Genomic DNA, 922,746 nt, shown 5'->3' on the forward strand with positions numbered 1-922,746 from the left:
AAAGGCAAGTATTGGCTTAACTGCTGCTAATCCTTTCAATCAGTATGTAAACCAAAAATCAACAACATTTGGTTCAAACTTCGATCAGACCAATATCAGGCAGCTGCCATTCCGTTCGTTTGGTATCAGCTTAAGCTATAAATTTGGCAAGCTTGAGTTTAAAAAAGATAAGGAACGCGATGATAACGGACAGGCACCAAGCGATAATAACGGCGGATAAATAAAATATATACCAATTATTAATTCACAATATTTATACAACCATATAAAACCTCAATTATGAAACTTTCATCAAAACCACTTTTTGCAGCTTTAGCAGGTATAGCTTTAGCCTTGCCTGTAAGTTTATCTGCACAAACAAAAACAGGCTTTAAAGTATTAACCACCTTCCCTATTAAAAGTAGTGGCGGCTGGGATTATATAACCGTTGATGGTGCAAGCAAACGCATCTACGCATCGCACGGTATGCAGGTTAATATATTGGATGTAGCAACCGGCGATTCGGTAGGCATTATCCCTGATACTAAAGGCGTACATGGTATTGCATTGGCACCGGGCCTTAATAAAGGCTATACCAGTAATGGCCGTGCAAATAATGTTACCGTGTTTGATTTAAAAACAAACCAGGTGATAAAACAGGTGGCTGCGGGTACAAACCCTGATGCTATTTTTTATGATGAGTTTTCGAAAAAAGTTTATGCCTTTAATGGCCGCAGTAAAGATGCTACCGTAATTGATGCCGTAACCGATCAAGTAGTTGCAAACATACCTTTGGGCGGCAAGCCCGAAACCGGCGTATCTGACGGTAAAGGAAAAGTATATGTTAATATTGAAGATACCAACGAAGAGGTTGAGATAGACGCCGCCACATTTAAAGTATTGAACAGGTGGAAGCTGGAAGGCGGCGAAGAACCTTCGGGCCTGGCAATTGATACTAAAACAAAGCGTTTATTTATTGGCTGCGGCGGTAATAAAACCATGATTGTTTTAAATGCAACCAATGGTAAAATAGTAGGCAAGTTCCCTATTGGTGATTGTGACGGTGTTGCTTTTGATCCTGAATTAAAACAGGCTTACAGCTCAAATAACGAAGGCACAATTTCGGTGATCCGTGAATTAAGTGCTGATAAATTTGAGTTTGTTGAGAATATTAAAAGTGAAAAAGGTGCCAGGACCATAGGTATTGATACCCTTACCCATAAACTTTATTTACCTACCGCACAATTAAAACCGGTTGAGCCAACTGCCGAAAATGCACACCCGCGCCCGCAACAAATTCCGGGTACTTTTCATGTAGTTGTGGTTGGGAAATAAGCAGCTTAAGATTTCCTATTCTACTCGTCCTTGCGAGCGATAGCGAAGCAATCCCCGACTAACAGAACCGCCAATCATGGTTGATCTGCACAGTAGGTGATTGCTTCTTCGTACCTCATCGCAATGACGTTCCGTAGTTCAAACGCGTCCTTGCGAGTTACGAAGCAATCCCAAACAATAAAAAAATAAAGCCGTCATTTCCCTTAAATAGGATAGCAGGCAATTATGCTTGTTTTCTGCATAAATTTCAATTAGAAATACTTTATTTTAAATTTTTGATAATTTATTGCCTTAATTAAATAATTTTAATAAATTGCCCCTCGTAGATGAGGAAAAATTTATCAACCCTAATTATCCTTTTGTGTTTGGCTGCGGTATCGTTTAGTGCGGTATGCGCCAAAAAAACTAACAGGAATTTTATAGCAAGACCAACAAACATGGTCTTAAGTGCTGATAGCGTATCTGCTGAAAGCATTCTGAATTTTGCTCAAAATTTAATAGGGATCCATTACCGCTCTGCCTGTTCTGATCCGCTTCGCGGTTTTGATTGTTCGGGCTTTGTGAGTTATGTTTTTAAAAGCTTTAATTTCGTTGTTCCCCGCTCATCATACGAATTTATTGGTATCGGCCAAAAAGTGAAATTTGAAGATGCTAAACCAGGTGATATTATATTATTTACCGGCACAAAAAAACATACCCGCAGAATTGGCCACGTTGGCATCGTATTCAGTAATGTTGGCGATGACTTTAAGTTTATCCACTCAACATCGGGCAAAGAGCATGGTGTTACCATAACCAATATGGATAAAACCTACCGCCGCCGTTTTGTACAAATTATACGCGTGCTTAAACAAAATGATAATTTGCTGGTAGTGCAGGCCAGTTTATAAGTTTCTTTTCAATTTTAGTTTAACTTGTATTTAGTCCCGCAAATATTGTGGACGAAACAGCCATCAACATAAAAACCCCCAGGCAGCTAAGAATAGGAACCGCCATATTCTATTTCGTGTCTGGCTTTGGTTTTGCAACCTGGGCCTCACGTATCCCTACCATTAAACACCAGCTCCATTTAAACGATGCCCAGTTAGGCACAGTTTTATTTGCCATCCCCATAGGGCTAATGTTTACCATGCCCATCACCAACAAATTGTTAAACCGTTATAGCAGCCGCAGTATTATATTGTTTGGCACCATGCTTTTATGTACCATACTGGTATTTATAGGGTTTTCAAACAGTATGTGGCAGTTAATGGGGGCTTTGTTCTTTTTCGGGTGCGCCCGTAATTTGCAAACGCTCTCCATAAATACGCAGGCGGTTGCGGTGCAGGGTTTGTACAGTAAATCAATAATGGCAACGTTTCACGGTATATGGAGCATGGCTGGCTTTGCAGGGGCAGCAGTGGGATTAGTAATGGTATACTTTAATGTTGCCACCGCCTGGCACTTTATTTTTGTAAGTATATCGTTAGCAGTATGTACGCTGTTTTTTATTAAAACCACGCTTTATATCAAACCGGTAAAGCAGGTGCGTAAACCTATGTTTTCGCTGCCTGATAAATCGCTTCTCAAATTTTCATTTATCTGCTTTGCCAGTATGGCCTGCGAAAATACCATGTACGACTGGAGTGCCCTCTACTTTCAAAAACAGGTATATGATAATAAAACCATCGCCACGGCAGCTTTTGTTATCTACCTGATAGCCATGACTACGGGACGTTTTTTTGGTGATAAAGTGGTAACCAAATTTGGTATAAATAAAGTACTAAAGGTTAGCGGGGTATTTATTTTGTGCGGCTTATTACTGGCTGTGGCTTTACCTTATCTGGTAACTGTAGGCTTAGGTTTTATATTAGTGGGCTTCGGCGTATCCTGCATTGTGCCAATGATATTTAGTTTGGCTGGCAAATCAAAAACCATGAGCAGTGCATCGGCTTTGGCATCTATTTCAACTGTGGGCTATCTTGGTTTTGTATTGGTGCCTCCCTTTGTAGGGTTTGTGGCGCAGGCAGCCAGTTTACGGTTGTCGTTTGCTATAATAGCCTTGTTGGGTGGCTTAATCGTTTACCTGGTATCAAATATTCAGGAGGAGCAGGATCAGCCGGAAGTAATGGTAATTACTGATATGGAATAATTAATTCACTTGCCCAACAAGTTATTTACAATAAATGCGTTATGTGAACTTATGCGCACCCTTAAACTTATCACAAGGTTTTACAGCGGATTTTTTATAGCCAACTTGCTCATCACCTTTTGTTGTGTAGCATTGCTGCGCTATTACAACTCACACGCTATGGAAATAATAGGTGTGTTGTTTTGGTTTAAAGTGATCACTATGGGAGTAATATGTTACTCATCCATCTATTCAAGAAAGAAGGAGTTGTATTATTACCAAAACCTCGGGGTTTCTAAAGTTTTACTGATCGTTTCCACATCAGTTTTTGATTTTTTGCTTTGGCTTATCTTAATTATAATAGCACATTAACTGCGCATGATACACACCCTTGAGGCAGATGGCATACAACTTGATTTTGGCCTGCGCAGCATATTATCAGATGTTTATATAAAATGCGAAACCGGGAAAATAACCGGGCTGCTGGGTCGTAACGGCCAGGGTAAAACCTGCTTAATGAATGTTATATTAGGTACTTTAAATTCATCAATTAATTCGGTAAGGTTTGATGGTAACATGGTGCGCAATGCCAGCAAGCGGCCCGATTTGCTGCTTTACCTGCCGCAGTTTAATTTTATCCCCAAAACGCTTACCGTAAAAAAGGTAATGGATGATTTTCAATTATCCCCTACTGAATTTGAACGGCGCTTTCCTGAATTTAATTCGCGGTACGATCTGAAAGTTAACCAGCTTTCGGGCGGCCAGTGGCGAACGCTGGAACTGTATATTATTGTTAAAACACCATCGCTGTTTGCCATGCTCGATGAGCCGTTTACCCATCTTAATCCCATTCAGATTGATAATATAAAAGAGTTTTTGGTAGAGGAAAAAGCAAATAAGGGCATGCTGATAACAGATCACATGTACAGCCATTTGTTAGACATCAGCGATAGCGTTTACCTGTTAAAGGATGGCAAAACACACCAGGCAAAAACACTGGATGATCTGGATAGGCTCGGTTATGTACGCTTAGATGCCGGCAGGTAATTAAATAGTTAATTAAACATTAACACATTTTTATTATGCCGATATAATTAACAAAAAAGTAATTTATAATTTACAATAGCTTAATGTAGCTTTGCGCCATGCGTAAAAGCAATTTGCCAACCTATGCTATTGTTGAATTACTGATCAGGTTAGAGCCCCTTGATCCTTCCATCGGTAATTACAAAGACCATAGTTTTAGTACTAACGAAGTAATGGTTAAAACCCAGCAGGGTACTATCCGTTTTTCAAATCCACTTGTTCAGCAGCAGTTTGAAGCCCCTGAGCTTATAAATAATGAGCAGCTTTTGTTGGCTGCTGCCTCTTTCAGGCCTTTCAGATAAGGTATCCTGTCCCCGTTAATATTATTCAAAAAATATATTTTTTCTTTTCTAAAAGATGGGTACATTTAAACAGCCAATTATAAACCATCAATAATATTTGTTTTAACGCCTTCTTTTATACCTGTTTAGCCGTAGATCTTATTAGGGCAAATTAAGTATTGACGTTTATAAGTATTGTATTTATTGAAAACTTAACCTGTTTCGCTATGAAAAAAATACTTTTTACTGTTGCATTGTTTGTTTCGTTCCAAACAATTGCTTTTTGCCAAACCGATAGCGCGGTATTAAAGAATGCTATATCAAAAGTAAGGAACCTGATCACTGATCACATTATCGAAAAAGCATACCTGCACTTTGACAGGCCTTATCCTTACTATGTGGCGGGCGATGCCGTGTATTTTAAAGCGTATGTTACCATGGGCGAACGCCATGAACCAACCAAGATCAGCGGTATTTTGCATGTTGACCTGATCGATAAAAATGATGTGCTGATGAAGTCATTAGCCATACAGTTGGTTGGCGGTACGGGCTGGGGTGATTTTAGTTTGCCCGATACCTTACGCAAAGGCAGCTACCGCATACGGGCCTACACCCAGTGGATGCGGAACGATACACACCCTTACTATTTTGACCAGTATATTTCTGTAAGTTCCATCAACAATGTGGATAGGGTTGCCGAAACGGCTAAACAATCCGCCCATCCTGATCTCCAATTCTTTCCGGAGGGAGGTAACCTTGTAGTTGATATTCATTCAAAAGTAGCCTTCAAAGCTTTGGGGACCGATGGTTTGGGCGTGAATGTTAAGGGTGTTGTGCTTGATAATGATAATAAAGAGGTAGCAAAAATTGCCGCTACACATTTGGGTATGGGCATGTTTGATTTTATCCCCGAAGAGGGCCGTACTTATAAAGCAAAAATCACTTATGGCGATGGTTCGCAAGCCACGGTTAACCTGCCTGCCGTTGAGGCAAAAGGAATTACACTGGCAGTAAACAGTGATAACCCCAATAAACTATCCATAGAAATAAAAGCTAACCGCGCTTATTATAAAGAGAACCTGAATAAGGACCTGAATATGCTGATCTATTGGGCGGGTGCGGTACGCACCGTTAAAACCAAGCTTGATAACGAGATATTGGGCCTTGATATACCAACCAGTAATTTCCGGACAGGTATTTTACAGGTAACCTTGTTTTCGCAAACGGGTGAGCCTTTGAATGAGCGTTTGGTGTTTATACAGAATCCTGATCTGCTTAAGCTCTCGCTTAATACTAATAAATCTGCTTTTGCCAAGCGCGAAAACGTGCAGTTAACCTTTAATGCTAAAAATAAGGATGGTAACCCGGTAAACGGCTCTTTCTCTGTTTCGGTAGTTGATGAAAGTAAAATATTGGTTGATGAAAATGCAGAAAATACCATATTGACCAACCTTTTATTAACCTCGGATTTAAAAGGGTATGTTGAAAAACCCAATTACTATTTCGCCAATATAAATAAAGATACCCGTGCCGATCTGGATGTGCTGATGCTTACCCAGGGCTATCGCAGGTTTGTTTGGAAACAGTTGCTGAATGATAACGCCAGCACTACGGCCGGAACCTATAAGCCAGAGCAATATATGGATATAGCAGGGACTGTAAAAACCAAAGCGGGCGTACCTTTAGCCAATACACAGGTTACACTGATACCCGATGCAGGCGCGGCACTAAGGGTTGAACAAACTGACGCGCAGGGAAAATTCAGGTTTGCCAATATGATATTTGAAACAGGCTCGCACTTTATCCTGAAAACAAAATCAGCCTCCGGTAAAAATGCAACGGTGGTTACTTTTGACCCTCCTATGGCCGGCCCGGAGATAAGCACAGCCAATGCAACAGAGGCTAAATATAATTCAAATGCCGACATCCTGGCATCGCTGCAAGGCAACCAAGCAAGTGGTGCTATGACTGCCAGCCGCGAATCAAATAAAGCGGCGCTTGGAGCCGATAAAAGTGCAGGCTCAAATAGAAAGGATAACTACAGGTCATCAAACTTAGGTGGCCCTGGCCATGCAGACCAGGTTATTTTGGGTGATGATATTAAAAATTCGCCTACTTTATCAACCGCACTAAATGGGATAGCCCGGGGGATTGATTTTCAGGGGGGAGTACCCTATTTAAAAACGTCGCTGGTAGTAAGCCTGAATGCTTCTTTAAGCGAGCCAATGGGTTTGGTTATTGATGGTGAATTAACTTCCGGTAGTGTTGATGTGGTAAACCCCAATGCTGTTGAAACGGTTGAAGTTTTGAAAGGCCCTAATGCATCTATTTATGGTGTAGCGGGTGGTGCGGGTATTTTGGTGATCACTACCCGGCAGGGATCTTCTTCCTCATCGGCAGTAAGTACAGAAATGTCGCCGGGGGTATTTTCTGTGTCGCCTAATGGTTTTTATAAAGCAAGGGAGTTTTATACCCCTCATTATAATGCCGGGCAGCAAAATAGCAAGCTGGCAGACCCGCGCACCACCATTTTCTGGAAACCGGATGTTACTACCGATGCTGATGGCAACGCCACCTTCAGTTTCTTTAATGCGGATGGTACAGGTACCTACAGGGTAGTAGTTGAAGGTTTTGACAGTAAGGGCAATTTAGGCAGGCAGGTTTATAAATATAAGGTTGAATAAAACGTAATTTACGGGGATGAATTTATGAGAAGGTCAGCTTTTATTTTTTCATTCTTTTTAAGTTTGTGCAGTTCAGTTGGCTTTGGGCAGGTCAGTAACCCTGTTGTAAGCGATATAATTGCAAAGCTGGAAGCCTTTACGACTGCACACGCTTTAGAAAAAAGCTACCTGCATTTTGATAAACCTTATTATGCAGCCGGCGATACCATTTACTTTAAAGCTTATGTTGTAATGGGCGAACGGCATGTGCCATCGTCAATAAGCCGGGTATTGCATGTGGACCTTATCAACACTAAAAGTAATACAGATCAGTCAATAAAACTCCAGCTAATTAATGGATTAGCCTCCGGTGATTTTGCCCTGCCCGATTCATTACCAAAAGGCACTTACCGCATCCGGGCGTATACCCAGTGGATGCTGAATGATAAGGATCAAGGCTATTTTGAACAAAGCATCCCGGTAGGGTCAATACTTAATAGTAAAATTTCAGAAAGTGGCACAAGGCAAATGCCTGTGGCTGATAAAAAGACCGATGTTCAGTTTTTTCCCGAAGGTGGTGGGCTGGTTGCAGGCATCCAATCAAAAATTGCTTTTAAAGCGATAGGAGCCAATGGATTGGGTACAGAGTTAAAGGGCATAGTTGTCGATAACGACGGCAAACAAATAGCTGAATTTGCATCGGCGCATTTGGGAATGGGCTTTTTTAATTTAACACCCGAATATGGGAAAACGTACCAGGCAAAAATAACCTGCCCAAACGGTAAACAGGATATTTTGGAGATGCCCAAAGCGGGGGATGAAGGGCTGGTGCTAAAGATAAGTAATGATAGCTTGGATAAAGCCCGTATAAGCATTGTAACTAACAAGGCTTACCTAACAAGGCATTATAACAAACCGCTGTATTTATTCATTTATTCGGGCGGTGTGGTTACAACGATTACCTGTAAGCTTGATACAGCCTTGATTGATCTGGCTTTGCTTAAACGGCATTTACATAAAGGCATCACAAAGGTTACCGTATTTTCAGAAACAGGGGAGCCACTTGCCGAGCGGCTTTTGTTTATACAAAATCCCGATCAGCTAAAACTGAGCCTTAACAGCGATAAACAAGTTTATGCCATACGCCAAAAGGTGCACATTAACCTTGGTGCAGTTACCCGCGATGACTCAGCCACTATGGGGAATTTTTCCGTTTCGGTGACTGATGAGAGCAAAGTTACCGTTGATGAAAATGCTGAACTAACCATTATCAATAACCTGCTGCTTACATCCGATCTGAAAGGATACATTGAGCAGCCCAATTATTACTTTACCAATATCAACGCTAAAAGTATAGCCGACCTTGACCTGGTAATGCTTACCCACGGATACCGCCGTTTTGAATGGACCAAAGTTTTAAATAATTCCTATTCGCCTGTAGCTTATCAGCCCGAAAAAGGTTTAGCAATTGAAGGGTTGGCAAAAGGGGCTTTCGGCGGCAAGTTAGTTAACGGAACGGTGTCATTAATATCAATGCATGGCGGGCCGTATGCAAGTACCGTTACCGATAGTAAAGGCAGTTTCAGGTTCAGTAATCTTGCGTTTGCTGATACGGGTAAGTTTATGCTGCAGGCGGTAAACGCAAGGGGAAAAAACAAAACCGAATTGGTTTATATCAAAGAAACTGAACCTGCTGTTACGCCTGCACAAAACAACGGTCAGGATGTTGACCAGTTGATGCAGGCCTATCTGGAAAATACCAAAAAGCAATTGAATGAGTATAGCAAATACGGTTCGCCAAAGGGCATAATGCTTAAAGAGGTTAAGGTAAAGGATATAAAACCTAAGGATAATTACCGCTCCTCAAGCTTAAATGGCCCCGGGCACGCCGACCAGGTTTTAACCAGTGCCGATATTGGTAACCAGGGGGGGATGTTAAGCGATATACTAACCGGAAGGCTACATGGAATACAGTTTGTTGGCCGGCACATTGGAAACAGTAAAATACCTGTATCAACTATATTTGGCCCGTTAATGGTATTTGTTGATGGGGTAAAAGGAGTAAAGATTGATGATGTTAACCCGAACGATGTTGAAACGGTTGAAGTTTTATTTGGCGCTAATGCCAGTATTTATGGTATGGATGGTGGTAACGGCGTTATTGTAATTACCACCAAGCAAGGTAAAGGCATGGATGCAAAAGACATTCCCTCAATTGGCGTTCTCCCGGTTATGGTAAGGGGATTTTACAAAGCGCGTGAGTTTTATTCGCCAAAGTACGGGCATCCTGAAGAACAAACAGTTAAAAAAGATTTGCGGACTACCGTTTATTGGAACCCAGGCCTGATAACTGATCAAAACGGCAATACCTCGTTCGAATATTTTAATACAGATAATGCCGGCACCTACCGCGTTGTGGTTGAGGGTATAGATAGCAAAGGCAATTTAGGGCGGCAGGTATACAGTTATAAAGTGGAGTAATATTGTTATTTACTGATCAGGTAAACATGATCAAGCACTTCGTTCCGGGTGGTTTTATCTATAAACTTTGGCAAAATGTTTTCCTGCGGATAGTTTATAAATGAGCGTATCACCCTAAAGTCTATATGGTTCTGCAATAAATAATCCAATGATTTTTGGCTGGCATAAAATACAGCCAATCCGTTTGGTTTAAACTTCCCGAAATCGGCTATCGGTACAAGGTCAACTGGCCTTTTGCAATAAAACTGGAAGATGTTGTTCTCGGCCTTTAAGCTGTACACGTGCACCTTGTTAAACGGCTTTTGGTTAATATAGGCAGCAGCTGTAATCTGCCCCCGGTAGGATACTATCTCCTTATAAAAAACGGTGTTCAAATAAAAGCCAACAAACAATGCCGAAGTGGAGCATATAAAGAAGGCCTTTTTATGGCCTTCCTTAATCTTTATTAAGATGAGCAAAATAAGCAGCGCGAAGCAAATACAGTCTGCAATAAAAAATACCTTATTTACAGGGGCTAATAAATTATTGATCATTATTACCGCAACAAACAAAAGTACAGCAAATATCCATAGCGCTATTACTCTGAATTTGCTACCAGCCCTGCTTAGCTGTTCCAGGCAAAAGGGCGCTGTAATAACCGCAAACAGTGGGAATACTGCATTGGTATAAAAAGGCAGCTGAAACCCCGAAAGTGAAAATAGCAGCAGTAAAAACAAGCCGCCGCTAAAAGCATAATATTCTTTTAATTTACTGCGGCGGATAAGGGCTTTAATGTTTTTAAAAATGGCATAATAAAATAGCAAACACCAGGGTGCAAAGGCCCATAATAAGGTATGCAAGTAAAAAAATATGCTGCCCGATGCCTGGCGGTTAATAGGCCCGCTGTTTACAAAACGGCCAAACTGGCTATCCCACAAAAACCATTTAATGCCCGAGACATGGTTAGTATCAAAAACTGTTTTTTCGGGGTGCAGGTCAAACTGAATGTACAATGCATAAAACTCCGGCAGGATGAATATAAAGGTAAGCCCGAATAGCACCATCCACTTTAGCTGGAAAATACTTTTAAACTTTTTTTGAAACAGCAGCTGCCCCAATAACGCACCGTATATGGCTGCAATAACAAATATTCCTTTGGTCATGATGGCAAAGGCGGTTAATAAGGCTGCCAGCAAAAGGTCGGTAAGTGAATAGCGTTCTTCAAGCCGGGCAATATGATAAATGCTACCCATTATAAAAGCCATCAGGTAAGGCTCGGCCCTCACATCAGTGTTTGACAGCAAAATGTTCAATGCCGTCATGGTAATTAATACAGCCGTGGCTGCAGTTTCCCAACCGTAATATCGGCGCGTAAAAAGCCAGGTATACAGCAGGCTGATAGCAAAACAGATTAACGCAGGCAAGCGATAGGCCCATACACTTATACCAAATAGCTTAAAGCTGAGCAAGGCTGCCCAAAATGGCAGGTGTGGTTTATCAAGCCAGTCGGTATTATAAGTAAAAAGGTTAAAAAGGTCTTTTTTATAAAGCAGGTTTTTGGCTATGGAAGCATAAAGCCCGGGGTCGTCGGTAAAAAACTTTACGTTTATCCCCGCAAAATTAACGGCGAGCGCCAATACAAAAAGTAAAAGGTATAATGTTTTATTCGTATCCTTCATTTAGTATAGGTGCGGCCGTTTGTCTTTATAAATATAAGAGCAAATATAACTTATGCTACTAAATATTGGCGGCTTTTAGGCAACAGCCTTACAGGTATAAATAAAAACCCCATGCCTTGTAGGGCATAGGGCCAAAAATCACAACAATTGTTTAACCTTTCGGTCTATTCCTAACTGCAATATGATTCTGATTATTAAAACGTTATAGTATTGCTTTTGTTTTATGAATTATACGTTCACTAACAAAATATTTTTGCGTGTGTATCCAAATTTCAGGTTACCTTTAAACCATAAATTATAACCAATAAATACATCATGAAAACATCATTTCAAATTAAATTATTATCGTTTTTTTTATGTGCTTTTTTAATCTCGTCAGTAGCGATGGCACAAAAGAAAGCAAGCGGCCCAATACCCAGCCCGCGCGATAGCGTTAGCGGTGTTATTAAAGGTGCCCATATTAAAATTTGGTATGGCAGCCCATCAGTAAAAGGCCGTAAAATATTCGGCGGACTTGAGCCTTATGGCAAGGTATACCGCGCCGGTGCAAACGAGGCTACTATTTTTACTACCGATAAAGATATTACTGTTGAAGGGCAACCTTTACCGGCAGGCAGCTATGCATTTTTTGTTATCCCGGTTGCAACCGGTAAATGGACCGTTATTTTTAACAAAACTGCCGTACAATGGGGTGCGTTTAAATATGACCAGGCACAAGATCAGTTACGCGTAATGGTTACGCCTAAAAAGGTGAAACTGACCGAAAGATTAGTTTACAAGATCACAAAAAGCGGCTTCAGCATGAACTGGGATAAAACAAGCGTTCCGGTTTTAGTTAAATAAACTGCAACATCACATAAATCAAAGCCTTCCGGGTAACCGGGAGGCTTTTTTTGTTTGGATACTTAATATCTTTAAAAATGTAGACTATCAGGCTATTATATAAGGATAGTTTTATGGCCAATGCATAAGTATTATATTTACATGGCCTATGTTAAATACACCACAAAAAAAGCAGTTAAAAGTAAAAGCAATTGTCATTGCAGCACTGGCAGTTGCCATTTTATTGCTGAGCATTATAGCAGGCTACCCGGCATTTGTTGAGCGCTATTACTCCGAAGGTTTGTACCCTGTTATATGCCATATACTGCACCCCGTTTTAAATATTTTTCCTTTTAGCGTTGGCGATATTTTGTACCTGTTTGTGATAGGCTGGCTGGTTTATTCATTTTTCAGGTTGATAAAACTTGCCTTCAAAAAGGAGTTTATCCGGGCAGGCATACTTTTAATGGGTATAGTTATTGGCGTGCAGGCAGGCATATTTATATTTTACTTTTTTTGGGGGATGAACTATTTCAGGCCATCAGCCGGAGCAAGGTTAAACCTGCGCGATACTACCTACAGCACTGCCGATCTTACTGCCGTAACCACTATGCTTATTGATAGCGCCAATGCCTGCCGCGCCCGTGTTACATCAGCTGATCTGGCGCAGGGTAACGGCGCTATATACCAAACAGCTGTTCAGGCTGTCACTAAATTATCTGCCGATTCGGTTAACTTCCGCACCTATAGCCCGGGTATTAAACCATCCCTATTAACACCGTTGCTTAATTATATCGGCACATCGGGTTATTATAACCCTTTTACCAGCGAGGCGCAGATCAATTACCAGATGCCGGTTTTTGATAGGCCGTTGGTGGCCTGCCACGAAATGTCGCACCAGATGGGCTACGGTGCCGAGGATGAGGCTAACTTTGCAGGTTTTTTAGCGGGGATAGGCTCACACGACAGGCTGCTGCGCTACTCTGCCTATCATTTAGCAGTTGATGAGTTTATGCATGCCATGCGCTACCGGGATAGCAGCGCCAATAAAGCGCTAAAGCCAAGGGTATCAAAAGCAGTGCACAATGATTTTGTTTTGGAGCGTGCTTACTGGCGTTTGTACCAAAGCAAAATTGATGTGATAACCGGTGTTTTTTATGATAAATTTTTGAAAGCCAATAACCAGCCCCAGGGCATTGAAACCTACAACAGAATGGTATTACTGGTTATGGCTCTTTACAAGCAAAAGCTGGCTGATGGTATGCCGCTTACTGGTCCGTAGGCTATAATCAATAGTTTATCAAAACAAAATCGGTGCTTCGATCTGCTATTGATTATGGTCTGCAGAAAATAAAATCCTATTAAAGCACTACACCTTCTGATGTAAATCTTAAGCCATCGTGCCCAACCATTGCCGATGTAGCATAGCCATTGTTATTAATAAACAGCTTCTCGTTTTCGGCTCTTATATGCAGGCCGTCAACTATAAATTCGCCGGTGATACGTATAACTACAACCGGCGATTGTACTTCCAGTTCGGCAGTTATATTATGCTCAAGGCTCATAGCCGAATCTTCATCTAACTGGTGCACATTAATAACGGTTGATCCGTCAATCCGCAATACTTTTATGCTGTCGCGTTCTTGTTTAATTGTATATGGAGCGCCGGTTACAGGCTTATTGGCCAGTATCACAATTGCTGTGCCATCGGTATCTTTTATGTCAAGATCTATTTCCAGATGCGAATTTTCAGATCCCGGAATATCATGGTAAATAGCATTTACTCTTAAAAAATGTTTTCCATTATCGCCGTAGTTTATTGAGTTGCGGGGAACAATAAAGGCGTTTGAGCCTATTACAAATGCATACTTCATAATTTTTTGGTTTTAGTATTAGGATAATACAATTTGTGGCAAAAATGTTTCTTTTATTTTTTTTTGGGAAGGATAGTGGCAGTAAGCTGACAAATAAAAAGGGGTCACAAAAAATAAGGACAAAAAAATGCGTTCCGTATCTCACCCCGGAACGCACACAACATCATTTCTCAAATAACGTTGATCAACTAAATCTCAGATAACATGTTTAATCATCATCCAAGCTCTTTATTTATTGCTGGTTTTCAGGCCAGTACGATAAAAATTCAATTGTAATGTCACCCTTAACAAAGGCTGTACCCCAATTATGCCATTCAACTATAACAGGGGGTAACGTATAGCGAACGGATAAAATTTATATATATTATTTAGAACTGTAAAATTAACACTAATTCTAAATATTGTATAATAAAGGCCCTTTCGGTTCTGAATATTTAGCAAAACTGCTATTATTATGACAAACAGATCGTTATTGGGCTTATAAAAAGTATATGTTATATCGGGAAATGAATTTTGTGCTGTTGTGGAAATTGATGCCCGAATTAAGGCATCGATAATTTAAAAATGGTGTTTATGGTTCAATCCGGCCTTAAATTAATACAAAGTTAAGCTGGCATGTATATTGAAGAATATATTATGGTTATTGTTGGCTGTAATAAATAATGATTTACATAGCCCAATACCTGTAAAACCGAAACTTGAATTAATATTTAAAAAAAGTATATTTGAAAGTTGCACAGCGATAATAAGTGCCATTAAAATATAGTTACCAAACCTGTACGCTGATGAATAAATACCTGCTCTTTTTGCCTTTGTTGCTTTTGTGCAGCTTAACCATGTACGGGCAAAGCGTAAAGTTTAATGATCTGGTTTATTTTACAAGCCTTAGCAACAGGGAGGTTTATGATAACCTTAAGCAAGGCAACATGTTCAGGCAGGATTATATGGAAACGGTTAACGGCCAGGAACTGGAATATTTTAAAAATATAGGCGCTAAACCCAACACCGAAAAAATTACTGTAGGTGCTTACACCAAACTTTATGATGGTACGGTATTGCGTACGGTTAATTATAATTCAACCGATGTGCAGAACATCATTAACATGATAAGCCAGGCAAAACGCTATGGTTTGGATCTTAAATTTCGCGGGGCAGACGATGCTAACAATATTTACCTGTTTGATAATAATTTTTACCACGTAAGCATTTACCTGCGCCGCGATCAAACTGCTGGCCTGGTTGAAATTAAACAAAAGGAATATTTAGGTTTAGAATAACAACCTACTAAACTTTACTTCTTTTTTTTAGATGCCTTAGCCTGCGGATTAAAATCCAGCGCTAACTTTATCCAGTTATCAAAGTCCCTTTTGTGTAAATAGGCTTCTTCGCCAACAAAAACATAATCTTTCATCACCCGGCCATTATTTATCATCTGGCGCACCCCATTTTGCTCAATTGCTGTTTCAACTGCTTCGGCGCCTATGCGGCCCAGTATTTCATCGCCGCTAACGCAAATACACATTTTCCCACCAACCATAAAACATACCCCTCTAAACATTTCTTTTTCTTCTACATCAGGCAGGTGTACTAATGCTTCTCTTATTTTGTCGGCAAGTTTGGTATTGTAGGCCATTGGCGTTCATGATTAATTAATTTAATATTAAATGGCGATACGGTAAATATAAAAAGTGTTTCAGTTTCCCGCTATGCCCCGGTTATCTTCGTCCGTAACTCCTTCCCAATCCCAATAAAACTACGGTGATTAAGCGGGAACTCCAATATTACATGTGCCAGGCTAAGTATAAACAGCCATTTAATGCCTAAGCGGTAATTAAAAAAGTATAAAGTTACTGATGCTATCCATATCAGGCCAATAACAGCAGCCCTGGTAACCGTAATACGGTGCCAGTTAATTACCCTTGTTTTAGTAAACCAGTTTATATAATGGTAGGTGTAGGCAAAGGCTATTAACCGGGTTAATATAACGCTGGCCTGGTTGGTATAAATATTTATGTTTTGATTGCGCAGCGTAGTGGTATTAAGGCTTGCAAAATGTTTGTAATTGCTAACGGCCCAGTCGCTGGGTTGGTTATGTAGATCAGTAAACAGCAGGCATAATAAAACAGGGCAAAGTAAAAAAATTGAAAAAGCCAGGTAGCCTGAAACATTACGGTCTTTTAACGCTCCAAACAATAAAAAGGCACCGGTAAAAATATAAACGTGGATAAGTGTAGGCACATAAAGGCCAAAAATTGTACGCAGCAGGTTATGTGTAAGCAAAAAGTAGCCGGCAGCAACCAAAACTATAAAAGCGAGCAGCCTGCCAACCGAACTTTTTATCGTTAATAATATAAACGACAGGCCAAAGGCATAAAAAATAACATTGGCATAAGGTAGTTTAAGTAGCAGTGATATAATTACCACGGCTAAAATAAGCAGCAGATCGTACTTTTTTAGGGTGAAGAACTGCTTGCCTTTAAGCCAGGAAATTTCGGTTAAATAATGGGCCGGGCCAAGTATAGCGTATGATAACAGCACCAGCTCAAAAGGAATAAACAAAGCCAGGCATGATGCCGCAAGCATAGCCAGTATGTTATAATAGTTAATCCGGTTTATGTTGGGTATCATTTATAAAAATAGTGCTGGTGCAATTTAAGCTAATCAACCTGATATGGATCAATAAATAAAAGAATGCTGGGCACAATTAGCCCAATACATTAAATAAGCAGCCATTTTAAGGCTGCTGATAAAAAAGTAAAAAAATTTAAAATGTATTCATTTCATAATCGTCTTTATATTTAAACAACTAATACATTGATAACAGCCATAATGCCCGAAGAAAAAAACAACACTATCATACAAGCCATTGGTGCGTATGGTAAAAATTTGTTGGGCTTTATCAGGCGCAGGGTAAATAATGATGCCGATGCCGAAGACATTCTGCAGGATGTATGGTACCAGTTTAGCTCCGTAATAAATTCAGAGCCTATTGAACAAACCGGTGCATGGCTTTATAAGGTGGCCCGTAATAAAATACTGGATAAACATAAAAAGCATACCGAAACCTTGCTGGATGATATGCTGCCGGATACGGATGACGATGAAGCGCCGGACTTTAAAGCCATCCTGATGACGGAGGCTAAAACCCCGGAAACGGAATATATCCGCAATCTTTTTTGGGAACAACTGTTTTTGGCGCTGGATGAACTGCCCGAAGTACAACGGCAGGTATTTATCTGGAACGAACTGGAAGATATTTCATTTGCTGAGATTGCCGATACTACCGGCGTAAAGGTACAAACCCTGGTATCGCGCAAGCGGTATGCCGTGCTGCACCTGCGCAAACGGCTTAAACAATTGTATGAGGAAATTACAGAATATTAAAAATTAAAGAAATGAGAAGAAGATTTTATAGAGGCAGATTCATATTAATTCCGCTGGCAGCGGTGGCCTTTATGGCCCTTACCGGTTTTGTGGTGATGAACTTGTGGAATGCATTATTGCCCGCCATAATACATGTTGGCGCTATAACCTTTTGGCAGGCCATTGGCATATTTGTTTTATGCAAAATATTGTTTGGCTTTGGTAAAGGCGGAGGCCATAGGATGGGTGGCGGTGCACCCTGGATGCGCCGCAAAATGGAAGAGCGCTTTAAACATATGAGCCCCGAAGAAAAAGAAATGTTTAAAGCCCGCATGAAAGATAACATGTGTAACCCACGCGGATGGGGCAGGCATGGGCGCGATAAGTTTGAAAGCTATTGGGATAATCCAAAACCCGAAGCTGAAAAAGCCGCCGAGTAATTTTAATTGGAAGTCAAACAGTACTGGATCAATCTGAATTTGATCCGGTACTTAGCCTAAAAAACACCTATTTAAGACTGGAAAAAAATGGATGTACTGATATTTACCACAAGTGTTGAAAAACCTGAACAGGTTACCGAAATACGCCCCCTGCTGGTTGCTGACCCGGCTATAACAGACTGGAATTTTGACCTGGAAGATTGCGATAATATTTTAAGGATAGAATCGGTCAATATCTCGCCACGGTATATCGAATCCCTGCTGCAAACAGCGGGATATGATTGTCGCGAATTAGAATATTAGGATCAATTCAGTAAATCCTCTTATTACACATATTGCTGTATGATCTGCTGTAGTTGTGCAGCCTGCAAAACACCACTTTGCCTCCATTTGGTTTCGCTGTTTTTAAATATCATCAGCGTGGGTACACTTTGTACATGGTAAGCACTGGCTGCCGATGGATTTTTATCAATATCTATCTTAATAATAGTCACCTTATCGCCAAAGACATCTTTTACCTGTTTCAATATGGGCGGCATCATTTTACATGGCCCGCACCACTCTGCCGAAAAATCAACCAGCACTGGTATCTCTGATGCTATTATATCTTTAAAATTTGCCATAACTATTTAGCTTTATAACAAGTTAACGCTTTTAAGACAAATATGGTTTACCAGTTATTTAAAATTACAAGCAGTACACAATGGGTGCAGGGTTTAATGCATTACTTTTGGCCTAACGCCGCTGATGGACTGCATTATGTTGTTATCCTCCAGCCAGTCGGCCAGGCGCTGCGGCCATGTATTTATAGATCTTAACTTTGATCGCTGGCCCATATTGAAGCCATGCGCACCCTGCGTAAATAAATGGGCCTCAACAGGCACCTTGGCATCGCGGTAACGTTGCAGCAGTTTCATTACCGAAATAGAACAGCAGGGATCATCATTAGCCGCCAGCAAAAATGCAGGTGGTGCATCGGCAGGTATAACATCAGGTATATACAGCGGCCCCGGATATATCTGGATCATAAAGTTAGGTTTGGCACTCAAACGGTCAATAGGGTCGGCAGCATCGGGCTGCTCATTATTGGGGCCAAAGGTTACCATATCAACCACCTCGCCACCTGCCGAAAATCCCATCAAACCTACCCGGTTAGGATCTATACCAAATTCGACGGCCCGACTGCGCACCAGGCGCATAGCGCGTAAACCATCCTCGCGGGCATGTACCTCAATTTTATAGGGCGATAAGGTATCGCGCCCCAAACGGTATTTCAATACAAATACAGTAATACCCAAACTATTTAAAAACTTAGCCGGATCAATCCCCTCGGCAGTATAAACCAATAAACGGTGCCCGCCACCAGGGCAAACTACTACAGCCGTACCATTCGCTTTATCTTTAGCGGGAAAAAAAACGGTAAGGGATGGGTTATGGATATTTTTCACCCAATACTCTTTAGCCTGTTCGGGTTCGTTGCGGCGGCTCTCAAACCCCGGCGCGCCTTTGGCCCATAATGGGATAACCGTTGACCCGGTTTGTGCCCATAAAGCCGCAGGCAGCAGCAAAAGGCCTATAAATGCTTTTAAGTATTTGTACATTATGGGTGAGGTTTATAACAATTTAAAGATAGGATAAATTTAAATCGTTATAAACCATTATATGTCCATCTATAATTTGTTTTTATGTAGTAAGTTCTTCATAAGCAGCGGTAATGCCGCGTTGTATGCCATCGCCCTGCCATTCGGTTATACCCGGTATGGAGGTTGCCTGTAGCAGCTCATCTTTGGTTTTACCTGCTTTTATGCCGCCGGCTACATAGTCTTCCAGTTTTTCCATGAAGTTTTGCATGGCAATCACATCATCCATAGTACCGGTAACCTTTTGCGGATCAAAAGCATGGCCGAAAACAAAAAGCGTATTTTTATCAAACTTTTTACGGGCCTGTTCCAGGGCTAATGGCCAGTGCTTAACGGATGCACCCGCGCTGTTATCAACAAAAGGGTAGCGGCGGTTAAAAACCAAATCGCCGGTGTGTACAATGTTGGCATTTTCAAAATGGATCATAGCATCGCCATTAGTATGGCCCCGGCCAAAGTAATGCGCGGTAATATGCTCGTCACCAACTTTTATTTTCCAGTTATCAGCAAAGGTAGTATCGGGGTAAAGCTGCTTATCTTCATTATTATTTTTTTGGGCAACTGTTTTTTGGTTGATGAGCGAATTTTGGTGCGCGGCCACATTTTTAACAATCCCTTTAAAGGAGATATTGCCGCTGGTATGGTCGCCATGGTGATGGGTATTGATCAGCCATTCAAAAGGCAGGTCTGATTGTTTTTTTAGCTCCGCGATCAAATGGGTTGCCGGGTCCGGAAATTCTGCATCAACTACCACAATGCCTTCCTTGTTTATCATCCAGGCAATGGTGCCGCCTTGTTCGGCAAACATGCCCACGTTGTTGCGCAAAGGTTTAAACTGATAAGCCGGATCGGTTAATAATGCAGCAAAGCTTTTATTTCCCAGCAGCGCAAGCGAGCCTGCCGTAAGCGCAGTGTTCCTTAAAAATTGACGACGTTCCATAGGTAGATTGTTTGATTGGTTTGTTAAATACTAAGTTATGAATTTGTTGGTAATCACGGTAATTGTAACATATAGGTTGCCTTTGTATTAAAATATCCTAATCTTCAATAAACCTTTAAATCCCAAAATGTGTTTACCTTTAGCACATCTACAATGAACAGGAAACAAACCGCTATACTCAACAAATGGCTTTACCTTTTTATAGGGATAGCTGTTTTAATAAACTTTAGCGCACTGTTTATCCCCATTACCGGCCCCGATGGCGCCTTGTATGCGCTGATTGCCAAAACAATGGTGCAGCGTAATGATTTTGTACAGCTGTTTTACCACGGTACCGATTGGCTGGATAAACCCCACTTTCCGTTTTGGATAACTGCAATCTCTTTTAGAATATTAGGCTTTACTACCTGGGCCTATAAGCTGCCCGGTATTTTATTTTTGATGATGGGGGCGGGGTACACTTACTTGTTTGCCAAAAGCCTTTACAATAAACAAATTGCCTTGTGGAGCGTGCTTATATTATTAACCGCGCAGCATATCGTCCTGTCAAATAACGATGTACGGGCCGAGCCTTATTTAACAGGGTTAATTATAGCGGCAGTTTATCATCTTTATAAAGCAAAAATAAATAACAGTAACTGGCAATTGCTATGGGGCTGCATTTTTACCGCCTGCGCTATCATGACTAAAGGGATGTTTGCCGTTGTACCCATCGGCGGGGCAATTGTTGGTCAGTTAGTCATTACCAGGCAGTGGAAACAGTTATTTAACATCCGCTGGTTAGCGGCTATTGTATTAATACTCATCTTTATACTACCCGAATTATGGTGCCTGTACCAGCAGTTTGATCTGCATCCCGAAAAGGTGATCTATGGGCAAACCAATGTATCGGGCATTAAATTCTTTTTTTGGGATAGCCAGTTTGGCCGTTTTTTTAATACGGGCCCTATTAAGGGCGGAGGCGATCCTTTCTTTTTTGTGCATACTGCTTTATGGGCATTTTTACCCTGGTCGCTCCTGATGTTTGCAGCTGTTTTTCAATTGATAAAAAAGGGAATAAAATATCCACAGGGCAAAGAGTGGTATTGCATTAGCGCGGCGTTGCTCACCTTCCTGCTATTTTCGGCATCAAAGTTTCAACTGCCGCATTATTTAAACATCGTATTCCCGTTTTTTGCAATTATAACAGCGCAGTACCTTTACTATATCACCACCGAAAAAACGATCCGGGGAATAGGTATCACCCAAACAGTAGTTATCGTTCTGTTACTGGTATTGATTAGTGCTTTACAATACTATTTCAGACCGGCGGTATTAAGCTTATACACCATAGTAACACTCATCCTCCTATTTTTATTGCTGATTGTTTTGCCGGGCGTAGCTGCTCAAAACGGGTTTCAAAAAATTGCTTTCCGCACGGCATTGGTATCTTTTATCGTTAATATTTATTTAAACCTGGCATTTTATCCATCGCTGATGCAATACCAGGCTACCAGCGAAGCCGCTGTTTGGATCAATACCCATAATCCAAAAAATCTGCCGGTAGCGGAACTTGGTGATGATAATACCGCGCCATTTGAGTTTTATATCAATAAGCCATTAACTACTGTAAGTTTGGGAGGTAAAGGCTCGTTACCTGCCAGGCCATTTTTAATGTATGCTGGGGCCGATGATTTAAAAAGTTTAGAATCTAAAGGCTGGCATACACAAACGCTTAAAACCTTTCAGCGCTATTGGGTAACAAGGCTAAGCCCGTCGTTCATCAATCAAAAAACGAGGGATCAGGAGTTGAGTACTGCGGTAGTTGTTGAGGTGCATTGATAGTGCTTTGATTTTGCTGATAGATACAGTAGTGGGTTTATTTTTCAATATTTTATGAACATGTGTATCGTTTTAATAAATGCCTGCGTAATGCTATTAACCAGGTGAAAATAAATTAGTTGATTGATCTCATGTTTATGGAAAAACACAAAACTCCGCTGTTGATTTTAAGTTTTTTGCTAACTGCCTTCGCTTCCTGCAATAAGAGCAGTGTAGTTCCGGATAAGGGTAAGAGCCTGGTACTTACTGCCGAAGAACAGCAAAAAGTAACAGCAGACAATGTGTTTTCCCTGAAACTTTTCAGAAAACTGGATAGCGCAAACACCGCCGGGGTAAATCTTTTTGCGTCGCCGCTAAGTGTAAGCTTTGCCATCGGCATGACCAGTAATGGCAGCAGCGGTGCCACGCTTGATGCCATCAGGAACGCGATGGATTTCACCGCCTTTACCCAGGCACAGGTAAACAGCTATTACAATAAAATTATTACCCAGCTTCCACAGCTCGATCCGGCAAATACAACTTTAAGCATAGCCAACTCCATTTGGTACAGGCAGGATTTTAGCGTGCTGCCCCAATTTTTACAAACCAACACCAGCTACTACAATGCAAAGGTACAGGCGCTTGATTTTAACAGCCCGGCATCAGTAAATACCATTAATAATTGGGTAAGCAGTGCTACCAAAGGTAAAATACCAACCATTGTTGATCAGCTTGTACCAAACGATATGATGTACCTAATTAACGCCATTTACTTTAAAAGTAGCTGGAACATGAAGTTCAACATAGCCAATACCCGCCTTGATAGTTTTTACCTGGGCGATAACAGTACCGTACAGGCCAGTTTTATGAATGGTACCGTTAACTTTAATTACAGTACCGATGGTACGGTAGCCGTGTTTGAACTGCCGTATGTTAATAGCAGGTTCAGCATGGTTATAGTGATGCCAATAAAAAGTACTACCTCATTAAATACGGTAATAAGTGGTTTAACCCCCGATAAGTGGGCTGCCTTGACGGCCAGCATGGAGCAGTTTAACGGCCAGTTTAAAATGCCGAAGTTTAAATTTGGCTATAGTATTTTGCTCAATAATGCACTGAGCGATTTGGGTATGGGCAATGCATTCTCTGACAATGCCGACTTTTCTTTAATTAATGCGACGGCGCACCTGCAAATAAGCAAGGTGCAGCATAAAGCTGTTGTTGAGGTTAATGAGGATGGCACAACAGCTGCGGCTGTAACCTCTGTATCAATAATTGCAACGGCAACTGCGCAACCTAATGCGGTAATTGATCATCCTTTTATATTTGCTATCCGCGAAAAAAGCAGCGGTCTTATCCTGTTTACTGGCCGGGTAAATAACCCTTTATTGGCAGGCGATTAATTAATTACTCACCATAATTTACTCTGTGATAGATAAATTTAAAAGGCTACTCTGTACGCAAACTCTTAACCGGTTTACTTAGTGCTGCTTTAATAGTTTGCAGCGCAATCAGCGAAATCGTTAACACTGTAAGCAGCAATACCGAGGCAATAAAAGGCAGCGAAGTAATACTGATGCGGTATGCATAGCCCTTAAGCCAGTTGTGCATAATAAGATAAGCCACCGGGCAGGCCACCAATCCGGCTATCCATACAACGCTCAAAAACTCTTTAACAAACAAGTTGATAATACCGGCTACTGATGCCCCTAACACCTTGCGGATCCCAATTTCGCGGGTGCGTTTTTGAACGCTCAGCGATATTAAACCCAATACACCCAGTAGCACAATAGTTATTGCCAATACTGTTGCCATGTACGATGCCTTTTTTAATTGCAGTTCTGTAGCGTAGAGTTTTGCTAAGGCATCATCAATAAAATGATATTCGAAAGGTACATCGGGGAAGGATAGGCTCCATTGTTTTTGCAGTGCTGCTAAGCTTGCTTGCATATTACCAGGTTTTAGCTTGATAGAAAAACTACGGTAATAATGCGTAAAGTTCACGTTGATAATACTAAGCGGGTTAATATTCCACTGCATAGAGCCCAAATGAAAATCGGCTACCACGCCACTAATGGTCATGGGCGAGGTTGAGCCCGGAACGTTTACCAACTGGCCAATTGCATCTTTAGGGTTGCGCCACCCAAGTGCTTTTGATGCCGCTTCATTGATCACAATTTTTGATGAATCGCCGGGTGTATACTGTGGGGTAAAAAACTCACCTGCTTTAAGCGGATGCTATAGGTTGCGGCATACTGGTTATCTGTAGCAATACCATCAGTTGTTATTGCTTTTTTAGGATCGGTGCCCTGCCTGTAAAGCGCCATTGAACCCCCGCTGCCGCCGTCGGGAATCTCCCATGATAAGGATACGCTGCTTACCTGTGGCAATTGCGCCAGCTGGTAACGGATATCTTCTGCCTTTTTCACGCCTTTCTCTGTCCAGTCGCGCGGTATTTCGGCATAAACAACATAATCCTTTTTAAAACCAAGGTCGCCATTAAAAAACAAGGCTACCTGCTGCGAAATAATGATGGCTACAATAAAAACCAATGCTGCCGTACCAAACTGAAAGCCAACTAATATTTTACGGAAAAGCACACTTTCTTTTACCGAACTTAACTTACCCTTTAGTGAGTCGACCGATTTTAGGGATGATAGCACCAAGGCCGGGTAAATGCCTGCCAGCAAGCCAACAAAAAGCGCAAATAATACCGGTACAAAATATAAATACCACGGAAAAGCGAACAGGCTCATGATATCCTTACCCAATACATCGCCAAAATACTGCCGCCCTAAAACATAAATTACCATGGCCAATATAGTTGCCAGCGTTACCAAAACGGTTGATTCTGTTAAAAACTGCCACATCAGCTGTTTCTTCATTCCACCTAAAACCTTGCGGATGCCCATCTCCTTCATACGGGATGATGACCTGCCGATACAGATATTTACAAAGTTAATGATCGCCATCAGCAGGATAAACAGGGAGATAAAAGAGAGTGTGTAAAGCATCTTTTTCACCAAGCCATCATTGGCATCTATATAGTATGTTTTTAGGGGTAGCAGTAGAGGGGTAAGATTATCGCTGACCTGCCGGGAGGCATTTTCTTTGATTAAATGCCGCATGGGCTGTTCCAGATCCTTCGGGGTAACCCCTTTTTTAAGTTCGATATAACCAACTAAGGTATTGTTATTCCATCCCTCTAACGACCGGCCTAAAAAAACAGCGGCTTTGGCAGTTAAAAAAATATCAGTTTTGTTATAATCGTTAATATGGGTTACCGAATTGCGCGTCATGTTTTTCAATACGCCCGATATAGTAAATGCATGCTTTAGACCCATAAAGCTTTCAACAGTAAGTGTTTGGCCAATAACATCGGTGCTGCCAAAATATTTATTGGCCAGCTTTTCAGTTATCACTGCCGAAAACGGATCAAGGAGCGCTTTTTCAGCATCGCCATGTAATAAGGCAAAGCCATACATGCTAAGCAGGGTAGTATCCCCAATCTGAATAGTTTCGCGAAAATGCTTATCACCCTTTGATACATTAGAGGTAACGCCATCCCAATGGTAATAATTGGCTACCAGATTTGGATATAGTTCCTTTAATGTTTTTGGCAGTTGTGCAATGGTAGTAAAAGCAGGCCCCATGTTTGGGTCTTTCCATTTACTTTGAATAATGTATTGGTTATCTGCATCTTTAAGATCGTGGTTTACCTGTAATTCGCCCCAGATATAAGCCCCGGTGAGCAGGGTAAAGGCAATGCCTGCCGAAAGGCCTAAAATATTGATGAGTGAAAATACTTTGTTTTTCCAAAGACTTCGCCAGGCTACAATAAAGTAATTTTTCAGCATAAAGGTTGTGTTAGAGGTTATATAATTTAAAATTAAGTATATAAAACAGTATGACAGACAGCCTTAACAGTTTTTAACGTAATTTAACAATGGACGATTAACTCGTACAATCATTCATTTATCCTTAAATTGCAGTCCCGATAAAAACCATAAAGTATGGAACAGCACTTGACCGAACTTTTTGAACGTGACCTTTTAAAACTAAAGGACGAAATAAGGAATTTTAAGGACGAAGAAAATATCTGGCATAAACCCGAAGGTGTAAGCAACAGCGCAGGTACTTTGGTGCTGCACCTGGTTGGCAGTATAAGCTATAATATTGGTACCCTGATAGGCAATACAGGCTACGTGCGCGACAGAGTGCAGGAGTTTGCATTAAGCGATGTACCGCGCGATAAGCTGATTGTTGCCATTGAAACGGTAATTGACATGCTTAAAACCGTTTTGCCAAAATTAGATGAGCAGCAGCTAAAAGCATTATACCCGCTTGAAATTATTGGGCAAAGAAGCATTGCCTTTTACCTTACCTATTTTTACGGGCATCTAAATTATCACCTGGGGCAGGTAAACTATTTAAGGCGGATTTTAGAATAGGGATTTTTTTGATAAACAGATTGTTATTGCTGGTGGGCAGCAATAACAATCTGTTGTTCTTTTTTATACCATGCCCATGTATGGGTCGCTGTAGCTTGGTCTGCCTGTTTCAACACGGCCTGCATAGCGTTTTTCAAAACTATTGGCACCGCTTACTTTTATGCTGAAATCGTACCAGCCGTGGCTATTGGCTAAGTTTAATGCCAGGTTTGATTTTACCGCTGGCTTAAGCGTTAGCTTATGGTTATTGGTTTTATAAGCATGATCGGTAATTTCAACTATATGCTGGCCGTTGCTCAGGTTATGCAGTTGCAGCTCAATGTTCCCGGTAAGTTTTTTGCTATCGGTTAAGCTATGCTGGTAATTACAGGCAACAGATAAAGCAGGATCGGCAGCATTACCCTTAAACTCGCGGAAAAACCCGTTAGGGCCATAAACACGCAGGTGGTAGTTATCATTCTCAAACTCATGTAAAGGCCATTCGTCTGCCAGGGTATCACCAGCTTTTGCTGTGTATGCCCAGGTACGCACATCCTCATTCAGGTATTTGCCCGGTGCATAAACATTAAACGGCGAGCCTGATGCCTTTTCCCCAAACACCTTATCGGCAGCCGTAAACCTAATGCCGAATGATCTTTTATCGGTACTCAATTCGCCATCAACAAATAGTTCATAAGGCAAGGCCGATGAAGGTTTAATGCCTTTTTCCTGCTTAGGCAGGTATGGCGATAAATGCGGCGTTTGGTTGGCCTGCGCTATTTCATCAGCAGTAAGCAGCTTATAAGCATCAGGCAGCTTTTTGAATTTTGCTTTGTGAATGCTTTCAACAAATTCTTTTTTCGGCACAAATTCAGGTTGTGGAATCTGTTCGCCATTATACGGGCGAAATACCGAAGTCAGATCACCACAAACGGTACGGCGCCAATCGCTGATGTTGGTTTCCTTTATGTTTTTACCTGTTTTTTTATTTAAAAAAGTTTCAAGGAATTGCAGGGTTGAGGTATGGTCAAATACTTCGGAGTTTACCCAGCCGCCCTTGCTCCACGGTGATGCAATTATAAGCGGAACGCGATAACCCAAACCAATGGCGCTTTCCTTATTATATCTTTCAGGAAAATCCTTGCGGGCAAGTTCCTGCTCTAAGGTTACAAACTCAACCCGGGTATCAATCCCATCAGATACCTTGCCGGTACCTGTTTTATGCGAGTGTGGCGCAGTAAATGGCGGTACGTGGTCAAAATAACCATCGTTTTCGTCGTAGGCTAAAATAAAAATGGTTTTTTTCCAAACCTCGGGGTTTTGGGTAAGTATATCCATCACTTCGGATACATACCAGGCGCCAAACCATGCAGCGGTAGGATGATCAGAAAAGTTTTCGGGAGCGGTAACCCACGATACTGTGGGCAGCTTACCATTCTTTACATCATCCCTAAACTGGTGCAGTACATCTCCCTTTGGTACTAAAAGTTCACGCTCGGTACCATCATCGTTATATTTCAAGCTTTCCAGCGTACGGAAATGCGGGTCGTTCCTGTTGGTGTCAAATGCTTTTTTATGCAGGCTTTTTTCTTTGTCTGATAGTTTATCAAACATGCCTGATGTATAGGTTTCACGTTCTTTGTTAACATCAGCAAGGTAACCTTGCATTTCTTTCAGTTGCTTTTTAAGGTGACTGTTGTGCGCATCATCAGCCGGTAAGGCAGCAATTTGTTTTTGCAGTTCATCAATCTTAGCCGGAAGCTCGGCAGACCGTTTTTCCATAGCGATGATATGCGGTTCGTGCAAATGGATATTGTACTGTGCAAAAAACTCTAATGGGTTATCCTGAAAGTTTGATAACCAGGGATCTTCTTCGCCTTCAAAACCAGTATCAATGGCAACCTCGTTCTGGTAACATTTCCAGCTGATGCCGTTATCTTCCAGGCGTTCAGGGAAAGTGGTCCATTTAAGGGTGCCATAATCCATATCCTCGTTCCAAACATGGGCCCGTGCATCTTCATTTTGCTCTTCGCGGATGGTGCCGCTCCAATAATATAAACGGTTAGGGTTGGTGCCGGTTAAAGCCGAGCAAAAGTTTTGATCGCAAATTGTAAATGAATCGGCAAGGGCATAATAAAAAGGAATATCCTCGCGGGTATGGTAGCCTAAGGTTAAAGGCATGCTGGCATACTCCTTAATGCTGTTGCGCTTGTTATCCAGCCATTTATCAAATCTGCCTTCGTTACGGGCGTTTACCTGGTTGCGCCACGAGTGTGGTAAGGAATGCATCCAGGTAGCTTTGGTATTTTTTATATCCAGTCGGAAAGGCGCGTAGGTTTCGCCCTTAGCATTTGATTGCAGCCAAACCTTATTTTTATTGGGCAGATCAATGGCCCGGGGATCATTATACCCCCTGACGCCTTTAAGCATTCCAAAACAATGGTCAAATGACCGGTTTTCCTGCATCAGGATCACCACATGCTCGGCATCCATAAAAGTACTTCCCGGCGCCGGGTTTATAGCCATTGCCTTTTGAATAGATGCAGGCAAAAAGTTGGCTACACCTGCTGCACCGGTTAATAAGGCTGCTTTTTTTATAAAATCTCTTCTGGTATCCATGTTTTATAAAGTTTTATTGCAGATTGTTATTCCTTTTTATAACTGCAATAGTTAATGCCCCAAAGCATTATAGTAAATATACGCTGATTTATTTTTTAGTTAAAAGGCCGGATATTATCCAACCCTTTTCCCTATATATTCTTCACATAAGCCAAATGATAAAGTCATCCCGTTACCGCCAACGCCGTTTATAACGGTTACACCGGGTGCAATATCAACTATAAGCTCGGTAGCGCCATTGGTCATTTTTGGGTATATACCATGCCATGACTGCAGCATTTTCCAATCCTTAAAGTTGGCAAATGTTTGTAAGTAAGAAGTTATCATATCATTAATAAACGACTTATCGAAAGGGTCATGCACCAACCCATATTCGTGCGAATCACCGATAGTTAATTCGCCGCTGCCGTTTTGCGATACCATAACATGGATGCCCCATTTCAGGTATTCGGCATATTGTTCCTCATAACGTTTGCGCAAGGCAGGTAACGAGGCTGCTGCCTGGAAACCCGGGTAATGGATCATAGATAAACCACCGCATAACGATGGGCCTATCCGCCATTCATCAGGCTGGCTCACCAGGCGCATCATTTGCAGTTTGCATTTGGTTATTTGTGTTTCTAAAAACAGGTCGGGGTACAGGGTTTCAAAATCAGCCCCGCTGCAAACAAAAATCTCATCGGCTTCCCAACTGCGGTTGCCTGCTGTTACTTTAGGGTAATTAATTTGACTGATTGCCGTGTTCCAGTAAAACTCAACACCATACTTTTCTGCCAGGTAGTTGGCCACCTGCCCAACCGCAACCCTCGATTCTACAATCATTTCTTCACCGCTCCACAACGCACCCTTTAACCCATCAGGATTAACAGCCGGCGATTTTTGTAAAGCCTGTTCAGGGCTCAGTAATCCACAATCGCGGTATTTCCGGTTAACCTCAACATATTCGTTGATTACCTGTAGCTCATCATCGTGATAAGCCAAATGCAGTGAGCCAACTTCGTTATGCCAGATGTTTGCCTCCAGGCAAATTTCTTTCCAGATGCTGCGTGATAGCATGGCCCTCTCAAAAAGCGGGCCTGTTGCCTGCCCAATGGGCCATATCATTCCAAAATTACGGATGGATGCGCCAACGGCACGTTCGTTACGTTCAAATATGGTTACTTTATAACCACGCAATGCCAGCGCCCTTGCTGTTGCAAGGCCAACTATACCGGCACCAATTATTATTGCACTCTTTTTTGCTGATGAAGATTTCATGCAGGTTGTATGTTTAATTGATTGCCGCTTTCGCTTTGCGGCTGTTCAGTTTCATCTTTTTTGCGGGCTTTTTGTAAAAAGTAAAAGAGCGATAATAGGGCACAAACACCGCCAATTATAGCTACAAAAACCACACCCTCTTTAAAAAATTGCCCCCAGCTTATATTAGGGCGGCCAAATTCTTTTACCATTAGTAAGCCTACGCTGCCTAAATAGCCTAATGAATCGGCCACGTAAATTAAAAAGCCAACATTACTTTTGTAATGGAAGGTAGCAATCATCCGCTCAAAAAATATGGCATTGTAAGGCACATACCCTAAATATAGGCCCAGGCCTGCCATTGTCATCCAGGTGGTTGGGTTAATCATTTTTAAACTGAACAGGATGGTTGATGCGCCTATTAATACACAGCCACCTATGATCATTATATGGATAATGCTAAAGGCCCTTAAATTTTTGCGTACCAATATCAGTAAGCTGATCACGATGAGTACAATTACCGATATTTTGGTATCGGTGCTGGTATAGATCATGCTGCTTTTTACCCCAAGGCTGGCCCATATCTCTACCTCAAAATTGTCACGTACATCCCGCATAACGGTAAGCAGCACATAAATAATAAGGGTTAAAATTATGCCGGGTAAAAAGCGCTGCAAAAATTGCTTGCGTTCGGTGGCATTCATGGTGGTACGTTTAGTACGCAGCTTTATGTCTTCGGCAGTTGGCGGGGGCACTAATTCTAAAAAGAAAACAAATAATACCAGTGGAATTACAAATACCGCCCCGGTTAAAAAAGGCATCTGGAAATCGCTAATAGGCAGTATGTGTAAAAGCGTCCGGCCTATGGTTTTTACAAATCCCGATGCAAATATTAAACTGATGGATAATACCGCTGCCATAAACTCAGTGGAGCGGCGGCCTTCAAGGTAGCTAAAAACCAATCCCCATATTAACCCTAAGGGGAAACCGTTAATAAATAAAAATATAATATTATATGGCGCAGGTACAACGGCAAAGCCTAAAAGGGCCAGCCATGCAATGCCTATCAGCATTAAAATAGTAATGCCGCGTTTGTTACCTTTTATTTCGGCAATAAAACGGATACCGTAAAATTTGCTTAGGGTATAACCAATTATTTGCGCTATAACCAGCCAAACCTTATAATCAACATGGAAATATTGCTGCCCGGTAAATGTCCCGGCGGCAAAAGCCTTACGGAAAGCATACATACAAGTATAGGCACCAAACGAAGCAACAGCCGCAGTTACCGACAGCAATGCATAAGGCCATCGGGCAACTTTAGCACGCAGGTTGTCCATTGCTTTCATGGCTACTTGTTTATAATATCAATTACCTGTGCTATATCGTCAATTATGTGTGTAGGGTTGTATGTTTCAAGTTCCTGGCGGGTAAATATACCTGTGGTAATACCAATAACATATTTACAACCTGCATTTTGCCCTTCGCGTACATCAACCTCGGTATCGCCAACTTTAGCTACTTCTCTTGGGCGTTCAATGTTACCATCCAGCATCATCTTCTGGATCATGAACGGGTGCGGGCGGCCCAGCTCAACCTCGTCAGATCCTACCAGGTGATTTATTAAGCCTTTTTCAAACCAGTGTAAACGCTTAACAATGGTATCGGCAATATCTTTTGAAAAGCCCGTGTTAATACCCACCTGTATGCCTTGCGTACGTAATGCGGCAAATGTTTCCTCAACATTTGGCAACGGCTCAATGCCGGGAGCAGTGGCATAATGGTTTATCATCTGCTCAACAAATTCGTGATGTATTTTGGTTACCAGTTCGGTAGTTATTTTGGCATCGTTATGCTCATGCAGGCGCAGTATCTGCCTAATGGCTAAATTTTTCTCATAACCCATTAAAGGGTTGATAAGTTCCAACGGAACCTCATAATTTGATTTTAATAATGCAGCCTGAAAAGCTTTGCTTACGTCATGATCGTCCTTAACCGTGGTGCCGGCTATATCGAATACTACTAATTTTATAGACATATTGTTAACTAATGAATGTTGAGCAATACTAAACTTTGTTTATTAATATCAAACTAAATTAATATTAATTTATGATTAAGTTGTTTGATCAAGGATCATTAAGTTGTCATAGCCATTAAGAGGATAAATAACCTAATAGCAAATGAATCAATGCCTAAGCTATTTTTTTTCTTCAAAAAAGTAGATCACCAGCATAATTGCGGTGGTAGTACTCAGGTTTTTTGGGGTGTGGGGGATGCGGCCATCAAATAACATGGAATCTCCCTGGCTTAGCCTGATCTTATCTTCGTTAAACTGGTACTCTACTTCGCCGGCTAATATGTATTTATATTCAAAGGCATCGGTTTCAACTAAGGGGCGGGAGGCATTGGGTTCTAACTCCAATATAACTATATCAATAGTGCTTGGGTTAACAGCCTGTGTAAATATACGCTGGTAGTGAAAACCAATGGCATGTTCTTTTTCAAAATGCTGGTATTCGCTTTTGCGTTTAACCAATATGGGCAGTTCGGCAGTTTTTGATCGGATGTCCTTAAAAAATTCGTTAAGGTCAATCTCAAGGGCTTTGATAATATCTATCAATACCATTAATGAGGGGATGGTGCGGCTGTTCTCAATCTGCGATATTAGGCCTTTGCTCACATTGGCCCTTACGGCAAGCTCCTGTACGGTAATGTTTTTTTCGCGGCGGCGTTCTTTAATTCTATTGCTGATCTGGATCAGGATATCCTCTTCCATTAAATGATAATTAATTTAGGGCGCAAAGTAAGTAATTAAGCAAATCGGGTGAAATAATATTTATGTTAATAAAAGTTAAATAAGGGTATGGTGCCTTACTGAAGTAAAACGCCGGCAAAATTGCTTAGCGATTTATCCTGATACCGGCTTACTTTTGTAATACCGAAATGCTGATTTAACCTTTGCCCGCGTTTTAACACATCCTTAATAATAACCTAATATGCTATATCTTTATTTGTGAGATATACTTTTCGCTAAAAATGAGACCATCAGCAAATAACAACCAGGCTATTGTGAACGAAGTTTTTTCGCTGTACGAAAAATACGGTGATGAAGATTATATAGGTGAACCAGTTTCGCAATTGGAGCACATGTCGCAGGCAGCTATGCTTGCCGAAGAGGAGGGGTATGATGATGAGGTTATATTAGCTGCATTTTTTCATGATATAGGCCACCTTTGTGCGGATGCCGGTGAAACCGAAAGTATGGATGGCATGGGCAATGTTGACCATGAAAAATTAGGTGCTGATTATTTGCTTGAGCGTGGGTTTTCTGAAAGGCTCGCCGGGCTGGTACAAGGCCACGTTATAGCCAAGCGATACCTTACTTATAAATACCCTGAATATTATAATAAGCTATCGGCAGCAAGTAAGGTAACACTTGATTTTCAGGGTGGGGTAATGAGCCCGGCAGAAGCTGCTGAATTTGAACTTAACCCCGATGCCGAATTAATTATCCGCCTGCGCTACTGGGATGATAAAGCCAAAGAAATGAATATACCTGTTAACAACATGGCCCATTTAAAGCAAATGGCCATAAAGCATTTGGGCGAAAGAAATTAAGCTCCAGCTTTGAAAATCTGAAATAGTTTTTATTGAATAGTATTTTAAGCACGTTATAAAATTAATGCGGGTTATTTAGGCGCTGCGGTATTATTCAGGCGATAGACAGCTCCAATATTAAATATTTGTAATTAATAAGTAACGCCTCTGTTACAGAAAACGGCATCCTTAACGTTTTCTATACCTATTGTTAAGTATAGCTTAATATTAAATTAGTTTACCAATAATAAACAAAGTTTAGTATTGCTGCATGAAAACTTCCACCCCTTCACTATTAAAAATTAACAGATGAAACAGATCTACATGCAATTAAAAACCGTGTTAACGGTATTGTTATTCTGTGTTTCTCCGGTATTATTATTCGGGCAAACAAAAATCGGCGGTACGGTAACCGATCAGAAAAAACAGCCTTTACCGGGCGTTAGTGTATCTATAAAAGGTACAACAAAAGGTACAGTTACTGATATTAACGGTAGCTTTTTATTTACGGTTGAAAAAGGCCAGGTGCTAACCATTAAATTTTTGGGTTTCGTATCCCAGGATATTACCATTGGCGACCAAACCAACTACAACATTGCCCTTGCCGAAGATACCCGTACCCTAAACGAGGTAGTGGTAACTGCTTTGGGTGTTAAGAAAGAAACCCGCCGTATAGGTTACTCTATACAAACCGTAAACGGCGATGCTTTAACCACCGCACGCGACCCAAACCCTATCAATGGTTTAATTGGTAAGGTGGCAGGTTTATCAGTTGGTGCAACATCCGAAATTTTGGGTGTACCTAACGTAACTATCCGTGGTAATACGGTATCACTTTATGTTGTTGATGGTTTACCAATCAACTCGGATACTTTTGATTTAAGCCCGGATGATATTGAAACCTACACTGTATTAAAAGGCCCTGCGGCTGCGGCACTTTACGGTAACCGCGCAGCAAACGGCGCTATTTTAATCACTACCAAAAAAGGTAGCGGTAACAAAAAAGGACTTACTGTTGATATAAACAGCAGTACAGTAATCAACAAAGGCTTTACAGCATTTCCGCGCGTGCAGCACTCATACGGACCAGGTGAAAATACCTTTTATGAGTTTGTTGATGGTAAAGGTGGTGCACCAGGTGGTGTAGATAGCGATTATGATGTTTGGGGCCCTTACTTTGCAGGCCAGTTGATACCACAATATGATAGCCCGGTAGTTAATGGTGTTCGCCAGGGTACGCCATGGGTTGCACGTGGTGCAAACAACTTAGCTAACTTTTTGGTAACTGGTTACCAAACCAATAACAATATTGCTTTAACAGCAAATGGCGATACTTATACCACAAGGTTATCAGTATCACAACAACATCAGTCGAGCTATATCCCTTCACAATACCTGGATATTGCCAATGTTAACTTTTATGCTTCATTTAACCCAACCCCGCGTTTAAAATTTGAAGCCAACGTTGATTTTAACAGACAGAGCACTGATGATTATCCGGATGTTCAATACGGGCCAAACAGTATCATCTATAACTTAGCTATCTGGACAGGTGCCGACTGGAGCGTGAACTCTCCGGATATCAAAGCTATCTGGCAGCCGGGTAAAGTAGGTGTACAATCAGAATTTGAGGAGTATACCCGTTACCACAACCCATATTTCCTGACCAAGATCTGGACCCGTGGTCATTACAAAAATGATACCTATGGTTATGTATCAGGTAACTACAAAATTGATAACCACTTAAACGTTGGTTTAAAATCACAGATTGATACCTACAACTTATTACACACCGAAGATCTTCCTTACTCGGCCCACCCCTATGGCCGCGAAGGTAACCAGGGTGATTACCGCGAAGACCGCCGTGATTTGTTTGAGAACAACACCGAAGTAAAATTAAACTTTGATTACACGGTTCATAAATTTTTAAACATTAACGGTTTAGTGGGTGGTAACTTACGCAGCTTTAAATATAACTCAAGCTGGGTATCAACAGATTACTTGAACGTACCGGGCGATTACTCATTCAGTAACTCAAAAAACCCGATACAGGCAACCAGCTTTGAATCGCAGTTAAGAACCCTAAGCGGTTACTACTCTGTGGATTTAACATTCGGTAAATACTTTACTTTGTCAAGCACAGGCCGTGTTGATAAATCATCAGCATTCCAAAACGTAACTACTTATTATTACCCAAGCTTATCAGGCGCTACAGTAATCTCTGATTATGTTAAATTGCCTGAGTTTATCTCATTCTTAAAAGCAAGAGCTTCGTACTCAAACGTACGTTCAGACGATACCAGCCCAACCATTGGCCCTGCACCGTTTAACTCTATATCAGCCTACGGCGGTTCAACAGTTAGCAACAGCCCGGGTAGCAATCCATTGTTTTTAAACCCGCTGGGTTACGGTGTAACTTATAATTCACCATATAACGGTCCGGCTTATTCACTTAACCCGTCGTATTCAATCAGCAAGCCATACAATAACCAGGCTGCAGCCTATGCATCAAACTACCTGTATCAAAATGGTATCAAAACATCAACCCGCGTTAACTACGAAGAAGGTTTTGATATTAAATTTTTACAGAACCGTTTAGGTTTAAGCGGTACAGCTTTCCAGTACATTGATGGTCCGCGTATCCTTGACAACGTAATATCAACCGCTACTGGTTATACCGATGAGTTTTTGAATGCTTTAAAAACCAAGAAAACTGGTTATGAAGTTTCAATACAAGGTACACCAATAAAAGATTTAGGTGGTTTTGGCTGGGACGTTTTAGTAAACTGGTCTACTTTTAAAGAAGTTTATGAAAAATTACCTCCGGGACAATCAGTTTACAATACCTTCTTTAAACAAGGCGACCGTACTGATAAATTCTACGGAACTGCATTTGTAAGAACTCCGCAGGGACAGATCATCAATGGTTCAAACGGTGAGCCTTTGGTAAACCCGGTGCCACAGTATTTAGGTCACCTTAATGCTGATTATTCATGGTCAATCAGCAATAATCTTCATTACAAAAGCTGGAATTTAGGTTTTCAGTTTGATGGATCAGTTGGTGGTGTAACTACCGATTATGTACACAACAAAACAGTACGTGGTGGTAGCAATGCTTTAACTGCCGAAGGTGCTTTGGGTGATGCCCGTTACCAGGATTGGTTAAACTTTGGTAAAGCCGGTTACACAGGCTCGTACGTTGGCCAGGGTGTAGTTATATCAAACAAAACAGCGCCTAACTACGATTCACAAACAGGTGCGGTATTAAACTACGGTAGCTTACAGTATGCACAAAATACTACCAAGGCCTTTGTACAGGAGTATGCAAGCGAGTACTACAACGTTAACGAAGCTAACTTAATGAGTAAAACTTATGCTAAACTGCGTGAGGTAACCATTGGTTATAATTTCCCTAAAAAATGGTTGCAAAAATCATTCATCTCAAAAGCTTCAGCATCAATTTACGGTCGCAACTTATTATACTTCTACAAAAATCCTGAGTTTAAAGATGTTGATCTTGATCAGTATAGCAACTCTGCTACTGCTGTTACAGGCTTGCAGTCGCCATCAGTTCGCAGCTATGGTCTTAACATAAAATTATCATTCTAATTAAAATCAGAAAAACGATCATGAAAAAGATATTTAGAATTTATTTACTGCCGGTACTTATGGTATTGACGGTAAGCAGTTGTAAAAAGAGTTTTGAAGACCTCACCAAAAACAATAACGTTCCAAACAGTGTACCTGCTTCGCTATTGTTTACCGGCGTGCTGAACAACATGGTAGATCTGCCCGACGGACAGAGCGAGATCTACGATCAGTACTATATCTACAACTACAACTACTACGGTAATAATACCTATGATTTTGGTAGCGGTACAGATTATTATACCACACTTAAAAACGTTGTAATAATGGAAAACCAGGCTGCTGCATCAGGCGGTGCCGCGGTTAACCCTTACGAGGCTTTGGGTAAATTTTTCAGGGCTTATTTTTTCAGTAAAATGAGTTTGGAAAGAGGTGATATACCAATGACACAGGCTTTACAGGGCTTAAGCAACCTGACACCAAAGTACGATACGCAAAAAGCGGTAATGACACAATCATTAGCTTGGCTTGAAAGTGCCAATGCCGATTTAACACAGCTAATTGCTAATCCAAGTACAGGTGGCAGTGGTTTAGGTGCAACATTAGGCGGCGATATATTTTATAACAACAGTCTTGTTGAGTGGCAAAAAGCTGTTAATGCTTTGCACATCAGGTTACTTTTGCAATTAAGCAAAAAAGCAACTTCTGATCCGGATATGAACATCCCGGCACAGTTTGCTGCAATGGTTGGCAACCCAACAAAATACCCAATGATGAGCAGTTCTGCCGATAACTTACAGTATGTATTTATTTCGCCAACAAACTACTATCCGCAAAATCCTGACAACTTTGGTCAGAACGGGTCAAGACAAAATTCATCACAAACTTATATCAGCCTGCTTACCAGCTTACAGGATCCGCGTGTTTATGTAACTGCCGAGCCTGCACGTTATAATGTTGATGTGCTGAAACAAAGTCCTACTGCCTTTTCATCATTTATAGGTGCTGATCCGGGATTAGATTTGGGTACTATGTACAATAATGCAGGTTTACAGAAATATTCGTTCATTAACCGTAAGCATTACTACTCAACCTATACAGGCGAGCCAAGCATCCAGATAGGTTACCCTGAGCTGATGTTTAACATAGCCGAAGGTATAAACCGCGGCTGGGCAACTGGTGTAAATGCCGAAACTTATTATGTTGCAGGTATACAGGCATCAATGGCTTATTACAATGTACCAACAACAGGCGTATTTACAGCTTATTTTTACCGTCCGGGATCAACAACTGGTGTTCAGGATAATTCAAATTATGATACCTACACTATTACCACCAACTGGACCAACTATTACAGCCAGGCTGGTGTTAAATATGTGGCAGGTGCAACCGGGTTAACTGAAATTTTACAGCAAAAATACCTTGCCTTGTTCCGTCACTCAGGTTTAGAATCGTATTTTACTTACCGCAGAACATTGGTGCCAAACTTTACAACCGGCCCGGGTACTGATAACGGTCAGCGTATAGCCATGCGTTTCCAATACCCATCAACCGAGCGTTCGGCAAATACAGCCAATTATTTAGCTGCATTAGCCAGCCAATACGGTGGTAATGACGATATTAATGCTATAATGTGGATACTTAAATAATAAATCAAAAAACAGAGAGCCATCCGCCATAACCGGGTGGCTTTTCTGTTTATAATCATTTTGCTTTATGAAAAAGATAATTTTATTACTACTTACAACAGCCATTGTGGCCCAGCTAAATGCACAAAGCACTAAAACCAAAAATGTAGTTATTGTTACGCTCGATGGTTTTCGCTGGCAGGAACTTTACCGTGGTGCTGATTCAACATTGGTACATTCAAAATTTACCGATGATTCTGCAGCGGCTATTAAAAAATTCTGGGCACCAACCGCGCAGGATCGCCGTAAACGCTTAATGCCATTTTTGTGGTCGGTAATGGTGCAAAAAGGGCAGCTTTATGGCGACAGGGATTTAGGGAACAAGGACGAAGTAGCCAATCAATACCATTTCTCTTATCCCGGGTACAATGAAATATTTACAGGCTTCCCTGATGTAAGGATGAATACCAACGATGGTATAACCAACCCTAACATGAATATGCTGGAGTTTTTAAATAAACAAAAAGGGTTTGAGAACCAGGTTGCTGTTTTTTCATCGTGGGAGCGTTTTCCGCAGATATTAAATGTAAAGCGTTCGGGCCTGCTGGTTAATTCAGGGTATATGGATTTTACAGATCCAAAGGCTAATGATCGCTTAAAATTCCTGAATAAGATTCAGCACGAGGCACCACATTATTTAGGCGACTCCACCCGTATTGATTTTTTAACTTACGAGTTTGGGAAAGAGTATTTAAAGCAATATAAGCCTAAAGTACTATACATTGCTTTTGATGAAACTGATGATATGGCACATGCCGGTAACTATAATTTTTATTTAGACAGGGCAAATCAAGAGGATGGTTTTATAAAAGAATTGTGGCAATACCTGCAAACAGATCCTCAGTACAAAGATAAAACTACCCTTATAATTACCTGCGACCACGGTCGTGGTGATGTGCCGCTTGAAAAATGGCGCGATCATGGGTCGGATATTAAGAACTCCGAACAAACATGGTTTGCTGTAATTGGTCCGGATACCCCGGCGTCGGGCATTATAAAAACCCAAACTACAACCTACCACAAGCAATTGGCGCAAACTATTGCCACTTTGTTAGGCTATGATTTTAAAGCCGCAGCAGGGCATGAGGTTGGCCAGGCAATAAGCACTGTAATGGGTAAATAACTGGTAAAAATTAAAACTGCGTACCATGAAATTTATATTCATTATTCCTTTTTTATACCTGCTTTTTCCGCAAGGCGATTATCAGCCTAACCCTGTTCCAAAGGCAAGGCATAAATTTATAGTGATTGCCCACCGTGGCGATCATACCATTTATCCGGAAAATACTTTAGAAGGGTATGCACAGGCCATTAAGAATGGTGCTGATTATATTGAGATAGACCTGCGCACCACCAGCGACGGTAAATTAGTAAGCATGCATGATGCCAGCGTGAACCGCATGACCAACGGTAAGGGACAAATTAAGGACCTGACCTTTGAACAAGTAGAAAACCTAAAGATCAGTAATAAACACAAAGCAGATTCATCGGCTACCTATCATGTACCGACATTTGAACAGATCTTAACGTTGTGTAAGGGAAAAATTTATATCTACATAGATTTTAAAGAGGCCGATGCAACAGCCACCTATACCATGCTTAAACAATACCACATGGAAAATGAGGTGCTGGTTTATATTAACAAAGCATCGCAAATTACCGATTGGCGCAAAACCTACCCAAAAATGCCGCTAATGCTGAGCTTGCCTGATAGTGTTAAAAGCGTTGAGACCATGCATGCTTTTATTAATACCTATCATCCCGATGTGCTTGATGGAGGCTATAAAGAATATGATAGCAAAATGGTTGCATTTGCGCATACCATTAATATGCCTGTATGGCCCGATGTACAGGGCCCGCAGGAAAGTCCGCAAGTGTGGGATACCGCAATTGCATTAGGGCTTAAAGGGATGCAAACCGATAACCCGCCTGTATTGGTAAAGTACCTGGCGCAAAAAGGGTTGCGGTAGCCCGAATCTTCCTTTTATAAGGCAAATGTTTACGCTGGTTAAAACTGCGTAAACATTTGCTTTTTTAACGATTTTTATATTTTGTTTTGCGGATACTTTTATTGTAACTTTATTGTTATAATACTAATAAAGGCTGGTTATCTCAAAGCCCCCCTTTATAACAAAACCAATAAATAAATCTAAAAAAGGAGGTTGTATGAACCTGGTTCACAAAATTGAAAATTGGGGAGATAGCCATCATCCCTGGTTCCTTGATATTGTCCGTATTTCCCTTGGTATATTTTTGCTTTTAAAGGGTATTAATTTTATGGATAATACCGCTTACCTGCGTGGTATGATTGAAGATCAGTCGGCAGTTCAAATTTCTTCGGGCATGTTAATGGTAATAGTCTACTATGTCACGTTTGCGCACATGGTTGGCGGTATATTAATAGCTTTAGGAACCTTAACCAGGCTTGCATCAATTATACAGATCCCTATTGTATTGGGTGCCGTATTTTTAACCGGTATTTTTCAGGATCCTATCAACTCAATGGTATGGCCATCAGTAACCGCATTGGTTTTGTTGGTTATATTTACCATAATTGGCTCAGGCCCATTATCGCTCGATAAATATTTTGCAGAAGAATAGTTTTTTTTATAAAAAGTGAGTAGTTAACAGCCTGCAGTTTTTGCTGCAGGCTGTTTTTATTATCAGGCTTATTAATATTCGGCCATTTCCTCATCCACATAGCACCATAACCAGCGTTCGCCGGGTTCGGCAGATATGGCTACCGGGTGCCCTTCAGCATGCGAGTGCTTGCTCATGTGCATATTTGGCGAGCTATCGCAACACAAAGTAGCGCCACAGGTTTGGCAGGTACGCAGGTGCATCCAGCTATCATGGGTTTTTATGCACTCTTCACAAATGTAATCTTTAGGATGCTTTATGCTTTTAATTGCGGCAAGGTGTTTGCAAACTTCGTCTTCCATAGTATTTTATGTTGTTTAATTTTAAAAGTACTATACCTCGGCAAGGTACTTGTGCACAAAACTAATAGCCATTGAACCCTCCCCAACGGCCGATGCTACCCGGTTCATGGCACCTGCACGTACATCGCCTGCGGCAAAAATACCGGTACAGCTGGTTTCTAACAAAAAGGGATCGCGTTTTTGCTTCCATATTTTGCTAAATTCAGCATATCTTCTTAATTCGCGGCCGGTTTCAATAAAGCCTTTTTCATCTTTCAAAATATCAAGCTTCAGCCAGTCGGTATAAGGTTTGGCACCAATAAAAATATAAAGGGCAGCCGCCGGTTTAACAACGGTTTCTTTTGTTTTTACGTTGATGAGCGTTAGTTTCTCCAGGCAATTGTTACCCTGAGCTTCCACAATTTCTGTATCTGCCAAAACATGAATATTGGGCAGGTTGGCAATTTGCTGTATCAGGTAGGCCGACATGGTATAACTCAGGCTATCCCTGCGGATAATGATATATACGTTGGCTGCAAATTTTGAAAGGTATACCGCTGCCTGCCCCGCCGAGTTTCCGCCGCCGATAACATATACCTCCTGGCCCTTGCAGGCAGTGGCTTCGGTAGTTGCAGCGCCGTAATAAATACCTGCGCCGGTATAATTTTCAACCCCTTTAACGTCAAGTTTGCGGTAATCAACACCTGTAGTAATTACTACGGTGCGGCTCACTATTTCGGGCCCGTCATCAAGTATAATGGTTTTATAACCGTCCTTTTGTTTGATATCATTTACGGCTTGCGGCGATAAAAATTCGGCACCTAAACGCATAGCCTGGCTAATGGCACGCCTTGTCAGGTCGGCACCGCTCAGGCCTGCCGGGAAACCCAGGTAATTCTCAATTCTTGAGCTGGTGCCTGCCTGCCCACCCGGAGCCTTGCGCTCAATCAACAGCGTTTTTAAACCTTCTGATGCGCCATAAACCGCTGCTGCCAATCCTGCCGGGCCGGCGCCAATTATCACCACATCATAAATATCATTCGTGATCTGCGGGTTGGTGCCTGTTTTTTCGGCTATAGCTTTAATAGTAGGTTTGGTTAACGTAGTACCATCGTTAAAAACCATAAAGGGCAATTGATCGCGGGTAACGTTATTGAGCTCCAAAACGCCTTTGGCATCCGGATTTTTTTCAATATCCAGCCACCAGTAAGGGATCAGGTTGCTGGCCAGGTAATCCTTAACGGTATGTGATTCGGGCGAGAATTGGTAGCCCACTACTTTTATGCCTTTAAAGTCGGGGATATAATCATTCTGCCAGTCATCTAACAGGTCATTTAATACCGGGTAAAGTTTTTCCTCGGGCGGATCCCAGGGTTTCATCAGGTAATAATCAAGCTGTACATCATTGATAGCTTTAATGGCAGCTTCGGTATCAGAATATGCAGTAAGTAAAACTCTTTTAGCTTTCGGAAATATCTTTATTGCTTTCTCTAAAAAGGCAACGCCTTCCATTTCGGGCATGCGCTGGTCGCAAACAAACATGGCAACCACGTCCGAACTATTTTTCAGATCGGTAAGGCCCTCCAGCGCTTCAATTGCTGATGTGGTATTGATGATCCTGTACTCCTTGCCATACATTGTTTTAAGGTCGCGGCTTATTGCACGCAACACTTGCGGATCATCATCAATTGTAAATATTATGGGTTTTTCCATGGTGTAGGTAGTATGGCTTAGTTAACAGTGTAAAAATAAAAAGGATTTAACCATTAATAAGGAAACAAACAATAAATTCTGTGTGTCCCGGCACAGATTTTACCTTTATTGAGCCCTTGTGCTGCTTAACAATTCGATGAACAACCTCAAGGCCCATCCCGGTTCCTTTTCCTATTTCCTTAGTTGTAAAAAACGGGTCAAAGATCCTCGAAATTATATCAGCAGCTATACCCGGCCCATCGTCCATAATGGTTACCTGTACAAATTCGCGGTCGCGCTCAGTTTTTATGGTAAGTGTCCCTTTTTTATTAGGCTCCATAGCATCAAGCGCGTTATCAATCAAATTGGTCCATACCTGGTTAAGTTCGCCAATAAGCGCTTTTACCGGTGGCAGTGTGCTGTCAAACTCTTCAACCAATGTAATATTGCCCTTTTTTAATTTATAGCCCAGCATAGTAATGGTATTACGTATGCCTATGTGGATATCGGCAAACTGCTTATCAGCTCCGCGGTCCATGTGGGTAAAGGTTTTAACAGATTTTACCAGATCGGCAATGCGGCGGGATGACTCCTGGATATCCTCTACCATTTTTTCGGTCACTAAAAGGCTGCTTACCCAATTTATAACCGGCGATAAATAAACTGCCGGGATATTTTTTTTAAAGGTTTCAAAATTTTCAATGCCAAAGTTAAAGTCAACAAAGGTTTCGGCTATGTCATAGCATCCTTCAACATTGTTTGCTTCCAGCCAGTCGGTAATTTCACTTTCAAACCTGGTTTTCTCTTTAAGTGTTAGGTGGGGCCTGTCCTTTGCCAGTAAAACCTTAAACAGCTCATCGTTTATCAGGTCAACCTGTGCTTCATCCATTTTTATGGCAATCACCTTTTTAAAGGTTTGCGGTTCCAGGCGTAAATGCTCACGCAAGGATACCGAGTCGCGTACAATGGCTGATGCCGGGTTGTTCAGCTCATGCGTAAGGCCTGCTGATAGTTTACCCAATGCCATCATCTTTTCGTTTTGCTGCTGCAAGGCGGTAAACTCACGCACCCTGTTGCTCATTACATGTACCAGGGCCTGGGTAAGTTCAAACTGGTCCCTTATCATTACCCTGATCTTTTCGGTTGGATAAGTTAAAATCTGCACATCACTCTTCGCCTTCATGTATACAGTAGCATATTTACCCCGCGAAAAAGGCAGATAGCCTGTTATTTCGCCGGTGCTGAATTCACCCAGCTCGCGTTTGCTGCCGTTCATTACAATATAGGCCATCAATAAACCATCAATAATAAAGTGCGGGCCCGACATTGGCAGCTCGGGCGAAACAAATAATGTTCCTTCGGCTATAACACGTTCTTCGCTATTGTCAATCAGCCATTGCAGCTGTTCGTCCGGAACATTTTTCAGCGCCTCAAAGGTTTTTAATATGGAAACGTTAACTGGTTGCATATATTTAAATGTAACTATTATTCTTTACTTTTAAGCAAGATTAAGGGGCCGCAGGTTATATTACTGCCATAAAACAGCTAATTCTCTATTGCTCAATGGTTCAATGAAATCAGTATAAAAATGCAAGTTAAAAATCAAAACGACGGTAAGAAGGGCGTCTTTTTTATGGAAGATGACAATAAAGAGATAGCATTGATGCATTATGTAATGGCAGGGCCCGCTAAAATGGTAATTGACCATACAGAGGTTAATGAGGCCTACGGCGGCAGGGGCTTAGGCAAGCAATTGGTTAAAACCGGGGTTGAATATGCCCGCGAGCACCAGCTAAAAATTTTACCGCTTTGCCCTTTTGCCAAAAAGATGTTTGATACCACCCCCGAATTTGCCGACGTGCTTTTTTAAACTAAAACATTATGGAATATTTATTACAGCAGCCTGTAAAGGCTTTTATTGGTACCGAAAAGTATAAATGTACTGTTGAGTGGCGCAATGGTAAATTTATTAGCGATGAACCCGAAGTTTTGGGTGGTAAAGACCTTGGTCCTGATCCTTACACCTTGTTCATCTCTTCGTTAGCGGCTTGTACACTGGCAACCCTGCGTATGTATATTGACCGCAAGGGCTGGGATATACCCAATATAGCAATAGCAGTTAACCTTTATTTTAAGTTAGAAGAGGATAAAAAGATAACCGTTATTGACCGCGACCTTAATTTTTTGTCGCCGGTAACAGATGAGCAGCGCGAGCGCCTGATCCAGATTGCCCAGGCCTGCCCCATATCAAAAATAATGGAGGGCGAAATACAGATCCGCACCTTTGCCTACAGTAATAGCGGCCAGGAGAATACGCATACTTATAAAAATAATGGTATTAGCGTGCTTTGGAAGCCGGAGCTTTGCCGGCATGCGGCACGTTGCGCCACGCAATTGCCAACGGTATTTAACCCAGCTGCAAAGCCATGGGTAAATATGGAGGGAGCAACAAGTAAAGAGATAACCGAACAGGTAGCCCGGTGCCCAACCGGCGCTTTAAGTATAGCTAAATAACAAAAAAAGGGAAGCCCAAAGCATCCCTTTTTTAATTTCCTAACTGTGTATATTACCGGTAATTAGATAGCTCTCTTTTTTGAAGGAACTAAAGGTAAAATAATAGCGGCTAATAATAATGCAAATTCTGCTACAACTAACATGTCTTTGTGATTTAAGTGATTGTTATTTAATATTTTTTGTGAGATTCACTATCCTAATTGCTTACTGACAGCACTCTTTCTCACAGGCTTATCGTCACAAAATATGCCAGTGTTGTAAAATACTTTTTAGCGCAAAAAGCTCAAAAAGATAAAATCATTAATTTTTTCAATTCACTTAAAAATTCGGTCTAAACTTAAAAAACAGGGTGTTTTTTAAGTTTGAAACCAAAAATTATATGCTTTTATTGAATTTTACCCCTTAATTTTTTTGGAAAACAGTTTAAGCCCTCAAAAAAGCATGACAAATTGCACTTTGATCGTTTGGGTTAAAAAAAAGTAAACCTGATTAATGGACATTATCTGTTGCCACAATTAATATACACCAATTTCCCTTTATATGTAAAAAATAAAGTTGTTTTTGGTTTTTGAAATTGAATTAGCCTTTAAATGTTTAAAATTGCCAATTTGGCACATAGTATGACAATCGGTTGTTTTGGCAGTAAAATCAATAGCGTAAAAGCTGACAATGTTTATAATATGGCGTAATCACAGGCACTTTAAATAATTAGTGCTAAAAAAACAGGTATGCCAAAATATTTAGTGGTCGTTATGAATATCCTGAAATCTTAATTAAAAATAAAGCTTCTTCAAACTTATTGATAAGTTCATCCTACGTTAATTATTTAACGTATATATAAGGTATTATTACTATATTTAAGAACTACGATAAATTATTATAAAATATTAACAGAGGAGAAATTACCAATCAATTTTTATAGTAAAACGGTGGGATAGGCAAACTTAAACTTTATACAGCATGGGTACAGATAAAGGAGCTAAAGAACTGCTGCTCGCAAATAAGCAGCTTGTTTTTCAAAATGAAGTTAAAGAGAAGCGGGCCGCCGAATTGCTTACAGTAAATAAAGAATTGATTTTTCAGAATAAGGAAAGGGCAGACCGCGCCGCCGAACTGATAGTAGCCAACTTAGAACTCGAATTTCAAAACAAAGAAAAGGAAAAGCGCGCTGCCGAACTGAAAGTTGCTAATGTTGAACTGGCTTATCAGAACAAAGAAAAAGAAAAAAGAGCATCTGAGTTAATTGTAGCCAATAAAGAGCTCATCTTTCAAAACGGGGAAAAGGAAAAACGCGCTGCCGAACTAATAGTTGCTAACGATGAACTTGCTTATCAAAACAAAGAAAAGGAAAAGCGTGCCGCTGAATTAGCAATAGCTAATGTTGAGCTTGCTTTTCAAAATAAAGAGAAAGAAAAACGTGCCGCTGAATTGGCAACAGCAAACGTTGAGCTTTTATTTCAAAATAAAGAGAAGGAAAAACGCGCCGCCGAATTAGCAACAGCAAACGTTGAGCTTGCTTATCAAAACGATGAAAAACAAAAGCATAAGGAAAAGTTAACCCAGGCTTATGATGAGCTGAAAAAAACCCAGACGTTTTTGAAGGAGCATATTAAGGAGTTGGAGGAGATGATGTTTATCACTTCGCATAAAGTAAGGCAGCCTGTAGCCAATATTCTGGGCCTTACCGGTATCCTTACAGATTTTATACACTCGCCGCTGCAACTTAAAAGATTAGTAGGCTACCTGAAAGTATCGGCTATTTCATTAGATGACTTTACCAAGGAGCTAACCACTTTTATCGGCAATCTTGAACAAAAAGCCAAAAACAAAATAATATCCGGTGATAAAGATCCCTCGCAGGGTTAATTAAATTGTTTTTACCGCTCCAACAGCCATTACCACGGCAATAAATATAATAAGTATTTGCAACCATGTTCTTTGAGTTGCAGGTTGTGCTATCCGCAGGCTAATAATCAGGGCTCCAACTATCGGGATACCGCCCCTAACAAATAAATGATGCGTTATAAAACCTAATCCCCCTAAAATAAAGCACAACATGAGCGCAATGCATACAATTTTATAAGCAATGTTGTTTAGCCTGTTTAAATCCATAGCGGGGTTAAGTTTAAATGCAGGCTAATATACGTTATTGCGGTTGTGCTTTCGTCCGTCAAAACCCTGCTTTTGTCTGTATATTCTCATTCCTTATCTATTATTGTTTTTAGTTATTATTTATATATTTACTTTTAATTGTGTCAAACAAACACAATGGTTTAATCACCATATTCTCTATAATAAACCTATAAACGGCTCTGTTCTGTTTAAAAAACTTACTGTACTTATAATTATGAAGAAAAACTTAAATGTTAACACTATCCTGTGTTTGTCAGGGGCATCGTTCCTTGTGGTAATGCTGGCATCCATGTCGGCAGGTACAGGAATCAAATCATCAAAACGTTGGGCTGCTGTAAGTGCCGATAGCACCGGCATCACGTTAGTAAAAAATACTAACGGGCCAACCCTTGGTTATTCGGCAAGCTCGGGCGTTAAAATATTAACGGTTGATGGTTTGGCATTTAAGGATCTGAATAAAAACGGTAAGCTGGATAAATACGAAGACTGGCGCCTGCCGGTTGATGAGCGTGCAAAAGACCTGGCATCAAAAATGTCGGTTGATCAGATTGCCGGCTTAATGCTGTACAGTATTCACCAGGCCATCCCGGGTTTAGCCGGGCCATTTGGCAAGGGAACTTATAACGGTAAGTTTTTTAAAGATGGCGGGATTGATCCATCATGGGTAACAGACCAGCAAAAGGATTTTTTAATTAAAGATAATTTACGGCACGTTTTAGTTACTACGGTTCAAAGCCCGGAGGTAGCTGCTAAGTGGAACAATAATGTACAGGCACTGGTTGAAGGTGCAGGTCTGGGTATCCCGGCTAACAATAGTTCTGATCCGCGCCACAGTGCATTTTCGGGCGTGGAATACACCGCAGGTGCAGGCGGTAAAATTTCGCAATGGCCAGATCAGTTGGGCCTTGCCGCTACGTTTGATCCTGATGTTATACAACAGTTTGGATCAATCGCGGCCATGGAATACCGGGCCCTGGGCATCACCACAGCCTTATCACCACAAATAGATTTAGGATCAGAACCACGCTGGGTACGTATAAACGGTACTTTTGGCGATGACCCGCAGTTAGATGCCGATATGGCCCGTGCCTACATTGATGGCTTTCAAACCTCAACAGGCAGCAGCGAAATTACAGAAGGCTGGGGTTATCACAGTGTTAACGCCATGATGAAACACTGGCCGGGCGGCGGCCCCGAAGAGGGTGGGCGCGATGCGCATTATGCCTACGGTAAATACGCCGTATACCCGGGCAATAACTTTGATGAGCATTTGGTATCGTTTGTTGATGGTGGCTTAAAACTATCGGGCAAAACAAAAATGGTATCGGCAGTAATGCCATATTATACCATATCATACGGCAGGGATGTAAAAAATAAAGAGAACGATGGCAACAGCTACAGCAAATATTTAATAACCGATTTGCTGCGTAAAAAATATGGTTTTGACGGTGTGGTTTGTACCGATTGGCTGGTAACTGCCGATGAAGCTAAAACACCCGATGTTTTTTTAGGTGGAAAATCATGGGGAATGGAGGATAAGACCATTGCCGAACGCCATTATAAAATACTGATGGCCGGGGTTGACCAGTTTGGGGGCAATAACGATGCCGCCCCGGTTATGGAAGCTTATAAAATGGGCATCAAAGAGCATGGCGAAGCATTTATGCGTGCCCGGTTTGAGCAATCGGCAGTGCGGTTGTTAAAAAATATTTTCAGGGTTGGTTTATTTGAGAATCCTTATTTAGATGTTGAAGTGTCTAAACAAACCGTGGGTAATCCCGGGTTTATGACAGCCGGTTACAATGCACAGCTAAAATCAATAGTGATGCTAAAAAACCAGGCTAATGTGCTGCCGCTGCAAAAAGGAAAAACAGTTTATGTGCCTAAAAAATATACCCCAGCCAGCAAAAGCATTTTTGGCGATGTATCGGCCGAGAAGTATGAGGATGCAGTTAACCCCGAACTGCTGAAAAAGTATTTTACGGTTACGGATGATCCATCAAAGGCTGATTATGCCATTGTATTTGTAAGCAGTCCTAACGGCGGCGCAGGTTTTGACCTTGACGAAACTAAAAAAGGCGGTAACGGTTATCAGCCAATAACCTTACAATATGATACCTACACGGCTACCGAGGCAAGGCCGCACAGTATTGCAGCGGGCGACCCAACCGAACCGGGCGTAACCAACCGTACCTATAAAGATAAAAGCATCAGGGCATCAAACTACCAGGATCTTAAAACCATCCGCGAAACCAAGGCGGCCATGAAGGGTAAGCCCGTTATTGTTGCCATGTCCCTTTCAAAGCCTGCTGTACCTGCCGAGTTTGAAAAGGATGCCAATGCCATTATAACCAGCTTTGGTGTGCAAAACCAGGCCATATTGGATATTTTAACCGGTGTGGCTGAGCCATCAGGTTTATTGCCATTCCAGATGCCTGCCAATATGCAAACGGTTGAACTGCAGGATGAGGATATTTCGCATGATATGCTTTGTTATACCGATGCTGCTGGGCATACCTATGATTTTGGTTTCGGCATGAACTGGAAAGGGGTGATACACGATACCCGTACCGAAAAATATGCAGACCGGATTGCAAAGCCTATCATCAGCATAAACGGGAATACGGCTACTATTACAAGCCCTACGGCAGGTACCAAAGTATACTACACAACAAATGGCGTAACACCTGCGTTTGTTGATGAAAATGAATATTCAAAGCCATTTACCATAAGCAAAGGCATAACTATAAAGGCCATTGCCAAAAAATATGGGGTTGATAACAGCAGTATTGTTTACTACGAGGTTAGGAAGTAAAGCCTCTGTTTATTAATCGAAACATAAAAGTATGATTAAAGCATTTGTAACGTGCCTGCTTTTAGCAGCAACAACCAACACCACTTTTGCCCAAAGTGATATAGGGCATTGGCAGCTTGTTAAAACAAAAAACAAAATAGGTGCCCGCAGCGAGTGCAGCCTGGTTGCTGTTGAAGGTAAGCTATACCTTATAGGTGGCGATGGCCCGGCAGAACCCGTAGACGTTTATGACCCCAAAACTTTAACCTGGACAAAAAAAGCGATGGCTCCTGTTGTTATGCACCATTTGCAAGCCGTTGGGCTTGACAATAAGGTTTATGTGCTTGATGCCTTTTTTGATGGAAACTTTCCATCGCAAACGCCTATGCCCAATGTTTACAGTTATGATACCAAACTGGATACATGGAATAAGTTAGCCGAAATACCTGCCGACCGCAGGCGGGCCGGGGCTGGCGAAGCGGTTTATAATGGCAAGTTGTATTTGGTTTGTGGTATTACGCATGGCCATAGCAGTGGTACCAACAGTATGTTTGATGAATATGACCCTGCAACCAATACCTGGACCTCGTTGCCTGATGCACCGCACATTCGTGATCATAGCATGGCGGTGGTGGTTGGAGATAAGCTTTACTCAGTTGGTGGTCGTAATACCAGTTACCGCGATCCAAACAACGTGATCCCGTTTTTCAGGCAGGTAATGCTCGATGTGGATTGCTATGATTTTAAAACCGGTAAATGGAGCACCCTTGCAGCCAAATTACCTATGGGTACCGGCGGCGGAACAGCTGTTAACTTAGATAACAAGATCTATTACATAGGTGGCGAAAGGGCTACCGATACTACACCCAACGGCCCGCAAAAAGATGTTTATTATTTAGACCCTGCTAAGGATAACGAATGGACCAAAGCTGCTGATTTAAATATCGCCCGTAATGGTGTTGGCGGTACGGTGCTTGATCATAAAATATATATTGCCGGGGGTGCTGGTGGTGGCCAGGGTGGTCCGCCGCCAAATGGTAAACCAGGTATGCAGGGCCCGCCTCCGGGTGGTAACCCGCCTAATGGAGGTGCTCTAAACGGTGGCACGCCAATGGGTCCTCCGCCAGGGCAAAGGCCGGGCGGCAACGGCGGCGGTGACATTTCGCTCGAAGTATTTATCTTAAAGTAACAGATTTATAGTTCAACAAAAAACCCGTCAGGATTTTCCGCCGGGTTTTTTGTTGAACTATAAATACCGCTTATTGCTGTATTGGTTTACCACCGTACGTGGCTGATTTTAATATCTTTTCGGCAATGGTAACTGCTGCAGGCGATAGCGGTGCATAGTTTAAGTCATTACAGAATTTCTGGCCTTGGTGAGTGTTCCACCAAAGCAGTTTAATTACTTTTTGAGCTCTGTCCAATGTTCTGCCATTGTAGTTTTGCTCTTTATAGATCAAAGCCCAGGTAAAGCCGCTGATAGGGTAACCGTCTTTAGCATCGGTATTACTTAATGATACCTTGGCATCATCAGGCATAGTGATATTTCCTGCTGCGCTTGTTGATGCAACCGAAGGTGTGATGTAATTACCGCTCTTGTTTTTCAGATCGGCAAAGGTCATTTTATTTTGAATAGCGTATGATAGCTCAATGTAGCCAATAGCGCCAGGCGTTTGTTTAATTAAACCAGCAACACCCTCGTTACCTTTGCCACCTAAACCAACCGGCCAGTTAACTGCCGAACCTTTACCCGGTTTGGTGTTCCAGTCGCTGCTAACCTTTGAAAGGTAGGTAGTAAAAATATTGGTTGTTCCGCTGCCGTCTGATCGGTGTGCTATAAAAATAGCAGTTTCAGGTAATTTAATACCTGCGTTTATTTTCGCGATCTGCGGATCGTTCCATTTAGTGATCTTACCTAAAAATATATTAGCCAATACTTCTGGGTCAAGCTTTAAAGTACCTTTTACTTCGGGCAGGTTATAGCTGATAACTACCGCACCTGAACACATTGGGATGTGCAATACATCGGCACCCATTTTTTTTGCCTGATCATCGTTCAATGGCGCATCCGAATCACCAAAATCAATGGTTTTATTCGTAAGCTGTAATATACCGCCACCTGAACCGATTGACTGGTAATTAACTTTAATACCTGTTTGAGTATTGTATGCTGCAAACAGTTTTGAAAAAAGCGGGTAAACAAAAGTACTGCCTGCACCTAATAGTGTATTGGCATCACCGCCGGTTGTTGTTGGGGTAGTTTTGCTGGTGCTATCGCCGGTTGATTTTGAACCGCTGCCACCACAGCTTACAAGAGCTGATGTTGCTATCATTATGGCTGTGATAGCTAAGTGATTGATATTTAAAAATTTAAATTTCATTGTTGATGTTTTAAAATTCAACAACAAATAGACTGTTTAGTGTTGTCTTTAATATTATTATATTGTTAATAAATTGTAAAGTGACGTTACAAATAATTAACATGCCCCATTTTTACGCAGAAAAATAGACACAAGGGCTTTAATTTTGTCCTTTTCAGTAAAATATTAAATAATAAAAATTTTATCAAACTGATAAATTGCTTATCAATATGATAGCAATAACTTATTATTAAAATAAATTTCACGATGGTAATAATGCTTTATTGATAATTTGTAAGTAATATTTTGCCAGTATGAAATATTTTGGCATTGATTTAGCTTTGTATACGCTTGTAGCAGTGCGCCTTAATGCAAAACCGGGTAATATGATTTACCGTAGTTACCCGGTGTAGGCTTTGTTATAAGTTTATTTAGTACAAAAGTTATGGTAATTGATCTATTAAAAATCAGCGCCCTGATGGGCACAATTGTATTGCCTTTGTTTTTTCCAATGGAGAAAAAAATTAAGGCTATTAAAATACCTAAAAATCACAACGATACTTCCGAAGCTCATTATGCAATAAATGCACACGGTTATCTTGAAGAGATCCAGCATGACAGGCTATCCAGCCATGCTAACTAACAGGTAAAAAATACAGCCCTCCGCCAAAACGGGGGGCTTTTTGATTTTAAAAAGTATAGTTTTTACATAGAGTATATAACTCCCGTTGGCTAAGTGTTAAGGTTGTGTTTATAATCCTTTATTTGCTATAGCAATGTAAAATAGCCTTTACCGGCAACAATTATAGCATAAGCGTGTTTAAATGTTATAGTAATTGCCGCTACTTTTATATAAAACATAAACCACTATGAAAAATAAGGAATTAAGAAAAACGGCCAAAGCCCTTATGGCTGGCGATAAAGGTTTACTGGCTATGGACGAAAGTACCGAAACCTGTAACAAACGTTTTATTGCTGCCGGTATACCTACTACTATTGAATACCGCCGTGCATACCGCGAACTGATAGTTACTACTCCCGATTTAGGTAAATGCCTTAGCGGCGCCATTTTGTTTGATGAAACCATTTACCAGGCAACCAAGGATGGTGTTTTGTTTATTGATATTTTAAAAGATGCCGGTATTATACCGGGTATAAAGGTTGATGAAGGCACGGTTGATCTGGCTAACTTTCCCGGCGAAAAGGTAACGCTTGGTTTGGATAACCTGCGCGCCCGTTTAACTAAATATTACGAATTAGGTGCCCGCTTTGCCAAGTGGAGAGCGGTTATTAAAATAGATAAAGGCATCCCTACCAGGGGCAGCATTGAAACCAACATGCAGGATCTGGCTCGTTACGCTGCCTTATGCCAGGAAGCGGGTATAGTACCAATTGTGGAGCCCGAAGTATTGATGGATGGCGATCACAGCATAAAAAAATGCTTTAAAGTAACCGAAAAGGTATTACACACACTTTTTAAACAACTGGCCCTGCAACGGGTTGACCTGCGCGGGCTGATATTAAAGCCAAACATGGTATTGCCCGGTAACGAAAGTGAAAAGCAAGTGAGCGTTGATAAAGTGGCTAAGGCTACCGTAACCTGCCTGCTTAAAACCGTACCGGCAACCGTACCCGGAATAGCGTTTTTATCAGGCGGCCAATCGCCGGAGCTGGCTACGGCGCATTTAAATGCCATGCATGTTAAGTACGATAAAAAAATGCCCTGGGCGCTTACTTTCTCTTTTTCAAGAGCGATACAGCAACCAGCACTCGACATTTGGAAAGGTAAGGATGAAAATGTAAAAGCAGCCCAGAAACTTCTTTTTGAAAGAGCCAGTCTGGATAATATTGCCCGCAGGGGTAAGTATACTACTGATATGGAGAAAGAAGTAACCGCTTCCTGAAGTTAAAAAGCCGAAAGCCTTGAGCCTTACGGGATAGCCTGCGCGCATCCTGTTAAGGCTTATGGCCGTTGGCTTAAATTCAATATAAACCTGCCAAATGGATAATACACAACTGTACCCCTTAAAGTTTGAACCTATTTATCAATACCGTATATGGGGCGGACGCAGGCTTAATAACCTTTTAGATAAACCGCTGCCTCCGCATGATCCGATTGGCGAAGCCTGGATTTTGAGCGATAGGGACGATCATCCCAGCAAAGTAACCAACGGTAAGCTTAAAGGAAAAACCATAACTGAACTTTTTGCGCTATCTCCCGAAAAAATGATGGGTAAACATTCCGCTAAGTTTAAGCGTTTTCCTTTACTGCTTAAGTTTTTGGATTGCCAGCAAGTATTATCTGTACAGGTGCATCCATCTGATGGGTTGAAGAAATACATCCCCAAAGGCGAAAATGGTAAAACCGAAGCCTGGGTTGTGCTGGAAACCGGCCGTGATGCAAAAATATATGCCGGGCTAAAACCAGGTACTACCAAACAAAGTTTAAAAGCGGCACTGGATAAAAATGAGGTGGCCGATGACCTGGCCAGTTTTAAACCTAAAGTTGGCGACAGCGTATTGATAGAAGCCGGAACGGTACATACATTGGGCGATGTAGTAGTTTTTGAGGTGCAGGAAAACAGCGATGTTACTTACCGCCTTTATGACTGGGACCGCATTGACGAAAAAACGGGCAAACCCCGCGATTTGCAGGTACCGGAAGCGCTGGCCTGTATTGATTTTGATAAGGTAGATATTGGCCCGGTTATTCCCGTGGTAAAAAGCAATGAGCCTGTACTGCGCGAGCTTGTTATTGAAAATGAACATTTTTGCTTGTGGCGCTTAACCGGCGAATATCCATTTATGGTGGGCAAAGACAAAACCCCAAGGGTGTTGGTTTGTATAGATGGCGAAGGAGAAGTTGAATACAACAGCGAATTATATCACCTGGCTAAAGGCGAGGTAATGCTGCTGCCTGCAACAACCGGTGCATGCCCTTTTGTGCCGATAGGGGAGGTTATACTATTAGAGCTTGCCCTGCCCGAAATGTAAAAATGTTATAGAGTATTGTGTCATTTTCAATTGAGAAAAGAACAATTTGTGGTTTGCGGCTGTATAGATAGGAGCATATCCTGATTAAGGGCATAACGCTGAAAACTTAAATTACGATTACCCCCATACCGTAAAATGAAAAAACTTATTGTATTTGATCTTGACGGTACCCTTGCCGAAAGTAAGGCTGCCATTGATAAAGATATGGCTACCCGTTTAGCTGCATTGCTAACGGTGGCAAAAGTGGCCATAATATCAGGCGGCGACTGGCCGCAGTTTCAAAAACAGGTGCTGGCAAATTTGCCAAAAGGAAAAAAGCTGCAAAACCTGTTTATCCTGCCCACTTGCGGTACTAAATTCTATCAGTATAAAACAGGCTGGAAACAGCTGTATGCCGAAAACTTTACCGATGCACAAAAAAAGAAGATCATTGCATCATTAAACGAAGCGGTTGATGCATCGGGCTATAAGGCAAAAAAAACCTGGGGCGAAACCATTGAGGACAGGGGCAGCCAGGTAACTTACTCGGCACTGGGCCAGCAGGCACCCTTGGATGAAAAGAAAAAGTACGACCCCGACTTTAAAAAACGGGATAAAATAAAAAAACACCTGGATAAGCTGATCCCTGAGTTTGCCGTGAACTTAGGCGGGGCAACCTCTGTTGATATTACCAAAAAAGGGATCGATAAAAAGTATGGCATCCATAAGCTGCGCGATATACTGGATATAAAGATCAGCGAGATGATATTTATTGGCGATGCGCTGTTTCCGGGTGGTAATGATTATCCAGCTAAACAGGCAGGTGCGTTCTCGGTCCGCGTAAGTGATCCAAACGAAACAAAAAGGGTAGTTGAAGGTATTATTGGCTGCCTTGACGAAAGCGGGCATTTTAAAAAAGGATTTTAATTGATCTGGCAAACAGAAAGTTGATAAAGTTATGGTTGATGTAAGAAAAGACGGCGTAATATTAAGAACGACAGCGCTTGAGTTTGAAAATGAAGGTGTTTTGAACCCTGCTGTTATTAAAGAAGGGAGTGCCATTCACTTATTTTACCGGGCGGTAAAAAAAGGTAATTTTTCGTCCATAGGTTACTGCAAGCTTGATGGCCCTCTGTCGGTTATTGAGCGCAATAAAAGCCCGCTGCTATCACCCGAGTTTGATTACGAAAAGCATGGGATGGAAGACCCACGTATTGTTAAAATAGATGATACCTATTACCTTACTTATATTGCCTTTGATGACGTGAATGCGCTTGGCGCGGTGGCCACATCTACAGATTTAGTCAACTTTAAAAAGCAGGGTATAATAGTGCCTAAAATTAGTTTTGAAGATTTTGACCGCCATACCAAAAATAATTCCGCTTTAAACGAAAAATACCTGCGTTATAACAGGGATGCTAATTTTTTAGCTGACAAGGATGTTGTTTTTTTTCCAAGACGAATTAATGGCAAGCTGACTTTTCTGCACAGGATTAAGCCAGATATACAGGTAGTTTCGGTTGATAGTCTTGACGATCTTACGGCTACATTTTGGGAAAATTATTTTTCGCACTTTGCCGATCATATTTTACTGACACCCAAATACCCGCACGAGGTAAGCTACGTTGGGGGCGGATGCCCACCCGTAGAAACAGAACATGGCTGGCTGATGATATACCACGGCGTAAAGGATATGGTAAAGGGGTATGAATATTCGTGCTGTGTTGCATTGCTTGATCTGGATGACCCCCGCAAAGAAATAGCACGCTTACCTTACCCCTTATTTAGCCCAGAGCTTGATTATGAACTTAAAGGCGATGTGGATGATGTATGTTTCCCAACCGGTACCGCATTGGTTGGCGATATTTTATACATCTATTACGGTGCCGCCGACGAACTGATAGCCTGTGCCTGTGTAAGCATTACCGCTTTAGTTAATGAACTGCTTACCATAGCCAAAGCCGGGCCGTTAGCAAGTATTGGTTAAACCAATACTGCCCCGCCATCTATAATAATATTTTGGCCCGTTCCGTACTGTTGTTTCATCAGGTACAAAAAGGTAAGGGCTATATCTTCGGCTTCGCCAACACGTTTTAAAAGCAGGGCTTCGGCTTGCGCCGCGTATAGGTTTTCGCGGTCAGCTTCAGCCATACTTCCCCATAAATTGGTTTTAATAACTCCCGGCACCACACTGTTTACACGGATGGGGGCAAGTTCAACAGCCATTGCCCGCACAAAGCCTTCCATTGCGCCGCAAATACTGGATGCTATTGACCAGCCCGCACCCGGCCTTGCACTGGCAGTGCCACTGGTTAATGATATGGAGCCACCTTTATTAATATGAGGTGCACCATATTTAACGGCAGCTAAGGCTCCCCAGTAACGCAGGTTGAAAAAACTACGGGCTCCATCAATTTCTGTTTCGCTGATGGTGTTGAGTTTAAGGTTTTCTCCGGCGGTGTAAACCAGGTGATCAAAGCTGCCAATGCTGTTGAAAAAAGCTTTGATGTTAGCCTCATGACTTAGGTCTAGAGCAAAACCTGTGTTGCCATCGGGCAATTCTTTTAACGCATTATCAATACGCTGTTGATTGCCAGATACGATAACCACGTTTGCACCTTCGGCTGCTGCCGCTTTAGCAGTTGCAAAGCCTAAGCCCGAGCTGCCACCTAATATAATTACCCTTTTACCTTTTAATACTGAACTGATTTTTATTTGAGCTTCCATTTGTCTTATTGTTTTTAATAACACAAAGGTCTGTTGTTTTAAATAGGTGGCACTTAACAAATGGTAAATTCGATAAGGGGGATAGCTCTTTTTATCAGCTTTAAAAGTTATTCGGGCCTAACCTGCTTAATCACAGCAATAATATCCTCATTACCCAGGGTAGCTTCAGCCTGCTGGTAGGTTTCAAAAGCGGCATCGCCAAGCGGGCTTGCCATACCAATATCTTTTGCCAGGCGCAAATCCTTTGCTATATGTTTAAGGGCAAAAACAGCCTTATAGTTATCATTAATTATAGCATCACCTTTTATTTTAATAAAGGGGCTGGCCAATGCACTGTTATTTACAAGGGTTAATAAGTCAGTAGCTTTAAGCCCGTTCTGTTGTGCAAAAACAATGGCCTCTGCCAATGCCTGCGCATGGATACTTAACAGGGTATTGATCACTAATTTTGCAGTGTTACCGGTACCGGTATCACCAATATGCATTACTAATTTACCCATTTTTTCTAAAACGGGCTTGGCTTGTTCAAAAGCTTTTTCGTTACCGCCGGCCATAATAACCAGCAGGCCATCCTCGGCTTGCTTCACACTGCCTGAAACGGGTGCATCTAAGTAAAAATTACCCTGCTGTTCACACAGTTGAGCCATTTTTTTGCTGATAGCCGGCGATACCGTACTCATATTAATAATGAGCTTGCCGTTGGTTTTGGCGCTTAGCAAACCATCATTACTGTTAAAAACAGCATCGATGGCGTCATCGTCCGATACCATGATGATCACTATATCTACCTGTTGTATCAGCATTGCGGGGCTTGCTGCTGTTGTTGCACCAGCCGATATTAATGGCGCTTCTTTTTCTTTATTGCGGTTATAAACGCTTAAGGTATATCCTGCCTTTATTAATTGCTGCGACATGGGGATTCCCATATTACCCAGCCCTATCCAGCCTATTTTTGTTGTGCTCATTATGTTATGTTCTATAATATTGAATTGCTAAGTTGAGCAATAATATTGCCGGGTTGTTTATCAAATGGTAAAATTGGTAATTTAATTATCACAGCTTGCGGTACATAATATAGGCATTGGTAAGCCCATACTGCTGGTGGTTAAAAGCATCCGGAATTTCGCCAATAATACGGAAGCCTAATTTTTCCCAAAGGCGTACGGCTCTATCATTGCTTTTAATAACAAAATTAAATTGCATGGCCGTGTAGCCAAGCCGTTTAGCTTCTTCCATAGAAAACTCGCACATGATTTTGCCTATACCCATACCCGTAGCATTGGGTGCGGTCATATAACCTGCATTGGCAATGTGGGCGCCCAGGTCGGGCTGGTTATCTTTTAAAACAAATGTGCCAACTATCCGGCCCGCAATGGTAGCCACATAGGTATGCTTTTCAGGGTCGCACCAGTAAGCAAGCATTTTTTCTTTGGGCGATGCAGGGTCAAAAACATAGGTATCGCCTTTGGCAATTACTACTTTAATAATATCCCATATCTGGTTTTCATCTTCGTGTGTTGCTTTCCTGATGGTTATCATAATCGTCGGCTATTAATTTTTTTTACGGATCCGGCTAAGGGATTGTGGAGTAATACCCAGGTAAGATGCAATATCTTTTAAGGGTACACGTGGTGCAATATCAGGGTTTTGCTTAATAAACAGCTTGTACTGGTTTTCTGCATCCTCCCCAAGGTAAGTATTCCTTACGTTTACTTTTTCAATCAGCCTTAAATTATTTTGCTCATAAATAATCTCTTTTATATAGGGAAGTTGCTCATATAGCTCCAGTAAGCGTTTTTTAGTTATTACCAATACTTCGGCGTTGCAGCAGGCCTGTATGGCCCCGGTTGATGGTACTTCGTCATTAAAGCTCTGCAGTATGGTGCAAAGCTGGTTCTCTTTATAAAAGTAGTGCGTTAGCTCAATCCCCTTTTCATTAACTGATACTATGCGCAATACCCCCTTGCAAACAAAGTATAACTCGCGGCATACCCGGCCTTCACCCTTAAAAAGATACTCACCTTCTTTAAATGCCTTTTTTTCAAAATATAAAGAAATGATTGCTTCATCTGCGGCAGGTATTTGCCTTAACAATTTCAGGTAAGCAATAAGTGGGTTAACCATACAGCAAATATTGAATTAATATGAGTAATTTGAAATATTAGCCGGATATTCAGCATAGATTTATAATCCTCTCCTTATGACCTCCCGGGTCGATGACCGGCAGAATAGTACATGGTTTTCGGGCCACCTGCGTATGCCCTTTTTGTGATTTTACGGTTTTTGGTAATAAAAAGCCCATTTGAAGCTAAAAACTGGCCTCCATGACTTTACATTAACAGTATTTTGACAATTAAATGAATACGCTTGGTAATTTATCGCTGTATATTTGCCTAACGGTGTTAAATTATTTAATGCCTAATTGAAATGGCAAGCAAAGACAGGATATTACGTTTGAAAGAAGAAACCAGGTGCAACATACTGGATGCTGCTCTTCAAATTGTTAAGGAAGAAGGATGGCAGGCTTTAAGCATGCGCAAAATTGCCGATGTTATTGAATACACAGCTCCTATTATATATGAGTACTTTTCGAATAAGGATGCCATTTTGATGGAGCTTACCCGCAAAGGCTATTTAATATTATCAAAAGAGCTGCAGGATGCAAAGGATAAACACCGTTTACCAGCCAAGCAATTAGAAGCCATGTGGCTTGCTTACTGGAACTTTGCCTTTGCAAATAAAGAACTTTACCAGGTTATGTTTGGCATACAGATGAACTGTTGCTGTGACCTTGTAAAAACATTACCCGAGGCACAGGCCCCGGCACTTTTATTTAGCACCGTAATAGGTGAACTAATGGGTGTTGATGATTTAGAAGCCGATACTATTTGCACAAAGTACTATACCTTTTGGTCAATAGTACATGGTTTAATATCTATCAATATAGTAAGCAGAGGCTCATCTGACGAGATTAACAGACAGGTTTTAAAAGATGCCATTGGCGGCCTGATCCACTCCATGAAAAAATAGTTTTTTGATTGGATATCTACACTGTTAAATATTAACAGCGCTAAAAAATAATAATAAACAGAACTATTAACAATTCAAATACATAAGCTATGGAAACATCAAAACTAAACCCGTCACAATTATTTAACACTGTTAAACAGTTTAACACCAATAGATCAGCTTCATTATGCTGTTTGAATTTTTAGATTAATTACCAAATAATAAAACAAATAACTCCATATATAATAAGCCAAAAGGCAACCCTAATGCAATCATTAATATTAAAAAATAACCCAACCATGAAAAGTATCTATTTAGCACTCATAGTGCTTACACTATACAGCTGCTCAAAACCACAAGCGCAATTAGCGCCGCCGCCACCCTCGTTACCAGTGGCAACTATAACAGCAGGTAATGACACTACTTACCAGGAATACCCGGCATCAATTGAAGGTGTGGTTAATGTTGAAGTGCGCCCGCAGGTAAGCGGCACGCTTGATAAAGTATTTGTTGACGAAGGTGCTTTTGTAAGTGCAGGCCAGCCAATATTTAAAATTAACGAGCAGCCTTACCGCGCATCATTAAACAATGCATTAGCAAGTTTACATGCTGCCGAAGCCGCACAGATCAACGCACAAATTGAGGTTGATAAATTAACTCCGCTGGTACAAAACAAAGTAGTTTCTGAATACCAGTTAAAAACCGCCAAAGCAGCTTATGATGTTGCCAAAGCAAACATTGAACAGGCTAAAGCAAATGTATCAACCGCGCAAATTAACATTGGTTATACTTTAATAAAAGCACCTGTAAGCGGTTACATTGGCCGTTTAGTTAAAAAACAAGGTAGCCTGGTTACCCCGGCTGATGTTGAGGCACTAACCCAATTATCAGACGTGCACGATGTACATGTTTATTTTGCCCTTGGCGAACAGGATTTCATCAACTTTAAAGAACAATACCCGGGCGCAACTTTAAAAGATAAATTAAAGCAACTGCCTTCAGTTTCATTATTGCTTGCTGACAATACACAATACGCCCGTTTAGGTAAAATTGACATGATTGATGGTCAGTTTGATAAAAATACAGGCGCTATTACAGTAAGGGCCAGCTTTGCTAATCCGCAGGGTTTATTACGCTCAGGTAATACCGGAAAGATCCGCTTAAGCCTGCAACACAGCAACTCTTTAATAGTACCGCAATCCGCCACTGTTGAAATGCAGGATAAGGTGTTTGTATTTACCGTTGGCGATAGCAGTAAAGTAAAAAAACAAGCAATTGATATTATTGGTAAAAGCGGTGCCAATTACCTGGTTAAAAGTGGTGTAAAAACCGGCGACCAGATAGTACTAAGCGGTATGGACCATTTGCAGGAAGGTACTGTGATACACCCTGAAAAAGCTACAGATAAGATAGCTAAAAACTAATATCACCCTTAAACTTTAAAATCATGTTTCAGAAATTTATAGAACGACCAGTACTTTCAACAGTTATCTCCATTTTATTGGTGATAGTGGGTGTACTTGGTTTAACCAAACTGCCCTTAGAGCGGTTCCCTAATATTGCCCCTCCGGCAGTATTGGTATCTGCTGTTTATCCGGGCGCAAATGCCGAGACTATTTTACGTTCCGTAACGCCTTCGTTAGAAGAAGCCATTAATGGTGTGGAAAATATGACTTATATGACCTCTACCGCCAGTAATGATGGTACTTTGGCTATCACTGTTTACTTTAAACAGGGTACAGATCCGGATCAGGCCGCGGTAAACGTTCAAAATCGTGTATCACAGGCAACCAGCCAGTTACCAGCCGAGGTTGTTCAATACGGTATAACTACTACTAAGCAACAGAACAGCTTCATTGGTGCAATGGCTATCTATTCGGATGATCCTAAAAAATATGATCAAACCTTTGTAGCCAACTACGCGCAGATTAACATTGTACCCGAAATGAAACGTATCCAGGGTGTAGGATCTGCCAGTATTTTTGGTGGTGTTAAGGATTATTCAATGCGTGTTTGGCTTAATCCAAGTCAAATGGCAACCTATAAAGTTACCCCTGCCGAAGTGATGGCCGCCATACAGGACAAAAACCTGGAAGCCGCACCTGGTAAATTTGGAGAGCGCAGTGATGAGGCTTTTGAATATGTAATTAAATACAAAGGTAAACTTACCAAACCCGAAGAATATCAAAACATTGCCATCCGTGCAAATGCTGATGGTTCTGTATTACATTTAAAGGATGTAGCCCGTGTTGAACTGGGTGCTTATTCTTATAATAGTGTAAGTAATCTGAACGGACACGATGGTATCATTATCGGTATTATCCAGCTATCGGGTTCAAATGCCAATGAAATCCAGATTAATATTGATAAGCTGATGGAAAAATTATCGAAAGATTTCCCGGCTGGTATCAAATACAATCAGTTCTACCGTACCAAAACCGACCTTGATGAGTCAATTACCCAGGTTGAGCATACCTTGGTGGAAGCCTTTGTACTGGTATTTATTGTAGTATTCTTATTCCTTCAGGATTTCAGGTCTACATTGATCCCGGCTATTGCGGTACCGGTGGCTATTATAGGTACCTTTTTCTTCATGAACCTGTTTGGCTTCTCGGTTAACCTTTTAACACTGTTTGCACTGGTACTTGCCATAGGTATTGTGGTGGATGATGCCATTGTGGTGGTGGAGGCGGTACATGCCAAAATGGAGCATGACCCTAGCCTTACCCCAAAAGAGGCAACTACTGAAGCGATGCATGAAATTACGGGTGCTATCATATCTATAACCCTGGTTATGGCAGCTGTATTTTTACCGGTTAGCTTTATGACAGGCTCAACAGGTATATTTTACCGCCAGTTTGCGTTAACCATGGCTATAGCCATTATTATATCGGCTGTAAACGCTTTAACTTTAAGTCCGGCATTGGCTGCTTTGTTCTTAAAGAACAAACATAGCGTAGATGGGCACAATGCACCTAAAAAGGGCTTTGTAGATAAGTTTTACGCCGGCTTTAATGGTAGTTTTAATTACATGACCAACAGGTATGTTGGCGGTTTAAAAATCCTGATCCGTAATAAATGGATTAGTATGATTGGCCTGGCTCTTATAGTTGCAGCAACGGTTTTTATGGTAAACAGAACCAAAACCGGCTTTATTCCTACCGAGGATCAGGGCTTCGTGGCTATCGCCGTTAATACGCCTTCAGGTACATCATTAAGCGGAACTAATAAAACGTTTAAACAGGCCGAAGATGCACTGAAAACTTTACCATCAGCAAGGTTTGTTACGGCCTTATCAGGTTTTAACTTCTTAACGCAATCAAGCAGTCCATCAGCTGGTGTAATCTTCCTGTTGTTAAAACCTAACGAAGAAAGGGGCGCTGTTAAAAATATCGACGATATTCAAAATATAGTAAGAGGAAAATTAGGCGCTATACCTGGTGGTACTTTCTTCGTGTTCAGCTTTCCCACTGTTCCGGGCTTTAGTAACGTAGAGGCTATGGATGTGGTATTGCAGGATAAAACAAACGGCAGGCTGGATAAATTTAGCGGAGTCGCCAATAACTTTATTGGCAAGCTAATGCAGAAACCTGCTATTGCCTTTGCCTTTACATCATATAAAGCAGATTATCCTCAATTGCAATTAGAAGTTGACGACGAAAAGGCCAATCAATTGGGTGTAAATGTTAAAGACATTTTATCAACTATGCAGGCTTACTTTGGTACTGCCCAGGCATCAGATTTTAACCGTTTTGGGAAATACTATCGCGTTATTGTTCAGGCCGACATTGCCGACAGAACAGATCCATCGGCAATTGACCGTGTGTTTGTTAAAAACAAAACAGGCGAAAATGTACCTATCAATACCCTGGTTAAATTAACCCGTGTTTATGGTTCAGAAACGGCCTCACGTTATAACCTGTTTAATTCTATCGAAGTAAATGCAATCCCTAAACCGGGTTACAGTTCAGGTGATGCGATAAAGGCTATCCAGGAAACGGCTAAAGAGCAATTACCGGCTGGTTTTGCTTATGAGTTCTCGGGCCAAACCCGCGAAGAAATTTCTTCAGGCGGGCAATCAGCAGTGATATTTATGCTTTGTTTGATATTTGTATATTTCTTATTATCAGCACAATATGAAAGCTATATATTGCCATTGGCTGTAATACTTTCAATACCTACAGGTTTATTTGGGGTGTTCGTTGTATTAGGTTTAACAGGTATCGAAAACAACATTTACGTACAGGTGGCCTTGATAATGCTCATCGGGCTGTTGGCTAAAAACGCCATTTTGATTGTGGAGTTTGCAGTACAACGCCGAAAGGCCGGGCATGGCCTGGTTCAGTCGGCAATTGAGGCGGCACAACTCAGGATTCGTCCAATTGTCATGACGTCACTGGCATTTGTATTCGGTTTATTCCCGATGAGTATTGCAACCGGTCCGTCGGCACAAGGTAACCACTCTATAAGTATTGGTGCCGCAGGCGGGATGGTTTCAGGCGTATTGTTAGGACTGTTTATTATACCTGTACTTTTTGTGATATTTCAGGGACTACAGGAAAGGCTAACCGGCATACCCGTAGCTTTATTAATGGATGGAAAAGATCCTGATGCAGTAAATGGTAAGCATGTTAAAAAGCTGCAAGGCGAATTACTATAATTTAAGAATCATTTCGATCATGAAAAAATATATAACCGGGTTTGCCTTAGTGCTGGTAATACTAAGCGCCTGTAAAGTTTCAAAAGATATTGAAACACCCAAGCCTGCGCTTCCTGCTACTTTCAGGAATGCCGCAGCAACTACAGCTGATACCAGCAGCATTGCAGATATACAATGGAAAAGCTTTTTTACCGAAGCTACGCTGCAAAAACTGATTGACAGCGCTATCATTAAAAATTATGATATGCAGATAGCTGTTAAAAACATTGAGGCTGCGCAGTTACAGTTTAAACAAGTGAAGTGGAACAATGTGCCGGAGATAGGTTTAAATGTAACTGCCAACTCTCAACGCCCGTCAGACAATAGCCTTACCGGTTTGAGCCTGAGTCAGTACAATATCGGTTCAAAACATATTGAGGACTACTCTGCCAATCTTGGCCTTTCATGGGAAGCCGATATTTGGGGAAAGATCCGTAGCCAGCAAAAAGCTGCATTAGCTACTTACCTGCAAACTAACGAGGCCCGGAAAGCTATCCAGACAAACATTGTAGCCAGTGTATCGCAAGGTTATTATAACCTGCTGATGCTGGATGCACAGTTAGATATTGCCCAAAAGAATGTGAGGCTTAATGACAGCACCCTGCGTATTGTTAAACTGCAGTATGATGCAGGGCAGGTAACCTCATTAGCCGTACAGCAAACTGAGGCGCAACGCTTAACAGCGGCCGAACTTGTACCGCAATTTGAGCAGAACATTGCCATACAGGAAAATGCCCTGCGTATTTTAACCGGCGAACTTCCGGATAAAATTGGCCGTACAGCCAGCCTTGACCAGCTGAGCATTCCTGATAACCTGGCAACCGGTGTGCCATCAAACATGGTTAGCCGCAGGCCCGATGTTAAAAGTGCCGAGTTAGCTTTAAATATTGCCAACGCAAACGTAGGTATTACCAAAGCACAGCTGTACCCATCATTAACTATTACAGCAAGTGGTGGCTTAAATTCATTTAAGGCAAGTAACTGGTTCAATATCCCGGCATCCTTATTTGGTATGGTAGCCGGTGGTATTGCGCAACCAATATTTCAGCATAAAGAATTAAGAACGCAATACGAAGTTGCCAAGGTTGACCGCGAAAAAACAGTTTTACAATTCCGCCAGTCTGTATTAAACGCCGTTGGCGAGGTATCTGATGCGCTGGTTAAAATTGAAAAACTTAAATCGCAGCAGGCCATTGCCACTACCAGGGTAAACACTTTGCAACAGGCTACCAGCAATGCAAACTTGCTGTTTAAAAACGGTATGGCAACTTATTTAGAGGTAATAACCGCCCAAAGTAATGTATTGCAAGGCGAGTTAGAGCTGGCATCCATAAAAAGAGATCAATTAAGTGCCGTATCTGAACTTTACCGTTCGTTAGGTGGCGGCTGGAAACAATAAAACCAGTAATTATGAAAGACTGTTTAAACCCTAAATGGAAAGTGATGTTTTACCTGTTGAGCGAATGGCGCGCAACACTAATAGTATGGCTTTCTATAGTACTTGTTGAAATACTGATGAACATGTAATTTCATCTGTGTAAGCACAAACAATCAGTTTTCAATTATAACAAAGGCCCCTTCATCATAAAAGGGGCCTTTGCCGTTAAAAACACATTGTGATGTATGTCAGTATAAAAAGTCATCAATAATATACCCTTTCGCAAATGTTTAACCATTCCGAAACAGTACTTATTTATAGAACTGATTAAAAGTATTCCTTAACAAGCTGATGGTCCATGACTACTCCCAAAAGGGTACCTGTTTACACGGCCATGCGAATGATCGCAAAATGTGTGGTCCCGGTGTAGTTTTTGAACGATGACCTGGCGGGTTAATAATTCGGGCTTGGTAGTTTCAGTCTTATCAGGCTGATTAACTGTAGTAGTTTTTTTCTTCATGATGACTTCTCCTTAAATTTATAATTGGTATACTAAAGTTAAATACTAAACAGCTCATTTCCAATAGATTTATAAAGAAAAATTTAAATAGGGCAAAGGTATTTATGCCGATAATATTTGTAAAAATATTTGAGTGATTTTGATGATAATAAGGTAAAAACATGCAAGTGATGATAAGGTATCAAATATTGGGTGCTTTGAAAATGTCAATAAAACATTTATATAGCTTGTTTAAATAATAGCAATGCCCTATACTTGTTTATCCATCAGTCCTTTTTATACAAAAGATGATGGCATAGCCAGATATAACCATCCTTTAATAGGGCCATTTACATTAATTATGTTTAAACCAACAGCCATAGCCGCATGTATAGCAGTTTTTGTATTGCCTGCCATCAGCAGCAAAACTATTGCACAGGTAATTACCATCCCGGTAGAAACACAGCACAATGCGCTGATACTGCAAACCGATGCTGAAAAAAACCTGAAAATGGTATACTTCGGCACAAAACTTAATAACACGGCCGAATACGAGCAGATCAAAAAAATGTATCGCCAGGATGATGATTCAGGAGTGCTTGATGATGCTTATACACCGTCGGGCTCAACCAACCTGGCCGAACCCGCCATCAGCGTTACCCATGTTGATGGTAATAAATCACTGAATCTTGTTTATGTAAGCCACGAGCTGCGTAAAATAGATGATGATGTTTCGTTGCTTACCGTTACGCTAAAAGATCCGGTTTATGCCTTTGAGGTAAAGCTGTTTTACAAAACCTATTTTAAAGAGGATGTTACCGAGCAGTGGTCTGTAATTAAACACCGGGAAAAAGGGATAGTAACGCTTAATAAGTTTGCGTCGGCTAACCTTAATTTAAAAGGAGCGGGCTTTTGGTTAAAGCAGTATCATGGCAACTGGGCTTTAGAAATGCAGCCCGAAGAAGCCAAACTTACACATGGTATCAAAACAATCGATACCAAATTAGGCACAAGGGCTAACTTGTATGAGCCATCAATGTTTATGGTATCAATTGATAAGCCGGCTACCGAAGATGAGGGAAAGGTTTTGTTTGGTGCAATGGAGTGGACCGGCAACTTTAAGGAAGACCTGGAGTTTGACCCTGCCAATAACCTGCGGATAATTGCCGGTATAAACAATTACGCATCCGATTATCATTTAAAACCAAACGAAGAATTTACCACACCGCCGTTTCTTTATACCTACAGCGATCATGGGAAAGGCGATGCCAGCCGCAAGCTGCAAAGCTGGGCCCGCAAGTATAAAATTGTAAATGGAGAAGGCTCAAGGCTAATCCTGCTCAATAATTGGGAATCAACCTATTTTGATTTTAACGAAACCAAGCTTGCGCAACTATTAAAGGATACTAAAAATTTAGGCGTTGATCTGTTTTTGCTGGATGATGGCTGGTTTGGCAATAAATACCCACGTAATAGTGATAATGCCGGTTTGGGCGACTGGCAGGAAAATAAACAAAAACTGCCCGATGGCATTAGCTCGCTGGTTAAAGGGGCTACAGACAATGGGGTTAAATTCGGTATCTGGATTGAGCCCGAGATGGTGAACCCGGCCAGCGAATTATATAGCAAGCACCCTGACTGGGTAATTAAACAACCCAACCGCCCTGAAAAGTATTTCAGGAATCAATTGGTTTTAGATCTGTCGAACCCCGAGGTGCAGAACTTTGTTTATGGCATTGTTGATAACCTGTTCACCAAAAACCCGGGTCTGGCCTATATTAAGTGGGATTGTAATGCGGTAATCTACAATGCTTACTCGGCCTATTTAAAAAAGGACCAGTCAAACTTGTATGTTGATTATGTGCAGGGCTTGTATAATGTATTGAAACGCATCCGTGCTAAATATCCCAACGTACCTTTAATGCTTTGTTCGGGCGGTGGTGGCCGGGTTGATTATGGCGCCCTGCAGTTTTTTACTGAGTACTGGCCAAGCGATGATACCGAACCGCTTGAAAGGGTATTTATACAGTGGGAATATTCTTATTTTTTCCCGGCACTGGCCAGCTCAAACCATGTTACTAACTGGGGTAAGGAACCTTTAAAATACAGGGTTGATGTTGCCATGATGGGTAAGCTTGGTTTTGATATTGTAGTAAGTAAATTAACAGCTGCCGAGCTTGATTTTTGCCACCAGGCATTAAAAAACTATGATAACCTTAAGGATGTAATTTGGCACGGCGACCAATACCGCCTGCAAAGCCCCTGGGATAATGATGCAGCAGCCTTAATGTCTGTTGATGCGGCACAAACAAAAGCAGTAGTTTTTAATTATTTAGTTAATAACAGGTATGGGTCAGGGACAAAAACCCCTATCCGTTTAAAGGGGCTTGATCCGGTAAAAAAATACAAGGTAAGCGAGATCAACCTTTATGGTGCAGCCAAATCAGCCATAGATAATAACCTGGTACTTACCGGCGATTTTTTGATGACCGTTGGTATAAACCCCAATGTAAACTCAAACCGCAGCAGTGTTGTTTTGCAGCTGGATGAAGTGAAATAGACGTAAACCATCGCCAATAAATAAAAGCGTTCCCGGATATTTCAGGAGCGCTTTTTTGTTTATGGTTAGCTGTAATATAATAAGTAGCTATTTTAAAAAAAATGGTTTATTATATAAGCGTTTAACCGGTTTTACAAAGCTTATATAAATTTGCTATACTACATTAATGTAGTACTTTTGCAACCGATATGGTAAAACAAATTATAATGTTTTACGTTTCTCGTTTGTTTCTACCTCCATTATGGCATATTTTAAACCTATACTTTTAATATTATTATTTTTAACATTAAGTGTGGTATGCATTTCTGTATCAGCACAAAGCACCCAAAATTTCTCAAGTGTTAATGTTAATGACCTTTCTGATGCTCAAATTCAGCAAATAATTCAACAGGCGCAGGCAAGTGGTTTAACTGATGCGCAGCTTTTGCAGCAGGCGCAAAACAGGGGCATGTCTGCCGATCAGGCACAACTGTTACAAAAACGAATTGCTACCTTAAGAGCAACCTCCGGGGCTGTATCAAGCGGAAGCGATACTGCGCAAAGCCAGTCGCGCGTATTGAATTATCAAACCGATAAAAATAATAATACCAGCAGAGCCGATACCGCTAAAGTAAAAATTTTTGGTGCCGACCTTTTCAGGAACAGCAACCTTACTTTTGAGCCTAATCTTAAATTGGCTACCCCGGTTAATTATATTCTTGGACCCGATGATCAGCTTAATGTAAGCGTTTACGGAAACTCGCTTGCTAACTGGAAACTAAATGTATCGCCCGATGGGAATATCAATATCCCGGGTGTTGGCTTATTAAATGTGGCGGGTAAAACAATTGAACAGGCAACAGCAGCCATAAAGGGTAAACTTTTAGCCAACAACTACGCCATAGGCCGCGGTACAAATCTGCAGGTTAATCTGGGTAATATCAGGAGTATTAAAGTTATCATAGCAGGCGAGGTTGTTAAGCCGGGCACTTATACGCTGCCGTCTTTGGCAACCGTATTTAATGCATTATATGCTGCAGGCGGGCCGGGCAATAACGGCTCTTTCAGGGAGATTGATGTAATAAGGAATAACCATATTATCCGCAAGCTGGATATTTATGATTTTTTGGTAAAAGGCGAGCAAAAGAATAACATCACCCTGCAGGATCAGGACGTTATACGCGTGCCAACTTACCGCATAAGAGTACAGTTAACCGGCGAAGTAAAAGTGCCAGCCCTTTTTGAAGTTTTGCCCGGTGAAACGCTTGCCGACCTGTTAACTTTTGCCGGTGGCTTTACCGATCAGGCTTATACCTCGCTTATCAAAGTATCGCAGGTGAGCGATCAGCAGCGCAGGCTTACCGATGTTGCAGAAGCCGATTACAAAAACTATATCCCGCTTCGCGGAGATACTTATACTGTTGACAAAATACTTAACAGGTATGAGAACAGGGTTAAAATAAATGGTGCCGTTTTCAGGCCGGGGGAGTACCAGCTTGATAAAGGTTTAACGTTATTGCAACTGATACAAAAAGCTGCGGGTTTAAAAGAAGATGCGTTTACAGGCTCAGCAAGTATTGTGCGCCTTAAGGCTGATAATACTACCGAGTTTATATCCTTTAACCTTAAAAATATTATTAATAAAACAGCACCTGATATAACATTACAGCGTGAGGATGTAGTGGATATTTCTTCGATATTTCAGCTGCGTAATAATTATACGGTTACCATAAAGGGTGATATCAGGCAGGGCGGGCAGTTTGCTTATGCCGATAGCATGAGTGTAGCCGATTTGATTATTAAAGCCGGAGGTTTCTCTGAGGGGGCAAGTGCAAAACGCATTGAAGTAGCAAGGCGTATTAATGATAGCGACCCTGCTTTAAAAAATAGCAAGGTAGCCAATGTATTTAGTGTTAATGTGGATGCGCTGTTAACCAACCAAAGTGCTGGTTTTAAATTGCAGCCTTATGATATTGTATCGGTGTACAGCTTGCCTGGTTACGAGGTGCAAAAAATAGTTAAAGTTGAAGGAGAGGTTTTATACCCGGGCTATTATACTATTGAAAAAAAGAACGAAAAAATATCCGACATTGTAGCACGTGCAGGTGGCCTTTCAGCTTCGGCAGATGCGGATGGGGGTACATTAAAGCGTAACAATATAGCCATACTTGGCGTTGATAAATCAGGTACCGATACCGCTGCCTTAGTTCAGGAACGGAGGGACCAGTTAAACCGTTTGAAACAATCCTACAAGGATTCGACCAGCGATGTAAACGCACAGCTCAGAAACAACTATGTGGGTATTGATTTAACCAGTATATTAAAAACTCCCGGTACCAGCATTGATCTTATTGTAGAGGATGGGGATGTTTTAAGGATCCCTAAACAACAGCAAATTGTGCGCGTAAACGGCAATGTACTATACCCAAGTGCAGTGGTGTATGATAAAAATAAAACCTTTAAGGGCTATGTATTAAATGCAGGTGGCTTTGCGCCTGATGCGCTTAAATCGGGAGCTTATATAGTGTATCCTAACGGTACAGTAAAGGGAACGCGTAAGTTTTTGTTTTTTAACAGCCACCCAAGTGTTAAGCCCGGAAGTGAAATATATGTACCCAAAAAACCCGTACGCAGAGGAGTATCGCCTGCCGAAATTATTGGTTTAACATCGGGCCTGGCATCTATCGCTGCGGTTATATTAGGAATAATAAGTTTGCATAAGTAATCCATAATTTTAAGCCTCGTTGTATACAGATATAACGATTATAAATTTTTCTCAGCACATGCCCAGCTCTACTACTAATAAGCAAAATAATTCTGACGCCATTTCGCTTGATCAGTTAATGCACCGCCTGCGGTTATCCCTGGGGTACATTAAATCAAAATTGCTTGTTATTTTTTTTATAGCCATTATTGGTGCCATAATTGGATTGTGTTACGTAAGCTTTAAAAAAAATACGTATTCGGCAGTTTGTTCATTTGTGCTTGATGCCGGTAATAAAGAAGGTGGTTTAGGGCAATACGCTGGTTTGGCCTCATTAGCCGGTGTTAGCTTGGATAATGGCGGCGGCTTGTTTGAAGGCGATAATATCCTTGAATTATATAAGTCGCGCACAATGATTGAAAAAACATTGTTGAGCACCGCTACCTTTAATGGTAAAAGTGAGCTTTTGATTGAGCGTTATATAACTGCCTATAATCTGCGCGAAAGGTGGCGGGATAAAGACGGGATCAAGGATATTAATTTCAATGGCGACCCCGGAAAATTTAACCGTACACAGGATAGTATCATTACTGATATTACTAAACAGGTTAACAAAAAGTACCTGAATGTTAGCAAGCCCGATAAAAAGCTGAGCATTATTTTGGTTGAGGTAAAATCAAACGATGAGCTTTTTGCCAAAGAATTTGCCAATAAGATAGTTGAAAATGTAAACACATTTTACGTACAAACCAAAACCAAAAAATCAACCCAGAACGTTCAGATCCTTACCCGCCAGGCCGATAGTGTGCGCAGGGTTTTAAATTCATCCATAAGTGGTGTAGCTGATGCGCTTGATGCGGCCCCTAATGCCAATCCTCAATTATTATCATTAAGGGTACCATCGCAAAAAAAACAGGTAGATGTACAGGCCAGCACTGCAGTATATAGCGAAATAGTCAAAAACCTGGAGATCTCAAAGATTTCACTAAGCAAAGAAACACCGCTGATACAGCTAATTGATACACCCGTATTACCCTTAGATAATAATAAGATCACTAAACTGGTTGGTGCAGCAGGCGGATTTATTTTATTTGCCTTTTTGGGACTGCTGTTGTTTTTTACCATGAGTTTTAGAAATAAAACCAGTTTAAAGTAACCATGAAAAGCCTTAGCAAATTACAGGAGTTAAAAACCGAAATTTTCAGGAAAAAGGATGCTAACGATTTGCATCTAATTGATGGTAAAAAACGGAATATCAGGCTTCTTTTACAACTCTTGTTATCTTTTGGTTATAAAGGCCTTTCAATGATATTGAGCTTTGCCATTGTGCCGCTTTCCATTAATCTTTTGGGTGCCAACGAGTACGGCTTATGGTTAACCATATTCTCATTTGTTAATTTTTTCCTGTTCTTTGATCTGGGACTTGGAAACGGCCTCAAAAATAAAATAACAATCTCCCTTGCCAATAATGATATTAAAAGTACAAGGGCATACATAAGTACGGGCTATTTTGTGTTTGCTGCCTTATCATTAGTGCTCATACTTTTGCTCATATCGGTAATCAGCGTTATTGACATGAACTCCTTTCTCAATACTTCGGGCATTAGCGGGCCTAAAGTAAAACAAGCCATGTTGATAGTAGGTATTACCATCATTACTTCGTTCACGCTTAATTTTGTTTATAATATATCTGCTGCGCAGCAAAAAATATCATTTGCAAACTTAGGCATGGTACTTAATAATGGTATTGCAGTTTTAGTGCTTATCTATCTTAATATTTCAAAAACGCCAATATCTATTACGGTAATGGCAATTATTACGGCCTCGGCACTTATATTGAGCATGCTGATCACTAATGTTGCCTTTTTTAGGCGTAATCCGGGCCTTATCCCATCGGTAAAGGATTTTAGGTCTGATCTGCTAAAAAGCACCCTTAAGCTCAGCACCGGTTTTTTTATAGTTCAGATACAGGTAATCATTATATCGTTTACTGATACCATTATTATTAATAAATACCTGGGTAATTACGAAGTTACCCGCTACAACCTGGTATATAAACTTTTTAACGCCGTTATTATTTTATTAAGCCTGGTATCAATGCCATTGTGGACTGTCTTTACCGAAGCCTTTGAAAAAAAGGACAACCTGTGGATTAAAAATGTATTTAAGCGTTTTAACTACACCATACTTATAGCAACGGTTGTGTTTATATTATTAGGTGTGTTTATTAACCCTGTATTATATATCTGGACGCATCATAACTACCAGATACCCGCACTGCTTATTACTGGAATGATCATTTACCATGTTGCTTACGCCTGGAATTATAATTACTCGGTTTTTTTAAACAGCATTTCGGCTATTAAAGTGCAGTTGCCCTATCTTATTATCACCAGTATTTTAAACATACCCTTGTGTATTTATTTTATACATTTAGGTTTAGGTTCGGCAGGGGTTGTAATAGCTTCTGCTATTTGTGTGCTTCCGTTTTCAATTTTTGGGCCTTATGTGGCTTATAAAAGGGTTAATGCAAATATTTAACAATGGGATTTTTCAGCTATTTATTCCAGGATTGGAAAGCCAATAAGCGCAATATAAAAGGGCAGTATATTTTATTGATGTATCGTTTTGCACAGCAGGTACGCAAAAACAAAATAATGCTGGTTTTCTTTTTCTGGTTTTTGATCATATACACTATTTGGATTGAGTGGATACTTTGCTGCGAGTTATCATGGCATACCAAAGCCGGCCAAAATTTACAGCTGCACCATGGGCATTCGCTGGTGATTAACAGGGGGGTTGTTATTGGCAACAATTGCGTTTTAAGGCAATGTACCACTATTGGTAATAAAGGCGATAAAGATGATCGGTCGCCTGTTATAGGTAATAACGTAAACATTGGGTCAAATACCTGTATAATAGGCAATATTACCATTGGCGATAATGTGATTATAGGAGCCGGCTCAGTAGTGGTAAAAAGTGTGGCGGCTAATTGTGTAGTAGCCGGTAACCCGGCAAAAGTTATCAGGCAGTTATAATATCCGGATATGTTGAATGTTTTGTATGTTTTTGGTGGCGAAAAGGCATCGGGCGCCGAAAAGGTGATCCAGCGCCTGGTAGTGCAAAATATAAACGGGGTAAATGCCCACCTTTTTATTTCGCCGGGCGGTTTTGCACAATCCCTGATCGATGATCCTGATACAGCATTTTCAAAAATTACTTTACTTAACCAGCTAAAAAAACTTAACAGGAGCAGTACCAGCAAACTCAGGTTTTACCTGTTGGGTTTAAGTAATTACTTTTCGGTATCATTTATAGTGCTGCGTTATATCAGCAAGCATAAAATAAATGTTGTGCATGCTAATACCATTGTACCCGCATCGTACTTGTTACCCGCTATATGGTTTTCAAAAATATGCTACCCAAAAGTAAAATGGGTGTGGAGCGATCACGACCTGAAATATTTTTCATCTCTTGATCATAAAATATCATCCCTTTGTGTAAAAGCGTACGATCTGACACTTGCGGTATCTAACGCAGTTAAAAAAAAGTATCAAACACAAAATACCAAGGTTGTAGTATTATATAATGGTTTAAACTTAAATGAGTTTAAAAAGGATGATATACTGCGCGAAAACTTCAGGAATAATTTAGCGGTTAGCGGACAAACCATAGTTATTGGCCTTGCAGGTACCATTGAACCGCGAAAGGGACAATTGGCACTGATAAAAGCTTTTGAAGCTATAAACAGAGAGTTTACTGATTGCAGGCTTTTACTGGCTGGTGTACCATCGGCAGATCATCCTGCTTACATGGATGAGGTTTTGAACTATGCCGGTAAAAATAAGCCAGTAACCTATATTGGTAAAATTAATGATATGCCTGCTTTTTATAATGCCTGCGATATTTTGATAAACAATAGCAACAGCGATGGTAGTGAGCCCCTGGGTACCACCATTTATGAGGCTATGGCCTGCGAAAAAATAGTAGCTGCATCAAACACAGGCGGTACAGCCGAAATTATTGATGATAAGGTAAACGGTTACCTTTTTGAGCCAGATAATGAAGCCAGTATTTATCAAACCTTAAAATATATCATAACACACATTAACGATCAGCAAAAGGTAACAACAAAGGCAAGAGAAAAAGTGGCGGGCAGGTTTAATATTGCAAGTATGGCGGCCAACTATAATTTATTTTTCACCTCAAATAAAAACTAACCGGTGGAACGCAAAGGGCTGGTATTTTATAAATCGGAATTATGGCTAATTGCCATCTGCACGTTTTGCCTGCAAATGCCCGATCTTAAAGTAAGCAGCATAAAAATCTCGGAGTTGTTAATGCTGATGTTGCTGCCCTTCTACATAAAAGAAACCTTTAAAAGCAAAACACTGATTTTATTTTTTGCCTTTTACGTGTTGTTCCTGTTTAAAACTTTTGCAACAAATACCATAGCCCAGTTTTTTATCAACGAGGATTTACCGCTGTTAAAACATCCTTACTTTATCAGCCTTTCGCGCTTTGTGGAGATGCTTGCCTGTATCATATTTTGCGTGTTTATTTTAAATGCCTTAAAGCTTGCCAGGGATCCGCTGCTGCTTATTAAAAAATTCCTCTTTGTTCAGATATTCTGTTTCGGGCTGCTATACATCTTCATTTTTGCTTTATACAAGGCGCATTTGTTACATACCAGTGCTTATGATAACCTTATTGTTTATGATACCAGCGAGGGCGATTTGCTTTACCGGCTTAGAGGTTTTTATGTAGAAGGTGGGCCATTTGGGTTATTCTATGCCTTTTTACTTAGCGTTTGTGTAGGTTTTTACAAAAAGCTTGCGTTAAATAAATGGTATATAATTATTTGTATAATACTTGTGTTAATGGCCAGCTCCAAAGCCGGCTACATGATGGTGGTCCTTACGTTTTTTGTTTTTTTTACCATTAAAATAAAGCACCTTTTTAAAAGTGCGGTTGCAAAAGTTAGCCTGTTTATTGTTGCAGGGGTAGCCACTGTTTATATAAGTACGTTGGTTTTTGACAATTATATTCAGAACCTGGCTGATGTGGAACAGCGTACGGCAAACTTTGCTCCAGGTGAGCTTGACCCCAATTTTATGCTTGGCCGTATTTCGGCGACTGTTATAGTACCCAATATGCTTAAAAATAAATGGGTAACAGGAATAGGCTGGGGGAATTATCCGCTGGTAAGGAACAACCCGCAATACCGTACCTTTATGCCCGAAGTACCAGTAAGTATGTGGGATGCAACAGGCTTCGGCGGTATGCTGGATTTGTTGCTGGAAGCCGGTGTGGTTTTGTTTTTGGTTTACCTGTTTTTGTATTTTAGGGTATCAAAACTTATAAGTAAACACTTTGATCAATCGCCTTACATTATATTATCATACATAGCACCTTTATTGTTAGGCGTTTCTATCTACTTTTTTTACACTTGGTTTTTGCTGGGTATTATACTTTTCTTTTCGCAAAAAACAAAAACTGATATAAACAGTATTGATAGTGAAAAAGGATTATTGACAGAATAGTTAGTTAAATATATATGCCACCCAAATATAGTTTATGTGTTGATGCGCGGATGTACAACCATTCGGGAATTGGAAAGTACCTGCAAATGCTGTTACCATACCTTTGTAAGGCTTATGATACCACGCTTTTAGGCGATGCAGAAACATTATCGTCCTTATCATCCATAGCGCAGGTAATCCCTTTTAATTCGCCTATATATTCAATTGATGAGCAGCGTAAATATAAAAAGGCTGCTAAACCTGCCGACTTATTTTGGTCGCCGCATTATAACGTGCCTTTAATGTGGGTAAAAAGCAAAAGGCGCATTGCTACCATACATGATGTTTATCATTTGGCCTTTTATAAGGAGCTATCTTTTAAACAAAAATTGTATGCCAAAGTGGTTATCAATGCGGCTGTTAAATTAAGCGATGAGGTTATAACTGTATCTGGTTTTTCAAAAGGTGAAATTATAAAGTATACCGGCTGCGCAACACAAAAAGTAAATGTTGTATATAATGGAGTTAGCCAGGCTGCAAGTTATAACAATACCCAAAACGTAAGGGACAAATATAGCCTGCCCGCAAATTATATACTGTTTGTTGGCAATGTAAAACCACACAAAAATTTAAAAACATTGTTAAAAGCATACTTGCTTTTGAGCAGTGAATTAAAGCAGCAGTACAAAGTGGTAATAGTGGGTAAAAGAGATGGATTTTTAACCGGGGATGAGGAACTTACCCATTGGATAAAAAGCCAGCCGGAGGTACAACAAGCTATACTGTTTACAGGGTATGTTGCTAACGAGGATATGGATACCATATACAAAAATGCATCATTATTTGTATTCCCTTCTGTTTATGAAGGGTTTGGTTTGCCTCCTTTAGAGGCCATGCTGAATAGTTGCCCGGTAATTGCAGCAGCAACCAGCAGCCTTCCTGAAGTTTGTGGCGATGCGGCTTTATATTTTAACCCCCGTAATGAAATAGAATTAACCAATAAAATGACCGAAGTACTAACGCAAAAAAGTGTGAGCGATGGCCTTTTAACAAATGGCCTGCAAAGGATAAAGCAATTTACCTGGGATGATTGCGCTGCTAAACATATTGAAATTTTTAACCGGGTAATTAAAAGCGTATGAAAGTTGCATTAATACAGGATTGGCTAACCGTTATTGGCGGCTCGGAATATGTGTTTAAGGAAATAGCTTCGTTGTATCCTGATGCTGATATATACACTTTAGTAGCACGCGACGAAACCATAAAAACTTTAGGCTTAAGCGGGCACAAGGTTACCACGTCATTTATCCAGAACCTGCCCTTCGCTAAAACAAAGTACAGGAATTACCTGCCTCTTTTCCCTTTGGCCATTGAGCAGTTTGATCTGTCATCGTACGATCTTATTATTTCTTCGTCGCATGCTGTTGCAAAGGGCGTGTTAACACATTCGGGGCAGGTGCATGTATGCTATTGCCATTCGCCAATGCGTTACGCCTGGGATCTTTATCACCAGTATATAAAAGAATCAGGACTTAATAAAGGCATCAAGGGTTTTATAGCAAAAGTGGTATTGCACTGTATCAGGCAATGGGATTTTATCAGCGCCAACCGTGTTGATCATTTTATCGCCAACTCCAACTATATTGGCAAGCGCATAAAAAAGGTGTATAACCGCGATAGTGTAACCATATACCCAAATGTTGCCGTACAGGATTTTGAGGTAAGCCATGAGCGCGAGGATTTTTACTTTACCTGTTCGCGCATGGTACCATACAAAAAAATGGATTTGATTGTTGAGGCTTTTAATAAAATGCCCGATAAAAAATTAATAGTTATAGGCGATGGCCCTGATTATAAAAAGATAAGTAAGCTTGCAGGCCCAAATATTGTTTTAATGGGTTACCAACCTTTTGATGTGCTTAAGCATTATTTATCAAAATGTAAGGCTTTTGTTTTTGCCGCAGAAGAAGATTTTGGTATGTTACCTGTAGAAGCGCAGGCCTGCGGTACTCCGGTTATAGCTTACGGTAAAGGCGGTGTATTGGAAACTGTACTGGAAAATATAACAGGTGTTTACTTTAATGAACAAAACACAGCTTCAATCATTGAAGCAGTGAAATTGTTTGAATCAAACAGCTCAAAATTTAATTTTACAGAAATAGCAAATCATGCTGCTATATTCTCCACTAATAACTTTCGGCAGTCTTTAAAATTGTATATAAATAAAGTTCTGCAAAAAAAATAATCTATCTACTTATAAATAGTTTGGTGCAAAATTTGAGTTATAACCCATAATAATAATTAATAAAATACTTAAAAAAAGAATTTTCTTAATTCCAAGTTAGTTAAGTTATATTTGCGGCACTAAATCTTATGTCAAAACGTTACTCAAAATATCTTCCTTTATCCATTTTTTTATCGGATCTGGCTGTACTGAATATTGCTTTCTATAGTGCACATTACCTGGTATTTAATACTGTTTATATGCAATTTCCATCAATTGCATTTTTACTATTAGTTAATATTACTTGGGTTATCATGTCACTGTTCACCAAGAACTTTGAGGTACATCGCCCTTTGGTTTTAACCAATAGTATTAATAAATTTCTGGTTACGCTTTCCTATCATCTTTTGTTTTTTTTCAGCATTGTATACTTTGCAAAAATAGCTGATATATCACGGGCGGAGGTGGTTTTTTGTTACGCAATCTATATTATATTAATGATCTTTCAGCGGTCATTGTTGTTCTTTTTACTTGATTACTTCCGCAAAAACGGTTACAATCATCGCGAGATTATGATTATTGGTGATGAAAAAATTGGTAAAAGGTTGATCAAGTCATTTTCAAAACATCCTGAATATGGTTATGACCTGCTGGAATTTATTACAGATGTGCAGGTTTCAAACCTGTCTGAAAAAGCATTGATCAATAAGATAACATCAAAAAGGCCAGATGAGATATTTCTTTGCTATAAGCATATAGAGGTAGAATTAATAGGATTGTTTATAGCAATAGGTGAGGAAAACCATATTAAGATAAAGGTAGTTTCAGATCTTATTCTTGAAAACAACCATGCTAAGTTATTGGATTATCACAACCTTCCTGTAATTCAATTAAGCTCAAACCCGGAATTAAGTTTAAAGATCAGGATTTTAAAAAGAAGCTTTGATCTGCTGTTTTCTTCAGCAGTAATGTCCGCTGGTTTGCCGGTATTTGCCATGTTATATGTAATAACTAAAGTAACCTCAAAAGGGCCTGCCTTTTATAAGCAGGAGCGGATTGGGAAAAATGGAAAACCATTTTATATATACAAATTTAGAAGTATGCATGTAAATGCAGAACAGGCCGGACCGCAGCTTTCAAAAGACAGGGACCCGCGTATTACCAAATGGGGCGTTATAATCAGAAAGACAAGGCTTGATGAGTTACCTCAGTTTTGGAACGTAATGAAGGGGGAGATGTCAGTTGTTGGTCCCCGTCCCGAAAGGCAATATTTTATTGAGCAAATTGTTGAAAGAACCCCGAATTATAAAAAGTTGCTGAGTTTAAAACCCGGTATCACTTCTATAGGTCAGGTACATTATGGCTATGCCGAAAACATAGATGAGATGTGTAACCGTACAAGGTATGATCTTTTATACCTGCAAAACATTAACCTGAATGCTGATGTGAGTATTATTTTAAAAACAGTTAAAGTTATGATTCAGCGTAAAGGAAAATAATAAAAATATAACCATAAAACAAAACAGGTTAACAGATCAATAAATCTGTTAGCCTGTTTTGTTTTAAGCCTTGTGCGTATCAACTAATAGTATTTTATAATTAGTAACTCTCTTTTAATTGGTAAAAACAGACCCTGTTAAGTACCGCATTAAAGGGCTGGACTTAACGCTCAGATTCCGGGTAATCCGCGTTAATTGTTTTCTCTTTCAGGGATTCAAAATTGGACTTTAAAATATCCAGTTTTTCTATTGCCAGGTTGTAAGCCATTTCGCCTAACAGCAAGCGCAATTGAGGGGTATCTGATTCTACTGCATCAATTATCGCCTGGCATCCGCGTACAGGGTCACCAGCTTGTTTGCCGCTGCCTTGCAGGCTAACATCCATACGTTTGCCAACGGTTTCCTTATAATCATCTAATTTTGTTTCTGTACGCGCGGTAGATCTGCCTGCCCAATCAGTACGGAAGGGCCCCGGTTCAACTAAAAGTACCTTTATACCCAACGGCGCTACCTCTTGCGATAGCGATTCTGACAGGCCCTCCACAGCAAATTTTGTTGCGTGGTAAAAGCCTGTGGCTGTAAAGGCCCTGATACCGCCAATGGACGAAAAGTTAATAATGTGTCCGCTTTTATTTTTACGCATACCGGGTAATACTGCCTGGGTCATGTTAACCAACCCGAAAAAATTGGTTTCAAACTGTGCTCTTATTTTATCTTCCTCGCCTTCCTCAATGCTGGTAAAATAGCCGTAACCGGCATTGTTCACCAATACATCTATTTTGCCAAACTTTGCTTCGGCTGCGGCTACTGCTTTGGCTATTTGATCTTTATCTGTAACATCAAGCGTTAAAAGTAACGAGGTGCTTTCATAACCTTTTACAAGGTATTCAACCTGTTCCGGCTTCCTGGCGGTAATTACGGCATTCCAGCCTTTTTCTAATATCATTTTTGCCAGTTCCCGGCCAAACCCTGTTGAGCAGCCGGTTATAAACCAAACTGGATTTTTTGTATTTCCCATAATTGTATAACAGCTTTTTTGCTGATTGTGTTTAGTGAAATTAGGGATTTTAAAAAGAGCGGGTGATTATTTAATTGTCATTTTATAGGTAAATGAAAATAAAACGAATAAATAATCTATTAAATCTACCTTTTTAGTAGTAATTAAAAATTATTTATATATTTGCGCCGTAGAATAAACGAATGAAAGCTTTTTTACAATTTAAAATCAACACACTAAAGTATTCATGTACTATCCCGGTACAGCGAATGTGTTGTGCCCATTGTTGTTGCTAAAGGCAATACTCCACCAAATTATAGAAAATGTATGATGCTTAGGAAGGGCTATGCCTGTTTCAAGTGCACCTGCATAAAATCACCACACAAACAACCCCGAACATGAACTGCTAACAATAACCCACATAAAAAACAAACCGGCAAGGAAGCCTTGCCGGTTAATTACATGATGGATCAGCCACGACTGCGAATCAACAACTGATCATCAAAGCTTTACGAATGAATTAAATCATTAACATAAAACATTTAAATATATGGAAATATATATCCATGCAAAATATCTGCCCTATAAGTTTCTCAGTGCCTTTTTATTTTTAATTATACCCTTCACTGCCCTTGCGCAGCAAAAAGATATACCTGTAATTAACTCCCATATTGAAGGTATAGTAGTTGATAGCTTAACCAAACAACCTATTGCCGGGGTTACCCTGCGTATTAAAAACGTAACCCACGAAGTAAACACAGGTGCTGATGGCCGCTTTGTTTTTATTACAGGACAAAAACTTCCGTATACCTTGGTAGTAAGCTATATTGGTTATAAAACTAAAGAGGTTGTTGCCACAGGTACGCCTGTTAACATCCAACTGGCCGAGAATATTACCCAGTTAAATGATGTGGTTATAGTTGGCTATGGCACACAAAAGAAAAGTGACCTGACAGGCTCAATTGCCTCAGTGCCTAAAAATTTATTAAACCAGCCCGCCGCATCATTTGATAATTTGCTGCAAGGCTCGGTTTCGGGCGTGGCGGTTACTCAAAACTCGGGGCAACCTGGTAGTACAGCTACCATAAGGGTGCGCGGTGGTAATTCCATATCGTTTGGTAACGCGCCATTATATGTAATAGATGGATTTATTATCTACAATGATAATGATTATACCAACGTAGGATCGAACGGTACAAGCGTTAATGCACTTTCAACCATTAACCCCAGTGATATTGAATCAATTGAAGTTTTGAAGGATGCTTCTGCTACTGCTATATATGGTTCGCATGGGGCCAATGGCGTGGTTATTATCACTACAAAAAAAGGGAAAAAGGGCACTAACAACGTTAATTTCAGTTCATATTATGGCACACAAACCATCGCGAAAAAGCTCAATCTGCTCAACGCGCAGCAATGGGGATCATTAGTTAATGATATTAATACAAGCGATGGCGTTGCGCAAACTTATACCGCCGCCCAGCTTGCCGCTTTAGGAACAGGATCAAACTGGGAAAATGCTGCCTTGAAAAATGCGCCGGAGTTCAATAGTGAATTGTCTGTTTCGGGTGGTGATGAGAAATCAAGATATCTTATTTCAGGTAACTACTTTAACCAGCAGGGTACTATTTTAAATACCGGGTTTAAAAGATATTCGGCACGTGTTAATTACGAGAAAAATGTAACCAGCAAGTTTAAGGTATCAACCAATATTACAGGCAGCCAGTCTATCGAAAATAAATTGGTGGGCAGTACTTATGGAAGCAACAACTTCAGTAATGCTTTCTCAAGTTTGTTGCTAACATCGCCTGTTCCGCCTATTTATAATGCTAATGGTAGTTATTATACCAACAGCCCGTATATAGCAACACCCACCAACCCACTGCAGGATATTACAGCAACAACCAATACCACTACTTTAACCAGGTTTTTAGGAAATGTGGCTGCTGAGTATAAGCTTTTACCTGACCTTACCTTAAAGGTTACTGCCGGTGCTGATATATTAAATACCCAGCAGGATTATTACGCACCATCAAATACATCCGGGGGGTATGCGGTAAGCGGTTTTGCCTCAATAGGTTCAGGAAATTCATTGAGCTGGTTAAATGAAAACACGCTTACGTACAAGCACGCTTTTAACGATAAACATTTTTTCGATGTGCTGGCAGGCTACACTACACAATATACCCGTTTCTCATCGGTAATAGCATCTGCTCAAAAGTTTCCAAACGATCTTACTACCTATAATAACCTTTCATACGCAGGGGTCGCCAATTTGCCGACTTCCACTTTTGCCAGCCAGGCTTTGGATTCGTACCTGGCAAGGATTAACTACTCCTTTGAGCATAAATACAATTTAACGGTTTCAGGCCGTGCCGATGGTTCATCAAAACTGGGCGCCAACAACAAATGGGGGTATTTCCCTTCTGCCGGGTTTTCATGGAATGCTGATAAGGAGGATTTTTTTAAACCGCTTGAGCAAACCATTAACAGCCTGAAGATAAGATTAAGCGCAGGGCAAACCGGTAACTCAGAAGTGCCACCTTACAGTTCATTAGCCTCGCTTGCGCCAACAAATTATTATTTCGGTAGCAAGCTGGTTACGGGTATAGCCCCTTTACAGATAGATAATCCAAACCTTAAATGGGAAACCACCACGCAATATGATGGCGGCTTTGATATAGGCCTTTTTAACAACCGCATTAACTTAACTTTTGATGCGTATTATAAAAAAACTTCAGATCTGCTGCTTAATGTGCCATTGCCATTATACTCAGGCTACGCAAGTGAACTGGAAAACGTGGGCAGCGTTGAAAACAAGGGTATTGAGTTAGGGATTAACACCGACAACATCAAAACGGATCGTTTTAGCTGGAAAACCAACATTGTATTTGCCGAAAACAGGAACAAGATATTGAGTTTGGGTCCGGGTGTAAGCAGCTACTTCCCCTTAGCGCCAACCGGGCAGGTTTCGCCGGTTATTGTTAAGGTAGGTTTGCCGGTGGGTACATTTTGGGGGTATTCTACCCAGGGTTTATTAACCGCGGCCGATATAGCCAAAGGGGTACCGCTATTAAATGGTGTACCACAAAAGGCAGGCGATACTAAATATGTTGATTACAACCATGATGGGGTAATAACTACCAATGATAAACATAGCCTGGGCAGTGCGCAGCCAAAGTTTACGGGTAGTATAACCAATACATTTACCTACGGGCAATTTGATCTGTCGGTGTTCTTTACCGGCTCGTATGGTAATAAAATATTCAACTTGTTAGAGCAGAGTTTGGAACGCCCCACGCTTACCCAAAATGCATCGGCAGCTTTGTTGAACAGGTGGAGCCCTTCAAACCCGGGCGGTACTGTAGCCAGGGCAACCAATTCGCCAGTGCCGCAGGTAACCGACAGGTTTATAGAGAATGGCTCATACCTTAAACTAAAAACTGCTTCCCTGGGCTATACCTTCACCAATAGCATCGCTTCAAAAATTGGTGCTAAACAGCTCAGGATATACGTATCAGGGCAAAACCTGTTAACTGTTACCAAGTATACGGGCCTTGATCCCGAAGTGAATTTTTATGATAACGACAATACCAAACAAGGAATTGATTATGGAACCTATCCTGCTGTCCGCACCTTTTTGGCAGGTATCAATGTCACATTTTAATCTGATAACAAATGAAAAATCTATCCACATATAAAATTATCTTATTAGCGGCAGGTCTGATAATCAGTATCACATCCTGCAATAAACTAAGCGAAAATCCAAAATCGGTCATTGAATCAGCTCAATTTTACAAAACCACCTCAGATGCTACAGCAGCTGTAAATGCAATTTACGGCACATTGAACAGCGACCCGGCGGGCGATTTTCCGCTATATGGCAGGCAACTGAACTTGTTGGTTGAAAATGCAAGCGATAACCAGCTGTACAGCCCCAGCAATACCAACCCCGATGTTAGGGCATTGGGTACCGAGAGTTATATAACATCAAACAGCCGGGTGCAAAAAGTATGGCAGCAGCTGTACTATGGTATAAACAGGGCCAACATTGCTATTGATAATATACCGGCTATATCAATGGATACCACGCTTCGTGCAAGGCTGATCAGGGAGTCTAAATTTATCAGGGCGCTGCTTTATTTTAACCTGGTTCGTTTATATGGTGATGTGCCGTTGGTATTACATAACCCCAACAGCACAAATATCGAAGACCTGTTTATTGCCCGTACACCTCAGGATGCTGTTTACACACAAATTATTGCTGACCTAAAGGATGCTACTAACCTGCCTAAAGGTTACAGCACTACCGATTTAGGAAGAGCTACCGGGGGCGCCGCACATGCATTATTGGCAAAAGTGTATTTAACCCGCCAGGATTGGAATAATTCTCTGGCGCAAATAAACTTGGTTGTAAACGGAGGCTATGGTTATGCACTTTTCCCCAACTATTATGATGCTTTTCAGAAAGCTACCAAAAATGGGCCGGAGCATATTTTCTCTGTACAATACGAAACCAATTTAGGTGAGGCAAATAGCATAAATGATCTTAGCCAAAGCTTTACCTCTTTCAATACAGGTACCTTCCCGATTGATATACCTGTTGACAATAGCTTATTCAAACTATTTAGCGCTAATGATACCAGGCGGGCCGTTACTTTTTATGATTCGGTTTATAATGCAGCAACGGGTAAGTATGTGGTATTTCATAATGCCTACACCCCTTATTTTAACAAGTTTGTTGATTACAGCCTTTCACCACTATCATCACAAACGCTTAGCGCTGTAAATTATCCTGTATTGCGCTACGCGGATGTATTATTGATGAAGGCCGAGGCTTTGAATGAAATAAGCGGCGGCCCCACAAGTGATGCTTATACAGCCATTAACCAGGTTAGAACAAGGGCACACATTGCTAATCTTACGCCGGGATTAGGCCAGGCTGATTTCAGAGATTCTGTTTTTCTGGAACGAAGAAAAGAGTTTATACAGGAAGGCCACCGCTGGTTTGATCTGGTGCGGCAGGGAGGTACTGTTTTGGTTGATGCCCTGCATAAAATACCTGCAAAATCTGCCGCGAGCTCTAAAAACACCTTGTTCCCTATACCGCTTATTGAAATACAGCAAAACCCCAAGCTAAAACAAAACCCGGGTTATAATTAAATCATAAACAATTAAATCAAACAGATATGACACTATCAGATGTATCCCTTATTGGTAAAAAGATATTGGTTGGCGTGGTTATCACCCTGATACCTTTTATCATTATTGCCGGGGGCCTTTGGGCTACCCAAAAGTTGCTGAGCGATAAACAGGTGGCAAAAGCACCAATTGTAAAACAGTTAAAATGACGTATCATGAAAATTGAAAAAGAAACCAAACAGCAAATAGTGCGCAATGCATTACTGAGCCTGTTTTTGTACATACTACCCATTGCGCTCATGTTTATCACGTTTGCCATAACCGGCGAGCGCCCTTGGGAAAAAAAGCCGGCAAAAAAAGAAATAACCAAATCAATTAACACCAAAAACACTTTGAATAATGGAAGCAACGATTAATTTCTTCAAACACCTGATAGATAACCTTAACGGTTTCGGGTTCCCTTTCCTGGTATTTTTCCTGGGCGTACTTGAATTTTCATTTGGCCTATACAAAAATAAGTGGCCTAAAAACGAAAGATGGGTGGATATTGCCTGCTTTACACTACCACGTTTGGTAGTACAGCCAGCCGTTGCTTATTACAGTTTGCATTTTTTACCCTATTTATTCCCCGAAGCAAAAAATGTATTTAGCTGGGTGCCATTTTTGTGGGGATTTGCAATCATTGCGGTAGCTGATGATCTAACCCAATACTGGTATCATCGCCTGCACCACCAAATACCGTGGTTATGGCGTTTTCACCGTACCCACCATTCGGCCTCTTACATGGGTATGGCAATGGCCAGCAGGCAAAATGTTATTTATACCATCTTTTTCTCTCAGATCTATTTAACTGCTGCGTTGGTTTACTTGGGTTTAGGTATCCCTGCTATTGCCGTAAGGATCGTTAAATCAACCATTACAACCCTTGCACATTCAAGTATTCCGTGGGATAAGCCTTTGTATAAATACAAAATTCTGCACCCTATAGCCTGGGTTTTGGAACGTTTAATTTCTACCCCGGCAACTCACCATGCGCACCATGCTGCCACTACCGATGATGGCGTAGGCTATTACAAAGGCAACTTTGGTAACATGTTCTTTTTGTGGGATATTATTTTTGGTACAGCCTTAATTTCACGCCAGTACCCTAAAGCGTATGGTATATCACATTATGAAGGCGATTCATGGTACTCGCAGTTAATGTGGCCAATTTTTAAATCAAATGTGGAAGGGAGTGAGCTTGCTGCCGATGGCCCAGTGGTTCGTACCGATGTTGATAAAGAACCCCATGTAACCGAAAAATCAAAACCCAAAGTGGCTGTTTTGCAAACTTCTTATTCTGGTAATTAAAATGAAATACTTTAAAATTAAGCATGTATTAACGGTTGCGGGTATACTGGTTATTAACCATGCAAGTGCACAAAGTTTTGAGCAGCAGCAACAGCCTTTTAAAGGGGTGATAGGTAAAACCATTGCCGACTCAAAAGAAGCATGGGTACCCAATACTAAAGCACCCAAAGGTGCTCCCAACGTAGTTTGGATATTATTGGATGATGTTGGCTACGGCGCATCATCAACCTTTGGGGGCGTAATAAAAACCCCCAATTTTGATACCCTTGCCAACCTGGGTTTGCGCTATACCAACTTCCATACGGCAGGTATCTGCGCGCCAACCCGCGCGGCATTATTAACCGGGCGTAATCATCATTATGTGCACATGGGTGGTTTTGCCCATACGGTAATGTCAGCCGGTTTTCCAGGTTATGACGGGCGCATCCCGGCAGACAAGGGTACCATCGCCGAGATCTTACGGGAGAATGGATATAATACTTTTGCCGTTGGTAAATACGGGCTAACTCCCGATGAGGATGCTACAGATGCCGGCCCTTTCGATCGCTGGCCGTTGGGAAAAGGGTTTGACCATTTCTTCGGATTTTTAGGCTCACAAACTGATCAGTACACCCCCGACCTGGTTGAGGATAACGCCCACGCCAAAACTGATGGCCGTAACCTGAATGAGCAAATTACCGACAAGGCCATTTTTTACCTGGGCAGGCAGCAAAAAGTAGCACCTGATAAGCCTTTCTTTTTATATTATGCACCCGCAGCTACCCATGCGCCTCACCAGGTAAGTCATGAATGGAGCGATCTATACAAAGGCCAATTCGATGGCGGCTGGGATGTATTCAGGGAAAAGGTATTTGAAAATCAGAAAAAACTGGGCATTATACCCGCTAACGCAATTTTACCTGCGCGCAACCCGAATATAAAAGCATGGAATACCTTATCGCCTGATGAAAAGAAACTGTATGCCCGATTTATGGAAGTTTATGCCGGTTATTTAACGTATGCCGATGCACAGGTAGGCCGCCTGATAACTTATCTTAAACAAAGTAAGCAATTAGATAATACGCTTGTTTTTGTAGTTATCGGCGATAACGGCGCGAGTAAGGAAGGTACACCAAACGGTGATATTGACCGCCAGATATTTTCAAAACCTGCAAATGAGCAGGAGAACATTCAGCACAATCTCGATAAAATTGGTGAGATTGGCACGCCCGAAGCTAAGCAAACTAATTACCCTTTAGGTTGGGCACAAGCTGCAAATACGCCGTTTAAATACTGGAAACAGGATGCAAATGCCGAAGGCGGTACCCGCAACCCGCTTATCATCTATTATCCAAAAGGTATAAAGGATGCAGGCACTATCCGCACACAATATGGGCATGTAATAGATCTGCTGCCCACCACTTTGGAATACCTTGGCATTAAGGCACCCGAGTCTATCCGTGGTATAAAACAGGATACTTTGCAGGGAACATCCCTAGTATATTCGTTCAATGATGCTAAAGTGCCGGCCAAACACCATATACAGCATTATTATATTTTTGGATCGAGGTCTATCTATAAAGATGGCTGGAAGGCTGAAGTATATCATCATCCTGATTTTACCGACTATGCCCGTATCTTGAACAACCCCAAGGCAGATACGGTTAATAATTTTGATAAGGATGTTTGGGAGCTATATGACCTGAATACTGATTTTAATGAGCGGATTGATCTTGCCGCTAAATACCCAAAAAAACTGAATGAGTTAAAAGCTTTGTTTGAGGAACAGGCTCAAAAGAACAATCTTTACCCTTTTATTGATTGGGAAGATGTACTTAAAGGCAGAATCCATCGCACCGCTCATAAGCCACTAAATCCGGGTAACTAATCATCTTTATAAATGACCAGGTATCTCCTATTATTCTTTTTGCTTGCAACTGTTTTTAATGGTTGCAAGCAAAATAACCATTCGGTTACTGCTAATTCAAAAGCGTCTGCACCTGTTGCGGGCAATACGAAAAAGTTACTATGCTGTGAGTCAAATATTCCAAAAAGATTCGCGGCTTTGGCAAGCAGCAGTGCGTTAATGCCTGATCTGAAAAGTAGCACCAATCACAAAGGTATGGTATGGATAAAGCCGGGCGCTTTTTTGATGGGCGGCGATAACAACCAGGCAGCAGCAGATGAATACCCTAAGCACAAAGTTATTGTTGACGGTTTTTGGATGGATACAACCGCGGTAACCAATAAGCAGTTTGCCGCTTTTGTAAAAGCAACAGGCTATATAACAACAGCCGAACGAAAGCCTGATTGGAATGAGTTAAAAAAGCAACTGCCACAGGGAACGCCAAAACCTGATGATAGCTTGCTTGTTGCGGCATCATTGGTCTTCGACCCGCCAAAACATGCTGTTGACCTCAACGATTACACACAATGGTGGGCGTGGAAAAAAGGAGCCAGCTGGAAACACCCGCACGGACCAGGCAGCAGCATTAAAGGAAAAGATAATTACCCGGTGGTTCATGTTTCATGGTACGATGCCGTTGCTTATTGTAAATGGGCCGGTAAAAGATTGCCAACCGAAGCTGAGTGGGAGTGGGCCGCCCGTGGTGGTTTACAAAACAAGGTATATCCCTGGGGTAATGAACCAGTGGATGCCGGCAAACCTAAGGCCAATACCTGGCAAGGGCACTTCCCTGATAATAATACCGTGAAAGATAAATTTTACGGACTTGCCCCGGTTTCCTCATTTGCACCCAATGGTTATGGATTATATGATATGGCCGGCAATGTTTGGGAATGGTGCGCTGATTATTATAATAATACCTATTATAAAACCGTAAGCAGGCCTGGTGGCGTTACAAATCCTAAAGGATCTTTAACCAGTTATGATCCTGATGAACCTTACACCAAAAAACGTGTGATACGCGGCGGCTCGTTTTTATGTAATGAAAGTTATTGTACCGGCTACAGGGTAGCACGCCGGATGAAAAGCAGCGAAGACAGCGGAATGGAACATTTAGGTTTCAGATGCGTGCAGAATTAGCGGCCCAACTCAGGCAATAAAGGTTGCCGATTTACTTACTTTTAATTGTTTGAATGTATTTCTATAAATAGTTTGCAAATACATTATTTCTAATTTAGGAATTCACACTTTTTATAAAACGTGAACACTTTAATTTTTTATTCTTTTAAAAGATAATCCTTCGTAATAAGGGTCTGTACCTCCAAATGAGAAAGAGGAGACTACATTTTTATAATCAATTTTAAATATCACTATAGCATAAGAATCAAGATCTGGATTTTGCCATCTAACATAGAAAGTGTTTTGTCCTAAAGGTTGTAAAGTACCTCGTAGCTGGGGTGACCGCTCAGAAGCAAACCACAAAGATTTTTTATGAAGACTGATTTTTATGTTACCAAACCATTTATCTTTATATGTTCCGATGTAGCTCTTTTTATTAGAAGGTGCGCTGATTGGATACTTGTTTAGTTGTGAGAGTATTTTAATCTTTTCCTGATATGCGGATTGCTCACCTGATCTTAATCTATTCAGTGAACTTTTAGATTCATCAACTCCTTTAATATCGAGGTAGCTATCTAATATTTGATAAGTAATAGCATCTATTGCATTGCTCTCATTATTGGTTAAGACAACTATCCCCAATTCCAATTCCGGTATCATTGCTACTTCTGATACCATACCAACATCCTCACCTGTATGCACGACCTGTTTATATCCTTTTACATCCAGAAGGAACCAGCCTAAACCATAAGCAGTGAAATGTGTGTGGTAAACTCCCCTATTACCAGTAGGTATTATTGTTTGCGGTGAAAAAAGTTCGTTTACTGTCTGTTCAGTAAGAAGCTGATGTTCTAAATTAAGACCATATTTTCCATGATCTAACAGCATCAGCATCCATTTGCTCATGTCTTCTACATTAGAATAAATACCGCCTGCGGCATCATCCTTTTCAGATGTATACCGGGTAACTACTTTAATTGAATCGTTTATTTTCTTATGTGCATCGATAATATTGAGGCTTTGTTTGCAATCATTATAAGATGCTGCGCTGTTAACCATACCTAATGGCTTCAAAATTTGCTGTTCGACAAAATCCTCCCAACGCATTTTTGAAACTCTTGCAATAACTTCTCCTGCTACAAGGTAAAGATTGTTATCATATGCAAATTTATTTCTGAATGAATATGAAGGTTTTATGTAACGCAAATTGTAAATAATATCTTTTACCGTAAAATTCGTAGAGTCCGGATCGTGCATCAGATCCCCGGCACCTGTTGCCAGCCCGCTTCGGTGACAAAGGAGGTCTCTTATAGTGATCTCCCTTGTTGCCAGATTATCGTAAAGACGAAATTCCGGAATATAATGAGTAACCTTATCATCCCAATGAATTTTGCCTTGGTCAACCAAAATACCAAGTGCAGCAGCGGTAAAAGCCTTAGTATTAGAGGCTATACCAAAAAGCGTTCTGGGATCTACCGTTTGACCAGAATTTAACGAACGCACGCCAAATCCTTTACTATAAATTAGTTTGCCGCCCTTGATTATTCCAATTTCGAGGCCAGGAACTTGAAACAGCTGTATAGTCCTTTTAGCTAAACTATCAATTTGTTTCTCATTCAAGCCCTGGGAGAGTGCCGGATTTGAATTTATAAAAATGAGGTTAATTATAATTACATTTAAAATAGTAATAAACCAACGTGCCCGCATGATAAACTTTTTATGCAATATAAAGAACTAATCATTTTAATTTAAAAAATGATTAGCTAAAAAGCGGCAATTACAAATGTTATTTTCTATCTACTCATATACCTTTAGTTTAATTATTGAAATTTTCTATATATGAATTAGCATAATTCTTATTGGGTCGCAACTTTATTTTGTGAAGAAATCAATTACCGTTAAAAAAACACTACCTCATACATTACGTGTGAAAAATCTATTTCTTCCTTTTCAATTTTGTCTGATTAAATATTGGTTATAAAAAAAGCTATTTCACATTTTTGAGAATATGGAAGGATATTCCTCGATCAACTGATTACAGTAGGCTACTTTTTATAATTTAAAGACCCGGGATAATGGATTTTTATTAATGCAAAAAAGCCTCGGATTTCTCTGAGGCTTTTTGTGATCCCGCTGGGATTATATTTTGAAAGCGTAATACCTCTGAATATTAATGAGTTACATCTATCTAAAAGTAATAGGTTACCTAAAAGGTTACCGATTTACTTTGTACTTACTTGTACTTGTTTGATGTAGTTTAAAGAACTAAATTAACTGTACAAATATAATGAAAACAAATGCACAATACAATGTTTTGAACTCCATTGCTCTTAAATCGAGTGAACGCTAATCTGCAAATTATGTATTTAAAAAACTTTAAATATATTCTATATGTCTTTACTTACAGGCTCCGGCTGTTTCGGTTTACCTGCGGTAATTTGAAGGTTCCAAACCAACTGTATTTTAAAGCGCATACCAGTTTATTACCCCATCATGTATAACATGATTTTAGTGGCAGGTAATCTATGACTTAAACTTTAAGATTCTCTGTATTCCTTTATCACAATCGTATTGACCATCCTACCATTTAATCCGTCAATTACCTCACTGCATTTCGTTAACCAATCAACCACCCCCTGGCCGAACCTTTATCATTAAAAAATGCCACCGCATCATAGGAGGTAGGCAAGCTTACATTGGCCGCGATACGGCTAAATGTACTGGGAGAGTAAACCCAGGCAAATTTTTGGAGGCCCGCTTTCGACATAGCAGGAAACCATACTTCGGCACCCCAATCAGATGCCTCCGACCAATTTCCTTTAACCTCCGTATTGTCATTGAGTACCTTGTTACAGTTATTTTTTTGAATCAGGTCGAGGATGATGCCACATCCTTTAACTACAGACTCATAATTCTGATACCCTGTCCAATTTACATCCAGGTAATTACCTTCGGCCAGGTAACGGATAGTGACAAAATTAGCTTCGTAAAAACTTTGACCGTCCCCGGCGATATCGCTGAATTCCTGTTTGCCGCTTAACGGAAGTAGGAAATAAAATGTCGAGCCGACGCCTGGCTCGCTTTAAATCCAAAAACTACCGCCGTGACGTTTAACTATCTCTGCTGATATAAACAAGCCCAAGCCCATTCCCTGGAAACGCGCAGATGAATTATCGACCCGGTAAAAACGGTCAAATAAGCCTTTAAGATGCTCTTCAGGGATACCGATGCCAAAATCGTGTACAGAAACAATTAGATTTTGCTGTACCAGTTCACAATTAATGATTACCTGTTTTGCGTCGGGGGAATACTTGATAGCGTTGCTCAGCAAGTTGGTGATTACCTGCTCTATCCGATGCCTGTCGCCATGGTATATAGTGCCGCAGTTTTCATTGATCTCAATTTGGTGACTAACGGAGGTTTGCTGTATACTCTCTACGGTATCTGCCAATAATTTCCCGAAATCAAAATCTTCCATATTGTAGGTCATCTTGCCGGCATTGATTTTGGATACGTCCAAAAGATCATCGATCAGGCGGCCAAGACGCGATAATTGCTTTTCCGCTTTGGTAACGAATTGACCCAGCAATTTTTCCTCGCCGGCTTCTCGCTTGGCGAGTTGAAAAAAAGCTTTAATAGTGGTGAGCGGAGTTTTTAGCTCGTGGCTGGCAATACTGATGAATTCGTCCTTTTTATACTCGTTTGTTTTTTGCTCGTGAATATTAGTATTCGTACCTAACCATAAGGTGGTTTTACCTTCTTCTATCAAGGGGACAGCGCGTGCCAGGTGCCAATAATATTTTCCGTCGGCAAATTTAAGGCGAAACTCCGTGAGGTACTCACGCCCGCTTTGCAGGGCACGGATCCATTTATCCAAAGCAGGCGGCAGATCTTCCGGATGAACGAATTCCTGCCAGCCATGCCCCACAACAGATTCGATAGTATGTCCAAAATCCACACTTACAACTTGGTTCACATAGTTTAGAGCACCATCTGCTGTAGCGGTCCATACTTGCTGCGGAATGGCGTTAAGTAAAAATTTGAAGCGCGCTTCGCTTTTTTCCATTTCTCGTTTGGCCGTCACCTGGCTTGTCACATCCTGGCAAAGTATCATCACTCCCGAAATACTGCCATTCGCTTCCCGATAGGGCTGGTAGATAAGGTTCAAAAAGCCTTCGATCGCTGCGCCATCCTTATAAACTAGATAAGGCTGATCATATAAATACAGCGGTTTACCGCTATCCCGTACGCGTTCAATCACGGGACGGAAAACAGCTTCCGCTTCCGGGATCACATCGAACAAGCGGCGGCTATCAAGTTCTGAAGCAGTTCGCCCGATAAGTGCTCCATAGACGTCGTTAACGATAGACACGTGCAGGTCAGTACCTGTCAGCAATACAATACCAACCGTAGCATCACGTACCAGGTTACGGAAACGCTGCTCACTTTCCGTAAGTCCATTTAATGTCAGTTGAAGCACTCGCTGTGTCTCGTTGAGTTCTTCGTTTGTCGCGGCCAATTCTTCGTTAGCAGCAGCCATTTCTTCGTTGGCAGCGCCGATCTCTTCATTCAATACCTGCTGTTCCTCAAACATTTCTTCGAGTTCGCGGGTCCTCTCAGTTATTTTCAATTCCAGATCTTTGTTCAAAACATTTAATTCATTCTGTGCTTGCACCAGTTGTTCGTTGCTCGCTATCAGTTCTTCGCTGGCAGAATGCAATTCTTCGTGAAGCGCCTGTAAATCTTCAAGAGCTTTGTTCAAATTTTCGTTAGCCACAACCAGGCCACGCGCGGTAATTTCCAAAGCTTTCCTTGCAGCTACATGGGTAGTGACCTCATACTTAAAGCTTAATATGGCATAAACGTCACCCGATTGATCAAATAATGGTTGATAAACGAGGTTAAAATAATGATCCTCCACTGCTTCATCCTTGTGTGGTGCCAACGGGATGAGCATTTCGTTTTGGATGTGTGGTTGACCCGTTGAGTATACGGTTTGCAAAACATCCCAGATCGGCTGGCCTTCGACCTCAGGCAACGCCGTTAACAGCGGCATTCCGAGTACTTCGCGGCCGGGAAAGAGTTCACGCTGATATTGCGGATTAATATAATCATACACTAGTTCAGGGCCACGCACAATAGCGATTTGAGCTGGGATATCATGGAAGAGACTTGCCATTTGTTCTGCCTGAAGCCGTGCTAATGCCTCGTCGTTTTGCGCAGTCTTTAGTTCCTCTTGTACCTGATCTTCTTTCACGATTCCAGCAGCAACTTCAAGAATTTGGTGAATGATATAACGCAATTGCCCATTATTTTTTACTGGCTTATGAACAATTTTCCAATAACGCTGCTGCATTCCAATGCCTTCTTCATTTGTATCAAAGCAGATTTCGGATAACTCGTCTTTAGTGCCATTTTGCTTAACTCTGTCCAATGATTCAGCAATGACAGCGTTTTGTTCAGATGACCAAAGATTAGCTTCAGCTAAGAAACTAAACAAGAAACCCCCATTTAAATTATCCCTGGTTTTATTTAATAGCTCTAGGTAGCTATCACTAGCCGCCAATATTTGAAAGTTCGGTGAAAGCAGGAGGAAATTTCCAGGTAAAGATTCAAAAATTTGTAGGTCTAAAGCTTCCGGCCCGTTCTGTTCAATAATTGACATGTGATCTCAAGGGTAATTACACAAATATACAACCAGTTGAGTTATTGACAAAGCATTTAAATAACCCAATATTGCGTTCATGCCCTTCTTCATATTATCTTATTTATTACCCCATAAATTAAATTCCGAGCATTACAAAAGTACATCAACCATTTCTTTTGTACTAGTATGAAAAGCCCATTTTAACTTGCCTGAAAAGCCCAATTTTATTTTTTAAGAAAATAAAAAAACACCTAAGTTAGGTACGAGTGGTGAAAAACTTAAAATCTTCCTTTTCAATTTTGTCGGATAAAATATTGATTATGGAAAAAGCTATTTCACATTTCGATAAACAGGGAAAGATGTTTCGCGACCAACTGATTACAGTTGGCGACCTTTTAGAATTTAAAGACCTTTTGCTATCCGATATTAAATCTATGCTTAAAGACCAGGTGAGCGGGAAAACCAAAAAATGGTTGAAAGCTATAGAGGTTCGCAAGATGCTCAACATATCGCATGGTAAGCTCCAGGCTTTGCGGGATAACGGCAAAATCCCTTTTACAAAATTGGGCAAGGTGACTTATTACGATGCTGACAAAATAGAGGGGCTGATGGAAACAGCAACTATTGTTAAGTTCTAATTTATGTTAAAGCGCAGGGCTAAACGGCGAGTTAATTATCAACAGGAATTGAATGCAGTTCTTGATGACATTTTGGCTGATTCTACAAATCAGGGAATGGGTCACCAAATGCCGCCACTTATCGGCCATGTGGCAATTTATTTCTATCAGCAAAGCATGGCTTTGCCGGATGCCCTAAACTTTTTTCAGCATTACGAAAAAATGGAATGGAAAACCGTAACCGGCAGGCCGCAAAAAAATTGGAAAGTTTTAGCAAAGGAATGGATTTACAATACTATTCAACAAACAAAATTATTGGAACGTCAGGAAGCAAAACGAATAGCCTTCCCTGATACATAATTATAGATTTCTGTATTTACAGTTATATGTAATTATAGAATCATGTAAGTATAGAAACCTGTAGTTGTTGAAATACAGGTTTACAGCAATATGTATTTGCAGACTTATGCAAATGAAGAAATATGTATTTAAAGATTTACAGCATTATGCAATTACAGCATTATGTATTTATAACAATTTAGAATTATATAAAATGGGAAAGATCATCACAGTAGCACACCAAAAAGGGGGCGTAGGAAAAAGCACACTCGCAATGAATTTAGCAGTGTGTTTTCAGGATCAGCTAAACGTTGCTTTGGTTGACACGGATTTGCAGGGCAGTCTCTTTCAAATCAAAGAGGAACTGCCTGGATTTGCAGTTGTAGGTAACGATCAGTTGCAGGAAATCAAAAAGTTGGATTACGACCTGATTATAGTTGATACCCCGCCTTATTTGTCTAATAAATTGCCGGAACTATTCAGCCTTTCAGATTTTATATTGATACCAACCAAAGCCGGTTTTTTTGATGTAATGGCTATTCGCTCAACCATCGCATTAGTAAAGGATGCCCAGGTGAAAAAGCCGGACATACAGGCCGGTATCGTAATGAATATGATCAAACCCCGCTCAGGTATAACAAAAGAAGTGATAGGCCTTTTAGAAAGTATGGAAACCCCTGTTTTGGCGACGATGATACATGACCGTGTAAGCATTGCAAGATCATCAATAACCGCAGGGGTTTTGCAAGGAAGCGATAACAAAGCGATAGATGAAATAACATCATTAGCCGAGGAGATTGTAAATCGCATCAGTGCATAATTACATAAATACAAATTTATGTAATTGTCAAATTCTCTTATGAAACGGGGTAATTAAATAAAGGTTTACAATGACAGATTATAAAGACAAGTTGGGCGGGTTAGCAGACAAACTTAAAAAGGATGTTCCCAAAACACCCATACAGGAAGTCCACCCAATCAGGCAAAGCGCCGCAGTGAAAGAGGACGAGGCGCAATTGAATGTGTGGATTCCAAAGGCACTTTTGAAGCGGGTGAAATCCTATGGAGTGGAATATGATGCTTCTTTAAAGGATATCAGTATCGATGCTTTAAAGTTCTTCTTAGATACCAAATTGAAGAAGTCAACATGATGAAGATCTTAATGGAATGCAGACAGGTTGAAGAAATCTTAAAGAAGGAGATTGCCTCTTTATAGCAATCAGCAAGATAAACGTTTGTCGGACAAACGGATCTTGCCCCTGCCTTCCAAAGTCAGTCGGGGGGATTGCTAAAATCCTCCGGGGTCGGATTTTTTAAAGATTACAGGAATGGAAAATGAAGAAGAAAACAGGGAACGCAAAGTAACCACAAGGTTTAAACCCAACGAATTTAAAGTGCTTGATACCCGTTTTAAGAAAACAAGGTTTTTAAAAATGAGTGAGTACATCAGGTGTGTTCTACTTGAAAAACCGATCACGGTAAATTACCGTGACAAGTCGATGGATGAAATGCTTGAAGAATTGGCACTACTCCGAAAAGAGCTGAATGCTATCGGCAATAATCTTAATCAGGCGGTTCGTCAAATTAACAGCGCACACGGAAATGCGGATAACCGGTTATGGTTAAATCTGCTTTCCATCATTGGAAGCAAAGTCGATCCGGCAATCGGGCAAATCAAGGAACGTATGCAAAGTTTTTCAGAATTATGGTCGCAAAAATTAAAACCGGGAGAAGTCTCAGCGGTGCAATAAATTACAATGAACATAAAGTAAAACTGGGTAGAGCGGAACTAATTTCAGCCCAAGGCTACCTGAAAGATCCGGTCAATTTGACGTTCACTGATAAGCTGCGAAGGTTAACTGATTTAACCAATCGGAATGAGCGAACGCTCGTAAATGCGTTGCACGTTTCGTTAAATTTTGCAGTCAGCGAAAACCTGAAGAAAGATATACTACAGCAAATTGCCGATGACTACATGGAGGGATTAGGTTTTGGTAAACAGCCTTATTTGGTTTACCAGCATCGTGATGCCGGACACCCCCACCTGCATATTGTAACCACTAATATTGAACCGGACGGTAAACGTATCAGCTTTCATTTACTCGCAAACAGGGCTTCTGAAAGTGCGAGAAAACAGGTCGAATTAACTTACAACTTGGTTAAGGCAGAAGATCAGGGTAAACAGCAAAACGTAATTAATAAGCCATTGGACCAGGTGGATTATGGCAAATCTGAAATTAAAAGATCAATCACGAATGTTGTGAATCAAGTAGTAAAAACATACAAGTTTACCAGTATTCCTGAACTGAATGCTGTACTAAATCAATACAATATCACCGCTGATCGTGGGTCTAAGAATTCAAGAATGTATGAAAAAAATGGGTTGGTTTATTGGGTACTTGATGCAAAAGGAAACAAACTTGGGGTGCCAATTAAGGCAAGCAGCATCTACGGAAAGCCAACTTTGAAGGCGCTCGAAGACCGGTTTCGGTTGAATGAGGTATTGCGTAAACCGCTGAAAGACCAGGTAAAATCGAAGGTTGACAAAGCGTTATTAACACCAATTTCAAAAACCGATTTTCAAAAAAAATTAAAAGCAGACGGAATTCAAGTCATTTTCAGGCAGAATGAAGAAGGCCGTTTATACGGTATTACTTTTATAGATCACGGGTCGAAAGCGGTGTTTAACGGTAGCGATTTAGGCAAGACTTACAGTGCGGCAGCATTGATAAATTGGTTTAAAAAAGACGGAATAAATCACAATCAACCAATATTCAAGAAAGAATATAGCGATACCAGCGCACCAAAATTCACTGACAATATTTCAGGCTCAAACGCGACCGGTAGCGACGGTGATTCATTGCTAAACATCTTATTCAAAGAAGAACAACAGGGTATGGCCGCTATCGGCAGGCTGCAGCAAAATAAACGTAAGAAGAAAAGAAAAGGCCACTCACTTTAAAATATACCATTATGCAAACAGGTGAAAACGAACAAGCCTTAAGAAAGATAATTGACTTTACCAGGCTTTTAAGTATTGCTATTTTGATAGTACATTTTTATCTAAGCTGTTATCCGGCTTTTCAAATTTTAGGCTTGACCAATCCTATTGTAAATCATATTTTATTGCCACTATCAAAGATGATAGTATTCGCCAAAGTGCTGTATGCGAAATTGGCGGCACTCATTCTTTTAATGATTTCACTCGTGGGAAGTAAAGGGAAAAAGGATGAATTCATAAAAGGAAGCAGGATTTTCGTTTATTGTTTTACAGGTTTATTATTGTACTTTATCAGTACCCTATAGATGTTCCGTCCTACCCGAAAACATCCGGTTCTACCGGGATGCACATTTATATTCCGCTCGAAGGCAAATACACTTATCAGCAAAGCCAGCTTTTCGCTAATATTATCGTCAAACTTGTTCATAAACAAATTCCAGATTATACAAGTTTAGAGCGTAGCATTGCTGCCCGTAAGGGTAAAATGTACCTCGACTTTTTACAAAACCGTCCGGGTGCTACTATTGCCGGGCCTTATTCTTTACGCCCAAAGCCCGGCGCAACGGTATCTACCCCGCTAAGCTGGGATGAGGTTAAGCCTGGTTTAACGATACAGCATTTTAATATTCATAATGCGCTGGACCGATTTAGAGAAACAGGTGATTTGTTTTAAGGTGTGTTAGGAGAAGGAATTGATTTGGCTGCGACCCTAAAAAAATCACAAAGTGTGTTTAAATAGTTAAAGGGCAAGAAGGCAAGGTCCTTTTTCATAGGTGTGAACAGGCGTTAGTGCAATAAAATAACCCACTGGTTATTGTCATTAAGCGCGTAGGTCAGCCCGTCGCTCATATCAAAAACTTCCCGCCCATGCTTTTCGCTATGATAGCTTTTTACCTCCCGTACCGGGCCGCCGTTTTCACGACGCAGGTAAAGTAACAAGGCACTTAAAGTGGGCGTGACATCCCGTAAGTGCTGGTATTCTCATTCCCTAACAAATGCTGAACTCATGTTATTTATTAAATCAATGGATAGTAAAAACCAATAGGGCCAAAAAATGTTATGTTTGGATAAATAAAAAATCAAAGATGGTCACCAGCAGAATAAAAATTGAAAGCAGTTTGGTAAACCAATTAACCCTTACCGCTGATGATGCCGCGAAATGATCTAACCAAAAATAAGGCTATCCAGTTCTTAAACGGTGGTGGGGAAATGGGTGAATTGACCCGGTACTTTGATTGGGCGGGTCATACTTTAGGACCTCCCGAAACCTGGCCACAGAGCCTGAAAACCACCCTTAGTATTATCTTGAATTCCCGGTTCCCGATGTTCCTGTTCTGGGGGCAGGATTCCATCTGTTTTTATAATGATGCTTACCGGCCAAGCTTGGGCAATAACGGTAAGCACCCGGCCATCGGGCAACCCGGCGCGGTGATCTGGCCGGAGATATGGACGACAATCAGCCCGCTGATCGAGCAGGTAATGAACGGCGGTGAAGCCAGTTGGAACGAAGACCTTTTGCTGCCGATATACCGCAATGGGAATGTAGAAGATGTTTATTGGACCTTTAGTTATAGCCCGGTTAAGGATGAAACGGGCCAGCCAGCAGGGGTGTTTGTGACTTGTACGGAAACTACGGAGAAGGTAAAGGTGATTGCGAAACTACGGCAGTCTGACCAGCGTTTTCAAAATCTGGTCAGAGAAGCCACCGTAGGAATTATTGTGCTGATCGGCCCCGAAATGAACGTCGGTATTGTGAACGAAGGTTATGCCCGGCTGATCGGTCGTCGTGTAGATGAGTTGATCGACCACCCCTTGTTTGAGATCATCCCGGAAACGGAGGCGGTGTTCCGGCCTATTATTGAACAAGTCAGGGTTAGCGGTGAGCCGTTGCATTTATACGCGCAGCCTTATTTTATAGCACATGCCGAAGGGGCGATTAACGGTTTTCTAAACCTTGTCTACCAGCCGTATAAGGAAGCGGATGGTGAGATCACTGGCGTGATGGTACTTTGCCAGGAGGTGACGGAACTGGTTAATGCTAAATTAAATACCGAGGAAGCAGAAGAAAGGGCGCGGTTGGCGGTGGAAGCAGCCGCTTTAGGGACTTTCGACCTGAACCTGCAAACGGATGCCCTGATCACTTCGCCACGGTTGGACGAAATTATGGGAATCGATCCTTCCTCGAACCATACTACTTATTTTTCCGCAATCCACCCGGATGATCTTATGATCCGGCACCGAGCGCTGGAGACTGCTTTTGAAACAGGGAAATTGCATTATATCGTTCGCATTATTAAAGAGGGAGATATCCGCTGGATTCAAACCGAAGGCAAGGTTTATTACGATAAGGAGGGTAAACCACTGCGCTTATTAGGCAGCATGTTGGACATTACTGATAAAAAGCTGGATGATTTGCGAAAAAATGACTTCATCGCAATGGTTAGCCATGAGTTAAAAACGCCACTTACTTCTTTACAGGCTTATATCCAGGTGTTAAACGGAAAGGCGCAAAAAAGCGAGGATAGCTTTGAGAAGAACCTGTTGGGGAAAGCGGATTTACAGGTCAGGAAAATGGGTAATATGATTAATGGGTTTCTAAACCTTTCCCGGTTGGAATCTGGTAAACTTCCGCTGGCCAAAACACAATTCGACCTTGACGAACTTTTGTCTCAAATCATTGATAATATTAATACCACTATAAACAGCCATGAGATCAGGTTTGAGCCCTGTCCTCCGGTTACAGTTTTTGCGGATCAGGAAAAAATAGGTTCGGTGCTGACCAACTTATTGCATAATGCCATTAAGTATTCCCCAAAAGGTAAATTGGTGGAAGTGAAGTGTGAATTGCTTGAAAATGGTGCCCAAGTGAGTGTGAAAGACGAAGGTATGGGCATTAAGCCGGCTGATCTTCCTTATCTATTTGACCGTTATTACCGGGTGGAAAGTAAACATACAGCGCATATTTCTGGCTTTGGGATAGGGCTTTACCTAAGCGCTGAGATTGTTAACCAGCATAATGGAAAAATATGGGCTGAAAGCGAAATTGGTATTGGATCTACTTTTTACTTTAGTTTGCCACTTTAATTGGTTAGCAAAATCGTATTTAATCTCATCGCTACCAGTTTTTTCTAGTAACCGATGTTAAGCGTATGTTCGATAATCGCCTGTAAATCTTCAAGATTAAAGGGTTTAGCAAGGTAGTTATCAGCGCCTGCCTGTTTAGACAACTGTTGTATATCGCTGTTTGCAGAAAAATAAATCACGGGAATTTTTTTCAGTGATTCGTTCTTTTTAAGTCGTTGCGTAGCTTTAATGCCTCCTTCATCAGGAATCCAATTATCCATCAATATTACGTCTGGAAGAATAGCCGCAACCTTTACTTCAATGTCAATGCAATCGATGAAACAGTGAACAATAAATCCCATTTCCTCCAAAATGTAAGAGCAAATAGATAAGATATCCGGGTCATCATCAAAAATGACTATTTGTTTTAAAATGGCATTCATTTGTCTAAGGTATAGCTGTTTATAATAAACGAAAGCTTTTGTAAATGTAATATTTTAGTATTTTATTCCAACTAAACAGTTGATATTTAAACAAAAAATATTTATTTTGCTTTACATAAATTCGGTTTCATAGTATTCTATCCCAACAGTATATAATCCAATGGCTTTAAACGACACTTTCAACTTTTTAGATGGCGGCGGTGAGATGGGAGAAATGATAAGATCAACAGATTGGTCTTTGACACCAATAGGTGATGTTAGCGGGTGGCCAATAAGTTTAAGGATATCGGTAGGTAATATGTTATCCACTCCTTTTCCTACATATATTGCCTGGGGAAAGGAATATATTCAATTGTACAATGATGGTTACAGGCCAATTTTAGGTTCATTGAAACACCCCGCGGCTGTTGGGATAAGTACACGTGAAACCTTTAGCGAGATATGGCATATTATAGGTCCCATGTTCGATGGCGTTATGAAAGGTAATGCTGTTGGCTTTCCTAATTTTATGTTGCCTTTAAATAGAAACGGATTTGTCGAGGAGTGCTTCTTCGATTTTTCATACAGTCCTATAAAAGACGAATCAGGCGTGATTGGCGGGGTTTTAGTAACCGTAATCGAGATCACTGAAAAAGTCAATGCCCTTAAGGATTTAAATGATTTAAAAAATAAATTAGAACAGTCGGCAGCCCAACTATCATTTGAGCGAAATATGTTAGATGATCTTTTTGAGCAGGTGCCTGCGGGGATATGTATTCTTGGAGGTCCCGATCTAGTTTATGAATTTATAAATCCCTTTTACCAGCAATTTTTCCCCGACCGGGAGCTATTAGGCAAACCTTTGTACGAGGCAATTCCGGAGATTAAAAATCAGCCGATATCAGATATCATAGAGGAAGTATATGCAACAGGGGAAACTTTTGAAGGACATGAATTACTGATCCCGTTAGCGAAAACCAGTCAATCGCCAATTGAAGATCGCTATTTTGATTTTATCTATAGAGCGCGAAAAAAATTGAACGGCGAGATTGACGGCATTTTTGTATTCGTGATAGAAGTAACTGAATCGGTTAAGGCCAAAGAAAGATCGAAAACCCGGGAAAAGCTATTGGAAGAGCTAATAATGAATGCAAAATATGGCCTACTTATCCTGAGGGGTGAGCAATGGATATGCGAAATTGCAAATCAGCCTATTGCAGAGATGTGGCGCAAGGACCTTACCCAGATTATTGGAAATCCTTTGCTTGAGGTGTTACCTGAAATAAAAGACCAGCCGTTTCCTGAATTATTAAGGCGGGTTTTTGAAACCGGACAACCTTACAGGGAGGAAGAAGAGGTTTTTTTACTCGATACTAATGAAGGACCCGTAAAAAAATATGTGAACTTTGCTTACGATCCGATTATCGATAATGTTGGTAAAGTATCGGCTATCATAGTCTCTGCGAACGATATTACTGACAAGGTAAAAGAAAGAGGAAAGCTGGAAGAAAGTTATACTAAAGAACTTAAACTTAACGAGCAATTATCAATTGCTAATGCAGATCTGGTCAATGCTAATATTAAACTTGCGGAAGCCCAGGAAAGCCTAAAACATCTGTTAAAAAACATCGCCGACAGCGAGTCTAAGTTCCGAAATATCATTAAGCAAGCACCCGTTGCAATTGGCATTTATACAGGTCTGGATTTGATCATCGATATTTATAATGATAAGATACTGGAGTTTTGGGGAAGAACTGCTAATCAGGTTAAAAACAAACCGCTTTTTGAGGCAATACCAGAAGCCAGGGGACAAGGGTATGAGCAATTGCTCTTGAATGTTTTTAAAACCGGGAAGCGATTTATTGCAAATGAATTGCCCGTAACATTAATGCGAAACGGAGTTTTGGAAGAGGTTTGGATTAATTTCATCTACGACCCAGTGAAGGATTTAAATGGATCAATAACGGGAGTGATTGCAGTTTCGAACGAAGTTACCGACCAGGTAAATTCCAGAAAAGAGCTGCAACGGGCATTGGAACAAATACGTCTTTCTAAAGAGGCTGCTCAGCTCGGTACCTTTGATATGGACATGGAGAAAGGAACGATGCATTGGGACGATAGATGTCGAACTCTTTTTGGTATAAGCCACAATGGCAAAGTCAGTTATGAACTTGATTTCATCAACGGATTGCATCCCGATGACCGTGATAGGGTTTTAAAAGTCATAGAAAATGTTTTTAAAAAGGAAGTAAGTGACGGTGATTACGATGTAGAATACAGAACTGTTGGATTCGAAGATCAGAAACTTAGGTGGGTGCGAGCTAAGGGTAAAGCTTATTTTAATTTACAAAACGAACCTGTTCGGTTTATAGGATCAGTCCTTGACATTACTGAGCAGAAACTTGACGAATTACGTAAGAATGATTTTATAGGCATGGTAAGCCACGAGTTAAAGACCCCATTAACTACGCTTACCGCAGTCGTACAGGTAACGAAAAGTAAATTAAAAAACGCTGACGACCCGTTTCTAAAAACCGCGATGCAAACGGCCGATTCTCAGGTTCGAAAAATGGGAAATTTGATTACCGGATTTTTGAACGTTTCGAAGCTGGATGCCGGAAAGATTTTGATAACTAAGCAGGATTTTCTAATTGATCGGCTAATTCAGGAAATTATCGAGGAAAGCAGGCTTACTTCTACAACTCATTCTATCCATATTTCTCCATGTGATCCGGTTAATGTTTACGCAGACCGTGATAAGATCGGTTCTGTAATATCAAACCTGATCAACAATGCCATTAAATACTCGCCAAAAGGAAACAATATCCATGTCAAATGTGAATTAATTGCTAATAACGTTCAGGTAAGTGTTGAGGATGAAGGGATGGGGATTAAACCGAAAGATATTAATCATTTATTTGATCGGTATTATCGGGTAGAAAGCAAGCATACCGCTCATATATCAGGATTCGGCATAGGGTTGTATTTGAGTTCTGAAATTATTAAGCAGCATCATGGTAAAATTTGGGTTGAAAGTGAAATTGGTATCGGATCAACATTTTACTTTACTATCCCAATTAATAAATAATAACACTTTTGCATAAAAAGTATTTTATTAAAAAAAGTCTACGATGGTGTCTTGTAATATGATCAATAATTAAAAAGGCCGCATAAAGCGGCCTTCCTGTTTAATCTATTTGACTATTCGTTTATTCAACTTCTGCCGCAGCAGCTTCGTTTACGTAATTTTCAGCTACTTGTGTTAATAAAGAATCGGCGTTCTTTTCTTCAGCTAAAGTCTCATCTAACAGTCCTTGTGCTTCACCGTAGCCCAGAGTGCCGGCTAAAGTACGCAAAGTGCCATAAGACGCGATCTCATAATGTTCTACTTTTTGAGCAGCTGAAATAATCGCCACATCGCGGACCTCTGTACCTTTTTCGGTATCTGATAACAATTCGGTAGCCTCTTTCAATAAGCCTTCCATTGCGAGACACTTTTTAGCGACGGCTTTTTCACCGATGGAAGCGAACACACTTTCCAAACGGGTAATTTGGTTTTTGGTTTCTTCCAGGTGGGTAGTAATCGTTTGTTTCAGATCTTCCGAAGTAGCGCCCTTGATCATTTTAGGCAAGGCTGCCGCTAAATGTTTTTCCGCCCAATAAATATCTTTGATCTCGTCAACAAATAATTCTTTTAAAGCGCTTTCTGCTTCTGGTGTACGGCTTGCAGCTGCTGCAACCGCCTTTTTAGTTGTTTTAGTAGCCATTTTTTTTTTATATTATTTATATACTGCATTAATTAATTCGTAAGATTAAATACAATTTCCATTCCAAAATTTGTGTCAATCAACGCGTTTTTCCTTCCATCGCTTAGTATTTGAACAACATATTTTCGGAAAAAAGTTTTCTTTTAATCTAATAATCAATTTTTTTCAAGTCGCGATAATTATCGGTCCAATTCGTTCCATAAAGCCGGGTTATCCCGTACATCACTCAAGTGCTCAATGAGTTCGGTCGCTTCGTCTGAGGTTAATTCCTGCTGGCCGTCAGCTGTGTAACTGAACATACTGCCAGGCCTCTCGAAGGTGATGAACCCGTAATAGCTGGGGTCTTCAATTTTTTCCAGGTGTAAAGTGCTCTCTTTGCTCCTGGCGATCAGTGGATTTCCCATTCCCGTATCCTCGAAAACACTGTAGGTATGGGTGATGATCGTGTGACCATCCAGGTGAGCCTCTGTGTCTGGTATAACCATGATCTTCAGGTGATTTGCTAATGTGAAATATAATGTCTTCATGACTTCCAGTTGAGTTTGATTTTTTGGCCGCCATTGACCGTGTATTCGATATGCCCATCCTTTCGGATTTTGCCGTGTAATTCGCCGGCTTCACCCTCTACGGTAATAGCAGTTAAGGCTTTTTTATCTTTTTTAATGACCAGCATCCGGCAGCTTAGGCGCTTATCTCCCTTGACTTTAAAGCTGAGTTTACCCTTGCGTTGTTGGTGGGCTGCGGTGGGATAATCGAGATAGATCATAAAGTCTTCGCCATGTAGTTTATAGAAGTGGCGCGGGATGATACCAAAAGCCACCCCGGCACCATAAACTTCCTGTCCGACTGTGCCGGATTGCTCCCAGCCGTCATGAATATCCTCGATAGCGATCCAAAGTTTATGATCGACCTGCCCGGTTTTAATTTCGTCGGAAAGCATTTCCTTTGGCAAGTTCGGCGGATAATAATACGGCGCCCGATGTAAAATATATTTCATGAACTCGGGTAGTAATAAATTAACCGATGGCAGAATTTCTTCATCTTCCGCGTACCGCAGGAAATTATGGAGGGCTGCAAAAACTTCCTGCTCTTCATAGGCAGCAGTATATGGCGCATCGTTCAATGGAAATAGGGCGAAGAACGTCGGATAATCCTTTGCATAACCGTAATTACAATCCCAAAGCTGAAAGTTCTTAAAAATGTTTGCCAGGCATAAATAAGCCAGATCCAAGTACACATTTTCCTTTGTTTCTTTGTATAACCATAGCATGGCATTGGCGCCGAAAGCTGTATTATTAGCCTGGTAAAAAAGTTCAAAGCCTTTACCTTGCAAAGTTTTAGCCGCTTTTTTGGCTTCCAAAAGGTATTTGCTTTCTTTGGTCAACTGCCAGGCATGAAGCATTACCAAAGCATACAAACCCGCCACGTCTTTTTCGCCACCTTTACCAGGCTGAGTTTCCGCTTTAACTACTTCAAGCGTTTCCATATTATACATGACCGGCCATTCATAATTAAAATGGCGGGCGACTTTAATTGTAAAATCCAGGGAATCTAAAAAGAGTTTTTTTCCTTGATTATCCCCGCGTATGGCCAACCTGCCCAGATTTAATAAAGGGTGGTGCAAGTACCAGGAGTCCATCACGTTGGGATGTAACTGCTCCTCATCACCGCTCAAATCTTTCGCCAGAGCGGGCAGGAAACGCATTACGGTTTTCAAATCTTTACTGTAGAATGCATCCAATCCGTTTTGAATCTTTTTAATTGCCGGCAGGTCGGTTTGACACCAATCATAATAGTCAGTTAATGGCATTAAAACGGCAAGTTGCACCATCAATTCCGGCGGCGTTTGGTAATCAGCTACATAAGCATTCAGGTAATCCTGCTCCGCCCCATGCGACCAGCAGCCGTGGCTAAATTCCATGTCATGCAGTCCTTTATCCACCATATCCGGCCAGTTGTAATACTCGGTAGTTGGCTTCGGCATCAACAAATAGATGTCTGCCAATAAATTAAGGAACTGTTTGGACAGATCCATTTCATTTTTTGGTTGGTCAGGACTGAACGCAATAAAGGCATCAGAAAGTACCAGTTCCTGTTGCGCGGGTATGGGTTTGTCTTTCAGCGTCGGCGGCAACGCAAAGCCTAGTTCCGGCCAGTTACCGCCAACAACATTTCCGAGTGATGTTTCGGTCGCCTGCGCGTAATCGTTCAAAGCGGTGAGGTTTTGAAAATATAGCAAAGTGCCTGATTTTGGCTGATCTAAACTGATATATTGTAATCCCGAACGTGTCCCGACCTGACTGACGTGAATCGTGCCTTTTGGCTTTATATTGCTTTCAGCCGGCCAGGTGATGACCAGGTCCCGCGGCCAGAAGGGCACTAGCAAGGGATCATTCGCTTTAAAAGTTGTCGTATACCGGATCAAGGGCTTGGACTTATCCGGAAATTGCAGCGTGACCCGGTAATCCCCGATGGTAGCCGAAAGATGAATTATGATACCGTCCTCCTGACGAGTTGTTTTCCCTAATTGTAACTGATCGTTAGGTGCGTAAGCCGGGCGCAGCACAACCTGCGTTCCTTTGGGACAGGTCACGGCAATCCAAAGCGAGTTGTTCAAAGTATGAACTTTAACCGTGTATCCTACTATCTCTTCCGTAAATAAGGCTGGCTGGTCATGCCCGCGAAATAAGCTCCTGACCGCTGCGGCCCAGGGTGATAATGCATCCATTGTAAAAAGATTATCGTCAAACAAAAATTCCCTACACCGGGAACCCATCGGATAGTGCCATTAAAAAAACGTAAGACATTAACTATGCTGATTATTAATTGTTTCAACTTTCTTAAAAAATTATTTATTTAATTCAAAGCATGGTTTTGGTCTAAAAATTGCATTGGCAAAAGTTCACCATTTAAAATTTACTACTATGTTTCACCATGTAAAAGACTTACAGTTCAATGCCAGGGTATCCCGCCCTGATCCGCGCTTTGCCAATTTGTTATTAGAGCAATTCGGCGGCGAAAACGGCGAATTGGCTGCTGCGATGCAGTATTTTACACAGGCTTTCGGGGCCAAGCAGCCACACCCGGACAAATACGATATGCTGATGGATATCGCTACCGAGGAATTCAGCCACCTGGAGATTGTTGGTGCTACTATTCAGATGCTGCTTAAAGGGGTGAATGGCGACCTCAAAGACGCAGCTGAACAAAGCGAGATCATGGTCGCCATGAACGGCAAAGCGGCGAAAGAAAACGTGATCCATGCGGCACTGTCCGCCAACCCTCAATTTCCCATAATTACAGGCGGTGGTCCGACACCGCGGAACAGCCAGGGCATTCCATGGTGCGCGTCCTATATAAACTCCAATGGTGACCTAACCGTTGACCTGCGTACTAACCTGGCTTCTGAGTCGCGGGCGAAACTGGTTTATGAGCACCTGATGAAATTTACAGATGATCCGTATATACACGAAACCTTATCGTTTTTGATGACCCGTGAGGTAACCCATTATAAGATGTTCGAGGCTGCATTGAACAGCATTCAACCAAATTTCCCTCCAGGAGTATTAGCTGCCGACCCTCGTTACCTGCAAAATGTTTATAACCTGTCAGACGGAACGGTTCGTGGCCCCTGGAATGAAGGCGAGATCAAAGGAATGGGCAAAGACTTTAATTATGTAGAAAGCCCTTTACAACAAGTAAAGGAAACAGAAGGCCAAACCAAGCTACCGGAAGATTTCAGCAAAGAGTTGAAAGCCACCGAGAAACTGGACAAAGATATGAGCGCGATTAAAAGCGAAGAAGTGAAACAAGCCGAGCCGAAAGGCGTGGCGCAATGGAGTACCTATTAAACAAATGAATTACGGACAACGCATCACTTCGCCAGAAGGATCAGGTGAGGTGTTAACCACTTTTGGCGATAAAGTAGTACTTAAACTGGATAATGGTGAAACGACAACTTTTCCCGCTGACCAGGTACAGATAGAATGCGTAACCGACCTGAGCAATGAATCGCCCATTTTAGCGGAAGCACGGGCCGAGCATGCAGCACAGATCGTCGACAAACTGAATCATTCAAACGAACCACAACAAAATCAAATACCTATGGAAATCTCTGAAAAAGCAATCGATGTGATCAACGATCTGATCAAGATCAACAATGACCGCGTAGCGGGATTCGAAAAAGCAGGCACTGACCTGGAAGGCGACGACAATGGATTGATCGCCGTATTTAATAAATTGGCCGGCGAAAGTCAGCAGTATGTAGTCGAACTAACCGATATCGCGCAGCAGTACGGCGGCGAGCCTGCCGATGGCACCAGCACTTCAGGTGACCTGCACCGTGCCTGGATCGATATCAAAGCGACGTTTACCGGCAGCGATCTTTTGGCCATATTAAACGAATGCGAACGCGGCGAGGATGCTGCGAAAGCTGCTTACCGTGATGCCCTTGACCCGGAGAATGAATTAAATCCGGAACTGGTACAGGTTTTACAAATCCAACAACAAGGTATTACCGAGGGCCATGATCTGATCAAGTCACTACGTGATCAGGCGAAAACCTCGGATGATAACTATGATAATGAAGAAAAGGTAGATTCAACCGAACCGGCTTACCAGGAACAACAAGAACAATTTACAGCGCAACCATCCTATGAGGGTGCGGCTGGTGAATTCGGATCACAAACTGCTTATGCGCCAGAACCTGAAAGTATTGAGCAGGAAGAAGAATGGCAAGAGGAACAAGCCGCATCAAACGGTAATTCTAAATTAATGGAATTTTTTGTGGACGAGCTAAAAGACTTGCTATGGGCTGAAAGAGAATTGGTGGATACTTTGCCCGATATGGCAGAAGCTGCTACTTCACCGGAACTGAAAACTGCTTTTACCGATCACCTGGCTCAAACGGAAACCCACGTGAGCAGATTGGAACAGATCTTTGGTATCCTGGGTTTAGAACCCGAAACTACTAAGTGCGATGCCATGTCGGGCATTGTTGACGAAGGCGATGAGATCATCAGTAATACTGAAGAAGGCACCGCCCAACGTGATGTTGGTTTGATATTCGCGGGGCAAAAAGCCGAGCACTACGAGATCGCTTCTTATGGTGGCATGATCAGCCTGGCCAAAACATTGGGCTATTACGAGATTGCCGAATTGTTGGTAATGACTATTGACGAAGAGAAAACCGCTGATGCATTACTGACCCAAATAGCGGAGAATCATGTGAATTATGAAGCCAGCACAGAACGCGCTGAGGATTAAAAAAGTTTGAGCAACCGTCGTTTCGATGCCGGTTGCTCAAACCAATATCTTGTTTTAATTGTTAAATAAAAAAATCAATTACAAATGAAAAAATTCAACGTACTTTTTGTTACGCTTGCAGCCGCGGGTCTGCTGCAAGCTTGTTCAGGGACCAAGAGTTCTTCCAGTTCTGATAGCACGGCTACCAAAACAGATAGCAGCACTGTGACTACCGTTAAAACCGATTCATCATCGATGGTGATGGCAGACACCACCTTTGCGGCTAAAGCCGCTGTTGGCGGTATGGCGGAAGTAGCCTTGGGTAAAATGGCAGCTTCCAAAGCCACTGACAGCCAGGTCAAAGATTTCGGCAACATGATGGTCATGGATCATGGTAAAGCTAATACGGAACTGATGAGCATTGCTAAAGCAAAGAACATCATGCTGCCGGCTGGTTTAGATGCCGAACACCAGGCAAAAAGCGACAGCCTGAGCAAATTAAGTGGTAAAGAGTTCGACAGAGGTTATGTAGCAGTAATGGTCGAAGGCCATAAAAAGACATTGGCGCTCATGCAATCAGAAGCATCAAACGGCAAAGACTCCGATCTGAAAGCTTTTGCCGCCAAAACTGCGCCGGTAGTCAAGCACCACTTAGACGAGATCTTGAAAATTCAAAGCAGCCTGAAATAATTTATTGTGATAGTTTTGATGAAAGCCGCTTTTTTTTAAGCGGCTTTCTTTTTGAATAACCAGCGTTTTTCGCTAACCGATGCGCTGCGAAAAGAAGCGCGGAATTCTGCCTCGTCTTTAAAGGCTAATTGTGGAATCAACCGGGTCTCAAAATAAAGCTCGAATTGATTTGTTTCAAATGGCCAGGGATCGATGGTTAACGTATCGGAGTCCGCTTGCATTAACCGATATTCTTTTTCGTCCGGGCCGTTGCTGATTTCGATGGCACGACCTTCGGGCTGGTTCTCATGCTGGCACAGTAACAGTGATAAAGCATCGCACCACTCCAGCAGCCGGTAGTCCCGCTGCGCTTCGGCAATCGTCAATTTTAATTCTTTTCTCCAGTGTTTTTGCAGCAACTTTTGTTCCCTCATGAATTGAGCGGCTTTTGGATTTTCTTCACATGCTGCGCCATAAACAAATTCGAGATGCATGGAACAAAGTAAAGCGACATAGCGGCTTTTGGACAAAGCGAAATCCATGGTTTGTGTGCAATGACGCTCTTCAAATACTTTCATTTTAAAATTGACAGGTCCGCCCTGGGGTGTCAGCAGATTATCCCGTTCCAATTCTATCTGCGCATCATCATGTTCGGCAATGGCCAGCAATGTTTCTATCCAGCGTTCAGTCCTAACCGAATGTTGCCATTGCATAGCGATCTGTGCCGCGAGTAACCCGTGTGCCCTTTGCGCAATGACTTCCCAGCCTTCTTCTGTATAGTTAACGATCATTTCATTTCAATTAAAGGGTAAGTAGTTCTGCAGTGACGTCGATAGTTTAAACTTGTTTCCATAGCTTATAATTTTTGCAAAGCGTTAAGTATTTCCCGGATGGAAAAATGCGCGCCGCACACAAACTCATCCGCCGCGCCATAGTAAATGGTCAGGGTGTCGCCATCTACCACATGCCCGTTTGTAAATACTACGTAACCGAAAAAACCGCTCAATTCATAAGCTTCAGTTGGTACCATGATCGGTTCTGTGGTGCGCGCTAAAACTTTAGATGGATCTTTGATATCCATTAAAAAAGCGCCCAGGCAATATTGGTGGTCATTGTTAGCTCCGTGATAGATTTCCAGCCAACCCTCTTCTGTGCGAATGGGTGCAGCGCCTGCGCCTACACGGGCATTGTCCCATAAACCTGGGCGGGTTTTGACCAGACATTGGTGATTACCCCATTGTTTACCGTCCGATGATTCAGCCAGCCAAATATAGTTGCCGCCAATCTCTTTACTGCTGGGTCGGTGCAGACAGTAATATTTACCGTTGATCTTTTCTTCGAAAATCGCGCAGTCTTTGTTATGTGGAGGAAGGATCATTCCACCGCTTTCAAAATACTGCCAGTCTTGGGTGGTTAGTAAACCCACGCCGACACCGCTGTCTGAAACAGCTGTATAGGTCAGATAATAGGTATCGCCGATTTGGCTTACCCTGCAATCTTCGATCCCGAACCTTTCTAAATATCCCTTTCCAAATAAAGACGAGTGGTTTGCGGGCTCTGTAAAGTGAATGCCATCATCGCTGGATAGTAAACGGAGGTGAGAGATCGTGGTCAGATAATCCAGTCCTTTATAATTAATTACGCGCGCATCAACAGCGATCAGGTCAGGGTCGTTCAGCGGCACTTCAATAATCTCTGTATTCCCGGTAGCATTCAATGCAGGAAAAAAGATAACCCCTTCTTTTTGCGAAACACCTTCGGCTACACGAACAAGAAGCCATGTTTTTTCCTCAAAACGGAATACACCTGGATTGAGCAAACTGATGATCTGCAAGCCATCACCGCTTGGATTTAAATCCTTCGGCAGTAATAGCGGATTTTCCGGGAAACGTCGCGCGAGATCTTTCATATTTATCTTTTATCAACATTAAAGCAGCGCCACGGTTTTAAAAATTGCTAAAACTATCGCTAAAGCTCATCGTTTATAGGTTATGGAGAAGACACCGAAAAAACAGGACAGACAGCCGGGGATAGAAGCCAAAATGGATCCCGCACCACAATATATAAAACCTGGTTATCAAGGTTACGGAAAACTGCTGAATAAAGTCGCTTTGATAACCGGCGGCGACAGCGGTATTGGCCGTGCGGTCAGTGTTCATTTCGCCCGGGAGGGTGCGGATATTGCTATTGTCTATCTTGACGAAGATATCGATGCGGAGGAAACGAAAAAGCTGGTTGAAGCCGAAGGGAAAAAATGTATTTTATTTAAAGGTGATGTCAAAAAAAGCACCTTCTGCAAAAAGGCCGTGCAGCAGACTGTTAAAAAGCTGGGTAAGCTAAATATACTCGTCAACAACGCCGGAATGCAGATGCCGCAGAAAGACCCAAAGGCCATTGATGAAAAACAATTGGACGATACATTTCGTACGAACATTTTCTCCTACTTTCACTTCGCTAATGAAGCCTTGGAATATATGAAAGCCGGGGATAGCATCATTAATACGACCTCGGTAACCGCCTACCGTTCCTCGCCGAACCTTGTTGATTACTCATTACCAAAGGCGCAATTACTTCGTTTACCCGATCACTGGCAACAAACATTGTAAAGAAAAAGATCAGGGTTAACGCCGTCGCCCCCGGACCAGTCTGGACGCCACTGATAGTCGCAACTTTTGATCAGGAAAAGATCAGTTCTTTTGGTTCTGAAACGGCCATGAAAAGAGCCGGTCAGCCCTCCGAACTTGGTCCTGCCTATGTTTTCCTTGCATCGGATGATGCGTCTTTCATCACCGGACAGGTAATTCATGTCAACGGAGGAGAAGTTGTTAACGGGTAATTACTTTTTTGAACTCTATTTTGACAATAAATGGCTAGGCCGATGAAGTCCTCCTGTGCCTGCTGTACACATTAACAGCGATAGATAGCGAAGCATCTACTTATTTTTTAACGATACGATATCCGATATGACAGAATTTTAGACACATCGACTATTTCCTTGAATGGACGTAAACAATATTCATACTACAATATGCTTATTCCTTTTGCTTATCGTTAAAATCAATTTTTGCAAGTGAAAAAGTGGCCGGGCCGGTCAACACCTGTCCATGGACATCATAGCGAGCGCCATGGCAAGGGCAGTCCCAACTTTTCTCCTCGCCGTTCCAGTTGACGATACAACCGGCATGGGTACAAACAGGGTTGAGCGCAAATATTTCCCCCTGATCATCACGGTAAGCCGCGATTTTTTTTCCATCTATCTCTAATAACTTTCCCGTGCCAGGCTGCATTCTTTTAAGGGAATCTGTTTCATGAATGCCGAACCTGTCCGCTACAAAATGATAGGCGACATCTGCATTCTCCTGAACAAAAGCTTTAAAACCTGCAGCAGGCTTTAACCTTGAAGGACTGAATACTTTTTCATATTTACTGGCTTCCCCTTGAACCAGATCAGATAATATTTTACCGGCGATACTACCCAGCATCATCCCATTGCCGTTATACCCTGTGGCGCAATAAATACCTTCTGAGGCTTCTGGCATTTCCCCGATATAAGGGAAACCGTCAACAGGTACATAATACTGGCTCGACCACTGATATTTAATGGATGAAACATTGTAGTTTTTACGAACGTATTTTTCCAGGTCTGCAAACGCTTTCTCCGGATCATCATGGCCGGTTTTGTGATCGTTTCCTCCGGCGATCAATAATTTTTCACCATCAATCTCGTGTGTCCGGAAATAATGATAAGGCTCCTGCATGTCGTAGATCAGCGCATCCGGGTAAGTATCTGTTCTCAGCTTAACACCCAGAACATAACTACGATAAGGCGCGCAGCGCAGGCTATAAGAATTAATACCGGGCGGAATATGCGTCGCGTAGATCACCTTTTTCGCTTTGATCTTTAAATCGCCGGATATGCCTACATGGTTCTCATCTTCCTTTTCTACGCGCTCTATATTAGTATGCTCTAATATAATACCACCGGCATCGGTAAAGGCTTTTGCCAAAGCAAGGGCATATTTAATCGGGTGAAATTGCGCCTGCCCCTCAAATTCCAGCGCGGCCTCGAAACTTAGCGGGGTTGGTACTTTGGTCGTGTAATTTACAGAAACACCGACTGCTTTAGCCCCGGAAAATATATCATCGAGTTGGTCGGCCTGTTTTTCATCTTCTGCATATAAAAAACCGGTTTTTGTCTCATAATCACATTCGATCCGGTAATTTTTAATATTAGACCTGATCAGTTCAAAACCTTCATTGATCGCATCTGCAAAAAGTTGTGCACCTTCTTTGCCAAAAGCGCTTTCCGCTTCCTTATAAGTGGTATCTGCGAAGGTATTAATATGCGCACTTGTTCCACCGGTAGTTCCGAATCCAATCGTGTGCGCCTCAGCCAGCAGGATATTACGCCCGGAAATCTGCAATAATATTGCAGCTGTCAGTCCGGTTATACCGCCACCTATAACGATAGCATCATAAACGGTCTTCTGCCCCATGGTCGCATTCGTATTTACAGTTGGTAAAACACTTTGCCAAGGGCTTTGCTGCGCTCCGTCGCGGGTGGTAATAGATTCTTTTTTCGTTGCCATATTTCTATTACAAAATCCTTAATAATCTGTTTGAGATTATTTTAAATATTCTTAAACAAATAAATTTCCTTCCAGTTAATAATAAACATCAAAAACCAAAATATTTATGAAAGCAGCAGTATTCCACAAACCCGGTGATATTCGTTATGATACCGTCGAGGATCCGCGTTTGGAACAGGACACGGATGTTATATTAAAAGTCACTTCAACCGCGATCTGTGGTTCCGACCTGCATATCCTTAGCGGCGGCGTGCCGCAACCCAAACCCATGGTGATGGGCCATGAATTCATGGGCATCGTCGAAGAAGTCGGCAAAGGAGTGAAGAATCTAAAAAAAGGCGACCGCGTGGTCGTACCCTTTCCAATCTCCTGCGGCCACTGCTTCTTTTGTCAACATGATGCCTCACCCGCTTGTGAAAATTCCAACTATAAGCATTACGGCCCTAACGGCGATATGGCCGACCAAAAGGGCGCAGCCCTATTTGGTTATACTGACCTATACGGGGGTTATTCCGGTGGCCAAGCGGAATATGTACGTGTGCCTTATGCCGATATCAGCCCGCGGGTAGTGCCCGACAATATGAGCGATGAGCAAGTGCTTTTCCTTACCGATATCTTCCCAACCGGCTGGTCGGCGATCGACTGGGCGCAGCTGAAAGGCGGAGAAGTCGTAGCCATTTTCGGTTCGGGTCCGGTAGGACTAATGGCGCAGAAGGCCGCCTGGATTAACGGCGCGAGCCGCGTGATAGCCATCGACCCCCTAAATTATCGTTTGGAAAAAGCCAGGGCGGTTAATAAAGTCGATACCCTAAACCCGCATGAAGTCGACGTGGTCGAAGCCATTCGTGAAATGACTGGCGGTCGTGGTGCCGACGTCTGCGTAGATGCCGTCGGCTTTGAACCCGAACGCGACCTGATGGATAAAGCCAAGGCCCTGTTTAATTTCGAGGTAGGTAGCATGAAAGTGCTGGATATGGCCTTTAAGGCCGTAAGAAGAATGGGCACCGTTTCCATTATGGGCGTGTATGGTTCCACCTATGATAACTTCCCGCTGCACCGCGTATTCGATAAAGGCATCACCCTTAAAATGGGCCAGGCACCCGTACTTAATTATATCGATCACCTGATCGAACTTGTAAAAACCGAGAAAGTGGTGCTGGACGATATCATTACCCACACCTTGCCTTTAAGCGAAGTTACCCACGGTTACGAGATCTTCGACAAGAAAGAAGAAGACTGCGTGAAGGTGGTATTGAAGCCCTGGGAGCATCGCAAGGAAACCGAGAACACCGAACCTGTTAAGATCGAAAACTAAATTTATGGAATTCGGTCTGCTAATGACGCTGCAATTGCGTGAAATAGTATTTTAATGATTGTAAACCTATCTGTTAAACCTTTGTAAAGAATTTAAAAAAGGAGGAACCATGCCATGGCATAACGGAGATTACCCGCCATCTTATAAGAATCAACCCAAAAAGATTCGCGAAAAGCGACTGAAATCGCCAATGAAGTACTAAAGACGACCGGTAATGAAGGCGAGGCTATCGCCACTGGTTTGAAACAGGCGCGTGTGCATTTTGCCAAAGAAAAGAAAGAGAAAAGCTAAGGCCTTAAGTAGGTCGTTTCGAGCTTACCCGAATGGGTTAGGTTATGATATGAGATATGGCCGGGCAGGCAAGCTAACTGAAACCGACGGAAATGGCGCTAATATATCCTCACCAACTACCGACCCGTTGAAAAGCAAAATGGTGAATTACCCTGCGGCAGTAGACAGATTAATTAGCCGCAGGGTTTCCCAATCTTTAATACTGTTGAAGTATTTTGTCAAAACTTGCGTAAATACAGGATCAGTGTCGGGTAAAGCCGCGAATAAGGTCATCGAAGATTTAAGCTTTAAATCATCCGGGCTTCCAAAAATGCGAGTTGCGTGGTTATCTTCGAGTTCTAACAAAGCTTTGGATATTTCAATAAGGCGGGTCCCGAGTATGGGATGGAGCAAATAAGCTTCGGCTTCCGCCTGGTCTTTGATGGCGTAAAATTTACTGGTGTCACTAAGACCGAGGCCCGCAATCTGCGGAAAAATATACCACATCCAATGACTGCGCTTACGGCCATTTTTGATTTCTGCCAACGCCGTTTCGTAATCCCTTTCCTGGGCTGTTAAAAATCTATTCAAGTCCATATTTCTAAACAACAATTTAAAGGATCGTTCTCGATATTTTGCTAAAATGGTTTTGATAGTCAAAATTTACGCTATAAACCTTGAAGCTATAAAAATTGTTTAAAATTCCGAAATTTCAATCCATACCGGCGCATGGTCGCTGGAATGTTCCCAGCCCCGCACTTTTTTATCTACCGAAGCCGATAACAGCCGTGAACGTAAAGCATCGTTCAGCAGGAAATGGTCCAGCCTTAAACCTGCGTCCCGTCCGTAAGCGTTGCGCAAGTAATCCCAAAAAGTGTAGAAGCGCATGTCAGGGTATAATTCCCGGATTGCATCCGTCCAACCGGCATTAACCAGTTCCCGCCAAAGCTTGCGCACTTCCGGCCTGAACAATGCATTGTCAACATACTTCTCTGGCTTATAAGTATCCTGTTCGGTAGGCATAATATTATAATCTCCGACCAGCGCGACCGGTAGGCCAAACGACAATAATTTGTGTGCATGTAACTGCAAACGGTTGATCCACCTCAACTTGTAATCAAACTTAGGCCCGGGGAACGGGTTGCCATTCGGCAAATACAAACAGCCAATCACTATTCCGTTAATAAAGGCTTCGATATAACGACTATGCGTATCTTCCGGCTCGCCGTCTAATCCTTTTCGTGTTTCCTTAATTTCGCCGTACCGGGAGAGAATTGCCACGCCATTCCAGCTTTTTTGTCCATGCCAGATGGCATGGTAGCCGATGCCGAGCAGCGCATGTTCTGGAAATTTATGGGTTTCACACTTGAGTTCCTGTAGACAAACGACATCAGGTTTTGTTTCGGCCAGCCAGCGCAGCAGGTTAGGTAATCTGCCATTGATGCCGTTGATGTTATAAGTTGCGATCTTCATCGTTATGCTGGGCGATTGCTTAGACAAAAAGTTCCTGGGCATCAGTATAATAGGTAGTTCGTCCGCCAATCTTTTCCGTTTTGATGATTTCGCCCTTTGCAGTGGTTTTTAATTGCGGACTATGAATATTCATAAAGTCTTTTAATTCCCCGGTGAGTTTGTCGCCATTGGCTTCGGCAATATCATGAATGGCTTTTTCCAATACGGTCCGGATACTGTTGTAAATTTTGGTGACCTGTTTTGAAGGAATTGCCTTGGCAATAGAAAATGGCGATACCCCGGCATCATAAAGGATCTCATCCGCATAGGAATTGCCGATACCTCTCAGGGCCTTTTGGTCCATTAACAAGGTTTTGATCACAGTTCGTTTTTTTGCGAGTAAGGCGGTGAAATAACTTTTGTCGAGATCAAGCGCGTCGGGCGCAGCCACTGGTTCCGGCTGAAGTGTTGGAGTTGCTTGTTTTTGCAGATCGATAACAGCGAAGCCTCCAGCATTTTTAAAATGAAAGGCCAGGATCTGGAACCTGGGCGTTTCATCATCATTCAGGTCAACCAGTTCCCCTCGCAACATGAGGTGAAGTCCCAGTATCTGATTATCCGAAAAGTGTAACTGCAGAGTCTTGCCTTCCCGTCTTACGCTACTCAGTTCATGTCCCTCTAAGGCAGATTTTAGATCACCAACAGTGCCATTCAGCTTTTTGGCAACAGTCACTTCAAGTTTATCCAACTCTTTCCCTTTAAATTTACGGGAGAGTATCTGCGCGAAAACGGTTAAGTCAGGTAGTTCAGCCATTTTATTGTTATTTGCTATCGAGATTTTCGTGTTCCAAAAGCCTGTAGGTTATCGTAGCTCCAACAGCAAATACGACGTGGGCCGGAATACGTTGCAAATAATAATGGTCGAAATTGATCCAGGGTGGTAAGGGATGTATCTTAAATGTTGCTTTCCATATCAAAAATCCCAGTACTCCACTGATCAATCCAAGAAGCAATCCATTTCTTAGATTATGTTTGATTTTTTTAGACTCCCACAATTCTACGTAAACGGAAGCGAAGACAAAACCCATGGCGAAATGCGCCCCCCAGCCGGCCAGTACTTTAGCCCTTTTGGACAAATGGGGTGCCAGACGTCCAATCAATACTTCCAGGTGTTCCGGCTCTCTGAAATTTTCATCTGCAAGCAGGGACATCAGGTAACTTGAAGCGGTCATGACCGTTGTTCCCCCAATCCCGGAAAGCGCAGCTTGCTCAATCTGATTCATCAGGCTCCTTTTTTAGCGGTTAAACTGCTCATCAATTGGTCGTAAAGGTCATCACCTTTTGCTTTAGCGGGTTTCAGCTTCTTGATCGTTGGGCGCTTGCCTTTAGCTTTTTGTTCGATAATTTTCAGTAGTTCATTATGGTATTCGTCCTTATATTTCGCCAGATCCATTGGTTCCGTATATTGATCAATTAGCGCCAGCCCCATTTTCAGTTCTTTATCGCTTACTTCCACCTTCTCATCCAGTTCCAGGTCTTCCTGTTCTCTGATCTGCTGGGCAAAACGAATACGCGTCACTACCAATGCGTTGTCGACCGGGTGTACAACGCACAAACTTTCCGTGCTGCGTAATACAAAACGCGCCAAACCTGCTTTCCCTGATTTTTTCAGCGCTGAAAGCAACAAGGCATAAGCTTTGTTTTTCTTTGTGGCCGGGGCTGTATAATAAGAAGTTTCGTAATACATCGGGTTGACCGCCGCGACATCGACGAAGTTCTCGATTTCGATGACCTTGGTTTTTTCCGGTGCTGCCGCCTCAAAATCTGCATCTTCAATAATTACATATTCATCATCGTATTTGTATCCCTTGACGATCTTATCGTAAGGCACTTCTTTTTTCGTGTCCTCATTAACGCGCTGGAACTTGATATGGGCGTGGTCACGGCTGTCAAGCATGTCCAGATCAAGCCTCGTTTCCTGAACCGCAGAATACAATTTAATGGGGATGCTTACTAGGCCAAAGCCGATTGATCCTGTCCAGATACTTCTCATAACTTTAATTTTCTAATGTTATCATTGATGTCCATCGGGTGGTGCGCCTCGATCTGGTCCGCCAGCAAATGCAGCAGTTCCTCATCTAAACCGCCCGGATTCTGACAGATATGCAAAAAGTCATGTTCATCCGGCGTGAAACTGGCTACGTACGCGCCGTTTTCAAATACTCGGTATTTGCATTTATCGTCGTCATGGTGCACATATTCACCAACCTCGAAGTGGTGCAACTCCTTATCTTGACTGATCGTGATCGGGTAATTTTCCATATGCTTGTTTAAACAAATTCAATACCAATTTTTAGCGGAGATATTCCGCTAACTTGCTCCACACAAGTCCCGGATAGCGTTCATTGTCTAATACCTCGTTATGCGCACTAAACATCGAGTGCATATACTGACTTTGCTGCCATTTAGCATACAGTTCGTTTTCGCCCTCGGGATGAGCCGCACGTTCGATTTTGTTATAAGCATCCAGGTCTGCTAGTGTGCCACGATCTTTTAATTCGTAACCGCTGGCCGCCGCCATTTCCTTCGCGCTGACCTGAAAACTGGCAATGCGTAAAAACCTTGGCGCATCGTCATCCAGCGCAGCCATCGCCGTAAAAGCGGCGGTGTCATTCATACTGGTAAAATCCACTCTCCAGTCCGATTTTTCCCAATAGGCAACCGTTTTGTTTTTATGATCGAGGAAAGGAATATTATAGTTTAGCAATTCAGAAAAAGCGCCATTAAATATAGAGGTCGCTTTGATGTCAGCCTCGTCTAACATGCGCATGAATTCCTTACGTAGGTCAAAATTGCGGTTCTCACCCTCCGGCAATTGCGTAAAATCGGTGGAATAATCAGAAGGGATAAAACGCGGGATACCTGCAGCTACCGCCGCATCCAATAGTAAACTCTGGGTATCTACGATCACTTCCCGCAATCCTGCCAGCGCGGAAACCAAACAGCTTGCCCCCGCACACGCAGCGACCAGCGCCTCTTTATCCTTCAGTTTTGCTTCCACGATTTTGGCACCCGATGACCGCAACAGCTCTACGACCACCGGGTCAGCACCGGGGCGGACCAATGCACGGACGCTGGCTCCGTTTTTCATTAATGCCTTGATGATCCGGCCGCCCAGATCACCGGTACCGCCCGCAACTAAGATTTCTTTTTCCATCATCACTTAACCATCAGCTCAGCATTTTGTTCGTGCTTTTCAGTGTCCGTTTTTTTAACCAGCAATCCAAGATTTTACTACAATAAAATCATTGAAAGGGCGCTGTCAAACAAACTGACACGCTGGTATAGCAATTGTAAGTAAAAGACATCTGCTTACATTTAAAACATCAAGACATGAGATCATTATTGTACATCATCGCTGTTATCCTAATCATTGGTTGGGCTATCGGAACATTTGCTTATGCCGCAAGCGGCTTGATCCATATTTTATTGGTGATCGCGGTTATTTCCCTAATCCTGGGTTTCCTGCGCAGGGATACCGTCGTTTGATCCAATAGGAATTAACAAAAGCCCGGCTAACATTCAGCCGGGCTTACTACCAATAACCATGCTGCATAACCCATTTTTTATCGAGGTCAGCCAGCCTACCGGCAGGTACCGAACTTTGGAATTGATTCCCGTTTACCGGGAAAACGCAGGTGAATTTGTGGCCACGCGCAACTACCGGATCTATGCTGGTTATATACCTGAACCCGGCGACGAAACCGACGGTGATTCGCTGCGGCAACAATATTTGGATAACCAGGAGATCATGGGAGATGATAACCCTTGTTATTTAGGTGAACTGCGGTTCGAAGGGTTCGCCTTTTTCGAATGGCGATACCTGGGTCAACAGCTCAACCCGAACGAGGTTTGGCAAATCGTCGACCTTTTGCAAAACTGCGTGAGAACCTATATTTAAAAGCCTGATGAAACCGGAAGAAGAATTGCATAGCTTTCCCTACAGCGAGACTGTAGATGGAGTAGAACACAACTACCGCATTACCCAAAATATGGACAGATATGGCGTAGAAAAGGACGGCGTGGTTATCGCGGAACTCAGCCATGACGATGGGTGGAAACAACTATCAGGTGAAAAGCTCAGCAAAGAACGCTTTGAAAGCATCTGTAACCATATTGAATCTCACTTCGATTAAACAGGTCAGAGCAATTCAAAACGATAACAAGAAGGTTGCAGGGATCTACTGTCTTCGGATTTGGCCGGATGGGTTTCTGATTAATCTTTCAAGTCTCCGGATTTGAGCGCGTAATTATCAGAGATAAGCATAAATAGTTTATCATTATCTATGGCTTCATCCATGTTTTCTGTTAATAAAATTTTGGCACTGTCATAATTCAATTTATTTGCTGAGATAACAAGCGTTCTATAGCCTGCAACTTCAATATGTTTGATAACATGCATATAAAATATTATAGCCAAATCACGTTCAAATGATTTTTTTTCAGTTTTCCCAATTGCCAAAAGCGTTTCTTCCATGATAGCTTTTACGCCTAAGCACGACTTTTCTGTTATGGTCATTTTAAAAGTTTCAGCTATTTTTTCAATACGAACCAGTTGCTTAAAAGTGTCTTCCTGCGTTTCTTCTAACGCGAACCTTAAATCCGAAAACGATGTCAATAATGATAAAGATTCAATGTTCGAAGATAAATGAGTTAACGCACAGTGCATCGTTCCTAACTGATCAAGAAAAATATTTTTAAACGCCGTTTCGTTTAAGAAATTTTTTGGAAATATTTTTAAACGTTTTGACATATAGGTATTTATGATAGGTTTAAAACAATATTGCAAGTTAAACTAATAACGTCGGTTCACCAAGCATTTTGGCAGTAAAGCTTCTCATACACATATGATTTTTGTTTTTATCAAACAATCGGAATTTGACGGTTTTTGCAGCATACAAATGTGTAAATTCTAATATAATTAAATGGGAAGTCATCATTGATCCAACATGATAACCATTGGTGTTATCCTTATATTCTCAAACTTGTTTAACGGCAATTAATTTTGGCTGCCCCTTCGGCCAGGCTTTATACTATATCTTTTCCATGAAAAGGATACCGCTTCAATCCTTGACAGTGTGATTGCTTTAATATCCATTGCGATAACATCCGCTACTGCATTTTCGTCTGCGCCTCAAAAGCATTCGCCTATTACCCTAATTGCTTCCAGTTCCTATTAAGAGCATCTTTCAGGACTTCACTCGTTTACCCGCGATGCCGGGAAAAGCTTCGCTTGCCTTCACTCTGCACTTAAGTTCCTGCTAAAATATCAGATGCTTTCAAGGTGCTATTTTCCAAAGAAAACGGACAAAAGAGGCGTCAAGATCGGTCAGCCCGGTCGTACGAACGCATAATGTCCTCCGCTGCGCTGCGGCCACCCTTCGGGACTTATAGTTCTCCCGCCCAGGCTTTTCGACCGCCTTTTTGACTTTCTTTTTTACCGTTTTTTCTTTTGAAAAATAGCTTTTTAGGAAAAGTCTTCGGGAAAAGAGGGAAACAAAAAAACAAATTTTTAACCCTTTTAAATCATTTAAAAAATGAAAACAGCAGAAAAAAATGCGAACGGTGTACAAGGTACAGCAGCAAAAAACAACCAAACCGCAAACAGAGTTGAAAACCGCCCAAGCTTAACAGGAAAGGAAGCCAAAGAAGATGAAATCGCTAAAGATCAAACACCTGCCCAAACTCCGCAAGTTGAGGCAACCAAAGCAGCCGAGGTTAAGACAAGTAGCCCCGCTACAGTGGATAACCAACCCGCTAACATTGCGCCTTACACCACAGGACAGGGATTAGACGAAGCACCGAAAGCCGAGCCGGCAAAAGGGGAAGAAGCTAAAGCAGAACCCGCCAAAGTGGAAGAAGTTAAAGCAGAGCCTAAAAAATTCGCTTTGAATTTAGAGCAAACTTTAAAATCGGTGGAGGGCTTACATCGCCTAAGCATTCAGCGCATTACCCTCTTATCCCGCATTAAATTACTGGAAGATTTTGAGGTGAAACTGATTGAAGAAAACGACGAACTGGAAAATAACCCTTATCAGGGTTGCAAGCTGATTATCAAAGATGATAAAGGACGGGAGTTTGTTACCAACACGCCGAACCTTATCCGCATGGTTTCCCAATTCATTTTCGATGCATGCCATGAAAAACTGGCCGAAATCGAAGCAAACATCATTTTCCCAAATGCTTAAACAAATTATGCTCCCGGCATATAGTCGGGGGCATTTTTTATGGTTTCACAAAAAACAGCAATTCCTATGTACGAGCAATTTATAGAACTGACCAACCAAATATTTTGGGAAGGTTACGCCGAAACTTTGGCGCAGGAAAACCCCGCACGGTTTCAGTTAGAGTTAAGCGATTTTTTGAACACCTACCAATCTTAAGCGAATGGAAGATAAAATCTTTTTACTGGTGAAAGTCACCATCAAAACCACGCATAGCAGCATAAACGATGCTATAACGGAACTGCAAACCGAAACGGTTTTACAGGTGAGCAGTACGCCGAATGTGGAAGTATTACAAACAAAAATTATTGAACTAAATACAAAAAATTAAAGTCATGGCACATCAAATAAATTTCAATCAGAAAACAGGCAAAAACAGCTTTATGAGCGTAAAGGAAAAGGCCTGGCACGGGTTAGGACAGATCATAGACCGCTATCCCACCAGTAGCGAAGCGATACAGCACGCAGGACTGGATTATATTGTAGAAAAACGCCCTTTATTTACTTATGATACCGCAAACCATTTAGGCGAGGGAAGCGACGATATTATGATTCCTGAAATTTCAGTCCCAAATTTCTTTGCAACCGTTCGGGCAGATACCGAGCAGGTTTTAGGGGTAGTCGGTAATGATTACGAAGTAGTGCAAAACCGTGATGCGTTTTCTTTCTTTGATGCCATCGTAGGCGGTGGTGATGGTATTTTATACGAAACGGCGGGGGCATTGGGTAACGGTGAGCGGGTTTTTATAACCGCTAAATTGCCGGATTATATTCGGGTAGGTGTTAAGGACTGGATAGAACAATACTTGTTTTTAACCACCACGCACGATGGTTTAGGAAGCATTACCGCAGCCTTCACGCCTATCAGGATTGTTTGCAATAACACACTTAACGCAGCTATGAATAATCATTCAGGTGCGATTAAAATCCGTCACACCGCATCTGCTACCGAGCGATTAAAACAGGCACATACGTTAATGGGTATCAGCAAAACTTTAGGTGGTGAATTTGAGGGCTTATTTAACCAGTGGGCAAAGGTGCGTATCACAGATGCGGAGGTTAAAAAGTTGATAAAAATTGCAATGGCACCAAATAAGGAAGTTTTGGAAAATTTAGCCGAGGGCAAATTAGACCTTTTATCTACACACTACACCAATATTGTAAATAACGTTTATGAGTATGCTTTAGGAAGTCAGACCCAGCAAATGGACACTACAGCCGGAACGGTATTTGGCGCATACAACAGCGTTACGGGCTATTTTCAAAATGTACGCAGTTTTAAAAGTGATGAAGCTAAGTTTAAATCTATTATGGACGGCACAGCCAAGCAAAGAGCGCAAACCGCTTTTAAACTTTGCCGTGATTTTGCCACGCAGGGAAGTGATGCGCTGATTTACAACTAATTGCATTTAAGGGGGAGCAATCCCCCTTATTTTTGAAATTCCCCGGCGGCGGGCTATCGCCCGCCCGAAGAACGCCCCCTGTTTTCATAGTGTTTAATGATTTTTGGTGAAAACAGGGGCCGGTTTAGTACTGGATATTTGTAAAACCCGTACTTAGATAATAGCAGACGCTACTTTTGATTATAGATTCAAACATAGATAATGTTCAGTTATCCTTTATTCGGCCTACTGCATAGCCATCGCTCAGCCCATTCGAGGATGTTTTTCCGTGAGGATATTTTTCTGCTTTTCAAGATTGACATATGTGTAGATTTGGGTGGTCATGATTAAACTATGGCCGAAACCTATAAAATTTATAAGTAGCCGAAGTTTTGTTAAAACAAGCGGCAAGTAAATTAACATAAATTTCTCTGTGGCCGGGCAGGTTCATCATGATGCTTATTATTTCAGGCCTTCCCTGATAGCCCGGACGATATTAGCGTCTAGGAAACGTTTGACAGATTTAGGGTTGCTTTTTGAGGCGGCCTGAGCTCGGCCTTCCCATGGCATATCCGGAAAATATTGCTGAATATGTAACCTGGACAAGAAGCCGGGAGGCAAATTCTTTATCAATCCATATTCTTTGATCAGATCGATGGCTGTATTAGGGCTGGCGTTTTCCCTGATGTAATTGCGCCAGCGCCGGCCGATAGAAAAACTATTCAGGAACAAGATGGCCATTTCATAGTTACTCAATTGCCCGCGCAGCCTTTTGACGTAAAAGCGCTTTTGTTCCTCGTTTAGTTCTTTTAAGTCATGAATGTAGGTGACCGTATGAAAAAAATGGCGGAAATAATTGCCAAGTTCGGACTGCATGCCGGCTTCTTTGATATCCAATAGTTTGCAAAGACGGATAACGAAAAGATAGAACCTGCGACGACCGTCGATCATAACTTCGTCAAAATGTTCGAGTGTTTCTTTTAAAATCTCTTCCGCCTCTGAACCTGATGTGCCATAAAACAATAAGGCATAAGTAACCTCGATTTTTTCCTCGACAGTCAATTTTCGGTTAAACTGGCCCTCGGTGTGAGCGACATCAAGATATTTGTCCAAATTATTAAAATTCGGGCGAAAGAGCTCAACTGCCTTGACGAATAATCCCTTACCCAATATTTTGGCGTCATAAGACATCCCGGCCACATTATCGCGGTGTATTTGCAGGAAAAGAAAAAAACGTTGTTCGATCACATCGCTTTTATTTTTTTCATCTGATTTGACCATTTGGGTCTTGAGCGTTGCTAGTTGTTCCTGTTGGTTGCGGAAGGTGACCACGATCAGGATGATCGTAATGACCGGGGCGATACTGTTGACAATATTATAGATTGAAATTAACCTTCCGGCTTCGGCTGGAGCGAACCGAAAGCAGATAACCATGAATGCGATAAAGATCAGGCATATCAATAAGATAATGATAACCTTAACTTGTTTGATTAAATTGATCATGATAATATAGGTCCCCTAAATTATCATTTATTATTTAATATACTTTATAATCGCTGGATATCAATTTAGATCAATAGTCTCATAATAAGTATCCGTCTCACGCTCTTTAGCATAAGTTGACGCTTTCTGGTTGACCTGCATTTTGTATACATAAGCCATCTTCATGCCCAAAGTCTTCAATACTTCATTCAGGTATTGCTTATTGATCGAAATATAGCTACCGGATGGAATTACATCACCCGTGTGCATTTCATCCCGGACGCCCATGGCGAAATCTAAGCGGCTGATCTTAACCTTGTCAGCTTCCTGATAGACGAGCCGGTCATCCTTGGCCTTGAAGTCCAGTGTTCCTTGTAATTGCGGGACAGGGAGCACGGGTTGATGGGCCATGCGGTAGTATTGCCAAAAATGGATAGTGTCTAAACTGATGCGCCCCAACAGGTTCATCAATTGAAGATCCTTCAACTGAACCGTGCGGTTTTGCCTTGCTCCTTCAAAAATGACCGGGTGGTTAAAGAACCCAAAATCATCAAATGATTTGGTTGCCGAATACCAAATCCCTAAGTTATCCTGAAGCGCATCATAGATCATTTTTGCTGAAGGAATAGCTTTCCCGGTGGTCTTATAGGCAAAAGGAACAACATGGATTTCACCTTGCCGGGTGCTCTGGTAATACCGTTCCCCATTGCTTATCGCACCGTGTAATTGCAATTCTTTTGAGATTCTGATGAACCAGACCACCTGATTCCGGGGCAAGATCCCAGGAGGAAAATAAATGAAAATCTTAGCTATCAGAATAAAAAACCTTGCTTCTTTGGAAGGGATCAGTGAAATAGATTTTACAGAAGACCCTTTATGTTCCGCCGGTATATTTGCGATAACCGGGCCAACGGGATCTGGTAAATCTACCATCCTGGATGCAATTTGCCTTGCTTTGTATGGTAAAACACCAAGGTATATTCAAGCCAAAGAAACAGGTATAGAGATTCAGGATACACCTGGCTCACGTATATCGCAAGGTGATGTTAAAGGAATTCTGAGAGATGGAACAGGCGAAGGATTTGCCGAAGTAGATTTTGTCGGGGTGGATGGCAATAAGTACAAAGCCAGTTGGCAGGTTAAAAGAGCTTATGGTAAAATAGAGGGAGCGCTCCAAGGTGAAGTGATTGTGCTGACTAACCTAAATACGAATGTCGTGGTGCCGGGAAAAAAAACCGAGACACTACAGCAGATCGAAAGACTGGTAGGTTTGAATTTTGAGCAGTTTACCCGCTCTGTGCTTTTAGCTCAGGGAGACTTCACCGCTTTTCTAAAGGCAAATAAAGACGAAAAGGCATCGTTACTGGAAAAACTTACCGGGAACTTTATCTATTCAGAAATATCAAAATTGATTTTCGAAAAGTGTAGAAAAGCAGAACAGGATTTACGCGAACTTAATTTACAAAAAGAGGGTATCGCAATATATGCCGATGAGGAAATTGTAATAATTGAGAATCATCAGGTGGAACTTGCAGGTCAAATTGAGCGTTTGAACAAAATTACTAAATCCGCTTCTGAAGCCAGATCTACGCTGGTACAACGGGTAAGTGAAGTTCAGTCCACAAGAACATTAGTGGACGCAAGATCTCAGGGATTGACCCAATATAAAGAAGTAACCGATGAACTTAGCGTTACAGATCATAATATTAAGGAGTTAACAAAATCACAAACCGGGTACAAAGATCAGCTACAGGTAGTTGAAAAAACTTTAGCTAATGCGAAAAGGTTAAAATCGGAGGCTTACCCTTTAATTGAAAACGCCAAAAAGCTTGATGTGGTGATCAATGAAAAGCGAGGTCAGGTTTCTGTCGCAGAAAAGGCTATTGACGATGTGAGCAAAGAAATGGAATTGCATAATTCCCAGGTACAAACAAAGCAAGAAGAGGCGGCTTCTTTAAAACAAAAAATAGATAATCTTGAATTGTGGAAAGCTGAAAACATTCACAGGCAGCCTATAGCAACAAACATCGTTTTAATTTCTTCCAAATTAACCGATGCCGCTAATATCCTGGCGTCCAAACTGAAGGCAAAGGGAGATTTAGAGCTTAATAATCAGAATGAACTTGTTTTTACTGACGAGTTGAAAATCCTTGAAAACAACGTTTTAGGAAAGAACTCGGAAATACAGCTAAAAATCGCGTCCGTCAAAACCGATCAAACAACCCTTGCCGGTATCGATATTGATAAAATCAAAAAGGACAAGCAGGCATGCGATGCAGAAATTGAGGATATTATTTTGGGGTCAGCTCAGTGGAATTTATACTACCAGGCTTTAACAGATCAGCGGTCAACGGTAAATAGTCTAAAGAACAATCAAACTGCCTTAATTGAAAAGAGAGCGTTGTTATTGTTGGCTCAAAATAAATTAACGGAGATCAAAACCATTAAAGATACCTCCGGGAAAATATTAAGTGATGCCCAATTAAGGATCGCAGAAAATGTAGAGCATTTACGTACAAACCTAATAGATGACGAACCATGCCCTGTATGTGGAAGTACAGAGCACCCCTACAAAGAGCATTCACCCGTTTTAAACCAAGTTATTTCCGGGCTTGAACACGAGCACCGCCAAAATGAAACAATTTACGAAGAATGTCTTGAAAAATATACTGGTTTAACACAAACTTGCGAGGGTTTGGAGCACCAGATAAAACTGGATAACGATCAACTTGAGAGTAGAAAAATAGCCGCTGGCCAGTTAGCGGAAAAATGGAAATCTTTTAAAATCCAAAAACAATGCGAGATTATAGATGAAGATAAAAAAGCTGTTTGGCTACGGGATAAAACAGCAGCATTAAAATCTGACCAAACTTTGTTGGATGGCAATATTATCAGCTATACTAATTTAAAACAGGCCGTAGAAAATATTCAGCTTGAAATTGAAAAAGTCAAATCGGAGTTAATTAAATTAACTGATGATGTTAAAGACAAAACCCATAAAAAACAATTATTGACCGAACTTTCCAAGGGCCTCACGCAACAGGAAGCGAAGTGCGAAACCGACCTTAAGATTTTGCATGATGAATTGTCGCCGTATTTCGAAAATAAAGATTGGTTTACCCACTGGCAAGACAATGCGCCGCAATTTATAAAGCGAATAAAGGATTTTGCTGATCTGTGGGGCCAAAAAATAGGAGACCTTGAAAACGATAAAAAAAGGGAAGGTATATGTCTTACTGAATTGCAGGGACTTGCCGGACGAACAAAAGATTTCGGATCATCTCTTAGTAAACAGAAGGAAATTCATTTAAACCGAAAAAGTGAATTGGAAGTGGTTGTCAAAGAAAGAAAGGAACTATTTAGTGGTGAAGACGTGATAACTGTTGAACAACGCTTCGAAAACAATATTGTAAATGCAGAACAAAATGTTAAAACGACAATCGGTGAACTGCAAAAAACTGAGGCACTTCTTATTACGGCGAATACCCAAAAATCACAGCTAACAAAAGATACAGAACGGCTGACAAAACTGATTAACAGTAATTCATCCAAAATAAGGGAATGGCTTGGTAATTATCAATTAAAGCATGATGTCGAATTGACGGAAGAAGAACTCGCTAGTCTGTTGCAATATACCCATGATTGGATTGAACAGGAACGAGAAGCATTGAAAGTCATTGATGATGCCGTCACTACTGGTTTATCAATACGCTTGGAGAGAAAGGGCCAATTGGAAGATCACATAAAAAAACAACTTTCAACAAGGACATCACAAGAAACAGAAGAGCTGTTAGTGGAAAATAAACTGAATCTTGACGCTTCCATACAGACAAGAAATGAGAATACATTTAAATTACAGCAGGACATTATTAACAAACAGAAATCAAGCGACCTATTGGGGAAAATCCGGGATAAAGAAGTAGTTGCCGAGAACTGGGGCAAATTAAATGAGATGATAGGGTCCGCTGATGGAAAAAAATTCCGCCAGATAGCGCAAGAGTTTACCCTCGATGTCCTGTTAGGGTATGCAAATATCCATATGCAAATGCTCAGTAGGAGATATTCTATCCAACGGATTAGTAATACATTGGGTTTACAGGTTGTTGACAAAGACATGGGAGACGAAGTGCGGACGATCTATTCGCTTTCCGGAGGTGAATCATTTCTCGTATCTCTTGCGTTGGCACTTGGCTTAGCGGAACTCTCATCAAGCAAAATGAATGTTGAGTCGTTATTCATAGATGAAGGGTTCGGCTCCTTAGACCCGGTAACATTAACTGTTGCTATGGGAGCTTTAGAAGGCCTTCATAATCAAGGCCGGAAAGTTGGTGTAATATCACACGTTCAGGAAATGACCGAAAGGATTCCAGCTCAAATCAGAGTAAGAAAGTGTGCCAGTGGTAAAAGTGAAATAACAATTGCCGTTTTATAATTAAGTTGTAATTATTAAATATCAATGATACAACCGCACATCTCGGTACACTAATTTAACTGCGAAATCGAGCGGATCTACAAAAACGAACTTTTCAAAGTCCTCGACAATGGCTCTGTATTCAGAGACCACCGTCTTAGCGGTCTGGAGGAAGATTCCATATCAATCCACTCTTTGACAGAGTCAGCTTTCTTTTATCGAATAGTTCGTTCATGATCATCCATACCTGGTCGGTTAGCGGGAAGGATCTTTTGGAACTTAAATCTTTTTTTTCATAGAATCCAGTGATTGATATTTTTTCGATAACAATTTCGTCGTTCTGTTGCTTCCAGAATAAAGTGCGGGTGAGCGGATAGGCTATGGTAATATTTTTCAATAGATCCCCGCGTCTTTGTACTTCTTCAGAAAATGCTTTCATAAATTCACTAAACGCTATGGCCCTGCCATCTACATCCTGCAATTTGACATACCACATGCCCATGATTTCGTCTTCACCGGCAATCGTTCGGCTGCCCAAATCGATGCTGGTTACTTTTCCACGGGAGCGGATTACCTTAAAGTTGAAATCAATGAGTCCAATCTCCACTATTTTTTGGAAATCTGCATCATTTTCCCCGGCTTCGCTCAGTTCGACCAATTTTATCCCTTTGTGCTGCGCATAGGTTAGCGTATCCTTGGTAAATCCACTCTTACAGACGATGATGCCGCTCGCGATATCCGCATCCAGCATGATCTCGGAAAGTTTCATTACGACCTCTTTGTCTACTTTTTTATTCCAGTACTTGCATTCGATCGCGGTGAGCAATTGCCGGTCATCTTCGAACTGTTCGGTCAGCACGTCTATCTGATGCTCAACTGTGGATTTTCCTTTGATCTTGCAATTAGGTCCATAACCCTTGACCTTGGCGCCATCTTGCGCACCTAGAGCCCCATAAATGTATTGTGTGATGGCTTCATATTCCTTCCAGTCAAGCTCGTTTTTATCGGACATAATTTTCAGGTTGATCTTTCAGATTATTGCCAGCCCAAAAGGTGAATATTCTACAAGGGCTTCTGCAATTTGATCCTATCATAAAGCTAAACATTTCAAAAATAATTTCGCAATCCATTAGGTTTCCGAAATGCCCATAATTCCTTTCCCATTATTACAATACCCCGGATTGGATCATTAATGGCAATGGTACTTTGGAGGCACCCTGTTTAGTCGACCGCAGCAAATCAGTTCGTTTTTCAACAATAGATAACTATTTATTATCAGTTATTCGTGGAGACAAAAAAACTCTCATCATTGATGAGAGTTTTAAATTATAAGGAAAATAAATAATAATGGTCGTTTAAGTCTTTAAAGAGGTTTGATCACAAATCATCTGATTTGAATCCAATCCTTTTTCGTGGCTTAGGATTATTTTTAACTTCAATAAGTTCATCAAGATAACGAAATACTATTTCCAAATTTTTATCCTGATTATCTAACTTACTTTTTATTTTTTCTATTTCTAACCGTAGTTCTGTATTATCAATAAACATTTGCCGTATTCTTATGAAAATCCTCATAATTTGAATGTTAACAGCTATCGCTCGGTCGCTATTTAAAATTCCTGAAAGCATTGCTACCCCTTGCTCAGTAAATGCATATGGCAAACTTCTGCGACCACCCCAACTTGAGGTCACAATTTGTGATTTCAAGTTTGACCATTCTTGATCAGTGAGCTGAAACATAAAGTCAGATGGAAACCGTTTAATATTTCTTTGTACGGCTTGATTTAGGACGCCAGTGGTGACTTGATATAGTTCGGCAAGTTCTTTATCCAACATTACCTTCTGATTTCTTACAAAGTAGATTTGATTCATTACAATCTCATCAGGTACTATAATCGCTTTTTCCATAATATTAAGTTTTATAATTTACAAATGACTTGATATCACAAATTGTGATATCAAGATGAATACTACGATATTTTTAATAACCCATGTTCGCTAAAAATTTTACCTTCCAATACTTTCATATTGTTGCTAATTTTACGTTTAGTGATCTTCGCATAAATTTGGGTTGATCGTAAATCTTTGTGGCCTAATAACTTTCCGACAGTTTCTATAGGAACATCATTTTCAAGAAGAACCGTGGTCGCAAAAGTGTGCCTTGCTGTATGAGTGGTGAGTTCTTTTTTAATTCCGCAAATAGTTGCGACTTCTTTGATATAGGCATTATATCTGACGTTGCTATTAACAGGTAGTAGCTTGTTTTCTTCAACACAGTAAGGATGATTTTTATACTTTTCAATTATTGCCAGGGCAATAGGCAATAACGGCACAGTTTCTTCAACACCAGTCTTCTGCCTGTCTTTAGTGATCCACAACTTGCCATCAAGTCCTTTGAAAATATTTGTCGGTTCAAGATTGTAAACAGTTTCGTAGGCATAGCCAGTAAAGCAGCAAAACACATATACATCTCGTACTTCAGCTAAACGTTCAACTGCAATTTCTTTTTCATACATTCCAACCAGCTCGTGCATTTCAAGCGTTTCTCTATCTGGATCAACATATGTGCATTTGAAGCCTGAGATAGTATTGTGCTTGATCCAACCTTCATCAATAGCCCGTTCAATGATCTGCTTTAGGGTCTTTACATATTTCATCGCGGTATTATCACCAATATTATCCATTGTTAGAAAATGAAAGAAATTAACTGCGAAAGCCATTTCAATATCTTCTAAGGCTATATCGCCCAGTTTTAATTTTTTTCTTAAATAGTTCTGTACTTTATCTTTCAGGCGCTCATAACGGACTAAAGTACCCTTGCTTCCTTTGTTTTTACTGACCCGCTCTGCAAACTCTTCGTTGTGAAGTTTAAATGCGTGCATCAGGGTTTTTTGTAAAACCTGTTTTGGCATGTAGGCATCTTTAACCATTGTCGCCGTTACTCTTTTGTTTACTGCTACAAGTTGATTGTAGTGCTTTTCTAATTCCACCCTTGTTTTCGCTACGTAGCTATTTATTAGTTTATAATCTGGGCAATTCATTCCTGCGATGGCCGCCTTTTCGTCCCAGGTGTCTGGATGGATTTTTTTACCTGACGAAAAGCCATCACGCTTTCCGTTAATGGTAATTCTTACCCAAATTGGCACTAAACCATCTTTGGAAGCTTTTTGACGGTTTAGCCAAAAAAGGATTGATAGATCTTCATTTACTTTCATGAGATTTTTGTTTAAAAATGAAACGATTTGTTTTTAAACTGAAAATCAAACTGATACAAGGCACCAGTATTAATTCGGTAACCTAATTTCGGAAGAATGTATAGGTTACCGAATAGGTTACCGATTACTTTGAATTAGATTGAACTAACCTGCATTAAAATTCTTGAGAAAAGTAGAGGGAGAGATTTCGAAAAAGTTGGTTTTTAAGCTAAAAACCGCGTTTAAACAAAAAAGAGCCTCTTTTTCAAGAGGCTCTTACTTCAAAAACCGAAACGGATGGGTTAACTACTGTGGTAGTTTGTGATCCCGCTGGGATTCGAACCCAGGACCCCAACATTAAAAGTGTTATGCTCTACCAGCTGAGCTACGGAATCGTACTTTAAACCGCTTCGTTTTAAAGTGGTGCAAATATAGGGCTATTTACCATTGCGTGCAAGCCTTATTGTAATTTATTTTAAAGTATTTTTAATGACTTCATTGCCAGTGTTCTACATTTTTAAAATTGCTATTTTACCTCCGTTGCCTGCAAGTAATACCATTTTTCCGTGTTTTGCTTTACGGCAAACATTAAAGCTGGTATCGTCTATTTTTGTCCATGTTTTGCCGCCATCTATAGTAATATTGGTACCGGGAGTGCCAGTTGCGAGGAATGTATCATCCTTTATAAATTCAACACACGACTGAAAACCAGCAGGTTCCTTTTCTGCAGCCTTAAAAGATGTGGGCTTTTGCAATGCATAATTTACCGCTACTGAGTCTGTTTTTTTATCGTTCTCGTAATCGCCGCCTACTAATATGCCTACATTTTTCCCAATTGCTAATGAAAACGAACCCTGGCTTGCTTTGCCATGCGTAATAGGTAAATTAACGTAATCCCAAACTTCTTTGTCTGCATGGTAAGTAATCAATCTGGCGTTTGTACCACCCGATGCTATGTATATTTTGCCATCAATGGTTCTTAAACAAGTGCCGCTTGCTGCAAAGGCAGCCTCACCCGGGATAGCATAAGGCTCATTTTTAAAAGGGTTCCAAGTTTCACCGCCGTCGTTGGTTTCAAGAAGCATAAATTTGTTATTTATAGGATCTCCTGATATAATACCTTGGTGTGGATTGTCAAAGTCCATCGCATCTAAAAAATAAGTAGTATCGGTGTTTTTATATTTTACCTGCCAGTTAGCACCACCATCTATAGTTTTTAAAACCAAAGCAGGTGTACCAGAGCTCATGATAACTGCTTCGCTGGCCGAGAACGCTTCAATATCTCTGAACTCTGCTTTTTCAAAACCTTTAACCTGTTGCCATGCCCAGTTTTTACCGCCATCGGTTGTAATGGCGATATAGCCTTTGCTGCCGCTTATCCAGGCAATATTATCATCTACAACCGATAAGCCACGAATGCTGGTGGGCTTGCCCTGTTGTAGGTGAATAATACTTTGTGCTTTTAAAAAGGAACTAAAAAGTAAAAAGATTAAAAGCAGGTTTATTGACTTGATATAGGTGGTTTTCATTTTTTGCATTGTTAAAAATTACAGATAGTTCACCACTAAATTAATTTTTACCGCATGATGTTGCAACCTATTATCAATTTTTATATTTATTAAGCGGCTTTTTATACTAAACGATTATATTTGCAGCCTTGTTATAAGTTTTTGTTTGTTAATTGACCGGCTTTTAACAGTACAATGCCCGGATGGCGAAATTGGTAAACGTTGCGGTCTCAGAAGCCGTTGAGAATTGTCTCTTGAGAGTTCGAGTCTCTCTTCGGGCACATCTATCTTAGAATCAAAGTCTTAGGTTTAAAGTACGCGGTTAGATTTAGGGCCTGAAACTGAAAACTTAAGACTTTGTACTATTAAAAAGCCCAGGTGGCGAAATTGGTAGACGCACCATCTTGAGGGGGTGGCATTCGTAAGGATGTGGCGGTTCGAATCCGCTCCTGGGCACAATCTCTTTATATCTCCCTTTTATCGGTATTTCCTGATAAGCCTTAGCAATGGTTTTTCGATAACCAGATGGCATCCTATCGAGGCAATGATCAGTACTATCAACGATAAATAAAATAGCGGTGTATTCCCCCAATTAAATTTTCGATTTAAAATAATCAAAAGTGAAAAAACAGGGTACTGCAAAATATAGATGTCATAGCTGATATTCCCAAAAAACACAAGTGGTTTTGCCGCTAAAAGTTTAGTGAGCTTATTCTTGGATAACGAGAGCCATAAAATAAAGGGGCCAAAAAATAGTACAAATAAGCCGTTATGAAAATTAACCTCAAGAGATTGCCTGAGGTTAGGATATAAAACCAGCAGAGAGATAACTGTGCACATCAGTATCAAAGCAATATTTTTTACCCTATTTATTGAGCTAAAGCCATTCTTTTTTATTAAACAGATAAACAATAAACCTAAAGCATTACCTGCCAAAAACTCATTTAAGTGAAACAATGGAAAATAGTGAATGAAATTGCTTTCGAGATTAACTGGGAAAGGAAAATCAAAAAGTGTATTGCTTATTAAATAAATACATACCTGCGATATAAGGAAAAACGCCAGGATAGCAAGTATGATGTTATTAAACCTGAACTTATTATACACATAATTATAGAGCAGCGGGAATAATAAATAAAAAAATGCTTCTACTGATAGAGACCATCCCGGGTAATTATAAACCATCGTGTATCTGGGTACCCAAGATTGTAAAAGAAGCACATGCAGCGAAGTGCCGGTAAGATCAAAACGCCAGCCGTTGTTAATTACAATAGTTAATACCAGCGCAATAAAATATACTGGATAGATCCGTGAAAACCTGTTTATATAATATTCTTTTAAATTTAGTTTTTTTAGGTGATGATATGCCACTACCATTATAAAGCCTGATAGAACAAAAAAGAAACTTACACAAACATTAGCATTGCTAAACACATTTGATAAAATGCTTTTATTAAACGGGGTGGCAAGTTTTCCGTAATGAAAAACAACAATAAACAAAGCGGCTAAAAAACGGGTAAAGGTTAGCTGGTTAATTTTTATTACATCATTTACCATATTGCACCAGCTAATATATGGCTATTGGATTTATAATGAGTCCAATAATTTATTAGTTGGTTGCTTTATACTGATGTTGATAGTACCACTCCAGTATTAAAACCCCATCGCTCCATGATAACTTACCATCGGCAGCTACCTGGGCCACAAAAATTGAAAGGCTATGCAAAAATGCATTTTTAACATCGCCATCTAAACCCTGTAAAACTTTTACTGCACATTTGGTTATTTCTTGTGGGTCTGTTAGTTCTTTGCAGCTATCAGCCAGTTTTAATTCAGTTAAAATGGAAGGTAATTTAGCTCGCAACCATGTTTTAATCTCATCATCAATATCGCCAGGAATAATGGCAGTTAATATATCTGCCATGGGCGAATCGACAAAAGTTTTAACGTTTTCGGTTAGTACAACACCAATGTGGATTGCATTTTTTAATTCGGCAGGTATACCATCAAACAAGGCTTTAATATCGCCCCATACTTTATTCAGAAAGGTTTTTAAACTCATTTTTTAATTATAAATAGTTATTTATCTTTTTTAACAGCACTCAATAAAACCTGAGAATTTATCTTAGGCGCTATTTGCCTTTGAAGGTCAGGCGTTTCTGTTTGCGTGAATTTAATTTCATTTACTTCTTTTTGTAGTAGCACAACTTCATCTTCAAGCACTTTTATGCGGATATTATTTATCCGCGTTTCAGTTTCTTGTGTAGTTTTGATGCTGTTTATATCGCTTTTTAACCCGAAATAGGTGGTCATTACTGATGCTACTATACTTGGCAGTGCCTCCGTTACCATTAGCTTTTTTATTTCGGTACAAAATTCATCGGCCTCATATTCATTATACAGCTTGCCTGTTACCCTGCAAAAAAAATAATGGGCCAGTACCTGGCAACATGCTTTTAATGATGGATTAAAGTTTTGCTGCCAGTTTTGCTCGCCATATTGTTTAATGTGGGCGTTTATTTCATCGGCAATAATATCTCGCGCAGCCATAAATGCCCCGGCAGGCTCAACAGATAAATTTTTAATTACACTTACCGTTTTAACCTCATCGTTTAAATAAAAAGTTATTTTCTGCGGAATGTTGTTGTTATCATAAAGCAAGCTGATTTGCTGCGATAGGTCAATTACGTGCAGGGTAAATACCTCAAAATCCTGCATGTTTATCACATTTTGCAAATCGTTAACGGCAATGCCTGATAATATGCTGATGGCTTCCAGGTCATTAAGATCAGGCTTTTCCTGCATAGCCATTAATTGCCCTAAGGTGACCTCTTTTAGCTGGGTAGGGATGCTTACCCGCAACCAGCCTTGCGTTGTTTTTAGTGTTTTTTCTATCATGGATTATTAAAAAATTTAATGGTTAGCCAAGGGCGATTTAATGCCACTTATGGTCATGAATTGCTTTTTGTATAATTTTATCATGGACTATTACGGCAGCTGAATAGTACTACTTCAATAAATTAGCTGCTGCAAAATCAATGTCATTAGACTCTGCTTGTGGTAAATAGCTTTTTGTCCTTTTTGATCTTTCGGCTGCTTTTAATTTGTTCAATGCTACATAGCGCAGTGGATCAATGAGGTGATTAAATGAATCAACAGGCTCATTTAGCGTTTTGCCAAGCCGGTCGGTTTTCCATTTGTAGCGAGCCAGCTCATTGCGCAGGTTAACGCTTCGGCGGGTTATATTTATAGTATACCGCTTTAAAATATCAATACTATGGTTAACACTATCGGCCCCTTTTTTGGCACCGGTAATGCGCCATCCCAGGCGGCGTAATTCTTCAATTGATTTTGGTTCGGCACTATCAGCCACTATAGGGGTGCTTTTGCTGATGCCTGCCGTAATCATTCTGGCCGATATATCGGTATTGGTAAGGCCTGTTTCGTACAGTACCTCATCAACCCAAAGCTCGCCGTTTTGCTTGTACACCAGTACAAGTCCGGTTTCATCATTGGTAAAGCCAAAATCGAGCCCGGCAGCTATGGGTTTTGCATGTTGGGGTATAGCATCGCACAGTTGCCAGTTGCTGAAAATGATGCCAGTGATTTTTCCGGTTAGTCCACGTGCATAAACACGCCATAGCTGCAGGTCTTCGGTTTTCAGGCTTTCAATTTTATTTTTGGTTTGTGTCGATAAAAAAGGGTTGTGCCTGTGATCAGAAATAATTACCTGTACACCGGGCCTGCCCATGAGGTTATCGTGTACCCAAAAAGCGCTGTTGGGGTTATAATCAATAAATATTTTTTGTTTGGTACGCAGGGCCAACTCCGTATATACATCCCACGCAATGCCATTGGCTTCATTAATGAAAAGATAATCGCGCTTGCCCGACTTTGCATCCTGCGCATCATTATAACTTTTAAACTCTATTAATGTGCCATTGTAAAACTCAAAGATCCTGTCGGTTTTATTATAACTTTTTATCATGGCCTTTAGCATTGGTAATGATTGGTAGATATTGCCGGCATCGCGCAGGGCACCTGCTTTAAGGTTTGGTATATCCTGCCCAACAACCGTTATAACCAAATTTTCAGTAGCGCAGGCCAGGCAAAAAAGTACCTGTATAATGGCAAACGTTTTGCCCGAGCTTGTGCCGCCCTGGTTAATAACCACATGGCTATCAGTATGATAATTGAGTCCGAATAATACTGAAGCCTTTTGCGCATTCATGTTTCTTATTTAAAATTAATTTATATTTGTTTTGATAAACCACGCTACAACCAAGCCATGCGTAATCTTTACTATTTGTTTACTGCTGTAATTATGTGCTGCTTGTATGCCTGCGCAAAAGATAACAGCGCAAAAACCCAGCAAGCTATGCTGATAGGTAAATGGACGCTACAGCATGAAAACTATCAGCTAACTATCAGCGGGGTACAAAAAATCGATACCATTATAACAGCATCTGCCAATAACTATAGCAGTGTACAGTTTAATAAAGCAGGTACTTTTGCAGGTGCAAGTTTTGCACTTACAGGTAATACTGGTAGTTTATCGGGTGGTTTGCAGGCACAAAGTGATAGCCTAAGCGGTACCTATAGTTTTACGGGTACCCTATTTAATGCATCTAATACAATAACCGGCTTTATAATAAACACACCAGTGTTTTTTACAAGTGGCGGCTTAAATTTAGCCTTAACAAATACGCAGGCATCTCAGTCGGTGCAAATAAACCAGTTAAAAACTACTGCTTTAACATTGCATACCCAAATTACTTATAAAGTTATTGCAGATACTTTTAAAATTGATCAGTACCTGTATTATACTCGGTAGCTGGTCATTAACTCTATTGATATGAAAAGATATGTGCTGTTAGTGATTCCTGTTATATTATTCTGTTTTAGCGCTTGTAAAAAAGATGCCGCACAACCGCAAGCTACGGTTACCCTTGTTGGTAAATGGTATTTAACACAGCACAATCTTACGCTAATCAGTAACGGGGTGCAGGTAGGTTCATCATCAAAAACCAGCTATACAACTAACGATTATGCACAGTATTTTAATGATGGCACGGGCATATTATCGGCCAACAGCTCATCATCGGCACCAAGCCTAAGTACATTTAGGTATACGCTTAATGGCACTACCATAATACAAACCAGCAGTAACCAGGTAAATGTAACCGAAACTATTACCAAATTAACGGCAACTGCGCTTTCCATTCATTATGAAACACTAATAGGCGATCCGGTTAATTCCAGCCAGATTGATACCGAAATTGATGATTATGATTTTAAACGCTAAGGAGTTATAAAACTACTTCCTTTTCGGTTGCTGCAGGGGCAGGGCCCGTTTCAATAATTTCAATCTGTATGGTTTTGGGCAATAGCTCAGCAGTTGATATAGTATCTGTCCTTTCGTTCCAGCCCATGCTTTTAAGGGCAAATATGGCTCCAGTCGATGATTGATTATGCAACTTTCGCTCGTACGATGCCTCAATGCGCAGTTTTGCACGTTTAAGCAGGTGGGCATAAGCGCCGTTTTGTTCATAATCATCAAATTCCTGCCTGCTGTTAAAGCCTAAATACAAAGTTAAACCTGCAAATGTTGCGGGTTCGGGCTCGCGGTCCCACACTTTGATTGTCACTGATGCATCTGCCTTGCCTTCTTTGCCCGGTTTGTTTTCCAAGTGATACTCGCCTTCAATATAATTGAAATAAGCATCAATGTGTTTAGCAGTAGCTGCAGCAGTAGTAAAACCAGGTGGGCGCATTATAATAACGGTGGAATTTTAAAGGATTCAGATATTATGTTAAATATGCTGTTTGGCATATAGCATATGTAAAGGTAGAACAATTAAAATAAAAATGCAAATATTTTTAGCAAAACACTACAGATTAACTACAGAAAGTTTGGTGATACTTGAATCAATTATCTGCCATATATGCAGCCAGGCAATTATTATAATAACATATTTGTTTGCCCTGTAGTGTTTTAGAATATTACTTTTACAGCTCAATATTTTATATGAACCGGTTTTTGATCCTAAGCCTTTTATTCGTCTTCGGTTTGTATTTACCTGGTTTAGTATATGCGCAGGAACAAAAATTCATTCCGCTTAGTAAGCATCCAAAAAACGATACCATAACTGTAATAACGCCCGATACCGTTAAGCAGCTTGATATGTATGATGTTATTGCCAAATTGTTCCATAAAAAAAATGAACAGGGTGGCGATTCAGTAGGAGTAAAGCCGGTATTTTCAATAGTGCCAGCCTTGGGTTATACGCTGCAATCAAAACTGGCATTAACGCTGGCTGGTAATGTAGCTTTCAGGCTTACGCCGGGGTCAAAAATATCAACCATCACCATAAATACGGCTTATACCCAAACCAAGCAGATAATTATCCCCATACAATCAAGCATCTGGACAAACGATAACGAGTACAATTTTGTAGGCGATATACGTTACTACCGTTATCCGCAAAGCAGCTATGGCCTGGGTAGCAATTCAAACATTGCCAATGAGCAGCCTATGCGCTATTCATTTTTCCGCTTTAACGAAACTGTTTTAAAAAGGTTGCTGCCAAATTTATATGCCGGGGCAGGATATATTTTAGATGATCATTGGCACATAACCCACAAAAAGGTAATAGACGGTGCCCCGTCAGATTATGAAGCGTATGGGGCCACCCGCAGCTCGCGTTCATCGGGCATTACCCTCAATATGCTGTTTGATAGTCGCGATAACTCCATCAACGCAGAAAAAGGCTTTTATGGAGCAGTGCAATACAGGGATAACGAAAAGGTATTGGGCAGCAACGGCAGGTGGCAATCATTAGTGATTGACGTGCGTAAATATATCCGTTTCCCCGAAGGTACTGATAACGTGCTGGCACTATGGTCATACAATTGGCTGGTACTTGGCGGCAGGCCACCATACCTTGATCTGCCCGCCAATACCTGGGATCCGTACAGCGGTACGGGGCGTGGGTATATACAAGGACGGTTTAGGGGTGCGCAAATGGTTTATGCCGAAAGTGAGTACCGATTTAATATAACGCGCAACAGGCTATTAGGAGGCGTTGTATTTGTAAACGCCGAATCATTTTCGGCAGCGCCGGGTACGGCATTGCAAAGTGTACAGCCCGCTTTTGGCCCAGGTTTAAGGCTTAAACTTAACAAAGTTTCAAAAACCAGCATAGCCGTTGATTATGGCATAGGCAGGCAAGGATCTCGAGGGGTGTTTATAAATGTTGGCGAGATATTTTAAAGATATTTGATCGGCTTTTATTATTCGATTATGTTCCTGTAGCAAAGCATTTACAGTATCCCAACGCGTATTATGATTATGCCATTTTGATGGGGTAGAATAAATATCTACCTTTAGCAAACCTTTTATACAACCAATACGTTTATTAGTTAAAATATGTTAAATATTTAATTTGAATTAATATTTGAGGCAACTTTAGGTGTTTTATAATCGTTAATTGTTTTGTAGATTGGGGTACAATAAACATGCGTAACATTTACCTGCTTTTTTCTGTATTCATAGCACTTTTGGTGACAATCTCGTCGTGCCAGAAGGATAGCGGTGACGTTAAGGAAAACACAGCCGCACAAAGTAACCTGATCACTGATAGCGCAACGGTATCATCTCCCGCAAATATCCTTGCTACTACCGGTACACTTACTGTAAAAATCAAAGATTCAACCTACACTTTTGATGCTTCAAAAGATTCAATTGCTTTTATTAATGTACATAACGACGATGATAACACCCGTTACTTCGGTATAACTGCCATTAATAAAGAACATACCATGAGTTTTGGTGTAAGTTCATCGGGCTATGTACATAGCGCTAAAAGCAGCGGGATAGCTGGCAGCCAGTTTTTAATTAATCCTGCAAGTTTAAGCGGAAACCTTCAGTATTCATTGAGCCGTTATAACGGTCAAAAAGATTTCGGTAATATCAATATTGAAAAGTATAATCAGGACAGTGTACTTGCCAAAGGCACGTTCCATACTTTTTTAGCTAAAGATGATAAAGCAAACTCGGCCGTTTATAAGGTTGAAGGTACTTTTAATTTAAAGCTGAAGTAAATAAAGCGTTTCTATAAACTCTTAGCAACGCACAATCCATTTGATTAGCAATATTCAGTTAAAAACGGGGTGGTCATCTTGCGGTAGGCAATTGATTAGCGCAGAAGCCTTTGCCTACATGGTTAGAGTGCCTCACTATAGCAATTACTGTTAAACGGTGAGGCTGTCATCCTAAATGTCTTTTTGCTTTTTAATTAACTATCAACTTCATCCACAAACAAAAGCAGATCCTGGTGAAAGGTATCGCGCTTAAAGCCATCGCCTGCAAAAAACACCACGTTTACATATTCGTCGCTTTCGGTAAGCTCTCCGGGTTTGTCCTCATTAATCAGGTAGCCTTCAACTGCCATTTTTGGGCCATCTGCAATCATTACAACTACATCGCCTAATATAAATTTCTTATCCATGCTCTTAATTATTATCGTTCTATTTTAACAAGTTCTTCAGCCTGTTTAACCAGTTCTTCAACTGCACTTTCTTCTTCGGCAACGGCAGTGTTATATTGCAGCTTGCGGAAACGCCATTGCGCAAAAGCAGGCTCCTGGAAACGGTTGATAAGTTTAAAAAATTTAGGAAAATTATGTACCTCATCAAGCAGTAAACCAGTAACAATGCCGTTGTTATCCAATATATCGCGAATGGTATATTCCTTATCGCGGGTTATCCAGATCTCAAAATCGCGCCTTATCTCTTCACTTTTGTCGGCGTCAATCTTATCGTTGATACAAATTACTTTATCTCCGGGTTTCATACTGCAAATTTAAGGAGTTAAACGCTAAATTGTTTGAGCGGGAGGTCATTTTTATAGTGATTAGCTGGCTAGCGCCAAAAATTAAAAACATAAATTATCAGTCAAAATCACAAAGCCAACCCGCTACACTATTTTTAACTGGTATTTACTTAATAGCCCATGTATGCCGGTAGCCGAAAAACTTGCCTTTTTAATGAGATTTATTTCGGGGTCAATATCATAGTTGTAGGCAGTAATAAAGTTAGCGCCTGTAAGATCGGTGCGGTTAAAAACAGCGGCATTAAGATCGGTATCGTCAAATACCGAACCTGCAAGGTTTACATTGCTAAAATTCACCTCTTTTAATGATGATTTGATAAACCTGGTTTTAAGCATCTTTTTGCCCATAAATGACGCATAATCAAGCACACAGTTATCAAAGCCAACATCAAATAAAAAATCCTGGCATTCGTGAAAATTTACGCCGAGAATCTTACAGTTTTTAAACCTTACATCGTTCATGGTTGATGTGCTGAATTTTGCAAGCGAAAGGTTGCAGCTATCAAAAACGCATTCAATAAACTTATTTTGGGCAAAGGTGCCGCCACTTAAATCGCAGCGTTTAAAGGTGCAGTTATTAAACTCCCGGCCCCGCACTATCTGTTCGGCATAAGTTACCCCATCAAAGGTTTTATCATCATGCAATAATGCATCCATATTTAATTTTTTGTTTTTGGGTTATAGGGCAAAGATAAAATAAATGAATAAGCCAGGTAGTAATTGTTTAAAATGGCTGAAGGTTTAAACATAAATTTAGGATCGGAATAAATACTTCCTTCAGTCAAAAATGCATAATCCTTGTGGCAGCAGCTATAAGCTTAGGGCCATTATCGGCTGATGAACGAGTTTAGCATGGGCTTACTTAAATAACGCCAGCTTTATATAAACATAAATATTTATAAAAATATTTTTAGCTGTAAGCCTTTTAGTTTTAGCTGTGTTAAAAGTAATCGTAGCGTAATAAAACCTTTTGCACTTAACCATTAGTACCCTTACATCCAAAAAATCCTTATATTTTGCGTACCTTTGTTTAAATTTTAAAACATTGATGAAAGTATTTATTGCCGGCCTGCCATTAGAAGTGGACGAGGCTGAATTGAGTGCTGTTTTTGGTGACTTTGGGCCTGTAAGATCGCTCAGGATAATCAAAGACCGCGAAACAAAAGAGAGTAAGGGTTTTGGTTTTGTTGAAATGGTAAATGAAGACGAGGCTAAGGAAGCAATCAGGTGTATGAATGGCGCAAGCTATTACGGACGCCGTATCACTGTTAACGTTGCCGAGGACAAAGGTCCGGGTTTTAACGCAGGTGGTGCTGGTGGTGCCAACAAAGGCGGTTTTAGACGTAACTAAACATATTATTCTTTTTTATTGGAAAAAGCTCCCCGGTGGTCCGGCGAGCTTTTTTTTGTTTTAAGCAGTTACTGGATAATCTAATCAAGTAAGTGGGCGCAAACAGTATTTGCAAGCTTTTTGCATGTATAATTCAGCAATAATTTAAATCTATTGCAATTTAATAATTATGTATAGTATGCTATTTGGCATATTATAAAACCTGTTAAACCATATCGCTTGCCCTGGTTTCGGTTTCTACCAATTGGGTAAGCAGATACTTAAGGGTGGCGTCGCGCACCCATTGCTGCTCTGTAAGTGTAGCATCGTGTTGGTACCAGGCCAATGGTTCATTGATCTGGATTCGGGTTTTGTATACATAGTTTTTTGTAGGATGTATTTTTGAACCCTCATAGCTGTTAAAGTTTTCGGCTTTGATCAATTTGATAAATTGTTTGGCAGGGATGTCAACCTGTAAGCATTCATCCAGCGTGTTCTTAAAATCGTGCTTGTCTTCCAGCCAAAGGGTAAGGGTATCGCCATTAAAATCATGGTCGGCAATGGTAATGCGGCTATAATCATAATCAACCGAGATCACGAGCCACCACAGTTTGTCTTTTAGTTTTTGGTTTATTTTTATCATTTCTTTTGGTATTTGTTATTGGGTAAATAGTTATTGGCTATTTGGAAGTAGGTATTTGGCAACTGCTTTAATACCCAATCTCCTATGATTTTACTTAAACTCCGGCATCCAGCCGGGCAGGTATTTTTGTATGGCAGCAATTTCGCGGCTGTATTTATTGCAGGTGGTTTGATAGGCCTGGTATCTCAATAAGCGTTCGTTATTTTTCTGCTGGACTTTGTTTGGCGACGGCTTATTAGTTGTGTTAAGAGCAGAGTAAGCGATATGCATAGTATGGTTTAGGTTGTTGTTTTGGTTTGCCTATAATCAATCAGGATATATAAAAGGCTTTTATATAGGAGTAGCCTTTAAGTAGTTTGCTGTATTATTACCCTTTTATGGTGCTCCAATAAAAATAAATAAAAATTCTTTATATTCTTTAGTAGTCATGTTTGTATTTAATAAAAAATGTATTACTTTAGCTGAATACCATGTTACAAATATAAAGAAATATCTTTATTTAATTCAAGAAAAAACTTTAAATAATTATCCACATTATGGAAGATGCAGCAAAGCCCGGTAAAATAAAACTGATAAGGCCCGAAACATTAGAATTTATTATCCTTTATAATCAACTTAGGGGTAAGGCATTTACCGGCAATGCGCAACTTGCCGAGGTGCTCGGGTTTAATAATGCAAGTTCAATTACAGAGATAATAAAGAGCAGGCAGAATATTGACCCAGAAAAATTAAAGATATTTAAGGATAAATACAGTGATTTTTTAAATGGCAAAAAAAATACAGTAATTTCTGAATCTCAACCTCCTGTTAAGGTATTTGAGGGTATCCCGATGTTTGAAATTACGGCAACAGCATCAGGTGTTGAGGTATATAGCGATATTAATGATAAGTATCCAGTTGGGCACATGAACTTTCCAGGAATTGAGGATTGTGATTTTGCTTTGCCGGTTTGGGGGCACTCCATGTACCCTTATCTTGAAAACGGTTGCTGGGTAGCGCTCAAGATCATCCACGATAAAAAAATACTGCCCGGCGAGGTTTACTATATTGAATGGGGCGACTACAGAATGTACAAACGCCTGCTTGTTGGTGATGCAGAAGACGAGGTAATTGCCCATAGTGACAACACCACCGAAATGGTTGGCAACCGCCTTAAATATGCCCCATTTGTGGTTAAAATAAGCGAAATTAAAAAGCTATGTTTGGTAAAGGATATTCACAAAAAGCACAATCATTAATAACGTAGCCTGGGATATTAAGTTTTTGCGCTGAAGTTCAATGTCTGTGTAAATCGGGCAGCTAGGCATGCTGTAAATGGTTCGGTACCATATCAGTTATTTAGTTTTCAGCGGAAACATTTGTGAACAAAAATCCTTCTATCCTATAAAACGACAAAACATGCCAACTCAGTACCCTTACAGTATCAAATACACTATTGCCACATTGGTGTTGTTATTGATTTTTATACTGATGTGCTTAAACAATGTGTTGCGGAGCAATGATACTTTTGGCTGGTTGGTTTTTGGTGTTTGTTTAGGCTTATTTGTATCGGTAGGAGGGTTATTGATTTTTACACGCCTGATACCTGCTTTAAAGGGCCGCATAGCGCTGGAGCTAACAGAAGATTGCCTTATTGATTACATCCGCAATATTACCATTGACTGGCAGGACATCGCCGAGATCAACCTGATCCGGGGCCGTAGTTCGGCAATTATACGGCTTGATTTAAAGTGGGAATCAGATTACGGCGAGCAGATAGCTATACCCCTGCGCTGGGTAAAAGGAAAGGATGCCGAAATTTATGATACGGTAATGGCTTATTTTGAGCAAGCTACCGAAATCAACAAACAGTAGGGGCCACCGATTGAAAATTAAAGAAACCCCTGCATTTGTTTCTACACCTTATCATTATGTTACCTGCTTTTGGGGTGTAAACTTTTCGGGTTTCATAAATAACAATTATTTTTTATCACTTTTGCCCTTATATCATGCAAAAAGATAAGCTGTTAATTATTGACGATGAAGAGCGCCTGCGTAATTTGCTGGCCCGCATCCTGCAACTGGAAGGTTATGATGTGTTGGTAGCATCAACAGGTAAAGAAGGTTTACGCAAACTGCAGCAGGAAGCTATTCCGGTTGTGATCAGTGATGTTAAACTGCCTGACGCTAACGGTATTGAGCTTACTGCCCAGATAAAGATCAACTGGCCCGCCACTGAAATTATTGTATTAACAGCCTTTGGTACTATAAACGATGGGGTAAAAGCCATCAAATCTGGCGCGTTTGATTATATCACCAAGGGTGATGATAATGAAAAGATAATACCGCTCGTAAGCAAAGCTATGGATAAGGCCCTGCTGCAACTGCGTGTGCAGGAGCTTGAACAAAAGCTGAACAGCAAATTTGGTTTTGAAAGGCTGATAGGTAAATCGGCAGCGGTAACTGATGTAATTAAACTGGCGCAAAAAGTAGCTTTAACTGATACAACCGTACTGCTTTTAGGCGAAACAGGTACAGGCAAAGAAATTTTTGCTGAGGCCATTCACCAGGCAAGTACGCGTAATGCGAAATCATTTGTGGCAGTAAACTGTAGCGCCTTTACAAAGGAACTTTTGGAAAGCGAGCTTTTTGGCCATAAATCAGGCGCATTTACCGGGGCCGTAAAAGATAAAAAAGGACTTTTTGAGGAAGCCAACGGCGGCACCATATTTTTGGATGAGATTGGCGAGCTTGACCATGATCTGCAGGCCAAGTTACTGCGGGTACTGGAGTCGCAATCGTTCATAAAAATTGGTGATACCAAACCTACCCAGGTAAACGTTCGCATTTTAGCGGCCACCAACCGTAACCTGCAAAACGAGGTTAATAAGGAAGGTTTCAGGTCTGATCTGTATTACCGCTTATCAGTTTTCACCATTACACTGCCTGCCCTGCGCGACAGAAAAAAAGATATACGCCTGCTGGCCGAATACTTTATGAACTACTTTGGCCTTAAGGTAAAAAAGCAGTTCAATGGCCTAACTGAAAAATTTATTGAAAAGTTAGAAGCCTACGCCTGGCCGGGTAACATCCGCGAGTTAAAAAATATTATAGAACGCGCGGTTATACTTGCCGATGATAATGTACTTGATGAAACCCTGCTGCCTTACGAAATGCAGGAACCACCGCCAGCCAAAGCAGGCAGCCCGCTTTCGGCATTTGACCTTTCATCAATTGAGAAACTGCACATACAGCGTGTACTAAACCATACCCACGGTAACCGTGCCGAAGCTGCGCGCCTGCTTAATATTGGCGTTGCAACGCTTTACCGCAAATTGAAGGATTACGGGATGGAATAAGCATCCCTAAATTATAATTCAAATACCTTCCTTTTATGTAGGAAACACAATGCTTTGTGTTTCCTGCTATGTAAAATAATCTCCTCCGGTTATTTATGAGGCACAATGTATTGTACCTCTACTGGTGATTAGAAATCTCCCTTCATTCCAATTCAAAATGCATTTCTTTTTTGTAGCACCACAATGATTTGTGTTCCCGCTATACAAAACAATTCCCTCTGTTTATTTAACAGGCACAAAGTATTGTGCCTTTACTGTTATTATATCCTTTCTCATAAAATGATAAAACCCTATCAAAATGATAGCTTATTGTCCTCCAAAATCAAACAAAATCATCGAAAATTAATTAACAATATGCTGATATACAGTTGATTGATACAATTCACTATCTTTTGGCACTTACTTGGTATAGCCCCTTGCAAATCACATTAAAATGGATGTTATACTCACTTTCGCTTACTTATTATGTTTCATAATAGTATTCTGGCTCTTGTTCAAATCAGTTAATTACTTCGAAAACATTTAACCCACTATGGTAGCATTATTCATTGTAGCCATCGCCGTATTTGTATATATGGTTTATGTGCTTCTAAAACCCGAAAAATTTTAATCACCAACAAAAAATTCAAACATCATGAACACAGAATACGCAGGTGTAATTTTCATGTACTTAGCAGTTATCGCCTTAGCTATTCCGCTGGGCAGGTATATTGCTAAAGTATTTAAGGGAGAAAAAACCTGGTTAAACTTTATTATGGCCCCGGTTGAGCGGCTTATCTACAAATTCAGTGGTATTGACCCTAACCGGGAAATGAACTGGAAACAACATCTTAAGGCTTTATTAACCATTAACTGCTTATGGTTATTTTACGCTTTCTTTTGTTTACTGAAACAATCACACCTGCCGCTTAATCCTGATGGCAACCCTGATCAAACTCCTGATTTGGCCTTTAATACAGCCATCAGCTTTATAACCAACACCAACCTGCAGGATTACTCGGGCGAATCAGGCGCTACCTATTATACACAGCTATTTGTGTTTACCTTTTTGCACTTTGTAAGTGCTGCAACCGGCTTAGCTGCTATGATGGTGGTATTTAAAGCCATGAAAGATAAGGTGACCGATAAGCTGGGTAACTTTTGGGATAACTTTGTAAAATCAATAACCCGTGTTTTATTACCTATAAGCTTTGTTGTTGCAGTTATATTAGCATTTAACGGCACCCCAACCGGCTTTAAAGGTAAAGATACCGTAATAGGATTACAAGGTGATACCATCCACGTATCGCGCGGACCAGCTGCCGGCATGATTGCCATTAAACAGGTGGGTACCAACGGCGGTGGCTGGTTTGGTGCAAACTCTGCACACCCGCTCGAAAATCCAAATTACCTTACCAATATTGTTGAAAACATCAGCATTATATTAATACCTATAGCATTAGTATTTGCGCTTGGTTTTTATTTGGATAAAAAGAAACTGGCCTGGGTAATATTCGGGGTAATGACAATAGGATTTCTGATTGTTGTTTTTCCATCAATCAGGGCCGAGGTTAATGGTAACCCAGCTATAGCGCACATGGGAATCACCCAGCCTGGCGGCTCAATGGAAGGTAAAGAAGTAAGGTTTGGCCCTGCTGCATCAGCCTTTTGGGGTATATGTACAACGGTAACATCAAATGGTTCGGTAAACGCCATGCACGATAGCATGATGCCGGTATCAGGCCTGGGCCAAATGTTTGATATGATGATCAACGCCTTTTACGGTGGTATTGGCGTAGGCTTTTTAAACTTTTACATATTTATTATTATAGCCGTATTTATATCTGGCTTAATGGTAGGCCGTACACCTGAGTTTATGGGCCGTAAAATTGAGGCCCGCGAAATGAAGATTGCCTCGCTTATAGCATTACTGCACCCTTTTATGATATTGGTGGGCACAGCTATATCAGCCTATGTGGTAGTTCATTTCCCTAACATTGGCTGGGCCGAAAAGCCGTCGGCATGGTTAAACAATCCGGGTTATCATGGTTTTTCTGAAATGTTGTACCAGTTTACCTCAAGCTCGGCCAACAATGGTTCAGGCTACGAAGGTTTGGGCGATAACAGCATATTCTGGAACGTAAGTGCAGGTATAGTAATGTTCATCGGCAGGTTTTTACCAATAATTGGCCCGCTGGCAATTGCAGGTATTTTGGCTAATAAAAAAGCCGTACCAGAATCGGCCGGAACGTTAAAAACTGATACCGCAACATTCGGCATCATGATATTTGCGGTGATATTTATTATTGCTGCCTTATCCTTTTTCCCTGCATTAAGCTTAGGCCCAATTGCAGAACACTTCTCTTTAAAATAATTCAGAAAAACAGATCATGAAAACCGACCAAAATACATTGTTCCAGGGTGATCAGATGAAAGAGGCTTTTAAGCAATCGTTCATTAAGTTAAACCCACGCATATTATTCCGTAACCCGGTAATGTTCACGGTAGAGATTGGCACCGTGGTAATGCTGGTAGTTACTATATTTTCGCTCACTAACCATGAGCAGGGCAGCTTCGGCTATAACTTTACCGTGTTTTTGGTACTGTTGCTAACCGTATTGTTTGCCAACTTTGCCGAGGCTATTGCCGAAGCACGCGGTAAGGCACAAGCCGAAAGCCTGCGCAAAACCCGCGAAGAAACACCGGCCCGCCTTTGGGTTGATGGCAAGGAAAGCACAGTAATGTCATCACAGTTAAAAAAAGGTGATGTATTTATTTGCGAAACCGGGGATAACATCCCAACCGATGGTGAAATTATTGAAGGTATTGCTACCATTGATGAATCGGCCATTACGGGCGAATCTGCACCGGTTATCCGGGAGTCTGGCGGTGATAAATCGTCAGTAACAGGTGGTACCAAAGTATTATCTGACAGGATAAAGGTAATGGTAACTACCCAGCCAGGCGAAAGCTTTTTGGATAAGATGATTGCCCTGGTTGAAGGTGCATCGCGCCAAAAAACCCCTAACGAGATTGCCTTAACTATTTTGTTAGCTGGTTTCACCTTAATATTTGTGATAGTTTGTGTTACCCTTAAACCCTTTGGCGATTATTCAAACACACCCATCACCATTGCAGCATTTATATCATTGTTTGTTTGTTTAATACCTACAACCATTGGTGGCCTGCTATCGGCAATTGGTATTGCCGGGATGGACAGGGCCTTACGTGCAAACGTTATCACTAAATCGGGTAAAGCTGTTGAAACAGCAGGAGATTTAGATGTGTTGCTGCTTGATAAAACAGGTACTATAACTATTGGTAACCGTAAAGCAACCAACTTTTACCCTACAGCAGGCGTTAACGAGCAGGATTTTGTAACAGCATGTGTACTAAGCTCATTAGCTGATGAAACTCCGGAAGGAAAATCAATTGTTGAACTGGCCTTACAGGGCTCAAACAAAATATCGGTAATAGCGCCTAAAGATTCAGTGTTCATTAAGTTCACTGCCGAAACCCGCTCAAGCGGTTTGGATACACCCGATGGTTTACGTATCCGTAAAGGTGCGTTTGATTCTATCCGCAATATAGCCCTTAAAGCCGGTAACCTTTTCCCTGCCGATGTGGAGGAGAATGTGAAAAAGATCTCATCAAACGGTGGTACGCCGCTGGTTGTATCACAAAATGAGAAGATTATGGGTGTTATTGAGCTGCAGGACATTATTAAACCCGGTATTGCCGAGCGCTTTGAGCGCCTGCGTAAAATGGGTGTAAAAACAGTAATGGTAACTGGCGATAACCCTTTAACTGCCAAGTTTATTGCTAACAAAGCAGGTGTTGATGATTTTATTGCCGAGGCTAAGCCCGAAGATAAAATGAACTACATTAAAAAGGAACAGCAAGGTGGTAAACTGGTAGCCATGATGGGTGACGGTACAAACGATGCGCCAGCCCTGGCCCAGGCCGATGTAGGTGTTGCCATGAACAGCGGTACACAAGCTGCCAAAGAAGCCGGTAACATGGTTGATTTGGATAACGACCCTACCAAACTGATTGAGATTGTGGAAATAGGCAAGCAATTACTAATGACCCGCGGTACCCTTACCACTTTTTCAATTGCTAATGATGTGGCTAAGTATTTTGCCATTGTGCCGGCCCTGTTTATGGTATCTATACCAGCCTTAAAGGCGCTTAACATCATGGATCTGCACAGCCCGCAATCGGCCATATTATCGGCAGTAATATTTAATGCCATTATTATACCAATGCTTATACCGTTGGCGCTTAGAGGGGTTGAATACAAGCCTATTGGTGCCAGTGCATTACTGCGCCGCAACCTGTTAATTTATGGCTTAGGCGGTGTTATTGTACCGTTTATAGGTATCAAATTAATTGACCTGGTGATAGCTACAATTCTTTAACCGAACATATTTTAAATCATAATAAAATGAAAATGTATTTAATGCCATCCGTAAAAATAACTATCATACTGATAATTATAGTATCTGGCTTATACCCGCTTGCAATTTCAGCCATCGGAAAATTAACCCCCGGCAATGGCGACGGTGAAACCGTTACCTACAAGGGCCGTGTGGTTGGCTATGCCAATGTGGGTCAAAAATTTACTAAAGACGAATACTTCTGGTCTCGCCCATCAGCTGTTGATTATAAGGCTGATGCATCGGCAGGCTCAAACAAGGGCCCTACAAATCCCGATTATTTAAAAGATGTATCAAAACGTATTGATGACTTTTTAAAGCACAACCCTGATGTAAAACGCTCAGAGATTCCTGCCGAAATGGTTACAGCATCGGGCAGTGGTTTGGATCCGGATATTTCACCGGCAGGTGCAGCTATACAAATACCACGTATTGCTAAAGTACGGGGCATATCGGCCGCACAGGTTGCACAGCTTATAAGCGCACATACGGAGCAGTCTTTATTAGGCGTGTTTGGCCCCGAAAAAATTAACGTATTAAAGCTAAATGTTGCTTTAGACGAATTAAAGAAATAACCAGCTAATTGTTATTGCGGACTATAGCGCGGCAGCTTCGCTTTAATCAGCAGCTTTACAGGTTGTACTATTAATCTGCTTTTTAGCCCGGGGGTTGCTTCGCTCCCCGCAATAACAATAATGGTTATGGGTTGGTGAACCCCTGAAACATCACCATGTAACCCCTTATTTAATAAGTATAAAAATGAAAAAACAATTACTAACAATTGCAGCCCTTGCAATTATTGTATTAAAAGTTGATGGTCAAACTACCAACAATTCGGTAAACGACATGTTCAAAGCCGACGCCGGTAAATTCAAAGCTGATTCAACCCGGAAGGCCGACTCTATTAAAACTGCTAACGCCAACTCGCAACCGTTTTCCTTTGCAGATTTTTCGTGGCTCAATGGAAATAACCGGCAAAGTTCAAAATTATTGGATAATGCTTATTTTACCGGAGACTTCACATTTGATTTGAATTACACCCGTTCAAATAATAACCCTATCGATAATACTGTTGCAGGTTCAACTGCTTTAGCTCGAAACAACGAAATTGATGTTAATTACATTGCTATTGGGGGTGACTTTCACTACGATCACATACGCGGTAGAATCATGACCCAATTTGGAACACGCGCAACTGAAGTGGCACGTAACGACTATAGTGCATACAAAGGGCAGTATGACTTACCCGATGCCTATCGTTACTTAAGTGAGGCATACGCTGGTTATCATTTTGATACCTGGCATGGAATAAATGTCGATATGGGTATTTTTCAGTCGTACATAGGTTTGCTATCATACAATAGCTTCGAAAACTGGAGTTATCAGCCTTCTTATTTATCAGATAATACCCCTTGGTTCTTTAATGGTATACGTATACAGATGTTTCCTTCAGTTAAGACTAAACTTGAGGTTTGGATAATTAACGGTTGGCAATCATACGCAAATTTCAACAAACTGCCTGGCTTAGGTTTTTCATATACTCACAGCCCTAACGGATCTGTTAAGATTGTATCAAATAACTATTTCGGTACTGATGTAGCTGGCGCGCCAGGAGTAAAAAGATATCATACAGACAACTCTGTCCAATATCTGTATTTTGATGCTTTAGATAAAAAAGGATCAGGAATTAAACGTGCAGCGTTTTCTTTAACGGGAGACTTTGGCTTTCAAAATGGTACCGCGCCGGGAGGTGTTGTTTATCAGCCTTTCGGAAAAAATGCATCTAATATGATTGGTTTGATGGCTTACAATAGACTTTGGTATGGAGAGGGTATGAAGTGGGGCACCACAATAGGTGGAGGTTTTATATCTAATCCAAGCAGGTATCTGGCATTGGTGCCGCCGGGATTAGCCACTGACTCGTTTTTGGCAGCTTCAACACCCGGTGCAAAAATGTCCGGATGGGATGCGTCAGCTACTGTGGACTACAGCCCTAATCAGTTCTTAACTCTTCGTATGGAATTTGTGCACCGTTTTATGAATATACCTTATTTTAACGGCCCGGGAGGCGTGAGCGGTCCTACTGGTTACACTGCTAATCCTGCGACATCTTTTAACCCTAACTCGTACATACCGAATCCAGTTAATATTACAAATGCCCAGGGACAGTCGGTGCCTAATCCAAATTTTGTTCCATTTGACTTAGTACATTCCGAAACACGGGTAATACTTGCTTTAATAGCCCGGTTTTAACAAAAAAAATAAAAGTGCCGATGGTATCACCCCGTACGATAACGGTACTAAAAAGACCAGAAATTGGCAGCTATGGATTTAATAATCCGTTTTAAAACGCTAAAAATATAAAGCGGCTGCCACGCGGGCAGCCGTGTTTATAACAACAATAAAAATTAATAAATAGAAAAATGAAAAAGTTAAAACTTCCCCTGACACTTCTTTTCATATTAGCAGCAGTATCAGTACAAAATTCATTTGCCCAAAAACAAACAACAGGTTTATACTTAACCTACAACGATTATCTGCACCATAAATTAAGTTACACATCTGATGAGCCGAAGGGCACTAAATTAGTTATCCACGAATTTATTGGTCAAAAAAACGTTACCATCATTAATAATGGTAAAAAAAAGCAACTGCCAAAAAGCGAGTTATTTGGTTACCACGATGCCAACAATAACGATTACCGCTTTTTTGATAACAAAGCCTACCAGATAGTTGATACTACCGGCTTTTATATTTACGGTTACGACAGGCTGGTACAAGAAGGCAAAGGACCAAAACCATTGCGTACCTATTATTTTAGCACAAAAAGCAACAGTAGCATAATGCCTTTAACACCTGAGAATATTGCGGTGGCTTTCCCCAAAAATCAAAAATTCAGGAATATGATTGAAGTTGAATCAAAAGCCGACATCAGGCTTGATGCTTACGACAATGTATCGGCAGAGTACAAGATAAAAGAAATATATGCCGAAAGCTTAAAATAATATACTGGCCCTTAAAAGCTATTTAAGAAAGTGCGCAGGCTATATTTATAGTTGATTAGTTTGGTTGATTATATTTAGTTTGATTGAAGTTTGCGTATAGAAGGGGGTGTTTGGTGCGCCCCCTTTGCTTGCTTAATTATATTTGCTTAAGCGGAATGAAATAAAAGAAAAAAAATGTCTGACGAAGAAGAAAAGAAGGAGCAGTCGGTTGAGCATTTCCTGGAACTGATCAAACGGTCACGACGGGGGAAGTTCAAGATCTACATAGGCATGAGCGCCGGTGTAGGTAAAACCTACCGCATGCTGCTCGAAACACAAACCCTGCTGCGCAATGGTATTGACGTTAAAATTGGTTATGTAGAAACGCATAAACGAAAAGAAACCGAAGCGCTGATGGATGGCCTGCCTGTTATACCACGCCGTAAACTATTTTACAAAGGCAAGGAGTTGGAGGAGATGGATTTGAAGGCCATTATTAGCCTGCGCCCCGAAGTGGTGGTGGTTGATGAACTGGCCCATACCAATATTGAAGGCAGCCAGAACGAAAAACGCTGGCAGGATGTTGTTGAGATTTTAAATGCAGGCATAAATGTAATAAGCGCCGTAAACATACAGCACATTGAAAGCCTTAATGCCGAAGCCGAAAGCATAACCGGCGTAGCAATTAATGAACGCATACCCGATAAGGTTTTGCAAATGGCCGATGAGGTAGTTAATATTGACCTTACTGCCGATGAGCTGATTGACCGCCTTAAAGAAGGTAAAATATATGATGAAAAGAAGATCCCGCTGGCGCTGAACAACTTTTTTCAGACAGAAAAGATACTGCAGCTTCGGGAGCTCGCCCTGCGAGAAGTAGCCCACCAGGTAAACCGCAAAATTGATGTGGAAGTACCCAAAACCATCAAACTGCGCCCCGAGTTATTTTTAGCCTGCATAAGCACCAACGAAGAATCGGCTAAAATAATAATCCGTAAAACGGCCAGGCTGGCCTCTTATTACCGCTCAAAATGGTATTTGCTTTACGTTCAAACATCAAACGAAAGCAGCGATAAAATAAACCTGGCATCGCAAAGGCACCTGATCAATAATTTAAAGCTGGCTACGCAGTTGGGAGGCAAAGTTTTAAAGATAAAAAGCGATAATATTGCAAAAACAATTTGGGAAACTGCCGAAAAGTACGACATAACAACCATTTGCCTTGGCAAGCCCCATTTTAAGTTTTACCAGCTGGTAATGAAAACAGCTGTATTTACCCAACTGCTTAACAAAATGTCACAAACACACATTGACCTTGTAATACTATCATAATGACAATTAAAAGTAAACTCCGTGCCGGCTTCAGTTTTTTGTTTTTGCTGGCACTATTATGCTGCGGCTTGTCTATCTATTTTCTTAACCGCCTTTCGGCTGATGCAAGGGCCATACTTAAAGACAACTACAAAAGCGTACAATATACCAAAAACATTGGCAGCGCTATTGATGGCAGCACCGGTGCTTTAAACGCAGAGCAAATAACCATAATTAATGATAACCTAGCCAAACAGCAGCATAACATTACAGAACGCGGCGAAGTACAGCTTACCGACTCATTAACCTCAAAATATCAGCAGCTTAAAGCCGCTACCGATGCCAACAGGCAAGCCCTGCTGCGCAGCGATATTAAGCAGCTTATTTACGGTATAATGCAATTGAATATGACGGCCATTGAACGTAAAGATGCCGTAGCATCGGCAACGGCCAGCAAGGCTACTATGCTGGTAGCTTTTGTAGGCTCGTTTTTGTTTTTAGTATCGTTTAGTTTTGTGGTAAACTTTCCGGGGTATATTGCCAACCCTATAAAGGAGCTTACCCACCGTATAAAAGAGGTATCCAAACGCAACTATCACCAGGAACTTAACTTTACATCAAACGATGAATTTGGCGAATTAGGCGAGGCGTTTAATAATATGACCCATAAGCTTGATGAGTACGAGAATAGTAACCTGGCCAGTATCCTTTTTGAAAAGAAACGGATAGAAACCATTATTAACTCCATGCACGATGCTATTTTAGGGCTCGACGAAAAATCATTCATCATTTTTGCCAACGAAGTTGCCTGTACGCTAATTGGCCTGCCAGAACAAAAGCTGACTGGCAAATATGCCCCTGATATTGCACTCGAAAATGACTTGCTGCGCAACCTGCTGGTAAACGAACAGCATAAAATGAAGATATATGCTGATAACCGCGAAAGTTATTACTCAAAAGATGTATTGGCTGTTACCAGTAAAGATAAAGTGATAGGCAGCGTGATCATCCTGAAAAACATAACTGAATTTCAGCAACTCGATGAGGCTAAAACTAATTTCATCGCCACCATATCGCACGAGTTAAAAACACCAATATCATCTATAAAAATGAGTTTAAAACTGTTGGAAGATAGTCGCATTGGGGCAGTTAACAGCGAACAGCGCCAGTTATTGGAGAATATTGATGAGGATGCCAAACGCCTGCTGCAAATAACCGGCGAACTGCTGGATATGGCACAGGTTGAAACGGGGAAGCTACAACTAAACTTTGGCAGTACACACCCAAAAAACATTGTTGACTATACCGTTAAAGCCCTGAAAACAACAGCCGAACAAAAACAGGTTACCATTAACGTTAAGTGCGATGAGAACCTGCCCGAAGTACATGCCGACCTTGATAAAACTACCTGGGTATTAATCAACCTGCTCTCGAATGCTATAAAATACAGTCACGAAAAATCAACGGTTGATCTGGTAGTTAAGAAACAGAAGCCCGATGAAATTGAGTTTTCGGTACAGGATCATGGCCGTGGTATTGATGAGCGTTATTTATCGCGCATATTTGAGCGCTACTTTAAAGTTCCGGGTGCTACGACTGAGCAAACCGGTACGGGCCTTGGCCTTGCCATAGCAAAAGATTTTATTGAAGCACAGGCCGGTAAAATTAGTGTTGAAAGCGAAATGGGCGAGGGCAGCAGGTTTTTCTTTACGCTGAAAAGGGTTTAATCCGGCTGTTTGCAGCTGTAGTATATTTGTTATCTTCTGCTTTAGTCGGGCATTGCTATTAAGGCATTGTTTGGCTAAAGCATTTATTTTTTAGCGGCAATTAGCTGGCCATTACAAATGCGCTGCTATTTTGATGTACCATATTAATAAGTTCATCAAGCTTTTGGTTATAAGCGTCAATTGATATTTGGCCGTTATTGTACTTTGCCGAAAGCAATTTTAATTCCTGCACCTTTGATAAACGCAGGGCTTCGTTCCCATTATTATAAATATCATTCATTGATGCAGAGTGGGCCATATTTTGTGGCACATCGTCAAAACGCATGGCAGCTTTAAGGGTTTGAATTTTTTGCTCTGTTAGTTTAAGCATAAACATTGGCGGCACGCTCCGGCTTTCCCTTAAAACGGTGTTAACCTTTACGGTTTGTTTTTTATCAAACTTTAAAATCAAAACTACTATGGTTACACCAGCCACCAAAAAGAAAAAAAATATGTCCATAACTTTGTGCGTATCAATAAATCAGACTATCCTTAATTACTGCTGTTTACGCTACTATGGTTTAAGGGGTTACGCTTATTTTTAAAAACTTTTAAACTTTAACCGCTTTATTAACAATTGGTTAAAATATCGGCTATAATTAAATAACAGTACAATTTTTTATCCCTTATTATATTACTTAGTGCATGGTCTTAAAACTGGGAGGCTTCAGCTTTATAAATGGCTTATATTTTTAGTTGCTTATATAATAATTATTATAAACTATATATATATTATCAAACAATAGTTAATACGCCAAAAGTTATAGTTAGCTTGCATAGCAATCACATTACATATCCTTTTAGTTTCTTTTCCCTAAAATCCTTACAATTTAATAACCAGCTATTTATAGCTGTAAAGTAATTACACAGCTAACAGCTGATCTGTGTGATTTTTGTATTCGTTGTTTTTAACATATATAACTATGTTTTAAAAACAGGGCTGGCTTTGCTATTAATAATATTTAATAAATATAGATTTTGGTTTGCAGTAAACATTGAATTTTAAAATACAGTACTTATAAAACCTAATATGAATAAAATATCAAAAATTGAATTTGCCATCTTAACGTTGATTATTATAATAATATTCATCTCCGAATATTATTACATCGTTTTAAAAGATCATGAACGGGCCATATTTATAGGGCTATGGCCACCTACTATGGTAGGTTTATTAATTTATTTCAACCTAAAAAAGCAAAACTAATATGGGAAACTTAGATTTAATCATCCTAACCGTTATTGTTACGGTATTATATGTTGGCTTTGCTATTACCTTATTTATGGCTCAAACAGGCCAGCAGCACAAAAAAAAGGCTTAATACCAATAACTTAAACCGGGTTGGATAGCTAAATCATTCAGCCCGGTATTATATACCATGTTTCCTAACATCTTATTAAAACCATAAAAAAATGATCTATATTTCAAATATTGCTCAATTAGTTATAGCACTGTCAATTGTGTATGTATGGGTGCTGCGTTATGATAATATTGTAATAGAATTTAAACAGTATGGTATTTCTGATCTGGTACGCAATATTGTTGGTGCCACAAAAATATCCTTATCAACCCTGTTAGTGGCAGGGATTTGGTACCCGCTACTGGTAATGATACCTGCTTTAATAATGGCTCTTTTAATGGTTTGTGCCCAAATGGCACATGTAAGAGTTAAAAATCCATTACCTAAATTTATACCATCCTTACTGCTTTTAATTTTGTCGCTTTTTGTAGCGGTAGTTCACTCCGGAATTATTAAACCATGACTTTATTAACCACACTCACTTTAATTTCAAGCGCGGCCTTTTTATACTATGGTATAGCTTTTTTAATTGATACATCAATGAAAGCGGAGTTTGAGCGCTTTGGATTAGGAAAATTTAAACCCATTGTAGGCTACCTGCAGCTTTTGGGTGCCGTAGGTTTATTGGTTGGTTTAAAGTATGTGCTTATATTAAGCGTATCGTCAGCCGGGCTATCTCTTTTAATGCTGCTGGGGTTTGGCGTAAGGTTAAAAATGAAAGATGGCTTGTTACAATCTGCCCCTTCTTTTATTTTTATGTTGCTCAACCTTTATATTTTTATTGCCTCATTAGGCGTAAAATTTTAACAGGCTAACAGTAACTATATCTCAATTGCTCCATGACTATTGGCTAATGATTTTTTCATAACAATAGAAACGCATGCCGGGCCTAAAGCCAAGGCCAATTTCGCCGGCAAATACATATCCAAGTTTTGGGAAAAGCTTTTGCGTTGCCTGGTTGCTGCTATTGGTATCAACGCGAAGTATAGCTATACCTTTTTCTATAGCAACTTCCTCGGCTTGTTGCAATAATGCAGCGGCTATGCCCAAACCACGGTACTGTGCACTTACGGCAAGGCGGTGAGTTACTATGGCTGTTTGGTTAATATCCCAGCCCGCTTGTGCATATTCGGGTTCCTGATCGGTAGTAATAGCTGTTACGCCTGCAATGTTTCCATCAACATCAGCTACCCAAAGTTGGTTAAGTTCAATATCGCGCTCAAAAACTTCGGCATTTGGATAAGTATTGTCCCACTGAAAGTTGCCTGACGCTATCATAATGGGCACAACCTCGGCAATCAGCTGCATTATTTGCGGAATATCTTTGAGTGTGGCAAGGCGGATAAGCATACGAAGGATTTTTTGCTAAAATAGGTTTATTTTAAGCAGATGGCAGGGTAAAAGTTGTGCGGCAATCTTTTTAATTTCAGCAGCAGTAACCAATTATGGCTTTCTTAAATAAACACAAAATTCAGATCCCTGGCCCGGTGTGCTTTTTACTTCCAGATGGCCATTATTGGCATCGGCAAACTGTTTAATAAGGGCTAATCCTATGCCTGCACCTGCTTCTTTATTGGTCCCATAGCCCGAAATTTCTCTGCCCGTCACTTTAAAAAGCTTATCCAGTTTTTCGGGTGCAATGCCCGTACCGTTATCTTTTACATGTATTACCTGCCAGCATTCGTCGTTGGTGTAAAATATTTTGATCTCGCCGCCATCTGGTGTGAATTTTATAGCATTACCTATTAAATTCTGCACAATTATTTTTACATGGTCGGCATCAGCATGTACTATTTTAGCGCCGGTATTAATATGCGTAAGGATTATGTTTTTGTTTTTGGCAAGATAGTTACAAACTGAAATAGTTTCGGCAACCAGTGCCGCCGCATCAATATCGGCCATCTCAGTTTTAATACCGGCTTGCTGGCTGCTTGCCCATATCAACAGGTTATTCACCATTATATTTACCAGGCTTACCTGCTGATAAAAGCTATCCAGCAGTATGTCTTGTTCTTCTTTTGATATATCCCCAGCCTTTATCCCATCAATAGCCTGCATAATAGTTGCAAATGGGCTGCGCAGATCATGGCTGATTACCGAGAATAACTGGTTTTTAGTATGGTTAAGTTGCCCCAATGTTTCTTTTTGGGTAAGTATCTCTTCTTTTTGTTCGGCTATATCATTGTTCTGCTTTAGCAATAGTCTGTTTAAAATTGTCTTTTTACGGTTGTTATAAATAATTACCAATACAAATATAATCACCACCCCGGCTATCAGATTCCTGAAAAATAATAGTCGTTTGCTAAAAGCAATACTGTCTTCCCGTTGTTTTAGTTCCTTTTTAAGACGGATATTATCAACCTGCTGATCTTTGAGTTGAAGGTAATTGATCTCTTTTTCTTTTTCATTGTTAAAAAGACTATCGCTTGCTTCTTTTAGCCGCACCTGGTAGTGATAGGCATTTTTATAATCCTTTAGGGATGCATGGCTTTCTGCAAGTATGGCAAGCGCTCTTACCACATCAGATTGAGAATTAACTTTTTTTGATAGCGCAAGACTCAAGCCCGCATTAATAATTGCCTGTTTATACTGCCCCAGCTTTTGATACGTTTGTGCCAGGCCCGAGTAAGCAAAGCCCTGTTCCCACTTATCGGTGAGTTTTGAGCTCAATACCTGCTGGTAAAATGATATGGCTTCCGGGTATTTTTTTAGGTGAAAATAGGTTTCGCCTTTACGGTTAAGGGCCATTGAAAGCAAATCATTATCGTTGGTTTGTTTAGCAAGTTGAAGAGCCTTATCAAGATACAGGAATGCTTTTTGAGGATGGCCGGTTTCATCATAGCTTAAAGCAATATCAAAATATACCTTGCCTGTTTTTGATTTATCGCCAATACTGATAAATATGGCAATGGCCTTATTAAAATTAGCTATAGCTATATCAGTTTTATTTTGGGCAAGGTAAATAAGGCCTATTACCTGGTAGGCCCAGCCAATACCAGGCTGATAGTTTATTTTGTGGCTTAAGGCCATTAGCCGGGTAGCAGCATCAAGCGATAGCATATAGTTACCCATTACATAATAGGTTTTGCTAATGCTGTTGAGCGCCTCCGCCTGTCCTACATTAAGTTTTTGATACTCGGCAAGTTTTAAGGCCTCTTGGGCAAAATATAAAGAACTATCAGCATCATTGTAAAGGTATTGTGTTGAAAGTTGGTTAAGTAACCGTATGTTAGTAGTATCAGAAATATATGTTTTTGCTGTTCGTGCTTGTTGCCATTTGCTTAATAAGCTACTATTTACAGTTTGCGCACAAACTATAAAGCAACAGCAGGTTAACAAAAAAAACAAAAATAGCTTAGGCAAAAATTTGTTCAAAAGCATCTATCAAATCGGTAGTAAAGCTTATAGAAATATATCGGTTGTGAAAATAGCAATTTATTAGGTAATTATCTCTAAATTAACCAAATTTAACTTCCGTAAGTTGCTTGTAGCCTGCCGGGTTTTATCGTTAGGTGGATAGTATTCAAACGCAGCCTGAAAATTGCTTATTTTTTGTTCTTAATTAAAAGTTTATTTATTAACAACCATATCATGAAAAACATTGCCTTAAAAGCTATATCTGTTGCCATTGGCTCATTTTTAAGCATTAGCGTTTATGCGCAGCAGGACATGCCTGATACTGCCGTATTTACACGTATAAAGCACGAAGAATTGAGTAACTCTCATATCCCCGAAATAGCGCATAATCTTACAGATGCGGCTGGCTCAAGGCTTACCAATTCGCCGGGTTTTAAAAGAGCTGGTGACTGGGCCATTACAACAATGAAAAAATGGGGACTTACCAACGCCGCTTTTGAGCCCTGGGGCGAGTTTGGCAAAGGCTGGGAATTGGAGGATTTTAGTATTGTAGTAAACAAACCCTTTACCAAAGTAGTAATAGCCTACCCCGAGCCCTGGACAGGTAATACCAATGGTCCGCAACAAGGCGAAGTAGTACTGGTTGACCAGGCTAATATGTTTAAAGCCAGTTACATTGATAAGCATGCTGCTGAATTTAAAGGCAAAATAATTTTAGTTACCGGCCCTGCTGTTGATTTTAATGTAAACTTTCAGCCTGCTGCAAAACGATATACAGCTGCAGAGCTTGATACCCTGCAGGATAGCTATATGATACCGGTTGCTATGATTGACAGGTATAAAGCCTATTTTAAAGTATTACAGGAAAGCAGTGCCGCGCTAAAAAAAACCGGCGTTTTAGCAGTTATCAGTACAGAGGGGGGCAATAATAATGGGGTTGTTTTTGTACAGGGATATATAGGTTATAAACTTAATGATGCTATTGGCGTACCTAAGGTTAGTATGGGCATAGAAGATGCTTTACAAATAAAACGCATGGTTGAGGGTGGCCAGCATGTTGAGCTCAGCATCAATATAAAAGGCCGGTTTACAACCGATGCACCTACAGCTTACAACGTGGTTGCCGAAATACCGGGAACAGACCCTAAATTAAAAAGCCAGTTAGTAATGCTTGGCGGCCATTTAGATGCCTGGGCATCATCAACAGGGGCAACTGATAATGGTGCCGGCTGCACCGTTATGATGGAGGCTGTAAGGTTAATTCAAACACTTAAACTGCACCCTAAACGCACCATCCGTATAGCTTTATGGAGCGGCGAGGAGCAGGGGGTATTAGGATCATACAATTATGTGAAAAACCATTTCAGGGCGGCTTACCCCGGGGATGCAAAACCCGAGCAGAAATATGTTTCGGCATATTTTAACCTCGACAATGGTACAGGGAAAATAAGAGGTATTTATGCGCAAGGTAATACGGCTGTTAAACCTATTTTTGAACAATGGCTTAAGCCTTTTTATGGCATGGGGGCGCAAACGGTTACCTTGAAAAATACAGGGTCAACAGATCATCTTCCGTTTGATTGGGCCGGTATCCCGGGATTTCAGTTTATCCAGGATCCTATTGATTACGAAACCCGCACACACCATAGCAATATGGATAATTATGATCATTTACAGATGGACGACCTGAAACAGGCGGCTATTATAGTAGCATCATTTGTTTACCAAACCAGCGTTAGGGCAGATATGTTACCACGTAAAGATATGCCTGCCGAAAAGTTTGTTTTTGACGGTTTTTAAAAATGGTTAGTTGTACTAAGTGGCTTTTAATAGCCCCTTCGGGTGGCACGCATTAACTGGCGGTGGCGTTTATCGTCGTAATACTTATTGGTAACCAGTATAGCATGGATAACGCCGGGGATCCAGAAAAATAAGGTCAGAAAAATGTTAAGTATAAAAGCCCCAATCTTTCCGGTAGTTAATATGGCTGCCGGCGGGAACAGAAAGCATAAAAAGTATCTCATGATCAATGGCTGTATTTAAATAGCTAACGTACTGCTTGTTTATAATATGACGAAGACGGGCATGATATGTTACAGCCCAATAATTGAATTTATTGCCCCCTGTTAACCATAAGCCACTTATCCCGTAAAAAGAAATATTAAATTTTAATAATATTTTGTATCATTAGGCTATGATAATTGTAATTCAATGTAAAGACCAGGTGGGGCTGGTTGCGGCTATATCGGCCATTTTGGCTAAGCACCATCTTAACATTGTAAACATGCGTGAGCATGTGGATAGTACTGAAGGACTTTTTTTTATGCGCTTGGATATTGAGGATGGCCACGACGAAGCAAAAATTGAAAAGCAATTCAGAAACCTGCTACCCGAAGGAGCATTGATCTCCATTAACCCAAATCCGGCTAAAAAGGTAATTGTAATGGTTACCAAAGAGTACCATTGCCTGTCTGATATATTGATTCGTAACTATTACAGTACGCTTGGCGCCACCGTGCAATGCGTTATAGGTAACCATACCATACTGCAGGATATTTGTAACCGGTTTGATATACCTTTCTATTTTATATCGCATCTTGAAAAAAGCAAGGATGAGTTTGAAGCGCAGGTAGCGGATGTTGTTGAGCAGTACGCGCCCGATTATATTGTACTTGCCAAATTTATGCGCATCCTGTCACCAATGTTAGTGGCAAAGTTTCCAATGCGAATAGTGAATATACACCACTCGTTTTTACCGGCATTTATAGGGGCCAATCCATACCGACAGGCATTTGAGCGTGGTGTTAAGCTGATAGGCGCCACTGCCCACTTTGTATCAAACGAGTTGGATGAAGGGCCTATTATCGCGCAGCAAATAATACCGGTAAACCATTCCTTTACGGCTGCAGATATGGTGCGGTCAGGTAAAGAGATTGAAACTTCAGTATTAGCCAAAGCACTTAAGCTGGTTTTTGAGGATAGGGTATTTGTTTATAAAAACAAGACCGTTATTTTTGAATAGCAACAAATTAACAGCTAAATGGCTGTTATATGCCGTTTAACAAGGTTTTTTAAAAGCGCTCTTTTTTTATTTTAAGCCGGTCTTTTTCTCTTTTATCTTATTTCTTGACTATTCCGCTACTTTGTTTATTATTGCGCCATAAATGTCTGACGAAGCAATAGTAAAACGGTTAAAGGTTATTGTAAAAGAACATGGCGGGCAGCTTGCCCTTGCCGGCGCAATAGGAGTTGACCAGGGTTTTATCAGTAAGGTAATCAACAAAAAACAGGACGTTAGTTACTACCTTATCCGCAAGCTGTGCTTCCAGCTAAAATACTCGCCCGAGTGGCTCATACTCGGTACCGGCGAAAAAAAGATCAACAAACCCGAATCAGCCAAGCTCATTACCGAGATACAAATGATGCGCACTGAAATGGACATCCTGCATGCCCGCATGCGCGCCTACGAAATGGAACTTAAAGAACTTAAGGAACAAGGATTAGGCGAAAAGAAAAAGGCTGGCTGATTATATAAGGTAAACAACTGTCATCGAGTAATGGCCTTTACCCGCCATGGTTCGAGTACCTCACCATGACACTTCAGTATGTTTTCAAAAGAGCCTGTCATGTCACTCGAAGCATGTGTGCGTAAAACTCAGCGTTTGTTTATTTGGTTATAAAACAGTTATATCTATTATATCCCCGCTACTTATTTATCAAAATAACCTCTACCGTATCGGCAGCGCTTTTGCATTTGTTAACAGTGGTTTCGAGCGAGTGCAGTATCTCCCGGTATTTTATCAGGTTAATAGCATCTTTATCATTCAGAAAAAGGTCGGCAACTGCATGGTAGTAGATCCGGTCGGCCTGGCGTTCAAATCCTTTAATGTCGCGGCATAATTCAAGTATCATACTTGTTTGCCGGTTTAAGCGCAGCAGGTTAACTGCCTTTTCCAAATCAAGAGCTGCATTTAATATAATAGCCGCTATTTGTTTTATGGCGGGTACAAAGTCAATAATATCGTACAGGTACATTTTTCCGCTCGCATCCTTTATATAATCGGCAACATCATCAATTGCTGCGGCAAGTGCGTGTATATCGTTACGGCTAATTGGCGGAAACATTATTTTATTAAGATACAGGTATATTTTGTGGGTCACGTCATCACCAAAGGCTTCCTTCTTATTAATGTGCTTAAATATTATTTCGCGTTCAGCTGCTGTATTTGTATTAACAGCGGTATCAAGCATTGTTGCCATTTCAACAACGTTTTTGGCAGCCTGATCAAAAAGATCGAAAAATATAGCCTTGTTCGATAAAAAATCCTGAAATAAAACCCTCATGCACTGATTATTAATGGGAAACCCAAAAATAACAGCTCAATGTTAACACCATATTAAACAAAAATTGATCAATGTTAAATCTATGTTATCAATTAAAAATTAATTAACCTTTAATTTAAAATACTTGTAATCAACAATTTAACTATTAAAAAGTGAGTAAATAACTGGTTTTTATTGATTTTTTGGCTCAATCTATATAAAGTTAACATTTAAATAATATCACCAAATATTAATCATTCCTTAACATTCACATAATGCTATGTCCGCACTTTTGAAGAAAAATTTATTTAATCCATAATTGATTATGAAAAAAATGTTTACCAGACTTTTTAGTACTGCACTCCTTACAGGTTTAATCCTTGCAGGTGTTACTGTAAAAGCACAAACAACCAGCTTAAATTCAGATGCAGCAACTACTACTACTGCTCCAGAATCTGTAACTGCTGAACAAAAAGCTGAGGCAAAAGCAGAGCAAAAAGCTAAAGCCGAAGACAAAGCCACTGTTAAAAAAGAGAATAAAGCTGCTGAAGATACTTCATGGAAACCTCAAAGAAGAATATGGGGTTACGCATTTGGTGATTTATACTATGATGCCCATGCTGATAAAGGTGGCCGTGGTGGCGAAAGTAACTATGCGGGTGTACCAACCGGCAGAAATGCTTTCCAGCTTCGTCGTGTTTATTTAGGTTATGATTACGAAATAAACAAAAGATTCAAAGCACAGTTATTATTATCAACTGAGCCAACTGCAAACACTTCACCTGCTACACTTACCAGCGTAAGCACTACTACTATTACTGGCGCAGCTGGTGTTACAGGTAAAACAACAACTACAACTACTACAACCATTCCTAACGGTGATAACCTTGCCGATAATAAAATGGCTTTCTTTATCAAAAACATTAACTTAAGATACAGAGACCTTTTTGAAGGAACGGATTTAGTTGTTGGTGAAATGAGCACCCCGGGTTTCGCGTTAAACGAGCCAGGTACAAACGCACCAACTACATTATCAGAAAACGTATGGAGCTACCGCTCAGTTGAAAGAACTATTACTGACTTTCACAAAAACAACTCATACGATTTAGGTGCTGCCTTACAAGGAACATTTGACGTTAAAACCAAAAACTTTGGTTACGTTGCAATGGTAGCAAACAACAGCACTTCAAGCTTATTATCAGCTGCAAATGCTAACACTGGTTTCTACAAAATATTTTACGGAGATCTTTGGGGTAAATTCCTTAACAAAAAATTAGTAGTTGACTTTTATGCAGATTATGCAAAAACAGGTGCTGCTACTTACGCCTTAGGCCCACAGGAGCACAATATGTTTAAAGCATTTGCTGCTTACACTACTCCAAAATTAACAGTAGGTGTTGAAGCTTACACGCAGAAAATTGCTAACGGCATCAGCGATGCAACTACTAAAATTGGCGAAAACGCTACAGTAAATGCATTATCAATTTTTGCAAGAGGCGCAATTGTTAAAGATAAGATCGGTTTCTTCGCTCGTTTTGATACTTACAATCCTGATAAAGATTATAACGGTTCAACCAGCTACACTGTTAACACTAACTACGGTTCATATACCCCGGTTGTTAAAGAGAAATTTTACACTGCTGGTTTAGATTTTACCCCTGCTAAAGGAGTTCACTTTATGCCAAACATCTGGTTAATTGATTTTAAAGATAACAGGGATGCTACAACAGCAGGTTATGTTACCGGCGATCATACCCTTGTTTACAGAGCTACTTTCTACTACGTATTTGGTAAATAATTTTAATACCCCTTTGTTATGCTGAGTGCAATAATGCAACTGCATAGCAAAGGTTTTTATATAAAAAGGATCAAACTAAAACTTACAACAAACAAAATCAAAATGAAAGTAATTAAAAGTTTAAAGTTAGCAGTTGTTGCAGCATTAGCTGCCAGCAGCGTAAGCTTATCGGCTTCAGCTCAGGACAATACTTTGTTAGGTGCGGGCAGTACATTTGTGTACCCGCTTTTTTCAAAAATATTTGCTGAGTATGGCGCTAAAACCAACGTAAAAGTTAACTACCAGTCTATCGGTTCAGGTGGTGGTATATTACAGTTAACCAACAAAACAGTTGACTTTGGTGGCTCTGATGCTCCTTTAAATGCTGAGCAAGCTAAAAAAATCGGTGTGCCGGTTTTACATATCCCAATGGCATCAGGTGCGGTTGTAATTACTTACAATGTACCGGGTGTAGCAACTTTAAAATTAACAGGAAAAGATTTAGCTGATATTTACTTAGGTAAAATAACTAAATGGAACAGTGCTGAAATTGCTGCTTCAAACAAAGGCGTTAAATTGCCTGATCTTCCTATCGTAGTTATCCACCGTTCAGACGGTAGCGGTACCTCTTTCATTTTTACTGATTACTTAACCAAAGTAAATCCTGAGTGGGCTTCAAAAATTGGTAAAGCATCAGCAGTTAACTGGCCAGCTGGTTTAGGTGGCAAAGGTAACGAAGGTGTTGCCGGTTTAGTTAAACAAACTCCCGGAGCTATTGGCTACAATGAGTTAGCTTATGCTATCCAAAACAAAATGGCTTATGCCGATGTACAAAACAAATCAGGTAAATTTATTACACCAACTTTGGCTACTACTACAGCATCAAGCAATGTTGAATTACCTGCAAATGCTGAGGTTTCATTAACCAATACTGATAACCCTAAAGGTTATCCTATTACCAGCTTTACCTGGGCTTTAATTTACAAAGAGCAAAAATACAGCGATCGTAGTGCTGGCAGAGCAAAAGAATTATTAAAACTATTATGGTTCAATATCCACGATGGTCAGAAAAATTGCGAGCCTTTAAATTATGCACCGCTTTCAAAATCTGCCTTAAAAGTTGCTGAAAAACTATTAAAATCAGCTACTTATGATGGTAAAGCGATATTGTAATTAATAACGCAAATAAATAAAAGTGCTAAGAGTCAGGATGCAAGGAAAAGGAGTTATATCTTTATTCTTGCATACTGGCTCTTAACTCTTGAATAAATAATACAAAACCCAAATTTTGTGAAGAATAAAAGATTAGACCTATCGTACACCCAAATGAAATGGGAAACCGTTTTCAGGCGTATACTGGTTATTATGAGTGCGCTGATGCTGCTTATTGTAACCGGCATTTTAATAACCTTAATTTGGCAATCCAGAGAATCCATCAAATCACTTGGTATTGGGTTTTTGTGGGGTAAAGTTTGGGATCCGGTACAAAATATTTATGGTGCTTATCCATTTTTAATAGGTACGTTGCTTACTTCGTTCATAGCACTTATTATTTCCATCCCTTTTTCGTATGCTATTTCAATATATCTTGGCGAGTATAATCCAAAAGGCTGGTTATCAAACCTGTTAAAAAACTCTATCGAACTTATTGCTGCTGTTCCCTCAATCATTTATGGTTTTTGGGGCTTATTTGTTTTAGTACCTATCATCCGCACATTTGAGGCTAAGATAGGTGTTGCCCCTTATGGTATCGGTGTTTTAACATCATCATTAGTGCTGGCTGTTATGATCATTCCTTACGCAGCATCGTTAGGTATCACGCTTATCCGAATGGTGCCATCGCCTTTAAAAGAGGGTGCTTACGCTTTGGGTGCTACCCGTTATGAGGTAATCCGCAGCGTAATTATGCCTTATACAAGCTCAGGTTTATTTGCAGGTGTGCTATTATCATTGGGCCGTGCCCTTGGCGAAACTATGGCTGTTACCATGCTTATTGGTAATACCAGCGCCGTGGCAGGTACGCTAAAGGATGCCATCTTTGGTCCGGGTAATACAATGGCCAGCGTTATAGCCAATGAGTTTACCGAGGCCGATCACAGCGTATATCTTTCGGCATTGATTGAGTTGGGTTTAGTACTGTTTTTTGTAACAGTGATCATTAACCTTATTGGTAAACGGATAATCACAAAATTCACTAATAACTAAGCCGATGGATGCACGTATAGGAATAAGAAATACCAAGAGTATGCTATTTAAAGGGTTTATTGTGTTTTTAGCATTTGTTATAACCCTGCCCCTGATAGTTGTACTGCTTTATATAATAAAACAAGGTGTATTCCAGGTAAACTGGCACTTTTTAACCAATGTACCTGCCCCGGTTGGCGAAACAGGCGGTGGTATAAGTAATGCCTTATTAGGTAGTTTCCTTATTGTGTTAATGTCATCAGTGGTGGCAATACCTGTAGGAATATTCTGCGGCATATACCTTAGCGAAAACCCTCATACTAAACTGGCTTATTACAGCGGTTTATGTGTTGATATTTTGCAGGGTGTACCTTCAATTGTTGTGGGTATAGTGGTATACTTCTGGATAGTGAAACCGCTGGGAACTTTCAGCGCAATATCTGGTAGTATAGCTTTAGCCATAATGATGCTGCCTATTGTAATACGCTCAACCGAGCAAACCCTGCGCTTATTGCCGCCATCACTTAAAGAGGCAGCCTTATCGTTAGGTGTGCCTTACCACAGGGTAATATTAAAAGTAATTGTACCATGTGGGTTTGCGGGTATCTTGTCAGGTATTATGCTTTCAATAGCCCGTATCATTGGCGAAACCGCACCGTTGCTGTTCACTGCTTTTGGTAACCCTTATTTATCAACCGCGGTAACCAAGCCAATGGAAACCCTGCCCCACTTAATTTATACTTATGCTACCAGTCCGTATGATGATTGGCATAACCTTGCCTGGGGAGCATCATTCATATTATTAATGTTTGTACTAATATTAAACATAACTACAAAGCTTATTACAAGAAAATGGAACATACAGTTGTAAGTGCCTCAAAATTTAATGCCTGGTTTGGCGATAACCACGTGGTAAAAGATGTATCCATAGGGATAGAAAAAAATCAGGTTATTGCGGTTATGGGCCCATCAGGCTGTGGTAAAACAACCTTTTTGCGTTGTATAAACCGCATGCACGAATTAATACCCGGTGCTACTGCTAAAGGATCGTTAAAGTTGTACGACGATGAGGTTTATAACATGAACCCTATATACGTAAGGTATAAGATAGGTATGGTTTTTCAAAGGCCAAACCCTTTCCCAAACCTTAGTATTTATGATAACGTTATTGCAGGTTACAAGCTTAACGGGATTAAGATACCCAAGGCTGATTTGGATGTTACAGTGGAAAAATCCCTGACATCAGCCGCTTTGTGGAATGAGGTTAAGGATTCATTACACAAAAAAGGAACCTTCCTGTCAGGCGGGCAGCAGCAGCGTTTGTGTATTGCACGTGCCATTGCCATGGAGCCGGAGGTTATTTTATTTGATGAGCCAACCTCGGCATTAGACCCAATATCAACCTCAAGTGTTGAACAGTTGTTTCACGAGCTTAAAGCTAACTATACCCTTATCATTGTAACACACAATATGCAGCAGGCTGCACGTGTTAGTGATAAAACGGCGTTCTTTTACATGGGCGAATTAGTTGAGTTTGATGATACCAAGCAAATGTTTACAGCACCGGCCGATACACGTACACAAAATTATATTACAGGCAGGTTTAGTTAATAGCCCGGGCCACCCAAAATGGCTTAACGGATAGTTTTAATAAATAATTAGTTAAAAACTTAAAAAAATTCTTCCTACGGGAAGACAGGGGGTAATATGACACCATTAGAAAACGAAATTAGCGCGCTGAAAAAAGAATTGGTTAGCATGTGGATATTGGTCCAGTCGCAACTGAACAAGGCTAAAGAAGCCATGATCCAGTATGATAAAGATCTTGCGCGCGAAGTATTGATAAAAGAAAAAAGAGTTAACTCTTTTGAATTAAAGATTGACAGGGATTGCGAAAACATCTTCGCACTTTATTGCCCTGTGGCTATCGACTTAAGATTTTTATTAGCCGCACTTAAAATAAATACCAATTTAGAGCGTATAGGTGATATAGCTGCCGGTATTGCTAAGTATGTGGTTGATTCGTCTGTAAACTTTGAAGTATCGGCATTAGAGAGTACCTCGTTATTGCGGATGTATGAAGAAGCTATCAATATATTGATAGATACCCGTACCGCTTTTGAAAAAGAAGATACCTCATTAGCCCGCAGCATATTTAAACGCGATGATGTATTAGATGCTATTAATGAAGGTGCACCGGCAACCGTTGCTGAACTTATTAAAGGCGATACGAACGGAATACCTGAGGCGCTGTACATTTTATCAATAATCCGTAAGTTGGAGCGTGTGGGTGATCAGGCAAAAAATATTGCCGAAGAGATCATTTTTTACGTAGAGGCCAAAATTTTAAAACACCTTGAGAGCGGTAACAGAAAGCTTGAAGGCGAAGAATAAGGTTAACAGTTATAAACTGCCATTGTAATTACAAATGGTAGATATAAAGATTTTTAAGAGAATCAAATTAGGTTTAATTGATTGATTAAATGAGGAACAAGGCGGATGTAATATCCGCCTTTGTTGTTTAAGCTTTAATCAACCTTATCAGAAATTTCTCTGATAACTCCGTCTAACTCTTTCGCGCTTGAGATCATCATCTCTATAACGTGCCTGTTATTGATTGTTAACTCCATTGATTCAAGCACATTTGTTAACCCCATAATATTAGCCAGCGGTTTGCGGATAACATGTGATTGTATAAAGCCGATTTCACTCAGCTGATCGTTTTTTACTGCTATTTCTGATTTTGCATTGTCCAAACGGCTACGCGTATCCACGTATTCGGTAATATTATATCCAATACAAAAAATACCTTCCGGTTGTCCTTCTGAATCGAAATAAGCTTTCATTTCCCATTGTGTAATTACAAATCCACCCTTTCCGTCGTGCTTACGCAGCGTAGCCGGCAAAAGTGTTCCTGGTTGCTCAAAACATTTCATACCTACTTCTGCACAAATAGCAATATCATCTGGATGCAGTGTTATTGAAAAATCTTTCCCTAATAAAGATCCGTTAGACTGGTCAAAGTTCTTATTATAATTATTGCTGACATAAGCATATTTACTATCCATACCAATAGCGATGGTATAAAAAAATGAAGAATTAACTAAAAAATCATTGATTTGCTGATGGCGATCCATAAAGCACTAATAGAATTAAATTATATAAACGTTACCCAAAAATTATGAAAATAAACTTTAAACCTGATATAAACGTGCTACAGCTAAAACTTAAAGATAATATTTCTTGATAATTCATTAAATTATTTATTAAAATTATTGCTTCGTTCTATATTAAGGTATATAATATAGGTTAAATTATAGAAATTAATTGGTGGAAATTAACCCGGATTTCGGTAAAATAATAGATAAGTTAATCTGATAATTAAATTATTTTAATGCACTGTAGCGAAAGCTTTTAGTAATGCGTAATGTTAGTATACCCAGCTTGTAAATCATGAAAACCACCATCAAATTACTATTTATTATCGGCCTTATGCTTGCCTTAAACGCGTGTAAAAAGGAGAACACCACTATTGCTGCTATTACCGGGAAATGGAACCTTGTAAGTGATTCAACATACGCAGGGGTAGGTTATAATAACCACCCGGTGAATTATATCGGACAGCCCGGCGATTACTTTAACTTTACTGCCGACGGGCTTGTTTACACTAAGGAGGGCAGCGTTTTGGATACGTTAACTTATAGTATTCAAGCAAATAATCAGCTAAACATAAGCGGCTTTGGCATCATATTAAACGGTGTGCCCGAATTAAGCCAGATCAGCAATTTTACTGCTCATACTTTAAAAATAACTGCGCCACGTGGCATTACTCCTGGTGGCCAGTTTGGCCGCGTGGTAAGTTTAACCCGGTAGGTTATTGATAAATGTTTCGGCGTAAATTTTAATCATATCACGTACATTTCTAAACGCATCAATAATTTGATCATCCGTACCGATGGCTTTTGCCGGGTCTGGAAAATTTTGATGCAAACGGTTAACATTTCCCGGAAAATACGGACAAGCTTCATTCGCATTATCGCAAACTGTAATTACATAATCAAAACTGATCGGGTCATAGTCACTTACTAAATTTGATGTATGCGCGCTAATATCAATACCATCTTCGGCCATTACCTGTACCGCTTTGGGGTTTAAGCCATGCGCCTGTATGCCCGCGCTGTATATAGTTGCTTTATCGCCTGCATAATGCCTTAAATAACCCTCGGCTATCTGGCTGCGGCAGCTGTTTCCGGTACAAAGTACAAGTATGTTCATTTATATAGTATTTGCTGTTGAATAATATTTATTACGGAGCCAAAAGGCCAGGTTAACTAATGCAATTAAAGCAGGTACCTCAATCAGCGGCCCCATAACCCCGGCAAAGGCTTCGCCGCTGTTAATACCAAAAACACCAATTGATACGGCTATAGCCAATTCAAAATTATTGCCTGTAGCGGTAAAAGCAATAGAAGCACTTCTTGAATAATCAGCCCCGAATGATTTACCGATAAAAAAGCTGAGTAAAAACATGATAATAAAGTAAATTACCAGCGGTATGGCGATGCGAACGGCATCCATAGGGATGCGCACAATAAGGCTTCCCTTTAAACTAAACATTACTACTATGGTAAAAAGTAATGCAATAAGCGTAACAGGCGAAATAAACGGAACATATTTATTTTGAAACCATTCTGCACCTTTAATTTTTATGAGTGCATAACGGCTGATTACACCGGCAGCAAACGGGATCCCCAAGTATATCCCTACGCTTTTTGCAATTGCGCTAATGGTGATATTTATTGCCAGGCCTTTTAAGCCAAATAAAGGGGGCAGCACTGTAATAAAAAGATAAGCATAAACGCTGTAAAGTAACACTTGGAAAATGCTGTTCAAGGCTATGAGGCCGGCGGCATATTCACGGTTACCTTCGGCCAGTTCGTTCCATACTACAACCATCGCTATGCAGCGGGCAAGGCCTATCAATATTAAACCAACCATATACGCCGGGTGATCGCGCAATAGCGTAATAGCTAAAACAAACATTAGTATGGGGCCAACTATCCAGTTAAGTATTAAGGATGCGCTTAATACTTTGGTATCTTTAAAAACTTCGCCCATGTTTTCGTACTTAACTTTGGTAAGCGGTGGGTACATCATTAAAATTAAGCCAATTGCCAACGGCGTGTTAGTTGTGCCGCTTGAATAGGAGTTAATAAATGCTGCAGACGATGGTATGAAATAACCAATACCTATCCCAATAGCCATAGCTATAAAGATCCAAAGGGTTAAATAACTATCTAAAAAGTTTAGTTTTTTTCTTTCGGCCGCGGGGGCGCAGTTGTTGGCACTCATTTATTTTATTTAAGAATATTTTTATACATAACAATAGCCGATTGCGGACATGCATAGCTAAACTCCGATGATTGTTGCAGCTCAATTGGTACATTATTTCTGCTTATGGTTTTAAATCCTTTTAAGCGAAAATAATTCTCTGCCGTTTCTGTAAATAGATATATAGTTTTAATGCATTTTTGATGTGCAATATTTTCAATTGCTGAAAGCAAGTGTGCAGCGGCACCATTACCACGAGATTTTTCATCAACCACCAATGATCGGAGCAAACCATATTGGTTATATATCTCAAGGCCGGCTGCGCCAATCAGTTTTTCAGCTTGTTTAATTATAATAAAGTGCTCGAGCCCGGCAGGTAGATCGGCAAAGGGCAACTTATTTTGCTTTAATAAATTAACAATGCTTTCTTTATGCTGATGCGCTTGCTCTGTTTTAAAAACTATCATCATTATTTTGTTATCGTAATATTACGATAGTTTAGTTTAAATTTTTTTAACAGCAATTAGGCTTCATATCGGCTTGGCTAAGAAACCCGTTCAGTTGTGATTTGAGTAAGGCCCATGCTTTAGGTTCAATGCAATAGCAAACGCTTGTTCCTTCAATGGAGCCCTGTATTAAACCAGCCGTCTTTAATTCTTTAAGGTGTTGCGAAATGGTGGCTTGCGCTAATCCAAGCTCATCAGAAAGATCACCGCAAATACAGGCATTAGCTGTCATTATTTGCTGTAAAATGGCAATACGTGCCGGGTGTGCCAGTGCTTTAAGCATATTAGCAAGCCTGTTTTGCTCGTCGGTAAATATTTCTGTTTTAGTTAAACCCATATCCATCGCAATATTACGATGGATAAGTGATATTGCAAAACAAAATCTTATAAAAAATAAAAATGTAGCTTATCCGCAGCAGGAATTACCCATTTGCATTGGAGGACATTTTACGTTACCATAACTACAAAATACACAGCAATGGCCGGCCAGGGGTTTTAAACAGGCGTTGCAGGCTTCACAAATATAAAAGTACAGGCAAGCATCTAACGGCATGGTTTCCTCTTTGCTATGGCTGCAAACAGGGCAGGTAAGGGTTGATTGTAATTGTATTGCTACAGCCATATCAATTTTCTTTTTTATTTTTCTGAAATAGTTGGGCTTTGTTTAATGTGCCAGTTATTTTTTAAGCTATCAATGATAAACTTAGCCACCATTTGCCGGCTAATAAATAAGCCCGGTTTGGGTATGTTATCAAAGCTTACCGTAACTTCTTTTTTGTTCTTTGAATTAGTGAGTATAGATGGTCGCACACAAGTCCAGTTCAATGCTGAGTTTTTTAATAATTGTTCCTGCTTTTCGTGTTCCTGATAACCGTACTTAATATTGCTGTGATCTATCATCCACTTAAACCAAAACGGAAGCTGCGCTTTAGTTTCGGCCACGCCCCAGGCTGATACGGTAATCAGGCGGTTAATATTTTGCTGGTTTGCTATCGCTATAATAACCTTTAAGCTTGCCGAAATGAAATTTTTTGAAGTCCGGAGTTTGGCCCAGGGAAAATCAGATGTACGGGAAATATTAAGAGCGCTTATTATAGCATCACAACCTTGCATGGCCACAGTAACATCACTAATATTAGTTGTTAAGCCTTCGTAAACAGTTACCTCAAGAGCATTGATATGGAAGTTGTTTTTATTGCGAACTAAAACATTTATTTGGTACCCCTGATTAATGGCTTCATTAACTACCAGTTTTCCGGTACGCCCGGTTGCGCCTAAAATAAGTATCCGCATATACTTTTAAGTAACAGTGTTTTAAGGTTATGATTAGCAGGGGAATGTTAAATATAAAACTTTCGTAGCGAATTAATGCCTTAACAGGATTTAAATATTATCCACTATAGTATTCTGATTTAAAGTAGTTTATGTTTTTTGTTTGCTTATGTATACCAATCAATTTGCTTAAATAGCGTTAAAATAAGTTGATTTGTTTGTTAAGATCATCTTATTGTGAAAAGCTAAAAGGTTCTGTATGTGATAAAAACGATATGAAAAAAAGCGGCCCTGTTTTAACAGGGCCGCTTTTTTTATAAGTATGTGTTTGTATTATTGTTGTTGTCTTTGCAAAACAGAACCAAACTTGCTTTCGTAATCTTTTAACTGGTCGCTAAGCTTTTTGCTTAGGGCCGTACGGTGACTTTCGTTAGTGATACTTAACATTCCGTTGATGAATGATACTCCATATTGGATGTCGCGGTAGCTTAACTCGCCCGATTTGCCTTGCAGTATGCTATAGTTATAATCAAGCTGATCAACAATATAATTATCTACACTTGATAATAGTTTATCGCCAAGGGTAGGGTCATTGAGGGTATAAGCGGTTTGTCCCATAAAAATTTTACGGTCGGCAACTTCAAGGCCCGGGTTAATATCAGGCATTACCTCATCATATTTATGCAATGCTTTTAAAGCCAGGTCAGGATGTCCATCTTTTATTAGCCCTTGTGTTAAATCAAGGAAGGTAGTTATCATAACCGGGTAAAACATAGTGGTTGATTCATGATCCAAATACTTGGCGGTTTTAAAGTTGCCGTATTTAAATTTATTCATCATGTTGTTATACATTACCAGGCTATTGGTTTTACCTAACTGATCGTGTGTGCTGGTATCCGGTTTAAACGGAATTAAATGATAAGCAAAACCTTCTTTATAAAGGTATGGCTGTAAACCTATCAGGTTTTCGTTACCTATGGTGGTGGTAAAGCAAATAGGCCTTTTCCAGTTATTGTGTGCCAATATATCCAGCATGGCAAGGTTCTCTTTGGTAATATAGTTCGATGTATATTTCCATTCCATAACCGTAGCCAGTTTATCTTTTTGTTCAGGCGTAATTACGTGGTTCTTTAAAACATCATCAGCGTTAATGGTGATCTTAAAGTTTTTGGTTGGCAGGTAGTTTCCTGATTCGCCGCTTTGGTATTGTACCTGTGTTGATTTATCGTCAGACGATATAAAATCAAAAACGTCTTTTACTTCAACAGATCCCGGAATCTTTTTGTCATCAAAATAAATAACATCACGTACACCTTCCTTGTATTTATCATAAGGCATGGTGATAGGTAGTGGCTCTGATGCATTCATCTTACCCTGCATCTGGCGTATGTACCAATCGCCAGTAAACAAGCTCAGGTTCACTATGCGTACATCAGGGCGGATGCCTTCAACTTCCTGGTCGTACCATAAAGAGTAGGTGTCATTATCACCATAAGTAAATAAGATAGCATTTGGCGGGCACGAAATCAGGTAATTATACGCCATATCATGCGGCGTCATTTTAGTTGAGCGGTCATGTGATTTCCATTCCTTACTCGCCATTAATACCGGTGCTAAAAACAGGCAGATAACAGTAGCCAAAATTCCGGCAGTTTTAGCGTTCAGCTTAAAGCGGATCAGTTCTGCAATGGCTATAACCCCTAAACCTATCCAAATAGCAAAGGCATAAAAGGAGCCTACATACGAGTAATCACGTTCGCGCGGCTGTATGCTTGGTTGGTTAACGTAAAATACGATGGCCAAACCTGTAAAAAAGAATAACAGTAAAACTACCAGCGCATCGCGTTTTTTACGCTGAAAATGGTAGATAGCACCCAACAAGCCGATAATAAATGGCAAGGCATAAAGCGGGGTATAAGCATAGCCTAATTGTAAGCCCTGGCCGGGTATTGGTGTACCACCGCCAACTACTGATTTTGGCAGATGTTTGCCACCATCAAGTATTCCGCTGGTCCAGTTACCGTCAAGCGCTGCAGTGCTCTGCTGCCCATCGGCATCGTTATAGCGGCCAACGTAGTTCCATAAAAAGTAACGCACGTACATCTGGTAAATCTGCCAGCTAAACATCCATTTCATATTGTCGGTAAAGGTTGGCGCCTGCCCATCCGGAATTTGAAGCCACTGATGGTAAAATTGAGGATCCTGCCCTTCGCTGCTATACATACGTGGCAAAAAGGTAGTATGGTCATACACGTAATTGGTTTTTTTACCTGCATTTTCATAGCTGGTTTTACCTTTACGGTATAGGGTGTTGCCTTCGGTTTGGTCAATAACCTTAGCATCAAAATACTGCCCGAACAACAGCGGGTTTTCGCCATACTGAATACGGTTTAAGTAACCGTACAGGGTAAAGGCATTATCAGGGTGTGAGTTATTTAAATCGGGGTTTGCAGTAGCCCTGATGGGGATATAAGCAAATGAGCTGTAACCAAAATAAACAAAGGCTATACATAACAGCGCAAGGTTTAACAAAGGTTTTTTGTATTTAATACTGTAATAAATACCGCCTACAATGGCTGCAACAATTAAAAAGAAAAATACAAATGCACCGCTCCAAAAGCCGGTACCTAATGAGTTTACAAAAAACAGATCAAAGTAAGCAGCTATTTGTATAGTGTAACCCCTTATACCATATTGTACTAAAACCAATATCAGCACACCAATAAAAAAGGTACCTACTGCACCCGTAACATTGATGTTTTTACTGCGGCGGAAATAGTAAACCATTGCAATTGCAGGTATAGTTAGCAAGTTTAGCAGGTGGATACCTATTGAAAGCCCTATGATATAGGCGATAAAAATTATCCATTTATCGGCACCGGCTTCATCAGCATGGGCATCCCATTTAAGTATGGCCCAAAATACAATAGCTGTACATAGTGATGATAGCGCAAACACAATAGTTTCAACAGCTGAAAACCAAAAGGTATCAGTAAAAGTAAATGCAAGCGCACCTACTAAACCTGCACCCATTATCAGTATGGTTTTTGAGTCGTCCTGTGCTTCGCCGGGTTTATTGGCAAGCATTTTTTTGGCGATGGCCGTAATGGTCCAAAACAAGAACATAATGGTTGCACCGCTGGCAATTGCCGACCCCATATTGGTGAAGTACGGAACCTTTGTATTATCACCTAACGATAATAACGAGAACATTTTACCCAGCATGGCAAACAGCGGATAGCCCGGCTGGTGTGCTACTTGTAAGCGGTAGGCACAGGAGATAAACTCGCCGCAATCCCAAAAGCTTACTGATGGCTCTAACGTTAAAATATAGGTAACAGATGCTATGGCAAAACAAAGCCAGCCTAAAAGATTATTTATTTTTTTGTATTGCATGGACTACAAATAATGGTTTATCGCAGGGTAAATATCAGTTTTTTTAACACTTATTTTAAAAAATCAGGTTGGGCTTAACAATTTTTAACATATAAATAAGCTACGCCACCTAAAAGGCTGCAAATATGTGAAAATATAGTGTAATATTTTGAATAAGGCGATACTAAAAGTGGCGCTCAATTTATTTGGCTAAATCATTAGTGCTTAACCTGCAGCACATATAGCTAAAGCGCTTAACCGTTTTGCGCAAATTCTAAATTTATCGGTACATAAGGCCTCTTCATCGGTACATGGCCATGCCTGCATAATTTCAAAATAATTGTGGCGTTGACAATTCAAATAAAGAATTAGCCCCGGTTCTTTTTTAACAATTACCACTTATGATTGTACAACTATGCGGCTTGTCAGGGGCCGGAAAATCAACCATTACCAGTGCAGTTAAAATCAAGCTGCAAAGTAACGGCTACCCAATTGAGGTAATTGACGGCGACGAATACCGGACCGCGCTTTGCCGCGATTTAGGGTTTTCAATGGCCGACAGGCACGAGAATATCCGCCGGCTGGCTTTTGTTGCAGGCAGGTTATCCGCTCATGGTATTATTGTACTCATCAGCGCCATCAATCCTTATCACGAAATAAGGCAGGAAGTAGCAAACACTTACCCCAATGTTAAAACCGTTTTTGTTGATTGCTGTACGGATGTTTTGATACAACGGGATACCAAAGGGCTTTATGCCCGGGCACTTTTACCCGATGGGCATCCCGAAAGGCTTAACAACTTAACCGGCATAAACGATTGTTTTGATGTGCCCCCAAGTCCTGATCTGTATATAAATACCTGTACCCATTCAACCAGGGAGTGCACCGATTCGCTTTATCATTTTGTAACCACCCATTGGGATTTAATAGCATCCAAGTATGATTGAGCAGCCATCAAAAATATTAATCATCGCGGGTATGCACCGGTCGGGCACTTCGGTAGTGAGCAACTGGCTGAATAAGTGTAACCTGAATATTGGCGATAACCTGTTGGGCCCTGATATTGGGAACGTGGAAGGCCATTATGAGGATATGGATTTTTACCGCTACCACGAGGATGTGCTGGAAGATAATCACCAGTCGCGCTTGGGGTACGTTAACAGGCCTATTCAAAACCTGTCTTACTACCAGGAAGAAAAGCTGAAAGCCATTACCGGTTATAAAAGTAAGATCCATGCCGAATGGGGGTGGAAGGAACCCCGCACCTGTTTGTTTTTATCGCATTACCGCAGGCTTATCCCCAATGCCTGTTATATGATTGTGCTGCGCGATTACCGGTCGACAGTAAACTCATTGATCACACGTGATTTTAAATATATAGAAGCCAAATACCTTGCCCGTAATGCTTTTTCAAGGCTGGTATGGAAAATGTTCAGAAGGGAGCGAAGAAGGAGAAAACTTTATAACAACTTGGTTTCCTATTACTTAAATGTTTGGATAGTTTATAACCGCGAGTTGTTAAATCATATGAATATTTTATCTGAGCGAAAGTTTATAGCTGTTGATTATAATTTATTAAACTGTAGCGATAGGGAAACCTTTTCCGTATTGGCTGATGATTGGGGCTTTTCGTTACAATACTTCGATTTTAAAAAAGTATTTAAAGAGACCCTGATTAGTACAGTGGTTGATATTGATGAATTTATTGCTGATAAAACATTACTAACAACCGCTAATGAATTAGAACATCGGCTTAATAAATATGTACAAACAAAAAATAAAAGCAAAGCAGGTTGTAATAGTGATCCCTGTTTATCAGGATCATTTGTCTGATTATGAAAAGATCTCCTTACAGCAATGCATCAATATACTGGGCAATTACAAAATAGTGGTTATAAAACCCCGCTCATTAACCTTAACTATTTTTAATGATTATCCTTTTATTGAATACCGGTCGTTCAATGATAATTGCTTTGTAAATGTTGATGCCTACAGTCGTTTGCTGATGTCGCGGCATTTTTACCGCGAATTCTTAGATTTTACCTACATGCTGATCTATCAGTTAGACGCCTTTGTTTTTAACGATGAACTTTTGGAGTGGTGCAACAAACGGTATGATTATGTAGGTGCGCCCTGGCTTAAGGATAATGAATACACCGATGTATTTCATTACTTAAAATCAAGGCTACGGGTGTTTTTAAACATCCGGTTAAACTTAAAAGAGCCGGGCACTAATACTCCATCAAGGCGGCAGTTTGAAAACCAGGTAGGCAACGGTGGCTTTTCATTGCGTAAAATTGATAGGTTTTATGAGCTTGCCCTTCAATATGCCGATCATTATGAACATAACCATTTAGGGATGGATAACTGGCTGCCCGAGGATGTTTTTTGGAGCATCAGCATCAACAGGTTAAAAACAAACCTTCACATACCCAAATATAGAGAGGCAGTCCGTTTTTCGTTTGAACACGCGCTCGACCGTGCTTTTTCTTTAACCGATAATGTGCTGCCCTTTGGCTGCCATGCCTGGCATCAGCATGTAGCTTTTTGGCGCGATATTTTTGAGCGGGAGGGTTACAGTATCTGAGCCGAAAAACAGTTCATCCATAGGTTACTAATCGCATTGGCCGCTATTATTACTAAATGAAATTTTTATTTCACCATAAATAATACTTATTTTGTTGCGATGCAAAACATTAGCAGCTAACCTATGAGAAAACTACTACTTTTATCTATAATTATATTGTTTTCTGCCAGTATAAGTAAAGCACAATCGGTTTACCTGCCTTACTCTTATCAGCTCGATCAAAAATTTAATTCAAGCATATACTCCATAAACAGTTCGGTACATACAGCGCTTAAACCTTATTTAATTGATAGTACATTAAGGCCAACTTATAATGCCATCATGAATCGCGGGATTGATACCACCCATAAAAAATGGATACTGCGCAAAATATTTAACGAGCATTTGTTTGATGTAAAAACAAAGGAGTATACTTTTTATGCCGATTATTTACCTGATTTGCAGGTAGGGCGCGATTTAACCGGCAAATTAACTACTAATTTAAACACCCGTGGTTTCCAGGTGGGTGGTACAGTAGGTTCTAAATTCTTCTTCTACAGCAGCGGGTATGAAAACTCGGCTAAGTTTCCACAATATCTTAATGATTATATAGGTAAGATAGGCTTTGTACCGGGCCAGGCTTATGACAGGAGTTATAACGGGATCACTGCTGGCACAAAAGATTGGTCGTACGTAACTGCAATATTATCATACACACCAATAAAACAGTTAAACATTACCCTGGGCGAGGATAAGACCTTTATTGGCGATGGTTACCGTTCGCTTTTATTATCAGATTTTGCTGCTAATTATCCATTATTGCGCTTAACAGCCAATGTTGGCAGGGTTCAATATATGTTGCAATGGGCATATATGGAAGATATAAATGCCCCCAAGTTTGATTCATTCGGCAGTAACCGCCGTAAATGGGGTGTTTTCCATTATTTAGACTGGAATGTTACCAATCGCCTGTCGTTAGGGTTCTTCAATGCTTTAATAGCACAGGAAGCCGATGCTAACGGAAAATTCCACGGGTTTGATGCAAACTATATTAATCCACTATTTTTGGCCAGCTCGCTTGGGCCGGGTGGCCAGCCTGATAATGTTATGTCAGGCTTTACAGGTAAGTACAAAATATTTGATAAAACCGCTATTTATGGCCAGTTGCTGTTGGATAGGTTTAAAGCAAGTGATTTCTTTTCAGGAAACAAGAGCGATAATACTAATGGCGTACAGTTAGGTATCCGTGGTGCCGATCTGTTTAAAGTGGGTGGCTTAAACTACTTGCTTGAATACAATACCGTTAAGCCATACACCTACGCAAGCAGCAACCAGCTAACCAGCTATACTGATTATAGCGAACCATTGGGCGACCCGCTTGGTGCAAACTTCAGGGAGTTTATAGGCATTATGAATTATACCTACCGCCGTTTTGATTTTATGGGGCAGATCAACTATGCCAAATATGGCCTTGACCCGGCTGGTTTAAACTATGGTAAAGATGTTAACCAAATATTTAACCCAACTACAAACACATCAGCAAGCGTAGGGCAGGGAATAGCCACAAAGCTGTACTATGCCGAAGGAACCGTATCATACCTTATAAATCCTAAATACAACCTGCGTTTTGAAGCCGGTGCTATGTTTAGGGATGAAAAGAATGATTTAGGAAGTAAAAAAACAACACTGCTTACTTTTGGTCTGCGCAGTACCTTCAGAAGCTTATACCACGATTTTTAGTCGACAGTAATTTTAATAGTATAAAAAAGGCTTAATACTGAAATTTATTTCAGCATTAAGCCTTTTGTTTTTTGTGGATTTTAAGCTTTAAAATTTTAACGATACCCCAGTTTCGAAGTAAAAAACCGAAGGTTTAGTTGATATCCGGGTTGATATGCCTTTAGGTAACTGGTTTTGAACTATGGCATAGGTTGGTGTAAACTGAAATATAAAGTGCCCGCTTTTGTACTCCACCGGGGCCGAAAACTCATAATCAAGCAGTTTGTACTGGCTCAGCATATTGGTGTATTTAGTTATCAGCGCATTTTGCGCAGCAGTACGCTTGGCATTTTTAAATGTTTTTTTGGTTAAATAGGCATCATAAAAATTCTCGGTACCGGTATTGGCAGTAGCCGTTGGCGAAATCAATAAAATATCGGCATCGCCAAAAACGCCGGCTACAATAAAATCATGTGTCAGGCTAAAATTCACAAAAATATCATTGTTTATGCCTTGCTTATTAATATTATAATCAGCACTTATTGATGGGCTTATAATATTACCTATATCATAATTTAAATTCGCGTTAAATGTACTGCTGATAGCTGATGCTATTTGCGTACTGGTTGAGTTATAAAACAGCTTTGAATAAGATGCCCCGCCCGATAGGTCGTCGGTAATATCAAAATCATAACCGGCGGTAAGATCGCCGCCGTCCAGCTTTTTCTTTTTGCGGTTGGGTATTATATCAATACTGCCAGAAAAATAGATGCCCGATTTAAGCGTATATTTTATTTGCGGGATAATAGTAGGGGTTCGTATGGTATCGGTGCGCCCCATAAAAACATTATTGCTGGAGTAATTAATGCCAAATTTGATAGAGGATGTGCCATCCGTGCTTTTATCATCATGTTTAACTTTACCATCAGACCCTGGCAGGTTGCCTGTTTGGCTAAAGGCACTGCCAGCAAAAAATAAAAACAGAATAGTTAAAAGCGAATTAAGTAGGGGTTTTATCATGTTATAAATAATTAGGGGTAAAATTTAATTTTATGATGCGAAAGATACCCAAAGGTTTAATATGTATAAATATTAAAAATATTATTTTTTTTATTAAACCCTTAAATATTATTAAGGTCAATAGCTCATACTTTAAAACAACATTAATAAAAAAGTTATGAAGAAATTAGGTTTAATGAGTGTTATCATGCTGGTTGCAGGTGTAACATTTGCCCAAACAACAACCCCTGCAGCAACACCAGCTGCTACAACCCCTGTTGAAAAAACACAGATGAAAGATCTGCGCAAGGATGTGCGTGCTTATGACAACAAAAAGGCCGAAGCCAAACAAGCTATCAACAAAGGCGAACTTGCTACTGCAAAAGCAGATCTGGCTGCCGCAAAAACTGACAAACAGGATATTAAAGCAGATGCAAAAGTGCTGAAAAGTGAAGGTGTTAATCACCCCGTTAAATTAGCCGAAAAACAAGTGAAAAAGATTGACGAAAAAGATGTTAAAGCTGATATTGCTAACGTAAAAACAGATAAGGTTGCCGAGCAAAAGGCCGTAAAAGCAGGTGATATAACCGCGGCACAGGCCGACCAGAAAGCTTTAAAAACTGATCGTAAAGATTTGAAAAAAGATATTCGCGAGGCCCGCAGAGATGGTGTTAAACATCCGGTTCATCGCGCTAAATAATATATTAGTTTAATAATTTAAAAGGGATGCCATAATTGGTATCCCTTTTTTTGATTTATTTATTTGGCTTTTTTACCTGCACTGGCAAAAGCTACACCTAATGCTAAGCCTATAGCAATCCCTATGGCTATACTTTTAAGGGCAATGCCAACAGCCACGCCTATGGCTATACCAACAGTTAAATATAAAAAGGGCTGTTTTTTCATGTTATGGTTATAGGTTAATAGTGATCAAAGTACCAAATAGATACGGCAATATAATTGTTTCAAATAAAATTAAACCAAAAGCGTTATAAAACCGTCCAATCCGCAAATACGTAACACTAATTACTATTGATATTACCCTTACACAACCCTAATTAATAATTTACTACTATGCTAAAGCGGATATTGGTGCTTGATGATAACCAGGATATACTGGATATTATAAAAGAGGCATTATCATACGAGAAGTTTGAGGTTAACATTACCCAGGATAGTGAAAACATTATGGAAACTATCCAAAGTTACAAGCCTGACTTAATAATGCTGGATTATAAGCTAAGCGGCCCTCACGGCGACGATATTTGCCGGCAGATAAAAGTAAACCCTCATTTTTTTAATACGCCGGTAATTATTTGCTCGGCCTATATCAATCAAAATGCAGGTTTGTCTGCTTGTGGCTGTGATGCCCTTATAGCCAAACCATTCGGGCTTGAGGAGCTGATGGATAAGGTAAATGGGTTGATTACTGCTTAGTGGCCATTGCTTTTCAATGTCACGCTTCATTCCCTCATTTTAGATTGAAGTTAATTTTAATCTCAAAAACATTTTTGTTTTAGGTTTTCCGTAGTTTCTCAACTTTCGGACTAAAAAACCTATTTTTGCGCAAATTTTTAGCGGGATGAGCAAAGTAAAAGTAGGCCTGGTACAAATGACCTGTACCGCCAACAAACAGGAAAATTTAGATAAGGCAATAGTTAAAGTAAGAGAAGCAGCCGAAAAAGGTGCGCAAATAGTTTGCTTACAGGAATTATTTACCTCACTTTATTTTTGTGATGAGGAAGATTACGACAATTTTAAATTGGCCGAAGCTATCCCTGGTCCATCAACCGATGCATTGTCGGCAGTGGCAAAAGAGCTTGGCGTGGTAATAATTGCCTCACTGTTTGAAAAACGTGCACAGGGACTTTACCACAATACCACTGCTGTTTTAGATGCCGATGGGGCTTACCTGGGCAAATACCGCAAAATGCACATCCCGGATGATCCAGGTTTTTACGAGAAATTTTACTTTACCCCCGGGGATCTGGGTTACAAGGTTTTCAAAACCAAATTTGCCACAATTGGAGTATTGATCTGCTGGGATCAATGGTATCCTGAAGCTGCCCGCATCACTGCATTAATGGGTGCTGAAATACTGTTTTATCCAACTGCTATTGGCTGGGCCACCACACAGGATGAGGATACCAATGTGGAGCAATACAATGCATGGCAAACCATACAACGCTCGCACGCGGTGGCCAATGGTGTACACGTAGTGAGTGTTAATCGTGTTGGCGAAGAGGCTGGTGTTAAGTTTTGGGGGGGATCATTCTTTGCCAATCCGTTTGGGACATTGATCCATCAAACATCTGCCGACCAGGAAGAAGTGGTTGTTGAGGAACTGGATCTTAATAAATCCGACTATTACCGCAGTCACTGGCCGTTTATGCGCGACAGGAGGATAGACTCCTATCAGCCCATAACAAAAAGGTACATTGACGAAGATTAAATACTAAAGCAATTTCCCCTGTTATGTTATTGCAGCCTTATTTGCCGCAATAACCTAATGTAAACCAATGAGCATGAGCCATAATACTACTCCTAAACAAAACGGATTTCATTTCCCTGCCGAATGGCATCGTCATACTGCTACATGGCTTAGCTGGCCACATAAGGAGGAATCATGGCCGGGTAAGATAGATCTGATCTATCCAAAATATTGTGAGTTCATTAAAATAATCAGTGAGGATGAGTTGGTGCGCATCAACGTAAAAGATGAGCAAATGGCTGCATTTGCCAAACAGTTGTTGAGCTTTGCAGGCGTCGATCTGAAAAAAATAGAGTTTTATAACTTCCCAACTAATGATGCCTGGTGTAGGGATCATGGCCCGGCATTTTTAATAAACGAGCATACCAAGCAAAAAGCAATTATTGATTGGGGCTATAATGCCTGGGGAGGCAAGTATCCACCTTTTGATCTGGACGATGTTATCCCAACAAAAATAGGCGACCATTTTGGCATGCCGGTTTATAACCCCGGTATTGTAATGGAAGGCGGTTCTGTTGATTTTAATGGCAAGGGCACATTGTTAACCACAACTGCCTGTTTACTGAACAAAAACCGTAACCCTCATTTAGACCAGGAACAAATAGAAGCGTACCTGCAAAACTATTACGGGGTTGAGCAAATTTTATGGCTTGGCGATGGTATTGTTGGTGATGATACCGACGGCCATATTGATGATATTACCCGCTTTACTGATGAAAATACGGTTGTTACCGTTGTTGAAGAAAACAAGAACGACGACAATTACCACTTACTGCAAGAGAACCTTGCCGCACTAAAAACCATGCGCCTGCTAAACGGCAAGCAACTGGATGTTGTTGAGCTGCCAATGCCCGATGCCGTAATTTACGATGGGCAGCGCTTACCGGCATCGTATGCCAATTTTTATATCGCTAATTCGGCGGTGGTAGTACCAACTTACCGCTGCGCTAATGATGACAGGGCCCTGGATATTTTGCAGGGCTGTTTTCCTGAGCATAGAGTAATAGGGATAGACTCGACTGATATTATATGGGGGCTGGGCAGTTTCCACTGTTTAAGCCAGCAGGAACCTGAGATATAGGGTTCTCCCTTTTTAATGGTGTGGTGGGCGGTGTTTTTGGCTCACCCACATTCACCGACATTTTATTAATCCTTACCGACTTCTGTAAATAGCTCGCCAATATTCCGTTGCTGATGCTTTAATACTGCCCTATTTTTGGGTAAGATTTAAAACATAAAACAATGGAAACTACTATAAGTAACCCCAGCAAATACAGCGGTAAAACAATGGCCGGCATTATACTTGTTTTTTTAGGCGGGTTGTTGCTTGTTAACCAGCTTAACCTTTTCTTTATCCCAAACTGGCTGTTTAGCTGGCCTATGTGGATAATTGCCTACGGCCTTTATATGGGTGGTAAATACAACTTCCGTAAGCCAATATGGATCTGGATGGTTGTTTTAGGCACCGCCTTTTTATTTACCGAAAACATTGGCAATGCCGATAGGGTAGTTTGGCCAATAGCAATCATAGGCGTTGGCGCCTGGATGATAACCAAACACAATAAGCCGCAGGAGCAAGCCGAAACTAAACAAAGCAGCTTTAAAGAGCTATAATATAAAGTGGTACAATTAATATAGTGATGGTTTGAAGCCGGGCAGGGAAACTTGCCCGGCTTTGTCTTTATAGAGGTATGCTTACCGCGTTAAGTAATATCGGAGGTGAAATTGCTGCATTTAGTTAAATTGTGATTTCATAAATAAGTGAAAATACATTAATTTACAGGTGTATTCTAACTTATAAACATGAAGAAAAATTTACTTGCTGCTACCTTCCTTATCGTACTGCTGTTATTGGTAAAGCTGTCATCGGCACAAAATAAAATAGTTGTTTTCCAGTCAGATTTTGGACTAAAGGATGGTGCCGTGTCAGCCATGAAAGGCGTTGCGATGGGCGTATCAACCGACTTAAAACTGTATGACCTGACGCACGAAATCCCGGCATACAATATATGGGAAGCATCGTATCGCCTGGAGCAAACCGTAAGATACTGGCCCGCAGGTACCGTATTTGTATCGGTAGTTGACCCGGGTGTGGGTACAGCGCGTAAATCTGTCGTGTTAAAAACAAAATCAGGCCATTACATAGTAACACCCAATAACGGAACGCTTACGCTGATAGCCGCCTCATTAGGAATTGACGAGATCCGTGAAATTGATGAAGCTGTTAACCGCCGTAAGGATTCGCAAAAGTCTTATACCTTTCACGGGCGTGATGTTTATGCCTTTACCGCTGCCCGTTTGGCAGCAGGCGTTATCAGCTTTGAGCAGGTAGGCCCGGTATTGCCAAAGCAGGTGGTGAGTATTCCGTTTCAGCAGGCAGTGTTAACCGGCAAAACTATAAAAGGTAATATCCCGGTGCTTGATGTGCAATACGGTAACGTATGGACAAATATTCCCGACACGTTATTTAAACAGCTTGATCCAAAGGTTGGCGACATGGTGAATGTGACTATATCTTACAAAAACAAACAGGTTTACACAGGCACAATGCCCTACTGTCAAACTTTTGGCGCAGTAGCAGAGGGTAAACCACTGGCTTATTTGAATAGCCTTTTACAAGTATCATTTGCTTTAAACATGGGCGATTTTGCTAAAACCAACAACGTTGCCAGTGGCGGCGACTGGAGCGTAGAAGTGCGTTTGAAATAAAGGGCCTCACCTAAATCCTCTCCAAAGGAGAGGGCTTGAAAAGCTTTGTTCAATAAAACCCAATCAAAAAGGGGGTAAAGGCCTGTCAGAAAAGCGGGCCTGGAGCATGGCTTGCAGCGGGGAAGCTTTTTTCTGACTTGATCTTTGGTTAATTCCATCTAAGGGAAAGTGAAAAGCCCCCGCGGCTATGAGCGGGACGATGATGTCATTTACAACAACGTACTTTTGCAAAGCATAGTAACCCCTACCTCCCCTTCCGCAGGGAAGGAATCGCACAGGGCCGACGCATTAAATTACTCTCAAAAAATACATAAAAATCCAACCCGAATTTTCCCGCAAACTTTTTCACCGACACTTTATAATACCTTACCGATTTGTTTAAATATACTGCCAGTTTTTGTTTGGCTGGCTTATAATGTTACCTTAGTTTTGGATAAGATTTAAAATGCACTAATTATAATGATAAACGATATAGGACAACCCAACAATCCACGCAATGGCAAAGCCCTGGCAGGGATAATTTTACTGGTCATAGGGGCCGTGCTGCTTATCCGGCAGTTTACATTCTTCTTTATCCCGCATTGGTTATTCAGCTGGCCAATGTGGCTTATATTCTGGGGGCTTTTTGTTGGTGCAAAAAGCAATTTTCAAAAACCATCGTCATTTGCCCTTATCTTAATTGGGGTGGTGTTTTTGTTAGATAATAATATCAGCGGTGCCAGTGCAGTGGTTTGGCCAATTGCCATTATTGCTTTTGGTTTATGGATGATATTACGCCGTAACCACCGTTTCGACAAAGGTTTCGTCGATAAAAAATACGGACAGCAGTGGGATTGGAAAAACACCGGCGATAAAGCACCTGCCGAACCTGTGGTTGATTATACAACCTCAAATATACCACCCAAAGATCCGTCACCATCATCTTCTTCTTCTTACTATCCGCCAACAGGCGATGAATACCTGGATACAGTTTCTGTTTTTGGGGGCGTTAAGAAAACCATTCTTTCAAAAGATTTCAGGGGTGGCGATGTGGTAAATATTTTTGGCGGGGCCGAACTTGATTTAACCCAGGCAGATATAAACGGCCGCATAGTAATTGATATCGTACAAATATTTGGCAGCACTAAAATAATTGTGCCCTCAAACTGGCATGTAGTTACTGATATAGCTGCAGTTTTTGCAGGTATTGATGATAAAAGAATGAAGAGCACTGCCGCAGTAGGAAGCGAAAAGATCCTGGTATTAAAAGGTGTTTCAATTTTTGCAGGGGTAGATATAAGGAGTTATTAATAAAACAGTTTAACGGGTTTTAAGCATGCTTAATGCATTGCCATACCCGGTCAGCAATAAAACAAACTTTCCGGCACATTAGGGCTGCTCCTAACTTCCGGACTTAAAGTATGGCACTATCATCATTATCATCTTCAAAACTATATGCGGGTTTTATAATCTGCGGGCTTATTTGGATGGCCCTGCAGGCTTATATCATCCATAGTTTTGGATTTATATGGTATATAGCCCTAACCGACGGGCTAATTTGTTCCATACTATTAGCCGCTGCCTGCTGGTTAATTAATAATAACCTGCGCTACTACCAGCCGGGCAAGGGTAATTACATCAATATATTAATATGGATTGCTGCCCTTGCAGGGATATGCACCTTTGGCAGCCGTTGGATATTGCCGCTTTTGGTTACCGGCGTGGCTTACACTAATTTTTTGATCCAATCATTAATTCTACGTTTTTTCATTGATTTTTTGGCGATAGGATGGATGGCTATGATCAGTATGATCTGGTATTCGCAAATTGACCAAAAGGAAAATGAAAAACGCAAGGCCGAAGCCGAACAACTGGCCCGCGATGCGGAGCTTTATAACCTGCGCCAGCAATTACAGCCGCACTTTTTATTCAATAGCTTAAATTCAATCAATGCTTTAATAGGCTTTAAACCTGATGAAGCCCGCCGGATGATTCACCAGCTTTCAGACTTTTTGCGCGGCACTTTAAAAAAGGACGATCAGCAGCAGGTATCATTAAATGATGAACTGCAGCACCTTAACCTTTACCTTGATATTGAAAAGGTGCGTTTTGGGCACAGGCTGCAAACCGAGGTTAGCTGCGACGAAAAATCGTGCGAGGCTATATTGCCATCAATGTTGCTGCAGCCGATTGTTGAGAATGCCATTAAGTTTGGTTTGTATGATACTACCGAGGATGTGGTAGTGAGCATCCGTGCCGAAATGGAAGGCTCCTATTTGATATTAATGGTACAAAACCCTTACGATCCGCAAACCTCAAGGCCTAAAAAAGGCACCGGTTTTGGCTTACGTGGGGTACAAAGACGTTTATATTTATTATTTGCGCGCAACGATTTGATGGAAACTCATGCAAATGATAATATATTTACAACTATTATTAAAGTACCGCAGCTATAAATATGAAACGCGCCTTAATTATTGACGACGAGCCTTTAGCCCGCATGGTGGTAAAGGAATATTTGCAAAGTTTTGATCAGATAGAAGTAATGCAGGAGTGCGGCGACGGCTTTGAGGGTTTAAAAGCCATTCAAACTCATCAGCCCGATCTGATATTTTTAGATGTGCAGATGCCTAAGATCAATGGCTTTGAAATGCTGGAGTTGGTTGATAATCCCCCCGCCGTAATATTTACTACTGCTTTTGATGAGTATGCGATAAAGGCATTTGAAGCGCACGCGGTTGATTACCTGTTAAAGCCCTTCAATAAAGATCGTTTTAATAAAGCAGTCGAAAAATACCTGGCCCAGGCACCTGTGGCTGCCGCACCTAAAAAAACAGAAGAAATTTTAGAAGCTGCCAACTCGCCGGCACAGCATGAGCGTATTGTGGTTAAAACCGGTACCAAGGTTAAGATCATCCCCGTGCATGATGTGGAGTACTTAGCTGCCGATGATGATTACGTAAGCGTTTTTACTGCCGAAGGCTCTTTCCTGAAAAACAAGACCATGAACTTTTTTGAACAGATGCTTGACCCTAAGTATTTTGTTCGGGTACATCGTTCATACATTATAGCCATACAGCAGATTACCCGTATCGACCCTTACGAAAAGGATGCCCACCTGGCCATCTTAAAATCGGGTGCTAAAATACCGGTGAGCAAAACAGGCTATGTTAAGTTGAAACAGGTTTTAGGTATATAGTTTTACCCGCATTCACTATCAATCTTTTAATTACCAATATTGTTTTCTCAAATAAAACAGCAAGTGTTTTTTGCGCCTGTTCTTTTTGATTTTGTCAGTAAGCTAATCAGTCTATCTGTGTGGTTAGCCATATTTGAAAAATTACTTTCAGGTAATAAAAACTAAATCGCCACTCTACATCTTTACATAAAAAAAGAAAAACTATGCCACATCTGTTTTCACCTATAAAAATAAAAAGTGTTGAGTTCAAAAACCGTTTGGTGGTTTCACCAATGTGCGAATACTCCAGCGAGGATGGTTTTGCCAATAACTGGCACCTGGTACACTTGGGTGCCCGCGCAGTTGGTGGTGCCGGATTAATTAACCGAAGCCAATGCCGTATCGCCTGAGGGCAGGATAAGCCCCGGTGATTTAGGTATCTATAAAGACGAGCATATTGTTAAGCTAAAAGAGATAACCGATTTTTTACACGGACAGGGTGCTGTTGCAGGTACGCAGCTTGCACACGCAGGCAGAAAAGCCAGCCATGCTTTACCCTGGGAAGGTGGTACGCAAATACCAGCCAATAAACCGGAAGGCTGGGAGAGCTTTGGTCCGAGTGCTTTAGCATTTACTCCAAATGAAGAGGCACCTGCCGAATTGGATAAAGCCGGGATTGAAAAAGTTAAAGCTGATTTTAAAGCCGCTGCCTCCCGCGCCCATAAAGCCGGGTTCAAGGTTATTGAGCTGCATGGCGCCCATGGTTACCTGATCCATGAGTTTTTATCGCCATTAAGTAACCAGCGTACTGATGAGTATGGTGGATCGTTCGACAACCGGATCCGTTTGCTTTTAGAAATTGTTGAAAGCGTAAAAGAAACCTGGCCTGCTGATTTGCCAATATTTGTACGCATCTCGGCAAGCGACTGGACCGAAGGCGGCTGGACAGCGGATGATTCTGTTGCCTTAGCAAAAGTATTGATCACTAAAGGCGTTGACCTGGTTGATTGCTCATCGGGTGGTAACGTTGCTACGGCAAAAATTCCTTTAAAGCCGGGTTACCAGGTTGAGTTTGCCGAAAAGGTTAAAAAAGAAAGTGGTGCACTAACAGGTGCTGTGGGTTTAATAACTGAAGCTAAACAGGCTGATGAAATTATCCAGACAGGGCAGGCCGATTTTGTATTTATAGCCCGCGAAATGCTGCGCGATCCGCACTTCCCGCTTAGGGCAGCGTTTGAATTAGGTGTTGAAGTTAAATGGCCTGTTCAATATGAACGTGCCAAATGGCATAAATAACAATAAAAATACCGAAATTTGAAATGTTTTTCGGTGGTGTAATACTGAGGTACTTAAAGTTGAACGCAAAAGCCTTGCAAGTATGCTTCAATTACTTCAGTATTGCGCCCAGTTTATAATTAAAAAATGAAAAAATACCTGTCGTTAGTTACCTTTTCGCATACCATTTTCGCAATGCCTTTTGCCTTTATCGGCTTCTTTTTGGCAGTTACCACCACCAGTCATCCTTTTGAATGGCTAAAATTGGTAATGATGGTGCTGTGTATGGTTTTTGCGCGTAACTCCGCAATGGCATTTAACCGCTACCTCGACAGGAACATCGATTCAAAAAATCCCCGTACCAAACAACGCGACATCCCATCGGGCCGGATAAGCCCCGCATCGGCATTAACATTCACCATTATTAACTGCCTGTTGTTCATAGCTACCACGTGGTTTATAAACAGTTTATGCTTTTATCTATCGCCGGTGGCCTTGTTAGTAGTTTTGGGTTATAGTGCCACCAAACGTTTTACAGCACTTTGCCATTTGGTTTTAGGTTTAGGCCTTTCATTAGCGCCAATTGGTGCTTATTTGGTAATAGCAGGTCAGTTTGCATGGCCCCCGCTATTTTTCTCGTTAGCGGTATTGTGCTGGGTTAGCGGTTTTGATATTATATATGCCTTACAGGATGAGGATTTTGACCGCAGCGAAAACCTGCATTCAATCCCTGCCTACTTAGGTAAGGTAAATGCTTTGCGCCTGTCAACCTTTTTGCATGTATTGTCGGCTGCATTTGTGGTAATGCCGGTGTTTTTTACGCCTGTTAGCTTGTTATATTATGCCGGTATAGTTTTCTTTTGCTGTATGCTTATCTATCAGCATTTGCTGGTAAAACCTAATGATTTGAGCCGGGTAAACTTTGCTTTTATGACTACTAATGGTATTGCCAGTGTGGTTTTCGCAGTTTTCTTTTTGTTAGACAGACTATGGATACACTAAATGCATTATCGGCCTACAGAGAACACATTGAAAAATATGTTGTTTTTAACGAAGCCGAATGGATAGTTTTTACCCAGCACCTAAGTTTCAAAAGCCTGAAAAAGAAACGGAATATTGTTGAGCCAGGGATTGTTTGTACCGATATTGGCTTTATTGTAAAAGGGGCTGTCCGTTATTTTTATATCAAGGATGGTGAAGAAATTACCGGGTATTTTAGTTTCGAGAATGAGTTTACAAGCTCTTACAAAAGCTATCTGACACAACAGGCAGCAGAAAACTATATTCAAACTCTTGAAAATACTGTACTGATCAACATCAGCCATAAAAATATGCAGCTCATGCTGGCAAACCCGCTGTTGGCTTATAAAATGGAACGCTTTGGCAGGTTGGTGGCCGAGCACTATTTGCTCTGCTATGAAGATCGTATGTCATCCTTTATCACCAAAACTCCCGAAGAACGCTATATTGACCTGCTAAACACCGGCCGGGAGGTATTACAACGTATGCCCCAGCATTATATAGCCCACTTTTTAGGTATCACCCCCGTTTCATTATCTCGCATCAGGCGGCGGATATTGGTTAATGTCTGAATTGATTTTTCTTATCTTTTGTTAACGTTTTGAAATTCAATGGCTCTCTATCTTTGAATCAATCAAAACAATAACATTATGCACACTATATTAGGAGCCGGCGGCGCAGTAGCAAATGCACTTACCCACGAATTATTGAACCATAACGAAACCATCCGTTTGGTAAGCCGTAAACCAATTGTAAACGCGGAAAAGAACATCACCTGGCAAAAAGCCGATCTGCTTAACTATTCAGAATTGTTAGATGCCTCGAAGGGATCAACCGTAATTTACCTTACCGCAGGATTGGTTTATGATAAAAATATATGGCAGCAGCAATGGCCCGTGATTATGGACAACTTTATCAGGCTGGGTAAAGAAACAAGCGCCCGCCTTATATTTTTTGATAACGTTTATATGTATGGACTGGTTAAAGGCCCCATGAAAGAGGATACCCCTTATAATCCGATCAGTGCTAAGGGTAAAATAAGGGCAGCCATAGTAACCAAGCTTATGGACGAGGTAAAGGCAGGTAGCATACGTGCCAGTGTTGCCCGCGGTGCTGATTTTTATGGTACCGACACCATGAACAGCTTTTTTGATATGATGGTGCTGAACAAATATGCCAAAAAAGAAAAAGCACAGTGGATAGGCAGCCCAAACAAACTGCATAATTTTAGCTATATACCTGATATGGGTAAAGCAATGTACCTGCTTGGCCAAACCCCCGGAAGTGATAACCAGATATGGCACATGCCTACAGCCGCCCCGTTAACAGGTAAGCAATTTATTGAAATAGCTGCCAGGGTTTATAATGTTGAGCCTAAATACTTTGCCATTAATAAAATGATGCTTTGGCTGGTTGGTCTGTTTCAAAAAGTAGTGATGGGTACTGTTGAAATGTATTACCAGTACAACCACGATTATGTTTTTGATTCCTCAAAATTTATAAAGGCTTTTAACTTTAAGCCAACAAGTTACGAGGATGGGATAAAGCTGATGAGCGAAACTTTATATGCAAAGTAGTTGATAGTTAAGGGGGCGGAGGTATTATAATCTTCTTGTTTCGTCATGGCATCTTAATATTATTTGGTAATTGCTTTGATTATCATCAGCACATCTGCACATTTGCATATCTGCAAATTAGATAACCATGATCCACAAAAAAACAAGAAAATATATACCTGCGGGCTTCGAAATTAATTGGGAAAGCCTGGAACCGCTTTATAAAGAATTATGCGACCGCCCCATAAGTTCGGTTAGCGATCTTGAAAAATGGCTGCACGACCGCAGCGAGGTAGAAGCCGCCCTGGAAGAAGATTTTGCCTGGCGCTATATCCGCATGACCTGCGATACCACCAGCGAAGAACTGCTGCAAAACTTTCAATATTTTGCTACCGAGATAGAACCCAAAATTGCCCCGTACAGTAATGACCTGAATAAAAAATTGGTTAACAGCGAATGGGTTGATCAGCTTGACGGGGAGAAATATTTCATCTACTTGCGTGGCGTTAAAAAATCGCTGGAGCTTTTTAGAGAAGAGAATATCCCTATCCAGACAGAGATACAGGTTGAGCAGCAAAAATACCAGTCAATAACCGGCTCTATGTCTGTCCACATTGGCGAAAAGGAATTTACACTGGAGCAGGCCTCCGTATTTTTAAAGGATACCGACCGCGCTAAAAGGCAAGAGGTTTGGGAAAAAATAACGGGCCGCCGCTTGCAGGACAAGGAGCAGCTTGACCAGTTATTTGACCACCTGCGTGTACTGAGGCATAAAGTGGCCCTTAATGCAGGGTTCGAAAACTTCAGAGATTACATGTTCCAGGCGTTGGGCCGTTTTGATTATACCCCGCAGGATTGTTATGCTTTTCATGAGGCTATTGAAAAGGAGATTGTTCCTATCCTGCGCGAGCAGGCAGATAAGCGCAAAGCAGCTTTAGCTTTAGATGCCCTTAAACCCTGGGATATGGATGTTGATATATCAGGCAAGCCTGCTTTAAAGCCATTTAACAGCGGCGCCGAGTTAATCGAAAAATCAATCCAGTGCTTTACAAATATCAATAGCTATTTGGGCGAGCGATTGGAGATCATGAAAGAAAATAACCTTTTTGACGTGGAAAGCCGCAAGGGTAAAGCCCCGGGTGGTTATAATTATCCGTTATCAGAAACCGGTGCGCCTTTCATTTTTATGAACTCGGCCAACACCTTCCGCGATCTTACTACCATGGTGCATGAGGGTGGCCACGCGGTACATACTTTTTTAACTGCCGATCTGGAGTTGAATGACTTTAAGCATTGCCCAAGCGAGGTGGCCGAACTGGCTTCCATGTCGATGGAGTTAATATCAATGGATAACTGGGATGTTTACTTTGATAATGCCGAGGATTTAAAACGTGCCAAACGCGATCAGCTTTTTGATGTGTTGAAAACCCTGCCCTGGGTAGCCGTGGTTGATCAGTTTCAGCACTGGGTCTACACTAACCCCGATCATACCGATGCTGAGCGTACAGAGGCCTGGATACAGATCTACGAGCCTTTTGGAGCGGGCTTTGTGGATTGGAGCGAGCATCAGGATGCCGAAAATAACCTTTGGCAAAAACAACTGCATATTTTTGAGGTTCCGTTTTACTATATTGAGTACGGTATGGCCCAGTTAGGTGCTATTGCAGTATGGAAAAACTATAAAGAAAACCCTGAGAAGGGTTTGCAACAATATATGGAGGCCTTAAAATTGGGCTATACAAAAACTATTAAAGAGATTTACGAAACAGCAGGCATCAAGTTTGATTTCAGTGCTGCTTACGTTAAAGAACTGGCCGAATTTGTAAAAGGCGAAATGGATAAATTGTAACAGCATAGTATAAATTGAATTATTTTAAAAGCGGATGACCGGAAGGTTGACCGCTTTTTGTTTTGATGAAAAACCAAAACATATATAATTTAACCTGTTGTATATATTGGTGTAAAATAATACGGTTATATTTATAAGAATACCATCTAAAAAAGCATGGAAAATATAAACAACACAGTTACAGCAATTGGAGCCAATGATGGCGATAGCTTATCAGTAGCCGGCGGCAACTACCGCATTTTGATCAGCGGAAAACAAACCGGCGGCGCATTTGCAGTAATTGATATGCTGATACCTCCGGGTAGTGGGCCCGGTCCGCATGCTCATGCAGCATTCCAGGAGTCATTTTTTGTAGTTGATGGCGAGGTTGAGGTTAAAAGCGAGGCCGGAACTTATGTAGCTAAAAAAGGAGCTTTTGTAAGTATCCCTTTAGGCGGAATGGTGCATTGTTTTAAAAATATTTCGGCACAGGCAGCTCATTTACTTTGTACCGTTGTACCATCGGGCCTGGAAGAAATGTTTGAGGAACTGGGAAAACCTGTTTCTCCCGGTGTTTTTTTACCCCCGCCGCCAATGGACGATGCCACCCTAAATAAAATGCGCGAAATAGCCGAAAAGTACGGCCAAAAGTTATATCCGCCCAATTATTTTGATAAATAAAGGTGGAAATATGCACATATTCTTTTATAATATTATTGTAAATTGTTAAAGCTGTAATGCTTACAAATCGCTTAAAATAAGCTATTTGTAATTGTAATATACCTTTAAATACTTCTTAAAGCTCTAATTATTAAAACTTATTGAAGTTTGGCGAGTTTAATTAAGTATGAAAAAGATATTATTAAGTTTAACCCTGGCTTTTTTTGCAATAGCAGGGTTTAGCCAGAAACTTACACCTGTAAAGGTTGACAGCCTGGTTACCGTATCGTTACCATCAACGTTTCAAAAGAAAGATACTTTAGGTCAGCATATTTACCAGGCTAATGGCTTGTATGGTTATATGACAGTTATAGTGGCACCCAATGAAAAAAACAATACGCCGCTAAAACATGAAAAAGACTTGAACAGCGTATTTAAAAATTACATCAAAAATATCCAGGGTCAATCGGGCGATGGTAGTGCACAAAATGTACGTGATACCACCATCGGTACTTTAAAAGCCAAGTTATTTACCTTAAAAAGTGATGATGCTGCTGAAAATGTACAGCTGATAAATTTTATACTGATCTACACACAGGATGCTACCTATACTTTTGAATACGTGTATCCTGAAAGCAGGAAAGAGTTTATAAAGGATGAGTATAAGGCCTATGCCTCATCTATCCATTTATCGCGTGATCTGCAGCGTAATGACCAGTACCTGTTAAGTTCAAATGGGATGTCATCAACCGTTAAGATAGCATTATTTGGTGGCGGCGCACTGGTAATTATCCTGGTGATAGTTGTTTTGGTACGCAGAAAAAAGAAACTGGCCTATTAATTTGGTCCTTGCTTATTAAAGCCATTAGTTATTGTTATTGAAATTTCAATAACAATAACTAATGGCTTTTTTTATAACCCCAATAAATAATGTCTATTTACTTTTCCTTATTAACCCATTACTCCATTGAGGCGAATTAAGGAACTTTTTTTGGCCGATATAGCTGAGCCAGAAAATGGCTATAAATACCCCCACTACTGATCCCGCCATTACGTCCTCAAAAAAGTGCTGGCTCAGATACATGCGCGAATAGCCAATCAGTACAGCCAATATTAACAGCGGCACACTCCAGTTTTTATTTTTTGTGATATAAAGGATAACTATAGCTGCCGAAAATGCAGATACGGTATGCCCCGAAGGAAAGCTGTTATATTTAAGCATATCCACACCGGGTACTAAGTGTATACGGCTAAGCTGGTCCTTAAATAAAAGGGTGGGTCTTGGCTTATCAAAAATAAACTTTAAAACTTGCGCAAATAATGATGTTACCGCATAAGCGGTGGCTAATAAAAACGCCGCCCGGTAATTAAACAGCAGTAATAAAGCGGATAATGCAATGGTGGTCCATCCGTTGCCAATATCGGTTATGTAGGGGGCAATCCAGTCTGCAAATTCACAATTTCTTTCGTTTACAGCAAAGTAAATTTGTTCTTTAGTGTACAGTATTTTGATGATAAAACAGGCGCATAAAAGCAGCAGGTAAAGGATAAAAAACGGCCGTATTCTTTGTAAAATATCTTTTATGCTTATATTCATCGTGCAAAATAAGCATATACTTATTGAATGCAAAAAAATGGTTATGTTTACAATGGTTGATCAAATATTCTGAACTAAATGTCAAAAAGCGTATTCCGTAAAAAAAATATTCATAAAATATTAGCAGATGTAGCAAGTGGTTTTAGCGATGCCGAACATCCCGGAACAGCCTCCTCGCAACTAAAAAAAGAACTTAACGTAAAGGACCTCACCCTGATGGGCATTGCAGCCGTAGTAGGGGCGGGGATATTTTCAACCATCGGTTTAGCCTCGTTTAACGGTGGGCCAGGTGTAACTATTTTGTTTGTAATAACCGCAGTAACCTGCGGTTTTTCGGCATTATGCTATGCCGAATTTGCATCGCGTATACCTGTTGCAGGCAGCGCTTATACTTATGCCTATGCTTCATTTGGAGAATTAATTGCCTGGATTATAGGATGGGATCTGTTAATGGAATATGCCATTGGTAATATTGCTGTTGCCATATCATGGAGCACCTATTTTGTTAACCTGCTGGAAGGCTTTGGTATTCACATACCTGAGTACCTTACTATGGACTATTTTACAGCGTTTAAGGCACATGAACAGGTGCAGCAGCTAACAGCCAGCCATAACCTTGCGGGTATAACAGACGCCTTTAAACAAGGCGCAGCAGCATGGAGCACGGCGCCTGGTATTGGTAATATTAAACTGATAGCCAATATGCCTGCACTACTTATCGTTGTAATAATAACCTACCTGGTTTATATAGGCATCCGCGAAACTAAAAAGGCTACCAACGCGATGGTTTTTTTAAAGATCGCTATTGTATTAGCAGTAATTTGTATCGGCTTTTTTTATGTTACACCGGCCAACTGGCACCCTTTTATGCCAAATGGCTTTCAGGGTGTAATGAAGGGTGTATCGGGCGTGTTTTTTGCATATATCGGGTTTGATGCCATATCAACTACGGCCGAGGAGTGCGAAAACCCGCAACGGGATCTGCCCCGAGGAATGATCTACTCGCTTATTATTTGTACGGTGCTTTATATTTTGATTGCCCTGGTACTTACCGGTATGGTTAGTTATAAAGACCTTGCCGTTGGCGATCCGCTGGCTTATGTGTTTACCAAAGTTGGTTTAACAAAAATAAGCGGTATTATATCGTTCAGTGCAGTTATTGCTACTGCCAGTGTGTTATTGATATTTCAGTTAGGGCAGCCACGTATCTGGATGAGCATGAGCCGCGATGGTTTGTTGCCTAAAGCATTTTCACGCATCCACCCTAAATATCATACACCATCGTTTGCAACCATTGTAACGGGTTTTGTGGTGGCAATTCCGGCTTTGTTCATGAACCTTACCGAGGTTACCGATCTTACCAGTATAGGTACCCTGTTTGCTTTTGTATTGGTTTGCGGCGGTGTACTTTTATTACCGCGCGAAGAAGCTAAAAAAGGCCGTTTCCACTTACCTTATATCAATTCTAAATACATTGTACCTGTAGTTTTTATAGTAGGAATGTATTTTTTCAGACACGATATTTTAACTCTTTTCTCTGGCGCCAATGCGCACGAAAACTTCCCTATCTTTTTATTCATCATCCTGTCGGCAGTGTTAACTGTTTTTGCCTTTGTTAAAAACCTGTCGCTGATACCTGTATTGGGCTTATTGAGTTGTTTTTACTTGATGACAGAGTTAGGTTATACCAACTGGCTGCGTTTTTTAATATGGCTGATAATAGGTTTGGTGATATACTTTACTTACAGCTATAAGCATAGCGTTTTGGGTAAGGACAGAAAACTGAACATTGAGGAATAGTTTTACAATTGCTTAACGCCGGTAAAAGCTTATAAACCAATAAGATTGCGTAAATTGGGGTCGAACAAAAACTACCCCTATATGAATACTGTTACCATTATTGGTTTATTGGCTGCCTTTGGCACCACGGTTTCCTTTTTGCCACAAGCTGTTAAAACTATACACACAAAAGATACTTCGGGGATTTCGTTGTCAATGTACGCGCTGTTTACTGCGGGTACGCTTTTGTGGCTCATCTACGGGCTGATGAGTGGCAGCCTGCCCGTTACTATAGCCAATGCCATTACCTTTGTATTTGCCAGTATTATACTGATCTACAAGATGATCTACAAGTAGAGATAACTGCTTGTAAAGATTAATAGTTACTTACAAATTCATGGCAAAAGATACACCCGGCGCACCATTTTGGTAAATTGGGAGTATCATAGTGCTGCGGCCCTTTTTATCAGTATGGGTAAGCGCATTGCGCAAATAAGGATATATTAAATAGGCTGTTTTGGTTGATAGGATACCCAAACCAGCCCCGGCAACCACATCGCTAAACCAGTGATCGCGGTTATACATCCTGAACACACCGGTTGCAACAGCAAACGAATAGCCCACTATGGTATAAACAGGAGATTTATCGGAGTATTCCTGCGCTAAATATTCGGCACCCATAAATGCGGCTGCTGTATGCCCCGAGGGGAACGATAAATAGTCTTTACCGTTTGGCCTTAGCCTGTGTGTGAGTTTTTTAGTAACCAGTCCGCTTAAACCAACTAAGCCGCCCGATAAGCCAAGCAATGCAGTACGGTCAATAAACCTGTTTTTACCTTCAACACCAATAAGGTTTAAACCATAAACCATTACAATTGGGGTAAACAGAAAATAGCTTTCGGCTCTGGTGTCAAAATTAGGGTCGGTTTTTTTGATTTCGCCGCTAATGTAGTAATCAACGCGGCGTAAAGGGTGAATGGCAAATGATAATGCGCCATAGCCAATTAATGCAGCTGGCGGCACTAAGGTCCATGCCTTGCTATGCAAATGTTTTACAGAATCGGGAGCGGTAAAAAGATCCTTTTTTATCGTATCTCCGAGGTTTTTCTTAGTAGTGGTATCAGTAACCTGGGCCTGAGCCCCTAATGATACGATACAAAACAGCGCAACTATTAACTTTTTCACCGGCAAGTGTTTGATGTTATACAATAGCGGCGTATTTAAAATGCCTAACAAAGTATTGTTACCTTATTATGGTTTTAAAAATACACACCAGCTAAAGTATTATAACAATCTGTATTAATTCTGAATTTACAATTAGTTAATGTAAAATTAAAGCACGCGATGGATTTCTACAGTTTCAGGTGCGGCCAGCATCAATGGTACTTTCTCAACGGTTACAAAGCTCAGATCAAGACCAAAGCCACGTTCTTCCGACAAGCTTATCTTTTTCAGATAAGTATAAAAAGCCATAATAAAGCTCTCGTACAATGAAAGATTATGGGAGCGCGAAAGTACCTTTTCAATCACTACAAACCTGAAGTCGCCTACAATTTTATGCCTGTTTAATGATTTGTAAGTGCTGGTAATATCAACCTCGCCTTTTTTAACCAAATCTTCAACTACGCGCCTAAATAGCAGGTTAATTTGTTGTTCAACCCTAAAGCCAAGCTTAAAATCAATACGGATCAGTTTATTAGGTACTAAAAAGTCAACCTCGTATTCCTTTTTGTAGGGTTCATCAACCACATCAACGTGTACCAGCCAATAAACATCGGCACGTTTAGGTTGTTTTTGCAGAATGGAATAAATAATTTTTGATTCAACCTCCGAATTAAAGTTAGCACTGGTTAAGTAAACTAACTGCGAGGCATATTTAGGTACGGTTTCATCATCGCTTAGTTCTTTTATAATGCTGAAATAATCCTCTATCTCAATAAACTTAACATATCGGTTCCTGATTTTACGGGCTGTATGCCAGGTCCACATAATGGTGAACAATACGAAACCCACTGATAATGTAAACCAGCCGCCGTGCACAAATTTAACCAGGTTACCGGCTAAAAACGTACCTTCAATAAGCAGGTAGGTTATTAAAAATACAATAACAATATAAGTAGGCAGCTTTTTACGTTTCAAAAAGTTGGCCACTAAAATAGTGGTCATTAACATGGCTACGGTAATGCTTAAGCCGTAGGCCGCCTCCATATGTGCCGATTCTTTAAACAATAATACTACGCCAACGCAACCGGCGCAAAGCAGCCAGTTAACACTTGGCACATACAACTGTCCTTTTTGCTCTGATGGATAATTGATGCGCACTTTAGGCCATAAGTTTAAACGTACAGCCTCTGCAATTAAGGTAAATGAACCTGATATAAGCGCCTGGCTGGCAATAATAGCCGCAACGGTTGCTATACCAATTCCGTAAAGCAGGAACCATCCCGGCATTATCTCAAAAAATGGATTGTGCAGATTAAGGTCCATTTTGGTGCCGTTATGCTGTAACAACCAAACGGCCTGGCCCAGGTAATTTACAATTAAACAGGTTTTAACATATATCCAGCTGATCTGTATGTTCTTCCGTCCGCAGTGACCCAGGTCGGAGTATAAAGCCTCTGCACCGGTGGTACATAAAAAAACAGCACCTATAATAACTAATCCGTGCGCGTTTGTTCTGAGCAACAGATAAGCATAGTAAGGGTTTAAAGCCTTAAAAATAGCCGGCGATTGTATTATATAGATAAATCCAAGTACACCCATCATGGTGAACCAGATAAACATCATTGGTCCAAAAGCCTTACCTACCAGGGATGTGCCAAATTGCTGTATAATAAACAACGCAATTATTATAGCTATAACAATGGGTACGGTATGTAACGATGGGTAAAATGTTTGCAAACCTTCAATGGCCGATGATATGGTAATTGGCGGGGTAATAATACCATCGGCTAATAAAGCACAACCGCCAATTACAGCGGGTACAATGAGCCATTTGGCGCGGCGCCTTACTAAGGAGAAAAGAGAAAATATACCACCCTCGCCTTTGTTATCGGCACGCAGTGTTATCACCACATATTTTAAGGTGGTTTGCAGCGTAAGCGTCCAGAATATGAGCGATACGCCGCCAAGAATTAATGTTTCAGAAATATGCTGACCGCCTACAATGGCTTTAAATACGTACAGAGGGGATGTACCTATATCACCGTAAATAATTCCCAAACTTATCAATAACCCCGATAGGGTTAATTTTTGCAGATCTTTATGGTTCGACACTTTAATACTTTCAAAAAGGCAAAAGTATTAAATTTTACAATTTAACTGTTGGTATAATAAATATTAACAAAAGAAAAACTAAATTTATAGCATTATGGGCCATCTTCTGTTAAATTTTGTTAAAAACCTTTTATAAAATGATAAGTATTTAAATTGATGACAGCTTTATTTATACTTTTGTAAACAATATTAAGGATGAGGCGAAAATTTACTTATAAATATTCATGGGGCATGATGCTTGCAATAGCAATAATCATGAGTTTTTCGTTTTCTGATGCGATGAGCTATCAAAAAACGGATACCACGTATCTTCACCTTTTAAAATCAAAAAATTCAAAATCGGGCTCAAAAAATAATTTGCACCTGGTGCTGCCCCCAATGCGCCCTGCGGTAATATCAACCACAAAAGTAATGGTGGCAAAGCCGGATGATAAGCTGCTTAACAATGTACAGGTATATCCAAACCCGGTTACCGATCAGATCAACCTGAAATATGATCTTTCGCGCTACTCAAATGTTAACATAAAAATTATGGATGTTTTGGGTAATGATATTATTACTCTTTTTTCGCAAAGGGTTGAACCGGGCGAAAAAACCTTTAGCTACCCGCTTAATAACAAACTTAACCGCGGCTTTTACTTTGTTAGGGTGGTTGCCGGTACCGAGTCTGTTATTAAAAGGATCTCTGTTTTTTGATTCCGATAGTTTCAGCGAAATCTTTTAACCAAAATAATCTCCTCTTCCCACAATTTCTTTAATTTCGACCCTATGAAGATAATTGCCATAGGCCGTAACTATGCGGAGCATGCTAAGGAGTTAAATAACCCGGTTCCGGGCGTTCCTGTTATATTTATGAAACCGGATACTGCGCTGTTAAAGGATAACAAACCTTTTTATCATCCTGATTTTTCGGAGGATATTCACCACGAGATTGAGATCGTTATCAAGATCAGCAAAGAGGGAAAGCACGTAAACGAAAAGTTTGCGCAGAATTATTTTGAAGAGATTGCCTTAGGGGTTGATTTTACCGCCCGCGACATTCAATCGCGCCACAAAGAAAAAGGCCTGCCCTGGGAACTTGCCAAAGCTTTTGATAATTCGGCTCCGGTAAGTGCTTTTGTGCCCAAAACACAATTTGCAGATCTGAAAAATATCAATTTCAAGCTCGATGTTAACGGCCAAAGCAGGCAGGCAGGCAATACCTCCAATATGCTTTTCTCGTTCGAGTACATCATAGCCTTTGTATCAAAATATATCACCCTTAAAAAAGGCGACCTGATTTACACCGGTACACCACAGGGTGTAGCCAAAGTAAACGTTGGCGATAAATTAGAAGGCTATCTTGAAGATGTTAAAATGCTTGATTTTTACATTAAGTAGTTTATCCCCTATACCGGGTTAAAGCATTAAATACTATTTATCTTAAACTATAATAAACGCTACAGCTAAATATGATTAAAAAAATCATAGGTACCCTTTTAATCATATTTTGTTCCTACATCAGTTTATGTGCACAGGGTATTATACAAACTTATCAGTACCCGCAAAACTTTTTTCGTTACCCGCTTGATCTGCCGCCATCAACAGCCGGTTCATTTGGCGAGCTGCGCGGGGGTCATTTCCACTCGGGGCTTGATTTTAAAACCAACCAGCAAACCGGCTACCCGGTGCATGCCGCTTATGATGGGTATGTATCGCGCCTGCGTATACAGTTTGGCGGTTTTGGCCATGCCATTTATATAACGCACCCAAATGGTTATACCACGGTTTACGGGCACATTAAATCGTTTACCCCGGCTATGGAAAAACTGATACATGATGAGCAGTACAAGCAGCAAAGTTTTGAGGTTGATTTTAAGCTCGACCCATTGCAGATGCTGGTATGCCAGGGCGATGTTATTGCCATATCAGGCAATGAAGGCGCATCAGCAGGGCCGCATTTACATTTCGAGATCAGGGATACCCAAACCGAAGAAACTATTAACCCGCAGTTGTTTGGTTTAACCATCCCCGATAAGGTACCGCCAACCATCAATTTAATAGGCATCTATCATTTGGATGGCAGCCCCTTCAGCGAAAAAACACCGCGGCAGTTTTTTGCAGTTAGCGGCACCAATGGCAACTACCACCTTACTAAACCCGGCGTAATTAATTTAAACGGCGATATTGGCTTTGGTATCACCACTACCGATATGAACAGTGTATCGCCAAACCATAACGGCATCTATTCTATCGAACTTAAGTTAGATGGTAAAACGGTTTACACTTTCGCCGTTGAACGTTTCGCGTTTGATCAAACTCATGCCATTAATGCTTATGTTGATTATCCCGAACTGTTAAAAACACACCGCTGGGTCCAAAAATGTTTTATACTGCCCGGCAGTAAAATATCGCTTTACCCGCAATCAATCAACAGGGGTATAATTAACTTTAATGATGATGCTATACACGATGTGGAATACGTGGTTAAGGATATTGCCGGCAATACATCAACCCTTACCCTCAAAGTAAAATCAAGCCATACGGCTGCTAACCTTACTGTTGTTAAACAGGCAGGTAACATATTCCATTATGATAAACGGAATGAGTTTAGCAATGATAAAATAAAAGTGGTAGTTGAGCCCGGTAATTTGTACGATGATATTGACTTTACCTATTCAACCCTGCCTAAAAAGCCCGGTGCTTTTTCTGAAGTGCACCGTATCCATAACCGTTTTACACCTGTGCACCTTAAGTTTGATCTGTGGATTAAACCGGATAGCAACCTGGGCAAATTTGCTGATAAAGCCGAAATTGTAAGTACCGATGGGGCATGCTACAGCGGCACCTACCAGGATGGTTATATAAAAGCACAGCCAACACTGTTTGGTGATTTTTATATCAGGATAGATACCGTACCACCGGTAGTTGCACCAATAAACATTACCAATAACGCTAATTTATCGGCGGCAAAAAAAATATCGTTCCGCATAGGGGATAATTTGTCGGGTATAAAAAGCTATGCGGGCAAAATTGATGGCAGGTGGATATTGATGGAGTGGGATTATAAAACTAAAATTTTGAGTTATACCTTTAATAACGATATTGCATTAGGGAAACATATATTTGAATTAACTGTTACCGATAATAAAAATAACAGTAAATACTTTACCGCAGCTTTTAATAAATAACATGGCAACACTAAACGAAGGCGACAAAGCACCTGCTTTTACCGCTACAGATCAAAACGGAAAAACCATATCACTGGCTGATTTTGCAGGAAAAAACGTGATCCTTTATTTTTATCCGAAGGATGATACCCCTGGTTGTACTGCCGAGGCCTGTAGCTTTAGGGATAACTATCAAAGCATGTTAGGTAAAGGTTTTGAGGTAATTGGCGTTAGTACCGATGATGAAAAAAGTCATAAAAAGTTTGAAACCAAGTACAGCCTGCCGTTTCCGCTTATTGCCGATACTGATAAAAGCATTAACGAAGCCTATGGTGTTTGGGTAGAGAAAAATATGTACGGCAAAAAATATATGGGTACCGCACGCAAAACATTTTTAATAGGTGCCGACGGAACTATTAATAAAATAATAGATAAGGTTGATACTAAAAACTCATCGCAACAGGTGCTTGATCTGCTGCAATAAGCGGCTTTTTTAGTAATATTAAAAAAATACTGAACTTTACGGAGTTAAAATATTATTATCATAAACAAAAAGCTGCTAATAAGAATTTAAGTTTAATTATTGTTACATGCCAAAAGAGGTTGAAGACGCAGAGATTTTAAGCAAGTTCCAGGACGAAAAGACCCGGAACGAGGCATTTAACATGCTGCTTAAAAAGTATCAGCAAAAAATATACTGGCACATACGCCGTATGGTTATTGACCATGATGACGCGGATGACCTGGTACAGGATGTGTTTGTAAAAGTTTGGAAAAACCTGGCAGGTTTTAGGAGTGATGCGCAGCTTTATACCTGGATGTACCGCATTGCAACCAACGAGTGCATCACCTTTCTGAATAAAAAGAAACAAAAAAATAACATCTCGTTAGATGATGTGGTTTATGAACTGGCCGATACTTTGGCCGATTCGACCTATTTTGATGGCGATAAGGCACAGCGTAAACTGCAGGAAGCGTTATTAACCCTGCCCGAAAAGCAAAAGCTGGTTTTTAACATGAAGTACTATGAGGATATGAAATACGAAGAAATTTCGGAAGTGCTGGGTACAAGCGTGGGTGCATTAAAGGCATCATTTCACTTAGCGGTAAAGAAAATCGAGGCTTATTTACTATCTAAAGATTAATTTAAATAAATTTTAAACCTTTTGACAATTGTTCCATCTATAACTAAGATATGAAGAGTGAAATGGAAAATAAAGATTGGCTTAATGAATATAAGTCACTTAAACAGATCAATCCTGCTGATCCGTTTATTGTGCCAGCCGGTTATTTTGATGACCTCGGAGATCGTATTGTAGCGTTCAGGAATTTTGATGAATTAAGAAGCAAAGGATCTTTTGGAGATTTTACAGTTCCGGAGAATTATTTTGAGGAACTTACCGGTAACATACAAAGCAGGATAGCGATTGAAACCGCTTTAGACAATAAGGGGCCAGGCTTTGCCGTGCCCGAAGGTTATTTTGATAACCTGCATGAACAAATAGAAAGCCGCATTTTTTTTGAGGAAGCGTTAGCTGAACCTGCTGCGGATTTTACCGTACCTGAAGGATATTTTGATAAGCTTAACACAGCTATTTTAAATAAAACGGTTAACCAGGAAGCTGCAAGAAACAGGGGAGTTGTTAGAAAATTATTTGCTACAACTGCCATGAAATATGCTACAGCTGCTTGTTTTGCTTTAGTTATAGGTGGTGGTGTATTGTTAAATGAACTTACCGACCCGGCACATGAGCATAACACCTCGTTTTTACATAAACAGCTGTCAAACGTTCCGGTTGATGATATAAAGGATTATTTGCAGTTAAACCTTGATCCTACCGATACACAGCAAACTGTAGTATCAGAAGGCACCACGGTTAACGATCAGAGTTTAAAAGATGCCTTGCAAAAGGATATTGATAGTGTTCAATAATATACTGAATGAGTAAATTGATTAAATACGTTTTTGGTATATTTTTTATACTTGCCCTTGCTTACACCAGCTTTGCACAGCAACGTGTGCGTGTAGTGCCTGTGCAGCGGTATACTATTGCGCCGCGCAATGCTGTAAGGCCTAATGGCAGTGTGCGTAAAGTGCAGCAGGTAAAAGAAGGCTTTATAAGTCAGCAGTTAAATCTTACACCCAAGGAGTCTAAACAATTTTGGCCGCTTTACCGCCAGTATGAAGAGCAACTTACTGCGGTAAGGATCCTTAAGCGTATAAATAATTCAAACTCAACTACTGATGGCACCGCCCAGATTGACAGGGATTTGGAATATGAAACCCAGCTCGTAGTGATCAAAAAGAAATATAAGGACGAGTTTTTAAAAGTATTGCCACCCGAAAAGGTTAGCGAACTTTATAAAAGCGAACGCCAGTTTAACGATGAAGTACTTAAGCAATTAAGTGAACGCAGCGTTAGGGCAGGTGACTAACCTGTATTCAAAATCTCTTATCCTGATTTTATCCCTCTAAGAATAAAGACATACTTTTGACGGAGAACTTAAGACGAAAGCCTTATTTTTGCAGTATGCCCACCCTGCGTCAACTTTTTTTGGCTAACAATGCCCAAACTACCGATTTCCCGCTGTTGCTTGAATTTGAGAGAGCCGAAGGTGTTTACATGTACGATAAAGAGGGAAAGCCTTTTATTGATCTTATATCGGGCATTGGCGTTAGTAATCTTGGGCATAGCAATCCTTATGTAATTAATGCCATTAAACAGCAGGTGGATAAATATATGCACCTGATGGTTTACGGTGAATATGTGCAAACCCCACAGGTTCGCTTCGCCGAAAAATTAACATCCATATTACCTTCAGGCTTACAATCAGTTTATTTTACAAATTCGGGTTCAGAGGCTGTTGAGGGCGCGTTAAAACTTGCTAAACGTTTTACGGGCAGGCAACAGGTTATTGCGTTTCATAACTCTTACCATGGCAGTACGCATGGCGCATTAAGCGTAATGGGGAACGAGGAGTTTAAACAAGCTTACCGCCCCCTGTTACCGGGTGTAAGTTTTATCAGTTTTAATAAAACAGCAGATCTTAGCTATATAACCAACCAAACAGCCTGTGTTATTGTTGAAACCCTGCAGGGCGAAGCAGGGATAAGGGTGCCGGATAGTGCTTACATGCAGGCTTTGCGTGCACGATGTATTGAAACCGGTACGTTGCTGATATTAGATGAGATCCAGGCTGCATTTGGCCGTACAGGCAAGCTGTTTGCTTTTGAGCATTTTGGCATAGAGCCTGATATTTTGCTGCTGGCAAAAGCATTGGGTGGCGGTATGCCCGTTGGTGCCTTTATCGCATCAAACCAAATTATGTCGGCATTAAAAGAAAATCCTATACTTGGGCACATCACTACCTTTGGTGGCCACCCGGTATGTTGTGCAGCAGGTTTAGCCGCCCTGGAGTTTTTGCTGAATGAAAACCTGATAAACCAGGTTGCTGAAAAGGAAGCCTTGTTTAAAAAACTGCTGGTGCACCCGGCTATAAAGCAGGTGCGCGGCAAAGGACTAATGCTGGCTATGGAGCTTGAAAGCTTTGATCTTAACAAAAAAATAATTGACCGCTGTATTGAAAATGGTGTAATTACCGACTGGTTTTTACATTGCAGCAATTCTATGCGGATAGCCCCGCCTTTAATTATTACCCCTGCCGAAATTGAAAAAGCCTGTAGTGTTATTTTAGAAGCTATTGCACACTACTGTTAATTAAGGTGTTTTGAATTTAGAACATTAGCCTCAATAGGTGCATCTGCACTAAAACCCGTTTTAATAGCGTATCTTGCAATTGATCCATTTAAAAGATGGGTTATCTTCTTCAATTCATTGTCACTGATAGCTGATTTTCAAGCAAATCAAATCTATCATCATTTGATCCGCGTAGAACAAAGTAATAATGTCCCATCATTATTACAATCCTCCAATTATAGTTTGAGTTAAAATGGTATAGTTTATGCCTACTATCAGTTGTGCCATTAAAATAGCCATCTAATGGTCACAAAGATGGTTTAACTGGTCAATACTGCATCCTTTTTGGGTCATGGTATTAAACAATTAATTAAAAAGGGCGTTAATAATAAACATCTTCTATAAACTTATGAAAATAGCATATATATCAACCTATCCTCCCCGTGAATGTGGAATAGCAACATTTAACCAGAATTTAATGCGCGCAATAAACGCAAACTTCCCTGAAAGGAAGAGTTTATTGGATGGCGGTTATGTTGTGGCCCTAAATGATTCAGAGAGCTTGCAGGAGTATGAGTATCCCGAAGAAGTGAAATATGTCATCAGGCAAAATCACCAAAAGGATTATATACGTGCGGCAAATTACATCAATACCAGTATTGCGGATGTTTGCATTATGGAACATGAGTTTGGCATATATGGCGGCGAAAGCGGTATTTATATATTGCCCTTGCTTAACCGTTTAGAAAAACCCTTAATATCAATACTACATACCATACTTAAAGACCCAAGCTATGTACAGCGCATAATTATCCGCGAGATTGCTGAGCAATCATCAAAAATAATTGTGATGAGCAAAAGGGCTGTTGAGTTTTTGATCAATATATATGATATTCCGGCTGAGAAGATCCAGATCATTGAGCATGGCGTACCAGATGTTGAGGCACCAGAAGTTAACCCCGTAAAAAGTTTAACACCGTTTAAAAACCACCGTGCATTATTAACCTTTGGGTTGATAAGCCGTAACAAAGGTTTGGAAACAGTGGTAAAAGCCCTGCCAAAAATAGTAAAGGATCATCCGGATGTGATGTACGTTATATTAGGCAACACCCACCCGGGCGTAATCAAAAACTCGGGCGAGGAGTACAGGGATCATTTAAAAACCCTGGCTGCACAGTTAGGTGTTTCAAAAAATCTCACGTTCATCAATAAGTTTGTATCAGAAGAAGAGCTGGTTAATTACCTTACAGCTGCCGAAGTTTATGTAACCCCTTATTTAAACGAAGCACAGATTACCAGCGGTACACTATCTTACGCAGTAGGTGCAGGCGCTGCCGTGGTATCAACACCATACTGGCACGCTACCGAACTATTGGCCAATAACCGCGGTCGTTTATTCGATTTTAAAAATGCTGATGCATTAGCCGATATTGTTATTGAACTGTTAGATCAGGATCGTGTATTAAAAGAATTAAAAGAGAACGCTTACGAATATGGCCTGCATTTACGCTGGCCGGTAACCGGTGCCGAATTTATTAAGGTAGCCCAGGAAGCCAGTGCCAACCATGATTTTAGCGATAAAATATTAAAGAATAGCATTGTTGATCCGGAGATAATGCCAAAATTCAGCCTTACGCATGTTTTGCGTCTAACTGATGATACCGGGATTGTTCAGCATGCCAAATATGGTATCCCTAATTTAAAAGAGGGTTATTGTTTGGATGATAATGCCCGTGCGTTGATTATGGCACTTATGGCTTATCAGCGCAGTAAAAGCAAAGAAGCCTTTGAGCTTTTGCCTATATACCTGAGCTATATTCACTACATGCAAACGGAAGATGGTAATTTCCGTAACTTTTTAAGCTTTAACCGCCAATACCTGGACGAGGTAGGGTCAGAAGATTCATTCGGCCGTACTATCTGGTCGTTAGGGTATTTGATAGGCTGCTCTGCAAGTAATTCATACCGCGAGTTTGCTACAGAGATCTTCCATAAATCATTCCCGCACTTTAAATCATTAACCCATTTAAGGGGTATGGCCAATACTATTATTGGTATAAGCCTTTACCTGAAAGTTTTCCCGGGTGATGATGGAATGATCAACCAGATGATTGCACTTACACAACCATTGGTTGATGCTTATGAGCGTAATCAATCGGAAGACTGGCAATGGTTTGAAGAAAAAATGACCTATGATAATGCCATATTACCGCTCGCACTGTTACACTCCTGCGAAATTACCGGGAACGAAGAGGTTAAGCAAGTTGCATTAAAAACCATGGCGTTTTTAGATAAGCTTACCCTATCAAACGGATATTTGAGCCCTGTTGGTAACGATGGCTGGTATTATAAAGGTGGTACCTTCCCAACATTTGATCAGCAGGCTATTGAAACAATGGCCATGGTGCTGATGCATTTTCAGGCTTATACCATTTTCCGCAAACCGCAGTATATCGAAAAAATGTTTTTAAGCTACAAGTGGTTCCTTGGCGAAAATACTTTACGGGCACCATTATATGATCACGAAACTAAGGGTTGCTGTGATGGCTTGCTGCCAACCGGTATAAACCGTAACCAGGGAGCTGAAAGTACGCTGGCCTACCTTATAGCGCACTTAACCGTGTTAAAAGCATTTGAGCTAGAGTACGAATATAATAAGATCAGCCAGTATGCAGTTTCGGTTTAAATGAAGGTAGCCATATTAGCACCCGTTGCCTGGCGCACACCGCCCAGGCATTACGGGCCTTGGGAACAAATAGCCTCAAACATTGCCGAAGGACTGATAAAACTTGGTATTGATGTATCCCTTTTTGCTACAGGCGATTCTACAACCGCTGGTAGATTATATTCTGTATGTGATGCAGGGTACGAGGAAGATCGGAGCCAGGATGCCAAAGTGCTGGAATGTTTACACATCAGTAACCTGATGGAAAAAGCCGGAGAGTTTGATATTATCCATAATAACTTCGATTTTTTGCCGCTCACCTATTCGGGCCTAATAGATACACCTGTTATTACTACTATACACGGGTTTTCGTCGCCTAAAATTGTGCCGGTTTATAAAAAGTATAATTCAAGGGGTTATTATGTTTCGATAAGTAATGCCGACCGGAGCTCTGAATTAGATTACCTGGCAACAGTTTATAATGGCTTAAACACCAAGCAATTTGATTTTAATGATGAGCCGGAAGATTACCTGCTTTACTTTGGCCGTATCCACCATGATAAAGGTACAGCCGAAGCTATTGAGATAGCAAAAAGAAGCAACCGAAAATTATTAATAGCCGGGCTTGTGCAGGATGCCAACTATTTTAAGGAGAAGATAGAGCCCCAGCTAAACGAACAAATTCAATACATAGGTAATGCCGAGCCAGCCAAACGTAATAAGCTTTTAGGTAATGCAGCTGCCTTGCTGCACCCCATAAACTTTGCCGAACCTTTTGGTATGAGTGTTGCTGAAGCCATGCTTTGCGGCACGCCAGTAATTGCTTTTAACAAAGGATCAATGCCTGAGCTTATTAAGCACGGCCAAACAGGTTTTTTGGTAAATACTATTGATGAAGCTGTTGAAGCCGTAGATCAGCTTAAAAGTATTAATAGGCGTGATTGTTTTGAATGGTCCACTTCTCAATTCTCCTGCGAGAAAATGGTGGAGGATTATTTAAATCTATATCAGCAGATATTAGGAAAGTGATTTAAGCATTTATGTTACACCAGGTGATTTGATCCTCAATAACAGTAAATCTGATCATGTGGTTTAATTTTGATGGTGTATTGGTATCTGGTTCAAGTACGTACCACCATTCTTTTCCATCCGGCTTTAATGTTATAGCCATTAAATAATACATCTCGCTTAGTTTTTCAATTGTTAATTCTTCTTTTTTGTATTCCTCTTTTAAATGGTTCAATAGAAAAAGTACAATAGCATCGTGCTTTTCAGGAATCGCTTTTATAGCGTTGATCTGTTGTTCACTGGGTTCACAACTGTCTATAGTTTCAATGCTTAGCTCAATAGAATAGCTTGAAGAGTAACATTTAAAATTGCAAAACCAAAATTTCGAGTTAGGCTGAGTCAAAAGGCTAAATTCCCCAATACCTGAAATATTAAATATCGCGGTAGGAGCTTTTTTAGTGATGCCATTAAACATTTAATCTAAGTTACTGTTTTTAGATCAATTAAATTATACCCGCGTAGTCGCTGGACACCAGCGAGAGGCGACTATTATCTCTGGCCGATTCTTCAAATTGTAGTATTAATAGCATTTGCCCAACTAAGTCAGGCAACCGCTATCAATAGAATTTATTTTTCTTCAGCCTTCGCTGATTCAATTGCATCTTCCTTTAGCTTGGCGATCAAATCATCCAAACCAACTTCGGCAAAGGCGGTTGATGAGTCTGATACGCCGTAAGGGATAATAAGCTTACCATTGTGTACAATAGCACCGCAGGAGTATAATACGTTAGGTACATAACCTTCGCGTTCATCACTGTTAGGTATCAATAAAGGCTCTTTTAAGCGGCCAATTTCAACCCCCGGATCATCCAGCTTCAATAAGCTGGCACCCAAAACATAGCGGCGCATAGGGCCTACACCGTGGGTTATCACTATCCAGCCATGTTCCGTTTCAATGGGCGAACCGCAATTACCTATCTGTATAAATTCCCAGCTGAATTTTGGTTTTTGAAACAATATCGGTTTTTCCCAGATATTGATCTTATCCGAATACATGATATAATTATTGCAGCCATCAATACGCGAGATCATTACAAACTTGCCATTAACCTTACGCGGAAACAGCGCCAGGTTTTTATTCTGCGCGCCTGCGCCGTATAAAGGCATTATTTTAAAGTTGATAAAATCATTGGTTTGCAACAGTTTGGGCATTATTAATGAGCCATCATAAGCCGTGTAGGTTGCATAATAAATTGACGATCCATCTTCATCCTTAAATTCAACAAAGCGGGCGTCTTCAATCCCCTTGCGTTCGTATTCAGAAATTGGGAATATTACCCGATCTGATATATCGGTATCCAATGAGAAAACTATCTCATAGTACGAGTCGGCCAGCCATAAGATCTTATCGTACTCCAATTTTTTCATATCGCTTTCCTGCAATTTTTGCGAATCAATGATGATGCGGCGCAGGTTGGCATATTCAAAATGATGGTCGAGCTTGTCTTCAAGCTCATTCAGCACGTCGATGTTTATTTGGGTGATAGCTGCTTTTTCAAAAAAGAGTTTTTTATTGTAAACCGCATTTCTCACAATTTCGGCTTCGTCAATATAACCGCCGGCTGGTAAAACGGTGATGTTATTGTTTTGATCTATCAAAGCACGCCTGAACGTGATGGATGAGATATGGCCTTCGCCAACAGCCCTGAAACTGATGATCACCCTTTTATTACCCTCCTGCAACTCGGTTTGATCCGGATCCTCAATTATCGACGGATTAAAAAATGCTGCCGATTCAATTGAATATTCATGCGTAAAATACGAACCTATAAGGAGTTTACGGTATACGGTAAGCGTATCGTAATCAATTTCAAGTTCGGCAAAAAGTGGTTTTAGTTTACTGCAATGGCGGTTTAGGGCGCGGGTAATATTACGGTGGCGTTTGGAGTACTCCTGTAATAATGGCGAAACTATGCCGAAGGCAACTTCTTCGCTGATACTCATTACACGCTCAATTACTTCTTTAGCTCTGTCGTTCCCATTAAAAAAGAATCTTGCAATTACACGCTTCGGGTCGGGGTTAATTCTTATTGGTTTACGCTCAATGGAAAGTCTCATATAAAAAATTGAATTTTATTCACTAACAGCTATAACGTTAAATTGATTGCTGCAATTTTACAAACCTTTTATTTAATTGAAGTAAGTTAAAAGTTATTTGTTTTAGCTGATAGATTAAAATTATTGATTGTGCCATAATTTAACATTTGAGTGATTAACCGGGCATCAATAAATTCCAGGCTTATCAACTTATACAAATAGCCAACCAATCATCCAAATTTGTAACTTGCCAGCGTATGAACGCACTTATAGTAGAAGACGAGAAAGGACTTGCCCTTGAAATTGATGAGTTTTTAAGTCATGAAGGTTTTACTATTGAACATGCACGCACCAAAAAATCGGCAGAGGAAAAGATCTTTGTAAATAATTACGATTTTATATTGCTTGACCTAAGCCTGCCCGATGGCGATGGTTTCGACCTGCTCAAAATGCTTAAAGGTATTAAGGACCGTGATGACGCCGTAATTATACTTACCGCCCGCGGTGCTGTTGATGACAGGGTTCACGGCCTTGAGCAGGGCGCTGATGATTACCTGGCAAAGCCATTCTCATTAAACGAACTGCTGGCACGTATCCATGCTATAACCAGGCGTAAGCATAAGTTAGAGAGCAACGATATTGCCATTAAGGAGTTTCGTATCAATATACAGAACCGTACGGTGCATTATAAAGTGGATAGGGTTAACCTTACCAAAAAGGAGTTTGAGATATTTAACTATTTAGTGCTGAACAAAAACCGGGTAATATCGCGCACTAATTTAACCGAACATGTTTGGGGAGATGTACTGGAAATAAATTCAGACTCAAACTTTGTGGATGTGCACGTTAAAAATCTGCGTAAAAAGTTATCGTACTTTGAACCTATAGATTGGTTTGAAACCGTTAGGAGCATAGGCTACAGGGTGAATATTTAAAAACTGAAATAATGAAACTGCAATTTAAGCTGGCTTTATACAATACCTTAACCAAGCTGGCTATTATTGTATTTACAGGTTTGTTGATTTTGTTTTCTTTAGAGAATATCACTTACAACCACATAGCCCTGCGGCTAAAAAGCAAAAAGAACGAATTTATCCGCAACCTTTCGGCAAAAGAGATAGGCAGTGTATTTAGCCAGCAGCAAAAGTTTATCAGCTATGATATTTTAAAGGATGAGTATATTTTTTTAAAAACTATACCCTACCAAGCAGGTATGCAGGAGGCTGAAACTTTTGGTACCGCACGCCGCACCATCGAAAAAAGTACAGATACTTACCTGGTGCTTACCTATAAATTTAATTTTGACGGACATAGTTACCTGCTGGAAATAGGGGATACCATGGATACCGTTATCCAGCTTAAGCAAACCATTAAAAAATTTACCTTGCTCATGCTGGTTGTGGCCCTGCTGCTTACCCTGATCATCGACCTTATTTTTACCAAATATTTGCTGGCCCCGTTTTACAAGATCATTGACCGTAAACTGATAAAGGTGAACGACCCCATGAATTTTGATTATGAAAAGGTTAAAACCAGCACACAGGATTTTGAACTGCTTGATGATAGCATAAGCACCCTGATGAAAAAGATCACCGATCTTTTTATACTCGAAAAACAGTTTATCGCCAATGTATCGCACGAGTTACTGACACCTATATCTATCATCAGCTCACGGTTGGAAAATATACTGTTGAATGAGGAATTAAAGGAAGACAGCGAGAACAAAATATTTGCATCGCTTAAAACATTAAACCGTTTAAAATCCATCATCAACAGTTTATTACTCATCTCGCGGGTTGAAAACCTGCAGTTTAATAAAAGTGATGAGGTAAATATTGGCGATACTGTAACCGAAGTTTATAAAGAATTAGAAGACAGGCTGGAGGATAAAGGAATTGCTTTTAGCAACTTAATACACCATGCTTATGTAGCACAAGCCAATCAGAGCCTTATACATACGCTTTTATTTAACCTTATAAACAATGCCATAAAATACAACGTTGCCGATGGCCGTATTATAATTAATGATGAGTTAACGCCCGAAATGTATTTACTTGAAATTACCGATACCGGCATAGGGATGGACGAACAACAGGTTGAACTGGCTTTTAACCGTTTTGAAAAGCTGGATAACGACGAAAAGGAAAGTTATGGTTTGGGGCTTGCCATAGTGAAAAGCATTACGGCCTTTCATGATATTAAAATTCAAATACTATCAGCCCGCGATAAAGGCACCACCATAAAGCTGATATTTAATAAAATGAATAAAAACTTCACTAAAACTTCATAATGGTTGTATTAATTTGAAGTGTAAAGTTTTAGTTCCTTTTTACCCCTTTTAAAGCTGTTTTTGTAAAAGAAAACAGCTTTTTCATTTTATACCATTCTGTTACGTTTAATCAGGTAGCTTTTTAATACCTGGTTATAGCCGTCTTCAATATAAGCATCAACCAAGTCTATATGGTACTGGGCGCATTTCAGTTCCAGCTCGTGGCGATAATTTTGCAGAGCTGATTGATAGGCTTCTCTTATTTTGTTGGGATGCACCCTTAACTGTTCGCCGCTTTCAATATCAATAAAATGATGCGGGCGGTTATCGTAGTTAAAATCAAGCTCTTTTTGTTTATCGCTTACATTAAATATAACAACCTCGTGCTTATTGTATTTTAAATGCTGTATGGCTGCAAATAATGATTGCAGTTTTTCAGGGTTCATACTGTTCTCTAACATATCACTAAAAATAATGATCATTGAGCGCTGGTGTATTTGCCCGGCAACCTGGTGCAATACCTGTGTAATATTGGTATTGGTGTTTATTTTAGGCTGATTATAGGCTTTTTCAAGTTCGGCATACAGGTAAAATAAGTGCGATGTGGTTGATTTTACCTGTGTCATCTGGTCAACCTTATCCGAAAAAAGACAAAGCCCGAAAGCATCACGCTGTTTTTTAAACAGGTACATGAGCGATGCTATGGCATAAATTGAAAATTGTAGTTTATTTAACCCTTTATCCGGAAAGTTCATGGACGATGAAGTATCCAGCAGCAGGTAACAGCGCAGATTGGTTTCTTCCTCAAATTGTTTAACAAACAGCTTGTCGGTACGGGCCAGCAGTTTCCAGTCAATATTTTTTACAGATTCGCCATTGTTATATAAGCGATGCTCCGCAAACTCCACCGAAAAGCCATGAAAGGGGCTTTGGTGCAGGCCCGTAATAAAACCTTCAACAACCTGGCGTGCCAGCAGCTCAAGGTTGGCCAATTGTCTTATATGCTGATCATCGTTTAACTGTGGCATACAATTTTTTGCATTAACCGGGTGGTATAAAACAAGTACACCGATACCACAAATTAGTTATTTATTTGCGATACCGGTGTACTTATAGTTTCTTTATATAACTAATTAAGCTAATTGCTTCATTAATTTTTCTGTTAAAACAGATTTTGGAACTGCGCCAATCTGTTTGTCAACGATCTCGCCGTTTTTGAAGAATAATAAAGCAGGTATGTTACGGATACCGAATTTTACCGATATACCCGGGTTGTTGTCAACGTTAACTTTTCCTACAACCGCTTTGCCTTCATACTCTTTTGCAATTTCTTCAACTACTGGTCCAACCATTCTACATGGTCCGCACCACTCAGCCCAAAAGTCAATTAATACTGGTTTGTCTGATTTTAGGACAAGTTCGTCAAAGTTTGCATCAGTTATTTCTAAAGCCATGATTTCTATTTTTTAAATTTTTCTATTACAAATATATACTATTCAAATAGCTTGCCGCAATTGCCGGCCTGCCAATATGACAATTAAGTTATCCCTAAGCGGAGTTATTGGATTGTTTGAATTTTGCATGACAAAAAAGGAATAGTTGCATTATCAAAATTCAAAATTTATGCACGCTCATTTATTACATATGGTATCTAAAACCTACATTTGAAGCATGAGCATTGTTGTTGAAGCATTAACAAAGGTTTACGGAACGCAAAAGGCAGTTAATGGCATTAGTTTTAGTGCAAAGCCGGGTGTATTGGGCTTTTTAGGGCCCAATGGGGCTGGCAAATCAACCACAATGAAAATACTTACCGGCTTTATTCCGCAAACGGCAGGTAAGGCATCCGTATGCGGTTTTGATGTTGAGCAAAATCCTATTGAGGTAAAACGCAATATTGGCTACCTGCCCGAGAGTAACCCGCTTTACCTGGATATGTATGTAAAAGAATCGCTGGCATTTATTGCAGGTATCCATCAAATAGCATCACCCCTAAAACGCATTGCCGAAGTGATAGAACTAACCGGCCTGGGCCCCGAGCAGCAGAAAAAAATTGGGCAGCTATCAAAGGGTTATCGCCAGCGTGTTGGCCTGGCGCAGGCTATTCTGCATGATCCTAAAGTGCTGATACTGGATGAGCCTACATCAGGGCTCGACCCAAACCAGCTGATCGGGATCCGTCAGCTGATACTTGATTTGGGTAAAACAAAAACGGTTGTGCTATCAACCCATATTATGCAGGAGGTTGAGGCCGTTTGCAACCACGTAATTATTATTAACAAAGGTATAATTGTTGCCGATAACAGCCTTGAAGGCTTAAGGAGCAATAACAAAGGCAAAACGCTGGAGCATATTTTTATTAATCTCACTAATAATTAACATTCAATTCATTAGCGTTCATTATTCATGTTTGTTGGTTACTGAGGTATTAAATATTGTCAGACTTATTGAAATATTTATATTTTTGGCATAATTAATAACTAAAACTTTATCCAACATGAAAAAATTTCTATTAGCATTAGCAGTGTTAGGGGCCACTGCTATCAGCAGTTTCGCACAAACAACATCAGGTACTGGAAAATTTAGCATTGGCGTTGATGCCGCGCTTCCGCTTGGTACAGCGAGCGATGTTTACAGTTCAGGTTTCGGTATTTCGCTTAAATACGAAGTTCCGATAGCCATCAACACTGATGTAACCTTCTCTGGCGGTTATGAGGCCTTTATAGTAAAAAGCGATGTAAAAAATGCGTTTGGTACTAAATCATCTTATGGCTTTGTGCCTATCAAGGCAGGGCTTAAATATTACTTTAACCAGGGCTTTTTTGGTGAAGCACAGTTAGGCGCAGCATTTTCTACCGAAAGTGGCGGCGGAACTGCGTTTGCCTATTCGCCTGGTATAGGTTATACCTTCACCAGCGGTTTTGAAGCCGGTGTACGTTACGAAGGTTGGTCAAAAGATGGAACATTTGACCAGGTAGCTTTACGCTTAGCCTACAGATTTTAACTTTACAGTAATAAAAAGGAAAGGGGCCGGGATTATATTCCGGCCCCTTTTTGGTTAGCCTGGTTTTAAACCATCAATATATTCAAACAAATTATTAAAGTTTTTTACCTTTGGGTTATATCTAAATCAGATCACAACATGAAGAAAATATTACTTGCCCTGTTTATCACTGCCGCTACTGTTTTTTATGCCGCTGCGCAATCTAAAGTTACCCCTCAGTTAAGTTTTGCCTTTGAGGCTGGTTTACCAACAGGGCAGGCCAGTAGTGTTTATAATGCCATTTTTGGTGGTTCGGTAAAAGCAGAGTTCCCTGTTAAAACATCGCAGTTTAGCATAACCGCTACTGCCGGTTACAGCAGTTTTTTAGTTAAAACCATATACAGCGGCTATATCACAAACGGAAACTATGTGCCAATTGAATTAGGAGGTAAATATTTTTTTAGTAAGATAGGTTATGTTGAAGGCGATGCAGGTACCTCAATAAATGTAAACGGTAACTATACAGGTACATCAACTGCATTTATTTATGCACCGTCAGTTGGTGTAGTGGCCCCAACAAAAAACCACAAGGCATCGGTCGATTTAAATATCAGGTACGAAGGCCGTGTTGAAACCGGCGGTACCGTTAGCCAGATAGCCTTACGTATAGCTTACAGGTTTGGCATATAAACTATTTAAACAGCATTAATGGGGCCTGCAATTTTTGCAGGCTCTTTTTGTTTCTGCGTAATTTGCTTTGGGTAACAATAAATGTGCACATAAGCGTTTTGCTTTATATATTATTGTTGTAATTTCGACGCTTAAGACTGAACATCCATCGTGCTTAGTATTCTCAAAAAGGAAATAATTTCTTACCTCAGTTCGCTGGTAGCGTATGTTACCATTGGCGTTTTTTTATTAGTATTAGGGCTGTTTTTATGGGTATTCCCCGAGTCGAGCATATTAGATTATGGCTACGCCGGTTTAGATAGCCTTTTTAGCACAGCGCCTTACCTGTTCATGTTCCTGATACCTGCCATCACCATGCGCTCACTGGCCGAGGAACGTAAAGAAGGTACTTTTGAGCTGCTGTTAACCCGCCCCTTAACCGATTTGCAAATTGTTTTAGGTAAATACCTGGCCAGCATTGTCCTCGTATTCTTTGCTTTGCTGCCAACCGTGGTTTACTATTACTCGGTATATACTTTAGGTACGCCGCGGGGCAATATTGATACAGGCGGGGTCATAGGCTCGTACATAGGTTTGTTTTTATTAGGATCGGGCTTTGCGGCTATAGGCTTATTTGCATCATCTATCAGTAAAAACCAAATCATAGCCTTTACCATTGCGGTATTTTTATGCTTCTTTTTTTATAGTGGTTTTGACTCATTGGGCCAGCTATTATCATTACAGGGGCTTGGGTTGCAGGATTTAGGTATTACCGAACATTACCAATCAGTTAGCCGCGGTGTTTTGGACACGCGCGACCTGGTTTATTTTATCATCCTCATCTGCCTGTTTATTTGCCTTACCTTATTTGTATTAACCAGGCAAAGGCAAAAATCAATTAAGGTAAGGGTGCTTATCACCTCCTTAATTGTATTAATGGTTTTAAGCTTTTTATCAAACCTGCTGTTTACCCGGTTTGATTTTACCAAAGAGAAACGCTTCACCCTATCACCCATCAGTACAAAAATAATGGATACCCTTAAATCTACCGTTAAGGTTACGGTTTATTTAAAGGGCGATAATTTTCCGGGCTGGATGAAAAAGCTGCAAAGGGCAACCCGCGATAAGCTTATCGATCTGCAAGCCTATAGCCATGGCCACCTGCAATTTGATTTTGTTGACCCTATGGCTGATATAAAAGGATTATCAGACGAGGAGCAGAAAAAGGCTTACGACTCCCTGGAAGCTAAAGGGATAGTGGGCGAAAACCATACTATAAAAACAGATAACGGAGTATCGCAAATGCTGATATTTCCTGCTGCATTGGTAACCTACCGGGGGAAAGAAATTGCAGTTAATATATTACAATCGCGCATAGGCTTATCTGATGATGAGGTGGCAAACAATTCAGTGCAAAACCTTGAGTATGCTTTTTCATCGGCCATAAAAAAAATAACAAGCGGGGGTAAACCCATTGTTGCCTTTACCGAAGGTAACCACGAGCTAAGCGACGTACAGCTTAATGATGCCATGAAATCATTATCAGATGGGTATAATGTTGGCCGTATTGATCTGAACACTATTCCGTTTAATATTTTGATGAAAGTAAGGCTGCTTATAATTGACAAGCCCGATACCAAATTTACCGAGGTTGAAAAGTTTAAGGCAGACCAATTTATTATGCGCGGCGGCAGGGTTTTATGGGCCATTGACCAGGTAAATGCCGAGCTGGATAGCTTGCGCGGGCATGGCGGCGAGCAAATGTCGTTCCCTAAACAACTGGATCTGGACGATCAGCTTTTTACTTATGGCGTCCGTATTAATTATGATCTGATTGCTGATATGAGCTGTTCACAAATCCCGGTTAGTACAGGTAGTTTGGGCGGGCAGGCACAAATACAAATGCTTCCCTGGTTATATTACCCGGTTTTTATTCCGGTCTCAAAAAATCCGGTAGTAAAAAACCTGGATGGTATCCGCAGTGAATTTGCGAGCACTATGGATACACTGGTCATCAAGAACGTTAAGAAAACTATCCTGCTAACCTCATCCATCTATAATAAAAAATTAACGGCGCCGCATATACTGTCGTTACAGGCATTGGAGCAGGAGCCCGATACCAAGGATTTTCAGAGCACACCAAAAACGGTGGCTGTTTTACTGGAGGGTAAGTTTACCTCTGATTTTATGAACAGGCCATTGCCCCAGGGCTTAAACGAGCAGGTGGCCATATTGCCGCAAAGCAAGCCAACCAAAATGATAGTGATAAGTGATGGCGATGTGTTTAAAAACCAGGTAGGCAGTGATGGATCGCCATATCCGTTGGGGTATGATCATTACACCCAGCAAACTTTTGGTAATAAAAACCTGCTGCTAAACATTGCCGATTATTTGACCGACGATAGCGGTCTTATTGCCCTGCGTACAAAAGAGATACAGATCAGGCTGCTTAACCGCGCCCGCATCCGCAGCGAAAAAATGTACTGGCAGTTATTAAATACGGTGGTTCCTTTGGGGTTGTTGTTAACATTTGCTATTTTTCAACATTATATCCGCAGGCGGAAGTATGCCCGGTAAATTTTTTACTTTTGATAGATTAATTCTAACCACATGAGATTTATTGTTTCTACTTCAACATTACTCAAGCAACTACAGGCTGTAAGCGGCGCTTTGAGCAATAGCACTGTATTGCCCATACTGGAAAACTTTTTGTTCGAGATAAAAGAAGGGAACTTAACCATTTCGGCTACTGACCTGCAAACCAGTATGACCACCTCTTTAACTGTTGAAGCTAAAGAAAACGGCCGTATTGCCATACCATCGCGTATTTTACTGGAAACCCTAAAATCACTGCCGGAGCAACCGGTAAGTTTTTCGGTTGATGATAAAACCTTTGCCATTGAAATTAATGCCGGCGACGGTAAATATAAGCTGAACGGCGAAAATGGAGAAGACTTCCCGAAGATCCCGGTTGTTGAAAATGCATCATCAGTAAACCTGCCGGCTTCTGTTTTAGCCGAGGCGATTAACAAAACCATATTTGCAGTAAGTAATGACGAACTGCGCCCCGCCATGACAGGGGTTTACTGCCAGCTATCATCACAGCATTTAACCTTTGTAGCTACTGATGCACATAAATTAGTACGTTACCGCCGCAAGGATGCTAAAGCTGCCAGCACAACATCATTTATATTGCCTAAAAAGGCTTTAACGCTTTTAAAATCGTCATTACCATCTGATGATGTGAATGTATCGGTTGAATATAATAACACCAGCGCATTTTTTAAATTTGGTAACATCAACCTTGTTTGCCGTTTGATTGATGAGCGCTACCCTGATTATGAAGCGGTTATTCCGTTAAATAATCCTAATAAACTAAGTATCGACCGTCAGTCGTTTTTAGGTTCATTGAGCCGTGTTGCTATTTACGCTAATAAAACCACGCACCAAGTAAGGTTAAAGATCAACGGCAGCGAGCTGAATATCTCATCAGAGGATATTGACTTTGCTAACGAGGCCCATGAGCGTTTAAGCTGCCAGTACGAAGGCGAGGATATGGAAATAGGTTTTAATGCCCGCTTCCTGATCGAGATGCTTAAAAACCTGAGCTGTGAAGAAGTATCGCTTGAAATGTCGACACCTAACCGTGCCGGCTTATTACTGCCACAAGGCGGTGATGAAAACGAGGATGTACTGATGCTGGTAATGCCGGTAATGCTTAACAGCTATGCATAATGCTGTAAGGCATTTTTAAATTGAATTTATCTTATTCGTGAATATTTTAAATTATAAATCCAAATTGAGGGTCCGGTGTTAAAAACCGGACTTTTTTATTCAGTACGATAACAAAATTTATTATAAGCAGTTATAATAGCATTTACTTTATGAATCTAAGGCTTTCAGTTATACTATTGGTTACCGTTGTAATTGGGTTTGCAGCCTGTAAAAACAATGATAACGTTTTTAAGCCGGTTATTCCATCCTACTTAAATGTTGTAAATGCAACTACCGATACACTCAATATTTTTGTGAATGGTACCCGTCAAAATAATACATCAAGCTTAAACCCGGGCGGCCAATCGTTTTATCTTAATGTTCCCTCTGGTACGCAGAACTACCAGTTTAAAAAAAATCTTAACCCGGTACCTTTATTTAGCCTGCCGCTTAACTTAAAGGATAGTACCAATTACTCCCTTTACGTTTATGGAGAATCGGCAAGCAGTACCTTCAATACCATCGATCTGCTTTACCCGGATACTACCGCTGCTACAAGTACTTCAAGGGCGCAAATTAGGTTTGTAAATGCTTCGCCTGATGCCACTGACGTTAATGTTACCTTTAACGATACGCTGCGTTATACCAGCATCCCCTTTAAGGCAACATCCGGTTTTTTGAAAATAACCAACGGAAAAAAAATTGTTAAAGTTTACCCATCTGGTGCTACAAGCCCTGCGGTAACTGATACACTTACCTTTTTACCGGGATATATTTATACCGTGTTTTCAAGGGGGCTTGTAAAGGGTACAGGCTCAAAGGCAATGAATTTGGGTGTAGTGATTAATTTAAATTAGTACCAGCATGACCTCCACTAATAAAAAAAATATAGCATTATTCATTGGCCTGTTTATAACAGGTGTCTGGGTAATGTCGTTTATCTCATCGTGCGGCAAAACAGCAGCAAGCTCCAGTGGATTAAACGTAAAATATCAGATCATCAACCTAAGCCCTGATCTTAACCCCATTGATCTTTATATTGATTTTAACCGCCAAAATCCAAGCACTAATCCATTTATCTACAGTGTTAGCCACGGGTACTTTTACGTTACATCGCTTGATACCCCTTACCAGATCAGGTCGCACCTGGTAACAGGTACCACCATATTAGCCAGGCATGATATTTTACGCTCAGGAGTTAATTATACCCTGATGATAACCGGCAATGTAAGTAACTCATCAGTAACCTCCATTTTTACGGCCGATACTGCCAGCTCTCCTGCTATTGGCAGGGGTAAAATAAGATTTGTTAATGCATCGCCAACAGGCACCACCGGGCTTGATGTTTATGCCAACGGTACACTTGCATTCAGTAACGTAGTTTACCCCAAAGTAAGCAGCTATATTGAGCTGCCAAACGGAAACTATAACTTTCAATTAAATACTACAGGCGCTTCCGGTATATTAAAAACGCTTACCAATGTTATTATACAGGATGGCCGTTTATATACCCTTTATGCCTATGGTTATACCAGCCGCGCCGATTCGGCTTCGTTTAACGCTGCTGTTATCACCAATAAATAATACAGGCTTGGCTACAGCGGATGCTTAATAAAGCACCCGCGTTTAATTTAATAGGCCAACAATCAAATTATTTAATATTTTTGCCCAAAATTTAAAGCATTGGAAGTAGTTAAAGGCCTGATAGATTTTATTTTACATATTGATAAGCACCTGGCCGATATAATAAGCCAGTACCATGCTTTAACTTACCTTATCCTGTTCGCTATAATTTTTGCCGAAACCGGGTTTGTAGTTACGCCATTTTTACCCGGCGACTCGCTGTTGTTTGCAGCCGGCGCATTAATTGCAGGCGGCGCAACCGGCTTAAATATTTTTATTTTAGGTATTATATTAATAGCAGCGGCATTTACTGGCAATACGGTTAACTATTTGTTGGGCAGTTATTTGGGTCCTAAAGTATTTAAGAATGATAACAAGATCCTAAAGCTTGATTACTACCTGCAAACCAAGGCGTTTTTTGATAAGCATGGTGGCAAGGCTGTAATATTTAGTCGTTTTATGCCCATTATACGCACCATTGCACCCTTTGTAGCAGGTGTGGGCCGTATGCCTTTTTTAAGATATAGCCTTTACAACATAATAGGAGGCTCGGCATGGATCATCCTTTTCCTTTTTGCAGGATACGAGTTAGGCACTGTTCCGTTCTTTAAGGCGCACTTTACACTGATTGGGGTGGCCATTATCCTGATCTCCATAGTTCCGCCAATTTATGCGGCTATAAAAAGCAGTTCGGCTAAAAAACAGGCTGGGCGCTAAGCTGAAGGGATTTTAATATGTCTGTGTGTTATCTTTTAATCAGTTAACACTTTCCCGGCTTTGTAAAAACTTTCTTCTTTTTGTAGTTTGTTTTTTTGATCGCTGTTAAGCGGTTTATCAATCAGTTTATTCAGATCAGGCTGCCCGGCATCAACCCATGCCGAATACCAGAAACTGCCAACGGATAAAATGGCCGACCGCATTCTTCGTTGAACCATTCCTTTAAGCATTTGGTGATAAGCAGCGGCATATTGAACCGAATAATCTTTTACCTGCTTTTTGCCATGTTGTATAAGCTCATATTTTTTGCCGGGATCAAAGGTGCGGTTAAGTATACGCTCGTAACGTAAAACGGTATCCACACTTTTAAACGATGAGTGGCATATTTTAAATGCTTCGGCAAGCGGGTTATCAATATACCGGGCCTTGCCCACGTAATAATTATATTGATTGCCAAATAACTCCGGCAGTCGGCTCTCCCAAAGGGCATGGATGCCGGTTTGTCCGCTAAGTTGCCCGTTATAGTTTTGGGTTAGGTGCAGCGGCACATGGGCATCGGCAATGTAATGGCCTAAGTTGGCCGATGTATTTAATATGGCCGTAGTATCATGTGCCTTAAACGCTTTTACCAGCTTGTAATAATTGTATTGGATGGTCCACGGTACGGTGCCATATTTGTCAAGCGTATCGGCCGAAAATTTAGCAGCGGCATCATACCAGTTCTGCGGAATTTTACCAAAAGGGTTTTTGCCGTAATGATCGGCGTTTAAATAATGCCTGCGCGCCTCTGTGCTATCCACGTAACGGCGTTTATCGGCGCTCACGGCGTGTTCTGTAATAAAATCAATATTACACCTGTAAAAATTGGCCATTGGCTTAGGTAGCGTAAAAACGGCAAGCCTGTTAATGCGGTAGTGTGCAAAAAATCCCCAGGAGCAGCAACCTAATACCAGCACCAGTGCGCATGCAAGCCTCAGAATTTTTTTCATGCGGGTAGTTAAGGTTTTAATACCCGATAAAATTACAATTCTAAGCTGTTTATGCAATATCTATGTTGTATAAGTTGGTTTAAAATTTTGTCTGGCATAATTGTAAAAAACAAAATGAAAAAAGGTATTTGATATTATAAATAATCATCCTATATTTGCAGTCCTTAAAATAAAAGAAAAAGAATAACAAAGCTATACAATGGCAAATCATAAATCATCATTAAAAAGGATCCGTTCAAACGCTGCGAAGCGCTTACGTAACAGGTATCAGGCAAAAACCACCAGGAACGCCATCAAAAAATTAAGAGGCACAACTACAAAAGCTGATGCAGCTGCTCTTTTAACAAAAGTAGTTTCAATGCTTGATCGTTTAGCCAAAAAGAATGTTATTCATAAAAACAAAGCTTCGAACAATAAATCAAAGCTTACAAAATTTGTAAATAACCTTAAATAAGGTATATTATATAACGTATTTAATAGGCCCGTTTCCTGCTAAGGAGATGGGCTTGTTTTTTTATTTAAAAATACTAAAACAAAACACTATACTTTTTTCGTACAAGTGGTTGTAGCACAGGGCGTGTTATCAAAACACTATGGTATTTTAAAAAGTATTGATGAGGATCTTAGTAACCATATCTTTTTTATTTGTTTCAAGTATTGGTTTTGCCTCCATAAACAAAGGGCGGGTTGATAGTTTAAAAACATTAATGGCATCTTCCTTAAAGAGCCAAACCGTTCCGGATACCTTATACATAAACAGGTTAAACAAGCTCGCCGCTAATTATTTCGAATCAAATCCTGATAGCACCCTTTACTATGGTAATAAAAGTGCCGAGCTTGCCCGTAAAATAAATTACAAGGCCGGCATTGGCGATGGTTTGGTACAGGCTGGCCATGCCAATTATTTTAAAGGCAGGTTTGCACTTGCAAAGCAAAATTTTGACGAAGCAATTTTAAATTACAAAAGCGTAAACAATATAAAAGGGCTTGGCTATTGCTACATGCATTATGGTAAAATGTACAATTTGCTGGCTAACTACAAGCTGGCTTTAAATTACCTGAATTTAGCCGTTGTGTATAATAAAAAACTGGACAATGAGTATGATCTGGCTGATTCGTACAAAAATATAGGTATTGTATATTTTAGCGAGGGTCAATTATCAAAAGCGCTTGATTATTATTATAAAGCACTTTACCTGGATATTAAGCTTAGTAATAAGCATGAAATTGCTGCCAATTATAATGATATAGGCGTTGTTTTGCAAAACATGCATGTTTACCCAAAGGCGCTTGAGTATTTTAAAATAGCGCTTAAAATATTCCAGGCCAATAAGGATATGCAGGCAGTTGGTACAGTAAATGAAAACATTGGTGAAATACTTTTGGCACAAAAAAATTACGATCGCGCCATTGTTTACTTAACAAAAGCTATAAAAATTGCTAAAAGGCAGGATGATAAGGATGGTATGATGTCTGTTTATACCGATCTGGGGCTTTGCTATGCCAATAAAAATCAATTTGGCCCAGCAGTAAAATACCTGGATACCGCGCTGGGCATAGCCGATAAATATAAAAACGTTTACAATAAAGCTTATACATTAATTGGTTTTGCAACGGTTTATAATCAGCAAAAAAATTATAAAAGAGCGTATAAATATGCCATTGAGGGGCAACAGCTGGCTGTAAAATTAGGTAACTTGTCTGTACGGTCAACCGCGGCATTGCAGCTAAATATTACCCTGGCAGGTTTAGGTAAATATAACGAGGCTTATGCAATGCTTAATCAATACATTGCTTTGCAGGATAGCCTTAATAATAACGAAAGCATAGAAAAATTAACCTCCAACAATCTTGCACTTGATTTTGGTACCAAGCAGCATCAGCTTGCCGAACAGCAAAAAGAAAAGGATTTGCTGTACCAGCAAAAAATTAAGCAGCAGCGTTTAATCAACGCCATATTTGGTGTCATTATTTTAGGGATGTTAGGCATTTTGATAGTTTACTACAGGCAAAAGCGCAAGCAGCAAAAAATAAATGCAATGCTTGAGGAGAAGAATTACGAGGTATTGCAGCAAAAAACAAATATTGATGATCAGGCTAAAAAACTGAATGATCTGAATGTTTTAAAGGATAGGCTGATCTCGGTACTTGCACATGATCTGCGAGCGCCGCTTAGTACCTTGCGTGGTTTGTTCAGCCTATTACAGGACGAAACTATTTCGCACCAGCAATTGCTTGATATGATACCTAATGTGCTAAAGAAGTTAGAATATACATCTGACTTTTTAGATACGCTACTATTCTGGATCAACAGCCAGATGGAGAATTTTGAAAACTCAACCAAAAGCTTTTATGTGAAGGATATTGTAGCTTACGAAACAGAAAACTACAATGAGCAGGCATCCTTAAAAGGAATTAACCTGATTGACAGTGTTCCGGGTAACATCGTAGCTTCTGCCGATCCTAATTCAATCCGGATAGTTATCCGTAACCTGATCACAAATGCTATAAAGTTTTCGAAAGAGAATGATACTATTGAGATTACGGCCAGCATGCAGGATGATAAAAACTATATTATCTCGGTTAAAGATACCGGTACCGGTATGACCGACGATCAGCTTAATAAACTTTTTAAAAGTAAAGTAAACAGTAAAACAGGTACTAACAATGAATCGGGTACGGGGATGGGGATGTTGTTTTGTAAAGACCTGGTTGAAAAATGCAGCGGTAAAATATGGGTTACCAGTAAACAGGGGCAGGGTACTAATTTTTCCTTCACTGTTCCGGCCGGTGTTTTAAACGAAACAAGCCTTGCAATAGCATAAAAAGAGGCCCGGTTTTGCCGGGCCTTTTTTATAAATAATTAGTTCAATAAACTAATTATGCGTATTGAATATTTAAAGTGATAGGTACGCTTAAAGCTTTTGATATAATACAATTAGCTTTTGCGCCTTCGGCAATCTCTTTAAACTTATCTTCACTTACGCCGTCAATAACAGTTCCTTTTAATTCAAGATGAATGCCTGTAATGCTAAGGGCCTGCATGTCAAGGTCTAAAATAGCATCAGTTGTTAAATCGCCGGGCGTAAAGCCTGCTTGTGTCAGCGCAGCGCCAACAGCCATTGTAAAACAGCCTGCATGTGCAGCAGCAATCAGTTCTTCAGGGTTGGTGCCAACACCTTCCTGAAAACGGGTTTTGAAAGAGTACTGGGTGTTGTTTAGTGTGGTACTTTGGGTAGTAATTTCTCCTTTTCCCTCGGTTAGTGTGCCATTCCAATGGGCATGTGCTGTACGTTTCATGGTTTTGTTTTTTGTTTAGTAATCTAATTCTGGTATAGTAAATTGTTTGTTTATTTCATCAATAAAGCCCAAAATTTCATCGTGCCCTGCATGCGTTTCGGCCGAGGTAATGAAATGTTTAGGAACCTCCTCAAAAGTTTCTAATAGTGCTTTGCGGAACCTGGCTATATTCTGATCTGTTTTTATGCTTGATTGTTTATCGGCCTTAGTAAATACCAACACAAACGACAGGCCTTTTTCGCCAAGCCAATTGCAAAACTCCACATCAATTTTTTGCGGCTCAAGGCGGCTGTCAATCAATACCAAAACGCATTGCAGGCTTTCGCGTTTATCTAAATAAGTATGTATAAATTTATCCCAGTCAGCTTTTTTGCTTTTTGATGCACGGGCATATCCATAGCCGGGTAAATCAACAATGTACCAGTGGTCATTTATCAAAAAATGATTTATCAACTGTGTTTTGCCCGGTGTTTGCGAAGTTTTGGCCAACCCTTTTTTTGCGGTAAGCATGTTTATCAGCGATGATTTACCCACGTTTGAGCGGCCAATAAAAGCATATTCGGCCTTTACTGGTGGGGGTAACTTTGAAATTTGAGTATTGCTGCAAATAAATTCAGCAGTTTTAATGATCATGCCGTAAAGGTAGGGTTTTACAAGTTAAATTTTAGTTAACCAATTTATGGCTTATTTTTAATTGCTTATTTTACAATCGTTAAACAGTGCAAAAGTTAAATTGTTCTTAAATTTGATGTTTAAACATATAATTAAATGGGCGACTATAAAATTCCCGCGCAAACGCGCATAGGCCATGTGCATTTAAAGGTAAGCGATCTGCAAAAGTCGCTTGATTTTTATAGCGGTTTATTGGGTTTCGAAAAAATGATGATGTATGGCGGGCAGGCGGCATTTATATCGGCTGGCGGATACCATCATCATATTGGTTTAAACACATGGCAAAGTAAAGGTGCGCCACCGGCACCTGAGTATGCTCCCGGCTTGTTTCATACCGTAATTTTATATCCTGAACGTAAAGACCTTGCCGCTATATTGCAGCGGTTAATTGATGCTAAATATCCTATTACCGGTGCATCAGATCATGGCGTATCAGAGGCTATTTATTTAGATGACCCTGACGGCAATGGTGTTGAGCTTTACTGGGACAGGCCCCGTGAGCTTTGGCCATTGGATAGCAATGGCGAATTAACCATGTATACCCAAAGGCTGGATATTGAAGGTTTACTGGCAGAACTGAATGGCCAATAAATTGCGTATGTATTGAACTGTGCAATTTATATTTAATCCGGATTACTGAAATCTGCCATCCGGATTTTAAAATCATCAGCATCAGCATAAAAATAAATTATCTTTGCCCCCGATGAGCAAAATCATAACTCCGTACCACGACCAGCAAGGCACCAAGAAAGAGCAGGTTGCCGATATGTTTAATAATATATCAAAAACCTACGACTTTCTGAACCATTTTATGTCATTAGGGATTGACATCATCTGGCGTAAAAAGGCTATTAACGAATTAAAAAAGGATCAGCCTAAATTAATTTTGGACGTAGCTACCGGAACCGGCGATTTTGCTTTTGAAGCGCTAACCATTTTAAAGCCCGAAAAAATTATCGGTGTTGATATTTCGAGAGGGATGCTTGACATTGCCGATCAGAAAATTTTGAAACGTGGTTTAGGCGATAAGTTTGCCGTTAAATTGGGCGATTCGGAAAAATTGCCTTTTGAGGCCGATGAGTTTGATGCCGTAACCGTTGCGTATGGCGTACGTAACTTTGAAAACCTTGAAAAGGGCCTTGCCGATATTTACCGGGTACTTAAACCGGGTGGCAAAACCGTAGTGCTGGAGTTTTCAAAACCTAAGGCATTCCCAATAAAACAACTGTATAACTTCTATTTTAACTATATTACCCCCGGAATTGGTAAATTATTTTCAAAAGATGCAAGGGCCTATACTTATTTGCCTGAGTCTGTAGCTGCGTTTCCTGATGGAAAAACATTTACAGCGCTTATGGATAAAGTGGGCTTTAAAAGTACCAAAAGCAGGCCTTTAGCGTTTGGTATTTGTTCAATTTATACGGGCGTTAAATGATAAAAAACAGGTACCTGGTAGTAATTTTATTGTGTTTATGCAGTAACTTTTTGCTGGCACAAAGCAAGGTACCATCATGGGGCGGCGGGGCCGATGAAAACGACATTAGCTTCGGTTTTAGCTTTGGCTATGTTAACAGCAACTTTAAAATTACTAAAAAACCAGGCTGGCGCAGCCCGTTTTTTGATCAGGGCACCAATAAATACATAACAGATTCATTAAACAGTATCAGCTCAAAAAGGTTACCCGGCTTTGCCATTGGTTTTATAACCCGCTACCGCATTACCGATCATTTAGAGGCCCGGGCAACACCATCCCTGGTATTTGCTGACCGTTCCCTTTATTATACCTATCCAAACTCATCGCAGGATGTTACTAAGCAGGTGCAATCAACAACACTTGATTTTCCATTGCTTTTAAAGCTAAAATCAGACAGGATTGGTGATTTCAGGGCCTATATGCTGGGCGGCCTTAAATATTCAATGGCCATCGGCTCAAAAAGTAATGATGCCAATACCGATCCGCTCGACAGGCTTGTGAGAAACACCAGCGGCTTTGCATCGTACGAGGCAGGCCTGGGATGCGATATTTACTTTGAATTTTTTAAGCTCTCGCCCGAGATCAAAATATCAAATTCATTAGGCAATGTGCTGGTGCCAGAAAATCAGCCTTTCTCAAGCCCTATCAGTAAATTATCATTACATACCATAATGTTCAGCCTGTATTTTGAATAATATTAGCTGTGCTTGCTTTCATTGCCAGTAAATGACAAGTTATTCAACATAAAAAACATAATTTCGCTGCAATAGTTACCTATGTATGTCTAAAATTGCATTAATAACAGGCGCTACTTCAGGAATTGGAGAGGCTTGTGCCCATTTATTCGCCCGCGAAAAATATAACCTGGTACTAACCGGCCGCAGGCTTGACCGCTTGGAGAAATTAGCAAAAAAGCTTAACGACAAGTATAATGTTGAAGTTGCCATATCGCAGTTTGATGTGAGCGATAGCGCCCAGGTAGTAGATAACCTGGAAGCCCTGCCTGCAAAATGGAAAAAGGTAAATGTATTGGTTAACAACGCCGGTTTAAGCCAGGGGCTTGATCCTATTCAAAACGGAAGTTTTAGCGATTGGGATACCATGATTGATACCAATGTGAAAGGCCTGCTGTATGTAAGCAAAGTAGTAGCCAACTGGATGATTACAAATAAATTTGGACATATAGTAAATATTGGCTCAATTGCAGGTAAGGAAGTTTATGCAAACGGGAATGTTTACTGCGCCACCAAACATGCGGTTGATGCTTTAAATAAAGGAATGCGGATTGATTTACTGCCACATGGTATAAAGGTTACTGCTATACATCCCGGCGCGGTTGAAACGGAGTTTTCTGAAGTGCGCTTTAAAGGCGATAAGGAAAGGGCCAAAAAAGTTTACGAAGGCTTTGAGCCTTTAGTGGCCGATGATATTGCCGAAACCATTTGGTTTGTAGTATCGCGCCCGGCACATGTTAACATAAACGATATGGTGGTTATGCCAACCGCACAGGCAACGGCTGGCAATATTTTCCGTAAATAACAGATATAGATAATCTCCCGGATTCCGGATTCAATATAAAAAAGATGTCATTAATTACCCAGATAGATCAGGATATTAAACAGGCCATGCTGGCTAAGCAGGCTGATAAGTTAAGAGGTTTGCGCGCCATAAAATCTGCCTTGCTGATGGCAAAGACAGAAAAAGGGGCAGCCGAAGAATTAACGCAGGAGGCAGAAACTAAGGTTTTACAAAAATTAGTAAAACAACGCAAGGAATCTGCCGAGATCTATAAAACTCAAAACCGCGAAGATCTGTACCAGATAGAAATTGATGAGATGCAGGTAATTGAGCCTTATTTGCCGCAGCAAATGTCGCGGTTTGAAATTGAAGGTTACCTGCAGGAACTGATAAGCCGCTTAGGTGCAACATCAGTAAGTGATATGGGCAGAGTGATGGGTATGGCCAATAAAGAATTAGCTGGCCAGGCCGACGGGCGCACAATATCAGAAGTGGTAAAGCAGCTACTGGGATAATAAATTGCTTTATTTGTTGTAACTAAATTGCAATAAGCTATTTTTATGGCGGGATTTGATAAAGCAATACAATAGCTGAAATTCCGTTTAACGGTTAAAATTTAAACTTTTACAAATTTATATGGATTTCGTGCTTAAAGAGGAACATGGTTTTAGTTACATCGATGAGGGCGAAGGTGAGGTTTTATTACTATTACACGGCTTAATGGGGGCATTGAGCAACTGGGGCGCGGTGGTAGAGGAGTTCAGATCGGAGTACAGGGTAATTATACCTATATTACCTATTTATGATTTGCCTTTGTTAACCACCGGTGTAAAAAGCCTGTCGAAGTTTGTTCATAAATTTATAAAATTTAAGGGGCTTACCAACGTTACACTATTAGGTAATTCGTTGGGTGGGCATGTTGGGTTAATATATGTATTGGCACACCCCGAATATGTAAAGGCAATGGTATTAACAGGTAGCTCAGGCTTGTATGAAAATGCTTTTGGCGGAACGTTCCCGAGGCGTGAAAATTACGAATTTGTGAAGGAAAAGGTTGAATATACATTTTACGACCCTAAAACCGCAACAAAAGAACTGGTTGATGACGTTTACAGAATTATAAACGACAGGCCAAGTGTGATCAGAATATTAGCGATGGCCAAATCAGCCATCAGGCATAATATGAAGAAAGATCTGCACAAAATACATGTCCCGGTATCACTTATATGGGGCCGTGATGACAAGATAACACCGCCTGAAGTGGCCATTGAGTTTAAAGCAGAACTGCCCAATGCAGATTTGCATTGGATTGATAAATGCGGCCACGCTGCCATGATGGAGCAGCCGCAGGAGTTTAATAAGTTACTAAGGCTGTTTTTAGATAAAATAAAAAAATGATATGCTTGCAGTTGAGTTGATATCTGATTCGATACCCCCGGTACATACCTCTGACCCGATACAGAGGGCCTATGACCGTATGGTGGAGTTCCGCATCAGGCATTTACCAATTGTAAACGAAGATCAGTTTTTGGGCCTGCTATCTGAAAATGATTTTATAGCCGAAAGCGATCTGCAAACGCCAATAGGTTCCTTAGCATTATCGCTGGTTAATCCTTATGTACTCGAAGACCAGCATATATATGATGTGATCCGTGTTTTTTATGAGCGCCAGTTAACGGTTGTACCGGTACTTGATGCCAATAAAAACTACAGCGGATTAATAACAATAAACTCCCTTAATGAGTATTTTGCCCGCTTAACTTCTGTTGAGCAACCGGGGGGCATCATTGTGCTGGAGATCAATAACAAGAACAACTCGCTGGCGCACATGGCGCAGATTGTTGAATCAGACAATGCGCAGATCCTGAGCTCTTATGTACGCACCTTTCCGGATTCGACACGTATGGAGGTTACCCTTAAGGTAAACAAGCAGGATATATCAAATATTATAGCCACCTTTTTGCGTTACGAGTATGATATAAAGGCTACCTTTAATCATACCGGCGATAATGATAATTCAAGGGACAGGTATAATTCATTAATGAACTATCTTAATTTGTAATTGGTTATTAGTTCATTTGTTCAGTAGTGTTTTTTATGTTTTATATAGATTATACTATCCGGGTGATTCAACTAATTAACTGATGAACAAGTGAAGCATCAACAAAACAAATGAAAATAGCAATTTACGGCAGGCAGTTTAATGATCCCGTTGTACTTCCATATATCCAGCAGGTATTTGATGTTCTTTCCCGGCATGGTGTAGAAATTTATGTTCATCAGCAGCTTTACGGTTACCTGCGCGAAAATATACATACCGTTAACTACACCGAACTTGAAAACACTGATAAAATAAAAGGCTTTATCGACTTGTTTTTAACTCTTGGCGGTGATGGTACACTGCTTGATATGGTTACCATGATCCGTGATTCGGGAATCCCCGTTATTGGTATAAACTTTGGCCGTTTAGGATTTTTAGCCAGTATCAATAAAAACGATATTGAAGCTGCTATAAATGCTGTTGTAAATAAAGAGTTTACTTTAGACAGCCGTGAACTGATCTCCATCACCTCTGATCTAGAGATATTTGGTGATGATAATTTTGCCCTTAATGATATAACCATCCATAAGCGGGATGATTCGGCAATGATCACCACCCATGTTTTTCTTAACGGCGAGTTCCTGAACTCCTATTGGGGTGATGGGATCATTATATCAACGTCAACGGGTTCAACCGCTTATTCATTAAGCTGTGGCGGCCCAATTATTTTACCCGAATCAAATACCATTGTTTTAACGCCAGTATCACCTCATAATTTAAACGTAAGGCCTATTGTACTGCCCGATACCAGTGTATTATCATTTGATGTGGAGTGCCGCTGTACCAACTACCTGGTATCGTGCGATTCGCGTACGGCGGTAATTGATAAAACCATGCGATTCCAGGTTAAAAAAACAGGGTTCAAACTAAATCTTATCCGTTTAAATAATGAAAGCTATTTATCAACGTTAAGAAATAAATTATTGTGGGGGCTTGATGTCCGCAATTACTAAATTTACCGGATGCCCAAATTTGTACTATTTATAGCTTTGGTTTGTATATCTGTTGGCTCAAGGGCACAAACCTGGGAACTGGGCGGCTCATTGGGCGGTGCTGGTTACATGGGCGATCTGAACCCCAATAACCCTGTAAAAATAAGCGGCCTTGCTATTGGTGGCTTTGTGAAACGTAACTTTAACGGGTATTTGTCTGCAAAGCTTAATCTTAATTTAGGCAAAATAAGTGGTGCCGATAGCACCTCTGGCGATGCGCAATTTCGCCAGCGTAACTTAAGTTTCAATACCTCGTTGCAGGAAGTAAGCCTTACCGGGGAGTTCAATTTTATGCATTATATTCCTGAGGCCGGTAAAAATAAATTTACACCGTACATTTTTTTTGGGGTGGCTGCTGCCAATTATTACCCTTATGTTAATTACAACGGGCATTCATACAGTTTACGTGGGGAAAGAACTGAAGGGCAAAAGAAAAATTATGCAACCACTGCTTTTTCTTTTCCTTACGGGGTGGGGGTTAAGTATAATATTTTAGGCAAGTTTACGCTTGGGGCCGATATTGGGTACAGGAATCCCAATACCGATTACCTGGATGATGTTAGCGGCCTTTACCCCAACAAAGCAGGCATGAGTGGCCTCGCTAAGGCATTGTCAGACCGTTCGGGCGACAAGACCGGGGTTTATATCGGCTCGGCTGGAACACAGCGTGGCGACCTTAACCCGCGCGATACTTACTTTTTTGCACAGTTTACCTTATCATACACCTTTGTTACCCAAAAATGTTATTTTCAATAACGTTTAAAAGCTAACCATTTATCGGGATTTTTAATTGCATCATTGTTGCAATAAGTAATTAATTGCTGCGTTTAGTATTAAAATGATAGTCCTTTATCATTTGGCAACCAATTTATTAACCTTAATCCTTAAAGTCATGGCTGAGTTAAATCAATCCTCCGGAAGATCAGGCAGTAAAAAAACGTTAAAAAAATTGCCTCCTAATGTTGACCTCACCGCAATGGTCGATCTTGCATTTTTACTGATCACATTTTTTATGCTTACCACCTCACTGGCCAAACCGCGCATAATGCCGGTGGTAATGCCAAGTAATGGCCCGTCGGGCGCGGTATCTGAAAAAACAACCATGACTATTTGCCTGGGTAAAAATAACCAGGTGTTGTGGTACCTGGGGATGGCCGGTAAGCCGTTGAACAACCCGCAGGTAACCAGTTATGGCAGTGGGGTACGCTCGGCTATCATCCAAACTAAAATACAGGTACTGGCATCAACAGGCAAGCCCCTTATGGTATTGGTAAAACCATCCGATCATTCAATATATGATAACCTGGTTAATACGCTTGATGAAATTAGCACTACCGAGGTGCCATCGTACGCAATAGCCAAAATAGAACCAAAGGATATTGAACTTTTAAAACAAAAAGGAATTTATTAATTAACAGCATCAGCAAATCAGTGGGTAATATTGTTTGTTAAGGTTTAAATACCGGGAGCTTACATTATTATCTGCTGATTTTTTTAATTAAGTGGCTGGCAAAAGCCATTAGCATTTGCGGGTTCCCTAACCCTTTAACTCAATTGCCAGCTATCCCTGTATAGGGATAAAATTTAGTAACATTTTCTTTTCCATTAGTATACTAAAAAAAATACAATTAAGTTTTACCTTTGTCCCCTGAAAAAATTAGCGAAAGTTGTTGAAAACCGGGCTAAAATATGATCAATTTTGATGATTGATTAGTCAGGGGTATGTATTATAGGGTATGTTTTAGCAATAAATTATACTTTACAAGCCAGATTACGGCTTTTAATAAACGTTATAATGGGATATAAGGATCAGATTGATTTGTTAAAATTGCCGCAGCACATAGCTATTATTATGGATGGTAATGGCAGGTGGGCAAAAGAAAAAGGCAAATTACGAGTATTTGGTCATCATAGTGGGGTGGTTTCTGTTAGGGATGTAGTTGAAGGCGCCACCATACTTAACTTAAAATATTTAACGTTATATACTTTTTCGTCCGAGAATTGGAACAGGCCAAAGCTTGAGGTTATGGCCATTATGGAGCTTATGGTAAGCACCATTCATAAAGAGATTAAAAACTTTATGGAAAAAAACGTGCGTCTGCAGGCCATAGGCGATCTGCAAATGCTGCCACCCAAGGCCCTCAGGGAGTTAAATAATGCCATTGAGCAAACATCAGCAAACACAGGGTTAGTGCTTACACTGGCCTTGAGCTACAGCTCGCGCCGCGAAATTGTAAAGGCTGCCAAAGATATTGCGGCTAAAGTGCAAAGCGGTGAAATGAATATTGAGGATATTAACGAAGAAACTTTTGAAAACAATTTATATACCAGTGGCATGCCAAATCCCGAATTGCTGATCAGAACAAGCGGCGAACACCGCATAAGTAACTATCTGCTTTGGCAAATTGCCTATGCCGAATTATACTTCACGTCAAAGTTATGGCCTGATTTCCGCAAGGAGGATTTATACGAAGCTATACTTGATTATCAGAAACGCGAACGCCGTTTTGGGATGACAAGTGAGCAGGTCAACTAAATTTTTACTTTTAACACTTTTTAACAACTGTATAAATTATTTTTAGCCCACTAAAATATTCGAATGAATAAATTTCTTTTTGCTATACTTTTCCTTGTAATGAGCTCCGCAGCTATGGCTCAGGTAACTGGTCAGCCGAGGTACTCATTATCAAAATCAGCACTTCCGGCCGATAGTTTGAGCTACCTTGATCCCAAAGATTACATTATTGGCGGTATTACAATTACCGGTACTACCTATTTGGATAAGGATGTATTACTTACCATTTCAAAGCTAAACAAGGGCGACCGTATTAATTTACCGGGCGAGGCTAATGCTAACGTAATTAAAAACATGTACGGGCAGGGTTTGTTTGATGATGTGCAATTAAACATCACCAAAATAAACCTGGATACCATTTATCTGGAAATTGCAGTTGTTGAGCGTCCGCGTTTATCACGCCTGCACTTAACCGGGCTTCGTAAGGGCGAGATTGAGGATGTACAGAAAAAGCTATCAGATAAAACGGGCAAAATTGTAAATGAGAACCTTATAAGCACTACTACTGCTATTATTAAAAAGCATTTTAATGAAAAAGGTTTCCTGAATACTACAGTAACCATCAAACAACGCAAGGATCCGGGAGATGCCAACAGCGTAATACTCGATGTTGCGATTGATAAAAAGGAAAAGGTAATGATAACTGAAGTTACCTTTGAGGGTAACAAGGCGTTTTCGAGCAAAAAATTAAGAAAGCTGCTTAAAAAGACACGTACCCGTAAGTTTTACAACATATTTGGATCGCGTAAGTTTAAACAGGATAAATACGACGAGGACAAACAGAACCTGATTGCAAAAGTGCAGGCCAAAGGTTACCGTGATGCCGAAATCCTCAGCGATACCGTATTTAAAACAGGAGCCAACACTGTTGGTATCAAGATAAAAGTATTTGAAGGGCATAAATATTACTTCGGTAACATCAAATGGTCTGGCAATGCAAAATACTCTGCTGATATATTGAACAAGATCTTCCACATTAAAAAAGGAGATGTATTTAGCGAAGAGGAACTGAACAAAAGGCTAACAGGCCCAACACCAAGTAATGATGACGTATCATCATTTTACCTGAATGATGGTTACCTTACCTACAATGCCGATCCGGTACAGGTTAGGATATACAATGATACCGTTGATATGGATATCAGGGTATATGAAGGCCCTCAGTATACTATTAACCGTGTTATACTTAAAGGTAACGATGTAACCAACGATAAGGTGGTTATGCGTGAAATAAGAACCAAACCCGGACAAAAATTTAATAAAGAACTATTAATACGCAGTACCCGTGAAATTGGCCAGTTAGGTAACTTTGATGAGCAAAAAACCGAGCCTAAGCCAACCAACATTAATCCGCAGGATGGTACGGTTGATATTGTTTATAACGTAGTTGAAAAGCCATCAGATCAGATTGAACTATCAGGCGGTTTTGGTGGTGGCCAGTTGGTGGGTACATTGGGTTTAACATTCAATAACTTCTCGCTGCGTAACATCTTCCACCTTAAGGCTTACAAACCGCTGCCAAAAGGCGATGGACAAAAGCTAAGCTTAAGAGGCCAGTCGAGCGGAAGAACCTATCAAAACTTCTCGTTCACGTTCTCTGAGCCTTGGTTAGGTGGTAAAAAACCTATTTACTTTGCAGTGTCGGCTTATACACAGTTAAGTTCAACAGGCCAGTATTATGCAACTACCGATTCGCGTTATAATAAATTAAGAATTAACGGTATTGGTGTTACTTTAGGTAAACGTTTAAACTGGCCGGATAACTACTTCCAGTTAAACTACTCACTTAACTTTGATCACTATAATTTGGATAACTATACCGGTTACCTGTTCCAGAACGGTACATCGTATAACATCAAATTAACGCAGGAGTTAAGCCGTAACTCGATAGATGTACCTATCTATCCAACATCAGGTTCAAACATTAAGCTTACTATACAGGGTACGCCGCCATATTCATTATTTAATAATGTTAACTACAAAATAGCCACGCCAGAGGAACGCTACCATTTTGTTGAGTATTATAAATTTAAGTATGATGCGCAGTGGTTCACCAAAATTACCGGTAAGCTGGTACTGATGTCGCAGGTTAGGTTTGGTTTCTTAGGCCAGTACAATACCGAAGTTGGGCAGTCGCCGTTTGAAAGGTTTAAATTAGGTGGTGATGGTATGCAGAGTTACCAGTTTTTACAGGGTAGTGATATAATTGGCTTAAGGGGTTATCAAAACTTCTCTATCATCCCGGCAGGAACAAATTATACAACTGATACCAACCCGGGTAGCTCAATCTACAATAAATATACCATGGAGCTTCGTCACCCGGTTATCCAGGGGCAGTCTGCAACCATATTTATGTTAGCATTTGCCGAAGGTGGAAATGTTTGGAATTCTTTTGATAAATTCGACCCATTCAACGTTAAACGCTCAGTAGGTATTGGAGCAAGAATATTTTTACCTATTTTTGGTCTGCTTGGATTAGATTATGGTTATGGATTTGATAAGATACCGGGTATACCGGATGCTAACAGAGGCCAGTTCCATTTTTCAATATCACAGAGCTTAAACGGCGGGTTTAATTAATTTGCAAAGCAATTTGATGAGGAAGGCAATTTTAGTAATAGTATTTACGTTTATATCGCTCACCGCTGCATTTGCACAGCGGTTTGCGTATGTAGATTCGGACTATATATTAAAACATATGCCCGAATATGCATCGGCACAAAAACAATTAGAGGCATTATCAGTACAGTGGCAAAAGGAGGTAGATCAGCGTTACCAGGAGATAGACAGGTTGTATAAAGCTTTACAGGCCGATCAGGTTTTGATGACACCTGATATGAAAAAGCGCCGTGAAGCAGAAATTGCCGATAAGGAGCAAACAGCTAAAGATTTTCAGCGTCAAAAATTTGGTCCGGATGGTGAACTTGCAAAACGCAGCACCTCGGCAATAAAACCGGTTCAGGATAAAATGGCCAAAGCCATACAAGCCGTTGCCGAAAGCGATAACCTGGATATGATATTTGACAAAAACAGTGAGGTAATGATGCTGTATGCAAACCCACGATATGATAAAAGTGCAGATGTACTAACACGCCTTGGCTTAAAACCAGGAGTATTTGCAAAATAAATTTTAAAAACTATAATAATCCCCATACTTTTAAACACAGAACAAACAAAAAATGAAAAAATTATTTAAAGTTGCTTTAGTTGCGGTAAGCATGTTATTTGTAAGTAACCTGGCCAGCGCGCAAAGTAAAATTGGCTATATCAATTTTGGTGAAGTTATTCGCGCCCTGCCTGAATTTAAAACCATGCAATCGCAGGTAGAGATCTATCAGAAACAATTTATTGATCAGCTAACTGCTATGAACACTGAATTCCAGACCAAAGGCCAGGATTTTCAAAAAACAAGTGCAACAATGACTGATGCAGTTCGTTCATCAAAACAAACTGAATTACAGGATTTCCAGAAACGCATTCAGGATTATCAAAATGATGCGCAACAAAAAGTTGATGCAAAAAGCAATGAGTTGTCAAAACCATTAATTGATAAAGCCCGTGCTGCTGTTACTGCTGTAGCTAAAGAAAAAGGTTACAATTACGTATTAGACTCAAGCCAGACTACATTTATCGTTTCGCCGGAAGGTGACGACCTGATGGCTTCTGTTAAAGCTAAATTAGGTTTAAAATAACCAGTAATTACTTAAGCATTATAAAGCGCCCTGCAATTGTGGGGCGCTTTTTTTATTTTTGTACAGATGTTAAACAATAAGTCAATAGGGATATTTGATTCGGGCTACGGAGGCCTCACTGTTTTCAGGTCGATTTTTGAACAACTGCCCGAGTATGATTATGTTTATTTAGGTGATACCGCAAGGGCACCCTACGGTAACCGATCGTTTCAAAGTATTCATCAATACACATGGGAGTGTGTGCAATGGCTTTTTGAGCAGGGATGCCAGTTGGTGATACTGGCCTGTAATACAGCATCGGCCAAAGCGCTGCGTAACATACAACAGATAGACCTTAAAAGCCAGGACCCTGCTAAAAGGGTATTGGGCGTTATCAGGCCAACAGCCGAGGTTATTGGTAACTATACCCAAACCAAACATATTGGCGTGTTAGGCACAAAGGGAACGGTACAATCGGGCTCGTATGTAATTGAGATCGGGAACTTTTTTCCGGATGTTAAAGTTTACCAGCAAGCCTGCCCATTATGGGTACCTTTAATTGAAAATGGTGAGTATGATAAACCGGGTGCAGACTATTTTGTAAAAAAATACCTGGATCAAATATTGGCGCAATCGCCGGATATTGATACGCTTTTACTGGCTTGTACACATTACCCGCTGATACAGGCAAAAATTAAAGAGTATCTATCGCCCGGTATAAAAGTGGTGTCGCAGGGTGATATTGTGGCCAAAAGCCTGGTTGATTACCTGCAGCGCCATCCTGAAATGGAAGCCAGTATCAGCAGGAATGCCACACAAAAGTTTTTTACCACAACTGATGACACTGCCGATTTTGATCACTATGCCGAGATCTTTTTTTCGGCAGCTGTAAAATCATCATTTGCCGATGTTAAGTGTTAGGTATAATAGTCTAATCAACTAAATCTACCAACTTACTCAAGTATTAAACCTAATCCAACTCAATCAAGCAAATTTTACTAAGTTTGCAGTTTAAGCAAAAGGGTTGAATTTTTACATCACATATTTTTTAGTAGCAATAGGACTGTTTGGCTTTTCGGCCCTGTTCGCGTTGTTTGGGGTATATGCTGAGCGTAAGGTATCTGCCTTTATACAAGACAGGCTTGGCCCTACCGAAACCGGAAAATACGGCAGCCTGCAAACCTTTGCAGATATTTTAAAAATGCTGCAAAAGGAATTAATAACCCCTGCCGCTGCCGATAAACTGCTGTTTATTTTAGCACCTGCCATTATTTTTATTGCCGTTTACATGGGCTTTGCCGCAATGCCCTGGGCACCGGGTTTGGTACCCTCAAAATTAAATATCGGCGTATACTATGTATTCGCTATTATCTCTATCGAAACTTTGGGCATATTAATGGCCGGTTGGGGATCAAACAATAAATATTCCATTTTGGGGGCTATGCGTTCTGCAGCGCAGATCATTTCCTACGAGATACCGGCGGGTTTTACCCTGGTATCTGTAGTGATGATTGCGCAGACCATGAACCTGCAGGATATTGCTATACAGCAGGGTATCTTATCGCCCGAAACAATAAAATTCTCGGGCTTTTGGGATGTAACCAATATTGGTGGTGTTTTTGCCTGGAACATTTTCAGGGCGCCGCACCTGATCATTGCCTTTGTAATTTACTTTATAGCTTCACTGGCCGAAAGCAACCGCGCGCCATTTGATATACCGGAGGCTGAGTCGGAACTGGTGGCAGGTTTCCATACCGAATATACCGGGTTGCGGTTTGCTATGGTTTTTTTAGCCGAATACTCCATGATGTTTTTGGTATCAATGATCGGGGTTATCTTATTTTTGGGTGCCTGGAACACGCCACTGCCTAACATAGGTTCGGTTCATTTAGCATCTTTGACAACTGGCACTTTGTGGGGGATACTTTGGATAATTATTAAAACGTTTACCCTTATCGGCGTGCAGATGTGGATCAGGTGGACGTTGCCACGTTTCAGGGTTGATCAGCTGATGGACCTGTGCTGGAAGGTATTAACACCACTCGCATTTTTATGTATGCTGATATCTGGCATCTGGCGGTTATTTTTGATGTAATTAGGCAATGATAAAAGGAATTATAAAAGGTTTTACAACTGCGTGGACGGGGGCAAAGATCACCCTGAAGCATCTTTTTGCATCGCATAAACAAAGGGAGCTGCTGCCTGCAAGTGATACTAATTACTTTAAGCAGCTTGAGGGTACAAATACCATTCAATACCCGCATCAAAAATTGGCCATTCCTGAGGTTGGGCGATACCAGCTTGATGTGGAAATGGACGATTGTATTGTTTGTGACCTTTGCGCAAAGGTTTGCCCGGTTAACTGCATTGATATTGAATCTATAAAAGCCACGGAGGCCATTGGCCAAACATCTGATGGTACAACCAAACGCCTTTATGCTGCCAAGTTTGATATTGACATGGCCAAGTGCATGTACTGCGGCTTGTGTACCATTGTTTGCCCTACCGAATGTATTGTAATGACCAACCAATACGATAAAAGTGTTTTTGAACTCAGCCAGCTCACCTACCAGTTTTCGGACATGTCGCCCGAGTTGGCGGCCGAAAAAAGGCAGGAGTTTGACCTGATGCAGGCAGAAAAGCAGGCCGCTAAATTAGCTGCCATGCAGAAAAAGGAGGGGGGTGCATGAATTTAGTACAGGTGCTTTTTTACGTAATGGGTTTTATTGCATTGGCCTCGGCCATATTTGTGGCGGCTACAACAAACCTGGTACGATCAATATTTATGTTTTTTGTTACGCTTTTAGCTTTGGCGGGCTTATACGTGCTTGCCCTGGCTGATTTTGTGGCCATGACACAGATAGTAATTTATGTAGGGGGTATTCTGGTGCTTATCCTGTTCGCATTTATGTTATCAGGTAAAGAGACATTGAATATTATGGCGCAGCAAAGGGGTAAGTTTATCAGCATTAAAAAATTACCGGCCTTATTATTGGCTGCATTTTTTTTGATCGTTATGCTAAACATGATATTTAAGGTAGATGCTGATAATTTAGACTGGGTAAAAAAATCAGTAAGTTATAAAAATGTGGTCTTGCCAACATCGCCAACTACCGAGAACATTGGGGTTAACCTGATGACTAAATATTTACTGCCGTTTGAAGCCATATCTATTTTATTAATGGTAGCCCTGGTAGGTGCAGCACATTTAGCACGAAAGGGGGCTCGGGAATGATCCCGCTAACTGATTTTTTGGTAGTAGGTGCCGTATTGTTTTGTATTGGCTTGTACATGATCGTATCTAAACACAATGCCATCCAGATATTGATAGGCATTGAGCTGATGCTTAATGCTGCCATACTAAACCTGGTAGCCTTTGGCAAATACGACCGCTTTAATAATGCCGGGCAGGTATTTGCTCTTTTTGCCATTGTGCTTGCTGCTGCAACAACAGCAGTAGCCCTTGCCATAATTTTAAACGTTTACAAGCAATATAAAACGATTGATCCGGATAAGATTGATAATTTGAAAGATTAAATAATGGTAAAGCTGATATTTTTAAGTTATTTATGTTTTTTAATTAATGTGGCATTAGCTCAGGATTCCACAAGTTATAAGCTCCTAATTAGAGATGATCTAACCATAAATGCAAGTCATCCCTTGTATGTAATAGATAATGCCATTTCATTAAAAACATTTCAAGATTTAAATCCTAATGATATTCTTAGCGTATCAGTTTTAAAAGATAAAGAAGCCGAAACAATTTACGGATCAAGAGCAACAAACGGAGCGTTGGTTATTACCACTAAAAAATATGCGATAGATAACTATCAAAAGAATTTCAGTAGTCATTCTGCAAAATATAAGAAATACCTTGATGCGCATCATGGTAAAGATAATGATTGCGGGTACGTATTAAACGGTACTTATATTACTGGGAAAGATAGTAGTGAGATTATAACAAAGCTTTATGAGATTTCTTCTGAAAAAATAAGAATGATAAATTTCATTGATAATGACTTTCGCAATGGAAACAAGATAAAGGAACTGGTTATCATAACAACGAAAAAATAACATTGGAGAACTTTTTACAATCCATAGATACCTTAACCGTCCGCTTTGCACTGGCAGCAGTGTTACTGCCTTTGCTTGCCTTTATAATTAATTGCAGCATTCCGGGTAAGCAAAATAAGGTATCAGGCTGGGTTTCGGCTGTGGCTATATTAATAAGCTGTGTTCTGTCGGTCTTTATATTTTCGCGGGTTTGGAACAGCCACCAGGTGCACCAGCAGCAATTGTGGTTTACCATTGGCGATACCAAGGTATACACAGGCATTTTATTGAATAACCTTTCGGTTTTAATGCTGCTGTTAGTAAACCTGATTGCCTTGCCTGTGCATATCTACTCCACCGCCTACATGAAGCACGACGAGCATTACAGCCGTTACTTTGCATACTTAAGTCTGTTTTGCTTTAGCATGCTGGCTTTGGTAGTGGTTGATAATTTAGTATTGTTTTATGCTTTTTGGGAATTAGTGGGCTTTTCATCCTACCTGCTTATCGGCTTTTGGTTTACAAAAGATAAGGCGGTGCAGGCCAATAAAAAAGCATTCATCATGAACCGCATTGGTGATATTGGTTTGCTAACGGCTATCATAATCCTTTTTGTACAGTTCCGCACCTTTGATATTGACCAGCTTTTTGGGGCATCAGGTTTGGTTAAGCAAGCTTTTATTGATGGCGGCTCATGGATTTCGACTGTAAAATCATACCAGCTTAATAGTTTGGGCGGCCTTGATGAGCATGTTGTTTTTTTACCCATAGCCTGGCAATATGTGGCCTTTACCGGAGTCTTTTTGGCGGTGGCGGCTAAGTCGGCACAGTTCCCGCTGCATACCTGGCTGCCTGATGCTATGGAAGGGCCAACATCGGTATCGGCGCTTATCCACGCGGCAACAATGGTTGCAGCAGGGGTGTTCTTGTTAGGCAGGGTTTATCCATTATTTAATGAGGTTGAGTTAAGCACACTTGCCATTGTGGGCTGCTTCACCGCTTTTATGGCAGCAACCATTGCCCTCACCCAAAACGATCTGAAACGCATATTGGCATATTCCACCATATCGCAATTAGGGTATATGGTTATGGCAATGGGCGTCGGCGCCTATACATCATCATTGTTCCATTTGGTTACACATGCCTTTTTCAAGTGCCTGTTATTTTTAGTAGCGGGTATTGTTATCCACCAGATGCAGCATATTAAGGAGGATAACGAGCTTAATATCGATCCTCAAAATATTCAATACATGGGTGGGCTGCGTAAAAAACTGCCTTTCACCTTTGTGGTAGCTGTAATAGCAGCGCTTGCATTAATAGGTTTGCCGTTTACCTCGGGTTATTTATCAAAGGATGGTATATTGATCAAAGCCTTTGAATGGTCGGATGGTAAAAGCATCGCATTTAAACTGATCCCTGTTTTAGCATTGTTCACTACCTGGCTTACGGCTTTTTACGTTATCAGGCTAATAGTAAAAGTATTTTTTGGCGATTTTAGGCTTCTGCAATTAAAACAGGATATTTCGCTCCACATTACAGATGGTGGCTGGACTTATAAACTTCCATTAGGTTTGTTGGCGGTTTGTTGTTTGTTCCCGCTGTTTTCGTTAAATCCATTGGTTTATGAGCATGCCTGGATCTTTGATGGATTACCAGCCGCAGCAACTACCGAAGCAGGAAGCCTGTATCATATTCTTATCCCGGTAGGGGTAAATGTAATAAGCATTTTGGTAATTAGCTGGGCTTATATGATCTACTCAAAACCGAAATCGCCTTTTTCGGAAAGCGGATTTTTATTTAACCTCTCTTTTAACCAATGGTATTTTGATGCCATTTACACCAAATTATTTGTAAAACCCATACTGAGTTTAGGTAATACCCTTTTCTGGTTCGATCGTACGGTTATTGATGGCTTTATCCATTTATTAGCTAAAACGGGTATCGCGTTGGCAAAACTTGCCGACTGGACAGACCGCTACATAATTGACGGTTTTTTAAACCTGATGGTGGCAATGGTACAGGCTATAGGTAATTTTGCACGCAGGTTTCAGGGCGGTAAGGTTCAATATTATTTATTTAGTATGCTGGTAATTATACTGGCTTTGTTTATTTTGAAAATTGTTTTTTAGATCATAATCCAGCAGATGCATATTTTAACCATACTCATATTTATCCCCATCCTGTTTGGTGTTATTATAGCGTTACTGCCATCTGAGTGGCGGGGCACTTTTAAGTATATTACCTTGCTGGCTACCCTGGTACAATTAGGGATGAGTATCTATATCTATTGCAACTTTAAAACCGGAACGGCCTTTACCGGTATAAACTACCAGGATCAGTTTCAGTTTATGCAAAAACTACCCTGGATAAATCTTGACCTGGGTACTATTGGTAAAATGCAGATTGATTATTTTGTTGGGATTGATGGGCTCTCTATCACCCTGCTGATAATGACATCCTTTGTGTTAGTTATTGCGGCGCTGGCATCATGGGAGATCAAAAGTAATTTAAAAGGATTTTTTGTGTTATTCCTGCTGCTGGATATGGCAGTGATGGGTGTATTCTGCTCGTTGGATTTCTTCCTGTTTTATGTGTTTTATGAATTGATGCTGTTACCGCTTTACTTTTTAATAGGTATGTGGGGCGGTGCAAGGCGCGAGTATGCGGCCATAAAGTTTTTCCTCTACACTTTATTCGGATCGGTATTTATGCTGCTGGTAATGATCGGGCTATACCTTTCAGTAAAAGATCCGGTTACGGGCAACCATACCTTTAACATGATACAGATGATGAACCCGGCCAATTATGATCAGGGTTCTGTATTTTCGGTATTGGGTCATCAAACCATATTTGGTATGTCGGCACGGTCTGTTGGCTTTGTGGTATTGTTTATTGCGTTTGCTATTAAAGTACCCGTTGTGCCCTTGCATACCTGGCTGCCCGATGCACACGTTGAGGCGCCAACCCCGGTATCTATCATATTAGCCGGTATCTTATTAAAAATAGGGGGTTACGGCATCATTCGGATCTGTGTGGGCATTTTCCCGGAAATTGCTTATGCCGATGCTTACTGGCTTGGGTTGTTAGGCGTAATCTCCATTTTATACGGTGCGCTTAATGCATTGGCCCAAAACGATCTTAAACGATTGATCGCCTATTCATCAATATCACACATGGGCTTTGTTTTGTTAGGTATTGCTTCGCAAACCAACGAGGGGTTGAGCGGTGCGGTAATGCAAATGGTTAGCCATGGGTTTTTATCAACCATGCTGTTCTTTTTGGCCGGGGTTATTTATAACCGCGTACATGACAGGGGCATTACCCATTTCAGGGGTTTGGCAACGCTGATGCCAAAGTATACCGTGTTTATAATGATCGCTTTTTTTGCCTCATTGGGTTTACCGGGCTTTTCAGCCTTTATAGGCGAGGCATTTTCGCTGATGGGCGCTTTCAGGTCGCCGCTTACTAACGGTCTTATACCTTACTGGATGGCCGCCTGCGGCTCATTGGGTATATTGTTAGGTGCCGTTTATTTTTTGTGGACCTTACAACGCATGTTTTTTGGCCCTGTTAACCTTAAAGGAGGCTCGGTTTGGAAAATTGCTTTAACCGATTTAAACATCCGCGAAAAAATAACCCTGGTGCCTTTGGCAGTTATGGTATTGGTTTTAGGCTTAATGCCATCATTAGTGTTTGATAAGATCAATGATTCAATACTGGGGCTAACGCAATTTGTACAGCTTATGTCTAAATCAATATTGCGGTAGCAGGCCTTTGGGCAGTTCATTTTTATCAGTTAAATAAATATTTGCATTTCGCTTATGGAAAAATGCAGATCACAGCATCTTGTAAATAACCGGCAGCTAAAGCAGCAGCCTGGCAACTAACAGGAAGCATTTATTTAACCTAAAAGATCATGTTTAAAAAAGTATTAATGGCTGTATCTCTATTTTTTATCGCGATAGCAGCAAAGGCCGGTGATGGGCAAAAAATTACGTCAGCAGTTCAAAAAGTAGTGGTGTTTTTAAATGGGGCACAGGTAACACGTACGGCAATGGTAAATGTAAGCGAGGGTACATCGGTATTGGTGTTTGGCGAAATATCGCCGGGCGTTGATGTGCAGAGCATCCAGGTACATGCCAACGGCGAGTTTACCATCCTGTCGGTAAAGCACGAAATGAACTTTTTAGGCGAAGAGGTAAAGCAAAAACAGGTAGATGAGTTACTGGCCCAGCAAAAAATAATTAAGGATAAAATAGACCTGCAAAATAATTTATTAGCAATTTATCAGCAGGAAGAAATAATGCTGGCTAAAAATCAGGTAGTAAAAGCCGATAATACCACGCTCGATATTGTCAAACTAAAACAGGCGCTTGATTTTCAAACCCAACGTTTGATTTTGTTAAAGCAAAAACAACAAGTTGTTAATAATCAAATTGCAGCATTAAATATTGAACTGCAAAAATACGACAAGCAAATAGCCGACATTAACCGCGGGCACAGTACCGCTACCAGTAATATATTGGTAACGGTATCATCAAAAAGAGCTTTACAATCAACTTTTACACTAAGCTATTTGGTGCACAATGCAAGCTGGTACCCCACTTATGATATACGGGCAAAAAATGTGAACAGCCCGGTTAGCATTTCCTATAAAGCTAACGTAACCCAGCGCAGCGGCGAGGATTGGAAAAATATAAAGCTTACCCTATCAACAGGTAACCCTGCAGTTAGCGGCAATAAACAAGAGCTAAACCCATATTACCTCAATTTCGGAATGTATTATGCTGATCCGAATAACAATGTTTCGAGAGTTAACGGCAGCGTGTTTGGCAGCGATGACAGACAGCCTTTGCCCGGTGCATCAATAATGGTAAAGGGTACAACCATAGGTACCGTAAGCGATGCGAATGGTAACTTTTCCTTACAGGTTCCACCGGGTTCGCAAGCTATAACCATAGGCTATATTGGGTATCAGCAAGTGGAAAGGCCGGTTGTCGGTAGCTTTATGACCATTGGCCTGCAACCATCAAAAGCAATGCTGAATGAGGTTGTAGTGATGGGATACAGTAATCAAAAAAATAAAGATGCCGACCCTGAAAGGGAATTATCGGATAAAGTGGCCGGCATTAATGTTGCTAATATTCCTGTTGCCGTAAATCAAACAGAAAATCAAACCAGTGTTGAGTTTAATATTGATAACCCTTACTCTATCCCGAGCGATGGCAAAGCGTATTTGGTTGAGATAAACCAGGTTGAAGTAAAGGCCAGCTACCAGTATTTTGTTGCACCAAAGGTAAATACCGACGTATTTTTAACCGCACAAATAACCGACTGGAATAAATATAACTTTTTATCGGGCGAGGCTAACCTTTATTTTGAGGGTACTTACATTGGTAAATCACTTATTGATACGCATAATGCTACCGATACGCTTAACCTTTCGTTAGGTACTGATAAAAATATTTTGGTAACCCGCACCCTGCAAAAAGACCTTACCGAAAAACAGGTTTTCGGTTCAAATAAAAAGGAAACACGCAATTGGCTTATCGCCGTAAAAAATCATAAAAATCAAAAAGTAAACCTGCTGGTTGAAGACCAGGTGCCAGTATCGCAAAACTCATCAATTGAGGTGGAGCTGCAGGATGCATCGGGTGCAAAACCTGATCCTTTAACAGGCAAGGTTTCATGGAATTTCCTGCTAAATTCGCAGGATGATAAAAAGGTACAATTAAAATACCTGGTTAAATATCCAAAAAGCCAGTCAGTAATAGTTCAATAACATTCAATGCACGATCTGATACCATTTTTACCGGGCTCTATATCCAAAGTTTTGGGCAGCATCCCTTATTTTATGCCCGAATTTTATTTGGCTGTTTTATTTATCCTGGTTTTGGTGACAGACCTGCTATTTGGCCGGAACTCCGAAAAACTATGCCGCATTGTTGCCTGTGCAGGAATTTTGCTGGTGATCCACCGTGATTACCAGCAAATTCAGCTGCTGCTCATCAGCGGGAATGTAAACGGGCATTTCCTGTTCGATGAGATGCTGCTGCTCAATCGTATTGCTATAAACTTTAAATTTATTATTGATACGCTGGCCTTTATCCTGTTGCTTTACTTTAAGTGGGACGACAGGCTGATGAGTCACAAAAAGGGGCTTTCTGATCTTTATACCATTGTTATTGGTTCTGTTTTTGGCCTGCATTTGATGATAATGGCTGTAAACCTGTTGTCTATTTACCTGGCTATTGAGATGGTTTCCATCGCATCATACCTGATGGTGGCTTACCAGTCAGACAATACATTGGGTACAGAAGCCGGTTTAAAATATGTGTTATTCGGCGCTGCATCATCAGCCATGATGCTGTACGGTATATCATTGCTTTACGCGTTTACAGGCTCTATCAATTTATTTACAGGTAATTTATTGCCGGGGCTAATGCAGGCAAACCCAATAGCTGTTTCGTTTGCGTTGATATTGTTGTTGGTAGGGGTAGGGTTTAAATTATCATTTGTGCCTGTCCATTTTTGGGTTCCCGATGTTTATGAAGGTGCGCCCACTCCGGTTACAGCCTGGTTATCAACCCTGCCTAAAATAGCAGCCTTTGCATTGCTGATAAATTTTTTAAGACCTTTTATCTATTTTGCCAAATGGACAGCTTTTGATTTTAAGGTTGCACTATCGGCAATAGGCATCCTGACCATGATAGCCGGGAACTTTGCAGCCGTAATGCAACGCAGCGTTAAAAGGATGCTGGCCTATTCAAGCATTGGGCACACAGGCTTTGCTTTAATGGCTATTGTTACGTTTAGTTCGGCAGGGCTATCGGCTATAACTTATTATCTGGCGGTATATGGCATAGCTAATATTGGCGCCCTGGTGTTAGCCACCCACTTTGCCAATGTTTTAGGGGCCGATGATATGGAAAGCTATAAAGGCATGGGCTATAAATATCCAACGGCTTCGGTTTGCTTTGTAATTGTGCTTATCTCCTTAACCGGCTTGCCGGTAACTGCTGGCTTTACGGGTAAGGTATTTGTGTTTTCGGCGGTGTACGGCATCTATCAGCAAAATAATGATGTATGGTTATTGGCCTTAATGATAACAGGAGCAGTAACCACTGTTGTATCTCTGTTTTACTATATTAAAATTCCGCTTAATTTATTCATTAAAAGGACTGAAACACCGGTAACCCAGGTTTCAAAATCGTATAATGTAATAGGCCTGGCAGTAGTTATTTGCCTGTTTATTGTTTTAGCTGGTGTTTTCCCAAACTTGCTGATGAGGATTTTTTAATAAAGATTAAACGAAATGAATATTACTTCAGCCCGCCGCACCTAACGGCGGGCTTTGTTTTTGTTTGGGAGGTTTAAAGCTTATTATTAAAGGCATGTGATCGCTGTAGGCACTCCAAACTGCATGTTTGCCTACCTGTACAGATTTTATGGCATCCATAATACTTTCAGATGCAAAACAATAATCTAAATGATAGGGCTTGTTTAAGTGTTTGTATAAATAAAAGGTAAAGCTGCGTTCCATGCCCTGTGCTTCTTTAAAATGATTATGGTAGGTGCTATGTATATTCTTTGCCTCGAGGTACTTTACAACGTTTGAATGATTGGCAGGCCGGTGCTTTTTATCCCAGATGGTATTGCTGTTAAAATCTCCGATCAGAATTGCATCCTGCGTTGATAGCAGCGCGTCATAGTAATTGATGGCTTTCCATACCTGCTCAATATATTGGCCGTCTGCATCGGCGGGGTTATGTGCCCAAATAGCAAAAAGATTAAAATGATAGCCCGCAGCCGAAACAGCAACGGGGATCACTAATTTAAAAGCTTCGTTATGATCAGGCAACACACTAATTTTCGTCTTGCCGAATGAAAATATGGCTATTCCTTTATGCGGATTTGTACCGAACCATAAAGCGTTGGTGGCCGGGGGGATTTCAATTTTGTATTTCAATTTCTCCAGCGATTCACACTCCTGTATAATCAATATATCCGGCTTTAGCGCCATAATTAAATGCGCCTTTTTTCTGAAAGCCATATTACAATTCCAGGTAATGATCTTCATAAATCAACTAAAGCCAGGTATGAATTTAGGCGTTTATTTTTGTATTAATTCAATAATCTACTGTTTTCCTAATCAGGATATTTGATAACCATTTTCCGTTTTAGTTCAAAAAGTAAGTTTAAATAGTTTAAAGTTACTTTTTAGCGTATCGGTTCAAAAACCGCTTAAATTATAGTTTTTGAGGGCTTTTTAGTAAATTTGAGAAAACCAATCTATATGTACAACCTGATTGTTTCTCCCGAAAATGTACAGGCTTCATTACAGAAGCATGTATTAGCCGATGGCTTCGACCTGACTTTTGACATGGAAAAAAGTAAGGGCGTTTATATTCACGATGCTAAATATAACCGCAGCCTGCTTGATTTTTTTACCTGCTTTGCATCCGTACCCTTAGGATATAATCACCCTAAAATGGTGAACGATGAAGTGTTTAAAAAAAACCTGATGCTGGCCGCTATGACCAATCCATCAAACTCAGATATTTATACAACGCAGTACGCGCAGTTTGTTGAAACCTTTGCAAGGGTTGGCATACCCGAATACCTGCCGCATGCTTTTTTTATTGCAGGGGGCTCATTAGCTATTGAAAATGCGCTTAAAGTTGCAATGGACTGGAAGGTGCAGAAAAACTTTGCAAAAGGATATACCAAGGAATTAGGTTTTAAGGTGATCCATTTTGAGCGTGCTTTTCATGGCCGTTCGGGTTATACGCTTAGTTTAACCAATACGCAGCCCGTTAAAACCAAATGGTTTGCCAAGTTTGATTGGCCAAGGGTATCAATACCGCAAATAAATTTCCCTTACAGCGATAGCAATCACGATGATTTGGTAAAGCGCGAGGAACTATCTATAGCGCAGATAAAAAAAGCGTTTGAAGAGAATAAGGACGATGTATGCGCCATAATAATTGAGCCCATACAATCAGAGGGTGGGGATAACCACGTGCGGCAGGAGTTTTTAGAGCAATTAAGAAAGCTTGCAGATGAGCATGAAGCCTTGCTGATATATGATGAGATACAAACAGGAGTAGGCCTTACCGGCAAGTTTTGGTGCTATGAACACTTTGGCGACAATGCCCGCCCTGATATTATTGCCTTTGGTAAAAAAATGCAGGTTTGCGGCATACTGGCCAGCCGCCGTGTTGATGAGGTGGAGAACAATGTGTTCAATGTTTCGTCGCGGATAAATTCAACCTGGGGAGGCAGCCTGGTTGATATGGTAAGAGCTGCAAAAATAATGGAGATTATTGAAGAAGATAACCTATGCGATAATGCAGCCAAAATGGGCGATTACCTGCAAAGTGAACTTGTGCGGATTGCAGAGAAATACCCAATCATCAGTAACATAAGGGGTAAGGGGCTGCTGGTTGCGTTTGATTTTCCTGATAAAGCTACCCGCGATAAATTTATTATCAGGGGTATGGAGCATAATGTTATGTTTTTAGGTTGTGGCGATAACAGTATCCGTTTCAGGCCGGCACTTATTATTGAGCAAAAACATATTGATGCTGGCCTCACAATACTTGAAAAAATATCGGCCACATTATAACGTAATTGTAAAACAATTGATACAAAATGCCTGTATAACAACTATACAGGCATTTTTTCGTTACCTTATTTAATTAATGTACAGTTATTACGCTAATTAATATTAGCGGGTAATATTTACTAACTTTTTACCAAAATCGGCAATGTTTTAAATTATTACGCTTGGTAAATTTGTAATAAGAGGATTAAATATAAAAGGGCTAAAAGTATCATGAGCAAATACATTGAAAAATTAAAAAAGCAGTTGGTTGAAATTTCTGAAGTTGTAAACTCTTTCCACTCAGAAGCTGTTCAGGTAAGGGTTGTTGACAGGTTGTTGGATGCCATGATAGAATCTGAAAAGGGCGATGTTGAAGGAGCCGAGATATTTAACAAAAAGGTTTATAAGCACAGAAACGGTAGCGAGCCACATTATGCGACTACTGCCAGAAGTGCCAAAAAACCCGGGGCAACTAAAGTGCTTAACCAGCTTTTATCAACTGAGTTTTTTAGCGTACCACATTCAATATCATCAATTGCCGATTACTGCAAGGATAATTTCGATTCGGAATTTAAAACATCCGAACTATCCGGAATCCTTTTAAAGCTTGCCAACGAAAACAAGCTGCGCCGCGAAAGAAGCAACGAAAATAACCGTTTTGAATACGTTAGGATTTAAATTAAGAAGCCTGAAGTCTTTAACCTAAGTTAATAATTAGTTAAAGACTCCAGACTAAATCTTTTATCGCAGATCGAACAAACTATCAACCCCTAATATTTTCTTAGACGTAAACCCCTCAGCATATTTAACCTGTATGCTTTTGCCAAACTCACGGGCACGGGCTTCTACTATTTGTATAAAATCAGGCGATGAGATATAGGTTTGCGGTTCATCGTTCCAATCAGGGTTAAAAAACTGCGAACCAAATGCGTGTATACTTTCTATCTTTTTGTCCCAGTAGTCAGTAACATCAACCAAAATATCTGGCTTTATATAATTGTCCTGTATAAAATGCAGCAGTTGTTTTGGGCGCCATTCTTTCTGTAGTTCACCATTATCAAAAGTTTCTATCTTTCGTAATCCTGATAAAAATGTAGCAGCCTCAACCAATTGATTAGCACGGCCATGATCAGGGTGCCTGTCGTGGTAAGCATTGGTTAAAATAATTTCGGGCTGATATTTACGGATAGCATCAATTATTTGCAGCTGATACTGTTTGGTGTTTTCAAAAAAGCCATCAGGTATCCCTAAATTTTCGCGGATGGATAAACCCAGTATGCGGGCTGATTCGGCAGCCTCTTTATCGCGGATCTCGGCAGATCCGCGGGTGCCTAACTCACCGCGGGTAAGGTCAACTATGCCTACTTTGTGGCCAAGTGCAATATGTTTTAAAACAGTACCGGCACAACCAAGCTCGGCATCGTCCGGGTGTACGGATAAAACTAAAATATCTAATTTAAGCATAAAACAGCGTTAAGTTTATTTACCTGCCGCTAATAACCGGGCTACCTGTTTCCTTATTTTTGAGGATGTGGGTTTGGTAAAAGGGTAAAAAAAGTCGGTAACTAAGCCAGACTTGTTGATCAAAAATTTATGGAAGTTCCATCTCGGTACGGAGCTTAGCTTACCATTTTCCTTTTTATCCGAAAAAAACTTATACAACGGATCGGCATAAGGCCCACGAACGCGGATCTTATCAAATACGGGGTAAGTTATTTTTTGAATTTCGCAAAATGATTCCAGTCCTTTGCCTTCCAAAGGCTCCTGGCCGCCAAAATCGTTTGACGGAAATGCCAGTATTTCAAAGCCTTGCCCTTCAAACTCAGCTTTAAGGGCATTTAACTCATTAATCTGTGGTGTGAAACCGCATTGAGAAGCGGTGTTAACTATTAAAAGAACTTTATCTTTATATGCAGATAAGTTTATCTCCTCACCGTTTAACTTTTGAACATTAAAGCGGTAAATACTATTGTCGGCCATTATTAATTGTTAGATGAACTATATCCTGCCTGCAGCAATATAGCTTCAATATCCTTTTGTTCATCAGGGTCATAAGTCTCTTTCAAGTCATGCCCAAATATGCGTGCAACTGATTGCAGTAAAAAAGCGTTGAACCCGCCTTTTAATTCTTTAACCATCGCAAAGCTTGTATTGCCTGTTTCGCGGTCAATCAGCTTAATCAAAACCTCACCCTGACTAATTGTCAGATCTTTAACCTCCTTGTTAAATAATCCTTTAATTTCGCTTTCGCAATCGGTTATTAATTGTTTTTGTTTGTGCCTGTCGCCGGTTAAAGCAAGGTCGCGTTGCAGTTTACGGTAACGCTGGCCTGCAAAACGTGCATAAGGCAATACTTTAAGTACGTTGTAACGTAAGCGTCTGTAATTATCAATATCTGCCTGGCTTTTAAAAATACGGGTGTCTGTAATCCTTATGTCAGCTAAAACTATCCAGGGTGTCAACTTTCCGCTATCCAGGGTCAAATAGGTTTTGATGGTATCATTTTTGCCCAGTAGTATGGGTGCAGGTTTGTTGGTTTGGGCATCTGCTGATCCCATTAAGCAACAAAACAACAAAAACAAACCAATTAATTTCATAATTTTACGTAATACAAAAATAATGCAATTTTTTTTGGTATTTGATAATAACCTGCAATTATAATTTTTTTTGCAAGTTTATGATAGTAAGAGTAATAGCGCATACGAATGAAAGACTTAGTGATTGATCTGGAAGCCGAGAAGAATGAGATATTAAAAAGGTATCGTGCTTTATTACGCGCATCAAAATCGACTTTGCAAAAGGGCGATAAAAGGATGATCCGCAAGGCATTTGAGATGGCGTTGGAGAGCCATAAGGATATGCGCCGAAAATCAGGCGAGCCTTATATTTACCATCCTATTGCCGTTGCTCAGATTGCTGCCGAAGAAATTGGATTGGGAACTACCTCCATAGTATGTGCCCTGCTGCATGATGTGGTTGAGGATACCAACATGACGCTTGAGGACATTGAGCGCGAATTTGGTAAAAAGGTAGCCATGATAATTGATGGTTTAACCAAAATATCAGGTGTTTTTGATACCAACAGCTCATTACAGGCCGAAAATTTCCGTAAAATGCTGCTTACCCTTGCTGATGATGTAAGGGTAATACTGATAAAACTTGCCGATAGGTTGCACAACATGCGTACGATGGAGTTTATGCCACGCGATAAGCAGCTTAAACTATCTTCAGAAACGGTTTATTTATACGCTCCTCTTGCTCATAGGCTTGGTTTATATGCTATAAAATCTGAACTGGAAGATCTTTCGATGAAATACATGGAAAGAGAAACCTACCAGTTTATCAAAAATAAACTTAATGAGAAAAAGGCCGAGCGTGAAAAGTTTATCAGGGATTTTATTGAGCCGGTAAAAAAAGTAATATCAGGGCAGGATCTGGAGTCTGACATATTTGGCAGGCCAAAATCAATCCACTCCATCTGGAATAAGATGAAGAAAAAATCTATCCCATTTGAAGAGGTATATGACCTTTTTGCCATCAGGATAATTTTAGATAGTACGCCCGAAAATGAAAAGGCTGATTGCTGGAAAGCATATTCTATAGTAACCGACCTTTACAGGCCGAATCCTGACAGGCTGCGCGACTGGATCTCCTCGCCCAAAGCTAATGGTTACGAATCGTTGCACACTACCGTAATGGGCCCCCGCGGGCAATGGGTTGAAGTGCAGATCCGTACCAAGCGGATGAATGAGATTGCCGAAAAGGGTTTTGCAGCGCACTGGAAATACAAGGAATCATCAACCGATAGCGGGCTCGACCAATGGGTGCAAAAGGTGAGGGATATGCTTAAAAATCCTGACTCAAACGCACTCGACTTTTTGGATGATTTTAAAATGAACCTGTTCTCTGACGAGATCTTCATTTTTACGCCCAAAGGTGCCCTTATCCAACTGCCGCTAAGCGCCACAGCGTTGGATTTTGCTTTCGAGATACATACCGACGTTGGTGCAAGCTGTATTGGTGCAAAGGTTAACCATAAACTGGTACCGCTAAACCACAAGCTGCAAAACGGAGATCAGGTGGAGATCATCACCTCGGGCAAGCAAACGCCTAAGGAGGATTGGCTGAACATTGTGGTAACGGCCAAGGCCAAAGCCAAAATAAAATCGGCCTTAAAAGAAGAAAAACGCAAAATAGCCGAAGACGGTAAAGAGATATTGGAGCGTAAGATGAAATCGTTAAAGATCACTTACAACTCCGAAAATATACACAAGCTGAGTTATTACTTTAAGCTGGGATCAACACAGGATCTTTTTTACAATGTTGCCAAAGGCATTATTGATATGAAGGACCTGAAAGAGTACCAGGTATCAGAAAAAGTAATTGAAAACAAACCGCAGGATAAAATAGAAACCGAGCAGCTGCAAAGTTTTATGCGCAGTGTTAAAGCCAAAGACAGCGATATGCTGCTGATTGGCGAAGACATGCAAAAGATTGACTATAAGCTGGCTAATTGCTGTAACCCCATCCCCGGCGATGATGTTTTTGGTTTTATTACCGTTAGCGATGGTATAAAAATCCATCGTACCAATTGCCCTAATGCAGCCAAGCTAATGGCTAATTATGGCTACCGTATTGTAAAGGCCCGTTGGACTAATCAGCAGGAACTGGCGTTTTTAACTGGCCTGCGCATAACCGGGATTGATGATGTTGGTTTGATCAATAAACTAACCACCGTAATATCAAATGATTTTAAGGTGAACATGCGCTCCATTACGGTTGATAGCGATAATGGGATTTTTGAAGGCTCAATTATGGTTTATGTAAACGATACCGACCATTTGGATAACCTGATTAAAAAATTAAAAACAGTTAAAGGCGTTACCGGCGTAAACCGGTTTGATTCTGTAATTGAAAAAGCATCCTGAAGTTTGGCTGATAAGGTGATTGGCTGATATTTACAGCTCAATAAACTTAACAAACTCCAAACTAAATTAATAACTTTGACGCGTTAATTTAACATCATGTCTCAACAGGAAACCATAGCGATGGTTAAAAAGATTTTCGAGGCCTATCTTGAAAATAAAAACCTCAGGAAAACCCCTGAGCGTTTTGCAATACTCGAAGAAATATATTCACGAAGCGACCATTTTGATGTGGAGTCATTATACATCCACATGAAAAATAAAAAATACCGTGTTAGCAGGGCCACCGTTTACAATACATTGGAGCTGCTGGTATCGTGCGACCTGGTAACCAAGCACCAGTTTGGTAAAAACATGGCCCAGTTCGAAAAATCATACGGCTATAAACAGCACGATCATATTATTTGTATTGATTGCGGTAAGGTAGTTGAGTTTTGCGATCCGCGTATTCAGCAAATTCAAAGCATGATGGGCGGCTTGTTGAAATTTGAGATAAAACACCACTCTTTAAACCTATATGGCAATTGTGAAAAATTGCGTGCAGGCTTTTGCGACAGGAAAGCACAGTAAGCACGAAAGTTTTTCATTTTTTTCAAAATAGATATATTTATGATGATACCTTTGCGCTAACCAAAGGTGTTATCTATTCCTCTGAGAATTTGACAATTATTATAATTAAGATATAAAGAATTAATGGCTGTTGACGTATTATTAGGCCTCCAGTGGGGCGATGAAGGTAAAGGAAAAATTGTTGACGTATTAAGCGCGGGCTATGACCTGATCGCTCGTTTTCAGGGTGGTCCAAATGCAGGCCACACACTTGAGTTTGATGGGAAAAAGTTTGTATTAAACACCATACCATCGGGCATATTTTTTGAAAACACCATGAACCTGATTGGTAATGGGGTAGTAATTGACCCTATCACCCTTAAAAAGGAAATTGATAAATTAAAAGATGCCGGGCACGATCTTTTAGCTAAGGGCAACCTTGTTATTGCTAAAAAGGCGCACCTGATATTGCCTACCCACCAGCTGCTTGATGCAGCATCTGAAAAGAAAATGGGCGAAGGTAAAATAGGATCAACCTTAAAAGGAATTGGCCCTACTTATATGGATAAAACAGGCCGTAATGGTTTACGCGTTGGCGATACCACCCTGCCTGATTTTAAAGAACGCTACCAGAAATTAGTTGATAAGCATGTTTCAATGCTTACCGCTTTATATGGCGAAGTTGCTGATTTTTCGGAACGCGAAAAAGCATTTTTTGAAGCAATTGAACTGATCAATCAATTCCCTTTGGTTGATTCGGAACATTACGTTAATGATTACCTGAAACAAGGAAAAAAGGTTTTGGCCGAAGGCGCACAGGGTACCATGCTTGATATTGATTTTGGCTCGTATCCATTTGTAACCTCATCAAATACCACTACTGCCGGTGCTTGTACCGGTTTAGGTATTGCCCCCAATAAAATTGGCGATGTAATAGGCATATTTAAGGCTTATTGCACCCGTGTTGGTGGTGGTCCGTTCCCAACTGAACTGGATAATGAAATTGGTGAAGAGTTACGCCGCATTGGGCATGAGTTTGGTGCAGTAAGCGGCAGGCCGCGCCGTACCGGTTGGATTGACCTTCCTGCTTTAAAATATGCCATTATGCTGAACGGTGTTACCCAATTGGTAATGACCAAGGCTGATGTTTTGAGTGGTTTTGATAAGATATATGCTTGTACCCACTATAATTATTTAGGCGAAACTATTGATTATATGCCTTATGATATTTGTTCAGTTGATGCTGAACCTGTATTAAAGGAAATTGATGGCTGGAACGAAGATTTGACAGGTATTACTGAAGTATCAGAAATTCCGGCAAGACTTAGTTCGTACATCGCATTTTTAGAAAAAGAATTAGGTGTGCCTGTAAAATACCTATCAGTAGGGCCAGATAGGGTACAAACGCTGGTATTAAATTAATAGATACCTACTATCCTTAATTATACAAAGGCTCCGTTTATCGGGGCCTTTTAATTTTGTATAACTATTTTTGCTTCGTGATCAAATCCATAACCGATCCTGATGATTTTATAGCCAGGGCCTTGCAATGGGCAGCAACATTTAATGTTTGCTGTTACCTTGATGCCAATGGTTTTGCCGATCCATATTCAAAGTTTGATGCATTAATAGCCATAGGAGCAAGTGAGGAGATCGCAGCAAATGCCGGTGATGCTTTTAATGAATTAGCACAGTTCCGTAAAAAAAATACAGGCTGGTTAACTGGTTTTTTTGGGTATGATCTTAAAAACGAGATTGAAAACGTATCATCAAGCCATGCTGATCAATTAGGTTTTCCTGATCTTTATTTTTTTGTGCCGCAGCATTTAATTGTGTTGAGGGGTAATGAAATTGAAATAATATCTGATGATCCGCAGTTTGTTTTGGATAGGATAGGGGAGCAAACAACGGAAGTTCAGACAGGAGTATCTGCAGTAAATATTCAATCCCGTTTTAATAAGGAGGCTTACATTGCCGTAGTTGAAAAGATCAAAGAGCATATCAACCGCGGGGATATTTATGTAACCAATTTTTGCCAGGAATTCTTTGCTGAAAATGCAGTGATTGATCCACTGGCCGTGTTTTTAAAGCTCAATGAAATATCGCCCAACCCGTTTGCTTCCTTCTTTAAGTGGAATGACAACTATATTCTTTGCGCCACCCCCGAACGCTTTTTAGCAAAAAGAGGCAATAAACTAATATCGCAACCGATAAAAGGGACTGCCAGGCGTGGTATAACACCAGCAGAAGATGAGCTGATCATTCAGCAACTAAGAAATCATACCAAAGAATTACAGGAAAATGTAATGGTGGTTGACATGGTGAGGAATGATCTGACCCGGTCTGCCAAACAAGGCAGCGTTAAAACCGAAGAGCTATTCGGCATCTACAGCTTCAGGCATGTACATCAAATGATCTCTACAGTGGTTTGTGAATTACAGGAAGATGTTAGCCCTGTACAGGCTATCAGGAACACGTTCCCTATGGGCAGCATGACAGGTGCACCCAAAATAAGTGCTATGCAGCTGATGGAGCAATATGAGCAAAGCAGGCGAGGGGTTTATTCGGGTGCTATCGGATATTTTAGCCCCGATGATGATTTTGATTTTAATGTAGTTATCCGCACCCTTTTGTATAATCAAGGCAAGGCGTATTTATCGTTCAGCGCTGGGAGTGCCATCACTTACCACGCCAATGCCGAACAGGAATATGAAGAATGCTTGCTTAAGGCCCGTGCTATTTTAGAAGTGCTGGGTCAACCACTATCATCTCCCCAACCCTGATATTAACGTCAGACCCGCTGGCAAAAAACGCCGAAAAAGGTTTGGTTTTTAAAAACGGTTCAAAAGCTTCGCCATACAATTCCTTTACATCAGCTTCAAAAACAGGATCGGTAACTTCGGCTATCTGCCACGAAACATGTTCAACCTGGTACTGCATGGTTTTAACCGCACTCCAGATGTTGTAGCCCCAGTAGTGCTCAAAAATAAATTCTTCGGCGCTTCCTTTTTCTATATTTTTTAAATGGTTACTTACGGTAGCACCTAACTTGTTCCATTTACCTTTCAGTTTCCACTCATATAAAAATTGAGTAGCATTATTTGGTGCCGGTGTTTTTGAATGGCGTGTTGGCAGTGCGCGGTAATGTTCTCTATACAGGTTATTGGCAACAAAGGCAATTATCCCCTTGGGTACAATCTCGCTAACAAATACGGCCCCGCGTTTCCATTCTTTTCCATCAAAATGCTTTACGTAAAAGCGCAGGTTAATTTCCTCAAAGTTTACATGGAAGGGCCATTTTATGCCCAATACTTTGGTATCTAAAAACATAAAGCCTACCATACTTACCAGGGCTTTACCCTGCCATAAATCAAGTATGGTGCCTGCGGGGATATAGGGTTTTAATACATCGGGATCAACCTCGTAATTAAGCATCAACAAATCTTTCCATTGCGCCTGCAAAAATTTTGGCTTACCCATATATACTTTATTGGTTTTGAATATAATTTTAACGAAAGATCAGGATTAATATCCGGATAAGCTATACAGGTTTGGAACCGGGAGTGCCCGGCAGGCTGTTTTTCTTTTTAAACAGGTTAACCCTTGATTCTTTTCCCTTAAGCAGGCGCTCAATGTTTTTTTGATGGGTAACTAATATCAATAAGCAGATACACATCCCAAAAATTACCACCAGGTTATTGGTGTACTTATTAAAAAAAAACGTAACGCCAATTAAATAGGCAAACCCGGCTGTAATTGAACTGAGCGATACATATTTGGTAAGTAAAAGCACAATGATAAATATGGTTACGCAAAACAGGGCAGCATGTAAATTAACTGCCAAAACCATTCCGAATAAGGTAGCTACCCCTTTACCGCCCCTGAAACCTGCAAACACCGGGAACAAATGCCCCATAACGGCAGCTATACCCAAAGCAAGCTGGTAGCTGATATAATTTGAATGCGGCCCACCGGTAGTGGATGCGCCGATAAAGAAAGCCAGGTTAGTAGCCGTCCACCCTTTTAAAATGTCTAAAAGCATTACGGGGATCCCGGCTTTTTTACCCAGCACCCTAAAGGTATTGGTTGCCCCGGCATTACCGCTGCCATACTCCCTTACATCAACACCATAAAAAGCTTGCCCTATCCAAACAGCAGTTGGGATAGATCCGCATAAATAGGCCAGAATAAGCGCTGAAATAGAATAGACAGTTATCATCTCACCGCAATATTAATAAATTGAAAGCTTAATAATACCTTTATCATTATTTAAATTAGAGATAAAAGTTAGTGCATGGCCATAGCTTTAAAAAAGATGCCAAGCCTTATTTTTACTAACTCTTAATGTAATTTTAAAAATTCATCAAATTTTTAACCCCTGCAAATAGCTGTAACTTAAACTGCTTTTAAGCTCAGATCTAAACTTTTAACAGAATGTGTTAATGCACCAACAGAGATATAATCAACCCCGCACTCGGCATACTGGCGAATGTTGTCAATCGTTATACCGCCCGATGCTTCTGTAATATATCTGCCGCCAATAATATTTACCGCTTCGCGCAGGTTATCGTAATTAAAGTTATCCAGCAATATACGATTTATACCGCCTGTTTGCAAAACCTGTTCCAGTTCATCAAGGTTTCTTACTTCAATCTCAATTGCCAGCTTTTTGTTTTGCTTAATGATATATTGTTGCGCTTTTTCTATTGCTTCCCTGATGCCGCCGCTATAATCAACATGATTATCCTTTATCAGTATCATATCATACAACCCAAAACGATGGTTTACACCACCGCCAATGCGTACGGCCCATTTCTCCAGGTAGCGCATGCCCGGTGTGGTTTTGCGGGTATCTAAAACCTGTGTGTTGGTGCCCTGTAAAAGGTCAACAATTTCTTTTGTTTTGGTGGCTATGCCGCTCATGCGCTGCATACAGTTAAGTACCAGGCGCTCGGCAGTTAAAATGCTTCGTGCATCGCCCTCAACCTCAAAGGCAATATCGCCCGGTTTTACTTTGGCACCGTCATTTATATATGTGCTTACCTTCAGGTTAGCATCAACTATACGGAAGATCTCCAGCGATAGTTCAACACCTGCCAAAATACCTGTATCCTTAACTAAAAGCTTTGCCTTGCCGGTAGTACCCGCAGTAATGGTTGCTAATGAGGTATGATCGCCATCGCCAACATCCTCTTTAAGGGAATTTATAATAAACTGATCAATGAGTTCTTTGTCCAAACCTTTGCTTTTTTATAAGCTCAAAAGTAATAACAATTTGGATATTGTTTATACGGGATGCTTAGTTAAGTCGGTCACACATCCGTTACCGGCAGGTAGCTTACTTAACTTTCTCGGTTTCTATCCGCAACTCTATCAATGTAAAGTTGCCGTCGGCTTGCTTTAAGGTATAGGAAATACGGAATGCGCCTTTATCAGTATTGAGTACCAGTACACCAAAAAGATAGTTTGGGTTTGAGTTTACCCGGTGCAGCATTTTAATAGATCGGGGCTTGTTCTGCAAAAAAAACTTGTCTAATATTTGCTCAGTTTGCGCTTTTGAATAAACATTCTCTTCATCCTGCATGGTAAAATCAACAGTTGCAGCAAATGTTTTTGAAAGCTCGCGGGTATTTCCCTGCCGTATTAATTCCGCAATTTTATCTATAGCATCTGCAACAGGGTTTGCAGGAACCATATAAAGTAAAATAAACAATGGCAGGTATAAAAGCTTCATCGTAATTATCAGACAGTAATAAGAAAGGATAGTTGCACTAATGTAGTAAAGTTTACCGGCTTGTATTAAAATTACCGGAATTAGAAGGTGAAACTATGCAGTGAAATGTTTACCAGCATTCGGCTGCTTACCTAATCAACTTAATCAACAATAAATTTATACATATTACAACGTTGCCTTTATATTTGCATTGTGGAAAAACAAAAAAAAGTTGCATTAATTATCCTTGACGGCTGGGGTTACGGCCGAAATGATGCGTCGAACGCTATTGTTGCGGCCCATACGCCGTTTTTTGATTCGTTAATAGCCAATTACCCCCACTCAAAGCTGGAAGCATCAGGCACTGCCGTTGGCTTGCCTGCCGGGCAAATGGGTAACTCCGAAGTTGGCCACATGAATTTAGGTGCAGGCCGTGTTGTTTACCAGGAATTGGGCCGCATTCACAAAGCGGTTGATGATAATGAACTACCCGGTAACCCTGTTTTAAAAGAGGCATTTGAATATGCTAAACAAAATAATAAAAAAGTACACTTGATAGGTTTAGTATCTGATGGTGGTGTACACTCACATATAAGGCACGTAAAAGGTTTATGCGATGCCGCCGCTGTTTATGATTTAGACAAAGTATTTATCCATGCTTTTTTAGATGGCCGTGATACCGACCCTAAATCGGGCTTTAATTTTATTACTGATCTGGAAGATCATATCAAGTATTCGCCTGTAAAAATAGCGTCGTTAATAGGCCGGTATTATGCGATGGACAGGGATAACCGTTGGGAACGTGTTAAGTTAGCTTATGACCTGATGGTTAATGGCGAAGGTACACCTACTCAAAATATAACACAGTCAATCAAAGAATCATATTTAAAAGATATTACCGACGAGTTTATACAGCCAATTGTAAATGTTGATGCGGCCGGTAAACCCTTAGCTGTTATTGAAAGCGGCGATGTGGTTATCTGCTTTAATTTCAGGACTGACCGTGGACGCGAGATCACCATCGCGTTAACTCAAAAGGCATTTCCTGAATATAATATGCACCCGCTCGATCTGAAATATATTACCATGACCCCTTATGATGAAACCTTTAAAAATGTAAAGGTGGTATTTGATAAGGACGATTTAACCCAAACCCTGGGCGAGATATTACAGGATGCAGGTAAGAACCAGATCCGCATTGCCGAAACAGAAAAATACCCGCATGTAACCTTCTTCTTTTCGGGCGGGCGCGAAAAAGAATTTATCAACGAGAAACGTTTATTGGTGCCATCGCCCAAAGTGGCAACCTATGATCTGCAGCCCGAAATGAGTGCCGAAGGTATCCGCGATGCGATCATCCCTGAGCTTCATAGCGGCTGGGCCGATTTTATTGTGCTCAACTTTGCCAATACCGATATGGTTGGCCATACAGGTGTGTTCAGTGCCGTTATAAAAGCTGCGGAAACTGCCGATAGCTGCACCAAAGCAGTAGTTGAAGCCGGTATAGCCAGTGGCTACTCGTTTATTATTATTGCCGACCATGGTAATGCTGATTATATGGTGAACGAAGACGGATCACCAAACACTGCACATACCACTAACTTAGTACCTTGTATTGTGATTGACAGCGATGTTAAAACCGTAAAAGATGGTAAGTTAGGTGATATAGCACCAACGGTATTAAGCATATTAGGCGTTCAGATTCCTGAAAAAATGAGCGGTAATGTATTGGTGTAAATCACATACGTTACCTGTAATAACTTTATTGGTTGGTATATTTTTACTGACCGGATTTTCATCCTGCAAACCGGACCTGAAAGAAACAGGTCCGGATGCAAAGTATTTTGACCTTAAAGGCTATTTTAAGGCTGATACGGCAAGGCTTAACAAGCTCAACCCGTTCGTACTTAAATCCATTGCCCATAATGGTGTTATCGAAAGCAAAAAGGTTAAAATTGCTGATTGGGGTAAAGAGCTTGATCTCTTTATCGGGTCGGACATAAATAAGCCAGCCTGGAAAAACAGTTACGATGTAACAGATAACGACGAGTTTTTGATCTATAAGAGAAAAGACCCCAGCCTTAAAATGTATAAAATGGTTATCCGCAGGGATAAGCAAAAGGTTAGGTGGATACTGATTGAGAATTATACTAAGAACAGCCTTTACGAAACCACCGAAAAACTAAGCTATTTCCCTGATTCGTTATACCTGATTGAAAAAACGCAGAAGGTAAGATTTTTGGGTATTAACAGGTACCGGATACAGGGAGCAATAGTTCATTAAGATTGATCAGGAAAAGGATATTATCCGGTTAGTGGTGACCTGTGGCCTCATCTAATTTTTGTCTGGATAGATCGATCAGTGAGGATATATCCATCCTGCCCGGGTTATCAGCCAAAACCCTTTCTAAATCGGCAATAGAAGCCTTGAGCGAATTTATGCCCCTAACCTTGTCATAAGCATGCCCGTTTGATTGCAGCTTAAAAACGCCGTATTCCCTGTAAGCAATGCCCCGGGTTTGCAGGTATTTGTTTTTCTTATCGTTAGGATCAATGGAGATGGCTTTGGTTAAATCAAATATGGCCCCGTAAAGGTATTTCTCCTTATCCGCAGCCGACATCTGGTTATCTTTACCCAAATAGCTTTTTGCCCTTGCCCTGTAATAATAGGCATTGGCATCAACCGGGTTTATGGCAATTTCCTTATTGTAAGCGGTTATTGATTTTTTGTAGTTTTCGCTATGATAGTAGGAGTAGCCCAGCAACCATAAGGCATTGGCGTTGGTTGAGTCAACAAGGCAGGCTTTTTCAAGCTGTGCTGCTGCAACTTTAAAATCACCGTCCATAAGTGCCTGCTGCCCCAGCTTCACGTATGCGTTTTGCGCAGAAGTGTTTTCAAGCGAAGAAATTATCAGGAAAGAAATTATTACCGAAATCTTCATCTGGGGGTTAAGGGTTCATCAAAACAAGTATACAATAAACTTATATTGTTAGAAATTATTATGCCAATCGTAATATTTTTGTTGAAATATATCAACCTTATCAAATCTGGAATGCGATGTTATGACTTTTTTTCATCTTTATCAATAATTTTTAATTATTTGACTTAATCAGGCATTGTATTGTAATGTGCATGTAGTCAGTGTGTTACAAGTTGCGAGGAATAGTTGGTGAATATTACCCTATATTGGCACATGTCTTGAAACATAGTATTAGCACGGGTATAAACACCATTTAAACTGTGTAAGCTATACCTGTATTTTTACAGGCTGACAATATGACGTTTTTTATTAAACATAAAAGGTAGTTGATGAGTTTTGATCCATTTGATTTTAAAAGTGCTTTACCCGTAATAAACGAAGATTCTGAATTTTTCCCGCTCATGTCATCTGAGGATGAGGAGGAAATGAATAACGAAGCTTTACCCGAGATACTGTCTATATTACCATTGCGTAATACAGTGCTGTTTCCGGGGGTTGTAATTCCTATAACTGTTGGCAGGGATAAATCTATAAAGCTGATCAGGGATGCCAATAAGGGCAACCGCATGATCGGGGTAGTTTCTCAACAGGATGTGGGGATTGAAGACCCATCATTTTCCCAGTTAAACAAAGTTGGCACTATTGCGCTCATCGTAAAGATGCTGCAAATGCCCGATGGTAATACCACGGTAATACTGCAAGGCAAAAAGCGCTTTATTTTAAACGAGGAAGTACAGAGTACGCCATACATAAAGGCTACCATAAGCCCGTTTAAAGAAATAAAACACAAAAACGATAAGGAATTTAAAGCCATGGTATCGTCCATTAAGGATATGGCCATGAGTATTATACAGTTATCGCCAAATATTCCGAGCGAAGCAGGTATCGCTATCCGTAACATTGAAAGCACTTCATTTCTGATCAATTTTATTTCATCAAACATGAATGCCGATATGCTGGCCAAACAGCGTTTGCTTGAAGAGGCCAACCTGCGCAACCGGGCTAACTTAGTGCTTGAGCACTTAACGTTAGATCTGCAGATGCTGGAGCTTAAAAATCAGATTCAAAGTAAAGTACGGGTAGATCTGGATAAGCAGCAGCGTGATTATTTTTTAAACCAGCAATTAAAAACAATCCAGGAAGAATTGGGTGGTAGCTCACCCGATTTAGAAATAGATAGCCTTAAACTGCGGGCTACCAAAAAGAAATGGGCAAAAGAAGTTAAGGATCATTTTAACAAGGAGCTTGAAAAACTGGCCCGTACCAACCCTGCCGCGGCAGACTATTCGGTACAGATCAATTACCTGGAGCTTTTGCTTGATTTGCCCTGGAATGAGTTCACTAAGGATAACTTCGATTTAAAACGTGCCCAAAAGGTTTTGGATAAAGACCATTTTGGCCTTGATAAAGTAAAACAACGCATAATTGAATACCTGGCTGTGCTTAAATTAAAGCACGATATGAAAGCCCCTATACTATGTTTAGTTGGCCCTCCGGGAGTTGGTAAAACATCATTAGGTAAATCAATAGCAAAGGCATTGGGCCGTAAATATGTACGGATGGCTTTGGGCGGTATCCGCGATGAGGCCGAGATAAGAGGACACCGTAAAACCTATATCGGTGCAATGCCGGGCCGTATCATCCAGTCGGTTAAAAAGGCTGGTGCAGCAAACCCGGTATTTATACTGGACGAGATTGATAAAGTAGGTAACGATTTCAGGGGCGACCCGTCTTCGGCGTTATTAGAGGTGCTTGACCCTGAACAGAACAGTACTTTTTATGATCATTATGTGGAGATGGATTTTGACCTGTCGAACGTGATGTTCATCGCGACAGCAAACTCATTGAGCAATATTCAGCCAGCCTTGCTTGACCGTATGGAAATTATAGAGGTTAACGGTTATACCATTGAAGAAAAGGTAGAGATAGCTAAACAGCATTTGGTTCCTAAGCAGCGTGAGGCCCATGGTTTAAAACCAAAGGATGTAGTTGTAAAACCCGAAATTATTGAAAAGGTAGTTGTTGATTATACGCGTGAGTCGGGCGTGCGTGCACTGGAGAAAAAAATAGGTTCACTGATACGTGGCGTGGCAAAAAATATAGCCATGGAAGAGCCTTATAATCCTACCGTTAACAAAGCCGACGTTGAAAAAATATTAGGCGCACCTATATATGATAAAGACTTGTATGAGGGTAATGAGGTTGCCGGTGTAGTTACTGGTTTAGCCTGGACATCAGTAGGCGGGGATATTTTGTTTATTGAGGCCAGTTTAAGCCCCGGTAAAGGACGATTGACCCTTACAGGCAGCCTGGGCGATGTGATGAAAGAATCTGTTACCATAGCCTTAGCTTACCTGCGTGCCCATGCATCATATTTTAATATTGACCCCAAGTTATTTGACCAATGGGATATACATGTACACGTACCGGCAGGCGCTACACCAAAAGATGGTCCTTCGGCAGGTGTTACCATGTTAACTGCGCTTACATCGGCATTTACTCAGCGTAAAATTAAACCGCATTTAGCAATGACCGGCGAGATTACCCTGCGTGGCCGTGTTTTACCGGTTGGCGGCATCAAAGAAAAAATACTGGCAGCCCGCCGGGCCAACATAAAAGAGATAATTTTATGTGCATCAAATAAAAAGGACATCCTTGAAATTAAGGAAGATTATATAAAGGACCTTAAATTTAATTATGTTACCACCATGCGCGAAGTAATTGACCTTGCGCTTTTAAATGAAACGGTTGCTGATGCACTTGATCTTACTGTTAAAGAGGATGTAAAGCATCCGGCAGCATAATATTTTATATCGGGTAATTAATTAGCACGGGCAATTTAAATGGGCAGTTTGCATATAAAGCAGGCTGCCCATTTTGCTTTACGTGCCATAATTAGCTTTAAGAATTAGCTTGGCTGAAACTTTTTAACACTTGTAAGCGTATTACGCACTATCATAATTATAAAATAATTATGGTATTACTTAACAAATCCAAAATCTCTAACAAGTGAAGAAAACTTTTACCTTAAAAGCTATTTTTTTATTAGTCCTTATTACATCGCACTTTTGTTCTAAAGCTCAAAACCTGGAAGAAAACCCAATTAAAAGGGATTCAACCATCACCGAGATTAAAAAACCACAGTCTGTATTTCTTGAAGTAGGCGGTGCGGGCCTTGCCCTTACCGTAAATTACGATACCCGTTTTAAAACCACCCGCGATAAATGGGGGTACAGGGCAGGTATAGGTTATTACAATACAGGTGCAAACTCTGTATTCTCTATCCCGCTACAAGTAAATTACTTGTATGGTATAGGAAAACCGGGAGGCAGCAGCTTTGCCGAATTTGGTGCAGGTACCACCTTTGTTTATTCAAAGGGCAGCACAAACGGTACGTATTTCCAGTTTGATAATATTACCGGGTTTATAGGTACCGCTACTATAGGCTACCGCTACCAGCAGGATAACGGTGGGATAAATTTCCGGATAGCTTTTGTGCCAGTAATATATGATGAGGGATTACTGTATGAAGGCGGTGTAAGCATTGGTTATACCTTTTAATCAATTTTACAGATAAAATATATTTAAAAGCCCCGTATTAGCGGGGCTTTTGTTATTTTCGACTTTTTCAAAACCTGATGAGAATTAAACTATTAACTTTCCTGGTCTGTATGCTTTGTGCTGCAGCTGCTTTTGCACAGTCGCACAGCAATGAAATTGGTATCCAAACAGATAACGACTCTTACCTGCTACAGGGATCGGACAGGTATTATACCGACGGCATCTTCTTTTATTTCCGCCATGCTTTAAAGGTTAAAAGTGGCGATAGCACCAAACTGGCCAATAAAGTATTAGGTTTTGAGCTGGGCCAAAAAATATACAATCCGCAAAGCGGCAGCGTACTTGTGGATGGAGCAGACCAGCCATCCTTGGTTGACAGGCCTTTTGCAGGTTACCTTTACGTGGGCTCAACATTAAACCTGTTATATAAAAACGAAAGCAACTTAAAGTTAAGTGCACAAATAGGTATAGTAGGCCCTGGTGCAAAAGGTATGCAGATACAGGATTTTGTGCACGATAATTTCGGTTTTTACCATCCAAGCGGCTGGGAATACCAGATCCATAACGAGGCGCAACTTAACCTGGCTGCCGAGTACAATAAGCTGCTGGCCCGCAATTCATGGATCGATGTATCTTTAGCCAGTTACGTTGATTTGGGTAATGGCTTTACCGGTGCTGGTGTTGGCCCTTTGGCTAGGCTGGGTTCATTTAACCAGTTATTTAACTCGGTAACTACACAAAGTACTGCCATTAAAAATCAAAGTGTGGCACCATTGCATGCGCACGAAATTTTCTTTTACTATAAACCCCTGTTTAATTATGTAGCCTATGATGCAACCATACAGGGTGGTTTATTTGATAAGCATACCAGCACCAACAGCCTTGAAATAACGCAGGATAAAGAACCTTTTATATTTAGCCAGCAATTTGGCTTAGCATTTACTACCAACCGCTTTGTATTTGATATAGCTGCTATTTTCCACACAAAGGATGATAAGGAGATGGTTCAATCGCACCAATGGGGATCAGTAACCGGCTTGTACAGGTTTAAATAGAAATCTGTTTAATCGTCAAAGTTCTTTTTCCGGCTATCTTTTTTAGCTGATGTTTGCCGCTTTTTTTCAAGGCGAGCCGCTTTAGCTGCTTTGCTTACTTTAGCGGCCTTGCGCACTTTGGGTACATGCAGGGCTTTGGTTAACAATACGCTTAACCTTTCAATGGCTTTCTCTTTGTTTAAGTACTGGCTGCGTTCTTCATCACAAATTACCTGTACCAGACCATCCTTATTAAAACGGTTTTGTAATTTATCGTTTAACAGTAGTTTTTCCTCATCAGTAAATAAAGCCGAATTATCTACCGAAAAAAGCAGTTCAACCTTGCTCGATACCTTGTTAACATTCTGGCCGCCCTTGCCACCGCTTCTGGATGCTTTGTAGGTTGTTTCTTTTTGCAGATCAGCCTTCGTAAAATTCATGGCCAAACATACTCATTTTGTTGCTGTGGTTAATATCGCTAACTGGGCAATTGATGATAAACAGATCAATAGCAGTAAATTACCCAATCCAAAATTGGGCTGATCAATAACCACAAATTTTAGTATTTTAGCTGTCCATGAGTAACCACATCATAGTTGCCATTGATGGCTATTCTTCGTGCGGTAAAAGCACATTAGCTAAGGCCTTAGCCAAAAAACTTCATTTTATATATGTTGATAGTGGTGCAATGTACCGTGCGGTTGCGCTTTATTTTTTGCGGAATAATATCGATCTGAAAGATCATGAGCAGATAATGGACGCGTTGAAGAACATCCACCTCAATTTTCATTCGCGCGATTATGAAACCCATATTACTTTAAACGATGAAGAGGTATCTGACGAGATAAGGCTGATGCCCGTATCAGAAACCGTTAGTGCGGTATCTGCGATACGCGAGGTACGCAAGGAGATGGTGAAGCAGCAACAGCGTATGGGCCGCTCAAAAAGTATTGTAATGGATGGCCGTGATATTGGTACAGCTGTTTTTCCGGATGCCCCGGTTAAAATATTTATGACTGCCGACCCTAAAATCCGGGCAGAGAGGCGTTACAAGGAGCTTTTACCTAAAAACCCGGATATAACCTTAGAAGAAGTTTTTGAGAACATAGCCCACCGTGATTTTCAGGACACCACCCGTACCGAAAGCCCCCTGGTAAGGGCCGAAGATGCTATTATATTAGATAATACCAACCTTACCCCCGAGCAGCAATTACAATTTGCTTTAAGCAAGGTTGAACCGCTGCTGTAAACTATACGCCATCAAACTTTACGGCGCTTACACCAAAGCGGTTTAAAAAATCAACACCTTCATCGCTCACCAGACCTTTGTAAGCAGCGTATGATTTATCGTAATAAACCTGCTTAACCCCCGCCGAAAATATAAGACGCGCGCAGGGCAGGCATGGCGACAGGGTTGTGTAAAGCGTAGCACCTTCTAAATTAGCCCCATTCTTCACGGCGTATAATATGGCATTCTCCTCGGCATGCAAGGCTAACGAGCAGCTTCCTTTTGAGTCGCGCGCGCAGCCGCTTGCCGGCCATTCCTCGTCGCAGTTATGCGTGCCTGCTGGCGGGCCGTTATAACCTATAGAGATAATACGTGTATCCTTAGCCAAAACAGCGCCTACCTGGGCTTTAACGCAGTGTGAGCGCTTAGCCAGATCGGTAGCCAGGTTCATAAAAATATGGTTGAAGCTTAATTTAGTCATTTATTTGGTCATTGGGCAATAGTAATTGATCAGTTGTCATTGTTACCTGTGTTTTTAATGACTGATATTAATCAATGCCTGTTACTTTAAAAAGTATAAAAATATTGTTTTTGAATGATAAAAAGCCCCTGAAGAAAAGCTTAATGCATTTGTGTAATGCTTTGTGCTTTTCTTCAGGGGCTTAGTTTATTTTAGGTAAGCCTTTAATCTATCAGGATTAATGGCCTCCGCTTTTTTCAACCTGTACGTGGTCAATATTGATGCCTTGTTTTATCAGTTCAGATCTTACCTTCCAGGCAAAGAAAACGATATATGCAAAACCGATAACTGGAACAATATAGGATTGGTGTATACCAATGGTATCAGCAAGTAAGCCTTGTACCGGTGGGATGATTGAACCACCTAAGATCATCATAATTAAAAATGCAGAACCTTGTCCGGTATATTTTCCTAACCCTGTAATAGCTAATGAGAAAATAGATGGCCACATAATAGAGCAGCATAAGCCGCCGCTAATAAATGAGAATACTGCTAACATTCCGGTTGAAAATAAACCAACCAGCATAAACAATACGCCAAGGACACCCAAAGTTACCAATGTGCGAACCGGCTTTTGCTGGCCGATAAAAAATGCACCTATCAATATTACTATGCTTACACCATAAATATATAGTGTGCTTACGTCCGCAACTGTTGAGCGGTTTACCATCAAAACAATTCCAAATGCTATAAAAGGAACTACAACTGTCAGTATATTTTTAACCATTTTTGAAAGGTTAAAAGCACCGATAGCTCCAGTAAATCTTCCGATCATTAAACTTCCCCAATAAAGTGATATGAATGGGGCTATTTCTGAGTCCTTGAAATTTCCAAACAATCGTAATTTAAGCAAAGCGCCCATGTTACTTTGTATAGTAACTTCAGTACCCACATAGCAGAAAATGGCAATCATTCCTAATATTAATTGCGGGTACTGCATTGCGCCCCAGCCGGCTTTGTTTTTTTGTGCAGCGAATAAAGAAGATATAAGCGTTAAAATAATAATAAGCAATGCTGAATACACCAAATAAGGTTTTGCTATTCCTGTTAACTTAACCAATGGGTCAATAGCAAGAATTATACAAAAGGCAACAAACATTACAATTAATGGGGTACCTGGTCTGCTTGTTGATTCTACTTTTTCATCACTGCTAACTATAGGTAATTTTGAAAGCCAGAAAAACAGTGCAACAGCAAGTAATAATCCGGCAAAAATGTAATAAAGGTTATCAATAGATGATATTTTAACATCAGCCGCAGCAACATGGCTGTTTGCCGATCCAAATAATAAAATGCTTATAACCGCAGGGCCTAATAAACCGCCAATGTTGTTGATACTACCTGCAAAGTTTAAGCGGTTTGAACCTGTTTCTGGCGGGCCTAATGCCACTACAAATGGGTTTGCTGCAGTTTGCTGTAATGAAAATCCTATAGTGATTACAAATATTGCAGCTAAAACCAAGCCGTATGATCCTGTACCAACTGCAGGGATCATTAGAAGCGCGCCTGCTGCTGATATCACCAATCCTATTATAATACCATTTTTATATCCCATTTTATTCAGGATATCAGTTTTGGTAAGTTGTGATGCAAAATAAAGTATCAGTGAACCAATGAAATAACCTCCGTAAAAAGTAAAGTCAATCAATTGTGATTCAAATTGTGTTAAATGGAAGTGTGTTTTGCAAAAAGGTATAAAAATACCATTTGAGGCTGCTAAAAAGCCCCAGAAAAAGAATACGGTAATGATAGTGTATAACGCGGTGCCATAACTTTTTGAATTTTTTTGTTCCATTGTTTAATTAGGTTTTATACCAAGGATGTAATTGAAGCACTAAACATAACTATTTTTTGCAATTTTGCGATAATTTTAAATTAATAAATCACAATTTTAAGTTTGGTTGTTTACCATATAAAATTGCATATTCGTCCTTCATTTCAGGATTTAGAAGGGAATTAAGCCTAAAATTAATGATAGAAGCTATTATTTCGGGTATTGGGTTTGGATTAGTGCTCACGTTTTTGACTGGCCCTGTATTTTTTGCTTTAATAAAAGTAAGTATTGAGAAGGGTTTTCAGGCCGGGGTAGCATTAGCTTTAGGTGTTGTTTGCAGTGATATGGTATTTGTTGGGGCTATTTTATTTGGCTCGCAATATTTTGATATTACCGCACACGATAAAACATTAGCAGGTATAGTAGGCAGTAGTATATTATTTACTATAGGCATTTATTATATTTTTAAAAAGGCTAAAACCACTTATAAAAGTACGGTGCCAGTGCCTACCAGGCTGCACAGGGCGGGCTATTTCTTAAAAGGTTTCCTGATGTGTATTTTTAATCCAACCATTTTATTCCACTGGACTATTGTAATTGGGGCGGCAAGTACAGTTTATCACCAGGGGGTGCATAACCGGTCGTTAAAAATCGGCATCATGTTCGCTACCATACTTATTGTTCAGTTCGGTTTGGATGCCACCAAGGCTTTTTACGCCGATAAACTCCGCGACAGGATCTCTGAAAAGTTTATTCACCGCCTTAACGAGGTTGCAGGTGTCGCACTGATCATTGCATCGCTTGTATTGCTTGATAAGTTGGTAACTAACTTTGTATTCTCCCAGCCGGGATCATAAAGCATTTTCGAACTTCAGTATTAAACCACTATTCTTATTCAACAAGAAAGAAAATATTCGTTTGCATTACAATGCAGGAGCAGGGCCTGTTGTTTTATGCCAATAAAAAGCCTTAAGCTTATCTATGTTATAAAACATAGGCAAACTTAAGGCTTTGTATTATTAAGGCGTAGGGCCTGTTAAATGTATCCTCTTTGGTTTTTACCTTCCATCCAGTTAGCAAAGGCGCGGTTAACCACTTTGTTACCACCCGGGGTAGGGTAGTTGCCCGAGAAATACCAGTCGCCCGTATGGTCAGGGCAAGCTTTATGTAAATTATCAAGCGTTTGATATATCACTTCAACCTTGCATTTTATACCTTTAGGGGTAATGATCTTAGCTATACGGTCAGATATTTCCTGATCGGTAAAAGGTTCGTATATAGCCTGTACATAGTTGGTTACTTCTTCCTTAGGTAATTTAGCACTGTCTTTACAAAGCTGGTAAACCTTCAGTATAACATCATCCATGTCCCTTTCTTTTAATAAACTGATAGCAGCTTCAAAAGCCACAAACTCACCCATGCGCGACATATCAATACCATAACAATCCGGGTAGCGGATCTGTGGGGCAGATGAAACAACCACTATTTTTTTAGGGCCCAGTCTGTCAAGTATTTTAAGGATACTCTGTTTAAGCGTTGTACCGCGAACGATAGAATCATCCAGCACAACTAAAGTATCGGCATCCTTATTTATAAGCCCGTAGGTGGTATCATAAACGTGTGCAACCATTTCATTACGGTCGGCATCCTGCGTAATAAATGTACGCAGCTTAACATCCTTAATAGCTATTTTTTCAACACGTGGCGCCATTGAAAGCACTTCGGTCAATTCTTCTTCGCTAATTTTATCGGCACGGTTCAATAACTTGTCGCGCTGATATTTTTTAATGTATTTGTGCACCCCTTCAACCATACCATAAAAGGCAACCTCGGCTGTATTGGGGATGTATGAGAATACGGTGTTTTTAACATCGTTATTAACAGCATCCAATATTTGCGGGCAAAGTAAACGGCCAAGCTGTTTACGCTCTTTATAAATAGATGCATCACTACCGCGCGAAAAATAGATGCGCTCAAATGAGCATGCCTTTTTTTCAAGCGGTTCGCTAAACATATTCTCGGTTATAGTGCCGTTCTTTTTAACAATAAGGGCATGACCAGGTTTTATTTCACGAATTTCTTCAATCGGGATATTAAAGGCAGTTTGTATAGCCGGGCGCTCTGATGCGGCAACAACTATCTCATCATTATAATAATAATAAGCAGGGCGTATACCAACAGGATCGCGCATTACAAAGGCATCACCGTGGCCTAATATGCCGGCAATGGTATAACCACCATCCCAGTTTTTGGCGGATTTGCGAAGGATTTTGGCAACGTCCATATCATTGGCAATCAGCTTGCTGATCTCAATGTTATCGTCCAGTCCTTCTCTTTTATACTGATCAAATAACCCTTGATTTTCGGTATCAATAAAGTGGCCTATTTTTTCAAGTACCGTAATGGTGTCGGCTTTTTCTTTAGGGTGCTGGCCAAGGTCGTAAAGCTGTTGTAACAGTTCATCAACATTAGTCATGTTAAAGTTACCTGCTATAACCAGGTTACGCGTCATCCAGTTGTTTTGCCTTAAAAAAGGGTGGCAGTTTTCGATGCTGTTTTTACCGTGTGTACCATAGCGCAGGTGCCCTAAAAGCACTTCGCCGGTAAAGCTCACATGTTCTTTCAGCCATTCGGCATCCGCCATTTTTTCGGGCATTTCCTTTTGTATATCGGCAAACTTCTTTTGGATATATTCAAATATATCTGCAACAGCGTTTGAGGCCATTGAACGGTGCCTGCTTATATAGCGTTTACCAGGTTCAATATCCAGTTTAATGGTAGCAACCCCTGCGCCATCCTGGCCCCGGTTATGCTGTTTTTCCATTAAAAGGTAAAGTTTATTTAGGCCGTAAAGAGCCGTACCGTATTTTTTCTGGTAAAAGGAAAGTGGCTTTAAAAGTCGGATAAAAGCCACACCGCACTCGTGTTTTATTGAATCACTCATGATTGGTATTGAGCGGGCAAAGGTATAATATTAATGTTAAAACTTTTAATTAACAATGTCATTAAATTGCATTAATATTTTAACATTAAAAGTTAATTGTTGATAGTTTTTAGGGACGAATATTAAGGCATCATTAATCAATCGGCACCTTAATCAAAAGATTTTTTTTGCAACAGGCAACGGGTTGATTTATATTTAAAACATTACCTTGAACAACCAATTTTAGGAAACCATGAAGAAATTACAAACAGGCCTTATTTTACTGTGTGCATTTTTAAGCAGCAACTGTTTTGCGCAGGTTCAGCCACTTTTTACGGGTGCCATTGGTATACAGTCATATACTTATCGCAATAGTTATCCTAATGGGGTGGCAGCAGTGCTGGATTCTGTAAAGGCTTTGGGTATAACAGAGATGGAAGGCCCTAACCCTAAAAGCAGCAACGCCGCAGAATTTAAAAAACTGCTGAATGAGCGCAATATCAGCATGCCATCAATAGGGGTTGACTATAATTTAATTATTAAAGATCCGGAAGCGGTGGTAAAGCAGGCCAGGTTTTTTGGAGCCACCTATGTAATGGTAGCCTGGATACCGCATGGTAAAACCTTTACGCTCGACGATGCCAACCGTGCAATTGATGATTTTAACCGCGTTGGGAAAGTGCTTTATGATAATGGGATAACCTTTTGTTACCATAACCACGGTTATGAGTTTGGGAGTTATGGCGATGGTACTTTGTTTGACCATATTGCCGAAAGAACCGACCCTAAATATGTATCGTTTGAGATGGATGTGCTTTGGGCTTTTCATGGCGGGGCCGATCCGGCCAAGTTATTGCATAAATATAAAGACCGCTGGAAACTGATGCATTTAAAGGATATAAGGAAGGGAGTAGCCAATGACCTTACAGGTGGCACTGATACTAAAAACGATGTTGCTTTGGGTACAGGGCAAATAAACCTGCCCGAAGTGTTAAAGGCAGCAAAGGCCGTAGGTATAAAGCATTATTTTATTGAAGATGAAAGCCCTGACCATGCCGCGCAAATCCCGGTAACTATTGCTTACTTAAAAAGCCTGAAAGACTAAATTCAAACAAACAGAAAAGGTCATGCTGATTGGTTTCAGCATGACCTTTTCTGTTTGAAGTAGTTTACTTGCTAAACCCAACCAGGTGGTGCAGCTTTACCGGGTCATAGATCCTGCCGGACTTAATCACTACTGATACTTTACGAATATCGCGGATATTGCTGAGCGGATCACCATCAATAATTACCAGGTCGGCATTTTTACCCATTTCTATTGATCCTGTTTCCTTATCCATTTTCATAACCTGAGCAGGGGTAATAGTAGCTGTTTTAATAGCCTGCATAGGTGTTAAGCCCGCCTGCACATATAGTTCCATTTCGCGGTCAATGCTATAGCCAGGAAACATCTGGTCTGTTCCGGCTACTATGGTAACGCCGTTATCATAAAGCACCTTTACTATTTTTACCATCGCATCGTATATCGGTTTTAACCGGGCAGCCGTGGCCGCATCTTCGCCTGTGTTTTTTAAGATGGATTGCAGGGGCAGCGGGAACGAGTAAAAATTCGGTTCAATAACGGTAATATCATCCTTAACCGGGCGAAAGCTCATTTCAAAAACGCCAAGTGTAGGGTCAATCACCACATTATGATCCTTAATAAACTTAATGGCTTTAATACTGGTGGTATCTTCAAAATTGATGGAACGGTCTTTATTCCGTTTCATAACGGTGTACACGTATTGCACATGGTTCACCATATTCATGCCGGAGTCGACACCCTGCATCAGGGTCATCCCGTTAGGTATGTGCCCTGTTACAGTAAGCCCCACCCGATGCGCTTCATCACAGATAGCTTTAACAATAGCAGGTTTTACGGAGCTGTAGATTTTTATCTGGATAAAACCATTCTCTTTATACCTGTCAACTGCTTTAATGGCTTCCTCTTTGGTATCAGCCTGAATAATTCCTAATGCATAAGGTCCTTTGCCATCAATAATACCAGCTTTCAGTATTTTTGGGCCAATGCCTTTACCATTGTCAATAGCCGATTGTATGGCATTGATGTAGCCAAACTCGTTGCCGCAATCGCGTACGGTAGTAACGCCAACAGCTAAGTAAGCAGGGCCCCATTCGGCCTGCTCAAAGTGGGCATGCATATCCCAAAGGCCGGGTAAAATAGTTTTTCCTTTGGCATCAATAATTTTAGCACCTGCCGGGATCTTTACTTCGCCAGCCTTGCCAACTTTTTTTATAAGCCCGTTTTCAATAACAACCACCGAATTAGGTACGGCAACTGAATTTACCACATCAATTACTGTTCCGCCGGTTATGGCTATTACATTATCGGCAGCAGTTGCTTTCGGGGTAGCTTTCGCAAATATTTGCATACCATAGGTAGCGGCCTTACTAATAAATTCAGGTAACAATGCCTCATATTGTTCGCGCATCATTTCAAGTTTATCGGCTTCGGCATCGTTGGTTATCAGGCATATTAAACGGCCTTCATGATCGGCCCATAATATTTCGTTTCCCCAAATTAATCCGCTGATGGTAAAACGATCAAGCAGTAAAGGTTTACCTTCAAAATTTAAAGCATCATCGCCATCCTTTTTAATTTGAACAGCGCCAAAAGGCAGCGTTGTTATTATGGCTGGCTGTTTATGGTTTTTCCAGTACTGTAACAATACTTGTTGTACGGTACCCGGTGAGTAACCTGCAACCGGGAAGGTAAGCGGTGTTATTTTTTTTGTGTAGACAGAATCGTTCACCCTTATATGCGCCTGGTTGCCCGTAATGCTAACAGAATCATCAATGGTTGATGAGCGGGATGTATTGCCCTTAATAACCAATGCCAATGGCTCAAGTGCAGGGGTTAATTTCAGTGTTGCTTTTAATGGCACCGGCGATCCACGGTCGACAAATTTAAAATCTACCTTATAAGTTATCTCTTTACCGGTTTTGCTGATGTGGTAGGTTTCCTTACCTATATGCTGTTCAAACTTATGAAGGAAGAATGTACCGCTATCGGCTTGTATGGTGTTTTGTTGTGCTTTAGCTGTAAGTGCTAATAATGGGAGGCACAAAAAAAGCAGCTGTTTTTTCATGAGGATAGGTTTAAAGTTTACTGATGCCCTAAGTTATCTATTTTAAGAATAACTAATTAGCAGGAGTTTACTTTAAAATTTATTTTTCATCCCTAATAAACCCCAGATGCCGCCGCTATGGATGGCAAGGATGCTGCTGCCCGGGCTGAAATGGTCTTTAGCTGCAAGATCATAAATGGCGTACAACATTTTTCCGGTGTAAACAGGCTCAATCAATATCCCGGTTTCGGCAACAAACTGTTTTATAAATGCAATCAGTGTTTCGTCGGCTTTGCCATATCCGCCAAAATGATAACCGGAGTGTAAAGCATAATCGGTAGGGGAGGTTAAAAATTGGTTGATCTCATCCCTGATGAAATCGCCATTCTTAAAAACAGGCACTGCGTTAAATTGGGTTTTAAGCTGATGTTGCCGAATACCGTTGATGATACCTGCCGCCGTGGTGCCTGTTCCGCAGGCACAAAATATATGGTCGTAAGTTTGGGTTAACTCATTAATCAATTCGCTGCAGCCTTTGGCGCCATCTATAGATGAACCGCCTTCGTCAATAAAAAATGCATCTGTGTCGTCAGCAAAATATTTTTGAAAGAGGGCTGGCTTATCCCGGTAGCTTTCCCTATCAATATATAATAGCTTCATGCCATGTAAACGGCAAAGAAACAGGGTGTCGTTTTCTACTTCTTCGCCCCGCACAATGCCGGTACACATAAATCCAAATTTTGCTGCCGCCGCAGCCGTTGCCAGCAGGTGGTTAGAATAGGCCCCGCCAAAAGTTACCAGGTGGTTCTTATTTTCGGTTTGTGCCCGCTTTAAAATATATTTGAGCTTGCGCCATTTATTGCCGGATATAATGGGATGTATCAGGTCATCACGTTTAATAAAAACCTTTAGCCCTTTTTCATCAAACAGCTTGTTTTTTATTTGATGGATAGGGCTAAAAATCTCAAGTTCAATACTCATCTGCACAATTAAATACCGAAACCAATACCGCCGTTAACCGACTTGTACTGCGCCTGGCTGTAAGAAGCATAAAAACGGAAGAATCCAAACTCAAGCTGGAAACCAATATCGGCACGTGCGCCGCTTATTACGTTTTCGCTTATGGTAACCGGGTTGGTAAAGGTAGTGTAGGTTGGCGTAATAAAAGTGCCGCCGCTTGTAACCGGGTAATTACCAACTGTTGTAACATTGGCATGGGTTGTATTATAGCCTACGGCTAAAAACGGGGTAAATGACAATAGTTTTTTAGAGATGATTACCTGCCCAATAAAGCTATTAAAATGGCCCGCAATATGCTGATTGCTAAAATCTGTACTTTGCTGGCTGTTTGCCGGTTGGGTGCCCGCATCAGGATTAACAGTTAATGGTTTGTTAAGATTAAGGTGGCTGTAACCAATGGCAACTGCCAAATCAAACGGGATCAGTTCGTCAGCAGTTTTGCCAACAATATCCTGCATAATATCATGCTTTATACCAAAACCAATCATTGAAACGCTGCCCACATTATTCCCCACATTAACAAACGGAATAGCGCGCAGGGTTATATCGGTATTATCAATTATACCTACCGTTGCCTGTATTTGCGGTGCCGGGATAAATGACAACACACCTGATGGGGTATTAAAGCTTCCCACTTTACGGTTGTTATCATCATAAATATCTAAAAGCGGGCCATTGCCATTTTTCTTGCCGGCAAATGTTGGGGCTATGGTTTGGCTGCTGTTATCGGGCCTTATATGGTTTGAAAGGCCAATTTTAGTTACATCAAAGCTTTTATCAGACGAGGAAACAAACGAACCCGATGCCGTAACCCGTACATCAAAGCGGAGCAGCTTTTTTGTTTTGGCTGTATTGTTCCATCCGCTGTTTTCTCCAACCCCTAAGCCTTTAAAAAGCGGCATGCCATAAGCGTTTAATAACTTGGTAGCATCGGCAGGGCTTGATTTGATCAGGCCTGAAAATGAATCCTGTGCATGAGCATCAATTACAGAAAACAGTAAGGAGCTGGCTATTAATGTGGCGTAAAATTTATTCATGGCTTTTTAATGGGGTATATAAAAGTATGTAAAATTAGCATTAATTAATCAAGTTAAAAACGAGTACTTTTGCGCCGATGACTGAAGAAAACGGTTTTATTGAGCAGGAAGAACAGGATCTTTATGAACACCTGCGCATCATTGTAGACAAGGGCCAGTCGTTGCTGCGGATTGATAAATTTTTAATGCACCGCGTTGAAAATGCCTCGCGCAATCGTATACAGAACGCTATTGAGCTTGGAAATGTTTTGGTTAATGACAAGCCAATAAAAGCAAGCTATAAAGTAAAGCCAATGGATGTGATTTCGGTAGTATTACCGCATCCGCCGCGCGATACCGAAGTATATCCGGAAAATATCCCCTTAAATATTATTTACGAGGATAATGATGTTTTGGTGGTAAATAAACCTGCAGGCCTTGTTGTACATCCCGGGTATAACAATTATACAGGTACATTGGTTAACGGTTTGGTTTATCATTTTCAGCAATTGCCAACCTTGCCGGGTAACGATGGCAGGCCTGGCCTGGTACACCGCATAGATAAGGATACCTCCGGATTATTACTCATCAGTAAAAACGAAAGAGCCATGACCTGGCTTGCACGCCAGTTTTTTGAGCATACTATTGCACGTAAATATGTAGCCCTGGTTTGGGGCGATTTGCCGGAGGACGGCACCGTGACCGGTTATATTGGCCGCAGTGTAAACGACAGGCGGGTAATGTCAATTTATGATGACCCTGAAAAAGGCAAATGGTCCGTAACGCATTACAAGGTTTTGGAGCGTATGGATTATGTTACCCTGATTGAGTGTAAGCTTGAAACCGGGCGCACGCACCAGATAAGGGCGCACATGCGGCATATTGGGCACCCTTTGTTTAGCGATGCTACTTATGGTGGCGATAAAATTTTAAAGGGTACTGTTTTTAGTAAATACAAACAATTTGTTGAAAATTGCTTTCAGTTAATGCCAAGGCAGGCATTGCATGCACAATCATTAGGATTTTTACACCCTACGCTTAAAAAGCATATTTACTTTGAAGCACCCATGCCTGATGATTTTGAATCGGTTTTGCAGAAATGGCGAAAGTACACTAAAACAGATGCAGGTACTGAAACGTAGTATTTGAAATTATACAAAGTTTAATTTCATTTTAACATTTCAATACTTGCGGGTTAACATCTAATTTAAATAATATGGTACCGGTTTTCATCAATTTTAACGGAGAGATACTTCCTGCTGATACCAAATTAGTAGCAATAAATAACAGGGCTTTTAAATATGGCGACGGCCTGTTTGAAAGCATGCGCCTGATGAAAGGGCAGGTTAAATTTCCTGAACTGCATGCCGATCGTTTGCAAAGGGGGATGAAGGCCCTTAAAATAGATGGCTATTCGCAGATGGACCCCTGGTTTTTGAAAGAAAAAACGGCTGATCTGGCCCGTCGTAATAAAATAAAGCATGGCCGTTTGCGCTTAACCGTTTACCGCGATGCCGAAGGTTTATATACCCCCACACAAAACAAGATGGGCTATTGCCTGGAGTTGCAATCGTTAGATGAACCCCGATATTTTTTAAACAGCAAAGGTTTGATAATGGATATTTTTACCGAGCTGCCCAAGCCAACCAATTACCTGTCTAACATTAAAACCTGTAATTCATTAACTTATGTAATGGCAGGCTTGTACAAAATGCAAAACAAGCTTGATGAGGTTTTTTTATTAAACCAAAATGGTTTTTTATGCGAAGCATCAAGCGCTAATGTGTTTGTTTACTACCAAAAGCATTTATACACCCCGGCCCTGAGCGAAGGTTGCGTTGAAGGGGTGATGCGCCAGGTGGTAATTGGGCTTGCCAAAAAGAACAATATCCCGGTTACAGAAGCACAGATAAACCCTGAAATTTTGTACGAAGCCGATGAAGTGTTTTTAACTAATGCCAGCAGGGGCATACAAAGTGTTATTGGCTTTGGCGTGCGACGGTATTTTAACGAATTAACTAAATTACTGGCCGAAGAACTTAATAATTTGTAAAAATCAAAACTACCCGGTTACGGATAGTTTTGATTGTATAATATGCGCACTGTCTGAACTGATCAGATCTACCAGGTCAATCTCTAAAATCTCAGCAATTTCAACCAAACGGTTTAAGGTAATGCTGCTGTAGCCCAATTCTATTTTACTATATGCATTTTGCGATATTTCAAGCTTTGCAGCTAAATAATCCTGCGTATAGTTCCTATACTCTCTTATTTTACGAATATTGGACACTACTGCCCTTGTCTTCGCATCACTTAATGATCTCATATGTAATATAATAATAACATACTAACGTAACTAAGTGGCACGCGGTTTTTTAGTGGAGGCAAAAAAGAGAATGGAAATAATTAATACAATTGTTTTGCTCTTTCAAGTTAGTTAATATTCCTGATGCTATTTTTTTGTTAATTTATAGTTAAATAATAGGTGTTGAATAAATGGATGCGGTTTTATTAAACTAAAGGGTATCCGGTTTGCTTTTTGGTTTAATTAAATAGGTTAGTTATCCGCTTTAATGCTCCGTTTTTCGCCCTCATAATTTTTTATTTTTTTTTGCTGAATTTTTCTAATGCGGATAAAACTATTGGGATACACCCATTTAGGTAAATTAATTTAGCTGCATGAAAGGGAATATTTTTTAGGCAATAAAAAAATAGATTTTTAAAATTGCTTTAAATGTTCATAAAAAAAATGCATTTTAGCCTCACAGTTTTTATTCCGAGTATAACTTTATTGTTAATTTAATATTATTTTAGTTCAAATCTGAATATGTTGGACAGTATTCATTTACTTGATGATAACGAGTTAACCTCCTTGCTAAGGGGTGGGGATGAAACAGCATATACAGAAATCTATAACCGGTACTGGGATAAATTATATTTTATTGCGCACAAGCTGCTCAAGGATACCGATGCTGCAGAAGAAATTGTACAGGAAGTGTTTTTAGTGTTATGGAAAAAGAAGGAAGCTTTAAATATCCGGTACTTACCGCAATACCTTGCATCCATAACCCGCTATTCGGTATACCGCTACCTGGCAAAAGAGAAACAATACAAAGCGCAGGAAAATACCTTGGGTATATTGAATGCAGCATCAAGCGTGGAGCTGAATATTGATGATAAAATTTTGCTGGAGTTTATAACCGATCTATCAAACAAACTGCCCGAAAAATGCCGCCTGGTGTTTCAATATAATAAGTTACAGGACCGCTCAATAATTGATATTGCCGAAACTTTAAACATATCGCAAAAAACCGCCGAAGGGCATTTAACCAAAGCTTTGCGCATTATTAGGGCCAACCTGGTTAATTCAATGAACAGTTTCCTGCTGTTTGTAGCGATATACCTGCTTTTTAAACGATAATACCCGCTTCCTCAATCTTTTTTTGTGTTATGTTTCCATAATATCTTCGGTTTTATGCTAAAGTGCTGCTTTTTGAAAAAAAAGTATAAAAATTAATATTCGGAGCAAGGGTAAAGGGGTTAAATTATACTCTATACTATAAAGAGGACTAAATTAAACCCAATGGACAAAACCGAATTGCGGATATTGGCTAAAAAATATTTAAATGGTACAGCCACATCCGAAGAAAAGGAACTGCTGAGCCAATGGTACAATACTATAAATAACGACGAGTTAACCGAACTGGTAACTGTTGATGAAGAAGAAACAGAAAGGGATATAAAAGAACGCATCTTCAGTAATATCCGTAACGTTATTGATCAGGAAAAAAAGGCTCAGATAAAAGTAACTAAAAAGCCTGCCGTGTTGAGGCAAATGATAGTGAGGATCTCGGCAGTAGCCGCTGCTGTTTTAATTTTAGTAACAGGTGTTTGGTATTTTAATACTACCAATAAACAGGCAGCAAAACTTGCGCCTGAATTTGTTAACATCACTGCAAAAAAAGTAACAAAGATCACCCTGCCCGATGGCTCGAGGGTGTGGCTTAATGCAAACAGCGTATTTAAATACCCAACAAATTTTACTGCCAAACTAAGGCAGGTTGAACTGGTAGAAGGCCGGGCATTTTTTGATGTAAAGCACCAGGTAAATCATCCCTTCATCGTAAAAACAAAAAGTTTAAATATTACCGTGTTAGGTACCTCATTTGATGTGCGCACTTACGCACGCGAAGGTACTACCAAGGTAAGCGTTATTACCGGCAAGGTGGGCATTACCCGCCCGGGCCATGTTAATGAGCCTGCTGTATTTTTGTTACCTAAGCAGCAGCTGGTTTTAAATAAGGTTACCAAACAGCTAATTACTGTACCAACGCCTGAGCCTGTGGTAAACCTATGGTGCAAAGCACCTTTGGTATTTGACCAGGAGAACCTTGATAACGTTTTCAAGGCCATTGAAAAGCAATACAACACCCATATAGAAGTTGATGATAAATCACTTTTAGACGAACGCATATCCATTACGCTAAGCAACCAGCGCCTGGATACTATAATGGAAATTTTAAGTTTTACCAAACACTTTAAGTATCAGATAGCCAATGACAATACGGTAATTATTAAGTAATACCCCCGACTTAGCAGCTAAGAAAGGAAAAAAGCCGGAAGCACGGCAAATGCTCCCGGCAATGAGATTCAGCCAGTGTATATATGCTTGAGACCCATATACAGCAGGCTATAGTTTAACTTGAATATTAAACCCATACAAATATGATAAATTTTTACGGCAAAGTATTGCCCATACTCCAAAAATGCATGCGCATTTCTACAATAATTATCGGCATACAAATAAGTTGCACTTCACTACTGATGGCTACCGGCTTACGGGCGCAGGAGATGAATTTAAACGTGGTTAAGGTTAGTGTAAAACAAGTCTTTAAGCGGATTGAGCGACAAGCAAATGTAACCTTCGTTTATGACGATAAGGTTATCAATAACCTGCCTGCTATTACCCTTCATATTAAGGATGCACCACTTGCAGAAGTGATACAGGAATTACAGGATAAAACACAATTACAGTACAAAATGGTAGGTAACTACATTGGTGTGGCTTCGCATTTAAATGAGATCCCCCAGTTAACTGCCGACCCGATAAAAAGCAATAATGCCATTAAAATTACCGGTACAGTAAGGGATGCCAGCGGGCAACTGCTTATTGGGGTAAGTGTTATGCTAAAAGGCAGCAACGGCGGTACACAAACCAATGTTAACGGCCAGTTTACTGTTGATGCCAATATTGGCGATGTACTTGTTTTTAGCTATATCGGGTATCTTAAAAAAGAAGTAACTATCACCTCGCCGCAAATCTCGGTATTACTTAATGAGGATTCAAAACAACTATCAGAAGTTGTGGTAACAGCCCTTGGTATTAAAAAGGAAAGAAAAGCCCTTGGTTACTCCGTATCTGAAATAAAAGGCGAATCACTGACCCAGGCAAGGGAGCCAAACGTAATGAACTCTTTAGAGGGTAAGGTTGCCGGCTTAAATGTTAACCCAACTGCGGGTGGCCCGGGTTCGTCATCAAACGTAATCATTCGTGGGGTTTCAAGTTTAACACAAACTAACCAGCCATTATATGTAATAAACGGTGTGCCAATGGAAAATACACCAAACTCAGCAGCGGGAAGTCAGTACGACAATCAGCCTGATCTTGGTGATGCTATCGGTAACATCAACCCTGATGATATTGAAACTGTTTCGGTATTAAAAGGTGCAGCTGCATCAGCTTTATACGGTTACCGTGGTAAAGCAGGTGTTATATTGATCACTACAAAAAGCGGTAAAGACAGCGGTATTGAGTTTAACTCCAACTACGTTGCCGAAACTGTTGTAAACCCAACCCATTGGCAGTATGTTTATGGCCAGGGTGCAAATAATATTAAACCTACTGATGCAAGTGCAGCTTTTCAATCAGGCCAGTCAAGCTGGGGTGGTAAAATTGATGGCGGCAGCGCAATTCAGTTTGATGGTGTTTTACGTCCGTACGTAGCGCAAAAAAACAACATCAGCGAATTTTACCGCACCGGCGGAACAGCCACAAACACCTTAGCCTTTAACAAAAGCTTTGAAGGTGGTTCCATCCGTTTTTCGGCAAGTGATTTGGCAAACCAGGCCATCACACCAAACTCCGGGTTAGACAGGCAGACTTTTAACCTTGCAGCCAATTACAACGTAACTAAAAACTTAACGCTTGATGTACGTAATAACTACATTTTAGAGCAGGCACACAACCGTCCGTTCTTAAATGATGGTCCGGGTAACTCAAACTTTAACGTTACCTTGTTACCTACTACCGTGGATGTAAGAACATTGAGCAAAGCAGTAAACGCTGATGGCAGCGAATACGGTTACTCGGCCAATGCTTATGCTACCAACCCATATTTTGCTGCTGAAAAATTCATTAACAATACCAGCAGGGAGCGTTTAATATCATCTGCAACGTTAAGGTATAACTTTAACAATGGTTATTTTATACAGGGCCGTGCCGGTCGTGATGCTTATAACGACCGTTATACCTCGGTTGTACCAACCGGAACTGCTTATAGGCCGCTTGGTTCAATATTGGAGTCAACCACTAACTTTTCTGATATAAATACAGATGTTTTAATGGGTAAAACCTTCAAGATCCATGATTTTTCAATCACTCCTAATATCGGCGGTAGCTACAGAAAAACTACTACAGAGTATTTTGGCTTAAATGGTTCAAACTTCATTGTTCCTTATGTATATAATATCTCAAACGTAAGTCAAAACTCAAACCCTATATTTAACCCGTCAGACCAGGTTGTAAAATCAGTTTACGGAACTTTAGAGGTTGATTACAAATCATACTTATATATAACCGGTTCGGTACGTAACGACTGGTATTCAACTTTAGCAACACCGGGTACTACTAACCCATTATACAAAACCTATCCATCAGTAAACGGCTCGTTTGTGTTCTCTGAACTTTGGCACCCTGAGTGGTTAAGCTTTGGTAAACTGCGTGCAGGTTTTGCACAGGTTGGCCAGGCAACTTCGCCATACCAAACCCAGCTTGCCTATAACTTTAACACAGCATCGCTTAATGGCAGCCCGCTTGGTTTAATTGCCAATCTTAATGTGCCAAATAGCAGCTTAATTGCCTCATTGGCATCAGAGTTTGAGATAGGTACCGAACTGCGTTTCTTTAAGGATCGTTTAAGCCTTGATGTAACCTGGTACAACAAAAACTCAAAAGATGAAATAGTAAGTGCCCCGGCATCAGTAACATCAGGATACGGCGGTGCCATATTAAACATTGGTAAACTGCAAAACCGTGGTATCGAAACCTTAATATCAGGTGCTATTTTCAAATCATCGGGTTTTAACTGGACAACTACCTTAAATGCAGCACTTAACAACAATAAAGTAGTAGCATTGGCAGCAGGCCAAACCTCATTGCCTGGCTCAACATCAAGAACCGGTAATGGCTTTACACAGGATATTGTAGGCTTACCTGCAAACCAGGTAATGGCATTTGATTACCAGCGCGATGCAAGCGGCAAAATTGTTTTGGATGCTAACGGTGTGCCTGCACAGGGTGCCCTTAAAGCATACGGATCGGCCTATGGTAAATGGAGCGCTGGTTTAACCAACGAATTCTCATACAAAAGATTCAACATGTCATTCCTGTTAGACGGAAAATTTGGCGGCAAAATATTCTCAGCAACAGACTACTATGGTTATGTATTGGGCTTGCACAAAGCAACCTTAGCTAACCGCGAAACATTAGGAAACACTGCATCAACTTATTACACAACGCTTGCTAATAACGTTTCGAGCCTGTTTGTTCAAAATTCAAGCTTCATCAAATTCCGCCAGGTTATGTTTGGCTATAGTTTCCCAGGTAAAATGTTTAACAATGTAATTAAAGGTGCTACACTTAGTGTAGTTGGCCGCAACTTGTTTTACGTAATGAAGAAAACTGACAATATAGATCCAGAATCTGATTACAGTTATAATGCTCAGGGCCTTGAGTTAGGCGGTGTGCCTCCAACCAGGACCTTCGGTTTAAATCTGAGTGTTAAATTATAGTTATTAACCATTAATCTTATTAAGATGAAAAAGATATTTATATATGTTACTATTCTGTCGGTGGGTTTGATCGTAGCATCGGGATGCAGAAAAGATTTTGAAAAGATCAATACCAACCCGGCTACCTATAACCAGTCGAACTTTGATCCAAATTATGTATTAACCAGTGCGCAGTTAGGCTATTCAGGCAGTTCTGATTTTAGTTACGATACCTGGCGCGCAAACTTAATTTACTGCTCAACAATGATGCAGGGCTTCTCGTCAGTTATTGGTTACTGGGCTGGCGATAAATATTTACTAAACTCAGGCTATACAGCAGCTTACTGGGGTTTTTCGGGCGGTACGGCAACAGGTGGCGATGGTGCCTACCCGGAGCAGGTAAGGCCAATAGTGGATGTGGTACAATCAACCGCAGGTAAACCACAATACAAAAACCTGCACCAGATTGCCCGTATCATGAAAGCGCTGATTTTTGAGCGCATCACTGATCTTTATGGCGATGTGCCATATTTTCAGGCAGGTTTAGGTTATTATGATAAAACCTATTTCCCGGCTTATGATAAGCAACAGGCTATTTATGCCGATCTGTTAAAAGAAGTAAGCGATGCCACCAGCCAGCTTGACCCTAATGGCGATAAACCAGCCGGCGATAGTTATTACAAAGGCGACATTGGCAAATGGAAACGTTTTGGTAATACCTTATTACTGCGCATAGCTATGCGTTTAAGCAAAGTTGACCCTGCAACTGCAAAAACTTACGTTGCAAAAGTAGTTGGCAATACCATGGCTGATAACAGCGATGATGCCTATCTTTTAGGTGATGCAAGCGGCGGCCGTACTACTATTAACAGGAACAGCCAGATTTTATTAGGCGATGGAGGCCAGGAAAACTATTACACCCGCTGGTCTAAAACATTTATTGACTTGCTGAAAAGTACTAACGATCCGCGTTTGGGCGTAGTTGCTGTAACCCAGTTATATCTTACTGATGGTACAAAAACTCAAAACCCTGCTGCAAATGCAAATCCATCGGTACAAAAAGGTATGCCAAACGGTAAAGATCTTAGCGGCATAGCCGGACAAACCATTGGTACTGATCCAAGCTTTACCACTTTCCCTGATTATTCATCACCGGCACCGGCACTGATAAAAAGAAATGGTCCTACGTTTGTTTTAACTTATGCCGAATCAGAATTATTATTGGCTGATGCTGCACAGCGTTTTGGTATAGGTGGCAGTGCTTCACAACACTATCACGATGGTGTAAAAGCAGCTATTACTTACCTAAGCCAGTATGATGCTGCCGCTACAGTAAGCGATGCAACCGCCGAAGCGTATGTAACTGCACACCCTTACAACGTAGCTGATGGTTTAAACCAGATCAATACCCAATACTGGGCGCTTACCAATACCATGCTTGATTTTTATGAGTCGTGGTCAAACTGGAGAAGAACTGGGTATCCTGCTTTAGTTCCGGTTGTGTACCCGGGTAATTCAACTAACGGCACTATACCGCGCCGTTTCCCTTATCCTATTATTGAGGCTGGTACAAACACTGCAAATTATAATGCGGCACACAATTCAGTGCCCGGTGGCGATTTGCTTACCTCGCGCGTTTGGTGGGATGCTAACTAAGCTGATGTAACCAATAAGTAAAAAATAAAAGGGCCGCCTTATAAGCAATTATAAGGCGGCCCTTTTTGTATTATGAAGCGGCCAGATCTTATTTAAAACAAGGATATTTTTAGATAAAATATGGGTGCCAATTATCCTATTAGTTAGGTAGTGTGATTTAATTGATACAAAACCCGGCATAATTGCATAAAGTATTTTTTTTGCTGTAAATTGTGTGTTTTAAGTATAAAGCATACTAAAGCCTTTTAAATAAGCAATGAATAAATTTTTACTTACAGCTACATCTTTTGTGTTTGCATTATCGGCAAGCGCACAGCAAGGCACAGCCCTAACTGCTAAAGATTACGAACATGCAGAGAGCATGATGAGTTACAATACCGAACCATTTATTGACCACGGCAGTTTGCGCCCCAACTGGTTAGCAGGCGATAGCTTTTGGTATCGTACGTTAACACCGCAGGGGAGCGAATTTATACTGGTCAATTCGGCTAAGGGAACAAAAGCGCCGGCGTTTGATCAGCAAAAATTAGCGGCCTCACTTTCGGCAGCAACCGGCGAAAAATATGAGGCATCAATGCTGCCCTTCCAGTTTTTTACTTATTCGGCTGATGGTAAGTCTATCATCTTTTCGGCGGCAGATAAACAATGGAAATGTGACCTGAGCAGTTACCAGGTTACAGCAGACAGCGGCGAAGCAGGCAGTAAAGAACCGGCTATGGGCCGCAGAAGAGGTGGCAGAGGGAACGAGATCATATCGCCCGATGGTAAACTTGCTGCTTTTATAAAAGATTATAACCTATGGGTGCGTGATGTTAAAAGCAATGCGCAAACCCAATTAACCACCGATGGTATTAAAGATTTTGGTTACGCAACAGACAACGCCGGATGGAAATCAGGCGATGGCCCGATAATGCTTTGGTCGCCTGATTCAAAAAAGATAGCCACTTTTAAACAGGATCAGCGTAATGTAAGCGATATGTACCTGGTAACTACAAACGTGGGTAAGCCAACATTAAAAGCCTGGAAATATCCATTGCCCGGCGATAAAGAGATTGCCACCATTCAGCGTGTAATTATTAATGTTGATGCGCCAAAGGTAATTGTGTTGCAAATTCCGGCTGATCCGCACCGCGCTACGTTGAGCGATGATATTGCCAGCAGCGGAACGTTTGATGATGTTGACTGGAACGAAGCAGGTACCAAACTGGCTTTTGTATCTACCTCAAGAGATCACAAACAGGAAAAAGTTCGTATTGCAGATGCTGCAACCGGGGCTGTTCAGGAAGTATTTGAAGAAACCGTACCTACGCAGTATGAATCTGGCTGGGGAAGCATCAACTGGAAATATCTTGCTAAAACCAACGAGATCATCTGGTTTTCTGAAAGGGATAACTGGGGGCACCTGTATTTATATGATGCTTCAACAGGCAAGCTGAAAAATCAGATCACCAAGGGCGATTGGGTAGTTACCCGTTTGCTTAAGGTTGATGAAAAGAAACGCGAGCTGTATTTTATAGCCGACGGCCGCCAGGCTGAAAATCCTTATTTCAGCCAGTTATGTAAAATCGGGTTTGATGGTAAACACTTTGCGGTGTTAACACCTGAGGCAGGCAACCATAACGTTACTTTATCGCCATCAAATACTTATTTTATTGACAGCTATTCAAAACCCGATGTTCCTCCGGTTACCGTATTACGTAATATGGATGGCAAATTGCTGTCGACCTTAGAAAAAACAGATGTTTCGCGTTTGGCAGCTACCGGCTGGAAACCAGTTACCACGTTTTCGGTTAAAGCCCACGATGGCAAAACCGATATATACGGACTGATGTTTACACCTACCAACCTTGACCCTAATAAAAAATACCCGGTAATTGATTATATATACCCGGGTCCGCAGGGCGGAAGCGTTGGCAGCTGGTCGTTTGCGGCTTCAAGAGGCGATAACCAGGCATTAGCAGAGTTAGGCTTTGTGGTGGTTGAAATTGAAGGAACCAGCAACCCGCTGCGCTCAAAAAGCTATCATGATATGAGCTACGGAAACATGGCTGAAAATACCCTGCCTGACCAGGTTACCGGCATCCAGCAACTGGCGCAAAAATATAGCTACATGGATATTAGCCGCGTGGGTATATGGGGCCACTCGGGTGGTGGTTTTGCTACTGCCTGTGCAATGTTCCGTTTCCCCGACTTTTTTAAGGTGGGCATCTCTGAATCAGGTAACCATGAGAACCGTAACTATGAGGATGATTGGGGCGAACGCTATAACGGCCTGGTAGCCAATTCAAACTATGATGCGCAGGCAAACCAAAACTATGCTAAAAACCTGAAAGGTAAACTGATGCTTGCCCACGGTATGCTTGATAATAACGTGCCGCCATACAATACCTTATTAGTGGTTGAGGCATTGGAAAAAGCTAATAAAGATTATGACCTTGTTATATTCCCTAACAGTGCACATGGTTACGGCGCATATTCGCCTTATATGATGCGCCGCCGCTGGGATTACTTTGTGAAAAACCTTTTAGGTATTGATGCGCCTAAAGAATATCAGCTTAAATCAAAACCTGATCCGCGCAACGGCCGATAAGGGTATTAGAATAATATTAAAGGGCTGTTTGGTAAAGCAAACGGCCCTTTAATGCTTAAAGTAATAGGTTACTATTTATAAAAAATAGGATAGTTAATCGATTTATTTTGGGGTAAATGGGTAAAATGGTATTATAGTAAGCCTTATTAAACTTATTATATTGCTTTATATTTGATGAATAAATACTGCCGGTGAAAAAGAAATTATCTATAGTTGATATTGCCAATAGTTTAAACGTATCCAAAACCACTATATCATTTATCCTTAACGGGAGAGCAAAGGAAAAAAGAATAAGCGCCGAACTGGTTGAGCGGGTGCTTAAATATGTAGATGAGGTTGGTTATAAACCAAACTCGTTAGCTAAAAGCCTGCGTACCGGTAAATCAAACATCATTGGTTTAATGGTTGAGGATATATCAAACCCGTTTTTTGCAAGCATAGCACGTTTGATAGAAGACAGGGCCTATAAAAATGGGTACAAAATTATTTATTGCAGCACAGATAACGATACCGAGAAAACGAAAGACCTGATCAGTATGTTTAGGGACAGGCATGTGGATGGTTATATTATTGCCCCGCCCGAAGGGATAGAGGATGACATTGCATCCCTGATAAAAGATGGCTTACCCGTTGTGTTGTTTGACCGTAATTTACCTAAGGTTGAAACTGATTTTGTGGTGGTTGATAACCTGTTTAGTACTTATAATGCAACGCGGCATTTAATTGAGCAGGGATATAAAAATATTGCCCTCATCACGTTTCATTCGCTGCAAACCCAGATGCAGGCACGTGTGGAAGGGTATGCGCAAGCATTAAATGAGCATGCGCTTACGCCCAATATACGGGAGATTGTTTTTAACCCGGATGAAAACATTACCATACAACACGTACAAACCTTTTTAAACGATAACAAGCATATTGATGCCGTTATATGCGGTAATAACCATGTTGGGATGTGCTTACTAAAGGCTATTAATCATTTAGGCTTACAGGTACCGCAAAACCTTGCCATTATTTGCTTTGATGATTATGATGTTTTTGAATTATATTCAACATCGGTAACAGCCATTGCACAGCCTATTGAGGCCATTGCCGATAATGTGATTACGGTTTTGCTTGATAAGCTAAATACAACCAATAACCATTCGGGTTACCAATCCATCACCCTGAAAACAGAACTCAAAATAAGGAACTCGTCTAAATCAAAAGGCTGATAAAAAAAGAAAAGGCCCGGCTATTGTAGCCGGGCCTCTTTCTTTTTGAGCTGTCTAATATCTTAAACGCCTAAATCCTGCATAATGGCAGTAACCTTTGCATCCAGTTGTTTATCAGTTTCGTGGTAGGCTTCCTTGCTTTCAAGCTTCCCGTTAACACTGCAGTAAAATTTGATCTTTGGTTCGGTACCTGATGGGCGGGCTGATATAATGCTGCCATCTGCAGTAATAAACTGCAATACATCAGATGTTGGCAGTTCAATTTGTTTGGCAGTGTTGGTAAGCAGATCAGTTTCTACACCTTTTTCATAATCCTTTAGGGTAGTAACCTTTGAGCCGCCTAACGTAACCGGAGGGTTGGTCCTGAATTTTTCCATCATTTCCTTAATCTCTTCGGCGCCGGTTTTACCTTTTTTGGTGATCGAGATCAGCTTTTCTTTATAAAAGCCATACTCAAGGTAAGTATCAATCAGGGCTTCAAACAGGCTGCTGCCTTTATCCTTGTAGTAAGCCGTCATCTCGGCAATAAACGCGCTTGATACCACTGCATCCTTATCTCTTACCAATTCGCCTACCAGGTAGCCATAGCTTTCTTCGCCACCGCCAATAAAGTACTGCTTGCCTTCGTATTTGGTCATCAGTTCGCCTATATACTTAAAGCCTGTTAAGGTATTGTAAAAGGTTACGTTTTTGGCCTTGGCTATCTGCTCAATAAGGTTGGTGGTAACAATGGTTTTAACAATATATTCTTTACCGGTAAGCTTACCTTTTTCTTCCCAGGCGGTTAGCAGGTAATTGATCAGCATGGCACCAGTTTGGTTACCATTCAGCAATATAAATTCGTTCTCGGTGTTTTTTACGGCTATACCAACACGGTCGGCATCAGGGTCGGTTGCCAAAACAAGGTCGGCATCGGTTTCCTGCGCTTTTTTCAATGCAAGCGTTAACGCTTCTTTTTCTTCGGGATTAGGGTAAACCACGGTTGGAAAATTACCATCGGGTGTGGTTTGTTCATCAACCAAAATCACGTTCTCAAACCCGAAACGTTTCAAAGCCTGTGGCACTAAAGTAATACCGGTACCGTGAATAGGCGAGTAAACAATTTTCAGATCTTTTTGGCGCTTAATCGCTTCCGGCGAAACTGAAAGCTCGGTAATCTTACTCAGGTAAAGCTCATCAATCTCTTCGCCTATCTCCTCAATATTGGCATCAACACGGTTAAATTTTATATCATCAACACTGCTTATTGCCGCTACTTCGTCCATCACCGCTTTATCTTCCGGCGAAACAAACTGACCGCCATCGGCTCCGTAAGCCTTGTAGCCATTATACTCTTTAGGGTTGTGCGATGCAGTAAGCATTACCCCGCTTTTGCAGCCTAAGGTACGTACGGCAAAAGAAAGCTCGGGCGTAGGGCGCAAAGCCTTAAAGAAGTAAACATAAATATCATTTGCCGAAAATACTTCGGCAGTAATGCGCGAAAACAGATCAGCATTGTTACGGCTATCGTGCGCTATGGCCACTTTTATCTTTTCGCCGGGATATGATTTTTTAAGGTGATTGGCCAAACCCTGTGTGGCTGCGCCTATGGTGTATTTATTGATACGATTAGAGCCAGGGCCCATTGTTCCGCGCAAACCGCCGGTACCAAATTCAAGGTCGCGGTAAAATGAATCTGTTAACTCAGTATATGCCTTTTGATCCAGCAAAGTTTGAATTTCCTGTTTAACATCAGCATCATAACTTCCCTGAAGCCATGCGTTTGCTTTTTTAAGAATGGTAGGGTCTAAATCCTGCATAAGTAGTGGTTTATATTCCGGTTTATCGGTAGTATGTTAAAGTTCAAATATGATAAAAAAATATATTTAAACGCTACACGATTTTATAATGACTAATAATAAAAATGGGGATTTTGTTTAATATATTTAAGACCTAAACTTATCTCGAGCCAATGAATTTTCTGGAAATTGTTAAAGATGTGCAATCAACTAAGAAAAGTATTAAACAACGCCTATAAAGGAAGTTGAATATCTTGGTGTTTCAAGAAGAGGATAGAAGCATCTAAAGTATAGGAAACAATCTTAATAATTAATTTAACCAAAATGGAAAGAGAAAATGAACAGCAAGTACATGAAGATTTAATAGGGTATTTAAATAATAAGTTTAAATATGCTGACAGCACTCCTATGTTTCATATAATTCCAGAAACATTAACTACAGACAGATTTACGCAAATAAATAAAAATGATATAAATCAATCTGTAAAAGTGTTAGTTAAGGTCTTGAATTTAAACGGGGGCTCCAATTCAGATGTAGATTTATATGAGTTATTGCAAGTTTATCTACGAAATCCTGTACAGAGACAGAAGATAAATAAGCTTGTTAAGGAGGTCGTTTACAAATAAACTTTATTGAGCGTATGACCAAACTTGATCTCATTTATAAAATACCTGATATTATCCATCATAAGACATGGGGTGATGCAGAATTAGAATTTATCAATTTTTCCAAAGAAATCAACAGAGTTGGGTTGCAATATCGCCATAAAGATAAAAGGGTGAGCTATGGAACTATCAAGCCAATTGGCAAGAAATATATGATGATTTATTTCCACTCTTACTAAAAGATGGGCATTTAGTTAAAGATTAATTATTATCCTATCGTAGGATTCTTGTAATATAAAACGCCAAATAATCGGCGTTTTTATACTATTAACCTTTAAACCATAAAAAAAGCCCCTTAGTAAAACTAAGAGGCTGGGGTTTTCTGTGGTATCAGCTGGGATCGAACCAGCGACACAAGGATTTTCAGTCTTTTTCTTATGCTGTCAGAACCGGCACAAAAACCGCGCTGATTGCTTTCAATTAGCGATTTTACGACTTTTTTTCTTAATACGCAAATGTTTTGTGCCCTTTTTGTGCCCTTTTAGTTGGTCAGGTCATTATCCAGCAAGGTAAAATCAAGATCTTCTGAGAAAGGATATTCCGGGAAATATACCTTTTTAAGCACAGTTCCGCCTTTAAAAACCAAAGTTTTGGAGAGGCGCTCGTGAAGGGCGATTCCATACAATATCCCGGTCAGGATATAATCCTTTTCTATTTGCGTGTCGCGAACACCGTATTTAAATGCTTTTTTATGAATCTCTGCGGGTTTTATCATGTCAGTATGGTCCCCTAATGGTCTCAGCGTCCAGGTTTTCCTTAATGCTCCAGGTGCCGGAGTATTTACCCTCGTTTGGAAGCTCCATATCTAAAGAAACCACTGAATTGGTTTTGATCCGTTGCAATTCTTCACGGATAGGATTTTGAATGCCGAGTAAGTCATGAATGTAACCCAGCCTTTTCAATACTGCCTGAGAATCGAATTGGACACAGTATTTGAGCAGCTTGTTATAATCCAGTTTGTTTTGAGCGGCATGTAGGGCCTTTGCGATCTCCACGATTTCACCGCTATATTCCGGCTTGAACAAGCAGTCTATAAATGTTTTTTCAAGATCTGAACAAAAAACTTTATGATAGGCATCCGACCAGGTTTTCTTTGCCCCGAAAATGTGTTTTTTGTTATGGTAAATAAACTGGAAATCGACATTTTTAACCTTGATGGATGATGGTCTTATCTGTTTGTTTACGACGATCATCTCATGCGGCGATGGCTGGGTAATCAACCCGTGTATTTGCAAGGCAGAATAATAGCCAATATAGTGTTCGGTATCACCGCTCAAGCATGAAGCCAATAAGTGCCAGTTAGGAATAAATTGATCTGCATCTTCTTCGTAAGAAACAATTTAATACACGCCTTTCTTGACGCGCATCAGTAATCCCCGCTTGGTCATATCGCTCAGCAGTTCTCTTACGGCGCTGGCTGAGCGATGGTGTAAAGCGGTCATTGCTTCCTCCAAAGTAAAGTATTGCTTATCCTTGTCGATAAACTTTCTAATCAATAACCCCGATCTGTAAGAGCTAATTTTCATCGTTTTGTATCAGTTACGTCAGGAATAACCTGAATCTGTATTATAAAACATCGAAATTCATTAAGAAGCCAATGTTTTTCCATTTACGCCCTATTACATGACTATTCGCTTCTTTTCAGGCAGGCAAATTAATTTCCAACTGAAAGGTAGCCGGCTTTATGCTACGCAGTGGCTTTTATTTCTTGGTAGGCTTTACGCAATCGTGTGCTATTATGCAGTAAAATAATATAAGATATTATATTATTTTATTTTTGAATAGAAAGACTAAATTAAAAACAGCATGGGATTTATTGTAGCAAAAGAAATAACTGTAGCAACGGCCGACGGTCCAGTGACTATCAAAACGGATGACATCATTCAAATCAAAAAAGAAAAAGACTTAGGCGCCCATGTGACATTTATGAAAGATGGCAAGGAAACACAATATTGACTGTCGAATCATTTTTAAGGGTAATTTGGTATTTTAGTGGTAAACTCTAAACCTTCCCACTCAACTTTATTAAACAGTCATCCTATCAAAACTGTTTTTAATATTGCAATTTCATTTTTGTGGGCCCCAAGCCTGAATTCCTATCAAAGAAACACATTGCCAAACAGGGACGACTATTCTGATGGTTAATAGGTTTTTCAAAATAAATTTGAAAGCGCATCAGAATAATTAGATATTTATGCGGATGAAAACCTATTCGGCCTTGTTACAAAAAAAAGTAAAAGCTTATACACTTACGGAAATACTGGTCGTGCTGATCATTATCGGTATCCTGATCCTGCTGGCCTTGCCGAGGCTGATGCCGCTGATCACACGCGCAAAGAGCATGGAGGCCAAAATGCAGCTGAACCATTTGCAGCTACTAGAGCAGAATTATTTTTTTGAGCATTCGAAATATTCAAAGGACCTGACCGAGATCGGTTTTCAGCAGGAAAAGCTGGTGACCGACGGCAGTGACGGCCGGGCCAATTATAAAATCGAAATCAGCAATGTATCCGGTACAGGATTCACGGCCAAAGCAACTGCGGTGGTGGACTTTAATGGTAACGGAACATTCAATATTTGGGAGATCGACCAGGACAAGAATTTAAGAGAAATAACCCCGGATTAAGTGGAGCTGCTTCTAAGATGCTTAATTGTCCTTGTTTTACTGCTGGTCTTTGTGCAGGATCAGCGGAGCCGTGCCGTGCACTGGTTGCTGTTTCCATTACTGGTGGTTTTGTTCTGGGCATTGAAGGGGTTTAGGTGGGACTGGCAGCCGGTTGCGATCAACCTGGCTTTATTAGCCTTACAGCTTGCCCTGCTTTCGCTTTATTTTTCATTAAGGCATGGCAGATTGGTGAACGTGACCGATGGCATGCTGGGCTGGGGGGATCTGCTTTTTTTAGCTGCTACCGCTTTTTACTTTTCGGTGCTGAACTTTTTGCTTTTTTATATCCTGAGCCTGGTCATTGTGCTTACAGTTTGGCTGCTTTGGAAACCGGCAAGCAAGGAAATTCCGCTGGCGGGGCACCAGGCCCTGCTGCTTGCGGTGCTTTTACTGACTACCTGGTCTATTTGGCGGGTGAATTTAACAGATGACGGCTGGTTGTTAAGCCTAAGCGGAAGATAATGGGAAACGAAGAAATAGTCTTGTTAACTGAAAATATCCATTGGCTCCCCAAGGGCCAGGCATGGCATTACCGTGTGCTGCCCAAGTCGCGTGAGGAAAATTCGGTATTAATCTATTGCGAAGACCTTGCCGATCAAAATGCATTGAAGGAAGAACTGGAGATTCTGTTTAATATCGAAGTGAAGCTGGAGGCAATTCCCGCGGAGCAGATCGCGAGGCTCCTGTCCAAATATTATATCCGGGACCAGGAAGTACGAGGCGCTACTAAACTATTGATAGACAGCCCGGATAATTTCCTCCCCAATTTGATCGGGGAGGCGCGCAACCTGAATAGTAGCGACATACACATCGAGAGTTATGAGCACAAATGCCGCGTGCGGATACGGGTAGACGGGATGATGGTCGAACGCAGGCTGCTAAAGCGCGAAGATTACCCGGCCCTGGTCAACAAGGTTAAGATACTGGCCAACCTGGATATTGCCGAGAAGCGCCTGCCGCAGGATGGCCGTATCAATTTCAAACAAGGCGACCTCCAGTTTGACATCCGTGTATCCGTGCTGCCGACACTTTTCGGGGAAAAGATCGTGCTGCGCCTGCTGAACAATGACGCGACGGACATTGATTTGAACACCCTGGGTTTTTCCAGGTTCGACCTGGAAAATTATCTACAAGGGGTTAAAAAGCCAAACGGGATCGTACTGATCAGCGGCCCTACAGGAAGCGGGAAAACGACCACCTTGTATGCTACCTTGAAATTACTCAACCAGGAAACCCGGAATGTATTGACGATAGAAGACCCGGTCGAGTATACACTGGAAGGTATCAACCAGGTGCAATTAAAGGAATCCATCGGGTTAAACTTTGCTGCAGCCTTAAGGACATTTTTGCGCCAGGATCCGGACGTGATCATGGTCGGCGAGATCAGGGACACCGATACGGCCAATATGGCGATCCGCGCAGCGCTGACCGGGCACCTGGTATTGTCTACGATTCATACCAATTCCGCCTGGGGTACCGTTTCCCGCCTCATAGATATGGGTATTCCGCCATTCCTGGTCGCCAGTACACTTAATACCACTGCAGCACAGCGCCTGGTCAGGCTGCTTTGTACGCATTGCAAGCAGCAGGCTGCATTCCAGGAAACCTTATATCCCCGGCAGTTCCGGCCTTTTACAAACATAGCGCAGCATTTCCTGCCAAAGGGCTGTGAGCATTGTCACTATACCGGGTATAAAGGGAGGAAAGCGGTTTACGAAGTGATCCCAATGGACCAGGAACTGGCCATAGAAATAAAGAACGGAAATATGTATATTCAGGACCTGTTAAAGGAGAGAGGCATCCGTACCTTGGCTGAGAATGCATTTGAATTGTTCAGCGCAGGGCTAACCGGTATCGATGAGATCTATCCTTTACTGCTCAATTACTAAACCTTATATGTATAAAAAATTTACGCTGTATTTGTTGCTTATATTTTTCTTCGGCTGTCCGCTTACACTGCTGGCGCAGCAGGACAGCCGTATCGGTCTGCTGCAGGAGAAACTGGAACGGCTTTCCGCGCAGGTGCCCGGACTGAACAATAAAGTACAGCTGGTCATTACCGGAGTACCTGTTACAGAATACCTTAGCGCACTGGCAAAAAGCAACGACCTGAACATCAGCATTGATCCAAAGATCAATTTTGTGATCAACGATACGTTCAATAACGCGACGGCAGCCAATATTCTTTTGCTCCTGGCCGGTAAGTACAGTCTTGATATCAGCGTGGTAGGTACTATACTCAATATCACCAGCTACCAGGATCCAGGCCAGTTTGCCATTCCCAAGGCCAAGGATATTAAGGCTAAGTATAACCAACTGGATAATACCCTTTCACTGGAACTGGACAACGACAGCCTAACGGCAGTTGCCCATAAGATCACCCTGCTATCCGGCAAGAACGTGGTGGTACCCAATGCGTTGCAAGGCAAAAAGGTGAGCGCTTTTATTGCACCTGCACCATTTGAAACCACGCTGGAAAAGCTGGCCTTTACCAATGAGCTGAAAATGGTCAGGACGAATGATGATTTTTACATGTTCCAGCCATTAGGCGATGGAGAGGAACTCTACGTGAACGGCGACAGGAAAACTTCCATTCGCAAGGCCTTCCGGCCCGTAAGCCAGGGTCCGGGTGGAGGGATGGAATTGTTCAGCCGCCAGGTAAACGGGCAAAAGCTGATCTCTGCAAACGCAGTGAATGTTCCGGTGCTCGACCTGGTGAAACAGGCATCGCAGGAGCTCAATATTGATTATTCAATTTACTCAGAGATCAAGGGGACGATCACCATTCATGTAAAGGACCGTTCCTACGAAAGTTTTCTAGGCCTGTTGTTCAAGGGAACGAATTATACCTTTCACAGTGATAATGGGGTTTACATGATCGGGGAGCGCACCATAGAGGGGCTTAGGACCTATGAAATGATTACCCTCCAGCACCGTTCCATTGATACCGTCATGTCACTGATCCCAACGGATTGGAAAAAGAATCTGGATATCAAAGAATTCCGCGAGCAAAATACGCTGATGGTATCGGGTTCGGCCTCGCAGATCGCCGAAGTAAAGACCTTCGTTAAGCAATTGGATGTATTGGTACCGGTCGTCATGATCGAAGTAACACTGATCGATGTACACAAGTCCCGGACCATTGCAACGGGCATATCTGCCGGTACAAAGGATAGTGTAAAATCCGGTGGGACGGTTCTTTCCGGGCTGAATTACACCTTTAATTCCAAATCCATTAATAGCTTCCTGAACAACATTGGCAAGGTGGTCAACCTCGGGCATGTCACGCCTAATTTTTATGTAACGCTGAGCGCGCTTGAATCCAATAGCAATGTCGATGCCCGGTCCGTTCCCCGGCTGACCGCGCTGAACGGTCATTCCGCAACATTAAGCATCGGAAATTCCGTTTATTATAAAAATTCCACGCAGAACTATATCCCGTCCGTTGCCAGCTCGCAGACGATTCTGACCAATACCTATATTGAAAGTGATGCTAATATGACGATCAGCATCAAGCCGATCGTATCCGGCGATGACCAGGTTACTTTAGGCATCAACGTGGATATTTCCGATTTTACGTCTATTCCGACTGACGGTTCACCGCCACCCAAATCTACCAGTAAATTCCAGAGTAGTATCCGGGTAAACAATGAAGATATGATCGTACTGGGTGGAATCGAAAGAACAGAGCGCGACGAAACGGCTTCAGGCATTCCTTTGCTGTCCAGGATCCCGGTATTAAAGTGGCTGTTCAGCAGCCGGAGCAAGACCAATTCCAAAGTAGTGACCCTCGTATTTATTAAACCGACCATTCTGCGCTGATATGCTGGGAAACTTATACACGATCAACGAGGGCGCGGGTATCAGTATTAACCTGGACAAACAGGGGAATGCAAGGATCATTGCCTGCAAGGTGCTGATCCAAAAGCAGCAGCTTACCTTTGAAAAAAAGATCATTGGCTTATCTTCTTTAGAGGAGTTAAAAGCACAGCTTCCGGCTAAAACGCTAATTGCCCTTAACCTTTCGGGAAAAGGCATCCTGCAAAAACAGGTAGCCAAATTGGAAACGATCGGGCCGCAGGAATTCAGCGAGCTCCTGCCGAATGCAACTCTGGAAGATTTTTATATACAGCACCTAGTATCCGGTAAAACGTCTTTCGTATCCATCATCCGAAGAACAGAAGCCGATAAATGGATCAGCCGTTTAAAGGAATTGGGTTTCGTTCCCCTGATGCTTAGCCTTGGCCCTTTTCCGGTTAACAATATACTGCCGCAGCTAAACCTTTATGGCAATGAATTGGTCTTTGACGGGCACCGGGTCAACAGGAATGAACAGCAGGAATGGACCAGCTATACCTATGAGGAAGAAGCGTCAGCACCTTTCCCCATAAAAGCGGGACTGGAAAGTTTAGACGAAAAATTGCTGACCGCTTATGCTGCAGTCTTTCAGCTTTTGCTTTGTACAAAACTGGATCCCGTTATCGCGGAAGCACCCAACCTGGCAAATGCGTTAAAGGCCACCCTCGAAGACAAAAAATTAAAAGTTCAGGGGTTGTTTATCCTTGGCGTTTTTTTCATTCTTTTACTCGTCAACTTCCTGGTATTTTCCGGACTGAATGCTGCCAATGCCAAACTGGACGAACAGTTGAGCCTGTCCGCCCGGAGCAGTAGCGATCTGCAGCAGGTACAAGTTAATGTGCAGAAAAAAGAAGCGCTAGTCAAGGCGCTCGGCTATGAAGAAGGAATCAACAAAAGTTCGCTGATTGACCAGGTAGCATCCCTGCTGCCGGAAGAGATCAGCTGGCAGCAAGCAGCGATCGATCCGCTTGATCTTAGCGGGAGCCGCAGCCAAAAAGTGCTGGTATTCGCTGAAAGGACCATCCGCATCAACGGGAGCTCGGATAAGATCATCCCAGTCAATGAATGGATCGCCAGGATCAAAACGAAATCCTGGGTGAAAAACGTTCAATTGGACAGTTATACCTTTAACAGCGAACTCAGCACAGGACAGTTTAGCTTAACCATTAATTACTGATATGCTGAAAAAGATTCCCATAAAAAAAGCTTATTTATTAGCAGCCGCAAGTATTTTGTTCCTTGTGGTTAGTTATGAACTGGCTTTCCGGCAAACCATAGCCGCATTCCAGCTACACCAGGAGCTAAAGGCCCAGCTTACGCAGGGCGCTGACCTGAGTATCCAGCCCGCATACCTGCTCCGAAAAGACCATAACCTTAATCAGCTACTTGCTCGATACCGGACCGATACAACTGCTTCCCGGAGCGGGAACCTCGGTACGATCTCCCAGCTAGCCGAAAAGGAGAATGTCAGGCTTAGCGAGGTCCCGCAACAAGACCCGCTTTATGGTACCGCGCAATATTCCCTGCAAAAACTTAGCTTTGAAGGCAGCTTTTTTGCACTCACAACCGTCCTTAGCAAACTACAAAATAGCACAGGTATCGGCATGATCCGCTCCGTCAATTACAAAATTACATTACTAAAGAATAGTTCAGCAACCGAAAAAAAATTAATCCTTGAGCTTTATTTGGAAAACACACAATAAAAAAATGATAGTATTTGTTTATGAGAAAACTTTTAATAAATTAGTAAACCAATTTATTAAAACACTAAACCTTAATTAAAACCACATGCCAAGTATTTTAATACCAAGCAGTTCTTAAATAAGAAGTCTTTATTTTTTTTAAAATATTTTTTTGTCCGCGCAATGGATACAGGAACTCTTATGCCTTGTTTTTACTATTCAATAACCTCTTAACCTTTACGATAATTCTTTTATGAAATTGAAAAGTCTTCTATCCCTGAGTTTTTTTCTATATTTCCTACTGTCATTTTTACATGCAAAAGCGCAGTCACAGAATTATATACCCACCATATTTTCCAAAACGCCTAACTCAGCCGCATTTGCAAAGTATGGGGATTATCCTGTCAATCTTTATAGTGGTCTGCCCGAAATATCCATTCCGCTCTATACAGTTGAAGCTGGCGGACTATCCTTGCCTATTAGTTTATCTTATCATGCTTCAGGGATAAAAGTAGATGAAGCTGCCGGCTGGGTGGGTGCCGGTTGGTCTTTAAACGCAGGGGGAAGTATCACCAGGAACGTGATGGGCGGCAGGCCGGATGATGTGACCGGCTATATCGGTAACTTCCGGGATGCCAGTACGCTTGCGCCAACTTATGTCGATGGAGATGTCGATTATTTATACCGGACCGCCGTTTTAAACGGGAACGATACTCGGCCGGATATATTTTCCTATAATTTGCCAGGCAACACCGGTAAGTTTTTCTTTAATGCAAAAAACGGCTATAAGATAACCATGGTGCCATTTTCACCAGTCTTGATTAAAAATGCAGGGGCGGCGGGAAGCGCCTTGCGGTTCAATTTAACAGATGTGCATGGAAACATCTTCCTCTTAGGAAATAGTGCTTTTGAAACTACTTCGACTTATAGTCAAAGTAGTACAACTTATATAGGTACAACCGCCTGGATGCTGGAAAAGATGATCTCTCAAAACAGGCGGGATACGATTTCTTTTGCTTATTCCCCGCAAAACATCGCAGCACCGGACCAGACCGGGCAGGCTGTGGTGGTCGAGGATCAACAATTTTATCCTGGCGGGCAGGTGTCCGGATGCCCCGTTCCCTATGTCAGCAGCCAGCCAACAACAATTACGACAAACACCAGCTCGTCTTTTTCGGAACAGGATATCCAGCAGATCAACTTTAAAAACGGAAAAGTCGTATTCAAGCGGTCTGCAACTTCCCGGCTTGATATGAATGCCTACCCGCTGGACAGTATGAAGGTTTACAATTATAACTATGGTTCAAAAGCCTTTGAATTGCAGAAAAGTATCGTTTTTTATAAAAGTTATTATACCGGGGTAAACACGGAACAGGGCAGGCTCCGTTTGGATTCGATTCAGATTCTTGACAAGGCGGGCAGCGTGACCCAGCGCTACCGGTTTGTTTATAATACCCAGCATGTACCCGGCTACCTTTCCTATTCTAAGGACTACTGGGGTTATTACAATGCTAAAATGGATAATCAATCCGGAACGGCAAGGACCCTGGTTCCGCACACCGGTATTTCTTTTGCACAAACGCAAAGCACTACTCCTTCCACAATCTATATCGGCAGCAGTGATTCAACCAGTCGCAACCCCGACTCCAACTATATGCAAGCAGGCGTGTTAAAGACTATTTATTTCCCAACCGGAGGACATACCACCTTTGCCTATCAGACTAACCGCTATTTAGACAGCTATAGCGTTATGCACCTGACTGGTGGCTTACGGGTGGATACGATCAGTAGTTATGATAATATCTCCTCAACACCTGTCGTGAAAACCTATCAATATAATACAGCGCGTGCAAATTTCATGACGGCAGGTTTCACAGGGCTGATTAACTACGGATTTTTTCTCCATACCCAGACAGCCCGCTATTTTATAGGAACGCCACAAAATGGCGCATGTGTGACAAAAAGAGTTCGCTCCTATAACTCCGAATCGGCAAGCAGCCTGACGCCTACAGAAGGTAACCCCGTGGCCTACGATGTAGTTACTGAATACACAGGAACGCCGACTGCTAATATTGGTAAATCCGTATACACTTTCAGGGACCAGGCAGACCAATGGTCGGGAAGCGCGGGATCGACCGGCGTTCCGGTTATTCTCGACTATTTTTATGCCCGCGGCCAGTTAGCTGATAAAACCGATTACCTCCGTAAAACAGACGGCACCTACCAGGTTGTAAAAGAGGTTAACAATACCTATACAGCCTTCCCTCAAAAATTGTATGCAGACGTGGGTATGGTTGTTGGGCAGGTGAAATCTACCGAAGGTAACTATACAGAAATTTACGCCAGTACAGGCCCTTCGGGTGATAATGATTCAAATGCCTATCCCTATAATGATTACAGTATTGTCGCAGATGATAACTATTTGACCGCCAGTACAACTACTACCTATGATATGAATGATCCCACCAAATTTGTCAATTCATCAGTTTCGTATGGTTATGGTGACACCATCCATCAGCAGGTAGAAGTTATCACCCATGCAGACAGTAAAGGCAATACCCGAACCACTAATACCAAATACACCTATAATTACCCGGCAGGCAATGTAATTATTGACAGTATGGTCAACCGTCATATGTATGCAGAAGTAATAGAAAAATCTGAATCCTATACTACCACTGCGGGTACCAATACGACTTCTGCATTACTTTACCAGTTCAAAAACGGGAGCATCGTCAATACGATCGTGCCGGATAGGATAAGTTTCTTAAACCTGCCTACACCGGTAAATGACTTTTCACCCTCTACGGTGGTATCCGGTAGTTTGACAAAAGATTCCCGCTACACGCAGATGATCAGTTTTGACAATTATGACACGCAAAACAATATCACCCAATATACACCGCGAAATGCTATACCCGTTTCCATCCTGTGGGATTATCAAAGTGAGCTGCCCGTTGCCCAGGTGAAAAATGCTGTATTAACGACTGTTGCCTATACCAGTTTCGAAACCGGGGGGAAGGGTAATTGGAATTTCAGTGGAGCGCCTGTGAATAATCCTACTGCCCCTACAGGGAACTATGTATACTCGCTGGGCTCCGGAGATGTAACCTCGGGAACCCTGGATAATACCAAAAGCTATATCGTATCCTATTGGAGCAATAATGGCGCAGCCACACTTTCTTACGCGGGGGGTAATGTTCCGGGAACTCCTTTGCGTTCTGCAAACGGCTGGACTTATTATGAACACGTGCTTCCGGCAGGCAGCTCAGGTACCATTGACCTCTACGGTAGCACCAGTATTGATGAGCTGCGTTTGTATCCTGCAAATGCACAAATGTCAACTTATACTTATGACCCTAACGGGATCACGAGAATGGCCGATACCAAGGGCTCTATTGGCAGCTTTGAATACGACTTTTTTCAGCGGCTAAAGAATGTCAAAGATTGGAACGGCAATATTGTTAAAAGTTACGGCTATCATACCTACGACCAGGTTGTCGCCAACGACGCGATAACGGCAACGGCCTTTACCCGGAATAACTGCCCTGCCGGTACATCGCCGCAGTCTACAACTTACGCCATACCGGCAGGTAAATACCTTTCTTTAACAAAAACAGCCGCCAATGCCGATGCCAATTATGACCTGAATACCAATGGTCAAATCAAAGCAAATACCGTTTGCGGCTGCCCGATAAAAACGATATCCTTTACCCTAAGCAATTCTACCGGCCGCAGTGGCTACCAGGCCACCTTCTCCGGCATATCAACGCCTTTTAATTTCCCTTCCAGCGGAAGTACGGTCGTCCAGGTTCCGGCTGGCACCTATTCAACCGTGAGCATTAACCCGGTTGGAACTTTTACGGCAACCTTCACTTTAGGCACGCGAACGCCGGTAAATGCGCACTATGCCAGTTTTAACTCGGTCGTCATTGCCACAGGAAGTTCTGATTCATCTTTATCTATCCAATAACCAGCAGCTATGAAAAAGATGATCAAACTAAACCTCCTGATGTCCATAGCCTCTTTAATACTGACGATTAACAGCGTGAAAGCCCAGACCAATACCAATAATTATGTGGTCACCAAAGTACCTCGTATCAGTGGTATCCTAACGGACAGTGCCTTAAATGCCAACATCACCGATAAAACAAAAGTACAGGTCAGCATCAACTATGTGGATGGTCTTGGCAGGTCCGTACAGACTATCCAGAAACAAGCCTCTCCATTGGGGTATGATGTGGTTCAGCCGCAGGTTTATGATCCCTACGGACGAGAAGCCACAAAATACTTGCCTTATGCGCCGCAAATAGGCACTTCCGGCAGCTATCGCCCTAATGCCATCAGTACAGACCAGGCTGCTTTCTACATATCGCCGCCATCAGGTTCGAATGTAAGCGCTATAACCGATGCCTATGCCCAGACCGCTTTTGACAATTCCGCGCTGAACAGGGCTGTTGAACAAGGTTCACCCGGAGTAGCCTGGCAGCTAACCGGCGTTAGCGGTGGCGGACATACCGTCAAAATGGTGTATACGGTCAACAATGCCATTGCCTGGGGAACCGATTCGGTAAACAGCAGGCAGCTGGCTTTGTATACCACTACCATTGCTTCGGACAATAGCCAGACCCTGAACAGGGTTACTAATTCGGCGATTTATGCTGCGGGAACGCTTACCGTTTCCATAGCTAAAAATGAGAATTGGGTTAGCGGCAGAGGCAGCACTATGGAAGAATATAAAGACATTGATGGTCATATCGTTCTGAAAAGGGTTTATATCTACACAGCCACAGGGTTGCAGCAGCTATCCACTTATTATGTTTATGATGACCTGGGACGCCTTGCCTTCGTGTTGCCACCAGGCGCAACACCCGACGCCACCACAGCCATTACGCAAGCCACACTGGATAACCAGTGTTACCAGTATCAATATGATGGACTTGGGCGCATGGTACAGAAAAAGCTGCCTGGCAAAGGTTGGGAATACCTGGTTTACAATAACTTAGACGAAGCTGTAGCCAGCCAGGATGCGTTGCAACGGGCCAATAACCAATGGCTGTTCACCAAATACGATGCGATGGGCCGTTCTGTTATGAGCGGGATCTGGACGAACGCTGGCGCTTCAATCAGCCGGGCCTCTTTGCAGGGCTTACTTACGGCAGCTACCGGGAACTATTTTGAAGCACAGGCATCTTCAGGGAACGGCTACACCAATGTAGCCTGGCCTATCAGTTCCACCACCGTGCTTAATATCAACTATTATGACAATTATAGCGCAATCTACCCCGCCCTTCCTACCAACTATAACCCACCAGCCGGCGCCGACCTGGGGACAAGGGGGCAATTAACGGCCACAAAAACAGCGGTATTGAATACCCCGGCCAATATGCTCTGGAAGGTAAGTTATTACGATTACCTCGGGCGGAGTTTGAAGGCCTATTCGCAGCATTATCTTGGCGCGACTTTAAATACTGGCAATTATGATGCGATCAGTGTAACTTACGATTTTACCAATAACCCTACTACCACGACGCGGCAGCATTGGAACACGGCCAGCACAACCGTCCCGCTGGTGACCATTGCCAACTCTTATCTCTATGACCAAGTGGGCCGGAAGCTAAAAAGCTGGGAACAAATCACGAATGGCAGCAGTTCGCCAACTACCAGGACACTTGTTTCTAAAACCGATTATAATGAAATAGGCCAAATTTATACCAAACACCTACACAGCACGGACAGTACCACTTTTCTACAAAATATCGCGTACAACTATAATGAAAAGGGCTGGCTGCTGCAAAGCAGCGCGGCTTTATTTCAGCTGCAGCTGCAGTATAATACAGGCAGCAATAAACAGTATAACGGCAATATAGCTTACCAGCTATGGGGCACGAGCGCTGCGCCGAATACGACAACGTATACTTACAGTTATGATCAGCTTAACAGGCTTACAAGCGGGGTATCAACAGATAATTATAAAGAAACAGGGATTGCTTACGATCCGATGGGTAACATTACGGCCCTAAACCGCTACCAGGCAGGCACCCTGATCGACAACCTGACCTATACCTACACTGCCGGGACCAACCAATTGGCAAATATTGCAGATGCGAGCAGCAATACAGGGCTGGTAAGTGGCACGACCACCTATGGCTTTGATGCCAACGGTAATTTGGGCAGCAACAGCAATACAGTAAATACCGGACAAAATAAAAGTTATACCTATAACCTGCTAAACCTGCCATTAGTGGCAACCACAACCGTTGGTAGTGCTACTTTTACTTATGATGCAGGCGGACGGAAACTTCGGAAAGTTGCGGTAGTAAACGGGAATACAACCACAACCGACTACATAGACGGGATCCAATATACCAATAACGCGCTCGACTTTATACAAACAGAAGAAGGCCGCGCTGCAGTGAATGGAACAGGTTATGATTATATTTATTATCTGGGCGATAACCTGGGCAATTCCCGGGTAACTTTTGGCACGAAAACGGGAACTGCTGTAAGTTATCAGAAAGACGATTATTATCCTTTCGGTTTAGAAATAAACAGGAGTGTGCTAACGCCGAAAAATGAATATCTTTACAATAAGAAAGAGCTACAGGAAGAGTTAGGCCAATACGATTACGGTGCGCGTTTCTATGATCCGGTGATCGCCAGATGGAACACGATTGATCCGCTGGCTGAAAAAAGCAGGAGATGGTCGCCTTATAATTATGTAGAAAATAGCCCCATCAGGATGATTGATCCAGATGGAATGAGAACTACGCTTGATAATTATAGCGCAACTATAAGTAAGCCCGAGTACCAGGAGAGCGAAGGGGAAGTTGAATATGATAAACAAAGAGCAGAAGCTGCTGCAAAATTAGGTTCAACACTTAGTGTTGGAACCGCAAGTGAATCTTCTGAAGCGAGTGGAAGTACCTCATCTGAAAGCAGCAGCCCGGACACTCAGGCTGCAGGAGCCGATGGTGGTAAGGTTGGTGGAATTGGTTTGCCTGATAATGGTGTGAGAAATGGCGATAACGCTAATCAAGGGGGTGAAGGGTCGGTACCCTCATTGGAGGATATGAAGAAATATCCTCCAAATGATCCAAGATTTTTGATCCCTAAAGATGGTCCACAATACGATGCTCCCAAGGGCGGTCCTCGAAAAGTGAATCATAATCGTGGAAAGGGATGGCTAGATGACAGGGGCCGTACTTGGATACCTGAGACTCACGATGGGAATGAAGCTCCGCATTGGGATGTACAACCAGAAAAAGGCCGAGGCTATAAAAGAGTATTCCCGAAGAATAATAATGACTTTGAGCCACTTCAAATATCCCCAGCATGGAATCCATCGCCCTTCTCAGTACCAGCAGGAAGACTAAGCCCACAAGCTAAAACTGTTGGAGGGGCAGGTACACTTATGATTATACTTATGATTGTCCTAATTCCTGTTGGGGCATAAATGAATAATTTAAGATAAGAAAATATATGATAAAATTTAACAAACATGTTAATAAAGTACTACCTTATGATAGACGGCAGTATAAAGAATACCTTCTTGGTGAGTTGGATCCGCCTACTAAATGGTATAGAGCGTCATTTCACTTGCTTATAGAAGAAAAGGAAATAAGTTTAATCCAATTTGTGGCTAATTATGAATGTTGGTTTAAAAATATAATATCGAGATTTGATAACAATTCATTTTGGATTGTAAATCATGACAAAACTGACGAAGGTTGGTTTCCTAATAACGAGGATAACTTGACCTGTTTAAGAGCTTTATTTAAACAAAATAATATTCCTAATGAATTTAAAGGCGCTTTAATTTTCTCGAAGGATGAGCTATTTAAATTGTCTAAAGATTTAATATCATACCCGTATGCGGTATTTAATGATGACCATAAATTTTATACAGATTTAGATATTTCACATGGTGAATTGCCATTTGTTATAAAAATACTTGATCATTTGAGTATTCACTTATTGAGTACTGATAAAGATCTTTTAAGAAGGGTTGTAAACGAAAGTTGCCAAGATATATTTATTATAAAACAAGGTAAGAATAAGTGGTAGGGCTACCGCAAGGGTGCCCCCGCATCCCACTTGTTGTAAGTATGCTTGGTACCGACTTATAGGACATGAAAGCCAGATATAAATGGAAAGGCTAGCTAGGTATCCAATGTGTTGCAAGTATCGGCGAAGGTGTGGAAGTACTTGTTCCCACCCCACACGGCGCGAGCATCCGGATAGGACATTAGGTGGGCTAGTCATGCCCCACATGCTAAGTAATGAAATACCCAAAAGAACCAAATATGATTACTGAAAACTATTGCTCATCTCAAACAAAGGAAGATACATCGCAATCAAAATCCCTCCGACAATAAAACCTAGGAAGAGCATAATGATGGGTGCCATCAGGCTGCTGAGTGTGGAAGTTTTGTATTCTACTTCTTCGATATAGTGTTCGGATATCTTTCCGAAAAACACATCGAGCTTATTGGTTTCCTCACCTATTTTGATTAACTGTATCATTTTAGAGGGAAAGACAGGGAATTGCTGGAGGCTTCCATGCAGGGATTTCCCGTTCATAATGTCAGTTTCTACTTTATGCAGGGAAGACTCTATAGGGTAATAACTGATCATCTGGCGGATCAGTGCGATAGCGCGCAGTAAAGGCAGTTTTGCATTGATCAGTAACCGCATAGAATTGCAAAAACGGGCCAAGTATACCTTTTGTACCAAGTTGCCGATCAGCGGGATTCGCAAAACTAAACCGGAAACAACCTGCCTGAATTTGTCAGTCTTCCGTGTAAACCAAACAAATATGCCAACGGTTAACAGGGATAAAATCCCTTGCCAGAAATGGTCGCCGAACGCATTGGATAAGCCCACGATCTTCATCGTGATCCAGGGCAGATGTCCGCCGAAGCGTTTAAAGACATCGGCAAACATCGGTACCACAAACCTGAGCATAAAGAATACCGCCCCCAAAGAAGTGCTTAATACAATGCAGGGGTAGGTAAGCGCAGATACCACCTGCCGGCGTTGTTTGATCTTGTGCTGGTAAAAGCTTGCCAGGTCCTGCAATACTTCTATCTGTTTACCTGTTTCTTCGCCGATCTGCAGGCTGTACACCTCGTAAAGGGAGAATTTGCCACTTTGCTGTAAGGCTTGTGAAAAAGAAGTGCCTGACAGGATAGCTGCCTGGATACCCTTGTAAAGTATTTTGTCTTTTTCCTTTTCCTGGTCAGCAGTGATAAGTTCAAAGCTGTTCTTCAGATCGATCCCGGCCTCAAGTAAAGAGCCGAGTTCCAGGTAGAGGTACTTTTTCTTCTTATCGGGAAGTTCCTTGCTGCCAAAACTAATTTCGCGGTTGAGCAGGTCAATCAGACTGCCTTTGTTTCTGGCTTCACCCTTTTCTTGGCCGCTCTTTTTCTTTTCGTATTGGGTCAGGTCAATTGCCGGCATTGATAGGTTGGTTGATCAGGTTTTCGGAACTATAGGTCTTCTCACAATGATAAGGAATTTCTTGCTTATCAAACAGCACGATAAAATCCAGCGCATCGATCCTAAATGAATGCTCCATATTTTGCGGTTCTTTTTCAAAACTTGTTATCACCTGCCGGGTTTGAACTTTAAATGTATCGTTTTTTAAGGACTTGCGGACGATGAAATCCGGACTAAAAACGTAAATGACATGGCTGCTGTCATGTTGCAGGCTAATTCCGCCGGTATCCGTCCGTAAAGAGTCGGCTTTTTCAAAGTCTCTTTTCAGCACATGATCCAAATCCGCAAGTAAGGCCAGTTCGCTGTTCTTTTTGTTAAATACCTGGTAATTACCAGAAATGAGAGTGAGTGCGGTATAGGTGATCGCAATGACGATTGCGGTTAGCAGCATCGTGATGGTCATTTCCAACAGCGTAAAAGCTTTGACTTTACTTTTCATTGCTCAGGATTTGATGGATTTCTGCTGTCTTTTGCCCGTTTGGGTCATAGGCAGTCATATATATATCTATTAAGGTCGGATCTCTTGGGTAGGGCTTAGTTTCCCGGGTAACCCGAAACTCCTCCATACTAAAAGTACTGTCTTCCGTATCGTCACCGGACTGGCGCAATGCTTTTTCCAGTAATGCGGCAGCTCTTAGTTTCTTGGCAGATAGGGACAGACGCATCACATTGGTGAAGATCGTCATTGCGATTCCAAAAACGACAAGAATGATCACCATAGCCACCAATACTTCCGGAAGGGTAGATGCCCTGAGCCTGTAATTCAGTTTGCTTCCAGCCATTGTAAAACTTTTTTCTTTTTATTGCTCGTAGGTAAAAGTTTGCTGCCCAGATAGTACCGAGAAAGGGCTTTCGAATCGATGGTCGTATTGATCAGGTAGTTTTCATACAGGGTAAAAGGAGTCCGGTACCAGAATCGGCTGGTAAAAACATTGCCATCTATCTCGCAGCCGTCATTGAGCTGCAAGACTCCCTGGGAATAGAGTTGTCCGCTTACCCTGCTGTTTTTGCCAAGAAAAATTAAAGGTTTTAAGGGATTGGCACTTTTTTCATAACTAAAGATGATCCCATTGATATGGCTTTTATCTCCAATTTGTATTTTTTCCTGAGATTTGATCAAATTATCACCTGTTCGGATAATCCCCAATACCGATGGGTAAGCGAATGAACAGTTTTTTCCGATACTGATGGAGTCCCTTGCAAAAAGCTGGCACCTGCCATGAAAGCCGCCCCGTACAACGATAGCTTTTGCAAATACGAGAATGTTATTGAGTGTGGACGTGCTGTCAATGATCAGCGTGGTATCTGATAAAAGGACCATGTTACCGGAAAGGAACTTCTGACTAAGTATGCTGGGATCTTTTTTGAAATTTATATATTGGGAAGGTTTTAAGAAAGAGTTCTTGAGTGAGTCCTTCAGGATAATTTGTGTTCCGCTAACTTGCTTGAAAAAAGCGTCCAGCCCGTTGATCCGGTTTTGGTTAAGGGGCGGCAGTTGTTTATCGCTGTTATGCTTGTTGCCTACGATCAATCTTCTATCCCCAGAATATGCGTGATTATCAATATAGGCCTGCTGTACACCTGCTTTGGGAATCCAGACATTACCCCGGATGCTGGTTTTACCGCTAAGGGAAAAGGGCCTGTCCTCATCGATCAGGTAAAGCGCCGCCCTTTTGTCTGAATCGATCTGATTAGCCAGAGAGAAAGCTTTGTAAAGCGTGTCTTTCTGAATAAAAGCTTTAGCTATCCCTACCTCGTAAAGGCCCCAGTCTGTTTTTTGCAGAGATACAGAATCAGCGTCCCCGCCAAAAAGACTAAACAGTTTTTCCCGTTGATAGGTACTGTCTGTATTGGCTGTTAAAATAACAATCCCGGATTGAAGGTTAGCTGCCAACTGGTCGTACCGGAACTTCTTTTGGTACTGCGCCCTGTAAAAGTAAGCGCTGCCAATCACTGCCGCGCAAAGCAAGCCGATGACGAGCGCGATAATGATCACGATATAAAGGGCAGACGCGCGAATCATTGGGCAGCAATAACAGGCTTGTTTTTTTTCTTTTTAAAGATATTGATCCTTTTCCAGAAGGATGCCGCGGTATCGGCCAGTAAAGTGCCGTTCTTCCAGTTCTTGACATTTATGATCGTACCGTCATCGTTCCAGTCTTTCCAGGGTCCGGTTTTCAATCCCTTGTCAAAGCGGCCTTGTTCTTTCAGGTTCTTATCGGAATAGTATTCCGTGTACAATCCATTGAGCAGCCTGCCGCTAAACCCGCCTTGCGTATAATGAATGGCGTTGGCGCTGTACCAGTAATAAAACAAACCGATCTTTGCAGTTGGTGCAGATCCCGCGGGCAGGGTTTCTGCCTGGATGATCTTGTCAGGCAGAACGATCCTGACCTTGTCGAATCCAAAACCGGGTACCTCTTGTGCAAATAGGTGCCCGGTGACCATTGTTAAAATTATGAGGAGTATTTTTTTCATAGGGGAGATGGCTTAAGCGTTATAAATTTGACTTTCCCGTTGAAGCTTACTTTTATGGAATCATGCAGGTTCCGGATCAGCCGGACCTGGTCCTTGGTTTCACCTTCAGCCAACATTTCGTCGCGGCCGTTGATACTAAGTAACGTGAGCGTTTTCTTGGAAACAGGGTTATGGATATAGCCCGAGTAGCGGATAAAGCTCCAGTTGATTCCTGATTTTACAGGTGCAATCGGATGCGCGAGATGTTTGACCGGAATAATTACCGTGGTGTCTTTGGCTTTGACCAATCCAAAGGGATCGCGATAATTGAGTAACAGTTTGGTCGTGTCCCGGGGGACCGCATAGTCATTGTAGGCCTCCTGCTTTACTGTAGGTGCTGTCATCGGTACGTCAACATTGCCCTTCATGCCCTGTAAAACTGAATAGATGATCAGTCCCCAAACGGCTGCCGTAACCAGCCCCAATATGTATATGGCATTTTTATGCTTTAACATCGCTTACTTCAAAATAAAACTTCTTAAAGAACTGGCTTGCCCTTCATTCCCGGCAGCGTCGATAGCTGTCACCTTCCAATAAACCTTGTCGGCCGAATTGCCAAGCGTGAAGCTGTACGAATTAGTGCTGGTATTAGTTGGGAAAGTACCGTTGTACAAGGAAACCGAATCGCTTTTAAAGACATAGACCTTGTAGCGTACAGCGGAACTAACCGGCATCCAGGACAAGCTAACCGGTAGCGCAACCGTTTGACCATCAAGCGGGCTGGTTAAACTTACCTGTGCAGGAGGCATATGGTCATAAGTGATGCTATTGATCATTGACCATTGCGACTGCGCTGTATCATTCTCTGCTCTCACACGCCACTGGTAGTTCTGGTCTTCAAGAAAGTTAAAGCTGAACTGCTGGCCGGGTACGACCACATTAGAAACCACTGCCGCTTCGTTGACAAAATTGTTGGTATCGAGTTCGAAGCGGTATTTAGTCGCGCCATACAAGTTGCCCCACTGAAAAACAGTGCTGCTTTGGTTGGTTATATCACCGCTGGCAGGCGCGGAAAGCCGTACAGATTGCTGCTTAATGGATGAGGCCAGTACGACGAAGTTTCTAGGGACGCTGTAAGCCGTTTGTGAACTGCCGTTGAGCGCCATTACCCGCCACTGGTAGGAACCTGGTGACAGGTTAATGCTGAATTTATTGCTGCTGATGACCGTATCGAGCACCAGGCTGCCAGGAGCCGTAAAGCTTTGAGAAACTACCTGTAAATGATAGGTCAAGGCATCTGCGACATCGTCCCACCAAAAATTAAGGGTATAACTGCTGCTCTGGTACTGATCAGCAGGCGCCTCCGGAAATACCTGGTATTTCTTAATAGAGGGTTCAATGAACTCCTTACAGGAGCCGAGCAGCAATAGTAAGCCAATAAACGTGATAAAAAGTTCAGGTAATGACCGGGTATTCATACCCAACTAAATTAGGAATTAGTTCCATTATTTTATTATTAGCCTGATAAAATATTAATAATCATAAAAAATCAATTAGAAACACTTCGACTTTTAACGCTGGAAATCTGTATTCTGAGCTACCAGGGAGAACCATTATGCATAGACTCGATAGACTTATCTAATAATCTCAAAATAATCAAATTAAATATTTGATTAATAATTTTAATATTTTATTATTGTTGAATAATAACCCAAACCTTAATACATCACAATTTTGAAACGCACTATCCAAACTATCTTTAAATACTACGCATTGCACCCATCCGTGCCATCGACTCAGTTTTTTCCATACTCCGCACAGGATAAGGAGATCTAATATTATTCTTCCAAAACTACTATATGAGAAAATTGTACCCCGTACGTATTTTGGCCCTGACGGCCTGTTTTTTCTTTTTTGGCAAAATCAACTTAATAGCCCAGATAAACCAGGCAGCAAGTTCCGGAGACATTTATTCCCCGCCGTCTCCGAACGCGTCGGCTCTGCTTAAATATGCCAATGTTCCGGTTGATGAACATGCAGGAATTGCTTCCGTCGTTTTGCCGATTGATAAATTATCCGGAAGGCAATTATCTGTACCTGTCACACTAAGTTATCATGGTTCTGGCAACAAAGTACAAGATTTAGCCAGTAATGTCGGTCTTGGATTTGTCCTGAATTCAGGCGGCGTAATTACACGCGTAATGCGGGGATTGCCGGATGAATCGGCGCATGGATACCAGTATTACGGTACGAAGGTTTCCTCAAATTCTATCGACTCAGCCTATCTGAACGCCACGATGAACAATAACATCGATGGGGAGCCGGATATGTTTTATTTTAATTTCCTCGGACATACCGGTAAAATGGTAATTGATACACTGGGTAATGCACAATACCTGCCAGACCAGGGGATTCGCGTTATCCGCCATCCTATACACAACAATCCTGATTCCACGAACAATAGCTGGGTATTAAAAGACCTATATGGTGTAACCTATGAGTTTGGGAGCGACACTTCCGCCCGTGAAACCACTGTCGTTAATTTAGCCGGAAAGCCATTAAATCAGGCGATTACTTATATATCAAGCTGGTATCTTAAAAAGATAACTACCGCTGATGGCGCTGAAACGATGAATTTTACTTATACATCGGGTCCGAATATGAATTATGAGCAATACAGGAAAGTGTTAACTTATAATATTCATTACTATTGCGTTGACAAGCGTAAAGGTTTATTTTCCAGTGCCATCTCGCATAAGGAAACACTTTCTGTCGTCAATGCAGACACGACGGACATTAGCACCGTCATCGAAGTATTAAGTCCTAAATATTTATCGGGCATCTATAATGATATGGGGTCAATTACTTTTTCTTATTCAGCCCGGCAGGATGTTTCGGGGGGGGAATCCCTCTACCAAATTAAAGTCTTTAATATTTACGACGCTGCTACACCCTTACGAACCTTTACATTCAATGAAAGTTATTTCTTTAGTCCTAACCCTAATAGCGCCACTGACCCTGATTCCCAGCGGCTTCGGCTCGACTGCGTGACCTTACAAGGACGAAGTTCTGAAATTAAGCAACTTTATTCATTTGCCTACAATCTACAAACATTGTTGCCGCCGCGTAATTCAAATGATTTTGATCATTGGGGGTACTACACTACGTTGGATAAACGCGGTGGGGCACCGTCGACGAACGTTACCCAGGATAAATACGGGAACTACGTGGAAGGGTTTGAAATGAGGGTTCCTGATTCCAGCCGGATGCAGGCCTGCATATTAACCAGGGTTAGGAATCTAAATGGCGGATATACTGCTTTTGCTTACGAAGCAAATACCTATAAATATGACGGCGTTTCGTATTTTGGTGGTGGAATTCGCATCAAAACAATCACTGAACTGGACAGCCTTGGCCAGGTTATACCTATCGTTACCAAGTATAGCTATCAGGCTGACAATGGCGAAACAAGTGGTATGATATTTAATCCTAAACCTTATTATATCCAAAACATTACCAACTACCAGGCGGGAACTGTAGTAAAGCCCATACCTAGTTTACTGTCTTACGAAATTAATAATTTAAAAAAACCGTTAACCATTATTTCGACCTCGGCAGAAGTGGCCATTGCGCTGGCGGCTCCCGAACTTGATGTCGCAGGGCTGGTCATCGATTTTGGAATAACCATATTGGCTCCGGCAGTTGCTGACGTATTTCAATTCCTGTTTCACCGTACGCACGTATATCATTATGATAGCCCGCCATTTTCCGTGTCATCAACGCCGTTAAATAACTTGTTTGACATTAATGGTGCAAGTGTCACATACAGTCAGGTTACCAAGACAAACGGGGATGGTGGTTATACAATGAATTACTATACCAGTCAACAGGAATACCCTGACAGTGCCAGTGCCGTGCAGTTAAATATACATGCGGAACAAATCAAAACCAAATTCGGAAATTCCGGATCTTATCCCCCAAATACCTCTTTTGACTTTGAACGCGGATTTCTTAAACAAAGCAAGCTGTTTGACAACAATAATAACCTGGTCAGTCAGGTCACCAACACTTATCAAAAAAGTAAACGGATAAGTGTAGTATCCGGTCAGCGCTCTTCAGTGAGCGGCTACGCGGCACTTGCAAACGGCAATTTCCAGGTTATTACTTATAACGTTGGTATCTACCGGGAAATAGCTGAAAATATTCAACTTGTTAGGAGCACTACACAAATATACGACCAGAATCTCAGTGGAGCGGCAATAACGGCGACTAATTCTTATACCTGGCAGCCCTCTTATCCAACCTTGGTGCATTCACAAAGCACCTTGCGCAGTGATGGGAAAATGCTGGTTGGTTACACATCCTACCCAACGGACTACGCCGCAGGTACGGCTTTTATCGACGATATGGTCAGACATAATATGAATGCCGTGCCGATTGAGTCCGTCCTTACCCTGCAGGATTCAACCGGAAATATTTCTGTTACCAATGCAATGATTCACCATTTTAAAGCCGGTGGCTTAGGCCTGCTGGATACGGTGTATAGCTGGACTACGAGCGTTCCAGTTCCTGTTTCAGGCTTTAAATTTTCTAACCATGCAGCTGGCTCCATAGCCGGCGCATCGACTGTCTTCGGAAAAGACAGTCGCTATATTGCAAAGTCTTTTTACCAGTCCTATGACAGCAAAAATAACCTGGTACAATCACAAAACCTTGGAGAGCCGTCTTCGAGCGTGATCTGGGGATATCATCAGGATCAGCCCATCGCGCAAATCAGTAATGCGATGATCAGCCAGGTTGCTTACACGGGTTTTGAAACAAACGACCAGCGTTTCTGGACATTTGCTGCCGCCGGCAGAGATTCATCAGGGCAGGCAAAAACAGGGAAGATTCGTTACCAACTCGGTAGCGGGCCGGTTAATACTACCGCGCAGCTTCCTGCGGGGACCTATATATTGTCACTTTGGACACAGGGAGCCAAGCCCGGCATTAGCGGAACAACTAACGACGTATCCATTGTCAACGGCGAGAGCGACAGTAATTCCTGGAACTTTTATATGGACAGGATCACCCTGTCGGCCAATGCTACAGTCACGCTTACTGGATCCGGCCTTATTGATGAGGTGCGATTGTATCCGCAGGGAGCGCATATGAGTACAATGGCAATGATCCCACAGGTTGGGGTGTTGACGACAACCTCCAAGGACGATAAAGTAAATAGTTATGAATATGATGCATTGAACAGGTTGGTAACCGAAAGAGATGACCAATACAATATTTTGAAACAGTATAGTTATTCAAATATACCACCTGCACCGTGTGCAACTTCCTCCGATTCCTGGATTGGCGTAAGCCCGGTATGTTTCACTGATCAAACAAATGTTAAACCCACAGTAAGTAATTATAGCTCAACTGCTACCAATAGTTACGGAACAATACTGACAGCATTTAGCAGAACAAAAGCAGAAACCGGCTACCAGGCGAAGATAAATTTCACGGTGAGTTTTTCCGATAATACAACATACAGCAGTTCGGCATCTATTATCAAAAATGGAACAAGTACGGTAATAGGCTTGCCGCTTACTGGCAAGTCTGCAGAATCTGTAACCAATATAGGCATAGATTCAATTATCAATTTAACAGACGATTACGGAGCTGCTTACCAGAAATTCCAAAATAGAGAACGTACTCGCGATAGTTATATTGAATCCAATACTATAACTGGAGGAATCGGTCCCTACATCGCGCCAATCCGTACCAATGGATGCCCAACCGCTTTTACTAACAGAGCCCAAACGGGTTTTGCCAGAAACAATTGCACAACTGGCGGCGGTTCAACGGTATCTTATGTGGTTCCGGCTGGAACCTATTCTGCCTCTACACAGGCGGCAGCTGATTCTCTTGCAATGGTGAACGGTCAGGCTTATGCGAACGCAAATGGAACATGCACGGCATCTGATACATCCTTTATGGGAACGAATGTAACGTGTATAACAGGATCAACAGATTCGGGCACACCAACGCTCAGCGCTTATGCTGTTTTATTTAATTATGTACCGGAAGTCGGTATTGCTGCAGCAACATTAACCAGAACATCAGCTGAGGCAGCCCACGATGCCATCATTACTTATCAAATATCTTTTGCTGACGGTACCTCCGCGACTTATACAGTACCCATGTATAAAAACCAGCTGTCCATTAATCTATCTTTGCCGTTAACAGGTTATGCTATTGCCAGTGTAAAAGGCGTTTCCGTTACCGGTGCAGTTTATAATGGACTGAAGAGACGCTTCTACACGACGCGGGTTCGTTATATAAATGGGGTTGCTGACGGCTACTCAGAACCGAATAGTACCGGTACTTATTATTTGGCAGCTTTAGAGGATCCGGGAGCTTGCAGTACCTGGTATTATAACGTTGCGCAAACAGGCTTCCTTCGCAATAATTGCACGGGCGGTAACCCTGGTTTACCGTTTTCCTACACTGTTGCCGCACACAGCGACAGTTCCATGGTTTCGCAAATGTATGCTGATGCGCTTTCCAGAGCCAGGGGCCAGGCCTATGTAAACGCCGCAGGCTCCTGCTACATCAACTCCGGAGGGTATGCAACAACCTTTGCCGGAAATGGTCAAAGCGGATATATAAACGGTGCACCACATTTTGCTGAATTCAGTCAGCCTCAATTTTGTGCCATAGATTTAAATCAAAATATATACGTGGTCGATGGAATTCATGCCAGTAAGATTAGGAAAGTTACGCCGGACGGGCATGTGTCGACCTTAGCCGGCAGTGATACGGTGGGGATGGTTGACGGCGTAGGTGCGGTAGCAAAGTTTGGTTCTATAAATGGTATGTGTACCGACAGTTACGGGAACATCTACGTTTGTGATACTTATGTGCATACCATCAGAAAAATAACATCCTCGGGGGTAGTGTCGACATTTGATAACAATAGCGGGAAAGGATATTTAAATGTCAACAATGTTAATATCAGCATAGGTTCGTCAAATTCCGGCAACATTTATATATGGGATGTCCACAACAATATTATCCGGCGGATATCTGCGTCCGGAGCAGGTGCAACATTCGCAGGGAACGGAACAAACGGTTACGTAGACGGACCGGTAAATAGTGCGGAATTTAGCAATATATCATCATTTGCTATTGATAATAACGGCACGGTATATATACTTGACAATAACCGCATCCGTAAAATCAGCAACGGCGTAGTATCCACCCTCGCGGGCGATGGGTCCCTTTGGGGCTTCAAGGATGGCCATGGGACGGCAGTGAAATTCGGTCAATTATCTTCAATAACAGTCGATCAATCCGGTTATCTGTATGCGGGAGATATCGGGGACAATTGTATCCGTAAAATTTCACCTTCAGGCGATGTGACGACCATTACCGCATATAATCTGACTTACCAAGGCAATAACCAACCGGTAGACGGGCCTGTATTTAACCCTTCGGTTATTTACCGGGCGTATAGCATAATTATCGATTCTTCCGGGAGCTTGTACTTCATTGATTTTCCTCATCCGGCTTTGCGGAAAATCACCTTTCCATCAAATTAATTAACAGGGCAATATAATCAGGGAACATAAAATAATAAATATGTCGCTTAAACCTTTACCGTCAATGTTTTTAAAAAGAATAAAAAAACAGGCTATTTATTTGGTGTGGCTGATTTCTATTTTTTGCTGTACAAAAAGTTTTGGGCAGACTCCAAATACCAATTACATCCGTATCCGGATGCCTCAAATAGCTGTAAAAGATACCGCAAAACTTGACACGGTACCCGTGCAGCGAATGGCGGTAATGGTTCAGTACCAGGATGCATTGGGACGCGCTTCACAAAAAATTCAGTTGCAGGCATCTCCCAACCAGATGGATGTGATTATACCCTATACCTACGATAATATGGGAAGGTCGGTTAAAGCTTATTTACCCTATGTTGATGAAAGTACAACGAGTACCAAGATCGGTACTTTACGTTCCAATGCTTTTACAAACGCTGTCAGTTTTTACAATCCTGCGGCCCCCGGCGCTCTAAAAATGGCAACCGATTCGGCACCTTATATTCAAACCGTATTTGAACGATCGCCATTAGGAAGGGTAAATGAGCAGGGTGCATTAGGAACCGTCTTTCAACCAGGTACCGGGCATACTGCGCGGACGAGTTATAATATAAATTTAAGTAACGATGGTATCGCGTATTATCCTGTTACAAATGGTACACTTTCAGTAGTCAGCTTATACAATCAAAGTGTCCTTACCAAAACCGTTCTTACTGACGGCAACGGACATCGGACTGCCATATGGAAAGACCTCCAGGGAAAGGAAATTTCGCGTTCGCAGCTCGACGCACCATCTCTCTATTATAGTACCGATTATATTTATAATGATTTAAACCAGTTAATCAATGTCATAACGCCAGCAGGAAAAAAACAATTATCTAATCCAGGTTCATCATTTCAAACTATCCTGGCACAACAATCCTATACGTTTCGTTATGATTCTATAGGCAGATTAGTTGAAAAAAAGATACCCGGTAAAGGCTGGGTATACGCCATTTATAACCATTCTGACCATCAGGTTTTAAGTCAAGATTCAAATATGCGGGCAAAAAATCAATGGTTGTTTACAAAATATGATGCGGAAGGGAGAATGGTGCAGATTGGGCTGTATATCAACACCACAGTGATCTCGCGAAAGAGCATGCAAGCTTTCTGTGATCATAATTTTACAACGTTATGGGAAACGTGGCAACCAGGTGTGGGTTATACAAATAGCGCCTTTCCGCAGCAGAGCGCAATCCCTGCATCAACGCCGTTAATTGTCTATTCCGAGAATTATTATGATGATTATTCATTTACCGCGGCTGATGGAAAGCCTTTCAAGGCCAATCTTTTTAACACTGTCGCTACCCAGCGCACTATGGGCATGCTCACTGGCAGCTCGGTATGCGTTTTAGGCACTTCAAACCAGCGAATGGTAACAGTTAATTATTATGATCAGCAGAACAGGTTGATCCAACAACAGGCGGATAACCATTTAGGTCAAGTGAACATCATCAACAGTCAATACGATTATTTGGGCCGGGTCAAAAGAAGCCAGCGTATTACCACAGCGATAGCAGGCAGCCCGATTACGGTTCGTGATTCTTTCGTTTATGACCACTTTAACCGTTTAACTGACACTTACGAGAGTTTCCAGGGAGGAGCAAAAATTGACATCTCACATAACGTTTATAACGAAATAGGGCAGAAAGTCAGCGAGGGCCTACATTCCACCAATTATACGGGCCCCGGGAGTACGGGATATACTTTTGCTCAAACACAAGAATTTCGTTATAACATAAGGACTGAATTGAGCAGTATAAATAACGGCACACTGACTTATGACAGCGGATTAACGCAAAGTGATCCGAATGCGCTATTTGGGGAGTCCATCAGTTATTCAGGTTCGTCACCCATAAATGCGACACCACAATACAATGGGAATATTTCCGGGGTGATGTGGCGCAATAAAATTGAACAAACTGGGCTGACGGGTTTAACTACCGGCGGGCAGGGCTATGCTTTTACTTATGACAATGTGAACAGGTTAACGCAAAGTAATTATTTTACGCAAGCAGGGTCTAATTCCTTCGCTCAAAGTACCACCGGTGCCTTTACCGAAAAGGTGAAGGCTTATGATGAGCTTGGTAATATAGACACATTGCAACGGAGAGATAAAAACGGCAATTTGCTCAATAATCTGGCCTATAACTATTCAAATGGCAATCAAATTTCTTCAATAAGTGACGTCGGTTCGCAAAACATAGGTGGTACATTTACTTACGATGGAAATGGCAATATGACCAGCGATTCAAGAAAGGGTATTATCTTAACATATAATTTATTCGATCTGGTTGATACGGTTAAACAAGGAAATAATAAACTGATTTTTACCTATGATGGTCATGGTCATAAATTATATAAACAACTTATTTCTTCATCAGGCGGGGTGATCAGCCAACGCCATTATATTGATAAAGTAGAAGTAACGGCATCGAGTTCTATTGCTTTTGACGGGAAAGTGGACAATATTAAAATGGATGAAGGGCGGATCATTAATAACGGCTCAAATAGTTTCCAATATGAGTACTATTTGCAAGACCACCTTTACAGCAACCGGGTCACATTCAGGCCTAATGCAGATGGAACTATAAATCTTGGTTCTGTACAAAATCTATACCCCTTGGGAGCGGATATGGGAGATGCTACCATGAACTATTCTGCGTCACCGCAAAACCTATATATATATGAAGGCAAAGAGGAAAATCCAGAATTGGGTCTGAATAATTATGATTTTGGTGCAAGGAATTATGACCCTATCTTAGGCCGGTGGAATAGTATAGATCCGCTTGCAGAAAATTTCGGTGATCTATCACCTTATAATTATGTTGAAAATAACCCTTTGAACTTGACCGATCCCGACGGTATGCAACCTCTTGGAACTATTCCACAGGTTGATCCCTACGTTTCCGGCGCACAAAAAAGCTCTGGTGTGGTATCCAAAAGCGGTTTTGGATTGAGCGGTTGGGCGGGAGTAGGTAGTTCTGCTGTTTTTCAATTTATTGCTGGTAACAATGCATTCAGTCCAAAAGTTTCTTTTACAGATTGGAACAGACTTTCTTCGGTGGAAAGAATCCGTATTAATGCCAATCAGGGGGGTGACGACCCTTATTTGAGAAGCGTAGCAGCACAAATGACCAGAGAGTGGTATTACGGTACAGGGCCAAGTAATCGTTTATTTTATAATGATGTAGTGGCAAAGGCATTACAATATTCACATGGAGCTAACGCTGCTAGGACATACTTTTATAATAAATATAAAAACACTAAAGACTTATCAAATGCTTCGGTTGTTAACTTTGATGCGAGTTTTGGTATCCACGGATTAGTTAGAGCCGGATTAAATCCCATCCAACAATTTGTCGGTTCTTTCAAAGTGAGCATTTATACGAGTGGAAACAATTTGATGTTTTCCGTATATAATGTTACTTCATGGGAATCTTTTACAGATGGTTTTGGATCAAATTGGGAAAGAACTGAAAACCCTAGGATGGGAAATACATATCAAAATTATATTTGGTTTGAACCAATTAAAGACCATAAATGAAGACAGTAATAAATATTAAGGCAACAATTCTCATACTCGTGATGGTATGCTCGCTTATTTCATGCAATAAATTTTATTCGAATCGAAAATTGATTGGACGTTATTATCTCCAACATAACAAATTTGGAAAATCAATATGTTATAGAGTTGACGATGATGGCAATTGTGTAGAATTGGTTAACGGTGCATTTGGTAAGATTGGTTTCGATGACAATTATATCATAGTTGAGCGTAGTAAAAATGAGTACTTAATTATCATTATATATAAGCAAATCAATTACTTTCCTGAAAAAGGTATATTAGGTCCATTTAATTTAAAAGACTTTAATAAACAAAAGACTACTTTAAACATAAAAGCTGATTTTAATATCGACACTAATTAAACGATCAACGATTAATGGTTAGATTATCACGCGACAATGGTTAAATGTAAGATTAAATTCGAATGATGGTTATGCTAATCAGGGGGGGATCCTCAATTTCCAAGAGGTGCAATGGGTGCAAAAAAAGTTCCATACTATGGTAATTTCTTAGGTCCAGGACCTGACGGTAATCCTTATAACTTAACAGGCTACAATGGAAAACGTTTAAAACCCATAGATATGTTGGATGCCGCAGCACAGCGACATGATTATGCTTATTATAGACATCATACGGGTGGTGTTAGCGGAGCATTATGAGATGATAGTGTTGGCGCTACTGACAGAGAACTTGCATATAATGCTTGGGTAGTTGTTGACATGTATGCAAAGGGACTGAACGATACCATAACTCATCAGCCTATAAGTAAAGCAGAATATGAGTGGGCATCGAGAGTTGAAGAGGCATTTTGTATCTTAGGAAGTTTGAAACTTATCGGAAATATGTTTGGAAGATAACTTCAAACTTTTAACATCAATAGCTTGACTCGTTGATATATAATGTTTTTATAGTCGTTTTTATAGACCTTAACTATTATTCATAAAATGAAGAAGATAATATTAATTACTGTTACATTAGTCTTTATTGGGCTTATTATTGTTTTTATAAGATTTGTAACGGGGGTAACCTCAATTTCTGAACCTATCAGACAATATAAATATTCTGGCAGTCTAAATCAATTAGTATCTTGTATAAAAAAATATACTCTCACCGATCAAAATGTGAGCTTTGAAATTACAGACACTACAGGTAATATTAAAAATGGTTATGCTGTATATATAACTATTTACCTTAAAGATGACCTGCATAATATTGAATATGGTTTGAAATGTAAAGAAAATAATTCTAATAGTGGCTCTATAAATACCATTATTAAACTTGTTAAAGCTTATGATAAATCCAATAACACAGGTGGATATTACATAGATGGCAAAGGAGTTAAACCGTTGGTAAATACCTTTGAGGTTAACTTTTTAGTGCCTTTGCGAAATACTCAAAAATTAAAATCGCGCCTTTATAATAGTTTGAAAGCATACAGCCCGGCCAAACCAGCCGGGCTTTTTTATGCATAATGGTTGCCAGTATAGCTGTTTATACCTCTATAGGTATATCTGTTAATGCGTTTGTTTTTAGGCCTACTACAAGTTGTGTTTTTATGGCACCCAAAAACCTATTCTACTTGGCTTTACCGCCGGTGGCGGTAAGGGGTTAGCAAACCTGCGCGACTTGGTTTGCCTCTTTAGCTACATATACAAGTAGTACTGCGGAAATAGCTATTGAATGATTGTTGGGTAATCTCTAAAATCGCAAGAAAAAAATACTTAATTGGAGATTATGATGAATGAGACCACACCATTTCGGCGCAAGCTGACCCCCTGTTTCAGGGCAAACTGACCCACCAAAACGCGTAGCAAATGCTGTAGAAGTAACCATCTTTTGAGGGCAAAAGACCTGTTCTAAGATGGCCAATTTGACAATCAGCGAGTAAGATTAGAAAGATTTTAAGCATGAACAGCCAGGGGCGCAGCACGCGATTTATAGCTGCCCAGATTGATTCATCCCGGAATACCGTAAGATAGTACATGGCCATCCTTAAGAATAGCGGCTTTACTTTTGAAGAAGTTAATAACCTGAATGATAAGGAACTGGAAGACCTTTTCGGCAAGACCAGGGAAAACAACCAGCCAAGCAGCCGTATGCAATCCATGCAGCGCTGCTTCCCCCACGTCGATAAAGAGCTTAAAAAGACTGGTATGAACCGGCAGATCTTGTGGGAAGCCTATATCAAAGAGTTCCCAGAGGGCTATAAGTATACCCAGTTTTGCACGTATTACAACCAGTGGAAGACCAAGGTCAATCCGACCATGCACATGGATCACAAGGCCGGGGACAAACTGTACGTCGATTTTGCGGGTAAAAAGGTGAGCTATACGGACAAAGAAACCGGTGAAGTCATTGAAGTATAAGTTTTGTGGCAATCTTGTTTATCCTGCCTGATAATGAACTGGATACCGAAAGTGTTAACTTTTTTCATGCCCTTTTTCTCCTTTATTTGATAAAATTAGTTTCAATTTGGTATTGAAACCTTCGATTTTCGGTATCAAAAAGGGGCAAAAAAGACCATAATTTATGGCGTTTTTAGATTTGTAATAACTGTATAACAGTTCGTTAAACCACTTTTCAATACCTCGAAGGTAAAAATTGAAAACAGATTACGGAATAGGTATAGTAAAGCTTGAGAAAGTTTGGTATTATTTGATATGACTAAAAACGTAAAAGTCTGTAAATCAATTAATTTACAGGCTTTTTAAAACTATTTAAGGTGAGTTTTGTGCACCCAACTGGGCAATTCTCGAACCATTTTATTGATGATTTAAAGAAGCTGGCTTCCTTAACATCTTGATGGATACCTTGGCAGGAACTTACTCTTTGGAAAAATTCAACGCTCCGGGTACGATCTAAATTTCAAATCAGATGTCTAACTACGCACTTAGGAATCTAACTTAATGGAAAAGTAGGCAATTAGTGTAAGGTTCTGCTGAAAACAAGGCCATGAACATACCCGTTTCGCGATGTCTTAGCCGGCTAATCATGAATATTTATTACTAAAAATCCGCCCTTCTCTCACCTGGTTCGATATGGCTGCTCAACCGATACTTAATCCAGTACCGCCAGGCTTTCTTTTCTCCGGCAGTGGTTAATTTTCTTCAGGGCAAGCTGATAATCAACTGAAAGAGACTGCCGGGCTTTGGCCATAATACCGAATACCTGGTCTGCCTCGATCTTCTTGATCTTATTTTGAGTCGCGCTGCTGGTAAAAAGGTCCAGCACAGTTGTCATGTAGCAAAGGTAGACATGGAATTCCTGGTTGTTCTTTATGGTTTTTTGCAGTAGATCCAGCGCTTCGGTATCACGGTCAGCCGGCACTGTCCCTAGCAATTGCGTGATCTTCGTCTGCCATGCGTTTCGCTGGGTCGAAAGATGCTGAATGGTTTGTTGGTACGAGGTGATCGTTTGTGCGTTTTCTTTCAGTTGGATCAGGTGGTTCAGTAATTCGTTGTTTTCAGGGGATTCGGGGATATGTTTGATGGTATGGATCATGGCCCTGATCTTCGCTGCAATATCGTCGGACACCATTTGGTCCGTGATCTGCTTGATGGTCTTTTTATGGGTAGAAATACGTACGATCTCCCGGAAATAACGGATGATATCCCGCGGTAACCCGCCGGCAAAACAATAGGCCAGACAGAAGAAGGTCATGGGATTGCCAATAACGCGTCTTTGCAACAAGGTCGTGGTATCTTTCAGAGTGAAATTGTCGACGAATACCACGCTGTCAAAAGAACTGTCGAAAACGTCGCGGAATGGCATACCGCGCCGTTCAAAATTGCTCATCGCGTTTTCAGATACGGAGATCAGAAAAAAACAGTTCGGTACACCGAATACGGATTTAATCTCGTTTAAAAACTCCTGGGCCACTTCGTCGGATTCCAATTTATCCAGTTCATCTATGCCGATGATAATTGGATAGGTCAGCTGCAGACCGGTCAGATAATCCCGGAAAGCTGCGATGATTTCAGGATAGGACATTTGACGTTCGGCAAAGGTCATTGCTTTATTCATTCCACCTTCCAAGGCGAAAGGCAGTTTGAGGGCTCCTGACCAACCAGTGGTAAAAGATTGCTGGAATTTGATCCTTTTCAGCCAGGTGATGGAAGCATTTAGGTTAGGCCTTTCTTCTAAGCGGCGTTTTAAAGCTTCCCGTTTCATCAACCCTTCCTGTTGTAACTTACGTGCCTGTTTTTCCCTACTGGTCAACAACGGGGTTATTAAAGAGGTTCGTTGATAAAACATCATAAAAAACATAATCACGAACAAGCCCGCTGCCCAGGCGAGTAATTTCGCGCCAGTGTCCGCTGACGGGATGATCGCATCCAAGATACGATTTTCCATGCCAGGACTGGAATCAACAATGGTATCTGTTTTTTCTACAGGGGTTATATTTAACGATTTGAGGCTGTCTGGCCTTGCTTTGTTTTTAACTGAAACTTCTTTGACACTATCAATATTTGATTGTTTCTCTGGCACAGGCACTGCAATAGCGTGGGCTTTTCTACCAGGATCAGAGCCCCAAAAAACGCCAACTACTCCCAGGTAGATCAATATCGCGCAGGCAAAAGGCAGCACGCGCCGGATGGTCCTGATCAGCGTGCGTTGATCGACCATGCTTTCGACTACGGCTTCTTCATAAGTCAGTTTTTCAAAGTCGACAAACTCGTTTCCCGCTTCTTCCCGCAACACACTGAAACAGGTGGTTTTGAAGAGATGGAGGATAAAATCCCGTGATTCATATTTAACGGGTGCCACGGCCATGACGGGGATGGCTGCCTTTTGTTTAATCTTGGTTTCGGTACGGTCCTGCCCGCAATAGGACTGTATCAGAGTACTTTTGCCGGCGCCGCGGGAACCGGCAATGCCGATAGCACCACCAGGCATACTGTTTAACAGAAAGTTAAGCTTTTCCTTCGCTTCTGTATTGATCGTGTTGCCAGCGCTCATGACTTCACCCAGCCCGGTCGCTGTAAAACCTTCAAAACGTATGGTATAATTTAGCTTAAGCTGCCCGTTGATCAGGCGGCGGATCAGTTCCTTGATGCCTTTATCCTGCAGGTTCTGGATGATCTGTTTATCCATATTAACCAGCCGTTCTTGCCCGGTTTCATAACTCTGAATGGCACTGGAATCGTGGCTGTTAAAAAAGCGGGTATAGTAACCGGTCAAATACCATTTCCGTATTTTGCCGGTTCCCCAGTATAAGAGAATGAATAATAAAATACTGGTCACAACTGCGACACCCAATTTATACCAGCTATTGCTGAGCATATCGTAGATTATTCCAATTGACCATTTGTGGCCTAAATTACTGATCAGTGGCGGAATCGTGAATGATAAGGCCGCCACAATCTCGCCGAAGGTTAGCCAGTTATTGTCCGGGAATTCGTTTTTACCGAGCAGGGCTGATATGCGGAACATAAGTGGATTGCCCTTTTTGATATCTTCGAGCGTCTTTTCAAGGGTATCATAATCACTGACCAGTGTTGAAACGGTTGAAAACAATTGCTGGCTTTCCGCCAGGATCAATTCCCGCAAGCGTTCTGCCGTGAGGCGGGCTCGCGTGAGATCTGCTGTAAACTCGCTGTCCTTGATGGCAGTTTCGATCTGGGCACTAAATACGCTGACAAAGGGATAAGGCATATAAAAAATTCTGAAAGGTTTGACCAAAGATAATAGTTTAACCATTCAATGAGATGATTTAAATACTTGTGGATCAGGCCGCCATCAATCATTTTTCGATAATTTGTTTCTGAAAATTAGATGCAATCGAAAAAGTATCCGAATAATTTGATTTGCTTAGATTGAGTTTGAAAGAACTTAGACAATTCTTAGATAAATATTGTCCAAACTTCCGTTGGATTCTTCAACTGTTCATCGTAACAAAATTATTATAAGTAAGCTGTTAACGGTAATAAATAGTTATCCTTAGTTGGATGGTAGTGAGATTGACCTAAAAGATTTGCTCCCATTGTTAATAGATTCCCGATATTGCGGTTTATTAAACCTGATTCATTATGCAGTTTTTTCTGGCCGACTATATACATCCGCAAAAGCTAATGGGATATACCACCGAGATTAGCAAGATAGCATCAAATCTCAGTTTGGTCAAACCATTGGCTGACAATGTCAAGGAAAAGGCGGCGACGGGACAACATACGCCGTTTACACAGATGACCGTTTCCGGACGCTGGATTGTCGTATATACGGCTAACGGCGTTAACGATGAGGATACGATGATGTATTTTACGGATTTCCGGGTCGAACTGGACGCCAGTGCCATTTCCCATATGGTTTCTGCAAATTCATTAGGTAACATGAAGGTGTTGCAATTCCGTTACGACGGCGTCTATAAGGATACCATGGATGTTTTTGACATAACCTACTGCAATACCGGGGAAAGGATATTAAAAAGCAATCTGGTGGTTTGCGACTCAGATCAGCAAGTGTTGGATGTGGCGAAGGCCTTAAATGTTTTGCCGATGATTACATCGGTCAAAGACTCGGACAAAATTAAGGTGGTGATGGCCGATGAAAAAATAGAGGATGGCGATATACTGACTGTGAACGCTTTCGCGCTTATTCGTTTTGCGAAAACAGCGACCGAACAAGCAGGTTTTGGCTATTTGAAGCTCTATGATCTGACCAATAACTATGCTCTGATCGATGATTTTGCCAAAGCATTAGAACAGTTGGGGGGCAAATTTGACCGCGCCGTCTTTGTGGAAAAATTCAATCCTGTCCGTTGGAATTAACGAGCAAAAAAATTAAGCGTTGAAGTCGACGGACATTTATAGGTATAGCCTAATAGGCAATGATACTTACATACTGATTGCGTGTAACTTATTTGGAGGTAATTAGTTCTTCTCTTAGCAAATAAGCCAGCGGCGACCCCCAACTAATCAACTTTTCAATTATTGACAAATAAGAAGCTTTTAACTGCTCGTCGGCTTTGATCACCTCCCCTTGGTCGAAAAAGGCTTTTTGAACAAACTTCTCACCGATTTTCAAATCGAGTACCTTATCTGAGAGAAGCATTTGAGCCACCCATTGGATCGATTCGGGCATAAACTGCCGGAAGCCGATACCTGCCAAGAATTTAACGGTCACGTTGATCCGGTTAAACCCGTAATTGAAAATAAATTCTTTATACATGGCCTTTTTGCCATCCAGTACCCACCAATTCTCGGAGTTTTCGGTCCAGTCCAGATCAAGGAACAACAGGTCAAAATATAGGAGGCTTTTGGTTCCTATAGTCCATACGCGCAAGCGATCCCAAAGTTTCCAGAAGCTTTCTATTGTTGTTCCGTCGATGGTTCGTATCATTTGTTTCAAGATGTCAAAAATGTAGCCATTGACCGAATCGCGTTCAAATTTTGCAGCCGTCAGATCAGACCTGCCTAATAATTCATTAAATAATATCAAGGCCCGGTCGGCCGGCTGGTTGAGCAAATACCCTGCATAAAATATCCGCATCGTGATTCTGTTCTGAAAAAACTCATCACGTTGATGATACGTTGGCTGAGCGGAAACAGCGAAATGCTGATCTAAAAGTTGCTTGACGAATTCTTGCTGTCCTGTATCGGCGGTATTTCTTGGGGTGATCTGCAAAGCATCTTTCAGCAGCCATTGTACACCATGGTCAAGTGTGGCGTCAATAAGCTCAGGTGCTTTAATCGTTCCGGCAACAACCTGTTCCAGTACTTCGTTTCTCCAGCTGTCTTGGTCGTCCGGTGGCTCCGGCTCATATATACCAAATTCAAATTCCTCCCGGGCCTGCGCTTCTTTTTGCAAGTCCGATCTTTTATGCCTGATATGTTCCAGGATGCCGTGCCAACAATTCAAAGTCAGGTCGGACCTGTATTCACTCAGGTGGAAGGCGACACCGACCTGCAAATACATTTCTGGTCTTTCTTCCAGGCTGGCGGTCAACATACGGAACAGTAAGGTTTTTGCCTTCAGTTCCATTTCAGGTTCCATTGCTGTTTTAAACAGGAATGAAAAGCCCTCCATTGGGTAATTCTGATCTAAAACATTGGTGCTAAAATCAAGCATATCACGTTTCTTCAGACTCTTTTCCGCGTGTGCGAGTAGCGTGTCCTGGCACCATTTGATTTCTTCCTCATTAAGTTCACTGAGCATGTCACGCAATCCGACCGCAGATAGGGTTCCGGGCGAGGTCATACTTAATATCTCATTACCGGCTGCTGCGAACCCTGACCTCACCTGCCGCCAGATCTCTACGGTTTTTACAACGCCTTCCTTATTCTCAAAAGCCTCTTTAGGCCAAAAGCTGTTTGACGCCGGAACTTCATCAGGGTTAACTTTCCGCATTTCCTGTACCTTCTCGTCATAACCCGGAACAAGTTGCCTGTAATTTTCATAGCCTGGCAAATCCACCGGTTCAAAATTATATTTACGCGCATCCATATCAAACAGGAACTTCTTCCACCAAACATCACGGGAATCTAATGCAGCCCAATACCCATCAAGTATTTCGAAAATCTCCTCATTAAGTTTACCGTAGTAGAAAATATAATGGGCGACGAACCCGATCAGCCCCAAACCATGACGAAGCCTGTGGGGCATTCTGTTGGCAAGTATCCGTTCTTCCTTGCTGACCGGATCGTCTTGATAGGTGTCCCCAGGCATATAGTCGGATGAATGCCGTGACATATCCCATTCCAACAATTTCGGTTCACTGATTAGTCTGACCGATATCTCATCCAACAGGTTCGGATAGGCTTGCAGCACACTGGCTACAACTGCTAATACGCTCACATTATTGGATTCTATAATAAGCCGGTCCAGCGTCTCCTGGCATTGCGCTTGCTTCCCAGATTTCGCCATTTCCAATAAGGCGCGTTCCAAACCCATTAAGATCGAGATAATCAAACGGTTTTGTACGTAGGCACCACGGAACACGCTCCAATAATTGTGCGTGCCATAATAGCTTTTAACCGTCCCCACAAATTGGATTTTGATATTCAAGAGATTCTCACTTTTATTCAGCACCAATTGACGCTGGTTATGAGCGAAGGCTGCATTAAGAAAAGGGAGCACGAAATCCAAGGCTTTTGCCGGGTGGTACCGAAGCATCCAATAAACAAATGTTTGATAGGCACTCGGGGATTCCAATTCGTCTTTCAGGTGATCGTCCAGGCCGAAATCATTCCCATCCGGTTCGTGAATAATCCGCGCGCTCAAGCTGCCAGGAGAATAGGTCTTCGGTTGTGCAGGCCAATCTTCATTGGCGATCTGAATCACGATATCTGGAAAGTATTTTGTCAGCTGATCTGCCGTCAGGCCCTGCGTGGCATAATCGCGAACTGATTCTAAAAGGTCCCTGGCTGTCCAGCGACCTTGATCTTCGTCGGGTTTAAGGGCTGCTTCCAATAGCCTCTGTACCAGCGGCTGTGCCGCTGCTGTCAACTTAAATAATATCCCGGCATATTTCTTCAATAAGGAATCATCGTTTTTTCCTCGTCTGTAAGTACCGAGCTTTTCCTGATAACGGTACAGGAATTCCTCCAGAAGCCAAGCTGCGTCGGCCGCAGCCGGTGGTAGAACGCTGGGATCAAACAGCGGCAGCTGGCTTATCCAGTCCTCTATCACGGCAAGATAACCGAACTCGAAGTTACCCAACGCCAATACTTGTGCGTGGTAGGCGCGAACAAATTGTATGATCTCGTCCCAACCTGAGCCAACCGGCGTAAAGCCGTGGAGATTCTTTTTTTTGAGGTCGAGGTTCTTGCAACTGGTTTTCAGCATTTGGAATACTTTCCGTAATAAAATGCCCTCGTCGGCCAACAGTCGATTATGAAGCGTTTCAATCAACGGTTTAGCATTTGGCGACCTAAGGCTCGCGATTATAACGTCATCCTGCCAATCGGAAGATATCTGGCTATCATCCAAAACCTCCCTGATGAAACCGGCATATTGTATAGGTTCCTGCCGGGCAAGTTCTTCTAACCATAACCTGAAGGCGCGTCTTACGGCAGGGCTTTGCTCCAGTTCCTTTAAAAATTCGCCGGGTGAGCCAGCCTCCTGTCGTTTGAGTTTGATATACCGGATGAGTGCCCAATCTTCTAAAATATCGTGTGTCGGAGCATAACTGTTGGCCAATTCGCCCCTCTCGACCTGAAGAATATGGTCACCGATCAGGCTTTGCAGTATAGGTCTCGTTGCTGTAGAATTGGTGTATAAGGAAAGCTCCTTGGCTCTTTTAAGCGCAAGGTCATAAAACGCCTTTCCTCTTTCTTCGTCGCCGGCTTCTACCACCTGCTCCCACATGATCCTTTTAAAACCTGCTTCATCCAGTTGGTCTACCTGAAGCAGGTGGGGCAATATACGGAGTGCCTTATCCAGGTAGTACGGTGTTCTCAGGAATTCCTGTATCGCGGGGTTCCGGAACAAAACCTCAATAGATGGTTCTTTTTCTCTGACCACCGCCAGTTCGTCATCGGAGAAAGTTTCCAGGCCATGAAACAGATCCCCTTGAGGCAGCTCGAAGTGAAAGTTGATTTTCAGTTTTTGTAATAGATAATCCCTTGTGGTCACAATTAGCGCCAGGCGAGGGTGCTTTTTCATGAGCTGGAGCAAATCATTAAATGCCGCCTTATGCGCCGATTCCAATAGCTTTTCAAAGCTTTCTATCCAAATCACAAGGCGCCCGCCAGTTAACGGGCTATGAAGTAACTGTTCAATAGTAGCCGTATAACCCGCACTGGTAAGTGCCGCGTTAAAGGTCTCCGTGAACAGGTTCTCCGGAGCCAGGGTCAATACCGAACCAAAGCCATCAATCTTCAGCCGGGCGACGAGCTCTTTTGCCATGGCGGATTTACCGACGCCTGGTTTGCCGTGGATCACCACCATGGCATTTTCGGCGAGAATACGGTAAGGAGCCTGAAGGTCACGTGAAATATGAATATCTCCGACGGTCTCGCGGGTCCGGCTGTTGACCTCCTCGCGCTTATTATCCATGGTGCCGAAAGCGCTCAAGATGTCATCATTCAGTTCCGGTCGTACCGGTAAGATGAGCGGAAAACGGTCTGCGGGTATGAGTCTGTTATAGGCCAGCACCTTCGTTGCATTGAAGATATTACCTTCTTCATAACCATGAATGATGCCAACCAGGTAAATATTTCCTTTGGCGTTCACCCATGCGCCGCTACCTGATAAGCCCTCAAGGTTGTCGAGAGCGGCTTGACGAAAGGTATCCAGTTGCTGATTTGAACGCAACAGGAAAAGTCCTTTATCATCTTTTTTATCCTCAATATATTGCAGGTCATATGGCCGGTCATCATTTTGGTCGTTAAAGTCAGCAAATCCCCTAGCGAAATAAGCTTTAAGCGCATCAGCTGTGTCTACAACCGGGCAAAAAAACTCCTTACCCACCAGATCAATGATTCGTTGCTTGGGTAAAACCAGTAAGGCAAGATCGTGTGTATCGTCAGAGACGATGGTAATGTCCGTTTCGGACAATTGGTATTCATGATAGGTTGAGTCATCCGTACGGAATAAACGGTCGATCTTAATATCTTCATTTTTGTAAGTGCCTTTAAGCTCTTTACCCATCAGGCAGTGTTTAGCCGTAAGGACGTATACAACGTCTGCGTTAGGATCCGGGAAGTAGAGTACGCCTGTGCCTACAGCCCCATTACATTCGATTCTTACGGTCGCTAATTGAGAGAACGTTTCATTCATCGGTTAAACTTTCAAAAGGTAAATAATCCAGACTAAGTGGTTCATTTGCGGATCGCGGAAACTCACATTTGAAATTGTATGTTTCCTCCGCATCATGATCGACATCGAACAGCTTAGTAAGCGGCTTGGTATGGTAAGGAAAAACAAAGCTGATCATTTCGTCGCTTGGGGATTCGTTGGTCAGCACCCGTGCCAGGGTTTCTTTATCAGGGTGCGCATTAGCCTCACCATTTCCGGTGACGACGTATTGCGATGTATTAATCAACTGAAGCAATTCCGGGCTTGTGTTAGCCTTACTTCCATGATGCGCTAACTGAACAAATTCAGCGGACAGGGGAAATTTTTCGCTATACCCCAAGTTGCGTAGAGCGGTCACGACATCACCTGGATGACTATCTGCCAATAAAAGAAAATTTAAATTATGATAGGTTACGAGGCAGCTAATGGAGCTACCATTAACGGCATCAGTGTCCTCTGAAAAAGATTTTAATTTTAAGGTTTCAATCGTTTGCTGATAATCGGATTGTGCTGAGGTGCGGCCAAGTTTTCCACCCTTTTCTTCAACTTGCCAAAGCTCCTCGGCGGCCCGGAGTTTGTTTTCGGTTGGCGTTAAAGCTTTGATCTTTAAACCGCTAAGATCGAGTATTCCGGCTTCACCCATGATAGGGGTTTCTGCCAGGAGTCCGTAGGGTTTGAGAAAATCCCTTAATAACACCCCCCGCCGGACTGCCAGTTTTCCATTACCCTCTTTAATAAGTAATGGGGAATGATTGTACCAGAATTTTCTGACTGCGGCAGGCTTATCGATGATCCTTTTGTCAGCGATAAAACCGGTGGTCGCACCGATGTGGTCATCATCAATATGGCTGATCAGCCACAAATCAATACATTCTCCTTCTTTTATAATACTTTTGATTAAAGGTCCGAACGCCATTTTATAGGCGTATCCATAACCTCCATCGATGAGAATATTATGCCACTGTTGATCATTTCCAAAAAAACGTACCCAAATAGCATCTCCTGTACCGACATCAAAGTATTTAAAACTGATCGCATGGTCATTGTTTTCCATAGGCTTGAACTTGGTTCAAATTATCACATCATCAATTGTGCCTATCCTCTGTAAGTGCCATACTGTCAGCGAAATAATGTAAAGCCGCCAACGACGATAGTAATTTCCCAGTCGAGAGGTGTAAAAGATTAGTTTCAATTGCTTTACTCTGGTTGCCAAAGAATGTTATGGCAATGGAGAAGCGCAACGATCAACAAGCCAGTATTTTATTAAAGCCGGTATTACGACGCAACAAGTGCCTTAAAGAAAGTCTGGCAGCCTCGGTTACCTGCCCCGTAAGATGCTTTTATTTATTTTTAGCGATGGAAATATTTCACGTACCCGGCCACATGTCCGCTAACATCTGGTCGATCTTGCCTAACTGTGGCACAATAGGTTTGCCGGGATCTAATGGGGGAAACCTATTTTGCGTGGGGCTAAAAGTAAAATCGGATGCATCGAAGTCCGGGCATTTACTATAGACAGCAAGTTTAACAGGGTCAGTTAATGCATTCAGCAATTTTAATTTTTCCAGTGCCGACCACTTATAAAGAATATCTTCATTTTCCAGCGTCATTATCTGAGGGATAGCGGGATCTGATACCTGAAATGCCCAAGCCACGTATTGGACAGCGTTGAAGATTTTCAAAAAATTAGAAAGGTTGTAATCGACCTGGGATTCGAAACCATGTACGAGTGCATGGCGGTTAAGGTCGTCACTGATTGAGCCCTTCGATGTGTCCATGTATAAATTGTGGCGTAAATAGTCTTCAATCATGCCATACCAGGTTTTTATATATTGGCGTTCGAGGTCAACGAGACGCAAATATTTGCTTTGATCGATATGGCCTGCGTCAAGTTGCGCCTTGAAATCTGGTTCTTTCGTCGCTATATAATCTGCTTCCAGTAGTCCGAAAACTTTGAGCTGATCGCTGGCACGCATGATTTCTCTGTCGGTTTTGCCCCTGATATCGATCATGTATTTCCGGAGGCTACCTTCGATAGCAGGTATCAACAAATGGATGGCGCCTGCGTAGTTATGGGTTACAGCAAGCATGACTGCTTGGTCAATATGAAGTGAAAAGGGTGCTATATAGGTGTTGGTTTTTAGAAGACCATCGATGAAGAACGAGGTTACCCGAAAGTCATAAAATAAATCAGCGAAGATTTGAGTAACGGCAGCTTGTTCGGCCGATGGGTTGTCTGCCAATTTTAACAATCTGTTTAGTTCCGTCATAAACAAATTGGGATGAATGAACATCCAATTGTGAGCCTTCAATTTATCATTGAGGGTTTTAAGTTCCGTGGCTGCGTTTACACGGCCTTGAATTTCGTCTCGTTTCTTTTCGAAATTGATGGGTATGATCATGGGCATATAATTGGATTGCAAATGTCGCGAACTTTTGATTCATTCTGGATCACACCCAATACAACGTTCAACATTATGTTCCTTTTCAGGTTTTGGCTTGCAAGTATTATCTTGTGCCTCAAACGACTAAACTTATCATGACAGGACGTATCGGTATTTTGGCATATGGATCATTGATCGTCGATCCAGGCAATGAAATTGGATCTTTGACGATCGGCAGACTGAACTGTGTTACACCCTTTGCTGTTGAATACGCGCGGCTGAGCAAAAAAAGGGATTACGCGCCAACACTAATACCTGTTGCAACCGGTGGTTGCCCTGTTAATGCAGTGATTTTATTGTTGAAGCCGGAAACTTCGCTTCAAGTTGCGAAAGATATTCTTTGGCGAAGGGAAACCCGTCAGGATGATTTATCCAGGCCTTATCCTGAGCACAAGCCACCAGGTGAAGATAGCGTCAGAGTTGAAGTTATACATAATCTTGCAGGGGTTGAAACTGTGATATACACTTCGATTTCGCGAAATATTTCCGTTGACACGCCAGCTTTCTCGCAGATCAGGCAATCCAATCAATACTTAAACCAGCCGGTGAAAAACAACTCGACGGTGTTCGGTATTTATTGAACGCTAAAAATAGCGGTATAGTAACACCTATGACCTTACCGTACGAGGCGGAAATTCTAAAACGCGCCGGTGCAAAGACGCTGGAGTCGGCGATTAAGATTCTGGAGACCCGGCGTCTTGCGAACCGGGAACTTTGATGTATGCACAAGAATACCTTTGTTTAAGCGAGCGGTCAATTTAATAATCATTAAAGAAGTAGAATTGCGTAATTTTCCGCTTTGCTAATCGAGATACGGTTAACACCATATTTATATTTTTTTCATAACCTAAAAATCTATCATGACTACTGCGGAACGGGTAAAAGCGATGACAGACAGTGCAAAATTTGAAACGCTCGCAGGAGCGGTCATTCGTCAATTATACCCCGAAATGAAACATATGATAATTGGGGGCATCAATGCCAGCGGTGAAACTGTAAAAGGACCGCTAGATGCATTCCTCAAGGTAGCTGACAATCGGTATGTCTTTATAGAATACACTATGGATGACACAGACCTGGAAGGCAAGTGGCTGTTTGATGATTCAGTGCCTACCCGTAAAGGTACGCCACCTAAAAAGCCTAAGGGAGACCTTTTGAAAGCAGTGGAAAATTTCAACACCATTAATAGTACCTACCCAGAGGCTGAGCTTACCGTATATTTAGTTACCAACCAGAGCGTAAGCGCCGCCCTTTGGACCAAAGTAGAATTGAAGGCCGCAGATCTTGATGTTGGTGTTAAACAAGTCGAACTTTCCGTTATCAGTAATTTTCTGGATGGAGAGCCTATCGGCCAGTATCTGCGGGAAGAATTTTTCGGAATAGAAGCCAGGATGATATCCTGGGAGATCATCCAAAAAATTGCGGTAAGCGACTTGAGCCGGTACAAAGCGGATAACTTTCTGGATGATGTACAGGTGAAACGGGAACAAGCCGAGGCGATCAGGGGCCAATTCTTCCTCAAACTGGTTGCCGTTGATTTTATTGTTGCGGAATCAGGAATGGGTAAAACCAGCTTGTGTTATGACCTGATGTCTACTGTTGGCGACGATCAATTGGCTTTTCACATTCAACCGCAATTTATCGAGTCAGCACCTGGAATTCTTGATGCATTGATGTCGCATTTATTACAATATAATTCGGTCATACATCAATCGGTTGATATGCTGTCAAAAGCGCTGGAAAATAAACAGGTATTGTTGATTGTCGACGATGTTAACAGATCCGCTAACGTTCCTCAATTGCTGAGCAGGTTACTAAGCTTTGTGAAGGAGGAAAGTCGTGCGACAAAAAAAGAGAAAGAAAAAGAAAAGTATCACATTCAAATCATATGTCCGCTTTGGACAAGACATTTTCAAAACTTACAGGGTAAAGGTCAAGACAAGGTTGTGTACGGTAAACATTTTATCGGTCATTTTTCAGACGCGGAAGCCCTGGATTATACGAGGATGAAAATGGTCGGGGTTGCATTGAGCTTATCAGATTTGGAGCAAAAAAACATCGCAGCAAATTTAAATAACGACCCTCTGCTCATGGCCTTGTTTTTCCAGGGGCCAACGAGGGACAAATACGCCATCGGTATTGGAATAAACCAGGCTATAGAGATATTTTTCAATGATCAATTAAGCACTCTCGAAAATAAAAAGGGGGTTCCGATCGCCATTCAGCAAAGAGCCATAACCAAGCTTGCATCAGCAATGCTTGTGGAGCGTCAGTTCAATCCCGATTTGCAGTTTATTGAAAAGCACCTTTCTTCAACCGAATTGGGAGATGCGCTCCAGATCGGTGCGGAGAAGCAGCTCTTTTCCTTTGATGAGAAAGGCTTTATTTATTTTCGTCATGACCGGGTTCGTGACTTCATTTTGAGCAATGCGTTGTCCGTCATCATAACTGAGTCAGACCCATCACACATAGAGATTTTATCTGATCCATATTATGCAGAGTTAATAGGGCAAGCTATTGCTTTACATGAGGCGGATGTGCCGAAGCTGGAGCACTTTATTAAAAAATTACCAGTTGCAGTTTACACAAGCCTTTTATTTTTAGATCAAGAGTCTGCCTATTATCAAAGAGTTTTTCAATTACTTAGAAATTGGAATACGAACGGGAATAGTGGATCAATAACTGAATTAGAGCGTTATGAAATCGCCAGAATATTATTAACCCATAGCCTGAAAGGGGCATCAGACCTATGTACTGTCGTCAAAGATCAGCAGGACTTTTCGTTGATAAAATTCAGGAGCGGTGATATTAATGGGGCGTTAGGTTACTTTAAAGTCATGTTCAGTATGGAACCGTACATCGGTTACGATGTTCGTAAACAGATATTTGATCACGTAAATCACCAGCACCGACAAAATATCGAGAATCAATTGGCGAACCTGTTGGGCTCAACGGCCTTAAATGAGTTGACCGTGATAAGCGGTTACCTGCTCGTTGGTTACTTTAAATTTGAAAATCTGCTGGTAAAGGCCTATCAAATTTGGGTAACCGTCCAGGCAAGGCAACTGGAATATTTTTCATTCATGTTTTGGGCAGCTTTGAATTCTTTTACCTTAAAAACCACTAATATTTTGACTGATTTGATTGGTAAGTGGGATGGCTTGCCGAAAGGTTTGGGTTTTAGCGGCTCAAATAAACCAGAGCGTGATGCCGTCTTAGCAAACGTCGGCAATCACAAATGGTCATTTTCAGAAGATCAATTAGATATCCTAATCAGTTTAACTACACCTGCTGAACAACAGATCGTCAACCAGTTATTGGGAGAGTACGATCATCCGAAGGCAATCGGTTATATTGTTGGCCGGCTCGCACATAAAAGGGATCTTGCTGGTAAACGAGGGGCTTTTCAAGATGACCGCTGGAAATTCAGCAAAGCAAAGAGAAGGCTGTCCTCTTCAAGCCAGCACTTTTTAGTTGACCGTTGGAGAAATAAGACACATTCCGATTCAGAACGGATCATTGCATTTAAGTACTGGAACGATAATAATCCAGGGGCTTCCAAACTTAACCTATTAAAGGCAATTGCCATTGACGACTTGCTCTATCCTCAGGCGATTTATGACAGAATGCACGCTGGTGATCAGTCTATATCTGCGGAGATTAGAACTTTAATTCTTAATAAGCCATTCCTGATATGGTATCTTGATCAGATATGGAACGAAGAAAATAAGAAGTTTTTGCTAGATTATTTGAATTCCGTAGATGTTGAGAGAATTGAAAAGGAAGAGATTGGCTACTTGCTACGGGAATTATTAGCTAATATCTCCGGAGAAGATGCCCGGGAACTCCTCAACGCAACCTGGAACAAGTTCATCAACCATCCCGTTATTTTTGAGACCGCTCTGTACATCGGAGATGAAGAGATGCTTAAAAAGGCAGATCAATACTTATTAACCGTCAGCAACAAGGAAGCTTTTTTTGAACACATTACGTCTGTTTTTAAGCTGCATGAAAAAACCGAAACAATTAGTTATAAAAGGTTTCAAGCCCTTGAGCCTTATTTAGCGTTCATGAAAGATAATACGCGTTGGTTTCTGGCGCAGGGCCTTCGCAGAAGTGGTATGGAAGATTTGGCTATTAAAGTGGTTTATCCCGTGCTTAGTGATGAAAAGAAGAAGGATTTTGCGCCAACCAATGACGATTTAGTAAGTGAGTTGCAGGACATTGCTAAAGATCACAATTGGCACATGACACTCGATCATAACTGGATTGACAAACTGCCGGAACGTGGGGTATCTGATGACCGATTGATAGAGGTTCTGATTGAATTTTGCGATGTGGAGCATTCGTTATTTGGGCTATTAGCGTTGGGAAGATGCCTCGAAAAGCGAGGCAAGCGTGCTGATGTACCCCTGCTAGACCTTTATGAAGTGAAACCAAGAACTATTTTAACAGAACCCGAAGATATAATCAATGAATACCGATACAGCATTAAGCGAACTACGTTGCTTTAATGGCGCGCAAGAAAGCAATAATTTTAATTGGAGCCCATCTGAGTAAGTTCGCCAGTGAGCCCATCGGCCGATTTACAAAACTAAATCCAAGTAATAGAAATGTGAAGTATGCGAACGAACTGGGGCTGTATTAGTTGGAAACATAACGAAAGCATACTTGGATTCACTACATTTACAATTGAACATTTCATGGTTTACCTGGCAATTGATACAGACGTATGGCTGCACCTGGCGGCGACGGGCTTTGATAAGGAACAAAACCTTTTCGATGAGCTTTGCTATTGGATCGAAGCGAGCGAAGTCAAGTGTATAGTGCCGGACCAAATCGTAAGGGAATGGCAACGTAACCAAGAAGATAAGATTAAAAGGATTCAAATGGCCATCAACGCTTCTGCGGGCGAACTGCAACAGGTTGTTAGAGATGATCACTTACTGAATAAACTTTTTAGCGCGAGAAACTTTGAGTCGGTGTGCCGTAGCCGGGTAGCACGAATAGAAAAATTGTTTAAAGACCACGTCTTGATCGCCCCGGTAACTGATGAGGTAATGATCGCTGCAGGTCAGCGTACGTTGGAACGGATCGCACCAAGCCACGGAAAAGACAGTTATAGCGATGCCGTAAATATTCTGGCAATCTCAGCATACATTCAGGCGCAGGGTCTTTCCCCGGCTTACTTTAATTCACATAATCACAGCGATTATTCTGCAGTTGGTGATAAGAAGGTTTTACACCCCGACTTGGAGCTACTATTCAGCGATGCCGGGTTGACTTATGTTACAGATGTCAATTATTTATTTTACCAGTTACTAAGGCCACAGTTATCCTCTTTTAGTGAACATTTGGCAGCTCAAAAAAATGCGATAATGGAGCAGCAGGAAATTGTTGCTGAAATGCGCCGGTCGGAATTGGCAAATGCTGATGAAGATTATATTGGCAATGTCGCCATGATGGAGCAGGTGTTGGCTTTGGCCAAACCTACCCAATTTCAGTTCCAGATGATCGGGCAGTTGATCGATAATGATGTCAATTGCCGGAAGTATTTTTTTGGACATGTAGACAAACCTGTATGGCTTCCATTCTTTGAGGAGCGCGGTTTACTAGATCCAGGTCGTCACCCCGTTCCGGGTTCGGATGGACGGATGGCTACTTGGGAGCCCCTGCCTTTTTTGGAGCGTCTATCACAGCAGGTAAAGAGCGGTACCGCGCCAGGAACTATACCCACCTTCTTACTGGCGCAAGTTCGTGCGGTTTCTGCTGCCAGAGTCGATAATGATTACACGTTCTCGGTGCTGATACGGGTGTTGGCAAATCTGCCAAACGATGTGTTGACGGATGAAGTTTTGGACCTCCTTCCGTCTTTGTTTAGTGAACATACTAATCGGATGTTTCCGTCGTCTGCAGTTGGGGAGCACCTGCTTCCTAAATTCATCCGGGAAGACGCGAACGAAGGTGATATTGCCAAAGGCGAACGCATACTGCATTTTTTGCTTGGTTTGAATTTGAAGGGTATGGAATTGGACAATACCGCGGAAAAATCAGAAACGAGTTTTTACGGCAATGCATATCCCTGGCAACTGACTGAAACGCTGATACGCAAGGAATTGATCAAGTTAGTAGCGAAACATTGTTCACCGGACCTATTCCTGTTCTTTGCGCGTAATATCAAGTTGCTGATTCTGGATTATCCTAAAGGGCTACAGATCCCCGTGCAGTTCAAAGGCGCAGAAACGAAAGTTAAGGTCACAGTTGTTTTGCCCTCAGCACATTTCCGGCTGATAGATCCGGTGACGGAGCAGGTTGTTGCTGAGGAAACCTTAATTAACATCGAAGGTTTGTCTCGCGAGGATTTACGTTTGTCAGTAATTGGCTTGCTTGAAAAGTTGGGTTTGACCATTGGTCTGAATGAGGAAGTGGAAAACCGGTTAGCAGGGCTCACATTTGCATTGACGGTGGACCGGCTTTCAACAGCGCACAGTGACGCGATCGCGGAAATGGATATTGATCACTACCACAGTAAACATTTCCGAGGTTTGTATGCAACAATTTTGGTCACTTACCTGGACGAGATTAGTCAGGTATTACCTAGACGCGCGGTGGAATTGAGCCAAAAGCTTTTTTACGATCCTGAATACCGATTACCATTTTTCCGGCGGATGGTCTTGCATAATCTAGGGGCGCATTTTAATACACAGCGTGAACTGCTGCCACTGATCTTTTCGCCGGATGACCCTGAGGGTTTATTCGGAGACCATATTTACCGTGCCGATGTTTTTGGGATGTTGCGAACGATCCAATTTCAGCTAAATGAGGCGGAACGGTCCTTATTGTCGGCGATCCTACAAGCCGGGCCGAAAAACGATGAAAACCGGACTTCAGAATCGGTAGCCTATTGGCAGTTTCGCTGGTATTCTGCATTGGAGCAAACGGATCCTTTTGCCGCGCGGTACAGGGAATTAAGCGAGGAAATGCAAATGGACAGTAGCCAAGTCGACCCAAACCGAGCCATCCGTTTCAGGAGCGGTTCACTGCCGCCCCTTAGTGTAGAAGAGCTACTTGGGATGGACGACCAGGGTATCGCAGATTATTTGTTTGCATTTGAGGTAAAGGACCGCTGGGAAGGGCCAAACATCGAAGGTCTGTCAGATATCTTTAAGCAGGCGGTTTTAGCACAGCCGTTGCGTTTTATCAATTCACTAGATAAATTTATAGTTATCCCTTATATCTATGTGTATCATTTGCTTTATGCACTGTTGGATGTAGGGCGGAAAGATAATGCTGGTTTTGACTGGTGTGTGGTTATTAGGTTTTGCTGGGCTTATGTCAGCCAGGCTGATTTTATGTCGGAATGCCGGAAGTTGCCCGGAGATGGCTGGAAAGCGGATCATTTTTGGGTCATGGGTGTAGTCGCTTATTTGTTGAGTGACTTTTCTAATTCGGATGCGATCGAAGGGAAAGCCGAACTGCTGCCAGTTGTGGAAGCTACGCTGGTCACCATGGACACCCATCATTCGCCATCGCATGGATCCGATATCCACGAGCGGGACTATATTTCTCACTTTTACAATTCAGATAACGGGAAATTCCTACGAGCCTGCATGGACTACTGCCTGTGCAAAAACCGCTTGCTTTCATTGGATGAGCCGGTCTTTGCAGACAGGTTCCGGACTATATTTGATAAATACCTGGACGCGGGCTCGATCGATGCTTTGGCCATCTTCGGGAATTACTGGCAGCAATTTAACTACCTTGACCATACTTGGTTCATGAAGCGGCTGGAGAACACCGAAAATCTTGCAGAGTCTGCCTGGGAGGCTTTTATGGGCGGCTTCTTGTTCGCCCGGGCGCCCAACACAGTAGACATTCTGCTGCTCGTCGCCCCGTCGTATAAACGGGCCATCGATCAGCAATTGTTACAGAAGGCCAGTGGGCACAATGGGTTGGCGGCGCAAATGGCGAGCCTTTACCTATGGGATGTCGTGACATTATCGGAAGAAAGTTTGATGACCCGGTATCTAAACAGGATGTCTGCGGACGGGATCCGGGATCTGCTACATGTGATCTATTTCAGTTCGTCCTACTATGAGGCCTTGAACGAAGATGAGTTTGTTTTTGCAGAGACTAAAGTGCTCGCACTGATCGAGAGGATACAGCAAAGCTATGAGAATGCGGAAGACCCGACATTCCTGGAAATTAGGCGATCTACGGTCAACCTGGTGATGATGGCGCGGAAACTGCATGCGTTGAACACAGCATTGATCGCCGCAGCTGTGCAGTTAGCCTCAAAACAATACCACCATGATGACTTGTTCGAGCCGCTGCGGAAACTGACAGCGCACGGTGAACCATTGGAAACTGCGGCTTATTTAGCGGAGTTACTGCAGCTGATGACTTTCCATAACGGGATATATCTCATTGACCGCGATAAAGAGAATTTAAAGGAAATGATTAAATTTCTTTATGCCAACGATCAAGGCGTTACGGCCAATAAATTGTGTAACCGCCTGATGATCGCTGGTTGCGAGTTTGTTAGGCCCCTGTTTGAAGATTATCATGGTAGGGAAATCGCGAGGTAATTCGGTTTTAGGAATGTTCAGTTAAACCCAAATAAACCTGAACCTGAGAAGAAAGGGAAGTTATTATTCATGTCATGTTTCGTTTACCAGCATGCTAGATGCGTCATTGTTGAGTAAAGAACACTTGCAAATATAGCTTACTGACAATAAAGATTTTAGAGCTTAGATTCTGAATCTTAGCTGTTTGGAACTCTACATTTCTGTTATCAATAAAGGATAACTGAACATTATAAATTGGCGAGTAATGAAAGCCATGTTTTGTCGTACAAAAACGAATTATCACATCGAGCCATCAATCCGTTTAAAGCTTCTTATAGACACTACCAACATATTTAAGTTGTCAAAGAGATAAACTAATCCCATTCATCTTTGCGCCATAAAAGTTTATACTATGGCATCACAAATTGTCCCGGAGAAAAATATTTCTAATCCTTCAACTCTAAAAATAGGAAAGGAAATCAAAGCAAGTGTTACTTCAGCATATTTTCCAAATACCACTTACTTCATAGTCATACCCCATTTGAAGAACTGGTGCGTTCAGCACCAGTTCTCAATGAATAAGTTCTCAATGAATAAGTTCTCAATGAATAAGTTCTCAATGAATAAGTTCTCAATGAATAAGTTCTCATTGAATAAGCGCTCACTGAATAAGTTCTCATTGAACAAGTTCTCACTAAATGAGTGCATAGGGAATAAGTTCACTCCGAATAGGTTCTCATCGAATGAGTTGACAGCGAATAAGTTCATAGCGAACTGGCTGTCGATTCAATAAATAAAAACACATACCCGCCAGCGAATTAGAGGCGAAAGCCAGTCGAAAAATCACCGGCTAAATGCAAAACGTTTATCAATCGCAGGAAGGAGCAAGTTTGTGTTTTTGCGAAGCAAAAACCTCCCCGGCCTGCGGCACGGGGCAAACTTGCCCTCCGGCTCCCGATGGTCACTGAGGGTAGATAAAAAGATGAAATAATGAAACACGCTACAGATAAAACAATAAAAAATAAAGGCGGCAGACCCGCCTTGAAGATAAAACGCAACACTTCCATCAACGTCAGGCTAACGAGCCTGGAAAGAATTTTGATAGAGGGAAAAGCGAAAAAGGCCAAACTTTCGGCGACAGATTGGTTTAGGAAAGCGGCAAAAAGTGCAAAAGTTCATCCACGCATTACGCCGGAAGACATGAACGTTTTGCACGTATTGGCCGGCATGGCCAATAACCTGAACCAGCTAACTAAACTATCTCACACCTATGGGCTGTTGCGCTTCCAAAAGGATTGCCAAGAATTGATCGCAAGAATTAATGTGGTATTTAACAAATTTAAGGGCGAATGATCGGAAAGGTAATGACCGGTAGAAGCTTTGGCGGAGTTGTTAGATATAACCTGCAAAAGGACGACGCACGTGTACTTTTTGTCCGGGGTACGCGGATGGATAGCATTCAAAGTATCATTGACGACTTTAACCTGCAACGAAAGTTAAATAAAGCTCTAGGTAAAGCCGTCGGTCATATCGCTATAAGTTGGAGCGCATATGACAGAAACAAGCTGACGCCGGAAATCATGGTCGAACGTGCACAGGAGTATATGAGGCTGATGGATATTAAAAATACCCAGTATATCATCGTTCAACATAATGACAAACCGCACCCACATTTACATATTGTATACAACAGAGTAAGTGATAGCGGCAAAACGATAAGCGATCAGTTTCAAAAGCAGCGTAACCACCGCGTAGCTAAAGAATTGACGATTAAGTATGGTTACTTTATAGCGGGCAACAAAAACGAAGTAAACAGGGAGCAACTGAAAGGCGCAGATAGCTTGAAGTATCAGCTGTATGACATGATAACCAACGAACTTAAAGATACCCGCAACTGGCAGCAACTGGAAGTAGCATTGAACGATAAGGGTATTTCCACCATCTATAAGTACAAAAGCGGTTCAACTGAAGTGCAAGGTGTGAGCTTTTCAAAGGATGAAATTCAATTTAAAGGTTCTCAGCTCGACCGTAGCTTAAGTTATGGGAACATCAATAAACACCTGGTAGCTAATAGTCAACAAGAGACATTAGCAGACGCATTACGTAGAAGTGTAGGCGAAAATAGATCACCTGGCACAAACGCCAGTGGTGCAACTGTGGCACAACCAGACACTGTATCATCAGTAAACTCAGGCCATTGGTTGATCGAAGAACTTGGAAATGGCTTTGTCGGTGGTGTCGACACCGATGATGATGTTTATAAAAGGAAAAAGCGGAATAATAATCAGAACGATAATCAAATGGGCAGGTAGTATTATCATTTTTGTATGAGGAAAAGACGTGGGCATTTCGCCATCCGGCGACCCGGCTTCCGCTGTATCTTCTGCCAAGGATGCCGCTGCAATCCGTAATGCTGAATTGGAAATGAATATATTTAATCGTAATTCACATTGGCCTTTTATAAAAACAACATCAGTCCAAAGGAGATATTGCCTATATCCATTTCCTCAGCTTGACGTACTTCTTACGAGTGCGAACATCTAATTTAAAAGGCTGAGTAGCGAATAAAATTATCTCACGATGAATTGAAACCAAAGGTTCATTGGCTTATGAGTATTCATGGTTATTCTGTAGTTATAAGCTTCATTTTCTTATATTTGAGATTCTATAGAACCTTAAACCATGTCTATTTTTACGCGCAAAAAAGCACTTACCGGAGTCTCTGAAGATAACTCGCAGCCATTTCATTCACTGTCGCCTATTGGTGACGCAGAAATTAAACAATATGAAGATGGCTTACTATGGGCGCTACGAAACCGCAAACAAGAGGACATCAAAAACGTAGCACTTACAGGTCCATATGGCTCCGGTAAAAGTAGTATCCTTAAAACTTTTCAAAATAGGTTTGAACCTGAGTTCAAATTTTTGAATTTGTCGCTGGCTACTTTCAAAGAGGAGTTAGAAGCCGGCGATCATGAGGAATCTTCGAAGCAAGGTGTCGGCACAGGAAAGACCGACGATGAAGGCCTCTCTGCTGCGAAGGACAAACCGGGTGATACAGAGGTCCTTCGGTTAATAGAACTTAGCATCCTTCAGCAAATCTTTTATCACGAAGAGGATAAAACGATCCCAGACTCACGTTTTAAAAAGATCCGGAATTTTAAACGGTCAAATTTAATGGCTGTAGCGGGGTGCATGCTTTTGCTGCTTTTATGCGGATTTAATTTATTTGCCCCGGAAAAGTTTAAACAGGAATTCCATCTAAAGCTATCCAGTGGCGTTGATCTCGCCTTTCACATGACCTGTCTCGTTCTCATGCTTACAGGTGCTTATTTTATATTGCTCCGTTCTGTACGTCTGCTTAACAGCATTAAGGTGAGCAAACTAAAAATCCATGACGCCGAAATTGAGGTTGATAAAGGCATAAGCAAATCAATACTTAATAGCCACCTGGACGAAATATTATATTTTTTTGAGGTTACACACTATACAGTTGTCATTATTGAGGATCTTGACCGTTTTCAACAAACTGAAATATTCACAAAACTACGTGAGCTTAATCTGCTAATAAACAACTCTAAAAAAATCAAACGAGATATTGTTTTCATCTATGCAGTCAGAGATGATATGTTTCGGGATAAGGATAGGACTAAGTTTTTCGATTTCATTGTTCCGGTAATACCCGTCATCAATTCTTCCAACTCAAACGATATGCTTCGCGAGGTGATTAAAGCGAACAAATATCCGATTTCAGAGGTGCTGGTGGACGACGTATCTTATTTCATCGATGACATGCGTTTACTTTACAACATTGTCAATGAGTATTATATTTATCATGAACGGCTTGACAAAAAATTACCGCAGGACAAGTTACTAGCTATGATTGTTTACAAGAATATTCATCCGAATGATTTTGTAAGGCTCAGCGAAGATAAAGGGGAACTGTACAAGGTGATCAAAAGCAAAATGACCTACATTAAAACTGTTCAGGAGCGAATTGATAAAGAGATCGCAATGATAAGGGAGCGCTTATTATTACTGGAAGCGAACAAGCTGAAAGAAGTTGCGGAATTGAGGAAAATTTATGTGATGCAATATTTAACAAAGCTGACGAACTTTATGTATTTCAATTCCAGCGCAGGAACTATTACGCTTGAAACTGCGATTAGTGAAGCGAACTTCGCGAAGTTTCAGACCGATGAAATGTTATACACATATCTTTATCACAACCACAGCAACTATTACAGCAGTCAGACTACCAACCTTCCACAGACATTTGTAGAAGTGCAAAAAGCGGTGGATCCCAATCAAACCTATGAAGAACGTCTGAACTTGGTTAGGGACTGGGGAAAAGCCAAATCCGATGCTTTGAAATTAAAGATAGCAACACTCGAATTGGAAAAATCAGCAGCTAGGCACCTTAAACTCACCGACCTAATCAATGCAGGCGATGTTAAACTTTTGCTCGGAGATGCCAAGCAGAACCTATTGATTAATATACTTCTGAGGAACGGATATATCGAAGAAGATTACTCAGAATTCACATCCATATTCTACGAGGGCAGTATCACGAAAGCAGACAGGCAATACCTGCTTAATGTAAAGAGCCAGATGCCATTGGATTTCGATTTTACCCTGAAAAACATCGATAAGCTCATTGAAAAAATTAATCCGGTAGATTTCGGCAAAGATTATATACTCAATTATCAACTGCTTGACTTCCTGCTCGCCTCAAATACATCGGCTTATCAACATCAGCGCACACAGCTTCTCCATTTGCTCGCACTTGAAACAGAGCGTTCGTTATCATTCATAGATGGGTACATCGATAATGGTAAACAAATCGAAAAGTTTATCAAGCTGCTTTATCAACAATGGTCTGGATTCTGGCCCTTTATTTGGGCTAAATCCAACTATATCGATGAGCGAAAGTCGATCTATTTTGAGTTGATTATTGCACATGCGGACAATAAAGACATTATCGCCTCTGCCACTAATAATGGCTTGCTCGCCTGTATCTCTGAATCTTCAAACTTTCTGTCTTTAGCAGTTGATGCGGAAAAACTGAAGAGTCTTATCGCGGGTCTGAAGATCAAATTTACGCAACTAGACTTGGTGCTGCCGCCGAAAGCGTTAGCTGACTACGTCATTGATGGTTACTACTATAAGCTTTCTGCGACTATGCTGTCCGCCGTACTGCGCTATCATGAGAAATATAATCAACCCGTTTTTGAACAGCAAAACTATGACTCCATTCAAGACAGCGGCCTGCCACAATTGATTGCTTATGTACAGGCAAATATGCAGGTTTATATGGATGAAGTCTTTCTTAAGCTTGCGCAGAATAACCTCAATAGTCAGGCCTCGGTTGTCAGCATACTAAACAACGATTCTGTTTCGTCGTCCAGCAAGGAAGCTGTGATCGAACGAATGGCTATACAATTGGATAGCTTACAGGCGGTTGATGCAGAATTCCATTTGCAATTATTGGAGGGTTTTAAGATCAAGCCAACCTGGGAAAACGTCATTTTTTGGTACCATGAAAATGATGATGAACTTTATGATACTGGAGTGAATTTTATAAGCAACGATAATAACATTTCCGCACTTGCTAAGGTAAGGGTCAATATAAAATTACCTGAGGATGAACTGGCTACTGTGAGAAAATTTATAAGGGCTCTACTTGCAGAAGACAGTTTCGAAATGCCAATTTATGAACAGGTTATAAGTAACCTCCCGTTTTCTTACGGCTCGCTGGAACTTGAAGGCGTCAGGCCTGCAAAAGTATCTTTACTGATCGTAAAAAACGTTCTAAACCTTACAGTGGGGAATTTTAATTACTTAAAAGCAAATTTTTCGCCTTTGCATATTGCACTGTTGACGAGAAAGCCCGCGGAGTTTGTCGGTCGCTTGTCGGAATTCGAACTAGATGATAATGATCAGTTGCTGCTATTACAATCTGACAACCTTCCCGCTGGCGATAAAAAGACCATTTACGACAGTATACAACCAGAACGTATTAACGCGCAGTCTCCTTTGGCTAAACCGATTGGCCAGCTGCTCATCCAAAACCCAAACTGGACGATTGGTAATTTACAGTTGATCAACATTCTGCGTTCAGCACTGTCATTAGCAGAAAGTATCAAATTATTTAATATGCGATTCGAAACTTTTGATAAAGACGAAGTTACCCAAATTCTGCAAAGTTGGCCGTCACCATACGCTGAAATTGCTATTAATGGTAAACGTCCATTGCTGGGCCATGGGCAGGAAAATAGCTTTTTTGCGAATAATCTTAAAACGTTAAAATATATATCAAAAGTTGACTCGGAGCGACGTGGAATAAGGATTTCAACATTTTTAAAAAAATAAGGCAACCTTCGTCAAAATATTTGCTTTTTATGAAATCCAATGAACCTATCATAATTGGTAAAGCTTAGCAATTCTCGGTAAGAAGATCTATAGACAATGGCCGAGCTTGAACGAGCAATCTGCGTATTATAGCCGACGATTGCCCAGTCGCTTAAGGCTAACATATTTAAGATAAATAACTACTGCCGCAATTTTACAAGCTACTTGTCGGCTACTTACTTTTGAGCAATTCGTTTTTTTCCTTTTCGGCTTGCAACAGGCGCTCAAGAAGCGCAACCTTTTCATCGTACAACTCAACGATCTTATCTATCGGGTTAAACGTGCAATGCAGGTTTGTTGACGAGAAGAATGCTCCTGCGCCACTGTTATCATTAAAGGTATTAAAGAAATTGACCACAGCCTCATCACTGTAGTTCTTAATCGCTTCTGTTGAAACACCAAGAACACCAGCAATCTTTTCCAATACATCATCTTCGATTGTTTCCGACTGCTCCATGCGCGAAACAGTTTGCTGACTAAGTCCTAATTCGTTCGCAAAGGCTTCTTGCTTGATACCACGCAATTCGCGGATCCTGCTAATTTTTCGTCCGATATGCTGGTTTAACGGCTTTGCTGATGTTTCCATAAATCAAATATAAATATTTGTTCGTTACAACCACAATTACTAAGAGGTATTGATAATTAGCCTGTGAGTAAAATACCCACGTTCATGGGTAATTTACTCATGCTTTGGGTTCGGTACGCATTAGGGCGAATTGAAATTTGTTTTTCGGTCAATTTCGACCGGTCAAATTTCAATGCCATGCGAACCTTAAATTATGCCCCCTGGGAACATTACCCTAAAAACTTACGGCAGCATGAGATAGCTGATCCAATGTCTGTCATCAATGACTTTTTCAACGCAAACACGGTGAAGGGGCATAGGAAAAGATTAAATGAATGGCGGTATTATGTGGTCAATGATGAGCATTTCAAGGATAAAAGGGACGGCCCCGGTACCTTGTTATTCATTTATGATTTGAACGTAAAGCTATTGGAGGCGTTATACTTAAAATTGTATGCGCATAAGGCCTGTTTGTACAAACGCCAATCAGTTGACGAAGCACAGTTAAAACTTGAAAAAGCTAACTGGGCGTATTATCCAAAGAACCTTTCCCGCAAGGAGCAGCTTGACCCCTACAAAGTAATCGGCAAGGCGTTTAAAAAAGTCAAGCCTCAACAGTACCGGGATCATTTGCAGGAATGGCTGGGTTTAGCATTATATACGATCTCCGATCAGGATGTTTTAGATGCGGAAGACATCATCACATTATACGAACAGCTTCTAAAACTATATTCTGCAGCATGGTTGATCTCCCAGCGGGAAGGCGAGCATACGGAATTCAGGTTAAGGAAAATTCAAAACATTCCGGCGGTTTCAAGTAACGATAAGGCATCGATATTCAGCATCAACCCTTATCCCACCGTATCTGAAAAGTTGTCATTGGTCGAATTAAAGAAAACGATACTAAAGCGCTGTCCGACCGTTCAGCTCATTAGTCACTTAGGTGTTCATCCCGAGCCTTTTACTTTTTACCTGCTTATCGTTGTTTCAGACGAGGAAAACAGGCCCGAACATGAGATCAGAAATAAGATAGAGGACAATTGCCGTTACCTTGCTCACGTCCACGCAATTGTTCATAAGATCAATAGCGCAAAGCAGGCACTCACTGCCGGCAACCAATTCTGGTCGAATGTGATGCAAAAGGGTTTTGTCGTTTTCCAGGAATCCCAATTAGGCTTACCTCAAAGTCAGGAAATGTCGAATGAATTGCTAACTGCTAATGCAAAGTCCATCTAGGCAAGGTGGGGAAAACAGGGAAGCGATTTTTTAAAGGGTGCAGAAGCTTACCGAACCAATGGAAACTTAAGGCTGGCAGTATTCCTTTTGCACCAATCGGTGGAAAGTACGTTTTTAGCCATTATTCGGGCGCTACAGGTTACGAGTTGAAGATGCACAATTTGTCAAGGTTATTAGAACTATCCAAGTTAGTTACGGACGGGCTTGCGATTGTCTTGATGAATGAAACCGCAGAGGACAAGCTATTATTCGCGTTGTTGCAGGATGCTTATGCCCAGTCGAGGTACAGCCTTGACTTTGACCCCGAAGAACAACAAGTAACCTTATTGTTCAGCAAGGTTGCCGAATTCAATCGCGTGGGCGAAAATATATATCGTCAGTATTTAGCGGAACTCGGATCAGCTTAGCCAACAATCCCGGCGTTCCGGCAGGCGGCTCATTACATCACGCGTTAGCACGCTATATTCATTCGCCGCCAGCCTCCGCGCCCCCGCAGCAAAACTGTTGCTACGCACAGATTTGCTCTTAGCCCACAAACGATAGGAATACAACCGTTTTACATTATAAGCTACTCGAATTTAATATGACACCAGATGAATTGCTTACCAAAAAAGACCTTGAACTGTTTAAGCAGGAACTTTTTGAATTACTAAAGCCGCTAAAAGATACACAGGCGCTCAATCAACAAAAATGGCTAAAGAGCCAGGACGTTCGCAAGCTGTTAAAGATCTCTTCCGGTACTTTACAGAACCTCCGTATCAATGGTACGCTATCCTACAATAAAGTAGGTAGTATTTTCTTTTACAAGACAGAGGACATTGAAAAAATGCTGGCAGGGGATACAAAAAAAAAGTCCGAAAAAGAAATAATAAGCCCGGCAAAGTCACATACGTTCTCGGTTACCTTCTTACTTAAACCATCTAAAAACAAGGCGCGTGATTTCTACATCATTTATATCAGGCTAACTATTGATTGAGAAAGAGAGGAATGGTCAACCGGCAGGCGTTGCCAAAAGAATGGGATAAGAAAAGCAGCCGTTTGAAAGGTACGCGGGAAATCGCGAGATCGGTGAATGTATGGCTGGACACGCTTTACGCAAGGGCGTACACAAGCAGGCAGGAGCTTTATTCTAACGGCAAGCCAATTACTGCTTTACATGTACGAAAGATGATGCAGGGCGAGGAACTTGAACCACCAAAAATGCTATCCGATGTCTGGACCTACCACACCGATCAAATTGCCGGACTGATCGGAAAGGATTATACTCCGGGCACCCTGGCTAAGTATAAAACGGCTTACAAGGCGCTTAAAAAATATCTCATTCTTAAAAGAAAGATCGACGACTTGGCGCTGAAAGAAATTGACTACCGTTTTGTACGGGATTTTGAATATTATTTAAAAACAGATTACGGCCTTAAAATAAACACCGCTGTTCAAATGGTTAAAAAGTTGCGGACGATCATCAAGATAGCGTATGAAATTGGCTGGATAAACCGTGATCCGTTTATTGCCTATCGTGCACGGCACGAGGAGGTGCATCGTGAATATCTGACCAGCGCGGAGCTTGACTTACTGGCCACAAGGCGCTTCAAAAGAAAGCGCCTGATCGTTGTCAGAGACCTGTTCCTTTTCAGCTGTTACACCGGTTTGTCGTATGCTGATACAGTTAAGCTTAAGCGTTCCGATATCCTAAAAGGTGATGATGGTGGACTATGGATCCAAACTTACAGAATGAAAAATAATAACCGCGTTCGCGTACCGCTCTTAAGTCCCGCACTACGTCTCATAGCACACTACAAAGATTATCCCCGTGTGCTGGACGAAGATTTTGTACTTCCGAAGATCAGCAACCAAAAGGCAAATGCCTATCTCAAGGATATTACCGCCCTGATGGGCTGGACAAAGCGGCTGACATTTCATTGCGCCAGGCACACCTTTGCGACAACAGTTACCTTGACCAACGGCGTACCAATTGAAACGGTCGGCCAAATGCTGGGGCATAAGAGCATTGGCACAACTCAGTTGTACGCAAGAATTACAGATACAAAAGTGAGCCGGGATATGCGGCCTTTAAAAAAAGAAATACAAAGGGCAGGAACTTTCTTTGGTTCCCAACCATTAACAAATAGATTAATCATTTTAATAAATTTACATCCTATGCGTTTGCAGTTTGCATCAGACCTTCATCTTGAATTCCACGAAAACAGGTATTATATCAACGACAATCCTTTGAAAGTCGCTGGCGATATTCTGTTACTCGGGGGAGATATTATTCCGTTAAGAACAATGAGTCGGTATCAGGATTTCTTCGATTTCCTCTCCGATAATTTTGCACACACCTACTGGGTTCCGGGTAACCATGAATACTACGATTTTGATATGGCTAACCATTCCGGCGCTTTTAAAGAATCGATCCGGTCAAACGTCACCTTGCTGAATAATCAAACCGTTCAGATTGACGAAACTCGTCTTCATTTTTCCACCTTATGGTCTCACATTTCGGAATACCGTGCAAGTGAGATCGAGCGAAGCCTCAATGATTACCGCCTGATTCGATATGAAGGCCAGCGTTTGTCGGTAAATAAGGCGAACGAAATGCACACTGATGCGGTAACTTTTTTAGAGAGCGCACTTAAGGATACAGAGCGAGACGGTAAAACTGATGTTGTCATCACACATCACGTGCCTACCTTCCAGCATTATCCGTCACAGTACAAAGACAGCCCGATCAATCAGGCGTTCGCCACAGACCTGGATAATTTGATCGTGGCTGGCAATGCAAAATTTTTGGATTTACGGACACCATCATGCGAATATTGATGACTTTGTACTCGGTAACACAACAATGGTGACAAACCAACTTGGTTACGTCCATGCGAATGAGAATAAAGCATTCAATGATGGACGGTTTATTCTCATTGATTAAAGCGGTTAGCCGAACGCCGTGGCTTTCCTGCCTCCTGATGTTTGAAAATCTCAATGCACCATTTGCAACAAAATTAGCGCCGCCCTGAATCAGTCAAGGCTTTACAAGCAGGCCGTTATTTTATTTTTTGGCAGGCCTGGCCTTGACAATTTAAGGGCTTGCTGCTGCCAGTTGTTTACATAGTACAATGAGGCAGACTGTGCCGTTAGCCTTTTTTATACCAACATTTCATACTTGGCAAATTCCTAATATGTCTTAAGCCAGTTTTGCGAATAAAACGCATAAAAATGGCACGGACTCCCCTGACTGAAAAAAGAAATATAACACCGGAAATGGCTGTTAAAATACTTCAGAAAAGTGGTGTGCATATAGATGAAAAAAAAGCGGCCGAAGTCTTGGATTTGTTATATATTTTAGCTAAATTGACTGTAAATCAGGTACTTAAAGAATACGACAACGAGAATAAACAATGAAAAAAGCTGATTTATACATAAGAGTAAGTACGGACGAGCAAGCAGACAAAGGATATTCACAACGTAATCAAGAAGAAATTTTATTAAGGTTCTGTGAGATCAACAAAATTGAAGTTCGAAAGGTTATTTATGAAGATCACTCCGCCAAAACATTCAACCGCCCCAGATGGCAGGAGCTATTATTTGAGGCTAAAAAAACTAAAGGCCGTCACATTGATTTGATCCTCTTTACAAAATGGGATAGGTTCAGCAGGAATGCTGGAGATGCCTATCAAATGATGAATACCTTGAACGGCCTGGGTATCGAACCGCAGGCAATTGAACAGCCACTTGATCTTAGCATTCCTGAAAACAAGATGATGCTGGCAATTTATTTGGCAGCACCGGAAGTCGAAAATGATCGAAGAGCACTTAATGTATTCCATGGCATGCGCAGAGCGCGAAAGGAAGGGCGCTGGATGGCATCCGCTCCGATAGGATATATTAACCGAACCACAGAGAATGGACGCAAATATATCGCCCCAAAAGAGCCGGAGTGCTCGATTTTGAAATGGAGTTTTGAGAAACTTGCATCTTCAGAATTCTCCTCCGAGCAGATATGGAAAGTGGCCCATCAGAAAGGCTTAAAATGCGCAAAGAATAATTTTCTGATTGCCATTCGTAATCCGGTTTATTATGGGAAGATTACAATACCCAAATACAAAAATGAAGACAGTTATCTAGTGCAGGGTCAACATGAACCTCTTATATCTGAGCGCCTATTTAACGACGTACAAGACGCCCTAGATGGCAGAAAGCGAAAGCCGGGTATAAAGATCATGTCCTTAGATGAATTGCCGCTACGTGGCTATTTATTATGCTCTCGATGTGCAAGGATACTCACAGGGAGCGCCTCAAAAGGTAGAAACCATTATTACTATTATTACCACTGTTCAAGCCAGTGTGGATGCCGCTACAAGGCGGAAGATGTTAATGAAGCACTTTTGACAGAATTAAAAAAATATTCTCTGGCATACGATTATAAAGAACTTTGCACGAAAATTTTAATCAACGTATATAACAATATAACGCATGGCGCAAAAGACGGCAGGAAGAGTGTATTAATGCAAATTGACGAGCAGAACGACAGGTTACGGAAAGCGAGAGAATTGATGCTTACTTCGAAGATCGAGCCTGAGGATTATTCAATAATCAAAAAAGAGACTGAAATTAACTTAAACAAGTTGGAAGCAAAACTGACAGACTTTGCACAGAATCCTATAAAGCTTGATGAACTTCTTGTCAGGGCAGTTGATATATTATGTGGAATCGCAATGTTGTATCAAAATGCTGATAATGAGGGCAAAAGAGCTATCATTGGTTCGATGTTCCCGGAAAAACTGCATTTTGACGGACAACAACACCGAACCACAAGAATCAACGAAGTAGCTCGTTGTATTCAATTGATTTCCAGCAGTTTACAAGGTAAAAAAAGAAGGGCAAGGACTGAAGAATCAGCCTTGCCCACTTGGGTGCGCCCACCTGGGCTCGAACCAGGGACCAAAAGATTATGAGTGGTCTATTTAGCGCGAATATCTTGAGCCAAAAACCGCGTTTTTGACTTGCTGAAGCTAATTTACGACTATATTTTTGTTTTTGCAAATATTTCAATGACGGAATAGTGACGGTTTTTCGTTTACTTCAGCAATTAATGATGCTATTTGAACATCTTTTTTAACGTGCTAAACTAAGTTTTCTCTTATCGTTTTAAAGTTTGACAATGCGCTTTCAATATCTTCGATTATATCATTAATAAGATCGTCAGACTCTGGTAAATTGTCGAAATCAATAAAATTGGTATCCTTTAACCAAGAGATATCTAAATTCGCTTTATCTCTTATTAAAATCTCATCAATAGTAAATTTGCGCCATCTGCTTTCAGGGTTATTTTCACTCCAATTTCTTGGATCTTTGACATTCCGGGAATGGTACAATTCTATAAAACTTTTTAAATTATCTGCATTTAGGGGATTTTTCTTAGGAGTATGGTGAACGTTAGTTCTATAATCATAAAACCAAACAGCTTTTGTAGTAGAATCCTTTACTTTTTTCTCTTTATTAAAAAAGAGCACATTAGCCTTCACACCTTGAGCATAAAATATTCCGGTTGGTAGTCTTAGAATTGTATGCAAGTTAGTTTCACTTAACAACTTGCGACGAATTACTTCTCCTGTCCCTCCTTCAAATAAAACATTATCAGGCAATACCACCGCCGCCCTACCGTCATTAGCTAACATAGAAACAATATGCTGCAAAAAGGCTAACTGCTTATTTCCCGTTGAAATCCAAAAATCTTCGCGTAGGAAGTAGCCATCTTTTTCCGCCAATTTGGGATCTGTCGTTGGTATATCGCTGCTGCTTTTTCCAAACGGGGGATTAGCCAGCACGATTTTCGCTTTCTCATTGGGAATTACCTTAAGACTATCGGTTACATGAATGTCTGGAGTCTTTTTTAGATCACCAATTCCATGTAGAAAAAGGTTCATCAAGCACAATCGGGCTGTCGCCTTTTCGATTTCCCATCCATGGAATGTATCAAATTTTAGAAATTTCGCCTCGCTTTCTGTTGTTTTTGGTTTTTTTTCTAAGTATTCCAATGCACCGAGGAAAAAGCCACCTGTCCCGCAAGATGGATCTGCGATTGTTTCGCCCAATTTAGGCTGAATACATTCTACCATTGCTTTAATGACGGATCGAGGAGTGAAATATTGACCTGCACCACTATTTTCAGCATTTTTTTGCAAAAGTGATTCATAAATTTCACCTTTAATATCGGTGCCAGTCGATGTCCAATTTTCCTCATCTATCAAGTTAATCAACCTTTTTAATTTTACTGAATCATTGATTTTATTTTGGGCAGAAGCAAATATTTTTTCGAGCATTCCACCTGCTTCGGCCAAAGTTTTTAAAATCCGCTCGTATTGATCCAATAAAACACCACCTTTAATCTCTAATAAACTTTGCCAGTCACAAATTTCAGGCAAGTTATATTTATTAGTGTTTTCATCGGACATCTTTAAAAACAGCAAATAAGTAAGCTGTTCTAAATAATCGTTGTAACCTAAGCCATCATCACGAAGAGTATCGCAGAAAGACCATATTTTTTGTACTAATGCATTTGTTGTCATGCTACTTGAATACTTATTTTATTGAATTTATCTTTTATTGAATTATAAAATATCTCATTATTGCAAGTTGATAAATAATCAAATAATGGGCCTTTTATGATATTTGAATGTAAATACCATTTTCTTTTGAAGTTATCCGACATTGATTTTAATTCTGTAGATATAGTATCTGCTATTGTTAAATCCTTCCCTTGTTCAATACAATCTTTAATGAAATCATCTATCCATTCCTCAAAACTTGGTTTCAAGTAATCATCTTTATAGCGGGTTTTTATTCCAAAGATTTCGTTCCAGTTACGTGTTGTTTCGTCATCCGGCAGAATGTTTACGACCCAGTTGCCTAACTGATTATTTATATCTGTTTGTGGTATTATTGTGCCTGTATAGTCAAATGTAATATTTACTTGTTCAGAATATGGATAAATCATTCTCTTGCGAGTCCCATTTGCATTGTTTAATACATCTTGTTCGCCTTTGTTTTTGCTATTACAAGTGTGGCACATAGGTGCCAGGTTCGCCGGATGCACTGCGGCTAAGGGGAAATGTCTTTTTGCCGCCAAATGGTCATAATCTTCACGATATGATTGATGCATAGTCTCCAAACCACAAAATGGACATATTTTATGTGACATCGCTGTATAAATTACTTTATAGTGGCCGTCTATATCAAATGCTTTTAATGTTGTTTTGAATAAATGAGCCATTAAATTTCTCAAAGTTTGGTCACCAAGTATTAGCTCCAACGGTTCTCTTTTAATATCAGAACAATCGAGGCTTGTATCTAAGAAGAACGCTCTAATATTTTGAGATTTTAGCACCAACTGGAAGAATGCTTCTTTTTGAGGGTTTTGAAGTTTTTTATAAGAGTCAAAAAAAGCCTTGAATTTATTATTTAGTTCTTCTGACCTGTTTAATACAATGACGAAATCTGCAGAAAAGTAGTTTTCGATAATGTAGGTCGCATTAGCTGGAACATTTCTAATGTTGGTAAAGAAATTCAATAGATGGGCATTCAGTTGTTCTAATTTATGCCCTTGTGGATAGTTGTAACTGTATAACATAAGCTATCCCTTTTTTAACATATCTAACCTTCTATACAATGTCAATAGTTGAGCTGACTCACCAATTACGTCAATACCATTTTCTATCTCTTGTATGTCATTACTTTTCAAAAGCTTTTCAATAAAGTTGCTACCTTCCTCAGAATTAATCTCATCCATACTGAACGCCATTTTAAGAATGTGGCTAAAAGACGCCCCAAAAGTTTCTTGTGAAGGATTTGTAACTTCCACTTTATCCTTGGAAACTCTATTAAAAATATAAACAGATTCGCGCTTACTATCAGAAACAATAAACGGAGAATGAGAGGTGATAAACAAATCCTGTTTGCGATGTTCCGTTAGGGATTTTAACTTGCTAATAAATAACCGTCTCCATTTTGGATTAAAATGGGTCTCGGGCTCATCCAATAAAAACAAGGAATTTGGCTGATTTACCATTATTATTGTCCCGAATATATTGAAAAACTGATGCTCACCGTCACTTAAATTAAGGTAATCAACCACCTGGTCATTCAATAATTCCAATTTTAATTCTGAATATCTCATTACCTTATCTTTGTCAGGGACTTCAGGCATCTTGCGGCTTAATTTTCTTTGCGTCCTTTGTTTTCGTATTCCTGCCCGTGTGGCTTTATCTATAATTAGATTATTTAGAATCTCGAATTTATATAGTGCGGTATATAACTTATAAGGTGTTTTAAAATAATGCTTTATTGCTTCTCTTGTTGAATCAATATTTAGAAAATCGAATATATATTTTTCGTCCTTTTCGATATAATCATAGCAAGTCGCACATTTTTTTAAGAAGTCTCGCCATTCCAGCAGCTCTTCTGTCAACGCCACGCCGGTTTCCCCTTTATAGGAAACTACGCCCGGTGCCGCTGGCTGCTTAGTCTGTAGGACGATCTGAAAACTTTTAATTTTCTTAATCTTTAATTCAGATGTAATCTCATTTAGTCCCTGAACATTATCAAAGATTAGATTGCTTATGGCTATCCCAAGATTGGTGTTATAATCCATGAAATAAAATCTCGGCTCGTAATCTTTTCCTTTAAGTCCATGTAATGCCTTGTTGGCTACATATCCGGCGTAATGATCGTAATAGGTATGAAAAGGATTGCTAATAGTTTCATTTTCACCTGATGTATATCCAATTACTTTTTGTGGCAAATAATTTTCGACATCGTCGTCAAGCACATCAACAAAATTGCCCTGATCATCGACCACAGTGACTTTTGGCGCTTTACCTTTTTTTATAGTTTGTGAGATTTCAACTTTAAATATTTTATTATTTATAGTTAATGAATAAGTAATTTCAAAAAGAATGGGGGCAATTGAAATTAAATTTCGATTGGTTTCACGATAAAAATTATCCACATAAAGAAAAATTTCAGCAATTGTTTCAAGTAATTGCGACTTTCCGGAGCCATTAATTCCTATAAAGCAATTAGCATTTATAAAATCTGCATTTTGTTCATCAAAATACAGATCCATGCCCTTCATTAAGGGCCGGTGCTCTATTTCATTGATCTTGATATGAAGTATCTTCATTTGATTAATTTTAATATTAACCTACCGGAGTTCTTATCGAAGGTAGAACTAAGTATTTTCTGTGTTTCTAATAGCTTGAAAAGTTGTGTTTTTATATCCTCGTAGGATAAGCCCACAGTTTCTTTCAAATCTTCATATGAAAACTCTTTTTCATTAAAAGTTTCCTGAAGTATTTCAATGAGAGTCTTTTTCATATATTTTTTTTGCGGTGTTTCAGCTTTAATTCTAATTACATTTTGAAGATAATCTTCTTTCTTATTTTTTAATGTTTCTAAAAATTGGGCTGCAGTTTCAACTGTCGAATCGGCTTTAATTAGCTCACCTTCAAAAGCTTTAGTCAATATTATTTGACGATATATTTGTACCTTTTTTAAGTTCTTTAAGATTGTTTCCTCTAAATTTTCAGCTGTCGTAATTCTGTATTCTATTTCTTGAACAATTTGCTTTTGTTCCAAGTCTGACATTACCGGTATGGGAAGATCAGCCAATTGATCGTGCGATACATTGGGGAATGTAGTTCCGGTACCCATATCAAAAATCTTTCGTGTAGAAAAATTGAAATAATGATTTAAAAAGCTTTGTTCCACAGATGTAGCCCTGATAGCTGCAACGCCCCTTCCTAAACAGGCAGTGAACCCGGCGATATTTAAACGGCCAGTTGTGGAACCTCTAACGCAAATCAACAAATCGCCTTTAGTACACATTTTATTAGGTTCCGTTGTCCACTTTTTTAACTGTGTATAAGAGAATGGCGTAGGACCAAATTCAACTGGGCCATTTATTAAAGGGGTTCCATGTCCTTTGTCATTATAGCTTGAACCTTTGGGGCTTTGGCCCATAATAATTAGAGCCACGTTCTTTACCTTTGACCATTGCCAACCGATAGGTAATTGCGATTCCTTCATGGAATTTGATCTTATTTCAGATTGATTAACAAATTGCTCCCGCCATCTATTCGTTAATTTACCGTTAAATGCATCGTTTAAACACTGGTGTTTATACCCTATTAGTCTATTCAGACTGTCATTAAAACTCTTTTCAGCATTTTGCAAATCAGTAAATAACTCTTCAATCTTATTAACTATAGAATTTTGCTGATTTAACGGTGGAATTGGTATACCTTGTTCTAAAATTACATTATTTGTAACAGCGGGATAACTGGTTCCCTTTGCAAATTTGTTAACTTCATCTATGAATTGTTGGCTGGTAACATAATAAAACAGATATTTAGGATTTATGATAAACGGTCTAATAACACAAAATCCGGTTGACGCAATTTGATTATTGTACAAAGCGGGTACCATGGCAATGTTTTTTAAATAAGGTCTAACATTTGCAAACAATATATCATTTGTGAGTACTTTCTGTTGCGCTCTGGAAGGTGCATCATTCCAGGAGTAGGTTTTAAGCTCCTTTATTTCAAACTTCTCATTGTCAATTGCTTCTATGTCGATGTATTTAAAATGTTCACTTGGATTTTCATTATTTTTGTTCGTTTTAGTTACAGGAACGGTTATTTGGCTCAAAGTCGTCCATTCCCATCCCTTTGGAATCTTTTTATTTAGTTTTGGAGTAATCATTATATATTTTCCAATATTTCCGTCTTTATCAATTCATAAGCCATTTCATTATCATATACTACTCCGGGACGCAGTATGACGTGAATATCATTCATAAATTCTTTGTCTTTCATCTTTTCATCCATATTGGCGATAAACATTTTTGCTGTTGGTGGCTGTCCGGCTGAAAGCTCCATGTAGGCTTTATAGCAATAAAGTAGTTTCTTTACATCAATATCATGATTAGTCAATGCCCAGTATAGATCAAATAAATCTCTTCCTTTTCTCCGCTGATAAAGTGCTCTTAATTTAGTGCCTAACAACTCCTCCAAATGATATGTAGTTAGTTTGCATTCCCCATTAAACCAGGAGTTTTCAACTTTAAAGGGAAATGCCTGCAAACCCAGTACGTTAAAATGTTCCCTGCAATTGATCTCAATTTTTAAAGCCATGTTGATGACCGGCGCTATTTCTGATTCAAACCGGTACACAATTGTATTATTATTTGCTTTTTGCTTTACTACTCTTTTAGTTCCTAAAAAATCCAGTCGTTCACGTATCCGTTTTAAGATGGGGTTAATAGGACCTTCTTTTATTTGAACCAGATCAATATCCTCTGAATATCTTACCTGGGGTTTTAAAAAAAGTTTATGAAAAGCGGTACCGCCTCTGAATGCGAGATTCTCACTAATCATTTCATCTGAAAACATTTCCACCAAAGCCCGCTCTATAACTAAATCCTGTTCAACCTGTGAATTGTCAGGCCAGGGAGCAAATTCTTTCCATTCTTCTATATAGCGCCGAGCAATCATAAATCCGATTCCAGTTCAATGTTTTTTATAACCTTCCACTGCTCATTCAATTCGCCATCACGTTGTTTACTTGTTGATAATGGAATCGGTAATACTTTTTTTTCATTAATATATTTTGTTAATGGAGCGGTAAGTTGTGTCAATTTCAACTCATTACATAGTAGGTACCCTAAACGTTGAACTGCTGTGACCTGCGGATATCGCCTGACTGTTTGGTTCAATATCGAAGGTTTCATTTGACTGACCAGCTCTTCCAAAATAGTTAAGGTCCGACTTAAGCCAATACTTTCCTGGTAATAAATTAAATCCAATGCAGTTAGTTCAGGTGTCGATACCCTGATGTCCCCCGCGTCTGTTTTAACTTTCCTGACATCTTCCTGGAACCACTCCTTTTTAACATAAAAATTTATTTTGACTTTTTTATTTCTGATGGGTCGTAAGGCAGGCTTTTCAGTAATAACAAAAAATTCCATAGGTTGCTGGTGTGCGGCGCCATATAATGCAGCGGCCGATAATAAACCAACATAATAGGATTTGCCCAAAGCTTGCATCATATCGTCAATAAATAAAGCGGGGGGAATCATACCTTGTCTTATATATTCCGGTGTAATGATTGCATATATCCCTTTCCTAATTTGAGCAATCCGCTTTTTTGTTTTTAGCCTGTACAATGCCTGATTGACGGCCTTATCGGAAAGATTGTATTTCGATTTAACTTCTTCAAGAGTAAGCACATATCTTCCTTTAGACCTTATCTCCGTGATATAGTCTTCCAAATAGTTATATGATGACCCTTGATTGTCAGATGTTTTTGTTTGCATTTTACTACGGATTGTGTAGTGTTATGCAAATATAGTGTTAACATTAGGATTTGCAATTGATATTTTATATTTGCGAAACACTACGAATTTCGTAGTTTTTCGCAAATAGGTTTATAGTTTAATTTGGGTTGTCCATAGCAAGTAGCCTATAGACTATCATGACAAGCGTTCGGTTTTAAAATCACTTATTTCCAGTATTTTTCATATATCTAATATACGCTATGGAATATATTAGAGAACCAACAAACGTTGGCCTGGTGATGGGGGATCGGTTTTTACTGAGGCTACCAGGCAAACTATTGCGCAATATTAAAAAACGAGTCAAAAAACTTGTTAGTGTAAATTGGCCACGCATATCGGTCATACAAAGACAGCAACCGTCCAGCCGGAACGGGTGTCAAGGAAAGGGATAAATTATAATTTCAGCCTTATAAAATAGCTTGCATAGCACCCTTCCAGGTTAAAATATTGCTTTTAAATTTTTTAGAGTGGAACATTACCGAAGTGGGCCTTAAATTTGTCCCAATTTATAATTGATGGTGATTCTCCAACATTTGTTTCAGGGTTAACATACATAATAAAAGGTTTATTTCCATCCTTATATGTATGAAACGGAAATTGAGAATTGGTTTGAATTTCTTTTTTCAACCCACCCAAAATTTCGGCAATTGTTTCAGCTGTTCTGTTAATCAACCACATGGAAAAGTGAGCTACGGTATAATCCAAATCCTTTTCTCCAAAGTTTTTAAAAGATTTTCTCAGTTTATCAGAGCAGGTAAAGCGCATTGTAAAATCGCCGGTTGATGCCTTAAGATCAAAGGAATATTCATTAGTGTCCCTTGTACGGTGTATAATTTCAGATCTGTAATCATAAAGTTTGATTACAAATTCACGATCAATCTCATCAATCTTAGCGGCGATGTCTTTTTTATTAAAGCTATTATTAATATCTCTGGCAGATTTACTAATAGTCGTCCATTTCGGAGTCTGTTGTTTTTCTTTCGTACATATAAAATTGATCAGAATACCTAAATAATCATAAATAGCAGACAAATGAAACACTACGCTATCAAAGATGGCGGAGATTTCCTTTTCCGCATATTCAAAATTAGGATTCTTCGGGTAAACCCAATTAAGTATCTTCCCAGGATCGTCTTTGTAAATATCCTTTAATCTTCTTTCAATAATTATATGTTGTTGAAGCAATAGCTGACAATGCAATAAGGAACTGAATAATCTGTAAATAACATTATCCCTTAACTCAATTATTCTATGATTACCGCCAAAGATATTCTCAATATGATAGCCGTAATCCAACGCTAAAGCATAAAAACCCTCCTTTAAAGAGTCAAGTCTATCATCTGTTTGTCTAAATGCTTGATTACGATCTCTTATATCGATAATGTCTTTTGCTTGATTTTCCGGCATGGTTAGTATTAGGTTAGAGTAACTAATTTAAACATATTTTATTCAATGGCAAGCCATAACGACTCACGCCATTTAACTACATAATCCATAATTTTAAACAGGTCATAATCTTTATTTAAGATGGTCAAACCCTGGAAAACAGCAGCTTCATCAAGATAAATAACGTCATATCTTAAATTAAAACTTTCAAGTATGGATAAGGTCCCAGAATGTGGTACACCCTCATCCTTGTGTTTGGTATAGTTTGCAAGTGCGGTAATCAATTCAATTGTTGTCCCAGTATAATCTTCGATTGGGTTGTCTTTTTTATAAAAAATGTTTTTATTTTTAGTTGTGCCATCAATATCGCTGATACTCCCATTAATATAGTTTTGCATAGCAATAAAAGCAAGACCATAGATTGTTTCAGTTTCCTCCATTAGCCAGTCACCATCATACCAATGAATATCAGCAACGTTCTTTTCAAGTTCTGAAATGGATTTACTTAGTCCGTCGATAATCATAAATAGACTTTTAAAGCGGTAATCGTGTCGACGCCAACTTGTCTTCTTTTCATTTTCCATACTTTTCTCAAACTTTCCCTAAAACCGACCAACTAAACATTATTTTTTTATTTTAAATAAACTTATTCAAATTAAAACCGCATTTGCGCAACCTATTTGCGCAGTTGAAGAAATCCAAGTAGAAATAGTTAATAGTTATTGGGAATCTGAGGAATAATTAAAATACTTCTCACGCAAATGCTCTGTATCAGCAAGTGTTGGACATTCCATTCTTAAATTATTTGCAACTATAGAATAATAATCAATTACAATGGGATGATTCCTGTGCATATTATGGTCTGCACTAAGGAGTGCCTGGTAAACGACAGGTAAGTTCGCCGAATCAAATCCAAAATTCACGCCAGGGAAATAAGTTTGCCGTTTCCTATACCCATTTATTTTGAACATAAGAAAACTTCCAATACTACTTATTTTTTTGTCCGTAAAATCAAATGACACAATTTCAAGTGTATTAATATCCCTAACTAACAAAAGCCCCCAATAAATCTTTTTTGTGTATGTATGGTTTATCTTGACCACTCCATTTTCATAAATTTCCAGCGGTATATCATATGCAATATCATAAATGCTCGGTTGTGATCTGCCACCTACGAATAATTTATATTTCCCTGAAAAATCTTTTGCCATTTCATTTGATGAACATAAGGATTTGAAATTATTGATTAAGTCAATAAATAAATCATCATTGTCTTCCTCAATATTCAGGATTCTACAAAGGGCATCTAAGGGCTTCTTTTGACAATTATGACCAGTTTTTCTTCCTGCATATATTTCAATTAACCATTTAGGTGTTACCAAGATTCCAGGGTTTTGCTTTTCAATATCATCTATCAAGAAAAAAAAGGTTTCCGGCTTTGCCATTTTAATTTTATTCTTATGTGCGGTGTTCGCCAGCATATAGATGTCGAGAGCTTTTTTAATTTTTTCATATAAGTCCTTGCTTAACTTTTGCGTTGTCGCATCATAATAGGTGGTTTTAGGCATAGTGAAATAGTTTAGATTTTGGATTATAGAAAAATATTCGGTGGATATAAATGCCTAAATATAAGCAATTTGCAATGTTTAAATAAAACAACTCCCAATACCTGGGTGCGATGTAGGTAAGTTATAGATAAAAATACTTTGCAAAATGGCAAGAGAAAAAACATTGGTAGAAGTTGCTGCTGAGGAAACCGGTAGCCTTTTAAAGACAGGCGTGGAAGAAGTTGCAGGTTTTGGTGTGGCTGTCCTTGAGGAAATAGGAGCATTTTTTTATTCTCCGTCAAACAAGGAAGAACCAGAACCAAACAATCACTGCGGTTGTAATCACAAAAAGTAGTTTTTATGCCCTATCAGGGACATCCAAATGCGGAGCCTCACTGATAGGGCTTTTATTTTTTAATATTTAACTCAATTTACAAGATTAAAATATATAATTATGGAAATAAAACTTGACCTCATCCAAAAGATCAATGACTTAGATCTTACTCAAATAGCAGCCCGCCTTGTTAGGAAAAACCGTTGGACTCAAAAAAGAGTTGAAGTAGCGATCATGGAATATAGAAAGTTTCTTTATATCGCAATATTAAGAGGTGCTGTTGAACCATCTAAAGACATAGACGAAGTTTGGCACAATCATATCTTATACACTGAAAAATATGCAAAGGACTGCGCGCATATAGCAGGCAGACTCATTCATCACACACCGTATGATTTAATTGCCGTTAACGGCGCTATCTGCTCAGAAGCATGCGATGCCTGTGCTTGTGAAGATAAACCAGGGTTAAAGGATACTATGCCTTTTCATATCCTACTTAATGAATATTTACCCACCGATAGCGTTAATGATTCATTTAAATCAAATTGACGAATCAAAAGAAAGGCCTGGACATTCCTACCGGGTCTTTGTATTCTCGGCAGCTTCATTGTAATGACTGCTATTTTTTAAGCAAAGCAAGGCACCCCGGCCTAACTAAAGACCGGGGTGTTGCTACTGTTAAAAGCAGTAGGTGGTAAATTAAAATAATAGTTGGCTGTAGTTTTGTGCCAAATGGAAAGGGTAATTTGCGACCAGCATTTCCGTCTTTAACTTTTTATTGCGGTTTTTGGCATTAACCGCAATCGGCTGAATAATGGCAAGTTCTACCCACCCATACTGTTTAACATACTTCGCCAAAATACTGGACGGGTAAGCAGACAGTAGAAATTTACCTTTTATTTTAGCCAGTAAAGAGAGCAGGTTCTCAAAATCCTGCTCGGAATAGCCATCATAATGCCCCATGTCGGAATTAAAATACGGCGGATCGCAGTAGAAAAAACTATTTTCATGATCACGACTTTTGATAATCTTTAAAGCATCCGTACTTTCCAACTGGCAATTTTTCAATCTTTTAACCAGCCTTTTGGTAAAGTTGTCGATCTTGGTTTGTAGCTTACCATTCATGGTATTACCTGTAATATCATACCCCCAGCCACCATCTATCATAGAGGCGAAACTTTGGCAGCATAAAACCCAGGTTGCCCAGGCGCGCTTAACCTCCGAAAACATATCGGTATTGTTATAGATTACCCAGGCGTGGCGGTGCAATTCCCGGCTGTGGAGTGTAGATTTAATTTCCTCATATAAGGCTTCATAATTTTGTTGTGTGACCCGGTAAAGGTTGATTAGTTCACCGTTGGTATCGTTTAACACTTCCACTTCGGAAGGATGTTTTGCAAAAAATATTGGGGCACCACCTGTAAATGGTTCGGCATAAAGCAAGTGCCTTGGGATCATGGTAACAATCTTTTCTGCCAGGTTTTGCTTGCCGCCATAATATGTAACAGGCGTTTTGATTTGGACGTTGCTCATGGAAAAGATTTATGGATTTACAGTACATCGGTTAAAGTGAGGTCGACCACTTTGTCATTGATCAGCACGGATACACGGCACTTCACGCCTGGTGTACCCATACTTTGTACTTTGAAGATTTTGCCATTATGGATGGCATGGGGCGAATCTTCTGGCACTTGAACCAAAGCGGTGCCGCTCGCCCTGATCCGGTCGACCTTAGCAAGAATGTGTTTCATGGTTTAAAAAATTGGTGGGTTGGAAGAAGCCAGGTCTAAGCCGCCCAGCCCGTTTGAGAAAACGGGGTTGGTGAAGGGCGGCTTTGTCCTGGCGCGGGTGCCTGAAGGTGTGCGGGTGTTCCCGTCGCAAGCGATCCCGGCAATAGCGGGTACGCATGCGCAAAGGGTTAGCCCGCATTCCTGCAAGGCATGGGAGAAAACGTTTAAGGAGTTTACTTAACGGCCTATCTTACGGCTATGGTCTTGATTATTTTGGATTTCATTTGCCCTAAACTCATTGTATTTTTTACCTGTGAGATAAGATAAAACCTCCAGTTCGTGCAGGTCTAAGCTTTGAGCAAGAATATGCCGTGTGAGATAGGTTTCCTTTTCGGCGAGTTGTTCCGGATTTTCGGCAGCATTTATAAATGCCCGAAGCAGGTCTGCCTGGGGTGACAAAGGCTGCTGCTGTAAACAAGTATAGGTATAGGTGCCACGATCCTCATAAGGTACACGAAAGTCTATCTTATAGCTGACATCGAATTGCTCGGCTATTTCGCTCAGGCTCCTGATCGGGGGTATCCAGCGTGAGTCAAAATGAAGCGCGTTGTCATAAACCATGATCGAAAGAAAAGGCGGTGTATGTTCCTCCATTTGGTTGAAATGATCTAAGATTGCTTGTTCGTTATCACCAGCAAACACAACCGTGTTCATACAATGGCCGGTAAGACTGCTCATCGTCCTCTTGTTGCGTTATTGGCCTCAGTTTCCGCCTGTTCAAAAGAATTGGAGATATCAGTTTCGGCAGCCTCCTGGCGTTTAATGGTTGTGGTTTTAGTTTGTTCCCCATTGTTGCGCGCTGCTGCTTTTTCCGGCCAAATATCCTCATCCCTGATCTCTTTCATATTTTTATCATAGATATCGACAGATTTCATAACCGGATTAGCTGCAACGATAACCGGAATACTTTTTTTGCCTATCGCCAGTTCTGTATGCCAATAGTTGCCATTTCGCATAGCCTGAAGTCCTTCGGATTTGGCTGTTTCATTATCCAGTCCTTTCAAGGGATACTTTGCGAGGCTATTTTCAAATTGATAACCATATTCCGGCCTTAATACTTTCAAAGGATGATTGCCATAAGCGTCTTTAACATCCATTTGCAACTTAAACCAGGCCTTGATCTTCTCTGATTTTTTCGCATCAGCCTCTGCGCCTTGTGGCCTTACGTAAATATCCTTTTCAAGTGATTGGCCGGATAATAACTTATAAGCCTGTAAAGCCGTAATGCGATGATCCCTTTCGATGTCGAAGGTTTGCTCACGCGGTACAGATTCACCGGTTTTGTGCAGCGTGACATCAATCGTATTTAAAAAATATGCATCGCCATCTTTTTGCTTATTAAAGTTCAGGCAATATTGAATGTAATCGCTTTTTGGAGCGTTTACATCCTTGCTTTCCAACGGCCTGAGAAGATTGCTGATGCCCAGGGTAAATTTGGGCAACTCGCGGCTGATCGCCGATTCCAATACTGCATTTAGCTTTTCGCCGAAACCAAGGCTGGTTTGCAGTTTTTGAAGGTATTCCAGGTTTTTTTCATTCTTTACCATAATAATTAAAATTTAGTGATTAAAAAAGTTTGTATTGATGACCGATGTCCGGAGGTTCATAGCCATTTTCCCTCGCGAAGTGTTCGCCGAATTCTGTAACCAGTTCCGCTATATCCCGATGGGCCGTATCCTCCAATACTTCAGTATGAAAGAAATGTGAACGATAGCCTGTTTCGCTGATAATTGGGCTTTCTGAGCGAAACTCCATGTGGCTGACCAATGGTTCATTTTCCGGATCGGGATGCTTATCCAGCCAATAATAGCGGTAAGCGACCTGTAAATCCTGCCCGTAAACTTTGATTTCCAGGTCGACGTTTTGTTTAAACTGTTCAGGTATCATAGTTGGCAAATTGTAATTCGATAAATGAAGACAGGCCGCGCAGCGGCTTATGCGTTCGCATGCCTGCCCGCAATCCGGTTAGCCGCTCAAATCGACTTAGTGAAAAAACTCCGCTGTCTGCCATAAAAGACTTGTCGCAGTAGGTAATCATTACCTGCTCGTTCATGATTTGGAAAGAAACAGAACGCCCCTTAAACCAGGCGGCTATTGCCGCATCTGCAATGCGGCCAACAAGGTTGGTATCAAAAATCAGGTGCCAGCGCGCCAAAGGAAAGGTAGATTTTAATGCCTCAACCTGCGCCGTAGATGGCAATAACCCTACTGCCGCAAAAGCAAGTTGTTCAGGAAATTTTAATAAAAATGCTCGTTGCGAAATAAAGCAAAGCAGTTCGGCTGCTGAATAACTGATATACAGGTCGCTAATCAGATTTGGATGGTCTGCATTTGCCAGCCAAAATTCCGAGGTGGACGGGACGCGATGCCATTCCGGTGCCCAACTTTCCACGACTTCGTTGCCATATGGAAATATCAACCGGCCGTCGGCATATTGAAAAAATGGAGTGAAAAGCTTTATCACCTCCGGCTTGAGGCCAAACATGGCTTATTAGCGTGCGCGGGTTTTGTTGTAACCTCTTGTTTCCTCAGTTTGCCGATCGGCAGACTTAAACTTCTTGGCAAAGTGTTTTTCCATTTCAGCATATGCCTTTTTGAAAGCTGGTGTTTGCTCGTCGGCTTGTTCCTTTTTATCGCTGTTTAATAGGTGCCTTAGTCCCCTGATCAACAAATAAGAAATTCCGCCGTCAAGCAATACGGATAATATCAAAGCTGCGCGGTCGGCGCGGATGCCTTTGGGGTCGGTTGCCCGGTGCTGCAACTCGGTTCCGTCCGGCAATCGCACATTAAAGCCTTTTTGAAAATCGTCCTTTTGCCAGTCTTTCAGTTTGTAGCCATTAATTTTGTCAGGGGCAACAACCAGGCTGGGATCAAAAGAGATAAATTCCCTCGTATCAGGGTCATATTCAAAAACAACTTCTTTTTTCCCTGGCCCAGGAATGATTTTGTCAATACTTAGGGTTTTGCCAGTAATCAATGCCTGTGCTTCATCTTCGTCCAGTAGTGGTGGAATTAGTGGCTGTTTATAAATAGGGTGCAATTTAAAACTTACCTGACCGTCCGGGTTCCTGTCCAGTGACAATTTAGCATCAAGCTGTTCGATCTGAACGCCGCTTGCATCAAGGTTTTTCAGGCTCATTAAATTCGTTCGCCGACCGGCAAGCAAAGCTTCAACATCATCCGGGCTTAGGATATAATTCCCGGTCTTATCTACCAGGCCGAGGTTTTCCATTTCCTGCTTGGGTAGTTCATTGACATAAAAAGGATTTTTCATAATTCTATTTTTAGCGTTTTAATTGATAATTATTATTGACCTCTATTTCTGAAATTTCGGAGTTGCTCATGTTTAGTGATTCAATGGTTAATACTTCAGGTTTTTGCCGTTTGGCTTCCAGCAGATTTTTGTACAGAAGATCCTCCCGGCTTAAAATAAATTGTTGCCCACTGCCGAGATCTTCCATTTTCAGGCGACCGTTTTTCAGGTTTTCATTTACCTTAAAAATCGTCCCGTTATAACTGATATGATCGTTTTCGTTTAGAAGGTGGTTGGACACCTTTTTATCGTCGGCAAAGGCGGATAACTCCATGTTTCGTTTTCTTTCCAGGTCAAGCAAGTAGGTATAAATCTTCTCCGCATCGGCTGCGGCGCTGTGGATTTCAAAAGGGTGATCTGTTAGAATACTGATCCAGCTATCCACATAAGCCGTGTGCTGGCTGGGGTCATGGCCAATTCGCAATTCATCGCCAATTAGTAGAGACGCAATTTCCGCCCGTAATTCTTCCCGTGCGTAATCTTTAGTGCCAAACTTGTTTAACAGGCTGCGGTCAAGGCGGCTTTCGTGACCAGTCCAATGGCCGAGTTCGTGAAGGGCGGTTGCATAATATTTGCCCGGCTCATCAAACTGCTGTTTAAGGGGTAAAGTGATATTATCCTTAAAGGGGCTGTAAAAAGCGCGATTTCCCGGAATATGCTGAATATCTGCACCAGAACTCTTGATGAGTTGTTCTGCTCTTTGCAGTGGTTCCCAGCCAAGGGAAGAAATATCGGGTATGACCAGTTCGGGGATGCCGTTGACCTGCTCAGCATTAAAAACAGCAAAACTGGTGATGATTGGCCTGTTTAACTTTACGGTAATTTTTACGGGATCACCTTTATCATCCTTAACCACCTTTCCGTTCTCATCCCTTTTCGTTCTTTGCTCGAACAATTTAATAAATTGGATAGCAGTTGATTTCGATCCTTTGTTTACCTGCCAGCCATTATCGTCGGCTTGTTTATAAGTCATCCACCGGGGATCGTTCCTTCCGCTCATGATGAGAGATAAAGTATTGATCCCCTGATAGCGGTTGCCGGTGACGGCGTTGTAAGGCAATTGAAATGCTGGCAGGCCCTTGCTGTTCCATGGCTTTTGCCAGGGTGCGGTACCGGCTTTTAAAGCTTCGATCAGTTTCTCGGCTACTTCCACATGAAGCGCCTTTTTTTCATCGGCCATCTTCAGCCTCCTTTCTTTCGTCGGAGTCATTGGGAAACTCATCAACGTAGTCAACGCCGTAGATCAACGCTTCTTCGGGTGTCAGTTCCAGTTCCTGGCCCTCCGCAATCAGTTGTAATTTTCTTTCCAGCGATCCGAGGTGCCGGTTATGATAATCATAGTTCATGGTGATTTATTTATGGGTTAAGGCGGCCTGGCTAACAAGCCGCATAAAAAAGCCAGCGGGGATAATTCCTGGCCATGATATTTAATGGAAAAATGCAGGTGTTCTCCAGTTACCCTGCCTGTCGCGCCGGTGATCCCTATAGCCTGACCTGCCACTATTTCTTCGTTCGGCAAAACGGAGATTACAGATAGATGCCCATAAATGCTCTCCACGTCGCCGCTATGTGTGATGATGATATAGTTTCCGATGTAGGCGTTGTAGCCAATAATCTCGACAATGCCATTGAGTATGCAGAAAACGGTATCGTGGCGGGCGGCAAGGTCAACGCCTTGGTGAAATTGAATTTTGCCGGTTATGGGATGTATCCGCCAGCCAAACCTGGAGGTCATGCGCAAGCTTTTTAGTGGGAAGCTAAAGTTCAATTGGTCACTATCCATTTGGGGCCGTGCTTTTGTTGCTGTTAAAAGCAATAGAAAAATCAGGCAGGTGTTTCTTTTTAAAACCATAGCCCTATAATTAGCGCCCCTGTCCGGGTTTATAGTCCGGATCAAGGTCGCGATGCACATCAATATAATCTTGTACACTGACCACGGTAGCAAACATCAAATTCGCCCTGCTCATAGCTAATTCCAAGGCTTCTTTTCGGTGGTTCAGTTCACCTGTTGCATCCAAAAGATATAATCCTAAAATATCAATCACATCCTGTCCATCAATTTCCTCGTGTAAATGGGCGCGCAATTTGTCAAGTATTTCTTGGCCAGGCACCAGCATTAGCAGGGCATCGGTACTATACAGGCCAATCATCTGATTTTTAAATTTGACCAGCACCTCGTCTTTTTCTACATCCAAATTGTATATGGTACCCATGTGGCCTTGCATGTGAACCGGGTCATGAGTGAGGGTTGGGTGAACCATGACCACTTTATCAAGTAGTTCATACATAATCTTAATTTATTGTTAAGTAATTAATGTTTGTGAGCAGGCCTCATGGTGCCTTTTGCTATACCCGCTGGTTGTTGTGGCGGTATTTTCCGGAAGGTCATGGTCAAGGCTTGCACTTCATTCGTGATCCTCAAGTAATTGCTCCGCAGTATTTCGTCCTTTTTTCCATTGAAGTCATAGAATAGCGGTAAGTCCTGGTAGGCTTTTTCCTCCGCTTTTATGGCATCCAGGTCGAGGTTAATGCGGCAATTGATAGCGGAAGTTTCGTATTTTCCGGTATATTTTTCTACCGCATCCGATGCTAAAAGCCCTACCATTTCTCCGGCTTTTAAGGAAGCTATTTTACCGGCTGGGATCAGCGGTTCGAGTTTCTCATTTAAGGATAGCGATGTTTTATTGCGGTCAATACTCAGGCTTTCGCCGGTTTGTTTAACCTTACCAAATAAGCGTTCCAGCCATTCCAGCGTATCCTTACTTCGCACTGATCCTGACAATACATTGCCCATGACCGAGGTAATGGTTTCCGCTGTTTCTTTACCATATTGCTGCCTCAGCATAGGCAACTCCTGCATTCCCAAAAGGACAGATACGCGATTACTACGTGCCTGGGAAACGCATACATCCACACGGTGGCAGTATAAACTTGGGCTTTCGTCGACCACAATCCCGACTGGGATATTACCTTTAGAATTGACTTCGCGCAGGATGCAGTTCATCACTACAGAATAGCAGGCGGAATTGATACTTTGGGTACTTGGGTCGTTGGCCAGCACCAAAATTCCGGGATGTTTAGGGTCGCTTATTTTTAGGTCAAAATCATCACCGGAGAATACCCAAAAAGTTTCTTTTGTCGCCATACGGCTAATAAAGATCTTCAAGGTGCCGACCTGTCCCTCCAACTGCTCAAAGGCTTTTGCCCGGTAAGCAGTTACGAATGGCGATAGTAATGAGGCCAGTTCCGGCTCTGAAAAGAGCGTGGTAAACACTTCCTCGTAGGGCAGGTTTAAAAAAGCCAGCACATGGGGTAAAGTGGAATATTTACCATCCTCATATTTACTAAAGAAGTAAATGCAGGCCGCTAAAAAATTGACAGCACTTTGGGTAAAAAATTGGTCGCTGCCGCCGCTCTTATCGCCTTTTTTCAATGCTTCTACAAGTGCTTCGGCATTTTCGGAAGCATCAGCAAGGGTTTTGAGATACTTCTTGTTAAAAGGGTTAACCCGCCTGCTTTTCTCCGGGTCATTCAGGTTCACCACATGAAAGGTGTAGCCTTTGCATTTCTCGTTTTGTTTAGCAAGCAGGTAATGGTAGTAAACTATCTTACCCAAATCCGGAAACTTAAGGTCGTAAACGCAAAGTGTGAACTCGTTGGCAATCATCTGCCGGATAACCGGCATTACAATCCCAAAACTTTTACCGCTTCCCGGAACTCCTAACAGCAAAATTCCTCTGTACAAATTCTCTAAAACGAGGTAACCTTTCCGGACTTTATTTTTGAAATAGAACAGGGTCGGAATGTTCACGGCATTTGTTGCCAGCAGTGGCTCAGTTCGCTGCATAAAAGATTCTTCCTCTACATTCCACCGGTCTTTGCCAATCCTGGCACTGATCATTTTGGAAACGTTATCCATTGAAGTGTGGATCAGAATAGTTCCGGCAAACGCGGAAACGATGTACGCAATCTCATACCAGTTTAAGCCATAAAAAACAGGCAAGCCGGGATGTCCGTAAAACCATAAGCCTCCGAAAAACAATAGTAAACCTGAACTCAGAGGATAAGCGACCGAATTTTTAGGATTAAAATCCTGTTGCTTTTTGCTGAGTGTGCCGACAGATACCAGGCAGATCAGGATCAGGGTAAAAAGCTTGCTGTATATCGGTTGCTGGTAAATCTTCAGGCGATGCAGCCGGTCAATAAAAAAAGCCAGGCCTTTGTAGGCATGGCCTTGTAATAATTGAGGGCCGTAGATAAAGCAAAATATTTCGAGTGCTACGGACAAATAAATGGCGGCCTGCAAAAACCTATGCTGGCTTTGCTGCTCCTTAGATTCTTCCATAAAAAAGAGGATAAATGGGATGTAATTAATATTTTTATAAATCGAACCTTAATCCGCTCTCCCATGAAAATGCAATCCGATAACAGCTATCTTACCGCCAATAGATTGGCCGATATTATTAGATTAATAATAGTTTTGGCCGTTGACAAAACTAATTTCCGCACTGAAAAAGGTTTACATGATGCTTTACAAGATGATCCTAAATCTTCCGATAGCTGGTTAGCATTAGCAAAAGAACACCCTGAATTCTTTAGGTTTAATAAAGAAGATACATCGGTAATTTTGCTTATGCGATTTATTATGAAAAGGGATGTGCAAGAAGTGGAATTAAGGCCGCCGTTAACCGTCGATCAGACCCAAAAGTTGATTGATCAGGCGATAGCCTTACATGATAAACAATTAGCAAGGTATCAACGGGATTCATCGAAAACAGCAATAACGGCTGCTTATGTTGCTGCTGGAGCGACAATTATCGCGGGGTTAATAAGTTATCTGATTGCAATTAGCACTAACAATGATATTAAGGCGGATTTAACCATAATAAAATATCAAATTGAACAACTTACGCCCCACAAAGACAACTCCACGATAAAAAAATAAACGTCATAAGTTATCGGCCTTTAAAAGATCTCCGTATTTGATTTGCAGCGTTAATGTTCTGCCGGAAACCTGCTTTTCGGATAGTTCCACATTTAGGATTTTATTATCCGGGAACGTGACCTTTTTGAATACATAAATATTATGGTACTCTTTTTTAAAGGAGGGCTGCTGGTAAAGCTGCCATTCCGGTTTTATTTCCAAAGATTGTACGTTAGTCGCCTTCGTGATTTTTTTATCCTCGATCTTAAACCGCAGTTCGTCAATGTCATAAGCAAGGTTGGTTTTGTTCTGAAATGACACATCTAAAAAAACGTGGTCGCCGACCGTATAAACATGATTGAGGATCGCAGTTAGCCCGTACGCATTAGCATTCCGGATGTTAGATTTTTTACCCCTACGTAAAATATCCATCGCATAGGATTTCATTTCGGGTGTAGTCAGCGTTATGCCAGGAAAATCGAGCGGTCGGCATTGTTCAGGCTGTATCGCAATAGCTGTGGGTAATCGTTGGCCGGTTGATGTGGTAAACACCAAATGATATTGCGCAATAAAGCTTTCGCCTACAATAGTGATCACGCCGAGGCTGGTGCAATCAGTTTGCAGGTGCCGTAAGGAATCCGGCACCAGTTTTATGCGTAGCAAGTTTTTAACGGGCATATCGCCGGTAATACTATGGCTGGAAATGTCTGCATACTGGATGGGTTCAGGCGATAAAAAATGAATGTCTGCCTGGCTGCTGATCTCAATTTGCGGCAGCGAATCAATATTAGTTCTACCAGGGCTTTGAGCAAAAAGAAAGTGTGCCGCGCCTAAAAGGGCGGTTAACAACAAGAATACTTTTTTCATAAATGTTATTTTTTATTGGTGGTTACGGAGGGTTTCGGGATCAATCAGGTAAACGAGCGTATTGTATTTCAATTTGGCTTTATTCTGGCGTATTAGCTTGCTTACGGCGGTGGTTGTCGATTCAAACATGCGCGAAACGACGCTCATCACCATCTGATTATTGTTATCAGCGGATTGCTGTAAGGTCAGGCCCTGGCTGGCATCGCTGCCGAGATCTTTTGTAAAATCCCGAAATGCGGATGCCGGAATATACAAGCCGGGCAAACCATCATTATCGTATATAGATAATTTGACAGGCAGCAACTGGTCGTCCTCCATAATGGATTTAATGGTTAATAATACCCTTTGCCCGGTAAAGCCGGATATTTCGGCATAGAGATAAGTACCCTGCTTAACCAGGAAATGTCCGGCCATCATATCTTCCAATAGCCGGATGCGCAAACGTGACCCTGCATAACCTGTAATATTCTGATCGACAATGGCGCGGATGAGCCCGTTATGCTGTTCCGGCATGATGGTATTAAAGGCAGCTGTTGAATTGCTGGCTTTAGTTACCGGCAGCGTTTTTTCCTGTGGTGTTGCCGCTGTCAGTTTTTCCGCTAAAGCTTTTTTCTGCTGCGCCTTATAGTCCGGGTCATGTGATTTGTCCATGCTATCTATGAGCGCCATTTGCTGGCGGAATAATTGCATAGGATCGGCATTCTGCGGGTTGCCGCTATTGGTGTTTTGCCTGGGCTGGCTGCGCATTCGGTTAAGCGCCTCCGCCAAGGCTTGATCTGATTGGTTGTGTTTTGCGGGCTTAGGTGGAACCGCCGATGCATCAGGAAAACCGGAATAATTAGGCGATAATGACCGCGATCTGTTGCCTTTATACTTGGCGGCAACTGCTTTTTTCAAGGAGTCAAGTTTCCTTTTCTCGGCATCGTTATAGAGATTTGGCGCTGCCGAGGCAGTCGTCGTATCATCCTGTAACTGGTTGATAGCGGTGTAGCCATCCGCTTTTTTGTACTGGTCGCGGTAAGCATCCAGTTTGTCGGATAAGGTGCTTTTCTTAACTTGGTCGGAAACATCGGCCACGTTATCCTGTAGGGTATCCTTTCCTTTGGCAACCGCTTTTGGCTTGCCGAAGCTGCTTTTATAAGTATAAAAAAGTAGCAGGAAGAAAGGCAGCAGGATAAGCGGCAGGACGTACCTGGGGCTTTTAAAATTTACTTTCATGGTTTAATGATTTGAGTTATTAATGGTTGGGCGGGACTTTTGAATTAGCGCCCGGAGGCTTTCCATTTGCGTTAGCGCATGGTTCAATGTCAGGCTGTCGGCATGGGTAAGCGTATCCTTTTTTAACAGCAGGTCGACCTGCTGCTGGGTAGCCCATAAAGCTTGCAGGGCATTGGCGGTTCCGATGATTTGCCCAAACCCGGAAGCTGTGCTTTGAGGCGCGTTCTTTACCTTTAAGATCGGCTTTTGCTGTTGGCGCATAACTGTAAAAGCCAGAACCCCGGAGAATAGCATGGCAATCACCATGAGCGCAAAAACCTGGCGGGGATATTTCTCTAACAGATGGCGGCTTTTCTTACCTCCACGTTCGAAATAAATACCAAATTCCCTTTTCAGTTCGCTCCCCAATGTTTTACCGGGGTCACGGTTGGAAGTTATTTTTCTGAACATTTTCGAGGTCTTTGTTTTCAAGGGTTTTCCATTGGGTGATCAGTACGGCATTGGGGTTATTATCCGAGCGCACGTCAAGGTCTTTGAGGTAACCCTCCGTGACCAGCGAACGTGTTAATGTGCTGCTGCGCCGGTCTATCTTTTGCTTGCCGTAATACCTGAAATACTTATGCGGCATATCCAGATAAACCGAGTCGGTGGTGATGGTCAGCACAGCGCTGGAGGATAAAATGGAATTAAAAAATCCTTTTTCTTTCAGGTTATTGTATTGCAAAGCACCACTTTCATCAACCAGGTACATGGCCTGTTTCATCTGGTATTCGATGTATTTGTCATCCGGGGTGAGGGTAAAAAACAACGTATGAAACCGGATAATATCGGAGCGGTACTCGGCTGCGCGGTTCATCTGTACATCTGTTTGCCTTGCCAGTACCGGGGTGCTGTTGGCATCTAAAACATACACGCTTTTCCGTGCAATAGCAACCTGTTTATAGGCAAAAAAGCTGACTACCCCCACCATTGCCAGGGCACATAAAAAGCTTCCTATGGATAAAAAAGTAGCCAGCCTGATCTTTGATTCAATGTTTTTTATAATCATAATGGGCTTGGAGATAAAAAAAGCCGCCTTGTTGGGGCAGCTTTTAATGGTTAATAAAGAGGTTATTAAATCTTAGCAATCATGCGTGTAACCGTTGCGCCGAGGCTGGAAGCACCGCGCCCCATTGTTGAAGCTGCCGAGGTGATGCCTGATGTCGACACAATCCAGGTGGATATGCTTGGTACTGTCAACATAGTTAAGCCGCCTATTAAAAAGGTAATAATGACCATTCCAAAGGATAAAATCCCGTTAGAGGCAAACCAGCTTAGCTTTTCCATCGTGTTACCCGAAGTATCCAGTAACTGCTGGAAACGGGTAATCTCGGCTTCCATTGCAAATTGCTGGAATTGTGTTGCAATATAGAGGACGAGATAGGCTATCCCGCTGTAAAGGTTAACGGATATAAACCGCGCCACCCAGGTGGTAAAGGAATCCCGGAAAGCTGGCAGGATACTGACGGCTACCGAAAACGGCCCCAATATGATAAGTATCGTGGAAAATATGATCTGCACAAAAAATATGATGTAGACACATATCCGTAATATCCAGATAGCAAGGGTTTCGAGCAGCGAAGTGGCGAGTAACTGCAAACCAACCTGCAGCCGGTTCCTGAGTTCAATTATCGGGTTCCAAATTTGTGCAAAACCATCCTTCACTGCGGAGGTGACTGACTCCCACGCCTTGCCGTACCATGTAGTGGCTTCGTTACTGGCAACTTCCGTTTGCGCCTGCATACTCATTAATGAGTCGGCGACCGTGACCATCAGTTGCGCCCTTTGTACCCGTAAGTCGTTTAACTGCGTTTCGCTGCCGTTAAAAAGGGCGTTGGTTTTGCTTTCAATGATGTCTGTCGGGAATGCAACGACTTTTGTAAACGTTCCCCACCAGAGGATGACCATCACTAATCCGAATGGCCTTAGCAGCGGCATGACCTCCAGTTGTTTATCACCCGACATCATTTCGTATGCTTTCAGGGAAAAAAAGATGATCATAAAAATAGCGGACAGCGCCTGTGCATCCGCAATGAAGGTGTCATACTGTCCCCAAATGCTGGCTTTCATGGCCTGGAGAAAGTGCATCATGCCATCCTCATAAACACCGTTCCCCTGTAAAAAATTAAAAGTGTCCTTAAACGAATCAGATACGCTGACCGGCTGGACTTGTAATAATATACCGAGCATAAATAAGCGTTTAAAGTTTGTAATTAGCTAATATTTCGTCCGCAATCTGCTGGTCTGATTTATAACCGGACGGGATGGTGACGGGTGTTGTGGCAGGTGATTTTAAACTATTAGCCTTTTCGCTTAACGCGAGGAAAGTGCCAGCCTGCTGTTTTTTAGTCGCCCAAGCGGCATTCAGTCGCCGGTATTCCGCCAGCAAACGGTAATAGGTTAATATCCGTGAACCCCGGTCGAGGGTTGTCGTTCGCGCCGTGTTGAGCCTTTCGGCAAGGATGTGCGATTGTTCGAGGTACCAGCTGTAAGTTCCGCTGCTGACGAGGTAACTTTGCACTTTGGCGGATACGCCGCCTAACAACTGGCTATCCTGCTGGTTGAGCAAATCCTTAAATTCCTTGCTGTAATATAAAATCCATAAGGGATCAGCCGACGAAATAAGGCCAGAGTAGTTGACCGCCTCGGAAACAGCAGTATTACGCAGTGTATCGGACTGTAATTTATAAGCATTGTCCGTGTTCTGCATGGCGGCAGCAAGCGCCAGCCGCTGGGTTTGCGGGCCTGATGGACCGAGCGGGCGCAGGTCGGTTTTATGGTAATTGGGAAACCAGGCCCAGGTCAACCAGTATAACGGATTGAGCCACAGGAAACCATGTGTCGGCGTAAAATCATTTTGGTTCCATTGTTTAAATACCATACGTTCCTGCTGGTATCTGACCGACTGATCGTTGACATACATTTGGGCAAAACTGTATTTGCCCAGGCATAGCAAGAGCGTTGCTATGATCGCAATTCTTTTAATCATAAGCTTATTGTTTTAATAGTTGATAACGAAGTAACAGCTGGTCAGCCAGGTGGGTGTCCTGATTGATAAAACTCTGGAATGGGTCAGCTGATTTGATTACGCCATTCAGTTTCGCGAAATACATGGTTTTGTAAATACTGTAAGAAAGCGCCCGCATGACCTGTAAATCAAGGATTACTTTGCGCAGTAAAAAATCCCGTTTTTCATAATCCATCAACACGTTATCGCCCTCTTTTAAAATGAAAGACGATACTTCGGATACGAGGTTGATACCCCGTGTTTTCATTTGCTCCGCATTCTGCTGGGCGAATAATAACAGTAAGGGATCGCCTTTGGCGAGGTCTGTGATCTGATTGCACTGGGAAGTAATATCGCTGATGATTTTGGCGACCTGCTTAACGGCCAGCCCGTCTTTCAACGTTCCATCAACGGTGACAAGAGCCTGGTGGATCATATCCTGTACCAGTACAACTGAACTGACGTTAAGATTAATATTGTCCAAATCCTGCTTGATTTTACTCAGCGAATTTTGGTGCGTATTTTCTGCGGCTTCTCTTGTCAGGCCATTCTCGTTGACAATTGTAAAATGTTGGGGATCAAAAATGATGGTTTGAGCGTAGATTTTCAGGCTGCCTGTAATAAACAGGGTTAAGCCCATCAATAAAAGTTTTTTCATGGGTTTTCATTTAAGGGCTTTAGCGTTCCGCATAATGTCATCAACCAGATTTTTATCCTGGTTGATAAAACTGCTGAACGGGTTGCCCGATTTGGAATGGAGTTGGTTGTTAAAATTGGTAATGGCAGTTAGTAATCCGCGTGAAGCACCGTCTATACGCCGTAATTCACTGACTACATAACTGAAAAGCATTTTGCGGTCACTGGCCTTCATTTGGTTTACGTCGCCAATACTTAAAATCAGCCCGGCGCAATATTCCGTTAAAAGGGTTGCCTGATCAGCAAGGTCAGTTTCAGAATTAACGGCCAGCAGGATCAAAATGGGATTGCCCTCGCATTGCGCTACAATCAGTTTTTGCTGACTGACAATTTCATTAACGAGCGGCATGGCTTCAAGCCCGATCTCACCCGCATCAATCACCAGGCCGAGCGTATGAAAGCGGCTTTGGATATTACGGTAGGTCGTTTTCAGGGTGGTCATTTGTGATTTGTTCACGTCCTCATTCGCTGTTACCGTTGCCTGGTTTGTTCGTGCGGTTGTTTGGCGGTCGTGTTCTGACTGGCTTTCGGTAACCAGCTGGTCAAGTAGTTCAACATTGGTTTGGGCGTAACCCATTTTTACCAGCAGCAACAGACCGAGGCTTAAATAAACCAGCTTTTTCATTGCTTCAGGGTTTTGGAGTTTTGAATAATGTTATCGCCAATCTGCCGGTCAATATTGATAAAGCCGGAGTATGGATTCAGCGATTTCAGGATACCGCGCATTTTGGCATAATACATTGTTCGGTACATGCCGTAGGCCACACCTCTTATAATAGATAATTCGCTGACAATGCGGTTCAGCAGCTTGGCCCTTTCACCGCTATCCATTAAATTGCTCTGTCCACCCTGTAATATGAAGGTGCTTACCTCAGCTGATAGCGCTGTAGCCCTGGTTTTAAATTCAGTTGCACCCTGCTGGGCAAACAGCAATAACACCGGATCACTTTGCGCAAGGGTAGCCGCTTTATTGACGTCGGTTACAATATCACTGCTGATCTCGGCAATATCTTTAATAGCCAAAAGGTTTGACATGATAGAGGATACCTGACTTAACCCTTTATAAATATCCTTTTGTAAGGAATTAACAGCGGTTAACTGGCCTGTAACGGCAAGCTGGCCGGTTTGGATTAGCGTTAGTTTGTTATTAGTAGTATTCAACTGCCCATTGATGATGCCCGAATGCACAGCCATTGCCGCTGCCGTGGTTGGGTCGACGTAGACTGCCTGGGCTGAAACTTTCGCGGCGCTAATTGCCGCAAGGATGATTACGAAAAATAAAGATTTCATAGTTTTGAGTTTAATGGTTAAGCCGCATTTTGAGATAGCGGCCCATGCTTATTCACTTGTTTCACAAAAGCTTCCAGCTTTAGACCTGATGTTTGCAGGTCATTTACAAAGGCGGTTAATGCTGCGGGATAATCATGGAAAAGAGCTACGTATTTTTCTACAGCACTTTTCTCCGGCTTTTCTGTTGTGTATGTCAGATACTGAAAGATGGATACCTCTACGCCATAAACCTCGCCTGTATTTCCCCTGCGGATATAAACCTCTTTGAATTTTCCCCGGCCATCCTTGTTATCCAGTTGGTTGATGGTGAAGATTTTCTTTTGCTCGGTTTCAGAAAGGGATAAAAGCTTGGCAATTTCCTGGTAGTTATCCTTGAACCGTGATTGGTCAAGCAACATGATGGTATCTGAATTACTTAAAATACTATCCTTTACGACCGCGTTCCCTAAAATGTCACCGAGTTCCTGGGTAACCACAATTGCTTCGCCCCAAAACTTGCGAACAGTCTTGTACAAGTACAATAAATAACCTGCCATTAAGGGTGATGCAATCGCTTTCCATGCTTCTTCCACGATCAGGCACTTGCGGTGATCAGAACGGTATCGCATTTTCTGGATGAACACATCCATAATAATGAGCGTGACAATAGGGAATAAAATGCGGTTTTCTTTAATCGAATCTATTTCGAACACTATGAACCGCTCGGTAAACAATGATTCGTCTGCTGCTTCATTCAGAATGCTTTGGAATTCGCCGCCGAGGAAAAACTTTTTTAATACATAACGAAATTCGTCCACATCAAAGGGTATACGTTCTTCCTGCTTGATCTGTGGTATTTTTTTAAGAGCGAATTCATAAAATGTGTTAAAGCAAAATGGGTAATCTTCTTCTTCAAAAGCATAATTATAGTAAGCACTGATCACGTTGGAGATTACATCCCTTTCCACTGCGGTGACAATACCTTCGGCTCCTTTCCAAAGCAAACTGACCAGTGTAACCAAAAAGTCCTTTTTCTCGATATTGTATTCCGCTTCCGTGATCTGGAAGGGATTCATTGTGATAGGCTTTTTGTCAGTATAAGTAATGTATTTGCCGTTGTAATAACTGCAAAGTCCGGAATAAGAATGTCCGGTGTCTACGATTACCACATCCATGTTATACAGGAGGTATTGCTCAGTCAGGGAATTGATGAAGTAAGATTTACCCGAGCCGCTGGGGCCTAAACAAAATCGGTTTCTTGCGCTGATCCTGTTTTGCCGCATTGGCAGATCTGAGGGGTCAATTGCTACCGGAATGCCCTGCCGGTCAGTGAACCTTATCAAAAAGTCGGACGGGTCATCGGTCAGCAGGGCTTCCTTGAAAAAAAAGCAAAGGGCTGCATCAGAGGTGGTCAGGAACCAGTCGTATTTCTGTAATTCGACCGCGTTGCCCGGTAATACAGAGCGGTAAAGTTCCATTTGGTTATAGGCGTTTTTGGAGGGGATAATTCCTTGCTGGAACAGGGCGGCCTCTATATAATTGGCTGCCCGGCTTATCCGGTCATCCTGGGCGCAGACCATAATATTAAAATGTGCATTGACCAGTAACTGGTTATCCCTGGCTACATCGGCCAATAACTGATCGATGTCTTCAACGCATAAATTATTCGCCGGATCGGGTACACCGGAATGACGTTTGCGTTTCAGTTCGAGTTTATTCAGCGTTACCCTTTGCTGCGGAATTTCCAGCACCTGGTTAAAGATGATGCAGTCATAACCAGGCACCGTATGCAGGAAACTAAAATTATCTACCGGCAGCGTACTTTTGGTTTGGCCTTCCTGCTTTTCGGTATAGGTAGCAACTTGCTCAGGCAAATCTATCAGGTCGGTATCGATCAGGCTGATGCTGCGGATCGTGCGGCCACCCATTTTGAGTTCCTGGTCAAGCGAAAGTAAGTTATCCAGGGTGATCAGGTCACTGGAAAACGACATACCCAATATCCGTTTGACATATTGCTGAATGTCTTTTTCTTCTAACAGGGTTGGCTGCAGGCCAGCGCCGGACAACAGGTCGTGTGTTTTAAGCACCGACTGTTTGAATTCATTAAGTGCTTTTAGATCGAAAACATAAAAAGCATTGCGTTTAATCTGCCGGGTAATGACGAGGTAAGTATAAATAGCTGTGTATTCCCTTCCCTCAAAGTGCTGGTGATATTTCTCCTGCAAAAATTCGGCAGCGGGTTTCCCTTTGTATTGTTTCCGGCAAAAAACATCCTGCTTTTGGATGATATGACCTTCGCCTAATATTTTAACGAGATTAAGCAGCAGGCTATGATAACTGTTGTAGCCGTCCGGGTCAGCAGCATATTGCAGTACCGGATTGTGAATTTTAAAAATAACCGAGTAATCGCCGCGCAAGCCGTATAACAAGCTTAACCCGTTATGTTGGTCTATACCCGCATACGGCAGTTCAAAGGAGTTTTTCTGATGGGATGCCATGGGATTGAAAATTGACGGGGTGAACAAAAACGCCCTTATGGCGTGACTTGGAGTGTAGGCCGCCTTTCTGTTTCTGGAAAGTGTAAAACAGTCCGCCAGTAATGGTGATGATGGTAACAGCACCGCCTAAATACATGCTTGTTAGTGCGCCGGTTATGCCTCCTGAAACCAGTCCGATAACCAGCGAACTGATTCCCCAGGCAATGAATTTGCCTTTAAAGCCTCGATAAATAAGGGGCTTTTGAAGCCCCTTATAAATTGCGTACTTGCGCATCATACCCCGAAAAAGGCCTTGATGACTACAGAAACCAAAACCAGGAAAAGGCAGGAACCTCCCCAGCCCATGATCTCCTTGTTGATGTCCTGATCCCCTGAGTTCCACTTGATGTAAACCCGGACGCCGCCGATAATACCGACCACGGCACCGATGGCAAGGCAAAGTGTCGAAACGGGGTCTACATAACTGGTAAGGGAGGAAGTGGCGGCATTAATGCCTGTTGTACCGCCTCCGGTTTGCGCGAATGCGCCTTGTGCCGCCAAAGTTACGGACGCAGCTACTGCTAACAGTTTCTTGTTTTTTACTGTCATAAAACTTAAAAAATAAAAGGGTGAATAAAAAAATGATGGATTGTTAAATCCCGTAAAGGGCTTTGATGAAGATGCCTGCGAGTATCAGGAACAGGCAGGAACCGAACCAGCCGATAACCTGGGCATCAATCGGGTGATGGTGCCGGTGGCCTCTAATCTGCCAGTTGGTGTAGACCCGCAAACCGCCGATGATACCAGTTAGCGCGCCGATAACCAGCACGAGATCGGACAGGCTGAAATACACGCTGTGCATTTGCTGTGTAGCCTGATTAAAATCATCTATGCCGGGCGGGTCCTGGGCGAAAGCCGGGAAATTAAAGGCAAAAAAAAAGACGGCGAGGGCCGTCTTTAAAATCAATGATTGGTGTTTCATCTCAATAGGGTATAGATTTGGTGTATTGCAGCAAGCCTGCCTGAGCAACCCGCATCAGCCCTTTTAAAGTGACCGCGCCGGTTGATTCCAATACCGGGGATGGATAAGCCTGTGCCGGTTCCTGTGCTGGAGAATCCTGCCCTGATGCGGGTGCTGCGTTTACCGCCTGTTCCGGCCCGTCATCGTAAATAATGATCTCCGGTTGTGCGTCTTCGGAAAAAAACAGGACTTCCTGATCCGATTCTTCGCCGGGCGGTTTCTTTTTCAGGTACAGGTCAGCTAAAATGTTTATGGCGTAGTAGCCCAGATAAATGCCGGTAAGCAATAGTATAAAATGATTCCAGTTCATAATTCAATGGTTTGCAGGGATGCTTTGATGTAATTAATTAATTCGGGCCGTTCTTTAAAAAAGGCTTCGATGCTGTAGGCGATCAGCTTGTTCATATCGATGCCTTTCATGACTTTAAGTTGCTTGAGCATAAATACAGTGCGGCTATCCAGCCGGATCAGCAGTTTCTCGTTTCCGGTCAGTTCATACGCAAGCAGGTCAGCCAATAAGGATTCCAGTTCAGGGGGTGGTTGTTCGGGGGGCGGTTTACCCGCCTTCTTTTTACTGGCTTTTTTACTGATGCTGTCATTCGCGGGAGCTGTGATTTCCGGTTCACCATTTTCAGTTTCGCTTGTCTGCTGACGCATTTTTTCCCTAAGCTCATCTGCCAGAGATCGTATCGCTGTCATTTGGCCTCCTATTTAAACAGGTATTGTTCATAAAGCAATTTGAGTGTAGGTAAGATGACCGGATAAAGGATAAGCGGGGTTTGAAACGTACTTACCCGCTGAAAGTCGATGCGGTCAGGAATGGCAGGAATGATGACACCGAATTCGCGGATCACCTTTTCAACTTCAGTCTGTGTTTCATATTTGACCGTTTGTTTGATACGGTTTGGAATGAAGATTAACGGTGCCCTGTTATTGATCTGCCGGACGACCATGGCAAATAAAAGCGTAGAATCCACGGTAAATTCATCATAGGCAAAAGGACAAAGGACAATATCAGCTGCCCCTAATGCCGGTATCAGGCCATCGTCATCCATTTTGCCCGGCATATCCAGAATGGCAATATCCTGCTTGTTGTTAAGGATAACATGGAGTAAATCGGGAAATTGGCTCAGGTCGACTGGTACTACTTCGTAAAGGGGTTCATTCTCGAGTATTTTAGCTTTTTCCGCTTTGGCCGCAATGGATTGCTGGTAATCCATATCAAGGATAGTCACTTTATGCTGATGTACCGTAGTGAGGTAATTCGCCAGCAGCAGGGTAAGCGTACTTTTTCCCGCTCCGCCCTTTTGGTTGCCGATAAGTATGATCATAATGAAGTTTAAATGATTTTTAAGGTGTTGTTAGTTTTGAAAAGCAATGGACAGATGGCCGCGTTTTTTTACCTGGTATTGGTTCTTGATTTGCGTTTTCTTCGCCGGTTGCGGCCATTGATCTGTTCGTCATCAATATCATCCGCAATGTCAATACGTAAGGGAGGCACATAAACGCCGGTAGGGTCATATCCGGTAAATCCGCTTTGGTAAGTTCCGGCATCGTCGAAAGCCACATATTCGTCAGGTGCATCCATCAAAATTTGCGTTGTGTCGAAATCCCCGGATTCCGGAAATAGAGGCATTGCAATTACATCCGGTACAGGTGACTTAGTGTTCTGTGTCTGCGACGGTTTGATAAATTCGGCCAAAGGCATCAGGTCGCTTCCCTTGTAAACTGTCTTTTTTGAATGGTCTATTACTGTATAGCCATAAGGCGGCTTAGTGCCTTTTGCATGAAAAAAGATTTGCAGGCCAAAGTCGTTTTGCAGCATATCCGTTAGTTTGGAATGATAGCCAGTTGTTTTCCCCTCAGCACCACCTGCCAGTTTACTTTTTTCAGGATAAAGATCAGGATCATATTCGGGGCGGTATTTTTCGACAATCGCCCGCAACTGCTGCAAGCGCTCTTTATTTTGCTGGTAACCTGCGATACGCCTGTCAACCTTTTCGACAGGCAAACTGTCCTGTATTTTGCCAAATTTGGAAATTTGAAATTGTCCGTCATTCAGCGTTAAAGTGTAACCCTTTACTTCGAGCAGCATCATTAATTGCGCCCTTGAACTGAAATGGTAACCTAACGCCTGGTTTATATCTTTTACTACCTGCGCTGATTCATTAAGTCCCATTACCCGGTTCAAAACCTGATAACCTTTGATATGCTCGTAACTATCTTTCACCTTTTTGCCGTCCTTTCCGACCCGGGTTGAAACGATATGTACGTGGTTGTTTTTGGTGTCCTTATGGAAAACTATTAAATAAGGATGGCTGCCATAACCCATTCCTGTCAACCATTTTTCGGCAATATCCGTAAGTTCCTGTTTGCTGTGATCCTGGCCTTTTGTAGATAGGGCGACGTGCAATTGCGGATAAACGATACGTTTGCTTTGCCGGGTAACGGCTTCGAGGTAATTGACATAATCTTCCGGTCGTGGGTTGGACAGGCCTTCCAGCGCATGGAAGTTACCGACCTTCATGAGTTCCCCTTTATCCAGAAGCATTTTAGCAAAGCTGTAGCCAACGCCCTTAAATGTCGTAGCTGGTCTTAAAAATTTGACGATCATTTCAGCCTTTGATTAAGCGGATAATTTGCCCCAGCGTTTTTTCAGTATCGCCTCTAATGCGGATATAATCCTGGAAGAGTTTATTAAATTCAATGACTACGCTTTCGGTTAACAGCCCGTGATTATGCAGGACATTGGCATGCCGGGCAAGCTGATTGATATTATTTCCGCTTCGGCCCATTTCACCACCGAGCTGGTCAAGCTGTTTTAACAAGGTGCTGCTGTTAACCAGAACCTTTTGAGATTGGTGCAAAACCCTTGTCCGGATGAGTTCCATGCGGTTAATCCCTAAAGTTTTTTCTATAATCAGCAACTGGTTAAATTCATCTTCAGTCAGTTTGGCTTTAATGATCTTCGTTCGTTTGCCGGTCAGCTTTTCCGGTCTTCCTGGTTTATTTGGGGATTTTGCCATTTGGTTAAATGAGCTTGCTGTTAAGAGGAAAACCAAGTTGCGCAGGTATTCCCATCCCATGCCGCCTTGCGGCAATGGGCAAGTAAGTTTTTGGGGTACCCAAAAACACAACTTGCCGATGGGAAAACAAACCGGCGGCGGTATATACAGCTAAGTGTATATGCAACTAAGTTTATGTTCAGGAAATAAAAAAGCCCTGTAAATAGGGCCGGGTTAACTCATAAAATTTGAGGCCGATTTAATCGCTTGAGTTGTATTTAGAATCCCGCTTTACCCGGCGAAAGAGGCAACAGAAAAAATCAAGCTTTAAAATAATTGCGAATTGGCTTAGGCTTGCAAAAAGAAAACAAAATCGGGAATCAATCCAGCTATTGGTCTTCCAATGACCTGAGCTTTGCATAGGTAACGCTGTACTTTTCCTTGACTTCAGCAATCTGCTTGCGATATTTTTCACATCTAATCTTGTATTTATGTGAACCATGAATGTAACCCATATTCCAGCCTTTTTCATAAGAGGATGTTTCATAAAACTCTGTAGGGTCAAAGGGGAATGGACATCCCGTATAATATTTCAGAAAACTAAAATATAAGTACCGGCCTGAAAAATAGCTAATGGTAAGGACAATGATCTTTGTCCATGTGATTGTAATTTCCATACGTTGAATAATTATATAAATAAATGGTTATTTAGAAAGCTGTATATGTACCTATACTCATATTTCACTATCTGATTAGTCAGATATACCTATAGTTAATTAGCTGCCTATGGGTATAGATGATTAGTTGATTAGCCAAATAGTTTTATGTTTAAATAAGCAGATAGCTGATTATTTGAATAAATACCTAAACAGTTATTCCTATAGCGGTATAAACGACTAAGCGTTTATGTAACTAATTGCCTATCCAAATAGATGAATAGCGGGATATTAGTATATATGGCTATACGGGAGTTACCGGCGAATACCAGCTTTAAAACGGTTGTCGTTGCTGGCGACCGGAAGACGGTACAGGTTGTCCAGTTCAGAAACCAGTCTTTGATTGTAATCCTTAAAACCGGTATAAGAAGATGCGCCGTTTTGTGTCAGCGGATAGGCTTTTTGAAAAGTTCTGCTTGCATCTTCCCCAGCTTCATCGTTATCAAAAAAGATAGTTCTATTATTGAAGTTGGCAGTCCGTTTGATGGCTGCCTCGATAAATGTTACTCCGTTCAATAATATCACTGTTTCGCCATCGTCTTGTTGTTCAAACTTCCAGCTGAGGTAATCTGTCATTCCCTCAAACAATGCGACACGATCCGAGTCACCTGAAATAATGGTTAATCCCTTGGGGCCGAGGCATCCTTTAAAATATGGATTGCTGACCTCCCAGCCACCATTTTCGTTTTTCCAGCCTGCGGAAAAAAAGTGCTTTCGGAGTTTTTTCTCATCCTCGATGTAGTAATAAACTTCCTTCAAATGCTGATGTGCAACCGGCCATATACCTCTGGTTTGCAAATATGTTGTAATTGCCGGGTTGTTTCCGAGTTCCTTGATCTCCAAAATCTTATAATTTGGAATTTTAGTTGCTTTTCGTGGCCTTATATGTTCCCGGCTGACTGTCTGCATTATGCCAGGCTCTATATTGCATACCTCGTTAATCTTCTCTAAAACATCCTTAAAGCCAAGTGGATACCAATAAGCCAAAGCAAGATCGATAACATTTCCTCCCTTGATCCCGGAGGAATTCGCGCCACCCCAGTCGTACCAAACGCCGAGTTTATCGTCCACACAAAAAGATGGTGTGCTTTCTTCCCGAAGCATGCTTAAGTAAAATAACTCTTTCCCGGATTTATAAGCCGGATAATAGCCCAGCCGCGATAAAAAATCAACAGGAGACACCTGTTCTTTAATTTCCTGGGCATTGTAGTTAATTAATGTATTCATCTGATTTTCAATTTTAATATTGCCTATACTTTACAGGAAGCGTAGGAGTTCAATGGAATTGACGATGGCTTCGACTTCCATTCGATCAATACGCCAGCCGGCAGAGTTGCCACCGTCTTTGCGGATCGTGATTAAACCTGTTAGCGCCCAATTTTCAATATTGGCGCGACCGTATTTGCGAAATGCTTCCGATTTCTTTAAATACGGTTTTAATTTTCCGGCTTTGGTTAAGGCCTGTATTGCGCCCATTTCAGCAGCTTTTTGGACGATTAGTTTAAGATGGTGAGGCGAAATTTGAATATCCATTTTGTTGTTTTGAATGAATTTTTGTTCCAATAAAAAAGGGGCTTACGCCCCTTTAAAAACCTTTAGTATATATATATACTTAGGTTTTTCTATTTTCGAGATTACTCACGTCATATCCTACGATACGGGCCGTCGCCTGCCCAGGCGTTTTCACTTTTGATACGATCTCCGCTTCGCCTGATTCCCTGTGTTTAACAGGGTAATGCTTCATCTCTATATGTCAAACAACGTCCAGTTGCCAATGCTTTTGGCAGTTGATCACCGCTCTGCCACAGGCAGATAAGTGCCCCGATTGCTGGTTGCTGCAATAGCTTCCAGTTTGTTTCGGTCGATACCTGAAGAGGAAATGAAGATTTGGCCTTTGAGAGGTTTGAATAACCCCTCGGCAATCCAGCGGTCAACCTGGCTACGGCCATATAGGCGATAGGCTTCAGATTTACTGACCCGCTCTTTTTGAATAGTTGAATCGGAAAGAACTTTGGCAGTTCCGTCGTTAACAGCTTCAAGTAAAATACGGGCCAGTCGTGCTGGTTCTGTTGTCATCCCATTGGTAATCATGGATGCAAATCAAACGGGATTTGGGAGGGTCAAAAAGTTCAACTTTTTCTTGTACCCGAATTGTACCCCTTGTACCCAATTGATAATCAGATAAATACAAAATTAAAAAAAATAAAGTTTTTCGCCAGGGGCAAAAAAAAAGCCCCTGGATCAGGGGCTTTTTTTCATAGATAGTTGGTTACCTATCAATAGTGTTTAATTTTATCAATCAATTTCTCCAAAATTGCAACTGCGATGTCTTTATCGCTTTGTTCAATTTGATAAGTACTTTTTCGCATGCTGTTCCAAGAGATTTTTGTTTTTTTCTCTGTTGCCAAAAATGGAACGATTCGCCGGAATATTATACTGATAGAACTTGCTATTATGAGTTTTGCATCGTCAGCTGCGCGAAATATGATTGCAAGTTGATCTACACTTAAACGGCAAATTAATTTAGGTGTATTTTCATTACCAGCATTTTCTAAAGGAGGGGTAATTTCGTCTTTTAAATAAATACCATACCTCAACTTAAATGCACTCTCAATATCTTGCAGATATTGCAGCAAATTTTCGCCGGTGTAGATTATAGGATGGTCAGATGGATAAGCTTCTAAATTGGCCAGCGCTTGCCGCTGAAGAAAACATAGCGCCTGATAATATTGAATTACTATTGCTTTTACCTTTTTTGAAGAAAAAACATAAAAAGTATTAGCTTTTAACATTTTTAAAACTTCCCCTAATTCGCTGTTAAATTTATTTTCAATAAACTTCAACTGTTGGGACTCGATGGCTGACAGATTTGTCTTACTCGGATTTAATGTTACTTCTATTATTTCATCCAGCCATGCATATGGATAACCTTTTGTTTCTATAGTACGCATATAAACATTACACAAATAATTACCAATCAGTTAATTAAAATAGTCTGCGTGAAAATATTGTCTAAATTGCCCTCACAAAAATCATTGAAACTAACGTAAGAGAGGCAGACTTTGATCGGAAAAGCGCGGGCAAGGACAGGTTTTGTAACTGAGGCACTGGTATACCCAAAAAGTCAGAACAAGCCAAGCCCGCGCTTTTACGGGCATCCACTTGCTTTTCGACTTTTTTAAAAATTACCAGTTTTCAGTTAGCGATGAGCGTCGTGTATGGGGAATTCGGTTAAATGTGTATGTTAACTATCGCAATTTCGTAAAGTATTAAGTTGCTGTAAAGTTAATATTTTACTCTCTACAGTTTTAAAAAACAGTTCATTGATCGTCGAATCGTTAGAATTTCCTGACATTGTAATTTGCTTTTTCATTTCTTTGACATTCATGTTTGTGTTAAAGATTAATTAATAAGCAAAAATCTAACGCCCGATTTTATTTAAAAATAGGGATTTTAACCTAAATTTTAAAATAGGGAATTATACCTATACATATAATTGCGTTTTCAATCAAATAATTTATGAATAAGTGCCATACGGCTATTTACTTCGGTTTTGTCGTAAATATTTTGGACGTGATTGCCTACCGTCTTTGATGATATAAATAGTTTAGCAGCTATTTCATTGTATGTTAATCCTTTTCGGAACAATATCGCTATCTCTATTTCCCGCTTTGTTAACTTGTAATGGGTGCTATTGATCTCAAAATTACCAGGTGTAAAACTTAGGTTTTTTGCCAAAAGCTCTAACTGTTCTATTCGTGCTTTCCTAATAGACTGAGCCAAGAAAATTATCGTAATAAATACTATTCCTGTATTAGTACATAGAACTTCAATTAGTTGACTTGCCTCAACAACACCAAAAAATGTAAGTGCCGCCCAGGGACTGACTGCAAGATACATAGCTACCTCTTCCAAATACTCTTTTTTATTTCTGTTAGCATGATACTTGGCCCTAATGCTTCGAAACATAACATAAAGTAAGACCACAGCATAGAGAAAAGGAACAATCATACCGTACTTTAAGTCGGCATCTAAATTTCCATTTATTGCATAAACGATGACAAAGAAAATAAAATAGGGCAATATCAAAAACAACGGCACGCCGTAGTACGCATGCCATCTAAGTTTTGGTAACTCCATTACTTTATAAAAAAATAATGGAAAAAATGATGCCATAAAAAAGCCGCTCCCGTAGGCAATCATCATCTGAATTGAAATTGATAATGACATTGTGCCGTCTGGGAAAAGCCCACCAGTAATGTTATAAAAAAGTAATAATACCAGTAATAGCAAGTAGTAGTTTCTATGTTTGTCTTGAGGTCGGTAACAAAATCTGGCCAATTGAAAAATTAGCATGCAAAACTCCAATACGACGAATACAAAAGTCACTATATGCATTTCTGTTCCAAAAACCAGCATAGTGATGTTCAGTCGCTCCTAACGACGTAAAAAATATAACGTATATGTTAAATCAAGTTTGTTATAAATCTGAAAGCCTAACTTTTCATACCAAGGTAGATTTTCCAAAGTAGAAGTTTCAAGATATATCGGCAGATTTTTCGCTTCAGATTGTTGAATAACCTCCTGCAATAATTTTGTACCTAAACCATGGTGTTGATTATCAGGATCTACACCGATAAACCATAAATAGGTCATGTCAATCTTAGGCTGTATTTTTTTTATTGCCGATTCCCGGCCCAAAGCTGTATTAATCCTGGACAATCCAATTGTAGAGATTACTAGCTTTATATCAAGCCATATAGCTCTAATATTAAACTTCTTTTTTTGCGGATATAATATAAGTGCGCATGCACCTTTATCGTTCGATAAATACACTTGGCCGAATAGAAGGCAGACATCAAATGAATATTCCATTAATGCCATTATCTCCTTTATATTATTTTCATGCTGCACAATGAAATTCACACTTTTATTGTTGACAAAAGCTTTTGTCAACAAATCAACTACTATGTTTCCATCCTCATTTGTTGCTATAACCATAATATTTATATTAATTATTAGACATAATTTAAAATTGTAGGGCTGTTCCCTTACTTTAATTATTAATTAATTAAAAAAAGTAAAAAATAGCCCATTTATAACCCTAAATGGATTATTTAAGAGTTTATTATTGCCTATAACGAAAATAAATGATATAGAATTACAGTAAGAGTTACTGATTTACTTTTCTATGACTGAAAAATAATAGATTTTATAAAGTATTTTTAGGGGAACGTTTCGGAGTCTCGACGTTTTCATCCTTGAGTTCGACGTATTGTTGAAAGTCTTCTATAAAACTCCTGGTAAATTTCGCAGCGTCTGAATTACCGGCTAATGGATCATCTTCACCTAAATCGGCGTTATTCCCGTATATAGCTTTTTTTAATTCCATTCTTTGAAGCTGATCGTTAAGTTTAGGCCGTACTTTTTCGATTAAGCTATAATCTGGAGTCCCATTATTTTGAAGATCAGAAAAATCTTTATACGGGTATAAATTGATATTACAGATTTTCATCATTACGCCTGCTAATTGCTCAGCTGATGCTGATGAAGCATCGTTTTCACGGCCCTTGGCTTCCATTTCTAACATCATCGCCAAAAACATTTCTGGTGAGCCATTCCAGGTTCTTTTGCGAGAGAATATCATCTTTAATATTTTAAAAAACATAATTTGTTAGTTAAAATAAACTTGTGAATACTTTTTTTTAAAAGGAAATTGAAATTCCGATTAGTTGTTTTTTTTAATGATGTCTTTTAAAAGTTCATTTTTGTCTTGTTCGCTCTTTAAAAGACGTTCATAAAGCTTTTTGTTTTCCTCAATAACTTCAACCCATTTTTCTATTGGATTAAAATTATATTGATAATTAGCACCCTTATTATGGGAATTTTCATAATTGTTCTGAATGTTAAAGATGGCTTTCTCCTCGTCAAAGTTTTTAATTGCTTCAACCGGTACTTTTAAAATCTCGGCTACTTGATTTAATATTTCGTCGTCGATAACTTCCTTTGATTCCATAAGAGATATCCTTTTTTGACTCCATTCCTCGCCAAGAGCTATGGCCAATGCCTCTTGTTTAAGTCCCAGCATTTCACGGAAACGTTTCACGTTGCTGCCCTGATGTATATTCTTTGGTTTATCGGTAGTGTTCATATGCAAGTATATAGGGTTAGGTCAAAATTAATAAAAATAATAACAAGCATGGTTCAATCCAATGTAGAAATAATATCCGGTAAATTATGATTGCTGTGGGTATTATTTAGACAGTTAATGAATAGTTTAGCATCGCTTTCTAGGCGATATTTGTGCCACCTGTAAATAATTACTGGTTTTTTTAGGATTAAATGAAAGTTTTAAAATCTTATTCATGAGAAAATCGGCCTAAGAACCTTGAAGATGGGGAAATACAGTATCCATTTACAGTACTGTGTAATTATTACGAAGAATGGTCGAATCAATATGAAGATGATTTAGAGTCATGGGAATACTCAGTAATAGCTTATGACTGTTTTAGAGAAGGTGCTTTGGGGTCAGGGGAAGATTTATTATATATGTACAATGCGGTTTTAAAACTGAGCGAGGCATTATTTGTGATAAACGACTTAATTGAGATCGGACATCTTTTTCCAAAAATCAGTGCTGAACATGTCGCTTTGGAAAAACGTAAATCTCGTTGGTTCCCAAAAAATCTTACCAAGAAAGAACGATTGAAGCCATATAATGCAATAAAAAAGGTCTTCCAAAACATCGAATTGCAAAGAATAAGGGATTACTTGTGGGAATTCTTACGATATGGCTTATCGCGGGGCTCTTGCGACGATATGTTCGATTTTGAACAGGTGAATATTGTTTTTAAGCAAATTGACAAATTGGTGTCTATAGCCTATTTGCTTGCTAATCGAGATTATTTGAATCTAACGGAAGATAAGGTTTAATTTCAATGTATTAATATCACTTTCAGGAAGCCAAGGAATTAAGGGCGGTGATTGTAGGCATTCATCCTGGTTCCAAATCCTACCTTACAACGGCCTGAAAAACTCTTATAACTCTACATAAATGATAACGACAAGTAGTATATGGATTGAAAGCCAGATAGGCCGTGGCGAAAGCCCGGCCTATTTTATTAGTGATGTTTTTCCTTTTATTTCGGAGATCCGCATTGTATGGTCGGTTAATTCAGTTAATAAAATATGGTGCTGCTGAGCATACGATAGAAAACCACAGAATAGTTTAGCATTTTTTTGTTCTCGAGATTTGTACTGTCGGCCAATGAAGACCGGCTTAAAGCAATTGACAATGTATTGCGGTAAATATGCTCCATGGGAACACTACCCTAAAAATCTTCGTTTTTCTGAGGTACAATATCCGTTAACGGTTGTAAGGCATTTTTTCGATCTCGATTGGCCCAAAGGACATTTTGAACAACTTAAAACATGGAGATATTACGTGGTTAATTATGAAAGTTTTAATCACGAAAGATTCGGACCGGGTAAAGTATTCGATACTTACGAAGCTACACTGAAACTGCTTGAAGCACTGCATTTATTATATCACGAAAAGCAGGATAATAACCGGGCGATTGTAACCAGCAAAAAACAAGTAAACGAAGAAAAACAGTTATGGTACTGGTTTCCCGAAAATCTGTCAGCAGAGGAGATAACGAATCCTTACTTAGCAATAAAGCGGGTTTTTAAAGAAATTAAGCCGCAGCAATTCAGAGATTATTTGAATGAATGGATACATTTTGCACTGTCCACTTATGCCGTTGATGAGAGTATGACTGCGAATGAACTACTGCTCGTTTACAAATCTGTCAAAAAACTTTATTCCGCCGCGTGGATTATCCGGCAACGCGAAAGCAACAAACCCACATTGAAGAAAGGGCCAGTTGAAGAAAGAAACATACGTGAGCGTGAGTTAATCGACATGACAGTATATAAAAAAAGTGACGAGGCAATTTCCAGAATAGAACAAACAACGGCGGAAAAGCTGGCCTTGAATGAGGTAGCTGATACAATAATTAAAGCAGATCCATCCGTTAAGGCTGTTATTCATATAAACAGCTTTAAGAACCCTGACACATTTATGCTTTACCTTTTGTTTGATGATTATGCAAACCCAATTAACGAAGAACTTAGTAAAGCGATAGAAAAAGTTGTTGAACCCCTAATTCGTATTCTCACTGTAATTGAAAGTGAAACAATTTTACAAGCAAAAAACGACGACAACAGAGCCTTTTTAAGATATGTATTGGCTAAAGGGATTATTGTTTATGAAGGTGAAGGTGTCAATTTGAAAGAACATTCATCTGTAAAGATTAAGCAAAATGATGAAGAAGGCACACCTTATCATGAACAAAAATTAGCAGAGTCAAAAATGGCTTATGATAAAATCGATAATGAAATCGAGGCGGAGAATTTATACGAGGCTGTCAGGTTAATAGTCCGTTCATTAACTGCAATACTTCAGGCGTTGTTATTCTACAAGACAGGATACAAAACGGGAAATCCAGATATTGATCGCTTATCCTGGTTAACCCAACTTTTTACAAATGAAATTGAAAGGCGCTTTGATCACCTGGCTAACGTCGAACCTGAACTGTATGAGCTGTTAATAAGTACCCAACCAGATTATACGGGAGCGCCACCTGATACGAATCTCGGGGAGGTTCTTAAGCTAAAAATTGAACTGGTCAACCAACGTATGATCGTTCGCAGCCTCATGGCGGCCGGTAATACAACAAACGAAAGATTGGAAAAAAGTAAATGATTGTGAAGATGAATTCCAGGCAAATCAAACTCACTGAGATACAGCATAAAGAATTGCAGGAGATAGCTAAAGCACTAACTCATCAATATAAAATTGAAAAGATCATTTGCTTTGCTGCCATAAACAGATTAAGCAACGAGAACACCGTTTTTGCTGCTACTAAAGTTGTTTCTACAAGTAACTACTACTTACTAATAATGACAACCGAAATTACCCGTATAGAGCACGCGATGCAGGATTATATTGGCAAGTTATTCCCAGGCACATTTGTGATTGCACATGGACTTGAGACAGTGATGAATCTGGTTCATAATTACGATACCTTCTTTTTGAATGCCTGGTTGAATGGGGCTCTGATCTATACAGCTGATGGCTTTGCAATGATACCTGAGTTTGAATTAGAAAAGTCAGAAAAGGCATTTTTAAAGGACAGAGAAGCATTTGACCGGATTTACAATCTTGCATCTGGCTTTTTAGAAAGTGCATTTATCTGCTACGAGAACGATTTTCATAACAATGTTACATTCCTGCTTCATCAATCCGTAGAACAGGCGTGCCGCGCTTTAATCAGGCTATTTACAGGCTATCGCTCGGACATTCACAACCTTGACCGCTTGCTCCAGTTCTGCAATTGCTTTTCGGAGGAGCCAGCTCGGCTATTCAGACGACATTTTAAAAATGAACAGCGGTTGTTCAGGATACTAACTTCAGCTTATTCAGAAGCAAGATATAAGGATAACTATCAAATAGTAGACATAGACGCTGACCAGCTATGTACACAGGTAAAAGCTTTCCTTGATCTGGTAGCAGAACTTGCTAAAAAAGAACCGCACAGGGGCACCGCTAGGAACACAGAGGAAGCACAAGCAGCGGCCGTGGATTATTCCCCGGCGCTGCCAGCCTCCCTGTGAGATTAGCAACCTATTAAATACTATAAATGACAGCCAGGGGCCGATAAAATTTTTCGGCTCCCTGTCAATCTACATAGCCTCATATTATAACAATTATCAAAACAGAATACGTATTGTGGCGAAACAGCACCATGGGAAAATCAACCTAAAAATTTAAGAATAAGCAAATTTCTTAATCCCTTACAGGTTGTAATAGAGTTTTTTAGTACAGGGTTGCCCAAAGAACAACTAAAAAAACTCGAAGAATGGCGGTCATTTGTGGTGGTGGAGGATTTTTATAACGAATTACAACTTGGACCTGGAAGGTTGTTATTGACTTATGACTTACAATTGTGGCTTATGGAAGCTTCGTATATTTTATTATTGAAGTATAAGGATAGTAACTCAGTGTCAAAACGAGTATCAACAGAACAGCTGAAAGCTGAAGTTATGAACTGGTTATATTTCACGGCAGATTTTCCGGACGACGAATTAGCGAACCCCTATATAGCACTTGACAGATGCTTTATTGAATATCCAACTCAAGCATATCGCGATAATTTACACGCCTGGTTACATGTTGCGCTTTCTAACCATACCGATTTCGAAACTTTGGTACCTGGCGAGATTATTAACTTTTGGGAAAATATGCGGCGCGTTTGTAACGCTGCTTGGTTGATAAGGCAACGGGAGGATATTCATCATGCCGATTGAGAACTACCCATAATCCTTTCTATAACGTTATGAATGGAGAAAACAAATGCAGCAAAATGGCAGACGGTTCGGGTTCTCAGGCCGTCTCGCCTTGCTGCAAAACATGATAGATTTTTGTCTTATCAATTTAATTAGCATCTTTGAGTTAAAACAGAGTCATCCTGACTCTATTGTGATAAGGTTTAGGTTTAAAGTCCCGGCGGCAAGCGCTTAGGGACTTTTATTTTAACCTATCTTTTTCCCATTTTTTTGACAAAATAAATAAGGAACAAAATCCAGACTCCAAAGCCTACTATAAATGATGGTAATTTATTTTGCGCTGATAGGGCAGACAAAAATGCTCCTGTTCCAACAATACAGGTAAGGCATAATAAAATGAATGTTCTCATAATCGCTAATATTATGCGCTTACAAGGCGCATGGTTTTACGGTGTTCTATCGGGTCACTTAATTCCTTATTTTTAGTTTTTTGAGGCTTGGATGGTTTCGGTTTATTCAATCCTCTGAAAAACTTCATTACAGCTGCCTGTACTTTATCAACGATACTCCAGTCTTTTTCGATATAAATGTCCGTGATTTTGTGATCACCGCCTACATGGTTTAAGGCTTCAGCAATACTATCTTTATCCATTTGGCATTTATTTCTTGCAATGGTTGCAAAGGTATGCCGCGCCCAATAAAAGGTAATATCTGGAACGCCGGTAATCGTACGCAATTGTTGCATTCCCTTGCTCAAAGTGGATATTCTGCGAGGCTTGACCAAGCGATTCCGTGCGCTTTGAAGCATCGAGTTGCGTAGGCGACCAGGAAAAGTCATAAGTGAAAATCAATAAATTAATATGGTCAAAGTGTTACGGAATCAACTGTTGGCTATTCCGTAACAGGGTTGTCAATGGCCACGGAATGTCCACTCAAATAGGCAATCGCTTTATTTATCCTACCTTAATTCAAGATAGCCCCGGACTGTCGGGGGCTATAATTTCATATTAATTACCACCGTTTATCAGGCGCAAAAAGCCTAAAATTTCAGCGCGGCCCTGCCGGGCATTAAGGTTCTAAAATCAATTATAGTACGCCAGGTTCCATTATTTATTGGCTTGTTAACTCTTAGTGTAACTAGAACACTAAATGACATGACATAAATGTGCTTCAGCCAATAAGTCAGTAAAAATATATAATAATACGAGTGGTATAAGTATTGTAAGTTGATTATCAAATATTTAACTTATGGGAACAAAGCTACTTAGATATAAAGTTATAAATTTCAGATCCATTGAAGAAAGTGATTGGATTAAAGCAGGGGATAATACTTGTTTGGTAGGCACTAATGAAGCTGGAAAAACAAATTTGCTTATTGCTTTATGGAAATTACGTCCTGCAAATAATGAACCTATAGTTCCTTTATCAGATTACCCTAGACATCTTTACAGTAATTTTAAAGCCGGAAATCACGAAAAAGACGTATTTATAGAGGCTGATTTCGAACTTGATGAAACTGTTAGTAGTAAAGTTGCCATTGATAGTGGTTGCGACATTGAGCAAGTCCGCACTGTGTTGGTAAAAAGGGCATTCGACGGCCTGTACTATATATCCTTACCCTATTCCAAAATACAATCTTACAACGAGTCCCGGGTTAAAACATTAATAGATGGTTTTAAAGTTAAACTTAGTAATTCTGAGGCCTTTACCAAAGAGCCAGAACTTTTACAAACTAAAATCACAGAAGCGCTAAATTTCTTATTGCCAAATAATGATTCAGGAATCTTGAATTTAATTGAGTTAACGGCAATAAAAGAGAAAATAAATGGCCTGGTTGGAGAATTTGGTAAAAAGCAAAATTTGCCTGAATTATTTAATACACATTTACTGAAGCCGATCTTGAAGATTATTAATTCATTTAATGGCCAGGCAATCGTTACTACTGAAGAAACACGGAAATATATATTAACAAAACTTCCAAAGTTTGTTTACTACTCAGATTACGGAAACCTTGATAGCGAAATTTATCTACCTCGTGTTATTGAGGATATGGAACGTACCGACCTTACCGAATCAGCTCGCGCAAAAGCCAGAACATTAGATGTATTATTTCAATATGTGAACCTTTCTGCTCAGGAGATTTATGATCTTGGAAACGACCGTAAAACTATCATTAAAAAACATGACGCCTACGACAGAGAGATAAGTTCAGTCGAGCAAAATTTGTCAGCTGAAGAAGTTACCGACTGGGCGGAAAAGAAAAAAGAACGTGGTGTCTTGTTAAGATCAGCCGCTGGCGAACTGACAAAAAGTTTTAAAAAATGGTGGCAGCAGGGTAACTATATTTTTTCTTTTGAAGCCGATGGTAGTCATTTTAGAATAAACGTGGCCGATGAGTTAAGGCCGGAACCGATAGAATTGGAAGGTAGAAGCCGAGGTCTGCAATGGTTTTTTAGTTTCTTTTTGGTGTTTCTTGTAGAAACTAAACAGGAACATACGAACGCAATTCTTTTATTAGATGAACCAGGGTTGTCACTTCATCCGTTAGCACAATATGATTTAGCAACGTTTTTTAAAAGACTTTCCGAGGATAATCAATTAATCTATACGTCACATTCACCATTTTTGGTTGACATGGATAACTTGGCGAATGTGATGGCTGTTTATGTTGATAAAAGTACGGGGCGTACAAAGGTATCTGCCAACTTACGTTACAACGAAAGTGATTCTGAAAAATCAATCTATCCAATTCACGCAGCATTAGGTTTGACAGTTTCCGATACTTTGCTGCTTGGTTGTCTTGCTGTACTTGTTGAAGGTCCGAGTGATCAGATTTATTTGAGTATGATAAAGAGGTACTTGGTGGGTAGAGGTAAGTTTTTAAATAGTAAGGAGGTCGTCTTTATTCCAACAGGTGGCGTCAAGGGGATGGCAGCAGTAACAAAACTAGTATCGTCTAGGGATAATGTGTTACCTTTTGTATTGCTGGATTCTGATAAAGTAGGTAAAGACTATGCAAAGCAATTAAAAACGTCAACATATAAGGATCAGCCAGATAAAATATTGGAGGTTGCCACATTTTTAGATGAAAAATCATTTGAAATTGAAGATTTAATGCCCGTTCAGCAACTCATTGATATCATTGACCGAAAATACCGTTCGGATAATTATTTTAATGATAGTTATGTAAAAGATGAGCCCATAGTTGATCAAATTGAACTTTGGGCTGGCAAGAATAATATTGAACTGGAAAAGGGCTGGAAAGTAGAATTAGCGAAAAGCGTAATTAAGCAATTCGATCGCGTTATGGGCGGGGTGTCGTAGGAATTAGAAGCAAAGTGGGTCGCCCTATATGAAACATTTTCAAAAAAATAAATTATCGAATAAATGAAAACTATAAATATCCGAACAGACGCGGCTTAACACTAAACATGAGTTTGTATCTAAAATAATATATTTGTTTTAAACGGGGTATATAATTTAATCTAATGAAACGAATTAATTGGCTACATCTTACTGATTTACATTACGGTCAGAAAAATCAAAATATATTACTACCCCGATTAAAAAAAGAACTATTTAAGGATATTGAACTTCTAAAGGATGATATCGGAAAAATTGATGTGGTTTTTTTTACCGGTGATCTGACGTTTTCTGGTAAAAAAGAAGAATTTGAAGCCCTTACTGTTTTTTTGAAAGAGTTATGGACTGTTTTTGACAAATTGGGCTGCCAACCATACTTAATTGCTATACCGGGAAATCATGATTTATTAAGGCCTGATTTAAGAGATCCGGTTGTTAAAGTCCTTCGACGTTATCATGAAGACAAAGATACAAGAGAAGAGTTCTGGAACGATTTTGTAACAACAGACTATTACAAGCTAATTCAAGGATGTTTCAATAATTTCAAGAATTGGTACAAAGAAATCGCTTTACCAAAGCCTACAATTATAGAAGGGCTGATTCCAGGTGACATTTCTAGTGTCTTTACCGTTGACGGAGCTGTCATGAAAGTAGTAGGGTTGAATACAGCTTTTTTAGAACTTTCCAGTGATGATTACTTAGGGAAATTAGCTATCCATCCCCTGCAATTGCAAGCCATTACGGACAAAGATCCGTTTAAGTGGATTGAAGATGCAGATATCTCACTATTGCTTACACATCATGATTCAAAGTGGTACGATTCCAATTCTTTAAATTATTATGATGCAGATATCAATCCTCCGTCAACCTTTTTCAATCATTTATGTGGTCATTTGCATGAACCATCTTTAGAAGAATATGGATTAATTGGATCGGCAAAGAGAAGATTGCAACTTGCTCCATCTTTATTTGGACTTGAAAAAATAAATGATGTCGAGTCAAGAATTCATGGATATATAGCAGGTTCGTACATCATTAAAGATTCTGAGATTATTGAAAATATCTATCCCAGAATAGCCATGAAACTTAGAGGAGGTGGAAATTATCAAATTGCTCCTGATTATACCTTTCCGTTGAATGGAAAAGCATATATCGAAGTTTCCCATGTGCCTGCCAACAGTAAAAATCCAACACAAGATGAAACTCCATCGACAGAAACTAAGAATATAGAGGAAACCACGTGGCCTTTAAATGATGAACAAACAAATATTCTCAGCCTTGACAAAAAGGATTACGAGAGCGATCTGGAACAGGTTCCAAGGGCGATTTATGTGCAGCTACCACAGCATTCTAGCATTCGCTTAGTTGAGCAAAAGGATTTTATCAAGCATATGACCAAAGGTCATTATTGCTGGTTAATCACAGACTGGAGTTTAAGCGAAGAGGAATTTATCGGTAGCGTTTCCGGAAGACTCAAAATTGACAATAAAAATAATTTTCTGATTAATTGTGAGGATTTGGCCAATGATGAAGACTTATTCGAGGCGTTTAAAGAACAGACCGGTATAGCTTTTCCTAATTTTTGCAATATGATGAATATCTTAGAGCCTCATTTCTTAGTGCTCAATCAGGTACATTCGCGTTTATATAGGAACCCAAATACTTACAGGAAATTTATGATGATAATCAAATCTATCATTGATTTCTGTCCAAATACTTTTATTATTCTGATTGCCAGGCAAATTCCAGACGAACGGCTCGACAATTCAATAGTAAAACTAAGTGCATTAGATGCAACGCAAATTAAGTCTTATATGGTTAGTCATCCTAACTCTGAAGATTATTTAACAAGCCCCGAAAACCTAGATAAAATTACAAACCGAACAGGTGGACTACCCAACCGGATTGATAAATTCATGAATAATCTGAAATATGCTTCATTTCAGGAACTTTTAGAATTGGACAGTTCGGGATCAAACGATTGGGTCGATATTGACACAATCCCAAAATCACTCCAGGAAACCCTAAGTTATTTTTCCGACACTACAAACAAAATAAAATTAAGGAGTTTCAAATTGCTGAAGATTTTGACCATTTTAAGTTATGGAGAAACTTACAACAATCTTAAGCGATTCATTAGCACTGAACCTATAAGTTTAGACCAAATTGTTGAATTGGAAAAGTCATCGTTAATTGAAGTTGTTACCAAAAATAGTGTTCTTTCTAATGTTGATGATCCGGATGACAGCCACCAAATAAAATTGTTCAGAGTGCCTAAACAAATTAGGGATTTTATTAGCACAATGATAACAGAAAATGAGAAGGATGAAATACTTAAAAACGGCTGTACATTGTATTTTGGTAATAAGTGGCGTGAAGGGAACATAAAAAATATCAAATCTACTTCTTTTAAAAGCTATTCGAAATTTTTAAACTTTGACAACTGTCAATTGATTGTAAAGAGCTTACTTTCTGAAGCTATTAACAATGAAATTGATTTTGAAATTGAGAGATCTGCGAGCTTAGCAGTTAATTATTGCGAACATATTTTTGAAATTAAAGACTATAAGAATGCTCAGACAACAGCCGAAGAAATTTATAATCTTTTAAAAAGCACCTCCTTGGTTCGGTATAAAGCATTGATTACAAAAATACTAGGGAAGTCATTAAGAATGAGTGGTATGAGAGAAAGAGCCATTCAAATACTTCAGGAAGCTATGGATATTGAAGGTCATGATTTTTCAAATGATGATAAAAACTCAATACTAATTGCCCAAGGGTACGCTTACCTACAAATGGATCAATATGATAAAGCTATTGCTTGTGGAAGACAGATTGAGAAAACAAGCACTCCGGCCAGCTCAAATGGAGTGACCGCAAAGTATATTATTGCCCAGGCTACTTTAAAAGGTGATGAACTACTTAGCAAATTACGAACTTTAGAACGCGCAGCTGTACGAGCAAAATCTAAGATTTTGGCTAACAATATATCAATTGACATTGCTAATAACTTTTCTGATCAACAGGATAGAGATAGAAGATTTTCGAAAGTCGTTGAGGATGGCGAGGATGAATATAATACTGTTAGAGCTGTTATAAATAAAGCGTTAGACACATTAGAAAATGGTAGTGGTGAAATAACACACGAAGATCTTCAGTTGCTTAATCTGTCATATTCTTATTTGTACGGGCAGCGTATGAGTTCTTTGTTTGATAATTGCCACAAAGCTCTATGGCTATTTTGTGTGAGAAATAGATTTTTCCCAGAGCTTTTAAATTTATTTCGGCATAGCTCCTTTTTCTGGAGAATTTCAGATCAGGAAAGTAAAGAAAAAATCTACTTTGATAAAATCATAGGTTTTGAGCATGAACTCACTGCCATAGGTACATCATATCAAAATCAATTAAGCATATCTTATTTAACTCGGAGAAAGTTGGAAATGGAAGGTCCAAAGCTTTTGAATTGATAAAACTCATTGCTTTTATTATTACATTTTCGGAAATAATCTGGATTTTGTAAAAACGGATATCAGTAGTAATGAAATCCAAACTTCATTACTACTGATATATTATTGCATGCTTTTATTGTATATCAAATCGTCCATTTTAGGCTTTTCCCATTTCATTATATTCTTTCAATCTTTCAGGAAAATCGGCCAACCACTTCAAATAAGCGATAAATCTCGAAGTAATTTGTACCGATAAGCACCCAAGTCGATCATGGGGCTCGAACCAGTAAAAAAAATTGAGCAGCAATCTTTTAAATGTATTTTGGATAAATTCTACACTCCCTACAATGGCTAAAGACCTATCAAAGTCAAAGCAAGCCATGTTTTCGCCCTGCGAAAACGAGCTTGCCAGGAAACCCGGACCCGGAAATGCTTCACTTTGTTCTGCATGTTCAATAACTACTTTGAATTTTAAAAGGTAATCTCTACCTTTATAACAACGAGTTAACCGCCATTGCTCTAACCATCACTTTCCATAAGAGCGCACAAACTGAGCTCGCTATTCATTCATTTTCTTGAAATCAATTAATTATGAAAAGAACTCATTTCGTTTATTTACTGCTGTCGTATGGTCCAGATTTTAACACTTCAAACGCTGACTGATGGCAAGACCGGCACTACCAAATTCGCAGCGGAGGGTGATCAACTTCACCATCCGGCTGACTATGGAGGAACTGGAAACCTTGAATTCCTGGGCTGAGCTGTGCGGCAAAACTGCCAGCGAGCTGGTTAGCGAAAAAATCTTTACCGGTCACTTTCCCCGGCCTAAAACGGCCAGGATCGAGGTGCAAACCTTTCTGGAACTAAAAAAGATAGGTGTCAACATCAACCAGCAGACCAGGCTGTTGAATTCTGGCAGGCTGCCTTAAGGACTGCTCAATGTCCTGAATGAACTTAAGCAAAATGAAGAAAGAATTATCAGGGAGTTAATGTATTATCGCTAGCCAGAAAATAGGTAGGAGCTTTATAGGAGCTTTAAACTACAATTTAAAGAAACTTTACCATCCCGACCCAGCTTTACGTGCAGAACTGCTGGATACCAACTTTACCTCGCTGGATATCCGGCAGATTAAAAAAGAAGTGGATTGGCTTCGCAGCCTAAAACCGAACCTGAACAAGTATGTGTACCACACGAGCCTAAACTTCCCAAAAGAAGATCAGTTTGATAACCATAAACTTATGGCTATTGCACATGATTACCTGAATGCAAGCGGGTACAGCAATAACCAATATTTCATCTTCCGGCACCACGATGCTGATCATCCGCATCTACACCTGTTAGTGAACCGGATAAGCTTTGTTGAGGCGTCGTGTCGGATAGCAACAATTATAAGAAAAGCGAGGCCTTGCTCAGAAAGCTAGAGTTGCAATATGGATTAACAGCTGTACAGCAAAGCAGCTATACAGCTACGCAGCGAAGTAGCTATACCGCTAATGAGCAGCATAGCAAAACAGCAAAACAACCCTACACCAAAACAGCTATAACATCAAGGAGCGGTATAACGGAACAGCTACATAGCCCGGCAGCTATACCGCTAGACAGCCAAATAACTATACAGCGCGGCAGTTATGTATCACAACGGCCACCAACGAAAGGCGAACTGGAAATGGTGCTTCGAAGGCATGCCGTCCCATAAAATGATCTTGCAGGAATTGATGAATGGCTTGTTAGCCGGAAAATTCCAGCAGTATACCAGAACTTATCAAACATGGTGAACAGTTAGGCATTAACTTTTTATTCAACCAGGCGACTACCGGGAGGGTTACCGGAATAACTTATTTCTATGATGGCTTTAAAATTAAAGGACAGGCCCTGGGCAACCGCTTCAAGTGGGCAGAGATCATTAAACTCATTAATTATGGACAAGACAGAGACCGCGAGACTATTAGCAAGGCAAACGGTAGAACAACAGCAAAGTACCCGAAAGGACCAGCCGCAGAACGGGCCAATCTCAAAGCAGCAACCGGACAAGGACGAAGCGAGCGAGCGAGAACTGCTCATACAGAACTTGTATCAGGCACAACTGAACAACAACGCAGCTTCGGAATTCATCCGCCGGACAGCGGAACAGCAGCAGCTTTTTTCACAACAAATGACAAAGATGGAAGCCATGATGGCCGGTCAGCAGAAAGATCAATGGAAGCAGAACAGGATGCTCATCTGGTGGATAGCGATGGTCGCGATCAGCGAGATCATTATATTGGTACTATTCGTATCGAGATAGCTGATGATGAAGACGATGCGCTGAAAGACGAAGAAAGAGAAGATAACGATAAAAAGCCGGGTTGCCCCGGCTTTTTTTAAGCCACCTGGTATAGCTTTCTTGCTACAGCCAGGTCAAAGTCAGTTTGTAACCCTATCCAAAACTCAGCACTCACACCCAGCACCTTTTCCAGTTTGACAGCTGTTAATGCGGTTATCGTGCGCTTACCTTTAAAAAGCTCGCTAAGATGTCCCGGTAACATTTGCAATTCTGCTGCTACTGCTGATTTCTTGAGTTCCCTGGCTTCAATCTCGTCTAACAAGACCTCGCCCGGATGGAGAAGGAAATCAGTTTTTATTTCTTCTCCGTTTTTGGAATAAACTTGATTTACCATGTTCTACCCATTGTAGAGTGTTCAGTAAATATAATTTTAAGAGTAATAAGTATCTATGAATAATGGTTACTCAGGTCTTCGATAAAGATGATCTCTACCCGCACATTATTCCCATCTGGCTCCATTCTAAAGATAATACGATATGCATTATTGATTCTCACGGAGTACTTGCCATTAAGATTTCCGGAAAGCTTTTCAAAATGTAACGACTTCAAATTTCTTAAGTCATTGCTATTTGAGGCATTTTTCATCAAGGCTACTTTTTTTCTAAATCCCCTGATGATGTCTTCGCCAAATTTAGGCTTTCCTTTCACCTCGACACCTGCATAAAGATCTTTCAGGTAGTCGCCCTCTATTATTACATTCATTAATCACGCATCATTAATTTCTTTTAGTTTTCATTCTTGTTAATTATTACCAAAAATAGGTAAAAGAAATCAAATTACCAAATTTTGGTAAAAGAATATGAAATATGATTAATGAATGAGGGTTAAGCCCCGCAAAACGTATATTTTGAACCAGATATTTCTACTATCCTCTGGTCGGGTGATCCTATAGTAAAAATTGTGTTAATTCCGATGGTTTATACTATGAAGAATTAATAGTAGACGTACAAATCAATGGCAGGCTAAATGAATTTAATAATAAAGGTTTACGTTTTCAAAGCAAACAGTGCATTTTGCCTTTACTATTCAAGCTTTCGTATTCGTCGACTATTATAGCATTTCGAGGGAGGATATCAAATTACTTAATAGCGAACAAAAGTTGATGCTTTTATTTCATAAAAATTACGAAAAAGAAATTGATCGGCTGGGTGTAAAAATGCTATTCGAAAATACGTATTGCGGAGATGAAGCTTTTACTTTTTTTACACGAATTTGGAAGTTAGTGGATACTTCCAACGCCACACAAGTTTCTGACTCAAGTCATGATTATTTTGATGAATTCGTTGAATGTCATAGAAACATTCTTTATAGTGTAGGGATGTCCAATGTATGGGGCCGATATACAACTGATTATACTGCTAACTCATATAACTTTCAGGGCACAAAAATATATCCCGTCAATCTAAATTACAGGGATAACAGGTTCATATTTTACCTTGAAAATGCAATTGAAGAAATTTATACCTTTTATGAAAGGATCGCTTACCTGCTTTATCTCTTTTTGCAACCCATCCAACTGACGACATCAGGATTATCCTTTAATAAGCTGTTTGAAAGGAAAGTTAAAGAGGAATTGAAAATGAAATTTCCGCAATTATCGAAAGACCTAAATTACCAATGGTTCGAAAAAAGATTTGGCAAGGAACATAAATTATTATCAGGATTTCGGCATCCTTTAATTCATTATCAAACTGCCAACAGTTTTATTAAGGGCGGGTACAATGCATCATTAAAAAGGATATGGTTAGCAAATGCAAGTGGTGGTGAACAAGAACTATTAAAGCTTTCGGATGATATTAAAAACATACATCGTTTTGTAAACGAAGAATTAGTAAAATGTAAGACTTCAATTGAAAGCAGTCTTGTTAATAGAAAATTTGAACATTTCACCTATTAATCCTTCGAATTAAGGCGGTCCTTAAACTTCTTACCCCTTATTTCCGTCTGATTTTGATGAATTGGTTTTATCGTCAGTTCCGGGTTTGGGTTTAAATTCGACGACAGGCCCTGAGCTTCCTGGTTGAGGAAATGCCCATACTTCGAATCCTTGATAAAATTTCATCATTAGTATCTGATCATGAATATCCTGAGAGTCATCCAAATTGAATGCGTATTGAAATATTTTAGGATTGCTACCTTTATATACAGGAGGGGGGTTCAATAATTTTTTCCCTTCCCGGATCAATTCACCCAACATATCAGGATGAAAATCATCATAGGTAAAATGTTCAGTTCCAATTTTCAATTCTCTATTCCATGGTATACCATATTCATGAAAAAAAAGACCATAACTAACCTTTCGCATAACTTCATCAATCCGGTCACGTTCTATCTTTATCTTAAGTGCCGGTTCAAGTTTGGCATCGGGCTTGCTTTCATCTTTGATATAAACATTTTTGACATTCCGCGCCAGGCGTATGGCCAAGCCCCGCTGTTTTTTTAGCCCGCGAAGGGGTTTGTCAGGGAAATACTTTTTTGCTTCATCGTTATTTACAACCAATGATACAATGACAGTACGAGCGTATTCATCCTCCATCGAAGTAGCCTCGTTATGTTCCTCACAGGATGGCACGGTAATCAGTTGGTTACGGAATTGAGTTGGGAAAAATCCTTTCCCTGGTGAATGTTCAACAGAGGTGGACTCTTTACCACAGATATAACATTTCATGTTTGTGCTTTTTCAAATGCAAAATTCGGTTCTTTCGGATGACTATTAATTTGTCAATTTGGTTAAATTAACTATGGTGCTGAAATATAGTGTTTATTTACCTTGTTGAAGGGCGGCGATTAAATAGCATAAACTTATCTCGTAAGGCCAGACGTAATTGAGTTTTCCTTTCTAATCTCCAAAATTTTGAAATACTGAGAATTTGTCTCATCGTTAACAAAATCGCATAAGCGATACAATACTTCCATTGTTTGGTCATTTGTCTCGCTTGAGCGATGAAAACCGATAATCCTTTTATTTTCCTCTGGACCGATAATAAAAGCGATTGCCTTTAAATCGCTAAATGCCTCCTCTTTTAATATGCCATTCATCATTAGTTTTTTATCAAGATTAGGCAGGCCGGAAAACTCGACCCAATTCCAGACAGGATCGCCTATTTCTCCAAATACGGCATTCCATAAAATACCGCTATTCAGCTCTTCGTAAACATAACCATGATGAACGGGTAGTCCAATTTCCAGAAAAGGGGGCAAAGAAAGGTTGACTGTATCAATCAAACAAATACCTTCGCTACCTTCATAATTGACCTGATCTAATTTTATGAGGCTACGTACCTTTTTGATAAGTTCCTGAATAATATATTGAACATTCCGATGCTCTCCATTGTTTCCTTTTTTAAATGGTGCAATAGTGATCGCATCACTGGTAATAAATGGACTATCACGTTTTTTGATGGCTTTGTCAAATTTGATTTTTGAACGGGCGCTTTGTTCCTGGATTTCGATATAATTCAGATTACCGTTCAAAAAGTGTATAGTTTTTAAATCCGAATAACAATGATATTCATCAAATGAAAGGCGATAATCAGGTGTTTTGATGTTTTTTACTTCAGCGATAAAAGTAGTTTCTAAGCGGCCTCTAAGCAGTTCATAAACTACCAATTCGTTGTAGGCATCAAACGCCCGGTTGTATTTTTCGTTATGTAGATAGTCCATGTCCCGAAGACATGCAGCTATATTTTTTAATTTCTTGTGATAATTACCGTCTGCCTTTGAAGTCTCTTCAAACGAAATGAGCTTTTGAATATCAATACCATCCAGCAAAGGGTTTGTTGTAATTTGACCTGTTTCGCGCTTCAGGCGAAGGACAAGCTCGGATATTTTTTCTGACAATGTTTAAGTTTTATTCTTTTAATATTTAACGATGCACAATATACAGCTTTGATAATATCAATAATTTTCCTTTTGCCGGCTATCTGCCATTTTCACTCAAATATAGCCCCTTAGTTTTATCTTTACCGATATAAAAAACCTACCTTAATTAATAATAATATGATTGAATCGAAAGTTGGGGGCGAAATCACTTATACCTTTGCAAATCACCTTAGTGACATCATTGATAATGACATTTTTGAAAAGTTACGATACCTCGAAGAACCTGACCGCTTTTATTATACCGTATTACATAAGTTAAGAAACATCCTTGATGGAGTCAGCTTTTTTGTCACGAACATGGATGAAAAGCCGCATTATTATGACTCTATTTTTCTTCTGCTCCGGACTTGTTTATTCGATAGTGTAAATTTATATTACGTAATGGATGCTGAAACCAACCAGGAGCTACAGAAGGAACGAATTGGAAGGTTCATGATTGACCACGTTGACTCTATTTGGAAGGCTGCTGTAGATGATGAGGAAGAAAGAAAGCTAGTGATACAAAAATTCCCGGATTATTTTGAAAATGGGATATTCGAAAAGGGCCATAAGAAAGTTAATATTATAACCATGTACAGGGATATAGAAATTAAAGGAATGAAGGATGAAGTGCTGAATGGGTTAAGGCTTTATAACTTGTTTTCAAAGGTTGAACACAACGGAATTTTATCATTTAACTTACTACACTCCCATTATGAGTCAAAAGGCGCAGAAAGTTCAAAATATAAGGTATACTTATCTCTAAAAAACATCATGATGGTAACAACCTTACTCATTAGGCATGCTTGGAATATATCAGATGATGATAAAAGATTTAAAGAAATGGTCCGGCTAAATAATTTGTTAGTGCTATAATATTTTTCAAAACCAAAAGGCTCTATAAAGTATCTACTGTTATATGTTATCATTTGATTAAAAATTCAAAATTTCGTATATTCGTATAATGTACGAAGATTCAGTTTATCACCTTAATTTAGTAATTGATGACCTCACTAACAGTATTCGCCAGGTAGATAGTGGAGAAAGTTTTGAAACAGAGGTATTACCTGTTACGGATGAAGATATTAAAATTGCAACTTAAAAAAACGGTGGCATTTTACATGGAAAACTGAGTATAATCAGGATGATCGATCTGTTTTCAAATTGATAAAGTCTGATGAACCCGATATTATTCAGGGACTATTAAGTTTGAGTGATTTGGAGGGATATGTTTATGTTCATTTGGCAGAGAGTGCACCGATAAACTTTGGTACGGATAAATTGCATGAGGGTGTTGGTGGTAATCTGTTTGCTTATGCATGCAAAAGATCCTGGGATGATGGCAATGAAGGGTTTGTTTCATTTCAGGCTAAGACTAAACTGATAACCCGTTATGAGAAAGTTCTGGGAGCAGTACACACTGGAGGTCACAATATGATTATTTATCCGCAAGAGGCATTATTTTTGATTAAACAATACTATAAAGTTTAGAAAATGGGATATATCAGAGAACCAAAAAATGTTGACTTGGTAATAGGCCCGTCAATTTTAACAGAGGATACAAAAAAACACATTGCTCATGCTATTGCCCAGTATCATAAAACTGGTCGAAAACCTGTCAGCGTTGAAATAATCACCCAAACGGCAGGAAGTGCCAGCCGGGCCAAATCAACCAAATCAAGGGCACAGCAGGCAATGCGGAGAAAAGCAAAAATATAAAAAGGTTGTGCTAAATTTTGCGCACAGCAAAGCACCCCGAACCGTATTGGTTCGGGGTTTCTTTTTACCGGAAAAAGGAATATCCGGTAAAAAATAAACTTTTAAAAACGTTTCCAGGACATTAACCATTGGGGCGATTACATCATTTGAAATCAACATAATGAATCATACTGAGTGTTTGTAAGCGCTTTAAGCTAATTCTGTCTATCTTTACTTGACCAGCCTAATACCCTACATGACTGAACCAAAAACTTTTTGTTATACCTCGCCCAGGAATTTTCGTTACCTGTTCTTAGTAGATGACCAAGTAACTAAAGAATTGGTTTGTAAAATCATCTTGACAAATTACCGTTATTGGGGTGGCAGATATAACCCGATTATCCCAACACAGCATAACGAGATCGACCCTGCATATATCAATTTGATACAGCACCAAGACCCGGATTATGTATTTTATGCACCCGGAATCGATCTTGCGGTAATAAAAGGCTATTGGTTTCTCAATCCGCGAAAGTATATCGAGATAAATGAACGCGTAGGAAACGATATGGAAGGTGTGGAAGCTAACCAATTACTCCAGGAGGATGTAATCAATAATTTTGGTACGAGCAGTAACCGGACATTAATATATATAAATGAAGGAGTATCGTTTCCAACAAAACAATTTTACCAGTTAAATTTTGGTGTTACGCCGTTTTACATGGGTGAAGACCGTTACACCAAAAATTTTGTAATTATTAAGATAACCCAGGAGAATTTCGGTGAGATCAATAAGTACCTGCATGAAGAAAAACCTTTCTTTAAGTCTCATTTATCTGAATTAAATGCCAATGCCACAACCGTCCGTGCAAAAAATGAATGGGCAACCAAACAGTTGGAATTCATTATTTATGATGATGAAAATTCTGTAAATGACTTGTTATATTTTTGGAACCGGCAATTATACCAGCAGCCGGATAACCGTATCAAACAATTGATTGCGAGCAGAAATGAATTTGAACAATTACTCCTTGATCGTTCATTCGAAGGTTTTTTATACGAGATGCTATATGGTGCTTCGGTTTATGTCGTTTCAAAAAGTATACCCGATGGTGAGTTGAATTTGCTAATCGGAAAAATTCAGGAACAATATAAGTTTGTGAATTTTTTACCAGTACAGGAGAAAACTTTTCCTTACCCATTTTTTCAAACGATCATGATCGGGGCTATCCATCCTATTAAGAATTTATTACTCGGTACACAGGATTATTTAAAACTACCAAAGCCTGTCATTGGTGATACAACTACAATTTCCGGCAATTATGTTTTCGATATTGAATTAGTGAAAGAAACCAACCGCAAAAGCAACAGGATCAAGTTTCCTAACTTTACGGAGTTTTTTCATATGGTTTGTCAGCAGGAAGGACGAATTAATCGAAACAACAATATTTGCTTATTTCTGGGCGACGCTTATATAGGCATCGATGCTAAGGTGCCATCCGCTTTGGAGATTATCCGAATGCGGCTAATGGTTCGGAATGAAGGTCAGGAAAGGGTACAACTTCCGATTACTTATCCTGTTTTGAGTAATGCAGGGCAGCGTCTTTCTGCCTTTATAAAACTATTTGAGAATAACTGGCAGTTGATCGACGATTTCACTGGTGATAAATTCTGGCTCGATCTTTTTATGGGTAATTCTGAATTTAAAGATGGAGTGATCGTAGCGGAAAAAGTATCAACCACATCAAATGAATCCGAATCAGTAGCGTTACCAGTTCCGGTCGATAAAAAAGAAGAAGTACTACCGATAAAAAATAGGCACGAGTTTGAGGCAAGCAAATATCCCGGAAATAAAGGAATATTCAGTTACAAGGACCTTTTGCATGAAAGAACGCTAATTTATTTTCATCATCGAGAAGATATCAAGAATCTCTTTAAGAGAGAATCTGCGGATTTTGAGGTCGATGAGGATTATCTGGACGATTTTATCCGTCGTAACATTACTGAAGATTTAAAAACGCACATCGACGGCGACCTTCAATACTTGGTTGAACGGGATGCCATGTTCATCGGTATGAAGGTTAAGTGCTTTCAGTGTGGCAGCAATAGCTGGTACTCACTGAATGAATTGCAAAACAAAATGAATTGTAAAGGTTGTTTAAATCAAGTTATTCCGAAGTTCAACAGTCACCTTTATTACAAATTAAACGATGTACTCATCAACAATTTGGTAGAAGCTTCATCAAACGCACGTCGTAAACCGTATCATGGCAATTACGTAGTTTTAAGAACGTTGGCATGGCTAAAAAACGATTCCAGGAATTGTCACGATAGTTTTTTATATGCACCATGCCTCGAATTTGAAGTTAGGGAAGCGAATGAAGAACCATGGACTACCGATATCGACATATTAGCTATCCAAGATGGTAAATTGATCATTGGTGAAGCCAAAAGCAATGCCAAGCAGTTTAACACTGAAGTGATGAAACAATTGGCTTGGTTTGGCAATAATATCCGTCCTGACATGCTGATCTTAGCTTATGATGGTGGAACGATTGATGCGGGAAAGCTGGATAAGCTGCGAAAGGCCGTGACTTATGAACACTGCAAAATAGTTACGCACCAAGTTGGTCAACCTTGGTATCGCTCCGGAAGGATATTTGGATTGCCACATAAAATGGAGGGTATGGAATGAGTTGTATATTTTGCGATAACCCTAAACCCGGTAAATCAATTGAACATATTGTTTCTGAATCATTTGGTAACAAACGCTACGTACTCGATAAGGGTGAAGTGTGTGACCCGTGTAACAACCGCTTTTCGGGATTTGAAGGAGTGTCCTTAAGCAATACTATTTTTGGCATGGAAAGGGCAATAGCTGCAACAGTTACCAAAAAAGGTAACGCGGTAAAAAGCAGGATCGGCGGTATGACCATCGAAGGCAGTAAGAATTTCACCAAAGGACTAATAACCTTAAAAAATTTAAATGAAGTTAATATAACCGACTTTGATGCTGCGTCAGGGACATTTAAACTGGTCGTTCCTGCTTTTGAGAAAACAGAGGTGCCCACTTCAAAGTTGTTGTTGAAAATGGGACTGGAATCATTGTTTAAGTCAAAGCCTGAAATTTACCACAAGTATGATTTTACAGACCTCCGGCAATACCTGACTGTAGTCACAAATACGGATTGGCCATTTGTGATGAGTAAATTTGAACATGATAAGTTTACCAGTATTCCTGCTTTTCTCGATAAATTTTTACTAAAAAAGGAACGGCTCGAACTGCTCTATTCCGAAGTTGATGCTCAAACGCTGTTGTTTAAGTTTAGGTTCAGGGCAATATCCATGATTGTCAACTTGGTCAACCGCAATCTGCATTGGGTCGCTTTTTACGAAAAAAACAGCGGGAATCGCTTTCTTTATCCAGAACATTTTAATAAAAAATATCAGCGCCTGATGATTAAAAAAGAAAATGATGAAAAATAAAACAGCTTATCCGCTTTCCTTATCAAAGGCCATCGCAGTGTTACGAGAGAAATTTCGTTCGCTGACCTTTCAAAATAATGACATCATCGCCGAAGTGGAAAATCCTAATGATGTGCTGAATTTGCGGTACCTGGAAGATGAGAACTTTTATTTCATGATAACAAACCCATCACTTACCGGAGATTTTCGCCCCTTTTTCAACTTTAAATATTTTCCTGAGAATGAAAACAATTCAACGAACACCGGCTATAACAATGAATTGCCGGTAATCTTGGAGCACTTTGAAAATTGGATCACACTCCTTCGTGCCTATCAGGATCTTACCTGGGATGAAGAAACCGCATTCACCAAAGCTTATGAAGAAGAGTTTTTTACTGACTTTGAAATACTGGATGACGATGCTGCTACTGCACCGTTTGACCATCAGCGACAAGTACTTATTTTTGAACTGTTAGATTATGTTATAAAGAAACTGAATGAAAATAAAATAGAGGATACGGATATCAGTGTAATTATAACTGATTCTTACGAGCTCCGTGACAACATACAAAATCTAAGCAAACAGAACGCCGTAAGGAAATTATCTTCAATTTTTGCCAAAATAAAAAAGAAAGGTCTCGCCTTGCTGCTGGAAATAATTAATGAAGCAAAAAAGGAAATGATTAAACGGGCACTGACAGGGGGTATTGACGATCTCATCAGCTTTGTTCACCGACTAAAATAGCTTTATTGCACTTTACCTCTATAATGTAATCAAGAGTAAACGAATAAAGGTCTAATGCAAAGGTATATGAAATTGATTTTGAAGAGGAAATTCAAATAAAAAAGCCCTAACAAATAGTGGCAGTTTGTTTGAGGAATTAGTGGCCGCAAGAAACGCACAGGTTCCAACTCTAGAAGTTAGACATAACAAAATGAACGTTCTCATAATTTTATAATGTTTATGTGCCGACAATACGCATCGTTTTACGTAATTCAATTGTGCTGGTAATTTTTTTTATTTTATGCTCATTAGGTTCGCTTAGTAACGCGATGACATTTGACTGTACTTCATCGACAATACTCCAATCTTTTTCGATATATATATCGGTGGTTTTGTTTCCCTGATCCATGTGATTAAGCGCTAACCCAACATCGTCTTTGCTCATACGGCACTTGTTGCGGCCGAGGTTGGCGAACGTGTGCCGCGCCCAATAAAAAGTTATCCCTGATAATTTTGCCTTTTCATTGACAGACTTCATTCCCTCATTGATAGCTCTATCCAAATTTTCAAAGCTATTATAACGGGTATGTAGTTTTTCAAGATACTTATTCAAAAGTGGTTTCGCCTCTTTTACCAATTTTATGCTTATAAATGCTTTATCCGATCTTCGGATAGTCTTGCTTCTGTTATAATCTACTCGGCCTTTCTTGATATTGCATGCCCTTAAATTGTATAAATCAACTGCGTTCATCCCACATAAGTAAAAAGATAACATAAAAAGGTCTTGCGCTAATTCGGCCCTGCTGTCATCTGGCACCTTGCAATCACGGATCGTTTTAAGTTGCTCAATAGTCAGATTTCGTTTCTTGGTCTCCGGCGCGTCAACTATTTTGTAATTATCAAATGGGCAATAGGGTATCTTGATTTCGCCAATTTGCGGTTTGTTATAGAATTTCATAGCGGCTTTAAACAATATCCGCAAGTCTCTAAAATGATTGTGAACCGCAGCATCGCACATTCCCTTTACTGTCCGGGTGATCAGTCTACCCTGATTTAAGCGTTCAAATTTTCTTTCAGCCCTTAAATATTTTTCATAAGCATTAAGCATCCATTCGTTGATTTCTAAAGGTGATATAGAATTACCTTTAAAATAATCTTGCAGACTAAGCAAAACAGTATTCAACGTCCCTGCCGATCCTTTTCGCCCTTGTTTTTTTAGACCTTCTATATGGTCATTACAGAACTTGAAAAAATCCATTGGCTCATTCTTGTCCCTTAAATGGTTTCTTAAATCTTCAGGATTAAAGAGTTCCAATTTCGGCCCTAGGTTACTGATCGTAACCCGGTAATCATCCAATGTCTTGTTGATGATCTGCTTTAAGATCGCATCCTTTAAGATAAATTTTGCGGTAAGCTGCTTGTCAACAACAAAGTGAGGAGTATCGATGTACTTTTTTTCTCCTTTGTGTGCTACCCTGATTTTTACGTTGTAAGTTCCGTCTGCTTTTTTGTGGTGTTTGTGAATTTTAATACCTACAGTTGCCATGACATAATTGTTAGGCATAAAAAGTCCAAATAGTTTTGTGCCCTATTTGTGCCCTTTTTACGATGGGTTAAACAAAAAATTATGTAAAAGCTATCGGAACGGATCGTTCCTGACAGATGGCGTATGCCTTAGAAAGTGCCCAAACATACGAAAAAAGGCCTTTTTCTGCTGAAAAAGACCTTTTTTAATTCTGTGGTATCAGCTGGGATCGAACCAGCGACACAAGGATTTTCAGTCCTTTGCTCTACCGACTGAGCTATGATACCGACCGTTTAAGGAATGCAAATGTAGCCTTTTTTTTGTGTTCTGGTAGTTTTTTTTGAAAAAAGTCACATCGTGCTGAATATGAGTGTATTTTATTTCCTCTGATTAATCAGTCACTAAATTATTGGCTTTAGCAGATAATTAAACGGGTTACTTTTTTTTCAATTTAGCTCGAAAACTAATTTTAAAAAAGCGTTTTATACGCATTGATCCTAAAAGATTCAATTCAAAAAGAATAAAAGCCTGTTTAGTGCTGGCGTAAAAATCTTAAAGTCCTTTTGTTTTAAAGTAATTAAAGGCCATGCGCAGGCTATCCAGGCGTTCAGGTTCCATGTTTCTTACCGGGATGTTTAATACAGTGGTCATGGAGTCAACATCTCCTTTGCGGTCGTTATAGGTTTGCACAATAATATCGTCGGCCATTGTTTTTAATTCAAGGGTGCCAACATTGGTGTTGCCTATATAATCCATATCATTAAAATTATGGAGGTTAAAGGAGAAGTATTCCTGTTTGCCTTTGGCATAAGTTTTACGCAGGCGGATAAAAGAATCGCCGGTGACCAAAAAATCCCACTTTTTAAGCTTGGTATCGGCCGATGGGTCGTAGGCTTGAGAGAGGCAATGGTTGGTCCATATCAGCCAGTCCTGGCTGTTCATGCTATATTTAAAACTGTAGTTAAGCGTTAGGGCAATCATTATCGCCACAGCAAACAACAGGTTTTTAATTCCGGGCACAACTGATCTAAACATGACAACAAAATTAAACCCGAAGTTAATAAAATGCATAGCTTTGTATATGCATTTTTCAGAAAATTCACGGGTTTGGGTATATCAGTCGGATAGAGAACTTACCGGAAGCGAAGTACAGCAGATCCAAAACCAGCTCGATAGCTTTACAACTGGCTGGACAGCCCATAATAACCAGCTAAAGGCTAAAGCCGAAGTGAGGTATAACCGTTTTTTGATACTGATAGTTGACGAGAATCAGGCAGGGGCAAGCGGCTGCTCAATTGATAAGTCGGTTAACTTTATGAAACAGATAGAGGCGCAGTATAATATCAACCTGCTCGATCGTTTTAACCTGGCCTACCGCGAAGGGGAGAAGGTGCTATCGGCTCCGCGCAGCGAGTTTGAAGCCTTGTTAAAGCAGGGCAGTATTAACACAAATACCATTGTGTTTAATAACATGGTACAAAACCTAACCGAACTGCAAAACAAGTGGGAAGTGCCTTTTAAGGATAGCTGGCATATCCAGCTGTTTGGTAATCTGGTTTCGTAAGCAGCATTATTATCGGCTCATTTTAAATTTGAAAAATTTATCTGATATTTAGGTAGGCATAGCGTGGCTTTGCCTGCCTGTGGTTAAACCAAATATCAAACAGATGGAACAATATGATAGCCGGGTAGATGCTTATATCGAGAAGTCTGCCGAATTTGCAAAGCCTGTGTTGCAATATATTAGGCAGGTGGTACATGAAGCTTCGCCTTTAATTTCAGAAACCATTAAATGGGGGTTTCCCTTTTTCGAATACAAGGGCACTATTTGCCAGATGGCCGCATTTAAGGAGCATTGTGCCTTTGGTTTCTGGAAGGCATCTTTATTGAACGATCCTGAAAAGGTTTTAAAAATTGGCGATCAAACCGCCGGAAGCTTTAGTAAAATCACCCGCATTGAAGACCTGCCTTCAAAAAACATCCTGACTGATTTTATATTGCAGGCTATTGCTATGAACAGCGAAAAGAGTGTAAAGGCCCCTGTAAAAAAAGTAAAGGAACCTTTAGAAAAGGCATCGCTGGCTATTCCTGATTATTTTATTGACTTTTTGGTTGATCATCCAAAAGCTATGGAGGTGTTTGAAAAATTCAGCTACTCCCATAAAAAAGAGTATGTAGTATGGATTACCGAAGCTAAGACCGACGCCACACGCTTAAAACGCATGGAAACCGCCGTAGAATGGATGACGGAGGGGAAGTCAAGACATTGGAAGTATCAAACAAAATAAAGCTGTAAAGTGCATTTATAAGTTAAAACTCCAAAGGCCCCAGCCTTCGCATATTTTTCATAATCAGGTATTGCCTGTGCTTTAAATAACGCGTAGGGTTGGTTGCCGACCATTTAAGCGGACTTGGGAATATCACCGCAATTGCAGCTGCTTCGTGATTGGTAAGCTCGGATGCAGGCTTATGGAAATAAGCTTGTGATGCTGCTTCGGCCCCGTAAATGCCGTCGCCCATTTCAATTACATTAAGGTAAACCTCCATAATGCGTTTTTTACTCCAAAAGATCTCCATCAGCATGGTAAAATAAGCTTCAAAGCCTTTGCGCACAAAGGAACGCCCTGGCCATAAAAAAACGTTTTTAGCTGTTTGTTGTGATATGGTACTGCCGCCAATTAGTTTTTTACTGTTGGCGTTTTTCTTTATCGCTTTTTCAATAGCCCTGAAATCAAACCCGTGGTTCTCTAAAAAACTCTGGTCTTCGGCCGCTACTGCTGCGCGTTTCATGGAGGGGGCAATCTCGTCAAAGCTTTTCCATTGCTTATCTATTTTCCAGGGTTTGCCATCTGCCTTTTGTTCAAAGCCGCGTTCAATCATCAGCAGGGTAAACGGCGGGTTAACAAAGCGGAATAATACGACTAAAAAGATGCTGGCTATAAAAAAAACAATAACTACTAACTTAATTACCCTTAAAATAAGCCGGATGAGGCCGCCTCTAAACATGCTTTTTGATTTGCCGGGAGTTGCTTTATTATTCCCGATTGTTTTTTTATTGCTGATGGTTTTCACTAATAATAAGGGCTTTGTGGTTGAAGGTTAACATCAACGCATAATAACGTAAAAAAGGTGTTCTGCAATTGCAAAACACCTTTAAATATAGTGCTAATTCTGAAAACCGGGACAACCGCTATCAGAAATTAATTACTCAGCTACAACTGAAAAAGGTACCTGAACTTTTACTTCTTTGTGCAGGTTTACATTTGCAATGTAATCGCCTACAAATTTAGGCTCCTGATCAAAAGTAATACGACGGCGATCTACTTCAAAGCCTTCTTTCTTCAATGCATCAGCAACCTGTATTGTGTTGATAGCACCAAATATTTTACCGCTTTCGCCAGCTTTAGCGCCGATAGTAAGTTTAACACCTTCTAAACGTGCTGCAATAGCATCAGCATCCTTGCGGATTTTTTCTTGTTTAAACTGAGCCTGTTTAAGGTTTTCAGCTAAAACTTTACGAGCAGATACGGTAGCCTGTATAGCATAACCCTTAGGGATAAGGAAGTTACGGCCATAACCAGGTTTTACTTTTACTACATCGTCTTTATCACCTAAGTGCTTAACGTCTTGTTTTAAAATAAGTTCCATTTCTTTTACCTCCTGATTATTTTAATGAGTCTGTAACATAAGGTAATAAACCGATGTGACGTGCACGCTTAACAGCCTGGGCCACTTTACGCTGAAACTTTAATGAAGTACCAGTTAAACGGCGGGGTAATACTTTACCCTGATCGTTAACAAACTTTAATAAAAAGTTAGCGTCTTTGTAATCGATATACTTAATTCCGTTCTTTTTGAAACGGCAGTATTTTTTACGTGTATCCTCCACCTTAGGAGCGGTAACGTATTTAATTTGTTCGTTAGCCATTAGTTTGCTGCCTCCTCTGCTTTAGCGGGTTTTTTGTTGAAAGCACCGCTGCGTTTTTTGTCATTGTAAGCTATGGCATGTTTGTCCAAAGCAATGGTTAGGAAACGTAAAACACGCTCATCACGCCTTAATTCAATTTCCAGTTTATTAATTAAATCACCCGGAGCCTTAAATTCGGTTAAGTGATAGTATCCTGTAGTTTTCTTTTGGATAGGATACGCTAATTTTCTCAAACCCCAATTATCCTCCTGGACAATTTCGGCTCCGTTATCAGTAAGAACTTTGCTGTATTTGGCAATAGCCTCTGCAGCAACTTCAACTGACAACAACGGGGTTAGAACGATCACAATTTCGTACTGTTGCATTGTTATACTTTGATTTTTAATAAATTACCCGCTATTACGGGGCTGCAAATGTAGTAAGAATTTTAGATTTATCAAATAGATAATATTGTATATTTAACGCCATTAATGCATTTATTACTAATCTTATAACACGCCTAAATGAAAATCACGGTTTTATCACTCTTTTGTTTCTTTTTAACACAGTTAGCATTTGCACAAACTACCACACCAGGCCCTGCCGAAATAAAAATTACAGATAGCATTTGCAATTGTATCAGCAGGGTTGATATGTCTAAGATCCAAAATAAAAAAGAGGCTTACGCCGTGTTTACCGATTGCTTTACACAGCATTCGGCCTTATTGATAGAGGTAGCCGAAGAACGAAAGATCTCCATTAGCGATGATGCGGAGATGAATAAATTAGGTACAGAGATTGGTACCAACCTGCTAAAGCAAAATTGTTCTGCAGCTTTAAAATTAGGGATGAAAATGTCAGACGATAAAAGTGGTGAAGCAACTGAAAGCAGTACCCAGGGTGTTGTTAAGCGTATTGATCTTAAAGGGTTTAATTATATTGTAATAACAGAAAACGGGGCCGAAAAATCATTTTTATGGTTAAGGCAGTTTACAGGCTCAGAAGAATGGATGAACGGTACTGCTAAACTCATCGGTAAAAAGGTGAAAATAACCTGGCAGGAAATTGAAGTTTATCTGCCGCAGGCAAAAGGTTATTATAAGGTAAAGGAAATAACCGCCATAACTATACTATAGCATACACTCAATAATGTTTATGGTAGCCCATGCCAAATACAAGCCCCATAGCCAGGTAACTGCGTTGCGATACGTTGCCTGCCAGCTTTAAGCCAATGCTGCCACCAAAAGCGGTTGGTTTGCCAACCGGTATAATATCATAAATTCGGATCCGTTGCCGCGTAGGTTTAAACAGCAGGAAGTTGGCTTCAAACGGGATACCTGCGTAGCGGCTTTCGGTGCTATGGCTTTGGTTATGATCATCTTTATAATTGATGATCCTGTTATTGGTGGAGATCCCTGCCGAAAAGCTAAAGGAGTGCCCACCGTTAATAAGCCTCAACCCATACATTAGTGCATATTCATCAAGGCTGCCATTGTTTCTGATCCCGGGCAAAAACACCACCGGTGCAAGTGGTAATACCGTAATGCTCAAATCCTGCAGCCTTATATAACGTAATGTAAACAAGCCTTTATTGAGCTGGTAATTTAACCCGAGCCCAAATTGAAACCCTTGTACACCAGCAAGGCCCGCTCCAATACTGGTTTCGGCATAAATAATAGGATTAGTAGTAATGGGTTTAGTTTTCTTTAACGTATCCTGGGCAAATGTATTTGCGAGGTAAAAAAACAAAAGTCCCGGCAAAAGGATCAAAAATTTCATGAAAAGGACTTAGATTTATTGGCTTGCTATAAAGATATAAATATTACTATCATTGCCTTCATAAATTAGCATGCTTTAAAGGCAATTTAATTCGAACATACTATGTTGCTATCAGATATTGAACTACCAAACACAAATGTTATCTATCCGGAAAAAACTGCAATTGTAGCGCTATCGCCCGATGGCGACGACGACGATGACGAACAGGATGATGACTGGACAGATATTGACGATGAGGATTTTGAGGATATGGCTGCCGATATGGACGATGTTCACGAAATGAAGATAGAGAACAACATCCTGGATGAGGACGATGACGACCACCTGCCCGATGATGATTTTTAGCCCTCGTTATAATTAAATAAAGCTATTTTAACTAAGCCATAATGTTATTACCTTAGTAGCTGTGGATAATTTTATTGTTTCGGCACGCAAATACCGCCCTGCTACTTTTGAAAGTGTTGTAGGTCAGCAGCATATAACTAATACGTTAAAAAACGCTATTAAGAATAATCAGCTGGCGCAGGCATTTTTATTCTGCGGGCCGCGTGGTGTGGGTAAAACTACCTGTGCGCGTATCCTTGCCAAAACCATTAATTGCGAAAATTTACAGCCTAATGGCGAAGCCTGTGGTGTTTGTAACTCCTGCCTGTCGTTCCAAAACGGAAACTCTTTTAACGTTCACGAACTTGATGCAGCCTCCAATAATTCGGTTGACGATATCCGCAGCCTTATTGAGCAGGTGCGCATACCGCCACAAGCCGTAAGGTATAAGATCTATATTATTGATGAGGTGCACATGCTATCGCAGGCGGCTTTTAACGCTTTCCTGAAAACGCTGGAAGAACCGCCTCATTATGCCATTTTTATATTAGCCACTACCGAAAAGCATAAGATACTGCCAACCATACTTTCCCGTTGCCAGATTTTTGATTTTAACCGAATCAGGGTTGATGATATGGCTGCGCACCTGGCCTCTATCGCACAAAAGGAAAACATCAGCTATGAAACCGATGGCTTGCACATTATTGCCCAAAAGGCTGATGGCGGCTTGCGCGATGCTTTATCGATGTTTGATCAGATTGTTAGCTTTTCGGGCAGTAATGTAACTTACCGTGCTGTAATTGATAACCTGAACATACTTGATTACGATTACTATTTTAATATTACCGACCGGCTGTTAAACGGCGACAATGCCAAAACCCTGCTGCTGTTTGATGAAATATTGAACCGTGGGTTTGATGGCGCGCATTTTATATCAGGCCTGTCTGAACATTTTCGTAACCTGCTGGTAGGTAAGGATCAGGCAACTTTAAAATTGCTCGAGGTTAGTGAGGGTATAAAAAGTAAATATTTGCAGCAATCGCAGGCGGCAACGGTTTCGTTCCTGTTGTCATCCATGAATATTGCTAATATTTGTGATCTTAATTACAAGCTGAGCAAAAATCAGCGCTTGCAGGTTGAGCTGGCTTTACTCAAAATGTGTAACCTGCTATCGGTCTTTAACCTGGCCGCTACGCCGCTTACCGCAATGCCATCAACAGATGAGCAATTAAAAAAAAAACCTGATTCCGCAGCAATAACGCCCCTAGCAGACAATAAACCGGCGCCCGAAGTATCAATTGTAAGTGAGAATCCTGTTAATTATCAGGTAAATAAGCCACAGCCTGTTGTACCGGCTCCGCCGCCTCCTGTACCCGCGGTAAAGCAGGAAGCACCCGCCGAAAGGCCGAAAATATCGATGCCTAATTTAAATGGGGCATCAGCATCTGTAAAAATCCCTTCATTAAAGGATATGGGCAAAACCCAGGAAGCCTTGCTGGAAGAGGAAGATCCTTACATAAAGGGAGATGCCCGCGATAGCTATACACCCGACCAGTTTTTTAAATGCTGGAGCGATTTTGCTGCCCGCATGAAAACCGAAGGCAAAAAGAATTTACTGACCATCTTTATATCTAATCCGCCTAAATTAGTGGGGCCCGATAGCTACGAGGTTATTGTGGAGAATAAGGTACAGGAAAATTTGTTCCGCGATGAAAGGCCCAATATGCTTAACTTTTTGCGTACTGCCTTACGCAACTTTAATATAGAAATAAGCGTACGTGTTGATGAAAAAGCCGTGGTGAAAAAGCCTTATACCGCATCAGAAAAATTTCAGCACATGGCCGCAAAAAACCCTGCCCTTGCCGAATTAAGAACCAAGTTTAACCTTGATTTTGATTAGGCGGCAAGCCATCAAATTAAACAAACTGGTTTAAAACCAGTACCCCTGCTAAGCCAATAACCGATACCAGCGATTCCATAACTGACCATGAACGGAAAGTATCCTTTATGGATAAATTAAAATACTCCTTAAACAGCCAGAAGCCGGAATCATTAACGTGCGAAAATGCAAGGCTGCCCGCACCTATTGAAAGTACCATTAAGTTAGGGTTAACATGCCCGCTCAATACCAGGGGCGCAACTATCCCCGCTGCGGTAAGCCCTGCCACAGTAGCCGAGCCAAGGCTAACCCTGATGATGGCAGCAATCAGCCAGCCTAATATCAGCGGTTGTAAGTTGAGGCTTTGCTGTAAAGCACTGGCAATTTGTCCGCTTACGCCACTAACGGTCAGTACCTCTTTAAATGCGCCAGAACCACCTATAATTAACAGGATCAAGGCAATGTCTTTAATCGCATCGCTATAGCTAACAGCTAATTTACCCAGGGTATTACCCTGTTTTATACCTAAAGCATAAGTGCCCCAAATAAGGGCTATCAGCATAACAATGGGTGGATCACCAATAAAGGCGGCAAGTTTTAATATGTGTGCATTGTGGATGTGCAGGTAAGGGAATGCTGCGGTTATCATCAACAGCAAAACAGGTAACAGCGCGGCAAAAAAACTGTTAAACGCCCCCGGAAGCTTATCCTGCGGAATTTCTTCGGCCCTGAAAGTCGCCAATGGCTCTGATGGTATCTTTTTCAGGGTAGATGCAAAAACCGGTCCGGCCAAAATAATGGCAGGTACGGCAATTATAAACCCATAAATAAAAGTGGTAGGCATACTTGCATGAAACATGGTGATCAGCGCAGTAGGTGATGGATGCGGCGGTAAAAAACCATGCGTTACCGATAAGGAGGCCAGCATAGGCAAACCAATATAAACCGCTGGTAGTTTATATTTATAAACTACCGAAAATATAAGCGGAACCATCAGCACAAAGCCAATGCCGTAAAACAAAGGGATGCCTATGATAAAGCCTGCTGCCACTAATGCCCATTGTATATATTTTTCGCCGAAGGCTTTTACCAGCATTTCGGCAATTTTTTGGGCCGCGCCGCTAACTGCAACCAATTTGCCTAACATGGCACCCAATACTATGATAATAACTAACTGCCCCAATATATCGCCTATGCCTTTTTGTACGGCTGCGGTTACCTTATTTATGGGGATACCTAAAAACAAACCTGCTGCAATAGATACGATAAGAAATGCAAGGAAAGGATTCACCTTAGCCCAGCTAACTAACAGCACGAGCAGGATAATGCAAAATAGGATGGTTAATAAGGCCATTATGAATTAATTGGTTTATGGTTAGCAAATAGGTGAATACAATTGCTAAAACCTGATTGACTAAAGTAACAACAATAATCGGTTTTGAAATTCAACGCGTAAAAAATCTTCTTATTTTTATCTTAAAAAACAGTTGTGAAACTTACCAATTAATTAAAATTTCAGGGTAACTGAGAGGAAGATCGGAATGTGTAAATAATATAACAAATAAGAAATATGGATAAACAGGGCAACTCCGTATGATTATGGTAAATTTGCCCACATCATTGATCCCGGAGGCAAGGGTATTGAACTTAGGATGAAATGATGATCACAATAAATAAGGTGTACATAACAAAGTATAATTGCCTGTTGCCATCCACAAAAAAATAATGACTAAACAACGATACTTTTTTCTTGTACTGATATTAGGGGGGCTTACCGCCTTAGGGCCATTTTCTATTGATATGTATTTGCCCGGTTTTCCGGCAATTGCAAAATCATTGCATACTACAACCGCGCAGGTATCCTTATCCCTATCCGGCTTTTTTATAGGCATTTCTGTAGGGCAACTTTTATATGGCCCGCTTTTAGATAGGTTTGGCCGTAAAAATCCCCTTTATGTGGGCCTGGTGCTTTATATTATGGCATCATTAGGTTGTTTTTTTGTTACCTCGATAGAGCAGCTGATCGTTTTGCGTTTTATCCAGGCGGTGGGCAGCTGTGCTGCGGCCGTGGCCTCAATGGCTATGGTACGTGACCTGTTCCCGGTTAAGGATAATGCCAAGGTTTTTGCCATGCTTATACTCATTTTGGGGGTATCACCAATGCTGGCTCCAACGGTTGGTGGGTACGTAACCGCTTTTATTGGCTGGCAGGCTATATTTGTTATACTGGCTACCATAGCTACAATTATACTGGTAGTAGTTATCTTCTTTTTACCCGAAAGCTATCAGCCCGATCCTACTTACTCCTTAAAACCTAAGCCTATACTTAACAGCTTTTGGTCGGTATTGAAGCATCCGCAGTTTTACACGTATGCCGTTTGCGGGGCCATAGGTTTTTCGGGCCTGTTTGCTTACCTGGCAGCATCGCCATTTGTTTTTATGGATGTATATGGGGTAAGCACTAAAGTTTATGGCTGGATTTTCGCTCTTTTATCAGTCGGCTTTATTGGCTCAAGCCAGCTTAACGGCTTGCTCAATAAAAAGTTTAAAAGCGAGCAGATAGTTAATGTATCCCTGCTCTGTATGGTAGTTGTTGCCATAATCTTTCTGGTAGGTTCTATAAACGGCTGGTTCGGCCTGGTTGGAACCATTGCCATGTTGTTTGCTTTTTTATGCTGTGTAGGTATTATTTATCCAAATACCTCGGCACTTTCATTAGCCCCGTTTGCCAAAAATGCTGGCACAGCTGCGGCATTGTTAGGCGCAATCCAAATGGCTGTAGGTACGTTTATATCTATCGAGGTGAGTTTGTTTAAAAGCCGCAGTGCCATACCTATGGCAGGTTTAATGGCAGCAACAGCTATAATTGCTTTAGTTATCCTGTTAATCGGTAAAAGAACAATAGTTACAGAAGTTGAAGTGCCTGCCGGCGATGATGCAAGTGTTTTAATGCATTAATTACCTATTGCTTTAGCGCGGTAACCTTTGATCCTTCTTCGCCTTTTGTTTCAAAAATAATCTCTGTGCCGGTTAATTCAGATACCCAAAATGGAAATGCCCTTGTAGTACCATCCGGCAGATCTTCTGTGATCTGAATGTTCATGCCATTTACAGCGAATTTTCCATGCGATAATACTTTACCACCCCAGTTTATTAAATATTGATTGCTTTTTAAAAACTCGATAGATGGTGTCTGGCTTTGCAGTTCTGCACTGCTTAAACTATCCGGCGGGTTAGCGCTGGGGTGCTCAACCTTTATATATTTCCATTTACCATACAGAACAGCTGTTTTAATGGCCGATTTACATGAGGCTAAAAGTAAAAGCAATACAGGTAACAGGGAGATGCAGGTTTTTTTCATGGGATTATAATTAAACAAAATTAGCTTATTAAGGATAATCATTTTAGGCGGTTCAATAAAAATGAACGATTTTTATTGGAATATGCTCCACTTTGAAAATTCTTTATAAATTTAACAATTGTTATTTTAACACTTATTAATTAAACATGATCTTCAAAAAACACATCAGCTTAATCCTTGTTTTTGCAGGATTAAATTTTGCAGCTTCTGCGCAAAATACGGCAAGCTTATCTGTCAGCAATGATTCAAAGCTTGTTATCAGTAAATACATTTATGGCCAGTTTGCCGAACATTTGGGGCATGGTGTATATGGTGGTTTTTGGGTTGATAAATCATTGCCTGTTGCAAAACAGGACAGGATAAGGTTAGATGTAGTAAATGCACTGAAAAAAATTAAGATTCCAAGTTTGCGCTGGCCGGGTGGCTGCTTTGCTGATGAATACCACTGGCGCGACGGGATTGGCCCGCGTGAGCAAAGACCTAAAATGGTAAATACCAATTGGGGTGGCACAACAGAGGATAATAGCTTTGGCACGCACGAGTTTTTAGAGCTTTGCAGCCTTTTGGGCTGTGAGCCTTATATGGCGGCCAATGTTGGCAGCGGCACTGTTGAAGAAATGTCAAAATGGATTGAATACGTAAACTCAAACAGTACAAGCACCGTTGCCGAAATGCGCAGAAAAAACGGGCATCCTGATCCCTACAAAGTTACTTTTTGGGGTATAGGTAATGAAAGCTGGGGCTGCGGTGGTAACATGACACCGGAGTACTATGCCGATATGTACAAAAGGTACGCATCCTTCGCTAAAAACTACCCTGGTGCGCCGCTTAAAAAAATTGCCAGCGGGCCTAATGTTGATGATTACAACTGGACAGAAGTGATCATGAAAAACATACCTGATTGGTTTATGTGGGGTATCTCGTTACATTACTATACCGTGCCAACCGGTAACTGGGGGCATAAAGGCTCGGCAACAGCTTTTAACGAAAGCGAGTACTTTGAAACAATGGTTAAATGCCTTAAAATGGAAGAACTGGTTACCAAGCATGCTGCCATTATGGATAAATACGATCCGGAAAAGCATGTGGCTTTGGTAGTTGATGAGTGGGGGATATGGACAGATGTTGAACCAGGTACCAACCCGGGCTTTTTATACCAGCAAAACAGCCTGCGCGATGCTTTGATAGCTGCAACCAACCTTAATATTTTCAATAACCATTGTGATAGGGTTAGGGGAGCTGCATTGGCACAAACTATCAACGTATTGCAATCGCTTATCCTTACCGATAAAGAAAAAATGCTGCTTACGCCAACCTACCATATATTTGATATGTACAAAGTGCACCAGGATGCTAAATTCCTGCCGCTACAATTGATCTCACCAGATTATGTGGTTGATGGTAAGAGGATAAAAGCAATAAATGCATCTGCTTCGCAGGATGCTGCGGGCAAGGTGCATATCTCATTGGTAAATCTTGATCTTCATAATGATATTACCATCAGCACAAGCCTGGGTGCTATTAAATGGAAAACAGTAAGCGGGCAGATCCTTACATCAGCAAACATCACTGATATAAATACTTTTCAGCAGCCAGACAAATTACGCCTTGCTGATTTTAAAGGTGCTAAAAAAGATGGTGATAACTTAGTGGTTGTGCTGCCAGCAAAATCGGCAGTAACATTAGAGTTAGAATAATATATAGATATAATAAAGTACAGGTAGCGGTGCAAGTAATTGTACCGCTATTTTTTTGCTTTTCTCATCTTCTCTTCCGCTTGTTTCACTTCGTCTTTCTCGCTTAGCGGTATATCTGTTTTAATTTCAGCCGGCTTATTTAAGTGTTCGCTTTTAGGTTTTGATGCGGCTGAGCCTTCTTTTACCTTTTTATCAGTCGTTAAGTTTTTCATGGCGATGAGGGGTTTATTATTAAGCTAACCTGTCTGCCTGAAAAAAAGTTTAAAATGTTTACTATTATTTATGCGTGCTTATTAAATACTGCCTATAAAGATTATATTTAGATACTAAATTTTATCATAATTTTTGTAACAACACCTAAGCCTTGTTATCTAATAATTACTATACAGCCAAGGTACTACGGATTAAAGCTGTAAGTTCTCGTAAAGGCCCGCACCTTCAGGGCTCCGGAATTAATTTTCTAAATTTTCAATCTAAAAAAAAAATGAATAACTTAATTATTTCACTATGGTGGGTATTGCCCGTTGTAGTTGTTTTGGTGATGTACAAATTTGTGCTGCGCGTTTTCTTTGGTATGGTTATCGTACCCGACGACCGTATTGGCCTTGTGGTGAAAAAGTATGCTCTTTCGGGAGCAAAAAGATTGCCCGACGGGCGCATCATAGCCATAAATGGCGAAGCTGGTATGCAGGCCAAAGCGCTTGCCCCGGGTTTATACTGGCGCATGTGGCCATGGCAATATACCATTGCCATGGAGGCTTTTACCATTATTGAACAAGGTAAACTTGGGCTGGTAAAAGCAAAAGATGGGTCGCCAATGGATACGGGCCGTGTGTTGGGTAAACCGGTTAACTGCGATAAGTTTCAGGATGCGATAGCATTTTTGGATAACAAGGGTCAAAAAGGCCCGCAGGCTGCATTTTTAACGCCGGGTAGTTACCGTATCAATACTTTCCTGTTCGAGATTGTGATGGTACCTATTACCCAGATTCATGAGAATAAAGTGGGGATTATTACCACCCTTGATGGTGAGCCGCTTGAAAAAGGCGAGATAGCAGGTGTATCAGTTGCCGGCCATAAAAACTACCAGGATCCAATGGCATTTATTAATGCCGGCGGTATGAAAGGTTTGCAGGAAGATGTGATACTTGCCGGTACCTATTACCTTAACCCCTGGTTTGTACTTGTTGAGCAGGTTGATATGGTTTATATCCCCATTGGTTATGTAGGTGTGGTAAACTCCTTTGTTGGGCCCGAAGGTAAGGATACCAGCGGCGATAGCTTTAAACATGGTAACATTGTAAAGCGCAACGAAAAAGGGGTATGGGATCAGCCGCTTGACCCAGGTAAGCACCCGGTAAATATTTATACCCATGCGGTTGAGGTTGTACCAACAACCAATATTGTACTAAACTGGGCCGATAGCCGTACCGAGGCGCATGAGCTGGATAAAAACCTGTGTACCATAACTGTACGTTCATCAGATGGTTTTACCTTTAACCTGGATGTGTCACAGATCATCCACATACCCAGAAACGAAGCACCAAAAGTGATTGCCCGTTTTGGTAATATGAAAAACCTGGTATCGCAGGTATTGGAGCCAACCATTGCCAACTACTTCCGTAACTCGGCACAAAAAAGTGATGTGATTGAGTTTTTGGCCAACCGTATCCAAAGGCAGGATGATGCAAAAATGCACATCAGCAAGGTACTGCACGATTATAATGTAGTTGGTGTGGATACACTTATAGGCGATATTGTGCCGCCTGCCGCACTGATGAAAACGCTGACAGACCGTAAAATAGCTGAGCAGGAAAAGATCACTTACGAGATACAGCGTAATGCGCAGGTTGAGCGTAAGGAGTTTGAAAGTGCTAAAGCCGGTGCCGATATGCAGCCCGAGGTGGTAAAATCAACCCGCCAGGTGGAGATCAATACCCAAATGGCAGCTTCAAAAGTAGCTGCATCAAGGGGTGAGGCCGAAGCCAAAACCATTAATGCCAAGGCTGATGCCGAGGTTAGGATAACCATTGCTAAAGCTGATGCCGAATCAAAAACGGTAAATGCCAAAGCCGATGCAAATGCCACCGAAGTAAATGGTAGTGCTGAAGCATCCAAGATAAAGGCCATAGGTTTAGCCGAAGCTGAGGTTACCAAACAAAAAACGGAAGCTATGGGTACCGAGCAATATGCTATTGTTCGTGTAGCCGAAGCACTGGCCAGCAATGGTATTAAATTAGTGCCCGAAATATTGGTAAACGGCAAAGATGGCGGTGGTAACGGAATGATAGATGCGCTTATTGGCACTGAGATGCTTAAAAAGCTGCAAAAAGCTAATGAGGAAGCAACCTCAAAGCCCGATACTGCCAATAAAACAGTACCTAACAAAGAATAAACCGGAACATTCATTTGTTTGAATGGCGTGCCACACTCGGTGCGCCATTTTTGTTTAACCCCTATTTACCGGGGCTAAATGTTAAAAAATGTTATTTCTGCAAACATTGAACGGGCTTAAATTATCTTTACTTATCCGGAACTTGTCATAAACGCTGTATCTTACAGATACAGGAGTGTAACTATACATTTTAACATATATTTATCAGTGCTTAAATACTTACTCTTAATATCCTGCTGCTTTTTTAGTGTTATTGCGGTACGCGGACAATCAGTTTTTAGTGGCCGTGTATTAGAAGATAAAACCCGGATCACGCTTCATGGCGTTCGGGTCGAAAACCTAAGCAATAAATTGGTTGCGCTAACGGATAAAGACGGGAGTTTTAGTATAGGCGCCAAAGCAGGCGATCTGATCGTTTTTAAATTCTTTTCTTACCAGCCTGATACCTTATTACTAACTGATCTGCATGATAAAGAGGTTTTCATGGTATCGCAGGCAACTATGCTGAAACAGGTAACCATTACCGATACCAGCGGCCGTGCCTTTGCCAACAAAAATGCCGTTCAAAAGTACGACCCGGAATTTCATAACCAAACCGTAGTTTATCAAAGAGACGAGAAGGGAAACTATAAAGGTGGAATAGCGCTACGGCTGCATTACTGGAAAAAGGATGAGCATAAAAAGCAAAAGCAGGCACAAACGGAAAAAGACCAGGCAATGAGCGAACATATCAGCACTGTTTTTACGGCAGAGGCTATTGCCCAGTATGTGCCTTTAAAAGGGAAGGATATGGATAACTTTATCCTGTTATACATTCCAGATGTTAAAACTTATACCAGTAAAAGCTTTAACCTTTTATCCTACCTTAATGCCTGTTATAAAGAATGGCTTACACTAACACCCGAGCAACAAAAAGCCGGGCATCTGTTTGAAAAGGAGTAGTTTATAACTATCTGCCTAAAAAACTATTTAGCCTTCTTTAAACTATCCGCCTTAGCCTTCTCTTTTTTCTTGAAGAAACCACGAAGCAAAAAGTTGTGCTGTGCAGCATCCAATGTTTCGTTTAGTTTAACCGAGCTCTGTTGCAGGTTATTTAAGGCAGATTGTACCTGTACGGCACCCTTCGGATCATTTAATAAAACACCTATTGCGTTATCGGTAGTATTTAACTTGTTGCTGGCTTTGTTCAAATTCTCAGTTAATACATTGGCATTGGCTGCTGCCTGCTGCAATTGTGTAGCCGATGCTTTGATGCGGTTAAAGGTTACCGTATCGGTTAGTATTTTATCAGCAAAACCACCTTTGGTGTTCATTTTGGTGCTGAAGGTATTTAATTGTACCGCTAAAAGGGCAGCGCTATTAGTTGCAGCCTGTAAATTACTCATTGATTTACGCAACTGTTCGCCCATTAAGCTGTCGGCTAATAAGGTGCCAACGGTTCCTTTGCCTTGCAGTATTTTATGGCTCAATAATTTAAAATCAGTAGTGATCGATAATAAGTTCTTGTTATTTTCCTGTAAGGTTTTCAGCATATCATCGGTTGATACTAATTTTTCGGCCTGTAAAATATCGCCGTCCTGAACCTCAGGCGCCTGTGGGCTGCCACCGTCAATTACAATGATCTTGTTACCTATCAACCCGTCCGAACTGATACGCACACCTGCATTGCGGTGTATGTATTGCTGGGTGGCCTGGTCAACCTTCATCCTAACATCAACCTGTGAGGTACCCACAAAGCGGATGCTCAGGATATTACCCACCTTAACGCCCGAAAACCAAACGTCGTTACCTTTCTTTAGCCCGGCAACATCATCAAAAACAGCGCTGATGTGTATGCTTTTGGCAAAGCTTTTTTGTTGCCCACCCAGGGTAAATACCCCAAGGATAAAAATAAGCAGTCCGAGTGCTAAAAATACACCAACTGTTATTGCTTTTTTATTTTCTGTAGTAGCCATAGTGCTATATGTTCTATTGTATAAAGTTGTAGTCAAAAAATGGTTTTACCCTTGCATCTGTTGTATCAAATACCTCGTCAAAAGTTCCAACGCGCTGAAATTGGCCGTCAAGCAGCATGGCTATACGGTCGCCGGTTTCTTTGGCGCAGGTTAAATCGTGCGTTATAATAATTGATGAGGTGTTATATTCTTGCTGAACCTGGTTAATCAGGTCGTTGATCTCAATACAGGTAATAGGGTCAAGGCCGGCTGTAGGCTCATCATACAGCATAATTTCAGGGTTTAAAATCAACGTGCGCGCTATGCCTATCCTTTTGCGCTGCCCACCCGAAAGCTCTGCCGGCATCTGGTTTATAGTTTGTGATAAACCCACAGAAGCCAATACAGATTCCACCGCCTTATCAATCTCTGCCCGGGTAATCCCTTTGCGGTTACGCACCAGCGGAAACTCAAGGTTTTTACGTACGGTCATACTATCGTACAGCGCACTGTTCTGGAAAGAAAACCCTATCCTGATACGTAGTTCCTGTAATTCTTTATCTGTAATGTTGGTTACTTCCTGCCCTAATACTTCAATAGTACCCGTATCCGGTTTTAACAAACCCGAGATCAGTTTGATCAATACCGATTTACCTGTACCTGAACGGCCCAGTACCACTAAGTTTTCGCCCTGGTAAAGGTCAAGGTCAATGCCGCGCAATACCGAATAATCTTCAAAAGCTTTGGCAACCCCCCTTATCTTGATAACCGGGTTATTATAATCTATATGTGCTTTTTCTTTTTCCATAATTGTTTTCCCTTACCGGAAATTGCTGGTTATCTGCACAATAATAATTTCTTCAATAAACACTAAAAACATGGCCGTTACCACTGCGCCGTTTGCCGCCTTGCCAACACCTTCGGTACCTTTGGTTGAGTTATAGCCCTGATAGCAACCCACAATACCAATGGTAAAGCCAAACACAATTGATTTGATCAGCGAAGCCACAAAATCAATATAAGTAAGCGGTTGAAAAACCTGCTGCATATAAGTGGTATAGCTGGTACCCTCGTTTTGTGCCACGTTCAAGTATCCGCCTAACAGGCCAATAAAACCAGTGTAGGTAGCTAAAATAGGAATGGTTAACGTAGTAGCAATTACACGTGTACAAACCAAAAATTTAAAGGGTTTGGTTCCCGATACTTCCATGGCATCAATTTGCTCGGTAACGCGCATAGAGCCAAGCTCGGCACCTATGCTTGAACCAACCTTGCCCGATGCGATAAGCGCGGTTACCAATGGTGCCAATGCCCGCATAATAGCAATAGAAACCAATGAAGGCAGCCACGAGGTTGCACCGAACTCTAAAAGTGAAGGGCGCGACTGCTTGGTGAATATTAGCCCTACTATAAAACCGGTAACGGTTATCAGGGTAAATGATCGTACACCTACCTCATAACATTGCTTAATTATCTCCTTAAATTCAAAAGGGGGCACAAAAGCTTCACGGAAAAATCTGAGTATAAAAAGGTGAATATTATATACGCTGGTAAAAAAGTCGGCCAGTTGCTGGCCAAATTTTGATCTGGATTTTTGTTTAGGCGGTGATGTACTGCTTACTGGGTCCATTAATAGTGATGAATATTAATATAAAACATAACGATGGTAACTACAAACAACTTAATCACTTGTTTGAAAATGCCCGTTATATTGTACTGAATTTTTTAAAAAAAATACTGCAAACTTTTTAAACTGTTTTATAACTATCAAAAAACACGTTGCAAAATGTAATAAAAGTATTATGCCGGTGAAATTTGTTTTGTTGAATTATATGTAATTTAGACAAGTTTGTGATAAACAAGGGTTAATTTTAAATTAAGAAATGTAAAAATAATATTATCTCTTACTTCTTAATTGCAGTTACTTTTGATGAACGATCAACTATAAACAAATAATTCATTAATAACACTTTAACAACAATAGCTATATAGCTCATTGCGTTATTTGCAAATGCCCCAGGTATTAAATTAACGCTTGCGGCTATATTAATGCTGTTAGTTAAATGCCGGTCAATAATTAATGCACCAAATATTTGCTGGTGCAAACGTAAGTTTATTGATCCAAATAAAATGATATGCGCCTGAAAATTACATCTATTAAATGTAAAATTTTGCTGTTGAGCCTGTTGCTGATACTATCGGGAGGGGTTTTACGTGCGCAAAACAATCAATTTCAATTCTCGCACCTTGATATTAATAACGGCTTATCACATAATGATGTAACCAGCATATTAAAAGATAACAAAGGATTTATGTGGTTTGGTACACTATCGGGCCTAAACAGGTACGATGGGTATAAATTTAAAGTGTTTAAACACTCCACCAGTGATAGCACCAGCCTTGATGACGATTATATAGTAAGTATCACCACCGGTCCCAATAATAAACTTTGGGTTGAAACGCGAAATGGCTTTAATATTTACGACCCGGCTACGGAGAAATTTACCCATGATATTAAAGGATACCTGCAATCCATCGCTATCCCCGATTTTCGTATCGTATCATTAAAGCAGGATGCCTCGGGTAATTTCTGGTTCCTGCATTTAACACAAGGTATTTATAAATATAATTCCCAAACAAAAATAACAACGCATATCATGCATTCGGCTACGGATGCATCGTCCATCAGTTCCGATTCGGTGTCTGACCTGGCACATGATTCAAAGGGGAATTTATGGCTGGTTTATCGAAGCGGTACGCTGGAAAGAATGGATGCCAAAACCAACCGTGTTACTTACCGCTCGCGGATGTTTAATAAAACGCCTGCGGGGTTAAATACATCGTACAAAATATATATTGATAAACAGGACGATATCTGGGCATTTGTGCCGACCTATTCGGCAGGTGTTTATTATGTAAATGTTGAAAAAGGAATTTTCAGGCATATTGATAAGGGGAACGATCAGTACCATTTAAATACCGACGTAGTATCGAGCGTGATACAGGATGATAAGGGCAGGATCTGGATTGCTACCGATCATGGCGGGGTGAATTTATTGAACAAGCAGGACCTTAAAATTCAATACCTGCTAAACCGCGAGGACGATAGCAAAACCATTGGCCAAAACAGCATTACGCTAATGTATAAGGACAATACCGGTATTATATGGATAGGTACCTATAAAAAGGGCGTTGGTTATTACCATGAGAGTATTATCAAGTTTCCGCTTTTTACCCATCATTTGTCTGATCCGCTTTCGAACCCTAAAAGTTTAAGCTTTAGTGATATTAACAGCTTTGCCGAAGATAAAACGGGCAATATTTGGATAGGCACTAACGGTGGCGGCCTTATTTATTATGACCGTAGCAAGGGTACATTTAAAAATTACCTGCACAATGCCGGCAATACAAACAGCCTTACCAATAATGTAATTGTGTGCATGTATATTGATCATGCACAAAAACTATGGATAGGCACTTATTTTGGTGGATTGGATTGTTTTGATGGTACCACCTTTAAACACTATAAGCACAATGAAGCCTTACCCGGAAGCATATCCGACGACCGCATCTGCGCCATTACCGAAAATAGCCGTCATCAGTTATTAGTAGGTACATTATCGGCCGGGTTTAATGTTTTTGATGATAAAACACAAACCTTTGCACATTACACCTATAACTCGCGCGAGAATGCCATACACTCCAGTTATATAAGTAAAATGCTCGAAGACAGGCATCAAAACCTATGGGTAGTAACCGCTTACGGGGTTGATGTTTTGATGAAAAAAACGGGGCAGTTTGTGCACTATGTGCATGATGAAAAGAATAAGAACAGTCTGATCAATAACAATACAAACAATATTTTAGAGGATAGCGAAGGCCTGATATGGATAAGCACCCGCGAGGGAATCAGTATTTTTGATGGTAAAACACAAAAATTCACCAATATAACCCGCTTGGATGGCCTGCCCGATAATACGGTTATTGACATGCAGCAGTACGACAAAAACAATATATGGGTAAGTACCACCAACGGCTTATCAAACATCATTGTTGACCGCTCATTAAATCAGCTTAAGTTTCATTTTGTGAACTATAACGAAACCGAGGGCTTACAGGGTCGGGAGTTTACGGAAAACTCATCATTTAAAACCAGGGAGGGTGAACTTTTATTTGGTGGCGGTAATGGCTTTAATATTTTTAAACCTTCAAATATTCTCATTAATAAAAATAGTCCGAACCTTGTATTTACTGATCTGCAGGTGTTTAACCAAAGCCTTAACGTTGGCGAAAAGGTGAACGGCAGGGTAATACTGTCCGAATCAATAACCGGGCTTAAAACACTGGATTTGAAATATAACGACAATGTGTTTGCCATTGAATTTGCTGCGCTTAATTACTTTAATCCTGATAAGGTGAAGTACCAGTACCGGATGGATGGTTTTGATAACGACTGGATAAACGCCGATAATAAAATAAGGAAGGCAACCTATACCAACTTAGATGCCGGTGATTATACTTTCAGGGTGCGGGCAACCAATAATGATAAATGGAACGATAAAGAACTAACCCTTAATATCAGGATACTACCACCCTTTTGGAAAACTACCTGGGCCTACATATTGTATGCTTTAGTATTTGCAGCCTCGCTGTTTTATTTACGCCGAAGGGGAATTGAAAAACTACGCTCACAATTCTCTATCGAAAAGGAGCGCGAAGAGGCACAGCGCATGCACGAGCTTGATTTAATGAAGATCAAGTTCTTTACCAATGTGAGCCACGAGTTCAGGACGCCTTTGTCGCTGATTATGGCTCCGGTTGATAAGATCCTTAAACAGATCAGCGAGCCCGAGATACAGCGCCAGCTTTTGCTGGTAAACAGGAATGCCAAGCGCTTGCTTAACCTGGTAAATCAACTGCTTGATTTCAGGAAGATGGAATACCAGGAATTAAAACTGCATGAGCGCAACGGGGATATTGTTGGTTTTATAAAAGATCTGTCGTACGCCTTTACTGATGTTGCCGATCAAAAGAACATTCAGTTTGTGTTTGATACGGAGATAGCGTCATTTTATACCAGCTTTGATCACGATAAAATAGAAAGGATTTTATTTAACCTGTTATCAAACGCCTATAAATTTACCCACGAGGGCGGGCAGGTAAGTGTTTTACTTAACCTGATAGATAAAAAAGAAAACAGCGGACAGCATTTAGAGATAAGAGTTATAGATACAGGCATAGGCATAGCCAATGATAAATTAGACCGGATCTTTGACCCGTTTTTTCAAAATGATATTCCGGGATCAATGCTTAATCAGGGCAGCGGGATAGGTTTATCAATAACTAAGGAGTTTGTTAAGCTGCATCATGGGGAAATTTTTGTTGAAAGCGAATTTAACCAAGGCAGCTGTTTTACCGTTTTACTGCCGGTTAGGGAGCTGGATAAAAATTTATTTACAGATACCCCAATGCTTTTAGAACATTCAGAAGCATTTTTACCGGAAGCGACTTCGCAAAAAAACGGGGTTCATAAAGATAACCGGGATGGGAAAAAGCCTACTGTTTTATTAGTTGAGGATAATGAGGACTTCAGGTTTTACATTAAAGACAATTTAAAGTCGGCATTTAATATTATTGAAGCCGAGAACGGTAAAAAGGGATGGCAAAAAACGCTGGCACAGCACCCTAACCTAATTGTGAGTGATATAAGCATGCCCGAAATGACCGGCATTGATCTTTGTATGAAAATAAGGAATGATAAGCGCACCTCGCATATCCCGGTTATATTGCTTACTGCTTTAATGGGTGAGGATCAGCAGCTTAAAGGGCTTGAAATAGGGGCCACTGATTACATGACCAAGCCGTTTAACTTTGAGATACTGCAATCAAAGATCAAGAATATATTGAGCCAGCAGGAGTATATGCGTAAAACCTACCAAAAGCAGGTTGATGTAAGCCCTACCGAAATGCAGGTAGATTCGCCCGATGAACTGTTTATAAAAAAGGTGCTTTTACTGATAGATAATAATATCTCAAATCCCAATTTTTCGGTAGAGGAACTAAGCAGCGATGTTTTTGTAAGCCGTTATACACTCTATAAAAAGATCCTGGCTATGACGGGTAAAACACCGAATGAGTTGGTGCGCTCCATGCGCCTTAAGCGTGCTGCGCAGTTGCTGGAAACAGGCCATCTAACCATTTCGCAGATATGCCACAAAGTAGGTTTCAAGAGCCAGAAATACTTTGTTAAAACCTTTAAATCCGAATACAATACCATCCCTTCAAAGTATTTGGAAAGCATGGGCGAGGAAATAGAAGAATAGCAAGCTATCCTGTTAACCGAAAATCAACCCATCGTAACATCCCCCTAAATATAATATTCCGTGACTATTAAATCAGAGGCAGGCCTGCACCATAGCATCTGTGTCTTATAACCGTATTTTCTTGTCAGGCTAATTAACTGCTCCAGTACTAACAGGAATATACCCTACATCTTGTATTAAGTAAATATTGCCACAAGCTACCCCGCATTTGTAGTACTATATTCGCACTTTAAAAAGTATTTATAAGGTTGATAGGGACTCATTTGTCAATATTTTGCTGTATTAAAGTGCTTTTTTTAATAATATTTTTATTTAATTATATGATAATCAGTATTTTAAATCAGGTTGACATTTGTGCCCCCATTTATCCACAACGAGGGATTAATTCCCATATAATTTTACCATCAGTATAATGAATATTCAGCAGCTGAACATATATCAGCGCGCTGAAAATTAAACCTAAGTAATTCGTTTACAAATTTTAGTGGAAGATGCCTGCAACATTTAAATGTTTGTTTGGCTAACTGTATAGGCTCAATTTGCCTGCTATAGTTTAATGCTGTGATTTGTTTTGCACTTGAAAAGGCCTTTATACCAATTAATAAGCACAACCAATATCTAAATAAACAACATCAATTAACAAATCATTATGGGAAAAATTCTACGAATAGCATTGCTGTTTTTATCCTTGTTAATGTGTGCCAGGGTTATGGCGCAAAACCAGGGGACAGTAATCAAAGGTACAGTAACTGACGACAAAGGTGTCACACTTCCGGGTGTTACAGTTACTGTTAAGGATACTAAATTAAATGCCATTACCGACTTAAACGGTATCTACAGCATTACGGTACCCGCAACCGGGAAAGCGCTTGTTTTTACATTCATCGGGATGGAAAGGCAGGAAGTTTTGATCGGCACTAAAACAACAATCAATGTTTCGCTTAAATTATCATCAACAGCATTGTCTGATGTGGTAGTAATCGGTTACGGTACGCAAAAACGTGGCGATGTTAACGGTGCAATATCTTCAGTAACATCAAAAGATCTGGCCAACATACCACAACCAAGTGTTGATCAGATGCTGCAGGGTAAAGCTTCGGGTGTAACCATTACGCAAAACTCAGGTGGGCCTGGTAGTGCAACTTCGGTACACATAAGGGGTATTACATCATTTACACAAAGCGAGCCCTTATATGTAATTGACGGTGTGCCTGTACAGGGCGATGCCGGAAATTCAGGTACAAGCGGCCAGTCGGTACAGTTAACGCGCACAGGTGGTGGTCAGGAAGAAACAGGCGTAAGTCCGCTTTCACTTATCAACCCTAATGATATTGAATCAATAGATGTGTTAAAGGATGCATCAGCCACTGCTATTTATGGTAGCCGTGGTGCCAATGGTGTTATTATCATTACTACTAAGAAGGGTAAAAACGGTAGTGCCAGGATCAATTACGATGCATTTTACGGTAACCAGCAACAAGGCAAACTAATTAAAATGATGGATTTGCAACAATATGCAAATCTTGAAAACGTATTGGCTGATGCTTTTGGAACAACCAGGAGAAGCGAATTTGCTGACCCAAGCTTATTAGGCCCGGGTACCAACTGGCAAAAAGCGATTTTCAGGAATGCGCCTGAGCAAAGCCACACCCTTTCTATCTCTGGTGGAAAAGAAGGCGTTGACTATTACGTATCCGGTGGTTACTTTAAACAGGATGGTACCATCATCGGCAGTAATTTTGACCGTTACTCATTCCGCTCAACTGTTAATGCGCAGGTTAAGGATTGGTTTAAATTAGGTGCTACCTTATCTGCCAGCCGTAGTAATCAAAATGTTGGCTTAGGCGAAAATGGCGGTATAGTTTATTACGCCTTGTTAAGTGCGCCTGATAGCCCGGTATATAATGCTGATGGTACCTTTGCAGGCCCGTCTGTTACACCCGGTGGTTTAGTACAGGGACAGGTTAACCCGGTTCAGCAGGCTTTAAGCCTTACCAATACATTGTTACGTAACAATGTGCAGGGTAGTGTTTATAACGACCTTAGATTTTTTAAGGATTTGAGCTTAAGATCAGAAGTGAACGGAAACTTTGACTGGACCAAAGCAAAAACTTTCCAGCCAACTTACGCTTATGGTTCTACAGGTTCGGGCACTGCATTTACCAATGCAACAGCACGTTTAAATGAGTACAATACTGATGATACTTATTACGACTGGAAAGAGTTTTTAAACTACACGCACACCTTTAATCACAAACATGATTTAACCGTATTGGCTGGTCATGAGGTTTGGGAATCAAACTACGATGGTATTTCGGCTGCAATATCTGGCTTTACTGCCGGTAACACCTTACAAACATTGGGTTTAGGTACGCAATCATCAGATTTGATTGGCGAAACCAAAGGCTCAACCGTAATGGAATCATGGATAGGCCGTGCTATTTATACCTATAACAATAAGTACAGCATGACGGCTTCTATCCGTAGCGATAGGTCTTCAAACTTTGCTCCCGGGCATCAAACAGGCTACTTTCCTGGGGTTGCTGTATCATGGAGATTATCTGACGAGCCATTTATGGCCGGTATAAAAAGCTTTGCCGATAACTTAAAGGTAAGGGTAGGATACGGTACAACAGGTAACTCAAACATACCGGGCTACCGTTATGGCTCTGCAATTACACCGGTAAGTACAGGTTTTGGAACAGGATTTATTGTTGGTAACATTGCCAACCCTAACCTTACCTGGGAAACCGCCATTCAAAAAAATGCGGGTATTGATTTCAGTATTATTAATAACCGCATTGATGGTTCATTTGATGTGTACGAAAAAACTTCAAAGAACTTCCTTTTCCAGCAGCCGTTACCTGCTTATTTGGTGGGTGGTACTGCTGAATACTCTGGTGCTGCGGTTTTACAGCCACCTTATAAAAATGCTGGCGAGATCCAGAACAAAGGTTTTGAGTTCACCATCAACAGCAGAAACATTCAATCAAAGGATTTTAAATGGAGTACCACTTTAATCTTCTCGCGTTATACCAATAAGGTATTGTCATTAAATGGTTATCCATCATTGATCGGCAGCGAAAACAGCAGCTATATCAGCCTGCCGGTTACCAATACAGTAGTTGGTGGTCCAATTGGTGAGTTTTATGGTTACAAAGTACAGGGTGTAATTAAAACCTCGGCACAGTTAGCCTACCTGTCAACCCATCCTCAAAATGTAACAGGCGGTACATCTCCGGCCGTTGTAACTAACGACCGTACGGTAGCAAACTCTATCTGGTTAGGCGATTTACAATACCAGGATACTAACCACGATGGTAAAGTTGATGCAAAGGATCAGGTAGCGTTGGGTAATCCAAATCCTGATTTTACTTACAGCATCACCAACAACTTCTCGTACAAGGATTTTGATCTTTCTATTTTCCTTAACGGATCGTACGGTGGTAAAATATTAAATGCTTTACGTTACGAAACCGAAGGTTTATCAAGTTTATACCAAAATCAAACTGCTGCTTCAGCAAATTTCTGGACACCGAGCAATCCAAATTCAAACATCCCGGCACCAAGGGCTGGTATTGCCAATAACAACCTGGTAATGTCTGATCGTTTTTTAGAAAGCGCATCATTCCTGCGTATTCAGAATGTAAGATTAGGCTATAATTTACCAACCCGCTGGGCACGTTATGCAAAGCTTAGCCATCTAAAAGTATACGTAAGCGGCCAAAACTTGTATGTATTTACTAAATACACAGGTTTAGACCCCGAAATAGGATCATTAAACCAGAGCCCTATATTACAGAATATAGATAATGGCCGTTACCCTATTCCACGTACTATCATATTTGGAGTTAACGCTGAGTTTTAACTTTTAAAAGGAAATTAACATGAAAAAACATATAAAATATATTATAAGTATGGCAGCGGTAGCAAGTGTAGTAGCTACTGGTTGTAAAAAAGATTTTTTTAACCGCCCGCCCGAAAGTCAGACTACCGTAGGTAGCTACTATCAAACAACGGCGCAGGTACAAGCGAGTACAAATGCATTGTATGCAGCACCCTGGTTTGGTTTTAATACAAAAGTTGGCTGGTCAATAAGTGAGCTGGCCAGCGGGAATGGCCGTACCGGATCATCAGATGTAATTGCTTTTGGAAACTTCTCTGTATCAAACGGAAACTTTGAAATAAGCGCCGCCTGGAACTCTTTATTTACAGTTGTTGCACAGGCAAACGCGCTGATAAATAATTTGCCGGCAAACGTACCTGCCTCGGTACCAGCTAATGTGGTAAACAATGCCTTAGGCGAAGCCAGGCTGATGCGCGGATTAGCTTACTTTTATTTAGTAAGGATATTTGGAAACGTACCATTGGTTGAAAATCCTTTAACCGAGGTAAGTAACTTTCAAAATGTGAATACCAACCCGGTAGCTGATGTTTATAAATTTATCATCAGGGATTTAAAATTTGCCGAAGCTAATTGTACACCTAATGTTGCAGGTACAGGCCACGTATCAAGTGGTTCGGCATCAGCTTTATTAGCTAAGGTATACCTTTATAGCCAGGATTATGCTAACGCACATTTAGAAGCCGAAAAAGTAATAAACAGTGGTGAGTTTGGTTTATTTGGAGTTGATATTGCAGGTAAAACCTTTGAGGATCTGTTTAAAATAGCAAACAATAACAACAAAGAATCAATCATTGCACTGCAGTGGCTGGCCAATGCCGGTTACGGTTTTGGTAACGGTGTACAGGCATCATTTGCCTACAGCAGTGCTATTACACAAACAGGTGATGGTTACGGTGTATTGGCACCAAGCTTTGATTTGATTGACGCTTATGCCGCTAATCCTGGAGATTTACGCAGAAAAGGTACCATTATGCTGCCTGGTGATTATTATTCATACCTTGACCAGGCCGAAGGTGGTTACACCTTACCTGCAAATGCAAGTTCACAGGGTACGCATGCACAGATCAAGAAATACGTTGTAGGATCTCCGGCTGATAATAACGGGGCCAGTGCGTTCCAGTCTACCGGGATGAATACCTACATCATGCGTTTATCTGATGTTTACCTGATTGATGCCGAAGCAATATTGGGCCAGTCGGCTAACCCGGGCGTAGGGCATGGGCTTGACACCGGCGCTACCACCACAGATGCAACTGCTTTAAAATACTTTAACCTGGTTAGACAAAGGGCCGGCGTACAGCAATTAACAAAAATCTCTTTCAGGGATATTATCAAGGAACGCCGTTTGGAGTTTGCCATTGAAGGCGATTACTGGTATGACCTTTGCCGCCTTGATGGTTTCAACTCAGCCGTTCACCCGGTAGCTATTTCAATCATCAGCAAGCAGGATAGGGGCGATTCAAGTACAGATAACCCGCCGGTGCGTTACCACGACGCTACTTATACCCCAACCGATCTGGACTTTTTGTTCCCGGTGCCGGCTACAGAAGTTGCAGCAGATCCTAACTTAACAAAAGCACCTGTTCCATACGTATTCAAATAATCATAGATATGAAAAAGGAAATTTTAAAATCAAAAAAACTTTACTGCGTACTATCGGCATTGATAGTATTCGGTTTCGCTGCCTGTAAAAAGGAGCACAGCAACCTTGTTGGCGGCACAGGCGCTCCTGTAATTACATCAGTAGCAACAGCAGGCAAATCAAAAACAGATACACTGGTAACCACCGTTACCACTTATGATGCTAATGGCGTTGCTACCACGGTAATTGACAGCAACAAAACGCACAATTCAGTTATCCCTTTTGATTCAACTACAACCGAGGGTAAAAAGCAAAACCAGTATGTAATTAAAGGTAAAAATTTAGGTAGTGTAACAGGGGTATCATTTAATGGTGTATCGGCTTATTTTAACCCGGCATTGGTTTCTGATAATACCATCATTGTCAGCATTCCTCAAAATATACCAACAGGTGCAAGCGTATCAAACAAATTGGTAGTAACTACCTTGCATGGTTCCGCATCATTTAATTTTACGGTGCTAACACCGCCGCCAACCATATCAAAGGTGTCTGACTATTCCTTTACTGCAGGTTCGCAAATCACCCTGTCGGGTGTAAGCTTTGCTACAGTAACTTCAGTTGGCTTAAAAGGCAGTACTGCAACCGCTACTATTGTAAGCCAGGTTGATACGCAGATGGTAATAAAAATGCCTACGGCTGCTATAAGCAGGGCAAACCTGGTATTTACTTATGCATCAGGTACAGCAACCTCAACACAGGAGTTTATTGACCTTGATAACAGCTACCAGATTTTTGTTAATAATAATTACGAAAATGGCTGGTTTGATAACTCATGGGCACACCCATCAGGTATTTCAACCACTACCTCGCATTCAGGTACTTCATCCATCGAGGCATTTTATCCTGCCGGAGGATGGCAGGTTGAAGGTATGGCCGATTGGAATACCCCGGGCAAGTTTGCCTACAATGCCGATTATAAATACTTTACTTTTTGGGTAAAGGGTGGTACCGTTAACCATACCCTTGTTTTAGTTGGCGACCAAATGGTTGGCGGCTATGGGCAGGTTCAAAATGCAAATGCCTATGCTGCGCAGTTAATATCTGTACCTGCAAAGGTTTGGACATTTTATAAAATCCCGTTGGGTGCACCATCATCAACAAATCCAAACCTGCTTAACTTTTGGGCCAATGGCACACCTGCACAGCAGTTAGGTTTCTTCCTGCAAGGCCAAAGCGGCGATGTGGACGAGGCCATCTATTTTGATGAAATGGCATTTGTAAAATAACAAGCATAATGCATTCACATAAATTATAATATGAGAGTTATAATAGTTGATTAATTTATAAGCCATCTGCAGTTACACACTTTGATAAACTGCAGGTGGCTTTTTTTAAATTCTGCTTAAAGCTTAAACAGTGAAAAGTTATATCCTGATAATATGTATAAGCATGTCTTTGCTGTTGAGCAATGCATCGGCACAAAAAAACCTGGTTACCAACGGCGGTTTTGAAGATGACTTATATGGATGGAACAACAATGGTGCAAGGCTAACACCCTGGGATTTAAAAAGCGGTAAAAACAGCTGCGCCATAGTAACGGCCAATACCGATAACTGGGTAGGGATAGATCAAACCATTCGAATACCTAAAAAGGCTCACGATATTGAATTTAGCGCCTGGTTAAAAGCTATAAATGTAGTTAAGGGCAAAAACGATTGGGATGGCGCCATATTTACCGTGGTTTTTTTAGATAGCCAGGAAAAAGAGTTAGGATCAGGTTTAAACATTGCCCGGATCACCGGCGACCAGGCATGGAAGCTGGAACAGGCAAAAATTAAAATGCCCGATAATGCCATGAGCTTTAAAATTTTAATTGCGATGGGCAATGCTGCAGGTACATTGATTATAGACGATGTTGCCGCAAAGGTTATTGATTAAGCAGGGCTGGTTATAGATGGGAGCAATAACCGTGTAAATCATGATGCTATGTTCAATAAATCAATAATTTATCAACTTTATTGTTAAATTCGTATTAGTATATTGAATTTTTTTGTACACTAAAATTATTTATGATGACAAGCAATGTAATGCGTGAAATTACCCCGCTGACACCAAGCGATTGCTTTACCATTTTTTCGAGGGTTAAAAAGAAATTTGACTTCCCGCTTCATTATCATGATGAGTATGAACTTAACCTGATATTGAACGCTAAGGGCGCAAAACGTGTGGTAGGCGGGCATATTGAAGTAATTGATGAACTGGAACTGGCGCTGGTAGGGCCAAACCTTTATCATGCCTGGTTTACAAACCAATGCCAAAGCGAGGCTATTACCGAGGTTACCATCCAGTTTCATAAGGATCTTTTTGATGAGCGTTTTTTGAAAAGAAACCAGCTGAGTTTTTTAAAAAGCATGCTGGAACGGTCACAACGCGGAATAACTTTTGCTCCAGAAACCATAGTGGCGTTGAAAGACAGGCTATTGGCGCTTGATAAAAAAAATGGTTTTGATTCGGTTTTGGAGTTACTGTCAATCCTGCATGATCTCTCTATATCCCGCAATATGAAGACGTTATCAGATCCGAGCTTTACCAACGAAAAATTTTATTACAACAGTCGCCGCATTGAGAAGGTGTTTGAACATATGAACACCAATTACAACAAGCAGGTAACCCTGGCCGAAGTATCGCGGATAGCAAACATGCCCGAAGCATCTTTTAGTCGCTTTATAAAAAAGCGTACCGGCAAAACCTTTATTGATAGCCTGAACGAAATAAGGCTTGGCCATGCCTCCAGGATGCTGATTGATTCGACCACTACCGTGGCCGAGATTGCTTACAAATGCGGGTTCAATAATATCTCCAATTTCAACCGCATCTTTAAGCGTAAAAAGCTTTGCATCCCTAAAGAGTTCAGGGAAACCTATACTGGTAACCGGGTCTTTATTTAATGATCAGATAGGCTTCGTTATGGTTAAAATAGTTAAACAGAATAACTAGAGGGAATTTAAGGTTAAAAAAGTATTATATTTTTGTTGTTAATAAATCTACTTTCGGCAATACCAATTATGAGGTAATTTGATCAGCAATTTTCAAATTAACAGGTGTTCAGATTTGCGTCCTTTGCAAGTTTTGAATCCCGGCAATTAACCAATTTAAACAAATGAAGCTTCACCTTATTGATATTGTCATTATTACGCTATACCTGTTAAGCACTGTACTTATAGGCTTATGGTATCGTAAAAAGGCTAAAGAAAATAAGGAGAGTTATATGCTGGGCGGCAGGTCGCTGCCCTGGTATAAGCTGGGTTTAAGTGATGCCTCTGATATGTTCGACATCAGCGGAACCATGTGGATGGTGAGCCTTTGTTTTGTTTACGGCATGAAAAGCATCTGGATCCCCTGGCTGTGGCCGGTATTTAACCAGGTGTTTTTAATGATGTACCTGTCGCGCTGGTTGCGCCGCTCCAATGCATCAACCGGTGCCGAATGGCTGGCAACCCGGTTTGGCAAAACAGGGCCGGGCGTTAATAATTCGCACAAAGTTGTTGTCGCCTTTGCACTGCTCAGCTGCTTTGGCTTTTTGGCCTACGGCTTTATAGGCCTGGGTAAGTTTATAGAGATCTTTGTACCCTGGGACCTGGTGAAAGCCTACGTTCCTTTTAATGTTGCCCCCCGGTACGTACCCGAGTTATACGGCTTTGTATTTACACTCTTCGCCATGTTTTATTCTATTATAGGCGGTATGCACAGTATTGTACTTGGCGATATGATCAAGTATGGTATTATGTCGGTAGCCTGTATCTGGATAGCGATCATAACAGCCATGAAGTTGCAGGGCAACCATATCAATGTGCCGGTAGGCTGGTATAGCCCATTTTTCGGTACGCATTTAAATATGAGCTGGTCGGGTATTATTAACGAGGTCAACCAAAAAATAAAGGACGACGGCTACTCACTGTTCGGTCTGTTTTTTATGATGATGACCTTCAAGGGGTTCTTCGCGGCCCTGGCCGGCCCGGCGCCGAATTACGATATGCAAAAGATCTTATCAACCCGCTCGCCCGAGGAGGCCAGTAAAATGAGTGGTTTTGTAAATATCATTTTGCTGCCTGTAAGGTACGCGCTTATCATCAGCCTAACCATATTGGGTTTGCTGTATTATCATCAAATGAATTTGAAGGATGCCAATGGCGTTGTTGATTTTGAAAGGATACTGCCTGCCGTTATCAATAACTTTTTACCTGTTGGCTTAGTAGGCTTATTGCTTGCCGGTTTGCTGGGCGCTTTCATGAGCACGTTTAGCGGTACGCTGAATGCAGCACAGGCTTATATAGTGAATGATATTTATGTAAAATATGTTGACCCTGAGGCATCTACCAAAAAAATCATCAACATGAATTATTTGGTGGGCATCATCGTGGTGGCTATAGGTGTGGTGTTGGGCTTTTTTGTGAAAAACATTAACGAGGTATTGCAGTTCATCGTATCCGCCTTGTATGGTGGTTATATAGCATCCAATGTATTGAAATGGCATTGGTGGCGCTTTAATGCCAATGGCTTTTTTTGGGGGATGTTAACAGGAATTATTACCGCTATGGTACTGGCCTGGAATGTGGATGCAGGGCATATCCTGTACTGGTTCCCGGTATTATTTTTTGTATCGATGGCGGGTTCAATTATTGGGTCTTATGCCTCGCCGCCGACAGACATTGCCGTTTTGCGCGCCTTTTATACAAATGTACGCCCCTGGGGTTTTTGGGAGCCCGTTAAAAAGCTGGTAATGGCCGATGATCCGGCTTTTGTACCCAATAAAAACTTTAAGTTAAATATGTTCAACGTGGTAATTGGCACCATAGCCCAGCTATGCCTAACTATTTTGCCCATGTATTTAATACTGATGCAAAAGCTGCCTTTACTGGTAACCATTGCCATACTAGCCGTAATTATTTTTATACTGAAAAAAACGTGGTGGAATAAATTAAAAGACTATTAATTATACAATGATACAGCAATTTAAAAAGCGTTTGAGCCAGTTAGAAACGGCCTTTAATGAATTAATAGCTAAACCAAATGAAATAGCGGGGATTGGTAACGGCATTTTTGACCGGTATACAAACCCGGTGCTTACCGCTGCACATGCACCGCTTAACTGGCGGTATGACCTTAACCCCGAAACCAACCCCTACCTGATGGAGCGTTTCGGTATTAATGCTGCCTTTAATGCCGGCGCTATAAAGTTTAACGGTAAATACTTAATGGTAGCCAGGGTAGAAGGGGCCGACCGCAAATCATTTTTTGCAGTTGCCGAAAGCCCTGACGGCATAAGCAATTTTACCTTTTGGGAATACCCCGTTGAACTGCCGCAAACTGCTGAGCCTGATACCAACGTGTATGATATGCGTTTAACAGCCCATGAAGACGGCTGGATCTATGGTTTGTTTTGTACCGAAAGACGTGACCCCGAAGCCCCGGCACATGATCAGTCGATGGCGGTTGCAGCTTGCGGTATTGCCCGCACTAAGGATCTGATTAAGTGGGAACGCCTGCCCGATTTGATAACCAATTCTCCGCAGCAGCGTAACGTTGTATTGCATCCTGAATTTGTTGAGGGTAAATACGCCCTGTACACACGCCCGCAGGATGGGTTTATCAGTGCAGGTAAAGGTGGCGGCATAGGTTTCGGCTTAACCGAAACAATGGAAAATGCCACTGTTGACCACGAAACCATTATCGACAATAAAAATTACCATACCGTTTATGAGGCCAAGAACGGACAAGGCCCGGCACCCATAAAAACAGATAAGGGCTGGCTGCACCTGGCACATGGCGTACGTAATACGGCTGCAGGTTTGCGTTATGTGTTATATATGTTTATGACAGATCTGCACGATCTGACTAAAGTAACACATAAACCGGCAGGCTATTTCTTAGCGCCCGAAGGTGAAGAAAGGGTAGGAGATGTATCAAACGTGGTGTTTTGCAATGGCTGGATAAAAGATGATAACGGTGATGTTTACATCTACTATGCATCCTCCGATACCCGGATGCATGTGGCTACCAGCACTGTAGATAAATTGGTTGATTATGTGATCAATACCCCGGCTGATGGCTTGCGTTCAGCTTTATCGGTCAATTCTATTTATCAAATAATTGACAGTAACAAAGCACTGTTAAAATCATAGCTTTTAGTTTGAGTTTTATGCTCCTTTTTAAATGGGCGTAGCGCACTAAACCTGAATGCTAAAACTGTTAAAATGACATTATAAAATCATAAAAAAGTATCATACCATAATGCTTACAGATACCAGCACCAAACTCGATATTTTAAAAACGGAACTGAGTGATGAACTAAACAACATCATGCGGTTTTGGGCCGATATTACGCCCGACGAGGTTAACAGTGGCTTTTATGGTAAAATAGATAATGATAACCAGGCTACTGCCAATGCGCCAAAAGGATCGGTGCTCAACGCTCGTATCCTGTGGAGTTTTGCGGCAGCTTATAATCATACGGGGGATGAAAATTATTTAAATGTGGCTACCAGGGCCTATGAATATATTAATGCGCATTTTATTGATGCTGAACAAGGCGGCGTTTACTGGTCTGTTGATTACAAGGGAAATGCTTTAGATACTAAGAAACAGGTTTATGCTATAGCCTTCACCATTTATGCTTTAAGTGAATTTTACAGCGCCTCGGGTATAATGGCGGCCAAGCAAAAGGCGGTTGATCTTTATCGCCTATTGGTTGAAAAATCCTACGACCATGTAAAGACGGGTTATTTTGAAGCCTTTACAAAAAACTGGCAGCCTATAGATGATTTGCGCCTGAGCGCAAAGGATGCCAACGAGAAAAAGACCATGAACACGCACCTGCATGTTTTAGAAGGTTATATCAACTTGTTCCGCATCTGGCCCGATCAAGGTTTAAAGCAGCAGATCGAAACCCTGCTCAATAACTTCTTTGATCATTTTATAGATCAGCAAACCAATCATCTCTCCTTATTTTTTGACGAGGACTGGAAAAGCAAATCAGATCTGATCTCCTACGGGCACGATATTGAAGCTACCTGGCTTTTGCTGGAAGCTGCCGAAGCAATAGGCGATGCCTATATGATTGAAAAGATAAAGCAAATAAGTATCCCCATAGCAAATGCTACCATAAAGGGTTTGGATACTGATGGCGGCTTATGGTACGAATATGAACCAGCCGAGGATCACCTGATAAAAGAAAAACACTGGTGGGTACAGGCCGAAGCGATGGTAGGTTTTTTTAATACCTGGCAAATAGCCGGCGATGAAAAATACCTGGATATTGCCATTAAAAACTGGGACTTTGTAAAACATAAAATATTGGATAAAACCAAAGGCGAATGGTTTTGGGGGATTGAAGGTGATGGCGGCTTAATGGAAAATCAGGATAAGGCTGGGCTATGGAAATGTCCGTACCACAATAGCCGGGCTTGTATGGAGATTATTAAACGAATAACCAAATTATGAAAAATATTAAAATAACAATCACTGCAATTATGCTTGCAGGCGCGGTATTGCAATCGTGCAAAAAAGATTCATCAACCAATACCCCGGGTGGTGCTGGCGGCACTACCGATAATGGAACCATAGTGGTTGGTACAGACCCGGCTGTTGCCAGTACGCAGGGCTTTTTTTTAGATAACTGGGCCGCTAAAACATTTACCGCACCCAGCACGCAGGATGCTACCAAGCCATCGGCAAGCGGCGGCGTTAATGTAAGTGTTGATCTGAGCCAGATAACTACCAAAGTATCAAAATACCTGTTTGGTAATAATACCAACCCGTACATGGGGCAGTTTGTAACCGAGCCCGCTCTAATGAGTAATTTAACCAGCCTTTCGCCCAATATACTGAGGGCGCCGGGTGGTAGCTTGTCTGATGTTTATTTCTGGAATGGTAATGGCACAATCGCCAGCCCACCAGCTGATGCCCCGGCTAATTTGCTCGATAATACCGGCGCTTCATCAGCCGCTTATTACTGGTATGGCAACAATGCTAAAAGCAATTCAATAACCTTAGATAATTATTACAGCGTATTGCAGCAAACCAGCAGCACCGGTTTAATAACTGTTAACTATGGCTATGCGCGCTACGGTACAAGTGCCCATCCTGATCAAACTGCAGCACATTTGGCTGCCAACTGGGTGCGTTATGATAAAGGTCGCACGCAGTTTTGGGAAGTTGGTAATGAATGTTACGGAAACTGGGAAGCCGGGTACAGAATTGATCCGGCTTTAAATAAGGATGGGCAGCCTGCAATATTAACAGGTACCGTATACGGTACACACTTTAAAGTTTTTGCCGATTCGATGCGCAAAGCAGCAGCCGAAGTTGGTAACACCAATATAAAAATAGGTGCTGTATTAACAGGTGATAATGATGTTAACAACAATGCAGGGGTGAAAAACTGGAACGCAACCGTTTTAGCAGCAGCCGGTAATAGCCCTGATTTTTTTGTGGTGCACAATTATTACACGCCATATGCCCAAAATTCAACTGCCGATGTGATCTTCTCTAATACGGCAACCGAAACCGCATCTATGATGAACTGGGTAAAAACTTCGGCCCAAACAGCAGGCGTTACCCAAAAACCTGTAGCGTTGGATGAGTGGAATATCCAGGCAATCGGTTCAAAACAAAATGTTTCAAATATTGCAGGCGTACATGCCGTGATGATATTAGGCGAGGTTTTAAAAAATCAGTTCAGTATGGCCAGCCGCTGGGATCTGGCAAACGGTTGGGGCAATGGTGATGACCAGGGCCTGTTTAATATTGGCGATGAGCCCGATGGTGTAGCCAAATGGAATGCAAGGCCCGCGTTTTACTACATGTACTTTTTCCAAAAATACTTTGGCGATCGTATGGTTAGCTCAACCGTTAGCGGCAGTAATGATATTGTGAGCTATGGCTCCTCATTTACATCGGGCCAGGCCGGGGTTGTTTTGGTAAACAAAAGCAATACCGATCATGTGGTTAACGTAAGCTTTAAAAACTTTGCGGCAGGCAGTAAATACTACTTTTATGTGCTTAATGGCGGAACGGACAACACCCCATTTTCGCGCAAGGTTTACATTAACGGGGTAGGCCCGGCAAACGGTGTTGCGGGTGGTCCGGATACTTATGCTACGCTTGTTGCCAATACCGCTGGTATATCTGGTGGTATTACACTTTCGGTGCCTAAATACGGGGTGGTTTTTTTAGTGGCCGATAAAAAGTAAATTAGTTTATAGTATGGTTAAATTTGATTTTGATCAGTTATGAAAACAACCTGTAAAACCGTCAAATTATTGCTGATGATACTAATAGTATCGTCAAAGTTGGCTTTAGCAATAAATACCCATAATCCGGGCAGCTATAATATAAAAGATTATGGCGCCATTGGTGATGGTGTTAATTTAGATAGCAAGGCCATCAATAAAGCCATTGATGCTGTAGCAATGGCGGGCGGAGGTACGGTTTATATTCCGGCAGGTAATTATTTATCAGGATCTATTCACCTGAAAAGTAATATTTCCCTGTTTATTGACCAGGGGGCTACCATTATTGCCGCCCCGGTAAGTGCCGCAAATGGGTACGACGAGGAGGAAATGAGCGTTAATACATCCTACCAGGACTCGGGCCATAGCCATTGGCACAACAGCCTGATATGGGGCGATAACCTGCATGATGTATCTATACTTGGCCAGGGAACCATTTGGGGCAAAGGATTATATAAAGATTATGTTAAAGGCAAACAAACCAGTAATAAAGCTATTGCGCTTTATTTATGCCGCAATGTAAATATCAGTGATGTATCTATACTGCATGGCGGCTGGTTCGCTATTTTAGCAACGGGGGTTGATAACTTGACTATTAATAATGTAAAGTTGGATACCAACCGCGATGGGATGGATATTGACTGCTGCCGCAACGTACACGTATCCAACTGCAGCGTAAACTCGCCTTATGACGATGGCATCTGCCTGAAAAGTACTTTTGGTTTGGGCTTTGCCCGCGCAACCGAAAATGTGACCATTACCAATTGTGAAGTGAGTGGTTTTGATGAAGGCTCTTTTTTAGACGGAACCTATAAACGTACTAAAAACAGCGAATACGGCACCAGCCCAACCGGGCGCATAAAATTAGGGACAGAATCAAACGGGGGCTTTAAGAACATCACCATATCAAACTGCGTATTTAATTATTGCCGCGGCCTTGCGCTCGAAACAGTGGATGGTGGTTTATTAGAGGATGTAACCATCAGCAATATAACCATGCGCGATATTGTAAATGCGCCTATCTTTTTACGACTGGCTTCCCGTATGCGCGGCCCGGCAGATGTGCCTGTTGGTGAATTGCGCAGGGTTATCATCAGCAATGTTGTTGCGTATAATGTAGAGCCGGGTCAGGGCGTTTTAATTAGCGGCATTCCCGGGCATCCTATAAAAGACATCGCCCTTAAAGACATTAAAATTTATTATAAAGGAACAGGCACCGCCGAGCAGGCCAGGCGTGAAGTACCGGAATTAGAAAAAGGCTATCCGGAACCGGGTAGCTTTGGCGTGCTGCCTGCATACGGCTTTTTTGCAAGACATGTGGAAGGACTGAGGATAGATAACGTAGCGCTGAATTTATTGAATGATGACCAGCGCTCTGCATTTATATTTGATGAGGTAAAAGCTGTTGAACTGCATTTTGTAAAAGCACAGGTATCAAATGGGGTAGCACCTGTCAGCTTGAAAGGAATGGCAGATGTTACCCTGTTCCAATCCTTGAACCTGCCCGATGGTAAGTTGAAAAATTAGAAGTATCAATAAAGTTAAGTAATGAATATAAGAACTATAAAAAAATTCCTGCTGGCATCGTTTATCGGGGCATTGGCAAGCACGGCGGCATCGGCTCAAAAGTTTGAAGAGCTAGCGCAAACACCGCCGATGGGCTGGAACAGCTGGAACACTTTTCAAACCAATATTGATGAGCCTTTATTAAAGGGGATGGTTGATACCTATGTATCGTCGGGTATGAAAGATGCAGGCTATAACTATTTTGTTTTGGATGATGGCTGGATGTCGATGGATAGGGACAAGGATGGTAACCTTGTTGCCGACCCCAAAAAGTTCCCTAACGGGATGAAGGCCTTTGCCGATTATGTACACTCTAAAGGGTTAAAGTTTGGTATTTACAATTGTGCAGGTACTAAAACCTGTGCAGGTTACCCGGGCACACGTGGTTATGAATACCAGGATGCCCGCTTATATGCATCGTGGGGTGTTGATTACCTGAAGTTTGACTGGTGTAATACGGATGGTATAAATGCTAAAGAAGCTTATACCACCATGAGCAATGCCATAAAAGCAGCGGGCAGGCCAATGATATTCAGCCTGTGCGAATGGGGGCAGCATCAGCCCTGGCTATGGGCCAAGGATGTAGGGCAGCTTTGGCGCAGCACCGGCGATATATGGGCCGGGTTCGATAAAAATTTGAGCAAAGGCAGCTGGACAGCTTTGAGCGTGCTTACCATTTTAGATAAGCAGGATAGCATAAGGCAATACGCCGGGCCGGGCCATTGGAACGATCCTGATATGCTGGAGGTTGGCAACGGGATGAAATATAACGAGGATAAAGCTCACTTTTCATTGTGGTGTATGTTAGCTGCGCCTTTAATGGCCGGTAACGATCTGCGTAAAATGAGCGATCAAACCAAAACCATATTAACCAATAAGGATGCCATAGCTATTGATCAGGATGCTTTGGGCATTGAAGGCTTTAAGTATTATGCCTTTGATGGCTTGGAGCTTTTTGTAAAACCATTGGCTAACAATGAGCTTGCGGTTTGTTTTTTAAACCGTTCATCGCGCCCGCAAAATGTGAGTTATGATTGGAAAGAGCATTTAATAAGTGACGCAATCTCAAAAACTAATGTCGATTTTAACAAAGCAAATTATAAGCTGCACGATGTTTGGTCCAAAAAAGATATTGGCACAACCGATAAAACTTTTAAACAAACCATAGGCGTAAACGATGTGGTACTTTTAAGGCTTACAAAACAATAATTCAATCACATCTAAACAGTACATTGGCGCTCCGCAATAAAGAGCCTTCAGATGTACCAGATCATAAAAATGAAAAGAACTTATATCTTATTATTTATCATATTATTAAGCTCTTGCGTGAGTGCCCAACTATATAACCCAAGCGATAAGCATGCCACTGCCGAAACCCGGGCACTTTACAGCAGTATGCAAAGGCTGATTGGTGCCGGAGTTATCTTCGGGCACCATGATGATACGGCTTATGGGGTTGAGTGGAAATTTGATAACGACAGCTCGGATGTTAAAAATGTAACCGGTACTTACCCTGCAATGTACGGCTGGGACCTGGCAAAAATTGAACACGACAGTACTAAGGATATTAACCGTATCCCGTTCGATCTGCAAAAGAAATTAGTTAAAGAGGCCTATCAGCGTGGCGGCATTAATACCTTTTGCTGGCACATGGATAACCCCACCAACGGTAAATCGGCATGGGATACCACAAGGCGTACCGTTGCCGATATTATCCCCGGCGGGGCATTTAATGGTGTTTACACTGATTACCTCGACCGTGCGGCAAAATACCTGGCAGAGTTAAAGGGTAAAGACGGCGAGCCTATTCCTATCCTGTTCAGGCCATTTCATGAGCTTACAGGCACCTGGTTCTGGTGGTGTAAAAACACAAGCTCGCCCGATGAATTTAAAGCCCTTTGGCAGTTTACTGTTGATTACCTGCGCAACAAAAAGAAATTGCATAATTTACTGATCGTTTATTCTGTTGCTGATTTTGATTCGGAAGCAGAGTTTTTGGAACGGTACCCGGGAGATAATTATGCCGACATTATTGGCTTTGACAACTACTGCCGCAACAGTATTCCTGATTTTACAAACAAGTTAGATAAGCGTTTAGCTTTGTTGGATGTGATTGCCGCCAGGCACCATAAACTGGCCTGCCTTGCAGAAACCGGTTATTTAAATATCCCGCAGGCAGATTGGTGGACGAAGGTTTTATTACCCGTATTATCAAAATATAAAACATCCTACGTACTGGCCTGGCGCAATGCAGATACACGGCAATATTTTGCCCCATACCCCGGCCAGGTGAGTGCTGATGATTTTAAAAAGTTTGCCCAAAGCGGCCAAACTATTTTTCAAAACAGGTTAACACCATTATCAGTTTACGGGAAGCCATTATAGAAAACTTAATGCCTGTGGTCCTGGCTTTAGCTGGCTTTGGCAGCTTAACTATAATTTATACTACTTTTATAACGTTTGTTATAACAAATAAACAGAGTGTATAATTTATGCTGAGAGAATCTAAAGGAAACAGATCGTTAAAAGAGAACCTGATGCTGGCATCATCAACCGCATTTGTATCAGGGATGATCAATGTGGCAGGGATGATAGCCTTTTTTGCTTTTACATCAAACATTACAGGGCATGTGGCCAACCTGGCCCGGCACATTGTTGATCAGAATTTTAGGGAGATCATCGTTTTTGCCATCTGGCTGCTGCTGTTTTTTGCAGGTGCATTTTTATCCAGCTTTATTGTACGCTCGTTAAGTCATACCAGCTATTACAGGGCGCATGCAGTACCTGTGGTTATTGAGATTATTATTTTACTGTTTGTAGCCGTATACGGGCAATCGTTTTACAACGAAACCAAGCTGGAGCGGGAAGTGGTGATAGGGGGGATTATATTTTCAATGGGGCTTCAAAACAGTTTAGTATCTACCATATCGGGCGGGTTGATCAAATCATCGCATTTAACCGGGTTGTTTACAGATTTAGGCGGCGACGTTGCCGAATGGTTGCATCCCCGCGAAGAAAAAACAAACGCAGTAAGGAACCGAATTTATATCAGGCTTACCATTCTTTGTTTTTATTTGATAGGGGCTGTAATTGGCGGCTATTTATTCAACATGTTTGACCTGGCCATATTTTACTTTATCCCCTTTATTTTGCTTACAATATTGTATTATGATTTGTCGCCATTGGCCTTGCATAAACTAACCCGTTTATTTTCACCAACGGTTAAAAATAATTAATGCCATTAACATCATTTTGTAAATACGGTGATGATCCATTATGATTTTTAGCTTTTATATTTATCTTGCCGATTAAATAATTAATTCCCTTGAATGTTATGAGCACCAAAATTGAAAAAGATACTCAGCACTCCACCGCCGAATTATACGCGAGCCTGCTTGATGGTAACAAGCAATTTGTAGCCAATACCTTAAAAATTGACCCTGAATACTTTATAAACCTGGCTAAGGGGCAATCACCGCCAGTATTATGGATTGGCTGTGCCGATAGCCGTGTTCCGGCCAACCAGATCACCAATACCGCACCGGGCGAAATATTTGTACACCGCAATATTGCCAACATGGTAGTGCATTCAGACATGAATATGCTATCGGTATTGGATTATGCCGTTAACGTATTAAAAGTAAAACACGTTATTGTTACCGGCCATTATGGTTGCGGGGGCGTATTAGCAGCTATGGGCAACCACGAGTTTGGCTTAATAGATAACTGGTTAAGGCACATAAAAGATGTTTACCGCCTGCATGCCACTGCGCTTGAACAAATTGAAGACCCCACTGAACGCTCCGATCGCTTTGTAGAGTTTAACGTAATTGAAAATGTGTACAACTTATGTAAAACATCCATTGTGCAAAATGCCTGGAAAAGCGGGCAGGAGTTAGGCGTACATGGCTGGGTTTATAGCCTTTCAACAGGTATAATTACCGATATGAAGGTTAGCGCCTACGATAACGCCAATATGGAAGATGTATTTAAGTTTAAATAAAACCTTCTCCAGCTAAAGGAGATCGTAAATTTATTATAAAAGCAGAAAGCCGGATAATTATCCGGCTTTCTGCTTTTATATATTATAGTCTTAAACTTCTTTAGTTAAAAACGGATACCTGTAATCCGTAGGCGGATCAAAGGTTTCCTTTATGGTACGCGGAGAAACCCAGCGCAGCAGGTTGATCATTGAACCTGCTTTATCATTAGTTCCTGAACCCCTGGCACCGCCAAATGGCTGCTGGCCAACAACTGCACCGGTTGGTTTATCATTAATATAAAAGTTACCGGCTGCATTACGTAAATGGTAAGTAGCCTTGGCAATGGCATAACGATCCTGTGAGATGATAGAGCCCGTTAGCGCGTAGATGGATGTTTTATCTACAATGTCCAGCACTTCGTCAAACTTATCGTCCTCGTACACATAAATGGTTAATACGGGGCCAAAAAGCTCTTCGCACATGGTAACATAAAAAGGATCCTCAACCTTTAAAACAGTTGGCGCAACAAACCAGCCTTTTGATTTATCATAGCTGCCACCTGCAACCAGCTCAACACTATCGTCGGCCTTAGCGGCATCAATGTATTTAGCCAATTTATCAAAGGATACTTCGGTAATAACGGCGTTAATGAAGTTTTCAAAATCTTCAACAGGGCCTATTTTAAACGAAGTTATATCGCGCTGTACGTTTTCCTTTACGGCAGGCCATAACGAAGCTGGGATGTAAGCACGTGAGGCCGCAGAACATTTTTGTCCCTGGTACTCAAATGCACCGCGAACAAGGGCTGTACTTACCACATCGGCATTAGCGCTTGGGTGTGCTAAAACAAAATCCTTACCGCCGGTTTCGCCAACTATGCGCGGGTATGTTTTGTATTTATGAATATTGGTACCTATAGTTTGCCAGATGTTTTGGAAAACCTTGGTCGATCCGGTAAAGTGGATACCCGCAAAATCAGGATGATTAAATATAACCTCGCCGGCAACCGGGCCATCAACGTAAATTAAGTTGATCACCCCATCAGGTACGCCTGCTTCTTTAAATACCTCCATTAATACATTTGCAGCAAAAATTTGAGGGTAAGCAGGTTTCCATACCACTACGTTTCCCATCATAGCTGCCGAAGCAGGCAGGTTACCCGCAATAGCTGTAAAGTTAAACGGCGTTAAAGCAAATATAAAACCTTCTAAAGGACGTTGTTCAACACGGTTCCAAACACCTTTACCCGATACCGGGGGTTGTTGTTTGTAAATCTCGGTCATATACTCTACATTAAAACGCAGAAAGTCAATCAGCTCACAGGCGGCATCAATTTCGGCCTGGTAAGCATTTTTTGACTGGCCAAGCATAGTTGCAGCATTAACCTTGTAGCGGTACGGGCCTGCAATCAGGTCGGCAGCTTTTAAAAATATGGCAGCGCGCTGTTCCCAGGGTAGTTCTTCCCAGTTGCTTTTTGCTGCTAAGGCTGCATCAATAGCCGCAGTAACATGGCTTGCATCACCTTCAGAAAAAGTGGCCAGTAAATGTTTGTGATCATGCGGCGGACGAAGTTCCAGCTTTTTGCCGGTGCGAACTTCTTTGCCGCCGATATACATCGGGATGTCAATTTGTTGTGAACGGGCTTCGTCCAAAGCAGCTTTAAGCGCTGCACGTTCCACACTTCGCGGACCGTAGTTTAACACCGGTTCGTTTTGCGGTGGGGGTACGTTAAAAAATCCTTTAAGCATTATATTATTTATTTAGCTACTAACACCACAAATATAGGAATTTGAGGGGGATGATTGAGCGGCAGATTGTCAAAATATAGATAGGTGTAAAAACAAAACACCCACCCATGTAAATGAGCGGGTGTTTAAATATTTAAGGATAACTATCTGTCGTTTTTTGGGTAACCCTCTTCATCCAGGTCGTCGCGGTCATCTTCGGGCGTGTGGCCAAGGGCTTTGTCTGTTGGGTCAAGCTCAACTATTTCGCCATCATCAATGTGCATGGCCAGTTTATCAACGTCGGTTTCTAATGATTCATTCGGAATATATTCGTCGCCTGCGTCGTAAGGATTGGCCTCATCATAAGTGGAGTTCATATCCTCGCCATTTTTTACCGAAGTATTGTATGGATCGGGATGTACATAATCAGGATCATCGCTTTTTACATCATATTCAAAGCTGTCATCCTCGGCGTTGTAACTAAGGTTTTCTTTATCAATTGTTTCGCCTAATTCGTCTTTTAAAGTTCTGTCCCTGTCGTCTTGTTCATTATCATCGGCAGGGTAAAATGTATCTTTACTCATAAGTTTATAATTAATTATTTACAGATAAAAATTCCGGCAATGGTTAAACTGCCAGCTATTAAAATTGATTAATCAACTATTTACTTAACCGTATTAATAAGTAATTTGTTTTCGGTAAGATATATCGCCCGATCCGAGTGCAAACTTAACGCCTAAGGCAAATTGTGTAAACACATCATTTTTAGCACCCGCGGTAAAACCATCAAGATTATCGCTTAGTACTAAATTGTAGCCGTAAGCCAGATCTATTTTTACACTGGGCTGCTGGTAGCGGTTAAATAATTTAAATTCATAACCTATGCGCAGGGGGATAAAAGGTTCTTTGCTGTTATTTATTCCCGGGGTATAATAGCCAGGATCGAGGATGGAATACCTGTTGATCTGCGTAATATGGTTTACTACAAAACCAATACCTGCCGATACATACAGGTTTTTAATTGCGTTGTTAAACTGGCTGTTTGAGTAATCTAATATTTCGCCCATTTGCAATTGCCCCCTGAAAATAAAGGCGCTGAAATCATTATTAAAATACCTGCCCGATTTTGTTTTTAACGAATCGCCGCCCCTTAGTTTACCTAACTGTGCTTCAAAAACAAAGTTTACATAAGGCGTTGCATTGTACGAAAAATTGAGGTGCACGGCCTGTGTAGTGGTTAATGTTTCGGCATCGCCGTAAACCTTATCCAGGCCGATACCGAAACCAATATCATATGGCGAATAGTTATAGCCCAATTGCGCTTTAGCAATAAACGTGGTGCAGCAAAGTATTAAAATAATAAGCGTTGTTTTGGATATTAGTTTCATCATAATTTATCGGCAGCGCTTTTTTGTTAACAAGTTTAACTAAAGTTTGATTGATATATTTTATAAAAGTAGCATCTAAGTTCATAAAAACAGCATCCATTGTAAATAATTGTTCAATAAAATGCTGAATTATAAGGCAGATAATAGCAAATTGCACAACCATTTTAATTCATACAAACACTACATCAATTTAATTAAAATGATAAACTCAATTTTATATATTTGAAGCCATTAAAAAAAATAGTATCAAAAGATGTCGAAAATTAAAGTAGAAAATCCGGTGGTAGAACTGGATGGCGATGAAATGACCCGTATTATCTGGAAATTTATCAAGGATAAACTGATATTCCCCTATCTGGATCTTGATATTAAATACTATGATCTGGGTATTGAGTATCGTGATGAAACCAATGACCAGGTTACCATTGACGCTGCAAACGCAATTAAACAATATGGAGTTGGTATTAAATGTGCCACTATAACACCTGATGAAGAGCGTGTAAAAGAATTTGGGTTGAAACAAATGTGGAAATCGCCAAATGGTACTATCCGTAATATTTTGGATGGAACTGTTTTCCGTGAGCCTATTGTTATGGCAAACGTACCGCGTTTGGTACCCAACTGGACTGCACCTATCTGCATTGGCCGTCATGCTTTTGGCGATCAGTACCGTGCTACCGACTTTTTAACCAAAGGAAAAGGTAAGCTTACTATAACTTTCACTCCCGAAGATGGTGGCGCCGAGCAATCATTTGAAGTATTTAACTTTAAGGGTGATGGCGTTGCTTTGGCTATGTACAATACCGACGAATCAATCAAAGGCTTTGCCCGTGCTTGTTTTAACCAGGCTTTATTAAAAAAATGGCCTTTATATCTGTCAACCAAAAATACCATCCTTAAAAAATACGATGGTCGTTTTAAAGATATTTTCCAGGAGATATACGAGCAGGAATTTAAAACTGAATTTGAAGCTAACCAGTTAACTTACGAGCACCGCTTAATTGATGACATGGTTGCATCTGCCTTAAAATGGCATGGTAACTTTGTTTGGGCTTGTAAAAACTATGATGGCGACGTGCAGTCTGACACGGTTGCGCAGGGTTTTGGTTCATTAGGTTTAATGACCTCAACTTTAGTTACACCTGATGGTACTGTGATGGAAGCTGAAGCTGCACACGGTACAGTGACCCGTCACTACCGCGAGCACCAGGCAGGCAAACCAACTTCAACCAACCCAATTGCATCAATTTTTGCGTGGACACGTGGTTTAGAGTTCCGTGGTTTGTTAGATAAAAACCAGGAGCTGATCAAATTCTGCAAAACTTTAGAAGAGGTTTGTATTGAAACTGTTGAAAGCGGTAAAATGACCAAGGATTTGGCTATCACCATTAAACCTAAGGTTGAACATGGTAAAGACTTTTTATATACCGAAGAGTTTTTAGCTGCTATTGACGAAAATTTAAAAGCTAAATTGGGTAAATAATATACCCCGTGAATTATACGAGCCCATTCTGTTTAGCAGGATGGGCTTTTTTGTTTAATTTGTTTACGTAAGGTTAAAACTTTTAAAAAATATTTTCATTTCTTTTTTAACTGATAACTTAGCGCATCAAAAAAAATCTACAACATGTCGGCATTATATCCATTAAAATTCAAAACCATTTATAAAGACAAGATCTGGGGCGGTCATAAAATAAATACCTATCTACATAAAGACTTTGGCGCATTACCAAACTGCGGCGAAACCTGGGAGATCTCGGGCGTAAAATCAGACGTGTCTGTCGTTGCCGACGGTGCGCTGGCAGGCGAATCATTAGCCGACCTGCTGGAGCAGTTTAAAGGCGAATTAGTTGGCGAAAAGGTATATGCCCACTTTGGCAACATATTCCCTTTGCTTATAAAGTTTATTGATGCCAACGAGGATCTTTCCATCCAGGTTCACCCGGATGATGAGCTGGCTAAAAAACGCCATAACTCATTCGGTAAAACCGAAATGTGGTATGTGATTGAAGCAGACCCGGGTTCAACCTTAATTGCGGGCTTTAACCAGGAGCTTACCGAGCAAACTTATTTAGATAAATTTAACAGCGGCCATTTAACCGATGTTTTAAACAAGGAAGATGTTAAAGCCGGTGATGTATTCTTTTTACCTGCGGGCAGGGTACACACCATAGGTAAAGGACTGCTGATTGCCGAAATACAGCAAACATCAGATATTACCTACAGGATTTATGATTTTGATCGCGTTGACGATAAAGGCAACAAACGTGAGCTGCATACCCAGGAAGCCCTTGCCGCTATTGATTACAAGCATTACCCGGAATATAAAACCAGGTATGAGCCAATTAAGGACGAAACTGTAAAATTGGTAAGCTGCCCATACTTTACCACCAATTTGTTAGATTTTACGCATGGTACGGCAAAGGATTACAGCAACCTCGATTCGTTTGTAATATACGTTTGTGTTGAGGGCGAATTTACCGTGAAGCATAATGAGGATGCATACATCGTAAAAATGGGCGATTGTATACTGTTGCCTAAAAGCATTAACAAGGTACAGTTGGAAACAACCAAAGGCTTTAAAGTATTAGAAAGCTATATTGAATAATGTGATTGGAATTTAGAGATTAGGTGTATTGGCATTAAAGACCCATTTCATCCTAATCTCTAATTCCGTATTGTCACCACTGAGATGGTGCCCTTCCTTATTAATAATTATCAAAAAAATCTTTCTTAAAATTCAGTGCAATGGTTTGTGCTAAACCAGCCTGATGGTAAACTTGGTACCAACATTTACGGTACTATCTACTTTGATTGAGCCGCCTAATGATTCAATCTGATTGCGGGTAATAAACAGGCCTATACCTTTAGCATCCGTATTTTGGTGGAAGGTTTTATACATACCAAATACCTTATCGCCATAGCGGTCCATATCAATACCTATTCCGTTATCTTCAAATAGCATATAAATATGGTTATGATCTTTCACTGTGCGGCAGGTAATTAACGGCTGTTTATCCATACTGCGGTATTTTAAGGAGTTGGTAAGCAGGTTTTGAAATATGCTCTCCATATATGCCGGAATATAGTTTATTACAGGGCACTTGGTAAAGTCGTATTCTATTTTGGCATCGTTTGATTCGATGTTGCTTTGCAGTGCCGACAGCACGTTTTTAAACACATCTTCAAACGCAATTACTTTTCTTTCTTTATCAATATCGGTATGGATCTTAACAATCTCGTTAAGATGCTCAATGGTCATACTTAGGCTGTTGCTTATTGATTTGATGTGCGAAAATACTTCGGCACGGTCATCGGCAGATTCACTTTCACCATGTAAATTAACCATAAACTGCAGATTGCCCGTGTGCGAGCGAAGGTTATGTGATACGATGTAGGCAAAATTTTGCAGGCGCTTGTTTTGATCGTTCAGTAAATTGATTGACGATTGCAGGGCAATGCCTTTCTTTTTAATGCTGTCAATATCTTGTAATATACCGCGTATGGTTATGCATTTGCCATAATCATCAATAATAGGTACGCCTTTTGCCCTTACCCATATTACATTGTTCTTAGCGGTTCTGAACAGCAGCTCCAGATCATAAGGCTTACAAAACCTGATAGATTTGTCTATAGCTTCGCTGATTAACGGGCGGTATTGTGGCTCAAAAAAGCTTACCGCTTCTTCAATACTTAGTTTTATCTGGTCGTTAAGCTCGTAAATATCAAAAGCTTCTTTTGAGAGCCACAGGCTCATGGTGGGTACATTAATTTCAAAGCCGCTCAGCTTGGCAATAGTACCTGTTTCATTAAACAGGAAATCGTTTTGTGCTGACCGTAAACTTAAAAGCTTGCTTTGATTGATGTTGATTAACGAGCCGGTAAATTTAGGTTCGCCGTTATCATCCCATTTTTGAGTGGTACTTTCAAACCACTGGTAGCCTGAATTTTTTGTTAGCAGCCTGATATGAACAACATTGGTAGTGCTTTGATCTGTACCGCGCGAGTTAATTGCTTTAAGAAAAACGTTTTTATCGTGATGGTAAAGCAGGTTTTCTAAAAAAAAGTTATAGGAACACTCTATCTCTTCGGGTTTATAACCTAAAATAGTATAAAACCCCAAAGACCATTTAACATCTTTTGTATTGATATTAAACTCCCAGATACCCGCATTTATGTGGTCAATTATTTGAGCAAGATGAGATGCGTCATCAGAATAAAAGTCGTTCCTATCCGCAATACTCATGTTAATATTTGATTCATAGTCAGTTTAATCAAAAGCTCCCACCATATATATAGAAAAATCTATGCCAAAAATTAAAGTTTGACAAGAGGTAAGCCAGCCTATTACGAAAACCATTTAAATTGGTTGGCAATTATATTGAAAATGTTGAATTATGGGAATTTTTGGTTAATAATATGACGCTTCTTAATTATTAGTTACCAACTGTTTGCCCTTTGGTTTAATTTGAGCATTAAGATTTTGCAATAGAGTTTTATGGAATTTGCAATGGCTCGTATAATTATTTTTACGGCACTAATTATGGATTTTTTACTGGACAATAGTTGCAACGGGTATTTATGCAATGGCTAAAACTCAGTGTGAATAAGTTTTTAGTTTTCAACAACACAAGTGCCTAAGCTGCGGTAGTTTTTAAGCTATCTGTGATCTTCCTCAATTCGGGGACGGGGATACCCAACACCTGTTCGTTTTTAATCCCTCGTGGGGGAGCCTGGCTGATTGCCCGCGATTGATCTTGAAAAATCAAAAGCCGGGAATTTACCCGGCTTTTGATTGTATTAAATAAAAGATCTTATAAAGTAGAAAGTTTGAAACGGTAACACTTTACATCAGTGTAAATTATAAGTTTCCTCTTAATTCCTGCTCGCGCTCAATAGCCTCAAAAAGCGCCTTGAAGTTACCGGCACCAAAAGATTTTGCACCCTTACGCTGAATGATCTCGAAAAACAAAGTAGGCCTGTCTTCAACAGGTTTGGTAAAGATCTGTAACAGGTAACCTTCATCGTCGCGGTCAACCAATATGCCCAGTTTTTTCAATGGCTCAAGGTCCTCGTCAATGTGGCCTACACGTTCAGTAAGTTCATCATAATAAGTTGTGGGTACGGTTAAAAACTCAATGCCACGGCTTTGCAGATCGGTAACTGTTTTTACAATATTATCAGTAGCTAAGGCTAAATGCTGTACACCTTCGCCTTCATAAAATTCAAGGTATTCTTCAATTTGCGATTTTCTTTTACCCTCGGCAGGCTCATTGATAGGGAATTTTACATAACCATTGCCATTGCTCATTACCTTACTCATCAAGGCAGAGTACTCGGTCGAGATCATTTTATCATCAAAGGTTAATATGTTTTTAAAGCCCATTATGTCTTCATAAAAATTAACCCATTCGTTCATTTTGTGCCAACCTACGTTGCCTACGCAGTGGTCAATATGTAACAAACCCGTTACCGGTGGCTGGTAGGTGCTTTCCATTTCGCGGTAACAAGGTAAAAACGCCCCGGTGTAGTTTTTACGTTCCACAAAAAGGTGAACCGTTTCCCCATACAATTTTATACCGCTTATGCGTACTTCGCCATGCTCATCGCTTATGGTTGTGGGCTCCTGGTAAGGGATAGCGCCACGGCTGGTAGTTTGCTCAAAAGCATCGTAAGCATCATCAACCGACAGGGCTAAAACCTTTACACCATCGCCATGCTTTTTAATATGCTCCGCTATCGGATCGTTTGATTTTAGGGGAGTAGTTAGCACTAAGCGAATTTTGCCCTGCTGTAAAACATAAGATACTTTGTCGCGCACGCCTGTTTCCGGCCCTGCATAAGCAAGGTCCTGAAAGCCGAAAGCGGTTTTGTAATAAAAGGCTGCCTGTTTGGCATTGCCTACATAAAATTCAACATGATCTGTACCATTAAGCGGTAAAAAATCAGTGGTTTTTGATGCTTTATTTATGGTTAATGTTTCCATTTTTTTTTGTTTTTAGATACCTTCCTTTTAGGGAGGGCTTTAATGGGTTACTTAGCTTATCCAGCTTTTATAATAATTTTCGTCTTCAATTTTAATGGCGTCCTCGGTTAGCATCAGCGGCTTAAATGGATCTATCATTACCGCTAATTCATCGGTGGCTTCCTTGCCTATTGATTTCTCAACTGACCCGGGGTGCGGCCCATGCGGGATACCACCGGGGTGCAGGGTTATTTGCCCTTTAACCACGCTTTTGCGGCTCATAAAATCACCATCAACATAATATAACAGCTCGTCGCTATCTACATTGCTGTGGTTATATGGTGCCGGTATTGACAGCGGGTGATAATCAAACTTGCGCGGTACAAATGAGCAGATCACAAAGTTATGCCCCTCAAATGTTTGATGCACCGGTGGTGGCTGGTGCAGGCGCCCGGTTATCGGTTCAAAATCATGGATAGAAAATGCCCAGGGATAATGAAAGCCGTCCCAGCCAATAAAATCAAAAGGATGCGTGCCGTATATATACGGATATATCAGACCCTGCTTTTTGATCAGGATCTTGAAATCGCCTTTTTCATCGTGCGTTTCAAGGTTGGTTGGCCGCTTTATATCCCTTTCGCAGTAAGGTGCTTGTTCGGTTAGCTGCCCGTAGGCATTGGTATAGCGTTTAGGTACCCTGATAGGGCTAAAACTTTCTACAATAAACAACCTGTTATCGGGCGTGTCAAACTCCATCTGGTAAATAGTTCCGCGCGGAATGATCAGATAGTCGCCATAAGCAAACTTAATGCTGCCATAGCCTGTTTTAAGCGTTCCTGTGCCCTCGTGGATAAACACAACCTCATCGGCCTGGCTATTTTTATAAAAATAGTCGGTCATTGATTTGCGTGGTGCTGCCAATGAGATATGCAGGTCGCTGTTTACCAATACCGGTTTACGGCTTTTCAGGTAATCATCCTCAGGTTCAATTTTAAAACCTATCAGGCTGGCATGCTTTAAATGCTTTTCGCGGGCTATTTTTGGTTCAACAGAATAAGGTTCGCCTAATTCCTTTACAAGGGTAGGGGGATAGGCATGATATACCAGCGAATACAAACTGCTGAAACCCTCGGTTGATACCAGCTCTTCGGCATATAAAGTACCATCGGGTTTACGGAATTGGGTATGCCGCTTAGGCGGGATAGCTCCTAATGTATGATAAACAGGCATGATTTATAATTTGGTTAAATCAGAAACGTTTAAAAAGATGTAATGGTTTGAAACAGATACTGGTTATTGCCAACGTTTGCAGTTAAAGGGGTAAGCCTATAACTGCAGCATTTTCAATAATTAAAACCGTATAGTAAAATTAGTATTGGGCCAGTACGCTTTTAGCGAGCACAGCATCCCTGAAAGAAGAAGCATCACTCATTGAAGTGAGGCCCAGGGAAAAAAGAAAATGCTTTTGTATGCTCATAATTAGTTATACGAAGTTAGGCTGAATAAATTTAATATGCAAGCATATTAAATTGGGGCACTGGCTTAGTTTGAAATTTATTTTAAGAGTTTTTAGCTTAAACTGAAAGGGAAGAATACTTTAATTTTCAATAATACATATTAAATAACCTTGTGCCATAGCAAAGCAATTGACATAAATATTAATGCCGGTAAAAAGATATATAGGATAGCAATCCATTTTTCTTTTGTTCTATGATTACCATCTTCAACTTTATATTTCTCATAGATTTTTTCATATTTCTTATCCTTTATAAATCCAAAATAGTGAGTATAAAATAGAAAAACACATGTTATAGGTACCTCAACGATTGAAGCAGTGGGTGTGTTTCGATTTAGTATGTAAAAATAAAATACCTCACTAATGATTGATAACCAAAGAAAGCTTCCACCCATCATCATTCCTAAAGCATCGAACCATGGGGTTTTATTTACTTTATTTTTCCCATCTAAATATTGTGTATTATAAATACAGTAAAATATATATCTCATTAATACTTTTAAATATAAGCCCCAAATAAGTTTAAAATAAAAAGGGCACTTTTAATTGGCTTAAATATATGATTAAGTTGGCTTTTTAATATTATAGCTTTACAATATCCTAAACGCTTGTAGCGTCTTTCATTAGCTTCGATTCCAGTGCATTGGTTACTCTTAAATTTTATTAGTAAATACATTTTGATTTGATGGTGACGATGTAAAATGTTTAAGTTTGATTACCAATCCAATATAAACCTATGAAATTAGTATCCTACAAAACAGAAGATAACGAGCATCTGGGCATTTTTATAAACGGACATATTTATAACCTGCACTCCTGCGATAAGCTGATCCCCAATAATATGAACGAGTTTTTATGGGGTGGCGATGAGCTGATGGAGCGTGCGCAGCGCATTAATGCAGCCATTATTTCAGGGAAGCTGGAGGCTAAAGAGGAGTTGTTTTTTGAGATGATGGCACCGGTTCCGCACCCAACATCGTGCAGGGACGCGTATGCCTTCAGGCAGCATGTTGAAACGGCGCGCCGTAACCGCAACGTGCCCATGATACCGGAGTTTGATCAGTACCCTATATTTTATTTTACCAATCATAATGCCATACAGGGTTCAGGCGAAATTGCCTGTATGCCCGATCATTTTCAAAAGCTTGATTTTGAGCTGGAAGTTGCCGTTGTGCTGAACAAAAAGGCCCGCAACATTAAAGCTGCCGATGCCGACAGCCTGATTGCCGGCTTTATGATCATGAATGATATGAGCGCACGCACCCTGCAAATGGAGGAAATGCTGTTGAACCTTGGGCCTGCAAAAGGAAAGGATTTTTGTACCGTAATTGGCCCCTGGCTGGTTACGCCCGATGAATTTGAAGCTTATAAAACGGCACCTAAGGCTGGCCATACCGGGAATGCCTATAATTTAGAGATGAAATGCGTGGTGAATGGCAAACAGGTATCAAAGGGTAATATGGCCGATATGGAATGGACATTTGCCGAAATTATTGAGCGCTGTGCCTACGGCTGCGATGTATTGCCCGGCGATGTAATAGGCTCGGGCACGGTGGGCACCGGGTGCTTCCTGGAACTCAATGGTACAGGTTTATTGAATGATCCGGATTATAAAGCCCAGTGGCTGCAACCCGGTGACTTGGTTGAAATGGAAGTTACCGGGCTTGGCATGTTGGGCAACATTATTGAAAAAGCCGGCAGCGATTTTTCAATTTTGGCATTAAAGAAATAGATACAATTACACCGGAGTTTATAAAACGTTTAGCTCAATTAACTTTTCTCTCAATACATCGGCAGATGTAAAATGGATGGATTGGATGCCCAATTTTTCGGCTGCCAGTATATTGCGGTAATTATCATCGATAAATAAAGCTTCTTCGGGATTTATAACATGCCTGTCGAGCAGGATCTGGTAAAAGGCCGGTGCAGGTTTCCGCATTTTTTCGGCACCTGATACAACGATGCCATCAAACCAGTGCAGAAAATCAAAACGCTCCAAAGCAACCGGAAAGGTTTCTGCCGACCAGTTGGTGAGTGCATAAATTTTATACTTGCCGCTTTCTTTTAATTCTTTAAAAACCGCTACGGTATCTTCAAAAGCATCACCTAACATCTCTTCCCAGCGGGTATAAAATGCGCGGATATTGGCTTCATGTTCCGGGAATTGTTTAACTAATATTTCTGTGCCGTCCTGTAGTGAGCGACCTGCATCCTGTTCTTCGTTCCAGTCTGATGTGCAAACGGTGGCTAAAAAATTTTTCATTTCCTCTTCGTCCGTAAACAGGGTTTTGTACATGTAGTGCGGGTTCCAGTCAATCAAAACTGCGCCAAGGTCAAATATAATGGTGTTTATCATTTGGTTTTTAATGTTTGGTGGATAGCTGCAAGTTGCTGTTCAATCATTTTCGTTATAGATCCTGGTATAGTCAGCAAAGGCCGTGTCTTTCAAATCCTGTTCAATAATGTGTTTGGCAATATCAAAATCAACAACGAGGCAACAGACTTCCATCGTACCGCTGCCTATGCTGCCGCCATCGCAATGGCCAAGGCCTGTCCAGCCTAATGTTTGGTTCATCCTTATTTGCAGCTGTGTTCTTTTATCTAAAGCTTCGGGTGTATCAATGCCCTCTAATTTGTATTCTATCAATAAAGTGAAATGGTCGTCCACATCAACCTGCTGGTAGCCTTTGGATAGCTGTCTGTCAATTTCTTTTTGAACAATTTTTTTAAAGCTTGAAAATATGCCGGAGTACACTTCTCTCTGCGTGCCTTTTTCACCAACTATCCCCCAGTGAATAACACCGGTTTTTGCATCCTTTTCCCAGGTTTCCCAGTAATGGATCTCGTTATCAACCTGTTTATAAAGCTTTAACATTTGGAATTATAGATTAATTGTTCTCCAGCAAATATCTTTTAAAGCCATTAAAATCTTTACCTAAGGCAGTGGCATGTTTTTCTTTTTTCTCTAACTCTTCCACCTGCTCCGGTACATCAATTTTATCAGCAATGTTTTTCGGGAACACATCCGGAAACTTGCAGGGGTGCGCAGTTGATAAAAATACACCTGCCGTATCAGCCTGTAAATTATCCTGTTGCCAGTCCTTTAATGCCTGCCAGGCAATGGCTGTATGCGGGCAAGCCACATAGTTATAATCATCATTAATAAACTTAATGGCCTTTAGAGTTTCATCATCATCATAACGGTAACCGGTAACCAGGTTTTTCAGGTCGTCCATATCATTCTTAAACAAATCAGCTATGCGCACCCAGTTGCTTGGGTCGCCAACGTCCATTGCATTACTCAGGGTAGCTACAGATGGTTTTGGCTGATATATTCCCGATTTTAAATATTCGGGCACTGCATCGTTTGCATTGGTGGCCGCTATAAAATGCTCAACAGGCAAACCCATTTTCCAGGCTAATAAACCTGCCCCGATGTTGCCGAAATTACCGCTCGGAACCGAAAATATCACCTTGCTTATACCGCGCTTTAACAGCTGGGCATAAGCATTAAAATAGTAGAACGTTTGCGGAATAAGCCGCGCAATGTTGATGGAGTTTGCTGATGTAAGCCTGAATTTTGCTTTTAATTCATCATCGGTAAAGGCTTGTTTAACCAGGGCCTGGCAATCATCAAAAGTACCGTCAACCTCAACCGCCCGAATGTTTTGGCCGTTGGTGGTTAACTGTAGTTCCTGTATATCGCTTACTTTATTCTTCGGATATAAAATGGTTACGCGGGTATTGGGCACACCCAAAAAACCTAATGCAACGGCACCGCCTGTATCGCCTGATGTTGCTACCAAAACGTCAAGCTGTTTTTCGCCCTGCTCTAAAAAATAACTCATTACCCGGCTCATAAAGCGGGCGCCGAAATCCTTAAAAGCCAGCGAGGGGCCGTGCCATAGTTCCAGCACATACACATTGTCTTCCAGCTTAACAACGGGGGCCAAAAAGCTGATGGCATCGTTTATAATAGCTTTAAGGTCATTGTCGGGTATGTCATCACCTATCAGGTTCTTAGCTACATGGAAAGCTATTTCGGGCAGGGTGTATCCATCCAGGTTGTTTAAAAATTTATCATCCAAACGCGGAATATTCACCGGCATATATAAGCCTTTATCCTGCGGCATGCTGTTAAAAACCGCTTCTTTAAAAGATACGCGGGTGGATGTGTTTTTGGTACTGTATAGTTGCATTTTATATTTTTCTGTTGCCATTGCTGCTTGCGCGGTATGGACGTTGTCTTTTAATTATCCAAGTATGCTTGGTCCTTTATCATTAATGGTGGATACGTAGCCGTTTGATCCGATTTGGATGCCGGTTAAATGCTGCTGTAGCTTTTTAGTGATGCGTTTGGCTGTTTCTTCATCGCGTGTAAAGGCGAATACCGATGGGCCCGAACCCGAGATGCCAAAGCTTATTGCACCTAATTCCATAGCCATTTCGCGCATTTTGTAAAAATCGGGGATTAGCATGGAGCGTACAGGCTCAACCAAAATATCTTTCATGCTGCGGCCTATCAGGTCCATATCATTCATAAACAAACCGCTCACAAGCCCTGCTATGTTTCCCCATTGGGTAACAGCATCCTTCATTTGTATGTTTTTGCGGATAATCTGCCTGGCCTCGCGGGTGGGCACATCCACATCCGGGAATACAATGGCGCAATGCAAGCCGGCCGGGTGGGGCAGACGAACAACATCAAGCGGTTCATAACTGCGGATCAGTACAAAGCCGCCAAAAAGGGCAGGGGCAACGTTATCTGCATGGCCATGACCACACGCCATTTCTTCACCCTTCATGGCAAAAGGTAATATTTTAGCCGGATCTGCATCATCGCCCAAAAGGGTTTTTATGGCAAATAAACCAGCCACCGTGCTTGCAGAGCTTGAACCCAAACCGCTGCCTATTGGCATTTTTTTATGCAGCTCAATATCAAGCCCCAGATCATTGCGGCCCACACTGTTTAAATAATGCTGTACGCTTACACTCACCGTGTTTTTAGCCGGATCGAGCGGTAAGCGGCCATCATCGCCGGTAATTTTGCTTATGGTGATGCCGGGTTTATTGGTTATTCGCATTATCACCTCGTCGCCGGGTTCATTTACGGCAAAGCCCAGTACATCAAAGCCGCAAACAACATTTGCTACAGTAGCCGGCGCAAAAACATGAATGCTTTGGCTGCCTGCCGTGCTGTTTAGTGTAGCCGGAGCGTTTATTTCTTGTATGTTATTATCTTCCATATAATTATCAAACTATTCTTCACCTACAGGTAAAGACTTATGCACCTACGTTTATTAAATCGGCAAATACACCCGCCGCAGTTACCTCTGCACCTGCACCGGGGCCCTTTACTACCAATGGACGCTCTTTATACCTGTCGGTAGTAAAGGATATGATATTATCACTGCCCGACAGGGTAAAGAACGGGTGACTTTCATCAACCATTTGCAGGGTTATTTCGGCTTTGCCGTTTTCTAACTTACCTATATAACGCAATACTTTATTACCTGCTGCGGCTTCGGCCTTTAAGTTGCTGAAAAACGCATCCTCGGTTTTTAGTGCTGCGTAAAACTCCTCAACGGTTTGCGCTTCAAGGCAGGCTTTGGGTAAAACACTTTCAATCTGCACGTCAGCTTCTTCCATAGGGTAACCTGCATCGCGGGCAAGGATCAGCATCTTGCGCATAAAATCTTTACCGCTCAAATCATCACGCGGGTCAGGTTCTGTATAACCTTTTTCCTGTGCCTCTTTTACCACATCATGAAAATTGGCATCACCTTTAAAATTATTAAATATAAAAGATATAGTGCCCGATAGGATGGCTTCAATGCGCATAATCCTGTCGCCGCTGTTCATCAGGTCTTTTAAGGTGCGGATGATGGGTAAACCTGCCCCCACGTTGGTTTCGTAAAAGAAATCAACACCGTGGCGCAGCGCAGTATCATGAAAGGTTTTATACTGGCTGTAAGAAGCCGAATTACCGATCTTATTACACGTAATAACAGATATGTTTGATTTAAAAACCTGCTCATAAACCTCAATAGGTTTTGGGCTTGCCGTGTTATCAATAAACACGCAGTTGGGCAGGTTCATGCTTTTCATTTTGGCAACAAATTGTTGCAGGTCTGCCGGCTCGTCCGATGCCTCTAACTCCTGCTGCCAGTTATCTAAGGAGATCCCGTCGGTATTAAAGATCATTTTACGGGTATTACTGATACCTGCAATTTTAACCTGGATGCCATTGTGCTCCTGCAAATAAGCGGTATGCGCATTTAGTTGCTTAAACAACGTTTGGCCTATGTTGCCTGTGCCTAAACAAAAGGCATGCAGGGTTTTGGTAAGCTGTGTAAAAAAGCCATCGTGAACGGCGTTTAATGCTTTAGCTAAATCCCGTGAGGAGATGATCACCGAGATATTATACTCTGATGATCCCTGGGCAATAGCCCTCACATTTACCCCGTTACGGCCAAGCGCATGAAATAACTTGCCCGATACACCAGGTGTTTGTTTCATATTTTCGCCAACTATGGCAATAATGGCAAGGTTTTGCTCTATTACTAAATGCTCTAATTTTTTAGCAAGCAGTTCAAGCTCAAATTCCTGCTCAATCAGTTGTTTTGCTTTTTCGGTATCGTCAGGCTGTACTGCAAAGGTGATGCTATGTTCTGATGATGACTGGGTGATCAGGATCACATTGATCTGTTCGCGGGCCAGTAATGAAAACAGCCTGCCGCTAAAGCCCGATTTACCAACCATACCGCTGCCTTCTAAATTAAGGATGCTGATATTATTGATAGATGAGATTCCTTTTATAGGCAGGTTTGATGGTTTGCAATCATGGCGGATCACGGTGCCTTCAAACTCAGGCTCAAAAGTGTTTTTTATTACGATAGGGATCTTCTTTAAAAAGGCCGGGATCATGGTTGGCGGGTAGATCACCTTGGCACCAAAGTAAGAGAGTTCCATAGCTTCAGTATAAGTAAGCTCGGGTAACGAAAACGCCTTTTTAACCATCCTCGGGTCGGCAGTCATCATACCGTTAACATCAGTCCAGATCTGGATCTCTTTTGCATTTAATGCCGAACCAAATATAGCAGCAGTATAATCGCTGCCACCGCGGCCCAGTGTAGTAACCTGCCCGGCATCATTAGCGGCTATAAATCCGGTTACAAATAATACCTTATCGCTGTTTTCCTGCTGAAAGCTTTTGATCAATAATTCGGTTAGCTCAGTATTTACCTTTGCCTGCCCGAATGAACTGTCGGTTTTGATCAGCTCCGATGCATCAACACATATCGCTTCCGGAAAATGCTGTGCCGCTATCTTACAGATCATTAAGGTTGAGCAACGCTCGCCAAAGCTTAAAACCTGGTCGCGTGTTTTTGGGGTTAGTTCTCTTAAAGTTAATACGCCCTGTAAAAGGTCCTCTAACTGGTTAAAGTAAATTTTAAGGCGGGTAAAAGCAGGGTTTTGGTTTTGTACGGTTAACAGGCTTTTTACTACATCAAAATGGCGTTTTTCAAGTTCGGCCAGTTGCGCTGTAAATTCAATGCCATTAGCAGCGCCCTCGGCCATTGATACTAAAAGGTTGGTTACCCCGCTCATGGCCGAGAGTACTACAATAGGTTTTTCCTTATTATCAACTTCGTTTTTTACAATGTTTAATAAGGTTTGGATACTTTGAACTGATCCTACGGACGTGCCGCCAAATTTTAAGATTTTCATTACTGCGTTTAATATTAAACAAAAACGCCTTCCTCTTTTCGGAGGAAGGCGCTCATTTGGTTTTTATGTTTTTACACCATACGATTATCTTCCCCGTGTTTTAAGCCGGTGGTAATAATTGTTGTAATAATGGTGCTGTTGATTATCATATATATTATGTCCGTAAAGTAAGTAGATATTTTTTTAATAAACAATATTTATTTTTCTTTTTATAGGATAGTATACTGAACCTCAATATCGGCAGATAAAAACAGCTCATTAATCAGGTCACCTTTATTATTAAAGCACTATTGGTTTACCATGCATGGTTAAATAAAACAATCAAATTAATAAGCTATGTAATTTAATTACTTTTGACGCTTGTTAATATGCAGGGACTAATTACAAAATCAACCGGAAGCTGGTACCAGGTGCGACTACCTGACGGGAAACGAATAGATTGCCGTATAAAGGGAAAGTTTAGAACGAAGGGGATAACTACAACCAATCCGCTGGCTGTGGGCGATATTGTTGATTTTGATATGGAGCCCGAGCAGGAAACCGGGGTGATCACTACGCTGCAACAGCGTAAAAATTACATCATCCGTAAATCCATCAACCTTTCAAAACAAGGGCAGATCATCGCTGCCAACCTCGACCAGGCTTTGTTAGTGGTTACGCTGGCTTCTCCGCGAACCTCTTTGGGGTTTATTGATCGTTTTTTGGTAACTGCCGAAGCTTATAGTATCCCCGCAAAACTGATCTATAACAAAGTTGACCTGTTTAGCGAGGAAGGTCTGGAGATATTAGCTGAATATAAAGCCGTTTACGAAAAAATAGGTTACCCCTGTTATGAAGTATCTGCATTGGCCGGCACCAATATTGGCCAGGTACAGGCACTGTTAAAAGATAAGGTCACTTTATTTTCCGGCCACTCCGGTGTAGGAAAATCAAGCCTGATAAATGCATTACTGCCTGATCTTGATCTGCGTACGCACCAGGTATCTGACTGGAGCGATAAGGGTATGCACACCACCACCTTTGCCGAAATGTTTGAGCTGCCGCAGGGCGGTTTTATTATTGATACCCCCGGTATTCGCGAATTAGGGGTTATCGACATTGAGAAACAGGAACTGAGCCACTTTTTCCCAGAGATGCGCGAGCGGATGCATGATTGCCGTTTCCACAACTGCCGCCATATAAATGAGCCGGGTTGTGCCATACTGGAAGCTTTGGAAAATGGCGAGATTGAACTATCGCGCTATGAAAGCTACCTGAGTATTTACAATGGAAATGATACCAGGGGGTAGATAACTGCCTTCAACTAAATTTGAAGACAGATATCATAGCGCTTATTTTTATGCCAATGCTGTCTTGAAATCCTGCAGCAGGTCATCTAAATCTTCAATACCTATTGACAGCCTGATCATGGAATCAGAAATTCCCATTTCGGCACGTTTTTCGGCACCTAATTCATTAAATATGGTATGGGCAACCGGGATAGCCAGCGTTCGGGTATCACCCAGGTTGCTTGATTTTACAACTAATTTCAGCTTATTTAAAAAGGCGAAGCAATCAACGCTTTCATCAAGCTCAATGCTCATTAAGCCACCATATTTTAAAAACAAGCGGCTGGCCATTTCATGCTGCGGGTGCGATTCCAAACCTGGGTAATATACCTTTTTGATCATCGGGTGGCCTTCAAAAAATGTAGCCAGCGCAAACGCATTGGTACAGGCGCGCTCCATGCGCAGGGCCAGTGTTTCTGAACCTACTGAAAGAGAATGAGCAGCCTCCGGCGATAATGTTCCGCCTGCATCACGCAAGCCTTTCTTGCGGATCTGCGTCAGCCCTAAAACCTCGGGTTTAACCTGTTTTTTAAAGCCTTCAAAAATATTGGCATAATTGGTCCAGTTAAATAAACCGGTATCGGTAACACTGCCGCCCAATGCATTGCCATGGCCGCCAATATATTTGGTTAGGGAGTTAATAACCAGGCTGGCCTTTACATTTACAGGGTTAAACAGGTAGGGCGATGTCATGGTGTTATCAACCATATAAATAATACCTTTTTTCTGGCACAGGTCACCTATCTTTTCAAGGTCAGCAATCTGTGTGGCCGGGTTGGCAACGGTTTCCACAAAAACCATCTTGGTATTTTCTTTTATCTCGTTGCGTATATTATCAACAGCGGTGGCATCAACAAAAGTAATGTTTAGCCCCATATCCATATACGACTGGAATATGCTGCGGGTATTACCAAACAGGTAAGAGCTTGCTATAATATGATCACCATGTTTAATCAGTGCCAAAACAGATGCCGAAATTGCTGCCATGCCTGTTGAAAAAGCAATAGTTGCAAGCCCGTTCTCCATCTGTGTTACCTTACTTTCCAAGGCAGAAACAGTGGGGTTACCCTGACGCGAGTAGGCGTAGCCTTTTTTCTTGTTCTGAAAAATATCAACCAAATCCTGCACATCATCATAACCATAAGTTACCGAAGTATGAATAGGTTTGTGTAATGCACCATGTTCTGGTTTGCCTAAACGGTCTGAGTGTAATATGGTAGTGGTAAAGCCCCTTTTAGTAGTCATTGTATGTCAATTCAATATAAACGCAAAATAGTTTGCGAACTTAATTGTTTTTGCCCATAATCAGAAGCAAGAATTATAATGATGACAGCAAGATGCAGGAACAGCTTATAAATTCTTATTTCTGTTAATGGGTAGGTGCAGCTTCTTTAAATTTCTCTTTATCTTGCCTGCTAATTCTTAAATCTTTAATCAAACGGATGAGGGCTGTAATACAACGAGTTTCTGAGGCACACTGTAAAGTTAACGGGGCAATAACCGGGGCTATAAATAACGGTTTTTTGGTTTTATTAGGTATTGAAGATGCTGATACCGATGACGACCTGCAATGGCTGGCCCAAAAAATAACAGGCCTGCGTGTTTTTAGTGATGAAAACGGTTTGATGAACAAGGGCCTTGCTGATATTGATGGGGGCATTTTATTAATATCGCAGTTTACGCTGTTTGCTCAAACTAAAAAGGGAAATCGCCCGTCGTTTATAAGGGCGGCAAAGCCGGATAAGGCTATTCCGCTTTATGAGCAAATGATCAAAACATTGGCTTTACTCACCGGTAAAAAAATAGAAACAGGGATTTTTGGTGCAGATATGAAGATCAGCTTATTGAACGATGGCCCTGTAACCATTGTTATGGATACTAAGGATAAAGACAATCATTAACCTATTTGAATGTAATCTATGGAGATAAAAGAAGCGCAGCAGTTAGTTGATAAATGGATCAGTACCACGGGCATCAGGTACTTTAACGAATTAACCAACACCGCCATTTTAATGGAAGAAGTAGGTGAGGTGGCACGAATTATGGCCCGGCAATATGGCGAGCAATCGTTCAAAAAATCAGACCTTGAAGTTAACCTGGCCGACGAAATGGCCGATGTGTTGTTTGTTTTGATCTGCCTGGCAAATCAAACAGGGATTGACCTTACCGATGCTTTGGAAAAAAATATGGAAAAAAAGAGCATCAGAGATGCCGACAGGCACAAGAATAACGAGAAACTAAAATAAAACTGCTTATATCTGTAGCCCTTAAACCAGCTTAACTAATTTATCACCATCAAGTATAGGTATAGCGGTGGTAATATCAATTTGCAGGCAAAACTCAATATCCTTTTCAATGCCAAGCTTTTTAAGGCGTTCGCCGTGGGATGTTTTTTTAAGGTATTGGTTAATGTCGTTCTTCCCAGCCTGGTAAATATCATTGGCTGCAATGGCAGCATCATCAAGCTTAAGGCCCGTTGTTTTTAATTGTTCAACAACCGCTCCTGCAAAAAGAGTATCCTCAAGGTTAAAGTTGTTTTTCCAACCGGCGCAAACTAACAGGATATTTTCATCCTGGGTTTTTAACCAGTTACATAAGGCCGTAAGGTTTAAAAACGACCCGATGGCTATCTTTTTCGCTTTGCGTGATAAATGCAATGCCTGCGTGCCGTTGGTAGTGGTTAGCACCACTGTTTTGCCCGCTACCTTTTGTTTGGTGTATGAAAACGGCGAGTTGCCAAAATCAAACCCTGCTACAACCTCACCATTACGTTCGGCAGCTAATAAATAATCAAGGCCCTGTTCGCGATAAGCCTCGCACTCCTCAACTTCTGATACCGGGATTATGGCCTCGGCACCGTTCTCAATTCCATAACAGATGGAAGAAGTGGCCCTGAAAATATCAATGATCACCACAACGTGATCCTCAACATTATAAAGCGGGATAAGTACGGGGGTAAGGCAAACGTTTAGCTCTTTGGTCATTTGGTAGTAGTAGGGTCAGTCGTTATAAAAGGTGATGCTCAGTGTTTTAAGCTACATGTTCTTTGCGGTAAAATTAACCGCAAAGAACATGTAGCGGCACAAAGAAACACTAAGATTTCTTTCGCAAAATTACTTTTATACGGCCTTGTTATTTATTGAAAGGCGGTTTAACAATTTTTGCCTTTATTTTATTATCTCTGATGCTGATATAAATTTCGGTGCCTTCTTTAGCAAATTCAGTTTTTACATAACCCATTCCAATTGCTTTTTGTAACGATGGCGATTGCGTTCCGGAAGTTACTTTGCCAATCACATTGCCTTCGGCATCAACAATAGGGTAATCATGGCGCGGAATGCCACGGTCTATCATTTCAAAACCAACTAATTTGCGTTTTACACCCTCTGCTTTTTGCTGCTGCAATGCTGCTGAATTGGTAAACTCCTTGCTGAATTTGGTTACCCAGCCCAAGCCAGCCTCTAAAGGCGAAGTTGCATCATCAATATCATTACCGTAAAGGCAAAAGCCCATTTCTAAACGCAGGGTATCGCGCGCACCTAAACCAATTGGCTTAATGCCGAATGCTTTGCCTGCCTCAAAAATGGCTGTCCATATTTTTTCTGCATTCTCGTTATCAAAGTAAATTTCAAAACCACCGGCACCGGTATAACCCGTTGCCGATACCACTACATTATCAACACCGGCAAATACACCCTTTTTAAAGGTATAGTACTCCATTGATGCTAAGTCAATATCAGTCAGGCTTTGTAAAGCTTCTGCTGCCTTTGGCCCTTGAATGGCAAGCAGCGAGGTACGGTCAGAAATATTTTTCATATCCACACCAAAGGTGTTAAAGCCTGCAATCCAGTTCCAGTCTTTTTCAATGTTTGATGCATTAACCACTAACATATAAGTTTTATCGTCCATACGATAAACCAGCAGATCGTCAACTATACCGCCATCTTTGTTGGGTAAGCAGGAGTATTGCACTTTACCATCATAAAGCTTTGAAGCATCGTTACTGGTAACCTGCTGAATAAGGTCAAGCGCTTTATCACCTTTTAAAATAAATTCGCCCATGTGGCTTACGTCAAACACGCCAACGCCATTACGTACGGTTTCGTGTTCGGCATTAATGCCTGCATATTGTACAGGCATATTGTAACCTGCAAATGGAACCATTTTGGCGCCTTCTTTTATATGGATGTCGGTTAAAGCGGTATTCTTCATGTGTGATTAATAGGCCGCAAAAGTAGTAATTTTACATGAGTGCCAAAGGCGGAAAGCCCGGAAAATCTAAAAGATGTTATGGCTGCATCTTAAATACGGAAGGTGGGTGTGTTTTAAAAGAACATCAATGAGTGGCGACATTAAAGCCCCGCGGGATCAATGCTCAATTACCGATGTGTAGAAATCGATAAAGTTTTTGGTTACCTTGTTAATGTCGTGCTGGTCTTCCATTAGTTTGCGGGCATTGGCGCCTATCCGCATGCAGTATTCTTCATCGCCTATGCAATGCAATATGGCATCATAAAACTCATCATAATCATTAGCTATAATTATATTGGTGCCATTGGTATAGTTAATGCCCTCGGCCCCTAATGATGTGGAGATAATGCATTTCTGCATGGCCATGCCTTCAACAATTTTTACGCGCATCCCGCCACCCGATAACAGGGGAACTATCATTATTGCTTTACTGTTCACAAACTCAAGCGCATCATCAACCTCGCCCTGGATAAATATTTTACCCATCACATCGTAATCATCAAAGCGCTCTGGGATGTCATTACCGGCTACGTAAAAACGTACACGCAGCTCACCATCGGTTATTTCTTTATTAAAATTATCCAGGAACCATTCAATCCCCTCACGGTTAGGCAGCCAATCCAGCGAGCCTAAAAAAAACAAGCTCGGGAACTCTGTTTTACTTACGTCGGGTTTATAATGATCAAGATTTATGCCCACCGGTAATATCTCAATGGGTATTTTGGTGCCGTACTCCAGCATGGTGCTTTTATCCTGCTCGGTAAATACGGCTATGGCATCAAAGTTATTAAGCTGATCGAGCTCATAGTTTTTTATCCGCTTGGCGTGCATCTTGAGGTACGACTTTTTGAACGGATCACTTTTTTGTTCCGATAACCTTTGCCATATCTGGTTCTCGATATTATGCGCCCGGTAAATCAGTTTTGCCTTTGAGTTTTTGCGGACTGCCAATAGATAAAGCGATACCAGTAAACCTTCAAACTGGATAACATCATACGATGTGTTTCTTAACTCACGCACCAGCAGCCTTTCAAACTCAGCATCGTAATACTTATCAATATTAAATGATGTACTGCTGAAAAGATTAATAGCCACATCAATAACCGATACGTTTATGTTGATGTTATAAGCCCTGTAGTTTATTTTACTAAGCAGATCATTATCATCAGCACTGTTTTCGTGATGATTTAATTTAGCATTGAGCGATACCAGCGAAACCTCGTGCCCTAAATTAACCAACCCCCTGATGGTATTGCAAACCACAATGGGATAGCCCCCATTTTGCGGAAATGGTACACGGTGGGTTAAAATAAGGATCTTCAATTGGTTATTGGTTTTCAACAAAAATAATAATTTAACGTAACTGGCAAAATGCGCTGTAATTATTACTCCCCGGTTATTTAAAATATTACAATAAAACCATTTAAAGGTGATTCAATGCACCTGCGTTATGACAGGCCGTTAAAAGATCTCCAACTGCGGGTCGGTTACCCTGAATGTACGGCGGTGGTAAGGTGTAAAACCTATTTTTAAAACGGTTTCGCGGTGTTTTATGGTTGGGTAGCCCTTGTTTTTATGCCAATCGTACTCCGGGTGCTCGGCGGCTATTTGCAGCATGTGATCGTCGCGGTAGGTTTTTGCTAATATAGATGCCGCCGCTATGCTGAAATATTTAGAGTCACCTTTTACAATACATTTATGGGGCATGCTTTGGTATTTGTTAAAGCGGTTACCATCAATAATTAAAAACTGCGGGGTTAAATGCAGTTTGGCAATGGCCCTGTGCATAGCTAAAAACGAGGCATTTAAAATATTGATCTTATCAATCTCCAAATTATCAACGGAGGCTACCGCATAAGCAATGGCATGTTGTTCTATTTCAATGCGTAGCTGGTACCTTACCTCTTCGCTTAATTGTTTTGAATCATTAAGCAGTGAGTGTTCAAAATCATCGGGCAATATAACTGCTGCTGCAAAAACAGGCCCCGCCAAACAACCGCGCCCGGCTTCGTCGCATCCGGCTTCAATAAATTCGTGCTGATAACGGGAGAGTAACATGGCTGATTATTTGCAATAGGTAACGTAAAGTTGGTGATTTTTATTTTGAAGCAAAGTATGTTGTCAGAATGATCTCAAACTATAAGCAACGGGAAAGTTTAGTTTAAATGAGTTGTAGGACAACTTGCTGATTAAAAAATTCTTAAAGTTAGGAGGGTAACATCATCAATAGGTTTACCCTTTATTACCTGGTCAATATGATTCATCAGTAATTGGTTAAAGCTGTCTGGAATAAGTTCTCCGTTTTCTTTCACAAAATCAATCAGGTTATCTTCTTCCCAGTTTTTCTTGCTTTGATGCTCATGGTCCATTAAACCATCGGTATAGTTAACTATAAAGCTGCCCGGTTCAATGTCAACTTCGCCCTGGTTCAAAAAAGGGAGCTCATCAAAAACACCTATCATGGTGGTGCCAAGTTTAAGTGTTATAGCTTCGCCCTGCGAGTAAAGGATGGTGGCATTATGCCCGGCATTTATATAATTGAGCTTACGTGTATATTCGTTATACTTGGCAATAAACAAAGTAATAAATCTTTCGCCTTTGGTATTGGTGATCACTATTTTGTTTAGGCGGTCAACAATATTGGTCAGGTCGTCTTCCACTGCCGACCACGCACGCAAACTTGCCTGGAAATTTGCCATCAGCAAAGCAGCCGAAATTCCTTTGCCCGATACATCAGCAATGCACCATAAAAATTCATGGTCGTTAAGGCGGATAAAATCAAAGTAATCGCCGCCAATATTTTGATGGGGGATATAGCGTGCACTCACTTCAACCCGGTCGTCCTTATAAGCCTTTATCGGGATCAGCATGTTCTGCACCTCAACGGCTAACTCCATCTCGCGCTGAAAACGCTCAGATAATATCCGCTCGCGGAAAAGCTTTTTGTTTTCGAGCGCTACTACAATAACGTTTATTACTGTTTGAATAAAGTTAAGGTCGTTATTCAGTAATTCGCCCGATGTATTGAAATCGCCTATCAGGGCAAAAGCAAGGGCTTTCTTTTTATGATAGATGGGAATAAAATAATCGTACTTTTTAAGGAGGGGATCTTCATGGGTAGCCACCGGGGTAGGCCACTTTATTTTGTTTAATTTAAGGCAGGCTTTGTGTAAAACACCAACCGGTTCAATATCGCCGCCGTATTTGGAGAGCAGTATATAACTGCCTTCCTTTTCAATCAAAAACCTCAGCTTGCCAACCTGCAGGTAACTTTTTAAAATAACCTGCAGCATCTGGATCAAAACAGGGGTACTGGTATCCTTGTTAATAGCCTGGGTTACTTCAAGTAAGGCGTTTAATTCAGTCTGCCTTTTAAGCAACAATCGTATTAATTCGTCTTCGGCGGAGAATTCGTCAATATTCTGCATCAGTTATTTGGAAAGGCTGCCCAAAATAATTATATTTTTTTTAAAAACGGGTACTTTGTGATTTTATATCAAATGCATCTCTTAGCCCCACTGTAACCAGGTTAAAGGCATAAACCAACAGCATAATAGCCATTCCCGGTATCACTGCAAGATAAGCAGAATCCATCACAATATAGCCATAATGTTCTTTTATCATACTTCCCCAGGTTGGCATGGGCGGCTGGGCTCCAAAACCAAGAAAGCTTAAACCCGCCTCGAGCAGTATGGCTGAAGCAAAGTTTGACGATGCCAGCACCAAAATAGGCCCGATTATATTGGGTAAAATATGCCTGCTGATGATGCGCGTATTATTGAAACCTAAAGAACGCGCGGCCTCAATATATTCAACCTGTTTAAGGCTTAAAACCTGGCCGCGTACAAGGCGGGCAACCTCAACCCACATAGAAAGGCCAACGGCAATAAATATTTGCCAAAGCCCCTTGCCTAAAGCAAAGGATATGGCCAGTACCAATAATAAAGCAGGCAGCGCCCATAATATATTCATGAGCCAGCTTAGCGCAGCATCAATCCAGCCGCCAAAGTAACCGGCAACAGCGCCTATGCTAACACCCAGCAGCATGCTGATAATTACCGACATTAAGCCTACAGATAAAGATACCCTTGTACCCAATATTAACCTGCTCAGTAAATCGCGGCCATAAATATCGGTACCCAATAAATAAGTTTTATGGGCGATAATTGCCGATGAACCATTGTTTGGCGCGGGGATCTTGTACACTTTGGCTTCGGGTTTATCCTCGGCGCCAATGTATTCATTCACATAAATAGAATCCTTTGTAAAACGATAGGCCGTGATGGGTATATCCCTGTAAAATGATGGCTGGCCAAAAAGCATTTTTGAAAAAACATTAACCGTATCAACAGGCTCGGACTTGCGCAGGCGCAGCATCATAAATTCAGCCCCGGGCTTTTTGATGCTGAGCTGAATGGTCATGTTATTAGCCAGCGGGGTTGAATCGGGCATAATCAGGTAACCAAGTATGGCTACCAGTATGGTAAGGATAATAAATACCATGCCGCCAACAGCAATTTTATTGCGTTTAAATATTTTCCAGGTACGGTTGGATGGGCTGAGATCAGTCAATGGCTATTTTATTCCTTTTGGCTAAAGATAACAAGTTGCTGATTAAATTGACCGGGCAGGTAGTTAATAAAGCCGATAATGATTGAATTTGATAATCTGATGAATAATATCGGCTCAATTAAATCCGGATACTTTGAGTTACCTTACCTCGCGGCCTTTCCAAATGTATTTTCCTTTGTTGCCTATCATCCCGATATAAACAAAATAAATAATATATAGGGGGATTGAAATGATAAGAAGCTGCAATAATTTGGTGCGCTTAAAAAATGAGGTTACGGGATATAATAGCAGCAGCTCGAATAAAAATATCAATAAAAACTGAATGGCAAAAACCCCAAAAAAGTGCACACTAAAAAAGCCTGCCAAAACATTCAGCACCATTGATACATTGAAAAGCCAAAGCCCAACAACCAGGGCAACCACTTTTTTATCCTTATACTTTACTGATTTTGAAGCCCAGCGGCGCCTTTGCTGTAAAAACTCTTTAAGGTTTGGCTTGGCATGTGTAAATACCACGGCATCGTATAGTTTTAAGAAGCCGATTTTTTTAGGGAAACGTTCTGCTACTTTTTGCAGCAGTAATTCATCATCGCCCGATGCCAGGTCATCTATACCTTTAAAGCCGCCCACCTGGTAAAATACATCTTTACGGTAAGCCAAATTTGCGCCATTGCAGGTTGACGCATGCCCGTTACCTATAAATGCCCCACCTGTTGCAATAAGCGAATAAAACTCCAGGGTTTGCATCCGCTCAAACATTGATTTTTCCTCAAAATAACTTACCGGCGATGAGATCATTACCGGGTTATGCATTTCATAATAGCCAACCACGGTGGATAGCCAATGCGGGCCCATGCGGCAATCGGCATCAGTAGCTACCATTAAATCGCCGGTTGAAAGGCTGATAGCTTCGGCTATGGCTTTTTTCTTGTAGGAATTTAGCGGCTTGTCTTCATTCATTTGTAACAGCTTAACCCCACGGCCGGCATAGCTGCTGATGATCTGCGAGGTACGGTCGGTTGAGTGATCGTCAACAATAATAATTTCTGTAAGATGTTTGGGATAGTTCTGTGCTAATATATCTTCAATGGTAAGGTGGATCTTTTCTTCCTCATTGCGTGCCGCTATCAGTACCGTTACTTTGGTGTTAAAGCCCGATGTTTTAATTTGCGGGCGTTTTACGGCATGCCAGCCTTTGATAAGGAAGATACATACGCACAGGAACAGCCCTGTAAGCAAAAGCGAGATTATACTAAGCAGTGCGATCAAAGAATTTTAGTTTAAAAACGAATACCGAGCCTAAAATAGCCGGAATAATCAGGTTTATGATATATATAAGCGAAATAGATACCACAACGGCAATATGCTGATCGGTAACGTAGCTGAAAAGCTTATCGGCAGTGATGCTTCTTACACCGATGTCAAGCACATCCAACGATGGGATGGCCGATTGGATAAAGAAGAAAACAAACATCAGCAAGCTCATTTCAAGCAGCGGGATCTGCGGTATCAGTAAATGGATAATAAGGTAATATTGAAATGTAAATACAAAAAAGCGGGCCAGGCAAAACCACATAATGCTCAACAGTTCGGCGGTTTTATAATTGCCCATAATATCAAAAAAGCGGTGATATTTTTTAAGGAACTTGATACGGTTAAGCAAGGATACCATCCACTGGATGTTGAAGTAAAAGGTAAGCATTATAGCCATAAATACAGCCGCAACAACGGTGATGCCCAGCATCAGCCAATCATTAAGATGCATAAATGAAAATAAGAACCAAACCACTGCCGCAGCACCTAATACATTGGTTATAACATTTTGCCCAAACGAGCCTACTGCCATTGCAAACACGCCATGTATGCGTTTGCGGTTGGGTAAAAACATTACGCGGCCACCGTACTCGCCAATTCTGTTAGGGGTAAATACGGCCCAGGTTAAGCCGCAAAAAACAGATTCAATAGCCCGCCATACCGACATTGGCGCAAGCTGCCTGGTTAAATGCCACCATTTTAATGATTCAAGCACCCAGTTAATGATCATTAACAGCACCACGCAAACCATTGTAATAACCACTTTATTATAGGTGATATTGGCTACAAGTGTTTCAAACTTGTGCATGTTATCATTGTTCCGGAGTATGCGGTGGTAAATAAACCAGAACGCGAGAACAAGTATGCCGAGTTTTAGCAGGTAGGAGAATAGTTTTTTAGCGCGGGCGGTCAAAGGCAGAAATATTTGTGCAATGTTACAAAAAAGGACGATAGTTTATCGTCCTTTCCGATAGATCATACTAAGGCTATCTTGTTATTTCAACCTTGCTTTAAAAAAGGCAATGGTGTATTTATAGGCCTCGGCAGTGGCTTCGCTGTTATGGGCCGGGTTGCTGGGGTTAGCAAAACCGTGATCGGCATCGTATTGATGCAGGTAAAGTTTTTTGCCTGCTGTTTTCATATCAGCCTCAAATTTGGTAACTAATTTTACGTTTATCCACTGGTCTTTATTGGCAAAGTTGCCTAAGACATCAGCATGCAGTGTTTTTAAACGGTTAACATCCTGCTCGGGCATGCCATAATACATTACACAGCCAACCGCCTGTTTGCCTGCCAACAGGGTGGTTTGTAAACTCCAGCCACCGCCAAAACACCAGCCTATGGTTGCAATATGTGCTTTTGGCCCAACATAAGCTATGGCGCCGTTAATAATTGCTTTTGCACGGTCGTCATTTACACCTTGCATCAGTTTGCCGGCTTCTGCCGGGGTGGTGGCAACTTTACCATCGTAAAGGTCAAGATCAATGATGTTTACGTTACCCAGATCGTTATAAATATTTTCAGATTCCTTTTTAACAAAATCATTAAGGCCCCACCACTCATGTATTACTAAAATATAATTATTAGTTGGTGTTTTTGCTTTAAACTCGTAGGCAGCGGCCTCTTTACCATCGGTAGTTTTGTAGGTGATTGCTTTGCCAATGCTGCTTTGAAAATGATATTTTAAAGGTGTTTTGTGCGATAAAACAAATTTTTGGCTGGAAGCCAGCATAGCAAATTGCTGCGTTGCCGATGGCCTGGCGCAGCAAGCCATTTTGCTTTGGCTAAAAGCTGAAAAACTGCAAAAAACAAGGGTTGCTAAAAGTAAAATACGTTTCATAAGTATAATTTTGGTTTAAAGTTATAAGTATTTATGAAGTGTTTGAATAACCAACATTAATATAATTTGTTTGGGTTGATAATTAATAAAAATCCGGTGGGTTTTGCTAATTTGCAAGCATTGTTATAGCGCTAACCATATATGAAACCTGAATTTATCACCTACAAGAAATTTAACGATATAGCATTAGCAAATCAACTTTCAGAACTGCTTGAAAAGCATAACGTAGCATTTTTTGTTGAGGAGGAAGCGCTGTCGTTTGACCCAACTTTTGCCTATAATGATACCCGGCAATATGCTGTTAAAATTAGCAGTAATGATTTTGAAACAGTAAATGAACTTTTGTTGCATGAAGCAAATGAAGATATTACTGAAGCCGATAAAGATTATTACCTGTTTAGTTTTACTGATAGTGAGTTGTTGGATGTAATAACCAAAGCAGACGAATGGAATGCATACGATGTGCAGCTTGCCCGTAAATTGCTTGCAGCAAGAGGTAAAACTATTAGCGATGAAGAACTGAACGCAATAGAAGAAAAAAGAATTGAGGAATTAAAAGAGCCGGAAGCATCGCAATCAACGTGGATAATTATTGGATACATATTTGCTTTAGGCGGTGGTATTTTAGGTTGTTTTATAGGGTGGCATCTTTGGAGTTATAAAAAAACCTTACCCAATGGGGAAAGGCTTTTTAATTATTCTGAAAAAGATAGAAATCAAGGTAAAATTATTTTCTATTTATCTTTAGTATGCTTTGCCCTTTGGCTTGTGTATAAATTTACACCATTATTTACAGGTGATAATTAATTTTACCTGAATCATTAATCTATTTTTTTGATGATTGGTTAGTAACTGAAATGATGTTTTAGCTATCCGCCTAACCTAAAATCTCCTTAATATCATCTGCCGAAAGCGATTTGATAAAACTATCCTCGGTTGTAATTAATGCACGGGCAACGCTCAGCTTGCGTTGCTGCAGCGCCAGAATCTTTTCTTCGACAGAGTCCTTGGTGATAAATTTATAGATGAACACATTTTTGGTTTGACCTATGCGGTGTGTACGGTCAATGGCCTGTTGCTCAACAGCCGGGTTCCACCAGGGGTCGAGGATAAAAACATAATCGGCTTCGGTTAAGTTAAGGCCAACGCCGCCGGCTTTTATCGAGATCAGGAACACGCGTGTTTTTTCATCTTCCTGAAACTGCTTCACTACATCACCCCGGTTTTGGGTGCTGCCATCAAGGTACACATAAGGGATCTTTTCGGTATCAAAGTGAGTACGGTAAATGTTTAGCTGCTTTACAAATTGCGAAAATATCAAAACCTTGTGTCCGCCATCGAGCACATTGGCGAGCGTATGGATCACGTTTTCAAATTTGCCGGAGTCGCCTTCATAATCCTTATCAATCATGATAGGGTGGTTGGCAATCTGCCTTAATTTGATCAGCCCCTGTAATACCTGAATCTGCGTTTTGGCAAACGTGCCATCCTCCAGGCTCTTCAGCAACTCGTTGCGGTATTCTGATTTTACCTTTTCATAAACTGCCGATTGCTCCTCGCTCATCTGGCAGTAAAACAGGTTCTCGGTTTTTGGCGGCAGTTCGGTTGCTACCTGCTCTTTGGTGCGGCGCAAAACAAAAGGTTTTATTAAGGCCTGTAATTTGCGGGCTTTGTCCTCGTCCTTTTTCTTTTCTATGGGGGTAACAAATTCGTTCTGGAAAAACTGCTGGGCACCTAACAGGCCGGGGTTAATGAACGACATCTGCGTCCACAGGTCATTAACCGAGTTTTCTACAGGCGTACCGCTCAGTATCAGTTTAAAGCGCGATTTTAAAAGCTTTACCGATTGGAACGATTTTGACGATGGGTTTTTTATGTTCTGGCTTTCATCCAATATCACATAATCAAAAAAGTAAGCTTTAAGCAGGTCAATATCAATGCGGCTAATGCCATAGGTAGTAATTACCACATCGTAATTGGCAAACACCTCCGGCGATTTATAGCGGAACGTACCTGTATGCACCATCAGCCTTAATTGCGGTGTAAATTTCTTAGCCTCGTTAAGCCAGTTATAAATAAGCGATGTTGGCATAATCACCAGTGAGGTGCTTTTCCCGCCTGCTGCTTCGGTGTCTTCCTTGTGCTTTTGGAGCAGGGCAAGGGTTTGTATGGTTTTACCTAAACCCATATCATCGGCAAGGCAGCCACCAAAATGATAGCTTTTTAAAAAATGGAACCAGTTATAACCTGCTTTTTGGTAGTGGCGTAAGCTGCCTTCAAAATGCTGGGGCATGCAAATATCTTCTAACTCCTCAAAATCGAGCAGTTTTTGCAGCTTGCGGTTCATGGTAACGCTGGCCATTTCGCCTTCGGCCAGGTCGTTCACCAGGCCTAAATGGTGCCTGCGCAGTTTCAGCTCATTACCGCCCTCGGTAAAGTGCAGCAGGTTACCGTATTGCGAAAACCATTTTTCAGGAATAATGGCAATCTCGCCCGATGGCAGCAGGAACTCTTTTTTACGGTTGAGGATATGATTTTTAAGCTGAATAAAAGGGATGCGGTACGAGCCGAAATAAACAATGGCATAAATATCAAACCAATCGTTGTTTTCTTTTACTTCAAGGTCTATTTTGCTGCTGCCAAATACATAGCGTTTTTGCCCGCCCGAATCCGGTTGCTCTATTTCAAAACCCTGTGCTATCAGCTCATCATAATGCTGGTTGATCCATTCAAATACGGAGAACGAATGATCGGCTTCTTCATCTGTAATATCTACCTCTAAGTTTTTGAAAAGGGAAGAAGCCGCTTTAAGCCCTAAGGATATGAGATGGTCGAACTTGTTTTTTTCCCAGGTTACGGAGCGTTTAATGCGGTGAAAGGTGTAATCATCGCCATTAACTTCCATCCTTACAGAAATATGCCGCTCATCCCCGAAAGGAAAAATATAACCTGCATATTTAAAACTAAGCTGTAATTGCGAAGTGCCGCCCTCTACATATATCGGTTTGATAACCGGACGGGCATCGTATTTTTCAGTATTAATGGTAAAGCCTTCGGCATATACGTGGTGCTTTTCAATAAGCGGCGCCACAAATTTTTCAAAGTACGGTAGTTCGGAAGAGCGGGGTATGGCTATAAAACGTTTGTTAAGAAAAGGGAAAAGCTTTTTCCCTTCAATCTCCTTATCAAAATAATAAAGGGTATCATCCAGCAGCATCCAGGCCGGGTGGTTACAAATGATCTCGGCATTTTTAAACATAAACTCAATGCGCATTCCCTGGTATTTAATGGTAGGGAAATACCTGATCTCTTCCTCATTTCTGCGGAAATGGAACAGTACGGATGCAGGCTCATCGGCTATTTGCAGTTTACGTTCGGCAGGGTAGCCCTCTTTACTCATTTGGTAAAGAGGTTTATTTTTAAGCAGTATCAAAGCTTCGGCCATCCGCTTTTCCATTTTTGGGCGGATGGTATCAAAAAACTGTTCGTTAAATATCTTGGTAAAAAACTCAAACGGACGAATAGGCTTCTTGTAGAATTTTTTGATCAGGTTACCCTGCTCAATCTCTTCCAGTATCTTCACTAACTTAATATCGGTTTCATCAAGATAGTTGGTAAACTCTTTTGCTGTGTTTGAAAATAAACGCTGGTGTGTTAATGAAAATTCGCCGTTTGGATTTAACTGAACTATGTGTGGCTCAATCAGGTACGACAGGAATTCGTGCCGGGCAATGGCATAAATTATCTGGCAAGGTTTACTGCTGTCGACACGTAACATAGTTCTATAAATAAAAAATTTAAAGAAGTTACATCAACAAAAAATTCAAACGTAAACAGAATTTGCAGTAAGTAAAAATGTTTTGAATTAAATAATTGTTAACACTGCCATGTTAAGTACAACAATCGTATTGATTTATGGGCAACCCTGTTGACTAACAGGCTATAATCCACAGCACCAATAAAAAAAATAGCTACAATGTTATTTCGCCATCAAAAACCTTTACGGCGGGGCCCTCTAAAAAAATGCCGGTGTATTTATGGCCGTCATAATCAAAGCGGATGTTCATATTGCCACCTAAAACCTTTATAGGGGTGTTTATATGGCCGGTTTGCTGGTTGTGTTTAGCCATAGCAAGGGCAACGGCGGTTACGCCGGTTCCGCAGGCAAAGGTTTCGTCTTCAACACCGCGTTCATAGGTGCGTACAAAATAGCCATCGGCATCAGGCTCAACAAAGTTTATATTGATGCCTTTTTCTCTATAGGTATTATTATTGCGGATGGCATAACCATCGGTATAAACATCTTTATCCTTCAGGCCATCAACCAATTTAATGTAGTGCGGCGATCCTGTATCTAATACATACGCATCGTTATCGGTAGTTATGGTATCTACATCAATCATCTGCAGGCTCACCCAATCGCCCGATGCTGAAATTTTGGCATAATGCGGGCCGTCAACTGCCAAAAAGTTTGTTTCGGTATTTATTATACCCAAATATTTGGCAAAGGCAACTATGCACCTGCCGCCATTGCCGCACATGCTGCTTGGCTGGCCGTCGGCATTATAATAAACCATTTTAAAATCATAACCTGCCTCATTTTCAAGGCACATTAAGCCATCGCCACCAATGCCGAAACGACGGTTGCACAGCTGTGAAATTAATTGGGGATTATGGTGATTGATAACATTTTGGCGGTTATCTATCATCACAAAGTCATTACCGGCTCCCTGGTATTTATAAAAATGTATACTCACAATATCTTAAAATAATATTTAGCACCTTTAACATTAAATACAACAGGATGAAACGGTTGTAAAAATGCCGCGATGTTAATTTTAACAAATTTTAACAAAAATACGAATAACTTAATATTGATTATGCCGTCTATATGGTATTAAATTTGATTTAATAAAATTAAACGTAAAAGAAAAGTGAGAAATAATATGAAAAAGTTTGGTTTAACATTATTAACGGCCTTTGCAGGCGGTGCTATGGCGTTAGGTACTTACAAAATTATTGAGAGTAAGTATGCCGACAACATGAGCTTTGAGGATAAGCAAAAAGTATATTTCACAAGTAATCACCTAACGCCGCCGGTATCTAACTTATCATCGGCAGGGCAGGTTGATTTTACGGAGGCTGCTGCTGCGGTAACGCCGGCTGTTGTTTATATCCGTACCACTTATGCCGCACAGGCCGATAACGACCAGCAAAGCCAGATGCAGAAAATGTTTGGCGATATGTTTGGGCAGCGCATGCGCCCATCAGGCCCGCAGATGGCTTCTGGATCGGGAGTAATTATTTCTCCGGATGGTTACATTGTTACCAATAACCACGTGGTTGAAAAGGCAGATAAAATTGAGGTGGTACTAAACGACCACCGCCCATACAAGGCTAAGGTAATAGGTACCGACCCTAATACCGACCTGGCACTGATAAAAATTGACGGCAACAATTTACCAATTGTAAAATTAGGAAACTCTGATGCGGTAAAAGTAGGCGAGTGGGTATTGGCAGTAGGTAATCCGTTCAAGTTAACATCAACCGTTACTGCGGGTATTGTAAGTGCCAAGGGCCGTGGTTTAGGCTTAATAGGCAGCGAAGATAACCAGGATCAGGGTAACCCGTTTGAGCGTACACAGGCGCAGAGCCAACCGAAACTGAACAGGGCCATTGAATCGTTCATCCAAACAGATGCGGCCATTAACCCTGGTAACAGCGGTGGCGCGTTGGTTAATACCAATGGCGAACTGATCGGTATCAACTCGGCCATTGCATCGCATACAGGCTCGTACGAGGGTTATGGCTTTGCCATCCCTATTAACCTTGCCAAAAAGGTATTGGACGATATTCAAAAATACGGCGCGGTTAAGCGTGGTTTTGTAGGTGTAAGCTTCAGGGAGCTTAACCAGGATGTTGCTGATGAACTGCACGTTGATAAAACAGTTGGTTTATACGTTAACCAGGTAATACCGGGAAGCGGTGCTGCACAGGCAGGCATCCAAACCGGCGATATTATCAGCAAGGTTGAAGGTAATCCGGTTTATGAATCGTCAGACTTGCAGGAACGTGTAGGCCGCTTAGGCCCGGGCGATAAAATTCACCTGACTGTTTTACGTGGTAATGACGAAAAGAACTTTACCGTAACCCTTAAGGCAGATGCGCCATCAGTAGCAAAAGCAACGGTAAGTAAATCGGCAGAGGAACTGTTCAATAAAATAGGTGCCAGCTTTATGCCGGTAAATGCAGCGCAGAAGGCTAAATTCAATGTGGTACATGGCGTTGTGGTAACACAGGTTAGAGAAGGTGGTTTCTTTGATTATACCGAAGTTCCGGTTGGGTCAGTGATCACCGATATTAACAAACAGCCAATTGCCAACATTGCCGATATGGATAAAGCATTAGGCAACTTACGGAATGGTGTAATTGTAATAACAGGCTTTTATCCGGATGGATCTAAATTGAAGATCCCGATCCAGGTACAGTAATATTTAAAAAAGGAATAAACAAAAAACCCGGTATTAAGCCGGGTTTTTTGTTTTGAGAGGAGATAATATAGCATAAAAGGGTGTCTTTTTCTGCTGATTATAAGATAAAATGAAAAGTAAAATAATCATACTAATGTTAAGCTTAGCCTTTATGGGGGCTAAATGTATGGGGCAACAAACTCCTTTTATACAAGGAATAACTGCTACTATACCAGCCGATGCTGTTAAACTTAACAAGGAACAATTGCTTGCTTTTGCAAGTGAAAAGAAATACGATAAACCTTTTGCCTATTTCAACTTTAAAAATATATACAGATTGAACAACATGATTTTAGCTTTTTATGATTTGAAAGGCCATTTTCAAGGTTTGGACGAAGACAAGAGGGGACTTGAAAGTATGTATCGAAAAACAGCCCCCGGTTTGAATTTTCATGCAACCATGCAAAAAATAAATGGTATTCGGATATTAACAACCAGTTATGTAGATAAGGATGTTATTGTCTATTATTTTCATAGCTCAAATAATACCAATACATTAGGGTTAAATGGCAGTATTCAGTGTGGTACAGTTGATAAAGCGGAAGCCGAGGCCGTTTTAGATAAAATTATAAAAAGCATAAGGTTAGAGGAATAAACAAAAAAACCGGTATTAAGCCGGGTTTTTTGTTTTGAGAGGAGACTATATACGTGTTAGACCAAATGCGATAAAAAAATTACTTAACAGATATATATTTTGAAAATTCATGCCCGTTTGGGCATTTATAGTGAACCACTGAATTTTTACCATCCTTTTGTACTGGCGGCACGAAGTCAGCCATAGCCCCACATTTTGGGCATTCTTCAGGAACAAACTTATCTTGCTTAACGCTTGCTTTCATAATGCTATGAAAGATGTTTGATGCTTCTTTGTGGGTTTTCTTATCGTCTGCCATAGTGCTATTTGAAAATATTATTGTATAATTTGGTTATTTTCCTTCTTTGACTTTGTTCTAAATCTTTTGGAAAAACAATGTGTTTGAACGGCGTGAATGATATATCAATATCAACGTTTAGCATTTTTTTAATTGTTTCGACAAAATCTTGTTCCTTAGATTTCATTATCCTATGTGTTTTTCAAATATAACGATTTTATAATATACCCATTTTTTGTAACTTTACATAACAGGAAACCCCCGTAAATCACTTGCGCCTAATGAGAGACAACTCATGGGATGGCTGATTTACGAGGTTCTAAGCGGATACATCTTCACTTATATTTACCTGCGTCTGCACGACTATCTTTAGGGGCTTATTGCCCCTTTATTATTTCAAATCTAATCTCAACGTGTCGCCTTGTTTAGGGGGTTCTGGAAACTTTGGAAATGCCCTATCAACTAATTTTAAAAAAACAGTCCAATTATATCCCGATGCCCTACCCAAAGCTATTAGAGAGGCCAAATGCTCCTTTAGTTTGGGGTGTCCAAAATCAGTTGTTATAAATTGAGGATAATTGCCCTTTCTGTTGCCTTTTTCATTTTTAGGATTTCTAATTCTCAATTCAGATAGCACATTCGGGCCTATTCTCGAATAGACCAAATCATTAATGTAATGGCCAACAACGGATGGTCTTTTAACAGATGCTTCTTTCCACGTCCATCCCTTCATTTTAAAAATCATTTCAAAAAATTCATTGTCAAACGTTGGTATCCATTTTGACATTTCATTATTTAAAAAAGTGTCTAAAAACTTTTGAAGAGCATCTTTTTCTTTTTCTTTTTCATGCCCTGTAACCTCGTCTACCAATGCAATTATACCAACACGAGATAGTGATCTAATAAGTATTTCAGCGGCTAATACATTAGGCATTTGCTTAGAGGTTAATACTCCTCTTCCATCGGGTCTTTTATAATCTCTGGCATCTAAATAAACATCACAAATTAATGGCAAAACGGTAGCATCATGCCCTATCGAAATACGATCATTTTTATCGGTATAATTTATCGGTTTGATCACCGATATTAACTCACTGGAAATGAATTGTTTAAGGTTGTTCGCATCTATTAATCCGGGTAGTTTTGGGCTATCTTGATCACCCTTCGCTCGTGACCCCCTCGCTGGCCTACCAAATGCCTCAAAAAGAGCGTTTTGGGTGATTATTCGCCTACCATCGTTTAGTACAGCCACTGGTAACTCTTTACCATTTATTTTAAGAGTTCCTTCATGTGTTGCCTGTAATTCCCTTGCCATAACGTTATTTCATTAATTGTGAAATTTTATAAATTAGTTCGTTCTTGCCGATTTCACCAACAATCGTTTTAATCATTCTCCACGCGGTATCTTTTGTGACATTTATTTCGTCGGCAAGTCCCCTGTCGGTAATTTTCCTATCAGTATTTAATAGCTGATCAATAACATAAAACCATTTTTGCAGGTCGGCTCTTGTTTTGTGAAAAATAGTTCGAACTGTGACGCTAAAAGACACATTGCAAATATTACAATGGTATCTGTTTTCATTTTTAATTGGTGAGTATTTTTCGTAACCACAATGGGGGCAAGTCGGAGTGTTATTCCAAATTAGCTTCTCAAGCAGGTTTGTACAGTCGCTTTGTGTAGGGTACTTATTATAAACTTCTTGCAGTTTCATGTCATAGCTGATTGCAGAAACAAATATATGGAATTAAATTTGGTTTTATCAAATTAATAATCTACCTTTAACTATGACAAACAACTATAGCAAATGAAAACATTCAAAAATATATTCGACTTTCAGGCACACTTCAATACAGAAGAAATGTATAGATAACCAAAATCCGATAAATAATAAAAAGCATAAGGTTAGAGGAATAGCTTGTATGATTTGCCAGGTGATTTTATTGGTTTAATAAACACACTGTTACACACCATGCGGATTATGCTAAGACCGGTTTTGTTAAATGTAATAAATAGCTGGTTGGCATATTTGAAAGCTTTGCTACTTTTGCGTTGATGAATACGGGTACCGCTGTTGATTTTACGTTGTTGGGTCAGGATCTTTTATTATTGCCGCAAAAAGCCATTTACTGGAAACAGGAAAAAGCCTTGATTGCTGCCGACGTGCATTTAGGTAAGGTAGGGCATTTTCGCAAAGCGGGTATTGCCATTCCGCGGGATATGGAGCAGAATGACCTGGCCGTACTGTCCGACCTGATATACCAGCATCAGCCCGAAAAAATAATATTTCTTGGTGATTTTTTTCACAGCGATATGAATACCGATTGGGATTGGTTCATCTTGTGGCGAAGCCAGTTCCCCAAGCTCGAAATTATCCTGATCCGTGGTAACCATGATATTATTGCCGACAGGCATTACCTTAAATTAAACATCCAGCTGCATCACGAATTGCTGGTAGGCCCTTTCCTGATGCTGCACCACCCCCAAACAGATGCTGATCTGCAACAGGCCGCCGGCTACGTTTTCTGTGGCCATATCCACCCCGGTGTAAGGCTGGTGGGTAAGGGCAGGCAGCAAATAACATTGCCCTGCTTTGCTTTTGCTGCAAAGCAGGTTGTGCTGCCATCCTTTGGTAAGTTTACGGGCAAGGTGGCTATCCGTAGTAATAAAACCGACCGTATATTTGCCGTACTGCAGGATAAAGTATTAGCTATTGATTAGCGGTGCTTTTTAAGGTAATCGCTTATTTCAAGGCCAACGCTGGCTATCTCAATATTGGGCTGAATGATGGTCCAGTTATTATCCAACAAATAATAAGTGGGTATTTTGGTGATGCTCCAATTAACAGCATTTGGCGAATCATCACCCTTAAGGTCTGATACCTGTGTCCAGGATAAATGATCATCCTTAATGGCAGTGGTCCACCAATCAGGTTTTGAATCAAGCGAAACACTCACTATGGCTATCTTATCCTTGTTATCGCCCTCGGCTAAAAGCTGTATCAGCTGCTGGTGGTTCTGGCGGCTAAAATCATTGCCTGCTCGCCAAAAATCAATAACTATCAGTTTTTTATTGATCGTTTTTGGGTCAAATGGTTTACCATCGGGTGTTTTACCTTGTATGGCCGGTGCTTTAATCCCTGCTACCAGTTTAATTAAGTGGCTAAGTTTGTCGCCTATCTCTTTACCTTCGTCGGTGTTTTTTGCAGCGGGGGTAAGGGTTTGGTAAATGGCATAATAACTAACCGGATCATCCTCATAATTTAATTTCGACATTAAGTGCGTGCTGATTTCGCTTTGCGGGTATTGCTTTAAAAAAGCTTTAAATGCATTTACATTATTATCGTGCATTTTTTTCTCGGTTTCGCTAACCTTATAAAGCAGGTTGTTAAATGCCTCGGTTGATAGCCTTGCGCTTTGCGTTTTTATCTGCTTATGCAGTTCCATTGCTTCCTGCTCAGTAGCCAGGCTCATTTTATCAGATAGGGTATAAAATGCAGATAGCTGTTCCTGTATTTTTGATGGCGAGGTTATTTTAGGATATTGATACAGCTTACCAGCTTCGGTTTCAATGGTATATTTCCCGGGTTCAAGATAAACCTCAAACGGATCGTGTTTATCGGTGGTATCGCTGGTGCTCACATCAAGTTTATAATAACCGGGTTCGCTCAGCTGCTTAGGCTCAAGTGCAAATTTCTCATTTTTAATGTTTGCACCGTATATGGTACTATCTGTAAGTGTTTTAACGGTAAAAACACCTTCTTTAACGCCGGGTGTGCTGCCGGTAAATTCAATTTTCCCTTTTCGGTTGCAACTGCAAAACAATACGGCTATTAAGGCTATGTAAGTATATTTCATTTTGTAATAAGGTGTTTATTTGCCTCTAATATATAGGATATGCGCCGTTATCCGCAAAAAAATAAAACGCTTCGTTTTTAGATTGTTTCTAAATAACCAAATCATACTTATTAAGCCGACTCCATTTATATCTTTTGGTATTTAATAAATACTTTTGCCAAAATAAATCTAATATTATAATGAGTGAATTTAAACAAACCTTTAACTCATCGTTAGGCAAAAAGCTCATAATGGCTTTAACGGGCTTGTTTTTGTGTACGTTTTTAATAGTACACCTTGGCGGTAACCTGTTGCTTTTTAGTAATGATGATGGTTACGGATTTAACATGTATGCCAACTTCTTAACGCATTTTCCGCCGATTGAAGTTATTGCCTACCTGCTTTACATTTCTATTTTGGTGCATGCGGTGTATGCATTGGTATTAACTATTCAAAACCGCAAGGCTCGCCCGGTATCGTATGCAACTGTAAATAAGTCGCCTGCTTCCTGGTCGTCAAAAAATATGGGCCTGTTGGGTTCTATTTTATTGCTGTTTATAGTGATACACATGAGTGATTTTTGGTTTGCTTACAAGTACAGCCACAAAATACCTTATAAAGAATACCGTACTGATCTGTCAACAGATAAAACAACCTCGGTTGATTATGTGCCTGTAACCCCTGATTTTGAGAAATCAGTATCAGTAGTAAACAATGTAGAGATTGTAAGGGTAAAGGATATTCATGCACGTGTGTCATCAAGCTTCAGCAATTTGCTTTATGTGATATTTTATGTAATAGCCATGTTTGCCGTATCGTTTCACCTGCTGCATGGTTTTCAAAGTGCATTCCGTACGCTGGGATGGGTTCACCGTAAGTACACACCTGTGGTTTATGCCATTGGTACCTGGCTGTTCGCGGTAATTATCCCGATAGGTTTTGCGGCAATGCCGATAGTTTATTACATACAAAGTTTAAGTAAATAAGCATTTTACGCTTTAAATAAAATATATACAAATGAGTTTAGATGCTAAAATTCCGCAGGGCCCATTAGCCGAAAAATGGAGCAAGCATAAATTTAACTTAAAGCTGGTTAACCCGGCCAACAAGCGTAAGTACGATGTTATAGTTGTAGGTACAGGTTTGGCAGGTGCATCGGCTGCGGCATCACTGGCCGAGTTAGGTTATAATGTAAAGGCATTTTGTTTTCAGGATAGCCCGCGCCGTGCGCATTCAATTGCTGCACAGGGTGGTATAAATGCTGCAAAAAATTATCAGAACGATGGCGATAGCGTTTACCGCTTATTTTACGATACCATAAAAGGGGGTGATTACCGTGCCCGCGAAGGTAACGTATACCGCCTTGCCGAAGTATCGGTAAATATTATTGACCAATGCGTTGCACAGGGTGTTCCTTTTGCACGCGAGTATGGTGGCTTGCTTGATAACCGCTCGTTCGGTGGTTCGCAGGTATCACGTACATTTTATGCCAGGGGGCAGACAGGACAGCAGCTTTTATTAGGTGCTTATTCGGCCCTTAACCGCCAGATCCATTTAGGTAAGGTTAAAATGTACACCCGTACCGAAATGCTTGATGTGGTTACCATTGATGGCGAAGCTAAAGGTATTGTTACCCGTAACTTAATAAACGGAACAATTGAAACACATGCAGGCCATGCTGTATTACTTTGTACCGGTGGTTATGGTAACGTTTTTTACCTGTCAACCAATGCAATGGGTTCAAACGTAACCGCTGCCTGGAGAGCCCACAAACGTGGTGCTTTCTTTGCAAACCCATGTTATACACAAATACACCCAACCTGTATCCCGGTAACCGGCGATCATCAGTCAAAATTAACGCTGATGTCTGAGTCGTTACGTAACGACGGACGTGTTTGGGCACCAAAAACTAAAGAAATAGCGCAAAAGCTAAGGAAAAAGGAAATTACTGCCGACCAGGTAAAAGAGGACGACCGCGATTACTTTTTGGAACGTAAATATCCATCATTCGGTAACCTTGTTCCGCGCGATGTAGCCTCACGTAACGCCAAGGAAATGGCCGACGAAGGCCGCGGAGTTGGCGCATCGGGTTTTGCTGTATTCCTTGACTTTGCCGATGCTATCCACCGCTTAGGTAAGGATGCTGTGGCTGCCAAATACGGTAACTTGTTTGATATGTACTATCAGATAACAGACGAAGACCCGTACAAACAACCAATGCGTATTTACCCTGCCGTACACTATACAATGGGTGGCCTTTGGGTTGATTATAACCTGAGCACTAACGTACCCGGATTATATGCCTTAGGCGAATGTAATTTTAGCGATCACGGTGCAAACCGCTTAGGTGCTTCGGCATTAATGCAGGGGCTTGCCGATGGTTATTTTGTTATTCCTTATACATTAGGGGATTACCTGGCTACAATCGGTCCAAAACCTGTTGATATCAAACACCCTGCTTTTGAAAAAACAAAACAGGAAGTGATTGAAAAGATCAACAAACTGCTTTCATTAAAAGGTACTAAAACAGTTGATGATTATCACCGTCATTTAGGCCACATTATGTGGGAGTATTGCGGTATGGCACGTACTGAAGAAGGCCTGACCAAAGCAAAAGGATTGATCAGGGATTTAAAAGCTGATTTCTGGAAAAACGTTATTGTGGTAGGTGAAAACGAAGAAGTTAATTCGTCGCTCGAAAAGGCTGGCCGTGTGGCTGACTTTATTGAACTTGGCGAACTGATGGTTGATGATGCACTTGCACGCAGGGAGTCATGCGGTGGTCACTTCCGTTTGGAATCACAAACGCCGGAAGGTGAAGCCCTGCGCGATGATGAGAACTTTGCTTATGTTGCCGCATGGGAATACACAGGCGATAACCAGCCAGAAAAACTAAATAAAGAGGTTTTGGACTTTGAATTTGTTCATTTAACACAAAGATCTTATAAATAAGCCTTAAGTCTGACCCCTGGGTTTTTAAACTGCCCCGGATTTGGACTTTAGACTCAAGACTTAAAAACATGAGTAACGGAAATATGAACCTGACGCTGAAAGTATGGCGCCAAAAGAACGCAGAAACAAAGGGATCATTTGTAACTTATAAGGCCGAATCAATTTCGCCTGATATGTCATTCCTTGAAATGCTTGATGTGGTAAATGAAAGCCTGATCCTTAAAGGAGATGAGCCTATCAATTTTGATCATGACTGCCGCGAAGGTATTTGCGGTATGTGCTCGTTATATATCAATGGTCAGCCGCATGGCCCTAAAAATGCCATCACTACCTGCCAGCTGCACATGCGTACCTTTCACGATGGCGAGATCATTGTGATTGAACCATGGCGTGCAGCAGCATTCCCGGTGGTAAAGGATTTAGCGGTTGATCGTTCAGCCTTTGACAGGATCCAGCATGCAGGCGGGTTTGTTTCGGTTAATACCGGCGTAACCATTGATGCCAATGCCATTCCTATCCCAAAGGTAATTGCCGATGAGGCCTTTAATTCTGCTACCTGTATTGGTTGCGGTGCCTGTGTTGCCGCTTGCAAAAATGCATCGGCAATGTTGTTTGTATCAGCTAAAGTAACCCAGTTAGGTATGTTACCGCAGGGCCAGCCAGAGCGTTACAGCCGCGTACAGGCAATGGTTGCCCAAATGGACGAGGAAGGTTTTGGTAACTGTACCAATACCGGTGCCTGCGAGGCCGAATGCCCTAAAGAGATTAAAATGACTAATATTTCCCGCATGAATAATGACTACTTCAGTGCAAAATTATTCAGGGAAGAAGCCACGCACGAACACGCATCCGGCGAATAAAGAGAAAAATTGTTTAATCTGTAAAGGGCCTGGAAAGAAATTTTCAGGCCCTTTTTTTATTGCTGAAAACCAGGTTTGTTTATAAAGATTTTTATTAATTAAAAGTTAAAAATAGCTTTGCTTTAAATGAAACATAGTATTAATCGTCAGCGTATAAGATAATAATTGAAGCCTAAATTTTATCAGCCTTAAAAATCTAATAATTATGACTATGTGGGTTGTAATGAATAGATTTTTTTATTAATGTGGGGCGTTTGACTTGATGAAATAACCATAACAAAAATTATTCATAATAGTTAATTCTATTAAGTTGAAAAATAGACTAAATAATTTAATCACGAGGCTCGGATTATTAAAGAAACGGCGAGCGCTTGTTTTGCTATTAATAGTGGTATTTGCATCTGCCATTATCATAGTGATGAATTATTATACCATCAGGATACTGTCGGCAACACGATCCTACATCAATGGCGAATCACAATACTCGAAAGGCCAAAAGGATGCTTCCGCATACCTCATCAATTATATTTATTTAGAAAACGAAGCGGATTATATTGCTTTTAAACGGAGCATCAGCATACCCGAGGGTGATCATATTGCCAGGATAGCTTTGTCTGCAGGTTCGCTGCCCGATAATAAAAAAATAGCCGCCAGGGGATTTTTGCAGGGAAAAAATCATCCTGAAGATATTGATGACCTGATATGGCTTTTCAGCAGCTTTCAGCACTTGAGCATGCTCGAAAAAGTAATAGGGATCTGGAAATCGGGCGATGATGGTATCAATAACCTGCACCAGCTGGGCGTACTGGCCCGGCAAAAAATTACGGCGGGTAAGATCTCAGCCGATGAAAAGAAAGCTTTGATTTTAGCTATCAGTGATATTTCTGCCGATCTGACCATCAAAGAGCAGGCATTTTCGGATTCGCTGGGCGTTATTTGCCGGGAAATTAACCTGTACATTTTTATTGCCAACGTTTTAATAATTTTGGTGATTGTGGTCAGCTCATTAGCTTACGCGGTTATCATGATCACGAACCTGGCTAACTCCAAAAAGAAAATAGTTGAACAAAACGACAGCCTGCAAGCCATAAATGCCGGGCTCGATAAATTTGTATTTAACCTTACCCACGATCTCCGTTCGCCCTTGGTGTCGCTTGTTGGTTTGATTGATGTGATAGTGGAAGAAACCGATGTGGAACAGATTAAAACCTATACTTTATTAATGAAGGATAGCCTGGTAAAGCAAGACCTGTTTATTAACGAAATGATGGCATTTATAAAAAGCAAAGATCTGGGCTTTATTAAAAAGGAGTGCAGTCTGGCTGTTATTGTTGATAATGTGATAACACAAAATCATTACAGGAACGACGGGAAAAAAATTCAGTTTTATAAAGAGGTTGAACTAAATAATATTGATGGCGATGCACTTAAATTACAGGTGGTATTAAATAACCTGGTATCAAACTCCATAAAATACAGCGATGCTAAAAAGGAAAGCCAGTGGGTTAAAGTAAAAACCTACCAGCTTAAAAACGATGCCGTAATTGAGGTTGAAGATAATGGCTTAGGGATCCGCCAAAAAGATCAGGAACGTATTTTTGATAAGTTTTACCTGTCGGGTAATAATAAGCGCAGCTCCGGTATCGGCCTTTATCTGGTTAAGGATGCCGTAACACAGATGAGCGGGCGTATAGAGGTAAACTCCGAGTTAGGTTTGTACAGCAAATTTATCATAAGCATACCTATTTAATGGGCTTGCTTACAACTGTTAAACTATCCCATCAGCATCAATAAAAAACCCCGGCCCCAATAAAGGGAACCGGGGCCTACTTATGAAAACAACAGATTTTTAGTGAACAACAATTGCTTTAATAAAAGCTCCGGTAGCGCTAAATTCAATTACATATTTTGTGCTGTTTGCCGTAATTAATACTGCATAGCCCTGTACAGTACTGCTAAAGCTTAATGAATAAGCCTTATCAAACACATAAGCCGGGTAAGTAGCAGTTAAATAGGTTGATATAGCAGCTAACAGGTTAGCCTGTGTTACAGCAGTTACCGTTCCGCCATGCTGTTCTAACTGGTTGCGTTTAATTAATTTACCTTTAGCAGTAATAGCTGTGGCGTACAATACTTTGTTCTTGCTGATCAACACGTAGGTTGAGTCGGGCGTTATGGAAGCATGCAGCAAGGTGTCGGTAGGATAAGCGGTACTGAAAAATGTGGTAACAGCAGCTGGAAGCGCAGTTAGTGCAACGGTATCTTTATGCATACCACCACGGTCGTTAAAAGGGCCGCCCGGGTGCCAGCCTCTTCCGTCCAGATCAGCGCCAGCCCTTTGCTCTAATACACTTACAAATACACCGGCAGCTGTAAATTTGAGGCCAATGAAGTTGCTGTTGTATTTAATAATCACAATATAATTGGTAACTACATTAACACTATCGGTTATTTTTTAAGCTTTTGCAAAAGTATAGCCTGCATAGTTAGCAGTTAAATAAGTGCCGATAGCAGTAGGCAAAGCATTTGACGCAACCGTATCCTTTTTTGAATGCCTGGAAAAGCAGTTAACCATGTATAGGGTATCTTTGCTGCTGGTTGAGGTAGATGCAAGTGTGGTAATGGCAATGGTTCCTGTTGAGGCCAGGGTAGCTGTAGTGGTGGTTTTAGAACTTGTTGAGGCAGCATCCTTTTTACATGAGGTAAAGATGCTGATCAGCAGGAGTAAAGCCAGTGAGGGGTAAATAACTTTCATTTTCATTTTCTTTTAATTTAGTTGGTTACAGAACATTTTAGCATTATGCTATTATAAATGTAGCGCTGTATCCAATAAAGGAAAATGATGTATCGATGAATGGTGCTGATTTGCCGATTAACCTTTAACTTTTATTGCTGTTGAGCCATAAACTGCATGACATCATCAGCTGTGCCGCTAAAAGGACCCGGCGAAGCTGTTTTAAGGCCAGCCATAGCCGCCGCAAATTCGCCCGATCGCTGAATGTTCGCGCCTTTAATCCGCTGGTATAGATAGCCTGCCATATAAGTATCGCCGCAACCGGTTGCATCCACAATAACAGCAGGGCTGTAAGCCGGGATAGTGTAAAAAATATTGTCGCAGTAAATTAATGAGCCCTTACTGCCATTGGTTATCACCACTTCTTTCACACCCCAGCTTGTTAAAAGTTTGGCACCTTGTTTTATATCACTTAACCCGGTTAGGGCTTGCAGTTCGGCCTCATCAGCCTTTACAATATCAATATATTGCAGGGCTTCCTGTTTGGCTGGCCAGTCGGTTGGGTAAACCTTTTGATTTTCGAGCTTGCGTAAATAACCCTGTACATCTAAACTAATGCGCCCTTTTTTTGATAAGGATCTGATCAAGTCTTTCGAAATATCATCGGCTAACAGTGGCCCCAGGTGAAATATTTTTGCATCCACATCAAGCAATTGCTCCATAGTAAAAGCATCTGCCTTAGCCAAAACGTTCTGTGTGCGATGGTCCTGGTCCTCAGCATAAATATTCTCAAAGTAAACGGTATGGGCACTTGGCTGTACTTTTACGCTGATGCCTTTGTTTTGCAGGTCGGCCACATAATTCATCTCGGAGGCTGCAAGCGCAGTAACCAAAAGATAATCAACATCCAACCCGCTAACCGCGTACGAAAAATAATACGCCGTGCCACCCGCCATGTGCATAACCGCATGGGTAGTTACTACTTTATCAGATGTGATGTGACCTATGCAACAAATATCAACCATGTTTAATAATAAAAGCAGCAAGATAAGGATTTGGGGGTTATTGCTTGGTGGAAAAAAGTTTTTTAAGCGCTGGCCCAGTGCGATTTCTTTCCTCGGGAAGGTGAAGGTAGGGGTTCTATTTAATATACTTTGCAGTAACTGACATCATCGTTCCGCTCATAGCCGCGGGGGCTTAGTCACTTTTTCCTTAGATGAAAAAGTAACCAACGAAATCAAGTCAGAAAAAAGCCTCCCCGCTGCAAGCCATACTCCCAGGCCCGCTCTTTCTGACAGGCCTTTGCCCGCTTTTTATTTGTGATTAAGTTTGTTTTTAAAGTCCTCTCCTTTGGAGAGGATTTAGGTGAGGCCTTTCAAAAGCACGGCCTTGTGCGATTTCTTTCCTCGGGAAAGTGAAGGTAGGGGTTCTATTGAATATACGTTGCAGTAACTGACATCATCGTCCCGCTCATAGCCGCGGAGGCTTAGTTACTTTCCCTTAGATGGAAAGTAACCAAAGATCAAGTCAGAAAAAAGCTTCCCCGCTGCAGGCCGTACGCCCTGGCCCGCTTTTCTGACAGGCCTTTGCCCGCTTTTTATTTGATTGGTTTAATTAAGTTTTGTGCTTATTTTCAAAAGCATTGGGTTGGGGGTATCCAACATGGTTTTCAAGTCCTCTCCTTTGGAGAGGATTTAGGTGAGGCTTTTTCTTCAGCAGATCAGCTTCAGCCGAAATCAGGCAAAAAATGAAGGCCTTGAGGGGAGGCGGAGGCATATTAAATTCCGTTCATAATCTCGTAAACAATTAATCTCATGATTCGTCTCTTATTAGGCGTAATTCTTATAGTGGCTTTCTCGTTTACACAAAGTGACGAATTATTGATTAAAATCATAATATTGTATATTAGCTAAAAAGTAAAGTAGAAGAAATGCTGACAACAGTTTCTTCTTAAATTGTAACTTAATATTATAGCAGAACGAAAAGAACCCTAAAGAAGCATCAACCATCTTTCAAAGCATATGAAAGCCAGGGTTAGTAAAACAGTCACTGAGAAGGAAAAATAGAAAAAAAAGAAAGAAGCGAAACCAAAACCTAAAAAATGAAATTGGCCAACCACAAAACTATAATATATATGGTTTACGCTATATTAACCGTATTAATCTTAAACACAAAAAGCATGGCACAGGATAGTAAAGTTTACAGAATTGCCAAAATACAGGTTGATTCTATGCAATTAGATAAATACAAAACTGCATTAAACGAACAAATGAGCACGGCTATTGCGGTTGAACCGGGAGTGTTAAGCTATTATGCTGTGTCTGATAAAAAGGTACCATCACATATAACTATATTTGAGATTTATGCCAGTAACGCTGCGTATAATTATCATATACAAACCGCTCATTTTAAAAAGTATAAAGAAACCGTTAAAAACATGGTTAAATCATTACAACTCGAAGACGTTAACATAATACTATCTTCAAAAAAACCGGGTTTGTAATTACCCTTAATTGTCTACATTTATATAGTCTACTATCAAGACAAAAAGTGCCCCCTCCCCGCGGCACGTGAGCGGTACGATGCTCTTTATTTAGACTTCGCTACTTCACCCAAACAATGCTTAAATTTGTTAAAGCACTTTCAAATCGGAGTTTACTATTCATACTGATTTTTAAATTTCAACGGATTATTAATGGTTGTAATTATGATTTTTAACATTAACGTTACTTTGTATTAAAAAATCATCAAAATAATTGCACAATAATTCGCTTTTATATAAAAACACTTCATAAATTACGGTTTTTAAAAGTAACTGGTTATCATATTTTTATTTAGGGTTCAATATTATGCAGGAATCAGCTTATTTTGATAAATACAGCCCAATTAGCGGCGTTTGGGATGAAATGTATGGCCAAAATGCCGACGTTAGAGAGCATTATCGTAAAGTAATAGAATATATTTCGAGAGAATCGCCAGATGATCTCAATAAAAAAGAAGAATTGGCAAAGCGCCTTTTCATGAGCCAGGGTATCACCTTTACCGTATACAACAGCGGCGAGGGCATTGAAAAGATCTTCCCGTTTGATATTATTCCCCGTATTATTACTGCCGATGAATGGGCATTTGTGGAGAAAGGTATCAAGCAGCGGTTAACAGCACTAAACCTTTTTTTAAAGGATGTTTATCATAACCAGTTTATTATTAAGGATGGTATTGTACCGATAGATATTATCTATTCGTGCCCGCATTTTTTACGCGAGATGTACCAGTTACAGGTACCGTATGATATTTACGTACACATTTCGGGGATCGACCTGATCCGCGATTTTGATGGTACTTTTTATGTGCTGGAGGATAACCTGCGTACCCCATCGGGCGTAAGCTATATGCTCGAGAACCGCGAAATAACCAAACGCCTGTTTCCTGATCTGCTGCCGCAATGCGGAGTGCGTAGTGTTACAGAGTATCCTAATATTTTATATAAAAACTTACTGGCTATATCGCCAAGGCAAATCAATAACCCAACAATCGTACTGCTTAGTCCGGGTATATATAATTCGGCTTATTTTGAGCATACTACACTTGCCCGCCTTATGGGGGTTGAGCTTGTTGAGGGGCGCGACTTGGTGGTTAATAACCATAAGGTTTATATGAAAACCACTACAGGCTTGCAGCAGGTAGATGTGATCTATCGCCGGGTTGATGATGAGTACCTTGATCCGCTGGTTTTCAATCCATCGAGTATGTTAGGTGTGGCCGGTATAATGGGTGCTTACCGTAAAGGCAACGTAGCCATAGTAAATGCCATTGGTACAGGTGTTGCAGATGATAAGGCTGTTTATGTTTACGTGCCGGATATGATCCGCTATTATTTAAACGAGGAGCCGATACTTAAAAATGTACCTACCATGCAGTTGGGTAACCCTGATGAGCGTGCGCATGTTTTTGAGAACATTAATAAAATGGTGATCAAAAAAACCAATGGCAGCGGCGGCTACGGAATGCTGATGGGGCATGCTGCAACAGAAAAAGAAATTGAAGATTACAAGATTGAAATATTAAAAGATCCGCGTAATTTTATTGCACAACCCACCATAAGCCTTTCGGCTGCTCCGTGTTATATGCAGGGCGCCTTACAGCCCCGCCGTATTGATCTGCGGCCATACGCTTTGTATGGGCCAGGAGGGATAGAAATAGTTCCTGGCGGCTTAACACGGGTTGCACTTAAAGATGGTTCGCTGGTGGTTAACAGTTCGCAGGGTGGAGGTAGTAAAGATACCTGGGTACTGGCATAAGGGATATTAGAAATAAGAATCGGTAACTATGGACCCGGAGGTATTGTAAAATACATCCGTGGTCAGAAATCTAAAATCCTAAATAAAAAGGAAATATGTTAAGCAGGGTAGCAGCAAGTTTTTATTGGTTAAGCAGGTATATTGAGCGTAGCGATGGTATGCTGCGCATGCTGAAAATTAATTATGCCTCATCGCAGGATACGGTACAGGAGTTTACCTGGGAACCGGTAGTTAGGATCTTCGCCGGATCAGACGAGGAAGAAACCGAGAAGCTGGATAACGATAGCCGTGCTGTTTTAAAGCACATGGTTACCGGGAAAAACAATGCCAATTCTATTTTAAACATTATTACCCTTGCCCGAGAAAACGCAAGGGGCGTACAGGAGCATATCCCCAAAGATCTTTGGCAATGCCTTAATGAGTATTACCATACCGTAAAAGATCCACGCCTTGAAAAGGCCCTGCAGCGTGAAGACCCTATAAGCGTGCTTGATGTTTTAATAAAGCAGGTAATGCTTTACTACGGCACCAGCGAGATAACAATGGAGCGTGGCGAAGGGCGCAGCTTTATGAATATTGGTAAATACCTGGAAAGAGCTATCCAGTCGGTTGATATATTGGATACCAAGTTTGGTTCGGTTGATGATAACCCCGATCTGCTAACCGATACCAGCTATTGGAAACACCTGCTGCTATCGTTAGGCGGATATGAGCTTTATCTTAAAACTTACCGAGAGGGTTTTGAGGCCTCAAATATATTGGAGCAGGTGGTTTTAAACAATGATTTCCCGCGCTCGGTTATCTACTCGGTAAACAATATACAGCGGTATTTTGACAGGCTGAAAAGCAACAGCAACCTGGAAGATTTCAGGGAGCTCTCATTTCAGATTGGGCGTTTGCAAAGCCGCATTAAGTACAGTTCGGTTAAAAGTATTGAGCAGGATGGCCTGCATTTATACCTGACACAGATACGGAATGAGCTTTATGGCATAGCCAACGCACTAAATGAGCATTACTTTGCAAATTCATAATTGAGCCGGAATACCAAACAGAACGATTGAGGAAGCTGTTTATACCGGGGATTAATTTTACTTTAATACAATACAATGCCAGAATTTGAAATTCAACATATTACCAGGTACATTTATGAGGGCCCTGCCCGCGATAGTGCCAACCAGATAATTCTATTTCCTATAAAGGATCAGTATCAGGATGTGGTAAAGCAGGAGCTAACCATTACAGGCAATCCGCAGGTTGATATTCACGTTGATTATTATGGTAACGAGGTAGGTAGCTTTACTTACAGCGTTCCGCATACGGTATTAACCATTAACTCAAAACTATGGGTAACAACCAGGCACCGCCCGCTGCCGGTTAGTGATATATTTCCGGAGCAGCAATGGGAAGACCTCAAAAACCTTCAGTTTATAGTGCCTTATATCGACTTTTTAAAGCAGGAGTATTTTGAAGGTATTGATGAATTAAGGGCAGTTGTTCAACAAGAGCGTTTAAAAGACAATACCCCATACCATGTTGCCGTGCGCTTTTGCCAGTATGTATATGATAACTTTACCTACATAAAGGGTGTTACTACTGTTGAAACAAAACTGGATGAGATCTGGAAGCTAAAGGCTGGCGTTTGCCAGGATTTTGCCCATATCTTAATGGAAATGCTGCGCATGGTACAAATACCTGCCCGCTATGTGAGCGGTTACATTTGCACCAGCAAAAACGATATGCGTGGCGAGGGTGCCACCCATGCCTGGACAGAAGCATTTATTCCTGATTTTGGCTGGCTGGGAATTGATCCAACCAATAACTGTATAGCTAACGAAACCCACGTGCGTTTGGCTGTTGGGCGTAATTTTTCTGATTGCTCACCTGTTAAAGGCGTTTATAAAGGCTCATCAAACCACCGGTTAGAAGTTGCAGTATCTGTTGATGACGATAACGTTTTAAACAATAACGATACAACCATTAGCGACGCCCCTTTAGTAAACGTAATTACTGATTCCACTAAAAACAGTTATCAGCGTTATATGGCAATAGTTCAGCAACAACAACAGCAGCAACAATAGTCATTTCCTAATGCATAATCAGTTCCCCCGGGTTTCCAGCTCGTTGTAAACATCGCCCAAGCTTTCAGCTTAACTGAAATATCAGCATAAAAAAAAGACCCGCTAAATCAGCAGGTCTTTTTTCATTTATAGGTAGATGGTGTTTATTATCCTTTAGGTTTTGCACCTGGCTGCACGCCCGCGCCGCCCCCGGTTTGGCCGCCTTGCAAGCCGCCGCCATCATCAGGGCTGCCATTATCCTGATCCTGCTGGTCTTTATTCTTGCTCTTGGCCTTTTGTCCAAATCCGTTATTACCAAAACGGTATGATAGAGTAAGCAAAGCCGTACGTGTAGCAAACCGGCGTTGAGATACCTGGGTTGAGGTAAAGTAAGGTGTTGAGTAGCTAATGTCAGACTCATACTTGCGGGTATTAAAAATATCGCGTACGTTGCCGCTGATATTAAGCGTTTTGGTAATATCATATTTTACACCACCATCAACCCCGTACATGGCCTTCATTTTTCCCTGCGGAATTACCTGCGGACCTGAATAATCTCCTCTGATCTGGAAGCCTAATTTTTTGGCAGGTTTAATGTTTGCCGTTAGGTTACCATTCCAGGCATAGCCCGATGTGGTTGCCAGGTTAAAGGCAGCATCACCATCAATATGACGGTAGTAGATATTTACGTTTGCGGTAAAATCAACCATAGGGGTAGGGCTTACCTTGGCAATCAACTCGTAACCCGCGTTTGAAGCGCTCTTGATATTCTGAAACTGGGTTAAAGTAGTGTCCAGGTTGGTGGGTGTAAGCGGGGTGGTAATTTGCTGTATATTTTGATTGGTTAACCTGTAGTAAATTGATGAGGTTAAGGTAACCGTTTTCCAGTAATTAATATAGCTCAGCTCAAAAGAGTGGGTATCCTCAGGTTTCAGGTCCGGGTTACCTTGCGAGTAGTTAAGCTTGTTGCTTTCGTCAATAAAAGGTGATAGCTGCCTGTCTCGCGGGCGGGTTACCCTGCGGCTATAGCTCAATTGCAGGGTTTGATTCTCTGATAGTTTCTCGGTTAAAAAAACACTTGGGTAAACCCTGAAATAATCCTGTTTATGAGGGGTGGTAACACTATCAACCAAAGATGTACGTATGTGCGCATCTTCCAGCCTTAACCCAGCCTGTATACCAAATTTGCCAAACTGGTGCTGGTAATTGGTATATAACGCATTCACATTTTCTTTATAAATAAAACGGTTCGACAGGAAGGGATTAAAATCAAAATTACCATCGCCGCTATTAAGCGTATCAACTACGTAGTTGTTATCGCTGTTGTTAATGGTGCTTCTAAAACCCATTTCTAATTTGCCATCTTTTAAAGGTTTGGTATAATCAGCCTGAAAGTTCCAGTTATGGTTACGGCCCACGGTAGTATTGTTTTGTACCGAGTTTACATAAAGTGGCAGGCTGTAATAATAGTAGGCGTTATTTAAATCGTCAAAGTTATGGTTCTTGTCAATGCTGTAGCCTACGTTAGCAGTCAGCTCTTCGCCTTTGGTTTTAAATTTATGGTCGAAATCTAAATTAAAATCAAGGTTGGTACCGCTTCCGGTCGAAATGTTATTTTGATCAATCCGTTGTAGCAGGCTCCCATTTTGATTAATAAGGGTTGATCCGGTCTGGTCACGGTCGCGGTCGCGGATATTGATGTTGTTTGAGAAACCGATGGTGGTTTTAGGACTGATATTAAAATCAATACCACTGCGGATATTTTGACCGGTAAAGGTAAATTTTTGATCAGCCAACTGGTTTTGGGTTTGATCGGTACCATCTGTTGCATCGGTAGTTTTATCAGTAAAGCCATTGCCAATACGTGTGCCTTTGCGGTAGCTGTAGTTGGAGTAAACGTTTATTTTACTGTTCTGATAAGCCAAACTAAAGTTGCCATTATAGGTATTTTGAGTACCCACAGATGCCGAAGCCGAGCCTGTAAAGCCTTTTTGTACATTCTTTTTCAGTACGATGTTGATAATGCCCGACTGACCCTCGGCATCGTATTTTGAGGATGGGTTGGTAATAACCTCAATGGTTTCGATAGAGCTGGCAGGGATAGACTGCAAAATATCGGTAATGTTACCGCCTGTTAATGCCGATGGCTTGCCATTAATTAACACCCTTACATTGCTTGAGCCACGCAGGCTAAGGTTACCGTCCACATCCACTTGTACTGATGGAACGTTGCTTAACAAGTCGGTAGCGGAGCCACCCTGGCTCACCAAGCTTTGGTCAACATTAAATGATTTTTTATCAATACCTAACTGGATCTGGCTTTTTTGTGCTGTAATAACCACCTCTTTCAACAAACCCTTACCCTGGCGAAGTTTAATATTGCCCAGGTTTATGGTTTTTTTAGTTGAGGTAATGTTCAGGGTATCCTTTATATAAGTTAAATAGCTTACATAAGTAGCGCGCAAAATATAGGTGCCATTTTCAATGCCGGTAAGTTTAAAATTACCCTGCAAATCGGTTTGCAGGCTGGTAACGGGTTTATTATCGGCTTTTTTTACTAATGATATAGTGGCCAGCTCAATAGGCTGGTTGTTTGCGGCATCAACTAATTTACCGGTAATGGTACCACCCGAAGGCGCTTGTTGTGCGTTAACGTTTAGAAATGAGAGGAAAACAATCGAAAAAAAGAGTGCTTTTGTTAAAGTAGACTTCATGCCGCAAAAATCACCTTTTTTGATTTTATACGGCACAAAGCCTTGTAACTTTGTTGATAAGGAAGACCCCTATTTTGGTAATTTTTCTATTACGTACTATAATTTTTTAATCTCGGCAACCAATTCTTCCGGTTTTGGAGGAGTAGTGTAATAGTGTACCGGCTTGCCAATTTTATCATAAATAGCAATATATGGCGTAGTGGCTATGTGGTAATATTGCTGTACATTGTACGTATAACCTTCGGTACCCACTGTCCAGTTAGGATATTTTTTAAGTTCAAAATCGCGGTAAAAAACCTGCGAAGCTTTTAAAGGTTCGGCAAAAGTTACCATTATTACCTGTATGTTTTTAAACGATTTCATATAAGGTTTTAATTCATACATCAGGTGCTGGCAATGGCTGCAATCCGGCGAAAAATAGATGATCATCACCGCTTTATCCTTTTTAAGGTTAGCAGGGGTCATGTATACACTATCGGTAGTTAATATTTTAAAAGGTGCTATGGCAGGTTTTGGCGTAAAAGTTTGGGCATGTATACAACCCGATGCGATGATCAGGCTAAAGAAAAACAATAATTTTTTCATGGTTTTTAATTGCAGATTTAACAATGGCATAGTTACGTTATTTTTATTTTTCAAGCAATTCCAATTGCCAGGCAACATGCTCTTCCGTTACCGGGTATAACGCATTATTGCGGATGGTATGATACACAGCATCAAATATACCATTGTAATTACCTTTTGGTGGCGTTATCCACTCAATATTCTTTTTATTATCAAGGCCCATAAGCACCAGCTTGCCTTCACTTCCTTCGGGTTCAATGCCGTAAGCGGCATCGGTTGGCGGCATGCCGCTATCTAACTGGGCTTCCTGTACATCGCTGCGCTCTTTCACAAAGCTGCCTAAAGTGCCATGCACCACAAAGCCTGGCAAGGCTTCGGCAATGAGCAGGCACGATGTTAAATAAACATTTAACTGGTTGGGATAGCTCAGGTGGTAGTTAAAATAATCGGCCACTTCCGATCCTTCTCTATGGATGGCCGTTGTTTTGCTGAATTTTAACGGCTTGCCAAATAACGCAATGATATTATCAATCAGGTGCGGGCCCAGGTCATATACCAAACCGTTTGCAGGCGTGCTTTTGGTTTCTTTAAATACTTTAGGGCTTAATGTTGTCTTATACCTGTCAAACCGCATGTGTATTTCTATCAGCTCGCCAAGGCGGCCGCTTTCAATAATGTCTTTTACTAACAAAAAGCCACTATCATACCGGCGGTTTTGATAAAGCATCAGGTGCAGGTTTTTCTGCGAAGCCAGATCGAACATTGTTTTTACTTCGGCGCTGGTAGCAGCGGCAGGTTTTTCGAGCAGTACGTGTTTGCCGGCATTAAGTGCCCGTATGGTAAAATCAAAGTGGGTGTTATTGGGCGTGTTGATAATAACCAACTCGATTTCATCATCATTTAATAACTCATCAATTGAATTATAGCTGATTACATCCGGGTAGCGTAACGCAGCTTTTTTTTCTTTACGCTCAACCACGGCTTTAAATTTAAAACCGGGATTGGTGGTTAAAAACGGCGCATGAAATATCCTTCCCGACATTCCGTAGGCCATTAAACCTGTTATAATTGGAGTTGACATAAATTTTTATTATATAAATAGCTAATTACCTATCGGGCTGCCATCGGGCATATCCAATATGGCTGCAGGTTTAAATTTCCCGGGGTTCTTTTCAAATTCATTGATCTGCGACAACCCGAATAAAATATTGGCCTTTTGGTTAGCTGTTGTTTTAGTAACGGTGATGCTCATCCATTTTTTAAGGTCGCTTACTTCCAGCAAAACAATACCCCTTACACTTTCAGGTGCCTGCTCATTGGCAGCCAGGGTTAACAAATGCTTTAAGGTTAAATTGTTCATCAGGCGTTGTAATTCGCCTTTGTAACCGGCTTGCTGCGGGGCTTTCCAGGTTTGGGCTATCAGCTTATCCAGCACAGGGATCAATCCCGGTTGGCTGTTATCTCTTGATTGATATTCAACCAGCCTTGCCGTACGCGCCGGGTTCAGCATAAATTCAAGCGTCGTACCCGCGGCAGATTCGGCAGCAGCCATTGGATCAAAAGTTAAACCGGTGCGCGATTTAAACAGCTCCCTGGTAAGCGGGTAACCATCAGGGCGCGGCGGGATTTTTTCAAGCAGTTTTTCGGGCAAAGCCAGCGTAGCCGGGCTAATGGTTAACATCAGCGCATTAAAAGCTTTCCATTGCTCAGCCGGGGGTATAAACCGGGTAACAGGCTGTCCGTCGTTTTTTATAGCGTAGGTATAATATAAGCCACCTAACATTTTTGAGGCAGCCTCAACCTGGTAACGGTGCAGCAGGTATATGGGTACCAAAGCTTCTTCAATAGTAGCCATTGGTGCATCCTGCCTTATTGCTTTTTCCGAGAAGTTATCCAGCAAATGCCTGCGGATGTCCAGCAGCCTGTTTAGTTCGTCAGCGGCATTATTGCCGCTATCCCAAAGGTGTGCAAGTGGATGTGCGCCGCTTGCCGGGCGGGCATCCTCGTCGGTAATAAAAACCTGCCCTTGTTTTAGCGTTTCGGTAAGGATGCCTTTCAGGGCCTGGTCTTCATTTGTTCCTGCCGGGAAATCCTGGTAGCCAAATAATATGGCGCGTTTATCCCAGGTGCCAATTTCAGTAGTATAGGCATCGCTGATATCAATGCTGCCATCAGTTTTCATGCTGAATGATGGTGGCGGATAATCCATTACGGATGCGCGGTTATTGGTACTGGCCGCAAAATTATGCTGCAGGCCTAAGGTGTGCCCAACCTCGTGTGCGGCAAGCTGATGCAAACGCGCAAGGGCAAGTTTCAGCATTTTATCGCTGGTGGGTTTTCCATCTTCGTAAGGTTGTAAAAGGCCTTCGGCAATTAAAAAGTCCTGCCTGTCGCGTAACGAACCTAATGATACCTGGCCCTTAATGATCTCACCGGTACGCGGATCATTGATCGATGCCCCGTAAGACCATCCCCGGGTTGAACGGTGCACCCATTGGATAATGTTATAACGAATATCCATCGGGTCGGCATCCTCGGGCAATAACTTTACCTGGAAAGCATTTTTATAACCAGCAGCTTCAAATGCCTGGTTCCACCATGCGGCACCCTCCATCAGCGCGGTACGCACAGGTTCAGGAGCGCCACGGTCTACATAATATACAATGGGTTTAACCGCTTCGCTCATTGCAGCATTAGGATCTTTTTTTTGCAGGCGATGCCGGGTAATCAAACGCTTTACAATGGGCTGATCAATAGGCGTGGCATAATCCATAAAATCAAGATCATAAAATCCCGAACGCGGATCAAATTTGCGCGGCTTATAATTATCATCGGGCAGCTTAATAAATGATTGGTGCATCCGGACCGTCACCGCATTCGGATCAGGCGTAACGGAACTGATCTCGGCACCTTTTGCCTTACCGGCTAAAGTTATGGTAGCCTCAAACTCCGAATTTTCGGGAAAGCTTTTGGTATTTGGCAGGTATACAGCCGAACGTGATTCATCTAAATTAAAATTACCCTGGTCGTTGCTGCCCAGTCGGTCGGCAAGGTGATGGCTGTCGTGCAATAAAAAAGGAGTAAGGTCAATCAAAATCCTGTCACCTTCCTGTGCCTCGGCCTTAAAACCCCAAATAACCGATTGGGCAAAGGCTTCCTCTACAGATTTGCGCTCGTCGGCATTATCGCTTACTGCCCGGTAAGCATAATTGGGCTGCATTAAAAGTATTTTAGGGCCGCTTTTAATAAACTTTACAATGCGGCTGTCGCCAATTTGGCCGCGGTCTAAACCCAGGTCGTTTGAACCAACGCCGGCAGGCAGGGAGTTAACATACAAAAATTCGGTATTGAGCTTGTCTACTTCTAAAAGTACGCGCCCGGTTTTTTCATCCCAGTAAAAATTAAAATAACCCGTGTATTTGGTAAAGCCTTGTGTTTTTGATTCAATCTCGCCAGCCTTTTGAGCTTTTAGGGTGAGCGATATATTAAGTAACATTAAAAACAGCAGGTAAATTTTTTTCATGTGGGATTTTTGGAATGTTCAGCCTAAAATATTACTTTTAATCAATATTAACCAATTAAATGAGGGTTGGACTAATATTCCTCATTAGCAACACCTTCTATTTTTAGCCAATTCTTTTTAATTTATTCTCGAAAGGTGTAAAACCTTTTTAATTTTTGTTCCGTATAAGGCATATCATAAATTATATATATGAATTTTAATAGCAGATCCGTTAGTGTATTACTTGTTGATGATGATGAAATAAACAACTTCATTTCCATCAAATTAATAAAGAAAGCTTTATTGAACACTGAGATCATGGCTTGCCTTAACGGTAAGTTTGCTATTGATCAACTGGTTGAAATACAGCGTAAAGACCCCGCCAAACTGCCCGATTATATATTGTTGGACATTAATATGCCCATTATGAACGGCTGGGAGTTTTTAGACGAATACAAGCGCCTTAACATTGACCCGCTGGGTAAATGTAAGATCTATATTATCTCATCATCTGTATTCAGTAACGATATTAACAAAGCACGCTCATACCCGCTGGTTAAGGATTTTATCTCAAAACCACTTAACGTTGAAAAAATTGTTGAACTTTTCAGGGTTGAAGATACTGCTTAAACAGGCAGCACCTGGAAATGATCATCGTGGTAAGTTACCTTACCTACACTCATAGTTTTAGCATGGTAAAATAAGCTGGTCCAACTTTGGTTTGCTGCTATTTTACCATACTTTTCCCTTAGCTGCATAGCTTTGCGGCCATCAAAATCATACTTAGCTACAAACTTTCTGATCAGTTGTTCTGGTTCTGGCAGTTCATCGCCGCCAAAAAAACATCTTTCGCCGCCGCTTTCAATCCAAATCACCTGGTGATAAGGCGAGTGCCCGCCTGAATGTTCATACCTGATACCCGGCTTAAATTCGCCGCTGCCCTCAACAAAAGTAATATTGATATTATGCTGCAAGGCCTCAAAAATTTCTTTATGATAGGATGATGAAGCGCCGGATATGGCAGTTTCCCATTCGTTTTTTTGAATAACATGCTCCGCCAGCGGAAAGCTGGGTATTAATTTACCATTGCGCTCAACCACCAACCCGCCCGAATGGTCATAATGCAGGTGCGACATTATCACTAAACTAACCTCATCAGGATCAAAGCCCGCATTGCGAATATGCTGGTGGATGAACAATTCGTCGCGGGTATCTTTATAGCCAAGCCCGGTATCCAGCAAAATAAGGTCGGTATCCGTTTGTACTAAAAAGGGGTTAACGTGGATAAATAAAGATGCAGGCCTGTCTTTAGGGCTATCTGTCTCAGGGTTAAAGGGAATGAATTTTTTGGTGGCATCAACAGAATAAGATCCCTCTCCCAAAGCAAAAATTTTCATTTATATTTACTTTTTTAAGCTGCAAAGATATGAATAAACGGTGGGCAATAAGAGATAATGCTGACGATGAGCAAGTACAAAAATTAGCCGCCGAATTAAGTATTGATGCCGTTTTAAGTACCCTGCTGATAAACAGGGGCATCAAAAATTTTGATGATGCCCGCCTGTTTTTCAGGCCCGATGTATTGCACCTGCACGATCCCTTTTTAATGCAGGATATGGAAAAAGCCATATTACGGATTGAAGCCGCGATGGAAGCAGGCGAAAAGATTATGGTTTATGGCGATTATGATGTAGATGGTACAACGGCAGTATCGGTTGTTTATGGCTTTTTTAGTAAAATATATGACCGGTTGGAATATTATATTCCTGACAGGTATAAAGAGGGTTACGGCATCTCTACCCAAGGGATTGATTATGCTGCCGAGAATGGCTTTAAGCTGATCATAGCGCTTGATTGCGGTATAAAATCGGTTGATAAAATTGCTTACGCAAATACCAGGGGTGTTGATTTTATTATTTGCGATCACCACTTACCCGGCGATGAGCTGCCCGCCGCCGTTGCTATACTTGACCCCAAACGCAACGACTGCGAATATCCTTACAAAGAATTATCGGGTTGTGGGATTGGGTTTAAACTGATACAGGCCTATGCCGAAAAAAATGATATTCCGTTTGAAGAAATTACATGCTACCTTGATTTGGTTGCCATAAGCATAGCCTGCGATATTGTACATATAACCGGCGAAAACCGGGTGCTTGCCCATTTAGGCCTTCAAAAAATAAATACAGATCCATGTATCGGCGTTAAAACGCTGATGGAGGTAGCAGGGAGAGGAACTTATTATACCATATCCGACGTGGTGTTTTTATTGGGCCCCCGTATAAATGCTGCCGGGCGTATTGATGATGCCAAGCATGCTGTTGAATTGCTGACCGCAACCAGCGAAGAAGTAGCCAAAGAAAAAAGCCTGCTCATCAACGTAAAAAATACCGAACGCAAAGGGCACGATCTGTCAATTACCGACGAAGCCTTAGGCATGATTGATAATGATGAGGTGCTGATAGGTAAAAAATCAACAGTGGTATTTAATGAGGGCTGGCATAAAGGTGTAATAGGCATTGTAGCATCACGGCTAACTGAAAAGTATTACCGGCCTACTATTGTGCTAACTCGCTCAAACGGGCATGTGGCAGGTTCTGCACGGTCTGTTTTGGGTTATGATTTGTACGAGGCGCTTTGCGGCTGCAGCGATCTGTTAATTCAGTTCGGCGGGCATAAGTATGCCGCCGGGCTTACCATGCACCCCGAAAATGTAGAGGCATTTGCAAACCGCTTTGAAGAAGTAGTAAGCGCAACCATAAAGCCAGAACAATTAATACAGCAGATACAGATTGACGCAGAATTACGTTTAAGGCAGATAGAACCAAAGTTTTTCAGGATATTGAACCAGTTTGCACCTTTTGGGCCAGAGAATATGTCGCCCGTTTTCATAAGTAAAAATGTGTATGTTAGCGGTAATGCGGGTTTAGTTGGCGGCAATCACGTTAAAATGACGGTAATGCAGCCAGATTCGCCGATGTTTGATTGCATTGCATTTAATCATGGCGAATATTTGTCGCAATTAAAAAAAGATGTTCCCTTTGATATTTGTTATTCAATTGAAGAGAACGTGTGGCGCGAAAGGCGAACCATACAGTTAAACATAAAAGGAATAAGGTTTGTTGAATAGGCAGAGCTGAAACAAACGGCGGTCTTCAAATCAATATAATTAGCGGTTAATGAATTTAAGAGCAGAAAATCTATTAAAAAAATATAAGCAGCGTACCGTTGTAAACGATGTATCGTTCAATGTTTCGCAGGGCGAGATTGTTGGATTGCTTGGCCCTAACGGAGCAGGTAAAACAACATCTTTTTACATGATAGTAGGTTTAATAAAACCTAATGAAGGCAAGATATTTTTAGATGATAAGGATATAACTACCGATCCTATGTACCGCCGCGCACAAAAGGGAGTAGGTTACCTGGCGCAGGAAGCCTCTATATTTCGTAAGCTTACTGTTGAGGATAATATTAAGGCTGTTTTAGAAATGGGCACCATGCCTAAAGATCGCCAGAAGGATAAGCTGGAAGAACTGATTGATGAGTTTAGCCTGCACAAAGTACGCAGAAACCGTGGTGACCTGCTATCCGGCGGTGAGCGTAGGCGTACCGAAATAGCAAGGGCGCTGGCAGCCGAGCCTAATTTTATTTTGCTGGATGAGCCCTTTGCCGGGGTTGACCCTATTGCCGTTGAAGAGATACAGGCAATGGTAGCCAAACTAAAACACCGTAATATTGGTATATTGATAACCGACCACAATGTGCAGGAAACCCTTTCAATTACTGACAGGGCTTACTTACTTTTTGAAGGAAAGATATTAGAATCGGGCGTGCCGGAGGTACTGGCAGCCAACGAGCTGGTACGTAAGGTTTATTTAGGGGCCAATTTTGTTTTAAAAAGAAAAGTATTCCCGGTTAGCTAAAACCAATTATAACCTGATAGTGTATGACCATTTTTAATTCTGTTTTTACCTGGTTCATGAAAAAGCGTATCCACCAGATAGAGCTTTTTATGAAATATCCTAATGAAGTGCAGGAAGAATGGTTTGAACAATTAATATCAGCAGCAGAAAATACCGAGTGGGGCCGAAAGTATGGTTATAAATCCATCACCCACCTGTCGCAGTTTAAACAGCGCGTGCCCATACAAACTTATGATACCCTAAAGCCTTATATTGAACGGATGCTGCTGGGTGAGCAAAATGTGCTCTGGCCATCCGAGATCAGATGGTTTGCAAAATCATCAGGTACCACCAACGATCGCAGCAAGTTTATCCCAGTAAGCGAGGAAGCATTGGAGGAATGTCACTTTAAGGGCGGCAAAGACCTGCTGACCATATACTTCAACAACAACCCCAATGCCCGTATGTTTACGGGGAAAATCCTTACCCTTGGAGGCAGCTACCAGGTGAGCCAGCTAAGCGCGGATACTTCTTTCGGTGATCTATCGGCCGTATTGATGAAAAACCTGCCCATGTGGGCGGAGTTTCACCGTACACCCCACATGGATATAGCCCTGCTGGAAGATTTTGAAGAAAAGATTGAAAAAATGGCCTACGCCACCAAGGATGTTAATGTTACCAGCCTGAGCGGTGTACCTACCTGGAACATCCTCTTGTTTAAAAGGATATTAGAGATAACTGGCAAAAACAATCTTTTGGAAGTTTGGCCAAACCTTGAAATGTATTTTCACGGGGCGGTGAATTTTACGCCTTACCGCGAACAGTTTAAAAAACTGATCCCCACGGATGATATGTATTACCTGGAAAACTACAATGCATCCGAAGGTTTCTTCGGCATACAGGATACCCGCGAACCAGGCGAAATGTTGCTGATGCTTGATTATGGTATATTCTATGAGTTTTTACCGATAGAGGATCTGCATAAAGAAAACCCGGATACTTTAACGCTCGATGAAGTTGAGCTGTTTAAAAACTATGCACTGATAATAAGTACCAATGCCGGCCTTTGGCGCTATATGATAGGCGATACCGTAAGGTTTACCTCCTTATCACCATTCCGTATACAGGTTACCGGGCGTACCAAACACTTTATTAATGCTTTTGGCGAAGAACTGATCATTGATAATGCAGAGCGTGCGCTTGATGAAGCCTGCCAGCAAACGGGTGCCATCATTCGTGATTATACTGCAGCGCCCGTTTATTTCAGTGGTGATGAATGCGGGGCACATGAATGGATAATTGAGTTTGAAAAGCAACCTGCCGAGTTTGAACGTTTTGTTGATCTGCTCGATGAAACCCTGCGCCGCATTAACTCTGATTATGATGCCAAGCGGTTTAAAGATATGGCGCTGCGCCGCCCGGTAGTGCGCCGCGCCCCGGAAGGAACTTTCTTTAACTGGATGAAGGAAAAGGGTAAACTCGGCGGGCAGCATAAAGTGCCGCGTTTGGCCAACGACCGTGAATATGTTGACGGCATTTTAAAAATGATGGAATTGGTAGGGTAGTACGGCAGGCCAGAGGCCTGTTAATATATGTCACTCGGCCGGAGCCGAGCAGCTGCATGTTGGTGTGCATGTGGTACATTTATAAGAAAAGTAAACAATACCAAAACCTAAACAAAAGAAAACGCAGTCGCTCTGTTCCAGCCGAGTGACAACTATTTTTCCGGCGTCCCGCCGCAATCAAACAATATGTCAGAATTACGAAAAGCCAGCACCGACCGCCCGTTTTTTATAACACTCAGCATAGTTGGCTGGATCGATGTATTTATACGAAACGATTATTGCGAAGAGTTTATCAATAACCTGGAATACTGCCGTAAACATAAAAGCCTAAAAGTATTTGCCTATTGCATAATGAGCAGCCATATCCATTTAATAGTAGCGAGCGATGATTCAAATTTATCTGCAATTATTCGTGATCTGAAAAGCTTTACGGCAAAACGGGTCATAACCATGATTGCTGAAAACCCACAGGAAAGCAGAAAAGAATGGCTTTTGTATTTGTTTAAATTCTTTGCAAAATACCATCACCAAAATAAGGAATATCAGTTTTGGCAAAAGACAAATCATCCGATAGAACTAATCAGCGCAAGCGTTTTTGATCAAAAGGTTGATTATATACATAATAACCCGGTAAAGGCTATGTTAGTTAACGAAGCAACTGCTTATGTATATAGCAGCGCCAATCCTGATTCGCCATTGAAAGTGGATGAAAGTTAGGGTAGGCCAGGGGCCTGTTTATAGTCGTCACTCGGCTGGAGCCGAGCGACTGCATACGGGTTGGGCTATACGAGTGATATATTTTATATTAATTAAAAAAATAAAATCAAACACGCAGTCGCTTGGCTCCAGCCGAGTGACCGATATTTCCCCGGCGTCCCGCCGAAATTAGAATAAGAGTTAGGGTAGGCCAGAAACCTATACCACAGCGTCCCGCCGAAATCAAACAAACAGCAACTACCTACAGGCTTCCCAAATTTTCACAGCTTCAACAGCTTCCTTAACATCGTGCACTCTTAAAATATCTGCGCCTTTCATTAATGCGATGGTATTTAAAGCAGTAGTGCCATTTAAGGCTTCGGCAGCGGTTTCACCAAGCAGGCCATAGATCATTTTTTTTCGCGAAATACCAACAAGCAATGGTAGCTGCAACACATTAAAATCCTGTAATCTTTTCATCAGCTCATAGCTTTGTTCGGCTTTTTTAGCAAAACCGAAGCCGGGATCAAGAATCACATCATGTACCCCCAATTGCTTTAACTGGTGGTATTTGTTTGCAAAGTAATCATATACTTCAATAAAAATATTTTCATAATCAGTATGTTGCTGCATGGTTTGGGGCGAGCCTTTCATGTGCATTAAAATATAAGGCACTTGCAGGCGGGCAACGGTTGCAAACATATCGGCATCTAACTCACCGCCCGATATATCATTGATAATATGTGCCCCGGCTTTAACAGCAGCTTCTGCAACCTGCGATCTGAAGGTATCTATGGATAAAACAGCATCAGGGTATCGTTTAACAATGGCCTCCACAGCGGGGAGCAGCCGGTCTGTTTCTTCCTGTACCGAAATATCTGCCGCGCCCGGGCGCGATGAATAAGCGCCTAAATCTAAAAAAGTTGCGCCATCGTTCAGCATCTTTCCGGCTTGTAAAACGGCTGCTTCCATATCTTGCTTACGGCTATCGGCAAAAAAAGAATCAGGGGTAAGGTTAATAATTCCCATTACTTTGGGGCTGCTTAAATCAATAAGCTTACCGCCCGCATTTAGGGTTACCTTTTTCTGAAAAAATGTATCTTTAGCCATTCTAAGTTGCAAAAGTTGTAAAAATTACGAATGGTTAAAATTGGTTAACCTTTTCAACAACTACAACTATTACAGCATTTAATAACAAATGGAAAAAGTTATCTATAAATCAACCGCATGGTGGGTGTGGGCAGCAAGAATATTGGTTGGCTTGCTTTTTATCTTTTCGGGTTTAGTTAAAATAAACGATCCCCTCGGCTTCTCGTACAAACTTGAAGAATATTTCGAGGTTTTCCATATCGGCTTTTTAAATAGTCTGGCGCTTAGCTTAGCTATTATCCTTTGCTCGCTCGAAATTATTTTGGGCTTCGCTTTATTGATAGGCGTCCGCGCCATATCCGTTGCCTGGGGATTACTGTTGCTCATCATATTTTTTGCCTTTTTAACTTTTTACTCTGCCTTTTTTAATGTGGTACAAACCTGTGGCTGCTTTGGCGATGCCATCCCTTTAACGCCCTGGCAGTCGTTCAGTAAAGACATGGTGTTACTGCTGCTGATCATCGTTTTGTTTAAAGACAGAAGAAACATCAGGCCCTTATTTAATGCTAAAACCTGCGATCAGTTATTAATCGCTTCGGCTGTAATTTCTGTGGGTTTCGGGCTCTTTACCTATAACTTTTCGCCGGTTATTGATTTTTTACCCTATAAAGTTGGTGCAAATATCCTGGATGAAATGAAAACGCCGCCTGGTGCGCAGCCAGACGAATATGAGCTGACCTACAACCTGAAAAACAAAAAAACAGGCGCAACCAAAACAATGACCAATACCGAGTATCTGAAAACCAATATCTGGAAAGACAATAACTGGGAGATCATCGGTCAGCCGGAAAGCAGGTTGGTTAAAAGAGGATTTACTCCCAAAATCCGCGACCTTGCCATACAAGATGCCCAGGGTAATGATTATACAAAGGAGCTTTTATCAAACCCGTTTAATAACCTGGTAATTGTTGCCTACGATATAAATAAAGCTGATGGCGATGCCATTGACCGCTTAAATGCCCTGGCAATAAACCTGTCGCAAAACTTTAATACTCGCATGGTTATGCTTACCTCTAACTCTGCACAGTTTACGCAGGCTTACAGCAAGCAGCATAAATTAATGTTCGAGATTTTTTATGCGGATGAAGTGCCTCTGAAAACAATGGTACGCTCAAACCCCGGCATATTGCTAATTAAAAACGGCACCGTGATCAATAAATGGCATTACCACTCCATCCCTAAGTACGATGAGCTGGTGAAACAATATTTTCAGCAATAAGCTTATGATCAGCTACCTCATTCGCAAATTGGTTTATGGGCTGGCGGTGATGCTGGGCATTGTGGTAGTGGTGTTTTTTTTGTTCAATGTATTGCCTGTAGACCCGGCCCGGATGACACAGGGGCAAAGGGCCGATGTGCAGTCGTTGCAGGCCATCCGCAAGGAGTTTGGTTTGGATAAGCCTGTGCCCGTTCAGTTTGTTTATTATATCAATGATCTTTCGCCCGTAGGTATTCACCTCAACACAAAAGAGGAGCAGCAGCGGTATCATTATTTAAAATTGTTCCCGGTATCGGCAACCAAGGTGATTGCTTTAAAATGGCCCTACCTGCGCCGTTCTTATCAAACGCATAAGGAGGTGGCCACCCTGCTGCTCGAAGTTATTCCGAATACATTAGTGCTGGCTGCAACCGCCATGCTATTTGCCATTATAATAGGTGTTTTTTTAGGGGTGATATGTGCTGTAAACCAAAATACCTGGATAGATAAGCTGGCCATTGGTTTCTCAACATTAGGGGTATCGGCCCCTTCGTTTTTTGCAGGCATAATTATAGCCTGGATCTTTGGGTTTGAGCTGAGCAAATACACGGGCTTGAATATGTCTGGCAGTTTATACAGTTACGATCCCTTTAAAGGCGAAGTAATTACATGGCGTAACCTGATACTGCCAATGGTAACTTTAGGCTTACGGCCCTTAGCTATTATTGTACAGCTAACCCGCAATGCCATGCTTGATGTTTTGGGGCAGGATTATATCCGTACTGCAAAAGCAAAGGGCCTGAGCAATAATGCCATCATTTACCGCCATGCTTTAAAAAATGCCATGAACCCGGTTATTACCGCTATTGCAAATTGGTTTGCATCCCTGTTAGCAGGTTCGTTTTTTGTGGAATATGTATTTGGCTATAATGGCTTAGGGAAAACTACGGTTGATGCTTTGGAAATGTCTGATTTCCCCGTTGTGATGGGTTCCATTCTTTTTATTGCTTTTATATTTGTGGTGATTAATATTTTGGTTGATGTGCTATATGTTTGGGTTGACCCAAGGGTAAAGCTTACCTAAAACCAAAATCAAGTGTTTATAATAATGAGTGGAGCTGAAAATATTTTACCTGCAAATAATAATTTAAACATTGCCGAGGGCGGATTAGGCCTTATCTTCCTGATTGGTTTTATGGGTTGCGGCAAAACTACGCTTGGCCGTAAATTAGCTAACCGGTTGGGTTATCCGTTTATGGATCTCGACCATGTTTTGGAAGAACAGGCAGGCATGAGCATAGCCGATTATTTTTCCAATTTTGGCGAAGATGCTTTCCGTAAGCTCGAATCAGAAGTATTGAAACAGACCGTTTATCCCGAACATGCAGTGATATCAACAGGTGGTGGCTTGCCCTGTTTTTTTGATAATATAGATTGGATTAATGCGCATGGAAAGTCGGTTTACATTAAGCTATCATCCAAAACCCTGGCCGACAGACTGGAGCATGAAAAAACAAAACGCCCCTTGTTACGCGAAAAGCATGGTGATACCCTGATTGCTTTTATTGATGAGAAATTGGCGGAACGGGAAGGGTTTTATAATAAAGCAACCGTTGTTACCGATGGTTTAGGCTTAACGGCTATGAAGGTAGAAGCGCTTTTAAAATTATAGCGTATTTAAAAATCTACTATCGTAAATAAACCCCATCCTCAACACCCTCTTCATCCAGTACTACATCAACAAACTCCTTTAATACGGTTGATAAAGCTATCCCGGCGAAATCGGTTGTCATTGGGAACTTTTTGTGGTTACGGTCTATCAAAACTGCTGTGCGTAGCTTTTTAAGTGGCACATCGCGGAAAACGCCGAAGCCGTAAGCCAATGTCTTGCCGCTGTTCAGCACATCATCTACTAAAATAACCACCTTATTGCTGCAATCTTTTACATCAAAATTTATGTTGGCCTTAAGGCTCGTGCTTTGCTTATCCAGCTCAATCCCAATAAATTTGCTTTTAAAAGGTGCAATTTCATCCAATATGCCAATTATTCTGCGGGCAATTTTATCGCCGCTTGGTAAAATTCCGGCAATCAGAATCTCTTCCTCATCAAAATTATCTTCTAATATCTGGTAAGCAATACGGTCTATCTTTTGCTGAATTTGCTGATGATTTAATATAAGAAGCTGTTTATCTGGCATGGCTGTTATTGTTATGATAAAGATATAAGCAAATTACAACATTTGCACTTTTCAATTTAAAACAAAGAGATTATTCTTTTACGTAAGGATAGTAAACAAAATTGGCGCCTTCGGGCACTATCACAAATACGCACATGTAATCGTTTGGATTTTTGTAGCTGGTAATAAAGCGTTCTTTCAGTATTTCTTTAATAATGCCTTTTTCTACAAATTCCTCTAAGGTGGATGCATGGATGCTCCATTCTGTGTTCAGGTCGTGCCTGTCCAGGATAACCTCTCCCAGGTTCAGATCATGCTGATGCGCTATGAAAATTGGGTAGTTGGTAAGCCCTTCTACCATAATTTCAACCGCCACTTCGTGAATCGATTCATTAAAAAACTTTAAATCCTTCTCCAAACTCAGCAGCGGACTTTCCTTTTTCGATTCTTCGCTATGTCTGTCTTCGTTTAACAGTTCTTCCGGTTCCATATTAATCTCTTATTATATTATGTAATGCACCAAATCAGGTGCGCTACATTATTCGTTAACTCTTAATACCAATAATACTACGTTTTCCACATGCTGCGTATGCGGGAACATATCAACCGGCTGAATTTTTACGGTATCATACTTCTCCTTTAATACCAGCATGTCACGGGCCTGTGTGGCTGCATTACAGCTCACGTACACAATTTTAGGGGCCTCAATCTCCATTAACCTTTCAACCACGTCTGCGTGCATGCCTGCGCGTGGCGGATCGGTGATGATCACATCCGGCTTGCCATGCTCCGCTACAAAATCAGCAGCCAAAACATCTTTCATATCACCGGCAAAAAATTTAGTATTGGTGATATTATTAATGGCCGAATTGATCTTAGCATCCTCAGTTGCCGATGGCACATATTCAATGCCCACAACCTCTTTTACGCTGCCAGCAATAAAGTTGGCAATGGTGCCTGCGCCGGTGTAAAGGTCATACACTAATTCATCACCTTTAAAGTCGGCAAAGTCGCGGGCTATTTCATACAGGCGTAGGGCCTGTATCGAGTTGGTTTGATAAAATGATTTAGGCCCGATTCGGAAACGGATGCCATTCATCTCTTCGTGAATGTAGGCTTCACCTTTATATACTTCTACTTCCTGGTCAAAAATAGTATCGTTCTTTTTTTGGTTGATGATATAAAGGAGGGACGTTATCTCGGGAAATTTACCATCAATAAATGCCATCAGCTTATTCACTTCGTCTTCATCCACGTATGCAAAAACCACAATTACCATTACCTCGCCAGTTGATGATGTACGAACAATAAGGTTACGCAAGGAGCCGGTGTGGCCTTTAATATCATAAAAGCTGTAGCCGTTCTCAATCACAAAATCTCGGATACTGTTACGCAGCGTATTTGATGGCTCGGCCTGCAGCCAGCAATGGTTTACGTTCAGTATTTTATCAAACCTGCCGGGGATATGAAAGCCCAGTGCATTCATGTTCAGGGTTTCATCCTCACGGCTTTCGCCATCGTATAACCAGCGTTTGTTTGAAAAGGTATACTCTAATTTGTTGCGGTAATATTTATCGGCAGGAGAGGGCACAATAGGCGATATGCCCGATACATCTATTTTGCCCAAACGGGTCAAAGCGTCAACTACCGATTTTTGTTTGAATTTTAATTGCGCATCATAAGTCATGTGTTGCCATTTGCAGCCGCCGCAGGTGCCAAAGTGTTCGCAAAAAGGCTCGGTACGGTATTCGGATGGTTTTTTAAGCTGAACTATTTTGGCTTCGCCAAAGTTCTTTTTGCTGCGGTACACCTGCACATCGGCAATATCGCCGGGTATGGCTTTGTCAACAAACAGTACAAAATCATCGGCTTTACCTACGCCTTTGCCTTCTTCGGCAATGTCAATAATGGTAACATCTTCAAAAAACTTATTTTTAGCAGCTTTATTCATCAGGCTGCAAAGTTAATTGTATTTATTTAATGTGAAACTTACCGAAGGCGCAAAACAAGCACAATCACCCTTAAAGGATGTTAAAATTACTGCCGATAAGCTATTAAATAAACAGATTTACCAATTGTTCCCAAAAATTATCCGGCTCCGCGTCTGCTATGTCAAATTGCTCATCTATCATATCTGAAAACTCAATCAGCTCTCTGCTCATGATAAAATGCTTTTTTATTACAAATAAAACTATTTATATACCAAAAACCAAATTGGTATTGTGAAATAATTGTTAAATTTTGGGTTGATATAATGTATTTGTATTATAAAATAGATTAATCAGTTTAATCGAGCCTGTAAAACCATATCCCCCAACCAATACAAAAGGAATTGCAAAAAGGCAGATAAAAAAAAGGATCATCATATTTAAATTCAATGGGAAACCCGATCAGTAAAAATGTTGCAAAAGTTAATATGATACCGGCTGCAAATAGGAGCCATATTCGTAAAGGATGTTTTAAACATAAGCCTACAATAATATAAACAAGAATGGTAAATGCCACCCAGGTTAAAAATGAAAGGATCAGTTCTAAAAAAGTGAAAAAGAAGTAATTGGATAAAGGCGAAAGTGTAGAGTCTGCAATGTCCTGTGTATGAATTGGCCGGACGTAATATTGTATGATCAGATAAAAAAATGGTGCGACCACCACACTGCTTAACCAAACTTTAAGGCTGTATAAAAATGGATTAACATTCATGTTTTAATATGCTAATAGTTTAGAAGAATGAGGCAGGGTGTAGGCTGCCCCATTTTGATTAGTCTAATTTCTGTATTCATTTCAGGCTATTTGGAAAGTATATGGCTTTGTGATTTTTTTAATGGTTTTTGAATATTTGAGTTCCATCTTATTCATATAACACTCAAAAGTATTATCACCGGCTTTAAACAAACGCTTGTTTGCAAACCATACCAATAGCGATGTACCTATAAAAAAGTATTTATAAACTATTTTACGCCAGGATTTAGCGTAGGCTGATTTACTGTGATATATTGCCGCAAGCCTTTCGGTTTGAAAAGTAATGTGATGGGCTTCATCAATCAAAATATCTGTACAGATTTCCTTTAAAAGACCGCATTCCGTTGCGTCTTTAAGTGATTGATAAAATATCTGTGCGGTACTTTCAACCACAATAACAGCTATCGTCCATGATTCCATGCTGGTATTTAAATGCCTGACTTTTCTAAATAAGGTATCCCCCCAGTTTTGTTTAATTCTTTCTTTCCCGATATTATCCAGGTAAGCGCCTAAATTATTGCCATGTTTTTGCTCTTCTTTTATAAATAGCCTAATAGCTTCAACATATTCAGGTTCTTCAATTTTAGCCGCATATTTTTCAGCTGCGGCAATTAATTGCTTTCCTTCGGATGTTTCTCCTAACTGCCATGCTTGTAACGAATGCAAAATAGTTTCAATTTCATCAGTAGAGATGTTGGGTTCCTGGGCCCAGTTGATTCTTTTTTGGAGTGCATTTGCCTTGAAATGCTTAATCCAGTAGTTGCTTGAATGCATGATTGTTTATTTTAAAAGTACTTTGTATTTCAAAGCAAATGGGTAAAAAAAATTATTTTAGTTTTTGCTGTTTAATTAATTGCTCTAAAGCATCCAAATGCTGTTTAAAGGCAGTTTTTCCTTTTGGGGTGCGTTCATAAGTGGTATTAGGTTTGCGGCCTAAAAATGATTTATGTACCACAATGTACTCCTCTTTCTCAAGCGCTTTAAGGTGCGATGCCAGGTTACCGTCGGTGGTATCCAGCAGTTCTTTAAGCGAGTTAAAGTCATAGCGGTCATTAACCACCAGCACGCTCATGATCTGTAACCGCAGCCGGTTCTCAAATGCTTTGTCTAATTTTTCAAAGGGGACTTTCACCTATCGTATTTTAAGTACATCATGCTGCCGTATATAATATGCAGCACTCCAAAACCAATGGCCCAAAATAGTAATCCATATCCGGGTAGGCAAGCGGCAATAAGGCCTAATATTATTTCGCTTAGCCCTAAATATTTAATAAGGGTGTAGGTGAAATTGCTTGCACTCACCAATGATAGTCCGTAAAAAATAAGGGAGGCCGATGCTACAATACCATAGTGGCCTTGTATAATTAATATCAGGATAAAAATTCCGCCTGTTACCAGCGGGGTAGCCATGTGGAATAATAAAGAGCGGCTTGTTTGCCCCCACAAGGGCTGCCTTTTTTGTTTGGCTTTGCGGTACGATAATATAAAACCTGTAATAACTGATGCAATTAATACCAACAGTGCAATTGACAATAGCAGGTAGCTGCGCGATGTTATTTTGCCGGCGTCGGCATCGTCGCCAATGGTAAAGTTGCGGGTAAAGGCATCGGTATACAAAATATTAAAGGCTGCGGCAGCTCCAATCAGTGCATAAATACCTGCCAATATCCCTGAGAGGCCGCTGAGGGATATAAATTTTGAGGATCGCTCCATCAGGCTGCGGATGGAGGTAAGCTCGTCCTGTATTTCTTTTTCTTCCACTTAAAAGTACTTTGTTTTTCAAAGTAAATAATAAAAAATTGATTGTGCAAATTATAATTCACTTTTATGAATCATAATTTGACTGTTTTTAAATTATTAAGGTCTTTCAAGCTTTGTTTTGAGGAATGAGGGGCTGATATTTAATCCGGATCACTTAAATAGTGATCGCCGCCTTTACCAAGTAGGGCAGGATCTCTTTTTGAAACGAAACAAAGTTTTTGCGCACATCCGAATCACTTACCGATGTAAATGCAAAGCTGAACACAATGCTTTTGCTGCACTTAATTAAAAAGCGGATGCGCTGCAGGTAGTTTTCCTGCTTGCGTAATTCGGTAAGCTGTGAAAAGGCGCTGACCAGCATTTCTTCCAGCTCGTTCGACAGGTTCTTTAAAAAATCCTGGGAGTTTGTTGATTCGCGGATAAAATCCCAGCCTATAAACTCATTGCAAACGGTATAGCTAAGCCTGCATGTTTTCATTATCAGGATGTTTAAGTGCGCTTCCTCATCCATATCGGGGGTGTTATGGTTAATCAGGTCGTCAACACTCAACTTAATATAATCCATCAGCAGGGAGTGTAAAACATCCTCCTTGCTCTGAAAATACTTGTATATAGTGGCCTTGGCTATCTTAGCCTTTTTTGCAATCTCGTTAACACTGGTTTTATGATAACCGAATTTCCGGAACAGGTCTTGCGCTGCCCGCTTAATGCTTTCTTTTATTTTATCCGGTTCCATGTATCAATTAGATACAAATATCTCAAAATTACTCACATTTATAGTATATGATTTGAGCGATCTTGTAGCGGGTGCTTTTACAGGCGTACCATCAGCTAATGAAAATTTTGAACCACTGCAGGGATCAGTAACCGTAAAGCCCGAAGCATCTAAGGTTACAGCGCAATGGTTTTGAGGCTGATAGCTGCTGCAACGGTCATAAGCAGCATAGCTGCCATCGGTTTCGCGGTACAGTATGATACCCGCCACACCACCACCTATAAAGGCTGAGCCGCCTGCTACATTTAATGCGCTTACACGCGGGTCGGTAAGGGCTATCTGTATGTTTACCGAAACATTGGGTACTACATCGCCGCTTTTACCGCACGAAATAAAGGCTAATGAAAGGGTGATTAGTAAAAAGATTTTCCTCATATGATCTCTGTTTGAAATTGCTTCAGAAAACGAACATCGTTCTCAGAGAATAAACGCAGATCACGTATCACATATTTTAAATTGGCAATTCTTTCTATCCCCATCCCAAAGGCAAAGCCGGTAAACTTGGTGCTGTCAATACCGCAGTTTTCCAAAACGTTTGGATCAACCATGCCGCAGCCTAAAATTTCAACCCAGCCGGTGTATTTACACATGTTACAGCCGCTTCCCTTGCAAATGGTGCATGAAATATCCATCTCGGCCGATGGCTCGGTAAAAGGGAAATACGATGGCCTGAAACGTACCTTGGTACCATCGCCATAAAGCTCCTGCACAAAGTGGTAAAGCGTTTGTTTCAGATCAGAGAACGAAACATTCTCATCAATATATAAACCTTCAACCTGGTGAAAAAAGCAGTGTGCGCGTGCCGATATAGCCTCATTACGGTAAACCCTGCCCGGCATAATAGCACGGAAAGGTGGTTTACCATTCTCCATCATCCGCACCTGTACCGATGAGGTATGCGTACGCAGGGCAATATCATCAATACCGCTGTTCTTCTTGATGAAAAAGGTATCCTGCATATCCCTGGCAGGGTGTTCCTGCGGAAAGTTCAATGCCGAAAAGTTATGCCAGTCATCCTCAATTTCTGGGCCTTCGGCAACCACAAAGCCCAGGCGCTTAAAAATATCAATGATCTCGGTACGGATCAGGGATAGCGGGTGGCGCGAGCCGATAGCAAAGCCATCACCGGGCAGGGTTAAGTCGAGCCCTAAATCCTGGGATTTATCGCCTGCGTCAAATGATTCTTTAAGCTCATTGTATTTTGCTTCGGCTAATTGCTTAAACTGGTTAAGTACTTTGCCAAAGGTGCGTTTTTCTTCAGGACCTACATTTTTAAACTGCTCAAACAGGTCTTTTATAATTCCTTTGGTACCTAAAAATTTTATACGGAACGTTTCTAATTCATCAGCATTAGCTGGTAAAAAAGCATTGATCTCGGTAGTATATTGATCTATTTGAGCTTGCATTGTAGTGTGTTGTGTAGTAATCCTTTTGTTTTTTATGCTGACAGGTGTTTATTTGATAACGGCTAATTCCTTGCCCACTTTGGTAAACGCAGCAATGGCCTTATCCAAATGCTCCCTGTTGTGCCCGGCTGAGATCTGCACACGGATGCGTGCTTTTCCCTGTGGCACTACCGGGTAATAAAAGCCTATTACATAAATGCCTTCCTGCAGCATTTTGGCGGCAAATTCCTGCGCCAGTTTTGCATCATATAGCATAACCGGAACTATTGGGTGTACACCCGCCTTAATATCAAAGCCTGCTTCGGTCATTTTAGTACGGAAATATTGGGTATTGCTTTCAAGCTTATCGCGCAGATCGGTGGTTTCGCTCAGCATATCCAATACCGCTATTGAGGCCCCGGTAATTGATGGTGCAAGCGTATTTGAAAACAGGTATGGGCGCGAGCGCTGGCGCAGCATATCAATGATCTCTTTACGGCCTGATGTAAAACCACCCGAAGCACCACCTAATGCTTTACCTAATGTACCTGTAATAATATCTATTTTGCCCATAACACCATGATGTTCATGTGTGCCACGGCCTGTTTTGCCCATAAATCCCGAACAATGGCTTTCGTCAATCATTACCAAAGCGTTATATTGCTCGGCTAACGTGCAAATTTTATCTAACTGGGCAATGGTGCCATCCATGCTGAATGCACCATCGGTAACTATAATACGGTGGCGGCAGGTGGCTGTTGCCTTTAGTTTTTCCTCTAAATCGGCCATGTCATCGTGTTTATAACGCTGACGCTGTGCCTTGCATAAGCGCACACCATCAATAATTGAGGCATGGTTTAACTCGTCGGATATGATGGCATCCTGGTCATTAAATAAAGGCTCAAATACACCGCCGTTAGCATCAAAGGCAGCTGCATATAATATAGTATCCTCGGTTCCTAAAAAGTCGGCTATCTTTTTTTCCAGCTTTTTGTGAATATCCTGCGTACCGCAAATAAAACGAACAGACGAAAGGCCATAACCATGCGTATCCATTGCATCTTTTGCAGCTGCAATAACCTGCGGGTTATTTGACAGGCCTAAATAGTTGTTAGCACAAAAATTTATTACTTCCTGCCCGCCTTGTACCTCAATATCAGCACCCTGTGCCGATGTGATGATGCGTTCTTTTTTAAATAGACCTGCATTTTCAATTTCGGCAAGCTCTTGCTGTAAAACAGGCTGTAGTGTATTATACATATATGTTTATTGTTAGAGGCTGCAAAATTAAACATTCTATTTGATTTAAAATAGCAGTTTAAGCCTCTTTACCGCTTGCGTTAGGGTGAGCTTAAAAAGCTAATGAATCTGCATAGGCTGCGCTATCGGTGCCCAATATTGGTAGAAAGCTATCCATCCGATAGGCGTAAACAACGGCTTTTACATATCCATTAAAATTGTTAATTTTGCAGCTCATTTAACACTGTTTGCAGCAGTATCGATGATTTTATGGCAAAATATAATACACTACTATACTATTGTTATTCAACAATAGCCGATGCGGAGCAATTTGCTGCCGATCATTTAATCTTCTGTAAAAGTTTAAACCTGGCAGGCCGTATTATTGTGGCTACCGAGGGGTTGAACGGCACCGTTTCAGGCACCCCTGAATCTTGCAGAACATATATGGAAACGCTTCATGCCGACCCAAGATTTGCCGGTATTGATTTTAAAGTTGATGAGGTAGATACCCCTTCGTTCGTTAAAATGCATGTGCGTTATAAATCCGAGATCGTTCATTCGGGTCTGCGCGATCCGGAAATGATCAATCCGCAGGAAAAAACAGGAAAGCACCTGGAGCCGAAAGACTTTTTGGCCATGAAGGATGATGAAGATGTTGTTATACTGGATGTACGCTCAAACTACGAGCATAATTTAGGCAAATTTAAAAATGCCATTACGCTCGATATCGAGAATTTCAGGGATTTTCCGGCCATGATCAATGAGCTATCGCAATACAAAGACAAAAAAGTTATTACCTATTGCACCGGCGGCATAAAGTGCGAAAAAGCATCGGCCCTGTTACTGCACGAAGGGTTTAGCGATGTTTACCAGCTGCATGGCGGCATTATAAAATATGGTAAGGAAGCCGGCGGAGAAGATTTTGACGGTAAATGCTATGTATTTGATAACCGCCTTTCGGTTGATGTGAACAGTGTTAACCCTGTAGTTATATCAACCTGCTTTAATTGCGGCAAGGTAACCCCAAAAATGATCAACTGCGCTAACCCCGAGTGTAATGAGCATTTTACCCAATGCGATGATTGCGGTACGGCTATGGATGGTTGCTGCAGCGATGCCTGTAAGGCTCATCCGCGTAAAAGGATCTATGATGGTACGGGATACTATGTAAAAGTTCCGCAGCCGGTAAACGTGAGCAAAAAAGGCAAAGTTCAGTTAGCTGATTAAGCCATTAAACAGGCGCAAGTATTGAGCCTTTATATTTTAAAGAGATTTTCAATTTCAAACCGTATTTTCGTAGAGATGCAAAGTTTTGCATCTCTATTTTTTGTTATAGACCTATGCGTAAGGCAATTCTATTTTTTGCATATATCCTGTTAAATGTATGGGGCGCTCACAGTGCCGATATAAAAAGCGTTGGTGTACCCTATGTGCAAAACTATACCAAGGCGCAGTACCAGTCGGGTAATCAAAACTGGTCTGTTACGCGCGATGAACATGGCATTATGTATTTTGGTAATGCCGAAGGTTTACTGGCTTTTGATGGTAAATACTGGCAGCTTTACCACATGCCTAACGGGCTTATAGTTCGTTCAGTAGCGGCTGATGGTAAAGGCAAAATATATGCAGGCGGGTTCGGCGAGTTTGGTTATTGGGAAAATAACAAGGCCGGCTTTTTGAAATATAACTCCCTTATCCATTTAATCCCCAAAGGTTATTTGCCAAACGAGGAGATTTGGAAGATCTATGTTGATGGCGATAGGGTGATCTTCCAGTCATTCGGCTCCATTTTTATTTACTCAAAAGGGAAAATTAATATTGTAAAAGCTCCAAACCCATTTCTTTTTTTATTTAAAACCGGGAGCCGGTACCTGGTTGAAGAAGTTTCGCAGGGTTTATTCGAACTAAAAAATAATCACCTTGAATTTATTGAAGGCAGTAAGGTATTAGGTAGCAGCGGTGTACTGTCTATATTGCCGTTTCAAAAAAATAAATACCTTATAGGCACAGGTAATAACGGCTTGTTTATATACGATGGTAAACAGATAAAGCCCTGGGCCAACCAGGCCAATGATTTTTTAAAAGCATACCAATTAAATAACGGTGCAGTAATACCGGGTAAGTATTTTGCCTTTGGCACTATTTTAAACGGTATTGTAATTATTGATACTGCCGGTAACGTGGTGCAGCACATCAATAAATCAAGCGGGTTGCAAAATAACACCGTGTTAAGTATTTATACCGATAGGGAACAAAACCTTTGGGCCGGCCTTGATAACGGGATCGACCGCATTGAGGTAAACTCGCCGCTATACTTTTACTTTGATAAAACAGGCAAATTCGGCACGGTATATTCCAGCACCATTTTTAATAAAAAGATTTACTTAGGTACTAATCAAGGGCTTTTTTATAGCGATTGGATACCGGGATCCAATAACCTGTTATCGCAATCTTTTGATTTTAAGCTGATCCCGGGTTCGCAGGGGCAGGTGTGGGATTTGTCTATACAGGGAGGGCGCTTGCTTTGCGGGCATAATGATGGTACTTACCAGGTAAACGGGAGTAGTATCAATAAAATATCGACCGTTAACGGAGGCTGGACGGTTAAAAAGCTAAACGATAACCTGCTGATACAGGGAACTTATATAGGCTTGGTAATTTATCGCAAGGATAGTAACGGCAACTGGGTATTTGACCATAAGGTGGCAGGCTTTGTAGAGCCTTCACGATATGTGGAGCAGGATAGCAAGGGGCAAATATGGGTGAGCCATGCTTACAAAGGGATTTATAAAATAAACCTGAGCAGCGATCTGAAAAAGGCAACATCCGTAAAATATTACGATAAGCATTATGGGCTGCCCGACAGCTATAATGTAAATGTATTTAACTTAGATAACCGCATCGTGTTCTCGTCCGATTCTGGTTTTTGTGTTTATGATGATATTACCGACCGTTTTTTTAAATACCAGCAGCTTAACCGTAAGCTGGGCACGTTTGCATCGTCAAACAAAATAATTGCCGCGGCGGGTAAAAAATACTGGTTCATTAACCACGGCAGGGTAGCATTGGCTGATCTTTCGGTACCCGGCAAGCTTACTATAGATTCAAACAGGTTCAATAGCCTTAACGGGCAAATGGTTCAGCATTACGAAAATATCAACCTGATTAATAATTCGATCTATTTGATCAGCGTTGATGATGGCTTTGTGATTTTGAATGATGATGATGCTCTTTTATCAAACAAAATACAATTGCCCGATGTGCTGATCCGTAAGGTGGAGAACATTACGGATAAGGTATCAGCAATAACCGAAAGCAGCAATACGCTTAATGATATTGAGATCCCTTACTCGCAAAACAACATCCGTATTTCTTATTCGTTGCCCTATTATAAGCAGGCAAAAGTAAAATATCAGTACTACCTTGATGGCTATTCACGGCAATGGAGCGATTGGACTACCCAAAGCCAAAAGGAATTTACCAATTTAAGCCAGGGTGCATACAGCTTTAAGGTTGTTGCCAAAATAAATGATCAGGCTGTTTCACCCATAACCGTATTTACCTTTAGGGTATTACCGCCCTGGTACGCATCAAAAATTGCTATCGTGTTTTATTTAATGCTGATGATACTACTGTATTATATCATCAGGCATTATTATCATCTAAAATTAAAACGGCATCAGCATTATATTCACGAAAAACTGCACAATGAAAAAGAAGAGTTTTTAAAGCAGGAAGCCATTGTAAACGAGCAGCAGATAGTGAAGATAAAGAATGAGCAGCTACAGGCCGACCTGGCCAGCAAAAGCCGCGAGTTAGCAAACTCGGCAATGAACATTGTTTACAAGAACGAACTGCTGCAAAAGATAAGCGAAGAAATAACCCATTTAAAAGACAGTGCTGGCAAGCAGCTCGCCGACGATCAGTTACGGAAGATTCAAAAGGTAATTGACGAGGGCATGAGCGATGAGCGCGACTGGAATATTTTTGAAAGCAGTTTTAATGAGGCGCATGAAAACTTTTTCAAAAAGTTAAAGGCAGAACATCCCGACCTTGTGCCTAATGATCTTAAGCTTTGTGCCTACCTGCGCATGAACATGAGCAGTAAAGAAATGGCATCATTGTTAAACATTTCTTTACGCGGAGTTGAAATCAGGCGTTACAGGCTACGTAAAAAGCTGGATTTGGCGCATGATAAAAACCTTGTGGAGTTTCTCATCGAGCTTTAATACTACATCATTACCTCTCATAACTCATTTTTATTGTTGTAGTATCAATATAGCATTTGTAGTATGTATATATTACACTATGTTGATGTTAAGTATTTGATTGTCATTTATTTATAAAAAACATTATAATTGAGTGTGAAAGTGTTTTTAGGCATGATGTATTAATGTAGAGTAATATAATTTGTTAAAATTGTATTATCTGTCCAATTTCGACCTACGAAAAAACCAATTTTTTAAAACCTACTTTCCAAATTTTAATTAACCACTATGAAGAGAATTTTTACAATCTCAGGGTTAGTACTTTTGTTGTCTTTTTTTATTACTGCTGCGTTTGCACAAAATGTTACCGTAAAAGGTAAGGTTACAGATGCTACTACAGGCGAAACGCTTATTGGCGTAAGCATAGCAGTTAAAGGGACACAAACCGGTACTCAAACCGATGCAAATGGTGCCTACACAATTGCTGCACCATCAGCCGCCACTTTAACATTTACCTACATTGGATACTCCACCCGCGAAGTAGCAGTAAATGGTAGCACAAATATTGATGTTAAATTACTTGCTCAAGCCAGCGAGCTGCAGCAGGTTGTAGTTATAGGTTACGGTACACAGCGTAAAATTGATAACACAGGTTCAACTGCATCAGTAAAGGGTGTTGAAATTGCCAAACAGGCATCAACTAATCCATTAAGCTCATTACAGGGTAAAGTTGCCGGTGTTAACATTATCAACAGCGGTTCGCCAGGTTCATCACCACAGGTTAGCATACGCGGTTTAGGTACGGTGTATGGTAATGTTAGTCCGCTTTTTGTGGTTGATGGTGTTTGGTACAGCGATATTAGCTTTTTAAATAATAACGATATTGAAAACGTTACTATATTAAAAGATGCATCAAGCACAGCTATCTACGGTATCCGTGCAGCAAATGGTGTGGTATTGATAACCACCAAGCATGGCGTAAAAGGTAAACCGGTTGTTAACTATAATGGTTATGTAGGCTGGCAGGCTGTAACCAACCAGGTTAAAATGGCCAATGCATCTGAGTATGCAACAGGCGTTAATGAGCTTTCGGCAATTAACGGTGGTAACCCGGTTTTCAGTAACCCGGCCGGCTATGGCAAAGGGACTGACTGGTACGGACAGATCCTGCGCAACGCACTGGTAACAAACCACCAGGTTTCAGTTAGCGGCGGTACAGAAAAATCAACTTACGATTATTCATTCGGTTACCTTGATCAGGATGGTTTGGTCCGGAATAATAACTACCAGCGCTATACCCTGCACATCGCTAATGAATTTAAACCTATCAAAATATTATCATTAGGCTTTAGCGCAAACGGACTTTACAGTAAATCAATTGATCCTCCGGGCGCAATCTTCCACCAGTTATTTACCGCTGCCCCAACTTTACCGGTAAGGTATAAGGATGGTGCTTACGGCGATCCGGCTGACTACCACACCGGTGATGGTAACAACTTTAACCCCGAAGCTACACTTGATTATTTTAACCAAAAATCAGTAAATCACCGCTTAACTGGTGATGTACATGCCGAGTTATCTATTTTAAAGAACCTGAAATTCAGGACAAGCTTTGGTGGTGATATTGGCCAGGCAGAAGCCAGGGGATATACCCCGGTTTATTCGGCAACAGTTGCGCAAACTGTTAATACATCAGATTTAGATGTTAACCATACTGAAACCCACAACTGGATCTGGGAAAATACATTGACCTACGATTATAAATACAAGGATCATAAATTTACCGCTTTAGCAGGTTACTCGGCGCAAAATAACAGGTCGTTTGAATTGGATGCTTCTGCTAAAAATGTTCCTTATGCAGCTTCAGGTAATTTACATAACTCGTTCCCTGATACTACTAAGGCTAATTACTACGCCGATCCGTCACAGCAGATCCACAACCGCGCATTGTCGCAGTTTGGCCGTATCAACTATTCGTTTCAGGATAAGTATTTGTTAAATGCTTCTATCCGTCATGACGGTGCCTCACAGTTTTTCCCTAACGCTTACGGATGGTTCCCATCTATTGGTGGTGGTTGGGTAATAACCAATGAGTCGTTCATGAAAAATCAGCACATATTTGATAACCTGAAACTTCGCGGAAGCTGGGGTAAGGTAGGTAACTCTGTTGTACCTATTAACCCGTCGGTACAAACTGTATCGGCCGATCCGTACCTGACTGCTATTTTCGGTAACCCGCAGGTAGCCAGCCAGGGTGCAAGTATCAATACCATTGTACCACCGGTTATTGTTTGGGAAAAAGCAGTAGCTACTGATTTTGGTATTGAAGGTGCATTTTTAAACAATAAACTATCATTTGAAGCTGATTATTATAACAGGAAAACTGAGGATGCTATTTTTGCCATCCCGGTACTTGAATCAATCGGTACAAACAGCGGTAGCCTGATAGGTAACCAGGCCAGTATCAGCAATAAAGGTTTTGAATTTTTATTAAGCTGGAGAGATCAGCCTACTAAAGATTTTTCATACGCTATCAGCGGTAATATTGGTATCAACAATAACAAAGTATTATCAGTAATTAGCGGTAAAAACCCTATTTATAGTGGTGGTAACGGTATTGCCAATGGCAACTTAGCTACCCGTACTGTTGTAGGTGAGCCTATTGGCGAGTTTTATGGCTACAAGGTTACCGGTGTTTTCCAAACTGCTGCACAAATTGCTGCATCAAAACAAACGGATGCTAAGCCAGGTGATTTTATTTACCAGGATACAGACGGCGATGGCGCAATTACCAGCAAGGATCGTGTAGTGTTAGGTAACCCTAACCCTAAGATCAGCTATGGTTTTAATACTTCATTTACCTACAAAGAGTTTGATTTAGCGATCGATCTTCAGGGTGTTACCGATGTTAGCGTTTATAATGCCAACCTTGGTTACCGTTTTGGTAATGAAAACTTCACCCAGGATTTTTACGAACATCGCTGGCATGGAGCAGGTACCTCTGATACCTATCCGTCAGTAAATATTGGGTCAAACAATAACTCAAAACCAAACTCTTTCTTTGTTGAAAGCGGTGCTTACTTCCGTGTAAGGAATGCACAGTTAGGTTATACCTTACCGGGTACAGCTTTAAGAAGATTTGGTGTACATAAAATCAGGTTCTATGCCAACGCCCAAAATGCCATAAACATTTTTGGTTACAAAGGATTTACGCCTGAGTTAGGTGGAGCAGTAGGTAACATGGGCATTGATGCAAGCGTTTACCCGCTTTATGCAACCTATAATTTTGGTGTTAACGTTACTTTTTAATTTGAATAATGATGAAGAACAGGAAAAAATTATTGCAAGGAGCGTTCGGGATAAGCTTTATTGCATCACTTATAATGTTCCAGAGCTGTAAAAAGAGCTTTCTGGATGTAAATCCCGCTGGTAATGTGGCAGCATCACAATTTTGGAAAACACAGGCTGATGCTACATCGGCAGTTAATGCCATGTATGCTAACTTACACGAGTGGACAAATATTGCTTTTGCACCTATAGCGGTTGAAAGCATGGGATCAGACGATGTTGAAAAGGGAAGTACCCCGTCTGACGCATCGTTCATGAACGACTTTCACAATTTTACAGCTAACTCCGGCGAAGGCCAGATAGATGATTTTTGGGGTGGCGAATACAAGACCATCAACTTTGCTAACCAAATACTGGATAACGTACCGGGTATAACTATGGATGGAAGCTTAAAAGCAAGATATCTTGCCGAAGCTAAATTTATCCGTGCCTGGGCATATTTCAGATTGGTAAGGGCATTTGGCGATGTGCCATTGCGTTTACACGTACCTAAAGCTGCATCAGAGTATAATATTCCGCGTACACCAAAGGCACAGGTATGGGCAGCAATTGAAACTGATTTAACCGATGCAGCAGCTGTATTGCCTCAAAGCTACAGCTCGGCAGATATTGGTCACGTAACTAAAGGCGCTGCTTTAACCTTACATGCCAAAGCAGCTATGTACCAGAAAAAATGGAGCGATGTATTGAGCTATACCAACCAGGTAATGGCATTGGGTTATACATTATATCCTAATTATGAGCAAATGTTCAGAACTACGCATAAAAATAATTCTGAATCCATATTTGAAATACAGAACATGCTGATCGCTAATAACCCTGCTGCCTCAAACTCACAGTATTCACAGGTACAGGGTGTGCGTGGCGTAACAGGTGGCGGCTGGGGCTTTAACGTTCCAAGTGCTGATTTGGCCGCAGCTTATGAAGCAGGCGACCCGCGCCGCGATGCCACCATCATTTTCAGAGGTGAAACTACACCCGAAGGTGATGTAATAGATGCATCGGGCGATAACCCAATGTATAACCAAAAATCGTATGTGCCATTCAGTCTTTACGTTTCAGGTTTTAACGAAGGTTGCCAGCAGGATAAGATCTGTTTACGTTATGCCGATGTATTATTAATGAATGCCGAAGCTAATAACGAGTTAGGCAGTTCAGCAGCAGCATTGGTTCCGTTAGAAGCAGTAAGGGCACGTGCAAGGGGTGGTAACAACGCTATATTGCCACCAGTTACAACAACAGACCAGGCTGCCTTACGCACTGCAATTTATAACGAGCGCAGGGTTGAGTTAGCAATGGAGTTTGACCGCTATTTTGATGTGATCCGCCAGGGCAGGGGTACAGCAGTATTTGGTTCGCGCGGCTGGAAAGCTGGCAAGAACGAAGTATGGCCGCTTCCACAAAACGAAATAGATTTAAGTGCAGGTCTGTTAACACAAAACCCGGGTTATTAATTCAGCTATTAAAATCAAAAAAGATGAAAACATTTAAAAATATAATTACAGCCGGATTATTATCAGGTGTGGTGATGGCTTTCACGCTGTCATCATGCCAGAAAGGCTTTGATGCAAATACTTATAAACCATCAAAACCCCTGCCAACCTATGGTGGTTTCAGTAACTCAAAAGATATTGAACCGGCAAATTTGGTAGCCTACTGGCCATTTAACGGCAGTTTGGTTGATAGTATTTCGCAAACAGCAGCAGTTGGAACGGGTACAAGTTTTTCAACAGGCGTAAAAGGCAAAGGCTTACAGGGCTCAACTACGGGTTATGCAGTAACCAATACACCGGCAGCGGTAAAAAGCCTGCATAGCTTTACCATAAGCACATGGGTAAATATGCCTTTAAACACAGGGGCTACCGGTATAGTGAGCGTAGCACACAGCCAAAATTTTTGGGGCAACTTTGATATATTTTTTGATAACGGCGGCACTGCAACAACAGGGGTATTAAAAGTACACGTATACAACAATGCAGCTGTTACAACCGGAGTTGACGCCTGGGAAGGTGGTTACACCGTAGCCAACCCATGGAACAAGTGGACAAACATTATTGTAACTTATGATGATGTGGCATCTACCGTAACTGTTTATTACAACGGTGCACAGGCTGGTACCAATACTGTACCAACCTTTACACCGCTCGATTGGTCAAAAGCCAATCAAATGGTTTTTGGAACGCTGCAGTTTCAAACCAACCCATCGCTTACTACAAATACAGGTTCACAGGGCTGGGCTGCTAACGTTAACGGTGTAATTGACCAGGTACGGGTATACAGTACAGTGCTCAATGCATCAGAAATTACAGGTTTATATAACCTTGAAAAAGCAGGAAGATAAAAGTTGATTGATTATGAGGTTGTCAGGAAATCCGGGCAGCCTCTTTTTTTTACTTGTAGAGTGGCCATTCTGCATCTTTAATAAAGGCATGAGATATTTAAAAAATTATTGGGTTTTATTATTGGTGCTGCTAATAGCTGCCTGTGGTAAAGAAAAAACGGTAACACCCGTTACCCCGGTTACCCCATCATCATTTAGCTTTAATGCTTTAAAAGTAAATGGTATTTATAATGGGTTTACCTATTACAATGTAAATAACGCACCGGTTATTAAAATTTCATTTTCGGCAGCTGTAAACCATGCTTCGGTAAGCAGCAGTGTCAGCCTTAAAAATAAATCGGGTGCCACAGTTGGTTACAGTGCGGCTTATTTAAATAACGATAGCACCATTGTTATTACCCCATCGGCATTATTGCCTATCACGCAATATACACTTGCCGTATCTACAGATCTTAAATCCTCTAAAAACGGTGCACTGGTATCGGCAGTAAATGTACAGTTAACTACTGCCATTGATTCAACCAACAAATTCCCGGTAATAACAGACGATCAGTTGCTTGACCTGGTACAGAAACAAACCCTGAAGTATTTTTATGATTTCGGCCACCCAACAAGCGGCCTCGCCCGCGAGCGCAACTCATCAGGCGATGTAGTAACCACAGGCGGATCGGGCTTTGGTATAATGGCTTTGGTTACCGGTGTAAGCAGGCAGTTTTTAAGCAGGGCCGATGGCTTGGCAAGGATGCAGAAGATAGTAGGCTTCCTTAAAAATAATGCACAAACCTTTCACGGAGCTTTTCCGCACTGGATGAACGGGGCTACCGGGGCTGTAATTCCTTTCAGCGCACAGGATGACGGTGCCGACTTAGTTGAAACCGCTTACCTGATGCAGGGCCTGTTAACTGCACGCCAGTTTTTTAATGGCACAGGTACTGATGAAATCGGTTTACGTACCGATATTAATACGCTTTATAACAATGTAGAGTGGGACTGGTTTAAGCAAGGTAATCAGAATACCTTATTCTGGCATTGGAGCCCTAACTACGCATGGTCAACCAATATGCAGGTAAACGGATGGGACGAAGCGCTGATCACTTATGTAATGGGTGCATCATCAACCACACATGCCATTCCTAAAGCAGTTTATGATAATGGCTGGGCACTTAATGGCGCAATGAAAAACGGAAATACCTTTTTGGGGGTACAATTGCCGCTTGGCCCGGCTTATGGTGGTCCGCTGTTCTTTTCCCAATATTCTTTTTTGGGGATAGATCCTAACGGCCTGTCTGATGCTTATGCCAGCTACGATGTGCAGAACAAGGCGCATGCTACCATTAATTATAACTACTGTGTGGCTAACCCTAAGGCTTATAACGGCTATAGTGCAAACTGCTGGGGCCTAACTGCCAGCGATATTGAAAATGGTTATACCGCAAGCTCCCCAACTAACGATGTTGGCGTAATTGCCCCAACGGCGGCTATAGCATCTTTACCCTACACGCCAACACAATCAATGGCGGCATTAAGATTTTTCTATTATAAATTAGGGGATAAAATGTGGGGCGATTATGGCTTTTACGATTCATTTAACCTTACTGATACCTGGTTTGCAAATTCAACACTGGCAATTGACCAGGGGCCTATAATAGTAATGATTGAGAACTATCGCAGCGGCCTGCTCTGGAACTTATTTATGAGCTGCCCCGAAGTAAAAACAGGGATGAAGAGCCTTGGCTTTTCAAGTCCTAAATTATAATAATGCTCCGTACAACATTACGTGAAACAAAGCAATCCACGGTTTGCACTATGCAAATACATGATGGCTTTGTTTTTACGATAAGTGGGCGGATAAACTAATACAACTAATGAAAAAATTAATACTTCCCTTTTTAATTACCATAGCCAGCTGCTGCATGGCCCAAAAAGCCGAAAAACCAACAGATGGAATTAAGCCCGTTGGCATAATTAAAAACCTGACGGATAGCGCCCTGCTTGATGTAGTACAGCGCCAAACGTTCCGTTATTTTTGGGATTTTGGCCACCCGGTTAGCGGCCTTGCCCGCGAGCGCAGCAATGTAGCTTATGATTATGGTAACGAGGTAGTAACCATAGGTGGCTCAGGCTTCGGTATTATGGCACTTATAGTCGCCGATCACCGTAAATTTATCACCCACGAACAAGCGGTTGACAGGATGCTGAAAATGGTATCCTTTTTATATAAGGCCGATGCCTTTCATGGTGTATTTCCGCATTGGTTAAACGGTACAACAGGTAAGATTATTCCTTTTGGCCGTAAAGACGATGGTGGCGATTTGGTTGAAACCTCTTACCTTTTTGAAGGCCTGCTTTGTGCCAGGCAATATTTTAATGCTGATAATCAAAAAGAGAACCGCATCCGCGGTATGATAAACGGGCTTTGGAACGATGTTGAATGGAGCTGGTACACCCGCGATGGCAGGGATAACCTGTACTGGCACTGGTCGCCCAACAATGGCTGGGCCATGAATTTCCCGATCCGGGGCTTTAACGAATGTTTAATTACTTATATACTTGCTGAATCGGCAGAGAGATACCCTGTATCGGCTGATATTTACCACCGCGGCTGGGCACAAAGCGACTTTTTTAAAAATGGGAATACTTACTACGGATATAAGCTGCCTTTGGGTTTCCCTTATGGTGGTCCACTGTTCTTCTCCCAATATTCTTTCCAGGGATTAAATCCAAAAGGATTAAAGGATCAATATGCTGATTACTGGGAACAAAACTTAAACCATACCTTAATAAACCGCGCCTACTGCCTGGATAATCCTAAAAAGTTTAAAGGTTATGGCGAAAACTGCTGGGGACTTACTGCCAGTGATAACTTTGAGGGCTATAATGCACATTCGCCCACAAACGATCTTGGCGTAATAACACCTACTGCGGCCTTATCGGCATTCCCTTATACACCACAATATTCTATGCAGGCGTTGCGCCATTTTTATTATGATCTGGGTGATAAGATCTGGGGCGAATATGGTTTTACCGATGCTTTTAGCGAGTCGCATAACTGGTATGCAAAATCGTACCTTGCTATTGACCAGGGGCCCGAGGTTGTAATGATTGAGAACTACCGCAGCGGGTTGATGTGGAACTTATTTATGAGCTGTCCCGAAATACAGCAGGGCCTTAAAAAACTTGATTTTCAAAGCCCGGCTATAAAATAGTTTGTGTTTACAAAATTGCTTTAAATGAGTAAAAGATCATCTCTTGTTGTATTAATTACTGGTTGCCTGCTGCTATGTTCAGGCTTGGTAAAGGCGCAGCAAAAACAGCTAACCTACTGTAATCCTATAAATATAGATTACGGGTATACGCCCATCCCTGATTTTGCAACAGAAGGCAAGCACCGTGCAACAGCCGACCCGGTAATTACGATGTATAAGGGTGATTATTACCTTTTCTCAACCAATCAATGGGGATATTGGTGGAGCCATGATATGTACCATTGGAATTTTGTATCCCGCCATTTTTTAAGGCCCGAGCATCATGTATACGATGATCTTTGTGCCCCTGCTGTTTGGGTGCAGGGCGATACGCTGATGGTTTTCGGCTCAACATACTCGGCAAACTTCCCGATATGGATGAGTACCAACCCCAAAGCAAACGAATGGAAAGAAGCTATCCATGAGTTTGAGCCAGGTGGCTGGGATCCTGATTTTTTCAGGGATGATGATGGCAAATTGTATATGTACAATGGCAGCAGTAATAGCTATCCCGTGTATGGCGCAGAAGTTGATCCTAAAACGTTCCACCTTAAGGGTTACCGTAAAGAAATGTATTTACTGCAGCCTTACCGTTATGGCTGGCAGCGCTTTGGCGAGTATTTGGATGATACCTTTTTAGATCCCTTTATTGAGGGATCGTGGATGACGAAGCATAACAATAAATATTACCTGCAATATGGCGCACCCGGTACCGAGTTTAGCGGTTATGCTGATGGGGTAGTGGTTGGCGATAACCCCTTAGGGCCATTTACCCCGCAATCAATGCCATTTAGCTATAAACCCGGTGGCTTTGCCAGGGGAGCAGGGCATGGCAGCACCTATACCGACACCTGGGGCAATTACTGGCATATCTCAACAATGGTAATCGGTGTAAAAAATAGTTTTGAACGCAGGTTAGGCATTTGGCCGGCCGGCTTTGATAAGGATGATGTACTGTATTGCAACACCGCATTTGGCGATTATCCTACCTATTTGCCCGATGGCAAAGCCGATCATTTACAAAGCCGCTTTACCGGCTGGATGTTGCTGAATTATAATAAATCTGTAACCGTATCATCAACCTTAGGGGGCTATACGGCCAATAATGCGGTAGACGAGAATATAAAAACCTACTGGAGTGCAGCAACCGCCAATGCAGGCGAGTGGATACAAACAGATTTAGGTAATGAAAGTACGGTAAACGCCGTACAAATAAACTATGCCGATCAGGATGCTACTATATTGGGTAAATCAACAACAACGTATACACAGTATAGGCTGTACTATTCGTCTGATGCTAAAATGTGGCATCTCATGGCTGATAAAAGCCAAAATAAAACTGATGTGCCGCATGACTATGTTGAACTGAACAAGCCTGTAAAAGCCCGCTATATTAAACTTGAAAACGTGCACATGCCAACAGGCAAGTTTGCTATAAGCGGTTTGCGTGTGTTTGGTAACGGCGGCGGCAGCAAGCCTGATACTGTAAAAGGTTTTATTGTTTTACGTACCGAAAAGGATAAACGCAGCGCCTGGATAAAATGGCAAACAGTTGATAATGCTTTTGCTTATAATATTTACACAGGTACAGCACCCGATAAACTATACAATTGTATAATGGTGCATACCGCTAACGAATATTATTTTAAGGCGATGGATAACAAAATGCCCTATTACTTCCAGATAGAGGCCATTAATGAAAACGGTGTTTCGCAGCGCACAAAAGTTATCAGGGTTGATTGAAGGCTGATCTGTTAAATTTATTGATTATCTGCTACAACTTTAGGGCATATACACTAAATTTATCCAAACAGAGTTTAATAAGCTTACTCATCACATCTATATGGTAAAAACTAAAATACTATCAGCAATATTATTTGTGTGCCTTTTAGTACCGTTATTGGTCAATGCACAAGGCCATCCTTCATTTGATCGTGGTTCATTCATTTCAACCAAGGGCGATACCTTGCCCTACCGTATTTTATTCCCGGTTAATTTCGATCCAACAAAAAAATATCCGTTAATATTGGTGCTGCACGGTGCAGGCGAGCGAGGTAACAATAACGAATCACAATTGATATACGGTACCCAGTTGTTTATGACTGATACCATTCGCCAAAAATATGCGGCAATAGTAATTTACCCGCAATGCCCTGCTAACAGCTATTGGAGCAATGTTAAAATTGAGCCCGATTCGGCCACTAAAAAATTAAAGTTCATTTTTCAAAAGGATGGCCCGCCAACAGCAGCTATGCGTGGTTTATTGGGTTTGGTTGATGAGTTTTTAGATAAACCTTATGTAAACAAGCATAAGGTATATGTTGGTGGTTTATCAATGGGAGGGATGGGCACATTTGAGCTAATTGGCCGTAAGCCTAATGTGTTTGCAGCGGCATTTGCCATTTGCGGCGGCGACAATACATTGAATGCTAAAAAGTATGCTAAGAAAGTGCCGGTATGGGTGTTTCACGGGCAGAAAGACAGTGTAGTGCCGTATGAACATTCGGAATCAATAGTTGCAGCAATAAAAGAAGCAGGTGGTACGCCCAAATATACCCTATATCCAAACGACGACCACAACAGTTGGAACGATGCATTTAAAGAACCGGATCTAATTCCCTGGTTATTTACGCATACTAAATAATAATAAGTAATTATTCTTCCGTTTTTGGCGGGATGTTTTTCATATTAAAGCGGGGCTTGTAAACAGGCTTCGCTTCTTTGTTTTCAGCAGGTGCAGGTTCCGGATTTATTGAAGGGGGCTCCACAGACTTTTCTTCAGGGGCAATACTTTCTTCCGCCTTAGGCTTCATTTTAAAGCGGGGCTGGTAAGCGGCGGGCTTTGCTTCTAAAGTTTCAATTGGTGATTCTCCTGTCTTATTTGTGGCTGGTGTAGTTTCTTCTGCTTCTACCTTGGGCTTCATCTTAAAGCGGGGCTGGTAAGCAGCTGGTTTGGCTTCAATTTTTTCAGCAGGCACTTCTTCAGTTTTATCCGCAGCAGGTGTAATTTCTTCCGCTTCTATCTTTGGCTTCATTTTAAAGCGGGGCTGATAAGCTGCTGGTTTTGCTCCGGTAGTTTCAGGAGGGTTGGCTTGTGCGGTATTTTCGGAAGTAATTATTGGCTCTTCTTTTTTATCCTCCACATTCGCAGCAGGCTTTGGTATACTACCCGCCCTGAATTTTGGTGCGAAACCTAATTTTGGCGCCGGGGCAGTAGTTTCACTCAGACTTTCGGTAATGGTTTGCTCTGCAAGCGGGTTAGCAATATGCGCTTTTTCGGTTTTAACTTCGGCAGCTAATGGGAATTTGCGCCTTGTTTTATTAAACCAGTATTTTTTGGTATGATCGAAGCTTTTTTCGCCCATTTGCTCGTAATGGGTTTTAAATTCAGAAAACAGCGCCGGTTCTGCCTTTTCTAAGGCAATCAGGTCAACTCTTTTCTTTTTAAAAAACTCATCAAAAGTCAACATCCAGGTCTAATTTATTATAATGTATGCCTTTGGCGGTTTGTGCCCAGTCTTCGCGTTCCTCATCGGTTGCATTCAGCAGTTTGGGGAACCATTCCAAAGGGAAAGCCTGTTGTTTGCCATCGGGTTTTTCAACAAACAGCAAGCCGTTGCTAAAGGTAACTTTAACTTTTTTTTCTTGCTTACGTGCGGTGAAAAGTGGCATAATGTTATTTTATCAGTAGCTAAATTTAAGAGGATGTCATGCTGAGGCACTCGAAGCATGGCGGGTAAGGCCTCTGTGCTCACCCTTCGAGCGCCTCAGGGTGACAGCCTCTTTTAACCCTGCTTATTCTTATTATATTGTTTTATCGCGTGGTGTCATAGGCACTCGAAGCATGGCGGGCAAGGCCTCTGTGCTTACCCTTCGGGTGCCTCAGGGTGATATACCCCATCCCTTAGTGCAATCGTATTTACTCAGCCATGTTATGGTAAACTGCCTGCACGTCGTCATCCTCTTCCAGGCGGTCAATTAACTTCATAATATCAACTACCTGCTCTTCGGTAACTTCGTGAAACGATTGTGCAACACGCTCCAACTTGGCTGATTTTACTTCAATACCAATTGATTCCAGCATTTTTTGCATTTTACCAAAATCTTCAAAAGCAGCATGGATCACGGCTACATCATTGCCATTTTCATCTGCCTCAACAAAAAGATCCTCTAATCCGGCATCTATCAGTTCAAATTCAAGTTCTTCCAGGTCACGGTCGCCCGGCTCAAATGTAAATACAGATTTACGGCTGAAAATAAAATCAAGCGACCCGGTTTTACCCAGTGCGCCATTATACTTGGTAAAATAGCTGCGTACATTGGCTACCGTACGGTTAATGTTATCGGTAGCGGTTTCAACCAATATGGCAACGCCATAAGGTGCATAACCTTCGTACACTATTTCTTCGTAGTCTTTTTCATCACGGCTGATGGCTCTTTTTATAGCTGCATCAACGCGGTCTTTAGGCATGTTAACGGCCTTTGAGTTTTGTACAGCAGTACGCAGGCGCGAGTTTGTATTTACATCGCCGCCGCCGGCTTTTACAGCCATTACAATTTCTTTCCCTAAACGGGTAAACTGCACGGCCATTTTAGACCAGCGCTTAAGTTTTCTTTCTTTACGGAATTCGAATGCTCTTCCCATATTTAGCCTCCTGTCCCCTTAAAAAGGCAGGTTATTTTTAAATTTAATAGTTATAATATGCTCCTTGCTCCCTTTCGGTAAACAGAGGGCCTAAATTACATTTTTTAAGTTAATTAACATATCTGCCACCATTTTAGGCAGATCATATTCTAACTGCCAGCCCCAGTCTTTATGGGCATAGCTGTCATCAATTGATTTTGGCCAGCTATCGGCAATTGCCTGGCGCGGGTCTTTATCGCTATAGCTTATTTCAAAAGCAGGGATGTGTTTTTTAATTTCCGCAGCCAGCTCATCGGGCGTAAAGCTAAAGCCAGCTAAGTTATAGGATGAACGGATGCTTAATTCATTGGCCGGGGCATTCATTAATGATATGGTGGCCCTGATGGCATCATCCATATACATCATAGGCAAAGCCGTATTGGCCGATAGAAAACTTTGGTACTTGCCATTTTTTAAGGCCTCATGAAAAATATGTACTGCATAATCGGTAGTGCCGCCACCCGGGTTTGCACGCCAGCCTATCAGCCCGGGGTAACGCAGGCTGCGTACATCAAGGCCATACTTTTCAAAATAGTATTCGCACCAGCGTTCGCCTGCAAGTTTGCTGAAACCATAAACAGTGTTAGGGTCCATTACACAATACTGCGGTGTTTGCTGCTGCGGCGAATGCGGCCCGAAAACGGCTATTGAGCTTGGCCAAAATACTTTAGCTACTTTAAACTCAACCGCAAAATCAAGCACGTGCAGCAGGCCGGTCATGTTAAGGTCCCATGCCATTTTTGGTTTTTGTTCGCCTACGGCAGATAGGATGGCTGCCAGCAAATAAACCTGCGTGGGGCGGTGTTTTTCAAAAATATGGTGCAGGTTATCCTTATCAAGCACGTTGGCAAACTCATAAGGCCCGCTGTTGCGGATCGCATAAGCCGGATCGTTAATGTCTGATGCTATTACTGCCTCTGCCCCGTGTATGTTTCTTAAAGCATTCACCAGTTCGGTACCTATTTGCCCGTTAGCACCAATAATCAAAATCTTTTCGCTCATACAATTTTGTATTAAGCGGTAAAGTTAAATATTTGCTTCAATTTAGCGGCTGTTTATGTTGCTTTAGTAAGCGGTTTGGCGCTTTGTATTAGTATAATGTTACATTAAATGGTGTTAGTGTTCAGCCCGGTAAGCCTGTTTATAATATACTAAATTGGTAGGGCAACGGGGTATTACTTCAAAAAAATTTCGCATATTTGGAGCAAAATTTATTATACATAACAATTTAAAACAATGAAAGTCGCAGTAGTAGGTGCTACAGGATTAGTAGGCACCAAAATGTTGCAGGTTCTTGAAGAACGCAACTTCCCCGTTACAGAATTAATTCCGGTAGCTTCAGAAAAAAGTGTTGGTAAACAGATCACTTTTAAGGGTAAGCAGTACAAGGTAGTTTCTGTTGAGGATGCGATAAAACAGAAGCCCGATGTTGCCATATTTTCGGCAGGGGGCAGTACTTCATTAAGCCAGGCGCCGCTTTTTGCAGCAGCAGGCACAACTGTTATTGATAATTCATCAGCATGGCGCATGGATCCTACAAAAAAATTAGTAGTGCCTGAGGTTAACGCCCATGTTTTAACTGCCGATGATAAGATCATTGCCAACCCAAACTGCTCAACCATACAAATGGTAGTGGCCTTAAAACCACTGCACGATAAATATAAAATTAAAAGAGTAGTAGTATCAACCTATCAATCGGTAACTGGTACTGGTGTTAAGGCCGTAGAGCAATTATTTAACGAACGTAAAGGTATTGACGGCCCTAAGGTTTATCCTTACACTATCGACCTTAACGTGATCCCTCAGATTGATGTATTTACCGAAAACGGTTATACCAAAGAGGAAATGAAAATGATACTGGAAACCCAGAAGATAATGGGCGATAACAGCATCAAGGTAACGGCTACAACTGTACGTATCCCGGTTATGGGTGGGCACTCTGAGTCTGTTAATGTTGAATTTGTTAATGATTTTGATTTAACCGAGGTGAGGGAACTATTAGCAAAATCGCCAGGTGTTGTGGTGGTTGATGATACGGCTAACTTAAAATACCCGATGCCGCTTGATGCGCACGATAAGGATGATGTTTTTGTTGGCCGCATCCGCAGGGACGAAAGCCAGGAAAACACCCTGAACTGCTGGATAGTATCAGATAACCTACGTAAGGGAGCTGCTACTAATGCCGTACAGATTGCAGAATATTTAGCTGAAAAGCATTTGATAGGTCAGGCTGTTGAGGCGTAAGCTTTATACATAATTTTATTATATGATGGGGATGATCTGCTGATTATCCCTATTTTTATTTTAATACAACCGATCTGATGAAAACTTTTAAGCTATTACTTATTCTAAGTTGTTTTGTTCCTTTTCTATCCATTGCACAAAATCCTAAATCTGTTGAATTAGACTTGTTGAAAGCATTTAAAAAGATAGATTATGCTAATTCTGATAATTCAGAATCAAATGATGCATTCGCGAAAAAATTATGTGATTATACAAGAAAATATCCATTTACTATTAGTCAGCCATTTAATTTATTAAAAGCAGAACACCTGGATGTTTTAAGTTCTTCGGATGGTTTGTTCAGAATATATTCCTGGGATACATGGACAGGTGGAACTATGCATTTTTTTGAAAATGTATTTCAGTATAAATTAGCTGCAAAGACTTTTTCTATTCTTGATACACCTAAACAGGAAGGGGATAGCAGGCCTAATTATCATACTATTTACAAATTTAAAGTTGGTGATAAAACGTATTATTTATGCGTTTACCTAACAATTGGTTCATCTAAAGATGCTGGTCAGGGTATACAAATCTTTACTATTGATAGAGGTAAGCTAAATGAAGACACGAAGATTATTAAAACAAAAACAGGCTTGCATAGTCAGCTATATTATGACTATGATTTTTTCTCTGTTGTTGATTGGAAAGTAAGACCCACTATATATTTTGATGAAAAATTAAAGACTATTTTTATTCCTTATGTGGAAAGCAGCGGTAAGGTGACCCATAAATATATCACCTATAAATTCATTGGGCCGTATTTTGAAAAGGTGATAAATTAAATAGCAATACGTGACAGTCACTTTGTAAACGTAATTACGCTGAAACTTAAACAATGACAAAACTAAAAATAGTATTACCCATAATTGCTGCGTTATCATTCGGTTACTATTACGAATTTATTAAAGGAAAGCCAATTATAGATGCCAAACAGGTATCCATTTGTATTACGGATAATCATTTACAGGTTGAAGTAGCCGAGGCAGTTAAGTATTTTTCATCGGTAAAAACAATTACATTAAATGATACTTTACATGTGAAAGTAAAAGAAACGACCATCTTTAATATCTTTTCCAATAAAAAAATCAGCGCAATATTTATACTGCCATCAAATATAAAATACATTACAATTTGCAACAAAACGACACCTGTTTTGCTGCTTGAACATTGTAGATTTTAGCTGCTTATAAAAAAGGATTAAATTATATCAAAGCTTCATTATAACTATAATTTATACTGTTTAACTATCTTTGAAACCTTATGATTTCTTTCGCTCACCGTGTTTTTATGGAAGTTGCTGCCAACCTTAGTTTTAGTAAGGCTGCGCAAATATTGTTTGTTACGCAGCCTGCCATCAGCAAGCATATCAAGGCGCTCGAAGATCAGTACAAGGTGCCTTTGTTTGAGCGCAAAGGCAACAGCATCCTGTTAACCGAGGCAGGAACCAAACTGAACGAATACCTTTTACAAGCCACTGAGATTGAGCGCAAGGTGGAGTATGATCTTTCGGTTTTAAGCAGCCTTTCGCAGGCCTCGGGGCATTTGCGTTTGGGTGCCAGCACAACTATTGCCTTATATATATTGCCATCCATACTCTCCGGTTTTCAGCGCGAATATGCCAATGTGGATATTCAACTGGTTAACCGCAACTCTGAATATATTTTAAATGCCCTGCTTAATCACGAGGTTGATCTTGGGATCATTGAGGTTGATAATAAACTTACCACGGTATCCTACAAACCCTTTATGAGCGATGAGGTGATCCCGGTATGCTCGGCTAAAAGCCCGCTGGCGGGTAAATCATTATCCCTGAAACAGTTTGTTAAAACACCGCTTGCACTGCGTGAGCGTGGATCGGGCACGTTAAATGCTTTATTGAAATCATTATCGGGCCTGCATATTAAACCGGCTGATCTTTCGGTAAAGATCAGGTTAGGCGGTACCGAGGCTTTGAAGAACTTTTTACTGGCCGATCAATGCTTGGGGTTTATGCCGCGGCCATCCATTATCCGCGAACTTGCAGAGGGGGATTTGGTTGAAGTACCCATCGAAGGTTTAAAAATTACCCGCGATTTCTTTTTTATCCGTCGTAAGGGTACCGAAGATTTTGGCCTCACCAGCAATTTTATCAATTATGCACTTCAGCATATTTCTGCTCCATTATTGTATTAATTTCAAAAAATTAAGCTGATCCTTAAGGATTAATTAATTCTTAAATCCCTCAAAACTATAGATAAACTATGGTTGTATTTATATACAGATTAAATTTTAACAACTTTTAAATAATAAATCTGAAGTATTTATGGCAATCTTAAGTAATCATAAAGTGGCGATTCTGACTGAGGAGGGATTTGAACAAGTAGAATTAACCAGCCCTAAAGCGGCTTTAGAGGCTGCCGGTGCTACCGTACATGTAATATCGCCCCAAAGCGGCAAGATAAAAGCATGGGACAAAACCAACTGGGGTATTGAAATAACCGTTGATAAGCAATTAAGTGAGGTAAGCCCCGAAGATTATGACGCGCTGGTATTACCGGGCGGTGTGCTTAATCCGGATAAGTTAAGGCAAAACAAGGATGCAGTTGCCTTTGTAGCTGCATTTTTAGACGAAGGGAAGCCAGTTGCAGCTATATGCCACGGTCCGCAAGTACTGATTGAAACCGGCTTAATCAATGGCCGTACGCTAACCTCTTATCCATCATTACAAACAGACCTTAAAAATGCCGGTGCAAATTGGATTGACCAGGAAGTAGTGGCCGACAGGGGATTAGTAACAAGCCGTACGCCTGCTGATTTAGATGCTTTTAACAAAAAGGCAATTGAAGAAATTGCAGAGGGTATACATGAGGAGTATCAATAACCAATTGTTATTGAATTTTTTTCAGGATACCTGTGCCTACTGCATCCGTACTTTCAAATGCGTTTGAGAGTACGATAACGGCCGTGTTTTTTTCGGGGTTAAAAGCCAGGAAGCAATTGCTGCCATAGGTGCCGCCATTGTGAAAGTAATAGTTAATACCATTAACAACAATAATGTGCCATGCCATACCAATCTTTACATCTTTAGTGTAGGTTGGCTTATGGGTTAGCTGCATAGCTTTTGAAAGGGAATCAGTACCGGCCTGCATATTTGCTTTGGTGTATAGCAGCATATCATTCATGGTTGATCTTAGCGATCCGCTTGGGGCTAATACATCAAAGTCCCAGGCGTAGGTAATATCGCCAACTGCGTTGTAAACTGATACAAAGCGTTGCGAGTTAAGCGGGTTTAAATACTGGCCGGTGCTCAGCATACCCAGCGGTTTGCATATAACTTCGTTAACCATGCGCTCAAACGTTTGGCCGCTTATGTACTGTAAAATAGTACCTAATAAACCTACACCTAAGTTTGAGTATGCATATTGCTCGCCGGGTTTGCTATTTAGTTTACAGGTTTTTAAATAGCTGTATAATAGCGGTTTGTTATAATTTTTATACGGATTAAATGCATCGGTCATGTTATCCTTCAGGTTATCAGGCAGGTTTGCCAGTCCCGAAGTATGGTTGCAGAGCATTAATAAAGTAATTTTTTGAAGCGCCTGGTTGCTTGAAACAGAATCGGGTAGGTACTTGGTAATAGGGTCGGTCAGCTTAACATCGCCTTTATCGGCAAAATAAGCCAATAGGGTTGCAGTAAATGTTTTGGTGATCGATCCTATCTCAAAAAAATTATCAGCATTAGGAATTTTGCCATTGCCTTTCTTTGTATCACCATATCCATAAGTGGTTACCTGGCCGTCCTTTATTATCCCAATACACAGGCCAACTGTATTTGCCTTTTGAATGTATTGCCGGGCAACGGTATCAACCTTTTTATCCATTTCAGTTCGTAATGTATTTGAGGTAGGCACCAGTGCAGTTTTATTACTTATGGGGTCTTTATAGGGTTGAAACAACAGGGTTTCTACTTTGTAGTGCGTATCAAGGCTAATGGCTACCTGAAGCAGCGTATTGGCACCGAGTTTTACTTTGTAAGTAGCGAGGTTATTGTTCACAAAGCTGATCAATGATGATTGGGTGATCTTTCCTAAAACAAACAGCCGCTGGTTGGCAACCGTGTTAAATGTATCAATGCTCAGTTCTTTTTGAAAGCCATTGCCGGTAAGGTTATAAATGGCATCGGCATTTTTAAGGTTGAAATATTTTTTAACCAATACAAACACCGAATCTACCTTTAACTGCTTTTGGCTTTGTGCGGATGTATTGGCTGCCATGATGCAAATTAAGAAAATTACAAATACCGATCTCATATTTAAAAGCTACGGATAATAACGTAAGTACCGGTAATTAATGTACAATGGCTAACAGCAAATTATTACGGTGTTTGGCCCGCCAATAAAAATAGCACCGCCATACGGATGGCTACACCGTTTTCAACCTGGTCTAAAATAATAGATTGCTTGCTGTCGGCAACATCGCTGGTAATTTCAACGCCGCGGTTAATAGGGCCGGGGTGCATCACAATGATCTCTTTATCTAACGAGTCGAGGATCTGTTTATTTAAGCCATACAGCATGGTATACTCACGCAGCGACGGGAAGTATTTTATATCCTGGCGCTCTAACTGGATGCGCAGCATATTGGCTACATCGCACCAGTTAAGTGCCTTTAACAGGTTATGTTCAACCTTTACACCTAATGAGCCAATGTATTTAGGGATCAGCGTTGTTGGTCCGCAAACCATAACTTCGGCACCTAAATGCTTAAGGCAAAGTATGTTTGATAATGCCACGCGCGAATGCAGAATATCACCCACAATCACTACCTTTTTACCGGCTACATCGCCAAGCTTTTCGCGGATTGAAAAAGCATCAAGCAGGGCCTGGGTAGGGTGTTCATGCGCGCCATCGCCGGCATTTACAATCTGTGCTTTAACGTGTTTTGATAAAAATACACCTGCACCGGCATACGGGTGGCGCATTACCACCATATCAACCTTCATGGCCAGTATGTTATTTACGGTATCAATCAGGGTTTCGCCTTTGCTTACCGATGATGATGATGCCGCAAAATTTACCACATCGGCCGAGAGGCGCTTTTCGGCCAGCTCAAATGATAGGCGTGTACGTGTAGAGTTTTCAAAAAATATATTAGCAATAGTTACATCGCGCAGGGAAGGAACTTTTTTTATCGGTCTGTTTAAAACCGTTTTAAAATTATCGGCAGTTTCAAATATTAACTGAATATCTGCCGGGTTTAAGTCCTTAATTCCTAAAAGATGTCTTGTGCTAAGTCCTGCCATGTTGTTTGTATTTCGGAATTCCGAGTTAGGATTTTATTTTTATGCTTTTCTCCTTGCGTTTTGCTTATTGGTTCGCAATACCGCACGGTTAAAATTGTTATTATTTAGCTTCAGATATTAACGTTATTCTATCCTCTCCATCTGTTTCTTTCCAGCTAACCACTACTTTTTGCGATGCGATAGAATCAACCTCTATGCCGACATAATCGGCTTCTACCGGGATGTGGCGCGAGTAACGGCGGTCAACAAAAGCCAATAGTTCAATCTTTTCGGGGCGGCCAAAGGCTTGCAGTGCGTCCATAGCTGCACGGATGGTGCGGCCCGTCCAAAGTACATCATCCATCATGATCACACTTTTGTTCTCGATGATAAAGTCTATTTTGGTTTGATTAGGCACTAATTGATCGCGGCGGCGGAAGTCGTCCCGATAAAAAGTAATATCGAGGTCGCCTTGCAGAATGGTTTTGCCGGGTAATATTTTTCGGAGTTCTTCTGCAATTCGTTTGGCCAGGTAAATACCGCGGGGCTGTATGCCTATAAGTACAGATTCAGAAAAATCATTATGATTTTCTATTAACTGACGACATAAACGCTGTAAAGTGATTTGAAATTTTGGACCGTCGAGCAGTGTAAGATTTTGCATCGTTTGGGTGGATTTGGGCAAAGGTAATAATTTTTTAGTGATTAGGTAATTGAGATTGCTTTGAATGCTAAAGGATTTTAAAACTGCCTGCCTTGCTAACGCCGGGTAAGGCTATTGCTTTTTTTTGAATGTTGATATTATGTGTATATTAAACAAGTTTTTGACCCTATTGCAATTTTATCAAACCATGAAATTTTTTAACAAAAGCTTATTTGTAGCCGCAATATTATGCAGTGCTGCTGTACAGTGTTTTTCGCAAGCTGAAAATATTGATGCCACGCTTCCTCAGGATTATCTGAGCCCGGCTTTTCATGCAGGCCGCAGGCAGGCGCTTCGTGATATGATGCCCGCAAATTCGGTTGCGGTAATATTTGCTTATCCCGAGCGTGTATTCTCTAAAGATGTTAACTACGTTTATCATGCAAATCCTGATCTTTATTATTTCTCGGGCTATAAAGAGCCTGATGCGGTATTGCTGGTATTTAAGGATATGCAGGCCGATGGCGACAGCAGTTATAATGAACTGTTCTTCGTGCGGCACAAAGACCCGGCACGCGAGCAGTGGACAGGCAGGCGCCTGGGTGTTGATGGGGTTAAAAATAAACTTGGATTTAAACGGGTTTACAACAGTGAAGCATTTGCAAAGTTCCCTGTCGATTTTAAAAAGTTCAGTGTAGTGGTATATGATAATTTGCCTGATGACATTAGCGCAGATGGTGCAAAGGGCAGTTTGAATGATTTGGTTACCGCTTTTAAGCTTAAAGCAGATATAAAGAAAAGCAATGCCGCTATTGAGAGCGACCTGAACCTGATAAACCAATATGCTACGCCTAAAAACATGGATCGTATAATGGCTTATTTAAAACCTAAATTGGGTTTGGACGACTATAAGAACAACTCCATTATCCAGGAATTAGTTAACAAGCCTGATTCAGTTACGTTGGTTGATGTGAAGGCTAAAATAAATGCCAATCCATCGGGTACCTTTCTGTTTTCAAACTATACCACCGATTTAAGGGGTGTAAAAACACCCCAAGAATTGGTGCTGCTTAAAAAATCGGTACAGATCTCGAGCCTGGCCCATGCCGAAGCTATGCGGGCTGTGAAACCGCAAATGTCTGAAAGGGAATTAGAAGGTATTATGCTGTATGTACATAAAAAATATGGTGCCGAAGATGAAGGTTACCCGCCAATTGTAGGTGCAGGTGCTAACGGTTGTATTTTGCATTATGAAGAAAACAGCGCAATGGAATTAAAAAACCAATTGGTGCTGATGGATGTAGGGGCAGAGCTTCATGGTTATTCGGCAGATGTAACCCGCACCTTCCCGGCCAACGGAAAATTTACCGAAGAGCAAAAGGCTATTTACCAGATTGTATATGATGCGCAGGAAGAAGTATTTAAACTGTGTAAAGAGGGTGTGCCATATAGCAGCCTTGAAGTTAAAACCCGCGAAATACTTTCGGCCCGATTGATCAAGTTAGGGATTATAAAAGATGCAAAAGAAGTAAGTACTTATTACCCTCACGGGGTATCGCATCACTTAGGGCTTGATGTGCACGATAAGGGCCAGTACAGGGGCAATTTAAAAGCAGGAATGGTAATTACTGTGGAGCCGGGTATTTATATCCCTGCGGGCAGCCCATGCGATAAAAAATGGTGGAATATAGGTGTAAGAATTGAGGATGACGTTTTAATTGGTAAAACAGCAGGAACGGTACTATCAATTGATGCGCCACGCAAATGGCAGGACGTTGAAAAAACCGCCGCCGAAAAAAGTATTTTTGATATGGGTAAATTCCCGGAGTTGAAATAGGTGTTAAAGGTTTACGAAGCCTTATTTATAGATCACTGCAAAAAACAATATAGAAATTAATATCATAATGCTCAAAATCAATAGTTTTAGGGCATTGTATATTTTTAGTAACGTTGAGTGGCCTTTCCAAGAATAAATATACCACAGTACAAAGCCTAAATAGCTCAACACTTCAACTATTGAGAGCAATATAAGTATTGAAAAAAATAATTTGTTGGGTATAACCGATGAAATAAAATCGATGCCAAACATAAAGAAAGTTGCAAAAACAGATATAATGATAAGGTTAACGCAACGCCTGGGTGTGAAAATCTTTATAATTCGATCTTTCATTTCAAACATATATAACAAACCTATTTAATAAATATCAGAGTCCACAATAATTTAAAGGTTATCTGCGGATAACTGCTTAAGTACATCGATAGCCATGTCCGCATCTTTTTGATCAACAAAAATATGATCGTGATAGTAACCTGCTATTACATTGCAGCTGATAGCTTGTTTTGCAAGCGCGGCGGCAAATGCAGCCGTAAGCCCCACTGCTTCAAGGGACGAATGTACAGTAAGCGTGATCCAGGCGGCAACATAGGTGTAAGGGTAGGTGAGCTTGTCGGCTAATTCTTTACTCAAAATTACCGTCCACCCTTCCTCTTCCCTGAATGATCCGATAATCGATGAGGCATCAATAGCACTGATGGTACCTATCGTACAAAAAACATACCCTCCCGCGTTAAGCTTTGGGCTCATGGTTTTTAAAAGGGCCTTAATATCGGTTTCTCCGCTCATAGTAAATGGAGCTGTTAGTTGGTTCAAATATACAATCCCGAAGATAGGAAAGCATCGGGCATAAAAAAGCCCTGTGTTTTGCAACACAGGGCTTAAAGGATAATTTTATTTAAAGCTTATTGTGCTTCTTCTTCAGATTCTGGTTTCTTAGTAGCTTTACGGGCTTTGCTTTCAGCGCCTTCCATTTGCTCCTTAAGTTGAGCTAAAACGCTCAGGTCACCTAAAGTTGATTTTTCAACAGATTCTTTAACTTTCTTCACTGCATTGCTGGCAGATTTTGCTTCTTTTTTACGAGACTCAAATTCCTGTACTCTTTGCTCTGCACGGGCTTCTTCCCAAATGCGTGAGTGAGAGATAACAATACGTTTGTTTTCTTTGTTAAATTCAATGATCTTAAATTCAGCTACTTCATCAGCTTTTACGCTCTTGCCGTCTTCTTTAACCAGGTGTTTGGTTGGCGCAAAGCCTTCAACACCGTAAGGTAAAGCAACAATTGCACCTTTTTCAGTTACTTTTAACACAGTACCTTCATGTATTGAATCAATAGTGAAGATGGTTTCAAAAGTATCCCAAGGGTTTTCTTCAAGCTGTTTGTGGCCTAAACTTAATTTACGGTTCTCAACATCAAGCTCAAGTACAATCACGTCTAATTTTTCACCAACTTTAGTGAATTCATTAGGGTGATTAACTTTCTTAGACCATGAAAGGTCAGAGATGTGGATCAATCCGTCAATACCGTCTTCAAGTTCAACAAACACACCAAAGTTGGTCATGTTTTTAACTGTAGCAATGTGCTGAGTACCAACTGCGTAGCGCTCAGCAGCATTTTGCCATGGATCAGGAGTTAATTGCTTAATACCTAATGACATTTTGCGTTCGTCGCGGTCAAGTGTTAACACTTGTGCTTCAACTTCGTCGCTAACTTTCAGGAATTCCTGAGGGTTACGTAAGTTTTGTGACCATGACATTTCTGATACGTGGATCAAACCTTCAACACCAGGGATGATTTCAAGGAATGCTCCGTAATCAGCCACGGTAACAATTTTACCTTTAACCTTTGAACCAACCTGAATATCTTCAGAAAGGCTTTGCCAAGGGTGTGGAGTTAATTGTTTTAAGCCTAAAGCGATACGTTTTTTCTCATCATCAAAATCAAGCACAACAACGTTGATCTTTTGATCCAATGATAAAACTTCACGTGGATGCTCAATACGGCCCCATGAAATATCAGTAATGTGTAATAAACCGTCAACACCACCAAGGTCAATAAATACACCAAAGTCAGTAATGTTTTTAACGGTACCTTCAAGTACCTGTCCTTTTTCAAGGCGGGCAACAATCTCGGTTTTTTGGTTTTCTAAATCGTCTTCAATCAGCACTTTGTGCGATACCACTACGTTCTTAAACTCGTGGTTGATCTTAACAACTTTGAACTCCATTGTTTTGCCCACATAAACGTCATAATCCCTGATAGGTTTAATGTCGATCTGTGAACCTGGTAAAAAGGCTTCAACGCCCATTATATCTACAATCAAACCACCCTTAGTTCTGCTCTTAACAAAACCAGTGATGATTTCATCATTGTCTAATGCAGAATTAATACGCTCCCATGATTTTTGAGTTTTTGCGCGTTTACGTGAAAGTACTAACTGACCGTTAGCATCTTCTTGTGACTCAACAAATACTTCAACTGTATCACCGATCTTCAAATCAGGTGTATCACGGAATTCAGATACTGATACCAAACCGTCAGATTTAAATCCGATGTTTAATACCACATCTTTGTTGTTAACATTTACAACTGTACCAGTGATAATTTCGCCTTTGGTGATTGAACTGAAAGTCCCATCATACATTTTCTCTAATTTCTCACGGTCGCTATCGCTGTAATTGCCAAATTTTTTCTCATCAGCATCCCAATCGAAATCTTCGTGTGCTGCTGTGATCTTAGATTTGATCTCCTCGATAGAGATAGAATCAGCTTCTGATTCAATAGTTTCTTTTTCTTCAGTTGCTGTAACTACATCGAGTTCAGCTTCTTTAGCTTTAAGTTCTTTTTCTGCTTCCTGTTTTTTTGCCATTAAATAAATTTTCTCCTTTTCCCAATTTGTTAATTGGGACTGCAAAGGTAGGGATATAATTTTATTCTGAAAAAAATATTTTAATGTTAAAATAGCTTATTTGCTTGATTTTGAACAGAAAAGCAAATGTTTAGGTAATAATCACAGGCAATGGCTGCATTTTATGACTATTGTATGCATTGATTAATGCTCAGGCTGCTGTTAGTTTTGCACCTATCTCATTAAATATCACCATAAAGTCATCCAAAATACTTAGCCTGTAGGCAAATACAATTTCGGTTATCATGGCCTCATTTTCGGCAGTGAAGGGATCTTTCCATACCCGCATACAGATCCTTTTTAAGGCGTACGCAATTTCTTTGGTGTTTGAATAGCTGTACAGGTACCTGCTTTTTTTAAAATCTTCGTAAAACTTAAAGAAAATGGTGGTGTCTTTTAAACCTGCAAAGGTCAAAAATTCGTTCACGGTATCCTTTTGGCAGCCATCCAAATGATCGTAGAAACCATCAGCCGTAACTTTTTGTGTGGTGAGCAGCAGGTTATCCAATATCAGCTCGATAGCAATATGCCCCAGAAAGAAGGGCTTGACAGGCGAGCCTACCATTGCGGGCAATAATTGTTTTTTCAGCAGGTGCGAGTGCTCAATAAAAAATCCTGACGAATGAAAATAGCGGTCAACTTCCAGGTGTTTGTTCCAACCGGTGATAATGGCATTTACATCGGGGTTATGGTGTTGCAGTTTTTCGGGATGCAGGATAATGGTTTTATCAGCATTTTTTAAAAGATCGGGTAATATGGTACCTAATATAAGGTAACAATTATCAGAGTCCCGGTCGAAATAAAAATGAGATAAAAAATTCATAGTAGCGCCTTTACAATATCCTCGTCACCCCAAAATACAAATAATTATGTTACAACGCTGATATTTTAAAACATAATTAAGCTTAGTAGGGGCATCACATCAGCATTCAGCGGCTTGCGCAGTAAATTATTCTGCTATATTTGCCGTTTTTGAAACGCAATATACGATGAACTTTGTTGAAGAATTACGCTGGCGCGGCATGCTGCATGATATTATGCCCGGTACTGAAGACCTTTTAAATAAAGGGATGGTTTCTGGTTATATAGGTTTTGATCCTACTGCCGATTCGTTGCATGTAGGCAGCCTGGCTCAGATAATGACCATGATACACTTTCAAAGGGCAGGGCATAAGCCATTTGCGCTGGTTGGCGGGGCAACAGGTATGGTTGGTGACCCGTCTGGTAAATCGGCCGAACGTAATTTATTGTCGGAGGAGGTGTTACAACATAATCTTCAAGGCATAAAAAGTCAGCTCGAAAAATTTATGGACTTTGATTGTGGCGCCAACAGTGCCCAAATGGTAAATAATTACGATTGGTTTAAGGATTTTACTTTTCTTGATTTTATCCGGGAGGTAGGCAAGCACATCACCGTTAATTACATGATGGCTAAAGATTCGGTTAAAAAACGACTGGATGGCGAAACTGGGATGTCGTTTACTGAATTTACTTACCAGTTAGTACAAGGCTATGATTTTTACTATTTGTGGAAAAATCATAACTGTATTTTACAGATGGGAGGGTCAGACCAATGGGGAAACATTGTTACTGGTACAGAGTTGGTTCGCCGTAAAGGTGCCGGTGAGGCTTTTGCCTTAACTACCCAACTCATTAAAAAAAGTGATGGTACCAAGTTTGGTAAAACCGAAGGCGGTAACATTTGGCTTGATGCCGAAAAAACATCGCCTTATAAATTTTACCAGTTTTGGTTAAATACCAGCGATGAGGATGCCAGGGCATACATCCGCATATTTACGTTATTTGAAAAAGAAGTAATTGAAAGCCTGGAGGCCGAGCAAAATGCTGCCCCGCATTTAAGGGTTTTACAAAAAGCATTGGCTAAAGATATTACTATCAGGGTGCATGGCGAGGCGGCGTTAAAATTAATTGAAATTACAGTTGATTTTACCTTTAGTAATAAATTTCAATGGGAAGATTTATTTAATTACTCAGAGAAAGAATTTTTGTTAATTTTTCAAAGTACGACGACATTTTTTATCGCATCGCACTCTTTCATCAATGTCATTGTGGAAGATAATATTTTAAATTTTCTTGCAGAAATAAGAAGGTTTGATGAAGATGGAAACTCAAAAGGTTTATTCGAGTCAAAAACAGAAGCAAAAAAACTTATTTTAAATGGAGGGGTTTATATTAATAAGTCTAAGGTATTAATAGATCAAAGATTTTCGGATTTTAAGCCATTTGAAAAAAATAATAATAAATATTTTTTTGTACAAAAAGGAAAGAAAAATTCAGCATTAGTTGTTCTTTGTGATAATGTGTCGCTTGAAATGAACAGGCTGAAAAGTATTTTAGAGTTACAAGATTAAAAAAATTATTTTTTAATTATTGCTGAATAATTTCCGAATACGACAAAAAGTAATTATTTTTGACTTAATGTCGTACGAGGAAAAACATATTAAAGCAAGTGAGGTTAATGAACCAATGGTAGCTTACGTTACAGGTGGTTCATTAACCCCATTTTATAACTTATTGGGCGGGTCAAAATCAGTAAAACTCTCTAATGATTTTGATATTATCAACCTTGCCCGCAAGGGTTTCCCAAAGCGGGTTTTACTTACTCTTGCAAAAAAAATATCTTTAAACATCCAGGAGTTAGCCAACATCCTGCACATCTCTGAACGTACTTTACAGCGTTATGATGATGATGCAATTATAAAAACTGAATACGCCGAAAAAGCTGTTGAGCTCGCCCGCCTTTATACCCGTGGCGAAGAAGTATTTGGTTCAATGGATAAGTTTAAGCTCTGGATAAAAACATCAAGCCATATTTTTAAGGGGGAAGCCCCGGTTTCTATCCTGGATACTTCAGCAGGTTTTGATATGGTTTTTAAAGAGCTTGGCCGTATTGAGCATGGTATTTTTGCCTGATGATACTTTACCGTATTGTTAAGTGCAGCTATGCCAATGACCTGAGTGGTACAGGTGCGCGCCTTTATGGTGGCCGCTGGAACAGTGAAGGTAAACCAGCCTTATACCTGGCTTCCTCATGTGCTTTGGCAGTTTTAGAGGTATTGGTACATTTACCACCCTTATTGATCCCCAATGATTATTGCCTGGTTGAAATTGAAGTGCCTGGCGACAGTATCACCACTATAGCCCTTGAACATCTGCCGCCCAACTGGCAGGATATATCGCCACCCGTAGCATTAAAATACATTGGCGATGCTTTTTTAAAACAGAAGGATCATTTATTGATGAAAGTTCCCTCCACTATTGTGCCGATGGAATATAATTACCTGCTTAACGTGCAGCACAAAGCAACAAAAAAAGTAAAAGTGTTAAAGACGCAGCCCTTTAATTTTGATGAGCGGCTGGTGTAGTTTAGTCTTTTTTTAATTGGTCATTAAGTCATTTAATGAGCGCATCAAACAACTTAACAACCAACGATTCTTTATAAATCACTTAACAGATCCAGTTTCTTGTTATTATATTCTTCCTGCGAGATCAGGCCGTTATCAAACAGCATTCGTAATTTTTTTAGTTTTTCGGTAAGTTCATCAGGCTTTGGTGCTTCGTGAACTATAGGGGCTGGTGCAGGAGCTGGTTCCGGAATATGAACAGGTTCTGACTCAGGCGTAGCTACAACAGGGGTTACCGGTTGCTGTGACGACATGCGGGCTGCATTCTCAAACTGTATAGCGCCTGATTCTGCACGTTTTTCTTCTAAATCGCGTAAGCGGCGTGCTTCACGTTCAGATTCTTTACGTTCCTGTGCATACTGGTATAGTTTGCGAGCCTGTATCTTTGGTAGATAATCAACGCCCATCTCGGCACCATTAGTTGTTTTTACGCTGAATATGGCCCCAATAATTTCTTCTTTGGTGTAAACATCAATAATATCTTTCCAAACAAAATCAATAAACTTTATGGTTAAGCCAAGGTTGGCAGGCGTAAAAAACAAGATCCTTTTGTTGGTAAGCGCAACACAATCAGGAAACAGGTTCACTATCGGTTTTTTTTGAACCGCTATGTATAATATTTCTTCGCCAGTAGTAAGCAGATCTGCCAAACGCAGGTATATTTTTTCAACAGCCTTTGGGTCCTGTTCTTCGTTCAAAAATTTCTCGATCATGATATTGCGTTGTATAACAGTGCAAAAATAATAATATTATGTTAGTAGCAAGTTAAGTTTTAAGCGATCAGCAAATTACAGCCTCTTATATCCGAATTATCAAAGCGGCCTAACACCTCGAATGACCTGTCCGCATAAACCTTGCCCAAATCCTGTGTAGCAATAAATGAGCACGAGTTTATATTTGCCAGATCTATCACGTTTATTCCGCCTGCTTTTTCATCTTTAATCATACTCATCGGGTCGTTAGTATCGCGGGTTATGATCTTCATCCAGGGCGGGCAATAAAATATCCCATTGCCGTTTGAATAAGCCTGTGATAACAGCTCCGTCATCCCATATTCCGAATGTATAGCATCAACCCCAAAACCTTTACAAAGCTGTTCATGTAACTCCTCGCGGATCATTTCTTTTCTCCGTCCCTTCATTCCCCCGGTTTCCATCACAATCAGTTCCGGGAAATTTATCTGGTAGTTATCAGTTAAATCCAGCAATGCAAAAGTTACGCCTATTAACAACGTAGGTTTTTGGCCTTCCTGCTGCTTTTTTAATTGGGTATAAAGCTTATCATGGTCGTACAAAAAAAAGCCGCTATCAGGGTTATTTGATTGTTTGATCAGGTCGTCGGCCATGTAAATCAGTGATGAACCTTCGCGCTCCAGGTAAGAGGGGAGCAGTGCAAGCACCGTGTAGTTTTTTATATCGCCGTAAAATAGCTCAAACGCTTTCCGAAAGCTTTCGGTATACCAGCTTTTATCGGTAACAAAATGGCTGCTGGTAGTTATCCCGGTAGTGCCCGAGCTGGTAAAAGTAACCTCGGCAGGGGCACTGGAACTTAATACCCGGTGCGATTTAAAGAACTCTATAGGTAAAAATGGAATTTGCTGTATGGTTTTGATATTTGCCGGGTCGATATGCAGGCCGGCAATAAAATCATGGTAAACAGGGCAGCTTTTTGCCTGGTGCTTAAACACCTTTAAGGCAACATCATGAAATTGCTGCTCATTATTTATGGTGAATACCTGGTGCTTGTTCATTAATTACAAAGATAGGAGCAGAAGCTACAGAATTAAATAATTAACAGAATTTAGATAGCGATATAAGGTAAACCTAAGGTTCTTTTTATTAAATATTACTAAAAAAATACAAACAAGGTATTGTTTTTAGGGTTGTTAAATTGACATTTATATTTTTTAATTAACACAACAATCCTATGAAAACACTAAAATTTATGATGCTCCCTGTAATGATGAGCCTCTTTTTTATCCTGGTATCTGCCACTACGGAGGACGGGAGCAAACAAACAGAAAAACTACACAGCGCATCAAACGTGCTGAAGGATTTCGGCAAGATGAAAGAAAGTATCCCGCATGATCTGTTAGAAGGCTGCCAGGGAATAGTAATTATTCCTAAGCTTATAAACGCTGGTTTTGGTATTGGTGGTAAACGCGGTAAAGGTATTGCAATGGTAAAGCTGGAAAACGGCAAATGGAGTGATCCTGTTTTTGTTACCATGACTGGCGGTAGCTTCGGTTTGCAGATTGGTGTACAATCAGTTGATCTGGTTTTGGTTTTCCGCCACAAAGGTGTGCTTACCAAAGTTAAAAACGGCGACTTTACCATTGGTGGTGATGCAGCAGCAGCGGCCGGTCCGGTTGGTAGAAGCGCATCAGCTAATACCGATTATAAGTTAGAGGCCGAAGTTTATTCATATTCACGCAGCCGTGGTTTATTTGCCGGTATTACTATAAACGGATCAAACCTTGCTATTGATAAGAGTGCTAACGCTGCTTATTATGGCCCGGCCATGAGCTCGCACGATATATTTGAAACTTCTAAAAGCAATACAGTAGCGGTTAAGGAAGTAAAAGAAAGCCTAAGGGCATTGTAAGTAAATTCAGCTAATAAAATAAAAATGTCCCGGTAGTTGTACCGGGACATTTTTTATTGGGGTAAACCCGAATATAAGCTACGAAGCTTTAAAAGCCCTGCGAAGTAAAACGCCCGAAAGGGCTGCCATCCCGCCAATAACTCCGCCGATAATTGCAGTAATTAAAAGCAATAATATCCAGTTTGGTAGTTGAAACAGGGTAGCTACTTTTTTAGCCAGCATGTGGTCATTCGGGATGCTTTTAAATAGTGCAAGCACTGTCCACCCAATAAATACGGCGCTAAAGCCCGACAAAAATGATTGTCCGGATGTTTTGCCAATAATAAATGCTGATAAAAATGCAGCAATAGCCACTACCCACCAGGGTAAAAAATATCCGCTTGCAAACGATAGGATAAGGATGATCAGGAAAAGCATACGCCCTCCTTTAATTTCTTAGCGATAGCTGTTAATAAGGTTTTATATAAAGTCATTTTGATGATCAATTAGTTAGCGTTAAAGTTGTTTTTACCCTGTTTGAGTTTTCTGCTGCCGAGTTTAAAAACAGCATTTCGTTCAGTTTACCATCTTTCCAGGTCTGGAACATATCGCGATAATAAAAACTGCCCGGGTTGCCTGATTCCCCGCCAGGGAAAATACCATAACCTTTTACAGTTGGCCCCATTTGTACCACCATTCGCCATGATGGGCCGTCATTTTCGCGGAGCGCATTAATTACGCCACCACGGCCACCGGCAGCAAAGTTGCCAGTGCCAAAGCCCTGCAGGTTAGCTAAGTGGTTAATATAAGTTTCCTTTACCTGTCCCCATTGCCATTTTTGGCCGGGCTGTCCATGTTTGCGTGTTAAATCATCTACAGCATTATAAAACGCATGGTTAACTATATCCGTTGCAGTTTCTTTTACCGGGGTATAAGTATTGTCATACCATTTAGAGGCAGGTTCGGTCAGCAGTAATTTTTCGGTACGATCGTAAGATGGGTATTTAAGGTAGATACCTTTAACCTTAAACTTATCGTCCCAAACTAATTTATAAAAATTATACCACCAGCTATCAAAAATACTGGCTCCTATGGAGTTGGCATCGTAGTGCTTATCCCATTTTTTAATAAGGTTAAATGCCTTCAGCTGCGTTTCGTCCATTTTTGAAGGATCAAGATATTTAAGCAGGGTAGGCAAAACATCCTGCGCCAAAATGCTGTAATTATCGCTTTGCATAATGCGCATGCTATCAACAGTTGCTTTTTGCATTACGCTTAGCCTGTCGTTTATGCGTTTACCTCTATAATATTGCTCATAGCGCCAGTTAATGTAATAGGGGTAAGTAGGATCAGTTGATGACTGATTAGCCGAACTTACAAAACCACGCGGCGGATTTTTAACCGTTGGGTTTTGTCCGGCGGGGATCCACCCATGCCAATCATTAGCGGTATCGCTGCCATCTAATATATATTTACCCTGTTCCTTATATTTGAGCGGGAACTTACCGTTAGGGGTAATGGCTATATCCTTATCATTACTTGCAAAAATAAAGTTTTGCGCAGGCGCGGTAAAGTGGGTAAGTGCATTGCGGTAATCGGCATAGTTTTTACTTCGGTTAAGCAGGTAAAAACAATATATATCGTTCGACTCATCGTGCGCTATCCATCGTAAAGCATCCCCAACCGGAATGTTCTCTATACCGCTCTTTGGTTTTTTACCGATGGTTTCATAAACTACCGGGCCGTGGTGGGTATAAAGTACCGTATCGCTGATTGATTTTTGGCCGCGGATGTTGATTACCTCAATGCGTTTTTTTACTTTGTTCCATTGGTTATTGTACCAGTATTCGCTTTTGGTGTTATCCTTAAATTTAACCTGGTACCAGTTCAGTACATCCGCATCAACATTGGTAACGCCCCAGCTTACTTTTTGGTTGTAGCCTATAATAATACACGGTGCACCTGGTAGCGATACCCCGTTTACATTTACCGTTGGCGATGACAGTTGCATTTGGTACCAGATAGAGGGGAAAGTTAAATTAAGGTGCGGATCATTGGCTAAAATAGGATAGCCGGATGCCGACTTGCTGCCGCTGATGGCCCAGTTATTACTGCCGATACCCGGTTTAATTTCTTTTGTCTGTATGTTCTCGGTCATCTGTGCCAGGTAACTGGCAGATGGTTTGGGGATGGGCAGCGGTTTGAAATCCCATTTGGTACCAACCGGGATAATTGGCGACTCGTTAAACGGATAGTCAGGAAAAAGGTCATTTACATCTTTAGCACCAAACTGCTTTAAATTATTGGTCATGGCAAACTGGTCAGATCCGCCCGCTAAAGTTTCGGACATTAGCTTTAGCAGAAAAATACAGTTTATCGGTTTCCAGTCCTCAGGCGCATAATCCAGCAGTTTAAATTCCAGGGGGTAATCCTTTGGTGCAAGCTGGTGTATATAGGTATTAACACCATCGGTATAAGCATTGGCCATTAAAGCAGTTGCCGGGTTTGCCATCATACCTTTTAAACCTTTTTCGGCACCGTAAACCATCCCCATGCGGCGATGGTAGCGGTCAATATCTAAAGCTTTAGGGCCTATGATCTCGGCTAACCTGCCCGATGCGCTGCGGGTTTGAATATCCATTTGCCACAGGCGGTCGCGGGCGGTAATATATCCCTGAGCATAGTAAAGATCATGGTCGTTCTCGGCAAAAATATGCGGAATCCTGTTCTCATCATACTTAACGGTAACCTTGCCAATTAAGCCGCTAAGCTTTAAATGCTCGGCCGGCAGTATGTTTTTACTTTCGGCATTTTGCCAAAAACCGGTAGATGGGTTAAGAAATACACCAATAGCGGGTATGTCGCCAAATTTTGTTTCTAAAGCCCAGATCATTACAATAGTAATGGCTAAAGAAAAGAAAGCTTTAACAAACTTCATTTCGGGGTATAATTTTTAAGGCAAGATAAGCAAAAGGGATTTAAGTATAAATTATATTCGGTTGATATAAATAATATAATCAAACTAAATCATGCAGCCTTTCTAATCTGAAAACTATATCTTTAGTTTTTATACCGATATGAAACCACAATTGATAATAGCACTCATTTTTTTAGGCTTTAGTTATACGCTTTCGGCCCAATCAATTAAAAAGGATACCGTATTAATGCGCAGGCTTGATACCATGTTTAAGTATGATCAGTTTTGGCGCAAAGAGTATGCTAAGGTGATGAGAAAAGAAAAATCAGCCTATGATGAAGACAGCGTTCAAAAAAACTGGGCAACAGCCGATAGTTTAAATGAGATAGAGGCCAAAAAAATCCTTAAAGCATATGGCTACCCGGGGTACGATTTGGTTAATGAAAAGGGGAGTGAACAGTTTTGGGCCATAGCACAGCATTGTGATGATGATGTGGCTTTTCAGGATCGGGTGCTTAAGCTGATGAAAGTGCAGGTAGCAAAAAATAATGCCAATAAAGAGAACTACGCTTTACTGGTTGATAGGGTGTTGGTAAACAAACATCAAAAGCAAATTTACGGTACGCAGGTACACGTTGACCCAAAAACGCATAAGGCAACGCCGCTGCCTTTAAAATATCCCAAATCAGTCAATAAACTGCGCAGGCAGGTGGGGATGGAACCGCTTGAAAAGTACCTGAAAAGTTTTGAGTAGACAGCTTGTTCTATCCGTTCAACTAATATTTCAAATTTTCATACAACAAATCATTTTTATTTTAAATTTGAAACGCGGTTTGTTAGAAGAGCATTACGCCGCCCAATTATATTCCGGACAATCCTGATATGAAAAAAACTTTATTTTTAACAGCCTGCTGCCTTGTTTGGGCATTGGGTTTATGGGCACAAATACCTGCCCTGGAGCGCGTAGAACCCATGTTTTGGTGGGTTGGTATGCATAATCCCGACCTGCAACTGATAGTGCATGGCGACAATATTGCAGCACGCAAAGTGGAGCTGAGCTACCCCGGTGTGAAGCTGGTTGCGGTGCATAAGGTTGAAAATCCTAACTATTTATTCATCGATCTGCGCATTTTATCAGGCACAGTACCGGGAACGTTCCCGATAAAATTTACTAAAGCTGGCGAAAAGCCATTATTATATAGTTATGAACTAAAGCAGCGCGACCAATCAGCAGGCCGCGCGCAGGGTGTAACCAATAAGGATCTGATCTACCTGATAATGCCCGACAGGTTCTCGAACGGTGACCCGGCTAATGACTCGTTTACAAACCTGCGTGAGAAAGGTGTACACCGCGACTCTATTTTCAGCCGTCATGGCGGCGATTTGCAAGGGATAATGAACCATTTGGATTACCTGAAAGATTTAGGCGTTACAGCCATTTGGCTAACCCCCGAAATTGAGAACGATGAGCCGCATGCATCGTACCATGGTTATGCCGTAACCGATTATTATAAGATAGACCCGCGGTACGGTACCAATGAGCTTTATAAAAAGTTTGTTGAAAAATGTCATAGCATGGGCCTTAAGGTTATTAAGGACCTGGTACATAACCACGCAGGAACCGAAGGTTATACCATTAGCGATATGCCGATGAAAGATTGGGTGCACCAGTGGCCAACTTATACCAAATCAAACTTCCGCGATATGGCGGTGATGGATCCGCATGCTTCACCGGCCGACCGCAAGCAAATGCTGGATGGCTGGTTTGACCACCGCATGGCCGATATGAATGAGAACAACCCTTATGTTCAGAATTTTTTAACCCAAAACCATATCTGGTGGGTAGAATATACCGGCCTCGATGGTTTTCGTTTGGATACCTATCCATATAACGACCCGGAATATATGGCTAAATGGGCTACCGATGTAAAGGCCCAGTTTCCGCATTTTTCCATATTTGGCGAAACGCTGGTATGGTCGGCAGCAGATCAGGCTTATTTTACGCAGGGCAATACCGTTAACCGTGGCTTTGATACCCAGTTACCCGGTGTAACCGATGGTGTGGTAAAAGATGCCATTTACGAAGCACTGAATGGTAACGAAGGCTGGACCGACGGCGTAAATCGTTTATATGCCGTTTTAGCGCAGGATTTTTTATACCAGGATGCTACCCGCAACACCATATTTTTAGATAACCATGATATGAGCCGCATCCTATCGGTGGTGGGCGAAAATATCAGCAAATATAAATCGGCTATGGCTATGCTGCTTACCCTGCGTGGTGTGCCGCAAATGTATTATGGCGATGAGATATTGATGAAGAATTTCTCAAACCCTGATGGTTTGGTCCGCGCTGATTTCCCGGGTGGATGGGATGGCGATAAAAGCAACAAGTTTGTTGTCGCAGGCCGTAACCCTGCCGAAAACGATGCATTTGATTATGTGCGCAAACTGGCTAACTACCGTAAAAATACTACCGCTTTACAAACCGGTAAAATGATGCAGTTCATCCCGGAAAACGGGGTTTACGTGTACTTTAGGTATGATGATCATAAAACAGTGATGGTAGTGTATAACAGCCGCGATAATGATCAAACCATATCAACAAGTCGTTATTTTGAGCGGATAAAAAATGCTAAAACAGCCAAAAACGTAATTACAGACGAAGTGATCGACCTGTCGAAATTAACCGTTGGCAATAAATCAACATTAGTTTTGGAGTTGGTTGATAATCAATAAGAAATATTCAATTTTAGGATTTAATAATTAAAGCACAATATTTGGATGATTAATTAGGGAATTATTAAAAATGATAGCCACAGGGCAATTTATAATCAACTAAGCCCTAATTAATTAAATTTGCGATACGAAAAAAATGAGTACTATAAAAGCCTGTATTTTTGATCTGGACGGTGTTATTGTTGATACCGCTGTTTACCACTATAAAGCCTGGAAACGTTTGGCTAACGAGTTAGGGTTTGATTTTACCGAAGAGGATAACGAAAAGCTAAAAGGCGTGAGCCGTGTGCGATCGCTCGAAATTATATTAGCGATAGGCGGGGTTACCAAAACACCTGCCGAACAGGCCGAGTTAGCAGCCCGCAAAAACGAATGGTATGTTGATATGATAAGCCACATGACACCTGCCGAAATTTTGCCCGGCGCCAAAGCATTTTTAGAAACCTGCCGTGCAGAAGGTATTAAAACAGCTTTAGGATCGGCCAGTAAAAACTCTATGACCATTTTGAACAAAATTGGCCTGGCACATTTATTTGATGCCATTGTTGATGGTAACCATGTGAGCAAAGCAAAACCAGATCCGGAAGTGTTTTTAAAAGGGGCGCAAGCCGTTGGCGTAACACCAGCCGAATGTGTAGTATTTGAAGATGCCATTGCGGGTGTACAGGCAGCAATAAACGGTGGTATGAAGGTAGTGGGCATAGGTTTGCCAAGCGTATTGGCTGAAGCTAATATTGTGGTTAGCGGGCTGGATAAAATTACTTTAGCAGAAATAGAAAAGTTATAGCCAAACCTATCCTCTATATAGAAGGAAAACTAAAAGTAGCTATAAACCCTCTCCTTTGGAGAGGGCAGGGTGAGGCAAAATATAAGATACTGATACATTATTACAATAGAGAATGAAGGACTACATTGAAGTTGATGAGTGGAAGATAATAGAAGAGGGCTTTAATCCGCATCACAATAAAATATCCGAAAGTATTTTTAGTTTGGGCAATGGCCGCATGGGTCAGCGTGCAAACTTTGAAGAAGCCTACAGCGGCGAAACTTTGCAGGGTAACTATATTGCCGGTGTTTATTATCCTGATAAAACCCGCGTTGGCTGGTGGAAAAATGGTTATCCCGAATATTTTGCCAAAGTATTGAATGCCGCAAACTGGGTGGGTATTGATATTTTAATTGATGGCGAACAGCTCGACCTGGCTAAATGCACCGTAAGCAAATTCCGCCGAGAGCTGAATATGAAGGATGGCTATTTGAAAAGAAACTTCAGCGCTACAACTGCCAGTGGTAAAATTATTGAGGTAGAGGCTATCCGCTTTTGCAGCATTGCCGAGGATGAATCGGGCGCTATAAAATATACCATCACACCACAAAACTTCAGTGGCCTGCTAACCATTACACCCTTTATTGATGGCGATGTAGTTAACAAGGACTCCAACTACGACGAAAAATTTTGGGACGAAGTAAAAAAGGAAACCTGGGCAACTGGCGGTTACCTGCAAATGCGAACCAAAAAAACCGGTTTTGAAGTTGCAACAGGCATGGAGATCAGCTTTGTACAAAATGACGAAGTTATCAGTCCCGTACTGAAACCGGTAGAAAAAGAAAAATACATTGCTGCCCAAACAGAGGTGCAGGTAAAAGAGGGGCAAAGCACAACCATTATAAAATATGCGGCTAACCTATCTTCACAAAATTATGATGCTGCCCAGCTGGCGGTTAAAGTAAAAGAAACTTTATCCCGCATCAGCAAAAAAGGTTTTGAAGCCTTACTTGCCGAACAAGCCGAAGCATGGGCGGCCAAATGGAAACTAAACGATATTATTATTGAGGGCGATGCCTCTGCGCAGCAGGCTATCCGCTTTAATATTTTTCAGCTTAACCAAACCTACACAGGTGAGGATGACCGCCTGAACATTGGCCCTAAAGGATTTACCGGCGAAAAATACGGCGGCTCAACCTATTGGGATACCGAGGCTTATTGTGTGCCATTTTATCTTTCAACAGCCGATCAGAAAGTTACCCGCAACCTGTTGCTATACCGTTACAAGCAATTAGGCAAGGCCATTGATAATGCAAAAATGCTTGGTTTTAAAAATGGTGCTGCCTTATATCCAATGGTGACTATGGATGGTACCGAATGCCATAATGAGTGGGAGATCACTTTCGAAGAGATCCATCGTAACGGCGCTATTGCTTACGCTATATTTAATTACGTACGCTATACTGCCGATGAGGCTTACCTGGCCGATTATGGCCTGGAGGTACTGATAGCTATATCCCGTTTCTGGTCGCAAAGGGTTAATTGGTCTGCCGATAAACAGCAATATGTGATGTTAGGTGTAACCGGGCCAAACGAATACGAAAATAACATCAACAATAACTGGTATACCAGTACACTGGCTACCTGGTGCATGAAATATACAAAAGAGGTTATTGAAAAGGTAAAAGCAGCCGAACCTGAAAAATATGCAGCATTAGCCTCAAAGATCAGCTTTAACGAAGCCGAAGAAACTGCAAAGTTCAGCCACATAATTGAAAACATGTATTACCCTTATGATGCACAGCAGCAGGTGTTTTTACAGCAGGATGGTTACTTAGATAAAGAACAGATCCTGGTTAAGGACTTGCCGGCAGAAGATCGCCCTATTAATCAAAAATGGAGCTGGGACAGGATCTTACGGTCGTGCTACATCAAGCAGGCTGATGTTTTACAGGGCATCTACTTTTTTGAGGATGATTACGATTTGGATACCATTCGCCGTAATTTTGATTTTTATGAGCCGCGCACGGTTCATGAATCATCATTATCACCTTGTGTGCATTCTATTTTAGCAGCCAAATTAGGCGATGAAGCCCGTGCCTATGAGTTTTATCTGCGCACAGCCCGTTTGGATTTAGACGATTATAATAACGATACCGAGGATGGCTGCCACATTACCTCAATGGCAGGCACATGGATGGCCGTTGTTGAAGGCTTCGGCGGTATGCGCGTAAGGGATGGTAAATTATCATTCAAACCATTTTTACCAGGTAAATGGAGCTCATTCTCGTTCCATATTAATTTCCGTGGTTCGGTGTTCAATATAAAAGTGAGCAAAGGCGGCGTGCAAATTAAAAACCTGTCGGGTATTGAAACCACCGTTTTGGTTTACGATAAAGAGCAGTTGGTAAAAGCCAATGATGAGTTACTGGTTGAAGCATAACAGCAAAAAGCATGTTTAAAAAGCGGATAATGGCTGTTTTTGGGATGCTGTTAGTAGCATCCGGCGCATTTTCGCAGGTAAAACATCCGGTTAAAAACAAAAAAATGGAACAAACTTCGGCCGATACCAAACTGATCATATACCAGCTATTGCCCCGTTTATTTGGCAACACCAAAACATTAAATAAGCCAAACGGCTCAATTGATGAAAACGGAGCAGGTAAGTTTAACGATATTACCGATAAGGCTTTACAGGAAATAAAAAACATGGGTTTTACCCATGTTTGGTTTACCGGGGTTATTGAGCATGCTACCATGACTGATTACTCGGCCTTTGGCATAAAAGCGGATGATCCGGATATTGTGAAGGGCCGGGCAGGTTCGCCCTATGCCATTAAGGATTATTACGATACTGACCCCGACCTTGCTGTTGATGTAAAGAACCGCATGGGCGAGTATGAGGCGCTGATAAAGCGTACCCATGCCAATGGCCTTAAAGTGATTATGGATTGCATACCTAACCATGTTGCGCGTACCTATGCATCAGATGTGAAACCCGCAGGTGTACATGATTTTGGGCAGGATGATGACAAGACCAAAGCATTCGACCCTAAAAATGATTTTTATTATACCCCCGGGCAAGCATTTGTTGTACCACAAGGTTATAACCCCGGCGGTAATGAATTTACCAGCCCGCTAAAGGATGGTAAGTTTGATGAAAACCCGGCCAAGGCAACCGGAAATGATGTTTTTAGTGCCACACCATCAATAAATGATTGGTTTGAAACCATGAAGCTTAATTATGGAGTTGATTATCAAAATGGTCATTCGCTGCATTTTGATCCCATACCCCCGCTTTGGAACAAGATGTTTGACATCCTGCATTTCTGGAGCATGAAAGGCGTTGATGCCTTTCGCTGCGACATGGTGGAGATGGTGCCCATTGAGTTTTGGGGCTGGGTGATCCCTAAGTTAAAGGCCGAACACCCGGGCTTAATCTTTATCGGCGAAGCCTATAATTCGGGCTTATACAGCAAATATATTTTTACCGGCAAATTTGATTACCTGTACGATAAGGTAGGTTTGTACGATGCCATAAAACGCCTTACCCGTAACGAGGGCAATGCTACCACCTGGGATATTAACCGCGTGTGGAACCACGATTGTCAGGGAATTGACCAGCACATGCTGCGCTTTATGGAAAACCATGATGAGCAGCGTATAGCATCCAATGATTTTGCAGGCAACCCTTGGCTGGCCGTGCCGGGAATGATTGTGTCTGCAACCCTTTCAACAGGGCCGGTGATGGTTTATTCCGGGCAGGAAGTTGGCGAGCCGGCAAAAGGTACAGAAGGTTTCAGCGGCGAAGATGGCCGAACCACCATATTTGATTACTGGGGCGTGCCCGAGCATCAAAAATGGGTAAACAACGGCCAGTTTGATGGCGGGCAATTATCTGCTGATCAAAAGAGCCTGCGGAATTTTTACAGCGGTTTATTAAATACCGTACATAACAGCGAGGCCTTAAAAACTGGTAAGTTTTATGAGCTGATGATAGCTAACGAGCATCAGAATGGCTTTAACCAGCGGCTTTATATTTTTGTACGATATACTGATAATCAGCGTATATTAGTGATAACCAATTTTAACCGTAACGACAGCAATATACAGGTTAAACTACCCGATGATCTGCTTAAACAATTCAATTTAAGCGGCAAAAAGGAGTTTACTGATCTGCTTAGCGGCAAAAAATATAATACTGATGATATTGCAGCAGGCGTAAATATAACGCTCCCGCCTACAAGCGGTATGCTTTTGGAATTTTGATCAGGATTTACAGGATTTTAGAATTTTCAGAATAAGTATGCATTTAAAATTCGATCAGAATTTACAGTGCTAATTCTTTTGGAGATTCTGTTAATTCTAAAATCTTGTAAATTCTGATTCAAACAGACATTAAATTATTGAACCTAATATAAATTATGGCAAAACGCAGCATTGTTCAAAAACCCAAAATGAGTTTTTGGCAAATTTTTCACATGAGCTTTGGCTTTTTAGGGATACAATTTGGCTTTGCCCTGCAAACGGGTAATGCCAGTCGCATTCTGCAAACTTTTGGGGCCGATGTGGAACATTTATCCTGGTTTTGGCTTGCTGCACCTATAACCGGTATGATTGTTCAGCCCATAATAGGGCATTATAGCGATCGTACCTGGACAAGGCTCGGCCGCCGCCGCCCGTATTTTTTAACCGGAGCTATATTATCAGGACTGGCTTTATTCTTTATGCCAAATTCGTCCATGTTAGCAGCTATAATACCGCCGATTGTAGTAGGAGCGGGCATGCTGATGATTATGGATGCATCATTCAACGTGGCTATGGAGCCTTTCAGGGCCCTGGTTGCTGATAACCTGCCCGATGAGCAGCACGATGCGGGTTTCTCTATGCAAACCTGCCTGATAGGCGTGGGTGCAGTGGTAGGCTCTTGGTTGCCTTACGTATTTGCCAATTGGTTAGGCATTGCTAAAACGGCACCTGCCGGGTATGTACCTAATAATTTATTGTACTCATTTTACGCAGGTGGTATTGTTTTAATAGCCAGTATATTATGGACCGTTTTTAAAACCAAGGAATATCCCCCGGCCGAATACGCCAGCTTTCACGAAGAAGAAAAAAAGGGCGAAAAGAAAAGCGGTATCAGCGAAATCCTGTCCGACCTGGCACACATGCCAAAAACTATGCGGCAGTTGGGTGTTGTTCAGTTTTTTTCGTGGTTCGCACTGTTTTCAATGTGGGTGTTTACAACCCCTGCCATTGTTGATCATGTTTACCATATTAAAGCAAGCGATACCACCTCCGAAGCTTATAACAACGCAGGTAACTGGGTAGGGGTGCTGTTTGGTATTTACAATGCAGTTTCGGCAGTGTACGCTTTGCTGCTGCCCAAAATAGTACGTAAAACCAGCCGTAAAAAAACACATGCTTTCTCGCTGGCTATGGGCGGGCTGGGCCTTATCTCCATATTTTTTATTCAAAACGATTACTTGCTTATTTTACCTATGATAGGTATCGGCTTAGCCTGGGGGAGTATTTTAGCTATGCCTTATGCTATATTGGCAAGCTCTATCCCGGCAACAAAAATTGGGGTGTATATGGGTATTTTTAACTTTTTTATCACGCTGCCACAAATTATAAATGGTATTATAGGCGGGCCAATTGTTAAGTATTTATATAATAACCATGCAATTTATGCACTGGTTATGGCCGGTGTATTTATGTTTTTAGCGGCTATATCCGTTTTGTTTGTAAGCGATGGCCGTGATATTCAAATAATTGAAACAGCGTAAATAATTAAGGTGCTTTTATATGCATTGCCCAACAATTGCATCTTGTTTTTTCGTATAAGTTATTGGTCAATAATTATAAATTTAATTAACCGGCTCTGGTAATTAATTGGTGCGGTTATGGGTTTATATAAATTTGATTATTGTATATTGCGTAATAGATACACAATGTATTTTTTTTGAAGTGACTTATATTTTTGATGGAAGAAAACATACAGAACCAGGAGCTATTAGCTAAAAAATCAATTGAAGAGGAAGAAGAAGAATTTCATCACCTCAATAACCCCGCCGAGGGTATAAAACCCATCATAAAGAAATATCTTGGCGTGCCAAATCACGCAGATCAGGTGGGGAATAAATTCTACTTTACAGATGGCGATGCCAAAGTGGAGATAGTTGTTGTTACCGATCAGATCATCCGCGTAAGGTTAGCCCCCCACGGTGTTTTCTTAGAAGATTTTTCGTATGCGGTACCAAAGCTTGAACAGAAAGCCATCTTTTTTACTTTATTTGAAGATGAGAACGAGTTTAAAGTATCAACCAGTGTTGTAAACTGCCATATCCGTAAAAAGGATTTCTTTATATCATTTTCTGATAGCCAGGATCACATTACCAGTTCAGATGCAGTACCAATGCACTGGGAAGAGAATGTTAAATTTGGCGGGTACTATGTTTTTTGTACCAAAACCTGCGCTAACGAAGAAAGCTTTTTTGGCCTGGGCGATAAACCTACCGAGCTTAACCTGCGCGGTAAAAGGTTAAAGAACTGGAATACCGATGCCTACTCATTTGCCTGGAACCAGGATCCGCTTTACCGCAGCATCCCTTTTTACATTAGTGTTAGTGAGGGCATTGCGCACGGTATTTTCTTTGATAATACATTTAAGGCACAATTTGATTTTGGTGCCGAAGATCCCACAAAAACCAGTTTCTGGGCTGATGGCGGCGAACTTCAATACTATTATATCCACGGCCCACACATGATGGATGTGGTAAAAAGCTACCATTTGTTAACCGGTACGCATCCAATGCCGCCACTGTGGGCACTTGGATACCACCAATGCCGCTGGAGCTATTATCCCGAAGCAAAAGTTAAAAAAATAGCCAACGGTTTCCGCGAAAATAAAATCCCATGCGACGGTATCTATCTGGATATTGATTATATGGATGGCTACCGCTGCTTTACCTGGAACCGTAAATACTTCCCTGATCCTAAAAAAATGATCAAGGATTTAGCTGCTGACGGGTTTAAAACAGTGGTGATTATTGACCCGGGTATCCGTGTGGATGATAATTATTCTGTTTTTAAAGAGGGTAAAGAGAACCGCTACTTTTGCCGCCGCAGTGACGACTACTTTATGGAGGGCCACGTATGGCCGGGCCGCTGCCAGTTCCCTGATTTTACCAATCCCGAGGTACGTACCTGGTGGGGTGGGTTATTTGATGAGCTGGTACAGTTAGGCGTTGCCGGTGTTTGGAACGATATGAATGAGCCAGCCGTATTTGGAGCGGGTACATTCCCTGATGATGTAAGGCACCAGTACGATGGTTTCCGCGGGTCCCACCGCAAGGCACATAACATTTACGGTATGCAAATGGTACGTTCAACGTACGAGGGCCTGCGTAAATTAATGAAAAACAAACGCCCCTTTACCATCACAAGGGCAGGTTACTCAGGCGTACAGCGTTATTCGTCTGTATGGACGGGAGATAACGTGGCATCATGGGAACACCTTAAATTAGGTAATATCCAGTGCCAGCGCCTGTCAGTATCCGGGATCTCATTTTGCGGAACAGATATTGGCGGCTTTAGCGGCGAACCTGACGGCGAACTGTTTACCCGCTGGATCCAGATGGGTACCTTCTCGCCATTTATGCGTGCACATTCTGCCGGCGATACCAAAGAGCGCGAGCCCTGGAGCTTCGGCGAGCCATTTACAGCTATAAACCGTAAGTTTATAAATTTACGCTACCGTTTGCTGCCATATTTATACTCTACCTTTTGGGAGCATCACCGTTATGGTTTCCCTATATTAAGGCCGGTAGTAATGCAGGAGCAGGAAGAAATAAGCAATCATTTCCGCCAGGATGAGTTTACTTACGGCGATAAAATATTGATCTGCCCAATACTTGGTCCGGGTCAAACCAGCAGAATGGTTTATCTGCCTAAGGGTAACTGGTACAACTTCTGGAACTTTGAATTGGTTGAAGGTGGTAAAGAAGTTGATGTTGAGGCACCTTTGGATATTATCCCCGTATTTATAAAAGCCGGTTCGGTTATCCCGGAATACCCGGTAATGCAATACGTTGGCGAAAAAGAAATTGAAGAAGTAAAGCTGAATATTTATTACAGCGATTACGAGGTTAACTCTTTCCTGTTTGAAGATTATGGCGAAACCTTTGCCTACGAGCAGGATATTTATCTCGAAAAGAAATTTGTGGTAAATGGTAAGGCTTCGCTGCTAACCATTCAGCAATCAATGGAAGGGCTTTATACTCCGCGGTATGAAAGCTATCATTTTAATGTTATTGGCCTGCCTTTTGCGCCAACTAAAATATTAGCCGATGGTAAAGACGTTCCGTTCAGTATTGACGACGATAAATGTGTTGAGTTTAAATTCACCAAGAATTTTAAACAGATAGAAATTGTTAAATAGCTATAGTTTTAAAGAGGTTATGAGCATGCCATAATAATTGCTGTTTATAGCCTCTTTTCTTTTTATTCCTCACTTTCAATACTTTCGAAATAAAGGCAAAACAATATTGATATATTTGATTGTTATAAACCCAGTCGCTACGGCTAATTCAATTAATCTAACTAACCCTTAATCGGGGTCTATCCATACTATGGCAAAAAAAATCAGTAAACCCGAACCTGCAATAACCGAGGCCAAAGCTACCCCGGTAAAAAAAGCAGCTAAGCCTAAAGCAGCACCTGTTGATAAGGAGCCTGCAGCCAGTAAGCCAAAAGTAGTTAAAGCTAAAAAGGCGGAAACTGTTATTACTGAACTACGGGCTGTTGAACCTTACAGCCGCTTTACAGATTTTGATATAGCGTTGTTTAAATCGGGTAAGCATTATAAGCTTTATGAAAAATTTGGTTCGCACGTTATTGAGTTTAATGGTGTTGTGGGTACTTATTTTGCAGTATGGGCACCAAATGCACAGCATGTTGCGCTTATAGCTAATTTTAACGGCTGGAACCGCGAAAGCCATTCGTTATTTGTCCGCTGGGATGGTTCAGGTATCTGGGAGGGGTTTATTCCTAATATTGGTAATGGCGAAACCTATAAATATTATATCAAATCATCAACCGGCGAAGACCTGGAAAAAAGTGATCCTTTTGCCCTGCGCTGGGAAGTTGCCCCGCTTACGGCATCAATAGTTGCCGATACTTATTATGAGTGGAAAGATAACGACTGGATGGCAACCCGTTATGGCCATAATGGCTTAAACAGGCCCTACTCAGTTTATGAAATGCACCTGGGCTCATGGGCACGCAGCCCCGAAAGCCCCGATGAATTTTTAACATACGATCAGCTTGCCGGTAAATTAGTGCCATACATACAGGAAATGGGCTTTACACATGTAGAGTTTATGCCTATTATGGAGCATCCTTATTACCCAAGCTGGGGCTACCAGATAACCGGATTTTTTGCAGCATCGTCACGATACGGAACACCGCAGCAACTGATGTACCTGATTGAAGAACTGCACAAGGCAGGCATAGGTGTAATACTGGATTGGGTGCCTTCGCACTTCCCCGGTGATGCACACGCTTTGTATAAGTTTGATGGTACACATTTATATGAGCATGCCGATCCCCGTAAAGGGTTTCACCCGGATTGGAAATCGTACATATTCAATTACGGCCGCAACGAGATCCGTTCATTTTTAATCAGTAATGCTATTTTTTGGTTAGAAAGGTACCATGCCGATGGCCTGCGTGTGGATGCGGTAGCTTCAATGCTGTACCTTGATTATTCGCGTAACCACGGCGAGTGGGAAACTAATATGTATGGCGGTAACGAAAATTTAGAGGCCATATCATTCCTGAAAGAATTTAATGAAGCTGTTTACAGCCATTTTCCTGATGTGCAAACCATTGCCGAAGAATCAACTTCGTTTACAGGTGTTAGCCGCCCGGTATATACCGGTGGCTTAGGCTTCGGGATGAAGTGGATGATGGGCTGGATGCACGATTCCATCAAGTATTTTTCAACTGATCCGTTGTTCCGTAAGTATCGCCACAACCAGATCACCTTTAGTTTGATATATGCCTTTACAGAAAACTTTATGCTGCCTTTCTCGCACGATGAAGTGGTATATGGCAAAGGTTCAATGTTACGCAAAATGCCTGGCGATGAATGGCAGCAGTTTGCCAATTTAAGGCTATTATACAGCTATATGTTTACCCACCCGGGTACTAAGCTATTGTTTATGGGTGCCGAGTTTGGCCAGGGTAATGAGTGGAATTTCCAAAACTCGTTAGATTGGCATGTGCTTGAATATCCCAATCACCAGGGTATTAAAGAGGTGGTTAAAGCACTTAATAAATTATATCGCGATGAACCGGCACTTTACGAAAAAGGCTTTGACGGTACCAGCTTTGAATGGGTTGATGGCGGTAACGCAAATGATTCCATCCTGGTATATAACCGCAAAGGGCACGATGCCGAAAACGATTTGATAGTTGTTTTAAACATGACGCCAAATCCGCATTATAATTACCGCGTAGGCGTACCATCAAAAGGTAAATGGACAGAGATCTTTAACTCAGATGCTTCAGCCTTTTGGGGCAGCGGCATAGCAAATGCCAAACCATTGAGCAGCGAAACGGTAAACTGGCACGGGCGCGAAAACTCCATCAATATTACGGTACCACCTTTAGGTGCTGCTGTATTTAAAAAGGGCAAAAACGTACCTCCTAAATACGAGTTAAAATAAACTACGATATAAATAAAAAAAATCGCCTCAAACTATTACGGGGCGATTTTTTTGTTTTCAGAACCTTTTGTTATTCAATACCGTAGAAGTAGTATGCCGTTTAATAATGTTCAATTTAACAACATGAATCCCAAATTTAGAAACCTCTATCTGTTTTTAGGCTTTATTGGCTTAGCATTTTTAGCTTACGAATTGGTAGATACCTACGCTGATATTAATCCGCTTAGTATTTTGCTGATCTCATTACCTGATATGGTTTTCTTTTATCTTGCTTACAAAACGTATCCGGCCGAGGATAACGAAAGCAGCAGGGTAAGTATATAGCCATTTATTCCTGATCTCATTTAAAAATAAGTTTATAAAGCTTTATTTTAATCAATAACCTTATTGGAGATGGTGTAATATTTACTTTCCTTTGTTTTTACAGAACATTAAGGAAGTGTTTTGGTTGTTACTGAACCATTATTATTAAACCATGAACCCCAAATACCTCGTACTTTATTTAATTGCTGCAACACTGGCGCTTGGCCTGGTAATTTATCAGTCAATTACAACCTATCCGGTTTTAAACTATAGCCGCATCGCGCTTAACTTAGTTATATCGTTTTCCTTTTATTACCTGGCATACAAAACTTACCACGAAAAAAAGGATAGGGAACTGATGTAAGCTGATCCTTTATTTGATTTTGTGCGTATAGCTGTCTATTAATTTCCAGGTACTGCTGTCCGAATCAAATACAGAATTTAGTCCTTGTTCTTCGCCACCCGGGTCGCCCATAAATTCATCGCCATTTTTCCAGAAAACCTGCCCTGATTTAGGTCTTGCAATACCTCCGAATGCCCAAAAGTTACAGCCTGCTATACCAGGGTTTTTCATCACTGTATTAAAAACAAAATGGTAAAACTTGTCGCGGTTAAAGGTTGGTGCGTTAATACTGTAGGAGTGCATATCCCGCGGCAGGCCAAACTCTTCAATCACCAAGGGTTTATTAAGTTGCTGTGCCACTTTTAAATGGCGGTTAAAGTAAGCGCCTGCACTATCAATAATGGTATTGTAGCTAACTGCTATGGCCGTATCTTTAAACCAGCCCCAGTTTTTTGGCCAGGTATGTATGGTAAGGTAATCAATATTTTTATCGGCATGGATGGTTTTAAATATGCTCATATTATAAAATGAAGCTATCTGGCCTTCGCTGCCTGTAGTTAGTAAATGGTTTTTATCAATTGATTTTACCAGGGCCGATACATGCTGCATCCAGGCTTCAAAAGCGGGTACGGCAGCCTGTTCCATTGGCCGCGGCTCATTGATGATCTCCCAGGCCATAACAGCATCATCATTAGTGTATTTTTTACCGTTGATGCTGTTTGTACGGTGCAAAACATATTTAATATAGGTGTCTAACTCATCCATACATTTTTGGCAGGTATAAAACTGGCTTACGTAGTGCTGGTTCTTATCCCAGGTGTAACCGCCGTACTTTGAAAAGGGTTGCTCCCCAAAGCCGTTCCATTGTAAGTACTGGCCCAGGCCGCCGCTCCAGTCCCAGGTATTGGTAAAGTGCAGTACGGCTTTCATGTTGCGTTTGCTTAGTTCGTTAAGCAGGTAATCAAGCCCGGCCATAATATGCTCGTCAAACTGACCGGGTTGCGGCTGCATGGACTTTTCGCTCGGTGTTCTGTAAGGGTAGGTGGTAAGTCCTTCGGCGCCCACCATAACGCGCAGGTTGGTAACGCCATGCTGCTTTAAAAAATCAAGCTCGGTTTTAAGCCTTTGTTTGCCTTTATCGCCATTGGTGGCTAACAGGCCGCCGTACCAATAGTTAGCGCCTATATAGCGGTAAGGCTTACCATTTATGGTAAAGTGTGTACCCTTAACCTTAACAAATGCCTGCTGGGCAAAGCACGATGCACTTAGCAGCAGGGCAACAAATAAAAGTTTTATATTTTTTTTCAAAACAGCTGTATTGTTTTATAAAAATATAAAACAAGGGGTGCAGTAATTAATATTGTTTTAACAATTGATTGCCTAAACAGCGTCGGTTTTTAACAAATGCAAAAGGGGCTTATCCGGCGTTATCCTTTTTTAATTGTTTCAACCGTTTTAAACGCCGCTCATTTTCGGGGTCAACCTTAAAATTCATTTGCGCTATTGTTTTGATGTAAGCATCGGGCAAGCCGGCATTTTTGGCTAATTGTATTACCTTTTGATGATACCAGTCGTAAGGTAAAAGGTGCAGGTTAACGGCATGCGGCTGTGCAACAAAAGCTTCGGCATGATGAATTTCGTCATTAACATCCAGGCAGCTAACAGAATGCAGCCTGAAATCAATACTAAAGGTTTCTTCGTTGTAAAAATTAGCCTTTTCGTCATCATTGATCTGGATCAGCACTCCCCATACCATATCGGTAGGGTCATCTGATAAAGCAATATTAGCTTTTGATGATCCATCCTCTGCCGTTTTATTAAACACGAACTTGTATCCCGGCAGCTTGGCCACACTTATTTTTTTTGCGGATGGAACAGTTTTGGAGAATTGCCCAACATCCATATTTCCTGCGAAAGCAAATAATATCATACTTAATAAATTAAGACAGGCCTAATTTGTTTTAACGTTTAAATTAAAACATAAGTATAAAAAAAGCCGGCTTTATGAGCCGGCTTCATATAATAGGATGCTAAGTTTAAAATTAAACCTTAGCTAATTCCTGTACAAGGTCAATCAGTTTGTTTGAGTAACCCCACTCGTTATCGTACCATGATACAACTTTTACAAAGTTATCATTCAAAGCAATACCCGCTTTAGCATCAAAAATTGATGTGCGTGCATCACCTTTAAAATCTTCAGATACTACGTCATCTTCAGTATAACCTAAAATTCCTTTAAGGTCGCCTTCTGATGCTGTTTTCATTGCAGCTTTGATCTCTTCGTAAGTAGCACCTTTCTTAAGTCGAACAGTTAAATCAACTACAGAAACGTCAGCAACCGGAACGCGGAATGACATCCCTGTTAATTTACCCTTAAGCTCAGGGATAACCAAAGTTACCGCCTTGGCAGCACCTGTTGATGAAGGGATGATGTTTTGGTAAGCACCACGGCCACCTCTCCAGTCTTTAGCTGATGGGCTGTCAACTGTTTTTTGAGTAGCTGTAACAGCGTGTACTGTGCTCATTAAGCCTTCTTCAATACCAAAGCTATCATTCAATACCTTAGCTATAGGAGCAAGGCAGTTGGTAGTACATGATGCGTTTGATACGATGGTATGCTCAGCAGTTAATTTTTTGTGATTAACACCCATTACAAAAGTAGGGGTATCATCCTTAGCTGGTGCGCTCATTACCACTTTTTTAGCGCCGGCATCAATATGTTTTTGAGCAGATTCCTGAGTTAAGAATAAGCCAGTTGATTCAATAATAACTTCAGCACCTATTTCGCCCCATTTTAAGTTTGATGGGTCTTTTTCAGCAGTTACACGGATAGTTTTACCGTTTACTACCAAATGACCACCTTCAACAGCAATAGTCCCTTTGAAAGGACCGTGAGTTGAATCGTATTTTAACATGTAAGCCATGTAATCAGGCTCAACAAGATCATTAATACCAACAACTTCAATGTCTGATCTTTCAATTGCAGCCCTAAATGCAAGGCGGCCAATACGGCCGAAACCGTTAATTCCTATTTTCATGATTTTTAATTTTTACTTGAATAGTAAGTTAATAAATTGTTTATGGGTTCTTTTATGATATTTGCAATTTTTAGATTTGCATCGGCCGCGGCTTCATATAAATGGTTTTGAAAGCCTGCCGCTATAGAGCCTGCAAAGTACAACAAAGCTTCGGGATGTTCATCATGCAAGGGTAATAAATATGTGGCAATCAGTTTATCAAACCCGCTTTTAACTATCCCTTTTATATAATTATCCTCTTTATTATCTACATAAAACTCTGTAAATGAGTTTAAAAATATGGCCGGTTGTTTTTGCCGGTATATTTTTTCGAGCAGGGTTTTACGGTCGGGGTCATACCGCTGCACAAATTTTTTCCTGATGTTTTCGGGCAGGGTTTCGTTCATGTATCCCTTTAATAGCTGGCGCCCCAGCCAGTTGCCTGAGCCTTCGTCTGCCAGTATATAGCCAAGCCCAAAGTTATTTGGTTTTACTCTTTTACCATCGTACCAGGCTGCGTTTGATCCGCTGCCGCAAATACTTACAATACCCGGCGAGTTTTTGCAGCAGGAAATAGCTGCCCCGGCAATATCATGCTCAACGCTTACCTTACCAAACTTAAAAAAGGTGGATAGGGCATTATGAACAATAGCTTTAAGCTGGGGTGATGATGAACCGGCACCGAAAAAATAAATACGTTTTATCTCTTCGGCATGGTGTATAAGGTTAATGTTTTTGCTTAGCAGTTGTATAATGTGTTTTTCATCGTTAAAATAGGGATTTATGCCACTGGTTTTAAAAGAGGCTATAGTTCTGTCCTTATCGGCAAGCCTCCAGTCGGCAAAGTTTGATCCGCTATATACAACTGCAATCATTTATTTAGATAGAAAGTATTTCAGCCATCTGCATCAAATCTTCTTCCAGTTTAAACTCGTGTTGATTAAGTGCTTCTTCAAGGCTTGTTAATTTAATGTGATTGGCTTCGAGCCCAACCATCATTTGCGATTCGCCTTTTATTAAGGCGTTTACCGCTGCATAACCCAAACGGCTGCCCAGCACCCTATCGAATGCTGATGGGCTGCCCCCACGTTGCAAGTGGCCTAATATAGTAACTTTTACATCGTAAAACTTTACTTCTTTTTGTACCTTTTTGGCTATATCATAAGCACCGCCGTTTTTATCTCCTTCGGCAACAATCACAATGCTCGATGATTTTTTATTGCTCGATCCGTTTCTTAAATTCTCAATCAGGTCGTCAATGGCGGTAGCTTTCTCCGGCAGTAAAATAGCCTCGGCACCGCATGATATACCTGCACGCAGGGCAATGGCGCCCGAGTCGCGGCCCATAACCTCAATAAAAAAGAGGCGGTCGTGCGCATCAGCTGTATCGCGTATCTTATCAATAGCTTCAACAACGGTATTAGTTGCTGTATCAAAACCAAGGGTATAGGTTGATCCGTAAAGGTCATTATCAATAGTTCCGGGAACGCCCAAAACTGATATATCAGGGTATTTTTTTGAAAAACGCAGTGCACCGGTAAAGGTACCATCGCCTCCAATAACTACTATAGCATCAACACCGCGCTTTTTTAAATTCTGATAAGCAATTTCCATTCCCTCGTCAGTACGGAAGGGCAGGCAGCGTGCTGTTTTTAAAATAGTACCGCCTAAATTTAAAATGTTACTAACAGAGCGGGTTTCCATATCAAACATATCATCTTCGATAAGTCCCTGGTAACCTCGTCTTATACCAACTACATTTAGGCCATTATATATAGCTGTTCGTACAACGGCCCTGATGCAGGGATTCATTCCCGGGGCATCACCGCCTGATGTTAAAACAGCTAATTTTGAAATTTTTTGCATTTTTAATCTGCTAATTTGTAGCCACGAAGATACTGTGTGAAATTTACACCATTAAATTTAATTTATTTTTTTTTACATTAGCGCTTAACCATATAACTATAAAATTATTAACCTAAAATCTATCAGAGTTTGGAAGTAAAACTACCCACATTTGATTCGGTATTTTCGATCGACTGTGTAATATTTGGGTTTGAAGCCGGCGAGCTAAAAATACTGCTCATTGAAAGAAACCAGGAGCCTTACAAGGACTGGCTTGCACTGCCCGGCTATATTGTTGAGCAGGATGAGAGTATTGACGATGCAGCCGAACGTATACTGTATGAGCTTACCGGCTTGCGCGATCTGCACATGCAGCAATTTCATACATTTGGCGAAGTAAACAGGCACCCGCAGGGCCGTGTAATAACGGTTGCTTATTATGCGCTGATCCGTATAAACGGGCAAAAGGAGTTAAGGCCCGTTTCACAGTATGCCCGCAAAGCCTTTTGGCACCCGGTTAATGAACTGCCCAAGCTGGCATTTGACCACTCTGAGATATTTGATACCGGCTTTAATAAGATCCGCCGCCGTTTAAATTATCAGCCTATTGCTTTTGAGCTGCTGCCCGAAAAATTTACGCTAACGCAGCTGCAATCATTGTACGAAGCCATTTTGAGTAAAAAGATGGATAAAAGGAACTTTCGTAAAAAAATGCTGAGCTACGGATTTTTGAAGGAACTTGACGAAAAGCAAAAAGGGGTATCGTACCGTGCTGCCAAGCTGTATAAGTTTGACAGACGCAAGTATGCCAAGATATTTAATAATGAACTGAACCTTGATAAACCCTGATTCGGGATTTAAAAAGCTTTAACCGACATAAAGCAAAAGAGCCGGAAATGTGATCACACAATTCCGGCTCTTTTAATTTTATAGCTTTCTGATTTTAGATCTGTGATGGTGAAAGCTCCAAATGGAATTTCACTAAGTTATCTATAGGTGAGCGGATGATGTTACCAACAACCATTCCGTTTTCGGCAACAACCTCTTCCAACACATTGCGGAAATTGTAACCTACCGAACCTATACAGTTAAAAGTGTATTTCTGATAATCAGGGTAGTGGGTAACCAGGTTACGGAAAAAGTCTTCAAACGAGGTGCGTACCAGGTTTCTTGAATATTCTATATGAACATTATTATCGTAAACAAACTTGCTGAAGCTTGCACAAAAACGGTTTGCACGGGGTTGGGTGTAAACCTGCTCGTTTATATCATCGGGTGTAAGTTTAAAGGTTTCCCAAAAAAGTTTACGTACCGGCTCAGGCATGTATCCGCGTAAATAATCAGTCAGCAATTTTTTGCCGATGTAGCAACCGCTACCTTCATCACCTAAAATATAGGCTCCTGAATCTATATTGTTTACAACATCTTTACCATCATATATACAGGTGTTTGTTCCTGTACCCAATATGGCAGCAAAACCTTCTGTGTTTCCTAATAGCGCCCTGGCAGCGGCAAGCAGATCATGACCTATGTAAACTTTAGAGTTGCTGAAAACAACTTTCATTGCATCTTCAACAATCTTACGCATCTCGGGTGTTGAACATCCTGCGCCGTAATAGTTTACTTCGGTAATAACATCCTTCTCAAGGTCGGTTGGTAAACTTTCCTTTAACGACTGGATGATATACTCGGTGCTTGAAAAATAAGGGTTGTACCCTTCAGTGTTAAAATACACTTTTTTACCTTCTTCGGTAACCAGACACCAGTTTGTTTTAGTTGAGCCACCGTCAGCAATAATGATCATAAATGAGTTTATTTTAAAAAAATCTGATAAAAGTATGATTTACTTATTGTAAAAAAAACACTTTGTATTTTTAAAAAGTAAAAATCTACCTTGTTAAATTAATATTGTTTCAATTTAGCAGCTAATTAGTACTTACAGCAACCGCATTCTATCTGATTAGAAATACACCCGTATGTTAACTAACTGTTTATTTAAAATATAAATTTACTTGCTTTATGAAGCAATTGGTTTATAATTGTTTGCAATAATATGTATAATTTAACAAATATTAGTCTGCATAGTTTGATTATTTAAGTAAAGGATAAATCCTTTTAATTTCATGGTTTTTGCACGCCTTTTTTAGCTGCAAAAAACAGGGCCTTTAAAAAGATATTAAACAAAAAATGTTAAACAGACAGGTGTTTTTCATTAACCTGGCTACGCATACTCAGGTCTGCGTTTTTCCCTAAATTAAAAATCGTTATTTTGTTTAAATAATGATAATTATATTTGAAACGCGTATGCTTTGGTTTTTAAGGAAGCATAATTTGAACCGCCCGATCAGTAAATGACCAATACACCACATCTTTTCTCTGATAGGGAATTACTCGGAATTTTGTCTGTTTCGCCCAACGCGACTGCTATTTATACTACTGAACAAATCATTATCCAAACGGCCAATGATGCCATGATCAATTTGTGGGGGAAAGACCGCAGCGTTATCGGCCGGCCTATGCTGGATGTTATCCCTGAGCTTAGCGATCAGCCTTTTATTGAGATATTAAAAAATGTTTGGAACACCGGTATCACCTACCAGGCAAAAGATACCCCCGCCAAGCTAATGGTTAATGGCAAGCTGCAGCAGTTTTATTTTGATTTTATTTACCACGCCATCAAAAACGATGATGGCAGCGTTTATTGCATTTTACATACCGCTGTTGATGTAACGCAGCAAAACCTGAACCGGATGGCTTTAGAAGAGAGCCAGGAAAAAGAACAAAAACTATTTGAGGAGTTGGCCGCTATTAACGAAGAGTTAGAAGCATCGAACGAAGAACTGATCTCAACCAACAAAGAGTTGCAGCAATCGGGCAATGATCTTCAACGGCTTGTTGATCAGCTGGCGGTAAGCGAAGCGGGTTTCAGGAACATGATAATGCAGGCACCTGTTGCCATAAGTGTGCTTGCCGGGCCTAATCTTATCATACAAACCGCAAATGATAACATTCTGAAAGTTTGGGGTAAAAACCGTTCGGTAATTAATAAACCCTTACATATTGCCCTGCCCGAATTGCTTGGGCAGCCATTTTTAAAGATACTTGAAAAAGTTTATACCGGCGGCGAACCTTTTTATGGCAATGCCGCCAAGGTATTTTTAGAGCGCGATGGCGTGCTGGAAGAAGCCTATTTTAACTTTGTATATCAGCCATTAAAAGATACTGCCGGCATTACCCACAGCATAATGGTGGTTGCCAGCGAAGTAACCGAGCAAATAAACTCCAGGAAGCAGATTGAGATAAGCGAGCACCGTTTAAACCGAATGGTGATGACGGCACCCATAGGGATGACCGTTTTACGGGGCCCTGAGCTTATCATTGATATTGCCAACAAAAATATGCTCAGTATCTGGAACCGCAAGGCTGATCAGGTTGTTGGCAAAGCCCTGTTACGTGCATTTCCTGAATTAATAGGGCAGCCTTTTCCCGAAATGCTGCAGGAGGTTTATACCAGTGGTCTTCCCTTAGCTATTGATGAAATTGGGGTTGATATAGCCTCGCCTGATGGTGGTATGACCCGGCATTACGTAAATTTCAGTTATGATCCTTTGTTTGATAAGGAGGGTAATGTAGAAGCTATTTTAGCCACGGTTATTAATATTACAGAGCAGGTTGAAGCGCGCGAAGAACTGCACCAACTACAGGAACGCGGGCGCTTGGCCGTAAATGCCGCCCGCCTGGGTACATTTGATATGGACCTTACCCGCAAAAATAACCTGGAGTGGGATGAGCGCTGCCGGCACCTGTTTGGCGTTGATCATAACGACCCTGTGGTTTATGACAGGGACTTTGTGATGGGCCTGCATCCCGAAGACCGTGAACGCGTTTTAAAAGTGATTGAGGCATCAATGAACAAAGCGGTAAGCGAAGGCGAATACGATGTTGAGTACCGTACCGTTGGTGCAGCCGATAAAAAAATAAGGTGGGTTAGGGCAAAGGGTAAAGTGTTTTTTGATGACAGGGATACCCCCGTACGCTTTGTAGGTGCTGTTTTGGATATTACCGCTCAAAAACAGGATGAACAGCGCAAAAATGATTTTATTGCCATGGTAAGCCATGAGCTTAAAACACCGCTAACATCGTTAAAGGCCTATGTGCAAATGCTGATGGCAAAGGCAAGGGATAGCGAAGATAACTTTACCACCACTGCACTGGATAAGGTTGATAAGCAGATTAAAAAAATGACGGTGATGATCAACGGGTTTTTAAACGTATCGCGTTTAGAGGCCGGGCAGATCTACCTGGAAGAAAAGGCCTTTGATATTAACGAGCTGATTAAACAAACCGTTGAGGAGGTGAGCTTAACCACACAAAGCCATAATATTTATTACCTGGCCCGCGGTCCGCAGATGATTAATGCCGACCATGATAAAATAGGGCAGGTGATCAACAATTTTTTAAGCAATGCCGTAAAGTACTCGGCAAAGGGGAAAGAGGTAGAGGTTAATTACCAGGTATTGGGCAATACCGTGCAGGTAAGCGTAAAAGACGAAGGCATTGGCATAAACACCCACGACCAGGAAAAACTGTTTGACCGTTTTTACCGGGTAAACAACCACGATACCAAAACAATATCGGGCTTTGGGATAGGCCTATACCTCTGTGCCGAGATCATCAGGCGGCACGATGGCCGCATTTGGGTAGAGAGCCAGATGGGTAAAGGCTCAACCTTTTATTTTAGTTTGCCCATACATTAGGGCTTAACGGCCTATAATACAGTTGTTTTGGCTGTATTGTATTTGTTTTGACAATTTAAGGAGATTTTTGCATCTTTGCACCGCGAAAATATCGCAGATGGTCCCATAGCTCAGCTGGATAGAGCAACTGATTTCTAATCAGTAGGTCTCAGGTTCGAATCCTGATGGGATCACTTGACTCTTTATAACGCCTTGTAAATTAATTATTTATGAGGCGTTTTTGTTTTTACTGTCAGTGGCACTGTCAATAAAATTAAGTAAAATAATATATAAATCAACAAAGTTTTTATTCTATATAATGTCTGAGGGAAGATTTACTTAGTCAAAATTGCAATCTAAACAGGTTGTAACCCTCCCTTATTTCAGACAGTTTTTTAATGGACTAAATAAATTAAAAATTTGGTTTATAAACATATTACATTTCACTTTATTAGTTATTCTTTAGCTTAAGCCATATTTCATACCACTTTGTTTTAGGCTTGGTTATGTGCAAAAGATGTTCGGTATTATTTGGTGATTCCAGATATACTGCATTATCATTTATAGTGATGCTTGATTGTTTTTCAAAGAGAATTTTATTGCATTCTTCTTGATACCATTCTTCTCTTGTTGATGACCAATTTGCTTTTTCTACAGAGTGTCTTTTTCCCATTACTTATTGTTTAATTGCCTGTACGAGCTTGGCGTTGTACTACCCAATGCTTCATGTGGCCTATTGTAGTTGTAATCTTCCATCCATTCATCGGCTAAAGTAGCCCAACGAAAGAATTTGTTATTATAAGTACTAAAATAAGGCAATCTAGAACATTGAATATAGATTCCCTATGGGCTATTAAAAACATCAATTTACCCTTGTAAGTCAAGAAATTACAAGGGTTTTTATTTTTACTATTAGTTAAACTGTCAGTAAAAGAAGGTATAATTCAGACTAATACATTAACTAATTACCCTAAATTGATATTCTGGCACTCCAGAATAAGATTCTCGTGTTTATAGGATTCTATTATTGCTTTATAAAAAGCAATAATTCTATCGGGATCGCTAAAAAAGTCTTCGGCATCAGTATCGCTCACTTTTAATAGCTTGGTGTAAAGTTCAATTTTTCCTGAATCCGCGTTTTCCTGAAACCAATTATAAGCATCTGGATATGCTGCAAAAACATCATTTGTTTTATATTTTATAGATTTAATTTCTTCTTATATTAAGGCTTTCTTTAAATTCTGCTGTAAAAGTTGATCACTTCGCAAAGGCTTCAATTTATTAATCCGGCTTGAATATAGGGTCTATATGTTCAACTCTTGCCTTAATTAAAGCATCCGCCAATTGGATGTCGTCAAAAGTTATATCTAGATTTTGAACTCGAATATCAATTGACTCCGACAACATAGCCGAGGGAATTTCGAACCAAGCGGATGCATTTAAAGCCGTTTCTATTTGTGGATAAAGCAATAAAACATTTTTGCAATTCCTCCTAATTGCATAACTAACCATTTGATATAAGTCATTCTGACTTACTCCGGACTTCAACCCATCATTAGTAGATCTATATTTATACTTCGTGTCAATGATGATTTTGTTGTCAATGTAAATATCATTCCTAATTCGAAAAACGGGTTTACCGTAATTTAACGCCAAATAATCCGAACTTTGGCTTTTAAAATTTAAAGTGGGCCACTTTTCAGCTATAAAGCCAAAAACAAAGTCTTCAAAAACATATTCCATGGGCACTAGAAAACAGAAATTTCTACTGTTATCAGAGTCCATGTCAATGACCTGATTGGATAAATACAGCTTACATAGTGCTAGGATATGCTTATGATCTTCATATAACGGATTTAGTTTAACCTTTTCGCAATCTTCTGCTGAACAGCGTATATCGGAAACATCGTGTAGTAAAAATAGAATTTCATTCAACTTCTCTTTATTCCGATAGTTTTCGCTAATCGCGGACAGTCTACGTGTCACATATTTAATAATTTGATTAAAACGGTTATCGTAAACAAATGGTTCATGAGTGCAAAAAAAGTTTTGCCATTTACCTGTTGTTAGATTATGTTTGGTATAATTATCAAATGATAAACGGCCTTTTAGAAATGTTGTTTCTTCATCTACACTTTGATAAGCCTGAAATGGTTGTCTGGAAATAATTTCCTCAGTGTAATTTGAAAATACGTAAATCAGTAGCTCTAGGAAATCATCAAAAATTAAATTCGAAACATCTGCAAACGAAAATGGAAATTTTATTTTACGACAATAAGTAAGCCAATAGAATAAATTCATTTGCCATTTCTTACTATCACCAGTTTTATCATGTGCAAATATTTTAGGATAAACTTCTACCCTAATATCTTCATATTGAACTACTCCAACATAGTTTCTTGCAGATACTTTGCCATCTATAGTAAAATCAAAAAAACGCTGTTTCTGTATTTTTCGCTCTTGTTGTTCTTCCTCTGAAATGTCTTCTGACAACTCTATAAATCGGTTTCGATTCTCCCAAACGGTTGATAGATAACTAACAAAGCCAGCTACCTTATTTTGAGGCTGCTTTAAAGAATCACTCATCCATTCAAATAACCTCACAAAGCAATAATTTGATAATTTTCTTTAATAGTTGTTGGACTGATTTGAATACCTGCGTCCAATAATATTTTTTTTACTGCTTCCGTATTACTTTGACAGTACTCGTATAGGAGAGGAATAATTTTTGAATTTAAAATTCCAATCTTTTCCCCTTCTGGTTTATTGATAAAAAAGGCGTGACCGATAAAAAAGTCAGGATTTTTTTTCCAACTGTAAATAGCTTGGTTCAATGCCTCGAGTAGCGGCGCCCACCACTGAGATTCCATATAAATTGGATATAGAGCCTTAAATTCGAAACGTCTTCTCAGCGCAATGTCTAACAAAGCGATTGATCTGTCTGCGGTATTCATAGTACCTATGATGTAAAGGTTTGCCGGAACACAAAATTTTTCATTAGAATATGGCAATTCTAACCAAATTTCATTTTCTCCGCCTATTCTTTTATCCTCTTCCAATAATGTGATTAACTCACCAAAAACCGCCGAAATATTTGCTCTATTAATTTCATCGATAAATAATGCAAACTGTTTTGATGGCTTGCCTTTTGCTTCAGTAAATTTTGCAATTCGGTTTTCAATTGAATCATTGTAACATTCTTCAAAAGAATTGTAACCGACCAATTTTAATGCTTCAATACAACTGTTGTAAAATATCCCCTTCTTTAATTCAAATTGTAAGTCACCGGCCTTTTCTTCCTCTGAATTATCCTTTAATAATGGCTTAATTCCTTCAATGAAATCCTCGTAGCTATATTTTTGATGAAAAGTTATGAAATTAAATCGGGTTTTTATAGTTACGCCTTGAGCTGTTCTAATAAAAGGATTTTGTGCAATCTCTAATAGCTCTTTGTCAATTATGTTTGGTATTTCTATTTGCTTATCCGCTATTATCGACCATTCACTCTTCTCATTTTTATGAAACAATTCTAAGGGGCCTCTATATTTTTCGCTCATTTGAGAGGACTCCTGATCAGCATAAGATTGTAATATCCTCCAAATTGTATTTTGAGGCGTTTTTGCAGCATCGCTTATTTTGGCTTTGACAATAGGGTTAGCCATTATGTCAGAAACTAAAATGGGTTTATCGTAATCGCTCAAAACAGCAGCAAATATTTTCCAAAATGGATAGGCAGATATTTTTTCTTTAAGTAACTCTTCTGAAGATTTAGTAACACCCCTGTCAGTAAAGTATTTCTCTTTATACTCATTCAGTTTATACGTTTTACCTGTACCAGGAGGACCGTACAATATTTCATTCAATGGTAGCATAAAATTCAAATTTATTATATCAGTGTTCAGTGTTGAATACTGCTGTAAAAAATCATTGTAAGTCTTAATTGCAGCGGAGTAAAAACCATTATTTCCATAAGATTTTGCGGCCTCATTATAATATTTACCTCCCTCTGTTTTTTGTTCTTTTAATAAGTCGTCATATAATGATTTTAGCTTATTAAGGTCGTCAACTTCAAATACATTCCAGTTAATCAACTTAGACAGTAACTCAATCGCTCGGACATATGAGTTCTTTACTCCGCTTTCCTTCTTAAAAATAGCATCCAGCCATTTGATATAGGCTTTTTTATAATTCTTAATTCCCGATTCACTATTTCCTAAACTTTCGAATGCTTTATTAAATAACTGATCACTGTACGTTTTATCAAATACTGCTTTTTCAAAAATCTCATTATTTGATTTTCGAAATCCTGAAGATTGAGTACGCCTTAACTCTTTTTCAGACGCTTTTCCGATTTCACTTATACGGCTTCGCAGGTCATCTGAACTTTTACAACTATAGTAGTAGGCTTCAGGACTTCCTTGAAATTGGCTGACTTTTAGATATTTTTCGGGAATAGTTTTAGCTCCGTCGATAAAATACCACGGATAGTCTTCGTTTAGCTTTAGAACTAAGCAGTGCCGTTGCCCTAATGTTATAGAAAATTGGTTACTTGCTGAAGTGCCATACGTTATTCTTTCATCATCTTGCTTAATATTGAGTTTGTTTAACAACTCCCTGGCTGCCATAAAAAAAGCAGTAGCATTTGTTCTGCCAGCTTTTTTAATTATTTCAACAAAATCAACTTCTTTTTTTGTTTCTAATTTTTTTTTTTGAATTATAAACCCATTTTTCACTAGTATCTTAAATGCAGGTGTATCTAATCCACCATCGAAAGATCTTCGATCTAATTCTAATCCATTGGCAAATATATTGGCATAGGAAATAATTAGTTTTGGAGGGTATAACTTAGAGTTGTAAACTACATCATATTGCTGTGAATCTGCGCGTTTAGGAATACCCTCAAAATTAATTTTTTCAATCGCCTTTAAAAGATGCTCCTTATCGATATTTTCGGGTATATCCATAATTTATTTAGTTGTTGTTTAACATTGGATTTATGGCGAACTTGATAATTATAATGGCAAATTCACACTCCAATTGAAAATTTTAATTGTGATTTTACACTTTGCTCAACATGAATGAAGAAGCTTTTTTTAATCGCTTTTTTTTGCTCAAATTTTACGGTAATTGGAGCTTATGTATGATTTAATTATTTTAAGATTATACTTACTTTTTCTAAAAAACATTCAAAAATTAACAGAATGGCCATTTGCAATTTACTAAGATGGTATTTCATCAGTTTTACTACGATAAGGTTAATTTTCTAAGTTAGATATTCCTTGCAGAATTTCATCTGCTTTTTTAATTTCTAAGGTAAAATGAAAGAATTATTCTAAAACGTCTTAAAAAATCAAATTTGATTATTGTTTTTTTTTAAGCCAATAATGACTTATCTAAAATAGTCAGGAACAATGTGAGGCTTTATAATAAGTTTTCATTAAAATTATCGCTCTATAGATTGAGAAGAATTAAACATATTTTGTATAGTTGAACATCTATAACCTTAATTACAATAATGAGCTTTTTTTCTATTCTTAAAGCGGGCATCACAGCTATGATTGATGATGCTCAAAAACCTGAATCGCATAAAATCGGCGATGCTTTTGAAAAATATGTCAGGGAGTTTTTATTTATTCAAGACTACTATACCCTTCTTGAAAAAACTCACGATTATCAGACAAATAAAGGTGATTATGTTCAATCATCCTTAAAACCAGATTATACATTTCAAGATCATTACACTAATGGAGTCTTTTTTGTTGAAGCGAAATTCCGAACAGACTTATACATTGATAAATATGTATGGTGCAATCAAAATCAACTTGCAAGATATAATGAGTGCAATAAGCATTACCCGGTATTTATTATTCTTGGCTTTGGAGATGATCCATCAAGTCCCGATGCGCTCGCGCTATTACCCCTTTCTAAAGCGAAATATACAGGGTTATATCCTAGCTACCTTGAACGATTTAAAATAGAACTTGATCGGCCTATAACTTCTAAAATTTTATGGAATAGGTAATTATTTCGATAAACTTGATTTATTATAATAGATCCATTACTACATTTACCTATACCATTCATCAAAAACTCCTGCTATTCTTTTGCATGCTTTCTAAGGACATTTCTTTTTGTGGGTGGCAGTCGTGTAACGGGTGGCTCCGAGCTCTTAATGGACTTCTCTTAGCATAGCCCTAATAGCTCGTTTTTGTTAACTATTTTATCTTCAGTGAGTATTTGTATTACTTAACATTTAGAGTTGTTGTATTGCCTCTGAACATCGTTTATACTCGTTTTTGAATTTGATTACTTCGCATTCCTTGCGCAGTAATCACTTATATTTACGGTATGGTTAAACTTTTATTCTCAATACTTACTTTTTTAATAATTTCTATTTCGGCATTTTGCCAAACTGATACTACAAGAGCGTTTAGTTATTTTCAAAAAGGCTACCATCAACAGGTATTACGCAATTATCAGGAATCACTTAAAGATTATGATACTACTGTATTTATTAATCCTGACTATAATCGCGTATATTTCTTTCGCGCATTAGATAGGTATTACCTGCACGATTTCAAAGGCTCTATAGAAGATTACACCACTTTCATCAAGTCAAATCCGAATTCGTCGAGCGCATTTGATAACAGAGGATATTCAAACTACCTATTAGGAAACAATGAGGATGCTCTAAAGGATTATAACCGAGCAATTGAGCTTAATCCAAAAGTTGTTAAAGCATATTTAAATCGTGGAGGTGTTAATAATCGCTTAAACAGGTTCAATGAAGCGTTATCAGATTTCAATCATGCGTTAATATTGAATTCCAATAATCCTGATATATACTTCAACATAGGAATGACAAAAAATGTACTTAATGACTATAAAGGCGCGATAGACGCGTTTAGTATTGTTTTGAAACTTCAAGCTAATAACGATAAAGCTTTATTATATCGTGCTACGGCAAAAGTGCTTTTGAAGGATTACAAAGGAGCACTTGATGATTTGAATCATTGCCTTATAATTAATCCCAATAATAGCGAAGCCTATTTAAATCGAGGCGCGATAAAACTTGAGCAGTATGACAAACAAAGTGCTTGCGCGGACTTTCAGAAAGCATTAGCTCTTGGCAACACCAACGCAGCTGATGTAATTAAAGAAAATTGTTCAAATTGATCTGCGTCTGTATTTGATTTAATAATGTTCCATGTCTGTAACACGGAACATATACTCCCATCGACGGGAATCTTTATACTTTTTTTATCGCTAATTTGACTTACGCATTAATAACAAAAAACCCCATGATTACATGGGGTCAATTACTTTTTTATTCATCCATCCGGTTTTCCCACTGTTTTGAAAAACCGAATTTAGCCATAGACTTTCTTACTTCCTCCTCCGTAAAATATCTGTTCTTGCCAAACTTTTTACCGACTATACTTCCTTTGTTTTTCCAGTTATGTACAGTTGCTTTAGTGACTTGAAATTTACGTGCTATATCTTCAATGGTTAGCAGTGGCGACTTGTTTTCTTCGGCCTCTTTCTGCTCTTTTATAAACTCGGTTAAAGCTTCCTTGATATAGTCTTTAATTATTTCTTCTAAATACCTGAATTTAACGTCTGCTCTTAATTCTTTAATGTTTTGTGCTTGTTGGTTGTTAAATGATAACATTTTTATTATGTAAAAAAATCACGCAATTACTCATGCGTTTTTGAGTGTTGATAATGCGCACAACAATAGCAAAAGATAACAGAACCAAACAATCCGTTTCTAAAAAAATGGGTGCCATATTAGTTTAGTTGGCAGGCAACAGGCTACGCTGTGCAATTGGCGAACGATCAGGCATTGCTGATTTTTTAAGTCGCTCACAAAAATAAATTCCGGGAATTATTTTTTCAAATTTTATTTTATTTTTTTCAAGTTGGTATAACCCATACCGAAATAGGGGCTAAACTATTTTTATGCAACGTGCATCTTAGGCGACCAAATATTATTCATTTCAGCAAGCTTAACTTTATCAGTCAGCTTAATATACTTCTTAAAAGTTTTATAGTCCTTATGTCCTGTTATGCTCATAACGGTCTCCGGCCTCATTCCTTTTTCAAGTGATATAGTTACAAATGTTCTTCTCGCTGTATGCGTACTAATAAAGTTGTGTTTAGGTTCTAAAAACTCAACTTTCTCAACACCTCTGTATTTAACAATATGTATAGGCTCGTTTATTTCAGCAACTTTTCCCAGGTCTTTCAAATAGTCGTTAGTCTTTTGGTTTGAGAATAATTTAGGTAGGAATCCGTTGTTTTTAGCCAGTAATTGTTTAGCATATATATTTAGCGGAATCTTCAAAAAATCCCTCGTCTTTTCTGTTTTAATCTCTATATAATCATCCTTTATGTTTTCCTTTTTTAGCTTGGTTATATCCGAATACCTTAACCCGGTAAAACAGGCAAAGCAAAAGTTATCCCTGACTATACTCAGTTTCGCGCTGGTCAATTTTAAGTGGAATAGTTTTAATAATTCTTCCTCTGATAGATAAATTAACTCTGAATCCTCTTTAAACACCTTAAACTTCTTAAAATCGTTCCCTGATTTATTATAGCCCATATCAGTAGCGAAATTCATAAAGGCTTTAACCATTTTTACATAATTCCCGGTTGTATTGTTCAGTATTTTGCAGTCATCGGTTAGATAGGAGACAAACTGTTTATAAAACTGGCCATTGATCCTTTCAAAGGTTAGTTCATATTTCTTTGCTGTTCTGAAATTTGTTAAGTGGTTTAAACAAGTTTTGTACCTGCTAATAGTTGATTCTTTCAGCTTCCCTTTTGCGGCTTCCATATACTCATTAAAATATCCGAAAAATGTTTTCTTATCGTCCCTCTTATCCAATGCATCGTTGAAACGTTGTTTAACGAATGAGAAATTAATACTGTTATTAACCAATAACGATTCCTTTTCTGCTTTCCTGATAATGTCCTCAATTGAGTTTAAATGACTGTTGACAAATTCATCATCAGTTTGTTTAACACGTACCCGCTGTTTACTCACTAGCCATTGAGTAGGGGTCAATTTATACTTAATAGAATGCCTGAATTTTTGACCGTTAGCTAAGTAGGTCATTTGAATGAATGAACGGCCGTTCTTGTCGGCTTTGTCGAGATAAAAATTTAGAGTTGCCATTAATTTTAATTTGTAGTTACTGTCAATATTGCTGTCAATTTGTGTTTTACTTAACTAGTTCAAAGTTGCGTACACTTGACAGTAAAAACAATATAAAATACTGATAGTCAATTATTTAATAACAAGTTTAATCAAATTGAATAAAACTCGTATTAACATAGATTAATCCTGATGGGATCACAGAATAGAAGCCTTTCAAAGAAATTTGAGAGGCTTTTTTATTTTATGTTGTTGAATTTGTGGTCGGTTAGTTTTAATGAATAAAATCGCTGCCCGTACTTTCCAAAACACTAACAACCCTTCAATGCCCGTCCGTCCGTTTCAAATACCGGACGTAAACGGACGGACGGACAAAAGCCCTGCTCCCGCGAGTTTAGCGCAGCGTAACTCGTGGTAACGGCTTTTATCTGCGAGTGATAGGATTGAACGGGGTTGATATTAGCTATTGAAAGATGAGCGAAGTTGCTTTTTAAACGTAAATAATGAATAAATATCAATAGTACCATATTGTACTTTAATTATAAAATTAGTTCAATATTGTTATAATTTTACAATTCTTTTACAATTTATTTTAACAGTTAAGGAAAATCTTTTCTACGTTTGGTTTATATAGTGATGGACAATCCTCCTGCTATCATTAACCAATTTTCCTAACTTAAAATTATTACTATGTATTCCAAACTATTAGCGATCGTCCCGATCGCCAGCACAAACTATGTTGCTTTTACTTTTTTTGTGGGTTGCATGGCCATGCTTGCCGCATCAGTTTTTTTCTTTTTCGAGGTTTCAAACACTGATAAAAAGTGGCGAATATCGATTCTTGTTTCGGGCCTCATTACGTTTATTGCGGCGGTTCACTATTATTACATGAGAGATTATTTTCTGGCAACCAACCAATCCCCAACCTTCTTCCGCTATGTAGATTGGTTGTTAACCGTACCCTTAATGTGTGTTGAATTTTATTTGATAACCAAAAAGGCAGGCGGAAAAATTGGATTGCTTTGGAAACTTATTGCAGCATCAGTTTTTATGCTGGTAACAGGTTATATAGGCGAAGCAATTTATGGCACCGAGCAACAAAGCTGGATTTGGGGCTTCGTGAGCAGTATTGGGTACTTTTACATTGTTTACCTAATATGGTTTGGGGAAGTGGCTAAGCTTGCAAACGATGCAGGGCCGGCTGTTGCAAAAGCTACCAAATCATTAGCCTGGTTTGTTTTGGTTGGTTGGGCTATTTACCCTATAGGTTATATTGCAGGTACCACAGGCGGTTTATTTGGCATTAATGTATTACATGGCCTATCGCTTGATGTGGTTTACAATATTGGTGATGCTATTAATAAAATCGGTTTCGGATTGGTTATTTATACGCTCGCCCAATCTGAAAAAGTATCTGATAAAGTTGCCATTGCGTAACTGTTTTTTATTAGTTGCCTCAAATCTGGCAATACCGGTCCAATTAATCTATCTATGCCGGGCTGCTTTGATTTGAGGCAACTTTAATTATTTTTCAAAAATGCCAGTCTGATCAGATGATGAAAAAATCCCTTTTTCTATTAGGTGTGCTACTGCTGGTCAATCAAACTTATGTATATCCTTTAACCTTACAAGTACAAACCTACCTCTTTATATCCGGCATCATTATAGTTGGAATTCCGCATGGAGCGGCAGATCTCATGATTGCTGCAAAAGAAACGAATGACAGGGGTTATGCTTTTTCATATCTTAAGTTCTTTTATAGATACCTGGGCCGATTATTAGCGTTTTTGGCTTTGATCCTATTTCTACCTGCTGTTGGGGTTATATTATTTATCCTGATTGCGTCGTTTCATTTTGGCGAAACAGATTTGAATAAATTTGATACCGGTTCAAATACGGGTAAGCTTTTTTCATTTAGTTACGGTTTAGTTATAACAAGCGTAATTATATTAAGTCACTTTGACGATGTTAAAACGCTTTTGTTTCTTTTCCAGTCCGGAAAAAGCCATTATCAATTGATAAATTGGGTTGGCCAATACAAAAATATGTTGCTTTCTGTTGCTTTAGTGTTTTTCTTTTGTACTGTTTTTATCTATTTTTTGGGTAATAAAAATAGCGCTGAAATAGGGGGTGAGTTTTTATTAACTTTTTCAATACTTGTTTTTATCACCTATAGTTTGCCGATGCTTTTAGGTTTAACATTTTATTTTATTTTTTGGCATTCAATTTTGTCTTTAAAAAATATTGTAGACTATTTAACTACAGATCGCCGATTTTCTTTTTTTGTTATTATCACCCAAATAAGCTTTTACAGCTTTTTAGCTATATTTGGTATTTTTTTATTCGGAATTGCTGGGATTATGTTTTTAAACAGAAGTACACTGGTTATTTACGTGATTTTAGGGCTTGCTGTACTCACAGCACCACACATAAATATTATGCATATCATGTATAAAAATATTCGCCTTAAAAGGCAGGAGGGCTGAAAATATTAAACCCCCTGCTCACGCGAGTTTAGCGCAGCGTAACTTTTTACAGGGCAAGTGTCCGTCCGTCCGCTTATGTCCGGTACCTGGAAAAGGACGGACACAACATTAATCAGTATTCAGCGTAAGGGATAGCAGTGGATACCGGCCTGTGGATAAGGCCAGCAGGCGTATAAACGGATAGCCCGGCCCGCAGGGATACGCCCAAACATCTGCTCCCGCCAGTTTAGCGCAGCGTAACCCGTGGTAACAGCTTAACCTCCAGAAGCTTTATATTATATCAAATTATTGCTTACCGCTATTTTAATCAGTGCGGCGGTATTTTTCACCTTATATTTCGACAGCATATTTTTCCGGTGAAAATCTATCGTGGTAACGTCAACAAATAGCCATTCGGCTATCTGGGGGTTGGTATAACCGTCGGCTATCAGTTCCAAAACCTCGCGTTCGCGCCGGGTAAGGGGCGGTAGATCAACCGCATCAGGGCGGCGCAGGGCTGCCGATACCGAACGGCTGTAATAATTTTTGCCTTTGGCTACCATGCGGATTGCTTCGAGGATCTCTGACCGGGAAGCATCTTTTAATACATAGCCCATTGCGCCGCTTTCGGTCATTTTGCGGATAATGCCGGGCTGATTATTAATGCTCAGCGCCAGCACTACAACGCCGGGGTACTTATCCTTTACTTCTTTGCAAAGCTCAATGCCGGTGGTGTCGGGCAGGTTTACGTCCATTAAAATTAAATCGGGCTGTTGGCATTTTAATACCTGCAACAGGTTTTCGCCCGATATGCAGGTGGCCATAAACTCCATATCCGGTTCGGCAGTGATAAAGGTTTTTACGCCTTCTATTACCAGGCTGTGGTCCTCAACTTGAATAATTTTTATCATAATTAAACAGGTAATTGAATAAATACTGAAGTTCCGCTGCCTGGTTCCGATTTTACATCAATGTTGCCCTTCAAAAAGTCAACCCGGCTCTTTAAATTTTTATAACCCATCCCTGCGGCAAAACTCAAATTTGCCAGCTTAAATCCTTTACCGTCATCTTCAACGGTTATACCCAAAGTTGCTTCCTTACGCGTTATTTGTACAATTGCAGTTTGTGCCGAAGCATGTTTTACCACGTTGTTGATCAGCTCCTGTACAATGCGGTACACGGCAATTTTCACGGCTTCGTCTACCAGCAGGTTATCAATCCCAAAGCTTTGATAGGTAACCTTAAGGGCACCGCTGGTGGTAATTTGCATGCAGTAATCGTCAAGGGCATCGTTAAGGCTTAGTTTAAGCAGGCTTTCGGGCATCATGTTATGGGCAACGCGCCGCAGCTCGGAGATAGACTGATCGAGCATGTTCATGGTTTTTTCAAAAGCGGCAGCGTTCTCCGCACTGATTATCATGTCTTGTTTCATACTGCTTAAAGAATATTTAGTGCCGGTTAATATGCCGCCAAGCCCATCGTGCAGATCCTTTGCTAAGCGGCTGCGCTCAGCCTCCTGGCCATCCATCAGCGCCTGGGTGGTAAGTAATTCCTTTTCTTTTTCAAGGATCTGGATTTGCTGCTCTTTTACCTCCCGTTCAGATATCAGCAGCTTTTCTTTACGGATGCTATTATTGCGCACCAGCCAGCCCACAATAAGCAGCACGCACAAAGCACAGGTAAGAATTACGATGTATATGGTTCGTTTTTGCAGCGTAAGCGCCTGGATTTGCTTTTCTTTATGGAGCGTTAGGATGGCGGCTTCCTTTTTGGCTACATTATATTTGGTTTCCAGTTCCTGTGTGTTGATCAGGATCTGATCTAAGTGCAGTTTGGTGCGGATGGAATCTTCCTGGTTATTATAATCGTGATATTTTGATACGTTGCCCCCTAACAGTTCAATATCGGCCAGCTCATTATCGGCCTGTTGTTCAATCAGCGGCTCATCATACTTGCGGGCAAGGGCAAGGGCAGTAATAAAATGCTGTTTGGCTGCCTCATAGTTTTTGGCATCAAAATACGCCAGGCCATCAAAATATTCTGCGTTAACCATGCCGCGTTTGTTATCGGTTAGGCGGCTCAGCTCCCTTATCTCGCTATTATTACGCCCCAACTGGGCGTATTTGCGCTGGGTTACAAGGGTGTTATTGTACATCACCAATTCGTTAATAAGGTAGGTGTAATCCTTCTGCCTGCGGCTTATCAGCATGGCTTCGTTAAGCAGGGTTATGGCTTTGTTGGGCTTGCCCAGGTTCATGTAAACAGTTGCCGTGTTTGAAAGTGCTTCAACCAGCACACTTTCATCGCCAACGGACCGGCTTACCTCAATTGCCTTTAGGCCGTATTCGAGCGCTTTCTCAGGCGAGTGCCCTACCGAAAAGAAAATACCCAATATGTTGGCATAAACCGCGGCCAGGTGTCGCTTATCGTTCAGCCGTTCATAAGCGGATACCGCCTTAAGGTAATATTCGTAAGCTTTTTCAATGTTGGCTGCATCCGAATAACACCCTGCAATATTGTTATATGCTGCGCCTTTAAAATGATCGTTATGGGTACTTTCGGCAAGTGAAACGGCCTGCCTGGCCATATTTATGGCTTCATATTTTTGCGACCGGGCGGCTAAAATATCGCCATAACAGGCGTAGTATTTCATGAGGCCGGTTTTGTTTTTTATCCTTACGGCAATATCATAAGCTTTGCGGTAATAGTAAATGGCCGAGTCGGGCTTGCTGCCGGCATACACATTATAGCCAAGCTCAATAAGCCCGGCCATTTTGGTGCTGTCGTTTTTAGCATTCTTTACTGCATCAAAATATTTCTTCTGCGTTTTGGCAAAATTATCCTGCCCCGTGCCTTTAAAGTGCACGGCAAATAAAACAAACAGTATCAATAAAACACGCCTCATCTATAGCTATATATTATATATATGTTCATTGTAAAAATGTGATTTATTTTTTCATAAAAAAACTCCCTTTTTAGGGAGTATAGCTTTGACCCTCAACAAAATACTTTTGACTTATACCAAGTATTAAAAATAAATTAATAAATATTAAAAACAACCTTAACTATGAAACCACTTAAAATTCTTATCACAGTAATGGTACTCGGCTGCCTGGTAGCGCCGGGATACGCGCAGATACTTAAACCAGGCGAAGTTGCCAAAGATGCAGGCACCAGCCAGGTGAACAGTACAGAAACCAGCACCATAGATAATGGCGTTAATAAAGCCGCCGGAGCGATAAAAGGATTATTTAAAAAGAAAAAGGCAGCACCTGCTGCTACCACCCAACCCGCCGGCCCGGCACAAAACGCGCCTGCCATGCAACCACAAACAGGCATGGCACCGCAGCAAAGCGGCCAGATCAGCGCTTATAATAACTATGACTTTGTTCCCGGCGATCAGATTGTTTTTGATGACAGCTTTGCGGATGATCAAAATGGTGAGTTTCCGGCGCATTGGAACTTAGGAAAAGGCCAGGCAGTAGTAAATACCATAGGCGGCCGCACGGCATTTTTGCTGACAGACGGAAATTATGCCGGCGTTAGCCCCCTTATTAAATCAGCATCTTATTTAGGCGACACATTTACCATAGAGTTTGACGATTACTGCAACGGTGGTTATCTGCCTAAATTATACTTCTATTCAACCACGGCAGAAGCCAGGACTGCATCCAACGAACTTGGTGACGTTTCTTTAGGCACCGATGCCGTTGGCGTAAAAACAGCCGAAATTGACCTGAGCGGCAATTTACCGGCTGCTATAAATGGAGAGAATTACCTGAACAAGTGGCACCACATAGCCATCGCTTTTAAAAACAACCAATTAAAGGTTTATGTAGATCAGTACCGCGTGCTGGTTGTACCTAACCTGGGGGTTAAGCCGCACGCGTTTGATATTGAGGGTATTGGCGATGCCCAGACACCCATCATCATCAGCAATGTGCGCGCAGCCAATGGCGGCGGCATGAATATGTTAGGTAAGAAATTTACGGATGCCAAACTGATTACTCATGGTATCAACTTCGATATAGATAAAGCTACCATCAAACCCGAAAGTATGGGCACGCTGAACATGGTTGCAGGTATTTTGAAGGATAACCCCGATTTAAAATTTGAGATAGACGGCCATACCGACAACAGCGGTACCGCCGCCCACAACGCTACATTATCGCAGCAGCGTGCCGATGCTGTGAAAGCCCAGTTAACTACAATGGGTATTGATGCCGCACGCTTAACTACCAAAGGGTTTGGCGATACCAAGCCTATGAGTGATAACACAACGCCCGAAGGCAAAGCCAATAACCGCCGGGTTGAATTTGTAAAGCAATAAACGAGAGATATAATTTAATAAACCAAAAACAATTATCATGATGAAAAACAAATTAACTTATTTAGTGATGCTGGCCGCGTTAGTGCTTATCGTGTCATGCAGTACTAAGAGCGATCCTACACCTACAACCACCAGTAACAAATTCACGGTACGCGGCGATAGCTATACTGAAGTAAGCGGTGCCGATTCAGTAACTACTTTTAACGGTGTTACCTATAACTCATTAGGCATAACGGGCCAATCAACTGATAAATCGGCACAGGCGGCCCTGATCTTCTTTTGGTCAGGAACAGCCAAGCCTAAAGCCGGAACCTATACCACCGTTTCCGATATCAGCAAACTGACCGCAGGAAAAGTAGCGATCCTGATCATCGAAAAAGTTTCGACCGCAAAGAACGGCCTTTTCGGTACCATCGATGCTGCTACACTTACCGTAGCGGTAAGTTCATCGGGTAAAGTTTCGGTAAGTATTCCATCGGTAGGAATTACAGGATCAAACATTGACAATACCGATCCCAAAAATTCGGTCATAACCACAATCGACGGTACCTTAACGGGTTCGGCCGCTGAACAATAAACTTTCAACCCTAAAAAAATCACGGACCGGCAACCTGTAGCCGGTCCTTTTTAAAACCCTAACCCAATGAAAAAGATCTTTTACCTGGTCAGCACTGGTATGCTGATGTGCTGCAGCCTCTTCGGGCAGCAAACAACCGCTGTAACCGATAAGCAGCCGGTATTTATAGACGGGCTTGAATTAGGTTACAACATTAAATCAACCGAAGTAAAGGCAGTAAGCGGCAAAGGCGACTTTAGCCGTTATTCGGTAAGCTTTTATGTGCGTAACCCTACCGATCAGGCCAAAATTATGCTCTACAAGCAAGGCTGGAACGTGTTGGATAACGTATCGGATCAATTAGCTCAGTTTAAGTGCTTGAATGCCACAGGCGCAAGGCTTACAACAAAAGAGGCCATTATTAATGCCGAGGCCTGCAATGTGCTGGCTAAAGTGAACAACAACTGCGATCCTAAAGCGGCTAAGGCCGAAAAACAGTTTGTGCAAATTGGTTACTGGATAAAACCCGGCCAAACCATTAGCACCAGTGCAATTTTAATTACCCCCCTAAATGAAATGCCTAACATACAGGTAACTTACCTGGCGGCCCAGCTTACGCCTGTGGCATCGGCTATGATTGGCGGGCCGCAAATGGTACCGGTGGCCGGTCAGCAAAATTACCCGCCGCCACCTCCGCCACAGCAGGCAAATGAGATCAACTTTATAAAGCTGAAGAACAACTTTAATAACACTTACCTTAATAATCAGCAAGGCCCGCCGCAAACTTCAAATATTGATGCCGGATGGTGGAGCGCACAATGGCAGGTAGAAGCGGTGCCGAATGGCCGCTATATGACCATAAAAAACCGCTGGAAATCGACCTTTTTATATGTAGATCAGCGTGGCTACGTAACCTTTACTGATAATTATGCCGACAGGGCCTGCTACTGGTCTGTTGAACCGACAAATGATCAGAACGTTTTCCGGTTTAAAAACTTAATGACGGGGGGCTATCTAACCATTGCGGCCAATGGCATGCTCATTCAAACCAAAACACCAATTAATAATTTTGCTTCGGGGTGGCTTTTTGAGCAACCCTGATGCCGGATTGGCTAATCAATTTTAAAACCTACTACCAATTATCCAAATAATGAAAAGGTATTTTTTATGGCTGCTGTTGATGGCAGCACTCAATAGTTTTGCGCAAAAGACGGGATCGTTCAGCTACACTGTTAACGTTACCAGTACAGCCGGCGGCACAATTACTTCAAACCAGCCCCAGCCATATACCAAATACACTAATTACGACGCTTACTGGTTTGTAAAGCCTAATGGCGACCGGTTCCTGTTTATTAACGGGGGTAAAAATTTAGGTATCGTGATTTTGCATAGTCGTGGCAACGATACCACGCTTGCCTACGAAGAAAACTACCGCGGCGATCAGTTTTTATTGCAGGGAAGCTATAATGGGAAAATTGTTAGAGTGCAGCCTGATAAAGAAGGAGTTAAGATTCATTACGATGTATTTACCGCTGGCGAGATTGAATTGCATTTCAGCGGCCCGGTAATGTTTGCCGTAGGTACGAACACCAGCGACCACCTGACAGGCAGTATTAACGGGACCCTTCATTTATACCGAGAACCTTTCTACGAAAAAACAAGCGTGGCGCCAAATTGTAACTGTGATCCCACCATCTATGCTTTTTTCTACGATCAGGAAATTGGCCGTACGCCGTCGGCTTGTGAAAACGCCGTGCTTTGGCGAGTGTATAATGCTTTGCAACCTGCGCTTAGTCCATTATTGTCACTTAATTACACAGGGGGCAGCCCTGCGCCCGTAGGTAGCTTTATATATAGACAAGATCACAGCATGATTGACGTTAGCGAAGCGCCCGAAGCCAACCCCTGTTCGCCGGATTTAAAAAGAAGAGATGTGGTATCGACGAATGCACAGACAAGGATGTTTTCGCAGGACGATTATAGTCTTGGTTTTATTCATACGGTCGATCTGAAACAGTTTGGCGACCCAATGGAGAATGCCAACATGATGAGAGCGTTGGTGCCATACCAGGATTCGTTGATGAAACTGGTTATAGCGAGGAAAATCACAATGGATGATGCCACAAAAAAGATCAACGCAAGGATGACGGCTTTGCAGGGTGGCAAACCTCAAGCGGATATTAAACAGGCGGAAGTTTACAACCACCTGGATGTACTGGCCAAAGTAAATGTTATCGGTGGCGACATCTATCTTGATAAAACTGCTGAGATCCAGCACAACGTGCCCGGTGCAGCTTTCGAGATCTACAAACGGTCGATCAGGTATGACGATGGTACCTGGACCCCGTTTGTGAAATATATTTTCTTCGGTAAGTTCAATATCGTCAGGAATGGTAACACCATAACCGCTGTTACGCCGGTTTACGGAGCCGGCGGTAATAAGCTTACCATTTACAATGCAGTAATCACGGTAAAAGGCGGTAAGGAACTGGTTGACCAGGCCATGAATACCATCAACTTTAGCGCGGTGCCGGCCATGCTTAACAACAATTAAAAATTATTTAAACCTCAGATTATGAAAAAGATATTTTACACCATGGCACTATTAAGCGCAGTAAACGCTGTAAACGCACAAGGCTTTTTAGGCAAGCTGAAAAACAAGGTTACCAACAGCGTGTCGAAACCCGCGCAGCAGGACGTATCAGGACAGGCAAGAGTAGGTAATACCAATGCCACATCGCAAGCTCCGGACGGAAGTGTTATAAAATACACCAACCCTTCGGCTATAGGAACTATGTTGAAAACGTTTACAGAGGCAGAGATCAATGCGCACCCAGATGGCTTTGATATGTGGTTCCCAAACGGGGTTAAAGTAGTGAACAACCAATTAGTGGCCGATGTAGCCGAAAGCAACTCGGCTATGTACAGCCTGAACGGCATTCAGTTTCAAAAAACAGGAGCAACCCCGCCAAGCATGAACGGTCGCGCAGATATCAAAAACGGCAGCGAGATCGAGTTTTTTAGCAAAGACTTTACCCAAACAGATTTTGGCAATGCAATGCTGAAGAAAGGACACAATGTAAGTAGTGGTGCAATTCCTGGCAAACCCGAGCAGGTGTACACGTTTAACGGCAAGGTGATTGGCAGTTTTATGATGGCACAAATTGCGCACAATGCTGATTCTACTGCGGTGGCAATTGCAGGTATGAGTGTTACAGGCGGTGTAAAGTACCACATGACCGGCACTAACGGCATCCCGGTTGACTATCCAAAAGCCGCCGGAGTTTTACCGCTTATTAGCCCGAACGGAAAAGTAACCGCGGCATGGAATACAATTGCCAAACAGGCCTATGTTTGTAACGGAACAACAGTTACCGTTAACGATGTTTCAAACAATAACATCTGGCTGCGTAACAGCGGTAATATATTTTATGTGCCCGTGAGCAGCAATCAAAAATCACTGGAGCGTAACGGACAGCTTTTCATCAATTTCAACAGCCCGGTTGATATGAAACTCGTGTTCATCAGTGCCGATGAAAAAAGCATGGCCTGGGGAGGTTACCGTGGCCTTTATTTTTCTGATGGTACCGTTTACGAAAATGCATCGGCCCCAACAAGGGTGATCATTGATAACAAAGAGGTAATCGTGTTTCTGGATGTTGATACCGGCACCGGTAACCTTTACCTGTGCAAACACGCTTTGTAGGCAATCATCAATCACAAACTATCATCATGAAAATTAAACTCACCATCCTCGCAATCGTGTTAACATCGGCACTGCATGCGCAAATTATTGTTTTGCCGCCGTTTTCGAGATGGGATACCAACAACGCACCCGATTGTCATAATGTGTTTATTGGCCGCGATAGCATGCTGATGGCGGTGAAAAACCCCTGCGTGAGCGAAGGCATCCGTGCCAACTGGCGGCCGCTGGTGGGCATTAGCCAGGGCCTGCATTTTGCGGTTCCCCAGGGTAAAATGGTGCTGCTTACCATCACTTGTAAATTTAAACCAGTTGGCGATGATGTGCTGTCGTTTTATGGCTCGTTTGACCCGCAAAGCGACAATAGCGATATAGCATTTAGCCGAAGCCTGCGTATGAAAGATGGCAGTGAAACTATCCCGGCAGCAGAAGGATACCGGACGGTTACACTGATGGTGAATTTTGTGAACGAAACCGATAACCCGGGTTGGGCCGCGCAAACTGCGTTAAAAGGAACAATGAATTTTACTTTAAGGGTAACCAATGTTAACGGCAATACCCACCAGGGTAGCTATGCGGTTATTAAATCGGCTAAGCTTGAAGTAAAGTAAATAGCGTTTAAGAAACCATAGTTAGGGTTGGCATTGCACTTAGGGGGGCCGGTTTACCAGAACCGGCCCGCAATGTCATTTTTTATCTACATAACTATTAAATAGGTAAACCATGCGTAAATATTTACTATTTATTTTTTTGGTGATGGTTAGCATTGCCGGCTACGGCCAAACCGACGCGGAGTTTAAGCAGATGATGGAGAAATACGAGCAGCGCCTTAAAGCCGTAAAGACCCGGCAGGAAGGTGCTGCAATATTGGCCGAAATGCAGGCCAAGCAGCAGGAATATCTCAAGAAAAAAATAAATAAACAGTACCGATGAAAAATTTACGAGTATTTAAATTATCACTGCTGATTTTGGCTACAGCAGTTATTGCCCATGCGCAAATACCTAAGCCAGCCGAAACACCATCGATGGCCGAGATTCAGAAGCAAATAAAGGCCGCGCAGGACATGGTTAACAAAAGCCTTACTCCGCAACAAAAGGCGGAGATTCAAAAGGGAATGAATTATGCCAAGGAACAGGTGAATAAGCATGGCGTAAAAAATGCCCAGGGAAAGGACGTTACCGACAGCGTATTAAAAGCTATCAAAGTACCCGACCCGGGCCAAATGCTCAACAACATGAGTGCAAATCTGAATGCTAATATGGCTAAGTTAAAAGGTTTACAAACCGCTAATAAGCAGGCGTTAGCCAAAGGTTTACCGCAACCGGGCGCAGCAGCGTTTTCGGCAGTGCCTGATGCACAGCGGGCACAGATTTTGGCTTACGCCCAGGCAATGGTAACCGCCGCTATTCCAAAAATGAATTTGCTTAACCCAATGTTAAAGCGCAGTATTGATGATGTATTGAAAGATAGCACCATTACCGCGCAGGCACAGGGCATGGAAATGTTAGCCACCGGCGCGCCGCTGCCTGTGGTACAATATATGGTGGCAAAGGGAGTGCTCAAACAGCCGTCAAACCCCTGGGCGGCTAATGCTTTAGGCGTAATAATGCGCGCCGACAACCGGTATAAAGAGGCTATTCAATGCTTTAAATATGCCTATTGGATAAACCCCTGTATGCTGATAAAGTGCAACCTGGCATGGGCCATTGCCTATTACGGCGATTTTATAACGGCCAAACGCTACTTTCACGAGGTACTTAACATTGTGCCGCATTACAACAGCGCATGGGAGGGTTTGGGAATGATAGCTTACCAGCAGGGCGATACGGCAACCCTGTTTCAATGCCTTGCCGCGCAATTGAATGTGACGGATTTGGGCGGCCCGGATGATGGCCCGTCTGATAGTTTTGTGAGTTTTTGCGGCGGTGTTAAAATGGACCAGGATATGGCTAACGTAGGAAAATCACAGGATTATAGTACGCCGCCACCCGCAGGCGACGACAATGAAGGCGGCGACGAGGGCAACCAGGATCCGCCGCCAACAGCCGGGTCGGAATATCCGACTTTCCCGTCAATGGGTGGCATTTTTGCGCAGAATATTGAAGATTTGCAGAATAAGCTGAAGGGAGCGGCATCGTTTCGCCAAAGTATCCTGGACGCAAAGAAAAAATCGCAGGATAACGAGAAAGCAGCCTTTAACAACTTGTCGAAAATGGATGAGCGCCCTTATACCGACGACCAGGGTATGAAAGTAACGCCTTTTCATTACAGCAAATTTGTAACCGAGTTTCACGGTGTGCAGGCCGAGTTTGCAGGCCGCGTAGGTTATGTGATGAAGCAATACTATGATAATCAACAAAAACTCATCAATTCCATGGCTGCAAACGGCATCGCGTTTTACAACGACTACATTACGGCAACGAAACAATGCACGGGTAAGGATACGATGTGTGAACACAATATAATATGTGAGTTTAAGCAAAAATCGCGTGCCCTGTTAGGCAGCGAGCTTACCGGCGCATCAACCGGCTTTACCACTGCATTTATGCAGCTGAAAGACCAGATAGATTGGTATATCGATGCCACATCGCCTATCATTAAGCGTATGCACAAACCCGACTGGAACCATTACCTGAATGCCACCCGGCGTGATGATATTAACCAGGCGGTGTTGAATATATATGATAATTGGGTAGTGATTCAGACTGTAATTTGCTCACCGGAGCTGTTGTCGATGATGCATGCTCCCACCGCTTGCATTAGCGAATTGCGCAGCATAAATGATGCCGGTGCCTCGGCACAAGGCCCGAAGCCTACCGAAACTAAGCTGAAAAAATATGAAACCCCTCCAGCCCCTTGCGACAAGATGTTTAACATGGATAAAAATTATACCTATGCAAATATTCACCGTGATTGCGACGGAACAAGGGTTGCTGTGTATCCTATTGTGGCACATGCCGGCGGCAGTGTGGATGCGGGCCCCTTGCATGGAAGTGCAGAGGCTATAGCACGGCTTGGGTTTGTTATGCAAACCATTAATAAAACCGGACAAACAAGGGTAGGAACCACGGGAAATATATCGGCTGAAGTTAGTTTGGGTGTTGGCGTAAAAGACGGCGATCAATTAACACAATCAAACGCAAGCGCCGGTGCCGGCGCATCGGCAAAGGTTGATCTTAACTATGACAGTACAATAGTTATAGGCAACGATGGTTCGATAGTGGGCAGGGCAAAAACGGCCAGCTTTGATGCAGCTATGGAATCTCATGCGGATGCCAGCATCAGCAATCCCTTAGGATCGGTAAGTGCCAAAACCGAATGGAAAGCCGAAGCCAAGGGAATGATAGATGTATCTACGGTGGCCGGAAGTTCTAACACCTACAATATTAACCAGGCAAGTTTTTCGGCCAGCCAAAGCTCCAGTAGCAGTACACATTTGCCGGGGCAGTAAAAATAATTACGTGGTAACTGCACCGGTATAAAATAATCGGTAAATAAATCCTCAACTATGAAAACGTATAAGCTATTACTTTTCATGCTGATACTGGTATTCTGCATTAACAAAAGTTATGCGCAGATCCCCAAAAATCAGGCAGAAGCTGATGCTTTGGCCAGGCGTATCCTCACCATGACACCTGCACAGATGATGAAGTTTCGCGATTCAATGGTGAACGCTGTGAAACAACAGCAGGCGCGTATTATACCCAATGGCAACCAGCTATTGCTGGAGCATCATTACGATACTGCCTATACTACAGTCAGGTTTTATTACAGTAAACAGCAATCTCAGTACACTACTAAATCTGGCGGGCACAGCAACACCTTGATTACTGGCAAATCGGCTAAAGCAATAATGCTTCGCGAGGCCAACGGGCATACGGTTATTTCCTGTTCGCTTAATCCGCCCGGCGCAAATACCACACAGATAGATAAAGGTGTGAATGCCTTAAACAAGAGCTTAAAGTACATGACCCCTGCACAGCAACTGGCGGCTACTAACCTGGGCAGGCAAACAGCGTTTGGTTCGGCTTATATAAATAATAACACGATATCGGGTTCGGCCAGCGAGAACGGGCTTTATTCGGGTGGGGGTGGTAACACCATTATAACAACCAGGCCACCTGTAATAAACATGGCCTTTAGTTTTATTTATGACCCTGTAGAAGGGTTTTCGACAGTAAGCGTTGGCGCAACTTATCACCGCCATACGGAAGGCAGCGATGATAAAGGAAACCATAACTCAAGTGATGACACCCCAAGCGCGGGTATGGGCGGGCAAACAGACCCTCATGAAGCACACCTTACCGGAGCGTCCGCGCCGCAGCAAAGTGACCCTAATGAAGCATATATAAAGGTTGTTAAAACCGCAAGGGGTTTTCATATTGCCTGGACAAAGCTCACCAAATACCCCGATGTTAACGGCAAGGCCCTGGAAACGCTTACTGCTGATATTGGAGAGCCGGATCAGCAGTACGAGGCGATGATACACCCCATGCCCGACAGCAAATATGAACACTGGCTGCCCAAAGGAGCTAAAGTTGATGGAACAGATGATTTGAAAGGCGACGACAGCGCCCGCTTTTATGTGGAGGTGCACGATAAAAATAACCCTGATAAACTGTATCCGGGTTATTACACGGTGAAATACCAGTTAAAGGATATTACACACTATAAAGGCATCACCAGCAACTATCCTACGTTTGCCGCTCATGCTGACCCTGATTTCAAAATCTCAGATTCAATCAAATATTCTTCGCCCGGTACATTCGACCCGGAATCGGTAACAGACAGTACAGCGACCTCGCAACCCAATAAAGGTAATATTGCCATTGTCCGTTTAATGTGCCTTGATTATGGCGCATGGACTAAACTTACCGCCGAGGTTACCCTGGATGACGGCAGCGTAATAAAAGCATGCCCTTACTACGACAAAGGTGAAACCTTTATAACCGTTCCGTACGACAGGGACGAGAATAAAATAGCTGATGCCTGGGAAAAAAGTGAAAAGATATTGGGTAAAGGATACGGGCTGGATTGGGACGAGGATGTTAAGCCGGATAACAATCACCCGGGGGATAATATCCCTTTAATTGATGAGTACCGCGGCTTTTTAATAGAGGATGATAATTACAAGCCGGTGTATAAGCGATTTTCGCCGCAGAATAAAGAACTGTTCACTATTGGTTTGGCAGATTTCGATGCCCTGAATGAGAAATATAAACTGGCCATCAAAGCCGGATCGCAGGGGTATGAGCGGGCATCGGGTGTTAAAACCTATCACTTTACCAATTCAAAATACGGGCAGCATGAACCGGGCGAGCCCGGTGGTGTGATTTTTGGCCGGTGGGTAAATGTCAATTCACCATTGCAAACCTATACGCGGGCCGTTGTGATTAATGTGAACAATGCCGCAAGGGATGCCAATGATAAATCGTCAGCATCTACAGTGCCCATACACGGTGTATCCGAGGGCATAGGCGCGTTATACCCGGAAGATACAGAGGTTGTGAGTATATGGAATCAAAATGTGATCAAAACTTCGTATAAGCCTGAAGAGTACCTGCCTGCAAATGGAAATCCAGGCGACCCGAATGTGATCCGTAAAATGGGTTATATCAGGGCTGCAAATGCTGAATTTCATGTTAATATCGACCCTTTGCATGCCTCAGACCTGGTGAGCCAATATTATACGCAGAACCTTTCGCGCATTATTACCTTCAGCGTTACCCACGAAATTGGCCATGCCACCCACATGCATCATCATCATTTAAGTGAACCTGGCGAAAAAGGCTACTATCACGGAGTTGCCAATTGCCCCATGAGGTATTGGCAAAATAATTTTGAGCCCGTAAACTGCAGCACCTGGGTAGCTATGTTTATAACCGGTAACTGGAACCCGGCAACATTAACAACCCCCTGGGGCATTAACCAGCCTATGCAGTTTTGTAAAACAGATGACAATTGCTTTGGCGGGCTTATGCTGAAGAAGCATTAAGCAACAAAGCAACAATGCGCAAGTATTAGAGGTATAGTACTTTCAAAATTTTAATTCACAAAGGTATTCCATCACATTTATCGCCACTTTCATCACATTTATTTTATAGATGCTTTGCCTTGCCGTATGCTTGTATCATAAATACGGTCATCGCATGAAATATAGTATAATAGAATTTTGGATAGCAACAGCATTTTTTGCGTTGATGCTGTATGTTGGTGTACAAAGTGGTTTCAGCAGTTACGGTGATTCTGTAAACCGGGGGCAAACCGGCATTGCATACTTTGTTGGCTATCTATTACCTAATCTATCTATGGTAGTTGTAACCTATGGGGCTTTCCTGTTATTAAATTATTATGTACTGCCTGATTATTTGTTTCAAAAAAAGCATAGCCATGCATTCACATTAACGCTGCTTACCCTTGCCATAACCGGCACCGTGTTCATGATAGATCAAAGTTATCTGCGCGATTGGATTTATAAAAACTATGGCAACGGTTACAGTGCTAACATGGCGCTGTTTAGTCGCGGGTTCAGCATGGCTTTTGGGTATCTGCTAATCTATGGCATATATGTTTTGGTAAGGGAAGCTATCTTGTACCAGTACAGGCAGTATCTTAAAAATCCAAGTATGTCAGCGCGCATCATAAGGGAGATAAGCCTTGTCTTATCCATCTGGCTGGCCATTTTAATTCCTTTCTGGATACTGCGCTTTACCTGGTTCTTTACAAATTTTGGTCCGCTTTACCTGTTTGTGCTGCCTTTTTGTTTTAGTGTTTATTTCCTTAATATATTCTGGCTTATTCCCCGTTACAAACAAAACACTAACCCCGATCTTGCCAAATATATTTTAAGCATATTGGCTACAGGTATAGTCCTTGGCTTTATTGAAGTGGCTCTTTTATTACAGGTTTCGCACCACTGGTCGTTAATGGGTTACATTATTTTGAGCTGGCTGCCACCGTTTATTATCAGTACCATCATTTCATGGTGGGTTTACCTGGCTAATGAAGAAAAGTACAAACAGATCCGCTTTTTAAAAACTGCACTTGGCGCATCAGATGCTAACCTGCAGTTTTTACGCTCGCAGATCAACCCGCATTTTTTATTCAATGTGTTGAACACACTTTATGGTACCGCCCTATCTGAGAAAGCAGAAAAGACTGGCGAGGGCATCCAGAAATTAGGGGATATGATGCGCTTTATGCTGCATGAGAACACACAGGATAAGATTCTTCTGACCCGGGAAATGGAATACCTGCACAATTACATTAGCTTACAAAACCTTCGGATTGCCCACTCGGATAATATTGCTGTCAACGCAAACATCACAGATAAAAACAATGGGTTTAACATAGCGCCCATGCTACTTATCCCCTTTATAGAGAACGCTTACAAACATGGCATCAGCTTTCAGCATCAATCATGGATCAATATAAGCCTGCAATTAAACGGCAATGTTTTACAGTTAGATGTTGACAATAGCCTGCACGCTGAAAAAGTTAATGACCCGGAACGGCAACGATCAGGCATTGGGCTTGAGAATGTAAAACAGCGTTTGCAATTACTTTATCCAAATAACCATGAGCTGGTGATCCGCCAAAATCAAAGCGAATTTATTATCAAACTAACCCTGCAACTATTATGAAAAAACTATTTACACTCCTGTTACTTATAGGTACAGCCATAAATGCCTCTGCACAATTCAAATTCAGTGGCCACATTGCGGGCATTGCCAAGGCTGATACTTTTTACATCAACATACCCTATGTTTACGGGTTTTATCACGATAATGATGTAGCTATTCCCGTTGATGCCAAAGGTAATTTTAAGATCAATTTGAATTTGCCGCAACAAAAATTTGGCAATATCCGGTTTAACAATAAGGCAGTTTACTTATTGCTAACCCCCGGCAAATCATTGGTGATGAACTACGATCCGGCGGATAGCAGCGCCAGCTTTAATGGTACAGCAGCTGCCGAAAACCGTTTGATAGATAAATTCGACTTAAACGGCATTCCATTCTTTGCGGAGGAGTATAAGAGTAACCCTTACGCCAAATTAGGCCCGGCAGATTTGCAGGAGCAGGTTGTAAAACCATGGATGGCAACGCGCGACAAGAATATAGCGCTGGTTCAATCGTCTATGGTATCCCCAGCTAATAAAAAGTTGATAATTCAGGAGATAGAGGCCAATTATATTTTACAGCTCAATTACTTTGCGCGTGGCATTATGAAAACCGGCAGGGAACAGATTTTTGATTTTGTAGAAACAATTTACAAAGGTGTTCCCCTTGCCCCGCAAGTGTTGCCTGCCGGGCCTATGTATTATCAATTTGCTGATAGCTACATTGGCTACTACGAAATCCTGGCGTTTAAGGGATTGACTTCGGCACAAAAAACTGACCCTAAAACCATGCTTAAATATTACAACATTACGCTGGATAGTGGTAACACGGTATCTAAATTAAAGGGTAAATCATTCATTAACTGGATACTGGTGCGTAATACTTACCCAAAAAACATTGCCGAAACCTGGCTGGCACAAAATATTTTTTACAGGTGTAGCAGTAAAGATTTAGCCTATGCCAAGCCGCTGATGGATGAGATGAAATCGATCTATCCACAGAGTAAATACATCCCGTATCTGCAAACCAAGATCAATACCCTTGAGTTGCTGCTTGCCAAAAATCTGGCTAATAAGGAGATCATCGTTGTTGATGGGTACGATAAAATGAATTCGATATACCAAGCCATCGGCAAACTAAAAGGTAAGGTAGTGTACCTGGATATCTGGGGCACATGGTGCGGCCCATGCAAGGAAGAGTTACGCTACAACCCCGAATTAAAGCAAAAATTTAAGGGTAAAGATGTAGCTTTTGTTTACCTTGATATGGACGACGACATGAAAGACGGCCAATGGCGTGATTTTATAAAAGTTAACGGCATGACCGGACTGCACATCCGTAAGAGCAGTAAAGATATAGAACAATTTTGGGACGAACTGCTACCCAAAGGCGCAGGTACACGTTATTACCCAACTTATTTTATATTTGATAAAAACGGTAAACTGGTGCAGGCAAATGCCAAACGCCCAAGCGATAAAGCCGATCTTTACCAACAGATACAGCAATACTTATAAATGATAAGAGCAATAGCTATTGATGATGAACCTTTTGCGTTAGAGGTGATCCGTTCGCACGCGGATAAGGTGCCGTTCATAGAACTTACCGAATGCTTTACAGATGCTTTTAAAGCGATTGAATACATAGCAAAAGGCTCAGTAGATTTATTGTTCCTGGATATTACAATGCCTGATTTATCAGGCTTGGAATTGATGGAAAGCCTTCAGCAAAAGCCAATGGTGATATTTACTACCGCCTATTCAGAACATGCTGTACAAAGCTACGAGCTTAACGCAGTTGACTACCTGCTGAAACCATTTGCCTTTACCCGGTTTTTGAAAGCTTGCAACAAGGCAAACGAGCAATTGCAGGCCAAACAAAGTTATAAGCCGGCAGCATCCGACAGTATCTTTATTAAATCGGGATATGAGCAGCTAAAGATCAGTTACAATGATATACTTTACCTGGAGAGCGGTGGCAATTACATGAGTTTTATTTTGGCAGACGGGCGCACAATACTCTCACGTCTTACCATGGCCGATACATTGGCACTGTTACCGGCAAATCAATTTTTGAAAGTACATCGGTCATACATTGTAAATAAACTAAAGGTAGACCGAGCCGAACGACACCAACTGCACATCGGGGTGCAAATTGTTCCGGTGGGTGGGGCATTTAATATATCTTCACTTACCCTTTAGTATCAAGAAGTCTATAGGCTTTGTACAAGGTTTTTTTGCAGGCGGTTTAAGCCCATAGTAATATACCCAAAAAGCATTTTAATTGAGGTGTGGCGCAGTTGCAACGGATAACGATCCATTGTATCTTAGCGCAATGGAAAAAGCGCTTAACTGCCTGGTCATTGATGATGATCCTGAAGTAAATGCCTACGTATGCGAAATGGTTGGCCAAACCCCTTTTTTACACCTGGCGGGCTGTTATGACAATGCGCCGGCAGCGTTAAAAAAACTGGAAACCGGTGGTATTGATTTATTGGTGCTTGACATTAATTTGCCCGGCATTGACGGGGTAACCTTCGCCGGAACCCTTAAAGACTTGCCTGTACGGATAGCGCCGCGGGTGATCCTGATCAGCGGATCACGCGAATACGCCGTGGCCGGTTATAAAGTAGATGCTGTAGATTATTTGGTAAAGCCTTTTTCCTATGAAGATTTTTACCGTGCCGCAGCGAAGGTGCGGTCGCTCACCCTTACGCCAGCCAGGCCCACAACGGATGATTTTTTATTTCTGAAGGTAGAACATGACCTGATAAGGGTCAATATCCATGATATCAGTTACCTGGAAAGCTTTAAAGACTATGTAAAAGTATTCACCGGCGATAAGATGATCATTGCCTTATCAACCCTGAAAGCAATGGAGGAGCGCCTTGCCGGATACCGGTTTATGCGTGTACACCGTTCTTTTATTGTAAACCTTGACAAGATCGAGCATATTCAACACCTTACCATCAGGTTCGGTAAAACCATTATCCCGGTTACCGAACAATACCGCGATGCCTTTAAGGCTGAGTTTCGTGAGTGGCTTTAACGCACTGTAGTTGATGTTCGTCCGCTGGTAAAGCGGTATGTTGTTTTCTTCCTCATGAAAAATTTAATGAACATTTATACAAGCAGCAGGTATCATAATTCATGCAGTCAGCTAAATTATATCCATACTGCGGCTATCTAAATCATGTCATCAAACGGCTCAACACACAAATTCGTCGGATGAGGTTTAGTTTTCGTCGATGCGGTTTGTCAATTTTTTTCTACTGACGTTCATTTGAATAAAATTTAGATAAACGACCATGAAAAAAATACTAATGATTGCCCTGATGCTTGGTTTAGGAACCGCCACCCGGGCTGCTGAAAAAAATGATTCTACCAAACGTGATACTGTTAAAATCAATAACCAGGTACGGAAGTTAAATGAAAAGCTGACCGACCTGCAAGCGGAGTTGACCAAGGTTCAGAACCGATTGCCGGATGAGCAGACTGCTGCCGAAGAAGCCGCCAGCAGTTCAAGTAAGGCGCAGGAAAAAAGCCGCAGCCAGGCTGCCTCTGCAGTAGGTGGTGACTCAGGCGATGCCAAAAAGGCAGCTAAAGCAGCAAAGAAAGCCGCCAATGAAACCGGTAATGCCGAAGACGCAAATGATAAAGTAAAAAAAGATCAGAAAAAGATCAAGGATCTGAATAAGGAGATTGATAAGACCAAAGAAAAAATCTCCAAACTGCAACAAAGTGATGTTTAAAAATTTATGCAGCCTTTGATAGTTTAATGTAAATTAGCGTATGGCTACAAAGGCAGGCAATTTTTCGCGTATTATTAACCGTGTTTTTATTATTTTCCTGTTGTTTACTTTTTTGGTAACAACAGGATCTTTTATTTTAAGGCATTCCATCACCGTTAAACTGGATAAACTTAGCGCGCAATTAAAAACGCCATCTTACCGCCAGGGTATCAGTGCCTTGCTGGTAGATCTGGACGTTGCTGAAAATAGCTTTCAGAAAGCAGCAGCGGATGGCAGCCCGGCTGATCTGGCCATCTATCAGCGGAGGCTGGATACGATCTTTCGCGGTATGAATACCATTATTGATCGTTACCGGCAGGGGGGCGATACCTCGCTTCCCGAAAGCCGTAAGCAACTGGAACAAAAGCTGCAGCATAAGCTTGACCTGTCGCGACAATTATTTAGCCTCCGGAAAAACTTCGATTCATTACTCCGGGTCACTACTTTTGATCGTATCCACAACTTAACAAGCCTCACAACCAGGGCTTCCTTAGCGGTACGTACGGATACCGTTGTAACTACTAAAAAAGAAACGACCAAAAACAGTTTGCTGCGCAGGTTAAAGGATGCCTTACACGCCACACAATCTGTAAAAATACTTACCGTACGCCAGCAACAGCGCGAAAAGGCAGGAATTTCTGATGCGGCTGCGAAAAGTTTGCTGGCTCAGCTTGGCTCCCAATATGGCCGGATGGCCTTATCAGGCCAGGCCCTGGTAGCCGCCAATCTTAACCTGTTAACACAGTTGCGGCAACTAACGCGGCAGTTGCAGGATATTGATCAGCTTGCTTATGAACGCAGCCGGGAAGCCACTTTAAAAGCCTATGCCTCGGCAACCCGCGATCTTAATACCTTTACCGGTATTGCTTTGGTAGCCGTATTGGTTTTTATTGTTTTATTAGTGATATATGTACGCCGGGCCGGCTGGGCTGAAAGACGTATCCGGGTTGAAAACGACCGCGCCATCCGGCTGGCTGGTCAAAAGTCAGAGATACTTGCCATCATGAGCCACGAGATCCGCAATAAATTAATGGCAATTAACGGTGCTGTATATACGATGAAAAGGACGCCGTTATCTGAGCAGCAGGAAAAAAAACTGGGAACTATCACCCTGGCTTCGGGCCTGGTATTGGAAACCATCAACAATGTTTTGGATGCCAGTAAATTAGAACAAGGCTATGCCGAAGGCCGTAAAAGCGGGCCCTTTAAGCCCGGCGAGGCAATCAGGGAATCGATAGAGGCCATGCGCTTTATGGCCGAAAATAAAAACCTGCAACTGGAAGTAACATTAAATGAACAGGCCGATGTGGTGGTTGAAGGCGATAGTTTCCGGCTCAAGCAAGTATTGCTTAATTTACTGAGCAACGCCATAAAATATACAGACAGCGGAGGCGTTTTTGTAAAAGGCGAACTTGTGGCGGGTAACACAGGCTATCAGTTAACTGTAAAGGTAAGCGATACCGGTTCGGGTATTCCGAAAAACAGGCAGGGGCAATTGTTTACACCTTATTACCAGGCGGGCGGTCAAAAACCGGGAACAGGTTTGGGGTTATATTTATGCCGCGAACTGATTAACCGCCAGGGTGGTGAGATCACGCTGGAAAGCGACGAAGGTAAGGGAACAATCATATCCTTTCAGGTACCCTATGATCGGTCGTCGTCTGGCCAAATAGATGCCTGAAATCTTTCAAATAATAAACACTAACAACCCTGCAATGCCTGTCCGTCCGTTTCAAATACCGGACGTAAACGGACGGACGGACAAAAGCCTCATTACTTACTCTGCTCCCGCGAGTTTAGCCCAGCGTAAACTCGTGGTTTCCTCTTTTATCTACCCACGTTTAAGAGATAGGCGCTTTATTGGGCGGTGAGATGCTACAGGTGTATTACCTGAACACATTAGTAACGCCAGGCCTAATAGCTTTATAATTGCTACCTTAGTAGTAACCTTAAATACTTATGTATCCTTACAATCCAAAACAAAAGAAAATTAGAGGATGGAAACGCAGAATAAAACAACTTGAGCGATGGGGTGAAAGCATTAAACAGCCATACCTAAAATACTTCTTAACTGAAAGTGGGAGGCATACATATGAACGCTGTTATCTTTCACCTTTCTATAGATTAGACAAACGTCAGCCTCCTCTCTGGTTCTACAAACTTATTGTGGCTAAATTCATACTTGCTTTTAACAAATGGGAGCAAACGTTTAAGGAGTTAAATATACCACATGATCTCCAATTATGGCTTTATGATCCTGCCTATATTAGTTCTGAAATTATTTGTCATAAGATGAAGCAGCCTGGTGAATTTAAGCGTTTCAGTTGTGAGTCGGATATTGAAAGGCAATTCCCTTTTGAGTGGTTTGCCAATGCTAAGTATGATCTTACTCTTTTTGATTGGATACTTGCAGATGATGAGCTTGTTCACTTTGAGAGCGACTTAGAGTATGCTGATTTTTCTGGACAAGACTTATTTGCCGATGGGTATGCTAAGATGGTTCAAGAGGATGGAACAGCCTATTACAATAAACGCATAGGTGACATATGGATAGGCAGAAGAAGAGGTTTAATGAATGAAGATAGCAAGAATGTTATGCAAGAGTATTATCCTGCTACCGCGAGTTTACCGCAGCGTAACTCGCGGGAGCAGCGGCAAATAAAGGGAGAAAAAACAGTACATTTATAATTAATAAACCTTAAAGTAATTGTAACAAAAAAACAAAACATTTGGTTATGATTACCTGGTTGCCAATCAGGGGGGATGGCCATAAAGATTTTTGTAGCAGATGACTCTGGTTTGATAGACGTATGACAGACCGCTATTCATTAAACTCCAATTATGTGTTTGGATATTATCCAACAAGTAGGGATGGTTGCGGATATGGTTCAAAAGATTTAATGTCAAGCAAAGGTAGTGTAAGAGTTTCGACAAGGAACGACTTCAATAGTCACTATGGGCCGAAGGGATATACAGAATACACTTTGAGCATAACTTCCGGACAACTATCTTCTTTACAGAGTTACTTATCAAATAATACTTCAAATCCAGGTAATTATAATTTATTTCTGATGAATTGTATAAGCGTGATAATAAGCGGACTCGAAAACGCAGGGGTGCCATTAAGAATACCTTTAGGCGATTCTATCTCACCTTCTTTAACATCGCCAGCGGTGTTCGGGTCGGAACTCTCGCATCCGGTCTATATACCTGGGTTGGTAACAGGAATGCAACATTATGGAGGAAATTAAACAATGCAACAAATTAATAAAATATTGATCTTAATTCTATTACTGGCCGCTTGTAAGCAAAGTGATAATGACATCGTAAAGTTGCTGCAAAGTAAGAATCTTGAAGATAGAATTAACGGAGCTTACCAAGCTGGTAAATCAGGCAAAAAGGAGTTTATTCCATATTTACTTGAGAATGCCAACGACCCTGCTACGTCTACAAGTTTACATTTCAAAGGTTTTAGTGTCTATCAAGAAAAGATGAATGCGTTAAAAGACATCCTAAAAATTGAGCCGCCATCGAAAATTACAAGGGATCCTGATTCTACGATAATTAGGTTTTATACAAAGCCCGCATCTAAGTACCTTAAACAATAACATTAGTAGCCCGGCCACACCAGCCGGGCTTTTTTGTCTTTTAGGGTTGTCGGCATAGTTGTATATACAACTTCACCGCTCCCGCGAGTTTAGCGTAACGTAACTCGTGGTAATGGCGCATATGCTATATATTATGGCTTGCTTCATAATTGATCATTAAAATTAGCTATTTCAACAGTATCTGCCTTTGGCAACTTCACTTTATATAACCATATCGCTGCTACGGTAACTATAGAATAACCTATTAATTCGGGCAATAGATCAGGAAGATAATTGATGTTGAGTAATTGATTAGTAAGGATCAGCAGAAAAGGTACTATGGACAGAACGACACCGATTAGTGTAAGCAGCAGTTTAAGTTTTACTATGTTGCTGTTAGGTTTCGCCAATACCCAGGTAGCCAATGCAAACAACAGGTAGGAAGGAAAGCAACCCACTAAGCTTACAGGTATGTCATACTTTGCCGTTGCAAATATTTCTGGCCACTGGTTTAATGAAGGATGGTTATCCATACAGATCTTAATAAGCATGGAAAAACGCATCCCGAGGATTGCAGTTGTAAGCCATACATTTACGCTAAATGACAGGGCTTGCTTCATCTTTAATGATTAACGTATTGGCTTTAAATGGTTTGTTTAACCATATACTAAGTATCATAAAAGGTAAGTATATAGCCCCTGCTTGATATCCAGGATAAGCTATTATTATAAGAGGTAGGGAATTTACTGCTATCAATATAAAAGCAACTAAACTCAATAATAATTTCTGCTTCCAGGTTGGAACAATTCCTTTACTAACTGGCTCTAAAAGCAAACTAAATAAAACCCAGGCAGGAATAAACAATAGACTAATAAAACCAAGAACAATTAAGCCGAAGAATGGATCAAGCCACTCTTTAACATGATTCGGCTTGCTAAGTGCATAATAAATAACTGATAGCATGCTAATTACAGCAATTGCAGTAGTTGCCAACCACGCCTTTAAACTATATATAAATGCTTGCTTCATATAATTTCCATAGATGAGGTTTAGCTTCTGCTAATATATAAAACTCATAATTATAAATTTGAGTTTTCAATATTCTACAAACACGCATCCCGCGAGTTTAGCGCAGCGTAACTCGGGAGGCCGGCGAGCGCCGAAGCTCTCTACTATTTGGATTTAAACGATATACGCTTGAACAGGCTTTGGGCCAAATAAAGGGATAAAAACAGTACATTTATATTTAATAACCTTAAAGTAATTGTAACAAAAAAACAAAACCTTTGGTTATGATTACCTGGTTGTTAATGGGGAGAGATTGAATGAAATGGTAGCACCCATCAATTAAATAATATGGACACGCCTTTTTACCTGGAGCTATTTCAAAATGCGGCCAATCAGATTGATAAGAACGTATTAGCTGGGAAACAACTGGAAGTTGCGACTGGATTATACGGAGATTCTGTTTTCTTGAAATTATATAAGAAATCCTGGGCAGGCCCATCTGCTGACCCGCTAACTGCGAAAACCAGAATTTTCTTTTCAATCTGGATCAGTGATTCAGATATAGCGCAACAAAAATTATTTTACAATATACACGCCTTTAAATTGAGGCTTTTGAAAGGGTATAAAATAGAAAGCAGAAAATTTGCAGACAGTTTTAGAGTTAGCTTTTTGGAGTTTGAACGGCAATGGCCTAATGTAAATGTGCATTACGGGCCTTTAACATTAATGCAGGGATGGATAGCATATGATCCGGATAAAATGCAGGAGGAGATCATTAAGCTTTCAAATAATTTTCTTGAATTAGAACCGCTTATCGATCAAACACTTGCTAAATTTAAAGCTTGACAAGCATAGTATGGTCTTATGCTCCAACCGGCAGAATTATCTTAATATTGGCAGAAAGCATTGAGCAGGCTAAAACCTAAAATTTAACTTTAGCCTGCCTAATTTTTAAATATGCTAACCAACTTAACTTTTTACTATATTCCCAATAGATAAAGAGCCTCTGAAGTTATTATTTACGCCAACAATAAGATCTTTAATTTCAAAGTAAGGCACTGCAAAGGTTTTAGATTCTCTTAAATAACCAATCATGTAACCGTACTCCTTTAAGTCGTTAGTTTCAATAATTAAAAAGTCTGAAACGGCAGGATGCGTAAAATCTGAATCATAAAGCTTTACATTGCATGATGAGCTGTATTTTTTTAAAATGGGCTGTAGTTCTTTTTCAACAAACTCATCCCTTTCGGCGCGTGGTAATGATAGCCATTGGTTTGTTGCATTTACTAAAATCAGAATTGTATATTCCATGTGTTTATATGTTAAACACAAAAATACCCACCATCTTTTTTTAAAACATTTACATATGTTGAGGGCGCCAAATTAAATTTCAGCTCTTATGCGTGAAAGCTGAGTGGGGGTAATAGCTAAGTACGAAGCTATCTGATGCTGTTTTAAACGGTTAACTATAGTATTGTTAGTATTAATAAATTCAAGATAACGTTGTTTTGCTGTTTGTTGCTTCAATATAATTTCATCAGGCTCCTTATCAATTACCCAGTTTTTCTCAAGGTATTTGATATAAAGCAACGCTATATCATGATGGCTATAAACAAGTTCCATAAAATCATTAAAATTGAACTGGATAACATGAGTTTCTTCTAACGCTTGTATAGTAAATAAGCTGGTAGTTTTTGTAATTAATGCCGAAGTAGCTGCGGTAAAACTATTTTCAGCAAAAAATCTTTTAATTATTTTGTTTCCATCCCTGTCAGTATAAAAATAAGAAAGTAAACCACTTTTAATGAACGAAAAATATTTAGGGATTTCACCGGTCCTTAAGTAAGTTTGGTCTTTTGCAATCAGTTTTTCGCGGGCAAGGCCGGCTAATAATGTTTTTGATGTATCTGATAGCGAATAATATTTATCTGCAACTGCCCATAAACTTTTCATCTGTCAAAATTATAACTATTATAAAAACCTGGTTAAATTGTGGTAAAATAGTGCGATTTTTCCCGCTCACGCGAGTTTAGCCCAGCGTAAATTTTACAGGGCAAGTGTCCGTCCGTCCGTTTATGTCCGGTACCTGGAAACGGACGGACACTACAATAATCAGTATTCAGCGTAAGGGATAGCAGTGAATACTTGCCTAAGGCAAGTTATACTAATCAGGGAGGCGATGGAGCTATTTACATTTGCCTCTTTTCATTATCCCCTCATTAGGGAATTTTTTAAGATAGGCACTATATCCTCCTAAAACTTTGTCGGGCTGGCTGGTTGTTACTAAAAAAACACAAGCTTCATAATTTTGAATATCTAATCTTATTTGCATTTTATAATCTGCGGCATCTAAGTTATAATCTGCGGCAAAATAATCTCCTCCATCTTTATCTGAATTATTATAAAACGACTCCTCAGAGCTTGATAATTGAGCAACGCCCTCAAATATTTTGTCATCATACTTATGTTGTTTATCATGAAGCAGCAACTTAAATTCAAGTTTTTCGGGTATTTTTAATTTTGCATTCTTACTTATTTCCTTAATACTTAAATTCTGGCATAGGGTATCATTAGAAAAAAAATAATTTATACCTAATAAAGCATCGTCATACTTTTTTGTTTTGGTCGAATCATTACCAAGACTCTCGTTCGCGGGCGTTTGAGTTGGGGTTATTATCTTAGCAATTGAATCCGTTTCTTTTTTTGATGTATCCCTTTTTACATTACTACAGGAGAATAGTACGGAAAGCACAATTAAGATAAATAGTTGATTTCTTTTTTTCATTTTTATTCTCATTTCATTCTAACACCTTTACGTACTGCTCTCATTGATGGCAAAGAATATGAAGGAACAAATCCCTCTTCCGCGAGATTAAAGCAGCGTAACACGTGGTAATAACACCAGGCTAAGTGGACGGGATTCGAACCCGTACCCTCATATTCGTTCAATTCCATTGTATTTAAACCTAAATGTCATACAAATCTAAATTACCCTTTAAAATTAACCAATTTCAAACTTTTTGAAGATTATTGCTCACGCGAGTTTAGCCCAGCGTAACTTTTTGTACGACAAGTGTCCGTCCGTCCGTTTATGTCCGGTACCTGGAAACGGACGGACAAAACAATAATCAGTTCTCAGCGTAAGGGATAGCAGTGGATACCGGCCTGTGTGTAAGGCCAGCAGGCGTATAAACGGATAGCCCGGCCAGCAGGGATACGCCCAAGCCTGCTTACATTAAAATAGGCCTAAAAAAATTAGCTGCATCCAAACTTTTTAAGATTTACTAAGTTGTATAATCTTTTTATCTTGCCCCGAATTTTCTGCCATGAATAAAACAGTACCATTATTAAGTAATGAACAGTTATTAGATGTGTTGTCTTTATCGGAAGATGCCACCGCCATTCATGTTTCTGAGCGCGCCGTAATACAATATGCCAATGATGCCATGATTGCGTTTTGGGGCAAGGGCCGCAGTGTAATTGGCAAGCCGCTTGATGAGGCCCTGCCCGAGTTAAAGGGCCAGCCCTTTATTGAATTATTTGCCCGCGTGTGGAACGAGGGCATTACCATTAAAGGTACCGATACCCCTGCCGACCTTAAGGTTGATGGCATACTGCAAACATTTTATTTTGATTATGAGTACCGTGCCATTAAAAACGAAGCCGGAGAAACCTACTGTATACTGCATATAGCACGCGATGTTACGGAGCGGGTACTATCAAAAGAGCGCGAGCAGGATTTGACAGAGGAACTGCGGGCAGCAAACGAAGAGCTTTTATCGGCCAATGAGGAGATGAAAGCATCAAACGAGGAGCTGAGCGAATCGCGCCATAAACTGCTGGAACTTTATGATAATCTATCCGAAAGCAATACCAGGTTCCGCAATATGGTTAAGCAGGCCCCGGTAGGTATCTGTATCATCAGGAGCGAGGATCTGCTTATCCAGAGCGTTAATGATGCCTACCTTGAATTAGTGGGTAAAAAACGCAGCGAGTTTGAGGATCGTACCATCTGGCAGGCCGTATCGGAAGCTGCCGAGGCTTATGCCCCAATAATGAACAAGGTGATTAGTACAGGCATTCCTTTTGTTGCCAGGGAGCACGAATTAGAAATGATACGCAATGGTAAGCCCGAAACCGTTTTTGTAGATTTTGTTTATGAGCCGATGCGCAATGCCGGTGTCATAAACGCTATAATGATATTAGGGTTTGAAGTATCAGACAAGGTTATGGCAAGGCGGCGGATTGAGGAGGTTGAGGAAAGGGTAAGGCTTGCCGTTGAAGCTGCCGAAATTGGCACCTTTGACCTTGACCTGGTAAATAAAACCATGTTAACCTCCGATAGGTTTAACACCATTTTTGGTTTCGACCATAGTGTATCGTGGGATGCCTTTGCCGGTACTATTCACCCTGATGATAAAGATAGCCGCGAAGCTGCGCACGCTGATGCAATGAATAACGGTAAGCTGTTTTATGAAGCCAGGGTAATACATGCTGATGAATCCATACACTGGATAAGGGTACAGGGAAGTGTTTACTTTGATAAAGCGAATAAACCACTAAGGATATTGGGTACCCTGCTTGATATTACCGAATTTAAACGTTTGGAGCAGCAAAAGGATGATTTTATAAGTATTGCCAGCCATGAGCTTAAAACACCTATTACCACCCTCAAGGCCTCACTGCAATTGCTTGAAAAAGTAAAAAGCGAGCCAAGCTCACAGTTAATACCAAAGCTGATTGATCAATCAATAAAAAGTGTTAAAAAAATAAGTACCCTGGTGGAGGACTTGCTGAACGTGAGCCGCACCCGCGATGCCCGGCTTAAGCTTACCAAAACAACGTTCAATATTGCCGGCCTGTTAAATGCCTGCTGTAACCATATCCGGATAGCCGGAAAATATACCTTAACTGTTCAGGGCGATGAAGAGCTTTTGATTTATGCCGATGAACATGCTATTGACCAGGTAGTGGTAAATTTAGTGAACAACGCAGTTAAGTACGCACCTGATTCGCTCGAGATATTCCTGATCATCGAGAACCTGGGAAACATGGTGAAGCTTTCGGTAAAAGATCATGGCCCAGGTATAGAGCCCGAAAAAATCCCTCACCTGTTCGACAGGTATTACCAGGCCCAGCCTTCGGGTTTTAATAATTCGGGTTTGGGCTTAGGCTTATACATAAGTGCCGAAATTATCAGGAAGCATGGCGGCGAAATTGGGGTCGACAGTACCTTAGGTAAGGGAAGCACCTTTTGGTTCACACTGCCGTTGATGCATAGTTAAACAGGGGAGTGATCTGTGATTTATTGCAGTTCACATCCTGGCTCAAAAGTATAGTACCCAATCGCAGTTTATCAAACGTTTGCGTAACAATAGTTGCCTGTTAGTTGCATTTTTAAGCAATAGTATTCATAAATTCATCAGCAGATGATAAACCATGAATACAAAATAAACAGCAACTTATGGAAAGAAGAGAATTTATCAAGAATGGCGCAATAGCGGCAGCCGGGTTAACCATTTTACCATCGGGTAGTCTTTTTGCAAAAGCAAACGGAAAAGTAAGGTTGGGCTACATAGGCGTGGGCGCCCGTGGCATGAGCCATATATCTGAAGGTGTTTTGCGTGATGATGTGGAGGTTGTAGCCATTTGCGATACGCAGGAAAGATCATTAAAAATATGCCGCGAATACATTGCTAAAAAGGGCCGACCTGCTGCTGCCGAATATACCGGCGGCACCGATGCTTATAAAAAACTGCTTGAACGTAAGGATATTGATGCCGTAATAATTGCTACCCCATGGCAGTTTCATTACCCGCAGGCTATTGATGCCATGAATGCCGGTAAATATGTAGGCTGCGAAGTTATAGCAGGCCTTACCGTAGCTGAACACTGGGATATTGTACACACATCTGAAAAAACCGGCATCCCCTACATGACGCTTGAAAATGTTTGCTACCGCCGCGATGTAATGGCCGCATTAAATATGGCCAGGCAAGGCCTTTTTGGCGAACTGATCCATTTAGAGGGCGGTTATCAGCACAACCTGCGCAATGTTTTATTTAACGATGGTAAGCATTATTATGGCGGCGGTGTTGAGTTTGGGCCCAATGCCCTGAGCGAAGCACAATGGCGCACCCAGTTTAATATTGACCATGACGGTGATCTGTACCCTACGCATGGTGCCGGGCCTTGCATGCAGTATATTGATATTAACAGGGGCAACAGGTTTACCAGCTTATCATCATTCAGCTCAAAAGCACGTGGCCTTGCCGCTTATGTAGAAGAGTTGTCGCCAGGTAATAAAAATGCAAAGATCAACTATAAAAATGGCGATGTTGTTACTACCATGCTCAACTGCGCCAATGGCGAAACCGTATTGCTGAGCCATGACACGCACTTGCCTCGCCCATACTCGTTAGGGTTTAGGGTACAGGGTACTAAAGGTTTGTGGATGGATGTAAACCAGAGTATTTATATCGACCATCAATCTAAGGAAGACGACAGCTGGGATCCTGCACAGCAATGGTTTGATAAGTACGACCACCCGCTTTGGAAAAAGTATGCCGATAAAGCAGTAGGAGCGGGCCATGGCGGTATGGACTGGTTTGTATTTAACGCCTTTGTTGAATCGGTTAAGCAAAAGCGGCAAACACCCATTGATGTGTATGATTCTGTTACCATGAGCGTTATATCATCCCTATCCGAAAAATCGTTAAAAGAAGGCAATGCCCCGCAGGAATTTCCTGATTTTACAAAAGGGAAATGGAAGGAACGTAAAAATAAGTTCGCATTGGATGACAGTGGGTTTTAACGCTTTGGTAATATTAAATTAAGGTATCTGAAAATTGGGTAATATAAAGGCTGCTTTTTCGTTTTTTAATAAAAATATGCATATTAGCATTTATTTACATCCAAACAACAATTGTTTCGTTATCTTTGCACATCATAAAAGCAGGAAATATCGACTACTCTCATACTCGTTGTTTAATTACAAAGCTTTCTTTATATTAACAAATTACTGATACTGATCTGTTGACCGGCATTAGTGAGCAGTTAGTTTATTTATTTTTTTTCTGATGCACCAAGTGAAATTGGTTATTAAAAAATTCGTTAACGATGAGACAACTTAAAATATCCCAATCAATTACCAATCGCGAGTCACAATCGCTTGAGAAATATTTACATGAAATTGGTAAGGTAGATTTAATAACCGCGCAGGAAGAAGTTATTCTTGCACAAAAAATACGTGAAGGTGATCAGGCCGCTTTGGAGCGTTTAACCAAAACCAATTTGCGTTTTGTGGTATCTGTTGCAAAACAATATCAAAACCAGGGCCTTACTTTAGGCGATTTAATAAACGAAGGAAACTTAGGTTTAATAAAAGCTGCTAAACGTTTTGATGAAACCAAGGGATTTAAGTTTATTTCATACGCTGTTTGGTGGATCCGCCAGTCAATTTTATCGGCTGTTGCTGAACAATCAAGGGTGGTACGTTTACCGTTAAACCAAATAGGTTCATTAAGCAAAATTCATAAATCAGCTTCAAAACTGGAGCAGCAGTTTGAGCGCCAGCCAACACCTGAAGAGTTGGCTGAAGATTTGGAAACTACAGTTGATAAAATATCAGATTCGTTATCAAACTCAGGTCGTCAGATCTCTGTTGATGCACCTTTTGTTGCCGGCGAAGAAAATACACTGCTTGATGTTTTACAAAGCTCAGATGCAGGTACCGATAACGACCTGATGATAGATTCATTATCTCAGGAGATCAAACGTTCATTAAATATCCTTGCCGAACGCGACAGGGAAGTTATTGTATTGTTTTTTGGCTTGGGCAGCAACGCCGCTCATTCTTTAGAAGAGATTGGCGAAAAGTTTAACCTTACCCGCGAACGCGTTCGCCAGATAAAGGATAAAGCATTAACCCGCTTAAGGCATAATTCAAAAGCAAGCTTATTGCAATCGTATTTGTAAGCGCAGGTTTTTAACCTGAATAAAATATTTAAAGCGGGCTCTTAAAAAAGAGCCTGCTTTTTTTATGCCTTATCGAGGGGATAAATTTCACTGATAATCAATGAATTGTAAACAAAGTTAATAATAGCTAAATTCTAATTCAATTCTAATATCATTGTGTCAAAATAACACTTATATTTGTGGCTTCATATGGTGGGCTCTCTTGCCCACCCATTGTGATAAGGTTTAGGTTGAGGCCTCCAAACAGCGAGTGTAAGGAGGCCTTATTTTTTAAACAAAATCACAGGTAAACAAATCACCATATATTAATTTAACCTGATGTTATGCATGTAATTCGAAGCATAGCGGGTAAAGGCCTCTGCGCTCATCCTTTGAGTACCTCAGGATGACAGCCATGCTTAAACCAAGCACAACTGGTTCAGTCTTAGCTTTTAACCGGGATTGTTAAGGTGAGGTACTCGAACCAAAGCGGGTAAAGGCCTTTGCGCCCACTTTTAAAGTACCACAATAACAAAGCATTACAAGACTACAAAATCCAAAATTCAAATTATTTAAGGTAATGTGTAACTAACAATGGTTAGCTAAATCAAATATGTATTAAATTACGCCGGGTATTTTAACCTGAACAGCAATAAACAATCAACCTCCAGATGGATAAACAAGAGGCTAATATTTTAAATGTAGAAGGATTAAATGTTAGTTATGGTAAATTCCATGCCGTACAAAACGTTTCGTTCAATGTAAAAAAGGGTGAGATATTTGGTTTGCTCGGGCCAAACGGAGCGGGTAAAACCAGTACACTGAGTGCTATTGAAGGCCTGTTAAAGCCACAATCGGGCGTTATTATGGTTGACGGTAATAACGCAGCCGAAAAACCTTTGCATGCGCGTGCCTCCTTAGGGGTGCAGCTGCAATCAACCAGCTTTCAGCCCGAGCTGCATGTGATCGAGATCTTAAAACTCTACGCAGGTATTTATGGGGTATCAGTAAACAATGATTCGCTTAAGGCGCTTTTAAGGGATATAGGTTTGGAGGACTCGGCAGCGAAAAAATTTGGGCAGCTTTCGGGTGGTCAGCAGCAGCGGGTATCCTTGGTTATTGCCACCATCCATAACCCAAGGCTGGTTTTGTTAGATGAGCCTACAACCGGTCTCGACCCGCAATCGCGCAGGCAGTTATGGGAGCGTATTGAAGCCATCCGCGAGCGGGGCCACGCCGTTTTACTCACCACACACTCTATGGAAGAAGCCGAATCTGTCTGCGACCGTATTGCCATTATTGATCACGGTAAAGTTATAGCCATTGATACCCCGCAGGCCATGATTGATACACACAGCGACGATCCGGAAGTTATAGCCGTATCGCGCAGGGGTAAAATAACACTCGAAGATGTATTTATAGCACTAACCGGTAAAGCCGTACGTGCCTGATAAAATTAAATAAATGGAAACAATTATACCTAAAACGTCTACCGCCCTCGCAACACTTTTACGAGCAGACTTTACCACGCAATGGCGCAACCGCCGTGCGGTGATCCTTACGCTGATAGTCCCGGTAATTATCCTGGTATCATGGAAAGGTTTGATCCCTATTTTTGGCGGGCCATTTGCACTTTCAAACAGTATAACCATTGGCCTGGTAGCATCAGGGTTAATGGGCTATTCAAATTCCATAGCACGGGATCGTGATAAGGGGATATTTCAGCGTTTAAGGGTAGCGCCTGTGCCCTCATGGGCAATAATGGGTAGCCGGCTGCTGGTTCAATTAGCCATGATACTGATGGTGGTAACCGCGGTTTTTATTGTGGGTAACCAATATGATAAAATCACTTTAACACCTGCCGGTTATGTTTTAAGCTACTTTACCGCCATTTTAGGCGGCATGGTTTACCTTAGTCTTGGCCAGATGATTGTAGGCCGGATACAAAACCCCGAAACTGTAAACTCAACCAGCAGGCTTATTTACTTTGTGTTTATTATGGTGGGTATGTTTAGTGAATTAAGCCTTGATAAAATTGGGAAGCAGATTCATGATATTGTGATCTGGTCGCCGTATGGAACGGTTAAAACAATGCTTGCAGCAAGCATGGAGCCCGCAAAGTGGAACAATGATACCACCATGGCGCTTTTAGCTACAGTTTTATACACCATTGTATTTAGCACACTGGGCATTAAATGGTTTAAATGGAATACTAAATAGGGGTAATGGGGTTATTAGTGGATGCTTCTTAACAGGTATTTTTCTAACTGTGGGATAAACTCATCCACCCCGTATGATCCGCTGGCTTCTTCGCGGCCGGCTTTACGAAACTTGAAAAGAATATTGCCGCTTTTAACGCACTCCATCTGAAATTCAAGATCTTCAACACTCCATAATATATAAAGTCCTTCGGTTGAGGTAGGTTCAAAACGCCTTGCTTTTTCAATGTTAATATCGGCCATATAATTCAGTAGTTTTTCGGCATTAAGCAGGGTAATCACATCCGGAATTGGGTGCTCCATATCTACTTTATTTAAAACTGCTTCAATATCAGGATGCATAGTAAGGGGTAATAGATGTTAACTCTCGCTTTTATACGAATGAGGCACTTATTAGTTGCGTTAAAATGGCATGTTTTTGTAATAAAAATAAGGCTTTAAAAAAGTGAAGAATTTATGCTTTTGGCGAATTAAAAAATTCAAAATAATCCTACCTTTACAGCGCTGATCAACATTTTTGTTTGGCGCTATTACCATGAGAAAAATCAGTATATTTCTTTTTATAGTTGGCGTAATTACCACCATAGCTTTAATTATCTATTTTAAAACTGTAGTTAACCCGGTTGACTCTGACTCAATGACTATTGATGGCAGCGGAAACATGATTGCTAAATGGCCTTTGTTTATCGGCATTATCCTGACCTTTGTTGGCGGCGTATTTTTTTATGCCAGCATTGACGAAGAGAATAAAGCTTAATTAAGCTTTATTTACGGTCGGTCATCATTCAGCTCATCATATAAGCACAAATTATTTGTTATTTTTGGTTGATGGAATCAAACATGCAAAGTGATGCTATACTACAAAAACTTGTTGCTAATAAACAGCAATTGGCTTTTTATGGTGTAAATAAAATTGGATTATTTGGTTCATACCTGCGTAACGAAGCTACAGAAAGCAGTGATATTGATCTGCTTGTAGATATTCAAAAGGAAAAAAAAACTTTCAATAATTTTCTTTCATTAAATTATTATCTCGAAGAACTTTTTGGCCGTAAGGTTGAATTGGTAACCATCCAATCCCTTAGCCCCCATATTGGTCCTCATATTTTGAAAACTGCTGTTTATGCGTAATATAACCAGCTCATTCCCCTACCAATAAACCGGGCTGGTTTTTATTGATAGTTTATAAAACCGCAGTACTTCAATACTTGGGAAACCAAAATCCTGGATCACCTTGCCCTGTATCAGGTAACAGCCTTTTCCTTTAAATGGGTAAGCCGGTGTATTATCCGGAAAATGAGTGGTATCAAAAAAATTGCCTTCGGCATCTAAAAACGTTCCGAACCACATCAGCTTATTGTTTTTGGTATGTACCGTTTTTTCGCACACATAATTACCTACTATTTTAATAATGCTGCCTACATACTGCAACAGGTTATTGGTCATTACATCACCGCGGTAATTGGTTTTTAACAGGCCGAACATACTCAGGGTTAATGGGTAGCCTAACAGCTCAAGCTCATGATAAGCATCCTCTAAACGGGTATTTGCCAGGTCGGGCAGCTGAAAGGCTTTGGCAGGCAGGTTAAACAGATCTTTAGCTGGTTTGGGAGCAGGTTTACTGCCGAGGTAATTATGCACTTCCCAAAGTAGTTCCTTTTTACTGCTGCCGGTAAAACGCAGGGCGCCTACCCTTATCAGGTTAGTACATTGCTCCAGGCCTATGCCTGTACGCTTAATAAAATCTTCCAGGTTAAGGAAGGGGCCGTTCATAGTCCGTTCCTGCGGGATGCCTTCTAAGTATTTATTTTCCAGCCCCTGTATGCCTATCAGCCCTAAAAAAGCATCGGTGCCGCTTATACTTACTTTGGCTGTGCTGCGGTTAACGCAGGGCAAATGAACTGTTGCCCCCGTTTTTTGCAGCTCATGCACGTAAAGCCAGCGCGAGTAAAAGCCTCCGTAATTGTTCAGCACGGCCACCATAAACTCCATAGGGTAATAGGTTTTAAGGAAAAGGCTCTGGTAGCTCTCTACCGCAAAACTGGCCGAATGTGCCTTTGAAAAGCTGTACCCCGCAAAGCTGGATACCTGTCGCCATACCTCGGCTATAATATCATCGGGCCTGCCAAGGGCCTTTGCGCCTTCAAAAAACTTATCAACTAATTTGTCAAACTCTACTTTTGAACGATATTTCCCACTCATGCCCCTGCGTAATATATCGGCATCGGCGCCGTCCATCCCTGCAAAATGGATACAGATCTTTATCACATCTTCCTGGTACACCATTACCCCATAGGTTTCCTGTAGCTGTTCTTTCATTACCGGATGCAGGTAAACAACGCTCTCAGGATTATGAAAGCTGCGAATGTATGCCTGCATCATACCAGATTGTGCCACGCCCGGCCTGATGATAGAGCTTGCAGCTACCAGCGTAAGGTAATCCCCGCATTGCAGCTTACGCAGCAGTTGGCGCATAGCCGGCGATTCAATGTAAAAGCAGCCAATACTATCGCTGGTTTTTAGCTGGGTATTAATTATTTCATCATTTTTAAACCGTTTAAAATCATGTACATCAACTTTTACCTGCCGGTTATCGGCAATTAACTGGGCGGCTTCTTTAATGTGCCCTATTCCCCGCTGGCTCAGGATGTCGAATTTTTCAAAGCCGATAGTTTCGGCCTCGTACATATCCCATTGCACGGTAGGCATACCTTTGGGCGGCATATCGAGCGCCGTAAAATAGGTTATTGGTTCTTCCGAGATCAGTACCCCACCTGCGTGGATAGAACGCTGGTTAGGCATATCTTTCATATATCCGTACAGCGCCTGTATCTTTTTATAGGTGGCATTGTTAAGTACCCGCGCATCTTTAGTTCGATCGGTAAAGCTTTCAATTTCTGCGGCCGGCAACCCCATCACCTTACCAATTTCGCGGATAACGGATCTGTCCTTGAAGGTACTCATGGTGCCTAACAGGGCGGTATAATCCTTGCCATAGCGCTTAAAAATATAATTTTGTACATGCTCCCGTTCGTCCCAGCTGTAATCAATATCAAAATCAGGCGGCGAGGTACGCTGTTTGTTCAGGAAACGTTCAAAATACAGATCGAGTGCTAAAGGGTCAACATCGGTAATACGCAGGCAGTAAGCTACCGTACTGTTGGCACCCGATCCCCGGCCCACATGATAAAAGCCTTTACTCATGGAGTACTTGATAATATCATGGGTAATTAAAAAATAAGGTGCAAACCCCTGATCGCGGATCACTATCAGCTCTTCCTCAATCTTTTTTTTAGCTTTCTCATCATCGGCACCAAAACGGTACAGCATGCCTTCCATTGTTAACTCGCGCAGCAGCTCAATATCGCGCTGTATGCTGCCGGTAAAGCTTTTTTTATTCCGCGATTTTTCTTTTAACACAGTTATTGAACAATCCTTCATCAGCTTTTCGGTATTGCTGATGATAAAGGGGTACAGCTCAAAATTAGCCCGCAGCTTGCCGGCGGGTAAAAACATTTCATCGGGCCGGCACTTGTATTTATCGGCTACTTTGGTGAGCAGGGTGCTCAGGTCAATTGCCCGCAGGTATTGGTGCAGGCGGTACTCAATTTTATCGCCAACAGTTACCGGGCTAAGCGCAATAAGCTTTTCCCTGATGCCTGCCAGCGGCTTGCCAAATATAAAGTTGAGCTGATCGTGCCGGATGCCGATGTACTCGTTCTCTTTCAGGCTGATAAGTGTATTGCCCGTAAACGGATAGATAACATACGCATTGGCAAAATGCCAGGGCTTATCGGGCAGTAGCTCATCATTTACGTTATGGAAGGTTAAAAAATCATTCAGTTCCTTAAAGCCTTCACGGTCACGGGCAATACCAATGTATAAAAGCTGCTTATCCCGCCGGAACTCCATACCTGCAATAGGCTGTATCCCCTCACTTTCGGCAATGCGGATAAACTCCATTATGCCTGATGAATTATTAATATCCGTAAGCGCCAGCTGCTCCGCACCGCAGGCTTTAGCATTGTCAACCAGTGTTTTAATATCCATAGTGCCATAGCGCAGGCTAAATTGCGAATGGCTATTCAGGTACATCGGTTTTGTTTTGGGGTTTACATTCAGGCTGAGGCCGGGGCTTAGGGTTGGGTTTAAGGGATGATGCCAGAACTACCGCCTTTTTACCAAACCGGTTGCGGATATTATCCATTGATTGATAAAGGCTATACTGCTCCTGCACGGCGTTGTAAAGATCTATCTGCTCAAAGCCACCCACTAAATGCGAAAAGCGTATACCCACCAGCCGCAGCAGCATGCGGCGGTCGTACGCCTTATTAAACAGGGCCGTTGCCTTTTGGAGAAGGAAAAAATCGAGCGAGGTATAGGCTATTTTCTCCTGCCGGGTAACGGTTTCAAAATTGGCATACCTAATGGTTACGGTGATACAGGCCGTTAGCTTTTGTTGTTTGCGCAGCTCGTAAGCCAGTTCGGTAATCATGGTGGCAAGCAGGGCCTTTATACGCTCAATATCTATTGTTTCGGTTAAAAAATCGCGCTGATCGCTGATAGATTTATTTTCACGGTAGGGCACTACCGGCGCATTATCAATACCATTGCCTTTTTGCCAAAGTGTAATACCACTTTGCCCCATCACCCTGAACATCATTTCGGCAGGGATCTGTATCAGGGTGTATATTTTACGTACCCCCATTTCACTAAGTTTAAGGTAGGTATCATGGCCTATGCCAGGTATTTTTTTGATGGATAGCGGGTTTAAAAACTCCTGTACCTGCGGTAGCATTATCTGCCCTTCGCCATTGGGTTTACTCTCGTTGGTTACTATTTTGCTTACCGTTTTATTTACCGATAAACCAAAGGAAAGGGGCAGCCCAGTTTCGCTGATCACTTTTTGGCGCAGCTCGTGGGCAAATTTCATGGTACCGAAATATTTGTCCATCCCGGTCATGTCTATATAATGCTCGTCAATGGCGGCCTTTTCAACCACGGGCGATAACTCCCTGATAATTTCAGTAACCGTATGCGAGTATTTGCTGTACTCGTCCATATTGCCTTTAACAATATGCAGCTGCGGGCACATTTGCATAGCCACACGGGTGGGCATACCACTGTTGATACCTAACTTTTTTGCCTCATAGCTAACCGAGGTAAGCACACCACGGTCGGCATTACCGCCAACAGCAATGGGCTTGTTTTTAAGGGTACTATCCTTTAAAACCTCAACGGCTGCAAAAAAGCAATCCATATCTGTATGAATGATCTGCCTGTCCATTACATCAGCTAAACAATAGGTTAAAAATACAATTCATCATTAATTGCAACAAATATAATGCTAAAAATATTAGCAATTTATAATTGTTGATAAATGGAATTTGATGGGGAATGAGAAAAGAAAAGGCCCTTTATAAAAGCTTGCAGAAGGGGGCGGAGGGCGCCTTGAGGCACTTGAAGGGCGAGCGCAGAGGCCTTCGCCCGCTATGGTTCGAGTGCCTCACCATGACATCCCGGTTAGTGCTTTTTAAAATAAGACTGTCACCCTGAGGTACTCGAAGGGCGAGCGCAGAGGCCTTCGCCCGCTATGGTTCGAGTGCCTCACCATGACATCCCGGTTAGTGCTTTTTAAAATAAGGCTGTCACCCTGAGGCACTCGAAGGGTAAGCGCAGAAGCCCTTACCCGCTATGGTTCGAGTGCCTCACCATGACACCCGGTTAGTGCTTTTTAAAATAAGGCTGTCACCCTGAGGCACTCGAAGGGTAAGCGCAGAAGCCCTTACCCGCTATGGTTCGAGTGCCTCACCATGACACCCGGTTAGTGCTTTTTAAAATAAGGCTGTCACCCTGAGGCACTCGAAGGGTGAGCGCAGAGGCCTTTACCCGCTATGGTTCGCGGACACTCTGTTATAGATCTAAGCAAATGAGCGTATTACAGGTTATTTATCCAGCCATTCACCAATAGCCTTTACTGTATCGCCATAAAATAACTTGTAGGTATTTTCGGTAACGTAACCTATGTGCGGGGTGGCCAACAGGTTATCTAATTTTCTGAATGGATGATCGGCAGCCATTGGCTCTACATCATAAACATCAATTGCAGCCCCCTTAATTTTATTTTGCTGCAAAACGGCTATTAAGCCGGCCTCATCAACCAGCGGGCCGCGCGATGTATTGATCAGGTAGGCGGTAGGCTTCATTAATTCAAGATCCTGCTGCTTTATTATCCCTCTTGACCTGTCGCTTAAAACCAGGTGAATGGTCACAAAGTCGGCTTCCTTTAGTAAGGTTTGTTTGCTTACTAATTTGGCACCGCCTTCTTCGGCTTTTTCTTCGGTAAGGTTTTCGCTCCAGGCAATCACATTCATCTCAAATACGCGGGCATATTCGGCAATTTTTTTGCCGATGTTACCAAGCCCAATAATGCCAATGGTTTTTCCTTTAAGATCCGTCGCGATAGTGGTTTGCCAGCCTCCCGATTTGATGTTTGCATTTTCTATAGGGATATTTCTTGCGGCTGCCATTAACAGCGCCCAGGTAAATTCAGGGGCACCGCTCCATAAATAGCCGGTGGGTTTTAGGGTGATGTTAAACTCCTCCAATGCTTTTACGTCGATTGATGCATTGCGCATCCCGGTAGATACAACCAATTGCAAGTTTGGTAGCTGCGAAATGATCTGCTTGGTAAGCGGTGTGCGTTCGCGCATTACGCAAACTACTTGAAACGGAAGTAAGCGTTTAACTATTGCGGCCTCATCGGCCAAATGATCATTAAATATGGTTAAATCTATACGGTCTTGTATTGCCGACCAGTCTGCCATGGTGAGTGCTACACCCTGGTAATCGTCAAGTACGGCAACTTTTATTTGGTTACTCATTATTAAATAGGATTAAACCTGTGGTATTTAAAGCCCCCGGCAGGTTTTTATATAGTAAGTTTATAAAATTCAAATATAGAAGTTATCTCCCTTTAGTATAAATAAATAACGGGGCTACTGCATTACTTTACACTTAACTTGTTGTTGAACGAAGGCAGGATATATTTACGGATCAATTCGTCGGATGGGGATTGCGAGTTGTAATTACCACCGGTTACTACGGTAACCATATCAAGGCTTTTCCAAATATATATTTTTTGGCCGCCATTACCTTGTGCACCCGCACCATAATACCTTACCTTATCAGCATCAAGGTATTTTAACCACCATAAATAACCATAATTAACGCCCTGTACAACCGAATGTTTAGTCAGTGACTCCGTAACCCAGCTTTCCGGTACTAATTGCTTTCCGTTCCACTTACCATTATCTAAATACAGCAAGCCAAATTTTGCCATATTACGCGGACTTAGGTATAGCTGGCAAAAATCATCAGCATTTACTTTATTGGGCTTAAAGTTCCATTTGTAGGTTTTTATGCCCATTGGCTTAAACAAATTCTGGTTGGCAAATTGCGGTAAAGGCATTTGTGTAGCTTTTTCAATGATGCGGCCCAGCGTTATTGGGTTCCCTGAATTATACATGCCTTTACCACCGGGGGTATCAATCATCGGCAGATCTAAAGTATATTTTACCCAATCTTCGGCGTTACCCATATTGACTTCATTTCCTATTGATTTTGGATTTGCTGCATCATAGTCAAAACCACTTTGATTGGTCAGCATGTTTTCAATAGTTAGGCGGCTTTTAGCAGCCGACATATTGCTGATATTATATTCGGGGAAATAAGAAAGTACTTTTTCATTTTTACTTTTAATATACCCCTTTTCAATAGCAATGCCGGTTAGGGCAGATATAAAGCTTTTTGAAGCCGACCGTAATTCCTGCAAACTATCCCTGGTATACTCATAAAAATATTCTTCAAATACCAGTTTGCCACCTTTTATAATTAAAACGCTGTGTACGTTAGGGTACTTTCCAGCTGCAATATTGTGCACCATCAGGTTTAATAATGCGGTATCTAAGCCAGCCTTTTCGGCATCGCCGGTTTGCAGGCCGTCGTGCAGGTTTTCAGGTGTCGAAATGCCTTTGTAGGCCCCCAGCCTTGGGTACCACATGGTTCTAGGGAACAAAATATTTTTGGTGAGTAATTTAAAGGTATCCTTACCGGTAATATAAGCTACCACCTTGTTTGATCTGTTCCTGATAAATTCTATCTTATTCTTAAACATATCAAGAAACAGATCTTTATCCTGATAAGTTAGCCGATACTGGCTTTTGTTAATAATGGCAAACAAGGCTGTATCGGCAGGGGATGCTGCTATTTTTAGCGTGATATGATTTTTGTATTCGTAAAGGCCCTCGTATTGTTTTAGCTGGTTATAGCTTAATCCGGGCTTATGTTGCGAGAAGCCAAGGGTTGCTGTGCTTAATAAAATTAAAAACAGGCAGATATTTTTCATAGCAGTTTTAATTACTGGTTTCGGTTTAGTTTCTTACTTGTTATATCCATTTTCAATAAAATGCGTACTCAGTTAGGTACTAATACTAATGTTGTAAGTGGTTTATTGCCAGTAAATTTATTGAATTTTATGGAGAGCGATATTAAACCTACGAAGTTTTTAGTACCCCGTAAGTTTATATAATAAGCAAAATTAAAGATGCGGTAAGGTAAATATTACAGCTTGTTGCCGCGCAAAAACTCTTTAATATCCATTTGTTTTTTACCTTCTAACTGCACTTCGGTTACGCTAACAAAACCATCCGCAGCTGCAAATTTTAAATAGTTTTTATTGTCGGTTAAAAACTCGCCGGGTTTTATATCGGGCTGCGCCAATTCATATTCGGCTTTGTAAAGCTTTAATATTTTATCATTAAGCACGGTATAGGCAGTAGGCACGGGGCTTAACCCGCGGATTTTGTTATAAATGCTTTCGGCTGGCTTGCTCCAGTCAATCAGGCAATCTTCTTTAAATATTTTAGGGGCATGCTTAAGTTCAACACCTGCTAACAGGGCCGATTGCGGATGCTCGTTATAGCGGCCGCTTTCAACACCTTTTACGGTTTTTACCAATAGCCCGGCGCCTTTATACATCAGTCGGTCGTGCAGTTCCCCGGCAGTTTCATGGCCGGTAAGGGTTACTTTTTCGGTAAATAAAATATCGCCGGTATCAATTTCATGTTTCAAAAAAAAGGTAGTAACGCCGCTTTCTTTTTCGCCATTCATCAATACCCAGTTAATAGGGGCAGCGCCGCGGTACTGGGGCAATAAGGAGGCATGCAGATTAATGGTGCCACGGGTGGGCATGCTCCAAACCACTTCGGGCAGCATCCTGAAGGCTACTACCACCTGCAGATCGGCATTGAGGGCCTTTAATGCATCAATAAATGCAGGGTCTTTTAGTTTTTCGGGTTGTAATACTTTAAGGCCGTGGGCTACCGCATATTGTTTAACTGCCGATTCATTGAGCTTTTGGCCGCGCCCGGCGGGTTTATCCGGGGCAGTAACAACGGCTACAATATCGCAGCCCGCCGTAATCAGGGCGTCTAATGATGCTACAGCAAACTGGGGGGTACCCATAAATATTGTTTTCATAAGTAGAAATTCTCGCTTTGTGTTTTAAAGGCCTGGTAGTTGTTTGTAATGTAAAATGTAATTCTTAAACGTTGGTTTAAGAATTAACTATGGGTATAATAAATACTTTGCACGCATGGTTTTGTAATTGCTTAAAGCGGGTTCCCAGCTTGCGCGGATTTCCTGCTCACTTTCACCTGCTTCAATTTGTTTTCGTAGCTGGTCGGTACCGGCAAGTTTTGAAAAATAGGCGTTAAAAAAATGCGCCTTATCCGGAAAAGCCCGGTACAATTCCATCAGCCATGCTAAATTAATTTTTCCGCTTTTGTTAATGCTGGTTGTATTGTAATTTTTAAGATCGATGCCGTAGCAAACCTTGTTTTTTAGCGGCGGCTCATCGCTCATACCCGGCATGCTTACGGGTTTAAACGAATAACTGTATTTGCCTTCCAGCGATGGGTGCCCTATCTGCAAAAAAGGAAACAGCGTACCCCGGCCCAAACTAAGCGTAGTGCCCTCAAATAAACATACCGACGGGTAAAGTAAAATTGACTGCTGCGTATTTAAATTAGGCGACGGGTTTACCGGTAAGGTATAGGCTGATGCATGGGTGTAGTTAGCCACTTTAATTATGCGCAGCTTGCATTGTACTTTGTTTTTAAGCCAGCCCTCGCCGTTCAGCATTTGGGCATATTCGGCAATGGTAAGCCCGTGTGCAATAGGGATGGGGTTTAAACCCACAAACGATTTATAGGCGGTATCTAATATTGGGCCGTCAACCACTGCGCCGTTAGGATTCGGCCTGTCAAATATCATCAGCTCAATATTGTTTTCGGCACAGGCCTCCATTACATATTGCAGGGTTGACAGGTAGGTGTAAAAGCGTGCCCCAACATCCTGAATATCAAATATCATCAGGTCAATCCCTTGCAGATCGGCTGGGGTGGGTTTGTAATGTTTATTACCGTAAAGGGAGATAACAGCAATGCCGCTTTTGGCATCGGTACTGTTGTTAACATCGGCACCATTGCTGGCATTACCCCTGAAACCATGTTCGGGCCCGTAAACTTTTTTTATGCTGATACCAAGCTTTAGCAGGCTATCCAAACTAAGGGTTTGGTTTTTGCCTATTACCGAAGTTTGATTGATCACCATCCCTATATTTTTTCCCTTAAGGTACTCAATATAAAGGGTAGTTTGATCGGCCCCGGTAATTATTTTAGCTTTTTTGGCAGCAGCATCAGCTATATATGGCTTATAGCTGCTTTTTTGTGCCGATACAGCACACGATAGTAAACTGGTTATTATTAAAAATTGTATAAAAAGCTTTATCCTCATCATAAATATATTGCTACAGCAATTTAAAAGCACCAGTTTTAACGGCAAAACCGCATATTTGCGAAGGTACAAAAAATACATATCGCATTGAGTTTCGCCTATTTCATAGCTAACCGCATTACATTTAAGTCTAAACGCACGTTTTCAAAACTGATAGTGCGCATAGCTATTATTGGTATTATGCTCGGTTTGGGAGTTATGATATTATCGCTGGCTATTATTAAAGGGTTTAAACAAGAGATTCGCGAAAAAGTTCGCGGATTTTCGGGCGATTTGGAAGTCGTAAAGTTCGATCTCAATAATTCATACGAAAACTCCCCTTTTCCAGCCGATAATAAGTTTGTACAAAAGGCGCTGGCTACCCACATGGTGAGTAAAGTAATGCCTTTTGCCATGAAACCCGGCATTATTAAAACCCAATCAGAAATTGAGGGGGTGGTAATGAAGGGAGTGGATAAAACATACGACTGGGCATTTTTTCAGAAAAACCTGGTATCGGGCAGCATCATTGATTTTACCGATACCGTAGCATCAAAAAAACAACTGCTGATCTCCCAAACAACGGCCGACAGGCTGCGCCTTAAAGTGGGTGATAAGATACTTATGTACTTTGTACAGGAACCACTGCGCGAGCGTCCGTTTGTTATCCGTGGTATTTACAGCACCGGTATTGATGATGTGGATAAAACCTATGTGGTAGGCGATCTGTCGCTCATCAGCAGGCTTAATAACTGGCAGGCTAATGAAATTGGCGGGTATGAGGTTAAGGTAAATGATTTTGAAAAACTACAAGCCTCGGTTGATGCGGTTGATAATGTATTACCAGCTAAATTAAAGTCATACACGGTAATGGAAAATTACCCCAATATATTTGGCTGGCTCGATCTGCTTGATGGCAACACCAGCGTTGTTTTGGTGCTGATGATATTAGTAGCAGTGATCAACATGATATCGGCCCTGCTGATTATGATATTGGAGCGTACCGCCATGATAGGTATGCTGAAAGCTATGGGCGCCACTAACTGGGCCATACAAAAAGTATTTTTATATAATGCCTTTTACCTGATAGGGCTCGGACTTATTTTGGGTAACATATTTGGTTTGGGTATAGGTTTTATACAGGCACAAACCCATATTTTTAAGCTTGACCAGGCAAGTTATTACATGAGTTTTGTACCCATACAATTTGGCTGGAGCGACATGATATTAGTAAACCTGGGCACACTCATTGTATGCTTTTTGGTGATGTTAGGCCCTTCCATGCTGGTTACCAGGATTACCCCGGTTAAGGCTATCCGCTTTAAATAGGGGAGATGAAGCCAAGCTGCTAATTCAAACCCTTACTGTTTCTTTTGCGGTATAAAGTTAAACTTAAGGTTTATACCACCTGCCCCAAACCTGATGTTTTGGGTGCCCAAGCCATCCAACGGGTATTTTAAAAAGGGCTCAATTACCAGCCTGTTTTTGCCGAATGGATAACCCACCCCAAAAGCCACATTTAAAGTTTTGGCAAAATAAAAGCTGTTAAAACTTTGCCGGGTTGTTTGGTCCATTGTTTTTTGTAACGATGGCGACAGGAAGGCCGGGTAGTTATACTTGTAGGTATATGATTCATCAACAAAGGTCCCCGAGCTTACGCCCGCCAAAATATAAGTATCGCTTTTTTGCGGATTAAACTCATATTTAAGGTTTACAGGTATATCAAGCCCAACCAAACTGGCATCATAGTTTTTAACGCTTGGGGTTGTAAGGGCTGTATACTTGCTTGCAGCTACAGATGTAGCCGGAGTAACTAAACTCTGCGCTGTAGCCAGCGAAACCGGGTCAGTACCGCCATAACTAAGTGAGTTTTGGGCAATGGATACCCCTGTAACCAATTTAAGGTTATTGCTGAGCCTTATATCCGACGAGAAACCTGCCCCAATATTTACCTGGTCCTGGCTGCCTTTAGCATAGTTAAAATAAGTAGCCGCATATACGCTGAAATGAACCCGTTTTGCCTGGATGGGCTCTTCTTTTTTCTGCGTTTTTTGATCGGCATTAAACATATCCATAATGTTTTTTGCGGGTGGTTGTTGTTTAATAACTACTGATGCTACCGGCGCATTTTGCCGCGGGGCTGTTGCTGCGGCAGCAGCATTAGCAGGCTCAGGCTTATTTTGCTTTGCAGCCGCATTACCAGCCAATAGATTAGCCTGGGTTTTATCATCGGCTGTATTTGCTAATGGTGCAGTGGTTGCTAATGGTGTGGCTATTGTTTTATCTGTCGCATTTGCTTGTCTTGTATTAGCCGCTAACTGTGTTTTAAGGGCTGTACGGGCACTATCAATCGTTTGCGTTAACATGGTGCCTTTTTGGGCTACAGTTGCTTTAGGTGATTGATTTTGCGCCAAAGCATTGCCCCGCCCGGCTGCTTCATTATTTGATACAGGAACTTTAGCTGCCAGCTTATTTCGTGCTGTATTATCAGCCGTGTTTTTAGCCAGTGTATTATCGGTAACCGGGTTTGTTTTTTGGCTTGTATCATTACTTGCGGAAGCTTGTGTTTTATTGGCTGCCATACTTTCGCTTTGCGGATGTTTTGCAGGCTTAGCTGTATAATGATCAGGGTTTTTTAATCGGGTTTCATACATCCATAAGCCTATGCCTAAAATCAGCATTAAAATAGCGGCAACAGATCCCCACCAGAGCCACGCAAACGCACGGCGCTTTGATTGCTCCTCGGGGAATTTTTCCCTTAGTTGCAACCAACCGTCTTCGGCGGCAGTGGGGTCTTCAAAATTATCAAACACCTCCCTGATGCGGTTCTTTAAGTCGTTATCCAACTGATCGTCCATCGTTATGTGCTTCTGCTCTTAATATATTTCTTAATTTCTCTTTGGCCCTGCTCAGGTAAACCCTCGACGAGCTTTCGGGCATAGCCAGTAATTTTGCTATCTCATCGTGCCGGTATCCATCAATCTCATATAAGTTAAAAATGGTAAGCTGAATTGCCGGTAATTGCTGCATCAGCCTTAAAATATCCTGTACGTTTAAATTTTCAATAGCACTTGCGCCGGTACTAATTGGCCCGGCATTATCCAACTCAATATTTAACTGAAGTTTAAGGTCTTTACGGCGGCGGTCAATAGCGGTATTAACTATAATGGTGCGCAGCCAGGCTTTAAAAGGCTTATCGCTGTCGAAGTTTTTTATACTATTAAATACCTTTATAAAGGCGTCGTTCACAACCTCTAAGGCATCATCACGGTTTATGCAGTAGCGCAAACCAATACCCATAGCATAGCCATAGAAGTGCTTATACAGCATTTCCTGGTACTTAAGGCTACCATTTTTGCATTGCCTGATCAGTTCGTCCTCAGCAATGCCCCGGGTTTGATGCATTAAATGTATTTAGTTCAGCTCAAATTTATAGCTTTCATATACCAGTACGCAACAGGATATGACAACGCTACAAAAAAATGAAATTTAGTTGGATAGGGTGGTGCTTTGCGACGAATTTGCGTGGGTTGGTATTGAAAATATGCCTATGCTATTTTCGTTTGCGGAAGTTTTTAAGATGTAAGCTTTTAACATAGGCCCACGAGTTACAAACTCGCGGGAGCATTGTCATAACCTAAACTATCTAACCCTTAATTACTTCTTTTTAAGTCGTATTGCAGGGCAAGGGTATCAAGGGGGCCAAATGCCTGCATCTGTAAAACGGTACCATCGTAATAGTAATTATACTGGCCGTTAAGGTGCGTTTTGGTAGGTGTGCCTGTGGTTGGGTATGTTTTATCAACAAAAGTAATGGTATTGCTGCCACTTAAGCCAATAATATAGCTGCCGTAGCTGCCTGCATGTACGGTGGCTGTATCGCCGGTTACTTTAAAGCCTGTAGTTAACGACATGGTAAGCAAAATGTTAGCTTTCAGCGTGTCTTTCGTATTGTCTTTATGGATATGGATCAGCCTGAACTGCCCCGCGTAGGTTCCACTGGGTGATGTCGGGTTAAGATCGGCGGCGGTTTTGCTTTTTGTGCAGGCGGTTGCAAAAACAATTACCAATAGCATTAAATAGGTAAATTTCAATTTCATAATAAAGGGTTTTAATTGGTTACGTTGGTTCTGCTATCAACGCTACAATATATCATCTTATTTTAAATTTTCTTCGCTTCTTCCCAAAATATGTCCATTTCGGCAAGGCTCATGTTTTTCAGCTCTTTGCCGGTTTCAATGGCTTTACTTTCCAGGTACTGAAAACGTTTGATGAACTTACGGTTTGTTTTTTCGAGCGCATCCTCGGGGTTAATATTGATGAACCTCGCGTAGTTAATGAGCGAGAACAGCAAGTCGCCAAATTCGCCTTCGGCTTTTTCATGGTCAATTGTGGTTTCGTCCTCGGCGTTAAACTCGTCTTTAAACTCCTGTAGTTCTTCCTCAACCTTGGCCCAAACCTGGCTTTTCTCCTCCCAGTCAAAACCTACACCGCGGGCCTTCTCCTGTATGCGTGATGCTTTTACCAGTGCAGGTAACGAGGCCGGCACGCCACCCAATACCGATTTGTTGCCTTCTTTTAGTTTTATCTGCTCCCAGTTGCGCTTTACATCGTTTTCGTCCTGTACCTCAACATCGCTGTAAATATGGGGGTGGCGGTTTACTAACTTATCGCAAATGCTGTTTAAAACGTCGGTTATATTAAAATCGTTAGTTTCTGAGGCTATGCGGGCGTAAAAAACCAGGTGCAGCATAATATCGCCCAATTCCTTTTTTATTTCAGACATATCAGCACCCAGTATCGCATCCGAAAGCTCATACGTTTCCTCAATAGTAAGGTGGCGCAGGCTCTCTAAGGTCTGCTTTTTATCCCAGGGACAATTTAAACGCAGATCATCCATAATGGTCAGCAGCCTTTTAAAGGCAGTTTCGGGTGTCGAGGCAGATATTGGGGGTATAAGTGGCATATGGTATGTTTGCTTACAAAAATAGTGTTTTATGCGGGAAAGTGTAAAACAGGTAGTCGTTCGCCAGGAATTTCCTGCGGTCGCTCGCCTCCTGGCGAATGACGACTATCTTCCGGCCTCTGGCCGAATATAATACCAACGGCCAGAGGCCTCGTTAATATTTGTCACCCGGCTGGAGCCGGGCGACTGCGTAGGGTGTTTCTTTAAAGGGTGACAGTTGGTGTTTTAACTGCGCGCAGCATTTCGCGTTTGCCGGGCGCACCTGGTGCTTTTTCTACCTTGCATCCTAAGGCTTTTAATGCTCTTTTCAAGTTCCCGGTAATGGCGTAGGTTACAAATACGCCGCAGGGTTTTAAAAATTGTATGGTATGGGCTATGGCAGTTTCATCCCACATTTCGGGTTGATGTACGGCTGCAAAGGCATCAAAATAAATAACATCATATTGCTCACTGCTTTTAAAATCAAGCAATTTGCAGTTGGCAATTTGTAAGTTAACAGCGGGGGTTATGGTAACGGGCGATGAAAACGCATTCTCGTACTTATCAATAAACGGCTGCCAGGTTTCGGCGGTGACGTATGTATTATAGGCTGTATGGCTAATCATTTCCATGCTTAATGGATAGGCCTCAATGCCGGTATAATTTAGTTTGATGCCTTTTTCAACAGCCTTATCTGCACTTAACAAAAAATTAAGACCGGTTCCAAAACCAACTTCTAATATGGATACTTCAGTTTTTGCTGAAGCGACATACTGGCCCTGCTCCAAAAAATAGCATAAGCCCGAATTTACAAATACGTGCTTACTCTCTTGCAGGGCACCATGTTTGGAGTGGTAGTTTTCGCCAACATGCGGGTTATAAATGGTGTTTGAGCCATCGGCAGTTTTAACCAGCTCAAGCATTGGCAAATTCAGTAACTACTTCGCCCAAATCATAAACAGGTACTTTTGTTATGGTAGCAGCCAAAATACTCACTGCCGCTGCCGACCGGTAACCCGCCGCGCAATGCACCACAATAGGTTTATCGGTAGGTATCTCGCTAACCCTTTCGCGCAGTTCAGGCAAGGGGATGGTGATAGAGCTTGCAAATATCAGCCCGTTAGCTGTTTCGGTATGGTTGCGTACATCCACAATGGTAAAACTATCCGGGTGTGCTATAAAATCATCTAAATCAATGTCTGCTAATTTTGCGCTGGCATTATCAGGTAAGGTAAAGGCCGCTTTAATATATTGCTCATAGCCAATTTTAGCCGTCTTTTTTATCATCCTGTCTAAATCGGCATCTGTTTTGGCAATCAGGTAAAACTCTTCGCCGGGGTTAATAATGGAGCCTAACCAGGTTTCAAACTTTTCGCCATCCTGTAAATTAATAGCACCACTGAGGTGCGCGTACCTGAAATCAAGTTTAGGGCGGGTATCAATGATCAGGATGTTTGGTTGTATCTGATAGCCCTTACCGGGTTTTAAAACTTTGCTAATGCTGTCAATAAAACCGGCTGCGCCTTTTTTATTGATCTCCACATCGCTCCCAAAATATTTAGGCACAAATGGCTGATCGGCAGTAAGTGTTTTAACAAAGGCCAGCTCATCCATTAATTGCAGGGCATAATTTTCGCGGATCTCGCGTCCAATGGTACTGGTTAAATCCGGGCTCATGCTTTTACCGCATAAAGAGCCGGGGCCATGTGCAGGGTAAACCACTACGCTATGCGGCAGTTTCATCAGCTTATTGCGGGTAGAGTGGTACATCTGCCGGGCTAATTCTTCTTTTTTAGCGGTGATATTACCCACGTTTTCGCGCAGATCGGGGCGGCCAACATCGCCTACAAATAAAGTATCGCCTGTAAACAGGGCTGTATCCTTACCGTTCTCGTCCTCAACCAAAATACAGATTGAATCGGGCGAGTGGCCAGGGGTATTTATTGATTTTAGTTTAATATCATTCAGTTGTATAACATCGCCATCATCAAAGCTTTCGTGCGGGTATTCGGCACCGGTAAGCTTGCTAACGTAAATTATCGCGGCTGTTGTTTGGTGTATTTCAAGGTGCGAACTAACAAAATCAGCATGTGGATGCGTTTCTATTACGCCCACAATATCAGCATCGTGTTGTGCGGCAAAATCATAATAAGGCTGCGGATCGCGGGCGGGGTCAATAACAATCATTTTCCCTGTCCTTATCACAGCGTAAGAGCCATGTGCTAAACCTTTATCGTAAAATTGTTGAATTATCATTTGGGGGCAAAGATAACGGAGTTTTTTTATTTAGGATTTTTGATCACCAAAATCCCATTTGTTAGTTAATAAGATGACTTTAAATTCAAAATCATCAATGGGTTTTGTTGAACAGGGTATTATTCGGCATCTCTTTTCACCAGTAAAAATTCCTCGCCATCAATATGCAGGTAGCCGTACTCATAACAAAAGTAGTAGGTTTTGCCATTTTGGGTTTGATAGCTGTGCGTATGGTATTCAAAATCAAATCCTTTTGCTACCAATTTTTTACGTGTTGTTTTTGTTTTGCCTGTTGGGTTCAGCTCTTCCAATATCCGGCGGTTGCGCTTAAGTATATTGTTAATGTTACGCACCAAATTATAACTGCTGCTGTTTAGCTGGTTGTTATAGTTGTTGCGGCACAGATCGTTACAAAACTTTTTATCGGCCCTGCCATGTAATAGGGTGCCGCAGTCGAGGCAATTTCTTTCTGCTGTCATTAATATAAAGGTACGCATAATATTATCCGCTTGCAAACGGTTGCAAATGGATATTGTCGACTATAAGCGCTTATTAACCGGGTAAGAATAGCTGCTGTACCCACCTTTGTATTGTCAACAAATAACAAAAGAAAATTTTAGATAGCTATGAACTCATTAAAAAACAGTGTACGCCTTGTAGGTAACCTGGGCATGGATCCCGAAGTGAAAAGTTTTGATAACAATAAAAAATTGGCCCGCTTATCATTAGCAACTAACGAGAGTTATAAAAATGATAAGGGCGAAAAGATAACAGAAACCCAATGGCATAGCCTTGTATTATGGGGAGCGCAAGCCAAACTTGCCGAGAATTACCTTAAAAAAGGCGATGAAGTTGCCATTGAAGGCAAGCTGGCTAACCGTAATTATACCGATAAAGACGGTATTAAACGCTATGTAAGCGAAGTGGTGGTTAACGAGTTTTTAAAACTCGGCAGTAAAAACTAATAATTGCTTAATTGGGTTGAATCAGGTTGATTAACCTATACCTTATCAAAAACCTAAACCTTATCACTTGGTTTAACCCAATTAGCAATTAGTTCATCATATTAAAACCTAAACCTTATTTATTATATTTGTTATGTATTTAGTAGAAAAAGAAACTGCCGGTTATATAAGCTGCTATCCGATAAATTGGGTAGCGATACCACCGAGGCCATGTTTAAATATATTGATAACAAAACAGAACGATCTGTGGAAGCAACTATCAAAACATTAGCTACAAAAGATGATCTTGTGAATGTTAGGGACGAGATTTCAAATGTTCGCAAGGAAATCAGTGAAGCTAAGGCAGATAATATTAAATGGATGTTTATTTTTTGGGTAGGACAGGTAGGCGCTATGCTCGCTATTGTTCTGCTTTTCTTAAAGAAGTAATAAGCTAATCATTACCCTCCATTCTGAACACGCCACTTTTAAGGTAAACGGTTTTTTCAACAATGGTGTGGATCACGCTATCCAGCTCCCTGGCTGTAAAATCCAGGTGACTAATGATCTCCTTATTCATTGGGTTTTCAATATAATTAAGATCAAATAAATTTACCAGGCCCATAATAGTAGCTACGGGCCGCCTGATCTCGTGCGAGCTTATGGATGCTATTTCCTGCAAACGCATGTTCTGATCGGTAACATGGTCCTGACTGCGTTTATTCTCAATCAAAATACGGATAATGTTTGATGTGCGTTCAATCATCCGCAACTCTTCGGGTTTGGGCTCCCGCCTGGTTTTATAATAAACTGCAAAGGTAGCTAATACCTGCGCGCTATTTGCGCTTATTATAGGGGTAGACCAACATGCTTTTAAACCATAAGGTAAAATCAAATGCCTGTAATTATCCCACAGTGGGTCTGTTTCAATGTCTTTTACCACTATTTGTGTGCGATGGTAGGCAGCAGTACCGCACGAACCGGCTTTAGGCCCTATAGGCGTGCCATCTATAGCCACACAATATTCGTTAGGTAACCTTGGGCCCGAAAGGTGATATACTTTTTCCTGCGCTTCATCAACCTCTAATACAGAGCACACCATATCCGGAAATATAGTTTCAATTCCCGAGATCAGTTCATGTATGGTTTGTGGTAAGGTGTAATTAGCAGATGCATTTAATTCAAGCACATGCTTTTCAAGGGCAAGTATCAACTGCTGTATTTTTAATGCGTTAATATCGCGTACAAATATGGCTACTTCGTTTTTATAAGGATAGGTGTTTACACGCAGCCATCTTTTGGTGTAGCTGTTAAAGTATTGTAACTGGGTTGATCCCGGTTGTTTAAAGGCTGCTTTAAACTGGGCCATAATATCATCAGTTACACCTAAGCTTTCTAAATCCCATAAATTGGTGTTTTTAAGCTGCTCACTTTTTAATCCGGTTATTGCCTGGAAAGCGGGATTAAAGGTGATGATGGTTGATTGATCGTCTATTATTAAAAAGCCCTCGTTAAAGCTTTGTATAATATGATAGATATTATCTGTAGTGTTTTTTTGTACGGCAGTTTCTAAACTATTGGTTAAGTTAATGCCTGTGGTGTAGATAAGTCCGTCCTCAGGATTTAGGATTAACGACCACCTGATGTTGTAGTAAACACCGGCCTTATCCTTTATCCGGCTCTCGCGACCATCGATCTTTTTTAATAAAAAAATGCTTTTGAGTGCTTCTTCGCGGTTCTTAATATCAGCAGGGTGCGACAGGCTGTTGGCTTTTTTACCGTTTAATTCTGCTGCTGTGTAACCTAAAAGTTTTTGCAACGCTGGATTGGTATATACTATTATGCCATTCCTGTCCAATACACAAAAAAAATCGTTTGATTGTTCGAAAAGGAAGGATAGCGTGGAATCCATTATCGTGTGGGATAATATGTACCTATATCATTATACATAAAATTAAAGATATTTTTATAAAAAAACCAAATAATATCATCATTAAGGTGTGCTTACTGCCACCGGTAAAACTTTACCATTAAAAAAACGATGCCCTGTTACCGAAAAATCTGCAATGTATTTCCCCATTTCAAAGGCCATCACCGGTGATTCATAACCCGGGAAAGCTTTTTCCAACATTTCGGTTTGTGCCGAACCGAGCGCAAGGCAGTTAACTTTAATTTCCTGCTCGGCCAATTCAAGTGCAAGGCATTCGGTTAAAGTATGCAGCGCAGACTTGCTTGCTGAGTAAGCAGCTAACCCCGGGAATTTTGCACTGCCCTGAAAAGCACCCATGCTGCCAATATTTAATATGTGCGATCCTTTAGGCATAAGGCCAATTAAAGCCTGTATAATACGCACATGGCCAATAAAATTGCTTTGCAGCATTTCTACAAAATCCAATTCAAGCAACTGGGTAAATGGTTTGTTTATCAATACGCCGGCGTTGTTTATCAGTATATCAACACGGTTATCAAAATTAGTGCTTATAAATTGTTGCAGGCCGGCATAGTCATCATGAATAATGTCAAAAGCTAAAGCAAATATTTCGGCCTCGGGGTTTAAGCCATGTGCTATTTCTAAAAGCCTTTCCAGTTTATCCTGTGAGCGTGCAAGGGCTATCACTTTATGCTTGCCCGATAATATTAATTCTAATACGGCCTCAAAACCAACGCCGCTGCTGGCACCTGTTATAATGATGTTCATAGTTTTACTAAACTACCAATTTTTGCTCAACCGGATGCTTAATTAAATAAAATCCATCGGTTATCAGCTTTTTACATTCGGGGTTGCTGATGGCTTTTTGCTCCAGGAATTTTCTAATTTCCATAGCTAACTGATGCTCAACATCTTCGTGATCCAGTATCTCTAATATTTCAAGCGCACAAAGCCAGTCGTCCTGGTGTTTTCTTTGCAGTATTACCCAAACATTGCCTAAAAAGCCAAAATCGCCGCCGGTATGCCTGCGGTTTCTAACCTGCTGGTATAGCTTATGTAATTCAATGGTATCATCATCATAAACGGTATGATGCGTGCTGGTTACCGATTTATAAACTATCTCCACAAAAGCTTCCTTATCGGCTGCGCCGCAAAAAACAGCCGTTATTTTTTCGCCAACAGCCATATCATACAGGCCCCACGATGGATCAAAGAGTATATTGCCATCCTTATCTGTAACGGTACAATCAGTAAAAGTGATCAATTGCGTTTTTCCGTTTGATGACAGGATGCTTTTTACCAGGCCGTTAACAGTAATACCGCTTTCAAAGTTCAATACTACTGTTTTGCCTTCTTCTATACCAAAGTAATTAAGTTCTGTGACGGCCAGGTTTTCAAGCGGCATTGCATGGCCCTTTAGTTTACCTACAGGCGAACTAAAACCATCTTTATGGTAATCCTTACCATGCCCGTTCAGCTGTTTATTATCAACAGCCAGGGCCGATGGTCCGGTGGTTTTGATGAAAATAAGTTCGCCATCGGCATTTACACGGCTCTCGTTAAAAGTGCCGGAAACCTGTAAGCCAGAGCTGTAAACAGCGGTACAGGTATTTTTACTTTCAATAGCCTTTTGCAGCCCATAAGCGCCTCCTTTGCGGAACGACATGGTGTTGGCAAAGGTTTCCAGCACATCAATCAGGTTTTGAAACGTTGGGGTTACAAAAAGCTGGGGCTGTGTTTTGGTAATATCATAAGTGTAGTTAATAGCATCAATGGTGTAGGGGAGTTTCTTAATATCATCCATCATACAGCTCACACTTTCGCCAATGGACGATAACAGGCCCGCACCATAGATCTTAGGGTTTTCAATCGAGCCGATCAGCCCGTACTCAACCGTCCACCAGTGCAGGCGGCTCAGCAGCGCCATTTCTGACGGCTCACCCATGTTTTCCTGCCGGTAACTAACTAATTCTTCGGCTGCTTTTATGGCTGCTTCATCAGCATCGGGCATTTCTTTTAGTATGGATAGCGCGCGTATAGCTTCATACAGTTCAAAATCCTGTGCCGAAAACATGGCTTTTGCGCCTATAGATCCAAAATAACTCAGATATTCGTGGTAATCCTTATCGGCTATAATTGGCGCATGCCCGGCCGACTCATGGATAATATCCGGAGCGGGGGTATATTCAATATGTTTTAGCTGGCGTATATCTGCCGCAATAACCAAAACGCGGTAAGCCTGGTACTCCATAAATGCGGCAGGCGGTATAAAGCCATCAACAGTTACTGCGCCCCAGCCAATTTTAGCCAGTGCGTTGTTCATTTCCTGTAGGCTTGGTATTTTTTCTATAGATAAACCCGCTTTTTCGAGCCCGGGGATATACGGATAGTAAGCAACATCTTTTAAATAGCTGTAATTCTGGCGCATAACATAGCGCCATACGGCATGATCAATAGGTGTATAGTGTTCGTATTGCTGATCAACAATAAATTGTTTTAAATGCGCGGGTAATGCAGCAACCTGTGGATTGCCGAAATTATTAAACTGGCTCATTAATTACTAACGGTTTATAAGAAAACGTAAAATTAGGTAATTAAGTTTGATCAGAATTTACAGTAATGAAGAAATTTGTCTGAATGAAATTGTCTGAATCAGGATTTACAGAATTAAAGAATGAACAGAATTAATCATACAGAGATTCTGAAAATTTTCTAATTCTGTAAATCCTGATTTTGATTCTGGTTATCTTCCGGTTTTGGTAAACCTTCCTGCAGCCTGCTTGGGCGCAACACATAGTAAAGGCCCGAAAGCGCAACAATAAGTGAGATGAGATAAAAGGAAACACTTAAAAATACGGCAAGCCCTACATCCATATTAAATATACCGGCAAGTATTTTAAATATATACTCACGAGCCCCGGCGCCGCCAACCGTAATTGGTACTACAGCAGCCAAGGCCGATAACAGGAACGATAAAAGGTAGGGTGCAAATTTACCGGTAAAGTTTTGGCCCATCAGCACGCAGATGATACATACAACCTGGCACGATTGTACAATAATGGCCTTTAAATGGCCCTTAAAAAAGTGTTTGGTAAACTCCTTGAAAAATATTTTAACAACCGTGTAATAAACAATACTGCCAACCACAAATATGGTAAGCGGAATAGCTATATGGATCTCTATCTGCGGGATAAAGATTTTTAGCGCTACTACGATGAGCCCGATGGCCCAAAGTCCGCTCAGCCTGTCAAATGCAATGGCCCAGAATACTTTTTTTGCCGGGAACTTATAGGTTTTGTTAAGCAGGTAAATTTTGTAGCCATCGCCGCCTATCCCACCCGGAAGCAACAGGTTATAAAAAATGCCCAGCAAATAAAGGCGGAAGTTAAAGCGTGGATCTAACCTTAAATCAATCGACTTAAAAAAGCTCAGCAAGCGCCATGATGAAGCTACCATTGAAAGAAAGTAGGCCACAACGCCAGCCAACATCCACCAATAGTTTGCATTTACCAGCCTGTTTTTAACCCCGCTAAACGGAACTTTGCTAAACACATAGTAAAGCAGCGTTGAGGTAACGGCTATCTTTAAAATTAACTTAGTAGCGTTCCAAAGCTTTTGCTTTAGCGTTTTGGGCTTAACTTCTTCTTCGGCCTCGTTTACTATGGCTTTATCAATATTAGTCATTTGGCCGCAAAGCTAACAAAAACGCATCATTTGTTAATTATGGATAAGTTAAATGTATGCAATGCAAATAATAACCTATGCCAAAACCTTTTAATCTGCTAATAAATAGAGAGGATGTTTTTAAACCTTTTTATCCATTCTTTGCAGTATATCCAAAATCTTATCCAGCTTGTCAATCTCTATCGAGTTTAATTTCGACAGCAACTCTTCAATCTCTTTTTTAGCCTCAACATTGGTTTTAAAATCCTGTTCGGCATTGGCACGGTCGCGCTCGTTTTGGCGGTTTTGCGCCATCATAATAATAGGAGCCGCGTAAGCAGCCTGTGTAGAAAATAGCAGGTTTAATAAAATATAAGGATAAACATCCCAATGGTAAACAAAGCCAATCACATTCAGGGTCATCCACAACACAACTATAAGTGTTTGAATAATGATGAAGCGCCATGAGCCCATTCCGTTTGCTACGGAGTCGGCTAATTTTTGTCCGAACGCTAATGATTCTTTGTGCTTTTGATGCCAGGTTTTGTCGTTTTCCATAGGGGATTTTGTTTTAAAGTTTATCTGGCTAAATATAAATAAATTAAAATACCAGCATCATATTATCGGGAATAATAAGCTGTTACCTGTTATAAAATCAAGTAGTTTAATGATTAAAGTATAATGGTTTACCAATTATAAGTCGTTTTTATTGATGTGGATATTAATTTATGGTTCAAATTCATTTTCATTTTTAAGATAAACTTTTATAGTTTAGGTTTGGGAATATTTACCCGCTGATAAGGCAGATAAAACTGATTTACAACTTTTGATTTACTAATACAGCGATAAACACAGCTCAGTATGCATAATGAAATGATCCTGGAAACCATATCGGTTACCAAAAACTATTTTGGCGATAAGTCTACAGGTGTTAATAATGTAACCATATTTATTCCGAAAGGAAAAGTAACTGCCATTGTTGGCGAAAGCGGCAGCGGTAAAACCACCTTGCTTAATTTACTTTATGGTTTAATGCAGCCAGACTCGGGCGAGGTGTTTTTTAAGGAAGAACGTATTTTAAAACGCGAAGAAAAATTACAGCCTGCACACGAAGCCATGCGGTTGGTTACCCAAAATAACCAGGACATGGATCTACTGGCTACTGTTTGGGAAAGTGTAAGATCGGGCCTGCGCTTATCTGAGCTGGATACAGCATCCGAAGAGCAAAAGATAACCGATTCATTGAACATGCTGGATATTTTTCCGCTTAAAGATCAGCCATTTGGCAAACTAAGCGGGGGCGAAAAGCAAAGGGTTACCATTGCCAAGGCGTTGATCAGCAAACCCGAAGTGATATTACTGGATGAGCCCTTTAACCAGGTTGATGCCACTTACCGCGAGGGTTTGCAGCACGATATCAGGCATATTGTAAAAGAATGGGGAGTTACCGTGGTATTGGTATCGCACGACCCGGCCGAGATATTATCAATGGCCGATGAACTTATTGTACTAAAGGAAGGTGAAATAGTTGAAAACGGCAGTCCCGAAGAGCTTTATAATACCCCCAAACTGCTTTATACTGCCCAAATATTAGCCAGTAGCAGCCAGTTAACTACCGAAGAAGCCAAAAGCTGCGGTATTAAAAGCAAGCGCGATACCATTGTGGTTTATGCAGAGCATGTTAAAATAGGCAAAGGTTTTGGCAACAAATGGACAGTTAAGCAAGTGCTTTTTAAAGGCTTTTTTGAAGAACTGATTATTGAGCGCAGCGGTGTGGTTTTGCGGGTTAACAATTACTCCAAAGGTAAATACGAAAAGGGCAGCAAGATCAATGTAAGCATTGATGAATACTTTGAGTTTGGTAAATGGGAAGCCAAAGCCAGGTCATTGCCTAAAGGGATTTAAAAAGGAATATATATCAGCTACTTGCAAGTGCCAGCTTCTCCTTACGGTATTTGGCCAGGTTAATAAGTAAAACGCTGCCTAATATTACAAACAGGCCGGCTATCTGCGTAAAAGAAATACTTTCGCCGGCAAATACCACACCTAATATTACGGCAATAACCGGGTTAACATAGGCATAAGTGCTTACCTGCGTTGCCGGGCGCACCTGTAACAACCATACATAGGCACTAAATGCGGCTATGGAGCCAAAAATTATGAGGTATATCAAAGCCACCCAGCCGCTGGTTTTAATGCTATGCACATTAAGCCCCGAATATTCATTATGTAAAAAACTTACCGGGATATAAACAAAACCTGCCCATAACATTTGCCATGCCGTATTAACCGATGCCGAACCTGTTGCAGGTTTATGTTTGGAATACAGTGACCCTGCCGACCATGCCACGGTACCAAAAAGCAATAACAGCATCCAGGGTAATTGTGAATGCGAACTACCGCTGCTAAATACTTTTTCTATCTGCTCGCTGAACAACAATATCACTCCGGCAAACCCAATAAAAAGGCCTGCTATAGTGGCCCGGTGCTTTAAATTTATGGCCCAGTTTGGCTTATCAAGCAGCACAAACCAAATAGGTGCTGATGATACCAGTATGGCTACCATAGCGCTCGGCAGTGTTTGCTCTGACCATATCACTATGCCGTTGGCTACAAATAAAAGTAGTATGCCGCTTACGGCTGCGTGTTTAATATCGTTCCAAACAAAAACCTTTTCGCCTTTTAGTGCACTCCAGGTAATAAGTAACAGCCCAGCAATAGTAAAACGTATGGCACCTAAAATAAACGGGGGCAGTCCGCCTTGTACGGCCATCCTGATAAAAAAATAGGTTGAACCCCAAACAATATAAACCGTTGCAAAAGCAATGATAACCCATAATGGCGAAGCTGATTTTTGTAAAGATTTGGGCATGGGCTATTTATTTTTCGGGTATTACTAATTGTTGCTGTTCTTTAACCGTTTCAAGTACTATGGTAGTACGGGTACTTAAAAGGTTAGGTATTTTGCCAAAGCTGTTCCGCATCAGGTGCATCAGCGAGGCTGAATCATAAGTGCGCACCTTTACCAGGTAGCAATCATCACCGGCAATATGGTGCACTTCCTGCACTTCAGGAATTTTAGCTAATTCTTTCGCTGTATCGTTACAACCAGGGCCGTCGGCGGCTTTCATAAAAACAAAGGCCAGCATTTTTTGCTGTAAAGCATCGGGGTTTATACGAGCCGTATACTGGCGGATCACATTTTTTTGTTCGAGTTTTTTAACGCGCTCTAATATGCCCGATGGGGCCATGCCCAGTTCGCGGGCAAGGTCGGCATTTGAGATGCGGGCATTATCCTGCATCAGGCGCAATATGTGCAGGTCTGTTTTATCAAGTATGATCTCTGTTTCGTTAATCATACTGTAATATTACTATTATTTAGAATTAAATTCAAAATTTAAATAAAAATAATGAATTTAATTCTAAATAATTGCTTGTGTAGAGAGCGTAGGTGTCATCTGCGGTACTCGACGGATAAGCGCAGGGGCCTTTGCCGCATGGTTCGAGAACCTCGCGATAGCAGACCCGTTACAAGCTTTATTATATTTTAATCACCTTATCGTTCTTTTTTCCGGCAGGTTTATTGTCTTCGGGTTTGGGGATATGCTTAACAATAAATATCAATGCATGGGCTATTACCTGCACTGCCTTGATTGAAAAATGTACAAAAGGTTTCATTACCGTCCATGTATCATGCAGGGTATCCATTTTACTGACCGGTTTACTCACCGGGCGTTGTCCTATCTTCTTCGTGTTTTGCTGTGTCATGGGTGTTTTTTCTTTGTTTAGGTTGATAATGCTTAAACCGTGCCAGTTTGTATGGGGAGGCTCACAGGGTATTTGGCAATGGGGCAAATTGTTACAGACGGTTTGTTGCGCAATGCTTAATTTTATCAGCATAAACCATTTGCTATGTCATCAGCCATAATAAAATCCTTTTTTGCTTTTTTATTTGCTTCAATTATTGTTAATAATACGGTCAATGCCCAGGCAACTGACCCGGTTGTTAAAACCAATAAAGGGTATATCCGCGGTGTTATAGAAAATGATATTGCTGTGTTTAAAGGTGTTCCTTACGCCGCTGCTCCGGTTGGGGCATTACGCTTTATGCCTGCTGCTGAGCATACGGTTTGGACAGATACATTATCGACGCAAAACTTTGGCTCAATAGCTACACAGGCATCGTGCAGTAAAGTTTCTGGGACGGAGGATTGCTTGTCTTTAAACTTGTACACACCAAAAGCAGATAATCATAAACGTGCTGTAATGGTATGGGTGCATGGTGGCAGCATGACCAATGGTGCAGGTAAAGGCAATGATGGCCATGCATTTGCCGACAGGGACGATATTGTTGCCGTTACCATTAATTACCGTTTGGGTGCATTTGGTTTTTTATATATGGGCGATGTGGATAAACGCTACGCCGCATCGGGCAATAATGGTTTGCTTGATTGTGTAATGGCGCTAAAATGGATTAAACAAAATATTGCAGCTTTTGGTGGCGACCCTGAAAGAGTAACTATAATGGGCGAATCGGCAGGGGCTAAGCTGATCAGCGCAGTACTGGTATCCCCGGCATCAAAAGGTTTGTTTCAGCAATATATTGCCGAAAGTGGTTCGGTACAATGCATCAGGGATACCGTAACGGCAAAAAACGAGCGGACAATGATCTTAAAGCAAATGGGTTTGGGTCCTAATGATGCCCGTAAACTATTAACGCTCCCCGCAGATTCCATAATGAAGATACAGGGTATAGTTTGTGCAGGTATTGGCGGTAACTCATTCTTTGGCCCGGTGTATGATGGGGTTGTGATTAAAGAGGATGCTTACCACTATGCAAGCGGTAAAGATATACCGCGGATAAAGGCGCTGATTGGTACCAATCAATATGAGGCTGCTTTATTTGTTAGCCAGCAAGCCTGGCAAAATCATCCGGATACCACTATTTTAAAGCCTTTATTTAAGGATAACGAGCCCCTGGTTTATAAAACCTATTTACAGCAGGTTAAAACACTGGCGCCTTATGCCGCAGCTGTAAATGTGTTAACCCAGTACATGTACCAGATGCATTCATATCGTTTTGCTAAAATTTTGGTTAATAATGGCATCCCGGTTTGGATGTACCACTTTGAATATAGTGATGCAAAAGAATACGGTGCCCGCCATGCGGCCGAGCTGCAATACGTATGGAACGACCATAACATGAGTATTACAGGTACCGATGCTGTAAAAAAACAGCTGGCAATTGGTATTCACGGGGCATGGGTAGCCTTTATAAAAACCGGGAACCCGAATGTTACCACTTTACCGCAATGGCCACTTTATAAAAACGATACCCGCCAAGTGATGACCTTTGATACCGTTAGTAAGGTTAATAGTTTAAAAGAGGTTTTTGATGATAAAGCCTTCCCATCGGCAGTGTTTGTAATGAAAAAGTAATGGAGAATTGGACTGTCATGCTGAGGCCCTCGAAGCACGAGTGGGCAAAGGCCTCTGCGCTTATCCTTCGAGTGCCTCAGGATGACACCCATCCGTAAATTAAAATTAACCGTAAACGTGCAAAGGCCACCGCATACGATATAACTTATCAGGCCTTCTTCAAAGTGATCACCGTAACTTCCGGCCAGATGCCTAACCTGCCCGAAAATGCTAAGAAGCCGAAGCCCCGGTTCACATAGAGGTAGCGCTTCTTTTCATTGATCAAACCGGCCCAGTCAAGGTATTTGTATTGCACGGGGCTCCACCTGAAACTATCGGTTTCAACGCCGAACTGTGCGCCATGTGTATGGCCGGCTAAAGTTAAATGGATGTTAGCAGGGTGATACCTCACTTTTTCTTCCCAATGGGTAGGGTCGTGGGATAGGAGGATCTTAAAGGCATCTTTATCAACACCGTTAAGTGCTTTGTCCAGATCGCCAATTTGTATAAAACCCCGGCCCCAGTTTTGCACGCCAATCAGCGAGATCTTTTGTCCGTTTTTTTCTAACTCAATATTTTCATCCAGCAATAAGCGGTAGCCTAATGCTTTGTGATGCTCCTTTAATTTATCAAGATTAGCCGCTTTTTCGGCATCGCTATCCCAATGGATATAATCGCCATAATCGTGGTTACCTAATATAGAAAACTGCCCGAAAGGCGCCCTGAGTGTGCTGAAATTGCTAATATACGGTTCTATCTCCCAGGCGGCATTGTTGACCAGATCTCCTGTGAAAACAAAAAGATCACTTTTTTGCGATTGCGCCAGGTCAATACCCCGCTGTACGGCTGCGGTGTTATCAAAGCTGCCTGAATGAATATCAGATAATTGGGTAATGGTAAAGCCGTCAAATGCTTCGGGCAAATCGTTAAAGTAAATTGTCTGTCGGTGTACCCGATAGTCGTATTTGCCTTTTATCATGGCATAAACAAACCCACTGAATGGTATTGCGGCAACTAATATAGCAGCCTCGGTTATAAACTTACGCCTTGCTGGGAAATAAGGCTTAACAGCGCCTTTTTTTGGTTTGCTGATGTTGTTTATTATCCCATAAAAAAAGCGGCCTGTATCACCCAAAAACAAAACCAGTATGAAAACTAATTTGGTTATTAAAAAGGTGAGGAAAATGCTGAGTATCCATTCGTGGTAAGGCGTCATCCCCTTAGCTGTGCTAAAACTGCCAAAGCCAATAATAAATACAATGGTAACCCCAACAGAAACTATAAGGTATCCCCAGCTAATTATTCGCTGCCTGCGGATGGATCGCCAGTTGGATGTAAAGGTTTGTAAACCTGCAAATACGTACCAATCCATCAGCAAGCTTATTGCTGCAATAAATAAAAATATCTTTATTAAACCGCTTCCGTGCATGTAGCCTCAGTTTTTAAATAATCATCGGTAAAGCTAAAGTTCAAAGCTGTTGCAGCTGCTTTATTTAGCCTCCCAAACATTATCTTCCTTATGCGAATCCGGATCATAAGTGCCGCCTAAAACTAATTTTGTAATTTTCTTTTTTGCAGTTAAGTTAACTGTAAATGTTTTATTGCCCTTGGCCCAGCATGCCACACTTTGGTGATAGGTTTGCGTGCTGCCATCCTTGTAAGTTATGATAAGATCAATAGGTACAGGTTTAGTACCTTCGCTTGTAATAACTATCGTATATTGATTTTTTACATTGCTTACCTTGGTTATCCCTAAATCGGGGATGCCGTTATCAAAGAACCAGCTTTTCCAAAACCAGTTCATGTTGATGCCTGCGCCTGCATTCATACAATTAAAAAAATCATAAGGCATAGGGTGTTTGCCGTGCCATTGTGCAATATAATTGTGCAGTGCTTTGGTAAATAGTTCATCGCCAAGCATATCCCTTACATAAAGGTAGCCCATGCCCGGTTTTGGGTACGAATCGGTAAAGAAGCTGATACCCGCTAACTGCGTTGTAAGAGCCGTAATAGGCTGGTCTTCTTCTTTGCCGGCACTTGTAGCATATTCTTCCACGCCAAAGGTATCTTTAACAGATGGATCAATTATGGGGCTAATCACCCATTCGCCAATGGTTGCCCAGCCTTCATCCATCCAGCCGTATTTAGTTTCGTTTACACCCATGTAAAAAGGGAACATGGTATGAAAAATCTCATGGTCTGTTAATTCAATATCATCATCACTTTTTTCAACCGGGTTATCGTTCACCATCATGGGGTATTCCATTTGATCCAAACCATCAAAAACGGTTTCGTGCGGATAGGGGTAAGGCCATTTTGGAAACTGATAGCTCATTGCCTCAACCGTTTTGCGGGCGTAATTGATCACGTTGAAATACGTTTTATGCTGCGGATTAAACACCGCATCAACGCGGGTACGCCTGCCTGTTTTTGGGTCAACCACCAGGCTGCTGGCTTTCCATATATAATGGTCGCTTGTGGCAAAGGCCATGTCAGTAACGGTATCGGCCTCAAATTTCCAAGTGTTGGTAGGGTTGTTTGGGGTAATGTTGCCGGCCTTTATATCGCTTTCGGCAATAATATCGGTTACCTTATCGCTTAATGCTGCTGCATTTATGCGTTGTACTATTTGTGGGGAATAAACTTCGCTTGTGTTTTTAAGGGTTCCGGTACTCCATACTTTATAGTTGCCCGGTACGGTTACTGCTAAGTTAAAATGGCAAAAATCATTATAAAACTCTTCCGAGCCGCGGTAATGGTTTTGGTTCCAGCCATCAATATCATCATAAACTGCAATCCGCGGGAAAAAGTAGGCTATAAAGAATGAACTTGGGTCAACCTGGCCGGTACGGATATGTGATATTTTATTGATAGTGTAAGCATAAGTAATATCAAAATGGATCTTTTGTTTTGAGGCCAGTGGCGATGATAGTTTCACCGTCATATTGGTGCCGTCAATCGTCCAGGCCGAAGCATCCTGATCCTGTGTATTGATGCTCATTTTTTTAATCTGCACACCATCTGTAATATCGGCTGGTAATACAGGCATGTTCCTGACCGATCCTTTTTTATAAATGTTTGGATAAAGCTTAAAATCAATCTCGCTCAAATCATCCGGGCTGTTATTGGTATAATCAACAGATACGGTGCCTTGCAATAAAAGACTTTGCGGATCAAAATTTACATTAATGGTGTAGTCGGCGTAGTTTTGCCAGTAATTTTTGCCCGGTGCGCCATTGATGGTTCTTGTACCCTTAGTATAAGTGGCTTGCAAATTTACCGGGATGGGCAAAGTGGTTTGGGCATAGCTATTGGCGCCAGCTAAAAGTATCAGTGCTGTTATGAACGAAGAAATAGGTTTCATCAAAAATTTATCTTAAACTGTATGTTAGCGATCGCAAAGCGAACAGGCCAAGTTAAAAAATGTTTTACCAACCTCCCTTAAAGCCTTCGGTTAAGGCCGCCTGGTAATTTTCCAGGTCGAACGAATATAAATACGGTGCTTTATGGGCACCACCTTTACGCAATTTTTCTGATTTGTTTAAAATGCCAAAGCCAAGCATCCGCCGCTGAAAATTCCGCCTGTCCAGCTTTTTATCCAGTATGGTTTCATACAGTTTTTGCAGTTCGGGCATGGTAAATTCTTTTTGCATCAGGTTATAGCCTATCGGCTGATAGTTTAGCTGCAGGCGCAGCGTATCAAGTGCTGTTTTTAATATCAGACCATGATCCAGCTTTAATTTTGGCAGATCATTAAGATCGCACCAGGAGCAGGTTGCCGAAAATACATCAGGGGCCGGGTTAACATCGCAAAAATCAACCAATGCATAATAGCCTATGGTCAAAAAACGGTTTACAAACCAGTTCTCATCATTAGGCAGCATATCGTTATACATCTCAAAATGTTGTTTTGAGCGGTCGGGATCACCAAATACATGAAACTGCTGTAAAAATATCTCATCTAATCCGGTACGTTCCTTTAATATCCGGTCGGCAGCCATTTCAATGGGTTCTTTTTTAAACAGGAAACCGCCTGGCAGGTACCATTCATCCTCATTAGCTACTTTTAGCAGCAATACTTTTAACAAGCCTTCGTGAAAACCAAACACTACACAATCAATAGAAATATGAGGGAGATAGTTTTCCCTGGCATCATCACAATACTCTTTAAGTTCTTTTTTGGTTAACATTTTTGCTATTCTACAAAAATACTTTGATTATTTAAATTATAATATTACTCTTGTGTCAATAATACACTATCGTTTTTAGTGCAGTAAACCAATTATAACTATTATTATTTAAACTTTAGCTTACGTATATCTATTGCTTTGCCCCAAAACAATAAATTATGCGGTGCTATTTCTTAGCCATATTATAAGATGAAAAAATATTTCTCAAAAAAATCTGTCATTAAAGCCATGCTTTGCTTTATTGCTGTATCGCCTGTTTACCATGCATCAGCACAAACAAAAAGCAATGATGCAAAAATGAATGCCTTTGTTGCCGGCCTGATGAGCAAAATGACGCTCGACGAAAAAATAGGCCAGCTTAACTTAGTAACTATGGGCCGGGCTATAACCGGGTCGGTAGTTAATAAAGGTGTTGAAGAAAAAATTGCCAAAGGCGAAATTGGTGGGGTGTTCGGAGTTTACGGAACAGAGTATGTTTCAAAAATCCAGGACCTGGCCGTTAAAAATTCCCGTTTACATATCCCCCTTATTTTTGGGTTAGATGTAATACACGGCCACCGTACTATTTTCCCTATCCCGTTAGGGGTATCGGCAACATGGGATATGGGCCTGATACAACAATCGGCCAAAATAGCGGCTAAGGAAGCAACTGCCGAGGGGCTTAACTGGGTATTTTCGCCAATGGTGGATATTGCCCGCGATGCCCGCTGGGGACGTATCTCTGAAGGATCAGGAGAAGACCCTTGGTACGGCTCGCAGGTTGCAAAAGCAATGGTAAAAGGTTACCAGGGTGCCAGCATGATGGATGCCGATGCTGTAATGGCCTGTGTAAAACACTTTGCATTATACGGCGGTGCCGAAGCCGGACGCGAATATAACACAGTTGATATGAGCCTTATAAAAATGTACCAGGATTATTTGCCGCCCTACAAAGCAGCAGTTGATGCAGGTGCAGGTAGCTTTATGAGTTCGTTCAATACTATTAATGGTATGCCTGCAACCGTTAACCAATGGTTATTGACTGATCTGCTGCGTAAGCAGTGGGGCTTTACCGGGTTTGTAGTTTCAGATTATACTGCGGTAAACGAAGTTACCAACCATGGACTTGGCGATCTGCAAACGGTATCGGCTCTTGCATTAAAAGCAGGCCTGGATATGGATATGGTAGGCGAGGGCTTTTTAACCACCCTTAAAAAATCATTAAAAGAAGGAAAAGTAACCCAGCAGGAAATTGACCTTGCCTGCCGCCGTGTGCTGGAGGCTAAATATAAATTGGGCTTATTTAATAACCCTAATAAATCAATTGATCCGGCAAGGGAACAAAAGGATGTTTTTACGGCCGAAAACCGCAAAGTGGCCAGGGAAGTTGCCGAGCATTCATTTGTGTTGTTAAAAAACCAGGCAGAAACTTTGCCGCTTAAAAAATCGGGCACTATAGCTTTGGTTGGCCCACTGGCTGATAACCATTCGGAAATGTTAGGTACCTGGGTAATTGCCGGCGATCCTAACAAATCAGTAAGTGTGATGGAAGGGATAAAAAATGTGGTTGGCGATAATGTAAAGGTATTATATGCCAAAGGCGCAAACTTTAGTGATGATTCACTTTTAAGCATTCGCGCCTTTGCTTTAACAGGCCCTGAGGCAAAAGATAAACGCAGCCCGCAGGAAATGATTGATGAAGCGGTTGAAACTGCTAAAAAAGCTGATGTTGTGGTTGCTGTTGTTGGCGAATCGTCAAACATGTCGGGCGAGTCATCCAGCAGATCGGATATTAATATTCCTGAAAATCAGAAAGAGCTGCTTAAAGCATTGGCCAAAACCGGCAAGCCGTTGGTTATCGTATTATTTAACGGCAGGCCTTTAACCCTGACCTGGGAAGATAAACACGCCAGTGCTATATTAGATGCATGGGCACCCGGAACCGAAGCCGGTAATGCAATAGCCGATGTGCTTTTTGGTAACTATAACCCTGCCGGAAAAATTACTGCAACGTTTCCGCGCAGCGTAGGGCAGATACCTATATATTATAACCATAAAAATACAGGCCGCCCATACAGTGGCCAGGGCCCTGCTAAATTCAAGTCAGATTACCTTGATATATCAAACGATCCGCTTTATCCGTTTGGTTATGGCTTAAGCTATACCACTTTTGGTTACAGCGATGTTAAGTTGAGCAAAACCAGTTTAAAAGGTAATGAAACGCTTAAAGCTACCGTAACCTTAACCAATACAGGCAAAGTTGCAGGCGAGGAAGTGGTGCAATTATACATCAGTGACCCTGTTGCAAGCATAAGCCGTTCGGTAAAAGAGTTAAAAAACTATCAGAAAGTAATGCTGCAGCCTGGCGAGAGCAAAGAAATCAGTTTTAATGTAACCACTGCCGACCTTAAATTTTACAATAATCAGCTGGTTTATGACTGGGAACCGGGCGAATTTATTGTCCAGATCGGTACAAATTCAACAGATACACATAATGCATCAGTTCAGTGGAATAAATAACACTGAACTATAGGTGTTGCAACTTGTAAAAAAGCGGCCTGACGTTAACGTCAGGCCGCTTTTTTACGTTTTTAAAGGCTGGGGTTTTAAGCAATTTTGTATAGTGTTGTTTTTACATTATGGTAAGGCAAAAAGGCCCTTTAATAAGTGTTACAGTGACATTTTTACCAAAAGATGATGATATTTTAACACTATATTTTGGTTGAAACGGAAGGATTTTATAGGGTTTGAAAATTATTAAAAATCAATACCGGCAATGGCTTTAATCCATAACACGAGGTTAAATGGATACATAACCGGTTGATGGTGTATCATAACAAGAATATTACATTTCTATTTTTTTAATACAAAATAGGTTTTGTTAATAATTTATTAACATTAATGTGATTAATTGAGTTTTTCATCATGCTAAAGCGTTTTTCAATAATTAATTTACAATTCTTATAAACTTACTTGTGTAAACAATACACTCTATTTACATTAGTATCAATGCCAATGTAATCTTTTGTATCACCAACAGATTATACGAAACCTGATATTATTATAACATTTATTGAACAGATGTTTCTTCATTTTGAAGGGCACCTTAAGCTGGGTAACGATAAGTATTTTATTTATTAATGTATTATACATGATAAAACTTTTACACTTCTTCTATTACAAGCGTTTTATACTCTCCGGATCAAATCTCACTGATCCCGGGCTGCTTGTTATGGCTTTTGTGCACGAACGCCCTCCTTCGTAATTTCCAACAGACCAACGCTCTTAAATCAAATAAATTAATCAACTAAATCTCAATCTCATGTTTAAAAGTTTACTCCTAAAGGGAAGAACATTATGTCTGCTACTATGCTGCATGATTTCTTCATTGGTAGTTACAGCCCAAACAAAACACACAGGTAAGGTTATCGGCAGCGATGACAAATTACCTGTTGTAGGTGCGTCCATTAAAATTAAGGGCACCAACACGGGCGCTGTAACTGATGTTAACGGTGACTTCAGCTTAACATTATCAACAGGTAATGTTTTGGTTGTAAGTTACATCGGTTATCAATCAAAAGAGGTTACCGTTCAGGGTGACGGTCCTATTTCAATTTCTCTTACACCTGTAAACAACTCATTAAACGAAGTTGTTGTTACAGGTTACCAAACCCAGCGCAGAAAAGACATTTCTGGTTCGGTTGTTTCTGTAGACATGAGCGCGGCAAAAGTTACCCCGGTAACCAGTGCTGAAAGCTTACTACAAGGACAAGCAGCGGGTGTTAACGTTGTTACACAAGGTTCTCCGGGTTCTGCTGCACAGGTAACTGTACGTGGTATCAGTACTACTGGTAATTCTGCTCCATTATATGTTATTGATGGAATCCAGGAAGGTGGTATGCAAAACGTTAACCCTAACGATATCGAATCAATCACTGTATTGAAAGATGCAGGTTCAACAGCTATATATGGTGTTGGTGGTGGTAACGGTGTAATTGTGGTTACTACTAAAAAAGGTAAAAATGGCAAAACTAAATTTACTTATGATGGCTACTATGGTTCAACAAGCCCTAAAAGCGGAAACGTTTGGAATGTATTAAATGCACCAAACTACGAAGCTTTGGTAAAACAAGTTGACCCACAGAACGCATTATTAGTAAATGGCCAGTTTCAGGATTACGGTTTTCAAAGTGCTACAGTTAAAGGCGTAGGTCCGGGTTCTGATCCGCGTGCTGCAGCTTCAAACTACTTTATTGATCCTTTAAACCCAGGTAATGATTACCTGATCCAAAAGTTTGATAATGCAGTAGGTACTGATTGGTTCCATGCTATTTTCAAAACAGCTCCGCAACAACAGCATACTTTAACTGCAAGTGGTGCAAATGATAAAAACAGCTACTACTTTTCATCATCATATACCGATCAGCGCGGTACATTGGTTGATACTTACTTTAAAAGGTTACAAGCTCGTTTAAATACTACTTTTAGCTTAAACGATCACATCCGTATGGGTGAGAACATGCAGGTTTACTATACTTTAGAGCCTAATGGTCCTCAGTCTTCAGGTGGTATCCCGGGTGGTAACCAAAACGAAGGTAACGCTATATCAATGAGCTACCGTATGCAGCCACAGATCCCTGTGTATGATATTAAAGGTAACTATGGCGGTACTTATGATGGTCCAACTCAGCTAGGTAACGCGGTTAACCCTGTTGCTCAAATGTATGCTACTACTTTACAGCACAGCAGAAACTATGCTATTGAAGGTACTGCTTATGCTGAGGTTGATTTCCTTAAACATTTTACTGCAAAAACAAGCATCAGCTTAAACAACGATAACTATTACTACAATAACATCAACATCAACCCTTACTGGAGTGGTGAAGGTCATGCTGGTTTAAATGGTGCATCTGAAGGTGCTGGTTATAGTACCAACTACAACTGGACTAACACCATCAACTACAGCCAGGCATTTGGTAAAAATCACGTAAAAGCATTTGCTGGTTATGAATCATCAGCTTATACAGGTCGTTACCTTTCAGCTTCTGAAAACAGCTTCTTCTCACTTGACCCTGCTTTCGTAGCAATTGGTAATGGTGATGCAAAAAGTATTTTGGCAAGCAGCGGCCCTAACCAGCCATCAAGCAGGTTGTCTCAATTTGGTCGTATAGATTATGATTTTGATAACAAATACATCATCGCCGGTACTATTCGTCGTGATGGTTCATCAGTGTTTTTCCCAGGCAGACAATATGGTACTTTCCCATCTGTTTCTGCAGCATGGAGAATTTCACAAGAGAGCTTCATGAAAGGTGCAACCTGGTTAAATGACTTAAAGATCAGAGGTAGCTACGGTACATCAGGTACCACAAGTGATGTTGGTGGTGGTAACGCTTACAGCTCATTTGGTCAAAGCATAGGTGGTTCATCATACTCTATCAATGGGGCTTTGAACAGTGCTATTGCTGGTTTCTATGCATCACAATATGGTAACACCAAAACAACATGGGAAACTGATAAAACAGGTAATATCGGTTTTGATGCAACCATGTTTAACAGCCATTTTGAATTAACAGCTGAGTACTACAACAAAAAATCTACAGGTTTATTATTCCGCCCAACTTTACCTGCAACAGTAGGTAGCGGTGCGCCGCCATTTATTAACGTAGGTGATGTTCAAAATACAGGTTTGGATATATCTGCAATGTACCATGCTACTATCGGTTCTGATTTTAAATTGAACCTTGGTGCTAACATCACTTCATACAAAAACAAAATCACCAAGCTTGATGCACAGGGTGGTACAGGTGGTAACTTCTTTACCAATGGTGTACGTAATGGTAACATTACTTACGATCAGGTTGGATCTCCAATCGGTGAGTTTTACGGTTACAAAGTTATTGGTTATTTTAAAGATGCTGCTGATGTTGCTGCTCATCCTACCCAGGCTGATGCTGCTCCGGGTCGTTTCATCTATGCCGATACTAATGGCGATGGTAAAATTACTGATGCTGACCGTACTAACATCGGTAACCCAAATCCTGACTTTACTTATGGTGTTAACATTAATGCCAGCTACAAAAAATGGGATTTTAACATGGTTCTTTACGGATCATACGGTAATAAAGATTATAACCAAATTAAATACTGGACCGACTTTTACAGCACTTTAACAGGTAACAAAAGCAACGATCTGTTATTTAACTCATGGTCACCAACTAACTTAAATCCAAAAACTCCAAAAGCTGAAGCTACAAGTACTTTCAGTACTGACCAAACTATCAACAGCTGGTACGTTGAGAAAGGCTCTTTCTTAAAATGCCGTTCACTGCGTTTAGGTTATACATTTAACAGCAACGATTTGAAAATTGTTGGAGTTGACAGATTACACATTTATGTTCAGGCAACTAACTTGTTCACTATCACCAAATACACTGGCCTTGATCCTGAATTACAGGCAACAGCAAGTAATGGTATAGGTACTGACATTGGTAGCTACCCTAACAATGAGCGTCAAATTATATTTGGAGCAAACTTGTCATTTTAATAATTGAAAAAATAAAAATATTTAGCATTATGAAAAGATTAAACAGTAAATTGTTGATCCCCGGGCTTATGGGAGTGCTTGCATTATCTTACTCATGCAAGAAATTTCTTGACAAAACGCCTACAGGAGCATTAAACACCATCATTCTTGCCAATAAGGCGGGTGTTGATGGGCTATTAATAGGTGCCTACTCATTACTTGATGGTACTTACACAGGCCAGCCAGGAAATACCTGGATGACAGGTACTGATAACTGGATTTACGGTAGTGTTGCTGCTGATGACGCTCACAAGGGTTCAACCCCGGGTGATCAGCCGGATGCTGCTGCCATTGAAAGCTACACAGCATCAGGCAGTAACGGTTACCTTAACCCAAAATGGGTAGTTAACTTTGGTGCTATACAACGTGCAAACGACGTATTAAGAGAACTTCCTTTAGTAAAAGATGGTTCTGTATCACCAGCTTATGCAACTGAAGTAACTGCTGAGGCCCGTTTTTTAAGAGGCTTTTATGAGTCAGAAATGGCTAAATTATGGAGAAACATTCCGTATGCTGACGAAACTGTAACTTACAGTAATGGTAACTATAACATTGGTAACCCTGGCCCTATATGGGACAAGATCGAAGCCGATCTTACCTTTGCTATGAACAACCTGCCAGCTACACAAGCGCAGATTGGCCGTGCAAACAAATACGCTGCTGAAGCATTTTTAGCTAAAGCTTACATGTTTGAGCATAAATATGCTGCTGCACAACCATTGTTAAATGATTTAATTACAAGCGGTAAAACTTCAAGCGGAGTGGCTTATGCTTTGGAGCCTTATGCTAACAACTTTAACCCATCAACTAAAAATGGTCCTGAAGGTGTTTTTGTTATCCAAACATCAGTACATGATGGTTCAAATGGTGACAATGGTAACTCTGGCGAAACATTAAACTTTGCATCAGGTGGCCCTGCTAACTGCTGTGGTTTCTTCCAGCCATCATTCAGCTTTGTAAATGCGTTTAAAGTTGATGCAACAACAGGTTTACCTTTGTTGGATACTTACAACAATTCTGACTTGAAAAATGATCAGAACATTGCTTCAACTACAGCATTTACGCCTACAACAGATGCTATCGATCCACGTTTAGACTGGTCAGTAGGCCGTCGTGGTATTCCTTACCTTGACTGGGGAATTCACCCGGGACAAGACTGGTGCCGTGACCAGGCAGATGGTGGTCCATACAGCCCTATCAAAAACGTATACTACCAGGCTGCACAAGCTACAACCAGCGAAACTTACGAAGGTTGGGCAGTAAACCAGTCAACAGCTAATAGCTACAATGCTATCCGTTTTGCTGACGTTTTACTTTGGGCTGCTGAAGTTGAGATTGAAATAGGTTCATTGGCAACTGCCGAAGGTTATGTAAACAGAGTACGTGCTCGTGCTGCTGATCCAACCAACTGGGTGCATACTTACAAAGATGCAACTAACCCAACAGGTGGTTACACTACAACACCTGCTGCTAACTATAAAGTTGGATTTTACGGTACCTACAATAATGCAAACGGTGTAAGCAATCCTACAATGGGCTTTGCGGCACAAGGAAAAGATTTTGCACGTAAAGCTGTACAGTTTGAGCGCAGGATTGAATTAGGTATGGAAGGTCATCGTTTCTTTGACTTACAACGTTGGGATGGTCTTTATGGCGGTCAAATGGGCAGTGGCTTTATGGCTGGTGTTCTTAACGGCTACTTAGCCCACGAAAATGCTGTTCCTAACTTCCCTGCATTGTTGCTTAAGAGCGCTAAATTTACAGCAGGCAGAAATGAATTATATCCGATCCCTCAAGGTCAGATTGATATAACCCACGGAAATATTAAACAAAACCCAGGTTATTAATTTTAATAATTTCTTTAAAAAAGAGGTGGAGATTGTATCTTCACCTCTTTTTTAATTTATAGATTAGTGTAAATTTAAAAATGAGAATTACAAGGTTTCTTCTACTCTGCTCGCTGCCCGTTTTATTGTTTTCGTGCAAAAAGAAAAGCACTTTGTTCGAAAAAATACCATCCTCGTACTCGGGTATAACTTTCAATAATACAATTGTTGAAAATGACTCTATTAACCCGCTTGATAAGCTGAATATTTATAACGGCGGCGGTGTAGGTATAGGCGATTTTAATAACGATGGCTTGCAGGATGTTTATCTGGTAGGCAACGCCGTGTCAAACAAACTTTACCTTAATAAAGGTAACATGAAGTTTGACGATGTTACTAAAGAGGCGGGCGTTGAAGGCTCAAAAGGCTGGGGCAGGGGCGTTGCTGTTGTTGATATAAACAATGATGGCCTGATGGACATTTATGTTTGCTATACCTTGTTAAACGATTCGGCAAAAAGACGTAACCAGTTGTATGTAAACCAGGGGATTGATAAAAAAGGCGTTCCTCATTTTAAAGAAATGGCTAAAGAGTATGGCTTGGATATTACCTTGCACTCAACAATGGCTACATTTTTTGATTATGATAACGATGGCGACCTGGATATGTACCTTACCGTTAATTCGGCGCAATCAAATGATAATACTTCTACTTTCAGGCCGATATCAACCGATGGCTCAAAGCAAAGCACCGGGAAACTTTACCGTAACGACTGGGACCCTGTATTGAAGCATCCTGTGTATCACGATGTATCAAAGCAGGCCGGGATTTTAATTGAAGGTTACGGGCACGCAACCACAACGGTGGATATTAACCGCGATGGCTGGAAAGATATTTATGTTACCAATGATTTTTTAAGCAACAATATTTTATACATCAATAATCACGACGGTACGTTTACCGATAGATCAAAGGAGTATTTTAAACATACCTCAAACAGTGCAATGGGGCAGGATATTGAGGACATCAATAACGATGGCCTTGCCGATGTTTTTGAACTTGACATGAGCCCGGAGGATAACTACCGCCGCAAAATGTTTATGGGTTCAAATACCTACCAAACCTATCAGAATTTTGATTATTACGGCTACCAATACCAATACAATCGTAATACTTTACAAATAAACCAGGGCCCGCGTTTGGGTCAGAATGATTCAATAGGCGCACCGGTTTTTAGCGAAACATCATTTTTAAGTGGCGTGGCACAAACCGATTGGAGCTGGTGCCCCCTGATTACCGATTTTGATAATGACGGCTTGCGCGATGTGGTGATCACCAACGGTTATCCGCGCGATGTTACCGACCATGATTTTACAACCTTCAGGGCCGAGGCTTATATGGTTGCTTCAAAAAAACAGATCCTTGATCAGATCCCTATTGTTAAAATCCCTAATTATGCTTTTAAAAATGGCGGAGATCTGCAATTTACCGATGTTACCAAAAGCTGGGGCCTTGATGTACCTACGTTTTCAAATGGTGCTGCATACGCCGATCTGGATAACGACGGCGATATGGACCTGGTGATCAATAATATCAATGATGAAGCATTGATCTATAAAAATACATCCAGAGAAAAAGATAAAAACAACAGCCATTACCTGCACGTAAAATTTGAAGGGGGCGCACAAAACAAAAATGGGATAGGTGCCTGGGCCGATATTTATTATTCACATGGCAAACACCAGGTATATGAAAATACGCCGTTCAGGGGATACCTGTCTACCATACAAAATATAGCTCATTTTGGTTTGGGTAAAGATTCAGTGCTTGATTCATTAGTTATAAAATGGCCTAATGGCAAAAAGCAGGTTATTGCAAAGGTTAAGGTTGATAAAGTATTAACCGTAAATATGGCCAATGCAAAAGAGAATTATACGTTTAATACACCTGCAACAAATACCAAATCACTGTTTCATGAAGTAACAAGGTCTGTCGGCGTTACCTATAAACATAAGGAGGACGACCTGATAGATTTTAACGTACAGAAACTTTTACCACATAAATTATCCCAGTATTCACCAGCGGTGGCCGTTGGCGATGTTGACGGAAATGGGTTTGATGACATGGTGGTAGGCGGTACTTCAAAGTACCCGGCGCAATTACTGCTGCAACAGCCCGATGGTAAGTTTATTCAGCGCGATCTGATCCCCAATAGCCAGTCAACCGCCGATCATTTTAAAGATGAAGGCTTGTTACTGTTTGATGCTGATGGCGATGGGCACCTTGACCTTTACGTAGCCAGCGGCGGGTACGGTAACCCGCATGGTTCAAAGTTTTACCAGGATCGCATTTATATTAATGATGGTAAGGGCAACTTTACCTTACAGGCCGATGCATTGCCGCAAAACTATACCAGTAAGCTATGTGTAAAAGCCATTGATTACAATAAGGATGGTAAGCTTGATTTGTTTGTATCAGGCCGGGTTGATCCCTGGAACTACCCTAAGCCGGTATCGAGCATGATATTGCGGAACGACAGTAAAAACGGGCACATCAAATTTACCGATGTTACGCCAACGGTAGCTAAGGAGCTAAAAGATATAGGCTTGGTTTGTGATGCTATTTTTACCGATTTTGACAATGACGGCTGGCCCGACCTGATCCTGACCGGGGAATGGATGCCCGTTACTTTTTTAAAGAACAACCACGGTGTATTTAAAAATGTAACCAGCGGTACAGGCATCGGCGATAAATTTGGCTGGTGGAATAGTATAGCCGCCGGCGATTTTGACCACGATGGTAAAATTGATTACATAGTGGGTAATACCGGTTTAAATACCTTCTTTAAGGCATCAGATAAATATCCGGTATATATTACCGCTAAAGATTTTGACAATAATGGCAGCTATGACGCTTTCCCTTCTGTTTTTCTGAAAGATCAGGATGGCGAGTTAAAGGAGTTTCCGGCTTACACGCGCGATGATATTATTAAGCAGGTGATAGGTATGCGTGTTAAGTTTCAGAACTATAAATCATTTGCCACAGCAACAATGGATTCGGTAATTACGCCGTCTATGCGGGTCGGTGCTATCAGGCTAAAAGCAAATATGCTGCAGTCCTGCTATTTGAAAAATAATGGAAATGGCAAATTCACCATGATCCCTTTACCTATAGAAGCACAAATATCCCAGCTTAACGGTATTGTTGTGGATGATTTTGATGGCGACGGCAACCTTGATATTGCCCTTAATGGTAACGATTATGGAACAGAAGTTTCAACCGGGAGATACGATGCTTTTAACGGCCTGATGCTTAAAGGGGATGGTAAAGGTAATTTTAAATCGTTAACCATACAGCAAAGCGGTATTTATATCCCGGGAGATGGTAAAGCATTGGTGAAACTAAGGGGCGCTAAGGGTAGCTATATGCTTGCCGCTACGCAAAACCGGGCCGAAATGAAAGTTTTTGAACTGCGAAAGCCTGTGCATACGGTTCCATTACTGCCACTGGATATGTTTGCTACCATTAAATATAAAAATGGTAAAACGGGTAAACAGGAGTTTTATAATGGTACATCCTTTTTATCGCAATCAGGCAGATTTTTTAATATAGACCAAACTATGCAATCGGTTACCATTACCGATAGCCAGGGCCGTACCAGGAATATTCCATTAAATTAAATATTGATTTTGCTATGAGATACTTTAAAATATTAGCCGTTCTGTTTTCGCTTTTTTTGTTTGCGGCATGTGCCCATAAAGAAAAAGCCGTGCTTTTGAGCGATACCGAAGTTTTGCATCAAAATGAAGACCAGCTAACACAGGTAATTATTTACGATGTATTTACCCCGCCTGTGGCAAGCCGTATTTATGGTTATACCGCTTTAGCATCATACGAGGCTATGCGCTATGCTGATCCTAAGTATAACTCCATCATTAGCCAGTTAAAGGGCTTTGGTAAAGTGCCTATGCCCGAAAAAGGGAAAAAATATAATTATACCCTTGCTGCAACAAAGGCGTTTTTTACGGTGGCGCATAAAGTTACTTTCTCTATTGATACCCTGAAAAAGTACGAGAATAAAGTTTATAGCATGTATAAGGATAATCTTGACGACTCAACCTATGCCCGCTCAGTTGCCTTTGGCGAAAAGATTGGTAAGCTGATACTAAAACGTGCTTCGGTTGATAATTACCCGCAAACAAGGGGTAAACCTAAATATCTGGGTGAAAACAGTCCGGCTAAATGGCGCCCAACTCCGCCGGATTATATGGACGGTGTTGAGTTTTGCTGGGGCGAGATGAAAGTATTTGCTATCGATTCATCAGCTATGTTTCAGCCGGGTCCGCCGCCTGCATACAGCGAGGATAAGAACAGCGCCTATGTTAAGCAGTATACCGAAGTGTATAACAAAAATAAAAGTTTAACCAAAGAAGAAAAGGAGATTGCTACTTTTTGGGATGATAACCCTTTTGTGATACAGCACAACGGACACCTGATGTTTGCTGATAAAAAAATAACCCCGGGAGGGCACTGGATAGGCATTACCACCATTGCCTGTAAAAAAACACATGCGGATGCCGTTAAAACTGCCGAAGCCTATGCACTTACCTCTATAGCGCTGTATGATGCATTTATATGCTGCTGGGAAGTGAAATATAAATACAGCTACGCAAGGCCGGTAACCAATATTAACGAGAAACTTGACCACACCTGGCTGCCGCTTTTACAAACCCCTCCATTTCCCGAATATACCGCCGGGCACTCAACCATTAGCGCAGCATCAGCTACCGTACTTACCCATTTATTTGGTGATAACTTTGAGTTTCAGGATACCAGCGATCTGCATTATATAGGTATGCAGCGCCATTTTACCTCATTTTTACAAGCATCAGATGAAACAGCGATGAGCCGTTTTTATGGAGGCATCCATTACCTTAACAGCTCACTTGCAGCTGCCGTGCAGGGTAAACAACTGGGTAACTATATCTGGAATAAACTCAAAATAACTAATTAATACAGAACTACTGAACTTTGTTATGAGCCTTAAACGAAACTATTTTTTAACATCATCATTGCTTTTATTTACCGCCATAATATCCTGCAGTGTTATGCTGGATGGTTGCAAAAGCAAGGGTAATAATACTTACACCTTAACGGGCGATACCATTGCCGATGGTAAAAACCTTATACAACTGCATTGCACCAAATGCCACGCTTTAGTTCCGGTTAATTCAATAACTAAAGATGTATGGAAATTTCATACCCTGCCATCAATGGCACATTATTTTGGCATAACGCCTTACCTTGATGGCTATTTTAAAAAGGATAAAGATACTACCACAAAGGCAAGCGACTCTATGACCCTGTTAGAGTGGCAGAGCATCACTACTTACTATCAAAAATTGGCACCGGATACGCTGGCTGCAGCTAAACCACCTGTACAGGCCGTTAATGACTGGGCCGGATTCAGCCTTAAAACACCATCGCCGGTAAGTAATATAGCCTATACAACAATGGCGGTGTTAAATCCATTCAGTCATAAAATCTACACATCTGATGGGGTTGCAAAAACGCTGACTGCCTGGGATAGTAATTTGCAAATGGAAAAAGCAGTCGTATTGCCATCGCCGGCAGTAAATGCAAGCTTTATTAAAGATGCTGCCGGTAATAACCAGGGGTTATTTTCGTGCATTGGGCAGTTACAACCAATTGATTTCCCAAGCGGAAAAGTGATCAGTATCGACTTAAATTCAAAAGCCCCGGTACAAACCGTTTTCGCATCAGAACTGGCACGTCCTGTTCAAACCCTGACAGCCGATTTTAACAAAGATGGCTTAGCCGACTGGGTAGTTTGCGGCCAGGGGCGCTTAAAAGGTGGCGTTTACCTGTTTAAACAAAATAAAGATCATACCTATACCCAAAGTAATATAACTGAGCAGCCCGGTGCAGTGCAGGCAGTTGCGGGAGATTTTAATCACGACGGCTGGCCCGATCTGATGGTTTTATTTGGCAGTGTTGACGAAGGCTTGTGGATGTACCTGAATGATCATAAAGGCGGTTTTACTGCTAAAAACCTGTTGCGTTTTCCGCCGGTATATGGCTCAACCAGTTTTCAGCTGGCTGATATTGACCATGACGGAAACCCTGACCTGATCTATACCTGTGGCTATAACTTCCATGATTCGCGCATTCTTAAGCCTTATCATGGTATGTATATCTTTAAAAATACGGGCAACTGGAACTTTAAACAGCAATGGTTTTACCCAGTAAATGGCTGTACAAAAGCAATAGCTGCTGATTTTGATGGTGACGGCGACCTGGATATTATAACCAGTGCCTTTTTTGCCGACCTTAAAAATAATCCTGCCGAAAGCTGCATTTATTTTGAACAGGATATACCATTCAGCTTTAAACCGCATACCATCCCGGTAAGTAAATATGGCCGCTGGTTCAGCATGGATGTTGGCGATTACAATAACGATGGCAAGCCCGATGTTATATTGGCAAATTATGCCGCCGGCTTTAATATTCAAAACGGGCTAACACCTTTTTGGGCTAAAAGCTTACCTTTTGTAGTGTTGCAGAATAACTTTAAGAAATAAGTTTTACTTTAATAATTACCAATAGCCATAATGAACAGCAAATGTTTGTTATGGCTGTTTTGTTTTACTGATTTTTATTTCGACTGTGCTTTTAAATAAGCCATTACTTTTTGTGTTTCTTCAGTATAGATCCCTATATGATGGGTATGTACTAGCGCACCGGATTGCCCTACAACAATAGTTTTTGAGGTAAATGCCGGCATGTGGCATGATATGCAATTACCCATAAGCAAAGCCGCACTTAGTTTACCCGTCATTTTACATTGAATATGTGAGGTAGCGCTATGGCAGGTCATACATTTGGCGGCGTAAAGAGTAACATTATCCCGGTCGTTAACATGGGTGTTATGGCAGGTAGAGCAATCCATATTGCTGCTCATAAAACACTTGCTGCTGGCCAGCAGGGCTTTTTGGTTGCCGTGCACATCAATGTTTTTATAATCAACTGGCGTAGCAGAAGCACGTGTAGCCATATAGTTCGACAGTGTATCACCGGGTTTAAAGCCAAAGGTTGGTTTTAGCATTCGGCTCGTTGCGCCCGAGTGGCAAACGGCACACATGTTTATCTTTTGCTCGCGGGTTAATGAGTTAAATGCAACCATAAAATGAGGCTTCTTTTCGCCTGGATTTTCTGTGTGGAACTTTACGTGTTCGGCGGCAGGGCCGTGGCAGCGTTCGCAATCAACACTAAAAACTAACGATTGCTTATCGTATCCCTCAATCCCCACATAAAAATTTGGAACTTCGGGTGGTGCCGATTTTGCGTAAGACAAATGGCAATCCAAACAACGTGTACTTACGGCACGCTCAAAAGCAACCCGGTTGGGCTCGTACCCCGGGCTGTTTATCCAGGCATGGTTAGCGGTGTTGTAGGATATGGGTAGTTGAAATAATTCGTTAGTAAACCAATATGCATAGCTTTGTCCTTTTACACCACCAAATACAATATCAAAACGTTGTGCTTGTTCCTTTTTACCATCAGCATAGCTTGTTTGGTAAAGGCCGGTGTCGCGTTTATCCATCACCACTTTTAAATGCGGGTTAAAAACAAACTCATTAGCGCCTTTGGCAAAGCTGCCTTGAACTGTTTTTGCATCGGCTGGGGCCGATGCCATAAAATGTGCGGTATGTAAATAGGAATTGGAAACATCCTTATGGCAACTGATACAGGTAGCCGAACCTGCATAAGCATCGCCCCGCGGATCTTCCTTTTTTTTTGAAGTAAAGCACTGCGAAAAAATGAAGAATAAAGGAATTAAAAATATAGCTAATCGGGTAAGTTTCCTTTTTAACATAGATGTTGGTTATAGCCCAATAAATTCAGGTTAGCAGCAATTGTTGTAAGCAAAATGTTATAAAAGTATTATACCCTTTATCGGGCTAAAATACGCCTGGCTTATTGGTAAGCTAATATAGCTGAAATATTTATAGCATTATAAATTATGCCTTTATCTACTTGTAATATATCTGTTATTGTTTAAACATAGTTTTACTACAGCTATTGCAGGGCCTTAATTGTGGCGATATTAATAGTATATTTACTATTGAAATAAGTATTATTTCAAAATAGTATAACAAAAGGATAAATTAGTACAATTCAGCCAGTGCTTTAGTTAGGTAGATTTACACCTGTATAAAAAGCTTAAAAATCCATCGCCTGCAACGCTATAAACCGGGGCTTTAATGTTGCAATATTTGGGTACCCACGTTTAAAAAACTAACGATGCTAATAAAGAAATTTATCTATCCGGCAACCATTGGCCTTATTGCCAATTGCTTGTTTTCTTTTGGCCTGTTTGCCCAATCGGCAGGCGTAAAACAGGTTAAACTCACTGATTTTGACCTGCAGTCATCTGCCCTTATAAATGCAACCGGTAATGAGCTCTCATCAGTACAATACCATTCGCCGGTTTACTGGTTCCCGGTAAAGGTACCATCAACAGTGCTGACAGGACTGGTTGCCAATCATATTTATGCTGATCCTTACCAGGGGCTTAACAATATGCTGATCCCCGATGCATCAGATCAGTTTAATAAAGAATATAAACTTGAGCAGTACAGCTTTTTGCCAAACGATCCAAATCCATGGAAAAAGCCTTACTGGTACCGTACCACCTTCAAAGTGCCGGCGGCAGATAAAGGCCGTCATTTTCAATTGATATTTAAAGGGATAAATTACCGCGCCGCAGTTTGGGTAAATGGTAAACAAATTGCCGATTCTACCCAGATGGCGGGCATGTTTGCCGATTATAATTTAGATGTTACGGGTGCTATTGAGGCCGGTAAAGAAAATGCCCTTGCTGTAAAAATCTATCCGCTTGATTATCCCGGCTATCCCGCTAAAGAACAACTAGAGGCTTTAGGTCCTTTTTATGAAAATGGCGGCCCGACAGGCGACATTGGCAAAAATGTAACCATGCTTTGCTCTGTAGGGTGGGATTGGATTCCCCCGGTTCGCGATCGTAATATGGGTATTTGGCAGCCGGTTTACCTGCGCACAACTGGCGCTGTAACTATTGGGCACCCCAAATTAGTAACAACCTTGCCTTTGCCTGATACCAGTTCGGCCAAACTATCACTGAACCTCACCCTGTCAAACCATAGCGAAACTGTTCAAAATGGTAAGTTGATAGTGAGTATAAAGCCCGAAAACTTTACGGGGCTGCCAACACAGTTTACACAAAATATTAGTGTGGCTGCAAATGGTGCATCGGTTATTGATTTGAATGCTGATAAAATAAGCCAGTTATTAATTAAGCAGCCACATTTATGGTGGCCCAATGGCTACGGAAAGGCAAACTTGTACCGTATAAGGCTGCAATATGCCGATGCTAATGGCATTGCCGATGATACTACGTTTGTATTCGGGATCCGTGCGGTTAGCTCAAAGGCTACTATGGTAAATGGCTACGCCCGCCGCGAGTTTTTTGTAAACGGCAAACGTGTGCACCTGAACGGCGGCGCCTGGGTACCTGATTTTATGGTGAACCGTGATTCGGCCCGTTACGATTACGAAATGCACCTTTGCCGCAATGCCAATATTAATTTGGTGCGCATTTGGGGCGGCGGCATTACACCGCCTGATGCTTTCTGGAACGCGGCCGATAAATATGGCGAAATGGTATGGTCTGACTTTTGGGTAACAGGAGATACACAGGGAGAGTTTAAAGGATCGCCTGATTGGCCGTTAGAAGGTAATGTATTTATAAAAAATGTGGTAAGTACTATCTTCCGTATCCGTAACCATCCAAGTTTATTGGTTTGGACTGGCGGTAACGAGGGGCATGCCCGCAAGGAGCTATATGATGCCATGCGCAATAACATTATTGATTTAGACGGAACGCGTCCGTTTATTCCAAGTTCATCAGGTTTTGCCAAATTGCCTGCGGGCTGGAAAGGCTCATGGCCGGATGATATGCCATCGGGTGTTTATAGCGGCGGCCCTTATGAGTGGCAGGATCCTAAAGTATATTATAAAAAAGCTGATGCAGGCGGCGACTGGGTATTTAAGGATGAAACCGGGATCCCCTCACAACCACCATATACCACTTTGGCTAAAACTATCCCTAATTTAGTTTGGGATACCAAACTACCTTTCCCGCTTAATAATACCTGGGGATACCATGATGCCGCAACTGGGGCAGGCCGTTATGATAAATATTATACCGAAATGGTTAAAAGATATGGCCAGCCAAACACAATGGTCAACTTTTCGGACAAGATGCAGCTGATGAACTATGTTGGCTACCAGGGCATATTTGAAGCTGCCGGGCATAAGCTGAACGAAACAGGCGGTGTAATGCTATGGAAACTGAATGCCGCGTTGCCAAGTGTAATATGGCAGATTTATGATTGGTACCTTGAACCCAATGCCGGTTATTACGCCATGCAAAATGCAGTTGAACCTTTACATATCCAGTTTAACCAGGATGATTCTACCGCCGCAGTGATCAATAGGATACATGCTGCAACCGGAATATTAACGGCTAAAGCTGATATTTATAATACCGACAGCAAAGTAATGTATTCGGTTAAAATTAATAACATCGGTTTAGCGCAAAGCGGTACGCAGGAAGTTATCAAACTAAAGGAAGCCTTAAAGGATATTAAAGGCGTAAGTTTTGTGGTGCTAAACTTAAGTAATGCAGCCGGCAGAACAATATCACACAACGTTTACTGGATGGCGCCAAATAATGATTTTACCGCCTTTAACAACTTAGATATTACTAAGGTTGATGTAAAAGTATTAAAAGCCGAAAAGGGTGCAAGCGAAAATAAATGGACCCTGCAATTCACCAATAATACCGAGAAGCTGGCATTTTTTGTGCGCCCGCAATTAATGAAGAACGGCGAAGAGGTGATGCCAAGCTACTGGACAGGTAATTACTTTACCCTTGCCCCGCACGAAGCTATAACCGTATCGGTAAGTGCGCCGCTGGCCAAGTTAGGAACAGTACAGCCAACCATATTGGTTGAGGGCTGGAACCTTGAAAAACAGGCAATAATCTTACCTTCAAAATAAGCATTCAATTAAATTAAAATAGGTCAGTTATGCAAAAAGCCTCTCAATTTGGGAGGCTTTTGCTTTTTACGGTTGGGTAGCATTTAGTAATACCTTTAACACTTAACCATTTTCTTTTTTGCAACGGGATTGCCTTTTGCAGTTGCTTTTTTAATATAATCAATAGCCTTGGGTATTTTGCAGGCTGTTCCATTTTTATCTATAACAACGGTTCCTATTCTGTGGGCAGCGGCTATTGTTTCGTCAGCTAAAGGGGCAACATAAGTCCCTAATGCAATAACAAAGCCATTCATGGCTTGGCGCACGCGGTTGGGCGACGAATGGATGGTTTGCTCAATCCTGTTTAACAATGCTTTTAATTTAGCTATATCTAATTCATTATCAGCTTTTAAGGATACGATATTTAATAGGGTAGACCATCCTGCGGCGGCAATACGTTCGTCGTGCTTATCTATCCACTCCAGTGCAAGCTCAAAACCATACGGGCTCCCCGTTGCCACCCACGGAACTATATATTCGCTGATATTATTTGATAGCGCTTCATCTACCCAGGTTTGCAGATCGGCTTTGGTCATTTTTTCATCGTCGGCAATTAGCCCGGCCAGGTACATGGCATCGGCATTGCCGGTAGCAAACAGATCTTTTGCAAGCTGGTAATCCTTTTTTACTTTTTTCTGGATGGTTTTTAAGTATTCAATCTTAACTCCGAAGAATGGTTCTTTAACACCATGTTTAAGCAATATTTTTTTTATGCTTTCGCTGCCATTTGCTTGCAGCTCCTCCATAATTTCTGCTACTTCCATTTTATGTCCTATTAAACAATAAAATTAAAAGATTTTTCAATTGATAAACAGGGAAAGTAACTTTATTTGGGTGATGGATTCCAATAGTTCCCGGTGATGATGATCATATTTAGCAGTTTAATGCTGTTGTCATAATAATCGTAATCCTTCATTTTAAAAGCCGTAAGGTAATCCCAAACATGGTTAAGCCAGGGCTGATCCTTTTGGTCAACCAATGCCGAAACACCAAATGGCGCTATAAAGCTCAAAGCCTCAAAATAACGGCCCTTGATATCATCGCCCGCCAGGGTATAACCTGCCGAAATATTATAAGTGTTGTTATTGGTTGTTTTACGGATCCAGTGGTTTATTTTATCGGCAATAACTTTTGAACGTTTATCGCCTGTTATTAAATAATCGGTAGCTATGCGCCAGGGATCGCGGCAGGCATTGTAGTTGTAATTGCCATCGTATTTTGACTCTAAAAAGTTTGGTGGTGCAGGTTTAGGTTTTTTATTTATGCCGACTATAAAATCAGGGATCAAACCCGCATCAGGGCTGTAAGTATGTTCCAGATTAGCAAACAGCTTGTATTCAGCATCAATAACGTTGTTCCACCTTTTGTCTTTGGTAACTCTTTCAAAAGCTTTGAAATGCGAAGGCATAAAATCAGATGACCGGGTATCAAAGTAATCACCGCTTTCGGCTTCTATTGCGTCGCTCAGCAATACTGTCCATGTTTTATGGTTTATCTCGTGCTCCATAATGGCGGCTATCATCGCTTTGGCTTCGCTCATGTAGTTGATAGTGCCTTTGCTACTCCATTGTCTATCGGCCAATAAAAGTGAATAAGCAATATCCATATCACCGTCTGTTGCTGATGTGCCGTCGGTGCTTTTACCATTGCTGTATTGCGCCCATGCCATTAAATATTTACTTTTAATACTGGGGTGCGCACGGTAATAGCGGTAAAGATTATCAAAGGTGTTTTTTGCCAATGGATCATAACCGGCCATCAGGGCAACAATGATCATTCCGTATCCCTGGCCTTCAGATACGCATTGTTTTTTGCCAACGTTTTCAAACCAAACAAAGCTTTCGGCTTTGCCGGGCGTGTTTTTTATAAACCGCTTTTTCCACTGCGTATAAAAATCACGAACAGAATTATCCAGTTGATTTTGAGTAAGATGATTCGGTTTGATGGTGCCGCTAAAATACTTTTCATGCTGCGGAAATGGCTTTAAAGCTTGCTGCGCAAACAAGGGCATGCTATAGCAACCAATAAAAACATAAAATAGCAAATGCTTTAGCCCCATAATTTATCTTAATAAAGCTGTCTCAAAATTCGTTTTAGCAAAAAGGTTGTCAAATAGTATTTGTCTTTGTATGCTCCGCATCTTAATCTTTGGGTGCTCTATTAAAATATTTAATACTGATAGTTCTTAATATCATCAAATGCATTAAAAGCTACTTCCTTAGTAAATTTTGCTGGTGAAGGTGTTGTTTTTTGGATAGATGCCTGCATTGGTAAAGCAAGATGCTGTTCTGTTTGTAGCACTTCAGGTTCGTCAACACTCATATCGGCACCAGAGAAATACATTTTCAAACACTCTAAAAAATTCTGAATAGCCGGGGTTTGTTTACAGGTTGCAGCAAACCACGCACGTTTTGAAACACTATGATGCAGCGGTTTTGCAACAATATTACGGCCCTTAAGGTATGGTTCAACAATCCAATCGGCCATAACGGTAATTCCTAAGCCAGCGTTTACCATTTCAATAGTGGCATCAGTATAATGTATCCGGTGCAGCGTTTTTGGCTTTACCTGCTGGGCCTGTATAAGTGCTTCAATAACAGGCGTATCCTGGTACGATGGATCATAAAGCGGCAGTATGAGTTCCTGCCCATGAAAATCTGCAATGTCAATTATATCCTTTTTAGCCAGCGGATGATCTTTGCTCAGCACGGCAGTCAGCCTGTCTTCAAAAATAGGTTCGTAGCGTATTTTGGTATTCACCATTTGGGTACGGATAATGCCAATATCCAGGTCGCCGTTCATCAGGTATTCTAAAGGCCTGCGTGTAGCGTCAGATAATATCTGGATATTAATATCTGGCCATTGCTTTTTATAGTATTTAATAATGCCCGGCAGCCAGTGATAAGCCGTATAACATTGCATGCTAATGCTTAGCTTACCTGTTTTACCGCTCTTATAATTGCGAATATCTTCCTCAAGAGATTTGATCTCGGCCAGGATCTTTTCCGAACTGCGCAGAAAGCGGTAACCTTGTTCTGAAAGGTGCAGCCGTTTTCCCTGGCGGGTAAATATCTCAACGTCAAGCTCGCGTTCCAACTCTTTTAACTGATGGCTTAAAGCCGATTGTGTTAAATGCAGCGTAGTTGCAGCTTTGGTTAAAGTACCTTCCTTTGAGATGGTATCAACTAATTTAAAATGATGTATGGCAATATTCATTATTACTTTTTCTAATGATTGTCACAAAATTAATTCATTTTTTTCATATAGAAGAGAATTATATTTTTGCAGTGTCAAAAATACACACATGTTAAACATCTCTTCAAAACAACTCCTCTTAGGTTTTTTGAGTGTTTTATTTGCTTTTACGGCACAAGGCCAAAAAATACTTACTATAAAAGATGCAGAGCAAATAGCTTTGGCCAATTATGGTACTATCAAATCAAAAGCAAATCAACTAAACGCTTCAAAAGCTTACTTATCGGAAACAAAATCGGAATACCTACCCGATGTGAATTTGTCGGCACAACAAGACTATGGAACCGTTAACGGCCAAAACGGTCCGCTGTATGGTTACAAGGGTTTAAGTGTTGCCTCTTCAGGCCCGGCAACTGCCAGCCAAAACTGGAACGCTGCCTTTGGTTCCCTTTATTTAACCAACGTTAGCTGGGACGTTTTTGCTTTCGGCAGGGCAACCGAAAAAGTAAAAGTTCAAAAATCGGCAGTAGCGCGTGATGAAACCGACCTGGTTCAGGAACAGTTTCAGCACGAAATTCGCGTGGCAAGTACTTATTTAAACTTGTTAGCTGCACAACAATTAAGCAAAGCGCAGGAAGATAACCTTAAACGCGCAATGGATCTGCAAAAAGTAGTAGTGGCAAGGGTTAGGAACGGTTTAAACCCCGGTGTTGATTCGTCGCAAGCAAATGCCGAAGTTTCAAACGCAAGGATAGCGCTTACCAATACCCGCCAAACGGTACAGGATCAAAGTAATCAGCTGGCTATTTACATGGGCATTCAGCCGCAGGATTTTCAGTTAGACAGTGCTTTTATCACCAAACCACCTGCAAATGCTGATCCGCTATCGCAGGTCACTATAGAGAATCACCCCTTATTAAAATTCTACCAAAACAGGATTGCCGTAAGTGATGAGCAGGCTAAATATCTTAAAACATTTAACTATCCAACCTTTAGCCTTTTTGGTGTTTACCAGGGCCGGGGATCGGGCTTTAAGGCCGATTACGGTACCAACCCTAATGATTATAGCAGCAGCTATGGCAGCGGTGCCGATCCAACCCGTTACAACTATTTATTAGGTGTAGGTGTGGTTTGGAACTTTACCAGCCTATTCAGGGTGCATTACCAGGTAAAATCGCAGCAATATACATCGGCGCAGTACAAGGATGATTATAACCTGGTAAGCCAGCAATTGATTGCCCAGCAGGCACTGGCCGAAACACGCATCAGCAACGCTCTCAAAAATTATCACGAGGTGCCTGAAGAAGTAAAGGCGGCAAGCGATGCCTATCATCAAAAATTTGCCCTTTACCAAAATGGCTTAGCTAACATTGTTGATTTTACGCAGGCGCTTTACGTGCTTAACCGTGCCGAGGTTGATAAAGATATAGCCCAAAACAATGTATGGCAGGCAATTTTGTTTAAAGCCGCCGCCACCGGCGATTTTGGGATTTTTATAAATAACTTTTAATACAGCATATAATAATGGGAATGATAAAAGGGGCTCTACAAAAGCCGATCACCATACTGGTTATAGTTGCGGGATTATTCTTCTTCGGTATTAATGCAGTGCGAACTATCAAGATTGATATTTTTCCTGACTTAAATTTACCGGTTATCTATATTTCGCACCCATACGGCGGTTATACCCCCGACCAAATGGAAGCCTATTTTGGCAAACAATACGTAAACCTGTTGCTGTTTGTATCGGGCGTAAAAAGTATCGAAACAAAAAATATTCAGGGTTTAACACTTATAAAGGTTACGTTTTACGAGGGCACTAACATGGCCCAGGCCGCGGCGGAGGTCACGGGGTACACCAACCGGGCCCAGGCCGGGTTCCCGCAAGGTTCACAGCCGCCTTTTATATTAAGGTTTGATGCTTCAACACTGCCGGTAGGGCAGTTGGTATTAAGCAGCCCAACCCGCTCAAACAATGAACTGCTCGATTATGCATTGATCTATGTGCGGTCGTCATTTACCTCTGTTCCCGGGTTGGTTGCACCGGCACCGTTTGGGGGTAACCAGCGTACTGTTGTAATAAAGGTTGATCCGGAATTGCTGCGTGCCCATAATTTAACGCCCGACCAGATTGTACAGGCCCTGCGTGATAATAACCAGAGCACACCGGCGGGTAACGTACGTGTAGGTAACTACAATTATTTAACACCAACCAATACCACTATTGCCAAGGTTGCTGATTTTGGTGACATTCCACTATTTAAAAATGGGGTGCAAACCGTTTTTTTACGTGATGTTGCCTCTGTTGAAGATGCTGCCGATATTACCACGGGCTATGCACTTATAAACGGTAAGCGTTCTGTTTACCTGCCAATTACCAAATCGGCATCGGCATCTACCTGGGATGTAGTTCAGAACCTTAAAAAGGCGCTGCCGCGTTTCCAGGCTTTATTACCGGCTGATGTTAAGCTGTCATTCGTGTTCGATCAATCGGTATATGTAATAAACGCCGTTAAGAGTTTGGCCGAAGAAGGCGCCATTGGTGCAGTACTTACCGGGTTAATGGTACTGCTGTTTTTGGGTGATAAAAGAGGGGCGCTGATTGTAATATTAACTATTCCAACCTGTGTTATCTCCGCTATATTTTTCCTTGGCCTGTTTCATCAAACCATAAATATCATGACGCTGAGCGGTCTTTCGCTGGCAATCGGTATCCTGGTGGATGAATCAACGGTAACCATTGAGAATATTCACCAGCATTTTGATATGGGTAAGCCAAAGGCATTAGCCATTTGGGATGCCTGTAAAGAAATAGCGTTCCCTAAATTGCTGATCCTGTTCTGTATCCTTGCCGTATTTGCACCAGCATTTACCATGACCGGTATACCTGGTGCATTGTTCCTGCCGCTTGCACTGGCTATAGGTTTCTCCATGATCATTTCCTACCTGCTTGCCCAAACCTTTGTGCCTATTATGGCCAACTGGGTAATGGTAAACAAGCACGAAGATAAAAGCCACAAAGATGGTTTTGCTTTAGATGATGAAGGCGATGCCTGGGAACAAAAAGAGTTAGCTATTAAACATGCAACAGAACCTAACGAAGCTAAGCTTACCGGTTTTGATAAATTCAGAAAGCGCTATTTGAGCTTGATGGATGGCATGTTTAAAAGGCGTAAGTTAGTGGTATCAATTTATTTGGTGGCAGCCATTGGCCTTGCGCTTTTACTGTTCAGTATAATAGGGCGTGATGTTTTGCCTAAAGTTAACTCGGGTACTTTCCAGGTGCGTTTGCGCGGTGCCGATGGTACCAGGCTTGAACGTACCGAAACCAGCACCATACAGGCCATACATGTTTTGGAAAGCGTTGTTGGTAAAGAAAACATAGCCATTACCTCCACATTGGTTGGTACGCACCCGTCGTCGTTTTCAACAAACCCTATATATATGTTTATGGCCGGCCCGCAGGAAGCCGTAATGCAGGTGAGTTTGGCCGAAGGTTATAAAGTTCATAACCTGGATGATTTGAAGGAAAAATTCAGGATAGCCATGAAAAAGCAACTGCCTGATATTAAAATATCCTTTGAACCTATTGAGCTTACTGATAAAATTTTAAGCCAGGGTTCGCCAACACCAATTGAGGTGGCCGTAAACGGTAAAAACAAAAAGGAAAATGCCGCCTACGCCCAAAAAATTGTTGATAAGCTAAGTACCATTGATTATTTACGCGATGTGCAGATAGCACAATCATTTAAATATCCATCAATTGATATTAATATTGACCGTGTAAGGGCAGCTGAGTTAGGGGTAAGCATCAATGATATATCACGTACGCTTACTGCATCAACCTCATCATCCCGTTTTACCGAGAAAAATAACTGGATTGATCAGAAAGGTAATTACAGTTACCTGGTACAGGTGCAAATTCCTGAGTATCAAATGTCGAGCCTTAATGATATTAATGAGATCCCGGTATTAAGCAATCAGCCGCGTCCGGTTATCAGCGATGTGGCAACCGTAAAACAGTCATTTACTAATGGTGAGGATGATGATATTGGCGCTGTTCCAACCATGTCTGTTACTGCTAATATCAGCAATAAGGATTTAGGTACCGCTACTGATGATGTTGAAAAAGCACTTAAGCAATTAGGCACACCACCACGCGGACTAACCGTACAGTTAAAGGGTATGACCCAAACTTTAACCGAAACGCTGGATAGTTTGCAAACAGGTTTATTGGTAGCCATCCTGGTTATCTTTATGATGCTTGCGGCCAATTTCCAATCGTTTAAAGTATCTTTGGTAGTACTGTCAACCGTGCCTGCTGTATTGTTTGGATCACTGCTGCTTGTTAAAATAACAGGCGCTACGCTTAACCTGCAATCATACATGGGTATGATTATGTCGGTAGGGGTATCCATATCAAACGCAGTACTGTTGGTTACCAATGCCGAAGAGTTAAGAAAGCACAATGGCGATGCGCTGAAATCAGCACGCGAGGCAGTAGCCTTACGTTTGCGCCCCATATTAATGACAAGTTTGGCCATGATTATAGGTATGATACCTATGGCATCGGGTTTAGGCGAGGGTGGTGATCAAACCTCTCCGCTTGGCCGTGCGGTTATTGGCGGCTTGTTTGCATCAACTTTTGCTGCATTATTAATATTACCTCTTGTATTTGCCTGGGTACAAGGCAATGCAACCACTCAATCTGTTTCGTTAGACCCTGAAGATAAAGAAAGTCAATTTTATGTCCCTTTGCATCACAATGAACATCACTAAAAATAAATCAATCGCTGCCATGATCGCTTTGATCGTAGGCGCCAGTTTACTGAGCTCATGCGGCCCGGATAAAAAACAACAAGAAGAACAGGCCGAAACTGTAAAACAGACCGAAGCCGTTGAAAGCCCTACCGTTGTACTTACACCAGTACAAAAGGGTAAACTGAGCTCAACAATTGCTGTACCGGGAGAATTGATCCCTTACCAGGAAGTTGAGCTGTATGCCAAGGTAAATAGTTATGTAAAAAACCTTTTGGTTGATATTGGTTCGCAAGTGCACCAGGGCCAGTTATTGGTAACCTTAGAGGCACCTGAGATAAACAGCCAGTTAGCAGGGGCAAAATCGCGCATTGAGCAGCAACAGGCTATTTATATTGCCAGCAAAGCTACTTACGACCGTTTGCTGAGCACCAGTAAAATTCCGGGTACGGTTTCTGAAAATGACCTGGAACAGGCTGCCGCTAAGAAGAATGCAGACCAGGCAAATGTTGAATCGGCCAAATCAGCTTATAAAGAAGTAGCCGCTAACCTAAATTACCTGGAGATAAGGGCACCATTTGACGGGGTTATAACTGCGCGTAATGTAAACCAGGGTGCTTATGTTGGCCCGGGTGGTAAAGGTACCGATCCGCTGTTTGTATTGCAGGATCAAAAAAGGCTGCGTTTAGTGGTTTCAATCCCTGAAAGCTCAACAGGTGGCTTAAGCAGTAAAGATGAAGTGACCTTTAGTGTACGATCATTACCGAGCCAAAAGTTTACAGCTAAAGTAAAACGACTGGCAGGTGCGCTTGATGTAAAATTACGTTCAGAACGGTTGGAGATGGATGTATACAACAAAAACAATGAGTTGTTACCACACATGTTTGCCGAAGTTGATGTGCCGTTGCCATCGCGCGATAGCACCATCATTTTACCTAAAACAGCCGTGGTAATTTCAACCGAAAAGGTTTTTGTGATCCGTGTTGTTAATCATAAAGCCGAATGGGTGAGTGTGAAAAAAGGGATTCAGGCTGGTGACCAGGTTGAAGTTTATGGTGACTTAAAACCAGGCGAGCAGGTAGTTAAACTGGCATCCGAAGAAATAAGGGACGGAGCAACAGTTAAATACTGATAAAGTAAGCTAATAGAATAAATTTTATTGAGGGGTTAGGTGTTGAAAATTCAGCATAAAGCCCCTTAATAATTTCAATGATATTAAAATATAATTAAGCTATTTACGGAAAAAAAAGGGCAATAAAAAAGCTACTAAAAGATCTATAGGAGCTAAGAGCAATTACAGGTAGAAGATACCTGCTTACAAACATTACAAAGTAAAATGCCTTATTATATATATAATAAGGCATTTTACTTTATTTATATATTACCAACGGCTACCACCGCCGCCACCGCCACGGTTGTTGTCCCTTGAGTAGCCACCGCCACCACCGCCGCCGCTTCCGCCACGGCTACCGCCGCCACCGCCATAGCCACCACCGCCACCGCGGTTGCCACCATAACCGCCGCCGCCGCCACTTCTGCGATCGCTTGGTTTTTTCTCTTCTGCCTGGCTTACTGCAATTGATCTGCCTTTAACATCCGCGCCGTTTAAGCCGGTGATCGCTTTTTGTGCGCTCTCATCGTCTGGCATTTCAACAAAGCCGAAACCCTTGCTTCTACCGGTTTCTCTGTCACTAATTAATTTTACGGTGCTAACTTCACCATAGGCTTCGAAAAGCTCTCTTAAATCGGCTTCCTCTAATGAGAAAGGAAGACTTCCTACAAATATGTTCATCAAAATTTAATTTATAACGGGCAAGTCTACTACGCTTACCTTTTTTTGTTTACATCAAATATAGTAATAGATATTTTATACTTACTGTAACAAATCGTAAATAGAAGCAAGATATTTTAAAAAAAGATCAAATAACCTCTATAATACGGTATGTTTTGTTGTTTAGCCCAAACTCAAAGCCAACTTTTTGGCCCATAAGCCTTAAACCTATTGGCGATGCCGGCGATATGGCAAAATAATTTTCATTATTAACTGTTAATATACCCGCGCTAACTGCTATATAAAAATTACCACTATCAGTTAAAACTACACTTCCTGTTTCGGCTTTATTACTAACACTGGCCGGGTTTATTTTGTTTAAAGAAACTTTTAATTTATTGGCCTCATTCAGCTGCATCATGTTACGGTCGGTTTCTTGCTGCATCATTTCGCGGCCGGTTTCATATTTATCGCCCGCGCTGCTTTTAGTATCATCGGTTGATGCTTTTTGTGCTTCGTTAATGGCCAGTTGTGCAGCGTCCATACGCTTTTGTATATAATCAAGGCATTGGTTATATAGTTCCTGTTTTAGCTCGCTCATTATTTGCCTTTTTGATAAGCAGCGAAGATGATGAAAAGGTTATTAATTATGTAGATGATATTTGAAAATTCGGTAAAAAAAGAAAGCCCCCTTACACTCGCTGTTTGGGGGCTTTCAACCTAAACCTTATCACAATTATAAATGCGAGATGCACTTATATGGTTAACTAACGTAATTAAAAGGCGTTCTGTTTTCTGTAAGCATAAAAAAAGCCTAAACCTTGCAATTATATGATAATTGAATTGCCGGCGTAAAATAGCCACATTAATTTTTACCTGGATTGTAGCATTAGTTATAAAAAGCACGTAATGGTAATTATAAGTAATACTATGAACCGGACTTATAAAATGAAAGCACAGCGGGAATTTAGAAAAACCCTTATCCTGCTGATAATTGTATCTGCAATAATGAGCCTGGTAGTTTTGCTGCCTCAAAAGCAAAACGAAAAGAGCATTAACATACATGTTGCTAAATAGAAGCAGTGTTTATCGTTATATGTTTTCAGTAAAAAATTTAAGCGGGTTTATAATTATATTTTGACCATTACGGCCATTGGTGCCCGCCGGCTAATCACCATTACCATACAATGATTTTATTAGCCTAAAATTAATAGCTGAACAACAATTATATTGGCTTATATTATTCATGCTGGTTGTTTTTATGGTATCTGTAGATAATAATCATAAGTTTTATGGATAAGATGCACCATTTTAACAGTAAATTTTTCATTGTTTCTGGTTTTAACAATGTGTACTTTCAGCATACCAATTGACTTGAATATGAATAGTAAAGCTGTTACCATTACCGCAGTTTTTTTAATCCTGTTGTTTTTTAACGTCAATGCATTTCAGCATAAGCCAATGGTTAACAAGCATCATAATAAACTGCCAGCACAGGAAGAGATCATTTACCACATTTTTCAGCGTAGTTTTTACGATAGTAACGGAGATCATCATGGCGACCTTAACGGCATCCGCCTTAAGTTAGATTATTTGCAGCATTTGGGTGTAACAGCCATTTTGCTTACCCCATTGTACCAGTCAGTTTTTTACCATAATTATTTTTCGGACGATTTTAAAAAGATCGACCCCCAGTATGGTACACTGAAGGATTACCTCGCATTGATTAAAGAACTGCACCGCCGCGGCATGAAGTTTTATATGGATATGGAAACCCAGTATGTTACCGAAGACCATGTATGGTGGAAAGATGGTGTAAACAACCCGGCATCGCCATATAGCGATTATATTTTATATACCGATAATACCCATCAGCAACCACAGGGAATAATTTTTAACCTGAAGGGCTTGCTGGGGTACGATAGCGTTTACCGTAAAATAACCACCGTTAACTTAAACAGCCCCAAAGTGCTTGAATATAATTACCAGCTTTTTAAGTTTTGGACCGACCCTAATAACGATGGGAAGTTTGATGACGGGGTAGATGGTTTTCGCCTTGACCACATGATGGATAACCTGGATGGCAAACCCGAACTGCCGCATTTGTTTACCACCTTTTGGAAACCATTGCTGGGCAGGCTGAAACAAATAAACCCTAAGCTTAGCATAGTTGCAGAGCAAGCCGCATGGGGATCATTAGGGAAGGATTATTTTGACAATGGGGGAGTAGACCGTGTTTTTGCGTTCAGGCTGGCATTTGCTATCCGGTCGTTCAATAAAAAACAATTGGTTGAAACTGCCGATTCGACCTTTTTAATTACCCCGGCCAGTAAACAGCAGGTGGTTTTTATTGAAAACCACGATACGCCGCGTTTTAGCTATGGCGTTAACAGTGATGCTGCCAAATTGAGGGTAGGTGCTGCCTTAAACCTGTTAATTGGCGGTGTACCATCCATTTATTACGGGCAGGAAATAGGGATGAGCGGTACAAATGCGGCACTGGGTGCTACCGATGCCAATGATATACCCAACCGGATGGCTTTTGAATGGTATAAAAGTGATAAAGGAAAGGGCATGGCTAACTGGTATAAATTAAAAGGCCCCTGGAAAGATAAGTTTAATAATGATGTGCCCAATGATGGTATTTCGCTTGAGGAGGAACTGAATCAGCCTAATTCTATCTATAACTTTTACCGCAAAATGATCAGTATCCGCAAGGCCAACCAGGTATTATCAAAAGGGAAATACGAAACTTTAAAAAACCGTAACGACCAGGTGTTTACTTTTATGCGTTACACTGGCGATAAGCGGGTTATAGTTGCCATCAATCTTTCTGACCAACCGGTGGAAGACACCATTGAGCTTGAAGGTAAAAACACGCCGGTAAAGATTATATACGGATCCTCAAAACCTAAATTGATCAATAATATAATCTCGGTTCATATACCCGCTTATGGTATTGAAGTTTGGGGGATGTAGAAGTGCTTCGGCCTGTAACGCACTCGAAGAGACTGTCATCCTGAGGCACTCGAAGGATGAGCGCAGAGGTTTCGCCTGCATGGTTTAAGTTCCTCACCATGACACCACGGTTATAAACTAAGGCATCATGCTACTTTATCCTTCACGTCAAAGCTCTGCATAAATTTTTTGCGGTAGTTAAGCGGACTAAGGTTCATTTTAGTTTTAAACATTTTATAAAAGTGCGATACATCACCAAAACCACTCTCAAACGAGATCTCGGAGATTGGTTTATCTGTTTGCACCAGCTGCTGTATGGCATAGTTAAGGCGGTACTCAATTATGGTTTCCATAAAGGTTTTGCGGGTAATTTTTTTAAAGTACTTGCAAAAAGCGTTGGTGGTCATATTGGCAATACCGGCCGCTGCCTCAAGCGATACCTGCTGCCTGAAATTTTCAACCAGGTAAGCAAAAACGGGATTTATGCGCTCCTGCTCGGTAAGGGAACGTTCGGCAATTACCCGGTTTTGGTCAAGCAGCGAATATTCATTGCTTAACGCCAGCTTTTGAAAAGCCTCCAGCAGATCAATCAAAACCCTAAAATTATTTTCCTCGCCGCTAAGTTTCAACAAACTTTGGTTAACCTTTTTTTGGGTGTCATCATGAAAGCTAATACCACAGCCACTTCTTTGAAAAAGCCTTTTTATAGGCTGCAGCTCATCTTTATTAAAAAAGTCGTCACCCAAAAATGCGCTGTCAAATTGTATAACAATGGCACTGGCTTCGGGCTGTTTGCAGCTGTTATCAAGCTTCCAGCAATGTGGTACGTTGGGGCCTATCATCACCAGGTCGCCCGATGCAAAATCCTCCATGTGGCTACCTACATAGCGTTTGCCGCTCCCTTGTAAAATATAGGTAAGCTCGTACTCGGCATGGAAATGGTACGGCGCATCAAAAGCAATATTGTCAAATTTTCTGAACAAAAATGACTGGCCATTTACTGGTTGAAGTATTTCATAGGATGCCTTTATCATTGCATATTTTGGTAGATTGTGTACGCCTTTATAAACTTAGTGATAATATAAGCCATAATTAAACCATTTCAGTCATTTTTTTTTGGCGAAAGTGTTATTTACTTTGAGTATAATACACAAAATCAATGAGTAATCAATTTGCGCATCTGCCCCCGCTGGATGATTTTAAAACCTTACCGGAAGACAATATAAACGAGTTTCAGGAAAAGGGACATACACTGGTTGAGCAGGTTCTCAATGCCTACGAAATTGCGGCTTACCGGCCCGTAATTGTGCAGGCTGCCGATAAGTATAATACCGAAAAACGTAAAATAGAAGAACGTGATACGTACGGCAAAGCATTTTTACAGATAATGAACCTTTGGCAAGCTGATGAGGCTGCCAAAAAGTTTGTGTTGGCAAAGCGCATGGCCAAAATTGCGGCCGATTTAATGGGGGTAAGAAATGTACGCCTGTATCATGACCAGGCTTTGTTTAAAGAAGCTGGCGGCGGCCCAACACCATGGCACCAGGATCAGTATTATTGGCCCATTGATACCTTTAATACCGTTACCATGTGGATGCCATTGGTTGATATTGATGTAGATATGGGGATGCTCACATTTGCATCGTGCTCATACACAAAAGGGGCGGTATTTAATTTTGAGATCTCGGATGAGTCTGAAAGTGCTTTTGATAACTATGTAAGGGAACAACAGTTCCCGATAAGCCGTGCCAATACTATGAAAGCTGGGGATGCTACATTTCACCGGGGCTTTACCATGCACCATGCCAACGGCAATAATTCAAACAAGATGCGCGAGGTGATGACCATTATTTATGTTGCCGATGGCGCTTATATAACCCCATACAAAAACGAATGGCAAAAAAACGACCATGAAAAATGGCTGATGGGTAAACCAATCGGAGAAACAATAGATTCACCGCTTAATCCAAAACTGCTATAACGCTTAAAGCGGCCGAATTCATAAGAGAAATTCAGCATTGTATATTGTAACCTTCAATCTCAGTGTTTCTTTGTGCCTTTCTCCGAGCTCTTTGTGGTGATTTTAACCACTGAGGGGCGCAAAGACCAAAGCACAGAGTGCTCAGGATAGATTCATATCATTTTAACTTTTCAATTTAAAAAATGCTCCGGTTTGCGCCGCCATCAACCTGTATAGTGGTACCGCTTATGTAGGATGCCTGTGCCGATGCTAAAAAGGTAACCAGGGCGGCTAACTCTTCGGGTTTACCCAAACGGCCCAGGGGAATACTTTTGGTTTTTTCCTTAATGGCCTCTTCAGGGTCCATATCTTTTGGAAGGGTATGTTTTATACGGTCGGTAAGTATTAAGCCGGGTGCAACATTGTTTACGGTTATGTTATAAGGGCCGAACTCATCGGCCATTAATTTGGCCATGCCAACTACCCCCATGCGCATACTGGTTGAAAGTACCGAGCTTGCCAATACTGATTTTACCGAACCGCTGATGATATTAATGATACGGCCACTGCCTGTTTTTTGCATGTACGGTAATACCAGCCTGCTGGTGCGGGCAAAGCTAAGCAGGTTAAGCTCAAAAGCTTTTTGCCAGGCAACATCATCAAAGTTTTCAAATTTATTAAAGGGCGGGCCGCCTGCATTATTAAGTAAAATATCAATGCGCCCAAAGGTATCGGCGGCTTCCTCAATAAAGTTGGTTATTTCATCGCCGTTTGATACATCAACCGGGAGTGCAATAACCTCGTTACCTGTAATTTTTTGTATGGCTTTGGCTGTTTTGCTCAGCTCAACCTCATCGCGCGAGCCTATGATAACCTTGGCACCTTCGGCAGATAAGGCCAGGGCTACCGCTTTACCCAAGCCCTTGCTGGCCGCTAATACTATAGCTACTTTGTTGGTGAGTTTTAAGTCCATAAGGCCAATTAAGTTTTAGTTTACCCAAATTTACTTAATTAACCCCTTAGTTAGTCATAGTTAACTAACAGTCTATATCTTTTTCCTTTTTTCGATGCTTAATAAAAATGCAGGCAGTAAAGTAAGGTTACTGATCATGGCAACCAATAGGGTAACCGACAGTAAAATACCAAGTGCCTGTGTGCTGCCAAAGGTTGATGCTGCAAATATGCCGAAGCCGAAGAACAGTACAATAGCAATATAGATCATGCTTATACCGGTTTCACGAATGGTATCTGAAACTATGGTTGAGATGCTTTTGCTTGTATTTTTAAGTTCCTGCCGGTAGCGGGTAATAAAATAAATGGTTTGATCGGACGAGATGCCCATCGCTATGCTAAATATCAGTATGGTTGATGGTTTTAGCGGAATACCAAAAAAGCCCATAATACCTGCAGTTATTACTAAAGGAATAAGGTTTGGTAAAAGCGAAACGGCAATCATTTTAACCCCCCTGAACAGTATCCACATTACACCGGCTATTAAAAATATAGCCCAGGCAAGGCTTTCGTACAGATTTTTTACCATGTAGTTGGCACCCTTTATAAATATAATGCTCGATCCGGTGAGCTCTACATGGTATTTTTGAGGGTTGAAGATAGAATCAATACGTGGCTGCAGGTTAGTAAGCACAGTATTCATCTTGGCCGATCCTACATCTATCATTTCAAAGGTCACCCTGGTAAAGCGTCGGTTGCTATCCAGGTAGTTGCGCAGCATATCCGTGCTTTTGCCCGAGTTGCCTGCATACTTTAATATAAAGCCTTGCTCTAATCCATCGGGCAGGCGGTAATAATTGCTGCCTCCGCCATAAAATGCCTGTGTTGAAAACTTCAGGCCCTGTATCAGTGATAGCGACCGGCTAAACTCCGGGTACGAAGATATAAGGGTTTCTAACTTTTCAACCTTGCGGATAACGGCCTGGCTCATAACGCCATTTTTGCGTTTGGTATCAATACTCACCTCTAAAGGCAAAACGCCCTTAAAGTTAGTTTGATAAAATTGAAGATCGCCAAGGGTACCGTTGGTTTTTGGCAGATCATCAACCACATAGCTGTTCACATTGATTTTTGTAAGTCCGTAGCCGCAGATAGCTACCAATACTAATGTGGCTATATAAATGGCTTTGCGGTGGTTATGCACCAGGTAATCAAGTTTCTCTAAGGTAATACGGATCAGCTTACGGTCTTTAATACCGCTCTGGCGCGCTTTAGGGTTGGGCAGGTAACTGAAAATGATAGGTACCAATATCAGGCTCAAAGCAAACGTAACCATAATGCTCATGGAGGCTACCAGGCCAAACTGGGTTAGTAATTCGCTGTTGGTAAAGCATAATACTCCAAAACCTATGGCCGTTGTTATATTGGCTATAAAAGTGGTGATACCAACTTTTTCAATAACAATACTAAGCGCCTGTAATTTATTGCCGCTTAAACTAAATTCGTGGTAGTATTTATTCAAGATAAAAACACTATTGGGGATACCTATAATTACCACAAGCGGCGGTACAATGCCTGTAAGTATGGTAATTTCATAATGCATTAAAACCAATATCCCCAAACTCCAGGTTACACCAAGCAGCACTACTATTACCGGAAAAATAACCGGATAACCCGAGCGGAAAATAAGCAGCAGTATAAAGGCAGTTATAATCAACGACAGGCCCAGAAATAGTGTGAACTCATGTTTCATCAGATCACCCGCAACCGTGCGGATGAGCGGCAAACCGGAGTAATGCACCTGGATGCCATGCTTTTGTTCAAAATCTTTACCCTCTTTTAGTATGCTGTTTAAAATGGGTACCCTTTTAGATGTGTTCAGGATCTTACCATCAAAGGTAATGGCCATTAAGGTGGCCTGCCCGTCATCACTTAAAACCAAACCTTTATAAAAGGGTAACGACAGGATCTGCTTTTTTAAGCTGTCGGCAGCCTGGATATTTGCTAACGGGCCATTAATTAAGGGTTTTAAAACAAAACGGTGGTTAAGGGTATCTTTACTAAGGTTGTAAAGGCTGGCTACTGAAATAACGCCCTTTATACCTTTTATCTGCTGTATGCGGTTACCTGCCTGTTTCCAGTCGTTTAAAACATCCTTATCAAATATCTTGTCTGATTTAAAACCGATAACCATTGTACTGGCATCCTGCCCAAACAATCGTTTAAACTCCATGTACCGGATATAAGCCGAATCGGTTACGGGGAGTACTTTACCTCCATTAAAAGTAATGCGTACTTTGCTGGCCTGGTAGCCCATAAAAAGGCTCGACAGTACAATAAGCCCTAAAACAAGCAAACGGTTTTTTAAGATAAGATCAGCTAACTTTTTCCAGCTCATTTATTAATAGCAATAGTTATATACAGGGGACTCAAAACTACGAAAATAGATTAAACCACAGTTTTGCTTAATGATATTGTTGACAATGATTGGTAAATGTGCAGATTTGCATTGAAAAGAGCAGTAATAAACGCAAATTAACCTGCTTATAAACGTGCAGGTACTTTATTATATTTAACAAATGAAAAAACTGTTCCGCAGCTTTGGTTATGCTTTTAAAGGGCTTGCTTATGCCACCAAAAGCCAGCTGAATTTCAGGATTCACTTAGTTGCTACCGTGTTAGCTGTTATATTGGGCTATGTGCTGCATATTTCAATAACCCAATGGCAGTGGATAGCGCTGTGCATTACCTTGGTGTTAGTTACCGAAATATTTAATACGATGGTAGAAACCCTGGTTGACCTGGTATCGCCGGGATATAATGAAAAGGCAGGGCATATTAAGGATATGAGCGCCGGCGCAGTGGTTATAGCAGCTTTATTTGCATTGATAACCGGTATTATAATTTTTTTACCAAAGCTGTTACTGCTTGTTAACCATGCTGCATAAAACCCGCGGGATAGTATTTAAAACTACCGACTATGGCGATACCAGCGTAATTGTACAGGTATTTACTGAAAAATTCGGGCTGCAATCATACATGGTTAACGGTGCCAAAAAACCGAGGGCCAAAATAAGCCGCAACATGCTGCAGCCATTGCATTTGTTAGATATGGTGGTTTATCATAAAAACACGGGTAATGTACAGCGCATAAAAGAGTTGAAGAACAGCCCCCTGCTGCAAACTATCCCTTACGATGTGATAAAAAGCAGCATCGCTATGTTTTTGAACGAAGTGCTGTATAAATCCATCAAACAGCAATCAGCAGATGAGAACTTATTTGATTTTGCTTTTAACGCGATAGAATGGCTGGATCATCAAACGCAGGGCATTGCCAACTTCCACCTGTTGTTTTTGGTGAAAATGACCCGCTACCTCGGCTTTTATCCAGACCGCTACCTTGCAGGCGAAGCCGATTACTTCGACCTGAAAAATGGGGTGTTCAATAAATATAAACCCGATAGCGTTTTGTACCTGTCGCCTCCGCATACGCAAAACTTTACGGCACTGTTAGAGGGGAGCTTTGAAAATATTCATCAGCTTAAGTTAAACAACGACGAACGCCGCTACCTTATTCAAAAGCTATTGGAATACTATGCCCTGCATATTGAAAGCTTTGGCTTTGTACGATCGCACGAGGTGCTGGAAGAGGTTTTAAGCGACAACTAATAATCCGGGATTATAAAGTATTTCGATGTGCTCTTAATTAGTAAAGAAATTTAAAAAGTATGTCATCTTTATAAATTTGTGAAAAGTGTAAAGGGCATAATCAATTAATACCCGCTATCTTTAAAAACAATTTCGTGTAAACCAGCCAATTGTTTAATAATGCTTCAACCCAAGCGCCTGTTATCTATTGATGTATTGCGTGCCGTCAATATGTTCTTCATGATATTTGTGAACGATTTGAGCGGTGTGAGCCATGTACCTAAATGGATAGATCATGTTAAGGCTAATGAGGATGGGATGCACTTTGCCGATACTATTTTTCCGCTCTTTTTATTTATTGCAGGTTTATCTATTCCGCTGGCAATTGGCAGGCGCTTAAGTAAAGGCGAATCATTTACTTCAATAGCAGGTTATATTTTGCTCCGGTCATTTGCTCTTATTGTAATGGGCTTTTTTCATGTAAACATGGAAGAATATAATCCGGCTGCGCTGCTGCCTTATGGCTGGTTTGAACTCTTACTCACGCTCAGTTTCTTTTTAATCTGGCTTGACTATCCCGATACCTTATCCAAAGTAAAAAAATACAGTTTTATAAGTTTTGGGATAGGTATCCTGCTGTTTTTAACCATCATCTATAAAGGAGGATCAACAGCCGAGCCGCACTGGTTACAACCATCTTGGTGGGGTATTTTAGGGATTATCGGCTGGGCCTACCTGGTATGTGCGGGTGTTTATCTTATAGTAAAAGGTAATTTGATATTACTATCTTGTGCGCTTGCAATATTGGTAGGTATCAACCTAAGTATCCACGGTGATTTGTTCGATCTTAAGATTTGGGTAATTAAGGATGGTGCCTCCGCATCCTTAATGATGTTTGGTGTAGTGGCATCCCTGCTTTATGCTAAAATAATTGCCCGGGGTAGCTATAAATGGCTTTGGCCGGTTTTTACTCTGGCCGGATTGATAATGATAGCTTTAGGCTTTTGGGTAAGGCCCTATACCGAGGGCATCTCCAAGATCCATTCAACACCATCGTGGGTATTTATCTGCACGGGTATAGGTATTTTACTACTCGAACTGTTGATATGGCTCATTGATGTTAAAGGCAGGCAAAATTGGTTTAAAATAATAAAACCAGCCGGAACAAGTACCCTTACCTGCTATCTTATACCTTATTTTATGGTAGCCGTATTTACCATTATCCACTTTAACTATCCCGATTTTTTTAATGAAGGCGCCGGCGGTATTATCCGCTCGTTCGCAGTATCATTTATTGTAATACTCATCACCGGTTTTCTGGAAAAGAGAAAACTCCGGCTTAAAATTTAAGCCGATAATTATATACTATCATGAAACACCCCCAATCATTTATAAGCGTTAAAAAACTTGCGGCTTTATCACTCCTTTTAATAGCGGTAATTAATGTAAAGGCGCAGCAAAATAAGGTTATTATAGGCTACGTTGGCGGCTTTAGGGGGCTGGCCAATATGAGTATCATCAAACCTAAAGAGCTTACCCATATTAACTATGCCTTTGTCGACATCCGCAATAACAGGGCCTGGCTGCACCGCGAAGCAACGGATACCATTAATTTCAGGCACCTGAATTTATTGAAAAAGGAAAATCCTGATTTAAAAGTACTGATCTCGATAGGAGGGTGGGCATGGAGCAGCAAATTCTCTGATGCGGTATTAACTGATACTGCAAGGCAGGGCTTTGCAGCAAGCGCCGTAGCCATTATTAAAAAGTACAAGCTTGATGGTATTGATATTGATTGGGAATATCCCGGGCTGCAAGGATTAGAAGGTAACGTATACCGCCCGCAGGATAAGCAAAACTATACCCTGATGTTTAAGGAGCTGCGGAGGCAGCTGGATGTATTGCAACAGCAAACCGGTAAAAAGTACCTGCTTACAACAGCTACAGGTGCTTTTAAAATGTTTGTTGAGCATACCGAAATGGGCATAGCCCAGCAATACCTTGATTATATAAATTTAATGACCTACGATTATTCGGCTGGGAAAATAGCATCGCACCATACCAACCTTTATTCATCAAAAAAATATAAATCAAAGGATAATGCAGATAAGGCCGTTACCTTGTTTATAGAAGCCGGTGTGCCCGCTAATAAGCTGGTTATGGGCATTGCATTTTATGGGCGGGCATCAATACTGGTGCCGGGTTCAGCAGGGCTTGCAGATACGGTAGAAAGCCGCGCAAGAGGTGCCGGGTTCAGCATTATAAAAGATAGTATCCTGAACATACCCGATTATAAGGCCTACCGGGATAAACATGCAAAGGCCCCCTACATTTACAATGCGGTAAATAGAGAGTTTATAACTTACGATGATGAATGGTCGGTTAAAAAGAAGTGTAAGTACGTATTAAAAAATAACCTGGGCGGGGTAATGTTTTGGGAATATGATTCGGACCCAAAGGGGTATCTGTTGGATGAGATAAACAAAGTGCTGCTGAAAAAGAAATAGCTATAAAACAAAAAAAGAGGAAGCGGGAGCTCTCTCTTTTTTGTTAGTAACTGACCTCATTATTTATCATAAAGAACTAATTGGTTAGATCGAAAATAATAATTAAACAAATATATAAACTATAAGCTTAGTAGTCTAACTTTTAACACATTTTTAACAACTTTTTTCTCTAAATGCTCAAAAAAGACCTAAAACTTGCTAACAATTCCACTTTTACTAACAAAATCATATTTTTTGCCCCCTTTAAGCACTGTATTTTTATTTTTTTTGGTTGATAGTAAGGGTTAATTACTTTAAAATAGTGTTAATGCTGGCGATAGCTGCCCTATTTTATTAAATAACAACCCTTTTTTATTGCCAGCTAGCAGGCCGTGGTAAATAAAAAACCGGCTGATATTACCCACGAGCTGGTTTAATAAAATGTAATATCGTGTTTAATATAATACGATGTTATTTGCCGCTTACCTTTTGGCCACCCAGCCATAGCAGTGCATCCAATATCATTTTACTTTCGGTTTCGTTAGCAAAGGTTAGCGACAAGTCCTTATCGGTTTTATGCTCATAGTCAATATCGTTATGGCCCATGTTCATATAAATCATTTTATACTTTTTATTGGTCCATACTACCGGGTAATAACCGCTGTGCCATATCTCGCTTTGTTTTGGTCCGGTTCCCAGGGGGAAACTCGCAGAGTCAATAGACGCCAGGATCTGTATATCCGGGTTTTTGCGCAGGTCGTTCTCCCAGCGGTACCATTCATTAGGGGCCGACTTGAATTTTGAAGGTATATTTTTAGTTGCTGCAAATTGGTTGTCAATATCCAGTATAGCTGCCGATGGCCGCCATATATTACTTACATATTGCCCCGAACCTAAAAACTCGTTGTGGTACCAGTCCCAATCCTGGTTAAAGGCCGATGGGGTTAATGCAAATGCCGAAAAGTGGAATCCCATCCAGGCGCCCCCGTTTTTCATATATTTTTCAAATGCTGCGCGTTGGTCGGGGGCATCGGGCCGGGTATCTAAAAACAGTACCACCTGGTAATGCGATAAAAATTCGGCGTTCATGTTGTTCCAGTTTTTGGTGGAGTCGTAACTGAAATTGTATTTGGCCGCCATCCTGGGGAACCACTTATTAGCTTCATGCACAAAGCTGATATGCGCTTTGTCGTCTTTACCGGTATAAAAGGCTATTACTTTAAATTTAGGTTGTCTGCTTTGCGCCTTGGCATTCTGAAGCCAAATGCAGGTTGCAAAACATATAAGTGTACAGGCAATGATCTTATTAATGCGTAGATAGGTATGCATTTGAATGGGGATTTGTTAATTGGTTTACTAAATTAACAAACCGTAGTGTATATCCGTAGTTTTTAAATAAATAATGGGGATATGAACTGGTGTCGCATAAAATGCAGCATAAAAATAATGAGGCAAAATTATTTTAGATAATGTTGAAAATCAATTAACAGAATACAAATAAAATGGTAACTTTAATTTTAGCTATCCGTTTAATAAGTATGAAAAGAGCCATAAAGATTTTGCTGGGAATGGGATGTTTTCTTCTCTTTTCCCAACTTTCGTTGTATCCCGAAGCATTTTTTGACACCGATTCAGATGTGCTTTACCCAATAGTATCCAGCATTGGATTTGTAATGATGATGGTGACCGGTTTTTATGGCATTTTTAAAATGCTACGCCCGTTTGTGTGCCATAAAGAAGAGCAAGAGGTTGGCCATGCTAATTTTTTAGAAGTATAAGCTTAGCTACAGCCTGGATATTAATTTATCCGGAAACTTAAGGGATATAAAAAACTGCTGAACACCTAAAACAAGCGGTATATTTACGGCATGCTCTACATACTTGTATCTATCCTGGTAATGATAACTTATTACTACAGCCTAAATAAGAATAAGCTGATTGTAGAAAAAATATTACCCGGACAATCAGCCACCATAAAAGCCAAAACACTCAAACAGTTTATAGCTGTAAATAAAGGAACCAGTTTAGAAAACGAAGGCAAACAAGCCCTGCTGTTTTTAAATATATCGCGCTTTTCTATTATCGGTGGTATAGTTGCTTATGTTATATTGATGATGTTGGGGAAATAGGTAAGATTGAATAGTTCTTCTCTGGTTAAAAACAATATAATCTATAAAAACTCCCTTTGATTATTTTACCAGGCTTTTTTTAAAAGAATTGTTTAAAAAATATTGAATCACTCCTTTTTTTATTTGCGTTTAATTACGGATTTGAACCAATAAATTCTACACATAGTATTTGAAATATTATAGCTTTAGCTAATTTGAAATTTAATAACCTACAACATGGGAGATGTAAAAGACAATTTTGAAGAAGCTATTAAAACTTTAAATCTATCCGCAGATATTGTAAATAGGTTAAATAACGAAGCCAATCAAAAATTATATCTCGAATTACTTGATCGTTTCGTGGATGGTGGAGATAGAAGATGGTGGTGGGAAGCATTTAAAACTTCGTTTAGATTTCCAGATTACGACTACCCTGCCGAACATCTTATCAAAATCATACCTGATCTGAAAAAGAAGGTATGGATAATGATTGAGGATGACCAACTGCCATTTTATCCTATTTACGAAATTCAAACATTGTATATACCATTATTAATAGATGAATGCTTTTTTGAATTCGAATATTATGTTATAGATAAGGATATGGAATGGCTTATATGTGTAAACCATCATAATTATTTAATCGGAGTAGGCCATCAATTACAAGCATATAACAAAAATATAATAATCAGTGACGAATGATACATTTCTCCACCGAGCTCATGATATACGGCTGATCTATCGTATATTAGACTTATCAAACCCCCTTTATGAAAACACTTAAGCTAGCTGTTTTACTTTTATGCTTCAGCACACTAGTCAAGGCACAATTAACTAACACTAAATGGTCGGCTATAATGCATGTACCAGGTGATTTACCAGTAGTTTTGGATTTTAAAACGGATACATTGAACCTTGTTGACAAACAGGATGGTAAGGTTTTTGAAAGTATGACTTATAAAATCAGTGGAGATATCATTAGCCTTGTTAAATTAAGTGGCAATAGTCCCTGTGATGTTGGCTTTAAGGCAACGTTAAAATATGCTATAGCAAATAATAAACTTACGATAACAGTTATCACCGGTGATTGTGAAGGTTGGGCCGCCGCATGGCCCGACGAACCATTTAAGAAAGAGTAAACACGGCAGTGCTTTGTAACAAAACGCCAAGCTATTAATTATAGCGTTTGTTATAATGAAACAATGCACAGATAGCTATGTTAGGATGGTATGAGTAAAGAACAACCAACAAAGCCGGAATACAAAGACCCTATAAAAGAAGCCATCAGCCATCCGGATGGTGCAAGTCTTGAAGAAATGATTGACGGGCAGGAAGAAGTAAACAAATACCCTAATCAGAATGAGAAGGATGAAGATGCTGCTGACTCAAACCGTCGTCAAGATAAAGAGTAAGTTTAATTTAAGAAGCTTGCATGAATAGGATCCAAAGATGAACACAGCCAGTTTATTTGACTTAAGTTCGATATCTTTATTACGCGAAGTATATCGCGCTTATTACTTTACTATTTCCTTTCTTTAGTTTGCGAGTATATGCACAAGATCACAAAGTTCTAATTATGAATGCAGCCCAGAAAACGTCTGATGCTTTAGTTGCAGGTGACTATAGTACTGCAATCGATTAATTTTATCCTAAGGTCATTGGATTGCAAGGTGGAAAAGATAGTGTTATAAAGCATTTAAACACATATTTTAAAAGTAAGAATGCTGGTAGTAATGAGTTTAAAATAAAGAGTGTGAGCCTTGGTCAGCCAGGTGAAGGGGTTAAAATGCCTCTGAAAAGAATTTAAAAGTACAAAAACCGCGTTTTTGATACCGTATGGGCTATTTTTTGTGGGAGTTGCTGGGTTCGAACCAGTGACCATCTGCTTGTAAGCTGGAGGTCATTACTGCCTTTTCATCGTTACAAAGCAAATTTAAGCCTTCTATATTTAACTGTGAAATACAACTCAATTGCAGGGTTATTCTTTAATAAGTACATCGTCTTTGATGCTGCATCTATTCGTTCTTTAAATGAGTTTGAAATAACAGATTTAGGCAAAGATGTGTTTACAGTGTAGGTTCGATGGAAGGTATCTTTAAATGCTATTGATAAATATATAATAATCTTTTACCATTGCCCTAACCGTTCTGGCGAGTTGAATGGGGTTTTGGACAAATGTTATTACTGAAACAAGGCTGTATTCTGTTTTAGCCATTTCTTAGTAGCCCACTTAGCATGACGTTCGTCAACCATGTAATACCTCGAATAGTTTGAATGCCAGTAGCCAAACAAAAAGTACTTTCGCCTATAATGCCAACTCTTGGGTGGTCTGTGGTGAACAGTGTCCTGTGGCTCGTACTCTCGGTTTTTTCCATTTTTTATCTCGTACAGCTTGTGCTTTTTTATAAGCAAGCTATCAGCTCTTACACCGGTTGGATGTTCAAAGTACGTGAAACCACTGATTGAAGTATCCTTGGTGAAAGTTAAAAGCAGTGTATCTCTATGTATCGTATAACGTCCGATTGCTTCATCACCCATCAAGTCGTTTGCATATCTAAATTCAAAGGTACCATCAGGCTTAAAGTGTAGATATGTCATAGGGTTAATGCGGTCATCAACATAACGATTGACAAGGATAGATTGGCTCTTAGCACTAAGGATTGCGAATAAAGAAACAATAAGCAAGTACTTCTTCATCTCTGAGATATAGTTGTTCTAAGGTAGTAAATTAAGCCTATGATTATTCGAGTCGTCCAAATTACCGAAGAGAAACACAGGTAGTGCGATCAACGCAATCGGTGTAGTGTGATCGGTCAACTAGCCTGGCCTTTATAGCTTTGTTATAGATAGCTCTTAGGGTTCTAAAGTAGTTACTTATGGTGTTTTGCTTAACTCCATCTTTCATTAGATGCCTTTTAAAGCCTTCAAGGAATGTATAAGTAATCTCATGGAATTTAAGTGCAGATGTAGGGGCATAAGCCATTAATCTGTTTGTTGCAGTCTGGTAAATCACAGCATTTCCAGCTTGGTTAATAGCAAACATATCAGCTATTAGTTGTTTCGAAAATTGGTTAAAATCGCAACCCTTAACTAGTTGAGGTTTTATAGAAGATCTTTTAAGTTTCTGAGTCAAACCTTCTAAACTAAACGCCTGTTCACTTTCCAAATCGATGACAGCCTTTTGTATCCTTAAATACTCCTCTGTAATCTTTTTGTTAAGGATCCCATGATTAGGATGACTTGCGGCAATATTATTTTTTGTTTCGCTCCAGAATTCCCTTAGGACGAAAACGCCCGTGTTAATGGTGCTGCTTTTACGATTAAACGTGATTCTGATGATGACGGAGTAAGTACTGTCCGACTTTGGACGCATAGTGTCTAATAAAACTTTGTAAGTAACCATGTTTTTTGTGTTATGGTTACGCTGTTTGTGCAAACTATGTGCAAACAAGCTATATATAGATTCATGCTCTCCAATGAGAACTAGAAAGTCTACAGCAATAAAAAACCTCTTAGATTATCTCTAAGAGGCTTTTTTTGAGTGGGAGTTACTGGGTTCGAACCAGTGACCCTCTGCTTGTAAGGCAGATGCTCTGAACCAGCTGAGCTAAACTCCCTTTTTGTTTTAAGTAACTATTTGATTAGCTACCTCCGTTTTGGGATTGCAAATATAGGTTCTCTTGGCTATTCTTCAAAAAAATATTTTAAATAATTAATCATCTTGAGGTATATGGCGCTTAATGGTCTTTAAATCAGAAATTTAATTTTTTATTATTTGTTTAATTCGATGCAATAATCATTAACAGGCAGGCTTAATTAAACTTAAATAATCAAATTTGCGTAGTTGCAGGGCTATAGAGATGTAAATTATCAGGTAAAAAATGCATTTCAGAACATCGATAAATTTAAAAATCAGGTTTACCTGGGTTTAAATTATAGCGATATTTGTTTTTGAAGGGCTGATTGGGTTTTAAATCTATTTAATTACATCTTTTACTACCTGTACAAGGCCGTACAGGGCGGCTCCAATTTCTAATACAAAACCAGCTGATTCTAAAATTATATTTATAAGTGGCGGATTAAAGTGAATGCTCCAACTAATACCAATAAGCAAAAGCCCTATAATCATGCAGCTTAAAACAGAAACAGGCTTATTTAATCCTTTCATTCCATGTAAACGCAGTTAATCGTTTAAATGTACTTTATATGCAGATAATAGGCAGTTTTGTATATTATGGAGTAGCAGGCATGAGCCATTTACATGGCTTTATGCTCGCCGGGGCGCGGATCATCAGGTAAAATTTCCATTTCGGGGTAGTCAATATAATCGGCGTACCATTGTATGGCGCCTACAACATCAAGCGCATCATCGGCCTTTATGTTTATTGTTTCAAAAGCATACAGTTTACCATTCCCATAGCCATAAAGCTGGATCTCGTTACTGTCCGGACCGAATTGTTCATTATCAAGGCAAAAAACTCTGATCTTTAAATTGGTATCCCTTGAGTGTATAATATCGCGGCAAGGGTTTTTCGGATCGGTTGCTAATAAATATACATTGTAATCCATAATAAGTATAACAACGCTAATTGTTTATAGTTTACTTTTTGGTGTTATTAATTATATGCTGACATGTAAATTAATATTTTTAATCAGCAGATAGCTGCCACCTGTACATGTTGGTGTCTCAGGATTAAAAATGCTATTGTAATAAAAATGTTACGTGTAAAATACTACCCTTATTGGTGGGAAATTAATTCCCCGGCACTTATCCTGTAGTAAATTAATTGTGCTTTTTACGCTTAAAAAGAAATAAAACGTACTTGGCATTTCTTTTGAATTAAAGTTACTGCCCTTCCAAAAGGGTTGTTTTTCATAGGTAGATGTAGGGCCGAAACACTGCGAGAGTTTTTCGGCCTTTTTTTATTTGCTGAATTTTAAAAGCGCTATCTGCGTTTTTTTTCAAAAATCAATTGCAGCTTATATCCAAAGCTGCCTCCCGTTAAATTTTTTAAGTATTGCAAATAATTGAATGTTAAACCCACCACAATGGTGATTTGATCTACGGCATTTCGGTTGTTTAATTGTTTGCAACTAAGAATATAAATTTAATCTAAAACTGTAGGGAATATTCCTTTACGCTATGTTAATTATATTATCTAATATGAAACAATTGCACTAATTATGAGGTTCTTATGGTAAATCTGGACTCAATTTTTACAATTCTATGAATTAATTGCAAAAGTCAAAAACCAGCATCAAATTTCATTCGTAAATCAACAATATAAACTAAACGCTCTTAACAAAATTAATATTCAATAAATAACTTATGAAAACAGAAACACAAGAAAATGTTGGCAGCGTAAATATGGCCCGCAGGTCATTTTTACGATACGCCGGGGTTGGGGCTGCCGGAGTAGGCTTGTTAGCTACCGCAGCTTGCCACAAAGATCACAAAGTGAACCTTAACACAGGCGTTGATATAGGTTCGGGCGATTATGGTATCCTTAATTATGCTTATGCATTGGAGCAGTTAGAAGCCGCTTTTTATACACAGGTTATTTTAACACCATACTCAGGTATATCTGCCAATGAAAAATCTTTACTTACTTCAATTCGTGATCATGAGGTTTTACACCGCGAGTTTTTTAAAGCAGCTTTAGGCGCAAATGCTATCGGCAGCTTAACTCCTGATTTCAGCTCAATTGATTTTACTAACAGACTGGCTGTACTTGGTGCTGCAAAAGCATTTGAAGATACCGGTGTTAGTGCTTATGATGGTGCCGGTTATTTAATCAAGAATGCTGCTTACCTAACTATTGCCGGTAAAATTGTATCGGTAGAAGCCAGGCATGCTGCATTGATCCGTAACCTGATCACTCCGGGAAGCTTTGCTACCAGCGAGGTTGTTGATACAACAAATAGTTTAAATGTATCACTTGCAATTAAGGATGTGCTTCCTATTGCCAATACTTACTTGAAAACTAAAGTGAGCGCATCTAATTATGGTTACATCGCATCTTAAAACCAAAAAATCATGAATTTATTTAATATCATAGAAGAAATAGAAAAAGTTGATCCGGAAGTTTACGGCAGGCTAAGTGAGCGCCGCGACGTGATCAAAAATATAACCAGCTTTGGTAGCAAAGTAGCAGTAGCTGCTTTACCATTTGCTGTAGGTACAATGTTTCAAAAAGCTTACGCACAAACATCAACAACGCCATCTGTTATTGATATATTAAATTACGCGTTAACGCTTGAGTACCTTGAATCAACATTTTACAATGCAGGTAGCGCACAGGGTACAGCTTTAATACCGGCTGCAGCTGCAAGCTTATACTTTAACCAGGTAACAAAAGATGAGAACAACCACGTTGCCTTTTTAACAGCAGTAATTAAACAATTAGGTGGTACACCTGCAACCAAACCAACTTTTGACCTTACCGCTGGTAATGGTTCAGGTAACGGGCCGTTTGCTAATGTATTAACTAACTACGGCACCTTCCTGGCAGTAGCACAGGCATTTGAAGATACAGGTGTACGTGCTTATAAAGGACAGGCACAATATCTTGTAGGCAACCAGGTAGTATTAACTGCCGCACTGGATATTCACGCAGTTGAAGCACGCCATGCTTCAGCAATCCGCCAGATCCGTGGCCAAACTCCTTGGATAACCAGTACTGCTACCTTGGGTAACGATACCGGTATATCATTGGTAAATGGTAACTATGATGGTGAGCAAAATGTAGTACAGGGTGGGGTTGATGTTACAACTTTAAAAAGTTTGTACGGAACAACTACTACTGTTGATATTGCAACAGCAGCATTTGATGAGCCATTAACTATGGATCAGGTTTATGCCTTATTGGTTGGCAGCTTTATAGTTAAATAAGCTAAAAATATTTGAAATAGGGTGGTTTAGGCCGGACGTCTTAATTGATGTCCGGCCTTTTTTTGATTATTTTTTGGCTAATGCCTGTTTGCCGAAGCGTAGCAGGTCGGCTGCTTTTATAAAACCAACCGAACCTAAAACAGGTTCGCCTTTTGAGTTAAAGATGATGAGGGTAGGATAGGCTTGCAACTGCCACTGCCGTGCAAGTTCAGGGCCCTGTCCTTTTTCCATATCGATAGAGACATTTACAAAATTAGCGTTGAAAAATGCTGCAGCCTCGGCATTATTAAAAGTAGTAGCTTTTAACATTTTGCAGGGGCCGCACCAGCTTGCATAAGCATCCACAAAAATATATTTCTTTTGCAGTGCACCTTGTTTAAGGGCTTCCTTCCACGAGTCTTCAATAAAAACTATATGCGATGGAGCTTTTGTTGCAGCTACCGGTGCAATATGTTTTATTGAAGGATTTATCATCAACCCAAAACCAATCCCCGCAGCAATAAACAGCGTAATGCCGTAATTGTAAAATCCTGATTTAAAAAACCTTCTCATATAAATTAATAAAGCATAAAAATAGCACCTATAATTTTAATAATCATTACAGGTGCTATTTATTATTGATAGTTCAGTTACCGCTTATTGATCGTGCGGTCTTTCTTTTTGTTGTGGCTGTGGCTGCTGCTGTCTTTGTTGTTGCTGACGCTGTTGTTGCGCTTGCTGCTGACGTTGTTGAGCCTGCTGCTGCTGACGCTGTTGAGCCTGTTGTTGCTGTGCTTGCTGTTGCTGACGTTGCTGTGCCTGCTGTTGCTGCTGTGCCTGCTGTTGCTGCTGTGCTTGCTGCTGCTGACGCTGTTGAGCCTGCTGTTGCTGACGTTGTTGGACCTGCTGTTGTTGCGCTTGCTGCTGTTGACGTTGTTGGGCCTGCTGTTGCTGCGCTTGCTGCTGTTGACGTTGTTGGGCCTGCTGTTGCTGCGCTTGCTGCTGCTGACGTTGTTGAGCCTGCTGTTGTTGACGTTGCTGTGCCTGTTGTTGTTGCGCTTGCTGCTGTTGACGCTGCTGCGCTTGCTGTTGTTGGCGCTGCTGATCCTGCTGCTGTTTCTGTTGTACCTGCTGTTGCTGACGTTGTTGAGTCTGCTGCTGCTGGCGCTGCTGATCCTGCTGCTGTTTCTGTTGTACCTGCTGTTGCTGACGTTGTTGAGTCTGCTGCTGCTGGCGCTGCTGATCCTGCTGCTGTTTCTGTTGTACCTGCTGCTGTTTTTGTTGCGCTTGTTGCTGCTGTTGTTGCTGTTGCTGAGCAGGCCGTGTACGGTCTTGCTGTTGTTGCCCCGGTTTTTGCTGGGCAGGTTGTTGTCCGTTTACAGGTTGTCCTGGCCGTGTACGGTCTTGCTGTTGTTGCCCCGGTTTTTGCTGGGCAGGTTGTTGTCCGTTTGCAGGTTGTCCTGGCCGTGTACGGTCTTGCTGTTGTTGCCTTGGTTTTTGCTGGGTAGGTTGCTGTCCGTTTGCAGGTTGTCCTGGTCGACCTCCAGGCCTTTTAGCTACCGGATTTTGGCGCACAAACCTATTGTCGGGCTTTGGTGCCTGGGCTACCTGTGCAAGTCTTGCTGCATTGGTATGGTTATACGCCGGTGCACCACCATTACCACGGTGTGCTGCAATTGCCTGGTTAGGGTTTTGCTGTTTGTATGCAGCGCCGTCAATAACCCTTGCAGGGCGTGCATTTGCTTGCTGCCTAACTGCAGGCCTGTAAATATTTAAGGTATTGTTCTGTATCCTGCTTGAGCCTGGTCTGCTATCGTTGTTTATACGGTAAACATTAACCGGCTGATGGGTGTACTGCCTTATTTCCTGCGGGCGCGGGCCTGCTATATAGGTGCGGTTATTATTTACATAAGTATTATTAATAATAGTTGTATTATGTATAATAGTAATTGACCTTGATGGCGGCGCATAGTAATTATAAATATTTGGCCTGTTTATATAAGCCTGCGGTGCACATACCCAATAATTATCGGGCACACGGTAACCACTTCCAATTGATATACTGATGCTTATTCCCGGTAATAGAGGAGCCCATCCGTAATAACCGCCGCCGTGGCGCCAGCTTACCCAGGCGGGTGCCCATTCGTGGCCGGGTATCCATTCCCATCCGTAATAATCATCGTAGCGCCAGCGGCCGTAGTGAAAAGTTGCCCATCCCCATCGGTAGTCTGATACCCATGTGTTTCCATATTCGGTTACTACCCAATGGCCGCGTGTTGCGTAAGGCCTAAAACCTTCTTCGGCATTGGGTACCCAAACGTTTCCGTATTGCGGGTCGCTTACCCAGGTACCATCGGGCTGCAGGTCGTCATAAAACTCCTGGTCAGATATGTAACCGTCGTCTTGTGCTTTACTTTTGTTGGGAGCCGCAATTACCAGCGAAAAAGCAAGTAAGCCTATGCCCCATATTTTGTTAAACGTTTTCATAAGTTTATAAATAATAATATAACTAACCGTTTGTTAGGTAACAAGTTAAATAAATATATATGTTTTGACTGTGGTTTGCTTTAAAAGTAAAGCCATTTATAATATTTAGTACAAGGTTTTTTTTATACAATTGTTTTACAACTATTTTTAAAATAAATAGTTTTACCAAAATAAAAACAGAAACGATTATGGTGAATATTCTGCGACTTGATCTGAACTCATATATAAATGGCGATGCTGTGCAGCGCAAACAGTTTTCGGATGATATTGGAAAGGCTTTTAATGAAACAGGATTTGTTACCATTACCAACCACGGGCTTGATAAGCAGTTGATAGATAAACTTTACGAAGATGTAAAGTCACTATTTGCCTTGCCCGATGCTATTAAAGAGAAATACGAAAAACCGGAGCTTGCCGGGCAGCGCGGTTATACCAGTAAAGGTAAAGAAACTGCCAAAGGCTTTACAGCGCCTGATTTAAAGGAGTTTTGGCAGATAGGCCAAACAGTTACCGATACCAATGCATTTAAAGATGAGTATCCGGATAATTTGGTAGTTGATGAGCTGCCATCATTTAATTCAACAACGCTGGAGGTTTATAAAAAATTAGAGTCAGCCGGAATTTATTTATTAAGGGCCATAGCTGTTTATCTTGGCTTGCCCGAAAATTATTTTGATGGCGAAGTGCATAACGGTAACTCTATCCTCCGCACCCTGCATTATTTCCCTATAACCAACCCTGATGCTTTGCCTGATGATGCCGTACGTGCCGGAGCGCATGAGGATATTAACCTGATCACCCTTTTAATTGGTGCAAGTGCCGATGGGCTTGAGCTGCTAACGCGCGATGATAAATGGTTTCCGGTAAAAGCTTATGGCGAAGACCTGGTAGTAAACGTTGGCGATATGTTGCAGCGCCTAACCAATAACAAGCTAAAATCAACCACGCACCGTGTGGTTAACCCGCCGCGCGAACTGATGAAATATTCCCGTTATTCGGTGCCTTTCTTTCTACACCCAAAATCGGGGATGGACCTTACCTGTTTGCCATCGTGTATTGATGCTGCGCATCCAAAACATTACACAGATATAACCGCAGGCCAATACCTTGATGAGCGCCTTAGAGAGATAGGTTTAAAGAAATAATTATAAAAGGTTTAGCTAAAGCAAAAAAGGCAGTAGGTCAGCAAATTGTAAATTATAAAAGCTACCTGCTAATAATAGGGTATAAACCTATATCCTTTTCTATTCACCTTTTGCGTTTTACTTTAGCTTTCACCTTAAAACTGTAAGTTTGCCACATGGAACAAAATTTATTTGTTTACAATACTTTATCACGCAAAAAAGAAAAATTTGAACCGTTAAATGCTCCGCATGTGGGTATGTATGTTTGCGGTCCTACTGTTTACAGTGATGTTCACATGGGCAATTGCCGCACTTATATTTCTTTCGATCTGATATTCAGGTATCTTACACACTTAGGTTACAAGGTGCGCTATGTACGCAATGTTACCGATGCCGGCCATTTAGAAGGTGATGCCGGTGATGAGGGTGAAGATAAGATCTCGAAAAAAGCCAAGCTTGCACATTTGGAGCCTATGGAAATAGTACAGAAGTATACTGTAGGCTTTCATGAGGTGATGCAGATATTAAATGTATTGCCGCCAAGCATTGAGCCAACTGCCACAGGCCATATTATTGAGCAGATTGAACTGGTAAAGCTGATACTTGAAAAAGGCTATGCTTATGAGGTCGATGGCTCTGTTTATTTTGATGTTGAAAAATACAACAACAGGCAGGATTATGGCATACTAAGCGGCCGTAACCTTTATGATCTTTTAACCAATACCCGTACACTTGGGGGCCAGGACGAAAAACATGGCAAGCTTGATTTTGCCCTGTGGATAAAAGCTAAGCCCGAGCATTTAATGAAATGGCCTTCGCCATGGGGAGTTGGCTTTCCGGGCTGGCATTTGGAATGTTCGGCCATGAGCAACAAATATTTAGGTGAGCAATTTGACATTCACGGTGGCGGCCTTGATCTGGTGCCTACGCACCACACCAATGAGATTGCCCAAAACGTGGCATCGTGCGGTAAAAACCCGGCAACCTATTGGATCCATACCAATATGCTTACGGTTAACGGGCAAAAAATGTCAAAATCATTAGGGAACAGCTTTTTACCGCACGAATTATTTTCGGGCGATAATGCTATCCTCAATAAAGGCTATAGCCCCATGACGGTGCGGTTTTTTATGCTGCAGGCTAACTACCGCAGCACGCTTGATTTTGGTAACGACGCCATCGAAGCATCAGAAAAAGGCTTTAAAAGACTCATGAACTCATACGGGTTGCTTGAAAATTTAAAACCTTCTGCCACAACTGATGTTGATGTACAGGCATTGCTTGAGCGTTGCTATGCTGCCATGAATGATGACTTTAACAGTCCGGTATTAATTGCCGAACTTTTTGAGGCATCGCGGATCGTTAATTCGGTACAGGATGGTAAGCTGAAAATAGATGCCGGCAACCTGGAACTGTTAAAAAGCCTGATGAATACATTTATTGAGGATGTTTTGGGTTTAAAAAATGAGCAGGCGGCAAATGATGATCTGCCTAAAATATTAAACCTGATTGTTACTTTAAGGAACGAAGCAAAAACAAATCATGATTATGCCACATCTGATAAAATCAGAAATGGGCTTCAACAAATTGGTTTTCAGCTAAACGACAGTAAAGAAGGTACTAACTGGAGTAAAATTTAATTGTTGAAATTACGTTATATAACATCACAAGGTCAAAAAATAATAACATCACTTATTTGAGCCTTCCTTTATCACGCAACGCAAAAAAAATTATTATTAATTTGCCGCGATTATCTATTGAAAAAAAATGAAAAGAATATTACTTGCTGTAGCTGTTTTAATTAGTTTAAACAAAGTAGCACAGGCACAAACGGCACACGCCGACGTAAATACAGTAGTTGAAGCCGAAAAAGACTTTAATAAATTAGTAGAACGTAAAGGAATAAAGGGTGGCTTTTTATCAGTTGCTGATCCGGAAGGGATTGTCTTTAAACCCGATGCTATAAACATTACTCAGTTTTATAATAGTATTGACAGGCAGGCAGGATCATTAAAATGGGTGCCTAATTTTGCACGTATTTCTGTAAACGGCGACCTGGCTTTTACTGCCGGCCCTTATGTATATCAAAATGGTAAAAGCGATACTGATAAGGTATATGGTGATTATGTTTCACTTTGGCGCTTAGATAGCGAAGGCAAGCTTAAATTGCTGATGGACCTTGGTGTACAGCACCCTGAGCCTGAGCAGGAGGCAATAACTGATTTTAAAAACCCGGCGGATACTGCTAAGCAAACAGCTCCCAGCAAAGATCCTTTTAACGGTAAAAAAATTATCCTTACCACTGATGAATTGCTGAATCACTCGTTATCAATCTCAACCATTGCTACTTATAAAGAGTTTTTAAGCCTGGAGGGCAGATACTATTTCCCCGGTTTTGAGCCGATGATAGGGCAGGAGAAGATTATGAAGTTTGTTAGTAACGAAGGCATATCTATTACTGCCGAAACTACTAATGCAGGCCGCTCAACCAGTAACGACCTGGCTTATACTTACGGCAAGGCCAGGATAAAAAAAGGTAACGTGGTAAGCAATTACAACTACGTACGCGTTTGGGAAATTGACGCAACCCATAAATGGAACGTATTGCTTGAAGCGTTTTCGGCCATTGAGAACGAATAAGTTTTAATCATCCCAAATAAAAAATAACATCAGCCGGTATAATATATACCGGCTTTTTTGTGCCTGTTAATTCAACTCAATTGCGCAATTTTTTTTATTTGCCTGTATGTTAATAAAATGATTATTGTTGATAACATTTAAGCAACAGTATACAACCTTTAGCCGTACAAGGGCATACTAAAACCTATTTAATGGCAGATCTGAATAAATTTATAAGGTCAAAAGAAAGAATAGCCGAGCTCCTTAAGCAATTATCGCATAATCAAAAAGGCGATAAATATTCGTCATCCTATATTACTGACCTGGAAAGATCAATTAAAATACTGGATAACAAGATGCAGGAATTTAAGAACAATGAGAACATGAACGACAGGTAACCCCTGGTTGTTATTGATCATTCATTGCCTGTACAGGATAGCCCAATGGGTTGTCAATTGTTAAAATTCCTGTTATTTTAGTTAAAGTATGTTAACAGGTGTTAAATCCCGGCGGGGTTTAAAAAATAACATGGAAATTGTAGTAAAAATTTGAAAAAAACTTTACCTCTCAATTTCCATGCAGTACAAAAAGATCAATAACCTGTTAGGCTGGCTATGTTTTTCAATAGCAACTGTAACCTACATCTTAACCCTCGAACCATCCGTTAGCTTTTGGGATTGCGGCGAATTTATTTCGTGTGCCTACCGTTTACAGGTATCGCACCAGCCGGGTTACCCATTGTTTGCTATGCTGGGCAAAGCATTCTCGCTCTTATCCTTAGGCGACCATACCAAAGTACCTTATTTTACCAATATGATGTCGGCACTGGCAAGTGGTGCAACCATTATGTTCCTTTTCTGGACTATTACAGCATTGGCTAAAAAGCTGCTGGCTAAAAAAGCAGCGGTTTTAGACAATCAGCACATCAGTCTTATTATGGCGGCAGGCCTGGTAGGTGCGCTGGCATTTACCTATACCGATACCTTTTGGTTCTCAGCTGTTGAAACCATTGTATTTGCGCTATCATCATTATGTACGGCGGTGGTGTTTTGGGCCATACTTAAATGGGATGCCCATGCCGATGAAGCTGCTGCCGATAAATGGATTGTATTAATAGCTTATGTGGTGGGTTTATCAATAGGTATTCACCTGTTAAACCTGTTAACCATACCTGCCATTGCTATGGTATATTATTTTCGCAGGTATAAAAATATTACGGTTAAAAATGGAGTTATCGCCTTTTTAAGCAGCCTGGTTATTTTGGGTTTGGTGCAATTTGGTATCAGGGGTTACACCGTTTACTTTGCGGCCTGGGCCGATTTCTTTTTCGTAAACTCCATGGGCATGGGTTTTGGCAGCGGGGCTGCCGTGTTTTTCATGCTATTATTTGGTGGGATAGCTGCAGGCATTTGGTACAGCATCCGCAATAAAAAGCCTTTACTAAACCTGGCACTTTTATGTGTGGCCTTTATTTATTTTGGCTACAGCTCATTTGTTTATATTCCTATCAGGGCATCGGCCAATACCGATCTTAATAATTCGCATCCTGATAATGCCTTTACCCTGTACAGCTATTTAAACCGTATTCAGTATGGCGAAACGCCTCTGCTTTCGGGCCCGTATTTTGATGCCAAAATTGTAGACGAAAAAGAGAAAGGCAATATCTACCAAAAAGGAAAAACCGAATATGAAAAGGCCGGTAAAAAGCTTGATTATATTTATGACCATACCACGCTGCTGCCACGGATGTGGTGCACAGAATCAGACCAGTACTATGCCCAAAACGTTCAGTTTTATAAGCAATGGCTGCAAATGGCCGATGGGCAGGCACCCACCTTTGCCGATAACATGAAATGGATGTTTAGCTGGCAAATATATCAAATGTACATACGTTACTTTTTATGGAACTTTGTTGGCCGTTACAATGAAATGGATGGGCAGCAAAGTACTGCCGACGTTAACGGGAACTGGACGAGCGGCATTTTTGATGGTGGTAAACATCTGCCCAAATCAATACTGAACGGCACTAATTATGCGCCTTTATATGCCTTGCCGTTTGCATTGGGTTTGTTTGGCGCAGTGTATCATTTCAGGCGTAAAAAAAGGGATGCACTGGTTATTGCGCTGCTTTTCTTTTTTACCGGGATAGCCATAGTATTATATGTTAACCAAAATTCTATTCAGCCACGCGAGCGCGATTACTCGTACGTAGGCTCATTTTATGCCTTTGCTATTTGGATAGGGCTGGGGGTAATTGCCATAGCCGAAATTGCCCGCAAATGGGTAACCCTCAGGGTGGCAACAATTGGTTCGTTCGCTTTGTGTATGCTGGCCGTACCGGTGCTTTTAGCTGTTAAAGAATGGAAAGGACATGACCGGTCGACCAAAACCGTAGCCCATGATATGGCTTATAATTACCTGATGTCGTGCCCTAAAAATGCTATCCTGTTCACCAATGCCGATAATGATACTTATTCTTTATGGTATGATCAGGAGGTGGAAGGCATCAGGCCCGATGTACGTATTGTATGTATGAGCCTGTTCAGCGGCGATTGGTATATCCACCAGATGCAGGGAAAAATGAACCAGTCGGCTCCGCTGCCTATAACTTTAGCATACGATAAGTATAAGGCAGGCGTGCGAGATGTAATGTATTATAACGATGCAAAAATACCGGGCTCAGTGGAGATAAAAGATGTGTTTGAATTCCTGACATCAGATAATGAGCAAACCAAAGCGGAGTACCAAAGTGGCGAGAAGCTTAATTACCTGCCAACTAAAAACTTTAAATTAACCGTTAATGCTGATGATGTAGTTAATAACGGCGTAATAAGTGCCGATCAAAAAAGCCGCTTAGCCAGTGCCATGGAATGGAAGTATACCTCTAACTATGTTACCAAAGATAACCTGGCCATGATGGATATACTGGCCCATAACAACTGGAAACGGCCATTATGCTTTACCACCACAATGGGGCAGGAGAGTATGTTCGGCCTGCAATCGTACCTGTACAAGGAAGGCTTTGTTTATCATTTGATCCCTTTTAAAACGGATACTTCTGCAATTGAGCAGGGCTCAAAAACCAATAGCCTGGTAATGTATAACAATGTAGTTAATAAATTTAAGTTCGGTAATTATAAACATGCAAAGTATCTGGACAATGTTGCCAGTACCCAATTTTACCTTAATATGGAAAATACCTTCGGTGATTTAGCACAGGGGCTGATGAAAGACGGGCACCGCGACCTGGCTTTAAAGGCTATTCATAAATTTGATGAGCAAATGCCGGATATTAACCCCGATATTGATACCGCAACCCATAAGTTTTTCCTTGCAGCTACCGCCTACAAACTTGATGATAAAGCTTTAGGAAACAAATATATAAAAAGTTTAGATGGTTTTGTGACTGATCAGCTGGATTATAACTACTACCTGCTTCAAAACAATAAAGATGGGATAGACCTGCGTACCGTGCAAATAGGTGTACAATTATTGAACAGCATGGCCGATACCACAAAAAACAGTGGAGAACCAGCGTTAAGTAACCAATTGCAGGCGCAGCTAAAAGATTATGAGAATAAGTTTGCCGCTTTACAAAGCAGGTAAGGTTTTTTTGTAAAACCCATTTTGATATTTCTTATCAGGTCAGCTTTGAATTTGTTGAAGCTGATCTGATTTAACTAAATACTTTGCCGGAGTAGGCCATAGCTTGCTGAAATTTAGCCAAATTAAGGCCTGTAAGCTCGTTTTGTGATTCAAGGTATCCTATTAAGTTTTCGGTAGCGATGTTGCCTGTAAGCTCATCTGTGGCCATTGGGCAGCCGCCATATCCTTTTATGGCTGTATCAAAACGCTTGCAGCCGCTTTGGTAAGCAGCAGCTATCTTATCCTGCCAGGCATCAGGGGTAGCATGCAGGTGGATCCCGAATTCAGTTTCCGGGTATTCGCGGCAAAGCATGGGGTAAATCTCACTTATTTGGTTTGGTGTAGCAATGCCTATGGTATCGGCCAGGGCAATGGTTTTAATACCTTCTGCTATTAGTTTTTCGGTCCAGTGCTGTATAATATCAACATTCCAGTCATCTCCGTAAGGGTTACCAAAACCCATTGACAGGTATACCAACAGTTGTTTATCACTTTGGCCGCAAAGTGCATTGATCCGCTTTACCGTATCAAATGATTCATCTATCCCTGCGTTTGTATTGCGCTTTTGAAAAGTTTCTGATATGGAGAAGGGGAAACCTAAATAGGTAATCTCCTTGTGTTTGGCAGCATCTTCGGCACCGCGGTAATTGGCTATAATGGCCAATAACTTTGATTGGGTATTACCCATATCCAGCATTTGCAAAACAGCTGCTGTATCCTGCAACTGCGGGATGGCTTTTGCCGAAACAAAACTGCCAAAATCTATGGTATCAAAACCTACCTGTAACAGCAGGTTGATATAAGCAGCCTTTATTTCGGTTGGGATAAACTGGTGCATGCCCTGCATGGCATCACGCGGGCACTCGGTTATTTTTATTGCTGCTGTTGCCATTTTATAAAATCAAATGCGGTACAAACCGGCTCAGGTTATCGGTTATTAAACCATTTGCCTCTCTAATGCCCATCCCTGCCGGCTCCTGTCCAATTACCCAGCTTCCTATCACCGGGAAGTTTCCGTCAAAGTTGGGTAATTTACACAACTCCTGGAATATAAAACCTTCGGCTCCATATTCACCATCCGAGCTGGCAATCAATTTTTCATTTTCGATGATGGTAATGTTCGTTCCCTCACGCGATAGAAAAGGTTTTTTTACATAATCCTTTAAATTGCTGCGGGTAAAATAAGCTGCCAGCAAATTCTTATGATAAGGGAATAACTGCCAAAGTATAGGTAATATAGCCTTGTTACTTAATATCATTTTCCACGATGGTTCAATCCAGCAGGCTTTCAAAGTATCTGTCACTAAGTTTTTGCCGAAAGCTTCGTTCACCATCCACTCATAGGGGTACAGCTTAAAAATATTCTTTATCGGGTTGTTATCAAGGTCCACAAAATAGCCGTTGTTATTATCCCAGCCAATATCTTCAATATAAATAAAGGCTGTTTCAAGGCCGCCCTGCATGGCGCAATCCTGTAAGTAGGCGGTGGTGGTAAAATCTTCCAAAACATCCTTTACACAGGTAAAATACAGCTTGTCAGCATATAAATAATCCTTCAGGTATTTCCAGTAGGCTATCAGTTTTTCATGGATCGAATTAAACTGGTCCTTCGGTTCATCAAAATCCTTTAACCAAAACCATTGCACAATTGATGCTTCGAACAAAGAGGTAGGGGTATCGGCATTAAATTCAAGCAGCTTGGGGTCGGTATGGCCATCATAACAAAAATCAAACCTGCCATATATAGCCGGGGCATCATTATTCCAGGTATCAATTACGTGGGAGGCCATAAACTGCGGGATCCTGAACTGCTCAAAAAGGTTATTGTCTATCACATGCTGTACGGCTTGCAGGCACATATCCCAAAGCTCGGCAGTTGCACTTTCAATCTTTTCAATTTCTTTTATGGTAAAGGAATAATAAGCAGATTCATCCCAGTAAGGCACATCTGCCGTGTGGAAACCAAAGCCCAGGGCTTCAACGGTTTGCTGCCAGTTATTGCGGGCATTTATAGCTATTCTCTGCATAATTTAGGATGATACATGAAATCCTTCTGATCCGCCAAAGCCACCACGGGTTACGCTGGGTTCTGCGGTATGTACAATTGAGTTGGAGTAACCCTGCCGCATATAATAGCCGCCATAAAAGGTGCCATATGGTCTGAAAATATAATAGCCATGATAGCCCGGGGTTGCACGGGTATAATACCCGGACGAATCGGTGCGTAAATACAACCTGTTTTGTTCAGGCTGTTTACGGCCGCAGCCTAAAAGGCCTGTTACCAAAACCAGCGAAATAACTTTTGATTTTTTCATGCTGCTTATTTTACGGTAACATAAAACTCGTATTCCTTTTTTACCTTAACATCCTTGGTATCGCCGTTATCATTCTCACCCTCGGTATAAAGTGAGCCTAATGCCGGAACGGTATCTTTTTTGTTAAACTCGCGCACCTTAACACCTTTGCGCCATACGGTATAGTGAGTGGTTACCTGTTCCTGTAACGAATCAATATGCGCGGTGCTTAAGGATACTTCAATGCTGCCATTTTTGTTCACTTCTTTTGCCTGGTCTTCATTATCGTCACAGGCGGCCAATAGTAAAACAAGTATACATCCAATAGGTAAAAATAATTTCATTGATATGGTTTATTAAAACAGTTTGACTTGGTTTTGCACCAAATGTTACTGCTTGTTGCGATAAGCAAGGGTTTATATTACAAACATACGCCTGTAAATGGGTTTAAACAATATAGTGCAGTTTTAAATTGAGGCTTATATTACGACCCTGAATGGCTGTAATGCCCAAAAAAGCCAAAGCCGCCACGGCGGGCAGTCGGGGGGAAAAAGCCGCCACTACTTACCCTGCGGCCTGATGAGGTATCAAGAGCACTGTAGTAACCTACAGGCTCAATATGGTTACTTTTAAAGGTTTTTTTTACTGTTGATCTGGTATAGAGGCTGTTTAATTTGTGGGCAACATTTGCCTGGCTGGTATTGCCGGCGCCTAATAAGCCGGTAATTAACACCAGCTTAATGGTTTTTGATTTCTTCATGGTTAACTAAGTTAGGGGGTAAATAGTTAATCAATTTTAGCAAAAAAATATGGCTTTGCATTAAACTTTGTCTTTTAGCTCATTTTTATTTTTCGGGGCATCATCTTTTTCAAAACGCTTTATAATCAGCCTGCTGCCGCCGTTAAAACTAATATAACTGGCTATCCAGTTTACAAACACAATGATCTTGTTCCTGAAACCTAAAAGGGAAATAAGGTGTACAAACATCCAAATCAGCCAGGCAAAAAATCCCTGGAACTTTATTTTACCTAAATCAGCCACCGCCTTGTTGCGGCCTATGGTAGCTAACGAGCCTTTATCGTTGTATTTGAATGGTGTGTTGGCTTCGCCGTTAAGTGTTTGTAAAATAGTTTCGCCAACATACTTGCCCTGCTGTATGGCTACCTGTGCCACGCCCGGGTGCCCTTTTGGGGTATCGTCGGTTATCATGGCAGCAACATCGCCTATGGCAAAAATATTTTCACTGCCTTCTATGCGGCAGTTGGCATCAACCTTAATTTTATTACCACGCACAATCAAATCCTTATTAACGCCATCAGGTATAACACCCATTACCCCGGCAGACCAGATCACATTTTTGGTGCGGATACTTTTACCTCCTTCAAATTTTATCTCTTCGCCATCGTAACTGTCAACCTTAACGCCAAGCATTACCTCCACACCCATATCTTTCAGGAAGCGTGTAGCTCCCTTTGAGGCCTCGTCAGACATTGGGCCTAACACCTTTGGCAAAAAATCAACCAGGTAAACCTTCATATCCTCCTTTTTTAATTCAGGATAATCTTTGTGGAGGATATTGTTACGGATCTCGGCCAGTGCCCCTGCAAGCTCAACGCCGGTAGGGCCGGCACCCACCAATACAAATGAAAGGTACGGCTCCCTGTCGTCCTTATTAGGCAGCAGTGTTGCCTGTTCAAGGCTTTGCAAAATACGGTAACGTAAATTCAATGCCTCTGGGACTGATTTCATGGGCAGGGCAAATTTTTCAATCTCCTTATTGCCAAAGAAATTGGTGGTTGAGCCCGTTGCTATCACCAGGTAATCATAAGCAACCTCGCCTATGGTAGTTTCAATGGTATTGTTTTCAGGATTTACCTTTGATACCTCGGCAATTTGAAAGCGGAAGTTTTTTTGACTTGAAAAGTTTTTGCGTAGCGAAAAGCCAATAGATTCGGCCTCAAGGCTCCCGGTTGCTACCTGGTATAAAAGTGGCTGAAAGGTATGGTAATTGTGCTTATCAAGCATCAATACATCTACAGGCTTATCTTTAAGTTTTGCTGCAACCTGTAAGCCGCCAAAGCCGCCGCCTATAATTACAACCTTCGGGAACTTTGCATTATCCTTTACATTCATACAATTGTGCTTAAATCAATTAGCAAACATATTTAAAACAAAAAAGGCCCCAAATGTTCTTTGGGGCCTTTGAAATAATTGAATATTTTTTATTTCAGATCTTTTTTCCCAAAGTCGATAATTACCGGGGTAGCAACGCAAATTGACGAGTATGTGCCAAAACATACACCGATAAGCAATGCGAATGAGAAACCACGGATAACATCACCACCGAAGATGAACAGTACCACCAAGATCAGTAATACAGTTAAAGCTGTGATAATGGTACGGCTTAATGTATTGTTAATGGCATCGTTAATTACTGTTTTAGGATCATCAGTTTTTGCATGGTGCAGGTTAAGGAATTCACGGATACGGTCAAATACAACCACGGTATCATTAATAGAGTAACCTATAACTGTTAATATTGCTGCAATAAATGATTGATCAATATCAAGCGAGAACGGAAGTACATCCTTAAATAAGGTAAAGAATGATAATACCATTAACGCATCGTGCGCAGTTGCAATCATAGCACCTAAGCTGAACTGCCATTTACGGAAACGTATAAAGATGTAAGCAGAGATAATAATGATAGCGAAGATCACTGTTAACCATGCTGATTTTTTTAAGCCGTTAGCGATAGTAGGGTCAACTTTTTGTGAGCTTACTATGTTAGCTTTTGTAATGTGTGTTTCTGGCTTGGTATCTAATGCTTTTATTAAAGCAACCCTTACCTTGTCATCAACATTTGGCGAATTATCATTGATCAGGTATTTGGTAGTGATGCTTAGCTTATCGGTACCAAAGGTTTTAACCTCGTTACCTTCGCCTAAGTTTTTATTAACTATTTCACGTACAAAATCAGGATTAACTTCTTTGCTGTCAAATTTGATAACATACGTATGCCCGCCAACAAAGTCAACACCATAGTTAAAGCCTTGTGTTGCCATTGAAACCAAGCCTGCCAAAATGAACAAGCCCGAGAATATATAGAACTTGAAACGGTTTTTAACAAACGCGTAGTTAGCATTTTTGAAGGTATGTGAGCTCCAGGGATTTGAGAACTTAATATCCCATCCTTTTTCTAACATATATTCAAATATCAACCTCGAGATCAGTAATGAACAGAATAATGAAGTGATGATACCAATCATTAAAGTGATTGCAAAACCTTGGATAGTTCCTGTACCGAAAACAAATAATATTAAACCTGTTAGGAAAGTACTGATGTTTGAATCGAGGATAGATGATAATGCATGATTAAAACCATCGGTAATGGCTATGCGGATAGATTTGCCTAAAGCAAGCTCTTCACGTACACGCTCATAGATCAATACGTTGGCATCAACCGAGATACCGAGCGTGAGCACTATACCTGCAACACCCGGCATGGTTAACACAGCACCAAGGCTGGTTAAAACACCCATCAGGAAGAAGATGTTGATAATAACGGCAACAACAGCTACAGTACCACCGCGGTTGTAATAAGCTATCATAAACACCAATACTACCAATAAACCTACAACGCTTGATATTAAACCTGCGTGGATAGCTTCCTGACCTAATGACGGACCTACAACTGCTTCGGCAACAATGTGAGCCGGAGCCGGTAAACGGCCTGCTTTTAATACGTTGGCTAAATCCTTTGCCTCTTCAACCGTAAAGTTACCTGAGATAGAAGATATACCACCAGAGATCTCGTTTTGAACAGCAGGGGCAGAGTAAACGTTATCATCCAAAACAATAGCGATTGATTGCTTATTGTTAAGATCAGCAGCAGCTGCTGCTGTAACGTTACGCCATTTCTGTGCACCGTCTGAGTTCATCACCATAACAACCTCTGGGCTGCCTTTTTGATCAACATCGTTACGGGCATCAGTTATTACATCACCTGCTAACACAGGGCCGTTTTCGGCACCTGCAAGTTTTATAGCGTATAATTCAAAAATCTTTGTTTTATCCATTGGTTTTACCGACCAAAGGAATCTCATGCTTTGCGGTATTACTGCTTTTACTTCGGGGCTTTGCAGGTATTTGTTAACCATTGCAGTGTCCTTAAGTTCGGCACGGCCTACAATAGGGCCCGGCGCTAATTCACCCTGACCATTTTGGCCTTGATACATCAGTGGTTTTAAAACACTGAATAAAGGGTACTGATCATTAAACTGTGATTTGCCTGCTAACGCTGAGGTATCCTTAGCACCGCTTTTTTGAACTTTATTTAATAACGATAAAGCACCTTTGTTTTTGCTGGTGTCTGCCTTGTCAGCAACAGCAGCAGTTTTATCGGCAGCTTTAACGGTATCCTTTTTGGTTGTTTTTATTTTTGCGGCAATAATTCCGTTAATGTTTGAAAGCAACTGGTAAACCTGGCGATTATCATAAGTTTGATAAAACTCAAGCTTTGCAGTACCCGATAAAAGTTTACGTACGCGTTCCGGCTCTTTTACACCCGGTAACTCAATCAAAATACGGTCAGTTCCTTTTTGTAATTGAATGTTTGCGTTTGCAACACCAAACTGGTCAATACGTGTATTAAGGATAGTGTATGATTGCTGTACAGCTACACTTGCCTGATCTTTCAGATAAGATTCAACTTCGCTGTTGGATGCGTTGAACTTTAAGTGATCCTGGTTATCTTTTGTTGAAAAGATAGCAGCAAGCTTACCTGTAGGGTTAAGCTTTTCGTATTCGTTAACAAATAACGTGATGTAATCAGTCTGGCTGGTTATAGCATCAGTTGATGCAGCAGCAAGTGCCTGGTTAAATACAACATCGTTGTTATTGTTAGCTAACTTTTTTACCAGCTCGTTCAACGAGATCTGCATGGTAACGCTCATTCCACCTTCAAGGTCAAGACCCAAGGCTAACTCTCTTTGTTTAACGTACTGATAATCGTGTTTAAAGATCGGATAGACCGGCAGTGTTGAAACAGAATCCAGATAAACCTTTAATTTCGCAGTATCGCCTTTAGAATGTACCAGCGCATCATTTTCAACTTTATGGGCTACCCATGTAAATGAAAGCTGGTATAAGCATACTATTGCCAGCAATATGGCGAAAAATTTGACAACCCCTTTACCTTGCATTTTGAATTATAATATGTAATTAATTAGTTTATACGCATTTTAAATAAGACGGCAAATCTAATAAAATTTCCTAAGCATGAAATTTTTAATTAAAACAAAATCAAACAGCATTTGTAAACCGCAAACAGCACTGTTTATGCCTGTAATTTGTGAATTTAACTTATTGATATTTAGTTAAATAAATTACGCTTAATATTCTGCTTTTACTGTTCTTTGATAAGTAATAAAGGAGTAAGGTATTGAATTTTTCTCGTCCGGCTCATGATCCTCGCGCAAAACCTCGTTCCATTCCTGCGCGTTAATTTCGGGGAAAAAGGTGTCGGCTTCAAACGTTTTGTGTACTATGGTAAGGTATATCCTGTCTGTCAGGTGCATGGCTTGTTTATAGATCTCCGCACCGCCAACAATAAAGGCTTCTGCTTCATGTTTACACAAAGCAACTGCGGCTTCAATTGAGCTCACTACCTCGCAGCCTTCAATATGGATGTTTTGCCTGGTAACAATGATGTTGCGGCGCTTTGGCAAAGGCTTGCCAACAGATTCGTAGGTTTTGCGGCCCATAATAACGGTATGCCCGCTGGTAATATCTTTAAAGTGTTTAAGATCATTAGGCAGGTACCACAATAATTTATTGTCTTTACCTATGGCGTGGTTCTCTGAAATGGCAACTACTATGGTTAAGGTCATTGGGTTGTTATAAGTTATCTTTTATCCAGCTTTTTATTTCTTCAATTCTATATTCACCTTTACTTGCAGCAATGGTCATGTCGTACTTCTCGTCTTGCGTAGCCGAAATATCATAATCATACTCAAGCAGTGTAATACGCATCAGTAAATAGGCTATACGTTTGTTGCCATCAATAAAAGGGTGGTTTATTATTAAGCTTTCAAAAATTGCTGCTGCTTTTTCAATAGGTGTAGGGTATAGTTCAAGTTGATCAAAAGTTGCAAAAGGTCTGGCAAGTGCTGCAATTAATGCACCTTCATCTCTTAATCCTTTGCTACCACCAAAATTATCTATTAAAATATTGTGGAATTTAATGGCGTTAAGGAAGTCTATCATTGAGCAAGGCGTTCAAAAAGCTCCTTATCCTCTGCCAGTATTTTTTTTAAATTGTTATTAAGTTTTATCTGGTCAGATGACTGGTGCTGAACCTGCTTTAAATAGTTGAGTATTTCGGGTAGTATATTTTCAGGTACTTCATCCAGTACTTTTTGTATCGCAGTCTTTACTTCAATCGCTGTCATACACAAATTTAGTAAATCTTTAAATTATATTAGACAGCCACGGCTCCTTTAATATGCGGCCATGCATCATAGTTTTCCAATGTGAAATCTTCAAACTTAAATTGAAAAATATCTTTTACGTCCGGGTTGATCTTCATGGTTGGCAGCGGGCGTGGTTCGCGGCTTAACTGCAGTGCCGCCTGCTCCAGGTGGTTGTTGTAAATATGGGCATCGCCAAAGGTGTGTATAAAATCGCCATAGTCTAAATCGCAAACCTGCGCCATCATCATGGTGAGCAGTGCATAAGATGCAATGTTAAACGGAACGCCTAAAAATATATCGGCACTGCGCTGGTACAACTGGCACGATAGCTTACCACGTGTTTCGCCCTTTGAGGCATCAGCAGGTGCAACATAAAACTGGAACAGGCTATGGCAGGGCGGCAGCGCCATTTCATTAACATCGGCAACGTTCCATGCCGATACCATCATGCGGCGCGAATCAGGATTGTTTTTGATTTGGTTAACTACCTGGGTTATCTGGTCAATATGGCCGCCATCGGGTTTTGGCCATGATCGCCATTGGTAACCGTAAACGGGGCCAAGGTTGCCATCGGCATCGGCCCACTCGTCCCAGATGCGAACGCCGTTATCTTTTAAATATTTAATGTTGGTATCGCCCGTTAAAAACCAGATCAGCTCGTGGATGATTGATTTAAGGTGCAGCTTTTTGGTGGTCACCATTGGGAAGCCGTCCTGTAGGTTAAAACGCATCTGGTAGCCAAATACACTTATAGTTCCTGTTCCGGTACGGTCATGCTTTTGAGCACCGGTTTCCATTACATGGCGCATTAGGTCGAGATACTGTTTCATTTTTGGGTTGATTGAATTGATAGGGCAGATCAGACTACAGTAAACGCACCTGAGCCCGCACGGTCAGCAAAATATAAGTGCAAATAAAAATAATCTAATTTGTGAAACCTACTGATGTGCAAAAATAGGGCTTTGTTAATGATTCCTAATTATAAAGAACATGATAACTTTACCAGCTATTGTGGCATAAGGCACAATTAACAAACTTGAACGCATGATCATATTTCCAAACGCGAAAATAAATATAGGCCTTAACATAATTGAACGCCGGGATGATGGCTACCATAACCTGGAAACTATTTTTTATCCCATCAAAATAAATGATGCGCTGGAAATTGTTGAAGCTGATAAGCTGAGCTTTGAATCCACAGGGTTAGAAATTCCGGGCAGGGTAGAAGACAACCTTTGCGTTAAAGGCTATCACTTGCTGAAAAAGGATTTTGATATACCGCCGGTAAAAATTCATCTGCATAAAAATATTCCAATCGGCGCAGGGCTTGGCGGCGGCTCTTCAGACGCTGCTTTTTTTATCCGCCTGTTAAATCAGAATTTTGAGTTGGGATTGACCGACGACCAAATGATAAGCTATTGCCGTAAGTTAGGTGCCGACTGTGCATTCTTCATAAAAAATAAACCGGTATTTGCTTTTGAAATGGGCGACGAGTTTGAACCCATCAGGCTCGATCTGTCGAACTATAAAATTGTGCTGGTAATGCCACCTGTACATGTATCAACCGGCGAGGCCTATGGCGGGGTAAAACCAACGCCGGTAAAAGACTCATTAATGGAGCTGATTGATAAACCGGTTACGGAATGGAAGCGATTTATTAAAAATGATTTTGAAGCCTCGGTATTTAGTAACCATCCGTTGATAAGAGGGGTTAAGGCATCGCTTTACGAAGCCGGTGCATTGTACGCCAGCATGAGTGGGAGCGGGGCATCTGTTTTTGGCATATTTGATAAAACACCCGATCTGTCTGCCATAGCAGAAACAAACCAGGTGTTTACAGATCTGTAAATCCGGATAGAATAATTTTTAAACGCCGGCATCTTCCGCAACGCCGCGGGCTACGCCCTCAACCCAGTCACTTTCGCCCCAGCCTTTGGCAACGGCCGTTAATAAGCGGTTGTGAAGCGTTGTTGCAACGGGCATTGGTGTTTCACTCTGTTGCGATAGTTTAAAGGCCAGGCGCGCGTCCTTATATCCTAATTTTGATTTAAAACCTACGGGCTCATATTGCTTGTTGGCAATCAGCTTTCCGTAGTTTTGAAAAATGGGGGCGTTGAATAAAGTGGAGCCAAAAAACTCGGCCACTTGCAGCCTGTCTAATCCATTCTTTTCGGCAAGGGTATAAGCTTCTGCCATTATCTCCATCGATGCCATGATCATAAAATTTCCGGCAACTTTAACAACATTGGCGCCGCCTGCATCTTCGCCAAAATCAACAATGCCCTGGCCCAAATTTTCAAGCACAGGTTTCGCGATTTCTTTAGACTGCGGATCGCCCGAAATACATACCCAAAGCTTCTTTGCGGCCGCAGCTTCCGGCCGGCCAAAAACAGGGGCGGCAAGGTAACTGCTCCCTGCATTCTGGTGGTGCTTAGCCAGCTCCTTTGCAGTGTCAGGAGCGATGGTGCTCATGGAGATGTGCAGGGCGTTTTTGGGTAGCTTTTTAAGGATGCCTTCACAGCCTAAAACTACCTCTCTCAATACCTCGTCATCTGATAGCATGGAGATGATGATCTGCACGCCATCGGCGGCCTCTGCCGGGGTTTTGCATTTGGTTATAGATGCCGGGTTAAGTTCATCGGCCTTGTCTAAACTGCGGTTATAAACCTGTAGATGATAGCCCGCGTTGATCAGGTTTTTTGCAATGGGCATACCCATGTTTCCAAGCCCTATAAATCCTATTGTGTTGTTCATGTTTATTAGTTAATGTATTCTTTGTCTTCGTCACTTAGTGTACTGGAATTTGGGGTGTCTGTATTGCTGTCGGTAAAGTCACCTCCCAGGCGTTTGATCTTTTTAGGGCGGCCAACAAGTACGCCAATAATAAAGGCTACAATGGCCACTAATAAAAGCATCACTAATTTCGACATCCAGAAGGTAGCCCACAAAATCTGGAAATTTACCTTGCCGGTATTTTGCATGAGCACTATGGTGAACAGTACCGTGATCAGTACAATGATGATTGTTTTTATACGCATGATACTTGGGTTAACATTTAATACAATATCCGGTTTTTAAATTGCTAATAAAAGCGCTCCGTAAATTAGGCTGATATTTTTAATGGGCGAGGAGCGGGGTGTCATTAACAATAAAATTCAATTTTAATAAAAGGAGAGCGATCATATTTTAACAGGATATGCTTCATCCAGATTTTGCAGCCCATTTTGAATGGTGATGACGGTCTCCGGATTTTCATTGACTTTATCTTTCTATTTTTTTCTTAAGAATTTCTTCTGATACTTTTTCAGTTTTACGACTTGTTTTTTCCTTCCGTTTTTCAGAAACACCTGTATTATTTCGCCGCTCAGGAGTGCTGAGAATTTTTGATTTTTTAAATCTGGTATACATAAACTCAAAAATGAGCCTTTTTGAAAAAAAAAGAAATTTTATTATCTCTGTACACTTAGTCAGTTTATGCCTCCAAAATGACATATATAGACTTTTTGTTTATTTAATTTAGTTTAAATAGCTGATTATTAGATTATAATAATCATTTAAATGCCTTAATACTTTGAAATGCTAATTTATTTAGTATTTTATGGTTTAATGAAAATAGAAATTGTTAAATTTTTAATTGTTATAAACTTCATATATATCTGATTTATATATAATTATATTTTTTAATTAAAATGATTTATTTATTTATATTTTCAAAATTAGTCTATTTTTTGTTGTGAATCGAGGTATTTGATGCTTGCATCGGGTTTGATTTTCAATACACTTAGTTTAAGTGTTAAAAATCCTCAAATTTCAACGATAAATATTTTTACAGGAAGAAATGCGTCCGGAAATTATAATGGCTTATATGGGCTTAAAATGCAAAATATGCTTGCCGTGTTTTGCCCCTACCCTTATGGGTTTTGGGCTATTATGGGGATGATATTATAGAAATACCGATATTGGTACAGCCTTCAAAAAGGTGTGCAATGTGTGAGATGCTGTTAATATGAATGGAGATTAGCGCTGCATTATGCGCGCTCTTTATGCCTGGCAATTCGCTTTTGGGCAACCGGGAAAAGGAAGATGGTAGACAGGATCAGCAGGGCACCAACCCAGAATCCACCGGTCATTTTATTCATATCACCAAAAAAAACAAAGGACATGATGATACCATAAACAGGTTCTAAATTGGTGATGAGGGCTACCCGGAAGGCAGTAAGTTCGCGCATTACCGATACCCCTGCAACGTAGGCAAGCGAGGTGCAGATGGTGCCCAGGATAAGTAAATAGCCAATGTCGGTACCCTTTAAAATCATGGAGTGGTTAAAGCCATGCGTACACAAAAGGTAAACGGTGGTCCACAAAAATGCTCCTGAAAGTTCGTAAAAAGCTATTACCGGGGCTTCGTTTTTTTGTATGAAGCGTGAGTTTATGATAGAAAAAAGGCTGGCAAATACAGCACTACTTAAGCCGGCTATAATGCCCTTAGTGTATTGTGTTTCGAATTTAAAAATCAAAATTATGCCGGATATGATCAGGGCGCCTACCAATATCTCTAATTTTGAAATTGATTTTTTATTGATCAGCGGTTCAAATATTGCCGTAAATAAAGTGATGGATGAGAGGCATACCAACGTTACTGAAACGGTTGAAAGCTTGATGGCAGCGAAGAATAATATCCAGTGGCCGCCCACCAAAGCGCCTGTAAAAAGCATTTGAAAGAAGGTAACTTTATTAACCCTGAACGCTGTTTTATTGAACTTAAAATAGAGGAATAATGATACCGATGCAATGAGTACACGGTACCAAACAAGGCTTACTGCTGATATGGTTATGAGCTGCCCCAATATGCCTGTAAAGCCCCAGATAAATACCGTGAAATGTAAAATGATCAGGTTTTTATTTAATGCTGAAGGGGCTTTTCCTGGGCTCATTACTTAGGTGCTTTTGACAGTAAATATAGCCCAACTATCCCAAATAAACCATTGGGTAAACAGACCGCTATTAATGGTGAAAGGCTGCCTTTTACCGCAAAAACCAGGGCAAAACGATCAACCACGATGTAGGTAAAACAGAGAAAAATACCTATCCCCAGCGGCAGTCCGATACCCCCGCGCACCTTTCTGGATGAGATTGAAACCCCAATTAAAGTGAGTACGTAGGAGGAGAGCGGGTACACAAAACGCCGGTATTTTTCGTACAGCATTTCCTTTAAAGCACCCGTTCCGCGTATCTCTTCTTTGATGATATTTTTGTTCAAATCGCGGGTTGACATCGCCGTATAAACATTATCGTATACCACAAAGTCGGTTGGGCGCATGTCTAAAACGGTATCTTTTTGTTTATTTGTACTGTCAACCCACTTCTCCCGCAAGCCGTTTACATACTTAATGGTATAGCTTTTTATGGTCCAAACTTTCTTTAATGAGTCGAAAGTAATGGAGTTTGCGTACAGCTTTTCTCTTAGTTTATCGCCATCAAACTTCTCCATAATAAACTGGAAACCGGTGTGGCTGCTGGCCTCAAATGATTGTACATAAACAAACGTGCGCTTATCAAGCTGGATGTGAACTTCGGTTTTTGCCACATCATCGCTGTTAAAAGAGTGCGAGTTTTCGAAGGTTATTTTTAGCTTATTGGTATACGGAATAAGGTAAATATTTGCAAAAAGCGATACCACAAATATCAATGTGGCACAAAGAAAATAGGGCCTTAAAAAACGGTTAAAGCTGGCCTTGCTGCTTAATATCGGTACAATTTCTGTTTGGTTGGCCATCTTGGCCGTGAAGTAAATTACCGCCAGGAAATTAATCAGTGGCGATAATAAATTCATGTAAAAGGGGATAAACCCGGCATAATATTTAAAGGCGATCTCCTCTAAAGTGGAGTGGTTTTTCAGGAAGTTATCAAGGTGTTCTGATATATCAAAAACTACCGTTATTACCACAAAAATACCCAGGGTAAACACAAAGGTGCCCATGTATTTTTTGATGATATACCAGTCAATAGTTTTTAAATACCTGCCTAAAATCGCCTTCATTTACAATCTTTGTCCTAAACGGTTAACCATTATATTTTTCCAGTTATAAAACTCGCCTGTAATTATCTTTTTACGGGCCTCTTTAACCAGCCATAAGTAAAAATGCAGGTTATGTAAGGTAGCTATTTGCGCGCCTAACATCTCGCCCGAATGTATTAAATGGCGCAGATAGGCTTTGGTATACACTTTATCGGCAAACAGGTCGCTGTCGTCCTCAATGGCCGAAAAATCGTTCTTCCACTTTTCATTTTTGATGTTTATAATGCCGTTTTTGGTAAAAAGCATGCCGTTGCGGGCATTACGGGTTGGCATTACACAATCAAACATATCAATCCCCAGGGCTATGTTTTCCAAAAGGTTAATAGGTGTACCTACACCCATTAAATAACGCGGTTTATGCTCTGGTAATATATTACATACCACTTCTGTCATGGCGTACATTTCTTCGGCAGGCTCTCCAACTGATAAACCACCGATTGCATTGCCCTCACGCTCAAAAGAGGCAATTACCTCTGCTGATCTAACTCTGAGGTCTTTATAAACAGAGCCCTGTACAATAGGGAACAGGGTTTGGTTATATCCATATTTAGGCTCCGTAGTGTCAAACCTGTCGCAGCAGCGTTTTAGCCAGCGATGGGTCATTTCAATTGAGCGGCGCGCGTAGTTATATTCGCAGGGGTAGGGGGTACATTCATCAAATGCCATTATAATATCGGCACCTATAACCCGCTGAATATCCATCACATTTTCGGGTGTAAACAAGTGTTTTGATCCATCAATGTGCGAGCGGAAGGTAACGCCTTCCTCCTTTATTTTTCTAACCTCTGATAAGGAATACACCTGGTAGCCACCGCTATCAGTTAATATAGGGCCTTCCCAGCCGTTAAAACGATGCAGGCCGCCGGCGCTTTCAATAGTATTAAGGCCTGGCCTTAAATATAAATGATAGGTATTACCTAAAATTATTTGTGCCTGAACATCATTTTTAAGCTCGTGCTGGTGTACGGCTTTTACCGTTCCAGCGGTACCAACCGGCATAAAAATAGGTGTTTCTATAGTTCCGTGATCCGTAGTGATCTCGCCCGCGCGGGCTTTTGAAAGCGGATCTTGTGCTGTTAAGTTAAATTTCATTATTAAGGATGCAAAATTAACAAATAAAGCGAGTTACTTGTAATAGGTTGCAGTAGTTATATAGTTGTAACAGGTTAAAGTATATGTTAGCCCTTAAACGCTTGATGATACCATTAAATTACTTTGATTAGTTTATAACTATTTAAATAATAAAGCTTTCAATTCCGTTGATTTTTGGCAAATTTGCACGATTATTTAAGCAGGGTTTTGGAAACATACATACAAGAGGCATTATTTATTTTATTTCAGTTTTGTTTTATAACTCAGTTGTATTTCCTGGTAAATAATCAAAGCAGGCTTACCGGCTACAAGCCTGTAAAAACCCTGCCTGATGCAACCGTACCTATCTCTGTCATCATCAGCGCGCGTAATGAGGCCGAGAACCTGCGCCGCTACCTGCCATCAATTTTGGAACAAAATTACCCTGATTTTGAAGTAGTGGTAATAAATGATTGCTCTTACGATTCATCATACGATGTGCTGGAGCAACTCAAGGAAACTTATCCCCATTTAAAAATTGTTACCATAACAGAACATGCAAGGTTTAAAACTGGTAAAAAATTCGCCCTTACTTTGGGTATAAAAGCTGCCAAAAACGAACATCTTTTATTTACCGATGCCGATTGCCAGCCAGCTTCTGATAACTGGATCACCCTGATGGCGGCTAACTTTAACAAGCCGGTTCAAATTATTTTAGGGTATTCACCTTATGCAAAAACCAATAATTTTTTAAACCCCTTTATCCGTTTTGAAACTATTAAAACAGCTATCAATTATTTATCGGCAGCAATAAACGGCGATGCTTATATGGGGATAGGGCGTAACCTGGCCTATACCAAAACCTTGTTTTTTGGTGCCAAAGGTTTTGCTGCACACATGCATGTTTTATCGGGCGATGATGATCTTTTTGTGAACCAAAATGCTACGGCCGAAAATACAGCCATTGAAATTAATGCAGATGCGTTTATGTACACGGATGCAAAAACTACGCTAAAAGCATGGTTCCGCCAAAAAAAGCGCCACATGGGAGTGGGCAAAATATATAAAAAGAGACACCGCCAAATGCTGAGTATTGATGCTGTAAGCGGGTTTATGTTCTATATTTTACTAACACTATGTATAGTTTTCAACTTTGAGCCCTTGTTAGCCATAGGTTTGTTTATGTTTAGATTGATTTTTCAACTAATCATTTACAGCAAGCTGTTTAAGCGCCTGGACGGTAAAGATTTGTTATGGTATTTGCCTTTTTTTGATTTGATTTACTATTTTTACTTAAACATTTTTGGCTTGATCGGCACCTTTATAAAAACCTCGCAATGGAAATAAATTCGAATTTCACCGAAAACGCAAAAAATGATTTTCATCTTGTGGTTAGGGCACGTACCGGTGATCAAAAGGCTTATGCCGATCTGATGCACCGCTATAAAGATTCCATTTATTTTATGGTGCTTAAAATGGTAAACAATAAGGAGGATGCAATGGATTTAACCGTTGAAACCTTTGCCAAAGCATTTGAAAAACTGGAGAAATACCAGCCCGATTATGCCTTTAGTACCTGGCTTTTTCGTGTGGCTACCAATAATTGTATCGATTTTATTCGCAAAAAAAAGCTGAACACCATGTCAATCCACGGTATGATGGATGAAGATGGTGAAGAAAAACAGTTGCAAATAAAGGCCGATGTTTTAAACCCCGAAGAAACATCTATTAAAAAACAGCAAACACAAGAGTTAAAATTACTGATAGAAAGTTTGCCGCCACGCTACCGTAACCTGATTACGCTGCGCTATTTTGACGAACTATCATACGAAGAAATTGCCCAGCAGCTTGATTTGCCTTTGGGTACAGTAAAGGCCCAGCTATTTAGGGCAAGGTACCTGCTTGGAAATATCATTAACCGCTTTAACAGGGATGACATCTGATATTATATTAAAATACTTTCCATCCCTTACTGCTCAACAGTTACAGCAATTTAACGAACTGCCCGAATTATACAATTTCTGGAACAACCAGATCAATGTAATATCGCGTAAGGATATTGACCTGCTTTATGAGCGCCATGTACTACACTCGTTAGGTATTGCCAAAGTGATGACCTTTTTGCCAGGTGAAAATGTGCTGGATGTAGGTACAGGCGGCGGCTTCCCGGGGATCCCATTAGCTATACTTTTTCCCGAAACACAGTTTTACCTGGTTGATTCAATTGGTAAAAAGATCAAGGTAGTACAGGAAGTTTCAAATGCCCTCGGGCTTAAAAATGTACGCTCATCGCATAATCGTGCCGAGCAGATCAATGAGAAATTTGATTTTGTGGTATCAAGGGCGGTTACCCGCTTAAGTGAATTTTATCCCTGGATAAAGGATAAGTTTAGCAAGCATTCAAAAAATACACTGCCAAACGGCACATTATACTTGAAGGGTGGGGATTTAACCGAAGAGATCATCGAATCAGGCTTAAAGGTTAAACAGTATTACCTGAAGGATTATTTTGAAGAAGAGTTTTTTGATACCAAACAGGTTATCTATATAAAAGGATAACACTCAAGCTTTATACAACAAATTGCCGAAGCGGTTTTAGCCGTTCAACAATCCATTGGGAATATATTTAATACCCTCCTGTTTATATTTTCTTATTTAAATTGAATAACCGGTAACAACTATTTCTTCTAACATTAAACCTGTTGTAACGTTGTTAACTTTAACATCTACTATCTGAACCGGCTGATCATTAGCCTTCACCTTGTTTTTATCAGGCGTGTTCTCAACAATTTTTACACCGTTGGTTTGTAAAGTAAACGCAATAGGCAAATCATAAGTAGCAGGTATTGCACCGGCGGGGCCGTTAAAGCTTTTAATCACCTTTACTATTTCGGCATCTATATCAGCATCAAGGCTGCGGAGAACTTTCAGATTCTCAATTTTACCATTCACAATCTTAAACCTAACAATCTCTCTGCCTTCAACATGGTTTTTACGTGAGTTTAATGGGTACCTTATTGTTTTTGCTATATACTTATACAAACTATCAAAAGGATTTACCGGTGGGGGCGGTGGATCAAGTGTTATATATGTAGGTGCCGCATGCGACGGGCCAACATTCATTACTTTTACATTTTTTAAAGATTTTGGCGGTGCAGGTGGCGGTGGTGGCGGGCGCTAATCAATGCTTTGCGGTGCAGCCATTGGTGCAGGTGGCGGCGGCGGCAGTTTAGCATAAATTGCCATTGAGGGAAATTGGTATCCATATTTATTTCGCAATAACTTTATATCGGCAGCAGTGGCAGTGTTTTTAAAATAGGCTTTTTCCTCACCATTTTTTTCGGTGATGATAACCCGGTAATTAGTTTTTCCTTTAATTAAATACCCGGTTTCCTGGTACTTATACCCTTTGGAGGTTGTTCTTGCTGCTGTATCTGCATTTTTAGCTGGCACAATGGCTACATCTGCAATTGGCACATGGCTACTTTGGGTGGTTGTGTGTTTTGGTGCCAGATCAACCCAGCCATAAGTTTTACTGAACCCTAAGGTTGATGCACAAAGCAATGCCCCGCAAATGGGCAAAGCCATAAGGTACTTTAGCCTGGCTAAATTCCCCGAACGTTTTTGGTTTAACATAATGATCCTCTTTTTTAATAGATTATAATTGAAAAATGAATGCGTTATTGGTAAACCATTTAGCCCGTAAGCATTATTAACCAAAAAGGATGAATAAGATAAGGCATCAGGTTCAAGGGCGGCAGTTTGCTCATCGGCAATGTATTCGTGCACGGTTTTCAGGCTCATCTGTAACAGGTATATCAAAGGATTGAACCAGTTAAAGATCTTTATCAGCTCCATAAAAACTATATCAGCCGAATGTTTTTGGCGCATGTGTACCAATTCATGCCTTATAATTATATCGGTACCGGCTGTTTTTGTGCCGATAAACAGGTAATTGAAAAAGGAAAATGCGATATTGGAGTTATCAATACTGATCATTTTGTATTTTCCATCAACCAATTGATTGGTAGTTTTGGTCATTTTTGAAAGCTGGATCAGCCTGAATAAAAGGACAATGGCCGTTACTATTGCCCCCAATAAATAAGCATATAACAACACATCCTGAAAGGTTAAGGGATTTGCAGCTGCATGAACAGGCGTAGCCGCAAATTGATTTACCCCTGTTTTAGGTAGCAGTACCAACGTTATAGCACCAGTATCAGCAGGTTTTAAGGCCCCAATTTGCAGCATGGGCAGCACAAACGAAATGACACAGCTAAACAATAGATACACTCTGTTTAGGGTATAATAGGTTTCCTTATTTAAAAACAGGCAGTACCCGGCATAAAATACGCACAGGTATAAATTTGCTTCGAGGAGGTAATGCAGCCAATTCATTATTTTTTGTTTTTTAGTTGATCAATCAATGTAGTTAATTCGTCCAGCTCTTTTACGTCCAGTTTCTTTTCGTCCACAATAAAAGATACCAGGCTCTGGTACGAATTGCTGAAATAATTTTTCATCATTTTATCAAATGTGAATTTCTTGTAGTCGCTTTCTTCAACCGTAGGGAAGTAAACATGTGAGTTGCCGTAAGCCTTATGATCAATAAATCCCTTGCCTTCCAATACCCGTACCACGGTTGATACCGTGTTGTAAGCAGGCTTAGGATCAGGCATTTCCTCAATAATATCCTTAACTATGGCTTCTTTTAACTGCCATAGTATTTGCATTATCTGTTCTTCGGCTTTGGTGAGTTCTTTAATGTGCATAGCAAACTATTTTTATAGTTAAGTAAAGATGCAACTATTTATATAGTTTGCAAACTATATTTATAGTTTTTTTTATAATGCTAATTATTTTAGGATATTTTATATTTTAGTGCCACCAAAACTATGTCACTATTACACAAGGTTGCCCTAACGTATGTTAAAAATATTGGCCCGTCGCTGGCTAAATCAATGCTCAGCTATTTTGGCGATGCCGAAAGTATTTTTAGCGCATCAAAAGCTAAGCTGCTGAGCGTACCGGGTGTTGGCGAAAAAACATACGCACAGTTAAATTTTACCGAAGCACTGTTAAAGGCAGAAACCGAGCTTAAGTTTATTGAAAAAAACAAGGTTGACGTTATTTTTTATACCGACAGTACCTATCCCAAAAGGTTAAAGAACTGTAATGATTCGCCTGTGTTGCTTTATTCAAAGGGCAATGCCAATTTAAATACGCAGCATGTTATCAGCATTGTGGGTACCCGCAACGCTACCGAATATGGTAAACTGCTTTGCAAGCAATTGATTGAGGAGTTACAACAATACAATATTTTAATAGTTAGCGGTTTAGCATTAGGCATTGATGTGGCTGCCCATAAAGAAAGTATTAAACTCAATGTACCCACTATTGGCGTTCTGGGCCACGGACTGGACAGGATGTACCCTAATCAAAACCGGGCAACTGCCGAAAAGATGTTAGAGAATGGTGGCTTATTAACAGAATATCCATCAGGAACTATCCCTGACAGGGAAAACTTTCCGCAGCGCAACCGGATTGTTGCCGGTATTGCCGATGCGACCATAGTGGTTGAAGCCAGTTTAAAGGGTGGTGCATTGATCACTGCCGAAATTGCTAACTCCTATAACAGGGATGTATTTGCATTTCCGGGTAGGGTTGGGGATGATTTTTCGGAGGGATGTAACTTCCTGATCCGTAATAATAAAGCTCAATTATTAACATGCGCTGCCGATGTGGCTTACAGCCTGGGTTGGGAACTTTCAGATACCTCAAAACCATTGATCGAGCAGTTTACCTTGCCGCTCGAATTATCGACAGATGAACGCCTGATATTTGAAATTATAAAGGCAAACGATGGGCCTTTGGCTATTGACGACATTACCATAAAAGCTAAAATGGCTACCAGTCAGCTGGCCATGAACCTGCTCAATATGGAAATGCAGGGCTATATCCAATCCTTACCGGGTAAAATTTACCGCATCAGTTAGGTTGTTCATTGGGCAATGGTAATAATTAGTCATTAACAAATGGTTATTTTGGCAACGGGATAGTTTTATAGCGGTGCTACTATTAATCTTTAGGAGAGCTGTAATAAGTTAGTTTGCCTAAGCCGCCACTTACAGATGCCCAATCGTCGGTGTCAAAAACAATTACGGCTACTGTGCTGGTATGTACTTCCCTTATCTCGCCAGTAAGGTAATACAATATCATATTTATACCCGGATTATGACCAACCAAGCCTATAGCATCATGCTCATTTGGTAGTTGATTAATTACCTGCAGCAGTGTTTTTTGGCTGGCTTCGTAAATTACCTTGTTAAACCGGGCTGGCGGCAAAGCTAAGTTATCTGTAAATATTTCGGCAGTTGTTTTAGTACGCAGGGCGGGGCTGCTTATTATTATTTCTGGTATTAGCCCAGTTTCTTTTAACTTGTCGGCCATAAAGGCTGCATCTTGTATGCCGGTATACTTTAAAGGCCTGTCAAAATCCTTCCCACCTGTATCTTTTTCGGCCCTGGCATGCCTTATCAATACCAATTTTTTCATAAGCTAAAATAACTAAAAGCAGGGCAATAAACGGTATTTTGTTAAAAAATATTAGGGGGATTTACTGGCTGATGAATTTGCTTAATGCATCAACTATAGTTTGCGGTTCAATATTGTATAAACAAGCATAATCCTTACGGAAGCAGGGCTTATTACCGTATATGGAACATGGACGGCATGCTATATCATCGGCAACTATATTGCTTTCGGATTGGCCGTAGCCTAAAAAACCGGCATAATGATGGGTGGCGCCCCAAACAGAAACTACGGGCACGCCTTCAAGTGATGCCAGGTGCATCCCCGCCGAATCCATACTCATCATTACATCCAGCTGCCTGATTAGTAAAAGTTCCTGCTGCATGTTGATGCGCCTAACCAGCGATATGGTATTTTTATACTTACGCTGCCATTCAAGGCAAATTTCTTCTTCAAGTATGCTGCCACCAAAAAGAAACAGTTTTACGTCCTGATCACTTAGGATGCGGATAATCTCCTCAGTTTTTTCCAGCGGGTAGATCTTTCCTTTATGCTTGGCAAACGGAGCAATACCAATCCATGTTGAAGTTTTCTTGCCTGCGATGCCTTCCAATTCTTCACTAAAAACAATAGGCTGTTTTTGTAGCTGATGATCGAGGATTAACTCAAAACCTAATTTTCTGAATACATCAGCATAACGCTCTGTGGTTAATTTTAGCGGTTTTAATACTTTGTTGGGGAAACGGGTAAGTAACTTTTTCTCATCACGACCTTTATCAATATATGCATATTTGGTGCCTGATAGACCGAAAAAGTTTCGGAGTATTTTTGTCCGCAGGTTATCGTGCAGGTCGGCCAGTGCGTAGTAATTGTTTTCTTTTTTAAGGTGACGGAACAATTTTACTATGCCTCCTAAACCAGTATATAACTGTTTAAGGTCGGCCTCATAAAATGTTAAGCGGGGAATATCACTAAAAAAGCCGGCAAACTCAGGGCGTGAAACATAGGTGATAGTTACATCAGGATGCTGGGCTAAAAGGGCTTTTATAACCGGGACAGTCATTGCCACATCGCCCATAGCCGAGAAACGGGTAACCAATATATGCTTTGTAGCAGGCATTATTTTTTGCTATTATACAAAACAGGGTTCAGCTCCGGGTCGTTGTACATTTTCATTTGGCGGTATACTTTCATGTATTTTTCGCCTTTTTCTATATCAGCCAACAGTTCATCAATAGCTAAGGAAAGGTCGGTACGCTGTTGTAGCAGGATAGATAATTTTGCTTTACGCTGGTTTAAATGTTCCTCATCAACATTGGTACGGATAGTTTCTTCGTACATGTGATAGATCTTTAAAGCTAAAATTGATAGCCTGTCAATGGCCCATGCCGGGCTTTCGGTATTGATCTTTGCCGATGCTGAAACTACGATATCTTTGTATTTATCTAAAAAGTAGCTGTCTATAACTTCCACCAGGTCTGTACGGTCCTGGTTTGAGCTATCTATCCTCCGTTTCCATCTTAAGGCCTCAGCAGGTATAATAGCCGGATCACGAACTTCATCTTCCATGTGCCATTGTGCGGTATCTATCCAACATTTGGCGTAGAGCAAGCTTTCAAAAGTACCTGCATCAAAAGGGTTAGGGCAGGTTTTATCAATTTCATTATACAAATGATAATCCTTTATAACCTGTTCAAATACCTTGTTGCAAAGCTCACTTATCATTTTATAACCTATCTTTCTTTAATTTTATTAATAATTGAGGTTGATGAATATCCCTCAACAAAGTTAATGGTTTTAACTTCACCACCGTTTGCAATTACTTCTTTACCGCCAACAATATTCTCAATGGCATAATCGGCACCTTTTACCAATATATCGGGCAATAAGGATGTGATCAGGTTGAGCGGGGTATCCTCTTCAAAAACAACAATACCATCCACAAAAAATAAGGCGGCTAATAAAATTGCCCTGCTGTTCTGGTCATTTACCGGGCGGCTTTCGCCTTTGATGCGCTTTACAGAACTATCTGCATTAAGGCCGATGATCAGTTTGTGGCCTAATTCGGCTGCTTTTGCCAGGTAGGTTATATGCCCGATATGCAGCAGATCAAACACCCCATTGGTAAACACTACCTTTTTGCCTTCTTTTTGCCATGAATTTACCATGGTCTTAAGCAGGGGCAGGGGCTGTATTTTGGTAAGCAGTGTCTTTTCTATATCGGCTCTCATTGTTTTTTGATTAGAATAAGTTGTCTACCGCCTGGCAAAGGATATGGCCAATCAAAATATGCATTTCCTGGATCCGCGCCGTAGTATCCGAGGGTACTACAATATTCAGCTCACAAAGACCATTCATTTTGCCACCATCACGGCCCGAAAGGCCTAAGGTATGGCATTCGGCATCTTTAGCCGCTAAAAAGGCATTCAATATTCCCTGGCTGTTGCCACTGGTTGAAATACCGATAAAAAGATCGCCGGGTTGTGCCAGGGCTTCAACCTGGCGGGCAAATACATGATCATAACCATAATCATTAGCAATTGCCGTTAATGCCGATGTATCAGTAGTTAAGGCAATACCGGGTAAAGCCCTGCGGTTTTTAACAAAACGGCCGCTTAGCTCTGCTGCTATATGCTGGGCATCGGCAGCGCTGCCGCCATTGCCGGCAAGCAATACCTTTTTACCGTTTTTTATGGTAGTGGTTATCATTTCGCAAGCCTGTTCAATATCGCCTGTAAGCAGGTCAATTACTTTTTTTATCAGCTGCTGATGATCGTTAAGTTCTTCAATAACCATTATTTGGTGATTATAGATTTTTAAATTAAAGGTTGATTAGTAAAGCTAATTCAATGAATTAAGCTTTACTGCCTTCCATATCTTTTATAATTTCGTTAATAGTTGTGGTGGCGCTGCCCACATGCCTTATTACAATTGCAGCAGCATGGTTAGCCAATTCGCATGCTTCATTAACCGAAAAGCCCTGTGCTATAAAATACGCAATGGTAGCTATTACGGTATCGCCTGCGCCGGTAACATCAAAAACCTCGGTTGCTTTAACGGGCAGCAGTTCAGTAGTTTTTTCGGTGATGATGGCCATCCCTTCTTCCGAAAGGGTCACGATTAAATACTGGGTGCCGGTTTGCGCAATGATGGTTTTTGCCGCCGTCTGCAGATCGGTAATGCTATTTATTTTTTCGGCTTTTGCAGCTTCGGCTAATTCCTTGCGGTTGGGTTTTATAAGGTATGCACCCTTATATTTCTCATAATTAAGCCCTTTTGGATCAATGATCACCTTTTTTTTATGATCGTTTGCAACCTTAATGAGCTTTTGTGTTAACCCGGCAGCAAATAAGCCTTTGTTATAATCAGAGAAGATAATAATATCCGCCGAATCAATGATTGAGCTAAGCTTCAGGATCAGTTCTTCTTCTAATTGGGCAGAGATATGATCGGTAACTTCCCTGTCAACCCTTACCAATTGATGGCTGCCCACCAGTACGCGGGTTTTTATAGTAGTAGGCCGCGACGCATCCTTAATTATTGTATTGGTTTTAACACCTTCGTTTTCTAAAATCTGAATCAGCTGCATGCCGTAGGCATCATCGCCAATAATACCTGCTACGGTTACACTGGCACCAAGTGCAACTAAGTTTTGCACCACATTACCGGCACCACCTAAGGTAGTTGATTCACTTTTTACGTTCACAATGGGCACCGGTGCTTCGGGCGATAACCTGGAAGCATTACCTACAATATAATGATCGATCATCAGGTCGCCGATAACCAAAATTGATGGCTTTTTTTGATCTGATGGGATGGAACGTATTTTATCTATTAGCATATTGTCATTGGTCATTAGCCATTCGTCATCACAGGTTTTTACCTATGTTAACTTTCAGACTATCTGGGTCTTCGCGCTATTAACCTCTTTTTTTATCGAAAACTTCTTTAATTTCCTGCAATGATAACGCATTTAAGCATCTTTCCTTATATAAGCCGCCTTTTCGGGCAACTAATACGCCATAATGCATATCTAAAAAGCCTTCCCTGCGGTGCGCATCAGGGTTTATAGACAGCCAAACCCCTTTATCAAGCGCATACTGATGCCAGCGCCAGTCTAAATCTAAACGTAGCGGATTGGCATTTATCTCAATTACTACATTATTTGCAGCGCAGGCATCAATTACCTTTTTATAATCAATAGGATAGCCGTTACGACTTAGCAATAGCCTGCCGGTTGGGTGGCCAAGTATAGTGGTATAAGGGTTTTCAATAGCTTTAATTAAACGCGAGGTCGCTTTTTCTTCGTCCATTTTTAGGATGGAGTGTACCGATGCAACCACAAAATCAAAACGTTTTAAGATCTCGTCTGGGTAGTCCAAACCACCATCATATAAAATATCTGATTCTATTCCCTTAAATATATGAAAACCGTTCAGCTTTTTGTTTAAATGATCAATCTCTTCCTGCTGTTGTAAAACACGCTCAATACTTAAGCCTTTAGCATAAAAGGCACTCTTGCTATGGTCGCACATGCCCAAATATTCAAGCTTTAGCTCATCGCGGCAGTAAAGCGCCATTTCTTCAACCGTGTTGATCCCATCGCTCCAGGTACTGTGGTTATGCAGGGTGCCCTTTAAATCGTAATAGGAAATTAACTTTGGCAGTGCATTTTTAAAGGCTTTGTCAATATAGGCAATCCCTTCACGCAGTTCGGGCTGCATAAATGCTACACCAGCCTTTTCATAGATCAGCTCTTCGCTTGTCGACTGGTCAATCTCATCGGTTATTTTATCAAGAATAGCTTTTACATGCTCATCATCGCCCGTCTGCAAAAATATTTCTTTATAAAAGTAGCGCTTCTCCACACATACAATATCTACCTTCAGGCCGTTTTCAAACTTGCCGGTAATATGATCTGTATTGGTTTCTACACTGGTTAATATTTCCGAATTTAATAAAGAGTTAAAAGCAATTTCCTGGTCGCGGCTACCTAATACAATCACCAGTTGGTTAATGATCTCGCAGCATCTTCTAAATTCGCCAGCATACTGAACCAATGCATCAGGGAAAATGGCCTTTATTAAATCCATCAGCCTTTTTGCTTCCGGTTCCACCTGCGCATATAAGAATTTGCCGTGGCTGGCCATCGTAAACTCAATGGCTTTACGAATATCATCCTGGGTTTTTAAGCCGAAGCCCTTTGCTTCAACCAAACGGTTCTCGTTACAGGCATAATAAAGTTCGCCAAGGTTCTCTATCTCCAGGTCGCGCCAAATGATGGCTACCTTTTTAGGGCCTATACCTTTGATGCCCATCATTTCAATAACGCCGGCAGGTGTTTGGCTAAGCATCTCGTCCAGCTCGGCCATAGTGCCTGTTTGCAGCAATTCGGTAACTTTTGCAACTATACTTTTACCTATACCATCAATTTTTTCAAGTTCTTCTAATGATTTTCCGGCGATAGGGAAAGGCAGCTTATCAACTTTGAGGGCTGCATTGGCGATGGATTTAATCTTAAACGGATTAACATCGTGCAGTTCCATCAGTTGCGATAACAAGCGAAGCTTACGGGCTATGGGTTTATTTTCCATAAAATGATTGAGGGGCAAAAATACGAAAGCCGCCCTAAACAGACGGCTTTCCAATCAAAATATATTTTAAAACTAATTAATCACAATTTCATAAGGCAGGCGGGCCTGCGGGGTACGCATCATTTGGGTTACACCTTTTAGCTGCTGGTAGTATTTGAAGTTTTCGCCAAGCTCTGATTTCATCACGTACGATTTGATCTCAGCATTCATCCCCAGGCCAAACTTGTTTAAAAAGCTCTTTTGCTCCGGGTACGATACCAGGTTATAGTTTTTAAGCTTAGCCATTTTTGCTGCCGAACTTACGGCATCGTTTATGTTTCCAAGCCTGTCAACCAAGCCAATTTTTAAAGCCTGCGATCCTGTCCACACGCGGCCCTGGCCAATACTGTTTATGTAAGCCTGTGTTTTATGGCGGCCATCGGCTACCGCTTTTGTAAAGCTATCATAACCCTGGTTTACCTGGTTTTGCAATATTGCTTTTTCTTCTGGGCTTAATGGCCTGCTAACTTCGCCTAAATCAGCGTATTTTCCGGTTTTTACCCCATCAAAGGTTATCCCAAGCTTATCATTAAAAAACTTTTGCATGTTTGGCAACACCGCAAAAATACCTATAGAGCCCGTAATGGTATTAGGTTCGGCAATGATAGAATCTGCCGCGCAGGAGATATAGTAACCACCTGATGCCGCATAATCACCCATAGAAACAATAATAGGCTTTACCTTTTTGGTAAGCATTACTTCGCGCCAGATCACATCCGACGCCAGTGAACTGCCACCCGGCGAGTTTACCCTTAATACCACCGCTTTCACTTTATTATCTAAACGTACCTGGCGCAATGCTTTTGAAATTCTTTCAGATCCTATGCTGTTATCTTCGCCCTCACCGCCAACAATATCGCCTGATGCATAAACAATGGCAATACGGTTTTTTGATTCTTCTTTTTTATCATCGGCGTTATCTGCATCGGTTTTGCCATAGTCGCTCAGCTCAACACTTTTCAGATCACTTTTTTCATCAACACCTGTACGCTGTTTAAGGTCGTTTAAAATCTCATCTTTATACTTCAGGCCATCAACCAATTTGTATTTAAGCGCATCTTCGGGCAGGCGTATTTTCATTTCATTAGCAATGCTAAATAATGAGTCTTTATTGATCTTACGGCTTTGGCTAATGCCGGTTAAAAAATGATCATATAACGAACCTAAGTAGGAGGTAACCTGTAAACGGTTAGCATCGCTCATCTGGGTTAAAAAGTAAGGTTCAACAGCACTTTTGTAAGTACCTACCTTTATTATCTGTGCTTCAATGCCCAGTTTATCAAGCGCACCTTTCAGGAAGGTTACCTGCTGGCTAAAGCCCTTAAAATCAAAAATTCCTTTTGGGTTGATGTAAACCTTATCGGCAACCGAGGCCAGGTAGTAAGATCCCTGTGTGTAGATCTCTGAGTAAGCTACAATGAATTTGCCCGATTTTTTAAAATCTATCAGTGCGTTACGAATCTCTTCGGATGTTGCTTCGGCAGGGGTAACATCGCTTTCGTCTAAAAATATGCCTTTAATATTGGAGTCGGTTTTGGCTTTTTTAATGTTAGCCAGTATATCGTTAAGCCCAACTGATTTTTCAGATTCGATGCCTAAAAAGCTAAGGCCCGATAACGGATTGTTTGGTGTACGCTCGGTTACCGAATAATTGAAGGCGATCTGCAAAACAGAGTTGGATTCAACCTCGACTGATTTATCATTACCTGAAGCAACCAAACCTGCTATTACCACGAAAATAACAACGAAAATTATGACACTTGTTAGAATAAAACCGACCATAGTGGCCAGGACAAATTTGAAGAATTGTTTCATTAAATGTTATAAATCTTTTATCTATGCAAACTTAGCAATTCGATACCGTATAATATTAAGAGCTTTATACATAATATTTGTTACAACATGATTGATGTTTTTTTATTACTGGGCAGTAACCTTGGCGATAGGCACCTGTTTATGCAACAGGCTATTAAGCTGATTGAAAATGATATTGCGCCGGTTATAAAAACCTCGTCGGTTTATGAAACACAATCATGGGGTAAAACGGATGCGCCCGATTACCTTAACCAGGTAATACTGCTGCAAACCAGTTTGCCGGCACAAATTATCCTGCAAAAAATATTGGCTATTGAAATTGTTTTGGGCCGTAAACGGGAGGAGAAATGGGGATCGCGCACGATAGATATTGATATTTTATTTTACGGCGATGCAGTTATTAATGAAGACAATCTGCAAATTCCTCACCCCGAATTGCATAACCGGAGGTTTACTCTTGAACCATTGGCTGAGATAGCTCCCGCTTTTATTCATCCGGTAATTAATAAAAGTATATTAGGTATAAAAAGTGAACTTAAAGATAATTTGATCGTAAAAAAGTTTTATTTTTGATGGATATAAACTTACATTATGTCGTATACTTTGCCTGACCAGGATCTCGATCTTTCCTTTTTGTATGAAATTGCCGATGGCAGCAATGAGTTTATTGTAGAATCGATCGACATGTTTTTGCACCATACGCCTGAACTTTTACAAACTATTTCGAAAGGAATAGCTGAAAAAGACTGGACTATTGTAGCATCAGCAGCGCATAAGTTAAAGCCTAATCTTGGTTTTTTCGGTATGCCCATAAGCCAGGCTACCGTACAAGAGGTTGAACTAATGGCTAAAGCAGGAGCACCCGAGCCTGAACTGTTAGTATCTAAATTTAACGAGGTACATGCTATCATCGCTAAAAACTTAGATACCCTTGTAACTATTAAGGCAGAAATAGCCGCCACGCTTTAATATCCGCTATAAAAAACAAAGGTTAGAGAATTGTTTACGCAAACAAATCCCTAACCTCAAGTTATATAGTTTCGTTAAGTATTAAACTTCTTCTAATCTAAAAGTATAGCTTTCCATAATTAGGTTTGCCAGCAGGTTTTTACAAGCTGTGTCAACTTTGGTATGGGCAGTTTCGGCACTGTCTGCTTCAAGCTCAAGGGTTATGTGTTTGCCAATACGTATGTTTTGAATTTCGGCTAAACCAAGGTTTTTCATGCTTCCTGTTACTGCTTTTCCTTGCGGGTCAAGTATTTCTTTTTTTGGCATTACGTCAATTTCAGCCTGAAACTTTTTCATTAAAATATTGGTTTTGTGTAATAGTTTGATCTTTAAATGAACTTTCAGATGCTTTCCTTAAAACAGATGATAAAGCTTTTTAATGACTTTATTTTTCTTCTTGCGGGGCGCTCATGATAGGATCATTTGCGAATTTAAATTTGATTATTGATAGGATGATATATATTAATATAACCACCGGTACTGCGGCAAATTTAAAAAATAGTATCAGTATTGCCGCAATCAGCAGTAATAAATAGCGGAAAATATTTTCGTTAAAATCCCTGTTCTTGAATTTTAAGGACATCATTGGCAATTCAAGCACCAGCAATGAGCACATCACCACAATAAAGCACGATAACACAATAGGATTTAACAGGTACGGTGTATAATACTCGTTATTATGGCTGATAGTTATTGGGAACGAGGCGATCAATATGGCGTTGGCTGGTGTGGGCAAACCTATAAAGTTTTCGGCCTGGCGGGTATCTACATTAAACTTTGCCAACCTTAATGCCGAAAATACCGGGATTAAAAATGCAATGAAATTTAACCAGGTGCTTACATTATCAATTTGATGTGCCTGTAAAAGCAATTGATACATAATTACTGCGGGTAATACGCCAAAGCTTACCATATCAGCCAGTGAATCGAGGTCTTTCCCTATGCCCGAAAATGATTTAAGCACACGTGAGGCAAGCCCGTCAAAGAAATCAAAAATTGCCGAAAGGAAGATGGCGTATGCAGCTGCAACAAGTTCTCCTTTAAAAGCCAGCACAATACCTACGCAACCGCTAAAAAGGTTTGCACAGGTAATGGCATTTGGTAAGTGTTTTTTGAGCCGATTCTTCATTCCGGTATGAAGGTATCAAGATTTTGTTAAGTATTTATGAAGTTGTGTATTAACTTTCTGCTAATTATAACTTCATAAATACTAAATTATTACGAATTCATGGAAATCAAAAACTCTTCGTTGGTTTTTGTGCCTTTAATCTGGCCCTGTAAAAACTCCATTGATTCCTGCGAGTTCATGTCTGCCAGGTGGTTACGCAATATCCAGATGCGTTGTAAGGTCTCACGGTCAAGCAACAGATCATCACGACGGGTGCTTGAAGCAGTGATGTCAATAGCAGGGAAAATACGTTTGTTAGATAATTTACGATCCAACTGAAGCTCCATGTTACCGGTACCTTTAAACTCTTCAAAAATAACCTCGTCCATTTTTGATCCGGTTTCGGTTAATGCTGTAGCTATAATAGTTAATGAACCACCATCCTCAATGTTACGGGCAGCACCAAAGAAACGTTTAGGTTTGTGCAATGCGTTAGCATCCACACCTCCCGATAATATTTTACCTGATGCAGGAGCCACTGTATTGTATGCACGGGCAAGGCGGGTGATTGAATCCAGCAGGATCACAACATCGTGGCCGCACTCAACCATTCTTTTTGCTTTTTCTAAAACGATATTTGCAATTTTTACGTGACGCTCAGCAGGCTCATCAAATGTTGATGATACTACTTCGGCACGTACGCTGCGCGACATATCTGTAACCTCCTCAGGGCGCTCATCGATCAATAAAATGATCAGGTAAACTTCCGGGTGGTTTTTAGCAATGGCGTTGGCTACATCCTTTAATAACATGGTTTTACCAGTTTTAGGCTGCGCAACAATTAAACCACGCTGTCCTTTACCAATAGGTGAGAACAAATCCATTATACGGGTTGAATAGTTACCGGCATCGGTAAACAGGTTCAACTTTTCTGATGGGAATAGTGGGGTTAAGTGATCAAAAGGTACGCGGTCACGTACTTCTGCAGGGATGCGGCCGTTAATGGCTTCCACACGTACCAAAGGGAAGTATTTTTCACCTTCTTTCGGCGGACGGATGCTGCCACGTACGGTATCACCTGTTTTAAGACCAAAAAGTTTTATTTGCGACTGTGATACATAAATATCATCAGGCGATGTTAAGTAGTTATAATCAGATGAGCGTAAAAAGCCGTACCCATCGGGCATAATCTCCAACACACCTTCATTAACAATAACATTGTCAAAATCAAGGTTTATAGCAGGTTCCTGGTTTTTTTGCTGGTTATTTTGATTGTTTACCCGGCGCTCAAATTTAGGGTTGCGTCCTTCAACAATCTGGCCTTCGGTTTTGACAGCATTTTCTTCAGCCTGTACAGGCGCGGTAGTTTCACCTATATTGTCGCTTTGGCTTTCTTCTGCGGTTATTGCAGGGGCAGCTTCAGGCTCTTCTGCTGGTGTTTCGTCATCCTGTGCATCAAATAAATTGGTGTCATCTAACGGAACCTCAACACGTGGCGTAGTGCTGCTTTTTATAGTACGAACTCTTTTACGTGTTTTTTCGCTGGCTTCGGCAGGGGTTTCATCAATGGCAGCATAATTACTGTTCACAGTGTTTTGTTGAGCACGGGCTGCTTCAATTAACTGCGATTGTTCTACAATTTTAGTGATAAGTGGCGCTTTTCTAAGTTCATCAGCCTCGGCAATACCCAGGTTTTTAGCAATATCACGCAACTCAGAAACGAGTTTATCGTTCAATTCGTTTGTATCAAACATATTATGAATTATAGTTCAAAAGGATTTTTAATAAGAATAATTTTTTGTAGTGGTATTTATTTTTCAAGTGTACCTAATGGTACCGGCATTTTCACTTACTATTTAGTTGCTTACCCAAAGCAGGGTATTTAATGTGTTTTAGCAAATTCTATTTATAAAATTTTATAAACGGAGATGTTTTTAATGAAATAAATTTGTTATGCAACCTGTTTATGCAACATCTAAACCCATGTAAAAATTTAAAAAAAATAAACGTGGAGTTTTAAATTGTTTCTTTAGTGCAAGAAAAATTCAATGGAAAACATTGCAATTCTACTCATTAAATTTAAATTATCAAACTATTTAAAAAAATATCCTTATTGTGGCTAACTCTTAAGCTAATTTTTAGTTTTTTTGGGCATTCAAAAAAATTAATCTCTTTTCATGATCTCCCGCCAGCAGCTAATTGAGCAAATCAAACTAAAAAAATCTTTCTTATGTGTTGGGCTCGATACCGATATTGAAAAGATCCCGGCTTTTTTAAAGGATTATCCCGACCCGATATTTGAGTTTAACAAGCGCATTATTGATGCTACGCATGATCTTTGTATCTCCTATAAACCTAATGCCGCTTTTTACGAAAAACATGGCGTGCAAGGGTTACAAAGCCTGATAGCTACCTGGAAGTACCTGCCAAAAGAATGTTTGAATATAATAGATGCCAAACGCGGAGATATGGGTAATACATCGGGTATGTATGCCAAGGCTTTTTTTGATGAATCGGCAGGGGGGATGAGTTTTGATGCCATTACATTATCGCCCTATATGGGGCACGATGCGGTATCACCATACCTTGAGTATAAAGATAAATGGGTAATTATACTGGCGCTAACCTCATCGGCAGGGAGTAAGGATTTTCAATACCTGACTACTGAACATGGTTTTTTATACGAGGCAGTAATACAAAAAGCGAATACCTGGGCCAATGCAGATAGGATTATGTATGTGGTAGGTGCAACAAAAAGCACCGAGTTTACTAATATCCGTAAATATGCGCCTGATAACTTTTTATTAGTACCCGGGGTAGGTGCACAGGGCGGTAACCTTGCCGAAGTTTGCCATTATGGGATAACTAAGGATTGCGGCTTAATAGTAAATGCTTCGCGGTCTATTATCTATGCTTCAAACGGTGCTGATTTTGCCGAAGCGGCACGTGATGAAGCTATGAAGATCCAAAAAGAAATGCAGGCTGAGCTTGAAAAGGCAGGCATTATATAAAAAAAAGTTTAGCAGCCTTACAAAGGTTTAAAACGCTGTAAGGCTGCTGATCAATTATACAGAAAGTTTTCCTTCAATTGAATCATCAAGGGTTTTACCAATTGCTGCGCCGGCCAGTTGTTTAATAAACGCAACGGCATTACCGTGTTTGTTATCCCAGTAATAGCCATCAATAGGTTCAACCTTTATAGCCGAGATCCTTGGATCGTCCTCACCTTCGGTAAACCATGTTTTTAGTACCGGCTCCCAAAGTTCATCAATCTTTTTCTTGTCCTCGCTTACTGAAGCAATACCATAGATGTTTAGAAAATCAGAATATTGTGATCCCTGGAATAATAAATGTACAAAAGGATCATGTACTAACTCATCATTTTTGTGGCTGTCATTAGCACTCAGGAACCAAAGATTACCATCTTCGTCAACTTCCTGAACAGACATTGGCCTGGTAGAAAACGGTGCGCCTGTTTTAATGTTGCTGCAAAAAAAGCAGCTTTTTGACTCGGCAAGTTCTTTTAGCTTGCTGATTGCTTCGGGGCCATCCAGATTTTTGAAATTATCTTCGGGCTGTTGTTGGTTAATGCTATCCATAATATAGTTTTAAAAGGTAATGTTTAATAACAACCCACGTATAAAACTATTGTTTATGAAAAATTAACTTGTTTGTTAAAATAATAATCCGAAGGAAAAACCAAGTAGAAAAGTATATTGACAGGGCTTAATCTAACCCGCAAACATCATTTTACGCTCTGGGAACTTAAGTGCATAATTATCAACCATATTGCGGATATAATCATTACCAGGGTACGGTGTAAGATAGTTTTTAAGCTGACCCAGGTTATCGGCATCAAAATAATGAGATATATATCCCATGCCGTAAAACTTGCCTTTTTCAATCAGCAGGCAGCTATGTTCTTCATCATTACGCCCGGCATCCCTGATGGCAAAAGTAGGCAGGGCCTTGTTTAGCTCATCAATAGCTAAGTTTACCCGGCTGTTGTAGGCCTCAACTGTTTCATTACCGTCGCAGGCACATTGCTCTTTATTTGTCCCGGTGCAGGGGCCGGTATTGGTTTGAATAAAGCACAGTTTTGGGCAAAGGCCAAAGGTTTCAATCAATGTATTGAGTACGCTGCGGCCTTCAAATAAGGTGTTGCAGCTATAAAGCGCGCCCATCATTTTACGGTGCTTGTCAACCGCCAGGCGTAGGTAGCCGCGCTGGTCTTCAAACGCATATAAACCGTAGGCATGTTCAAACCGCTTTAACGACCGGTTATATTTTGGCCAAAGGCGCTTGATCTCCACGGCCTCTAATACAAAAGCAACTAATTCAGTACCGCAAAGCTGGAAGGTGATGTTATAAATATTTCGTAAAAACTCCTGCCGCTGCGGGCCGGGGTTGTTGCCGGTAAAATGGCTGGTAACGCGTTTTTTTAAATTTTTTGCTTTCCCCACATAAATTACCTTCCCCTTTTGATCGTGAAAGTAATATACGCCCGGTGATGCTGGCAGCGCCTCCACATCCTTTTTAGGCAGGTTGGCCGGTAATACCTGCTCCTTTGAGTTTTGCTTTAAAGCTGAAGGGATGTGGCTTTGCGTATCACTTTTCAGTAATAATGTAAATAACTGCGAGGTAGCTTCGGCATCGCCGGCGGCACGGTGGCGGCTTTCGTTACTGATGCCTAAATGATTGCAAAGCTTTCCTAAACTATAGGAGGGCAGGCCGGGTAGTATTTTACGGCCCAGCCTTACGGTACACAGCTTATTACATTGCAGATCGTACCCGGCTGCAGCTAAATGATAGCGCACAAACGAGTGATCAAAGTTTACATTATGGGCAACAAATATTTTATTGTTAAGCAGGTGATAAACATCGTGTGCAACATCGGCAAAAGGAGGGGCGTTTTGTACCATCTCGTTGGTGATGCCTGTTAATGCACTGATATATATCGGGATCTCTTTATGCGGATTTACTAAGGTGGAGTAACGCTCAATTACTTTTTTACCATTATGTATGCAAATAGCTATCTCTGTAATACCATTTGCGCTGGCATGCCCACCCGTAGTTTCAATATCAACAATTGCATACATGGTTGTAAATGTAATAAGTTTTTGCTAATATTTTTAGTTCGCGATAAAAAAGTATTTATTTCAGGTTACAATTATTGAAAATATTAGCTGCCAATAAAAAAGCCGGATGCATTGCACCCGGCTTTAAGTTTTACCGATTTCTCGGAAAGTTTATTTCTTTTTTGGAGCGATTGCTGCCTGTTGTTTCTGGCGCATCATTTCTTCCATTTTAGCCTGGAAACCACCGCCGCTTTTCTTTTTCTCATCAGGTTTCTTTTTGTTTTCCTGTATTTGAGCGTGAATCTTCTTGTCATCAACCATAAAACGGATAATGTATTGCTGTAAGAAGGTTAACATGTTAGCCAAAAAGTAGTAATAATTTAAGCCTGATGGATAGCTGTTCAGCGCACCTAAGAAAATGATAGGGGTAATGTATCCTATATATTTCATCTGGCCTGTTGCACCCGATATCTGGTTATTAAAATAAGTATAGATAAGGGTTGAAATAGTCATCAGTAAACACATTAAACTTAAGTGGTTACCAATAAACGGAATATTAGGGAAGGTAATGATCGAGTCGTAGGTCGAAAGATCATGCATCCACAAAAAGCTTTGTCCGCGCAGTTCAAATAAACTCGGGAAGAAGCGGAAGAATGCAAACACGATCGGCATCTGTATCACCAATGGCAAACATCCACCCAATGGGTTTACGCCTGCCTTTTTGTAAAGCTTTAAGTATTCCTGCTGTAAAAGGGTAGGGTTATCTTCGCCAACTTTGGTTTTAATTTCATCCATCTCCGGCTTTAAAACACGCATTTTAGCCATTGATAGGTATGACTTGTAGGTTAGCGGTGATAATACCAATTTAAGGATAATGGTTAAAGCCAAAATGATCAATCCATAGTTACTGGTGAACTTGCTCAGGAAATTAAATACCGGTAATACCGAGAAACGGTTGATATAAGCTAAAAATCCCCAGCCCATGTAAACTTGTTTCTCCAAATGGTAACCCTGAGTTTTCAGGAAATTATATTTATCAGGCCCAAAGTAAAATTCCATTGGGAAGGTTCCGTCGGTGCTTTTGTTTAATATAAGGCCGGCACTCATTTGCTTGCTGTGCGCGGTATCGGTAACATCTGTATTTACAGCCATGTTAACCTTGCTGAAACCTTCTTTAGCGATCAATACACCCGAGAAAAAGTGTGCCTGGAAAGATACCCATTGCATCTTTTTGTCGCTAACTTCTTTCTGGTCGTCTTTATTTTCGCTTAGGTAATCCACTGCATTTTCGGTATCCATGTAATACAGGGTTGAGTACCTGCGTTCCTGGACCAAATCTTTTTCCTGCTTGCGCATGTTGGCAGCCCAGTTAAGGTTTATGGTGCCGCTGTTGGCAATCACCTGGTCTAACCCGGTTGATTTTATGGTTAAGCCAACTTTATAACCTTCGCCTTTTAGCGAGTATATATAATCAATATACTGAGTTGGGCTGTAGCTTAAGCGCATAGTAACAGTGCTTGAATCTTTACCGCTTACCTGTAATTCGTTTGCACTTGGGGTAAAGTATAGTTTATCGGTACTAATGCTGCTGTTACCGGCAGCAAAGCTTGCACTAAAGTGATTGTGCTCGCCATCAAACAATATCAGCGGCTTTTTATCAAAAGTTTTGTAATCCTTCAATTCAACCGAGTAAACGCGGCCACCTTGAGTGGTTAATTTTACACGAATGTTTTTGTTTTCAAGGGTGATGAATTTTTCGGTACCTACGGTGGTAGCGCCAAAAGGAGTTTTTAATAAAGCCGAATCAACGGGTTTATTGGCAAGGGCCTTTGCGCTGTCAACAAATTTTACTGCTGCAGCTTTTGGTCCGGCTATCTGGCCTCTTTTAACAGAGTCAGCATGTGCTTTTATTCTTTCTTTTTTTAGATCAGCTTCTGAAGGCTTCATAAAGAAAAATGAAGCACCCATTATGACCATGATCAGGAACAATCCTGTAAACGTATTTTTATCCATTTCTATATTGCGTACAAATAACTATTGCTTACGGGCATAAGCCATCGAAGCGGCGACAAAGTTAATAAAAAGAGGGTGTGGATTTGCAACTGTTGATTTTAATTCCGGATGAAATTGTGAGCCAACAAAAAACGGGTGGTTTTTAAGTTCAACTATCTCAACCAGGTTGTTCTCAGGGTTTAATCCCGATGGTGTTAAACCTGCTGCTTCATATTGCTTTAAATACTCATTATTAAACTCATAGCGATGCCTGTGGCGTTCGCTGATCCTTGTTTTTCCGTAAAATTTCTCGGCCTTGCTGCCTTTTTTTAAATCGCAGGCATAAGCACCAAGGCGCATGGTACCACCTTTATTTACCACTTTCTTTTGCTCTTCCATCATGCCAATAACCGGATGAGGGGTATCAGGGTTCATTTCGGTGCTGCTGGCTTCTTTTAAACCTAACACATTACGGCCAAATTCAACAACGGCACATTGCATACCCAAACAGATGCCGAAGAACGGAATATTGTTTTCGCGTACATAACGGATGGCTTCAATTTTACCTTCAAAGCCACGTTCGCCAAAGCCCGGTGCTACTAATACACCATGTAAGCCTTTAAGGCGTTCAACAGCGTTGCCCGGCGTTAACATTTCTGATGGGATGTATTCAACCTTAACCTTGCATTCGTTTTTAGCGCCTGCATGTATAAATGATTCAATAATTGATTTATAAGCATCGGGCAGTTCAACATATTTACCTACCAGGCCAATTTTTACTTCGGATGTAGGGTTTTTTAACCTGCCTAAAAAGTCTTTCCAGTTTACCAGCTCAGGCTCTGTTTTATGAGGTAATTTAAGCTTGGTTAATACCGTTTTATCAAGCTGTTCTTTCAGCATCAGCAAAGGCACATCATAAATGGTCGAGGCATCAATTGATTCAATAACCGCGTTGATGTTAACATTACAGAACAGCGCTATTTTTTTACGTATATCGTTATTTAAGTGGTGCTCGGTACGGCAAACTAAAATATCCGGCTGGATACCGTATTCTAACAACATTTTAACAGAGTGCTGGGTTGGCTTAGTCTTTAATTCGCCTGCTGCTGCAAGGAAAGGGATTAGCGTTAAGTGGATAACCAGCGAGTTACCAGAACCTACTTCCCAACGGAATTGCCTAACAGCCTCAATGTAGGGTAACGATTCAATATCGCCCACGGTACCGCCTAATTCGGTTATTACAATATCGTAATCGCCGCTTTCGCCCAGTATGCGGAAATTTCTTTTGATCTCATCAGTAATATGCGGAACTACCTGTACTGTTTTACCTAAAAATGCACCTTCGCGTTCGCGGTTAATTACATTTTGATAAATACGGCCTGTAGTAATGTTATTGGCTTTTGATGTTGGCGTATTTAAAAAACGCTCGTAATGGCCAAGGTCAAGATCGGTTTCGGCTCCGTCCTCGGTAACATAACATTCACCATGCTCGTATGGGTTTAATGTTCCTGGATCGATATTAATATAAGGGTCGAACTTTTGAATGGTTACGGTATAACCACGGGATTGAAGAAGTTTGGCTAAGGAAGCAGATATAATTCCTTTTCCTAACGACGAGGTAACGCCGCCCGTAACAAAGATATATTTAGTCATGATTTTGCTGATCTTGCCCCGGCTTTAGGCCGAAACAAATGTTTGTGTACGGGATGCAAAAGTATGAAAATTTTCAGGATTTGGACTATTTGTTGAGAATTTGATAGGAATACCTCATTGCCCTGAAAATTAAGATGTTCAGCGTTGTGTAAACCGGCCTGCGGTTATATTATCGATAATTTTTCCAGGTCCTCTGGCGTATCAATGGCGTGAGTTTCCAGTTCGGTTTCGGCAACTTTTATGCGGTAGCCGTTTTCTATCCAGCGCAACTGTTCCAAGCTTTCGGCTTTTTCTAATGATGATACGGGCAATTTGGTAATCTGCTGTAAAATGTCGGCACGGTAACCGTAAATACCGATGTGCTTAAAATAGGTAAAATGCTTTAGCCAGTCCTGTTGTTCTTGCCCGCGGATGTGGGGCATGGGCGAGCGTGAAAAGTAAACGGCTTCTGAAAGTTTATTGATCACCACCTTCGGCGAGTTCACGTTCAATAACTCCTGCTCGTTTTGTACCTTTTTTATCAGGGTGGCTATTTGCGTAGCGGCATCATTAAAGCAGGTGGCTAATTTGGTGATCTGTTCGGGGTCTATATAAGGTTCGTCGCCTTGTATGTTGATGATCACCTCGTATTGGGGGTGCTGTGTGGCTACTTCAGCGCAACGGTCGGTGCCGCTTTGATGATCGGCCGATGTCATTACTGCAACGCCGCCAAAGCCGGTTACATGGTCAAAAATGCGCTCATCGTCAGTAGCAACAATAACCTCGGTAAGGTTAGTGCATTTTTTGGCTTGCTCATAAACCCTTTGGATCATGCTTTTTCCGCCAATATCAACCAATGGCTTACCCGGGAAACGGGAAGATGCATAACGGGCCGGAATGATACCGAGAATGTTCATTATTTAAATTAATTTATCAGTTTATTATTAGCAGATCCTGAGTTGAACGAGGGAGGCGATTTTCATTGCACAAGTAAAATCTTACGGAATATTTGCCTTTTAAAAGAAACTCTTTATTTACAAAGCATGTGTAAGTTAATTGTTCATCTGCCAAATGAAGATTCTCCAAATAATAAAAATCAAGCGGTATAAAAACAATTTCCTGATCTTTATAAATAGGTATATCTGGTTCACTATAATTTCGAAATTTTACAAAACAATTAGTAGTTGTGATTGACTTTGGATCTAAGTCAAAATCTTGTGCAATCCTTTGTCCAGCTTTAATTATATCACATTTTTCTGGCGAAATAATTAAAAATGCGTTCTCTATTTTTTTTTTGGATAGCTTATTTATATTACGAACCTCTGTGAAAATTGTATAGTTATTTTCAACCTTTCTAACCTCTACATTGATCAAAAGATATGTTCTAAACTCTTCAGTTATTTTCCAAATCAAGGTTATTAAACCAGCAAAACCACCTATTGTGGTTAGAAATGAGATTATGGACTTCATTAACAGTGTTTTTTAAAACAAACCGTTCAACTCCCGCTCAATCAGTTGAACTATAGTTGCCAGGTCTTCAGTATTGTTGGCAAAATCAATATTGTCTTTATCAATAATCAATAGCTTGCCCAATTTGTAGTTGCCTATCCATTTCTGGTATTTATCGTTCAGTTTTGATAAATAATCAAGCCTGATGCCCGACTCATACTCACGGCCACGGCGCTGGATGTTGTTTACAAGGGTAGGTACAGATGCACGCAGATATATCAGCAAATCGGGTGGTTTAATAAACTCGGTAATGTTATCAAAAATAGCCTGGTAGTTTTCATAATCGCGGGTGGTCATTAAACCCATATCGTGCAGGTTTTCTGCAAAAATATAAGCATCCTCATAAATGGTCCTGTCCTGCAAAATATTATGACCGCTTTTTTGAATATCAATTATCTGGCGGTAACGGGTATTTAAAAAATAGATCTGCAGGTTAAAGCTCCAGCGTTTCATGTCGCTGTAAAAATCTTCCAGGTATGGGTTGTTATCAACCGCTTCAAACAAAGGATCCCAGCCGTAATTTTTAGCTAATAATTCCGTAAGTGTAGTTTTACCGGCTCCTATATTTCCTACTATGGCAATGTGCATGTGATAGTTTAGTTTTTTGTCTGAATCAGAATTTTCACAATTTACAGATTTGCCCGAATTTTAACACCACATTTTACAAATCAATTTAATTATAAATTATCTGCCGGTGAAAATCCAATCAAGGCCAGTAATCTAAATTAAAAGCTCCTGAAACCAATGATCTCTCTAACTTCCTTAAGTGTTCTTGAAGCGCTTTCGCGGGCCTTTATAGCACCATGGCGGGCAACCTGGCGCAGGTAAGGCGCATCATTAGCAATATCATTGATCCGCTCGCGGATAGGGGCTGTTGCTATAATTATATCTTCGGCAAGCTGTTTTTTCAAATCGCCGTAGCGGATCTGGCAGGTATTGTACAGGTTATCAAAATGCTCGTATGTATCGGCAGATGATACCACCTTAATAATATCAAACAGGTTTTGGATCTCAACTGGTTTTTCCTGGTTATCAGCTGTAGGGCCGCCATCGGTAACTGCACGCATTACCTTTTTGCGGATCATCTCCGGCGTGTCAGACAGATAAACGGCATTGCCCTCACCTTCTGATTTTCCCATTTTACCTTTACCATCAAGCCCGGGAATCTTTACCAGGTTCTCGCTAAAATTAAAGGCAAAAGGCTCCGGGAAAAAATCTTTATTATAAAGCCTGTTAAAACGGTTGCCAAAGGTGCGGGCCATTTCAAGGTGCTGCTCCTGGTCTTTACCAACAGGTACTTTTGTAGCTTTATGGATAATAATATCTGCCGCCATTAAAACCGGGTAGGTTAATAAGCCGGCGTTCACATTATCGGGATTGGCACGTACCTTATCTTTAAATGAGGTGCTGCGTTCCAGCTCGCCAAGGTAGGCGTTCATGTTCATGTAAAGGTACAGCTCAGATATTTCGGGCACGTCTGATTGTATGTATATCGTAGCCCTTTCAGGGTCAATACCGGCCGCTAAATACTCCACCAATACCTGTTTTATGTTACCATGCAGGTTGGCGGGGGTAGGGTGCGTAGTTAACGAATGCAGATCGGCTATAAAAAAGTAGCAGTTATATTCATGCTGCATTTTTACGAAGTTCTGTATAGCTCCGTAATAATTTCCTAAGTGTAAGTTTCCGGTTGAACGGATACCACTAACAACAGTTTCCATGTGGCGAAAGTAAGGAAATTTTATATTTTTGATGGTGATGAAATTGTTCCTGAAAAAAATCCACGTTTATCTTTACGTGTTAAGCGTTGCTCTTTCTTACTTTTTATGCTGGCCGTTGTTCTATTATTTTTCGCTTAAGCCGGGCCGTTACCGCAGTATGAATGCTTTGCGCAGCATCTGGGCGCTGGTAAGCTCGGCCCTGGTTGGTTTTTTTTACCGCTTTGAATATGAACAGCCTATTGACTGGAGCAAAACTTATATTATTTGCCCCAACCATACCTCAAACCTTGATATTGCGGCCATGTGTGTACTGGTAAAAAGCAATTATAGCTTTATGGGTAAGGAGGCATTGAAAGATGGGCTGGTAACCGGGTTGTTTTTTCGTTCGGTTGATATACCTGTAAACAGGGATAGCAAAATGTCGTCGTACAGGGCCTTTAAAAAGGCTACTGAAAAGCTGGAAGAAGGTACAACTCTTATCATATTTCCGGAAGGTAAAATAGGCGATGATTACCCGCCAACCCTGCATGAGTTTAAAAACGGCCCTTTTAAGTTAGCTATTGATTATAAGATCCCAATTATCCCCGTTTCATCAGCAAACACCTGGAAAATGCTTTGGGACGATGGTACTAAACATGGTACAAAACCGGGTATCTGTAATTTTTACGTTCATAAACCTATTGATACTACACTACTAACTGATGCTGATGCCCTGCGTGAGCAGGTTTACAGTATTATTAGCGGGAAGTTGGAAAGTGAAAATGTATCGGCCGCCATTTTATAGCTATTGCAGAGAATTTTATTTGAGCGATTAGGAAAATCGCTCTAAAGAGAAAATACCGGGAAAGTTTTATGCAGTGCAGTTAAATGATTACACAGCAGGCCGGGTATTTGTAATATATTTGTAGCTATAAAGATCAGAGAATAATTAAACGAATTGCGATGAGCATGACCATTGACGAAGAAGCAGTTGATATAATAGCACACCTTGCAAGGCTGGAACTTAGCGGTGACGAAAAGCAGGATATGATAAAGGATATGAACAAGATCCTTGATTTTATGGCTAAACTGAATGAAATCAATACTTCGGGCGTTGAGCCATTGGTTTACATGACCGATGAGGTGAATGTTTTGCGCGAGGATGTGGTTAAAGCGGAGATTACCCACCAGGAAGCCTTACAGAATGCACCCAAGCGCGATGATGATTTCTTTTTGGTGCCCAAGGTGATAGATCTTAAATAAGTATTGCTATCATATTAGCGTTTGGCTGTAACAAATTTCTGTTGCTGTAGTCAAAACAGAAAACAAAATGGAGCCACTTATAATCCTTAAAGATATTGGACGTAAATATGTTATCGGTACTGAAATTATTCATGCCCTTAAATCGGTTACGTTAACTATTAATAAAGGAGAGTTTGTTGCGCTGATGGGCCCCTCGGGTTCCGGAAAATCAACCCTGATGAATATTTTAGGCTGTTTGGATACCCCTTCAAAAGGTGAGTACACCCTGAACGGCATCAACGTAAGCCACATGACGGATAATGAACTGGCCGAAGTGAGGAATACCGAAATTGGCTTTGTTTTCCAGACATTTAACCTGCTGCCACGTAATACTGCATTGGATAATGTTGCCCTTCCGCTGGTTTATGCCGGGATAAGTAAGGAGAAAAGACAGGCACGCGCTAAGCTGAGCCTTGAAAATGTTGGCCTTGGTAACCGTATGGATCATAAGCCTAACGAACTATCGGGCGGACAACGCCAGCGTGTAGCCGTGGCCCGCGCACTGATCAATAACCCATCCATTATATTGGCCGATGAGCCTACCGGTAACCTTGATACCAAAACATCTATTGAAATAATGGGATTGATTGAGGATATTCACGCCAAAGGCAATACCATTATATTAGTTACCCACGAGGAAGATATTGCCCTGCATGCTCACCGTATAGTGCGTATGCGCGATGGCCTGGTTGAAAATGATTATGCCAATACCAGCATCCAAACAGTGGATAGGCATAGCGCCATAATGAAAGAAGTTTAGTTGAAAACCTCTCCGCTAATTATTTTATAACTTTTTTTAGCTCATATTTTCTTAATCGCAGGCGGTACAAAGCCTTGATACAAACTCTGCCAGGTAGATTGCCTTTTCGGGCGAGATGGGTTTACTGTTGCCAATAATTAGGGTGTGTTCAACTATTTCTATCACAAAATCATCTTCGCGTACATCCATAACCGCATTTCTAAAATTACGGTCGATGCCTGATACTGCCTTGTAATGGTCATTTACCAGCACATAAAAGGTATCGCTAAAGGCTTTGTCTTCCTCAAAGTCAAGTTCAACGGGGTGTATCAGTTCAATTATTTTATCGGCAAGGGTTTCAGGCCTTATTAAAACGCGGCCAAAATTATGTTTTAAATAAGCCAATGCCCATGTCTGGCACTCGTAACCGGGGCCATTATGCCCATGGGCGTGGTGCTTTAACTGGCTTTCAATAAAAAGGATATAGCTATTATTGTTTTCGTGTTTTATGACATACGAGTCGCGGATATTAATGCCCTGGTAATGTTTAAACACTTCAAAGTTTTCTAACTGAAAATCAATGTGGCCGGTTAGTGCAATATCAAACTTTGTTTTAAGTACATTGTAGGTGTCATGAAACCTGTCAATTTCTTCTGTGCAAAGGCCGGCGGTATTAAAGGGGTAATTTGTATCCATTTATTTTTGCTTTAAAAAACAAGCACACTAAAATACAAATAAAAATAAAGGAAGCAATTAATGCGTAAGGGTTTGCAGTCTTAGGATGAACGCAGAGGCCTTTGCCCTAATGGTTCGAGTACCTCACCATGACACCCCAACTCAATTCTCAATTAGGCTGTCACCCTGAGGCTCTCGAAGGGTGAGCGTAGAGGCCTTTACCCTCATGGTTCGAGTACCTCACCATGACACCCCAACTCAATTCTTCAATTAGGCTGTCAACCTGAGGTTCTCGAAGGGTGAGCACGGGGCGTTTGCCGGCATATTGTCAGCTCTATAAATAAGGCTTCATTTTTCCGCAGGAGCAGGCACAATTGGCATCGCTAACACCCAAATCCTTTAAAAAATACTGGTAAAAACCAATACGGTCGTTCATGCTGTAAATTCCTTCGCCTTTTCCGCATTCAACTGCGCCGTTCACAATATTAATGGTCATCCCGAAGCCCGGGGTACGGCCCGCAGCTTTATCGGCAGCATTGGGCAGCCATTTGCCAATCATTACATCATGTGCCGATGGTTTGAAGGTTTGCGGGGTCATCCAAAAATAAATAGCGGTTTTAAAGGCCACTACCGGATCTGTTTCAACCAATTCCGGGTTATTCAGCAATATCTTTTTATCCCCGAAGATACAATCAGATGCATAACCATAATTACCATTATAGCTGATTTGTAAAGGGCCGCGGCCATAGTATTTTTTACCGGGTACGGCAGGGTAGGTATCATTATCGGAAATATAAGGCAATGAAGTGTTGCTTTCGTGTATAAACATCAGCCCGTCGTTATACTTTCCGTTTTCGCCATGCCTGGTTTCGTGGGCTATATGGGCAAAAAAGGCAGCTAATTCCTTTTTATTGGTCAATAAATCTCTTTCCGAGCAAAAATTACCATAATCAATTAAGTAAGTACTGTCGGGTTTCTTTTTGGCCCATTCCTCGTTCCAGTCTTCATCCTGTCGTATAATGGTTGCCAGGCCGGTACTTTTATCTGTACGGGTAAACTGGTAAACAGATACGGCGCGCCTTGCCACCTTAACTTTAATAAGGCTCATTTCTTTAAGGGCCTTTATAAAAGCGGCATAGGTATAAAACTTATCGCGCTGTGGGAAAAGGGTGTTAAATTGCTTTTCGCTCAAAAAACTGGCTACGGCTATTTTATGTGGGGCATTGTTATCGGTCTTTTTATCTGTGCTGACACATTTTAAGCTCGAAAACAATACGATACACAATAAAAACAATGATTTTATATATGAGGGGTTTTTCACAATGATATGTTTTTCAAATATGAGCTGTAATATTCAGCGTCAAATTTGGTAATAAAATTAATATAACGTTCAAATTGCAATAGTGTTTCTATTATTAGCCTATTAAAACCCCGGCAGGTAGTATGCTCCGGATAATAAATAATGGATTGAACAGTTAAATTTCAAATCAAAACAATACATTCGGATTCAAAGTAAAGCAGCAATTATTAATGAAGATCTATACAAAAACAGGCGATAAGGGTTATACCTCGCTAATTGGTGGTACCCGGGTTGCCAAACACCACATCAGGATTGAGAGCTACGGAACTATTGATGAACTTAACTCATATATTGGTTTAATAGGTGATCAGGATATTACCCTGCATGATAAAGAGGTATTAAAGCAGATACAGGACAGGTTGTTTACCATTGGGTCGTCCTTAGCGGCTGATCCGGAGAAATCAAGGATGGTTATACCCGATCTGCACCTGGCTGATATTGAATTGCTGGAGCAGGAGATGGATAAAATGAATGAGCAATTACCAGAATTAAGACATTTTATTTTACCCGGTGGGAGCAATGCGATTTCTTATTGCCATATTGCGAGATGCGTATGCCGAAGGGCCGAACGCATAACGGTACACCTGGCCGAAGAAAGCACGGTTGACGAAAAAGTGAATATTTATTTGAACAGGCTGAGTGATTATTTATTCACCTTAGCCCGCAAAATTGGGAACGATAATAATATTCCTGAAAATCAATGGATACCGCGAATTTGAAAGGTTTACAAATAGCAAAATTGAATTAATGTATTTAATGATAGTAGCTTAACTGTCATTAAAAAAAACAATTCGCATAAAGGAAAAAAATATTGATAATCAAATTAAAAATATTATACTTTTGCGAAAAAGTAAATTTACCGATAAACAATAATAATTAAAAGAATATGTATTGGACACTTGAACTGGCATCCCACCTGGAAGATGCGCCCTGGCCCGCAACAAAAGATGAACTAATTGATTACGCCATCCGTTCCGGAGCACCTGTTGAGGTTATTGAAAACTTGCAGGCCCTGGAAGATGATGGTGAGCCGTACGAAAATATTGAAGAGATATGGCCTGATTACCCTACAAAAGATGACTTCTTTTTTAACGAAGATGAGTATTAATGTAGCCTCATAAACAAAAAAACCTTGCTTTAGCAGGGTTTTTTTGTTTACACTCCTTTTTGGAATGGTTTTGGTATTGGAGATTTCAACATTATCAACTAAAACTTTATAAAAATGAGAAGCTTATTGTATTTAATCGCAGTTATCCTTGTAATAGGATGGATTTTCGGAGCATTTGTTTATCCTGTTGGCGGTGGTTTGATCCACATCCTATTAGTAATTGCCGTTATAGCCTTACTTTTAGGGATAATCAGAAGGGCATAATTCGTACCGGCTTGTAGTTTATAAGCCGACTGGTCCGTAGCTGATGGTTTAGCTTGTGATTAGGTTGTTAATTCAATCCTGATACGCTAACTATCCGGCTACGGACTTTTTTATGAGCATTTCTGCAATGGCAATATCCTCGGGGAAGGTAATCTTAATATTTTCGTAGTTTCCTTCAATCAGGTTTATAGCTACTCCTGTTTCTTCAACCACGCTGGCATCATCTGTAAATTTGGTGTCAAAGGGTTGCAGGTAAGCTTTTTTTATTTGTGCCGATTGAAAGGTTTGCGGCGTTTGTACCAGGTAGATTTCATCCCGTATTAAGCTCTGCGAAATACCGTTTTTTACTGATCGTACAGAATCGCGACTTTTAACGGCTGTAACAGCATTTCCATGCAAGGCGGCATGTTTGTATGTCTCGTTGATTATCTGCCTGCTGGTAAGCGGCCTTACGGCATCATGCACGGCTATTACTGCATCTGTATCATTGCTGATGCTATCCAATCCGTTTTTTACAGAATGGAAGCGGGTTTGCCCACCGGTAACTAATTGATGTGCTATGGTAAAATGATGATCGGTACAAAGTTTTTGCCAGTAGGCGTGATATTCCGCAGGCAGCACAAGGATTATCCCGGGCTTTGCTGCCGAATTAAAGAAAGCTTCAATAGTGTACATTATAACCGGCTTGCCGCAAAGCAATAAAAACTGTTTAGGCACAGCTGATTGCATCCGTGTACCGGAGCCGCCGGCAACAATAATAGCGTAGTTTTTTGGTAAGGTATCAGAAGCCATGGTCAAAGCTACAAATTGATGCGTATTAAATCAGTAAACATAAAAAAGCCCCTTTAAAATTTTAAAGGGGCTTTGAATATTTTTTTAATATACTAATTATATGATCAGCATGGCATCGCCATAGCTGTAAAAACGATATTTTTCTTTTACGGCAACTTCATAAGCATTCATCACATGCTCATATCCACCAAATGCACAAACCATCATTAACAGTGTAGATTCTGGTGTGTGGAAATTGGTTATCATTGAATTAGCAATGCTGAAATCGTATGGCGGGAAAATGAATTTGCTGGTCCAGTCGTTAGCTGGTTTCAATGTTTTATTTGCAGATACTGCCGATTCAATAGTACGCATTGATGTAGTACCAATTGCACAAACACGGCTTTTACGCTCAATAGCTTTGTTTACAATATTTGCCTGCTTTTCTTCAATAATAAACTGCTCTGAGTCCATTTTGTGTTTGGTTAAATCCTCAACCTCAACCGGGCGAAAAGTACCTAAACCTACGTGCAAAGTTACTTCGGCAAATTCAATACCTTTTAGCTCAAGGCGTTTCATCAGCTCGCGGCTAAAGTGTAAGCCTGCAGTAGGGGCGGCTACTGCACCTTCGTGCTTTGCAAAAATAGTTTGGTAGCGTTCTTTATCTTCGGTAGTTGCTTTGCGTTTAATGTATTTAGGCAGTGGTGTTTCGCCCAAAATCTCAACGTTACGGCGAAACTCTTCGTCGGTACCGTCAAACAAAAAGCGGATAGTACGGCCACGTGATGTAGTATTATCAACAACCTCGGCAATTAAAAGGTCATCATCGCCAAAGTATAACTTGTTACCTACGCGTATTTTACGTGCCGGATCAACCAGCACATCCCATAACCTAAGTTCTTTATTTAATTCTCTTAATAAAAATACTTCAATAGTAGCACCTGTTTTTTCTTTATTGCCATACATACGGGCAGGAAATACTTTGGTGTTGTTAAGGATCATTACATCTTTATCATCAAAATAATCCAACACATCTTTAAATATTTTGTGCTCAATTTTGCCTGAATCGCGGTGTAAAACCATTAAACGTGATTCATCGCGAGTGTTTGCAGGTGTATGAGCAATCAGTGATTCGGGCAGGTTAAATTTAAATTGAGATAATTTCATGCTAAATGATATGAATTTTCAAGGGCGCAAATGTAAGTTTTTTTTACTACTTTTTCGGGATTTTTTTATAGCTCAAGTTTCATTGCTTCCTTTGCACACTTATAACAACAATTATAGTAAATTGTTAAGTGAAAAAATAATGTAACTAAACGGCAGTACCATCGTCTAAAAAATATCAGGTTCTGGTCATCAAAATACCACGCGTTAAATCGAGATTACTTATATGATATTTTTAAAACTTTTAAAGGAAAGCTTTCTGTTTGCTTATGATGCTTTAAGGCAAAATAAGCTGCGTACTTTTCTTTCATTATTAGGTGTTACCATTGGTATCTTCACCATCATATCTGTTTTTTCGGCGGTTGATACGCTTAAAAATAACCTGCAAAAAAGCGTTAATAAATTAGGCAGCAACAGTATCTACATTCAAAAATGGCCATGGGTAAATAACGAGGATTCGCCATGGTGGAAATACCTGCAACGCCCCGACCCTAAGATCCGTGAGTTTGATGAGTTAGTTAGGCGCAGCCAAACCGCGCTGGCCGTATCATACGAGATAAATATTGATAACCGTATTGTAAAGTACCAAAGCAACACGGTTGATGGTGCGCAGATTGATGCGGCATCGCACGATCATGATAAAACATGGAACTTTGATTTTGAAGATGGCCGCTATTTTACCGAAATGGAATCAAGGGCAGGCAGCCCGGTCACCGTTATAGGCCATGATATTGCAAAAGATCTTTTCCCGGATGGGGGAGCAGTTGGCAAGCAGATAAAAATAATGGGCCGTAACATTACGGTAATTGGTGTTTTTAAAAAAGAGGGTAACGATATTTTAGGAATATCTGACGATAAGGAGATCCTGCTGCCCTTAAACTTTGCCAAAAACGTAATTGATGTACAGAACGCCAACTATAACCCACAGATTGTAGTACGCGGCCGAAACGGCATCAGCGATGTGGAAGTTGAAAGCGAAGTTAGAGGTTTGATGCGCTCTATAAGGCGGTTACAGCCGGGGTTGATGATAACTTTGCCTTAAATAAAACCACCCTGCTCTCAAACCAGTTAGATATTGTGTTTTCTGTATTAAAAAAAGTGGGCTTTGTAATAGGGCTGTTCTCCATACTGGTGGGCGGTTTTGGTATAGCAAACATCATGTTTGTTTCGGTTAAGGAACGAACCAATATCATCGGCATCCAAAAATCATTAGGGGCCAAAAACTACTTTATATTGCTGCAGTTTTTGATTGAATCGGTAGTGCTCTGCCTCATGGGGGGCATTATAGGTCTTGGGATGGTATTTGGAGGTACTGCGCTATTAAAGGCAGCTGCGGATATCCAGGTAGTGCTTGATATGTCGAATATTATTTTTGGTATAAGCCTGTCCATTAGTATTGGCATTATATCGGGTATTTTGCCCGCTTATTTTGCTGCCAGGCTTGACCCGGTTGAGGCTATCCGCTCAAACTAACAGGTTCTATAAAATTTCTTTAGGGATAATTTCAATTTCGGCAGGGGTGTAGTGTTTGGCAATTTTTTCAAACAATACATCCGGCACAAAAGGCTTGGTCAAATAATCGCACATGCCGGCAGCGAAGGCTTTGGCGTGTGTTTCGGGCATTGCATCAGCTGTTAGAGCAATAACCGGTATGTAAGGGTTTATATCCCTTATAGCCCTTGTGGTTTCAAAGCCATCCATTTCGGGCATTTGAAGATCCATTATGATCAGGTCGTAAACGTTAATTTTAACCAAACTGATAGCCTGCTCGCCGCTTAGTGCTTCGGTGGTTTCGGCCTGCCATTTCTTCAAAAATTTTGATGCAATAAGCAGGTTCATCTTATTATCATCAACAATCAATATCCGCATTCCTTGTAACGTACGTACCAAAGCAGGTGGCGCCTTGTCTTCATTGGTTTGTTTGGGTGCTATATTGAATATGATAGTGAATGTGAATTGTGTACCCACACCTGATTTGCTGGTTACTGAAATGGCACTTTGATGTAGTTCAACCAGTCGTTTGGTAATGGCAAGGCCAAGGCCCGTGCCGCCATAGTCCTTATCGGCCGTTTGCGACTCCTGCATAAATGGATCAAATATATGGGCCAGGTTATCGGCGCCTATACCTATCCCGGTATCGGTAATGGTAAACTCAACAGCAACCTGATTATTAGTTATGGGCTTGCTGTCAAGCTTTAAGGTAACTTTGCCGGTATGTGTAAATTTAATGGCATTGCTTAACAGGTTATTTAATACCTGGCTCAGGCGTATCTGGTCGCCAATTAAATATTCGGGCAGGTTGTTTAGCAGCAACTCAATTTCCAGGTCTTTCTCTGCCGCCTTAGCATAAAATGATTGCTTTATTTTTTGTGTGAGGCTTACTATATTAAATGGCAGTTTGTTTAGCTCCAGCTTACCGGCTTCTATCTTGTTATAATCAAGGATGTCGTTTATAATAGCTAACAGGTTTTCGCCAGAGAATTTTAGCGTGTTCAGATATTCCAGCTGGTCTGGTTTGGGGTCTTCACTCAATAATAAATTGGTTGTACCTATTACTGCATTCATCGGTGTCCTTATCTCATGGCTCATAATGGATAAAAACTCTGATTTAAAATGCGAAGATTTTTCGGCGTTTTCTTTAGCGGAGATCAACGCCTGGGTAGCTCTTTCCCTGTCGGTAATGTCTTCGCCAATGCCGGTAACCTCTTTTATTTTACCGTTTTCGTCATAGCTAACCGTATTTTGCCAGCTGATAAGGCGCTGCTCGCCATTGCGGCAAATTACAGGGTTAGTAAACTGCGCGTCAAACTTATTGTTTACAAACCAATCCTTTAATTCTTCCCGTATACCATCGGGTATAAAATTATCCAGCCAGTTTACGCCCAGCATTTCATGCTGATCATAGCCCAGCATTTCGGCCATATATTTATTGCAAAAAATAACAATGCCTTTACTATCAACCGATAAAGCAGGCAGCTTAATGGTTTCTAATATCAGCTTGTATTTATTTTCAGTTTGCTGTTGTTCAATTTCGGCTTGTTTACGGTCGGTAACATCCTGCAGGGTGCCGATAATTTTACGTACAGTGCCGTCATCTCGTCTTAATAACTTACCTACAATAATGCTTAAGTGTTTAACATTGCCTTGCGGCGTTATAATGCGGTATTCGTACGATGTATTATTGATGCTGGCAAAGCTTATTAAATGCTTTTTAAGTATTTCACGATCATTAGGGTGGCAATACTTTATCAGCACCTTAACAAAGTTGTTTTCGGTAGCCGCTTTTTGGTCTATCTCAAAAATGTTGTTAATCTCGTCAGACCACGAGAGCTTGTTCATGGTGATATCCCATTTCCAGTTGCCAATTTTAGCAATTATCTGGGCTTCCAATAATTCCGCCTGGCTAACCTTTATTATTTTTTCAGATAAACGGGTTTCTGTAATATCCTGTATAACGCCAACCGCTCTCTTGAGCTCACCTTTTTCGTTAACGGTTGTATCACCTTTTAAAGCCTTTAAGTATTTTAAACTACCATTAGGAGTGATCAGTTTATGTTCAAAATCACTTTTGTTAGGTACATTAATGTTTGAAAAGTATTCGAAAGCATTCTCCCGGTCATCCGGATGGATCAGGCTCAGATAATAATCAAACATTGAGGTATCTTCAGGAATACTATCGACCTCTAAGATGGTATACAGGTTTTTTGACCAAAAGGATTCGCCTTTCTGATGATCGTATGACCAGTTACCAGTTTTTGCTATCGATTGTGCTTCGAGCAATAATATTTCCTGTTCTTTTAAAGCATCAGCATAGTTTTTTTGCTCTGTAATATCAGTAACAGAGGCCGAGATACGGGAAGTATAATTGCCTGCGCTATCATAAACCGGGGCCATTTTTGCTATAAGCCATTTTCCTGTTTCAAAGTCGGAAGGGTACTCAAGCGTAACCGGCTGTTTATTGGCTATGATGGCATCAAAAGCGTCATCAAATTTTTGAGCTTTATCCTGTCCAATTATTTCACTTATCTTTTTGCCAATACATAACCGGGGATCTATAACCCGTTTTATTGATCCGTTAAACCATACATTAAGACAAATTTTATCTTCATCAAACTCAAAAATAATATCATTCAATGAGTTAATAAGCGCTGTAAGGCTATTGCTGCTGGCACGCATTTTCTCCTCGTTGGCTATCAGGGTTTTGTTGAGGTCCACAATACTGCTTACTGCCTTCTTAAACTTTAGGTTATAAGTAACCATTACTAAAAAGGATACATAGGCAATAAAAGTAAAGGTTAGCAATAAAACCACTAATACAACTATTGATATATCGAGCTTTGGTGCTGTAATATAAGCTATTACTGTAGCCAATAAATTAAGTGCACAAATGGCTATAAACTCCCATCGCCTGGTGCAAAAAAGAGTTAATGCTATAAAAACTGTTATCGAACTAAAAAGATATGCATGCTCAAACCCATTTTTACCAAGTAAAAGGCAATTGTTAATTACAAGGAAAGATATGATAGTTAAGTATGATACTATTTTATAATATAATTTATCGGGATAGTATGACAGGCAAAGGGCAGCTAAGCACAAACCGCTGTTAATAAAGCGCAGCCACAAGGGATCAAACGAATTATAGTAGCAGAGATAGTGGAGGGATGGACTTGCAATAAACAGGCCGATCAATAATAGCTGATAGATGGTATTATCGTTTTGCAAGAATAATAGCAGCCTGCTTCTGAAGGACATACTAAAAAGGGTTTTAAAATAAGTTATTGTGAGTTATGTTAAACTAAGGTAAAGGATTCGGCTAAATAAGATATGAAAATTTTACAAATTGTCAATCATCTTAAAGGTTATTAATACGCAGATTTCGTTACATTTGTTGCAGATAAAATATTTTCCTATGTCTGAGACAGCACAATTAAAAATTGGCGATAAAACTTATGATCTTCCCGTAATTGAGGGCACTGAAGGCGAAAAAGCTATTGATATTTCTAAACTACGCGACCTTACCGGTTATGTAACACTTGATATTGGCTACAAAAACACCGGTGCTACTAAAAGTGCAATTACATTTTTAGATGGCGAATTAGGGATACTTAAATACCGCGGTTACCCAATAGAAGAGCTTGCTGAAAAATCAAGTTTTATTGAAGTTGCTTACTTGCTGATACATGGTGAACTACCTACGGAGCAGGAATTAACGAACTTTCAGTACGAAATAAGCCGCCATACACTGGTACATGAGGATATGAAAAAGTTTTTTGATGGGTTCCCGTCAAAATCACATCCCATGGGACAGTTATCATCATTGGTTTGTGCATTATCTGCATTCTATCCTGAATCGTTAAAGTCGCTTCAAACCGAAGAAGAGCTGCATTTAAGCATTATTAAGATGCTTGCTAAAATGGCTACTGTAGTTTCATGGATTTACAAAAAATCATTGGGCCACCCGGTTATTTATCCGCAAAATAAATACGATTATGTAACCAACTTTCTGCACATGACCTTTGGTCAGCGTACAGAACAGATTGAGATTGACCCGGTAATTGTAAGTGCAATGAACACTTTACTGATATTACATGCCGATCATGAGCAAAACTGCTCAACATCTACCGTTCGTATAGTAGGTTCGTCAGAGTCAAATATTTATGCTTCTGTATCTGCCGGTATTTCGGCATTATGGGGCCCGCTGCATGGCGGTGCTAACCAGGCTGTAATTGAAATGCTTGAAAAGATAAAAGAGGATGGGGGTGATACTGATAAGTGGATTGCCAAAGCAAAAGATAAAAATGATCCTTTCCGCTTAATGGGATTTGGACACAGGGTGTATAAAAACTTTGATCCACGTGCTAAGATCATTAAAAAGGCATGTGATGATATTTTGGAGAAACTGGGTATTGACGATGAAGTGCTTGAGATAGCTAAAAAGCTGGAAGAAGTAGCTTTAAAAGATCCTTACTTTGTTGAGCGTAAATTATACCCTAATGTTGACTTTTACTCAGGTATTATTTATCGAGCGTTAGGTTTTCCTACTGATATGTTCACCGTATTATTTGCATTAGGCCGCTTACCGGGATGGATAGCGCAATGGAAAGAAATGAAAGAAAATAAAGAGCCTATTGGCCGTCCGCGCCAGATATATGTAGGTGCAGTTAACCGCGACTATGTTGATATAAAGAACAGGTAACATTACCCTACATCATAGATATTAAAAAAACCCTGATCATTTTGATCAGGGTTTTTTTATGCCTTCAACTTATTATTAAGGTACAATCGTCTTATAAAATACAATAACTATAGTGCACAAAAAAACCCGGTGGTTTTCACCAGCCGGGCTTTTAAATCAAAAAATCAACCCCTGTATTATTGTTTTACTAAAGTGTAAGTGTTAGCAACAGGATCTAATGTAATATTATACATAGCGCCTGCGGGAGTAGTATTAGGTACCGAGATGTTACCACCATTTAGTGTAAGTGTACCATTGCTGCCACCTAAATTAGTAGCCCAGGCATTGTTTAACCTGAATTTTACAGCTTGGCCACCATCGCTAACCAATTTAGCTGTAATGTACCATGTGCCTGTACCTGCATTGTAAAACATATTGGTATCAGCACCCCAGCCGCCTGGTGTAGCATCACCAATAATACTCCATTGAGGTACAAAGGTTATGGTATTAGCATTTAAGTTGACGGTTACTAATAAACCACCATCAGCAGGTGCAAGCAAGTTACCACCAGTAGTACTAACAGTACCAGCTCCTGAACCAGCACCATAGTTAGTACCGTTCCAATCTGCTTCTGATGTAACTTTGAAATTAAGGTCGCTGCCAGTAAAGTTTATAATGCCTGAATAGATATTATTGCTGTTTGGCGAAACTAACGAAGCTGCTGAGCCTGGTGACCATCCCTGGTAAGCACCCGGAACATACAGGTACGATGCTAATGAGAAAGGTGTAACGTTAAGTGTAATTACATTAGAGTAAACAGGAGCAATAGCACTTGAAATGGCTTGCGATACACGTACCTGCACTTGTCCGGCCTGGTTAGGCGTTAGGTGCAATGATAGCATTAATGCATTAAAATCATTTGTTGTGTATTTTTGAGCAAATACGTTTGCACCTAAAATTACTGTTTTAGGATTCTTCCAGTTATCGCCCATTGAGTCAATTTGCAAAGTACTGGTAACGCCGGCACTATAACCATAATTGGCTTTTGAGATATTGAAATGAATCACTGTTGAGGTGTCATTAAGTTTAGTTTTATCTAATACTATTGTATTAGATGATACAACTAAAGTGCCCGCTTTGCCGCCATTGCTGGTTACAAGTGCGCCGTCTTTTTTGCAGGCTGTAAGCATAAGCAAACCTATGCTGCTTAGCGTTAATAGTCTTGTTAATAATTTTTTCATTTTTAATATTTTTTACCTTGTTTCAAATTAAAAGCAAATAAAAGTATGCCTGTTTCCTTGTTTAATTATAACCTGGGTTTTGTTTCAAGGTTGGGTTGTTGATCAAATCAGTTGATGGTATTGGCATTAGGTTAAGGTTTGATGATACACCCTGTCCATTTGCAACGCCACCTTTCCATTCCCATAAGTAACTGGCATCGGTAAATTTCCCAAAACGAATCAAATCTGTTCTTCTTTGCATCTCAAACAATAACTCCCTGCCGCGTTCATCTAAAATGAAAGGCAAGTTTAATTGTGGTGCAGTAATATTGCCACTTAAGCTACCATCATAGGCTCTTGTGCGTATTTTGTTTATATAATTTAAAGCAGTAACCGGATCGCCGCCTGAACCACCGCGTAAAACAGCCTCAGCATATATCAGGTAAACATCTGCCAAACGGAACATCGGGAAATCGGTATCAGGGAAGTTTCCGGTTGGGTCAGTTCCTACGGCACCGGTTGAAGTAACGTTTCTGAATTTCTGGATAGCATATCCATCAGCAAATGTATACTCATCAGTTATTGTTTCTGATTGCCCGTTAGTAAAGAAAAGCGCTCTTTTATCAGTGTTTCCACTGTTGTCCTGAAATAAAGCTACATATTGTTTGGTAGTACGTAATCCAGACCAACCGCCGTTTATACCAAAAGCAGCAGGGTCCATGTTACCACCAACCTGTGCATGTATAAGGTAAGTCATACCACCATATCCTTGTGTGTGAATACCATCAGACTCAATCGGGAAAATAATTTCGTTTGATTTGTTGTTATCAGCAAGGAAAAGGTTTTTGAAATGCGGCTCAAGTGTATAACCAGCGGCTATAACTTTGTTTGCGTAGGTAATAGCATCAGTACTGCGATCAGTACCGGTGTATACTTTGGCATTCAGATACAGTTTGGCTAATAAAGTCCAGGCTGCAGCCTGATCAGCACGGCCATACTCAAAACGTGGTGTTCCCATATCAGCAGGGATAGCTTTTAATTCACTTTCTACATAAGTAAACAAATCAGCACGTGACTTTTGGGCCGGGAAAAACACACCAACATTATCATTTTCAGTTACAAAAGGTACGCTTCCAAAAAGGTCAATAGCATGGTAATAAGCTAATGCTCTTAAAAAGCGGGCTTCTGCACGGTATTGTTTTGCTAATACTAAATTATTACCGGTAATACCGTTTGCGCTTAATTGTGCATCACTTGTTTGGCGGATAAACTCATTATCTAATGATATTTCGTAAAAAATACGATCATACATTGCCCTGATGAATTCATTTTGTGAATTCCAGCTCATGTCATGCAGGTTATGCACTGTTCCGTCATTCCATACAATCTGCGCTTCATCAGTTGTAAGCTCTTCCATGTTAAACAACTCGCGCAGGTAATTTGAAAAACCTTCATCAATACCGGCTACGTCAGGATTTCCTGCCGGGCCTTGCTGGCCGCTCAATGCAAACGCAGTGTATAGTTTTGCTAATACTGGTTTGTAATTGTTAAAATCCTTGTAAACGTTAGCTGTTGTTAACTGACCAATAGGGGTCAGGTTCTTTTTACACGATGATAATGTGACTGATACGCACATTATTGTAATGGCCATCAGCTTAATTAAATTTCTTATTTTCATAATATTTTATATTTTAAATATTTTGCTTAAAAAGTAACATTCAGGCCAAGTGAGTAAACACGTGGGCGCGGATAAATGTTATTGTCAATTCCAGAGCTAACTTCTGGGTCAAGGCCTGTGTATTTGGTTACAACAAATACGTTTTGAACATTAGCAGTAATTCTTAAGTTGCTTGCGCCTGCTATTTTTCCAAAATTGTAAGTGATGTTGGCATTGTCCATACGTAAGAAAGATGCGTTCTCTACGTAATAATCAGAGTATAACTGGTACTGCTGAAAGTTAGTTTTTAATATGCTGTTAGGTATATTGCTCAGGTATCCCTGGAATTTTAACCCTGCATAAGCTGCGTTGCTTGCCTGTACGGCGTTATAAACGTAGTTGTTAAGGTTAGCACGTAAGGTAAAACCAAGGTTCCATTTCTTATAGTTGAAATTTGAATTGAAGCCCATAAATACCGAAGGGTTTGGTTGTTTGTACAGGTATTTATCATCGGTGGTTGTACCATTGCCGTTCCTGTCAACATAAACACCTTCAAGTGGTTTACCATTTGGACCGTAAACCTGTTGGTATACGTAGAATTGGTAAGGAGTATAACCGGCTTTTAAAAGCTGAATAGTGTTACCTACACCGCCCGGGATTCCGCCAACTGCTATTATCTGATTAGGATCACGTGTTGCTGAAATATTGTCAACAGTTATCTTGTTGAAAGAAACGTTGTAACCAAGGGTCCAGTTGATATCTTTTGAAGCTATCGCGTTTACATTAATGTTGAAGTCTAAACCTTTTGTATGCAGGTTACCAATATTTGCGTATACATGGTTAGTTAAATTTGTACCATCGGCAACCGGGGTATCAAATAAAAGATCTTTGGTTTTTTTGTAGTAATACTCAATACTACCGTTGATCCTGTTGTTCAAAAAGCCGTAATCTAAAGCTAAGTTTGATGTCGCTGTTGATTCCCATTTAATTAACGAGTTATAAGCATCAGCACGTAAAGTGTTAATGTATGAGTTACCAAACTGGTATTGTGCAGATATGTTACTTGGGTCATAAACGGCAAGGTATGCAAAGTTTGGACCGATGTCCTGCTGACCGGTAATACCGTAACTTGCTCTCAATTTCAGATCAGAAATTACGTCAACACCTTTAAGAAACGATTCCTGGTTAATTCTCCATGCTAAAGCAAGTGAAGGGAAATAACCATTACGGTTCTTTTCAGAGAATTTTGAAGAACGGTCATCACGGATAGTTGCAGTCAGCAAATATTTATCCATAAAGCTATAGTTCAAACGACCGAATGGTGATTCGATGTAATATTGCCCTGGGAAAATTGAAGGTGCTGCACTGGTTACAGTTGTTTTATCAGCTGCGTATGATGCAAATGGTTTAGTGTAAAAATGGAAGTATTGGTATGAGTAACCAGCCTGTACATCTAAATGGCTATGAATTTCCTTAAAATCTTTTGCGTATTTTAAGTAGTAGTCATTATTGTAGGTGTAGTTTTCTCCAAAATACTGAGCGTATGAACCCTTTTGTGCAAATGATGCAGCAGCAGTAGCCGGAACAAATGTTTGGCCCTGGCCATCAGTAATATCACCACCAAAAGTAGCATTAGCCTGTAATTCTTTCAGGAAAGGGAATACATAGTTTACCGAAAGGCTACCTAAACCTCTTTTTGTAGTTCCCCTGGCATCTTGCTCGTTTAATAAACCTACCGGGTTACGCGGAGCCAATGTGCTTGGGTTGCCATTACCGCTAACATCAAGCCACTCAAAATAACCACCGTATTTACTGTTGCCAGAATATACTGGTTGAGTAGGGTCAAAGCCAACAGCAGCACCAATTGCACTTTGATTAGCAAAATGCCTGTCGGTATAAGTGCCTTTGAAATTGAAATCAATTTTTAAGCTGTTTCTTAAAAAATCATGGTTTAAATTTAATGAAACAGTTGTTCTTTTTAAATTATCCTTTTTTAACACACCGTCCTGGTCTAAATAACCAAAGGCAAGTCTGTATGGTAAACCTTTAACACCACCGCTAAAGCTAATGTTGTTATCAGTTGTAATGGCTTCGCGGTAAATAAGGCTTTGCCAATCGGTATTTGCATTACCCACCAATGCTTGCTGAGCGCTTGTTAAGTTTGCCTGGCTGCTTGAAACCAAGCTTCTGAATTGTGCTGCAGATAATACAGGAACTTCTTTAGTTATTTTTGATAAAGAGTTTAACGTGCTGAAGTTAACAGTGAATTTTTCGCCGCCTTTACCTTTTTTGGTGGTTATAATAATAACACCGTTTGATGCTCTTGAACCGTAAATAGCTGTTGCGGATGCATCTTTCAAAATATTGAATGATTCTATATCATTAGGGTTGATGGTTGCTAAAGCATTATCAATACCCGGAATACCTGAATTACTGATAGGTACACCATCAATTACGATAAGGGGATCATTACTTGCAGAAATTGATGCGCCACCCCTGATGCGGATTGTGCTACCTGCACCCGGAGCACCACTGTTAGAAGTAATCTCAACACCTGAAACTTTACCCGTAATAAGCGCTTCGGGCGTAGTTACCGGTCCTTGATTAAAATCTTTTGCAGTAACAGAGATAACAGATCCTGTTAAATCCTTTTTCTTTTGGGTACCATATCCAATAACTACCACTTCATTCAGGTTTGTGTTTTGTGGTTTCAGACCGAAATCCACAGTTGTACTTACGGAAGAGGTTACGGTTACAGTTTTCTTTAAGGCTACATAGCCTAAAAATGTTGCTGTAACAGTATAGCTACCTGGTTTTAAGCCAGCAATGGTGTAACCACCGTTAGCATCAGTTGTAGAACCAAGGGTGGTTCCATCAACGCTAACGGTTGATCCAGGTAAAGGTAAATTGGTTTCGTCAATTACCTTACCTTTAATACTTCCTGTTTGTGCAAATGCAATGACTGAGATCATCAGAAATGCGCATAGGAGTACATACTTTTTTGAGTAATTTTTTCTCATATACTTATTTGTTTTGTAAATTAATTTGGGCTTATAGCCCCGGGTACAATTGGTTTATTATTTTTGCTGATGTAGCGTGTGACTAATTTACACTTACAAGTAATAAATGCAAATATTATGTATAAGATAATTTTATGAGTATTTATTAACTCAAAATTAACTTATACGAAATATAAAAGGGATAGTATTTATTTTAATAATATTTCAATTTTATGCCTCTATTTTGCAAAAAACGAAGTTTTAAATTTTTGATTGTGTATAAATTACACAATTGGCAATTTTACTAATATGTAACCTTTTCCGGGAACGTTCCCGGAAAATTAACCGTCTTTTTCACATTTAATAATGAAGAAAAAAAAATTTTTCTGCGCGTTTTTCCTTTTTGCCCAAACTTTTTTAGCGTTCGGGCAGCAAAAAGTAGTGTTTAAAACAGGCAAAATACCCGTGTTTAAAAGCACCGGCGAGCACCTTTTTTTAGCCGGTAATTTTAACAATTGGAACCCTGCCGATAAGGGATGGGAACTGCTCCCAAACTCAGCAGGATCATATCAGCTTTTGCGAGATATGCCAAAGGGGATTTACAATTTTAAAGTAACCCATGGCAGCTGGGAAAAAGCTGAATGTACAAGCACAGGCAAGCCCGCTGATAACCGGAGCATCTCCATATTAGGTGACACCACGATCACCTTGGATATTGACGCCTGGCAGGATAATTTTGCGGCTGCGCCAAAAGCCCATACAGCAAGCGCGCAGGTGCATATCATCAGCGAAAAGTTTAACATGCAGCAGCTTGGCCGTGAGCGCCGGGTGTGGATCTACCTGCCAGCCGGCTACGCAAAATCAAAAAAGAAATACCCGGTAATTTATATGCACGACGGGCAAAACCTTTTTGATGCTTATACCTCCGGCTACGGCGAATGGGGTATTGATGAAATATTAGATAAGCTTGCAGCCAAAAAGCAATGTATTATTGTAGGGATTGATCATGGTGGCGATTACAGGATAACCGAGTACGATCCATACGACTCAAAATACGGAAAGGGCAGGGGTAATGATTATGTTGATTTTATGGTGAAAACCCTGAAGCCTTACATTGATACACATTATCGCACTAAAACAAAGGCTGCCAATACTACCATAGCGGGTAGTTCAATGGGCGGTTTAATTTCTATGTATGCCGCGCTTAAATACCCTGGTGTTTTTGGTAATGCAGGTATATTTTCGCCCGCATTTTGGATCGCGCCCGAAATATATAACTATGCACAGCAAGCTAATTTATCCGCTAAAGCAAGGTTTTACTTTGTATGCGGCGATGCCGAAAGCGATATGATGGTTAACGATATGCAAAAAATGGCCGCAATAATTAAGGCTAAAGGTAAAACCGACCAGCAAGCACCGGTTGTAATTATAAAAGGAGCAAGCCATAACGAAAAGCAATGGAACGGCGATTTTCCGGCATTTTATAACTGGCTCATTGCAGGTTATTAGTTACTTATTGTTAATGATCTTAAAAAAGCTGCGGCTAAGGCGTTGTAAAATGGTGGCATCCTGGGTTATGATCTCGGCATCGGCCATCATGCCTGGTTTTAAATGAATAGGTCTTTTTAAATCAGACGAGTTTTTTATTTTAAAATCAACCCTCGAGATAAAAATACTGTCTTTATAGGGCACATCGGCAATGTAAACTATCTTCCCTCTTATCATCCCGTATTCTTCAAAAGGATAGCTTTTAAGTTTTACCAATACCTGCTGGCCTTCCTTAACTTTCCCCATGCTGTTTTGGGGTATGGTCATCTCGCCAAAAAACTGCTCATTACCCGGATTGATGTAAAATACTTCCTGATTGGCCGATAATACCTGGTTTTCCTGGATAATACCTGCATATGATAGCTTTCCGGCTTGTGATGCGCTTAAAACATATTTACTTTTCCAGTCCTCGGCAGTGCTTATTAAGCTGTTAAGTGCCTGCAAAAACTTTGATTTTTCTTCCTGCACCTGGTTATCAAGTTCTAATATCTCTTTTTGTTTGGCGGCATAATTATTATCCCCGGTTATCATGGCCGATTCTGTTTGCAGCAACGGCGATTTTTTAGCCAGGTATTTACTCTCTTCCTGCCGCAGTTCGGCTTTGGTTTCTACTTTTTGCTGCTCTAATTTTTTGTGCATTTCGTATTCATCGCCGGCAAGGCTAAAATCCTTTTGCTCAATAGTTTTTTGTGCAGTAAGCTGCTGTTGCTGTTTGTTCAGATAATCCAGATCTTTTTGCAGATACACTTTCTTCTTCACCAAAAAACCATTGTCAACTGTTGATTTATAGGTTAAATATTCCTGGAAAAATATTTGATAAGCAGCCTGCAGCTCACCAAACTGGGTATTATCTGCCTGGTTTAAAAGGATGTTGTTAAGTGGCTTATTTTGTAATACCTGCTGTTGTAACTGCTTTAAGTTGGTAAGCATGGTTAATACCTTGCTGTGGTTAGCTGTACTTTCAAGGTAGGCAAGTGGCTCATCTACCTTTACGGTTTGGTTTTCTTTAACTAACAGCTGCACTAATTTTCCTGATATTTTGGCTACCACGGGTTTAGGCGAGTTGGGCGAATCAACCTTTAGCTGTGCATTTATAATATCGGGGTACCTGATCAGTGCCGATAAGCTTATTATAAAAAGCAGTACTCCAAAAAATAAGGTAACACCCCAGCGCAACAACCATGGTGGTACTGCGGTTATAATATCCTGCATATCATCGGTGTGGCGAGCTTCTTCGGGGCTATATATGTTTGGCATTTTATTGCGTTTTAATTATCTTGACCATGATTTTAAGGACTCATGGATCTCCTGAATTGTTATTAAGTGTTATAAAAACAATTTAGGTACCTAACTCCAATTGGTTTTTAACTAATTTGTAATAATCGCCCCTTAATGCGGTTAGCTGGTGATGGGTTCCCTGTTCAATTATGCGGCCTTTATCCAGTAAAATAATATTATCGGCATTGCTAACTGTACTTAGCCTGTGTGCTACAATGATCACTGTTCGACCGGTAAAAAATTCAGACAGGTTATCCATAATCACTCTTTCGTTGTTGGAGTCGAGCGCATTGGTGGCCTCATCAAAAAATATGTATTGCGGGTCTTTATAAACGGCCCGTGCTATCAGCATCCGCTGGCGCTGGCCCTGGCTTATCCCGTTCCCTTCCGAACCTATTTTGGTGTTTAGGCCTAATGGTAAGCCATCAATAAAATCCTGTATGTTGGCCACCTTTATGGCATGTTGTAATTTTTTCTTGTCAGGATATTCATCGCCAACCGCAATATTACGTTCAATACTATCCGAAAATATAAAACCATCCTGCATCACTACGCCGCACTGGCCGCGCCAGGTTTTAAAGCCAATATTGTTTATGGGCTGGTCGCCTACTTTTATTTCGCCTTTTTGCGGTTCATAAAAACGGAGCAGCAGCTTTAGTATAGTTGTTTTACCACTGCCGCTCATCCCTACAATGGCGGTTGTTTTTCCCTGTGGTATTTGAAGGTCAATATCTTCTAATACGGGCTCATTACCCGCACCCGGGTAACGAAAGGTTAATTTATTAATGGATAAGCTTTTATTTTCTGGCAGCGAATGGTTCCATTCTTTATCAGCAGGTTCTTCATCCTGCATCTGGTGAATTTCGTTCAACCTTTCTAAACTGATCTTGGCATCCTGAAAGCCTTGTATAAAGCTTAACAACTGTTCAATAGGGCTGCTTAACTGCCCTACAATATATTGCACCGCAACCATAGCACCTAAGGTTAGGTTGCCGTTAATAACCGCCTGTGCGCTTAAAAAAGTGATCAGGATGTTTTTACCCTCATTAATAAAAGTGGCACCGCCCTGCTGATATTGGCTCAGGGCTAATGATTTTACGTTGAATTTGAATAAACGTGCCTGGATATGCTCCCATTCCCAGCGTTTTTGCTGCTCGCAATTGTTCAGTTTAATTTCCTGCATGCCGCCAATCAGCTGTACAATACTACTTTGATTTTTAGCTGAAACCTCAAAACTTTTGTAGTTGAGTGCCCTGCGTCGTTTTAAAAAAAGCACTATCCATGCGGTGTATAAGGCGCTGCTTACGGCAAATACAAAAAATATCCCTGCATTATAGTAGGCTAACACTACCGAAAATACCAACAGGTTAAACATGGAGAATATAGTTGTTAGCGTTGATCCTGTTAAAAAGCTTTGGATATTACGCTGATCGCTCATGCGCTGCATAATATCGCCTGTCATTTTGGTATCAAAAAAACTCATGGGCAGTTTCATCAGTTTGATCAGGAAATCGGTAAGGATAGAGATATTGATGCGGGTACTGATGTGCAGCAGGATCCACGAGCGGATAAACTCCACACTTACCCGCCCAATAATTAAGGCCGTTTGTGCAATAAGAATAATGTATACAAAGTTGAGGTTACGCGTATTGATACCAATATCAACAACAGATTGCGTTAAAAACGGCGTGATGAGCTGTAATAAACTGCCTATCCCCAACCCAAAAAGCAGCTGAATAACTAACTTACGATAAGTGATGAGATACCGCAGCAGGAACGACCAGCGCACTTCGCTGCCCTTTTCATCTTCCTGCTCATAAAAGTGCGGGGTAGGGGTTAATAGCAGCGCTATTCCCTCTGTGGTTTCTTTATCACTATGCCAGTTGCGGTTAAAATCAGCTTCGCTAAGGGTAATGAGCCCGGCGGCAGGATCTGCGAGGTAATAATTGCCGTTTTTAATTTTATAAAGCACCACAAAATGGTTTTGGCGCCAGTGTAAAATGCAGGGCAGCTCGGCCTCTTTTAATTGCGATGAGCTGAGCTTTACACCCAGGGAGCGGAACCCAACCTTTTCGGCAGCATCACTGATGCCTAATAAAGAAACCCCCTCCTTATTAATTTCGCAAAATTGCCGCAGGGTTTGCACCTTAAAATTACGGCCATAGTGCTTAGCTACCATGCGCAGGCAGGTAGGGCCGCAGTCCATTTGATCAGGTTGTTTGTAGTATGGGAAAGCCATAGGTATGTTAATACTCTTAAGAAAGTGTTTAATTTTAATAGGTGATTTCTTTATAATAAGCCATAAGTTCTTTTAAACCATTTTCGCCAATGCCTCTGAAAATAACTTTACCAAATGGATCAATTAATAAACAAGTCGGGAAATCATTTACTTTGTACTGTTCAATTATTCCATCTTTATTGTTTTTATCATCCAAAAGCTGTATCCAGCTCATTTCATTCTTTTTAATCAGATTTTGAACTTTAGAAATATCGGTTAACTTATCGTAAGCGATGCTTACAAATTGTATTTCTTGTTTATGCTTTACCTGTAATTTTTTAACTTCCGGAATAAGCTTAATACATGGTAAACACCATGATCCCCAAAAATCAATAATTGTATATTTTCCACTATTGGGCTTTAAAACGAACGGAATATTTGTTTGAATATCAACCGAACTAATTGGAGGTGCCAAAGTCCCTGTTTCTGCATTTTTATTTGTGCCTTTTCCAATATAATTAATGTGTAATTTGTTATGAAACAAATCTTTAATAGTATATAAGTTGCCTTCTAATGCCAAGGTATCGCTCTGTTTATATCTATAATCATTATTGTTTTTTTTATCGAAAGGTAGTTTTTGTATATTTATTTGGAATGGTGATTTTGGATGAAGCTCATCATAATTAAGAATATTTATTTTAAGCGATTGGTTATTAATTATTGCAGTGCCGGTTTTATTTACGAGCAAAATATTAATCATTACATCCAGTTTTTTGTCAAGTTCAGTATGGTAATAATTATCGGGGAAAAGGGTATGAAAGGCATCAATTTGAATTGGAACCCAAGCATTACGGATTAAGATACCATCGTAATACATAAGGTTAGCTTTCAAAGTTGGCAGGGTTTGAGATTTATCATTAAGCACGTACTCGTGGTCATCGCTAAAATCATGATTGTTGTTTGCATCAATTATCACATGTTTATTTCCATATTGGTCAAGTGCAGTAAACAGATAAATATAATTCCCTGAGATTTTTTGTTTGGTTAAGTATGTTGTATCAAATTCGTACTTTTTTATAAACTCTTTAAAGAGTTTTTTTCTTTCCGGAGTTTCGGGTAGGTTTTCGTAAGTAGCCTGTAAATTATAATAGGCTATTCTCCTTAAACTCCAATTCAAATAGTTTTTTTTGGGAATATGTGCTATAAACGTTGTATCCAAAAATGGTCTGGATGGGATTTTTATAATCGAAGTATCAGTTGCCGCTTTAAGGTTGACTGTTAATGATTGTGCAGCTACACTCAACGTGTATATGTTCAAAATCAATAATAATAAAACAAGATTTTTATAAAGCATGTTTATAACTTCAATATTATTACTCCACTTTATACCTATACACCTGCCTGCCTAAATTACCTTTATCATCCATGCCTTCAATAATCAGGCGATAGTTGCCTGTACCGTCGGCATTATAATATTCAAAGACTGCTTTGCCGTTGGGGTGGGTTACTATTTCAGGGTTCCAATAAATGGTGGTGCGGAGGTCTTTATAATCATTGTTTAATGGAGCGTGTTCATATTTAGGGGCATAAAACTCACGTGCCTTGTAAAAGCCTTTGGCTTTATAAACAATTACGCCCGGTGCTTCACGGTAAAAGTTGTTTATTTTTCTACCTCTTTTTGTGGTTATTATAATAGCCCCGGATGCTGCTTGACTGCCATAGATAGCACCATAATGAGTTCCAATTAATATTTCTATTCCTTCAATTTCATCTGGACGTATTTCATCTAAAGGATGAGTAGTTGGCGCTATTGGGGTGCCATCTATATATACCATCATTGGGTCTGGAAGGATGTTAACACTTTCCATTCTCATTCCTTTTAACCGGTTTACATATACATTGCCACTATGTATTGTTACCCCACTTATTTTTGCAGCCAAACAATCTATAATTTTAGCACAAGGAAGGTTCTCCAAATCTTTAGCTGTGATAACCTGGTCCGCATTACCGGATCCATTTAAGTTGGCAGAATGTGCCACAATCTCCTCTTTTTTCTTTTTTTCTTTTACTACCACCTCTTTCAGCATCAGGTTATGTTTATTAATACCATATTTTTGCTGTTCCTCATAAAACTGCTTGCTGCTTTGCACATAAGCATTCAAAGCATTGTTATTGCTTAGTTCATCATACATGGTTTTATTGCCTGCTACAGGCAAAGCCATCGCCTGGTCGGGTATTACATCCACATCCTTTATTCCCTTGGCGGTACGTGCCTGTATCACAAATTTGGTACTGTCGTTAAACGTTAAGTTGTTAAATATAAACCTGCCGTTACTGTCGGTAACCGTATCCAACATTAAACTCCCTGCCGATTTGGTAAAGAGCTTTACCGTACCGGCCTGCACAGGTTTGTTGTTTGCCTTTACATTACCTGCAACCTGCAATCCTTTTTCGGGCTGATAGTCCATAGGGTTATTTATATTGTTATTGTCCAGTATCTTTTTCCACTCAAAGCTTCGGTAACCGTTGGTGAGCATTATTAGGTCAAGGTCGGCAGTGGTTTTATCGGTAGTATGGGTAAAGTAATAATTTGGCTGTTCAATATATCCTTTCAGCTCCGAGGTTAGTAACAGGTTGTTGATAATGGTTGATTCCTTATTTTCATCAACGGATACTTTGCCCTCGTCAATTACAGCTACCGAGAAATGCCCGCTGTACAGCGAATCCGCAGTGCTTAAGGCATCAAGGCTGATCTTTACTTTTTCCCTTTTGTTATAAACGGCTTTGTCGCTGCTTACGTTCAGCTTTAACAAGTCGTCGTTTTGTACAAATAACAGGCGCTCGCACAAAGGTTCTCCCGCTGCCGAAAACAGGGTAGCCTTAGCAACCCCTGTATGCAGCTGTCTTTTATTAATGTTTAAAGTTACCTCGGGTTTATCCAGCTTACAGCTGATGCTTAAAGGGATGCCGCCAGCATACAGCATCAGGGTAAAAACCTTGTTCCTATTTTGTTCATAATAAAGTTTGCTACTGCTGATCTTTATACTATAGGATCGGCTGATGTCTGTAACCGAAAGGTTGATGCCGTTCTCCTCAATTTTTGGCAGCTCCATTATATCCTGGGTGCCGTTAGCATAGCTTAACCGGGCTTTGTAGGTTTTGCCAGCCTCAGGGTTCATATAAAAATACCCCATGCCCAAATGGGTGGCGGCAAATTCTACCAACTCTTTATTGTTATTATCTAAAAGTACCCCTTTAACTCCTATACCTAACCCGGTTTGATCAATGGCTTTAAACGCTACTTTACAGCGTACGCCGGTTATAAGGCTTCCACCTTCGGGTAAAAAACTCATTACTGGCTTGGCTTTTGTGTGCGGTGGCTGGCTGTTTCCGCTTTCGGGTACTTGCTGGTTTTGTGTAGAACCGATGGGGATGGTTTGATCAAAAAAAGCATCCCCCCCTTTATTGCGCATGTAGCTGGTGTAGGCCCTGATACGGTAGTTGCCCGTTTTTAACGTATCGGCCAATGCAAAATCGCCCCGGGCCATGCCATTGTTTAGTTGCAGTTTGATGGACTGCCCTATATTATTTTTAGGGTCGATAAGGTCTGCATATAATAAGCCACTCAATTGCGATAGCTGGTGCTGGCTGCCATTGGTTACGTAAGCTTTAAAATATATGGTATCGCCTGCTGCATAATAGGGTTTATCAAAATGGAGGTAAGCTTTTTCGGTATTATGGTATGCCTGATACTTTTTTACTTTGGTATCAATGTTGTTAACCAGGTTACTGTCTATCCCTTCGGTTTTGTTAATGGCGGGCTCATAATCAACAGGGAGTAAGCCGGCTACCCGATTCCTGATCCATACGCCATCATACGTTAGACTGCGCGGATTAATTACCGTACCGTTATTATCAAACAAAGCTATTGGGCTGTTAAAGGTAACCAGGGTGCTGGATGTGTTATTAGCATCGGCTAAATGACTGATAGCCCCAGTACTGAAATAGCCATATTTATTATAGGAGATAAACAAGGCATCATTACCACCATTGATGCTTAAGGCAAATAACCCGGGCTGGTTGGTACGTTTAATAATATCTGCTTTATTTAAGGGGGTTGCAATAAGTTTGCTTTGCAGTATGGCAGGTAGTTTAGCCTTTTTTAGCCAATAGGATAAAGAATCTTTATAGTTGTATTTCCCTTTATCATTTTTTAATAAAGTAAAAACCCTGATATTCTCATTGATCACACTATCTGCCGGGCGGAGCGGGTTGCGGGTAATTGCTAAACGCAGCACCCGGAAACCATCCTGATCGATGCGGTTATTTATTGCTGAGCGTAAAAAATGCATCTGCGAGCCTTCGTAAACTTCCTGCCGCCTTGCTTTCCATTGCTGTTCCTCATCGGGCGAGCCTTTCAACGGCTCGAACAGCACAGAGCCGGCATACGAAAAGGTCTTGTCCTTTTCGTCATAATTGTTCAGCACAAAGTCTGATACTAAATATTTGATGCGGTAACCTAAGGCCTTATTTTCAATCACCAAAAAATCTGCAGAAGACGCGGTGAGGATACCTGTTTTTTCATCGTAACTAAGGTCGAGCATTTCGGGGTTAATGATCCTGCACTCTTTAGCCAAATCCGATTTTCCTAAAAACTCATCCTTAAACCAGTCGTAATTGCGCTGGCGGTCGGGGTCGTGGTTTACTTTAACCTTTACCTCGTTAAGAGCAATAGCTTTTGGGTATATGGTAATATCAGGCAAGCTGATGTTGGCCCCAGTTACCACCAAAGTTTGTTTATAGGCATCAAACCCCACCATTGATACTACTAACTCGTATTTGCCCGGTTTAACGTGCGCTAAAGTAAAAGTACCATCGGCAGCGGTTTTATCGCCAATGGTAGCATTGCTGATAAACACGCTGACATTGTCTACAGGTTTGGTATCAACCTGGCTGATCACCCGCCCCTTAATGGTTACCTGGCTAAATACAGCTAAAGGAAACAGGAATACAATAAGGTATAGGGTTTTGATCATATGCTGTATTAATTGTAACAACTATGCTGAATACAAGATAGCAATTACCTTTTGAATTTAATTTATTACTCCGACGTTATATCTGTATACCTGCCGGCCTAAATTACCATCGTATCAATTCCCTCAATAACAATACAGTAAACCCTTCTTGCTCTTGACATTAAAATATTCAACGTAGGTCTTTGTTTTTGATTGCTCTTAAGGTTTTTGTGTTGTGGTTAATAAAACTCCCAGGTTTATCAAGCAATTATTGAAATAAAAAATTTCTCATAGTTACATTATAGAACCGGGATTATTAATAAAGCATTTGTTAAGGTTTAGATAAGACTATTAATCTTACCTAAACCAAAAAGTAGTTTAATATAGCTTATTATATATTACCACATGTACAACTTACAACTTCCCCACCAAATGTACATGCTCCCTCAAAATTTGAAGTACATGCTTGTACATATGTAGTTGTGTAACCATATCGTCCATTTGGATACTGTGGATCTGCACCTTCTAGCTCTGTTTTACATACCATAGTGCATACAGGAAAAACACCTCCCGTTACATTTTTCATTTCTTCTCTGCTAAGTTTTTGAAAATTTGACATAATTTTTTTTTTAATAAAGTTTAGTTATTTACCGGTACTAAGCCCCAGCATTTGTGGCGGCATGTATTGTTAAAGTGCATGCTTCTTTACTTTTGGCCAAAGTATCTGGTGCTTTAATCAAGCATATATTTTAAATCGGGCAGTTGGTACAGGTCGGGTACGCGGTAGCCGTTAAGCAGCATGGTTGGGGTTGCGGTAACTTCGGCCATTCTAACCCAGTTGCTTTGTTTGTCAAGCTTATAAAAGTCGGCCTCGTTTAATTGTACGGGATAGGCTTTTGCCCAGGTAGGGTAGTCCTTTTGTTTTTGTTCGTACCAGTCGTGCAGTGCATTTTGTACAATGGATTTATCTTTTAGCTGGTTAAGGGCCATCAGGTGCCGGCTAACCGGGGTGCGTATGTCATCATCGGTATTGGTGGTGGCAAATACAATGCGTGCCTGTAAATCGCCGCGCTGCTCCATGAGTTCAATTAAAATTTCGTGCATTTTTGAGCAGGGCTGGCAGTAGGGATTGCTTACCATCGTAATAATATTGTTAGCCTCTACATTACCCAAAACAATGCTCCATTCTTCATCAGGAGTAGCATATTTAGGCTGCTCAGTAAGTAGTTTGGTAAATAGTTCGGTATTGTACTTAAACTTGTGGAGTTGTTTTTTTAAAGGGGATAGCTGCTGTGTTTTTAAAAACAAAGGCTTTATCAAAATCCATAGTATAACGGGCAGCAGCAGGCAAATTGCAATTGTGCTTAAAGCGCGGGCAGGGTCATCGCCTAAAGCAATCGGAATATTTTTTACATATAATACTATAGCAATAAACTCCAGCCATAACATAGCCTGCACGGTACAACAGAGTACACACCATTGTTTGGCAACACGGGCCTGGTAATAAATAGAATAAAAGGTATATGGCAAGCTTACTACATTTAAAATAGCTAACGCCCACCATATACTGGCCGAGCCGCCGCCAAATAATACCATTAGCCAGGTACCGGCAAAATAAAAAAAGCCAACTTCGCTCCAGCTAAGGCCGTCAAATACCTTGGCTGCTTTTGATGATAGTATTTCATTACAATTGGTTTTACCACCACCGCCGCCCTGGCAAAGCTTTTGCACCAGGGGGTTATTGCTATCAATTGACTGTACCAGTAGCAAGACGGATGTAATTAAGCCCACGCTTTTAAAAACAGTGAGCAATAAACTTTGCCAGCTTAAATTGGTAAAGTAAGCACTGTGAAAAACAAGCGCCGCTAATAATATTACGCCAAGCCCTATGGCTACAGCAGGTGTTTTTATGGCTGATAGGGTGTCTTTAATTTTAGGGGCTATGGTTGGGCCGTCGCCGGGTTCGGCAGTTAAAACAATGCCTTTAAATATCTTTTTAAATTCTGCGGTATCAAGTTTATGGTTATTCCATTTTTCGCTGGATACAGAAACCTTATCGAGCCCCATTTTGTTTACCACCACAAAATCGCCGCCGTTAATATTGGTGTGGGCAACAAAAGGGCAGGGTACATTAATCAGGTTATCATATTCAATACGGTAGGCTGCATTTTGAATATTTAGCGCTGTTAAAACATCGCTGATTGCCAGCAGGCTGGGATAATCGGGGTGCTTGTCTAATTCGGAACTAACCGTTTCCGGATCAACAGGGATTGAAAGATCCTTTAATAGTTTATTTACAGCAGCATCTGGATTTTGGTGGTTAGAAATAGAAAGCATAAGGATAGGATATAGGCGTGAAAAAATAAACAGGTGATTTAAAGTGAGGCTTACTTATAATGATATGGAGAAAAGGAGCAGGACAGTAAACAGTGTTTTTCCTGGTAGCGCACTAAGTAATATTTCATAGATGTTATAACGTATATAGTTCACAAGATAATAATAAACTTAAGGTTAAAACAACCCGTTAAAACACCGTAAATACACCCCGTTTTTTAACGGTATTTTAATTTACAGGCTAATTATTTAAACTATTTTGTTATAAAACTAAGCATTAAGTGTTTGTAAAATAATATACAGGTGGTTGATGTTAACCACCTGTATAAGCAATACTTAATTAAATATCACAAGGGCAACGGGTTGCATCGCCTGAATAAGCGTATGATACCCATGTGCCGTTATCAGGGCAATGCGGGCAAGGTGCACAAGGGCTTAATACCTGTTGGTTGGTACCATTAATGTCACAAATAACCCAAACCTGGTCAGAACGGATACCACCTGTTACTGCTTTCATTTCGCTTCTGCTTAGCAATGTTTTGTTTTTCATAAAATTGTGTATTTAATAATGTTTTACCGTTACCACGCTCCGGTAATTTAGCGGCATGTATTGAAAAAGTGCATGCTTCTTTACTTTGCAAAGTGTCTTTATAAAAAAATGTGTTGTTATTTAAAACTATTTGATAATTAGATAGATATGTCTAAAAAAGAAATATTTTTATAACTTTAAATTAAAATATCTACTAAAATGGTGTATTTTGTAGGTAATTATCTTGCTGTTTATCATAAATAATTTGGTGGTTGTTTTTTTAAATTTATAATTAATATTGCTAATAAAACAACCCGTGTTTTCACCCTTTTTGTACCCGTATTTTCACGGTATTTTAATTAATGGGTAATATTTATGGTGAAATAATGCTATATATCAGGATATTGAATTGAATACAGCAGATGAGCAATCAATTAACTGGAACAAAAAAAGACCCTCGCGCTGGCGAGGGTCTTTTTATATGATATGAAGTTAAATTATTGACGGATATTAATCACCATCCTGTGTGGTAAACTGGTAGGTTTCGGTATTGCCAACAGGTAGGTTTGATATTTCACCGCGATTTAGCTGCCACCAAAAGCGCAGCCTTGGCTTGTCGCGGTTACCAATCTCGTTCATCGAGTCGGCATCATACAGGCGGCCGTTAACCATTACATATTTTATCTTATCGCTATTGCGGATATCATCCAGCGGGTTATCATTCAATATCACCATATCTGCAAGTTTCCCAACCTCTAACGATCCGATTTCTTTATCCATTCCTAAATACGATGCGCCATTTATAGTAGCGCAGCGCAGCGCTTGCATAGGCGTCATACCACCTTGTGTAAGCATCCATAGTTCCCAGTGGGCGCCAAGTCCTTGTATCTGCCCGTGTGCGCCTAAGTTTACCTTAGTGCCGCCATCGGCAATCTGCTTTACATATTTTGATACTTCGATATGGCCGTAATCGCCATATTCGGAGGTGGTTCTGCGTCTTGAGCGTGCATCAATAATTGATTGCGGCGTAAAACTCAACAAGTGCTCGTTTTTCCATACTTCGGTACGGTCGTACCAAAAGTTTTCACCAAACTGTGTTCCGTAGGCTACTATCAAGGTAGGAGTATAGCCGGTTTTACTATTGTTCCATAAGCTTTTTACATCCTTATAAACAGGCCAAACCGGGATATTGTGCTCAATGCCGGTATGTCCATCCAAAATCATGGTCATGTTGGTAAAATAGGTTGATCCACCTTCGGGTACCACTTCCATCTGTAATTCCCTGGCAGCTTCAATTATTTGCTGGCGCTGCTCGCGGCGGGGCTGGTTATAACTTTTAACCGAAAATGCACCTACAGCCTTTAAGCGGCGCAGGTTTGAGCGCGCATCGTCCAGGCTATTGATAACGGCTTTAAAATCACCATCGGCACCATATAAGATAGTCCCTGTTGAATATACGCGCGGCCCTACCATGTGACCCGATTTGAGCATTTCCGACTGGCTGAAAACCATCTCCGTATTGCTCGACGGATCATGCGAGGTTGTTACCCCAAACGCCAGGTTGGCATAATAGTTCCAGTCTTGCTGCGGACTAATGCCATCAGGGCTGGTATGCAGGTGCCCGTGCACATCAACAATACCCGGCATAATGGTTTTGCCATTAGCATCATAAATTTTTGCATCGGCAGGGATAGGTACATCGGTTGATTTACCTATGGCAGTTATCTTATTCTGATCAATAATAATAGTTGCATCTACCAATACTTCATCACCTTTCATGGTAATGATGCGCGCATTTTTAAAAGCTATCTTCCCGGTGGGTACGTCGGTTTTTAATTTAAGGCCCAGATCAATTCCTGCTGTATCTGCCGCTGGCGTTTTATCAGTAGCATCATCAATAAAAGGGAATGCGCTATGAATATCCCGCACAAAATATTTAGGGCCCAGCGTCCACATTAATTTTTGGCTGTCTTTGCTCCAATGCAGGTAAGTACCGGCATCGCGGGTGAGTTTATTGAGCGGGATAGCTTTATTGCCTGCCGACAGATCCTGCGCTCCTCCGGTGCTGATCATTGGGGTAAGGTAGCAGTTATATAGTTCGGTAAATGCCATCCATTTGCCATCTGGGCTCGGGCTAAACTGGGTTGCATATTTTGAGGTATACAACGTACGCTGATTTGCACCCGTAGTATCCATTACCTTATAAGCTTTCTTATCATCTTCTGAGCTTTGGTAGTAGATCTTTGAGTCATCGGCAGAGAACTGAGGTATTATCCCATTATCGATCACTAATTTAGGGGTTCCGCCTATAGCCGGGATAATATAGATTCCGCCATTCTTGCCAAAAGCAAAGCCTGATGTTTCATTGCCTTCGCCTTTGCGAAAAACAATTTTATCGCCTTTGTTTGAAAACCTTGGCGAGTAGTAAAAACCCTTTTCGGTAGTTAGGCGGGTTACCAGGCAGCTGGTAAGGTCTATTCTGTTTACTGATGCTTTTAGCTCATCGCTCCAGTCAATATAAACCAATGATTTCCCGTCGGGACTAAAGGAAGGCTCATATTCAAAATCATTGGTGGTAGTAATTCTGGTTGGCGTACCGTTAGGTAAGGCCTTGGTATAAATATAGCCGGCAGCATTAAAAGCTACCACCTTGCCATCGGGCGAGGTAGTTAACTGGCGGATCATTTTAACAGGAAATTCATCCTGGAAAACCTTTTGCTGAAAGTGAAGCGCATCCGTAATGGTTTGCTGTGATGTTACTTCAAAAGGGATCTGTGCCGCATTCAGCGTGTTAATGTCTAAGTTCCATATCTTACCTTTTGCGTAAAATATAAGGTTATTGCTGTTTGGCAGCCAGCCAAAGTTGGGGTAAACACCAAAAATAGCCCAGGTTTCCTGCTGATCGTGCGATAAACCGTCATATACGGGCCATTCTTCGCCGGTACTTAAGTTATGAATAAACAGTACCGATTTTAGCCTTACCCGCTTTACAAATGCCATCAACTTACCATCGGGCGATATTTGTGGACGGCATGCACCACCTGATCCGCCGGTTACAGTTTCAATATTGCCGGTAACCCGGTTTAATCTTTTTATAGCGTATATGCCCTGGTTTGGGTCTTTGTTATATTGAAAATTTGGGCCGGGGGTAACATCCTCGCTCCAGTAAACATATTTGCCATCAGGCGATATGATGGGTTCGCCTGCATCTTGCTGATCGTTTTTGCGCTTGGTAAGCTGGATGCCTTCGCCGCCGGTTTTGTGGTAAAGCCACATTTCGCCAGCTCCTAATGAGCGTGTGCCTGTAAAATGCTTGCGCGCCACTAAGTATTGCCCATCCGGAGCCCATGATGCATTGTTCAGCAGCCTGAAGTTCTCTTTGGTGATGGAGTGCTTATTGCCGCCATCGGCATTCATTATCCATATATTATCGCCGCCTTCTTTATCGCTGGTGTAGGATATTGATTTACCATCGGGACTAAAACGGGGTTGTACCTCCCATGCTTTACCACCTGCAAGTAATGTTGCTTTGCCACCGGTAACCGGGAGGCTGTAAATATCGCCTAACAGATCAAACACGATGGTTTTACCATCAGGGCTTACATCTAAATTCATCCAGGTGCCTTCATCGGTAGTAATGCTTACCTTTTTAGCTGGCGAGGGTGGATTTTCTACATTCCATTTTTGGGCATGCAGGCTGATGGTAAGGATTAAAAATATAAGGGTAGCGTAAATTACTTTCATTACATATATGTTTACAGTTGCGAATTTAGAAATAATAAAGTATTTCGGATTTCGAATGTTCGATTTCGGATTTATCTTTACCAAAATCAGAAAATCAAAAATCTGAACCCGAATTAAAGAATGACCATTCAGCAAATCCTACAGCAATACTGGAACCATGATACTTTCCGCCCGATGCAGGAGGAGATCATCAAGTCTGTATTGTTAGGGCACGATACTTTGGCATTGCTGCCAACGGGTGGTGGTAAATCAGTATGTTTCCAGGTGCCCGCATTGGCAAAGGAGGGGATATGCATTGTGGTATCCCCGCTTATAGCCTTGATGAAGGATCAGGTTGAGAACCTGCGGGCTAAGGGCATTGAAGCGGTATCAATCGTATCGGGTATGAGCAAACGCGAGATTGATCTGGCGCTTGATAATTGTATTTACGGCCAGGTAAAGTTCCTGTACCTATCGCCCGAGCGTTTATTGTCTGATCTGGTGCGCGAGCGTATCAAGTACATGAAGGTAAATTTAATAGCGGTTGATGAAGCGCATTGTATCTCGCAGTGGGGCTATGATTTCAGGCCGCCTTACCTGCACATTGCTGATCTGCGCGACCTGCATCCAGATGTAACGGTGCTGGCGCTTACCGCCACTGCCACCGCCGAGGTTAGGGAAGATATACAGCAAAAGCTATTATTTAAAGCACCTAATGTTTTTCAGCAAAGTTTTGAGCGTAAAAACATTAGTTACGTAGTACAAAACGAGGAGAACAAATATAAAAAGCTATTGGATATTGCCCGCGGCGTAAAGGGCAGCGGCATTGTTTATGTGCGCAGCCGTAAAGAAACTACCGAAATTGCCAGGTTTTATAACGATAACGGTTTTAGGGCCGATTTTTACCACGCAGGTTTGGAGGCCGAACTGCGGTCGCATAAACAGGAGAGCTGGAAAAACAACCGCACGCAAATTATTGTGGCTACTAATGCCTTCGGGATGGGCATTGATAAGCCTGATGTCCGATTTGTGATCCACAAGGATATGCCCGAAAGTTTGGAGGCTTATTACCAGGAAGCAGGCAGGGGTGGGCGCGATGAGCAAAAAGCCTACGCAGTTTTACTCTACAATTATACCGACAGGCTTAAACAGGAAAAAAAATTTGAGCTTAGCTTTCCATCCATAGACGAAATAAAACAGGTTTATCATTATTTGGCTAATAACTACAGCTTAGCCTACGAGGCAGGTGAGGGCATCAGCTTTGACCTTGACCTGGGTGAATTTTGCAGTAAGTTTAAGCTTGAGCCAATAAAAACCCTTAATGCGTTAAAGTTTTTGGAACAGGACGAATACCTGTCGTTTAACGAGAGCGTGTTTTTGCCATCGCGTTTCAGGTTTAGTGTAGAGAATGAGCAGTTATATAATTTCCAGATCCAAAACCCCGGCTGGGATCCTTTCATCAAAACCATTTTACGATCTTATGGTGGCTCGTTTGATAATTATGTACGCATAAGGGAGTTTGACCTGGCCCGCCGGGCTAATATGAACGTGCAGCAGGTTATTGAAGGCTTACAAAAATTACAGGAGTTTAAAATACTAAGCTATCTGCAGCAAACAGATAAGCCGCAGGTTACCTATTTAAAACCCCGCCAGCATGCCGATGCGCTTTATATCAACAAACGGCTTATTGACGAACGTAAACAAACCATCAAAAAAAAGATGGAGGCCGTTTTTGCCTATGCCGAACACCGTAAATGCCGCAGCCAGATGCTTTTGTCGTATTTTGATGAGGCCAATGCCGGCAAATGTGGCGTGTGCGATATTTGCCTTGAAGAAAAGCGGCAAAAAAACAGTTCAGAAATTGTTGATGATATTACCAACGAGATCGTACAGCTCCTAAGCATCTCATCGCATGATATTGGATCATTAGTGTCCTCGGTTACTATGGGTACTGAAAAAGAGCGGATAGCAACTATCAGGCTGTTGCTTGATGCCGGGAAGATAAAATTTGCGGGCGATAAGTTGGTTATTGGCTAAATACAACAGGCGTAACCAATTAGCTACGCCTGCGTTAGGGGATTTGTATATTGTCGCGGTGTTATTTCTTTCCCCAGTAATAATTTAAACCGAAAGAGATCTTATCATTCAGCCCGGCATTAAGGGTATGATCTTTTGTTTTATAATCTAAATTATAGCCAATATTACCAAAACCAAGGTTTACACCTAATTTGGGTGTAGCAAAAAACACAAAGTTTGGTGTGCCGCCAATGGTTAATGTTCCATATTTAAAATAGGTTGAGTTGTTTAAAGTACTGATACCTACCTGCGGAAAAAAGCCGAATTTATCAGTGATCATACAGTAATAACGTACATTAATTCCCAAACCAACAGCGCTTGAGTGGTAATTGTCTTTTGAGGTATAATCGTCGGCAACAGCCGTGTTTGAGTAATAATCAGACTCTTCAGTTCCCGAATTGCGTGAATAAGTTGGCTGGATGCCGATTGACCATTTTTTACTGATAAAGTAGCCAAACTCAGGGCTTAGGGTAAATGCAGCAATATTTGTAGTGGTATATATGGTGTAACCTGTACTGTAATTATAGGTGCTTGATGAACCAAAGCTGTTGTAATTATAGCTTAAGCTACCACCCAAATAATAGCCGCCTTTGTCGCCTTGTGCAGCTGCAGAACCAATAAATAATGTAAAAAGAATAGAAAATAGAAGTAATTTTTGTTTCATATAAGTTAATATTTAAAGCAAAAGTAATATTCCTTTGGCCAATAAATATTTAATGTATGGACGAACGAGGGTTTTGTATGGATGAATGCGTTTGCCGCCTATTTAATGGTGTTATTGGAATAAAGCATAAATAGCTTATAAGCCTGTTTAGGCTCGTTTTCATGGGTAAATAGGAGTCTAAATCCTCACTTTGCGGTGTTTGGGACTGTCAACGCTTAAAAAAAACTATCTTTGCGGCATGGGTGTAACTTTCGATGATTTTGATTTTAACCGGCAAATATTAAATGCCATTGCCGATGCCGGTTATACCGAAGCTACGCCTATTCAGCAAAAAGCTATTCCGCCTATCCTTAACGGGCAGGATGTAATGGGCATTGCGCAAACAGGTACAGGTAAAACTGCGGCTTATGTTTTGCCTATATTAATGCGCTTAAAGTATGCACAAGGCGATAATGCCCGTGCGCTTATAATTTCGCCAACACGTGAGCTGGCCATGCAGATTGAAGAAAACGTGAAAACGTTTGCTGCCAATACCGATTTGCGGGTGGTTGTGCTGTATGGTGGTCTTGGTCCTAAAACACAGATAGAACAAATAAATAAAGGAGTTGATATTATTGTAGCTACACCGGGCCGTTTTATGGATTTATACCTGGCCGGGCATATTGTTACCAAAACGCTGCAGGTATTGGTGCTTGACGAGGCCGATAAAATGATGGATATGGGCTTTATGCCGCAGATCAACCGCATTTTGGAGGTTGTTCCGGTAAAAAGGCAGAACCTGCTTTTTTCGGCAACCATGTCTGATAAGATCCATGAGCTTTCCAATAACTTTTTAGAGTTCCCTACCATAATTGAGGTAACCCCACAGGCTACCCCGGCGCAAACAGTTAACCAGCAACTATATTACGTGCCCAATGTTAAAACCAAAATCAACCTGCTTAAAAAGCTGTTGGATATTGAAGGCGACATTAAAAAGCTGATGATATTTTGCAAAACCCGTATCGCTGCCGAAGATGTATATAAGTTTTTGCTGCGTAAATTTGGCGAAAAGGAAGTAAAGGTGCTGCACGCCAATAAGGGGCAAAATACCCGTATCAATGCCATCAATGCTTTTAAAAATGATGAGGTTAAAATATTGGTAGCAACGGATGTGGCATCGCGCGGTATTGATGTGAGCGATGTAAGCCACGTTATAAACTTTGATGTGCCTGTTGTTATTGAAGATTATGTACACCGCATAGGCCGTACCGGTCGGGCTTATCAGCATGGTGAGGCCATCACCTTTTGCGGCCCTGCCGAAGAGTATTATCTGCGTAAAATAGAAAAACTGATCAGGCAAACCATACCGGTATTTACTATCCCCGGCGATGTGTTTATTGAGGAAACACCTTATGACGAACGGCAGGAGCAGGCCAAAGAGATTGACATGCAAAAGCGGCGTGATGATCCGGATTTTAAAGGCGCATTCCACGAGAAGAAGACACTGAACCAGCGCAAAAAGTTTGATGCTGCCAAAGCCAAAGCAACGGGTAACTATAAAGAAAAACGAACGAAATCTCCAAAATCATACAGAAAAAAGCATTAGTACGTATATGAAGTTCAGGATCACTCCACTAAATTTTGCAAGTGCATTCTTTTTAATAGTTGCGGTTTACAGTTGGGTTTATGGCATCCAGGTATCAGGTACCCACATTAAGGGAATGGGTAATACTTTGGGCTGGATATTTTTACTGTTTGCAGTTGTAGTGTCATTTATGGATATTATGTTCCGTAATTTTTTCCCCGAAACCAAAAAAGTATGGATTGTAGAGCTAAGCTTTATAACTTTGGCGGCAATTATATTTTTACTTGTTAAATAACTAAAATGAAAAGAGCGGAAATAAAGCTTACTATAGACCTTGACGATAATAATGTACCCGAAAGCATTTTATGGGAATCAACCGATGCTAAAACAAAAGAGGCATTACCGGTAAAATCAATAATGCTGGCCCTTTGGGATCAGAGCTACAAAAACACATTGCGCATTGACCTTTGGACAAAAGATATGCCTGTTGATGAAATGAAACGCTTTTTTTATGAAACCCTGCAAACTATGGGCGATAGCTTTTTACGCGCAACGGGCGAAACCAATATTGTTGAAGACCTGCGCGATTATTGCGCCCACTTTGCCGATAAAATGGAGATAACTCAAAAATAAAATGCGCCTTAATACCTTATTTTCATTTGCCGGCTTTATTATGCTTGTGGCCGGCACCTATTGCCCCATATTGCGCCCGTTTCACCTGTTTAACTGGGATGTGTACGATGCTAATAAACCCTTTGGCATTGTAATTTTGCTGGTAGCATTAGTAGGTATAATAGGCACCGTATTTAACCAGGTTAAAATAACCCGCCTGTCATCATGGCTTTCATTAGGGCTGGTTATTTTGCTTTTTATTGCAGCATGGCTAAAGGTGCATACCTCGTTCAGTTTTATTCCGTTCCATTCAATTGATGCTTTTTTAACCAGGCAAATCAAATTTAAATGGGGCTGGTATTTGCTGTTTGCAGGGCCGCTGCTGGCATTAGCTGGTGTTCTTTTCAATAAAAAAACTAACTTTAACAGACCCATAGTTTAAAATATTCCCCAACGGAATATTTATTAGTCATTTTCAGCAATGATGGGGGTATACAGCTACGTATTTTAAATAATATAAATTAGCATATTTGTATCAGCTTAAAACAATCTAAATGTTAAGATTTTCCTTTCGCCAGCAGGTGCTCGCTGGTTTTGCCGTATCAGTAATACTGGTATTAATTGTAGGCATATTATCCTATAAAAGCATAAACCAGTTAGAGAGCGACTCTAACATGGTTGAACATACCCAAAAGGTAATAAAAACATCAACCAACCTGCTTCAGTTAATGATTGATGCTGAAACCGGGATGCGCGGATATGTAGCTACCAATAAAGATGTTTTTCTTGATCCGTACAAATCAGCCCTACCCGGAATTAAAAAAGATATTGAACAGTTGCGTGGATTAATCCCCGATAACCCCATCCAGGTAAAAAGGGTTGATTCCTTGTCTGCATTGGTTAATGCCCAGCTAAATATTTTGAAAACCAATATCGAAGTTCGCCCAATCAGGGGTTTGGATTTCATGGTTCAAAACAATATGCTGATCAACGGAAAGCAAAACATGGATAATATCCGCGAGCTGATTGATCATTTAAAGCAAACTGAAAATGATTTGCTGGCTATAAGAAAAGCAAGCTCGGCAGCGGCATCATCAAGGGCGCTTGATACCATTTTAGTGGGTTCAATTGTGTTTTTAGTGATAATTGTAATTCTCTTCTTTTACATACAGGGAACATTTGAAAGACAAAAGAAAACTGAAGCAGAGGTTAAATTTGCCAACATTGAACTTGAAAAAGTATTGGCAGAAAATCGCGCTAAAAACTGGTTGCTTACAGGCACCAGTGCCCTTAACGAAAAAATGCAGGGCCAGCAAAGCGAACGTGAGCTTGCAGGTAACGTGCTTACCGAGATTTGCAAGTACTCGCAGGCTTTAACAGGTACCTTTTATTTGTTTAATGAGGATGAGGAAAGCCTTGAGCTATATGCTTCTTATGCTTTCAGCGATTTAAAAACATTGAAGCAAACCGTAAAACTATCCGAAGGATGGTTAGGCCAGGTAGCAAAAGACGAAAAAGCGGCACTGATTAAAGGTAAATTAAATGATAAGCTGGCTTTAGGGTCGTCCCTTATTCAGCAGGAAATAGTCGACAGCTTTATAGTGCCGTTCTTTTTTGATAAAAAACTGAAGGGTGTTATTGAGATAGCCTTTAATAATGACCTGGCCCAGAGCAGCAATGATTACATCTTAGCGGTAGCAAATGATATTGGCATAGCCGTAAATACAGCGCAGGCACGTACCATAATGCACGAGTTATTATCGCAGGTACAGCAACAGGCCGAGGAGTTGGAGGCACAGCAGGAAGAAATGCGCGTGACCAACGAAGAGCTGATGAGTAAAACCGAAATGCTGCAGGCATCAGAAGAAGAGATGCGCGTACAGCAGGAAGAATTGCGTACCACCAATGCCGAATTAGAAGAGAAGGCCAGCCTGTTAGAGGAAAAGAACCAGGCCATTGAAGAAGCCCGCAAATCCATCAACGTAAAAGTTAAAGAACTTGAAACTACCGGTAAATATAAATCGGAGTTTTTGGCTAACATGAGCCATGAGCTGCGCACACCTTTAAACAGCATATTGGTGCTTGCCCGCATCCTGAAAGATAATAAGCCGCTTAACCTGTCCGAAGATCAGGTAAAATATGCCAGCGTTATATTTAATGCAGGTAATGATCTGCTCACGCTGATCAATGATATTCTTGATCTTTCAAAAATTGAATCGGGTAAACTTGAAATGCAGAATGAGAACGTGAAGATCTCGAACATTTTGCACGATATGGAAATGCTGTTTACCGAGGTAGCCCGCAATAAAAAGATAAAATATACCATTACCACCAATAATAACCTGCCTAAACAGATCTTTACTGATAAGGTAAGGGTTGAGCAGATATTGAAAAACCTGCTTTCGAACGCGTTTAAGTTTACGCCCGAAAATGGCGCTATTGAAATAAACGTTATACCTGGCGAAGAACCTAAAACAGTAAGCTTCTGTATAAAAGATACAGGTATAGGTATCCCGTTGGATAAGCAGAAACTTATTTTTGAAGCATTTCAACAGGCCGATGGTTCAACCAGCCGCAGGTATGGAGGCACAGGTTTGGGCCTCTCAATAAGCCGCGAATTAGTAATACTATTAGGGGGTAAAATAACCTTATCAAGTGAGCCGGGCAAAGGCAGCGAATTTACTTTAACTATCCCATTACAGGCCGAGAATGTTACTAACGAGCAGGAAACTTTACCAACCGTTGAAGATTTTGTGCCCGAATTGCAGTTTTTAAAACCTGCGGTACAAATTGCAAAAAAGAGCGATAAGGAACCATTGGTTGTAATTGTTGAGGATGATAAAAACTTTGCCGATATTTTGCACGATTACTCGCGCGATCATGGTTATAAATCTATCATGGTTTATGAGGGTACCAATGCCGTTCAGCTAATTAAAGAAAACCAGCCCGATGCCGTGATACTGGATATTATGCTGCCGGGTAAAGATGGGTGGCAGATATTAAAAGAACTTAAGCAGGATGTGGCAACTATGCATATTCCGGTACATTTAATGTCAGCCGGTGAGGCTGCCGCCAACCGCGTCAGGCGCGAAGGGGCAATCAGCTTCCTGAAAAAACCAATTGACACAGGCACGCTTGATAAGCTTTTTGGCGATATTATGCTGCAAAGCGGCACCAAGTTTAAGCAGATATTGCTTGTTGAGGATAATCAAACACAAAGCCAGGCATTAAACGATCTGATGCAAAGCCAGGGTATCACGGTTGACCAGGCTTTTGATGGTGCCTCCGCATTCAGAATGCTGCACGAAAACGAATACCAGTGTGTGATACTTGATCTTAACCTGCCGGATATTTCGGGGCTCGACTTTTTAGATAAGATAAAAGAGATTGACCGCTTTAAAGCACTTCCGGTTATTATCAACACCGCTATGGAGCTTGATAAAACATCAGTAAGCCGGCTAATGCATTATGCCAATGCCATGGTGGTAAAAACAACCAAATCTGCCGATAGGCTGATTGATGAGGTTAACCTGTTTTTGAATAAGGTGCGTGAATCGGCGGATCAGCCTGCTGACCTTTCAGCTATCACCAAAAATAAAGTAACCTCACATGGTAAGGATGTAATAAAAGGTAAAAAGGTATTAATTGTTGACGATGATATGCGTAACATATTTGCTCTGAGCAGTGCATTGCAGGGTTATGATATGGTTGTTGAAATAGCTAACGATGGGCAGGAAGCCATTGATAAGCTGGAAGCAATAAAGGATATTGATATGGTGCTGATGGATATAATGATGCCTGTAATGGATGGTTACGAAGCCACAAGATATATCAGAAAACAAAACAAATGGGCCAAGTTACCTGTAATAGCTTTAACAGCCAAGGCCATGATGGATGACCGCGAAAAGTGTATAGCCGCCGGTGCAAATGATTACATTACCAAACCGGTTGATATTGACAGGTTAATATCATTAATGCAGCTATGGCTTACCAGTTAATATGAATGTTATTTTAAAGGGCTTAACAGACGAACAAATTGCAGAACTTATTGACCTTGTAAAGAAGGTTCACGGGTTTGATTTTTCTGATTACTCAAAGGCATCGTTAAAGCGCAGGCTTAACCGGGTAATGATGATCAAAAAGCTTGAGTTTTACGATTTAAAGCATGCGCTTTTAAATGATCCGGGCTTTTTTCAGGATTTTTTAGAGGAGATCACCGTAAACGTTACGGAGATGTTTCGCGATCCATCGTTTTTCAAGGCTGTTAATAACCAGGTTGTGCCATACCTGTCAACGTATCAGCATATAAAAATATGGTCGGCAGGCTGTTCATCGGGCGAGGAGGCTTACTCGTATGCCATATTGATGAACAAATCGGGACTAAAGCATAAATCATTCATTTATGGTACCGATGTAAATACGGTGGTTTTAAAAGAGGCCCGTATGGGTATTTATAGCTTCAGGAATATTAAGAGTTATGCCGAAAACTATCAGCTATCGGGTTTAAGCGGCTCCCTTACCGATCATTTCACTACACTATACGATGCCGCATCTATCCATAGCGAATTAAAAACCAACACTTTATTTTCGGTACATAATTTAATCTCAGATACTGTTTTTAACGAATTTCAGTTAATAAGCTGTAGAAACGTTTTTATCTATTTTGAAACTCAGCTACAGGAAAAAATATTAGAGCTTTTTTACAACAGCCTTTGCCCTCATGGTTTTTTATGCCTTGGCAGTAAAGAAACCATCCGCTCAGATGTTTTCAAGAAAAAGTTTAAGGCAATAAATCAAAAAGAGAACATATACCAGAAAATTGGATCTTGATAAAAATATAGTCCAACGCTGGCACAGCTCTGATATATTGCTGTTAGGAGGCTCTGCGGGCTCTTTTAAGCTGATCTTTAATATTGTAAAAATTCTTCCCCCCACGCTTGATAAAACTGTGATAATTATAATGCACAGAAAAAAGAATTATGTAAGCGAAATAGAAAAACTGTTTGCCGAAAATAGCCGTATATCACTGCGGGAAGTGAGTGATAAGGACAAAATAAGTAAGAATACTATATATATAGCTCCGGCAAATTATCATACACTGATTGAAAAAAGCGGCTGCTTTGGCTTGGATGTATCAGAACCTATGTGGTATTCAAAACCATCAATAGATATTACATTTGAAAGTGCTGCCGAAACATATAAGTCAAAATGCACCGCTATACTGCTCTCCGGAGCAAACCAGGATGGGGCAGAGGGGTTGCTGAAATTACGAAACGCAGGTTCCATGACTATTGTACAACACCCCGAAGATGCTGAAATGCCCGAAATGCCAACAACAGCTTTAAACATAAATGCAGCTGATTACGTATTAAGGACAAATGACATATTTGAACTATTAAAGAATTAAGAAGATTATCCCCCTATTTATTTTTAGATGATCCCCGTTAATATCCTGATTGTAGATGACCGTGAAGAGAATATTATTGCCCTTAAAGCATTGCTTGAGCGTGATGATATACGGATCTTCTCAACCACCTCGCCTAACGAGGGTTTAAAACTGGCTTGGGAAAACCAGATCTCAATAGCATTAGTTGATGTGCAGATGCCCGAAATGGATGGCTTTGAATTTGTAGAAATGCTAAAGTCAAATCCGCGCACTAAAGATATTTTGGTGATTTTTGTAACCGCTATATCAAAAGATGCCAAATATGCGGTTAAAGGCTTTGGCGCAGGTGCTATTGACTATTTGTACAAACCACTTGATCCGTTTATTACCTCGGCAAAGGTTGATTCATTTATTCAGCTTGCCCAGTACCAGGCAGATATTAAACAAAAGAATGAAGAGTTACAGAATTTTGCTGTAGTTGTAAAAAACTCGGCTGATATTATATGTTCAGTTGATGCGCAGGATTTCCGCATAAGAAATATAAACCCGGCTGTCGAAAAAATATTAGGCTTTACGCCCAAAGAGCTAACGGGTAAAAGTATTATTGACTTGGCCGTTGATGAGCAGCAAACTGCCTTCAGGGCAAAACTTGGCGAAATTATTAAAGAAAACCTGAGCTCATCAGTTTTTGAGTTTCAATTTAATACTTTTAGTAAACGGTCTATTTGGGTAGAGTGCCGTGTTGCCTATCAAAACAAAATCCTGTTTTTAAACATCAGCGATATATCGCCTCAAAAAAGCTATCAAAACGAGCTTATCCGCTCAAAAGAAACTGCCGAGCATGGTAAAAAGGTAAAGGAAACTTTTTTGGCAAACATGAGCCATGAGCTGCGTACACCCGTTAACGGTATCATCGGCTTAAGCAACCTGTTGCGCAAAACTGAACTGAACGAACAGCAAAGCAGCATGATCGATCTGCTGGAGATCTCTTCGCAGTCATTATTAGGCGTTATTAATGATGTGCTTGATATTTCAAAAATGGAGGCTGGCAAATTTAATATTGTGCGTTCTGCCAATAATGTACATGATCTGATCAGGGCAGTATATGGCTTGCTTAAATTTAAGGCCGACGAAAACAACATTGAATTTTTACTGGATATTGCACCCGATGTACCTGTACATTTACTGGTTGACTCGCTGCGCTTAAACCAGATACTGATGAACCTGCTGAGCAATGCCATAAAGTTTACCGAACGTGGTTATGTGAAACTGAAGGTATCGGTACAACAAAAACTCAACGACCAGGTAAAAATAAAATTTGCGGTTGAAGATAGCGGGATAGGGATACTTAAAAGTAAACTGTCAACAATTTTTGATTCGTTTGAACAAGCTGATGAAGATACTGCTGCCAAATATGGTGGTACGGGCTTAGGTTTAGCCATAGTAAAAAGATTAGCCGAGCTTAAAGGCGGCGAACTTACGGTTAGCAGCGATGTTGGCAAGGGGAGTGTGTTTAGCTTTATAAATTGGTACACGGTTGTAAGCAAGCCTAAAGAAAAAGTTGTGAGCAAAACCGAGGGCGTATTAGAAGCCTTTGATAATGTAAGTATTTTAGTGGCTGAGGATAACCTGGTAAATCAGTTTATGCTGGCTAAAATGCTTAAAGATTGGGACATTGAGGTTGAAATGGTTGATAATGGCCGCAAGGTAATTGATAAGTTACGCGCAAATAACTACGACCTTATATTGATGGATACGCACATGCCCGAGTTGAACGGTTATGAAACCGCTAAAACCATCCGTATTGATTTTGAAGGTGCTAAAAGAAGTATCCCTATTATCTCCTTATCGGCCGCATCGTTTGATTATGAGCAGCAGGAGGCTATTCTTGCCGGGATGAATGACGTATTATCAAAGCCTTTTCAGCCGCGCGAGCTGCATGCCATGATCAGTAAGTTATTAAAAACTAATAATGTGGTTACAGATCCAGCTTAGCCTGCCCAAAGCCTGATACATTGGCTTCGTGCGCCAAAAGCCATTTTTTGCGCCATACACCGCAGCCAAAACCGGTTAGGCTGCCATCAGACCCTATTACACGATGGCAAGGCACCACAATAATTAAATGATTTTTTCCATTGGCTGATGCTATGGCTCTTATGGCCAATGGATTGTTCATTAATTTAGATTGATGGGCATAGCTGATGGTTTTGCCATATTCTATTTTAAGCAGCTGGTCCCATACCTGTTGTTGAAATACAGATCCGCTTTGTTTTACCGGCAAATCAAAAACTCTTCGTGTGCCTGCAAAATATTCATCTAACTGTTTTATGGCCATTTGTAATAATGGGGTTTCGGCGGGTTCAACTTCAAAGTCTTCGTCAAGCAAATAGATCGAAGTAATAAAATCATCTTCCTCGGTTATGCGGGCAAAACCTATGGGTGTTTTATAATAAGCCAGTGGCATTAATTGGTTTGTGTTTTAAATCTAAAACGTAATACTAATAAATTGATTTAAATAATCAAACCGGGCGTTTATTCAGGCTCAATCAGCAGTATAGCAAATCAACCAAATTACTACCTTTGCGCCATGCAACTCTTTAACCAAACCCTGTATCTTTTAAAAAAAGAAATTATGCTGGAGTGGCGGTCAAAGTATGCCTTTAACGGCGTTTTGCTATACGTGGTATCAACCGTATTTATCTGTTATATCTCCCTTAACTTAAACCCCGGTTTTGCAGGCAGTAAAGGTTACCCCATTGTATGGAATGTTTTATTTTGGATAATTATACTTTTTGCATCGGTAAATGCTATTGCCAAAAGCTTTATGCAGGAGAGTAAGAGCCGGTTATTGTATTATTATTCAATAGCAAGCCCGCACTCCATCATTCTTTCAAAAACCATTTATAATATATTACTGATGTCATTACTCAGCGTTTTGGCATTGGTGGTTTACCTTGTTTTTTTTCCGAATACGGTAGGCGATCCGCTTTATTACTTTTTAACCGTACTGTTAGGCAGCATTAGTTTTTCAACTGTTTTTACCATGATCTCGGCCATTGCCTCTAAGGCGGGTAATAATGGTACCCTGATGGCTATTTTAAGTTTCCCCGTTATTATTCCAGTTATCCTGATGCTTATACGCATTAGTAAAGCCGCAATGGATGGCCTTCAGCGCAGTTTAAGCTACGGCGATGTAGGCGTTTTATTAGCTATTAACGTTATTGTTATAGCAACCGCATTAATTCTTTTTCCCTTTTTGTGGCGTGATTAATCTCCTTTTTTTAGGGAGATGGGATAGTTGTGTATTTTTTGTTTAAGTTTATTTGGATTAAGTCTAAATAAGATGTTTCTTTGCTTCGATTTAAACGTCAGATATGCAAGCAAAAACTTTTACTTTATCAGTTGTTTTTCTTTTTACAGCCGCAACGCTATTTGCTCAAAAAACAACGCCACTTACCACATCCGAAGATTCATTAAATAATAACCTTTCAAAAAGCGCTACCACCATTGGCGGTTATGGCAATGCGTTTTATCAGCGTAATTCAAACCAGGGTACTTCAAAGCTTGATCTGGAAAGATTTGTGCTTTTTACCGGTCATAAATTCAACGACAGGATCTCCGTTTTCTCGGAGTTAGAGGTTGAGGATGCAAAAGTTACCGGCGGCGAATCGGGAGGTGAGGTATCAATTGAACAAGCTTATTTAAAATTTAACCTTAATGCCAACCAATATATAGTTGCCGGTTTGTTTTTACCGCGTATTGGTATCCTGAACGAAAATCACCTGCCTAATACCTTTAACGGTAATGAGCGTAACTATGTAGAAACTTTTATTCTGCCATCAACCTGGCGCGAGTTAGGGGTTGGTTTATATGGGAATTTGAACAACCTGCCCATTAATTACTCGGTAGGTTTAGTTAATGGCTTAAGCGCGGGCATGTTTGATCATGGAACAGGTATCCGCGATGGCCGTTTTGAGGGGCGTAATGCCACCGGCAATAATTTAGCAGTTACAGCTGCCTTACAATACTACCAGGGTAATTTCAAAGCCCAGGTATCGGGTTATTACGGCGGTACGGTTGGGGTTAGCAAACGCAAAGCTGATAGCTTAGGCTTAAGCTCGGGCATATTTGGTACGCCTGTTGCCATTGGCGAGGCTGACATTCAATATGCAAATGGCGGCTTTTCATTAAGGGCTTTAGGAGCATTGGTATCAATACCCGATGCTGCAAACATTAACAGGGCCTATGCCAATAATACCCCAAAAACTGAATATGGCGCTTATGTAGAGGTTGCCTATGATGTGTTACACAATGTACGCACCGCGCACGGGCAGCAATTTATTGTTTTTGTGCGGGATGAAAAGCTCGATATTAACGCAAGCATACCATCAAACGGAATTGTGGATGGTACGCTTGATCAAAACCATGTGGTTGCAGGGTTTACTTACTTACCAATGCGTAACGTAGCCATTAAGGCTGATGTAAGGATAATTCACACGGGCACGCAAAACCCTGAGCTGATCATTAACCCAAACCCGGTTTCTTTACCATACCAGCAAAACAATAACCTGGTTGATCTGGGCCTTGCATTTTCATTTTAAGTATCATGGATAGAAGAAAATTTGTAAAACAATCATGCTCCATTTGCGTGGCCGTAGGTTCGGGTATGCTTATTGGTTCGCTGGCATCCTGCGGTACCGCGTTGCCGGTTTATAAAACCACCACTGTTGATAATAAAATAGAAGTACCGGTATCATTATTTGCAACTACTGATTTTCAGCTTATCCAGCCTAAAAGTTTATACTACAACATCGGTCTTAAAAAAGAAAAAGATGGTACTTATACAGCATTGCTGTTACGTTGTACCCACGCCGATAACCAGCTGATTACAGCAGGAAATGGCTTTAAATGCACCTTACACGGCAGCACCTTTGATAATGAAGGCCATGTTACCAACGGCCCTGCCGAAAAACCACTGAAAAAATATCCAACAGAAATAATATCCGATCAGATCATCATCCATATTTAATAATTACCCTTATGAAAAGTTTTATAATAGCCCTTTTTTGTATTGTAGCAATAGCTGTATACAGCTGTAAAAAAGAAACCACCGGCACTACAAGTACTGATACTACTTTAGAGGGACAGGTTTTAACCGATTTTTCAAATGTGCTGGTTAATCCTGATTACCAGGATATACAAACCAAGGCCGGTATAATGAGAGATGCAGCCGCAACGCTTATTGCCAATACAACAGATGCTAACCTTGCCGAAACCCGTACAGCATGGAAAAATACACGTGGCGCCTGGGAATCATGCGAGGGCTTTTTGTTTGGCCCCGTTGAGGATTTTAACTACGACCCGAACATGGATGACTGGCCGGTTAACAAAGTTGACCTTGACTCATTATTAGCAAGTAATAACTCACTTAGCGTTGAAAATGTTACCAGTTTAGGAACAACGCTTAAAGGTTTCCACGCTATTGAATATATTATATTTGGTGTTGGAAGCACTAAAAAAGCATCGCAGATAACCGCGCGCGAAAAAGTTTACCTGGCCTCATTAACCCAAAGTTTATACAGCACCACTACGCAGCTGCGTAATAGCTGGGACCCTGCGGTAACAGGTAATTTTACATTACAGGTTATCAACGCCGGTAAAGGAAGCGTAACCTTCACCTCCCGAAAGGCTGTGTTTTTAGCGCTGGTAGGCTCAATGGCCGATATTTGTAACGAGGTTGCTAACGAAAAAATGCAAACCCCGCTTGCCGCCCAGGATTCAACATTGGATGAGTCTTCGTTCTCCCACAACTCTGTTACCGATTTTACAAACAATATTACAGGTGTTAAAAATGCGTACTTCAGCAGCTATAACGGCGCCAGCGGCCATAGCTTAAGCGAGCTGGTAAAAGCTAAAAATGCATCGTTGGATAATAAACTGCAATCGCAGATCAGTTCGGCAATTGCCTCATTTAACGGTATTACGGCTACTTACGAAAAAGCCATCTATACCCAGCAAAATCAGATCAAAACTACGCAGGCGGCTATCCGTACGCTAAAAGCAACCATTGAAGGCGACCTTGCTGATTTTATAAACGCAAACATTAAAGACTAAGCTAAGTAAATTGAAACAGTTTAAAATAATAGGTATACTGGTTGTTTTGGTATTGATATTAGTGAAGTGCCAAAAATCGGCAGTGTTTCCGGCAGAGCAGTATAATGATCAGCTTTCAGGTGGCGACGAAACCTCTTTTGATGCCACCTCACAAGCTTTTGGGAGTATGTTCTCAGGCTTAAGCGTTCGTGACGAACACGTACATACCCTGGGTGATTTGGTTTTTAATCAATCATTTGTAACAGCACCTGCCTTAATTCATGGTGGTTTAGGCCCTATCTTTAACAATACATCGTGTACCAACTGCCATCATAATGATGGTATTGGCTTACCAACAGCAGGCGATCTTCAATCATCATTATTGGTACGTATAAGCCTGCCCGGTACTGATGCTAATGGCGGCCCGGTTGCGGTACCCGGCTACGGGCTGCAGTTACAGGATAAAGCAGTGTTTGGCAAGGTGCCTGAGTGTAAGGTAAATATTAATTATGCCTATCAAACCTATTCATTTGCTGATGGTGAAACTTATGAGTTAAGAACGCCAACCTATACACTTTCAAATTTATATATTCCTATATCCGGCGCCTACCAGCTTTCGCCACGTTTAGCTCCGCCGATGTTTGGTTTAGGACTGTTAGAAGCTGTTCCTGAAAGTGAGATTGTTGCATTGGCCGATCCTAATGATGCTAATGGCGATGGAATAAAAGGACATGCCAATTATGTGTGGGATGTTACCACCAAAAGCAAGCAATTGGGCCGTTTTGGCTGGAAAGCAAATACAGCTTCGATCCTGACACAGGTTGCCAGTGCCTTTAACCAGGATATGGGAATAACTACTTCTATACTCCCTGTTGAAAGCAGTTTTGGCCAATCACAATACGATGGTTTAAAAGATGACCCGGAATTGCCGGATAGTTTGCTGAGCGCAGTAAAATATTATGCACAAACATTGCAGGTGCCTGCACGCAGGTTAACTACCGATGCTGTTGCTAAACGCGGCGAACAATTATTTATATTAGCTAAATGCGCTACCTGCCACAAACAAACGCTTACTACAGGTATAAATGTGGCTTTCCCTCAGTTATCAAACCAGGTTATACACCCTTATACCGATATGCTGGTACATGATATGGGCCCGGGCCTTGCTGATAACCGCAGCGATTACCTTGCAGGCGGCCAGGAATGGCGCACGGCAGCTTTATGGGGTGTTGGTTTGTTTGAAACAGTGAACAACCCTGGCTATTACCTGCACGACGGACGCGCACGTACCATTACCGAAGCCATTATGTGGCATGGGGGAGAAGCGGCACCATCAAAGGCCTATTTTTCAAATCTATCTGCAACAGACAGGAATGCAGTGTTAAAATTTCTTAAATCTTTGTAAATACCTAACAATTTAGATACATTTCATTTATAGTTCATATTTATTGTGTTTTTTAGCATCTTGAAATTTAATTGTAATTTTAATTGATGCGATTCCCCTGGCTCATCCTTTTTTACTTATTAGTTCCGTTTGCTACGCTGGCGCAAAACGGAATAATTTCTGGTACTATTGTAAACTCAGAAACAAAAAAGCCCTTACCGCGGGCCAGTGTGTTTCTAAGTAATTCTTCTGTAGGTTCTGCAACGGCCGAAGACGGTAAGTACACCCTTTACGGGGTAAGGCCCGGTCAATATACCCTGGTAGTTACCATTTTAGGGTATGAGCAATACTCAAAAAGTGTATTGGTAGGTAACGAACCCATAAAGCTTAATATTGAATTAGCACCAAAGCCCCTGATGCTGCGTGAGGTAGTTATAGCCTCAAGCGCCGATTGGAAAAAGAACTATGAAGCCTTTCGTAAGGATTTCATAGGTACCGATCTAAATGCCAAAAGCTGCTTCGTGATGAATCCGCATATCCTGAACATCACCTACAATCCAACCAAACAAGTATTGCATGCCGATGCTGATGAGTTTTTAATTGTAGAGAATAAGGCACTGGGCTACAGGGTAAAGTACCTGGTTAATGATTTTAAGGTTGATCATATATCGGGCATCGTATCCCGGGAAGGGCAGCAGGTTTTTGAAGATCTGCCCGGCAGCGAGGCACAGAAAAAGAAGTGGCACCAAAAACGCGAAGAAGCTTATTACGGATCGGCCATGCATTTTTACCGCTCATTATACATGGATAAACTGGCTGAAGATGGTTTTGTGGTATACAAATATACCCGCTACCTTAACCCCGAAAGGCCAAGTGATGATGTGATACGCCGTAAGATCAAAATATTCAGAGATATGGGAAAGGCCGACTCGGGCAATTACTATATCGGGCTGGCAAATATGTCGAAATATTACCACGAAAATGTGCAGAAGCCGCCATACTCGGCATTTGAAATATTTTATAAAAGCGATCAGCCTGGTATTTATGCCATCCATTTTCAAAACTACCTGTATGTTACCTATACCCGCAGGCGCGATGATACTTACGACAGGGATTTGTACCGCCCGCTGGATATGTCAAACTTTGAAACAAGCGTAATCACCTTATCAGCTCCTTACGCACTTTTTGATACCAACGGAATTATTGTAGCCAATTCGCCATTATACGAGGGTGCCTGGGCAAGGGCAAAGGTATCTGACCTGCTGCCGGTTGATTATGTGCCCGATGCTAAGTATTAAGCAGCGGCCAAAGGTTTGATTAAGCGGATTAGTTTTGAATAGGGTTTATAACTTAATCCACCTAAATAAACTGTGTAAACTACTCACTAATCAATAAAACAACTACCTTTGCATGCATAAATAATATGAAATTTATATATCAAACCTGGTGGAAAGTATTGGTGGTGATCCTCATTATTTACACCTTAATTGCAGGGATATTATTTGGCGTACCGCGCCTGGCCATATTGCACGAAACTATACGGAACCTTTATTTCCACGTGCCTATGTGGATGGCAATGCTTACCGTATTTACCATATCGGTTTTTTTTAGTGTGCTTTATTTACGAACGGAAAAAGAAGAGTACGATCTGATTGCTGTTGAGTGTGTAAATACCGGCATGCTGTTTTATTCGCTTGGGCTGTTAACAGGTATGCTTTGGGCTAAATACACCTGGGGCGCATTCTGGAGCGGCGATCCTAAACAGAATAGTGCTGCCATTGCCTTTTTACTTTACTGTGCCTACCTGGTGCTCCGTAACTCGATAGATGAGGAGCAGAAACGCGCCAAAATATCGGCCATCTATAACATCTTTGCTTTCCCGATAATGATTGTGCTGATATTTGTTTTACCACGTTTAACAGGTTCACTGCACCCGGGCAGCGGTGGTAACCCCGGCTTTAACAAGTATGACCTGGATAGCCGTATGCGCGTAGTATTATACCCTGCATTTATTGCATGGAGCTTCTTAGCAATCTGGATAGCATCTATCCGCTACCGCATCCGTTTAATTGAGTATAAAAAGAACGAAATAAGTTAACATGAAGAAAATATTGTTTTTGGCACTTTTGCTGCTGAGTTATGTAACCACTTTTGCACAGCAAACGCAAGACGTTGAAATGGCAGATGTGCTGCGCCGCTCGGGCAAGATCTACGTTGTGATCACTATTATCGTTATAATTTTTGTTGGTTTGGCGATCTATTTGTTCTCAATAGACAGGAGATTAAAAAAAATCGAAAAGGAAAAGTAGTTCAAATGTTTGCCCTATTGGGTTTAAACAAACATATAAGTGTAAGATTAGTGGGCGGGAAGAATTTGTCGATAATTAATTTGCGATATTGATAAAAATTGTACCAAATTTGTGCACTTTTTTAAGGATTTAATAATTATAAACAAAAGTTATGGCTACTAATAATTCGGTTGCTGATCAGGACACTCACTTTTTTGGTGATGTATGTAAGAATTTTGATTACGCCGCGCAATTTACCAAGCATGATACCGGTCTGTTAGATCAGATAAAATCATGTAACAGTGTTTACCGTTTTCGTTTTCCAATCCGTCGCGGAAATGGTTTTGAAGTAATTGATGCCTGGAGGGTTGAACACTCACAGCACCAATCACCAACTAAAGGCGGTATCCGCTACAGCGAAATGGTTAACGAGGACGAAGTGATGGCCCTTGCCGCACTGATGACCTACAAATGTGCTATCGTAAACGTTCCTTTCGGGGGTGCTAAAGGGGGGATCAAAATCAACCCAAAAAACTACACCGTACAGGAGCTTGAAAATATTACCCGCCGTTATACGGTTGAACTGATCAAGAAAAACTTTATTGGCCCCAGCATTGACGTACCTGCACCGGATTATGGATCGGGCGAGCGTGAAATGAGCTGGATTGCCGATACTTATGCTACCATGAACCCGGGCCAGTTAGATGCAATGGGTGCAGTAACAGGCAAACCAATTGCATTACACGGTATTGCAGGCCGCCGCGAGGCTACCGGCAGGGGCGTTGCTATAGCCATACGCGAATGTGTGAGCGTTGGCGAGGATATGCAGAAGATTGGCTTATTGCCCGGCATATCAGGCAAAAAGGTAATTGTACAGGGTTTGGGTAACGTAGGTTACCACTCGGCTAAATTTTTAGCAGAGTTTGGCGGTATAGTTGTTGGCCTTTGCGAATTTGAAGGTGCAATTTATAACGAGGATGGTTTAGATGTGGAGGCTGTATTTCAGCACCGCAAAGCAACCGGTTCAATATTAGGTTACGCAGGTGCTAAAAAAGAGTTTAAAAACTCAATGGAAGGCCTGGAGCAACCTTGTGATATTTTGGTACCGGCTGCATTAGAGAACCAGATAACCGAGGCTAACGTTAATAACATAAAGGCAAAAATTATTGCCGAAGGTGCAAACGGCCCAACCACGCCCGAAGCCGAAACAATATTTTATGCTAACGGCGGTATCATTATCCCGGATATGTATGCTAATGCGGGTGGTGTTACGGTATCGTATTTTGAGTGGCTTAAAAACCTATCGCATGTTGCTTTTGGCCGCATGAACAGGCGCTTTGAAGAAAACACCAACCTTAACCTGGTAAACATGGTTGAAGGTATTACCGGTGTGGCTTTAACGCCAATGCAGCGCTCAACCATTATTAAAGGAGCGTCAGAGCTGGAATTGGTAAACTCAGGTTTGGAAGATACCATGATCCGCTCGTACCACGAGATCCGTGAGATATTGGTGAACAACCCTAAAATTGGTACCCTGCGCAGTGCAGCTATGGTAGGTGCTATCAATAAAATAGCTATATCATACCAAAACCTTGGTATCTGGCCATAAATAATATTGGAGATCCCCAACAGGATTAAAGTATTTAAAGCCCTCTTCAAAAAATTGAAGAGGGCTTTTTGTTTATATTAAAAATGCTGCAAATTATCTTATCAAAGATCTGTAACACTTATGATGCCTAACAGTCTAAATCGTGTTTAATCTAAACTTTTTCATAATAACTTATGAAATTTAAATCCCTCTTCATCTGTTTGAAGAGGGATTGCTTTTTACAGGAAAACGCTCATAATAAATAGCACTCAGGTTTATTCCATGAGATCGTAGAGGAAACTTATTTAACATCAAATATTGTAATGCCTCAACAAATCAACTACAGGAAGTTTTGTTTCAATTTTTATTAGCAAAATCAAGCACTTCATCAGTTGGCGATAGGGGGTTATGACTTATCAGATAATCAGGGATAACTGGATGCTGGTCTTTTGCATTCCCATTTGCTCTTACAAACTGTTTCGTCGATGTCGTAAAATTAAATCCAGTATTTGGAAGTTTAATGACAATAAGTTCACCATAATCGTTAGCCGGTTCACCTGAAGGTTCGCCAATTAGCTTGGCAAGTTTGTAATCCTGAATGGTATTAGCTAACATATTTGCGCTGGAAAAAGTGCGGGGGCCAATTAATACCCAAATTTTACCTTTATACCGAAGTGGATTTGCAATAGGCTTTTGTGCGTTGCTTCCCTTGTTCTCAATTAAAGTTCCATTCTTTGCATTTAAATAGTAGCTCATTCTTTTTGATGTATCCCTTTTAATTCGATCCTTATATTCCTGGCTGACTTTCCATTTAACACCGCCAGTCATACGGAATGGCTTTTCAGTAATGTAGCTTAACAATATTTCTGCCAGTGCAGAATTTCCACCGCCGTTATTTCTCAGATCAATGATCAGTTTATTCGGCGGGCTGTTTTTGATTATGGTAAAGCAAGAGTCAAGGAAATTTTTAAATATCTCTGGCTTAGCAGTTAGTGAATTTAAAGTAAGATTAGCGACGTTATTTTCCGAAATATAAAATGAATGGTCGGCTTTGGGCAAAGATTTCGGCAGCGTTTTGGCTATTTCTGAAACACGGGTAGTAAATGCTGACCAGGTAGAGGAACTCAAAGTGGAATGATAAAGCTTTCCGTCGCGGAGAAAATTAATTTCATATGGACCATCGATATGGTATAGGTATAAATATGCAATAAAATTTCTGCAAACATCTATTGAACGATATTGCTTAAGGCCTCCTGCATAACCACTCAACGTATCAATGAGCTTTGCAGAAGTTATCCCGTTAATACTAACGATCTGATCGCCGGTTTGTAACTTATTTTCTTTTGACGCGTCAGCCCGTACAATAAGGTTTACACCGTTAAACTCCTTTATAATTACCGGGAACAATATACTTTTGCCACTTTTTAATTGATTGCCTATGTCGTCGGGGTAATTAAAAACACTGTGTCCCTCATTTAATATACCAATCAAGCGAGATATAGCGGGCCACGCTTGTTCTCCGGTCATACCATCAAAAAAAGTGTTTCTAACACTATCAGTTATCTTTTGATACTTGCTTTTACTAATAGCATGGTACATATTTGGATGTACATCTGCTACAGTTTTTATCAAATAGGAAACATCGTCATTTAATTGCGCTTTAGAAAAGTGCCTTTCTGTAACAATAGTATCAACGTGGATGGCGTAACACCTTATAGTTACGGATAGTAAAATGACGGTAAAAAGAAAGTATGATCTCATAATTGGGAGACGATTTAAATATCAAAAAGGTTGCATTGAAGCGAATTTAAGAAAGATTATATTGTGTTTTTAGCCAAATGGGCATCTGGATAAACCAAGGGAAATTCGGAATGAAGCCAACAACATTTCTTTTTTTATGAAAGATAATTGTGGCCAGGAGTGTAAAGTAGTATTCACAGGCATGAAGCTTGATTCGCTGGAAAACGCTGCCGGGGTTTAGTTAAAGGGCACATGGAAGGCGACATATTCCATGCATCTTTAATAACAGCGATGGCGAAACCATAATTAGCCCTTATTTCTGTTGCTATTTATAATAGTTCTAAATAAGATTAATGTCTTGTAATAAACATTATTAAGTTAACGTTTTGTATTTTTGTAATCCAGATATAGGAGATAAACCGTTAATGAAAAGAAGTTCGATACTTGGTTTGGTTGTGATTGCTATAGCTATAGCAGTTATAATCTCTACATACTCCAGCTCAAGCACTTATGGTAATTTCAGCGATGCTAAAAAGACCACAAGCGAGCTACATGTGGTGGGTCATTTAGATAAAGGGAAAGAGCTTTACTACGATGCCACCAAGGATGCTAATTACTTCTCTTTTTTTGTGAAAGACAATAGAGGCCAGGAGTGTAAGGTAGTTTTTACAGGTACCAAACCGCAGGACTTTGAAAAGTCTGAACAAATTGTACTTACCGGGCAAATGATAGGCACCGAGTTTCATGCCTCAACCATCCTGATGAAGTGCCCGTCAAAATACACGCAGGATAAATTAGAAGTTACCGAGGCTAAAGCTAAAACAGCCGACATATAAAATCCATTTAATGAATACAGTTTTTCAAGGCGAACATCTGCTACCCGGTCGCCTGGGTCAGATATTTGTTATTATTTCATTCGGCGCGGCATTACTATCAACCATAAGTTATTATTTTGCTACTACCAGCACCAATAAGCTGGATACCTCGTGGCTCAAAATGGGCCGCATTGCGTTTTATATAAACTCGTTGTCAATTTTTGGCGTAGGGGTAGCACTGTTCTACATTATTTACAATCACTATTTTGAATATCATTATGCATGGGCCTATACTTCAAGGTCCTTGCCGGTTTATTATATAGTTTCTGGTTTCTGGAACGGGCAGGAGGGTGGCTTTTTGCTTTGGACCTTCTGGCAGGCTGTTTTAGGTAACATCCTGATCTGGAAATCAAAATCGTGGGAAAAGCCGGTAATGACCGTTGTTTCCTTCTCTCAGGTGTTTTTAGCATCTATGCTGTTAGGTATTGAGTTTTTTGGCGCAAGGATAGGCAGCTCGCCCTTCCTTTTGTTAAGAAACGCGGTTGAAGGCCCGATTTTTGCCCGTGCCGATTATCTTTCATTTATTAAGGACGGCCAGGGCATGAATCCCTTGCTGCAAAACTACTGGATGGTGATACACCCGCCAACCTTGTTTTTAGGTTTGGCATCGGTGGTTGTTCCGTTTGCTTATGCCATTGCCGGCTTATGGCAAAAACGCTATAAAGAATGGGTTGCCCCAGCCATATCATACGGATTATTTGCCGCCATGATATTGGGTACAGGCGTTATTATGGGTTCATTATGGGCTTATGAATCTTTAAACTTTGGCGGCTTCTGGGCCTGGGATCCGGTTGAAAATGCTTCCATATTCCCGTGGTTAACTTTGGTTGGCGCTTTACACGTATTAATTGTTTATAAAAATACAGGGCATTCATACTTTACGGCTACCTTTTTGGTGCTTATTAGTTTTGTAATGGTGTTGTATTCGTCGTTCCTGGCAAGGAGCGGTGTGCTTGGCGATACCTCCGTACACTCCTTTACCGATTTGGGGATGTTTTGGCACCTTATTACCTTCATACTGGTATTCCTGGTGTTGTCCATCTACTTTTTGGTGGTACGATTTAAAGAAATGCCGATCACCAAAAAGGATGAAGATACCTACTCGCGCGAGTTCTGGATGTTTGTGGGTTCTATCTTTCTTGGCTTATCATGCTTTCACCTTATACTGGTAACCTCTATCCCTGTTTGGAACAAGATGTTCGGTACCAACATTGCCCCGCCAATTGATTTGGTTGGCCATTACAATGTGATACAGGCATCATTTGCAATGGTTATTGCTTTATTAACAGGCTTTACCCAGTTTTTAAAATATAAAAAGACTGATATTACCCGGTTTTTTATCACCACCCTGCTTTATCTGGTATTTGCTGCATTAATTACCGCATTAATAGTTTATGCAAGCGGCTTATATAAACTGCATTTTGTATTCATTGTGTTGATGCTCGGTTCGGTATACTCTATACTGGCAAACGCCAAGGTATTAGCTGATGCGCTTAAGGGTAAGTTTAAATTAGCAGGATCGGCCGTGGCGCACATTGGTTTTGCGCTGATGTTAGTAGGTGCCCTGATTGCTGCCGGAACAAGAAAGGTAGTTTCAAAAAACGAATCAGGTTCATTGAACATTGTTAACGGTTTTGATAAGGCGGCCGGTGATGCGCACGAAAATATTGTGGTTTACAAAAATGAGCCTCTTAAAATGGGACCTTACACGGTAACATACGTTGGCGACTCGGTTTCTGAACCCAACCATTATTATAAAATAGACTATAAACGCTATGATGCTGCCGGTAAAATAACCGAAGAGTTTATGTTGAGGCCAAATGTGCAGATCAATCCGCAGATGGGGTTAACTGTAAACCCGGATACCAAGCATTACCTGTTTCATGATCTGTACACACATATCACCGCTATTCCTCCATTAAATGAAAAACCGGCCGGTGATGCGCAATCAGCAGCAGCGCATGGCGAAGAGGATGATAAAAACTATGATGCACCTATTTTGCATGAGGTTGCCGTAGGCGATACCATCCGATACCGCGATGGATATATGGTGTTAAAATCATTAAACAAAGAAGTACAGGTACAAAATATACCGCTTACGGATAGTGATGTTGCCATTGGTGCAAAAATTGAGATAGTAGCTCATGGTAAAACGTACGATACCGAGCCGGTTTACATGATAAAAAATAAAAGCGTGTTTGACTTTGCCCGCAAGGTAGAAGATGCAGGTTTAAAGCTGCGCCTTTCAAAGATCATTCCTGATAAAAGCAAGGTTGAGATCACCGTTTATCAGCAGCCACAAAGCAAAAAGCCTTGGATAGTAATGCGTGCGCTTGATTTCCCGTATATTAATTTCCTTTGGGCTGGTACGGTTATCATGATCATTGGTTTCTTACTTTCCATTTCAAGAAGAAATAAGGAATTAAAAATCACCAAAGCAGGGAAAGCTGCGTAAGTATTGTAATGGATGCTTTAAACATTCATCAGCAGGAAATAACTTCAAATGGATATACCATTTTAGAAGATATTTATACAGATGATGAAGTAGCCTCTATAATTGCTGCAATTGATGGGGCTGATCAGTCAGGGTCAACTTTTCGTATAACTGATGATCTTTTTGCCATAAGGCGATTTTTAAAGGGTGTACCTGATGTAAAGGGTTTACTATTTAATGAAAAGCTGAAAGCAATTATTGAAAACCTTTTCGGCAATGGGTATTTGATCGTTAAAGCTATCTATTTTGATAAACCTGAAAAATCAAACTGGTTTGTTGCCTGGCATCAGGACTTGACAATAGCTGTTGATAAAAAAGCAGAGTTACCTGGTTATGGCCCGTGGACTACCAAGTTAGATCAGTTTGCTGTACAGCCTCCGATTGAAATACTTCAAAATAATTTTACTATCCGGATTCATTTGGATGATACTGATGAGGGTAACGGTGCGCTGAAGGTTATTCCCGGCTCTCATCTTAAAGCCATATACCGGCCTGAAAATATCGATTGGCAAACTGAACGGGAAGTTTCGTGCAATGTTAAGACAGGTGGTGTTATGATCATGAGGCCGCTTTTAATGCATGCTTCAAATAGAACCACAACAAATCGTAAAAGGAGGGTTGCCCACATAGAATTTAGCAAAGCCGATTTACCTCATGAAATTAACTGGGCTGAAAAGGATACCATCTAAATAAATACCAACTCTATATCTTTAAAAAATCTGCAATTTTCGCGTTTACCTTATCAGGCTGTTCAATAAATGGCAGGTGGGCTGCATCATCCACCGGAAAAAAATCAACCTTTAAAACACTGCGTACCGAATCGCTGTAAGTAAACGGAACGGTATGGTCTTCTTTACCCCATATTAACAATACGGGTTTATGTACACTGTTTAGGCAGCTAAGGCTCTCTTTGGCTATATAATTATAATTAAACATAGTTGAGATCAATGCATTCCTGAAGCCTTCGTATTGCATTTGCACCAAATATTGGTTTACCCAATCCGGATGACGCTTAGGGTATTTAAAATCGCTCAGCTGGCCATTAGCACGTTCGTCACCATGTGTAGCTTCGTAATAATGCAGGTAAAATGTAGGCGCGGCTGGTTTCATGTTTAAATAAATAGGATCAATCATTATAGCTTTGCTCACTAAGTCGGGATGCTTGCAGGTAAAGTTAACCACCACGCCACCGCCAAATGATACCCCGGCAATACTAACGGGTGTTTTTAAATGCAGCTGTTTAATAAGCTCTAAAAGCTGATTGTTATATAAATCCTGATTGTAAACCACATCGGGCCGGTCAGAGTACCCACGGCCATACATATCATATCTTAAAACTTTAAATCCCTTTTTTACAAGGTACTCGTAAGTGCCATCCCAAATAAAATAGGGTACACTAAAGCCATGTATCAATATAACCACTTTGCCGGTATCGGGGCCTGTTAGCTGATAGTGGGTTATTCCCTGGCTTAATTTAATGTATTGGCCTGTGGTTGCTTTTCTTTCTTTGTCGGTTAAATCCTTTTTTTCCTTATCCTTGCCCTTATAAACAACGGTTAAAACTATTGCGGCAGCGGCTAATAAAAATAAAAGGGTAATAAAACTTAGTTTAAGTATTTTCATGGCAGATTAAGGTAGGTAAGATGCTATGTTTGCTAAACACTAAAATAAAATAAATATTTAGCTTATTATCAGATATCTAAATTTAATGATAGATGCGTATTAGTATAATTGGTTCGGGAAATGTTGCCACACACCTGGCGGCGGCGTTTAAAAATGCCGGGCACCGCATTATCCAGGTATATAGCAGGGACATGTATAATGCCGCATTGCTGGCTTACCATGTGGGTGCAGAGGCTATTGATAACCTGGATTTAATTAACCCTGAAACCGATATTTTCATAATAGCCGTAAAAGACGATGCCATTTTAACGATTGCGGTTGCATTGATTCAATTCCAAAAACTAATAGTACATACATCTGGTGCTACGCATATTGAAGCATTGCTGGCGCTTACTGAAAATGCAGGCGTATTTTATCCGCTGCAAACGTTTAGTAAAACCAAAGAGGTTGATTTTTTAACCGTTCCGCTGTGTATTGAAGGGGGAAGCGAGCAAATAACCCGGCACCTGGAAGAATTGGCCCGCACGGTGAGTAATAAGGTTTACCGTATCAATTCGTCGCAGCGCAAAACGCTGCATTTGGCTGCCGTATTTGCCTGCAATTTCCCTAATTATCTATACAGTATTGCACAGCAGCTTTTGGCAGATAATAACATGGGGTTTGAAATGCTGCGTCCGCTGATATTAGAAACTGCCCAAAAAGTTCAAAATCACTTGCCCGTAGCTGTGCAGACAGGGCCCGCGGTACGCAACGACGAAAGTACAATGGCCACGCACCTGCAAATGTTGAACGACGAATCATTTAAAACGCTATATAGTCTATTAAGTCAGGGGATTATCAAAAACAATAAAGCTGGCTAAGTACACGGGTAATTTTGTTACTTTTGCGGAAATGAACATTTTTAAAGTAAAGGTAAACTTTGAGGCGAAAGGGCTTGAAAGCATTGAATTACCAATTGCCGAGGGCGAATCTGTATTAGATGTTTGCCTGGAGAACGGCATTGAATTGCAGCATAATTGTGGTGGTGTTTGCGGTTGCAGTACCTGCCATGTATATGTAAATAAGGGGATGGATAATATCCAGGAGATATCTGACAAGGAAGAAGATTTTATTGACCGTGCGGTAAACCCGCGCATCAATTCGCGCCTGGGTTGCCAGTGTATTATAGTTGACGGCGATATTGAAGTAACTTTGCCCGATCAGTCTAATTTTTTAGGCCACTAACAGCTTACCGCAACCACCAAACGTATTTAGTACAAAACAAAATGACCGATAATAAATTCTCATTACCTATCCACTGGAACGACCACGAAGATATTGCCATTGAACTTTACGAAAAGTTTGGTGATGATTTTGACGAATCAAAAATATACCGCATCCGTTTTACTGATCTATTAGAATGGATCCTTAGCCTGCCGAATTTTGCAGATACCCGCGAGCAATCAACTGAAGGCCATTTGGAGCAAATCCAATCAGCCTGGGTTTACGAGTGGCGCGATAATCAATAGTTTCCGATCCCTGTAAGTAAATCAATTAGTCAATCAGTAAAAAAATTTAACATTTCAGTGGAATCATTCCTAAACAAGCTTAAAGAAATAACCACGTTGGTTTTTGATGTGGATGGTGTACTAACCGATGGATCTGTTTTTGTAACCGAAGAGGGGCTGCAAAGCCGCGCATTTAACATAAAGGATGGTTATGCTTTGCAGTTAGCCGTTAAGTGCGGTTATAATGTATGCTCGGTATCGGGCAGCAGATCAAAAAGTGCATTGTACCGATTAAACAGCTTAGGCATTAAGGATGTTTACATGGGGATTCATACCAAAATTGAAAAGCTGAAGATCTACCTGGAAGAAAAAAGTATCAGCCCTGAAAATGTGTTGTACATGGGTGATGATATTCCTGATTTAGAGGTAATGAAATACGTAGGCCTGCCGGTTTGCCCGGCTGATGCTGTAGAAGAAATCAGGGCGGTAAGCAAATACATTTCTCACTTACCGGGTGGAAAGGGCTGTGCCCGTGATGTAATTGAAAAAGTGCTGAAGATACAGGGCAAATGGATGAAGGAAGAAGCTTACAGCTGGTAGGTTAAATTACTCAGACAAAGACTAACTTATGAACAAGATCATCCTCGCATCAAAATCTCCACGCCGGCAGGAACTGCTAAAGCTGATGGATATTGAGTTCCGCATTGTATTAAAAGATGTGGATGAATCATACCCTGCTGATTTAAAGCCCGAGGAAATTGCTGTTTACATTGCCGAGAAAAAAGCAAAAGCATTTGACGAAACCGTAGGAGAGGAGATAGTACTCACTGCCGATACCATTGTTTGTATTGACGACCAGATATTAGGCAAACCAGAAAATGCCGAACATGCGGTGCAAATGCTGCAGCTATTATCAGGCAGAATGCACAGGGTGATAACCGGTGTTTGCCTGTTTTATAACCAACAATACCATAGTTTTTATGATGTTTCGGAAGTATATTTTGGTAAACTATCTGATGATGAGATCAAAAATTATGTTGACAAATATAAGCCCTTCGACAAAGCCGGCTCATACGGCATACAGGAACGGATCGGCTTGATCGGTATTGAAAAGATCAACGGCTCCTACACCAACGTAGTGGGTTTACCTACCGAAAAATTATACAGAGAATTAGCAAAGCTCTAAGCCTGATTTCTTAAATCAAATAATCCCTACGAAGATAGGGTAGCCCTTACATGGCATAGGCACTCTTTTAATTCATTTCTACAAATGGGTAGCCTCTACGAGGTATTAATAAAAGCTTTAAAGGATTTATTAGTAAGCAGATCTGCCCCCGTAGGAGTTGCCTATTTTTAGAAAAAGCCCCAATAAAAGCCTTGCCCTGTAAGGGCTACCCTTAACACACATTTTTCAATGGGGTAAAAAAGCATTAAATTTTTTAATAAGCTATTGTTTAACTAAATAATTAGTTGTAAATTAATCCTGCCAATACCTAATACCTATTAATCTAAATGTTATGAAAATTGCTGTTGTCATATTATTTATACTCCTGTTTTTTTACAAGTGCCAAAATAAATGCACAAAAGGCTAATGTAAATATTATAACTACCGGCTACCAAGGTAATGTTGATGTATTTGATCCCGCCGTAAATTACAACCCCAAGGATTTTATCTCCATTATACCTGTGGATAAAAACGGAAAAGCGGTTTATACCACAGATGTATCCAGCCCAAGGTACATCGTCATCTATTTTAATTTACCGGGTAATATGCAGATCCCATATTGCTTGTTTTTATCCACGGGGAATGACCTATCGTTTAAAATTTTGTTTACCAATAACATTCCTAAAATAAGCGTATCAGGAAAAGGCAGCAATAATAATCAGCCTGAAATATTTGCGCTAACCAATCCCGATCTGACAAAATTTAAGGGCGATGTATTACCCAACCGTGTAATAGCTTATATAAAAACTCAGGAAGGGCAGAATAAAATTATCTTAAAGCAATACATCAAAAAATACAAACCTTCGGCAGCATTTATAAAAAATGCGCTAATAAATAACCAATATTTTGCACTGAATAATTATTACGAGTTCTATCATTATAAATACCTTCCTTTTACAAATAACCCGGAGCATGACCAGTGGCAAAGGGTTGAGGATAGTTTGCTGGCCAAGCATAAACTTAATAACGATGATGCTTTAACCGCATACAATTACGATCATTTTATCGGAAATTTCCTGATCCAGGAAGGGCCGATTTTAAGAAGTGAGGAGCTGCAGCAACCCGCCAAGTTCTACAGGGATTTTTACCAAACTACGGTTAAAAAAGGCAGGGTAATATATGCGGCCGAAAGTAGAAACCTTTTCTTTGAAAGTATTATAAATAAATATTTTACCGGTAAAACCCGCGAACGCGTATATGCGCAAATGCTTAGGTTTCACCTGCGTTTTAACCATTATGAAGATCTTGAACTGGTATACAGGCATTTTAAAAGTAAATATCCTTCAAGCAGCTACATTCCCATATTTAGCAGCGCTATTGCTGAAATAGTTACCAAAGAAAAACAAACACTAAACAGTAATATGGTATTTGTTACTGACAATGGAACTAAGTTAAATACACTGGAAGATGTAGTACACCTGATGAAGGGAAGAACAACTTTTGTTGATATGTGGGGCACATGGTGCGGCCCATGCCGGATTGAACTTGAAAAGTTTACGCCGCAAATAAGGGAACATTTTAAAGGTAAGGGTATTGCTTTCTTATATATCGCTAATAATGATAGTGACCATAAAGAGCAATGGAAAAAAGTAATAGAGTTTTATAAAATAGAAGGCATACATATATTAGCCAACGAACACCTTAATAATGATATTATGACAAAGATAAAATGTACTGGCTACCCCTCGCATTTTATCATTAAAAAAGATGGATCGATCCTGAAAACCAAAATACAGGATGAGGCCCAAACGCAAGAATTGATCAAAGAAATAGAGGCATCGCTGTAAGCAATAAACCCTTACAAAAGTTTAATCCTTCGTAAGGGTTTATTGCTATTATTTTAGCATGATCGTATTGTTTTTCCTGTTAATATCCGGTAGGGAATTGTCCGGGTCAACGGTTACACTTTCTACTTCGGTTGTGGTTGGCAGGGTATAGGTTATGGCCTTGTTTTGCAGCCATGTTTCAACCGGGAAATAAGTGCGTTGCTTGCTGCCGTCTTTCAATTTAACTTCAACGGTAAACGGAAATACCATTTGCTCTTTGTTGGCAACGGTTATTCTTAAACCATTTTTAGGGTCGTTGTTTATATATTTAGCGTCAATCAGGGCTAAATCAAATGTCCAGTTATTATAGAACCAGCCTTTCCAGAACCACGACAGATCTTCGCCACCACCATTTTCCATCGCCCTGAAAAAGTCATCAGGCTGCGGGTGCTTGTAGGCCCATTTATGGATGTAGTTTTTAAACGCATAATCAAACCGGTCTTTCCCCAATATTTGCTCACGCAGTAATACCAGGCCAAATGCAGGTTTAAAATAAGTTAAAGGATGGCGGTATTTTTCGCCGGTAGCATCGGCGGCCGTCATAATTGATGGTGCATCTTTATCAGTAATAATAGGGATGATCTCATCGGCAGGATTGCCGCCACCCGGCGCATATTCACTATCGCGTTTAGGGGCGTACTCGCCGTGGTTAAATTCATCCGATGCATAAACATCAATAAATGTATTAAAGCCTTCGTCCATCCAGCCAAAGCGGCGCTCATCGCTCCCCACAATCATCGGGAACCAGTTATGACCTATCTCGTGCGCGGTAACCCAGTAAAGCTCTTTGCCTTTGTCTGTAATGCCATCAAAAACAATTCCGGGGTATTCCATACCACCGGCTATACCGGCCTCGTTAATGGCAACAGGCCAGGGGTAAACAAACCATTTGGCCGAAAAATATTCTATCGATTTCTTTAAATACTCCGTAGCTCTGCCCCAGGCCTCGTTGCCTGCGCTTTCAACCGGGTAAACAGACATGGAGAGCGACTTTTTACCGCCCGGCAGGTTGACTCTTGCCGCATCCCATACGTAGGCCTTTGAAGCGCCAAAGGCTACATCGCGGGTGTTTAGCATTTTAAAGTGCCAGGTTAACGTACCCTTATTTGTTGGGCGCGATGATGGATTGGTTACCTCCTCAACACTCCTGATCATTATGGTTTTATCGCTGTTGCGGGCAGCATTAAGGCGGCTTACCTGTTGTGCGGTCAGTACCTCCTTAGGGTTAAGCAACTCACCCGATCCTGCAACTATCATATCAGCGGGCACGGTTACCTGGTAATCAATATCGCCATACTCTAAATAAAACTCGCCGCTGCCTAAAAACGGTAAGGTATCCCATCCTCGCGAATCATCATAAACACACACTCGGGGAAACCATTGCGCTATTTCATAGATCTTGCCATTTCTGGTATCCACGTAATCTGTGCGGTTACCAAAGTTGCCGGGGATGGTGTATTTGTATTTAATAATTAGGTTTATTGTACCTCCGTTTGGCAAAACAGCCTTTGGCAAACGGATCTGCATGCGGGTATCGGTAACAATAAATTCTGCCTTTGTGGATACATTGCCACTGCTGATAGAAATGGATTCTATCTGGTATCCATCAGTATGCTGGTTTGGCCCGGGCGTAAAGCCGGTAACAAAGTTTGACCGTGCTGTTTTTTTATAGGTATTCTGATCTAATTGCAGCCATAAAAACTGCAAAGCATCGGGGCTGTTGTTGGTATAGGTAAGTTTTTCGGTAGCGGTAAGTGTTTTGGCGGTGGTATCTAAAACTGCGTTTAGAGTATAATCAACGCGGTTTTGCCAGTATTTAAGCCCCGGTTCGCCATTTGCGGCATGTACTTCGTTCCCTTTCTGGCTGTAAAATAATGGAGAGAACGCTGCCGATGGCTCATAATTGGTAGTTATGGTATCGTTGGTGTTTGTGCGGCGCCGTCTTTGTGCCTGTGTAATGGTAGCTATAAACAAAAGCAGGCCCAAGCCTATAAATTTCAATTTCATAATATAATGCCAGTTAATAGCCAGCAATATACAAATGATGCCTTGAAATTTTGATTTGCTTTTAAAATGATACAAATTAGCCCAGCAGATCGGCCATGATACCTTCTTTTAAAGAGTTTGTTGACATGGCTATTTTATTGATGTCTAATTTCTCGATGATAAACCTCGTCAATATCGAAGCCGTAACTATCATATCAACCCTTACAGGGATAATTGCCTTATTACCCAAACGTTGCTGGTGCGATGACAGAATAATACTTTCTATCAATGTTAAAAGCTGGTCCTTTTCAAAAAGGTAATAAGGTGTTTTTTTCAGATCGAAAAGCTTACCCTTGTTTATCTCAATGATACCGGCATAGCTTTCAAATACGCCCGATGAACCTATAATATGAGCAATAGTATAGTTTTTAGCCGCTGCAAAAAATGGGGTAAGTCTATCCTGCAAATAAAGCTGTAAGGCAGTAATAGATTCGGGTGGGATAGGGTCATTCTTATGGAACATATCCATCAGCCGGGCTGCGCCAATTTCAAAGCTTTGTTTCCATTTAATTTCATCCTGGTTGCAGATGATAAATTCAACGCTGCCGCCGCCAATATCAACTATCAGGCTGTTTTTATCTGTTAAGCAGTCCGCAGCTTTAACACCTTTGTAAATATAGGCCGCTTCCTCATCGCCATTAATAATTTCTATGTTGATGTTTGCTTTGGCTTTAACCTCGTTAATAAAATCCTGCCCGTTGGCGGCACCCCGCAATGCCGACGTAGCTATGGCTTTTACCTTTTCTGCGCCGTTTGCTGCAATGTGTGCCGCAAAGTTTTGCATGGCAATAATTCCCCGCTCAAAAGCTGCCGGTTGTATCAGGCCCTTATTGATGCCGCCTTCGCCCAGTTTAACAGCATCCTGCAGGTGCAAAATTTCTTTATAATCAGCACCTTTGCCTTCAGCTATCAGCAGGTGAAAGGTATTGGTACCAAGATCCATTACGGCAACGGGCTTATTCATGTATCTAAAATAAAGAATCCCTTAAATTGTTTAGAATTTAAGGGATTTAAATATATGTTTCAAACTTTGGCTCTGATATTACTCAAAGTATTCCTTCATCCGTTCAAAAAAGCTTTTTTCGTTTTTACCCGGGTTTGGTTTAAAGTTTGGTGAGTTCTGTAGTTTTTCTAACAGGTCGCGCTCTTCGCGGCTTACTGCTTTTGGTGTCCATATGTTGATATGCACCAACTGGTCGCCACGGTGATAAGAGTTTACCTCTGGTACGCCTTTGCCTTTAAGGCGCAGGATTTTACCGCCCTGTGTGCCGGCATCAATCTTTATTTTAACCTTGCCGTCAATGGTAGGTACTTCAACACTGGTACCTAAGGTAGCATCAACAAAGTTTACATGTAAATCATAGATCACGTTGTTACCATCGCGTTTTAACGTTTCGTGCGGGATCTCTTCAATCAGGATGATCAGATCGCCGGGAACACCGCCGCGTGGGGCAGCATTGCCTTTACCGCTCATGCTTAACTGCATACCTTCGCTTACACCTGCCGGGATATTGATGCTGATAGTTTCTTCGCCACGAACAACACCATCACCATGACATACGGTGCATTTTGACAGTATGGTTGCGCCTTCGCCATTACAGGTAGGGCAGGTGCTGGTAGTTTGCATCTGGCCCAATATAGTATTGGTTACCCTGCGTACAGCGCCTGAGCCGCCACAGGTTTTACAGGTTTGGAACGATGCCTTATCTTTTGCACCCGATCCGTCGCATGTTTTACAAACTATCTGTTTGTTAACTTTTATTTTCTTTTCGGCGCCGTTAGCAATTTCTTCAAGTGTTAACCTTACTTTGATGCGCAGGTTGGTACCACGGGTAACCCTGCGACCGCTTGCGCCACCACCACCCTGACGGCCACCGCCAAAAAAGCCTTCAAAAGGACTGCCCCCGCCAAAAATATCACCAAACTGGCTAAATATGTCGTTCATATCCATACCGCCACCGCCATAGCCGCCACCATTGGCAGATTGTGCGTTGGCTGCATGGCCAAACTGATCATAGCGCTGGCGTTTTTCAGTATTACTTAATACCTCGTAAGCTTCGGCTGCTTCCTTAAACTTATCTTCAGCCGCTTTATCGCCCTCGTTTTTGTCGGGGTGATATTTAATGGCCATTTTGCGATAAGCTTTTTTGATCTCATCAGCATTGGCACCTTTTGCTACGCCCAATATATCGTAGTAATCTCTCTTAGCCATCTTATTATTTTATTTCGGGATACCGGGAGTTTAATAGCCAGCCGGAATTTAATGTTCAATTAATTAGGGTATGATATTTTGGGGCAGATAACTGCAACCTTACATCCCTTAATCTGTTACAGATTATGCGCCTACAATTACCTTGGCAAAACGCACTACCTTATCATTAAGGTAATAGCCTTTTTCCATCTCATCAATCACTTTTCCTTTCCATTCATCGGTAGGGGCAGGGATATTGGTAATAGCTTCGTGCAGTTCGGCATCAAACGGATTACCTATTGATTCCATTGCTTTTAAGCCTTTTTGTGATAGCAAGCCTTTTATTTTATTCTGAACTAATATTACACCTTCTTTAACCGGGGCAACATCTGTAGCGCCTTCCATTGCTCTAAGGGCACGTTCAAAATCGTCAAGCACGGGTAGTAAAGAAACAATTACATCTTTGCCTTCCATTTTGCGGGCATCTTCACGTTCTTTAGTAGTACGTCTTCTGAAATTATCAAATTCGGCGTATAAACGCAGGTACTTATCGTTAGCGAGTGCCAATTCTTCTTTAAGTGTATCAACCGGCGATGGTGTGTTATCAACTACATCGGCAGATTGCTGCTCTTGTTCTTGTTCGTTCTCGTTAGTCATATCGTTTATATCTCCAGTGTTAACTGAATCCTCTTTCTTTTTTTTCTTCAACATGTCGTTAAAATTCATAGCTAAATAGTGCCAATCAAGTATCCTGCCATAGGCTTAAAGCCGACAAGCTGTCAGTAATAATTGGCGGGAACTGATTTGTTTGCAGATGGCAGTGTTCAGTTGGCAGATATTAAGCAATTGGCAGTTATGCCTGCTGTCTTACCAATTGCCGGTAACCAACCTTAAAATATTTAGGAGATTGTCACATCTTCCAGTACCTTGCCGTTTTCGCACTTAATAATGCGGGATGGGAATGTGCGGATAATATGATAATCGTGCGTAGCAATAAGTACTGCCGTGCCTGATTGGCTGATCTGTTTAAGCAGCATCACAATCTCTTCGGATGTTTCCGGGTCAAGGTTTCCGGTTGGCTCATCGGCCAGTATAATTTCAGGATCATTAAGCAAGGCACGGGCAATTACCACACGCTGCTGCTCGCCACCTGATAGTTCATGCGGCATTTTTTTTAGTTTCGACCTTAGGCCAACTTTTTCCAATACATCAAGCGCTTTATCGGCAATTAGTTTTTTATCGGTCCAGCCGGTTGCGCGCATAACAAACTGCAGGTTTTGTTCTACAGAACGATCGGTAAGCAACTGGAAATCCTGGAAAACAATACCAAGCTTACGGCGCAGAAAAGGGATGTCATTACTTCTGATCTGTTTTAGCTCATAACCGCAGGCATGGCCCTCGCCGGTTGTGATGTTAAGATCGCCATAAATAACTTTCAGCAAGCTGCTTTTTCCGGAGCCTGTTTGTCCAATCAGCCAAACAAAATCGCCTTTATCAATATGCAGATTAACATTTGACAGCACCAAATGGGCCTGCTGAAATATATCAACGTTTTGCAGCTTTATAATTGAGTTCCCGATCATATTATTAAGTTCATTAATTACTGGGCATTGGTTAGCTGTGAATGTCTTCGTTGTTAAACTAATAACAATAACTGCTAACTAACGATCAATAATTTTAAAGCTCTAATTTTAAGATCTGCCCAAAGGGCAGATCTTTTATAATATTCATTATGTATTCTGCCTGGTCGTGCAGGCCAACTTTATCTAATGATTTTTCGGGCCTGTCAACCCTGAAATAAGCAAGCAGTGTAAACTTCTCATCCCTTAGCTGTACGTAATCAGGTATTTTGGCAACGCCTTTAACTTTAATTATATACATTCTTTATGGTCATTAGTCATTCTGTCATTAGCCATTACATCTGTTATAGATTGGCTTTCACCAATAATTACGCAATGTCTAATAGAATTAGCAATTAAAGTGCTAATACTTCTTTAACTCTTTCGGCAGCTTCTTTCAGCAATATTGCCGAGAAAACTTTTAGCCCTGAGTCATCAATCAGTTTTTTGGCTTCAACAGCGTTGGTGCCTTGTAAACGAACGATGATAGGTACCGGGATGTCGCCAATTTCATGGTAAGCATCAATAACACCTTGTGCAACACGGTCGCAACGAACTATACCACCAAAAATATTGATCAGGATAGCCTTAACATGCGGGTCTTTTAAAATGATATTGAAAGCAGCTTTTACAGTTTCGGCATTAGCGGTACCGCCAACATCCAAAAAGTTAGCAGGCTCGCCACCGGCAATTTTAATAATATCCATTGTTGCCATAGCTAAACCTGCCCCGTTAACCATACAGCCAACGTTACCATCAAGCTTAACAAAGTTCAGGTTTGATTTGCTTGCTTCAAATTCCATCGGGTCTTCCTCGTTGGTATCGCGCAGGGCAGCATAATCCGGGTGACGGAACAATGCATTATCATCAATGTTAACCTTAGCATCAACTGCTAATATTTTATTATCAGAGGTTTTTAAAACCGGGTTGATTTCAAATTGTGACGAATCGGTAGCATCATAAGCCTTGTATAAAGCGGTAATGAATTTAACCATATCCTTAAATGCATCACCGGAAAGCCCCAGGTTAAAGGCAATTTTACGCGCCTGGAAACCTTGTAAACCAACCTTAGGGTCAATTTCTTCCTTGTGGATCAGTTCGGGAGTTGAGTGCGCTACTTCTTCAATATCCATACCACCTTCGGTTGAATACATGATGATGTTGCGGCCTTTGGCACGATCAAGCAAAACGCTGATGTAAAACTCTTTGGTTTCGCTTTCGCCCGGATAATAAACATCCTGTGCTACTAAAATTTTACGTACCAGTTTACCCTCAGGGCCAGTTTGCGGGGTTACTAACTGCATACCTAATATACTTGCGGCTCTTTCTTTAACCTCATCTATATTTTTAGCTAATTTAACACCACCACCTTTTCCGCGGCCACCGGCATGGATCTGAGCTTTAATTACTACCCAGCTCGATCCGTAGTCTTCTTTCATTTTTTGAGCGGCTTCAACAGCTTGTTCAACGCTGTCGGCAACTATGCCTTCCTGAACCCTAACGCCAAAGCTTTTTAATATGGCTTTACCTTGATATTCGTGAATATTCATGTTTTTTGAAGAATTTGCGGTAAAGCTACTATTTTGTTTGAGAAATAGTGACCCCACTTTGGAGTTTAAGGATTACTTTTTACTTTAATATGGGCTTTTAATTTTGCAGGCCTGTTAAGGCCGGTAAATTTATCTCATCTGCGGTAAGCCGGGGCTAATCACCAATACAAAAAACCATTACATTTGCTTTATGCTCAAAGCCCATAATATCCATAAATCATACGGACAGCTCCAAATACTTAAGGGGGTTGACTTTGAAGTTAATAAAGGCGAAATTGTGACCATTGTAGGTGCCTCGGGCGCCGGTAAAAGTACCCTGCTGAATATATTAGGGACTTTAGACAGGCCAGACTCGGGCCAGCTTTTTATTGATAATGTTGAAGTAAGCGGGCTTAATAATAAAAACCTGAGCACCTTCCGCAACCAGCGCATTGGCTTTATTTTTCAGTTCCACCACCTGTTGGGCGAGTTTGATGCCATTGAAAATGTTTGTATACCGGCATTTATTGCAGGTACCGCACGCAAGGAAGCCGAAGCAAGGGCTACCGAATTATTAAAATTATTAGGTCTTGGCCACAGGCTTAACCATAAACCTAACGAACTATCGGGCGGGGAGCAGCAGCGGGTAGCGGTGGCGCGGGCGCTTATCAATAAGCCATCAATTATATTTGCCGATGAACCTTCCGGAAATTTAGATTCGGCCAATACGATGGAGCTGCACCAGCTTTTTATAAAGCTAAGGGATGAGTTTGAGCAAACCTTTGTGATAGTTACCCACAATCAGGACCTGGCCGATCTGTCTGATCGTACGGTTATAATGAAAGATGGTTTAATAGTTGATCAATTAACTACCAGGTGAATACGTTAATAACAGCAGCAAGCTCGGCAAAGGCGCATCAGCTTAAAAATAAATTGGGTACAGAAAGTATTATCCTGGGCGATTTTATGGACCTGCCTGCCTTTATGCTAAAGCAAACAGGCATGGTTAAACTGCCCGGCCCGCAATCAGTTGCCTATACCCACGAGATGCTTACTTTATGCCTTGATAAGGGTATAAACAAAGTATATACATTAACCCAGGATGAGTTTGACACCCTTAACAAGGCTGCTCAATTGTTTAATGAATATGGCATTGAGATAGTTAACGGACTATTGGCTATTGATTAACCGCATAAAAAATGGAACTACATACTATAGATACCGGGTTTTTTAAATTAGATGGTGGCGCTATGTTTGGCGTGGTGCCTAAAGCTATATGGAATAAAAGCAACCCTGCCGACCAAAATAATTTATGTACCTGGGCCATGCGCTGCCTGCTTATTGAGGGTGGCGATAAACTCATATTGGTTGATACCGGGATAGGGAATAAGCAGGATGAAAAGTTTTTTAGTCATTATTATTTACATGGCGATGCCACGCTTGATAGCTCACTGGCTGCAAAAGGCTTTAACAGAAACGATATTACCGATGTGTTTTTAACCCACCTGCATTTTGACCACGTTGGCGGTGCCGTTGAAAGGAGCGGGGATAAGCTGCTGCCCGCATTTAAAAATGCAACTTACTGGAGCAACCCCCAGCATTGGGAATGGGCAGTTAACCCTAATGAACGTGAAAAGGCATCGTTTTTAAAAGATAATATATTACCCATACAGCAAAGCGGCCAGCTTAAATTTGTTGCTGCCGAAGATGGTGTTCAATTTAGCAAGGATATGAGCATCCGTTTTGTTTACGGGCACACTGATGCCATGATGCTGCCTTTAATTAATTACAAGGGCAGGTCTGTGTTGTACATGGCCGATCTGCTGCCATCAACCGGGCATATTCCGTTGCCGTATGTAATGGCTTATGATATGTTCCCGCTTAAAACACTTACCGAAAAAAAGATCTTCCTGAATGAGGCCGTTGAAAAAGAATTAGTGCTGTTTTTAGAGCACGACCCCATAAATGAGTGCTGTACCTTGCAGCAAACCGAAAAGGGAATACGTTTAAAGGATGCTTTTAAACTAAGTGACCTGTAATACTATTAATGGTAGGCCAGCAATACAAAAACGCTGTTTATTAAGGAGTGCAATACAATTCCCCATATAAAACCATTTTTAAAACGCATGTAGGTTAATCCCCAGCCCATAACTAATTGTGGGATTACATACAAAGGATAGATCCATAATAAAGTAATATCAATTGGGTGAAAGTTTAAAATATGCATCAACCCGAATAAACAGATGGACGCAATGATCCATCTTTTTTTGTTTTTGGCCGAAACTGCTAAATCTTCATTGGGTATAAGCAGTAAACACACTACATAAATTACGGCTGCAATAGCAATTTCAATTGCCACCCGTAACATTATATCTTTAGGGTGAAAAAATGATCCGCTAAAATAAATCAGCGCAATAAAAAAGGCTATAACCACATGCTGCTTTTTAAAGGAGAGCGGCAGCCTGAAAATACTCTCTTCAAAAAAAGGCGCAAAAACTGCTGCAAAAATGTACGACCATAAAAAGCCCAGCTTATGGAACATAGCCTGAAACGTTTGCTTGTTTTGATTGCTCAGGCTTTTATGATGCAGCACGTTAACTACAAATTTATCGGCCAATAAAATAATGGGTGCTGCAACAAATATGGCCGCCACTAAAATTGCATAGGTTTTTAAAACCGAGGTTACCTTGCGTATAAATACATGGTTTTGATCAAGGCTGGGGAAGCGTTCAATAGCAAAAAGTTCTTCTAACATGGGTGGTTATATTGATTAGGGATAGGTTGTTAATTTGCATACTCCAAAAGGTCGCCGGGCTGGCAATCCAATGCTTTGCAAATAGCTTCGAGGGTTTCAATCCGTATGGCCTTTGCTTTCCCGGTTTTTAATATGGATAAATTACTGATGGTAATGCCAACCTTATCGCTCAGCTCATTGAGCGACATTTTTCTTTTGGCCATCATCACATCAAGATTAATAATAATTGGCATGGTTTATATGGTTAGTTCCTGTTCTTCCTTTAACTGGGCGCCTTGTTTAAATGCTTCGGCAACTATCAGCACCAATAAACCGCACATCAGTATTTCAAAGCTAAAGGCAGCATTATTTAATATAATTACCGGCGAATTTACCAAGCTTTTATAACAGATCAGGCTTTCCTGCTGGTAGGCATAATCAACTAATGAAAAGGCTATCATTAATATCCCCGCCTGCCTGATAAGCTTTAATGGCCTGCTTTCAAAAATAGAACCTTCGTAAATATGATAGATAATTTTGTTAATAACATAGGCTATCCTTATCAGTAGTAAAAGCAGCGCCAATACAAAAAAGCCATTTAAGAATGAGAGCCAGAATGGTGTGTTTAGCATTTTTGAATTTACCCTGATGTCGGCACTCATCTTTATATCTTCTAATTTATAATCCGGGTTTAGCAGCATTTCGTTGTTTTTAACAATGCTGATCAGGCTCGGATCAATGCTTGCTTCGGGGATAACCGTAGTTTCTGTATTGTTTTTATTTTCATGGCCCATACCAGCGTTATAGCCTTCCCTGAAACCTTTGTAAAACCCTGCTGCGGCATCCTGAAAAAATAATGCTGCAAACACCAAGTAAACAGCAATTTGTAATAGCCTGACTTTTTTCATTATGATAATTTAAGTATACAAATAAAGTGCTTAATTTATTACAAAACAAAATATATTTATTGATTTACAATAAATATTAATCGCTTATCAGTTTTTTAGCTAAAGTGGGGATAATTAGTGTTAAAACTTTTTTTTGATGAAATGGTTGAGGATAAATATATTTTGTATATTCAACTCGACGCTTAAAAAGGTGGTGCGAATGAGAGAAAAGCGATACTTTATAAAAGGAAAATTATTATAAATAACCGATAGTAATGAAGAGGTGGCGACACCACAAAAACCGTGCAATAAATGTCATATAATCAATAAAATATAGCAATATTTTTTAGTAAAAGATAATAAATAAATCACACAATTGCATAGTTTTGCACGTTCAATTTCAAAAAGTAAAAATCGAGGTTTTAATAAATGAGACAACTCAAAATAACCCAATCCATTACCAACCGTGAGTCGCAATCACTTGACAAATACTTACACGAAATTGGTAAGGTTGACCTGATAACAGCCGAAGAAGAAGTAATATTAGCCCAAAAAATACGCGAAGGTGATCAGGCTGCTTTAGAGCGCCTGACAAAAACCAACCTTCGTTTTGTTGTTTCTGTTGCTAAACAATATCAAAACCAGGGTTTAACACTTGGTGATTTAATAAATGAAGGTAACCTTGGTTTAATTAAAGCTGCAAAGCGCTTTGACGAAACCAAAGGTTTTAAATTTATATCATACGCCGTATGGTGGATCCGTCAATCCATATTGCAGGCCATTGCCGAACAATCACGTATTGTACGTTTACCATTAAACCAGGTAGGCTCATTAAGTAAGATAAGTAAAGCATTTTCAAAACTTGAGCAGGAATTTGAGCGCGAACCATCGCCGGAGGAGCTTGCAGATATGCTTGAAACCACTGTTGATAAGATCTCTGATACCTTAAGTAACTCGGGCCGCCATGTATCTATGGATGCGCCGTTTGTACAGGGTGAAGAAAATACACTGCTTGATGTATTGGAAAACCAGGAGCCGAATACGGATTCAATCCTGATCAATGAATCATTATCTGAAGAAATTAAACGCTCTCTTTCAACTTTAACCGAACGCGAGCGCGAGATCATTGTGTTGTTTTTCGGTTTAGGGTCAAATCATCCCTTATCATTAGAAGAAATAGGTGAAAAGTTTAACCTTACCCGTGAGCGTGTAAGACAGATTAAAGATAAGGCTTTACAACGCCTGCGTCATACTTCCCGCAGCAAGATCCTGAAATCATATTTAGGATAAGAGCTTAAAAGCATTTAAAGGCCGGGTTTCATTTTTGAAAACCCGGCCTTTTTTGTTTTATATCCTGGTGTTTTAAATGAACACTCATTGCTTTTTTGTGTTGATTACAAATGGATCCATCCGCTTATGAAAGTTTAACAGCAGAACAGGCAATAGCCTATCAGCATCAGCTGCGTAAGCAAATTGAAATAAAACCGCTTAATACACCCATTAAAATAATTGGTGGGGCCGACATCTCCTTTAATAAATTTTCCGAAATAGTTTACGCAGGCATCGTGCTGTTCAAGTACCCGGAGCTTACTTTAATTAACCAGGTAACCGCTATCTGCAAAACAAAGTTTCCATATATCTCAGGTCTCCTGGCCTTTCGTGAAGTGCCCGCATTACTGCAAGCCTGGGAAAAACTACCGGTAAAACCTGATGTGATGGTGCTGGACGGGCAAGGCATAGCGCATGAGCGCCGTACCGGCATAGCAACACACTTTGGCGTGTTAACCAATACGCCTTCAATAGGGTGTGCTAAAAGTCGTTTAGCAGGCAGGTACACTGAGCCGGGGAATGAATTGTTTGACCAAAGCCCCATATATGATAAAGGTGAGCTGATAGGCATTGCCCTGCGCAGTAAAAAAAATTGTAATCCCATTTACGTTTCGCCGGGGCACCATATCAGTATGGAACAAAGTGTTGAGGTAATTAAAAATTGTATCCGTGGTTACCGCATACCCGAGCCAACCCGGCAGGCACACTTATTAGTAAATAAAATAAGAATTGCCGATGGCGAAAATTTAAACCCACAAATCAGTTTATTTGATCAATAATGTTTGTTAAGTAACTATATCCTCTTGATGAATTAATTACTTAAGTATACATTAGTGGTTTAAAACGATTGTATGAATATTCCTATATACCAGGCTGATGCCTTTACTGATACGTTATTTGGGGGTAATCCCGCTGCAATTTGTCCGCTTAAAGAATGGCTGCCCGATGCCGTTATGCAAAAAATTGCCATAGAAAATAACCTTGCCGAAACTGCTTTTTTTGTTAAAAATGATACCGGCTATAAACTAAGGTGGTTTACACCCGAATACGAGATAGATCTTTGCGGCCATGCCACGCTGGCATCGGCACATATACTTTTTACCGAGCTTGGACATAAGGAAGACGAGATTCATTTTGAAACCGTAAAGGCCGGCGTACTTACTGTTAAAAGAGATGATGATAAATACACGATGGATTTTCCGTCACGTCCACCGATCCATATTGAGGCGCCAAACGGTTTGGAAGCTGCACTTACCGAAAAGGAACCTGTTGAGGTTTTAAGATCAAGGGATTACTTTTTGGTTTATGAAACAGAGGATGATGTGCGCGATATATCTCCTGATTTTTTCGCCCTGTCAAAAATGGACACCGTTGGCGTAATTGTAACTGCACCCGGTAAAGATGTTGATTTTGTATCCCGCTTTTTTGCACCCGGCGCGGGTATTCCTGAAGACCCGGTAACTGGGTCGGCACATTGCAACCTGATCCCTTACTGGGCCGATAAATTAGGCAAAACCAAACTGCATGCTTTGCAGCTATCCGACCGTAAAGGTGAGATATGGTGCGAACTGAAAGGCGACCGCGTGCTGATGACCGGTAAAGCAGTTACTTATTTAAAAGGCGAGATATTTGTTTAGTTGGAAGTAGTTGAAGGCTAAAGGTAAAGGGTGAAAGGTATCGATATAAAGGTGTACGGTTGGCTTGGTAATTGAGCTTTCTTTGCAGCTGGTTTAACCTTTCTTTCCTGTGTTTTTGGCTCATCTGTCTCAATTAAAATATCGCATATAAAATCAATATTTATAGCTACTTTAAAAGTTCTGAATTTTAAGGATCATTATTGGATAAATGCAGCTTACTAAGTTAGAAATCAAGGGATTTAAGAGCTTTGGCGATAAGATCACCATTAATTTTAATGAGGGAGTAACTGCAATTGTGGGGCCCAATGGCTGCGGTAAATCAAACGTGGTCGATTCTATCCGCTGGGTATTGGGCGAGCAAAGCACCCGTACACTCCGTTCGGAGAAAATGGATAATGTGATATTTAACGGTACCAAAAGCCGTAAGGCCGCCAATCTTGCCGAGGTATCGCTCACTTTCGATAACACCAAAAATATTCTTCCTACTGATTTTTCGCAGGTAACCTTAACACGCAGGCTTTACCGCAGCGGCGAAAGCGAATACCGCTTAAACGATGTGCAGTGCCGCTTAAAGGATATTACCGATCTGTTTTTAGATACCGGTATCGGTGCTGATTCTTATTCTATCATCGAGTTAAAAATGATCGATGAGATCATCACCAACAAAGAAGGTTCGCGCCGTAATTTGTTTGAGGAAGCATCGGGCATTTCAAAATATAAACTCCGAAAAAAGCAAACCTTCAATAAGCTAAAGGATACGGAAACCGACCTGGAAAGGGTGGAGGACCTGCTTTTCGAAATAGAAAAAAACCTTAAGACACTCGAGAACCAGGCAAAAAAAACCGAACGCTATTACCGATTAAAGGAACAGTATAAATCGCTCAGCGTAATGCTGGCCTCGTTCCGGATCGTATCATTCAGCGAATCACTTAGTAAGATAGAAGATCAGGAGCAAAAACACCGGGTTGAAAAATCGGGCATCGTATCGCTGATTGATGGCTTTGAAGCCCGGTTACAGCAGCAAAAGTTAGATAGCGTTATCAAGGAGAAAAATCTTTCGGTGCAGCAAAAGGCCACTAACGAATATGTGTCGAAGATAAGGGCTTACGAGAGCGAAAAAAAGATCAAAAACGAGCAGCTTAAGTTTCAGCAGGATAAAGAATCGCGCTTGACTGAGGAGTTGGATAAAGATAAAACCCAGCTTAATCACGTATTTTATAATATAAAAAGGCTCTCGGAAGAAAAAGCGCAGGAAGATGAGAACCTGGAAGCCGTAAAGTTAAAGGTGGCCGACTTAAAAGAAGCGGTGGACGAGTTAAGGGCGCAGCAGCAATCGGCGCGGAACGAAATTACCGAGCTTACTAATATAAACACCCGTATACAGAACCAGGCCTATAAAACAGAGAAGGATCTGGATATTCTGCAAATTCAGCAGCAGGCTTTGGAGCAGGAAAGCCAGCGCAATATGGAAGATGCCACCAATAAGGAGGTAGAACTTTCGCATTTTAACCAGGTGGTTGAAGGGCTGGAAAACCGCGTTGAGGCTGCCGAAAAAGATTATAACGCAGTTGTTGAGTTTGAAAATGATCTGCAGCAGCAAATAACAAAAACTGCAGCCGAGGTAAGTACGGTACAGGAAGGGATCATCCGCGAGGGGCGTAAGTTAGATGCCAAGCAGAACGAATATAACCTTACCAAAAGTATGGTTGATAACCTGGAAGGTTTCCCGGAGTCGATCCGTTTTTTAAAGAAGAATACCGAGTGGTCAAAGAACGCGCCGCTATTTAGTGATATATTGTTTTGCCGCGAGGAGTATCGTATAGCTATTGAAAACTACCTGGAGCCATTAATGAACCACTATGTGGTTGATACATATGGCGAAGCTATAAAAGCCATCAATTTATTGAGTAATGCATCACAGGGGCGGGCGCAGTTCTTTGTGCTTAAAAATTATTCGGCGCAACCACCCCAAACAGTGGTTGATATAGAGGGAGCTATCCCTGCATTAAATGTGATTGAGGTTGATAAGCATTACCAGCCGCTTTGTGATCACCTGCTAAGCAATGTATATCTTGTTAATGACGAGAGCGAGCAGGCGCTTAATACAGCCGATCTGCCTGATGGGGTAGTGCTGATAGGCAAGAGCGGTAAATTCAATAAATCAAAATATGCTATGGCCGGTGGCTCTGTAGGTTTATTTGAGGGTAAACGCATTGGCCGCGCAAAAAACTTGGAAGCTTTATTAAAAGTTATTAAGCTGATTGATGTTGAGCTTTCTGATCTGAAAAGCAAGTTCGAATCCTTACAGAATAAGCTGTCTGCATTAAAAGCATCAGGCAAGGCAGCCGAGATCAAACAAAAGCAACAGGATCTTAACCTGTTAAATACCGAGCTGGTTACCGTGAAAACCCGGCAGGAACAATATCAAACCTTTATTGAAAACAGCCTTAACCGCAAGGATGATATTGCCCGTAAAATAACCAGCATAAAAGAAGAAATGCTTAGCCTGCAGCCAATGCTGGAGGATTTAAAAGGTCAGAAACAAACCCAGGCTGATTTGCTGGCTGAAAAGCAAATGGCATTTAATGAGCTTAACGAGTATGTTTCGGTGCAGTCAAATGCTTATAACCAGGAAAACATCCGGTTCCATCAGCAACAAAACAAGGTATCGGGTTTAATAAAAGATCTGGATTACCGCGAGGTACAAAAGGAAAGCCTGGAAGGCCGTATTAAACAAAACAATACCGAACTTGAAAAGGTAAAACTGGCCATACAAGAAAACCTGCAGCAGGCCGATAACTCGGATGATGACCTGTTAGGTATGTATGAGCAAAAGGAAGCATTAGAAAAAGCAACCCAGCAAGCCGAGCAGGAATATTATGCCTGGAAAGGGCAGATCTCTGAAACAGAAAATGAGATAACGGCCTTAAGGCGTAAAAAAGACAATGCCGAAATTATTGAGAACGAGCTTAAAGACGAACGCAATAACCTTAAGCTGGAACTCAATGCCTTGAAAGAACGCTTATCGGTTGAGTTTAATATTGATATAAATGAGCTGCCCGAAACAGAAATGGCAGAAGGCGAGAGTGAGCAGGAAATTAGGGAGAAGACCGAAAAGCTTAAAAAGCAGCTTGACGATTTTGGCGCCATTAACCCGCTTGCCGTTGAGGCTTATACCGAAATGAATGAGCGGTATACATTTATACAGGCTCAAAAAAAGGATTTGAGTGATGCTAAGGCATCGCTGTTAGCCACCATACAGGAGATTGATGATACGGCTAAAGAGAAATTCATGTCCTCGTTTATTTTGGTGCGGGAGAACTTTATAAAGGTATTCCGCTCCCTGTTTAACGAGGAAGATTCCTGCGATTTGGTGCTGACCGATCCATCGCGCCCGCTTGAGTCTGATATTGATATTATAGCCAAACCAAAAGGCAAGCGGCCATTATCAATTAACCAGCTCTCGGGCGGCGAAAAAACATTAACGGCCACTGCTATATTGTTTTCGCTTTACCTGTTAAAGCCTGCACCATTCTGTATTTTTGATGAGGTAGATGCCCCGCTTGATGATACCAATATTGATAAGTTTAACAATATCATCAGGACTTTTTCTAAAGAATCGCAATTCATTATTATCTCGCACAATAAACGCACCATAGCCAGTACCGATATTATTTACGGTGTAACTATGGTTGAGCAGGGTATCTCGCGCGTTGTTCCGGTTGATCTGCGCGAACTTGTAGATTAAAACACCAATCTTTAAAAAAAGTATTAAACAAAAAAGCGAAAGGTTGAAGCTGTATAAACTTCAACCTTTCACATTTAATATTTTGGCGTTTGTTATTTTTTATGAATTGTATTGGCCGTAACCCTTTTGTTAAATACCATGCCGTTAAAATGTGGCTTTGTAGCCCTGAATGTTTTGGCATTTGAATGCTGCAAAGCAAGCGGCTGGTTACTTTCAACCAGGTTTTGAACAACTTTGGTTGATGTGCTGTAAGTGCTTTTTTGTATGTAGTTTATAACATGGCTCAGCAATACTTCGCTTGGGTCGCCAAAATCTTTGGTATAATCATCATAAACTTCATAGCCGTTATAACCACCTGTTCCTGGTGTCATCCCTGCAAAATAACCACCTTGGTTGGCAGAGTTTACGGTAGCAAACTCAGGTGTATACATTACATATTTGTTGATATTTAGGCCGAAAAAGCCAACAGGTTTTCCGTAGGTAGTATCACCCACTAACTGTACATCCATTTTGGGGCGCAGGTTATTGATGGTTAATTCACTTGCCGAAGCTGTACCACCGGTTACAATAAAAAATACCCTGTTGGCAGCTAAGTTTCCTTTTTTAACAAAGTTTACGGTGTTGTTGGCAACTAACTGGCTAATTACATCAGCAAGGGTGTATAAACCGTTTGAATCGCTGTAAACCTGGTTTTTCAACAGTACATCTTTACCGCTTGTTAAAGTACTGTTGTAAGTTGTGCTGTACATTAATGAATTATTGCCCGATGCAGGTACAATCAGGTTATCCAAATATTCGGCAGTTGAAACATAACCACCACCATTATAACGCAGATCCACAGCAACATCAGTTACACCGGCAGTTGAAAAACTGGTAAAGGCTGCATCCAATTTTGAGTCTGCATTATCATCAGATGTAAAGCTGTTGAAAACAATATAGCCTAATTTGTGGCCGCTGCCCAAATCAAGTACCGTATCCTTTAATACCGGGTTTACAGTATATGATGCGGTAGAGATGGTAACATTGGCGCTGGTGCCATTAAGCTTTGTAACCGTCATGGTTAATGTGCTGGCATTAAAAATGGCATTATAAACCAGGTTATTATGCGCATTGGAACCCGTTCCGTATCCGGAGCCGTCGTATGATATGTTAGAGTTATTATTTACGCTGGTAATTTGGCAGCCACGTGTAAGGCCCGCGTTTGCCGCAGGTGATCCAGGGTAAACATACTCAATACGGATATCATTAACTCCCTGGTAGTTGTAATCAAAACCAAAATCGCCTTTTACACCGTTTAAGGCAGATGTTTCGGTTCCGTCATCAACAAATGAATATTTGGCCTGACCGGGGCTGTAGCTCACATATTCGTAAGGTTTACCCGTATTTGGGTTAATGGCATATTGCGATAAGGCATCCATCTCTTTCGATAATGCCAAAAAATCTGTTGATGCAGTAAATGCCCGCGGGTTAAACGTTGCGTATGATGGCAACTGATCAAACCACAGGTAATCTTCCTTAGTATAAAGGTAAACCGAATCCTTTATTAAATCCAGCGTGGTGCCGTTTTTAGTGGCAACGTTGGTATTGGTCTTTTTGTCTTTTTTACAAGCAGCAAATATGCCCGTTAAAAGTATAAGCGATAAGTAAAATATTTTTTTCATATAATGGGGTTTTAAATAGCTGCTGAATAGATTATTAAACGAAATATCGGCTGGTATGTTATTGTCCGAAGCTATAAAAAATCGGTTACATTCAAATAATCAATTCCTATTGATCCTGCGCAAAGCTGGTCGGTATCGGTGCCGCCTATCATTACCAAATCTCTTCTTTGTAAATCGTGTTCTTTCATTAACAGTTCAATAACATTTGTTTCAGGTTTGGGGGTGCTTTCGTCAGCAAAATAGGCAATTAAATATTGCTCGAGCCCGTGCCATTCGGTTTGTTTTATTTTGTTAAGCTGCTGTTCCGGGTTGCCGTTAGTAACAATGAATATCTTTTTCCGGTCTATAACGATCTCTTGCAGTAGATCGAGCATGTTTTTATAAAGCAGTAGTTTTAAGGGCAGCTTGGCTGTTTGTAAAAGATGCTGCAGGTTGTGCCTGAATCGTTCATCAATATGGAGCTTTTCTTTCAGGCGGTCAAATGCAAGTTCTTTACCATCCTCGTTATGTGCTTTAACCAACAGTTCTGTAATTTGATGGCTGCTCAGTAATTCGGTATATTCCATTAAGCTTGCAAACAGGTAATAAACCTGGTACAGGTAGTCCTTTTCCGGATAAAGCACATTATCCAGCTCGAAAATAAATGCCTTTTTACGGCCGTCAATATCACTGTATTTCATTGGTATTTGTTGATGCTGAAGCGTGCGATAAAAGATAATTTAAATCAGCACTTTGTTTCAGGCGGATAGCTGCAAACTTATTATTATTGTTGTAAATTTCGTGAGTTTTGTCTGCCTAAACTTTAATAAACCAAACAATGAGCATAATTGCAAAAAAACTACAGATCAAACCCGGCAAACGCTGGCTTTTTTATAGTGCGCCTGATAATTACCTGGCTGCCTTAGAACCTTTACCCGAGGGCGTAACTACCGACTTTTATATTGAAGATGAGCACGATGGGATACAATTATTTGTGATAAACCGTGATGAATTGAGTACCAGCTTAGGTATGATAGCCCGGGTATTAAAGCCGGATACTATTTTTTGGATCACTTATCCTAAAAAAAGTTCGGGCAGTAATTCTGATCTGCAAATAATGGGTAATTGGGATAGCCTGGATAAATATGGGTTGCAGGTTGTTGCCGCAATATCCATTGATCATTTCTGGACCGCATTGCGTATCAAACCAAAAGGATTATCGAAACTATCAGACAGCCGCAACGATGCCATAAAGCAAAACGAATATGCCAATTATATTGATGTAGATAATAAGCTGATCAGTTTGCCGGAAGCTATGCAGGCCGTATTGGCGCAATCGCCAAATGCAATGGCTTTTTATGAGTCATTATCCTACAGTAATAAAAAGGAATATGTTATATGGATCTTATCTGCAAAGCAGGAGAGTACCAAGCAGGAACGCCTTGTTAAGCTGGTTGAAAAATTATTAGACCAAAAGAAGAATCCATCAGAAAAGTAATGATGTATAGGAGGCACAAAGTATTGTGCCTCCTATACACAACTGTATTTCTTATATTTTGTAAATTTGCCGTATATGCAACAATCCAAAGATCCTCTTCACGGTAAAACTTTAGAAATGGTACTCAATGGCCTGGTTGCTCATTATGGCTGGCCTGAATTGGGCGAACGCATCCGTATCAATTGTTTTATATCCGAACCAAGCATTAAATCGAGCCTGAAGTTTTTACGCAAAACCGAATGGGCCCGAAAAAAGGTTGAAGACCTGTATGTAAGCACCCCATCAATTTATAGCGCAATTGATTAAAAAAAGGATTGCTGAACTTTCACTCTTAACCTTTTATCCTTCGCCTTTTAGCTTTAGCCTTTCCCTTATCCGTGTTTCTTTTTATTGTTCATCTTGGCCTTCTGTCCTGAACTGTAGTTATAGGTTTTAGAGTTTTCGGGCTTTTTTTGATGAAATGCTTCGCCGACTATTGGAGCAACTACTTTGTTTTTAGCCGGCTTTTTCTCTTCGGCTTCAATAGCCTTTTTATCTTTATCAATTACCAGGTTTTCGGGCAGTTCTTCAATAGGGAGTTTTTTACCTATAGCCTGCTCAATCCGCTTTACCATTGTAAGCTCTATATCGGTAGTAAAGGTTATAGCCAGGGTATCTTCTGCATTTTCACTCGAGCTGTAGGTTATGCGCTCAATAAAAGTTTCTTTTTCTTCAGGCAGCTCAAAGTGGATAATGAAAGGGACGCCTGTAATATCTGCCGCTTCACTTTCACCATTCACCATTATCAATACTTTTGCCTGTGCCGATAGTTTAAAATCTTCAATAGCCGCAAGGTTATTAAACTCAACCGACCATGAGTTTAGCAACGCTACCGAAGTTTTTTGACGGTTTTGTAACGTTCTGTAAATTTTTTCGGCTGTTTGGCGGGTATTTACAAAAACTATGGTTTTGGTAAACATCTCATCATCCTGCATAAATAAATTAAGCAGGTTTAGTTTTGTACCAAAATTAGGTACATGGTATAACATCTGCGGATAGGTATCAATACTGGTTTCTGTAAGTTCTTCAACCTCCACAATTGTTGCCGACCCCATAAACGGATCGATCATTTTATCAAGCTTATCATGCAATACCTCGGTAAAAACCAGGCGCTGGGCTTTGCCAATACTGTTGGCAAGCTCCACAACCGGTAGTTGCAAGCCTTGTTTAACAATCAGTTCAGCATCGTCAACAATAAAAAGTTCAACCTTGTTAAGGTTAAGGCCAAGCTTTAAATAAATGGCGCGGGCCCTGTCGGGTGTTGCAACCACAATATCGGCACCGTCGGCTAAGGCATTCATCTGGGTTTCAATACCCGGTGCAGCGTACAGGCCAACAATTAATACCGGCTTATTTTTATTAAGTAGCTCAAAACGTTCAATCACTTCCAGCACACGTTCTTTATCGGCCACCAATATCAATACACGCGGTACACCCTCTGATGAGTATTTTAAACGGTTTGAAACAGCTATAACATAGGTAGCAGTTTTACCGCTGCCTTCGGGCCCAACGGCAATAACATCCTGCCCGCCAAAAATGCGGGATAATGTTTTTTGCTGCATATCTTTTGGAGAATGATATCCCGCATCTGTTAACGATCGTATTAACTGTTTATTAAGCTTTAATTTTTCTGACCACGCCATCCGTTTATTATAAATATTTTAAGGGAGGGCAAAATTACCCATTTTACAGCTAAGTTTCAGATAATTAGTGCAATTGCTTATAAAATAGAACTATACAGGCTGCCAGGTGGCTGTTGTGATGCGCTGGAGGCTATCAGAAAAGCTTGTTGCCACCGGCAGATTGAGGTATGGATAGGTTACTTTTGACAGGTAAAGCCCTTGCGGATGCGCCGGAATAATGATCTTTGGCGTTTGTTTATTGATAAGGTAATACTCAAACTCATCAACGCTCATAGTGCCGCGGCCAATCTCAAGCAGGCGCCCAACTATTATTCTGACCATCCTGCTTAAAAAACGGTTAGCCGTTATCTGAAACCTTAACTTATCGCCGCTGCCATCAGTAAATAAACCTGCTGATGAAACATTGCAAATGGTATGGTCATTCTTATCGGGGCTTTTACAGAAACCCCTGTAATCGCTGTATTGGGGTAACAGGGCTACGGCAGCACTCATTTTAGCTACATCCAATTCTGGCTCAGCATAAAGCGAACTGAAACGACTTAAGAATGGATCCTTATAAGTATGGATAAAATAATCGTAAGTGCGCTGTACAGCATCAAATCTTGCATGGGGGAGGCCTTGCATCGGGATAATATCAAAAATGGCTATATCATCAGGCAGTACTTTATTGAGGCGAAAAAACAGGTCGAAATCCCATTCATTTTCAATATCAGTATGAAAAAAAAACTGGCTGGCATGCACATGTGCATCCGTACGGCCACAGCCATTAATGGTAATAGTTGTTTTTAATAGCTTGCCAAGCGCAGTTTCCAATACCTGCTGCACGTTTAAAAATCCGGGATGTTTTTGCCAGCCGCTGTAACGGGTACCATGATAAGCTATGTGAAAAAAGTATCGCAATTGCAGATGTTTTGAGGGCGTAAAATTAGCTATAATTTTTGACTGGCAATCTGACAGTCGGTTGCTTTCAGGCGAGTGAAAAATATCTCCCCGGCCTGCGGCCGCTAAAAACAAAAAAAGGCCATTCCGCGGAATGACCTTTTTTATAGAATGCTAAACAATTACTCAGCCTTGCTGGCCGATAGTGCTGTAAAGTGTTTATGGAAAAGCGGTATGGTTTCTATCCCCTTATAATAATTAAAAATATCATACTTCTCATTTGGCGAATGCAGTGCATCACTATCAAGCCCGAAACCCATTAATACGGTTTTAAGGCCTAATTCGGCTTCAAACAATGCTACAATAGGGATACTGCCACCACCACGGGTTGGTATAGCTTCTTTACCGAACGATTCGGAAATGGCCATTTGCGCCGCTTTGTAGGCAATACTGTCGGTAGGGGTAACAGCAGGTTCGCCACCATGATGCGGGGTTACCTTAACCTTAACAGATTTTGGTGCTATGCTTTCAAAATGATCAGTAAACAGTTTAGTTATTTCTTCGGATGTTTGATTGGGAACCAGCCTCATTGATATTTTGGCAAATGCTTTTGATGGCAGTACGGTCTTAGCGCCTTCGCCAATATAGCCGCCCCAAATGCCATTTACCTCAAGGGTAGGGCGGGTGCCGGTACGCTCAAAGGTGGTATAACCTTTTTCGCCCCAAAGCTCGGCAACATCCAGATCTTTTTTGTATTCCGTTTCATCGTAAGGGGCGTTGTTCAAGGCCTTGCGTTCCGCATCGGTCAAATCAACCACCTTATTGTAAAAACCGGGGATGGTAATGTGGTTATTCTCATCATGCATAGAGGCTATCATTTTTGCCAGTATGGTGGCAGGGTTAGCCACGGCGCCACCATATACACCTGAGTGCAGATCGCGATTTGGTCCAACCACTTCAACCTCAAGATATGATAAACCACGCAGACCGGTTTCGAGTGATGGGTTTTCCATGCTGATCATGGAGGTATCAGATATAAGCACCACATCAGCCTTCAGGCGAATTTTGTTTTGTTTTACAAATATGCCCAGGTTGTTTGATCCTACCTCTTCTTCGCCCTCAATCATAAATTTGATGTTGCAGGGCAGGCTATTGGTTTGCATCATCAGTTCAAATGCCTTTATGTGCATATAAAACTGACCTTTATCGTCACATGCGCCACGGGCATATATTTTACCATCGCGAATGGTGGGTTCAAAGGGTGGGGTTTTCCAAAGTTCTAAAGGATCGGGTGGTTGCACATCATAATGGCCATATACCAAAACGGTAGGTTTTGATGCGTCAATTATTTTTTCGCCATATACAATAGGGTATCCGGCAGTTTGGCAAACTTCTACATTGTCGGCACCTGCGCTGCGAAGCTTATCGGCTACAAATTCGGCAGTTTTTAGTACTTCTGGTTTGTATTTTGGATCAGCACTAACTGATGGGAAACGCAGCAGATCAAACAATTCATCTAACAGACGTTGTTTGTGCTGCTCAACATACTCTTTTATAAGCTGCATATTTATCAATTTGAAGCAAATATAGAGTTTGTTTCGGGAGATGGAAGAATACAAGGTCCCATAAACAAAAAGCCCGGACAATGCCCAGGCTTTAAAGTATTTTAAAAGGATTACTATGAAATAAGATTAGTTCAAATCAGCAGTACCGATATCTTTTTTGTCATTCAGGTCAGCAGTACCGATATCTTTCTTATCATTCAGGTCAGCAGTACCGATATCTTTCTTATCATTCAGGTCAGCAGTACCAATGTCTTTTTTGTCGTTCAGATCAGCAGTACCGATGTCTTTTTTGTCATTCAGGTCAGCAGTACCGATGTCTTTCTTATCGTTTAAGTCAGCAGTACCGATGTCTTTCTTATCGTTTAAGTCAGCAGTACCAATATCTTTTTTATCATTTAAGTCAGCAGTGCCAATATCTTTCTTGTCGTTCAAATCAGCAGTACCAATATCTTTCTTGTCATTTAAGTCAGCAGTGCCAATATCTTTCTTGTCATTCAGGTCAGCAGTACCAATATCTTTCTTGTCATTTAAGTCAGCAGTGCCAATATCTTTCTTATCATTAAGGTCAGCAGTACCAATATCTTTCTTGTCATTTAAGTCAGCAGTGCCAATATCTTTCTTATCATTAAGGTCAGCAGTACCAATATCTTTCTTATCGTTCAAATCAGCAGTACCAATATCTTTCTTATCGTTCAAGTCAGCAGTACCAATATCTTTTTTATCATTTAAGTCAGCAGTGCCAATATCTTTCTTGTCGTTCAAATCAGCAGTACCAATATCTTTCTTGTCATTTAAGTCAGCAGTGCCAATATCTTTCTTGTCATTCAGGTCAGCAGTACCAATATCTTTCTTGTCATTTAAGTCAGCAGTGCCAATATCTTTCTTATCATTAAGGTCAGCAGTACCAATATCTTTCTTGTCATTTAAGTCAGCAGTGCCAATATCTTTCTTATCATTAAGGTCAGCAGTACCAATATCTTTCTTATCGTTCAAATCAGCAGTACCAATATCTTTCTTATCGTTCAGGTCAGCAGTGCCAATGTCTTTCTTATCATTCAGGTCAGCAGTACCGATGTCTTTTTTGTCATTCAGGTCAGCAGTACCAATGTCTTTTTTGTCATTGATGCTAACTGTGTAAGATGGTGTAAGGGCTTTTGAACGGATAGTTTGTGCAGATGATAAAAATGCAACTGAATTTAATATGATAATTGAAGAGAAGATTAATTTTTTCATGATGTTGTTGTGTAAGTATTATATGTTGTGTATGTGTTATCAATTGTTTGTTGTTTATTATTTTTTAATAATTAGTCGGCACTACCAATATCTTTTTTAGCTGATGCAGGGCTTGCATAAAAGGCAGTAGAGATTTTTAAGTCTGTTTGTTTACTGCATGATGCTAATAGGCCCATCCCTGAAATTACTGCGGCTATTAATAATATTTTTTTCATTGTTATATATTCAAGTAGTATATGCTTAACTAATAATTTATTCCTTAATCGGCGCTGCCAACATCTTTTCTGTTGTCGAGCAATGACGATTGTATAGTCAGATTTTTCAAATTCTGCGCGTTTTGGTGTTTTATGCCCGGAAACGCTATAACTGTTGAGCAAATTATTACCGCTGTTATAAGTATTTTTTTCATGTTGTTTAATTAAAAAACGTTAATAAAATTAATCAGCGCTACCTATATCTTTTTTAATATTACTTACGTATAAGGACGTGTTAAGGCCGTTAGTAAGCTTTACATCATTTTGAAAAGTAGTTGATGAAACTACCGCTATAGTGTAAATAACTACAGCAATGGCGATAAATTTTTTCATATTGATTAAAATTAATTGTAAATGTAACGATAAGTTAAATTAAAAACCTATCGTTATTGTTATGTATTTGTTAATTTTTACCGGAAAGTTAATTGTAGTTATTTAGTGTTCCTTCAGTTTAGAGCAACGAAAATCAGCTAGCCATAGCTGCCGATTGAACAATAAAATCACTTGAATATTAACTTACTGGTTGTCAATAATTTATCAGACACAAATATAGTATAGTTTTTTAACTGACAAAATAAATTATAAAATAATTTAATAAGCCATTTTAACCTTATATTAAGGTATATTATAATAAATCTATAACTTTCCATGCAAATGAACGTAATAGTGTTCTGATGAAGAGATTTTTCATATTTATATACGTTGTATCGCTTTTGTTCTCAGTAAAATTATACGGGAGAGATGAGGCTATTGATCAGG

At 40.9% G+C, this 922,746-nt stretch carries 829 protein-coding genes, 6 tRNA genes and 3 pseudogenes (2 of these 838 cut by a window edge); 451 read left to right on the top strand and 387 right to left on the bottom strand.

Annotated features, from left to right (window positions below; translation table 11 throughout):
- The 8 genes from ACQY4U_RS13590 to ACQY4U_RS13625 form a co-directional block, all read left to right on the top strand.
- Window positions 1-220 carry the final stretch of a TonB-dependent receptor domain-containing protein gene (locus ACQY4U_RS13590; protein WP_428329980.1) on the top strand. The gene continues 2,246 nt to the left of window position 1, outside the view, so the window shows 220 of its 2,466 coding nt (coding positions 2,247-2,466); the start codon falls outside the window, past its left edge; the stop codon is at window positions 218-220.
- A gap of 59 nt (window positions 221-279) precedes the next feature.
- Window positions 280-1,314: a YncE family protein gene (locus tag ACQY4U_RS13595; protein ID WP_428329982.1), complete on the top strand. Its 1,035-nt coding sequence runs from the start codon at window positions 280-282 to the stop codon at window positions 1,312-1,314.
- Between the two features lie 437 nt (window positions 1,315-1,751).
- Complete coding sequence (locus tag ACQY4U_RS13600) at window positions 1,752-2,204, top strand: C40 family peptidase (RefSeq protein ID WP_428329983.1); 453 nt, start codon at window positions 1,752-1,754, stop codon at window positions 2,202-2,204.
- A 47-nt stretch (window positions 2,205-2,251) separates the two neighbouring features.
- Complete coding sequence (locus ACQY4U_RS13605) at window positions 2,252-3,445, top strand: MFS transporter (protein WP_428329984.1); 1,194 nt, start codon at window positions 2,252-2,254, stop codon at window positions 3,443-3,445.
- 357 nt (window positions 3,446-3,802) lie between these two features.
- Complete coding sequence (locus ACQY4U_RS13610; protein WP_428329985.1) at window positions 3,803-4,471, top strand: ATP-binding cassette domain-containing protein; 669 nt, start codon at window positions 3,803-3,805, stop codon at window positions 4,469-4,471.
- A gap of 98 nt (window positions 4,472-4,569) precedes the next feature.
- The gene (locus ACQY4U_RS13615; RefSeq protein WP_428329986.1) at window positions 4,570-4,812 is read left to right on the top strand and encodes a hypothetical protein; all 243 of its coding nucleotides are present in this window, start codon (window positions 4,570-4,572) and stop codon (window positions 4,810-4,812) included.
- 206 nt (window positions 4,813-5,018) lie between these two features.
- On the top strand, window positions 5,019-7,475 hold the full coding sequence (locus ACQY4U_RS13620) for a TonB-dependent receptor plug domain-containing protein (protein ID WP_428329987.1): 2,457 nt from the start codon (window positions 5,019-5,021) through the stop codon (window positions 7,473-7,475).
- Between the two features lie 24 nt (window positions 7,476-7,499).
- Entirely contained in the window at window positions 7,500-9,935 is a 2,436-nt protein-coding gene (locus ACQY4U_RS13625) for an MG2 domain-containing protein (RefSeq protein ID WP_428329988.1), read from the top strand.
- Between the two features lie 5 nt (window positions 9,936-9,940).
- On the opposite strand, the gene ACQY4U_RS13630 is transcribed toward ACQY4U_RS13625, so the two are convergent.
- Complete coding sequence (locus ACQY4U_RS13630; protein WP_428329989.1) at window positions 9,941-11,593, bottom strand: ArnT family glycosyltransferase; 1,653 nt, start codon at window positions 11,591-11,593, stop codon at window positions 9,941-9,943.
- 315 nt (window positions 11,594-11,908) lie between these two features.
- Here ACQY4U_RS13630 and ACQY4U_RS13635 point away from each other — a divergent pair, with 315 nt between their 5' ends.
- Complete coding sequence (locus tag ACQY4U_RS13635) at window positions 11,909-12,436, top strand: DUF2911 domain-containing protein (protein ID WP_428329990.1); 528 nt, start codon at window positions 11,909-11,911, stop codon at window positions 12,434-12,436.
- Between the two features lie 148 nt (window positions 12,437-12,584).
- The gene (locus ACQY4U_RS13640; RefSeq protein WP_428329991.1) at window positions 12,585-13,697 is read left to right on the top strand and encodes a DUF3810 domain-containing protein; all 1,113 of its coding nucleotides are present in this window, start codon (window positions 12,585-12,587) and stop codon (window positions 13,695-13,697) included.
- A gap of 79 nt (window positions 13,698-13,776) precedes the next feature.
- Here the strand turns inward: ACQY4U_RS13640 and ACQY4U_RS13645 are convergent, their stop codons facing one another.
- The gene (locus tag ACQY4U_RS13645; RefSeq protein WP_428329992.1) at window positions 13,777-14,289 is read right to left on the bottom strand and encodes a hypothetical protein; all 513 of its coding nucleotides are present in this window, start codon (window positions 14,287-14,289) and stop codon (window positions 13,777-13,779) included.
- A 785-nt stretch (window positions 14,290-15,074) separates the two neighbouring features.
- On the opposite strand from ACQY4U_RS13645, the gene ACQY4U_RS13650 reads away from it, so the two are divergent.
- Window positions 15,075-15,566 carry a hypothetical protein gene (locus ACQY4U_RS13650; protein ID WP_428329993.1) on the top strand — a complete coding sequence of 164 codons (492 nt, stop codon included), beginning with the start codon at window positions 15,075-15,077 and terminating at the stop codon, window positions 15,564-15,566.
- A 14-nt stretch (window positions 15,567-15,580) separates the two neighbouring features.
- Here the strand turns inward: ACQY4U_RS13650 and ACQY4U_RS13655 are convergent, their stop codons facing one another.
- Both ACQY4U_RS13655 and ACQY4U_RS13660 read right to left on the bottom strand, forming a co-directional pair.
- Entirely contained in the window at window positions 15,581-15,922 is a 342-nt protein-coding gene (locus tag ACQY4U_RS13655; RefSeq protein WP_428329994.1) for a TfoX/Sxy family protein, read from the bottom strand.
- Window positions 15,923-15,993: 71 nt separating this feature from the next.
- The gene (locus tag ACQY4U_RS13660) at window positions 15,994-16,917 is read right to left on the bottom strand and encodes a hypothetical protein (protein ID WP_428329995.1); all 924 of its coding nucleotides are present in this window, start codon (window positions 16,915-16,917) and stop codon (window positions 15,994-15,996) included.
- A 186-nt stretch (window positions 16,918-17,103) separates the two neighbouring features.
- Here ACQY4U_RS13660 and ACQY4U_RS13665 point away from each other — a divergent pair, with 186 nt between their 5' ends.
- The 3 genes from ACQY4U_RS13665 to ACQY4U_RS13675 all read left to right on the top strand — a co-directional run bounded on the left by ACQY4U_RS13665 (window position 17,104) and on the right by ACQY4U_RS13675 (window position 18,395).
- Window positions 17,104-17,673, top strand: a complete 570-nt coding sequence (locus ACQY4U_RS13665) for an RNA polymerase sigma factor (protein WP_428329996.1) — start codon at window positions 17,104-17,106, stop codon at window positions 17,671-17,673.
- Between the two features lie 11 nt (window positions 17,674-17,684).
- The gene (locus ACQY4U_RS13670) at window positions 17,685-18,092 is read left to right on the top strand and encodes a hypothetical protein (protein WP_428329997.1); all 408 of its coding nucleotides are present in this window, start codon (window positions 17,685-17,687) and stop codon (window positions 18,090-18,092) included.
- Between the two features lie 87 nt (window positions 18,093-18,179).
- The gene (locus ACQY4U_RS13675; RefSeq protein WP_428329998.1) at window positions 18,180-18,395 is read left to right on the top strand and encodes a hypothetical protein; all 216 of its coding nucleotides are present in this window, start codon (window positions 18,180-18,182) and stop codon (window positions 18,393-18,395) included.
- A gap of 23 nt (window positions 18,396-18,418) precedes the next feature.
- On the opposite strand, the gene trxA (ACQY4U_RS13680) is transcribed toward ACQY4U_RS13675, so the two are convergent.
- The 3 genes from trxA (ACQY4U_RS13680) to ACQY4U_RS13690 all read right to left on the bottom strand — a co-directional run bounded on the left by trxA (ACQY4U_RS13680) (window position 18,419) and on the right by ACQY4U_RS13690 (window position 20,672).
- Window positions 18,419-18,715 carry a thioredoxin gene (gene trxA, locus ACQY4U_RS13680; RefSeq protein WP_428329999.1) on the bottom strand — a complete coding sequence of 99 codons (297 nt, stop codon included), beginning with the start codon at window positions 18,713-18,715 and terminating at the stop codon, window positions 18,419-18,421.
- Window positions 18,716-18,808: 93 nt separating this feature from the next.
- A complete protein-coding gene (locus ACQY4U_RS13685; RefSeq protein WP_428330000.1) occupies window positions 18,809-19,693 on the bottom strand; it encodes an alpha/beta hydrolase in 885 nt (294 codons plus the stop codon).
- Window positions 19,694-19,775: 82 nt separating this feature from the next.
- Entirely contained in the window at window positions 19,776-20,672 is an 897-nt protein-coding gene (locus ACQY4U_RS13690; RefSeq protein ID WP_428330001.1) for an MBL fold metallo-hydrolase, read from the bottom strand.
- 153 nt (window positions 20,673-20,825) lie between these two features.
- Between ACQY4U_RS13690 and ACQY4U_RS13695 the strand changes: the two genes are divergently transcribed.
- Window positions 20,826-22,493 carry an ArnT family glycosyltransferase gene (locus ACQY4U_RS13695; RefSeq protein WP_428330002.1) on the top strand — a complete coding sequence of 556 codons (1,668 nt, stop codon included), beginning with the start codon at window positions 20,826-20,828 and terminating at the stop codon, window positions 22,491-22,493.
- A gap of 137 nt (window positions 22,494-22,630) precedes the next feature.
- Window positions 22,631-23,875, top strand: a complete 1,245-nt coding sequence (locus ACQY4U_RS13700; protein ID WP_428330003.1) for a serpin family protein — start codon at window positions 22,631-22,633, stop codon at window positions 23,873-23,875.
- A gap of 46 nt (window positions 23,876-23,921) precedes the next feature.
- On the opposite strand, the gene ACQY4U_RS13705 is transcribed toward ACQY4U_RS13700, so the two are convergent.
- Entirely contained in the window at window positions 23,922-24,647 is a 726-nt protein-coding gene (locus ACQY4U_RS13705; RefSeq protein WP_428330004.1) for an ABC transporter permease, read from the bottom strand.
- Window positions 24,644-26,329: an ABC transporter permease gene (locus tag ACQY4U_RS13710; RefSeq protein ID WP_428330005.1), complete on the bottom strand. Its 1,686-nt coding sequence runs from the start codon at window positions 26,327-26,329 to the stop codon at window positions 24,644-24,646. The genes ACQY4U_RS13705 and ACQY4U_RS13710 overlap by 4 nt, the downstream gene beginning before the upstream one ends.
- A gap of 156 nt (window positions 26,330-26,485) precedes the next feature.
- On the opposite strand from ACQY4U_RS13710, the gene ACQY4U_RS13715 reads away from it, so the two are divergent.
- On the top strand, window positions 26,486-26,923 hold the full coding sequence (locus tag ACQY4U_RS13715; RefSeq protein WP_428330006.1) for a DinB family protein: 438 nt from the start codon (window positions 26,486-26,488) through the stop codon (window positions 26,921-26,923).
- 63 nt (window positions 26,924-26,986) lie between these two features.
- Here the strand turns inward: ACQY4U_RS13715 and ACQY4U_RS13720 are convergent, their stop codons facing one another.
- The 5 genes from ACQY4U_RS13720 to ACQY4U_RS13740 all read right to left on the bottom strand — a co-directional run bounded on the left by ACQY4U_RS13720 (window position 26,987) and on the right by ACQY4U_RS13740 (window position 33,533).
- Entirely contained in the window at window positions 26,987-29,521 is a 2,535-nt protein-coding gene (locus ACQY4U_RS13720) for a phosphocholine-specific phospholipase C (RefSeq protein WP_428330007.1), read from the bottom strand.
- Window positions 29,522-29,635: 114 nt separating this feature from the next.
- Window positions 29,636-30,778, bottom strand: coding sequence for a TIGR03364 family FAD-dependent oxidoreductase (locus ACQY4U_RS13725; RefSeq protein ID WP_428330008.1), 1,143 nt, complete (start codon window positions 30,776-30,778; stop codon window positions 29,636-29,638).
- Window positions 30,775-32,106, bottom strand: coding sequence for a DUF5690 family protein (locus ACQY4U_RS13730; RefSeq protein WP_428330009.1), 1,332 nt, complete (start codon window positions 32,104-32,106; stop codon window positions 30,775-30,777). Before ACQY4U_RS13730 ends, ACQY4U_RS13725 begins: the two co-directional genes overlap by 4 nt.
- Window positions 32,107-32,108: 2 nt before the next feature.
- Window positions 32,109-32,795, bottom strand: a complete 687-nt coding sequence (locus ACQY4U_RS13735) for an HAD-IA family hydrolase (RefSeq protein ID WP_428330010.1) — start codon at window positions 32,793-32,795, stop codon at window positions 32,109-32,111.
- A 159-nt stretch (window positions 32,796-32,954) separates the two neighbouring features.
- Window positions 32,955-33,533, bottom strand: coding sequence for a helix-turn-helix domain-containing protein (locus ACQY4U_RS13740; RefSeq protein ID WP_428330011.1), 579 nt, complete (start codon window positions 33,531-33,533; stop codon window positions 32,955-32,957).
- Between the two features lie 260 nt (window positions 33,534-33,793).
- Here ACQY4U_RS13740 and ACQY4U_RS13745 point away from each other — a divergent pair, with 260 nt between their 5' ends.
- The 6 genes from ACQY4U_RS13745 to ACQY4U_RS13770 all read left to right on the top strand — a co-directional run bounded on the left by ACQY4U_RS13745 (window position 33,794) and on the right by ACQY4U_RS13770 (window position 42,231).
- Window positions 33,794-34,375, top strand: coding sequence for a phosphonate degradation HD-domain oxygenase (locus tag ACQY4U_RS13745; protein WP_428330012.1), 582 nt, complete (start codon window positions 33,794-33,796; stop codon window positions 34,373-34,375).
- A 288-nt stretch (window positions 34,376-34,663) separates the two neighbouring features.
- Window positions 34,664-37,963 (top strand): carboxypeptidase-like regulatory domain-containing protein, encoded by a 3,300-nt coding sequence (locus ACQY4U_RS13750; protein WP_428330013.1) that lies wholly within the window; start codon window positions 34,664-34,666, stop codon window positions 37,961-37,963.
- A 20-nt stretch (window positions 37,964-37,983) separates the two neighbouring features.
- Window positions 37,984-39,591, top strand: a complete 1,608-nt coding sequence (locus ACQY4U_RS13755) for a SusD/RagB family nutrient-binding outer membrane lipoprotein (RefSeq protein ID WP_428330014.1) — start codon at window positions 37,984-37,986, stop codon at window positions 39,589-39,591.
- A gap of 67 nt (window positions 39,592-39,658) precedes the next feature.
- Window positions 39,659-40,753, top strand: a complete 1,095-nt coding sequence (locus ACQY4U_RS13760; RefSeq protein WP_428330015.1) for an alkaline phosphatase family protein — start codon at window positions 39,659-39,661, stop codon at window positions 40,751-40,753.
- A gap of 25 nt (window positions 40,754-40,778) precedes the next feature.
- Window positions 40,779-41,600 carry a glycerophosphodiester phosphodiesterase gene (locus ACQY4U_RS13765; RefSeq protein WP_428330016.1) on the top strand — a complete coding sequence of 274 codons (822 nt, stop codon included), beginning with the start codon at window positions 40,779-40,781 and terminating at the stop codon, window positions 41,598-41,600.
- Window positions 41,601-41,796: 196 nt separating this feature from the next.
- On the top strand, window positions 41,797-42,231 hold the full coding sequence (locus ACQY4U_RS13770; RefSeq protein ID WP_428330017.1) for a DoxX family protein: 435 nt from the start codon (window positions 41,797-41,799) through the stop codon (window positions 42,229-42,231).
- 71 nt (window positions 42,232-42,302) lie between these two features.
- On the opposite strand, the gene ACQY4U_RS13775 is transcribed toward ACQY4U_RS13770, so the two are convergent.
- Genes ACQY4U_RS13775 through ACQY4U_RS13785 form a run of 3 tightly spaced genes read right to left on the bottom strand, consistent with a single transcriptional unit; the run spans window position 42,303 to window position 45,711 of the window.
- On the bottom strand, window positions 42,303-42,572 hold the full coding sequence (locus ACQY4U_RS13775; protein WP_428330018.1) for a UBP-type zinc finger domain-containing protein: 270 nt from the start codon (window positions 42,570-42,572) through the stop codon (window positions 42,303-42,305).
- A gap of 30 nt (window positions 42,573-42,602) precedes the next feature.
- On the bottom strand, window positions 42,603-44,264 hold the full coding sequence (locus ACQY4U_RS13780; RefSeq protein ID WP_428330019.1) for an FAD-dependent oxidoreductase: 1,662 nt from the start codon (window positions 44,262-44,264) through the stop codon (window positions 42,603-42,605).
- A gap of 46 nt (window positions 44,265-44,310) precedes the next feature.
- Window positions 44,311-45,711: an ATP-binding protein gene (locus tag ACQY4U_RS13785; RefSeq protein WP_428330020.1), complete on the bottom strand. Its 1,401-nt coding sequence runs from the start codon at window positions 45,709-45,711 to the stop codon at window positions 44,311-44,313.
- A gap of 120 nt (window positions 45,712-45,831) precedes the next feature.
- Between ACQY4U_RS13785 and ACQY4U_RS13790 the strand changes: the two genes are divergently transcribed.
- The 3 genes from ACQY4U_RS13790 (at window position 45,832) to ACQY4U_RS13800 (ending at window position 48,623) form a co-directional block, all read left to right on the top strand.
- Complete coding sequence (locus tag ACQY4U_RS13790; protein WP_428330021.1) at window positions 45,832-46,113, top strand: GNAT family N-acetyltransferase; 282 nt, start codon at window positions 45,832-45,834, stop codon at window positions 46,111-46,113.
- Between the two features lie 11 nt (window positions 46,114-46,124).
- A complete protein-coding gene (locus ACQY4U_RS13795) occupies window positions 46,125-46,757 on the top strand; it encodes a (4Fe-4S)-binding protein (RefSeq protein WP_428330022.1) in 633 nt (210 codons plus the stop codon).
- A gap of 960 nt (window positions 46,758-47,717) precedes the next feature.
- Window positions 47,718-48,623, top strand: a complete 906-nt coding sequence (locus ACQY4U_RS13800; protein ID WP_428330023.1) for a diguanylate cyclase — start codon at window positions 47,718-47,720, stop codon at window positions 48,621-48,623.
- Here ACQY4U_RS13800 and ACQY4U_RS13805 read toward each other — a convergent pair whose 3' ends face one another.
- Complete coding sequence (locus ACQY4U_RS13805) at window positions 48,624-48,869, bottom strand: hypothetical protein (RefSeq protein ID WP_428330024.1); 246 nt, start codon at window positions 48,867-48,869, stop codon at window positions 48,624-48,626. It lies immediately after the preceding gene.
- 235 nt (window positions 48,870-49,104) lie between these two features.
- On the opposite strand from ACQY4U_RS13805, the gene ACQY4U_RS13810 reads away from it, so the two are divergent.
- Together ACQY4U_RS13810 and ACQY4U_RS13815 are read left to right on the top strand one after the other, a co-directional pair.
- On the top strand, window positions 49,105-51,705 hold the full coding sequence (locus tag ACQY4U_RS13810; RefSeq protein WP_428330025.1) for a glycoside hydrolase family 3 N-terminal domain-containing protein: 2,601 nt from the start codon (window positions 49,105-49,107) through the stop codon (window positions 51,703-51,705).
- A gap of 31 nt (window positions 51,706-51,736) precedes the next feature.
- Window positions 51,737-52,873, top strand: coding sequence for a Kelch repeat-containing protein (locus ACQY4U_RS13815; RefSeq protein ID WP_428330026.1), 1,137 nt, complete (start codon window positions 51,737-51,739; stop codon window positions 52,871-52,873).
- A 70-nt stretch (window positions 52,874-52,943) separates the two neighbouring features.
- Here the strand turns inward: ACQY4U_RS13815 and pstS (ACQY4U_RS13820) are convergent, their stop codons facing one another.
- Complete coding sequence (gene pstS, locus ACQY4U_RS13820; RefSeq protein WP_428330027.1) at window positions 52,944-54,065, bottom strand: phosphate ABC transporter substrate-binding protein PstS; 1,122 nt, start codon at window positions 54,063-54,065, stop codon at window positions 52,944-52,946.
- 424 nt (window positions 54,066-54,489) lie between these two features.
- Here pstS (ACQY4U_RS13820) and ACQY4U_RS13825 point away from each other — a divergent pair, with 424 nt between their 5' ends.
- The 5 genes from ACQY4U_RS13825 to ACQY4U_RS13845 all read left to right on the top strand — a co-directional run bounded on the left by ACQY4U_RS13825 (window position 54,490) and on the right by ACQY4U_RS13845 (window position 59,004).
- Window positions 54,490-54,687, top strand: a complete 198-nt coding sequence (locus ACQY4U_RS13825; RefSeq protein WP_428330028.1) for a hypothetical protein — start codon at window positions 54,490-54,492, stop codon at window positions 54,685-54,687.
- Between the two features lie 226 nt (window positions 54,688-54,913).
- The gene (locus ACQY4U_RS13830) at window positions 54,914-55,948 is read left to right on the top strand and encodes a class I fructose-bisphosphate aldolase (protein WP_428330029.1); all 1,035 of its coding nucleotides are present in this window, start codon (window positions 54,914-54,916) and stop codon (window positions 55,946-55,948) included.
- A gap of 97 nt (window positions 55,949-56,045) precedes the next feature.
- On the top strand, window positions 56,046-57,038 hold the full coding sequence (locus ACQY4U_RS13835) for a type I phosphomannose isomerase catalytic subunit (protein WP_428330030.1): 993 nt from the start codon (window positions 56,046-56,048) through the stop codon (window positions 57,036-57,038).
- A gap of 135 nt (window positions 57,039-57,173) precedes the next feature.
- Window positions 57,174-57,944: an HAD-IIB family hydrolase gene (locus tag ACQY4U_RS13840; RefSeq protein ID WP_428330031.1), complete on the top strand. Its 771-nt coding sequence runs from the start codon at window positions 57,174-57,176 to the stop codon at window positions 57,942-57,944.
- Window positions 57,945-57,975: 31 nt separating this feature from the next.
- Window positions 57,976-59,004, top strand: coding sequence for a hypothetical protein (locus ACQY4U_RS13845; protein ID WP_428330032.1), 1,029 nt, complete (start codon window positions 57,976-57,978; stop codon window positions 59,002-59,004).
- On the opposite strand, the gene ACQY4U_RS13850 is transcribed toward ACQY4U_RS13845, so the two are convergent.
- The 4 genes from ACQY4U_RS13850 to ACQY4U_RS13865 form a co-directional block, all read right to left on the bottom strand.
- Window positions 59,001-59,744, bottom strand: a complete 744-nt coding sequence (locus ACQY4U_RS13850; protein ID WP_428330033.1) for an SDR family oxidoreductase — start codon at window positions 59,742-59,744, stop codon at window positions 59,001-59,003. The two genes, ACQY4U_RS13845 and ACQY4U_RS13850, sit on opposite strands and share 4 nt — an antisense overlap.
- Before the next feature lie 107 nt (window positions 59,745-59,851).
- Window positions 59,852-60,709, bottom strand: a complete 858-nt coding sequence (locus tag ACQY4U_RS13855; RefSeq protein WP_428330034.1) for an NAD(P)-dependent oxidoreductase — start codon at window positions 60,707-60,709, stop codon at window positions 59,852-59,854.
- Window positions 60,710-60,797: 88 nt separating this feature from the next.
- A complete protein-coding gene (locus ACQY4U_RS13860; RefSeq protein WP_428330035.1) occupies window positions 60,798-61,283 on the bottom strand; it encodes an N-acetyltransferase family protein in 486 nt (161 codons plus the stop codon).
- A gap of 12 nt (window positions 61,284-61,295) precedes the next feature.
- Window positions 61,296-61,868 carry a Crp/Fnr family transcriptional regulator gene (locus ACQY4U_RS13865; protein WP_428330036.1) on the bottom strand — a complete coding sequence of 191 codons (573 nt, stop codon included), beginning with the start codon at window positions 61,866-61,868 and terminating at the stop codon, window positions 61,296-61,298.
- A gap of 303 nt (window positions 61,869-62,171) precedes the next feature.
- Between ACQY4U_RS13865 and ACQY4U_RS13870 the strand changes: the two genes are divergently transcribed.
- The 4 genes from ACQY4U_RS13870 to ACQY4U_RS13885 all read left to right on the top strand — a co-directional run bounded on the left by ACQY4U_RS13870 (window position 62,172) and on the right by ACQY4U_RS13885 (window position 68,851).
- Complete coding sequence (locus tag ACQY4U_RS13870; RefSeq protein ID WP_428330037.1) at window positions 62,172-62,774, top strand: TetR/AcrR family transcriptional regulator; 603 nt, start codon at window positions 62,172-62,174, stop codon at window positions 62,772-62,774.
- Window positions 62,775-63,052: 278 nt separating this feature from the next.
- Window positions 63,053-64,177 carry an efflux RND transporter periplasmic adaptor subunit gene (locus ACQY4U_RS13875; RefSeq protein WP_428330038.1) on the top strand — a complete coding sequence of 375 codons (1,125 nt, stop codon included), beginning with the start codon at window positions 63,053-63,055 and terminating at the stop codon, window positions 64,175-64,177.
- Window positions 64,178-64,200: 23 nt separating this feature from the next.
- On the top strand, window positions 64,201-67,413 hold the full coding sequence (locus ACQY4U_RS13880; RefSeq protein ID WP_428330039.1) for an efflux RND transporter permease subunit: 3,213 nt from the start codon (window positions 64,201-64,203) through the stop codon (window positions 67,411-67,413).
- A 19-nt stretch (window positions 67,414-67,432) separates the two neighbouring features.
- Entirely contained in the window at window positions 67,433-68,851 is a 1,419-nt protein-coding gene (locus tag ACQY4U_RS13885; protein ID WP_428330040.1) for an efflux transporter outer membrane subunit, read from the top strand.
- A gap of 319 nt (window positions 68,852-69,170) precedes the next feature.
- Here ACQY4U_RS13885 and ACQY4U_RS13890 read toward each other — a convergent pair whose 3' ends face one another.
- Window positions 69,171-69,350, bottom strand: a complete 180-nt coding sequence (locus tag ACQY4U_RS13890; RefSeq protein ID WP_428330041.1) for a hypothetical protein — start codon at window positions 69,348-69,350, stop codon at window positions 69,171-69,173.
- A gap of 244 nt (window positions 69,351-69,594) precedes the next feature.
- Between ACQY4U_RS13890 and ACQY4U_RS13895 the strand changes: the two genes are divergently transcribed.
- The 10 genes from ACQY4U_RS13895 to ACQY4U_RS13940 all read left to right on the top strand — a co-directional run bounded on the left by ACQY4U_RS13895 (window position 69,595) and on the right by ACQY4U_RS13940 (window position 83,817).
- Window positions 69,595-71,889: an alpha-galactosidase gene (locus ACQY4U_RS13895; protein ID WP_428330042.1), complete on the top strand. Its 2,295-nt coding sequence runs from the start codon at window positions 69,595-69,597 to the stop codon at window positions 71,887-71,889.
- A gap of 241 nt (window positions 71,890-72,130) precedes the next feature.
- Window positions 72,131-74,593 carry an SLBB domain-containing protein gene (locus tag ACQY4U_RS13900; protein WP_428330043.1) on the top strand — a complete coding sequence of 821 codons (2,463 nt, stop codon included), beginning with the start codon at window positions 72,131-72,133 and terminating at the stop codon, window positions 74,591-74,593.
- Window positions 74,594-74,651: 58 nt separating this feature from the next.
- Window positions 74,652-75,728 carry a lipopolysaccharide biosynthesis protein gene (locus tag ACQY4U_RS13905; RefSeq protein ID WP_428330044.1) on the top strand — a complete coding sequence of 359 codons (1,077 nt, stop codon included), beginning with the start codon at window positions 74,652-74,654 and terminating at the stop codon, window positions 75,726-75,728.
- 2 nt (window positions 75,729-75,730) lie between these two features.
- Entirely contained in the window at window positions 75,731-77,113 is a 1,383-nt protein-coding gene (locus ACQY4U_RS13910) for a lipopolysaccharide biosynthesis protein (RefSeq protein WP_428330045.1), read from the top strand.
- A 2-nt stretch (window positions 77,114-77,115) separates the two neighbouring features.
- Window positions 77,116-77,610, top strand: a complete 495-nt coding sequence (locus ACQY4U_RS13915; protein ID WP_428330046.1) for a serine O-acetyltransferase — start codon at window positions 77,116-77,118, stop codon at window positions 77,608-77,610.
- A gap of 9 nt (window positions 77,611-77,619) precedes the next feature.
- Window positions 77,620-78,792 (top strand): glycosyltransferase family 4 protein, encoded by a 1,173-nt coding sequence (locus tag ACQY4U_RS13920; protein WP_428330047.1) that lies wholly within the window; start codon window positions 77,620-77,622, stop codon window positions 78,790-78,792.
- A 3-nt stretch (window positions 78,793-78,795) separates the two neighbouring features.
- A complete protein-coding gene (locus ACQY4U_RS13925) occupies window positions 78,796-80,115 on the top strand; it encodes an O-antigen ligase family protein (protein WP_428330048.1) in 1,320 nt (439 codons plus the stop codon).
- A gap of 14 nt (window positions 80,116-80,129) precedes the next feature.
- On the top strand, window positions 80,130-81,236 hold the full coding sequence (locus ACQY4U_RS13930) for a glycosyltransferase family 4 protein (protein ID WP_428330049.1): 1,107 nt from the start codon (window positions 80,130-80,132) through the stop codon (window positions 81,234-81,236).
- Complete coding sequence (locus tag ACQY4U_RS13935) at window positions 81,233-82,339, top strand: glycosyltransferase family 4 protein (RefSeq protein WP_428330050.1); 1,107 nt, start codon at window positions 81,233-81,235, stop codon at window positions 82,337-82,339. Before ACQY4U_RS13930 ends, ACQY4U_RS13935 begins: the two co-directional genes overlap by 4 nt.
- A 128-nt stretch (window positions 82,340-82,467) precedes the next feature.
- Complete coding sequence (locus ACQY4U_RS13940) at window positions 82,468-83,817, top strand: sugar transferase (RefSeq protein WP_428330051.1); 1,350 nt, start codon at window positions 82,468-82,470, stop codon at window positions 83,815-83,817.
- Window positions 83,818-83,980: 163 nt separating this feature from the next.
- Here ACQY4U_RS13940 and ACQY4U_RS13945 read toward each other — a convergent pair whose 3' ends face one another.
- Window positions 83,981-84,835, bottom strand: a complete 855-nt coding sequence (locus ACQY4U_RS13945) for an oxidoreductase (protein WP_428330052.1) — start codon at window positions 84,833-84,835, stop codon at window positions 83,981-83,983.
- Window positions 84,836-85,364: 529 nt separating this feature from the next.
- Between ACQY4U_RS13945 and ACQY4U_RS13950 the strand changes: the two genes are divergently transcribed.
- From ACQY4U_RS13950 to ACQY4U_RS13980, 7 genes are read left to right on the top strand one after another with little or no spacing between them, the layout of a single operon-like run.
- Window positions 85,365-88,481 carry a SusC/RagA family TonB-linked outer membrane protein gene (locus ACQY4U_RS13950; protein ID WP_428330053.1) on the top strand — a complete coding sequence of 1,039 codons (3,117 nt, stop codon included), beginning with the start codon at window positions 85,365-85,367 and terminating at the stop codon, window positions 88,479-88,481.
- 11 nt (window positions 88,482-88,492) lie between these two features.
- Window positions 88,493-89,977: a RagB/SusD family nutrient uptake outer membrane protein gene (locus tag ACQY4U_RS13955; RefSeq protein ID WP_428330054.1), complete on the top strand. Its 1,485-nt coding sequence runs from the start codon at window positions 88,493-88,495 to the stop codon at window positions 89,975-89,977.
- Between the two features lie 26 nt (window positions 89,978-90,003).
- A complete protein-coding gene (locus tag ACQY4U_RS13960) occupies window positions 90,004-90,165 on the top strand; it encodes a hypothetical protein (RefSeq protein WP_428330055.1) in 162 nt (53 codons plus the stop codon).
- A gap of 6 nt (window positions 90,166-90,171) precedes the next feature.
- Complete coding sequence (locus tag ACQY4U_RS13965; protein WP_428330056.1) at window positions 90,172-90,372, top strand: hypothetical protein; 201 nt, start codon at window positions 90,172-90,174, stop codon at window positions 90,370-90,372.
- Window positions 90,356-91,306 (top strand): sterol desaturase family protein, encoded by a 951-nt coding sequence (locus ACQY4U_RS13970; RefSeq protein ID WP_428330057.1) that lies wholly within the window; start codon window positions 90,356-90,358, stop codon window positions 91,304-91,306. The genes ACQY4U_RS13965 and ACQY4U_RS13970 overlap by 17 nt, the downstream gene beginning before the upstream one ends.
- 1 nt (window position 91,307) lies before the next feature.
- On the top strand, window positions 91,308-93,173 hold the full coding sequence (locus ACQY4U_RS13975) for an arylsulfatase (RefSeq protein WP_428330058.1): 1,866 nt from the start codon (window positions 91,308-91,310) through the stop codon (window positions 93,171-93,173).
- Window positions 93,174-93,185: 12 nt separating this feature from the next.
- Complete coding sequence (locus tag ACQY4U_RS13980) at window positions 93,186-94,331, top strand: formylglycine-generating enzyme family protein (protein ID WP_428330059.1); 1,146 nt, start codon at window positions 93,186-93,188, stop codon at window positions 94,329-94,331.
- A 129-nt stretch (window positions 94,332-94,460) separates the two neighbouring features.
- Here ACQY4U_RS13980 and ACQY4U_RS13985 read toward each other — a convergent pair whose 3' ends face one another.
- Both ACQY4U_RS13985 and ACQY4U_RS13990 read right to left on the bottom strand, forming a co-directional pair.
- Window positions 94,461-96,017, bottom strand: coding sequence for a serine hydrolase (locus tag ACQY4U_RS13985; protein ID WP_428330060.1), 1,557 nt, complete (start codon window positions 96,015-96,017; stop codon window positions 94,461-94,463).
- Between the two features lie 1,375 nt (window positions 96,018-97,392).
- Complete coding sequence (locus tag ACQY4U_RS13990) at window positions 97,393-99,975, bottom strand: PAS domain-containing protein (RefSeq protein WP_428330061.1); 2,583 nt, start codon at window positions 99,973-99,975, stop codon at window positions 97,393-97,395.
- 302 nt (window positions 99,976-100,277) lie between these two features.
- Between ACQY4U_RS13990 and ACQY4U_RS13995 the strand changes: the two genes are divergently transcribed.
- The 8 genes from ACQY4U_RS13995 to ACQY4U_RS14030 all read left to right on the top strand — a co-directional run bounded on the left by ACQY4U_RS13995 (window position 100,278) and on the right by ACQY4U_RS14030 (window position 104,587).
- Entirely contained in the window at window positions 100,278-100,595 is a 318-nt protein-coding gene (locus ACQY4U_RS13995; RefSeq protein WP_428330062.1) for a helix-turn-helix domain-containing protein, read from the top strand.
- Window positions 100,596-100,598: 3 nt separating this feature from the next.
- The gene (locus ACQY4U_RS14000) at window positions 100,599-100,934 is read left to right on the top strand and encodes a hypothetical protein (protein ID WP_428330063.1); all 336 of its coding nucleotides are present in this window, start codon (window positions 100,599-100,601) and stop codon (window positions 100,932-100,934) included.
- Between the two features lie 193 nt (window positions 100,935-101,127).
- Window positions 101,128-101,733 carry an AAA family ATPase gene (locus ACQY4U_RS14005; RefSeq protein WP_428330064.1) on the top strand — a complete coding sequence of 202 codons (606 nt, stop codon included), beginning with the start codon at window positions 101,128-101,130 and terminating at the stop codon, window positions 101,731-101,733.
- A 70-nt stretch (window positions 101,734-101,803) separates the two neighbouring features.
- The gene (locus tag ACQY4U_RS14010) at window positions 101,804-102,064 is read left to right on the top strand and encodes a hypothetical protein (protein WP_428330065.1); all 261 of its coding nucleotides are present in this window, start codon (window positions 101,804-101,806) and stop codon (window positions 102,062-102,064) included.
- Between the two features lie 177 nt (window positions 102,065-102,241).
- Window positions 102,242-102,664 (top strand): plasmid mobilization protein, encoded by a 423-nt coding sequence (locus ACQY4U_RS14015; RefSeq protein ID WP_428330066.1) that lies wholly within the window; start codon window positions 102,242-102,244, stop codon window positions 102,662-102,664.
- Window positions 102,619-103,875: a relaxase/mobilization nuclease domain-containing protein gene (locus tag ACQY4U_RS14020; protein WP_428330067.1), complete on the top strand. Its 1,257-nt coding sequence runs from the start codon at window positions 102,619-102,621 to the stop codon at window positions 103,873-103,875. Before ACQY4U_RS14015 ends, ACQY4U_RS14020 begins: the two co-directional genes overlap by 46 nt.
- Window positions 103,876-103,886: 11 nt before the next feature.
- Window positions 103,887-104,219, top strand: coding sequence for a YWFCY domain-containing protein (locus tag ACQY4U_RS14025; RefSeq protein ID WP_428330068.1), 333 nt, complete (start codon window positions 103,887-103,889; stop codon window positions 104,217-104,219).
- Window positions 104,177-104,587 (top strand): hypothetical protein, encoded by a 411-nt coding sequence (locus ACQY4U_RS14030; RefSeq protein ID WP_428330069.1) that lies wholly within the window; start codon window positions 104,177-104,179, stop codon window positions 104,585-104,587. Before ACQY4U_RS14025 ends, ACQY4U_RS14030 begins: the two co-directional genes overlap by 43 nt.
- A 113-nt stretch (window positions 104,588-104,700) precedes the next feature.
- Here ACQY4U_RS14030 and ACQY4U_RS14035 read toward each other — a convergent pair whose 3' ends face one another.
- Window positions 104,701-104,853: a hypothetical protein gene (locus ACQY4U_RS14035; RefSeq protein ID WP_428330070.1), complete on the bottom strand. Its 153-nt coding sequence runs from the start codon at window positions 104,851-104,853 to the stop codon at window positions 104,701-104,703.
- Window positions 104,854-105,060: 207 nt separating this feature from the next.
- Here ACQY4U_RS14035 and ACQY4U_RS14040 point away from each other — a divergent pair, with 207 nt between their 5' ends.
- A complete protein-coding gene (locus ACQY4U_RS14040) occupies window positions 105,061-106,998 on the top strand; it encodes a PAS domain-containing sensor histidine kinase (RefSeq protein WP_428330071.1) in 1,938 nt (645 codons plus the stop codon).
- 44 nt (window positions 106,999-107,042) lie between these two features.
- Here the strand turns inward: ACQY4U_RS14040 and ACQY4U_RS14045 are convergent, their stop codons facing one another.
- Entirely contained in the window at window positions 107,043-107,420 is a 378-nt protein-coding gene (locus ACQY4U_RS14045; RefSeq protein WP_428330072.1) for a response regulator, read from the bottom strand.
- A 160-nt stretch (window positions 107,421-107,580) separates the two neighbouring features.
- Between ACQY4U_RS14045 and ACQY4U_RS14050 the strand changes: the two genes are divergently transcribed.
- The gene (locus ACQY4U_RS14050) at window positions 107,581-110,487 is read left to right on the top strand and encodes a PAS domain-containing protein (protein WP_428330073.1); all 2,907 of its coding nucleotides are present in this window, start codon (window positions 107,581-107,583) and stop codon (window positions 110,485-110,487) included.
- Window positions 110,488-110,608: 121 nt separating this feature from the next.
- Here the strand turns inward: ACQY4U_RS14050 and ACQY4U_RS14055 are convergent, their stop codons facing one another.
- The 3 genes from ACQY4U_RS14055 to ACQY4U_RS14065 form a co-directional block, all read right to left on the bottom strand.
- Entirely contained in the window at window positions 110,609-111,166 is a 558-nt protein-coding gene (locus tag ACQY4U_RS14055; RefSeq protein WP_428330074.1) for a ferritin-like domain-containing protein, read from the bottom strand.
- A 179-nt stretch (window positions 111,167-111,345) separates the two neighbouring features.
- Window positions 111,346-111,693: a hypothetical protein gene (locus ACQY4U_RS14060; RefSeq protein ID WP_428330075.1), complete on the bottom strand. Its 348-nt coding sequence runs from the start codon at window positions 111,691-111,693 to the stop codon at window positions 111,346-111,348.
- Window positions 111,690-113,894, bottom strand: a complete 2,205-nt coding sequence (locus tag ACQY4U_RS14065) for a hypothetical protein (RefSeq protein WP_428330076.1) — start codon at window positions 113,892-113,894, stop codon at window positions 111,690-111,692. The genes ACQY4U_RS14060 and ACQY4U_RS14065 overlap by 4 nt, the downstream gene beginning before the upstream one ends.
- 196 nt (window positions 113,895-114,090) lie before the next feature.
- Here ACQY4U_RS14065 and ACQY4U_RS14070 point away from each other — a divergent pair, with 196 nt between their 5' ends.
- The 3 genes from ACQY4U_RS14070 to ACQY4U_RS14080 all read left to right on the top strand — a co-directional run bounded on the left by ACQY4U_RS14070 (window position 114,091) and on the right by ACQY4U_RS14080 (window position 117,100).
- Window positions 114,091-115,017 carry a manganese catalase family protein gene (locus tag ACQY4U_RS14070; RefSeq protein ID WP_428330077.1) on the top strand — a complete coding sequence of 309 codons (927 nt, stop codon included), beginning with the start codon at window positions 114,091-114,093 and terminating at the stop codon, window positions 115,015-115,017.
- Between the two features lie 4 nt (window positions 115,018-115,021).
- Entirely contained in the window at window positions 115,022-116,431 is a 1,410-nt protein-coding gene (locus ACQY4U_RS14075; protein ID WP_428330078.1) for a DUF892 family protein, read from the top strand.
- A gap of 84 nt (window positions 116,432-116,515) precedes the next feature.
- Entirely contained in the window at window positions 116,516-117,100 is a 585-nt protein-coding gene (locus ACQY4U_RS14080; RefSeq protein ID WP_428330079.1) for a DUF4142 domain-containing protein, read from the top strand.
- Window positions 117,101-117,135: 35 nt separating this feature from the next.
- On the opposite strand, the gene ACQY4U_RS14085 is transcribed toward ACQY4U_RS14080, so the two are convergent.
- Together ACQY4U_RS14085 and ACQY4U_RS14090 are read right to left on the bottom strand one after the other, a co-directional pair.
- Window positions 117,136-117,870: a DUF3891 family protein gene (locus ACQY4U_RS14085; RefSeq protein WP_428330080.1), complete on the bottom strand. Its 735-nt coding sequence runs from the start codon at window positions 117,868-117,870 to the stop codon at window positions 117,136-117,138.
- A 65-nt stretch (window positions 117,871-117,935) separates the two neighbouring features.
- Complete coding sequence (locus tag ACQY4U_RS14090) at window positions 117,936-118,988, bottom strand: glycoside hydrolase family 130 protein (RefSeq protein WP_428330081.1); 1,053 nt, start codon at window positions 118,986-118,988, stop codon at window positions 117,936-117,938.
- Between the two features lie 133 nt (window positions 118,989-119,121).
- Here ACQY4U_RS14090 and ACQY4U_RS14095 point away from each other — a divergent pair.
- Window positions 119,122-119,915 (top strand): annotated as a pseudogene (locus ACQY4U_RS14095) (SDR family oxidoreductase).
- A 196-nt stretch (window positions 119,916-120,111) separates the two neighbouring features.
- On the opposite strand, the gene ACQY4U_RS14100 reads toward ACQY4U_RS14095, so the two are convergent.
- Complete coding sequence (locus tag ACQY4U_RS14100) at window positions 120,112-121,668, bottom strand: FAD-dependent oxidoreductase (protein WP_428330082.1); 1,557 nt, start codon at window positions 121,666-121,668, stop codon at window positions 120,112-120,114.
- A 106-nt stretch (window positions 121,669-121,774) separates the two neighbouring features.
- On the opposite strand from ACQY4U_RS14100, the gene ACQY4U_RS14105 reads away from it, so the two are divergent.
- Entirely contained in the window at window positions 121,775-122,983 is a 1,209-nt protein-coding gene (locus tag ACQY4U_RS14105) for a zinc-dependent alcohol dehydrogenase (RefSeq protein WP_428330083.1), read from the top strand.
- 438 nt (window positions 122,984-123,421) lie between these two features.
- Here ACQY4U_RS14105 and ACQY4U_RS14110 read toward each other — a convergent pair whose 3' ends face one another.
- The 7 genes from ACQY4U_RS14110 to ACQY4U_RS14140 form a co-directional block, all read right to left on the bottom strand.
- Window positions 123,422-123,850, bottom strand: coding sequence for a DUF1810 domain-containing protein (locus ACQY4U_RS14110; protein WP_428330084.1), 429 nt, complete (start codon window positions 123,848-123,850; stop codon window positions 123,422-123,424).
- 99 nt (window positions 123,851-123,949) lie between these two features.
- Complete coding sequence (xth, locus tag ACQY4U_RS14115) at window positions 123,950-124,726, bottom strand: exodeoxyribonuclease III (RefSeq protein WP_428330085.1); 777 nt, start codon at window positions 124,724-124,726, stop codon at window positions 123,950-123,952.
- 19 nt (window positions 124,727-124,745) lie between these two features.
- Window positions 124,746-125,519, bottom strand: coding sequence for a DNA-formamidopyrimidine glycosylase family protein (locus tag ACQY4U_RS14120; RefSeq protein WP_428330086.1), 774 nt, complete (start codon window positions 125,517-125,519; stop codon window positions 124,746-124,748).
- A 7-nt stretch (window positions 125,520-125,526) separates the two neighbouring features.
- Complete coding sequence (locus tag ACQY4U_RS14125) at window positions 125,527-125,988, bottom strand: hypothetical protein (RefSeq protein WP_428330087.1); 462 nt, start codon at window positions 125,986-125,988, stop codon at window positions 125,527-125,529.
- On the bottom strand, window positions 125,988-126,758 hold the full coding sequence (locus tag ACQY4U_RS14130; RefSeq protein ID WP_428330088.1) for a Ku protein: 771 nt from the start codon (window positions 126,756-126,758) through the stop codon (window positions 125,988-125,990). The genes ACQY4U_RS14125 and ACQY4U_RS14130 overlap by 1 nt, the downstream gene beginning before the upstream one ends.
- A complete protein-coding gene (locus tag ACQY4U_RS14135; RefSeq protein WP_428330089.1) occupies window positions 126,755-127,027 on the bottom strand; it encodes a hypothetical protein in 273 nt (90 codons plus the stop codon). Before ACQY4U_RS14135 ends, ACQY4U_RS14130 begins: the two co-directional genes overlap by 4 nt.
- A 31-nt stretch (window positions 127,028-127,058) precedes the next feature.
- Entirely contained in the window at window positions 127,059-127,925 is an 867-nt protein-coding gene (locus ACQY4U_RS14140) for an NmrA family NAD(P)-binding protein (RefSeq protein WP_428330090.1), read from the bottom strand.
- 173 nt (window positions 127,926-128,098) lie between these two features.
- On the opposite strand from ACQY4U_RS14140, the gene ACQY4U_RS14145 reads away from it, so the two are divergent.
- From ACQY4U_RS14145 to ACQY4U_RS14155, 3 genes are read left to right on the top strand one after another with little or no spacing between them, the layout of a single operon-like run.
- A complete protein-coding gene (locus tag ACQY4U_RS14145; RefSeq protein ID WP_428330091.1) occupies window positions 128,099-128,254 on the top strand; it encodes a lmo0937 family membrane protein in 156 nt (51 codons plus the stop codon).
- A gap of 58 nt (window positions 128,255-128,312) precedes the next feature.
- The gene (locus tag ACQY4U_RS14150; RefSeq protein WP_428330092.1) at window positions 128,313-128,666 is read left to right on the top strand and encodes a hypothetical protein; all 354 of its coding nucleotides are present in this window, start codon (window positions 128,313-128,315) and stop codon (window positions 128,664-128,666) included.
- A gap of 7 nt (window positions 128,667-128,673) precedes the next feature.
- Window positions 128,674-128,901 (top strand): hypothetical protein, encoded by a 228-nt coding sequence (locus ACQY4U_RS14155; protein WP_428330093.1) that lies wholly within the window; start codon window positions 128,674-128,676, stop codon window positions 128,899-128,901.
- Between the two features lie 80 nt (window positions 128,902-128,981).
- On the opposite strand, the gene ACQY4U_RS14160 is transcribed toward ACQY4U_RS14155, so the two are convergent.
- A complete protein-coding gene (locus ACQY4U_RS14160; protein WP_428330094.1) occupies window positions 128,982-129,518 on the bottom strand; it encodes a DUF892 family protein in 537 nt (178 codons plus the stop codon).
- Between the two features lie 784 nt (window positions 129,519-130,302).
- Between ACQY4U_RS14160 and ACQY4U_RS14165 the strand changes: the two genes are divergently transcribed.
- The 4 genes from ACQY4U_RS14165 (at window position 130,303) to ACQY4U_RS14180 (ending at window position 132,392) form a co-directional block, all read left to right on the top strand.
- Window positions 130,303-130,953: a hypothetical protein gene (locus tag ACQY4U_RS14165; RefSeq protein ID WP_428330095.1), complete on the top strand. Its 651-nt coding sequence runs from the start codon at window positions 130,303-130,305 to the stop codon at window positions 130,951-130,953.
- A 66-nt stretch (window positions 130,954-131,019) separates the two neighbouring features.
- On the top strand, window positions 131,020-131,148 hold the full coding sequence (locus ACQY4U_RS14170) for a hypothetical protein (RefSeq protein WP_428330096.1): 129 nt from the start codon (window positions 131,020-131,022) through the stop codon (window positions 131,146-131,148).
- Window positions 131,149-131,152: 4 nt separating this feature from the next.
- Window positions 131,153-131,320 carry a hypothetical protein gene (locus ACQY4U_RS14175; RefSeq protein WP_428330097.1) on the top strand — a complete coding sequence of 56 codons (168 nt, stop codon included), beginning with the start codon at window positions 131,153-131,155 and terminating at the stop codon, window positions 131,318-131,320.
- Window positions 131,321-131,324: 4 nt separating this feature from the next.
- Window positions 131,325-132,392: a DUF932 domain-containing protein gene (locus ACQY4U_RS14180; protein ID WP_428330098.1), complete on the top strand. Its 1,068-nt coding sequence runs from the start codon at window positions 131,325-131,327 to the stop codon at window positions 132,390-132,392.
- A gap of 441 nt (window positions 132,393-132,833) precedes the next feature.
- On the opposite strand, the gene ACQY4U_RS14185 is transcribed toward ACQY4U_RS14180, so the two are convergent.
- Both ACQY4U_RS14185 and ACQY4U_RS14190 read right to left on the bottom strand, forming a co-directional pair.
- The gene (locus ACQY4U_RS14185; RefSeq protein WP_428330099.1) at window positions 132,834-133,874 is read right to left on the bottom strand and encodes a putative phage abortive infection protein; all 1,041 of its coding nucleotides are present in this window, start codon (window positions 133,872-133,874) and stop codon (window positions 132,834-132,836) included.
- Window positions 133,875-133,934: 60 nt separating this feature from the next.
- The gene (locus ACQY4U_RS14190; RefSeq protein WP_428330100.1) at window positions 133,935-134,585 is read right to left on the bottom strand and encodes a hypothetical protein; all 651 of its coding nucleotides are present in this window, start codon (window positions 134,583-134,585) and stop codon (window positions 133,935-133,937) included.
- 64 nt (window positions 134,586-134,649) lie between these two features.
- Between ACQY4U_RS14190 and ACQY4U_RS14195 the strand changes: the two genes are divergently transcribed.
- Window positions 134,650-138,285 carry an AAA family ATPase gene (locus ACQY4U_RS14195; protein WP_428330101.1) on the top strand — a complete coding sequence of 1,212 codons (3,636 nt, stop codon included), beginning with the start codon at window positions 134,650-134,652 and terminating at the stop codon, window positions 138,283-138,285.
- 136 nt (window positions 138,286-138,421) lie between these two features.
- Here the strand turns inward: ACQY4U_RS14195 and ACQY4U_RS14200 are convergent, their stop codons facing one another.
- The 5 genes from ACQY4U_RS14200 to ACQY4U_RS14220 form a co-directional block, all read right to left on the bottom strand.
- Window positions 138,422-139,276 (bottom strand): restriction endonuclease, encoded by an 855-nt coding sequence (locus tag ACQY4U_RS14200; RefSeq protein WP_428330102.1) that lies wholly within the window; start codon window positions 139,274-139,276, stop codon window positions 138,422-138,424.
- Between the two features lie 365 nt (window positions 139,277-139,641).
- Window positions 139,642-140,172, bottom strand: coding sequence for an ORF6N domain-containing protein (locus ACQY4U_RS14205; RefSeq protein WP_428330103.1), 531 nt, complete (start codon window positions 140,170-140,172; stop codon window positions 139,642-139,644).
- 62 nt (window positions 140,173-140,234) lie between these two features.
- Window positions 140,235-141,479, bottom strand: coding sequence for a site-specific integrase (locus tag ACQY4U_RS14210; RefSeq protein ID WP_428330104.1), 1,245 nt, complete (start codon window positions 141,477-141,479; stop codon window positions 140,235-140,237).
- 301 nt (window positions 141,480-141,780) lie between these two features.
- Window positions 141,781-141,853, bottom strand: a tRNA-Lys gene (locus ACQY4U_RS14215).
- Window positions 141,854-141,967: 114 nt separating this feature from the next.
- Entirely contained in the window at window positions 141,968-142,987 is a 1,020-nt protein-coding gene (locus ACQY4U_RS14220; RefSeq protein WP_428330105.1) for a WD40/YVTN/BNR-like repeat-containing protein, read from the bottom strand.
- Between the two features lie 176 nt (window positions 142,988-143,163).
- On the opposite strand from ACQY4U_RS14220, the gene ACQY4U_RS14225 reads away from it, so the two are divergent.
- Both ACQY4U_RS14225 and ACQY4U_RS14230 read left to right on the top strand, forming a co-directional pair.
- A tRNA-Leu gene (locus tag ACQY4U_RS14225) sits at window positions 143,164-143,247 on the top strand.
- Between the two features lie 91 nt (window positions 143,248-143,338).
- Window positions 143,339-143,422: transfer RNA gene (locus ACQY4U_RS14230), tRNA-Leu, on the top strand.
- Window positions 143,423-143,443: 21 nt separating this feature from the next.
- Here the strand turns inward: ACQY4U_RS14230 and ACQY4U_RS14235 are convergent.
- From ACQY4U_RS14235 to ACQY4U_RS14250, 4 genes are all read right to left on the bottom strand, one after another.
- Window positions 143,444-144,523, bottom strand: coding sequence for an acyltransferase family protein (locus tag ACQY4U_RS14235; RefSeq protein WP_428330106.1), 1,080 nt, complete (start codon window positions 144,521-144,523; stop codon window positions 143,444-143,446).
- A gap of 52 nt (window positions 144,524-144,575) precedes the next feature.
- Window positions 144,576-145,028: a hypothetical protein gene (locus ACQY4U_RS14240; protein ID WP_428330107.1), complete on the bottom strand. Its 453-nt coding sequence runs from the start codon at window positions 145,026-145,028 to the stop codon at window positions 144,576-144,578.
- A 17-nt stretch (window positions 145,029-145,045) separates the two neighbouring features.
- Window positions 145,046-145,864: a hypothetical protein gene (locus tag ACQY4U_RS14245; RefSeq protein ID WP_428330108.1), complete on the bottom strand. Its 819-nt coding sequence runs from the start codon at window positions 145,862-145,864 to the stop codon at window positions 145,046-145,048.
- A gap of 109 nt (window positions 145,865-145,973) precedes the next feature.
- Window positions 145,974-147,197: a PBSX family phage terminase large subunit gene (locus ACQY4U_RS14250; protein WP_428330109.1), complete on the bottom strand. Its 1,224-nt coding sequence runs from the start codon at window positions 147,195-147,197 to the stop codon at window positions 145,974-145,976.
- A 57-nt stretch (window positions 147,198-147,254) separates the two neighbouring features.
- Here ACQY4U_RS14250 and ACQY4U_RS14255 point away from each other — a divergent pair, with 57 nt between their 5' ends.
- Together ACQY4U_RS14255 and ACQY4U_RS14260 are read left to right on the top strand one after the other, a co-directional pair.
- A complete protein-coding gene (locus tag ACQY4U_RS14255) occupies window positions 147,255-147,800 on the top strand; it encodes a hypothetical protein (protein WP_428330110.1) in 546 nt (181 codons plus the stop codon).
- Window positions 147,801-147,821: 21 nt separating this feature from the next.
- A complete protein-coding gene (locus ACQY4U_RS14260; RefSeq protein WP_428330111.1) occupies window positions 147,822-148,271 on the top strand; it encodes a hypothetical protein in 450 nt (149 codons plus the stop codon).
- Window positions 148,272-148,275: 4 nt separating this feature from the next.
- Here the strand turns inward: ACQY4U_RS14260 and ACQY4U_RS14265 are convergent, their stop codons facing one another.
- Window positions 148,276-148,740: a terminase small subunit gene (locus ACQY4U_RS14265; protein ID WP_428330112.1), complete on the bottom strand. Its 465-nt coding sequence runs from the start codon at window positions 148,738-148,740 to the stop codon at window positions 148,276-148,278.
- Window positions 148,741-148,994: 254 nt separating this feature from the next.
- Between ACQY4U_RS14265 and ACQY4U_RS14270 the strand changes: the two genes are divergently transcribed.
- Together ACQY4U_RS14270 and ACQY4U_RS14275 are read left to right on the top strand one after the other, a co-directional pair.
- Window positions 148,995-150,239, top strand: coding sequence for a hypothetical protein (locus ACQY4U_RS14270; RefSeq protein ID WP_428330113.1), 1,245 nt, complete (start codon window positions 148,995-148,997; stop codon window positions 150,237-150,239).
- Between the two features lie 245 nt (window positions 150,240-150,484).
- A complete protein-coding gene (locus ACQY4U_RS14275; RefSeq protein WP_428330114.1) occupies window positions 150,485-151,069 on the top strand; it encodes a hypothetical protein in 585 nt (194 codons plus the stop codon).
- Between the two features lie 194 nt (window positions 151,070-151,263).
- Here the strand turns inward: ACQY4U_RS14275 and ACQY4U_RS14280 are convergent, their stop codons facing one another.
- The 3 genes from ACQY4U_RS14280 to ACQY4U_RS14290 all read right to left on the bottom strand — a co-directional run bounded on the left by ACQY4U_RS14280 (window position 151,264) and on the right by ACQY4U_RS14290 (window position 152,516).
- Window positions 151,264-151,476 carry a hypothetical protein gene (locus tag ACQY4U_RS14280; protein ID WP_428330115.1) on the bottom strand — a complete coding sequence of 71 codons (213 nt, stop codon included), beginning with the start codon at window positions 151,474-151,476 and terminating at the stop codon, window positions 151,264-151,266.
- An 11-nt stretch (window positions 151,477-151,487) separates the two neighbouring features.
- Window positions 151,488-151,820: a hypothetical protein gene (locus tag ACQY4U_RS14285; protein WP_428330116.1), complete on the bottom strand. Its 333-nt coding sequence runs from the start codon at window positions 151,818-151,820 to the stop codon at window positions 151,488-151,490.
- A 123-nt stretch (window positions 151,821-151,943) separates the two neighbouring features.
- Window positions 151,944-152,516: a pentapeptide repeat-containing protein gene (locus ACQY4U_RS14290; RefSeq protein WP_428330117.1), complete on the bottom strand. Its 573-nt coding sequence runs from the start codon at window positions 152,514-152,516 to the stop codon at window positions 151,944-151,946.
- 391 nt (window positions 152,517-152,907) lie between these two features.
- Between ACQY4U_RS14290 and ACQY4U_RS14295 the strand changes: the two genes are divergently transcribed.
- Complete coding sequence (locus ACQY4U_RS14295) at window positions 152,908-153,210, top strand: RNA recognition motif domain-containing protein (protein WP_428330118.1); 303 nt, start codon at window positions 152,908-152,910, stop codon at window positions 153,208-153,210.
- A gap of 205 nt (window positions 153,211-153,415) precedes the next feature.
- On the opposite strand, the gene ACQY4U_RS14300 is transcribed toward ACQY4U_RS14295, so the two are convergent.
- Entirely contained in the window at window positions 153,416-153,832 is a 417-nt protein-coding gene (locus ACQY4U_RS14300) for a hypothetical protein (protein WP_428330119.1), read from the bottom strand.
- A gap of 90 nt (window positions 153,833-153,922) precedes the next feature.
- Window positions 153,923-154,102 carry a hypothetical protein gene (locus ACQY4U_RS14305; protein WP_428330120.1) on the bottom strand — a complete coding sequence of 60 codons (180 nt, stop codon included), beginning with the start codon at window positions 154,100-154,102 and terminating at the stop codon, window positions 153,923-153,925.
- A gap of 266 nt (window positions 154,103-154,368) precedes the next feature.
- Here ACQY4U_RS14305 and ACQY4U_RS14310 point away from each other — a divergent pair, with 266 nt between their 5' ends.
- The 11 genes from ACQY4U_RS14310 to ACQY4U_RS14360 all read left to right on the top strand — a co-directional run bounded on the left by ACQY4U_RS14310 (window position 154,369) and on the right by ACQY4U_RS14360 (window position 167,610).
- Complete coding sequence (locus ACQY4U_RS14310) at window positions 154,369-155,070, top strand: S24 family peptidase (protein ID WP_428330121.1); 702 nt, start codon at window positions 154,369-154,371, stop codon at window positions 155,068-155,070.
- A gap of 160 nt (window positions 155,071-155,230) precedes the next feature.
- A complete protein-coding gene (locus tag ACQY4U_RS14315; protein ID WP_428330122.1) occupies window positions 155,231-155,686 on the top strand; it encodes a hypothetical protein in 456 nt (151 codons plus the stop codon).
- 134 nt (window positions 155,687-155,820) lie between these two features.
- Window positions 155,821-157,170 carry a sigma-54-dependent transcriptional regulator gene (locus ACQY4U_RS14320; protein WP_428330123.1) on the top strand — a complete coding sequence of 450 codons (1,350 nt, stop codon included), beginning with the start codon at window positions 155,821-155,823 and terminating at the stop codon, window positions 157,168-157,170.
- A gap of 532 nt (window positions 157,171-157,702) precedes the next feature.
- On the top strand, window positions 157,703-157,780 hold the full coding sequence (locus tag ACQY4U_RS14325; RefSeq protein ID WP_428331751.1) for a potassium-transporting ATPase subunit F: 78 nt from the start codon (window positions 157,703-157,705) through the stop codon (window positions 157,778-157,780).
- Window positions 157,781-157,804: 24 nt separating this feature from the next.
- Complete coding sequence (gene kdpA / locus ACQY4U_RS14330) at window positions 157,805-159,523, top strand: potassium-transporting ATPase subunit KdpA (protein ID WP_428330124.1); 1,719 nt, start codon at window positions 157,805-157,807, stop codon at window positions 159,521-159,523.
- 16 nt (window positions 159,524-159,539) lie between these two features.
- On the top strand, window positions 159,540-161,570 hold the full coding sequence (gene kdpB / locus ACQY4U_RS14335) for a potassium-transporting ATPase subunit KdpB (RefSeq protein ID WP_428330125.1): 2,031 nt from the start codon (window positions 159,540-159,542) through the stop codon (window positions 161,568-161,570).
- A 26-nt stretch (window positions 161,571-161,596) separates the two neighbouring features.
- Window positions 161,597-162,163 carry a K(+)-transporting ATPase subunit C gene (locus ACQY4U_RS14340; protein WP_428330126.1) on the top strand — a complete coding sequence of 189 codons (567 nt, stop codon included), beginning with the start codon at window positions 161,597-161,599 and terminating at the stop codon, window positions 162,161-162,163.
- Window positions 162,164-162,347: 184 nt separating this feature from the next.
- Window positions 162,348-163,841, top strand: coding sequence for an outer membrane beta-barrel protein (locus ACQY4U_RS14345; RefSeq protein ID WP_428330127.1), 1,494 nt, complete (start codon window positions 162,348-162,350; stop codon window positions 163,839-163,841).
- A 170-nt stretch (window positions 163,842-164,011) separates the two neighbouring features.
- Window positions 164,012-164,593, top strand: coding sequence for a hypothetical protein (locus ACQY4U_RS14350; RefSeq protein ID WP_428330128.1), 582 nt, complete (start codon window positions 164,012-164,014; stop codon window positions 164,591-164,593).
- 174 nt (window positions 164,594-164,767) lie between these two features.
- Entirely contained in the window at window positions 164,768-165,904 is a 1,137-nt protein-coding gene (locus ACQY4U_RS14355) for a sensor protein KdpD (RefSeq protein WP_428330129.1), read from the top strand.
- The gene (locus tag ACQY4U_RS14360; RefSeq protein WP_428330130.1) at window positions 165,904-167,610 is read left to right on the top strand and encodes an ATP-binding protein; all 1,707 of its coding nucleotides are present in this window, start codon (window positions 165,904-165,906) and stop codon (window positions 167,608-167,610) included. The genes ACQY4U_RS14355 and ACQY4U_RS14360 overlap by 1 nt, the downstream gene beginning before the upstream one ends.
- Before the next feature lie 100 nt (window positions 167,611-167,710).
- Here ACQY4U_RS14360 and ACQY4U_RS14365 read toward each other — a convergent pair whose 3' ends face one another.
- On the bottom strand, window positions 167,711-168,109 hold the full coding sequence (locus ACQY4U_RS14365) for a hypothetical protein (protein WP_428330131.1): 399 nt from the start codon (window positions 168,107-168,109) through the stop codon (window positions 167,711-167,713).
- Between the two features lie 953 nt (window positions 168,110-169,062).
- Here ACQY4U_RS14365 and ACQY4U_RS14370 point away from each other — a divergent pair.
- Entirely contained in the window at window positions 169,063-169,413 is a 351-nt protein-coding gene (locus ACQY4U_RS14370) for a DoxX family protein (protein ID WP_428330132.1), read from the top strand.
- Window positions 169,410-169,757, top strand: a complete 348-nt coding sequence (locus ACQY4U_RS14375) for a DoxX family protein (protein ID WP_428330133.1) — start codon at window positions 169,410-169,412, stop codon at window positions 169,755-169,757. Before ACQY4U_RS14370 ends, ACQY4U_RS14375 begins: the two co-directional genes overlap by 4 nt.
- Window positions 169,758-169,793: 36 nt before the next feature.
- Here the strand turns inward: ACQY4U_RS14375 and ACQY4U_RS14380 are convergent, their stop codons facing one another.
- Window positions 169,794-170,300: an N-acetyltransferase family protein gene (locus tag ACQY4U_RS14380; RefSeq protein WP_428330134.1), complete on the bottom strand. Its 507-nt coding sequence runs from the start codon at window positions 170,298-170,300 to the stop codon at window positions 169,794-169,796.
- A gap of 93 nt (window positions 170,301-170,393) precedes the next feature.
- The gene (locus tag ACQY4U_RS14385; RefSeq protein WP_428330135.1) at window positions 170,394-172,331 is read right to left on the bottom strand and encodes a tetratricopeptide repeat-containing sensor histidine kinase; all 1,938 of its coding nucleotides are present in this window, start codon (window positions 172,329-172,331) and stop codon (window positions 170,394-170,396) included.
- Window positions 172,332-172,541: 210 nt separating this feature from the next.
- Between ACQY4U_RS14385 and ACQY4U_RS14390 the strand changes: the two genes are divergently transcribed.
- On the top strand, window positions 172,542-174,107 hold the full coding sequence (locus ACQY4U_RS14390; protein ID WP_428330136.1) for a M28 family peptidase: 1,566 nt from the start codon (window positions 172,542-172,544) through the stop codon (window positions 174,105-174,107).
- Between the two features lie 26 nt (window positions 174,108-174,133).
- Here ACQY4U_RS14390 and ACQY4U_RS14395 read toward each other — a convergent pair whose 3' ends face one another.
- On the bottom strand, window positions 174,134-174,331 hold the full coding sequence (locus ACQY4U_RS14395; RefSeq protein ID WP_428330137.1) for a YqaE/Pmp3 family membrane protein: 198 nt from the start codon (window positions 174,329-174,331) through the stop codon (window positions 174,134-174,136).
- A gap of 170 nt (window positions 174,332-174,501) precedes the next feature.
- On the opposite strand from ACQY4U_RS14395, the gene purU reads away from it, so the two are divergent.
- A complete protein-coding gene (purU, locus tag ACQY4U_RS14400; protein ID WP_428330138.1) occupies window positions 174,502-175,329 on the top strand; it encodes a formyltetrahydrofolate deformylase in 828 nt (275 codons plus the stop codon).
- Between the two features lie 142 nt (window positions 175,330-175,471).
- Window positions 175,472-175,834 carry a hypothetical protein gene (locus tag ACQY4U_RS14405; RefSeq protein WP_428330139.1) on the top strand — a complete coding sequence of 121 codons (363 nt, stop codon included), beginning with the start codon at window positions 175,472-175,474 and terminating at the stop codon, window positions 175,832-175,834.
- A 178-nt stretch (window positions 175,835-176,012) separates the two neighbouring features.
- Here ACQY4U_RS14405 and ACQY4U_RS14410 read toward each other — a convergent pair whose 3' ends face one another.
- Complete coding sequence (locus ACQY4U_RS14410; RefSeq protein WP_428330140.1) at window positions 176,013-176,651, bottom strand: DUF47 domain-containing protein; 639 nt, start codon at window positions 176,649-176,651, stop codon at window positions 176,013-176,015.
- A gap of 304 nt (window positions 176,652-176,955) precedes the next feature.
- On the opposite strand from ACQY4U_RS14410, the gene ACQY4U_RS14415 reads away from it, so the two are divergent.
- The 6 genes from ACQY4U_RS14415 to phoU all read left to right on the top strand — a co-directional run bounded on the left by ACQY4U_RS14415 (window position 176,956) and on the right by phoU (window position 182,985).
- A complete protein-coding gene (locus ACQY4U_RS14415; RefSeq protein WP_428330141.1) occupies window positions 176,956-178,428 on the top strand; it encodes a hypothetical protein in 1,473 nt (490 codons plus the stop codon).
- 102 nt (window positions 178,429-178,530) lie between these two features.
- Entirely contained in the window at window positions 178,531-179,580 is a 1,050-nt protein-coding gene (gene pstS / locus ACQY4U_RS14420) for a phosphate ABC transporter substrate-binding protein PstS (protein WP_428330142.1), read from the top strand.
- A 117-nt stretch (window positions 179,581-179,697) separates the two neighbouring features.
- On the top strand, window positions 179,698-180,612 hold the full coding sequence (gene pstC, locus ACQY4U_RS14425) for a phosphate ABC transporter permease subunit PstC (RefSeq protein WP_428330143.1): 915 nt from the start codon (window positions 179,698-179,700) through the stop codon (window positions 180,610-180,612).
- Between the two features lie 4 nt (window positions 180,613-180,616).
- The gene (gene pstA, locus ACQY4U_RS14430) at window positions 180,617-181,462 is read left to right on the top strand and encodes a phosphate ABC transporter permease PstA (protein ID WP_428330144.1); all 846 of its coding nucleotides are present in this window, start codon (window positions 180,617-180,619) and stop codon (window positions 181,460-181,462) included.
- A complete protein-coding gene (gene pstB / locus ACQY4U_RS14435; protein WP_428330145.1) occupies window positions 181,444-182,202 on the top strand; it encodes a phosphate ABC transporter ATP-binding protein PstB in 759 nt (252 codons plus the stop codon). The genes pstA and pstB overlap by 19 nt, the downstream gene beginning before the upstream one ends.
- A 96-nt stretch (window positions 182,203-182,298) precedes the next feature.
- A complete protein-coding gene (gene phoU, locus ACQY4U_RS14440) occupies window positions 182,299-182,985 on the top strand; it encodes a phosphate signaling complex protein PhoU (RefSeq protein WP_428330146.1) in 687 nt (228 codons plus the stop codon).
- A gap of 134 nt (window positions 182,986-183,119) precedes the next feature.
- Here phoU and ACQY4U_RS14445 read toward each other — a convergent pair whose 3' ends face one another.
- Window positions 183,120-183,728, bottom strand: a complete 609-nt coding sequence (locus ACQY4U_RS14445; protein ID WP_428330147.1) for a hypothetical protein — start codon at window positions 183,726-183,728, stop codon at window positions 183,120-183,122.
- Between the two features lie 316 nt (window positions 183,729-184,044).
- Here ACQY4U_RS14445 and ACQY4U_RS14450 point away from each other — a divergent pair, with 316 nt between their 5' ends.
- Window positions 184,045-184,464 carry a hypothetical protein gene (locus ACQY4U_RS14450; RefSeq protein WP_428330148.1) on the top strand — a complete coding sequence of 140 codons (420 nt, stop codon included), beginning with the start codon at window positions 184,045-184,047 and terminating at the stop codon, window positions 184,462-184,464.
- Here the strand turns inward: ACQY4U_RS14450 and ACQY4U_RS14455 are convergent.
- The 7 genes from ACQY4U_RS14455 to ACQY4U_RS14485 all read right to left on the bottom strand — a co-directional run bounded on the left by ACQY4U_RS14455 (window position 184,453) and on the right by ACQY4U_RS14485 (window position 191,096).
- Entirely contained in the window at window positions 184,453-184,866 is a 414-nt protein-coding gene (locus ACQY4U_RS14455; protein ID WP_428330149.1) for an arsenate reductase ArsC, read from the bottom strand. The genes ACQY4U_RS14450 and ACQY4U_RS14455 overlap by 12 nt on opposite strands.
- Window positions 184,867-185,943, bottom strand: coding sequence for an ACR3 family arsenite efflux transporter (gene arsB / locus ACQY4U_RS14460; protein ID WP_428330150.1), 1,077 nt, complete (start codon window positions 185,941-185,943; stop codon window positions 184,867-184,869).
- A 5-nt stretch (window positions 185,944-185,948) separates the two neighbouring features.
- Window positions 185,949-186,392 (bottom strand): arsenic resistance N-acetyltransferase ArsN2, encoded by a 444-nt coding sequence (gene arsN2, locus ACQY4U_RS14465; protein WP_428330151.1) that lies wholly within the window; start codon window positions 186,390-186,392, stop codon window positions 185,949-185,951.
- Between the two features lie 43 nt (window positions 186,393-186,435).
- Complete coding sequence (locus tag ACQY4U_RS14470; RefSeq protein WP_428331752.1) at window positions 186,436-186,765, bottom strand: ArsR/SmtB family transcription factor; 330 nt, start codon at window positions 186,763-186,765, stop codon at window positions 186,436-186,438.
- 69 nt (window positions 186,766-186,834) lie between these two features.
- Window positions 186,835-187,050: a GDCCVxC domain-containing (seleno)protein gene (locus ACQY4U_RS14475; protein WP_428330152.1), complete on the bottom strand. Its 216-nt coding sequence runs from the start codon at window positions 187,048-187,050 to the stop codon at window positions 186,835-186,837.
- A gap of 14 nt (window positions 187,051-187,064) precedes the next feature.
- On the bottom strand, window positions 187,065-187,721 hold the full coding sequence (locus ACQY4U_RS14480; RefSeq protein WP_428330153.1) for an NAD(P)-dependent oxidoreductase: 657 nt from the start codon (window positions 187,719-187,721) through the stop codon (window positions 187,065-187,067).
- A gap of 312 nt (window positions 187,722-188,033) precedes the next feature.
- Window positions 188,034-191,096, bottom strand: a complete 3,063-nt coding sequence (locus tag ACQY4U_RS14485; RefSeq protein WP_428330154.1) for a protein O-mannosyl-transferase family — start codon at window positions 191,094-191,096, stop codon at window positions 188,034-188,036.
- Between the two features lie 380 nt (window positions 191,097-191,476).
- On the opposite strand from ACQY4U_RS14485, the gene cysC reads away from it, so the two are divergent.
- The 4 genes from cysC (at window position 191,477) to ACQY4U_RS14505 (ending at window position 195,381) form a co-directional block, all read left to right on the top strand.
- Window positions 191,477-192,022, top strand: a complete 546-nt coding sequence (gene cysC, locus ACQY4U_RS14490; RefSeq protein ID WP_428330155.1) for an adenylyl-sulfate kinase — start codon at window positions 191,477-191,479, stop codon at window positions 192,020-192,022.
- Window positions 192,015-192,908, top strand: coding sequence for a hypothetical protein (locus ACQY4U_RS14495; protein ID WP_428330156.1), 894 nt, complete (start codon window positions 192,015-192,017; stop codon window positions 192,906-192,908). The genes cysC and ACQY4U_RS14495 overlap by 8 nt, the downstream gene beginning before the upstream one ends.
- The gene (locus tag ACQY4U_RS14500) at window positions 192,838-193,662 is read left to right on the top strand and encodes a DUF5672 family protein (protein WP_428330157.1); all 825 of its coding nucleotides are present in this window, start codon (window positions 192,838-192,840) and stop codon (window positions 193,660-193,662) included. Before ACQY4U_RS14495 ends, ACQY4U_RS14500 begins: the two co-directional genes overlap by 71 nt.
- Window positions 193,663-193,785: 123 nt before the next feature.
- A complete protein-coding gene (locus ACQY4U_RS14505; protein ID WP_428330158.1) occupies window positions 193,786-195,381 on the top strand; it encodes a gliding motility protein RemB in 1,596 nt (531 codons plus the stop codon).
- A gap of 87 nt (window positions 195,382-195,468) precedes the next feature.
- Here the strand turns inward: ACQY4U_RS14505 and ACQY4U_RS14510 are convergent, their stop codons facing one another.
- Window positions 195,469-196,380: a hypothetical protein gene (locus ACQY4U_RS14510; RefSeq protein WP_428330159.1), complete on the bottom strand. Its 912-nt coding sequence runs from the start codon at window positions 196,378-196,380 to the stop codon at window positions 195,469-195,471.
- A gap of 157 nt (window positions 196,381-196,537) precedes the next feature.
- On the opposite strand from ACQY4U_RS14510, the gene ACQY4U_RS14515 reads away from it, so the two are divergent.
- Entirely contained in the window at window positions 196,538-197,059 is a 522-nt protein-coding gene (locus ACQY4U_RS14515; protein ID WP_428330160.1) for a hypothetical protein, read from the top strand.
- 59 nt (window positions 197,060-197,118) lie between these two features.
- Here the strand turns inward: ACQY4U_RS14515 and ACQY4U_RS14520 are convergent, their stop codons facing one another.
- Window positions 197,119-197,265 (bottom strand): hypothetical protein, encoded by a 147-nt coding sequence (locus tag ACQY4U_RS14520; RefSeq protein WP_428330161.1) that lies wholly within the window; start codon window positions 197,263-197,265, stop codon window positions 197,119-197,121.
- Window positions 197,266-197,433: 168 nt separating this feature from the next.
- Here ACQY4U_RS14520 and ACQY4U_RS14525 point away from each other — a divergent pair, with 168 nt between their 5' ends.
- The 15 genes and pseudogenes from ACQY4U_RS14525 (at window position 197,434) to ACQY4U_RS14595 (ending at window position 211,896) form a co-directional block, all read left to right on the top strand.
- A complete protein-coding gene (locus ACQY4U_RS14525) occupies window positions 197,434-197,796 on the top strand; it encodes a response regulator transcription factor (RefSeq protein ID WP_428330162.1) in 363 nt (120 codons plus the stop codon).
- A gap of 145 nt (window positions 197,797-197,941) precedes the next feature.
- On the top strand, window positions 197,942-198,811 hold the full coding sequence (locus tag ACQY4U_RS14530) for a carbon-nitrogen hydrolase (RefSeq protein ID WP_428330163.1): 870 nt from the start codon (window positions 197,942-197,944) through the stop codon (window positions 198,809-198,811).
- 67 nt (window positions 198,812-198,878) lie between these two features.
- A complete protein-coding gene (locus ACQY4U_RS14535; RefSeq protein ID WP_428330164.1) occupies window positions 198,879-199,931 on the top strand; it encodes an agmatine deiminase family protein in 1,053 nt (350 codons plus the stop codon).
- 161 nt (window positions 199,932-200,092) lie between these two features.
- Window positions 200,093-200,464: a LiaF transmembrane domain-containing protein gene (locus tag ACQY4U_RS14540; RefSeq protein ID WP_428330165.1), complete on the top strand. Its 372-nt coding sequence runs from the start codon at window positions 200,093-200,095 to the stop codon at window positions 200,462-200,464.
- Between the two features lie 189 nt (window positions 200,465-200,653).
- Entirely contained in the window at window positions 200,654-201,559 is a 906-nt protein-coding gene (locus ACQY4U_RS14545; protein WP_428330166.1) for an SAM hydrolase/SAM-dependent halogenase family protein, read from the top strand.
- A 459-nt stretch (window positions 201,560-202,018) separates the two neighbouring features.
- Complete coding sequence (locus tag ACQY4U_RS14550) at window positions 202,019-202,849, top strand: LiaF transmembrane domain-containing protein (protein WP_428330167.1); 831 nt, start codon at window positions 202,019-202,021, stop codon at window positions 202,847-202,849.
- A gap of 110 nt (window positions 202,850-202,959) precedes the next feature.
- Window positions 202,960-203,994, top strand: coding sequence for a sensor histidine kinase (locus tag ACQY4U_RS14555; protein WP_428330168.1), 1,035 nt, complete (start codon window positions 202,960-202,962; stop codon window positions 203,992-203,994).
- 2 nt (window positions 203,995-203,996) lie between these two features.
- Window positions 203,997-204,737 carry a LytR/AlgR family response regulator transcription factor gene (locus ACQY4U_RS14560; RefSeq protein WP_428330169.1) on the top strand — a complete coding sequence of 247 codons (741 nt, stop codon included), beginning with the start codon at window positions 203,997-203,999 and terminating at the stop codon, window positions 204,735-204,737.
- A 272-nt stretch (window positions 204,738-205,009) separates the two neighbouring features.
- Window positions 205,010-206,012, top strand: a pseudogene (locus ACQY4U_RS14565) (NADH:flavin oxidoreductase/NADH oxidase).
- Window positions 206,013-206,138: 126 nt separating this feature from the next.
- Window positions 206,139-206,993, top strand: coding sequence for a UbiA-like polyprenyltransferase (locus ACQY4U_RS14570; protein ID WP_428330170.1), 855 nt, complete (start codon window positions 206,139-206,141; stop codon window positions 206,991-206,993).
- Window positions 206,981-207,583, top strand: coding sequence for a Crp/Fnr family transcriptional regulator (locus ACQY4U_RS14575; RefSeq protein WP_428330171.1), 603 nt, complete (start codon window positions 206,981-206,983; stop codon window positions 207,581-207,583). The genes ACQY4U_RS14570 and ACQY4U_RS14575 overlap by 13 nt, the downstream gene beginning before the upstream one ends.
- A gap of 78 nt (window positions 207,584-207,661) precedes the next feature.
- On the top strand, window positions 207,662-208,588 hold the full coding sequence (locus tag ACQY4U_RS14580; RefSeq protein WP_428330172.1) for an NAD-dependent epimerase/dehydratase family protein: 927 nt from the start codon (window positions 207,662-207,664) through the stop codon (window positions 208,586-208,588).
- Between the two features lie 127 nt (window positions 208,589-208,715).
- Window positions 208,716-210,416 (top strand): M3 family oligoendopeptidase, encoded by a 1,701-nt coding sequence (locus ACQY4U_RS14585; protein ID WP_428330173.1) that lies wholly within the window; start codon window positions 208,716-208,718, stop codon window positions 210,414-210,416.
- A 156-nt stretch (window positions 210,417-210,572) separates the two neighbouring features.
- On the top strand, window positions 210,573-211,076 hold the full coding sequence (locus ACQY4U_RS14590; protein WP_428330174.1) for a cupin domain-containing protein: 504 nt from the start codon (window positions 210,573-210,575) through the stop codon (window positions 211,074-211,076).
- A 166-nt stretch (window positions 211,077-211,242) separates the two neighbouring features.
- Entirely contained in the window at window positions 211,243-211,896 is a 654-nt protein-coding gene (locus ACQY4U_RS14595; protein ID WP_428330175.1) for a hypothetical protein, read from the top strand.
- Window positions 211,897-211,989: 93 nt separating this feature from the next.
- Here ACQY4U_RS14595 and ACQY4U_RS14600 read toward each other — a convergent pair whose 3' ends face one another.
- Window positions 211,990-212,652 carry a phosphatase PAP2 family protein gene (locus ACQY4U_RS14600; protein WP_428330176.1) on the bottom strand — a complete coding sequence of 221 codons (663 nt, stop codon included), beginning with the start codon at window positions 212,650-212,652 and terminating at the stop codon, window positions 211,990-211,992.
- A gap of 78 nt (window positions 212,653-212,730) precedes the next feature.
- Between ACQY4U_RS14600 and ACQY4U_RS14605 the strand changes: the two genes are divergently transcribed.
- Window positions 212,731-214,452 (top strand): amino acid permease, encoded by a 1,722-nt coding sequence (locus ACQY4U_RS14605; RefSeq protein ID WP_428330177.1) that lies wholly within the window; start codon window positions 212,731-212,733, stop codon window positions 214,450-214,452.
- A gap of 81 nt (window positions 214,453-214,533) precedes the next feature.
- A complete protein-coding gene (locus ACQY4U_RS14610; RefSeq protein WP_428330178.1) occupies window positions 214,534-214,788 on the top strand; it encodes a SemiSWEET transporter in 255 nt (84 codons plus the stop codon).
- Window positions 214,789-214,818: 30 nt separating this feature from the next.
- Here the strand turns inward: ACQY4U_RS14610 and ACQY4U_RS14615 are convergent, their stop codons facing one another.
- Window positions 214,819-215,616, bottom strand: a complete 798-nt coding sequence (locus tag ACQY4U_RS14615) for a phosphatase PAP2 family protein (RefSeq protein ID WP_428330179.1) — start codon at window positions 215,614-215,616, stop codon at window positions 214,819-214,821.
- A gap of 147 nt (window positions 215,617-215,763) precedes the next feature.
- A complete protein-coding gene (locus ACQY4U_RS14620) occupies window positions 215,764-217,707 on the bottom strand; it encodes a KUP/HAK/KT family potassium transporter (protein ID WP_428330180.1) in 1,944 nt (647 codons plus the stop codon).
- A gap of 255 nt (window positions 217,708-217,962) precedes the next feature.
- Here ACQY4U_RS14620 and ACQY4U_RS14625 point away from each other — a divergent pair, with 255 nt between their 5' ends.
- The 10 genes from ACQY4U_RS14625 (at window position 217,963) to ACQY4U_RS14670 (ending at window position 228,248) form a co-directional block, all read left to right on the top strand.
- Window positions 217,963-218,403: a T9SS type A sorting domain-containing protein gene (locus tag ACQY4U_RS14625; RefSeq protein ID WP_428330181.1), complete on the top strand. Its 441-nt coding sequence runs from the start codon at window positions 217,963-217,965 to the stop codon at window positions 218,401-218,403.
- A 72-nt stretch (window positions 218,404-218,475) separates the two neighbouring features.
- Complete coding sequence (locus ACQY4U_RS14630) at window positions 218,476-219,087, top strand: fumarylacetoacetate hydrolase family protein (protein ID WP_428330182.1); 612 nt, start codon at window positions 218,476-218,478, stop codon at window positions 219,085-219,087.
- Window positions 219,088-219,158: 71 nt separating this feature from the next.
- Window positions 219,159-220,877, top strand: coding sequence for a M23 family metallopeptidase (locus tag ACQY4U_RS14635; RefSeq protein WP_428330183.1), 1,719 nt, complete (start codon window positions 219,159-219,161; stop codon window positions 220,875-220,877).
- Between the two features lies 1 nt (window position 220,878).
- Complete coding sequence (gene bcp, locus ACQY4U_RS14640) at window positions 220,879-221,340, top strand: thioredoxin-dependent thiol peroxidase (RefSeq protein WP_428330184.1); 462 nt, start codon at window positions 220,879-220,881, stop codon at window positions 221,338-221,340.
- Between the two features lie 106 nt (window positions 221,341-221,446).
- Entirely contained in the window at window positions 221,447-222,001 is a 555-nt protein-coding gene (locus tag ACQY4U_RS14645) for an RNA polymerase sigma factor (protein ID WP_428330185.1), read from the top strand.
- Window positions 222,002-222,051: 50 nt separating this feature from the next.
- Window positions 222,052-222,789: a hypothetical protein gene (locus ACQY4U_RS14650; protein ID WP_428330186.1), complete on the top strand. Its 738-nt coding sequence runs from the start codon at window positions 222,052-222,054 to the stop codon at window positions 222,787-222,789.
- 8 nt (window positions 222,790-222,797) lie between these two features.
- The gene (locus ACQY4U_RS14655; RefSeq protein WP_428330187.1) at window positions 222,798-223,292 is read left to right on the top strand and encodes a hypothetical protein; all 495 of its coding nucleotides are present in this window, start codon (window positions 222,798-222,800) and stop codon (window positions 223,290-223,292) included.
- 95 nt (window positions 223,293-223,387) lie between these two features.
- Window positions 223,388-224,575 carry an aspartate aminotransferase family protein gene (locus ACQY4U_RS14660; RefSeq protein ID WP_428330188.1) on the top strand — a complete coding sequence of 396 codons (1,188 nt, stop codon included), beginning with the start codon at window positions 223,388-223,390 and terminating at the stop codon, window positions 224,573-224,575.
- A gap of 388 nt (window positions 224,576-224,963) precedes the next feature.
- Window positions 224,964-227,240, top strand: a complete 2,277-nt coding sequence (locus ACQY4U_RS14665; RefSeq protein ID WP_428330189.1) for a glycosyltransferase — start codon at window positions 224,964-224,966, stop codon at window positions 227,238-227,240.
- Window positions 227,241-228,248, top strand: coding sequence for a glycosyltransferase family 4 protein (locus ACQY4U_RS14670; protein ID WP_428330190.1), 1,008 nt, complete (start codon window positions 227,241-227,243; stop codon window positions 228,246-228,248).
- A gap of 1 nt (window position 228,249) precedes the next feature.
- Here the strand turns inward: ACQY4U_RS14670 and ACQY4U_RS14675 are convergent, their stop codons facing one another.
- Together ACQY4U_RS14675 and ACQY4U_RS14680 are read right to left on the bottom strand one after the other, a co-directional pair.
- Window positions 228,250-228,702 (bottom strand): hypothetical protein, encoded by a 453-nt coding sequence (locus ACQY4U_RS14675; protein WP_428330191.1) that lies wholly within the window; start codon window positions 228,700-228,702, stop codon window positions 228,250-228,252.
- Window positions 228,703-228,854: 152 nt separating this feature from the next.
- Window positions 228,855-230,345 (bottom strand): glycoside hydrolase family 130 protein, encoded by a 1,491-nt coding sequence (locus ACQY4U_RS14680; protein ID WP_428330192.1) that lies wholly within the window; start codon window positions 230,343-230,345, stop codon window positions 228,855-228,857.
- Between the two features lie 236 nt (window positions 230,346-230,581).
- Between ACQY4U_RS14680 and ACQY4U_RS14685 the strand changes: the two genes are divergently transcribed.
- Both ACQY4U_RS14685 and ACQY4U_RS14690 read left to right on the top strand, forming a co-directional pair.
- Window positions 230,582-231,259 (top strand): response regulator transcription factor, encoded by a 678-nt coding sequence (locus ACQY4U_RS14685; protein WP_428330193.1) that lies wholly within the window; start codon window positions 230,582-230,584, stop codon window positions 231,257-231,259.
- 11 nt (window positions 231,260-231,270) lie between these two features.
- The gene (locus ACQY4U_RS14690; RefSeq protein ID WP_428330194.1) at window positions 231,271-232,614 is read left to right on the top strand and encodes a sensor histidine kinase; all 1,344 of its coding nucleotides are present in this window, start codon (window positions 231,271-231,273) and stop codon (window positions 232,612-232,614) included.
- 86 nt (window positions 232,615-232,700) lie between these two features.
- Here ACQY4U_RS14690 and ACQY4U_RS14695 read toward each other — a convergent pair whose 3' ends face one another.
- Window positions 232,701-233,621: a DUF58 domain-containing protein gene (locus tag ACQY4U_RS14695; RefSeq protein WP_428330195.1), complete on the bottom strand. Its 921-nt coding sequence runs from the start codon at window positions 233,619-233,621 to the stop codon at window positions 232,701-232,703.
- Window positions 233,622-233,726: 105 nt separating this feature from the next.
- Entirely contained in the window at window positions 233,727-234,047 is a 321-nt protein-coding gene (gene trxA / locus ACQY4U_RS14700) for a thioredoxin (RefSeq protein ID WP_428330196.1), read from the bottom strand.
- A 217-nt stretch (window positions 234,048-234,264) separates the two neighbouring features.
- On the opposite strand from trxA (ACQY4U_RS14700), the gene ACQY4U_RS14705 reads away from it, so the two are divergent.
- The 8 genes from ACQY4U_RS14705 (at window position 234,265) to ACQY4U_RS14740 (ending at window position 242,299) form a co-directional block, all read left to right on the top strand.
- Entirely contained in the window at window positions 234,265-234,972 is a 708-nt protein-coding gene (locus tag ACQY4U_RS14705) for an ATP-binding cassette domain-containing protein (RefSeq protein ID WP_428330197.1), read from the top strand.
- A gap of 118 nt (window positions 234,973-235,090) precedes the next feature.
- Window positions 235,091-235,597 carry an outer membrane beta-barrel protein gene (locus tag ACQY4U_RS14710; RefSeq protein ID WP_428330198.1) on the top strand — a complete coding sequence of 169 codons (507 nt, stop codon included), beginning with the start codon at window positions 235,091-235,093 and terminating at the stop codon, window positions 235,595-235,597.
- Between the two features lie 138 nt (window positions 235,598-235,735).
- Window positions 235,736-236,266, top strand: a complete 531-nt coding sequence (locus ACQY4U_RS14715; RefSeq protein ID WP_428330199.1) for a hypothetical protein — start codon at window positions 235,736-235,738, stop codon at window positions 236,264-236,266.
- A 150-nt stretch (window positions 236,267-236,416) separates the two neighbouring features.
- Window positions 236,417-238,822, top strand: a complete 2,406-nt coding sequence (gldG, locus tag ACQY4U_RS14720) for a gliding motility-associated ABC transporter substrate-binding protein GldG (RefSeq protein WP_428330200.1) — start codon at window positions 236,417-236,419, stop codon at window positions 238,820-238,822.
- A gap of 33 nt (window positions 238,823-238,855) precedes the next feature.
- Complete coding sequence (dnaN, locus tag ACQY4U_RS14725; protein ID WP_428330201.1) at window positions 238,856-239,980, top strand: DNA polymerase III subunit beta; 1,125 nt, start codon at window positions 238,856-238,858, stop codon at window positions 239,978-239,980.
- A gap of 149 nt (window positions 239,981-240,129) precedes the next feature.
- Window positions 240,130-240,816 carry a DUF4397 domain-containing protein gene (locus tag ACQY4U_RS14730; RefSeq protein ID WP_428330202.1) on the top strand — a complete coding sequence of 229 codons (687 nt, stop codon included), beginning with the start codon at window positions 240,130-240,132 and terminating at the stop codon, window positions 240,814-240,816.
- Window positions 240,817-240,823: 7 nt separating this feature from the next.
- Window positions 240,824-241,543: a DUF4397 domain-containing protein gene (locus ACQY4U_RS14735; protein WP_428330203.1), complete on the top strand. Its 720-nt coding sequence runs from the start codon at window positions 240,824-240,826 to the stop codon at window positions 241,541-241,543.
- Between the two features lie 99 nt (window positions 241,544-241,642).
- Window positions 241,643-242,299, top strand: a complete 657-nt coding sequence (locus ACQY4U_RS14740) for a VTT domain-containing protein (RefSeq protein ID WP_428330204.1) — start codon at window positions 241,643-241,645, stop codon at window positions 242,297-242,299.
- 35 nt (window positions 242,300-242,334) lie between these two features.
- Here ACQY4U_RS14740 and ACQY4U_RS14745 read toward each other — a convergent pair whose 3' ends face one another.
- Complete coding sequence (locus tag ACQY4U_RS14745) at window positions 242,335-243,288, bottom strand: zinc dependent phospholipase C family protein (protein ID WP_428330205.1); 954 nt, start codon at window positions 243,286-243,288, stop codon at window positions 242,335-242,337.
- A gap of 199 nt (window positions 243,289-243,487) precedes the next feature.
- On the opposite strand from ACQY4U_RS14745, the gene rpsT reads away from it, so the two are divergent.
- On the top strand, window positions 243,488-243,742 hold the full coding sequence (gene rpsT / locus ACQY4U_RS14750) for a 30S ribosomal protein S20 (RefSeq protein ID WP_428330206.1): 255 nt from the start codon (window positions 243,488-243,490) through the stop codon (window positions 243,740-243,742).
- A 160-nt stretch (window positions 243,743-243,902) separates the two neighbouring features.
- Entirely contained in the window at window positions 243,903-246,113 is a 2,211-nt protein-coding gene (locus tag ACQY4U_RS14755; protein WP_428330207.1) for a tetratricopeptide repeat protein, read from the top strand.
- Between the two features lie 55 nt (window positions 246,114-246,168).
- On the opposite strand, the gene ACQY4U_RS14760 is transcribed toward ACQY4U_RS14755, so the two are convergent.
- Together ACQY4U_RS14760 and yihA are read right to left on the bottom strand one after the other, a co-directional pair.
- Window positions 246,169-246,588, bottom strand: coding sequence for an OsmC family protein (locus tag ACQY4U_RS14760; RefSeq protein ID WP_428330208.1), 420 nt, complete (start codon window positions 246,586-246,588; stop codon window positions 246,169-246,171).
- A 15-nt stretch (window positions 246,589-246,603) separates the two neighbouring features.
- Window positions 246,604-247,221, bottom strand: coding sequence for a ribosome biogenesis GTP-binding protein YihA/YsxC (gene yihA / locus ACQY4U_RS14765; RefSeq protein ID WP_428330209.1), 618 nt, complete (start codon window positions 247,219-247,221; stop codon window positions 246,604-246,606).
- A gap of 135 nt (window positions 247,222-247,356) precedes the next feature.
- Between yihA and ACQY4U_RS14770 the strand changes: the two genes are divergently transcribed.
- The 24 genes from ACQY4U_RS14770 to ACQY4U_RS14885 all read left to right on the top strand — a co-directional run bounded on the left by ACQY4U_RS14770 (window position 247,357) and on the right by ACQY4U_RS14885 (window position 270,944).
- Complete coding sequence (locus ACQY4U_RS14770; protein WP_428330210.1) at window positions 247,357-247,851, top strand: VOC family protein; 495 nt, start codon at window positions 247,357-247,359, stop codon at window positions 247,849-247,851.
- Between the two features lie 112 nt (window positions 247,852-247,963).
- Window positions 247,964-248,695: a bifunctional demethylmenaquinone methyltransferase/2-methoxy-6-polyprenyl-1,4-benzoquinol methylase UbiE gene (gene ubiE, locus ACQY4U_RS14775; RefSeq protein ID WP_428330211.1), complete on the top strand. Its 732-nt coding sequence runs from the start codon at window positions 247,964-247,966 to the stop codon at window positions 248,693-248,695.
- On the top strand, window positions 248,692-249,429 hold the full coding sequence (locus ACQY4U_RS14780) for an outer membrane beta-barrel protein (protein ID WP_428330212.1): 738 nt from the start codon (window positions 248,692-248,694) through the stop codon (window positions 249,427-249,429). Before ubiE ends, ACQY4U_RS14780 begins: the two co-directional genes overlap by 4 nt.
- An 85-nt stretch (window positions 249,430-249,514) precedes the next feature.
- Window positions 249,515-250,273, top strand: coding sequence for an SDR family oxidoreductase (locus ACQY4U_RS14785; protein WP_428330213.1), 759 nt, complete (start codon window positions 249,515-249,517; stop codon window positions 250,271-250,273).
- A gap of 44 nt (window positions 250,274-250,317) precedes the next feature.
- Window positions 250,318-250,767: a GatB/YqeY domain-containing protein gene (locus tag ACQY4U_RS14790; protein WP_428330214.1), complete on the top strand. Its 450-nt coding sequence runs from the start codon at window positions 250,318-250,320 to the stop codon at window positions 250,765-250,767.
- Window positions 250,768-250,888: 121 nt separating this feature from the next.
- Window positions 250,889-251,650: an alpha/beta fold hydrolase gene (locus tag ACQY4U_RS14795; RefSeq protein WP_428330215.1), complete on the top strand. Its 762-nt coding sequence runs from the start codon at window positions 250,889-250,891 to the stop codon at window positions 251,648-251,650.
- Window position 251,651: 1 nt separating this feature from the next.
- Complete coding sequence (locus tag ACQY4U_RS14800; RefSeq protein ID WP_428330216.1) at window positions 251,652-252,314, top strand: CBS domain-containing protein; 663 nt, start codon at window positions 251,652-251,654, stop codon at window positions 252,312-252,314.
- A 110-nt stretch (window positions 252,315-252,424) separates the two neighbouring features.
- On the top strand, window positions 252,425-253,306 hold the full coding sequence (locus tag ACQY4U_RS14805) for an NAD kinase (RefSeq protein ID WP_428330217.1): 882 nt from the start codon (window positions 252,425-252,427) through the stop codon (window positions 253,304-253,306).
- 9 nt (window positions 253,307-253,315) lie between these two features.
- Entirely contained in the window at window positions 253,316-254,101 is a 786-nt protein-coding gene (locus ACQY4U_RS14810; protein WP_428330218.1) for a DUF6089 family protein, read from the top strand.
- Window positions 254,102-254,237: 136 nt separating this feature from the next.
- Window positions 254,238-254,756, top strand: a complete 519-nt coding sequence (locus ACQY4U_RS14815) for an ExbD/TolR family protein (RefSeq protein WP_428330219.1) — start codon at window positions 254,238-254,240, stop codon at window positions 254,754-254,756.
- 384 nt (window positions 254,757-255,140) lie between these two features.
- Window positions 255,141-255,881 (top strand): isoprenyl transferase, encoded by a 741-nt coding sequence (locus ACQY4U_RS14820; protein ID WP_428330220.1) that lies wholly within the window; start codon window positions 255,141-255,143, stop codon window positions 255,879-255,881.
- 63 nt (window positions 255,882-255,944) lie between these two features.
- Window positions 255,945-258,500, top strand: coding sequence for an outer membrane protein assembly factor BamA (gene bamA, locus ACQY4U_RS14825; RefSeq protein ID WP_428330221.1), 2,556 nt, complete (start codon window positions 255,945-255,947; stop codon window positions 258,498-258,500).
- A gap of 16 nt (window positions 258,501-258,516) precedes the next feature.
- A complete protein-coding gene (locus ACQY4U_RS14830; RefSeq protein ID WP_428330222.1) occupies window positions 258,517-259,047 on the top strand; it encodes an OmpH family outer membrane protein in 531 nt (176 codons plus the stop codon).
- Window positions 259,048-259,099: 52 nt separating this feature from the next.
- Window positions 259,100-259,612 (top strand): OmpH family outer membrane protein, encoded by a 513-nt coding sequence (locus tag ACQY4U_RS14835; protein ID WP_428330223.1) that lies wholly within the window; start codon window positions 259,100-259,102, stop codon window positions 259,610-259,612.
- 66 nt (window positions 259,613-259,678) lie between these two features.
- Window positions 259,679-260,512 carry a glutamate racemase gene (gene murI, locus ACQY4U_RS14840; RefSeq protein ID WP_428330224.1) on the top strand — a complete coding sequence of 278 codons (834 nt, stop codon included), beginning with the start codon at window positions 259,679-259,681 and terminating at the stop codon, window positions 260,510-260,512.
- Between the two features lie 103 nt (window positions 260,513-260,615).
- Window positions 260,616-261,686, top strand: coding sequence for a complex I subunit 1/NuoH family protein (locus tag ACQY4U_RS14845; RefSeq protein ID WP_428330225.1), 1,071 nt, complete (start codon window positions 260,616-260,618; stop codon window positions 261,684-261,686).
- A gap of 7 nt (window positions 261,687-261,693) precedes the next feature.
- A complete protein-coding gene (locus tag ACQY4U_RS14850; RefSeq protein ID WP_428330226.1) occupies window positions 261,694-262,281 on the top strand; it encodes a 4Fe-4S dicluster domain-containing protein in 588 nt (195 codons plus the stop codon).
- The gene (locus tag ACQY4U_RS14855; protein WP_428330227.1) at window positions 262,278-262,826 is read left to right on the top strand and encodes an NADH-quinone oxidoreductase subunit J family protein; all 549 of its coding nucleotides are present in this window, start codon (window positions 262,278-262,280) and stop codon (window positions 262,824-262,826) included. The genes ACQY4U_RS14850 and ACQY4U_RS14855 overlap by 4 nt, the downstream gene beginning before the upstream one ends.
- Window positions 262,823-263,128, top strand: coding sequence for an NADH-quinone oxidoreductase subunit NuoK (nuoK, locus tag ACQY4U_RS14860; RefSeq protein WP_428330228.1), 306 nt, complete (start codon window positions 262,823-262,825; stop codon window positions 263,126-263,128). The genes ACQY4U_RS14855 and nuoK overlap by 4 nt, the downstream gene beginning before the upstream one ends.
- 3 nt (window positions 263,129-263,131) lie before the next feature.
- Complete coding sequence (locus tag ACQY4U_RS14865) at window positions 263,132-263,665, top strand: hypothetical protein (protein WP_428330229.1); 534 nt, start codon at window positions 263,132-263,134, stop codon at window positions 263,663-263,665.
- 2 nt (window positions 263,666-263,667) lie between these two features.
- Window positions 263,668-265,773, top strand: a complete 2,106-nt coding sequence (gene nuoL / locus ACQY4U_RS14870) for an NADH-quinone oxidoreductase subunit L (protein ID WP_428330230.1) — start codon at window positions 263,668-263,670, stop codon at window positions 265,771-265,773.
- A gap of 15 nt (window positions 265,774-265,788) precedes the next feature.
- A complete protein-coding gene (locus tag ACQY4U_RS14875) occupies window positions 265,789-267,411 on the top strand; it encodes a complex I subunit 4 family protein (RefSeq protein WP_428330231.1) in 1,623 nt (540 codons plus the stop codon).
- A 149-nt stretch (window positions 267,412-267,560) separates the two neighbouring features.
- Window positions 267,561-269,426: a mucoidy inhibitor MuiA family protein gene (locus ACQY4U_RS14880; RefSeq protein ID WP_428330232.1), complete on the top strand. Its 1,866-nt coding sequence runs from the start codon at window positions 267,561-267,563 to the stop codon at window positions 269,424-269,426.
- 6 nt (window positions 269,427-269,432) lie between these two features.
- Window positions 269,433-270,944 (top strand): NADH-quinone oxidoreductase subunit N, encoded by a 1,512-nt coding sequence (locus tag ACQY4U_RS14885; protein WP_428330233.1) that lies wholly within the window; start codon window positions 269,433-269,435, stop codon window positions 270,942-270,944.
- Window positions 270,945-270,971: 27 nt separating this feature from the next.
- Here the strand turns inward: ACQY4U_RS14885 and ACQY4U_RS14890 are convergent, their stop codons facing one another.
- The gene (locus ACQY4U_RS14890) at window positions 270,972-271,724 is read right to left on the bottom strand and encodes an endonuclease/exonuclease/phosphatase family protein (protein WP_428330234.1); all 753 of its coding nucleotides are present in this window, start codon (window positions 271,722-271,724) and stop codon (window positions 270,972-270,974) included.
- Window positions 271,725-271,940: 216 nt separating this feature from the next.
- On the opposite strand from ACQY4U_RS14890, the gene lat reads away from it, so the two are divergent.
- Complete coding sequence (gene lat, locus ACQY4U_RS14895; protein ID WP_428330235.1) at window positions 271,941-273,272, top strand: L-lysine 6-transaminase; 1,332 nt, start codon at window positions 271,941-271,943, stop codon at window positions 273,270-273,272.
- A gap of 210 nt (window positions 273,273-273,482) precedes the next feature.
- Entirely contained in the window at window positions 273,483-273,929 is a 447-nt protein-coding gene (locus ACQY4U_RS14900) for a hypothetical protein (RefSeq protein ID WP_428330236.1), read from the top strand.
- Window positions 273,930-273,992: 63 nt separating this feature from the next.
- Here the strand turns inward: ACQY4U_RS14900 and bshB1 are convergent, their stop codons facing one another.
- Genes bshB1 through ACQY4U_RS14915 form a run of 3 tightly spaced genes read right to left on the bottom strand, consistent with a single transcriptional unit; the run spans window position 273,993 to window position 275,809 of the window.
- Entirely contained in the window at window positions 273,993-274,715 is a 723-nt protein-coding gene (gene bshB1, locus ACQY4U_RS14905; protein ID WP_428330237.1) for a bacillithiol biosynthesis deacetylase BshB1, read from the bottom strand.
- A 15-nt stretch (window positions 274,716-274,730) separates the two neighbouring features.
- Window positions 274,731-275,231: a glutathione peroxidase gene (locus ACQY4U_RS14910; protein WP_428330238.1), complete on the bottom strand. Its 501-nt coding sequence runs from the start codon at window positions 275,229-275,231 to the stop codon at window positions 274,731-274,733.
- Between the two features lie 2 nt (window positions 275,232-275,233).
- A complete protein-coding gene (locus tag ACQY4U_RS14915) occupies window positions 275,234-275,809 on the bottom strand; it encodes a DUF4294 domain-containing protein (protein WP_428330239.1) in 576 nt (191 codons plus the stop codon).
- A 147-nt stretch (window positions 275,810-275,956) separates the two neighbouring features.
- On the opposite strand from ACQY4U_RS14915, the gene ACQY4U_RS14920 reads away from it, so the two are divergent.
- From ACQY4U_RS14920 to ACQY4U_RS14935, 4 genes are all read left to right on the top strand, one after another.
- Window positions 275,957-278,179 carry a RelA/SpoT family protein gene (locus ACQY4U_RS14920; protein ID WP_428330240.1) on the top strand — a complete coding sequence of 741 codons (2,223 nt, stop codon included), beginning with the start codon at window positions 275,957-275,959 and terminating at the stop codon, window positions 278,177-278,179.
- Between the two features lie 96 nt (window positions 278,180-278,275).
- Window positions 278,276-278,746: a Fur family transcriptional regulator gene (locus ACQY4U_RS14925; RefSeq protein ID WP_073402180.1), complete on the top strand. Its 471-nt coding sequence runs from the start codon at window positions 278,276-278,278 to the stop codon at window positions 278,744-278,746.
- Window positions 278,747-278,869: 123 nt separating this feature from the next.
- Window positions 278,870-280,147 (top strand): adenylosuccinate synthase, encoded by a 1,278-nt coding sequence (locus tag ACQY4U_RS14930; protein ID WP_428330241.1) that lies wholly within the window; start codon window positions 278,870-278,872, stop codon window positions 280,145-280,147.
- A 77-nt stretch (window positions 280,148-280,224) separates the two neighbouring features.
- Complete coding sequence (locus ACQY4U_RS14935) at window positions 280,225-281,508, top strand: anthranilate synthase component I family protein (RefSeq protein ID WP_428330242.1); 1,284 nt, start codon at window positions 280,225-280,227, stop codon at window positions 281,506-281,508.
- On the opposite strand, the gene ACQY4U_RS14940 is transcribed toward ACQY4U_RS14935, so the two are convergent.
- The 4 genes from ACQY4U_RS14940 to ACQY4U_RS14955 form a co-directional block, all read right to left on the bottom strand.
- The gene (locus tag ACQY4U_RS14940) at window positions 281,462-282,205 is read right to left on the bottom strand and encodes a YqjF family protein (RefSeq protein WP_428330243.1); all 744 of its coding nucleotides are present in this window, start codon (window positions 282,203-282,205) and stop codon (window positions 281,462-281,464) included. The genes ACQY4U_RS14935 and ACQY4U_RS14940 overlap by 47 nt on opposite strands.
- A gap of 61 nt (window positions 282,206-282,266) precedes the next feature.
- Window positions 282,267-282,944, bottom strand: coding sequence for a glycerol-3-phosphate 1-O-acyltransferase PlsY (gene plsY / locus ACQY4U_RS14945; protein ID WP_428330244.1), 678 nt, complete (start codon window positions 282,942-282,944; stop codon window positions 282,267-282,269).
- A gap of 176 nt (window positions 282,945-283,120) precedes the next feature.
- Entirely contained in the window at window positions 283,121-283,963 is an 843-nt protein-coding gene (nadC, locus tag ACQY4U_RS14950; protein WP_428330245.1) for a carboxylating nicotinate-nucleotide diphosphorylase, read from the bottom strand.
- A 100-nt stretch (window positions 283,964-284,063) separates the two neighbouring features.
- The gene (locus ACQY4U_RS14955) at window positions 284,064-284,459 is read right to left on the bottom strand and encodes a DUF4783 domain-containing protein (RefSeq protein WP_428330246.1); all 396 of its coding nucleotides are present in this window, start codon (window positions 284,457-284,459) and stop codon (window positions 284,064-284,066) included.
- A 192-nt stretch (window positions 284,460-284,651) separates the two neighbouring features.
- Between ACQY4U_RS14955 and gpmI the strand changes: the two genes are divergently transcribed.
- Window positions 284,652-286,175 (top strand): 2,3-bisphosphoglycerate-independent phosphoglycerate mutase, encoded by a 1,524-nt coding sequence (gene gpmI, locus ACQY4U_RS14960; RefSeq protein ID WP_428330247.1) that lies wholly within the window; start codon window positions 284,652-284,654, stop codon window positions 286,173-286,175.
- The gene (locus ACQY4U_RS14965) at window positions 286,162-286,722 is read left to right on the top strand and encodes a hypothetical protein (RefSeq protein WP_428330248.1); all 561 of its coding nucleotides are present in this window, start codon (window positions 286,162-286,164) and stop codon (window positions 286,720-286,722) included. The genes gpmI and ACQY4U_RS14965 overlap by 14 nt, the downstream gene beginning before the upstream one ends.
- A 28-nt stretch (window positions 286,723-286,750) precedes the next feature.
- On the opposite strand, the gene ACQY4U_RS14970 is transcribed toward ACQY4U_RS14965, so the two are convergent.
- Window positions 286,751-287,380 (bottom strand): tetratricopeptide repeat protein, encoded by a 630-nt coding sequence (locus tag ACQY4U_RS14970; protein WP_428330249.1) that lies wholly within the window; start codon window positions 287,378-287,380, stop codon window positions 286,751-286,753.
- Window positions 287,381-287,748: 368 nt separating this feature from the next.
- Between ACQY4U_RS14970 and lon the strand changes: the two genes are divergently transcribed.
- The 3 genes from lon to ACQY4U_RS14985 all read left to right on the top strand — a co-directional run bounded on the left by lon (window position 287,749) and on the right by ACQY4U_RS14985 (window position 292,035).
- Entirely contained in the window at window positions 287,749-290,223 is a 2,475-nt protein-coding gene (gene lon, locus ACQY4U_RS14975; RefSeq protein WP_428330250.1) for an endopeptidase La, read from the top strand.
- A gap of 205 nt (window positions 290,224-290,428) precedes the next feature.
- Complete coding sequence (locus ACQY4U_RS14980) at window positions 290,429-290,980, top strand: hypothetical protein (protein ID WP_428330251.1); 552 nt, start codon at window positions 290,429-290,431, stop codon at window positions 290,978-290,980.
- Between the two features lie 77 nt (window positions 290,981-291,057).
- On the top strand, window positions 291,058-292,035 hold the full coding sequence (locus tag ACQY4U_RS14985) for a lipid A deacylase LpxR family protein (protein WP_428330252.1): 978 nt from the start codon (window positions 291,058-291,060) through the stop codon (window positions 292,033-292,035).
- Window positions 292,036-292,043: 8 nt separating this feature from the next.
- Here ACQY4U_RS14985 and arfB read toward each other — a convergent pair whose 3' ends face one another.
- Window positions 292,044-292,454 carry an alternative ribosome rescue aminoacyl-tRNA hydrolase ArfB gene (gene arfB / locus ACQY4U_RS14990; protein ID WP_428330253.1) on the bottom strand — a complete coding sequence of 137 codons (411 nt, stop codon included), beginning with the start codon at window positions 292,452-292,454 and terminating at the stop codon, window positions 292,044-292,046.
- A 137-nt stretch (window positions 292,455-292,591) separates the two neighbouring features.
- Here arfB and cmk point away from each other — a divergent pair, with 137 nt between their 5' ends.
- On the top strand, window positions 292,592-293,263 hold the full coding sequence (gene cmk / locus ACQY4U_RS14995; protein WP_428330254.1) for a (d)CMP kinase: 672 nt from the start codon (window positions 292,592-292,594) through the stop codon (window positions 293,261-293,263).
- 1 nt (window position 293,264) lies between these two features.
- Here the strand turns inward: cmk and ACQY4U_RS15000 are convergent, their stop codons facing one another.
- Together ACQY4U_RS15000 and ACQY4U_RS15005 are read right to left on the bottom strand one after the other, a co-directional pair.
- On the bottom strand, window positions 293,265-293,723 hold the full coding sequence (locus ACQY4U_RS15000; RefSeq protein ID WP_428330255.1) for a deoxycytidylate deaminase: 459 nt from the start codon (window positions 293,721-293,723) through the stop codon (window positions 293,265-293,267).
- A gap of 217 nt (window positions 293,724-293,940) precedes the next feature.
- Window positions 293,941-295,557, bottom strand: a complete 1,617-nt coding sequence (locus ACQY4U_RS15005; RefSeq protein ID WP_428330256.1) for an MFS transporter — start codon at window positions 295,555-295,557, stop codon at window positions 293,941-293,943.
- Window positions 295,558-295,733: 176 nt separating this feature from the next.
- Between ACQY4U_RS15005 and ACQY4U_RS15010 the strand changes: the two genes are divergently transcribed.
- Entirely contained in the window at window positions 295,734-296,393 is a 660-nt protein-coding gene (locus ACQY4U_RS15010) for a LysE family translocator (protein ID WP_428330257.1), read from the top strand.
- A gap of 179 nt (window positions 296,394-296,572) precedes the next feature.
- On the opposite strand, the gene ACQY4U_RS15015 is transcribed toward ACQY4U_RS15010, so the two are convergent.
- The gene (locus tag ACQY4U_RS15015) at window positions 296,573-298,480 is read right to left on the bottom strand and encodes a class II glutamine amidotransferase (protein WP_428330258.1); all 1,908 of its coding nucleotides are present in this window, start codon (window positions 298,478-298,480) and stop codon (window positions 296,573-296,575) included.
- A gap of 232 nt (window positions 298,481-298,712) precedes the next feature.
- Between ACQY4U_RS15015 and ACQY4U_RS15020 the strand changes: the two genes are divergently transcribed.
- Window positions 298,713-299,564: a sugar phosphate isomerase/epimerase family protein gene (locus ACQY4U_RS15020; RefSeq protein WP_428330259.1), complete on the top strand. Its 852-nt coding sequence runs from the start codon at window positions 298,713-298,715 to the stop codon at window positions 299,562-299,564.
- A gap of 64 nt (window positions 299,565-299,628) precedes the next feature.
- On the opposite strand, the gene ACQY4U_RS15025 is transcribed toward ACQY4U_RS15020, so the two are convergent.
- The 3 genes from ACQY4U_RS15025 to ACQY4U_RS15035 form a co-directional block, all read right to left on the bottom strand.
- A complete protein-coding gene (locus ACQY4U_RS15025; RefSeq protein WP_428330260.1) occupies window positions 299,629-301,608 on the bottom strand; it encodes an amidohydrolase family protein in 1,980 nt (659 codons plus the stop codon).
- A gap of 72 nt (window positions 301,609-301,680) precedes the next feature.
- A complete protein-coding gene (locus ACQY4U_RS15030) occupies window positions 301,681-302,568 on the bottom strand; it encodes a 1-aminocyclopropane-1-carboxylate deaminase/D-cysteine desulfhydrase (RefSeq protein ID WP_428330261.1) in 888 nt (295 codons plus the stop codon).
- Window positions 302,569-302,576: 8 nt separating this feature from the next.
- A complete protein-coding gene (locus ACQY4U_RS15035) occupies window positions 302,577-303,644 on the bottom strand; it encodes a DUF6588 family protein (protein ID WP_428330262.1) in 1,068 nt (355 codons plus the stop codon).
- 77 nt (window positions 303,645-303,721) lie between these two features.
- On the opposite strand from ACQY4U_RS15035, the gene ACQY4U_RS15040 reads away from it, so the two are divergent.
- Window positions 303,722-304,765, top strand: coding sequence for an RluA family pseudouridine synthase (locus ACQY4U_RS15040; protein ID WP_428330263.1), 1,044 nt, complete (start codon window positions 303,722-303,724; stop codon window positions 304,763-304,765).
- Window positions 304,766-304,839: 74 nt separating this feature from the next.
- Entirely contained in the window at window positions 304,840-305,676 is an 837-nt protein-coding gene (locus ACQY4U_RS15045; RefSeq protein ID WP_428330264.1) for an aminotransferase class IV, read from the top strand.
- A 9-nt stretch (window positions 305,677-305,685) separates the two neighbouring features.
- On the opposite strand, the gene ACQY4U_RS15050 is transcribed toward ACQY4U_RS15045, so the two are convergent.
- The gene (locus tag ACQY4U_RS15050) at window positions 305,686-305,949 is read right to left on the bottom strand and encodes a helix-turn-helix domain-containing protein (protein WP_428330265.1); all 264 of its coding nucleotides are present in this window, start codon (window positions 305,947-305,949) and stop codon (window positions 305,686-305,688) included.
- Window positions 305,950-306,450: 501 nt separating this feature from the next.
- On the opposite strand from ACQY4U_RS15050, the gene ACQY4U_RS15055 reads away from it, so the two are divergent.
- The 6 genes from ACQY4U_RS15055 (at window position 306,451) to ACQY4U_RS15080 (ending at window position 317,132) form a co-directional block, all read left to right on the top strand.
- Window positions 306,451-307,044: an RNA polymerase sigma factor gene (locus tag ACQY4U_RS15055; RefSeq protein WP_428330266.1), complete on the top strand. Its 594-nt coding sequence runs from the start codon at window positions 306,451-306,453 to the stop codon at window positions 307,042-307,044.
- Window positions 307,045-307,206: 162 nt separating this feature from the next.
- Window positions 307,207-308,205, top strand: coding sequence for a FecR family protein (locus ACQY4U_RS15060; RefSeq protein ID WP_428330267.1), 999 nt, complete (start codon window positions 307,207-307,209; stop codon window positions 308,203-308,205).
- 143 nt (window positions 308,206-308,348) lie between these two features.
- Window positions 308,349-311,693: a SusC/RagA family TonB-linked outer membrane protein gene (locus tag ACQY4U_RS15065; protein WP_428330268.1), complete on the top strand. Its 3,345-nt coding sequence runs from the start codon at window positions 308,349-308,351 to the stop codon at window positions 311,691-311,693.
- 24 nt (window positions 311,694-311,717) lie between these two features.
- Entirely contained in the window at window positions 311,718-313,328 is a 1,611-nt protein-coding gene (locus ACQY4U_RS15070; RefSeq protein WP_428330269.1) for a SusD/RagB family nutrient-binding outer membrane lipoprotein, read from the top strand.
- A 256-nt stretch (window positions 313,329-313,584) separates the two neighbouring features.
- Entirely contained in the window at window positions 313,585-315,918 is a 2,334-nt protein-coding gene (locus tag ACQY4U_RS15075) for a DPP IV N-terminal domain-containing protein (protein ID WP_428330270.1), read from the top strand.
- A gap of 191 nt (window positions 315,919-316,109) precedes the next feature.
- Complete coding sequence (locus ACQY4U_RS15080; protein ID WP_428330271.1) at window positions 316,110-317,132, top strand: LacI family DNA-binding transcriptional regulator; 1,023 nt, start codon at window positions 316,110-316,112, stop codon at window positions 317,130-317,132.
- Window positions 317,133-317,194: 62 nt separating this feature from the next.
- Here ACQY4U_RS15080 and ACQY4U_RS15085 read toward each other — a convergent pair whose 3' ends face one another.
- Entirely contained in the window at window positions 317,195-318,931 is a 1,737-nt protein-coding gene (locus ACQY4U_RS15085) for a phospho-sugar mutase (RefSeq protein WP_428330272.1), read from the bottom strand.
- A gap of 303 nt (window positions 318,932-319,234) precedes the next feature.
- Here ACQY4U_RS15085 and ACQY4U_RS15090 point away from each other — a divergent pair, with 303 nt between their 5' ends.
- Together ACQY4U_RS15090 and ACQY4U_RS15095 are read left to right on the top strand one after the other, a co-directional pair.
- Window positions 319,235-319,537, top strand: a complete 303-nt coding sequence (locus ACQY4U_RS15090; protein WP_428330273.1) for a hypothetical protein — start codon at window positions 319,235-319,237, stop codon at window positions 319,535-319,537.
- 14 nt (window positions 319,538-319,551) lie between these two features.
- Window positions 319,552-319,755: a hypothetical protein gene (locus ACQY4U_RS15095; protein ID WP_428330274.1), complete on the top strand. Its 204-nt coding sequence runs from the start codon at window positions 319,552-319,554 to the stop codon at window positions 319,753-319,755.
- Between the two features lie 302 nt (window positions 319,756-320,057).
- Here the strand turns inward: ACQY4U_RS15095 and ACQY4U_RS15100 are convergent, their stop codons facing one another.
- Genes ACQY4U_RS15100 through ACQY4U_RS15110 form a run of 3 tightly spaced genes read right to left on the bottom strand, consistent with a single transcriptional unit; the run spans window position 320,058 to window position 321,102 of the window.
- The gene (locus tag ACQY4U_RS15100; protein ID WP_428330275.1) at window positions 320,058-320,291 is read right to left on the bottom strand and encodes a nucleotidyl transferase AbiEii/AbiGii toxin family protein; all 234 of its coding nucleotides are present in this window, start codon (window positions 320,289-320,291) and stop codon (window positions 320,058-320,060) included.
- A gap of 1 nt (window position 320,292) precedes the next feature.
- A complete protein-coding gene (locus ACQY4U_RS15105; RefSeq protein WP_428330276.1) occupies window positions 320,293-320,865 on the bottom strand; it encodes a type IV toxin-antitoxin system AbiEi family antitoxin domain-containing protein in 573 nt (190 codons plus the stop codon).
- Window positions 320,866-320,916: 51 nt separating this feature from the next.
- A complete protein-coding gene (locus tag ACQY4U_RS15110) occupies window positions 320,917-321,102 on the bottom strand; it encodes a type IV toxin-antitoxin system AbiEi family antitoxin domain-containing protein (RefSeq protein ID WP_428330277.1) in 186 nt (61 codons plus the stop codon).
- A gap of 280 nt (window positions 321,103-321,382) precedes the next feature.
- On the opposite strand from ACQY4U_RS15110, the gene ACQY4U_RS15115 reads away from it, so the two are divergent.
- The 11 genes and pseudogenes from ACQY4U_RS15115 to ACQY4U_RS15165 all read left to right on the top strand — a co-directional run bounded on the left by ACQY4U_RS15115 (window position 321,383) and on the right by ACQY4U_RS15165 (window position 335,848).
- On the top strand, window positions 321,383-321,532 hold the full coding sequence (locus ACQY4U_RS15115; RefSeq protein WP_428330278.1) for a hypothetical protein: 150 nt from the start codon (window positions 321,383-321,385) through the stop codon (window positions 321,530-321,532).
- A gap of 238 nt (window positions 321,533-321,770) precedes the next feature.
- On the top strand, window positions 321,771-322,202 hold the full coding sequence (locus ACQY4U_RS15120; RefSeq protein WP_428330279.1) for a type IV pilin protein: 432 nt from the start codon (window positions 321,771-321,773) through the stop codon (window positions 322,200-322,202).
- Window positions 322,203-322,703, top strand: coding sequence for a hypothetical protein (locus ACQY4U_RS15125; RefSeq protein ID WP_428330280.1), 501 nt, complete (start codon window positions 322,203-322,205; stop codon window positions 322,701-322,703).
- Window positions 322,703-322,936: pseudogene (locus tag ACQY4U_RS15130) on the top strand (hypothetical protein); the annotation flags it as partial. The gene ACQY4U_RS15125 and the pseudogene ACQY4U_RS15130, both read left to right, overlap by 1 nt.
- Window positions 322,937-323,008: 72 nt before the next feature.
- Window positions 323,009-324,130: a GspE/PulE family protein gene (locus ACQY4U_RS15135; RefSeq protein ID WP_428331753.1), complete on the top strand. Its 1,122-nt coding sequence runs from the start codon at window positions 323,009-323,011 to the stop codon at window positions 324,128-324,130.
- Window positions 324,131-324,137: 7 nt separating this feature from the next.
- Window positions 324,138-326,063: a type II secretion system protein GspD gene (locus tag ACQY4U_RS15140; RefSeq protein WP_428330281.1), complete on the top strand. Its 1,926-nt coding sequence runs from the start codon at window positions 324,138-324,140 to the stop codon at window positions 326,061-326,063.
- A 1-nt stretch (window position 326,064) separates the two neighbouring features.
- Window positions 326,065-327,276: a hypothetical protein gene (locus ACQY4U_RS15145; protein ID WP_428330282.1), complete on the top strand. Its 1,212-nt coding sequence runs from the start codon at window positions 326,065-326,067 to the stop codon at window positions 327,274-327,276.
- Between the two features lies 1 nt (window position 327,277).
- Window positions 327,278-327,802, top strand: coding sequence for a hypothetical protein (locus ACQY4U_RS15150; protein WP_428330283.1), 525 nt, complete (start codon window positions 327,278-327,280; stop codon window positions 327,800-327,802).
- Window positions 327,803-328,034: 232 nt separating this feature from the next.
- A complete protein-coding gene (locus tag ACQY4U_RS15155; RefSeq protein ID WP_428330284.1) occupies window positions 328,035-331,754 on the top strand; it encodes a DUF5977 domain-containing protein in 3,720 nt (1,239 codons plus the stop codon).
- A 9-nt stretch (window positions 331,755-331,763) separates the two neighbouring features.
- Window positions 331,764-335,237, top strand: coding sequence for a DUF6443 domain-containing protein (locus ACQY4U_RS15160; RefSeq protein ID WP_428330285.1), 3,474 nt, complete (start codon window positions 331,764-331,766; stop codon window positions 335,235-335,237).
- A 26-nt stretch (window positions 335,238-335,263) separates the two neighbouring features.
- The gene (locus ACQY4U_RS15165; RefSeq protein ID WP_428330286.1) at window positions 335,264-335,848 is read left to right on the top strand and encodes a hypothetical protein; all 585 of its coding nucleotides are present in this window, start codon (window positions 335,264-335,266) and stop codon (window positions 335,846-335,848) included.
- A gap of 243 nt (window positions 335,849-336,091) precedes the next feature.
- Here ACQY4U_RS15165 and ACQY4U_RS15170 read toward each other — a convergent pair whose 3' ends face one another.
- Genes ACQY4U_RS15170 through ACQY4U_RS15200 form a run of 7 tightly spaced genes read right to left on the bottom strand, consistent with a single transcriptional unit; the run spans window position 336,092 to window position 341,217 of the window.
- Window positions 336,092-337,243: a type II secretion system F family protein gene (locus ACQY4U_RS15170; protein ID WP_428330287.1), complete on the bottom strand. Its 1,152-nt coding sequence runs from the start codon at window positions 337,241-337,243 to the stop codon at window positions 336,092-336,094.
- Window positions 337,230-337,721, bottom strand: coding sequence for a PulJ/GspJ family protein (locus ACQY4U_RS15175; RefSeq protein WP_428330288.1), 492 nt, complete (start codon window positions 337,719-337,721; stop codon window positions 337,230-337,232). The genes ACQY4U_RS15170 and ACQY4U_RS15175 overlap by 14 nt, the downstream gene beginning before the upstream one ends.
- Entirely contained in the window at window positions 337,711-338,064 is a 354-nt protein-coding gene (locus ACQY4U_RS15180) for a type II secretion system protein (protein ID WP_428330289.1), read from the bottom strand. The genes ACQY4U_RS15175 and ACQY4U_RS15180 overlap by 11 nt, the downstream gene beginning before the upstream one ends.
- Complete coding sequence (locus ACQY4U_RS15185) at window positions 338,046-339,305, bottom strand: hypothetical protein (protein WP_428330290.1); 1,260 nt, start codon at window positions 339,303-339,305, stop codon at window positions 338,046-338,048. The genes ACQY4U_RS15180 and ACQY4U_RS15185 overlap by 19 nt, the downstream gene beginning before the upstream one ends.
- Complete coding sequence (locus ACQY4U_RS15190) at window positions 339,302-339,760, bottom strand: toxin-antitoxin system YwqK family antitoxin (protein ID WP_428330291.1); 459 nt, start codon at window positions 339,758-339,760, stop codon at window positions 339,302-339,304. Before ACQY4U_RS15190 ends, ACQY4U_RS15185 begins: the two co-directional genes overlap by 4 nt.
- Complete coding sequence (locus ACQY4U_RS15195) at window positions 339,757-340,254, bottom strand: hypothetical protein (RefSeq protein WP_428330292.1); 498 nt, start codon at window positions 340,252-340,254, stop codon at window positions 339,757-339,759. Before ACQY4U_RS15195 ends, ACQY4U_RS15190 begins: the two co-directional genes overlap by 4 nt.
- A gap of 3 nt (window positions 340,255-340,257) precedes the next feature.
- A complete protein-coding gene (locus tag ACQY4U_RS15200; protein WP_428330293.1) occupies window positions 340,258-341,217 on the bottom strand; it encodes a hypothetical protein in 960 nt (319 codons plus the stop codon).
- Window positions 341,218-341,598: 381 nt separating this feature from the next.
- Here ACQY4U_RS15200 and ACQY4U_RS15205 point away from each other — a divergent pair, with 381 nt between their 5' ends.
- From ACQY4U_RS15205 to ACQY4U_RS15230, 6 genes are all read left to right on the top strand, one after another.
- The gene (locus tag ACQY4U_RS15205; RefSeq protein ID WP_428330294.1) at window positions 341,599-347,316 is read left to right on the top strand and encodes a DUF5977 domain-containing protein; all 5,718 of its coding nucleotides are present in this window, start codon (window positions 341,599-341,601) and stop codon (window positions 347,314-347,316) included.
- Between the two features lie 40 nt (window positions 347,317-347,356).
- Window positions 347,357-350,908 carry a DUF6443 domain-containing protein gene (locus tag ACQY4U_RS15210; RefSeq protein ID WP_428330295.1) on the top strand — a complete coding sequence of 1,184 codons (3,552 nt, stop codon included), beginning with the start codon at window positions 347,357-347,359 and terminating at the stop codon, window positions 350,906-350,908.
- A complete protein-coding gene (locus tag ACQY4U_RS15215) occupies window positions 350,905-351,291 on the top strand; it encodes a hypothetical protein (protein ID WP_428330296.1) in 387 nt (128 codons plus the stop codon). The genes ACQY4U_RS15210 and ACQY4U_RS15215 overlap by 4 nt, the downstream gene beginning before the upstream one ends.
- 111 nt (window positions 351,292-351,402) lie before the next feature.
- Window positions 351,403-351,588, top strand: a complete 186-nt coding sequence (locus ACQY4U_RS15220; protein WP_428330297.1) for a hypothetical protein — start codon at window positions 351,403-351,405, stop codon at window positions 351,586-351,588.
- Window positions 351,589-351,873: 285 nt separating this feature from the next.
- Window positions 351,874-352,401 carry a hypothetical protein gene (locus tag ACQY4U_RS15225; RefSeq protein WP_428330298.1) on the top strand — a complete coding sequence of 176 codons (528 nt, stop codon included), beginning with the start codon at window positions 351,874-351,876 and terminating at the stop codon, window positions 352,399-352,401.
- Between the two features lie 510 nt (window positions 352,402-352,911).
- The gene (locus ACQY4U_RS15230; RefSeq protein ID WP_428330299.1) at window positions 352,912-353,295 is read left to right on the top strand and encodes a hypothetical protein; all 384 of its coding nucleotides are present in this window, start codon (window positions 352,912-352,914) and stop codon (window positions 353,293-353,295) included.
- 691 nt (window positions 353,296-353,986) lie between these two features.
- Here ACQY4U_RS15230 and ACQY4U_RS15235 read toward each other — a convergent pair.
- The gene (locus ACQY4U_RS15235) at window positions 353,987-356,629 is read right to left on the bottom strand and encodes a P-loop NTPase fold protein (RefSeq protein ID WP_428330300.1); all 2,643 of its coding nucleotides are present in this window, start codon (window positions 356,627-356,629) and stop codon (window positions 353,987-353,989) included.
- 329 nt (window positions 356,630-356,958) lie between these two features.
- Here ACQY4U_RS15235 and ACQY4U_RS15240 point away from each other — a divergent pair, with 329 nt between their 5' ends.
- Window positions 356,959-357,696, top strand: coding sequence for a hypothetical protein (locus ACQY4U_RS15240; RefSeq protein ID WP_428330301.1), 738 nt, complete (start codon window positions 356,959-356,961; stop codon window positions 357,694-357,696).
- An 88-nt stretch (window positions 357,697-357,784) separates the two neighbouring features.
- On the opposite strand, the gene ACQY4U_RS15245 is transcribed toward ACQY4U_RS15240, so the two are convergent.
- From ACQY4U_RS15245 to ACQY4U_RS15255, 3 genes are all read right to left on the bottom strand, one after another.
- Window positions 357,785-362,518: a hypothetical protein gene (locus tag ACQY4U_RS15245; protein WP_428330302.1), complete on the bottom strand. Its 4,734-nt coding sequence runs from the start codon at window positions 362,516-362,518 to the stop codon at window positions 357,785-357,787.
- Window positions 362,519-362,639: 121 nt separating this feature from the next.
- Window positions 362,640-363,719 (bottom strand): ComEC/Rec2 family competence protein, encoded by a 1,080-nt coding sequence (locus ACQY4U_RS15250; protein WP_428330303.1) that lies wholly within the window; start codon window positions 363,717-363,719, stop codon window positions 362,640-362,642.
- A 313-nt stretch (window positions 363,720-364,032) separates the two neighbouring features.
- Window positions 364,033-365,067, bottom strand: a complete 1,035-nt coding sequence (locus ACQY4U_RS15255) for a hypothetical protein (RefSeq protein WP_428330304.1) — start codon at window positions 365,065-365,067, stop codon at window positions 364,033-364,035.
- A 137-nt stretch (window positions 365,068-365,204) separates the two neighbouring features.
- Between ACQY4U_RS15255 and ACQY4U_RS15260 the strand changes: the two genes are divergently transcribed.
- The 6 genes from ACQY4U_RS15260 (at window position 365,205) to ACQY4U_RS15285 (ending at window position 380,048) form a co-directional block, all read left to right on the top strand.
- The gene (locus tag ACQY4U_RS15260) at window positions 365,205-365,690 is read left to right on the top strand and encodes a hypothetical protein (protein ID WP_428330305.1); all 486 of its coding nucleotides are present in this window, start codon (window positions 365,205-365,207) and stop codon (window positions 365,688-365,690) included.
- A 279-nt stretch (window positions 365,691-365,969) separates the two neighbouring features.
- Window positions 365,970-369,623: a hypothetical protein gene (locus ACQY4U_RS15265; protein WP_428330306.1), complete on the top strand. Its 3,654-nt coding sequence runs from the start codon at window positions 365,970-365,972 to the stop codon at window positions 369,621-369,623.
- A 108-nt stretch (window positions 369,624-369,731) separates the two neighbouring features.
- Window positions 369,732-373,697: a PIN domain-containing protein gene (locus tag ACQY4U_RS15270; protein ID WP_428330307.1), complete on the top strand. Its 3,966-nt coding sequence runs from the start codon at window positions 369,732-369,734 to the stop codon at window positions 373,695-373,697.
- A 969-nt stretch (window positions 373,698-374,666) separates the two neighbouring features.
- Entirely contained in the window at window positions 374,667-375,029 is a 363-nt protein-coding gene (locus ACQY4U_RS15275; RefSeq protein ID WP_428330308.1) for a plasmid mobilization protein, read from the top strand.
- Window positions 375,026-375,988, top strand: a complete 963-nt coding sequence (locus tag ACQY4U_RS15280) for a relaxase/mobilization nuclease domain-containing protein (protein ID WP_428330309.1) — start codon at window positions 375,026-375,028, stop codon at window positions 375,986-375,988. The genes ACQY4U_RS15275 and ACQY4U_RS15280 overlap by 4 nt, the downstream gene beginning before the upstream one ends.
- Window positions 375,989-376,358: 370 nt before the next feature.
- The gene (locus tag ACQY4U_RS15285; RefSeq protein ID WP_428330310.1) at window positions 376,359-380,048 is read left to right on the top strand and encodes a hypothetical protein; all 3,690 of its coding nucleotides are present in this window, start codon (window positions 376,359-376,361) and stop codon (window positions 380,046-380,048) included.
- 211 nt (window positions 380,049-380,259) lie between these two features.
- On the opposite strand, the gene ACQY4U_RS15290 is transcribed toward ACQY4U_RS15285, so the two are convergent.
- Entirely contained in the window at window positions 380,260-380,673 is a 414-nt protein-coding gene (locus ACQY4U_RS15290) for a helix-turn-helix domain-containing protein (protein WP_428330311.1), read from the bottom strand.
- A 177-nt stretch (window positions 380,674-380,850) separates the two neighbouring features.
- On the opposite strand from ACQY4U_RS15290, the gene ACQY4U_RS15295 reads away from it, so the two are divergent.
- From ACQY4U_RS15295 to ACQY4U_RS15320, 6 genes are all read left to right on the top strand, one after another.
- Window positions 380,851-381,888 carry a hypothetical protein gene (locus ACQY4U_RS15295; RefSeq protein WP_428330312.1) on the top strand — a complete coding sequence of 346 codons (1,038 nt, stop codon included), beginning with the start codon at window positions 380,851-380,853 and terminating at the stop codon, window positions 381,886-381,888.
- A 218-nt stretch (window positions 381,889-382,106) separates the two neighbouring features.
- On the top strand, window positions 382,107-382,295 hold the full coding sequence (locus ACQY4U_RS15300; protein ID WP_428330313.1) for a hypothetical protein: 189 nt from the start codon (window positions 382,107-382,109) through the stop codon (window positions 382,293-382,295).
- A gap of 176 nt (window positions 382,296-382,471) precedes the next feature.
- Window positions 382,472-382,864 (top strand): helix-turn-helix domain-containing protein, encoded by a 393-nt coding sequence (locus ACQY4U_RS15305; protein WP_428330314.1) that lies wholly within the window; start codon window positions 382,472-382,474, stop codon window positions 382,862-382,864.
- Between the two features lie 11 nt (window positions 382,865-382,875).
- Window positions 382,876-384,708, top strand: coding sequence for a tyrosine-type recombinase/integrase (locus ACQY4U_RS15310; RefSeq protein WP_428330315.1), 1,833 nt, complete (start codon window positions 382,876-382,878; stop codon window positions 384,706-384,708).
- 393 nt (window positions 384,709-385,101) lie between these two features.
- Complete coding sequence (locus ACQY4U_RS15315) at window positions 385,102-385,287, top strand: hypothetical protein (protein WP_428330316.1); 186 nt, start codon at window positions 385,102-385,104, stop codon at window positions 385,285-385,287.
- Complete coding sequence (locus tag ACQY4U_RS15320; protein ID WP_428330317.1) at window positions 385,284-386,840, top strand: recombinase family protein; 1,557 nt, start codon at window positions 385,284-385,286, stop codon at window positions 386,838-386,840. The genes ACQY4U_RS15315 and ACQY4U_RS15320 overlap by 4 nt, the downstream gene beginning before the upstream one ends.
- 168 nt (window positions 386,841-387,008) lie before the next feature.
- Here the strand turns inward: ACQY4U_RS15320 and ACQY4U_RS15325 are convergent, their stop codons facing one another.
- The 9 genes from ACQY4U_RS15325 to ACQY4U_RS15365 form a co-directional block, all read right to left on the bottom strand.
- Window positions 387,009-388,454: an N-6 DNA methylase gene (locus ACQY4U_RS15325; RefSeq protein ID WP_428330318.1), complete on the bottom strand. Its 1,446-nt coding sequence runs from the start codon at window positions 388,452-388,454 to the stop codon at window positions 387,009-387,011.
- A complete protein-coding gene (locus ACQY4U_RS15330) occupies window positions 388,451-389,515 on the bottom strand; it encodes a hypothetical protein (RefSeq protein ID WP_428330319.1) in 1,065 nt (354 codons plus the stop codon). Before ACQY4U_RS15330 ends, ACQY4U_RS15325 begins: the two co-directional genes overlap by 4 nt.
- A gap of 3 nt (window positions 389,516-389,518) precedes the next feature.
- Window positions 389,519-391,066 carry a restriction system-associated AAA family ATPase gene (locus ACQY4U_RS15335; RefSeq protein ID WP_428330320.1) on the bottom strand — a complete coding sequence of 516 codons (1,548 nt, stop codon included), beginning with the start codon at window positions 391,064-391,066 and terminating at the stop codon, window positions 389,519-389,521.
- Window positions 391,063-392,646, bottom strand: coding sequence for a restriction endonuclease subunit S (locus ACQY4U_RS15340; RefSeq protein WP_428330321.1), 1,584 nt, complete (start codon window positions 392,644-392,646; stop codon window positions 391,063-391,065). The genes ACQY4U_RS15335 and ACQY4U_RS15340 overlap by 4 nt, the downstream gene beginning before the upstream one ends.
- Entirely contained in the window at window positions 392,646-393,437 is a 792-nt protein-coding gene (locus ACQY4U_RS15345) for a nucleotidyl transferase AbiEii/AbiGii toxin family protein (protein WP_428330322.1), read from the bottom strand. Before ACQY4U_RS15345 ends, ACQY4U_RS15340 begins: the two co-directional genes overlap by 1 nt.
- Window positions 393,434-394,258 carry a type IV toxin-antitoxin system AbiEi family antitoxin domain-containing protein gene (locus ACQY4U_RS15350; RefSeq protein ID WP_428330323.1) on the bottom strand — a complete coding sequence of 275 codons (825 nt, stop codon included), beginning with the start codon at window positions 394,256-394,258 and terminating at the stop codon, window positions 393,434-393,436. Before ACQY4U_RS15350 ends, ACQY4U_RS15345 begins: the two co-directional genes overlap by 4 nt.
- Window positions 394,259-394,741: 483 nt before the next feature.
- Window positions 394,742-395,686: a hypothetical protein gene (locus ACQY4U_RS15355; RefSeq protein ID WP_428330324.1), complete on the bottom strand. Its 945-nt coding sequence runs from the start codon at window positions 395,684-395,686 to the stop codon at window positions 394,742-394,744.
- Between the two features lie 38 nt (window positions 395,687-395,724).
- Window positions 395,725-396,249 (bottom strand): hypothetical protein, encoded by a 525-nt coding sequence (locus tag ACQY4U_RS15360; RefSeq protein ID WP_428330325.1) that lies wholly within the window; start codon window positions 396,247-396,249, stop codon window positions 395,725-395,727.
- A gap of 135 nt (window positions 396,250-396,384) precedes the next feature.
- A complete protein-coding gene (locus ACQY4U_RS15365) occupies window positions 396,385-397,233 on the bottom strand; it encodes a hypothetical protein (protein ID WP_428330326.1) in 849 nt (282 codons plus the stop codon).
- Window positions 397,234-397,378: 145 nt separating this feature from the next.
- On the opposite strand from ACQY4U_RS15365, the gene ACQY4U_RS15370 reads away from it, so the two are divergent.
- Both ACQY4U_RS15370 and ACQY4U_RS15375 read left to right on the top strand, forming a co-directional pair.
- Window positions 397,379-397,567 carry a hypothetical protein gene (locus ACQY4U_RS15370; protein WP_428330327.1) on the top strand — a complete coding sequence of 63 codons (189 nt, stop codon included), beginning with the start codon at window positions 397,379-397,381 and terminating at the stop codon, window positions 397,565-397,567.
- 99 nt (window positions 397,568-397,666) lie between these two features.
- Complete coding sequence (locus tag ACQY4U_RS15375; protein ID WP_428330328.1) at window positions 397,667-398,095, top strand: glycine-rich domain-containing protein; 429 nt, start codon at window positions 397,667-397,669, stop codon at window positions 398,093-398,095.
- Window positions 398,096-398,245: 150 nt separating this feature from the next.
- On the opposite strand, the gene ACQY4U_RS15380 is transcribed toward ACQY4U_RS15375, so the two are convergent.
- The 12 genes from ACQY4U_RS15380 to ACQY4U_RS15435 all read right to left on the bottom strand — a co-directional run bounded on the left by ACQY4U_RS15380 (window position 398,246) and on the right by ACQY4U_RS15435 (window position 406,994).
- Window positions 398,246-399,079, bottom strand: a complete 834-nt coding sequence (locus ACQY4U_RS15380) for a DNA adenine methylase (protein WP_428330329.1) — start codon at window positions 399,077-399,079, stop codon at window positions 398,246-398,248.
- 17 nt (window positions 399,080-399,096) lie between these two features.
- Window positions 399,097-399,297, bottom strand: coding sequence for a hypothetical protein (locus ACQY4U_RS15385; protein WP_428330330.1), 201 nt, complete (start codon window positions 399,295-399,297; stop codon window positions 399,097-399,099).
- 216 nt (window positions 399,298-399,513) lie between these two features.
- Window positions 399,514-399,930: a hypothetical protein gene (locus tag ACQY4U_RS15390; RefSeq protein WP_428330331.1), complete on the bottom strand. Its 417-nt coding sequence runs from the start codon at window positions 399,928-399,930 to the stop codon at window positions 399,514-399,516.
- 80 nt (window positions 399,931-400,010) lie between these two features.
- On the bottom strand, window positions 400,011-400,883 hold the full coding sequence (locus tag ACQY4U_RS15395) for a hypothetical protein (protein WP_428330332.1): 873 nt from the start codon (window positions 400,881-400,883) through the stop codon (window positions 400,011-400,013).
- Between the two features lie 19 nt (window positions 400,884-400,902).
- Window positions 400,903-401,223 (bottom strand): hypothetical protein, encoded by a 321-nt coding sequence (locus tag ACQY4U_RS15400; protein WP_428330333.1) that lies wholly within the window; start codon window positions 401,221-401,223, stop codon window positions 400,903-400,905.
- Window positions 401,213-401,821, bottom strand: coding sequence for a hypothetical protein (locus ACQY4U_RS15405; protein WP_428330334.1), 609 nt, complete (start codon window positions 401,819-401,821; stop codon window positions 401,213-401,215). Before ACQY4U_RS15405 ends, ACQY4U_RS15400 begins: the two co-directional genes overlap by 11 nt.
- Before the next feature lie 6 nt (window positions 401,822-401,827).
- A complete protein-coding gene (locus ACQY4U_RS15410) occupies window positions 401,828-402,610 on the bottom strand; it encodes a DUF4099 domain-containing protein (protein WP_428330335.1) in 783 nt (260 codons plus the stop codon).
- Window positions 402,611-402,620: 10 nt separating this feature from the next.
- Complete coding sequence (locus tag ACQY4U_RS15415) at window positions 402,621-403,829, bottom strand: ArdC family protein (RefSeq protein WP_428330336.1); 1,209 nt, start codon at window positions 403,827-403,829, stop codon at window positions 402,621-402,623.
- Window positions 403,819-403,995: a hypothetical protein gene (locus ACQY4U_RS15420; protein WP_428330337.1), complete on the bottom strand. Its 177-nt coding sequence runs from the start codon at window positions 403,993-403,995 to the stop codon at window positions 403,819-403,821. The genes ACQY4U_RS15415 and ACQY4U_RS15420 overlap by 11 nt, the downstream gene beginning before the upstream one ends.
- 17 nt (window positions 403,996-404,012) lie before the next feature.
- Window positions 404,013-404,384, bottom strand: a complete 372-nt coding sequence (locus tag ACQY4U_RS15425) for a M23 family metallopeptidase (protein ID WP_428330338.1) — start codon at window positions 404,382-404,384, stop codon at window positions 404,013-404,015.
- A gap of 127 nt (window positions 404,385-404,511) precedes the next feature.
- Complete coding sequence (locus ACQY4U_RS15430; protein ID WP_428330339.1) at window positions 404,512-404,910, bottom strand: hypothetical protein; 399 nt, start codon at window positions 404,908-404,910, stop codon at window positions 404,512-404,514.
- Between the two features lie 50 nt (window positions 404,911-404,960).
- Window positions 404,961-406,994, bottom strand: coding sequence for a TraM recognition domain-containing protein (locus ACQY4U_RS15435; RefSeq protein WP_428330340.1), 2,034 nt, complete (start codon window positions 406,992-406,994; stop codon window positions 404,961-404,963).
- Between the two features lie 63 nt (window positions 406,995-407,057).
- On the opposite strand from ACQY4U_RS15435, the gene ACQY4U_RS15440 reads away from it, so the two are divergent.
- A complete protein-coding gene (locus ACQY4U_RS15440) occupies window positions 407,058-407,594 on the top strand; it encodes a hypothetical protein (protein ID WP_428330341.1) in 537 nt (178 codons plus the stop codon).
- A gap of 3 nt (window positions 407,595-407,597) precedes the next feature.
- Here ACQY4U_RS15440 and traN read toward each other — a convergent pair whose 3' ends face one another.
- The 27 genes from traN to ACQY4U_RS15575 all read right to left on the bottom strand — a co-directional run bounded on the left by traN (window position 407,598) and on the right by ACQY4U_RS15575 (window position 428,039).
- On the bottom strand, window positions 407,598-408,440 hold the full coding sequence (gene traN / locus ACQY4U_RS15445) for a conjugative transposon protein TraN (protein WP_428330342.1): 843 nt from the start codon (window positions 408,438-408,440) through the stop codon (window positions 407,598-407,600).
- Between the two features lie 12 nt (window positions 408,441-408,452).
- Window positions 408,453-409,658 (bottom strand): conjugative transposon protein TraM, encoded by a 1,206-nt coding sequence (gene traM, locus ACQY4U_RS15450; protein ID WP_428330343.1) that lies wholly within the window; start codon window positions 409,656-409,658, stop codon window positions 408,453-408,455.
- Window positions 409,659-409,661: 3 nt separating this feature from the next.
- Window positions 409,662-410,108, bottom strand: coding sequence for a hypothetical protein (locus ACQY4U_RS15455; protein WP_428330344.1), 447 nt, complete (start codon window positions 410,106-410,108; stop codon window positions 409,662-409,664).
- Window positions 410,080-410,706: a conjugative transposon protein TraK gene (gene traK, locus ACQY4U_RS15460; protein WP_428330345.1), complete on the bottom strand. Its 627-nt coding sequence runs from the start codon at window positions 410,704-410,706 to the stop codon at window positions 410,080-410,082. Before traK ends, ACQY4U_RS15455 begins: the two co-directional genes overlap by 29 nt.
- A gap of 65 nt (window positions 410,707-410,771) precedes the next feature.
- The gene (locus ACQY4U_RS15465) at window positions 410,772-411,887 is read right to left on the bottom strand and encodes a plasmid transfer protein (RefSeq protein WP_428330346.1); all 1,116 of its coding nucleotides are present in this window, start codon (window positions 411,885-411,887) and stop codon (window positions 410,772-410,774) included.
- A gap of 10 nt (window positions 411,888-411,897) precedes the next feature.
- Complete coding sequence (locus tag ACQY4U_RS15470; RefSeq protein ID WP_428330347.1) at window positions 411,898-412,620, bottom strand: hypothetical protein; 723 nt, start codon at window positions 412,618-412,620, stop codon at window positions 411,898-411,900.
- A 70-nt stretch (window positions 412,621-412,690) separates the two neighbouring features.
- Complete coding sequence (locus ACQY4U_RS15475; RefSeq protein WP_428330348.1) at window positions 412,691-413,362, bottom strand: hypothetical protein; 672 nt, start codon at window positions 413,360-413,362, stop codon at window positions 412,691-412,693.
- Between the two features lie 6 nt (window positions 413,363-413,368).
- Complete coding sequence (locus ACQY4U_RS15480; protein WP_428330349.1) at window positions 413,369-414,025, bottom strand: hypothetical protein; 657 nt, start codon at window positions 414,023-414,025, stop codon at window positions 413,369-413,371.
- Window positions 414,022-414,690 carry a hypothetical protein gene (locus ACQY4U_RS15485; RefSeq protein WP_428330350.1) on the bottom strand — a complete coding sequence of 223 codons (669 nt, stop codon included), beginning with the start codon at window positions 414,688-414,690 and terminating at the stop codon, window positions 414,022-414,024. Before ACQY4U_RS15485 ends, ACQY4U_RS15480 begins: the two co-directional genes overlap by 4 nt.
- Window positions 414,691-414,707: 17 nt before the next feature.
- Complete coding sequence (locus ACQY4U_RS15490) at window positions 414,708-417,167, bottom strand: TraG family conjugative transposon ATPase (RefSeq protein ID WP_428330351.1); 2,460 nt, start codon at window positions 417,165-417,167, stop codon at window positions 414,708-414,710.
- Entirely contained in the window at window positions 417,139-417,444 is a 306-nt protein-coding gene (locus tag ACQY4U_RS15495) for a DUF4133 domain-containing protein (RefSeq protein WP_428330352.1), read from the bottom strand. Before ACQY4U_RS15495 ends, ACQY4U_RS15490 begins: the two co-directional genes overlap by 29 nt.
- The gene (locus ACQY4U_RS15500) at window positions 417,441-417,755 is read right to left on the bottom strand and encodes a DUF4134 domain-containing protein (protein ID WP_158993902.1); all 315 of its coding nucleotides are present in this window, start codon (window positions 417,753-417,755) and stop codon (window positions 417,441-417,443) included. The genes ACQY4U_RS15495 and ACQY4U_RS15500 overlap by 4 nt, the downstream gene beginning before the upstream one ends.
- A gap of 43 nt (window positions 417,756-417,798) precedes the next feature.
- Window positions 417,799-418,128 (bottom strand): DUF4134 family protein, encoded by a 330-nt coding sequence (locus ACQY4U_RS15505; RefSeq protein ID WP_428330353.1) that lies wholly within the window; start codon window positions 418,126-418,128, stop codon window positions 417,799-417,801.
- Window position 418,129: 1 nt separating this feature from the next.
- Complete coding sequence (locus ACQY4U_RS15510) at window positions 418,130-418,477, bottom strand: hypothetical protein (RefSeq protein ID WP_428330354.1); 348 nt, start codon at window positions 418,475-418,477, stop codon at window positions 418,130-418,132.
- A complete protein-coding gene (locus tag ACQY4U_RS15515) occupies window positions 418,474-418,866 on the bottom strand; it encodes a hypothetical protein (RefSeq protein ID WP_428330355.1) in 393 nt (130 codons plus the stop codon). The genes ACQY4U_RS15510 and ACQY4U_RS15515 overlap by 4 nt, the downstream gene beginning before the upstream one ends.
- 8 nt (window positions 418,867-418,874) lie before the next feature.
- Entirely contained in the window at window positions 418,875-419,498 is a 624-nt protein-coding gene (locus ACQY4U_RS15520) for a ParA family protein (RefSeq protein ID WP_428330356.1), read from the bottom strand.
- A 68-nt stretch (window positions 419,499-419,566) separates the two neighbouring features.
- Entirely contained in the window at window positions 419,567-420,781 is a 1,215-nt protein-coding gene (locus tag ACQY4U_RS15525; RefSeq protein WP_428330357.1) for a relaxase/mobilization nuclease domain-containing protein, read from the bottom strand.
- 1 nt (window position 420,782) lies between these two features.
- Window positions 420,783-421,193, bottom strand: coding sequence for a plasmid mobilization protein (locus tag ACQY4U_RS15530; protein WP_428330358.1), 411 nt, complete (start codon window positions 421,191-421,193; stop codon window positions 420,783-420,785).
- Between the two features lie 368 nt (window positions 421,194-421,561).
- Window positions 421,562-421,849, bottom strand: coding sequence for a hypothetical protein (locus tag ACQY4U_RS15535; protein ID WP_428330359.1), 288 nt, complete (start codon window positions 421,847-421,849; stop codon window positions 421,562-421,564).
- Between the two features lie 294 nt (window positions 421,850-422,143).
- Window positions 422,144-423,115 carry a toprim domain-containing protein gene (locus tag ACQY4U_RS15540; protein WP_428330360.1) on the bottom strand — a complete coding sequence of 324 codons (972 nt, stop codon included), beginning with the start codon at window positions 423,113-423,115 and terminating at the stop codon, window positions 422,144-422,146.
- A gap of 30 nt (window positions 423,116-423,145) precedes the next feature.
- Window positions 423,146-423,451, bottom strand: a complete 306-nt coding sequence (locus ACQY4U_RS15545; RefSeq protein ID WP_428330361.1) for a hypothetical protein — start codon at window positions 423,449-423,451, stop codon at window positions 423,146-423,148.
- A gap of 228 nt (window positions 423,452-423,679) precedes the next feature.
- Window positions 423,680-423,964, bottom strand: a complete 285-nt coding sequence (locus ACQY4U_RS15550; RefSeq protein ID WP_428330362.1) for a hypothetical protein — start codon at window positions 423,962-423,964, stop codon at window positions 423,680-423,682.
- Between the two features lie 200 nt (window positions 423,965-424,164).
- Window positions 424,165-424,839, bottom strand: a complete 675-nt coding sequence (locus tag ACQY4U_RS15555; RefSeq protein WP_428330363.1) for a hypothetical protein — start codon at window positions 424,837-424,839, stop codon at window positions 424,165-424,167.
- A gap of 553 nt (window positions 424,840-425,392) precedes the next feature.
- Entirely contained in the window at window positions 425,393-426,181 is a 789-nt protein-coding gene (locus ACQY4U_RS15560) for a helix-turn-helix transcriptional regulator (protein WP_428330364.1), read from the bottom strand.
- A gap of 144 nt (window positions 426,182-426,325) precedes the next feature.
- On the bottom strand, window positions 426,326-426,889 hold the full coding sequence (locus ACQY4U_RS15565) for a GNAT family N-acetyltransferase (RefSeq protein WP_428330365.1): 564 nt from the start codon (window positions 426,887-426,889) through the stop codon (window positions 426,326-426,328).
- A gap of 211 nt (window positions 426,890-427,100) precedes the next feature.
- Entirely contained in the window at window positions 427,101-427,556 is a 456-nt protein-coding gene (locus ACQY4U_RS15570) for a hypothetical protein (protein ID WP_428330366.1), read from the bottom strand.
- 60 nt (window positions 427,557-427,616) lie between these two features.
- Entirely contained in the window at window positions 427,617-428,039 is a 423-nt protein-coding gene (locus ACQY4U_RS15575) for a helix-turn-helix transcriptional regulator (RefSeq protein ID WP_428330367.1), read from the bottom strand.
- Between the two features lie 398 nt (window positions 428,040-428,437).
- On the opposite strand from ACQY4U_RS15575, the gene ACQY4U_RS15580 reads away from it, so the two are divergent.
- The 5 genes from ACQY4U_RS15580 (at window position 428,438) to ACQY4U_RS15600 (ending at window position 432,259) form a co-directional block, all read left to right on the top strand.
- Complete coding sequence (locus tag ACQY4U_RS15580; protein WP_428330368.1) at window positions 428,438-428,821, top strand: hypothetical protein; 384 nt, start codon at window positions 428,438-428,440, stop codon at window positions 428,819-428,821.
- Between the two features lie 121 nt (window positions 428,822-428,942).
- Window positions 428,943-429,089 (top strand): hypothetical protein, encoded by a 147-nt coding sequence (locus ACQY4U_RS15585; RefSeq protein ID WP_428330369.1) that lies wholly within the window; start codon window positions 428,943-428,945, stop codon window positions 429,087-429,089.
- 66 nt (window positions 429,090-429,155) lie between these two features.
- Window positions 429,156-430,655 (top strand): hypothetical protein, encoded by a 1,500-nt coding sequence (locus ACQY4U_RS15590; RefSeq protein ID WP_428330370.1) that lies wholly within the window; start codon window positions 429,156-429,158, stop codon window positions 430,653-430,655.
- Between the two features lie 8 nt (window positions 430,656-430,663).
- Window positions 430,664-431,566: a HEPN domain-containing protein gene (locus ACQY4U_RS15595; protein WP_428330371.1), complete on the top strand. Its 903-nt coding sequence runs from the start codon at window positions 430,664-430,666 to the stop codon at window positions 431,564-431,566.
- A 213-nt stretch (window positions 431,567-431,779) separates the two neighbouring features.
- Window positions 431,780-432,259, top strand: coding sequence for a hypothetical protein (locus tag ACQY4U_RS15600; protein WP_428330372.1), 480 nt, complete (start codon window positions 431,780-431,782; stop codon window positions 432,257-432,259).
- A gap of 400 nt (window positions 432,260-432,659) precedes the next feature.
- Here ACQY4U_RS15600 and ACQY4U_RS15605 read toward each other — a convergent pair whose 3' ends face one another.
- Window positions 432,660-432,890, bottom strand: a complete 231-nt coding sequence (locus ACQY4U_RS15605) for a hypothetical protein (protein ID WP_428330373.1) — start codon at window positions 432,888-432,890, stop codon at window positions 432,660-432,662.
- A gap of 596 nt (window positions 432,891-433,486) precedes the next feature.
- On the opposite strand from ACQY4U_RS15605, the gene ACQY4U_RS15610 reads away from it, so the two are divergent.
- The 6 genes from ACQY4U_RS15610 (at window position 433,487) to ACQY4U_RS15635 (ending at window position 441,335) form a co-directional block, all read left to right on the top strand.
- Window positions 433,487-435,562 carry an AAA family ATPase gene (locus tag ACQY4U_RS15610; RefSeq protein ID WP_428330374.1) on the top strand — a complete coding sequence of 692 codons (2,076 nt, stop codon included), beginning with the start codon at window positions 433,487-433,489 and terminating at the stop codon, window positions 435,560-435,562.
- A gap of 164 nt (window positions 435,563-435,726) precedes the next feature.
- Window positions 435,727-439,068 carry a metallophosphoesterase gene (locus ACQY4U_RS15615; protein WP_428330375.1) on the top strand — a complete coding sequence of 1,114 codons (3,342 nt, stop codon included), beginning with the start codon at window positions 435,727-435,729 and terminating at the stop codon, window positions 439,066-439,068.
- A gap of 644 nt (window positions 439,069-439,712) precedes the next feature.
- On the top strand, window positions 439,713-439,979 hold the full coding sequence (locus tag ACQY4U_RS15620) for a plasmid mobilization protein (RefSeq protein ID WP_428330376.1): 267 nt from the start codon (window positions 439,713-439,715) through the stop codon (window positions 439,977-439,979).
- 97 nt (window positions 439,980-440,076) lie between these two features.
- A complete protein-coding gene (locus tag ACQY4U_RS15625) occupies window positions 440,077-440,472 on the top strand; it encodes a relaxase/mobilization nuclease domain-containing protein (protein WP_428331754.1) in 396 nt (131 codons plus the stop codon).
- Complete coding sequence (locus ACQY4U_RS15630; RefSeq protein ID WP_428330377.1) at window positions 440,457-440,747, top strand: hypothetical protein; 291 nt, start codon at window positions 440,457-440,459, stop codon at window positions 440,745-440,747. The genes ACQY4U_RS15625 and ACQY4U_RS15630 overlap by 16 nt, the downstream gene beginning before the upstream one ends.
- Window positions 440,748-440,969: 222 nt before the next feature.
- The gene (locus tag ACQY4U_RS15635; protein ID WP_428330378.1) at window positions 440,970-441,335 is read left to right on the top strand and encodes a hypothetical protein; all 366 of its coding nucleotides are present in this window, start codon (window positions 440,970-440,972) and stop codon (window positions 441,333-441,335) included.
- A 76-nt stretch (window positions 441,336-441,411) separates the two neighbouring features.
- Here ACQY4U_RS15635 and ACQY4U_RS15640 read toward each other — a convergent pair whose 3' ends face one another.
- Together ACQY4U_RS15640 and ACQY4U_RS15645 are read right to left on the bottom strand one after the other, a co-directional pair.
- Window positions 441,412-441,708: a HigA family addiction module antitoxin gene (locus ACQY4U_RS15640; RefSeq protein ID WP_428330379.1), complete on the bottom strand. Its 297-nt coding sequence runs from the start codon at window positions 441,706-441,708 to the stop codon at window positions 441,412-441,414.
- Between the two features lie 53 nt (window positions 441,709-441,761).
- Window positions 441,762-442,076 carry a type II toxin-antitoxin system RelE/ParE family toxin gene (locus tag ACQY4U_RS15645; RefSeq protein WP_428330380.1) on the bottom strand — a complete coding sequence of 105 codons (315 nt, stop codon included), beginning with the start codon at window positions 442,074-442,076 and terminating at the stop codon, window positions 441,762-441,764.
- A gap of 400 nt (window positions 442,077-442,476) precedes the next feature.
- On the opposite strand from ACQY4U_RS15645, the gene ACQY4U_RS15650 reads away from it, so the two are divergent.
- A complete protein-coding gene (locus ACQY4U_RS15650) occupies window positions 442,477-443,271 on the top strand; it encodes a hypothetical protein (protein ID WP_428330381.1) in 795 nt (264 codons plus the stop codon).
- Window positions 443,272-443,301: 30 nt separating this feature from the next.
- Here the strand turns inward: ACQY4U_RS15650 and ACQY4U_RS15655 are convergent, their stop codons facing one another.
- Window positions 443,302-444,042, bottom strand: coding sequence for a hypothetical protein (locus ACQY4U_RS15655; RefSeq protein ID WP_428330382.1), 741 nt, complete (start codon window positions 444,040-444,042; stop codon window positions 443,302-443,304).
- Between the two features lie 134 nt (window positions 444,043-444,176).
- Window positions 444,177-445,214, bottom strand: a complete 1,038-nt coding sequence (locus tag ACQY4U_RS15660) for a hypothetical protein (protein WP_428330383.1) — start codon at window positions 445,212-445,214, stop codon at window positions 444,177-444,179.
- 423 nt (window positions 445,215-445,637) lie between these two features.
- Between ACQY4U_RS15660 and ACQY4U_RS15665 the strand changes: the two genes are divergently transcribed.
- The 7 genes from ACQY4U_RS15665 (at window position 445,638) to ACQY4U_RS15695 (ending at window position 451,143) form a co-directional block, all read left to right on the top strand.
- Window positions 445,638-446,111, top strand: coding sequence for a hypothetical protein (locus ACQY4U_RS15665; protein WP_428330384.1), 474 nt, complete (start codon window positions 445,638-445,640; stop codon window positions 446,109-446,111).
- A gap of 88 nt (window positions 446,112-446,199) precedes the next feature.
- The gene (locus tag ACQY4U_RS15670) at window positions 446,200-446,337 is read left to right on the top strand and encodes a hypothetical protein (protein ID WP_428330385.1); all 138 of its coding nucleotides are present in this window, start codon (window positions 446,200-446,202) and stop codon (window positions 446,335-446,337) included.
- Window positions 446,338-446,399: 62 nt separating this feature from the next.
- Window positions 446,400-446,726 (top strand): hypothetical protein, encoded by a 327-nt coding sequence (locus ACQY4U_RS15675; RefSeq protein WP_428330386.1) that lies wholly within the window; start codon window positions 446,400-446,402, stop codon window positions 446,724-446,726.
- 3 nt (window positions 446,727-446,729) lie between these two features.
- On the top strand, window positions 446,730-446,954 hold the full coding sequence (locus tag ACQY4U_RS15680) for a hypothetical protein (protein ID WP_428330387.1): 225 nt from the start codon (window positions 446,730-446,732) through the stop codon (window positions 446,952-446,954).
- A 235-nt stretch (window positions 446,955-447,189) separates the two neighbouring features.
- Window positions 447,190-449,628 (top strand): hypothetical protein, encoded by a 2,439-nt coding sequence (locus ACQY4U_RS15685; protein WP_428330388.1) that lies wholly within the window; start codon window positions 447,190-447,192, stop codon window positions 449,626-449,628.
- Window positions 449,625-450,419 carry a hypothetical protein gene (locus tag ACQY4U_RS15690; RefSeq protein WP_428330389.1) on the top strand — a complete coding sequence of 265 codons (795 nt, stop codon included), beginning with the start codon at window positions 449,625-449,627 and terminating at the stop codon, window positions 450,417-450,419. Before ACQY4U_RS15685 ends, ACQY4U_RS15690 begins: the two co-directional genes overlap by 4 nt.
- Window positions 450,406-451,143, top strand: a complete 738-nt coding sequence (locus ACQY4U_RS15695) for a hypothetical protein (RefSeq protein WP_428330390.1) — start codon at window positions 450,406-450,408, stop codon at window positions 451,141-451,143. The genes ACQY4U_RS15690 and ACQY4U_RS15695 overlap by 14 nt, the downstream gene beginning before the upstream one ends.
- Before the next feature lie 217 nt (window positions 451,144-451,360).
- Here ACQY4U_RS15695 and ACQY4U_RS15700 read toward each other — a convergent pair whose 3' ends face one another.
- The 3 genes from ACQY4U_RS15700 to ACQY4U_RS15710 form a co-directional block, all read right to left on the bottom strand.
- Entirely contained in the window at window positions 451,361-452,668 is a 1,308-nt protein-coding gene (locus ACQY4U_RS15700; protein WP_428330391.1) for a phage integrase SAM-like domain-containing protein, read from the bottom strand.
- Window positions 452,669-452,861: 193 nt separating this feature from the next.
- Window positions 452,862-452,934: transfer RNA gene (locus tag ACQY4U_RS15705), tRNA-Phe, on the bottom strand.
- Window positions 452,935-453,199: 265 nt separating this feature from the next.
- Entirely contained in the window at window positions 453,200-453,682 is a 483-nt protein-coding gene (locus ACQY4U_RS15710; protein ID WP_428330392.1) for a hypothetical protein, read from the bottom strand.
- On the opposite strand from ACQY4U_RS15710, the gene ACQY4U_RS15715 reads away from it, so the two are divergent.
- Together ACQY4U_RS15715 and ACQY4U_RS15720 are read left to right on the top strand one after the other, a co-directional pair.
- Window positions 453,681-454,211, top strand: a complete 531-nt coding sequence (locus ACQY4U_RS15715; protein ID WP_428330393.1) for an ABC transporter ATPase — start codon at window positions 453,681-453,683, stop codon at window positions 454,209-454,211. The genes ACQY4U_RS15710 and ACQY4U_RS15715 overlap by 2 nt on opposite strands.
- A 103-nt stretch (window positions 454,212-454,314) precedes the next feature.
- Window positions 454,315-454,935 carry a YdeI/OmpD-associated family protein gene (locus ACQY4U_RS15720; RefSeq protein ID WP_428330394.1) on the top strand — a complete coding sequence of 207 codons (621 nt, stop codon included), beginning with the start codon at window positions 454,315-454,317 and terminating at the stop codon, window positions 454,933-454,935.
- A gap of 22 nt (window positions 454,936-454,957) precedes the next feature.
- Here the strand turns inward: ACQY4U_RS15720 and mtgA are convergent, their stop codons facing one another.
- The 4 genes from mtgA to rpsF all read right to left on the bottom strand — a co-directional run bounded on the left by mtgA (window position 454,958) and on the right by rpsF (window position 456,940).
- Window positions 454,958-455,719 (bottom strand): monofunctional biosynthetic peptidoglycan transglycosylase, encoded by a 762-nt coding sequence (mtgA, locus tag ACQY4U_RS15725; protein ID WP_428330395.1) that lies wholly within the window; start codon window positions 455,717-455,719, stop codon window positions 454,958-454,960.
- 132 nt (window positions 455,720-455,851) lie between these two features.
- On the bottom strand, window positions 455,852-456,295 hold the full coding sequence (gene rplI / locus ACQY4U_RS15730; RefSeq protein WP_428330396.1) for a 50S ribosomal protein L9: 444 nt from the start codon (window positions 456,293-456,295) through the stop codon (window positions 455,852-455,854).
- 16 nt (window positions 456,296-456,311) lie between these two features.
- Window positions 456,312-456,575, bottom strand: coding sequence for a 30S ribosomal protein S18 (gene rpsR / locus ACQY4U_RS15735; RefSeq protein ID WP_295672178.1), 264 nt, complete (start codon window positions 456,573-456,575; stop codon window positions 456,312-456,314).
- Window positions 456,575-456,940 (bottom strand): 30S ribosomal protein S6, encoded by a 366-nt coding sequence (rpsF, locus tag ACQY4U_RS15740; protein ID WP_428330397.1) that lies wholly within the window; start codon window positions 456,938-456,940, stop codon window positions 456,575-456,577. Before rpsF ends, rpsR begins: the two co-directional genes overlap by 1 nt.
- Before the next feature lie 138 nt (window positions 456,941-457,078).
- On the opposite strand from rpsF, the gene ACQY4U_RS15745 reads away from it, so the two are divergent.
- Window positions 457,079-457,690: a hypothetical protein gene (locus ACQY4U_RS15745; RefSeq protein ID WP_428330398.1), complete on the top strand. Its 612-nt coding sequence runs from the start codon at window positions 457,079-457,081 to the stop codon at window positions 457,688-457,690.
- A gap of 7 nt (window positions 457,691-457,697) precedes the next feature.
- On the opposite strand, the gene ACQY4U_RS15750 is transcribed toward ACQY4U_RS15745, so the two are convergent.
- On the bottom strand, window positions 457,698-458,333 hold the full coding sequence (locus ACQY4U_RS15750) for a hypothetical protein (protein WP_428330399.1): 636 nt from the start codon (window positions 458,331-458,333) through the stop codon (window positions 457,698-457,700).
- Window positions 458,334-458,435: 102 nt separating this feature from the next.
- On the opposite strand from ACQY4U_RS15750, the gene ACQY4U_RS15755 reads away from it, so the two are divergent.
- Window positions 458,436-458,678: a hypothetical protein gene (locus tag ACQY4U_RS15755; protein WP_428330400.1), complete on the top strand. Its 243-nt coding sequence runs from the start codon at window positions 458,436-458,438 to the stop codon at window positions 458,676-458,678.
- Between the two features lie 61 nt (window positions 458,679-458,739).
- Window positions 458,740-460,557, top strand: a complete 1,818-nt coding sequence (locus tag ACQY4U_RS15760) for a DNA polymerase III subunit gamma/tau (RefSeq protein WP_428330401.1) — start codon at window positions 458,740-458,742, stop codon at window positions 460,555-460,557.
- 16 nt (window positions 460,558-460,573) lie between these two features.
- Here ACQY4U_RS15760 and ACQY4U_RS15765 read toward each other — a convergent pair whose 3' ends face one another.
- Window positions 460,574-461,890 carry a gluconate:H+ symporter gene (locus ACQY4U_RS15765; protein ID WP_428330402.1) on the bottom strand — a complete coding sequence of 439 codons (1,317 nt, stop codon included), beginning with the start codon at window positions 461,888-461,890 and terminating at the stop codon, window positions 460,574-460,576.
- 371 nt (window positions 461,891-462,261) lie between these two features.
- On the opposite strand from ACQY4U_RS15765, the gene ACQY4U_RS15770 reads away from it, so the two are divergent.
- Entirely contained in the window at window positions 462,262-463,494 is a 1,233-nt protein-coding gene (locus ACQY4U_RS15770; protein WP_428330403.1) for a multidrug effflux MFS transporter, read from the top strand.
- A gap of 4 nt (window positions 463,495-463,498) precedes the next feature.
- Here ACQY4U_RS15770 and ACQY4U_RS15775 read toward each other — a convergent pair whose 3' ends face one another.
- The gene (locus ACQY4U_RS15775) at window positions 463,499-463,897 is read right to left on the bottom strand and encodes a hypothetical protein (protein ID WP_428330404.1); all 399 of its coding nucleotides are present in this window, start codon (window positions 463,895-463,897) and stop codon (window positions 463,499-463,501) included.
- Between the two features lie 146 nt (window positions 463,898-464,043).
- Here ACQY4U_RS15775 and ACQY4U_RS15780 point away from each other — a divergent pair, with 146 nt between their 5' ends.
- Window positions 464,044-465,594 (top strand): alpha-N-arabinofuranosidase, encoded by a 1,551-nt coding sequence (locus ACQY4U_RS15780; protein WP_428330405.1) that lies wholly within the window; start codon window positions 464,044-464,046, stop codon window positions 465,592-465,594.
- A 47-nt stretch (window positions 465,595-465,641) separates the two neighbouring features.
- Here ACQY4U_RS15780 and ACQY4U_RS15785 read toward each other — a convergent pair whose 3' ends face one another.
- Window positions 465,642-465,806: a hypothetical protein gene (locus tag ACQY4U_RS15785; RefSeq protein WP_428330406.1), complete on the bottom strand. Its 165-nt coding sequence runs from the start codon at window positions 465,804-465,806 to the stop codon at window positions 465,642-465,644.
- A gap of 272 nt (window positions 465,807-466,078) precedes the next feature.
- Between ACQY4U_RS15785 and ACQY4U_RS15790 the strand changes: the two genes are divergently transcribed.
- Together ACQY4U_RS15790 and ACQY4U_RS15795 are read left to right on the top strand one after the other, a co-directional pair.
- Complete coding sequence (locus ACQY4U_RS15790) at window positions 466,079-467,989, top strand: SPFH domain-containing protein (protein WP_428330407.1); 1,911 nt, start codon at window positions 466,079-466,081, stop codon at window positions 467,987-467,989.
- Between the two features lie 207 nt (window positions 467,990-468,196).
- Window positions 468,197-468,931, top strand: coding sequence for a hypothetical protein (locus ACQY4U_RS15795; RefSeq protein WP_428330408.1), 735 nt, complete (start codon window positions 468,197-468,199; stop codon window positions 468,929-468,931).
- A gap of 23 nt (window positions 468,932-468,954) precedes the next feature.
- On the opposite strand, the gene ACQY4U_RS15800 is transcribed toward ACQY4U_RS15795, so the two are convergent.
- The 3 genes from ACQY4U_RS15800 to ACQY4U_RS15810 are packed head-to-tail and all read right to left on the bottom strand — an operon-like array spanning window position 468,955 to window position 471,553.
- Window positions 468,955-469,944, bottom strand: coding sequence for an MlaD family protein (locus ACQY4U_RS15800; RefSeq protein ID WP_428330409.1), 990 nt, complete (start codon window positions 469,942-469,944; stop codon window positions 468,955-468,957).
- Between the two features lie 13 nt (window positions 469,945-469,957).
- The gene (locus ACQY4U_RS15805; protein ID WP_428330410.1) at window positions 469,958-470,731 is read right to left on the bottom strand and encodes an ABC transporter ATP-binding protein; all 774 of its coding nucleotides are present in this window, start codon (window positions 470,729-470,731) and stop codon (window positions 469,958-469,960) included.
- 12 nt (window positions 470,732-470,743) lie between these two features.
- Window positions 470,744-471,553, bottom strand: a complete 810-nt coding sequence (locus ACQY4U_RS15810; protein ID WP_428330411.1) for an MlaE family ABC transporter permease — start codon at window positions 471,551-471,553, stop codon at window positions 470,744-470,746.
- A 505-nt stretch (window positions 471,554-472,058) separates the two neighbouring features.
- Here ACQY4U_RS15810 and ACQY4U_RS15815 point away from each other — a divergent pair.
- The 15 genes from ACQY4U_RS15815 (at window position 472,059) to ACQY4U_RS15885 (ending at window position 496,594) form a co-directional block, all read left to right on the top strand.
- Entirely contained in the window at window positions 472,059-476,246 is a 4,188-nt protein-coding gene (locus tag ACQY4U_RS15815) for a two-component regulator propeller domain-containing protein (protein WP_428330412.1), read from the top strand.
- Window positions 476,247-476,895: 649 nt separating this feature from the next.
- Complete coding sequence (locus ACQY4U_RS15820; RefSeq protein ID WP_428330413.1) at window positions 476,896-480,114, top strand: SusC/RagA family TonB-linked outer membrane protein; 3,219 nt, start codon at window positions 476,896-476,898, stop codon at window positions 480,112-480,114.
- 19 nt (window positions 480,115-480,133) lie between these two features.
- Complete coding sequence (locus ACQY4U_RS15825; RefSeq protein ID WP_428330414.1) at window positions 480,134-481,756, top strand: RagB/SusD family nutrient uptake outer membrane protein; 1,623 nt, start codon at window positions 480,134-480,136, stop codon at window positions 481,754-481,756.
- A gap of 8 nt (window positions 481,757-481,764) precedes the next feature.
- Complete coding sequence (locus ACQY4U_RS15830) at window positions 481,765-483,021, top strand: hypothetical protein (protein ID WP_428330415.1); 1,257 nt, start codon at window positions 481,765-481,767, stop codon at window positions 483,019-483,021.
- A gap of 163 nt (window positions 483,022-483,184) precedes the next feature.
- Window positions 483,185-483,673 carry a hypothetical protein gene (locus ACQY4U_RS15835; protein WP_428330416.1) on the top strand — a complete coding sequence of 163 codons (489 nt, stop codon included), beginning with the start codon at window positions 483,185-483,187 and terminating at the stop codon, window positions 483,671-483,673.
- A 131-nt stretch (window positions 483,674-483,804) separates the two neighbouring features.
- Entirely contained in the window at window positions 483,805-484,683 is an 879-nt protein-coding gene (locus ACQY4U_RS15840; protein WP_428330417.1) for an AraC family transcriptional regulator, read from the top strand.
- Between the two features lie 212 nt (window positions 484,684-484,895).
- Window positions 484,896-486,728, top strand: a complete 1,833-nt coding sequence (locus tag ACQY4U_RS15845; protein WP_428330418.1) for a sodium:solute symporter family protein — start codon at window positions 484,896-484,898, stop codon at window positions 486,726-486,728.
- Window positions 486,729-486,735: 7 nt separating this feature from the next.
- Entirely contained in the window at window positions 486,736-487,917 is a 1,182-nt protein-coding gene (locus tag ACQY4U_RS15850; RefSeq protein WP_428330419.1) for a glycoside hydrolase family 130 protein, read from the top strand.
- A gap of 109 nt (window positions 487,918-488,026) precedes the next feature.
- Window positions 488,027-489,235, top strand: coding sequence for an AGE family epimerase/isomerase (locus tag ACQY4U_RS15855; protein ID WP_428330420.1), 1,209 nt, complete (start codon window positions 488,027-488,029; stop codon window positions 489,233-489,235).
- On the top strand, window positions 489,232-490,986 hold the full coding sequence (locus ACQY4U_RS15860) for an alpha-L-arabinofuranosidase (RefSeq protein WP_428330421.1): 1,755 nt from the start codon (window positions 489,232-489,234) through the stop codon (window positions 490,984-490,986). Before ACQY4U_RS15855 ends, ACQY4U_RS15860 begins: the two co-directional genes overlap by 4 nt.
- A gap of 39 nt (window positions 490,987-491,025) precedes the next feature.
- Window positions 491,026-492,552 carry a rhamnogalacturonidase gene (locus ACQY4U_RS15865; protein WP_428330422.1) on the top strand — a complete coding sequence of 509 codons (1,527 nt, stop codon included), beginning with the start codon at window positions 491,026-491,028 and terminating at the stop codon, window positions 492,550-492,552.
- Between the two features lie 21 nt (window positions 492,553-492,573).
- Entirely contained in the window at window positions 492,574-493,800 is a 1,227-nt protein-coding gene (locus ACQY4U_RS15870) for a glycoside hydrolase family 27 protein (RefSeq protein ID WP_428330423.1), read from the top strand.
- 117 nt (window positions 493,801-493,917) lie between these two features.
- Window positions 493,918-494,976: a glycoside hydrolase family 26 protein gene (locus tag ACQY4U_RS15875; RefSeq protein WP_428330424.1), complete on the top strand. Its 1,059-nt coding sequence runs from the start codon at window positions 493,918-493,920 to the stop codon at window positions 494,974-494,976.
- A gap of 107 nt (window positions 494,977-495,083) precedes the next feature.
- Entirely contained in the window at window positions 495,084-495,827 is a 744-nt protein-coding gene (locus tag ACQY4U_RS15880; RefSeq protein WP_428330425.1) for a YoaK family protein, read from the top strand.
- A gap of 98 nt (window positions 495,828-495,925) precedes the next feature.
- Entirely contained in the window at window positions 495,926-496,594 is a 669-nt protein-coding gene (locus ACQY4U_RS15885) for a carbonic anhydrase (RefSeq protein ID WP_428330426.1), read from the top strand.
- Window positions 496,595-496,684: 90 nt separating this feature from the next.
- Here the strand turns inward: ACQY4U_RS15885 and pruA are convergent, their stop codons facing one another.
- From pruA to ACQY4U_RS15900, 3 genes are all read right to left on the bottom strand, one after another.
- Entirely contained in the window at window positions 496,685-498,322 is a 1,638-nt protein-coding gene (pruA, locus tag ACQY4U_RS15890; protein ID WP_428330427.1) for an L-glutamate gamma-semialdehyde dehydrogenase, read from the bottom strand.
- A 143-nt stretch (window positions 498,323-498,465) separates the two neighbouring features.
- Entirely contained in the window at window positions 498,466-498,885 is a 420-nt protein-coding gene (locus ACQY4U_RS15895; protein ID WP_428330428.1) for a hypothetical protein, read from the bottom strand.
- A 93-nt stretch (window positions 498,886-498,978) separates the two neighbouring features.
- A complete protein-coding gene (locus ACQY4U_RS15900; RefSeq protein WP_428330429.1) occupies window positions 498,979-499,692 on the bottom strand; it encodes a hypothetical protein in 714 nt (237 codons plus the stop codon).
- Between the two features lie 250 nt (window positions 499,693-499,942).
- On the opposite strand from ACQY4U_RS15900, the gene ACQY4U_RS15905 reads away from it, so the two are divergent.
- Window positions 499,943-501,172, top strand: coding sequence for an NADP-dependent isocitrate dehydrogenase (locus ACQY4U_RS15905; RefSeq protein ID WP_428330430.1), 1,230 nt, complete (start codon window positions 499,943-499,945; stop codon window positions 501,170-501,172).
- 144 nt (window positions 501,173-501,316) lie between these two features.
- A complete protein-coding gene (locus ACQY4U_RS15910; RefSeq protein WP_428330431.1) occupies window positions 501,317-502,297 on the top strand; it encodes a type I phosphomannose isomerase catalytic subunit in 981 nt (326 codons plus the stop codon).
- Between the two features lie 150 nt (window positions 502,298-502,447).
- On the opposite strand, the gene ACQY4U_RS15915 is transcribed toward ACQY4U_RS15910, so the two are convergent.
- The 4 genes from ACQY4U_RS15915 to ACQY4U_RS15930 all read right to left on the bottom strand — a co-directional run bounded on the left by ACQY4U_RS15915 (window position 502,448) and on the right by ACQY4U_RS15930 (window position 507,661).
- Window positions 502,448-503,935, bottom strand: coding sequence for a PAS domain-containing protein (locus ACQY4U_RS15915; protein ID WP_428330432.1), 1,488 nt, complete (start codon window positions 503,933-503,935; stop codon window positions 502,448-502,450).
- Between the two features lie 615 nt (window positions 503,936-504,550).
- Complete coding sequence (gene hppD / locus ACQY4U_RS15920) at window positions 504,551-505,675, bottom strand: 4-hydroxyphenylpyruvate dioxygenase (RefSeq protein ID WP_428330433.1); 1,125 nt, start codon at window positions 505,673-505,675, stop codon at window positions 504,551-504,553.
- Between the two features lie 51 nt (window positions 505,676-505,726).
- Window positions 505,727-506,884, bottom strand: a complete 1,158-nt coding sequence (locus ACQY4U_RS15925) for a homogentisate 1,2-dioxygenase (RefSeq protein ID WP_428330434.1) — start codon at window positions 506,882-506,884, stop codon at window positions 505,727-505,729.
- Window positions 506,885-507,271: 387 nt separating this feature from the next.
- Window positions 507,272-507,661 carry a hypothetical protein gene (locus ACQY4U_RS15930; protein WP_428330435.1) on the bottom strand — a complete coding sequence of 130 codons (390 nt, stop codon included), beginning with the start codon at window positions 507,659-507,661 and terminating at the stop codon, window positions 507,272-507,274.
- A 245-nt stretch (window positions 507,662-507,906) separates the two neighbouring features.
- Here ACQY4U_RS15930 and ACQY4U_RS15935 point away from each other — a divergent pair, with 245 nt between their 5' ends.
- Window positions 507,907-508,902 carry a fumarylacetoacetate hydrolase family protein gene (locus ACQY4U_RS15935; protein ID WP_428330436.1) on the top strand — a complete coding sequence of 332 codons (996 nt, stop codon included), beginning with the start codon at window positions 507,907-507,909 and terminating at the stop codon, window positions 508,900-508,902.
- 18 nt (window positions 508,903-508,920) lie between these two features.
- Here ACQY4U_RS15935 and ACQY4U_RS15940 read toward each other — a convergent pair whose 3' ends face one another.
- Genes ACQY4U_RS15940 through thrA form a run of 5 tightly spaced genes read right to left on the bottom strand, consistent with a single transcriptional unit; the run spans window position 508,921 to window position 514,901 of the window.
- Window positions 508,921-509,526 carry an HAD family hydrolase gene (locus ACQY4U_RS15940; protein WP_428330437.1) on the bottom strand — a complete coding sequence of 202 codons (606 nt, stop codon included), beginning with the start codon at window positions 509,524-509,526 and terminating at the stop codon, window positions 508,921-508,923.
- Between the two features lie 39 nt (window positions 509,527-509,565).
- Complete coding sequence (locus ACQY4U_RS15945) at window positions 509,566-510,045, bottom strand: hypothetical protein (protein ID WP_428330438.1); 480 nt, start codon at window positions 510,043-510,045, stop codon at window positions 509,566-509,568.
- A gap of 13 nt (window positions 510,046-510,058) precedes the next feature.
- Window positions 510,059-511,369 (bottom strand): threonine synthase, encoded by a 1,311-nt coding sequence (gene thrC, locus ACQY4U_RS15950; RefSeq protein ID WP_428331755.1) that lies wholly within the window; start codon window positions 511,367-511,369, stop codon window positions 510,059-510,061.
- A gap of 54 nt (window positions 511,370-511,423) precedes the next feature.
- Window positions 511,424-512,416, bottom strand: a complete 993-nt coding sequence (locus tag ACQY4U_RS15955) for a homoserine kinase (protein WP_428330439.1) — start codon at window positions 512,414-512,416, stop codon at window positions 511,424-511,426.
- Between the two features lie 37 nt (window positions 512,417-512,453).
- Window positions 512,454-514,901 carry a bifunctional aspartate kinase/homoserine dehydrogenase I gene (gene thrA, locus ACQY4U_RS15960; RefSeq protein WP_428330440.1) on the bottom strand — a complete coding sequence of 816 codons (2,448 nt, stop codon included), beginning with the start codon at window positions 514,899-514,901 and terminating at the stop codon, window positions 512,454-512,456.
- A 368-nt stretch (window positions 514,902-515,269) separates the two neighbouring features.
- Between thrA and rsgA the strand changes: the two genes are divergently transcribed.
- Complete coding sequence (gene rsgA / locus ACQY4U_RS15965; RefSeq protein WP_428330441.1) at window positions 515,270-516,190, top strand: ribosome small subunit-dependent GTPase A; 921 nt, start codon at window positions 515,270-515,272, stop codon at window positions 516,188-516,190.
- A 48-nt stretch (window positions 516,191-516,238) separates the two neighbouring features.
- Here the strand turns inward: rsgA and ACQY4U_RS15970 are convergent, their stop codons facing one another.
- A complete protein-coding gene (locus tag ACQY4U_RS15970) occupies window positions 516,239-517,474 on the bottom strand; it encodes a cystathionine gamma-synthase family protein (protein WP_428330442.1) in 1,236 nt (411 codons plus the stop codon).
- Between the two features lie 197 nt (window positions 517,475-517,671).
- Between ACQY4U_RS15970 and dtd the strand changes: the two genes are divergently transcribed.
- Both dtd and ACQY4U_RS15980 read left to right on the top strand, forming a co-directional pair.
- Window positions 517,672-518,130, top strand: coding sequence for a D-aminoacyl-tRNA deacylase (dtd, locus tag ACQY4U_RS15975; protein ID WP_428330443.1), 459 nt, complete (start codon window positions 517,672-517,674; stop codon window positions 518,128-518,130).
- Between the two features lie 18 nt (window positions 518,131-518,148).
- Window positions 518,149-518,475: a nucleotide pyrophosphohydrolase gene (locus ACQY4U_RS15980; RefSeq protein ID WP_428330444.1), complete on the top strand. Its 327-nt coding sequence runs from the start codon at window positions 518,149-518,151 to the stop codon at window positions 518,473-518,475.
- A gap of 21 nt (window positions 518,476-518,496) precedes the next feature.
- Here ACQY4U_RS15980 and ACQY4U_RS15985 read toward each other — a convergent pair whose 3' ends face one another.
- The 9 genes from ACQY4U_RS15985 to ACQY4U_RS16025 all read right to left on the bottom strand — a co-directional run bounded on the left by ACQY4U_RS15985 (window position 518,497) and on the right by ACQY4U_RS16025 (window position 528,206).
- Entirely contained in the window at window positions 518,497-519,213 is a 717-nt protein-coding gene (locus ACQY4U_RS15985) for a 2-phosphosulfolactate phosphatase (RefSeq protein ID WP_428330445.1), read from the bottom strand.
- Between the two features lie 148 nt (window positions 519,214-519,361).
- A complete protein-coding gene (gene gcvT, locus ACQY4U_RS15990; RefSeq protein WP_428330446.1) occupies window positions 519,362-520,441 on the bottom strand; it encodes a glycine cleavage system aminomethyltransferase GcvT in 1,080 nt (359 codons plus the stop codon).
- A gap of 156 nt (window positions 520,442-520,597) precedes the next feature.
- Complete coding sequence (locus ACQY4U_RS15995) at window positions 520,598-521,803, bottom strand: glycosyltransferase family 4 protein (RefSeq protein WP_428330447.1); 1,206 nt, start codon at window positions 521,801-521,803, stop codon at window positions 520,598-520,600.
- Between the two features lie 138 nt (window positions 521,804-521,941).
- The gene (locus ACQY4U_RS16000; protein WP_428330448.1) at window positions 521,942-522,538 is read right to left on the bottom strand and encodes a ribonuclease HII; all 597 of its coding nucleotides are present in this window, start codon (window positions 522,536-522,538) and stop codon (window positions 521,942-521,944) included.
- 131 nt (window positions 522,539-522,669) lie between these two features.
- Window positions 522,670-523,908, bottom strand: coding sequence for a PP2C family protein-serine/threonine phosphatase (locus tag ACQY4U_RS16005; RefSeq protein WP_428330449.1), 1,239 nt, complete (start codon window positions 523,906-523,908; stop codon window positions 522,670-522,672).
- A 40-nt stretch (window positions 523,909-523,948) separates the two neighbouring features.
- Window positions 523,949-525,052, bottom strand: coding sequence for an ABC transporter permease (locus ACQY4U_RS16010; protein ID WP_428330450.1), 1,104 nt, complete (start codon window positions 525,050-525,052; stop codon window positions 523,949-523,951).
- Between the two features lie 138 nt (window positions 525,053-525,190).
- Window positions 525,191-526,321, bottom strand: a complete 1,131-nt coding sequence (locus ACQY4U_RS16015; protein ID WP_428330451.1) for a glycosyltransferase family 2 protein — start codon at window positions 526,319-526,321, stop codon at window positions 525,191-525,193.
- Window positions 526,305-527,174 carry a hypothetical protein gene (locus ACQY4U_RS16020; RefSeq protein WP_428330452.1) on the bottom strand — a complete coding sequence of 290 codons (870 nt, stop codon included), beginning with the start codon at window positions 527,172-527,174 and terminating at the stop codon, window positions 526,305-526,307. The genes ACQY4U_RS16015 and ACQY4U_RS16020 overlap by 17 nt, the downstream gene beginning before the upstream one ends.
- A 186-nt stretch (window positions 527,175-527,360) precedes the next feature.
- Window positions 527,361-528,206, bottom strand: a complete 846-nt coding sequence (locus tag ACQY4U_RS16025) for a dienelactone hydrolase family protein (RefSeq protein ID WP_428330453.1) — start codon at window positions 528,204-528,206, stop codon at window positions 527,361-527,363.
- A 141-nt stretch (window positions 528,207-528,347) separates the two neighbouring features.
- On the opposite strand from ACQY4U_RS16025, the gene ACQY4U_RS16030 reads away from it, so the two are divergent.
- Window positions 528,348-529,013, top strand: coding sequence for a hypothetical protein (locus ACQY4U_RS16030; RefSeq protein ID WP_428330454.1), 666 nt, complete (start codon window positions 528,348-528,350; stop codon window positions 529,011-529,013).
- 70 nt (window positions 529,014-529,083) lie between these two features.
- On the opposite strand, the gene ACQY4U_RS16035 is transcribed toward ACQY4U_RS16030, so the two are convergent.
- On the bottom strand, window positions 529,084-531,984 hold the full coding sequence (locus tag ACQY4U_RS16035) for a DEAD/DEAH box helicase (protein ID WP_428330455.1): 2,901 nt from the start codon (window positions 531,982-531,984) through the stop codon (window positions 529,084-529,086).
- Between the two features lie 193 nt (window positions 531,985-532,177).
- Window positions 532,178-532,963 carry a diaminopimelate epimerase gene (dapF, locus tag ACQY4U_RS16040; RefSeq protein WP_428330456.1) on the bottom strand — a complete coding sequence of 262 codons (786 nt, stop codon included), beginning with the start codon at window positions 532,961-532,963 and terminating at the stop codon, window positions 532,178-532,180.
- A gap of 189 nt (window positions 532,964-533,152) precedes the next feature.
- On the opposite strand from dapF, the gene ACQY4U_RS16045 reads away from it, so the two are divergent.
- A complete protein-coding gene (locus ACQY4U_RS16045; RefSeq protein WP_428330457.1) occupies window positions 533,153-534,697 on the top strand; it encodes a S1C family serine protease in 1,545 nt (514 codons plus the stop codon).
- Window positions 534,698-534,806: 109 nt separating this feature from the next.
- Window positions 534,807-535,331 (top strand): hypothetical protein, encoded by a 525-nt coding sequence (locus tag ACQY4U_RS16050; protein ID WP_428330458.1) that lies wholly within the window; start codon window positions 534,807-534,809, stop codon window positions 535,329-535,331.
- Between the two features lie 79 nt (window positions 535,332-535,410).
- Here the strand turns inward: ACQY4U_RS16050 and ACQY4U_RS16055 are convergent, their stop codons facing one another.
- The 3 genes from ACQY4U_RS16055 to ACQY4U_RS16065 all read right to left on the bottom strand — a co-directional run bounded on the left by ACQY4U_RS16055 (window position 535,411) and on the right by ACQY4U_RS16065 (window position 537,320).
- The gene (locus tag ACQY4U_RS16055) at window positions 535,411-535,629 is read right to left on the bottom strand and encodes a hypothetical protein (protein ID WP_428330459.1); all 219 of its coding nucleotides are present in this window, start codon (window positions 535,627-535,629) and stop codon (window positions 535,411-535,413) included.
- 370 nt (window positions 535,630-535,999) lie between these two features.
- On the bottom strand, window positions 536,000-536,923 hold the full coding sequence (locus tag ACQY4U_RS16060) for a P63C domain-containing protein (protein WP_428330460.1): 924 nt from the start codon (window positions 536,921-536,923) through the stop codon (window positions 536,000-536,002).
- Between the two features lie 4 nt (window positions 536,924-536,927).
- Window positions 536,928-537,320, bottom strand: a complete 393-nt coding sequence (locus ACQY4U_RS16065; protein WP_428330461.1) for a transposase — start codon at window positions 537,318-537,320, stop codon at window positions 536,928-536,930.
- A gap of 341 nt (window positions 537,321-537,661) precedes the next feature.
- Between ACQY4U_RS16065 and pdeM the strand changes: the two genes are divergently transcribed.
- The gene (pdeM, locus tag ACQY4U_RS16070; protein WP_428330462.1) at window positions 537,662-538,327 is read left to right on the top strand and encodes a ligase-associated DNA damage response endonuclease PdeM; all 666 of its coding nucleotides are present in this window, start codon (window positions 537,662-537,664) and stop codon (window positions 538,325-538,327) included.
- On the opposite strand, the gene ACQY4U_RS16075 is transcribed toward pdeM, so the two are convergent.
- Window positions 538,324-539,463 carry a thioredoxin-like domain-containing protein gene (locus ACQY4U_RS16075; RefSeq protein WP_428330463.1) on the bottom strand — a complete coding sequence of 380 codons (1,140 nt, stop codon included), beginning with the start codon at window positions 539,461-539,463 and terminating at the stop codon, window positions 538,324-538,326. The genes pdeM and ACQY4U_RS16075 overlap by 4 nt on opposite strands.
- A 179-nt stretch (window positions 539,464-539,642) precedes the next feature.
- Here ACQY4U_RS16075 and ACQY4U_RS16080 point away from each other — a divergent pair, with 179 nt between their 5' ends.
- The 4 genes from ACQY4U_RS16080 to ACQY4U_RS16095 all read left to right on the top strand — a co-directional run bounded on the left by ACQY4U_RS16080 (window position 539,643) and on the right by ACQY4U_RS16095 (window position 545,004).
- Window positions 539,643-540,428, top strand: a complete 786-nt coding sequence (locus tag ACQY4U_RS16080; protein WP_428330464.1) for a succinate dehydrogenase cytochrome b subunit — start codon at window positions 539,643-539,645, stop codon at window positions 540,426-540,428.
- 31 nt (window positions 540,429-540,459) lie between these two features.
- The gene (locus ACQY4U_RS16085) at window positions 540,460-542,394 is read left to right on the top strand and encodes a fumarate reductase/succinate dehydrogenase flavoprotein subunit (RefSeq protein WP_428330465.1); all 1,935 of its coding nucleotides are present in this window, start codon (window positions 540,460-540,462) and stop codon (window positions 542,392-542,394) included.
- A 68-nt stretch (window positions 542,395-542,462) separates the two neighbouring features.
- A complete protein-coding gene (locus ACQY4U_RS16090) occupies window positions 542,463-543,254 on the top strand; it encodes a succinate dehydrogenase/fumarate reductase iron-sulfur subunit (RefSeq protein WP_428330466.1) in 792 nt (263 codons plus the stop codon).
- Window positions 543,255-543,642: 388 nt separating this feature from the next.
- Window positions 543,643-545,004 (top strand): sensor histidine kinase, encoded by a 1,362-nt coding sequence (locus tag ACQY4U_RS16095; RefSeq protein WP_428330467.1) that lies wholly within the window; start codon window positions 543,643-543,645, stop codon window positions 545,002-545,004.
- Window positions 545,005-545,103: 99 nt separating this feature from the next.
- Here the strand turns inward: ACQY4U_RS16095 and ACQY4U_RS16100 are convergent, their stop codons facing one another.
- The 3 genes from ACQY4U_RS16100 to ACQY4U_RS16110 all read right to left on the bottom strand — a co-directional run bounded on the left by ACQY4U_RS16100 (window position 545,104) and on the right by ACQY4U_RS16110 (window position 547,013).
- Window positions 545,104-545,670: a hypothetical protein gene (locus ACQY4U_RS16100; RefSeq protein WP_428330468.1), complete on the bottom strand. Its 567-nt coding sequence runs from the start codon at window positions 545,668-545,670 to the stop codon at window positions 545,104-545,106.
- 39 nt (window positions 545,671-545,709) lie between these two features.
- A complete protein-coding gene (locus ACQY4U_RS16105; protein WP_428330469.1) occupies window positions 545,710-546,015 on the bottom strand; it encodes a hypothetical protein in 306 nt (101 codons plus the stop codon).
- A 125-nt stretch (window positions 546,016-546,140) separates the two neighbouring features.
- A complete protein-coding gene (locus ACQY4U_RS16110; RefSeq protein ID WP_428330470.1) occupies window positions 546,141-547,013 on the bottom strand; it encodes a PfkB family carbohydrate kinase in 873 nt (290 codons plus the stop codon).
- Between the two features lie 1,076 nt (window positions 547,014-548,089).
- Here ACQY4U_RS16110 and ACQY4U_RS16115 point away from each other — a divergent pair.
- The 4 genes from ACQY4U_RS16115 to ACQY4U_RS16130 all read left to right on the top strand — a co-directional run bounded on the left by ACQY4U_RS16115 (window position 548,090) and on the right by ACQY4U_RS16130 (window position 552,364).
- The gene (locus ACQY4U_RS16115) at window positions 548,090-548,491 is read left to right on the top strand and encodes a putative quinol monooxygenase (protein ID WP_428330471.1); all 402 of its coding nucleotides are present in this window, start codon (window positions 548,090-548,092) and stop codon (window positions 548,489-548,491) included.
- A gap of 346 nt (window positions 548,492-548,837) precedes the next feature.
- The gene (locus ACQY4U_RS16120; protein ID WP_428330472.1) at window positions 548,838-550,286 is read left to right on the top strand and encodes a circularly permuted type 2 ATP-grasp protein; all 1,449 of its coding nucleotides are present in this window, start codon (window positions 548,838-548,840) and stop codon (window positions 550,284-550,286) included.
- 95 nt (window positions 550,287-550,381) lie between these two features.
- Window positions 550,382-551,317: an alpha-E domain-containing protein gene (locus tag ACQY4U_RS16125; protein WP_428330473.1), complete on the top strand. Its 936-nt coding sequence runs from the start codon at window positions 550,382-550,384 to the stop codon at window positions 551,315-551,317.
- Window positions 551,318-551,392: 75 nt separating this feature from the next.
- Entirely contained in the window at window positions 551,393-552,364 is a 972-nt protein-coding gene (locus tag ACQY4U_RS16130) for a transglutaminase family protein (RefSeq protein ID WP_428330474.1), read from the top strand.
- A 146-nt stretch (window positions 552,365-552,510) separates the two neighbouring features.
- Here ACQY4U_RS16130 and ACQY4U_RS16135 read toward each other — a convergent pair whose 3' ends face one another.
- The 4 genes from ACQY4U_RS16135 to ACQY4U_RS16150 form a co-directional block, all read right to left on the bottom strand.
- The gene (locus ACQY4U_RS16135) at window positions 552,511-555,057 is read right to left on the bottom strand and encodes a TonB-dependent receptor domain-containing protein (RefSeq protein WP_428330475.1); all 2,547 of its coding nucleotides are present in this window, start codon (window positions 555,055-555,057) and stop codon (window positions 552,511-552,513) included.
- Window positions 555,058-555,153: 96 nt separating this feature from the next.
- Window positions 555,154-555,672, bottom strand: a complete 519-nt coding sequence (locus tag ACQY4U_RS16140) for a hypothetical protein (RefSeq protein WP_428330476.1) — start codon at window positions 555,670-555,672, stop codon at window positions 555,154-555,156.
- Between the two features lie 13 nt (window positions 555,673-555,685).
- Window positions 555,686-556,702 (bottom strand): Gfo/Idh/MocA family oxidoreductase, encoded by a 1,017-nt coding sequence (locus tag ACQY4U_RS16145; protein ID WP_428330477.1) that lies wholly within the window; start codon window positions 556,700-556,702, stop codon window positions 555,686-555,688.
- A 21-nt stretch (window positions 556,703-556,723) separates the two neighbouring features.
- Window positions 556,724-559,144, bottom strand: a complete 2,421-nt coding sequence (locus tag ACQY4U_RS16150; protein ID WP_428330478.1) for a zinc-dependent metalloprotease — start codon at window positions 559,142-559,144, stop codon at window positions 556,724-556,726.
- Between the two features lie 189 nt (window positions 559,145-559,333).
- Here ACQY4U_RS16150 and ACQY4U_RS16155 point away from each other — a divergent pair, with 189 nt between their 5' ends.
- Window positions 559,334-559,753: a response regulator gene (locus ACQY4U_RS16155; protein ID WP_428330479.1), complete on the top strand. Its 420-nt coding sequence runs from the start codon at window positions 559,334-559,336 to the stop codon at window positions 559,751-559,753.
- On the opposite strand, the gene ACQY4U_RS16160 is transcribed toward ACQY4U_RS16155, so the two are convergent.
- A complete protein-coding gene (locus ACQY4U_RS16160; RefSeq protein WP_428330480.1) occupies window positions 559,750-560,520 on the bottom strand; it encodes an MBL fold metallo-hydrolase in 771 nt (256 codons plus the stop codon). The two genes, ACQY4U_RS16155 and ACQY4U_RS16160, sit on opposite strands and share 4 nt — an antisense overlap.
- Before the next feature lie 29 nt (window positions 560,521-560,549).
- On the opposite strand from ACQY4U_RS16160, the gene recJ reads away from it, so the two are divergent.
- From recJ to ACQY4U_RS16180, 4 genes are all read left to right on the top strand, one after another.
- A complete protein-coding gene (gene recJ, locus ACQY4U_RS16165; protein ID WP_428330481.1) occupies window positions 560,550-562,253 on the top strand; it encodes a single-stranded-DNA-specific exonuclease RecJ in 1,704 nt (567 codons plus the stop codon).
- A gap of 49 nt (window positions 562,254-562,302) precedes the next feature.
- Window positions 562,303-563,046 carry an LPS export ABC transporter ATP-binding protein gene (gene lptB, locus ACQY4U_RS16170; protein WP_428330482.1) on the top strand — a complete coding sequence of 248 codons (744 nt, stop codon included), beginning with the start codon at window positions 562,303-562,305 and terminating at the stop codon, window positions 563,044-563,046.
- A gap of 23 nt (window positions 563,047-563,069) precedes the next feature.
- Entirely contained in the window at window positions 563,070-564,590 is a 1,521-nt protein-coding gene (locus ACQY4U_RS16175; protein WP_428330483.1) for a GH3 auxin-responsive promoter family protein, read from the top strand.
- A 186-nt stretch (window positions 564,591-564,776) separates the two neighbouring features.
- Window positions 564,777-565,307 carry an REP-associated tyrosine transposase gene (locus tag ACQY4U_RS16180; RefSeq protein WP_428330484.1) on the top strand — a complete coding sequence of 177 codons (531 nt, stop codon included), beginning with the start codon at window positions 564,777-564,779 and terminating at the stop codon, window positions 565,305-565,307.
- Between the two features lie 237 nt (window positions 565,308-565,544).
- On the opposite strand, the gene folP is transcribed toward ACQY4U_RS16180, so the two are convergent.
- Complete coding sequence (folP, locus tag ACQY4U_RS16185; protein WP_428330485.1) at window positions 565,545-566,396, bottom strand: dihydropteroate synthase; 852 nt, start codon at window positions 566,394-566,396, stop codon at window positions 565,545-565,547.
- Window positions 566,397-566,484: 88 nt separating this feature from the next.
- Between folP and ACQY4U_RS16190 the strand changes: the two genes are divergently transcribed.
- From ACQY4U_RS16190 to ACQY4U_RS16200, 3 genes are read left to right on the top strand one after another with little or no spacing between them, the layout of a single operon-like run.
- A complete protein-coding gene (locus ACQY4U_RS16190) occupies window positions 566,485-567,654 on the top strand; it encodes a BT_3928 family protein (protein WP_428330486.1) in 1,170 nt (389 codons plus the stop codon).
- A gap of 4 nt (window positions 567,655-567,658) precedes the next feature.
- On the top strand, window positions 567,659-568,717 hold the full coding sequence (locus ACQY4U_RS16195; RefSeq protein WP_428330487.1) for an ABC transporter permease: 1,059 nt from the start codon (window positions 567,659-567,661) through the stop codon (window positions 568,715-568,717).
- 24 nt (window positions 568,718-568,741) lie between these two features.
- Window positions 568,742-569,305 carry a shikimate kinase gene (locus ACQY4U_RS16200; RefSeq protein WP_428330488.1) on the top strand — a complete coding sequence of 188 codons (564 nt, stop codon included), beginning with the start codon at window positions 568,742-568,744 and terminating at the stop codon, window positions 569,303-569,305.
- 16 nt (window positions 569,306-569,321) lie between these two features.
- Here the strand turns inward: ACQY4U_RS16200 and ACQY4U_RS16205 are convergent, their stop codons facing one another.
- The 11 genes from ACQY4U_RS16205 to kbl form a co-directional block, all read right to left on the bottom strand.
- Complete coding sequence (locus tag ACQY4U_RS16205; RefSeq protein ID WP_428330489.1) at window positions 569,322-569,831, bottom strand: phosphoribosyltransferase family protein; 510 nt, start codon at window positions 569,829-569,831, stop codon at window positions 569,322-569,324.
- 70 nt (window positions 569,832-569,901) lie between these two features.
- The gene (locus ACQY4U_RS16210) at window positions 569,902-570,300 is read right to left on the bottom strand and encodes a hypothetical protein (protein ID WP_428330490.1); all 399 of its coding nucleotides are present in this window, start codon (window positions 570,298-570,300) and stop codon (window positions 569,902-569,904) included.
- 48 nt (window positions 570,301-570,348) lie between these two features.
- On the bottom strand, window positions 570,349-571,761 hold the full coding sequence (gene rlmD / locus ACQY4U_RS16215) for a 23S rRNA (uracil(1939)-C(5))-methyltransferase RlmD (protein ID WP_428330491.1): 1,413 nt from the start codon (window positions 571,759-571,761) through the stop codon (window positions 570,349-570,351).
- 335 nt (window positions 571,762-572,096) lie between these two features.
- Complete coding sequence (locus ACQY4U_RS16220) at window positions 572,097-572,510, bottom strand: hypothetical protein (RefSeq protein ID WP_428330492.1); 414 nt, start codon at window positions 572,508-572,510, stop codon at window positions 572,097-572,099.
- 81 nt (window positions 572,511-572,591) lie between these two features.
- The gene (locus ACQY4U_RS16225) at window positions 572,592-573,323 is read right to left on the bottom strand and encodes a ferritin-like domain-containing protein (RefSeq protein ID WP_428330493.1); all 732 of its coding nucleotides are present in this window, start codon (window positions 573,321-573,323) and stop codon (window positions 572,592-572,594) included.
- A 52-nt stretch (window positions 573,324-573,375) separates the two neighbouring features.
- Complete coding sequence (locus tag ACQY4U_RS16230) at window positions 573,376-573,681, bottom strand: winged helix-turn-helix domain-containing protein (protein ID WP_428330494.1); 306 nt, start codon at window positions 573,679-573,681, stop codon at window positions 573,376-573,378.
- On the bottom strand, window positions 573,678-574,310 hold the full coding sequence (locus ACQY4U_RS16235; protein ID WP_428330495.1) for a hypothetical protein: 633 nt from the start codon (window positions 574,308-574,310) through the stop codon (window positions 573,678-573,680). The genes ACQY4U_RS16230 and ACQY4U_RS16235 overlap by 4 nt, the downstream gene beginning before the upstream one ends.
- Before the next feature lie 154 nt (window positions 574,311-574,464).
- Entirely contained in the window at window positions 574,465-575,046 is a 582-nt protein-coding gene (locus ACQY4U_RS16240) for a TetR/AcrR family transcriptional regulator (RefSeq protein WP_428330496.1), read from the bottom strand.
- Between the two features lie 3 nt (window positions 575,047-575,049).
- A complete protein-coding gene (locus ACQY4U_RS16245) occupies window positions 575,050-575,460 on the bottom strand; it encodes a Rieske (2Fe-2S) protein (RefSeq protein ID WP_428330497.1) in 411 nt (136 codons plus the stop codon).
- The gene (gene pheS, locus ACQY4U_RS16250; RefSeq protein WP_428330498.1) at window positions 575,457-576,491 is read right to left on the bottom strand and encodes a phenylalanine--tRNA ligase subunit alpha; all 1,035 of its coding nucleotides are present in this window, start codon (window positions 576,489-576,491) and stop codon (window positions 575,457-575,459) included. Before pheS ends, ACQY4U_RS16245 begins: the two co-directional genes overlap by 4 nt.
- A gap of 48 nt (window positions 576,492-576,539) precedes the next feature.
- Window positions 576,540-577,730, bottom strand: a complete 1,191-nt coding sequence (gene kbl, locus ACQY4U_RS16255) for a glycine C-acetyltransferase (RefSeq protein ID WP_428330499.1) — start codon at window positions 577,728-577,730, stop codon at window positions 576,540-576,542.
- A 249-nt stretch (window positions 577,731-577,979) separates the two neighbouring features.
- Here kbl and ACQY4U_RS16260 point away from each other — a divergent pair, with 249 nt between their 5' ends.
- The 9 genes from ACQY4U_RS16260 (at window position 577,980) to ACQY4U_RS16300 (ending at window position 593,498) form a co-directional block, all read left to right on the top strand.
- Window positions 577,980-578,939 carry a rhodanese-related sulfurtransferase gene (locus ACQY4U_RS16260; RefSeq protein ID WP_428330500.1) on the top strand — a complete coding sequence of 320 codons (960 nt, stop codon included), beginning with the start codon at window positions 577,980-577,982 and terminating at the stop codon, window positions 578,937-578,939.
- Between the two features lie 113 nt (window positions 578,940-579,052).
- On the top strand, window positions 579,053-581,941 hold the full coding sequence (locus ACQY4U_RS16265) for a ligand-binding sensor domain-containing protein (protein ID WP_428330501.1): 2,889 nt from the start codon (window positions 579,053-579,055) through the stop codon (window positions 581,939-581,941).
- Between the two features lie 267 nt (window positions 581,942-582,208).
- The gene (locus ACQY4U_RS16270) at window positions 582,209-585,229 is read left to right on the top strand and encodes a SusC/RagA family TonB-linked outer membrane protein (protein WP_428330502.1); all 3,021 of its coding nucleotides are present in this window, start codon (window positions 582,209-582,211) and stop codon (window positions 585,227-585,229) included.
- 8 nt (window positions 585,230-585,237) lie between these two features.
- Complete coding sequence (locus ACQY4U_RS16275; protein WP_428330503.1) at window positions 585,238-586,722, top strand: RagB/SusD family nutrient uptake outer membrane protein; 1,485 nt, start codon at window positions 585,238-585,240, stop codon at window positions 586,720-586,722.
- Between the two features lie 23 nt (window positions 586,723-586,745).
- A complete protein-coding gene (locus ACQY4U_RS16280) occupies window positions 586,746-587,609 on the top strand; it encodes a LamG domain-containing protein (RefSeq protein WP_428330504.1) in 864 nt (287 codons plus the stop codon).
- Window positions 587,610-587,697: 88 nt separating this feature from the next.
- Window positions 587,698-589,365 carry a glucoamylase family protein gene (locus ACQY4U_RS16285; protein ID WP_428330505.1) on the top strand — a complete coding sequence of 556 codons (1,668 nt, stop codon included), beginning with the start codon at window positions 587,698-587,700 and terminating at the stop codon, window positions 589,363-589,365.
- Between the two features lie 109 nt (window positions 589,366-589,474).
- On the top strand, window positions 589,475-590,815 hold the full coding sequence (locus tag ACQY4U_RS16290) for a glucoamylase family protein (protein WP_428330506.1): 1,341 nt from the start codon (window positions 589,475-589,477) through the stop codon (window positions 590,813-590,815).
- Window positions 590,816-590,839: 24 nt separating this feature from the next.
- Window positions 590,840-592,597: a discoidin domain-containing protein gene (locus ACQY4U_RS16295; protein WP_428330507.1), complete on the top strand. Its 1,758-nt coding sequence runs from the start codon at window positions 590,840-590,842 to the stop codon at window positions 592,595-592,597.
- A gap of 100 nt (window positions 592,598-592,697) precedes the next feature.
- Window positions 592,698-593,498 (top strand): prolyl oligopeptidase family serine peptidase, encoded by an 801-nt coding sequence (locus ACQY4U_RS16300; RefSeq protein WP_428330508.1) that lies wholly within the window; start codon window positions 592,698-592,700, stop codon window positions 593,496-593,498.
- A gap of 10 nt (window positions 593,499-593,508) precedes the next feature.
- Here the strand turns inward: ACQY4U_RS16300 and ACQY4U_RS16305 are convergent, their stop codons facing one another.
- The 4 genes from ACQY4U_RS16305 to ACQY4U_RS16320 form a co-directional block, all read right to left on the bottom strand.
- A complete protein-coding gene (locus ACQY4U_RS16305) occupies window positions 593,509-594,324 on the bottom strand; it encodes a hypothetical protein (protein ID WP_428330509.1) in 816 nt (271 codons plus the stop codon).
- Complete coding sequence (locus ACQY4U_RS16310; RefSeq protein ID WP_428330510.1) at window positions 594,311-594,526, bottom strand: DUF2442 domain-containing protein; 216 nt, start codon at window positions 594,524-594,526, stop codon at window positions 594,311-594,313. Before ACQY4U_RS16310 ends, ACQY4U_RS16305 begins: the two co-directional genes overlap by 14 nt.
- A 247-nt stretch (window positions 594,527-594,773) precedes the next feature.
- A complete protein-coding gene (locus ACQY4U_RS16315) occupies window positions 594,774-595,499 on the bottom strand; it encodes a YebC/PmpR family DNA-binding transcriptional regulator (protein ID WP_428330511.1) in 726 nt (241 codons plus the stop codon).
- A gap of 90 nt (window positions 595,500-595,589) precedes the next feature.
- Window positions 595,590-596,540: an NAD-dependent epimerase/dehydratase family protein gene (locus tag ACQY4U_RS16320; RefSeq protein WP_428330512.1), complete on the bottom strand. Its 951-nt coding sequence runs from the start codon at window positions 596,538-596,540 to the stop codon at window positions 595,590-595,592.
- A gap of 234 nt (window positions 596,541-596,774) precedes the next feature.
- On the opposite strand from ACQY4U_RS16320, the gene ACQY4U_RS16325 reads away from it, so the two are divergent.
- The 5 genes from ACQY4U_RS16325 to ACQY4U_RS16345 all read left to right on the top strand — a co-directional run bounded on the left by ACQY4U_RS16325 (window position 596,775) and on the right by ACQY4U_RS16345 (window position 600,684).
- A complete protein-coding gene (locus ACQY4U_RS16325) occupies window positions 596,775-597,782 on the top strand; it encodes an aspartate-semialdehyde dehydrogenase (protein ID WP_428330513.1) in 1,008 nt (335 codons plus the stop codon).
- Window positions 597,783-597,859: 77 nt separating this feature from the next.
- Window positions 597,860-598,606: a hypothetical protein gene (locus tag ACQY4U_RS16330; RefSeq protein WP_428330514.1), complete on the top strand. Its 747-nt coding sequence runs from the start codon at window positions 597,860-597,862 to the stop codon at window positions 598,604-598,606.
- A gap of 53 nt (window positions 598,607-598,659) precedes the next feature.
- Window positions 598,660-599,004, top strand: a complete 345-nt coding sequence (locus ACQY4U_RS16335) for a hypothetical protein (RefSeq protein WP_428330515.1) — start codon at window positions 598,660-598,662, stop codon at window positions 599,002-599,004.
- A gap of 80 nt (window positions 599,005-599,084) precedes the next feature.
- Entirely contained in the window at window positions 599,085-599,996 is a 912-nt protein-coding gene (locus ACQY4U_RS16340; RefSeq protein ID WP_428330516.1) for a LysR substrate-binding domain-containing protein, read from the top strand.
- A gap of 130 nt (window positions 599,997-600,126) precedes the next feature.
- Window positions 600,127-600,684, top strand: a complete 558-nt coding sequence (locus ACQY4U_RS16345; RefSeq protein ID WP_428330517.1) for a type 1 glutamine amidotransferase domain-containing protein — start codon at window positions 600,127-600,129, stop codon at window positions 600,682-600,684.
- A gap of 7 nt (window positions 600,685-600,691) precedes the next feature.
- Here the strand turns inward: ACQY4U_RS16345 and ACQY4U_RS16350 are convergent, their stop codons facing one another.
- The 3 genes from ACQY4U_RS16350 to pyrR all read right to left on the bottom strand — a co-directional run bounded on the left by ACQY4U_RS16350 (window position 600,692) and on the right by pyrR (window position 603,748).
- The gene (locus ACQY4U_RS16350; RefSeq protein ID WP_428330518.1) at window positions 600,692-602,077 is read right to left on the bottom strand and encodes a serine hydrolase domain-containing protein; all 1,386 of its coding nucleotides are present in this window, start codon (window positions 602,075-602,077) and stop codon (window positions 600,692-600,694) included.
- A gap of 101 nt (window positions 602,078-602,178) precedes the next feature.
- The gene (locus tag ACQY4U_RS16355) at window positions 602,179-603,105 is read right to left on the bottom strand and encodes an aspartate carbamoyltransferase catalytic subunit (protein ID WP_428330519.1); all 927 of its coding nucleotides are present in this window, start codon (window positions 603,103-603,105) and stop codon (window positions 602,179-602,181) included.
- 100 nt (window positions 603,106-603,205) lie between these two features.
- A complete protein-coding gene (pyrR, locus tag ACQY4U_RS16360; RefSeq protein WP_428330520.1) occupies window positions 603,206-603,748 on the bottom strand; it encodes a bifunctional pyr operon transcriptional regulator/uracil phosphoribosyltransferase PyrR in 543 nt (180 codons plus the stop codon).
- Between the two features lie 187 nt (window positions 603,749-603,935).
- On the opposite strand from pyrR, the gene ACQY4U_RS16365 reads away from it, so the two are divergent.
- The gene (locus tag ACQY4U_RS16365; RefSeq protein WP_428330521.1) at window positions 603,936-605,564 is read left to right on the top strand and encodes an aminopeptidase P N-terminal domain-containing protein; all 1,629 of its coding nucleotides are present in this window, start codon (window positions 603,936-603,938) and stop codon (window positions 605,562-605,564) included.
- A gap of 384 nt (window positions 605,565-605,948) precedes the next feature.
- Here the strand turns inward: ACQY4U_RS16365 and ACQY4U_RS16370 are convergent, their stop codons facing one another.
- From ACQY4U_RS16370 to ACQY4U_RS16380, 3 genes are all read right to left on the bottom strand, one after another.
- Window positions 605,949-606,350, bottom strand: a complete 402-nt coding sequence (locus ACQY4U_RS16370) for an ACT domain-containing protein (RefSeq protein ID WP_428330522.1) — start codon at window positions 606,348-606,350, stop codon at window positions 605,949-605,951.
- 116 nt (window positions 606,351-606,466) lie between these two features.
- Complete coding sequence (gene rpsA / locus ACQY4U_RS16375) at window positions 606,467-608,431, bottom strand: 30S ribosomal protein S1 (protein WP_428330523.1); 1,965 nt, start codon at window positions 608,429-608,431, stop codon at window positions 606,467-606,469.
- A 190-nt stretch (window positions 608,432-608,621) separates the two neighbouring features.
- Entirely contained in the window at window positions 608,622-609,293 is a 672-nt protein-coding gene (locus ACQY4U_RS16380) for an ACP phosphodiesterase (protein ID WP_428330524.1), read from the bottom strand.
- A gap of 166 nt (window positions 609,294-609,459) precedes the next feature.
- On the opposite strand from ACQY4U_RS16380, the gene tyrS reads away from it, so the two are divergent.
- From tyrS to ACQY4U_RS16395, 3 genes are all read left to right on the top strand, one after another.
- Window positions 609,460-610,842, top strand: a complete 1,383-nt coding sequence (gene tyrS / locus ACQY4U_RS16385; protein ID WP_428330525.1) for a tyrosine--tRNA ligase — start codon at window positions 609,460-609,462, stop codon at window positions 610,840-610,842.
- A gap of 67 nt (window positions 610,843-610,909) precedes the next feature.
- Window positions 610,910-611,404: a type II RES/Xre toxin-antitoxin system antitoxin gene (parS, locus tag ACQY4U_RS16390; protein WP_428330526.1), complete on the top strand. Its 495-nt coding sequence runs from the start codon at window positions 610,910-610,912 to the stop codon at window positions 611,402-611,404.
- Window positions 611,404-611,856 (top strand): RES family NAD+ phosphorylase, encoded by a 453-nt coding sequence (locus ACQY4U_RS16395; protein ID WP_428330527.1) that lies wholly within the window; start codon window positions 611,404-611,406, stop codon window positions 611,854-611,856. Before parS ends, ACQY4U_RS16395 begins: the two co-directional genes overlap by 1 nt.
- A 71-nt stretch (window positions 611,857-611,927) precedes the next feature.
- Here the strand turns inward: ACQY4U_RS16395 and ACQY4U_RS16400 are convergent, their stop codons facing one another.
- Window positions 611,928-612,608, bottom strand: coding sequence for a PH domain-containing protein (locus tag ACQY4U_RS16400; RefSeq protein WP_428330528.1), 681 nt, complete (start codon window positions 612,606-612,608; stop codon window positions 611,928-611,930).
- A 59-nt stretch (window positions 612,609-612,667) separates the two neighbouring features.
- Window positions 612,668-613,645, bottom strand: a complete 978-nt coding sequence (locus ACQY4U_RS16405; RefSeq protein WP_428330529.1) for an acyl transferase — start codon at window positions 613,643-613,645, stop codon at window positions 612,668-612,670.
- A 176-nt stretch (window positions 613,646-613,821) separates the two neighbouring features.
- Here ACQY4U_RS16405 and ACQY4U_RS16410 point away from each other — a divergent pair, with 176 nt between their 5' ends.
- Complete coding sequence (locus ACQY4U_RS16410; protein WP_428330530.1) at window positions 613,822-614,499, top strand: lipid-binding SYLF domain-containing protein; 678 nt, start codon at window positions 613,822-613,824, stop codon at window positions 614,497-614,499.
- 78 nt (window positions 614,500-614,577) lie between these two features.
- Here the strand turns inward: ACQY4U_RS16410 and ACQY4U_RS16415 are convergent, their stop codons facing one another.
- The gene (locus ACQY4U_RS16415) at window positions 614,578-614,916 is read right to left on the bottom strand and encodes a hypothetical protein (protein WP_428330531.1); all 339 of its coding nucleotides are present in this window, start codon (window positions 614,914-614,916) and stop codon (window positions 614,578-614,580) included.
- Between the two features lie 64 nt (window positions 614,917-614,980).
- The gene (locus ACQY4U_RS16420) at window positions 614,981-617,416 is read right to left on the bottom strand and encodes a penicillin acylase family protein (RefSeq protein WP_428330532.1); all 2,436 of its coding nucleotides are present in this window, start codon (window positions 617,414-617,416) and stop codon (window positions 614,981-614,983) included.
- Window positions 617,417-617,555: 139 nt separating this feature from the next.
- Between ACQY4U_RS16420 and ACQY4U_RS16425 the strand changes: the two genes are divergently transcribed.
- The 10 genes from ACQY4U_RS16425 (at window position 617,556) to ACQY4U_RS16470 (ending at window position 632,300) form a co-directional block, all read left to right on the top strand.
- Window positions 617,556-618,149 carry a DUF6624 domain-containing protein gene (locus ACQY4U_RS16425; RefSeq protein ID WP_428330533.1) on the top strand — a complete coding sequence of 198 codons (594 nt, stop codon included), beginning with the start codon at window positions 617,556-617,558 and terminating at the stop codon, window positions 618,147-618,149.
- Window positions 618,150-618,277: 128 nt separating this feature from the next.
- On the top strand, window positions 618,278-620,134 hold the full coding sequence (locus ACQY4U_RS16430) for a glycoside hydrolase family 13 protein (protein ID WP_428330534.1): 1,857 nt from the start codon (window positions 618,278-618,280) through the stop codon (window positions 620,132-620,134).
- Window positions 620,135-620,270: 136 nt separating this feature from the next.
- On the top strand, window positions 620,271-620,921 hold the full coding sequence (pgmB, locus tag ACQY4U_RS16435; RefSeq protein WP_428330535.1) for a beta-phosphoglucomutase: 651 nt from the start codon (window positions 620,271-620,273) through the stop codon (window positions 620,919-620,921).
- Between the two features lie 112 nt (window positions 620,922-621,033).
- A complete protein-coding gene (locus ACQY4U_RS16440) occupies window positions 621,034-623,343 on the top strand; it encodes a glycoside hydrolase family 65 protein (RefSeq protein WP_428330536.1) in 2,310 nt (769 codons plus the stop codon).
- An 11-nt stretch (window positions 623,344-623,354) separates the two neighbouring features.
- On the top strand, window positions 623,355-625,169 hold the full coding sequence (locus ACQY4U_RS16445) for an alpha-amylase family glycosyl hydrolase (RefSeq protein ID WP_428330537.1): 1,815 nt from the start codon (window positions 623,355-623,357) through the stop codon (window positions 625,167-625,169).
- 155 nt (window positions 625,170-625,324) lie between these two features.
- Window positions 625,325-626,689 (top strand): MFS transporter, encoded by a 1,365-nt coding sequence (locus ACQY4U_RS16450; RefSeq protein ID WP_428330538.1) that lies wholly within the window; start codon window positions 625,325-625,327, stop codon window positions 626,687-626,689.
- 197 nt (window positions 626,690-626,886) lie between these two features.
- Window positions 626,887-629,343 (top strand): glycoside hydrolase family 31 protein, encoded by a 2,457-nt coding sequence (locus ACQY4U_RS16455; RefSeq protein ID WP_428330539.1) that lies wholly within the window; start codon window positions 626,887-626,889, stop codon window positions 629,341-629,343.
- Between the two features lie 190 nt (window positions 629,344-629,533).
- Window positions 629,534-631,633, top strand: a complete 2,100-nt coding sequence (glgB, locus tag ACQY4U_RS16460; RefSeq protein ID WP_428330540.1) for a 1,4-alpha-glucan branching protein GlgB — start codon at window positions 629,534-629,536, stop codon at window positions 631,631-631,633.
- Between the two features lie 123 nt (window positions 631,634-631,756).
- Window positions 631,757-631,957 carry a hypothetical protein gene (locus ACQY4U_RS16465; RefSeq protein WP_428330541.1) on the top strand — a complete coding sequence of 67 codons (201 nt, stop codon included), beginning with the start codon at window positions 631,757-631,759 and terminating at the stop codon, window positions 631,955-631,957.
- 151 nt (window positions 631,958-632,108) lie between these two features.
- Entirely contained in the window at window positions 632,109-632,300 is a 192-nt protein-coding gene (locus tag ACQY4U_RS16470; protein ID WP_428330542.1) for a hypothetical protein, read from the top strand.
- Window positions 632,301-632,309: 9 nt separating this feature from the next.
- Here ACQY4U_RS16470 and ACQY4U_RS16475 read toward each other — a convergent pair whose 3' ends face one another.
- The 5 genes from ACQY4U_RS16475 to pfkA form a co-directional block, all read right to left on the bottom strand.
- Window positions 632,310-633,347: a glycoside hydrolase 5 family protein gene (locus tag ACQY4U_RS16475; protein WP_428330543.1), complete on the bottom strand. Its 1,038-nt coding sequence runs from the start codon at window positions 633,345-633,347 to the stop codon at window positions 632,310-632,312.
- 349 nt (window positions 633,348-633,696) lie between these two features.
- Window positions 633,697-634,209, bottom strand: a complete 513-nt coding sequence (locus ACQY4U_RS16480; RefSeq protein WP_428330544.1) for a gamma-glutamylcyclotransferase family protein — start codon at window positions 634,207-634,209, stop codon at window positions 633,697-633,699.
- Between the two features lie 112 nt (window positions 634,210-634,321).
- Window positions 634,322-635,317, bottom strand: coding sequence for a type I glyceraldehyde-3-phosphate dehydrogenase (gene gap / locus ACQY4U_RS16485; RefSeq protein ID WP_428330545.1), 996 nt, complete (start codon window positions 635,315-635,317; stop codon window positions 634,322-634,324).
- A 5-nt stretch (window positions 635,318-635,322) separates the two neighbouring features.
- Window positions 635,323-636,171 (bottom strand): hypothetical protein, encoded by an 849-nt coding sequence (locus tag ACQY4U_RS16490; RefSeq protein WP_428330546.1) that lies wholly within the window; start codon window positions 636,169-636,171, stop codon window positions 635,323-635,325.
- Between the two features lie 4 nt (window positions 636,172-636,175).
- Window positions 636,176-637,162, bottom strand: a complete 987-nt coding sequence (pfkA, locus tag ACQY4U_RS16495; RefSeq protein ID WP_428330547.1) for a 6-phosphofructokinase — start codon at window positions 637,160-637,162, stop codon at window positions 636,176-636,178.
- Between the two features lie 129 nt (window positions 637,163-637,291).
- Between pfkA and ACQY4U_RS16500 the strand changes: the two genes are divergently transcribed.
- A complete protein-coding gene (locus ACQY4U_RS16500) occupies window positions 637,292-637,990 on the top strand; it encodes an NUDIX hydrolase (protein WP_428330548.1) in 699 nt (232 codons plus the stop codon).
- A 94-nt stretch (window positions 637,991-638,084) separates the two neighbouring features.
- Here ACQY4U_RS16500 and ACQY4U_RS16505 read toward each other — a convergent pair whose 3' ends face one another.
- The gene (locus ACQY4U_RS16505) at window positions 638,085-638,945 is read right to left on the bottom strand and encodes an N-acetylglucosamine kinase (protein ID WP_428330549.1); all 861 of its coding nucleotides are present in this window, start codon (window positions 638,943-638,945) and stop codon (window positions 638,085-638,087) included.
- A 547-nt stretch (window positions 638,946-639,492) separates the two neighbouring features.
- Between ACQY4U_RS16505 and ACQY4U_RS16510 the strand changes: the two genes are divergently transcribed.
- Both ACQY4U_RS16510 and ACQY4U_RS16515 read left to right on the top strand, forming a co-directional pair.
- The gene (locus tag ACQY4U_RS16510; protein WP_428330550.1) at window positions 639,493-641,898 is read left to right on the top strand and encodes an ATP-binding protein; all 2,406 of its coding nucleotides are present in this window, start codon (window positions 639,493-639,495) and stop codon (window positions 641,896-641,898) included.
- A 99-nt stretch (window positions 641,899-641,997) separates the two neighbouring features.
- A tRNA-Arg gene (locus tag ACQY4U_RS16515) sits at window positions 641,998-642,071 on the top strand.
- Between the two features lie 257 nt (window positions 642,072-642,328).
- On the opposite strand, the gene ACQY4U_RS16520 is transcribed toward ACQY4U_RS16515, so the two are convergent.
- From ACQY4U_RS16520 to ACQY4U_RS16535, 4 genes are all read right to left on the bottom strand, one after another.
- Window positions 642,329-642,550: a hypothetical protein gene (locus ACQY4U_RS16520; RefSeq protein ID WP_428330551.1), complete on the bottom strand. Its 222-nt coding sequence runs from the start codon at window positions 642,548-642,550 to the stop codon at window positions 642,329-642,331.
- The gene (locus ACQY4U_RS16525) at window positions 642,550-642,696 is read right to left on the bottom strand and encodes an integrase core domain-containing protein (RefSeq protein WP_428330552.1); all 147 of its coding nucleotides are present in this window, start codon (window positions 642,694-642,696) and stop codon (window positions 642,550-642,552) included. Before ACQY4U_RS16525 ends, ACQY4U_RS16520 begins: the two co-directional genes overlap by 1 nt.
- A gap of 462 nt (window positions 642,697-643,158) precedes the next feature.
- Window positions 643,159-644,463, bottom strand: a complete 1,305-nt coding sequence (locus tag ACQY4U_RS16530; protein ID WP_428330553.1) for an McrC family protein — start codon at window positions 644,461-644,463, stop codon at window positions 643,159-643,161.
- A 14-nt stretch (window positions 644,464-644,477) separates the two neighbouring features.
- Window positions 644,478-646,841: an McrB family protein gene (locus tag ACQY4U_RS16535; RefSeq protein WP_428330554.1), complete on the bottom strand. Its 2,364-nt coding sequence runs from the start codon at window positions 646,839-646,841 to the stop codon at window positions 644,478-644,480.
- 551 nt (window positions 646,842-647,392) lie between these two features.
- Between ACQY4U_RS16535 and ACQY4U_RS16540 the strand changes: the two genes are divergently transcribed.
- Window positions 647,393-647,899 (top strand): hypothetical protein, encoded by a 507-nt coding sequence (locus tag ACQY4U_RS16540; protein WP_428330555.1) that lies wholly within the window; start codon window positions 647,393-647,395, stop codon window positions 647,897-647,899.
- 326 nt (window positions 647,900-648,225) lie between these two features.
- Window positions 648,226-649,053, top strand: coding sequence for a tetratricopeptide repeat protein (locus tag ACQY4U_RS16545; protein WP_428330556.1), 828 nt, complete (start codon window positions 648,226-648,228; stop codon window positions 649,051-649,053).
- Window positions 649,054-649,204: 151 nt separating this feature from the next.
- On the opposite strand, the gene ACQY4U_RS16550 is transcribed toward ACQY4U_RS16545, so the two are convergent.
- The 3 genes from ACQY4U_RS16550 to ACQY4U_RS16560 all read right to left on the bottom strand — a co-directional run bounded on the left by ACQY4U_RS16550 (window position 649,205) and on the right by ACQY4U_RS16560 (window position 651,564).
- Window positions 649,205-649,549, bottom strand: coding sequence for a helix-turn-helix domain-containing protein (locus ACQY4U_RS16550; RefSeq protein ID WP_428330557.1), 345 nt, complete (start codon window positions 649,547-649,549; stop codon window positions 649,205-649,207).
- 288 nt (window positions 649,550-649,837) lie between these two features.
- Window positions 649,838-651,058 carry a site-specific integrase gene (locus tag ACQY4U_RS16555; RefSeq protein WP_428330558.1) on the bottom strand — a complete coding sequence of 407 codons (1,221 nt, stop codon included), beginning with the start codon at window positions 651,056-651,058 and terminating at the stop codon, window positions 649,838-649,840.
- A gap of 290 nt (window positions 651,059-651,348) precedes the next feature.
- Window positions 651,349-651,564 carry a hypothetical protein gene (locus tag ACQY4U_RS16560; RefSeq protein WP_428330559.1) on the bottom strand — a complete coding sequence of 72 codons (216 nt, stop codon included), beginning with the start codon at window positions 651,562-651,564 and terminating at the stop codon, window positions 651,349-651,351.
- Between the two features lie 163 nt (window positions 651,565-651,727).
- Between ACQY4U_RS16560 and ACQY4U_RS16565 the strand changes: the two genes are divergently transcribed.
- A complete protein-coding gene (locus ACQY4U_RS16565; protein ID WP_428330560.1) occupies window positions 651,728-652,474 on the top strand; it encodes a bacteriorhodopsin-like in 747 nt (248 codons plus the stop codon).
- Window positions 652,475-652,590: 116 nt separating this feature from the next.
- Window positions 652,591-653,523: a Brp/Blh family beta-carotene 15,15'-dioxygenase gene (locus tag ACQY4U_RS16570; RefSeq protein ID WP_428330561.1), complete on the top strand. Its 933-nt coding sequence runs from the start codon at window positions 652,591-652,593 to the stop codon at window positions 653,521-653,523.
- Between the two features lie 275 nt (window positions 653,524-653,798).
- Here the strand turns inward: ACQY4U_RS16570 and ACQY4U_RS16575 are convergent, their stop codons facing one another.
- The gene (locus ACQY4U_RS16575; protein ID WP_428330562.1) at window positions 653,799-654,413 is read right to left on the bottom strand and encodes a response regulator; all 615 of its coding nucleotides are present in this window, start codon (window positions 654,411-654,413) and stop codon (window positions 653,799-653,801) included.
- Window positions 654,414-654,415: 2 nt separating this feature from the next.
- Window positions 654,416-656,407 (bottom strand): ATP-binding protein, encoded by a 1,992-nt coding sequence (locus tag ACQY4U_RS16580; protein ID WP_428330563.1) that lies wholly within the window; start codon window positions 656,405-656,407, stop codon window positions 654,416-654,418.
- 162 nt (window positions 656,408-656,569) lie between these two features.
- Here ACQY4U_RS16580 and ACQY4U_RS16585 point away from each other — a divergent pair, with 162 nt between their 5' ends.
- The 17 genes from ACQY4U_RS16585 (at window position 656,570) to ACQY4U_RS16665 (ending at window position 677,109) form a co-directional block, all read left to right on the top strand.
- Window positions 656,570-657,832, top strand: a complete 1,263-nt coding sequence (locus tag ACQY4U_RS16585; protein WP_428330564.1) for an OmpA family protein — start codon at window positions 656,570-656,572, stop codon at window positions 657,830-657,832.
- Between the two features lie 37 nt (window positions 657,833-657,869).
- The gene (locus ACQY4U_RS16590; RefSeq protein WP_428330565.1) at window positions 657,870-658,409 is read left to right on the top strand and encodes a hypothetical protein; all 540 of its coding nucleotides are present in this window, start codon (window positions 657,870-657,872) and stop codon (window positions 658,407-658,409) included.
- Window positions 658,410-658,475: 66 nt separating this feature from the next.
- The gene (locus ACQY4U_RS16595; RefSeq protein ID WP_428330566.1) at window positions 658,476-659,489 is read left to right on the top strand and encodes an RICIN domain-containing protein; all 1,014 of its coding nucleotides are present in this window, start codon (window positions 658,476-658,478) and stop codon (window positions 659,487-659,489) included.
- A 49-nt stretch (window positions 659,490-659,538) separates the two neighbouring features.
- Window positions 659,539-660,942, top strand: coding sequence for a hypothetical protein (locus tag ACQY4U_RS16600; protein ID WP_428330567.1), 1,404 nt, complete (start codon window positions 659,539-659,541; stop codon window positions 660,940-660,942).
- 21 nt (window positions 660,943-660,963) lie between these two features.
- Window positions 660,964-662,094 carry a hypothetical protein gene (locus tag ACQY4U_RS16605; protein WP_428330568.1) on the top strand — a complete coding sequence of 377 codons (1,131 nt, stop codon included), beginning with the start codon at window positions 660,964-660,966 and terminating at the stop codon, window positions 662,092-662,094.
- A gap of 26 nt (window positions 662,095-662,120) precedes the next feature.
- Window positions 662,121-662,702, top strand: a complete 582-nt coding sequence (locus tag ACQY4U_RS16610; protein ID WP_428330569.1) for a hypothetical protein — start codon at window positions 662,121-662,123, stop codon at window positions 662,700-662,702.
- A 112-nt stretch (window positions 662,703-662,814) separates the two neighbouring features.
- Window positions 662,815-663,024, top strand: coding sequence for a hypothetical protein (locus tag ACQY4U_RS16615; protein WP_428330570.1), 210 nt, complete (start codon window positions 662,815-662,817; stop codon window positions 663,022-663,024).
- Window positions 663,021-665,543, top strand: coding sequence for a hypothetical protein (locus ACQY4U_RS16620; protein WP_428330571.1), 2,523 nt, complete (start codon window positions 663,021-663,023; stop codon window positions 665,541-665,543). Before ACQY4U_RS16615 ends, ACQY4U_RS16620 begins: the two co-directional genes overlap by 4 nt.
- Before the next feature lie 57 nt (window positions 665,544-665,600).
- Entirely contained in the window at window positions 665,601-668,087 is a 2,487-nt protein-coding gene (locus ACQY4U_RS16625) for a hypothetical protein (protein WP_428330572.1), read from the top strand.
- 154 nt (window positions 668,088-668,241) lie between these two features.
- On the top strand, window positions 668,242-669,735 hold the full coding sequence (locus tag ACQY4U_RS16630; protein ID WP_428330573.1) for a sensor histidine kinase: 1,494 nt from the start codon (window positions 668,242-668,244) through the stop codon (window positions 669,733-669,735).
- Window positions 669,732-671,228, top strand: a complete 1,497-nt coding sequence (locus tag ACQY4U_RS16635; RefSeq protein ID WP_428330574.1) for a TlpA family protein disulfide reductase — start codon at window positions 669,732-669,734, stop codon at window positions 671,226-671,228. Before ACQY4U_RS16630 ends, ACQY4U_RS16635 begins: the two co-directional genes overlap by 4 nt.
- Window positions 671,229-671,912, top strand: a complete 684-nt coding sequence (locus tag ACQY4U_RS16640; protein WP_428330575.1) for a LytR/AlgR family response regulator transcription factor — start codon at window positions 671,229-671,231, stop codon at window positions 671,910-671,912. It begins immediately after the preceding gene.
- Window positions 671,913-672,045: 133 nt separating this feature from the next.
- Complete coding sequence (locus ACQY4U_RS16645) at window positions 672,046-672,759, top strand: LytR/AlgR family response regulator transcription factor (protein WP_428330576.1); 714 nt, start codon at window positions 672,046-672,048, stop codon at window positions 672,757-672,759.
- A gap of 259 nt (window positions 672,760-673,018) precedes the next feature.
- Window positions 673,019-673,462 carry a hypothetical protein gene (locus ACQY4U_RS16650; RefSeq protein WP_428330577.1) on the top strand — a complete coding sequence of 148 codons (444 nt, stop codon included), beginning with the start codon at window positions 673,019-673,021 and terminating at the stop codon, window positions 673,460-673,462.
- 40 nt (window positions 673,463-673,502) lie between these two features.
- Window positions 673,503-675,182: a sensor histidine kinase gene (locus ACQY4U_RS16655; RefSeq protein WP_428330578.1), complete on the top strand. Its 1,680-nt coding sequence runs from the start codon at window positions 673,503-673,505 to the stop codon at window positions 675,180-675,182.
- 278 nt (window positions 675,183-675,460) lie between these two features.
- A complete protein-coding gene (locus ACQY4U_RS16660) occupies window positions 675,461-676,189 on the top strand; it encodes a hypothetical protein (protein WP_428330579.1) in 729 nt (242 codons plus the stop codon).
- A gap of 566 nt (window positions 676,190-676,755) precedes the next feature.
- Window positions 676,756-677,109, top strand: a complete 354-nt coding sequence (locus ACQY4U_RS16665) for a hypothetical protein (protein ID WP_428330580.1) — start codon at window positions 676,756-676,758, stop codon at window positions 677,107-677,109.
- A 143-nt stretch (window positions 677,110-677,252) separates the two neighbouring features.
- Here the strand turns inward: ACQY4U_RS16665 and ACQY4U_RS16670 are convergent, their stop codons facing one another.
- Together ACQY4U_RS16670 and ACQY4U_RS16675 are read right to left on the bottom strand one after the other, a co-directional pair.
- Entirely contained in the window at window positions 677,253-677,708 is a 456-nt protein-coding gene (locus ACQY4U_RS16670) for a hypothetical protein (RefSeq protein WP_428330581.1), read from the bottom strand.
- Window positions 677,686-678,117, bottom strand: a complete 432-nt coding sequence (locus ACQY4U_RS16675; RefSeq protein WP_428330582.1) for a hypothetical protein — start codon at window positions 678,115-678,117, stop codon at window positions 677,686-677,688. The genes ACQY4U_RS16670 and ACQY4U_RS16675 overlap by 23 nt, the downstream gene beginning before the upstream one ends.
- Before the next feature lie 327 nt (window positions 678,118-678,444).
- Here ACQY4U_RS16675 and ACQY4U_RS16680 point away from each other — a divergent pair, with 327 nt between their 5' ends.
- Window positions 678,445-678,942, top strand: a complete 498-nt coding sequence (locus ACQY4U_RS16680) for a hypothetical protein (RefSeq protein WP_428330583.1) — start codon at window positions 678,445-678,447, stop codon at window positions 678,940-678,942.
- Between the two features lie 123 nt (window positions 678,943-679,065).
- Here ACQY4U_RS16680 and ACQY4U_RS16685 read toward each other — a convergent pair whose 3' ends face one another.
- From ACQY4U_RS16685 to ACQY4U_RS16695, 3 genes are all read right to left on the bottom strand, one after another.
- Window positions 679,066-679,407, bottom strand: a complete 342-nt coding sequence (locus ACQY4U_RS16685) for a darcynin family protein (RefSeq protein WP_428330584.1) — start codon at window positions 679,405-679,407, stop codon at window positions 679,066-679,068.
- 72 nt (window positions 679,408-679,479) lie between these two features.
- Entirely contained in the window at window positions 679,480-680,049 is a 570-nt protein-coding gene (locus ACQY4U_RS16690; RefSeq protein ID WP_428330585.1) for a Crp/Fnr family transcriptional regulator, read from the bottom strand.
- Between the two features lie 232 nt (window positions 680,050-680,281).
- Window positions 680,282-680,881 (bottom strand): hypothetical protein, encoded by a 600-nt coding sequence (locus ACQY4U_RS16695; protein ID WP_428330586.1) that lies wholly within the window; start codon window positions 680,879-680,881, stop codon window positions 680,282-680,284.
- A 541-nt stretch (window positions 680,882-681,422) separates the two neighbouring features.
- Here ACQY4U_RS16695 and ACQY4U_RS16700 point away from each other — a divergent pair.
- From ACQY4U_RS16700 to ACQY4U_RS16720, 5 genes are all read left to right on the top strand, one after another.
- Window positions 681,423-683,381 carry a PAS domain-containing sensor histidine kinase gene (locus tag ACQY4U_RS16700; protein ID WP_428330587.1) on the top strand — a complete coding sequence of 653 codons (1,959 nt, stop codon included), beginning with the start codon at window positions 681,423-681,425 and terminating at the stop codon, window positions 683,379-683,381.
- A gap of 179 nt (window positions 683,382-683,560) precedes the next feature.
- A complete protein-coding gene (locus ACQY4U_RS16705) occupies window positions 683,561-684,910 on the top strand; it encodes a Gfo/Idh/MocA family protein (protein WP_428330588.1) in 1,350 nt (449 codons plus the stop codon).
- A gap of 305 nt (window positions 684,911-685,215) precedes the next feature.
- The gene (locus tag ACQY4U_RS16710) at window positions 685,216-686,073 is read left to right on the top strand and encodes a sigma-70 family RNA polymerase sigma factor (RefSeq protein ID WP_428330589.1); all 858 of its coding nucleotides are present in this window, start codon (window positions 685,216-685,218) and stop codon (window positions 686,071-686,073) included.
- A gap of 650 nt (window positions 686,074-686,723) precedes the next feature.
- A complete protein-coding gene (locus ACQY4U_RS16715) occupies window positions 686,724-687,503 on the top strand; it encodes an ABC transporter ATP-binding protein (RefSeq protein WP_428330590.1) in 780 nt (259 codons plus the stop codon).
- 13 nt (window positions 687,504-687,516) lie between these two features.
- Window positions 687,517-688,272 carry an ABC transporter permease gene (locus ACQY4U_RS16720; RefSeq protein ID WP_428330591.1) on the top strand — a complete coding sequence of 252 codons (756 nt, stop codon included), beginning with the start codon at window positions 687,517-687,519 and terminating at the stop codon, window positions 688,270-688,272.
- A 14-nt stretch (window positions 688,273-688,286) separates the two neighbouring features.
- Here the strand turns inward: ACQY4U_RS16720 and ACQY4U_RS16725 are convergent, their stop codons facing one another.
- Entirely contained in the window at window positions 688,287-688,613 is a 327-nt protein-coding gene (locus ACQY4U_RS16725) for a hypothetical protein (protein ID WP_428330592.1), read from the bottom strand.
- Window positions 688,614-688,806: 193 nt separating this feature from the next.
- On the opposite strand from ACQY4U_RS16725, the gene ACQY4U_RS16730 reads away from it, so the two are divergent.
- Window positions 688,807-689,028 carry a hypothetical protein gene (locus ACQY4U_RS16730; protein WP_428330593.1) on the top strand — a complete coding sequence of 74 codons (222 nt, stop codon included), beginning with the start codon at window positions 688,807-688,809 and terminating at the stop codon, window positions 689,026-689,028.
- A gap of 71 nt (window positions 689,029-689,099) precedes the next feature.
- On the top strand, window positions 689,100-689,402 hold the full coding sequence (locus tag ACQY4U_RS16735; protein ID WP_428330594.1) for a nucleotidyltransferase family protein: 303 nt from the start codon (window positions 689,100-689,102) through the stop codon (window positions 689,400-689,402).
- Between the two features lie 18 nt (window positions 689,403-689,420).
- Here the strand turns inward: ACQY4U_RS16735 and dnaE are convergent, their stop codons facing one another.
- The 6 genes from dnaE to ACQY4U_RS16765 form a co-directional block, all read right to left on the bottom strand.
- Window positions 689,421-692,366 carry a DNA polymerase III subunit alpha gene (dnaE, locus tag ACQY4U_RS16740; RefSeq protein ID WP_428330595.1) on the bottom strand — a complete coding sequence of 982 codons (2,946 nt, stop codon included), beginning with the start codon at window positions 692,364-692,366 and terminating at the stop codon, window positions 689,421-689,423.
- Window positions 692,353-693,558 carry a DNA polymerase IV gene (gene dinB, locus ACQY4U_RS16745; protein WP_428330596.1) on the bottom strand — a complete coding sequence of 402 codons (1,206 nt, stop codon included), beginning with the start codon at window positions 693,556-693,558 and terminating at the stop codon, window positions 692,353-692,355. The genes dnaE and dinB overlap by 14 nt, the downstream gene beginning before the upstream one ends.
- A 658-nt stretch (window positions 693,559-694,216) precedes the next feature.
- Window positions 694,217-695,155 (bottom strand): D-2-hydroxyacid dehydrogenase family protein, encoded by a 939-nt coding sequence (locus tag ACQY4U_RS16750; protein WP_428330597.1) that lies wholly within the window; start codon window positions 695,153-695,155, stop codon window positions 694,217-694,219.
- A 122-nt stretch (window positions 695,156-695,277) separates the two neighbouring features.
- Entirely contained in the window at window positions 695,278-696,678 is a 1,401-nt protein-coding gene (locus tag ACQY4U_RS16755) for a serine hydrolase domain-containing protein (protein WP_428330598.1), read from the bottom strand.
- 215 nt (window positions 696,679-696,893) lie between these two features.
- Window positions 696,894-697,811, bottom strand: a complete 918-nt coding sequence (gene fmt / locus ACQY4U_RS16760; protein WP_428330599.1) for a methionyl-tRNA formyltransferase — start codon at window positions 697,809-697,811, stop codon at window positions 696,894-696,896.
- An 87-nt stretch (window positions 697,812-697,898) separates the two neighbouring features.
- Window positions 697,899-699,131 carry an exo-beta-N-acetylmuramidase NamZ family protein gene (locus ACQY4U_RS16765; RefSeq protein ID WP_428330600.1) on the bottom strand — a complete coding sequence of 411 codons (1,233 nt, stop codon included), beginning with the start codon at window positions 699,129-699,131 and terminating at the stop codon, window positions 697,899-697,901.
- A gap of 84 nt (window positions 699,132-699,215) precedes the next feature.
- Here ACQY4U_RS16765 and ACQY4U_RS16770 point away from each other — a divergent pair, with 84 nt between their 5' ends.
- Complete coding sequence (locus ACQY4U_RS16770) at window positions 699,216-700,436, top strand: ABC transporter permease (protein WP_428330601.1); 1,221 nt, start codon at window positions 699,216-699,218, stop codon at window positions 700,434-700,436.
- A 32-nt stretch (window positions 700,437-700,468) separates the two neighbouring features.
- Here ACQY4U_RS16770 and ACQY4U_RS16775 read toward each other — a convergent pair whose 3' ends face one another.
- From ACQY4U_RS16775 to ACQY4U_RS16805, 7 genes are all read right to left on the bottom strand, one after another.
- Complete coding sequence (locus ACQY4U_RS16775; RefSeq protein ID WP_428330602.1) at window positions 700,469-701,965, bottom strand: hypothetical protein; 1,497 nt, start codon at window positions 701,963-701,965, stop codon at window positions 700,469-700,471.
- Window positions 701,946-702,512 (bottom strand): RNA polymerase sigma factor, encoded by a 567-nt coding sequence (locus tag ACQY4U_RS16780; RefSeq protein WP_428330603.1) that lies wholly within the window; start codon window positions 702,510-702,512, stop codon window positions 701,946-701,948. Before ACQY4U_RS16780 ends, ACQY4U_RS16775 begins: the two co-directional genes overlap by 20 nt.
- 248 nt (window positions 702,513-702,760) lie before the next feature.
- Window positions 702,761-703,207 carry a hypothetical protein gene (locus tag ACQY4U_RS16785; protein WP_428330604.1) on the bottom strand — a complete coding sequence of 149 codons (447 nt, stop codon included), beginning with the start codon at window positions 703,205-703,207 and terminating at the stop codon, window positions 702,761-702,763.
- Window positions 703,208-703,269: 62 nt separating this feature from the next.
- Entirely contained in the window at window positions 703,270-704,073 is an 804-nt protein-coding gene (gene mazG / locus ACQY4U_RS16790; protein WP_428330605.1) for a nucleoside triphosphate pyrophosphohydrolase, read from the bottom strand.
- A 203-nt stretch (window positions 704,074-704,276) separates the two neighbouring features.
- Window positions 704,277-704,975, bottom strand: coding sequence for a tRNA (5-methylaminomethyl-2-thiouridine)(34)-methyltransferase MnmD (mnmD, locus tag ACQY4U_RS16795; protein WP_428330606.1), 699 nt, complete (start codon window positions 704,973-704,975; stop codon window positions 704,277-704,279).
- A complete protein-coding gene (locus ACQY4U_RS16800; protein WP_428330607.1) occupies window positions 704,968-706,308 on the bottom strand; it encodes an MBL fold metallo-hydrolase in 1,341 nt (446 codons plus the stop codon). Before ACQY4U_RS16800 ends, mnmD begins: the two co-directional genes overlap by 8 nt.
- Before the next feature lie 119 nt (window positions 706,309-706,427).
- The gene (locus ACQY4U_RS16805; RefSeq protein ID WP_428330608.1) at window positions 706,428-706,787 is read right to left on the bottom strand and encodes a hypothetical protein; all 360 of its coding nucleotides are present in this window, start codon (window positions 706,785-706,787) and stop codon (window positions 706,428-706,430) included.
- A gap of 147 nt (window positions 706,788-706,934) precedes the next feature.
- On the opposite strand from ACQY4U_RS16805, the gene ACQY4U_RS16810 reads away from it, so the two are divergent.
- Together ACQY4U_RS16810 and ACQY4U_RS16815 are read left to right on the top strand one after the other, a co-directional pair.
- Window positions 706,935-707,273 (top strand): single-stranded DNA-binding protein, encoded by a 339-nt coding sequence (locus tag ACQY4U_RS16810; protein WP_428330609.1) that lies wholly within the window; start codon window positions 706,935-706,937, stop codon window positions 707,271-707,273.
- 186 nt (window positions 707,274-707,459) lie between these two features.
- Entirely contained in the window at window positions 707,460-707,702 is a 243-nt protein-coding gene (locus tag ACQY4U_RS16815; protein WP_428330610.1) for a hypothetical protein, read from the top strand.
- Between the two features lie 4 nt (window positions 707,703-707,706).
- Here the strand turns inward: ACQY4U_RS16815 and ACQY4U_RS16820 are convergent, their stop codons facing one another.
- The 5 genes from ACQY4U_RS16820 to ACQY4U_RS16840 form a co-directional block, all read right to left on the bottom strand.
- On the bottom strand, window positions 707,707-709,164 hold the full coding sequence (locus ACQY4U_RS16820; RefSeq protein WP_428330611.1) for a PAS domain S-box protein: 1,458 nt from the start codon (window positions 709,162-709,164) through the stop codon (window positions 707,707-707,709).
- Window positions 709,165-709,245: 81 nt separating this feature from the next.
- The gene (locus ACQY4U_RS16825) at window positions 709,246-709,950 is read right to left on the bottom strand and encodes an SDR family NAD(P)-dependent oxidoreductase (RefSeq protein ID WP_428330612.1); all 705 of its coding nucleotides are present in this window, start codon (window positions 709,948-709,950) and stop codon (window positions 709,246-709,248) included.
- 7 nt (window positions 709,951-709,957) lie between these two features.
- Window positions 709,958-711,736 (bottom strand): aromatic amino acid hydroxylase, encoded by a 1,779-nt coding sequence (locus ACQY4U_RS16830; RefSeq protein WP_428330613.1) that lies wholly within the window; start codon window positions 711,734-711,736, stop codon window positions 709,958-709,960.
- A gap of 158 nt (window positions 711,737-711,894) precedes the next feature.
- Window positions 711,895-712,866, bottom strand: a complete 972-nt coding sequence (locus ACQY4U_RS16835; RefSeq protein ID WP_428330614.1) for a lysylphosphatidylglycerol synthase transmembrane domain-containing protein — start codon at window positions 712,864-712,866, stop codon at window positions 711,895-711,897.
- 120 nt (window positions 712,867-712,986) lie between these two features.
- A complete protein-coding gene (locus tag ACQY4U_RS16840; protein ID WP_428330615.1) occupies window positions 712,987-713,403 on the bottom strand; it encodes a DUF1003 domain-containing protein in 417 nt (138 codons plus the stop codon).
- A gap of 303 nt (window positions 713,404-713,706) precedes the next feature.
- Here ACQY4U_RS16840 and ACQY4U_RS16845 point away from each other — a divergent pair, with 303 nt between their 5' ends.
- A complete protein-coding gene (locus ACQY4U_RS16845; RefSeq protein ID WP_428330616.1) occupies window positions 713,707-714,750 on the top strand; it encodes an ABC transporter ATP-binding protein in 1,044 nt (347 codons plus the stop codon).
- Window positions 714,751-714,763: 13 nt separating this feature from the next.
- Here ACQY4U_RS16845 and ACQY4U_RS16850 read toward each other — a convergent pair whose 3' ends face one another.
- The 3 genes from ACQY4U_RS16850 to ACQY4U_RS16860 form a co-directional block, all read right to left on the bottom strand.
- Window positions 714,764-715,717, bottom strand: a complete 954-nt coding sequence (locus tag ACQY4U_RS16850) for an EamA family transporter (protein WP_428330617.1) — start codon at window positions 715,715-715,717, stop codon at window positions 714,764-714,766.
- Window positions 715,718-715,724: 7 nt separating this feature from the next.
- The gene (locus ACQY4U_RS16855; protein WP_428330618.1) at window positions 715,725-716,204 is read right to left on the bottom strand and encodes an Lrp/AsnC family transcriptional regulator; all 480 of its coding nucleotides are present in this window, start codon (window positions 716,202-716,204) and stop codon (window positions 715,725-715,727) included.
- 181 nt (window positions 716,205-716,385) lie between these two features.
- A complete protein-coding gene (locus ACQY4U_RS16860; RefSeq protein WP_428330619.1) occupies window positions 716,386-716,613 on the bottom strand; it encodes a hypothetical protein in 228 nt (75 codons plus the stop codon).
- 144 nt (window positions 716,614-716,757) lie between these two features.
- Here ACQY4U_RS16860 and ACQY4U_RS16865 point away from each other — a divergent pair, with 144 nt between their 5' ends.
- On the top strand, window positions 716,758-718,284 hold the full coding sequence (locus tag ACQY4U_RS16865) for a carboxylesterase/lipase family protein (protein ID WP_428330620.1): 1,527 nt from the start codon (window positions 716,758-716,760) through the stop codon (window positions 718,282-718,284).
- Between the two features lie 148 nt (window positions 718,285-718,432).
- Here the strand turns inward: ACQY4U_RS16865 and ACQY4U_RS16870 are convergent, their stop codons facing one another.
- From ACQY4U_RS16870 to ACQY4U_RS16880, 3 genes are all read right to left on the bottom strand, one after another.
- On the bottom strand, window positions 718,433-719,635 hold the full coding sequence (locus ACQY4U_RS16870; protein WP_428330621.1) for a metallophosphoesterase: 1,203 nt from the start codon (window positions 719,633-719,635) through the stop codon (window positions 718,433-718,435).
- Window positions 719,636-719,752: 117 nt separating this feature from the next.
- The gene (locus ACQY4U_RS16875; RefSeq protein WP_428330622.1) at window positions 719,753-721,627 is read right to left on the bottom strand and encodes a M1 family metallopeptidase; all 1,875 of its coding nucleotides are present in this window, start codon (window positions 721,625-721,627) and stop codon (window positions 719,753-719,755) included.
- Between the two features lie 64 nt (window positions 721,628-721,691).
- Window positions 721,692-722,453, bottom strand: coding sequence for an NUDIX hydrolase (locus ACQY4U_RS16880; RefSeq protein WP_428330623.1), 762 nt, complete (start codon window positions 722,451-722,453; stop codon window positions 721,692-721,694).
- Between the two features lie 189 nt (window positions 722,454-722,642).
- Here ACQY4U_RS16880 and bglX point away from each other — a divergent pair, with 189 nt between their 5' ends.
- From bglX to ACQY4U_RS16910, 6 genes are all read left to right on the top strand, one after another.
- Complete coding sequence (bglX, locus tag ACQY4U_RS16885) at window positions 722,643-724,952, top strand: beta-glucosidase BglX (RefSeq protein ID WP_428330624.1); 2,310 nt, start codon at window positions 722,643-722,645, stop codon at window positions 724,950-724,952.
- Between the two features lie 856 nt (window positions 724,953-725,808).
- Window positions 725,809-728,979: a SusC/RagA family TonB-linked outer membrane protein gene (locus ACQY4U_RS16890; protein WP_428330625.1), complete on the top strand. Its 3,171-nt coding sequence runs from the start codon at window positions 725,809-725,811 to the stop codon at window positions 728,977-728,979.
- Window positions 728,980-729,008: 29 nt separating this feature from the next.
- Complete coding sequence (locus ACQY4U_RS16895; RefSeq protein WP_428330626.1) at window positions 729,009-730,865, top strand: RagB/SusD family nutrient uptake outer membrane protein; 1,857 nt, start codon at window positions 729,009-729,011, stop codon at window positions 730,863-730,865.
- Between the two features lie 80 nt (window positions 730,866-730,945).
- On the top strand, window positions 730,946-734,524 hold the full coding sequence (locus ACQY4U_RS16900) for a VCBS repeat-containing protein (protein WP_428330627.1): 3,579 nt from the start codon (window positions 730,946-730,948) through the stop codon (window positions 734,522-734,524).
- A 14-nt stretch (window positions 734,525-734,538) separates the two neighbouring features.
- Window positions 734,539-735,858 carry a vanadium-dependent haloperoxidase gene (locus tag ACQY4U_RS16905; protein WP_428330628.1) on the top strand — a complete coding sequence of 440 codons (1,320 nt, stop codon included), beginning with the start codon at window positions 734,539-734,541 and terminating at the stop codon, window positions 735,856-735,858.
- Between the two features lie 22 nt (window positions 735,859-735,880).
- Window positions 735,881-737,446 carry an FG-GAP repeat domain-containing protein gene (locus ACQY4U_RS16910; RefSeq protein WP_428330629.1) on the top strand — a complete coding sequence of 522 codons (1,566 nt, stop codon included), beginning with the start codon at window positions 735,881-735,883 and terminating at the stop codon, window positions 737,444-737,446.
- 74 nt (window positions 737,447-737,520) lie between these two features.
- Here ACQY4U_RS16910 and ACQY4U_RS16915 read toward each other — a convergent pair whose 3' ends face one another.
- Window positions 737,521-738,741, bottom strand: coding sequence for a cytochrome c3 family protein (locus ACQY4U_RS16915; RefSeq protein WP_428330630.1), 1,221 nt, complete (start codon window positions 738,739-738,741; stop codon window positions 737,521-737,523).
- A gap of 428 nt (window positions 738,742-739,169) precedes the next feature.
- Here ACQY4U_RS16915 and ACQY4U_RS16920 point away from each other — a divergent pair, with 428 nt between their 5' ends.
- Window positions 739,170-741,968, top strand: coding sequence for a glycoside hydrolase family 2 protein (locus ACQY4U_RS16920; RefSeq protein WP_428330631.1), 2,799 nt, complete (start codon window positions 739,170-739,172; stop codon window positions 741,966-741,968).
- Between the two features lie 95 nt (window positions 741,969-742,063).
- On the opposite strand, the gene ACQY4U_RS16925 is transcribed toward ACQY4U_RS16920, so the two are convergent.
- The 3 genes from ACQY4U_RS16925 to ACQY4U_RS16935 all read right to left on the bottom strand — a co-directional run bounded on the left by ACQY4U_RS16925 (window position 742,064) and on the right by ACQY4U_RS16935 (window position 745,223).
- Window positions 742,064-742,771, bottom strand: a complete 708-nt coding sequence (locus ACQY4U_RS16925) for a DNA alkylation repair protein (protein WP_428330632.1) — start codon at window positions 742,769-742,771, stop codon at window positions 742,064-742,066.
- A gap of 62 nt (window positions 742,772-742,833) precedes the next feature.
- Window positions 742,834-744,018, bottom strand: coding sequence for a glycosyl hydrolase family 8 (locus ACQY4U_RS16930; protein WP_428330633.1), 1,185 nt, complete (start codon window positions 744,016-744,018; stop codon window positions 742,834-742,836).
- A gap of 158 nt (window positions 744,019-744,176) precedes the next feature.
- Window positions 744,177-745,223 (bottom strand): LysR family transcriptional regulator, encoded by a 1,047-nt coding sequence (locus ACQY4U_RS16935; RefSeq protein ID WP_428330634.1) that lies wholly within the window; start codon window positions 745,221-745,223, stop codon window positions 744,177-744,179.
- Between the two features lie 88 nt (window positions 745,224-745,311).
- On the opposite strand from ACQY4U_RS16935, the gene ACQY4U_RS16940 reads away from it, so the two are divergent.
- The 3 genes from ACQY4U_RS16940 to ACQY4U_RS16950 are packed head-to-tail and all read left to right on the top strand — an operon-like array spanning window position 745,312 to window position 751,092.
- Complete coding sequence (locus tag ACQY4U_RS16940) at window positions 745,312-746,712, top strand: TolC family protein (RefSeq protein ID WP_428330635.1); 1,401 nt, start codon at window positions 745,312-745,314, stop codon at window positions 746,710-746,712.
- Between the two features lie 14 nt (window positions 746,713-746,726).
- Window positions 746,727-749,981 carry an efflux RND transporter permease subunit gene (locus ACQY4U_RS16945; RefSeq protein ID WP_428330636.1) on the top strand — a complete coding sequence of 1,085 codons (3,255 nt, stop codon included), beginning with the start codon at window positions 746,727-746,729 and terminating at the stop codon, window positions 749,979-749,981.
- A complete protein-coding gene (locus ACQY4U_RS16950) occupies window positions 749,968-751,092 on the top strand; it encodes an efflux RND transporter periplasmic adaptor subunit (protein WP_428330637.1) in 1,125 nt (374 codons plus the stop codon). The genes ACQY4U_RS16945 and ACQY4U_RS16950 overlap by 14 nt, the downstream gene beginning before the upstream one ends.
- Before the next feature lie 249 nt (window positions 751,093-751,341).
- Here ACQY4U_RS16950 and ACQY4U_RS16955 read toward each other — a convergent pair whose 3' ends face one another.
- Window positions 751,342-751,752 (bottom strand): RNA recognition motif domain-containing protein, encoded by a 411-nt coding sequence (locus ACQY4U_RS16955; RefSeq protein ID WP_428330638.1) that lies wholly within the window; start codon window positions 751,750-751,752, stop codon window positions 751,342-751,344.
- Window positions 751,753-751,879: 127 nt separating this feature from the next.
- Window positions 751,880-752,332 (bottom strand): 3-oxoacyl-ACP synthase, encoded by a 453-nt coding sequence (locus ACQY4U_RS16960; RefSeq protein WP_428330639.1) that lies wholly within the window; start codon window positions 752,330-752,332, stop codon window positions 751,880-751,882.
- A 329-nt stretch (window positions 752,333-752,661) separates the two neighbouring features.
- On the opposite strand from ACQY4U_RS16960, the gene ACQY4U_RS16965 reads away from it, so the two are divergent.
- Window positions 752,662-752,808, top strand: a complete 147-nt coding sequence (locus tag ACQY4U_RS16965) for a hypothetical protein (RefSeq protein ID WP_428330640.1) — start codon at window positions 752,662-752,664, stop codon at window positions 752,806-752,808.
- Between the two features lie 303 nt (window positions 752,809-753,111).
- On the top strand, window positions 753,112-754,710 hold the full coding sequence (locus ACQY4U_RS16970; RefSeq protein WP_428330641.1) for an alpha-amylase family glycosyl hydrolase: 1,599 nt from the start codon (window positions 753,112-753,114) through the stop codon (window positions 754,708-754,710).
- Between the two features lie 125 nt (window positions 754,711-754,835).
- On the opposite strand, the gene ACQY4U_RS16975 is transcribed toward ACQY4U_RS16970, so the two are convergent.
- The gene (locus ACQY4U_RS16975; protein WP_428330642.1) at window positions 754,836-755,723 is read right to left on the bottom strand and encodes an AraC family transcriptional regulator; all 888 of its coding nucleotides are present in this window, start codon (window positions 755,721-755,723) and stop codon (window positions 754,836-754,838) included.
- Window positions 755,724-755,848: 125 nt separating this feature from the next.
- On the opposite strand from ACQY4U_RS16975, the gene ACQY4U_RS16980 reads away from it, so the two are divergent.
- Window positions 755,849-756,670: a phytanoyl-CoA dioxygenase family protein gene (locus tag ACQY4U_RS16980; protein ID WP_428330643.1), complete on the top strand. Its 822-nt coding sequence runs from the start codon at window positions 755,849-755,851 to the stop codon at window positions 756,668-756,670.
- A 175-nt stretch (window positions 756,671-756,845) separates the two neighbouring features.
- On the opposite strand, the gene ACQY4U_RS16985 is transcribed toward ACQY4U_RS16980, so the two are convergent.
- Window positions 756,846-757,622 (bottom strand): SDR family oxidoreductase, encoded by a 777-nt coding sequence (locus tag ACQY4U_RS16985; RefSeq protein ID WP_428330644.1) that lies wholly within the window; start codon window positions 757,620-757,622, stop codon window positions 756,846-756,848.
- Window positions 757,623-757,694: 72 nt separating this feature from the next.
- The gene (locus tag ACQY4U_RS16990; protein WP_428330645.1) at window positions 757,695-759,998 is read right to left on the bottom strand and encodes an efflux RND transporter permease subunit; all 2,304 of its coding nucleotides are present in this window, start codon (window positions 759,996-759,998) and stop codon (window positions 757,695-757,697) included.
- 181 nt (window positions 759,999-760,179) lie between these two features.
- On the opposite strand from ACQY4U_RS16990, the gene ACQY4U_RS16995 reads away from it, so the two are divergent.
- From ACQY4U_RS16995 to ACQY4U_RS17010, 4 genes are all read left to right on the top strand, one after another.
- Window positions 760,180-760,548 (top strand): diacylglycerol kinase family protein, encoded by a 369-nt coding sequence (locus ACQY4U_RS16995; RefSeq protein ID WP_428330646.1) that lies wholly within the window; start codon window positions 760,180-760,182, stop codon window positions 760,546-760,548.
- A complete protein-coding gene (gene recO / locus ACQY4U_RS17000) occupies window positions 760,538-761,269 on the top strand; it encodes a DNA repair protein RecO (RefSeq protein WP_428330647.1) in 732 nt (243 codons plus the stop codon). The genes ACQY4U_RS16995 and recO overlap by 11 nt, the downstream gene beginning before the upstream one ends.
- A 159-nt stretch (window positions 761,270-761,428) precedes the next feature.
- Window positions 761,429-762,598 carry a heparan-alpha-glucosaminide N-acetyltransferase domain-containing protein gene (locus tag ACQY4U_RS17005; protein WP_428330648.1) on the top strand — a complete coding sequence of 390 codons (1,170 nt, stop codon included), beginning with the start codon at window positions 761,429-761,431 and terminating at the stop codon, window positions 762,596-762,598.
- A gap of 20 nt (window positions 762,599-762,618) precedes the next feature.
- Window positions 762,619-763,755, top strand: a complete 1,137-nt coding sequence (locus tag ACQY4U_RS17010; protein ID WP_428330649.1) for a glycoside hydrolase family 18 protein — start codon at window positions 762,619-762,621, stop codon at window positions 763,753-763,755.
- Between the two features lie 450 nt (window positions 763,756-764,205).
- Here ACQY4U_RS17010 and ACQY4U_RS17015 read toward each other — a convergent pair whose 3' ends face one another.
- Window positions 764,206-765,063, bottom strand: a complete 858-nt coding sequence (locus ACQY4U_RS17015) for a ThuA domain-containing protein (protein ID WP_428330650.1) — start codon at window positions 765,061-765,063, stop codon at window positions 764,206-764,208.
- Window positions 765,064-765,236: 173 nt separating this feature from the next.
- Between ACQY4U_RS17015 and ACQY4U_RS17020 the strand changes: the two genes are divergently transcribed.
- From ACQY4U_RS17020 to ACQY4U_RS17040, 5 genes are all read left to right on the top strand, one after another.
- Window positions 765,237-765,512: a hypothetical protein gene (locus ACQY4U_RS17020; protein ID WP_428330651.1), complete on the top strand. Its 276-nt coding sequence runs from the start codon at window positions 765,237-765,239 to the stop codon at window positions 765,510-765,512.
- A gap of 90 nt (window positions 765,513-765,602) precedes the next feature.
- Window positions 765,603-765,863, top strand: coding sequence for a hypothetical protein (locus ACQY4U_RS17025; RefSeq protein ID WP_428330652.1), 261 nt, complete (start codon window positions 765,603-765,605; stop codon window positions 765,861-765,863).
- Window positions 765,864-766,079: 216 nt separating this feature from the next.
- The gene (locus tag ACQY4U_RS17030) at window positions 766,080-766,544 is read left to right on the top strand and encodes a DUF6756 family protein (RefSeq protein WP_428330653.1); all 465 of its coding nucleotides are present in this window, start codon (window positions 766,080-766,082) and stop codon (window positions 766,542-766,544) included.
- A gap of 68 nt (window positions 766,545-766,612) precedes the next feature.
- Complete coding sequence (locus tag ACQY4U_RS17035) at window positions 766,613-766,981, top strand: hypothetical protein (protein ID WP_428330654.1); 369 nt, start codon at window positions 766,613-766,615, stop codon at window positions 766,979-766,981.
- Between the two features lie 90 nt (window positions 766,982-767,071).
- Entirely contained in the window at window positions 767,072-767,254 is a 183-nt protein-coding gene (locus ACQY4U_RS17040) for a hypothetical protein (protein ID WP_428330655.1), read from the top strand.
- A gap of 769 nt (window positions 767,255-768,023) precedes the next feature.
- On the opposite strand, the gene ACQY4U_RS17045 is transcribed toward ACQY4U_RS17040, so the two are convergent.
- The 5 genes from ACQY4U_RS17045 to ACQY4U_RS17065 all read right to left on the bottom strand — a co-directional run bounded on the left by ACQY4U_RS17045 (window position 768,024) and on the right by ACQY4U_RS17065 (window position 770,411).
- Window positions 768,024-768,539 (bottom strand): hypothetical protein, encoded by a 516-nt coding sequence (locus tag ACQY4U_RS17045; protein ID WP_428330656.1) that lies wholly within the window; start codon window positions 768,537-768,539, stop codon window positions 768,024-768,026.
- A gap of 61 nt (window positions 768,540-768,600) precedes the next feature.
- A complete protein-coding gene (locus ACQY4U_RS17050) occupies window positions 768,601-769,245 on the bottom strand; it encodes a phage integrase SAM-like domain and Arm DNA-binding domain-containing protein (protein ID WP_428330657.1) in 645 nt (214 codons plus the stop codon).
- A gap of 139 nt (window positions 769,246-769,384) precedes the next feature.
- Window positions 769,385-769,459: transfer RNA gene (locus tag ACQY4U_RS17055), tRNA-Val, on the bottom strand.
- Window positions 769,460-769,818: 359 nt separating this feature from the next.
- On the bottom strand, window positions 769,819-770,010 hold the full coding sequence (locus ACQY4U_RS17060; protein ID WP_428330658.1) for a hypothetical protein: 192 nt from the start codon (window positions 770,008-770,010) through the stop codon (window positions 769,819-769,821).
- An 89-nt stretch (window positions 770,011-770,099) separates the two neighbouring features.
- The gene (locus tag ACQY4U_RS17065; protein WP_428330659.1) at window positions 770,100-770,411 is read right to left on the bottom strand and encodes a hypothetical protein; all 312 of its coding nucleotides are present in this window, start codon (window positions 770,409-770,411) and stop codon (window positions 770,100-770,102) included.
- 760 nt (window positions 770,412-771,171) lie between these two features.
- On the opposite strand from ACQY4U_RS17065, the gene ACQY4U_RS17070 reads away from it, so the two are divergent.
- Both ACQY4U_RS17070 and ACQY4U_RS17075 read left to right on the top strand, forming a co-directional pair.
- Window positions 771,172-771,867, top strand: coding sequence for a ferritin-like domain-containing protein (locus ACQY4U_RS17070; protein WP_428330660.1), 696 nt, complete (start codon window positions 771,172-771,174; stop codon window positions 771,865-771,867).
- A 12-nt stretch (window positions 771,868-771,879) separates the two neighbouring features.
- On the top strand, window positions 771,880-772,734 hold the full coding sequence (locus tag ACQY4U_RS17075) for a ferritin-like domain-containing protein (protein WP_428330661.1): 855 nt from the start codon (window positions 771,880-771,882) through the stop codon (window positions 772,732-772,734).
- A 66-nt stretch (window positions 772,735-772,800) separates the two neighbouring features.
- On the opposite strand, the gene ACQY4U_RS17080 is transcribed toward ACQY4U_RS17075, so the two are convergent.
- A complete protein-coding gene (locus tag ACQY4U_RS17080) occupies window positions 772,801-773,286 on the bottom strand; it encodes a thioredoxin domain-containing protein (RefSeq protein WP_428330662.1) in 486 nt (161 codons plus the stop codon).
- A gap of 84 nt (window positions 773,287-773,370) precedes the next feature.
- Window positions 773,371-775,200 carry a DUF6600 domain-containing protein gene (locus tag ACQY4U_RS17085; protein ID WP_428330663.1) on the bottom strand — a complete coding sequence of 610 codons (1,830 nt, stop codon included), beginning with the start codon at window positions 775,198-775,200 and terminating at the stop codon, window positions 773,371-773,373.
- A 188-nt stretch (window positions 775,201-775,388) separates the two neighbouring features.
- Between ACQY4U_RS17085 and ACQY4U_RS17090 the strand changes: the two genes are divergently transcribed.
- The 5 genes from ACQY4U_RS17090 (at window position 775,389) to ACQY4U_RS17110 (ending at window position 782,549) form a co-directional block, all read left to right on the top strand.
- A complete protein-coding gene (locus ACQY4U_RS17090; protein ID WP_428330664.1) occupies window positions 775,389-776,345 on the top strand; it encodes an isopenicillin N synthase family dioxygenase in 957 nt (318 codons plus the stop codon).
- A gap of 155 nt (window positions 776,346-776,500) precedes the next feature.
- A complete protein-coding gene (gene cysS / locus ACQY4U_RS17095; RefSeq protein WP_428330665.1) occupies window positions 776,501-777,964 on the top strand; it encodes a cysteine--tRNA ligase in 1,464 nt (487 codons plus the stop codon).
- A 127-nt stretch (window positions 777,965-778,091) separates the two neighbouring features.
- Window positions 778,092-778,964 (top strand): hypothetical protein, encoded by an 873-nt coding sequence (locus tag ACQY4U_RS17100; protein ID WP_428330666.1) that lies wholly within the window; start codon window positions 778,092-778,094, stop codon window positions 778,962-778,964.
- Window positions 778,965-779,155: 191 nt separating this feature from the next.
- Window positions 779,156-779,341 carry a hypothetical protein gene (locus tag ACQY4U_RS17105; protein WP_428330667.1) on the top strand — a complete coding sequence of 62 codons (186 nt, stop codon included), beginning with the start codon at window positions 779,156-779,158 and terminating at the stop codon, window positions 779,339-779,341.
- A 178-nt stretch (window positions 779,342-779,519) separates the two neighbouring features.
- A complete protein-coding gene (locus ACQY4U_RS17110; RefSeq protein ID WP_428330668.1) occupies window positions 779,520-782,549 on the top strand; it encodes a glycosyltransferase family 117 protein in 3,030 nt (1,009 codons plus the stop codon).
- 70 nt (window positions 782,550-782,619) lie between these two features.
- Here ACQY4U_RS17110 and ACQY4U_RS17115 read toward each other — a convergent pair whose 3' ends face one another.
- The 11 genes from ACQY4U_RS17115 to ACQY4U_RS17165 form a co-directional block, all read right to left on the bottom strand.
- Window positions 782,620-783,480 carry a hydroxymethylglutaryl-CoA lyase gene (locus tag ACQY4U_RS17115; protein ID WP_428330669.1) on the bottom strand — a complete coding sequence of 287 codons (861 nt, stop codon included), beginning with the start codon at window positions 783,478-783,480 and terminating at the stop codon, window positions 782,620-782,622.
- 1 nt (window position 783,481) lies between these two features.
- On the bottom strand, window positions 783,482-784,615 hold the full coding sequence (locus ACQY4U_RS17120; RefSeq protein ID WP_428330670.1) for a glutathionylspermidine synthase family protein: 1,134 nt from the start codon (window positions 784,613-784,615) through the stop codon (window positions 783,482-783,484).
- A 3-nt stretch (window positions 784,616-784,618) separates the two neighbouring features.
- Window positions 784,619-784,903, bottom strand: coding sequence for a hypothetical protein (locus ACQY4U_RS17125; protein WP_428330671.1), 285 nt, complete (start codon window positions 784,901-784,903; stop codon window positions 784,619-784,621).
- Between the two features lie 5 nt (window positions 784,904-784,908).
- Window positions 784,909-785,226, bottom strand: coding sequence for a hypothetical protein (locus ACQY4U_RS17130; protein WP_428330672.1), 318 nt, complete (start codon window positions 785,224-785,226; stop codon window positions 784,909-784,911).
- A gap of 140 nt (window positions 785,227-785,366) precedes the next feature.
- Complete coding sequence (locus ACQY4U_RS17135) at window positions 785,367-785,642, bottom strand: hypothetical protein (protein ID WP_428330673.1); 276 nt, start codon at window positions 785,640-785,642, stop codon at window positions 785,367-785,369.
- Between the two features lie 60 nt (window positions 785,643-785,702).
- A complete protein-coding gene (locus ACQY4U_RS17140) occupies window positions 785,703-787,016 on the bottom strand; it encodes an NAD(P)/FAD-dependent oxidoreductase (protein WP_428330674.1) in 1,314 nt (437 codons plus the stop codon).
- Between the two features lie 89 nt (window positions 787,017-787,105).
- Complete coding sequence (gene secDF / locus ACQY4U_RS17145) at window positions 787,106-790,087, bottom strand: protein translocase subunit SecDF (RefSeq protein WP_428330675.1); 2,982 nt, start codon at window positions 790,085-790,087, stop codon at window positions 787,106-787,108.
- A gap of 189 nt (window positions 790,088-790,276) precedes the next feature.
- Window positions 790,277-790,774, bottom strand: coding sequence for a dihydrofolate reductase (locus ACQY4U_RS17150; protein WP_428330676.1), 498 nt, complete (start codon window positions 790,772-790,774; stop codon window positions 790,277-790,279).
- 7 nt (window positions 790,775-790,781) lie between these two features.
- Window positions 790,782-791,150 (bottom strand): type II toxin-antitoxin system death-on-curing family toxin, encoded by a 369-nt coding sequence (locus tag ACQY4U_RS17155; protein WP_428330677.1) that lies wholly within the window; start codon window positions 791,148-791,150, stop codon window positions 790,782-790,784.
- The gene (locus ACQY4U_RS17160) at window positions 791,147-791,335 is read right to left on the bottom strand and encodes a hypothetical protein (protein ID WP_428330678.1); all 189 of its coding nucleotides are present in this window, start codon (window positions 791,333-791,335) and stop codon (window positions 791,147-791,149) included. Before ACQY4U_RS17160 ends, ACQY4U_RS17155 begins: the two co-directional genes overlap by 4 nt.
- 29 nt (window positions 791,336-791,364) lie before the next feature.
- On the bottom strand, window positions 791,365-792,186 hold the full coding sequence (locus ACQY4U_RS17165; protein WP_428330679.1) for a thymidylate synthase: 822 nt from the start codon (window positions 792,184-792,186) through the stop codon (window positions 791,365-791,367).
- Window positions 792,187-792,400: 214 nt separating this feature from the next.
- On the opposite strand from ACQY4U_RS17165, the gene ispE reads away from it, so the two are divergent.
- The gene (gene ispE / locus ACQY4U_RS17170) at window positions 792,401-793,204 is read left to right on the top strand and encodes a 4-(cytidine 5'-diphospho)-2-C-methyl-D-erythritol kinase (protein ID WP_428330680.1); all 804 of its coding nucleotides are present in this window, start codon (window positions 792,401-792,403) and stop codon (window positions 793,202-793,204) included.
- Window positions 793,205-793,222: 18 nt separating this feature from the next.
- On the opposite strand, the gene ACQY4U_RS17175 is transcribed toward ispE, so the two are convergent.
- The 6 genes from ACQY4U_RS17175 to tgt form a co-directional block, all read right to left on the bottom strand.
- On the bottom strand, window positions 793,223-794,110 hold the full coding sequence (locus ACQY4U_RS17175; protein ID WP_428330681.1) for an NAD(P)-dependent oxidoreductase: 888 nt from the start codon (window positions 794,108-794,110) through the stop codon (window positions 793,223-793,225).
- Between the two features lie 5 nt (window positions 794,111-794,115).
- Entirely contained in the window at window positions 794,116-794,394 is a 279-nt protein-coding gene (locus tag ACQY4U_RS17180; protein ID WP_428330682.1) for a hypothetical protein, read from the bottom strand.
- A 223-nt stretch (window positions 794,395-794,617) separates the two neighbouring features.
- Window positions 794,618-794,764 carry a hypothetical protein gene (locus ACQY4U_RS17185; RefSeq protein ID WP_428330683.1) on the bottom strand — a complete coding sequence of 49 codons (147 nt, stop codon included), beginning with the start codon at window positions 794,762-794,764 and terminating at the stop codon, window positions 794,618-794,620.
- Window positions 794,765-795,384: 620 nt separating this feature from the next.
- Entirely contained in the window at window positions 795,385-796,290 is a 906-nt protein-coding gene (locus ACQY4U_RS17190; RefSeq protein ID WP_428330684.1) for a DMT family transporter, read from the bottom strand.
- The gene (locus tag ACQY4U_RS17195; protein ID WP_428330685.1) at window positions 796,290-797,396 is read right to left on the bottom strand and encodes an LptF/LptG family permease; all 1,107 of its coding nucleotides are present in this window, start codon (window positions 797,394-797,396) and stop codon (window positions 796,290-796,292) included. Before ACQY4U_RS17195 ends, ACQY4U_RS17190 begins: the two co-directional genes overlap by 1 nt.
- Window positions 797,397-798,527, bottom strand: coding sequence for a tRNA guanosine(34) transglycosylase Tgt (tgt, locus tag ACQY4U_RS17200; protein WP_428330686.1), 1,131 nt, complete (start codon window positions 798,525-798,527; stop codon window positions 797,397-797,399). It lies immediately after the preceding gene.
- A gap of 267 nt (window positions 798,528-798,794) precedes the next feature.
- Between tgt and ACQY4U_RS17205 the strand changes: the two genes are divergently transcribed.
- The 3 genes from ACQY4U_RS17205 to rsmG are packed head-to-tail and all read left to right on the top strand — an operon-like array spanning window position 798,795 to window position 801,065.
- The gene (locus ACQY4U_RS17205; RefSeq protein WP_428330687.1) at window positions 798,795-799,853 is read left to right on the top strand and encodes a glycosyltransferase; all 1,059 of its coding nucleotides are present in this window, start codon (window positions 798,795-798,797) and stop codon (window positions 799,851-799,853) included.
- A complete protein-coding gene (locus ACQY4U_RS17210) occupies window positions 799,844-800,449 on the top strand; it encodes an RNA polymerase sigma factor (RefSeq protein WP_428330688.1) in 606 nt (201 codons plus the stop codon). Before ACQY4U_RS17205 ends, ACQY4U_RS17210 begins: the two co-directional genes overlap by 10 nt.
- Window positions 800,439-801,065, top strand: coding sequence for a 16S rRNA (guanine(527)-N(7))-methyltransferase RsmG (gene rsmG, locus ACQY4U_RS17215; protein ID WP_428330689.1), 627 nt, complete (start codon window positions 800,439-800,441; stop codon window positions 801,063-801,065). The genes ACQY4U_RS17210 and rsmG overlap by 11 nt, the downstream gene beginning before the upstream one ends.
- 96 nt (window positions 801,066-801,161) lie before the next feature.
- Here the strand turns inward: rsmG and ACQY4U_RS17220 are convergent, their stop codons facing one another.
- The 3 genes from ACQY4U_RS17220 to ACQY4U_RS17230 are packed head-to-tail and all read right to left on the bottom strand — an operon-like array spanning window position 801,162 to window position 803,278.
- The gene (locus ACQY4U_RS17220) at window positions 801,162-801,629 is read right to left on the bottom strand and encodes an energy transducer TonB (RefSeq protein WP_428330690.1); all 468 of its coding nucleotides are present in this window, start codon (window positions 801,627-801,629) and stop codon (window positions 801,162-801,164) included.
- Between the two features lie 54 nt (window positions 801,630-801,683).
- Window positions 801,684-802,904, bottom strand: coding sequence for a M56 family metallopeptidase (locus tag ACQY4U_RS17225; protein ID WP_428330691.1), 1,221 nt, complete (start codon window positions 802,902-802,904; stop codon window positions 801,684-801,686).
- Entirely contained in the window at window positions 802,904-803,278 is a 375-nt protein-coding gene (locus ACQY4U_RS17230) for a BlaI/MecI/CopY family transcriptional regulator (RefSeq protein ID WP_428330692.1), read from the bottom strand. The genes ACQY4U_RS17225 and ACQY4U_RS17230 overlap by 1 nt, the downstream gene beginning before the upstream one ends.
- Before the next feature lie 123 nt (window positions 803,279-803,401).
- On the opposite strand from ACQY4U_RS17230, the gene dprA reads away from it, so the two are divergent.
- A complete protein-coding gene (dprA, locus tag ACQY4U_RS17235) occupies window positions 803,402-804,502 on the top strand; it encodes a DNA-processing protein DprA (protein WP_428330693.1) in 1,101 nt (366 codons plus the stop codon).
- Window positions 804,503-804,584: 82 nt separating this feature from the next.
- Here the strand turns inward: dprA and ACQY4U_RS17240 are convergent, their stop codons facing one another.
- The 8 genes from ACQY4U_RS17240 to sppA form a co-directional block, all read right to left on the bottom strand.
- Entirely contained in the window at window positions 804,585-805,061 is a 477-nt protein-coding gene (locus tag ACQY4U_RS17240) for a SixA phosphatase family protein (RefSeq protein ID WP_428330694.1), read from the bottom strand.
- Between the two features lie 61 nt (window positions 805,062-805,122).
- On the bottom strand, window positions 805,123-806,157 hold the full coding sequence (locus tag ACQY4U_RS17245) for a glycosyltransferase family 9 protein (RefSeq protein ID WP_428330695.1): 1,035 nt from the start codon (window positions 806,155-806,157) through the stop codon (window positions 805,123-805,125).
- Complete coding sequence (locus ACQY4U_RS17250; RefSeq protein WP_428330696.1) at window positions 806,157-806,762, bottom strand: DUF4254 domain-containing protein; 606 nt, start codon at window positions 806,760-806,762, stop codon at window positions 806,157-806,159. Before ACQY4U_RS17250 ends, ACQY4U_RS17245 begins: the two co-directional genes overlap by 1 nt.
- An 8-nt stretch (window positions 806,763-806,770) precedes the next feature.
- On the bottom strand, window positions 806,771-807,268 hold the full coding sequence (rfaE2, locus tag ACQY4U_RS17255) for a D-glycero-beta-D-manno-heptose 1-phosphate adenylyltransferase (protein ID WP_428330697.1): 498 nt from the start codon (window positions 807,266-807,268) through the stop codon (window positions 806,771-806,773).
- A gap of 10 nt (window positions 807,269-807,278) precedes the next feature.
- On the bottom strand, window positions 807,279-807,833 hold the full coding sequence (gene gmhA / locus ACQY4U_RS17260) for a D-sedoheptulose 7-phosphate isomerase (RefSeq protein WP_428330698.1): 555 nt from the start codon (window positions 807,831-807,833) through the stop codon (window positions 807,279-807,281).
- A 58-nt stretch (window positions 807,834-807,891) separates the two neighbouring features.
- A complete protein-coding gene (rfaE1, locus tag ACQY4U_RS17265; RefSeq protein WP_428330699.1) occupies window positions 807,892-808,878 on the bottom strand; it encodes a D-glycero-beta-D-manno-heptose-7-phosphate kinase in 987 nt (328 codons plus the stop codon).
- A 79-nt stretch (window positions 808,879-808,957) separates the two neighbouring features.
- On the bottom strand, window positions 808,958-810,631 hold the full coding sequence (locus tag ACQY4U_RS17270; protein WP_428330700.1) for a helix-hairpin-helix domain-containing protein: 1,674 nt from the start codon (window positions 810,629-810,631) through the stop codon (window positions 808,958-808,960).
- Window positions 810,632-810,703: 72 nt separating this feature from the next.
- Window positions 810,704-812,485, bottom strand: a complete 1,782-nt coding sequence (sppA, locus tag ACQY4U_RS17275; protein ID WP_428330701.1) for a signal peptide peptidase SppA — start codon at window positions 812,483-812,485, stop codon at window positions 810,704-810,706.
- A gap of 87 nt (window positions 812,486-812,572) precedes the next feature.
- Between sppA and folK the strand changes: the two genes are divergently transcribed.
- Window positions 812,573-813,058, top strand: a complete 486-nt coding sequence (gene folK, locus ACQY4U_RS17280; protein WP_428330702.1) for a 2-amino-4-hydroxy-6-hydroxymethyldihydropteridine diphosphokinase — start codon at window positions 812,573-812,575, stop codon at window positions 813,056-813,058.
- Between the two features lie 18 nt (window positions 813,059-813,076).
- Window positions 813,077-813,454, top strand: a complete 378-nt coding sequence (locus ACQY4U_RS17285) for an Hpt domain-containing protein (protein ID WP_428330703.1) — start codon at window positions 813,077-813,079, stop codon at window positions 813,452-813,454.
- Between the two features lie 81 nt (window positions 813,455-813,535).
- On the opposite strand, the gene purS is transcribed toward ACQY4U_RS17285, so the two are convergent.
- The 3 genes from purS to rho all read right to left on the bottom strand — a co-directional run bounded on the left by purS (window position 813,536) and on the right by rho (window position 816,355).
- On the bottom strand, window positions 813,536-813,790 hold the full coding sequence (gene purS / locus ACQY4U_RS17290) for a phosphoribosylformylglycinamidine synthase subunit PurS (RefSeq protein WP_428330704.1): 255 nt from the start codon (window positions 813,788-813,790) through the stop codon (window positions 813,536-813,538).
- A gap of 88 nt (window positions 813,791-813,878) precedes the next feature.
- Complete coding sequence (gene pssA, locus ACQY4U_RS17295) at window positions 813,879-814,622, bottom strand: CDP-diacylglycerol--serine O-phosphatidyltransferase (RefSeq protein WP_428330705.1); 744 nt, start codon at window positions 814,620-814,622, stop codon at window positions 813,879-813,881.
- Window positions 814,623-814,711: 89 nt separating this feature from the next.
- Window positions 814,712-816,355, bottom strand: a complete 1,644-nt coding sequence (gene rho / locus ACQY4U_RS17300) for a transcription termination factor Rho (RefSeq protein WP_428330706.1) — start codon at window positions 816,353-816,355, stop codon at window positions 814,712-814,714.
- A 426-nt stretch (window positions 816,356-816,781) separates the two neighbouring features.
- Between rho and pyrF the strand changes: the two genes are divergently transcribed.
- Entirely contained in the window at window positions 816,782-817,612 is an 831-nt protein-coding gene (gene pyrF, locus ACQY4U_RS17305) for an orotidine-5'-phosphate decarboxylase (RefSeq protein WP_428331756.1), read from the top strand.
- A 54-nt stretch (window positions 817,613-817,666) separates the two neighbouring features.
- Here the strand turns inward: pyrF and ACQY4U_RS17310 are convergent, their stop codons facing one another.
- The 8 genes from ACQY4U_RS17310 to trpS form a co-directional block, all read right to left on the bottom strand.
- Window positions 817,667-818,200, bottom strand: coding sequence for a pyridoxamine 5'-phosphate oxidase family protein (locus ACQY4U_RS17310; RefSeq protein ID WP_428330707.1), 534 nt, complete (start codon window positions 818,198-818,200; stop codon window positions 817,667-817,669).
- Window positions 818,201-818,332: 132 nt separating this feature from the next.
- Window positions 818,333-819,700, bottom strand: coding sequence for an exonuclease domain-containing protein (locus ACQY4U_RS17315; RefSeq protein WP_428330708.1), 1,368 nt, complete (start codon window positions 819,698-819,700; stop codon window positions 818,333-818,335).
- 150 nt (window positions 819,701-819,850) lie between these two features.
- Window positions 819,851-821,692, bottom strand: a complete 1,842-nt coding sequence (gene yidC, locus ACQY4U_RS17320; protein ID WP_428330709.1) for a membrane protein insertase YidC — start codon at window positions 821,690-821,692, stop codon at window positions 819,851-819,853.
- Between the two features lie 21 nt (window positions 821,693-821,713).
- A complete protein-coding gene (locus ACQY4U_RS17325; RefSeq protein ID WP_428330710.1) occupies window positions 821,714-823,324 on the bottom strand; it encodes a CTP synthase in 1,611 nt (536 codons plus the stop codon).
- A 164-nt stretch (window positions 823,325-823,488) separates the two neighbouring features.
- Window positions 823,489-824,220 carry a 3-deoxy-manno-octulosonate cytidylyltransferase gene (gene kdsB / locus ACQY4U_RS17330; RefSeq protein ID WP_428330711.1) on the bottom strand — a complete coding sequence of 244 codons (732 nt, stop codon included), beginning with the start codon at window positions 824,218-824,220 and terminating at the stop codon, window positions 823,489-823,491.
- 16 nt (window positions 824,221-824,236) lie between these two features.
- The gene (locus ACQY4U_RS17335) at window positions 824,237-824,773 is read right to left on the bottom strand and encodes a hypothetical protein (protein ID WP_428330712.1); all 537 of its coding nucleotides are present in this window, start codon (window positions 824,771-824,773) and stop codon (window positions 824,237-824,239) included.
- A gap of 12 nt (window positions 824,774-824,785) precedes the next feature.
- Window positions 824,786-825,400, bottom strand: coding sequence for a deoxynucleoside kinase (locus ACQY4U_RS17340; RefSeq protein ID WP_428330713.1), 615 nt, complete (start codon window positions 825,398-825,400; stop codon window positions 824,786-824,788).
- A 137-nt stretch (window positions 825,401-825,537) separates the two neighbouring features.
- The gene (gene trpS, locus ACQY4U_RS17345) at window positions 825,538-826,533 is read right to left on the bottom strand and encodes a tryptophan--tRNA ligase (RefSeq protein ID WP_428330714.1); all 996 of its coding nucleotides are present in this window, start codon (window positions 826,531-826,533) and stop codon (window positions 825,538-825,540) included.
- Window positions 826,534-826,570: 37 nt separating this feature from the next.
- Between trpS and ACQY4U_RS17350 the strand changes: the two genes are divergently transcribed.
- The 3 genes from ACQY4U_RS17350 to ACQY4U_RS17360 all read left to right on the top strand — a co-directional run bounded on the left by ACQY4U_RS17350 (window position 826,571) and on the right by ACQY4U_RS17360 (window position 828,574).
- Window positions 826,571-827,317 carry a lysophospholipid acyltransferase family protein gene (locus ACQY4U_RS17350; protein ID WP_428330715.1) on the top strand — a complete coding sequence of 249 codons (747 nt, stop codon included), beginning with the start codon at window positions 826,571-826,573 and terminating at the stop codon, window positions 827,315-827,317.
- A 158-nt stretch (window positions 827,318-827,475) separates the two neighbouring features.
- Entirely contained in the window at window positions 827,476-827,775 is a 300-nt protein-coding gene (gene gatC, locus ACQY4U_RS17355; RefSeq protein ID WP_428330716.1) for an Asp-tRNA(Asn)/Glu-tRNA(Gln) amidotransferase subunit GatC, read from the top strand.
- 67 nt (window positions 827,776-827,842) lie between these two features.
- Window positions 827,843-828,574: an ABC transporter ATP-binding protein gene (locus ACQY4U_RS17360; protein WP_428330717.1), complete on the top strand. Its 732-nt coding sequence runs from the start codon at window positions 827,843-827,845 to the stop codon at window positions 828,572-828,574.
- Between the two features lie 51 nt (window positions 828,575-828,625).
- Here ACQY4U_RS17360 and ACQY4U_RS17365 read toward each other — a convergent pair whose 3' ends face one another.
- Window positions 828,626-829,249 (bottom strand): hypothetical protein, encoded by a 624-nt coding sequence (locus ACQY4U_RS17365; protein ID WP_428330718.1) that lies wholly within the window; start codon window positions 829,247-829,249, stop codon window positions 828,626-828,628.
- Window positions 829,250-829,562: 313 nt separating this feature from the next.
- On the bottom strand, window positions 829,563-830,549 hold the full coding sequence (locus tag ACQY4U_RS17370; RefSeq protein ID WP_428330719.1) for a chitinase: 987 nt from the start codon (window positions 830,547-830,549) through the stop codon (window positions 829,563-829,565).
- Between the two features lie 209 nt (window positions 830,550-830,758).
- Between ACQY4U_RS17370 and ACQY4U_RS17375 the strand changes: the two genes are divergently transcribed.
- The 3 genes from ACQY4U_RS17375 (at window position 830,759) to ACQY4U_RS17385 (ending at window position 831,960) form a co-directional block, all read left to right on the top strand.
- Window positions 830,759-831,307, top strand: a complete 549-nt coding sequence (locus ACQY4U_RS17375; protein ID WP_428330720.1) for a cob(I)yrinic acid a,c-diamide adenosyltransferase — start codon at window positions 830,759-830,761, stop codon at window positions 831,305-831,307.
- 167 nt (window positions 831,308-831,474) lie between these two features.
- On the top strand, window positions 831,475-831,696 hold the full coding sequence (locus tag ACQY4U_RS17380; RefSeq protein WP_002996718.1) for a DUF2795 domain-containing protein: 222 nt from the start codon (window positions 831,475-831,477) through the stop codon (window positions 831,694-831,696).
- A 114-nt stretch (window positions 831,697-831,810) separates the two neighbouring features.
- Window positions 831,811-831,960, top strand: coding sequence for a lmo0937 family membrane protein (locus tag ACQY4U_RS17385; RefSeq protein ID WP_259067472.1), 150 nt, complete (start codon window positions 831,811-831,813; stop codon window positions 831,958-831,960).
- A 90-nt stretch (window positions 831,961-832,050) separates the two neighbouring features.
- Here ACQY4U_RS17385 and ACQY4U_RS17390 read toward each other — a convergent pair whose 3' ends face one another.
- Together ACQY4U_RS17390 and queA are read right to left on the bottom strand one after the other, a co-directional pair.
- Window positions 832,051-832,752 (bottom strand): 2-C-methyl-D-erythritol 4-phosphate cytidylyltransferase, encoded by a 702-nt coding sequence (locus ACQY4U_RS17390; RefSeq protein ID WP_428330721.1) that lies wholly within the window; start codon window positions 832,750-832,752, stop codon window positions 832,051-832,053.
- Window positions 832,753-832,848: 96 nt separating this feature from the next.
- Complete coding sequence (queA, locus tag ACQY4U_RS17395) at window positions 832,849-833,898, bottom strand: tRNA preQ1(34) S-adenosylmethionine ribosyltransferase-isomerase QueA (RefSeq protein WP_428330722.1); 1,050 nt, start codon at window positions 833,896-833,898, stop codon at window positions 832,849-832,851.
- Between the two features lie 223 nt (window positions 833,899-834,121).
- On the opposite strand from queA, the gene ACQY4U_RS17400 reads away from it, so the two are divergent.
- On the top strand, window positions 834,122-834,937 hold the full coding sequence (locus ACQY4U_RS17400; RefSeq protein WP_428330723.1) for an ABC transporter permease: 816 nt from the start codon (window positions 834,122-834,124) through the stop codon (window positions 834,935-834,937).
- Window positions 834,938-834,972: 35 nt separating this feature from the next.
- A complete protein-coding gene (locus ACQY4U_RS17405; RefSeq protein ID WP_428330724.1) occupies window positions 834,973-835,368 on the top strand; it encodes an ABC transporter permease in 396 nt (131 codons plus the stop codon).
- A gap of 6 nt (window positions 835,369-835,374) precedes the next feature.
- Here the strand turns inward: ACQY4U_RS17405 and ACQY4U_RS17410 are convergent, their stop codons facing one another.
- Window positions 835,375-838,647, bottom strand: a complete 3,273-nt coding sequence (locus ACQY4U_RS17410) for a PAS domain S-box protein (protein WP_428330725.1) — start codon at window positions 838,645-838,647, stop codon at window positions 835,375-835,377.
- A 157-nt stretch (window positions 838,648-838,804) separates the two neighbouring features.
- Between ACQY4U_RS17410 and ACQY4U_RS17415 the strand changes: the two genes are divergently transcribed.
- Window positions 838,805-840,091: a citrate synthase gene (locus ACQY4U_RS17415; RefSeq protein ID WP_428330726.1), complete on the top strand. Its 1,287-nt coding sequence runs from the start codon at window positions 838,805-838,807 to the stop codon at window positions 840,089-840,091.
- A gap of 176 nt (window positions 840,092-840,267) precedes the next feature.
- On the opposite strand, the gene ACQY4U_RS17420 is transcribed toward ACQY4U_RS17415, so the two are convergent.
- The 3 genes from ACQY4U_RS17420 to ACQY4U_RS17430 form a co-directional block, all read right to left on the bottom strand.
- Window positions 840,268-841,311, bottom strand: coding sequence for a SusE domain-containing protein (locus ACQY4U_RS17420; protein ID WP_428330727.1), 1,044 nt, complete (start codon window positions 841,309-841,311; stop codon window positions 840,268-840,270).
- 61 nt (window positions 841,312-841,372) lie between these two features.
- Window positions 841,373-842,968, bottom strand: a complete 1,596-nt coding sequence (locus ACQY4U_RS17425; RefSeq protein ID WP_428330728.1) for a RagB/SusD family nutrient uptake outer membrane protein — start codon at window positions 842,966-842,968, stop codon at window positions 841,373-841,375.
- A gap of 26 nt (window positions 842,969-842,994) precedes the next feature.
- Entirely contained in the window at window positions 842,995-845,967 is a 2,973-nt protein-coding gene (locus tag ACQY4U_RS17430; RefSeq protein ID WP_428330729.1) for a SusC/RagA family TonB-linked outer membrane protein, read from the bottom strand.
- A gap of 345 nt (window positions 845,968-846,312) precedes the next feature.
- Here ACQY4U_RS17430 and ACQY4U_RS17435 point away from each other — a divergent pair, with 345 nt between their 5' ends.
- A complete protein-coding gene (locus tag ACQY4U_RS17435) occupies window positions 846,313-847,455 on the top strand; it encodes an alpha/beta hydrolase-fold protein (RefSeq protein ID WP_428330730.1) in 1,143 nt (380 codons plus the stop codon).
- Here ACQY4U_RS17435 and ACQY4U_RS17440 read toward each other — a convergent pair whose 3' ends face one another.
- The 8 genes from ACQY4U_RS17440 to ACQY4U_RS17475 all read right to left on the bottom strand — a co-directional run bounded on the left by ACQY4U_RS17440 (window position 847,456) and on the right by ACQY4U_RS17475 (window position 862,612).
- Window positions 847,456-848,751: an HlyD family secretion protein gene (locus tag ACQY4U_RS17440; RefSeq protein WP_428330731.1), complete on the bottom strand. Its 1,296-nt coding sequence runs from the start codon at window positions 848,749-848,751 to the stop codon at window positions 847,456-847,458.
- Window positions 848,752-848,833: 82 nt separating this feature from the next.
- Window positions 848,834-851,011 (bottom strand): peptidase domain-containing ABC transporter, encoded by a 2,178-nt coding sequence (locus ACQY4U_RS17445; RefSeq protein ID WP_428330732.1) that lies wholly within the window; start codon window positions 851,009-851,011, stop codon window positions 848,834-848,836.
- Between the two features lie 34 nt (window positions 851,012-851,045).
- Window positions 851,046-852,293, bottom strand: a complete 1,248-nt coding sequence (locus ACQY4U_RS17450) for a TlpA family protein disulfide reductase (protein ID WP_428330733.1) — start codon at window positions 852,291-852,293, stop codon at window positions 851,046-851,048.
- Window positions 852,294-852,363: 70 nt separating this feature from the next.
- Window positions 852,364-856,026, bottom strand: coding sequence for a carboxypeptidase-like regulatory domain-containing protein (locus ACQY4U_RS17455; protein ID WP_428330734.1), 3,663 nt, complete (start codon window positions 856,024-856,026; stop codon window positions 852,364-852,366).
- Between the two features lie 370 nt (window positions 856,027-856,396).
- On the bottom strand, window positions 856,397-856,624 hold the full coding sequence (locus tag ACQY4U_RS17460) for a bacteriocin-like protein (protein ID WP_428330735.1): 228 nt from the start codon (window positions 856,622-856,624) through the stop codon (window positions 856,397-856,399).
- A gap of 113 nt (window positions 856,625-856,737) precedes the next feature.
- Window positions 856,738-858,342, bottom strand: coding sequence for a vitamin K epoxide reductase family protein (locus ACQY4U_RS17465; protein WP_428330736.1), 1,605 nt, complete (start codon window positions 858,340-858,342; stop codon window positions 856,738-856,740).
- 337 nt (window positions 858,343-858,679) lie between these two features.
- A complete protein-coding gene (locus tag ACQY4U_RS17470) occupies window positions 858,680-858,889 on the bottom strand; it encodes a hypothetical protein (protein ID WP_428330737.1) in 210 nt (69 codons plus the stop codon).
- 489 nt (window positions 858,890-859,378) lie between these two features.
- Complete coding sequence (locus ACQY4U_RS17475) at window positions 859,379-862,612, bottom strand: amidohydrolase family protein (RefSeq protein ID WP_428330738.1); 3,234 nt, start codon at window positions 862,610-862,612, stop codon at window positions 859,379-859,381.
- Window positions 862,613-862,732: 120 nt separating this feature from the next.
- Between ACQY4U_RS17475 and ACQY4U_RS17480 the strand changes: the two genes are divergently transcribed.
- Window positions 862,733-864,628, top strand: coding sequence for a RecQ family ATP-dependent DNA helicase (locus tag ACQY4U_RS17480; RefSeq protein ID WP_428330739.1), 1,896 nt, complete (start codon window positions 862,733-862,735; stop codon window positions 864,626-864,628).
- Between the two features lie 61 nt (window positions 864,629-864,689).
- Here ACQY4U_RS17480 and ACQY4U_RS17485 read toward each other — a convergent pair whose 3' ends face one another.
- Window positions 864,690-865,331 carry a hypothetical protein gene (locus ACQY4U_RS17485; RefSeq protein ID WP_428330740.1) on the bottom strand — a complete coding sequence of 214 codons (642 nt, stop codon included), beginning with the start codon at window positions 865,329-865,331 and terminating at the stop codon, window positions 864,690-864,692.
- A gap of 238 nt (window positions 865,332-865,569) precedes the next feature.
- Here ACQY4U_RS17485 and ACQY4U_RS17490 point away from each other — a divergent pair, with 238 nt between their 5' ends.
- The 8 genes from ACQY4U_RS17490 to ACQY4U_RS17525 all read left to right on the top strand — a co-directional run bounded on the left by ACQY4U_RS17490 (window position 865,570) and on the right by ACQY4U_RS17525 (window position 874,888).
- A complete protein-coding gene (locus ACQY4U_RS17490) occupies window positions 865,570-866,916 on the top strand; it encodes a DEAD/DEAH box helicase (protein ID WP_428330741.1) in 1,347 nt (448 codons plus the stop codon).
- A 7-nt stretch (window positions 866,917-866,923) separates the two neighbouring features.
- The gene (locus ACQY4U_RS17495) at window positions 866,924-867,190 is read left to right on the top strand and encodes a hypothetical protein (RefSeq protein WP_428330742.1); all 267 of its coding nucleotides are present in this window, start codon (window positions 866,924-866,926) and stop codon (window positions 867,188-867,190) included.
- Window positions 867,191-867,195: 5 nt separating this feature from the next.
- The gene (gene gldC / locus ACQY4U_RS17500; RefSeq protein WP_428330743.1) at window positions 867,196-867,528 is read left to right on the top strand and encodes a gliding motility protein GldC; all 333 of its coding nucleotides are present in this window, start codon (window positions 867,196-867,198) and stop codon (window positions 867,526-867,528) included.
- A 1-nt stretch (window position 867,529) separates the two neighbouring features.
- Entirely contained in the window at window positions 867,530-867,949 is a 420-nt protein-coding gene (locus ACQY4U_RS17505) for a hypothetical protein (protein ID WP_428330744.1), read from the top strand.
- 112 nt (window positions 867,950-868,061) lie between these two features.
- Window positions 868,062-871,505 carry a response regulator gene (locus ACQY4U_RS17510; RefSeq protein WP_428330745.1) on the top strand — a complete coding sequence of 1,148 codons (3,444 nt, stop codon included), beginning with the start codon at window positions 868,062-868,064 and terminating at the stop codon, window positions 871,503-871,505.
- A gap of 1 nt (window position 871,506) precedes the next feature.
- The gene (locus tag ACQY4U_RS17515) at window positions 871,507-872,337 is read left to right on the top strand and encodes a CheR family methyltransferase (protein ID WP_428330746.1); all 831 of its coding nucleotides are present in this window, start codon (window positions 871,507-871,509) and stop codon (window positions 872,335-872,337) included.
- Between the two features lie 37 nt (window positions 872,338-872,374).
- On the top strand, window positions 872,375-872,914 hold the full coding sequence (locus tag ACQY4U_RS17520) for a chemotaxis protein CheB (RefSeq protein ID WP_428331757.1): 540 nt from the start codon (window positions 872,375-872,377) through the stop codon (window positions 872,912-872,914).
- A gap of 27 nt (window positions 872,915-872,941) precedes the next feature.
- On the top strand, window positions 872,942-874,888 hold the full coding sequence (locus ACQY4U_RS17525; RefSeq protein WP_428330747.1) for a response regulator: 1,947 nt from the start codon (window positions 872,942-872,944) through the stop codon (window positions 874,886-874,888).
- Here the strand turns inward: ACQY4U_RS17525 and ACQY4U_RS17530 are convergent.
- Window positions 874,872-875,357, bottom strand: coding sequence for a methylated-DNA--[protein]-cysteine S-methyltransferase (locus ACQY4U_RS17530; protein WP_428330748.1), 486 nt, complete (start codon window positions 875,355-875,357; stop codon window positions 874,872-874,874). The genes ACQY4U_RS17525 and ACQY4U_RS17530 overlap by 17 nt on opposite strands.
- A 123-nt stretch (window positions 875,358-875,480) precedes the next feature.
- On the opposite strand from ACQY4U_RS17530, the gene ACQY4U_RS17535 reads away from it, so the two are divergent.
- The 9 genes from ACQY4U_RS17535 to ACQY4U_RS17575 all read left to right on the top strand — a co-directional run bounded on the left by ACQY4U_RS17535 (window position 875,481) and on the right by ACQY4U_RS17575 (window position 884,267).
- Complete coding sequence (locus ACQY4U_RS17535) at window positions 875,481-876,164, top strand: heme exporter protein CcmB (protein ID WP_428330749.1); 684 nt, start codon at window positions 875,481-875,483, stop codon at window positions 876,162-876,164.
- 103 nt (window positions 876,165-876,267) lie between these two features.
- On the top strand, window positions 876,268-877,494 hold the full coding sequence (locus tag ACQY4U_RS17540; protein WP_428330750.1) for a hypothetical protein: 1,227 nt from the start codon (window positions 876,268-876,270) through the stop codon (window positions 877,492-877,494).
- Between the two features lie 5 nt (window positions 877,495-877,499).
- Entirely contained in the window at window positions 877,500-877,922 is a 423-nt protein-coding gene (locus ACQY4U_RS17545) for a Rieske (2Fe-2S) protein (RefSeq protein ID WP_428330751.1), read from the top strand.
- An 11-nt stretch (window positions 877,923-877,933) separates the two neighbouring features.
- Window positions 877,934-879,007: an imelysin family protein gene (locus tag ACQY4U_RS17550; RefSeq protein ID WP_428330752.1), complete on the top strand. Its 1,074-nt coding sequence runs from the start codon at window positions 877,934-877,936 to the stop codon at window positions 879,005-879,007.
- A gap of 10 nt (window positions 879,008-879,017) precedes the next feature.
- Window positions 879,018-880,391, top strand: a complete 1,374-nt coding sequence (locus ACQY4U_RS17555) for a di-heme oxidoredictase family protein (protein ID WP_428330753.1) — start codon at window positions 879,018-879,020, stop codon at window positions 880,389-880,391.
- 86 nt (window positions 880,392-880,477) lie between these two features.
- The gene (locus ACQY4U_RS17560) at window positions 880,478-881,668 is read left to right on the top strand and encodes a carboxypeptidase-like regulatory domain-containing protein (RefSeq protein WP_428330754.1); all 1,191 of its coding nucleotides are present in this window, start codon (window positions 880,478-880,480) and stop codon (window positions 881,666-881,668) included.
- Window positions 881,669-881,793: 125 nt separating this feature from the next.
- Window positions 881,794-882,468 (top strand): cytochrome c biogenesis protein, encoded by a 675-nt coding sequence (locus ACQY4U_RS17565; protein ID WP_428330755.1) that lies wholly within the window; start codon window positions 881,794-881,796, stop codon window positions 882,466-882,468.
- 1 nt (window position 882,469) lies between these two features.
- Window positions 882,470-882,679, top strand: a complete 210-nt coding sequence (locus ACQY4U_RS17570; protein WP_428330756.1) for a CcmD family protein — start codon at window positions 882,470-882,472, stop codon at window positions 882,677-882,679.
- 151 nt (window positions 882,680-882,830) lie between these two features.
- Window positions 882,831-884,267 (top strand): Glu/Leu/Phe/Val family dehydrogenase, encoded by a 1,437-nt coding sequence (locus ACQY4U_RS17575; protein ID WP_428330757.1) that lies wholly within the window; start codon window positions 882,831-882,833, stop codon window positions 884,265-884,267.
- A 336-nt stretch (window positions 884,268-884,603) separates the two neighbouring features.
- Here the strand turns inward: ACQY4U_RS17575 and ACQY4U_RS17580 are convergent, their stop codons facing one another.
- On the bottom strand, window positions 884,604-886,007 hold the full coding sequence (locus ACQY4U_RS17580; RefSeq protein ID WP_428330758.1) for a S41 family peptidase: 1,404 nt from the start codon (window positions 886,005-886,007) through the stop codon (window positions 884,604-884,606).
- A 404-nt stretch (window positions 886,008-886,411) separates the two neighbouring features.
- Here ACQY4U_RS17580 and ACQY4U_RS17585 point away from each other — a divergent pair, with 404 nt between their 5' ends.
- The 3 genes from ACQY4U_RS17585 to ACQY4U_RS17595 are packed head-to-tail and all read left to right on the top strand — an operon-like array spanning window position 886,412 to window position 890,044.
- Window positions 886,412-886,822 (top strand): cytochrome c maturation protein CcmE, encoded by a 411-nt coding sequence (locus tag ACQY4U_RS17585; RefSeq protein ID WP_428330759.1) that lies wholly within the window; start codon window positions 886,412-886,414, stop codon window positions 886,820-886,822.
- Between the two features lie 10 nt (window positions 886,823-886,832).
- Window positions 886,833-889,316, top strand: coding sequence for a cytochrome c biogenesis protein CcsA (gene ccsA / locus ACQY4U_RS17590; RefSeq protein ID WP_428330760.1), 2,484 nt, complete (start codon window positions 886,833-886,835; stop codon window positions 889,314-889,316).
- Window positions 889,317-889,324: 8 nt separating this feature from the next.
- A complete protein-coding gene (locus ACQY4U_RS17595) occupies window positions 889,325-890,044 on the top strand; it encodes a phytanoyl-CoA dioxygenase family protein (protein ID WP_428330761.1) in 720 nt (239 codons plus the stop codon).
- 13 nt (window positions 890,045-890,057) lie between these two features.
- Here ACQY4U_RS17595 and ACQY4U_RS17600 read toward each other — a convergent pair whose 3' ends face one another.
- On the bottom strand, window positions 890,058-890,978 hold the full coding sequence (locus ACQY4U_RS17600; protein WP_428330762.1) for an alpha/beta fold hydrolase: 921 nt from the start codon (window positions 890,976-890,978) through the stop codon (window positions 890,058-890,060).
- 92 nt (window positions 890,979-891,070) lie between these two features.
- On the opposite strand from ACQY4U_RS17600, the gene ACQY4U_RS17605 reads away from it, so the two are divergent.
- From ACQY4U_RS17605 to ACQY4U_RS17630, 6 genes are all read left to right on the top strand, one after another.
- The gene (locus tag ACQY4U_RS17605; RefSeq protein ID WP_428330763.1) at window positions 891,071-891,838 is read left to right on the top strand and encodes a Rossmann-like and DUF2520 domain-containing protein; all 768 of its coding nucleotides are present in this window, start codon (window positions 891,071-891,073) and stop codon (window positions 891,836-891,838) included.
- A gap of 31 nt (window positions 891,839-891,869) precedes the next feature.
- Entirely contained in the window at window positions 891,870-892,202 is a 333-nt protein-coding gene (locus tag ACQY4U_RS17610) for a 2Fe-2S iron-sulfur cluster-binding protein (protein WP_428330764.1), read from the top strand.
- A 41-nt stretch (window positions 892,203-892,243) separates the two neighbouring features.
- Complete coding sequence (gene iscX / locus ACQY4U_RS17615) at window positions 892,244-892,486, top strand: Fe-S cluster assembly protein IscX (RefSeq protein WP_428330765.1); 243 nt, start codon at window positions 892,244-892,246, stop codon at window positions 892,484-892,486.
- Between the two features lie 57 nt (window positions 892,487-892,543).
- Window positions 892,544-893,065 (top strand): KdsC family phosphatase, encoded by a 522-nt coding sequence (locus ACQY4U_RS17620; protein WP_428330766.1) that lies wholly within the window; start codon window positions 892,544-892,546, stop codon window positions 893,063-893,065.
- Between the two features lie 28 nt (window positions 893,066-893,093).
- Entirely contained in the window at window positions 893,094-893,651 is a 558-nt protein-coding gene (locus ACQY4U_RS17625) for a Maf family protein (protein ID WP_428330767.1), read from the top strand.
- A 344-nt stretch (window positions 893,652-893,995) separates the two neighbouring features.
- Window positions 893,996-895,477, top strand: coding sequence for a TlpA family protein disulfide reductase (locus tag ACQY4U_RS17630; RefSeq protein ID WP_428330768.1), 1,482 nt, complete (start codon window positions 893,996-893,998; stop codon window positions 895,475-895,477).
- Between the two features lie 48 nt (window positions 895,478-895,525).
- On the opposite strand, the gene ACQY4U_RS17635 is transcribed toward ACQY4U_RS17630, so the two are convergent.
- The 7 genes from ACQY4U_RS17635 to sucC form a co-directional block, all read right to left on the bottom strand.
- Entirely contained in the window at window positions 895,526-897,523 is a 1,998-nt protein-coding gene (locus ACQY4U_RS17635) for a M1 family metallopeptidase (protein ID WP_428330769.1), read from the bottom strand.
- 76 nt (window positions 897,524-897,599) lie between these two features.
- Window positions 897,600-898,526: an exopolyphosphatase gene (locus tag ACQY4U_RS17640; RefSeq protein WP_428330770.1), complete on the bottom strand. Its 927-nt coding sequence runs from the start codon at window positions 898,524-898,526 to the stop codon at window positions 897,600-897,602.
- Between the two features lie 78 nt (window positions 898,527-898,604).
- The gene (gene dnaJ / locus ACQY4U_RS17645; protein ID WP_428330771.1) at window positions 898,605-899,774 is read right to left on the bottom strand and encodes a molecular chaperone DnaJ; all 1,170 of its coding nucleotides are present in this window, start codon (window positions 899,772-899,774) and stop codon (window positions 898,605-898,607) included.
- 123 nt (window positions 899,775-899,897) lie between these two features.
- The gene (locus tag ACQY4U_RS17650) at window positions 899,898-900,464 is read right to left on the bottom strand and encodes a nucleotide exchange factor GrpE (protein ID WP_428331758.1); all 567 of its coding nucleotides are present in this window, start codon (window positions 900,462-900,464) and stop codon (window positions 899,898-899,900) included.
- Between the two features lie 188 nt (window positions 900,465-900,652).
- Window positions 900,653-901,336 carry a cell division ATP-binding protein FtsE gene (locus ACQY4U_RS17655; protein WP_428330772.1) on the bottom strand — a complete coding sequence of 228 codons (684 nt, stop codon included), beginning with the start codon at window positions 901,334-901,336 and terminating at the stop codon, window positions 900,653-900,655.
- A gap of 94 nt (window positions 901,337-901,430) precedes the next feature.
- On the bottom strand, window positions 901,431-901,634 hold the full coding sequence (locus tag ACQY4U_RS17660; protein ID WP_428330773.1) for a fructose-6-phosphate aldolase: 204 nt from the start codon (window positions 901,632-901,634) through the stop codon (window positions 901,431-901,433).
- Between the two features lie 94 nt (window positions 901,635-901,728).
- On the bottom strand, window positions 901,729-902,979 hold the full coding sequence (gene sucC, locus ACQY4U_RS17665) for an ADP-forming succinate--CoA ligase subunit beta (protein ID WP_428330774.1): 1,251 nt from the start codon (window positions 902,977-902,979) through the stop codon (window positions 901,729-901,731).
- A 133-nt stretch (window positions 902,980-903,112) separates the two neighbouring features.
- Between sucC and ACQY4U_RS17670 the strand changes: the two genes are divergently transcribed.
- From ACQY4U_RS17670 to ACQY4U_RS17680, 3 genes are read left to right on the top strand one after another with little or no spacing between them, the layout of a single operon-like run.
- Window positions 903,113-903,781: an ABC transporter ATP-binding protein gene (locus tag ACQY4U_RS17670; protein WP_428330775.1), complete on the top strand. Its 669-nt coding sequence runs from the start codon at window positions 903,113-903,115 to the stop codon at window positions 903,779-903,781.
- Window positions 903,778-904,089: a hypothetical protein gene (locus ACQY4U_RS17675; RefSeq protein ID WP_428330776.1), complete on the top strand. Its 312-nt coding sequence runs from the start codon at window positions 903,778-903,780 to the stop codon at window positions 904,087-904,089. The genes ACQY4U_RS17670 and ACQY4U_RS17675 overlap by 4 nt, the downstream gene beginning before the upstream one ends.
- An 11-nt stretch (window positions 904,090-904,100) precedes the next feature.
- Complete coding sequence (locus tag ACQY4U_RS17680; RefSeq protein WP_428330777.1) at window positions 904,101-904,940, top strand: MBL fold metallo-hydrolase; 840 nt, start codon at window positions 904,101-904,103, stop codon at window positions 904,938-904,940.
- 5 nt (window positions 904,941-904,945) lie between these two features.
- Here ACQY4U_RS17680 and ACQY4U_RS17685 read toward each other — a convergent pair whose 3' ends face one another.
- The 3 genes from ACQY4U_RS17685 to ACQY4U_RS17695 are packed head-to-tail and all read right to left on the bottom strand — an operon-like array spanning window position 904,946 to window position 906,543.
- Window positions 904,946-905,656 carry a CPBP family glutamic-type intramembrane protease gene (locus tag ACQY4U_RS17685; protein ID WP_428330778.1) on the bottom strand — a complete coding sequence of 237 codons (711 nt, stop codon included), beginning with the start codon at window positions 905,654-905,656 and terminating at the stop codon, window positions 904,946-904,948.
- Window positions 905,657-905,685: 29 nt separating this feature from the next.
- The gene (locus ACQY4U_RS17690; RefSeq protein WP_428330779.1) at window positions 905,686-905,889 is read right to left on the bottom strand and encodes a helix-turn-helix domain-containing protein; all 204 of its coding nucleotides are present in this window, start codon (window positions 905,887-905,889) and stop codon (window positions 905,686-905,688) included.
- A gap of 3 nt (window positions 905,890-905,892) precedes the next feature.
- Entirely contained in the window at window positions 905,893-906,543 is a 651-nt protein-coding gene (locus ACQY4U_RS17695) for a DUF2975 domain-containing protein (protein WP_428330780.1), read from the bottom strand.
- Between the two features lie 408 nt (window positions 906,544-906,951).
- Here ACQY4U_RS17695 and ACQY4U_RS17700 point away from each other — a divergent pair, with 408 nt between their 5' ends.
- From ACQY4U_RS17700 to smc, 4 genes are all read left to right on the top strand, one after another.
- A complete protein-coding gene (locus ACQY4U_RS17700; protein WP_428330781.1) occupies window positions 906,952-907,812 on the top strand; it encodes a sigma-70 family RNA polymerase sigma factor in 861 nt (286 codons plus the stop codon).
- Between the two features lie 110 nt (window positions 907,813-907,922).
- On the top strand, window positions 907,923-908,630 hold the full coding sequence (nfi, locus tag ACQY4U_RS17705; protein WP_428330782.1) for a deoxyribonuclease V: 708 nt from the start codon (window positions 907,923-907,925) through the stop codon (window positions 908,628-908,630).
- A gap of 72 nt (window positions 908,631-908,702) precedes the next feature.
- Window positions 908,703-909,488 (top strand): PhzF family phenazine biosynthesis protein, encoded by a 786-nt coding sequence (locus tag ACQY4U_RS17710; protein WP_428330783.1) that lies wholly within the window; start codon window positions 908,703-908,705, stop codon window positions 909,486-909,488.
- 208 nt (window positions 909,489-909,696) lie between these two features.
- Window positions 909,697-913,236: a chromosome segregation protein SMC gene (gene smc / locus ACQY4U_RS17715; protein WP_428330784.1), complete on the top strand. Its 3,540-nt coding sequence runs from the start codon at window positions 909,697-909,699 to the stop codon at window positions 913,234-913,236.
- 92 nt (window positions 913,237-913,328) lie between these two features.
- Here the strand turns inward: smc and ACQY4U_RS17720 are convergent, their stop codons facing one another.
- Both ACQY4U_RS17720 and ACQY4U_RS17725 read right to left on the bottom strand, forming a co-directional pair.
- The gene (locus ACQY4U_RS17720) at window positions 913,329-914,897 is read right to left on the bottom strand and encodes a S41 family peptidase (protein WP_428330785.1); all 1,569 of its coding nucleotides are present in this window, start codon (window positions 914,895-914,897) and stop codon (window positions 913,329-913,331) included.
- Between the two features lie 71 nt (window positions 914,898-914,968).
- Window positions 914,969-915,577, bottom strand: a complete 609-nt coding sequence (locus ACQY4U_RS17725) for an HAD hydrolase-like protein (protein ID WP_428330786.1) — start codon at window positions 915,575-915,577, stop codon at window positions 914,969-914,971.
- 137 nt (window positions 915,578-915,714) lie between these two features.
- Between ACQY4U_RS17725 and ACQY4U_RS17730 the strand changes: the two genes are divergently transcribed.
- Window positions 915,715-916,374: a YdeI/OmpD-associated family protein gene (locus tag ACQY4U_RS17730; RefSeq protein WP_428330787.1), complete on the top strand. Its 660-nt coding sequence runs from the start codon at window positions 915,715-915,717 to the stop codon at window positions 916,372-916,374.
- 75 nt (window positions 916,375-916,449) lie between these two features.
- A complete protein-coding gene (locus tag ACQY4U_RS17735; RefSeq protein ID WP_428330788.1) occupies window positions 916,450-916,680 on the top strand; it encodes a VF530 family DNA-binding protein in 231 nt (76 codons plus the stop codon).
- Window positions 916,681-916,745: 65 nt separating this feature from the next.
- Here ACQY4U_RS17735 and ACQY4U_RS17740 read toward each other — a convergent pair whose 3' ends face one another.
- The 7 genes from ACQY4U_RS17740 to ACQY4U_RS17770 all read right to left on the bottom strand — a co-directional run bounded on the left by ACQY4U_RS17740 (window position 916,746) and on the right by ACQY4U_RS17770 (window position 922,320).
- Window positions 916,746-918,056, bottom strand: coding sequence for a DEAD/DEAH box helicase (locus ACQY4U_RS17740; protein ID WP_428330789.1), 1,311 nt, complete (start codon window positions 918,054-918,056; stop codon window positions 916,746-916,748).
- Window positions 918,057-918,146: 90 nt separating this feature from the next.
- Entirely contained in the window at window positions 918,147-918,956 is an 810-nt protein-coding gene (locus ACQY4U_RS17745; protein ID WP_428330790.1) for a tRNA pseudouridine synthase A, read from the bottom strand.
- A gap of 161 nt (window positions 918,957-919,117) precedes the next feature.
- Window positions 919,118-920,500 carry a dipeptidase gene (locus ACQY4U_RS17750; RefSeq protein WP_428330791.1) on the bottom strand — a complete coding sequence of 461 codons (1,383 nt, stop codon included), beginning with the start codon at window positions 920,498-920,500 and terminating at the stop codon, window positions 919,118-919,120.
- Between the two features lie 126 nt (window positions 920,501-920,626).
- On the bottom strand, window positions 920,627-921,733 hold the full coding sequence (locus ACQY4U_RS17755) for a hypothetical protein (RefSeq protein WP_428330792.1): 1,107 nt from the start codon (window positions 921,731-921,733) through the stop codon (window positions 920,627-920,629).
- Between the two features lie 71 nt (window positions 921,734-921,804).
- The gene (locus ACQY4U_RS17760; RefSeq protein ID WP_428330793.1) at window positions 921,805-921,948 is read right to left on the bottom strand and encodes a hypothetical protein; all 144 of its coding nucleotides are present in this window, start codon (window positions 921,946-921,948) and stop codon (window positions 921,805-921,807) included.
- 44 nt (window positions 921,949-921,992) lie between these two features.
- Window positions 921,993-922,142 carry a hypothetical protein gene (locus ACQY4U_RS17765; protein WP_428330794.1) on the bottom strand — a complete coding sequence of 50 codons (150 nt, stop codon included), beginning with the start codon at window positions 922,140-922,142 and terminating at the stop codon, window positions 921,993-921,995.
- Between the two features lie 28 nt (window positions 922,143-922,170).
- On the bottom strand, window positions 922,171-922,320 hold the full coding sequence (locus tag ACQY4U_RS17770; RefSeq protein ID WP_428330795.1) for a hypothetical protein: 150 nt from the start codon (window positions 922,318-922,320) through the stop codon (window positions 922,171-922,173).
- Window positions 922,321-922,661: 341 nt separating this feature from the next.
- Between ACQY4U_RS17770 and ACQY4U_RS17775 the strand changes: the two genes are divergently transcribed.
- Window positions 922,662-922,746, top strand: partial view of a tetratricopeptide repeat protein gene (locus ACQY4U_RS17775; RefSeq protein WP_428330796.1) — the 5' end (the start) only. 1,352 nt of this gene lie beyond the right edge of the window; the window shows 85 of its 1,437 coding nt (coding positions 1-85); the start codon lies at window positions 922,662-922,664; the stop codon falls past the right edge of the window.

Origin of the sequence: Mucilaginibacter sp. (genome assembly GCF_965277465.1) — a bacterium.
Lineage (GTDB): Bacteria > Bacteroidota > Bacteroidia > Sphingobacteriales > Sphingobacteriaceae > Mucilaginibacter.

Bases quoted from the DNA above. Each gene is read 5' to 3' on its own strand.
- ACQY4U_RS13595 (WP_428329982.1), top strand. From the start codon at position 280: ATGAAACTTTCATCAAAACCACTTTTTGCAGCTTTAGCAGGTATAGCT.
- ACQY4U_RS13600 (WP_428329983.1), top strand. From the start codon at position 1,752: ATGGTCTTAAGTGCTGATAGCGTATCTGCTGAAAGCATTCTGAATTTT.
- ACQY4U_RS13610 (WP_428329985.1), top strand. From the start codon at position 3,803: ATGATACACACCCTTGAGGCAGATGGCATACAACTTGATTTTGGCCTG.
- ACQY4U_RS13615 (WP_428329986.1), top strand. From the start codon at position 4,570: ATGCGTAAAAGCAATTTGCCAACCTATGCTATTGTTGAATTACTGATC.
- ACQY4U_RS13620 (WP_428329987.1), top strand. From the start codon at position 5,019: ATGAAAAAAATACTTTTTACTGTTGCATTGTTTGTTTCGTTCCAAACA.
- ACQY4U_RS13625 (WP_428329988.1), top strand. From the start codon at position 7,500: ATGAGAAGGTCAGCTTTTATTTTTTCATTCTTTTTAAGTTTGTGCAGT.
- ACQY4U_RS13630 (WP_428329989.1), bottom strand. From the start codon at position 11,593: ATGAAGGATACGAATAAAACATTATACCTTTTACTTTTTGTATTGGCG.
- ACQY4U_RS13635 (WP_428329990.1), top strand. From the start codon at position 11,909: ATGAAAACATCATTTCAAATTAAATTATTATCGTTTTTTTTATGTGCT.
- ACQY4U_RS13640 (WP_428329991.1), top strand. From the start codon at position 12,585: ATGTTAAATACACCACAAAAAAAGCAGTTAAAAGTAAAAGCAATTGTC.
- ACQY4U_RS13645 (WP_428329992.1), bottom strand. From the start codon at position 14,289: ATGAAGTATGCATTTGTAATAGGCTCAAACGCCTTTATTGTTCCCCGC.
- ACQY4U_RS13650 (WP_428329993.1), top strand. From the start codon at position 15,075: ATGAATAAATACCTGCTCTTTTTGCCTTTGTTGCTTTTGTGCAGCTTA.
- ACQY4U_RS13655 (WP_428329994.1), bottom strand. From the start codon at position 15,922: ATGGCCTACAATACCAAACTTGCCGACAAAATAAGAGAAGCATTAGTA.
- ACQY4U_RS13660 (WP_428329995.1), bottom strand. From the start codon at position 16,917: ATGATACCCAACATAAACCGGATTAACTATTATAACATACTGGCTATG.
- ACQY4U_RS13670 (WP_428329997.1), top strand. From the start codon at position 17,685: ATGAGAAGAAGATTTTATAGAGGCAGATTCATATTAATTCCGCTGGCA.
- ACQY4U_RS13675 (WP_428329998.1), top strand. From the start codon at position 18,180: ATGGATGTACTGATATTTACCACAAGTGTTGAAAAACCTGAACAGGTT.
- trxA (WP_428329999.1), bottom strand. From the start codon at position 18,715: ATGGCAAATTTTAAAGATATAATAGCATCAGAGATACCAGTGCTGGTT.
- ACQY4U_RS13685 (WP_428330000.1), bottom strand. From the start codon at position 19,693: ATGTACAAATACTTAAAAGCATTTATAGGCCTTTTGCTGCTGCCTGCG.
- ACQY4U_RS13690 (WP_428330001.1), bottom strand. From the start codon at position 20,672: ATGGAACGTCGTCAATTTTTAAGGAACACTGCGCTTACGGCAGGCTCG.
- ACQY4U_RS13695 (WP_428330002.1), top strand. From the start codon at position 20,826: ATGAACAGGAAACAAACCGCTATACTCAACAAATGGCTTTACCTTTTT.
- ACQY4U_RS13700 (WP_428330003.1), top strand. From the start codon at position 22,631: ATGGAAAAACACAAAACTCCGCTGTTGATTTTAAGTTTTTTGCTAACT.
- ACQY4U_RS13710 (WP_428330005.1), bottom strand. From the start codon at position 26,329: ATGCTGAAAAATTACTTTATTGTAGCCTGGCGAAGTCTTTGGAAAAAC.
- ACQY4U_RS13715 (WP_428330006.1), top strand. From the start codon at position 26,486: ATGGAACAGCACTTGACCGAACTTTTTGAACGTGACCTTTTAAAACTA.
- ACQY4U_RS13720 (WP_428330007.1), bottom strand. From the start codon at position 29,521: ATGGATACCAGAAGAGATTTTATAAAAAAAGCAGCCTTATTAACCGGT.
- ACQY4U_RS13725 (WP_428330008.1), bottom strand. From the start codon at position 30,778: ATGAAATCTTCATCAGCAAAAAAGAGTGCAATAATAATTGGTGCCGGT.
- ACQY4U_RS13730 (WP_428330009.1), bottom strand. From the start codon at position 32,106: ATGAAAGCAATGGACAACCTGCGTGCTAAAGTTGCCCGATGGCCTTAT.
- ACQY4U_RS13735 (WP_428330010.1), bottom strand. From the start codon at position 32,795: ATGTCTATAAAATTAGTAGTATTCGATATAGCCGGCACCACGGTTAAG.
- ACQY4U_RS13740 (WP_428330011.1), bottom strand. From the start codon at position 33,533: ATGGAAGAGGATATCCTGATCCAGATCAGCAATAGAATTAAAGAACGC.
- ACQY4U_RS13745 (WP_428330012.1), top strand. From the start codon at position 33,794: ATGAGACCATCAGCAAATAACAACCAGGCTATTGTGAACGAAGTTTTT.
- ACQY4U_RS13750 (WP_428330013.1), top strand. From the start codon at position 34,664: ATGAAACAGATCTACATGCAATTAAAAACCGTGTTAACGGTATTGTTA.
- ACQY4U_RS13755 (WP_428330014.1), top strand. From the start codon at position 37,984: ATGAAAAAGATATTTAGAATTTATTTACTGCCGGTACTTATGGTATTG.
- ACQY4U_RS13760 (WP_428330015.1), top strand. From the start codon at position 39,659: ATGAAAAAGATAATTTTATTACTACTTACAACAGCCATTGTGGCCCAG.
- ACQY4U_RS13765 (WP_428330016.1), top strand. From the start codon at position 40,779: ATGAAATTTATATTCATTATTCCTTTTTTATACCTGCTTTTTCCGCAA.
- ACQY4U_RS13770 (WP_428330017.1), top strand. From the start codon at position 41,797: ATGAACCTGGTTCACAAAATTGAAAATTGGGGAGATAGCCATCATCCC.
- ACQY4U_RS13775 (WP_428330018.1), bottom strand. From the start codon at position 42,572: ATGGAAGACGAAGTTTGCAAACACCTTGCCGCAATTAAAAGCATAAAG.
- ACQY4U_RS13780 (WP_428330019.1), bottom strand. From the start codon at position 44,264: ATGGAAAAACCCATAATATTTACAATTGATGATGATCCGCAAGTGTTG.
- ACQY4U_RS13785 (WP_428330020.1), bottom strand. From the start codon at position 45,711: ATGCAACCAGTTAACGTTTCCATATTAAAAACCTTTGAGGCGCTGAAA.
- ACQY4U_RS13790 (WP_428330021.1), top strand. From the start codon at position 45,832: ATGCAAGTTAAAAATCAAAACGACGGTAAGAAGGGCGTCTTTTTTATG.
- ACQY4U_RS13795 (WP_428330022.1), top strand. From the start codon at position 46,125: ATGGAATATTTATTACAGCAGCCTGTAAAGGCTTTTATTGGTACCGAA.
- ACQY4U_RS13800 (WP_428330023.1), top strand. From the start codon at position 47,718: ATGGGTACAGATAAAGGAGCTAAAGAACTGCTGCTCGCAAATAAGCAG.
- ACQY4U_RS13805 (WP_428330024.1), bottom strand. From the start codon at position 48,869: ATGGATTTAAACAGGCTAAACAACATTGCTTATAAAATTGTATGCATT.
- ACQY4U_RS13810 (WP_428330025.1), top strand. From the start codon at position 49,105: ATGAAGAAAAACTTAAATGTTAACACTATCCTGTGTTTGTCAGGGGCA.
- ACQY4U_RS13815 (WP_428330026.1), top strand. From the start codon at position 51,737: ATGATTAAAGCATTTGTAACGTGCCTGCTTTTAGCAGCAACAACCAAC.
- pstS (WP_428330027.1), bottom strand. From the start codon at position 54,065: ATGAAATTTAAATTTTTAAATATCAATCACTTAGCTATCACAGCCATA.
- ACQY4U_RS13825 (WP_428330028.1), top strand. From the start codon at position 54,490: ATGGTAATTGATCTATTAAAAATCAGCGCCCTGATGGGCACAATTGTA.
- ACQY4U_RS13830 (WP_428330029.1), top strand. From the start codon at position 54,914: ATGAAAAATAAGGAATTAAGAAAAACGGCCAAAGCCCTTATGGCTGGC.
- ACQY4U_RS13835 (WP_428330030.1), top strand. From the start codon at position 56,046: ATGGATAATACACAACTGTACCCCTTAAAGTTTGAACCTATTTATCAA.
- ACQY4U_RS13840 (WP_428330031.1), top strand. From the start codon at position 57,174: ATGAAAAAACTTATTGTATTTGATCTTGACGGTACCCTTGCCGAAAGT.
- ACQY4U_RS13845 (WP_428330032.1), top strand. From the start codon at position 57,976: ATGGTTGATGTAAGAAAAGACGGCGTAATATTAAGAACGACAGCGCTT.
- ACQY4U_RS13850 (WP_428330033.1), bottom strand. From the start codon at position 59,744: ATGGAAGCTCAAATAAAAATCAGTTCAGTATTAAAAGGTAAAAGGGTA.
- ACQY4U_RS13855 (WP_428330034.1), bottom strand. From the start codon at position 60,709: ATGAGCACAACAAAAATAGGCTGGATAGGGCTGGGTAATATGGGAATC.
- ACQY4U_RS13860 (WP_428330035.1), bottom strand. From the start codon at position 61,283: ATGATAACCATCAGGAAAGCAACACACGAAGATGAAAACCAGATATGG.
- ACQY4U_RS13865 (WP_428330036.1), bottom strand. From the start codon at position 61,868: ATGGTTAACCCACTTATTGCTTACCTGAAATTGTTAAGGCAAATACCT.
- ACQY4U_RS13870 (WP_428330037.1), top strand. From the start codon at position 62,172: ATGGCAAGCAAAGACAGGATATTACGTTTGAAAGAAGAAACCAGGTGC.
- ACQY4U_RS13875 (WP_428330038.1), top strand. From the start codon at position 63,053: ATGAAAAGTATCTATTTAGCACTCATAGTGCTTACACTATACAGCTGC.
- ACQY4U_RS13880 (WP_428330039.1), top strand. From the start codon at position 64,201: ATGTTTCAGAAATTTATAGAACGACCAGTACTTTCAACAGTTATCTCC.
- ACQY4U_RS13885 (WP_428330040.1), top strand. From the start codon at position 67,433: ATGAAAAAATATATAACCGGGTTTGCCTTAGTGCTGGTAATACTAAGC.
- ACQY4U_RS13890 (WP_428330041.1), bottom strand. From the start codon at position 69,350: ATGAAGAAAAAAACTACTACAGTTAATCAGCCTGATAAGACTGAAACT.
- ACQY4U_RS13895 (WP_428330042.1), top strand. From the start codon at position 69,595: ATGCCCTATACTTGTTTATCCATCAGTCCTTTTTATACAAAAGATGAT.
- ACQY4U_RS13900 (WP_428330043.1), top strand. From the start codon at position 72,131: ATGGCATATTTTAAACCTATACTTTTAATATTATTATTTTTAACATTA.
- ACQY4U_RS13905 (WP_428330044.1), top strand. From the start codon at position 74,652: ATGCCCAGCTCTACTACTAATAAGCAAAATAATTCTGACGCCATTTCG.
- ACQY4U_RS13910 (WP_428330045.1), top strand. From the start codon at position 75,731: ATGAAAAGCCTTAGCAAATTACAGGAGTTAAAAACCGAAATTTTCAGG.
- ACQY4U_RS13915 (WP_428330046.1), top strand. From the start codon at position 77,116: ATGGGATTTTTCAGCTATTTATTCCAGGATTGGAAAGCCAATAAGCGC.
- ACQY4U_RS13920 (WP_428330047.1), top strand. From the start codon at position 77,620: ATGTTGAATGTTTTGTATGTTTTTGGTGGCGAAAAGGCATCGGGCGCC.
- ACQY4U_RS13930 (WP_428330049.1), top strand. From the start codon at position 80,130: ATGCCACCCAAATATAGTTTATGTGTTGATGCGCGGATGTACAACCAT.
- ACQY4U_RS13935 (WP_428330050.1), top strand. From the start codon at position 81,233: ATGAAAGTTGCATTAATACAGGATTGGCTAACCGTTATTGGCGGCTCG.
- ACQY4U_RS13940 (WP_428330051.1), top strand. From the start codon at position 82,468: ATGTCAAAACGTTACTCAAAATATCTTCCTTTATCCATTTTTTTATCG.
- ACQY4U_RS13945 (WP_428330052.1), bottom strand. From the start codon at position 84,835: ATGGGAAATACAAAAAATCCAGTTTGGTTTATAACCGGCTGCTCAACA.
- ACQY4U_RS13950 (WP_428330053.1), top strand. From the start codon at position 85,365: ATGGAAATATATATCCATGCAAAATATCTGCCCTATAAGTTTCTCAGT.
- ACQY4U_RS13955 (WP_428330054.1), top strand. From the start codon at position 88,493: ATGAAAAATCTATCCACATATAAAATTATCTTATTAGCGGCAGGTCTG.
- ACQY4U_RS13960 (WP_428330055.1), top strand. From the start codon at position 90,004: ATGACACTATCAGATGTATCCCTTATTGGTAAAAAGATATTGGTTGGC.
- ACQY4U_RS13965 (WP_428330056.1), top strand. From the start codon at position 90,172: ATGAAAATTGAAAAAGAAACCAAACAGCAAATAGTGCGCAATGCATTA.
- ACQY4U_RS13970 (WP_428330057.1), top strand. From the start codon at position 90,356: ATGGAAGCAACGATTAATTTCTTCAAACACCTGATAGATAACCTTAAC.
- ACQY4U_RS13975 (WP_428330058.1), top strand. From the start codon at position 91,308: ATGAAATACTTTAAAATTAAGCATGTATTAACGGTTGCGGGTATACTG.
- ACQY4U_RS13980 (WP_428330059.1), top strand. From the start codon at position 93,186: ATGACCAGGTATCTCCTATTATTCTTTTTGCTTGCAACTGTTTTTAAT.
- ACQY4U_RS13985 (WP_428330060.1), bottom strand. From the start codon at position 96,017: ATGCGGGCACGTTGGTTTATTACTATTTTAAATGTAATTATAATTAAC.
- ACQY4U_RS13990 (WP_428330061.1), bottom strand. From the start codon at position 99,975: ATGTCAATTATTGAACAGAACGGGCCGGAAGCTTTAGACCTACAAATT.
- ACQY4U_RS13995 (WP_428330062.1), top strand. From the start codon at position 100,278: ATGGAAAAAGCTATTTCACATTTCGATAAACAGGGAAAGATGTTTCGC.
- ACQY4U_RS14000 (WP_428330063.1), top strand. From the start codon at position 100,599: ATGTTAAAGCGCAGGGCTAAACGGCGAGTTAATTATCAACAGGAATTG.
- ACQY4U_RS14005 (WP_428330064.1), top strand. From the start codon at position 101,128: ATGGGAAAGATCATCACAGTAGCACACCAAAAAGGGGGCGTAGGAAAA.
- ACQY4U_RS14010 (WP_428330065.1), top strand. From the start codon at position 101,804: ATGACAGATTATAAAGACAAGTTGGGCGGGTTAGCAGACAAACTTAAA.
- ACQY4U_RS14015 (WP_428330066.1), top strand. From the start codon at position 102,242: ATGGAAAATGAAGAAGAAAACAGGGAACGCAAAGTAACCACAAGGTTT.
- ACQY4U_RS14020 (WP_428330067.1), top strand. From the start codon at position 102,619: ATGGTCGCAAAAATTAAAACCGGGAGAAGTCTCAGCGGTGCAATAAAT.
- ACQY4U_RS14025 (WP_428330068.1), top strand. From the start codon at position 103,887: ATGCAAACAGGTGAAAACGAACAAGCCTTAAGAAAGATAATTGACTTT.
- ACQY4U_RS14040 (WP_428330071.1), top strand. From the start codon at position 105,061: ATGATGCCGCGAAATGATCTAACCAAAAATAAGGCTATCCAGTTCTTA.
- ACQY4U_RS14045 (WP_428330072.1), bottom strand. From the start codon at position 107,420: ATGAATGCCATTTTAAAACAAATAGTCATTTTTGATGATGACCCGGAT.
- ACQY4U_RS14050 (WP_428330073.1), top strand. From the start codon at position 107,581: ATGGCTTTAAACGACACTTTCAACTTTTTAGATGGCGGCGGTGAGATG.
- ACQY4U_RS14055 (WP_428330074.1), bottom strand. From the start codon at position 111,166: ATGGCTACTAAAACAACTAAAAAGGCGGTTGCAGCAGCTGCAAGCCGT.
- ACQY4U_RS14060 (WP_428330075.1), bottom strand. From the start codon at position 111,693: ATGAAGACATTATATTTCACATTAGCAAATCACCTGAAGATCATGGTT.
- ACQY4U_RS14065 (WP_428330076.1), bottom strand. From the start codon at position 113,894: ATGGATGCATTATCACCCTGGGCCGCAGCGGTCAGGAGCTTATTTCGC.
- ACQY4U_RS14070 (WP_428330077.1), top strand. From the start codon at position 114,091: ATGTTTCACCATGTAAAAGACTTACAGTTCAATGCCAGGGTATCCCGC.
- ACQY4U_RS14075 (WP_428330078.1), top strand. From the start codon at position 115,022: ATGAATTACGGACAACGCATCACTTCGCCAGAAGGATCAGGTGAGGTG.
- ACQY4U_RS14080 (WP_428330079.1), top strand. From the start codon at position 116,516: ATGAAAAAATTCAACGTACTTTTTGTTACGCTTGCAGCCGCGGGTCTG.
- ACQY4U_RS14085 (WP_428330080.1), bottom strand. From the start codon at position 117,870: ATGATCGTTAACTATACAGAAGAAGGCTGGGAAGTCATTGCGCAAAGG.
- ACQY4U_RS14090 (WP_428330081.1), bottom strand. From the start codon at position 118,988: ATGAAAGATCTCGCGCGACGTTTCCCGGAAAATCCGCTATTACTGCCG.
- ACQY4U_RS14100 (WP_428330082.1), bottom strand. From the start codon at position 121,668: ATGGCAACGAAAAAAGAATCTATTACCACCCGCGACGGAGCGCAGCAA.
- ACQY4U_RS14105 (WP_428330083.1), top strand. From the start codon at position 121,775: ATGAAAGCAGCAGTATTCCACAAACCCGGTGATATTCGTTATGATACC.
- ACQY4U_RS14110 (WP_428330084.1), bottom strand. From the start codon at position 123,850: ATGGACTTGAATAGATTTTTAACAGCCCAGGAAAGGGATTACGAAACG.
- xth (WP_428330085.1), bottom strand. From the start codon at position 124,726: ATGAAGATCGCAACTTATAACATCAACGGCATCAATGGCAGATTACCT.
- ACQY4U_RS14120 (WP_428330086.1), bottom strand. From the start codon at position 125,519: ATGGCTGAACTACCTGACTTAACCGTTTTCGCGCAGATACTCTCCCGT.
- ACQY4U_RS14125 (WP_428330087.1), bottom strand. From the start codon at position 125,988: ATGAATCAGATTGAGCAAGCTGCGCTTTCCGGGATTGGGGGAACAACG.
- ACQY4U_RS14130 (WP_428330088.1), bottom strand. From the start codon at position 126,758: ATGAGAAGTATCTGGACAGGATCAATCGGCTTTGGCCTAGTAAGCATC.
- ACQY4U_RS14135 (WP_428330089.1), bottom strand. From the start codon at position 127,027: ATGGAAAATTACCCGATCACGATCAGTCAAGATAAGGAGTTGCACCAC.
- ACQY4U_RS14140 (WP_428330090.1), bottom strand. From the start codon at position 127,925: ATGATGGAAAAAGAAATCTTAGTTGCGGGCGGTACCGGTGATCTGGGC.
- ACQY4U_RS14145 (WP_428330091.1), top strand. From the start codon at position 128,099: ATGAGATCATTATTGTACATCATCGCTGTTATCCTAATCATTGGTTGG.
- ACQY4U_RS14150 (WP_428330092.1), top strand. From the start codon at position 128,313: ATGCTGCATAACCCATTTTTTATCGAGGTCAGCCAGCCTACCGGCAGG.
- ACQY4U_RS14155 (WP_428330093.1), top strand. From the start codon at position 128,674: ATGAAACCGGAAGAAGAATTGCATAGCTTTCCCTACAGCGAGACTGTA.
- ACQY4U_RS14160 (WP_428330094.1), bottom strand. From the start codon at position 129,518: ATGTCAAAACGTTTAAAAATATTTCCAAAAAATTTCTTAAACGAAACG.
- ACQY4U_RS14165 (WP_428330095.1), top strand. From the start codon at position 130,303: ATGAAAACAGCAGAAAAAAATGCGAACGGTGTACAAGGTACAGCAGCA.
- ACQY4U_RS14170 (WP_428330096.1), top strand. From the start codon at position 131,020: ATGTACGAGCAATTTATAGAACTGACCAACCAAATATTTTGGGAAGGT.
- ACQY4U_RS14175 (WP_428330097.1), top strand. From the start codon at position 131,153: ATGGAAGATAAAATCTTTTTACTGGTGAAAGTCACCATCAAAACCACG.
- ACQY4U_RS14180 (WP_428330098.1), top strand. From the start codon at position 131,325: ATGGCACATCAAATAAATTTCAATCAGAAAACAGGCAAAAACAGCTTT.
- ACQY4U_RS14185 (WP_428330099.1), bottom strand. From the start codon at position 133,874: ATGATCAATTTAATCAAACAAGTTAAGGTTATCATTATCTTATTGATA.
- ACQY4U_RS14195 (WP_428330101.1), top strand. From the start codon at position 134,650: ATGAAAATCTTAGCTATCAGAATAAAAAACCTTGCTTCTTTGGAAGGG.
- ACQY4U_RS14200 (WP_428330102.1), bottom strand. From the start codon at position 139,276: ATGTCCGATAAAAACGAGCTTGACTGGAAGGAATATGAAGCCATCACA.
- ACQY4U_RS14205 (WP_428330103.1), bottom strand. From the start codon at position 140,172: ATGGAAAAAGCGATTATAGTACCTGATGAGATTGTAATGAATCAAATC.
- ACQY4U_RS14210 (WP_428330104.1), bottom strand. From the start codon at position 141,479: ATGAAAGTAAATGAAGATCTATCAATCCTTTTTTGGCTAAACCGTCAA.
- ACQY4U_RS14220 (WP_428330105.1), bottom strand. From the start codon at position 142,987: ATGAAAACCACCTATATCAAGTCAATAAACCTGCTTTTAATCTTTTTA.
- ACQY4U_RS14235 (WP_428330106.1), bottom strand. From the start codon at position 144,523: ATGGTAAATGATGTAATAAAAATTAACCAGCTAACCTTTACCCGTTTT.
- ACQY4U_RS14240 (WP_428330107.1), bottom strand. From the start codon at position 145,028: ATGAGTTTAAAAACCTTTCTGAATAAAGTATGGGGCGATATTAAAGCC.
- ACQY4U_RS14245 (WP_428330108.1), bottom strand. From the start codon at position 145,864: ATGATAGAAAAAACACTAAAAACAACGCAAGGCTGGTTGCGGGTAAGC.
- ACQY4U_RS14250 (WP_428330109.1), bottom strand. From the start codon at position 147,197: ATGAATGCGCAAAAGGCTTCAGTATTATTCGGACTCAATTATCATACT.
- ACQY4U_RS14255 (WP_428330110.1), top strand. From the start codon at position 147,255: ATGCGTAATCTTTACTATTTGTTTACTGCTGTAATTATGTGCTGCTTG.
- ACQY4U_RS14260 (WP_428330111.1), top strand. From the start codon at position 147,822: ATGAAAAGATATGTGCTGTTAGTGATTCCTGTTATATTATTCTGTTTT.
- ACQY4U_RS14265 (WP_428330112.1), bottom strand. From the start codon at position 148,740: ATGCGCCCACCTGGTTTTACTACTGCTGCAGCTACTGCTAAACACATT.
- ACQY4U_RS14270 (WP_428330113.1), top strand. From the start codon at position 148,995: ATGAACCGGTTTTTGATCCTAAGCCTTTTATTCGTCTTCGGTTTGTAT.
- ACQY4U_RS14275 (WP_428330114.1), top strand. From the start codon at position 150,485: ATGCGTAACATTTACCTGCTTTTTTCTGTATTCATAGCACTTTTGGTG.
- ACQY4U_RS14280 (WP_428330115.1), bottom strand. From the start codon at position 151,476: ATGGATAAGAAATTTATATTAGGCGATGTAGTTGTAATGATTGCAGAT.
- ACQY4U_RS14285 (WP_428330116.1), bottom strand. From the start codon at position 151,820: ATGAAACCCGGAGATAAAGTAATTTGTATCAACGATAAGATTGACGCC.
- ACQY4U_RS14290 (WP_428330117.1), bottom strand. From the start codon at position 152,516: ATGGATGCATTATTGCATGATGATAAAACCTTTGATGGGGTAACTTAT.
- ACQY4U_RS14295 (WP_428330118.1), top strand. From the start codon at position 152,908: ATGAAAGTATTTATTGCCGGCCTGCCATTAGAAGTGGACGAGGCTGAA.
- ACQY4U_RS14300 (WP_428330119.1), bottom strand. From the start codon at position 153,832: ATGATAAAAATAAACCAAAAACTAAAAGACAAACTGTGGTGGCTCGTG.
- ACQY4U_RS14305 (WP_428330120.1), bottom strand. From the start codon at position 154,102: ATGCATATCGCTTACTCTGCTCTTAACACAACTAATAAGCCGTCGCCA.
- ACQY4U_RS14310 (WP_428330121.1), top strand. From the start codon at position 154,369: ATGGAAGATGCAGCAAAGCCCGGTAAAATAAAACTGATAAGGCCCGAA.
- ACQY4U_RS14315 (WP_428330122.1), top strand. From the start codon at position 155,231: ATGCCAACTCAGTACCCTTACAGTATCAAATACACTATTGCCACATTG.
- ACQY4U_RS14320 (WP_428330123.1), top strand. From the start codon at position 155,821: ATGCAAAAAGATAAGCTGTTAATTATTGACGATGAAGAGCGCCTGCGT.
- ACQY4U_RS14325 (WP_428331751.1), top strand. From the start codon at position 157,703: ATGGTAGCATTATTCATTGTAGCCATCGCCGTATTTGTATATATGGTT.
- kdpA (WP_428330124.1), top strand. From the start codon at position 157,805: ATGAACACAGAATACGCAGGTGTAATTTTCATGTACTTAGCAGTTATC.
- kdpB (WP_428330125.1), top strand. From the start codon at position 159,540: ATGAAAACCGACCAAAATACATTGTTCCAGGGTGATCAGATGAAAGAG.
- ACQY4U_RS14340 (WP_428330126.1), top strand. From the start codon at position 161,597: ATGAAAATGTATTTAATGCCATCCGTAAAAATAACTATCATACTGATA.
- ACQY4U_RS14345 (WP_428330127.1), top strand. From the start codon at position 162,348: ATGAAAAAACAATTACTAACAATTGCAGCCCTTGCAATTATTGTATTA.
- ACQY4U_RS14350 (WP_428330128.1), top strand. From the start codon at position 164,012: ATGAAAAAGTTAAAACTTCCCCTGACACTTCTTTTCATATTAGCAGCA.
- ACQY4U_RS14355 (WP_428330129.1), top strand. From the start codon at position 164,768: ATGTCTGACGAAGAAGAAAAGAAGGAGCAGTCGGTTGAGCATTTCCTG.
- ACQY4U_RS14360 (WP_428330130.1), top strand. From the start codon at position 165,904: ATGACAATTAAAAGTAAACTCCGTGCCGGCTTCAGTTTTTTGTTTTTG.
- ACQY4U_RS14365 (WP_428330131.1), bottom strand. From the start codon at position 168,109: ATGGACATATTTTTTTTCTTTTTGGTGGCTGGTGTAACCATAGTAGTT.
- ACQY4U_RS14370 (WP_428330132.1), top strand. From the start codon at position 169,063: ATGATCTATATTTCAAATATTGCTCAATTAGTTATAGCACTGTCAATT.
- ACQY4U_RS14375 (WP_428330133.1), top strand. From the start codon at position 169,410: ATGACTTTATTAACCACACTCACTTTAATTTCAAGCGCGGCCTTTTTA.
- ACQY4U_RS14380 (WP_428330134.1), bottom strand. From the start codon at position 170,300: ATGCTTATCCGCCTTGCCACACTCAAAGATATTCCGCAAATAATGCAG.
- ACQY4U_RS14385 (WP_428330135.1), bottom strand. From the start codon at position 172,331: ATGCTTTTGAACAAATTTTTGCCTAAGCTATTTTTGTTTTTTTTGTTA.
- ACQY4U_RS14390 (WP_428330136.1), top strand. From the start codon at position 172,542: ATGAAAAACATTGCCTTAAAAGCTATATCTGTTGCCATTGGCTCATTT.
- ACQY4U_RS14395 (WP_428330137.1), bottom strand. From the start codon at position 174,331: ATGAGATACTTTTTATGCTTTCTGTTCCCGCCGGCAGCCATATTAACT.
- purU (WP_428330138.1), top strand. From the start codon at position 174,502: ATGATAATTGTAATTCAATGTAAAGACCAGGTGGGGCTGGTTGCGGCT.
- ACQY4U_RS14405 (WP_428330139.1), top strand. From the start codon at position 175,472: ATGTCTGACGAAGCAATAGTAAAACGGTTAAAGGTTATTGTAAAAGAA.
- ACQY4U_RS14410 (WP_428330140.1), bottom strand. From the start codon at position 176,651: ATGAGGGTTTTATTTCAGGATTTTTTATCGAACAAGGCTATATTTTTC.
- ACQY4U_RS14415 (WP_428330141.1), top strand. From the start codon at position 176,956: ATGAAAAAAATGTTTACCAGACTTTTTAGTACTGCACTCCTTACAGGT.
- pstS (WP_428330142.1), top strand. From the start codon at position 178,531: ATGAAAGTAATTAAAAGTTTAAAGTTAGCAGTTGTTGCAGCATTAGCT.
- pstA (WP_428330144.1), top strand. From the start codon at position 180,617: ATGGATGCACGTATAGGAATAAGAAATACCAAGAGTATGCTATTTAAA.
- pstB (WP_428330145.1), top strand. From the start codon at position 181,444: ATGGAACATACAGTTGTAAGTGCCTCAAAATTTAATGCCTGGTTTGGC.
- phoU (WP_428330146.1), top strand. From the start codon at position 182,299: ATGACACCATTAGAAAACGAAATTAGCGCGCTGAAAAAAGAATTGGTT.
- ACQY4U_RS14445 (WP_428330147.1), bottom strand. From the start codon at position 183,728: ATGGATCGCCATCAGCAAATCAATGATTTTTTAGTTAATTCTTCATTT.
- ACQY4U_RS14450 (WP_428330148.1), top strand. From the start codon at position 184,045: ATGAAAACCACCATCAAATTACTATTTATTATCGGCCTTATGCTTGCC.
- ACQY4U_RS14455 (WP_428330149.1), bottom strand. From the start codon at position 184,866: ATGAACATACTTGTACTTTGTACCGGAAACAGCTGCCGCAGCCAGATA.
- arsB (WP_428330150.1), bottom strand. From the start codon at position 185,943: ATGAGTGCCAACAACTGCGCCCCCGCGGCCGAAAGAAAAAAACTAAAC.
- arsN2 (WP_428330151.1), bottom strand. From the start codon at position 186,392: ATGATGATAGTTTTTAAAACAGAGCAAGCGCATCAGCATAAAGAAAGC.
- ACQY4U_RS14470 (WP_428331752.1), bottom strand. From the start codon at position 186,765: ATGGGTTTAACTAAAACAGAAATATTTACCGACGAGCAAAACAGGCTT.
- ACQY4U_RS14475 (WP_428330152.1), bottom strand. From the start codon at position 187,050: ATGGCTGTAGCAATACAATTACAATCAACCCTTACCTGCCCTGTTTGC.
- ACQY4U_RS14480 (WP_428330153.1), bottom strand. From the start codon at position 187,721: ATGCGGATACTTATTTTAGGCGCAACCGGGCGTACCGGAAAACTGGTA.
- ACQY4U_RS14485 (WP_428330154.1), bottom strand. From the start codon at position 191,096: ATGCAATACAAAAAAATAAATAATCTTTTAGGCTGGCTTTGTTTTGCC.
- cysC (WP_428330155.1), top strand. From the start codon at position 191,477: ATGATTGTACAACTATGCGGCTTGTCAGGGGCCGGAAAATCAACCATT.
- ACQY4U_RS14495 (WP_428330156.1), top strand. From the start codon at position 192,015: ATGATTGAGCAGCCATCAAAAATATTAATCATCGCGGGTATGCACCGG.
- ACQY4U_RS14500 (WP_428330157.1), top strand. From the start codon at position 192,838: ATGTACAAACAAAAAATAAAAGCAAAGCAGGTTGTAATAGTGATCCCT.
- ACQY4U_RS14505 (WP_428330158.1), top strand. From the start codon at position 193,786: ATGAGAAAACTACTACTTTTATCTATAATTATATTGTTTTCTGCCAGT.
- ACQY4U_RS14510 (WP_428330159.1), bottom strand. From the start codon at position 196,380: ATGATAAAACCCCTACTTAATTCGCTTTTAACTATTCTGTTTTTATTT.
- ACQY4U_RS14515 (WP_428330160.1), top strand. From the start codon at position 196,538: ATGAAGAAATTAGGTTTAATGAGTGTTATCATGCTGGTTGCAGGTGTA.
- ACQY4U_RS14520 (WP_428330161.1), bottom strand. From the start codon at position 197,265: ATGAAAAAACAGCCCTTTTTATATTTAACTGTTGGTATAGCCATAGGC.
- ACQY4U_RS14525 (WP_428330162.1), top strand. From the start codon at position 197,434: ATGCTAAAGCGGATATTGGTGCTTGATGATAACCAGGATATACTGGAT.
- ACQY4U_RS14530 (WP_428330163.1), top strand. From the start codon at position 197,942: ATGAGCAAAGTAAAAGTAGGCCTGGTACAAATGACCTGTACCGCCAAC.
- ACQY4U_RS14535 (WP_428330164.1), top strand. From the start codon at position 198,879: ATGAGCATGAGCCATAATACTACTCCTAAACAAAACGGATTTCATTTC.
- ACQY4U_RS14540 (WP_428330165.1), top strand. From the start codon at position 200,093: ATGGAAACTACTATAAGTAACCCCAGCAAATACAGCGGTAAAACAATG.
- ACQY4U_RS14545 (WP_428330166.1), top strand. From the start codon at position 200,654: ATGAAGAAAAATTTACTTGCTGCTACCTTCCTTATCGTACTGCTGTTA.
- ACQY4U_RS14550 (WP_428330167.1), top strand. From the start codon at position 202,019: ATGATAAACGATATAGGACAACCCAACAATCCACGCAATGGCAAAGCC.
- ACQY4U_RS14555 (WP_428330168.1), top strand. From the start codon at position 202,960: ATGGCACTATCATCATTATCATCTTCAAAACTATATGCGGGTTTTATA.
- ACQY4U_RS14560 (WP_428330169.1), top strand. From the start codon at position 203,997: ATGAAACGCGCCTTAATTATTGACGACGAGCCTTTAGCCCGCATGGTG.
- ACQY4U_RS14570 (WP_428330170.1), top strand. From the start codon at position 206,139: ATGAAAAAATACCTGTCGTTAGTTACCTTTTCGCATACCATTTTCGCA.
- ACQY4U_RS14575 (WP_428330171.1), top strand. From the start codon at position 206,981: ATGGATACACTAAATGCATTATCGGCCTACAGAGAACACATTGAAAAA.
- ACQY4U_RS14580 (WP_428330172.1), top strand. From the start codon at position 207,662: ATGCACACTATATTAGGAGCCGGCGGCGCAGTAGCAAATGCACTTACC.
- ACQY4U_RS14585 (WP_428330173.1), top strand. From the start codon at position 208,716: ATGATCCACAAAAAAACAAGAAAATATATACCTGCGGGCTTCGAAATT.
- ACQY4U_RS14590 (WP_428330174.1), top strand. From the start codon at position 210,573: ATGGAAAATATAAACAACACAGTTACAGCAATTGGAGCCAATGATGGC.
- ACQY4U_RS14595 (WP_428330175.1), top strand. From the start codon at position 211,243: ATGAAAAAGATATTATTAAGTTTAACCCTGGCTTTTTTTGCAATAGCA.
- ACQY4U_RS14600 (WP_428330176.1), bottom strand. From the start codon at position 212,652: ATGAATATAAGCATAAAAGATATTTTACAAAGAATACGGCCGTTTTTT.
- ACQY4U_RS14605 (WP_428330177.1), top strand. From the start codon at position 212,731: ATGTCAAAAAGCGTATTCCGTAAAAAAAATATTCATAAAATATTAGCA.
- ACQY4U_RS14610 (WP_428330178.1), top strand. From the start codon at position 214,534: ATGAATACTGTTACCATTATTGGTTTATTGGCTGCCTTTGGCACCACG.
- ACQY4U_RS14625 (WP_428330181.1), top strand. From the start codon at position 217,963: ATGAGTTTTTCGTTTTCTGATGCGATGAGCTATCAAAAAACGGATACC.
- ACQY4U_RS14630 (WP_428330182.1), top strand. From the start codon at position 218,476: ATGAAGATAATTGCCATAGGCCGTAACTATGCGGAGCATGCTAAGGAG.
- ACQY4U_RS14635 (WP_428330183.1), top strand. From the start codon at position 219,159: ATGATTAAAAAAATCATAGGTACCCTTTTAATCATATTTTGTTCCTAC.
- bcp (WP_428330184.1), top strand. From the start codon at position 220,879: ATGGCAACACTAAACGAAGGCGACAAAGCACCTGCTTTTACCGCTACA.
- ACQY4U_RS14645 (WP_428330185.1), top strand. From the start codon at position 221,447: ATGCCAAAAGAGGTTGAAGACGCAGAGATTTTAAGCAAGTTCCAGGAC.
- ACQY4U_RS14650 (WP_428330186.1), top strand. From the start codon at position 222,052: ATGAAGAGTGAAATGGAAAATAAAGATTGGCTTAATGAATATAAGTCA.
- ACQY4U_RS14655 (WP_428330187.1), top strand. From the start codon at position 222,798: ATGAGTAAATTGATTAAATACGTTTTTGGTATATTTTTTATACTTGCC.
- ACQY4U_RS14660 (WP_428330188.1), top strand. From the start codon at position 223,388: ATGCCCACCCTGCGTCAACTTTTTTTGGCTAACAATGCCCAAACTACC.
- ACQY4U_RS14665 (WP_428330189.1), top strand. From the start codon at position 224,964: ATGAAAATAGCATATATATCAACCTATCCTCCCCGTGAATGTGGAATA.
- ACQY4U_RS14670 (WP_428330190.1), top strand. From the start codon at position 227,241: ATGAAGGTAGCCATATTAGCACCCGTTGCCTGGCGCACACCGCCCAGG.
- ACQY4U_RS14675 (WP_428330191.1), bottom strand. From the start codon at position 228,702: ATGTTTAATGGCATCACTAAAAAAGCTCCTACCGCGATATTTAATATT.
- ACQY4U_RS14680 (WP_428330192.1), bottom strand. From the start codon at position 230,345: ATGAGACTTTCCATTGAGCGTAAACCAATAAGAATTAACCCCGACCCG.
- ACQY4U_RS14685 (WP_428330193.1), top strand. From the start codon at position 230,582: ATGAACGCACTTATAGTAGAAGACGAGAAAGGACTTGCCCTTGAAATT.
- ACQY4U_RS14690 (WP_428330194.1), top strand. From the start codon at position 231,271: ATGAAACTGCAATTTAAGCTGGCTTTATACAATACCTTAACCAAGCTG.
- ACQY4U_RS14695 (WP_428330195.1), bottom strand. From the start codon at position 233,621: ATGCCACAGTTAAACGATGATCAGCATATAAGACAATTGGCCAACCTT.
- trxA (WP_428330196.1), bottom strand. From the start codon at position 234,047: ATGGCTTTAGAAATAACTGATGCAAACTTTGACGAACTTGTCCTAAAA.
- ACQY4U_RS14705 (WP_428330197.1), top strand. From the start codon at position 234,265: ATGAGCATTGTTGTTGAAGCATTAACAAAGGTTTACGGAACGCAAAAG.
- ACQY4U_RS14710 (WP_428330198.1), top strand. From the start codon at position 235,091: ATGAAAAAATTTCTATTAGCATTAGCAGTGTTAGGGGCCACTGCTATC.
- ACQY4U_RS14715 (WP_428330199.1), top strand. From the start codon at position 235,736: ATGAAGAAAATATTACTTGCCCTGTTTATCACTGCCGCTACTGTTTTT.
- dnaN (WP_428330201.1), top strand. From the start codon at position 238,856: ATGAGATTTATTGTTTCTACTTCAACATTACTCAAGCAACTACAGGCT.
- ACQY4U_RS14730 (WP_428330202.1), top strand. From the start codon at position 240,130: ATGAATCTAAGGCTTTCAGTTATACTATTGGTTACCGTTGTAATTGGG.
- ACQY4U_RS14735 (WP_428330203.1), top strand. From the start codon at position 240,824: ATGACCTCCACTAATAAAAAAAATATAGCATTATTCATTGGCCTGTTT.
- ACQY4U_RS14745 (WP_428330205.1), bottom strand. From the start codon at position 243,288: ATGAAAAAAATTCTGAGGCTTGCATGCGCACTGGTGCTGGTATTAGGT.
- rpsT (WP_428330206.1), top strand. From the start codon at position 243,488: ATGGCAAATCATAAATCATCATTAAAAAGGATCCGTTCAAACGCTGCG.
- ACQY4U_RS14755 (WP_428330207.1), top strand. From the start codon at position 243,903: ATGAGGATCTTAGTAACCATATCTTTTTTATTTGTTTCAAGTATTGGT.
- ACQY4U_RS14760 (WP_428330208.1), bottom strand. From the start codon at position 246,588: ATGAAACGTACAGCACATGCCCATTGGAATGGCACACTAACCGAGGGA.
- yihA (WP_428330209.1), bottom strand. From the start codon at position 247,221: ATGATCATTAAAACTGCTGAATTTATTTGCAGCAATACTCAAATTTCA.
- ACQY4U_RS14770 (WP_428330210.1), top strand. From the start codon at position 247,357: ATGGGCGACTATAAAATTCCCGCGCAAACGCGCATAGGCCATGTGCAT.
- ubiE (WP_428330211.1), top strand. From the start codon at position 247,964: ATGAGCAAAATCATAACTCCGTACCACGACCAGCAAGGCACCAAGAAA.
- ACQY4U_RS14780 (WP_428330212.1), top strand. From the start codon at position 248,692: ATGATAAAAAACAGGTACCTGGTAGTAATTTTATTGTGTTTATGCAGT.
- ACQY4U_RS14785 (WP_428330213.1), top strand. From the start codon at position 249,515: ATGTCTAAAATTGCATTAATAACAGGCGCTACTTCAGGAATTGGAGAG.
- ACQY4U_RS14790 (WP_428330214.1), top strand. From the start codon at position 250,318: ATGTCATTAATTACCCAGATAGATCAGGATATTAAACAGGCCATGCTG.
- ACQY4U_RS14795 (WP_428330215.1), top strand. From the start codon at position 250,889: ATGGATTTCGTGCTTAAAGAGGAACATGGTTTTAGTTACATCGATGAG.
- ACQY4U_RS14800 (WP_428330216.1), top strand. From the start codon at position 251,652: ATGCTTGCAGTTGAGTTGATATCTGATTCGATACCCCCGGTACATACC.
- ACQY4U_RS14805 (WP_428330217.1), top strand. From the start codon at position 252,425: ATGAAAATAGCAATTTACGGCAGGCAGTTTAATGATCCCGTTGTACTT.
- ACQY4U_RS14810 (WP_428330218.1), top strand. From the start codon at position 253,316: ATGCCCAAATTTGTACTATTTATAGCTTTGGTTTGTATATCTGTTGGC.
- ACQY4U_RS14815 (WP_428330219.1), top strand. From the start codon at position 254,238: ATGGCTGAGTTAAATCAATCCTCCGGAAGATCAGGCAGTAAAAAAACG.
- ACQY4U_RS14820 (WP_428330220.1), top strand. From the start codon at position 255,141: ATGGGATATAAGGATCAGATTGATTTGTTAAAATTGCCGCAGCACATA.
- bamA (WP_428330221.1), top strand. From the start codon at position 255,945: ATGAATAAATTTCTTTTTGCTATACTTTTCCTTGTAATGAGCTCCGCA.
- ACQY4U_RS14830 (WP_428330222.1), top strand. From the start codon at position 258,517: ATGAGGAAGGCAATTTTAGTAATAGTATTTACGTTTATATCGCTCACC.
- ACQY4U_RS14835 (WP_428330223.1), top strand. From the start codon at position 259,100: ATGAAAAAATTATTTAAAGTTGCTTTAGTTGCGGTAAGCATGTTATTT.
- murI (WP_428330224.1), top strand. From the start codon at position 259,679: ATGTTAAACAATAAGTCAATAGGGATATTTGATTCGGGCTACGGAGGC.
- ACQY4U_RS14850 (WP_428330226.1), top strand. From the start codon at position 261,694: ATGATAAAAGGAATTATAAAAGGTTTTACAACTGCGTGGACGGGGGCA.
- ACQY4U_RS14855 (WP_428330227.1), top strand. From the start codon at position 262,278: ATGAATTTAGTACAGGTGCTTTTTTACGTAATGGGTTTTATTGCATTG.
- nuoK (WP_428330228.1), top strand. From the start codon at position 262,823: ATGATCCCGCTAACTGATTTTTTGGTAGTAGGTGCCGTATTGTTTTGT.
- ACQY4U_RS14865 (WP_428330229.1), top strand. From the start codon at position 263,132: ATGGTAAAGCTGATATTTTTAAGTTATTTATGTTTTTTAATTAATGTG.
- ACQY4U_RS14875 (WP_428330231.1), top strand. From the start codon at position 265,789: ATGCATATTTTAACCATACTCATATTTATCCCCATCCTGTTTGGTGTT.
- ACQY4U_RS14880 (WP_428330232.1), top strand. From the start codon at position 267,561: ATGTTTAAAAAAGTATTAATGGCTGTATCTCTATTTTTTATCGCGATA.
- ACQY4U_RS14885 (WP_428330233.1), top strand. From the start codon at position 269,433: ATGCACGATCTGATACCATTTTTACCGGGCTCTATATCCAAAGTTTTG.
- ACQY4U_RS14890 (WP_428330234.1), bottom strand. From the start codon at position 271,724: ATGAAGATCATTACCTGGAATTGTAATATGGCTTTCAGAAAAAAGGCG.
- lat (WP_428330235.1), top strand. From the start codon at position 271,941: ATGTACAACCTGATTGTTTCTCCCGAAAATGTACAGGCTTCATTACAG.
- ACQY4U_RS14900 (WP_428330236.1), top strand. From the start codon at position 273,483: ATGAGCAAATACATTGAAAAATTAAAAAAGCAGTTGGTTGAAATTTCT.
- bshB1 (WP_428330237.1), bottom strand. From the start codon at position 274,715: ATGCTTAAATTAGATATTTTAGTTTTATCCGTACACCCGGACGATGCC.
- ACQY4U_RS14910 (WP_428330238.1), bottom strand. From the start codon at position 275,231: ATGGCCGACAATAGTATTTACCGCTTTAATGTTCAAAAGTTAAACGGT.
- ACQY4U_RS14915 (WP_428330239.1), bottom strand. From the start codon at position 275,809: ATGGGATCAGCAGATGCCCAAACCAACAAACCTGCACCCATACTACTG.
- ACQY4U_RS14920 (WP_428330240.1), top strand. From the start codon at position 275,957: ATGAAAGACTTAGTGATTGATCTGGAAGCCGAGAAGAATGAGATATTA.
- ACQY4U_RS14925 (WP_073402180.1), top strand. From the start codon at position 278,276: ATGTCTCAACAGGAAACCATAGCGATGGTTAAAAAGATTTTCGAGGCC.
- ACQY4U_RS14930 (WP_428330241.1), top strand. From the start codon at position 278,870: ATGGCTGTTGACGTATTATTAGGCCTCCAGTGGGGCGATGAAGGTAAA.
- ACQY4U_RS14940 (WP_428330243.1), bottom strand. From the start codon at position 282,205: ATGGGTAAGCCAAAATTTTTGCAGGCGCAATGGAAAGATTTGTTGATG.
- plsY (WP_428330244.1), bottom strand. From the start codon at position 282,944: ATGATAACTGTCTATTCTATTTCAGCGCTTATTCTGGCCTATTTATGC.
- ACQY4U_RS14955 (WP_428330246.1), bottom strand. From the start codon at position 284,459: ATGAAGCTTTTATACCTGCCATTGTTTATTTTACTTTATATGGTTCCT.
- ACQY4U_RS14965 (WP_428330248.1), top strand. From the start codon at position 286,162: ATGTATTGGTGTAAATCACATACGTTACCTGTAATAACTTTATTGGTT.
- ACQY4U_RS14970 (WP_428330249.1), bottom strand. From the start codon at position 287,380: ATGAAGATTTCGGTAATAATTTCTTTCCTGATAATTTCTTCGCTTGAA.
- lon (WP_428330250.1), top strand. From the start codon at position 287,749: ATGAGTTTTGATCCATTTGATTTTAAAAGTGCTTTACCCGTAATAAAC.
- ACQY4U_RS14985 (WP_428330252.1), top strand. From the start codon at position 291,058: ATGAGAATTAAACTATTAACTTTCCTGGTCTGTATGCTTTGTGCTGCA.
- arfB (WP_428330253.1), bottom strand. From the start codon at position 292,454: ATGAATTTTACGAAGGCTGATCTGCAAAAAGAAACAACCTACAAAGCA.
- cmk (WP_428330254.1), top strand. From the start codon at position 292,592: ATGAGTAACCACATCATAGTTGCCATTGATGGCTATTCTTCGTGCGGT.
- ACQY4U_RS15000 (WP_428330255.1), bottom strand. From the start codon at position 293,723: ATGACTAAATTAAGCTTCAACCATATTTTTATGAACCTGGCTACCGAT.
- ACQY4U_RS15005 (WP_428330256.1), bottom strand. From the start codon at position 295,557: ATGGAACAAAAAAATTCAAAAAGTTATGGCACCGCGTTATACACTATC.
- ACQY4U_RS15010 (WP_428330257.1), top strand. From the start codon at position 295,734: ATGATAGAAGCTATTATTTCGGGTATTGGGTTTGGATTAGTGCTCACG.
- ACQY4U_RS15015 (WP_428330258.1), bottom strand. From the start codon at position 298,480: ATGAGTGATTCAATAAAACACGAGTGCGGTGTGGCTTTTATCCGACTT.
- ACQY4U_RS15020 (WP_428330259.1), top strand. From the start codon at position 298,713: ATGAAGAAATTACAAACAGGCCTTATTTTACTGTGTGCATTTTTAAGC.
- ACQY4U_RS15025 (WP_428330260.1), bottom strand. From the start codon at position 301,608: ATGAAAAAACAGCTGCTTTTTTTGTGCCTCCCATTATTAGCACTTACA.
- ACQY4U_RS15030 (WP_428330261.1), bottom strand. From the start codon at position 302,568: ATGAGTATTGAACTTGAGATTTTTAGCCCTATCCATCAAATAAAAAAC.
- ACQY4U_RS15035 (WP_428330262.1), bottom strand. From the start codon at position 303,644: ATGAATAAATTTTACGCCACATTAATAGCCAGCTCCTTACTGTTTTCT.
- ACQY4U_RS15040 (WP_428330263.1), top strand. From the start codon at position 303,722: ATGACTGAAGAAAACGGTTTTATTGAGCAGGAAGAACAGGATCTTTAT.
- ACQY4U_RS15045 (WP_428330264.1), top strand. From the start codon at position 304,840: ATGGTACCGGTTTTCATCAATTTTAACGGAGAGATACTTCCTGCTGAT.
- ACQY4U_RS15050 (WP_428330265.1), bottom strand. From the start codon at position 305,949: ATGAGATCATTAAGTGATGCGAAGACAAGGGCAGTAGTGTCCAATATT.
- ACQY4U_RS15055 (WP_428330266.1), top strand. From the start codon at position 306,451: ATGTTGGACAGTATTCATTTACTTGATGATAACGAGTTAACCTCCTTG.
- ACQY4U_RS15060 (WP_428330267.1), top strand. From the start codon at position 307,207: ATGGACAAAACCGAATTGCGGATATTGGCTAAAAAATATTTAAATGGT.
- ACQY4U_RS15065 (WP_428330268.1), top strand. From the start codon at position 308,349: ATGATAAATTTTTACGGCAAAGTATTGCCCATACTCCAAAAATGCATG.
- ACQY4U_RS15070 (WP_428330269.1), top strand. From the start codon at position 311,718: ATGAAAAAGATATTTATATATGTTACTATTCTGTCGGTGGGTTTGATC.
- ACQY4U_RS15075 (WP_428330270.1), top strand. From the start codon at position 313,585: ATGAATAAATTTTTACTTACAGCTACATCTTTTGTGTTTGCATTATCG.
- ACQY4U_RS15085 (WP_428330272.1), bottom strand. From the start codon at position 318,931: ATGCAGGATTTAGACCCTACCATTCTTAAAAAAGCAAACGCATGGCTT.
- ACQY4U_RS15090 (WP_428330273.1), top strand. From the start codon at position 319,235: ATGGAAAGAGAAAATGAACAGCAAGTACATGAAGATTTAATAGGGTAT.
- ACQY4U_RS15095 (WP_428330274.1), top strand. From the start codon at position 319,552: ATGACCAAACTTGATCTCATTTATAAAATACCTGATATTATCCATCAT.
- ACQY4U_RS15100 (WP_428330275.1), bottom strand. From the start codon at position 320,291: ATGATAAAACCCGCAGAGATTCATAAAAAAGCATTTAAATACGGTGTT.
- ACQY4U_RS15110 (WP_428330277.1), bottom strand. From the start codon at position 321,102: ATGAAAATTAGCTCTTACAGATCGGGGTTATTGATTAGAAAGTTTATC.
- ACQY4U_RS15115 (WP_428330278.1), top strand. From the start codon at position 321,383: ATGGGATTTATTGTAGCAAAAGAAATAACTGTAGCAACGGCCGACGGT.
- ACQY4U_RS15120 (WP_428330279.1), top strand. From the start codon at position 321,771: ATGCGGATGAAAACCTATTCGGCCTTGTTACAAAAAAAAGTAAAAGCT.
- ACQY4U_RS15140 (WP_428330281.1), top strand. From the start codon at position 324,138: ATGTATAAAAAATTTACGCTGTATTTGTTGCTTATATTTTTCTTCGGC.
- ACQY4U_RS15145 (WP_428330282.1), top strand. From the start codon at position 326,065: ATGCTGGGAAACTTATACACGATCAACGAGGGCGCGGGTATCAGTATT.
- ACQY4U_RS15150 (WP_428330283.1), top strand. From the start codon at position 327,278: ATGCTGAAAAAGATTCCCATAAAAAAAGCTTATTTATTAGCAGCCGCA.
- ACQY4U_RS15155 (WP_428330284.1), top strand. From the start codon at position 328,035: ATGAAATTGAAAAGTCTTCTATCCCTGAGTTTTTTTCTATATTTCCTA.
- ACQY4U_RS15160 (WP_428330285.1), top strand. From the start codon at position 331,764: ATGAAAAAGATGATCAAACTAAACCTCCTGATGTCCATAGCCTCTTTA.
- ACQY4U_RS15165 (WP_428330286.1), top strand. From the start codon at position 335,264: ATGATAAAATTTAACAAACATGTTAATAAAGTACTACCTTATGATAGA.
- ACQY4U_RS15170 (WP_428330287.1), bottom strand. From the start codon at position 337,243: ATGCCGGCAATTGACCTGACCCAATACGAAAAGAAAAAGAGCGGCCAA.
- ACQY4U_RS15175 (WP_428330288.1), bottom strand. From the start codon at position 337,721: ATGAAAAGTAAAGTCAAAGCTTTTACGCTGTTGGAAATGACCATCACG.
- ACQY4U_RS15180 (WP_428330289.1), bottom strand. From the start codon at position 338,064: ATGGCTGGAAGCAAACTGAATTACAGGCTCAGGGCATCTACCCTTCCG.
- ACQY4U_RS15185 (WP_428330290.1), bottom strand. From the start codon at position 339,305: ATGATTCGCGCGTCTGCCCTTTATATCGTGATCATTATCGCGCTCGTC.
- ACQY4U_RS15190 (WP_428330291.1), bottom strand. From the start codon at position 339,760: ATGAAAAAAATACTCCTCATAATTTTAACAATGGTCACCGGGCACCTA.
- ACQY4U_RS15195 (WP_428330292.1), bottom strand. From the start codon at position 340,254: ATGTTAAAGCATAAAAATGCCATATACATATTGGGGCTGGTTACGGCA.
- ACQY4U_RS15200 (WP_428330293.1), bottom strand. From the start codon at position 341,217: ATGAATACCCGGTCATTACCTGAACTTTTTATCACGTTTATTGGCTTA.
- ACQY4U_RS15205 (WP_428330294.1), top strand. From the start codon at position 341,599: ATGAGAAAATTGTACCCCGTACGTATTTTGGCCCTGACGGCCTGTTTT.
- ACQY4U_RS15210 (WP_428330295.1), top strand. From the start codon at position 347,357: ATGTCGCTTAAACCTTTACCGTCAATGTTTTTAAAAAGAATAAAAAAA.
- ACQY4U_RS15215 (WP_428330296.1), top strand. From the start codon at position 350,905: ATGAAGACAGTAATAAATATTAAGGCAACAATTCTCATACTCGTGATG.
- ACQY4U_RS15220 (WP_428330297.1), top strand. From the start codon at position 351,403: ATGGGTGCAAAAAAAGTTCCATACTATGGTAATTTCTTAGGTCCAGGA.
- ACQY4U_RS15225 (WP_428330298.1), top strand. From the start codon at position 351,874: ATGAAGAAGATAATATTAATTACTGTTACATTAGTCTTTATTGGGCTT.
- ACQY4U_RS15230 (WP_428330299.1), top strand. From the start codon at position 352,912: ATGGCCATCCTTAAGAATAGCGGCTTTACTTTTGAAGAAGTTAATAAC.
- ACQY4U_RS15235 (WP_428330300.1), bottom strand. From the start codon at position 356,629: ATGGTTAAACTATTATCTTTGGTCAAACCTTTCAGAATTTTTTATATG.
- ACQY4U_RS15240 (WP_428330301.1), top strand. From the start codon at position 356,959: ATGCAGTTTTTTCTGGCCGACTATATACATCCGCAAAAGCTAATGGGA.
- ACQY4U_RS15245 (WP_428330302.1), bottom strand. From the start codon at position 362,518: ATGGGTAAAGAGCTTAAAGGCACTTACAAAAATGAAGATATTAAGATC.
- ACQY4U_RS15250 (WP_428330303.1), bottom strand. From the start codon at position 363,719: ATGGAAAACAATGACCATGCGATCAGTTTTAAATACTTTGATGTCGGT.
- ACQY4U_RS15255 (WP_428330304.1), bottom strand. From the start codon at position 365,067: ATGATCATACCCATCAATTTCGAAAAGAAACGAGACGAAATTCAAGGC.
- ACQY4U_RS15260 (WP_428330305.1), top strand. From the start codon at position 365,205: ATGACAGGACGTATCGGTATTTTGGCATATGGATCATTGATCGTCGAT.
- ACQY4U_RS15265 (WP_428330306.1), top strand. From the start codon at position 365,970: ATGACTACTGCGGAACGGGTAAAAGCGATGACAGACAGTGCAAAATTT.
- ACQY4U_RS15270 (WP_428330307.1), top strand. From the start codon at position 369,732: ATGCGAACGAACTGGGGCTGTATTAGTTGGAAACATAACGAAAGCATA.
- ACQY4U_RS15275 (WP_428330308.1), top strand. From the start codon at position 374,667: ATGAAACACGCTACAGATAAAACAATAAAAAATAAAGGCGGCAGACCC.
- ACQY4U_RS15280 (WP_428330309.1), top strand. From the start codon at position 375,026: ATGATCGGAAAGGTAATGACCGGTAGAAGCTTTGGCGGAGTTGTTAGA.
- ACQY4U_RS15285 (WP_428330310.1), top strand. From the start codon at position 376,359: ATGTCTATTTTTACGCGCAAAAAAGCACTTACCGGAGTCTCTGAAGAT.
- ACQY4U_RS15290 (WP_428330311.1), bottom strand. From the start codon at position 380,673: ATGGAAACATCAGCAAAGCCGTTAAACCAGCATATCGGACGAAAAATT.
- ACQY4U_RS15295 (WP_428330312.1), top strand. From the start codon at position 380,851: ATGCGAACCTTAAATTATGCCCCCTGGGAACATTACCCTAAAAACTTA.
- ACQY4U_RS15300 (WP_428330313.1), top strand. From the start codon at position 382,107: ATGAATGAAACCGCAGAGGACAAGCTATTATTCGCGTTGTTGCAGGAT.
- ACQY4U_RS15305 (WP_428330314.1), top strand. From the start codon at position 382,472: ATGACACCAGATGAATTGCTTACCAAAAAAGACCTTGAACTGTTTAAG.
- ACQY4U_RS15310 (WP_428330315.1), top strand. From the start codon at position 382,876: ATGGTCAACCGGCAGGCGTTGCCAAAAGAATGGGATAAGAAAAGCAGC.
- ACQY4U_RS15315 (WP_428330316.1), top strand. From the start codon at position 385,102: ATGGCACGGACTCCCCTGACTGAAAAAAGAAATATAACACCGGAAATG.
- ACQY4U_RS15320 (WP_428330317.1), top strand. From the start codon at position 385,284: ATGAAAAAAGCTGATTTATACATAAGAGTAAGTACGGACGAGCAAGCA.
- ACQY4U_RS15325 (WP_428330318.1), bottom strand. From the start codon at position 388,454: ATGACAACAAATGCATTAGTACAAAAAATATGGTCTTTCTGCGATACT.
- ACQY4U_RS15330 (WP_428330319.1), bottom strand. From the start codon at position 389,515: ATGTTATACAGTTACAACTATCCACAAGGGCATAAATTAGAACAACTG.
- ACQY4U_RS15335 (WP_428330320.1), bottom strand. From the start codon at position 391,066: ATGAAGATACTTCATATCAAGATCAATGAAATAGAGCACCGGCCCTTA.
- ACQY4U_RS15340 (WP_428330321.1), bottom strand. From the start codon at position 392,646: ATGATTACTCCAAAACTAAATAAAAAGATTCCAAAGGGATGGGAATGG.
- ACQY4U_RS15345 (WP_428330322.1), bottom strand. From the start codon at position 393,437: ATGATTGCTCGGCGCTATATAGAAGAATGGAAAGAATTTGCTCCCTGG.
- ACQY4U_RS15350 (WP_428330323.1), bottom strand. From the start codon at position 394,258: ATGCAAACAAAAACATCTGACAATCAAGGGTCATCATATAACTATTTG.
- ACQY4U_RS15355 (WP_428330324.1), bottom strand. From the start codon at position 395,686: ATGCCGGAAAATCAAGCAAAAGACATTATCGATATAAGAGATCGTAAT.
- ACQY4U_RS15360 (WP_428330325.1), bottom strand. From the start codon at position 396,249: ATGGAAAATGAAAAGAAGACAAGTTGGCGTCGACACGATTACCGCTTT.
- ACQY4U_RS15365 (WP_428330326.1), bottom strand. From the start codon at position 397,233: ATGCCTAAAACCACCTATTATGATGCGACAACGCAAAAGTTAAGCAAG.
- ACQY4U_RS15370 (WP_428330327.1), top strand. From the start codon at position 397,379: ATGGCAAGAGAAAAAACATTGGTAGAAGTTGCTGCTGAGGAAACCGGT.
- ACQY4U_RS15375 (WP_428330328.1), top strand. From the start codon at position 397,667: ATGGAAATAAAACTTGACCTCATCCAAAAGATCAATGACTTAGATCTT.
- ACQY4U_RS15380 (WP_428330329.1), bottom strand. From the start codon at position 399,079: ATGAGCAACGTCCAAATCAAAACGCCTGTTACATATTATGGCGGCAAG.
- ACQY4U_RS15385 (WP_428330330.1), bottom strand. From the start codon at position 399,297: ATGAAACACATTCTTGCTAAGGTCGACCGGATCAGGGCGAGCGGCACC.
- ACQY4U_RS15390 (WP_428330331.1), bottom strand. From the start codon at position 399,930: ATGGAGGAACATACACCGCCTTTTCTTTCGATCATGGTTTATGACAAC.
- ACQY4U_RS15395 (WP_428330332.1), bottom strand. From the start codon at position 400,883: ATGGTAAAGAATGAAAAAAACCTGGAATACCTTCAAAAACTGCAAACC.
- ACQY4U_RS15400 (WP_428330333.1), bottom strand. From the start codon at position 401,223: ATGATACCTGAACAGTTTAAACAAAACGTCGACCTGGAAATCAAAGTT.
- ACQY4U_RS15405 (WP_428330334.1), bottom strand. From the start codon at position 401,821: ATGTTTGGCCTCAAGCCGGAGGTGATAAAGCTTTTCACTCCATTTTTT.
- ACQY4U_RS15410 (WP_428330335.1), bottom strand. From the start codon at position 402,610: ATGAAAAATCCTTTTTATGTCAATGAACTACCCAAGCAGGAAATGGAA.
- ACQY4U_RS15415 (WP_428330336.1), bottom strand. From the start codon at position 403,829: ATGGCCGATGAAAAAAAGGCGCTTCATGTGGAAGTAGCCGAGAAACTG.
- ACQY4U_RS15420 (WP_428330337.1), bottom strand. From the start codon at position 403,995: ATGAACTATGATTATCATAACCGGCACCTCGGATCGCTGGAAAGAAAA.
- ACQY4U_RS15425 (WP_428330338.1), bottom strand. From the start codon at position 404,384: ATGACCTCCAGGTTTGGCTGGCGGATACATCCCATAACCGGCAAAATT.
- ACQY4U_RS15430 (WP_428330339.1), bottom strand. From the start codon at position 404,910: ATGGTTCACCCAACCCTCACTCATGACCCGGTTCACATGCAAGGCCAC.
- ACQY4U_RS15435 (WP_428330340.1), bottom strand. From the start codon at position 406,994: ATGGAAGAATCTAAGGAGCAGCAAAGCCAGCATAGGTTTTTGCAGGCC.
- ACQY4U_RS15440 (WP_428330341.1), top strand. From the start codon at position 407,058: ATGAAAATGCAATCCGATAACAGCTATCTTACCGCCAATAGATTGGCC.
- traN (WP_428330342.1), bottom strand. From the start codon at position 408,440: ATGAAAAAAGTATTCTTGTTGTTAACCGCCCTTTTAGGCGCGGCACAC.
- traM (WP_428330343.1), bottom strand. From the start codon at position 409,658: ATGAAAGTAAATTTTAAAAGCCCCAGGTACGTCCTGCCGCTTATCCTG.
- ACQY4U_RS15455 (WP_428330344.1), bottom strand. From the start codon at position 410,108: ATGTTCAGAAAAATAACTTCCAACCGTGACCCCGGTAAAACATTGGGG.
- traK (WP_428330345.1), bottom strand. From the start codon at position 410,706: ATGATTATAAAAAACATTGAATCAAAGATCAGGCTGGCTACTTTTTTA.
- ACQY4U_RS15465 (WP_428330346.1), bottom strand. From the start codon at position 411,887: ATGCTCGGTATATTATTACAAGTCCAGCCGGTCAGCGTATCTGATTCG.
- ACQY4U_RS15470 (WP_428330347.1), bottom strand. From the start codon at position 412,620: ATGTATGTCAACGATCAGTCGGTCAGATACCAGCAGGAACGTATGGTA.
- ACQY4U_RS15475 (WP_428330348.1), bottom strand. From the start codon at position 413,362: ATGAAAAAACTTTTATTGATGGGCTTAACCCTGTTTATTACAGGCAGC.
- ACQY4U_RS15480 (WP_428330349.1), bottom strand. From the start codon at position 414,025: ATGAAAAAGCTGGTTTATTTAAGCCTCGGTCTGTTGCTGCTGGTAAAA.
- ACQY4U_RS15485 (WP_428330350.1), bottom strand. From the start codon at position 414,690: ATGAAATCTTTATTTTTCGTAATCATCCTTGCGGCAATTAGCGCCGCG.
- ACQY4U_RS15490 (WP_428330351.1), bottom strand. From the start codon at position 417,167: ATGGCATCCCATCAGAAAAACTCCTTTGAACTGCCGTATGCGGGTATA.
- ACQY4U_RS15495 (WP_428330352.1), bottom strand. From the start codon at position 417,444: ATGATGCGCAAGTACGCAATTTATAAGGGGCTTCAAAAGCCCCTTATT.
- ACQY4U_RS15500 (WP_158993902.1), bottom strand. From the start codon at position 417,755: ATGACAGTAAAAAACAAGAAACTGTTAGCAGTAGCTGCGTCCGTAACT.
- ACQY4U_RS15505 (WP_428330353.1), bottom strand. From the start codon at position 418,128: ATGAAACACCAATCATTGATTTTAAAGACGGCCCTCGCCGTCTTTTTT.
- ACQY4U_RS15510 (WP_428330354.1), bottom strand. From the start codon at position 418,477: ATGAACTGGAATCATTTTATACTATTGCTTACCGGCATTTATCTGGGC.
- ACQY4U_RS15515 (WP_428330355.1), bottom strand. From the start codon at position 418,866: ATGACAGCGATACGATCTCTGGCAGATGAGCTTAGGGAAAAAATGCGT.
- ACQY4U_RS15520 (WP_428330356.1), bottom strand. From the start codon at position 419,498: ATGATCATACTTATCGGCAACCAAAAGGGCGGAGCGGGAAAAAGTACG.
- ACQY4U_RS15525 (WP_428330357.1), bottom strand. From the start codon at position 420,781: ATGATCGTCAAATTTTTAAGACCAGCTACGACATTTAAGGGCGTTGGC.
- ACQY4U_RS15530 (WP_428330358.1), bottom strand. From the start codon at position 421,193: ATGGCAAAATCCCCAAATAAACCAGGAAGACCGGAAAAGCTGACCGGC.
- ACQY4U_RS15535 (WP_428330359.1), bottom strand. From the start codon at position 421,849: ATGGAAATTACAATCACATGGACAAAGATCATTGTCCTTACCATTAGC.
- ACQY4U_RS15540 (WP_428330360.1), bottom strand. From the start codon at position 423,115: ATGAATACATTAATTAACTACAATGCCCAGGAAATTAAAGAACAGGTG.
- ACQY4U_RS15550 (WP_428330362.1), bottom strand. From the start codon at position 423,964: ATGACAACAGAACCAGCACGACTGGCCCGTATTTTACTTGAAGCTGTT.
- ACQY4U_RS15555 (WP_428330363.1), bottom strand. From the start codon at position 424,839: ATGCGTACTATAGAAACAAAAGGTTATCCATATGCATGGCTGGATGAA.
- ACQY4U_RS15565 (WP_428330365.1), bottom strand. From the start codon at position 426,889: ATGGTTATAGCAACAAATGAGGATGGAAACATAGTAGTTGATTTGTTG.
- ACQY4U_RS15570 (WP_428330366.1), bottom strand. From the start codon at position 427,556: ATGTTTTTTAAAATATTAAAGATGATATTCTCTCGCAAAAGAACCTGG.
- ACQY4U_RS15575 (WP_428330367.1), bottom strand. From the start codon at position 428,039: ATGAACACTACCGATAAACCAAAGAATATACATCAGGGCAGCAACGTG.
- ACQY4U_RS15580 (WP_428330368.1), top strand. From the start codon at position 428,438: ATGTACAATGCGGTTTTAAAACTGAGCGAGGCATTATTTGTGATAAAC.
- ACQY4U_RS15585 (WP_428330369.1), top strand. From the start codon at position 428,943: ATGATAACGACAAGTAGTATATGGATTGAAAGCCAGATAGGCCGTGGC.
- ACQY4U_RS15590 (WP_428330370.1), top strand. From the start codon at position 429,156: ATGAAGACCGGCTTAAAGCAATTGACAATGTATTGCGGTAAATATGCT.
- ACQY4U_RS15595 (WP_428330371.1), top strand. From the start codon at position 430,664: ATGAATTCCAGGCAAATCAAACTCACTGAGATACAGCATAAAGAATTG.
- ACQY4U_RS15605 (WP_428330373.1), bottom strand. From the start codon at position 432,890: ATGGATAAAGATAGTATTGCTGAAGCCTTAAACCATGTAGGCGGTGAT.
- ACQY4U_RS15610 (WP_428330374.1), top strand. From the start codon at position 433,487: ATGGGAACAAAGCTACTTAGATATAAAGTTATAAATTTCAGATCCATT.
- ACQY4U_RS15615 (WP_428330375.1), top strand. From the start codon at position 435,727: ATGAAACGAATTAATTGGCTACATCTTACTGATTTACATTACGGTCAG.
- ACQY4U_RS15620 (WP_428330376.1), top strand. From the start codon at position 439,713: ATGGCAAGACCGGCACTACCAAATTCGCAGCGGAGGGTGATCAACTTC.
- ACQY4U_RS15635 (WP_428330378.1), top strand. From the start codon at position 440,970: ATGGACAAGACAGAGACCGCGAGACTATTAGCAAGGCAAACGGTAGAA.
- ACQY4U_RS15640 (WP_428330379.1), bottom strand. From the start codon at position 441,708: ATGGTAAATCAAGTTTATTCCAAAAACGGAGAAGAAATAAAAACTGAT.
- ACQY4U_RS15645 (WP_428330380.1), bottom strand. From the start codon at position 442,076: ATGAATGTAATAATAGAGGGCGACTACCTGAAAGATCTTTATGCAGGT.
- ACQY4U_RS15650 (WP_428330381.1), top strand. From the start codon at position 442,477: ATGCTTTTATTTCATAAAAATTACGAAAAAGAAATTGATCGGCTGGGT.
- ACQY4U_RS15655 (WP_428330382.1), bottom strand. From the start codon at position 444,042: ATGAAATGTTATATCTGTGGTAAAGAGTCCACCTCTGTTGAACATTCA.
- ACQY4U_RS15665 (WP_428330384.1), top strand. From the start codon at position 445,638: ATGGATGCTGAAACCAACCAGGAGCTACAGAAGGAACGAATTGGAAGG.
- ACQY4U_RS15670 (WP_428330385.1), top strand. From the start codon at position 446,200: ATGTACGAAGATTCAGTTTATCACCTTAATTTAGTAATTGATGACCTC.
- ACQY4U_RS15680 (WP_428330387.1), top strand. From the start codon at position 446,730: ATGGGATATATCAGAGAACCAAAAAATGTTGACTTGGTAATAGGCCCG.
- ACQY4U_RS15685 (WP_428330388.1), top strand. From the start codon at position 447,190: ATGACTGAACCAAAAACTTTTTGTTATACCTCGCCCAGGAATTTTCGT.
- ACQY4U_RS15690 (WP_428330389.1), top strand. From the start codon at position 449,625: ATGAGTTGTATATTTTGCGATAACCCTAAACCCGGTAAATCAATTGAA.
- ACQY4U_RS15695 (WP_428330390.1), top strand. From the start codon at position 450,406: ATGATGAAAAATAAAACAGCTTATCCGCTTTCCTTATCAAAGGCCATC.
- ACQY4U_RS15700 (WP_428330391.1), bottom strand. From the start codon at position 452,668: ATGGCAACTGTAGGTATTAAAATTCACAAACACCACAAAAAAGCAGAC.
- ACQY4U_RS15715 (WP_428330393.1), top strand. From the start codon at position 453,681: ATGACAACAAAATTAAACCCGAAGTTAATAAAATGCATAGCTTTGTAT.
- ACQY4U_RS15710 (WP_428330392.1), bottom strand. From the start codon at position 453,682: ATGTTTAGATCAGTTGTGCCCGGAATTAAAAACCTGTTGTTTGCTGTG.
- ACQY4U_RS15720 (WP_428330394.1), top strand. From the start codon at position 454,315: ATGGAACAATATGATAGCCGGGTAGATGCTTATATCGAGAAGTCTGCC.
- rplI (WP_428330396.1), bottom strand. From the start codon at position 456,295: ATGGAACTTATTTTAAAACAAGACGTTAAGCACTTAGGTGATAAAGAC.
- rpsR (WP_295672178.1), bottom strand. From the start codon at position 456,575: ATGGCTAACGAACAAATTAAATACGTTACCGCTCCTAAGGTGGAGGAT.
- rpsF (WP_428330397.1), bottom strand. From the start codon at position 456,940: ATGCAACAGTACGAAATTGTGATCGTTCTAACCCCGTTGTTGTCAGTT.
- ACQY4U_RS15745 (WP_428330398.1), top strand. From the start codon at position 457,079: ATGAAAATCACGGTTTTATCACTCTTTTGTTTCTTTTTAACACAGTTA.
- ACQY4U_RS15750 (WP_428330399.1), bottom strand. From the start codon at position 458,333: ATGAAATTTTTGATCCTTTTGCCGGGACTTTTGTTTTTTTACCTCGCA.
- ACQY4U_RS15755 (WP_428330400.1), top strand. From the start codon at position 458,436: ATGTTGCTATCAGATATTGAACTACCAAACACAAATGTTATCTATCCG.
- ACQY4U_RS15765 (WP_428330402.1), bottom strand. From the start codon at position 461,890: ATGGCCTTATTAACCATCCTATTTTGCATTATCCTGCTCGTGCTGTTA.
- ACQY4U_RS15770 (WP_428330403.1), top strand. From the start codon at position 462,262: ATGACTAAACAACGATACTTTTTTCTTGTACTGATATTAGGGGGGCTT.
- ACQY4U_RS15775 (WP_428330404.1), bottom strand. From the start codon at position 463,897: ATGAAAAAAACCTGCATCTCCCTGTTACCTGTATTGCTTTTACTTTTA.
- ACQY4U_RS15780 (WP_428330405.1), top strand. From the start codon at position 464,044: ATGATCTTCAAAAAACACATCAGCTTAATCCTTGTTTTTGCAGGATTA.
- ACQY4U_RS15785 (WP_428330406.1), bottom strand. From the start codon at position 465,806: ATGAAAAACTTAACGACTGATAAAAAGGTAAAAGAAGGCTCAGCCGCA.
- ACQY4U_RS15790 (WP_428330407.1), top strand. From the start codon at position 466,079: ATGAATAACTTAATTATTTCACTATGGTGGGTATTGCCCGTTGTAGTT.
- ACQY4U_RS15800 (WP_428330409.1), bottom strand. From the start codon at position 469,944: ATGGCTACTACAGAAAATAAAAAAGCAATAACAGTTGGTGTATTTTTA.
- ACQY4U_RS15805 (WP_428330410.1), bottom strand. From the start codon at position 470,731: ATGGAAAAAGAAAAAGCACATATAGATTATAATAACCCGGTTATCAAG.
- ACQY4U_RS15810 (WP_428330411.1), bottom strand. From the start codon at position 471,553: ATGGACCCAGTAAGCAGTACATCACCGCCTAAACAAAAATCCAGATCA.
- ACQY4U_RS15815 (WP_428330412.1), top strand. From the start codon at position 472,059: ATGCGCCTGAAAATTACATCTATTAAATGTAAAATTTTGCTGTTGAGC.
- ACQY4U_RS15820 (WP_428330413.1), top strand. From the start codon at position 476,896: ATGGGAAAAATTCTACGAATAGCATTGCTGTTTTTATCCTTGTTAATG.
- ACQY4U_RS15825 (WP_428330414.1), top strand. From the start codon at position 480,134: ATGAAAAAACATATAAAATATATTATAAGTATGGCAGCGGTAGCAAGT.
- ACQY4U_RS15830 (WP_428330415.1), top strand. From the start codon at position 481,765: ATGAAAAAGGAAATTTTAAAATCAAAAAAACTTTACTGCGTACTATCG.
- ACQY4U_RS15835 (WP_428330416.1), top strand. From the start codon at position 483,185: ATGTCTTTGCTGTTGAGCAATGCATCGGCACAAAAAAACCTGGTTACC.
- ACQY4U_RS15840 (WP_428330417.1), top strand. From the start codon at position 483,805: ATGATGACAAGCAATGTAATGCGTGAAATTACCCCGCTGACACCAAGC.
- ACQY4U_RS15845 (WP_428330418.1), top strand. From the start codon at position 484,896: ATGAAGCTTCACCTTATTGATATTGTCATTATTACGCTATACCTGTTA.
- ACQY4U_RS15850 (WP_428330419.1), top strand. From the start codon at position 486,736: ATGATACAGCAATTTAAAAAGCGTTTGAGCCAGTTAGAAACGGCCTTT.
- ACQY4U_RS15855 (WP_428330420.1), top strand. From the start codon at position 488,027: ATGCTTACAGATACCAGCACCAAACTCGATATTTTAAAAACGGAACTG.
- ACQY4U_RS15860 (WP_428330421.1), top strand. From the start codon at position 489,232: ATGAAAAATATTAAAATAACAATCACTGCAATTATGCTTGCAGGCGCG.
- ACQY4U_RS15865 (WP_428330422.1), top strand. From the start codon at position 491,026: ATGAAAACAACCTGTAAAACCGTCAAATTATTGCTGATGATACTAATA.
- ACQY4U_RS15870 (WP_428330423.1), top strand. From the start codon at position 492,574: ATGAATATAAGAACTATAAAAAAATTCCTGCTGGCATCGTTTATCGGG.
- ACQY4U_RS15880 (WP_428330425.1), top strand. From the start codon at position 495,084: ATGCTGAGAGAATCTAAAGGAAACAGATCGTTAAAAGAGAACCTGATG.
- ACQY4U_RS15885 (WP_428330426.1), top strand. From the start codon at position 495,926: ATGAGCACCAAAATTGAAAAAGATACTCAGCACTCCACCGCCGAATTA.
- pruA (WP_428330427.1), bottom strand. From the start codon at position 498,322: ATGCTTAAAGGATTTTTTAACGTACCCCCACCGCAAAACGAACCGGTG.
- ACQY4U_RS15895 (WP_428330428.1), bottom strand. From the start codon at position 498,885: ATGAGTAAAGATACATTTTACCCTGCCGATGATAATGAACAAGACGAC.
- ACQY4U_RS15900 (WP_428330429.1), bottom strand. From the start codon at position 499,692: ATGATGAAACTAATATCCAAAACAACGCTTATTATTTTAATACTTTGC.
- ACQY4U_RS15905 (WP_428330430.1), top strand. From the start codon at position 499,943: ATGTCGAAAATTAAAGTAGAAAATCCGGTGGTAGAACTGGATGGCGAT.
- ACQY4U_RS15910 (WP_428330431.1), top strand. From the start codon at position 501,317: ATGTCGGCATTATATCCATTAAAATTCAAAACCATTTATAAAGACAAG.
- ACQY4U_RS15915 (WP_428330432.1), bottom strand. From the start codon at position 503,935: ATGAGTATTGCGGATAGGAACGACTTTTATTCTGATGACGCATCTCAT.
- hppD (WP_428330433.1), bottom strand. From the start codon at position 505,675: ATGGAAACATTAACCATAAATAAAGCATCAAAAACCACTGATTTTTTA.
- ACQY4U_RS15925 (WP_428330434.1), bottom strand. From the start codon at position 506,884: ATGCCTGTTTATCATACATTAGGAGCTATCCCGCCTAAGCGGCATACC.
- ACQY4U_RS15930 (WP_428330435.1), bottom strand. From the start codon at position 507,661: ATGAGATATATATTTTACTGTATTTATAATACACAATATTTAGATGGG.
- ACQY4U_RS15935 (WP_428330436.1), top strand. From the start codon at position 507,907: ATGAAATTAGTATCCTACAAAACAGAAGATAACGAGCATCTGGGCATT.
- ACQY4U_RS15940 (WP_428330437.1), bottom strand. From the start codon at position 509,526: ATGATAAACACCATTATATTTGACCTTGGCGCAGTTTTGATTGACTGG.
- ACQY4U_RS15945 (WP_428330438.1), bottom strand. From the start codon at position 510,045: ATGTTAAAGCTTTATAAACAGGTTGATAACGAGATCCATTACTGGGAA.
- thrC (WP_428331755.1), bottom strand. From the start codon at position 511,369: ATGCAACTATACAGTACCAAAAACACATCCACCCGCGTATCTTTTAAA.
- ACQY4U_RS15955 (WP_428330439.1), bottom strand. From the start codon at position 512,416: ATGGAAGATAATAACATACAAGAAATAAACGCTCCGGCTACACTAAAC.
- thrA (WP_428330440.1), bottom strand. From the start codon at position 514,901: ATGAAAATCTTAAAATTTGGCGGCACGTCCGTAGGATCAGTTCAAAGT.
- rsgA (WP_428330441.1), top strand. From the start codon at position 515,270: ATGCAGGGACTAATTACAAAATCAACCGGAAGCTGGTACCAGGTGCGA.
- ACQY4U_RS15970 (WP_428330442.1), bottom strand. From the start codon at position 517,474: ATGACTACTAAAAGGGGCTTTACCACTACCATATTACACTCAGACCGT.
- dtd (WP_428330443.1), top strand. From the start codon at position 517,672: ATGAGGGCTGTAATACAACGAGTTTCTGAGGCACACTGTAAAGTTAAC.
- ACQY4U_RS15980 (WP_428330444.1), top strand. From the start codon at position 518,149: ATGGAGATAAAAGAAGCGCAGCAGTTAGTTGATAAATGGATCAGTACC.
- ACQY4U_RS15985 (WP_428330445.1), bottom strand. From the start codon at position 519,213: ATGACCAAAGAGCTAAACGTTTGCCTTACCCCCGTACTTATCCCGCTT.
- gcvT (WP_428330446.1), bottom strand. From the start codon at position 520,441: ATGAAGAATACCGCTTTAACCGACATCCATATAAAAGAAGGCGCCAAA.
- ACQY4U_RS16000 (WP_428330448.1), bottom strand. From the start codon at position 522,538: ATGTTACTCTCCCGTTATCAGCACGAATTTATTGAAGCCGGATGCGAC.
- ACQY4U_RS16005 (WP_428330449.1), bottom strand. From the start codon at position 523,908: ATGCAGAATATTGACGAATTCTCCGCCGAAGACGAATTAATACGATTG.
- ACQY4U_RS16020 (WP_428330452.1), bottom strand. From the start codon at position 527,174: ATGCACAAGTTTGAAACACTTGTAGCCAATATCACCTATAATAAAGTG.
- ACQY4U_RS16025 (WP_428330453.1), bottom strand. From the start codon at position 528,206: ATGAAACGTATTTTACTTTTAGCAACCCTTGTTTTTTGCAGTTTTTCA.
- ACQY4U_RS16030 (WP_428330454.1), top strand. From the start codon at position 528,348: ATGAAACCTGAATTTATCACCTACAAGAAATTTAACGATATAGCATTA.
- ACQY4U_RS16035 (WP_428330455.1), bottom strand. From the start codon at position 531,984: ATGTTACGTGTCGACAGCAGTAAACCTTGCCAGATAATTTATGCCATT.
- ACQY4U_RS16045 (WP_428330457.1), top strand. From the start codon at position 533,153: ATGAAAAAGTTTGGTTTAACATTATTAACGGCCTTTGCAGGCGGTGCT.
- ACQY4U_RS16050 (WP_428330458.1), top strand. From the start codon at position 534,807: ATGAAAAGTAAAATAATCATACTAATGTTAAGCTTAGCCTTTATGGGG.
- ACQY4U_RS16055 (WP_428330459.1), bottom strand. From the start codon at position 535,629: ATGGCAGACGATAAGAAAACCCACAAAGAAGCATCAAACATCTTTCAT.
- ACQY4U_RS16060 (WP_428330460.1), bottom strand. From the start codon at position 536,923: ATGGCAAGGGAATTACAGGCAACACATGAAGGAACTCTTAAAATAAAT.
- ACQY4U_RS16065 (WP_428330461.1), bottom strand. From the start codon at position 537,320: ATGAAACTGCAAGAAGTTTATAATAAGTACCCTACACAAAGCGACTGT.
- pdeM (WP_428330462.1), top strand. From the start codon at position 537,662: ATGAATACGGGTACCGCTGTTGATTTTACGTTGTTGGGTCAGGATCTT.
- ACQY4U_RS16075 (WP_428330463.1), bottom strand. From the start codon at position 539,463: ATGAAATATACTTACATAGCCTTAATAGCCGTATTGTTTTGCAGTTGC.
- ACQY4U_RS16080 (WP_428330464.1), top strand. From the start codon at position 539,643: ATGAGTGAATTTAAACAAACCTTTAACTCATCGTTAGGCAAAAAGCTC.
- ACQY4U_RS16085 (WP_428330465.1), top strand. From the start codon at position 540,460: ATGAGTTTAGATGCTAAAATTCCGCAGGGCCCATTAGCCGAAAAATGG.
- ACQY4U_RS16090 (WP_428330466.1), top strand. From the start codon at position 542,463: ATGAGTAACGGAAATATGAACCTGACGCTGAAAGTATGGCGCCAAAAG.
- ACQY4U_RS16105 (WP_428330469.1), bottom strand. From the start codon at position 546,015: ATGAAAATGAAAGTTATTTACCCCTCACTGGCTTTACTCCTGCTGATC.
- ACQY4U_RS16110 (WP_428330470.1), bottom strand. From the start codon at position 547,013: ATGGTTGATATTTGTTGCATAGGTCACATCACATCTGATAAAGTAGTA.
- ACQY4U_RS16115 (WP_428330471.1), top strand. From the start codon at position 548,090: ATGAAATTGGCCAACCACAAAACTATAATATATATGGTTTACGCTATA.
- ACQY4U_RS16120 (WP_428330472.1), top strand. From the start codon at position 548,838: ATGCAGGAATCAGCTTATTTTGATAAATACAGCCCAATTAGCGGCGTT.
- ACQY4U_RS16125 (WP_428330473.1), top strand. From the start codon at position 550,382: ATGTTAAGCAGGGTAGCAGCAAGTTTTTATTGGTTAAGCAGGTATATT.
- ACQY4U_RS16130 (WP_428330474.1), top strand. From the start codon at position 551,393: ATGCCAGAATTTGAAATTCAACATATTACCAGGTACATTTATGAGGGC.
- ACQY4U_RS16135 (WP_428330475.1), bottom strand. From the start codon at position 555,057: ATGAAGTCTACTTTAACAAAAGCACTCTTTTTTTCGATTGTTTTCCTC.
- ACQY4U_RS16140 (WP_428330476.1), bottom strand. From the start codon at position 555,672: ATGCCATTGTTAAATCTGCAATTAAAAACCATGAAAAAATTATTGTTT.
- ACQY4U_RS16145 (WP_428330477.1), bottom strand. From the start codon at position 556,702: ATGTCAACTCCAATTATAACAGGTTTAATGGCCTACGGAATGTCGGGA.
- ACQY4U_RS16150 (WP_428330478.1), bottom strand. From the start codon at position 559,144: ATGAAAAAAATTTACCTGCTGTTTTTAATGTTACTTAATATATCGCTC.
- ACQY4U_RS16155 (WP_428330479.1), top strand. From the start codon at position 559,334: ATGAATTTTAATAGCAGATCCGTTAGTGTATTACTTGTTGATGATGAT.
- ACQY4U_RS16160 (WP_428330480.1), bottom strand. From the start codon at position 560,520: ATGAAAATTTTTGCTTTGGGAGAGGGATCTTATTCTGTTGATGCCACC.
- recJ (WP_428330481.1), top strand. From the start codon at position 560,550: ATGAATAAACGGTGGGCAATAAGAGATAATGCTGACGATGAGCAAGTA.
- lptB (WP_428330482.1), top strand. From the start codon at position 562,303: ATGAATTTAAGAGCAGAAAATCTATTAAAAAAATATAAGCAGCGTACC.
- ACQY4U_RS16175 (WP_428330483.1), top strand. From the start codon at position 563,070: ATGACCATTTTTAATTCTGTTTTTACCTGGTTCATGAAAAAGCGTATC.
- ACQY4U_RS16180 (WP_428330484.1), top strand. From the start codon at position 564,777: ATGTCAGAATTACGAAAAGCCAGCACCGACCGCCCGTTTTTTATAACA.
- folP (WP_428330485.1), bottom strand. From the start codon at position 566,396: ATGGCTAAAGATACATTTTTTCAGAAAAAGGTAACCCTAAATGCGGGC.
- ACQY4U_RS16190 (WP_428330486.1), top strand. From the start codon at position 566,485: ATGGAAAAAGTTATCTATAAATCAACCGCATGGTGGGTGTGGGCAGCA.
- ACQY4U_RS16195 (WP_428330487.1), top strand. From the start codon at position 567,659: ATGATCAGCTACCTCATTCGCAAATTGGTTTATGGGCTGGCGGTGATG.
- ACQY4U_RS16200 (WP_428330488.1), top strand. From the start codon at position 568,742: ATGAGTGGAGCTGAAAATATTTTACCTGCAAATAATAATTTAAACATT.
- ACQY4U_RS16205 (WP_428330489.1), bottom strand. From the start codon at position 569,831: ATGCCAGATAAACAGCTTCTTATATTAAATCATCAGCAAATTCAGCAA.
- ACQY4U_RS16210 (WP_428330490.1), bottom strand. From the start codon at position 570,300: ATGGAACCGGAAGAACTGTTAAACGAAGACAGACATAGCGAAGAATCG.
- rlmD (WP_428330491.1), bottom strand. From the start codon at position 571,761: ATGAATAAAGCTGCTAAAAATAAGTTTTTTGAAGATGTTACCATTATT.
- ACQY4U_RS16220 (WP_428330492.1), bottom strand. From the start codon at position 572,510: ATGAATGTTAATCCATTTTTATACAGCCTTAAAGTTTGGTTAAGCAGT.
- ACQY4U_RS16225 (WP_428330493.1), bottom strand. From the start codon at position 573,323: ATGCATTCAAGCAACTACTGGATTAAGCATTTCAAGGCAAATGCACTC.
- ACQY4U_RS16240 (WP_428330496.1), bottom strand. From the start codon at position 575,046: ATGGAACCGGATAAAATAAAAGAAAGCATTAAGCGGGCAGCGCAAGAC.
- ACQY4U_RS16245 (WP_428330497.1), bottom strand. From the start codon at position 575,460: ATGAGGAAAATCTTTTTACTAATCACCCTTTCATTAGCCTTTATTTCG.
- pheS (WP_428330498.1), bottom strand. From the start codon at position 576,491: ATGCAAGCTCAAATAGATCAATATACTACCGAGATCAATGCTTTTTTA.
- kbl (WP_428330499.1), bottom strand. From the start codon at position 577,730: ATGTATAATACACTACAGCCTGTTTTACAGCAAGAGCTTGCCGAAATT.
- ACQY4U_RS16260 (WP_428330500.1), top strand. From the start codon at position 577,980: ATGGCAAAATATAATACACTACTATACTATTGTTATTCAACAATAGCC.
- ACQY4U_RS16265 (WP_428330501.1), top strand. From the start codon at position 579,053: ATGCGTAAGGCAATTCTATTTTTTGCATATATCCTGTTAAATGTATGG.
- ACQY4U_RS16270 (WP_428330502.1), top strand. From the start codon at position 582,209: ATGAAGAGAATTTTTACAATCTCAGGGTTAGTACTTTTGTTGTCTTTT.
- ACQY4U_RS16275 (WP_428330503.1), top strand. From the start codon at position 585,238: ATGATGAAGAACAGGAAAAAATTATTGCAAGGAGCGTTCGGGATAAGC.
- ACQY4U_RS16280 (WP_428330504.1), top strand. From the start codon at position 586,746: ATGAAAACATTTAAAAATATAATTACAGCCGGATTATTATCAGGTGTG.
- ACQY4U_RS16285 (WP_428330505.1), top strand. From the start codon at position 587,698: ATGAGATATTTAAAAAATTATTGGGTTTTATTATTGGTGCTGCTAATA.
- ACQY4U_RS16290 (WP_428330506.1), top strand. From the start codon at position 589,475: ATGAAAAAATTAATACTTCCCTTTTTAATTACCATAGCCAGCTGCTGC.
- ACQY4U_RS16295 (WP_428330507.1), top strand. From the start codon at position 590,840: ATGAGTAAAAGATCATCTCTTGTTGTATTAATTACTGGTTGCCTGCTG.
- ACQY4U_RS16300 (WP_428330508.1), top strand. From the start codon at position 592,698: ATGGTAAAAACTAAAATACTATCAGCAATATTATTTGTGTGCCTTTTA.
- ACQY4U_RS16305 (WP_428330509.1), bottom strand. From the start codon at position 594,324: ATGTTGACTTTTGATGAGTTTTTTAAAAAGAAAAGAGTTGACCTGATT.
- ACQY4U_RS16310 (WP_428330510.1), bottom strand. From the start codon at position 594,526: ATGCCACTTTTCACCGCACGTAAGCAAGAAAAAAAAGTTAAAGTTACC.
- ACQY4U_RS16315 (WP_428330511.1), bottom strand. From the start codon at position 595,499: ATGGGAAGAGCATTCGAATTCCGTAAAGAAAGAAAACTTAAGCGCTGG.
- ACQY4U_RS16320 (WP_428330512.1), bottom strand. From the start codon at position 596,540: ATGAGCGAAAAGATTTTGATTATTGGTGCTAACGGGCAAATAGGTACC.
- ACQY4U_RS16325 (WP_428330513.1), top strand. From the start codon at position 596,775: ATGAAAGTCGCAGTAGTAGGTGCTACAGGATTAGTAGGCACCAAAATG.
- ACQY4U_RS16330 (WP_428330514.1), top strand. From the start codon at position 597,860: ATGAAAACTTTTAAGCTATTACTTATTCTAAGTTGTTTTGTTCCTTTT.
- ACQY4U_RS16335 (WP_428330515.1), top strand. From the start codon at position 598,660: ATGACAAAACTAAAAATAGTATTACCCATAATTGCTGCGTTATCATTC.
- ACQY4U_RS16340 (WP_428330516.1), top strand. From the start codon at position 599,085: ATGATTTCTTTCGCTCACCGTGTTTTTATGGAAGTTGCTGCCAACCTT.
- ACQY4U_RS16345 (WP_428330517.1), top strand. From the start codon at position 600,127: ATGGCAATCTTAAGTAATCATAAAGTGGCGATTCTGACTGAGGAGGGA.
- ACQY4U_RS16350 (WP_428330518.1), bottom strand. From the start codon at position 602,077: ATGGCAGCCAATACATCCGCACAAAGCCAAAAGCAGTTAAAGGTAGAT.
- ACQY4U_RS16355 (WP_428330519.1), bottom strand. From the start codon at position 603,105: ATGGCAGGACTTAGCACAAGACATCTTTTAGGAATTAAGGACTTAAAC.
- pyrR (WP_428330520.1), bottom strand. From the start codon at position 603,748: ATGCAAAATCTTACACTGCTCGACGGTCCAAAATTTCAAATCACTTTA.
- ACQY4U_RS16365 (WP_428330521.1), top strand. From the start codon at position 603,936: ATGAAATTTTTTAACAAAAGCTTATTTGTAGCCGCAATATTATGCAGT.
- ACQY4U_RS16370 (WP_428330522.1), bottom strand. From the start codon at position 606,350: ATGAGCGGAGAAACCGATATTAAGGCCCTTTTAAAAACCATGAGCCCA.
- rpsA (WP_428330523.1), bottom strand. From the start codon at position 608,431: ATGGCAAAAAAACAGGAAGCAGAAAAAGAACTTAAAGCTAAAGAAGCT.
- ACQY4U_RS16380 (WP_428330524.1), bottom strand. From the start codon at position 609,293: ATGAATTTTTTATCTCATTTTTATTTCGACCGGGACTCTGATAATTGT.
- tyrS (WP_428330525.1), top strand. From the start codon at position 609,460: ATGAACTTTGTTGAAGAATTACGCTGGCGCGGCATGCTGCATGATATT.
- parS (WP_428330526.1), top strand. From the start codon at position 610,910: ATGTCGTACGAGGAAAAACATATTAAAGCAAGTGAGGTTAATGAACCA.
- ACQY4U_RS16395 (WP_428330527.1), top strand. From the start codon at position 611,404: ATGATACTTTACCGTATTGTTAAGTGCAGCTATGCCAATGACCTGAGT.
- ACQY4U_RS16400 (WP_428330528.1), bottom strand. From the start codon at position 612,608: ATGATCGAGAAATTTTTGAACGAAGAACAGGACCCAAAGGCTGTTGAA.
- ACQY4U_RS16405 (WP_428330529.1), bottom strand. From the start codon at position 613,645: ATGAACAAGCACCAGGTATTCACCATAAATAATGAGCAGCAATTTCAT.
- ACQY4U_RS16410 (WP_428330530.1), top strand. From the start codon at position 613,822: ATGAAAACACTAAAATTTATGATGCTCCCTGTAATGATGAGCCTCTTT.
- ACQY4U_RS16415 (WP_428330531.1), bottom strand. From the start codon at position 614,916: ATGCTTTTCCTGATCATCCTTATCCTATCGTTTGCAAGCGGATATTTT.
- ACQY4U_RS16420 (WP_428330532.1), bottom strand. From the start codon at position 617,416: ATGAAGTTTGTTAAAGCTTTCTTTTCTTTAGCCATTACTATTGTAATG.
- ACQY4U_RS16425 (WP_428330533.1), top strand. From the start codon at position 617,556: ATGAAACCACAATTGATAATAGCACTCATTTTTTTAGGCTTTAGTTAT.
- ACQY4U_RS16430 (WP_428330534.1), top strand. From the start codon at position 618,278: ATGAAAAAAACTTTATTTTTAACAGCCTGCTGCCTTGTTTGGGCATTG.
- pgmB (WP_428330535.1), top strand. From the start codon at position 620,271: ATGAGTACTATAAAAGCCTGTATTTTTGATCTGGACGGTGTTATTGTT.
- ACQY4U_RS16440 (WP_428330536.1), top strand. From the start codon at position 621,034: ATGAAGGACTACATTGAAGTTGATGAGTGGAAGATAATAGAAGAGGGC.
- ACQY4U_RS16445 (WP_428330537.1), top strand. From the start codon at position 623,355: ATGTTTAAAAAGCGGATAATGGCTGTTTTTGGGATGCTGTTAGTAGCA.
- ACQY4U_RS16450 (WP_428330538.1), top strand. From the start codon at position 625,325: ATGGCAAAACGCAGCATTGTTCAAAAACCCAAAATGAGTTTTTGGCAA.
- ACQY4U_RS16455 (WP_428330539.1), top strand. From the start codon at position 626,887: ATGGAAGAAAACATACAGAACCAGGAGCTATTAGCTAAAAAATCAATT.
- glgB (WP_428330540.1), top strand. From the start codon at position 629,534: ATGGCAAAAAAAATCAGTAAACCCGAACCTGCAATAACCGAGGCCAAA.
- ACQY4U_RS16465 (WP_428330541.1), top strand. From the start codon at position 631,757: ATGAATCCCAAATTTAGAAACCTCTATCTGTTTTTAGGCTTTATTGGC.
- ACQY4U_RS16470 (WP_428330542.1), top strand. From the start codon at position 632,109: ATGAACCCCAAATACCTCGTACTTTATTTAATTGCTGCAACACTGGCG.
- ACQY4U_RS16475 (WP_428330543.1), bottom strand. From the start codon at position 633,347: ATGGTGGGCGCCGAAGGACTTACCACCTACCCTTACAGAACACCGAGC.
- ACQY4U_RS16480 (WP_428330544.1), bottom strand. From the start codon at position 634,209: ATGATATTATTTGCTTTCGCAGGAAATATGGATGTTGGGCAATTCTCC.
- gap (WP_428330545.1), bottom strand. From the start codon at position 635,317: ATGAAAATAGGAATTAACGGTTTCGGCCGTATTGGCCGCCTTGCATTT.
- ACQY4U_RS16490 (WP_428330546.1), bottom strand. From the start codon at position 636,171: ATGATTGCAGTTGTATATAGCGGATCAAACTTTGCCGACTGGAGGCTT.
- pfkA (WP_428330547.1), bottom strand. From the start codon at position 637,162: ATGCAAAAAATTTCAAAATTAGCTGTTTTAACATCAGGCGGTGATGCC.
- ACQY4U_RS16505 (WP_428330549.1), bottom strand. From the start codon at position 638,945: ATGATCATTATTGCTGACGGTGGCTCAACTAAAACAAACTGGTGTCTG.
- ACQY4U_RS16510 (WP_428330550.1), top strand. From the start codon at position 639,493: ATGACCAATACACCACATCTTTTCTCTGATAGGGAATTACTCGGAATT.
- ACQY4U_RS16520 (WP_428330551.1), bottom strand. From the start codon at position 642,550: ATGGGAAAAAGACACTCTGTAGAAAAAGCAAATTGGTCATCAACAAGA.
- ACQY4U_RS16530 (WP_428330553.1), bottom strand. From the start codon at position 644,463: ATGAGTGATTCTTTAAAGCAGCCTCAAAATAAGGTAGCTGGCTTTGTT.
- ACQY4U_RS16535 (WP_428330554.1), bottom strand. From the start codon at position 646,841: ATGGATATACCCGAAAATATCGATAAGGAGCATCTTTTAAAGGCGATT.
- ACQY4U_RS16540 (WP_428330555.1), top strand. From the start codon at position 647,393: ATGAGCTTTTTTTCTATTCTTAAAGCGGGCATCACAGCTATGATTGAT.
- ACQY4U_RS16545 (WP_428330556.1), top strand. From the start codon at position 648,226: ATGGTTAAACTTTTATTCTCAATACTTACTTTTTTAATAATTTCTATT.
- ACQY4U_RS16550 (WP_428330557.1), bottom strand. From the start codon at position 649,549: ATGTTATCATTTAACAACCAACAAGCACAAAACATTAAAGAATTAAGA.
- ACQY4U_RS16555 (WP_428330558.1), bottom strand. From the start codon at position 651,058: ATGGCAACTCTAAATTTTTATCTCGACAAAGCCGACAAGAACGGCCGT.
- ACQY4U_RS16560 (WP_428330559.1), bottom strand. From the start codon at position 651,564: ATGGTACTATTGATATTTATTCATTATTTACGTTTAAAAAGCAACTTC.
- ACQY4U_RS16565 (WP_428330560.1), top strand. From the start codon at position 651,728: ATGTATTCCAAACTATTAGCGATCGTCCCGATCGCCAGCACAAACTAT.
- ACQY4U_RS16570 (WP_428330561.1), top strand. From the start codon at position 652,591: ATGATGAAAAAATCCCTTTTTCTATTAGGTGTGCTACTGCTGGTCAAT.
- ACQY4U_RS16575 (WP_428330562.1), bottom strand. From the start codon at position 654,413: ATGATAAAAATTATTCAAGTTGAGGACCACAGCCTGGTAATAGAAGGC.
- ACQY4U_RS16580 (WP_428330563.1), bottom strand. From the start codon at position 656,407: ATGAGGCGTGTTTTATTGATACTGTTTGTTTTATTTGCCGTGCACTTT.
- ACQY4U_RS16585 (WP_428330564.1), top strand. From the start codon at position 656,570: ATGAAACCACTTAAAATTCTTATCACAGTAATGGTACTCGGCTGCCTG.
- ACQY4U_RS16590 (WP_428330565.1), top strand. From the start codon at position 657,870: ATGATGAAAAACAAATTAACTTATTTAGTGATGCTGGCCGCGTTAGTG.
- ACQY4U_RS16595 (WP_428330566.1), top strand. From the start codon at position 658,476: ATGAAAAAGATCTTTTACCTGGTCAGCACTGGTATGCTGATGTGCTGC.
- ACQY4U_RS16600 (WP_428330567.1), top strand. From the start codon at position 659,539: ATGAAAAGGTATTTTTTATGGCTGCTGTTGATGGCAGCACTCAATAGT.
- ACQY4U_RS16605 (WP_428330568.1), top strand. From the start codon at position 660,964: ATGAAAAAGATATTTTACACCATGGCACTATTAAGCGCAGTAAACGCT.
- ACQY4U_RS16610 (WP_428330569.1), top strand. From the start codon at position 662,121: ATGAAAATTAAACTCACCATCCTCGCAATCGTGTTAACATCGGCACTG.
- ACQY4U_RS16615 (WP_428330570.1), top strand. From the start codon at position 662,815: ATGCGTAAATATTTACTATTTATTTTTTTGGTGATGGTTAGCATTGCC.
- ACQY4U_RS16620 (WP_428330571.1), top strand. From the start codon at position 663,021: ATGAAAAATTTACGAGTATTTAAATTATCACTGCTGATTTTGGCTACA.
- ACQY4U_RS16625 (WP_428330572.1), top strand. From the start codon at position 665,601: ATGAAAACGTATAAGCTATTACTTTTCATGCTGATACTGGTATTCTGC.
- ACQY4U_RS16630 (WP_428330573.1), top strand. From the start codon at position 668,242: ATGAAATATAGTATAATAGAATTTTGGATAGCAACAGCATTTTTTGCG.
- ACQY4U_RS16635 (WP_428330574.1), top strand. From the start codon at position 669,732: ATGAAAAAACTATTTACACTCCTGTTACTTATAGGTACAGCCATAAAT.
- ACQY4U_RS16640 (WP_428330575.1), top strand. From the start codon at position 671,229: ATGATAAGAGCAATAGCTATTGATGATGAACCTTTTGCGTTAGAGGTG.
- ACQY4U_RS16645 (WP_428330576.1), top strand. From the start codon at position 672,046: ATGGAAAAAGCGCTTAACTGCCTGGTCATTGATGATGATCCTGAAGTA.
- ACQY4U_RS16650 (WP_428330577.1), top strand. From the start codon at position 673,019: ATGAAAAAAATACTAATGATTGCCCTGATGCTTGGTTTAGGAACCGCC.
- ACQY4U_RS16655 (WP_428330578.1), top strand. From the start codon at position 673,503: ATGGCTACAAAGGCAGGCAATTTTTCGCGTATTATTAACCGTGTTTTT.
- ACQY4U_RS16660 (WP_428330579.1), top strand. From the start codon at position 675,461: ATGTATCCTTACAATCCAAAACAAAAGAAAATTAGAGGATGGAAACGC.
- ACQY4U_RS16665 (WP_428330580.1), top strand. From the start codon at position 676,756: ATGCAACAAATTAATAAAATATTGATCTTAATTCTATTACTGGCCGCT.
- ACQY4U_RS16670 (WP_428330581.1), bottom strand. From the start codon at position 677,708: ATGAAGCAAGCCCTGTCATTTAGCGTAAATGTATGGCTTACAACTGCA.
- ACQY4U_RS16675 (WP_428330582.1), bottom strand. From the start codon at position 678,117: ATGAAGCAAGCATTTATATATAGTTTAAAGGCGTGGTTGGCAACTACT.
- ACQY4U_RS16680 (WP_428330583.1), top strand. From the start codon at position 678,445: ATGGACACGCCTTTTTACCTGGAGCTATTTCAAAATGCGGCCAATCAG.
- ACQY4U_RS16685 (WP_428330584.1), bottom strand. From the start codon at position 679,407: ATGGAATATACAATTCTGATTTTAGTAAATGCAACAAACCAATGGCTA.
- ACQY4U_RS16690 (WP_428330585.1), bottom strand. From the start codon at position 680,049: ATGAAAAGTTTATGGGCAGTTGCAGATAAATATTATTCGCTATCAGAT.
- ACQY4U_RS16695 (WP_428330586.1), bottom strand. From the start codon at position 680,881: ATGAAAAAAAGAAATCAACTATTTATCTTAATTGTGCTTTCCGTACTA.
- ACQY4U_RS16700 (WP_428330587.1), top strand. From the start codon at position 681,423: ATGAATAAAACAGTACCATTATTAAGTAATGAACAGTTATTAGATGTG.
- ACQY4U_RS16705 (WP_428330588.1), top strand. From the start codon at position 683,561: ATGGAAAGAAGAGAATTTATCAAGAATGGCGCAATAGCGGCAGCCGGG.
- ACQY4U_RS16710 (WP_428330589.1), top strand. From the start codon at position 685,216: ATGAGACAACTTAAAATATCCCAATCAATTACCAATCGCGAGTCACAA.
- ACQY4U_RS16715 (WP_428330590.1), top strand. From the start codon at position 686,724: ATGGATAAACAAGAGGCTAATATTTTAAATGTAGAAGGATTAAATGTT.
- ACQY4U_RS16720 (WP_428330591.1), top strand. From the start codon at position 687,517: ATGGAAACAATTATACCTAAAACGTCTACCGCCCTCGCAACACTTTTA.
- ACQY4U_RS16725 (WP_428330592.1), bottom strand. From the start codon at position 688,613: ATGCATCCTGATATTGAAGCAGTTTTAAATAAAGTAGATATGGAGCAC.
- ACQY4U_RS16730 (WP_428330593.1), top strand. From the start codon at position 688,807: ATGAGAAAAATCAGTATATTTCTTTTTATAGTTGGCGTAATTACCACC.
- ACQY4U_RS16735 (WP_428330594.1), top strand. From the start codon at position 689,100: ATGGAATCAAACATGCAAAGTGATGCTATACTACAAAAACTTGTTGCT.
- dnaE (WP_428330595.1), bottom strand. From the start codon at position 692,366: ATGTACCTGAATAGCCATTCGCAATTTAGCCTGCGCTATGGCACTATG.
- dinB (WP_428330596.1), bottom strand. From the start codon at position 693,558: ATGGACAGGCAGATCATTCATACAGATATGGATTGCTTTTTTGCAGCC.
- ACQY4U_RS16750 (WP_428330597.1), bottom strand. From the start codon at position 695,155: ATGAGTAACCAAATAAAAGTTGCCGTACTTGACGATTACCAGGGTGTA.
- ACQY4U_RS16755 (WP_428330598.1), bottom strand. From the start codon at position 696,678: ATGAAAAATATCTGCCTGTTTTTAATTTTATTAAGCACAGCAACCCTT.
- fmt (WP_428330599.1), bottom strand. From the start codon at position 697,811: ATGAAAACAATATTTATGGGTACCCCCCAGTTTGCTGTAGCATCATTA.
- ACQY4U_RS16765 (WP_428330600.1), bottom strand. From the start codon at position 699,131: ATGATGAGGATAAAGCTTTTTATACAATTTTTAATAATAACCAGTTTA.
- ACQY4U_RS16775 (WP_428330602.1), bottom strand. From the start codon at position 701,965: ATGGACGATCAGTTGGATAACGACTTAAAGAACCGCATCAGGGAGGTG.
- ACQY4U_RS16780 (WP_428330603.1), bottom strand. From the start codon at position 702,512: ATGCATCAAACCCGGGGCATTGCTGAGGACGAACTGATCAGGCAATGC.
- ACQY4U_RS16785 (WP_428330604.1), bottom strand. From the start codon at position 703,207: ATGAAATTGAAATTTACCTATTTAATGCTATTGGTAATTGTTTTTGCA.
- mazG (WP_428330605.1), bottom strand. From the start codon at position 704,073: ATGCCACTTATACCCCCAATATCTGCCTCGACACCCGAAACTGCCTTT.
- mnmD (WP_428330606.1), bottom strand. From the start codon at position 704,975: ATGCTTGAGCTGGTTAAAACTGCCGATGGCTCAAACACCATTTATAAC.
- ACQY4U_RS16800 (WP_428330607.1), bottom strand. From the start codon at position 706,308: ATGATAATTCAACAATTTTACGATAAAGGTTTAGCACATGGCTCTTAC.
- ACQY4U_RS16805 (WP_428330608.1), bottom strand. From the start codon at position 706,787: ATGACAGCAGAAAGAAATTGCCTCGACTGCGGCACCCTATTACATGGC.
- ACQY4U_RS16810 (WP_428330609.1), top strand. From the start codon at position 706,935: ATGAACTCATTAAAAAACAGTGTACGCCTTGTAGGTAACCTGGGCATG.
- ACQY4U_RS16820 (WP_428330611.1), bottom strand. From the start codon at position 709,164: ATGGATTCCACGCTATCCTTCCTTTTCGAACAATCAAACGATTTTTTT.
- ACQY4U_RS16825 (WP_428330612.1), bottom strand. From the start codon at position 709,950: ATGAACATCATTATAACAGGTGCCAGCAGCGGCGTTGGTTTTGAGGCC.
- ACQY4U_RS16830 (WP_428330613.1), bottom strand. From the start codon at position 711,736: ATGAGCCAGTTTAATAATTTCGGCAATCCACAGGTTGCTGCATTACCC.
- ACQY4U_RS16835 (WP_428330614.1), bottom strand. From the start codon at position 712,866: ATGACTAATATTGATAAAGCCATAGTAAACGAGGCCGAAGAAGAAGTT.
- ACQY4U_RS16840 (WP_428330615.1), bottom strand. From the start codon at position 713,403: ATGGAAAACGACAAAACCTGGCATCAAAAGCACAAAGAATCATTAGCG.
- ACQY4U_RS16845 (WP_428330616.1), top strand. From the start codon at position 713,707: ATGCATAATGAAATGATCCTGGAAACCATATCGGTTACCAAAAACTAT.
- ACQY4U_RS16850 (WP_428330617.1), bottom strand. From the start codon at position 715,717: ATGCCCAAATCTTTACAAAAATCAGCTTCGCCATTATGGGTTATCATT.
- ACQY4U_RS16855 (WP_428330618.1), bottom strand. From the start codon at position 716,204: ATGATTAACGAAACAGAGATCATACTTGATAAAACAGACCTGCACATA.
- ACQY4U_RS16860 (WP_428330619.1), bottom strand. From the start codon at position 716,613: ATGACACAGCAAAACACGAAGAAGATAGGACAACGCCCGGTGAGTAAA.
- ACQY4U_RS16865 (WP_428330620.1), top strand. From the start codon at position 716,758: ATGTCATCAGCCATAATAAAATCCTTTTTTGCTTTTTTATTTGCTTCA.
- ACQY4U_RS16870 (WP_428330621.1), bottom strand. From the start codon at position 719,635: ATGGATTGGTACGTATTTGCAGGTTTACAAACCTTTACATCCAACTGG.
- ACQY4U_RS16875 (WP_428330622.1), bottom strand. From the start codon at position 721,627: ATGAAACCTATTTCTTCGTTCATAACAGCACTGATACTTTTAGCTGGC.
- ACQY4U_RS16880 (WP_428330623.1), bottom strand. From the start codon at position 722,453: ATGTTAACCAAAAAAGAACTTAAAGAGTATTGTGATGATGCCAGGGAA.
- bglX (WP_428330624.1), top strand. From the start codon at position 722,643: ATGAAAAAATATTTCTCAAAAAAATCTGTCATTAAAGCCATGCTTTGC.
- ACQY4U_RS16890 (WP_428330625.1), top strand. From the start codon at position 725,809: ATGATTTCTTCATTGGTAGTTACAGCCCAAACAAAACACACAGGTAAG.
- ACQY4U_RS16895 (WP_428330626.1), top strand. From the start codon at position 729,009: ATGAAAAGATTAAACAGTAAATTGTTGATCCCCGGGCTTATGGGAGTG.
- ACQY4U_RS16900 (WP_428330627.1), top strand. From the start codon at position 730,946: ATGAGAATTACAAGGTTTCTTCTACTCTGCTCGCTGCCCGTTTTATTG.
- ACQY4U_RS16905 (WP_428330628.1), top strand. From the start codon at position 734,539: ATGAGATACTTTAAAATATTAGCCGTTCTGTTTTCGCTTTTTTTGTTT.
- ACQY4U_RS16910 (WP_428330629.1), top strand. From the start codon at position 735,881: ATGAGCCTTAAACGAAACTATTTTTTAACATCATCATTGCTTTTATTT.
- ACQY4U_RS16915 (WP_428330630.1), bottom strand. From the start codon at position 738,741: ATGTTAAAAAGGAAACTTACCCGATTAGCTATATTTTTAATTCCTTTA.
- ACQY4U_RS16920 (WP_428330631.1), top strand. From the start codon at position 739,170: ATGCTAATAAAGAAATTTATCTATCCGGCAACCATTGGCCTTATTGCC.
- ACQY4U_RS16925 (WP_428330632.1), bottom strand. From the start codon at position 742,771: ATGGAAGTAGCAGAAATTATGGAGGAGCTGCAAGCAAATGGCAGCGAA.
- ACQY4U_RS16930 (WP_428330633.1), bottom strand. From the start codon at position 744,018: ATGCCCTTGTTTGCGCAGCAAGCTTTAAAGCCATTTCCGCAGCATGAA.
- ACQY4U_RS16935 (WP_428330634.1), bottom strand. From the start codon at position 745,223: ATGAATATTGCCATACATCATTTTAAATTAGTTGATACCATCTCAAAG.
- ACQY4U_RS16940 (WP_428330635.1), top strand. From the start codon at position 745,312: ATGTTAAACATCTCTTCAAAACAACTCCTCTTAGGTTTTTTGAGTGTT.
- ACQY4U_RS16945 (WP_428330636.1), top strand. From the start codon at position 746,727: ATGGGAATGATAAAAGGGGCTCTACAAAAGCCGATCACCATACTGGTT.
- ACQY4U_RS16950 (WP_428330637.1), top strand. From the start codon at position 749,968: ATGAACATCACTAAAAATAAATCAATCGCTGCCATGATCGCTTTGATC.
- ACQY4U_RS16955 (WP_428330638.1), bottom strand. From the start codon at position 751,752: ATGAACATATTTGTAGGAAGTCTTCCTTTCTCATTAGAGGAAGCCGAT.
- ACQY4U_RS16960 (WP_428330639.1), bottom strand. From the start codon at position 752,332: ATGAGCGAGCTAAAACAGGAACTATATAACCAATGCCTTGATTATATA.
- ACQY4U_RS16965 (WP_428330640.1), top strand. From the start codon at position 752,662: ATGAACCGGACTTATAAAATGAAAGCACAGCGGGAATTTAGAAAAACC.
- ACQY4U_RS16970 (WP_428330641.1), top strand. From the start codon at position 753,112: ATGAATAGTAAAGCTGTTACCATTACCGCAGTTTTTTTAATCCTGTTG.
- ACQY4U_RS16975 (WP_428330642.1), bottom strand. From the start codon at position 755,723: ATGATAAAGGCATCCTATGAAATACTTCAACCAGTAAATGGCCAGTCA.
- ACQY4U_RS16980 (WP_428330643.1), top strand. From the start codon at position 755,849: ATGAGTAATCAATTTGCGCATCTGCCCCCGCTGGATGATTTTAAAACC.
- ACQY4U_RS16985 (WP_428330644.1), bottom strand. From the start codon at position 757,622: ATGGACTTAAAACTCACCAACAAAGTAGCTATAGTATTAGCGGCCAGC.
- ACQY4U_RS16990 (WP_428330645.1), bottom strand. From the start codon at position 759,998: ATGAGCTGGAAAAAGTTAGCTGATCTTATCTTAAAAAACCGTTTGCTT.
- ACQY4U_RS16995 (WP_428330646.1), top strand. From the start codon at position 760,180: ATGAAAAAACTGTTCCGCAGCTTTGGTTATGCTTTTAAAGGGCTTGCT.
- recO (WP_428330647.1), top strand. From the start codon at position 760,538: ATGCTGCATAAAACCCGCGGGATAGTATTTAAAACTACCGACTATGGC.
- ACQY4U_RS17005 (WP_428330648.1), top strand. From the start codon at position 761,429: ATGCTTCAACCCAAGCGCCTGTTATCTATTGATGTATTGCGTGCCGTC.
- ACQY4U_RS17010 (WP_428330649.1), top strand. From the start codon at position 762,619: ATGAAACACCCCCAATCATTTATAAGCGTTAAAAAACTTGCGGCTTTA.
- ACQY4U_RS17015 (WP_428330650.1), bottom strand. From the start codon at position 765,063: ATGCATACCTATCTACGCATTAATAAGATCATTGCCTGTACACTTATA.
- ACQY4U_RS17020 (WP_428330651.1), top strand. From the start codon at position 765,237: ATGGTAACTTTAATTTTAGCTATCCGTTTAATAAGTATGAAAAGAGCC.
- ACQY4U_RS17025 (WP_428330652.1), top strand. From the start codon at position 765,603: ATGCTCTACATACTTGTATCTATCCTGGTAATGATAACTTATTACTAC.
- ACQY4U_RS17030 (WP_428330653.1), top strand. From the start codon at position 766,080: ATGGGAGATGTAAAAGACAATTTTGAAGAAGCTATTAAAACTTTAAAT.
- ACQY4U_RS17035 (WP_428330654.1), top strand. From the start codon at position 766,613: ATGAAAACACTTAAGCTAGCTGTTTTACTTTTATGCTTCAGCACACTA.
- ACQY4U_RS17040 (WP_428330655.1), top strand. From the start codon at position 767,072: ATGAGTAAAGAACAACCAACAAAGCCGGAATACAAAGACCCTATAAAA.
- ACQY4U_RS17045 (WP_428330656.1), bottom strand. From the start codon at position 768,539: ATGAAGAAGTACTTGCTTATTGTTTCTTTATTCGCAATCCTTAGTGCT.
- ACQY4U_RS17050 (WP_428330657.1), bottom strand. From the start codon at position 769,245: ATGGTTACTTACAAAGTTTTATTAGACACTATGCGTCCAAAGTCGGAC.
- ACQY4U_RS17060 (WP_428330658.1), bottom strand. From the start codon at position 770,010: ATGAAAGGATTAAATAAGCCTGTTTCTGTTTTAAGCTGCATGATTATA.
- ACQY4U_RS17065 (WP_428330659.1), bottom strand. From the start codon at position 770,411: ATGGATTACAATGTATATTTATTAGCAACCGATCCGAAAAACCCTTGC.
- ACQY4U_RS17070 (WP_428330660.1), top strand. From the start codon at position 771,172: ATGAAAACAGAAACACAAGAAAATGTTGGCAGCGTAAATATGGCCCGC.
- ACQY4U_RS17075 (WP_428330661.1), top strand. From the start codon at position 771,880: ATGAATTTATTTAATATCATAGAAGAAATAGAAAAAGTTGATCCGGAA.
- ACQY4U_RS17080 (WP_428330662.1), bottom strand. From the start codon at position 773,286: ATGAGAAGGTTTTTTAAATCAGGATTTTACAATTACGGCATTACGCTG.
- ACQY4U_RS17085 (WP_428330663.1), bottom strand. From the start codon at position 775,200: ATGAAAACGTTTAACAAAATATGGGGCATAGGCTTACTTGCTTTTTCG.
- ACQY4U_RS17090 (WP_428330664.1), top strand. From the start codon at position 775,389: ATGGTGAATATTCTGCGACTTGATCTGAACTCATATATAAATGGCGAT.
- cysS (WP_428330665.1), top strand. From the start codon at position 776,501: ATGGAACAAAATTTATTTGTTTACAATACTTTATCACGCAAAAAAGAA.
- ACQY4U_RS17100 (WP_428330666.1), top strand. From the start codon at position 778,092: ATGAAAAGAATATTACTTGCTGTAGCTGTTTTAATTAGTTTAAACAAA.
- ACQY4U_RS17105 (WP_428330667.1), top strand. From the start codon at position 779,156: ATGGCAGATCTGAATAAATTTATAAGGTCAAAAGAAAGAATAGCCGAG.
- ACQY4U_RS17110 (WP_428330668.1), top strand. From the start codon at position 779,520: ATGCAGTACAAAAAGATCAATAACCTGTTAGGCTGGCTATGTTTTTCA.
- ACQY4U_RS17115 (WP_428330669.1), bottom strand. From the start codon at position 783,480: ATGGCAACAGCAGCAATAAAAATAACCGAGTGCCCGCGTGATGCCATG.
- ACQY4U_RS17120 (WP_428330670.1), bottom strand. From the start codon at position 784,615: ATGCAGAGAATAGCTATAAATGCCCGCAATAACTGGCAGCAAACCGTT.
- ACQY4U_RS17125 (WP_428330671.1), bottom strand. From the start codon at position 784,903: ATGAAAAAATCAAAAGTTATTTCGCTGGTTTTGGTAACAGGCCTTTTA.
- ACQY4U_RS17130 (WP_428330672.1), bottom strand. From the start codon at position 785,226: ATGAAATTATTTTTACCTATTGGATGTATACTTGTTTTACTATTGGCC.
- ACQY4U_RS17135 (WP_428330673.1), bottom strand. From the start codon at position 785,642: ATGAAGAAATCAAAAACCATTAAGCTGGTGTTAATTACCGGCTTATTA.
- ACQY4U_RS17140 (WP_428330674.1), bottom strand. From the start codon at position 787,016: ATGAATGTAAAGGATAATGCAAAGTTCCCGAAGGTTGTAATTATAGGC.
- secDF (WP_428330675.1), bottom strand. From the start codon at position 790,087: ATGCAAGGTAAAGGGGTTGTCAAATTTTTCGCCATATTGCTGGCAATA.
- ACQY4U_RS17150 (WP_428330676.1), bottom strand. From the start codon at position 790,774: ATGACCTTAACCATAGTAGTTGCCATTTCAGAGAACCACGCCATAGGT.
- ACQY4U_RS17155 (WP_428330677.1), bottom strand. From the start codon at position 791,150: ATGATAGACTTCCTTAACGCCATTAAATTCCACAATATTTTAATAGAT.
- ACQY4U_RS17160 (WP_428330678.1), bottom strand. From the start codon at position 791,335: ATGACAGCGATTGAAGTAAAGACTGCGATACAAAAAGTACTGGATGAA.
- ACQY4U_RS17165 (WP_428330679.1), bottom strand. From the start codon at position 792,186: ATGAAACAGTATCTCGACCTAATGCGCCATGTAATGGAAACCGGTGCT.
- ispE (WP_428330680.1), top strand. From the start codon at position 792,401: ATGATCATATTTCCAAACGCGAAAATAAATATAGGCCTTAACATAATT.
- ACQY4U_RS17175 (WP_428330681.1), bottom strand. From the start codon at position 794,110: ATGAACAACACAATAGGATTTATAGGGCTTGGAAACATGGGTATGCCC.
- ACQY4U_RS17180 (WP_428330682.1), bottom strand. From the start codon at position 794,394: ATGCGTATAAAAACAATCATCATTGTACTGATCACGGTACTGTTCACC.
- ACQY4U_RS17185 (WP_428330683.1), bottom strand. From the start codon at position 794,764: ATGTATACCAGATTTAAAAAATCAAAAATTCTCAGCACTCCTGAGCGG.
- ACQY4U_RS17190 (WP_428330684.1), bottom strand. From the start codon at position 796,290: ATGAGCCCAGGAAAAGCCCCTTCAGCATTAAATAAAAACCTGATCATT.
- ACQY4U_RS17195 (WP_428330685.1), bottom strand. From the start codon at position 797,396: ATGAAGGCGATTTTAGGCAGGTATTTAAAAACTATTGACTGGTATATC.
- tgt (WP_428330686.1), bottom strand. From the start codon at position 798,527: ATGAAATTTAACTTAACAGCACAAGATCCGCTTTCAAAAGCCCGCGCG.
- ACQY4U_RS17210 (WP_428330688.1), top strand. From the start codon at position 799,844: ATGGAAATAAATTCGAATTTCACCGAAAACGCAAAAAATGATTTTCAT.
- rsmG (WP_428330689.1), top strand. From the start codon at position 800,439: ATGACATCTGATATTATATTAAAATACTTTCCATCCCTTACTGCTCAA.
- ACQY4U_RS17220 (WP_428330690.1), bottom strand. From the start codon at position 801,629: ATGAATGTTGGCCCGTCGCATGCGGCACCTACATATATAACACTTGAT.
- ACQY4U_RS17225 (WP_428330691.1), bottom strand. From the start codon at position 802,904: ATGAATTGGCTGCATTACCTCCTCGAAGCAAATTTATACCTGTGCGTA.
- ACQY4U_RS17230 (WP_428330692.1), bottom strand. From the start codon at position 803,278: ATGCACATTAAAGAACTCACCAAAGCCGAAGAACAGATAATGCAAATA.
- dprA (WP_428330693.1), top strand. From the start codon at position 803,402: ATGTCACTATTACACAAGGTTGCCCTAACGTATGTTAAAAATATTGGC.
- ACQY4U_RS17240 (WP_428330694.1), bottom strand. From the start codon at position 805,061: ATGAAAAAATTGGTATTGATAAGGCATGCCAGGGCCGAAAAAGATACA.
- ACQY4U_RS17245 (WP_428330695.1), bottom strand. From the start codon at position 806,157: ATGCCTGCTACAAAGCATATATTGGTTACCCGTTTCTCGGCTATGGGC.
- ACQY4U_RS17250 (WP_428330696.1), bottom strand. From the start codon at position 806,762: ATGATAAGTGAGCTTTGCAACAAGGTATTTGAACAGGTTATAAAGGAT.
- rfaE2 (WP_428330697.1), bottom strand. From the start codon at position 807,268: ATGAGAGCCGATATAGAAAAGACACTGCTTACCAAAATACAGCCCCTG.
- gmhA (WP_428330698.1), bottom strand. From the start codon at position 807,833: ATGGTTATTGAAGAACTTAACGATCATCAGCAGCTGATAAAAAAAGTA.
- rfaE1 (WP_428330699.1), bottom strand. From the start codon at position 808,878: ATGCTAATAGATAAAATACGTTCCATCCCATCAGATCAAAAAAAGCCA.
- ACQY4U_RS17270 (WP_428330700.1), bottom strand. From the start codon at position 810,631: ATGGAAAATAAACCCATAGCCCGTAAGCTTCGCTTGTTATCGCAACTG.
- sppA (WP_428330701.1), bottom strand. From the start codon at position 812,485: ATGAAACAATTCTTCAAATTTGTCCTGGCCACTATGGTCGGTTTTATT.
- folK (WP_428330702.1), top strand. From the start codon at position 812,573: ATGATTGATGTTTTTTTATTACTGGGCAGTAACCTTGGCGATAGGCAC.
- ACQY4U_RS17285 (WP_428330703.1), top strand. From the start codon at position 813,077: ATGTCGTATACTTTGCCTGACCAGGATCTCGATCTTTCCTTTTTGTAT.
- purS (WP_428330704.1), bottom strand. From the start codon at position 813,790: ATGAAAAAGTTTCAGGCTGAAATTGACGTAATGCCAAAAAAAGAAATA.
- pssA (WP_428330705.1), bottom strand. From the start codon at position 814,622: ATGAAGAATCGGCTCAAAAAACACTTACCAAATGCCATTACCTGTGCA.
- rho (WP_428330706.1), bottom strand. From the start codon at position 816,355: ATGTTTGATACAAACGAATTGAACGATAAACTCGTTTCTGAGTTGCGT.
- ACQY4U_RS17310 (WP_428330707.1), bottom strand. From the start codon at position 818,200: ATGGATAGCATTAACCAACAACAGCCCGAAGATAATTTCAAAAATCTG.
- ACQY4U_RS17315 (WP_428330708.1), bottom strand. From the start codon at position 819,700: ATGTATGCAATTGTTGATATTGAAACTACGGGTGGGCATGCCAGCGCA.
- yidC (WP_428330709.1), bottom strand. From the start codon at position 821,692: ATGGATAAAAATACGTTTACAGGATTGTTCCTGATCATGGTCATAATG.
- ACQY4U_RS17325 (WP_428330710.1), bottom strand. From the start codon at position 823,324: ATGACTAAATATATCTTTGTTACGGGCGGCGTTACCTCGTCGTTAGGA.
- kdsB (WP_428330711.1), bottom strand. From the start codon at position 824,220: ATGAACATTCTCGGTATCATTCCGGCCCGTTATGCATCTTCCCGTTTC.
- ACQY4U_RS17335 (WP_428330712.1), bottom strand. From the start codon at position 824,773: ATGAAGTCCATAATCTCATTTCTAACCACAATAGGTGGTTTTGCTGGT.
- ACQY4U_RS17340 (WP_428330713.1), bottom strand. From the start codon at position 825,400: ATGCACATTGCCATAGTAGGAAATATAGGAGCCGGTAAAACTACACTT.
- trpS (WP_428330714.1), bottom strand. From the start codon at position 826,533: ATGGAAACTGTTGTTAGTGGTATCCGTTCAACCGGAAACTTACACTTA.
- ACQY4U_RS17350 (WP_428330715.1), top strand. From the start codon at position 826,571: ATGAAATTGTTCCTGAAAAAAATCCACGTTTATCTTTACGTGTTAAGC.
- gatC (WP_428330716.1), top strand. From the start codon at position 827,476: ATGAGCATGACCATTGACGAAGAAGCAGTTGATATAATAGCACACCTT.
- ACQY4U_RS17360 (WP_428330717.1), top strand. From the start codon at position 827,843: ATGGAGCCACTTATAATCCTTAAAGATATTGGACGTAAATATGTTATC.
- ACQY4U_RS17365 (WP_428330718.1), bottom strand. From the start codon at position 829,249: ATGGATACAAATTACCCCTTTAATACCGCCGGCCTTTGCACAGAAGAA.
- ACQY4U_RS17375 (WP_428330720.1), top strand. From the start codon at position 830,759: ATGAAGATCTATACAAAAACAGGCGATAAGGGTTATACCTCGCTAATT.
- ACQY4U_RS17380 (WP_002996718.1), top strand. From the start codon at position 831,475: ATGTATTGGACACTTGAACTGGCATCCCACCTGGAAGATGCGCCCTGG.
- ACQY4U_RS17385 (WP_259067472.1), top strand. From the start codon at position 831,811: ATGAGAAGCTTATTGTATTTAATCGCAGTTATCCTTGTAATAGGATGG.
- ACQY4U_RS17390 (WP_428330721.1), bottom strand. From the start codon at position 832,752: ATGGCTTCTGATACCTTACCAAAAAACTACGCTATTATTGTTGCCGGC.
- queA (WP_428330722.1), bottom strand. From the start codon at position 833,898: ATGAAATTATCTCAATTTAAATTTAACCTGCCCGAATCACTGATTGCT.
- ACQY4U_RS17400 (WP_428330723.1), top strand. From the start codon at position 834,122: ATGATATTTTTAAAACTTTTAAAGGAAAGCTTTCTGTTTGCTTATGAT.
- ACQY4U_RS17410 (WP_428330725.1), bottom strand. From the start codon at position 838,647: ATGTCCTTCAGAAGCAGGCTGCTATTATTCTTGCAAAACGATAATACC.
- ACQY4U_RS17415 (WP_428330726.1), top strand. From the start codon at position 838,805: ATGTCTGAGACAGCACAATTAAAAATTGGCGATAAAACTTATGATCTT.
- ACQY4U_RS17420 (WP_428330727.1), bottom strand. From the start codon at position 841,311: ATGAAAAAATTATTAACAAGACTATTAACGCTAAGCAGCATAGGTTTG.
- ACQY4U_RS17425 (WP_428330728.1), bottom strand. From the start codon at position 842,968: ATGAAAATAAGAAATTTAATTAAGCTGATGGCCATTACAATAATGTGC.
- ACQY4U_RS17430 (WP_428330729.1), bottom strand. From the start codon at position 845,967: ATGAGAAAAAATTACTCAAAAAAGTATGTACTCCTATGCGCATTTCTG.
- ACQY4U_RS17435 (WP_428330730.1), top strand. From the start codon at position 846,313: ATGAAGAAAAAAAAATTTTTCTGCGCGTTTTTCCTTTTTGCCCAAACT.
- ACQY4U_RS17440 (WP_428330731.1), bottom strand. From the start codon at position 848,751: ATGCCAAACATATATAGCCCCGAAGAAGCTCGCCACACCGATGATATG.
- ACQY4U_RS17445 (WP_428330732.1), bottom strand. From the start codon at position 851,011: ATGGCTTTCCCATACTACAAACAACCTGATCAAATGGACTGCGGCCCT.
- ACQY4U_RS17455 (WP_428330734.1), bottom strand. From the start codon at position 856,026: ATGATCAAAACCCTATACCTTATTGTATTCCTGTTTCCTTTAGCTGTA.
- ACQY4U_RS17460 (WP_428330735.1), bottom strand. From the start codon at position 856,624: ATGTCAAATTTTCAAAAACTTAGCAGAGAAGAAATGAAAAATGTAACG.
- ACQY4U_RS17465 (WP_428330736.1), bottom strand. From the start codon at position 858,342: ATGCTTTCTATTTCTAACCACCAAAATCCAGATGCTGCTGTAAATAAA.
- ACQY4U_RS17470 (WP_428330737.1), bottom strand. From the start codon at position 858,889: ATGAAAAACAAAACATTGCTAAGCAGAAGCGAAATGAAAGCAGTAACA.
- ACQY4U_RS17475 (WP_428330738.1), bottom strand. From the start codon at position 862,612: ATGAAAGTAATTTACGCTACCCTTATATTTTTAATCCTTACCATCAGC.
- ACQY4U_RS17480 (WP_428330739.1), top strand. From the start codon at position 862,733: ATGACCATTCAGCAAATCCTACAGCAATACTGGAACCATGATACTTTC.
- ACQY4U_RS17485 (WP_428330740.1), bottom strand. From the start codon at position 865,331: ATGAAACAAAAATTACTTCTATTTTCTATTCTTTTTACATTATTTATT.
- ACQY4U_RS17490 (WP_428330741.1), top strand. From the start codon at position 865,570: ATGGGTGTAACTTTCGATGATTTTGATTTTAACCGGCAAATATTAAAT.
- ACQY4U_RS17495 (WP_428330742.1), top strand. From the start codon at position 866,924: ATGAAGTTCAGGATCACTCCACTAAATTTTGCAAGTGCATTCTTTTTA.
- gldC (WP_428330743.1), top strand. From the start codon at position 867,196: ATGAAAAGAGCGGAAATAAAGCTTACTATAGACCTTGACGATAATAAT.
- ACQY4U_RS17505 (WP_428330744.1), top strand. From the start codon at position 867,530: ATGCGCCTTAATACCTTATTTTCATTTGCCGGCTTTATTATGCTTGTG.
- ACQY4U_RS17510 (WP_428330745.1), top strand. From the start codon at position 868,062: ATGTTAAGATTTTCCTTTCGCCAGCAGGTGCTCGCTGGTTTTGCCGTA.
- ACQY4U_RS17515 (WP_428330746.1), top strand. From the start codon at position 871,507: ATGAATGTTATTTTAAAGGGCTTAACAGACGAACAAATTGCAGAACTT.
- ACQY4U_RS17525 (WP_428330747.1), top strand. From the start codon at position 872,942: ATGATCCCCGTTAATATCCTGATTGTAGATGACCGTGAAGAGAATATT.
- ACQY4U_RS17530 (WP_428330748.1), bottom strand. From the start codon at position 875,357: ATGCCACTGGCTTATTATAAAACACCCATAGGTTTTGCCCGCATAACC.
- ACQY4U_RS17535 (WP_428330749.1), top strand. From the start codon at position 875,481: ATGCAACTCTTTAACCAAACCCTGTATCTTTTAAAAAAAGAAATTATG.
- ACQY4U_RS17540 (WP_428330750.1), top strand. From the start codon at position 876,268: ATGCAAGCAAAAACTTTTACTTTATCAGTTGTTTTTCTTTTTACAGCC.
- ACQY4U_RS17545 (WP_428330751.1), top strand. From the start codon at position 877,500: ATGGATAGAAGAAAATTTGTAAAACAATCATGCTCCATTTGCGTGGCC.
- ACQY4U_RS17550 (WP_428330752.1), top strand. From the start codon at position 877,934: ATGAAAAGTTTTATAATAGCCCTTTTTTGTATTGTAGCAATAGCTGTA.
- ACQY4U_RS17560 (WP_428330754.1), top strand. From the start codon at position 880,478: ATGCGATTCCCCTGGCTCATCCTTTTTTACTTATTAGTTCCGTTTGCT.
- ACQY4U_RS17565 (WP_428330755.1), top strand. From the start codon at position 881,794: ATGAAATTTATATATCAAACCTGGTGGAAAGTATTGGTGGTGATCCTC.
- ACQY4U_RS17570 (WP_428330756.1), top strand. From the start codon at position 882,470: ATGAAGAAAATATTGTTTTTGGCACTTTTGCTGCTGAGTTATGTAACC.
- ACQY4U_RS17575 (WP_428330757.1), top strand. From the start codon at position 882,831: ATGGCTACTAATAATTCGGTTGCTGATCAGGACACTCACTTTTTTGGT.
- ACQY4U_RS17580 (WP_428330758.1), bottom strand. From the start codon at position 886,007: ATGAGATCATACTTTCTTTTTACCGTCATTTTACTATCCGTAACTATA.
- ACQY4U_RS17585 (WP_428330759.1), top strand. From the start codon at position 886,412: ATGAAAAGAAGTTCGATACTTGGTTTGGTTGTGATTGCTATAGCTATA.
- ccsA (WP_428330760.1), top strand. From the start codon at position 886,833: ATGAATACAGTTTTTCAAGGCGAACATCTGCTACCCGGTCGCCTGGGT.
- ACQY4U_RS17595 (WP_428330761.1), top strand. From the start codon at position 889,325: ATGGATGCTTTAAACATTCATCAGCAGGAAATAACTTCAAATGGATAT.
- ACQY4U_RS17600 (WP_428330762.1), bottom strand. From the start codon at position 890,978: ATGAAAATACTTAAACTAAGTTTTATTACCCTTTTATTTTTATTAGCC.
- ACQY4U_RS17605 (WP_428330763.1), top strand. From the start codon at position 891,071: ATGCGTATTAGTATAATTGGTTCGGGAAATGTTGCCACACACCTGGCG.
- ACQY4U_RS17610 (WP_428330764.1), top strand. From the start codon at position 891,870: ATGAACATTTTTAAAGTAAAGGTAAACTTTGAGGCGAAAGGGCTTGAA.
- iscX (WP_428330765.1), top strand. From the start codon at position 892,244: ATGACCGATAATAAATTCTCATTACCTATCCACTGGAACGACCACGAA.
- ACQY4U_RS17625 (WP_428330767.1), top strand. From the start codon at position 893,094: ATGAACAAGATCATCCTCGCATCAAAATCTCCACGCCGGCAGGAACTG.
- ACQY4U_RS17635 (WP_428330769.1), bottom strand. From the start codon at position 897,523: ATGAAATTGAAATTTATAGGCTTGGGCCTGCTTTTGTTTATAGCTACC.
- ACQY4U_RS17640 (WP_428330770.1), bottom strand. From the start codon at position 898,526: ATGAATAAGCCCGTTGCCGTAATGGATCTTGGTACCAATACCTTTCAC.
- dnaJ (WP_428330771.1), bottom strand. From the start codon at position 899,774: ATGGCTAAGAGAGATTACTACGATATATTGGGCGTAGCAAAAGGTGCC.
- ACQY4U_RS17650 (WP_428331758.1), bottom strand. From the start codon at position 900,464: ATGTTGAAGAAAAAAAAGAAAGAGGATTCAGTTAACACTGGAGATATA.
- ACQY4U_RS17655 (WP_428330772.1), bottom strand. From the start codon at position 901,336: ATGATCGGGAACTCAATTATAAAGCTGCAAAACGTTGATATATTTCAG.
- ACQY4U_RS17660 (WP_428330773.1), bottom strand. From the start codon at position 901,634: ATGTATATAATTAAAGTTAAAGGCGTTGCCAAAATACCTGATTACGTA.
- ACQY4U_RS17670 (WP_428330775.1), top strand. From the start codon at position 903,113: ATGCTCAAAGCCCATAATATCCATAAATCATACGGACAGCTCCAAATA.
- ACQY4U_RS17680 (WP_428330777.1), top strand. From the start codon at position 904,101: ATGGAACTACATACTATAGATACCGGGTTTTTTAAATTAGATGGTGGC.
- ACQY4U_RS17685 (WP_428330778.1), bottom strand. From the start codon at position 905,656: ATGTTAGAAGAACTTTTTGCTATTGAACGCTTCCCCAGCCTTGATCAA.
- ACQY4U_RS17690 (WP_428330779.1), bottom strand. From the start codon at position 905,889: ATGCCAATTATTATTAATCTTGATGTGATGATGGCCAAAAGAAAAATG.
- ACQY4U_RS17695 (WP_428330780.1), bottom strand. From the start codon at position 906,543: ATGAAAAAAGTCAGGCTATTACAAATTGCTGTTTACTTGGTGTTTGCA.
- ACQY4U_RS17700 (WP_428330781.1), top strand. From the start codon at position 906,952: ATGAGACAACTCAAAATAACCCAATCCATTACCAACCGTGAGTCGCAA.
- nfi (WP_428330782.1), top strand. From the start codon at position 907,923: ATGGATCCATCCGCTTATGAAAGTTTAACAGCAGAACAGGCAATAGCC.
- ACQY4U_RS17710 (WP_428330783.1), top strand. From the start codon at position 908,703: ATGAATATTCCTATATACCAGGCTGATGCCTTTACTGATACGTTATTT.
- smc (WP_428330784.1), top strand. From the start codon at position 909,697: ATGCAGCTTACTAAGTTAGAAATCAAGGGATTTAAGAGCTTTGGCGAT.
- ACQY4U_RS17720 (WP_428330785.1), bottom strand. From the start codon at position 914,897: ATGAAAAAAATATTTTACTTATCGCTTATACTTTTAACGGGCATATTT.
- ACQY4U_RS17725 (WP_428330786.1), bottom strand. From the start codon at position 915,577: ATGAAATACAGTGATATTGACGGCCGTAAAAAGGCATTTATTTTCGAG.
- ACQY4U_RS17730 (WP_428330787.1), top strand. From the start codon at position 915,715: ATGAGCATAATTGCAAAAAAACTACAGATCAAACCCGGCAAACGCTGG.
- ACQY4U_RS17735 (WP_428330788.1), top strand. From the start codon at position 916,450: ATGCAACAATCCAAAGATCCTCTTCACGGTAAAACTTTAGAAATGGTA.
- ACQY4U_RS17740 (WP_428330789.1), bottom strand. From the start codon at position 918,056: ATGGCGTGGTCAGAAAAATTAAAGCTTAATAAACAGTTAATACGATCG.
- ACQY4U_RS17750 (WP_428330791.1), bottom strand. From the start codon at position 920,500: ATGCAGCTTATAAAAGAGTATGTTGAGCAGCACAAACAACGTCTGTTA.
- ACQY4U_RS17755 (WP_428330792.1), bottom strand. From the start codon at position 921,733: ATGAAAAAATTAATCTTCTCTTCAATTATCATATTAAATTCAGTTGCA.
- ACQY4U_RS17760 (WP_428330793.1), bottom strand. From the start codon at position 921,948: ATGAAAAAAATATTATTAATAGCCGCAGTAATTTCAGGGATGGGCCTA.
- ACQY4U_RS17765 (WP_428330794.1), bottom strand. From the start codon at position 922,142: ATGAAAAAAATACTTATAACAGCGGTAATAATTTGCTCAACAGTTATA.
- ACQY4U_RS17770 (WP_428330795.1), bottom strand. From the start codon at position 922,320: ATGAAAAAATTTATCGCCATTGCTGTAGTTATTTACACTATAGCGGTA.